Here is a 922,746-nt window from a genome sequence, read left to right on the forward strand (position 1 = left end):
GGAATTCTTCTCCAAATCCCGCTTTACTACTATGCTTTTTACCCTTATGACAGAAGAATTCTATGAAATAAAACGTTAAATAGTTTAAAATTATCAGATAACACTAGATATTTTAGTCTATTAATTATTATAATAGACTATGAGATGGTTATATAATTGAGACAAAAAAGGTAAGTACCTAGGTGGGGCCTAGGCGGTGTTTTCTTTTTACGGCTTAGATATAAAAAACACCTACTCTTTTTTGCCAATATAGGGGATGGAGAGATTATCATGAGCAACATGCAGCAAAAAACAGACGTTATCTTAATTGGCGCAGGAATTATGAGCGCAACGTTAGGATCATTACTTAAAGAATTGGCACCTGAATGGGAAATTAAAGTATTTGAAAAACTCGCTAATGCCGGAGAAGAAAGTTCTAACGAATGGAATAATGCTGGTACAGGACATTCTGCGCTATGTGAGCTTAACTATACATCCGAAAAATCTGACGGGTCTATAGATATTGGTAAAGCTGTAAAAGTAAATGAGCAATTTCAACTTTCAAGACAATTTTGGGCTTATCTTGTAAAAAGAAACTTAATTCGTAATCCACAAGATTTTATTATGCCACTACCTCATATGAGTTTGGTGCAAGGGGAAAAAAATGTAGAGTTTCTAAAAAAACGTTTTGAAGCGCTTTCAAAAAACGCTCTATTCCAAGGAATGGAATTTTCTGATGCACCTGACACATTAAAAAAATGGCTTCCACTCATTATGGAAGGTCGTAATTCTAATGAACCTATGGCTGCAACGAAGATTGACTCTGGAACAGATGTTAACTTCGGTGCGTTAACGCGCATGTTATTTGATTACTTAAAAACTAAAAATGTTGAGCTAAACTACAAACATAGTGTTGAAAATATTAAACGCACGAAGAATGGTTTGTGGGAAGTAAAAGTACATGATATGAATAGTGGCAAAATTGAACATCATACTGCGAAATTCGTCTTTATCGGCGGCGGTGGTGGTAGTCTACCTCTACTTCAAAAGACTGGTATTCCTGAGTCAAAACATATTGGAGGATTCCCAGTAAGTGGACTATTTATGGTATGTAAAAACCCAAAAGTTGTAGAGCAGCATCATGCAAAAGTATACGGAAAAGCTAAAGTTGGTGCTCCACCAATGTCTGTACCTCACCTTGATACGAGATATATAGACAATAAAAAAGCTTTACTGTTTGGACCATTTGCAGGCTTCTCACCTAAATTCTTAAAAACTGGCTCAAACCTTGATTTAATTGGTTCTGTAAAACCGAATAACGTCTTAACGATGTTAGCAGCCGGTGTAAAAGAAATGGGATTAACAAAATACTTAATCCAACAAGTTATGTTATCACACGAAAAGCGTATGGAAGAATTACGTGAGTTTATTCCGAACGCTAAAAGTGAAGATTGGGATACTGTCGTTGCTGGACAACGTGTGCAGGTAATTAAAGATACTGATGCAGGTGGTAAAGGAACACTTCAATTTGGTACAGAAGTTGTTAGTGCAAATGACGGATCAATCGCTGCGTTACTTGGTGCTTCTCCAGGTGCTTCTACTGCGGTTCACGTTATGCTTGAAGTATTAGAAAAATGCTTCCCAGAACGTATACTAGAATGGGAGCCAAAGATAAAAGAAATGGTCCCTTCTTACGGCGTGTCACTTACGGAAAATCCAAGACTGTTCCAAGAGCTTCACGCTTCAACAGGGCGCACACTTGGGTTAAATGAAAAAGAAGCTGTTCACAATTAATGAATAGATTAAAAAAACGACATAATAAAAACGTCCGATATATTCGGACGTTTTTATTATGTCTGACGAAGAAATATAGTGACTAAAATTATATCAGCGATTCGACAAGAAATGAAAAATCTCCGTTAACTCTCAACTAGAAATTATATTTATCAATATTATCCTTCATAAATACAACTCGTTCAGGAAGTACGATAATACCGTTTCCTTCTGCCTCATAGTCATACCCTTGAATAGAGTTTGGTTCTACTTTCACTTTGCCGATTCCTTTTACTTCGAAGCTATCCCCTACTTTTAATTTTTTCCCTTTTACAACAATTTCATTTGCGACATACGTTGCGAGTGCACCTTGTTGTTTTACATCCCATAATCCAAATTGTTGTACCGTTCCTCGTTTTACATAATCACGCATAACGTTCGGTGTCGAAAAACCAGTTACGACTACTTTTTTATCCATTTTCAAATTTTCAGCTGCTTGCGCCATCGCTGGAAGTGCTGTTGCATCTGGACATATTACTGCGTTAATATCTGGATACGTTTTTAAAATACTCTCTCCTACTGATAAAGATTTTTGCGCATTATTTTCACCATATTGCGTCGTTACAATTTCCCAATTCGGATATTTCTCTTTAATAATCTCTTTTGCCTTCGTTACCCATTGATTTTGATCTGTTACAGTCGGGCTTGAATAAAAGAATGCTACTTTTCCTTTATCTCCAATTTGCTTCGAAGTCATTTCAATTAATAAGTTTGCAAGTTGGTCTGGTGTACCTTGGCTAATATAAAACGAACGGTCTTTCGGATTCACATCAGAATCCCACGTTAATACTGTCATTCCTTTTTTCTTTGCACGTTGTAATGATTGCGAGAGACCATCAACTGACGTAGATGAAACCATAATCGCATCATAGTTTTGGTTAATAAAATTGTTTATATATTTTACTTGCCCGGATACACTTGCCTCAGACGGTCCATCGTACTTCACTTGTACACCTAACTTATCTCCCATCTCTTTTGCACCTTCACCGCCTGATGTGAAGAAGCCAACTCCCGTTAATTTCGGAATGAACGCAAATTTTACATCATCTACTTTTTTCTTATCCGCTGTTTGGCTAGAACAAGCAATTAAACCGATTAAACAAATACACATAATCATAACAATCCCCAATTTTCTCTTCATGACATTTCCCCCTTATGCAAATCCCTTCTTTTCCCCGTGGTGAATCGTTGTAATTTGAAATGTCTCATAATAACAGAAATAATAAGGATAATACCTATTACTACATTTGATTGTTCATTCGTTAAGCCCGTCATTTGCAAACCGTACTGCATGAGTCCTATAAAAATACTTGCTAGTACCGTCCCAATAACACTCCCTTTTCCGCCCGTAATAAGTGTGCCGCCTAATACAACTGCCGTAATAACTGGCAAAATCGTTTCACTTCCAATATCAGCACGAGCAGAACCAAAATAAGCTGTTAAGAAAGCTCCTCCTAATCCACCTCCTACCCCAGAAAGTACGTAAGCAATAATCACCACTTTCTTCGTTCGAATACCGGAATATTTCGCCGTACTTTCATTTACGCCAGTTAATTTTGCGTAGCGACCATATGTTGTACGGTGAAACAATATCGTAAATACTATCGTTAAAATGACAAGGAGCCATAATAGATTAGGTATACCGATAAAACTACCATTTGCCAGTTGCACATACGAATCTGGTAAACCACTTATTCCTTCATAGCCCGCTGCACCCGAACCACCTGAAATAACAAGGGCGATTCCCGCATATAAAAACATCGTTCCAAGTGTAACAACAAGAGGTTCTACATCTGTCATTTTTATAATAAGTCCATTTAATCCGCCCGCTATACAACTTACTACGAGCGCAATGATAACAGCCAACAGTATAGGCATACCATTCATCCAAAGTACTCCGATAAGAATCGAAGTAAGCCCCATAATAGATCCTACTGAAACATCAATTCCACCAGTTACAATGACAAATGTCATCGGAATAGCCGCGATTGAAATAATGAGGAAATCGTTCATACTAAAAAGGAGGTTACTAATGTTTAAGAAATCACTATTTATGAAACTAAAGAGAATGAATTCTACGAGAAGCAATATGAGAAGAACCCCTTCCCATCTATACAAGCTACGTATTCCTTTCATAGATTCACCCTCCTTTCTTCTAATTGCCGGAGTTTCTTCCATTTTTTTAAGACACTATCTAATACGATGATGAGTAGAAGTAAAAATCCTGAAATAGCACTATTCCAAAATGCAGGTATTTTTAAAAAGACGAGTGAACTGCTTATCACTTCTAAGAAGAATGCACCTAATGCCGCTCCAAATATAGAGCCTGTTCCTCCTTTTAAATGAATACCACCTAAAACAGCAGCGGCGATAACTTGCAATTCTATTCCTGTACCTGTTTGATTTGGAACGAATCCAATATTCATTACGAATATACATCCAGCGAGCCCAGCGCTTATGCCTGATATGATAAACGCGTATATTTTCACTTTATCTACATGTATTCCAATAAGCCTTGCACCATCTTCATTATCACCGACCGCATAAAAATATCTTCCAATTTGAACTTTCATTAAAAAGAAATATAGTAGTAGTAATATGATAAGAACGGTCCATACCGTTATCGGAAGGCCTAACATCATAATAGAAGCAATTTGTTTATACTCATTCGGAATATCTTCAATCCACTTTCCGCCCGTAAATATTAACATTGCACCTCTAATAATACCGAGCATTCCTAATGTCATAATGATAGCTGGCACTCGAAATTTCGTAACGCCAATTCCGTTTACCATACCAATAAGAGCGCCAAATATAATTGCCGCAAATATCGAAATAAAGGCACTGTATCCATCTGTTAACAACATCCCGCAAACCGCAGCGCTTAATCCCATAATAGACCCTACTGATACATCTATATTTTTCGTAAACAATACGAAAGATTGACCAATTGCCAAAACAACTAAAATAACGCTTGATTTCATAATTAAAGATAAAGAGCTAAACTGCACAAAACTCGGATTCATTACTCCAACGAAGGCTATGTAAAAAAGTAATAAAATAATAATAGACGTCTCATGCATTTTAAATAAACGTTTCACTCCGTTACACCTCTCTTTCCTCCGTACGCAAGGCGTGTAACTTCATCAATACAAATTTCCTTCTTCTCTAAATGAGAGACGAATTCTCCGTTTCTCATCACATATACCCGATTCGCTAATTGAACAATTTCTTCTACATCTGAAGAGATTAATATGATCGCAAGTCCCTCTCTCTTCAAACTTTGTATCGTTTCGTATACTTCTAGTCTTGCTTTCGCATCAATACCGCGGGTCGGTTCATCAAGAATAATCACTTTCGGATTACATGCAAGATATTTTGCTAGCACGACCTTCTGTTGGTTCCCACCTGATAAAGACGTCATTTTCTCATTCATATGAGGGACAACAATTCGAAACTGTTTTATATACAACTCTGATAAAGCGCTTTCTTTTTTGTTGTTTAAAAAGAAGCTACTCATACTGTTTAAAGATGCAGATGTTATATTTTCCTTAACAGACGCAATTGAAAATATACCATTCCCTGCCCGGTCCTCCGGTACATACACCATACCTTCCTTTATTCGCTTATGTACCGAATACTTCGTAATGGATGTTCCCTCTAATAAAACGGAACCTGATTTCAAAGGCATTAATCCAAATATTGATTCAGCTAATTCAGTCCTACCTGATCCGACAATACCTGAAATCCCGACAATTTCTCCAGCGTGTACAGTTAATGATACATTTTGAAAAGCATAACTAGACGCATTCATGACATCTAATACTTTTTCCGAATGCTCTATTTCTTCTTGCGCGATTTCTTTCTTCTCCTCAAGTTTATAATCTTTCGGTAATAACCCCTCCATTAGCATGTCATATGTATAGCTTGATACATCCCCTTGACTTACAATCATACCGTCACGCAAAATTGCTACTTTATTTGCAATTTCAAAGATTTCTGGAAAACGATGCGTAATGTATATCATGCCAATTCCTTTTTCTCTTAAGCTTTTTATCAACACAAAAAGACTCTTAATTTCGTGAGTTGTTAATGTCGATGTTGGCTCATCTAAAATAAGAATCTCAGCTTCCCTTATTAATCCCCTCAATATTTCTACTAATTGTTGCTGGGCAATGGATAACGATAACCCTAGCTTATGAAGTTGAATGTTCCAACCTAAGCCTTCTAGCAACTTATTAATTTTATTTCGAAGTTCTTTCTTTTTCGCTTTCATTCCGATACAAATGTTCTCTTCAATTGTCATATGCGGAAAGATGAGTGGCTCTTGTGGTATTAAATATATGCTATGTTGATGTGCTTCTGCTGTGTTTGAAAACTGTTGTACTTTCCCTTTCACATACATCTTGCCAGCATCGTATGAATACAAGCCCGTTAATATTTTCATTAACGTTGATTTCCCAGCACCATTCCCTCCGACTAAAGCGTATACATCTCCAGGCTCTAATTGTAAATTCACTTCTTTTAATACGAGTTGATCTGCAAATGATTTACTCATCTTTGTAACTTGTAATAAGGGCACGTTCTCCACATGTTGTCACCTGCCTTTATGCAGAACATTTTTTGAGAAAATGATTTTTTGTTCTACTTGTTTTGTAGCATTGTATATTTCTTTTTTCATATCTAGAACACTTTTTTCACTGGACTATTTATCGCTTCAACTGGAATAAACAAAATAACGAACACATATGTTTAAGCAGTGGTCAATTGTTGAAAGGGATGAAGAGTATGTCACAGCTGAGCTTTGAAGACAATTTGTTAACAAAAGTAGCTTGGTACTATTATAAAGATCAATTAACCCAGCAAAAAATTGCTTCCCTTCTTCACATTTCAAGAAATAAAGTCGTTCGGTTGTTAGATAAAGCACGGACGGAAGGTGTCGTCACATTTCACGTAAAAGGTACTGGTTTGCACTGTTTAAGCATCGAACGTGACCTTATGAAAAAATTCCATCTAAAAGATGCTTTCGTTATTCCAACGCCAGCAGAAGATTATGCATTTTCACTCGGAAAAGCTGCCGCACAATATTTAGAAACTCATCTGCAACAAGGAGATTTACTTGGGATTGGCTGGGGAGAGACGATAAGTAAAATGCTAGAAAACATTCATTTTGATAGCTCTATGAATCTTTCAATCGTTACTCTTACAGGAGGCGTAAATCACTATGTTCCAAGAAACCAAAGCTATTTAAACTACATGCAAGGCGATCTTCATATTATTCCTACCCCTTTTCTAACATCTACAAACGAAATGACGCAAATTATTCTATCTGAACCGAGCGTGAAAGATATGCTTCACGTCGCTTCACTCGCTCATACAGCAGTAGTTGGCATTGGCGGTTTATCTCAAGACGCCACAATTGTGAAAGAAGAAAAATTAACACTACGTGAAATGACATATATACGTAGTCAAAACGGGGCAGGAGATATTTTAGGGCAATTTTATAATACTGATGGAAAACAATTAGAACTTCCCCATCATAACCGTCTTATCGGCACACCACTCTCTGTTCTTCAAAATATGAAACATGTCGTCGGTGTAGCTGGCGGCACGGAAAAGATCGATGCAATTTACGGCGCCTTAAAAGGGAGATTCATTCATACATTAATTACCGATGAAGAAACTGCCCTCTCCTTAATAAGAAAGGAAGGTGACTCTTAATGTCTACTCTTTTAGCTTACGACGCTGGTACAGGGAGCATTCGAGCAGTTCTTTTTGATTTAAACGGTAATCAACTTGCTGTTAGTCAAAAAGAATGGATTCATAAATCAGATAGTCGTTACCCTGGTTCTATGAATTTTGATGTAACTGAAAACTGGCAGCTCGTTCAAAAATGTACGAAAGAGGTTCTTCAAAAAAGTAATACGTCCTCCTCTTCTATTAAAGGTATTAGTGCAACGAGTATGCGTGAAGGCTTTGTTTTATACGATAAAAACGGGCAAGAAATATGGGCTTGTGCAAATGTTGATGGCCGCGCGTCAGCGGAAGTTAGTGAACTAAAAAAAATCCGTTCCGAAATTGAAGAAGATTTATATAGAAAATCCGGTCAAACTTTTTCATTAGGTGCTTTACCTCGCTTACTTTGGATAAAAAAGCATGAACCAGACGTGTACAGAAACATTCATTCTTTCACGATGTTAAACGATTGGATTTTATATAAATTGTGCGGCGTACTGCAAATTGATTCTTCAAATGGATGTACGTCCGGTATATTCGATTTACAAAATAGAGCTTGGGATAACTGGGTTGCTGAGCAATGCGGTCTTACTCTAGCCTTTTCTCCAAAAGTAAATGAAGCTGGTACAGTTATCGGGAATATCACAAAACGAAGTGCTGAGTTAACAGGATTACATGAAGGAACACCGGTCGTTGCTGGCGGCGGAGATGCACAAATGGCATCGCTTGGAACTGGAGTTGTAAAGCCTGAACAAACATTTATATGCGGAGGCAGTTTTTGGCAACAAGAAGTAAATATAACAAAACCAGAAACTGATCCAAATGCGGCGATTCGTGTTAATTGCCACGTCATTCCTAACCTATGGCAATACGAAACAATTGCTTTCTTCCCTGGCCTTGTTATGAGGTGGTTTCGAGATGCCTTTTGCCATGAAGAAAAACGGCTCGCTGAAAAACTCGGTGTAGATGCTTATGAATTACTAGAAGAACAAGCGAAAGAAGTTCCTGTAGGCTCACATGGCATAATCCCCACTTTTTCAAATGTAATGAATTATATTTCTTGGCGACATGCTGCACCATCCTTTTTAAATTTGAGCTTAGATGCTGATAAATGTGGGAAGAAAGAAATGTTCCGGGCAATAGAAGAAAATGCCGCCTTCGTTACATTCGGCAACTTGAAATTAATAGAGGCTCTCACAGGTAACTTTCCTTCTGAAGTGATTTTTGCTGGCGGCGCTGCTAAAGGAAAACTTTGGCCGCAAATTCTTTCAGACGTTCTTGGAATCCCAGTGAAAGTACCAGTTGTAAAAGAAGCGGCAGCTTTAGGAACTGCAATTGCTGCTGGGGTTGGTGCTGGCATATATTCATCTATGGCAGCGACTGCCGAACAGTTTGTACAGTGGGAAAAAACATTTGAGCCAGTCACTGAAAATCATGAACTATATAAGGAATTCTATGAAACATGGAAAACTGTGTATAACAGTCAGCTCGCTTTAGCCGATAAAGGGATCACCTCACATATGTGGATTGCACCCGGTGCTCTGTAACACATTACATAAAGGAGTGAAATATATGTTAAAAGCGAATGAAAATGATTTCTCCTATCGCTTCGGTGATAATGGGCCTAAATATTTAATACAAGGTCCAAATATCGATCTTGGCCTAGTCGTGATTCAGCCTGGGCAAGAGTTTCAAAATCACTATCATACAACGTGCGAAGAGGTCTTCTATGCGTTAGAAGGCGAAATAGATTTCTATGTGAATAACGAGAGAGTTCCGATCAAACAAGGGGATGTCTTGCAAGTTCGACCTCATGAATCCCATTATCTTATTAACCATTCTGATAAGCCTTTTAAAGCTGTTTTTATAAAGTCACCACATTTACCAAATAAAGATACTGTACAAACTGAAAATCCAACATTAACGAAGGAGTGATTCCTAATGACTTGGGGATTTAAAAATCGATTAAACACAATTTTACCTGACGGCAGAGCGGTTATGTTAGCGATAGATCACGGCTACTTTTTAGGGCCAATTCACGGACTTGAACAACCGTTAGAAACAGTTAAAAACTTGCTTCCATATACTGATTCCCTCTTTTTAACACGAGGCGTATTAAGTTCCTGTATTCCTGAAAACTGCAACACACCGATGGTTATGCGTGTATCAGGCGGGGCAACTGTAGTAGGCAAAGATTTAGCAAATGAAACAATTGTTACACCTGTGAAAGAAGCAGTAAAACAAAACGCAATTGGCGTCGGCGTTTCTGTCTTTGTTGGATCAGACTATGAAACACAAACTGTTTCAAATCTCGCAAACGTAGTCTCTGAAGCTCACGATTACGGCCTGCCAGTACTCGGTATTACCGCCGTTGCGAAAGAACTACAAAAACGTGAAGCTCGCTTTCTAGCACTCGCCTCCCGCGTATGTGTTGAAATGGGAGCTGATATTATTAAAACGTACTACTGCGAAGGATTCGAAAAAATCACAAGCACATGCCCTGCTCCAGTCGTAATCGCGGGCGGACCGAAACTAGATTCAATCGAAGACGCATTAAACATTACGTACAATGCGCTGCAGGAAGGCGCAATCGGAGTAGACATGGGCCGAAACATATGGCAATCCGAACATCCAACTGCGATGATTCAAGCGATTCATGGCATTGTAAAAAATAGATTGAATGTGAAAGAGGCGCTGGAACTATATAATGATGTGAAAAATTAATGTGAAAAGATGGACTATTTATTATAACGGGTTCAGTTAAGAGGAGTAAAACTTGTTTTGACACTCAAACTACACAAGGAAAAGGATGGCACTTGCCATCCTTTTTGACATACATTGAACTTTTACTGTTTTCAAGTTTCCTTCTTCGACTAACGAGCCAAAAATTTTAATCAACCTTTAACTTTATAGCTTTTGTAGCAATAAAAGTTTTAATATGCTTATCTAATATCCTTGTTCCACCAAAATCATCCTCGTAAAAACCCGTTATAACAAAACCAGCTTCAACTTGACCTTGGATTTGATCTTCTAGAGTATGTGCGTATTCTATTGTTTGATTTAAATTAATATAATCTTGAACTTCATCCTCTGGTAAATAATCCAATGTTGATGAAGGTATTGAATGTTTAACATCCAAAATACCTTTTTGTTCTTGGTTGTCATCAAAAATCCATAGTAAAGGATTTGTAAATCCAGAAATAAGAATACCTTTATTCTTTAAAACCCTTGAAATCTCATTCCATACAAGATGAACATCTTTTACAAACAAATTAGAAACAGGATTTACGACAATATCAAAATATTCATCTTCAAAATCACTAAGGTCTGACATATCTCCTTGTACTGTTTTTAAAGTTAATCCATCCCGTTCCGCTACCATTTCATCTTGTTCCAATTGCTTCTTAGATATATCAGTAACTGTTACATCTGCCCCAGCAGCAGCCAGTACTGGTGCTTGTTGCCCTCCACCTGATGCTAAACAAAGTATCTTTAATCCCTCTAATGACTTTGGAAACCAATCTCTAGGAACTGATTTTTCTGTGGTGACTGTGATTTCCCATTCACCTGATTTACTTTTTTCAATAACCTCACTACTTACAGGTTGAGTGTATCTAGAACCTTCTTCAACCTTCTTATCCCATGCATTACTGTTTTGTTGTGTAGTATCCATTATAATCATTCCTCCTAACTATCTAGTTGCATTTTAATTGTGACATTATTAACTATTTACACCCTTTTTCTATTAACCTGCCGATAGTTAATAAATGGTTTTCTATATTTATTTTAACACATAAACATCCTATTTTTCTAAATATTTAAATTAATTGATTATATTGTAAAAAATGAGAATTGTTTCAGTTATAATAAAATATGAAAACAAAAATAAAGGAACTGTCTCATAAGTCGGATTTCTGACTAAAAGACGCTTCTTTTTCACTTTAGTGTTCCATTAAAAAAGAGGATTAAAATGGTATCAAGCCCCTTTCCAAACTGGATAAGGGGCTACATATACACCTTCAAACAATTACTCTTGATGAGTGTCATTGGATTTTGAAACTTTCTTACCGTCTCTATAATCAATACAAGACACTTCGATTAATAAGCCATTAAATACTGTAAAATAAAAACCATAACTACTACCTCTCATCGTATAAGGTTCCTTGCCTATTTCAATACCACCAGCTACTAAACGATTATATGATTGATCAACTTCACTTGAAGTTTCCACTAAAAAACCAATATGAAAAGCTTCAGGATACATAACTTCCTTATTCCCCTTAAATGCTTTTGGATCACTTAGCACAAGTATAAATCCACTCTCATCACTCATTACTACAAGTGCCTTTCCCTTTTGCTCCAAAAATTGAAAATCAAAAAATGTTTCAAAGAAATGTCTAGCTTCTGATAAATCATCAACACATAGATTTAAATGATTCAACTTCATTCACTCATCTCCTTTTAAGCAGAGGGTATATATACTCATATTAATAACACTTACATATGTAAGGAAAGATATTCAAGTGTTCCGTATAAGACTATTTTTTAATAGTCTTATGCTTTTTCCTATAGCTTAGAACGTTTTTCGAAATGAATGCAATCATATGAACAATTCGACATGGAGTATCGATTTACCTATATAAATTGACAAGTGTTATAGCCATATTATTTATTCTCCAAATTAAGTAAAACCCACTCAATCAAGAAAATTGCTGAAGAGATGCGCTCTGTCGTATCACCTAAAAACAATTTATTTATAAAACCTGCAAAATTCGTTGGTACTTTAGATAATGTTTCAATATATTTCAAAACAGATCCAGCTGGCGGTACTGGCTTGTTATTAATAGCCCATATTCCCTCTAACAATGTCCAAGTTGATGTTTGAACTATATATGATGCTTTTAACTCATCTTTTGCCTTCAGAGCAGTCTTAATTTTAATTAGCGAACTATGTAACCAATGAGAAACGCCTTTTACTTTATCACTAGAAACACGGTAGTTTTCAAATTCATGTTTAGCTATTTCCTTTAACTTTTTCAACTCACCGCTTTTATCAAATAAAAATTTCCCTTCTAAAAATGAGTATAGTTCCATCGGATTGTTTTTAAAGTTTACTTGTATTAGATTAAAATCTGCACTCTTATATTCAACTAAAATATCTTCTCTCGTTTCAGAATAAAATCGCTTCTTTTGTCCGTCTTCTAAAAGAATATATAAGTCTAAATCCGAATCAGGATATGCATCACCTCTTGCGACAGAACCAATAAGCATACATCCAGTTACCTTATCTATAGATAAGATTTCAGCTACTATTGTTTTCACTAATTTTTTATGTCGTTCATGTTTAATAGATATTTGTGTTTCTAACATTTGTAACCTCCAAACACATTCTTATAGATTTATTCGTTACCTAAATATATTTTACTTCTCTTAATACCTTTAATCTTCTACATACTTATTCAACAATTGTCAGTTCATATACAATTGCGTCTTTACTGCTTTTTGTTTTATCTTGAATCGTTACAATATCTCCACCTTTTATTTTCGAAGCATTCACCACTTTTACCATCTCTGGTGGAACACTCCCTCCATTGTTCTCTTTATTTAGTGGTAACCACTTTACTGACTTATTAGTTGCTTCTAAAATTTTATATTTAATTGAACCATCATACTTTATTTCACCTACAAGATCTTTTACTAATGTAGGTGTATATTTACCCTCTTCTTTTTCCAAAGAGATATGATCACCTATATCTAAGCTACCGTTTCTTTTAGGCGCCTTCCATTTTATTGGGTTTAAATTACTTAAACTTACTTTCACGCTCTCTTCTTTATTTGAGCTAGCATCTTTTAGAAATATTTCATTATAATTCTTATCAATAACGATATACTCTTTCTGCTCTACTATTTTTGCACTGCTTTTACGTTTTTCTTCCTCATTCTTAGATACATCTTCTTTCACATTATTATCACTACATACTGATAATAATGTCGTTGCTAAAGCTGCCATTAGTAATATTTTTTTCACTTCGTTTACCTCCATTTATAACTAAACAAATAAATATATATAACATCCATATTTTACTATAAATCAAAAAAGAGGATATTTGTTTATTAATAAACAAATATCCTCTACCTCTAATTATATTTTACGACTGTTGATAAGCCGATTTCGATGATTTCACATAATAAACACCGTGTTCAACGTTAATGATATGATCTGGTTTTGGTTTACCACGGCCCGCTCTATGTCCAGCTAAATGCTCTTCACTTGTTTCCCAGTTTTTCCATGCTTGTTCTGATTCCCAGCGAATCATAACTACTACTTCTTCATCTCCGCGTCTCACTTTTTTAACGAGAACACTTAAATCGATAAACCCTTCAAATTTTTCAATAATGCCTTCTCCTGTAAAACGCTCTACAACTATATCTGATGTACCTTCTTTTACTGTAAATGTTTTAGTCTCGATAAACATATATCCCACTCCCTCTTTGTAATACGAATACTAGTATTCTTCTATTATAGTTGATTATGATAATTATTTTCAATTATAAAGTTTTAAATTTTTTGAATTATGCTGTTTTCTCTTCAACTGCCTCATCTAAAAATTTAAAATATGGAAGTAATATTCCTATTAAAGAAGTGACGCATATAATCGCACCTATGATAAAGTATAGTGCTCTAACTCCCCATATTTCACTTAGTATGCCTCCTAATAACACACCTAACGGCATAGCGGATCGTATGAAAAATAATCGCACTGAAAATACTTGCCCTATCATATTGTTTGGTACTGTTTGTTGGCATATCGTCGTATTATGAACATTGAAAAATGAAATACAAATACCTGCAATTACTTCAATAATTACCGCAATTATAATACTGTGATTGAACCCTAGAGAAATGTATGTAAGGCCACCTATAAACAATCCTCCAAGCATAAGTATTCGCCGGCTTTTATATGTTACTTTTCCGACTAATATTGATCCAACTACATAGCCAAGTGGGAAACCGGCCATAAAATAACCGTATTCAGCATACCCTGCCGATAGTTCATCTTTAATGTAAGGAAGATTTGTAACCATCGTTACTCCTACTCCAAATTGAACGAATGTTAGAAAGATACCAAGCCAAACGATAACTGGTCTTGTGAAAAAATATGTAAATCCATGAAGAAACTGCTCTAGCCACGTTTTTCTAAGCTCTTGCTTTATCCTCTTTTCTCTAATGAAAAGCAACAACCCTCCACTAATGAATAGACAAATACACACAAAGAACAGTGTTAGCTTCATTCCAATAAAATGAATAACGATGCCACCTAATACTGGCGCAAGAAACATCATAAGACGAGTCATCCCATCAATATACCCATTTGCATTTTGAAGGTGCTCTTTACTTACAATGCTCGGTGTAATTGCTTGACTTGCAGGTGTATAAAGCGGTGTAATAAGTCCAACTATAATTTGAACAACATAAATGTGCCAAACTTCTATATTACCTGTAACTAGCATCGCCAAAGGTAGTAAAAATACGGACGCTCGTATCCATTGTGAAAAAATCATAATCCACTTTCGGCTCCATTTATCAATATATGGACCGCTTATAAGTTGTAGTATGAGCGACGGGATAAAATATAGTAACCACATGCTACTTAATGCTGTTTTTGATCCTGTTAATTCATAAACGAGAATTGAATTACATAACGTCCCGAAAGCCCCGCCTAATTCCGAAATCGCACTACCTATCCACATAAAAAAGAATGAACGGTTTTTCAATACACTCTTCACTATAGCTCACCAACTTTTCTATTAAATTCCTCCCTTTATGTACATTCTCGTTGTATATTATCTATTCAAAAATGCATCTAATTCTTTCGCTAAAGACTGCACTGCTTTCTTTCTCAACACATATTTTCCGTCTTGAATATCAACTAACTTTGCTGAACGTAAAAGTTTCAAATGATGATGTACTGTCGATTTTCCTAGTTGTAATCTTTCCGTTATTTCTTGCAGCGTACGCTCTTGTTCAAATAGTAGTTTTACAATACGAAGCCTTGCCTCGTCCCCGAGCGCCTTATGTTTATGAACTAAAAAATAACTCGGCTCATACGGATCTTCTGGATGTATACTTTCATTTGCGACTGGATAATGAAACACTTTCGTATCTTCAATATCAGCTTCTATGTTCCACGGTCTGTATGTAATTTGCGGGATAAGAAGTACGTGATGAACACTTGGCTCTGGCATATATGTAACTCCACCTGTAGCCCACTCGACAAACTCTTCCGGTTTCATCTTTTTATTCATTTCATTTTTCGCTTCATAATCTCGCTGTAGTATAGAAACAATTTCTTCTGCCTCTTTTTTTACAACACTGTCATACCAACCTGTCATAACGGCGATTAAATGTGTTTTTAGTTCGCGCACATCGGCATGACATACAAACTCTATATACGTAGAGAAAAACTGATGATCATGTGTCAGTTCCTTTAGTTCATGTATTACAGATACTTCTCCGCTTGCAGCTAAACGTCTTTTCGCTTGATACGCTTCTCCTAAAAACGGTAAACATATATACTTTAAATCTTCTTCTGAAAGTGAATCGATATTTGCAATAAACTGTGATAGATCCTGAAAATCTCCCTCATACAATAACTGAAGTAATGCTTTCCATGTATTATTTTCTTCTACGAACTGTAAATGCTCTCTCATCTCTACCGATAATGATTGTCTAATTTTTTCCCATTCACTTTGAGATTTTTCAAGCGTGTCGATTAACCTTTTATGAGTAACTGCCGCAATGCCAAGTGCGCATTCGAAAAGTATCGAATACTTCATTTGAACGTTGTACGTTTCCCTCTTTCTACTCGTCACGTGAAAGACTTCCATATTATCCCCTCCTTATTTGCTATGTATTAAATTCTATATTTATCGAATTATACCTTCTAATTTTTTAGAATTTTAAAACTTTCTGAAACTTTATATTGCTACAAGTTTTTAAATTTAAGCTACAGTTAATTTTCTTGTTCAACTATGAGGCAGGTTTATTGAAGAGAAAGGAGAATTTATTGCAGTAAGAAAAATGATTTAGAAAGCCTAAGTTTGTTTCTGCAATTACTACAACGGCGCCGTATTGTTCTTTTAGAACCTTCTAAACATCAATCAGATGATAAGTAGGTACGTTTCTACCTAATTTATCTAATACTTATTGTTGGTCTATCTCATAGTTAAGAAGGCTATACGAATGAGTAAAAAAGAAATATTACAAAATGGGGTCAAGCAAGTTTTTTACGAAGAAGAATGGTACCCACCGATATCAGAAGCGTTAAAGAATCTTACCGCTGCATAAGCATGTTGGCACCCAGAAGGAACGGCCAGTAATACGATTTGGGAAAATGCAAACCATTTACTAATCTTTAAAGAGCGCTTACTTTCCCGCTTACATCAAGATGACACATTTGTTGCTCCACAAAATAATGATGACACGTTTGTCCAAGGTGGACCTAATGATGATGAAGCGTGGCAACAAACAGTGAAGCGAACGCTTCAAGTACATGATGCCTTACAATCTTCATTAACATCCCTTCAAGAAACAGAACTGGATCAACCATGTCCTTCTCTACCAGTTTGGCAACAATATCTGAATATCCTATTGCATGATGCTTATCATACAGGTCAAATTATACAACTTCGTAAACTCCAAGGTTCATGGCCATCTCATCGTTCATATTTATAAAGTGAAACTTTAATCAGTGGTTTTTTTTTCCATACCCACTGATTATTAGCCCTCACCAATCGGGCGTTTACGGACAGTTGATCTCCCACCTAACTTCTTTGCTCCACCTGAATTTTGAGGTGGGAGTTTTACTGCCCACAAATAGCGGGATAAGCAATGATTAAAGATGATAGATAAGTATATGATTCTACATTTAGCAGAATAAGTACAAAAAAAGCAAATGAGATTCTAACTCTCATTTGCCTTTTTGCATGCTGGAGAAACGTCCTGCAATGATTTATTAAGCTTAATTAAAATTCAACAAAGAATGTTCAATGGATAAAGTAAAACTTTAATTAGACATTTACGGACCATTATCTCCCGCCTAACTTCCTTGCATTCACCGCTTATTAATTCATTTGTGCATCGTTCAATAGCCCAATTATTTCATTCAACATTTCTTCTGTAAAAGCACCTGCGCTAAAGTTCACTAATGCTCGTAATGGCATATAGTTCATCATTTCAGAAGCATCACTATCCCATCTAGCAGAAATAGTCACATTAAATCCAAGTTATCTATCTTCCCTTTTCAAAAAGGAAGTTAGAATTTCTCTAAATGAATATATTCAGCGTGCCAAAGTCATTTTACAAAGATCTTTAAAAAATATACTGGTATTTCACCTAAACAATTTAAAAATGGATGCAGCTATTAATTGTCCTTCGTTCTACCAATAGATTTATTTTGTTGCTTTACCTTATTAATACATATCCTTTATAAAGCGAAAAAACATTAATTTTTACTACATAAATTGAAATAGACTAATCCCAAACATAATTTACATTCTTCATAACTTCTGATTATAATCCAAATTTGGAAGAATAGGGGCTTTTTTATATACAAATAATAAGCCTCAAGGAGTTGTTGACATGCATTTCATATTAAATATGTTAGGGATTTTCGTTGTAATATTAATCGTTTTCCTATGTTCGCCTAATAAAAGAAAAATAAAATGGAGACCAATTGTTATTCTAATAATATTGGAGCTTTTTATTACGTGGTTTATGTTAGGCACGAAATTGGGCAGTATTATCATTAATAAAATTGCGTCATTTTTCAGTTGGCTACTATCATGTGCGAATGAAGGAATTCGATTTGTATTTCCTTCAGCTATGGAAAATCAAACAGTTGATTTCTTCTTTAGCGCCTTACTTCCTATCATTTTTGTTATCACTTTCTTTGATATTCTTTCGTATTTTGGAATCTTAACTTGGATTATCGATAAAGTTGGTGCAATCATTTCAAAGATTTCTCGTTTACCAAAGTTAGAAAGCTTCTTTTCCATTCAAATGATGTTTTTAGGAAATACGGAAGCACTTGCAGTTGTTCGTGATCAATTATCTGTGTTAAAAGAAAATCGTTTGTTGACTTTTGGAATTATGAGTATGAGTAGCGTCAGCGGATCCATTCTTGGTGCTTATCTATCAATGGTTCCAGCAACATATATTTTCAGCGCTATTCCTTTAAACTGTATTAACGCATTAATCTTGGCTAATGTTTTAAATCCTGTAGAAGTTACTAAAGAAGATGATGTTATTTATTCACCTTCAAAAAATGAAAAAAAAGATTTCTTTTCTACTATTTCAAACAGTATGTTAGTTGGGATGAATATGGTTATTGTTATTTTAGCGATGGTAATTGGCTATGTAGCATTAACAGCATGTTTAAATGGTATTTTAAGCTTTTTTGTAACAGGCTTAACAATTCAAAAAATCTTCTCTATTATCTTTAGCCCCTTTGCTTTTTTACTCGGTTTATCAGGAAAAGATGCTATGTATGTAGCTGAATTAATGGGGATAAAAATAACAACGAATGAATTTGTTGCAATGATGGATTTAAAATCAAACCTAAAGTCTTTACAACCACATACAATTGCGGTTGCAACTACATTTCTAGCTTCTTTTGCAAACTTTAGTACAGTAGGTATGATTTATGGAACTTACAATTCATTATTTGGCGGGGAAAAATCATCAATAATCGGTAAAAATGTTTGGAAGCTTCTTGTTAGCGGAATGGCTGTTTCCTTATTAAGCGCTATGCTTGTGGGGCTTTTTGTATGGTAAATGAATAATTGTAATAAGATGAAGACACTTAAACTGAATTGGGTGTCTTCATCTTATTACTTGTTCTTTTATAATTCTTATCCCCGAATCTGTCCATTCCCACGAATCGCATATTTTGTGGAAGTTAATGCAGGTAACCCCATTGGTCCCCTTACGTGTAGCTTTTGTGTACTGATGCCAATTTCTGCGCCGAATCCGAATTCAGATCCATCCGTAAAACGAGTCGATGCATTATGATAAAGTGCCGCGGCATCAACAGATGTGAAAAATTTGCTGACGTTTTCCTCGTTCTCTGTAATAATCGCTTCGGAATGCATGGATCCATACGTATTTATATGATGAATCGCTTCTTCCGTAGTGGAAACCACTTTAACTGCCAGTGTGAGAGATAAAAACTCTGTTTCCCAGTCTTCTTCTGAAGCTAATGCAATAGAAGAATCAATTGCCAATGCTTTATTATCACCACGTAGCTCCACGCCTCTTTCCTTCAAGGAAGAAAACAGCTCGCTACCAAATTGCTGCGCCCAATTCTCATGAAGTATAATCGTTTCAATTGCATTACATACAGATGGACGCTGCGTTTTTGCGTTTATAATAATATTAAATGCCATTTGTTTATCCGCTGTTTCATCAATAAAAATATGACAATTTCCCGCACCTGTTTCAAGTACTGGAACAGATGCTTCTCTCACTACAGTATCAATTAATTGTTTGCCACCTCTTGGGATAAGAACATCCAAGTACTCATTCAATGTAAACAACTGCTTTGCACTATCGCGCGTTGTATCTTCTATGAGCTGCACACTTTCTGAAGGCAAGCTTGTTTGTTTGAGCGCCCTGTGAATAACGCTAACGATGGCTTTGTTAGAATGAATAGCAGAAGAACTACCACGTAGTATTACTGCGTTTCCCGTTTTTAAGCAAATTGTAGCAGCATCCACTGTCACATTCGGCCTTGCCTCGTAAATCATTCCGACAACACCAAGTGGTACGCGCATCTCCTGAATAGATAATCCATTTGGTCGTTCCCATGCACTAACACGCTCTCCAACAGGATCACGTAAATCAATTAGTTGCTTAATACCTTCAGTCACATCAATGATACGCTGTTCATTCAGCATAAGACGATCAAGGAGTGACTCAGAAAATCCTTTTGTCTTCCCTTCTTCAATATCCCGTTTGTTTTCCTCTAAAATATAAGCTGTTTCTAATATCAGCTGATCAGCAATTACGGCAAGTGCTTCATTTTTTTGATCTGTAGATTTAAGCACAAGTTCTCTAGCAACCTCTTTCGCCTTTTTCCCCTTTGCCAACACTTCATTCATTTTTATTTCCTCCTTTTTAAGGTTAATCAGTTTTTATTTGAGAACTATTTAACACCAGTATCTAAATCTTTCCTGCCCATTAAAATTTGAGTGCTCTCTTTTCTTAAAATGAAACCCAGTGATCTCTATGGATGACTTCATAATTATGCCTTTCGCCTCTTGCTTGAATATCTTGGCTTTGCATACCTTTTAAATTCCTTAGTTCCTCTGCGCTATATGTGCATTGTCCTTTTCCTATTACGCGCCCTTGTTGCGTGATTACTTCCACGACTTCACCCACTTGGAAAAACCCTGACACATTTGTAACACCAGCAGGCAGAAGACTCTTACCATGCTGAATGATGGCAGAAGCTGCCCCCGCATCTACTTCAATTTGTCCGCTAACAAGCGAATGCAAGGCGATCCATTGCTTGTTCATCTTAATCACTTTTTGAGGAGCATTCCCGATATATGTTCCATCACCTTTGCCCTTCATAACATCTAAAAACTTCTCCTGTCCACATCCCGTTCCGATAAATACACTCACTCCAAGAGATAGTGCCGTCTTTGCAGCATCGATTTTTGATTTCATACCGCCAGTCCCAAGTTTTGAACCAGCATCTCCTGCAAGAGAAGCAATTTCTTCCGTTACCTCAGGAAGGAAATGATATTTTTTCGCATCCGCATTTTTCTGAGGATTTTGGTCATATAAACCGTTCACATCTGTAAAAATCATGAGCATATCTGCCGAAACAAGTCCGCTTACTAAAGCTGACAGCATATCATTATCACCGAACGTTAGCTCTTCTAAAGAAATGGAATCATTTTCATTGATTATAGGAAGAGCAGAACGGTTTAGTAGCTCTCTTAAAGTAGCGTAAGCGTTACTGTATTGTTCTTTTCTAGAAAAATCACTTCTCGTTAGTAAAAGTTGTGCAGTAACGATACCATATTTACGGAATTCCTCCGTGTATGCCTGCATTAATAAACTTTGCCCGACAGCCGCAGCAGCCTGTTTCCCTTTAATTGTCACAGGTCTGCTAGGATACCCTAGAGCAGAAAAACCTGCAGCGACTGCCCCGGATGTAATTAGTAAAACTTCATGCCCTTCCTCTTTCAATCGAGCCAATGCGGCAACGTGATCTGAAAGTTGTTCTTTAGAAATGCCTCCGTGACTATCTGCCAAGGAACTACTCCCAATCTTTACAACAATTCGTTGTTTTTTCACTTTTGTATCCCCCAAGTCTAAAATCAAAGTTTTTTATAAATTTCACTTCTATTCATACAGCTTACAGCGGCTTCTATTCTTATCAGTGCTGCACCTAGCCTATTAAAGAGCAAAATAAAAATGACCACTTCGCCCTTAATAAAATAAAAAGGACGAAACGGTCATTGTTCCGCGGTACCACCTTAATTGATATACATAGATATCCACTTGGCGCCTATAACGCAGGCGAACGCCTAAACTTTCATTTAAGACTCAGGGATAGGTTCGATATATTCTATACGAGGAATCTTTCAGCCGGTGAATTCCACTCTCTTTCGCAAGAAGACATATGTACTATTTCCCTTCAACGATTTTCGGTTTAATTTTTTATATTATGCGATATAATTTGATTTGGTGTCAAGAAGTATTTTTAAAAATAAATAGAGCGGCAAGTTACTTGTATGAAATTATTACCCTACTGAATGAAAATACAAATCGATATAAGTTTAACTCATATTCATCAACATAAAACCTAAAATTAAAGTGTATATATTTACATATTGTCGAATATAATTGATTTTCAACTTTTGGTGTTGCAAAAAGGAATATATTCTCTTAGAATGTTTCTTTATATTGCATGGAGATGTTATTGTTATTTTAAGATAACAATTTCAAAATGATATAATTTATTATAAAAGGAGCAAGATTGAGTTATTATGGATAAACAAATTGGATTCATCGGTTGCGGAAATATGGGAATGGCTATGATTGGTGGGATGCTAAACAAAAAGATAGTGTCTGCAAATAATATTCTTTGTTCGGATTTAAACACTACGAATTTAAAAAATGCTAGTGAAAAATATGGGCTAACTACAACTACTGACAACAATGAAGTAGCTAAAAATGCTGATATTTTAATTTTATCAATTAAACCAGACCTATACGCATCAATCATTAACGAAATAAAAGAAATAATCAAAAACGATGTTATCGTCGTAACGATCGCTGCCGGGAAAAGCATTAAAAGTACTGAAGAGGCTTTTGCTAAAAAATTAAAGGTTGTAAGAGTAATGCCTAACACCCCTGCTCTTGTTGGAGAAGGAATGTCTGCGTTATGCCCTAATGAAATGGTGACAGAAAAAGATTTAGAAGATGTGCTAAACATTTTCAATAGCTTTGGTCAAACAGAGATCGTAAGCGAAAAATTAATGGACGTTGTAACATCTGTAAGTGGTTCGTCGCCAGCATACGTATATATGATTATAGAAGCGATGGCAGATGCAGCTGTATTAGATGGTATGCCAAGAAATCAAGCATATAAATTCGCTGCTCAAGCTGTGTTAGGCTCTGCAAAAATGGTACTAGAAACAGGCATACATCCAGGTGAATTGAAAGATATGGTTTGTTCTCCTGGCGGAACAACGATAGAAGCTGTAGCAACATTAGAGGAAAAAGGCTTACGAACAGCCATCATTTCAGCTATGCAGCGTTGTACGCAAAAATCTGTTGAACTATCTAGGCAAACTAAAAAGTAATAAATTAGTGTAAAGAAACCCACTTTAAATACATTCACATATCTTTAAATAGTTTTAGACTATATGTACATTTCATTTACATACTCCTCCTTTTTCACCAGTAACTGAACGGACAAATTCAAGGATAATTGAGTTTGTCCGTTTTGTATTTTGTTATCTTAAAATAATTTAACTGCTCTTATTATCATTTATTTTATAGCGTAATACCCTTTTATTATTAAGGGAACATCATTTTCATATGTATTTGCTGCAGATTGTATTAAGTTTCTTGTAAGATATGATGCACACCAGATGAAATATACTCAGAGACTAAGTATAATATCTATTGAAAAAAGTAATATCAATCTCCTCAAATTGTTAACATAATATTTTTATCGTCCTCTAATATTAATTACTATTTCTTAATCCACCTCCATTACAATTTAAATCATTTAAGTTTTCTCCATATCGTGCATCTACTAGTTAAACAAAAACTCCCCTTAAATCGAAAATGATTAAGGGGAGTCAGTCATATTTGATGAAGTTATAGTTCTGATTTCACTGGAATAGAAACATTATTTTTCACTAAATTTTTAACTTCTTTAAAGCTAACAAAATTGTTGTTTTGCTCATCCCAAAGACGGAAACGGAGTGACCGCAAACTTGTAGCAAGAGTAATCGTTGGTACATTCTTTAAAGGAAGCGTATTATTGTGTGCCTCTTCTAATTTATAATTAGGTACTCTTGGACTTAAATGGTGAACATGATGAAATCCAATATTACCAGTTAAAAATTGCAAGATTTTAGGTAGTTTATAAAAAGAACTTCCTTCCACTGCCGCTTTCACATATTCCCACTCTTTATCTTCTTCAAAATAAGAATCCTCGAATGTGTGCTGTACGTAAAACAGCCAAATACCTATTGAACCTGCTATTAAGAATATGGAACCATGTACTAAAAGAAACGATTGCCATCCGAGTGTCCAGCAAAGTAACCCTACTAAAGCAACGATTAAAACATTCGTCAAATAGGTATTCATGCGTTCCTTCTTTCTAGCACCTTTTCTGTTAAATCTATTTTTAAGTAGGAAAACATAAATCGGACCTAACCCAAACATAACCAATGGATTGCGATATAAACGATATGCTAAACGGAGTCTAAATGGCGCTGCCAAATATTCATTCACTGTAAGTGTCCAAATATCTCCTGTACCTCGCTTATCCAAATTACCACTTGTAGCGTGATGAACGGAATGCTCATGCCCCCATTGATCAAATGGGAATAAAGTTAAAACACCCATACATGTCCCTACTATTCTATTTACACGACGGCTTTTAAAGAAAGAATGATGGGTACAATCATGAAAAATAATGAAAACCCGTGTCATAAATCCCGCGGCTAACACAGCTGGAACTAATGCTAACCAATAAGAAACGGACAAACTTTTATAAGCAAGGTACCATAAGATAATAAATGGCACTACCGTATTGATGATTTGCCAAACACTTTTTTTTGCCGTTGATTTTTCAAAAGGAGCAACTTGTTTTTTTAAATTTTTAGTATTTTGTAAGGTCATTTTTTCTAATTCCTTTCCTTTATGTTGCTAATTTGTATTATAACACATTATTAGTAGTAGGTGTTATACGTAGGTATAATAAATATTTTATACTATGAAAATCTCTTTTTTCTTACTCATTCCTTACAAATTACTTACGTCCAGAATAGCTTCTATTATAGGATAGAAGGAGCATTTGTGCCGGAAATTTCGAAGTTTTTCCCAATAAATATATTAATTAAAAAGAAACACAGAATTTTTCCACTTCTGTACTGCCCCGTTTCCACAATCAGAAGTGAACTGTCCCATAAGTCAGTGTCACCGACTTTGATATGCTCCTCTTAGTTTCGTAATGTTCACTTGTTGCAATTGATTTTACCGGAACTGGATCTATTTCATGAAACTAATCAAATTACATTTCAAATAAAAAACTAGTCTATTTTGAAAACTTCCCTCACTTTTATTCTATATAAAATGTAAAAATTTAATGTCCGTTTATTTAATTTCAAATCTATGATATATTCAAAATATTAATCAAACAAAGTTAATAAAATGAAACTAAGGGAAATTTATGAAAAACACATTTTATATTCATACTAAAATCATATGTTTTTAGTATAGAAAGGAGATTCAAAATTTGAATAAGAATTTAACCAAAATTACATTAATAAGCGGTCTCGCTCTCATACTTTATCATTTTTTCAAATGGTATTTAGTTGAATTCCTTACCCCATTTGTTATGCCATTTCTTTCAATAATAGTTCATGGATTGTTTTTCTTAATATTAATTTTCACAATCATACATCTTATCAAATACAAAAACTGGAAACCGTTAATTATTCAATTAATCATAATAATTACTTGGATATGTATACCATTTAATGAGATTTATATAAATTTAGATTTTATTATCTATAAAGAAGACCGTGAAAAAGTTATAGCACTTATAGAACATAAAGAGTTAACTCCTAATGTTCATTATGATAGTAGACAAATTCATTTACCTAAACAGTTTGCATCCACTTCCAAAAACGGTGGGGATGTAATTATTCAACAAAATAAAAATGGTATTTCTGTTTTCTTTTTTACTTATCGTGGTATATTAGATAATTTTTCAGGATTTATTTATACACCAAATGATACTAGACCAAACAAATACGACTTTAATAATGAATATAAAGAAATCACAAAAATAGAAAAAAACTGGTATTATGTGACATCATATTAAAGAACACAAAAATTTTCTTTTAATTATATTAAAAACATACCGTATTTATAGAAAGGGAATGCTTGTATACTATATACTGATCTGTACTGCATTCCCTAATTAGGCCCGAAACGGATTCTTGTCGTATTAGCTCATTCAAGGTGATGCATTTTTTTTACAAGCGATACATCTTTTTTATCATATACGTCGCTTTAACACCACTCAATATAGAGGGTGCTGTTTCAAATGACTCGAACCTTAACATAGGAGTAGCATCACACATCCATCAACTTAAGAATTTTCTCGTTTTGGATTATTTGTTTTTCTCAGCTTGATTGTGACAGGGCACTGCCAACAAAAAGCGATTTTCGTACGCTAAGATTCTTTCAACATAAAGATTGTTGATAACTTGTACGTGTCAGTAATACCATCTAGCTGTAGAGTGCCGAAAAAAAGTGAAGCAAACAAAAAATAACTCCAAAATCAACTTGTATTGTATATTTTGGAGTTACTTGACGTTTACTTTGCAACGAAAGAGAACCGCAACACTGCCTAAAACCTGGGCGCTTATCACATCCACAAACACACAAAATTAAGAATCCTTCTTCATTCGTTGTTGCTCTTTAATTTGTTCAGCAATAGCTGCAACATGAATACATTCCATATATAGGTCGTCAGCATCTGTATCTTTCACGCTAACTTTTATACTTGTATACTCAAAATCCCTTTGATTTGTTTTTGGATGGTAAAACATGTTTCTCTACTCTTTCATATAGAGTAAGCAATTGCTTGATAAAAGAAAATTCCGGTACTAACCAATACGAAAATAACGCTGAAACACATCCTATTAAAGCCCCTATTACAACATCAAAAGGATAATGAACCCCTACCCAAATACGAGAGATTGCTACACAAAATGCAAGTATAATCCATAACCATCCAGTCTTTTTACGAACAAGCAAAAACGAAAAACAAATCGAAAAAAAGAGAATCGTATGGTCACTAGGAAATGAATTATCTACAGCATGGTCGACAAGTTTATTAACATCAGGCAATACTGCAAACGGTTGATAATTCAAATGAAATTTCCCTGCTATTTTTCCAATCACCTCAGCAATCACAAAAGCAACCATCGCTTGAATAACCATCATCCTACTTTTTCTGGACCCGGTAAACCAATAAGCTATAATAATTAAACCAAAAATATATACCATATATTCTGCCAAAAATACCATGGCTGAGTTTAGGAATGAATATTGTTTACCTAAATCATTAATTGCTCGAAAAATATCAATATTGAATTGAGAAAAAGACATTTTCAAATCCCTCCTTTATAGTAAGGTGTTTAACTCATTGCCATATACCTTCATTACACGAATAGTTTTGATTATTGTACTCATCTAAAAATACCAACCTTCTTGTACGCTTATAATTTTATTATGGGAAAAAAGGTTTAAATGGGACTTAACTACTTCTTAACTATGTGAATGTACTGTTTCTTCCTCTAACATGACGTTTTCACTTAGAAAATAAGCGGCATACGTACGTATATTTCGACTAACGTTTTTAAACGCGAGCTGAGAAAACGTCATCTTCCTTCCCCTCCCACGCTTTTTTTACTTTCATAAAAATAGGCATCACCATGAGTATGACATCTCCTTCTTCTTTCTTCTTTTTCACTATAATAAAAAAAGAAAAAGGAAAACATCGAACTTTCTTACATACATTCGTGCATTCTTACAGTTTTGTCATTTTCTCGTCATTTTGTAAATGTGTTCATCGCCTTGCCTTTCGCTATTTTCAAAAACTCTTGTAACTCTGGGTTTATATTCGTCTTTCGGTATGCAACGGCTAGTTCCGCAACAATTTTAGAATCACATATTTCTTTGTAGACAACTTCTGATTGATATAATTTATTTGCAGACACCTATCCGCTGTTAATTAAATAAGAAAAATTATATGTTTCTAATACATGTTTTTGATCGAGCTTTAATTTAAACCTACAAAGAATTAAGGAAAGTACCCAAAACGACCGTTTATGGTACTTTCCTTATTTTTATCCAGATTGAGAAAAATACTATTCAAATTCAGTTTCAAAACTCATTACCAAAATAAACGCTCCTAACATATTAGTCATATACAATATGTTAGGAGCGTGATATTTTAAGTGTTTTTTGGATTTAGGTCTTGATAATATACGCTAAGCAATCTTTTATATAAAAAAGCCGATTCCCTGTAATCTAAAGGATAATCGGCTTTTTGCTATTCATTTATTTGTAGTAGTTGAAGAAATTCTAAAGGTATAATCATATTAATTATTATCTAAAAAACAATTCGTTTCTCAGTTTCTGAATCAAAGTAATGCACTTTGTCCATGTTTAAACCTAGATCTATATTAGATTGACTTTGCACATCTAAAGATGTGTCCACACGTGCAACAAAGGATTGGCCATTAATGTTAGAATATAGATATGTTTCTGCCCCCATTAATTCTGCTACATCAATACATACCGTTACTTTTGCGTTATATGGTAAATCCTCGATTTCTTTTCCATAATAAAATTCTTCTGGACGTATTCCTATTATGATTTCTTTATTCGTATAGCCCTTATTTCGCAAGCCTTTCATCTTCTCTTCTGGCACTTCAATTTTCCACTTATCAATCATAACTACATTATCTGTTAATACTCCTTTGAAAAAATTCATTCCAGGAGAGCCAATGAATCCGCCGACAAATACATTCTCTGGATTATCATACACTTCTTTCGGTGTACCGACTTGTTGTATAATCCCATCTTTTAGTACAACTAAGCGCGTCGCCATCGTCATAGCTTCTATTTGATCATGCGTGACATATACAGATGTCGTTTGCAGCTGCTTGTGTAATTTTGTAATCTCAGCACGCATTTGAACACGCAACTTCGCATCTAAGTTTGATAAAGGCTCGTCCATTAAAAATACTTTTGCATTTCGAACAATCGCTCGGCCTAAGGCAACACGCTGACGTTGCCCACCTGAAAGTGCTTTTGGCTTTCGGCTTAAATACTGCTCAAGTCCAAGAATTTTTGCTGCATGTTGCACACGCTGGTCAATTTCTTCTTTACTATATTTTCGTAGTTTTAATCCAAACGCCATGTTTTCATACACACTCATATGCGGATAAAGCGCATAGTTTTGAAATACCATTGCAATATCTCTATCTTTCGGTGTAACATCATTTACACGCTTTCCATCAATATAAAAGTCGCCCTCTGAAATCTCCTCAAGTCCTGCAATCATACGTAATGTTGTAGATTTCCCACACCCTGAAGGGCCAACCAAAACGATAAATTCTCCATCATTTACTTCTAGGTTAAAATCTTTTACGATTGTCACATCATGATCATATTTTTTGTAAATGTTTTTGAATGATAGTTGAGCCATAATATCCTCCTAGAATTCGAGCTATATTTATAGATATTGTTAAAAATTATGATGACATGAATTATAAAATCTTCGAAATATCCTTCATACTGTTTAAAATATAATCCGCTTTTCCTTCTAAATCTTCCTTCCTGCTCGCACCCGATAAGACGCCCACTACTTTAATGTTACTATTTCTTGCAAATGTAACGTCTGTTAATGTATCACCTACCATAAGCACATTTTCTTCAGTTAGTGAAAATTTTTCTTTAAACATATGATAAAAGTCACTTTCAGGTTTTGTTCTATTCACACCATCATCTGCACCTAAAAAATCTACATAATCATATAACTCAGTCATTTTCAGAGAATGAATAGCTGCATCAACATTGTCTGCCGTAACAACCCCAATAATATATTCATTGTCTTTTAAATATCGTAACGTTTCCTTTGCACCTTCCACTTCTGTAAATACAAGATCATCTGCAGTAGAGTACTTTTTGAATAGAAGACATACATTTTGAATAAAACCCTCTTTATTCACATGTTGATTTTCTAGCAACGAATACCATGCAGCCGCAATAAAGTAATTTGTGCGACAAGCTAGTAAACTCGTACTCTCAAAATCGTTATCATTCATACCAATAATCGTTAAGTAGTCATCTCGTTTACTTTTTTCATTTGGATACGTTTGAAATATATCATCTAACACACGATGCACAATTTTGTACCAAACTGAATCTAACTGTATTAATGTTCCATCTTTATCAAAAATAATCGCTTTATTCACCTTTTATTCCCCCTATAACTTCATTCCATGTTTTTATATTTTTAATCTGAACTTTATTATGAATAGGATTAATAAACGCTACTAATTCGTCCTCTTCCCATCCCTCAACTCTAGCGTACGCCCCTTCATTTAAAGAGAATGCAAAAGTTGCATCGCTGCCGTATTCTTTTTCAATCGTTCTTCCATTTATAAGTAGTCTCCACTCACACGGTTTATCTGTTTGAACGTTATAAACAATATTTCCTTTAGCCTCATCGCCGACAGCAATCGTTTCACCTTCGTTTTGAATATCTATCGCTAGTTTTCTAAATCGAGAGAAATAAATTCTTCCGTTTTTGATCGCAAATTTCAAGTTTTTAATTGATAAACCGTTACATAATACATATGTTCCTGGATCACCGTAAATGGATGGGTCTTTTGATCCTGGGAATGTTTTAGACGGATGTAAATGAGAGTCACTTCCTCCTATTCCCCAGATTTTAAGACCATTTGACCACATTTGATCGAAACAACGTAAAGCTTCTAAAGTAGATGATTTACTTTTTTTATAAGTTGGATCACACATAATTTCCATCGTATGAACATTCTCTAAATTAATATTAACTTGGTTCGCCCAAGGCTTCATAAATGGATGATTCACACTCAATAAATAGCCTTTTTCTTTCATGAGTGAAAATAGTGCATTCATTTTTTCAGCGCTAAATGATTCATCTATATACTCTGTAAAATCAATGAATTCTCTTATACCAAATATGTTGTAATGACCATAAGTAGTTGTAAGTTCCATAGATGGTATAATTAATGTGTTTCCTTTTTGATATGATGGCATAACAATATTGTGCTCCGTCGCATATAAAAAATCTAATTCTTGTTTTTCACATACTCCCATTCCAAGTTCATCATCTATCTCGCCATCTGTTAAATCTGTATGTTCATGAAAATCCCCTTTGTACCAGCGATGTTCTTCATTTACTACCTTATTAAAACGGTCTTCATCGATAAAAACATTGCCCTTACAAAAATGCTCTCTATTATACTTTCGCTCCAACTGATCATTCACTTCTATATTTACTGTATAGTCAACTTTTTCCCCAGTAAATTCCACTACTTTCTTTACACAATGAGGGATATATACGACTTCTAATTCCCAATTACCTGACTGTATGTCTCCTCCAATACAACCAGCAGAACAAAACTTTGAATCTTTCGAAACGACTAGTTTTTCATTTACAATTGGAGTTTGATATTGTATACGTACATAACCGTTAGGATCTCTTAAGATTAGTAAAAGCGGAATTTTTCGGCTATCCCCTTGATCAATTGTTAATGTAAAGTTTGTAATATCAGTTTCATCCATTTGGAAACAGTGTTTATTTTTTACGAATGGAGAGAGTGTTATCGTACTTGTTATTTCGATCATAGTTCTCACACCTTTTCAAGTGAATTTTAGAGGCACTTCCTTCGTTCAAAAGCACCTCACGTTCGTACTACAAACAGGTTTACTTCTTCTTTTTCAAAACTTTATCTAACTCTTCTTGCGCAACTTTAGCTGCTTCATCTAATGCTTTCTTTGCTGGAACCCCTTCAATCTCTACTTTATCTTTTGCTACATTTAAAGCGTCATTGATTTTTCCGCCCGTTGGATCTACAAATGGTCCCACTCCATTATTGTTGGCTTGTTCTAACGGAACTAATGCTTGTGGTTGTTTTTTAACAAATTCAGCATATGGACCGTACTCTGTTACATTGTTACGAACAGGAATATAGCCTGTTGCCATTGACCATTCAGCCGTTTTCTCCGTACTTGTCGCAAATTTCATAAAGTCATATGCACCTTTCGCTACTTCTGGATCAATATTTCTCGTTAATGTGAATAAATATGTTTCTAATTTTGGCGCTGGTTTATTATTACCCCAAGCTGGTTGTGGCAATGCGTCAAACGTGTTAAGACGTTCTTCTTCCGTCATTCCTTTACCTAATGATTTGAAAACAAATCCTTGGTCACCAGATGATCCTGTAAACCCTAATGTTCTGCCTTCTACTAAATCAATTACTGTTTTATCCCAATATTCCCATCCAGTACCACCTGAATGTATTTTCATAATTTTATCTTCATGAAGCCATGTGCGGAATTCCTCCCATACCGTAACCCAAGTATCATCGTTAATTAATACTTTTTTACCATCTTCACTTAATACATTACCGCCAGCACTGCGAACTGCATCAATTAAGTTTGACGTCCCCCACATTGGCATCCAGCCAGCATATGAAACATTTCCGTTTTCACCACGTTTTGCGACTGTTTTTGCTACCTTTTCTACACCTTCCCACGTCTTTAAATCCTCTTTTGTAAAGCCATTCTCCGCCAATGCTTTTTTATTGTAATAAAAAATTTGCGTTGTACCGTAAAACGGAATGCCATATAACTTCTCGTCAATTGTTGCTTGCTCTATAAATCCTTTTCCATAATCTTCCTTTTTTAAATTAGTATCATTTTTAACATATTCATCTATAGGTACGATTAACTGTTTTTTAGCATATTCTTGAATGACATCAGAACCTAGTAATGCAATTGCTTCTTGGTTATTCGCTGCAAATCCACTTTGTAGCTTTTGATATGACTCATCGTAGCTACCCGCTTTTGTCGTTTTCACTACATATTTGTCCTGACTTTTATTGTATTCTTCCACAATCTTATCTACACGATCTGCAAGAGAGCCCCCTACTCCATTAATGAATGGAACAACAACCTTCTCCCCTTCTTTACTCGCTTTAACCGTACTTCCTTTTCCACCTGAACAACCCGCAAGTGCACTAACAAACAATGTTAAAACTGTTAGAAGCATGAATAGTTTTTTCATCCCACATATCTCCTTTACTATTTAATTACCCCTTTATTCCTGAATCAGTAACACCAGATAAGAACCATTTTTGTAGAATTAAAAATACGATTAAGAGCGGCACCGTTGCGATTGTACTTGCAACCATAATGTGTGACCAATCTCGTCCTAAAGAACTATTAATGAAATAATCAGCAATTCCATTCGTAATTAGTTTTTGTGTATTATCTTTCAAAATAAGAGCTGGCCAAATGTAATTATTATAGTTACCAATAAATGTGACCAATCCTAGAGTTACAAATGATGATCGTGTCATTGGAAAAATAATCTTCCAAAGAATTCTCCAATCACTCGCTCCGTCAATTTTGGCTGCTTCTACTATTTCAAAACCAACTTTATGGAACGTTTGTTTCAAATAGAAAATACCGAATACGCTAACAGCCATAGAAATCATGTATCCAAAATGTGAATCAAGCAAACCAAATTTCCCTAACATTACATATACAGGAACATACGATACAGCTCCAGGGATCATATAGGTTGCCATCACAACACTAAACGTAATATTCTTGCCTTTAAACTTATAAAATGCCAACATATAAGCAAAAAGCGCTGACGAAACAAGTACATATATAGTAATGATGAAAGAAGTATAGAAACTATTAAATAAATATGTGCTAAATGGAAGTATATCTAATACTTGCTGATAATTTTCCCAGTGAAATTCTTTAGGCCAAAAACCTCCTTGTAATACTTCACTAGATGTTTTAAACGAACCAAGCACCATCCATATGAATGGAAAAATAAATAGTATACTTGATAACGCTAGAAAGAGATGCTTTACGATTAATGGACCTTTTTTCATATTATTCACCTTAATAGTTCACCCACTTGTCACCTATTATTTTGTTTATAACAGATAGTAGTATTGTAATGATTAGTATGATAAATGCGATTGCTGTTGCAGATCCCATATCAAATTGTTCAAACCCTTGTTGGAAGAATAAATAAAGTAACGTACGCGTCGAACCACTAGGTCCACCTTGTGTTAAAATTTTTATTTGATCGTAAGCCTGCACTGAAGAAATTGTATTGACAACAACTAAGAAGAAAGTTGTTGATGAAACCATTGGCAGTGTTACATATCGAAATTTCTGCCATGAATTTGCTCCATCAATACTAGCTGCTTCATATAAACTATCTGGAACTTTTTCTAATGCGCCAATATAGAAGATCATCGTCCAACCAACTAATTTCCAAACTGTCACAATAATGACTGCTAACATCGCTGTTTGACTACTTTGAAGCCAGTCCAAACCTGGTATCCCAAAAAAGTTTAGAACTTTATTAATAACTCCAAATTGAGGTTCATATAAAAGTGACCACACAATGGATACAGCTATTGTTGGCGTTACCCAAGGTGAAAAAATCATTAATTGGTACAATGCAGAACCTTTAAATTTTTTTCGGAAGAATAATGCGAATCCTAAACCTAATGCAATCGTTGGAATCACTGTTCCAATTCCGAAATAAAACGTATTTAGCAATGCTTGCATAAAAGAATCTTGTGTAAATAAATTGAAATAGTTTTCTAAACCAACAAAGTTAAAATCATTCGTCATAAAATCCCAATCAGTAAAACTAATACCTAAGCTAATGAAATTCGGAATAATCCAAAACAATATTAGAGGTATTCCAACTGGTAGTAAAAAGAACACAGCTTTTGATAGTTTTATTTGCATTCTTGCCACCTCCTAATTCATATTGTACGAGTATATTATTAACACAATGTTGTTAATTTGTTAACTAATTGTAAAAACAACAAATAAACAAAATAAAACAACATATAAACAAAAAGAAGACTATTTCTCAACTTACTAAGAAATAGTCTTCTTTTTGTTTTCTATACTGTTATTACTTCTACCCCATTACTTGTTAACACATTGTGCCACGCCTCATCGAGCTTAGCGTTTGTATATAATGCATCGATGTCACTGAAATTCCCGCTTTTATAGAACTTTGTTAAATTAAACTTTGACTCATCAGCCATCATGACAACTTGTTTTGCATTATTCTTTAACTGCTTATATATTTGTGCATCTTCAATATACGAACATGTTAGTTCTTTTTCTAAAGAAATTCCATCACAAGAAGCAAATAACTTATTAACAGTGAAATGGTCAAGATAGTTTAACGTCATTTCTCCAGACAATGCTAATGAATTTGTATTCAATATTCCTCCAATGACTATTAACCTGCAATCAAAGGAATCATATTGTTCTTTAAGCTCAATAATTTTATTAACAGCTGGTATCGAGTTTGTTAAAATCGTCAAATTCTTTTTATCGTGTATGTAATCCAAAATTTGCATTGTGGTTGTCCCAATTTCAATTGCGATAATATCATTATCTTCTACGAGTTTACTTGCTTCCATTGCAATTTTTCGTTTTTCTTCAATATTCTCAGCTCGGCGCCTATCAAAATGAAATTCTAGTGTTTGATCTTTTTTCTTAATTGCACCACCATGTATTTTCGTAAGCTGCCCTTCCTTGTGCAACATATCTAAATCTCTTCGTATCGTTTCTGTTGTAACATTTAGTACCTTCGCTAAATCATTTACCATAACTCGGTTGTACTTTTCTAACTCATCTAGTATGTGTTTTCTACGTTCAAATTGCGTGTACGATTTCATTTCATTAACACCTCTTCAAATTACGAAAAATATTGTTTTTCTAAAAACTCTTATTATTAGAACGACTTAATCGTTACTTTTAACATAACATCATTTACAGAAAGAAGGAACGATTATCTGTACTATATTTCGTCAAAGGAACAATGGTATATATCACCATATTCACCATACTTTTTTATTACAAGAAGTCTATTTGTTTGGCACCCTTTTTTATAAAGAGCAGTACTTTTTATTTTCATCTGAAATTCAAATTTACTTAACAATAAAAACACGATTATAATAAATAAAAATTTATTGTTAAACGATAAATTTCATGTTAGATTAAATAGATAATTAATAAATGAGGTGCTTTATATGAAACAAAGATCAACACTCTTTTTAAAGACAGCTATTATTCTGATTGGAATCCCTGTTCTTGCTTTGTGTATATTTTTAGTTCCTAACATAGGGAATTATGCAGCGGAATTGTATCCCGATATTGCATATATAAAATATCTTATTTTAATCAATCTGTATGCAACGGTGGTACCTTTTTATTTCGCTCTGTATCAAGCTTTTAAACTTGTAAGCTTCATTGATAAGGGTAACGCTTTCTCGAAATTATCTGTTAGAGCTTTAAAGAAGATAAAACAATGTGCAGTAACAATCAGTATTTTATATGTGGTAGGTATGCCACTCTTCTATCTTGTGGCGGAAAGAGATGATGCACCAGGTATTATTATACTTGGCATGCTCCTAATCTTTGCTTCAATGGTTATCGCAGTCTTTGCTGCCGTTCTCCAAAGACTTTTAAAAGATGCGATAGATATAAAATCAGAAAATGATTTAACGGTCTGAGGTGAATAACATGGCAATAATAATTAATATTGATGTAATGCTAGCGAAAAGAAAAATGAGCGTAACTGAACTTTCAGAGAAGGTTGGAATTACAATGGCTAACCTTTCTATATTAAAAAATGGAAAAGCAAAAGCAATTAGAATTACAACTTTAGATGCTATTTGTAAAGCATTAGAATGCCAACCTGGGGATATTTTAGAATATCAACCTGAAGATACCGAATAAAAAAGAGTCCTTCTTGTATGAAGGACTCTTTTTATTGCTCATTACGGCGCAAAATTTATTTGACCAGTAAACAATAAGATAATCGCGATAATCCAAAATATAAAAAATGATGAGGACAGTACTAATGAAATAATAGCAATCCCCTTCTTCTCTGTTTTTTTCGTCATTGTGATTATTGAAAGTATAATACCTACCCCTGTCAGAGTAATCGTTACATAATCTCCAACTATATTTCCCGCATTCGCTATTCTCGTCGGAGTTATAAAAACGAATAAAAAACACATAATTCCGATGAGTAAAGATATATAGCTTATTATGCTGTACTTCTTTTTGGAAACTATTTCTGTTTTCATAATTACCCACCCCTTCTATATAGCTATGAGTTCATATTAGCATGAATAACCATAATTTGGTTAAAATAATAAAAAACAGATAAAGCGGACACTTCCACTTTATCTGTTTTTTATTTAATATATAAACCTGCTATTTCTTCTTTATCATTATAAGTTACGATAAAGGTACGTTGTTCTTTACTATATTTCGCTACAAGAACAACTGTATATAAACCATCTTTTTCTTCAATCGACTTTTTTTCAATCTTTTCGAATGTACCAGTTTTTTCAATTACAGGCGTAAGATCTTTCATTTTCTCCTCTGATAATGCAGTTTTCATCTTGCTATCAAATTTTTCATGCACTTCTTTATACTTAGCTTCATTTTGTAACGACTAAATCCGCCCTATCCCTCGGCAATTCCGCTTCCAAATAATACTCCTCAGCTTTCCAATACCTACTTTGAAACTTTGGAAGGTTCTTCTGCGTTTCCTCACTCTCGCGAAGAAACCTTGTCTCTCTTGAACAATCCAAATACACCATATAATGAAAGAAATTTCTCCATTCTTTTCGCTGCAGAAAAACACCTTCAACAATTATTACACCTACTAAAGGAAGCTGTATTTCTTTCATTTCACATATGTCTGTTTCATCATGATAGAAAGGCAATTGTACTTGTATATCGCTTTGTAACTTCCAAAAAAAGTTTCGCTGCAACCACTCTATATCCCATTGAAGGTTGTAGTACTCATACCATTCTGCAAATCCAGTATTATATCGCTTGTTACGCTCGGTAATGTGATCGTCAATATGAAAAATATGAAACGGGATTCCACTTTGCTTCATATCTGCTTCCAACTCTTTAACCAAAGTTGTTTTACCCGAACGACTTAGTCCGTCTATACCTAGTATAAATCGCTCATCTTTATGTTCCTTAATAACTTTCATTATTTCATTTGTGCTCATTACTTTTTCCAATCTTCTTTTAATAATGAATAAACGACCGTGTCATGAGCAACATCATTTTGAATCATATATTTTCGAAGTAATCCTTCTTCTTGAAATCCGGCTTTTTTTAATAAATTACGGGAAGCTTCATTTTCTATATATACGACAGCTGCAATTCTTATAAAGTGCAACGTTTCAAATCCGTAAGCTAGCATTGCTTGCAGTGCTTCGGTTGCGTATCCTTGTCCCCAATATGTATCATCTAGCTCATAACCAATTTCAGCTCGTTTATGATGATTGTTAATTAAATGAAACCCACACGTACCAATTAATTGATCCGTGCCTTTCTTCTCTATTCCCCAGCGAAATACACTTCCCTCTTCATTACGCTTTCTAAACGTTTGAATAGTCGTTTTCGCTTGCTCAATATTTTCGAAAGAGTCCATTCCGAAATAACGAATAACGGATTCTTTTGAAAAATAATGGAACATCGCTTCTGCATCTAATAGTGTAAGTTCTCTTAATAGTAAACGTTCTGTCTCTAATTTTGGAAACCCCATCCTCTTTTTCTCCTTCTATTCTAATGAACTACAAATTTCAATATAATTACCGTCTGGATCGGCAATGTAAGCAATTGTTTGTCCCCACGGTTTTACGATTGGCTCAACTAGAACTTTAACCCCTTGTTCTTTTAATTTCTCAATCGTTCCCTTTACATCTTCTACAACAAACCCTAACTCAAAATGAGAAGATTGTAGTACACCTTCTGTAAGAGGTAGTCCCGTTAACTCCTTAACATCCTCTCGTGTATTCATCGCTAAAATTGTTGCTCCTGTTTCAAATTCAATATATGTACCGTGCTCTGCTCTTATTGGTAATCTTAAAATTTCTTTATAAAACTGAAGACATTGCTCAAACTTTTCCACATATAAAATAATGTATTTCATTTTTAAGTTCATAATTATTCCCCCTTAACCTTCACCTCTAAAAATTCGACAAATGTTTTTAAAAACCTTGTACCTTATTGAGATGAGCACAAAAAAATGAGGCCGATTTCTCGGCCCCCCAGCTTATTGGCATAAAACAGGAGATTTGGTTTGGACATAACCAGTTCTTACATTCATTATATTTTATTTTTTCTGAATTTTAAATATAATAAATACCTATTTATGTTGAGAAAGTTTTTTTACTTGCATAAAATCATACCGCTTAAGAAATGCTACAAATGGAGGTGTATACATATGGAACCAATGCTTTGTCCAAGTTGTAAAACGAACCGAACTCGCTTTAATATTCTCGAGCAACAAGTAAAACCAGTAAAATTAAATCCACAAACTGGTCATGTAGAAGAAGAATACACGAATGAAACGATGAACGCTTTTCATATGGCTTATCAAGGACCTACTTACCGCGTCCAATGTGCTGTATGTGGGCTTGTTGAAAACCCAGAACAATTTATAAAACCTGCGCAAAATCAGTCTTTCTCTTAAACATTTCCCTACCCCCTATCAATTTTCTATAGGGGGTTTTTCCGTTTTACGTAAGCAAGGTGGACAATTGCTGTTTAATCAAAGGTTCCTAATTCATCTACATGTCTACTATTCATACACCTTCATATATTTTTCTTTTCCACACAAATATAGCGGCCCAATAGAATCAAAGAACAGCTAAGCCTTGCGACCCAAAGTAAGGAAAATTTGATGAAGCAACAACCTGCAACCTTACTAGACTACCATCACTTTGAATATTAAATACTGACACTGTGCCCTGATTTCCATTAAGGGTGTAAAAATGTCGTCCATCTTTACTCACTCCAACATCCATCGGAAGACCCGGTGCTGTCCCCGGCGGTGTACTAGTAATATGCCTTACTACTGACAGTACTCCATTGGGGGCGATTTGGTAGGTGGAGATGGTGCCACTTAAAGTGTTCGTAGTGTAAGCAAAACGTTCATCCTTCGTTGTTATAACCCAACAGGCAGTTTTATATCCGTTTTGTACAGAGCCGCTGATTACATGAAGAGTACCATCATTGCTCAATGAATAAGATGACAACGCATTTGAAACTGCTTCTGTAACTAAGAGAATTCCGGACGATAGAAAGTAAGCACTCAATGGGCCTTTACCGTAAGAATCATTAACAATTGGTCCTGTGACCGTACCATCTTTATTTACATGGAAGACACTGAGATGGTTTGATGTAAGCTCGGAGACAACAATTTTACTACCATCCGGGGTGAAGAGAACTTGTGCGGGCTGAGCATTAAAGGTACTGAGAGCATGAGTGGATCGTGGAATAGGTGTAAGGTTTCCCTTATCATCTATGTGAAATCCAGTAATATTTGATGCAAAATTGTTTGCAGCATTACCTACATTGGAGACATAGAGAAGATTATCATACACACCAATGCTATTGGGCTGAGCACCTCCTGATGGCTTTACATCCACGAAAGTCGGCACCCCGTTATCTGCTATGATAAAACTACTGATACTATGACTGCCTGCGTTAACTGCAAATAGGAAACGACCATCACGGGAAAAAGTCAGAGAACCTTGTGATGCTAGAGGATCTATACCATCGTTTGCCGTTTCTGTAGAAACTTCCTTTATACCAGTACCTCTTCCGTAAGTTCGGTAAGAACCCACAAAGGTGAGCATTCCATTCGTATCCATATGAAAAGCAACAATGTGATTCATTACTTCATTATTAGTCATCATGTATACCATACTCGCACGAGCACGAAAATAATTGTTCATTCTCTGCATTTTATGACTCTCCTCCCTTCATAATTTTATATGGTTCTTTTTCCAATTAAATTCCCATACAAATGGAAATTGATTTAGAAATATCTCTTGCTCATCTCGTAGTTTCTTTAAGTGAAAACCTTATTCACTTCCATATTATATTTTAAACTCCATACTCTTCTGGTAATATTTACATAAGAGAGGTGAAATAAATGATATTTAATAACAGATTAATGATTCCATCCGCATTACTACTATTAGTTTGCCACATGATCATACTTTACTTTTGGATCTTCGATTGGAAGAAGATCTCGACTCCTTACGGTCTAGCTATATGGATTATTTCTACTGTTTGCGGCTTTTTACTTTATTACCACTTTAAACATCAAAACTCTAATAAAATAGTATTAATCGGTAGTTCATTATTATTAATCGTTTCTTCTTCATTTATGATTTTTTTAGGTATTGTTACTGGGATTATCTTTGTAACTGTTAATTCTATGTCTTAAATATATAGTTTTTTATTGTGTAAAAAAGAACGAACAAAATAGAATTACATAAAAATTAAAGAAGATGATTCCGATAATCATATCATCTTCTTTAAAAATCCACTCTTTATTATAATATTTCGTTTTTCAATTTCTTAATTTTCCAAGAGATCCTTATAAAGAGATACATATACATACAACCCACAAACCCCAGCATAACTTTCGCCCAAATTGGCACTCTTGATTCTGTTGAACTTAAAAATGCATTATACATTGAGGGTAATATAGTTATTGAAATAAATGCAAAAAATTGTAGTAATTCCTTCATTTTTTGTACCTTCGTCTCTTTTTCTGAGTAAATGTCAGGTAACTCATTATCATCTTCTACCTCTTTACAAAAATAATTCCATTTTGCAAAACTCGTTACATGTTTCCACCCACACATTTCATATATATCAATATATTCTTTTTGTTTTTCTTTTGAATCTTTATAATCCAATCTGAAATCCGCTTTATATACTACATCTTTCGGCTTAGTTTTCTTAAATGTATACATTATATTATATTTTTGTAATGCCCAGCCTTGTTGGTGCATATTCCGTAAAAAAGCTTCTTCTTTTTCTACGCTCCATACCGCGAAAGGTTTGAATATCTTCTTTGTCTCCATCTTCCATTCACTCCCCTAATATACTGTTTCCATTTCTTACAGATCTCTGTAACCTGTTATACTCTAGCTCTAACACTTCTCTCCCAAACGGTGTTAACTCATAGCACTTCTTTCTGTCTGTAGAGGCAACTTCAACAATCAATTTCTCTTTTAATAACTTCGTAGTATTCCCATATAAAGTACCAGGACCGAGCTTTACTTCCCCATTTGTCATCTCTTCTACCATTTGCATAATTCCATAACCATGCATTGGCTTTACAAGTGACAACAATATGTAATATGTCGCCTCAGTTAATGGAATGTATTTTTGCGCTTTCGCATTCATTATAACTACCTCCGATACATCGCTTCATGATATATCGACTCACGATACATCGTATAACGATATTGTATAATCATATTCCAAAATATGCAAGTGTAATATTAAAATTAAATATCCATTTCTTTGAATTAAAAAATCATATCAATTTTCTGAATAATTTGTTAAAATATAGAAATATCCGCTTTTATTTTGAAAGGAATGATACATATGATAAATAAATTGAAAGAAAACATAGGATCTGTTTTTGTCGGTAAGGAAAATGTAATTGATTTACTCCTCGTTTCACTGCTTGCTGATGGACATGTACTGCTTGAAGACGTACCTGGTACTGGAAAAACATTACTAGCAAAAACAATTTCTAAAAGCATTGGTGGTAATTTTTCTCGCGTTCAATTTACCCCTGATGTACTTCCGAGTGATGTAACAGGTATTGAATATTTCAATCCAAAAACTAGTGAATTCGAATTAAGACTTGGACCAGTTATGACAAATATACTACTCGCAGATGAAATTAACCGCGCGATGCCGAGAACACAATCTAGTTTGTTAGAAGCGATGGAAGAACGACAAGTAACGCTTGAAAAGCAGTCTACTCCTCTTCCGAAACCGTTCTTTGTTATTGCGACGCAAAACCCGATTGAATCACAAGGAACTTTCCCTCTTCCAGATGCACAACTTGATCGCTTTTTAATGACGATTTCAATTGGTTATCCGTCTCCTGAAGATGAATTAAAAATGATGCGCCGTTTTCGTAACAATGCACCGTTAGAAAGCGTCACATCTGTCATTTCTTTAGAAGACATTTTAGAAGCACAGAAACAAGTGAAAGAAATTTTCGTATCAGAACCGTTAGAACATTACATTATTAAGCTTGCTCACGCTACAAGAAATCATGATTACATTGCTAACGGTGTAAGCCCGCGTGCTACATTAGCTTTAGTACGTGCCGTTCAAGCACTAGCCTTTTTACGCGGCAGAGAATATTGCACACCTGAAGATATACAATTTTTAGTTCCTTCTGTTTGGAATCACCGTATCGTCTTATCAATGGAAGGTGCCTTACGCACGACAAAAAATGAAATCACGCAAAGGATTTTAAAAGAAGTTGACGTACCTGTGGAGATTGAACAAGCATGAATGGACAGCGCGTTGTAACTGTACCTTTATTTTTTCAACTCCATATTATTCAATTAACTGTGCCAGGCGCTATACTATTTACGTTTTTTCTGCCGCAACGAATTATTATGTTTCTCTTTTTCTTCTACTATTTATTTGCGATTTTCATTTATAAATATGTCGCTTACATAGAGAAAAGATTTCAAGTTATAAATGAAAAACAAACAACTCGGCTTTTCCCTGATGAATCTGGACAGTTTTTTATTCATTTAAAAAATGGTGCAAATATACCACTCGTTAACGGCGTTTGTTATTTTCATTTAAATTCATCTCTTATACCGCATAAGGATCAAGGGATTGAACAAATATCGAAAACGTTATTTTCTTTCCCATTTTCACAACCTGCTCATTCAGCACAAAAATGGGATTTAACATTAACCGCAACGAAGCGTGGTGTGTTTCAAATTGAACAGTTCGAATGTGTTTTAAAAGATCCTTTTCATCTTTTAACTGTACATTTACCTGTTTTCGATAAGTTAAAGACTGAAATTATTGTGTACCCTTCTCCTAAAGAGGTAGCCGGTTTACAAGAACTTCAGCAACTATTAACAGGTTCGTATCGAACGAATTTCTCTTTTTACAATGATGAAACATCCATTATCGGTGTTAAACGATATGAACGTGAATCTTTCCGCTCTATTCATTGGAAAGCATCTGCTAAAATGCAGGCGTTACAAGCGAAGCAATATGAACCTGTAAAAAATTATAGTTGGACGATTTGTCTTTCTTTAGCTGCTGATCGTGGGTTTGGTTGGAAAGAAAATGTAGAAGACCTTATTTCATTTACAACGTACATTTGTCAATTCGCAACGAAGCATCAAATTCCGTTTGAGTTATTTATTAGCGTTTTAGCAGAAGGTGGCCCTTTGCTTTTACCATTAAACGAAGGACAAACACATTACGCCAAAGCGTTAGAAGAATTAGCACGTATTTCAGATGATAGTACGCTACTTCCGAAACAAGGATTTCTTCACTATGTAACGAGAAAAAGGGAACGCTCATCTACAATGATATACATTGGTTTGCAGAAAAAGGAGCTCCCTCTTCTATCTCAACCTACGTTCCTCATTAATAATGAAGGGATGGTGGAAAAGCTTGAAAACTTGGCTCTATCACGTTAATGACTTTATTCTGCTCCTCCTTCTTTCATTATTAACGGAAAGAGATGAGCTCATTGGTATTGCTATATTTTTAGTGACCGGTTATGTAGGAGTATTTCTTATTCATAAATTTATGAAGAAAAAAACGACAGGTTTTGTACTACTGTTAGTTATTCAAATAATCGGTTGTTCTTTATTTCTACCTTTCTCTATTTTAGGCACAATATTATTACCACTGTTTTTCTTTATCGTACACTCTGTTGGACCGGGATATCCAGTACAAAAATCGTTAGGCGGTATTGTATGGTTTGTCGTTTCAGCTATATTTTATGCCCCCTTTCCGCCATTGTGGAAATTGTTACTATTAACTTTACACATTATGATTACATTTTGGTTAACAGGTTCCAATCGTAATCAACAGCTATTACGTTTCACTTCTATTATTACGATTGGAATAATTAGCGCTTTACTTATTCCGGTATTTCCTTATATTCGGCTTCTTTTTTCTTATATCATACAAGTAGTTGCCTTAGGATTTGGTTATGCTTTAAATCCATTGTTCTCGGCAGCTGCATTAAAAGATACAGACGACTTTTGGTCGAATAAAGGAAATTTAAAAGATCCTCAAATTAAAGAAGAATTGGGGCAGCGTCCTTTTGATCCAACTCTCATAAATAGCATTACAATAATAGCCTGTACAGCCATCGCTATTTACGTCGTTTGGAAAATAGTAAAAAAACGAAAACATTTAAGTTTACCAAATATGCCTGTCTTTGAATCTACAATCATTACTGATAAAGAAGGCATTAGCCAAAAACGCTTCAAACGAAATAAACCACCACATAACGAAATTCGAAAAGAAATTTTCAAACTCGAGAGTAAGCTATCTCCTCCTTTAAACCGAGAACGAGGAGAAACTGTTGAAGCTTGGCTAGAGAGAATTAATGATGAAGAAGAGGTAAATATTCAGAGTCATATTATTATAGACGCGTATAATGCAGTGCGTTATTCAAATGGTGAAAACACTGTACTTCTGCATGAATTTAAGGAAGAGGTTTATAAGCTTTATGCGTATCAGAAGAGTTTGAAGAAGAGAAAATGATGTATACAAAAAGACTCCTATTAAACTAGGAGTCTTTTTGTGTAAAAGTCCACGTTGCTTTTCACAAATTATGCTTTTTTTCCTGCTTCAATTTCTAAAGATTCTTCATGCCACCAAAGTGTTTCTTCAGGATCCTCTTTAGCAATTTGATGTGCTTCTTTTTTCGATTCGACAGTAGGGTAAGAACCTTTTAGTGCACGTCCTGATGTTGTGACAAACAGTACACTAAACACAATTAATCCAATTACACTTACACCAGTTAAATAAAATGCTGGTGCCAGTGGGTTACCAGTAGCATGAACTAAGTATGAACATACAAGCGGCGTTGTACCACCGAATATAGATACAGAAATATTAAAGGAGATAGAAAGCGCACGATAACGTACATCGGTGAAAAAGAGTGCTGGTAATAACGAAGGCAATGTTCCTTCATATACACTAAGGAAGAAACCTAAAATGAAAATACCCGCAAACATGGCTACAATATGTCCGTTACCAATTAATAAAAATGCTGGAATTGAACATAATGCTAAACCAAGTAAGCCAATTTGTACTACGCGTTTATTACCTACTTTATCACTTAATTTACCGAAATAAAGTGCCAGTGGAATCATAAGTGCCATCGTAATTGAAATAATTAATAAGCCCGTTGTTTCTTTGACTTTTAGTACTTGTGTTAAATAAGAAGGAATATACGAAAGGATCATATAGTTTGTAATGTTAAAGAAGGCAACAATTACTGTGCTTAATAAGAAGTCTTTTTTGTGATATTTTAATATATCCATAAATGAAAATTGTTCGTTGTCTTCAGATTCCTCTTGTGCTTTTTCCATCTCTTGAAAGATTGGAGATTCATCTAAATGACGTCGTAAATATAAACCGACCAAACCAATTGGTGCAGCAATTAAGAAAGGAATACGCCATCCCCAGCTGAGCATTTGCTCATCTGTTAATAATAACGTTAAAATGGTAACAATTACCGAGGCAGCAATGTAACCTGAGAGTGTTCCAATTTCAAGACCACTACCGAGTATACCACGCTTTTTATCTGGAGAAGATTCTGCGATATAAACCATTGCACCTGAATATTCGCCGCCTGTAGAGAAGCCTTGAATCATTCGAGCAATTAAAAGTAGTATTGGTGCCCATACACCAATTTGTTCATAGGTTGGTAGTAATGCGATGAATAATGTAGAAAGTGCCATTAAAATAATAGTTGTACTTAAAACAATCTTTCGGCCATACTTATCTCCTATTCTACCAAAGAAAATACCTCCGATTGGTCGAACGAGAAAGGCCGCTGCAAATGTACCAAATGTAAGTACAAGTTGCAAACCACTATTATCCACACCTGAGAAGAATAATTGACTTAATATTACCGCTAAATACGCGTATAATCCAAAGTCAAACCACTCCATTGCATTCCCAATGCCAGTAGCAACAACTGCTTTCCTCGCTTGTTTAGGATTGACAATATTAACGTCTTGAGGTTCAAAATTTAAATCATTATTTTGTTGCATATAGTAAAACAGCTCCTTATTTAATTTAACTTCTTTAAGCACACCTTCTCTTACTAGAATAAATTCAATACGAAGCACTTAAGGAAAAGCAACGTCTCCTTATCTGTTATTATTGTTTCACATAATTAATTATTTGTCCAATGAGATGATCCCTAGGTTAAGTAATTTAGTATTTTAAAAAGCTGAAGAAGGCGCTATACGAGTACCTTTTTCAGCTTTTTATTTTAATATGTAAATTTATTTTTTTCACCCCTATTTTCTTCCTATTTGAATTAAAAATAAGGTGCTTTTTCATAAAGCTTTTTAAACACTTGCTATAGCTGATAAGCTATGAATACAGGAGATAAACTCATAAATAAATGCATCAATCTCTTCTTTTGTAATTATATATGGAGGAAGTAAACGGATGATGTTCCCTTGTGTAACGTCAACTAACATCCCTTTCTCCATTAGCTCTACCTGTAATTTCTTTACATTTGTATTCGTATCATTCAAACTAATTCCAAACATCATTCCAGCATGACGTACTTCCTGAATATAATAAGAATTTTCATTCTGAATTTCTCGCAATTTATCATTTAGATATAGTGACATTTCATAAGCTTCTTGCATTAAACCATCGTCAATCAATGTATTTAAAACCGTTAACCCTAAAGCTGTTCCCATTGAAGAATGAGCAAACGTTGTACCATGATCTCCTGGTGAAAATACATCACATAGCTTTTCACCTACAATGATTCCCCCTAGCGGTATCCCGCCTCCTGCTCCTTTACCAATTTGAATAATATCCGGTGTAATATTGAAATTTTGATAAGCAAATAGTTTACCAGTTCTCCCCATACCACTTTGAACTTCATCAACGATAAGAATGACATTATATTTATCACATAAGTTTTGAACACCATGTAAATATTCACCCGATAAAGGGTATATCCCCCCGCTACCTAATACAGGCTCTAGCATAATCGCAATTGGATTTTCTTTAACAATTGTTTCTTCTAATTGCTCTATATTCTCGCGCTCTACTTCATATACAGGAATCGATGTTTTAGGGAAATTTTGATATACACTTTCTTGTCTCGTAAAATGAAGTGCCCCTAACGTACGCCCGTGGAAGCTATTCTTCAGCACTACGATTCCTTCACGTTCCTCATGCGTATTCGCTCTATATTTATCAATTAATTTCAACGTTGTTTCTGTCGCTTCCGTACCAGAGTTTGTAAAAAAGACTTTTCCATTTTTTAAAGAGCAATCAACTAATTTCTTTGCATACTCAATCGCAACTGGGTTTAAAAAATGAAACGGAAGATGCAGAGATTTCGTAACTTGTTCCATTGTCGTTTGCACGATTTTCGGGTGATTATACCCTAATACGTTCACTCCGACACCAGAAAATAAATCTACATACTCTTTACCATCCACATCATAAAGCTTGCACCCTTCTCCTCTTTCTATTGCAACCTTCGTACGACAATACGTAGGCATCATATATTCTTTATCTAATTGAAACCAATCCGACATTTTAAATTCCTCCTAGTTATTTTCCCTGTTTATTTATGTTCATTCTCTATAAAGTCATGTATAAATTCATTTTTAAGATTGTAATTTTAATAGTAATTTTCTTCCCGATATTCATTTTTCCATAATTTCTTCTATTTCAACAGGTCCACTGCATGTGCGTTTTTTTCATCTAGCGGTATGTTAACAATTTGAACTTTGTATGTAATACATAATCAAGGCTAAAGAATCATATTTAGTAACAATCGACGAAAAAAATTTGGAGGCTAAATCGATGAATGAAAAATATGATAAACAGAGGCAATCTTTATTAGGAGAAGACTTTAACCAAAATCGAGAACTTAATGAACCAGCTAAACTTCACTCTCAAACAGTTGGTTCACGTGGACCTGTTTTAAAGCAAGATAGTGTACTGCACGAGGCGTTACAAGAATTCATTCATGAAAAAATTTTAGAAAGACCTGTTCATGTAAAAGGATTTGGTGCATTTGGTTATTTCCAAACGATATATCCGATGTCTGAGCATACAAAACTAATATTTTTACAAAATTCTAATGAGAAAGTTCCTGTTATGGTTCGCTTTTCTTTAGCTGTCGGTATAAAAGGAACACCTGATACATCTAGAAATGTAAGTGGCTTTGCTACAAAATTTTATACAGAAGAAGGCATTTTTGACCTTATATGTAATCACATTCCTGTCTTTTCTATTCGTGATCCGATGCGTTTCCCAGAATTTATTAAAGCATTCTTACCTTCACCTAAAAATAATTTAATTGATCCTGATAGGTCTTGGGGCTTTGTAGCAAGAGCGCCTGAATCGATTCATTTTATTGTACGTTTATACTCTGATGCTGGTACGATAAAAAGTCTTCGCCACATTCCAGGACATAGTGTAAATACATATGTTTGGAGAAATGCTCAAGGTATTAGAAAGTACGTTAAATACCATTGGTACCCATTTGAAGGTGTACAATACATTAGTCGCGAAGAAGCAAATAGACTAGCCGCTGAAAATCCTGATTACGCTGGTAAAGATTTATACGATGCGATTGCGGGTGGCAAACCGGTGGAATATGGCCTATATGTTCAGCTTATGGACCCTAAGGATGAAGCAAATCTTTCTTATGATCCTTTAGACGATACAAAAGTATGGGATGAAAAAGAGTATCCCCTAATACCAGTAGGCAAAATGGTATTAAATAAAAATCCTGATAATTATATGGAACAAGTAGAAAAAGTCGCCTTCTCCCCTTCTAATTTACTAGACGGCACAGAATTATCTGATGATAAAATACTGCAAGGCCGTGCTAACATTTATAGTGATTCTCAAAGAAGAAGAATTGGGGCTGAATTTCGTAAATTACAGGTTAACCAGCAGCAAGATTGGACACCAGCTAACCAAATAACAAGCGGTGACGGAAGGTACATTGAAGGTAAACTCGAAAGGACTTCTATAACTAAACAAGATGACTTTAAGCAGGCTGGTGAATTTTATGTGAAGTTACAACCGATAGAAAAAGAACATCTTGCCGAAAACTTAGCTAGTGATTTGAAAGTTATATCTGAGGATATAAGAAAGGTAGTTTTAGGGTATTTTTATAAAGTGTCAGCTGATTTGGTGAATAGGATTGAGAGTGCGATGCAAAGGCTTTAAAAATATAAAAAACGTCATTTTTAATGATGAAAATGACGTTTTTTTATGGCGAACTTACTAGTGATTTCTATCGACCACTGTACATTTATTAACGAAATCTTTCCCCTTCAAGATTTTCGTTATCTCATTTCATATTATGGTACTCATTTCTCTTTTTCAGATAATCTTTTTCACATTGTAACGGTTTGTATTCCACGATTTTCCCTTGCTTCTTTTTCGTTTCGGTAACAATCCATTCCCCTTTTTCAAGGTTTAAGCGTTTCATTACATTAGTATCGTCAATTTCTTTATAAAGTAAAAATGCTTCTTGCGCCTTCACAAACAACCTAGGCTCTCCTCTATATCCACCACTATCATAAATTTTAGTTAGTGAATTATAATAAGAATCATCAACCCGCCCACCATACATCAAATGTGCAGCCTCTAGATCTCTTTTGCTGACTTCCATAAAACTATTTTCATCAATATTTAAATCAAACGTAGATATGATGTCATTCATAATGTTTTTCACATACTTTTCATCACGCATTTTACTTTCTTCCAGACAATCTGAAGATAACCTTGGTGCATTTGACTGAGAATGTACCACATGCTGTATAGATACGCACAAAATAAATACACTTAAAACATACAATAGTTTTTTCATATTTAAGTATCACCTCAAATGATTTAGATACTATATTATTTGTTTTTGAGGTGATTCTATTCTTATGCTGTAAATAATAAATCCCCTATAAAATTGATTTTTATAGGGGGGTTATATTTAACATTTCATCGGCGAAGCAAGTACCTTACTACTTTTCACATCATATAATCCTATAGGCGTTACTCGTATAAAAGGCAAGTGCGTCGCAGAAAAGAATAAAATCGTAAATGCCGGATCGTCATACGCGTAGCCACGCTCTTGTAGCAATTTCACCATCTGTTTTTCTTCCTGTATTAATTCACTCATTTTTAAATTAGACATAATCCCGAGCAATGGTAATGCAATTTCGTGTAACACTTCATTTCTTTCCGCTATTACCATTCCCCCGCCAAGCTCTTTTACTCTATGAAAAGCTGTAAGCATATCTTCTTTCCTTTTTCCAATAAGAATGATGTCACCTGTACCAGAATAAGAGCTAGCAAGACCTCCTAATCCATTCGCAAAACCTTTCACAACTGTATTCACTCGCCAAGTGCCATCACGAGCAATCATCATAAGGAAACATTCATCATGCTCAATAGAAAGTTCTTCACCGTTTAAGTCGATTTCAGTTACATATGGTTTTGAAATAACATCATTTAATAATTTTATACCTGTTGTTTCAGAAAAAATCATATCTTCTTTCTTTAAAGACCAGTCTAATGATAATGGAGTTACTTTGAATTTACTCCAGTCTATATGTAATGATGCATTTTTGTTTATTCCGTCACGCTTCATCCATTTCCCCTTTGCAATTACACTTATTGGAATCGGATTTTCTTTACTTTCCAAAATATTAATATTTGCAATTCTTCCTGTCGCGATCGCGCCGTGTAAATGCTCCATATTATAATAACGAGCAATGTTATAGCTTGCCATATTATAGGCATCAATTACTGGTATTCCTTGCTTTATCGCGATTTCTATCATCCTATTCGTCATTCCGTTTTCATAAAATGACGGATGTGAACCATCTGTTGTGAACATGAATCTATCAAATTTCTTGACACCTAATTCCAGCAATTCTTTCAGTAAAACTTCTAAATCTGGACGGATAGAAGAGTTTCTAAGAGTAACGGTGTAACCTTGCATAAGGCGTGTTAATGCTTCCTGTCCTGTCATCGCTTCATGATCGCAATCAGCACCTAGTAACTTTAACTTCGCTAACGTTGATTCAGACGCACCGGGAAAATGACCTTCTACTTTTTTCTGTAACCGCTTTGTTTCCTGCACCCAATTTAACATTTCATCATCGCCATGTAATAGTTTCGGCCATGCTGTTAACTCGCCGCCCTGAAGAACATCTTCATGCTTCAGCCATTCCATTATTTCTTCACTATTAAATAAAGATTCCCCATTCTGTAGTTCAGTCTGTCCATCGAAACGACACCACCAATACATACTTGCTGGAATCTTTTTAAATTCATCTAATAAACGAAACGCTACTTCCCGTTGTAATGTGAAAAACAAAGTTAAATTATCATTAATGAAAGTTGTTGTACCAAATTGCATCGCATGATTTGCTAAAGTTTCAGGATTATATAATTGATATGGATGTGCATGCGGTTCTATGTAACTAGGAACTACATACTTTCCATCACAATCAATGACTTCACATTCGTGTAGTTGCTCTGGTAGTTTTTCTCCTACATATATAATGCGGTCATCATAGATCCAAATATTTGCTTGCACCCACTCGCGCATATAGGAATTTAAATATGTTGCATTCTTGAATAAAATGTGCGGGCTTCTTGTGCCATCTATTACTTCAACATGTTCTCGTAATTGTGTGTTACTCCATCTAAACTGATTTTGTCCCAATGTATTTCACTCCACATCAATTTACTTTTATTTATTAAAACAAAAATAATTAACTAACTAAAGTATTATCCATTCCTAACTCCCCTGTATATCCCCTATACTCTTTATTATATGGAATGATTACAAAAATAACAATTTTCTAAATTTATAATATATCTCTTTGATCCAAAATAAAAAAGATGTCATGCAACTGACATCTTTTTTATACTAGACTATAAGAGTGAATTACACTTGTATCCGTATTTATGTTCTACATATACTTGATTGCTGCCATACCATGAATGCTAATACTGTCCTTATTTGCAAAATTAAAAAGCATCTCTTTTATTTACAACTAAAGCCGGATTCCATTCGCTTTCTTTTCATCTATTTCTTAAATTCAACTTGCATCATTTTATTAAACTGTGTTAAAATATCAATCGCACCTAAAGAGTTAATACTGACAGCCAATGTATGTTTGCCTCCAATTACTCCGCCAACAAAAGTTGTAAATCCAGGAATCGACCCTCCATGACCCCAAATTGAAACACCGTTTGAAAGTTTCGTCTCATAGATCCCAAGACCATATCCATCACCAAGACCTTTTCCTTCTATAGGAACTGTAGTAAGCATTTCTTTTAGCTCGCGTTCTTTCAGTAACTTACCACCGAGTAAAGATGCAAAGAACGTATTTAAATCGTCCGCATTTGAAATCATATCTCCAGCTGCATTAGCTAAACTCGGATTATAATACGTCATGTCTTTCAATTCACTTGTTTCGTCTATTTTCATATACCCACGAGCATGATCCTTTCCTGGAATAACGGGTGAATTCCCTGGTAAAAACGTATTTGACAGATCCAAAGGTTCAATAATTCGTTTTTCAATTTCTTCTGCATAACTATTGCCACTTATTTTTTCAATAAGCATTCCCAATATTACGTATCCTGTGTTTGAATACGCCCATCCTTTACCTGGCGAAAAATCTGGGGGTAGAGAAAGTCCTATTTTCACTATTTCTTCTGCTGTATACGTTTTTCTCGAATTCATTATGTCAGCGTCTTTTGACTTTAAATATTCAGCTATACCACTCGTATGATTCAAAAGTTGACGTATCGTAATTTGATTGCCATCATACCCATTTCCTTGAATGAGACCCGGTAGCCACTTTTCAATTGGATCGTCAAGTTGCACGCGATTTTCTCCTACTAATTGAAGAACAGTCGTAGCGGTAAAAGTCTTCGTCACACTCCCAATCCGAAAACGATAATCCGATTTCATTGTTTTCTTTGTATTTAAATCCGCGACGCCAGCAGTATAACTACTAATCTTTCCATTGTTAGACGTCTTCGCTAATATTCCTGGGGTTCCAAGCTGTACTGTTTCCTGCATTACTTGTTTCCAACCATTCCGATTCTTTTGATCATGTGATTGTGACGGACTAGATAAATTTTGAACAGACTCTGCTTTCACAGTAAAACCTGGTGTGAATAGAGTAGTACCCGCTAATAAAACTGCCAAACTTGCTAACTTAATTGAATTACATTTTTTCATAAGACTCCCTCTCCTCTATTAATATAGGATTAATTCAAGTTATACTTTAATCCTATATGATAAAACTCTCTTTTTTCTTATCCATTCCTTACGAAATACTTACGTTCAAATTTTGATACGATAAACTGAGAAAGAGCTATGCATGAAAATAAAAAGGGCATATAAAATAAGGACAGCCACTTAACTGCCCTTATTTTCATTTCACCTCGTCTTTATTATTTTTAAGATGATTCATTAATTGTGTTCGTTTCAAAGGTACATATATGTTTGTTCCAATAACATATCTTTTTCCCAATCGAATTATCTTATAAATTTAAGGAGTTCATATTAAGATTAACAATAAAAAAGAACGTGTTTTCAATTTATCAGAACACGTTCTCTTACATACTTAAAACCCTATATCAACTTTTTATTTCATTCACTTTTACCATCCTGCACTAGCGTTCATGCCATTTCCAATAATAGTAAGAAATAGTGGCCACAATACTGGTCCTAACGTAAGAAGTAAATTTAGAAGTATAAGTAATCTATATACCCCGGGGAAATTTTGATCTTTACGATTTACAAATACTAAAATAACTAATAATATTATGGTCGTTAAAAATAAAAGTAGAGTTAGCAACCAATACCAAACCATTAAACTGAGACTCCATGGTGTTAATAGCTCGTGTATTATACCAAATATGATTCCTAATACTCCAAAACTAAAGGTAGTAACTGTTGATTTTATAAGCACTATATTTAATGTTTTTTCGTATGTATTTTTACAATATAAATCTATTAAAGTGTATAAAGATAAATATGCCATTAATACACCTATCCAAGACAATAACCAGTCTCCGCCTCCTCTAAATAACATGAACAGCAACCAACACATCCCTACTGCAGAAAAAGCAAAGGAAATAAGTATGCTTTTCAATACCGGTTTCATTATATTTTCACACCCTTAAAAATAAATTATAAGTTTTTACTAAACTCATGTAATTTTTTATTAACATGCTACCCATTAATCGTTTAGCTCTAACGTATCCTTTTTTCATTCTATATTAATAAAACAAAGATATACTCATGAACAATTAAAGAAGCAATACTCTACAAAGAGTTCCATATAGCTTGTATATTCTTTTTCCATTGGTAGAGATATTAAAAAATTAAGTATACATTAACATGCAATTAAATATAAGTAAATAAAAAAGATGACCTCAGCATACGCCAAAGTCATCTTCTATAACCATATTATTTTACTAGTTCACCGCTATAAACCTTTATATCAAGCGGAGCAGTTAAAAACTGTGATGCTTTACTAACGAAAGATGTGAAGTGTTCACTCGTATTATGACTCGCAACTGCTACTTCATCTTTCCATACTTCTACCATCGTATAAACACTTTCTTTTTCAGTATCTTTATATAAATCGTAAGATACATTTCCACTTTCTTCTCTTGAACCATGAAGTAGTGGCTGAATTTCTTCTAAAAATGATTGTTGTTTTGCTGGATCTACTTGAAATATTGCGTGAATAATAATCATGGTGTTTCCCCTCTCATATCTCACTTATTTCTGTTTTTTTATAAAATTACTTCCACTCAGCAACTTTTTCAATTGGAAGACGTACTGATGGATAACCACTGTCAGCAGCTTTTCCGATTGAAATTAACATAACTGGTACGTGACGCTCTTTGTCTAATCCGAAAGCTTCTGCGATTTGGTCTTTTTCAAATCCACCAATTGGGCAAGTATCATAGCCGTGAGCACGTGCTGCTAACATAAATTGCATCGCTACAAGACCACCGTCAATTAGTACAGTATCTTTCATTACTTCTGGTGTAACCATTGAGAAGTAACCTGAAAGTTTTTTCATTTGATCTTCTTTTACTTCAGCTGGCATAAGTCCGCGCTCTACTGCTGTACCGTAAATTTCTTCTGCGTTATCAAAGTTGTTTAAGTCACCAAATACAGCAATCATCGCTGAAGATGTTTCTACTTGAGATTGATTGAATTTTGCAAGTGGAGCCAGTGTTGCTTTTGCTTCGTCACTTTCAATAACAAGGAATCTCCATGGTTGCATGTTTACTGAAGATGGTGCAAGTGTTGCTTCTGTAAGAATTTCTGTCATTTCTTCTTTGCTAATTTTTACTGAAGGATCGTACTTACGAATTGAACGACGTCCTGTTAAAATTTCGTTAAAATCATTTGTTTTTACTGAGTTAGTCATAGTTGTATTCTCCCTTTTTTAAAGTTCTTTTATATTTTCTTGAATGCGGTCTAACATCGTTAAAAGATTGTCGCGTTCTTCTTCACTTAATCCTTTAAATGCTGAAGTAGCGAAACGCTCTTTTTCCTCTTGATACACTTGAATTTTATTTCGCCCCTCTTCTGTAAGAGAAACTAACGTAATTCTGTTATCATCTGGATTTTTACGTCTTGTAATCATTCCGTTTGCTTCCAGCTGTTTTAAATGCCTCGTAATCGCGGCATTATCAATATTCACTTCTTGCTGAAGTGCTTTTTGACTAATTTCATCTACTTCATATAACTGAAGTATAAGCTCTAGTCTAGATTGACTCATACCCGTACACCCTTCAAACTTCGAACTTACTTCTTTATTTAGAAAGTGTAATTTATATAAAATTATTGCTTCTTTTGAGCATGAACTTGTCAAATTACCCCTCCTTTACATGCAAAACAAAAATATTTGATGTATCAATAGTTGATATGTCAATTAATATAATCTATATCGATTTATAATGCAAGCATTTTGTTTTCACTATTTATTTTTTTGAAATTCGTCTATTAATATTTTTCCAAAATAAGACGTTTTATGACGTTACAAAAAATGTAAATTACATTATAATAGTAATAATTCAAATGACTGGAGAGTGATTGTAATGCGGCAATACACAAATAGAAATGAGGAAATGAACATGGAAAATGAAATGAGGATATTTATATATGACAACAATAAATATAGGGATTGTCGCGCACGTAGACGCTGGCAAGACGAGTTTGACTGAGCGTATTCTTTATGAAACGAATGTGATTAAAGAAGTTGGCCGAGTAGATAGTGGTAATACTCAAACTGACTCAATGGAATTAGAAAGACAACGCGGAATTACGATTAAAGCATCGGTCGTTTCTTTCTTTATTGACAGTTTAAAAGTAAATGTCATTGATACACCTGGACACGCTGATTTTATCGCTGAAGTGGAGCGATCATTCCGCGTTTTAGACGGTGCGATTTTAGTTATCTCTGCCGTTGAAGGTGTGCAAGCACAAACAAAGATTTTAATGCGGACATTACAGAAATTAAACATACCTACTATATTATTTGTTAATAAAATAGACCGTAGTGGCGCAAATACTGAAAAAGTTGTGAAACAAATAAAAGAGCTTCTTTCAAATGAAGCATCCCCCTTCTACTCTGTAGAAAACGAAGGTACAAAGGACGCTCGGATTATTGAATATAAATCCTATGACGATTGTATTGAACGATTAGCACCATTTAACGAATCATTGCTTGAGTCATATGTAAATAACGAAATAATACCGGATGCACTATTAAGAAAAGAACTCGAAAAGCAAATACAGCAAGCAAATGTGTTTCCTATCTTTTTTGGTTCAGCAATGACAGGTATAGGAGTAACTGAATTACTTAAAAATATTTCAGCCTTAATTCCAGCTACTAAATCGGCACAAGATGAAACATTATCCGGTGTTGTTTTTAAAATTGAACGTGAATCTTCTGGCGAAAAGATTGCTTACGTAAGACTATTTTCTGGTTGTTTACACGTTAGAAAATATGTTGATATACAGCGTGGAGAGTCTCTACCACATAAGGAAAAGATTAAAAAAATGTGCATGTTTCATAATGGAGATGCCGTTCAATCTTCTACTGTTCAAAGCGGAGAGTTTTGCAAAGTGTGGGGACTTACGAATATTAAAATTGGTGATATTATCGGTAAGCGGACGGATTATATAAAGGATATTCACTTTGCCGAACCACAAATGGAAGCTGCTATTGAAGCAGTGCCTAAAGAACGAATTCATGATTTATACGCTGCACTTATGGAGCTATGCGAAGAAGATCCTCTCATTAAGGTTTGGAAAGACAATGTTCATAATGAACTATACATTCGCCTTTTCGGTGAAGTGCAAAAAGAAGTTATTGAAACAACACTTTATGAAAAATACCGTCTACAAGTTACCTTTTCAAACACGCGAGTTGTATGTATTGAAAAACCAATTGACTTAGGGAATAGCGTTGAAGTAATGGGTGAAAAAGAAAATCCTTTTTACGCAACAATTGGGTTCAAAGTTGAACGTGGCGCGCTTAACTCTGGCATAACGTATAACTTAGGTGTTGAACTTGGATCACTGCCTTTAGCATTTCATAAAGCGATTGAAGATACAGTATTTCAAACGTTAAAACAAGGTTTATTTGGATGGGAAGTTACGGACATTATCGTCACATTAACACATACCGGCTATGCCAGTCCTGTTACAACAGCGAGTGACTTTAGAAATTTAACACCGCTCGTATTAATGGATGCTTTAAAACAAGCCAAAACATGTGTATATGAGCCATTAAACGAATTTGAATTAACTGTACCAGAGCACGCAATTAGTACCACAATGTATAAGCTCGCTGCCATACCAGCAACTTTTGTAGAGCCTATATTAAATAATGATTCTTACCAGTTAACAGGATCATTACCTGTTGCAAAAACAGAGGATTTTAAACGAATGCTCCATTCATTTACTGAAGGAGAAGGTATCTTCACAACGAAGCCATCTGGTTACAATAAACTGAAGGCTCCCTTCCCTACTCGAAAACGTGTTGACTTTAATCCGCTAAATCGGAAGGATTATTTGCTTCGTGTTTTGAAGGCTTATTAAATAAAAAAGAGGTGCCATTCGCACCTCTTTTTGCATGTATTGATAGGTTAGTTTTTCCTAACAACTTCTTTAAGTTTTTCTATTATTTTTGCTATCGCTTCGATCGAATTCTCGGTTTCAAATTCTCCAACATTTACAGAATGGTTAGCGTTTTTGACAACTTCAATCTGTAAATTCGTTTTATGTAACTGATTTATTTGATTTGCATTATATTGATGATCTTTATCTCCAATTACTAAAAGCCCTTCGTGATGACTATGTAAGATCGAATCAAAAATAGAATCAAAAGTTAGTAATGGTGTAAGCAACATCATTTTTGACCGTAAAAATTCTTCTCTCTTCATTAAATCATTCGCAATTGGAATCGTTCCAAGTGATTTCCCTAAAAACATAGTATAGTTGTACTGCTCATTTTGTGTTACTTCATTCATTATTGGATTAATATCATCCATCATTATTTTCGTTATTTCTTCCATTGGTTTTTCCATTAATTGTCCATCGTAGGAATAATGAATATGTACTACATCTATTTTATTTTCAAGCATAAGCATCGTTGCATAATAGAATAATGGTTTATCATAATTGTAACCGGAACCTGAAAACATAAAACAAACCGTATTAGAACCTTTTTCGATATGTGTGTAACGAATGACTTTGTCGTCTATATGTATTTCCTTTTTAGTCCCCTTCACCGTTTCCCCCTCCAAACACGTTTACTTTTGTAAAACGATATGTTCTGTATGAACTGATACATCCTTTACTTTATCTTTTATAAACGCTGGCTGTAAGTTATATGCATGTAACTCTTCTACCGGCACCCACTTAAATAAATATTTTCTACCTTCTTCTTCAAGAATATATTGATCCGCCCCATTTGCAGGTAATTCATGCAATTCTACTTCATAATAAAAACTAATCTCATGAAACTTTCGCTCAGAAAGTGTAAAGAAGTTTTCTACTGACCATATTAATCTCTTCACTTCAATAGGTACGCCTAGTTCTTCTGCAAGCTCTCGTTTTAATGCATCTTCACTATTTTCTAGCATTTTCACTCTTCCGCCTGGTACGTACCAATACTCTTCACCTTCATCTTGAAGGATAAGTATTTTACTACCTTGTTTACAAATTGCTCCGACTCGGTAATTAAAACATGTTTCCTCTACTTTAAACGTAAGATCCACAACAAACCCCTCCAATGTATCATTACAAAACTATTATGTATGTGCTGTACAAATAAGATTACTAAATTTTTCTATTTCATTCAATTATTTTTTAACTTTCCAAAAACAATACGCATCATTTGTCATCACAAGTATAAATACATATGTCACAATCACTGCACACACTAGAGAAGCATTATGGGGGACGAATGGAAACATGGTCAATATATAAAACTGAAAAATCAAATAATTTCTAAGGAATCATTATAAAAGATAAAGTAAAACTTCAATAAATGGAGTTTTTATCTTTCCCCTATTGTTTTTAAATATTGTTAAGACATTATTAAAAAAGACGCAAGGTCAACTTATGTGCTAATTAATTCTTTTTCTAGAAAAAGCGTCTTTTATTGCACTTGTTAATACATTTAGGAATAATAAAATAGCCATAACTACCGTTAATACGTTAAATTGCTTTGTTTTATAAGGAGCGAACCATTCCGTAAAGAACTCTGAATTAACGAGACGCTCCCCAACTCCTCCTTCCTTGAAGTTCGGTATCCACGAATTCATATCAAGGATGATAAAAATTAGTTGCATAACGAAAAATGCTCCAAGAGTTTTCAGCCAATTTCGTATTCGAATAGGACGCCCTTTTTTTGATTTCATTTAAATGATCCTCCTTTTAGAACTTGCTATTAAAGAGCCTTGTTCTGATAGATACGAATAGATAATATCCATGAAACCCCATAGCACCCCACTGCTATGACAGCAAATATAAGAAATAATTTCAACTCTGAAATCTCTTTTAAAAAGGTCAGTACGCCATTAGCATATTTATTTAATAAATATGGAGTATTTCGCATTAAATATATAACTCCAATAGATAAAAGTATAAAAACTGGTACAAGTGTTTTCACTTTAAATGCAACAAAAAATGGGATGTAAAATGCAGTAATCAGCATGACTGCCAAGAAGCCTAGGATGTAACTTTCTAAGGAAAGTTGAAATTCCATGCTGTCTAAAATGAAATATTTTCCAACTAAACAAAATGGGATGATTACTATTGTAAAAAATAAGGTTCCAACGTATTTTGAACTTATAATTTCCTTCCTAGTATACGGTAATGAGTTTACTAAAATATTAGCATTATCTTTATCATCAGATTGATATGTGTTAATTACAAAAACGGCACTACAAATGATTATGACATATGCTACATCCATGCCGGCCCACAAATAGGTAACTAGAAATAAGAGATAAGCAGGTAAAAAAGTTTTTTGTAAAATCAAATCCTTTTTAATTAAATTAAGCATCTTGACTCCCCCTTTTTCATGAAATACATAATATCCTCTAAACTTGGTTTTTCAATCACCACTTCTTTATTAAATAAAGTTTCGATAGAATTTACATTTTCAATCAATCCCTCGAAACCTGTATTTGCCTTACATACAGATATAAATTCACGCTCAGTATCAAAATCTAACATATCTAGTGGTCCTTTGACCAAAATATAATCTTCTGCAATGGCATAAATATCTTTTGTAAAAATATGCTTCCCATTTTGAATAAATGTAATATAATCGGCAATGCGGTCTAAATCCGTTGTAATATGAGATGAGAAAAAGATAGTTTTCTCACCATCCTGCATAATATTTTGTAAAACATCCAATAATTCTCTTCTAAATACCGGATCGAGTCCGGAAGTAGGCTCATCCATAATAATTAGTTCAGCATGATGTGAAAGGGCAATTGCAAGAGAGGCTTTCATTTTCATTCCTTTGGAGAATGTTTTCATTTTTTTATTTAATGGTAATTCGAACAGATCTTTATAATATGTAAATTGGTTAAAATCCCATTTTTTATAAGCAGGCGCAATAATTTTAGTAATTTCCTTTAATGTGAGTTCATCATAAAACACATTATCGTCATAAACGAAACCAATTCTTTCTTTAATTCGCTTCGCATCAGTCGAATAGTTCATGCCAAATAAGGAGACATTTCCACTATCCGGGTTCATTAGATTCATAATCATTTTAATCGTTGTAGATTTACCTGATCCATTCCCCCCAATAAAACCCGTAACAAATCCTTTTTTTACTTCCATCGAAAAATTTTTAATTTGAAATCCTTTAAAAGATTTACTGACATTTTGAAGTTCTATTACGTTTTCCAAGAGTTTTCCTCCTCGTATAAAATTGTAAGCATTTCTTTTAGATCATTTAAAGAAACATCCATTTGTTTAGCATTTTGAATCGCTTCACACAACTTTTCTTCAACTGTCTTTAATTTTTTTTCTTTCATAGTTTCAATGTTTTGTTCTGCTACAAAGGACCCCCTTCCGACAATTGAATAAATAAAACCTTCTTTTTCCAGTTCTTCATATGCTCTTTTCGTTGTAATAATACTTACTCTTAAATCTTTTGCTAACTGACGCATTGAAGGAAGAGCATCTCCTTGCTTTAAATCACCTAGTAAAATAAGTTTTTTTATTTGGACACCAATTTGTTCATAAATAGGTTCCTTTGAAGTGTTCGTAATAACGATTTGCATGCAAGTACCTCTTTTTAAAAATATTGTATATATACTTTATATACAATATATACTATCGTACATTGTAAATCAACAGAAAATTTCCAAAATATAGTCACAAACACAATCTAATAATAAATGTAATTCATACAACTTATTTATACGGGTCTTCCTCGTATTTGCTCGATTTTGAGGTGGAGGTCTTACTGCTATCTAATGCGGTATAAAGACTACGTTGTGTTTTACGGAGAAATTGGCACAGCTGGTAGTGTGAAAGCAAAAGAGTTTGAAACAGAAGAACAATCTGAGGAAGTTGATATCAAGTTAGACTGGTATGAAGGTGACGAGGAAGGATTGAAAAAGATGTTTCCTATGCTATGGGAAATGTATGGAGAAAGACCGATTGAGTGGTAGATTTATATACGAAAAACGCCTTGTTTCTTTATTAACAAGGCGTTTTTTCTTGATACTATGTTTAAATTGTTATCTTTCCACTCTCCCACCACACCATAAAAATCTTTAAAGAAGGCGCAACCCACGTTCTGCTATCATTTTCATGGTTCCATACATATATATCATCTCTTTGCACTATTCCATTCAAAATGGAATAGCCAAACAAATCACCATTTCCGCCATCAGCAAAAAATAATAAACAGTCAAAAGGCATATATAAATCTTTAAAATCAACTATATTTCTCATATTCATATTTTCAATTTTGAGGCATCCCAAATAAATTGTCCATATTCACCTTCTATACCATTTGTTTCCTGTAATAATTGATATAAATCATTCGGTAACTCCAACTGCAAATTTTTTTGAACTTCAGCGAGTTCATCCTTCGTAGCGGGATTTTTCAAACTTAAGTTTGATGAAATACTGCGAATGGTATTTTTCCACATAACCTTTTCCTCCTTGCGGTCCCTTATGTTCAATCCAGTATATACAATGTGGCTCCTCTAAATTTATTGATACCACTTTTCTAACAAATCCTTCTCCCTCTCGCCTGAAATACCTGCTTTTAATTCCCATTCGTCCATACTCTTCATCCACGCATACACGTCTGTAACAGTATCTTCTAACCTTCTAAAAGTAAGACCCTCTTTAACTGCGCTCTCTATATTAATAGAGAATCCACCTTTCCACGGATCTGTTTCACCTTCTAATGAAAAAGTTTCTGGAAGCCACAATGGCATTTCCGTCCATGGCTGTACTTTATTCTCATGCATAAACGATTCATCAACCCAAACGAATGCAGCGTCGCTATTCGTAACCTTTTTACTCATATTTAATAGCTCTTCCATCGTCAGCTCATCTTTCGGACCCGTTACATTAAATGTACCTACTTTATTGTTTTCTGCCATGTTTAGTCCAAAGCTTGCGACGTCTTTTATATCAACGAACTGCACTGGACGGTCTTTCCTTCCTGGAACTAACACTTTTCCTCCCTTTGCTACGCGCTGAATCCAGTATGGAAGCCGATCTGTATAATCAAACATTCCTGAAAGAAGTCCTGCTCTTACGTGTAAAACACGACCCGGCCAATAATTCTCTGCTTCTTTTTCACATAATACTTTAAGCGCACCGTAATACTCATAAGGAGATATTTCACCATTCTCTACAGCTTTTACCTTATCACTTGGTGGTTCAGGTAGTAATTTATAATCTTCTTTTATGTGATGCGGGATCCAATCTTTATATACGGAAAGGCTTGAGATGAATGTATAGTGCTTTATATTATCTTTAAGTACTTCTCCTACATTCCTAATGTGATGAGGAGAAAATCCACATGTATCTATGACCATATCCCATTTTAGATTTTCTAAACTTGAAACATCATCATTTCTATCACCAATTAACTGCTCTACGTCAGGAAAAATTTCTTTATTTGTTCCACGGTTGAATAATGTAACTTCATGCCCTCTATTCAAAGCCTCTTCTACGAAAGCCCTTCCTAAAAAACGTGTACCGCCCAGTATTAGAATCTTCATTCTTTTTCCCCCATTCAATCAAGCGCATGATTAAAAACCTTTTCTTTTGTTTAACGATTTTCCCTTGTAAAAAGTTACGGGTATTTTTCATTTTTTTCTATAGTTAATATAACGTCATCCAAATTTACAACTTGTGACATAACTTTTTATCGAACTCGACAGTAATGAAGACGATAAAGAGGGGTTGAAAAATATTTCAACTAAGTCATAGTGATAAGTACACATCTACGAAAATACTTATTTATACGAGCAATGCTCCTGTCAATTTGGCAGGAGCATTGTTTTTTCAACCTCTATTTACTTTTATATACTTGAATTGAAATGATCGAAATTAAACTGAGCAACCCCATAAATAAACAAGTCGCGCCTAGAATTGTATAAGAATTTCCGTATCCTTGTAATAAAGCTAAATACGTACTTGTATCCATATGACCGCCCTGCTCTGCAACAGATTCACTTGTTGCCTTACTCCCCATTTCTGGTGCATTTATTAGTACATACACACCGATAATAGCTACTAAAGCTGAAATGATTTCTACAACATTAGACTTTGTCATCATACCCTCACCTTTCAAACAACGTCTTTTATCCATCTAGTGAAATCTCTTACTTATATATAATAGCAAAAAATATGGTATAAAATTCCAATTCATACCATATTTTAAACTAAATTTAATTATTTGACTGTACACTAGAAAGAATATATTTTGAAATTAGCTCCCCCCATATATCCTTCGCTTCCGGTATAATCTCAGATGCAATCGCCACCACCAATTCCTTCTCTGGAATACAACAAATCATATTCCCACCATCACCCATGGCACAGTATGAAAAGACCCCATCTTCTTCTCGTAACCACCATAAGTAACCGTATTGATTTGAATTCATCGCTATTGATTCTTGTACCCACGATTTTGAAAGAATTTCCTTTCCATTATGAATACCTTCATTCAAATACATCTGTCCAAACTTAGCCATATCTTTAACTGTTAACGTTAGTCCCCAGCCGCCCGTCGAAATACCATTTGGATCGTGAACCCATCCTTTCACATCTTTTCCGAATAAGTCATCGAATTCAAAAGATTTCATATTGTAGTTTGGAATTTCTCTCATGCCAAGCGGCTGAAATAAGTATTCATTCGCAAATTCACGCGCACTTTTTCCTGTTGCGCTCGTAATAATTGCTGATAATAAATGAGCTCCTGCAGATGAATATTTAAAAAATCCAATTTCTCCGCCTTTCCCTACCCTATTTAACGTATACTGCACCCAATCCTTTTGTGTGCATAATTCTTCTAACGGTTCCTGCCAATCTACGAAAGGATGTGGCGCTGTCATCGTAAGAAGGTGTCTTACTGTTATTTCAGATGAATTACAATTATATTCTGGGAAAAATTCTATTACTTTTTGATCAACGCTTTTTATATACCCTTTATTTACACATACCCCAATTAACGCGGAGATTATCGTTTTTGTTACTGATGCTACATGACATGCATCATCTGGACCGTAACCATTATAATAATTTTCAAAAGTAACATTACCTTTTTGTACAACTAATACACCATTTATATTTTTATAGTTTTCTTTTATAATCCAATCTAACTGTTCAGCAGTCTTCATCATTCTTCCCCCTTAATATATGATTAAAAAAGTTCGATAGGTACATATATATCAACTATATGTTTATGTTCGGGATGCTGCCTTGGATCATTTCTATATACTTCAAAAGGGTACGAATCTCTCGGCTTATATCCGCTATTTGGCAGCCATTCACCGTATAAGAAATTCCATGCTCCTTTATATTCATCTTGGAATATTTCAAAATGACCTACCGCATACTTGCCTGAAGGTATTACCATTATTCCAATGTCGCTCGTTTCTACTGCGGACTCATTCGGAATTGTTATACATAGACTTGTTCTTAACTGATAGTCTTCTGTAAACTCATGATGATCGTGGTAAATTGTTAATACTTTCGTATCCTCGAATACATGATAGTTTTGCTCTGTGGCGTAACGAAATAGTTTTTCTATCATTTTTGAAAAAGCTATAGCTAACTCTTTATATGTACCTACATGTCTTATGTATGCGACGTTTACGTTGTCCGCTGTTACAATTTCAACATTTCCTCGAACCTTCTTACATTCATTGTATTGAGAAGTTTCACTTACGTCTTTGCAATTCTTGCTATTGTGATTTCTATAGTGAGACGGACTTACTCCGTAATAACTTTTAAATGTCCGGGAGAAAACTGCTGAATCTGTGAACCCGAAGTAATACGCAATGTCTGTAATCGTCATATCTGTACGATAAGTAAGAAGGTGTGTTGCCCTCTCTAATTTCAAACGATTCACATACCGAGATAACGGCTCATCCATCATCCCTTTAAAAATTCTATGAAAATGAAATTTTGAGAAGCCTGCCACATTAGCTAAATCTTCAATTGAAAGTGAATCATTTATATGTGATTCTATATAGTCTTGCACTTTATAAACACGTCGTAAATACTCGTTTCTACTTTGAGAACTCTCCACATTTATCCCTCCTCACAACAAAAAGACTAACTTTACGTCAGCCTACTTTACACATTTTTTAAAAATAAAACTCTACTCCCGCCGTTCCCATCATAATTTGTATGTACGGATACACCATCTATCTCATCATCCCCAGCTTCAATTCGAAATCCGATTTCTTGATGAAATTCAATTGACTTTTTATTAACTGGTGACGTAATTGCTTTTACAACTTTACGGTTATTTGCACGAGCGCTATCGAAGAAATAAGAATATAACGTCGATGCGATTCCTTTTCGTCTAAACTTCGGATTTACACCGATAAAATGAACGTACGCTTCATCTTTATGCGTTTGTGAAAAGAAACCACATAGAAAACCTAACGTTTCGCCATCTTCTTCAATGATAAAACTCGTTTCTTGAAAATGGACGAAAAACAACTTCGGCAACATACTAGCCATATCTCTTCCGCCCCACCAATCATTTAATACAGAATGAATCTTTACATAATCTTCCCCTTGAATATTTCTTACTCGCATGTATTTCTCCCTCTCACTCACTTCATTTTTTCATATATTTTAATAACCGTTTCGACTAACAGAATGAATACCCAAATACCTGAAAATACAAGAACAGACTGGAATATCGATCCAATTACCATAACACCAACTGCACCTGTTATTGAAAATGATATTCCACCAAGCCCTGGATCCTGTATAAGTGCTCCAGCAGAAAAAGCAGTTATAATAGATACTATTAAATAAATAACACTCATTATTTTTAATATTTTTATAGAAAGATACGAGGTTTGTTCTTGCTCCACTTGTGATAATTCGATTTCCCCACTCGCAATTCCTTTTTGCAAACAGTCTTCACATAGAAATTCTTCTTTAATTTTTTTACCACCATGCAATGTACCTGTTATTTCTTTACATCGTGAACACTTTCGATTTATCATGTTGATATCACTCCACTCATATAAGATTATACTTACATAATTCTAGATTTACCTTAATATCCCTTTTATGTATTTTATAGAGAAAGGTCGTGTTTTATGATTTCGAAACCGACATTTATCTATAAAAACCCTACCGTCCAGTATGTATTACGGCCTAGTTGCTATGCGGTTATTTTTAACAATACTTGCTCAAAAATAGCTATCATCGAAAAAGGAGAACATTACTTTTTACCTGGTGACGGTATGGAAAGTACGGAAACGAAAGAAGCATGTTTACATCGTGAATTACTAGAGGAATTAGGTTGGGCGATTGAAATTGATCGTTCTATCGGTAATGCAGCACGATATTTTTATGCCGAAAAAGAAGATTCATGAAGTTGAAGTTCATGAATAAGACCATATTTTACAATGGATGTCTCCATCGCTTGCTATAGAACATTTAATTCATGATCATCAAAAATGGGCTGTTGAACAAGCACTTTTACTACTAAATAAAAAAGGATCTCCTTCTATGTGAAAGAGATCCTTTTTACTGTTAGCTTACTTTTTTCAAATTGAGAGCTGTCTTTTTGATTCCGCCTTTTTTTACAACATATAAACCGATAAAGATAATAAGACCGCCAACAAGTTGCATCATATTGATTTGCTCTCCAATTGTTACAGCTGCAAAGATAACTGCGAACAATGGTACGAGATACATATAAACCATTACTTTCGTTGAACCGATTTTACTAATACCGACATACCACATTGCAAGTCCGAAGATTGTCGCAAAGACGATTGAATATGCTAGTGATCCCCAGCTTGGCGTATCTACTGGCCACGTTAATGTATTTACGTTGAATAAACAGTATATAACGAGAGGTACAATTCCAATTAAAGTAGACCATGATGTGACTCTCATTGCGGAGTATTTTGTGATAAGTGGTTGCGCTAAAATGGGATACCATCCCCACGCAATTGCTGCGACTAATCCAATTACATTTCCGAGCCACGCATACTCGTATGTAGCTCCTCCCGTATGCCCTGTTAATAAAACGAATGCTGCACCAATAAACGCTACTATTGAACCAATTTGTACTTTCATCGAAAAACGTTCTTGTTTGTGCAATACTGCTAATATCCCTGTAAATATAGGTGACATCGCAATTAATAATGAGGCGTTCGTTGCTGAAGTATATTTCACAGATAGCATAAACATCGTTTGATACATTGTCGTTCCAACGATACCGACTGCTAGTAATCGTAACCAATCTTTTCTTTCAATACGTAATGAGCGTTCCATTAAAAATGTAATAAGTAATAATACCGGTGATGCTACTAAAAATCGTAAACTATTAAATTGAATGGATGACATATATGCCACGCCATACTTTCCAATTGTATAATTTGCTCCCCATACTAATGCTACTGATACTAGGAGCCATTCCATTTGCCATCGTTTCATCCGAATCTCCCCTTCCCTATTTAGCATAGTAAAATTGGCTGGATATAACACCGTCCAATTGGCTGTTTTTTTACCCAGCCAATTTGTTATACTTAATGTATATAAGATTTTCGGAGGCGTTTGTATGGAATGGAAGCTAGATAACGACAGTAAAATCCCAATTTATCAGCAAGTTGTTGACTTTATTGAAAAACGTATTACATACGGAGAACTTCCCCCAGGTAGCTTCCTCCCTTCAGAACGGAAATTAGCTACGCAGTTAAATGTAAACCGAAGTACGGTAACGACTGCTTATAATGAACTACGTGCTATGGGAATTGTAGAAAGTACGACTGGTAAAGGTACACGTGTGAGTACACATATGTGGGGCGTTTCTCCAACATTAACGCCGAATTGGAGAAATTTCGTAGAAGGTGGTACTTTCTTACCAAACTTACCGTTACTTCGCCATATTCGGGCAGAAGTACAACAAAATGAGAACATTATAGATTTCGCAAACGGAGAGCTCGGTTGTAATCTCTATCCTCACGATCAACTACAAACAATTTTGCGAGAACAACCGTTAACGCAGTCATTAAGTTACGATCATCCCCAGGGGTATCTCCCGCTAAGACAAGCGGTAGTAAAATATATGAAGGAATATTTAAAAGTTGAAGCGACCGAACAATCGATTATGATTACATCCGGCGCCCAACAAGCACTTCACCTTATCGTACAATGTTTATTAAACCCAGGTGATGCGGTCGCTTTCGAAAGTCCATCACACTGTTATTCATTACCGCTATTCCAATCAGCAGGTATTCGTATTTTCCCGTTACCTGTCGATGAACACGGTATTAATCCAGACGATGTGCAAGAATTATATAGAAAGCATCGTATAAAAATGATCTTTTTAAATCCAAACTTCCAAAATCCTACGGGCACAATGTTGCATCCAAACCGTAGAAAAAAACTGTTATCACTTTGCGCAGACCTACGAATTGCAATCGTTGAAGATGATCCATCCAGTTTACTTACGCTAGAAAAGAAACAACCTTGTCCTACTTTGAAATCAATTGATGAAAATGGAACAGTCATTTATGTACATTCCTTATCTAAAATGATTGCACCAGGGTTACGAGTTGGCTGGCTTGTCGCTCCGCAGTCTGTCATAGAGCGATTATCAGATGCGCGTCACCAAATGGAATTAGGAATGAGTATATTCCCGCAGTGGCTTATACAACAATTTTTCGAAACTGTACCATTTCAGTCGCATATCGTACCGTTACGAAAACAACTAGCAGAAAAAAGAGACATTATCGTTCGCGCCCTAAACGAGCAACTTCACGATAAAATCTCTTTTTCAAACCCGACCGGTGGTATATACATATGGGGAAAATTAAACGAACCGATAAATGAAAAACAACTCATTATGCAAAGCTTAAAACAAGAAATTGCCTTTATGCCGGGTAGTATTTTCGGTGCTAAAGACGGTTATATTCGTTTATCTTACGGGAAAGTGAATATTGATCAAATTGAAAAAGGTATTTCTCGTTTGCGTGAGGCTATTTTGGTTTGTGGGAAATAACATTATGTAAAGAAGTCTCGTTTGACAAAAGCAAAATCTACCATTATTATCAACACGAACCTATTCATAGGAGTGATAAAATGAAGATCTACGTTGATGCAGATGCTTGTCCTGTAAAAGATGTAATTATTTTAGAGGCTACGAATGCAGAAATTCCCGTTACCCTCGTTACTAGCTTTTCTCATTATTCTAATGCGGAACAACCAAAAGGTGTAGAAACAATTTATGTTGATTCCGGAGCAGATGCTGCGGATTACCGAATAATGCAATTAGCCAAAAAAGAAGATTTAATCGTAACGCAAGATTATGGTCTTGCTTCGCTAGCTTTAGCAAAAGGCTGTATCGTTCTACACCATAAAGGCTATAAGTATACGAATGAAAACATTGAACAATTGTTACAAACACGGTATTTAAGTGCAATGGTTCGAAAAAGCGGTAAACGTACAAAGGGACCGAAACCATTTACAGCAGAAGATAAAGAGAAGTTTAGAGTGCTCTTTAAAAGTATAGTCGCACTTTAAAAATGAACCGTCTATTTGCAAGGAAAACTTCGCAAAACAAAGAAGAGAATATCCAAATGAACATTCTCTTCTTGAGGTTTACCTGTTTAAAATGAAGGTAAATTATCTAAGTTATTTTCCTTTATTCCATCAGGTTCACTACGTATAATATCTCTACCATACTTATGAAATACGTCCACATGAACTAACTTCCCTGATTTCGCTTCACTAAGAGCAGTAATATAATCTAACTCTCTCCCGCTACTTGTCTTAAAAGCAATTAAATCCCCATCATCATTTTTACGAACGGCAACAATTTGTTCTGCTCCCGAATCGACTTCCTGGTCCTGGACTACTTCCAATTGAGCTTGCTCTTCTCCTTGATGTAAGTATTCATTATAAACTTTTTGAAAGTCTTTTTTATCCATAAAACTCACCTCCAAAATATTTTATTAGTATGTTTGGAAGGTATTGGTTTTATGTACTTCTTCCATCAAGTTCACAAAAATACACTCCCTCAAAAAGATAACCCGGATCATAATTTTTCAATCTATTACAAATTTATTTTAGAACTTTATAGAGTACCTCTCAATATAAGATACTCAAAACTGATAATATTATATCGAAAACATTTAAGAAATAGAGCTGTTCAGATGAATATCAAATGGAATAGTGAAAACATTATATTTGAGACATTGAGAGAAGCTGAAGTATGGACGGACTCAATCGGGAATGAAATATATGGACGTGTTTATGATGGTTATGTAACACCTGATTATAAGATTGCCTATGTTCTATTGGCTGAGGTCCCTCATTTTAAAGTTCATACAGAAATAGACGTAAATAATGAACCTTAGCTATATAAAGTATGGGTTATTTCATCTGCTAAAACACCATAGCAATTAGTCTACAGTGCTGTTTATTTTAACCTGTATTATAAATACCGATTCCTTAACGTACAGGGAATCGGTTAATTTGCGTCCAAATTGTGTCTAAACGTACAATTTCCCCGAAATGGTATGGTGACCCATGCGCATCAACTTAAGAAAAGTAAACACCCCAAAAAAGAAAAAAATGTACTTTTTTGTTACAGACTAACAAAAAATTACGTTCTAAGGGCGCTATGAACCTTTAAGCTGATGGAGATGTGATGCTACCCAGGAAGTTTCTAAAAAAAATTATTACTCTGAGTTCTTGTTACTTGATTGTACCCATTCCACCAATTTTAACATGTACATTAACTTTAACATCAGCCTTCGATAATGCTTTTCCCCATTTCTTTTGGACTCTTTTCCAATCTTTATATGTATAAGCTCGTGCATACAACCCCAATCCTATAGGATCAATTTCTGCTTTTTGTATTTTCTTTATTAAACGTTCTAAATCACTTTTTAACTGTTTTTCAATGCTTCTTTCTAATCTTTCTCCATCATTCCTAACATTAAAAGGAAACAGTCGTTCTGAAATTGAAATTCTCATATGTACATTTATATTAAACATAAAATGATTTTTGTATTGTACGTTTGTTTTTACTTTGGTACTTTGAGTATTAAAGCTTAACCAATGTTTTTCTTTGCTTTCAGATTGTAGCGGTATGGCAATAGTAAATGGAAATTCTCCCTGTATGTGATTCTGTAAGATACTTAATAATAAATTTTCTTTTGGTGTAATAGTTAGCTTATATCTATTCTGTTCATCAAGTAATGCTGAACCTATCAACTTTATATTGTTATTCTTTTTAAGTGCGCTAACACTCGCCGTCATTCCTTTTTCTTTTGTTTGGTTATGAAAATCTTGAAGAGTAGTTTTTACAGTAATATTTCTTCTATGTGCAGTCTCAATTAATTTTGCCAAATATATAGGAAGACGTGGTTTATTTTTGGGAGCATAATAAATTATGTCTGAAACAGGTCCATCCACAGCAACAATTCTTGTAGTAACCGTATTTTTGGGATCTCGATAAAAAGGATCTAAATAATCCGCCCACTTCTTTTGTTTTAAAAGTCGCTTACCAATCAAAATAAGTTGTGTCTTGCTTCCCGATGTCAAAGCCATAGCCATGGTGTCGAATTTTTCACGAGAGTTTCGCACTGTAACAGATTTCACACCATATTGTTCCTCTTTAATCTTGGCTTCTTTATTGAAAACAGGACTGGATAAGTATACTTTCAAATTATCATTTTCGTCCAAATCTAAACCCAGTATAAGCGTGAGTGTAACATCTTCTACATTCATTTGGTCTAAACACCCAGTGAGCAATATTAGCGGAATTAAAACACTGCATAATATTTTCTGCTTCAATGTGCTTCCCTCCGAAAGTATTTTTTGTGGATTAAGTTATATATCCATAAAAATACAGGGAATAAGAAAGCTAATACAAGTCCAGCTTTCGATGTAAGCTTTTGAAATAGTTCAGATTCATTCCATGAGGGATGGATCCAAAACGTTACTATAATTACTGCCAATAATAAAATAGCTACATGAAGAGTATGATCTTGTTTTCCAATTAGTTGACTAGAACAAAATACAGCACCGTATACACAAGGAATCCATGCAGTAGAGACGACAATTAGATAAATAGCCAATAAAATCATATCAAACCGTTCTAAAAAACGAAATTCAATAACTTTAAGCAAGTTTAGTACAGGTTGATTAAACTCTAAAATTGCATCTGGACTGAAGTACGAAAAGCAGATAAGGATAGTAAATAGATAAAATATAAATGTTAAGGTATTTGCTATAATAATTCCTTGCGTTGCATATTGCTTTTTTTGCAAAAAAGGATAAAGAAAAAATGCAATTTCAAATCCTATAAAGGAAAAGATAGTAGACGGAACAGCCGAAAAGACAGGTTTCCAACCCTCCTTTAATACTGGAAGAAAGTGTAACCAATTGCTATCTTTTAATGGTATGAAGAAAAAAAATGGAATCCACATTGTCATATAAAAGCATAATTCGCAGTATCGACCTATTATCCGAACACCATTGCGTGCAACCAAAAAGGTTGGAATAGAGAATAGAAACAAAATAATATAGTCGGGTGTTTTTGGAAGAAGCCAGCCCTTAATATAAAGCATGCCATTAATTAGAACTGTCCATGCGTAAAAAGCAAAATATATCATATAAAGAATAATTACCATGGTACCAATGATTTTCCCAAACAATCGAATAAGAATTTCATATAAGGTATCATTTGGATAGTGTTTGGCTGTTTGAATTAGCAAAATACTGGCAGTCATAGCGCAAAACCAACCAATAAATAGTGCTATCCAGCTATCTGTTCCAGCTTTTTCTGCAAGTACCCTTGGAAGGGACAGAATTCCAGTTCCTACTTGTGAGGCATTAATAATAAAGATGTATTGCATGACAGTGATGTCATTATATGCATATTTTTTCATATTTTCACCCTTTATCAGGATTGGTTTCTTTGTGATTCTTCGTAATATTTTTAGATTTTCTCTTCATTGACCACAAAGGAAAGCGAACGAACGTGTCCTTCATACCTGATATTCGAAAAGGTGACAAAGGACTACCATAAGGAGTACCTAAAGACTCTAAACTTATAAGATGTGCAATTATAGTCATCCAGCCGATAATAATTCCTACAATTCCAAATAAAGCAGCTAATAACATCATAGGAAAACGCAGTAATCTTATTGCCAAACCCATTTCAAAATTAGGAACAATAGAAGAAGCTATAGTTGTAATAGCAACAATAATAATCATGATATTACTCACAATCCCTGCTTGAACAGCAGCTTGTCCAATCACAATACCTCCAACAATCCCTACGGTCTGGCTAATGGGAGTGGGTAAACGAAGGGCAGCCTCTCTCATCATTTCTAAGGTAATCTCCATAAGTAAAGCTTCTATCACCGGAAGAAACGGAACGCGTTCTCTCGATTCTGCAATTGATAAATAGAGCTGTACAGGAATAACTTCATAATTAAATGAAATAAACGCTACATATGTTGCAGGTAACAATAAGGCTATAAAAAAACTTATAAAACGTAGTAATCGAACAGAGGAAGATACTAACCAACGTGTGTTGTAGTCATCTACCCATTGAAAGAAGGAAATGAAATTTATGGGGGCAATCAAAACATTGGGACTTCGATCCACAACAATGGCGAATCTCCCCTGAAGGATGTGTGATACAGTTGAATCTGGTCTTTCGGTCAAGATAAACTGCGGAAAGGGTGAATATGGATTATCTTCAATAAATTCAATTATTTCGCCAGTATTAATAATCGAGTCCACCTTAATATTTTGAAATCTAGTTTCCAATTCCTTAAGTACATCTTGAGAAGCTACATCTCTTAAATATAAAATAGATACTTTGGTCTTCCCTCTACTTCCAATTAAAACCTCTTTTAATACTAACTCTCTATTAGGAATATATCTTCGTATTAAAGCTATATTCTGACTAGATGTTTCTACAAACCCTTGATGCGTCCCTTTTAGAGATATTTCATTTCTAGGTTCTGTTATATCTCTTTGTGGCCATCCTTTTGTATTTAGTTGATACCCTGTGTTTTGACCGTGAATTAATAAAATACTATCCCCTTGAAAAATAGCATTTTCGACTTGATTCCAAGTATTGATTGTTTGAATTTCTCCTATTGTGACAGGTAGACCATTACTAACATCAAATGGGTTATGCATCAAAGGGGGCAGTATATTATTATGAATAGATTGTTTATCTGTTAATCCAGATAAGTATATCAAAGCGGCTTCTGATTTATTTACTAGTTGAAATTGACGAATTACCAAATCAGGAGCTTGTTGAAAAAGCTTTTGAAGATCATTTGTGTTTTGGAATAAGTCACAGCTGATATTATGATTTCCCATAGTTTCTTTCTGAACATTTGAATTTCTGTTCTCCGAATCATTTATAGAATAACGTCCTTGTTTTAAAAATTTAAATATAGAAAACACAACATTGACTCCCCTCGAAAAGACTTTTCAGTATTTTTATTGTGTATAGTTTAAAAGGATTTATACCACTATTTACTTCAGCAGCAATTTTGTTCTTCAAGCAAAATTCCAACTTTGTAAACAATCTATTTTCACCATATCTTTACACTGTATTATAAAATATTTTAAGATTTTATGAATTTGCTTCTACATATCAGGATTGGATCGGAGTAGCCAAAATGCTAGTGTAAAATTTCAACTAGAGTATGCTTTACCAAGTGGTCAGTTTCTACATGTTCATGTAGGATCAGGAAAGTAAAATGAGAAAATTTATGGTTCCATTTGTTTAACGAGAATGCTTTGTGAATAGATCAATTGTTTTTTCAGATACATAGTCCTAATCTTTATCAAACGTCTCTTATTATTGTATATTCTTTAATAAGAATTCTGTAATCTCTTCATTTAGTTCATGATGGAAATATTCTCGATTAAAACCAGGTGGATCTTGCGACGGAAGAAAAGACGCATTCGTCATTTCTTTTGGAAACGGGCTAAGAAACGAAAAATGTCCTGCGTTCTCAACTATTTTATGTTGAATTTTAGTACTGTCAGTTATCCCGTTCAATATAATTTCCGCATGAAAATAAGGTGTAAATCGATCTTTCTCCCCAACAAGCATCAAAATAGGGATGTTTATGCCTTCCAAAGCCCCTTTTGTTTTAAACCAAACTGAAGCTGGCGCTAAAAGAACTAAAGATTTTATTCTGTAATCAGGTGTAACATTGATAAGATGAGATTTCTCATCAAAAGACTCATAAGGGAAAGAGGTTGATATTCCTCCTGATGCTGCTAATGCTGTGTATCCTCCCATAGAATGTCCGATGACTGAAACAGAATCAGGTTTTAAAACCTTTGTAAAATCTTCACTATTAAAGAACCAATCAATCGCCATAGAAATATGTTTTGGCCTAATAGTTAGATTATCGACTGTACCTTCCACTGTATTGTCGTTTCGATTATTGAATGGATGCTCAAGCATTTCCACAACAAATCCGTTACGAGCCAAGTGACGAGCAATCGTTCGATAAACTAATGGTGAACCACCAGTGCCATGAGATATTAAGACCAATGATACTTTAAATACATTTTTACTTTATTTGGATATGTACAATTACATAAAATTATGTATAATTTCGTCTAAAAAAGTCTTTCCATGTCGATTCATGTAGATTAAACTTTAAATATAATAGTTTAATGTTTTTGCTTCACCCTCTTCATAGGAGAAATGAAGGGTTGTTGTCATTTTCGTAATAGTAAGCGCTTATAAAATGTCCAATCATTTCGATATGTAATATTTCATAAAACATTGTTGGTTTATTTTTTAAAATATTCAGGGGAAATAGACGGAATTCAACAGAATAATTTATCAGACAGGGAGAAAATGATCGTATGTATCCAAAATTTATTGATAAAATAGCGTTTTCGAAGGCGCATAAAGAGTTATTAATTAAACTATATAATAAAGAAATTTCAAGAAGCGAGTATAATCAATTGGTAGATGCTTTTTATCGTCCACAACAAAAGTAAATATGAAGTACGTGTTTATTGTTTTATGTCTTTTGTAGAAACAAAGTTCGTTTTTATCATTTTTGGGACAAGCTCTTCTGCTAGGTTGATGGGCATGTGGAGGTACCCCTACTTCAAAATGTTATCTCCAACTTTTTGACACATTGTTTTTCATAGAAATCACGCCACTTCAAAAGGTGTACCCTTTGATACGAAAATAATTCACATTAAATTATTGTAATTTTATATAAATTGTTTAAAATATAACATCTATATATCAATGTTATTCAATTGACTTTATAGGATCCACAATGGTGATATTCAGTCTTTGTACAATTGGATTATTAAGTAATATAGTGAAAATAATGAATGGCACAGCGAAAATATTTAACTATGTATTATTTGTATTTATCTTATCAGCAATAATTTATTATTTATAAACTTCTTATCAAGATGGAAGTGCTCTTTTCTAGTCTAATAAAAGTAATATATCGTTTTATTGCAACAAAACTTGAAGAAAGAAATCTTCTCGAAAAGACAGAAGTACTGCATAAATTCCAAAGCACTCGGCAGAAATCAACATTCTATTTTAACAGCAATCTTATTTAGTCTGAAATTTCAATTTAACTACAAAAACGATCCTTTTTGTAGGAACCTACAGAAAAGATCGTTTTTTTAATTCTTATTCTTTGCTAAAATGCTCATTTATGATGGGATCGAGTGATGGACCAAATATTCCCCCTTTTTTAAAACCTACGCGATTTCTTCAAAGTTTCCAATATATCATCTGTAAAGGCAGTATCCCCCTCTGCTTCAGTAAAAAGGTTTGGGTTCCGTAACGACATGATAGGCGTTATTAATAAAACTTAAACTAGAAATTCAAAATGAAATTTATATATTTTTTTGAATGTTTTTAAAAGAAAGCATCGTCCCCTCACTATTTGATTGTAAAGTGTATTTTATATTGAACATCTTTGATATATCTTCAATATTTTTTAATCCTATTCCCGTTCCTTTGACATTTATATCAAAGCCAATTCCATTATCTCTAAAGGAAACAATATCTTCATCTATAATGATTTTGAGTTTTTTAGCTTGTGAATGTTTAAGCACATTTTGAAAAATATTATCGAATAGCCTTTGAATCCATAACTCATTACTATCCCATATCAACTCTTTATCTTGTGGATTATATACTAATTCAATTTTATGAATGCTATACAAATAGCTCCATTTTTTCATCATATTTTCTATTAAATTATGTATATTCACTTCATCGTTCACAATATAAGTATTCTCTAAGGTCTCTGTAGATTGAATATTAAATTCGTTAGTTAAATTACTTATATATTGTATCTGCTCATACAGTGATTCAAGTACTGGTGCTTGTTCCTCGTACTCACCTTCTAAAGAATATAATTGTAATCTAACCGCAGTTAAGGGTGTATTAATATCATGCCGTAATTTATTTAATAGTTCTTTTTTTATTTGTTCCTGTTGTTGTAGTTCTAATTCTCGATAAGTCGTTCTTTCTATAAGCAAGTTTACTGATTTAATCAGTTCCCCCATCTCATCATCGATTTTGACATCTATTATATTAGGGATTTTTTTATCACTTGCTAAATCTCGAATCGTTTGATTTAATACATTAATTTTATTTAATAATGAGTTAATCGATTTTGAAAATAAAAAAGCTAATACTAATAGTGATAATAAAAATATGATTAACATAGTAGGATATGCAAAGGATTCGTGAAAAGGAATGTTTTTGTTTTTAGTTTTAAAGACAACATTATAAATAACTGATACAAAGATACTAATCGACAACAATAACAGTGGTACGCTAACAATAGCGGAGAATAGTAGTAACTGATATTTCTTCTTTAATTTCATTTCTTCATAAAGGTATTTAATCTATACCCTTCTCCATATATGTTCTGAATAATGTTACCTGTTTTATCATCGATTTTGGTCCTAATTTTCTTTATATGTACGTTCATGATATTTTGATTTCTATCTTCGAGTTGCCATAAGTAATCAAAGAAGTGTTCTTTTGTTAGAATTCTATCCCTATTTTCATACAAATAGAAAAATATTTTACGCTCAATCGCTGTAAACACAACTTCATCACGCAAACCATTAATGAAAACCCTTTTATATTCTGCATCTATAAATAAATGTTTAATTTGCGTGAAAGTACCATATTGATTATCTAACATTTTCTGAATTCTTAACAATAATTCTCGAGGATCAAAAGGTTTTATCATGTATTCTTCTCCAATGATAAGACCTTTTAGTTTACTATCCATATCATTCCGAGCTGATAGAAATATGATTGGAATATTTAATCCTAGATTTTTTATTTTCTTTGTAATTTGATAACCATCTTCACCTGGTAACATAACATCCATTATGACTAAATCTATTTCATGAATTACATCAAGAACATTCTTTCCTTCTTTCTCCCAATACACTTTATACTTCTCACGCTGCAAAATTTTTTGTAATAAATCTCCTATCATCAAATCATCTTCAACAATTAATATGTTATATTCTTTCATTATGTAGACCTTCCATCACTAAAATAACAATAGCTTAGTTCTTCACTACTTTATTATTAATAAAATCCGTAGCAAGTTTGTATATTTCATCAGGAGCGTGTAAATAAATACTATGTGTACTTTCAATTTTTTTCACATCAGCTATCAATAACTTGCTAGCAAACTCCTCATAATCTCTGTTTTTTTGCTTTGTATATTTCGAGTTTTTATTTTCCCTAGCAATCGCATCTATAAATAAAATTGGTGTTTCTTTTGGGAATGATAAGGAATTAGATTTGTTACTGTTATTGTAACTTTGTAAAAGTTCTTGCTTCATATCATCATTAAAAGCTTGTTTATATGAGAGCGCTTTATAAATATTTTTTTCCTGTTCGGTTAAAAAGGATTGCTGAATTACTTCGGGATTATAAGTAATAGAAGGAACTAATCGCTGAAAACCAATTTTCGTTAAAATATTCATTCCTTTTATTCTTAATGAATCAACCTCGTCTATTTTATGAGTTACGTACTGATTAGGTAAACCAATATCTAACGCAATAATCCCTTTTACTTCACTTGGGTATTTTTGTGCCCAATAAATAGCCTCTATACCCGATAGAGAGTGTGGCACTAAAATATAGGGAGGTTTATTTCCACTTCTAATAAGCGCTTTTCTCGTTTGTTCTAATATCTTATCAATATCTCTATCATCATGAAAAACATCACTGTATCCATAACCAGCTCTCTCAATTACAGAAATCTTGTTTTCTTTCGAAAATTTACTATATAGGCCTTTCAATTCATAAACAGGAGCGGCAATTCCAGATCCGGCCATAAATACAAACGTATCCTTACCGCTCCCCTCATTATAAACATTCACATTTTTATTATTGAAATTAACAAGTTCACCTTCATTATTAATTAATTTCGATTCCACTCTTAATTGATAGTTATGATATATAAATACAGCGCCTATTCCAAGAAAAATAATGCTAATACACACAAAAAATATAATCTTTCCTATCTTCAATAATTTTTTCATTTGACACCCCTTTCAACTTATACTGAAAGGGTACAATGTAAAAATAAATTTCTAATAAATTTTTGAAAATTATTATTTTCTCTTTGTTTCTAAAGTATTGGTCATTTTTAATACCTACGCAATTTCTCCAAAGTCTCCAATATATCATCTATAAAGGCAGTAGCGCCCTCTTTCTCTAAAGCTCTGAAATATAAACTTCTTAAGAAAGCTCTAATATTTTGTACTAAAATATCATGTTGAGGATGTGGGATATCTTCAACAATTGCTATACTATGTAGCCAATTGCTCCACTCTTCTTCAGTTAAAATATTTTGGTTACGCAACGACATAATTGGCGTTACTAATCTCTCATCCTCAAAGTGTATGTATACGTAGTCATTCAATCGAATCTTCTGACGAACAGCAGCTAGTATTGCATATGAAAACTCACGATTTTGTATTGTACGTGCTAAAGCATCTAGTGCATCTGCCGCATGTGCAGTAGAATGCGCCCAGCCTTTTCCTTCTACGTAACCCCTTACATCTTCTTCTAAATAGACATATTCCAGAACTTGTTCTGCTACACTGTACAGTTGTTCTTCAGATAACAATGGTTCTCTTTCATGAACAGATAAAATAAGTGGTGGAATTAAAACAGAGAACGCACGTTTAAAAACAGAATCTGTGCCCTTTTCACCAATTTTATAAAATAAATAATCAGGACTAATTGCTTGTAACATTAATCCTCGTAATTCTTTTTGTCTAAATACATCATTTGTAATCCATTTGTGAAGCGTACTATAAATCAAATCATCACGTAATTCAGCATCAGGTGATCCGATATAATCTAACATCCACTGTGCATATGGATATGCGTCTACGTCTTCTGGCACAGCATAATTATTATTTTGAATTTGTTGTAATTCTTCTTTTAGTTCTAGCACTTCTGTCATTATATTCCCTGTCCCCTTTTTACGTTTTTTAACTTATTTTCGCCTTATCCCCTGTAATTCCCCTCATAAATTAAGTCGACTTTTAATATAGTTTTAGTCCCTATCTTTCTATGAACTTGATTCAATTATATAAATTTCTCCCGAGAAATAAAAGGAAATACATTGGAACACCAAAGCTTCTCACTTTGTTTACATGCATTTCATGTAAGTTTAGGCTATAAAATAAAGTATTTTTTTCATTTATATTCAAACGCAGTTACAATCAAAAATTAAATCATTTTAGAACTTGTTTAATAAATTCTGTTTTAGCTTTTGTGTATGCTTCTCTATCTTGGTTAAACTTTTTTGCTAACTCTTGCTTTAGATTTGAATAATCATAAACTAATTGTGGATTTTCTCGTAAGCGGTTACGAAATAAAAGTTGTTGCTCCCATCGTTCAGTTCCTTTAACCATCAAATGCAGATGAGCTACACGCCTATTATTCTTCACTTTCACAAAGAACCTTCTCCAAGGTCTTTCATCTAATTCCGGGCCTACATAATGCCAATCATATATAGCCAATTTTGCTGAAATATCGAGCACTCTATCAAATGAGTCTGTTTCAGCCATTAGATCAATGATAGGTTTTGCTGGTAAACCAGGTATGGATGTACTTCCTATATGTATTACTTTGCTAATACCGAGAGGAGTAAGCAGTTCATAAAGTTGCTGTTCTTCATATCGGCCTTTATCTTGCCAATCAGGATTTGCATTAACTATCTCTACTGACTCATTCGCCCATACAGGCCAATCGTTCGGATTATCTTTTTTATCCACCCGACGCATCCCCTTTCACGAACTTTTTGTTATATAAAAGATTTTAAATTCCTTTAAATACAACTACCGGATCATCAAAATTACTATTCTGAAATATAACATTTGCACATTCTTTCGCATTATGCTCATCTATATACATCTTACAAGCCGCATGATATCTGTTTATAAACATTTTCTCTGCTTCTTCATAACTTCCAAAAGCCTCAGTCTCGCGCTCTGCACCACGTTTTCTCGCAATCTCAAAATCTGTATCTATGAAAATTTTATAGTCAAATAGATACTCAATTTCTTTTTTCAATAAAAATGTTCCATCTACTATTAGCACCATATTTGGCGAGGCCACTAGCGGCGTATTATGTACAGGGATGTCCGTTATTAAGTTATGAGAAATCGTTTCATACTGTAAATTCCCGTTAGGTCCTAAAGGTTTTAATAGCCTTTCTTTGAAAGCTGTATAATCGTGTGCATCTTCATAATACCCTCTTGCTGATTCTTTGCCTTGTGTATAGCGAATCACTCTAGGGTTATGAAAATCGTCAATGCTGGCGCGTATTACTTGTACTCCCCGATTTTTCATTTCCTCTGCCAGTTCGTTTGCAAATGTTGTCTTTCCTGAAGCTGTAATACCACTCACTCCAACTCTTGTTGGATGAGTTAAATTTAAATTTAAAATATGATCAGCAATTTCTTTCATTCGTTTTTGGCGATGCACGATATGACCTCCTCATTTTTGTTTACATAACAAAATTATGATAAATAAAAATGTCACTACTTGTCGGTATATTTTTATTGATATACATATTCCTTATTTCCCTTTAAACCCTCGATATAAAGCAGTCCGTAACTCCTGCTTGTATTCCTCAATTTCTGGCATATCCAACTCTTCAGCTAATCGGATGGCTAGTTCAATATCATATGGTACACGTACGAGTTGAATGGAAAAGCTTGCTGCTTCTTTTTCATTGTATGTTCCTTCAAAAATTAAATAGGAAGCTTGTGTAATTTCAAGTGGATTACCTACACTACCAGCATTACATAACGTTTTCCCTCTAAAATTTTGCACATACGCCTGATGAACGTCACCGTAACAAACGACATCTGGCTTTCTTTCCCCTTCTATATTCTCTGTGAGCTCACTATTTTCGAACATACTAATACGCTCTTCTCTTGTTGCATGTGGTTGAATTCTTTCATACAAACTTCTCGGTGAAGCGTGGAACATACGAATCAGTTTCCCACTCATATAAAACTCGATTGAAAATGGTAAGCTTCTTAAATACTCATTTTGTTCTTCTGACAATTGTTTTTGATGCCATTTTAACGCTTCAAATTCAGTCGGTTTTGTAATGAAATCATCCCAGTTTCCCATTACGGTTCCTTCACATTCTTTACGAACGATTTCAATTACTTCGCTAGAATGCGGACCTTTTCCTACTAAATCTCCAAGACAAATAATACGTTCGATTCCTCTTAATTTAATATCTTTCAGTACTGATTCTAATGCCGGAATATTACCATGTATATCTGAAATTACCGCAATTTTATCCAAATGAATCCCTCCGTTATTTATTGTTTATTATATCCTCATGTTGTGATTGATACCATTTTGGAATATAAGATGAAAAATGATTATGATCTTCTATAATTCGGTTCAATCTTTCTTTCATATCCTCTACTAAATGTGGTGTAGTTCGGTTTGTCCATACGATATCCGCTGGGAATGTCATCGCTGCATATAATGAATACAGTTTCCAAAAGTGGATTGACGGATCGCCTCCGCAATAACCGTGAACTTGTCCAACCGCAAATGGTTTGCTTATTCTTGTAGTAAAAATCGCTACGTTATAAAAATCGTGTATTGGATCGCCAAAATCATATCCACTAAAATCGATAACGATAAATTCATTATTATGAATCATACTATTTGCTGGGTGGTAATCATCGTGTAAAAATGTGATAGGCCGATTTTTCAATAAGTCTTTATGATTTTCTACAAAGGTTAATACTGGCTTCAAATCCAGAAAATTCACCTCATAATCTGCTAATGCCTCTATGTACCTTTCATACTTATTCCACCTAAATATTTCCCATTTATTACTTGCACTTTCTCTTTCTATCGAGTGAATTCTCTTTAATATTTCCCCTGCTTTTCTTCCTGCATTATACTGTTCTTCCACCGATAGCTTGCTTAAGCTCTCTTGACCATTTACACCTTGGGTCCATTCAAATACTTGAACACATTTATTTAATCCCTCAAGTTTTATGAAATGAATTAACTTCGGCGTTGGAATATGTAATAACTCCAATTGTTTCATATACATATATTCTTCTTGTTTTCGTTCATAATTAGAAGAATCACACACTTTTACAAAATAAGTTTCTCGATTCTCTAGGTCAATTTTATACTTCTCTTCATGTGAAAAACCTTTTGTAATAACTGTACATTTTACAATACGTGACCACTCTAGTTTTCTTTCTATCTCTCTTAACATTTCTTCCACAAAACTCACCTCTATTAATATACGAACAAACTACCTAACACTTCATACTCTCGTTTATTTTCCCCTTTAAACTCCACTGCAAATGGATATTCGCCATGATGCTTCAAACGTTCTAGTACTAGCCCTTCTCCAACTGGTTCACAAAACTGCACATGAACATCACCAAACGATACACTTTGACACTCAGCATTCCATTCTTCATTTTGTATGATTGAATTTGCAGTTAGCTCCATTACTTCTTTCCATTTCCGCACTGTTTCTCGAACATTTTTCACCGTATAATGAATCGTTTCAATTTCTTGTACTTTATTTTTATGTTCAGTGATCGTCCCTATTTTACGTAAATCGTTTCTTCTTTCTTCATCCGTTTCATTCCACTGTATAAAGAATGGTAATTTCGGTCCATTCTCTTCTTGCTTTACAAATAACATTTTCCATTCTAAAAGCCGGCCATCTTTTCTCATCCGTTTCCCTTCAAATGGTCCTATCGTATGTAAGCCGTGCTTACTAAATTTAACTGCTAGTTCTTCAATTGCATCTGTTCGAATTGCGATTTGTAGCATCCCTTCTCCATTTTTTAATTTCACCACTGTTTCTTGTACTAATGGATTTTCTGCTTCTTTCGCTTTTTCTTCATGCTGAACTGCTAAAAATTCTATATATGATAAATCAAAATAACATAAACTATTCCAAGTACCCCAAGTCGTATGCTCACCGCCTAATGCAGTATGAAATCCATGCTCCTGCATTTGTTTTGCCGCTTCCTCCGGTGTACAATGCACTGCGTGAACGAGATGATCAAATGCTAACATAGTCTTTCTCCCCTTTCTCTCCATCCTTTTATTGTATATTTTATTTTTCTTTCGTTCAATTCAAAAAACTTTAAAACCCAGTTGATTTATACGATTAATGTGTATTATAATAAAACAAATTTAATTATTGCTGATTGGAAAAACCAAAGGCACTTTTCTCATACGGGAAAAGTGTCTTTTTCATTTATTATTACAGGGGGATTATTTATGCAGAAATTAATTGTCTTTGCTATTATTGGATTTTTCGCTCAATTGATTGATGGCGCACTTGGTATGGCGTACGGGGTAACGTCTACCTCACTATTATTAATGTTTGGTATCGCACCAGCTGTAGCTTCCGCATCAGTTCATTTAGCTGAAGTCGTTACAACCGCCGCTTCTGGTGCATCTCATATCAAATTTGGAAACGTTGATAAATATACAGTTTCCAGACTTACATTACCAGGAGCAATTGGCGCATTTATTGGGGCATGTTTTTTAAGCAATTTACCTGGTGATGTAATTAAACCGTACATTTCCATATTTTTATTTACTTTAGGGGTTTATATTTTATTACGATTCATCATTCAAAAACAAATTGTTTCTTCAAATAAGCGTATGTCTGCTAAACAACTTGTACCACTTGGCTTATTCGCTGGATTCGTCGATTCAACTGGCGGCGGTGGTTGGGGGCCGATTACGACACCTGTTCTTCTTGCAAGAGGAAATGAAGCTAGAAAAGTTATTGGATCTGTAGATACGAGTGAATTTCCTGTTTCACTCGCTGCAACGATTGGCTTTTTCATTTCACTTGGCTGGGAACAAGTAAGCTGGGTTTGGGTATTTGCCCTCATGCTTGGTGGTATTGTTGCCGCACCAATCGCCGCATGGTTAGTACGCATCGTTCCTTCTCATTTACTTGGCGTACTCGTTGGCGGACTTATTATCTTTACGAATATACGTACACTGCTTACTACATTTAAAGTAGATCCAACTATTATTTCACTTTCTTACGTTGCAGTTGGTCTTGTCGTTATTATATCTATTTTTATTGCTGTTCGTAATCATTCCAATCGTTCTAACGTATCGACAGCCGGCTATCCGAAAGATCAAAAACAAATGCTACCATAATTAATAATAATACCGCCCGATTTACTTCGAGCGGTATTTTTTATTTTTCTATTTTCCAATTGACCATCGTTTCAGTACTATTTACTCTTTTCATATGTAATTTCTCTAAGACACGAATAGAGCTATAATTATCAAGGAGTGTCTCCGCTATAATCGTTTCCACTTCCCCTGTTTGAAAAGCCCATTTCATTAATTCACTAACTGCTTCTGTTGCATACCCTTTATTCCAATATTTCTCAATAAATCCGTAACCAATTTCTACCGTATGTTGCTCATTCGGTTTCCCTTTAAATCCTATATCACCTAGAACAACATCATCCTCTTTCCGAATAACATACCACGGTCCCCACGGTAATGAAGCCGCATCTCGTTTCATATTTTCTATATGTCCTACAATATGCGGACCACTATTGTATCCTTGATTATCCGCAATTTGAATCCATTCTTCTGTACACGGTACTATATATAATCTTTCCGTTTCTAATTTCATAATGATATCCCCTTTTCAATTAAACAATACCTCAATTTTATCAGAAATAAAAAGAATATTCATTCTATTTATCGAATTTATACTTATTCTTTGAAACGAATTTAAGGAATAATCCCCTTCTGATAGTTATGTCGAATTATATTTTCTGAATTTTCTTTTAACTTTAAAGGGTTTTTCAATATTTTTTGCGAAACATTTGTATAACAATTTTTTCTTTGCTTATTGCTACATAATAGTAGGTTCGGGTGGAGTTTTGCAAGCGTTTCCTATACAATAACCGATATTTTTTGACTTTTCCTAACAAAATTCCTTGCAATATATTCAGAAAGTCATTACAATTGCCATATATTAAATATCTTAGCAATATATAAATCCTCATCAATCCGATGAGGTAGAGGTTGCGATTTTTAAAAGTAAAATGGACGAGACACAGCGAATGTCACTGACTCCGTTTGAAAGGAAAAGTTGCCGAAGTTTATATTTCTTCTCTGGAAATATGAGCTGGGGCTGTCTCCGAAAGGAACAGAACTGTCACGTTTACAAAATTACCGTGTAAACGTGGTGTGCTATCTTAACGGAAGGGTATGATGGGGTGGTTATTTGTGAAACGTTCCGCCTAATTCCTTTGGCGGTTTTTTGTATTTTTCTCCCCCGCTCCTTCCTAACCTACAAGAAAAGGAGTGTTGAACATGAATAGCGCAACAAATCAATCTACCTCTAAAACGCAAACTACACAAGGACAAGGTGAATTAAAACGCGGATTAAAATCTCGTCACCTTACGATGATTTCTCTCGGTGGTACAATCGGTACCGGATTATTTCTTGCCAGTGGTGGTGTTATCCATTCAGCTGGTCCTGGCGGTGCATTAGTCGCATATGCCGCAATTGGAATTATGGTTTATTTTTTAATGACAAGCTTAGCAGAACTCGCGGCTTACATGCCTGTTACTGGATCTTTTAGTACTTATGCAACAAAATTTGTTGATCCATCACTTGGTTTTGCACTTGGATGGAACTATTGGTATAACTGGGCGATTACGATTGCAGCTGAACTAGCGGCCGTAACATTAATTATGAAATTTTGGTTCCCAGATACCCCTTCTCTTATTTGGAGTGGACTTTGTTTAGCTATTATTTTTCTCTTAAACTATTTATCTGTTAAAGGTTTTGGTGAATCTGAATATTGGTTCGCACTTATTAAAGTAGTTACTATTATTATCTTTTTAATTGTCGGTTTTATGATGATTTTTGGAATTATGGGCGGCGAATCTGTTGGCTTTAAAAACTTCACTGTTGCAGATGCACCATTTAATGGCGGCATCATGGCAATTATCGGTGTATTTATGGCTGCTGGTTTCTCATTCCAAGGAACTGAATTATTAGGAGTAGCTGCTGGTGAAACTGCTGATCCAGAACGCAATATTCCGAAAGCAATTCGTTCTATCTTTTGGCGCATTTTATTATTCTATATTTTAGCAATTCTCGTTATCGGTTTATTAATTCCTTATACGACTGAAAGCCTTGCAGCAAGTGATGTTACAGTAAGTCCATTTACACTTGTATTTGAAAAAGCGGGCGTTGCCTTCGCTGCTTCTGTTATGAACGCTGTTATTTTAACTGCAGTACTTTCTGCTGGTAACTCTGGAATGTATGCATCAACTCGTATGCTTTGGGATTTAGCTCGCCAAGGAAAAGCACCAAAGTTCTTAGGGAAATTAGATAGCCGCGGTGTACCTGTTAACGCATTAATCGCAACATCAGTAGTTGGTAGCGTCGCTTTCATCGCTTCTTTATTCGGTGACGGTGTTGTATACATTTGGTTATTAAATGCTTCTGGGATGTCAGGATTTATTGCTTGGGTAGGGATTGCTATTAGTCATTACCGTTTCCGTAAAGCCTATATTGCACAAGGGAAAGATTTGAAAGATTTACCATATCAAGCGAAATGGTTCCCGTTCGGTCCAATCTTTGCATTTACACTTTGTGTTATTGTTATTTTAGGTCAAAACTACGGAGCATTTACAGGAGCATCTATCGACTGGAACGGTGTACTCGTTTCTTACATCGGTTTACCACTCTTCTTAGTACTATGGTTAGGTTATAAATTTACTAAGAAAACGAAAGTCATTCCACTTGATAAATGTGAACTGAAATAAAGTAAAACGAGCAAACAAAATTGTTTGCTCGTTTTTTTAATGCAATGCTTCTCCCTTCCCTATTTCTCCTGTTTTTGCAATAATAGAGGAAATATAAATAAAGGTTGGGATTACATGAACATTCGTATTACTGATGAAGCAAAAGCAGCTATACATAGACTAGTACGTGAAGACAAAAAGATCATTCGCATTAGAGGAACTATGACAAACTCTTGCAGTATTTTCGTTGATGTCGATTTAATTTGGGATACATATAATGCGGATGATGTTGTATATGAAGATGCGGAGCTTATCGTACAAATGGATTCATTCACGACAGATTACACTGGTGATACGGTGAAACTTGATTATAAGACGACAGGTTTTAGTATTACGACTCCTAGTGAGACTTTGGTGTATGGATTGTCGATTAAAAAATAAACATTGTTTTTATCCGACCAATGGGGTGAAAAAATGGGCAAATATGTTCCGTTAAAATTTTTATTTAACAAAGAATTAGCAGAAAAAATGGCTGATTCTATTTGTAAACACGATCCTAATTTCTCTAAAAGAAACTTTGTATCTACCGTAACATATAAAGTTGAAAATTTAGAGTTAAAGCAACGTATAGAAGTAATAGCAGATGAATTACACAATGCATTACAAAAAGATTTTAATGAAGCAATACATATATTACTGAAAACATTAGGACCAGAAAATACAACAGAAGTCGGCACATTTACAAAGGGTTATATGTATATGCCTATCGCAAAATACGTTGAAAAATATGGGCTTAACGATTTTGACTCCTCATTCAACGCAATGTATGAAATAACAAAAAGAAATACTGCTGAATATGCCATTCGTCCTTATCTTGAAAAATACCATGAAGAAACCTTGGACATATTGCAGCAATGGTTACGTGATGAAAACAGCCACATTAGAAGATTAGCTTCAGAAGGTACTAGGCCAAGACTTCCTTGGGCAAAAAAAATAGGAGCTTTGAAAGGTGACTTCAGAAATAATTTAAAGCTTCTTGAGCCATTGATGAATGACCCTTCTAATTATGTTCAAAAATCTGTAGCCAATCACATTAATGATATTACGAAAGAAGATAAAGAACTCGTTTTTCGATGGTTGCGAGAATTACTCGATAAAAACCATCCTGTTAATCCTTGGATTATGAAACATGGATTAAGAACGGTGATAAAAAATGGCACTTTACCAAAAGATTTTTATTTTTAAGTATTTGTAAAGAAAGCAACAATCTATATGAAAACAGCTAATAATAAAAACGTTTATACTTCATTTGGAAGTATAAACGTTTTTTCTCTTTTAAACATTAACCCTGCCTTAAAATCTTATGAAACATTTCCGGTTTATGTTGATCAAAAGCATCTATTAATTCTTTTCCAAATATCGTTATACTCTCCTCCCACGGATGCCCTAAATACCCCCACTTAAAGTCCTTCTGAATAAAGAAATAGTAATCTCCAGTTGGAAAAATCGGGATTGTCCACTCATCAAATTCATTTCTATCGAACTTTAAATGTGAATTTACCCAGTAACATTCATGTTGCCAATCAAGTGCCATTATATATTCATTCGATACTGTATTCTCTTTAAAAACTAGTAATGCTTTTTCTTCCAGATCGTCATATACATTTAAATCTACCGATTCTCCAAAGTAATGAGAAATATCATATGTTATAAAAGGACTTGGCACCTTAAATGATGGGAATATAGACATACTTGGTGAAAACTCAAAATCACTATATACCCTATCCCATATTCGGTCGTACTCTTTGTCTGTAAACTCAATCCAATTCTTCATTAAATATCTACCTTCCCTTTATAGTTCAAAGGATTTTCACTCGATTATCCCGAATATATAAATAATTATTCTCGCAAGGAGCGAATTTGTATGAATCTATTCGAACACGAAACGTAAAACCTCTTCATCTTTACAAGAGGTCCTCCATTTCTCTGTTCTTACTATATCATTCATTAACGAAATAGGAGGACATATTATGAAACGTGATCCATTATTTTCAGCACTATTAGAAAGTGCAAAGACTAACTTTAGCGGCTGGGATTTTTCTTTCATTTCAGAAACTGGCCGTATGAATAGCGAGCCCCTATCATGGTCATACGGTAGCACTGCTTTCCAGCTTATGCAACGTGCAAAATCAATGCTAGATATGGGGACTGGTGGCGGAGAGTTTTTATCTATGTTACAACCGTTCCCGTCAACTATTTATGCGACTGAGGGCTATGCTCCGAATGTCCCAATTGCACGAAAGAAATTAGAACCTTTAGGAGTTATAGTCGTAGAAGTGACTGATGATACTGCTTTACCATTTCAAGATGGTCAGTTTGATTTAATTGTGAATCAACATGAATCCTATTCTGCTTCTGAAGTGAAAAGAAGTCTTTCCACCAATGGAACATTTCTTACACAACAAGTCGGTGGTCTTGATTGTGCGGAACTGAATGAGCAGTTTGGCACACCGCTGAATAGCGAATTTTCAAGTTGGTCACTCGAAACGGCATGTAGTGAATTGAGAAAAAGCGGATTTACAATTTTAGAAGCGAAGGAAGAGTTCCCTCTTCAGCGTTTTTATGATGTCGGTTCTGTTGTCTATTACTTGCAAGCAATTCCGTGGCAAATTCCTGAATTTACAGTAGACAGCTATACCGAGGAATTGTATCGCATACATGAAATCATCTTGCAAAAAGGATATTTCGATGTGAAGCAACACCGCTTTATTATTAAAGCAAATTATGAAGAGTAAAATTTGAATTAGCATTCCCTACAAAAAAGCCAAGTCCCAATAAAGGACTTGGCTTTTTCTTATTATTTTAACGCATCTTATCCTATTGAGAAATGAGATGTTTTTCATATCGTTTTTTCGTATCATCTTCTGTCAAAAGTGTAGTTGTGTAATCAATAATATTCCGGTTATCATATGTGAATGTATGCTCTAAATTGTTTTCTTCTTTTAATACTCTTGGTAAATATCTTTGCAAATTGCTAACTACACCTCTATTATCACCATCTAATATCCAATCAATTGACTTCCATTCTAATATACCTTCATCTGTGCTTACTGGCGTATCAATATGTACTCCATCTGGTAAATCAGTAAGGAATACATACATTCCCTCACTACCCAAAGGTTCGTCTTTAACTTGAAACATAACATTCCCTTTATACGTTACACCTGGAAGCTCTATTCCCGTTTCCTCAAACGTTTCTCTAATAACTCCTTCGTATGGCGTTTCATACTCTTCTATTTTCCCTCCGACACCATTCCACATTCCCATTGTCGGCTTTTTGTTTCTATTTAATAGCAGTATATTATCTCCTTTTCTAATGAAGCAAATTGTGTACTTATACATACGATCATTTCCTTTCATTTACATCTTCTTTTATAAGCAATTCATTTTCCACATGTGTTATTTGGCTTATTTTCACGTGAAAACACTCGCCTTATAATCCCTTACCACATAATATATAGTACAACTTTCATACGTAAACTCTTTACGTATGAAAGAATCCTTTTTAGAAAGGAGAATTCAAAATCGATAACATTAGTAGCGAATTTCTAAAACAATATTACGACAGCAACGTTTGGTTACATGGTACACACTGGTTCGGGGTTCCAATCTGCAAACTTCCTTCTGATCTCTTTTTGTATCAAGAAATATTATACGAATTAAAGCCTGATTTAATTATTGAATGCGGAACTTTTTACGGTGGTAGTGCACTGTTTTTAGCTTCTATGTTAGATTTAATTGGAAAAGGTCACGTACTTACTATCGATATAACTCCGCAACCAAATCGGCCATCCCATAATCGAATTACGTATTTAACAGCTTCATCTGTTTCTGTACAGGCCGTCCAATCAATATTAAGTATGCGCAAACCTGATGATGTGATTTTAGTTATTTTAGATTCTGATCATAGTAAAGAACATGTATCGAAAGAACTCTTACTTTATAAATCTATTGTAACCACTGGCAGTTACATTATTGTAGAAGATACAAGTATTAACGGAAATCCTCTCCTTCCTGATTGGGGCCCTGGCCCAATGGAAGCTGTGGAAGAGTTTTTAACTAAAAATAGCAATTTCATAATCGATGAATCTAAACATAAGTTTTTCATATCATTTAATCCAAAAGGTTTTTTAAAGAAGATAAAGTGAAACTTTAATAAGTGGGGTTTTGTGAATCCCCACTTATTTTATGATTTTCATTTTCGAAAAAGGATAGTACACAAATTTCACTTTTCCTATTATATTATCTTCTTCAATATATCCTAAACCATTTCGACTATCCTTACTTTGTTCACGATTGTCTCCCATTACAAATAACTTATTTGGCGGAATCTTTGTCTTTTGAAAATTATAAAACACTTGTGTATTGTTATATAAATCTTTATTTATATAAGGTTCATCTTGCTTTTTGTCATTTACGTATACAGTTCCATTCGTTATGTTAATTATGTCACCAGGAAGCCCTATTACACGTTTCACATAATATTTCGACTCATCCTCTTCCTTAATAATGACGATTTCTCCATGCTGTAAGCTAGAAAAGTGTACAGCGGCTTTATTTACAAATACGTAGTCTTCTTCATGTAAAGTTGGCTGCATTGATTTTCCTTCCACCTTACATAAAGTAAAAGACTGGTACGCTCCTACTAGGACAAATATAAATAGTATGTACTTTCCCCAACCTCTCTTAATCTCCTCTTTCATATCCATTCCCACCTTATCAAAACACTTTTCAACTCAAAAATATATCACTGCACCTGTTCATTTGCGCAGTGATATGCTACAATTTGAAGTTTTTATTGTGCCTTACTCGGCTATTGTGCTACTGGGACTGGACTTGCACCCGATCTCTGCGTTTTTAAGTCAAAATATGCATCCAAAACCTCTTTACCAATTGCAGAATTAATACCTGATTTATCATTATTTACCCATGGCACAACAACAGAAAAAGCAACTTCCGGATCAGCATCATATGGCGCATACCCGGCGAGAGTTAAATTATAACATTTTTTTCGATAGTTGTTTTCATCTCTTCCAATATCACTTTCTCCACCGTACACTGTTTCTGCTGTTCCTGTTTTCCCAGCCGGTTTATACGGTAAACCTTTAAAAGTTCCAGCACCGGTCCCATCTACCTCTTGGAAAACTCTTCTAAACCCTTCTTTCACATGATTTATATATGAAAGATCCATATCCACTCGATTTAACACGACTGGTTCCATCGATTGCATAACTTTCCCGACTTCCTCTGGTCTATTCGGTTGCTCTCTAATTTCTTGTACAATTTGTGGTTTCATTCGGTAACCACCATTTGCAATCGTTGACATATATTGCGCAAGCTGAAGCGGCGTATATGTATCATATTGTCCAATGGCATAGTCAAGTAAAAAACCAGGTATATTATCGGTTCTACCCATTTGACCAATCGATTCATTTGGAAGGTCAATACCGGTTGGTACACCTAAACCAAATTGTCTAAAGTAATAGCGCATTTTATTGAATGTTTCTTGCCTAATATCTAACGGATTGTTTGGTACATAATCAATCCCCGCAATCTTTAACGCCGTATTAAACATGTAGACATTGGATGAAACTTGCAATGCTCTTAAATCATCAATATCTCCAAAGTCTTTCCACGATTTCTTCGGCTTCGAACTTCCTTTAAAGTACATTGGTGCATCAAAGAAATGCGTATATGGCTTAATCGCTTCTGTTTGATATCCCGCTAATACCGTAGCTCCTTTCACCGTTGATCCTAACTCGTAAGAACTTATCATCGTTCCTAAAGCGTAGTCTTCTATTTGCATCCCGCCATCTTTATTTACAATTTTCTTTCCTGCTAATGATAGAATTTGACCATTTTTCGGATTCATCATAACGACGAATGCACGATCCATCATCGGTTCAGAAGAATGAAATGCCCTTAAATTCCTTTCAAGACTTTCCTCCACCTTTTTCTGTAAATCCATATCAACTGTTAACATTAAATTATTTCCACTTTTTCCTTTTGTCACTTTTTCAGTCCGAATAATATTTCCAGCTTTATCCGTAATATTTTTAGACTGTTCTTTCGTTCCATGTAACACATCTTCGTATTGTTTTTCGATGTAACTCTTACCAATACGATCATTTCGGTTATAATCTCGCACTAAATAATAGTCTAATTGCTCCCTTGGTAATCCCTCATTCTCAGTAGAAACACTACCAAGTACAGAACGTAGTATTTTGTCATTTGGATATTCGCGCTCCCAATCCACAGTCGTATCTACGCCTGGCAAGCTCGATAATCCTTCACTCACTACTGCATATTCATTTTGACTTACATCTTTTTTGACGATTTGTGGCGTCATTTTATATCCCGCATTCATTTTGCTTTTAATTGCTAGTACTTCTATATCCTCTTTCGAAAGCTCGTTTAATTCTTCTTGTGTAATTCTTTCTCGTCTCAACTCTTCTACTTTCTTATCTAAGTCTTTCCCTTCTATTTCCTGTTTCCTAAATTTACTCTCATCTTCTTTCGTTACTTTTGTTGCTGCACGTTTTTCATTTAACTGCATCCAAAAGTCTTTTTTATCTGTCTCTGTTAACTTGTCCATATCTTCTTGCGGCATTTCAATTAGCTTTGCTAAATTTCTTGCCACTATTAAAACCTCTTTTGAGTCCACTCCTTTCATCTTCGTATATGTAACAGTTCGTAACGGTTTATTATTTACAATAACTTTCCCTTCCCGGTCAAACATCTTCCCTCTCGGAACTGGAGTACTCACCGTTACATCTTCCTTTTTATTCACTTCATTTCGATACGTTTCTCCGTCGATGATTTGTACTTTACCTAATTGAATAATAATAGCTGAAAATAAAAGAAAAACGATAAAAAATAGTACATTTAACCGAAATGGAATATGAGTCTTTTTCTTTTTCGACTGTTTCTGTTTCTCCTTTTTCTGTCTCATTTTGCTCCCTCGCTTCATTCTATTAACATTTCTCTACATAAAACATACGTTCACTACAGTGCAATCAAATACATCATTATGTATCAAATTTAATTTTATGATATATATAGAATTTTATATTAATTACAAAAGAAATAAAAGATTTAATTTTCAGTTTTTGTATTTTATATCCTATTTATTACCATTCCCCTTAATACGCAATAACATGAATATAATTCATACAAAAAAACTGAGGTGGACATCATCCACCTCAGTTTCTTTACGAAAACAAAAACTTATTTAATCGAAGATAACCCTTTGGCAAATTCACCAATCTTATTTTGAAAAATAAAATCAAAATTGTATTCTTGTCCCGTTAATTCTTCATTTACTAAAATTGTTGTTGCGCCTACTTCCCTCTTTGCGATTTCTGGGAATGACGCGACAGGCTGTACTTTGAGTGACGTCCCCATTACAAGAAGTACATCTGTTTCATATAAACGTTTGATCGCATTTTGATACTGAGGTAACGTATCTCCGTATAAAACAACATCTGGATTTAGTATGAAATTACACTTCTCACAACGCGGCACTTCATGATCAATCATATATTGTAAATCATACCCCGTTTTACACTTTGGACAATGCGCTGTTTGCAGTGTTCCATGTAAATCAATTACATGTTTACTACCACCTACTTGATGTAAACCATCAATATTTTGCGTTAAAATCGTTATGTCTTTTCCTTGTTCTTCTATCTCTGCTAAAAAGCGATGCCCAAGATTTGGTTTATATTGATGAAACGTATTAATTTGAAAGATTTCTTTATAATGCTTCCAAAACTCTTTCGGATTTCTATTATAATAGCCTCTAGACAAATACATCTCTATATTCGCATCAGCATATAATCCATTTACTGAACGAAAATCAGGGATTCCACTTTCCGTACTTGCACCAGCCCCTGTTAACACTGTAATTTTCTTTGCTTTTTCTAATATCGAACGTACTTCCTCATATTGCTGCACAAAAATCACCTCTATGTATTTTCCTATACTTATTATATCAGTTGTTTACAGTAGGTGTTGTACAATTCGGTTTACTTACTACGTTGCATTATCTAAACCCAAACCAATTTAATGGTGTAAGAAAGTTATCTTGGGATCAACCATCCTACACTATCACTTCTCATATTGCAAAGGATGGTAGAGAGTTTATTCATCCACAAGAAAATAGAAGGTTAACCGTTCGAGAATGCTTAAGATTAATGAGTGTTCCAGATACATACGTTATTCCGCCTCATATACCATTAAATCAACAATATACACTTATTTTAGTAATGGCGTAGCATTCTTAATAGCTAAAGCACTCTCACAATCAATTCTGGATTGTTTAGAGGTAGATTCAGTGAAAGGTGTGTCTAATGAGTAAATGACGATTTTTCAATTCATTTAGAAAGCAGCCAGAAGGCTGCTTTTCTTCATCGACGGGCTTAGATAGTTATGGACTACTGGGAACCTCTTAAGTTATACTTGTATAATATAAAAAATTAATAAGGGGTAATATTAACATTATGAAAGAAAAAAACGAACTTGTTCAAAGTATTCCGCAAACAGGATTTTTTGGGCATCCAAAAGGATTATTCTCTTTATTCTTCACTGAGTTTTGGGAAAGGTTTTCTCATTACGGGATGAGAGCTATTTTACTGTATTATATGTACTATTCGGTCTCAAAAGGTGGATTAGGAATTGATCAATCTACCGCAACCTCGATAATGGCAATTTACGGTTCCTTACTGTTCATGTCTAGTATTATCGGTGGATGGATATCGGATCGTTTATTTGGTCCAAGTAAAACCGTATTCTTTGGTGGCGTTTTAATTATGATTGGCCATCTTATTTTAGCTTTACCGGGTAGTAAAAGTGCGTTATTTATCTCTATGGTCTTCTTAGTTCTAGGAACAGGGTTGTTAAAGCCTAACATATCGAACATCGTAGGAAGTTTATACAGTGAAACAGATGCGCGTCGTGACTCAGGGTTCAGCATATTCTACATGGGTATTAACTTAGGTGCCTTACTTGCACCTTTAGTTGTCGGAACATTAGGTCAGCAATATAATTTCCACCTTGGTTTTGGAGTTGCGGCAATTGGTATGGCAATTGGGTTAGGGGTATTTGTTGGAACAAAAAAGAAAAACCTTGGTCTAATCGGTACACAAGTACCTAATCCATTATCAGATTCGGAAAGAAAAAAGACTATTAAGTATTTCAGTGTTGGTCTGGTTGTATTAATATTGCTAGGTGTGGTTACAATTCCAACTGGGTTGTTAACTATAAATCGTTTTACATTCCTGATTAGTATCTTAGGGATTGTTATTCCAGCCTATTATTTCATTTATATGTATCGTAGTCCTAAAACAACAAAAATAGAGCAATCTCGTCTTCTTGCGTATATACCACTCTTTATTGCAGCTACAATATTTTGGTCTATACAAGAACAAGGTGCTATTATCTTAGCGACATACGCGGATCAACGAACTCAATTACAGTTCAATGGAATTACATTGCATTCCGCTTGGTTCCAATCATTAAGTCCAATCTTTATCGTAACGCTTGCACCGATTTTTGCATGGATTTGGATAAAGTTAGGCAAGAAGCAGCCTTCAACGGCAAAAAAATTCGCTATTGGATTGCTATTTGCAGGTTTATCATTCTTAGTTATGATTATTCCGGCTTTAATCAACGGTACTCACTCTTTAGTGAACCCTATGTGGTTAGTCCTTAGCTTCTTTTTAATTGTAATTGGAGAAGTTTGTTTATCTCCTTCAGGGTTATCAATAACGACGAAGCTGGCTCCAGCTGCTTTCTCTTCGCAAACCATGAGCTTATGGTTCTTATCAACTGCGTCTGCGCAAGCAATAAATGCCCAAGTTGTTAAACTGTATAATCCTGCAACAGAATCAATTTACTTTGGTGTTATTGGTGCTATCTCCATTTTAGTTAGCATCCTGCTGTTTGCATTATCATCAAAAATCCAAAGTTTCATGAAGGGACTTCAATAACGGTCTCTTATTGAAATAAACAAATACAAGTTTCTATGTGAAGAGTAGCCAAACGGGTTACTCTTTTTTGTAAAGGTTAGATAAATATTGCATTCTTACCGTACTTATATTTAAATTTATCAGTTTTGAAAAATCATAGTACAATTAACAATTCTGATGATTATCTCTTACCCAGTTATACTTTACTAATGGAAAAAATTCACTCTGTTTGTTTTACATAAAAATGGTGTGATATTTTTATCACACCATTTTAAAATCATTACTTTGTATATCTTTGAGTTTATCAGAACTTAACTTTTTATCCATTCATATAGACGAAAATTCTACATCATTAAGAAACTATTTAAAAAGTTTCCTTTTATTTGGAACAATTCCATATTTGTTAGAATACTCCCATTGCAACCTTTCCCTTTATATTCTATACTGCATCTTCAATTACAAAATACAAACACACAAAGAGGGCTGCATCAGCCCTCTTTAATTAACATGCTTTTTACTTAATGCGTCGCACCGCCGCACGCTACAATATCTACTTCCACTTCCGTCGCTACCTCAATTGCCAACTCTATCCCTTTACGAATCGTAGAAAGTGACATACTCGGTTGCCCTGGATAATTGCTCGCTTGCTCTGGCAAGAACGGAATATGAACAAATCCGCCTTTTATTTTCTTATCATGTTTCTCTAGTTCGTGCATGAGACCATAGAATAAATGATTACAAACGAATGTACCTGCGGTTTGTGAAACAGATGACGGTATACCTTCTTCGCGAAGTTTTTTCACGATTGCTTTCATCGGAAGTGTAGACCAATACGCAATAGGTCCTTCTTCTACAACCGGCATATCCACCGGCTTGTTCCCTTCATTATCAGCAATTCTTGCATCATCAACATTAATTGCTATTCGCTCTATCGTAACATCTGGTCTGCCCCCAGCTTGTCCAATACATATAATAATGTCAGGCGACAACTCTTCTATATACGCTTTTAATACTTGTATCGATTTATGAAATACCGTTGGAACTTGTTTACTTATAATCTTGTATTCTCCAATTGTTTTTTCATGTAAACTTTTTGCGACTTCCCAAGCTGGGTTGATGCTTTCTCCGCCAAACGGATCAAATCCTGTTACTAATACTGTTTTCATAGTTTCACTCTCCTAATTAGAAACGATATACAAGGCCGTACATTATAAACATATTTATAATGAAAATGGACAGAGCAATTGGTACTTGCGCCTTAATGACAGCATTCTTATCTTTCAATTCTAAGAGCATTGCCGGAACGATGTTAAAGTTTGCCGCCATTGGAGTAATCAGTGTTCCGCAATATCCAGCAAACATACCGAGTGCTGCCATAATTGCTGGGTTCCCGCCGTGCATTTGAACAATTAAAGGCAAGCCAATTCCGCCAGTAATAACCGCAAACGCAGCGAAAGCATTTCCCATTACAACTGTGAATAGCATCATTCCTAAACAGTACGCCATAACAGCAACGAATGGATACTCTGTTGGTAACACTTGTCCGACTAAATCAGAAACGACCTGGCCAACGCCAGATTTTGCGAAAATACCGCCAAGCGCTGCTAACATTTGTGGTAAAATAACAGCCCAGCCGACAGCCTGTAGTAATCTGCTTCCTTCTTGAACAGGCGTTGTTATTTTCGCTTTTGTAATACGCATCGCTGCAACGAATGCGAGTAATGCACCTAACGCTAATGCAACTAACGTTACTTTATCAGGATCAACAAGAGAGACATTTCCCCATTTGATTTTCCCTAATGTCAGTGTACCGATAATTGTAAAAATAGGTATTAACAGTGCAGGCATAAAAATTTTATTCTTTAATTTCTCAGCATGTTTCACACGTTCTTGCACTGGTACTTCTTTCTCCTCGGATTTTGTTACTTTATTTAATGAAGCTAACACGACCATAGCGAGTACGATACAGCCAACGTAAAACGAAGGTATTACATTTCCAAATAAAAATGTAACTGCAAACAATGCCCAAAATAAGCTAGAACCGAATCGGTTTGGATGTTCACGATCAAATGCAATACGAACAGCGATAAATGCAACGATTATTCCTAATACATAATAAATTGTATCCATTGTTATGATGTTCATCTTATATAGCCTCCTTCTCTTGTTTTTCTTCTGCCTTCATTGTTTTCTCTATATACTTATCAAACCTTCTAAACCTAATCCAGCTCACAATAAGGGCAGATATCGCAGTTGGAATACCCCAAAGCGCCATATCCCATACACCGACATGCATACCTACTGAATCGAAGAACCCTTTCATTAATAAAATGGCACCAGTTGCGATGAAAATATCCTCTCCGAAAAACCAAGCTGTATTTTCCGCAGCTGCTGCGTTTGCTTTAATCTTTTCTCTCAATTTTTCAGGGAGTTTACCATATTTACCTTGTGCAGCTCCTTCTGCCATTGGCGCAACTAGCGGTCTCACTGTTTGCGCATGACCACCGATATTAAGTCCAAGTGCTGCTGATGATTCTCTTATCGTAAAATATGACATTAATACTCTTCCAGTTGTTGCTCCTTTTGATTTCGTTATAAGTGCTTCTGCTCTTTCTTTTAAACCGTAACGCTCTAAAATTCCGATTACCGGTAAAGTTAATATGATTGGCATAGACATATATCTGTTTTCTATGAAAAATTTACCGAACATGCTAATCACATCATAAAAGCTTAAGCCTGAAACCATACCAGTAACAATACCCGCAACCATTACTACTAACAGTGTATTTAATCTAAATAAAAACCCAACTGCAACAAGTAGTATCCCAATTAATTTAATCATTTCCAGCACTTCCCCTCATTTATTATTTCGGTGCACTTATAGAAACACCGTTAAGTTCGAATGTTCTGTATATTTTTTCCGCAAATTGTACTGCTTTCTCTCCGTCCCCGTGTAAACATATCGTTTGCGCCTGAACTGCTACTTTCTCCCCATTAACCGATTCTACATACCCTTCCTTCACCATTTGAAGTACTTGTTTTATCGCTTCATCTTCATTTTTTATAAGAGCATTTTCTTCTGTACGGCTCGTTAAAGTTCCATCCTGCTTATACGTACGATCAGCAAAAGCTTCTTGTACGAGAGTTATATTATATTTTTCTGTTGCCTTTATAAATGCCTCACTATTCGCTAATCCGTAAAGTAATAATCCAGGGTTAATATGATAAATTGCTTTTGCGATTGCATCCGCAATTTCCGAATCAGTTGCCGCCATATTATATAAGGCACCGTGCGGTTTTACATGTTGCATTTTCCCTCCGGCAGCTCTAACAAATCCTTCTAATGCGCCAATTTGATATAAAACATAATCGTACACTTCACTTGCTGAAACGTGCATATTCCTTCTTCCAAATCCAATTAAATCAGGAAATCCAGGATGCGCTCCTATTGCTACGTTATGCTGCAGAGCTTTTTCAACCGTTTGCCTCATAACGGCCGGATCACCCGCATGAAAACCACAAGCAACGTTTATAGAGGAAACGAACGGAAGAATTTCATCATCATTCCCCATTTTATAAGCTCCAAAACTTTCTCCTAAATCACAGTTCAAATCGATTGTAGTCACGATGTTTTCCTCCTAATCTCAGCTTCGTAAAGCGATGAATTTCTTTAATAGACTCATACTTGTTTCCTGTTCTATATATAAGTGTGCAGCTTCTTCCATAGTTATTTTTTCAAAAGTTACATAGTCTCCTGGTTTCAGCTGCGCTAGAAGAGGTAAATCTACTGAAACTACATTTCCAATTCTCGGATAACCACCTGTCGTTTGTCTATCCGCCATTAATATAATAGGCTGTCCACCATTCGGTACTTGAATTGTTCCGAATGTAACTGGGCTCGATAAAATTTCTATCTCTTCAACTCTATTTAAAACATCTCCGTCAAGCCTATATCCCATGCGATCAGCATAATTGGATACTTTATACTCTTTCGAAAAAAACGACTTTATACTTTCTTCTGTAAATTGATCATATTCAAAGTCTGTTATGACGCGAAGAATAGGCTGCTTCTTATATTTTGGTAAAGTATTGTTACAAATTGCCCACTTCGTTTTTATACGCTCTTCTTCTTGTAAATTCCGAATGAAACGACTCCCAACTTCTGCCCCTGTACCAATTTGAAAATAATCTCCTTTTTTCAGCATTCTCCCTTCAATACCGCCAAGAGCAGCACGTATGTAAGTACTTTTACTTCCCATCGTACGATCAATATTTATACCACCCGCAAAAGTCACATACGCCCTGCAACCGCTTTTCGCTTTTCCGAGACAAAGCATGCTTCCTTCTTCAGCTAATATGGGACGCCATAATGGAATGCGTTCTCCATTTAACAACGGTTCCATATCTGCTCCACCAATCGCGAGCAAAGTCGTTTTCTTGATTAACAATTTAGGTCCCATTATTGTAATTTCGAGTCCAGCCTCATTCTCCTCATTACCTACTAACATATTAATCATCCTGAGCGCATTTTTATCCATAGCCCCGCCAACAGGTACACCGTATTGTTGATAATGAGATCGTCCTAAATCTTGGACTGTTGTAAACATTCCTGCATGCAAAACCTCTACATCCATTCTTTAGCCCCCTCAAGCGATACGTACTCTTCCTTTGTTATTGGTATAAATCGTAAATACATACCACTTTGAATATATGTTGGTGTTTCTTCTTTTGGATTAAATAGAGAAATAGGTGTTCGGCCGATAATATTCCAGCCTCCTGGTGTTTCAAGCGGATAAATACCTGTTTGATTTCCGCCAATACCTACTGAACCAGGAGCAATTTGTAACCGCGGCGTTTCTTTTCTAGGTGTTTCTAGTTCTTTCGGTAATCCGCCTAAATATGGGAACCCAGGTGTAAAACCTAACATATACACGAAATATGTTGTTTCACTATGTATTCGAATAACATCCTCTACTTGTAATCCTTGATAATATGCAACCTCTTCTAAATCAGGTCCATATTCTCCCCCGTAACACACCGGTATAGAAATATGTTTCACATCTCGGTTCACTTCTTCTTTATAAGAATCACACAGCTCCTGTATATACTGGCAAACGTGATCATATGGCCTTTCACTTCTCTCGTTTTGCTTCCATACTTCGTACAAATTGTAGTACACCGCTAATGAAGTAAACGATGGAACGCATTCAACCATTCCTGCAAACGGATGCCGCCTCAGCGCTTGAAATAATCGTTGTACTTTTTCGTATATATCCATCCCAATTTCTTCACCAAATGTAACAATAATTGCTTGATCCCCTAACGCAGAAAATTTCATCCCACTCCCTCTTTCTATACCCAAAAGCCGAGTTCTTTCGAAATACGGTATGCTGTTTCTTTCACTTTCGCAGTAAAATATGAAATGTTACTTTCGCTATACTCAATTGCTAATCCCGAAATACTAATGCCAGCTACAACCGTTCCATCACTTGCAAAAATTGGTGCTGCTATAGCTGCTGTATGATTTTCTAATTCAGAGTAGCTAATTGTGTACCCTTCTTTTTTCGCCATATGCAATACTTCTAACAAATGCTCCTTATTCACGATCGTTCCATCCGCAAACTGCTTTAAATCTGTTTCCTCTACGTACTTTCTTTTCTCTTCCTCAGAAAAATACGATAGTAAAATTCTCGGACATGCACCCGCATACAGAGGAGCCCTTCTTCCAACCGCCGTATAAACACGTACCGGCTGAGCTCCTTCCATTTTTTCAACATAAATTGCATCATTACCATCTTGAATAATTAAATTTACTGCTTGCCCTAAACTATCTCTAAGCTCTTTCATATAAGGTATCGCAATATTTCTTACGGATAACCTTTGTGAAACAAGTTGACCAAATCGTAAAAAAACGACTCCGAGACGATACTTCCCCTTTTCTGTTTTTTGTAAAAAGTCCATTTCTTCTAACGAGCCAATTAAACGATAAACAGATGTTTTCGGCATATTCGTAAGCTGAACCATCTCTGTTAAACTTAGCTCCTCATGCTCATAAAACAACTCCAAAATATCCATTGTCTTAACTGCCGTTTTATTTATACTCATCCTATCTCCTTTAAGTTCCGAATTTCGGAACTTAAATTCCGTTTTTCGAAACAAACCTATAATTTAAAATTATAAAATATTCTTTCAATTCTATCAATATATTTTTCACAAACAAAAAAGTATGGAAGAATATTTCTCCCATACTTTCGCTTTACTTTATAACGCTCTCACTTGTTTCAATGGCCAGAAAACAGCTTGTCCTTTTCCGACAATTTCATCTTCTGAAATAAACCCAAACATACGACCGTCTTTAGATACTTCACGATTATCTCCTAAAACAAACACTTGGCCTTCTGGCACTTTCGTTTTCCCTGTGATTTGTTCTAACGTAAAATCAGGAGTTAATACACGACCTGACGCCTTTTCTTTAAATTCTTTTAAATACGGTTCTTCCATCGCTTTTCCGTTTACATATAAAACATCATCTTTATACTCAACTGTATCACCTGGTAAACCAATTACTCGTTTTACTAAATCGTACCCTTCTTTTCCGTGGAAGACGATAACGTCAAAACGGTCTAACCCGCTTATACTATAACCAATCTTATTCACGAGAACTCGCTCATTATTTTCTAAAGTTGGCATCATCGATTCCCCTTGTACTAATGAAGGTGTAAATAAAACACCGCGAATAATAGCGATTAATACAAGGGTAAATCCTATCGTTTTAGCCCATGAGAATAATTCTTTCTTCGTATTTTCCTTCATCGTTTCTCCTCTTTCTTAAGTGTTTATTTTATTATTTGAACTAATTCTTGTACTAAATTAGGATCAATTTCAGAAAAACATGATTTCCCTTCTCTTACCGCTGTACCGACATGAGCTTGAGAAATTCCAGTTTCATCTAGCAATTGTTTTACATTCTTTTTCGTTACTCCGCTTCCGACAACAAGCTGTATATTCCCTTCACTTTCCTTTTGCATTGCTGCAAGAACCGGAATATTATCTACTACATTTCCTTGTCCGCCTGAAGTTAAAACGTGAGTAACTTTATTGAATTTCTTCAAAACTTTCATCGCTTCTACTGGATTTTCTGTATCATCTATCGCACGGTGATACGTTACATTTATTCCATCTACAACAGATAATAAATCTACTAATTTCTCTTCATCAACTTCATTTTGTTCATTTAACACACCTAATACAACACCAGCAGCTCCAAGATTTTGAGCAACTACAATATCTTCTTTCATCATTTCAATTTCTTCTTCCGTATATGTAAAAGACTTCGCATGCGGACGAATCATAACATGAACTGGTATTTGCACTGCATCTACTGCTTTTTTTATAAAAGCATAGCTCGGTGTTAAACCACCTTCTGTATATGATGAAATGAGTTCAATTCGATTTCCACCAGCCTTTTCAATTCGCTTCACATCTTCTAAACAAGTTGCAATAACCTCTAGCATGAGATAACCTCTTTTCGTACTTTTTTCTTATTATACAGTAGGTGAAATAAGAAACATAGCATTCCACTATAAAACTACAAAAAGAAGAATGAAAAGAAAGATTTATTGAATTGATAATAAATATCATATATGTTATGTTTTTCTTAAAATTATACATTCTTATATTCTTATAAAAGGAGAGAAATATATACTTCTTACAAAAAAACGGTTCGTTATCTCTAGTTCATTTATTGTAATTGCATCACTTTGCGCGATTACTTTATTAACAAAACCAAATACAAAACTAGCTTCCTCACCTTCAAGTATAGAAACAGAAACGATTACCCTTTCATCAATCAATAAAGAAGAAACTCAAACCTTTCGTTCATCTTCTCAATTAAATTCAAAGAAGATCGTTTAGTAAAACACACGTTACAGCCAAATGAAAGTAAATCCTTTCCTTTACGTTCACTCATCGCCAATCCTTTACCAGGTGAGTATTCATTATTTGCACATAATCAAGACGGTTCTGAAAGTAGTATGAATCTTGAAGTGCAGCCACAATAGAACAAAATAAAAAAGCTATCCTCTTATCAAAAGGATAGCCTTTTTATTTTGTAAAACGAGAATTCCCTCTTCTTTGAACAATGACATAATACATGGAATTATATCAACGATTCACCGACAACGAAAAGCCTGTTCCTGAACGGAACAGACTTTATATTTCTTCATTACGACCGAAACACCGCATCCGCCAGCATAGACAGTGTTACATCATCCATCGGCGGATTGTGTAGTCCTGCTCTGACGTTTAAATAATAGTGATGAAGCGGATTTTTTTCTGATAAACTTTTCGCTCCTACGATGCGCATTGCTTTATCTACAATAGATATCGCCGCATTTGTTACCGCGTATTTCACTGCCGCAAGTTCTGCTTGCAATGATAATTTATCTTCTGCCTCATCGTATTTTTTCGCAATTTGATATAAAAAGACACGAGCTTGCATAAGCTCAAGTTCTAATTCTCCAACTAACCTTCTAACATTCGGTAATAAACTTATAGAATGATTTAAACTGTTTGGCTTGTATGATACCGCAAACTGAACTGCATAATTTCTTGCTGATTGTGCAATTCCTAAATAACATGCTGGTATATGTAGCAACCAGCCAATACCCTTAGCTTTAACTTTTGAACCCTTTATATCAGTGAAAAAGCGATCTGGTATCTCTACATTTTGTAAAACGAGATCATGGCTCGCAGTTCCTCGCATTGCGATGCTATCCCACGTTTCTTCAATTGTCACGCCTTGCGTATTCTTTGGAATGACAAACTCTCCGATATCTTCCTGGCCTTCAATACTTGCTGAAATGATAAAATAATCAAGTACTGGTGCCATTGTCGTAAACGTTTTTCTTCCATTTATAATCCACTTCTCACCTTTTTTGACAGCTAACGTCTCTGGTTTCCCGCCGCGCGTAGGACTACCTGTATTCGGCTCTGTCGCTGCTCGATTAAAAAGCGCACCATTACGTACTTCTTCACAAAACCAAGTGAACATTTCCTCATTCCAAGAACGATTTTCAGCTAATTCCTTTACAATGCCAAGGTGCCATCCAATCGATAATGCGGTAGCACCGCAGCCTTCTGCTATTTTCTCTTGAAATAAAACGAAGTCATATAAAGAAATCGCATTGCCTCCCAATTCTTTTGGCAACGTTAATTTCGTATATCCGATATCTTTCAAATTATTAATATTTTCATACGGAAATGATCCTAATTCACTTAGTTGATGCTCCCTTTCCATGAACTTCGGAATCAATTTATTTATTTTCTCAATAACTAAAGATTGTTCTTCTGTTTCAACAAATGAGAGTGCCATACATAATCTCCTTTATGTTCGATTCATAAACCGTTCATTTTGTCATTATGATTATATGAAGTTACTTCTCTATTGTTTCACTATTCCGATAAAAATACAATGCTTTTGAACAATAAGAAAAGTTCCTATAAAAAGGATAGGTTCTTTTCTTATATTAATCCCCTTTCAATGCCTTTAATGGCAAAGAGGTTACATATCCAATATACGAGCATAATTCTTTAAAAAAGAAAGGGATTTCTGTATCTAACGTTTTATACGCTGACGTTGGAGTTGGTGATGCATACGCTTCAATTTTAATATGTTTTGCAATTTTCATTGCACGTTTCATATGAAGTGGATCACTCACAATCGTATATGTGCGTATTCCGTTCTCTATTCCAACTTGCTTTGCATTCTTTAAATTGTCCTCTGTGAAAAGGGATTTTGTTTCAATTAGAATATCCTCTTCTTTCACACCATGTTTCAGTGCATACACTCTAGCAGTACGCGCTTCCTCAAGCTCTGCCTCAAACTTTGTACCACCTGTGAAAATAATCTTTTTAATATTACCGTTCTTATATAAGGAAATTGCATGATTAATTCTTTCTTTAAATACAGGAGATGGTTTTCCGTTCCATGAAGCTGCTCCCAGCACGATACCAGCATCTGTCTTCACACCATCATCTGTTTTAAAGCGATAACTCCAAATATCGTAAGCTGCATAACTTACATATAAAATAATAGAACAAATCATAAGCAAGAATACTTGCAAGATTTTTCTTTTCTTACTTTTCTTATTTTCTTTCATTTATAACTGCCTCCGTACATCATCCATACTTCTATATAAAAACGTATATATCAAATCATTTTGTTTGAATTTGTTTAAAAGAAGGAATTTTTCTTATCATATATATGCATTAAAGGGTTTTCATTTAAAATTGAGGATTATCAATTCATTTTTCGTTTGCGGTTTTCATTACATTTGTGTAATTTATAAGTTTATTACCATACAACTACATTGTAACGAATTTTTTATCATAATGGAATGATGAAACAAAAGAAGTAACTGTTTTGTAAGAAAAAAGGTATATTTTTCATCTTGACGATCAATACACCTTTAATAATATGAATTATCGTTTTTCTGTATATGACTCTAATTTTTCTAATAACCTTTCCTTTACAGCTGGCCATTCATTTGCAATAACACTATATACAACTGCATCTCTAACATGCCCACTCGGTAATTTTCTTTCGTTTCTAAGTACACCCTCTTTTACTGCGCCGAGTCTTTCAATTGCTCTTTGTGCTTTTTCATTTCGTGCATCCGTCTTAATTTGTACCCTCCGCATATGCAACTTTTCAAAAGCATATTGTAATAACATATACTTACATTCTGTATTCATACTCGTACGTTGCACACTTGGGTCATACCACGTTTTCCCTAATTCCACCGTCTTATCTTCAACTGAAATGTTATATAAGCGTGTACTTCCTACTACTTCATTTGTCTTTTGATCAACAACAACAAATGGCAAATCCTTCCCTGCCCCATAAGCTTTTATCGCCTTTTGAACATATTGCTGCATATCTTGAACAGTATCCATTTTAGAGATTAAATACGCCCAAATATCTCGATTTCCTTCCACGATTGAAAACATTTTTTCGACATCATTGCTATCCATTAACCGTAACTTTGCTCTTTCGTGAATTACTTCCATTTTTAAGCCCCCTTTGTTGTAACTATATCATACTCTACTACCGTTAAATCGTTATATAAGAACACATAATTATATTTATGTTAAGGAATAAAATATATCTTTAAAATAAAAAATGCGATGCCTTTATTCAAGCATCGCACTCATAAATTGAATTGAAATTTACTTTTTTTCCATTACTGCAAAATAATTATTTTCGCTATCTGCAAAATTAAATATTCTACCTGAAGGCATATTTACAATTTCTCCGACTGTAACGTTTTTGTTTACTAAATCGCTATATAAACGATCGAATTCTTTTGAGAAGAACATTAAGGAAGGTGTACCAAGATTTAACTCAGGCTGCATTTTAGCAATTAACTCCTTATTATGGAGAATAATACTTGTTTCAGCTTCTTTAGTTGGAGCAATTTCAATCCATCGCATTCCTTGACCGTTATCTTCCTCTGAAATTACAATAAATCCTACTTTTTCTGTCCAGAATTCCTTCACTTCATCTTGGTTATTCACATACAACATAATTTGACCAACATTATTAATCATCTATTTTAACTCTCCCTTACAAAAATTTTTATTAAACCAAATGTTTTAAACTTTATTATCATCGAAAATAAAATTACGGTACAAAAATCTATTTCAGCGACTCTAATCGCTCGTTCAAACGATCCCAAGTTTCGGTGATACCTTGTAGCATGCCCATGTCCATAACGGTCTTAAGGGCTTCTTCGGAAACATATTCAGCACGGTTTATTAGCTTTGTCTTTCCACCTAAATCGATGAATTCCAATGTCATCTCGGTTGACGGCATAGAATCATTTACATTGCCTTCAGCATCTGAAAAGTAATCAGTGTAGACGATTTTTTCTGGCTCAATAATCTCTTTATAGACTGCTTTTCCCCATGATTCCATACCAAAAAATTGCTCCAAGTTCTGATTGACACACTTCATACAGTAGTGCCAAACGCCTCCCGGACGGAAGTCGACAGTGCATGCTGGAATTTCCCAACCTCTTGGTCCCCACCAATGTTTCAAATGCTCTGGTTCTTTAAACATACTGAATACAAGATCACGCGGCGCATCGAAAACGCGCTCCAGTACTAATACCCGATCGTTCTCTACTCTTGATACCATTGTATTGTTTGACATGTTAATTCCTCCTTAAATATGAACTGATTTTATGACTTTTCCTTGTTTTGCAATTCCTTCAAATACTCATCTAAATTATCGAATCTCTCTTCCATCACACGCTTAAATGACTGCACCCAACAATCAAGTGCTTGGAAAGGCTCAGGTCGGAGTTTGTAAATCCGGCGATTAGCTTCAGCCTGCACTTCCACAATCCCTGTATCGCTTAACACTTTTAGGTGTTTCGAAGTTTGTGGTTGCCTTAATCCCAAATGTTCGGCGATTTCCCCAACGGTTAAGGGACCGTCACGCAAGAGTTCAACGATATTCATACGATTCGGTTCAGATAAAGCGCTCAACGTCGTCATATTCACGCCCGGAATTTTCCCCGACATATCACTCACCTCGTTAAGTGATGGTCTCCGGTTATAACACATCAATATCATCACTAATATTTTTTTCCTGTTGAATCGATTATAACCAAATAGGAATATTCCCGTCAAGGAATATTCGAAAACTAAAGTAATACCAAATCGTTACTTAATAATAAAAATGGATTAAAAACATTTCACAAGCCTATGTTTTACGATAAAGTGATGCTTTAGTCAGTGGGTTTTGGAACGATTTCCGCGAAGGCTTTGTTTTTATCTGGTCCTAGAAAGCTTTAACACTTTTAATACTATTTAACGCTACAGTATTTTTTTTCATATTTTTATTTGATAGTTTAGTTGTTTTATTGGCAAAAGAAATGGACATACGTGATAGTTTGTTTGGAATCTTTATAAGTATCGTTGGGTTAGACACTTTAGTCAGAGCTATAACCATTGGAAAATAGGGAAATACAGTAAACAAAATGAATATCTTAAACGGTTCAGCTATATTACTTGGAGGAATGTTGATCCTTACTGGACTTGGAGGGTTCGGCTTTTTATCGAGTAATTTATTTTTATCGTTAATCATTTGGTTTTTTATTGGTATATTTATCGCTTCTATCTCTGTATGCTATAGTTACTTACTTCAAACCCCTACAAGATTAATGGGAAGAGTAACTAGTACCGCAAATACAATGGTGCACGGCGCTATGGTGATTTCACCTACATTAGGTTCACTTTTAGCCCTATGGATAAAAGTAAGCGGAGTTTTTCTACTCGCAGGAGTATTAATCACACGTATTGGTATGATTATATACTTAGCTCATACGTTATTTATGAAAAAATCATCTAGAGTTACTTTAGAACATAATTAACGTTATGCCATTTTCTGATTTTAATAATCAGAAAATGGCATAACTTCAGAAACTTAACTCTACATGTTTAAAGCAACAAATAAGCAATCGGCGTAATAATAAGCAACGTTAAAATCGTTCTTTGCACATATAAAATAATAAGTTCAGATACTTTTAACGGAATATCTGTCGATAATATGCAAGGGATTGATGCGGAGAAAAACAAAATGGATGAAACGGACACAACCGCAATAACAAACTTTGTAACAAGCGGTGCACTTACAACTAAAAGAGAAGGTAAAAACATTTCTGCAATACCAACTGATACTGCTTTAGCAGCTAGGTCTGCTTCTGGTAATTGTAATAGCCACGTAAATGGATAGAAAATGTAACTTACCCAATCAAATATTGGCGTAAACTTTGCTAAGACGATACCAATTAATCCTACTGACATAATTGATGGTAAAATCCCCATCGTCATTATAAATCCGTCTTTTAAATTCACTGCGATATTTTTCATAATACTTGGCGCAGACTTCGATACTTCTAATGCATCTTCCCAAGCTCGCTCTAACATTTTCTCTTTATAAACGGGCTCTGGGAACCCTTCTTTCGTAATATATGTATCTGGTTTTCTACTAAGAGGCGGGATTCTTACGGTGATAGCGGTCACGATGAATGTTACAACAAGAGTAGTCCAAAAGTAAACATTCCATAAATGCATAATATCTAATGTTTTTGCGATGATGATCATAAATGTTGCGGATACTGTTGAAAAACCTGTTGCGATAATTGCTGCTTCTTTCGTTGTATACTTTCCTTCTTTGTAAACACGGTTCGTAATTAATAAGGCTAACGAATAGCTTCCTACAAAGGAAGCAACCGCATCAATTGCTGATCGCCCAGGTGTTTTCCATAACGGTCTCATAATTGGACGACAAAACGTGCCGATAAACTCAAGCAATCCGTACCCGACTAATAACGCTAAAAATGCTGAGCCAATTGGAACGAGTAAACTTACTGATATAACTAACTTCTCATACAAAAACGGTCCAACATCTGGCGCAAAGAACCATGCTGGTCCTACTTTCAAACAATATAATACGCCGAAAACAACACCTACTACTTTTAAAATAGAAAAACAAATGTCTACAATAGATGCATTCCATTTCTTCGTATAAAACGGATAAATCGCACCCATTGCCATAACAAGTAGTGCGTAATAAGGTACTACGCTCGGAACCGAAGTCCTAATCCATGATACGATATGATCAATCATAATAGACGAAGCACCGTTTATCGTAACAGGAACAAAAAACATAAACACACCAACTAGACTAGCAAGTATAAAGCGAAGTATAATCCCCTTCTCTCGCCCTGTCTTAATTACATTACTTTTTAATTCAATTTCATTCAAAATTAGACACCTCCTATTATCTAAATATTCTGTATATTAACGTCGGATTCCTTCTTTTAATTCGAATATTTAATCATGTAAAAAAGCCTATTTTGAAATATACAATCAAAATAAGCTTTTTCTATTACCTCTTATAATCATCCACAATTACTTGAATTACACGATAAGATTCTTCTGCCACTATCTTATTACTAGTCTTATTCGCATCATATGTAATTAACGCCTTCCAAAGCGCCCATCCTCTCGCTCTATTCCACGTTTCTTCATCCATGCGTAATACTTCTTTAAATACGTTTCTACTATTCTTATCAAAAAATGTCCAGGCCATCGCTGCATCACAAGCCGGATCTCCTACTCCTAAAATACCAAAATCAATTACGGCACAAAGTTTTCCATCCTTAACGAGTAAGTTTCCTGGTGCAACATCTCCATGAATCCAAACTGGTTTGTGGTCCCATGTTGAACGAAGTGCTACATTCCAAAGATGCTTTAATAATGTCTCATCAAAAACATCCTTATTATTTTCAATAGCCACTCTCGCTTCTTCATCGTATACAGATATAAGCCCGCCTCGGTAAAAATTATGTTCTCCAGCTATTGGCCCGTTACTCGCATCAATTGATTGTAACTCTATTAAAAACGAGCCTAAGTCCGCCGCAAATTCATTTAAGTCACGAACATTTTCTTTCGTAACGGTCTCCCCCTCGATCCACTTATTAATAGACCAAGGCCATAGATATTCTTCAGATGGACTCCCTTTCACAATTGGTGCAGAAATTGGTAAAGAAAGTTCCTTACTTAATATTGGAAGCCACTTATTTTCTTTCTCTACTTGCGGTGCATATGCTGCATCACTTGGTAATCTGACACTCATCTCGTCCCCTAGGTGAAACGTTCTATTATCATGACCGCTAAGCTTTACAGGTTTCACTTCTAAATGGGCCCATTCAGGAAACTGTTGTTGTATTAACTGTTCAACTAAACTTACGTTAATTTGATTCATTCACTCTCCTCTTTTCTTTTGAAACTTACTAAGTCCATCCGTACTACCGATATATTCAAAACCGCATCGCTTATAAAAACCATTCAACGTTTGGTTATGCCCAACACAATCTAACTTCAAATACTCTTTATCACTTTGCACATTCTCTTCTATCCAATGCAAAATCCATTCTCCTATTCCATGCCTCTTATACTTCCGTTTCACCGCAAATCTATGAATATATAACGAATTAGGAATTTCCTCTTTACCAAAAATATATTTATCCCAATCATTTTGTTTAGGTGATACGGTAACCGTACCGACAATCTCATCTTCTTTCACAATAACGTACGTATATTTCTCTCTTATACCTTCTAATATTTCAGCGGTAGCTTCTCCTCCTAAAAGATACTGCCACTGATCCACTTCTTTATGTTGTAACCATTGTGCTACTTCTTTTAATAGAGTGATAATGCTATTACTTTCTTCTTCTGCAGCAATTCGAATTGTATATTCTTTACTTATATTTCTCTCCATATTGCCATTCCCCCTTCAAATTACTACCATACTGACATACGAGTCCTTCCATCATTCTCGTCTGTAACATATTCAACATAAAACCCTTGATCAATTGCGTTTTCATACATCATTTCAATCTCTTCTTGGTTTTTCGCATAAACCTGTATGTAATCACCATCCGCTACTAATACGACTACTTTACACTTACTCTCTTTAAATTCTTCATATGTTTCAATATCTACTACTTCCTCTCCTTTTGGATACGCTTTTAAATCTGCAAAAATGAGATAATATATGTTGTCTTTTATTAATTTTTTCAATTCTAATCCACTCATTACCTTGTTATCTTCTGAAAATAATTCTGTTCCTAATCCATCAGGCAATATGAAATAAGATTCCTCGTTTTCCACTCGCCAATCAAATGAAGTAATATCAATTGGCTTTAACACTTTCCAAAGTAAATTATCATTTTCATTTGGAATATCTACAAAAATTCCTCTTTTCATTTGTTTGCTCCTAGCTTATTTATTTTCGTTCCATACATTATATACCAAATTCAACTACTATATTTTGTCGATACCTATGTAACTTGTATTTCACCGCGAAAAAACCGTCCCACTACTTATGAAACGGTTTCTTTCTACTTACATTTAAGTTTTTCATTAAATTATTGCACTGCGTTTTAAAATAATTTCTAATATGTTCAGCACATCAGCCATTCATTTTTAACACTCACTTCGACTTCACAAAATAATATAAAAACCACACCGCATGATTTTGTTCATCTGCAGCTATTCTGCGCAATAACTCTTTCATAGATGCATCTGCTGCTTCATCTGAAATTTCCAAGTAAAAATCTACGGTCTTTTGCTCATCTTGTATAGCGAACTCTAATCCCTGTAAGTACGTATTAGGGCAATTTTCCGTAATCTGTGGTTTCGGCTGTCTGCCAGTTAAATTCGTATAGATTTGTACAAAATGATGAAAATGCCTTATTTCATCATTACGGATTTCAAGAATTTGTTTTTGTTCTACTTGATTTGGAGCCATGTTAGCTAATTTTGCATAGCAACTTATAGCGCTATACTCTCCGTTTATAGCTTTTTCAATATCACTAATTAGCTTATCATTCTGTCTATACCAATTATCATAATTCGAATTATACATCGTATCCCCTCCATTATTTCGCATAACATTTTATGCATTTTGAAATAGTAGGAGCATGTATACAAAAAAGAACCGCAAATCCAAACTCTTCGATTACCTTTAAAATATTGAAGAACCTATCTATCACTGCTTTATTTTCTTATAGAGTAATAATGAGTTCACCAAAAAAAACGGTTCACTATTAGTGAACCGTTTTTTATCTATTACACGTATCATTCCATTTTATTTATACACAATTTTAAAATACGAATAAATAGTTAACACATAATATCCAACATAAATTATACAATATGCACCACTACTAATTAAAATAGGAATAATGATGTTATATATAGGCATGTTGTTTATTATTGGTATCGCAAATAAGCTATGAACAAGTCCGACTATTAGAGGTGAAATAAAACTAAAGCTAACTTGCTTCGAAATTGACTTTCTTACCTCTTTTTTCGTAACACCTATTTTACGAAGAGTTTCATAATATCTCTGATTAGCATACGCTTCAGATAATTGTTTATAATATATAATTGAACCTGTCGCCAATACAAATATAACCCCTAAAAAACTTCCAATAAATAACGCAACTCCATACAGTTGCATAAAATCTCCATTTGTTTCAGATTGCCCTACATAATACCCTGCTGCGACTGTACTAATTGCAGTTAAAGCTGTAGCGCTTAATATAGCAATTATTGCAAGTAACTTAGCGTTTCCTTTTACTCGGTATAGTAATTGCGAAATGTTTATTATATTTATACCGCTATAAAATATTTCTCTTTTACTTCTAATTTTCTTTAAAACAATAACTGTATAAGAAGTGAATAGAAAATATGTCCCAAAAACAACTAAAAACAAAATAAAAACTGGAATCATTATAGGATTTATAATAGGGTTCATAGGATCAATGGGATTCCGCACAATATTTACTACTTCACGGAAGAAGCCTGCTAGTATATATCCTAATCCCATTAAAATAAGACCTATATACGCCCTAGGTACAGAACCTTTTGGCATCCGTTCTCCTTGATGATTAGCTTGAAACATTTCAATCAATGGAAATTTATAAATAATGCGAGAGTTTTTCCATGCTGTATATAATAAAATAGATAAAAAGACGATGAACGTGTCTATTATCGCTTTTATAGATAACTCGAAATGAATAGGTACATTTAATTTCATTAAACTCATTAGCAGTTCTAAAAATAACTTAAAACTCATACTGCCAATCAGTATGCCAACTACTAAAGCAACGCCTCCCATTATCATAGTCTCACAAAATAACATCGTACCAATTTGTTTTTTAGTTATTCCTAGTAAAGAATATAATCCTACCTCTTTTTTTCGTTTCCTTATAAAAAAATTAGTAGAATAAATAATAAATATAGCTATAAAAATAATGAGAATCACTTTTGAAGATTGAAGAACACTATTAATCATCACATTATTAACCATTTCTTTTTTTATTTGAGTACTATATCGAAGTGATGCAAATATAAAATAGATAAGCATACTTGAAGCTAACGATACAAAATAGAGTATATACTCTTTAAAATTACGCCGTATGTTACGTTGAACTATATTAAATAAATTCATTTATCTTAACCTCCAGGAAATGATTGATGCAAAATATTACAAAGGGCAATGCTAGATAAGGTCACCAGCCATCCCTCCAGAAATGGAAGACATTACATCAATGATTTGTTTTCAAAAAAATTACCCTTTTCACTTATTCATACCGCAGACACTCAATCGGATCCAATTTAGCCGCTTTATTAGCCGGCAGTATGCCAAAGACAATACCAATTGACATCGATATTCCAACTGAGAGTAATCCAAGACTTACAGAAATAACTAGTGGCCATTCACCTATTGACGAAGCGATCCAAGCAAAAAACATACCTAATCCAAAACCAACCGTCCCGCCTAATGACGTTAAAATACATGCTTCGATGAGAAATTGTGTTAATATTTTTCCTCTCGTTGCACCGAGCGCTTTTCGAATACCTATTTCACGTGTACGCTCTGTAACGGATACAAGCATGATATTCATCACACCAATACCACCTACGATTAAGGAAATTCCAGCAATACTAGCAAATACTATTTTCATCGTTCGTGTTGACTCTTCTATTTTTTGACCATATGCTTTCGTATCCTCGACTGTAAAAGAATGCTCAAATTCTGGGGATTTCAATTCATCCAATACAGATATAGCTTGTTTTTCTACAGCCTCTCGCTCACTTGGAGAAGTTAACTTAATTTTCACTGTATCGTATTCCTCAATCCCTGCAATTAAAGGTGCATTGTCGATAGATGTATATCCTTCATACAATTTAAATTGACGTTGAAAACCGTCTTCATATTTGTACACCCCAACAACCTTATATGGTTTTCCTTTTATATCTATATACAAATCATCTTTCCAATTATCAAATAGTGTTTTAAATAAATCTTCAGCTACAATTACAACAGGAATTGGCTTTTTTAGTTCATCCGGTGTTAACTCTCGCCCATGTACCATTTTCATTTTAGAGTCCTGCATAAAGTTTCCTGTTCCCCCATTTAAACTAAAGGAAACATTTTTTGATCCCGTATATACTTTTACGTCCATATGCACATTGGGATACACATCTTTTACACCTCGTATCACTTGCAATTGCTTTACCATATGTGGTGTAATTTTTGCTTTTTCTGTCGGAGAATCCGGGTTGAAGTATTCTATTTTAAGTTCATCCATATGCTGATTCTCTGCAAGTTCCTTTTGCATCTTTGCAGTCTGTCCATCTCCCATTGAAATAATTGTAATAATTGCACTGATTCCAATAATAATGCCTAGCATTGTTAATATAGATCGCATTTTATGCGCAAAAATAGAAGATATGGCCATGCGTATATTTTCATTCGTATTCAAATTTATTCTCTCCAATCTTGTACGATATTGCCGTCACGAATTACAATTTGACGTACTGCTGCTTCTCCGATTTCACGATCGTGAGTAATCATAATAATCGTTGAACCTTGTTTATTTAATTCGTAAAAGAGCTCCATAATTTGTTCACTCGTTTTCGTATCAAGTGCACCAGTTGGTTCATCGGCTAAAATAAATTTCGGATTATTTACAATCGCACGCGCTACAGCAACACGCTGTTTTTGACCACCTGATAGCTCACTTGGAAGATGGGTAGCACGGTCAGCTAACCCAACTTTCGTTAAAGCAGCTAACGAACGCTCACGTCTTTCTTTTTTATCAACTCCTGCATAAATAAGAGGTAATTCTACATTTTGAAGTGCTGTAAGCCTTGGTAGTAACATGAAATTTTGAAATACAAAGCCGATTTCTTTATTACGAACGTGTGCAAGTTCTGTTTCAGACATGGTTGAAATATTTTGACCAGCTAGCTCATACGTATCTGCCGTTGGTTTATCTAAACAACCGATAATGTTCATTAAGGTTGACTTACCAGAACCAGATGGTCCCATAATGGAAGTGAATTCCCCCTGGTTCAGTATTATATCGATTCCATGTAATATTTGGACGGACTCTGTACCGTTTTGAAAAGATTTCATGATGCCTTTTAAATGAATCATTTTGTGTTAACCTCCATACCATCTTTTACATTTTTCATAGGTTCAGAGATAATTTGTACACCTTTTTTCACTCCAGAAACTTTTGCTTCATGATTCGTTTCAAATTCAACCGTAACCACTTGTTCTTTCACTTTTCCATCTTTTACAACGAAGACAACATCTTTGTCACCTTTTTTCACCATACTGCTTTTCGGAACGATTGTACCTGTTGCTTCACCTGTTTTGTTTGTCACGTTTACGTGGAAACCGATTTGTAATCCTTCACTATCGTTCAATGTAACAGTGAATGGATAGCTGGAAACTGTTTTATTTTCATCCATATTTTTTAATGGTGTGGATCCGATTTCTGTAACTTTTCCTGTCCACGTCTTACTAGATACAGTTTTTGATGAAACTGTTACTTCTTGCCCAATCTTCACACTCGCAAGCTCATATTCAGACAGTTGGCCTTTTACTTTAAATGGACCAGCGTGACGAAGCGTAATTCCGCTCATACCAGCATCATTATTTTTGACAATGCCATCAATTACACCATCAGCCGGGCTCGTTACAGAAAGTGTGTTCACTTTCTCTTTTGCTGATTTAATTATTTCATCAGCTTTTTCTACTTCAAACTTTTTCATTTCAAGTTGCGATTCTAATTGTTGCACTTCGATTTCTGATGCTTTTAACGCTTCCTCAGGAAGGCCAGCGTTTTTATCTTTTTTTAGTTTCTGCTTCGCTGCATCCATTTGTTTCTGATGCAATGTTACACCTTGTTTAGTAATAGGGTCATTATATTTAAAAAGAAGCTGTCCTTTTTTACTTCATCACCTTTTTTAACAGCTAATTCATTCGTACCTTTTGTTGGATCGAATGAAATTGCTTCTATACCATTTGGGATAACTTCGCCACCTAATTTTTTCTCATTCTCTATTTGTTTTTCTGTCACTTCATATATTTTATAAGTTTTAACTGGTTCAGATTCTCCTGCAAATGTCATATAAGACCCGACCCCTAAACCAATTGTAATTACACCAACGATGACTAGTTTTTTTGCTTTCTTCATAATATCCTCACTTTTTCATGTGTTTTATTTTTAGAAACTGTATATCCTCTTCTTTAATAGTTTTTGATATATAAAGCCCCGTACATACTATGTACAATATAAAAAGCCCCACTTTTTCATTACCAGTTCCTCCTTGACCTAACATACGTATAGGATAGAAAAAACTAGTTAAATAAAAAGTGGGGTAAACATTAAATTTTTATTAAATTCTTGAACTCTCTTCTTTTGGCAATCTTACTTCAAATATTGTTCTAATTATATTACTTTCTACTGAAATCGTCCCATTATGCTGTTCAACAATATTTTTAGCAATAAATAACCCAAGGCCCGTACCGCCCTGCTGCCCTGTTCTTGCTTTATCACCTGTATAAAGCATGTCAAAAAGATAAGGCAAATCTTCTTCTGGAATGCTATCTCCGTAATTAATAATTTGTACGATAACCTCTCCATTATCAATATATCCATTCATATCAACAAATTGTCCATTATCTCCGTATCTAACTGCATTTGTTACAAGATTTTCAAATACTCGAGCTAACAAATTCCCGTCACCGTAAATATATAAATGAGGATTAACATTCAACCTAGCTTCTAAATGATGTTTCTCCAATAATGGATACAATTCCTCATCTAACTGTATAAGCAACTCACTTATATTAATTGTTTTTTTATCTAACTTTAGCACGCCATAATTCATTCGCGTAATTTCAAATAACTCATCAATTAAACTTTCAAGTCGCTGCGATTTCGCAAATGCAATCATAGAAAAACGTTTAATCTGCTCCTTTGACAAATTCTCATCTTTAAGAATTAAATCTAAATAACCTAAAACTGATGTTAAAGGCGTTCTTAAATCATGTGCTAAGTTAACAATGAGCTGATCTTTACTACTTTCTGCAAAATCACCTCTCTCAACCGCCTCTTTTAATTTTTCACTCGCTATATTAATTTCACGCGCAATCTCGCCAAATTCATCATTTGAAGTAATATGAACTTTCTTTGTAAAATCACCGTTAGCAAGATGGTGAATACCGTTAGAAATTTCATTAAAATATTTTAAGTATGGTTTTGTTAAAAAGAAAAAGAATACAACAGATAGTGGGATAAAACACATTAAAAAGAATTTAATATCTACGATTGGTCTAAATTGGGCTAAGTAATCTTCGTAATGTACCATCGTTCTATAATAAAGCTGTAATACTTTATAGATTATATATGTTCCGCCAGCTGCTAACACCATGCTTAGCGCAAACAAAGCAATCATTTTAAAACGAAAACTTCTCATCATGTTAGCCATTGAAAGTATAACCTACCCCCCATACCGTTTTTATTAACTTATTCTTTCTTGTATCCTCCCCAATTTTTTTTCGTAAAGTACGAATATGTACGGCAACTGTACTTCCCCCATCATAATAATCATCCGCCCACACTTGCTGAAGGATATTTTCCACACTGTACACTTTTTTCGGATGGCTCACTAATAAATATAAAATATCAAACTCTTTTGGGGTTAATTCAATTTGTTCTCCGTATACATTTAGCTTTCGTTGCTCAAGATTAATAACCACTCCGCCTACTTCTAAAACGGATTTGTTCTCCTCTACTTTCGGTTGATTTAACGTAAGAAATCGACGTAGTTGTGCATTTACACGCGCAACTAATTCAATTGGGGCAAAAGGCTTTGTCATATAATCATCCGCACCTAGTACAAGACCTGTCACCTTATCAAAATCAGATGTTTTCGCGCTTAGAAAAATGATTGGCATATTATACTTCACACGAATTTGTCGCGTTACTTCATAACCATCCATTTTTGGCATCATAATATCTAAAGTAACTAAATCAATTGGTTGCGATTGAATAATAAGAACAGCTTCTTCTCCATCAGTAGCTTTCACAACATGATAACCTTCTTTCTCTAAATGTATCCCAATTAATTCAGCAATTTCCACCTCATCATCCGCTATTAAAATTGAAATCTGCTTCATTTTGCTCTTCCCCTCATTCCTTTTTCATACGTCCAATTTTAAACTAGTCTATTTTGTTTATATCATCTTAAAAGAACATTATTATGAGATTCTTACTTTTTAGAGATAACTTCGAGTACTATATTTCTTCTGCATTTTTTTTGCATGTTTATGTTTTGTTAACTTTGCAACACCCTCTACGATTTCACATTTTATGGTAGAAAATGTAGAAAAACTAACAAAACTAAAGTATATCAGAGATAATAATTATATAGTACAACAGATTTTACAGTAGGATCCCTTCATATCAAGCCTAGCTAAGTGACAGTTAGTTTCACAAATAACTAACTTCCTTTCATTATATCAATATATTTTGTACCCTTACTTGTATTTCAACATAAAAACCGCTCCACTACTAGTGAAACGGTTTTTCCTTTACTTATTTTTATGCATTCACTTCAGTTTTTTGCTCCTTTACTACACTACGTTTGAAAGCTGTTCCAAGTATAATAACCACGCTTACTACACCAATCCAAACGAGTACAGTAAGAGGAGTATTCCAAGCTAATCCTTTTCCAAAGAAGAATATTTCTCTAAGCCCTTCAATCATAAATCGCATTGGCAACCATGCGTACACCCAATCTTGATAAAATGGTGACATCATTTCAGGCGCTAATGCTAATAGCGGTGCCCCAAAGAAAAGTAATAGAGCGAATATACCTATACCCTTTAGTCCAACTAATGAAAGCACCGCAGAAATCATTAAGAAGAAACAAAAAGAAGTAATGGATAAGAACAAAGCCGTATCCGTGAAATTCGGGATATTTAATCCTACCATTCCATCCGCAATCCATGTAAGACCAAATCCAATTACAAGTGTAGCAATTGCTCCTGTTACTATTTGTTTTAGTTTCAATACGAAGTTCTCTTTTCTTGTACCCACTTGCGCTTTACTTATCGCAATAAAGATAATTGCTGCGCTCGCTAAACTTGCAATCCATAACGGCTGGAATAAAGACATTGGCGAGTTACCGTTCGCACTATTTTTGCCGATTTCATTCACATTTGTCACTTTCTTCGTAATAGGTGTTACTACATTTGAAACTTGGTCTGCTGTTAATGTAGCTCCTTTTGCTTTCAATCCTTCTAATAGTTGTGTACGAACAGTATTGTTCATATTATCAACGATCGCATTTAACATTTGTCCTGCCATAGTTGATGCTGCTGTATTCATTCCTTGATTGATGAATATTTCTACCTCTGGCGAAGATGGCTGTGGTGTTCGTAATGATGCTTGTTTTGTGCTAAAGTCTTTCGGAATAACCAATGCTGCATAATATTCTTGATTATTTAAGCCTTTTTGAACTGCTTCTTTATTTTGCACTTCTACCCACTTTACCGCAGGTTCTTCCTCTGATTTTGATGTCTTTTTCATATTATCAACAATCGTTTGCCCCATATTCATCTTCGGTTGATTCGGAATTTCTACTCCTTGATCCTCATTTACAATTGCGATTGGTAAGTTTTTCGGCTTAGGTTGAACGGTTGGAAATAATGTTAATGAAAAAATAAAAACAACAAGTAGTGCAATAACTGGAGATAACAATAAAAGTTTGTTTTTAAACATTTTCTTTTCTCCTCCTTTAATTTGATTTATAATAACCAACAACGTGTTGTTTATTTATATTTGAATTATATGTTCGAGTTGAACCTTATACAATAATCAAAAATCGTGAATGTGTCGGTTATAAGACACATCCTTGAAATGTGTTGGCTAAAATTAAGGAGGGACATACTTTGCGCGATAGTAATTTAGATTTACGTGTTATTCGTACGAAAACTGCCATACGAAATGCATTAGTGGAATTAATTGAGGAAAAAGGTTTTGACGCCATAACAGTGAAAGATATTACTACGAAAGCAAACATAAATCGTGGTACATTTTATACACATTACCAAGATAAATTTGATTTAATGACAAAATGCCAAGAAGAAATTATGCATGAATTTTCTAGCATTGCTAAACAGAGATTACCGGAAGTTATTGCTGATCTTGGATCAAGCCCTTCCCCAACAATGCCATTTATACTTATCGCTTCTATTCTTGAATTTCTAAATGAAAATAGTGATTTTATGAAAGCTGTACTAAGCCCAAAAGGAGATTTATCTTTCCAAACGAAACTGAAAGACTTTATGTGGAAAACACTATTTGAAGATACGAATGGTCCTCTCATTAATAAGGAGAATTTACTTGTCCCAAGCCAATACTTAGCTTCTTATATGGCATCTGCTCATATAGGTGTCATTCAACAATGGTTAAATAACGGACAAAAAGAAACACCTGAGGAGATTGCTCGTATTTTATCAACAATCGCAGTCCATGGACCTTTTTATGCGGCTGGTTTAAAGAAATAAGTCCGCTATATAATAAAAGATCATCCACTATAATAGCGGATGATCTTTTATTTCATTACAACACTTCAATATAGCCTTCTGTTCCATGTACCCGAATTCGTTGTCCGTCTTTTATTAATTTCGTAGCATTCTCTACCCCGACGACTGCTGGTAATCCATATTCACGTGCAATAACTGCTCCGTGTGTCATCAGTCCGCCAACTTCAGTGACTAACCCTTTTATAGACACAAACAATGGTGTCCAGCCAGGATCAGTAAAGGCAGTAACTAATATATCTCCATCTTCTAAATTCGCATCTTCCATATTTAAAATAACGCGTGCTCTCCCCTCAATCACTCCTGAAGAAACAGGCAGACCTACGATTGCTTCAGCCGGGAGATTTTCTCGTTTGTACTTCCCAGTAATGATTTCTCCATCAGACGTCATTACACGTGGAGGCGTTAGTTTTTCATATAATTTGTAATCATTTTTTTGTTTATGAATAAGCTCGTAATCTAGTTTATTCGTAAGGACAACTTCGTGAAGTTCTTCAAAAGTTAGATAGTATATATCTTCTACTTCATCAATAACTTTATTTTGCACGAGTTGCTCGGCTTCTTTCAATATTGCCTGCTTATATATGAAATAGCGATTAATCATACCGTATTTTGGATATTCACGATAACCGATAAAATTCCGGATGTTACGAATCATTCGCTTCGTCTCTTCTACTTTTTGTTTACCATCCGGCAAATGCTGCAATCGATCTACTAACTCTTCTTCTTTTTTCAAAGCTTCCTGCAGTCCTTCTTCAAATTTCCGTTTACTAGCACCATCTTCAAAATCTCTTATATTATTTAAAATCATCGGGATAATGGTTGTTGGCTTTTCACTCCAGCGCGTTTTCGTAATGTCGATTTCTCCGCTGCATCTCATTCCGTATTTATTTAGAAAAGTTAGAATGGCATCTCTAGCTTTTTCTCCGCCTTTAAATTGATCGAATTCATCTAAAAAGTTATCATTTTCTACATGTTGTAAATACGCAATAACTTCTGGATATGGCCGAATCACATCAGCAACATCGAGTAATGCTAGCCCCATTTCAGACGTAATATTGTTTTGTACTGATTGAGAAAGTGTGTCTGCTGCATTCTTTTCGCCTAGCCATTGCTCCATTTTTTCATTGATCCATGTTGAAGCATCCATACCTGCCATAATGACAGCCATACTTTGCGGATGAAATAATATTTTCTTTAATTGCTGCATATCTTCCAAAATAAAATCAAGTACATCCACCCCTGATTTCGTTTGCATGTTTCGTTTTAACTCTTCGATTGATGCTTGATTCATCTTTATTAAATCCGTAACGATTGATCGATTGTTTTCGATTTTTGGTTGTGAACTTGCAGGTGGTCCACTTTTACCAACACTCTTTTCTTTTTCATCATCTGGTAACAATGTAATAAAATCATCTCGCTCGACTACAGTTGTTAATGCATCTTTAATAAGCGGTTCCGAATTCCCTATCATATTTAATAAAAGTTCTCTACTAGTAGGCGAAGCCAATCTTTGTGCAACATCAACAAACAACCTTCCTCCAGCTTGAAACCTCTGTCCAAAAGATGTTAACTGGAATAAAGACATTCCTAATGGCTTCAAGGGGTCGGTCATCATTTGCTGGTGACCAACTGATACATACACATGATTTTCCCCATCATTTACTTCTGGTATTGGATATAAAGTCGTGATTGGGCGACTTTGGACAATATAAAATGTATCATCCACTAAACACCATTCAATATCTTGCGGACAACCAAAATAAGCTTCAATCTGTCTTCCAATCTGTGCTAGTTGTAATATTTGTGGTTCAGACAATGTTTGAAGCTTTTGCTGAGCCGGATCAATCTGTTTCGTCTCCGTTCCGCCATCTTTTAAAGCATAAATAGCTAATTTTTTAGTTGCTATCATCTTTCCGGTAATTTCGCCTTCTTTTACTTTATAATTATCGGCAGAGACCAGTCCTGATACTAATGCCTCACCAAGTCCAAAACTGGCATCGATTGATACTACCTTTCGGTTAGAAGTAACCGGATCAGCAGTAAATAAAATGCCCGAAGCCTCAGGGAAAACCATTTTTTGAACGACAACACATATAGAAACTTGATTATGTTCAAAATCATTTTGCATGCGGTACATAACTGCTCGCTCTGTAAATAAAGAAGCCCAGCACTTTCTTACATGCTGCAAAATCACTTCTTCTCCGATAATATTTAAATACGTATCTTGTTGACCAGCAAATGAGGCATACGGTAAATCTTCAGCCGTAGCACTAGAACGCACGGCATACGCATGTTCATTTCCAAAACGTGAGAGATAATGAGCTACCGCTTCCACTACTTCAGAAGGGATTTCTACTGCCATAATGACTTCTCTAATCTTCTTACTAATTCCACCGATTTGGGATCGCTCTTCCATTTTCAACTTTGTTAGCTGCTGCAACAAAGTTTGAAGCTCGTCATTTTGCTCGATGGCCTTTTCATACCCTACCGTTGTAACACAAAAACCTTCTGGCACTTGTATACCTTGAATGTTTGATAATGCCCCTAAATTCAATCCTTTTCCGCCAACGAGCGAAAGCTGCGTTTTTTCTATTTCCTGAAAATCGAGAACGAAAGAACTCATGTAACATCTCTCCTTACTATGTGTGTGTTCTTGATTGTAGCAGTAGTAAATGAGAATAAACAGTCTATTTCGAACTTGATTTACATGATATAATTAAGTTAGGAAGAGATGATTTTTTATTTCTCCCCCTCTAATTCACTTCAATTACATCAACAAACTTAAACATCCTTTGATTATGAAAAGCATCGGTACAAGTAATCGTCTTATTTAATGGATTTATATCAGCTACTGTTATGTAATTTTTATATAGATAGCCCTCTTTATAATATGTAAGTAAAACCTCTTCTTCACCTAAATATGAAATTAACAGCTTATTTTCAATCCTTTCTTTTGCATCTTGCGTTAAAATTGGACGCGGGACTTTTGTTTGCTCCTGTATCATTTCTTTAATACAGACGAACTGTTCTGGCATACTAGCAAACGGTTGCCACTTTACCATTCCTCTTCCTTTTGGCATATTAGCATTCTTCACGATTTGTGCCCTCCTAGTAATGTGTTTCTATATCTTGCTGTTGCGACGCTTGTGTAAGAAACCCCACGTAAAATACTGTTCTTACCAAATCGTGTTCGAATTTCGTCCATAACCTTCGTTAATCTCATTTCTTTTTCTCTTTGTATAATGTTATCGAAAAGCGAAATTTGCTCTTCTCCTTCATATATTAAATTTGTTAAGGAAAGACTTATCGAGCGAATCGGCTCTCCTGTATGCCGTTCGTATAAAAAATATGTACAAACGTTGTAAATATCCATCGTTAAATTTGTTGCTCTGTTTAACGTATATGCTTTTTTTATTCCTCCTCCGTATTCCTTGCTATACCCGACTGAAAAATGTATCGTTTGCGCGTATTTCTTTTCCCTTCTCAACCTATAACAAACTTCTTCTATATGCTCTAATAAAATAACTATGAACTCTTCTATCGAATAATCCCGTAATAATATTTGGCTTTTCGCTATAGATGTTGTCGCTGGAACGTATTTCTCTGCTATTCTGCTAAAATCAATCCCGTTACTATGTAGATGTAATTCTTCCCCTATTACACCGAAAGATTGCTTTAAATATTTCAAAGGATACTGAGCTAATTCTCCAATTATATGTATACCTTTTCGATTCAATTTCATTTCAGTTTTATACGATATACCCCAAAATTTACTGAGTGGTCTAATACTCCATAACTTCTCGGGTATATCGTCATACGTCCACTGTTCTATTCCATCTTTATTCTTTTTCGCCTCAACATCCATCGCTACTTTACTCAATAATAAATTCGGACCAATACCAATCGTACTTTCGATCCGTGTACGTTCATATATTTCTCTCTTGAACTTTAATGCGAATTCGCACGGATTACTCGCAAATAAATGAATACTTGCAGTCATATCCATGAAAAACTCATCGATACTATATTGATGAAAATCTTCCGGCGCAACATACTGTAAAGCTAAGCCCGTTATGTAATTTGAACATTTCACATACGTATGCATAACTGGATTCACAATAATAATATCTTGCCGCTTCGGTATTTCGTACAAACGAGCCATCTTCTTTATTCCTAACGCTTTTAATGGCGGTGTTGCTGCCAATACAATTGATCCACTGCGGTTTACATCTCCTACGACAGCCAATTTTGTATAACGTGGATCAAGTCCTTTTTTAATACATGATACGCTCGCATAAAAGCTACGAAGATCTACACAAAGAATAATGCGATTTGGTAAAAGAGAATAATCATACAAGGTTATCACTCCTAACAAAAGAACGTCTGTTCTTATTATATACGAACTAACGTTCTTTTTAAAGGTATTTTCATGAAAATTTTGGTTAAAATAACCTTACTTTAAAAATTTTTTTAAGAAAAACTTAAGAAATTCCCCGCTATATTCATAAGAAGTTTTTTCTATACTGAAAAACGTAAATACGTAAAAGGAGAAACAATCATGAAGAAATTTGTACTTTACATAATAGGAATAGGCCTCCCTATATACTTACTACCTTTCATATTACGCGGAGATTTAGACAGATTTAATCCGATTGCTGAAGAAAAAAATGTATACGCTATTACGGAGGAATATGGCGTTCCAGATTACCATCATAAAGGAAGAGCTATGTACTCGCTAAAAGGTGTTGATGAATTAAGGAATGAGAAGGAATATAAAGTAGGAACGAACACTCCTAATGATTTTATAAGAAAAACTTACTTAAAAATTCATGTGAAAGGTAAGTATGTCTATTCCTACGACATTATTTCTGAAAAGGACATTCCGGAGAAAATAAGGGGCCAATTGGAGATAGCAAATAAATAAAAGAGCCAATTCGTACGAGTTGGCTCTTTATTATCTCTCCCACCTACCGTTAGGCTATCTTCCTACACATGCTTGAGATGGGAGAATCCTTTCGGTAAATTTATTACATTCGCTATCATTGTTTTAATAACCATTCTTCAATTACTTTCACTGTTTCATCTCGTTGTGCTTTTGACGTAATTAAGCTCGCATTATCACCTTTTTGCTCACCATACATGCCAAAATGAGCATGGTTTCCGCCTTTTATCATGTGCATAGCTGTATTCTTTGACATTAACTTTTTATTGCTCTCTATTTTTTCTACAGTTGCTAAAGCATCTACTTCCCCATAAATTGATAACATTGGAATCGATTTAGTAGAGAAATCATCTGCAGGATACGAACCTAAGAAAATGATCCCGTCTACCTTGTCTTCATGTTGAAAGGCATACTTAGAAATCATAGCTCCTCCCATTGAATGCCCCGCAACATACCATTTTTGAACTTCAGGATACTGTTCAATTACACTGTCTACTGCATTGATTCCAAGTATCGCTAAATTTAATGGTAACTTAGGCATTACTACAACATGCCCCTCTTTTGCAAGAGCTTTTCCTAAGTAACTATAAGCCTCAGCTTCTACTTTAGCTCCTTGATAAAAAATAACCCCTATTTTAGCATCTTTCTCTCCAAATACTATATTACCTTCATCTTTTTTATCATCTACTAACGACAAAGCCTCTTTCGTTGGTTTATAAGTAAACTGAGACCAAGTCAAAAACGTAATACTTCCTATAAGTAAAATACCTAGTAAAGAGTAAAGAACAATTTTCATCCACTTCTTCACATATATGCCCTCCCTAAGATGTGTATATTTTATACTTTAAATGATTATTTATATAATTGTCGAATAATCTTAACTAATAAATTTAGAAAAAATAATACGAGCCCTCAAATGCCGTTTTAAAATGAGTTCAATATATTCATCCTAAAACACAGGCTTCATACACAAAGTAAAATTCCATAAAGAAAAAGCCGATTTCTTTATCGTATAGGAAATCGACTTTTGGCTTAATTATTGATTTAGTAATAAAAACACCTTTTAAAATAACTATGTTTATACTATAGACGTTGATCTTTTTGGAAGTTTAGACGAAAATGATCCTCATCATTATATACCCCAAATTCATACCCTTGCTCTTTATAAAATTTAATAATTTCAGGAAGAGCTTGTAATGTTTGTGCTTTTTCATGCATTAAAACAACTTCTACTTCTTCTGTTGTCTGTTTTTTTACATTTTCGATAATCTGAGTTGGATTATCTTTTAATTTCCAATCATTTGAGTCTACTGTCCAATCCCAAACTTTTATTGCTGCTTCTACAATTTGATTCCGAATTTCCTCTCCCTTTAATCCTGGTGCAGATCCATATGGCGGACGGACCAGTTTAGGAGTTGTACCCGTAATATTATGGATAAGATCTAACGTTTCTTTCATCTCTGGTACAAATTGTCCCTTTTTGTATAGCTTATCACTATTATGTGTCATACTATGTGCACCAATATAATGTCCTTCTTTTACTGCTCGTTTTACATTTTCCTGAAAACCTGTATTTTGTAAATTGCTACCTTGCATAAAAAATGTAGAGGCAACATTTTGCTCTTTTAGTACATCTAAAAATTTCCCAGTCAATTCGCTAGGACCGTCATCAAATGTTAAATAGACAACTTTTCCTACCGGTTTTCCATCAGGTCTTTTTTGTTTTGCTGGTGATGTTTCCTTTTTCTTTTCTTGTTGTTGCGTATTAACTTGTTTCATACTTTCATTAGCTACTCCCTTCGCTGGGATAGAGTGCCATTTTCCAATTAAAAAGAAAGTGAAAAAGGTCGTTGCTAAAACAACTCCTAGAGATATTATTACCTTAGTTAATCGACTTGTTTTTTTCTTACTTTGTGATTCTTTCATTATTTTTCGATCCTTTCCCTATTAATTTTCATATTCATTATTTATAAGGCTGAGCCTTTACTCGACTGAATCATTAATTTCACCCGGTGTTTACAATAAATAGATTAATAGAGATGGATAAAGATAAAATGCAGATAATGTCGAAATCAGTTAAAGAATAGCGTATTGCATCCACTCTTTAGAAAAATATTTGTTTTTAATTTGAAAACTGGATATACACCCAAAATAAAAAATACTACTCCTCCTAATTAAGATTTAGAAAGAATAGTATTTTTCTATTTGCCTATTTTATTACATCGTAAAATAATTAATAATGCCATCCACAATTCCTTTTTGCGATTTTGCTTGGAATTCTTCTGAATTCATTCTTTTTTCATCACTCGCATTAGATGTAAACCCTAATTCTATTAGGATAGCCGGAGAAGAATTTTCTCGTAAGACAAGAAAATCACTGCCATGAACACCTCGATCTCGGCTGTCTATATTTTGATCAAAAATAGCTTCTTGTACGATCTTAGCTAATTTTTTATCTTTCCTTTTATTAGATCCATAATGAGTTGTTATTCCTTTTACATTTGTATCCTCAAAAGCATCATGATGAATGCTAATATAAAGATCCGCCGCATGTTCTTTCACTACTTTGACACGCGCTTGCAATTCTTCCTTTTGTTTTGTTTCTGAAAGTAAACTCGCATCTTTTTCACGCGTCAATATAACTTTTGCATCCGTTCTTTCTTCTAATTCTTTCTTTATATTTTGTGCTACTTTTAAATTAAGCTCTTTTTCAATCGTTCCAAATTTCTTTCCTTTCGTCCCTCTATCTCCTCCACCATGCCCTGGATCAATTACAATTGTTTTTCCTCTTAATCGTAAATCCTCTTGTGATATATTTTTATGCCCCTTAGCATGTATGAAACTAACTCCTGTGCCCATTATTAATATTATAAATAAAAGCAATGTCACTCTTTTTTTCATTTTAACAATCTCCTTATCAGCTTTTCATTCCCTTTCTAATGAAGATATTAATGAATGCTGATAAAGATAAAATGCAGATAATGTCGATTTTGTTTAAAAATGATAAAAACGTGTAGAATGAAAATTCTACACGTTTTTATTTAAGTAGAAGAAAAATAACACTCCATCTTCTGTATTCGAAACACCATATTCCGCACCATGCAGCTCTAATATATTTTTTGAAATAGCAAGGCCCAATCCTGTTCCACCTTTGGAGCGTTGACGAGACGTATCTCCTCGATAAAAACGATCCCATATTTTCTCTAAATGTTCTAGTTCAATATGTGCTCCTTTATTTTCTACACATACTTTTACACGTTCATTCTCTTCTATTGTAGAAATAATAATATTCTCCTGTTCTGGTGTGTAACGAATCGCATTCGTAATAAAGTTAGTAACCACCTGTTCTATTCGATGTGGATTTGCAACTACCTCAATTTTAGAAAGTTGTTTATGCACATGTAATTGCTTAGCTATTATATCCGAGGTTAATTGCTCACATATATAATCAATCATCTCATCAATATGGAAAACATCCATTTCCATTTTATACGTACCAGACTCGAATTTTGCTAACTCCAGCATATCAATAATAAGCATATCCATTTTATCTACTTCTTTTGACATTGCTTTAAAGTAATAATCCTTTTTATTACTAGCAACACCATCCTCCAAAATTGAAATACAGCTCTTCATAATACTTAAAGGTGTTTTTAACTCATGTGAAACACCCGCGATAAATTCTTTACGTGTATTTTCTAATTGCTTTTCTTTCTCTATATCTTGCTGCAATTGATTAATATACGAATGCAAAGCCTTAGAAAGTGTATTAATATTTTGTGATAAAGCACCTATTTCATCCTTTGTAGTAATAGGTATCGTCTCTGAGAAATCTAAACCAGCGATTTTTTTTGTAGTATCATTTATTTGTAATAGTGGTTTGGCGATTTTATTTGAATAATAGAACGATATCAAAACGATTAAAATCAAAACAAAGATAATTAAATATACATAATAATCCTTTATCATTTGCACAGCTTCATCAACTGGTTGCAATGATGTCATAGCAAATATATAATTTACCTTACCATCTGCATCTATTGTTGGTTTGATTAATAGTTTATATTTAATATCATTTTCTTCATAATCCACTATTTCTGTAGAAGTAATATTATTTGGTTTTTGATTTAATATTAAATCAACCTGAAATTGTTTTATTCTATCTATTAACACACGATTTCCATAAATAGAGTTAGTTCCTACAGTACCCTCCGGTAACTGCACGTTCTTAATACTTCCTGCTAAATATAACTGTGAATTTTCTTTTGAAGATGCGACTTTTGGGCCATATAACTTCTCTGACAACTGCTTGTTCTCCAAACCAATATTCTTCTCTTTTATTGTTAACATCGCAGGGACTACTGCATCACCTTCCTGCACTCCATCGATAATAATATGACTCCCCTGTTCTAAACTATCTTTTATCCTTTGTATATCTTCTAAATTAACAAAACTATACAACGGTATCTGAATTAAACGTTCAGAAAAGGTGTTATTTCCGTTAGGATCTAACTGAATTTCTAAAGAAAAATCACTTGCATATTTTATATTCCCTACCCTATCTAGCGTTGTAATCCATGTCGCATTATCTTGGTAGAAATTTTGTTCCAACTCTTGAATCCTTTTCGCGTCATCTCCAGCTTTTATATATGCCTTTTCAAAGGATTGAATATTCGTTTTAATATCATTAACTTTTCGATTCGAATAATATTGCTTAAAAAATATGGTTTGTCCAATAAAAATAGTCACTAAAATAAGTGTGCATAATGCCGTAGTTAATATAAATAACTTTAATACAATTCCTTTTTTCATACCTGTCCCTCAAATTTATAACCAGTTCGCACAACGGTTACAATACAAGTCGCTTTTTGTCCTAATTTATGACGCAAATTACGGATATGACTATTAACAGTACGATCATCCCCAGCGAATTCATAACCCCAAATTTTAGTGATTAGTTGTTCTCTCGAAATCACAATCCCTTGATTTTGCATGAAATACGTTAATATTTCAAATTCTGTATGTGTCATACTTATGTCTTCCCCATCTACAGTTACTGTACGAGAAGGGAAATGTACATGGATACCACTACTAGTTAATGTGTCTTCAGTAGATACATTAATAGTGGAAGAATATCGGCTTTCAATTAATCGTTTTGCCCTTGCCAATAAAATAGGAGGACTATATGGTTTTGTAACATAATCATCCGCTCCCATTTCAAATCCGAGTAAGGTATCATCTTCATCCACCCGAGCCGTTAGCATAATAATAGGTACATTAGATTTCTTCCGAATTCGCCGGCAAACCGCCCAACCATCTAATTCCGGTAACATAATGTCTAGAATAATTAAATGTACCTCATGTTCTTCAAATATAGATAACGCTTCTTTCCCATCAATCGCCTCTAAGACGTTATACCCTTCGTTTAGTAGGTAATCCTTCATGATTTCACGTAAAATATCTTCATCTTCTACAATTAAAATTGTTCTTTGCATATTTCATCTTCCCCACGATTAATTTTATTTTTATAAAGAAATAGTTCATTTTATATTTTAACCAATTAGAAATCTTTCACTATTTCTGTCACTACTAAATGTAACATAGTTATATCAAGATAATAGCATACTGATATAAAGATAAAATGCAGAGATAACTGTAATTCTTCAACAAATAATGAAACTCATCTTGAATCAAAAAATCCATACAAAAACGCCATCCTTTCTGTATATTTCTACAAACAGGATAGCGCTTTTTCATTTTAAAGGTCGCATTCTATGATAAATTATATTAATAAAGTAATATCAACTATACGTAATAATCGATATTTAATCGATATTAGAACTTATTACTTTATATTTATCTTCTTTTGCAACATCTATAATTGCATCAATTTTTTGTTGTTCATTATTCAGCTCATGTCCTTCGATCCAAACTTTATATCCTATTTCTCCCACTACTCCAACTTTAGTTATAACAACATCTAACTGTTTTTCTTTTTGAAAATATTCAATAGCAGTTGCCTTTGCTTTTTCTTGAGTTTTTGGAAATTCTTTGTCACTTAATGGATCTTTCGTTGTTAATGTAATGTAAGAGACAAAACCAATAATAATTAAAGTTATGGTAGAAAGTCCAACTAAAACTATTTTTTTCATTCTTCTTCATCCTTGTCTATCTTTTTTTAAAGATTAACATAACATTTATCGTTTTTCAATAAAAAAATATTGTATTTTACTATTTTTTTATTGAAAATCTCTATAACTTAGACAAATATAAAAAGCATTCCTCTCACTATCCTGATCTTTATCTCAACTAATCTATTAAATAATGTAGATTTATAAAAGAGTTTGATCATTATTAAAGAAATACAAAAATAAAAACCCCAATTTCTCTATATTAAAATCGAGAAATCGGGGTTTAGTCACTTAAAAATATTTTTTATTTAAAACCAGTAACTAATTAATAGTCCTGCTGATAATAAGAAGCCAAAAATCGTATTTGTCATCGCTGTTGATTTCATTGCGATGCGCATATACCCGGGATCCTTTGCTCCTTTTTGGAAGCTTTGAATAGCAGAGATTGGCTTTTTCAAACCTAGGAACATAACTAATGCCCAAGGGCTTATATAACCCATCAACACAATTACGGCAATCCATAAATAAGCAATTAAAAAGGCTACAGCTAGTGTTACCACTGCTTTTTCTCTCCCAAGGAGGATTACCAACGTCTTTCTTCCACCTTTAATATCTTCTTCGATATCTCGGATGTTATTCGACATGTTAATTGCACCTACTAAAATTCCAATTGGAATGGAAATCAATATACTTTCAATCGTTATAGTATTCGTTTGAATAAAGAAAGCAATGAGTACAAAACATGTCCCCATTAACAATCCAGAAACTAATTCTCCAAATGGAGTGTACGCAATTGGTAATGGACCACCTGTATATAAATAGCCAACCGCCATCCCAATTAAACCAATGACAACTAACCACCAGCTGCTATTCATACAAATATAAATGCCAATAAATGCTGCTACCACATACAATAAAAGCGCAACTGTTAATACATTTTTTGGCTTCAATCCATGACGGACAATTCCACCACCGATGCCAACAGAATCAGCGGTATCTAATCCACGTTTGAAATCATAGTACTCGTTAAATAAATTCGTTGCTATTTGCAACGCTAAACATGCAACCATCATCGCAATAAATAAAAGCCAATGAATTTCGGCAACATAAAGTGATGCCACTGTCCCTAAAATTACAGGAGAAAACGTCGCCGTTAATGTATGCGGCCTCGTCATCTTCCATATTAATTTAGCGGAACTAATTTCTTTTTCATTCCCCATAACTTTGTTCAATCTCCCTACATTTTAAGTATAAAATCACTAGAAGTATCTTTCTTTCTATTTCTTGATTCACATCCATTAATTATATCAAATAAATGATACCCCTCCTAACAAATCTAATAATAGTAAAGTGAAAAATTAAAAGTTGAATTACTATTAAGCTAACAAAACTAAATTTCTTTAAATGTGGTACCGTCACCTGCCCATCAACTTAAGAAAACAGATCCACCTTAAACGAAAAAACGAGCTTTTTTATTGCAAGTTAGGGCAAAACCTCATTCTGGAGGTAGCTCTATTTTCTTAGCTTGATAGCGATGTGATGTAAAATTAAGATTGTTCAAGTCGGAGCAAGGGACTCTATGATTGATTTCATTTTATAAGAAATCCACTGCAGAAAAAGAAAAATTTTATTTAGGAACTAATACCTCACATCCAAAAACAAGTGATACATGTACTAATTCTTATTTAATTTCATTTTTTATTAAGGCAGATTAAAAATGAATTAAAGGTGTGTGAAAAAATGGAGGAATTAAATCAAGTTTTAAACACTTCTGAAAAAATTCAGATAGATAATGAAAGTACATCAGATGTAGAACAATTATTAGACTGTTCTACTCCTTGTCAAAACGTCATAAATACTTCTGGGACAATTAGATTAACGGCCGGTACGAGTAATCCTTCATCAATTATTTTTCCAGAGCCATTACATGTTGGTGATACTTTCCCTGTAATTACAGATCCATTTTATTTAAAACTTAATGTTGCTCAATGTGATGCTCAAGCATCTGTAACTACTCCTTGTGGTGTTATAGAATGTAATGTTTCTGTATCTCAAATTACTGCAGTTGGAAATTTACCATTCTATTTTGGATTTCCAGCTCAATTTTTTCCATGTACAGGTCCAAGAACAGGATTTAGTGCATATTTAAATGATGTTGTACAAATAAACAATGTTCTTTGCTATAACTGTGATGGATCTTTACCTCTATTATGTGTAAATGGACTTTCACAAGTAAATGGTACAGCAACTTTAGTAAGCATTCGTCGAGATAGTTCTTATATATATTTTGATTTTAATGTGGAGATTGTCTTACCTGGTTGCTAAAAAATAAAAAGCACTTATCTTTTTTTGAAGTGACCCCCAAAATCGGAACACATATCAAAATACCTAAACCACCTGTTCCCTATATTCTTTAGGGGATAGGTGGTTTGATTTTTCTTGAATTCGCACACAATTGTAGTATTTTTAATTCCAAGTGTCTCTATAATGGTACGATTTGAATACCCATTCTTTTTCATTTGAATCACTTTCCACTTTATTTCTTCAGAGTAATGAACTCTTGTCTTCAAACGAAAAACACCTCCTGAATTCGCATACTTAATATGCAAATTCAGGAGGTGTTTTTTCATGTACCACTATTCGGATTCACTTCACTACAGCAAGCACCCTATTATTACGCCAATAAAAAAGAATTCAAATTACTTCCAAACAACACCTCGCCTCTCGTATTCCATTCTATATTCAACAGCAGCTGCAATTTTTGGACTTGCAAACCTTTCCGTGATCCAAAGACCTAAATCAATTCCTGAAGTAACTCCTCTTGCAGTAATAATATCGCCTTGATCCACAATTCTGTAATGAAGAAGTTCTGCTCCATATTGACTAATTTCATTTTGCGCCAAATGATGCATTGTTGCCTTTTTATCATTCAATATACCGGATACAGCTAGTAACATACCTCCTGTACAAACTCCAGCAACAATTGTTCCTTCATCGTGCATCTCTCTAATCATTTTGGTCAAATTACCAAGCTCTGCTTGCTTTCGTGCCCCATGTTCAGCTTTATGATTCCAGCCACCACCAGGTACAATTAACAAATCTGGACGATTATCCATTCGTAAAAAATCATGTAATTTAACCGTAACTCCAAACGAAGTAGTAACCTCTTGTTTTGGTTCACTAGAAACTAATTCAACCGTAAACGGAGCCCCTTCTTCTATCGCTCTTTTCAATACCTCAAAAGGTGCAAAGGAGACAAGCTCTCCAAAACCGTCAAACACTACAATTTGTATTTTCATTTTTAGAACACCTCATATGCTTTGTTTTATAAATCCCAAAAGAGAAGAAATGTTATCTACAAATTAAAACAATGAAGACAACCTTTCTCCCCTTACTCTATAAACTTTCAAATGTTCCTCTAATTCTCTCCCGTCACCTAATAGACTCATCGTCTTTTTAACGAAGTTCCAATTTAAACTACCGGATAACCATAGCAACGAAGAAAGTCTTTTATAATCATTTGAAGTTAAAATGTTATTAGCTTTATACCCTTCTAAAAATGCTCTAGCAACTTCCGGACATACTTTATGCGACTGTATTCCTTTCGTTCGAGAGTACCATTTTATTAAAAAGGCTAACCCTTCAATACGGTCAACATAACTAATAGATTCAAAATCTACAATTCCTTTTACCTGTTGACTTGAGCCCCATAAAACATTCAAAGGATTTAAGTCTGTTTGTACAATAAACTCTAATTCACTCGTATATGCGCAGTCTATATGATATTTAGCAAGATCTATATACTCCCGCAATTCCTTACATGCGCTTGTCTTGCTTTCTAACATATTAATAAACTCAACATACCCATCCAAATGAGATTTCTTCTGAAAAATCGCGCTTTGAAATGCACTAGAAATATCATGAACCTTTCTTGCTTCCTTTCCAAATGCTTCTGCGATAGCTTCCGTACAGAGTGTAATATGTTCTCCTTCAATCCAATTAGACAATATAAATCGGTATTGTTCATCATTCCAAGCGACTAATGTAAATGACTCCCCTGACCTATTTTTATTAATTTGCATAAAAAGGACTCCATGCTCGCGTAAATAATACGTAAAACGTACTTGCTCTATCAGTTGTTCGTTTGATAACGCCCCAAAAGCTGGATGGATTGTTCGCTTGCTATTGATAAACCGTGCGGAATATCGCTTTCCATTCACCATAATTTTATAGTGTAAATCTGTATTCCAGCTATTTTTATGTAGCTCTTCTTCCACTGCTAGTGAATGAATTTCTTTAAAATAATTTATTAATACGTCTTTTATTATGTGTTTCACCCTTTTTTCCTTTCATGTGAAAAAATTTTTATTACACGCTATTTTTTATGATTACTATCTCGATTACTCTAAAAACCAAAATTTTATTCATTGTTAATTACCAATAGTGTTTTTTTCTATATATAAATTTAATAGAGACAGACTACCATTCTAACTATATCATTCTTACATAATATTCTGCATTCGTTGAGATAGTTGTTGTAAACCAATGCAGTAGTGACTATGTATAGAAAAAGAGCCAATCCCCTATACAATAGAAAATTGGCTCTTTCCTTTATTTACTCCCCTGTTTCAGAAAATCGTTTTATACGTTCCCCAATTTCATCGCGAACACGTTGAAATTCAGACCATTCTTTTCCTGCCGGGTCATCAAATCCCCAGTGAACACGATTCACATGTGAAGGAGTAGATGGACACACAGCATCTGCATGACTACAAAGCGTAACGACTAAATCAGCGTTATTTAAAATATTTGAATCAATCATATCCGATGTTTGATTCGTTATATCGATATTTACTTCTTTCATCGCTTTAATAGCATTTGGATTTACTCCGTGTGCTTCGATTCCTGCAGAATATACATTCCACTTATCGCCTAAATATTGTTTGCCCCATGCTTCTGCCATTTGGCTTCGGCATGAATTTCCTGTGCATAAGAAATAGATTGTCTTTTTGTTTTTCATGTTGTTTTCCGCCTTTATTTTTAAATTATACTGGTTGATCATTAAAATATTTACGCTTAAACCAAAAAGCAACGTTTACAAGTGCAATCATTACAGGTACTTCAACTAACGGCCCGATAACAGCTGCAAATGCTGCGCCTGAATGAATACCAAACACACCAACTGCTACAGCAATTGCTAACTCAAAATTATTACTACCTGCTGTAAATGCTAACGTTGTAGTCACCGGATAGTTTGCACCAATTTTTCTTCCCATAAAGAAAGAAACAAAAAACATCACAATAAAATAGATTAATAACGGAATTGCTATTCTTACTACATCTAGTGGTACGCTAACAATCATTTCCCCTTTTAAAGAGAACATAACGACGATTGTAAATAATAATGCAAGTAATGTAAGTGGACTAATCTTAGGTATAAACACCTTTTCATACCATTGTCTTCCTTTTAACTTAACGAGTACAAAGCGTGTCAACATACCTGCTATAAAAGGAATTCCCAAATAGATAAATACTGATTTCGCTACTTCTACCATTGTAATATCGACAATAGCCCCTTCAATTCCTAACCATTCTGGAATGACTGTTACAAACACGTATGCATAAACGGAGAAGAATAACATTTGGAATACCGAGTTAAAAGCCACTAAACCTGCCGCATACTCTTTATCCCCATCTGCAAGATCGTTCCAAACAATTACCATTGCAATACAACGTGCTAAACCAATCATAATGAGCCCGACCATGTATTCTGGCTTATCTGGAAGAAAAATAATTGCTAAAACAAACATAAGTACAGGACCAATAATCCAGTTTTGCACTAAAGATAAAACCAATACTTTTACATCTTTAAATACCCGGCCCATTTCCTCGTAACGAACTTTCGCCAACGGTGGATACATCATGACAATTAAACCGACAGCGAGCGGGATGGACGTCGTTCCAACTTGTAATGTATTTAGTCCATCTACTACACTAGGAAACACAAACCCTAAACCAATCCCAACAGCCATAGCTAGAAAAATCCATAGTGTTAAATATCGATCTAGAAAAGATAAACGTTTCATTTTATTTTCCATCTCCTATTAACAACAAGAATTTTTATCTACTACGTTAGAAGTCGTGCAACAAGATGGATCTTCAATTTTATGAACATCACTTTCTGCTTTTGTATAAAAGAATTCCCACTCGTTACCATCAGGATCCGTTACCCAAAACTTATCTTGAACTGCATAGCAACAAGTCGTATCCATCTCATCACGTGCAAAGAACCCTTCTTTTTCTAATCTTTCTTTATGAAATGTAATTTCTTCAGCTGTATCCACTTGAAAACCAAAATGATTTACCTGATTTCCCTTCACTTCATCTCGTACGTTTAGCGTAAAATTAAGCCCTGGATTCTCTAATAAAAATTTTGCATAATCCATTTTCACCTTAACTGGTGACACACCAAATACCTTTTCGTAAAATTCAATAGACTTCTCTAAATCCGTAACATTTATACCAACATGAACATATCTCATAGCTTACTCCTCCTCTTTATATGTTATTAATCAATTTTTTTTGATTAATAGTATAAAATTTTAACAACAGCTACCTTTTCCTGTTTTTCTAAAAATACAGCACAATTCTTCTGATAATAAATTATTTACTTCCGCATCATTTAAATCATAATAACTCCACGTGCCTTTTGTTTCTTTTACAATTAAACCTGCATCTAATAAAATCTTTAAATGATATGACAACTTAGATTGCGTCATTTCAAAAATCTCTGTTAAATCACATACACACGTCTGGCCTCGCTGACAAAGCTCATACATAATCTCTAACCGTTTCTGATCAGCTAATGCTTTAAATTTTTTCTCATAGAGCTTAAAATCTTGTGCCATTTTAGTTCACTCTCCCTTCATCAACTTTTTTTGATATTTACAGTATATACGCTGTTTAGTTCTTTATGCAACTGATCAATCAATTTTTTTTGATTTACAAAAAACTTCCTCGCATCATATCTTTTTACAACTTAATAGTTAAAATATTTCCGAGGGATGGAGTCTCTATAACTGTTTTAAATTTTAATTTGACCATTATAGAGTAGTGCCCCATCACCATCAACTGAAGAAATTGATGGTTGTCCATAACGAAAGAATTGAGCTGAATGCTCATAAATAATTGTAAAAAGTTGAAACTTTCGTTATGGGGATAATTAAAAACCTTAGGTTGATGAACAAGGGGTACTGCCAGCATTTTTGAAAAAACAACGTTAAGCAAAAACATACAATTCGTTCTCGGAAGTAAAGTTCTAAAAATAATTTATCTATAGTAATATTAAAATTACTACTAACAGGGGTAGCACCACATGCCCATCAAGCTAATATTTTATAGTACCCCCAGAACCAAATTTTTATCTCTCTACAGTTATTTATGTGAATTCAACTCGATTTTTTGTTTTGTGGGATAATTAGTTTTTTAACTTGATGGCGATAGGGAAAATGCTTTTCGTGTAAGCGTCAAATATTCCCCACCTACTATTTTTATTGTATATTTTAGAGTTACTTGATGTTTACTCTATTCGGGGTACCGCCACATCACCATCAAGCTAAGAAAAGCAAATACCCGAAAATGAGAAAATTGACGTCTCCAGATTAAAACGTACAATTTTCTCGTTTTGGGGGTATTTTAAAATTTCAACTTGATGATGGGGTATGCCCTACTAAACATAAAGTTCGATTCTCTTTTTATCACTTTTTTTAAAAGTACTCGCTGCAATTGTTTTTCCTATTTTTAATTTTTACTAAACAAAGATAACATTATAGCTTTAACTCTTTAAACACTTTGTTACCTGTATACTAATTTTAGTAAGATATTCCTCCTTATTATTAGTTCTTAATGGATTGTAGAAGTAATCTTCATAGGCATTTCCTTCAATAACATAGCCCTCTGATTTGATAAATTCCGTGATATTGTGGTATGCGGATTCAATATCTTTATAAGATCCTTGGTGATAATATATGACATAAATTCCTCCTGGTTTTGATTGACCTGTTTCTAAATCACTATAACAAAATAAGTGATCTACCTCCTCATATCTTTCTTGAATCAGGCTCTCTCTTGTTATCACAGATCCAATAGGAGCAGGAACAAACAAGCCTATTTGCTTGCTAAAATGTTTTACCCAATCGAAATCGGTCATGCTATTTTTCGAATTTACATCGCTTAAGAAAATAGATTTTTTCTGTGTCTTTTGGATATAAACCTTCCCAACTTCAACGTTTTTTCTTTCTTCTTCCATTGAAATAATACCCTTAAAGAAACGACGAATTTGAATTAATTTCTCAATTTCTTCTTCCACCAGAACTGTCTGCTGTTTTGCCATTTCAACAAGTTTGTAAGTGTTGGGAGAATTAAGATATTCTTTTAGTTCCTCAATCGAAACTCCCACTTTCCGAAGAGATTGGAGTGTTGAGAATGTATTAATTTGATCGTAGGTATAATATCGATAACCATTGGGAAGTTTACCGGCAGGTTTAAAAAGATTGATTCTATCATAATAAAACAAGGTGTCTTTTTTCACCCCAAAATAACTAGCAAATTCTCCTGTACTTAAGGTTTTAAGGTTTTTTCTCTCCAAGTTAAAAACTCCTCTTGACTATAGACTAACTCCACACTTCATACTAGCATAAGCAAACGCATGTTAATACAGGAGGTTTTTATTATGGATTATTTTCACCCCCTCGTCTGGCAGCTGCTCGGTGGTACGACCTTCGCCCGCACAGCTAGCTTTATGACGATACCATTTTTAGCACTTTATTTACAAAATGATTTACATGCCTCACCAATTATGATTGGTTTAGCAGTCGGTATTTCACAATTGACTGCGACATTTGGTGGCTTCTTCGGTGGTTTCTTTACTGACCGGTTTGGCCGAAAAAAAATTATCATCATATCGATGTTCTGTTGGAGTATAGTCTTTTATGGCTTTGCATTCGCAAACTCTGTTTGGATATTCGTTCTATGCAATGCTCTCAACGGTATCTGTCGTGCATTTTTTGAACCAGCTTCACAAGCTTTGATGATTGACTATACTGACGAAGATAGGCGTCGTCGCCTATTTTCAATTCGATATACTGCCATCAATTTATCAGCTGTGATCGGCCTTTTGCTCGGTATTGTCATTTCAAAAGCATCATCAATAAGTTTTCCATTCCTTATTACTGCAACGATGTACTTATTGTATGCGATTTTCTTAGTCATCACTTTACGACTTATAGAGGAGCAGAATACGGTCAATGTTACGCAAGATATTGGCGACTTGATGCGTGTTCTTTTACAAGATAGCACACTTATGTTGCTCATTATTGCGAGTGTTATTTGCAATTTCGTATATATGCAAACAGAGGCAACAATGCCACAATTGCTTAATTTAACTATGGCAGACGGAGTAGCATTATATTCAGTTCTAATTGTGATTAATGCTGCAACAATCGTAATTCTTCAATTGCCACTCGGCATTTTAAGCGAAAAAGTAGCAATCAAAACAAGTCTTATTTTCGGGGGCGGACTATTAGCACTTGGTATGTTAATCTTCCACTTCGCTGATAATTGGACACTTTTTATTGTCGGTATGGTTGTGTTCTCACTTGGTGAAATTTTTGTTTTCCCAATGACGAGTGCTATAGTCGAAATGATTGCACCCGCGCATCAAAAAGCAACATATCTTGGTTTTATGCAATTTCAAAACTTAGGTGGCTTCTTAGGCCCAGTGCTTGGTGGCTGGTTGATTATCCATTTTGCACCACAATTGTATTTGGTGATGGTTAGCCTATGCTTAGTAGTTATTATTTGCTACATAGCAGCTTTACGTGGCAAATCATTTCGAATGTCTTAATACAAATAAAAACTGTGACTACATGAGGTACGGTCACATTACCATAAAGCTAAGGTTTCACACTATTCATTAAGCAAAAAAGACGTTATTCTTACTGTAGAATTATAGGAAAGGATGGCGTTTTTTGTATGTCTAATTCTGTATCTGACGACTTACAATTATTTGCACAGGAGATAAAGAGTCTTTTATCCCCAAATACCTTACAGAATCTAGCTAGAGATGTTGGATTTGTACAGCGAACAAGTAAGTATCAAGCACAAGAGTTAGTAGCTTTATGCGTATGGCTAAGCCAAAGTGTAGCAAAAACTTCCTTAACCCAGTTATGTAGTTGTTTAGAAGTATCAACAGAAGTACTCATCAGTCCTGAAGGACTAAATCAAAGATTTAACGCCGCAGCCGTCCAGTTTCTACAACAAGTTTTAGCCAAACTTCTAAACCAAAAGTTATCTTCAGCTAAGCTAATTTCTTCTCCATATACTTCTATTTTCAAGCGTATTCGTATCTTAGATTCAACTGCATTTCAACTCCCGGATGTATTTTCATCGGTTTATCCAGGTGCAGGAGGATGCAGCCATACAGCTCGGATAAAAATTCAGCTTGAGTATGATTTGTTAAGCGGACAGTTCCTACATATTCATACAGGTCCAGGTAAACAACATGATCGCACTTACGGCTCTCTGTGTGCCCCAACTGTGGCAGCGAATGATTTATGTATCCGAGATTTAGGTTATTTTCATTTAAAAGACCTTCAATATATACAAGATCAAGAGGCCTACTATATTTCTCGTATCAAGTCGAATACACGTATTTATCAAAAAAATCCTAACCCTGATTATTTTCAAGATGGAAGAATTAAGAAAGGTACAGAGTATATACAGTTAGATATGGAGACGGTAATGAACTCCCTTCAGCCAGGACAAACATGGGAAATAGCTAATGCTTATGTAGGAATGATTGATAAAGTGTCAGCTCGTGTAATTGTCCATCGATTAACAAAACAACAGCAACAAAAACGATTACAAGATCAAGCTGTAAGAGAAAAAAAGAAAGGAATGAAGTATTCTCCTCGTAGTAAACGACTCAGTGGTATCAATGTATATATGACAAACACTTCTACAGATATTGTCCCGATGGGACAGGTACATGACTGGTATTCTTTGCGTTGGCAAATCGAAATTTTATTTAAAACGTGGAAGTCATTCTTTCAAATCCATCATTGTAAAAAGATAAAATCAGAACGATTGGAGTGCCATTTATATGGCCAATTGATTGCCATTCTACTCTGTTCTTCTATCATGTTTCAAATGCGCCAATTGCTCCTCATGAAGAAAAAACGAGAGCTTAGTGAGTATAAAGCCATATATATGATTAAAGACTATTTTCTTCTTCTATTCCAAACTATACAAAAAAACACCCAAGAGCTATCAAAGGTGTTACTCCGCCTGTTCAATCTCCTACAGCAAAACGGGCGGAAATCTCATCGATATGAGAAAAAAACGGTCTTTGATATATTAGGTGTCGTTTACAATTGTACCATGTCTGATAATCAAGCCGCTTAATTCAAAAAAGTGAAACCCGTTAGGGTTTATTTCGTATGCAAATCTTTCAATCACCTACACTTGCCCTTTAGAAAAAGAAACAATCTCGCCTAAAATTGACTTTGCATAAGCTTAGCTTGATAGCGATGGGGTAGCACCACATCACAATCAAGCTAAGAAAAGCAAATACCCCAAAACGATAATATTGGCATCTCCCGGTGAAAATGTACAATTTTTTGTGTATCCACTTACCTTTTTTATATTTAAATTATTGGTGTATATGAAAGGAAGTCACCGCTTAACCAAGTGCATTATTCAGTATGTGGAGTAAAATAGCTGGAATAATGGAATTCGTCTTCTTACATAATATCGCCATGAACATCCCACCAATGAAAGTATCTATCATCACACCAACTGAATATGAGTGAGCGATACTGAAAAGAAAACTTGATCCAATTGCGGCAATCCAAAATGGGAAGCGCTCTTGGAACAAGCGTAAGATGATACCGCGGTAGGTTATTTCCTCAACAATGGGTGCAAGTATTGTACTACTGAGAAATAAAAGAATGGGATATTGATCTAGCATTTCTGATTTTAAAGCTACATATTGTTCTTCTCCTGCATGAGGAAATAGTGGTTCAAGAACATATAAATATATAATCCAACTTGCTGCAAGGAAAAGAAGTACATATATATACATATTGATTTTTTTTAACACATGGAAGTTAAAAGCTGGTATGACTAATCTTTTAATGGGATCATATGCGTAAATGAATAACAGTAATACAATTAATCTTCCAAATCTAAACGCCGTATCTCCGACAGATACGTGAAGGGCAGTTGGTTCTTGCATAGTAATAAACTCTGTATAAATCGTAGACGGAATGCCAATAAATACTCCTACGATAATATTCGTCCCCAAAACCGCAAACAGTACAGCCAAAATCCCCCCCCACCATGAAACTGAATACACTTTGTCTTGCGTAAGTTCGGGTTGCATAAAAGAAATTCTCCTATCTTAAATTTAAAATAAAACAATATTTAAATTATATAATTTAAAAAAGGAAAAGTCACTATATTTTAGATATGAAATATACGCTGTTTTCGTAAGAATTGTTGCTATCTTGACCATACTGCTAAAGTGAAGCTTCCGTCAGTGGCGACTTTCTTCAACACTGATGGTTTGTTGAACCAATCGGGGTTTGCTTTCCGTTAATGCGGGATAAAAAGTTGACTTTCAATTTTAAAATTTGAGTTACATGACAAATAATTAAAGCGCGGAAAATCTTCCCACGCTTTTCTAAACATATATTTTATTTTGGAAGATTCAGTTGCCACGAGACACCAAACCGATGGTGTACTTACCCTAACTGGCGTTTAAATGCTTTAAAGTAATTTCTTTCATCTGTAAATAAATGAATTTGTTCGTGTATAGAAGAAAACTCGCTTTCAATCTGTTCTGCATCTTTCCATATCGTAAAGATGTCAAAAAGAAACGTAACATTTTCTTCCTCTTTGTAAATGGTTCTCAATTCTTTAAAATTAGTATAATCTTTATTAAACGTATTAGGCGCAACTGTACCTATCCTTGAGATTTTGCTCGAAGAAATGAAATTAAATAATCTCAGAAATGGTTTATCTAATGTCTTCGAATCATCTAAATAAGGCCATAAGAAATCTGTCCATTCTCTATCTAATGTAAAAGAAAATTCTTTTGCCTTATCGTTATAATCTAGTACTTCTAATAGTTGTTCAAATTGCGCTTTAAAATTTTCAAAATCGCTTAAAGCTCGGCCACGGGCATTCATTTTAATATATAATTCTTCACCTGATCCAATGTTATTTAAATCTTTAAATGTGAAGAAAATTGGACATTCTTTTCCACGTAATACTTCTAATAACCCATCCTTTACTTTATAAAACTCTTTATGAATTTTATCTAGCATTCGAAGCATTCCTTCTACTGTAGGATCAAACTTCCATTTATATTGATACCATTTTTATATTTGCTAAAATCACAAAATATCCCATATTTTCATTATACATAGAATAGAAAAAAAGATATTTTTATTTTGAAATTCCTAAATTAATCAGTATGTTCTTTCCTAAAAAACTCATAAAAAAGGAGTGGCTAAAGCCACTCCTTTTAATCACCTATCCCTGATTTCTCTGTGCCTCTCTAACAGCCCTTCTTCCACAATTAATCGATACACCGTATTTACTAGTGCTTTTGCAGATGCAAGTAACGCTTTATCTCCTAATTCTGAACGCGCCGCATCAATATCTTTAAATAAGCCTGCTTTTACATAAATACGATACGTTTGTGGAACTAAATCAAGCGATAGACGAGTACATTCAGTTTTAAAATTAGACCGATTCCAAAAATGTTTAAACAGCCTCAGCTCCATGGAATATAGAACTAAAGCCGCTTAGGGTGTTTAATTGTATTCCTTATTTTGTTAAAATCCCCCGTTAGTTCCATTCCAAAGGCCTCAGCAAACGATTAACTCAAGTACTGATTTCGGATGACCCCCATGTGATGAAGTTCGTGTCCTGCGATGCCGTACGCGAGGGCGCGCACCGTAATGCTTAGGTTGTTGGCTGTGCCCTTTCGGGTCCACGCCTCCGCCGGTAGCCCGCGCAGCAATGTGATCGTTGATTGCCGTACGGCCCGGTAGTCTTCGGCCAATTGCTCGGTTGTCCAGCTTCCGAAAGGAGGCATGAACAATTCCTGATCGAAACCAGTCAGAGACGTCTGGTCCCCTCTTGCGAACCGAAGCAGGCGGTAGGTCATGACGCGTTCCGCGTCTGCAATGTGGCCCACGACTTCTTTCAGCGTCCATTTTCCTTCCGCATACCGATACGCGTACTGACTTTCGGTCAACGATGCCAGGAGCTCGATCATTTGCTTTTCCTGGGCGAGCAGAATGTCGATGATATTACCGTCCGGCACCAAACGGATATATTCGCCGGAGTCCCCGGCGTATTCTTCTTCTGACGGTCTTTGATTCATGCGTAGTCACCTCTTATATGTAGATATAGAAAATTATAGCACTCGTCTATGTCTAATAAATTCTCGAAATGATAGAACTTTCCTTCTAATAATTGAGGATAAGCAACTATTTAGTTTGTCGGTCGCCACACTATCCTGATTCGTTAGCACAATAAGCAATGCTAATCAATAATGCATAAAAATTACCTATTATACAATATTTCGAAGTTATTAATATATAAAGGTAACACCTTCTTTTTTAATTTAAAGATGGATTTTCAATTATATTTTGAAATGAATCGGAGTAAAACACACTAGTCTAACTACTTTTTTATAAACATCGTAACACTATTCCCCCCCCATATTGCCATCAACTTGAGAAATGTATTCTTCTCAAAAATGAAAATCGACCTAAGATCCTATGGACAACTATGAAAGGATGAAATTTTCGTTTTGGGGATATTTCAGAAGTATAGCTTGATAGGTATGGGGTGGGACCCCTAACAGTACGATTTTATTTCAAAGACACAACGATCTTACTACACACTGTTTATCCCACACACTCATCTGCTAGTATTACTATTTTTTATTACTAATGTTGCCGTTTCACTCGGATGGCTAAGAGGAAAATGATGGCCATATGGAACAAAATCAACCTTACCAAGATGCGATGGAGCAGAATAGCCTCTGTCATAATCCCCCCAAATAATGTGAAGATTATACTTTGTTACTTCATTGAAATCACCTTGATCGTTTTTCAGTAGTAAACTGTTAAGCTGAACCGTAGTATTTAAAATTCTAGGAGAAGTAAAACTGTTACTTATTTTTTCGATATAATGTTCAGGGATGCTCTCCATACTTTCAAACAAACCATTACTTAATAAATAACGCTCTATCAAATTAGTAGTTGCCAATTTTAATGCCCATTTGTTCATAAATTGGGGAACATTTAGCGATTTAGCATTTTTTTTAGCAACAGGTGGCTGAAGTAAAGTGATTGAATACTTCTTATCTATGTACTCTTGTACCAATGCTTCCAGAAGAATAAACGCACCGAATGAATGGCCAATTAGATGTGCACCATTAGTAGCTTTCTCCAATAACTTTTTCACTACATTCAAATAGATATCTAGAAGATTTTTCTCTTGTTTAAAAGGAGAACGTCCCAAACCTGGAAGATCCAAGATCCATACAGGTTGACCAGTTTTTTCATGAAGCTCTTGTGCTAAAGGAAATAAATCCTCTCCATCACTCAATAAACCATGTAATAAAATAAACGGTTTACCCTCTCCTTGTAATTGGTAAAGGGTAGTGTTATCGCATAATGTTCGTTTAAATAAATGATTATGCTGGCCATTTTGATGCATCATTCGATAATCCAAATCAGCTACTACGGCAGGGAAAAATTTCATTACACTCGTCTTCTTAAACCAATCTCCTCCCATAATTTTTTTCGCTGAAACATTTGAAAATTTTCGTTTTGTAATAAAATTCAGTCCATCCGAAGGGATTTTTGTTATTTTACTGACTCCACTATTCATAATTGCTTTCATAAGTGGCATTGGGACAGAGATTTTTGGTGCCCTCATATTCATACTTTCCGACATAATACTTAATAATTCAGCAATGTTCTGATCGTGCTGTTTGTCTTCAACAAGTGTATATGTTTGAATAGTCGGTTGCTCCAATCTGAAAACCTGCACAATAAACTTCGCAAGCTCATCGTTTGCAATAAGTGGTAACCTATATCCCTTACCTCCAGGAATCACTGGCATGAGCCCTCTTCGCATACTCATCACAAGCAAACCTAATCCTGCTATCTGCTCTGTACTCCCTGTTTTACTACTACCGACTACAGTTGGCGGATTAATTACAGAAAGCGGATAACCTACTGCTGATGCCTGGTGACGGATATAAAGATCTGCTAAAAATTTTGTTCTCTCATATGGATTTTTCATTTTCAAATAATTGTGTCCTTCTTTAAACACATCAATTGCAATCTTGCTATTTTTATCATCAAAGGGACTCATATAACCTACAACATGAATAAATTGTTGCAAGCCCTTCAATTGATGAATACTTTTAGCTAATTCACTAATATGTTTGGCGCCATTTAAAAATACGGAAGCTGCCTCTTTACTTGTCACTTGAATATCCATGGGGCCTCCTGCGTGAATAATCACATCCGTTTTCAATATCCTCTCCTTATCTTCAGCACTTAGACCTAAATCTATTTCCGTCAAATCACCTTCAATAAAGTGCATAACTGCCTTTTTTAAGATGCCTCTTTCTTGAAAAATGCGTTTTGCTTTACTTTTCGACCTCACTAAAAGAAGAATTTTAACATCCTCTTTAGCTAATTCTTTCACTAATTGCTTTCCAATAAAGCCTGTTCCACCAATTAAAAATACTGTTCTCATATAAAATCCCCTTTTTAGTACTATTTAGTACTAATTTGATGTAAAAAAAAAGCTTCTTTTATCGAAGCAAGTTAAATAAATGATCTGCTGTTTTCGTGATTACAGTTGCATCCTTCAATGTTTCTGAAATAAATAACGCTCCTTCAAGATTTGTAATAAAAAGTGATGCAACCTCATCAATATTAATCGTATTTCTGAATTCTCCATTCTCTACCCCTTGTTTAAGTAATAGAGAAACTTTCTTTTGTAATTCTGTAAAAAAAAGACCTATTTTTTCTTTTATTTGCGTGGCCTGTGTAGGACTTTGAATATAAAGAGTAATAAATGGACAGCTCCCCTTATACTCTCTCGACTGAACTCCTTGTGATAATTGCTTTAAAAACAGTTGGATACGATCTTCAACTAAAAATTGGTTCTGAGAAAGTACGTCATCAATTGCAGATTGATACATTCCAATCCAATAATCAACGACCCCTTCTAATAATACTTCCTTATTAGAAAAGTGATAATACACATTAGACTTTGAAACTTTGCTTACACGTACTAATTCATCCATACTTGTATAAGCAAACCCTTTTTCTAAAAATAATGTTGCAGCTACTTCAATCACACGTTTTTGATTCATTAATTTTACCTTTGTCATAACTAGAACTATATAGTACTAATTTAAATGTTGCAAGGATTTATGTTAATTTAGAAAAAAGTTTGATTAAAAAAGTTCCACTAACATTGATTTTACTGCAAAAAAATCTTATTTTGAATAAAGTGGAACTGAACCCCGAAATTGTTAATTCACTATCGTCTAATAGGGGTCACCATACATACCCATCAACTTAAGAAAAAGAAATGCCCCCAAAACGAAAAAATGAGCGGCTTCTCAAAATAGCTATCTGTAGAGAAAGAAAATTTTAATTTAGGGGGATATGAAAATATTAGCTTGATGGGTATGAAGTAGTGCCCCTATAAACAAAATCCTCCAGAAACATCTAAAATTTGCCCTGTTACCCAGCGGCTATCAGAAGAAGCAAGGAATGCTACTACATCTGCAATATCTTCAACTTGCCCTATTCGTCCGAACACAGATGAATTCGTAGCAAAATTTCGTATTTCCGGATTATCTAGCAATTTCGCATTTATATCTGTCTTCGTATATCCAGGCATAATTGTATTCACTGTTATACCTCTTTCTCCAAGATGTTTAGCTAGAGGAAGTGTCATCGTATTTAGTGCACCTTTACTTAAACCGTATGCAATGGACCCTGCAAAACCAAGTCTTACTTCAGCTGATGAAATGTTAATAACTCGTCCCTCCGCTCGTAATAACGGTAATGTTTGCTGAATTAAGAAGAACGGTGCTTTAATATTTACAGACATAATTTCATCAAAAACTTCTTCTGTCGTATTTTCAATTGTTCCTTGTGTACCTATCCCTGCATTGTTTACTAAAATATCAATCTCTGATGTACCAACTCTTATTTGTAATTCATTCTTCAATTGTTCTACTATCTTTTTGACACCATCAATTGAATTGAAATCCGCTTCAATTAAGAATGCCTTTCCTCCATTTGATTCAATCTCACTAATTGTTTCATCTGCAGCTGCTTTATTTCGGCCATAGTGAATTGCAACTAATGCACCGTCGTTTGCCAATCTCATCGCAATCGCACGACCAATACCGCGACTCGCCCCTGTTACTAACGCTACTTTCCCATCAAGATTCTTCATTTTTTCCACCCTTCCTAAATTTTCGTTTGATAAATCCTATACTTATATTTTTAAGCAAATACTAATAATTTTAAATATAGATTTATAGGTAATTTAGTTCCTTCACTTATGATATTATAGTTATAATTTACGATTTACTTTAGAAAATAAAAAGGGGGGCTATCCAATGCAAAACGCAGTAAAACTAGATGAAATTGACCATAAAATTATGAACTTGTTGTATGAAAATGCGAGAATTTCTGTTTCAGAAATAGGACGTATTATATCCATGACGCAGCCTGCTGTAAAAGAACGCATTAACAAGCTTGAAGATCAAGGGGTTATAGCTGCTTACCGAACGAAATTTGAGCCTTCCAAAATTAATAAAAACATCCAAGCATTCATTATGTTCAAAACGAGTCAATGCTCTGATTTTATCCAATATTGTAATGCCGCTCCTGAAGTAACAGATTTATATCGAATTAGCGGGGAATTTAATTATATGATGAAAGTCATGAGCGATTCGATGGATTCTCTCGCTGCATTTTTAGACTCTTTAATGCAATTTGGATTATCATCTCCTTTAATTGTTTTAAAGAGTGAATTTGAAGAGAAATTGTCGTTCTGATAAAAGGATACGTATTAACCTCCGCTAACATTAAAAGTTGCTTCTTTGTGAGAGAAATCAAAAAAACAAATGATATAATCTATTTAAAATCAAATGATCAAACACAATTGTTATAGATGGTTAGGAGAAAATTAATGAACGAAAAAATAGGCTATGTTTGTAAATTTTGCGGAGTATTTCACGATGAACTCCCTATATGTTATGGGAATGAGGCTCCCGATTATTTTTACTATATCCCTGAAGAAGAGCTAGAGAGTCGAGTTGAAATGGATGAAGATCTATGTGTAATTGATGATGAATATTTCTTTATGAAAGGTTGTATTGAAATTCCAGTTTTAGATGGAGAGGGACCTTTTATATGGGATGTATGGGTATCTTTAAGTGAAACAAACTTCCAAAAGACGCTTGATTACTGGGAAACGAAAGGAAGAGAAAACGAATTAGAGCCAATGTTTGGTTGGTTATCTACCCAACTTCCTTGTTATCCAGATACAGTAAGTTTAAAAACAATGGTTCATACTAGAGAAATCGGTTACAAACCTTATATTCAACTCGAACTAACAGACCATCCATTATCTATTGAACAAAAAGATGGTATTAAACTAGATCGCATCCAAGAAATTGCTGAAGAAATTTGTTATCAAAATAACGAAGAAATAAATGATTAGTAAATAAAAAAGAACATTGAAAAATCAATGTTCTTTTTTATTGCATTTTCACTTATTAATCAGATTTCTCTTCGAAAAGAGAACACTCAACTGTATTTTAACCACCTACCCCTGATTCCTCTGCTCCTCCCTAAACTCCTCCTTCACCTTTTCTAACAAACCTTCTTCTGTAATTAATCGATACGCCGTATTTGCTAGTGCTTTTGCGGATGTAATTAGCGCTTTATCTCCTAATTCTGAACGTGCCGCTTCTCTAAATTCATTCGTATGTGCAATTAAGTCATCTGGACCGATTTTAATGTACGGATGAATTGTCGGTACGACTTGGCTTACATTTCCTGCATCTGTTGAGCCAATTCCTACTCTTTCTTTACGGTTTACATCTTCACCTAGTAGTTCTAACTCTTCCGCTACAACGTCATTAAATGTTTTTGTTACGAGTAGTTCATCGATTTCATTTTGGAATTGATGAATTTTTACTTTTGTACCTGTTGCTAACGCTGCTCCTTGTGCGATGTTTCTTACTTTCTCTGTTACTTCCGCACATCTTTTTCTCGTTGCTGCGCGGATGAAGAACCTTGCTGCGGCGTAGTCAGGAATAATATTAGGTGCTTTCCCGCCCTCAGTAATAACACCATGAATTCTCACATCTGATGGGAGTTGTTGGCGAAGTGCATTAATACTGTTATACAGCTGGATAATCGCATCTAATGCGTTAATTCCTTCTTCTGGTGAGGCCGCTGCGTGAGCTGTTTTTCCGTAAAAATGAAAATCTAGTGGATCAACTGCTAGTGACGGACTCGTTGGAGCTGTTTTTCCGCTCGGATGAATCATAAGCGCCGCATCAATGTTTTTAAATAAGCCAGCTTTCACATAACTCGATTTTGCGCTACCATTTGGCCCGCCCTCTTCTGCTGGTGTTCCGAACACGACAACTTCTCCGCCGATTTCCTCAAGCGTTTCTGATAACGCGATCGCTGCTGCAACGCTAATTGTTCCGATTAAATTGTGACCACACGCATGACCGAGTCCTGGTAAAGCGTCATACTCAGCTAAAAATGCGATAACTGGTCCTTGTTTCCCGGAACTTTTCCGCGCGATAAATCCTGTTTCATGACCAGCTATATTGTGCTGCAACTGAAATCCTGCGCTTCCTAACAACAAACTTAACGTTCTTGATGCGTAAAACTCTTGGTTACCAATCTCCGGATTCGCATGAATATTTTGACTTGTTTCTATGTACTTTTCCTTATTTCTTTCTATACTCTCTTCAATTGTTTTTCTTTGTGACGTTACTCCTGTCGCTCCCATTTTTCTTCCTCCTTTTATTTCCACGTAAAAAAGCCTCTTTCTAAAAGATAGAAAGAGGCTTCTGTATATACAGTCAAAATGAGCTTCTTTCTTATCTTTCAAGTTACCTTGCTGGAATTGGCACAGTATTCATAAAGAATCCGCTGCCGAGGTGTCATAGGGCCAGTCCCTCAACCTCTCGTGATAAGAATTTTCATAAAATTGTATTAAATTATTTTCATTCTAAGTTCATTCCAGACAAAAGTCAAGGAATTCCTATATGAATTTACCGAATATCTAAAAACCCTTTTAATACGCCAATTGTTTCAGGTGCTTGTAATCTTGCACATATGTACGGAAATTCCATACTACCTTCAAACATCATTTGAGATGTAAGAGGTGCTCCTGCCCAAAAGATTTCATCATCGATTACGATAAACGGGAATGCTTTATTTTGTCTTTGTAACTTTACATTTTTTAACGGAACTGGTCCATCACTATACACTGTTATTTGCGCATTTGTCCGCATTAACGCTTGCCAGACTCGCTTATCCACTTGCTTTGTACTTGGAAGTGAAATAATAATTTTTCGTTTTGCGGCTAAAATATCTTTCAATAACCCTTTCGGCTCTTCAAGATTCATTTCCATAAACCAGCGTAAACGTTTCGAAATTTTCCGCTCCCACAATTGTCTTGATGTCGTGCGATCATATACATCTCCGTGACGTTCTATATGAGCTGTTAATTGTGATAACGCTTGTTTTCTCGAAAGATTTTTACGCATGTAGTGGCAATCTGATAATTGAATGAACTTCCCTCTCGCTCTCGTAACTGCAACGTTGACGAGGCGATGATTTTTATGGTCAAAGAATAACACGCCAGGTCGTTCTTGCGGATAACTATCTACCGTATCAAAAATCATCATATCTCTTTCAGACCCTTGAAACTTATGAACTGTCGCCGCTAAAACTGGTATGTTTTGATATTTCGTTTTCTGCAACATTTCTCTAATGCACGTTGATAAAAAGCGGGACTGTGCCCTGTAAGGCGTAACTACACCGATAGATTGAACACCGTCTAACAATCCAATTAACATCATTTGCATCGCTACTAAACCAGACATAATATTAAAACGAGAACCGGAAGCTGCGTCTTTTAAAGAAAAGGCTCCCATTAAGCTCGTATCAAATAAAACACTCGCCTCATTTGCGAACGGTTGCAGTTTCGCAAGTTCTTTACGCTCTGAAACAGATGGATGATCGTACACTCTATTTTTATAAATAAATGAATTCGTAAACTTCGATATATCCGTATGCATACGTCTTTGCTCCTGCAGCATAAAAAGGTTCGGATGTGCTTCTGATTTATTTACAGAATCAACAATCCCTGCATGATAAAACATATCTTCACCGAGCCATTTTCGAACGAGTTCATGGTTCGCCATCGCAATCGGAGGTAACTGTAAAAAGTCACCACAAACGACAATACGTTTCCCAAGTGAAGCAGCTAATGCGATTTGCGGAACATAAGCCATACTTACTTCATCTACGACAACTAAATCAAATGTACGCTCATAAATAAGTGAATCAATTGCACATTTCGATAAAGTCGCACCGATTACTTTCGCATTTTCAATGTATTCTTTTTCTACTTCTTTAATTTTCGCTTTTTGCTTTCGAAGATCACTTTCAATCTCTTGTATACGCTTCTTATCAGCAGAAGTCGCTTTATATGATAAAATCTTTTCACGAAGATCTTGTCGTGTCTCTTCTAAATAGAGTCTTTCTTCTCCCCAAGATCCATTCGTCGTTTCAACTAACTTCGATGCAAGTAACGTTTCATGATTTCGTATATGTTCATGTTGACTATAACCGTAACGAACAATTTCGCCAGGCGTCCATTTCTTCTTCTTCTCAATTTGCTTCGTTACTTCACTCATTAATACGTCTACTGCCGCATTACTATGAGCTAACACAAGTACCGATTTTCCTTTTTGATAATGAGCCGAAATAATACGTGATAAATTGTACGACTTCCCTGTTCCCGGTGGTCCCCACACGTACGTTGTTGGATTGTAAAAAGAACGATACGCCAATTCATTTTTCGTATTTTTCATCTTTTCAATATGTTTCGGACTGCTCGTCCCATCAACAAGACGCTTTATACGATTACGTTTTAGCTTATCTTTATGTGCCTCTTTCAATCGCTCTTGTAGTTGCTCTAACAATTGCCACGGTTCACTGTATAAAACGGCTTCTCGTATTTCGCCTTGTATATAATCATTTAACTTCAATTCGATTTCTAATCCATGTACAGATAATACTTCCCCTGTCGCTTCCTCACCATCGAACTCAATTCGAATTGGTGAACCTTCAGGTAAGCTTACTTCCGAAATAAGCTGAAATACGTATACTGTACTTTCATAATCTGTATATAAAAAACGACCGTTAATGATAGAGATTTTACTACCACCTATCGTTTTCCAATGTTTAATTTCATATGCTAACGCATAATGCCACTCTTTCATTGTTTCCGATAATGAAGGAGTTTGAGTAGTTGTATTCATCGTATAATCTCCTTCCTTCTCCCCAAACATACTTTCTCACTATACCATATAACACGCTAAAATTTGTAAGGTTTTTATCTTGCTTATTTTCTTAATTTTCAATAATATATTGTATATAATTTTCAGAAAGAAGGAATCTACATGCCAGTTAGAAGAATCGAACACGTTGGACTTATGGTTGCAAACTTAGAAACATCTATTTCATTTTATGAAGAAGTAGTCGGCTTACAGCTCATTAAACGTATGGGGCACCCGAATCCAGACTTAAAACTCGCTTTTTTAGGTGTAGAAGAATCGAAGGAAACGATACTCGAACTCATTGAAGGCTACAACTCTTCTCTTCCGGCAGAAGGAAAAGTACATCACATTTGCTTTAAAGTGGATTCATTAGAGGATGAAATCGAAAGACTAAAGAAACACAAAGTAACCTTTCTACTAGGAGAAGAAATTGAAACATTACCAGATGGAACACGTTACATATTCTTCGCTGGCCCTGACGGAGAGTGGATTGAGTTTTTTGAGACGGAGAGATAAAGTGAAACTTTAATCAGGTGGGTGTCCATTCCTCCTTTTTTATCCCACACCAATCGGGCTTTTGTGGGATAAAAAAGAGCCGGAATTTGGTCTTATCCCTGTCAAGTATACAGTATTAAAAACCCCTTCAACCTGAAGACTCACCTAGATTAAAAAACAATCATTTTGTTAGGAGTAAGGAATGATAAATACAATCTATATTATTGTTTTTTGGATACTTATACTATTCCCAATCCTGTATGTAATCATGATAAAGCATTGGAATATAAAAGTAGTTGCCGTATTTATTGGAAGGATTCTATTAAGTATCGTCTTTTTCTTAAATGGAATGTATGTAGGACTGCAACGAAATTGGGCAGAGCCCCCTATGAAACAGAATGGGATTTCTTTATAAAGTCTTTATTAAATGGAAAAACTGATGCACTTATACACTTGTTACTTCTAATTATTATCGTTACTTTCGGCTTAATAATTATATTTTTTCATAGAAATAAAAAGAAATAGGGTGTTTTCCCTATTTCTTTCTTTACTGGGGTACCGCCCATAACCATCAAGCTAAGAAAAGCGAATACCCCAAAACGAAAAAAATGACCTGAATTCTCATAAATAACTGTTGTAGTGATATAAAATTTTCGTTTTAGGGATACTTCAAAATATTAGCTTGATGAACATGGGGACGAGCCCCTAAAATACAATTCCGCTAGAAATTTCCGCTCTATATTCCCTTTTATTTATGATAGTTGATTAACAACACTTTCCAAAAATTTGTCTACCTCTTCTTTTGATGTATCCGGTGTATGATAACCAATCGTAAATGTAAGTCTCCCATTATAAAAGCTTGCACCCATTGAAAAGAATGGCGCATACATAATGGGTGATGTCATATACCCGTCCTCAGCTTGAACTTCACCAAACTGAATAGGTTCATCAGCGATCACCCCGAAATTTGTCAGTAACGGCAACGCCATCCCCATCTGTAAAGCCTGCTCGTATTGCTGATTATACATTTCCTTCACCACAGATAGCTTCATACCTGCCAGTAGCTCCATTCCTGCTGCTGAAGACAGACCTGGATTTTGAGACTTTATTTTATCCATTGATTGTTTAATTCGAACGAGAGTCTGATTAAATGATTCATTATCCTCCATTTTAATCACTGGCATTTCCATGCCGGATAAGTTGCAAATAGCACCAGTTGTATAATTAGGCAGATATCGACGTAAATCAATTGTTAAACCGATCATTTTTTCTGCGGTGCGAGGTTCTGCATACACAGTGAAATGTGATAAAGCTCGGAAGTAGGCAGTCATGATTACATCATTCAAGGTAGCCTGTTGTGCTTTTGTCCATTGGGTTAGACGTAGAGATTGCTCATGGCTCAACCGCCGTACAGACATTTGAGGGGATTTATTTTTGTTGGGTTGAGATGGAAAAGACCATAACGATGCTTGTTGTTCTTGGCTAGGACGATACGCGCTTTTTATGTCCGATATTCCAGCATATTTGAATACATGTGATTGATCTCGAAAACTCTCATTTCCCTCACCAAATTCCTTCATAATTTGATTCTTAGATTGTCCCAAGGAAAGTTGAGTATAAATTGCTCCAAGCAAATTAATATATTCCTTGACCCCTGCGCCATCTGAACATAGATGAGATAATTTCACAACTAACATATCTGTTGTAGTGCCTCGTAATAATTTTGTTTGAACCATAGGCCCCTGAATACGATCACCGGGTTCCTTAATAAAATCTATTGCCATTATTTCAAGTTCTTGATTATTTCCTTCTGCAAAAAGGCAAATAGGTGAGTTAGTGGCAGATGAATGTTCCTCCCAGTAAGGGATATCATTTTCTACAAACCGGCTGTTCAAAACCGGCTGCAATTGTAACGTTATCCTTACTGATTGTTCAAGTATTTCCTTTGATATACCTACAGGAAAATAAAGAACTGCATTAATTTGTTGATCTGCAGAATAAAGACCTAATACATAATTCATTCGATCTTGAGGTGTTACTGAAAACTTTCTTTGTTCCATAATTCCGTCCCCCTTTTAAGACTTTTTTTGCATAACCTTATTCTCCATATGGTTGTAAATTTTCTTCAAGAGTAAATAATTATTATTTTTTGAACTTTTCACAAAAGTATCTTTTCCGTACTGGTTCCATTCTTTTTACGGCTCTTTGTAGGTGATATAACCATTATTTTATTATTATTAACACTTCCTACCTCCCCTCTTAAAATCAAACGAAAATCTATTTAGTTTATATATATACAAACATTTTACAATGGCGTTTGGTAATTATCAATAAAAACAAATTATTTTTATGTCTGTTAATAAAAAAAATAATATAATACGTTTAGGTGTTACTTCATAATAAAAAGGTTGATGGGCATGGAGGACCACCAACCTTTTATCATATTGCTTTAGATGTTGGTATTCATTATTACATTGTTTACAAATAACTCCTGTTTGCACTTGTATCACCTCATCATTTTCAAACTTCCAAACTAACTAGGTCTTCATAAAGTGAAACTTTAATCAGTGGGGGGTTTTGTCCATCCCCACTGATTATTAGCCTTCGCCAATCGGGCGTTTACAGGCAGCAGGGCTCCCACCTAACTCCTTTGCTCCAGCTGAATTTTGAGGTGGGAGTTTTACTGCCCACAAATAGCGAAAAAAAGGAGCCGGAATTTTGGCCCCTTTTTTCGCAAGTGCAGCAATGGTTTGAAGAACCGTAACCTTCAACCTAAAAATTTACCCAGATTAAAAAACAATCATTTTGTGAGGAGTAGAAAATGATGAATACAGTCTATATTTTTGTTTTTTAGATGAGTGTATTTCTTAACTTGATAGCGATGTAGCTGGCCCCTTTTAGAATAGTAGAGTATAAACGTGAAAAAACTTCTAACAAATTTTGTTAGAAGTTTTTTAAAATACGTGATATTTTATTTATCAATATTTCTTCAGTCTTCATTATTGATTTCTATCGTGCCTGTTCTAGCACTAACCTTTAAAATATTTAATAGATTCTCAGGTGTCTTGATTTCCACTTCATATTCAAATTTAGATTGTGCTAAGTTGTCATCTTCTAATTCGAATTCTTTTTTCACATTAATAATTTCTCCATTTGTATGAGCTAAAGAAATTTCACGAACTTGTTTCTCTGTATAGTTTTCATTCTTTTTCGCATAATTGTAACCCATACCATAATATCCACCAACAATAGCGATACCGATTATTAAAATAGCAATTACACTTATAATTATTTTCTTTTTATGTTTTAACATTTCCATCCACTCCTTAATAATTAATCATTTATTCCAAATCTTGCTTCAATTACATTTTCTGCTTGCTCTAATTGATCTTCAAGTATATCTTGTTCTCTTTCTTGTATTTGATATTGTTCAACAGTTATCGTCCCAGCGTGAAAATCTGCTTCTAGCTGATCATCAGATAGATCTATCTTGTCATCTAATTGGTCAATTTCTTTTTTTGCTGCTAAGTACGTATTTAAGTTATCTTCTTTTGCTCCAACTGGTTTCGTATTATTTGCCTTTTCTACAATAGATGTGACTTCGTTTTTGAAATCTTGTGTTTGCTTAGTATCATTCATAGCAGGCCCTGTTTTGTGTGGTTCGTGTTGTAGTTGCGTACCTTCTTTTTGTGATGTATCGTTTTCTACTTTCAGTTGTTGTATTTCTGTATCGTTATCAGCTTGAGTAGAACAAGCTGTTAAGAATAAACAAGACATTGCTCCAATCATCATCCATTTTCCCATTATGTTCTCCTCCCTTTACATGTGCACCTTATCCATGTCCTTATATTACTGAACAAACATTAAAGGAAGATTAATGTGCCAAAAAATAAAGTGAAACTTTAATCAGTGGGGGTTTTGTCCATCCCCCACTGATTATCAGCCCTCACCAATCGGGCTTTTACGGGCAGCAGGGCTCCCACCTAACTCTCTCGCATTCGCCGAATTTTGAGGTAGGAGTCTTACTGCCCGTTAATGCGGGATAAAATGATATAATTAAATAGTTTCTAATCTTTCTTTAATGTTTCGGAATTATAGTGATACATATAAATAAGAAGAAAAGGAGAATGTTAATGCGAGTTCTTATTGTCGAAGATGAAAAAGACTTACAAAATATATTGGTAAAACGATTAAATGCAGAATATTATAGTGTCGATGGATGTGGGAATGGAGAAGATGCTTTGGATTATATAAGCATGGCTACCTACGATTTGATTGTGCTTGACATTATGATTCCCGGAATAGATGGTTTACAAGTATTACAAAGATTACGTGCGGACAATAATACAACTCCTGTCTTGCTTCTTACAGCTAAAGATACAATTGATGATCGCGTAACAGGACTCGACTTAGGTGCGGACGATTATTTAGTAAAGCCCTTTGCTTTTGATGAGCTGTTAGCAAGAATTCGAGTGTTGATGCGAAGAAAAACAGGAAATACATCTAATGTGTTTGAAATCGCTGACCTAGTGGTGGATTGCAATATGCATAAAGTAACAAGAGGAGATCAAGTTATCAATCTTTCCAGTAAAGAATTTGCTATTTTAGAATATATGATTCGTAATAAAGAAGTTGTGTTGACACGAGATAAAATTGAGCAACATGTGTGGAATTACGACTATGAAGGTGGCTCGAATATTATTGATGTTTACGTCCGCTATCTTCGCAAAAAAATTGATAGCCAGTTTGAAACGAAGTTAATTCATACAGTACGAGGAACTGGTTACGTATTGCGAGTAGAATCATGAAAAGACTATCAATAAAAATGAGAGTGACCCTATGGTATACGGGGCTAGTTGTAATTATTATGGCACTCGTGTTAGCTTTTATTTTAACTTCTTCAGATAAAGTTTTGCTTTTTAATATGAAAAATCAATTGAAGAGCACAGTAAAAGAAAGCATTGAAGATATCGAATATAAGCATGGACAGTTAAAGATTGACGATGAATTTGAAGCCTTAGAAGATGGAGTAAATATCATCATTTATAGTAAACAAGGTGAGCTGCTGGCAGGACATAATCCAACAACCTTTAATAAAAAGGTATCGCTTAAATCCGATGAAATACAAACCATTAAAGACGGTAATAAGGAATGGATAGTATATGATTTTCTCCATAATGTAGGCGGCGATGAGCAAGTCTGGGTTCGTGGCATAATGACCATGAATCAATTATCATCGACCATGAATACGCTTATTGTGGTAACACTCATCTCATTTCCATTACTTATTCTCATTGCAGCAGTGGGAGGATATTTTATTACGCAAAGAGCGTTTCGACCTGTGCAACAAATGAGTGATTCAGCCAGTGAAATTGGTGATGGTAAAGACCTTTCGAAGAGAATTAATTTACAAGGGTCATCGAAAGACGAAATGTATCATTTAGCACAAACCTTTGACAAAATGTTTGAGCGATTGGAGACATCATTTGAAAGTGAAAAACAATTTACATCTGACGCATCTCATGAATTAAGAACACCAACATCTGTTATTATTTCGCAATGCGAATACGCTTTATCGCAGAGGAATAATCCGAAAGAAATGGAAGAATCGTTAGAAGTAATTTTAAGGCAATCGCGTAAAATGTCCGCGTTAATCTCGCAACTCTTATTATTAGCACGAGTTGACCAAGAAAAGCATAATACTTTTCAATTTGAATGTATCAATATGAGTGAATTAACGGAAATCGTTGTAGAAGAGCTTTCATTAATGGTTCAAGAAGCTTCGATTAATATAACAACACATATAGAGGAAGACCTGTTTATTAAAGCAGATCAAACATTGATGATGCGTTTATTAATGAATTTACTAACGAATGCGATTGCTTATAGCAAAGCGAACGGCACTGTGAATATGCAACTGTTCCGGGATGAAACCAACATAATAGGTAAAGTCTCCGATAATGGCATAGGCATCAGCGAGCAACATATTGCGAAAATATGGGACCGCTTCTATCGAGTTGACGCAGCACGAACATCTTCAAACAATGGAAACACAGGTTTAGGATTGTCGATGGTAAAATGGATTATAGAACTACACGGAGGAGAAATTACCGTTAAAAGTGAATTAGGAGAAGGCAGTACTTTTACATTTAAACTACCAATTGAAAACCGAGCATAATGTATGCTCGGTTTTAGCTTTAGAATACAGATTGATTAAAAATCTCTCTTCAGTCCTTATTTAAAAGTAAATACAAAAACTCCATTTTGAAAAAAAGCGATCAAAATGGAGTTACTCTTTTTAGCAATATATGAGATTTTATAAAACCATCTACTTAAATCTATTTTCCAAGTATACCATTCAACAATCTGAAATATTCTAATCAGCACAATCACTCATTTAACTAAAAAAATTGGTTAATTGCATAATGCTCTTCTGACTTTCCTTGCAAAAATTAGTGGATCATCAACGTCTTCGATATTAACGTAAATTAAATTTGGATCATCACATAACCACTCATTGTGTATAGACGAAACAATTATTCCTTGTTTAATAATTGTAGCAACAAATTCAGTGACTTCCTTTTGTAAGAGTGCTACCCGCCCTAGACATAATGCCCGTCCAGTTTTATTATCTCGTGATTCGAATGAGAAGGAAGTTGTTACTCTAAAACGTTTCCCCAAGATTGTTGCTTGTATTTCATCTCGATTTATTGTTGCCACGCATTTTCCACCGACGAATCCTTCTTGGCCGCCGATAATTCTTGCAAACTGTTGACAAATTGATTCCTCATTAATCGCCATACCTTCAATCATCCCCCCTTTTACTGTTAGGTTATGAATGAATACATAGGTCTGAAACGGTAATGAATCTATTCTATTACAAAAAAGATAATGGCAATCTAACGAAAACTGTTAGCTCAATTATTCTTGATCATTTGAATTAACTCGGCTATATATGTTAAGACATTTTTAGAGAGCATAAAAAAGACACCCTAAGGTGCCATCCTCCGACTTGAGAATCATATCTATGTATGGAGAAATTTAGAAAAGAGAAACTTCTAACTATAACTTATAGAGCTCTTATACCATGAATTACTTACATACATATTTCCTTATTTACCGGAAGAATAATCCCCGTTATATTACTTTCTGATCAGTCTCGTTAAAGCCATCCCAATAAATCCAGCACCCATCCCTATTAGCCATCCAGCATGAGTATCACCTAATATAGATCCCACTCCTCCGCCAAGAAACATGCAGCCAACGAATACTAATCCTCCAATTCCCCAATTCGGCCGTTCCATAATTCAATCACATCCCTTCAATAAAACATATGCGATTAACTAGCCTAACTTTCTTGCATGAGATAGTTAATTATTTTGCTTAGGTTTAGCACTTTCAGGGAATTCAAAAGATGCGGAAATTGAGCCATTTGAATGGATTGCAGAAGGTGAATTTAATTTTTTTATATTATAATAACTTAACGAAATCTGTTAGCTCAATTATTCTTGATCATATGAATTGTTACCAGAGTTTAAATAGTGCAGAATTTTTTTGTTATAAGGTGTTTTTCCTTTTCAGCTTGATGGGTATGGGGTGCTACTCCATCGCTATTAAGTTAAGAAACACATTCTTTCCCAAATGTTCAGTTAAAAAATGTCTTAGACTGCATTTAGTTGGTATAACTAGATTCCTCTATTCTAGTTTTCTAAATGTAATACTGGAAAAGATTTAACCTTGTCATTGGAGGGCACATATATTCATGACAATTAATTAAAATAAATCCTGCACTATGAAATAAATTTTTAGATAAACCAAAATAACAAGCAAAAAGCCCCTTCAAATTTGAAGGGGCTTTTTAGTATATAGAAATTAGCTTAAATCAAAGATAACATTTCTTGAAAAGGGGGCATTTTTATATTATTCAGGTTTATTGAGGAGCCTTCGTTTGAAGCAACTTTAACCCCATACCAATAAAAATCATTCCAGTTACTTTATTTAGAATCATCCCTACCTTTTGATTTCCTCTTAATTTTTTTGTGACATATGAAGAGAAATAAGCAACAAATAAACACCACAATAATCCAGTGACTGTAAAAGTAATTCCTAAAATGATAAAAGGCATAGGGCCTGAAGCCTTTGTATCTATAAATTGCGGAAGAAACGCAATAAAGAATAAAGAGACTTTTGGATTCGTGAGACTTGTTAAGAGTCCTTGTAAATATATCTTTCTAATGTTCAATTTATTGGATGAGGCTTGGAAAGCTACATTTGTTTTATCAAGTATCATTTTAATCCCTAAATATACAAGATAGATAACACCTATAACCTTAATGGTGTTAAATAGCACAATGGATTTTGTAAGTATAATAGATAAACCAAAAGCAACCAATAATGTATGAACTAAAGAACCAGTAATAATACCAAAAACAGAATACACACCTGCTTTTCTACCTTGTGAAATACTTCTTCCCACAATATACATGGTGTCTGCGCCAGGAATTAGATTTAATAAAATCCCTGTTAGTAAAAACACTTCGTAATTAATAATACCGTACATTCTAGCACCCCTATCTATTTTTTTGGTGCCCTTATTGATATTAAATTAAATAAAAGAAAAAGAAAAGTGTTTTCTATTTATTCAATAAAATTAATGTTTTTTTAATTTACAACCAATAAAACTGATGGAGTGTATCATTCGTATCGCGGACCTAAAACTCACTATTGAATAAGTAAAACCCCAGAAATCCAAAGGTCTCTGGGGCTTCATTATATATTTAGCTCTTTTTGTTTTTTGTTTTGTTTATGTCTATGCAGCAATTTTCGACTTATGAGAGAAATCAGTAATAAGATCAGTATTAGTACGAAAAGTTGCATAAATGATAAATCAAAATATTTGGCACCTGTAACTATTAAAAGTGTAGAAATCGTACCTTTTACAATGAAAAAAATAATAATCCATAATCCGCCTTTTTTCCAGTTCATTTTTATTTTACCCTTTCCTACGCTTAAATTCTTAAATGGGACACCTTAATAGAAATCTATTATATTAATAAAAAAGTAAACTTTTTCACAAAAATCATGTCCAATTACATGCGACGATTTCATAATAAATGAAAATGATATTCAGTGTCAATTTTATTGACTATTTGAATATCTATTTATCATCTCAATCTCTTTCTACTTCGTTTCTTATAGGCAATGAACTCTTGTTTTCAAACAAAAACACCTCCATTGAATTTGCACACTAAATATGCGAATTCAAGAGGTGTTTTTCATGTACCATCAGATAAGATTTCCTGCTTTATTTATTTCTTGATACGTAGCTATTTTCTAGTACACAATAACTGGATCATTAGTGTTCAAACTATCATATACAGTTTTTGCAACATTAGGAAGAAGGTTTACACACCCGCCTGATCCCCCTGTTAAATAAGCATTATTTGCCCAGTCTTTTCGCCAGCCTGCATCATGGAATCCTTGGCCGCTATTTGTGAATGGAACCCAGTAATCTACCTTAACTGCATAATCAGCTTTACCTACTGCGCTGCCTTTGAGCGTGTATGGTGTTCGTTTATATAAGACGTACCACACACCTGGTGATGTATCTTCACTCGTGCTATGTTTACCAGTTACTACATTTGTTGTGACGACTAATTTCCCATCTTTATAAATCCAAATTTGTTGATCTGCAATTGAAACTTCCGCATACGTGTCTCCGATGCCATTATTCGATGTTGTTTCATAACCGATACCTTCCTTCTCCCAACCATTTCCATGGATATTAGAAGCAGATAGCGATTTTTCACCCTTTTCAAAAGCTTGTTGAACTTGTTTTGTTTCTTTTTCAACATCTAGTGCCCAGCCGTAGCCTTGTCCTTTTACTGATATGACCGAACCGGAATGGGTTTTAAAGCTGAAATTTTTATTTAATGTTGATTTAGCATTATTAATTTCAGCAATCTTATTTTTAATGTCGCTCGCATCGATTGTAACTTTCATATCCTTTGACATAGAGGCATTCTGAATTAAATCTTTCGCTTTTAAAGGATACACTTCATTCTGCACTTTATACTCAACAGACTGCCCAAGAAGATTCTGTAGTGCTTTCTCCTCTTTTTTGACAATCGGATCGTCTTCTTTAATAGGCTGTATGTATGTAGACTTCAGATGAATTTCACTTTTATACTTCTGCTTGTCGTAATCTTTCAGTAGACTAGTAACGTCATACTGTTTTCCATCAACGCTCTTCGAAATAACAACTTTTCCTTGTTCAAGCTTCGCCATAGCATCTTGAGGCGCTTTTAATTTTTCATTCATAGAGATGAGCTTTTCTTCTACAAGTTTTTTCATCGTTTCACTACGATACTGATCCGCCTTTTCCGGTAGCACTGAATATTTTTTTTCCTTTGAGGAAGGGAAAAATGTCCACTGGCTTTTTAATAGTTTCTTAACTTGAGGCAAATCTTTTTCCGTAAGTTCCGTTTTTGTATCTTTTTCATCTAAAATTTGTTGTTGATCAACATAGACTTTGTTTTCTAGTCCAGATGTTTTTAATTTCTGTATTGCCTGATCAGCGTTCAGACCACCGACTTTTGTGTCATTAATCGTAACATTTGAATTGAAGTGAGTTGTCTGATAATAACTCATTCCTCCAATGAGAAGTACAATTACACCAACACCCGCTGCAATAAGCTTCCAATTTGTAAAACGTTTGCTTGATCTTACTCGTTTTCTCTCAACTTCTTCAACTGATTCATTTATTGGATTATTGTTCATCAATCTTTCCCCCGTATACATTAACGTCAATCGATTTTAAACTAAAACCATTGACTAGTGTACCTTATTTTTCCTAAAATTTCATTATTTTTAAAAAGATTTTATCGCATTTAATTAATTAAATTCGGGTTTTTCAATAGTACGATACATTGAATAACCCTTTACAAGTAATAAACTGAAACTTTAATCAACTGTTACACCAAGGGATTTAGCTAAATCTCTTGTGAAAGCTTTTTCTCTTTACGTAAAATACGAAGTATGTTCTCCATTTTTATGAACATCACCCCTAATTTTGCCAAAAACTTTTACATTATTAGTTTATATAATTCTGTTATTAATGTTAATTTTTTTTACATTTCAAAAAAATAAACGATAATCCTTCTACATCTTAGATAGAAAGAATACCGTTTTTTCGTTTAGAGTATTTGTATATACTTCCAAATATTAAGACGCTAGCATGGATGATGCCCCCAGGTATGAGAATCTAAAGTATTTGAATAAGAAACTTTACTCCGTTCGTTATAGTTATTTACATCATAATATAATTATATATATTTCTATCTTAAGGACTGAAAATAGCTATTTAAAAATATAGTTGCTAATTTTATTTCAATCTTCCTTGCACCCAAGTAGCAATATCATTTATAACATACTCAGGGATATTAGCAGGACTATAATATTCATCCGATTTACTTAATTCTCCATCTTCTTCTGTAAAGAAGTGATTTAACTTTGGATATAGTCGATAATCAACGTTATCTCGCTCTTTTAATTGTTCTTTCCAAAAGGGAATTTCAATTTTTGAAGGAACTCGATAGTCTCTTTCTCCTTGAAGAATAAGAAGCGGTGTTTTTTGTTCTTTTGACATTTCTGCTGCTTTAATTTTACGGATTGAATCCCAATATACTGGTGGTCCTAAAGAAAAATCCTTTGGAGGATTCTGACTAGAGAAATTAGGATCCTTTAATAATTCAAATTGCGATTTGTAAAATTTATATTCTTCTGGTTTCATTTCTCCAATAGAAAGACGATACTCAAATTGATCTAAAACATTGTCTATGAATGCCTTGGCCGCCCCTCCCATCACAATTGCCCCAGCAATATTTTGATTTTGATTTTTTTCAATTATCCTCGGAATCATCATTCCACCTTGACTATGACCAAGAATATAAATTTGATTCTTATCTATCATAGGTTCATTTTGAAGAAAATGAGTCACCAAAAGAGCATCATCTGTTGTCTCTTTATCAACTGTATAAAAAGGACTAAGTTCTGTTTTCAATCCATGTTCATAGGTTCGTTTATTATAGCGAAGGACAGCAATTCCTTTCGAAGCAAGACCTTCAGCTAGATCGCGAAATGGTTTTAAAGCATACGTTGCTGAATCCTGATCGACTGCTCCAGCTCCATGAACAAGAATAACCGCTGGAAAAGGGCCCTTTCCCTTTGGAACAGATAATGTTCCTGGTAATGGAAATGCACCACTTCCAACTACTACTTCTTTATCAATAAATGATTCAGGTTTACTATATGATGGCCGATCTGCAACAGGACTAAACGACATACTGAGTTGAAAATCATCTATTTTTCCAGATGGATCTAGTTTTATTAGTAAAGGTACAGTAATTTGTTCAAAAACTAATTTAATCTCTACATTTGTATGAACAGAATTTGTCTCTTTTTGTGTAACCTCTCCAATTTCTATAAAAGAACCTTTTTGTAATTGCGTAGGAAGTTCCTCCCAATAGTTCTTCAGCCATTTTTCGGATATTATTTTCTGTAATGATCGAGAAGTTAAACCAAATGCAGATTTATAATCTTCAGCATGCATAGAACGGATAAATGAAAGAGTAGTAGATATAACAGGATTTTCATCTTCAATATTGTCTATTTTTTTTATATTTGTGTTTGTTTCCTTTAATGTCGATTTAAATGGGTGGCTGAAGGGGGTATTATATGTATTTGGATATAAACTTGTTTTCAACACGTCCTTATTCCGTCCCTCGAACAAGTTTGAATAATCCTCGAAATTTTTAGGTGAAATTACTTCCTCCGCATATGAAACCGAAGGAATAGTTATCGCACAAATTGCACTGACAAGTAATAACTTACTCCCTATTCTTTTTTTCGTGCTCATATTTATTAATTCTCCCTTCACAATTAAAATTTTTAATACAGCATGCCTAGTACTATAAGGAAATAGAAATTTTCAAGGTAATTAATAATTTACTTTACGATCCCCCCTAACAGGTTAAAAAGCTATTATAAACAAACTTTAATATAAAATGCCTTCTCCCTCTTTTTCCACATGTATGTTAACTCTAGAAATTACTTCTTTTCTTTAAAACACTCTTTTTACTGGTTTGTTTTTCATATATAAGTCGTACCTGTTTCCCCCTTCGCGCTACTTTATATTTTTATCATATACAATGAAAATCTCTTTTTCCTTACCTATTCCTTACAAATCCCTTACATCCAGAATCGCTTTTATAATAGTGCTGTAGGAACCTCTGTGCCCGAAAGCGCAAAAAAAGAAACACCGATGTTATTTGCTTTGGTGCTTCTTTTTCTCGCTTTAAATTTTGATTATTTTTCTTGCTATGTAACACAAATTACATCGTGCTGTCTGGAACACTCCTAACGTTGTTAAAATCACTTGTTTCAATAGTAAAATTTATACTAGAGGGTACTCATATCCAACAGTTTAAGAAAAAGAAACGCCTCAAAACAAAAAATGAGCTGACTTCTCAAAATAACTAAATGTAGAGACAGAAAATTTTCATTTAAGGGTGACTTCAAAACCATTAACTTAAGAAACGGATATTCTCCAGAACGAAAAATAAGAAGGATTCTTTCAAAATACTAGCTTGATGTACATTAATTGGCACCATAATATGATTGAATTAAACTCATTACAAACAGCTAAGAAAGTGATTGCTGGAATAGAAGTTATGCTTATAATCAAAAAAGGACAAACTCCCCAAGGGGAAAAGTTTGTCCAATACCATAATCGCTCTGGTTTAATAATATTTAATTCAGTTCCGCTAGGAATTTTTCATTCTTTTTTCATATCCCACTATTTTTGCATCAGAACTAACAATAGTAAATTAGAATAACGACTTAATACTCGCTAGGACAGTAAGGATACCTATAACAATAACAAATACATTGCTCATCTTCCCTCTATATTTAGCTAGTACAGGCACTTTACGAATTGCATACATTGGTAATAGACATAAGATAGCAGCAACTAACGGACCGCTAAGGGCATCAATGATTCCAAGAATACTTGGATTTGTATAAGCAACAAACCAGCATGACAATACAACAAAAGTAAGGACGATTGTCTTAATTGTTTTTTCTTCAATAACTTTCCCACGTGATTTACCGAACTTAATAATCATGTCACGCATTACTTCAAATGCTCCGATATAATGGCCAAGGAAAGATTTTGTAATAGCCACAAAAGCAATGATAGGAGCCGCAATAGTGATTACTGGTGAATTAAGCTCATTAGCAAGATATGATAGGATTGACAAGTTCTGTTCTTTTGCCACCTTAAGATCATCTGGAGTCAAACTTAAAGTACTGCTCCAAACAAAGAACATAACAACAGCGAATGTCATGATATAACAAACTTTTTGTATTTGAGCACACTTGGCATCAGTAGCATCTATTCCATACGTAGCTCTCTGTTTCATAACGAATGACGAAATCATAGGAGAATGATTAAACGAGAATACTATGATTGGTAGTATCATCCATATTGTTCCAAAATATCCCGTTCCAGTTGAAGCAGTAGAAACACTTGAAAAACTTAGCATTGACGTATTCCACTGTGGAATTAAAGATATTGCGATAAAAAGTAGAGAAACAATGAAAGGATATACTAGCATGCTCATTATCTTTACAGTAATATCTTGACCAAAATTTAGTATAGCGATAAGACCGAGTACTAATACAAGCGATAAAATGGCCCTTGGAGGCTCCTGCATGTGCAATTGATGCACGATAAAACTACTTGCAGTATTTGTAAGTGCAACCGAATACATCAGCACGATCGTATAAATTGAGACGAAATATACTATGTTAAAAATGATACTTGCCTTATTTCCGAAATACTCTCTTATAGTACCCGTAATCCCCTCATCAGCAGAATTAGAAGCGTATATCATTTTAGCAAGCGCCCTATGTGAGTAATACATAACTGGATATGCAAGTATGGTAATTAACAGTAATGATAATAAACCACCTGAACCTGCATTAATAGGTAAGAAGAGTACTCCTGCTCCAATTGCTGTTCCAAAAAGACTCAATGCCCAGGTAGTATCCTGTTTATGCCACTTTTTAGGGTCTGGATATTTCTCATTTTTTACTGCAGTATTATCAGCTTGAAATTCTATGTTTTTTGCAGTATTCCCATTCATATAATAATTCCTCCTAGTTTCCTATTCTTACTTCTCTATTTAAGGCATCGGAATATAGACCGTTCTTGAAAAATGAATTGCTTATAAAGTGCGCCACATCGTATATCCTTCTTCTAAGTTAATCAAAATCAAAAAATTAGCGAAGCATCAATCTGACGGGGGCGTTACAACTTGCAAAATATTCCAATTGTATAGTAGTATATTTTATTAGTAATTCCCCCAATATACAGACATCCTTAGGCGAACAATAGAGAATAGATTGTTAACTATTTCACAATATACCCGATGATTGTTCATTGATTTGATTGTTTCTCTCCAAAGATTTTATTTTTAATGGCAATCCCTGTAGGTGTTGCTGCAATTCCACCTAAACCTGTCTCTCTTAATTCGCGAGGCATCTGTCTTCCAACTCTATACATCGCTTCAATAACTTCGTCAGCATTGATGATATTGTTTACGCCGGCTAATGCGATGTCCGCTGCTGCTAAAGCATTTGCCGTTCCAATGGCGTTTCTCTTTACACAAGGAATTTCTACCAAACCAGCGACCGGATCACAAACTAAACCGAGTAAATTTTGTAATGCAATCGAAAAAGCTACAGAAGATTGCTGTGGCGTTCCACCTGCAGCTTCTACCGCAGCTGCAGCCGCCATCGCTGAGGCACTGCCTACTTCAGCTTGACATCCTCCGTACGCTCCTGAAATACAAGCGTTGTTTGCGACTATCGTTCCAAATAACGCTGAAGTAAATAGAAAATGAATCATATCTTCATGACTTAACTGCAACGTATCTTTAATACTAAATAGGACTCCCGGAATCGTCCCACTCGCACCTGCTGTTGGAGTTGCACAAATAGCTCCTAATGCAGCATTTACTTCATTAACACCGATAGCACTTTGGATCCCTAACACCATCAAATCTCCAGAAAGGGTTTTCCTATTTTCTCGATAGTTTTTAATTTTAACAGCATCACCTCCGGTTAAACCAGTTGGAGAAAATACACCGTCGCCCTCGATACTTTTATTTATAGCATTTTGCATAGTCGCTAAATTTCGTTCCATTTTACTCCAAACTTCTTCATAAGTAGATTTAGTTTGTTCAATTTCCTGTTCAATTGCTAATTCATAAATTGTCTTTTGGCTTTTATTAGCTGCATCCACAATTTCTTTTATGGCCATATACATATTTTTTCACTCCCTAATGTAACTAAAGAATAATGAGCTTAGCTATATTGCTTAAATTTCCTAATTCCTCCTGGAGATTACCAGGCAATAGCGAATCCAATGCGAATGCATATAAATATTTCCTATTTCCTTCTAAACTATGAAAGTTATTAATTTCTACATCATATTGTTTAAAGATCCTGCGTAAAACAAATTCAAAGTCAGCTCTTTCGGAAATTGCAATAATGACTGGCAATGGCCCCTGCAGATCTAAACTAAATCCGTCAATTTCAACATGTTTGATTTCAATTAATCCACCGCCGACAGAAATACCCATCGTTCTAATACTTCGACTTTCATCCTCTAAATATACATCTGCCGTATTTGGATGATCAGCAGGACTATCACCCGCTTTTTCAATAAAGGTAATGTCGATTCCTTTAGATTCTGCTATTTTAATAGCATCTGGCACTTCGCTGTCATCGGCTGCAAATCCTAGTATCCCAGCAATAATCGCAAAATCAGTTCCATGTCCTTTATGGGTTTCAGCAAATGATTCATAATACCTTACCACGACTTTTTTTGGAAGACCTTGAAATAATTTATTGGCTACTGTTCCAATAGCCAAAGCACCTGCAGTATGTGAACTTGAAGGACCTATCATTATGGGCCCAATCACATCAAAACAACTTTTGTATTTAACAACCTTTTTTTCTTTAATAGATGCTACATTCATGTTCATATAAGCACCCCCATAATTTATTATTTTTAATTGCAGTTGAATCTAAGTTACTAAAATGACTGATTCAAAACAAGACCTTATTGAAGGCGCTTTCATTCTCGTGTCAAATACACTTTTCCTTTTGATCACATACCTTTCTTAGAGTAATCATGTCAGTATGTCCAAATTTAAAAGGTTATTTACAATGTCATTAGGATTTTTGCAAAAAAACTAGGTTTGATACTTTCTCTAGAGGTAATAAATTCTTTCTCGACGCCCTCATTATAGCTTGTATATTTATGAGTACAATATTTTTTTATTTTTAGAAAAATTGAATAAACAGAATCTTGAATGGGTAATAGATTACACTTAGCATGTAGCAATTGTGTCCTTTGTTTGAAGCTGTATTAGTTAGTAGAAAAGCAAAAATAACACAGAGTTCCTTTCATTAACACATTGATTATATTGGAAAATCATTATAATGATACTTATATTATCCTTTGTTGAAACATTTAATTTTGGACATGAAAGCTGTTGCAATAAATGATTAATATAGATAGCAAGTAATAAATTAATGAACTATAAAATCATTTTTGAATATTAATCATTAATTTTGCATTAACATTCATTTTTCGGAAAAAAGGAACTTCTTTTTTTATAACCTTAATTTAAAGTAATATTTTGGTGATATCCAACAATTTACACCATCCCCTTTACAGTTATGGAAACCCTAATTAGATTTAAAAAGAGAGAAGAGCTCATCGATGCTCCTCTCTCTTTTTTATTTACTTAAGATTACTATTCAAATTGCTTATTGCATCTTTAAGCTGACTTTTAAATTATAAACTTTAATTTCCATACTTCTTTACAAGCCGATAAATGAAAAAAGTATATGTTCCTTCAAAATTAAGTTATAAAAGAGTTATGTTTTCCTGTAACATATTATTCATCCTTCTATTCACAGACAGTACGCTTCCACACTAAATAAAATCTCTCCGTAAACGTCCAATAGCTCTAAAATATACAAATATTGAAGAATATGAAAAAAACACTCTTATGAGTGCCCTTCTTAGCAACTAAGTCCGCTGCAACTATTATCATTACCCCGATGAATTTTGCCTGTAAGAGGAAATTTTAAGTTCATATTTAATTATTAAAATAAACCGCACCAAAGTTTTCATTAAATCTTTTACACCAAACAGAAACCGAACCATATTCACTTACATCTATCCCTTCAGGAATTTCGTAGTTTTGGTCTCCTTTATTTCCCTTTAATTTTCCTAATTCAATATACTGATAGTTTTTCACGTCTTCATTATTTTTCAAACGATTTGTAGGAACTAATACAACTCGTACATCTGGCCCATTAGATGTTGCAAAATCAGAAAGTCGTAAAACACGTTTTCCATCCGCTAATTGGTAAATTTTTGCCGTTCCAGTTGTTTCATGGACACCGTTTTGAAACTGACCTTCCCTTATTACTCGATCACTTTGTTGCCTTACTTCAGTTGATTGTATCTCTGCTTGTGGCAATGATTCATTTACGTGCTTATCAATAAATAATTTCTCTGGTCGGAACAATGACCATAAAATCCCCAATACAATTATCAAACCACCTATAAGCCATACATATTTTCTTTTCATAAAGTAAAAAACCTCCTGTAACATACTGTGTAGTAGTATGTTAACAAGAAGGTCTTTCATTTTTCTAACGTAAATGTTACAAAAGTCTTTCAGCCGTCTTATTTTTTTACTGATGTGATGGGAAGAGTGAACCAAAATTCACTTCCCTGCTTACCATCTGCGCGATTCCTTACACCAATTTCCCCTTTGTGCATTTCAATCAATGATTTTGCAATAGCTAATCCAAGTCCGGAACCTCCAGATTGTGAACTTCTTGATCGATCTGTTCTAAAAAAACGTTCAAATACGCGTAATTGATCATTTGGAGAAATTCCCATTCCTTCATCCCGCAAAGTGAATTGGACCTGTTGAGTTGGTTTATTTTCCACTACAGTCAATTCAATTGTTCCAGAGATAGGAGAATATCGAATTGCATTATGTAATAAATTACCTATGACCCTTTCTATTTTACAAGGCATAATCAAAAGTCGAGGTAATGTATCAGGGACATCCAATTGCACATGGATTTGTTTGTCTCCTAATAAGACAGAATGTGACTCTAATACATCTAATAGAACTTTATCTAAATGTGTGAAACTTGGGTGAAAATCTACTTGCTCAAACTCTAACTTTGAAAGATCAAATAAGTCGTTAATTAATCCATTTAATCTTTCTATTTCTTTTAAAACCGTTGCTAAGTATTGCTTTTTCATTTCAGGATCTTCAATCAGGTTATCTTGTAATGCTTCTATCATCATTTGCATGCTAGTCATAGGTGTTCGTAAGTCGTGTGAGATATTGGTAATTAGCTCCTTACGAGAGTTTTCCTGTTCCTCTAACTTAGTAAACCCTTCTTCTAATTTTTTTGCCATCTGTTGAAAGGCTGTTGCCAATTCTTTAAACTCACGTGGTTCTTGCCCAATTATATACATCGTTTCAAAGTGTCTATCACTAAATTGTTTCGTCAATTTTATTAAATTTTGTATAGATCTCATGATAGGACGTGTCATTAACCAATAAATAAACGTTGAAATAATGAATGCCACAAATGCAATTACTGTTAATAACCGCGTTTGTTCCGGTTCAAGTAACATTTTCGTATCACTATACCATATAGCAATTACCATAATACTAGTACTTAATAGATTCATGAGTAACAATTGAATACGTAATCTCATGTTTCATTTCCTCCATTTGGCTCAAAGCGATATCCTATACCCCAAACCGTATGAATCCAACGATTCTTTATCGTATGCTTCTCGAGCTTTTCACGTAAACGACTCACTAACACGGTAACTGTGTTTGATGCTCCTTCATGTCCAAAATCCCAAATTAATTCAAGAAGCTGCGAGCGAGAAAATACTTGTTTTGGATGCTTTGCCATGAGATAAAGTACCTCAAACTCTTTCACCGTTAACTCCACTTCCTTATTACAAACAAGTACATATCTTGTCTTTGGATATATTTTTAAATCTGGAAACTCTATCACTTCCAATAAGGATTCTTTCGCTTGTATTTGTACATGGCTTCCTCTTCTTAGTATAATTTGAACCCTTAATACTAATTCACGAGGGGAAAATGGCTTTGTTAAATAATCATCTGCCCCCATTGTTAAGCCTAAAATTCGATCCCTTTCCTCTCCCTTAGCAGTTAACATAATAATAGGGACATTTGATTGTTGACGAATTTCCTCGCATAATTCCCATCCATCTTTTTTTGGCATCATCAAATCTAATATAATTAAATCTGGTTGATGTGTAAGAAATAAATCCCAACCTTCTTTACCATTTACAGCGGTATAAACTTCATATTCTTCTCTTTCTAAATACCGTTTGCATACTTCTCGAATATTTTCTTCATCTTCTACGATTAAAATTCTTTTCTTCATATACTATCCTCACTTCTTTTTCACCAATAACAAAAAATTTATTTTTTCTATTATCCAATAAAAATATCTTTATAGGTAAAGATATAAAAACTAATCACATAAATAAATCAGAATTCCACATTTCACCCTCGAAACGAATGAAAATTCGGAAAATAAATCATGTAATACAGATAGTAATCTTAACATTTGATTACTTATATGACTAGATAAGTATTTAAAATAGTAGTTTCTAAATTATATAAATTAAAAGGAATGAGTCCGATTCACCATCGAGCTCATTCCTTATTAGTAACCTAAATTATTGTATCTAACTTTTCGGATTCAATTCATTTCCAGTTCTCTTTCCAAACTTAGCAACAGAACTGTTACCTATTACTGAACTCTTGATAGATTCCATGCTATAGTATCAGTCCCATTCTCTCCATTACCATATTTCATATAATCGATTAAATATCCTACCTTTAACTTATTACCATTAGATAGTATGTTCCATTGCTTATGGTGTCCAGTGAAATTCTTTGGATATGCATGATTAAATTTAAAAGTACTTGCGTTCTGTTTTTGATCTAAATGGATATAACTATCTTGAAGTTTTAAATATGCATAATCTGAATAAATAGGATTTTGAAATTTAATTAATACCTCTTCATCCTTTTTAATTGGTTTTCCAGGTTTAGGTTGACCTACTCTTTCAATAATTACATTCACTTTTTCATCGCTAGATTTTTCAGCCCAAAGATACTCCCATTTATTCCCTGCATGATGACTTCCCAAATAAGCTGTATTTCCATATGAAGCCACGGTATAAGGAACTCCTTCTGTAACAAATTCACCTGAATTATCTACTACATAATCTTCAAATTCTTTATTAGCTTTAATTTCAGTATCAATCTTTTGTGTAGGCGTTAGATTGTGTGCGTCATTGATTTCAAATGTAACTTTTCTGTGCGCAGCAATTTCAGATTTAATAGGGTGTATATTTTCTCTAGACTCATATGTAAATCCATTTTCACGTTTAACCAGTGTTACTGTTTGTGACGGAGCATTCCATTTCTTACTATAAGTAGTAGGAATATCTTTACTCACTCCAAATAAACCAGGTAAAATTGTTGCCCTAATCTTTTGCGTCACAGAATCATAACTACCTTCTACTAATGTTGGTTGCTGTAGCTTTGCAAAAGCTCCGTGTACAGAGTCTTTATGTAAATAACCGCGATCTCCCTGTCCCGCTTTTAAATCGTTCAATGCATCAGTTCCATTATTAGCTGAAACCACTGATACGTTATTAGTACTTTTAGCCTTGTTTACAATATGATTTACTTTTTTCGTATCTATATTTACCTGTTGAAAAACTTCGTTATAGGATAAAACTGGCTTATCAGCAAGAGATTTGTCTTTAGGAGTATATACCCTAAACTTTGGTATATTTCCTATATCTGTTTCTAATTGTTCAGTAGCTGCATTTACTCTAGACTCATATCTCCCTGAATCCCCCAAATGCATAATTTCTTCACCTTTTTCAATAGATAAATCCATTGTACTTGTAGGTAAAACTTCAATCGAAAGAAGTTCCCCTTGTTCAACAGCTTTCAATTCATCCAAAGATAAGACAATATTCGCATCTGCTTGTCCTTCTAAACTGTCAATTACTACTTCTGTTTTATTCCGTCCACCTTTTTCTGTACTTAAATAGTTTGCTTTATAACGATCTTGTGTTGCCTTTACAGTATTAATAATTTTGTTTCCTAAACGAATATTAAAATGAGGCGAAACATTTTCAGCGGATGCTGTTCCTACATTCTTATATTCCAAATGTACCCGTAATTTTGCTGCGTTCGCTGTATCCACAGTTGTTGCAGTAGACCAATCAAAATTATTTGTATAACTCTCCGTTTCCGTAGTTGTTTTTGAATATCCGTATCCCACATTTGCTGAAACACTTCCGGAAGGAACAGGACCGGCTGCTGAGCCTTCTGCACCACCTGAACCACTTAAACCTACATTAAATGAATGTTGTGTAGATACACTTTTTTCCCATCCTCTACTAACTGATCCACCATTATTATCCGTAATGGTTGCAATAGGAATTACTTCAATTCGTTTGACACCAATTTGCAAATTCGGCATGTTGGCAACTATCGGATTGAAATTAGTATCAGAATCGTTGTTATAATTCTCAACCTCATACATATCAGTAAAAGGATCACCATCCGTATTTGCATTCATAGGATTCGATATAAATTTTGGTTTCCCTTTATCCTTCTCGGGATCCCATGCTTTCGCTTCATTTTTTCCAGTTTGTGAATTGAATTCAATTTTATATCCATTAATCTCTAAGTCGTTGGAAATACCATCTTTATCCCAATCGTTGTTTGCCATTTCAATGTTTTGTGTAATGAGTGAACCTATTTCCCCATCAGATCCGAGCGTGAAATTCTTATCTTCTTTTTTTACATTTGCATTCTCTTTGAATATTTCAACTGTACCTCCTGGATTCGGTTGTTTTACATCTGCTAAAGCAGGAGATGCTAAAGTCAGTGCCATCGATACACTACCTAATACACTAATTGCTGGCTTCAATTGTTTCATTGTTATTTTTCCTCCTTGGTTTCTAGGTCCATTAGAACACCTACTAGTAAGATTAATTTCATCATATATAACAAATCTTTCTTTTCTCTCTCATAACTGTTAAAAAAGTCTCTCGTAAATATTACAAAACACTTACAGAGTTTTTAAAAGCCATAAAATCTATATGAAACATCAAAAAGCCGTAATATGAAGAATCGATTACAATATATACAAAAAAGCAGCTAGCCAAAGCTAACTGCTCACTAACTTATAAAATTTCAGTAAAAGAATGTATTAATTTTGAAGTGTGCAAATTGGGAGAGTGACTTCAACTATAGTCCCCTTATTCACATCACTCTCAATAAATACCTTCCCCTGGTGTGTTTCAATAATTTTATAACAGACCATTAATCCTAAGCCGATTCCCTCTTCCTTAATACTGTAAAAAGGTTCTCCTAAATATGGTATACGTTCTTTTGGAATCCCACATCCTTGATCGATAAAGCGAATCCTTATTTGATTATTATCAAGTTTATCAAATTGAATCAAAATTTCTCCTCCTGTTGGCATGGATTCAATTGCATTTTTTAAAATATTAACAAATACTTGTTTTAATTGATTTCCTTCGCATGGAATCAATGGAATATCAGGTGTAAAATCGATTCTAATTTGTATATTATTCATCATTGCTTGAGGTTGCAGTAGCGTCAAAACTTGATCCATTAGCACACCAATATCATTAGGTTGTATCTTTACCACCTGTGGTTTGGCTACCGCCATAAATTCATTAGTAATACTTTCTATACGCTCAATCTCTGATGATACTATATTTATATAACCCCGATTATTCTCAGTTTCCGTTGATTTTAGTAATTGCATAAACCCTTTCATTGCGGTTAATGGATTATTAATTTCATGAGCCATTGCAGTCGCTAATTGTCCTACGACAGCAAGTTTTTCAGATTTCCGTAGTAATTCTTCTGTTTTTAGCCGTTCAGTGATATCACGAGAAATACTTAGGAAAACTTTTTTACCATTTAAGTTAAAAACACGGACACTAAACTCAGTTGTTATTATTTTTCCTGTTGGAAAAACATATTCATCTTGCAAAGTGAAGGAAGTTTGTCCCTCTCTAATTCTTTTTAACAACCTTACAATCATTTTAGAATCTTGTGGTACTACATTTGGAAATGGTAACGAGAGCAGCTCTTCTCTACTATATCCAAATCTTTTACAACCAACAGGGTTTACCTCAATGAATCGACTTGGAACATGATTTTCATTCAGCTCTACTACATATACTGCATCAGTTGCTTGTTCGATTAGTGCACGGTACTTCATTTCACTATCTTTTAATTGTTGGTGTAATCGATGTCGTTCTCTTTCTGCTTGTTTTCTTTCAGAGATGTCTCTACATATTGCAGATAAAGCTAACACATTTCCTCTTACGTCTAGTATAGGAGAAACTGTCAGACTGACATCAAGAAGACTTCCATCGTTACGTCGTCTAACAGTTTCTAATCTAGTAACTACGGATTCTTTCGTTAGAATTTTCTGAATATTTCCAAGTGATTCTTCCATTAAGAAATCTGGTACACAGGGTAATCTCTTACCTATGATTTCTTGTAATGACCATCCAAATATCTTTTCATAAGCTTTATTTGCTTGTAAAATATGCCCTTCTCGATCAGAAATGGTAATAGCATCTACATTATGCTTTATAAATGATTCTAGTAATTCTTTGGTAGCTCTTAATTCTGATTCTACCTTTTTCCTTTCGGTTATATCGACTATAGAACCAACAACTTCCATAACTTGTCCATTTCGTTTAATCGGCCTAAGTGCAATAAGAATAATCGTTTTATCATCTGGCCAGGGTAATTCGAATATATTTTCTTTCCCTTCCCATGCCTGAAGATAATACTTCATCAATTGTGGAACTAAATGTGGTGGAACAATAGAAGCATCAATAGTCCGTAAGCTTTTCCCTACCACCTGTTCAGAATAAAATCCTTTTTGATAATAAAACTGTCCATCACATAAAGTGTGTATAAAGTGCTTACCCACTTTTTTAAATTTAAAAATCCCTCCTTGAAGCTCATGTACGGTATCTGTGAGTTCTTGCTTGGATTTTTTTAATTCCCGATTCATTTTAGATAAGTCCTGTGTTAAATAATATAATCTCTGGTAGGCTTCCATAAGAAATAGCCCAATTAAAAGCCCTAAAGCTATATATAATAAGCCTCCAGTGTAAAGTAACTTAGTATTAAAGAATACACCAACTAACCACTTGATTCCAACAAAAACAGAAAAATATAAAGATGCACTTTTAAAAGGATGAAGGTTTTTAAAATATGTTTTAAAAGTAACAAATAGGATACCCAAACCTAAATAAGCAATCACAGGAGGTTCCCAGTAACCTCCAATGTAAAAGATACGCATGATAATAATGCTAATTAATGTAATCCAACCAGCAATGCGACCAAAGTAAATAAAAGATAAAATAAGAGGAACAACTCGAAGATCGTAGGAAAATCCCATGTATGGAAAAGAAAAGAGCATCAAAGTAACTGCAATAATCCCTCCATAGAATTTTTCGAAATATCGCCTGGAATGAATCAAAAACACTTGAATAAATATCGCTGCGCTAACTAATAAAGAAAAAATAGAAAGATTGATGAAATAGTCTTTAATAATCATGTAATGTCCCTCCTTGCATTAAAGATATATTCGACAAAAAAACAGAAAATCCTACAAATAGTACAAACAGTTCAGGTGTAAAAAATATAATTCCCTACATGACAGTACATGTAAATAGTATCATATTGATTCAAATCGAAAACCAGGGAATCTTCCATTTGAACCTTCAAACACCCCAAAAATAAGGTGTTTATTCCCTCTTTTTATTTAAATGTTATGTACAAAAAAACGTAGGAATATTTAATTCCTATGTTTTTTATAAATTAATCAATTCCTTCACTATTACAATTCTTCAAATTCCTCAATTTCGGCTTTTCGCTTTAAAAATATTGCAATATCTTTATTACAAGTTGCTCTTTTAATGTATTCGCAATCTTTTGGTTAAGCCATACACATAAAGCAACCAGCACCTTGATTCAATATTCACTTTTTTACTGTACAAATTCTTTTGCTTTAGCTAGGTGTTCTAGGAAATAAGGAGCCTTATGCTGTTCAATTTTTCACTTAACTTGGTGTCTAGTTTAGTGTACCATCCCCATGCCCATCAACTTAAGAAAATAGATTCACCCCAAAACGAAAAAATGAGCTTTTCTGTTAAAAGTTAGCACAAAATTTCGTTCTGGGGGTATTTGTTTTTCTTAGCTTGATAGCGATGTGTACCATCCCCAATTAATGCATTTTTTTGGGTTCAGTTCATTATATTTTCTACTTTGTCTTTATACACAACATATTCTTTCCCATCCACTACTGCTACCACCGCAAATTCATCATTTGGATTGAATGAAAGCCAGTCAGCCCACATGCTTGTATTAGCACCTCCACTCCACATATGATGAACAGTGTTTTTAGTTAAATTCATAACTTTATAAGACGCATTTGGTGCATTTGTTCCAGTCTTTATTTCAAAAGTGTATGCGTTATGGATTTTTTTATAAAAGTAAAAAACGTTTGATGGACGAAGTAGATTCATAAAATCCTGTTCTTTCTTCTCTGCAATTTTTATGCCTTCTAGTAATGTGACAACATCTGTTCTTAATGTTTTCCAACTATCTTTAGCTGAATTCAAGTTAGGCTTTAAAAATTTATATCTATTTTGATCAGCTTTTTCATCAGCTTTATCAATATGCCCCAGTACGCCCGAATATTGAGAGTCTAAATCATCCCATTGTGTGGACATATAAGTAAGAGCAGTAATAGCACTATCAATCGTACTATGCATATCGCTAATATTATGAAATGCAACTCCGACTACACGATTTAATGTAATTTTATAATCTACATTTTTACGTAATTCTGCTAAAGCAGGCTCTAATCGACCTAAATTATCTCTAGCAGTACCTATCATTATGCCACCAGAAATAAGCGTGGGGATAAAAGGTATTTTCACCATTATTAATCCATCAGATTCTAATTTCTTATAATAGTTTACTTGTCCTAAAACTTCATCTAAACGCTTTTGATCAGTCTCCACATCAGCTCCTTGGTTTTTTAAAATCGATTGCAAGGTCTCTTTATGGCTTCCAAATACTCTAACATCTTCTCCAATAGCGTTTTTAAATTTAGTTAATTCTTCTATTAATGCTTTTGCAGACTTTTGGTTTCGTTGAATTCCCCCCCTTAAATCAGTAATCCCCTTTTTTAAAGTATCCCCATTTCCATTATTGATCGCCTCTACTAATGTTTCATAATAATTTTCAAACTTTGTATCGTATTCAATAATGCCGGTCAATGTATCTAAAAGCTGTTTTTTTACTTTTGTATTCCATGTAACAGCATGTGCTCTTGCATTCTTTTGATCCAGTACAATTTTACTAGGTAAATCTGCATACCCATTAATAGAAATTCCTTCAAAACTCACATCCGGATTATTAATTAGCAAATAAGAATATTCATTCATAGCTTTTGCAAATAACCCAGCATCTTGTACAGTTTTTTTCATCTTTTCTTCATTTGCTGAAAGAGACATATCTCCAGTGTTCGTTTGTTCAGTTTCAATTGCAAAGGTTGCTACTGGTGTGACTGCATAGGTAGTTGTCATAATTAAAAATGCTGATACAGCCAGTATTTTATAAGGTTTTTTTTTCATCTTTTCTTATTCCTCCTGTATAGAGTATGATTTCAAGTCCTATTCTTATTAAAAGACGATGTAGTTGCATAGATTCGATATTATTAAGCGAATCTATATAAACTGTCCCCTATTAATCGATTCTGTTACAAATTTTTAAAAACAAGTAAACTACATGGCTATCTTTTTATTTGGATAAAACTTATATATAAGTGAAAGGCGAAGTCTTTAATGAGACTCCGCCTTTTTAATATATAAGGATTTATTAATTATCGCTTTACTGTTTAACAGTGTAATCATAGACTCTCTATGTTATGGTTCACTTTGCAACAAAATTAATATTTCCCTATTTTTGTGGAGTAACAGTTTCCACTTTTAATTCCTTTATCCCTTCTTTTAATGTAACAGCATCTGTTCTTAATGTTTTCCAACTGTCTTTCGCTGCATTTAAATTAGGTTTTAAGAATTTAAATTTATTTTGATCCGCTTTTTGAGCTGCATTCTCAATATGCCCTAGAACGCCCGAATATTGAGAATCTAAATCATGCCACTGCGTGGACATATAAGTAAGAGCGTTAATAGCATCATCAAGTGCCTTGTGCATTTCATTAATATTACTATAAGCAACTCCAACTACGCGATTTAATGTTACTTTATAATCCACGGTCTGACGTAATTCTGCTAATAAAGGCTCTAACTTACCTAAATTATCTCTTGCTACTCCCACTATAATACCGCCAATTATCGGTAGACCCAAAATAGCACCCTTCATTACATTAAACCCATCAGATTCTAATTGTTTATAATAGTTTACTGATCCTAATACTTCTTCTAGACGCTTTTGATCGGCTTCAACATCTGCACCTTGGTTTTTTAAAATCGACTGCAAGAGATCTTTATTGCTTCCAAATGCTCTAACATCTTGTCCAATAGAGTCTCTTAATTTAGTTAATTCTTCTATTAGTTGTTGTGCAACCTTTTGATTTTGTTGAATTTCACCTCGTAAATCTGTAATCCCTTCTTTTAAAGTTTCTCCATCCCCTGTATTAATCGCCTCTACCATTGTTTCATAATAATTGTCAAATGTTGTATCATATTCAACAATACCAGTCAATGTATCTAAAAGCTGTTTTTTTACTTTTGTATCCCAAGTAACAGCATGTGCTCTTGCATTCTTTTGATCTTGTACAATTCTACCAGGTAAATCCACATATCCATTAATAGTAATTCCTTCAAAGTTCACATCTGGATTTTTAATTAACATATAAGAATAGGCATTCATAGATTTTGCAAATAACCCGGCTTTTTGCAAGGTCTCTTTCATTCTCGCTTCATTTGCAGAAAGAGCCGTATCTCCATTGTTCGTTTGTTCAATTTCACTTGCAAAAGTTGTTACTGGTGAAACTACATTAGCGGTTGTAATAGTTAATAACGTCGATACAGCGAGTAATTTGTAAGGGATTTTTTTTATCATTTCATTTTCCTCCAATTTAGGTTTTAATTTTCAGTTCTATTCCTGTTTAAAAGCAATATCTTTTGAAATGAATTCTGCATCTTTATGAATATCATTCCAACTTTCTTTAGCAGCTTTTAAATCATCCGGTATTAAAGAGAATTTGTGGTCTTGCATAGAATCGATATTATCCAGTAAATCTGTATAATTTGCGCCCATTGTATTCCATTGCTTTTGAATATTTGTTAGAGATAATATCGCTTGATCTACAGTCTGATATAGATATGCCAATGTTTCTTTCGCGTTAGTAAGCGAAAGAACTGCTTGATTAGCACGATCTGCTTTCATACTTAATTCTCCGATTTTGTTAGAAATTTCGTTATAGGAGTCCATATGCTTAGATGCCGTGACACCCGCCGCAGTTCCTAGACCGATACCAGCTGCTCCAAGAGCTGAAAGTCCACCAACAACAGCTGGTGTTGCTGTACCACCAGTTACAACAATTACAACTGCTCCTCCAATAGCTGCAATAACTAAAATAGCTGCTCCCAATCCACCACCAATTGACCATGCTAATACATCATCAAAATGTTTTTTCTGAGTAGAACGAAGTTGCTCAATTTCAGCTTGAAGTTGCGGAATCGTTGCCTGTTGACCTGCTAATATTGCAGTTAATCCACCTTTCCCATCTGGACCACCAACATTATTTTTAAAATCTGTAGAATTTTGATATAGTTTCCCTTTGAAGTCTTGTAGCATCTTAATTACATCTGTAACCTCTTTTGAATTTGTATTAATTGTAGTAATTAAATCACTTATGCCCTCTTTTAGACCTGCCTTATCTTTCTTTTGTACAGTATCTACTAAAGTGTCGTAATAATTTTGAAATTGTTCATCGTAATTTACAATATTACGAGCTGTTTTTTGAATCTGTGGCTTCGCTTTATCTAACCAATAATTCGCATTGATTCGTGACAGTTCTTGATTAAGGTGAATATTTTTGAGCAACTCCCCTCCTTCTGATCCTAAATCGATATTAGATAAATTTACATTCGGTTGCTTAATCATTGTTTTTGCGTACAAATCCATTACAAGAATATGAGACCCTGTTTCAGCCAATGCTTTCTTCAGTCCCTCGGGACCTAAAGCATAATTGCCTACTTTTTGTTCTTGAGCGGTCGTTTCTTGTGCAAATGCATGAATAGTGTTACCAGTAGTAGCAGTTATAACCGTTGCCAGAGTGGCTAAAGTTAGCACTTTGAATGGGAATTTTTTCATAACTATTCTCCTTCTTTCGCTAGATTCTTATAATCTTTATAGTTTTTTCAAAAACGTAATATCAAAATTTATATACCTGTTCTTCAAGGTAACTTATTACATTTTTTAATTGTCTTAATGTATCTTTTTGAGACTGCTCGTTAGTTGCATCAACATTAGTAGATAATTTTGTAATGTTATTTTTTATTAGATCCAAATCTTCTTTATAGCGCTTTAGTAGGTCAAGTTCTACATCTACTTGGTTTGCAAACGTATGCAAATCATTTTGTGAAAGAAGAAGCATTGATTTTTGTAAATCTGCTATTGATAGTTTCGTTGTTAAATCATATATTTTTTGATTTTGTTTCTCTAAATCATCTAAATATGCTCGCTGTTCTGCTGTTAGTTTATTTACTTCAGCGAAGACACCAAGTGTTTTCTTAATCTTTTCAGTATCAATGGCTTTCATCAGATCATATTCTTGCGTTTTTGTGGCTGCAGCTGCAGCTATTTCACCTTGTTTGCTTCGCTCAATTGCTTCACGAGCTGCTTTTTTGGCTGATTCAATTTCTAGAGCAGTTTTACCTTGCTCTTTCGCTTCTTGCGCTGCTTTTTTCTCTGCTTCTAGAATAGAGTTGTTAATTTCTTTTCCTTTGTTATACGCTGCCATCCCTGCTTGAGCAGCCGGTTCAATAATTTCTTTTGAAAGACTATAAACTTCTTTGAATATAGCAAATCCCTGCTCATTTAAAGCTCCTGGTATTAATGCAATTTGTTGTAAATCATTTTGAATTGCTTTCTTGGTATTTAATAATTCATTTTTTAACTGATCTATTTTCCCTGTTCCATCTGTACTTAGTATGCCTTGTGCTGTTGCCACATCAGTATCGAAATCTTTCAATTTTTTATCAAGCTGTAATTTAAGTTCTGTTAATTCATTAATTTGTCGTTGCGCATTTTCTTGATTCGTCATAGCCATTTCTTGAAGAACTTCAAGTCTATCCAAAAACCCTTCACTATCTTCTTTATTGTCTACATACGATTTTAATGTCGGGTAATAGCTATTAAATTTCGTTACAAATCCTTTACTTTTTGAATTTAATAGAATTAACTGTGGATAGAGTTCTGATGACCATTCCTTCATATCTTGTTTGATTAGGAATTGATTGGTATTTAAAGCTGGGACTTCCTCTAGCTGTACATTAGGACTCATTAAAGATTGATCAATATACGTTTGGATTAATTTAGATTGCGCACCTAATTTTCGTAATGATGAAGAAATATCCATGCTTTCCTGTTGAGTTTCTGCTTGAACGATTGGTGTTGCGAGAGTATTGATAGGAATAGTTGCTCCAGTTACAATGGATGTTATTAAAAATCCTGTCATTATTTTATTTTTCATTCCGTACACTCCTTTACCATTGTTTTTTATAACTCGATTCATATAACTTGTACGCCCTAGCGCTAGGCTCTCTCCTTGCACACGCATGAGGAAGGGGAAGTCTTTCGGATAGGGTGTTATCGTTATTATTTACTTCTAATAGGATCTAAAGATTTTACTTCCCTCTCATTTAGATACTCTATTTTTCAAATAGGAAACGATAAAAATTCATCAGCTATATTTGAATTAGCTGCCCAATGAGTAGTAAAATATTATTTCTCCCCTAGAGCTGCTAACTTACAGAGCCGTGAAGATAGATAAACTATTGCTTCTAGAGTTAATCCTGTCATGACCTTTTTTTAATATCAATTTCATAATATGGTTTTTAGTTTTGTCAGCAATAGCCTTACAAGACTACAAAAGATGAAATTATACTGTACATTGCTTATACTTTTATTGCGGAATAAATTCACTTTTGTTATGCAGTAACTTAAAACACTTTTATTACAAACTTGATCCTTTTGAGACTCTAGACCTCCTGATAAATTAACTGATTATTAAGAAAATTAAACTTAACATGATGTTACTTGCAACTTCACTATACTCCTATTAGCGTAATCTTCTCCTTTCTGTCTGGTCATACCAGTTATGTTGTTCATTAAAACATTAAATTTTCGATGCGTAAATAGCAAAATTTTGTCGATTGCGCCCGATAATTTAACTATCAAGTAAAAAATCGAGTTGAAAATATTATACCAATATAATCAATTAGGAGTTTTATCTCTGTAATTGTAATGATTACAAATTAAAGTGTATACGGTTAATTAATAACTATTTGAGCTTAACCGTGCAGTTTTATTTTTTTAAAAATACTTATAGAATAATTTAATAGGTTTTTTTATACTTTCTTTCCTTTATTTGGTTATGTATAATTGCATATAATATAGATATATCAAGTGATATATGTTATTTTGTTAAATTTTATGTAATAGCCCCTAATATCACCATTAATAAATACTTAACATGAAGATATTAATCTATAAACTTATCCATCGTTATTACTATAGGTTTTAAAATTAAAAAAAGCCGCAAAGCTTTCTCGAAAAGAACCTTTGCAGCCTTCTGTTTTTTGTTTCCTTAGAAAAATGATGGTTAGTGTACTCTTTAAAATTAACAACATGGTATAAATCTTTCCATTGTCCTTTAGCTTGGCTATATGTTTCATGGACTCTTCAAGATCTATTTGAATACATATTCCTTTTCTAGATCAATCACATACCCTTTCTAGAGTAAAAGAAACAGTATGCTCAAGTTTTAGAGTTACTTGGGCATATATTAAAGTTTTTGCACAAGAAACTGATACTAAGCTTATATTACGGTATATTTTTCACGATACTGTCTAGGGGTCATGTTAGTTGATTTTTTGAAAACCCTTGTAAAATAACTTTGGTCGTTAAAATTAAGCCAAGCACAAATATCTGATAATGGATATGTAGTGAGTGTTAATAATTTTTTTGCTTCTTCCACTCGTTCCCTTTGAATAAATTCACTTAAAGGAATTCCCACTTCTTTTTTAAATAATTTAGATAAATAAGTAGGCGTAATATCCAAATGATTAGCGAGTTCATTGAGAGATATTCCATCGTAAACATTTTTACTAATATGGTTCATACATGTAGTAACCGCATTTGAAAATTTTTGCGCATTGAATTCTTTCACCCGATCTGCAAAAGTACGTAAAGCATCTCCCGACAATCGCCTTACAGAGTCCACGTTATCTAGTTGTTCCATGGTTTGGATATACAAAATACTAAGAGCAAAAGCAATGTCTGGTGGGAGATTACCTTCTATCGCATATCGAGTAGCTAAAGTAATCGCAATAATCCCATGGTTTTTTTGGTTTCTGAGTGGATCCGCTGTTAAAATTAATTCAGTATCTTCCTGCGAAACTGCATACATATATTGCAATAACTTCTTTTTATCTCCTTCTTTGATTGCTGAAAAATAATTATGTACTAATGCCATGTTGTGAGTTTTAGGTTTATTTTGTTGGCGTTTTAAAATATATAGATCAGGTTTCACAATTTTATAGGGAACTTCCTCTAGCACTTTATTTTTTTCTAAAACAATATCTACATCTAACTTTTCATTGAAAATCATGTAATGTAATAAAACTCCCATATCAATTAAAGTAGTTTTTTTAATCTCAGGTAGGCACTGATAATAGGCTAGTCTTTCTTGAATATTATTATTTAAGTTAAATTCTTTCCGAAGTTTAAAGGTTATATCATCTGAGCCCTTTGGATGTATAGTGGGACCGATTATAATAGTCCCTTTTATGTAATCATGATTTGCTATATGAATTAGAACGAAATTTTCAAGATAACTGTTACATCTGAAAAGTGGCAAATTATCGGGATCATTTTCTTGATAAATGTCACTAAGGTGTTCTTCTTTAGAAGAATAAAAAGGACTACAAATATCATCAGAAATAGACTGATATAAAATTTTTTTGTCTGTAGATAAAATATGAACAGGTACATTAAAGGCTTTATGTGCGAGATCACACAAGTGTTGTATATCGATAGAATTATTCATTACCTTCTCCTCTTAATTAGATTAACTGATAAATTTTTACATCTTTACGGTATAAATTCATAAATTATTTTCCGTCAGGTATAACTTACGACAAAATATTACTATAAAATATCAAAATAGTACAATTCACGACAAAATATTACTATATCTTTTTTATGAAAATCATATATTATTTATTTGTAATTAGCATCTACATATCGGAGAAGTTAGGAAAAGTGTGAAAGAAATAGATTCTTTTCTTATAAGTTTTTAAACGACAATGAAATGAGCGGGGGTCGTTTCTTAATTCTCCAAGATCTAATCATAGAACTTGAGAAAACAGTGAAGAACCTACAAAATACAGAAACAAGGGATGATTGGAGTATACAACTCTAGTAAGTAATAGCTTCTTGCTAATCCTGCGAAAAATCTAGCCTTTGCGGATACATTGCCAGACGAACTAGAATATGCCCCAGGTACATTACAAATAGTAGGCTAAACAGTGACAGATACATTCGATACAGACAAAAGTAAATTTAATGTAGGAAAAGAAAACGAAGAATTTTGGGATGTGACACATACAGAGTGGCATACAATGGTACTCCATGCGAGGGACAAGCTGGAAAAAAGATTAAAAATACAGTGAAAGTCCAAGGAGATACTGTATCACCGTAAGAACTAACAGCCAAAAATTCAATCACTTGGACAAACTGAGATTAAAAAAGTGGATGCTGCAAATTCGAATATAAAACTGATAAACTGCTGTATTCCAAATTTTTGACAAAGATAATAAAGAAGTCGAAAATTTAACAGCAGATGAAAATGATAAAGCTATTTCTGAACCACTATGCTTCGGAAAATTCACGTTGGAAGAAATTCAAGCACCAAATAGGTCTACGTTATTTAAAGATCTAATTGAGGGAAAGGTCTTATCATCAGTACAAAAATAAAAATAGAAAACACAAAAAGCGAATGGAATATTAAAAATACTGACGATATAGGTCCAACTATTTTTATCTAATTGGCACTATATTACTGGTCGCAACATTAGTTTTAGTTTCCGCAAAAGCGGAAGAAATAAATAGATTCCAAAATTATTAGGAATAGCAGCGGTGACACAACATATAAATAATTTTTTTATATGTTGTTAATCTTTGTAGTATCAGTCTTTATGCTACCTAGCTTTATTACTCCATCACATAAACATATTATTTATTTTCTAAGTACAATGGCTATTAATTAACAAAAACAACACCTCTAATTAAGAGGTGCAGTAACATAAATCCAAAGTAATAGTAGACATTAGACACTTATTTCACTGTAAATTGACCTCAAAATAATAGTTACTGCAATATCAGGATTTGTTTATTCTATAACAAAAGAAATGTCACTTAAGCATTCTTTGTATGCTACTTTTAATTAATATATATGACACCCTTAATTTCCCACTCTATTTTTAGTTAAGAATCAAAATACTGAAGCCAATGAAATTGTATTACATTGGCTTCAGTATTTCAGATTTAAAATTACGAATAAAAACAAAATATCGTTTAAACACCCTGTTTTTAATCGTGTGGAATTTAATCCTTATCGATACGTATGACATTCACATGACCACTAAAAACCCTTAAAAAGCAATCTGAGAGTCCGTTTTTCTGATTCACAATCATTTTTTTAAAATTTATGTAAAAAATCAATATTTAGTAAATCTTATTATCCGAGACACAATTATTGCCGTAATCAAGATAATAAGGGCGGTTATCAATCCAGATTCTCCAATCCAAATCTCAGTTTGATATCCTGTACTTGCACGTGCGAAAGGTCCTTGAATAATGGCATTCCAAGTAGTATGGATGATAACCGAAGGCCAAATGCTACCTGTGATAAGTCGTAAATAAGCTGTAATATAACTGAATGGTACAATACAAAAATAGATGCCAAGTACTGAAAGAAAGACAGATGGTCCCTCTACATATAGACCAGCAATAACAATTGGAACATGCCACGTTGCCCAAATCAATCCACTAATAAGGATGGGCCTTGAAAACTCTGCATCGACTAGCCTTGTGAGCATATAACCTCGCCAGCCCATTTCTTCTCCTAAAACTGGGATTAAGTTAAGCAAACTTCCTAAAATGCCGCTCAATATTACTAGATAAATGAAACTGAATGGTGCCGATAGATACTGAAGTCCAAGTATATTGTAGATTGGTTCTAACATACCACCTTCGGGATGCTGAAACTTCGCAATTCCGCTCAACCAGGCGATAGAATAAGTAATTCCACAAATAATCATAGGTATTAGCAGAGCAAGACCAATTCCCTTCCATATCTTTAAGTTACCGAGACTAAAAGATACATCTTTAAACCCTTCTTTCAGTATTATGCGAGTCAAAATAGAAGAAAATGCTGGGGTAAACATATATACCACAATAAGCGGCATACTTTTAGTAATCATTACTACTAAATTTAGAATAATAGAAGTAATGAACAAGATAGTTAAAAAGAGTCGAAGTCCTCTTTTTGCACGTTGGACTTTATCTTTATTGCGGCATGATTCTGCATGTAATATCATTGTAATCCGCCCTTCCCCTTTTATTAATTTGTTTATCGAACCGACTTCCTGTCATTTCAACAAATTCAACTTAGAATGAAAATATTTTGGCATATAGATTAATCCATCTTTAAAACCCCTCTCAAATTTATAATCTAGTCTTACTTGCGACTCATCAATGTAATTATTATTTATAAGTTGTCATAGCCGATAGTACAAAAGTGTAATGATTAGTCTATGACCTGTGTCAATTAACCTTATGACAATATGTAACTAGAAAATATGATATGGGATAGATAACAATTGAATTAAGGCAATTGATTCGTGCAAGTACATGAATCAATCTCGCTTTTAAAAACAATTCAATTGAGGTGGAAAAAAATGAATAAGAAAAGAATAATTGCAATGGTTAGTACAGCTTTATTAGTCACAGGATGTGGAGAAGTAGGAAAGGCTCAAACAGTAGCAGTCGAAAATTCAGGCCAATCAATCCAAAAAAATATAGTTAAATCAATACAATCACAGGCTAACCCATTAAGAACGATAGAACCGTCAAAACCATTTGAGGATTTAAAACCACTTAAGAACATGATTGGGAGCGCACAATATGTAGGATTAGGAGAGAATACTCATGGAAGCTCTGAAATTTTCACCATGAAATTTCGCCTTGTGAAATATTTGGTTACTGAGATGGGTTTTACGAATTTTGGAATGGAAGAAGATTGGGGAAACGGCTTAAAACTAAATGAATATATCCAAACAGGAAAAGGAAACCCTAGGGAATTTTTAAAATTGTTATATCCTACTGATGAAATTATTGCCATGATTGAATGGATGAAGGATTATAATGCTAATCCTTCCAATAAAAAAAAGATCCAATTTATTGGACTAGACTTAAAGACGCTGGACCAAAGTGTCTTTAATAAAGTAATTGATTATGTAAAGCTGCATCGACCAGATTTGCTGGCAGAAGTAGAAGAAAATTATAAAGAACTGTCATCTTTCACTGGAAGTGTACAGGAATACATGACGCTTGCTCCTGAAATGAAAAAAAAGTTCAAGGCAAACGCTGAGAAAGTAGCCCAATTACTTAAAGATGATAATGGGCAGGCAAACACAGAAATAGTTTCATCCGAGTACATCTGGGTAAAAGCAACAGCGAATGCAATAGAGAAATTCACCACAATGCTGCTTCCTAATGACTATCCAAGTATGATAAAGCTACATGAGCAATACATGGCCGATCAAGCAATGTGGGCACAAGAGACATTGGGTGGTAAAACTATGGTATGGGGACACAATATTCATATAGCTAAAGGAATTATCGATGAGAAATTATATCCTTATGCTGCGGGGCAGTTTTTGAAGGAACGTTTAGAGAATAATTATGTCACAATTGGTAGTACAACTACGGAGGGGAAATTCACATTATACAGCGAATATAATCCTTCCACCGGAGGTAAGATTGCAACGGATACTATTCCACAAGATGTAAATAGTTTCAATTATACCCTTGGAAAAGTCCCATATCAAATGTTTTTGTTAGATAACCGTCACCTTAAAGGGCAAGCAGATAAATGGGTTAGAGAAAAAAGGCCATTACTGAGTATTGGGGGACAACTCCTCCCGAACGGTTCGTTATACTTTGATACTTCATTGCGTGAGCAATTTGATATTATTTTTCACATTCGAAAAACAAGTCCATCTCATATTAAATAAAAGTACAAAACAATCCCGTTCTTGCATCTGCAAGAACGGGATTGTTTTATGGAGATTAATATAAGCATCTTTTTTAACCAGAAGTAGGTTACTCTCCCCTTTTTAGCATCATTTAAAAATGTCATATGACATTTTTACACTGGTGAATTTGACAAAAAAAGCAGTATGATGCGGTTATTACACAGAGAGGAGCGATGAACTTTATGAAATCAAGATTCATCCAGAATGGTTATTTTTTATTGCTAACTTTCGTTACAGGATTGTTTTATTTTTGTTTTTACCTAATAGCTTTGCTATTCAGTTTCACCCTTTCATTTACGGTAGTTGGGATTCCATTAGTTATACGAGTACTACAGACTACCACACCTTTTATCCAATTCGAGCGTATACAGACGAAAATTTATACCGATATTTCGACTGACTCTTACGATAGAAGTATAACAACGGATACATCAAACTGGGCTCAGGTGAAATTAGGACTTACGGATCGTCGCACCTGGTCTGCTGTCTTTTGGTTAATGCAGAAATTTGTGATTGGCATTTTCAGTCTCATTAGTGTAATCATTTTTTATATAATGCCACTTATGTTCCTGTTGGCACCACTACTGTATCGATACATCGATATGAATATTATTTTCATACAGATAGATACTTTTTCCAAGTCACTCTTTGTCATGTCTATGGGTATAGTGTCTATCGCCATAAGTATTAGAATAGTAGATGGTTTGACAAAGAAATTTGGTGGTTATACACGTAGTATGATTCGGCAACTAAATCGATAGAAGTTTGCAGTCTGTGAGAGGATCGCAGTGTAAAATTAAAAAGTATAACAATGCATAAAGGATTAATTTATAATATAAGAAGTAAAAAGGTAGGCTACTTAGGGGGTAAATAACTTGTTAGATATGGTTAAGTATTGGTTTTGGTATGATTGGATTATGTTAGGGGTCCGTCTAATTGCCAGTGTGTCTATCATCCTAGCTACATTAAATTTTCAGGATGGTTTAACATTGCCACTTTGGATTATTATTCTTTGGGAGGTTGTTGCCTTCTCTATTCCATGGGTAGCCTTACTGTTCAATTATAAATATTACTTGTTCACAGAAATACTGCTATATGGTGGACTGTCTATATATTTAACCTCTTTATTTCCGGAAGCTTACAACACATTTCTTATATCGGTATTTCTTATCGCTGCGAATAGTAAGCATTCGTCCTATTATTGGACAGCTCCAACAACAGTTTTTATAACAACTGGAATTTTTTATGCAGTTGCGCCAAGTAATAACTATTGGATTATGGTCACCTACTACGGACTCTCTTATGTAATGGGGTTTGCTTTTCATTTATTAATCGTCAATCATAAACAAAATGAAGCGATTCGTAAACAAAACGCGGTACTTGAGCAATATATGTCTCAAATCGAACGCATTACACTGGCAGAGGAACGAAACAGGCTGTCGAGCGAGCTTCATGATACAGTTGGTCACGCTTATACTTCTATTATTATGGGGATGGAAACGTTGCGCACCGAGCTTGCTACCGAAATGGGTATTCAGAGGCTAGATTCTCTGCTTGAAATGGGACGTAAAAGCATCGAGGACGTGAGAGGTTATCTACATCAAATGGAGTCTCCGTGTCAATCGCCTTCCTTGATTCAATCTCTACAAAATCTTGGAGCCGAATTTCAGGAGCACGCTCGGGTGAATGTAAGCTTTCGAGCATTCGGAGAAGAATACCAACTGTCTCGGCAAGCGAAGATAGCGTTTATTCGTTGCTTACAAGAGTCCCTTACGAATGCAGTACGTCATGGTCAGGGGACTGAAATTATAGTTTCATTGCAGTTTGAACAACAATATACGAGGCTGGAAGTTCAAGATAATGGAAAGGGAAATGTAGAATGGCAGGAAGGCTTCGGTATGAATGCTATGAAAGAGCGGGCAATGAATTTACAAGGTCAATTGTCTGTATATACAAAGCCAGAGGAAGGAATGCTTGTTACATGTACCATACCGCGACAAACTGAAATAAGAGATGGACTTATTCGTTTGTTAATTGTAGACGACCAGCCATTTGTTCGGGAAAGTTTGAGGACACTACTCGATAGATATGAAGATTTAAATGTAGTCGGTTTGGCTGAGGATGGCAATCAAGCCATCGATTTGTGTGGGCACCTTCAACCCCACGTTGTACTTATGGATTTAGATATGCAGCACATGGATGGAGTCGAAGCAACCAAAAAGATAAAGCAACAATGGCCACATATCCGCGTATTGATTTTTACAACGTTTCAGGATACGGAACAGGCGCTGGACTCGCTTCGTAACGGTGCGGATGGTTTTTTACTTAAATCTATTGAAACATTGGAGCTAGCTAATACGATCCGACTTATTCACAGAGGTGGGACACTAATTGATCAGGGAATGTCTCACAAAATATTTGAGAAGTTTGATGAGCAAATCGAGACACCAAAATCAAAAGCTACTGCTTATGAGCTAACAACCAGAGAGATAGAAATATTGCAGCTAGTAGCAAAAGGACTCCGATACACTACAATAGCTTCAAGGTTATATTTGTCGAGTGGTACAGTCAGGAACTATGCTTCCTCGGCTTACACAAAGTTAGGGGTGCGTAACAAGGAAGAAGCTGTCCAGAAGGCTCTAGAAATTGGAGTTATTGAATAAGAAAAATGTTTGTTGTTTCTTTAGAGCTAAGTAAGCTGTAGTTACAAGATGCCGTAAAGGATAAAACTACGAATTTTATTGAATATCATTTTTGATAGATAATTTTAGAAAGATAAATTCTGTTTTAATAAACTTTAAATAGCGTTACTACATTCAATATGTAATAACGCTATTGTTGTCTATATTGGAATTACACGTCTTTATTATCACTATACAGAAGACAGTTTCAAGTCTTTTCATCTGATAATTATTCCTTTCTAATTCAAAATAAATATCTCGTAATTTCTCCACCTACAGAACTATTTACATGTGAGAATCCCTCTAACCCAAATGTCTCCTAATTCACTAGCTGTCTCTATACTTATCTACCCAATAACAGGTGAAATTATAATTTTATTTCTTTACCAATAATTATCCATTTATATTCCCGCATGAATAAAACCTTATTTAATTATATAAAAAATACATAATTAAATAAGGTTTGGAGTGTTTCAAATTCACATCAACATATCCGCTCATCCGCATGAAGTACCCACATTATTCTCCCGTTTCATATGCTTCTCTAAATAGATTTTTGTTGTTTGGATATTTTCGTGGCCCAGCGTTTGCATTAAATGATATAGATCCGCATTTCCTTGTTCAACTGCCATGATTGCAAATGCATGACGGAATGTATGTGCCGTTACAGGATTTTCACGATACTGTAGAAAATCTAGATTTGTCTTTTTTATCATGTCTGTTACTTGATTTGATAACGTTTTTGGATTATAAAAATTCCCTCTTTGATTTACCAATAAAGGACATTCTTCTCTATTTACCTATATCTACATTTTTTATAATTTATTATGAAATATATATTGATTTAAAATATTTTGTTCAAAATGTTCAATTGGAATTTTTAGGGACTTAAAACAGTTATTTGTTCTCTTTTTTAAAATTCACATAATTTCCAAATATCTAAAGGGCATATGTTAAGGTTTGGTATATAATAAAAGCAACCCGTGGTTAGAGTGTTTGCTCCGATTCAAGTTATGAGATAGTTTGTTTCACTTTTTATTTTCAAATTCAATATTACGGGTAGTACCAGCGAAGCTGCCACTACCCGTAATAAGGTGAAAAGATCATTATCCTGGCTAGTGTTGAACACCTTATTAATGTTCACATAAAAAAACGTAGAGGAATCCCCTACGTTTTTCACTCACTCCTATTTTAAATATTTTCCAATGCAAATTTCACTGGAAGTTTCTTTGATTTGATAACTACCAGATAAAAGCTTCCTTGTCTAACTAATCAGCAAAAAAACTTGTAGGAATCATTATCTAGAGTTTTATTTTTCTCTATCCATTTAACCTCTCGACAGCTTCCGCGCTTGTATCTACACGTTTAACGAAAAAAACTAATAGCAGTGCAACAACATTCATGCCAAGCGCTACATAGAATGAATATTGAATTCCCGATAATAAAGCCTTCTGAGTTAATACTACCTTCGTAGCTTCTGTGAAGGTTGTTGGATCTACATCCGACATTAGACTTTCAGCTTTTGTTGTTGTTACAGAATTCATAATCGTAACAAGAATAGCAGTACCAATCGAACCGGACACTTGTTGAGCTGTATTATTAACAGCCGTACCGTGCGGATTTAAGCGAGTTGGCAATTGATTAAGGCCATTTGTCATAAGTGGCATCATCACCATTGCCATCCCAAACATCCGCAGTGTGTAAATAAGAATAATATGTGTGTGACTAGAGTCAATTTGCAGGTTTGCCAACATATAAGTTGAAACAGCTGTAATGGAAAGTCCTACTATGCCAAGAATCCGAGGGCCATATTTATCAAATAGTTTACCTGTAATTGGTGACATAACCCCCATTATTACCGCACCTGGAAGCATCATCAGCCCAGAGTTCAGCGGCGATATGCCACGGACGTTTTGTACATAAGCTGGTGTTAAAATCATACCCGAAAACATAGCCACCGCGTTGACAATTGCAATTACAGACGCAAGTGCAAACATTGGGTACTTGTAAACACGTAAATCCAATAACGGCTCATTCATTTTTAATTGACGGATAATGAAAGTAATTAGGGCAATAGCGCCTATGATTAAGGTTGTTAAGACAACTTTATTCGTCCAACCATCGGAGCTTGCAGCACTGAATCCATATAACAAACCGCCAAAACCGACAGAAGATAATAGTAATGAGAGATAATCAAGTTTTGCATTTTTGTTTTGTCTCATGACGTTCTCAGATTTCCAAATCCCTAACAGTAAACTAATGATTGCTAACGGTAAAATCATTTCAAAAAGCAAACGCCAGTCATAATACTCTACAATATAACCTGATAGTGTCGGTCCAATTGCTGGAGCTGTAATCATAACTAATCCAAAAATCCCCATTGCTGTTCCCCTTTTTTCTCTTGGAAAGCTTACTAACATAATATTCATTAACAAAGGCCCCATGACTGAAGAACCTGCTGCTTGAACCATCCGGCCAGTAAGTAATAAACCAAAGTTCGGTGCTAAAGCCGCTAAGGCCGTACCAAGAATAAAAATCACCATAGATGTAATAAATAAGCTCCTATTGGAGAAGCGGGTTATTAAAAATGCTGATGCTGGAATTAATATACCACTTACAAGCATATACCCTGTAGAAAGCCACTGGATCGTTGAATAATCTTTAATGTCTAAATCCTTCATTATTGATGGCAAGGCTACATTTAAAAGCGAGTTGTTTAGAAATGAAACAAATGCCCCAATAAAAAGTATTACAAGCATTAAATATGGTGGTTTTCTTTTATGTAATGTTTCACTCATATATTTATTTGCCCCTTCATTATAAATTCCATTGATTAGTTTAAATCGTTTGCATATCTGCACAAGAATACATTATCCTTGCAGTATTTTGCCAAACTCTTCGAATGGATATTCTCTTTTTAGCAATTCTATTTGCTCAACATAACATTTTAAAATCTTTTTTATTGATTAAACCTTTATAAACATTTAAATAAGATTTTGAATGAATATTTAAACACGTTTTTTAACCGAAATTAAATTAGGCTGAAATAAACAAAAGGAGCAACTGAAAATACCCTTCTAAAATAAAGTGAAACTTTACTCAGTGGGACTTTTACAGGCAGTCCCCCCCCTCAAACTTCTTTGCTTTCGCTGAATTTTGAGGTGGCGGTGTCTTACTGCCCACAAATAGCGGGATAAATCAACAAGACCACACACCCATTCTTTTAAATACGGGCTTGTAAATCTAGTTATGTAACCATCCATAAAAAGGAATATTACATAGGCTAAGTCTAACATTACATTTTTAAAGTGAGGGGAATAAGCTTATGCACCAATATTGGTATTTGGATTCAAAGGGAAACGGTGGGCAATATAATAACCAAATTTCAATGTCATCATTAAATTCACAGCCCCAAATAACTAAAGCTGAGGAAATGAATGGTCTGAAGATTCCTGAGAATTGGAGTTGTCGAGTCTATCCATTTGGTTGGGATTCACCAACCAATTATACGGGTTTCAATCCCCAACCCCCTCCCTTCTCTTGGGGTCAGCCAATCCATTATGCAGGGATGATGCCCCAAGGACATCCTGCTAATTGGATTCCATTACCAGGCCATGCAGGTTTTAATTTTCAAAAACATCCCTTCCCCTGGGCCCAACCATTCAATCATACAGGGATGTTCGCACAAGGTCATCTTGCCGCTTTACTATCGCCGCCAGCCAAGCCTTTTAATTTTAATACCAATAACTGGGGTGTTTTTGGAAACCCTCCAGGGTGGGGAGGACAGGTAAGTCCCATGGGATGGGGGAATAATGGAGGTAACGGTCAGGCAGGAATGCTTGGAAACTTACTTACAGTAGGAAAAGGCACCATGAATGGAATAGGAATGCTTAGTAGTCTAATCGGTATGGGGAAGTTCTTCTTCTAGTTAATTAGAACGGGAGGATAGGTCCATAGCCCAGACTTAAGAATCATTTCCTTTTCCATTGATTTAATCTTCTCAAACATGCCCCCTCAATGTATTTATTGTATGCTTCCAATACTCCCTCCAAGTTCGTTTCCTCGTCTTTCAAATTATAAAAACATCTGTTACCTTCTATCTGATAAGGGATAGTTGAAGGTGATTGCATCTGTTAGCTTAATAGAGATGTGGTCGCACCAACAAAACGCGAATTTCGTACGCTAAGATTCTTTCAACATAAAGATTGTTGATAACTTGTACGTGTCAGTAATACCATCTAGCTGTAGAGTGCCGAAAAAAAGTGAAGCAAACAAAATATTAATCTCTTTCTCCCTATTTTAGAAAGAGTTGGAGTAGATTACGTAGTTCCTTTCGCATATTTCATAGTAACTTTTGCGGTTATAGCAATTATATTAGCGGTTTGTGTTTTACTCTATTTAACACAGCAATTATTTTATTTTCCTTTGGTTTGGTTACCATTTCACTTAAAATACAAATATAATCCGTAACCTAAAAAAATTATTAATATTATAGAAATACTGAGTATTGTGTATATGACCCCTCTTAATGTTGTACTCATATAATCACCCCTCTCACGCTTCAACAATTCCATTATATAACAAATAATTCGTTGGAAGTTTAAAACATGTTTTAAACTAAATTAAGCGAAGTAAGGGATGCCATTTGACTTCCCTTACTTCGCCTTTAAAGAATAATTAGTGAGTAGCTTACACATCAAGCTTATTAAGTAACCTTTCACTATTTTTTACACAATTGTAATTATAGTGTTTTTTGACATTTGATCATTATAAATTTAAATGGAGGTTTACTTTCCATATTTTTATGTGGCTCCAAAATTTCCGTAGTTTCTATCAGTCCATATTTTCCAAAGTCTTGTTGTACCGAGTCAACATCATAAAAATACATTTTTACCCCTTCCATTATCTCGAAGTAGTCTTTACCAAGTTGTTTCCCCTTCCCAAACATTGGGGCATCTTTAGAAATAGTAGTAAAAATCATATATCCGTTTGGTTTTAACTGACTATAACAATCTTTAATAAACTTCTCTCTCTCATCCTTATTCAACAAATGAATAAGTGCATAAGAAAATATGCCATCATACAGTTTGTTATCAAAAGGCATATCCGTAACTGAACCATGGAATAAATTAGCATTAATTTCATTTTCCCTCGCCAATTCGATCGCTGTTTTTGAAATTTCAATACCTGTTACATGTATTCCGTTATCAATAAAAACCTTTGCATTTCTTCCATATCCAATACCAGGAATCAATATATCCTTCACTTTCTTTTCAAGGAAAAAATCCTTCGTCAAAATTGCGGAATCTGCAGCTTCAAATCCCCACATCATTTGATTTTCTATAAAACTTGCTTCCCAAAACTCTGTCATACATCAATCTCCTTTATATATCGTTGTTTACCGTTGAATGTTGAAAAATCATCGCATATTCACGAAATTGTATCAAATTTCAACATTAATTCAAAACAAAAAGCATTGGATACCCAATGCTTTTTACACTTACGCAAACAGAGACGTATTCGCATATAAAGCTGGTGAGCCACCTGAATGTACGAATAAAATGTTGTCCTCTTTATTAAATTTGCCTTTTCTAATTAAATCAATTAATCCTGCTACTGCTTTACCTGTATAAACTGGATCAAGTAAAATACCTTCTGTTTTCGCAAGTAATTGAACTGCTTCTACCATTTCTGGCGTCGGTAACGCGTATCCTGGTCCTACATATTCATCAAAGCATGTAACTGCCTCGCGTGAAATAGAGTTTGGGATACCAACGTGAGCTGAAGTTTCATCTACAAGTTTTGCTACTTTCTCTTCTTGCTCCGCTTTTCCTCTACTTACGTTAATTCCGATTACAGGAATTTTACTTTGTGTTCCGGAAAAACCAGTAATTAAACCAGCATGCATACCAGCGCTACCACTTACACAAACAACTGAACTGAAATCAATTCCTTGCTCAAATGACTGAGCCATAATTTCTTGCGCACAAGCAATATATCCCATTGCGCCAGTAGGGTTCGATCCACCAACTGGAATGACATATGGTGTATTTCCTTTTTTACTGACTTCTTTCGCTACTTTATGCATCTCTTCCATAAGGTCTGTTCCGTTTGGTACAACAATTACGTTTTCAGCACCTAATAAATGATATAAGAAATAGTTTCCGTTAAAGTCTGGCTTTTCTTCTGGCTCAAGCCCTTCCTCTAACACAAGAATACATTTCATTTTTTCTTTTACCGCAGCTGCAAGTGTTAGACGGCAATGGTTTGACTGAATACCACCAGCTGTAATTAACGTATCTGCACCCTTTTCCTGTGCATCCGCAACTAGAAACTCTAACTTTCTCGTCTTATTACCGCCAGCTGTTAAACCAAGTAAATCATCTCGTTTAAAATAAATAGTCGGCCCACCAAGTACTTCAGAAAAATTGTTTAACTTTTCAATTGGTGTATATGATTCTGTATATTTTTTTCTCGGGAATTTAGCTAAATTCATCAATAACGCTCCTTTTATACTCTTTCACAGTAAATGTAACCATACTATTATTACATGGAAAAATGATGAAGTCACCTTTCTGGATTAAAAATGTATTAGAATTCGGTAAATGCAATTTATATCAATGATTTTTAACTCCAGTACGGTAAATGAAATTATATGAACGGTTTTCTTAATATATCGATTCAACGACAAAAATATACAAATAGAGGCCCGTTTCTCATCAATCAAAAAAGAACCCACACATTTAAATGTGGGCTCTCTCCAATCACTTATTTGCCGAAAAACGAAGAAGTTGCGTTAATCCTGCTTCTAAATTCATTTCTCCTTTATGGCGTACATATACAATCTTGTCCCCATCAAATTTTGGCGGGTTTGCTGTATAATACGTATGCCACTCATTCGTTCCTTCTACAGAGTACTCCATATATTCAGTAGCACCAACGATTACATTTTTATTATCATCTGCTGTTACATCTGGTGCCATTTGTGCAATTTTTGCGTCACTAATTAATAAGTTCTTTATGCCCTTATCCCGATCCCGTTTATAATCGTAAGCCGTTACGACAACATCGTTACCGTATGCTTTCACTTGCAATCCTTGTTTGAAAGAAGATCCATCCGGAGCATGAATCTCGCCGCCATTTGGACCAGCTGATCTCCATCCTGTTTCAATGCCGCCCGTATTTACAACTGTAAATCCTTTTTCATCTCCGCCTGCAATTTTCTTTTTACCAGCCCAGTCTGGTAAATTTAAATCCCAGTGCGTATGGCTCGTGAAAAAGACAACTTGCGGGTAATCTTTTAATATATCGTACAATTTATCCACGTTTAAATAGTCATTTAAATACGGTGATTGTCTTGAACCAGATACAGAATCAGGTAAAACGTGGTGAGAAAAAATAAAAATCGGCTTATTTTTATCTTTTTGACTGTAGTCTTCTAAATTTTGTTTCAGCCAACCTAATTGTTCCTCACTTAAGTACACTTGATCTGACATTTTTGAATCATGGTACCTCATATATTTTTCTGTCCCTAAAAATAATAGTGGATAACCATCTAATTCTTTTTTATGGTACACCTTTTCTTGTCCGCTAAATTTCAAATATCGATTAAATAGCGTATCTTCTGCTACACCGTTTGGCCATGTACTTTGAGATAACTTTCCATCAGCTGTCCATTTCCCAGCGTAAAACTCATGGTTCCCAATAGCCGACCATACATTTTCCGGATGCTTATTTTTGTTTAACACACGCTTCACATCATCATATTGTGACTGCTGTCCAGTTGGCGTTATATCCCCATTCATAATAAGCGCTCTAGAAAGTGGTGTCACTTTGTTCATATCTTTTAATACGTGATCAAAATCCCCTAAATCCCCTTGAATGTCACTAATAACGTTAAAAGTTGTAGCTGATTTTCGAACTTGCTCTTTCCCTTCCGCATGCATCGAAAGTGTCGGTAATAAAGCTGCCATAACAGCCAATGAAGCTACTGTCTTTTTCATACAAATTCTCTCCCTAATAATAGAATGTATAATCTGACATGTTCTGCTTTCTCTTAGGTGCTTGTCCAATTCATATTATAGAGAGGGATTGTAAAGATTGATGAAGTAAAAAATTAAGTGTTTTTTAAGAGATTTTGTCTTTTTTACACTATCCATTTAACAATTGGCGTCAATTTTTCTATTTACCTATTAATATTAAATGAGTGTAAAATTATGCGATCAATCGCTTAGTTTGATATGTTGTGTTTTAATCAACTTTACACAATTTCAATAAAGCACTTTACCTTTTTAAATTCTCTTCATTTAATCCGAACAACTCTTGTAAAATAAAACGTCCATCTTTTCTAATCAGTACATCATCAAACCAAATTTCACCCCCGCCATACTCTGGCCTTTGAATGTTTACTAAATCCCAATGTATTGCTGATTTATTACCATTGTCTGCACCTTGTAACGAATCTCCAATTGCTACATGAAAACTACCATTTATTTTTTCATCAAATAACGTATTATTCATCGGGTATATTATATACGGATTAAAAGCTAGTGCAAATTCTCCAATATATCTTGCTCCCTCATCCGTATCAAGAATTCGATGCATTCGCTCTGTATCATTTGCATATGCCTCTATTATTTTCCCTTGTCTGACATGTAATTTTATATTTTGAAACGCATAACCTTGTTGAACAGATACTGTGTTAAACGTTATTACTCCATTTACAGAATCTTTAACAGGTGCTGTATATATTTCGCCATCAGGGATATTATCCGTACCATCTCCCTTTAAAACGCCTATTCCTTCAATTGAAAAATTCAAATCCGTCCCTTCTCCAATAATCCTCACTCGTTTTGCCCTTTCCATTAATTCTTTTAATGGCTCCATTGCTTTCGACATTTTATTGTAATCTAACGTACATACATCATAATAAAATTTTTCATAAGCCTCAGTGCTCATATTCGCTTCTTGCGCAGAAGCCGCATTCGGAATTCTTGTTGTCACCCATCTCGTTTTATACACTGCCTCACTATGTGCCTTTCCAAATATCTTTTGATATAATTTCATTTCTTCTGCTGGCACATCTGCTAATTCATATGCATTTCTAGGACTACGGAGATTAATATATACTTGCATCTTACTTAATCGATAACACTCCCAATCTGCAAATAACTTAAATTGTTCTTCAGATCCTGATAGAATTAATTGCCTTGTAACAGAAACATCGCGCATTGATACATGCGCATATCCCCCTGCTTTTTCGACTGACTTAATAATTTCACGAACGACTGCGTGATCTATTTCTGTAACACTTTGGATCAACACTTGATCACCAGGCTGCACTTTCGTAGAATGATTGACTAGTACATCCGCTAATTCCGACAGTTTTCGCTTCATTACACCTTCGTCCCTTCACTACCGTTTCAATACATGAATAAAAAAAGAGAACTACTTTCTTTAAGCATTTCTCCTCTCCATCCAAACAATAGCTAAACAATACATTATTAAAAATATAACGTATGCATTCCATAAACTAGGTATCGTCGCTACACCTAAATAAAGAGTTCCTGGCAACATCCACATGCAACAAACGACCATAAAAGCCTTTTTCCTTGCCACTGCCGCAATTACTGCTAGAAAAGAAGGAAGTAAGAACATGAAAAATACAGTGATATATACTTCCTTATCAAGCACTTGATCGCTATATGGATTGAAATATAGAAAAACAATTGAAAGGATAAAGATACTTATAGCAGCTACTAGTCCTATATAAGCACTTATATAATTTCTCATAATTCCCTTCCTCCTCCCTAACTCCCTCATTTTAAGGCGAGATACACGTTACTCTCCTTTTAGTTCGCTTTAAAATTGTAAATCGGCTTAATAATATGGTTAATATCAATTGTTTCTTTTGTATTTTCAACAATTTCATCCAACGGCTTATAAACCATTGGAGCTTCATCTAAAGTGCTTTCTCCAACAGATGTAGTCCAAACCGCTGTCATTGTATTTTGAAACTCCTCTAAGTTAAGTACTTCTTTAGCCTTCTTACGGCTCATAATGCGTCCTGCCCCATGCGGTCCAGAAAAATTCCAATCTGGATTCCCTTTACCAAATGCAATAATTGAACCGTCTCTCATATTAATTGGAATAATTACTCGTTCATCTTTCTGCGCTGAAATAGCACCTTTTCGTAAAATCATTTTTTCCATATCAATGTAGTTATGAATTGTAGTGAATTGATCTTTTACTTTCCAATCCATTCTAGTAATAATTTCATCAATCATTGCTTTACGATTTAACTCCGCATACTTTTGAGCAATTTTCATATCATTCATGTAATCTTTAAACCCTTGGCCTTCTAAATAAGCTAACTCTTTACGAATCGTCGGCTTCTTAATTTCACGTAAAGCTTCATGTATTTCTTGTTGTCTGCCTTCTCTTGTTAAACGTTCAATGATTTCCTCTTTAATAGATTTAACATTGATAAGTTGCTCGTAAGCAAGATTTTGATAATACTCTGCTACTTGTTTCCCTAAATTACGAGAACCACTATGAATGACAATGTATACATTTCCTTTATCGTCCTCATTCAGTTCGACAAAATGATTTCCAGAACCAAGTGTGCCAATACTTTTTTGAGCACGTTGTAATGTAAATGGCGCCCTCACACTATCAAAATCAATCATTTTTGAAAATCGATGTTCCTTATCTCGAATACTAAAACCACTTGGGACAAATTTACGTATCGTTTCGTCTAAGTGATCGAAGTTGATTTCTTCTTTTTTCTTGTCGATTACTACTACTTCCATGCCGCAACCAATATCGTACTTACCTCCCAGTTTCCTGAAAGAGTGGACTATACCTTCTCTACAGTCATCGAGATATGCAGTCTCTACTGTAGGCTCACCGTATTAATTATTCCTCTTTACCTCAAAATGGATGAGGAATAATTCTGTATCTTAGTCTGCCAACATGATACAAGTCTCTGAACCATTCGATTATGTCGCCATAACCACTGGCTGCTGATTGCCCTCGCCTTTACGTTAGGGTTTCCAGCAATTGAGCGAGTTTTTTAAAGTTGGAGCCGAATTAGTTAACCCCAACTAGATTAGGAACAATTTTATCTTGAATTGTCATTGTTGTCCCAATAGTACAACCTGCGCCCGCATGTGTATCTGGCATAATACGAATCTTGCTATCCTTTACGAACTCTTGATTACACAGATCAATAATTTGACCTGCTGCAGTTTCTTCAACGTTATTAGTAAACACCTTCGCTTCATTGTATTTCCCTTGTAATTTCAACATCTTTTATTTCTCCTTTCCTTCCATACAGTACTCTCTTTGGATTTATAACAATCATAAAAACTGCAACTACTAAATAAAAAATCGCGTTATACGTAATTAAATCGATTAAATTCCCGTTTATTATGCCGATAAAAAAATTAAAGAATTGGTGGATAATGATTGGAATGATTAAATTTTGATTTAAGTTATAAAATGCTGTCATGACAATTTTAATGGATATGATAGAAATCATAAAAAATAAAATATATTTAAATAAATCAATTCCTACAAATCCTGTAGTAAACCATATAGGTAGATGCCACGTCCCCCACCAAAATCCTATAATTAGCGAAGCTTTTAATGGTGAATGCCTCTTTTGGAGTTCAATTTGTGCAAAACCTCTCCATCCTATTTCTTCTCCCAATGGCCCCGCAAGAAAGTTTTTAACAAAGAAATAGATTAGCATTCCCCATGAAGAGACAGTAAAAATAGAGTCTACTTCACTATTTTTAGACACGATAAACAAAATCATTAAAAATATGAAAGTTTGAATCATACTCACAATAAGAATTACAGAAACTTTAAGTTTATTCTTGAACTTGTCTTTTACAAATTGTATAAAACTCTGCCCTGGATAGATTTTTTTAAATAGCACAGCAAAAGCAAAAGTTGAGGACCAAGACGATATACAAAACATTACATCAAAAACCCATGCAGGGAATCCCAACATACTTATAGCTCCTACAAGCAAAAAAAGTGGCAGAAAAATGATATTGGTTAGTACAATAAAACTCGCTACTGGTTTTTTTAGTTTCTTTTCCCTGTTCATGCACAATCCCCATTTCAAACTAAGTATTTCGTAAACATAATAGTATTTATATTTACGGATACTTCCAGCTTAAACCTGAGGGCTACTCACAGGTCAATACATGTCTGCATTATTTTACAGGTGCATAAATCTCTAAAAATATACGCTCAAGTTCATCTTCATACGTGGTAAGTAATATATTTATATACACTAGCCCCAAAAGTTCATATCCTTGTTCTATTGCAACTTTTCTTAAACTTGACTCCACATTACGATCAATACTTTTCCCCCCAGTTGACCATCTTCCATCTTCAATAACTGTATAAATACATTTTGGATGAGATAGAATTTCACCTTCTAATTCTTTATCAAAGTCCTCTACTTTTCTTACAATAATAAATTTATCTTCTATAATACCTTCTTCATTAAAACTTATAACTCTACGTAAAGATGTTAGAGTAACTGCTTTTTTTAAGCTGTCAGTGTTCTTTTTCAAAGATTCATATTCCTCATACGCAGTATAATGCTCTATTTCTCCGTTTACTTCTAAAGGCTTCATTTCTTTTACTACGTATTTCCCTAAGAATTGCTTTGTTTTTTCGCAATCTTCTTTTACAATTTGAAGTTTTTTTAAAAGAAGTTTTTTATACTCTATCTCCTTTAAAACTTCTTTTTCTTTCTCTTCCAACAATGATTTTATTCCCTCTATACTCTTACTTTTTCTTAATTCTTGAATCTTTTTTATTTCGATATCCATTTCCCTATAGAAATTGACCGTTGTTATATCATATATATCAAAATGATTATATTTTCTATACCCATTCTCAATATTTTGCTTTGGCTTGACCAAATCTTTTTCCTCATAAAATTTCAAAGTATCTCTAGATACATCTAAAAATTTAGCAACTTGTCCAATTGTGTACATTATGTTCTCCTTTAGCATTGCTACTTAATCTTTTACATTCATACTGCGTATTCTTTAAACTATCGAATTCTCCTTCCAATTAATACTTTCCATCACTACACCCCATTTCCTTTTTCCCACAAAAAAAGACACAGAGATTTCTCCCCATGCCCAATTGTAGCTTTAAAATAAAGTTTAATTGAAATAATACCATTAACGTTAATAAACAAAAGAAAAGAGCTTATTTTTAAAAACGGTCAATCAAAATACGATATTTTTATGATAATTCGAATAATTATCCCGAAAAAAGTTTAATTATTTTGTACACCTTATACAACAGAAGCATTTCGCTTAACAAGATGTTGTTTCTTGCTTTTATTTTTCTACTACTCTTAAAAATTAACTACTGAATATTTTTATTGCACTCAAATTGATTTTGAATTCCTGACCTATCAATTTGAATCCAATACTCTGCTATTTTTCCATCTTCTATTCTATACACAGCACTTGCCATTTGAATTATTGGGAGTCCTGTAGGTTGATACCCATCGATTTCTCCTAAGTGTATACCTACTTGTTTCCAACGTACATATACTTTACTTCCTTGTACTAAAAACTCTTGTATTTCTAAAGAAAAATCACCATATACTTCAATCATCTCTCTTACATGTTCAGCATAATCTTCAGGTGTTCTGCAAACTGTTTGTTCTTCCTCAGATACAATTTGATGTGCCAATACTTTTTCTGCCATCAATTGATTTGAATAGTCAGGATTCTTCCCTGAACGTACTTCTTCAAAAAATTTTCTAACAATTTGTTCTGGCGTCATTTGAAAACCCCCTTATTAATAAATCCAATACTAATCATATCACAGTTTATTTTAATCTAACTATTAAAGTAAACTAATCCGTGTGTACAAAAAAACAAGACCTCTTCATTATTAAGATATTTCGGTTCATATCTTTCAGAAAAATCGAAACTTTATTCAAAACATCGTGACTTTATTTTAAATTCACACTAATAATCACCTACTTCTTCACCGCATGCACATAATGCACCGTCTCAAAAGCTTCTAAATAATCATTTCGTCCTTCAAAGTATAACTTATCAATATCCTCTGGTAATAAGTGCTCATAAATGAGTAAGCCCGCCTTCTCTAATAGTGCTTCCATTTCTGTATAAGAAAAACACGATTTCATCGGTTCTCCGCCTACTGCAGCTATTTTCACCATATTTTCAACTCGATTGGACAGTCCTTTTTCCGTAAATAAATTTTCATCCGGATAATCAAAAACGATAGAACTTCCCTCTGGAACCATCGCAAATAAACGTTCTATTAAACTAGATAGTTCCTCTTTCGTTAAATAGTACGTAACACCTAATAGGCTAAAAAACGTCTTTTTATTTTCAAATCCTTCATTTACTAATGTTTGCTTCGAGAAATCTTTAGTGAAATCCATCGAAACAAAATGAAGGTTGTTTGGAATTTCATACTCTGCTTCTTTCACTCTTTGTATTTTAAATGCTTGCGTAGAAGGATGATCCACTTCAAATATTTCTATTTCATTCTCTAACTCTCTATGTCTAAAACTAAATGTGTCTAAGCCCGCACCGAGTATAACGTATTGTTTTGCTCCTAAAGTAACTTCATGTAGTAATACTCGTTCACAATATGCCGCGCGTGCCAAAGGTGTTGGTGATAATTGAACTTGTGTAATCCATTTTAAAATTTCTTTCGGATTGTCTTGAAACTGCTGTGCAATGCCTTTATTGAAAAAATGTATTCCTTGAACCATGTTCGTTTCAATATCATTACGTTCTTTTTGTGAAATAAGATCTTTAGCTACATAATCATCAAAGATTTTAGAACTATCAAATTCACTATGATACGCCCTTCCGAAAGCTGATACTAACGACGTTACACTTGCTTCACCTTTTTTCACGCACATACACTCTCCTTCATTTTCACAACAAAAATAGGGTTCCCCTGGCCAGGAGAACCCTATTATACACTTTATTTTTATATTGGTAAATTATAGCATAAATAAGTTTTTTTGTCAACTCACACGTCTTTCCAATCGCTCAAAATCGAAACTACTCGTTCTTGCAAACGCCATTCTCGCAAACTGGACCGGCTTCGGCTGAAGTAAGATTCAGCATGACCAGTGATTCAGCCCATGTTTTCTCAAGCGCTTCGAGAAACACATTCGCCGGCTGCGCGCCGGAAACAGCATATTTGCGATCGATGACATAAAACGGTACGCCACTTACACCCAAACGAATGCCCTCGAGATGATCCGCTCGCACTTCATCGGTGAACTGATCGCTTTTCAGCATCTCCTCTGTAGCTTTCGGATCAAGTCCTACTTCAGCGGCAATCGCAATCAACGTTTCATAACGGCCGACATGCTTACATTCGGTAAAATAAACTTTGAACAACAGCTCAGCTACCTCATTATTTTTGCCATGCTGCGCCGCAAAGTGAAGCAGACGGTGAGCGTCTAACGTATTTGTCATCTGCAGCGTATCAAATCTAAGGTCCAAACCATCTTCTTCAGCCTGTTTGGCAAGCTTCTCGTGTATCTCCTTTGCTGCTTCACGGCTCATTCCAGACCTAGTGGAAAGCGCATCGTACGCATCATATTCCGTATCTTTCTTCGCATTTTCATTCAGTTGAAAGCTTTTATAAACAATTTGCACTTGATCTTTATGAGCAAATTGCTCAAGTCCTGCTTCGATACGACGTTTCCCAATATAACAGAATGGACAAGCAATGTCTGACCACACTTCTACTTTCATTTAAAAACCCCCTTTATACTGCAACCACGTCTCAACTTGGTTGACTATATTATGCATAGTACAATAGCCCCTTAAATAAAGTCAACTTGATTGACTTTATTTAAGGGGGTTTTATGAGTTCTAGTGCAAATAATTAAAAAAGATATATAGAGACGTAAATTTTTCGTTTCACTATATTTTATATTCTTCATTTTTATCACTCGAGCTTTAGCTCTGCAACTGAATATAGAGCTGTTTTTTAACAAAAACCGAAATTCGCTGAAAGCCTACCCTTCGTCCATTGATAATTGTAAAGTGATTTTTTAGCTCCCTACCCCATAGCAAAAAAAGAAAGTTTAATAATTTCATAATCATAGGTTAATTACCACAACTCGGGATTGAATTAAGGAGTATTAAATTTTTTCTATAAAAGACTATAAAAAAAGCAAAAACTCCCGTATCGTAATTGTTGTCGAGACAAACCACGAGAGGAGTTTTCACTTTGTACTCTAAGTTTATCAAAATGATTTTACCACTACCGTTTTTTCACAATTTCTTCACGTGGCATATTAGCACATTTTAGATTGAACTTGCTGTTCCTCGCCACCACTCCAACAATTTGTATATTCTCTAGCAGGAAGATTTTACCTCGCACAGAATACTCCTGTTTATAACAATATAAATGGAGGCCATTATGAAAAGATTAGTTATCATTACAGTAGGAAAAACGCACACCGGAAAAACTACATTCGCTAAAGCACTAGAAAAAGAGTTACCCCACTCTTTCATTATGGATCAAGACAACCAAGCTGAATTTATTAACACATATTATGAAAAATTACAGCCGACAGAAGGACCGAATACACTAAAGCATGGCCTTTCAAAATTCATTGTCGATTATGCAAAAGAATATACAAATTTACACCTTATCATTTGCAACTCAAATAGAACCCGAAACGGACGAATGTATTTGCTGAATGAGCTGTTTAAGGAAGAGGAATATGTACGCATATTAGTTCATTTTGACATCCCAGATGATGTTCTTTATGAAAGAGTGACTCGTAGCAAGCGAAGTACAAATATATTTAGAGGTAACTATTCTAGTTTCAAAGAGGTACTCAATCGCCAACAGGCCGAATCACTGCATGAAGATGTGGTAGATCCTGTAGAAAATGAGGCTGATTATTTGTTTGTTATTCGCGATAGTAAAGATGTAAAATCTACTATAGAAGAAATTGTTCATCTTGCTGAAGATTTGTCCCCTATCCCAAAATAAGAGACTATAAGAATCACATAATCATAGATTATTATGCAAATACTTCCTCTAGGCGCCGAACATGGTATATAATAATAAAATAATCTACTTCTATATGCTCAATTTTACACAAAACAGCTCATGCATATGAAAGAAAAGAGGTACAAAAATATGAAAACAAAACAAACAATCGCTGCGTCTACACTAGCTTTAGCAATGATTGCTGGCGCAAACTCTACTCATGCGGAAGTAACTGATGCTACTCCCCAGCAAAGTACGGGAGATCGCTTAGCTGAAATTAAGCAACATAGACAAGAGTTAGATGCGAAATTGCAGCAGCACAAAGAAAATGTGGATCAAACATTAAATGAACTTAACCAAGTTAAGGAAAATGTTGATACAAAGGTGAATGAACTACATGAACGTAAACAAGTTGCAGATGAAAAAATTGGCGAGATTAAACAACATAAACAAGAGTTAGATGCAAAACTTCAGCAAGACAAACAAATCGCCGAAGATAAAATCGCTGAAATTAAAGAGCATAAAAAGCAAGTAGATGAAAAAGTTGCTGAAATTAAAGAGCATAAGCAAACTGTTGATGAAAAGGTTAATGAGATTAAAGAACATAAACAAACTGTCGATGAAAAAGTGAATGAAATTAAGCAACATAAAGAGAACATCGATCAGAAGGTTAATGAACTTAAGGAAGTAAAAAAACAGGTAGATGACAAATTAGCTGAGTTAAAGAAAGCGAAACAAACTGCTGAGGACAAACTTGCTGAGCTAAAAGAAAATAAGCCGAATACTGGGAACACGTTAGAGGAGCTTAAGAAAATTAAAGGCAATTTAGATAGTCTTTCCGCTAACTTAGAACTAGCTAAACAAGATGTAAAAAACAAACTAGCTGAATTACAAGAAGCTAGACAAGATTTACTAAATAAAATAAACGAAATGAAACAAGCGAAACAAACTGTTTCAGATGATTTAACAAAGAAAAAACAAGACTTAGATATTAAAATAAACGATTTTAAACATACTGAGAAAAAAATTGATGACAAATTAGCTGAGTTACATACAACAAAGCAAAATGTAGATAACAAAATTAATGAAGTATCACAATCGAAACAAACGCAAACAGACAATAACAATACTACTGTTCCAGCGAAAAACAGTGCTAGAGAACTTCCTAACGCTGGTAGTGAGCAATCAAGTAACGTGCCTTTAGGAATGTTATCTGTCTTAGGTGGACTTTTATTAGTAACACGAAATAAAATTAAAACGTTATTCTCAAAATAAAGCCATTATATCTATTTTAAAATAATCATACAAAGGCCAACTGCACATATATGTACGGTTGGCCTTTTTTCTTTATATTAACTGTCCATCTCTAAGTGTCAATATACGATCACATACATCAAGCATTCTTTCATCATGCGTAATCATAATTGCTGCTTTTTGACTTTCTTTCACTTCACGTTTCATCATTTCCACGACTTCACGTGCGCGTTTTGAGTCTAAGCTTGCAGTTGGTTCATCCGCTAATATTAAATCTGGGTTGTTCATGAAAGCACGAGTGATTGCTACCCTTTGTTTTTCCCCGCCCGATAGTTGATTTGGATAATGAGTTTTTCTTTCAGATAATCCAAATGCTGCTAGCAAGTGATCCGCACGCTTTTCCGATTCTTGTTTGCTGTCTTTTTTTAACTTTGCAATGTAAAGCAATTGTTCTTTTACATTTAAATATGGAACAAGATTTGCGAACTGGAAAATGAAGCCGATTTTTTTCAAACGAATGTCTGTCATTTCCTTTTCTGATAACTTCGTAATATTTTGCTCACGAATATAAATATCCCCTTTTGACGGTGATAATAAAGCACCTGCGATTGATAATAACGTACTTTTCCCTGATCCAGAAGGACCGACGATTCCGATAAATTCTCCAGCTTTCACATCAAGCGACATCGGATGAAGGGCTGTTACTTCCGTATTCCCTTCTCCGTACACTTTACTTACTTTGTCTAATTTCAATAATGAAGTCATTACATCCCGCCTCCAATTGCTTCTAATGCATCAACTTTTAATACTTGGTATAACGAAATAAGTGTTCCTAAAATACTAATGACGATAAAGATTGCTGCATATTGTGCAATCATTGGTGTTGTTAATAAGAATGGCATACCCGCTGGTAAAATTTGTTCTAATCCTTGTACAAGAACAATACTGATTACCATCGCAACGACTGATAAGAATAACGCCTGCACGACTAAGCTATTTGCTAAATAAGAATTTTTCGTACCGATTGCTTTTAGTACACCTAATTGCTGTGTTTTTTGCAGTGTAATTACGTAGAAGAATACACCGATTAGTAACGCAGCGATAACAAGTAAGAACGCAATGATCATCGTTAATGTTCCTTGCTCTTCTTTAAATCCTGGAATACTTTGTAGCACTTCTTTTTTGTCGATAACATGTGCATTTTTAATTTCTTTATCTGTATTAAGCGCAATTGCACTATAATCTTTTTGATTTGGTTGTGAGATAGCACCCCATACATCTTCATTTACATAAACGACTGGTGTATGGCTAAACATTTGATCTTTCGTAAATCCAACGATTGTAAATTCTTTCTTTGAAACAGGGTCGATAATTGTATCCCCAATATCAATTCCTTTTTCTTTAATTGATTCATCAGCAACCATTTCGTTATTTGCTGTACCTAATTTCTCACCTTTTACAATTTTCGGTTCTAAAAATGAATCACGTTCACTTGAGAAAATAGCGACATCAACTTTTTTCGAACTATCTTTCTTTTCATACGTTGAAACTTTCACACGAAACGGAACGGCCTCTTTCTCGCCTACTTGATTTACTACGTTATCTACATCATCTTTCTTAATTTGTGAACGAAGTAATTTATTTTCTGCATCATCTGCTAATACAAACTTATTTGCCTCCATATTTTGAATCGATGAAGCATTATCATATGATAATCCATTTGCTAATCCTGAAATTACAAGGACTAAAAATGATAATAACACCATAATAAGTCCGATTAATCCGTATCTTAATTTTGATTGTTTTAATTCACGCAGAGCTAAAAACATTTCGCTCGCTCCTTCCTATTACTTTCTATGCACTTATCATAAAAAAGAAATATGAACGGAATATGAACGGAAGATTACAGAATGAAAATTAAATTTTCAGAAAGTATTGAAAACAATTAAAATCCTTGATACAATTCAGTCAAATAATCTTGACCGAGTAATTTAATTTGAGGAGTTGATCATTTGAAGCCCATGTTAACACTAACTACTTATAGCCAACTAAAAGCAATAAGCGATCCACTACGTGTCGAAATGATGATGCGTCTATGTGAACGTCCTTATACAGGACAACTACTATCTGAGAAATTCGGCATTCCAAGGGCGAAAATTCATTATCATTTAAAAGAATTAGAAAAGAATGGTTTTATAGAAATTGTGTATACAGAAGAAAAGAATGGCATCGTTCAAAAGTTTTATCAATCTGTCGCTAAAGGCTTCACCCCTGCCGCGAACCTATTACCTCATTTAGAAATATTAAGCGAATCAAGTCGCCAAATCTTTTTACAAATGACGGAAATGACGAAAAGCCATATTCTCGCTGCGCCAGAAGAAGCTTTTACATTACGAAAAGTAAGCGAAGACCCAGCTGATTGGAATTACGTTTCATCCTGCTGGGAATTTGATGCTACGCCAGAACAATTTCAAGTGTGGGTGAAAAAGTTTCATGAATTAATGGCTGAATTAAACGAAATCACAAAAGACGCGGATAAAGATCCAAATAGTAAATCTTATTACATTTCTACTACTGCACTTCAAATCGACGAGCGAGCAATGCAGCGCTTTGTTAAAAAAGAAGAAAAATCATAATACGATTTTTTTTACATAAAGTGAAACTTTAATCAGTGGGGGGGTTTTGTTCATCCCCCACTGATTATTAGTTGAACCAATCGGGCTTTTACGGGCAGTTGATCCCCCCCACCTAACTTCTTTGCTTCCGCTGAATTTTGAGATGGGGGTCTTACTGCCCGTTAATGCGGGATAAACGGTCAAATTTATTTTACCGAATAAATTTATTATAAAGGAGTAGATTAAATGGACATATTGAAAAACCGGAATTTCCTCTTAATGTTTTTAGGGAGAATTTTTACAAACATAGGAGATAGCTTGTATTATGTAGCCGCGATGTGGCTCGTATACAAGCTGAGTGGTAATCCTTTTTATTCTGGATTGGCTGGTTTTCTTACGTTATTACCTTCTACACTTCAATTTCTTACCGGTCCATTCGTTGATAGATGGTCAATCAAAAACACCCTCGTCATTACACAAATTTTGCAATGCATTCTTATTTTAATCATTCCCATTACACACTACTTCGACCTACTAACAGTCCAACTACTACTCATCATCATGCCCATCGTAGCCTTTATCGAACAATTTGCCTATCCCGCACAATCGAAAGCTTTACCACTTCTACTGCATAAAACACAATTATTAAAAGGAAACTCTCTCTTTTCATTTGCGTATCAAGGCATTGACTTAATTTGTACGACTCTTTCTGGCATATTAGTAGCACTACTTGGCGCAATCACTTTATACGTAATCGACTCTTTTACATTCGCGATTACTGCCCTTTTGTTCTTTTCATTGAAAATGCCACAGCAAGCAGAAACCAATACATCACTTTCAACTAAACAATATTTCTCTGATTTAAAAGAAGGTTTTTCCATCGTCTTTCGTTCATTAATGGGCGTATTCTTAATCGGTTCAGTAGTCGCTAATTTTTCAATTGGTATGACAATGGCAATACTCCCTTCTTTCGCTGATTCTTTAGGAGGCGTGAAATCATATGGCTTCTTCTTAGCTGCTATATCAGCAGGTAGTCTCATCGGTGCATTATTCAGTTCATGGGTTGGCAAACGTAACGTTGGCCGTGTCTCTATTATTGGCTTTGCGACTGGCGCTATCTTTTGGTTTCTCTCTACGATTGTACCGTTTCAATGGCTCTCTATTATCTTATTCGGCCTAGCTTGGATTCCAATTGGTGCGACCAACATATTATTCGCGACAATTAGTCAAATTGTAATTCCAAATCAATATATCGGACGCATCAATACAGTCATAGGAAGTATGGGGAAAATTGCTATGCCGTTCGGTTCTTTAATTGGTGGATACACCGCAAATGTATTTAGTAGCCAACTCATTTTCGCGCTCGCTAGCATCGGTATTTTATTTATTTCTCTCGTATGGCTACTTCATCCGAAATTAAGGGCTTTGCCGAAAGCTGATGAAATTACAGCGGATACTTTTGGGCTTCGGTTTAAGGAAGAACGCGGGAAAGGTGCGGCTTTATAGCAGAAAGAAAATATTATCTAATCCGTAATGTGTAGTGATAATAAAATTATTTAATTTTATTATCTCAAATAAGCATAACCCCGTTCTAAATATAGGACGGGGTTAAAAATATAATTATTTCATTTTGTATGTAAGATACTTCACTTCACTTCACTTCACTAAAAAATATATCAATAAAGTTGTTTAAAAATCTAAGTTTTATTCAACAATAGCGCCCTTTAATGGAATAACTAAAACGTTCAGTTAACGATTTGATGGCCATACCCTCTGCATCTTCCTTAATTGAATAATTTGGCCTGTATGATACGCATCATGAAGCATGATGTCCAGTAATTTACCCTCAAATGAATTTTGTTCAAGCTCTTTTTCGGAAATTGCACTCAATACCTGTCTTAAATTACGTTGAGCATCTTCAGAACGTTCAACGACTTTCTTCCATTCCTTATCATCATTAGATTGATTTGTAAGATAAAAGGTTTCATCACCGTCGAGATTATGTGTCCATTCACGGCCTTCCAAGTTTGCTGCAAGCCTCTCTTTGTAATAAATGAGATGATTAACGTTCTCCCAAATGGTTTTCGTTCCCTCTCCAGGTGGTTTCCAGATAGCCTGTTCAGCTGTAAGTCCTTCTATAGCATGTTTAAACGGTGCATACCAACTCTCTTTATCGAATGTTGAATCTAGTGCGTTTAAAAGCAAGTCAATTCGTTTCAAAGTAATCTCCTCCCTAAATAGTTACAGTTTCAATAAAACCCTTATAACTCTGTAGGGATTCTACATTTCCAAATAAACTTCCTGCTAATCTTATTCCACAAACTAGTCCAATTGTAGAACAGAATGACTCGCATTTTTTTAACAATTCCATTGCAAATTAAACACCTTTTCTCACTTTACACGTAAGTGAAAATATATCGACTAACCAACAAAAAAATGACAAAAGAGAAGAGGCTGTTTCCAAACAGCCTCTTCTCCTACACTTATTTCGGAAGCTCAACCCGAACAGTCGTCCCTTCCCCTTTCGTACTATATACCGAAACGGTTCCTTGATGCAGTTCAACAATCTTCTGCACAATTGACAACCCTAAACCGCTACCTTCTATGTTTCTTGCCCTTGCTGTATCTACTTTGTAAAAACGATCAAATATACGATCCATTTCTTCTTTTTCCATACCAATTCCGTTGTCTGATATAGAAATAACAATACTGGATTCTAATTCTTCTACAACAAATTCAACGGTTCCGCCATCGTTTGAAAACTTAATGCTATTCGTAAAAATATTACTCCATACTTGATGAAGTAAGTTTTCATCACCGTTTATAACGATGTCCGGCACATCAAATTCGACAGCGATATCTTTTTCACGCCATTTCCATTCAAGCATAAAAATGACGTCTTTAATTTGCTTTTGTAGGTGAAACTCTTTCATTTGTAGAACTTTCTCTTCTTTATCTAATGAAGCGAGCGTAAGTAACTGTTTACATAAACTAGACATCCGCTTACTTTCGCCCTCAATAATTTCCAAGTAACGTTTTCTTTCCTCTTCACTCATATTCTCCGATTGTAATGTTTTCGAAAAACCTTGTATGGAAGAAAGCGGAGATTGGAATTCATGAGAAACGTTAGAAACGAACTCTTGTCTCATTTGATCTAATTCTTTAATACTCTTTGTCATCTTTTGAAAATTAGTCGCTAGTGTACCAATTTCATCTTTTCGATTTTCATCTAATTCGATATCATATTCACCACTTGCAATCTTTTGAGTCGCTCTCGTAAATGTTCGAATTGGACGAACGATATAACCTGCTGCAATCGCTATAAAGATAATACTTAATAGTACGATAAACCCAAGTAATACCGCTAAGAAAATTCGCATCTCGCCAAATTGGTTCTGAATGTCAGGACGAATAAATAAAGCGTACTGTTTATCACCGTGTTGCACTGGTACGCCGACACTATTTATTAATTCATTATCGAAAAAACCTGTAATAAAGAGACGTGTTGGATACGTAGAAACACCATTAAACGTTTCGCCATTCAATACTTTATGAACGGTATCATCACTAATAGACGTCTTACGAAACGCATTACCGATACGTTTTCCATTCTTTTGATCATCGACAATATAAATTTCATACCCTAATTTCGCAATAGACTGTAAGTATGCCTCTTTATTTTCTTCACTTTGCTTTTCATATAATGATTTTACTTCCTCAGCATACATTAAAATCTTTTCACTATTGTACGGTTTTAACTTTACTTGATAATATACATTTGTTAATAAAAAGCCAATTACACTACTAAGTAGCATAATCCCCACCGTCATAAAAACAAATCTAGAATACAATGATTTCATCTTATTTCAACTCCAACTTATAACCGAGCCCGCGCACTGTCGTAATTTGAAAATCATCTGTTCGTTTTGAGAAACGATCTCTAAGACGTTTTACATGAACATCAACTGTTCGTTCGTCCCCTTCAAAATCCATTCCCCATACTAATTCAATTAATTCTTCTCTCGAGAATGTTCTTCCAGGATAACTAGCAAGTTGTGATAATAACTCAAATTCCTTCAGCGGTAGTAAAATCGTTTGACCGTTACACTTCACCTCAAACCCTTTTCGGTCAATTGTCGTTCCGTGGAGTTTAATAATATCAGCACTAAGCATTTGATAACGACGCAATAATGCTTTCATGCGGAAAATTACTTCAGCTGGTTCAAATGGCTTTACAATATAATCGTCCGTGCCAGAAATGAATCCTTTTTCTTTATCAACTAACTGATCTTTCGCGGTTAATAAAATTACAGGTATATCATGATACTTCCTAATTTCCTCACATAACGTATAGCCATCAATAAACGGCATCATAATATCCACTATCGCAAGATGAATATTTTCTTTCTCTAATATGCCTTGAGCTACCTTTCCATCTTCAGCCTCAAAAACTTTAAACCCCTCTTTTTGTACATGGTAATGTAATAACTCTCTAATATGCTTGTCATCATCAGCTAATAAAATATGTATCATCTTCATTAAACCCTCTCTTGTTCATCCTTCTACATTCTTACATTAAGAAACAATTGGTTTTTTTGCAAGAAAAAGAAAAACGAACCAACATTTTAAGATAAATAAAAAGAATCTATTTTGAAAAAAGATTATTCAAAATAGATTCTTACGTTTTAGTATTAAGATTATTTTAATGAAAAATAAGTTCTAAGCCTTAGAAATATCAACAAATCCTTCTCCAAATACGTCACGAACATCGTGTATAGCGATGAACGCAGCTGGATCTGTAGTTTGAACAATCCGTTTTAGCTTCACTACTTCTTGCTTATTAATAACAATATAAAGAATTTCTTTCGGAGTTTTCGTGTAATAGCCATGACCTGAGTACACGGTAACTCCTCTGCCCATTAAGGTAGTCACCTTCCCGGCAATTTCATTCGGGTTATCAGAAATAATCGTAATGGCCTTCTTCGGATTTAAACCTTCAATTACAAATTCCATCACTTTCGTTGCTACATATAGCATAATAATTGTTATCATCAGTTTTTCTGCACCAATGATGAAATAAGATGAAAACGCAACGATTAAATCGAAGAACAGTAGACCATAGCTAATGCTCCACCCTAAATATTTATGCGTCATCCTTGCTAAGATGGTAGTACCTGCTGTTGTTCCGCCAACGCGAATAATAAGACCAATCCCGCACCCAATAAATATTCCTCCGAAAATGGCATTTACGAGCATTTCATCCGAAGCAATCGTCCAACCTTCTGTTAAATGAAGAAATAGCGAGTTCGTAACTACAGCGATAATCGTATAAATTGTTGTAATCTTATTCAAAAATTTATAACCGGCTATTAACAATATTGCATTTAAAATTAAGTTGACTAAGCCTGGTGACCATTCAAATAAATAGTACGTAATAATCGTGATACCTGTTACCCCGCCCTCACCAAACTCGTTCGGGATAACAAACAAATTGACACCTAACGCAAAAAGAAATGCACCAATAATAATAAAAATAATGTCTGTCGTTCTTTTTTTCATACAGTACCTCACTTCTTATGTAAATATTTATTCTGTCATAAACTCTCACCATTATATCGTGGAATATTCAAATCGAACAGTGGTTTATTTTTATTTTAATATAGGGTAATAAATCAACTTCATCCTATATCCACATGTAATTTAAAAAGGGTAACAACTTTATTTATCCTTTTCGGCAAGAAGACTCCACCTGAATTGTGCTAGGGGTGAAACCCAACAATTCAGGTGGTGATGAATTGCCGTCAGAAGGTAGACTGAACTCTTTTGTTTCCTTCATAACAATTTTTTGCGGACGAATATTTGTTTCTTTTTGTCTTACGATATGTCGTAGATAAAGAGGGAATATATCGTAAGACAACGAAATTGGATAATAATAATCATTCGGTCACTTGAGCCAAAAGGAATTACTGTAGAAGAATGGAATTACGCTGAAGAACATGTTCATATTTTGTTCCGTTTCGTTCCAAATATTGATTTGTCAAAAATATTTTTAATGAACTCTCTAAGAAAGGTGGTGAAAACGATGGTTAAAAAGAAAGCAGTGAAAGTATTACGTAAACAAAAGAAAAGAGAAAACATACAACGATTCACGCAGAAACAGAATATCGGACGGGCTTGCCTCACAGCTAAAGAATTTCGTTTACTGCAACGCACGTCACATAGTTCAAAAGCATTGCGAAATGTTGGATTGTACAAGATTAAACAAAGTTATTTGAACCATAATAAAATGGCTACTGTAAAAGAAGTGGACAATGCCATGCAGGCTGATATGAACTACTGGGGCATTCAATCAAACTCTGTTCAAGCGATTCGTAGAGCCTTATTTACAGAAGTGAAGAGCTTTTTTAAAGCATGGGAACAGTGGAAGAAAAATCCTGAAACCTTCACAGGTCGTCCTAAGTTTCCAAATTATTCTCGTTCAACGGACAAACGAATTATTGAAATCTATCAAGTTCCAAAAGTGGATGATAACGGGTATTGGATGATCCCGATGAATGTTGCATTCAGGAAAAAATTCGGTTCCATTAAAATACGTATGCCAAAGAACTTAAGAAATAAAAAAATCTCCTACATTGAGATTGTACCGAAGCAAAAAGGTCGGTTCTTTGAGGTGCATTACACATATGAAATGCACGTTTCTCAAATGAAACAACAATCCACGACTACTAGTAACGCTTTGAGTTGCGATTTAGGTGTAGATAGATTATTAAGTTGCGTAACAAATACAGGTGATACATTCTTAATTGATGGAAAAAAATTAAAATCCATTAACCAATACTTCAACAAAAAGATACGTAATTTGCAGCAGAAAAATATAGAAAATGGAATTTCAAAACGCGTTGTAACGAATAGAATGGCCGCACTTTGGCATAAACGAGAAAGACAAGTAAACGGTTATATTTCACAAACTGTAGGCTTGTTGTTCAAAAAAGTGAAAGCATTCGATATAGATACTATTGTCGTAGGGTATAACACGGGTTGGAAACAAAAATCTGATATGGGAAAAAAGAATAATCAAAAGTTTGTTCAAATTCCATTTCATAAACTGATTGCAGCGATTGAGAATAAATGTATAAAAGAAGGCATCCGTTTTTTGAAACAAGAAGAAAGCTATACTTCAAAAGCTAGTTTTCTGGATAAAGATCCGATTCCAGTTTGGTCTAAGGATGATAGGGCGCATTATCGCTTTAGTGGCAGACGAATCACTCGTGGCCTGTACCAAAGTAAAGCAGGAACATGTATCCATGCTGATATTAATGGTGCGTTGAATACATTGGAAAAATCAAGAGTTGTAGAATTGGATGACAACCTCAAAGTGAAAACGCCGATTCTATTAGAAGTGCAAAAACGTAAGGCTGTTGCTTCGCGCATAGCTTAGTGGGTGCGTCAACCATCCATGTGTACTCGACTTGTCGGGGCTTGTAGCACACGCCGGAGTCATCTGAGTGGTGGCTTCTTCCATAAGGAAGAACTGCTCTTTTTCAAAAGGGTGGTGCAAGTGGGGAAACGATTGTTCGTTTCTAGTACCAACCAAAAACTTACTTGGGGTGTTACCGTAAGGTGGCATGAATGTTAGAGCGTCAACTGTCTAGCGATAGACGACAAGACCTAGCGTTCTAACTCAAGCCCCCACTGAAACGCTTCATCTCAGTGGGGGTAGTTGACTATGTACTACAAATAAAGTTTTGATTTCACATGCAATTATTGCTAAAAAAATGAATATGAATACTCACTCGCACAAACTTCGAATACAAAGCAAATAGGCGAAGCTATATAATAGACTTCGCATCAAACATTTGACCACAGAGATTTATATTTATACATTCCAGAAATAAATTTACTTATCTTTCTCCATATATTCTTTAATCTTTCGTTCTTCCCACTCTTTTCCGAATATCCCAAATGGAAAAGTTGTCAATCCGTGTATAACGATACCAATCCCCCAACCTGCAAGTGGATATAAAAACCATAATTTACTTGAATCAGAACTTATATTTATAATAAAAAGCATTAAGTTCACTAGTATATAAACCGTTAAATGAATATAAAATGCTTTTAAATTCTCCATTCTTTTTTTAGCTCGTAAATAAACCTCATCTCGCTCCACCCTTAAACACCTCTTTCAATATTGTATTTTTTCACCTTCGCTCCAGTGTTAACATCATATTCTAATCGGAAATCCATTATTCTCAAAAAAACATAAAACAAAAAAGTACCCATCGAATTATCATACATATGATGATTCGATGGGTACTGCATGATACATTTGTTATTTACAAGCGTCTAATTAAGACCAAATCCAAACATCATCATTATTTTCAACGTTGCTCTTTACCTCATGAATTTTTTCGATATGATCCGTTGTGTTGTAGTTAATAGAAATTCCGCCCCAACCTACATACTTCATATCAATTTTCACTTTCTCACCCATATTAAATACTTGTCCCTTCGTTAAGAAAACATCAATAATAGCTTTCTTTCCATTTACTGATGGATACTGAACAATGACATATTTAGTGGAATCGTCTCCCTCATCGTTCATCGTTCCTACTTTTGATACTTCCCCAATCACATAATCAGGAGAACCGTCTTCTTTCATGTGCATACCTAATTTATTTGACGTATTTTCAACTGTATTTGCAATCATATATTCAGTAAAATTACGCATCATAGATCCAGTAGCTTTAACCTCATCCCCTACTTTCACATTTGAAAGGGAATCTATATACACACTAACAGGTTCCTCATATTGCTTAGATTTTACGACAATTACACCGTTATCTACTTCTACTACTCGCCCTTCTAACGTCGAGAGATTCGATTCAATAGAAGCAGCACTCGCTTTTGACAGTTCTAATCCTGGTAAATTCGTTCCTGATAATGCTGCGATCCCTAAAGCACCTGCTAAAATTATTTTTTTCATACCCATATGTAACCTCTCCATTCATGATGATTATATTTTTTGATTGGATACGACCAACCTGTAACTATTATAGTTACAGGTTATAGAAAATAGCAACCATCTTTCTTATGCAATGTTGCATACTGTAATTTTCAAATATAAAGTTTGATAAAAAGATTTATTGTATCTTATTCCTATATTCAGCAATAGTGTTAGGTTCATAAATAACAGCAGGTCTATTTGTTAATGGTGGCGAAAGTATATGTCATGTACTATGTTCTTCAACTCTACGGTTTGTATAGTCGTAGTTAATTACATTATGTAGGAGCGGAGTTAAAATGTTAATAAAACCAAAGAGATTACAGGCAGGAGATATTGTGGCAACAGTAAGTCCTTCATGGGGAGGAGCAGGTGATTCTGAGCTAAAATGGCGATATGAACAAGGAGTAAAAAGATTAGAAGAAGTTTTCGGTCTTACGGTTGTCCCAATGCCAAATAGTTTAAAAGGTAGCGAATACCTTTATAACAACCCCGAGGCTCGTGCGGAAGATTTAATGACAGCATTTAAAGATACGCGCGTGAAAGCAATCATTGCAAATATTGGCGGAGAAGATAGCATCCGTTTACTTCCCTATATAGATTTTAATGTGATACGTGAAAACCCGAAAATTTTTATGGGTTACTCTGACGTTACCGTTTCACACTTGTTTTGTCATAAAGCAGGAATTTCTTCTTTTTACGGTCCAGCAATCTTAACTGATTTTGCCGAAAATGTGGAGATGGATCCATATACAATTGAAATGGTGAATCGAACTCTCTTTTCAAATGAGAATATTGGCGAGATTCAACCAGCTCATGAATGGACGAGTGAGCGTTTAGAATGGATAGAGATAAATAAAGATAAAAGGCGTACAATGCAGCAAAACAACGGATATGAGCTACTTCAAGGCTCTATCACTGTACAAGGGCGTTTAATTGGTGGTTGTATAGAAGTACTGGAATTTGCAAAAGGAACGGAACTTTGGCCTGAGAAAAAACATTGGGCGAATAGTATCCTTTTCTTTGAAACCTCTGAAGATCATCCAGAACCAAGTTATATAAAGTATTGGTTACGAAATTACGCAGCGCAAGGCATTCTGCAAAAAGCAAAAGGCATTATTTTTGGTAAACCAAAAGACGAAAAGTATTATGAAGAATATAAACAAGAAATACTGCAAGTTATGAAGGAACACAATTTAGAAGATTTGCCGATTCTTTATAATTTAAATTTCGGCCATACCGAGCCAAAGTTTATTTTACCTTACGGCGCTTTGGCAGAAATTGATTGTGAAAATGGGGCTTTCTCTATTTTAGAGAGTGGCGTGGAATAAAGTGAAACTTGAAATAAGTATAGCCATAAGTTTTATTATTATGTTTCCCTGATCCTACAGGAAGAATAGCGTATTTTTTCATTTTGGGGAGTATTTTTTTGTTAGCTTGATAGCGATATGGCAGGGCTCAAATAAATAAAAACACTCTTATGAGATATGACTGTGAATTGGTACTTTTTAAATGATATGAAGATTACTTATCTAATGATAAAGGGGGACTTACGTGTATGGAAGTAACATTTACAGTAAGTAAATGGGATGAAAAACTAATCGATGATACTAGAAAAGATTTTCCTATTAATATTGCCCATGTTGAATATGATATTGATGGTGAATTAAAAGGAAAAGCTTTTGTTGAATACTTATTATATTATTTAGACTCAAATATAAATGATGGTCACTTGGCTACTGCTAAAATTTCTGGATTTTTACACTTTGAAGGAATTTATAAAGGGCAACAAGGGACATTTACAGCTATAGAGCAAGGAATATTTGATAAAGGAAATCTAGATTCCCCAGGAACAATCATTAAAGCTACCGGTAACTTAGAAAATCTGAGAGGGTCCTATAATTATCAGTTTACAGGTCAAACTAGTAAACTGATTTTAGAGTTTGAATTTTAGCAAAATACCCTATAATATAGTGGAAAGGACATTTCTTGTAATACTAGGAATGTCCTTTTTGTTGACGAGCTTATTCAACTATTCTTCTATTAGTTAAGAAAAGAACAGAGTATATTACATAACGTCTTATTATCAGTATTCAGCAATGCATAAAATTTTCGTTATGGTGGAATTAAAAATCTAAGCCCGAGAGGCATGTGCCCCCCACCTATTCATTACTTTTCCTACTAACTAAAGAATAATCCCCGAAAAACTCCCCTTCATAACTTCTTTTTTAAGTTGATTTCTACATATAAACATTGCAATAATTTTTGTGCGATGTTTTTCATCGGGTTCAAATTGTTCAATAGTTACGTCACAACGAATTGTTACTATTAATTTGTGACTTTTGATAAAATGAAAATCGCCTCTTATAGAGCGCAGTTTTACTTATATTCATTCTTATGCAAATTCTGAAGCATATTCTTCGTATGTCTTTAATGTATTAAGCAATCGAGCTGATTCAATCATGATTTCGTTCGATGAATCAGTTACACAAATGACAATAAATCGATTATCATCTCTGTCTCCAAACAAGCCTTCTGATTCAAGTTCCATTAACACATTTAACGTTTCTTTCAACAGTGTATTTACTCGTATGTTAAAGTCATCTTCGACGATATCATGATATTTCTTGATAATTTTGTTCACTTCATCAAACATTCCAAAATCGTCCCATTCGCTCCACTCAACAGCTCCGTATCTATAATAATTGTATAAAGGGTCCGACTTATTAACTTTGATTAGTCTTTCTTTATTAGCCACTGGTCCAATGCTATTGACACAATCGTCTGTTAATATGGAGTACCCATATATTGTGTCAACACCGCACCTAGTTATAAGTTCGTTATAATGACAACGAATTGCATTTTTCAACTCAACATAAAAACTTTCTTGCAGTTGCATTTTCATCGTATTTCCTCCGTTTTTTGTAGCGACCTGTCGTTACATATTTCAATCTTAACATGAAAATCAACATGAAACGTTAACTGAGCCAAAATAAGAAAAACCGAAACTATAATCATTTCGGTTTTTCCAAACTGTAGAAGTCTATATTTACTTTAGCGAATGAACAAACAACCCACTGCGCAGTTTCGGTTCAAACCACGTTGATTTTGGCGGCATAACTTCCCCTGCGTCTGCGATTGATAATAAAGCTTCCATTGATGTCGGATATAATGAAAACGCTGCTTTATACTCACCGCTCTTTACAAGGCGTTCTAATTCTTCTAATCCGCGGATTCCTCCGACAAAATCAATGCGTGAATCAGATCGTGGATCATGTATTTCAAGTACTTGGCTTAATAAATGATCTTGCAGAATAGATACATCTAAACCTTTAACGAGATCATTCGCATCAAACGTTTCCTCTTTCACAGTGAGCTTATACCACTTTTCGTTTACATACATGCCAAATGATTTTGGTTCATTTGGTTTATACGGAGAACCATTTGCTTCTTCTACATAAAAGTACTGCGTAATTTGCTTTAAAAACTGCTCGACTGATAAACCATTTAAATCTTTCACAACCCGGTTATAGTCCCAAATTGATAATTCATCATGAGGGAATAAAACAGATAGGAAGAAATTGAATTCCTCTTCTCCTGTGTAATTCGGATATTGCTCTCTTCGCATTAGCCCTACTTTTGCAGCTGATGCAGAGCGGTGATGTCCATCTGCAATGTACAAGTTAGGAATATCTTCAAATGCATTTACTAAAGTGGCAATTACTTCTTCATCTGCAATTTTCCACGCAACATGCCTAACGCCATCTTCTGCTGTAAATGTAAAGATTGGCGCATGTTCTTCTTTCCAGCTTGCAATGAAACGTTTCACTTCTTCTTTTGTACGATACGTTAAAAAAATTGGCCCCGTATTTGCGTCACACACATCTACGTGGCGAATACGATCAAGTTCTTTTTCATGACGCGTTCTTTCATGTTTTTTAATTGTATCATCTTCATACTCGTCAATCGATGTACAAACGACAAGGCCTGACTGCGTTCTTCCTTGCATCGTCAGTTCATAAATGTAAAGCGCTGGCTCCTCATCTTGAACGAACACTTCTTCTTGTATAAATTGCTTTAAATTTTCACCCGCTTTTTCATATACGCGATCATCGTACGGTGAAAGTGCCGGGTCTAAATCAATTTCTGCTTTATCAACGTGTAAGAAAGAATATGGATTCCCTTTTACAACTTCTCTTGCCTCTTCACTATTTAATACGTCATACGGTAAAGCTGCTACTTGTGCTGCTTTACCTTCTACTGGACGAATAGCACGAAACGGTCGGATTTTTGCCAAGTTTCTCTCTCCTTTACACAATCATTCGAACAGCTACAACACCTGTGATTTTGCTTATATTTTCCACAATATTCTCTTTCATTATATCATCAATTCCGTTATCAATATCAATCATTGTGTACGCCCAAGAATGTTTACTACGATTAATCATATCCGCAATATTAATATGATGTTCTGCTAAGCATCCTGTAATTTGTCCTACCATGTTCGGAACGTTTTGATGCATAATTGTAATTCGTTTTTTTCCAATGTACGGAAGTTCTACGTTTGGATAGTTTACTGAATTACGAATATTACCTGTCTCTAAATATTCACGTAATTGACGTGCAGCCATTACTGCACAATTTTCTTCAGATTCAGACGTAGATGCACCGAGGTGAGGCGTTGCTGTTACATTTTTCATCTTTATCACATTTTCATTCGGGAAATCCGTTACGTAATGTGTAATAATATCTTCTTCTAACGCTTTTTGAAGAGCTGTTTCATCTACAAGCTCTCCTCTTGAGAAATTGAATAGACGCATTCCTTTTTTCATCGTCTCTATAGCGTGTTCACCAATAATCCCCTTCGTTTGGTTCGTAAGAGGAATATGAAGTGTAATATAATCACACGTTGCAAAGATTTCATCTAGGCTAAACGCTCTTTGTACTTGCGTAGAAAGACGCCATGCTGTTTCAACAGATATATATGGGTCGTATCCGACAACGTCCATCCCTAAAGATAACGCATCGTTCGCAACTAAAGCACCAATTGCGCCAAGACCGATAACACCTAAACGTTTCCCTGCAATTTCTGACCCAACGAATTGCTTCTTCCCAGCTTCAACAAGCTGTGGTACTTCTTCTCCATCCAACTCTTTCGTCCAGCTCACTCCATTTATAATATTACGGGAAGACATAATAAGGCTTGCGATAATAAGTTCCTTCACTGCATTCGCATTAGCCCCTGGCGTATTAAATACTACAATCCCTTTTTCCGTACAACGCTCAACAGGAATATTATTTACACCGGCACCAGCTCTTGCAATCGCCTTTAAATCTTCTGAAAACTCTTCTTGATGTAAAGAATAGCTGCGAAGTAAAATACCATCTGGATGACCTACTTTGTCTCCAATTTCATAGCGATTCCCATCAAAAATTTGCAAACCCTTTTCGGCAATTTGATTTAACGTCTGAACACGAAACATATCCCCATCTCCCTATCTATTTTCAAGCTCAAATTCCTTCATATAGTCTACTAATTCTTGTACACCTTGGGTTGGCATCGCATTGTAAACACTAGCGCGCATACCGCCGACTGAACGATGTCCCTTTAGCGTAACGAAACCGCGCTCTTTCGATTTTTGTAAAAACTGATTGTTAAGCTCTTCTGACGGTGTTGTAAACGGAATATTCATAAGTGACCGATACGTGGGATCAACTGGTGAAGTAAACAATTTAGATTCATCTAAAAAATTGTAAAGAAGTGAAGATTTCATTCTATTTTGTTCTTCAATCGCAGATACCCCGCCTTGTTCTTTCAACCACTCTAGTACAAGTTTTGCTACATAAATACTAAAGGATGGCGGTGTATTATATAGGGAGTTATTTTTACTGTAAGTTTCATAGTTTAACATCGTAGGACAAGCACTATTTGCACTGCCAATTAAATCTCTTTTTATAATTACAATCGTTAAACCCGCTGGCCCTAAATTCTTTTGCGCACCCGCATATATGAGACCAAACTTCGTAACATCATATTGTTCTGATAAAATATTTGAGGACATATCCGCAACGAGCGGCACTCTTTCTAAATGTGGAATATCCACATATTTTGTCCCCTCAATTGTATTGTTCGTTGTAATATGTACATAATCTAGTTCTTCATCATTTGGTAAATCATCCATTTTAGGAATCGTAGTAAACTTCTCTTTTTCAGAAGAAGCAATCACTTTTACTTCTCCTACTTTTCCGGCTTCTTGCAGCGCCTTTTTAGACCATGAACCTGTCAGTACGTACCCAGCTTTTTTATACGTACTCATTAAATTTAACGGTATCATAGAAAATTGTAATGACGCACCGCCCTGTAAAAATAAAACTTCATACTCATCAGGAATGTTCATTAATTCACGAAGTAAGCTACTTGCTTCATCAATAATACTTTGGAAATAAGAAGATCTATGGCTCATTTCCATAACAGACATGCCTGTCCCGTTATAATTTACAAGCTCCTTTTGCACTTTCTCTAAAACTGGCAAAGGGAGTATAGATGGTCCTGCTGAAAAATTATACACTCTCTCCATCACCCAGATAACCTCCCTATTTCTCATTTTTATTATTTTTTAAACTTTCTGAATTATAACCTATATACAATAAACGGTCAATTTGTTTTCCGTTATTACGGTGCAAGACGCAATGGAATCGCTTGCATGTGCACCCTGCTTTTTATAAACACACAAAAAAGTGTTAAGTACATAATCGTACTTAACACTCTAGTAATTAAGTATAATAGCTACTTACTCGTAAAGAACCGATCGAAAATTTGATAAATAGCTGAAAGACCAAAGAGCCAATAAATAGTATCCACAAGCGCCGGCATAGAACCAAACCATTTCTCAACTACATTATAATCTAACGCCACAAACAACCAATTCAAACCGCCAAGAATCACCAAAATTACTGTAAGGTATGACAAAAATTTCATTATGATTGCCCCCTAGGTGATAAGATGGTGAAAGGCCTTTCACTAAAATATATGTAATGGATTCTAAAACTTACCTATTTTATAAAATTTATTTTCGATACCAGCCATTAATAACTGTCTCTGCTTCTTTACTATGTATTTGATATGAATGATTACTATCATTAGATCCGATAAACCAAATTGAAAAACCTTTAAAATATGGCTTCGCTTCTAATACATCTCGGTAAGCACGCCACCCGTTAAGTTGTACATCTTTTGAAAACACATTCGTAATATCTGGGTTCCACGGGCTTTGTAGTCCAAGTTCACGTGCTGGCACATTAAATCCACCAAAATAAACTGGCTTTCCAGTTGTTTTATGTAATGTCTCAAGTTGCTGAACAACATTTTGGCCCCGATTGTATACTGTCGTCGCAAATAAGCTTTGTTTTACTTCTTCGTATGATGGATTTCTTTTTCCTGAAACTTCAAACCAACTATCAATACTTACGATGTCCACCTTTTTTAAATACGGGCGATTTATTTTCTCTTTAAATTTCGCCTCAAAAGAAGGATCCCAACTTGCAGTTAACCACCAATTCATTTGATACAAAACATTTCCTTTATACTGCTGGCGAACAAAATTAATCGTATCATTCCAATATCCTTCTGCATATTCCATATTCACGAAATTAGAAGCGATTTTCAGCCCATAAATATTGTACTTACTTGTAATGGAATTAAAAATATCTTGTAAAACAACCGTTTTCCAATTCCAGAAGAAATCGTTAATATTACTAGGGTTCCACTCTGTTTCTCCAATATTTCCTTGCTGAATAAACGGAAACGGCTCCAAAATAACTTGTATATTACGCTTTAATAATTCTTGAATTAAAATAATAGCTTGTTTCTTTTGCGCCTGATTAATTACCATATTAGCCGAATTCACATCCGGAATATCTACTTGAATAGGTACATTCACCGTATTTAAATTCAAGCGCTCTACATCTGCTAACACTTTCGCTACATTGCCTACTTCCCATACCGTTACGTTTCCTGATTTTATTTTTCCAGATTGAACAGTATTTACATCCGCCTGTATATTTCCCTGGAAACAAAAAGAAAACAACATGATACACACTCCTAAAAAACTTATTAAACTCTTATTTTTTTTCATAACTTTCCCCCATAATTTTTGGCTTTCTTGATTATTTTATACAATATTTCACATATATTCCAGAAAAAATTAAATACATTTCCATTAATAAAAGTGGTATCCATATAATCCCCCTAAAAATAGTAAGGTAAATAAAAAAAGAGACCCCTACTTAAAGTAAGAGTCTCTTCTAACATTATCGCGGCTGTAAATTTAACACTTTCCCCTCTATTCCATCCGTATTCAGTGTAGTCGTATGATACTCACCATTTACCCAATCATCTATTTGATCATGATACCAATCGCTTCTAAAGTTTCCTGATTGTCCTGGCCCTACGATATGATAACCGTTTGACATATCTTTAGTATCAATCACGAATCGCCAAGAAGCTCCGTGATTTACAATACCGTTATCTCCATAACTCGCAGCTTGAACGGTAACTTGGCTTCCGCCAATTGGAACTGGTTTCTCACGATTAAATGCAAGTAATGCTAACATACTAGATGATCTCGAAATTGGATGTGTAAAAGCAAGTTGATGGTAATCGCCCCACTTCCACTCCGCAACATCGGGCCCATATTCCTTCTGTAATTTTTTCATTACATTCTCGTACGATGTATGCACAACTTTCGTGAACCCTCCGTACTTCGTAAACCAAGCGCTATTTTCTCCTGCTACTTCTTTTCGAATCAATTCATCAACAACTTGTGACTTCCCTTCAAATAACTCCATCACATCTTTCGGTATTTCTTTTGAAAATAAAGTATTCGAAATCTCTTTCATTAACAAATGGAATATTAATGGTGCCGCTTCATCTTTACTATCGTAAAAATTCCACTTTGTTAATTGTTTTACGCCTTCTTTCTCTACTTCATTTAAAGATGCTTTATTTAACTCTTTTAAAAATATAGGAGCAAATTCTTTCCCATATAAATTTTTTTGATCCATCTGTAACTCTTCTAAATCTTTCACCGTATACTTTTCCTTCTCTTGCAAAAACTCTTGAATACGCATTTGCCTGTACGGTTGCGCCCACGTATTACTAATATGGTACGGATAATTATCATCAACAATTTTATTATTTGCAGTTGAAATAAACCCTTGTTTTGGATTTATTACTTTCGGTAGCTGATCAAACGGAATATACCCTTCCCATTCATATTCGTCTGTCCACCCCGGAACTGGCAAACTACCATCGCCTTTTTTACGTATTGGTATATTTCCATTCGCTTTGTAAGCAATGGTTCCGTCATTTGATGCAAACACAAAGTTTTGAGTTGGTGTATGAAAATCTTGAAGAGCAGTTTCAAACTCATTCCAGTCTTTCGCTTTATTCATATTTAATACAGCCTTTAATTCAGCTGATGGCTCTAAAGCAGTCCATTTCAAAGCGAATACTGTTTTCGTTTTCTCTTTCCCTTTATCTGCAAACTCTGAAATGACTGGACCATGCCTCGTAACCGTCACGTTATACGGAATTGTTTTCCCGCCTTTTACTTTAATAGATTCATCAACAACTGTAGCTTTTTCCCATTTATCGTTATACAGAAATTCATTTTCATTAGTAGGATTTCTCTTTTCAATATATAAATCTTGCACATCAGGACCTGTATTCGTAACGCCCCATGCTATTTTGTCATTGTGGCCTAATATAACACCTGGCACTCCCGCGAAAATAACGCCACTCACATGTAAGTCTTTCATTTCAAGTTTCGATTGATACCATATGGAAGGTGTCGCAAGAGATAAATGAGGATCATCCGCTAAAATCGGCTTACCAGACGCACTCTTCTCACCGCTTATCACCCAGTTATTACTACCATTAAACTCTGGTGGAATGACCGTTTTTGCAAAACTTTGTGCTACATCCACATTTGTATTTTTCAGTTCAGCTAGCAATCTAGGTGCATCTTTCGGATATGTAGGAAATAGCTCATTTGCTTGCTCTTTCGAAAGATTTTTCAGCGCCCAATATCGAAACGCCTGCCCGTGCCAATGTCCTCCTAAATCAAACGCCATATACTTTCCAATCGTCAAAGAATCCACGATTGACCATTCAGCAGGCTCATAGCCTAATAAAGTAAACTCAACCGGCAATCTCTTTTCCTCTTTTGCCTCACGTATAAAAGCGTTCACTCCATCAGCAAATGACTGCAGGGCATATTTCGCTTCTCCGTCATATTGACTAACAGACGCTTTTGCTGCTCGCCGTAAACCGAGCGTTCGAAACAACTTATCTCGATCAACAGCTGCTTCTCCAACAACTTCACTTAACATTCCAGAAGCTTGCCTTCTACTTAAATCCATTTGGAACAAACGATCTTGCGCTTGTACATACCCTTGCGAGAAATATAAATCATGCGCATTTTCTGCTTTAATATGCGGTACACCTTTACCATCCCGCTTCACCGTAACAGCATGTTGTATATCCTCTAGCTTTATCGTTCCATCTATCTTTGGCATAGATCTCAGCGTATATATGTTCAAAAAAATCATAGCGCAAATAAACAAAAAAAGAACGATACTACTAGACCAAATAAAAATTCTTTTTCCCCTATTTCGTTTCTTTTTTATGACGACTTCCATACAATCCCTCCTCTCTCAATCTATTCGCTTCTATTGTGAAAGAACCTTTTAGAAAAGAAGAAATCATTACTTGCTCATGCTATGGATCATACAAACTGAATACTTCTCTCTTACGCACTATTTCCTTTCCTTTATTAAAGCTTACTCGTCCTTTCTTACACCAATTCCTCAAAATCCCCTTCACATAAGCAAGTGTCCCCTTATTATTTTCAAACGCAATTTTAAGTGCCTCTAGTACTTTATCTCCTGAAACTCTTTGCATCCATTCCTTTAATTCCTTCGCGATATATGGAGATAGACTACTAATGTTTTGTTCGTAAAATTTATAAACTTCACTATGCGGAGTGGCATCCTCTACTCTTTCTACCTCTTCCTTCTCTTGAATAATTGCTTGTTGTGAATTACTACTAACCTCTTCCTCTGGCATACCAAAATACTGAAGTAATAATGGAATCTTGCATTCTTCTTCAAGACATTTACGTAAAAACTTATGTAGGAACTCTTTACTTTTCACCATTTTCAGCTCACGTAATACACATTTCTCTATGTTCGTATTAAAAATAGGATTATAGTGTAACCAATTTATAATGAATAACTCTTTCGTTTCCGCATCATATAAAATCTTCCCGTATTCCACAAACCGGTTCAATAACTTCTCAACAGTCTCCATACTGTAACCAGTTTCAAGCTCTGCCAAACGCTTCGGTAATATGTAAATACCACATTGCTTCGTTTTCGTACCAGTTAACAAATATATGTAAAAATAACGCTCTTCTGGCGTTAAATCTAATATGAATTCATCTTGCCAAAAGTTCACCTGCACATTACGGTACACCGCCATATGTTTCCCACCTCCTTTTATTCATAAAAAGGCAAATTTCAATCCTTCAATATACATATAGGAATGAGGGCTTTATTTTTGCATTTGAATTCCAAATTTTTTTAACTACTACTACGCCGGTTTTATTTTTTCGCGCTTGTTTTGTTCTTGTAGTTGTTTTTGTTTTGTTTTTTCTTAGTGATTTATTACTTGGTAGGTGCTTATAAGGGGCTTTGAAGGGGCTTATATAGTGTTTTCATTCCTCTCTTATCCGATGCCTAATTACAAATGTCTCCAACAATCTTCATATATTGCAGACAACCATTATGATTCACCTGCTCATATTTAAACGAAAATAAAAAGCACTTGTTGCCTTCGTAGACAATTCAGTGCTTAAAGTTAAAAGCTTATAAATAAAAGTGTCTATAATCGACATAGTTGATTGAAATACAATTCTGTTACATTTATTTTAGTAACGATAATATGATACATACCGAATTATCTACAACTGAACGTTTTGGGCGAGATTTCATTAACACCGTTAATCCAATTAATGAAGTGACTAGCGTTTGTGCCAATGCTTTAGCATTCACATCACTTTGCAGTTCTCCAGACTGAATACCTTTGGCGATTAATTCTTGAAATATAACTGAAAGATACATTTGATGTTCTCTAGTCAGCACTTCAAATTTTTCATTATGAGGGGCAATCTCAACCATTGTGTTAATACAAAAACAGCCTTTATTTGATTCTTTTTTATATTCCTCTTCCACCATATTTTCAAAAAATGTACGAATAGCCTCTTTGACAGATCTTTCTTTTTGAAGTTTTGTTCGAATGCTAGCTGCGTGTAAATTCGTGTATCTCCGTAATGCAGCTTCAAATAGCCCTTCTTTATCACCAAATGCCGCATATAAACTCGGTCTTTGTATTTCCATTTTAGCAGTTAGATCACTTAATGAAGTAGCAGCGTATCCTTTCTCCCAAAAAAGTTGCATAGCAGCATCCAAAGCTTTTTCTTTATCAAATTCACGTAGTCGAGCCATTTAATCCCTCCTCTTTTTTCACCTGTTTTCTAAATTATAAATCACGTTTTTATGTACTAATCAGTATATTATATATCGTATTAAATTATAAATGATATGTCAAAAGAAACTGAATTTAATTTACAATTCACTTGACATAGCAACTTATCCCTGATTATATTTGACTTACGAAATAAAATACCGTTCGGTACATTATTTTAAAAACAAAAGGAGATGATATTATGGATGCTAAAGAAAAAATGACAACTGCTCTTACACAGAATAATGATCAGTTCCAATCACCTATCAATACAATCATGCCCCGCTATATAACTCTATTATTTTCAATAGCTTGCGGGATGGCTGTGGCGAATATATACTTCGCTCACCCTCTACTTGATTCTTTATCAAATGAGTTTAAGATCAACCATTCAACTATTGGTGTCGTTATTACGATTACTCAAGTTTGTTATGCACTCGGATTACTTTTATTAGTTCCGCTTGGTGATTTGTTAAACCAAAAAAGACTTATTATTGTTCAAATGCTTTTATCCGTTTTCGCTTTAATTGTGGTCGGAGTCGCTCCTTCAAGTACCGTACTTTTTATAGGTATGGCCTTAGTCGGAATTCTTGCGACTGTTACGCAGACACTCGTCGCATACGCATCCATTTTAGCTAACCCAGAAGACCGTGGGCGAATAGTAGGTTTCGTCACGAGTGGTGTCGTAATAGGAATTCTACTTGCACGTACATTTGCCGGAACATTAACAGATCTAGCGGGATGGCGTTCCGTTTATCTTACCTCTGCTGTACTTATGCTCTTCGTAATTGGTTTGTTATATCGTAATTTACCTAGTCTTGAACATAAAAAAACAGCTATGACCTATCGTAAATTATTACGTTCTGTTCTCTTATTATTTGTAGAAGAAAGGATCTTACGTATTCGCGGAATATTAGCATTGCTTATTTTTACTTCATTCAGTATTTTATGGACTTCATTAGTTTTACCTCTAAGTGTTGCACCATATAATCTATCACATACAGCTATCGGAGCATTTGGTCTTGCTGGAGTTGCTGGTGCATTAGCTGCCACTAAAGCCGGACAACTTGCTGATCGCGGATTCGGAGAGAGAACTACTGGCATAGCCTTATCCTTATTATTACTTTCATGGCTCCTAATTAAATTAATGAACCATTCTCTATTCCTACTAGTTATCGGTGTTATCCTTTTAGATTTAGCTGTGCAAGCTGTACATGTCACCAATCAAAGTATACTTTTCACAGTGCGTCCCGAAGCGCGAAGTCGGCTCACTGCTAGTTATATGATTTTTTATTCTATCGGCAGTGCTACAGGTGCAATTCTTTCCACAAACATTTATGCAAGCTACGGATGGAACGGAGTTTGTATATTAGGTGCATCTGTTAGTGCTTGTGCTCTTTTATTCTGGGCAATGACCTTACGGCGATCGTCATAAATAAAGGCTGTTTTCTCAAAGATTGTTACTGCTAAAACTAAAAGGCAGATTTAATCTACAAAACGTGTAGAATACTTTGCTATAATCAACCCAGGATATATAATTATGGTTAATCGAAAGGAGGGATAATAATGAAACAAGTAGCTCTCCATCAATTGCACAAAGAGCATAATAAACGAATAGCAGAATTTCATAAAAAACACGAAATTGAAATTCAACGTGGTGAAAATGGGAACGGTTTGTTAGCTAAATGGGAAAGTTTTTTTTATAACAAGGTAATTTCTCCTCTAAAGAATGTGAAATAATACCTACCTATTAAATGAATTGTCATCCTTGTACAGTTCATTTTTGTATCGCATTTTAAGTCAAATACGCATTACTCTTTTTTTCTTATTCAACTAAACTACTCCATTAGTTAAATAACAATAAACCACTGAATCTACCTAAAAAGCATCTGATTAATGATGCTTTTTATCTTTTCTTAATGCTTCAACTGTGAAATATTTAGATTTTTGGCAAGCTGAAATAAGTATTTGCTCTATCCAATTTTCAAATGCTAAGTTTTTATGTAACTCAAGCCAACGATATCAGTAGAGGTGACTATCCAAATAATACGTACAAACGCCTTGAAATCGTTCCATCCATCTTTTCAAGCGGCGATGAAAGTTATTAACGTGTTGTATGTGGAATATCCCTTTTTTTACTCGTTGATAGAGAGCAACAATCTATACGAAAACAGCCTAAATAAAAGGAGAATAATTTATTAGTGCATTTTTTAATATACTTTTTTTACAAAACTATAAAATTGTGAAAAATAAGATTCAGGATTCTCCAGAACGAACAAAATCCGCTATGAATAATCTTCTAAACACTGTGAGGATTTCATATGCGCCACTACATGAAAAGGCAGTCGAGACTGCAAAAGAAGTTGGTATAGTTGAAGTAAAACGTAACAAGAAAAAAGCAGCTTTCTAAATGCTTACGAAAATATGCATTTAGAACTTGATAGAGAAAGACTCGGTTTCAAACGTAAATATGTAAGATGTAAAAAAACAAAAAGGGGTATCAATCTTTCTTGATTGATACCCCTTTTTACTTTGGTTACTGAACTAGCTCCGTAGAAAACATTCATTTAATTCTGGACAACTTATATGTTAAAAATTTCTTCATTCAATTTATAAACCCTATCTCTTTTCTCATCATTTTTGATAAAAGTAAGCTTTCCTTCTGTAACAAACCCTTCTAATATTAAGCATACTTGTCCAAAGGCTTTAGGCTTATTCGTTGTAAATCTTTCATCTGATATTTTACCAGATCGTATTAATTGTTCGCATAGCTCAAGTGCACTTATTTCTTCAGAATTAAATAATCCCAAAATATCTTTTTGCAAGGGCGATAAAGGTGCTGGTATCTCAGCTACCTCCACTTTTTCTTTTTCTTCTTCAAATAAATCTTCAAATGAAATTTGATTCATTACATCTTTTCCTTTCTAACAACTGATTTGTATAACATGAACTGAATCCTATAGGTACGAGAACTTTAAATATTAGTTATTGTTATGTAGTACTTACCTTATTACATGAATTTCAAACTCATGTACATCATTTCATATAGTATGTTTTGATTATACCAAATATACGTTCTGTCTTCTATTGTAGAATTTTTTATAACAGGAATGAAAGTAATAGTGAATATTTATCTCCTCGTTAGTTGTATACACTATGTAAAAAAAACAGAAAAAGTTTACATAATAAAATTATAGTTTTCTATTAAATTTCTACGCTAAAACGTAAAAAAGCACTTGTTGCTTTTAGTTGACAATCAAGTGGCCTTAAGTTCATCTGTTTTTAAGTAACATTAAATTTGTCAGTTTTATAATAACAGTAGGAAACCTTTTGTATGTCATGTCAACTACAACGTTAAAACTTATGAGTTTGTACGTTTTCGTTAGTTTTATGTCCATTCCATGTGTTTTTATATTCATGCCCCAGTAAAATGTCATCTCGCCTAAGCTCGTACTTCGTTTTCTATTCTATCATTGCACACAGTACTCCATGATGGTATGACTATCATGGAGTATATATTTTCAAACACCCTTTTATTTTTTCTATCTACTTCACATATACTTTGTTTTTCATTGATTTATATATGTGTTAATGTGTTTCGTTATCATATTTGCTTGTAAAATATAAATTAAGTAGTAAGTCTAATTCATTTGAACGAATCCTATATCTCTATTTACCTAGTGATAAAATATCTACTTATTCTATTATTGTACTGACCCCATAAAACTAGTAATAATAAGAATATGTTCCTTTAATTTGACCTTTTTTAAGTTCTCTACTTTTTCTGCTCCACCTAAACCTAATAGAGGTGTATAACCAAAACACTCCTCGTAATCTAACTCATTATATTGTTTAAGCGCTTCGGGATAAGGTTGCCAAGATAAATCTTCATCTCTAAATTCTAAATCAGCAATATTTTGAAAGAAAAATTCAAATGTAAACATAATGGTCTTTACTATACCGTACCTGTAATTAAGTAATCTAACATATCCATCTGACCAAATAACCAAGTCTCCCATACCCGTAGCAAATAATACTATTGAATCCTTATATCTTTGACTACTCTCCTCCAAAATCTCTTTAAATTCCTCTGGATTTACACTTTTAAAATACCCTTGCATAAATGTACCAAATCCATAATTACTCCATAAATTTATTATTTCATTAGGTACTACATGTTTATACTTTTCAATGATTTCACTCGAAACTTTATTATGTAACTTAAAATCTTTTAAATATTGCTCCACTTAAACTCCTCCACTATGTTAACTTTACATTCAAATAATTATTTTTTTGTTGTTCTGGTGCCATGCTTTTTGCTATTTTCTTAATGTGTTTATCAGTAATATCCATTCTATACCGCCATTGATTACCTAAGGAATAAATTATCCTTTTATCCCCCATACTATCAATTTCCTAACAGCTACTTGTTTAGGAACATAAAGATCTGTCTGCTTCGATTTGGTAGTTTCTACATTTTCAAATTCTACTATGATGTTATCTATCATTTCTATTAATTGAATTTAAATTATTTATATAGTCTAAATAATCTCCTAATAAAATTATAACATGCCTACCTATTAAAAAAGCACTTGTTGCCTTTTCGTAGACAATCAAGTGCATTAAGTTCATATGTTTTTTAAATAGCATAAATTTTGTAGGTCTTAGCTTGATCTTATATTACATCTTTCTATAAAAAACTGCAGTCCAATTGTATCTAACACTTGGGCTACACTTCATATCAGACATTTTTTCATATAAACGTTCTTAGTATATTATTTTTGTAACTTTAAATTAGAAATTAACTCATCTAGACTATCCGAAAGCGCTTCAAACGAACCTCGTTCAAAATCCTCCACTTCAACCTTACCACTTACATTATCTAAAACAACTATCAAACCGTTCCCCTCTACACCTATTGGAGTCTTATCAACCTTATTATGATTGTTTTTATACCCTTCTAAATTACTTTCGAAGGAATCCAATTCAATATTTGGTAATACAGGTTCTAGCCTAATATAATGATTACCAACAAATCCATCTAAATCAGCAAACCAATAAGAATTAAAATAATCATCAATTGAAGTGTGCAGTTTAATTTCAAATCTTTCCTCAATCGTCGTTAAATCATTCTTTTTATTTTTTTCAATAGGTTTCCATGAAATTTCTTCTTCATCATCCATTTCACCCTGATATATAAATGAATCCACTTCTTCGTTATATGGCGTTTTAAATAAAAAATCTACCCCTTTATCAAAATATTCTTTTCTTAAATTAAAATATTTGCTCACAGCATCCTTCATTACCAAAATAATCACCCTTACTTTTCTAAGGATTTTTCTAATAGTTCAGCATATTTTTGGTCATTTCCCCAAACTCCTGCGCTTTTCTCAGCATTATGAATCCATTCTAAACCTGGATATAGCTTTGAGGGTACAGCCACAGCTTGACCTCCTCCACCAATGTGATGATGTATTAAAGTGTCATTATATAATTCTTTTAAATCATATTGGGGAAAATGTTTTCTAAACGTTGGATTGTTTATAGGTGCGAATCCTAATTCTTTTTTTGTCTATTTGACCTATTAAACGCTTCTGGGTACTTCTCTAACATCTCTTTCCAATAAAAATCTTTATCGAGTAACCACCCCTCTGCATTGGTGTTTTTTTGCCTTTTACCAACTTAGGGCATCTTAACAGTTAACCGAGGATCCGCAGTATATTTAGCCTCTAGCTTACCTAAATCAGCACCACGATATGTTCTAATAGGATCATTAATATCACCTATCTTCTTAACCGTTTCACCCGTACCCTTAACCCCACCCCACCACTCTCCAAATTCGAGATCCTACTCTGAATACTCGCCTTTGAGGCATCATGGGCTTCTTGGAATCTCCCGCTATAGTTCGTTCCAGTTCTAGCGACACTTCCATCTGGCAGTATTTCTATACCTTTAACGAATGGAGATACGGAGTCCACAACTTTTGCTAATGTATTTTCAATTATATAATACTAGTAATTTCTGTTAGCTTTAATTCATAAAAATAATTTCTTTAAATTTATAGTATACCTTTCAATTAAAAAAGCACTTGTTGCCATAAATGACAATCAAGTGCTTTAAACTTATATGTTTTCTAAATGTATAAATCTCTTTAAGTTTGTAAGTTTTATAACTTTATAGTGAAAGTATGACACCTCTTATACGCTTTGAAATGTAATGTATTTTAACATAGGAGCTTGTACGAGTTCGTTAGTTTATTGTCTTCCACATGTCATTATAGTTGTATCCTAATACGTATAGAATACACTATTTTATCCTTCCATTAACTTCTTCCTCATTTTATGTGTTTCTAAATCTGCTAATCTAACTGGAATAGGTAATCGACTTTCATTATTTATGCAGTTCATTACAACTTCAGTACTTGTATCTAAATCAATCCAGTTCCCACATGAAACAAAGATTGGCTTTACACAATACGAAGTCCTCAAAACTCTACCATATATATCACCATGAATTACAATGTCAGTGTAAGAACCTACTTCCTCTTTAGGCATCGTAGCGTCGACATTTTCTATTTTCAAATAGCTCTTTGCCACGCCAATTGTTGGTTTGTTTAAATACATTGCAGCATGGGTAGCAATTCCCATATGACGATAATGTAAATACCCATTTCCATCAAACATATATAAATCAGGTTCATTAGATAATTTCTTCGCGGCTTCAAGTATTAAAGGCAACTCACGAAAAGCAAGAAATCCTGATATATAAGGAATACTTATTTCTCCATAACTATATACCTTTTCAACAACTTCCTTTGTATAATAATCAATCATTACGATACAACATGTACCATACGTTTTATTATTTACATCCCAGTAAGCTAAATCTATCCCTGCAATGGTTTTGATTTCATTAACGTCAAATCTATTCTCAAGATTTACTTTGGATAACAATTCATTCTGAATGTCGGTAAATTCATTTATCAATTTCATATTATTTAAATCTAAATTCTTCATTAGGTATCACTTTTAGAAACAGATTCAATCAATTTTAAATCTGTTTCTGTAGGGAAAATTTTTTGTTTTATGATACGACCTTTTTCATCCCATTCTGTATAATGGAGAGCTATCCCAAATTTATATTCTCCTTCAAATTTTAATTCTCCACTTTCATACCAGATTCTTTCGGTACCATTACTTTGTCCATGAATCAAATTTTTCACTGATTTTAAATTTCCATTTTTATAAAATTCTATTAACTCACCCTCTATAAAACCTTTTACATAATTTGTATAATATATCAAATTACCATTATCATATAATTCGTAAGCTAAACCGGTAAAAGGTTTACCGTTCTCGTCTTCCGGATTATCTAAAACTTCATCACTATAAGATGTAAACCATAAATCTTCGTCAAAGTCAGTTCCATGTTCTATAACATATTCTTTACTTAATATATCAATTTGATTTTCCAATCTTTTTCACCTCTGAACTAAATTCAAATCCTTCAGTAATAAAATTACAATGTGGACAGGTTGGCATCATCATACCAGCCGGTTTTAATTTTTTACCAGAACGTACTACATGAGTGATAAAATTCGAAGCACTTGCTTGTGAATTTGCAAGTAACGCTTGATTTAATGAATAAACTTCTGCGTGAGATCCCTCCCCATACGTAAATGTATATCCCTCTTTAATATTTTTTGGCATATTGGTAATCCGTTGTTCTATTAATGGATGTAACTCTTCTGGAATCTTACCTAAAGTATTATTGATTCCAAAGTAATACTTACCTGTTGTTTTGTCAAAAGTTCCAGCAACCGCAGGCCCCATCTCCCTGTTAGAAAGGCCTAGATTATTTAATCTTTCAACTTCTTTCGCTACAGCATCACGCAAATTAATCCTATCGTTTAATTCTTGGTGAGTAAACCGACCATATTTATTACGCAAATATTCTATTCTACTTAAACTTTCACCACTATTAGAAACTTTACCCGTACCCTATGTTGTAATCTTAAACCCTCACAATAAAAAAACAAACCACGTAAACCTTATTAAACTTCTTCTTTTTCTTCCACTACCGGCAACTCATAAGCTGTTTTATATTTCATCATGCCATATACAATGTTTACAAGCCTTCTCATAATACATACCAATGCTTGTCCTTTTGTTTTTCCCTCTTTAAGTTTCTTTTGATAATATGCATGAAACACTGGGTTTCTAGGTAACTTACTTCCTTTCGCTACTTGCACTTGCTGTACAGCTAAATTATAAAATAAAGCGTGTAACGCCCTGTTTCCTTGTTTGCTTTTGTGTGTCTTATCTTTCCCACCAGAACCAAAGTAAACAGGCGCAATCCCCGCAAATCGTGCTAATTTATTGGCATTTGGAAATCGCCTTGCATCTCCTATCTCAGCTATTAATGCTGATGCCGTCACAAGTTCTATTCCCGGCATCGTCTCTAATTGATAATCTAGTAGATTTACTAGCTGTTTTAATTCTCTTTCGATGTATTTCATTTCCTTCTTTTTAAACTCAATCTCCCGTACAATACTTCTTACTAAAAAGTTTCGCATTTCTTGATACTCTTTCATTGTTTGTCCATCTTCTTTCACAAGCCTTAATATTTCACTTGCTTTCCTTACTGAACATGTATTGTTACTAACATCTAATAAAAAAGCTGTTAATCGCTTTATATTCATCCCCTCTAAATAAGAGGGTGACGGATATTGCTCCCAAAATGCTAATGCTGTTTTTCCATCTAACTCTGAGAAAAACTTTTTATAACTTGGATAATGGTGGTTTAATTGAATATGTAATTGGTTCTTTAACGCACTTTGTGCTTTTACTAATGCATTCCTTCTTGACACTAGTTGTTGTATCGACCAAAATAAATCGTTTGGCTTTGCATCTGGTAATTGATTTAACTTATTTATTAGTATACGGGCTACGCATTCCGCATCCCAACTATCATTTTTTTGTATCATCACTTGGCTCTTTCGTTCTAAAAATGATAAAGCTGGATTTACTTCTTTCACTACTTGTTCATGATCTACTAAATATTTCGCTAACGCTCTTCCGTAACCACCAACATCTTCTAAACCAAATACAACTGATAAACCATTACTCACATATGTCTCTACTTCTAATAAAAACTCCGAAAATGCCGATGGTTTATTCTCAAATTGTATTTCTCCTAATTTCTCTTGCCAACAATTAATTATAACAGCCGTATGATGCTCCTTATGTAAATCTACTCCTACATACAAATAGTTCTGTCTATTATGCATAACTCATCCCTCTATTCAATGATTTAGTCATATACAAAAATGTCGGCAACCTTAGTTCGAGCGTTCATCTTTCGATGCGCATAGGTACGCAAGCCTATCCATTTTTCATAACTCTAGTAGTATGTATAGTAAAATGAGCTAATTTTTTAAGTGAGTTTATAAAATAATTGCTGGATGTTTCCCATTTGCTTGTATTTGCCCGTATGTATATACCCCTCGATAAAAATTCTCTCTATCTAACATGCGTTTCACTTGTACTTTCGTAAATTGTTTACCTTTCGCTGTGCAGTATCCTTCTACATTCAATTGTTCTGCCAATTGGGTAAGTGACCAATGTTTAAAAATGTGTCTTAACTCAAATAGTCTACGTACAACTACTGCTTTCCCAGCATCTACTTCTAACACCTTTTGTCCTTTTTTGGCCTTGTAGCCAAAAAGTACGCCACCACCTGCATATCCACCTCGTTCAGCCTTCTTCTTTCTACCTCTACTTAACTTCAACGCAATTTCAAGTCGTTGATATTGGTCTAATAGTTCTAACATGCCATTCACCAAAAAGTCATTTGGATCATGTGTGTAAATACTATAGCTTGATTGTTCAATTGCCTTCACATCCACTTCATGTTTCTTTAGTTCTCGTTGTATTAATACTTTCGCCATATCAGAGCGCCACAATCGTGATGTATTCAACACAACAACATAGCTTACTTGTTTAAACGCCATATCCGACAATAGCTCTTGTAGTCCATCACGTTCAACTGTTAATCCCTCTTCATCAACAGTCGCTCCGCTTAATCCTCTATCTTCATACACACGAAGTAGTTCTAAATTATTTTCGTTACAGTAACGTTCAATCTCTTCTATTTGATACGCTAAACTATACCCATCACGTACTTGTCCTTCCGTTGAAACTCGTATGTAACCAACTACTTTCTTTCCCATCATAAATCCCCTCCCGTTACAGTAATTTGAGTCCCTGTAACGTTTATCCGTTTTTTTGCGGATAACGTGTTCGTAACGTAAATCCGTTAAAACGTACTTTACGATGACTTCAAAACATAATACAACCCTTTATTTTTACAATATTTTTTTCTCTAGTAGTGTCGTACACTGTACAAAGCCACTACAGTTTATAAAATTTAACACTTAATACATTTATAAAATTATACGTTTACCAACTTATTTCTACTCTAAAATGCAAAAAAGCACTTGTTGCCATAATTGACAATCAAGCGCTTTAAGTTCATCTGTTTTTAAGTAGCTTTAATTTATAAGTTTTATAATAATAGTATGACACCTTATATATATCGTGACAAATATTAATTTAAAACTAACGAGCTTGTACGAGTTCGTTAATTTTATGTCTCTTCCATGCGTTTATATTCATCTTTCGGTAAAATGTCATCTCACCTAAGCTCGCACCTCGTTTTCTGTTCTATCATTGTACGTAATACTCCATGATGGTACAACCATCATGGGTCTCTACTTTTAAACCACTTATTGTTTTTCTTTCCACTACAAATATACTTTATTTTTTATCTGGTGAATATACAATTATTCTCCCTTGTGGATATTCACCTTCCCATCCACAAGGCCATCCCCCAAGCTTATAAACCTCAAAGATTCTTTCATAAAAATTATCAACTTTTCCATTTACTAAACGATTTAGTGCACACATATGTAAATCTCCAATTATTTCTTCAAAAATATCAATATATTGTAATACAAAATCACCTGGATAGTTCTCAGATGATTGAATAATCTCCCTTATAGGACGCTCCATAGAGTTTAAATCATGCTCATATAATTGTCCTATTATTTCCCCACCTTCTGAGGATTTAATATCTTCCCAAACGTTTTCAACCTCATCCAAATCTTGAGACCATGCCAATTCTTGTGCTCTTTCATACTCATTAACCATAACAACATCACGATTTAGAAGGTTTTCATTATGAAAAAGTTGTAAATTTGTAATAAAATTAATAACCTCTTCGACTAATTGAGTGTTTTTTCCGTACTTCATTTATTTATCCACCTTTCCCAAAGTTCTTCAGTAGCACCGCCACCTCTTTGCCAAATCTTTATTTCTTCATTTAATTTTGTTTTGTAAAACTTCTCAATACCAATTTCTAATACCTTTGATTTGTATAATGGCAAGCCACTTTCTGTACCTTTTTTTAATTTTTGTTGCAATTCAAATACTTGTTGTTCCAACTCCTTAATACTTTGATTGATATTTAATTTATCTAACTGATCTTTAACCACATTATTATATACACTATGAAATCCTCTATGCCTAGACAAAGCACTTGGATCTTTTGCTGGTATCGGTAAAAATATCCCGTTATCAGCATGATCCATATCCATTCCAATTTTCTTTAATACCGGATGATTTCTTAAATTTTTAGGTATTATATGTTGCGCCTGATATCCTTTCCGTGATGCAGAACGTGGAAGCCCCATGGATTCCAATAAATTTTGCCCTAATTTTGTAGAACTACCTCCTGTAACCTTTCCAGGGGTACCTGGAATAAGTCTAGTAGCTTCACCCGTACCCTTAGTTAAAACAAAAAGCGATAACTGGGTTACCAATTATCGCTTACTAAGTCAAACCATTTGGTGCACTATAAAGTAACAATTATTTTATAATCTATGATAGTTCTAAAATTGGTGTAATTTCTCATCATGTTATTACTATATGCACTAACAGCTTCATTACCATACACCATACTTTCATAGTTATCTTTAAATTCTTTTTTTATTGACTCTTCCAAACTGTTATAGTATCTTTTGATAACTTACTCTTCCTTACTTACAAGTATTCTCTCGATTAAAGTCAAATGCTGCTTCAACGCCATTTTTCATTAACTTTTGTAATAATACATCAAGCCCATCTGCATAATAACAATGGATTTCCTCTTTATATAATGGTAATAATGTATGGAAGTAGATTGGCCAGTCACCCTCTATTCTTTTACCATCCTCACGAAATTCCATTTTGAATGCACCTGAACATTGTGGAAGCGGTGGTACAACCATAACACCAGAAAATTTCGTCTCTTCACTATATGGATGAATTGGCGCATTTAGATCTTGTTCTGCTCCACCTAACTGGGCTACATATGAATTTTTCAAATATTCCTCTGATTGATTTGGAAATACAAGCCACTGCCCCAACCAATATCCATTTCGCATTACATCTTTTCCAAAGTTCTGTAAAAGGCGTAAAGGCCAAGCGTATTTCGAACTCGCCAAAGCGGATACTGATACATCCCAATCCTTCGGTAGATGCATGACAAGCTCTGCATAACCACTATCTACACTTGATGGAGCTGGCATACGGAAATAGCTATTTCGATACGTTACTACTGTATGACAATCAACCATTTTATTTGGTCCAACATCATATAATTCTACATCGGTGATCATTTTTGTATTTGCTTCTATATGATTCGTAATCATTCCATAATGCTGCTGAATATGTGACTTAAAATCTTCTATTGACGTTGGGCGTATCATTGGATTATTTTCTATTTCTTGTTCATCATTTTTCTCATCAGATTCCCATACTAATTTAAAACGAAACCCTTTCAATCCACTATTTGTAACTCTTTCTTTAAAAGCATCTGATACAAATATTTCTACAGATGTAATAGGGAAATCTCCTAACGAATGCTGCGTGTTGCTATTGCGAAATATATGCTGATTTTCTACTTTTTCTGGGATAAAGATAAACTCATCGTAACCACCGTATTTAGTAGGAACCGATTTTCTATGATCCACACACTCAAAAATATTCGTTACATTTACAGCATAACAACTATATGTTTCATGTAACAGAGGCAAACACTCTACTTGATCCTCTATTAAATCATTTAAAATATGTATAGCTTTTTTTGTAAAAATAGGTGGGTTAGGAAATGACTCTCCTTCAAAACTTAATAAATCGGCTTTTTCCTTATGTTTATATGTTTTCATTTGAATCGGTTTCCATGTACTAAGCATAGGTGTACCATTAAATCCATCATCAAATACTTCTTGTTCACTTTCACTATAAGTAGTTACTTCATCATAACCTGATAGATTTGTTAGTTGCCATATTTTCATGTAAACTCTCCTTATTCTCAATCTTTGTACAAGAATTGTATTTTCCCTGTTAATAAACCACTTCTTATCTCTGCAATGAAAGATAGAATTTCTTGTTTTTTACCTGCTTTTGAGAGGATCCTTTCATCTAATTTATCTATCTCTATCAACCTTTTTTCTAAATAATCTATATATTCTTGTCCATGTCTAAACATCATATTCCCTTTTTCATTCAAATTATTCCATGCACTATGAGTAACCTGCCCTGGCCAATTAGGGTGATAGTTTTGAGGCAGAAACACACCGTTTGCAGCCGCGTTCCCATCTATACCATATTTCTCTATGTACTTCCGTAACTTCCCTTGATTATAAGGAATAATATGGTGTGCTTCATTTTTGGGCGACCTTTTCACACCTAAATTTTCCAATTCATGACCAAGTATTGTAGAAGGCTGTTTAGACGCTGCATGTTCCTTAGTTAATTGCGTCCATTTTTCATCACTTCTTATTTTAGTTGCATAATCATCAGCTATTTGACTCGCTTGTTCTCTCAAAGATTTTATCTGATCAAGATTTACATCATGCCCCTTTTTTAGCTCTTGATTTATATACTTTAATTCACGCTCAGTTAAATGTTTTCCATCACCGCTGACACATGTAAGTTTCCCTTTCCAGTCATTTGGATGAATCTTTTCATTTTTTAAAGAGTTAGAAAACCATGCTATACTCTCTTCATTTAATCCTACATCATTTAGAATTTCTTCACTATTTTTTAGCATAAGTTCTTGTTCTGCTAATTTTTCACTCGGAAGAATATTCTTTTTCGTAAGAGAAGCCTCTACACCCTTAATCTCATCATCTATAATCTTATTACTTGCTGTATGATGCTTATTCACCCAGCTTTGTAAATCTGTACCACCTTGTTTAGATATTATTAAGCCATTTCCGTCAACTTCAAAGCTTTTCGATTTCGCTGTCATATCATCTATGCTTTTGGCCATTTTTTCACCAAGTTGATACATCTGTTCATTTCCGGATTTCTCCATTTTAAGACTTGCTAGTTTCGCACGGTCAAGCATAATAGCTTTATTATCACGCAATGATTGTACCACATTTTTACCCAAATTTGGATTGAAACCAGGCATTCCTTCTTTGAATTTTAATAATTTCGCTAAATCAGCTAATTCATTCGTGCCTTTGAATGCTTTTACTCCTTTTCCTACTGCTCCAACAACTGGGATTGCGTCTAATCCGCCAAAAATAATGTTTGCTGTGCGTTCTTCTTGGCTCAATTTCCGGTGTGTTCCCCAGTCTTCTCCGTCGATACCGCTTTTTATTTGTACAGCGCCGTATACTACTGCGGCAGCGGCCCCGAGTGGTGGGCAAAGGATTGTTGTGATGATGATTCCTACGCCTATTCCTATGTCTCGTATCATTTCTAGTTTTTTCTGTTCATCTTCTATCGATTTGTATTCAAATCCTCGTGTGGATGGGACTACTTTCTTGTATTCTTCATAATTTAGTTTTGCATCTGGATTTTGTTTTTTTAGTTCTTTGTATTCCCCTCTCAGTACGTTATCAAATGCAGGTGAATCTTTAAAAATATCTTCTACTGTTATTTTATCTTTTTTCGTCTGTATTGTTTGTGGTATACTTCCGTACCCTGCGTGCGCATCTGGTAATACTGTCGTTGTTGTAGAGCCAATTCGGTTATTTGTTTCGAAACTGAGAATAGATGTATCTCTCATTTTTTGAGCGAATTTATCCATTTCTACTAAAAAAGGTTTATCTATATGTTCAGAGACTACTCGCCCTGCTTCTCCGCAATATTTTTGTAATGTCGAATAGCTATCAAGTAATTCTCCGATTTTTTGCGATTGATCTTTTGGGTTAAAATGTATACTACCATCCGAATCTGAATCTCGTATTCTTCCATCAATTCTTTTTAATAATTCATTTGCGTCCCGTAATTTCATGAGAGCATCTTTTGTAATTCGATTCATACCATCTCCCATGTCTTGCCATGGTTCAGGTCTATATTTCACATCCATTTTGTTTTCATCCCCCAGCCGTATGGTGATTTCTACAACTTACTTAATCTTTCACGTAATTGTTCGTCCTTTTCAAGCATTTCCACGCATACATTTCCTACAACTTTCGCCGATCTAGAATAGTGTTCAGCCAATTCAAGTGTTTTATGTAATATATCAGGATATTTTTCAATTACTCTCATCGCTTCACCTTTTTGATAAAAATCACAGCTTAGTAAACTCTCAATATTCGTTCCAATGACGTCTACATGGATTGTATATATGTTTTCTAACTTCATTACTATATCAAGTAGTTCTTGAAAATTAACTAATACTTCTTCTCCACCACTAGAACCGCCATCTCCCATTGATACTTGCATTATTCAATACCTCCTAACGAGAATTGTCTCGGGTCAATTAATTTTTTATACGGCATTTTTAACACGTCATACAATTTCTTATTAACCGCATAGAGGCTCACCCAGTCATATCGATTACGATCTACATCTATTTGAACGAAATCTTCTCCTTCAGTGAAATATAAGAAACATTCCCATTTTCCTCCTCTATTACTCCGAGGCCTCGTATACGTTTCCATCGCTATAACGTCTTTATTTGATAAATCTTTTTCCTCAAATGTTTGTTGTTCTGTTTCTGTCATTCTCTTTGAGAAAAATGTATCTTCTATTTCCCTCGGTTCTCTCAACAAGAAAGGGATGCGTGTTAATAATGAAAAATATACGTCTGGCTTTGGTATGTAGTCGATCTCGTATTTTTTATTTAGCTCTACTTCTGTTAATACAGCCACTCGATCTTTATCATGTTTCAAAAAACCAATTAATACATTATTAATTCTCGTGTATTCATGACAATTTTCATATTCCTTTAATAGCTCAATAATTTGAAAAGCTGCAGGGGTAATTCCATTTTCGCTTGTAAGTAAGCCTTTTTCTTTTAAACTCGTAGTTGCTTTTGTGACACATTCTTCATCAAGTAAAATAATTACGTCACGGTTTGGCAATCCAAATATATCCGTAACCCCAGCTGCACCTGCGAGAACATATAATTCAGCAGGTGCAAAATTCATTTCTTTTCCCATTCTTTTATCCCTCATTTCTCCATCACAACTGTTTTATCGCCCTTACTTCCGGTCTATCTCCGTACGTCTGAATACTTTTATCTAACTCTTTCAAAGCTTTCGTATGTCCTTCAAATGCCTCTACCATTTCTGAGTTATATTGAATGATTAAATCTAGATAACTTAAAAAGGCATCTCTCGTTTTTCCATTCCAGTTCGCACATGTAACGTATGCTTTTAAGTTTTTCGCTTGGTTTAAAGAATCCTTCATACCATTTTCAATATTTTGCGCGTAAGAAATGGCACTTGCAGTGTTACTTCCTATAATTTCAACCTCTTTACCACTCATGTGGGTTCCCCCATTCTTTATATGTTTAATGGATAAGATTTTCAATTTCCTTTTTCTTTTCTTCAAAAGCCTTGGTCGCTGCATTGTATGCGGACGCTTTCTCCGCTTCTGCTTTCGCTTTATATTCCAAATACTTTGCATAAGCTGTACCTATCGCAGATCCAACATCGCTTAATGCACTTTTAAAATAGGATAGTACTGTATTTAATTCTTCATCCTTTTCATGACGTTTTTGTTCAAATTCAACTGCCGGAATTTTATTAGCTTCTAAGCCATTACTTTTACTCTCATAATCTCTCCTCGCTGATTCAGCATCTTGAATGAATCGTTTTAACTCTCTTTCTTGATCTTTTAAATAATCATGTAATTTATCATACTGATCTCGTTTCCTCGCGCTTTCTGTAAAACCCGATGCATTTAAAAAAGCATTATATAATTCATCTAACATCTTTCTCCCCCTTTATTACAATAACTATGTAGTTAAATTCGTATATTTAAACATGAATATTCATTACATTGAGAATTTATAAATAATTATTTTTGCATATTGCTATTCTATCAAAGGGGTTTTAACATTTCCATATTTTATAAAAAGGTTTCGCATTTTTCTTCAATTAAATAGCAATGAATATTTATTATCTAAAAATTATAGTTTTATATAGATTATTGGAATTTTATCCACATTAAGTGAATTAATTACAAATGATCATCATTTACATGTTATAATTACGATGTGTACATTTAGCTGTATTAGATGTATATGTGTAATACGTATATTTAATAAAGTTAAATTAAACTGGGGAGGCTTTCTCAAATGGGCAAGAAAACAAGCAAAGCTAAAAAAATTTTGGGATTCGTAATCACCACAGCACTAGCAACTACAATGATGGTAGGCACAGCAAACGCACAAACAACTACGAATAACTATAAAGTAGCTGGCAATGCGAACACTGTATTTACAGATGTACCAAAGGACCACTGGTCAAAAACTGCTATTGATTACTTAGCAGCAGCAGGGATTTATAAGGGATATGGAAATGGAAAATTTGGTTTTGGGGACAACATTACTAGAGGACAGGTTGCTTCTTTAGTCAATCGACATTTAGGTTTAATAGCAGATGATAAACAGGGAAATATGTTTAGTGATATTACAAATCATATGTTTGAAAAGGATATCAAAGCCATTGCGCAAGCTGGAATTATGACAGGTGATGGAACAGGTGCATTTCGTCCAGATGACGCATTAAATCGGTATGAGATGGCAGTAGTATTGCAAAAGGCATTTCAATTAAACTCAAAAGGACAAGAGAACTTTAAAGATGTACCAAAAGGTCATTGGGCCTATGAATCTGTAAATACGCTACGTAGTAACCGGATATCCCAAGGTGACGAGTCTGGTAATTTTAATGGCAACATGCTTGTGAAACGTGAGCAGTATGCACAATTTTTCTATAATGCAATAGCAAAGAACAGATCTTATAATTTCAACATCAATACAAAAGAAGAACTGAAACAAATGTTAGCAACAGCTTTACAGGATGGGACGTTTGGTCCATTTAAATTAGATGTACTGGGTAAAGATATATCTGAGGTAAAAAAAGAATTTGGAGTGCCTGATGTTTGGAAGCAAGCACCATGTACAGAATGTGATGCACCTACTACAGCGGTATATGGAGATTATAATATTGATATGTACCCTTCGGACGCTAGATATATATGGGTAAAAATGGATATCACTATCGATGAATTAAAAGAGTGGTTTGGTGAGCCAGATGGAATTGGAGAGGATATGACTAGTGAAGGCTTTATATATAATCGAGGAAGCTATTCTCTTTATTTCAGCTTCTCTGATGGTTATATTCAACGCGCTGAAATATCTAAAAGTGAACATCATTAATACGTTACAAGCAATATAAAATATATAAAGCATAAAAAAATCCTTCAAGAACGTGCCTTTTCTTGAGGGATTTTATTTTGTTTCTATCTATTTAACATAATACAAAGCTGTAAAACTACTACTGATTAAAGTTCCACTTTATTTTTCTTAGTGCTCCGCATTCCATTCACTTAAATACGTTGCATATTCTAGTTCATCTGGATCATCATATAACATAGAAATAAACTCTAATTTATTTCCATCACAATCTAGAAAATATACGCTTGCAGCTGGCATCCACCTTTGGACAATTGGTTCTCGATTTCCTTTCCCTTGACTCCCTACTACCTCTATTCCACGCTTCTCTAACCATAATTTTGAAGCATTTAAAAACTCTAAATCTACACGAAAAGCGAAGTGTTTCGTCTCAAATTCTTCATTTATATGTACTTCCCATAATCCGAGCATTTGTTTTTTATTTTCTCCTACCCAAAAGAACGCAACTCGTCTTTTCGATAGTCTCTTTGCTAATGCTAAACCTAACTTATTTTGATAGAAATCTATTGCCTTTTCTAAATTTCTGACATGTAAATGAGTTTCATATATGCTTTGTATCATTATATATTTCTCCCTCCTTTCTAATTTTTTTAAAATATGTTTTGTTTTTATCATACAAATTAATATATTTTTAAACATCCTACTTTTGTATAATTGTTCTTTCCTTCAAATGTATAGGTATCCAGCTCTATAACTGATGTCCCAATCCTAAAATTCAATACATTAATCATCCTTAAATTTACATTTTCATGTAGTTAGTTTCTCTCTATACTACCTTCACTAACAAAGATCTCTAGCTAAGCCTTTCATTGTTCAGTAAAAAAACAAGCCATCCAACTCAAATGAATTGGATGGCTATTTGTTATGAGATTACTTCAATTTCCCCTCAAAAACAATTTTTCTACCGCATGGTTCAACTTCTGTTTTGCCGTTTTTCTTCACTTCATGAAAGATTGGTTCTTCCATGCGACGAGACGGTGCATATCCTTCTTGTTCCATACGCGCTAAGCAGTCTGTAATTGTTTCGTTTTCGAGTACTTCAAATTTCTTTTTATTAGGTTGTTTTGTCATGCCCTAACCTACTTTCTATTTTTCTTGATGCGAATTGATTCTTCATGTAGACCATATATACCATTGCGAGAATTCCCATTATAATCATAACCGCAATAAAAAAGCTTGTATACTGTATTTTTTCTATAAATACGCCTCCTAATACAGGTCCCATAATACTTCCTATACTAAAGGCGATTCCGGATAATATATTACCCGCTGGTAGTAAGTGTCTCGGTAATAAATCTGTCATAAATCCAAGCCCTAGTGAGAAGCACGAGCCAATGACCATACCTGCTATAAGCATACATGCAAAGACGATCCAGTAATATTGATCAAATACTGCTGCAAGTAGGAAAATGCCCGTACTTACACTGAACGTCCACGTTAAAATACGGTCTCTTCCGTATTTATCACTTAATATACCGAGCGGGATTTGTGTAATAATACCTCCAACTGCGAATGCTGGTAATAAGAAGGAAACTTCCGATACAGACCATCCTTTACGAAGCGCGTATACTGGTAAGTTACTATTTAACATCGCTTCAAGTACGCCGTATGCGAGCGGACCAATTAGCGCAATCCAAGCTAATCCAACGACTTGTTTATAACGAGAAAAGGATGATTCACTTTCAGTTTTTGCCTCATCTTGTGCTGGAAATGCATTTTTCGTTGGTAGTAGTAAAAGCCATCCTATTAAGCAAAGTATAGTAGATACGATAAATGGTGTTGCAAGACCGTACTGAACAGTGCTTGCTAAATACGGGCCAACTGCGAAACCAATTCCGAAGAATACACCGTATATCGATACTTGTCTACCTATTTTACTCGAGTCTGATGTTGTCGTAATCCATGTTTGTGTTCCGACATGAAGCATATGATCTCCGACTCCAACTAGAAATCTAAGAACGAACCATACCCAAAATGAAAAAGTTTGTGTAAAAAAGAATAATGAAATAATAACGAGAAACCCACCAATAACGATAATTGGCTTCATTCCAAACTTTTGCATCGGTTTTTCAAGAAACGGTGAAATAACTAATATCCCAATATATAATGCCGTCGCATGAATACCGTTAATACTTGAACTAACCCCTTCTTGTTCAAAAATCATTGCAATGGCAGGTAAAAGCATCCCTTGTGACAAACCTGAGATTGCTACAATTCCAACCATAATCCAAAAAGTAAAACGCATCGACATCCCTTTCCCTCTCCTTTTCACGCTTTCCACTTTTCATTATAAACTGTTTCTTCAAATGCGTGTACGAATATTCATAATAAAAAAGAAACTAAAAGAATGAACCTTTTAGCTTCTTATCCTTCCCATACTTGCGCTTTCACATTGTAATGAAAATGCTTAAAATATGGATTTTCATAAAATGAAGGCCCAAATAAAATCGGATGTGTATGGACCATTGATTGCTGCACTTGCAAAGGAACTACAGCTGATGAAACTTCCATATACATCGGATTTATAATCATTTTTATATATTGATGATCATTATATGGAGAATGATATATTAAAAATGGATTATGCATTGACTCTCTCCCCTTATACATACAAATGCTATAGTATATGCAAGTTTTATATTTCGGGAATTATTTATTGTCTAACCAATCCTCTACATGTTTTATAAACACATCTAAACAATCTATAAACGGTGAGTGTCCGCAATCTTCTAATATCTTCAACTCTGCATTTGGCAAATGTTTTGCTAATTCCTCACCGACTACTTGCGGTACGACGTAATCTCTGTCACCTTGTATGACGAGTGTTGGAGCTTTAATATGATGAATTTGCTTATTTCCCTCTACAACCCCGTTATGTTCATCCGAAATATTAAATGTAATGAGCGCATAATTCACATCTACGAAATTACGTTGCGTTAACATATCATCTAAATACTTTTCATAACGATCCGGTTCAGGTTGATTATGTGTATATATTAATAGATTCCATACTGTACGGTAATATAATTTATTCATATTTTTTATCGCATCTAGCACTGGAGCAATTTGTACGGGATCTTGCGCGATTTCTTCTTTCGTCTTTACTAAACTTGATACGATCGGTTGCCCGTTAATATCTTTTTTAAAAATTGGATATCCCTTCATTCCCACTGATTCTACTAAAATCAACTTTTCGACAAATGTTGGATGATTCGCTGTAAATTGCATCGCAACACCACCGCCCATTGACCAGCCCATTAATGAAAATTTTTCTAGTTTTAATTGATCGATAAATAGTTTTACATCTCTTGCAAAGTCTTGTAAAGAATCTATCGATTGATTATATGTTGATTGGCCAAATCCTCTTAAATCAAGAGCGTAAATATGGTATTGATCTTGTAACTTTTCAATAACTAAATCCCAGTGTTGTGACGATGTCATGTTCCCGTGAATGAGTACAAGAATTTCTGTATTTTGCCTTCCAACTTCCTGATACGCAATCGTTTCTCCGTTCGATAGTGAAACAAACTCCATTGTTGCAGGCTTAATCATCACAAGTTCCCCCATTCTTTTAATAGAAAGAAAATTCTTTACTTAATTAAAGAATACCATGTAGAATGTACGTTCTCAATACAAAATCTATACGAAATTTCCACATAAAACAACATGTCTATTACTAGACAAGTAAAATAAAAAGGTATATAGTTAGCTAGGTAACTAATTTGAAAGGATCAAAATACATGGACGAAAAACAACATTTTTTCCACATTGTCAGTCAAACTTCTCGTAAGTTTACGAAGAAATTTAATGAACGTGTATCTCCAACAGGATTATTTAGTGCGCAATGGGCTGTTATTTTCCGCATTAATCAAACTGGATCTTGTACCCAAACAGAATTATGTCAATATTTAAATGTTGAATCACCAACGATGACTCGTACGTTAACACGTATGGAAACGATGGGCTGGATTATTCGTACTGAAGGAAAAGATCGCCGTGAAAAGTTGATTTCATTATCTGATACTGCACTAAAAATGATTCCACTATGGCAAGAAGAAGTTGATTCCTTTGAAGAAAAGACGCTAGAAGGTATTAAAGAAGAAGACTTACATGAAGCTTTTCAATTGTTACAACAAATTATCAAAAATTTAGATCATTAATATGGAGGGATGACGATGCAAAGTGAAAAACTTTGGACGAAGGATTTCCTCGGAACTTGTTTTAGTAGTCTGTTTCTCTTTTTAACATTTTACATGCTTATGACTACTCTGCCTGTCTATGTTATAGACAGCCTAAAAGGAAAACCTGAGGAAATTGGTTTAGTTGCAACTGTTTTTCTTATTTCATCTGTTTTATGTAGACCATTCACAGGAAAATGGCTCGATGATTTAGGAAGAAAGAAAATATTATTTATTTCACTTTCACTATTTTTAGCCGCTACTGTTATGTATTTCGGTACGCAAAGTTTATTTTTATTACTTGCCCTTCGCTTCTTACATGGTATTGGATTCGGAATGGCAACAACAGCAACTGGAACAATTGTAACTGATGTAGCACCAGCTCATAGACGCGGCGAAGCACTTGCTTATTACGGCGTATTTATGAGTCTACCGATGGTAATTGGTCCTTTTTTAGGTTTAACAATTATTTCTCATTTTTCATTTACTGTACTATTTATCGTTTGTTCAGTATTTTCATTACTCGCATTTTTATTAGGATTACTAGTCAATATTCCGCATGAAGCACCAGTAAACAAACAAAAACGAGAAAAAATGAAATGGAAAGACTTAATTGAACCATCTTCTATTCCAATCGCTCTAACAGGATTTGTTTTAGCCTTTTCTTATAGTGGCATTTTATCCTTTATTCCTATTTATGCGAAAGAACTCGGTTTAAGCGAAATTGCAAGTTACTTCTTTATTTTATACGCACTTGTTGTGGTCATTTCTCGTCCATTTACAGGGAAAATATTTGATCGTTTCGGTGAAAATGTACTTATTTATCCCGCTATTATTATTTTCACAATTGGGATGTTCATTTTAAGCCAAGCGCAAACTTCATTTTGGTTCCTTGGCGCAGGTATGTTAATCGGTTTAGGATACGGAACATTAATTCCAAGTTTCCAAACGATTGCAATTTCTGCCGCTCCAAACCATCGACGTGGTTCTGCGACAGCTACTTACTACTCGTTCTTTGATAGTGGCATTGGCTTCGGTTCTTTCATTTTAGGTATAGTCGCTGCCAAATCAAGTTATCATAATATGTATTTTATCGCAGCTATTATCGTTGCGTTCACTTTACTTCTATATTATGGATTACACGGACGAAAACAAAAATTCAAGAAACAAAGTACAGACGGACAAATATCTGCTTAACGTTCATAAGGAAAGTAAACTTACCCGTTTACTTTCCTTATTTTGTATTTATTTTAAGACGAGCGTATACTTATAATAGAAACTAAAGGAGGTACCTATATGAATGTAAAGAAATCTCCCCTGCTATTACTGTTACTAGTATTACTATTCGTAGTTACAGGGCTTGGGTTTACTTTTTTTAAAAATAATAAAACGACCCCCACTAAAGCAAATGTCACAAAAGAAAACTGGTTAGACGATCCTTACTTACGCTGGTCGTATACACATATGAAAGAATTCACTTTAATAAATGAAGTGAAAAACAATCCTGATCAAGTTGCTCCCTTCCCTACCGCGTTACAAAACTTAGACGATTTTGCTGTGGAGCGTAGATTTGGAAATAAGACTCCTCTAAAAAAACTTTTAGACGAAAACAAAACAGATGCTTTTGTCGTTGTACATAATGGTCAACTTGTTTATGAACGATATTTCAATGGATATAACGAGAGTGAACCTCATGGAATGGCATCATTAGCAAAGGTGTTTACTGGTGCAATCATACAATCTCTCGCTGAAGAAAATCTTATTGATGTAGAGAAAACAGCTGACACTTACATAAAAGAATTAAAAAATACACCGTTTGGAAAAGCAACACTTCAGCAATTAATGGACATGCAAGTTTCCGCTGAATACCCTACTCACGGATATATGCAGCTAGGACTAGAAAATCAAGATGCACAACTATATTTAGCTAGTAATATTTTACCCCGAGGTAAAAATTACGAGGGGCCTATGAAAATTTATGATATGTTACTAGAAGCAGAAGAAACTGCACCACCTGGTTCAGCTTTTTCTTACAATAACGGATCAACTGAAACACTCGCTTGGATTATCCGAACGATTACAGGGAAATCGTTAGCTGAAAATGTAAGCGAACGAATTTGGTCTCAAATTGGTATGGAAGAAAACGCGTATTACGTTACAGATGAAACAAAAGTAGAACAAGCAAGCGCTGGCTTAAATGCAACTGCTAGAGATATGGCGAGGTTCGGACAATTACTATTAAATAATGGTCAATATGACGGAAAACAAATCGTCCCTTCTTCTATTACAGAAAGTGTGAAAAATGTACAAGAAGGTGAGCTCGCAATTGGTCATGGTGCTTCCATTTCTTATCATAATCAATGGTGGATTCCGCACAATGAACAAGGTGCTTTCGAAGTGTTAGGCAGTTACGGACAAACTCTTTACATTGATCCGAAAGCAAGTATGGTAATCGTCCACTTCTCTTCTAACGCTGCGCCTAGTAATGAAATCCATTCGGTTTATTCCGATATGTATATTGATATTGCACATCATTTGGAGAAGCTTCCACAGTAGTGGAGGCTTTTTTTATTTACCCAAATCCTATTCCAGTTAGTACTTGGTTAGTAGGAGTTGCCGAAAGAATTACTATTTAAGCCACGCCTAAACCCCATTTATATTGATAATATTTTAGTAATTTGAAAACACTAGTGCTTAGGAAAGGAGGGATTGTGAATGTCTGTGAAAAAGCTATTAACTGGATTAATCATTTCACTTGCGATGATTGTAGTTATGACTACTTTAGGTTCGCTCCGTGTATTTGCCGAATCCGACGTTGTGAGACAGCCTATTGAGGTTGAATTGAATGATGATTACTTTAATCCGAGTATCATCACTGTTCCGGTTGGGAAAACGACGACGTTGCTATTGAAAAACAAAGGAAATAGAGAACATACCTTCACAGTGAAAAAACTCGGAATTGACGCCGAAGTCCCGTCAGGAAAAGAAATAACAATTACCGTAAAACCTGAAACTCCCGGTACATATGAACTAATATGTCGGTTCCACTACTTGAAAGGAATGGATGGAAAAGTAATAGTCCAATAACGAGCGGTACCGGTCGATCCTTACTTTTTTTATAAAGTGAAACTTAAATTCGCGGGGGTGTCCCTCCCCCGCAGATTATGAGCTCTCACTAATCAGTTTTTTACTGGTAGCATAAAATCGTTACGCTGTCGTAGCGTACGAAATTTGTGTTTTGTTGGTGCTACCCCATCGCTATCAAGCTAAGCTTATGCAAAGTCAATTTTAGGCGAGATTGTTTCTTTTTTCTAAAGGGCAAGTGTAGTTGATTGAAAGATTTGCATACGAAATAAACCCTAACGAGTTTCACTTTTTTGAATTAAGCGGCTTGATTATCTGACATGGTACAATTGTAAACGACACCTAGTATATCAAAGACCGTTTTTTTCTCATATCGATGAGATTTCCGCCCGTTTTGCTGTAGGAGTTTGAACAAGCGAAGTAACACCTTTGATAGCTCTTGGGCGTTTTTTTGTATAGTTTGGAATAAAAGAAGAAAATAGTCTTTAATCATATATATGGCTTTATACTCACTAAGCTCTCTTTTTTTCTTCATGAGGAGCAATTGGCGCATTTGAAACATGATAGAAGAACAGAGTAGAATGGCAATCAATTGACCATATAAATGGCACTCCAATCGTTCTGGTTTTATCTTTTTACAATGATGGATTTGAAAGAATGACTTCCACGTTTTAAATAAAATTTCGATTTGCCAACGCAAAGAATACCAGTCATGTACCTGTCCCATCGGAACAATATCTGTAGGGGTGTTTGTCATATATACATTGATACCACTGAGTCGTTTACTACGAGGAGAATACTTTATTCCTTTCTTTTTTTCTCTTACAGCTTGATCTTGTAATCGTTTTTGTTGCTGTTGTTTTGTTAATCGGTGAACAATTACACGAGCTGGCACTTTATCAATCATTCCTACATAAGCATCAGCTATTTCACATGTTTGTCCTGGTTGAAGGGAGCTCATTACCGTCTCCATATCTATCTGTATATACTCTGTACCTTTCTTAATTCTTCCGTCTTGAAAATAATCAGGGTTAGGATTTTTTTGATAAATACGTGTATTCGACTTGATACGAGAGATATAGTAGGCCTCTTTATCTTGTATATATTGAAGGTCTTTTAAATGAAAATAACCTAAATCTCGGATACATAAATCATTCGCTGTCACAGTTGGGGCACACAGAGAGCCGTAAGTGCGATCATGTTGTTTACCTGGACCTGTATGAATATGTAAGAACTGTCCACTTAACAAATCATACTCAAGTTGAATTTTTATCCCAGCCGTATGGCTGCATCCTCCTGCACCTGGATAAACCGATGAAAATACATCCGGGAGTTGAAATGCAGTTGAATCTAAAATACGAATACGCTTGAAAACAGAAGTGTATGGAGAAGAAATCGGCATAGATGCGGCCAATTTTTTGCTTAGTAGTTCGGCTAGTAGGTGTTGTAAAAGTTGGACGGCCGCCTTATTAAACCGCTGATTCAGTCCCTCAGGACTGATGAGTACTTCTGTTGATGCTTCTAAACAGCTAGATAACTGAGTTAAAGAGGTCATAGCTACATTTTGGCTCAACCACACACATAAAGCTACTAAATCTTTTGCTTGGTACTTACTGGTTCGTTGTACAAAGCCAACATCTCTAGCAAGATCCCGTAAGGTATTTGGAGATAAAAAACTTTGAATCTCTTGAGCAAATAGTTGTAATTCGTCAGACACAGAAACAGACATAAAAAACGCCATCCTTTCCTATGATTCTATAGAAAGAATAGCGTATTTTTGTAACGGTGACATAAAGTTTGGTAAATTAATATAGATAAACTTAATAAATTTTCATCTATCAACTATACCGAAGTCATATTCGCTATAATCAATTAGTTAGAGAAAAATTTATACTTGTTTCTGTTGTTAGGTTTTCTTAGCGTGACAAAATTCACATTAGTTTATGCTGGAATTTGTTTAATAGTAAATGTTCTCCAAATAGTTCTTCAATGTGTTGCTTGAATTGTTCGATATGTATATTTTCCTCTCCCTTTATAATCTCATTCTCGCAAAAATTATAATTCTATGACTCTATCGCATACTTGTGCTACATATGGATCATGCGTGACAATAACAATTGTCTTTCCCTCTTTATTTAGATTTTTTAAAATTTGTATGATTTCATTTCTATTGTTATCATCTAAAGAGCCTGTTGGTTCATCGGCCAATATTAACTCGCAAGGCTTTAGAAGTATCCTTGCTATGGCAACCCTTTGTTGCTCACCACCTGAAAGCTCGTGTATTTTTTGCTGTAATGATACGCTCAGTCCAACTTTTTCTAAGGCGGCTGCTTTTAATTCTTTCTTTTCCGTCTTTGTTTTTTTTGCATAAATCAAGGGAATTTCTAAATTTTTATTTACAGAATCATTGTCGATGAGTGCATAATTTTGAAAGAGATACGACATTCTTGTCCTCAGAAGCTTATTTGCTTTACTAGAACCCATATTAGGACTCTCTGCACCAAATAATTTAGCGACTCCGCTATCTGGGTTCTCTAGCATTCCTATAATATTTAGAATCGTTGTTTTACCAGATCCGCTTTTTCCAATAATCGCAACCATTTCCCCTTCATAAATTTTTAAATTGAACTCATCTAAAACTGCATGATTTCCATAACTTTTACAAACATCTATTAGTTCACATATATATTGCATGCGTTTATATTAACCTCCCTTTATCACCGTTTTTTTATTTCTTCGTTCCATCGTGATTAATGCAATAATTGAGGCGGTAAATTCAATTAAAATAAGCATTGCCACCACTGTAAGTAATTTCAAATCAAACTCTTTCTTTACGATGAAGCAAATTGATAGTTGTACGATCCACATTAATACAAATTGCAACATGTATCCCTTATATGTTCTAAAAAAATCTACGCCAAATAAGCGATGCACCACTATTTTCTGCTGATTTTTATTGAAATACACAATAATATTCTGTGTTACCAAAAATAATATGCCGACAATTAGTCCACTAGTAACCGTCAATAGTATTTTCATTGTTTTTTGCAGATTGTATATATCTTTTGAAATATATTGGTCAACTGTTACAAGATATCTTAAATTATCATCTAATACTAATCTTTTAAGTTCTGGCTCTAGTGTCTTATACGTTAATCCTGCATCTCGCTTTATCAACTTAATTTTTAAAGGATCCTTCGCCCCTCCGCCTAATATAAGATCTCTTTCTCCAACAAAACTATTCTTTTCTGTCATTACTTCAATAATTTCATCTCTAATTTTGTTATTGTCAGATTTATATACATCTGGATTGAAACTAAAGATTTCCTGATTATTCTTTATCCAAATAATGTCTATTTTTCGATTGCGTAAATGATTCGGGACCTCTCTGTGCATTCTTTTTTCTTCATATTCTATTGCTGGCTTTCTCCGTTCTTCAAAAAAGCGAAGAATTTCCTTTTCCTTGTTCTGATATTTTTCAGGTACTAATAAAATCCAGTTTTCCGTATCTTCTGAAACTTGCACGCGCTGATTATGTATGTCATATAGCGGAAATTCGCGAAGGTAATTATTATTTACGGTAACTGACCAAATTCCTTTATAATCTTTATTTCTAGACAATTCTATTTCTTCATACTCCTTGGAATCAATTAATACCGCTCCCATTTTATTCAAAATAGGATACAAATCACCATTTATACTTGACTCCGTTTTATGCATCCCTTGTTGTTCTTCATCATTCCCTACAGAAAGCGGATAAAAGACACCATAATCTTTGTTTTTCTCCCAGTTTTTTAAATTCACTTGTTTTTCTTTCACTGTAATATATTGTTCTAAAATAGACGTCCCTAATAAAACAAATATAATAGAACAAGTAACTTTCAACAGCGTATTGAATACAAATATACCTTTTGTATCTTTTCTATTTTTAATCATTTGATTGACTTTAATTTTAGAAATATAAAAATATGAAACGAGAGATAATATTGTAATAATGAGATACGTTTTACATTGATCGAACATAATGGTGTAGATAAACCCTGAAGTTACATTTTTTACGAAAGCAGTTGCAAGTACGGAAATACCTATCGATAAAACAAACATACTCGCAATAGTTCTACCTATAACGATAAACCATAAACGCAAATTCGATACCCCGTGCATTTTTATAACGCCAATCCTTTTCGCTTCGTTAAATACATAATAAATGAGAAAACATAGGAGCACGATAAACACCATATACTGAATATAGGATAAAGAATTAATTGGTGAATCGAGAGCTTCTTCGTTATTACTAAGATTCCGTTTAAAATCGTCAGCAACAATATACTGTTTCGGCTTAAAATGCTGATTTAACTTTTTAGAGAAAAGCTTTAAAAATGCATCGTATGATTTATCATCTACTCCTTCTACAACATATCTTCCTGCCATAGGTAAATGTTCGTACGACGTTTGAAGCGGTTTAATTGTAATCACATGATTATCTCCAAAATCTTTTATTACTCCCTTTTGTTTTGTATCTTTCGTATGTACTGTCGATAAAAAAGCATTACCTTGGAATGTGTCTTTTGGCTTTAACACATCCCCCCCACTTAACTGAAACTGTTTAAAATATATCGTTTCAGTTGTTAGTAACACATACTTCAAAATTTCTGCCTGTTCATCTTCATGATACGCAACATTTGTACGAAAAATATTTGTATGTGACTCCTTTGCTGCCTCGAGTAATATAGGATAAATTTCACTAGGATTCGCAAAACCCAGTACATCTGGGATGACAAACTCTTTACCTATCCTCTGTTCTACCTTTTCCATTTTTTCAAATTCTTTATGATCCGTTTGTTGAAATGCAATAAAACCTGACAATATAGAAGCTACAATAAGAAAAAACACAACTACTTTTTTCATAACACCCTCCCCTGTAATATTTTAGTATATTTCAATAAAAATGGAAACATCAGGGTGAATGTTGTCTATATGGGGTCACCATATCATGCCCATCAACTTAAGAATTTTATAACGCTCCAAAACAAAAAATTGTACATTTTCATCTGGAAGTTTCAATTTTCTCGTTTTGGTGTATTTGCTTTTCTTAGCTTGATTGTGATGTGAACGTACCCCTAATAATATTCTTGCTTTTAAATCATTTTTACTGTATTATATTTACGTAGTAATATAAGGATTATGGTATATAAAAAGGAATCAAATCTATAAGTAAGATTTAAATCCTTTTCCAAGGCAAAAAGATTTTGCTAAAATCTAATATAATTTATGCTTGTCTTTTTAATATGTATCTAGTAAAAACATATTTTTTATCAATAGAATTCTGTTTTCAATATAAATGGAAACTTTAAATAGAAGTTTATTAACTCTCAATGATAGGAGTTAGTGTTCTAGAATATAGAGAAACAAAGCACGATACAAAGTAATCTGACAAACCTAAGAAGTATTGTATATTGTTTGCCCATCTCCAGGTAATACAATAAAAGAGCCTTACCTCTCTAGGCAAGACTCTACTAGTTTAGTTGTATAATATTTACATGATAACTAAGAAACAGAAAACATATAACACCAAATAGCAGCACCCTATTACTCCTCCTACAGCTAATACCTGTTTAACCCAACTCTTAAATTTTTGATTACTGTAAATCGCCTGCACTCTTTCCATATTTCCTCCTATTAAGGAGAACCCTTAAAGACTCTCACCTCGCTATAGTACCATTAAAAAATGAATAATAGACATCTAATGTATAAATATGCAATATTGCATACAAAAATTCATTGTTATAATTGTAAGCGCTTACTATAATAAGATTATAAAGATTTATCACATCTTAATACGAAAAAAGAGGAGAGCATAATATGGAAATCGCAATGGCAGTTTTAAAATTTATAGGTGGAGCAATCCCATTAATTCAAGAACTTCTAAAAGCATTTATGTAAGTTCACTATTTAGCAATTATTCACAAAAATTATCATACAAATGATCTGTATATCAAAGATAAATTGATTTACAGATTATTTGCGTGAGCAAGGTCCCTTTAACATGATTAAGGGACCTTGTTTTAATTTTTAAATACTTAAGGTTACACCACACCAACATCAAGTTAGCAAAACAAAATGAAAAATACGCCACCCATTCCTATAATTCTACAAGAAGAATAACGTATTTTTCATTTTAAGGGCATTATAAAACTTTAACTTGATAGTGATGTGGTGCTACCCCATGCCCATCAACTTAAAATCTTAAAGTACCCCCAAAACGGAATTTTATCTCTCTACAATTATTTATGTGAATTCAGCTCGTTTTTTTCGTTTTGGGGGATAAATAGTTTTTTAACTTGATGGATATGTGGCGGTACCCCATGGCCATCAAGCTAAGTTTGTTTGAGGAGATGTACGAGACAGGTGTGAATTTAGGGGAATCCAATATTTTCTATTCAAATATGATAGAATAGAAGTATATCCAAAACGGAGGAACAACAAATGAACTCAAACACAAAACAGTTTATTTATGATATCCAGCAAAGAAAAAACAATTATATGGAAAATGTATTAAAGGCAATACAACACCCTAAAAAAGAGCAATCTGAACAGGTCATTCAAAATATAGTAGAGAAGATGGATATGATGATCAGTTTAGTTACTACTTACATGGTTATTGAATCAGAATCTATGAAAGAATTAAAAGAGCTTCAGGAAGAAATTATTCATGCACAAGCATATATTCAAAAACGAAAATCTGAAGAAACACAGAGATAAAACCCTGTGTTTTTATTTGGTCGTCTATGACGCCAATCTATTATAAATCAAATTAAGGGATTAGGTACACTTACCATATTTTATTCACTAAAGTCATTTCCCTCCAAACAACTCATTCTATAAGACTCCTTTCTAACTTACATTCTTTCTCTCACTATATGATATAAATCCTATAAATATGCTAGAAGGATAATTCATTATATGAACGAAAATAACATTTTAATAAGTTACGTTTTCTATTCCTAAATTACTAAAAAATTATTTATATACGATTCTTTTTTACTAGTTAATAGGTAATGCTATAGGGATACTTTGCATGTACATCTAGGTTGTTCCTTTCAGGCTCTGTATCATTTTAAATACGCCCTTTATTAGAATAGTGCTCATACTTTTTTTGAGATTCTTTCGTAATACGTGCGTTAAGTAAAATTGCTAACAACAAAAACACTCCATATGTTCCCCCTGTAGCTCCTATGATAACCACACTACTACAAACAAGTACAATTAGTAGGAGCAACGAAACTAAATAAATATGTTCATAGTTCTTTGACATCTTCTCGTATTTTATGCGTTCTTTCCTTGCATCCATCTAAATTCCTCCTTTACATTATCCATTTCACTATCAAATAAATCTCGCCCTTAAAAGGGAAACAATATATCTTTTTAAATAATTAGCTTGTTTTTTTATCAACTAATTTATATAACGTAAAAAGAAATCCTACCAATATTAAGCTTTCCACCATGATAATCCCGACCCTCTCCTTCCGTTTTAACTCCAACACATCAGATAAAAGTAGCAAACAAAAAGGATCCTCCCTTCTTTTAAAGGCTGATCCTTTTCTTCATGCATTCAACTATTCTTGATTAATTAGAATAACAGCTGGTCCATCTACACGAATTCCACCAACTTCGATTTTTTCATAAGGCTCAACTGTAATAGAAATGACCCCTTCCCGCTTCTTTAATTCATTACTTAATTCTTTTGTTAACATTTTTTTCATGTGTGCACTCCTTCTTACTGCTTAATTTATTATTGTTATGTAAATGAAATTAAAAATGGTTTCCTGGTCTGGAAACCATTTTTTGTAGTTGACCATATGGTGTTACCAGTTCGTTTATCAATTTTACGTAAAGAAGAGATAAACAATTACCTATTCACTGTCTCAGTAGATGTAAGGAACTCTTAAAGAGATAGCGGTGAGATCGATTGTTTTTTCTTCTAGAAATAATGACTTAGATAATATATTACCTAAAACAATGAAAGCCCTACCTCTCTTTCATCCTTACGGATCCTTGTCCGTGCCAATGTGAATCAGGATTTCAAAAATCAAGTGACTATTTGATCGCGTTATTTGATGAAACTTCGAACGCTCGTAAAAGAAATTTAAAAATAAAAATGGATTAGATTGAAGTAATAACAAAAGAGGTTTCTACTCAAAAAGTGAGTTGAAGAAGTTGAATATCTTTGAAATGATTTACTTTTAATAATAATCATATTCCCGAAAAATTCAGGATATTTTCGGGGTATGTAATACATTATCTATAATGAATCTTAACAGAAACTTTTTATTTGATTTTCAGTGATCCCTTTAATTAATCCTAGTTCACTAATCAAAAATTCATGTGCGTTATCCAACATTTTTTTTTCGCTTGTATTCAGTGCTTTTTCTTTCTTCATACGTATTAAATCACGTACAACTTCGGCACCTTCTTGTATTTCACCCGTTTTTATTTTGTCCGTGTTCACTTTATACCTTTGTTTCCACGGTAATAATCTATCTGATTCTCCATGCTGAAAAATGTGTATAATGTGTTTTAATGCAAGTATATCAGTAACTGGGCGTATACTCGAACTTAATATTTTCCCCATAGGAATCATGACTTGCATATTACTGATTGACATTTTTATAACATAATACTGTTGCTTTTTTCCTGAGAATTCTTTTTCTTCTATGGCTTCAATTATACCTGCTCCGTGCATTGGATAAACAATGTTATCGCCAATTTGAAACATATAATCCACCTCCATATATGGTAACCTTCTTAACCTTAACATATATGTTGTTTTTTATCAAATATTTTATAATATCATAAAATCTTTTTTGTAGTCAACTACTTTTTTGGTAAAAATTAAATTAAGTAAAAAACACCCCCAAAACAATAGGGAGTGTGTCAGATTCCCCACTTATATTCTGAAATCTCTACTCATTAACATAGATCAGTTTTCCCTTGAAAACGACCAAATCGCTCCCGTATTTTTTTCAATCTTGTGTGGTACTCCATAATCTCAATTCTTGCTTTTTCAGCTAGAGGTGCAATTGGTCGTAAGTCTTTTAAACCCCAATAATCAACCACTACATCAAGTACTGGATGTAATGGTCCATAATTCGCTTCTTTTGCAATCACAGCCATTCTATTTTCAAAATCAGGCATGACAGCACCTGGCATTTTAAAATTTCTAATTATATTGGCAATATGATAGCAATAGTTAAGTTCCAATTCCAAATGTGTTCAAATGACGTCTCGATAAAAAACATAATGAAGGGTCTCATCTTTGGCAAGGCGGCGTAATAATGTAGCAAGATCTGGATCATGCTTACTTGCAATCTTAGCGACATTATTGTAAAACACCATCGTTGCAAGTTCTTGTAGTTATATAAAATAAAAGGGCCTCCTAGGGAATAGGTGGCCTTTTTACTTCAAAAAAAGACTAGCAGTATATACTAGTCTTCTAAATGAGGTACCGCCACACCGCTATCAACCTAAGAAATCAATCACCCCCAAAACGAAAAAAACGAGTTGAATTCACATAAATAACTGTAGAAAAGTAAAAATTCCGTTTAGGGGGTACTTCAAGACCTTAGCATGATGGGCATGTATAGTGCCCCCTAATAAATAACCATGTTCCGCTTCCAACCATTATCAACACTAAATTCTGATTTTTAACTAGTCTTTTTTATCCGTAATTCTATATTTTGATATTTTGTTCCAAATCCTAAAGCAATAGCAGCTCCAATACAACTTGAAAGACAGCCAGCAAATAAATATACAGATAAATCTGATTCGCCAATTATCACAGAAGCTATTCCTCCAATTACAGGGAAAAGTGCTACCATATAACCACTTTTTGCCCCTCCAATTCTATCTACAAGTTTCAAATAGAATAACCATGCTGCAAAAGAAGCAATTAGGGTTAAGTATAGTAAAGCAGATAAGTATGAAATAGATGTTGGAAAGACTAGTTTTTCTCCTTGAAGTAATACAATCGCTCCTATCAATACACTTCCTGCTGTAAAGCCAATTGAATTTGCATATACGGGATTAACCTTATGTTTTGAATTTCTTGCAGAGCTAGCATCTCCTATCGCTGTAAGAATAGTACCTAGAATAGCCATCATAATTCCTTTTACATCATCAAATCCTTTAAAACTGTTTATATTCGGATAGATAAGAATACATACGCCTAGCACTCCTAGAATTCCTCCAATTAAAACACGAGAATGTAGCTTCTCTTTCAAAAAAATTCGAAGGGCAATTGGAGTTAAAATAACTTTCAATGAAAAAATCAAAGTTACGATAGCGGCAGAACTCATTATAGTAGCATAATAGAGACATAGGTAACTCAATGCAAAATTGCAAATGCCAAATAAAACGACAAATGGAATATCTTTTCTATTAGGTTTTCCATTAGGTTTAATAAACCATATGAGAACTAAAAATAAGATTGCCGTTAGAACTAAACGGTATAATAACGAGAGTTCTAGACTAACTGGTGTACCTTGAATCTTAACTACAATAAAATTAAGTCCCCAAACAATTAAACAAAATAAATACATAATTTTAACCAACTTATCATCATTCCTCTTAAAAAATATTGTATGAATTCCTATACTTAATACTAATCTTTACTGTCATTTGTAAAAGGTACAGTTTATAATAATTTAAAATGACAGTTGGGGTGTATTAAGTGAAAGAACTCATTTTTAATATAGATCAGAGTGGTAATGTTCCAATGTATCAGCAAATATATGTTTATATACGGATGCAAATATTATCAGGAAAAATTACCTATGATACAAAACTACCTTCTATTCGACAATTAGCAGAACTTTTAAATGTAAGTAGAAATACTACACAAGTGGCTTATGAACAACTTCTAGCAGAAGGTTATATACGAAGTGAAAATAAAAAGGGCTATTTTGTACAGGCAAATATGTCTAATCAAGTACTTACATATGAGCCTACTGTAGTAACTCCTAGAGGAAGACAAAAAGATATAAGAAAAACCATTGATTTTAAAATTGGTACGGTGGACAGGGAGAACTTTCCTATTGCAAAGTGGAGAAGCCTAACAAATAAAGTCTTAATGGATCCTATCATGTATTCCTACGGGGAAAAACAAGGGGACATGTTGTTAAGGACAGCTATATCAGATTATCTGTTTCAATCAAGAGGTGTAAGTGCTGTTAATAAGCAAATACTGATTGGTAGCAGTACACAACATTTGTTATTGATTTTGACCCTTCTTTTAAAAAAAGAATTTCATCGGATAGCTGTAGAAGACCCTGGTTACAATGGAGCAAGGGAACTTTTTTCCTTACAGTCATTCTCCGTTGAACCTATAGCTGTTATTGAAAATGGCCTTGACGTTGATCAATTGTGTACAACAGACACAAGATTGGTATACGTTACACCAACTCATCATTTTCCATATGGATTAACGATGCCTGTTAGTGAAAGGTTACAACTCATTAACTGGGCTGAACAGGTTAATGGATATATTATTGAGGATGATTACGATAGTGAATTTCGTTATATTCATCAACCTGTCCCCTCTTTACATAGTATAGATTCTAATGATAGAACTGTGTATTTAAGCACATTTTCTAAAGCATTATTACCCTCAATCCGTGTAAGTTACATGGTATTACCTAAACGATTACTTCCTACGTATGAGAAAATTGGGCCTTTACTAGAACAAACTGCTTCTTCTGTTCATCAAAGAACGCTAGCCTACTTTATATCAGAGGGATATTGGTATGCACATTTAAGGAAAATGAAAACTCTTTATAAACGTAAAATAAAAGTACTATGCGAAGAGATCAATAAGCATTTTAAAAACAATATAAAAATCAAGGGTTACTACTCTGGTATTTATGTAGTTATTGAAGTCAAAACTCAAATGAGCGAGAAAGATTTGATAAATAAAGCATTTAGCAATGGCGTTACTGTTTATCCATGCTCTCAATATTTTGTTAAAAAAGCACCTAAATATCCACATATTCAATTAGGTTTAGGAAACTTAAGTGAACATGAGATTACTGAAGGTATCTGTAAATTAGCAAATATATGGCTTGAAAAAAATTAAAGTTAAATGAAGTAAACGATCCTGTTACTGGAGGTATATTTAGAGATTATGGTCAAGAAGCAAGCACATTGTTTCAAAAACTAGATAATCAAAAAAGATTTTTTGAAAAATATTTTTTTTGAAGAGTCTTCTCAAATTAATGTTGAGTTTATATTAGGGTACCATACATGCCCATCAACTTAAGATTTTGAAGTACCCCGTCGCTATCCAGCTAATAAAAAGAAATATCCTCAAAATGAAAAAAATACGTTATTCTTTCTGTAGAATCATAGGAAAGGATGGCGTTTTTTATGTCTGTTTCTGTATCTGACGAATTACAACTATTCGCTCAAGAGATTCAAAGTTTTTTATCTCCAAATACCTTACGGGATCTTGCTAGAGATGTTGGTTTTGTACAACGAACCAGTAAGTACCAAGCAAAAGATTTAGTAGCTTTATGTGTATGGGTGAGCCAAAATGTAGCTATGACTTCTTTAACTCAGTTATCTAGCTGTTTAGAAGCATCAACAGAAGTACTCATCAGTCCTGAGGGACTGAATCAACGGTTTAATAAGGCGGCCGTCCAACTTTTACAACACCTACTAGCCGAACTACTAAGCAAAAAATTGGCCACATCTATGCCAATTTCTTCTCCATACACTTCTGTTTTCAAGCGTATTCGTATTTTAGATTCACCGGCGTATCTTCTGTACCGTGGATAACCAAAGTAGGTATATTAATTTCTTTTAACTTCCCCTCATAAGAATCATCGCCTTTAAGAAGTGAGTGATTAAATATACTGAGTAGGTTATTTGCTCGTTTTATTTCTTTTTCTACCTGCTTATAAGCCCTCTTCTCATCGAACTTATGCTTTGAACCACAGAGTAACACTGATCCTGTAACCAAGTAATTTGCAACAGATTCTTCATCCGACCAATTTAGTTTGGCCCCATTAGCATGGTAAGTGAGTATCTTCTCATCGATCGGAGGCAAATTCCGTTTGTTGTCTTCAGAGCCAAAAATACTTGATGCAATCAAAGTTATACTTAGAACTCGCTGAGGGTTCCTCAAGGCTACAATTTGAGCAATCATTCCACCCATTAGAAAAAGCAGGACAATAATATTAAATTGGCTTCCATTCGCAGGAGTTTAAGCCTTGTATTTATGACTATTTGGTTAAGCAATCGATATGTTGTGCTGAAACGTCAATATATTTAAAAAAGGATCTCTCTTAATAAAGAGAGATCCTTTTCTTATTTCTTCTTTTCTGTCGGTTGGCTTTGTTTAGCGAAATTAGATGAATCATCGAAATTCGGTTGCTTTTTACCAGCATTATTACTTCTACCTTTTCCCATATGTAATGCACCTCCCCTCATCCTTACTATTCCCAATAAAAAATCCTCTTGCATCCAAGAGGATTTTTTATTGGGCTCTTATTAATAATGCCAAACTGTTCTCCTAGTACTTCCAACACTTCCCGTCCTGCCATAGCTTTTAACCATGGTGTTGATGGTGGCCATCATGCGTATAATTTGTCTTGGAGTTTTCCTTTAAACAATACCTAAGTTCGGTTTCAGTCTTCGATTGCTTGGTAGACCGTGGTCCAGAAGTCTTGGATAAGATGCGATGGGGCCGGAGTTGACATCCCAACCTGGGTGAACAGAATTCCAATAAACTGTTTGTCTGGATCAGCGTAAGCTGTAGTGCCAGTTCCGCCATCCCAGCCGAATTGACCGATAGACGCGTAGTCTCCAAGATAGGTACGCACCCCCATCCCAAAGCCCCAGCCACCTTGTATCCCTTGTCCAAACGACAAATGGACGTTGTTTTTGGCCAAATCGTCTCGGTATACTTGTTGTTCAGGAGTAAGACGGTTGGTGGTCATCAGCTGGACTGCGGGCCTAGACAGAATCCGTTTGGTTCCGTGCATCCCTTTGTTCAACAGCATCTGCAAATACGCGTGATAATCGTCGATGGTTGCGAGCAGCCCACCACCGCCTGCTTGAAATGCTGGAGGTTTGCTGTAACGTCCGCCTGCACCCTCATCCCACACGATGAACTCACCTGTCTGCGGATCGGGGTTGAAGGCAGGTGGAAGCCGGTCAATCTTGAGCTCAGGCACGTAGAAACCAGTGTCCTTCATTCCCAGTGGATCGAATATGCGTTCGCGCAGGAACGACTCGAATGTCTGACCCGTGACCCTGGCAACAAGAATGCCGAGCACTTCAATACTGATATGATACTGCCACCGCTCTCCGGGCTGGTAGCTTAGCGGAAGTGCACCTAGGCGACACATAAACTCATCTGGATCGGGCATATCCTGCCCTGGCGTGTCGAATATCCCACTCTCGAAGAACGCGTTCATGATCGGAGAACCCATCAACGTGAGATCCACTCCGAGACCGAATGTGGAGGTCAACAGGTCTCGTACAGTGATAGGACGCCGTGCTGGGACGGTCTCTTCCAGTGGACCATCGGGCTGTTTCAACACCTGCCGGTCAGCGAGTTCGGGCAGCCATTTGTCTACTGGGTCGTCTAAATGCAGTTTGCACTCGTCGAGCAGAACCATTACTGGTGAAACTGCGATCGGCTTGCTAGTGGACGCCAATCGAAAGATCGTGTCCCGACGCATTGGTGCGCCACCATCATGCCTCATTGTTCCAAGCGCTTCGACGTGCGTCTCCCCGTTTCGGCTGACTAAGGCGACGAGCCCAGGAATCTTTCCAGAATCGACATGCTGCGCCAGTACATTGCGCATTTTGCGCAATCCTGTTTCAGAAAAGCCTTTATTGTTTTGTCCCATTTTGTTCTCCTTTAGTTTAGATTGAGATTTCTAATACATATTGACAATCAATTATTAGTTCTTCAAATAGAAAAATTCCCCTTTTTAATAATTTCGACAAAATGTATTTATGTATATGGAGGCATCATAAATCACTATCAACCTAAGATAAATTTATATCTATAATTCATAGAGAACGTTATTCTTTTTGTAGAAATATACAGAAAGGATGGCGATGTGTTGCTATCCCATTGTGGATTAAGTAGGAAGAGGTACTTTGAGGATAGTGCCTTTTCTTTATAAAAAATCCAAATGCTGATACATAATGAATTAATAAAGATAGGCTAATTTAAATTTATAGGGATTTAATAATAAGGAATGAAATCATTGAAAACATTCATGCAGCCATCAAAAAATATGATTATAAGATTTGCGAATTGATTATGATATATTTGAAAAACGCCGATATACTTTCAACTAAGTAAAAAAGCGCCCTGTAAACAGGGTGCTTCGAACGTATACGTTGCCTTTAATTATGATTAATATTAGCAGTTGGGTATAATGTTGTTCCTCCAATTGAAACCTTTATTTCATTTGTTAACGGAACATTTTGTTCATTAATAATTGTTCTCCACCATTCCCATGCAAGACCTGTACATTCTCTCGCTACGACTTTTACATTTTTTGAATTCGGTGGAAGTGGTATGACTGTAGAGAAATGAGCAGTTTTGTCTCTACCGCTTCCTTCCCAAGTTTTATGTGTTAGTACTTCTTTCCCATTTTGATCATATGAGAATTCATCCCAAGATACATCAAATTGAGCAACATATGCACCGTAATGATCAAGCGTCATTTTAGCACTTGAATATTCTGTAGTTGTAGTCTCAATATAATCTGTATTGTTATGAACAGCAGCAGTTGCATTATCTTTTAAAAAAGTACTTGTATATGAAATTGGGTATGCTGGATTTTTAAGACTTAATTCTGCATTATCTTTAATGATATTTCGTATTTCATTAAAATCTTTTGTAACAACCTTGTTATGCTCTTTTGAATCTCCACCTATTACTACAGCGGTAAAAGTACTTTCTTCAAAAATATCTTTGTACTGTCCACTCGTTTCCACGCTGTTATTCTTAAGTAAGGCTTTAAAGGCAACTTGTACATCTTTGCTCTTAGATGTTGTTTCTAACTTCACATAAATTGTTCTGCCATAAGCTACATTTGACACCATAACAGGCGGAGCCGCATTACTTACCTCTTTACGAGTTAACTCACTAAAAGTAACACTATTATCAAAAAGATCGGATGGATTGTTAGGTAGTTCAGCACTTACGGTATAAAATATTTGCTTATATGCCGCTACCATCACTTTTTTCTCTCCATTTGCAACCGCATTAAAATCAATGTTTAGACTGTTATCAAGATATTTAGCGTTAACGTTAAGGGCACTTGCGATTTGTGATTTACTATAAACCATAGATTCTGTATACTGCATTCTTGCAGGTAACGTATGTGTTTTAGAATACTTTTCATTCCAAGTAGATACTAAATCATCTACTGCTCCAGACACATTACCATATGTTGGATTTGGAACAGTTATTGTATTTTCTTTTCTCATGCCAGGTAAGTCTATACTAATATTCAAAGGTTTTCTCTTAGCCACTAATAAACTAGGTTGATTATCTGCAAAAGCTTTATTTGCAAGTTGTACGGCTCCTGGATAAGTACGATTAGCCACAGAATCAATAATCGAAATATCGACTGGTGAAGTTGTAAGTGATTTTTTCTCACGTTCAACTACTACAAATTTACCATTTGAATTGATACTTTCTTTCGGAACAAAACTCTCTACTCTATCACCATTTACTGCTAAAATATCTCTACTATCATACTTTAAACTTGCTATGCCAGTATCAATGCCACTAGCATTTTTTGTTGCATCATTTGCATTACCTGTTTGTGTTTCCGCGAAGGAAATAGATGAATAATTAATAGTGCATAAACTAACTAATAAACATGTTAGAAATTTTATTCCTTTGTTGTTTTTCTTAATTTTCAAAAAATATACCCTTCTGTTTTTCGTATTAAGGTATGATAATTATTTATAAATAATTGCCGAATAATAAACTTACATAAATACTTTTAAAAGTTCTTGAACTAATGGAATTACTCCACCTAAAAATTTCAAAACTGCCATTGCGATTTCCATATTATTTCCTCCTCTTTTGTTGTTGCTAAGATGTGATTTATCTTTATGTTTTTATTATAGTAAGCGCTTACATTATTATCAATACATTCTTATATGTAATATTGCATATGAGAATGTAGCAGGTTCCCTTTGCATTGTTAATAAGAGTAGCATTAATCATATTTTCCATTCTCAGATAATGGTCTTCCTGGAAAACGTAAGTAAGCAATTTGTATGGCAAATCCTAATCTATTAGCGAATCCAAGTTGTTTTTTTACTTTTTCAAATTAGAAGCACTCCATATTTAAACTGGTCTTTGAATCGTATATATTTTAAATCCATCCCAATAGAGTGTACTCTATTGATACAATTATAGTAGACTTATAAAATCTTAGTTAAGAGCGTCTCATAAGACTTAATCTCAAAAAAGGGGGTGATGTTTTGCGGAAAATCGGTTATATACATGTCAGTTCGACTAGCCAGAACCCTTCAAGGCAATTTCAGCAACTGAACGAAATTGGAATGGATATTATTTTTGAAGAAAAAGTTTCTGGAGCAACAAAGGATCGCGAGCAACTTCAAAAAATGTTTGAGGATTTACAGGAAGGTGACATTATTTATGTTACAAACTTAACTCGGATCACTCGTAACACACAGGATTTGTTTAAATTAATTGAGTTTATACGAGGTAAAAAAGCGAGCTTAAAATCACTAAAGGATACATAGCTAGATTTATCAGAAGATAATCGATACAGCCAGTTCTTAATTACTGTAATGGCTGGTGTTAACCAATTAGAGCGAGATCTTATTCGTATGCGACAACGTGAAGGGATTGAGTTTGCAAAAAAAGAAGGAAAGTTTAAAGGTCGTTTAAAGAAGTATCATGAAAATCACGCAGGAATGAATTATGCAGTAAAGCTATATAAAGAAGGAAATATGACTGTAAATCAACTTTGCGAAATTACGAATGTGTCTAGAGCTTCATATGCATGTGTACCCCTTCCCTCCTCACCCCATATATAATGAAAAGATGTAATAATTAACAGATAAGTAGAAATATATTATACAAACATTAGGTTGTCTATATAAAGAATAACATGCAAATAATTAAAGGGGGAATTTGTTCAAAATAAGTGAAAACATACACTTTAACTACAGGGAAAGACAATTCATGTTTTAAAACCTTTCAAACCATTCATTTTACCTCAAAACGAATTCAAGACATTTAGATACCTATAATGCGTTATAAACTAATATGACCCTTCATTTTTTTGTATAGATTCTATATTTTTGAAATCAATGTAAAAATATAGGAAAAATACCTTTCGTTTAAAGAAAGGATATTTTTTAATTGCTTATATGGTATGTTGATGCAATCTATATTGTCCCATTAATTGTTCCTCACCCATTTGAACAATTTGCTTAGTAATTTCTCCACCAACAGAACCATTAGCACGCGCAGATGTTTCTGGACCAAGTGTAATCCCTAGTTCACGAGCAAATTCACATTTCATCTGCTCGATTGCACTTGCAGCAGCGGAAATATGAATTTCATTATTATTGTTTTCGTGTCTTTGAATATTCATAATTACACCTCCATTTTATTCGTATATAACATGTGCGTAATTATGATATTTATACATAACACGATTCATTTCTGTCTCATATTCTGTCTAGTAAATTGCTTTTCTTTTTTATACTCGATTAGATGAATTTAGAACGCATCCGAATCTTTGATTCCTAAAACATTCATTTCTTCTTTAAATAAACGCCATGGCTCTACTATTATTGCTTTTTCACGACCATCCCTTAAGGTGAAAACTCTTAAATATCCCATCATACACTCTCCTAAATATTTAAATTCACATTTCATTTTTATTGCTATTGCTATACATATTTATAACCTTCAAATACAAAAACAATAAGTTCCCTACTGAATAAAGACCTAAATACAGATACCCCCTATTTACTTTAGGATACTTTTTTAATTTCATTCACTCATTAGAACAAAAAATTGATGGCTTCTCCACCAAAAGAATTATGCTTCTGTTTTTAAAGTAACTCCAAAGAAAGTAATATTGCGCTAAATACCACTTATATGTACGGTATATACAGATTTAAAATTCCGAATGATTTGTTACCTTATTTATAGGATCTAAGTGGAATTATAAAGTGGGCAATAGGGCCTTGTTCTGCGGTTCATCTTCAAATTCTACCTCCAATTTATAAAAGTAAGGGGATAATTATGAAAAAACAAGCAATCACTGTCATTTCAACCGCGTTAACGTGTTTTTTACTTTCTAATGTAGGACATGCTCAGGAAAAACCTAAGCAATATTACACCGTTTTATTAAAAGACCCATCAAAATTTGAGCAAGGCATCACTGAGATAAAAAAGGAGAATGGAGAAATTACTTATACTGTCCCGGAGATAGGACTCATTCAATTCAAAGGAGATACACAAATTTCTAAAAATCAATCTCCCTTATTTGAATCAGTTAATCCTTCTTTGCAAGTCGAAAAACCAGAGGTTCCTCATTCCATAAAAATGCCTAATTTATCAACTCTCTCAACAAAAACATTAGATACAAACCTACCTCCCTTATGGGATATGCAATGGGACATGAAGGAAATTACTCATAATGGAGAAAGTTATAAAAAAGAAACTGGCTCTCATAATGTGGTTGTTGGAATTATTGATTCGGGAGTCGATGTGGATCATCCTGACTTAGTAAAAAATCTTATTCCTGGATCTAAAAACTTCGTTCCAAAGGGAGGATTGAGAGGTACTGAACCTGAAGAGACAGGTGATATTAATAATATAAATGATATCAATGGCCATGGAACTCTCGTTTCAGGATCTATTGCTGCAAATGGGGAATTAAAAGGCGTTGCTCCTGATACGGGAATCAGAGCATATCGTGTATTTGGAAATAAATCAGCTGATGCAGCCTGGGTCATTAATGCCATCATCGAAGCAGCTAAGGATGATGTAGATGTTATCAACCTTAGTCTTGGTTCCTATTATGTAAATGGAAAAGTCTATGAAAATGGAAAACTTGTAGACAATGGATGGGCAGAAGTAGAAGGTTACAAACGTGCTATAGAATATGCCAATCAGCATGGTAGTGTAGTAGTAGCTTCTGCAGGAAATGATTCTGTAAACGTGGCTAATAAACAGGAGCTAAATAACTTTCTTAAACAAAAATATGAAAAAGAGGGGAAAATATTTACTGGTGTAGGAATAGAAGCACCTGGGGAATTACCAGGTGTAGTAACAGTATCATCAACCGGTCCAACCGGACAACGTTCTGTATTCTCTAATTACGGAGAAGGGGTCATTGACATATCTGCTCCAGGAGGAGATTATCGTTTATGGCAACAATATGGCGAAGAGGTATGGTGGAATACTGGTCTTTTCCGACAAGAGGAAGTACTGACAACTTTTAATACTGGAAGATACTTATTTGCCGCTGGTACATCAATGGCAGTTCCGAAAGTATCCGCTACACTAGCTCTAATTATCAATCACTATAATTTTAAAAATCAACCGAAAAGATCAATTTCACACCTTTACAAAAACGGAATAAAGAAAGATATAGCACCTGATAAAGCCTCTTGGGGGAACGGACAGCTGGACGTATATAATGCTATTAAATAATGAAAAGGAACTATGACAATTCATAGTTCCTTTTTTCGTTACTAAAAAGAGAATGTATCGTGAATGAAATGCATGCCCCTTGAATCTCATTATTTTCAGCATGAATTTCTCCACCGTGTTTTTTAACCAATTTTTCCACGATATACAAACCAAGTCCATGATGTAGTTGATTTGACCTTGAAAGGTCACCTTGGTAGAATTTACTAAATAAAAACGGAATATCTTTTGTATTAAATCCAACTCCAGAATCCGAGATAGAAAAAGACATAACGTCTTTTTTCACCTCCACTTGCACATCAATTCTTCCTTTTTTTGGAGTAAAACGAATGCTATTAGAAATAATATTCGTAAGAATTTGATGCAAACGATTCGGATCAAGTGCAAACTTAAGATTTTTTTCTTCTGATTTAATAAGTAAAGTATAGGTTAATTGTATATCTTCATTTTCTGCCAATTCCTTAAACTCTTCAAGCATTTCTGGAATCATTTCAGCTGGAGCTATATTGCAAATCATAAGAGTGAAATCAGGGTTGTCCACTTCAGAGACTCTCCTCATTTCTTCTGTTAAATGCAATACTCTTTCTGTATTATTCTTAATTGTTTGCAAGTAGTGATGAATCCGTTTTTGATTATTTGGCATGGGTTCCATTAATACTTCTACATGAGACAAAATAATAGTTAACGGTGTTCGCAAATCATGTGCAATGGAAGCAACCATATCCCGACGTTCCTGTTCTAATTTCCATTGAACATACAATGAATTTTTTAATTCTTCCTTCATACTATTGAAAGAATCAATTAATATACCTATTTCATTTTCACTTTCATATTTTATTTCAAAGTCTAAATCCTTGTTTTTAATTTTTTGTGAGGCCATTATTACCTCTTTGATAGGTTTATTCAACTGTTTTCCTAAACGCTTAGCTAATAAATAAGAATAAAGCGTTAAAAATATAAAAGGAACAAGAAAAGCAATAATAAATACATATTCTATGTAATAATCAATAGATGCAGCTAATATGTATCGTACAGCAAGCACACCAACTAGTTTACCATTACTTATAATTGGAATGTATTTTGTAATTAGTTTACCATTTTGAGTAGATGTATTTATTTTATGATACACTTCTTTATCATTTTTCAATAATTCATCGCTCAATGTACCATATAATCTATTTCCATTCGTATTCATAACTTGATAAGTAATTCCTTGCATTGGAATCACTTTCTCTAGTTTTTTTTGATAGGATAAATCTACTATTTTATCCCCATTCATTTCTACAAATTTTTCAATGCTGGGCACTTGTTTTTCATAATGGTTGGCAGGTAAAACAGATTTTTCATTATAAATAAAAAGAAAAGAGTATATTAAAATTAACGTACAAACCGTACTGACAATACTTAAAAATATTACAGCTGCAAATGTTAGAATAAATTGGTTTTTCAACGATAATTTTTTTAACATTAACATTTCTCCAACTTATAGCCAACTCCCCATACGGTTTTAATATGGTAAGTTGACATACCTAAACTTAACTTAGCTCTTAAGTTATTAATATGTACTATTATTGTATTGAGATCCCCAACTGCATCCAGCCCCCAAATTTTTTCATAAATTTGTTCCTTAGAAAAGATTTGTCCTAGATTTACCGTTAAAAGCTCTAATATTTTAAACTCTTTACTCGTTACATCTATTTTTACTCCATCAATGAAAACATCATGCTGTGAATAGTTAATGGTCAAGTTTCCTAAGAAACGTTGATTTTGCAAGTTTACACGTTCTCTTTTCTCACGCCTCAAGTGGGCCTCAACACGTGCAATTAGCTCCTTAACTTGGAATGGTTTTGTAATATAGTCATCTCCACCTAAAGTAAAGCCTTTTACTTTATCTATTTCTGAATGTTTAGCACTCAAAAATAGAATCGGGCATTTTATTTGTTCACGAACGACCTTACAAAATTCAAAACCGTCCATTTTAGGCATCATAATATCTAAAATGACTAAATCAACTTGTGTTTTTAAATGATCTAGCGCTTGTTCTCCATTGTAGGCCTTGAGAACTTTATAATCACGATCAGAGAATATATCAGAGAGTACATCTACAATTTCTGACTCATCATCTACAACAAGAATCGTTCCATTCATAAAAAAACACTCCTTTCTAGTTTAGATTAAAAATCTTATTATTTTGTAAAATATATTTTCTTGTTAATTAATATTCTTTTCATGAACAACTTTTTTATAGTAATAGTGGTTTGAAATGAAGAAAAATATTAATTGGAAGACTAAGAAAATAAAAAATATTAATATTATTGAGTAAATTTTAATTCCTCCCAATATATTTTGCAAGGCGTAGATTGCTATAAATAGATTTATCCCCCCCAGAATAATTGGTACAAAGAAAATTATAGCAATTTGAACCCTTAATGTTTTTTTTATTTCATTGAAATTCAAACCGATTTTTCTTAAAGAGTGAAATATTTTTCTATCATTAGATATATCTTCATATAACTTAAACCAAAGAAGACTGGATAAAGCAATTAACAAGATAAAACCGATAAATAATGCTATTATCCATAAAACTGAAGTTAATTGAACTGTATTTTCATAATGTAGAAGACGAACACTGGACTGTTCCTTTATCTCTAAAGGGAGTGTCTCAAATAATTTTTTTAGTGCACTATAACCCTTATTATTTTCCTTGAAATCTAATGTGTAAAATGAAACATGTTGAGTAGGTAATGATCCCTTCTCTAATTCATTAAAAGTATCTGCTGGTACAAAAGCTACATTATCTATCCGAGATACCGAGTTAATCGCCTGTTTTTCGACCATATTTTTTACTATCAATTCTGTATTACCGTTATTTGTTTGGATATGCAACTTATCGATATTCTCATTTTTTTTACTAAATAACAGGTTATCTTTTTTTGTTTCTGTCCAGTCCTTTATAAAGAATGAATCTGTTTGTAGTATAAAGGTTTTACCTTCTCCCTTTGATGAATTCAGTAATATACCTTCCCATTTTTTCTTATGAAATCCCTCAACCTCTCCTTTGAAGCTTTTCTCTAAAGCAGATTCTAGTGTATTCTCTTGTTTTTTATCAACAATAAATATAGCTGGCTGTGGGTGGCTATTTCGCATTCTTTGATCATTCAACTCTGAATATAAATATATGGAGCTGATTAATATCATTATCATTGATAAGAGTATTGAAACAAGGAAGATAATTTTAGCATTATAATAAAGTTTTTTCCTTAGACTTATAAATATTAGCATTCGAATGCCATTTAAATGCTTTTTTTCTTTATTGATTAAATAGGACACAGTTCCTACTAATCCGTGCGAACAAAAAAGGTACGTTCCTAATAATAAAAGAGCAGCTACAGGTAGAAAAGAGAATAATAGTACGGGTAAAGATGCATTAAGGATAAAAACATAAGAAATAACCAAAATTAACAGGGAAATAATGAATTTCTTCTTTGAAAACCTAGGTAAATCCTTTGGTTTTCTTGTCTCTTGAAATAATTCCAAAACAGAAATGCGTCCGATTTTATAATAACTACGCAATGAAACAAAAAAGAACAGAACTCCAAACAAAATAACTGTAAAAAAGGTAGCAATTGGAGAGAAGAAATAGGAAAATGACTCGCTTAAGAAGAGAGATTTCCCGATGAAATCAAAAAAGCTTTTGGATAGTACTATACCAATCATAATCCCAATTAAGATAGAAATTGCTCCAATTATCGAATTTTCTAAAACTATGATAATAAATAATTGTTTTTTTGAAGCTCCGAATGTTTTCCAAATACCAATTTCCTTTTTCCGTTCAGTAAGAAAATGGTCATAAGAATATGAAATGAAAAAGCATGAAAATAGCAAGATGATGAATTCACACGCAATTAACAGTTGCTCTATTCCAGAAACTTTTGGATATGAAAGAAATGCTGCGTACATATAAAAAATTGTAACTGATAGAATACAACTTACAAGATACACTATATACAGTGAAAGATTGCGAGTTATATTTTTAAGTGCGAGTGAAAATATTGACATCATTCTCCCCCACTTCCTTAGAGATATAGAGTAGTATACGTTGATTGAAACTGAATTGCTTTTCTTCATGGGAACGTTGCATCTCATGAACAATCTTGCCATCTTTCAAAAATATGACCCTGTTGCAAAAACTAGCAGCTACAGAGTCGTGAGTTACCATTAAGATTGTTGATTTATGTGTTTCATTCAATGTTTTTAGTATATTCAATACATCATAAGCAGATTTTGAATCTAGATTTCCCGTCGGTTCATCAGCAAATAACAGATAAGGATCGTTAATTAACGAACGAATAATAGCAGCTCTTTGCTGTTGTCCCCCAGAGATTTCATAGGGATACTTTGGCAAAAGCGGTTCAATATTTAGTTCATTCACTAATGTTTCGAGTTTATCCCTAACACCCTTTTTGCTCCCCATTCTTAAAGCTGCGGGTAGAAGAATATTTTCTTCAATTGTTAAGTGATCTAACAAATTGTAATTTTGAAAAATAAAACCAATATTTTCGCGACGATAATTGCTTAATTGATCACTATTCATATTAGTTAAATTCTGTCCCTTAATTGTAATTTCTCCATTTGAAGGAAAATCAAGAGAGGAAAGCACATTTAAAAGTGTAGACTTTCCACTCCCTGAAGGTCCCATAATCCCTACAAAATCTCCTTCATGAACAGTTAAGTTGACATTATTTAAAACTGGATATTCTTGGAAATTAGTTTTATAAACTTTCTCAATTCCTTTAGCTTCTAACATAATCATGGTAAACCTCCCTTCTATCCTTTTATTAACATGTAAATTCTTTTTTATTCCAAATGCTTATACAAACGCTAACACTAATAATCATGATACCTAGAATCAGGACGTATAAACTGTTACTTCCTGTGCTGAGAGCATGGAAGATACTTTGAACGGATAATAAAAAGAACGATAACTGACTTATGTACAAGCAGCCGATGTAAATTCCAATCAGAAGGAAAAAGCTAATAACTGCATTTGAAATTATGATACTTATTAAACTAGCAATAGCTAAACCACACATTTGAATAATAAAAAACAATCCATATACTTGTACCGTATAGAATATTGCTTCTATAGAGGTCTTTTGTTGACCGTAGAAAGTAAAAGCATCATCTGCTTTAAAAAACACCAACCCAAGTACTATGCCAATAAAAAGAACAACAAATAAGTAGAGTAATACCATTACAGAAAGAGAAAACCATTTTGACATAAGAAAGGTTAATCGTTGAAAAGGCCTAATTAAAAATAGACGATATGCTCCTGAGTTGTATTCTACATTTAAGCTATTCAAGAAACATACAGGCATGAAAATCAAAGTAATTAAGAAAGAAGATTCCTTTAATAAAAACCATGAAAAATTCCAAGAATTTAGTGGCACTTGTTGCCCATCATTATAAATCCCAACCCCATAGTACTTCAAAAACCAAGCTTGAAGAAAAACAATAACAGTAAAAATCCCCAACATCCATTTACTTTTTTTCTGATTCCATAGTCGTTCCCATTCACTTATAACTAATGCTTTCAATTGAACTCCCTCCTAGTTTTCAAATAAAATAATCTCTTTTCACAAATGACAAGTATGCGAACATTCCAAATAAGAAAATATAAATCGCTTCCACTATAACAATGTAAATGTTTATACTATTACTTGATGAAAGTAGAAATGCTATACCTGTATGCTGAATTTTAACGATTGACATGTACATAAGATGTAGTACAGTATTAGCGCTAATTATCGTTTGGCTAGAGAATTCTAAAATCTGTGGAATTGCAATAGCAAAGAAAATAAAGGCCACCCCTGATCCAAGAGTGATCATCGTACTTCTACTTAACGCCCCTATTAATGTAAATACAGAAACAATACAAATCATAGTAATGAAACATGCAAAGAAATACTTTAAGTTATATAGTATCGCCCCTGCAATAGAAACCTTGGTTTCATCTATAAATGTTATTAATGTATCTACTTTTGGAAAGAATAAATAGCCTGCTATGGAATTAAAAATCCAAAACAAAGTTAAATATAGGAACATGGTAGTTAATATAGTAGCAAGCTTAGCTACAAAAAGTTGTGAGGTAGAAAATGGACGAATCAAAATCATTCTTAATTGTCCATTTTCTACTTCATGCGCTATAACAGTAGAAATCAGTATTATAGCGATAATATTAAACGAAACCACAAGATGCTCAGAAATACTTATTATAGGAAAATTTAAAGCAGTAACGTAATCTGGTCTTCCAGGAGAAGTATGTTGATTCCAGTTTAGATAATATTTAACTGACGCAACTACCATTAAAGGTAAGAAAAACAAGATTATCCAAGTTATTTTTTGCGTCCAAAGCCTTTCAAATTCAGAAATAAAAAGCCCCCTCATGATGTCATCATCTCCACAAACACATCTTCCAACCTTTTTGTTGGATCTGTAATTAACTCTTCTTTCCTTCCTTGGGTGATAAGCTTTCCATTTCTAATTATGACAAGGCGGTCACACATTTGCTGAATTTCATCTAGTAAATGGCTTGAAATAAAAAAGGTTAAATTTTTCTTTTCACGAAGTTCAAGAATTAATTCCCTTAGCTCTCTCATGCCCATAGGATCCAGACCATTGGCTGGCTCATCTAATAAAATAACATCTGGATCACCTAGAAGAGCTTGTGCAATCCCGAGTCGCTGTCTCATTCCTAATGAATAATTTTTAATTTTCACATCTGCATCGTCAGTTAACCTTACAATAGATAGTATTGCTTCTACTTGTTCCAATTGTTCTTTTCGAGAAAGAGCAGGGTATAATCTCGCTAAATTTTGTAGCATTTTTCTACCCGTCATATACGGGAAGAATATTGGTGATTCGATAATTGCGCCCATATTCATCAAAGCCTGTTGTCTATTTTGATTTACATCTTGACCACTTATTTTTATGACTCCTTTTGTCGGGCGAATTAATCCTGTAAACATACGCATAACAGTTGTTTTTCCTGCCCCATTCGGCCCCAGAAAACCACAAATATCTCCTTTATATATTTTAGTTGAAAAATCATTTACTATTGTCTTGCCACCTACAGTTTTTGTTAAGTGATTTGCTTCTAAAACTATTTCATTATTCATATAAAATCCCTCCTTATGGACTAATATAGAAGACAAATATTAAAAAAAAATAAAGAAAAGAAAAAAAATAAAGAAAAGAATAAAGAAAAGAAAAAAACTCACAAAAATGTGAGTTTTAGTGCATTTCAACCGTTTCATGTACAGTTACTGACTTTCTTTTCTCAAATTCCTTAAAGAGTATATGCAATACTTCTTGATTATTAGGTAAAACATAGTTCGGTTTCAAAGACATAGTCGCAATTTCAAAAGCTGTTGTTTTCAAAGGCGGAATCACTATATGATCATATTCTTTTAAAAGTTTAACATTATTCTGAACTACTTTTTTCTCCCACATTAATTTGTTCATATTAGGAAAAAAGAGAACTGGTTTATCATGAGCAAGAATGACTGTACTTAATAAATCATCAGCTAAACCATGAGCTACTTTTGAAATAGTATTTCCTGTAGCTGGTAATACCATTAGTAAGTCTGCCCATCTAGCCAATTCCACATGACCTGGTTTACCACTTAGGGTAAGTTCCTCATCGATAAATACCTCATTACAATATAATTTCACGGTTTCTGCAGGGATAAGTTTTATTGCACTTTTTGTCATGATAACCTTTACTTCACTAAAATTCGCTTTCAATATAGCTAAATATTGAAAAATTCCAGCTACTGCAATAGAGCCGCTTACTCCTACTAATATTTTCTTAGAATTAAGCAATTGATTCATTTGGTTCATACTGTAACATCCTCTCAATTCTTGATTAGGAAATTAGAAATACTCCGTCCCACCATGGTTCCTCTACTGCGCTTAGACTTAATAATGTTAAAAGTACACCACTTACACCTTCCAATAGTCCTACCTTGTTTAGCTCGTTTGAAGTCTGCTCATTGGATTGTAAGTCTTTAAAGCCAAATGGTGCTTGAGGATCATATGCATCCATTACATAATCTATTAATTTTGTAATGGATTGCATCGATATTTCCCCATCTTCATCTTTTGCCATCCTAATAGACATTTGTAATAATCCCGCTCTTCCATGACAAAATGTTGGAGAAGATAAATCCCATTCTTCCTCACTTTGCAAAAGTGTATCTTGATAAGAACTTAATGCAATTTTCATGGCCTTCTGATCCTTCAAGGATCTCCCAGCCAGATAGAGAGCTCTTGCTACTCCTGGATTTCCATAGCACCAGCCTTTTCGCTTCGGATACACGTGGTATGATTGGTCATTGACCACTTCTTTAAAACTAAGCCTCGCAGGCCACGAACCTTCATCTTGCCATTTTATTAGCCAATCTATCATTTTACGAATCGCTTGCTTTTGTCCAGGAACTTCAATTCCTTGTTCGATAGCCAACGCCATCAAGGAAAGTGGGCCAGGCATTCCATGAGCATGGCCGCAATTGAAATTCCCATCCGGAAATAGTATCTTATCTGTTTCCAAAAACTGATTGGTGTACGGTACGTACCAACCAGGTAGAACTTCTCCATTCACCTCAATGTCATTAGACATATTAATAAAACAATTGAGAATTTGTTTGAGTGCTTCCAAATTTGATTCAAGTTGAATATTTTGCAGTAAATAACGCCCTACTCCAGTAGCACCTTGGATTGTATCGTACATAAATGGATGAACACCACATTCTTCTTTCCCGTAGTTCAATACAAGATGTAACTGCGAAAGTACAAATTCATTTAACTTTTGTAAAAATATATGATATCTTTCATAGTTACGCGAAGCATACGATGTCGCATACGCAATACCAGAAACACCGCCAAACATAGAAATACTATTCACACCTTGTTTTTCTATTGCCTTTTGTATTTCTACCAAGTGACTATGTGCAATAAGATCCCATCCCTCTTTTGGAAACTGTCGATCTAATTCTGCAAATAACATTATAGTACCTGGATAACCATGGGATAAAGTAATGGGGTCCCATGGATGAAGTGTTCCTCCATTTGGTATATTATCAGGCTCCATAACAATTTTTTCTACATACATCGGATCCTTTAATTGCTCTGCTATATCACGAACTAACTTTAATGCTTTATTTCTTTTTTCAATACTAATTCCCTGTAACCAAAATGACTTTTTTTCTGTAGTTAATTGCATATTTTTCTCCTCTCTAATTAAACATTCACTTGAATTTTGGAATAATCTATAAAATTTTTAGCTTGTAACTCAAATAGTCTTGCGTATATTCCTTTTATCTTTAATAGTTCATTATGAGTACCTAGTTCCACGACTCTACCTTTATCGAGGACCATAATTTTTGTAGCATGCCTTACAGTTGAATACCGATGGGATATAAAGAGCCCCATACAATTCTTTGTAATTTCTTTAAAATCTCTAAAAACCTCTTCTTCTGCTTCTGGATCTAATGCGGCAGTAGGTTCATCTAGAATATATAGGCTCGCATCCCTCATGTATGCTCTTGAAATGGCGATTCTTTGCCATTGCCCTCCAGATAACTGAATTCCGTTCGCAAAAGTTTTCCCAAGTTGTGTATCCATTTGGTTAGGCAAACTATTAATCATCTTTAATGCTCCAGATTTTTTAGCAGCAGCTTGTATAGCCATTACTTGATCGGCTTTTTTATAGTCACCATAGCCAATATTATCTTTAACATCTAGTTCATATCTAACAAAGTCTTGGAAAATAGCACTAATCTTATCCTGCCATTCGTTTGTACTGTATTGATGAATGGGTTTTCCATCTAATAGAATAATCCCTTCAAAGTCCGTATAAAGTTTTGTAATTAACTTTACAATCGTAGATTTACCCGAACCATTAGATCCGACAAGAGCCAATGTTTCACCTGGTTTTATGTGAAAATTCACTTTTTTTAATGTATACTCTTTTTGACCAGGATACTTAAAAGAGACATTTATAAATCGAATACCTTTTTCCTCAAAAGAGATGCTATCTAAATAAGTATTGTCTCCATTATTTGAAACATCCCTTTCTTCAGGAACGTCCAAAAATGAGAATAGTTGAGTCATATAAAGATTGTTTTGGTGCATATTAAAAATCATATACATTAATTCATTAGATGTTTTTTGTGTAGTATTTACAGCTTGAAAATAAGCGATAAGACTTCCAATAGCAATAATCCCTGTTACAGCATCCATAACCACCATAAACTGCACAAACATTACAAAAGCCACGCTGATTAATTGAAAAAACAGGTCAATCCTCATTTTTTTTAAAAGCAGACGTCTATCTTGCAGATAAAATCGATTGAACATATTTGAATAATTTTTTAGAAGTAAATTGCCCAATCCAAATAATTTCACTTCTTTTACTGTGATGTCTGTCGTTAGCAAATAGTAGTAGTAAAATTGTTTTCTTGTTTCTTCGGCACGCTTATGACTAATTAAAAAAATTTCTTTTCCAATTTTCATGATTGACCAGGAAGAGATTAGTGGTAATAGAATTAAAATTAGGGTAAACTGCCAGTTCCAAATCATTAAGATACCAGAAATAGAAATCACAGTTATTCCACTTTTTATAATCCCCATAAGTTCTTCAAAAATAGCAAATGGTTTATATGTGGAATCTTGGCGCGCCCTTTGAAGTTTGTTGTAAATTTCTGGGTTCTCGAAACTGGAATAAGGTAATCTTTTTGCTTTTTCTATTAATTTTACATTGATTTTATTAGAAAGAAGATTTCGGTAAAGCTGTTTATATGTTTCCAAAACTGATCCTGTAACACCCGTTAAAATTGTAACTAGTGCAAAGGCTATAAAAAACGGTAAAACATGAGTAAAATAATCATCCTTGTACCCATTCTGGTAGATGTTTTGTACTGTATTAACAAGGTATTGGATTGTCAAAATCAATGCTGCAGGTAATAATCCATTTACAAAATTTAAGGTAAGCACACAGAAGAAATATCCTCTGTGCGTTTCCCATAAAAGTTTAAATAAACCAGGCCAATAATGAAAAGACTTTAAAATATTTGAAAATGATAGTTTCTCATCTTCAGGTGTGTGATTGAGTATCTGTTTCATTCTGATTCCTCCAATATCGCTGGCTTGATAAGATATGCCGCGTAAAGGCAAGTGCTTTTTTTTCTAGTTCCCGATTAGCTCCCAATAGTCGATTACAATGCATATGAATAATTGCTCCCATAATTGTTTGTTGTTTATTCCAGAGCTTGTCTTCATTTTTATATTTTTGAATACTGGAAAAATATTCTTTTAATGATTCTCTCCGAACTAATAGACTTTTATAAATCTCTAGTCCAATTGATGAATTGTAATTACGTAAATTATTCCAATCACCTTCAGGATTTCCAATGTTATTTAATAATTTTCTCATTGGTCTAAATTCATCCATGAATTCATATTTATCTGTATTTCTTTCAATAGTTTCCAATTGTTGTTCATAAGTTAAACCAAAATTCTCCATAATCTCAATTATGTTTAAGGATGCCAGTGCATGTACTGGCAGTTCAGCTTGTTGTCCGATCACATTAAGAAGCATTGTTACTGACCTACTATCGTAATGGAAGAAATTCTCGGCCAATTCTATCAGATACGGACCACCATATCGCTCTATTTCTCGTTCATACGTATCAATCGTCATTTTATGAATAAATCCAGAGTTCATTAAATTATTTGCCCAATCCCTTAAATGAGTAAGAACAGATGCATTCAACTTCTTGGGATCTCCATAAAATCGCAAACGAATATGAGCATCTGGATCACGATATCGCATGAAGAACCATGATTGAGCTAAACCATTTTGTACAATATTATTAGCAAATGATGTCATATATTTTGAAATAAATTCATTCTCTCTTGCTTGTGGAACATAGAGCTTAACATATAGCCATTCACTTCCGGGCAAACGATAAATCATTTTCTCACTAACCATCTCTTTTTTTCCGTCTTCAACAGCTCCTAAACTCTTCCTTTTAGCGACATCGTTCATTTTTTTCAACGGAAATACAACTTCCATTGCATGACTACCCAGCGGGCTGCTAAGGCAATTTTTATTGATGTCATGTAATGATTCTCTCAACTGTAATCTACCCTGCTTAAAAAGTTCATTCTTTAATTCTCGAAGATGAAGAATATTTTCAAGATCAATTAAAATCCTATTGTCACTATACGTCATAAATACATAGCGTGGAACAGCCCATTTCACTCTCCATTTTTCAAATAGGATTAAAAATTCATCATCACTTTTAGGTTTATTTTTCATACCAATAGTTTCTCTATTTAACTTCCAAATTGCAGGAGACAGAATGATATTTTTGTAACGAATCCTTGGATAATAAGGTGAAGATGTCATATTACCCCAATTGAATGTTCTCCAGTGGTCTAAATCATTTAGGGAAACTTCTCTCATAAAGCGATAAATATTAGGGCCACTTTGGTAATTTAGTACATTACCAGCTACCACTTTAATTCTTTTCCCAAATTTTTTAGATTTCAGATAAAAGTTTTCTAATGATGCTCCAACGACAATATCATCAATTGGAATTTGCAAAGTATCTTCATCTCCATTTGTTCCAAGAGTTACAGTTACTTCTCTTGTAGTTTTTCCAATTGCCACATTCGCTGAACGGCCAGTTGCCGGAAGAAAACTTCCCTCTACCATAACGATATCATTATTAAATTGATGGTCAATCTCCGCTTCTTGTTGCTGAATTTCACGTCTAACATTTGGATGTAAGATATCTAAAAATCGACCAAATGTGCTTCCTGCTGCATGAGATCCTGGATTTGGGCTTAGGCATAAATTATACTTTCCATTGTCTAATTCCTCTTGCGAAGTAGCATACAATTCTCCATATACTTCAAATGAATCTGGAGCGTATCGAGTATCTTTTTCTATTCCAATTCTGCTAATTATTTCATCAGTAATTTCAATTTCTTTTTGCTGATTATGAATAGCTTCAATAAGCATATATGATAATTGGACATTACGTTCTTCATCTAAAGGCGGCGTAAAATTTTCTCCATCCCTATTTCCTTTTGGATTTTTATATGTCGCGGGTGCTCCAAGCCCTAATTCCTCACTTAAAAGTTCTACCAATGGAACTTCCCTAGTTGTTCCGTATTTTTCTAAAAATTCAATATGATATTTTTGGAGATGAGGAAATCCAACTCCGCTATCGGCTATGCTCCATAACACTTGAGCTGCTTTACTAACATCATTTGCTACGTTTTTTCCTATAGCTAAATCATGCATATTTAAAGCGAAATCTACTTGAAGAGGCGTTGAAACTTCATAAATCCCCTTCATTAATAGGATAAGATCGTTGTATATAGAAAGCCCCTTTCCAAGCTGTAATTGGTCATAAACAAGTATTAAATCTTTTACCTTCAGTAAATCTTCCCATATTCGATCTTCACCAACTCTTACTTTTAACTTGTCAATCACATAATCAAATGGGGAGTCATATGTAAGTGGCGGTCTTAGCTCAGTTATAAGGTATTCTTGCTCTACCAACTGGAGAATAAAGTTTTCCATTACCTTTATATCTGTGCCTGGATAGTCATTATTCAACTTTTGGAGAAGCTCTTTCACTGTAATATGTGTTTCAGCTAAATCTAAAACTTTCTTAACAACTTCACTATATGTAATTGAAATATTTTCTTTTTTCTCCATATCTTTCTTACGAAGTTGTCCACATTCAGTTGAAAAAGGTAAATATAGGCGGTTTCCGACACGATAAGTAGCATGATTTTTACTAACCATTAAAAATTGGAGAATACAAGGATTTTTTTCAAGTGATGAAACCACTCCCAATAACCATTCCATATCAGGCCGAGTTCTTTTCTTAAATTGTTCAAAATGGCTCATTTCAAGTAAAGATTTTTCTTTAAACTCTCCGGATGCTACCCCGGAAAAAGCTCCAAAAGGTGTTGGGCGTGTTGTCATTCTTAACATATATCGTAATACAGAAGATATTACTTGTTGTGTTTTCCTATTACTTAAATCACCATGTATATATTTAAGAGATTCAAGCAATGAAGGACTTGCAATGGCAATGGCTTCCTTAATGTAATCCATTTCTGCATATTCCCTTAATTTTTCAATCAATAATTCTTGATCCTTAATTTGATATAGTGCGTTAAATGGTAAAAACGGGGATCTAATCATAAAAAATGGTAGAGGTTCAAATATATTATTACATGCGGTTTTATTTGATGTATGAATAGTCTTCCTTTTTTCTGTAATCATTTGGAATCTTCCCTTCTGTTCTAATCAAATATTATAATAGGAGAAAAAGAGGGACACATCTGTGTTCCCTCTTTTTTGGCATTCAATTAGCAACAGAAGCTATTGAATGAACCTGTGTTTCCACAGCCAGGCGTACAAGCTGAAATACTTGTAATTTGTGGATCTACATCACCTGAAGCTGTTGTTACTTGAACATCCAAATCAAAAAGGTTTTTTTCGTTAATCATTTTCTTTTCCCCCTAAAGTTTTTTTAAGACAATATGTCTTATGTAGCAATTAGCAACAGAAGCTATTGAATGAACCTGTGTTTCCACAACCAGGCGTACAAGCTGAAATACTTGTAATTTGTGGATCTACATCACCTGAAGCTGTTGTTACTTGAACATCCAAATCAAAAAGGTTTTTTTCGTTAATCATTTTCTTTTCCCCCTAAAGTTTTTTTAAGACAATATGTCTTATGTAGCAATTAGCAACAGAAGCTATTGAATGAACCTGTGTTTCCACAACCAGGCGTACAAGCTGAAATACTTGTAATTTGTGGATCTACATCACCTGAAGCTGTTGTTACTTGAACATCCAAATCAAAAAGGTTTTTTTCGTTAATCATTTTCTTTTCCCCCTAAAGTTTTTTTAAGACAATATGTCTTATGTAGCAATTAGCAACAGAAGCTATTGAATGAACCTGTGTTTCCACAACCAGGCGTACAAGCTGAAATACTTGTAATTTGTGGATCTACATCACCTGAAGCTGTTGTTACTTGAACATCCAAATCAAAAAGGTTTTTTTCGTTAATCATTTTCTTTTCCCCCTAAAATTTTTATTAAGACGTTATGTCTTATGTGTCTAATTTATCAGATAAATATCCTAGTAGAATCCGTATATTCCGCAAGTTTATATTGTAAATTCACGCATAATAAAAAAAATATATGTAAATTAAGTATTAAAAATTTAAGGACTATATTGAAAATATCCCATTTTTATTGTATTTTTTTATATAGAACTAAAATACAGAATATTTGGAAAGAGGGTTATTTTTATGAATAAAGCAATATGGGAATTTTTAATGGAGATGAAAAAAAACAAACTTACCTTTGAAACTTATGAATTATGTCCTTCATTGGAGACACTATCAGTTGAAGAGCGAATTGTATTAGATGAGTATGCAAAGGATTTCCGGGTGAAAATTGATGGTGGAAATCAGTGGGTTTAAAGATTGTTTAATCAATCATATTGATTACCATATCTCCTACCGTAATCAAAGTGATGAATCTGAAATACTTCTACTTATTCAGAAATGTCTTTCTCATAAAGGAAAGGTTTTAAATCCTGAATATTCTGGCTTCTCATGGGGAGAGCTATATCTAGCTCTTTCTTTTTTGACCAAACGACAACCAATAACAAAAAGAGAATTAGATAAGGCAATGGGGGTTGAATTTATCTTTTTATCAGCGGATATAATAGATGATTTGTGTGATGGAGACGTATTAGATCCATTATATTTTAAAAACGAATATCCTCGTTTTTTGTTAGTTTCTCAATATTTACTTATGCAAGGACTGATATACTTAACTTATAAGACAAAAGATACTGCAACACGAGATCTTCTCCAACAATTGATACATTCGTGTTGTGGAGAATGGAAAGATATCCAATTTTGTTTTTCAATAGATAAAAAAATAATTTTAAGTGAAGAAGAATATATGAAACTTATTGAAAAGAAATCCGGTCTACTCACAGAAATTATCTTTCGAACTATTAATCCTGAAAATAGAATTTTAAAAGAAATTACATCTTATATAGGGATAGCTGGTCAGCTAAGAAATGATGCTAATGATGCCATGACAGATAATAAAAATGACCTTCAGGACTTAAAGGCTTATCTTCCTTTTTTAAAAGCTTATGAATATAGTTGCAAAACACAGGATAATTTTTTTGAAAATTTAACGGATGAACAAATATCTTCGTCACCTGAAGTTCGGGCATTAGTCCGGGATTACATAGAACAATCTGGAGCACTTCACTATTGTCGTATCCTATCTCAACTATATTATAGAAAAGCATTTGCACTCTTAGAAATGCATTTTGTTCTTTCTAAAGACGAAATGACTTATTTTCAAATGATGGTTATGGGCAGAGGTCACTCCTATGCGTAATATTTGGTTCTGTATACCTTTAAGCATTTTATATTTATTAATACTTTTAATAAATACTTACTATTTTCACTCTAGTAATTTTAAAGAAAGCGTTAACTCTTTATTAATTAGTCATTTTTATATGATCAGCGTTATTAGTCTTATTTTTTTTACTATAGGATTAATTAGCTTTTTAAAAAAAAGACAATCTATTGTAGCAAAAAAATTCTTTTCTCTAACATCAGTCTTTGGGATAGCTATTTTAACATCCTTATTATCTAGCTATGATATAAATATTTTTAAAGCTATAGAGGTGAGTAGTATTTTTATACTTTCTTATCTCTTAATAAGTTTTTTCTCTAATTTCCCTGTATCTACCAAACCAAAATATGTAAAAATATTCAACCTTGTATCATTTGTAATTTCAACAGGATTGACAATTATTTATATAATTTATTGTTGTTTTGGATATATGTCTAACAATAATTTTAGCTTTTTATTTAAAGTTTTACTAATTACTAACCTATTTCTGAGTATTAGCATCTGTGTTTTTCTTGTTTCATTACATTTACGAGAAAATAACCTTAAGGTGAAAAGTCAATTATATATTCTGATTTTTGGTATTATTCTTAGTTTTTTACCTATTGTTCTACTTAATCTGATTCCCGGTCTACTTTTTGGGGAATCTAAAATTCCATTTACATATTGTTTACCTAGTATTATTATATTTCCTTTAACTATTTCTTATTTATTAATAAAGCAAGAAGTTATCGAATTTGAGATTAGAATTTCTAAATGGCTAACAAACTTACTCTTTTACTTGCTCAATTTCTTATTTTTAAATTTTTCGGTTGAGCAATTCATAGATTTGTCACAAAAAGAAATATTTATACTATGCGGCTTAAGTGTATTATCTGTTGTACTCTCTGTATATATATATAAACTTATTCTCTCATTATTTAGGTATTTAAACATAAAAAAGGATGCACAATCAGGTTTACATAAGATTGAGCTTTTTCAAACACTCTCGAAGGAAAAACATGCTAAAGAACTTGCAGAATTAGTCGGACAGCTTATTAACCAGATGTTTAACATTAACGGCGTTTCCATAATATGGAATTCAAATAGTATTTATCATTCATTATATGAGACAGGTATTTTTCAGGATATGGATAAATTTGAGCTGTTTAACCAATTGAATCAACTTGAACAGAATTACTTACTAAAGGAAGGTACTACTCCTATTCATATTCAGTTTGAAAAATACCACTTAATTTGTTTTCCAATACTCATTTACCAAGGCATGCAGGGAGCTATTATTATTGGTGAAAAAAATGATTATACATTATTTAAACCTCAAGAAATTAATGAACTTGAAGAGGTTGTAATAAACTCGGCAAATTTACTATTAAGTGTTAATACCCTCAATAGTAATAAAAAAGAAATTCGAAAAGCAAAGGTAAAAGCTCAAAACTGGAAACAATTTAACTATCAGATTATTCAATCTCTAGAGAATGAAAGGAAAAGGCTTTCGATTTTCTTACATGATGAAATTCTTCAAATTCTTATTTTGCAATTAAACGAAATAAGAATGCTTCAGACCAAAAGAAACTTTTCTATAGACATATTAAATTCAATGGATGAGCAACTTGAAGATATTATCTATAGCATTAGAAAAATGTGTCATAATCTTCACCCTATTATCGTAGAAGATTTAGGTTTAGAAGCAAGTTTACACACACTAAAACGCGAGTTCGAATTAAATTATCGCATTCTCATTCATATACAATTTAATTGCAAATTAAAAATTCTCTCGAAAAATCTCGAAATACAGATTTATCGTATTATAAAAGAGCTACTGAATAATGCTATTAAGCACTCCAAGGGGAATAATGTTCAAATACATATCATAGAAGAAAGAGGCTGCTATGTTTGTACTGTAGAAGATGACGGCATAGGCTTTTGTGTTCCGAACAGTTTTTCTGAATTTAGTACAAGCAACCACCTTGGTCTAATGACCATCCAGCGTCAAATTTCCGAGTTGAACGGAAATTTGAGAATATCTTCTGAAAAAGAACATGGAACATTAGTCACATTTACCATACCAGTAAATTGGGAGGAAAATAATGAGTATACATACACTACTAGTGGATGACCATTTGTTGGTTATGCTAGGCATCCAAAGACTACTAGAATCTGAGGAAGATATTGAGGTGATTAATACCGTTCACGATCCTTCCATATTAATTAAAACTGTGGAAGATACCCGTCCTGATGTAATTGTTACAGACATCAGGATGAAGCAGTATAATGGTATTGAACTTACAAAAGATTTATTGTCAAAATTTCCGGATGTAAAGGTTGTAATTCTATCAGGATATGATCATGAAGAATATTATAATGCGGCCTTTGAAGCTGGAGCAAGTGCATACATTACGAAAGAAAGATCAGCATTTGACCTAGCTAACGCAATTCGTCAAAGTCACATGGGATATATACTATTTTCTAAGAATCAGATTATGGGAAATAATATTGAAGCACTAACTTCTGCTGAACAAAGAATATTACTCTTAATCTCAAAAGATAAAACAAATTATGAGATTAGTACGGACCTTTCAATCAGTAAAAGAACTGTAGAATATCACATTTCTTCAATTATTAGAAAACTGGGTGTAGATTCAAGAGTTGGAGCAGTCGTAAAAGGGATTAAAAAAGGATTAATTGAAGGTTTTTAAGGATAAGGTGACATTGCAGAACTGTTATGTCTAAAAGTTTATTGATAAATACAGAGACACAGAATCATAGTATATAACCACCAATACCTGCAAATGAAGAAATAGGACTCATGATTGGGTCCTATTTCTTCATTTGAGATAACTTTAACCAGATAAAAATTACAATCTTTTATTATATTCATAAATTCCCTCCCCATTATATTTTAAATTCATTCTGTATATGTTCCCACCACATTTCTCTCAGGCTGGAAAAGCAAAATCTTGCTCAAAATGAAAACACGCCATCCTTTCCTATGATTCTACAGAAAGAATAGCGTATTTTTTTATTTTAGGGAGGATTTTATTTTATTAGCTTAATAGCGCTGGATTACCGTCAAAGTTCCAAAAACCTCAAAATTTATCCGTTTTTCCTTTTTACCTACTTACCAAATTCAGCAAGTAAAATATTTTTAAAAGGATTAGGACTGTCAGCTCTACCCAAACTGTTCAAACTGACGGCCAACGTATGCTTACCTCCAAGTATACCTCCAGCAAAAGTACTAAATCCTGGTATTCATATTGTTTATTATATTTCTCTTATTTATTACTAAATCAATTTCTTCAATTGAAAAACCCATATCTTTACAAAAGAAGATTTGGCTAATTCTTTGTAGGTCTTCATTTCCATACAATCTATAGTTATTTTTACCTACCTTTGGCTGAACTAATCCTTTTTCTTCATAGAATCGAAGTGTTTCTTTCGTAGTATTAAAAATCTTAATTACATCACTTTTAGTTAACTTATAGCTATCCATCTAATTATATTGCCTCCTATAAGGAATAATGTTCATACTATAAACTATGTGGTTACTTCATAGTCAATAAATAAAAAAATTTAAAATCAAAACTGGCTGTTTTTAGTGATGAAGGAGTACATGTCTGGTTCTGTTGCAAAGTTTCTTAACAGCTAAAAAGTTGGTATGATAGCTGTTCTTGCAGAGTTTGAGCGTGATATTATTCGTGGAAAGCCTCTTCGTAAAGATAATGCGTAAATACAAACAAAACCAGCAAAACACCTTTTCTGTGTCGTACTGGTTTTGTTGAAGTCCATCTTGAATTGTAGCTAGTTCAACGTGATTGCAAATTCCGAGTTCGGCGCGCCAGCAAATACAACCGATCCGTTTTTCGGCAATTTTACTTTGTTATTGCCGCTCACAACGGTAAAATTGACGCATACTCCCTTCTCATCATACACCGCGAATGAACTCTTCGATGACAACGTCACGCTCATCGTTTTCCCTGCTGTCGCTTGTGGGATCGTAAACCATTTCGCATGCCCATTTGCTTGTAGCGTAACTTTGGATGATTGGCCTGCATCAAGCGGTTTTACGTTGGATCCACTTACATATAACAATCCGGCCATCTCCATATATTCACTGCCGCCTTCTGTATAGAAATGAGTTTCCGTCGTATCACGGCCATTCATCACGGGGATCTGGAGCTGATGCGCCGCGGTGTTCGGACCTGTAATTTTTCTGCCGTCCCAATAGCCCTCCAGGCCTTCCTTGCGAGTAATTTGTGTGGTAATAAGTTTCGGTTGAACGAGATATTCAATAGAACTAAATTTCTCGTTCACGAGATAGAACTTGACGCCTTCCCGCTTCGCCCATGCGGCAGCGGTTTTCTTCGATAGCACGTTGTCTTCTAGTTTCTCGGCTAAATAGTGAGTCATCACATTTTGCCCTAAGCCTGGCGTCGATTTATATGTGCTCACCTTCAAATAAGTGCTTCCATTCTTCTCAGTGACGAAGTTGAGCTTGGAAGTACCCTTCTCATTAATAAAGCTTCCATTCGCAGTATATACATATTTTTCTTCTCGATTAGATGGTAAGAACAGTTCTCCATTCTTCGTAATTTCTATTTTGAAATGACTTTCGCTATTGCCGTAAAAGCCCGCTTTCTTCGTCACGTCTTGAGGCATCTTGGCCTTGACCGGCTTGCCAAAGGATTTGTTTGGCTTGATGTCCTTAATTGTGCCCTTCTCTTTAAGCGCGGCGAGCAGTAATTCAGTTGCCAGTAGTTGATTTGTAGAGCTTTGGCCGCCGGATGACAACACAGCCACTGCCATCTTCTGTTCCGGAAGCACGACCAGTATAGCATGTTGCAGTGTTGTATCGCCGCCCTTAGCCATGCTTTTTATCCCATATTCACTGAATGGGTATAGTTTCACACTATCCCAGCCAAGACCATAGTTGAAAATATTACCTCCATCCCCCGGCCACATTCCTTTTTTATATTCCTCTTGCTCCATCGCCTTGACTGCCTTATCAGAGAGGATCCCTTTTCCCTGTCCCATAAATAATTGGGAGAATCGTACCATATCTTCTGCCGTGGAAGAGATCCCTCCCGAACCAATCACATTCACCGATTCAATGGGAAGCTTCCCTTGGTACGCCGGAAAATAGAGTCCAGCCCGCTTATCGTCTTCCCATTTGTCCTGCGGCGTTTTCGTATGATTCAGCTGTAAGGGTTCTGTAAACCGTTGATGTATAAATTCGGTAAAGCTCATACCGCTGACTCTTTCCACCAAAATCTCGGCCAGCGTAAAGCCGTCGTTGCAGTATACCGAGAACGCGCCAGGATCCGCCTTCAAGCTTTGGTTGGACAATTGCCGCATCAAGACATCATGGGCATAGGTATCATTATCGTTAAATAAAAATGCATTACTTAACGTGGAACCTTGCAAGCCGGAGGAGTGGTTTAACAGCATACGTGGCGTAATGCGTTTGTACCGCTCGTCTTTCATCTTGAAATCAGGAACATAGTGGACAACAGGAGCATCCAAATCGACTTTTCCTTCGTCGACCAATTTCATTACAGCCGCTGTTGCATACATTTTACTGACTGAACCAATCCCATATAGAGTATCTTTGTTCAGCCGCTGTTTTCCTTCCATATCGTTCTTGCCTGTCTGACCCGACAAAATAAGTTTACCATTATCAATTAGCGCATACTGCACGCTAGTCGTCCCATAGGACTTCGTGAGTAGCGCAGCCTTCTCTGCCGCAATCTTCCCCAGTTCTTGGTTAGCAACTTCTTGGTTAGCTACAACCGGAGTCTTACTGCTTGAAGATGCTATCGCCCCTGTTGGTAGGATCATCGTTAGCGCTAATGTAGCGGCTAACACCCCAGATAGTTTATTTTTCATGAGAGAATTGCCTCCTTAGATAAGTAATCGAATTCATCACTTATTTGTTTAACTATAAAAAATATGACAAAATTTATCCGTTTTTCCTTTTTACCTACTTACCAAATTCAGCAAGTAAAATATTTTTAAAAGGATTAGGACTGTCAGCTCTACCCAAACTATTCCAATTGACGACCAACGTATGCTTGCCTCCAAGTTTACCTCCAACAAGAGTAGTAAACCCTAGAATGCCACCTGTGTGTCCCCATATCGAGACATCGTTTGGAAGCTTAGTTTCATAGATTCCAAGACCATATCCATCGATTCCTTCTTTTCCTGTAGGAACTGTAGTAAGCATTTGTTTTAGTTGCTGTTCTTTCAGTAATTTACCCCCGAGCAAGTAAGAGAAGAATTTATTTAAGTCGTCAGCAGTAGAAATCATATCTCCAGCTGAGCTACCTGCACTTGGGTTATAATAAGTAACGTCTTTTAGCTCACTTACTCCGTCTGGTTGGACATATCCACGGGCATGCTTGGTGCCTGGAATAACGCTTGAATTGCCAGGTAGGAATGTATTCGACAATTCAAGCGGTTCAATAATCCGATTTTCAATCTCTTCCGCATAGCTGTTTCCGGTTACTTTTTCAATAAGAATACCTAGTAATACATATCCTGTGTTTGAATAAGACCAGCCCTTTCCTGGGGCAAAGTCTGGGGGCAGAGAAATCCCCATCTTCACTAACTCTTCAGCCGTATACGATTTTTTTGTATCCGTAAAGTCAGCGTCTTTTGACCTTGAGTATTCAGCGATACCACTTGTATGGTTCAATATCTGCCGGATAGTAATCTGGTTACCATCATATCCGTTTCCTTGAATGACACCAGGCAACCATTTTTCGATGTAGTCGTCTAGATTCAAGCGGTTCTCTCCGACTAATTGAAGTACAACCGTTGCTGTGAACGTCTTCGTCACACTGCCAATGCGAAAGCGAAAATCTGTTTTCATTGGTTTCTTGGTTCTCAGATCCGCTATCCCAGCGGCATAACTCCACGTTTTTCCACCCTCAGAAGTTTTAGCAAGTATCCCCGGGTATCCAAGTTGCAATGTATCCCGCATTGCTTGCTTGACGGAAGTACGATCTCGTTGAGTGCTTGTTTGTAACGAACTAGATACATTTTGAGTGGGCTCTGCTTTTACAATTGAGGCTGGCGTTGTATATAACAGGGAACTTCCAGCTATTAAAAGAGCCAGACTTGCAAATGTAATTTGACTACGTGTTTTCATAAGGCATTCCTCTCCTCTATTCATATTGTATAGGTGGTTGCTTGATATTTCATACTCACCACACAGCTATCATCTCTACCGATGACAAAAAGTCAACATTGAATTCGTAATCATCTTCATAATGATTATTTTTACAAGCTCCATTCTGTCCTAATAAACGGTAAATCCCTCTTTTTGCATGTATGTTAACCTCAGAATTTATTTCTTTTCCATGAAACGCTCTTATTAACTGGTTTGTTTTTCATATATAAGTTATATCTGTTCCTCCTTTCATGCTTCTTTATATTTTCATCATACACAATGAAAATCTCTTTTTCCTTACCTATTCCTTACAAATCCCTTACGTTCAAAATAGCTTCTGTGTCTCAAATCTGCCAATTAATTCTCATCAAGAGAAAACGAGAATTAAGCGAATATAAAACGATTTATATCATAAAAGATTATTTTCTACTTATTTATGAATCTCTACAAAAAGACACCAAAGAATTAACAAAGATATTGTTTCGTCTGTTTGATCTCTTACAGAAAAACGGACGAAAATCCCATAGGTATGAGAAGAAACCGTCTTTGATATCTTAGGCGTCGTATATAACCTTTCTATGCCTCACAAGCATGTAGCGTAATCCAAAAAATTAAAACCCAATAGGGTTTATCTGGTATGAAAATATTTAAAGAACTTACACTGGATCTTTAGAAAAAAGAAAAAAGCCCATCAAGCTAAGGTTTTGAAGTACCCCCTAAATGAAAATTTTCTTTCTCTACAGTTAGTTTTTTTGAGAAGTTAGCTCATTTTTTTGTTTTTGGGGTGTTTACTTTTCTTAAGTTGATGGATGTGGTCTCACCATACCATTTCGGGAAAATTGTACGTTTAGACACAATCCGGACATATTTTAAGCGTTTTCTGTCCGTTAAGAGACATCTGTCCAGAAAATCTTATGTTTATGAACAGAGGATAAAACTCAATAATAGAATATTAATATTCAATTTTTATATAAAAAAATAAGCTCCGAAGAGCTTATTTTAATAATAATATCAACGCAATTATCAATGATATTATTGATAATACAATCATAAATAATGAAGCTCAGTCATGAGCTATCGCCCTGTTACCGTCATTGCTGCTGTGTAAATTGTATCTACAGAACCGTCAGCACTTACAATTTCAACTTTATAACGGTATGTTCCATTGTCGTAAATGTTTTCTCCATATCCTGTGAAAGTTGAAATTTCATCATTTGCTCCAGCTGGAACCCATTGATTTTGCCAATGGAAGAAAGTATCATATTCTCCCCAGTTGTCTCCATATTTCTTTTCGATGCTGACATTATAATGAATGTCCTCAGCTCGGTTATTTGTAATTCTTGCAATTACGTTTCCACCAAAAGTGTATTCCGTAGCGTGAACTTGAACTGTAACACCATTCACCGTTTCGCTAGGACCACAGATGTAATGACAATCTTCACTTGCTTGTGCTTCAGGTGTGTTAATGTTCATAACCGTCAAACCGCCTAAAGCTAAAGCTACTGTTAATGCAATTGTAGCTAATTTTTTCATGATAATTCCTCCTATTAACCGTTATAAGTGAATGTTTTTGTTTTTACGTATTCATTGCCAGCATAAAAAGATTTCTATGTCTCATTTTTATCACCCTTCAGCTTATATAATTCGACAAATGGTGATAATTTCCTGCAAATAAAATAAAAAAGCACTCCCGCAGGAATACTTATTCAAATTCAATTTCTGTTTTATTGTCTGATGTGAAGTATCTTATGGTTGTTTTGCCGTATTCTTGCAAGCCACTCTGCGCAACGGCATCTTTTAACTTTGTTCTCGTTCTGTAGCCGAAATTTCCCCGTAGGCCTTCGTCTGCATTTGACAATGCTGTTTTGTCAACGAAAACATATAAGACATACAAGTTATTTTCTTTTTTTAATTCACCCGCTGTAACAGTACCGCCGAAATATTCTTTAATTTCTTTGGTTCTACGTTCAAAACTTTTCATCATTCGTGTTTGCTCATCTTTTGGTTGTTCTGTTTTCGCAGTTGTTTGTTGTGCTTTTGGCTTCTCTTTTTGAACCACTTCTTTTTCGCCGCAAGCCGCTAACATTGCAACCGATAAACCAACTGCTAATACTGATTTCTTCATCATTTTAATCCTCCCAATATAAATACCTAAATATTAGTATACTATGAAATTTATTGCTGAATATGAAAAAGATGCCCATTAAGGGGAACCGCCACATCGCTATCAAGCTAATATTTTTAACTACCCCCATAACGAAAATTTTATACATCGTTGACTATTGATAATGATACGTTATGTAGACCTCACAGATAGATATGGGCATACAGTTCTTCTTTTATGGTACACTTCAATAAAAGGGGGGTAAGAGGTTTGAAAAAGTGGATTAAAATCACATCAACCTTAGTTATTGCTATAGCAGTTGGTATTTTTACTGGCTACAAAGTCGGTACGTATGCAGGTTCAGACGTTAAGGAAAAGCAGACTGAGAGAATTAAAGGGGAAAAGGTAATACTTGACCTCAACTCTGATCATCATATAATCAATGCAATGCACAAAATGACTCATCAAAAAGTATTATCCCACGAAAAGCAAGGATTTATCAAAATGACTCCAGAAAACATCGAAAAAGTACGTCAAGCGATTGATGAAAGTAATAGTGGAACCTTACAACATAAAGAACAGTACCTTAAGATTTTGGTTCGTTGGTATGAAGGCGATTTCTCTCAATCGGTTGAGGAGCATAATTTATTATGGGAATGGGACAATAGCAGCACTGGTAAAGCATACGAATTAGCGACACCGGAACAAGAAGAAGCATACATTTTAGAACAAGCGAAGTCTGAAAAACAATAAAGGGGTATCGTCACCTCGCTATCAAACTAATAAAAAGAAATGCCCCCTAAAATGAAAAAATACGCTATTCTTTCTGTAGAATCATAGGAAAGGATGGCGTTTCTGTATATTGTTACAAAAAGAATAGCGTTTTTTTCGCTTTATAAATACAATTTCTTTTTCAGTAAAAAATGTGGGTGGTACCCCTCTAATACCCCAGAAGGAAAAGAAGAGTTTGAATTCTTTAACGTACAGGGCGTTCCATATATCATTGTAAAAGATCATGAGAATAACACTCAAAAATCAATTCTTGGATTCAGCACTCAATCATTAGAAGAGGCTATTTTATAATAATCATCCCCCAAAAAAACTTATAACCGCATAAGTATATAGAACGACTAGAGCAAAGGCACATATTCCCATAATTATAATCGCTAGTGCGCTTTTCTCTTGTCTAAACCCTATAATTCCAAGAATAAATGCACTCCACATTGTTACCTTAAGCATTGTAGAAAGGTTGGGAATTGAATATCCACTCAACCAGGTAGAGAAACTTACAATTACGGAAAAAGAGAACAAAGTTAGAACAATAGATAATATATTAATGTGCTTCCCATACTTCAGTTGCATTTCGCTACCCCTTTTCTTTTCATTAGTAAATAATAGGTAGATGGTTATATTTTTATTTTATTCTAAATTTTCTTGAAAATCTACAACGAAAAGAAGAGGTTGTCCCAAAAGTCGCTGAATAGTTACTTTTAGGTAACCTCTTTTCTTTATTTTTTACTTTCCTCTAGTTTAGAGATACTCGCTTCTTTTTCAGGTAACGTATCAACAAAATCCTTTTGAGATTTTAATAAGTCAGATTGTTGTATCCAATCCATAAGATCATCTAAAGATTTACGGGCTTCTTTTACATCGCCAGTAATATCATTCATGTTCAGCTTATTAAATGTAGCTAAAAATTCTTGTTGAATCTCACCTTGCAATGCATTGCTTTGTTAATTCTTTATTTTCATCACTTTTTGCCTTTTGAACATTATTCATAGCTTTCCCGATTTCATGTTTATCAAAAGCATCTTGTGCTTTCTTTAAATTTTTCAAGTTCTTCACGTTCACGCGGAGACAATTTTTCTAGTAGGGGTACCCCCCCCATCACCATCAAGCTAAGAAATGCAAAAGATAAAAATTGTAAGCCAATAGATAAAAAAATAATAATTCCTTATTCAACTAACGCATGCATGAGTTAAACAACCTAAGGCTGCTTCGGTAGCCATTTTTTGTACCAACTGGCAGTTTGGTTTTCAATATGTGAAAAGGGATTTCTAAGTGATTAATTGAATATATATTTATTGTTTACTAATTTTTGGGAGGTCCCTTTATGGGAGATAAACTTTACTGTATTGCTACATATCAAGTTCTTAATGAAGAAAGACTAAGAGCTTCGCACGGTTCTGTAATAACTTATAGTAATGCTGTGACGGGATCTCCTGTTAGTGAGATAGGGTGTTTTTTAATTTATTTATCATAATAACGTGCCATGAAATTGCAACTCTCGTCCTCAAGAATTATTTCTTTTGGGTGAAAGTTTTTTTATTATATACGTTTCATTCTGTCATAATTTAAAGTTTTCGAGAGGAGAAATGATATGAATTCTATTTTATTAGATGTTCCGTTACAAATAGAAACAGACAGACTAATTCTTCGAGCACCACTTCAAGCTGGTGACGGGAATGTCGTACACCAAGCTATTAAGGATTCAATTAATGAGTTAAAACAATGGTTGCTTTTATTTCAGTCAATTCCTACTGTTGAAGAAACGGAAATTCTCCTGAGAAATGCCCATATAGATTTTTTGAAAAGAGAAAGCTTTCGCTATCTTATCTATCATAAGGATACTAATGATTTTATTGGAACTGCTAGCCTTCACGGAATTAATTGGAAAATTTCTAAATGTGAAATTGGATACTGGATTAATACGCAATTTAGTGGCAATGGATATATGACAGAGGTAGTAAGTGAATTAACAAACCTTGGATTTCAGTTACTCAAATTTAGAAGGATTGAAATACGCTGTGAATCTACTAACACTAAAAGTCGTACGATCCCTGAAAAACTAGGTTTTGAGCTTGAAGGGATATTACGTAATGAAGATCTTTCAGCTGACGGTAAAAAACTAACTGATACCTGCATCTATGCAAAGGTAAATTAGATTGAAATTTTAATACTCAATTGCGTCTGTGTACATAGTTTATTCCCCTTCTAATCCATTATTGTGATTTGTTTAGAACTATAGTACATCAATATGTTTAAAATGAAATGTACTGAAATGGGTATATTCTATTGTTACAATCATTTTATAAATAAATTACTTCATGAAGTTATAAAATTAGGACCGTACATATTAGACATATCTAAAATGTACGGTCCTTTTGTTTACTAGTGGTTCACTTATCTAACCTAAAGATAAGTATGTGGTCCTTTTACAATTTGAATTTCTTTTTAAGCTTCTTATATTTTCTATATGAACGTCGAACAATGTTTAACATGAAATACGGTATTTTAACAGGGAAAGGCAATTTATAAATGAAAGGCAAGTAAAATGTAAAATATGCCTTTTCTAAGTCTCTCCACTTACTATCTTCTTTTGTTTTTAAGAAATCAGATACATCGACTACATATCCCCTTCCATTTTCCATCATCACATTTTTTCCGTGAACATCACAAGGAGTTAATCCTTGCTCCCTTGCATACTCTATAGCTTCATTGATATCAAGGATTACCTGCTTAGGAATTTTAATCCCCTTATGAATAGCATCGTATAAGGTAATTTCTTTTAAACGTTTCAATACTATGAAATTTTCTCCTTTATATATAAGATTCGAATAAGAAGGATGATTTCCGATTCTTCGGTATACTTCTGCCTCTTTTTCAATTCCTTCTCCTTCTCGCGCGTAAACTTTCACTACCCAATCTTTGTATTCTTTGTGCATAAATACTGCGGCATAATTACCTGTCCCTAAACACTTCCAAAGTCTAGGAATATCTTTAACTACTATAGGCTCGAATTCATCCTCACTTCTTATGCTTACCTCTTTTAATAATTCGTCCTTTATCAATCTCACAAAACTATTTATACTCATCATTTCCACTCCGGTTTTGCTACAAGGGGTACTCCCCCATACCCATCAAGTTAAAAAGTACATTCTTCCCTAATACGAAAAAAATGAGCAGACTTCACTAAGTAACTAACTTTAGCGAAATAAATTTTTCATTTAGGGGGGTACTTCAAAATCTTAAAATGGATATTCTACGCAAATATATATTATTGATACAATAAGTTATGTTAACTTCACATAATTATATTATACAAAAACTCAGCAAATACCGTTACAAAAAGTGTACAAGCCATATCTACTCTCTCTAAATAATTTATTGCGAATCTATTTTAAGGAGAATTCTTACATCACAATTTCATAAATCTAAGGTTTCAAACTATTCATTACGAAAAAAAGACCGTATCACTACGGTCCTTTTCTCGCTCTTATGCAAATACTATGACTGTGTAACTTTATTAGAAACAAGTAGTTTTTCAATACATATAGGTAACATATCTAATAACGTTTCAAATGCGTAATTTACGTCCAGACGCTCCGTCCATTGATGTGCATCTTTTCCTACTGGTCCCATATTTAATACTGGAACGTCAAACTCTTCTAATTCCTGAAGTGGAATCGAATAACCTTTATCCCATAATGGCATATTGTCGACAAGAGAACTCATTGAATCCAATGGGTTTTGTAAGCCGACATAGCTTAAATCTGAAATTCCCCCAAAATAATTTTGATTTTCAAATGTAATGCTATGATTATAGTGGGCATACTTTTCCATTTCTACAACTACCTCTCTAATTAAAGGATTGTTGCGTGAACTCACAGCTGGATAGTATGGCGGCGCAAAGAAAAGTACAATCATTGGAGCCTTTTCTTTACATAAGATAGCTAATTTGTCTACTAAATCAATAGTTACTGCACGATCATCTTTATCTTCTCTATTTTTTATAATATCGGATTGAATTTCATCTATTTTTTCTCTTCCATGTTGTTCAATTGCATAAGCGATAAGCTCTTCATACGTTAATACATTTACTTTAAGATTAGGCGGTATGAACGGATTATACTTAGAAAAATGATACGCTCGCTCCTCATACGATTCTTCAATTTTCTCTGCTACTTTCGTTACTTTTTGGCGTAACAATGAAACTACATCTGTCATCGTTTTTTCTAGTAAAAACAAGTTAAATAACGTGACTGCACGATGAGGAATTTGTACAGAATAATCCTCCTTTAAATCTCTTTGAAGCAAGTTAGTTGGTGGAGGACTTGCTTCACCATCTACAATATCGCAAAGGTCCGTATTCAACTCTAATTCAGCTGTTAATAATGCAGCCATATAGCTCCCATTTAATCCTGCAAAAGGTTCGCCTACATGTGTCTCTTTTCCATAGCAAAGGAAACCAGGTAACACCTTCCCAATAGAACCAGTATAAATATACTTATTTTGGTCACCAGGATGTCTTGAAAACATAGGCTCTGAATTTAGGACCGTTTTATACTCTAAGTCATGTTCTTTTGCTAGGTCTAATAATCTTGGAACAGCAGCTCTCATCCCTACAGAGTTCACTTCTTCATCTGGAACAGCCAATAAAAGAACATTCCCATCAAATCTTCCTTCACAAGCTTGCTCAACCATCGCCATTTGTAAAGCTAGACCACATTTCATGTCCATCGTTCCTCTACCAAATAGCCAATCTCCTTGTTCAATATCTTCACGTACATGATCTGGTAGCTCATCTTTATGAGAATAAAACATAGATGTTAATTTTTTAGGGTTAAATGCATCTTCTTTCCACACTCCATAATCTTGTACATCTACAACATCAAAGTGACTAACAAGAATTACAGTATTTTTCGTACTATCACTTTTCTTTACTAGAGCTGTAACAAAATATCGTCCATCCCCCGTCGGATTTTTTTGTAAATGATGCGGATTTTGTTTGAAATACTGTAAGTCAGATAATTGTTCTACAACAAAGTCTGGCAATATAACTTCAGCTTCTGAACCTGTAATACTAGGAATTTCAACAAGATTGCTTAATAATTGAACCAATTGTTCTTTAGATTGCCACTTTGACATATAAATCCCCCTATTTTTCCACATTATGAAAATCAATTCCAATATATGAATAAAAAATGACGACAGCTATCAAAATTATAATTCTGATGTACTGCCGATTTTTACTGATATTTCATGAGCTGCTTGTTTTACCTTACTAATAAGAAAAGATAGTCGATCATCATTAATTCGATGACTAATTAACCCAACACTTAATGCTCCTACTACTTTATGATTAAATCCTATAATAGGTGCAGCTACTGAAGCTGTCCCCTCTGTTTTTTCACCATAACTCACAGCATACCCTTCATTTCTGATCTGCTTTATTTGATCGAAAAGAATTTGCTTTTGTTCTGGTAAAGAAGAAAGTAAATGTTCTACAATGTGTTCCATTTCATTCGTGTTCATATTGGCAAGCATCGTTTTATTTGCGGCTCCAATCGAAAGTGGAATCTGCTCCCCTAAGTTATCGATAACTCGAATTTTTAAAGGGCTATCAATTCTTTCAATGATAATAGAATGTGTTCCATTTGGAATGTTCAAATAAACACTTTCTTCAACTTCAGAGGCCAAACGCTTCATTACTTCTCTTGCAACAGATCTGTAGTCTACCTTCTCCAATTGACGTAATCCTATTTCCATCCACATTGGTCCAATCTTGTACTGTTTTGTTTCTGAAATTTGCGTAACTAATCCATGCTCCATTAAAGAGTTCAGTAACCTATGTACTGTACTAACCGGGAGATGTGTTCTATCAGCTATATCAGAAATAGCCCAATACTCTTTTTCATTTGTAGAATTCAGTAACTTAATAATACCTATCGCTCGATCAATGGACTGTACCATAACTCGCCTCAACTTTACTTGTAGTATGTTTAGCCTAATTACCTATCAATTTATCAAAAATCCAAACTGAAATCAATTAATTTATTTAATTTTCTAAAAATAGAGATATAACACTATCAAAAAAATGAAAACGCAAACAAAAAAATATTGACTTTTCTTTTTAATTATCTGAAAATTAGAACAAGATTTCACATCACGGAATACATTCCATAATACGGAAAAACATCAATTTTCATACTACCAATTATGAAGGTGAGGAAAACAATGACGCAAGTAAACAATACAAACAATGAATTAAAGCGCACGATGAAAGGTAGACATTTATTCATGATTGCACTCGGTGGTGTGATTGGAACGGGGTTATTTAACGGATCTGGTTTTATTATAAGTCAAGCTGGACCTGGTGGATCCGTACTTGCCTTTATGGCCGGTGGATTATTAATGTATCTCGTTATGCTATGTCTTGGTGAGCTTGCTGTAGCAATGCCAGTTTCAGGTTCCTTCCAGGAATATGCCACTAAGTTCATCAATCCCGCAACTGGGTTTACCATCGGATGGTTGTATTGGCTAAGCTGGGCGAATACGACTGGTCTTGAATTTACCACTGCTGGTATTACAATGCAGCGATGGTTTCCTGATATTCCTGTCTGGGTTTGGTGTTTAATATTTGGTGTTACAATATTCACTATTAACGCATTATCCGCTCGTAGTTATGCAGAAACAGAATTTTGGTTCTCAAGTATAAAAGTATCTGCCATTATTGCTTTCATTATTCTTGGCGGCGCCGCTATGTTCGGTTTTATTGATTTAAAAGGAAACGAACCCGCTCCGCTTCTTTCAAATTTCGTAAATCATGGTGGTTTATTCCCAAATGGACTTGCCGCTATCTTATTAACAATGGTTACAGTCAATTATTCCTTCCAAGGTACAGAACTTGTTGGAATCGCAGCAGGTGAAAGTGAAGATCCAGCAAAGACTTTACCTCGTTCTATTAGAAATATAATATGGCGCACGATGTTTTTCTTCGTCTTAGCAATCTTTGTTCTCGTGGCTTTAATTCCTTGGGAAGAGGCAGGATTAACAAAGAGTCCGTTTGTTGCTGTATTTGATAATATAGGTATTCCATATGCAGCTGATATTATGAACTTTGTTATTCTTACTGCTGTTCTTTCTGTCGCAAACTCAGGACTGTACGCTGCAACTCGAATGCTTTGGTCATTATCAAAAAATGATATGGCTCCAGCCTTTTTAAAGAAATTATCATCACGAGGGATACCTTTAAACGCTTTAATCTTAACGATAGCTATTTCTGCTTTTTCTCTTTTGACAAGCGTTGTAGCTGCTGAAACTGTTTACTTATGGCTCATTTCAATTTCTGGAGTCATTACAATTATTGTTTGGATGTCAATTTGTGTTTCTCAATTCTTTTTCCGTAAACATTATTTAGCCGACGGTGGAAAATTAGAAGACTTAAAATTTAAAACTCCACTTTATCCTCTTGTACCAATTCTTGGTTTTGGATTGTATGGCATTATATTAATAAGTCTTATCTTTATCCCAAGTCAAAGACTAGGAATCTATTGCACTGTACCATTTATCATTTTTTGCTACACATACTATCACTTTAAGATTAAGAAAAAAATTGCTAATAACACTCATACAGAGACTAAAATTAGCGAAACTTCGTAATACTGTACGATATTTAAAAGACCGCACATTGCTTTTACTTCATGTGCGGTCTTTTATCATTGCTTTATTCATTTTTCCTGGCCCCCTATTTCCCACTTACTATTACTCTTTTGTTTTGATATATTGAATACATAGTCACATTAAAAATTAAAAGACAGACAGGAGTTAAATACGATGATAAAAGGTTTCGGAGGAATATTTTGGAGAACTAACAATCTTGATGTTATAAAAAAATGGTACAGTGAAGTGTTGAAGATTGAAATAGAAAATTGGAACGGGACTGTGATTAAACCCGAATTAGGAACTGAGACTATCTTTTCTTTCTTTGCCGAGAATGATAGTTATTTTCCTACAGAACAACAAGTGATGTTAAATTTCCAAGTACATAATCTAAACGAGACTATTCAGCATCTTGAACAAATTGGCGTACCTCTTGAAAAGAAAGAAGAGATTAGTGAATTTGGAAAGTTTATTTGGATTAAAGATCCTGAAGGGCGATTGATTGAGCTTTGGGAGAAATAGTGGATTTTAATCATTTGCTATTATGCTAACAGATGCTTTAGTTCAATAAGGTAAATAAAAAAAGTGCATCTCCGTTTATTAGACACAGTCTAATAATCGGAGGTTCACTTTTTTAATCTATCCAACTTAGTATAAGCCTATCCATTTATTAATAATATCAATCTATCAATAAATTACAATCATCTTAAATGTCTGAATTTTCCGTAAATTAAAGGTTATCCCCCAAACAACCTCGAACATTGTAATAAACATACATAAGGAGGTTGATCTATTTTGTTTCGTTCATTTACAAATGGATGTGTTGCCCTTGTGCAGCGTTTCTTGCCAGAACCGTTTATTTTATCATGTTTATTAACTGTTTTCGTTATCTTCTTCGGTATGTTTGCAACGAGCCAAACACCTGTAGAAATGATTAATCACTGGGGTAATGGAATTTGGGGACTTCTCGCCTTTTCTATGCAAATGGCTCTTGTACTCGTGACAGGATCTGCTTTAGCAAATGCCCCACTTATTAAAAAAGGATTAACGAAAGCAGCGAAACTACCGAAAACGAATGGCCAAGGTATTATCGCAATTTCAATTGTAAGTTTACTAGGAGCATACATAAACTGGGGATTTGGTATTGTTGTATCGGTTTTATATGCAAAAGAAGTGGCCAGACAGTTAGAAGGATTAGATTATAGGTTAGCAATTGCTTCTTCCTACTCTGGATTTCTCATTTGGCATGCAGGCCTTTCTGCTTCTATCCCTCTTACGTTAGCAACTGGCGGCGAAACGTTAATTAAAACGACAGCTGGAAGTATTAAAGAAGCGATTCCAATAACAGAAACGTTATTCTCACCATACGCACTCGTGCCAGTTATTATTTTTCTCGTTACGATGCCTCTCATTAACCGGGCCATGCATCCAGATGAAAAGCATACAATTACTGTAGATCCTAGCGTATTCCATGAAGAAGCTGCCGCTCAAGAAGTAGGGAACAATACGTTCGCTGAAAAAATGGAAAATAGTATGATTATTACACTTTGCATCGGATTATTAGGTCTTATTTATATTTTTAACTATTTTAGTACGAAAGGCTTTAACCTTACACTTGATATCGTTATTTTTATGTTATTAATTGCCGGTCTTATTTTCCACCGTACTCCGATTCAATATATTCGCGCTTTCTCTGACTCAACTAAGAGTGCTTCAGGTATTTTACTTCAGTTTCCGTTCTATGCTGGAATTATGGGGATGATGATTGGAGTAAATAGTGAAGGTCTTTCGCTTGGAGGAGCTATTTCTACTTTCTTTATTAGTATTTCAAATGAAACCACATTCCCGCTCTTTACATTTTTAAGTGCTGGCATTGTAAATATTTTCGTTCCATCTGGAGGCGGTCAATGGGCAGTGCAAGCACCAATTATGATTCCAGCTGGCGCTGAACTTGGTGTACCTGCCGCGAAAACAGCGATGGCAATTGCATGGGGCGATGCTTGGACAAATTTAATTCAACCTTTCTGGGCATTACCGGCATTAGCGATAGCTGGTTTAAGCGCGCGTGATATTATGGGATTTTGTGTTGTTAACTTACTATATGCAGGATTTATCATTAGTCTATGTTTCTTATTTATTTAAACGAAAAGCTAGTTTTATACTAGCTTTTTTATATAATAAATCATTCATTATCTATACAGCTTATTACCTTTCTCCACTCTACCTCTGCATGATTTAATGCTTCATATGTAAACAAATCTTCACATACTTTTTCAATCATATGAGGATTGTTCTTAAGGAAATTCCACTGCAATACTTTAGGAAGAAAATATGTTTCATATTCTTTACTTCCCTTTATCACCTCATCAACTTCTCTTTCACAAATCCCTCTTATTAAATAATCATTTCTTAATTGTATTTGAATTTGTTGAAACGTTTCACTGTATTTCTTCAATTGGACTAAACAATTAATATACGTACGCAAAAGTTCGTCATCATAATTGCAACACTTTATAATACGATCGATTTCATTCATAATGTACGAGCCGCTTCTTCTATTTGTAACAGCCATTTTTCACGCTTCGTTACTTTACTCGTTTTCACAGATTGAAAAGTAGAACGTTTTATATCGCGAATACCACAAAAACGTAAAACCCCTCTTTTCATCATAATCCAATCCGCTGATCGATATAATAGGGACACGTACCATAACGGTGAGTCTAACGTATTAATAACCCACGCCTTCTTTCCTTTCAATAACCCTTTCGGTAAAGCTCCTTCATATTTATAAGCAAATCCAGCTATAAAAATACGATCGATAAATCCTTTTAAAATAGCAGGCATGCTCCACCACCATATCGGATATATGAAAAGAAGAATATCCGCTTTCTGCACTAATTCTCTATATCGCTTCGTCTCTTCTTCATTTAGTAAATCACGTCTTTTCTTCTCTCCATTAAATACAAGCACTGGATCAAATTGTTCTTTATATAAATCAAGTAGCGTAACAGAATGATTTGTTTCCTCAAGTCCTTTTTGCACATGCTCTAAAATTGCCCCATTAAAGCTTGAAGGATTAGGATGAGCGTATATAATTAGTACGTTCACTACAAAACAACTCCCTCTTTAGTTAAAGTTTCCCCTTCTTTAACATCTTCTCTACAATTTGCACATTTTTCGAACTTTGTAACAAACGATTTAATACTGTTAGTAGCTCTTCTTTTTCTAAACCTTTCAATTGCTCTTTAACTGTACTCTCACCAGTACCTTGAATTTCATACACAACTGCCGCCATATGTTTACAATAATTTTCATAAGGACACTCGCAGCTACTTTCTGCAAAATCTTCAAGATCAATAATCACTTCATAATTCCCTGCATTTCCAGTAACGAAAGCAAATACTTTCTTGTCGTGTATTTCAACATCTTCTACATGTCCCTCTTCATAATATTCATATCCTCTATCTATAATGTACTTTGGAATCCATTTCATTATATCTTTTAATAAGTATGCATACATCACAACACCTCTTCCTCTAATTCCCTTTTGACTTCCAAAATCCTGCATGTTATTCTAATAACTGTCAAGTAGCGAGTCTACGTGACAAAACGACTGACACCTATTCGGCGGAGGTGTCTCTTTTCATTTGCAGCCGATATGAAGTGCCTCTTTCAGGCACATTCAATCTTTGACACTACACACTCAACACCATTCCCTTGTATCAGGCTGCTTTAGCAGTCTTTTACTCTACATACTTCAAAAAAAAGAGAGCTCAGCTCCCTTTTCCCGCCTTATAAAATACCCCTTTTTCAGCATAGCGATATTCATCATCAGCTAAAGTAATTTTCCCATCCAGTTTGAGTTCATCTAATAGTCTTGATAAATAAAATTGATGTAACATTTTTTTAGTGAATTTTCCTTCATGATGCGAAACGATATGTTCTTGAATATCTAACAATGATATTGGCTTATCTTGCTCTATCATATATTCATAAACTGTACTACGCAGTTTTACGTATTTTTCGAGTGTCACAGTACTTCGCAACCCCTTTCTTCTTATTATATGTTTTCGTAATCGGTTTTTTTGCAACAAAAAAACCTCTCCGATAAGAAGAAGTTACGTATATCTTCGTCTTATCTCCCAGAACAAATATGTTCTGCTGGAATTAGCACCTGCATCGCGGTTGCTGGGTTTCATCGGGCCAGTCCCTCCACCTCTCTGGATAAGAAAATATTCACTTTAAATTTAACTATACGTAATTTTATTATAATTGTCAAATAAATATAAAAAATTATATTTTCTTCTTTATTGTTCATACTACAAAAAGATGTACAAAAGGAGGCTACTACTTTGAAAAAGAATGCTCGTGGATACGTACAAGATTCTTTTCATTCCTTACAAGAAGCGAAACATTGTTTAGAAGATGCATTACAAACTGTTGAAGAAGATTTTAATCGCGCACGTATTGAACAATCCCTTTACGCTGTAGAGCAAGCTCTTCAACGTTGCGATTACACCGTTCACATTTTAGAACAAGAATGAAAACTTCCCATCAAAAGATGGGAAGTTTTTTTCAAATGGCATACTTCATCATTATTACCGTTATTATTAAAAAATATACAGAATTAACAATTTCTAAAATCCCTACTTTTAATATAGAAATCTTTTTGCCATACAACATAATGGCCCGAATTACACTTGGTACAAATATGAGTGAACACCATGGATTTATAGCAAATACAATTACCGTTAATACAATATGGTATCCCCAAGATATAAAACGATACTTCGGATTATTTTTTTCACGAATCATCGTTTTTACATAAAACGTACTTCCTAAAAAATATAGAAATGAAATAAGCGCAATGAATAATGCTGTTTTATCTATGAATTTCACGGAGAAATAATAACTGATTAAACCACCTATACAAAACACTATAATCGCACAAACATCATTTAGTAATGCTCGTTCATTTTTTTGACGAGCGTAATACATATTTACAATAAACAATGGAATCATTAATACTGCGAATAAAAGAATTCGCCATTCATATAATAAAGAAATCATCCCAAATACAAATGCAATGATAAAATAAATAATTGCAGCGTGTAGAAATTCTTTTTTTCGTCTTTGCCTTATGTACATGAGAAATGGATAAGTAGCTAGATAGATAAAGAACCAGGCTAAAAACAATGGGATATGATAAAAAGTAGGTTTACCAAGTAATACACTTAATAGAAATGGTATGACAAGCATCGCCCATGCTCCATGTTGCTTCGGAATAACTAACTTCATTAACTATACACCTCCCTCTTGAAAATAGTTCTCACCTACTATTATACAAATAAATTCATATAATAACGGACATATATTGAATCTATTTTTTGACAATAAAAAATGCTCCTTACAATATGTAAGAAGCATGAAAGAGGCAAACGAATATGTAAGTCGCGACCCTACCTTATATGAGTATGCTTTTCTATGTCACGTTATGCTCATCTAATATACCGTATTTCTTTTTAAATCTTGTGAGGATCGTAATCCATGACGTACTAAATAGCAGAAGGAAAATAACATTCGATATCGCGTGACTCAGATCAAAGTAAAAACTTGCGACATAGTAAGCAATAACTGTTTCCCACGTTGCTTCCTGTATAAAACCAAGAAGACCCCAAAAATTCATAATCCAGCCAAATAGAAATCCAACGGCAAATCCGTACAACAGTCTTCCCCACAGTTTTTTCATTAAAAATGTATTACGTAATAGTCCTGCTATAAACCCGATCATGCCCCAAGAGAACATTTGCCACGGCGTCCACGGACCTTGTCCTAAAAAAATATTAGATACAATAGCCGCCGTTGCCCCAATCATAAAGCCAGTTTCACTCCCAAAAACAATTGCAGAAACGATAATGACAAAAGAAGTCGGTTGTACACTTGGTAAAATAGAAAATGGTACCCGGCTAACCGCTGCAATCGCCGCTAACACAGCAACGATAACAATTTCACGTGAAACAAACGCCTTCCTTTCAAAACGAACATAGAAAGGTAACATAATGACAGCTAATAAAAACAAACTACTTACCATGTAATACCCGTCCATAATAAAAGTCGTAAAGAGTAGTGTACATATTACAACAGCAAAAATAAATATTATGAATGCAACATATCGTTTGGACACGCTTCGTACACATCCTCCCACGTTAATGCAAATGGCAACTCTCTACGGATGAATCGATTAATAGATGTTGTATAAAAGAAGTTACCACTAAAGAACTCTTTCGGTGCATCATTCATAATGACTTTCCCGTCAAATAACATCATGCACTGATCAACGTATTTCGCTGCAAACTCAATATCATGCGTTGCCATTACAATTGTTGTACCTTCTTTTTGCAACTGTTTAAATAGCTCTCCTACTCTTTCCTTTTTCCATGGATCTAGTCCCTTTGTCGGCTCATCAAGTAATAATAAAGTTGGCTTTGATAATAACGTTGTACATAATGCGAGTAATTGTTGCTCTCCGCCGCTACAATCATGTGGATGGCGCTCTTTAAGTGAATCTAACCAGAACTTTTTCAACATTTCTTCTGCTATTGTTTTTCCCTCTTCACCATATAATTCACGCGCACGCTCATAAACCTCTTCCCATACTGTATCAAAAGTAAAATGATAGTACGGATATTGCGATACGTACCCTATACTTTTAAATCGTTCTTTCGAATCAATTTTATGTACCACTTTCCCATTCCACTTTACCTTACCTCTTCTAGCTTTTTGCAATCCTGCTAAAATCGTTAACAGTGTAGACTTCCCGGTTCCGTTTTTCCCAACTAGAGCTGTCCATTTCCCCTTTTCGATGTTCACTGTTAAATCTCGTAAAATAAGTGGACTATTTTTTTCATATTGAAAAGATATATGTTCTGCACTTAAAATTACATCTCGCTTTTCACATTGTTCTACTTGCCCATTCCTATATGATATCGCTGAAAAATCATTCATTTTCATTTGTGCTTCTCGCACTGTAAATGGAATCTCTTTCACATTCCACTCTAAAAACAATCTTGGAATTTGCGGAATGAATGGACGAAATTTTTCTACTTCCCACATGTTCGCTATCACACTTTTAGAAGTACCATCATAAATGATTCTGCCATTATCCATACAAACAACGCGTGTTGCGAGCGGTATAACTTCATCTAAACGATGTTCACTTAAAATAATCGTAATTCCAAGTTCTTCATTAATACGTTTTAATAATCCTAAAAACTCTTTCGCAGCAATCGGATCTAGTTGTGCTGTCGGTTCATCCAGTAATAATAGTTTCGGCTGCATGACTAACACCGCAGCTAAATTTACAAGTTGTTTTTGACCACCAGATAAAGTATGAACAGATTGATGTAACAAATCTTGAAATCCTAAAAAGCTAATGAGTTCCGCTATTCTTTGTTGAATAATATGTGATGGTAATCCGATATTTTCTAAAGAGAATGCTAATTCTTGAATAACGGTATCCATTACGATCTGATTTTCTGGATTTTGAAATACCATACCAATTTCTTGGGCAGATAATAAATCTGGTACTTCTTCTAATAAAGCACCATCATAATATGTATGTCCAGAACGCGTGCCAATTGGAAGTAACTCCTTTTTAAAATGTTTTAATAAAGTTGTCTTCCCAGAACCTGAACCGCCAGCAAGTACTATAAATTCTCCTTTTTGAACAGAAAGAGAAATATGCTGTAACGCTTCTTCATTTTCATCAATATATATAAATGATAAATTCTTCATTTCTGCATGCGCCACCATATCCATTCCCTTCCTTCCATCATAATTGGTAAACTAACAAACATCATAAATAATATAAACATAATTCCATCGTATTGCTGGAACAGTATTGATTCCACTTTCGGATAGATAATCAATTTCCCTCCGCCATAATAACTAAATATAAATGAAGTTATTAATAGAAAAACTAAATAACTTAGCGTATACAAATCACGTCTTTCCATTCTATATCGAATATATGTCGTACGTTTCGTTACACCAAACCCACGAGCTTGCATAGAATCTGCTGTTTGTAGTGCATCTTCTAACGAACAAACTAATAACACTTGCAGTAATTTCATTCCATTTTTTATACGCTCAATGAGTGAACCTGAATCTAATTGCACACCTTTCGTTTTTTGGACGAGTGTAATTTTCTTTAACCGCCTAATAAACAAAGGAACAAACCTCACTGTAATCATCGTTAACAATGCTACTTTCGGTGAAATTCTTGAAAATAAATATAAAAATTTATGACTCGAAATAATATCGTTATAAGAAGCAAACGTAAACATAATCGCAACTAATAATAAACCCATAACAAGTCCATACATACAGGCCTCAAGCTTAATCCGGCTATCTCCTAAATAAAATAACGTAGTCGCTCCTCTATGCGTTAATAAAGAGTTAAATAAAATAACCATCAAAAAGAATACGATAGTACTAGGTAGCATCTTTCTTATTTTCTCACCATTTCCCTGTACTATATTTAAGATTATAATTAGTATAATCGCTCCAATTAAAAAAAGAGGATGAAGACACATCATACATAGTATCATCACCCCAATATAATAGAAAAAATTAACAAAAGGATGTAAAGAAGAAAAGCTTATTTTCATAGTCCTTTACCGAAGATCCTTTCCTATTTTAATACAAACACCCACTCGATTGTATCGCCTGGTTTTACTTTAACTACACCAGCACTATAGTTTGGAAAAGCACCGTTCACACGATATTTCCAGCCACTAGTAGCAGTAATATCTTTCTCGTATAAATTATTAATACCTTTTACATAAATATCACCTTTAGAGCCCATTGCATCAATCTCTAATCCTGTGCCCGTGAGCACACTGTAAACTGTGTCGCCTTCTTGTACATCAACCTTTTTCGCACCTAATAAGTACCCTTCATTTCCTTTTACGGAGATAGTAACTTGTTTTGCTTTAGGTACTGGTACTGGTACTACATCTGGTGGTACCGGTGTTGGCGGAGCTGGTAGATTATTGTTCTCTTCTGGATTTTTCTTTTGCTCCTGCTTCGGTGTTTCTTTGGGCTGATTAACAACCTTTGCTTCTTCTTTTACTTCAGGTGCTTTCGGCTGCTGGGGTTTCTCTTCTTGTACTTTTTGTTGCTCTGGTTGTTTATTTGCAGCAGGCTGTTCCTTTGGTTTCTCTTCTTTCTTTACTTCAGGTTGTTCCTGCGCTTTTTCTTCTTTCGGTTTCTCTTCTACTTTTTGTTCTTGTTTATCTTTCTGCTCTTCTTGTTGTTTCTGTTCCGGTTCAGCTTGCTTCTCTTCTGGTTTCGGTACATCTTTTTGTTCTTCCTGTTTCGCTACTTCTTTTTGCTCTTCTTGCTTCGGTTCTGCCTTCTTCTCAGGTTTTACAGCCGTTTCTTCACATCCAGCTAATAATCCCAATGAAAGAACTAAAGAAATGAACCATTTCATCTTACTCATGCTGTCCCTCACCTTTCATATTAAAGTGAAACTTTAATGAGTGGAGATTTTGTTCATCCCCACTCATTATTAGCCCTCACTTTTATAATAAAATTAGGAGCAAATGATTGCTCCTAATTTTTGTTAAGCTGCTTTACGTCTCCATAATACATATGCAGAAGCGATACATAATACACCCATACCTACTTGTGTAGCTGCACTATGAGAAGACGCTCCTGTTTGTGGTAATTGATTCTTATTCTTGTTTGTTTCTTTATTAACTCGTTCGTTATCTACAACAACTTTTAGATTTTCATCTTTTGGTTGTTTTTGTAACTCTTCTTGTTGTTTCGGCTGTTCTACAACTTCTTTTTCTTCTACAGTTGTCTCTGGCTCTACAATTGGTTTCGTATCAATTTCATTCTCTACTACATTTGACCAATCATAAATCGATTTCCCAAGATCTTTAAACTGAAGTAAAGCTAAAAATGCTTGCTCTGTAGCCATTCCGCTACCTTTTTGATCACTTGGTAACCATTTGAACTCACCATTTGGAAGTTGGTATGACATTAAATTTTGTACTGCTTTATTAAGACGAGCTTGATCTACATCTTTAACTAGCGATAGTCCAATAATTGCTTGTGCAGTACTATTAGAATTCTCTTGTCCATCAGCGACAAAACCACCATTACCTAGCTGCTGCTTGTATAAATAATCAACAGCTTTTTGAATAGCTGGCTTTACATCTGCTTGATCTTGATAAGGAGCTAACGCTGCTAATACCATACTTGTTACATCAACGTTACTAGCACTTTCTTTACTACTTGAACTATCATATGTCCAGCCACCGTCTGTATGCTGCGCTTGTAAAAGTGCTTGTACTAAAGCAGCTCGGTTCCATTTTGCTTCGGCCGGAATCTCATATTTCTTTGTATCTAATGCAAGTAATGTAAATGCGTATCCTGTAACGGAATTCACTTTATCTGATTCAAATAAATTTTGTACTAAATTTTGTCCCTCTACCTTTGTAGGATCGACATTCATTGCATTCATCATAATAATCGTTCTAGCTAAATCTGTTGCTGAAAAACGATTTAAACGCTTCTTAACCTTTTCAGCTACTGGCTTAACATAGTTTATTTTCGTTTCAAGCGGAACATTTACACCTGAACGAGCAAGTCCAATCGCAACCCAATCACTACCAATTCCATCTTGTAACATCTTTTCTGACGTTTTAGAAATCGCTTCGTTTAATTGTGCTGCTGGAATTTCGACTTTCTCTTGCTTTGGTTGTTCTGTTACTTTATCTTCTGGTTTACCATCTGGTTTTTCTGTTTTCGGTTCCTCTGGTTTACCATCTGGCTTTTCTGTTTTCGGTTCTTCTGGCTTACCATCTGGTTTTTCTGTTTTCGATTCCTCTGGTTTACCATCTGGCTTTTCTGTTTTCGGTTCCTCTGGTTTTGGCTCTTCTACAGTTTTACAAGTGCCAAATTTATCTAACGTTTGTTGCAACGTTTGTTGACTCATATTGCTCCAGTCTGCAACGTAACGAAATGCAACAACATCCCCAGACTCTAATTTATAACTATCCGCCCCAACTTCTGCAGATTTATCATTTACATCATACAACCAACCGCTCGTTGCTCCGGCCATTAATCCATCGATGCCCTTTATATACGTTCCAAATGACATACTTTCAGATGTTACTTTGTCACCCATAACTTTTTGTAGCAAACTAAAAGCTGTTTCTCCATCTTCAATGGAAACTTCTTTCGGACATAACATAATTCCTTTTTGTGATTCACCAATAATTGCAAGTTTCGCTGTCTTTCCTTCAGCAAACGTAATATGTACTGTATTCGCAAAAGAAACAAATACAAGTGCCACTGCCATTAATGATGTAAGCAGCCATTTCTTTAACATTGCCATCCCAAAATTCCCTCCCTTTACTAACATTCACACAAAAAAAGACCCTTTAAGGGTATGCGGTTGACACTCTCTTTTTGTAAGTGTCGAACAAAAATGTACAACACCTCCTACCCGCATTAACGAGCAGTAAGACCCCCACCTCAAATTCAACGAAAGCAAAGAAGTTAGGTAGGGATCAACTGCCCGTAAATGCCCGATTGGTGAAGGCTAATAATCAGTGGGATGAACAAAATCCCCACTGATTAAAATTTCACTTTATCGTAAATACGATAAACCTATACATTCTACAAATTTTGATTTTCTGTATTATTTTACTATTGACAAAGAATTTTGTCCATGCTTTATCGGATTTATTTTCTAAGAATAATAGCTTAATAGCCTTCCATTATTAGAAGTCATCCCTCACTATGTAAGCTTTTATCACTAACAATAATTCCATCTTCATCTACATAAACATATTCATTCGGTTTCCATTCAACTTCACCAAATTGCACCGGAATATTTCGCTCTCCTTTTCCTTCTTTTACACTTCTATTTGGCATCGTCCCTAACGCTAAAATACCAATATTAATATTTTTTAATTCACTAGAATCACGAACATATCCATTTACAATAATTCCTGCTAAGTTTCTTTCTTCCGCAATAGCTGCTAAATTATCACCGAGTAACGCGCAATTTTTAGAAGCTCCGCTATCAACAACTAATACTGTTCCTTCTGGCAGTGTTTGTAACCCCTCTTTTACTAGTACATTATCATCCTTCACTTTTACCGTTGCGATTTTTCCATAGAATTGTTCTTTCTTCCCATAAGATTGAAAAGACTGGCGACATATTTGTAATTCCTTTTCAAATTCATCACATAGATCCGTAGTTTTCCACATCTCTTTCCCTCTTTTCTTTTCCTTTTATATTACATATTCTTGGATTTTTTTCGTTTCCCTGTCTAATGTTGCAACAATTTGTATGTGTAAGAAAAGGACAGAAAAACTATTGCCTTAAGAAGCCACCTTTATTATAATCTATTTCACAGATAAATTTCAGAATATTAAAAATTAACCAAGTGAAAAAGGAGGGGTTTTATGCAATTACAGACCGAGGCAAAAAAACAGCCTAGTAAACGAAAGTTTAAAATGCCTGACGCGTACGTACTACTATTTTTTATTGCTTTACTTTGTGCAATAGCTACATATTTCGTTCCTGCTGGAGAATTTAAAAGAGTCACAAACGGTACTGTTACAACGACAATACCAGGAAGTTATCATTCTGTTCCACAATCGCCGGTAGGGTTTGTTTCTTTTTTTACCGCTATTGAAAAAGGAATGACACTTGCTGCTCCTATCATCTTCTTAATTTTATTTACAGGTGGAGCCATTGCAATTCTTGAAAAAACAGGTGCTCTTGACGGTTTAATCTATCATGTAATTAACAAATTTCGGAATCAGCAATTACTTTTCATTTGTATTGTCGCCGCACTCTTTTCTATTCTCGGAACGACTGGTATTATCGTGAACTCAGTTATCGGCTTTATCCCCATCGGCATCATCGTTGCACGCACATTAAAATGGGACGCTATCGTCGGCGTAGCAATTATTTATTTAGGCACTTATGCTGGTTTTAATGCTACTATTTTATCTCCCTCACCTTTAGGCATTTCACAAAAAATCGCAGAACTCCCGATGTTTTCAGGAATTGGTTTACGTACGGCAATTTATATCTCTTTTTTAATTGCTACCATTTTGTATATTAATTGGTATGTAAAACGCTTAAAAAAATCGAATAAAGGAAGCATACTCGGAGATAACTGGTTTCCAAGTAATGCTCTTTCAAGTGAGAAAGAAACAGAGAAAACAGAAGTTCCTTGGACAATACGTCATAAATTAATTTTACTCGTTTCAGCTTTATCATTAATTGCATTTTTAATAGGCGCTTTTCGTCTACATTGGACGGACGCAGAAATGACCGCTACTTTTATATTCATAGCAATTACAGCGGGAATAATAGGTGGTATGAAAGCAAACGATATCGCTTCTACTTTTCTAGCAGGCTGCCAAAATCTCATATACGGTGCTTTGATCGTCGGAATGGCTCGTTGTATTTCAGTCATTTTAGAACAAGGCAAATTACTTGATACAATCGTTAATCAACTCGCACAGTCTCTCGAAGGACATAGCCCTGTATTTGGCGTTCTCGGCATGTATGTAAGTAGTGCCGCATTACATTTCCTCATTTCATCCGGGACAGGAGAATCTGTTATTTTCATTCCGATATTAGCTCCATTAGCCGATTTCATGCATATTACACGCCAAGTTACAGTACAGGCTGTTATGCTTGGAGAAGGTGTAGTGAACTGCCTCAATCCAACTTCCGGTGTTTTAATGGGCGTTCTCGCAGCGAGCGGCATTTCTTATGGAAAATGGATTCGCTTCATGGCTCCACTTGCATTCATTTGGTTTATCATTGGACTTATTTTTCTTATTGTTGGCGTGAATATTGAGTGGGGACCGTATTAAAAGAATCATATTATACTTAACTTAATAAAATATCTATTCTATTCTCCAATCCTATAAAAATCACTTATTCTAGTATAGATATAAACAGGGATTGATCATAGTGATCAATCCCTTCTCTCAAAGCAAAATACCTTTAAATATTTTAATTCCAAATTTTATTTACCCATTCTGGATGATCAATAAAAGGATTACGATTATGTTGATATTTCGTAAAAATCACTTCATTACGCTTTCGCTCTAAATCATCGACAGGGTCTTGTTCATTCCATTTTAGTAAAACGGATAGTTTACCCATGTATGGATCTTTATTGTTATTCACCTTTTCATTTAATTCTAAGTCTATTTCGCCGTTGTCTCCTTCATAACGAACAGCCATGTAAAATAGCATTCTAGCGATATCTCCTTTTACACTATCACGAGGTTCCCAAGAATCACTATCGTACTTACATTCTGTCGCTTCTGAATGATTCACACCACCATTATCAAAATCCAGATTTCCACGTGAGCTATTTACAGATACATCCGTCGCTCTTAAATGATGCAAATCTGTTCCAGCTCCTGCAGTCGTTCCAAAATCACCGTGAGATTTTGCCCAAACATGCTCTCGGTTCCAATTATCAACTCCTGAACCATTCGTAAGTTTCCCTTGCGAACGCCCAGTATATAAGAGTAGCACATTGTTTTTATTATTTGGATCTTCATCAGTATCTCTTAGTGCTTCCCAAACCGCACTGTATGATAACTTTGTATGATCATCAATAATATTATGAAGTTCCTTCTTTAATTCTAAACCCATTTTTCCTATTGCATTATTATAATATGTATCGTCATAGCTTTTTACAATAATCTCTTGTGGTGATGCAGAAGCTACTTCACCGTGTATGATATCTGTGAATGATAGAGATGCAGTACCTAAAATAAAAAATGAAGATAGTGTAACCATAGCAAGCCTTGTATTTCTAAACTTCATATACCCATTTCCCCTTTAAAATATAATTTGAAGCTATTAACTAAAAAATGCTTTCTAGCTCCCAAAAACTTTTAGAAAGCCATACCCATCCTTTTCTTTTTATTTAATACAAAACTCTATTGAGTCTGTATTATTTCCACACTTTTTGTTTATCTACTTTTCACAAGGAATATCCTTCTCTAGTAAAGATTATTAAAATATTCTTTACAATTAAAAAGTAGTTTAATGTTAACTTATAAATTTCAATTTTTTTATGCAATTATGCATATTTGATAAATCGTTCGACTTTTCTTTTTTCTATAACTGTCTTTATTTTTTGTGTAAAACCCTTCTTCCTCTGTAGAATAAGTACAAAAATAGATTGGATACCATGTAAGGCACCAATCTATTTTAATTAAAGAAACTTTGGTAATTCTGAGTTCACAACACATTGTGCAGTAATGATAACATTTTTATATTGAGACAGAACTACTACTATTTATTTGGTATCGAATCTATATACTTTTTAACTACTTCATATACATATTCTTGATTTGCCGCTGCGGTATTTGGGTTGTATTTTCCGCCGTTTGTTTTATTGTTAGATAATACGCGAATCCCTAAGAATGGTACGTCATAAGCTTTTGCGATTTGCGCTGCTGCTGCACCTTCCATTTCTTCTACAGATGTACCGTATTTTGTATGGAACCATTTAATTCTATCAACTTCATTATTCCAAACGTCTGCTGAACCTATAGTACCTTCCACCACTTTACCTTTTGTATATTTATCTTTCACTGCATTAGCTGCTGCAAGTAAATCCTTATCTCCCTCATAGTATCGGATTTTCTCAGCATTTGGATCTTCTCCTGCACTTCCTTCAGAAGCCATTAAGTCCATAGATATCCATTTTGCCGGTTCAATCCCTTGGTTCTCATCCATATTTGTTGTTTTTAATGACCCTATATTCGCGACTTGTTTTCCTAAAACAATATCAAATACGTTTAAATTAGGATCATGTCCACCTGATGTTCCTTGGTTAATAATCGCTATAGGCTTATATTTTTCAATAGCCACTGCTGTAGCGGCTGCTGTATTTTCCATTCCTTTACCTGTTTTCGCAACGATTACAGGATAATTGTCTACAGTTCCTTTATAAAAGGTAAAAGTTCCAAATTTTTCTTCTTTCACATTTTTTAACCTTTTTGCAAATTTTTCAGCTTCTATTGGCATTGGACCTTGAATTAAGATTGGTTTTTGATTACTTTTTGCCTCAACTTGTTTTGGACCCGCATTACATCCCGCAAGTATTGAGAATGACAATGCAACAGTAGTTACTAGGGCAGCACATTTTTTCAACGTATTCTTCTTCATAAATAATCTCCTCTTTCTCTTGTTGTTTTCTATACTCGATGTTTTGGTCCAAAGAAAAAAGCTCTAGAAATTGTAGAAAAATCTCTACTTTCTAGAACTACGGTAGTCAAAGTTAATTAAGCAAAAGATAAGGCCATTGCTAAATTATAGAACGGTAGCGGCTCAATACACCGAACGACCGAATACTTTAACCCGTAGTCCAGTTCTTTCATTGGGAACTAGGTAGAAACGCTCGGACCATATTACCGAGTATATACGAGTGATGTTATTTAAAATTATTATATTGATAATATAACAAACTATTAGTGAATAAACAACAAAAATATGAACATTTTTATTTAAATCTATAAAAATGTTCGTTTTTTAATAGTATAAAAATGAAAATAATTGTTTTTCGATGTATTAAAACGTTAAAACTTGAAATCCATGTACTAAACTATAATTAGTTCATTTATCAAAAATATGGCGTACAATGAGTTCTCTTTGAAGTGATATAACGTTATACCTACTAAAAGTTTTATCTTTTCCCTTCAATACACGTTATTTTAAAAATAATGAAGTTGTTCAATTTTAGAGGTTCAAATAGAAAAATCCCACAACATATTATAAATATGCTGTGGGATTTAAATTAAAGTGTTCTTTAGAAAGTAAGCCTTAATAAGGATTGTATTTCAAATTCACTGGTTTACTAGCACTTCTTTTTTCAAATATGTAAGGATTCTATATCCCTTTTAATTTCACTATTTATTTCGTTACTTCTCCAAACTGCGCTCTCGTCACTTTCATCAAATCTTCAACTTTAAGCTCAATTTGCACGCCGATTTTCCCGCCGCTTACAATGATTGTTTCAAGTGATTGGGCACTTTCATCAATACATGTAGAAAATAATTTCTTCATTCCTACTGGTGAACAACCACCGCGAATATACCCTGAAACTTTCGTAATATCTTTAACAGGGATCATTTCTATCTTCTTTTCACCGACCGCCTTTGCGGCTGCTTTTAAATTTAGTTCCTCATCTACTGGGATAATGAACACATGATAATCCTTACTATTCCCTTGAGCGACAAGTGTTTTATATACTTCTCTCACTTCTCTACCAATTTTCCCAGCAACTGATACGCCATCAATTTTCCCATCGTCCGGATCATATGACATCATCGAATATTCAATTTTTTCTTTATCTAATATTCGCATCGCATTTGTTTTATCTTTTTTCATGACGCTCTCCTTTTAATACATAGAAATTTATTTCATATCATTAATTTTCCTTTTATTATACACCTTTTCAAATTCTCCTACAAAACTTCACATATTGTTCAATTTAAATTAAAACTTTAATTATTAGATTTTGACTCTAAACATCCTCAACTTAAAGGTACTAAGAGAGCAAAAAGAAAACCGACTCTCACCTTCAAATAAAAGGCTTGATGTCGGTTTTACATTTAACGTCCAAACTCATTATTAAATATTTTATCCCTCCCCTCAATAACCTCCGGACCTACTGCATTGATAGCAGTTACTAAAATATGCTCTCCTCCAATTGGTCCACCGACCCTCGTTTCAAATCCATAAGTCCCACCAGCATGCCCCCAATATGATTGTCCGTCCGGTGTTTTTTCTTCATAAATTCCTAGTCCAACCTTACCTATAGGTGAATCTACTGTTTTGAACATCTGATCCATTAGCTCTTGATTTAGAAGCTTTCCGCCCAACAGTGCACTGAAGAAGGTAGTCAAATCTTTCACTGTTGAAACCATATCTCCAGCTGCATTCGCCCATGACTGATTTATTTCTGTCAAATCATATAAACGACCCGATCTGTCCATATTATACCCATTAGCATGTTCACCTGGTATGTGCGAACTTGCTTCCATTACGAATGTCTCTTTTAACCCCAGTGGCTCAATGAATCTTTTTCTAATTTGCTTCGCATACGTATCTCCTGTTACCTTTTGAATAATCTTCCCAGCTATAACAGTATTTGTGTTCGAATAGTCCCAGCCCTCCCCTGGTGCAAATACAGGCGGCTTTGCAAGTGCTAAACTGATAAGTTCATCGGTACTATAGTAACGAAATGGGTTTTGGGGCAGTGTAAAATCTCGCATATCCTTATCTATATTGGTTGCAATTCCACTTGTATGATTCAACAACTGACGAATTGTAATTTTATTTCCATCATATCCGTTACCCTGTACGACTCCTGGCAACCATTTTTCGACTGAATCATCAAGGTTTAATTGTTTCTCTTCAGCCAATTGCAGTACAACAGAAGCTGTGAATGCCTTAGTGATACTTCCGATACGGAATGAAAAATTCGGTTCCACTGGGCGTGGTATTTCATAACTTGCCGTCCCTGTAGCGTAAGACCACCGTTTTCCATCCTTTAATCCGCCAGCTATAACACTTGGGATTTTTTTATTCGTTACTACTCGATCCATTACGTATTTAACTTCTTCTCTATGCTTACTTTTCTTTTCCTTATCCGTAGGTTCCTTTTTTGATTTTGCTGCAAATTCTGAAGCTAAAATATTGCTAATCTGTTTTTCCGCTCCTAATACATTAATGTTTATCGAGATAACATGTTGACCATCTTCCGTTCCACCAGCAAAGTTAGTAAAACCAGGAATACCACCACCATGTCCCCATACTTCAGTACCGTCTGGCAATTTTGTTGCGTGAATGCCAAGCCCATACTTTCCTAATGGGGTATCAACTGTGTTAGTCACCATTTCCTTCTGTATCTCCGGTGTCAGTAGTTTACCACTTAATAAGGCATGGAAGAACGTTGTCATATCTTCTCCTGTCGAAATCATTTCACCACTAGCATTAGCAAATGATGGATTAAACAAAGTAATATCTACTAATTTATCTCCCGTATTCAAGTAGCCACGGGCATTTTTTTTCGGAATATCCATCGAACTTCCAGGAAGGACCGTTTCTTTTAAACTAAGAGGTTCAATAATTCGTTTTTTTATCTGCTCGGCATATGATTCCCCTGTTATCTTCTGAATAATCAATCCTACAATAACCATATTCGTATTCGAGTATGACCAGCCTTTTACCGGTTCTAATTCTAAGGCACGGGAAATTAATTGTTCCGATCTATAATTCTCACTTGGATTCTCTATTAATTTCGCTTTAAGATCTGGAGTCAAGTAATCTGCAATTCCGCTTGTATGATTTAATAATTGACGAATTGTAATTTTGTTACCATCATAGCCTTTCCCTTTTATAAGTCCTGGCAACCATTTCTCTACCGTATCATCAAGACTTAGCTTCTTCTCTCCCGCAAGCTGCAACATTACTGTAGCCACAAACGACTTCGTTGTGCTCCCGATTCTAAAAGCAGAATCAGCATCTACTTTATGATTTCTCTCAATATTCCCTTCACCTGAAGCATATGACCAACTTGCCTCTCCATTTTTCACAGTAACAATGACCCCTGGAATATTTTTCGTATCGGCAGCTTTATCGACAGCTTGCTCGGTTGATGTCTTTTTATTCACCGCTTGTATGTTTCCATAAGAAGGTATTGCTAGCGCTCCAACTAATATAGTTGCTGTTAAGGTAAGTGCAGTTCCTTTTTTAATGATGAATGATTTCATAATGCATCGCTCCTATTGTTTTGAATTTTTCTATTGCTTCACACACTCACCTTAACTCCGATATTGTTAAATAGAATAGTGACGAAATGATTTAATTTTTTCATGACACTGTCCGCAAGTCTGTCACATGATTCATGTGATAAATTGTCAACTGTCTCATATGACATACTTTACAGACTGTGCTTCTAATCTTCTCCCCTTCTTTCTATTGACGAATTGAAAGTTATGTTACATGATAAGTCTGAATCGCTAGATAATTACTCCAAAAATACAAGTAGGTGTGCATAATTTATGTTCTCATTCACAAAAAAATGGTTTTGGTACGATTGGATATTTATATTAGTACGAACGTTTTGGCTATTCGTTATTATCGGTGCTAATTTTATATTTCCACCATTAATTAATACGTCAGTTTTGATTGTGCTTTCTCTTGCTTTCGTCGTTTATCTTGTTCCATTAATGATCCGTTATAAAAAAAAAGGCTGGTACCCTGCAGTCGATATTATCGCCGCGGGCTGCTTCTATCTTTATTTAGCATACGTAGCTCCGAAATTACTTTGGTCTTTCGTTCTACTCGTAATCGTTATTGGTTTATGTAGCAACCAAAAAAATTATATATGGACTGGTATTTTTTGCGGATTCGTATTTCCAGCATTGAACGCTTGGATTGCCCACCGCCTTCCATACGAGCTTATCGTTAGTTGCAGTCTTGGTTTTGCCATTGGCATTGCTTTTAATATACTAATTCAGTATCATAAGCAATCTCAAATTATTGAAGAGCAAAAGCTATTGCTAGAACAACATATTAAGAGGATTGAGGAGCTTACCCTTATAGAAGAGCGTAATCGGCTGTCACATGAGCTATATGACACGATTGGTCATACGCTTACCTCGCTCATCGTCGGTGTCGAATCACTACGATCATCAGTACCAGATTCACAGTTTAAAAAGATTGATTCACTTATCGGTATTGCCCAGCATAGTTTAGATGACATCCGAAAACATCTACACGAGCTATCTCATAATCCATTAAACAACTTATTAAGTGAATCGTTGCAACAATTAACAAAAGACTTTATGAAATCAACAGGTACAACCGTTACATTCCGTGTAATTGGTAGTGAAACTCTCGTTATCCAAAAAATCAGTTTTTGTTTATATCGTTGCCTTCAAGAATCTTTAACAAACGCGGTTCGACACGGCAAAGCGAGCGCTATATCTGTTCAATTGCATTTCGATGGACAACAGCTTCGATTACAAATTGAAGATAACGGTATTGGAATGGAAGAAATTCAATTTGGCTTTGGACTCAGTGGAATGAAGGAGCGACTTGAACAATTTCACGGTACATTATCGGTTCATTCTAGTGCTGAGCAAGGAACATTCATCATTTGTAATATTCCATTGCAAATAGAGCTTGTACATGACACAATCCGCTTATTGGTGGTCGATGATCAGGCACTTATTACGAATAGTTTAGAGCAAGTTTTAGAACAACACGCGAATTTTACTGTTGTTGGTAAAGCACAAGACGGACTTAAAGCATTAGAACAGTGTGAACAGTTACAGCCTGACATTGTACTAATGGATATTCAAATGCCAGAAATGAATGGTATTGAAGCTTTACTTGAAATGAAACAACGGTGGCCTAATATGAAGATTGTTCTTATGACAACGTTTGAAGATTCCTTACAAGCAGCAACTGCACTAGAGCATGGCGCTGAAGGATACATGTTGAAATCTATTCATCCACAGGAAATGAACGAAGTTTTGAAACTTATTTATAACGGAGGAACTTGGATTGACCAATCGGTTGCTACGCGAGTTTTTGAGGAAATGAAACGTCAACGTGAGCAATTAGAAAAAATCAGATTGACTAAACAAACTTACCCGTACGGACTTACAAAACGCGAAATGGAAATTTTAGAGCATCTATCAAACGGGCTACGCTACAAATCAATTGCCGTTAAACTGCTTTTATCGGAGGGAACGATTCGGAATTACTGTTCAAATCTCTACTCAAAGCTTGGTGTCAACAACCGTGAAGAAGCAATTAAAATGGCACGAACGGAAAACATTCTGTAGGTACTGTAAAATTAATATGTTTCTCTCAAAACTGAAAATATTGATATTTCAAAAATCATTTGTTATACTTTGTAAAAAACTTATTAAGGAGAGATTTCATATGTGTACTTTCAATACGTCTTTCCAACTTCATCATCATACGTAACGCCGTGTATCCGAAGAAAAATTTTTCTTCGTGGGTACAGGGCTTTTCCTGTTGACCCACGAAGCGTTCATAAAGCTATGTGGGTATTTTTATACCCGCATAGCTTTTTTTAATTTAAAAGAGGAGTGATTATGGTGGAAATGAAAAATGTAAAAGGGACAAAAGACTATTTACCAGAGGAACAAGTACTACGAAATAAAATTAAAAGAGCTTGTGAAGATACGTTTGAACGTTATGGCTGTAAACCTTTAGAGACACCAACGTTAAATATGTATGAGCTTATGTCTTACAAGTACGGTGGTGGCGATGAAATTTTAAAAGAAATATATACACTTAAGGATCAAGGAAAACGCGATCTTGCCTTACGTTATGATTTAACAATTCCATTCGCAAAAGTCGTGGCGATGAATCCGAACATCCGCCTACCCTTTAAACGCTATGAAATTGGGAAAGTATTTCGAGATGGGCCAATTAAACAAGGAAGATTCCGTGAGTTCATTCAATGTGACGTTGATATAGTCGGTGTAGAATCAGTCATGGCGGAAGCTGAACTCATGAGCATGGCGTTTGAGCTGTTCCGAACGTTAAACTTAGAAGTAACGATCCAATATAATAACCGAAAATTGTTAAACGGTATTCTCCAGTCTATTAACATCCCTACTGAACTAACGAGTGACGTAATTTTATCATTGGATAAAATTGAAAAGATTGGGATTGATGGTGTACGAAAAGATGTATTGGAGCGCGGGATTACTGTAGAAATGTCCGATACAATATGTAATACTGTTTTATCTTGCCTAAAGCTCCCTATAGCCGACTTTAAAGACACTTTCAATAATACACTTGTCGCCGATGGAGTAAACGAATTGCAACAACTACAGCAATACTTACTCGCTCTCGGAATAAATGAAAATACGATATTCAATCCGTTTTTAGCAAGAGGACTCACAATGTATACAGGCACTGTGTATGAAATCTTTCTAAAAGATGGCACGATTACATCTAGCATCGGTAGCGGTGGTCGATACGATAATATTATCGGAGCATTCCGTGGTGATAATATGAACTATCCAACAGTCGGTATTTCATTCGGTTTAGACGTTATTTATACAGCACTATCACAGAAAGAAACCATATCATCTACAGCGGATTTATTTATCATCCCACTCGGGACAGAATTACAATGCTTACAAATTGCCCAGCAATTACGTTCTACTACTTCCTTAAAAGTCGAACTTGAACTAGCCGGACGTAAATTGAAACGTGCCCTTAATTATGCAAATAAAGAAAATATCCCGTATGTGCTAATAATTGGTGAAGAGGAACTATCTACAGAAACAGTTGTATTGCGTAATATGAAGGAAGGTACTGAAGTGAAGATTCCCCTCTCTTCCTTGGAAAATAACACATTTAATAACTATATATAATAAGCGCCACCCTCATTCGGGTGGTTTTTCTAGTGCATAAATAAAGAGTCATTCAGTTTACATAATATAATTATTGATTTCTATAAATGTAATTTTCAACCATATAAAAAAAGAGGGCAGATATGCATCTCCCTCTTTTTTCTAACTCTTTTTATTATTATTCTTGTTCTTGCTCGTCCATAATCTTCTCGAACGCCGCAGATACTTTTTCAAATTCCTCGTCATTCTCTATGTATGAGAATTCATTATCTTCTTCTACTTTTAAAAAGAAGATATCAATGTCTTCCTCAGTTTCTGTTTGAATGTCTTCTACAAAGGCAACCGCAATGTATTCTGCACCTTCGACATCCATCGCTCCAAGCACTTCAACTTCCTGTTCTTCATTATTCTCATCGGTAAGACTAAAAATTTCGCCTACTTCAATTGCTTCCATATTCATTCTCCTCCTATCATACTCTAAAAAATAAAACGTTCAAATTGCACACTTACTAACATATCTTTCCATAAAAAAGTTGAATTCATACAGAAAGAACAACAAATTCTTGCTGATTCAGCAAAAGTATTCAACTATAAGGATATCATTTATGAATAGGAATGAACATATTTTAAATGAGATAATTGGATTAATTAATTTAAAATCCTTCTTTAGATTTCCGAAAGACCTCCATGTTCCATAATGGTTCTTTCATATAGGCAGCTGGAATGCCACCTTTCAATCTGTAAGTAAATACTAAAATAGCACCTCCTATCCTGATTCCTTTCCGTACGTTTTTAGGATGAGAGATAAATCCTTCTATATAAACTAAAGAGACTTATGCAGCAATTCCAATACATCTTTCATCGCAAAAGGACCGTCTTTTTTTACATGCTCAGCGAATTCAGAAACGAGACGTAACGTTTTCACACTTTCGATTGGATGATCTCCTGACGCACTTTCAGCAGAAAGCATAACAGCATTCGTCCCGTCCAGTACAGCTTGAAATACATCTGTCACCTCAGCTCTTGTAGGAATAGAATGATCTACCATAGATTGAAGCATTTGTGTCGCTGTAATGACATATGTATTCGTTCGATTGCACTCACGAATCATCATTTTTTGTAACAGTGGAATAAATTGATACGGCAATTCCACACCTAAATCTCCCCTTGCGATCATAATGCCATCCGCTTCTTTGCATATGTCTTGAAAATTCTCGATTGCTTCCATCGTTTCTATTTTTGCAATTAAATTTGGGGAAGTTTCTTTATGTTCATGTATAAAACTTCGTATTTCCTTTATATGACTAGGTTTTCGAACGAAAGAACACGCAATAAAATCAACTTCCTCTTCTAGAAGAAATTGAATATCTTTTTTATCTTTCTCCGTAATAGCTGGCAAACTAACAATTGTACCTGGTAAGTTCACCCCTTTATGAGAGGAAATATTGCCACCTGTTTTTATTCTTGTTTCTATTTTTTCCGAACTTATCTTTTCAACGATTAACTCAACTTCTCCATCATTAATAAGAATTCTACTTCCAACTTTTACGTCATTCGCAATCCCCACATAATCAACACTTGCTTCTTCTTTATTCCCTTGCACTGGATTGGTATATAAAGTAAATAACTCCCCTGCTTCAAGTGTAATTTGTTCTTCTTTCATTTCACCCAATCTTATTTTAGGACCTTGTACATCCCCTAGAATTTTAATAGAATCGTCTAACGATTTTACTAAACGAATGATGTCTTTATGACTTTCATGCGTACCATGTGATAAATTTAACCGAACAATTTTCATACCATTGTTTATTAACTGCGCTAACGTTTCTTCATTATTACTCGCTGGCCCAATTGTACAAACTCGATCAATTGTCATGTCCCCACCATCCTTTTTTAAATGTTTCCCATAAAATAAAGAGAAGATTCTTTTTATAGGAAAGACCGTGTAACTAAGGGTGCAAAGAGGTTTTATATGAAGAGAATATTTTGCTGAAGAAATAGCTTTAATTTAACTTTTTGTGCCCAACATTTTGACTCAATCGTTATTGTTAGTTTCGTTGCAATGGGGTACTACTAATAATAAATCTTGTTTACATACGAACGTTAGATTGGGATATCGAAAACGACCTATGGAGGAACCACAATGACTACTCTTCGAAAAAAAATAATGGGACTAACATTAGCGGGAACGGTAGCACTATTTACATTAGCAACAGGAATCATAATGAACGATAATGAGGTAAAAGCTGAGGTAAAAAAAGCAGGAAAGCAACCTAAAAATGTGATTTTCATGGTTATAGATGGGACAAGTTCTTCTGCTACAACATTAGCCCGGTGGTACAAAGGTTCACCTCTTGCGCTAGATCAAATTGTATCCGGAGGTGTTCGTACATACTCAGCAGAATCGGCTATTACGGACTCTGCACCAGCAGCCACAGCTTTAGCGACAGGAAATAAATCAAATTCAGGCTACGTGGGCGTATTACCTTCTGTTGTGAATTCACCTGGCTTAGAACCAGTGAAAGAAGAATGCAAGTTTCGTCCAGTTGCCAACGTCTTAGAAGGCGCAAAACGTTCCGGCCGCGCGACAGGAATCATTGCTACATCAGAAATTCAACATGCTACTCCGGCTAGTTTCTCTGCCCACCACGTTAACCGTAAAGATTTCGAAGTACTTGGTGAACAGCAAGTGTATCAAAATATAGAAGTTGTATTAGGTGGTGGAAAAGCAGCACTTCAGCCTACGACAAGCAACGGAATTCGTAAAGACAACGAAGATTTAGTAAAAGTGATTCAAGACAAAGGGTACGACTTTGTCGAAACAAAAGATGCGTTATTAAACTCCAAATTAAATAAAATCTGGGGTTCTTTCTCTAATACTGCCCTTGCGTTCGATATGGATCGTAGAATAACCAATCCTAAGCAGCCAACTCTTTCCCAGATGACGAGAAAAGCAATTCAAACATTATCAAAAGATAAAGATGGTTTCTTCTTATTTGTAGAAGGTAGTAAGGCAGATTGGGCAGCACATGCAAATGATCCAATCGGGATGATTAGCGATGTATTGGCATTTGATGATGCAGTTACAGAAGCATTAGAATTTGCGAAGAAAGACGGTAACACTATGGTCATTGCTTTAGCGGATCATGGTAATAGCGGTATTTCCATTGGTAACAGCAATACCACAAAAGGCTATGATACTACACCAGTATCAGCTTACATTGCCCCACTGAAAAAGGCGAAAATGACACTTGAAGGTGCTACAAATAAACTAAAAGATGATTTATCTAATATAAAAGAGGTCGCTGCACTTTACGGTTTAGACGACCTAACTGATAATGAAAAAGAGCTGTTAAAAGCTGCACAAAAGAAAACTGATGTAGGTCCAATCCTTACTAAATTATTGGCCAACCGTGCGAACATCGGTTTTACAACTGGTGGTCATACGGGTGAAGATGTATTCTTATACTCTTACGGTCCTCAAAAGCCATACGGTTTAGTCCAAAATACAGACATTGCGAAAATAATGGCCAAAGCAATGGGCTTTCAATTAGGAGAATTATCTAAGAAATTATTCTTAGATGCTGAAACATCCTTTAAACAAATTGGTGCAACTGTAACGATTGACAAAAAAGATGCACGAAACCCGGTGCTTGTAGTAAAACGCAATAATACGGAGGCCAAATTGTTTGTTAATAAAAGCATTATATATATTGGTGGGAAAGATTATGAATTAGGAGGCATCGTTGTAGAAAGCAACGAGAAATTCTATGTACCTGAAAAAGCACTTCAACTATTCACAAAGCATTCTCGCTAAATTTAAAAACAGACATAAAAAAACGCTATCCTTTCTATAGAAAGGGTAGCGTTTTTTTCGTTATATGGATACAAATTTATCTTATTAAATCCATTCAACAATAGTATCCATAGTTTGTCTTGTTTTATTAAATTTTGGTTCTCCTTTACGGTATCCAAATGCAACCATAACTGATACCTCAAGATTATCATCTTTTAAAATTCCTTCTTGACGAAGTAAAGAATCTACTTTTTCTTTATCGAATCCTTCCATTGGACAAGAATCAATACCGATTTGAGCTGCACTAGTCATCATATTAGCTAAAGCAATATAAGATTGCTTTGATGACCAATCAAATACAGCACGTTCGGAGTCTAACAATTTAAAATCCGATTCTTGGAATTTTTTGAAGAATTCATATCTCATTTTTTGGGCTTCTTCAGGCAATCCAATAATATCTTTCATCATGTGCTGAATATACTCTGCATCATAGTGCATATCTTTGATGTTTCTTGAAAGAACAATGACAAAATGACTTGCTGTTGAAAGCTGCCCACCTGCTCCCCATGAATATGGTAATAGTTTTTCTCTTAATTCTTTATTTTGAACCACAATAAATTTCCAAGGCTCATATCCAAAAGAAGAAGGAGATAATCTTCCTGTTTCTAAAATAAATTTAAAATCATCTTCTGAAATTTTCTTCATAGGATCAAATTCTTTACATGCATGTCTAAAGTTAAAAGCCTCAATAATTTTTTGTTTTGTATTTTGTTTTGTGTTAGTCATAAAAGATCCCCTTTTCATTAAATTATTATTTAACCAAATTATATTTTTAAAGTAACAATGATACAAGTACGCACATTTATGTGCTATAGTATCAAAAAAGATACTATTGTTAAGGGAGAGTCTTTTTATGATTAGTTCAAAAGAAGATGATGTAAATTATCCATTTTTAAATAAATATTCTTGTCCAGTAGAAGCTATCGTCGAGGTTATTGGCGGGAAATGGAAAGGTGTTATTCTTTATCATTTATTAGATGGTAAGAAACGATTTAATGAATTAAAAAGATTAAAACCTAATATCACCCAAAGAATGCTAACACTTCAACTTAGAGAACTTGAAGCAGATGGCATCGTACATCGGGAGGTATATCGTGAAGTACCTCCTAAAGTAGAATATTCGTTAACTGAACTTGGCGAGTCATTACGTCCAATTATCCTTTTAATGATGGAATGGGCGACTAATAATATGGAGCAGGTTTTGGAAAGTAGAGATAACACTAAATAGCATTTAAAACCTGTAATTAGCCATTACAAACAACTCAAAAAAGATTGCCTCTTAGTATACAAGCGATTTTTTTTTGAGTAAAAGGATTATTTGGGTCAGATTCTGGAAACGTGTTAATATTCTTCATAAAGGAGGTCTACTGATGAAAAATTTATGGAAGAAAGTTTCTTTAATTTCTTTCATAGTAATTGTCCTTTTAATAATTTTATATTTTTGTGGTATGTCACTTTTCTGGAACCAACCCTAAATTACATTTAAAAATAAGCCCCCCTTGAATAAAATTCAATATTCCGTCAATACTATACATGACATTAGATTTTCTCCTTGTTCCCCCTTGGAGAGTCGGGCAGCTAGCTTTTGTTAGCTGCTTTTTTATTTTCGAATCATTGCCGTCATTACTACTGGTGGTCCATTTGTTCCGTATTTCATAATTTGAGCAATTGATTGTAACTGCTGAATGCCTTCTTCTTCATTATGTTCTCCCTGAACAATTGCTGACGAACAATATAATGGTTGAACAGCCACTGTATGGAGTCTCTTCCGCTAAATAAAATTGTGCGACCATTGGAAGTTCTTCTCGTTTACATATTTCTAGGATTTTCTGCGATACTGGTGCAATTTCTTCATCATAAACTTCCTCTTTATCGTACATCTCAATTCATTCTCCTTTTCTACAAAATGAAATTTTTGTAGAAAATAATGAACTTTAAAAACTACTAAATTGCAAATATAAATACAAGGGAGCGTTTTATATGACTCCCTATCAAAAAATATCTTTAATAGTTATCACTCTTTTTTATCATTGTGATGTTCCTTTTAAATGAAGTCTTTATTTCTTAACACCCAACGAGAATGTACAACAAACTAAAAAGGCCTACTCACACGAGTAGGCTTTTGAAACTATGAAAGCTTCGTTAATAATTGATTTAAATCTTTTTTCGTTTTCGTCGTTAATGACTTCATTTTATTAATATCGATCTTTTCTTTCTCCGCTCCTACAATTAACGGATACATACTTTGGCCAATTGTTTTATATTCAGTCGGATGTGATGCTTCTAACTCTTTTTCAATGACATCCCACTTCTCATTAATTTGTTTTCCAAGTTTATTAACTGTTTCTAATTTAGGATTTGCAGCTAATTGCTTGTCCAAGCTTTCAATTAATGTAACGACTTCTTTTACATTTGTTTTCACAGCGACGCTTTTCTTCGGATCTTTCGTTGTTTTTCCGTTATTGTTTGTACTTGTACTTTGATCTGTTGTTTTTCCGTTGTTGTTTGTACTTGTACTTTGATCTGTTGTTTTTCCGCTAGTAGTTTGATCATTCGTTTTTCCTGTCGTTTCTTTTTCTTTTGTTGTTTTGCCGTTACTTTCTGTTCCTGATGATTCCTTTGTATTTTTTGCATCCTTATCTGTTTTTTCATTCGAAGAAGTATTTGTGTCTTTTTCAGTATCTTTTGTTGTTTTTGACGCTTCATCTGCACTTGTCGTTTTCGATTGCTCTTCATTTTGTGCAGTTGCCTGATCCTTCTTCGCTGCATCTTTATCTGTGGAGGTACTACAAGCTGCCATTGTAAGCATTGTACCAATTGCTACTGATGCGATAGCGACCTTTTTCATTTTCATAAAAATCCCCCTATGTTTACAATTTTATCCTTCTCTTTACGATTCTATTTCCCCTTAAAAAATCCCTTTTCATACGAATCACCATCTTTCCGACAGTAATCTTCATAATAATACGTACAAAAAACGATAAATTCATTTTAATATTCGAGTTTTTTCTACTACATTTTCCTCCTCTGTAGCAAAAGAAAAAGAGTATGTTGTCACATGAAGATTTACAATCTACAAATGACAACATACTCCCCTATCAATTTTTTATCTTTCTTGACATTTTATTTATACAAAAAACAAAATAATTACTAATTTTTTTATTTCTCAACACTTGTCAACATAATATTTTTATGAATAACCACCGTTCGAATGAATGACTTGCCCAGTAACCCACTTCGCTTCTTCACTTACTAAAAAAGCAATTAAGCGTGCCGCATCCACCGGTTCTCCAACTCTTCCTTGCGGGAATTTCCATACTAAATGATGCTGTAATTCCTCTGTAATCCATCCTGTATTCGTTGGTCCTGGATCAACAGCATTGACTGTAATCCCCTTCTCCATAGCAACTGGTGCAACTGACTTTGTAAATGCTTCTATTGCTCCCTTTGTTGCTACGTATGCTAGTTCATCTGGCATCGGGCCTAATGACTGCCCAGAAGTAAGATTTATAATACTTCCACTCGTTTTAAGTGAAAAATGTTTAATAAATAATGAACTTAATAGCATAGGAGCACGAACATTAACCGTATAATGTTTATCTAGCTGTTCTACATCTAACTCTTTAATTTTCGTAGGAGTAGAATACGCCGCATTATTAATAAGAATAGATGGATCCCCTAAACGTTCTGATACCATATACAATACACGATTAGGCGAATAAGACTGCGATAAGTTGATTTCTGCCATTTCACATCGAACGCCGTAACTTTCAATTTCCTTTTTCAACAAAAAGGGCTCTTGATCATTCATTCCCCATGGCATCGCTTTATCATACCGAGGCCAGTACGTGAAAAAAATGTCTATCCCATTTTGAGCAAGCACCTTGCATACAGCTGCACCAATTCCATTCAGACGAGTTGCCCCTGTTACAATTGCTATTTTCTTCACCTTTTCTCCTCCATCTATGGATAAATCCCCTGCACGAATACAGAGGATCTACCTTTTTAATTAATATTTGACAATATACGCTCAGCGCCTAATTTTAAAATTTTAATAAAGATATAATTTACAATCGTAAACATTACAAATAAAACGATAAACATAATCCAAAGTCCTACTTGAAGGAAGAAGTATAATACACTTACACCCGCTACAATAACTAAAGCTATTAAAATATTAGCTAAAAAATTCCACAAAGTTGTATATCGACTTTTAAATAATTTCTGTTCTGTATCCCAATGAATATCTGCAGTTTGTGCATCCCAGCGTGTACCGATTAAATTAATTAACAATAAACCGTTCGCACTTAGTAAGAACCAAAGTATCATGAAGACTGGCGAAATACCTGCTACAAATGCCATTGTAATACCGAATACTCCTAAAATGACTACATTAATTAACCAGGCCGTTATCGCTTTCGCAAAAAAGATATCCGAAGCCTTTACTGGTAAGTAACGATTCACAAACCAAGAGCTTCCATCTCGTGAGAATGACGTTGTTGCAATAACGTTACTCCCCATTAAAAATAAGGATGCACAAAGGCCAACACCAATTGCGAAACCTGCTGATTCTGGATTATCAATATATTCCGTAATCCATTTTAAATTTCCATCTTGTACAAACAAAACAAAGAACAGCATAATTGGCATAACGAAAGTTTGCACAATACAATTTAAGAAAAATTGTGGCGTACGGAATAACGTTTTAAATTCTTTTTTCACATATGCTTTTAAATGAGAACTTTGTACTGTTGATTTCTGTAAACCTTCTGCTGAAATTACCTCTTTCTTTGCTGTACTCGTTGAAAGTCCAATAACCCCTTTTAAATATGTACGCTCTGCAATGTAATAAAACAAACCGAAAAATGCGATAGAAATAAGAATGTATATTAGTACGTATAATATTCCCTTCCACGATGCATTTTCTACTAATCCCATTGCACCAAAATATGTAGTTGGAAAATAATTTGTCATTTGTATGAAAAGGGAGGATTGATTATTTGTAAGATAATTCGCAACTGAATCTCCAGCTCCAGATACTGCACTTTTATTTCTCCATTGCATAAATACATTGATTCCGACGATAAATAGTATACTTACGATTCCAATAAATATACTTCCTCGATCTTTATTTTTCGCTATATTCGTATACCTCATAATAATTGTCATAATTAACGAAGCTAAAACTAGCGGAATGATCGGGAAGAATAAGTAAATGACAATCATATAAATGTAATATGTAATGAAAGCACCACTCTTTAAACCGTAAGTAATAAAGATAGGCAATAAAATAAACGAGCTCATTACATATTGTGTAATTAACACTGTAAAGAACTTTGCCGAAATAATTTGCGCTGGTTTTAACGGTAACGGTAGCAACATTTCAACATCATTACTATAGTAAAACACTGTTAAAATGTTCATAATACTCATCAAAAATACCCATATACTAGCAACTGCTAATCCCATCGCAATAACAATTCCTGGATCCTGTCCGAGGTGTATCATTCCTTCATATATTCCATGGGTCATCGAACCAAATATTAAAAAACCTACAAATAAAATGGCTGCAAATGAAAATAAATACGCCCATCTTTTCTTTTTATCTGTTATGAAATCTGCATAATTTAATTTCAATAATACTTTCGTTAACGTCAAAATTTTACTCATTGCCCGTCATCTCCAAGAACATTTTTTCAAGTGATTCATTGGATTCAAAATGATCTCTCATTTCATTTAAATTCCCTTTAAACTGAAGATTTCCCTTATTAATAATCGCGACGCGGTCACATATTTTTTCAGCTACTTCTAATACGTGTGTCGAGAAAAATACAATCTTCCCTTTATCTGCATGTTCTCTCATCATTTCTTTTAAAATATATGCAGATTTCGGATCAAGACCTGTTAACGGTTCATCTAAAATCCACACATCTGGTTCATGTACGAGCACACCGATAATAACAATCTTTTGTCTCATACCGTGTGAATAACTTTGAATTTGATCAGATAAAGCATTGTACAGATCAAACTTCTTCGCTAATGACTCTATTCGTTCTTGTCTTACTTCCTTCGGTACTTCATACATATCAGCCATAAAGTTTAAATATTCAATCCCTTTTAATCGTAAAAACATATCCGGGCTATCTGGAACATAGCCAAATGTTTTCTTCGCTTCCATCGGATTTTTCATAATATCTTTACCGTTGATTGTAATGGTTCCTTTGTCCACCCCATGAATACCAGTAATCATCTTAATTGTCGTTGATTTACCCGCACCATTCGGTCCTAAAAACCCAAATATTTCTCCACTCGGTACAGATAAACTTAAATCTTTTACTGCATAGGTAGATCCATTATAACTTTTTGACACATTCAAAATTTCGATCATTACATCCAATCCTTTCCTTAATTACCAATTAACTATATTAATATTATAGCATACTTATATTTTTAGATTTTTACATTTTTCAGTTTTTTTAACCTTTAAAATAAATATAAATTCCTAATCCAACGATTAAAACAACGGCTAGTATTATATAAATCATCGTAAGTCGTTTAATATTTCCTTTTGTCGCTTTACTATAATTCGCATCACCATTTCGCCCAATTAACACCGTTCCAATTACAGTAATAACTACAAGTAATATAACGATCATTATCCCAGTTAACATTTCGTCCTCCCCCTCCTTACATCCATTTTACGATATTTCCCTTTTTATTTTACAGAATATTTAACCTTTTTTACTATTATTATGAAATAAATCGCAAAACTATTATTACTATGAATTTCCATATGTGATATATTTATAACATATAGTGATTTATCCCGCATTAACTGGCAGTAAGACTCCCACCTCAAAATTCGGCTGGAGCAAAGAAGTTAGGTGGGAGCCCTGCTGCCCGTAAACGCCCGATTGGTGAAGGCTAATAATCAGTGGGGGATGAACACCCCCCACTGATTAAAGTTTCACTTTATTTCTAACATCGAAAGGAGAATCTATCATGAAAACGACTTGGATAAAATATTTAGGATTTCTCGGTTTCTTTGGGTTTCTCGGATTTTTTTATGAAAAAGGATTGTTTACTATGTTCTGTTTCTTCTCCTTTTTCACGACGTATAGAAAAGTTCAACACGATGAACTATTTGAACAAATCGTCAATAAATCTTGCCTCAACGCCTTTATCGTTACGTTATTAACTACCGCTATCATTATCTTTATTGAAATGTTATTTCCGAATCCTACACTACAAGAGATTGATATTGCTCTTATTTTCAGCACACTCATTCTTACATTCGGATTCTCTACCTTCTTTTACGATAAACCAGTTGATGAAATGGAAGATGCACCATGGCGTTCGTAACGAAGATAAAAGAATACCGCGCCAAAGTACATATGACGCAGGAAGATTTAGCGAAAAAAGTTGGTGTACGTCGTGAAACGATTAGCCATCTCGAAAAAGGAAAGTATAACCCTTCCTTACAGCTTGCTCATGATATAGCGAGAGCACTTCATAGTACGATTGATGAGGTTTTTATTTTTGAGGATTAATAAAGGGCACCAAGTTTAATATATAATACTGAATCTAAAGTAATTAAAGATATACTAGACGACGCATGTTGTTTAACAATGTAGTTTTAAGGTGTATCAACACTTTGCTTGATACGCCTATTTTTTATGGTTTTTATCACTACATTCATCAAAGCGACCAGTATGTTGCAACGAAAATACCGTACTTTTTCCAGAACCACATAAAAAATACCAGTATTCTTTCCATGAAGAATACCGGTACTTCTCATTTATCCCACTATTTACGGGCAATAAGACCCCCACTGATTAAAGTTTCACTTTATCACCCATACAAAACAGCATGAAATACACCTAACAGTAAGTATTGATCCTCTATATAATCCTCATCATATACATCCATCTCGATATAATACATATCTTCCTCAAGACGAATATTCCAATCTGCGATTACATAGCCGTTTCGTAATAATTTTCCAAGCCCAATTGAAGTTTTGTGAACAACATATTCTTCTGTCTTATATGTAAAAGTAAATAAGAAATTTGCATCTAATAACTTTCCGTCACATACAAGTATTTCATGCTCTGCATCATTATTATCGATGTACGTTACTAAAATCCTTCTTTGACGCTGCCTACTTACATCCTTTGCAATGACGCGAATATTGTTCTTACTATCCTTTATTTCATAAATGATATTACTACCGACTTTCGGAATGAAGTCTAGCACTTTCATCAACGTATTTTTATAATAGCCCCGTACTGCGCCTACTCCTTCGCTTCCATTGTAAACCTCTATCGAAGTCGTATCCGCTTTACTATCACACAGTCGTTTATAAGAAAGCTGCATCATTCGCTCTCCTCTTAAGTACTGATCAAACGTCACAGGATATCCTATCGCGCGCAGTTCCTTATTTAGCTCATATAAATAGCGTTGAACGCTCTCTACTAATGTTGTAGTTGATATACGCTCTTGAAGTTCAAATTGCTGCCAACTGGAAAAAACTCTCCACTGACCTTCCTCTTCATATACGAATCCGAGAATTACTTCCTCACGGTCACTCGTTTCATAATTCAATTGTTCTTTCTGCCCATGTTGCACTTGTTCCATCCACTGTCCTAAATAAATGCCAAGCTCTGCAACCTTCATGCATGACTTCTGAAAAAATACGCTGTCACTCACGCGAATTGTTAAATCCCCTTCAATAAAGCCATTTGCATAAGCGGCATACCGTGGCTCATCCTTCTGCGGGATAGCCTTGTCTAACTCAAATAAAAACGTTAACATCCTTCACTCACCTCTAGTTGTTACACAGCTCATACATGACATCGCATCACTCTGAGAAACTATGTATATATGAATATTTAATTATCGCATTATAACACGTGAAAGACCTTAGTATAGTAGCGCTATTTTTGCTTCGCGAACTCCCTCATAATAGAATAACTATCCTTTTATTATTTTTTTCTTGACTTAGAGTTCACTCTAATTATTATAATCAACTCATAGTTCATTCACAATAAAATCAATTGGATAAAATTCAGGAGGGATCGGAAAAGCTAAAATCAAAAGTGGCTGACATTAACGCAGACCTGAATGTTGTCATTCGAACCTTTGATTTATCTGTTAATACAATTGTACATTAAGGTACTAATCAAATAAAAACCTACGATTTCCTGTACGTTAAGAATTCAGTGATTCTTGCCTTATTTTACTTTCTCTTAATAGTCGTAAAGCTTCTATAATTTATTTAGTACATATAAAAAAGACGGAATCATAACATCAGCAAATTAGAAAATAAAACAGGATGGGAGTCAGTTATTATGGAGCAATCAAATAAAGCGTTTAGCCAGGCATTAGTAAAATCGTTAAGAGGAGAACGAGGACATCTTCCCATCAAGAATGCTTTATCGGATATAGACGTGGCGCTTGCGGGAAAACGCAGAGAGGAACTGCCTTATTCTATTTATCAATTAGTGAAACACATGACCTATTGGCAAGATTTTCTCTTATTATCCGCTCAGGGGAAGAAGCCTACATTGCCTGCCCATGTAAAAGAGAGCTGGCCTGAAGAAGAATGCCCTGGCAGTGAGGAAGAGTGGCAACAGATTATTCAGTATTTTCTTCAAGGGATTGAACAGGCATGCACGATCGCCCAAACTGTTCAATTGGACAAAACATTGAAGGAATGGCCTGGTGAAACCCCTGGCGGTGTTCTACGGAATATTGCATCTCATAACTCCTACCATTTAGGAGAAATTGTGCTGATTCGCAGATTATTTAGTGCTTGGCCACCGCCAACAGGCGGATATCCGGTCTAAACAAGGAAAGGGTTCCACTCCATGCCCATTAACTTAAGATTTTGAATTACACCCAAAACGAAATTTTTACCACTTTACAGTTATTTATGAGAATTAAATTCATTTTTTTCATTACTGGGGAACAAACATTTTTTAAACTTGATGGAGATAGGGTATAAAAATACAAATTTCATCTCCGAAAAAAATAAAAAAACGATTGCTTGGATCCTAAGAGGCAATCGTTTTTTTTAGCTGTTTGTAATGACCAATTACAAACAGCTAAATATATTATTTTGTGTTATTTCTGTTTTCTTTCAGTAAAATTGTTTTGACTTGGTGCCATCTTTTTTGTCTCATATCTTAGTATATGAAATTATATGCACGATTTTCAAATACATCTACCGTAACTTACAATATATCAACTATTCGACAAATCTTAACAAGATTAAAATGAGACTACCTTTTCTTCCGCCACTTCCACAATTTCTAAAATTTGTAGCAGGTTCTCCACTTCATAAGTCGGCTTAACACTCGTCGTATTCTCTTTTAAACTCGGATTATACCAACACGTATCAATACCGTAATCTTCTCCGCCTTTCATATCAGAAGTTAGCGAATCTCCAACCATTAGTACACTTGATTTATCAGTAATCCCAAACTTCTCAAAAGCATAATCAAAAATCTCACGCGCTGGTTTTTGATGGCCGACCTCTTCAGAAATAATAATATGATCAAAGAAGTTACATAAAGGCGAATTTCCAATTCTCGATTGTTGCACTTTTGTGTATCCATTCGTAATGATACCTAACTTGCAATCTTGAAGGTTCTCACATAATTGCACTGCACCATCTATAAGATGTACTTCTTTTCCTAAGTTTTCAAGGTATACATCACTAAATTGCTGCGCATCTACTTCTAGAGTATGAAGAGCAAATAATTGTCTAAATCGATCTACCGCTAATTCACTTAGCGTAATCATTTTATTCTCTAAATCTCTCCATAATCCATTACTAATCTCTTTATAACTTGCAAGATAATCATTATACCCTGTAGGCATGCCAAATTGTACAAACGCGTTATGTAATGCGTTTCTTTCTGTTTTAGGGAAATCTAATAATGTATCGTCTACGTCGAATAGTATTACTTTGTATTTCATGATGTTCGCCTCAATTCCTATATTCTCATAGCTTAATTATAGCAACAATAATAAAAGGAGGCTAATCCAATCAGCCTCCCTCCTCATTATTTATCCCGCATTAACGGGCAGTCCGATTGGTGAAGGCTAATAATCAGTGTGGATGCCCCCACACTGATTAAAGTTTCACTTTATCTTCTAGCAATAACACTTTCATTTCCTCTAACGATTCTTTCGTAAAGCCAAGAGCTTTTTCAGCGTATGCTTCCACTGATCCATATTGCTTTTTAACTTCATCAATCGCAGCTTGTAAATACTCAGCACGTGCTTCAAACATTGCACCTAATATTGCTCTACTTTCGTCGTTCTGTAATTTCACACCTAAAAAGGCCATCATTTTTTCATTTAACTTTTCACGGAAACCGTTACTTAGTAAGTAGTCTTCCATTACTGTTTTTTCCGGTACACCTAGTAAAAGTAATAATAATGCTGAGCCAAATCCTGTACGGTCTTTTCCAGCTGTACAGTGGTTTACTAACGGTAAGTTTTCCGGGTTTTGCGCCAGTTTTAAGAAGCTCACGAATGCTTCATTACCACTTACGAAATCTTGATTCATTTTCACAAGATACTCGCCTGGTTTCCCTAACATAGAAAGGTCACCAACTTGGAAAAATTCATTTATATTCAAGTCTTTCGCCAAGTCTTGCATAACTGGTAAGCACACTTGACGAGCACCTGTAACACTTGGGTTCGGCTTATGCTTCACTTCAAAATCTGTACGGTAGTCACAAATTAATTTTAAGCTAGACTTCTGTAAATACTCGATATCCCATTCTGTTAATCCTGCTAATTCTTCAGAACGATACAATTTACCCCATTTTACTTTACGGCCTTCAGTCGTTTCATATCCTCCCATATCACGGAAGTTAAACGCACCTTGTAATGGTAATCTACGCTCAGCTACTGTCACTGCTTGTCCATTACTTCCTACTAACCTAAAATATGGACGCTCATTTTCACTCGGGTTTTCAATTGTACATGCTGAATCCCCACTTACTGTTACAAGTAGTTCTCCATTTTCTTCAATATGATTTGGTGAAGTACTCCAATAAATACGAACTTCTTCTATATTATTTTCCCACTTTATATGTAACGTATTATCTTCATTTCGTTCTACAGTTGCTTGTAGCCAATTTCTTTGTTGCTTCATACTTTCACCAACGCTTTCTTCGTATAGTCTAATCCTTCTCTATTGTATTATAGGAACGCTTACTTTGTCGTTTCGATTTTTCTTTTTATCTTACAAACATGCAAAAAGTTCTTTTACTTGTTCATAAGTTGTACACGGATTCCCGCTAAATGAGTTCGAGAGAGTAAGCCATCCATCCTTCTAAAACCTTCTCACATATCGCTCAGTAGAGCTCAGCTGCTGACATCCGTTCTTTTCAAAGACATCCTTCATCCACTCGTTTTGTACATTTGTCTCGCCAATATAATAAGATGCGCCTATTTCTTTTAAGACAAACATTGCCCCTGTAAAGAATGCTGCTTCATACCCTTTATTTCGCATATTTGGAGCGACTGCGAAATACATAAGTTTTCCTTCTTCTAACGTACCTCTTTCAATATGCGGGATTACAATTCCTATTGGCTCTTCATCGATACTTGCTGTTAAACAATGTTCTTTCCATTGCCCACCTATTTCTTGTAGCATCGTATTTACAAATTGATCATAATCGATTTGTTCTCCCGTCACTTCATTCCACAGTGAATAAAAAGCGTCTTCGCCCATCTCTTCAATAAGCTTAAAATCAATATCACTTTTTATATCTTCCACTTCATATATATCCTTAAATACAATCATGTTTTCAGTAATATATTCAAATGAATACGTTTCGAAACATTTCTTATACACATCATAATTTGGGCTTTTTGAAGAAATCTCAAATTGAAATTCTTCTATTCCATCTTTTTCAGCTTCAGCAACGCAATATTGCATTATCTCTTCTAATTGCTCTTCTGTAAAAACCTCTGCATCATTTTCTTTTATCATTATAGAAGAAGCATTTTTTCTTATTTTAAAATGTTTTTCTAACTGTTCTATAGTCATCATATACTTCCCTCATCTATGTCATACTCGAATTTCTACTTGTTCTCCTTGCATGAGCAGGATTGTCCTTGAATATATAGAATACTAGAAAACATCGCATCTTTAAAGTGCGGAGGAGGTTCTCCATTGGATATTACAGCGCTGCAACAACAGTTAGAGCTTATACAACAAAATGACTATACGCAACTGCAACATATAGATATTAATGAGTTAACGCTCAATATGCTTCAGTATATCGGAACAACTGATAGTTACGTTCGTTACCAACTTATATATAAATGTTTTGCACATTTCATTCATCATGAATTCCTTATGGATGATCAGTTGAAATTACTTCTACAAACTTGTTTAAGTGATGAGTATTTATATTGTGACATTCACTCCCCACTTACAGATGGGGTTTTCACACGTTCTTATACTGTTTCGTTACTTGCATTAATACTCCAATTCGCTAACTCGCACTACTTTTTTACAGAGGAGGATATCGAAGAAATAAAAAACAAACTCATTACATACACAAACTTAGAAATGGATTTTCGAGGCTATATTGAAAATAAAGGATGGGCTCATTGTCTTGCCCACGTATCTGATGCCTTTTCTGAAATTGTTCACAATTCCTATACGACCTTTGAATGGTACGAGGAATTAATTCATTGTTTATTAAATAAAATTTTCATCCCATCGGATCTTTTTCATAATAATGAAGATGAACGAATTGTTACACCGTTACTATCTATGCTATATCATGACTTCCCGCAAGATGAGTTAATTTCAATTATTTATAAAAAAATAAAAAGGCTTCCTCAAATTAGAAAACGCCTTTCCCTTAATGAGTATTGTATTTTATGCGCAAACATTAAAATCTTTTTACGCACATTATTTTTTAGAACAAAAGATGATCATAACTTAGCATTTACAGCACGTAAAACAGAAAAAATGTTAAAAGAACTGCCTAATTATTATTAAATATAAGGAGAAGAATTATGGGCTATATTGAGGACATGAGAAATCTAGTAGGAAATCATCCACTCATTTTAATCGGATCACACGCCATTATATTAAATGAGAAAAATGAAATATTATTGCAGCTCCGTACAGATTTTAATCGCTGGGGCATTATTGGTGGCGCCTTAGAATATAACGAAACGTTAGAAGACGCTTTACAACGAGAAGTATATGAAGAAACTGGACTTATCATTAAAAATCCAGAACTATTCCGTACATACTCAGGACCTGATTTCTTTCAAATCTATCCAAACGGCGATCAAGTACATGGTGTACTCGTTGTTTATATTTGCCGAGAATTCCACGGTCAGCTTATATGTGATCAAACTGAGTCAAAAGAATTACGCTTCTTTCCGCTTGATGAGTTACCTATTACTCTTCATCCAGTTATTGAACGTATTATTAGGGAGTTTCAGCACTCCAATTAAAAAACATTACATATTGTATATAGAAATAAAACAACCTCATTTCCCGTCATGATAACGCGAAATGAGGTTGTTATCGTTCAGCATAAATCCCTATTCCCCCAAAAATAACCAAATGATATTAACGTTCACTTTCTACAGCTGTATATCCCCTTACAAATAAGAGTGTTATATAAGAAGTAATGAATGAAAAAATAGTATACATGCCCACCCAAAAGAAAAATGATGGATCATACAATGTAACATTTAACATAAGAAAAATGAGAAATATTACCATTGGCATCACATAAAATGTACCTAATTTATATGTCCCAGCTATTGAAAAAATAAAAATAAGCAATGGATATATACAGAAAATAAAAATGAATTCACTCACTGTTATGTCCCCCTTTCTGAAGAAATAATAGGTTTCTCGTAAACATTTTGGGGAACAACAAAGTTTTATTTTTTATCAGTTATTAATAAATATAATGTTAGATTGTTATCTCAATCTGATTTCCTTCAGGATCACTTACTACACTTTCATAGTAACCATCCCCTGTAGTACGCGGGCCGTTTAACACAGGGTATCCTGCTTCTCTTAATGTATTAGTTAATTCGTTCACTTTTTCTTTACTACCTACAGAAAAAGCAATATGCGCATATCCTATTGTTTGTACTTGTGTTTTACCGTCTATCCCTACTTGTCTCATAAGTTCTAGACGCGCTCCACCTTCAAAAGTTATAAAATAAGATTCAAACTGCTTTTTCGAATTGTGATATAAGCTATTTTCTTCACCACCAAAGTACTGTTTATAGAAATCACGCATTCCTTCTAAATCATTTACCCAAATTGCTACATGTTCAATTTTCATAATCGACACCTTTTCTTTTACAGTATTCAACCAACAATTTGATATTTAATTTTCTTTGCTTGTTCTTGTTATCATCAGATCAAGTCCAAGACTTTTTAATCCATATAAATAATCTTCTTTCCAATCGCTCACTGTTATTTTTGGAATATGTTCCGCTGGAATGTACTTCGGACAACTTTTTACAATTTGATCTATTACAAATTGATTCACTTCATCGTTACAGAAAATAAACACATGAGGATTAATAATAGCTATAAATGCAGAGATTAAACGGGTAATAGCATCTATATTATATTTCTCTGGATTATTAGAATCTCTCACTTCATCTCCACTTCTCAAAGCTTGTAAGAAATTTTTATTATCATACTGCGGAACGAAAGATATCTCTCCTGAGAAAAAGGTACTTCCTCTTACCACATCTCCATTTATCATAATACCTGCACCTGGACCATTTTGACCTGAATACAAATATACAAGAGATGAATTATCATCATTTCCAGTGTTTTTATAATAGCCAAGGACTGCGGCATTCATATCGTTTTCTATTACTACAGGTATAGAAAACAGGTCCTCCAAGTGACTTTTCAAATTAAAATTCTGAAACTTTTCATAACCAGGTATATAAAAAATACGACCATTATCAACCGAACCGGGCACACCAATTGATATAGAGCTTATTTTCGGAAATGTAGCTATAAGACTTTCTATATGTTTAGATAATAGGTTTACGCCAGTATCAATTAATACACTTGAAGTACTTCCTTGTTCTTTTACTTCCCCTAAACAGTTAAAAATTGTATAGTTCGTCTCATTTTTTTCTAAAAATATCGCTAAACCTAACATATATTCCGGATTATACGCATATCGTTTTGCTCTTCTTCCACCACTTGAATCATCTAAACCGACTAGAGTGATTTCTCCGTCTTGTTTCATTTTTTCTATAAATTTACTCACAGTTGGAAAACTGATTTCTAATGTATTACTAAGTTCAACTTTCGTTGCACTACCTTGCTCTAGAAGAGCTGTACGAATGCCGCGAAGGATCGTCTCTTTAATCGATTTTTGAGTAACAAATTGTTCACTCAAATCGCTCACCACCTTAATCAACATACTTATTAAACACTTTTAATAAGTTGCGTTGACAATATATCATACATCATTTTCTAAAGCAATAGAGATGATACATTTCCGCTGGCATGCACTCCTTATTTAGCTCGATTTATTCTCTCTCGTAACAGACGATACAATTCCAGACAAGAGAACAAATAATAAAACAGCTAACAAGGCATTGCGTATCCCGAATGCTTCCCCCAGTATACCTAAGAATGGTGGTCCGACTAAAAATGCTGTATAACCGATTATAGAAACTGCAGCAACATTAGAAGTCGCATTTTCACGGTCATCTCCAGCAGCTGACAGACCAATTGGGAACCCTAGCGCTGCACCAATCCCCCACAGTACTACACCAAATGCTAGAAAATACGAATTACTCCCAAATATTACGATTGAAATTCCTAGAATCGCCATCATAATGGTGGCACGTACGACAGCGACACGACCGAATCGATCAAGGAAATAGCTGCTACACATACGAGTTAACGTCATTGCTAATACAAAAATTGTGTACATAATAGAACCTGCCACTATACTTTGCTCGTGTCCATCTACCATCACGATAGGTAGCCAATCATTTGCACTACCTTCTGCAAATGCCATTCCGAGTACAAAAAGACCAATTAAAAGCACCTTTTTTTCCATACGTAAGGTCGTATGCTTCTCTCTCCTTTTGTTCCACGATTTCTCCTTCTTTCCTGTTCCATGCGGAAGAAAACGATACACCATACATACAAGTAATACAAACACGACCGAAATCGCAAGAAACTGATACAGAATCGGGATGTGAAGCGACGCTGCGACAGAACCACTGAGCGCGCCTACTAAAGTTCCTACACTAAAAAAGCCATGGAATTTCGGAAGAAGAGTTGTTCCTAATTTCTGCTCAATGGAAGAACCTTCTACATTCAATGCGACTTCCGCCAATCCGTAGCCTACTCCAAATACTAGTAAGCTACTAAAAGCCCCCATACTAGAAACAAAATAAATATTTATACCTAAACAAATCAATCCAACAATCATAAAAAACATACTGCCTATAATAACGTCTCTAGCTCCCTTACAGTCAATGAAGCGGCTTGCACTCAGTAAACCAATTATTGAACCGACAGATAGTCCGAATAAAATCCAGCCCATTTCTGCATTTGACACTGCTAACATATCTCGAGTAGCTGCTGTTCTTGAAATCCATGTAGCAAACGCGACACCTGGCAAAGCAAATAAGAGAAAAAGAGCATTTCGAGAGGCAAGTAATGTCTTTGTATGATTATACGCACTATTTTTCTTCATATGAAACACCTTTCACATTGTCTATACGATACGACACCAGTTTATTCATGCATCCGTGAAAAATGATTTCTATAAGTCTATCATTTTCATAACTTTGGCTGGATTACCACCAACTACTACATTATTAGGTACATCTTTTGTCACAACTGCCCCTGAAGCAATTACAGCGTTGTCTCCAATTGAAATACCAGGGTTAATAATAGCTCCCCCACCAACCCAAACATTGTTACCAATCTTTACAGGCTTTCCATATTCTTTTCCAGAATTCCGCTCTACCGGATGTAAAGGATGAGTGGCCGTATAAATATGGACACCAGGTGCAAACATACAATTATCACCGATTCGAACTTCACAAACGTCCAAAATAACACAATTGAAATTTGCGAAAAAGCTCTTTCCAATGTGGATATTGTAGCCGTAATCACAACGAAAATCAGGATTAATGTGGGTTTTTCCGTCAGCTGAAGAACCTAAAAGCTGCTCTAACAAGGTAAAGCGGCTTTCATCACCAGTCTCCATCGCCTCGTTATAAAGGCGTGTTAAACGTTTTGCCTCAATCCTATCAGCTACTAATTCTTCGTCATCCGCAATATACATTTCTCCCGCCAACATCTTTTCTTTCTCAGTTTTCATCTAATCATCTCCTTCGTTATCGAATGAATCAAACTTATTAAATCAGTTTAATAAGTGACTTTAATGTTACTTATTAAACACGTTTAATAAGTAACCCTATATTAACATATTTTTATTAATATGCAATTAATAAATTCAGTAAAAAATGCGAATCCCTCATTTTACATGCAGATAAAACGAATAAATAATTAAGATTCACATAGAAAAAAACAAGGGAGCGCTCAGCGTCCCCTCTCAAATCCAATCTGTTTTTTAATTTCCACCAAATTCACCTTCGCAATAGCCCGCGCCCTCTCAGCACCTTTTTCTAACGCTTCATATAGTAAATGTGGATCATTCATATAATTTCCGTATTTTCCCCTAGGTCCTGAGAGTTCACGATTTACAACGCGGAATAACTCTTTTTTCACATCGCCCCATCCGATTCCAGTCTCATACTTTTCGCGTAACGCCTGAATTTCGTCTTCCTTCGCAAATTCTTTATATATCATAAATAACGTTTCTAGTTCTTTCGGTTCATTCGGAAGTGAGGAATCTGTTTTTATTTTAAATATTAACTTTCTAAGTTTTTCTTGCTCTGCAAATAATGGGATAACATTTCCGTAACTTTTACTCATCTTTCTTCCATCAAGTCCCGGTAAAATTGCCCCTTCTTCTTGTATGACATACTCTGGAAGCGTAAATGTCATACCAAATGTATGATTAAAGTACGTCGCAATGTCACGAGCAATTTCAATATGCTGAATTTGATCTTTTCCGACAGGTACATGAGTAGCTTGAAATAATAATATATCAGCCGCCATTAAAATCGGGTACGTATATAATCCCATATTCACACCTGCATCAATTTCTAATCCCGCTTCTTTATTTTGCTCTACCTTCGCTTTATATGCATGGGCACGATTCATAAGTCCTTTCGGAGTTAGACAAGCTAATATCCAAGCTAATTCTAGAATCTCTGGCACTTCTGTTTGTCGATAGAAAATAACATCTTCTCCAAGTCCGAGTGATAACCATGTAGCTGCTACCTCTTTCGTGTAACTACTGAACTTTGCTGGATCATGCACAGCATTTAACGCATGATAGTCTGCTATGAAATATAACGCTTTTCCTTCTTTGTTTTTTGACATTTGTAATGCAGGTTTAATCGCACCAATATAATTGCCTAAATGCGGGTAACCTGTTGGTTTAATTCCTGTTAACATAATTTTCTCGCTCATCCTAACTCCTCCTTTCTCAAAATAAAAAGAGCCCCTCATCCTAAAAAAAGGACGAGAGACTCCCGCGGTACCACCTTAATTAGCTATATTATAGCTCACTTCAACTTCTTAACGTGAAGTAACCGTCTTCGCCTACTCATTTAAGCTAGAAGCTCCAGAGCCCATTCCATATTCATCACTTACTGATTCCCACCAAATATCAGCTCTCTGAAAAGTTTTGAATATGTACTCTTCTCTTTCATTGCTTTTTAGTTTTTTTTACAGTTTATCACATTTCCTTTCCAATTAAACCCTAATTTTTTGTTTTATATAGCAGGAATTTCCACCTTAATTGTCTAATAATATATAGGTTTGCAGAAATACTCGAAACAACTTTGGAGGTTTTTTCATGGTAAAATATATATCCATTTTAGGTTCAACAGGATCCATTGGCACATCTGCATTAGATGTCGTTTCCGCTCATCCTGAACATTTTAAAATCGTCGGTTTAACCGCAAATTATAATATCGATCTTCTCGAAAAACAAATCGAATCTTTTCAGCCTCGTATTGTAAGCGTAGCGACAAAAGAATTAGCGGACACATTACGTTCTCGTATTTCAACAAATACAAAAATTACATATGGAACTGATGGTTTACTTGAAGTATCTACCCATCCTGATACAAATCTTGTATTAAGTTCAGTTGTCGGTGTTTCAGGTTTACTCCCAACAATTGAAGCATTAAAGGCGAAGAAAGATATCGCTATCGCTAACAAAGAAACTTTAGTTGCAGCTGGACATATCGTCACCGAACTAGCGAAACAAAACGGATGCCGCCTAATTCCAGTTGATAGTGAACATTCAGCCATTTTCCAATGTTTAAATGGGGAAAATAATAAGGAAATCGAAAAATTAATTGTTACAGCTTCTGGCGGCGCTTTTCGTGATAAAACACGTGAAGAAATGAAAATATTACAAGCGAAGGATGCTTTAAAACACCCAAACTGGTTAATGGGCGCAAAACTAACGATAGATTCTGCCACGTTAATGAATAAAGGGTTTGAAGTGATGGAAGCTAAGTGGCTATTCGATATTCCTTATGAAAAAATTGATGTTATGATTCATAAAGAAAGTATCATTCACTCTTTAGTGGAATTTATTGATGGATCAGTCATGGCACAGCTCGGTGCTCCTGATATGAGAATGCCGATTCAATATGCGTTTCACTACCCTACTCGACTACCTTCATCCTATGAAAAATTAAATTTATTAGAAATTGGTAGTTTGCATTTTGAAAAACCAAATTTAGAGAAGTTCCCCTGTCTACAATATGCATTTGAATGTGGAAAAATTGGCGGTACAACTCCAGCCGTATTAAATGCAGCGAACGAAATTGCAAATGCACTATTTCTTAAAAATGAAATTGCATTTTTCGATATCGAAAAAACAATTTACAATACAGTTGAAGCTCATCATAACGTAAAAGATCCTTCACTCGATGATATATTAGAAGCTGATCAATGGGCACGCCAATACACAAATCAATTGTTAATGAAAAAGAGCTAAAACAGGTTTCTCTGTTTTAGCTCTTTTTTCACGTATTCAACTTCACAAATCTATAACCGTGCGTAACTAAAACTTTTAATATCGCATACCCTGGAATTGCTAAAATAATCCCCATAATTCCAAATAAATTCCCCGCAGTTAAAATGATAAATATAATAGTAATCGGGTGAATATCTAACTTTTTCCCCATGACTTGCGGAGAAATAAATTTACCTTCTGCTAATTGTACAATCATCATAACGATAATTACTTTTAACACCATTGATGGCGAGTCGATAAATGCGATAATTAAAGCTGGTGTAATTGCAATGATTGGTCCTACGTACGGAACGATATTTACAATCATCGCTAAAATAGCAAGTAGTACCGCATATTTAATACCAATAATAAGATAACCGATTAATAGCATAATACCGATAAATAAACTAACAATAATTTGTCCTCTAATATACGAACTAATCGCATAATGCATATCATCTAGTATTCTCTTCGCAGCTGGTTGTCTTTGCTCAGATATAAACTTTAAAAAATGATTCGGTAATTGCTCACCATCTTTTAAAAGATAGAACAAAATAAATGGAACCATTACAAATGTTAAAACAACTTCAGTAATTGTACTTAAAAATCCAGTTACATTTCCTGTTACTGATGATAATGATTTTGTAAAGTTCATTGTAGAATCTTTTACAATATTAGCAAAATCAACATTTAAACTTTCCTGCATTCTACCAATTACATTACTTTCTCCAAATTTACGTGCTGCCCTTTCGATTTCATGCCCGAAATATGGCAAGTTATCTATTAAAGCATTTACTTGATCTTTAATAATTGGAATAACCGTGACCGCAAGAAAAACAAATAATCCAAGAACAATTATATATATCGAGGCAATTGACACAATTCTCGACACACCTTTTCTTTCTAAAAGAGAAACGAATGGATGCAATATATAAAATAGTACTCCCGCTAATAATACTGGGAAAAAGATTGTTTTTAAAAATACGACGAACGGTGTAAAGACGAATGATATTTTTGTAAGTAATAATATATTTACAAACAGCAACGCGAATCCAAGTAGTACAGCTAAATAATTTTGTTCTTTAAAAAACTTTTTCAACTTATCTCTTTTTCTTATATTTACTTTCTCCAAATGTACCACCTCTCTAATTAGGAAAAGCCCTAAAAGGGCTTTATAAAACAATCAGTAATAACCTTTATTTTCTTGCAACTTTTACTACAAATGATACAATAAGAATTAACACAATTGCACCTAATAATGCTGGCACGACATGAATCCCACCAAATGATGGCCCAAAAGATCCAAATAATCTACTACCTAACCAAGCTCCTAGTAAACCAGCAATTATATTTCCAAACATACCAGCTGGAAAATTTTTACCCGTTATAGAACTAGCAATTATACCTATAATAGCACCAACTATTAATGTAATAATCCATCCCATTTTTAGTCCCTCATTTCTATTATAGTTTGTATTATCAAATACAAGAGTAGCTAAACTCTTATATAAGATTACGTATTTATCTACGCTAACCATATCCTACTATAGAAATATACCTACGAACATTTTATGTATGGAGATACATATATTATATGCAAAAAAGAAAAAAATTGTCAAACTTACCCACAAATCAATTATATTAATATATCATATTTAAAGGAGGCGTTATTATCTATGATTCATAAATTACTTCCCACTTCTTATGAAGTAGCAACATCCATTTTAAATGTTCAACTTCCAGCTTATAAAATTGAAGCAGACTTTTTAAACAGTACTGCAATACCTCGTTTATATGATACTGTAAACGATATTCAAAATTGTGATGAAACATTCTATGGATATTTCTCTGAAAATAAACTCGTCGGCTTTATTTCTTTTATACAAGAAGAAGAACTAATCGATATCCACAGATTAGTTGTATCGCCCAATTTTTTTCAAAAAGGAATCGCAACGAAACTGCTACTTTATATATTTAACATGTTCTCGTCTTCAATGACATACATTGTACAAACAGGTAAAGCCAATACTCCAGCTCTCGCATTATATAAAAAACACAGCTTCATTGAAGTAACAGATACAACACTACCTGATGGCATGATCCTTACGCAACTAAAAAGACAGAAAACACAAAATAGTTTGACTTAATTGTTTATTTATGTTATTTTTTACTTTATACAACCTTTTGCTGAATCCAAATTTTGGAGCGGGGGAACCATTTTTGTAGCTATGCTACTTGGGGCGAATCTTTTTTAAGTAGGGAAACTCTCACTTCCCGAGTCCGACAGCTAACCTCGTAAGCGTAATGGGAGAGGAAGGTGCTTTTTGCCTATGTTACACACTTTGCCTCCTTAGTTATAAATATGGAATCGATATCAATCAGAAAACTATATTTATAGAAAAGGAGACTGGTACAATGTTACGTTTATCAGATCACGCAATAAAAATGATGGAGCAAAGACTTCGACTCGAACAACACCGCACATATCAAGCAAATAAAGTTGTAGATAACTTACATCACAAATACTTCTTTCAGCATATTTTTCAACCGAAAAGATAAAGAAAATGTTTATTTAATATTAAAAAACACAAGGTGTGTCTATAAAGACATTCCTTGTGTTTTTTATATTCCCTATACTTTTTATAATATCCTCACTACATTTAAACTTGCTGTAATCGTGCCTGCTATAGTGGTCACATGCCCAACACCTAATGGGCCATTTTGTAATATTAACGTTGAATTTGCGCTCGCGACATTCACAAGAAGTGTATTTGAAATAGCTGGTTCGATTACTACAGTTGATGTCGTTACATTTTGTATAAAACTCCCTGTTACTTGAGTTCCATTTAATAGCAATCTGACAGATACTGTCTCATTCCCACCACTTACATCCCCTTGGAAATAGTAGCTTACTAAATATATTCCTGGTGTGGATACTGTGACAGTTGTAGCACTAGTTAAAGATACACCAGTTCCATATACAGTAGATCCTGAATTAATTGGAATGTTGGCATTTGCTACAATTGTACTTGTTGATGTAGAAAAGAAATACCCACCACCTGTTGATATAGCAGATGATCCAGTTGCTCCGGTTGAGCCCGTTAGGCCAGTCGCACCTGTTGGACCCGTTACTCCTCTTATTCCTTGTATCCCTGTCGGTCCAGTCGCACCTGTTGAACCAGTCGATCCAGTTGCTCCAGTCGATCCGGTCACTCCTTGTGGACCTTGCACTCCTTGAATTCCTTGAGAACCTGTTACTCCAGTTGCCCCGGTTGTTCCGGTTGCTCCCGTGGCACCTTGTGGACCTTGAATTCCTTGTGGACCTGTTACTCCCGTCGATCCAGTTGCTCCTGCCTGCCCCGTTATCCCTTGTGGACCTTGGATTCCTTGAATACCTTGAGGACCTTGTGGACCAGTTGCTCCTCTAGGTCCAGTGATTCCCGGAGGCCCGACCGGACCTTCATGCCCTCCAGTTGGGCCTGTTGGACCACTGTTACCAGTAGGGCCAGTTGCTCCTTCAAGCGGAAGAGGCAGTGCCACTCCAAATTTTTTGCACTTTCTATGATGACGCACAACAATCCCCCTTCCCCAAAATAATTACACTTTTTATATGAAATGCATTTTTATATGAAAAGTACATCTTTGACCTCATTTTTTAAAAATAAAGAAGCCTATCATTTCATTTATTTGAAATGATAGGCTTCTTTTTATAAAGCATTTTACTTCCTCGCCTTAATAATAAAAGTAGTTGGTACCATTCTAGCTTTATATAAAGAATAATATTTCGTAGAAGGTGTAGCTACTTCTTCATCAAATACACGAGACGGTTCAGGCTCTTCTATTCTCTCAATTGTAAATCCCACTCTATTTAACTCATTTATGTATGTACTTATTTTTCTCTTATATAATGTCGCTTGTACATTTTCTCCTTTAAATGTTTCAAACGTAATAGGAGTTTCCTCATGATAAGAAGACTTAAAAGCAATTTCTTCTGTACCATATTGTAAATTTGAATATACCGGATGCTCCCAACTAAAAACAAAGCTTCCTCCTGGCTTTACATATGAATGAATCAGTTCCAACGTTTTTCCTAAATCTGAAGTCCAACCTAATGCATAAATGGAATATACAATATCAAAATACCCTTTCGGAATATCCACTTCCTCTTCCATTGCTTCCTCATATTCATTTTGTTCAAACATTTCAATTGCCTTCTTGTTAATGTTCAAGTAACTACCTCCGAAGTGAATGAATTCATCTATTCCCTATCATTATTTTAATATGTAAAAATTGTAATTTCTATAAAAATAAGATTGCTTCGTATTAAGCTCTTTCTCCTGTCTACATTTCATCATATATTTGGATATCCAATTCGTAATGATTTTATCAACACCGCTTTGTAAAGAAAATAAATACCTACTGTAAAAATACTGATTCTCAACAATAAGTAAACTTTTCAATCTCCCTTAAATTGGATATATAACCTATATTAATTTACATATTATGGTACAATAAAAAGTGCTAGCTAAACATTTACGTTCCACACTAGCTGTCTAGCAATACCAAAATCAAAAATCACTTGAAATTGGGGGATGTTATGAAAAAGAAATTAATTGTTCTTCTATTCATCGGAATCATTTTATCCGGATGTTCAACTATAGTAGAAAATTCTTTAGAAACCGGAAGCGGCAGTATTGAATTATTAACACCAACGATTACAACAAAAGATAATGAATTAGAAATTAAGACCGAGGGCATTGATGAAAATAAAGTGACTTTTATTTATGTAGCCAATAAAAAAGTATTGGAACAAAAAATAAATAATGGTGAATCCTACAAACTTAACATTAAAGATATCGAGCACGCTCATAGGACAGACTACAAGCCAAGAGTTCAACTTTTGCAAACGAAAGATGATAACGAAGATGGAGACATGGCAACCTTTAAACAAGTTAGATATACAGTTGAAAAAAAGTAGTTTTATAGTTATTTCATTTAAATATAACAACCGAAAATATACTTTTAACAGAGGGTAAATATAAGAGGTGCTAATATGAAAAGACGATGGATTTTTTGGTGGATTGGTAACATATTTTGGATTACCATTTTTGGGATATTGGCAGCTATCATTTGGCTAAGAGAGGTTGATGGTGCTGGTGTGACTCAAACACCAGAGCTTAAATTAGTGGCATTTATCGTTTTATTAATTGCATTTATATTACCGATAATTATTCAATCTATATGGCTAATTGTTAATTTGAGAAAGAGCAATAAAAAATAATCATACATAATTTTTTTAGAATTATACGAGAAATCATAAAAAAAGAGAGGAATTTTTCAAAAAATAGATTCCTCTCTTTTACATTTTCGTATTCATATAGGATTATGGTTATAAACTTATTTTTAAGCCATACTACTCCTTTTTTTTTTTACGATGCATGTTCATCTTTCTTCTTCTTCAACAACGCTCTCTTCTTCATCGCCTTCGTTAAGTATCCACCTTTAAACGAACGGATTTCATAAGAAGACATAAATGCTTTTGGTGCAATTTCATTAATAATTTCTAACAGTTCTTTTTCTCTAGAACGCTTTGCAACGATATCTAAGCGATAACGTATAGAATTTATTCCTTCACCTTCAAATACTGTAACGCCAAATCCAAAATGGCGTAATTCATTTACTAATTCATTACAACGGTCTAGCAAACTAACTTGATACGTAATATATCCAATTGCTAATTTATTTTCTATATAACCGCCTAATAATAGTCCCGCACTAAAGCCGATGACATAGGCAACAATGTTCATCCAATTTGATAAATCTTGAAACACAATACCTAAACTGACAATGTAAATAGCCCCTTCTAACAATCCTACACCTGCAGCGGATCTTGTTTGATTCTTTACAAGCAAAATCGTACGGATTGTTAAAGTTGGAACGTAAATAATTTGAAGCACAAAAATAAGTAAAGCTTGTAACATTGGTATCCACCTCTTTCGCAAATTCTTTTGTCATGATAACATACATAAGCTTTAGAAATCGATGGGTTTTTTAATTTTTTTTAATTTTTTTTCATACTATTGAAATGCCCCAAAAATAAGCGTATTATGTTTGGCATAAATTCGATAAGTACCAGTAAATCATTCGTATTATATCATTTATTTTTAAACGCAAAAAAGGAACCTGATTAGGTCCCTTTCATCAGAGTTCTATGTTTTTCGAAGCATTTTCCTTTTGCTTCTCTTCTTCTTTTACTAGCTGCATATTTGCATAGGCTAAATTCGCAATCATTAAAAAGTGTCCACCCAATATTCCAGTACCGAATGCCCACATTTCCATTTCATGCTCAATTTCAAACATAATGATAGCCCCTAATATTGCGGCTGCAAATCGGTTTAGAACTCCTAATCCAGGAGCCTTTTCTTTCATCACGATACTTCTTCCTAATTTCTCCACTCTGCGAGCTAATAGCCAAAGACAATATGCGCTAACTGCTAAACCGATACCGAACCCTGTCACTTGTTTCCCAAACGGAGTAACCGCCCACATTAGTAGTAAACCACTAAAGATCGTATACAATTGTAATCGATATACACGTAAGGCTACTTGAATCAAAATATCCGCTCCTAATTTCACATTTTATTATGTGTCAGAAGAAAAGCAGCAACTTACACAGTTGCTGCTTTCTCTTGTTCTTGTTCCATTTTTTGAATTTCAACACGTTTAATTTGATAAGCATCTTTTTCTAACACTTTAAATTCATAGCCTTCTGCTTCAACGTATTGTCCTTCTTCGATTTCATGATTTTGCATCATAATCCATCCACCGATTGTATCCACATCGTCTTCTTCAATGTGTAATCCAAACAAATCTTTTACTTCTGAGATAAGCACTTTTCCATCAACAATTTTATGATACTCGTTCACATGTTGAATTGGTGGTGCTTCATCTTCATCATATTCATCACGAATTTCGCCGACGATTTCCTCCAATATATCTTCAAGCGTTACAATTCCAGCTGTTCCTCCGTACTCATCATATAAAACAGCCATTGGAATTCGCTTCTTCTGCATTTGCAGTAATAAATCATGAATTGGAGTCGTTTCCATAACTTCAATAATCGGACGCATATACGTGCGAATCGATGATAAATCTTCTTGATCGTTGTTCATATATCGAATAAAGAAATCTTTTACGTTGACCATACCGATAATATCATCTTTATCTTCTCCAAAAATCGGATAACGTGTGTATCGTTCATTTTGGATTACTTTCATGTGTTCTTCTACTGAATCTTCAAGATAGAAACCAACGATTTCTGTACGCGGTACCATTATCTCTTTCGCGATGCGATTATCAAATTCAAAGATATTATTTACATACTTGTATTCAGCTTGATTAATTTCGCCACTTTCATAGCTATCTGAAAGAATAAGACGTAATTCTTCTTCTGTATGAGCTACTTCATGTTCAGAAGCTGGTTTCAAACCGAATAAACCAGTTATAACACGAGCTGAACCGTTCAATACCCAAATAAATGGATACATGATTTTATAGAACATCATTAACGGAGTTGCCAATAACAACGTTACTTTTTCAGCCTTTTGAATTGCCAGCGTTTTCGGAGCTAATTCCCCTACTACAACGTGTAAATATGTCATTAGCATAAAAGCAAGACCAAAAGTTAATACTGATGAAATAGAAGGATTTATGTTCCATTTCTCAAATAACGGGTGTAATAACTTTTCGATTGTCGGTTCACCTAACCAACCTAATCCCATCGCTGTAACTGTAATACCTAATTGACAAGCAGATAAATATTCATCTAAATTTGTTGTTACCTTTTTCGCTGCTAATGCGCCGCGTTTCCCTTCCGCAACAAGCTGATCAATGCGACTTGAACGTACCTTAACAATCGCAAACTCTGCTGCTACGAAAAATCCAGTAAATGCGATTAAAATCGCAACCATGACTAAATTAAATATTTCCAATGAATCCCCTTAGTTAAAAAACTAAGGTGTCCACCTCCTGTATACTATAATGTTTTCTTATTTGTTCGTTAGAAAACATAGCCCGATACAAAAATTAAAGAGGTCGGATTTCACTTATTCTATAATAATAGAGCAAGTGTCTGTATTAAAGCTGTCGTTTGACCAGATAAAGATTTCGATATTTTTTCACGTTGTGAATCAGTCAATTCATCTAAAAGAGGCTTTAACTCTGTTAGTTCTGCTTCTAATCTATGAATATGGTCTGTCACTTCATTCACATGTTTCGAAACGTGTTCATTGATACCGAGCAGCTTCTTCTCCTCGATCTTCTCTTTAATCTCACAAAGCGGCATATGCATTTCTTTGCACTTCTCAATAAATTGTAATGTCTCAAATGCTGTTTCGTCGTAATAGCGATAATTAGATTGAGATCGCTCCGCTTTTAAGATTCCTAGATTCGTATAATAATCAATCGTTCGTTTCGACACGTGAGCCATGAGAGCCAACTGTCCGATTCGATACACCTTCCCAACGATCTTCCCCCCTTGTTTATATTACTATTATCATACAATACATAAACTGTACAGTCAAACGTGACGGTTTGTTATTCACATTTTATGCACAATTCCATAACACTCTTTAATAATCAGAAAATTAAGTTATAATATCATTAAAAGAAGAAGGGAGGCTACGTTCATGTACTACAACACTTCATTCGAAAACGATCAACCTGTAGGCCGTCTATAATCTAAGACGGGCATCCATATAACAAGTGCACCATGCCTCGTCTTAGGGAATAAATCATAACCCTAAAAATAGACGGAGGTCATTCAAATGAAACAAACCATTTTAGGAGCTATATGTTTATCACTAGCAGCAAGTATTTGGGGCGGTATGTACGTCGTTAGTAAATACGTACTCGACTTTATCCCGCCGCTTACACTCGTTTGGCTACGCTTTATTATCGCTTTTGTTGTTTTATATGTGATTTTGAAAACAACTGAAAAAAAGCAAAAGAAAAACGTAACCATACACAAAAAAGATTGGCTATTATTCGCTTGGATCGGATTCGTAGGTTATTTCATTTCGATCACATGTCAATTTATCGGAACGAAATTATCCGATGCTCATACAGGCTCCTTAGTGACATCAGCTACACCTGCATTTATGGTTATATTTGCAGCGCTCATTTTAAAAGAGAAACTAACTGCTCGTAGACTTTTATCAACTATAATAGCGACAATCGGTGTCGTTATCGTTATCGGATGGGATTTTGAAATCGGCTCCTATTTTATCGGTACAATCATTTTAGTTGGGGCCGCTATTACGTGGGCTTTACTGTCCATTTATGTAAAAATCGCTTCTGCTCGATTTTCATCTTTAGTTATTACAACGTACGCAATATTTTTTTCACTCTTTTTCATTACACCTTTTATGGTATGGGAATTCCAAACAAATCCTATTGAACATATGAACATGTATGTAGTATTAGGCGTACTCTATTTAGGAATCATCTCAACCGCAGGTGCATTTTTTCTTTGGAATAAAGGATTAGAATTAATGGATGCTAGCATCGGCTCATTATTTTTCTTCTTTCAACCTATCGTTGGATCATTACTTGGTTGGTTCTTATTAAATGAGACGTTAAGCAGTAACTTTTTTATTGGTGGTATCCTTATTATATGTAGTGTTATAATTACTACTTTTGAAAAGCGAAAATAGTATAAAAAACAGGCAGAGACTTAGTCTCTGCCTGTTCGTATAATTGGGTCTTGATCATGGAACCCTATACAAATTGGTATACTGCTTTGTACTCCACTACATGCACTTATAAAACTACACACTGTTTTTGCAATTAAATATAAAGTAATACCTACAGCCTTTTTATCTGAATCAAAGCCATTTTCAGCATACAAATCTGCTAATTCTACTGACCTCGGTCCCTCAATATCATACGTCCATTCACAAGCCCAATCATCATCCTCTTCCTCAAGTGGAATGTAATCGTCACAAACATAGAACTGACTATTCCATTCATTATCCAAATCATACTCAAAATAAATTGCTTTTACCTCTTCACTTGCAGTAATTTCTAAAGCTTCTTTCAAACCTATCCTCATACTTTCCCTGTATGAATCTAATGGAATCAATTTAATTCGCTCCGCATCCTCACTTGACGCTAGTGTGCGACAAATATCATAATACTTCGATTCTATTTGAGATACCGATAACGAAAATACGGCTTCCTGCATTTCCTCTAAATACTGAAAAATATCCAAACTATTTCACTCCATACTCTTTACGTAGTCCAATGAACTGGACGAGACAACACTTTCGGTAATTTCGTATATTTGTCCCCTTTCGCCGCATTAATTTGCACTTGCGTAAGAAAAATACTATTTGTAAAATCTGTCCCGCGAATATCTGCATCTCGCAAATCTGCTCCGATGAGATCCGCTCCCCTTAAATTTGCATCTCGTAAATTAGCCGCAATAAGATAAGCTCCTCTTAAATTTGCTCCTTGTAAATCCCTCTTTTTAAGGTTAGCTCCCATAAGATCTGCTCCGCGGTGACTGATTCGTTTTTTACGTGCAACATTCATTTCCTTCCATACTAATTCACTCGTCTCTAAAAGGAGAATGTTCACTTCTGCACGGTGTAATGGCACATTTACTTCCATTAACTCATCTGAACTTAAATTAGAAAGACGCTCTGTCTCTTCAATTGCTTCCTTCAGCTCTTTATGAATTGTCTGCGTCGCCTTTAATAGAATAGCTTCCTTCAAATACCAAAGCATTTCATGAAGCTGATGCATAACCGGAAAAGCATCATACATTTCTCTCGCATGCTCGGCATCTGTCCGCCAATCAATTCCTTTAAACGTAACTTGAGAAATCTTTTGTCCAGCACCGAAACATTCAAATACTGTACAACCTTTATAGCCTTTTCCTCTAAGATCTCTATGTATACTACATTTATAATCTGATTGTAGATTTGTACAAGGTTTACCACCATCTTTATTCACCGCAAAATCTACTGATGCTGCAAACGGTAATGCTACACAACATAATCCAAAACATTTTTCACAATCCGCTTTTAAACTATTGTAATTTACATCCTCTTCTACACGAAAATAGTCGTTATGATTAGTCAAAATATATACCCCCTGTTGTCTTTTGACTATTTCATAATATTCCAACTGCACTAAATAATCAATTTTAAAACAAATGGACCTATTTCATTTCAAACAACAACATAATCCGTCTATTTCTTTTCATTTAAAAAGGACACCCACTACAATATTAATTATAATTAAATTAAGAACTTTCAAATAACGAGGAGGATTACGATGGCATTAGAAATGAAAACAAACTGTCAAATTTGCGACCATTCCCTTCAGCCTGATTCTGAAGCATACATATGCGTGTATGAATGTACATTTTGTGCACCATGTACAGAGGAAAGACAAAACGTTTGCCCAAATTGTGGCGGCGAGTTAGTACGTAGACCGAAGAAGAAATAGAAAAAAGCAAAGCGATATCGCTTTGCTTTTTTCTGTTTCTGGGGTATATAGAAATTCTACCAATCACAAATTAAACATTTAAAAACTTAACACAAACAGGCTCTGGTACAACAACATCAGATTGTAACAGTGTTAACTTCCCTGTCGTTTCATTTCTTGAAAATAGCACAAGATTATGTGACTTTTCATTTGTAGCAATAAGAAATTTTCCAGTAGGATCTAACACAAAGTCCCTCGGCCAATTTCCTTCTGTAGATGTATGTGCAACAAATGTAAGTTCACCTGAGTTTTGATTTACACTGAAAACAGCGATACTATTATACCCACGATTCGCCGCATATACAAAACGGCCATCAGAAGAAATATGAATAGCACTTCCTTGACTATTTCCATCAAATTCTTTTGGAACTGTAGAAATATACTGCAACTCTGTAAAGGATCCTTCTTCCGGATAATATGTTAACACAATGACTTCCGAACTAAGTTCAGTCATCACATAAGCGTACTTTCCATTTGGATGAAAAGCAATATGTCTCGGACCGCTTCCTGGGTTCACAGACAAGCTATTCACTTCTTTTAATGTACTATCTTTTATTCCATATGTAATTATTTTATCAATCCCTAAATCAACACCTACCACATATTTTTCATCAGGAGTATATCCCGCGTAATGTGCATGTGGTTTTTCTTGTCTTTCTTTATTTGGACCTAAACCTTCATGTGCCATAATAGATGAAGCAGGATTTACAGTTCCATTTTCTTCATCTACTTCAAAAGACTCAATCGTTCCTTTATGGTAATTCGCTGTAACTACCGTTTGATTTCCACTATCCACACTAATATGACAAGGAGAAGCCCCTTCTACTACTTGTCTATTTTGTTCCTCTAGCTCTCCAGTATGACTATTAATCAAATAAGCAGCTACACCACCAGCTTCTCCTTCTTTTACAACAGAATAGAGATATTGATTATTTTTGCTAATCGTTACATATGTAGGGTTATCCAGCTTAGCCGCAAGTGTTACATTACTAACTTTTTGCGCTTCCGTATGTAAAGTAAAAGTATATATTCCTTCACTATTTTCTTTCGTGTAAGTTCCAACATATCCAATAAACTCTTTGTTATCCGTCATTTTCATAACCCTCTCCCTATAGTTTTTGTTCATCACACTTCTTACTAAGCAACCTAAAACTATTATTCATTGAAAGAATATCCTAAAAAATCGGAGTACCTCTTTATACGCTACCATATTTTTCTGCCAAATAGCCTCTAAACCCACTTTTTCTGAAAAGCTGCTATACTTTCATATTCTTCTTCCAAGTGACGGGCCAAACGAATATAGATCGGTGTTAAATCTTTATATTTCTCCACACTTTCCATGTTTGGCTCATGATAAAAATTGGCACCTACCATATTAGAAACTACATGTAATGTATCTACTTCACCTAAGCTATATAAACCGAGGATTGCCGCTCCTAGGCAAGAGCTTTCGAAACTTTCAGGAACGTATACGTCTTGATGAAAAATATCTGCCATCATCTGTCTCCAAAGTTCTGACCTTGCAAAACCACCTGTCGCTTGAATTTTTTTCGGTTCGCCAATTAGTTCTTTTAACGCAAGAAGAACTGTATACAAGTTATAAATGATTCCCTCTAAAACAGCACGTATAAGATGCTCTTTCTTATGATGTAGTCCAAGCCCAAAGAAAGATCCCCGCGCATTTGCATTCCATAAAGGAGCTCTTTCGCCTGCTAAATACGGATGAAATAATAAACCATCAGATCCAGGATTCACTTTTGCCGCTATTTCCGTAAGCACTTCATATGGATCTTTTCCTAAACGCTTCCCATGCTCAACTTCTAACGTACATAATTGGTCGCGAACCCACCTAAAAATCATACCACCATTATTAACCGGTCCACCAATTACCCAAAGGTCCTCAGTTAACGCATAACAAAAAGTCCTACCTTTCGGATCCGTTACAGGATGATTTGTGACAACTCGCACTGCACCGCTCGTACCAATTGTAATAGCAACTACTCCAGGTTCTATTGCATTTACACCTAAATTCGATAGTACCCCATCACTCGCACCGATTATAAAAGGAGTAGTAACAAGTACATTCATCTCTCTTGCAAGTTCTTCATTTATCCCTATTAAACTGTGCGTCGTTGGAACAACTGTAGATAGCTTTTTATCGGTAATTCCTGCGACACGAAGAGCTGCCTCATCCCATTTTAAAAATTTCAAATTGAACATTCCTGTTGCTGATGCAATAGAATAATCAATTACATATTCCTTAAATAACTTATAGAAAACATACTCTTTAATAGAGATGAATTTATAGCTTTTTGCAAACAACTCATCATGTTCATTCTTAAGCCAAACTAATTTCGAAAGTGGTGACATAGGATGGATTGGTGTTCCAGTACGAAGGTAAATTTCATGACCATTCATATCATTCTTTATTTTTTCTGCCCAGCTTGCGCTTCTATTATCTGCCCAAGTGATACATCTCGTTAACGGCTTCCCTGCTTCGTCTACAGCAATGACACTATGCATTGCCGAACTAAAAGAAACACAAAGAATATCAACTGGCTGCACATTACTTGATTGTATAGTTTCTTTAATCGTATGTATGACCGCTTGAAAAATCTCTTCTGGATCTTGTTCTGCTGTTTCTGGTGCGGGAGAATATAAAGGATATTCAATCCCATGACTTGCAATAACTGATCCATCAATCGAAAACAAAACTGATTTTGTACTAGTTGTCCCAATATCTACACCAATCATATATTTCGAGCTCACTATGTAACCCCTTTCAAATTATTCCTATAACAAAAGAGCACCATGATGTATACAAAAAAGACGCTCCCTTATGAGAGCTACGTTTTAATAAACTTCTCTCTCATAAGGAGGTCCTTTTCATAACTATAGTGCTATTTTGAAAAGTGAAATCTTCATTTCATTATAACTTAGGCGCTTTCGCCCAATCCGCAGCAAACTTTTCAATACCTTGATCTGTTAATGGGTGCATAGCAAGTTGTTCAATGACTTTATAAGGAATTGTTGCAATGTGAGCACCTGCCATCGCTACACGAGTGACATGGTCTGGGTGTCTGACAGAAGCCGCAATAATTTGTGTATCTAATTGATGAACATCGAATAATTCAGCAATTTTAGCAACTAATAATACGCCATCTTCAGAAATATCATCTAAGCGTCCTAAAAATGGAGAGACGTACGTTGCACCTGCTCGAGCAGCTAAAAGAGCTTGGTTCACAGTGAAAATAAGTGTAACGTTCGTTTTCACACCTTTTTCAGTAAGGTAGCGGCAAGCTTCTAATCCTGCTAGTGTCATCGGAAGTTTTATCGTGATGTTTTTATCACCACCGTTAATTTTAATTAGTTCTTCTGCTTGAGAGATCATTTCTTCAGCTGCAACAACATCTGGAGTTACTTCTGCCGAAACAGATTCAACGTTAGGTACTGCCTGACAAATTTCTGCAATACGGTCTTCAAACTTAATGCCCTCTTTCGCTACTAAAGAAGGATTCGTTGTAACGCCAGCTAAAACCCCTAGTTTATATGCCTTTTTTATGTCCTCAAGATTTGCAGTATCAATAAAAAACTTCATGATTCATTCCCTCCATTTTTTAAACGCTAACGAGTTATAATTTTAAAATTTTTATTTCTTTTCTACTGCATGTCCGCCAAATTCATTGCGCAGTGCTGCTACAACTTTTCCTGTAAATGTATCATTGTCTAATGAGCGGTAGCGCATTAATAGAGACATTGCGATAACAGGAGTTGCTGTTTGAAGGTCTAATGCTGTTTCTACTGTCCATTTTCCTTCACCAGAAGAATGCATAACGCCCTTAATTTCATCCAGTTTTGCATCTTTAGAAAATGCATTTTCAGTTAATTCCATTAACCATGAACGAATGACTGAACCGTTGTTCCATACTCTTGATACTTTTTCATAATCGTAGTCAAATTCACTCTTCTCTAAAACCTCAAATCCTTCACCAATGGCAGCCATCATTCCGTATTCAATTCCGTTGTGAATCATTTTTAAAAAGTGACCACTACCAGCTTTTCCTGCATATAAGAATCCATTTTCTACAGCTGTATCTCGGAAAATAGGTTCAACGATGTCCCAAGCTTCTTGATCTCCTCCGATCATGTAACAAGCACCATTACGAGCACCTTCCATTCCGCCAGAAGTTCCTGCATCCATAAAGTGAATGCCATCTGTCTTTAGTTGCTCATATCGGCGAATAGACTCTTTATAATGTGAATTCCCAGCTTCAATTAAAATATCTCCTTTTGATAACAGCGGTGTAACCTCATTAATAACAGAATCAACAACAGCGTGCGGAACCATAACCCATAGAATTCTTGGTGATTCTAATGATTGAACAAGTTCGTTTAAACTAGACGTACCTGTAGCCCCATACGCTTTCATTTCTTCCACTGCACTCGTATTTAAATCGAATGCAGCTACTTCATGTTTATGATCAATTAAATTCTTCCCTAAATTTAATCCCATTTTACCTAAACCAATTAATCCTACTCTCATAATACAATTCCTCCTTGAATTACCTTTCATCATAAATACATGTTAATAAAATGATGAATATCTTTTGTCATATTGCTTTACTTATAAGAATGTACTTATTTTTTCAATCCCTCATCTAACCACCATTTAAATTCACTTTCTTGTAATAGAGCATGAGCAGCATCCGGACCATACGAGCCAGACTCATATTCATGAAAAGGTAACAAGTTTTCTTCGAACGCTTCAAGGATTGGCTGCACCCATTCCCATGACAATTCAACCTCTCTCCAGTGTGCAAAGAATGTAGAATCTCCACATACAGCATCATAGATAAGCCTTTCGTAGGCTTCAGGTATTCCCACTCCTGTTTGCTCACAAGTAAAATGAATACGGATCGGTTCTAGCTCTCCATTGTTCAATGGATTTTTACTATTTAATTGGAGTGAAACATTTTCATTTGGGCTAATTTCAATGATTAACAAATTAGGCTCTGCATTTGGATTACTATCTTGATATTGCTGTTTTAATGTATTTTTAAACTCAATTACAATACGAGTAGACTTTTCTTTCATTCTTTTTCCTGTTCGTATGTAAAAAGGAACATCAGTCCAAAATGGGTTATCAATCCATAAGCGAGCCGCAACATATGTATCTGTTTGAGAAGAAGGATTTACTCCTGGTTCCTCTCTATACGCTACAACTTGTTGTCCTTTTATCTCTCCTGAAGCATACTGTCCGCGAATGATATGGTTCTGAACGTCTTCTTTTTTCACTTTACGAAGAGTTTCCATTACCTTTCGTTTTTCCTCACGAATTTCACATGCATTTATCTTTTCCGGCAGATTCATAGCAGTCATCATTAATATTTGCAACATATGATTTTGAACCATATCGCGAATGGCTCCTGCATGATCATAATATGCTGCCCTTTCTTCTACCCCAACCGTTTCACTAGCTGTTATTTGTACATTCGCTATATGTTCTTTATTCCAAATCGATTGGAGAACAGGATTTGCAAATTCAAGTGCTTCAATGTTTTGAATCATCGGTTTACCTAAATAATGATCAATACGGTATATTTCGTCTTCTTCAAACGTTCGACTAAGCTTATCATTCAGCTCTCGGGCAGATGTAAGATCATGACCAAACGGTTTCTCAATCATCAGGCGCTTCCATCCATCCGTTCCATCGAGTCCACTTTCCTTAATATTTAAAGCAATGGTCTCAAAGAAGTCAGGAGTAACTGAAAGGTAGAACATTCTATTCCCTTGTATATTTTGTTCTTCTTCCCTTTCACGAACTACTTGTAATAACCTTTTATAATCTTCTGGCTTATTCACATCTAAGGGACAATAACGAAAATACTCTAAAAAATCTTCTATTTTCGGAGTACCTTCATCTTTGCGACGAGAAAAAGTGTCTATGGATTCTTTTACTCTTTTTTGAAAATCTAAATGAGATACTTCACGTCTTCCAAGCCCAATAACGGATATTGGCTTTGGAATCTTTTGATCTCTATATAAGTTATATAGCGCGGGGTAAATTTTTCTTTTAGCTAAATCTCCTGTTGCTCCAAATAAAACAAAGGTCATTGATTCCAATTTCAGTCCCCCTCGTGATGTATAGTCATTGTCACCTTAGTAAAAATGCATTGTACAGAAGCTACTATTATTTTTGATCCAACCTTACTTCTTAACTTCTAATTTTTTATATTTGTCGCTTTCTAATTGTCCCCAATATTAATAGTGGCAATTCAAAGCATTTTTACCACATGCTACTTACTTACTTTAACTTATATAAAATAACTTAATTACTTTTAGTAATTTAATTACGTTACGTCTATCATATTAACTACATAGATTATAATCGTCAAGAAAAGTGTCTCGAATTAAAAATTTTAATTCCGTAACATCTTATTAGAAATATGTTCATGAACTGAATAATAAAAAGGCAAGACCGAACATATTCTTGTTCGATTTTGCCTTTTTACTATTGTTTCAAATGATTTTTAACTGCCCTTATAACTAATTCATGATCCTCTTCTGGTGGTAATCCTGAAACTGTTATCATTCCAATAACTCCTACATCTTTTATTTGGACAGGAACACAGCCACCAAACGCAGCATAATCCGACCTATCTAAAAGATACTTTTCATTATATGGAACGCCCGTTATTTCACTTTGTATCTGCATATAATACGAGCTATGATTATGCAAAGAAACAACTCGTTTTTTACGCTCAATCCATTGCGTATTTTCCGCAGTTGTCCCTGTCATCTTGAAATGAAATAGTTGCACACCATTTTTCGCTATATCAACAGCAATCAATTTCCCTTCTTGCCTCGCCGTTTCAACGATAAATAAACCTATTTGCAGTGCATCTTCATTTGTAAAAGAGGAAAATTGAAGTGTTTCCTCCTCTATTAAAATTTGCTTACTTATTTCATTCAAATTTGAAGCGCTCATATGTTTATCCCCCTTACTCACTTTATGCCACATTGATATTTTTGAATTTCTGTGACTCTATCGTACGGCCTTTCCATATAACTAATACCGTAAAGCGTATTCTTTTCTTCTTGGTGCTATTATGAATTATATTTAACGCCTTAAAAAAGTATGTCCTTTCGTACTAAACATCTCGTATAGAAGTTTTCTTCCGGATATTTCTTACAAGCATAAAAAAACCAGTTACTTAGGCAACTGGTTCGCTAACAATTTCATATGGGATATCCATTCAACCAAACTAATGCTTGTTCATAATCATCAAAAAATTTCACAGATTCTTTTGTATTGGACTGTTGTAAATAATTCAGTATCTCCCCTTCTTCAAGGAGAAAAGCAATTGCCTTACTGTGATTCAAAATCGTTTCATTGAAAAACTTATCTTTCCATGCTTTTTGAACAGAAAAATGATCTGGCGTGTACCCTTTTCTATCTACCAGCAATTTGTATTTCCGACCCTCGGAAATGAATTGCTGACAAACCTGCTCGAAGCCATTAAACCATTCATAAACATCATCTGTTTTAATCTTGCCAATAAGATGGGTAACAATTATATCTCCTGAAACTGTTGTGCTTATATTCAGCTTACTCAACTTGGAATCATCTCCCTTAGTTACAATTATGCGGAAATATCTCATAAAATCAATAAGATAAAATTGTTACGCATTAAAAAAGGACAAACTCTCCAAACGGAGAAGTCTGTCCCAAAATCGTTCTATTTTATTTTGCATTAGAACTAACAATCGTGAATTAGAATAATGATTTAATACTTGCTAAAACAGTAAGTACACCTACAATAATAACAAATACGTTACTCATTTTCCCTTTGTATTTAGCTAGTACTGGTACTTTATTGATTGCATACATCGGTAATAGACATAAGATAGCAGCAACTAATGGACCGCTTAGAGAATCAATAAGTCCAAGAATACTTGGATTTGTATAAGCAACAAACCAGCATGACAATACAACAAAAGTAAGGACGATTGTCTTAATTGTTTTTTCTTCAATAACTTTCCCACGTGATTTACCGAACTTAATAATCATGTCACGCATTACTTCAAATGCTCCGATATAATGGCCAAGGAAAGATTTTGTAATAGCCACAAAAGCAATGATTGGAGCTGCAATCGTGATTACAGGTGAATTAAGCTCATTAGCAAGATATGAAAGGATTGATAAGTTTTGCTCTTTTGCCATTTTTAAATCCTCTGGAGTCAAGCTTAATGTACTACTCCAAACGAAGAACATAACTACAGCGAATGTCATGATATAACAAACTTTTTGTATTTGCGCACATTTAGCATCAGTAGCTTCTATTCCATACGTAGCTCTCTGTTTTACAACAAATGATGAAATCATAGGTGAATGATTAAATGAGAATACGATGATTGGTAGAATCAACAGTATCGTTCCAAAATATCCTGTTCCTGTTGAAGCAGTAGAAACAGTTGAAAAGCTAAGCATTGACGTATTCCACTGTGGAATTAAAGATATTGCGATAAAAAGTAGAGAAGCTATGAAAGGATACACTAGCATACTCATGATCTTTACAGTAATATCTTGACCAAAATTCAGTATAGCGATAAGACCAAGAACTAATACAAGTGATAAAATAGCCCTTGGAGGCTCTGGCATGTGCAATTGATGCACGATAAAACTACTTGCAGTATTTGTAAGCGCAACCGAATACATTAGCACGATTGTATAAATTGAACCGAAATATACGATGTTAAAAATGATACTTGCTTTATTTCCGAAATACTCTCTAATTGTACCTGTGATCCCCTCATCAGCAGAATTAGAAGCGTATATCATTTTAGCAAGTGCCCTATGTGAGTAATACATAACTGGATATGCAAGCAATGTAATTAGTAGTAATGATAATAAACCACCTGAACCTGCATTAATCGGTAAAAAGAGCACCCCTGCTCCAATTGCAGTTCCAAATAGGCTCAATGCCCATGTAGTATCCTGCTTATGCCACTTTTTCGGATCTGCATATTGCTCATTTTCTAGTGCGATATTTTCAGCTTGAACTTCTATTTTCTTTGCAGTATTCCCGTTCATATAATAACTCCCCCTTGTATCCTATTCTTGCGTATCTCTTTATAGCTAACGAACATTCCCTTTTTTCGGAAAATAAATTCCTTACAAGTTGCCCCACATTGTATGTCCTTCATCATAATGAATCCAAATTGAAACATTCGCTAGTTAGCGTCCTAACATAAATGTTAGCGTTCACAAAAAAGTTTACTCGTACTATCCGCTCTTTATATAAAGACCGCTTAAGAGAACAATATTGAATAGACTTCATAAATACGTTGCAACATTTCTAATAACAGTGTGTTACTTTAATGGTTTCTCTTACTTACTTGTAACAGTAATTTTAGATAAACCGGCCTCTCTTCATTTATGAGGCATTTCTTTCTCAATTCTATACATCACTTTCATAACTTCGGCAGCATTTATGGTATTGATTACACAAGCCACTGAAGCACTTTACATACATTTCGCCTCTAATCACACGCCTTTCTTTCTATTAATCGCATTTTTTATATTTTCTCCAGAGATCATAAAATTTCTCTCGACGCCCTCATTATAACGTGTATATTTATAAAATTAATATTTTTATATTTCCAGAAATATTTAATGGATATAATTTTACATGGATAATAATTTACAGTTAGCATGCAACCCTTGTTCCTATCGCTTATAACGGAATTAATCAGCAAAAAACACAGTAAAATATTGTTTATTCAAGCTACTCATTTTAAAAATATTTATATTCTTCTTTATCTAAAAATTTTATTTTGACTTAAAAAAGATATTCTAATAAATAATTAACGTGGTTAAAAAGAAATTTCTTTTTAAATACATAAACCAATTTTTAGGTTATATATTATCAATATTGCATTCATATACATTTTTAGGAAAATACATATTTTAACTTGATGACAATAAGAGAACCGCTAACATTTTGCAAAAATCTTCGCTAAACGAAAAAATAAAATAAGCTGCCCATATGGACAGCTTATTTACATCATTATCATTGTTAGGAGTGGGCAAACGAATCACTTCAATGTCATCTTAATTTTAGTTTTTTCAACTCTTCTTCAGGGATATTTCTATGTTTGTATTGAATGGGTTTTATTTCATTTCCTTTTAGATGATATTATTGCTTATTGCACGATCCAACCTATTAAAAACGAATAATGTAATCTTTAAAACCCCTCATTAACTAGCTCTTTTATCAAGTTTAATTTTGCAGAGAGCTCAATAAACCATTCTTCATCCCCTGTTAATAATGCAAGGTCTATAAGATAAAGGATTTGCTCCTTATTTATTACCTTTGATTCAGGGAGTTTGTTAACATGTTTACTAAAGAGTAAAATCGCTTCGTTCATTGTGTACTTGTCGTCACGTTTCACAATGCTAACTGTAACTACAGCTCCCACTTCATCAAGTGATACAATGTAACCAACTATGAATTCACCCTCATTTGATATTCCACGAACCCAATCTCCCACTTTTAAAACATGATTATTATTTGACATCATACTTTTTCACCTGCTTATAAATATTTTTTGTAACGATAAAAAAGATATAAAAACCAATTTAAACTGTAATGTTTTTTATTACATTTATTTTTTAAGAACTCACGGCTACATAATAATTAAGCCGCTTAACGTTCTTGATTAATAAGATCAACAACTTCTTTCATTGTATAATTCTTTAAATATTCACCTAGATGTTCTTCCGCACCTAAGAAAATAGCAAAAAGAACTTTCCGCATGTTCGAACCTACAATACACTGATCATTTGATTCTGGACACTTCGGCTGCAATGCCCCTTCAGAGGTTATTTGATACATATTCCAAAGATTAATTTCACTTAAATCACGGGCAAAAATAAAACCTCCACCCGTTCCCTCTTTTGATTGTATAAACTTATGTTTTTTTAACAAACTTAGCACTTTGCGAATGCGTACTGGATGAACACCTGCACTTTCGGAAATAGCATTACTTGTTGACATCCGATCTGGCTGTAAAGCTAAATAAGTTAAACTGTGAATGGCCAAGGTAAAGTCGCTGTTCATTGTTGTCCTCCTACGATAAAAAATATGATTTCTCGTTTAGTAACATACTGTAGCCATAAATATTACAGATAGGTTAGTCAAACGTTAAAATATATAAGAAGCATGCTTAGCATGAAAAAATAAATTCCTTTATATTCTATCAGAACTCCCCTATATCTCCTAACTTCATTTAGCTTTTTAAGTTGCAAATAAATTTAAACAGTCCACTGTTTCTTAACTTGTTCTTCTGCCAATTGTTTAATTTTTGTCCAAATCGTATCTTTACTCACAATAACATTTGTGTGATAGTTTCTATCTTTATAATTAACTGTAACACATACTTCAATCACTTCTGTTTCCTCCTTTCAAAATATTACTTATTAATTAGCCATTTTTTGCAATTCTATATTCAAAAATGTTCGAACGCTACGCGGTAAAAATTTGCGAATTTCTTCCTCATTAAAACCAACCTGTAATCTTTTTTCATCCAGCATAATTGGACGACGTAACATTTGAGGATACTCAATTATTAATTTATAAAACTCATTAAGCGAAAGCGCCTCAATATTTATATTTAATTCCTGAAAAGTTTTAGATCTAGTTGAAATAATTTCAGTAGCACCATCTTCAGTTAAACGAAGAATGGATTTAAGTTCATCGACTGTAAGAGAATTTGATACGATATTTTTTTCGGTATAATCAATTTGATGTTCTTCAAGCCATGCTTTTGCTTTTCGGCATGAACTACAGCTTGCTGTCGTATATAAAATCACCATATTTTACACACTCCTTTACTTTTTAAATTATTATATAGATTATTGAAATGTATTAAAAAAAATTACAGTTCAGAATGAAATACACGTTATATTATTCATTCGAGAATATTTAATTTATCTGTTTTTCACAAAAAATAGCAACTCACTTCTAAAAACTATACTGTAATTTTAAACTTTACAGTTCAATTAATCAACTGTTAAGTCTTGGATACATTCCATTAGTGGAACAAATCATTTTCTTTTGTACGAATGTCTCATAGTGTTACGGCTAACCACCTCTTTAAAGTACATTTTATCCCGCTATTTGAGTGCACCGCCTCAAAATTTGGCAAGAGCAAAAAAGTTAGGTCGAAGTCGGGCTCCCCTTAATAACCCAATTGGTAAGGTCTAATTATATTTCACTTTATTCATTTCATTCTTACATGTGCTACTATGAAATATAATTAGCATAATAAAAGCTACTGCATTGTAGGAGGAAATACGCGAACAAAAAAGCAAAGCGCCCACGCTTTGCTTCCTACAAAATCCCTTTTAACTTTTCACAAATTAACTTCGCTAAATATTCATAACCTTGTGGTCCGAAGTGTAAACCTTCCTTTTCATCATCTTCTACAAATCTCTTATAATCCTTTTCTTGAATCATTTCAGCGTACAAATTTAGAAAATGACTTCCTGTTTCTTTCGCCACTTCCTCAACCACATTTGCATATTGACCGAGTACTTCATTCGTTCTATTATATTGCCTTGCTTCATCAACTGGTGCAGGACTAATAAGTAATACTTTTTCTGATGAAATCGCACTTACAATTTTCTCTAAATTTTCTTTGTAAGATTGTAATGGCACTGGATCAAATAACACCGAATCATTCGTACCAAGAAAAACTGTTACAAAGTCTGGTTTATGTGATAGTACATCATCTTCAACCCTATGTAACGCATCGAACGTATTATCGCCCGGACCCCCCGCATTTACCACCTTCCAATTTGGAAACATCTCTTGCAGACGCGGTGTTAACCTTGGCGTTCCATCAAAAAACGTTTCATCAGCTGTAATACTATCACCGAAGCATACTAACGTTTTCATAGAGCTAATTCTCCTTTCACGTACGAAATAACTTTCCTTCTACCGCCTTAATATATCTTTCAGCAGAACGTTCCACTGCCTCATTTGCATTCTCTTTCACTACTCCGTGAAAAGCATTATATAAACGATTAAACTGTAATGGCTTCACTCGATTCGCCATTTCCTCCACTTTTCTCGCTGGCAATGGAATTAAGTTTGGATAGCTGTACATGAAACTCACCCACTGCTGATCCGCTACGACTTGAATAATATCACCTGTTAATAAAATACCTTTCCCATCATTTCCTTCTTCCCAATGTAATACAGAACCGCCGCTAAAATGTCCTCCGAGACGATGAATAGTAATTCCGTCCGCTAATTGTAAAGACTCACCAGACCAATAAATAATACGACTACTCGGGCGTACTACCCACTCTTTATCGTCTTCATGTATATAAATTGGTACATCAAACGTTTCTGCCCATTCTACTTGTATCGAATAATAATGAGGATGAGATAGTGCAATCGCATCTAACCCGCCCCACTCTTTTATCTTCCCAATTGTCGTTTCATCTAAATAAGTAATACAATCCCATAATAAACGATAGGAATCTGTTTTTATGACAAATGCTGTTTGACCGATCGCAAATTTAGGTTTTGTCGTAATGCTATAAAGTCTATGCTCTTCTTCTATTATTTCATTTTTATATGTATCACTCGTTCGCAAGTTTTCTAAAGTCGTCCAAGACTGCCCTTTCGGATTCACATATTGTCTCTCCTCATCACAAATAACACAACTTACCGGTTCTTCCACACTCGCTGCATACTGTACGCCGCACGTTGTACAAACGAAATTTTTCATAATAATTCCCCCTATCCATATATTTTTATTAAGCTGATTTTTGTTGATAATGATCTATTTTTTTATTTTCAATTAATAAACCTATTAGAGTTAGTAAGTAGACAGCTGTAACTGACAATGGAATTACAGTAAATCCATTGTCAGCAAAAAGAATCCCGCAAACTGACGTTACGAATACGGTCCCTACTGACAGTAAACCATAACTTTTACTTTCATAAATCCATACGTACGGTACAAAATGAACACCTATTAACATCGCTACTACAAAAGGTAACCACTCTGGAAATTGAAAATAGGCAAGTAACACAAACGGAATATTTAATACATTTATCCCGCCAATTACTCCTGCTAAAGTCCCGAGCGGATTTCCTTTCGCAAACATATCAATTTTTAATATGGCAGCTATCATTAGGCCGCAAGGAAACACACACCCCATACCAATTAAATACACCCACACAACTTGCTTTTCTGAAAGAAGAACACCCGTTATACTCGCTACAACCCAAAATAAAATACCAGCTATTATAACTGGAAATCCTTTTTTCGTTCTTTGTGCTAAATCTCGTTTTGCTTCTGCTATGTTCATTTCACTATCTCCCCCAAACTATTTGTACTATAAAGCCGGCTCAATTTCGCCCATCCAATAACGCCAAGCTATTAAGTAATCTTCTAAATCTTTCGGGTGGTGTCTTACACATGTATCTATACGCAAATATAATCCTATTACTATTTCTTCGTATAAATCTCGTTCTGTTTTATGAAATACACATTGCTTCATCACATAATCAATCGTTTCTTTCGTTACATCTTCCGGAGTTGAACAGAACGCATAAATTAAATCATATAAAGGATCTCCTAAAATAGGTAACGGATCAATTACCCCATGTAACCTATTCTGCCGAAATATAAAATTATGAAATCCGAAATCACCATGTAATAAAAATGGCTGATTTACTCCGGCATCCCTATTTGCTAGTTTAAGAACAATTCTATAATCTTCCTCACTTATGTAACGTCTTACATTTTCATAAGCTTCCATCACATTTGCCGTTAAAAATTCATTCCAACATTGAACCGGACTTTCTTTCCATCCCCAGCCTTCTGCCTCTGGAACCATTTTATACTTATTGATAACTTCTTTTACAAGTGTACGAAGCGTACTTCGTTTATATCCTTGTTTACACGAAGTATTACCTTCAAGGAAAGAATACACGAAATATGTATGTAAAGGTTCCTTATACAAAAGCTTTGAAAATAAACTATTCTCCTCATAAAATGAGAGAAAATTAGCTTCTTCACGTATTACTTCCGCTTCATTCAACTTTACTACATATTTTTCGTCCAACAAATATACAGTACTTGTCGTTCCTCCGTTCAACGCTTTTACGCTATTTGGATAATTTGAAATAACTTTCTCCTTAACTAGTTGTGCAGCAATTATTGAAATGTCCATTCTCTCACCCTTTAATTCCGAAGATTCCCTCAATTCAAAAGACAACTTTACTATTATTTGACAATCGCAAGAGAATCCCTTCTAACATCTTAATATTGCAGAAATTAATTTTCATTTTATCAAAACGGCTTCCTTCAAGATTTCATCATATAATTCATTCCATTTATAATGATACGCTGCACTCTCTTCTACTCTAACAAACATCCTTTTATCGGATTCATACTCACCGTCAAACTTATGCACTTCATTAATCTCCATCCGGTAGAACGGCTGATACCCTACTTTTGGATACGGACTATTTTCATTCCAATTTGGATTATCACTATGGTCAACGATAATATATCCAAATAAAGTACATTCTCCTTTTACATAACCTTCTTCCCACGCTTCTCTTTTAAAACATTCTTCTGGTAGTTCCCCTTCTTCTATATGCCCACCAGGAAAGTCCCAACCACGCTGCTCATGGTCTATCAGTAAAACCTTATTATTATGAAAACAAAAACCGTGAACACTCGTGATTCTTTCGTATTCTGGCAATATACAATCTTTTTTCCACGTTAACCTCACTTTTGATTCCCCATAATTTGCGCATATAGTTACCATTTCCCTCACTCCAAATGCTCTTCATTTAATCTAATATTCTCTATTGCACGATCTCTTTCTTTTAACTTACGAGCCAAACTTTCTACACCAAATACTTCTGTAAATGTGTGGCTTCCTACAATCAAATTGATGCCTTTAAATTTCGCATGTTGCACTGTATATAATGTTTTTTCTCCCGTTATGTACGTATCACAACCTTTTTCTAGCGCACGCTCAATAAGGTTTGTATTGTTTCCTGCACCTGTTAATATCGCAATCCGTTTTACTGGCCTGTCATGATTTTTCCAGCTCTTCACTTTCTCTTCCATTCTCTCTTCAAGTTTTTCAACTAAATTTGAAAACGGAATCGCTTCTTTATATTCTCCTATTCCCGGTAGCTCTTCTTCCTCATACGTGGAATATTCCAGTATTGTATCTATCCCAATTTCATTAAATAACGACGTACACGTGCCAAACTTTACAAAATCTAACGGCAAATGAATCCAAAAATGATTCATTTCATATTCTTTTAATTTCTCAATACAAGCCTCTTCCATACCGAATAGAAAACTCCACGGTGCATGATGTGTAACTATCATATCGACACCATTTCTATACGCTTCTTCAATTGTTTCTAGCGTCAAATTTGTCGTGTAACCTATTTTGTGAAATTCCTCTTTACTAATGTGAGTGAAGCCATACTCGTCATCACCGTATTTATTAAGATGCTCTTCAAAAAGTGATGTAATATGTTCTTTGAACTGCGTTATATTCATTTTCATTTCTCCTTTCATTTACTTTTATATTTCAAAAATAAGGAAATACTATTTAACGACGTTACATACATATAGGAGGACAATATGAAACCTGAATTTTTAAAAGCTATACATGAAGCGATTGGAAATGTTGAGCATATTCATATAGAAGAAAGTGGTGCAGATAGTTTAATTATTCATCACGATGATGCACAGCAATTAAAACAAGTTGCTGAAACGTTAGAAAACAATAATTTCCGCTCTACTATTAGAACAGCTGGGGATGCTTCGTATATTGAAGTGTTGAACAGGTAAGAAGAAGTCCAGTTTATATACTGGGCTTCATTCTTTTATATTGAAACTTCAAACTCCTTCACATACACCGCTGTTCCAGCAATATCTATTTGTAACTTCTCATTTTCTACATCTTTCGTTACATAAACCGTTACACGACCATCTTTATTTATTTCCTGTCCTTGCTCAACGATTAACTCCAATTCACGGTCAAAATCTTTCTCCAAATACGTCGCATAATACGCTCCCATTACCCCTGAAGCTGTTCCTGTCACTGGATCTTCAATCATTCCAGAATAAGGTGATGAAAAATGACGACCGTGCATTTGCACCTGTTCATCATAAGTTTCTAGACAAACTGGATGGATAGAAGCCTTAGGTATTTCTTTTAATACCGATGGAAACGCCTCATTTTTAGGTTTCATTCTTTCACATGCATCTAGATTTTTAATCGGTACAATTACAGTCCAGTTCCCCGTACTTCCATATACAATTGGTACACTTGCATCTAAATCAGTTACTTCTAACCCGATACTATGAGCTAATTCTTCTTTTGAACCTGCAAAATCTTTAAACTGAGGTGCTGCCTGCCTCATTTTAATAAAGGTTTCTCCATTTTCATTTGCACCTATTTGTATTGGTAAAATACCTGCCTTCGTCTCAATCGTAAGGTTTGTTTTTTCTTCTAATAAACCTCTTTCACGCAAGGCATATATAGTTCCAACTGTCCCATGACCACATAAATCCATTTCAAACCCTGGTGTAAAATAGCGCATTCTTATATCTGCTACTTCTGAAGAAAGAACGAAAGATGTTTCGTTAAATCCAACTTTTTCAGCAATACGCTGCATGTCCTCTTCCGTTAATCCATCCGCCTCTAATACAATACCTGCTGGATTTCCCATATTTGATTTATTCGTAAATGCGTCGTAATGAAATACGTTTATAGTCTTCATTTTTTATCCCCTTATTTGTTCGTTTCATTATTTTTATAATAAATAAGAAAATCTACCCACTTACCATTCCCCATAGAAAATGCCTCTCTCGTACATTCAAATGAAAAACCAGCTCTTTCTGCAAGACGAATAGATGGCTCATTATCGATATGTATATGTAATTCGATTCTATGAAATTGAAGGCCATTAAAAAATAACGGCAGCGCAGCTATTACACTTTCTGCTCCGTATCCATTTTTCCAATGTTGATTATGAATAGAGTAACCCATCATCGCCCATTGATAGTCCATACGTAAAATTTTTATAAGTTCTAGCTTTCCAATATTGGCGCCATCTTCTTTCTGAAAAATACCTAGAACGTACATTTCATCCCGTCTTGCCGCCTCATCAAATCCTCTTATCCATTCCGTAAACCATTCTTTCGTTGAAGACGACATGTCATGATAGCCATCATCGTATTTATATTGAGATGGTAACCTCTTATTGAATCCATCTAACCAACTTTCATAATCCTCTTTTTGAAATGGACGAATAATCAGTCTCTCTGTCTCTACTTGTAATAGTGGCAGCTTCATTTATATCTCTTCCTTTAATTGTTAATTGAATATTCTTTATTATCTTACACAAAATACAAAATCTAGTAAATCATTATGTTTTTTATAAACAAAAATCCAGTTATGCTTTTTACATAACTGGATTCTTCATTATTTAATAACCTTTTATTTCACAAGAAAAACATCCCTTAATTCCCTCTTCAACACTTTCCCTAAAGCGTTTTTCGGTAATTCGTCCATAAATACAACTTCTGGTATTTTATAGCTTGCTAGTTTTTCTTTACAATGCTGAATAATCTCTTCTTCTGTTAAAGACGTTTGAATGTCCTTTACAATGTAAGCTGTTGGAACCTCCCCCCAAAAGTCATTTGGAATCCCAACTACTGCAACTTCTAAAACGCCATTTATTTCATGAATTACATCTTCTACTTGATCTGGATATACGTTGTCACCACCGCGTACGATAACGTCTTTATATCTTCCCATAATATGTAGAAATCCATCATCATCTATCATACCGGCATCACCCATGTTAAACCAATTATCTTTTACTACCTTCTTTGTTGCCTCTTCATTATTCCAATATCCTTTAAACATGTACGGGCTTTTCACGTGAATCTCTCCAACTTTATTTGTTGTTAGCTCATCACCTGTTTCTGGATGAACAATTTTCAGCTCTACATGTTTCAAAGTTTTCCCTACAGAAGACATTTTTTCTTTTCCCATATTTGGATGCCAAGAAGTTACTACCCAACCTTCTGTACTCCCATAACCTTGCACCATATAAATGCCTTTTTCCATATATTTTTGAATGAGTGTTTCTGGCACCTTTGTACCACCACTTTGCGCTACTTTAAAGGCCGAAATGTTGCGCTCTTTTTTATCTAATTCATCAAGCATGTAACTATAAACAGCTGGGAACGCAAGCATCGTAGTAATTTTCTCTTCTTCAATCTTATCCCAAATAAGAGTAGGATTCGAATCAGCTAAAAAGACCATCGTAACGCCATGATAAATACAATTTAAAATAGAAAGCACGCCACTCATATGAAACAATGGGTGCACTGATAAAAAGCGTTCACCTGCTGGAATTTCTCTTTGCCCCGCAATTTCAGTAAAATAATGGTGTAAGTTTTTATGACCAATTACACATGCTTTTGCCTGTCCAGTCGTTCCTGAAGTAAATAAGTAAATGGCATCATCATCTTCATGAACTTCCACATTCGGCTCTGTTATTGGCTGTTCCTTTAATTTTAATTCAAATGAGCCAAATCCTTCTTTTGTCGTCTCAATTACATAAGGAATTTCTTTAACTCCATTAATCTTTAATACAACTTCACTAAATTCATCATCAATAACTAATACTTTTAATCTCGCTTCTTTTACAATCGATTCTAATTCATAAGCAGTAAGCTGATGATTAAGCGGAATAAATACCGCTCCAATTTTTAAGCTTGCCATCATAACGCTTGGAAACGGATGATTATTTTTGCATAGAATTCCTATACGATCCCCTCTTTCCATACCGGTATGTAACAAATAATGTGCAAGCTGATTTACTCGTTCATTATACTGCTGAAACGAATACCTTTTCTCTCCACCGATAAGCGCTTCCAAATTTGGTGACTGCATTGCTCTTTTTTGTAATAATTGTCGCATCGTTCTCAAGTAAAACTCCCCTTTATATGTGTTAGGGTTTTTATTTTACCAGATTAATTATTAATTTACTAAAGATTAAACTTAGTGAATTTAAATGAAGTGAATCTTTAGTCGATGTGAGGTGTTCATCCCCACTGATTATTAGTCCACACCTTACGGGCGGTTAATGCGGGATAAACAAAAATAGCCATCTACTTAACAAGTAAATGGCTATTTCTCCTTATATATTAGAAAACTCCTTATTCATCACATATTTCACATACTCAGGTGCACTTTTGTCAATCTCTTCATCACTGATTTCATATTCCGCACCATATAAATAAAATGATGCTATAAATTCCATTCCTGTATATAAGCTCGTAGCGTGGAATGGTTTCGTTAATTCATCCATTGTAATTCCGCTATTTTTATAGTCTTTTTCTAACCCACCTATAGAAATAGCTACACCAAATTCTTTCCCCTTCACTTTATCCCCTTTTGATCCGTAGGCAAATCCATATGTTAATACATCATCGAACCATTTTTTTAATAATGGTGGTGAACTGTACCAATAAAGCGGAAATTGAAATATATATCTGTCATGTTCTACTAATAGCTTTTGCTCTTCTTCAATATTAAACTCCCAATTTGGTGCCGCTTTATATAATTCATGCACCGTTATTTCATCCGAATGTTTCTCAAGTTCTTCGATCCATCTTTTATTAATTTTTGATTTTTCAATATCAGGGTGTGCTACAATTACAAGTGTTCTCATCATCTTCCATCCCCTTTTTAAATTATTCAATCCTTTACGTATTAGTATGAGTGAGTCACATATAATTGAAAAGTACGTACTTTAAAGTGCTATAGGAACCTTAAAGTACCTTTGGAGGTGTTATATGAATCAAAATGATAATTGCCCAATCGCAACGACACTCGACGTGATCGGTGGAAAATGGAAAATTCATATTTTATGTGTTTTGGCGGATGGAAAAATGCGAACAAATGAAATAAAACGAGAAATTCCAAACATTACACAAAAAGTTCTCACACAGCAACTTCGGCAACTTGAGGCTGATGGGATTATCCATCGTACTGTATATCAAGAAGTACCACCAAAGGTTGAGTACACAATAAGCGAACATGGAAAATCTTTAATGCAAATTATGGATGAACTATTTGAATGGGGAAAAGACCATCAGATCAAAAGATTACATGACTAAAAAAACTACCAAATTCTTTACATACTAGTGGGAATGGCACATCACTATCAAGCTAACAAAAAGACCCTAATAAGAAAACTTTCATTTTTATAATCCATTTAAACTTTAGCTTGATAGTGATACGGCAAGACCCTAATAAAGAAATGTATTAAACAAATTAAAAACAACAACACATACGACTAATGTTAATAAGAAAATTATAGTCGCTGAATTGCTTACTTAATTTTGAAATCTAAACAGTTACCCTTTAAGCCAAGCTTAATAATATCGCTTTTGTACGATTATCTGTTACCTCATAATAAATTTCTAATCCTTTCCGAGTACCTGTAACGACTTTAGTAGCTTTTAGTTTAGATAAATGTTGACTAATTGTACTTTGAGGCATTTGTAATGTTTCATACATTGTCGTTACGTTAATAGGACCTTTTGCAAGCATTATTTTTACTAATGATAAACGGACAGGATGCGCCAACACCTTTAATACTTCAGTGATTTCTTCATACATTTCTTTCATATTTTTTCTCCCCTTTTATATAAATATTAATGATATCCATATATATAATTCGAAAGGATATACGATTTTATGTCCGTCATTTTAAAAAATATTAAGAAATTCCTTCAGATGGAAGGAATCCCTCTGTTCAATATTCTATAGATTTTTCTTTCACTCGATATTATGTGGTAGGAGCTTTCCTTACTGAGACCCTCTACCATTGTTCCCTTGCTGGTGCCCATTATTCCCTTGCGATCCTCTACCGTTGTTTTCTTGCTGATGCCCATTATTCCCTTGCGATTCTCTTCCGTTGTTCCCTTGACCATTCCCATTATTCCCTTGCGATTCTCTTCCGTTGTTTCCTTGACCATTCCCATTATTCCCTTGCGATTCTCTTCCGTTGTTTCCTTGACCATTTCCATTATTCCCTTGCGATTCTCTTCCGTTATTCTCTTGCTGATGCCCATTATTCCCTTGGGATCCTCTACCGTTGTTTTCTTGCTGGTGTCCATTATTTTCTTTTTGTGGACCTCTACCGTTGTTTTCTTGCTGATGTCCATTATTCCCTTGCGATTCTCTTCCGTTGTTCCCTTGCTGGTTTCCATTATTCCCTTGGGACCCTCTGCCGTTGTTTCCTTGCCCATTTCCATTATTTCCTTGTGACTCTCTGCCGTTGTTTCCTTGCCCATTTCCATTATTTCCTTGTGACCCTCTGCCGTTGTTTCCTTGCCCATTCCCATTATTTCCTTGTGATCCTCTTCCGTTGTTCTCTTGCTGATTCCCATTATTTTCTTTTATTTGCTTCGGTTGTTGTTCCTTAGATTGCTTTTGTTCTATATGCTCTTTCTTCTCGTTGCTTTCTTCTTTTACAGGAGATGCGTCCGATGATGCATCAGAAGATGACTTTTGTTGTTCTTGATTAGACGGAGGTGCAGGTGGAGTAAGCGATTTTTGCTTCTCATTCTCTTGTTTTATATAAACGCCCGTTCCAACCCCTGCTTTCTTGGCATCCTCCCGCATTTGCATCGTACTGCTTTGATATTCAACTGTAATATGTTTTATCTCATACTCTTTCTTTAATTCCTGCATAACCTTTTCCAACTGTGGTTCTAACGACTTGTCCTTTGTAACAGCTGTTAGCATAACTTGCTTATCATTCGTTAAGTACTTATCCCCTTGACTCTGCTTTATAATAGTACGTATTACGTCTTGCAGATACTTATTTTCCCACCCTTTCATTTCTTTTAAAATACGCCTTCCATCATCATTACAAGCTCGCAAATCTATAACACGAAGATCCTTTGTTACGCTCACCTCTAAACTTGGATTTATATCAACTGAGACATAAGCAAATACTTTTTCTTCCGGTTGGTTGTAGAAAAACAGCAACACACATAGAAAACAAGTAACAAGTAATGATGCAGGCTTTAAGAAAGAAGGGATTGAAAAACGCGGTGCTCTTTGCTCTTGTTCGTTAAACGAGATTTCCTCTCCAATCATGTAAGAGTGTACTTTTCTTTTAAACGTAATAAACTCTCCATTTGGAGTTAAAACAACTACGTTATGTTTCTTTATATCCATCACAATTCCTTTATTCATCATGCTTCTCCCCTCTTATATAATCCAGAATATATGTATAGTTGTTTGCAAAGATAATACACATCGCAATAATGTATTTTCGATGTCGCTCCAACGTTTTACGACTTACCCTAACACGTGGTTCAATATGTTTAAGGGGTAACTTTTTCTTTCGGAACAGCTCTTCCATCATTTTCTCGTCTTTTATAATAATCTTTACAATTTCTATTAAGTGCTCACGCGTATCACGATGCTTAGGGGATTCCTTAGCAAGCTCTGAAAATGTGATTTTAAACTCAGCTAGCACACTTTGAAAATGAAGAATTTCCTCCTTACGGTTACTATTTTCCATCTCTTTCATATACTCCGTAAGCGATACTTGTATTTCTAATATTTCCTCTTGCTTATCTTCTTTTAAAAAGACAAGATTATGCTTAGACTCCTTGCGTATATAGTCAATTACATCTCTTTTTATAAGAAGATCAGCAAACGCTAGAAAAGATTTTCCTTTTTTATATGAATACTGTTCAATTGCTTCGTTAAACGCAAACAATCCAATACTATATTCATCATCCTGTTCTGTAATGTACCTGCGGCAGACAGACGAGATTGATTTTCTAATAAACGGCTGATACTGTACGATAAAAGCTTCCTTATCTCCTCCGTTGTTTTGTATGTTAAATACGATATCTTCTATTTTCGTTTTTTTTAAGATTTTCATTACTAAACTCAACACTAGTAATCTCCCTGCCTCCTTCTGCTTCAAATAGCAAAATGGCCACTAAACAAGTGACCATTTAACCACATTTTCTTAGTACTTTTCTTTGGGCTTGTCTTCTTGCTGGTGCTCATATTTTTCGAGGCCGACTTTTTATATGACTATTTTTTCCACTTGTACTAAAGTGAAGTCTGTATTTTGTATTACTTTCTTGTTTTCTTTTGCAATACCACTTGTTCTTCTTGCTCTTTTCTATTTTAGCTGCAATCTTTGAATAACTCTTCGCTATATTTTTGGTAATTTTAGCTTTTTCTTCTACTTATATATATTCGAAGGAACAAATAATTTTATGGGGGTCAAAAAAATATTTTTTATAAAATAGTTATTTTTTCAAAAATAAAAACCATCAATTGGAAGAAACTCGTTATAACTCCTCCTTATGGTAATTCCTTTGTAAACCTTTTTATTTAAATGTATAATTGTATTAAAAGTCTAAAATTTCAGAACCTGAGGGAAGCGTCATGAAAAGTTTTGGTACGTTAGTAATCTCTACCGTCATTTCAGCAGGCTTAGTGTATTATAATATCGATTCCTTTTATAATAAATTTACATCCGGGAATACATATTACTGGGTAAACGGTATCCTAGCTGCTGGATTCCTTATATCCTTAATTATCAACATAAAAGATATCATCAAGAAAAACTACACAACTTCTGAATCAAATTAAGGAGCCTATTATGGTTCCTTTTTCTATGCAAAATAAAAAAGCAGCTGTTAAGCTACTTTGAATTCTTCTTATCCCCAAATGAAATGATATATATATTCTCCCGTTACACGTTCATTAATTCCAGCGATCCTAGCGAATCTCATTAAGTCCGCCCCTTGAAGAAAATACACCGAGATCGTAACTGGTACTTGTGACCACATGAATTGATAAAGCTCATTCACTCTCTGATTCATCGAAACGATTAAATCATTTACAGGTCCATGATTCCATGCAGAGGTTTGAACTGAAGTGAACGGAAGGTCTTTCCCATTAACCACTATTCTTACCACACTTTGAGTTATGTCCACAACAATCCCCTCCACCATTACAAAATTTAAGCCTGTTTCTATACTCATATTCTTGATTAATAATAAATGTTTAAGGCAAACCCCTATTTTCATTTCTACTCAAAAACAATTTAAATGATTCTTCTTTATTTCTCAATATAAGGAGCCTTGGATTTTCATTAAAACTCCTGTAGTATATGAACAAAGAGTAAGGTAAGAGTTACTCTTTGCCATTTTAGGAAAGGTTCTGTTGGAAACAACAGGACCTTTTTTCGTAAAGAGATGGTTTTGTTTAATTTCTCACCACTAACCACAAAAAATATCTTATAATCGTTATATACTAAATTAAAATAATGGATTAGGAGTAGATCAAATGCCAGTTACACTAGAACTTATTCTTTTCATTCTTCTAGCAATTAGCGCTATTGGCTATTTAGCAAAAGAATTTCAAAAAACTAGGAAAAGAACACTTGGAATTTCACTAGAATTCTTGGTTCTTTTCTGGTCAATATGGAGAATATCGACTATCATAATCTGATTTGTAAAACATGAATTCCTTCGAATAAAAATCAATATTATGTCCATAATGTTGATAGGCTGTATGCCAAAATCCATTTAGTTTTCTCTGTATCTCCTTGTATTGAGCAGTTAGTTTTTGCTAGCTGCTCTTTTATTTATGAAAAAAGATAAAATTTTTTATAATGATTCTTCTTTATTTCTCAATATAAGGAGCCTTGGATTTTCATTAAAACTCCTGTAGTATATGAACAAAGAGTAAGGTAAGAGTTACTCTTTGCCATTTTAGGAAAGGTTCTGTTGGAAACAGCAGAACCTTTTTTCGTGATTTAAAGGTACTAAGACAAAATGAAATATTTACCATGAAGGTAATTGTTAAATATTTTACGCTTATATAGTATAATGGGATAGTTATTGTGTATTGGCATTAAGAGGAGCGTCCTGATTAAGCGCTTCTCTTTTTTTATAAAATAGCTCCAAATTACTTGGACACATTTACCAGTTTATTCAACACAAATATCATGTTAAAATCCCTTGTGAATACGACATAACTCAACTTGGTGAAGCCCTGTAATATTTCCTGTAGGGCTTCTTTTTTTACAAGCAGTTATTTCATTAAGCTGACTACCTTGTTGTGCAAAATAACGATTTTGTTCACTTTTTTGATACATTTATAAAACATTCATATGTTATCTTCAGTAAGTTCTATTTCCTTTATAATATTGTGTGAAGTATACCAACGAACGAAGCCTAAAAAACTCTAATGAAGTGATGAAAAAAACCTAATTTCTCTACAAAACATTGAGAAATTAGGCTTTTTAATAGAAAAAATAGCATTCATAAACAATGAATACAGTTTAACTCTTCAATTCTATTTTCACAGATTCATATATTCTTCTAAAGTCAGTTTTTCCTTATATATATTTTCAGCAATATCTCCTACATAGCGAATATGCCAAGGTTCATATGCATAACCCGTAATACTTTCCTTCCCCTTAGGATAACGAATGATAAACCCTGCACGATGCGCGTTTTCTTTCAGCCATTTTCCTTCCTTCGTATTCGCAAAGGATAGCTCTAGTTCATTGTTCGCACTTTTAGAAGAAACATCCATCGTTAACCCTGTTTGATGTTCGCTATGCCCTGGCTTTGCAGAGAAGCGATCCGTATGCTCTTGCCCTTTCTTTTTAACATTGTTGGCATACAGACCTTTTTGATACTCATAGGAACGAAATCCTGAAACAGCATTCAACTGGATCCCATCTTGCTTAGCTAAAAGGAATAGTTTTTCTAACGCTTCCGCTGCTTCTTTACGAAGATGACTCTTTTCTACCGTTCCACTAAATGAGAACGGTACATTTGGTACAACTAAATCCTCTGGCATATAGTCTTCGGGTAAACCATATTCCTTATTTACTACAGCCTGTATACTAGCAAAGGAACTTGCTATCTTATTTGAAGTCCCATTTTGCTTACTATTTTTTTCTTTATTTATGGAGTTTTCACTAGTTTCATGGTTTGTCTTATATGGTTCTTTACCAATAGATATATTGGTGTAAATGATAAAGATACCTAGCATTACTACTATACAAGTTAAGGTTCCTACTAATTTAAGTCTCATCATTCATTTCCTTCCTGCAACTCCTACTGTTACTCATTCATCATACTTCAACCATATCAAATCCATATTAATTCCTTGTGAACTTTTCTTCATAACGCATTCCTTAATAGATTGATAGTATATCTTCCCGTTCTTTTGATACCCTTAAAATATCAGCTCTATTTATACATGTAGAAAAATAATCTAAAAATTTGTATAATAAGATAAGAAGTGTAGCATTCTGTTATAGAAAGGTCTTGGTATAATGCTAGGCATTGATGTCAAAAAAACAAAAGAAGAGTTAATTATTTCATGGCAATTTGCGGAGGTCACGATTCCTTTACGTGATGTGATTGAGGTTACCGAAGATGCTACCTATGCCGGTGTTGAAGAACCAAGTGCAATCCGTATCGGAACAGCATATGGGACAACTGATCGTATATTAATTAAAACTGTAAAACAAAATTATGTATTATTTACTACGAATAAAGTGTCGATTTTAAACGCAATTCACGCGTAACAATGAGTAGATAAACGCGCTTAAACAAAGTTCAAGTGAAATAAAAAGGTGCAAAGTCATAGAATTGACTTCGCACCTTTTTCTATATTTGTGAGGGTAGCATGTAATTGATGCCGCAGAAATTGGGATGCAAAATTGCATCTTTAATTCAGATATATTAATAATAAAGATGAACTGCTCAACATTTTTCTTTTAAGTTAGTATTTCAAACCCTAGCTACCTAAAGAACTCAAGTAAACGTATCTTAAATCCTTTTAAGTGGCACAAAAAGCGTCTATGTAGGCGCTTTTTGTATAAGAAAACACCTTATATGCATAAGGTGTTTTCTTATTTCATCTATCTAGAACTTCTCTATTTGAACTGTAAAATGTGGCTTGAATTTTACTTCGATTGTTTTGTTTTCTACGCCGCCTTGGACATATAATGAGTCATTACGGGTATAGATTCGTTTCGCCGAATGTATCTTGGTTTCAAATATGCATTTATTTTTGTAATACAATTGTAATTCAACAGTTTCCTCGTAATAACACATAATCATTACTAATTCAAATCCTAATTTATCTATTTTATTATATATATATGCACCTGCACCAGGAATAAAATAATCTTCTGGTTCACTCTCGAATATTTCTAATAATTCGTATTCATCATATTGAATATTCATTTTAACAACTCCTTTCGTGAATGGTCTCAATCTACTTTATTTATAATATTCACGATTTATTAGGTACAACGGAAACAACATCGCCACTATCATTCAATACGACTCTAACATCTTTCCCATCGTATTGCCATAGACCAGGTTTATTTCCTGGTTTTTTAGTATCATGCTTAATTGTTTCTTCTACTACGCTTGGTGTTACACCTCGCGGATCAACTTTTTTTAATTCCTCCATATATTCTTTTGATCCGAATGTGTAACCATTCCTTTCAGCTCTTTCACGTGCACGCTTCGTAAGTTCTGCCCGAACCTGAATTGTATCAGGTGCCATTCTTTCAAGAGCATGTTCAGTATACTTACGCCCATCAATGACCCCTCCGCCTCTTGGCATACTCCATCCAATCTCTTCAGTTACCTTTGATACTTTTCCTAAATCCTTCGCTTTTTGTTCTAACTCACCATATTTACCGAATACACGTCCAATAACTTTAGGAGCCCCACCAAAAACAGTAGAAACGGTTCCCCATACATAGTCATTTTTGTCATACTCTCTATTAGTGAAATATTCTTTGCCGTTAATGAGTTGTAGCCCTTGTTTGATTTGCCCAATAACTGGAATGAAATCAAGTGACATCGATCCAAGTTCATTTGTACGCTTCTGTTCTGCCAAAAACTCTTCCATTTTTTCAGGTGGTACACCAAAATCTTTGAGGCGAGTAGATAAACCATCCATGTTTCCAACATTTTTAGCTATATTAGACGTATCTATTTTATAGCCTGAAATCTTATAGCAGAGTCCATAATGTTATTGGCAGCATCTAATCCAGACATGATATCTGTATGCAAGGTTGGGAATGCTTGTTGAGCTTCTGCAACATGCGTTGAGACACTATTAATTAGTCCATCAGCCATTACCGCTTGTTTATGAAGTGATGCCCCAGCTTTTTGTATGGTAGAAAACTTGGCTTGGAGCAACGGAATTAACGATTAAACACCGAGCAGCTGCTGACTGTTTTGCTGTCCTGGAATTATTACAACAACTCAAAAATAAGCAAATAGATTAAAATACTGTAAATAGGACTAAATTATTAACATAAAAAATAAGCACATCTTGTAAAAAAACAGATGTGCTTATTTTTTAATTTTTATGCATTTTTACGTTTTAGGAAAATCACTCCACCAACAATTAACAATAATGCACCTGCAGCCATAGAGATCCAACTTGTAAGGTCAGCGCCTGTTTGGGGTAACCATCCAATTTTAGATTGAATTTCTTTCTTAGGTTGTGGTTGCTCTTTTACTTGCTCTTTAGGTTGCTCTGATGTTGGAGTATTTTTATCTTGATTCGGCTGTTCTGGTTTAGGTTGTTCCGGTTTTACCTCTTTGAATTTCACTGTTTGTCCCTTATCTTCAAATTCAGCGTGAATAGCTACTAAAATATTATCTTGATACAGTTCTTCAAATACTACTACTTCTTTACCTTGTAATGCAGAAGCATTAAATGTGAAATCTAATGTGATAGAACCATTTTTTTCTTTTGCAGTAAACTTAGATTCTACTGTTACTTCTTTATCATCAACTAATAATGGTTTGTTTGTTGCTTTATCCATTAGTTTGCCTTTTACAACGTACTCTTTACCCACGATTAAGTCTTTGTATTCCACTTTATCTTGGATTGTTACAGATTTAGAAGCGTCTAACTCTTTAGAACCATCAGCTTTGTTTGTAGCTGTTGTTTTAATGGAAGGCTCTACAAATCGAACTGTTTGACCTACATCGTTAATGTCAGCGTGAGTTGCAATTACTTGACCTTCATGCAATAAGTCTTCAAACACAACTACTTCTCTTCCTTGCTGTTCAGCACCAACGAAAGTAAAGTCTAATGTTACAAAACCATTCTTTTCTTTTGCAATGAACTTAGTCTCTGCTGTTATTTCTTTACCATCAATTAATAATGGTTTGTTAATAGCTTTGTTCATTAATTTACCTTTTACAGTGTACTCTTTACCAACAACTAAGTTAGTATACTCTACTTTATCTTGAATAGTGATAGAATCCTTTGAATGAATCTCTTTTCCACCATCAGCTTTGTTTGTAGCAGTTGTTTTTACTGATGGCTTAACGAACTTAACTGTTTGACCTTTATCATTGATATCAGCATGTGTAGTAACAACTTTTCCGTCTTTCAGTAACTCTTCGAATACTACTACTTCTTTTTCTTCTAAACCAGTTGCATCAAAAGTGAAATCTAGTGTAATAGAACCGTTTGCTTCTTTTGGTGTAAACTTAGTTTCAGCAGTTACTTCTTTACCATTTACAACTAATGGTTTATTAGTCTCTTTATCCATTAATTTACCTTTTAAAGTGTACTCTTTACCTACTTGTAGGTCTTTGTATTCCACTTTATCTTGGATTGTTACAGACTTAGAAGTGTGCATTTCTTTTGTACCATCGGTTTTATCAGTAGCTGTTGTTTTTATTGATGGAATCTTTTCATCTTTGACAATATGTTTAATGATTTGACCATTCTCTTTGATCTCAAAAGAGAATATTTCTTCATTCAATACATAACCTTTTGGTGCAACAGTTTCTTTATATGTGTATTTTCCAAATGGTAACTTTTCAAACTTCGCGATACCTTTATCGTCTGTTTTCCCTTTAACTACTTCTTTTCCTGCTTCATTATAAATAGTAAACTCTGCATTCGGAAGCTTATTGTTTCCATCAGCTACATCAACTTTTGTAATTTCTAGATTACCTTTGATAAGATGATTAACTGCTAATAGCTCAATAATTTTTCCGTGTTCCTTTATTTCGAACACAATCGGTTCTGTAATAAGAACGTAACCATTTGGAGAAGCCTTTTCTACAAATGAATATTTACCATACGCTAAATCTTTGACGTTAACTTCACCATTTTTATCTGTCTTATATTCCCCAATTACTTTCCCGCTTGCATCTTTTAGCTCGAATACTGCACCTTCTAATTTTTTACTGATATCTTCATTATCTACTTTTAGTAATTTCACACTACCTTTCACTTCTGTATTTTCCACTGTAAAAGTAAGTGTTTTATTGTGCTCTTTAATTTCAAAAGGATACTTTGTTTTATTTCCAATATATCCATTAGGTGTTTTTGTCTCTAAGAAATAATATTTACCATACGTAAGACCATCAACATTTGCAATTCCATTTTCTTTTGTTACTACTTTTTTCACTTCTTTTCCATCTTCAGTAAAGACCGTGAATTCAACATTAGGTAACATCTTACCTGAATCACTAAGTTTTTTTATTTCGATGTTACCTTTTACTTTGTTGTTTACTACTTGAACAGCTCCTATTTCCCCTGTCTTAACTTCAATAGTTTGTGGTTTATCACCTGAAACATAACCTGTTGGTGCTTTAATTTCTTTTACTATGTAGGTACCAATTGGTAGGTTATTTAATTCTGCAGTACCATCAGCACCCGTCGTGATTTTTCCAACTGATTCATTATTTGCATTAAAGACTTCAAATACTGCACCAGCTAATATTTCTCCATTTTCCCCAACCTTTTTAATTTTTAAAGAACCAGCAGCTTCCCAATTTACTGCAAGGTCACTACTAAGCTTTTCCTCATTTCTTTCTAGTAGCACTGTAGCATTCTGAACAGTATCAGTACCGCGATAAGCAATTGCTTGAACTTTAGTTAAATTTGTAGCAACACTTAGATTAAATTCACCTGTTTTTGTATCTTTAGGAATTTGGATACGGAATTTTTCCCCAAGTGAAAGCTGATCTTTCACTTCTCCATTTTCACTAACAATTTTAACTCCATTAGGTGCATTTTTCGCTACTACTTTATAAGAACCACTCTTAGCATTTGTTTGTACTGTGTATAGGTTTGTTTCAAAAAACTCACCCTTTAATTCTGCCTTTTGCTTTTCAGCAGGAATCACATTCATAAAAATATCTTGAATATCTTCACTTGTATTTGCAGCATTAATAATTGTCTTAGCCGCTTTTTCAACATTTTTATTTTCATGCTTTAATTCATTTACATCAAGTTGACCTAATGCATTCCAAACCGCAAGCTGAGTTGCATAATGTGCTTCATTCTTATTAGCTACTCCCAGTTGTTCTATACTTTTTTGTGGGAAACCATTTAATAGAACCCTATATACTACATTATCTGTTTTCCCCATTTCAGGAAGATCTTCACCATTTGGTGATTTTAAGCCAAGAGTTAAACAATAAGCAATTTGACCGCTTGAATTTTTAATAATTTCAGTTCGAATGTACTTACCTAAACTGTTGCTATAACTCCAGTTCATTGAATACTTTTCATGCGTCATAACCTCGGCATTTGCCTTCGGTAGAAACACATTAAAGAATAATGCTAGTACTGATAATAATGCAAAAACTCTTTTAACAACTCTTCTCCCCAATTTTAAAACCTCCCTAGATAAAATGAATCCGATGTATTATTCAAATATTTAAAATAATCACAACGAAGATATTTCATATTATAAGACATAAAGTTACAAATATTATATTATTTTTACAAATTATTTATTTTCTCAACAACCACTATAAATTATAATATTAAAACATTCCATTTCGCAAAAGTAACAATATTAGGATACCTTAGCAAAATAAGAAACTTGGTAAAATACTAGAATAACGGTAGTTGGAGTACGGAAACGATTCTTGGCATGAAGGACCACTACAAAGATATTTTAATATGTAAACAGATATTTTCAGATTGAATATATGTATTAATAATGAAATTTTATTGCATTTACACCTGCAATGTTTATATAAAAGATAGTAAATTATGTTTTTATAGGATTTTTTCTATTAGTTTACTGGAAATTTGCATTATTATGTGACAATAAATATCATTGTATTTAATATAAAATGATATAAAAAAAGGGGCACGTAGATAATTATTAGAACTTTCAATCAATTAATTATACTAAAATTAGTATTAAGAATATTAGTAAAAAAGTAACAACGTTATTACTAAGTTCGAATATTGGTCTAAGTACCCTAGCATCTCAATGGTAACCTCTTGAATACTTTTACGTTTTTAAATAAATTAAAATAACAAAAAAATAATAATTTTTAATTTTTTTCTTTGTAATTTAATAAGTTACATGTTAATATGGCGAAGGTTATAAAATGGATTTCGCCATACACAATGTTTTTTCGGAATATTCACTCCAGAGAAACGTAACTATTTCTGTAATTTGCTTTATCTTTTACCTATACAAGGGCTACTTTCAATTTTTTTGTTCATAAGTAAAAGTAACTTTTTATTTCTATCTTCCTCATCGATTTTAATATAAATGGTAAAAAAGCACTTTTTCAAGTGCCCTTCCTTTTCTTTTTTAAAGATAGAAAATCTAATAAAATCAAACACCTAGATTAAACACATACATAATCCTACTTACAAACTCTCAGAGAGGTATAAACTATGGGAATTCCTACACTATTATTAAATACATTTATTATTATTATTTGTATCCTTAGTTACCAAGTATTTTGGCTAGAACATAAAGAAAAAATGGCATGTAATAATATATTAATTTCTGTACTTTCCTCCATTGCAATTATTTTTTGTATGACTTTTCCTTTTCATTTACACGCTGGGTTCATTTATGATTTACGTTTTATTCCCATTATATTAGTTTTTCTATATGGAAATACAAAGAGCATTATTTGTATTGGAGTTTTATATCTTTCTTATAGATTTTACTTAGGTGGAAGCGGAGTCTTCCCATCATTTATTATCTTTACTATTATTTCTGTTATTACAATCATGTTTCGTTACTTGTCACCTACTTATTTCAAGGAAAAGAAGATATTATTAAGTATTCTACTTATTTTGATATGTACAACTTCCCTTTCTATCTGCGGTATTGTAACGCAAATAAATACAGGTGTTAAAATTGACTCTACTCTCATTGAATTTTTATTCAATTATATAATCATAAATATTTTCACAGTATTATTATCAGTTTATTTAATAGAAGGAATGATCGAGAAATATAAAATAAAAGAAAGAATGCAAAGAGCAGAAAAATTTTATATAGCTAGCGAACTAGCTGCATCGATCGCGCATGAAATTCATAATCCACTGACCACGGTACGTGGATTCACTCAATTACTAAATGAAGATGAGAGTGCTAAGATGTCTCAAGATAAGTACTTAGAAATTATGTTACTTGAAATGCAGCAAATACAATCTACTATTAATAACTATTTATCTTTAACCAAACCACAAAACATTATAAAAGAGGAACTAGATATTAATTACATATTAAATCAAGTGAAAGATAATATTTCACCACTCGCTCTTTCATATAATGTTGAAATAAAACAGCATATTACAACAGATTCCCTTTACATAAATGCTAATACTGAAAAATTTAAAATATGTCTAACCAACATCATACAAAATGGAATTGAGGCTATGAAAAATGGTGGCGTATTACAAATAAATATACAAAAAATAAAAGGTAATATTGTAATTGATATTATTGATACAGGAATAGGAATGTCTTCCCAACAAATAAAACGTATTGCCTTGCCATTTTATTCAACAACAGAAAAAGGTACTGGGCTTGGTACTATGATTGCGTACAGTATTATTAAAGAATTAAACGGAGATATAGAGATAGAAAGTGAACTAGGAAAAGGAACACACTTTTCTATCACTATCCCCTGCTAATATAATAGAAGATTTATTTAAATGATATTATTTTGTAGCTAATATAACCATATAAAAAGAAGACGTAACTATTCGTCCTCTTTTTATATGGTTCTGGTGCAAAAATGTTAGTTAGAAACATAGAGCAGCAATTTCACAATTTATTCACAAGTACCGTTAAGCGCAAGTTTACGTTAAGTATGCTATTTGCATAATAATGTTTTCAAGAAAAAAGTAGCTGTACTTTTGTGCAGCTACTTTTTTATGCAATAAATCAGTAATAGATATTCGAGCTGCAATAAATGCCCCTTTTATACTTTGAAATGTAATTTGCAAAATACAATTTGACATAATTTTAATAGTATGAGATGTATATTTCTCCATAAAAGTAACTTATTTTTATCTCTTTTAAACAATTTATTATATTATTTTCATCTAATTAGGCACAGAAACGTTTTGCAAAATCTTACTACTTTTTAGGAAAAACGTTTTTAGGGTACATTTTAAAATAGCTCTTTTTCTTTGAAATGTTTCTGTGCTTAATATTTAAAATATCTTATGTCAAAATTTTCCGCAACAAATATGTTAAATGATTCATAATTATATATAATATGGAACATTAAAGTTAAATATTCCGTATTATACTCTATTAAATATAGCGTATTTAATTTATTAGTAATTAATTTATTAGTCTAAGTATGAATTATAAAGTATGTTCGTTTAAAATTGTCACAATATAATTTTATATTCGACGTTTTTAATTACTCGTGAAACATTTGCAAATGTTTTAACCGTTATGTATAAGGTAAATATCCCCTCTAAATATAAGATTTACTTAATTTAGATTCTTTCTCTCATAGTAATAATGTCGAAAAAAGTCGAATTTTTATATTTTTTCTTTATTTTCTAGTTGTAAACGTTTTATTTTCATGTTACCATCTTAATCAAACATTAGATGGTAATAAAACTTAAAGTATTTCTTTCCCTTAGAGACATATAAACGTTCGGTAATACCATGAAAATAAGGCCAAAGAAATATGAGTTACCTGATAAAAGATTTAATAGGATTTTTACCGCCTTAATTTTCTGTTAATTCAGAATGTAACACTTTAACATTTTGTCCCTAAACAAAATTTAAATTTTAGTGTGGTAAACTCAAAAAGCTAAATCACCCACCCAAATTAATAAATGATATATCCTGTTATATCTAGCGATCAGTCATGAGAAATAGATTTCTTCCTAAGAAAACTTAGCCCATTAATAAAAAGTGTCTAAATTTCTATCTTTATTACCATCTATTGTTGATAACATATTTACCAACTATAAAAAAGAACCTATTGAAGGTTCTTTTTATTATAATCATTAGCACTTCAATTATTGATAATCATTGGTGTTGAATCTTTATTCCCTCACCTTATATAGTTTTCTTTTATTAACACTTGAAGACTTATTGAGGTACGGTTCTGATTTTAATTTTTTTTTTATTTTTAAGCGACTAATTTCCGAATGATGGGCCATCCACAGTTTTATATCTAATAAAGAAAGAATTATGTCTGTTTCAAGTGACATTTTGCTTACCTCCTTCTCTCTTATGGGTTATGTAGATAATATATCTCTTGAATCTGGAGCCTTTAGAACACATAATGGATACCCTAAAAAATAGACTTTATTTTATCTTTATCTTATCTTTACCTTATCTTTAAATTTTTCTATTAAACTTAGCATTTAGAAAAAAATTTTCGAGTCTAAAAAAGCTGGGAAATAGAGAATTATTGAATTTTTTTAATAACCAGCCACCATTGAAAATAGGGTTTCTTGTAAAAGGAGGAGTAATATTTGAAGAATAAGAGAAAAGTACAAACTATTATATTATTCTTTATTAGTATTTTAGGGTTAGGAACAATAATCGGGATACTATATTTTAATGACAAAACCAATACTCAAAAAAATAAAGCGTTTGCTACCGAGGAACGTTTATTGCAATATGAGCCCATCATGAAAAAAGAATTAGAAAAATATAATTTGGGAGAAAAAACAGCAATTTTACTAGGAATTATGTACCACGAGAGTAGGGGTGAGGGCAACGACCCTATGCAATCTTCCGAATCACTTGGATTAAAGCCAAATGAAATCCAAGAGATAAACTTGAGCATTAAACAAGGGGTAAAGCACTTTGTTCAAATGTATAGATATGGAGAAGAAAAAGGTGTTAGCATGGATACAATTATTCAAAGCTATAATATGGGGCCAGGCTATATTGATTTTATTGCCAATCAAGAAGCTAAACAACACTCGGAAGATACAGCTAAACAGTTTTCTAAGTTGAAAGTTGATCAGAATCCAGCTACATACACTTGTGGTGGAAATAAACAAAATTTTAGATATCCATATTGTTACGGTGATTTCACATATACAACAAAAGTGAATGAAAAAGCAAAACTTATTGAAGAACGCCTCCAAAAAAATTAAAATTGTATATATTTGTTTGAAGGAGTTTTCCATTTACTTTTATATGGTTTTTCATCAACTTTTATCCCCTCTTACCATCTAAATGTATATATACAACTATCGTATCATATTTCAATTTAAATACGGCTCTAGTTACATATTTCGCAAGAAATCTATCCAGAATATAAATAAAATCACCATTTTACATGAAATAGTATCCACTTAGCGAATTCATTAGGCATAAAAATAAATGTAGATTCAATAAAAAGAGAGCACCCTCGCTATTGGTGCTCTCAATGTGAATTGGGGTTTATCCTGAGCATTGAATAGGACACGAAGAACTCGTCCTGTTACATAATATTATGCTTGTCCATATTATAATGTGCAATAAAAAAAGCACCCTCGCCCAGGCGCCAAGAGATACATATACGTTGAGGTAACTAACACGTTAGAAAAGGCCCTTCCATATCATTGTATGATTATCAATTATCTTTATACCTAGCAGACTCATTAAATACGTTTAATGTATCATTTCTATTAGTTTAACCATGCCTAATGCCCTCCAATTCATGGTTAGTATTCTAAATAGACCAACGATGTATTATAATCCTTTATATACCCAAGGAGGTTTACCATGCTTAATTTTCATAAAACATTCCCCATCTTAGGATTCTTTTGGTTTTTATATAGTTTTATCGGCATCATCTTTTTATTACTATTCCTTAGCGTATAGTAACAACGCGTATAAATAGTAGAAGATTTAATCAACCATCCAGGTATGTTTTCAATTACTTTCCAGTCGCTACGATATAATTGTAAAAACACTTCTTGTGCTAACTCTTCAGCGATAGATTGATCTTTAACAATCCATATAATCTGTTTCACAGCATAAGCATAGTACTGCTTAAATAAATCTTCAAAAGGTATATCAGAAGCATGACTTTCTTCATTTTCTATGGTTAACATGTTAGTTTAAACCTCACTTTCAATTTGATGCCTGTATTATAGAGAAACCAGAAAAACGGATTTTGTGACAGTTTTTCTGGTTATTTTTTTATTATGTACTAAAAAAAGCATTCATCTGATTAAAAGATAAATGCCAAAAGGGAAATGAAAACATAAAACTATAACTCTTGCAGTAGTTTTCTATTAATGGGGTACCGCCACATCGCTATCAAGCTAATAAAAAAGAAATGCCCCCTAGAATGAAAAAAACGCCATCCTTTCCTATGATTCTACAGAAAGAATACCGTATTTTTTCATTTTAGGGGAATAATTAATCTCTTAAGTTGATGAGCATGCAGCAAGCCCCTTTAAAGGTAATATTGTGGTACCAGGCTGCCCTCTATACTGAAAAGGTAATATCACAACTCAAACTGCTATATTTATTTCCTGTCGAATACACTCTTTTTTATTAGCACGTTTCCATAAATATATGGTGTAGAAGAATAAAATTGCAATAATAATATATGCAAAAAGCGACGAGGCTTGAACATTCCCCATAAAATTAAAGAAATTATTAAAAGCGTGGAAAGTAATGGTGATAATAATTGATTGCTTATTTACGATAAGTAAGGACAGAACAAGTCCAACTAAAAATGCATATATGATTTGTAAAATGGTATCTTTAATAGACTGCCCACCAATTAGTTGTAATAAATGGGTGATACCAAACAAAAAACTTGAAATCAAAACTGATTTTTTTATCCCCTTTGAAAACAACATTTTGAGCATAAATCCACGAAAAAAGATTTCCTCAATAAATGCAACAACAAAAAATTGCATGATAAACATAAAAAATAAGTCAGATACCGATGTGGTGAGACCCCATAAAGAAAAGACACCCTAAGGTGCCTTCCTCCGACTTGAACCACTTTAATTTAATAATATGTATTGGACATTAAGTAAACACGTCCTATAAAACAGAATCATTTATTTTCAACAGATTGTTAGTGTACAAATACAAGAGAATCGAGATCGTTTGTTTGGCTAGATTAAAGCAACGCCACACCACACCTATATGGTTGAGATGTGTTACGCCTTCTAATCGGAGAATCAGCTTTATAGAACGTGTCCACAATTTATATTTTACTACATGTAATATTTATTTTATGTAATTTTTACAAATATGTATAATTACATAAAATTCACGAGAAAAAGAGAGTATACTTTGATATTGTGTAATAAAGATAAGGCCCACCTACGGAAATAGGTGGTTTTTTTGTTAGGCATTACTATCTCATTGCACAAAAGGGAATTTGCATTAAAATAATATCATATTCTTAGAGTTCTTATATTGAGAAAAAAGACACTCTTATGAGTGCCCCTTTTTTTAGTAACCGAATCCGCCGCTACCGCCGCCCCAACAACTACATCCTATAATGATTAACAGGATGAATAGAACGATCAGTAAAGCAAATCCGCCACCTAACTGTCTACGCTTAAAGACTAAAGTTACCTTTAGCCCTCCAAGACTCGCTACGAGCGAATGGCTAGTTCTTACTCGACGGGAATCCCACCCGTTATATGATACGACCTAGGATCGGCCGCACACCTACCTCGTTAGTTAATATGAAAATGAAACCCAATGTCTTTCAGGCGAAAGTATAATCTTGGTTTGGAAATATACAACTGTTTGGACATAAAAAAGACCATCGAAATGATGGTCTTGCAGACTGTAGACAAATGCATAAAATAACGAATGAACCTTTCTCTGAACACTTACTTTACTTCTTTCATAAATAGTCTAACGTTTTCAGCGATTTCTTTGAATTTGGTATGGTGTAAATAATGTGATCCATCCATGGTTACTACTTTTCCATGTACCGAGTCTTTGATCTGCCCTTCATGCAGAGGTATCCATCCTGCTACATCTTCATTATTCGCTTGTACAAAGAGAAGAAGTGGAAGATATTTAGGAAAGATTAAACCTTGAGCCCCTTTAAAATTAGACGAAATATGATCCATCTCATTCAAGGTTGTGTCATTATACATGTTTTTATTCGAAATCATTTTCATTTGCTCTACGGTTTTTTCATCAAATGCCAGTCCAGTATAGGGGTCAGCACTGATTTTCATAGCCAATCTTAAGAGACCTAATTTTTTGAGATATGCAAACGTTTTTAATGGGAAATTGATATCCATACCCGGTTGTGTTGCAACACTGCTATCGATTCCGACAAATGCAGTCACCTCGTTTGGATATTTGTTCACATAATCAATTCCATAAATGCCTGTAATGGAGTGGCCCATGAGCATGTATCTGTTAATATTAAGCTGCTGTAGAGCTTCATGAACTTCACTTACCATATTCTCCGTGGTTCGCTCTTTTACAGTTTCATCACTTAATCCATAACCGAAAGGCTCTACCGCAACAACTTTGTAAAATGGAGATAATTCATCGATAAGAAGCTTAAAATCAAGCCCTGGAGTAGCTGTTCCATAACCAGGCAGGAGCACGATCGTTTCCTCGCCCTCGCCTTGAATTAACACATTCATGTTTTTCCCGTCTACAGATACGTGCTGCCCGTAGGGCACTATTCGTTTTTGCTCCGAATGACTACTCATCACATTTACGATATAAACAATACCTAAAAAAAGTACAATGACTAGAACGATTGCTCCTATGGTTTTAAGTAAGATGTTTCGCACTTTCTTTATTTTCATTCCCCTCAGCGTTTTCTTTTCCTCTTGTTGTGTCACTTTCATCTTCTCCTGTCCTGATCTGTTTGCCTTCCTTCATGTGCCTGTAATGAAAACTTAACCAATGAAGATGTACTCACCATGACGACAATATGAACTGAATATGAACTGCCAAAAAAAATGCTACGGCTCTATATGCAAGTAAGCTTGCATATGAGTCGTAGCATAGAGAATGAATCTAACTAATCTGTTGGTGTAGTGATTGGCAAGGTGACAATGAAGGTCGTTCCTTGACCAAGTTCACTTTTCACTCGGATGTCACCTTGATGAAGCGACACGATCTGTTTAACGATAGCGAGTCCCATACCACTTCCGTCATACTTACGACTGTGGGAACGATCGGCCTTAAAAAAACGATCGAATATACGCTTCTGGTCGTCAAGGTGAATACCAATACCAGTGTCGGATATTAGGATTGTCACGTTTTTGATATCTTGTTTGATGCTTACGTTAATCACGCCGGCATCCTCGGAAAATTTGATGCTATTTCTGAGGATATTCGTCCATACCTGATTTAACAGGTCATGATCAGCCGTTACTTTAACTGTCTGTAAATCAAGCTCGAAATGTATATCGCGAGCAGACCATTGTGGCTGGAGCGCCACGATTATCCGTCGGATTTGTTCATCGAGGCTGAGTGTGACGAGCCGCAGTTGCTTTGACTGCGATTCAAGAAAACTCAGCTTTAGCAGGTTATCGCTCATTTTGGACATCCTTTTCGCTTCAGCGATGATAATATCAAGATAACGGCTTCGTTCGTATTCTGAAAGGTCAACTTGCTTAAGCACTAGAGCATAACCGGATATCGAAGTGAGCGGAGACTGAACCTCGTGCGACACGTTCGTTACGAATTCCCTGCGCATCTGCTCAAGTTGCTGCAGATCGTGCATCATTTCTTCGAAGCTGCGAGCCAAAGTACCCAGCTCACTCGTTTGCTTAATATTCAACTTGACGTTGAAATCTCCAGATGCTATCCGCTTGGTCGCTTTTGTCAGCTTTTTTATCGGTCTTACCAGGAATACAGAGGCAACTAGAATCAATAAGCTTCCTGCAATCAACGAACATGTTGCAAAGACCAATGCCCACTTTGTGACAAAAGAGGCTGAAGGAGGGGCGAGCGCTTCCAAAAATATCGCTTTCGTTCCCATTTCCGTTTTCAACGGCAACCCTAAGAGGACCGTGGCAATACCATTAGGAGTGTCCTGAACAACACCTCCATCTAATACTTTCTTTAGTTGCTCCATCGTCACAGGCGCAGGTTTGTGTCCGTGAAGTTTACCGTAAGACTTGAACTGACCCGTTGCTTCGTAGATTCGAATATAATAAGAATCGAGCTGCTTCATTTCACTTACGAACAAGTCCGCTTCACGTAACGGAAAGGTCTTGTAAATCCGGACGATGTCTTGGCCAAAGTTACGTAAGTTGATTTGAGCATTTTCGTTCAATTTATCTTCGAATATCCAAGTTGACACCAAAAAAGAAATGATCGTGCCCCCGATGATGGAGACTAAAAATGTCAGGACAACACGTATATATAAGGATCTGATCATTCATAAACCTCAAGCCGATACCCAAGCCCGCGCACCGTTTCGATCCGAAAATCGGGTGTTGTCGCGAACCGTTCACGCAGCCGTTTAATATGTACGTCTACCGTTCGATCATCTCCGGCGTAATCGATACCCCAAATCTGATCGATCAACTGCACGCGCGTATAGACTTGTCCGGGTGTTCCAGCGAGCTTATACAGCAATTCGAACTCCTTTAGCGGCAACGTAAGCGACTCCGTCCCTTTCATCACTTTATAGGTCTGTCGATCAAGGATGACGTTCCCTAAATGGATCGTCTGCGTGGAGCCAATCTTGTATCGTTTGAGTAGTGCCCTAACACGAACCGTCAACTCTAACGGATCGAATGGTTTGGTTAAATAATCGTCCGTCCCAAGTTCGAAACCTTTCACTTTCTCCCATGTTTCTCCTCTCGCAGTCAGCATAAGTAAAGGTAGATCAGGATTGGCTCTTCGGAGCTCCTTGCTTAACGTCCAACCATCCATAATCGGCATCATAATGTCAAGTACGACAAGATCGACATTCGTTGAGATGTAGACGGCCAGTGCTTCCTTGCCGTCCGCTGCTTCAGCTGTTGCGAATCCGTCGTTGCGTAGAAATAAACAGACGAGTTCGCGAATGTTCGCATCGTCGTCAGCAACTAGTATAGTAGGCATCGGTTCCCTCTTTTCCCTGTTTTCCACCGCATTATTTCAAGCAATCATTATACTATAAATTAACACGTATGTTGATTAACCAAAGTAATACAGTTTCTTGATTTATCGACCTGTAGAATTCAAGTGTTTCTTTCAAACTAATTTGCCACTCAATTGACAAGGCTTCACAAAGAAACAGGCGTGTGAAACCTGCAAATGACAAGCGTTTATTTTGTCTTTTGGCCTTGTGCACGAAGAAATTTCAGCAAAGCATAGGCAATTATAGCTGTGAATAACTGATTGAACAACGCATTGGATATTGTGCCAAACAATACGGGAACGTTCAAATTCAGCTAAATCCAGCGGAAAAATGATTCAATTGCCCAGCGCGATTTGTACATGGCGGCGATTCCTTCGGACAGATAGATTGATAGAACGCATATTCCCCAAACTACTCCAGTAATTACACCATCTGAAATAACACGTCCCATACCCACTAATTATTTTTCATCAAATGTGTATGGCGTATCAACTTTGATTGCACATTCGTTCCAAATCATTACTTGTTAATTTAAGTGAATTCCATCATAAAGATTCATATAGGTTTAGTAATTAGTCAAAGTTATTAGGGTGTTCTGTCGTACAATTTATATATTACTATATAATCACCTCCTGATTTTTGTATATTATAGTTCTACATCGACACATAATATATAACTTTTTCTCATTGCTTATTGAATTAATCTGCTCCGTTCAAGAAGAACCATATCAGTTTAAATAACTCAGATTTTGGCAAAATTAAATTGATTCAAATGATACCCACCTTTTAGTAATCTCAGAAAATTTCTTAGTCGCGAGTGAGGTTGGTTTTCTTATAGCTAATCCAATAGTTCGATAGCTATCACTTTCAAGTGGAATTGCTGCAAAAGAAATTTTTGATGTCGGTATAATCATTTCTGGCAATATACTAATTCCTAGATTATTCTCCACCATGGAGATCACTGAGTATTCATTCATATTTTCGAATCGAATATTGGGGCTAACTTTATTCTCCCTAAATATTTTTTGAATATCATCATAACACTGATATGTTGGCATAATAAAAGGTACATTTTCTATTTGTTGCATTGATACTTGGTTTTCCTTACATAATGGGGATTGGTTAGATACAACACATAAAAGTCGATCCCTCTTCAATTGTACGATTTCAAAGGATTTTTCAAAGGATTCAAAGTAAGTATCATTATTAATAAATCCACAATCTAATCTCCCGTTTTGTAACCAATTCTCAACTTCAGCATAGTTTCCTTCCAGTAATTCGATTTCAATATTTGGAAACTTTCCCTCCATTTTTTTAAGAATACCAGGAATCCAGTTTTTAGAAATACTCGAAAAAACCCCCACTCTTACTGTTCCTTTTTGGAACCCATTGATAGCGGCTACTTCCTGCTTCAGCATGTTGTTATAGTATAAAATTTTCCGAACGGTAATTAAAAGCTCCTCTGCATTTTTGGTCAATGTTAAAGTAGAGTGATTACGAATAAATAAAGGAAAGGAAAACTCTTTTTCCAAACTGCTAATTGCATGACTTACAGCAGATTGGGTGAAACCTAACACTTCTGCAGCTTTTGTAAAACTATTGAGTTCTGCCACTTTGTTAAATATTTCATATTTTGTTAAAGTCACTATGGTCCTCCTCATGAATTTTATTCATGTCTCCATTATATTTCTTCGTTTTATTTAATGCCATTACCAACATACAATAAGTGCATGCTCTATTATATGACCCTTGACAAGGGATGTATTTTTTATGGAAGGATGAAGTGAAATGCAAAAAATTTTAGTTACAGGTGCTGCAGGTAAGATTGGCCAAGATGTTACAAGATTCCTAGATAAGCAAGGGAATTACCAGTTACGGCTAGCAGATATTAACTTATCTGCTTTAGAAACTTTTAAAGATACAAATCATGAAATCATATATTTAGATGTTTCTGATTTAGCTGCTTGTCAAGAATTTACGAAAGGTATAGATATAGTTATACACTTGGCAGGTAATCCTTCACCAAATGCTGATTTTTATGGCTCCTTATTAGAAAATCATATAAAGGGAACCTATAATATTTTTAGAGCTGCTAGTGATAATAATGTATCCAAAGTGATAGTTGCTTCCAGTGCTCAAACAATTGAAGGCTATCCTTTGGATTATCAACCACATGCTTATTCACCCACGAGGCCCAAAAATATGTACGGGGTAAGTAAGTGTTTTGCAGAGGCTGTTGCTTCTTATTTTGCTTATGAAGAAGGGTTACAAAGTCTTGCTATTCGTATAGGTGCATATGATGATTATAATCCATATGGTAAACCACTAACAGCTAGAGATATGAGTGCATACTTAAGCCCAGAAGATTTTATGGACCTTCTCTTAAAATCGATGACGGCAGAGAACTTACCTCCATTTTCAATTTTACATGGTGTATCTAACAACAGGTTTAAACGAATTGATATTGAAGGAACAAGAAAGTTAGTTGGTTATAACCCAAGTTCTGATGCTTTTGTACTAAGTGGTATTAAGTTTTTTGATGCTTGATAAAGGCATATCTAGAAAAGAGATTATATTATAGTAGGCGCTACCATGATCTGGTTGGCGTCTTGTTTGTTGTTAAGGAAAGATAACAAAACAAAATTTCCTTAATCACAAGGCTTTAAAAGTAACCTATCCATAGTGATATTAAAGTTACTACTAACAAGGCAAGAAGAAATGTGATATTTCGAATCCACTTTTGTATATCATCAAAATACCGTTCTATAAATGCAACGTTGATATAAAACATGAGAAATACAACAAAGAAGGTAAAGTTACCAAATTTATCATTCAATTTTTCATTAGTAAATGTGCTTACATGAAGGAATAGTAAAGCAAAAGTTACTAAGAATAACTCAAATAGCCTTTTTTTGCTCACGCCACCACCACCCTACGGTAATTTCCTTTCGTTCTATTTTATCTGAACGTAGTGTGTAGCAGACTATGAATATTATACTTATGTAAAAAAAGGCTAACAATTTAAGATTGTTAGCCTTAATCGCGCCTTTTAAAAAATAACTCAATATAACAAATGAATGATTCTTCAACTTACACTATATTCTCCTTTTATTACAAAAAACGAACCTCGAATTGTTCCAGCAAGTTTAGACTTCTGTCTAGCAAACTTAAACTTCTCTACTAACTCCGTTGGTATCTCCATTCCCTCAGAAAGCTTAAATCCAACGGCCCGCTTCTTTGGGTTATCCAACGTATACATGACGTTGACTGCAAGACCATCCTCATAGAAGACATAGGCAAATTTAATATTTTCCACTTGAAAACACGATGTTTCTAAAGGTTTTGCCGCAAACTCAATATCACGTTCTTCTTTCAAAATGCGGTTCACATAATCAAGAGTCTTCTCGCTTTCACTAGCTGGTACAACCGTAAATTCATGCTTGTATTTATTCATAAAGTAACGTGCTTCATGGGCACGTAAACCAGCAAGTGCTTCTGCTACAGGTGAAGACTCCATGCCAGCTGTAGTTACGTTTTTAAAATCAACGATATCGGACAATTCCATCTCTCCTTTTAATACTTTACTTCCTAACAACTGGAATCCATATTTCACCAAATACTAAGCCGTTTCGCTGCCCCATCTCAACTGTTGTATTTGGCCCACCAACATAGGCAAAATCTTTTTCTTCTGCTAATGCTTGACCAAATGCAATACCAGTAAGCTTATTACTTAGCTCCTCAGCTGTATTGCCTTCCCCTTTAACTACTAGGTATTCTCCCCTCGGAAACTGGATAACTCTAGATTCTTCTTGTATCGTTGCCTCTGTCATGACACCAGCGTAATACATCATCTTGTTATTCACCGCTTCACTCACAGAAAAAATGTAATCATTTGTAGCTAAAGCTTTTAAAGTGTCCAACCTTCCATCTTGTTCGACGGCCAGCCAAAAGTCTGCCTTTTCCTTGTTTATGCCCGCAAAGTCTGTATAGTGGCTCTTAAGTTCAGTTCCAATACCTAACACGATAAAGCTATCTTTTTCTTCTATTGTATAATTTTTCATATTTAAAACCTTCCTCACTTTTAAATTAATCAAGCGATTTATCTTTTCACTTGATGAGTTTATAATATCTTTAAATCATGTCAAAAAATGATACTGTTTAGGAGACCAACATGAAAAAAGTTGAACGGATTAATACGATCATGCGCTATATTAACAACCGCTCCCACTTTACAATTTCTGAAATCATACGAGAATTTAACATCTCACGATCGACAGCTATTAGAGACATTAGAGAAATTGAAGCCATGGGGATGCCGCTCGTCGCTGAAGTTGGCAGGGATGGAGGATATTTTGTCATGCATAACTCTATCCTGCCCGTTGTTCGCTTTACTGATAATGAGGTCAAAGCTCTTTTTATTGCCTTTATGGCCACAAGAAATCAACAACTTCCCTATCTAAAGAGTCGTCAGTCTTTAGCCGAAAAATTACTAGGACTCATCTCAGAAATCCAGCAGGATGACCTTGTTCTTTTAAATCAAATCTTGCTTTTTGAAGGGACTAACCCTCATAATCCTGACCTACTTGAGCTTTCTGACCTCCCCCATCCTATGTTAGAAAAACTCATCCAAATCCTTCTTTTGGATAGCCATTTATTGATTACCGTAAAAGAAGAGGAGGAAACCAAGTCTTATCCAATTTATCTACTACACCTTTATCAAGAAAAAAGCCATTGGATAATTGAAGGCTTTGACATAAAAGAAGAAAAAAAGAAGATGCTCCCTGTCGATCATCTCATCAATGTCGAACCCTATACGACGAAAAAGAGATTAAGTAAGAAAAAAATTTTAGAAAAACTAAGTAAGAAGGACGAGGCAATCAACCTTGTACTTGAACTTGGTCCAAAAGCGATTGCCCAGTTCAAAAAATACCATCCTATAAAAATTTCTATTTCCTATACTAATCCTTACCAATCCACAGCCATTCTAAAGACTTTTATCAATGTTAACAATCTCGATGAATTAACAGAAATAACAAATTGGCTACTTTTCCTAGGTAAAGATATCAAAATCAAGGAAGTGCCTGAAGAAGTGTTAGAAGGTTTAAAAGAGAGATTATGTTTATACTGCCCATAAGCAGTGACCAGTTAAACCCAAAATAATATTGAGTTTGACTAGATGCCAGTTACTTCTATTCAAATACCTAGTAAAAACATTTTATTTACTACCGCTACTTTAAACGCTCTTCTAAGAATAACGCCAACACAAAAAAGACATGAACTAATCTTTGTTCATGTCTTTTTATATTAGAGTTTAACCCTCATTAAATTACTTGTTTAAAATTCGAATGTGGATTTATCTTATCCATAATCTCTTTCATTCTTTATTCATATCCCACTATTTTAGCACTTGAACTAACAATAACGAATTAGAATAATGACTTAATACTTGCTAGGACAGTAAGTATACCTACAACAATGACAAACACATTGCTCATTTTTCCTCTGTATTTAGCTAGTACAGGTACTTTACGAATCGCATACATTGGTAATAGACATAAGATAGCAGCAACTAACGGACCGCTAAGGGAATCAATGATTCCAAGAATACTTGGATTTGCATAAGCAACATACCAGCATGTTAATACGACAAAAGAAAGAATCATTGTCTTAACTGTTTTTTCTTCGATAGCTTTTCCGCGTGTTTTTCCAAACTTGATAATTACGTCACGCATTACCTCATATGCCCCTATATAATGGCCAAGGAAAGACTTTGTAATAGCCACAAAAGCAATGATAGGAGCTGCAATAGTGATTACAGGCGAATTAAGCTCATTAGCAAGATATGAAAGGATCGATAAGTTCTGCTCTTTTGCCATTTTAAGATCCTCTGGAGTCAAACTCAATGTACTGCTCCAGACGAAGAACATAACAACCACGAATGTCATGATATAACAAACCTTTTGTATTTGTGCACATTTGGCATCAGTAGCTTCTATTCCATACGTAGCTCTCTGTTTCACAACGAATGATGAAATCATAGGTGAATGATTAAATGAGAATACGATGATTGGTAGTATCATCAATATCGTTCCAAAATATCCTGTTCCTGTTGAAGCAGTAGAAACACTTGAAAAACTAAGCATTGACGTATTCCACTGCGGGATCAAAGATATTGCGATAAAAAGTAAAGAAGCTATGAAAGGATACACTAGCATACTCATGATCTTTACAGTAATATCTTGACCAAAATTTAGTATAGCGATAAGACCAAGCACTAATACAAGCGATAAAATGGCCCTTGGAGGCTCCGGCATGTGCAATTGATGCACGATAAAACTACTTGCAGTATTTGTAAGCGCAACCGAATACATCAGTACGATTGTATAAATTGAGCCGAAATATACTATGTTAAAAATGATACTTGCCTTATTTCCGAAATACTCTCTAATTGTACCTGTAATCCCCTGATCAGCAGAATTAGAAGCGTATATCATTTTAGCAAGCGCCCTATGTGAGTAATACATAACAGGAAATGCAAGTATCGTAATTAACAGTAATGATAATAAACCACCTGAACCTGCATTAATAGGTAAAAAGAGTACTCCTGCTCCAATTGCTGTTCCAAAAAGGCTCAATGCCCAAGTAGTATCTTGTTTATGCCACTTTTTAGGATCTAGATAGTTCTCATTTTTCACTGCATTATTTTCAGCTTGAAATTCTATTTTTTTTGCAGTATTCCCATTCATATAATAAATCCCCCTTGTATCCTATTCTTACGTCTCTTTTTAGGCTTAAGAATATAGACCATTCTTAAAAAATGAACCGCTTACTAGATGCGCCATATTGTAAACGATTCCACCTAAAGCTGTCTCTCTTAATGTGCGAGGCATTTATCCTCCAACCCTATACTTCCATTGATGATATTGTTTACACCAGCTAATACGATGTCCGCTGCTACTAAACTATTTTGAAGAAATTCCCCTTCTGGTCACACACCTTTCTGTAATTAATCGTTTCAGTCTGTCCAATTTTAAAATGTTTGATATTTTCTTCGTAGGTAATCGGTTACCTCTCGACGCCCTCATTATAACGTTTATATTTGCGAGTCTAATATTTTTTTATTTTTAGAAAGACAGAATAAACAGAATTATGAATAGATAATAAATTACAATTGGTATGTAACAATTGTGTCTATTTTTTGAAGCTGTATTAGTTAATAGAAAAGCAAACATAATACAGAGTTCCTTTCGTTAACACATTGATTATATTAGGAACTCGTTATAAAGATACTTATATTTCCCTTTGCTTTCACATCTTATCTTTGACATGAAAGCTGTTGTAATAAATAATACACATTGATGTAAAGGAATAAATTTAGAAAACATAAAATTATTATCATGAATTTTTATTACAGATAACGAATCAATATTCATTTTTCAGAAAAGAAGAACTTTTTCAAAGGAGCCTACGCACCTTATATAATGGTTATCATGTTAAGCCTGTTAAAAGAATTACACCATAAGTTTCCATTTACTATATGTAATATTTATTAAGTGTAGTTTTTTCTAAATATGGATAATTACATATTCAGAAAAAGAGAGTATCCTTTCGAATTGTGTAGTAAAGATATAGCCCACCTACGGAAATAGGTGGGCTTTTCATGTATAAAAATTGCATTTATTATATGGCAATTAGAATTGAGGTCAAAATATTATCTCTTCCCTTTTAACTCTCTCAGTCTGCTTTTTCTCAACGTCTGAGCCTACTTACGTACCAACTGCATAACCAGTAAGAATACTAACAATTATAGCAATAACTAAGATTAATGTGATTTAAATCCATTTTCCCATATATATATTATTCCAGAAGATTTAGTTGCCATTGTGCACCGAACTGGTGGTGTTACCCTAACTGACGTTTAAATGCTTTGCCGGCGAAGAAGTAAGCGATAACCATAATGCCCACACACCAAGCAAGTGCAATCCAAATATCGTTGCCAACAGTCCCTTCATATAAGAGGGCACGAATCGCATTCACGATTGAAGTCACAGGCTGGTTTTCAGCGAACGCACGAACAATTTTTGGCATAGTTTCGGTAGGAACAAAGGCCGAACTAATAAAGGGCAGAAAAATTAGTGGGTACGAGTAGGCTGTCGCCCCTTCCATAGACTTCGCTGTCAACCCAGGAATGATAGCCAACCATGTCAGCGCCAGCGTAAACATCCCGAGTATTCCAGCTACCGCGAGCCAATCCAGAATATTAGCACTGGAACGGAAGCCCATTAAGAGCGCAACAAGGATAACCACCGCGATAGTAAGCACATTAGCAACAAGTGATGTTAATACGTGAGCCCATAATACCGACGAACGCTTGATAGGCATAGTAATGAAACGTGCCATCAGCCCGCTCTTTACATCCGTAAACAACCGTACGGAAGTGTAAGCGACACCGGATGCGATAGCCATCAGCAAGATTCCCGGCAATAAATAATTGACGTAGTTATCCGTTCCTGTCTTTATGGCGCCGCCAAATACGTAGACAAACAACAGCATCATCATAATCGGCGTAATCGCTACCGTAATAATTGTATCCGGACTGCGCATAATGTTGCGCATTAAACGCCCTAATAATACCCCTGTTTTGCTCTTCATTTACATCTCCTCCTTTTTGCCAATGATCGCAAGGAAAATTTCTTCCAATGTCGGCTGCTTCTCGATATACTCCACTTTTGTTGGCGGGAACATCTCTTTAAGTTCTGTAAGAGTACCAGTCGTAATAATTTTTCCGCCATGCAAGATAGCGATACGGTCCGCCAGTTGTTCGGCTTCCTCGAGGTACTGGGTCGTGAGCAAGATGGTTGTGCCGCCGCCGGCAAGTTCCTTGACGGTATCCCACACTTCAATCCGCGCTTCAGGGTCAAGCCCTGTCGTCGGTTCATCGAGAAAAATGACTGCTGGCGCCCCAATCAAACTCATCGCGATGTCAAGCCGGCGCTTCATCCCACCTGAATACTGGTCTGCCCTCTGGTTGGCTGCATCAGTCAGGCTAAATCTTGCAAGCAAATTATCAGCGACTTGAGCAGGACTAGAAACTCCACGCAAATTGGCAATCATTATCAAGTTTTCTCTCCCCGTGAGCATTCCGTCTAAAGCTGCAAACTGCCCTGTCAGACTGATACTTTGACGAACATGATCCGGTTGACGCTGAACGTCAAAACCACAAATACCTACTTCGCCGCCATCTTGCTTCATCAGCGTCGAGAGGATATTGACTATCGTCGTCTTGCCCGCTCCATTTGAGCCCAGCAGTGCGAAAATGGAGCCACGCTGCACTTCAAAATCTACCCCTTTTAACACTTCCTTATCTTTAAAGGATTTTTTTAATCCTTTTACAGAAATCGCTGTATTGGTCATGCTTTTTTCCTCCTTAAAAAATGTTTTGTAAAGATAGACTGCCTACACCCTCTATTTAGTATTACTGATAATCTGTATTACTTAGTACTGATTTAAAAATATAACTGAATAGCAATGGCGTCAATTCACATTTGTAACCAGCTAATCAGTCGGTATTACCTGTTGCATTTATTTTTTTCTCAATTGCTTCATGATACTTTCATTCAAATCTTCACGATACTTGGAAACATAAGTTTTAGCGTTTGCCACTAGTTCGTCAGCAAAGGATGCCACGTCCTCCCCAGTGATTTCTAGCACTTGTCTGCCTTCCGCCGCACCGGCTTCAAACAAATCGATTAGTTCATACTGTATGTGTAGCATATCCATCCCGTTACCAGCTGAGAAATTCCACATGTAGTTTTGAATTTTCTTAAACACAAACTGATAGTCCTCTGGCAGAGCTCCAACACGTGCCATCATCATTTTGTACTCTTTTTTATCACCAATTAATTTTTTGAACATTTCCAACATATTATTTTTCCTCCTTTTTTATAAAGCAGAACAAGAAACTCCCAAAATATCGGCCGAATATTTAATCTTATGAGGCTAGTTTGACTTCAAGACGTTAATTTTTGATGATACAAAATCCCATTTTCTCCAAAATGATTCAAGCTCCTGACGGCCATCCTCATTTAGTGAATAAAACTTGCGAGGCGGCCCCATGTCTGACGGTTTCTTTTCAATATTCACAAGTTTTTTCTTCTCTAATCGCACAAGGATGGTATAGACCGTTCCTTCCACGACTTCAGTAAACCCAAGCTCATTAAGGTGGCGGGTAATCTCATAGCCATAAGTTTCACGGCGGCTAATGATTTCCAGAACACATCCTTCCAGCGAACCTTTCAACATTTCAGTTAAATTTTCCATATTCTGATCCTCCTTTACCCCCTATTCTGTCTGACTTATATTCAGTATCACAGAGTACTAAGGCTAATTTTTACTGAATAGCTTTTGAGAAACCTCACTATTCAGTATTACTTATTACAACTACATTGTATGACTAAGTAGATGTAATGTCAACTCGATTTTTAAATTTTTTCTTAAATCCGCTTTTGCCTATTGGATACTGAATATATTTTTAAAAACTACGCTATTCAGTATTACTCATTACCACTACATTGTATGACTATGTAGATGGAATGTCAACTCGATTTTTAAATTTTTTCTTAAATCCGCTATTATCTATTGGATACTGCCTATTTTCTTCTTAAGAAATCTCACCACATACCTATCCAGCTAAGAAAAGGAAATACCCAAAACAAAAATTCCGCATTTTTATTTTGGGCGTTATAATATTCCGAAGTTAATGAATGTAGATAGCTCTCCTTATTAAAAAGACGGATCATTCTTTTGTTCTTCTACTAATGCACCTGTGCATCTAATACATGAGCTTGCGAATACATACAAACTCTTTATAAAGTCAACTCTACATATAGGACATCCTTTTTGTTACGATAACATCATATTCATGTCTTCTGCTGCGGTTGTAATTAGTTTTAAACCGAATGTCTCTTGTAATACATCAAGCACGCCAGGTGAAATAAATTCAGGCGCCTTTGGACCAATGCGAATATCTTGAATACCAAGGCTAAATAGCCCAAGTAAAATAGCAACCGCTTTTTGTTCAAACCATGATAAGACAATACTTACTGGCAATTCATTCACTTCACATTGGAAAGCATCTGCTAAAGCGGCCGCTATTTTCACTGTAGAAATTGAATTATTGCATTGTCCTAAATCAATGTAACGCGGAATCTCCGTACCAGGTACAACACCATAACTCACATCATTAAAGCGGAATTTCCCGCAAGAAGTTGTTAAAATAACCGTTTCTGGCGGAAGCGACGTTGCTAATTCACGATAATATTCTCCGCCTTTTCCCGGAGCATCACAACCTGCGATGACAAAGAAACGCTTAATCTTTCCTTCTTTTACTGCATTAATAATTTCCGGAGCTAATGATAATACTGTATTATGATGAAACCCTGTTACTAACTGCTCATCCGACTCCATATGTACTTCTGGAAGTTCAAGCGCTTTTTGAATCAATGGTGCAAAATCATCATTTTCAATTTTTTGTACACCCTCTAAACCTGCAATATCATATGAAAAGAATCGATCAGAGTATGATCCTTTAATTGGCATAACACAGTTCGTTGTAGCTAATATGGCACCTGTAAATTTTTCGAAAAGGCGTCGTTGATCATACCATGCCTTACCGATGTTTCCTTTTAAATGTTTATATTTTTTCAGTTGTGGATATCCGTGTGCTGGTAGCATTTCAGAATGCGTATAAATATTAATTTCTTTTCCTTCTGTTTGCTTTAATAACTCTTCTAATGCAAATAAATTATGACCAGTAACTACAATTGCCTTACCTTCTACATGGTTCTGCGTAATTTGAACAGGCTCCGGAACACCAAAGTGATTCGTATGTGCCTCATCTAATAACTCCATTACTCGTAAAGCCGATTTCCCTACTTTCATAGCCATATCAATATGTTCTTGTTCATTAAAGTTAGAATTTGTTAATGTCATATATAGCGCTTCTTGAGTTGTAGCATCTACAAATGCATCTGTATACCCTAGCTGCGCAGCATGCGTACGATAAGCCGCTATTCCTTTTAATCCGAACACAATCGTATCTTGTAAACTTGCAATTGTTTCATTCTTACCACAAACACCCATCACTTTACATCCGCCTGTTGGCGTTTGTTCACATTGATAACAAAACATATCATCCCACCCTCTCCCAATCATTCGTTACAAATTAAGCATAATACCCATTGAGAAAAAGGGATGTGATATCAATCACAATAATATATATAAATTTGTGACAGTTCATATTGCTGACATAATATTTTTATTGACATCAAAAAAACATACAGAAAAATGGACAACTTTGTTGATGCTTTCAAATAGCTAGATAATTGATTTAGAGAACTATTAGCAACTAATAAGCATACAAAAACGCTATTCTATCATTCAACAGAAAGAATAGCGTTTTTTCATTTTGAAGAACTATCAATTTTTTGATTAAAGATTTTATAGGAAACCTCTTTATTTACAATACATTTACACCATCTTAACATTTTTTACATTATTTATATGATATATTTATATAGAAACTACTTAAGAAATTTCATGTACATTGTTATCTTTATGATCTCTTATTTAATTGATAAGAGGTCATGTTATATTTTTATAACAGGGGTGAATTAGGATGACTGAAACTTTAAAGACACTTATAATGCTTGATGTTACTTACGTTGTTATAGCAATTATGACGGTACTGGTATTTGTATATTTAGAATTAAAATCTCAGTAACTTATGCAGGCGTAATCAATAGCTTCGGCATTTCAATATAGTTAAAAGAAAAAGAGGAGGAAATAGTTTTCTCCTCTCTTTTGTATTCCAAAAATTTCTTAAATCTACAATTCGCTTCATTATTACTTTATTTCTTGTTTCTTATTTCAACAAATTCAGTGTATGTAAAAGCAATCCTTTATCACCTACATCACCATGACCAGGTACTACGGAATTCGTATTTCCATATCGGTTCAATACATTCTCAATCGATATCGACCATTCATTTACATATGCATCAGCAACATTCCCTAAATCTTTAGCTTCCGCAGATTTCACTAAACAGCCTCCAGCTAAAATGTTGTATTGCGGTAACCATACGACAATATTATCTTCTGTATGCCCTTTCCCTGGATAGAACGTTTCTACTTTTATATTTCCAAACTTCATATTCGTAATTGTTTGTAAGTCTCCAAGTGGCTCTTCATATCCATTTTTCTTTGCTAGTTCCGCAGTTAATGCTGTACTATGCGCTTTAATGCCTCTTTCTTTCAACGTTTTTATCCCGCCAATTCGATCAGCATGCGCATGTGTAATAATAACATCCGTTACGCGCTTCTGAAATTTCTTTTCTACCATCTCTATTAGTTCCTTCGTTAACTTATCATCCCAAGAAGAATCGACAAGCACTAACCCTTTAGAAGTGTTAAGAACTAGACCGTTCGAAGGAACTGCTACTCCATTAAAATAACCTAACTCAGTATGAACCCATACATTTTTGTTTAACTGAGAAATTGAAATAGTTCCTGTCTCATTCTTTATTACTTTTTTCTCTAGCTTTTGTTCCGCTTTCACAGAAGAAATTGTGCTAACAAATTGAATTGTTCCTAGTAAACTAACACATACCCCTACTTTTAATAATGTATTCTTTTTCATTTTCTCCACCCTTTCTTTCAAACTAAATAGTTATTACCTATATTAGACAATTCGTCTCAAATGTTTGTTCCATCTTTTTTTACATATTTTTCATACCATTAATAAAAAGCGCACAAAATTTTGTGCGCTTTTTAACCTTCCTTTTACCATTCACGTTTTTTATTAATCATCATTTTTTCTTCAAACGCCTTCTCTAAATCAATTTCTAACTTGTTTGCTAAATCACATACATTCCAAATTACATCAAACATTTCTAAACCAATCTCTCTTTTCGAATCTTGTATTTTATCACGCTTTAATATAACTTCCGCTAATTCACCTAATTCCGCCATCGCATACATCGTACGCTCTTCAATTGTTGTATCTTGAAATCCTTTTTCTTTACTGAAACTCGATACATATTGCTGGAATTCCGAAATATTCATATGTAATCTCCCTTCATCGTAAATATCTCATTTTTAATAAACTTAAAATCAAAAATGTATTTTGTTAAATTATAACATTCATAATATAATTTATTTATAGCCCTTTAACGGAGGTGTTCTCAATGACTCTCTTCGCTTCGCCATCATTATTCATACTAGCCATCATTTCATTTGCACTAGCTTATTTCATCGGAGTAAAACAATACACTTGGCTCTTATCAGGATTCAATGAACGCCGTGTACCTGACAAAGTGAAGTTATCAAAAATAGTTGGTCTTTATAATTTAATTGCTGGTGTTATTGCCACAATTGGCAGTGTCTTCATTACTCCTAATGTTAAAATTATATTTCCCATCATTATTATTGGCCACGTTATAATCGCTGCTTATGTAAATACACGTATGGTTCAGTAAAAAAAGACCATCCAATTGGATGATCTTTTTTATAACTTATCAACATATTGCTTCGCTTCTAACAATGAAAATCCAAAAGCCTCTCTTACTCTCTTAATTGCTGTAACTGTTTTTCCTTCTTCCACAAGCTGGCGTAATTCTTTATTAATTTCAGGTTCTCTATCTACAATTCCCATTTCTTTCGAAATTAATTGTAATCTATCTTCCATCCTCTTTAAACGCGTATCTGTTTTCTTTTCGATTTTATTTAATTTTTCAGCGAGATACATAAATCCAAAGGCCGCTATCGGTATGACAATCCAAAATTCCAAGACTGTTCCTCCTCACTAGCATTGTTTTATTTAAGTAATTTATGTAAATTTTACCACATGACACGTTTAATGTATAATAGTAATATACAACATTGTTGATAAAGTGAAACTTTAATCAGTGGGGGTTTTGTTCGTCCCCCACTGATTATTAGTCTTCACCAATCGGGTGTTTACGGGCAGCCCGACTCCCACCTAACTTCTTTGCCCCAGTCGAATTTTGAGGTGGGAGTTTTACTGCCCGTTAATGCGGGATAAAACCTTTTATTTTAGGGGACACTTTATGAAGAGATTTTTTAAGACGTTACTACAATTTGTAGTTCTTTCAATTGCACTACATTTGTTATTTGATATAGTTGGTTGGCTTGTTTTCAATGCACCAATTAAAAACAAACAAATCTTTATTTCCTTTATAACAGCCTCATGGCTTATGTACATGTACAGAGATAAATTTTTTAAAGCATTTACTTCGAATTAACTTAAACTAAGAAAACACTTCATCGATAAAAGATGAAGTGTTTTCCTTTTCTCTCTATTTACTACTGTATAATAAAGTTAATATTCTGTTTTTAAAAGAAAGGAGTCACTATGAACTTAAAAAGTAACAATATATATGAGAAAATGAACCAATATTCTGTTGCAGGGTTAAGCTTTGCCGTTATACGTGACGGTAAACTTGATGAAGCTACTGCTTTCGGAACACTTGAATCTGGAACAACTAGAACTGTCACTACGGATTCCATATTCAATTCTTGTTCTATTAGCAAATTCATCACTTCAATGCTTGTACTAACGTTATCAGATCAAGGAATCGTATATTTAGATGAAGACGTAAATGATAAACTCACATCTTGGAACATCCCTACCAATCTATTTACTTCACAGAAAAAAGTCACGCTGCGAAACTTATTAAGTCACCAATCTGGAATCATTGATCCTCCCAATAGTTTTGAACATTATAAGCTAGTGCAAGGAATACCTAAAATCCCTAAGCTCCTTGCTGGTAAAACATTATATTGCCCAGTACCTATAGAAGTAACTTATGCACCAGAAAGCCAATTCCACTACTCTGACGCAAATTTTTGTATTATCGAACTACTACTTGAAAATATAACTGGAAAACGATTCAACCTTTTACTTGAAGAATATATCTTTCAACCACTTCAACTGAAGAATAGTACGGTATTCCCTACTGAAGATATAAATAAATTAGATACATTTGCTTGTGGACATAATAAAGATGGCACCGTTACAAATGAGAAGTATCCATTTTATCCATTCGCAGCTGCTTCAGGCATTTGGACAACACCAACTGACTTATCAACTTTAATTATTGAAATCATTCAGTCCTTACAGGGAAATAGCAAACTGGAACTTTCTCAAAAAACAGTACAAGATATGATTTCTCCTCAAGGATGCACCAAATGGACTGGGTTAGGTGTTTTTCTAGAGTATTCTAATGAAGACTTACAAATTCATTCACTTGGCTGGGGTGTTGGATTTCAATGTATGATGGTATGTAATCCATACCGAGGTAATGGCGCTGTTATTATAACGAACTCGGATTTAGGTGTTCATCAAAAGGATGGGATTATTGGTGAGATTTTAAAAATGTTATCCTTATAATTAACGAAGTAAAACAAAGAAAGAAGCTGATTCTCCCAGCTTCTTTCTTTATATAACATTTTTCACCACAATTTTAATATGTTCTGGTGCGATAATTTCAGTTATACTTTCTTGGAAATCTTCATGCAGCAGTTCTTCAATATGCTCTAACTGCACTTCGACATGTGTGCATTCTAAATTATGTATGTTTAATAGTGCATAATGATCTTTCTTCTTAATTACTAAATATTGATTTTCTTCTGTTATGAGTACAGAACCTAATCGTATTCCTAGTAGACGTTGATCATCAAACTTCACAATTTTTTCCCCTTTCCAACTACGAATGTAATTACTATACAAAAAACCTAATTTAAGGAAAAGAATCTTATATAGACTATATCATAATTTACTAAAATATAAATATCATATTTTCTTTCAATAGAAATCCCCGTTTTTTTATATATTTCGATACAAAAAACTTTCTCAACAAAAAATTATAATTTTCAGTTTTTTATTTCATGAAAATCTATTATACTAAAGCTAATAAACGTTTGAAATGTTTGACCTCTCCTAATTCATGTACATATGGATGATCAGTAGCTGTTGCTACTGATCTATTTTTTGATTTCAGAAAGCAAATACACCGCATCCTTTCCTACACCACAAATAAGCGCAGAACCCCTTTGAGATTGCCACGGCAGTCCAATATAATACAATCCTCTTACTGGACTCATTCCCTTTGTATGATTAGGCAATCCATTCATATTCACTGCCTTTTCTATTTCAATCCATTTATAATCTTGAACAAAACCAGTGGACCATATAATACTTTGTGCACTATACGTGCCACCATTCTGAAACATAATATTATTTCCTGATGCACTTACCACTTTTCCCTGTAGTTTTATTGCTCCACTACGAATAAGTTCCTTACCTTCAAAACCAAAAATGGGATCCTTTCGCTTCTGAAACCACCTTCCTCTCTTTGTATGTATTTCGGCATACAATAAACCCATTTTTTCTAACCAATTAAAAATGCTTTTTCTAAAAAGATATAACGGTAAAAAGGTTAACGGATGACTTATAGCCATTGTAACTTCATGAGTTTTTGCAAGTTCTACTGCTATTTGCATGCCTGAATTCCCACCACCTACTACAAGTACTTTTCCCTTTGGAATTTGTAATGGTGATTTATATTGTGATGAATGTATTTGAAAAATATGTGATGAAAGATGTTGTGAAAATGAGGGGATGAATGGTTGCTGAAAACCACCTGATGCGATAATAACTTTTTTCGATTGTAAAATTTCTGTAGGAGTGTGTAATTCAAATATTTCTTTCTCTTTTCTTATTTTTAAAACTTGAGTCTGTAATTGTACCGGCAATTGAAAATACCTTGCATATTCTTCTAAATAAATTGCAATTTCATCTTTACATGGAAATCCACTCCCTTCTCCTTTTAATATCATACCTGGTAAACTACTATATTCCCTTGGTGTGAAGAGCTGCAAAGAATCATAGCGGTCTCTCCAAGAATCGCCAATTCGGTTTCCCGCCTCAAGTAATAAGAAACTATATCCTTCCTGCTTCAAGTAGTATCCCATTGTTAATCCAGCTTGACCAGCTCCAACGATAATTATATCTTTCATTCCAATTCCTCCTTCTCACAAACACATGAATACATGTTCATATGTTCATACGTTTCCATAATCATAACATTTTATTTTTTTATAATTCAATATCTATCCAAAATAAAAAAGAGCAGTTCACTATAAAGTAAACTCCCCTTAATATGTATCATCTCGTTACTCATTAATATTTCAATTGTCCCCAAAGGATCTAACGGCCCATACACACTATCACCTAAATTTATTATCATTTCGAATATCTTTTAATACCGCCTTTAAAGCGTGACTATTCCCATTAATATCTGAAATCATCGCTATTTTTCTCTTCATTGTAACCCCTACTTTGATAAATTATTTATAACACCTCAATTTCTAAACCCTTTCCTCATAAAATGTAATTCTATTTGAGAACGGATCAATCACAGTTAATTCAATTGTATCCCAAGGTGTTCTCTCTATATCAGGTTTTGAATACGCATAATCTTTACTTGATAAAATAGCATAATAACTTTTTAAATCCTCTATTTTCACACGAATTTCACCGCCTGGTGAAGCATCCCCATGATGTTCAGATAGATGTATTACAGTATCATTTAACGAAATTTGCATATATAATGGCATATTTTCCTCATACCGATGTTCCCAATCCAGTTTAAACCCTAAAAAATTCAAGTAAAATAACTGAGCCTTTTCAATATCAAAAATTCTAAATATAGGTGTAATCATTTATAATACCCTCCTATTTATAAACATCCGCCGCCAATTCCCGCAAAACATCTACATTCATCACTTCAAAGCAACCATTATTTTTCTTTATAATTTCTTTATCACAAAAAACATTTAATGTACGTAATAAATGCCGATAACTCGTCCCTAACAATTCAGCTATTTCCGTTAAATTCCCACTAAACACAATTCTATTTCCGTGCTGAACCGCCCGTTCCCCTGCTGCTAACATGTAACTCGCAAGTCGATTTTCAAGTGGATACAGTAAATTAATTGTACTATTTTTTGAAAGTCGATTTAATTTATGGGCTAAAGAACCGCAAATACATCTTAAAAATTTCGCATCATGAAATAATTGGTTTCTCACTTTCCCTAAAGGTAGCCCAACACAATATGAGTCTGCCATAACTTGTACGTTTGAATTGATTCTTTGAGAGTGAATTAACTCTACATCTCCTAGCAACTGCAAACTGTCATAAAAACATAATAATACAGATTTCCCGTTACTTAATGTGTTAAACGCTTTCGCTTTTCCTTCAACAAAGAAATATAAATAATCTATCTCTTCGTTTTCTCTGCAAATGAACTCATTCTTTTTAAAAAATATAAGTTCCATATATGGTTTCATATCACTACTAAAAAATGAATCAATATTATTTTGTTTCATATACTCTGCTAATTTATTAGAATTACATACTTTCTTCATAGTCCCCCACCTTTACAACTCATCCCAATTGTAAACAAAATTTTCTTCTTTCACTATGACATATGTCATAGTAATACACAATTTCAGCATGATACAGTCATTACAAATATGAAATATAAAAAGGGGATATTACATTGTATAACTTTCTTTCTGTCTTTATTGGTGTCCTTATTGCCATTATGCTCCCATTGAATGGGATTTTATCTGAAATAAGCGGTAATTATACAGCGAGTGTTGTCATTCATCTTGTCGGTTTAATAGCAGTTATTTTCGTTTTAATCCTTAACAAAAATAAAATCCATTTTGATAAAGGTATTCCACTTTTTTTATATAGCGCTGGGGCAATTGGAGTATTCACTGTTCTTTTTAATAATATAAGTTTCTCTGCTCTTGGTGCCTCTATTACGATTGCATTAAGCTTACTTGGTCAATCCATCGCTTCCATAGTTATTGATCATTTTGGTTTATTAGGAATGAAAGTTTCGAAGTTTGATAAGAAAAAATTAATTGGATTATTATTCATCTCTTCTGGAATTATAGTCATGACAATTTATTAATGGAGGCAAGAAAATGTTATATATTTGTATCGCTATTTTAGCTGGTGTTTCTATCGTTGTTGCTAGAATTATTAACGCGAATTTAGCAAAGGAAATTGGAAATTGGGAAGGCACATTTTTCAATTATATTACTGGATTATTTTTCTCCATGTTATTTTTAATTTTCAGTTCAGATTCGTTGTATATTTCTAGTCATACGTTACAATCCATACCTATCGCTGTATACTTAGGCGGATTAGTAGGCGTTATCGTCATCTCATTATCAAACTATATTACTCCTAAAATATCAGCATTTTATTTAACATTACTCATCTTTATCGGACAATTGTTTACGGGGACTATCATCGATTTCTTCCTGTCACACGAACTATCAACCGGAAAAATTATCGGTGGAATTCTCGTATTAATAGGGCTCACTTACAATTTACTCGTTGATCGCCCTATAAAAACCGTGAAGCATAACCACGTTCAACTATAATACTTTACGCTTACCTATCATATATTAATAGAAAAGCTCTTCACATGAAGCCATAGAGAGGAGAATACCCTATTAAGAAAATCATTTTATTGATAGGTAGCGCATTGATTGTTTTTGGAACCGTATGGTTTTTAAACTCTGGAAAATCTATTCAAGATCTCTATACAGCAAGTAAACCAAAGAAGAAAGCTACTATTATTTCAACTCAAAGAGACCCAAATGCACCTCCTGTTTTTTTAGGAAAGCAGGAAATAAAAGATATACATGTAGAGTCGCTTAAGACAAAAAAATCTATCTTCCTTACAAAAACAGATGAATTAAAAACATTCATTAACAGTATGGATACAGCAAAAAAAGGCGATTTAACGCTAGATGAAGAAGGTTCTGATTTAGTAGATTGTAATATGTGGATTACTTTCCAAGATGGAACTTATAAACAATATTTAATTTGGATAGTAGATAACAACAGTAGTGAAGTTATGATTGCCCATCAAAACACTCCTGATGACGTAGACCTTACTTATTATCAATTAAATGAAGGTAATTCAAAAAAAGTATATAACTTATTTAAAAAGGTTATTTAATAGAAAAAGTCATGAGCTACTAGGCCCATGACTTTTTCTATTTATATATATTCAGGGAACACTTTACAACTCTTTTCCTGCTCTATATCATGTCCAAAGAAAACAATTGGGTTCTCTTTCCTAACAACTTCTTTTAAACGTTTAATTGAAGATAAAGCTAATTCCGAATCAAATCCAGCGAACGGCACTTCATCTTCAAAATTTTCTTTCGTATAAGATGCATCAATCGTTAATAACACAGGACCGGATTTTTCTGTCTCAATTAATAGCGACTGATGCCCCGGAGTATGTCCTGGTGTATACAATAATTGAACTCCTGGTACGACTTCATAATCCCCTTCAATGATCTTGTATTTCAAATTCGGCAATATACATTCTTTCATATATTCTTCACTATATTGTGCCGCCTCGTATTCAGCACGCTGCACAATAATCGGTGTATTTGTAAAAGCACCATTTCCTCCTGCATGATCAAAATGTAAGTGAGAACTAATAATATACAGAAGGTCTTCCGGTTCATATCCAACGCGTTTTAAAATATTTACGATTCTATCTTCTTCAGTCATTTTTGGTAAAATCTGTCCTTCAACAAATGTACCGTTAAAAAGATCTTCGTTATTAACCGCACTTTCTGGCATACCTGTATCTACTAAAATAGGCCCCTCTTCTGTCTCCAATAAATAGCACCATACAGGTAAGTTCAATAAATCCCCCGGTGTGAGCGTACTATTAACAGACGAATGATCCAACATACAACGACCTGCTGGGACGAAATAAAGCTTCTTTACTGTCATTATGTATCCACCTTTACAAATAATTTAAGATAAAACAATACTATATTTCGCTTATGAGAAATAAACTCCTTCTCACCTTTCATTATTTCAACTATTATCTTTTCAATTGTTCACAACTTTTCATTCCAAATCCAGTGATACTGGAAAGCCTATGCAGAAATCCAATCCTCCTTTAAGTATATAAGATAAAAGTATCACTTTTTCTTATAATAACACTTCCATTCTCTGAAAACAGAATATATTTTATATTTTCAGAGAATGAATTAAGTCGTCGAAACCAAGACGTTAAAACGAATTTTGGACATAAAATAACCGACTACCTACATGTTTAAAAAAAGGAGTCGGCTATTTTGCTTATTTATTATTGATTTGCATGCTCTTTATATGTGATGAGCGAAAATTCCCAAGATTAATATGCTACTTTAGTTTCCATGCTTTTTCACTGAAATACTTCCGTTATGTGTGTTTAATTTAATTTGATTTTCTCCCTTCCCAATAACTGCATTTCCATTATATTTATTCAGGATATTCGCTTTTCCATTGTCGACAGAGACATTAAATTGAACATTAGTTGGTTCTTTTTCAGTTTCAATATTAATCTTGCCATTGTGAGTCGTAAAATTGAGATTTCGATCAAGTTCATTTGTTTTAAGAGAAAGACTTCCGTTTTTAGATTGCCCTTCTAGTTCACCTTCAACATGATCTAGCATTATTCGTCCATTATTCGATTTCACATGAATATTTTGCGCCGTTATATCTTTAAAGTCCATACTTCCATTATTTGTTTCCGCATTAATTTTTTGCGAATTGATCTCTCTTAATTCAACACGCCCATTGCTTGTATTGATATCAAAATGCGTTGTGTTTAATTTTTTTATAGAAACGAAACCATTACTATTAGAAACTTTTAATGAATCATATTGTTTTTCGGGTAGATACACATTTAATGTTAATGGGACCAATACTTCAGAAATGTTGAAGTTGAACCAAATCTGTTGTTTTTCTTTGTAAGAAATGAGAAGCGTTGAATCTTTTTCATCCGTAGCTAATGTTCTTTTTATGTTAGGATTAACTTCCCCATCTAATGTTACTTTCATGTTACTTTCTGTTGTAGGATTGATGTTAACACGCACGTTATTCGTATCGATAATGACGCTTGACACATTATTATTGTTAATGACCTTTTCTTCTGAAATTGGTACTGTGGCAATTGAACGATAAGTGAATAGACTTCCCACAATCCCAATAATGAAAATAATACCTGCAATGATTGAAAGTTTCTTTTTATTTATCATGCTTAAAACCACCTTTTACTAGTGCTATATTGAACTTTAAATAACGAACAAATCCATTCTTTGCTAGCTTCGTTAAAGATAACATAGCGATTACAATGAAATATCCAAGTCCACAAAGTGCTAAAGAAACGAAAAGGTTAAAAAGTAAGAATGTATTTGGATGCACAATGGTATCAACAATAACAAGCAGTGGTGAACACAAAAATGAGATTCCTAGAGTCCATCCTGAAAAAATCAATGCGGCTACTGCAATTGCAGGTCCAAGCACGATTACTAAATTGAAAAATCCTAATCCAATTACTGCCCAAATTGCCCGAAAAACATTCCCTGTTGTTGCACTCGCTGTTACTTTCTCAATATGATAACCTGCTAATAACTCTTTGGCGATTTGAGCTGGCGAACCTAATGAAGCTGTAATTTCTTCTTCAGTTTTTCCTTCCTCTAATCCGAAAGTAAAATGTTCTTCATAATCTTTTAAAATATCTGCACGTTCTTTTTCAGATAATCTTTTTAGAGATACGTTTAATTGTTGTAAAAATTTATCTTTCGTCATTACGTACACCTTCTTTTATTAATTGATTGACACCTTGTGAGAACTCATTCCATTCCTCCAAAAGTTGGTACAAATACGTTCTACCTTTATCCGTCAGTTTATAATACTTCCTTGAAGGCCCTTCTGAAGACTCCTGTAAATACGTTGTAAAATATTCTTCTTTAGTTAATCTACGAAGTAGAGGATAAACAGACCCTTCTGATATTTCAATTTGATTGGAAATACTTCGAACTAATTCATACCCATAACGGTCTTGCTTATCAAGTAAAACAAGAACACAAAGTTCTAAAACTCCTTTTTTAAATTGTACATTCAATATTCATTCACCCTATTCTAATTGGCATCTACTACTATTTATTGTTTAGTACTGTTTTATAATAAGTAACTACAAGTATAATATAACACTTGGTATTGTTCATTGCAAGGTACACTGGAAAAATAAGTATATATTTCATCCGACGCTTATAAAATCAAAACGATGGCTCCTCTCCATTTACAAAGTTCTAAATGAGGCTGAAACCAGCCTTTAACAAAATGGAAAGGACTCAACTTTTTTACATAATGACACTTTACCTACTATAATAAAAGAGAAAAAGACTCTTACTTTAATGGAGGGAATAAAAATGAAAGCAATTGGTTTACATGAATACTTACCTATTGAAGAAGAAAACAGTTTAATTGATATTGAAGTTGAAAGACCTGTTGCCACAGGAAGGGATATACTTGTTAAAATTAACGCTATTTCCGTTAATCCAGTTGATACAAAAGTCCGATCTCCGAAAGATAAAAAAGAAGAAGTAGCGAAAATACTTGGCTGGGATGCTAGTGGTATTGTCGTACAAACTGGCGAAGGTTGTACATTATTTAGAGAAGGCGATGAAGTATTTTACGCTGGAAGCATTACAAGGCAAGGTACATACAGTGAATACCATTTAGTTGATGAAAGAATTGTTGGTAAAAAACCAAAAACGTTAAGTGATGCTGAATCTGCAGCACTTCCTTTAACAGCCATTACCGCATGGGAAGGTTTGTTTGAACGTTTAGGGATTGATTATAATAAGAAAGATGAAAATTCATTTAAAAACATTTTAATTATCGGCGGAGCTGGTGGTGTTGGCTCGATTGCTATTCAGTTAGCTAAATGGGCTGGACTAAACGTAATCGCAACCGCATCCCGCAACGAAACTATACACTGGGTGGAAAAATTCGGTGCCGATTATATAGTTAATCATCACCAACCTTTAAAAGATCAAATATTAGAATTTGGGCTAAAAGATGTAGATTATATCTTCTGCTTAAACAATACTGATCAGCATTGGCACGCGATGGGTGACATCATTAAACCACAAGGTAAAATTTGCTCTATCGTAGAAAATGAACACCCTCTTGAGATGGGAATTTTAAAAAGTAAAAGTGCTACATTCGTTTGGGAGTTTATGTTTACAAAAGCGATGTATGAAACTGGTGATATGAGTACGCAGCACGAACTATTAAATAAAGTAAGCGAACTATTAGATGAAGGCATTTTAAAGACTACATTAAATGAAACATTCACACCAATTAACGCTGAAAACATAAAGAAAGCACATGCACAACTTGAAAGTGGGCGTACAATTGGAAAGATCGTTTTAGAGAAATTTTAATAATAAAAAGTCCGATTTCTAAACGGGAAATCGGACTTTTTACTATCTTTATTTACTTGAAATCTCTTGATCATTTTGAACATCTAACGGAGGTCGTTTCCCTATTCCGAAAGCATAGAAACTAATTGTGACGATAGCTAAGAAAACAATACCTACAACTAATGAAATACGCGTATCATCGTTAAACCACATTCCGATTAATACCATAATTAAAAAGGCAATTGTCAAATAGTTTGTAACAGGAGCAAATGGCATTTTGAATGGATGATCTTTCATCTCTGCTCCTTTTTCTTTTCTAAAATTAATTTGACTAATTAAAATGACAAACCATGGCACCATACCAGGAAGTACACTCGCACTATATACATATACGAATAAGTTTTTTGGTGCAATATAACTTAAAACAACACCAACCGCTAAACCGATAATTACACCAACTGTACCGAATAAAGGTACACCGTTATTAGAGATCTTCGTAAAGTATTTCGGTGCTTGTCCATTTACTCCTAGTGTATAAAGCATACGTCCAGCACTATAAATACCACTGTTACAACCAGACATTGCGGCTGTAATAACAACGAAGTTAATAAGTCCCGCAGCTGCCGTAATACCAACTTTCGCAAAAGTTGCTACGAACGGACTACCAATTGAACTTAATTGATCCCAAGGATAAACAGTTACAATAACGAAAATAGCACCAATATAGAAAATTAAAATACGCCAAATTGTACTTTGGATCGCTCTTGTAAGTGTCTTCTTCGGATTCTTCGCTTCACCAGCAGTAATCCCGATTAATTCCACACCTTGATACGCCCCAACTACAAGTGATAATGCAAAGAAAAATCCTGAAAAACCACCTGTGAAGAAACCGCCGTTTGCCCAAAGATTAGATATGCCGATTGCTTCTCCTCCATTCCCAATTCCGAAGAAAATGAGGCCGAATCCGGCAATAATCATTAATAAAATCGTAACGATTTTAATCATCGCAAACCAAAATTCAAATTCACCAAATGACTTAACAGAAATTAAGTTAGCCGCACCAAGAATAACCATCGCGATAATACCAGGTATCCAAGCCGGTAAATCCGGGAACCAATATTTCATATACGCTCCAACTGCGATAATCTCTGACATCCCAACAATAACCCACTGGAACCAGTTACTCCACGCTGTCATATAACCAGCTAACGGATGAATATATTTGTGACCAAATGTCGCAAATGAACCTGTGCTTGGCTCCATATACAACATTTCTCCCATGGCACGCATAATGAAGAAGATGAAAACACCTGCGATTGCATATGCAAGCATTACTGACGGACCTGTCCATTTAATCGTGCTGGCTGACCCCATAAACAAACCAACACCAATTGTTCCGCCTAAAGCAATCATTTGAATATGACGTGCTTCTAAACCTCGTTTCAATTCTTTGTTTGCCACTTCACTTCCCCCTCTTAGATGATTCATTGCCGTGATTTCAAGCTATACCCTAATTCTTTTCAGGTATGAAAATGATGAAGCAAGTATTATGTTGAAACAAACTTAAAAATTGTTTTGCATCTCTTATTAAGTCGTTTAACCCTCTTCATCTTCCCCACCTTGTGCAATTGTAAAATTGCTTATTTTATAATAATTCATTTATCTGAAAAATACAATTACTTTTTCTGGTAGATCGTTATATGCTAATCGAATACAACCCATTACTATACTAGTAACTTTATTCCTGTACGTTGTTTTTCTTTAATCATTTCTCAAAGGACCTACTCATTCATCATTAAAAATGCATAAAGTAATGTAAACCCGTTAAAACAAAAGAGTGACACAATGTTTTCCCCTCTTACGTAAAGGAGGAAGTATTATGGGATATGGTGATAGTTACGGTGGCGGCTGTGGTTTTGGTGGCGGATTCGCCTTACTAGTTGTGCTCTTTATCTTATTAATCATAGTTGGAGCTAGCTGTAGCGGATTCGGCTGCTAAGAAAAGACACTCTTAAGAGTGTCTTTTTTTATGCATTCATTTTAAATTGTAATAACACTCCTATTTTTTTAGGTATTACTGTCCTGGGTTTCGCTACATATCCATCAGGCTAACAAATAACCCAATACGAAATGAACTGTACCCCATAAAATAGATAGTTTAATAAAAAGGCCTTTGTATAACAAGAACGATATAAACTATTCCTTTTAGTTATTATTGATTTATTAAAATAAAAATTGAGACCCAAAAGACAAGAAAGGTTGGCATTTTGCCAGCCTTTCTTGTTTACTACTTAATTCATTTTACAAATGAAAATTTTATTTTGGGATACTTAAAAATCCTCGCTTAATGAGCATGGAGTCAGGTTGAAAAAATATAGAATACCGTATAAAATTCAGAATTTTATACGGTATTCATGCAAGACTTTTGTAACATTTATGAAAGAAATTTGAAAGGTGTTTATACTAAGATAAACTTCGGAACGTTAAATGCAGTTTAACAAATAGAAAAAATAAGGTAGCACAAAGTGAGGAGCACAATTATGAATGGAAATGCAAAAAAAAGTATGCGAAAAGTCCTTCCTGTAGGGATTGCAATGGGGATTTTATTCAGCGCCAGCCCCGTAACAGAATATAAAGTGAAAGCAGATGTTGATACATTCGCAACGATTGTTACAACATTTGGAAATGTATATGACACGTTTCTTAAAGAGCCATTTGGGAAATGGTTAGAAGAACAAGATGCAAAAAACAGTTATGCATCTCGTTTAGAAAATGTTGCTTATAAAGCTCCTACTTTTAACAAAGGGGAATTTGGTATTAGTGTGTTTGATTATTATAAAGATCAGAATTTTAGCAAGAAAATTAAAATTGCTTATACCAATGGGAAAGTTGAATATAAAACAATCAAGCATGGAGAACAAATTCGTATTAAGGGCGCTGGTACAATAGTAGACTTAACTCCTGATGAACCAGAACTATCTAAACATGATATTTTGTATATTACACAAAAACAATTAGATGAAGGAAATACGGGTGTTTCACTTACGAATTTCAAAACCTATTATCTAAAAAGTGACAATAGCGGTGGTAAAAATGTTTTAGCAGCTGAATTTGAACGTCAAGAATTCCCAGGATATTTTCTTACTAATGGCTCTGGTTTACGTGATATTCGTTATGTTAATGAAGATCTTTTTAGTAAACTACCAGAAGAAAAACGAGTATTAGCAACAATTACTTCACAGCCAGTAGGCAAAGATGTTCTTTCTAATTATGTTACGAATAACTCCGAAGCTCTTGCAGATTTTAATAATCGGTTACCTGATATATTGGCAGATCGTACTAGCATCCTAGAGACACCTATCGCACTACCATTTACTACACTAAATGATGGTAAACCTTATCAAATTATCCCCTATAAAAAAGGGACGAATAAAGTATTGGTAAAAACAGGTTCAAAATATCTTTCAGGGAAAGAAGGAAATACACTTCAATATTCCGATTCAATTGGTGATGATGAATTGTTTGAACTTGTTCAGACCGGCAATTCTCATGATGATAAATTCCAGTTCCATTTGAAAAACAAGAATGGAGTAAGTTTGGCTGGTAATCAAAATGTTCAACAATTTGGTACTGATTGGAGTTTCAAATCCGAAATTCGTTTCCCTGGAAAAAACAACAATGAAATTCATAACTGGTTAAAAGAGTGGTATCCGGGTAAAGAAAATGAGAAGCAGAAGTATGACGGAATAGAGATTGCAACTGATGAACAGGACCCTACTAAATGGAGTGCAAAAGATTCCTCTGGAAACGTGATAAAGAACAGTTGGGTAAACCGAGGTGATCAGTATTATTTTGCAGATGCTGATGGGATTTTCTTGACGGGGTGGCAAGACATTGAAGGTAAGACGTATTATTTTAGTCCAGATAATTCTGGCATGGTCACGGGAGGTTCATCTAACTCATATATTAATGATAAGTACTATCACTTCAATGATGATGGTTCCTTGCAAAAATCAGCCTTGAAAGGTGATACCTATTCCGATGCTTCTGGAGCGTTTATTAAAGAAGGCTTGAAAGATATAGATGGTAAAATTTATTTTTTCCAAAATTACAATGTAAATAAAAAGGAAATACGTATAGAAGATCAAGAGGTTATCCTTCACTTTTCCGACAAAGGTGTGCTTGAGAGCGTTTCTAATCTAAATGGAGAAGCTATAAACAGCATTGTTAATGTTCAGTTTGACAACAAAATATTAGCATTTAATAAAGACGGTTCGATTTTGAAAACAGGGATCAACAAAAACGAGAAATCACTGGCATATTATAGTTTAGAAGATGGAGTTTTCTATACCGGTTGGAAAATTATAGACGGTAAAAGATACTATTTCACAAATGGATTCAATGATACGTTCAATGATTATAAAGACATTGACGGTAAAAAATATTATTTTCATGAAGACGGATCAGTTAACCGAGCAGGGTTTGAAAAAACCGATGGTAAGCTATACCATTTCGACAATAACGGCGTAGCACAAACGGGCTGGCAAACTATCGATAATAAATATTATTACTTCGATGAGAATGGGGCAGCTAAAACAGGATGGTTCCAAGTTGGTGGTGGATATAGACCTTTTCCTCTTGCATACGGATACCTTTGGTATTGTGCTAGAGAAGATGGTTCACTTTATGCAGACGGTTGGTTTAAAATCGACGGTAAAGATTATCACTTCGACTATTGGGGACATAAAATGCCATACTAAAATAATAACATGATGATAACAAGGGAATGCTGGTCTATACTGCATTCCCTTTTTCTATGTATGCTATATTTAGCTCGACACGACAAAAAATATTGTACATTAAGGGAAAATTTCACATACAAAAAAGACGATTCAAGTATAAATGAATAATAAAGTCATTTAATTCTTATTGAACTAACAGAGGGCACCCTACATGCCCCTCAACTTAAGAGATTTTAATACTCTTAAATACAAAAAACGTTATCTTTTCTAAACAAGCTAGATTAGAAAGGATGACGTTTTTTCTTCATGAGGAGTAATTGGAGCATTTGAAACATGATAGAAGAACAGAGTAACATTGCAATCAATTGACCATATAAATGGTTCTCCAATCGTTCTGGTTTTATCTTTTTACTGTATCTTTAAAATAAAGTTTAATCATTGTGCTCTTTATATTATTAATCATAGTTGAAGCTAGTTGCTTTTGCTGATTTACTTACTAGTAAAGAAAAGGCACTCATTGGAGTGTCTTTTCTTTATGAAAAAAATCCTCACACAATGTGCAGGGATGAAACAAACAAATTATAGATATAAACTTATTATTTAGTAAGAACAAATATATGTCTCAGCCTCATTATTCTTACGTTTTATTCTTCCCTTACGTATTAACTCGTTTAGTTCTTTTACTTCTTTGAAAATTGTTTCAATTTCTCTTACTGTAGATCTTTTTACTTTTCCTTCGTATGTAAATTGTTTTAAGGTGTTAAATACTAATTCCTTTTTCTCCTGTTCAATTAATTTATGAATTGGGCATTCAGAAATTGATTGAACAGGAGAATAAAAACACAGGATATTATCTCTGTGTTTCTTCAAATTTTCTTTTTTGAATATATGCTTGAGCATGAATAATTTCTTCTTGAAGCTCTTTTAATTCTTTCATAGATTCTGATTCAATCGCCATGTAAGTAGTAACTAAACTGATCATCATATCCATCTTCTCTACTATATTTTGAATGACCTGTTTAGATTGCTCTTTTTTAGGGTGCTGTATTGCTGTTAATACATCGTCCATATAATTGTTCTTTCTTTGCCGGATATCATAAATAAACTGCTTTGTGTTTGAGTCCATTTGTCTTTCCTCCGTTTTAGATATATTACTATTCTATCATACCCAAATAGGAAATATTGGATTCCACTGAATTTACACATGTCTCGCGCATCTCCTCAAATGAGAAAATTGTTACTACAGAAAAAGTAAAAAAAATTAAGCGAATATAAAGCTGTTTACATGATTCAAGATCATCTGTATTTGGCGTACGAAGCTCTACAAAAAGGAAAAAGAAATTTTCTATGCTTGCTCCCTGTTTTACTTTTCTACCTGATAAATTGTAAATCTGACAGGTGACAAAAATAAAAGGAACACTACTTTTATTTTAAAGTTGTGTTCCTTTTATTTATAAACTATTTAATTATAAAAGATAAAATCCCTATAATTATACATGCAATTCCGCTTAAGAATTGTCCTAGTCCCGCTGCTTCTCCTAAAATAAAGAAATTAAAAATATTTTTTCTTGTTTGTGTTTTTCCTATAAATGCTTCATCCGTTTTCATTCTATATATACCCCATAATACTAAGATTACGCCAAAAAGTATAAATAATAGTTTTAAAATCATCGTGTAGTTACCTCTGTTCCGTATATTTTTTATGTATGTGATTCTTTATTTTCATTCTATAAAGGCAGTTTAGAAAATAAGGTTCCTTTTCCATACCACTTTATTTTTCTAGTACATCTGAATGAACTAGTTTTTAATCATCTGTTTTAATTACATCTGTTGAAATTGAAACTTTCTTCTGGCACCTGTCCATTTTTTATATTTAATGACGGGTTTTCTTTTTCAACGGCAGTTATCAAACTAGAAGATGAAGATACTGGACCTACTAGAACAAGCAAATACTAAGGTTGCAGGAGTTACTTTTTTTCATTTAAACCATTTTATTTCTTCCTCTCTTTCATCCTATCTACAAGATTACAAAAGATGAAATTATACTTATACTTATACTTTTCACTTCAGATTAAAATATAATCACCTTCGATACAGTAATCTTATTATATATATCTTTCAATTTCCTTTCGTAAATGTTACAAAAGTCTTTCAATCGCCTCATTTTTTTCTGATGTAACAGGAAGAGTAAACCAAAATTCACATCCCTGTTTCCCATCTTGGCGGTCCCGAACACCAATTTGTCCTTTATGCAGTTCAACTAGCGATTTTGCAATAGCTAAACCAAGTCCAGAACCTCCAGATTGTGAACTTCTTGATGGATCCGTTCTAAAAAAGCGTTCAAATATACGCAATTGATCATCTGGAGAAATCCCCTCCCCTTCATCACACAAAGTGAATTGGACTTGCTGCTTCTGTTTATTTTCCTCTACAATTAATTCGATTGTTCCACATGTAGGAGAATGCCGAATCGCGTTATGCAACAAATTATTGATAACTCGCGCTATTTTACATGGCATAATCCAAATTCTTGGTAATGTCTCAGAAACGTGCAATTGCAAATCAATCTCTTTATCTTGCAATAAGATAGCATGTGAATCTATTACTTTTAATAGAATGCTATCTACATGTATTAAACTTGGATGAAAAACTTCTTGTCCAAGTTCTAACTTAGAAAGGTCAAATAAGTTATTAATTAATCCACTTAATCGTTGTATATCATTTAGGATTGTCGTTAAATATTGTTGTTTCATATCAGGGTCTTCAATTAATCCATCTTGTAACGCTTCTGTCATCAATTGTATGCTAGCCATGGGAGTTCGTAAGTCATGGGAAATATTCGCAATCAGCTCTGTACGTGCTTTCTCTCCTTTTTCTAACTTAGCAAAGCTTTCGTCTAGTTTTTTAGCCATTTCTTGAAAAGCTGTCGCTAATTCTTTAAACTCTTCCGGTTCTTTCCCTATTATGTACATCGTCCCAAATCGTCTATCACTAAATTGTTTGGTTAAGGCAATTAAATTTTGAATAGATTTCATAATAGGGCGTGTCATTAACCAGTAAATAATCGTAGAAATAATCATTGCTACAATTACTATTACTATTAATAACCGTGTCTGTTCTGGTCTAAGTAACATTTGCCTTTCACTATACCATATAGAAATTACCATGATACCCGTGCTTAATAGGTTCATCAATAAAAGTTGATTTCGTAACTTCATTTATCATTCCCTCCATCTGGTTCAAAGCAATAACCGATGCCCCAAACCGTATGAATCCAACGGTTCTTTGTTGTATGCTTCTCCAATTTCTCACGTAAACGACTCATTAATACAGTTACTGCATTTGTGCAACCTTCATACTCAAATCCCCAAATTTGTTCAAGAAGTTGAGACCTTGAAAACACCTGTTTAGGATGTTTTGCCATGAGATAAAGCACCTCAAACTCTTTCACAGTTAACTCTATTTCATATTGACAAACAAATACACTTCTTTTCGTTGGATCAATTTTCAAATCTGGAAACTCTATCATTCCTGATGTAGGCTCTATTCCTTGAATTGTTACTTGACTTCCTCTTCTTAATATAATTTGTACCCTTAATACTAATTCACGAGGTGAAAAGGGTTTTGTTACATAATCATCCGCTCCCATTGTTAATCCTAAAATCCGTTCTCTTTCTTCTCCTCTCGCAGTTAACATAATAATAGGTACATTGGAATGTTGGCGAATTTCCTCACATAGTTCCCATCCATCTTTTTCTGGCATCATTAAATCTAAAATAATTAAATCTGGTTGAAATTGTTGAAATACATTCCACCCTTCTGTTCCGTTCACAGCAGTGTATACTTCATACCCTTCTCTTTCTAAGTACCGTTTACATATCTCTCGTATATTATCTTCATCTTCTATAATTGCAATTTTTGTTTTCATACATTAAATCTCCTCTGTTCCTTCATCAATGGCGAATGATATAAAATCAATATGCGTAAATTCATCTTAATTTATATACATTGCATTTTTCTTTCGAAAATATAACAAAACCCTTTCACAACTATCATAAAAAATTATCACTCAAGTAAAAAAGTTTCTTTTTCTATAGCCGAGAAAAAGAAACTTTTCACTTTTAAGACATACATGCAACTTAACCTAAATGGTATTTAGAGCGACCTTCTTTTCCCTAAATTAACTTTTTTATCTTCTGTTACATCATGAATTATCAATCTAACTTATTAAGTAAATTTTGAAAGAATCCTTTTACTTCATGCATAAAATGTAACGTCTAATAAAATTAGGAGTTGTACTTCAAATTCAAGTTACATTATCCCTATTAAATCCATTTTTCTTTGCCTGATCAAATCACTTCAGACTACCTATGTTTCTACAAGATAATCGTTTAATTATTCATTTTCAGAGATTTATTTGCTAGTTATGATTACATGCTATTTGGACTAACATCACCAACTGAGCCACCGTTATAAATTGGGAAAAATAGAGTAACAGTAGTTCCTTTCCCAACTTGGCTTTTTATACTTATTTTCCCACCATGACTTTCAATAATTCGATAACTCATCATGAGCCCAACACCCGTCCCTTTTTCTTTTGTACTATAAAAAGGTTCACCTAGTCTTTTAATTCTTTCTGAAGGAATACCTACCCCTTTATCTAAAATACAAATCTTAACCTCGGTACTATTATGTTTTTTCACATTAATGATGATTTCTTGACCATTTTGTATAGCCTCAATAGAATTTTGTAAAATACTATAGAAAACTTGTTTTAATTGAATTTCGCAACACTCAATCAATAAGTTTTCATCATCCATATTCAATGCAATACGAATATTCTTCATAATTGCTTGTGTACTTATTAAGTCGACTACATTATCTAATATAGTACAAAGGTTTTTCGGTTCAAATACTGCAGCATTCGGTTTTGCAATAGATAAAAATTCTTGAAGAACTGTTTCAATACTACTAATTTCAGAAAGTATTAAGCTTAAATATTCTTTATCCTTCCCTACTTCCTGTTGCAATAATTGCACGAACCCTTTAATTACTGTTAATGGGTTACGAACTTTATGAGCGACCCCAGCTGCCAATTGTCCTACTGCATTAAGGGTATCTGATTTCTTTAATAACTCCGTCGTTATTTTACGCTCTGTAATATCACGTACAATAATCATAATTTTATCCTCAAAAAGCGGTAAAAGTCTTGCTTCAAAATAATAAATTTCATCATCTAGTTGTAGAGAATAATCTATTAATACAGGAGCAGATGAAGTTTTTATTTGATTAATAGCCTTCTCAAATTGTTTTATAATAGAAACTGGTAATATCTCTTGGAATTTTTTCCCTATAAATTCTTCAATTGGAACATAAAATTTGGATATAGAATTCACTTTACAATCCTTAATGGTCCCATCAAGGTCCGACAAAAAATACAAATCAGGAATTGCTTTAAAAATTAATTCTAGTTCAGTCGAGGTTTGTTTAAGTTTCTCTTCCATCCTCTTACGCTTAGTTATATCAATTCCAATTGCTCCGATACTCCATCCCAAAGTTGGAATACTATGTAAAATATCAGACCACATAATAGTTTTTATCTCACCATTTTTACATGTGATATCCATCTCCCAATCTCTAAAATCGTGACCATTTTGCAATAAATCGTTACGATTAGGTCTATGAGGATGTAGCAATTTCATCGCTTTTGGATTGTTAATTATTTCATCTGCATTATATCCAGTTACTAATTCACATTCCCGATTCCACATAATAATATTTCTTTTTTCATCAATAGCATTAATCATAATTGGCATATTTTGTAATATACTACCTAAACAATTTTCCTCATGATTTGTTATCGCATTCATTTGTGAATCTTTTTCATGAATTTTTTTAAGGTGTAATTGTTGTGTTGCCATCTCTTCAATTAGATTTGCAATGCATTTAAAATATTTTATATGAGAATCCACAATCCCCCCTTTATTAATACTTGTTCCTATAACAAAGGTTGCTATATGCTCCTGCTCAATAATGATCGGAATATGCATTTCTTGGGACGATTGGATTTTTGGATTATGAAAAAAAGGGTCACCTTTGGAAAATATAACATTTTGATTATTATCAAGGAGACAGAATGGAACTTTAGTTAAATTATAAAATTGCTCTGTTATATTCTTAAACTCGTTTATATTTATAAGATCTTTAAGTGTGTATTTCATTATTTAACCCATCTCCTTTATATTTACTATATCTTTAAGACTCCCAATATAAATTTTCCAACTAGAAACAATAAACAATTCCCTATTACAATGATGGATTCGTTCTGAAATACCCTAGGATCAACCGCATACTTGTATAGAGTAATAATACAAAGGTTTAAACTATAAAAAGGGCCGCAAAGCTTTCTTAAAAAAAAGCTATGCGGGCTTATGTTTTCTTGTTTCACCTAAATAAAAATCAATTGTATTTCTTTCTGAATCAACGGCACGCTATAAGTAAATCTATTATCTTCTTACTTTTATATAAACTATTTAATTCTAAATCATACTGATAAACCTAGTTTATAATCATTGTACAAACAAAAAATAATCTATATTTCCCTATTATCTTTACTAATTTTAATATTTACAAACTAAGCAATTACTGATAACGTTGTAATTGAAATAATTACAACATTTCATCATCCCTATCAAATCTCGAAATCTTATGTTGTATCATATCTGCCATCTTAAAATGAGCATAAATTTTTGAGTAATAATGTTTTCATTTAAATGCTATTGGTTTATTCATACTATTTCCCTTTATGTTTAGATTCATAACATGAGTATGTCCAAGTTTGATAATACATTTTTATTCACCAAAATTTTTTGTCCCCTCCTAAAGACATTTTTTCACGCTCTCCTCCGTAATATAAGTCTATTTTGATAACAAAAATAGATTTTGTAACTTTTGTAACTGATTTTGTAATTAATGAAACCAAACATAAACCAAACGAAAACGAAACATAAACCAAATATAAACCAAGCATAAACCAAATATAAACCAAACGTAGAACAAACACAGGCCAATACCAGGTTTTAGATAAAATCTTATATCCCCCACATGGCAACTATATTCACAATTTATTGTAGATGATAAAAAACAGTTGCTAAAAAATCTCTTGTTTAATAAATAAAATTTGTAAAACTGTAGTACTAAAAATTATCAGCACGAATGATAATTTTTATAAAAAAGAGAGTCTCATTTTTCAATGAGACTCTCTTTTTTATATATTTAAACAGAATTTTCAGCTCTATCATTCAAAATAAATACTCGAGTGAAAACCACCATAATTACTACAATAACTAAAAAATATAGGGGCATGACTACTAAGGAACCTGTATGCAGCTGGCTCATTCCCCAAATTGTCAGCGTGACTATTATATAGTACCCTAAGCTAAATAATGCGCCTGCTGTACCAATGACATTTTGAAAATCTACTAATGCTAGACTGAGACAGTTAGGTAACGCTATCCCAATTCCTAATAGCAATATAAACATCGCTACTAAAAATCCAATCATATATATTATGTTGGGATTTGATCCAACATAAGTAATAACAGATAAAATGACTGCTCCCCCTGTCATTACAATACAACCTATATATATGATTTTCTCCGGTTTATAAATAGGCAGTAACCGTTTTGAAACTTTCGCTCCAATAATAGAAGCAGACGCAACTACAATTCCTAGAAATCCGTACATACTAGGTGATAACTGAAAGTATTCAATAAAGATAAACGGCGCTTCTGCGTAGTAGCTAAATAAAACACCATTCGCTCCTCCAATTAATAGACCGTATGTTACTACTTTCGGATTTGTAATTAATCTTTTTAACACTGAAAAGACATTTATTTTATTCGTTACTGAGTCCATTTTTGTTTCCGGAAGAGAAACAAAAGTATACAGAAAAATCCCCACACTCATAACAACTAAACTTAAAAATACTATTTTAAATCCAAACATTTGATCCAGAAAGCCCCCAATTAGCGGACCTATCGCTGGTGTAAAAGCAATGACTGCCGAAATTTGAGCGAACATAACATGACGTTTATGCCCTTCTACACTTTCACGAAGAATCGTTTGTGTCACAACTGAGCCAGCACTTGCTCCAAACGCTTGAATAAAACGACTTAACAATAAAAATTCAATGGAACTTGCAATATAGCATAAGAAACTTCCAGCGCCATATACTACAATTCCAAATAACATTGCTGGGCGACGACCAATTATATCTGATAACCATCCAATAAAAAATACACCTAAAGCAAATCCAGCAAAATAAACACTAAGCGTTAACTGTACCTCATTATTACTTACGTGCAACGCCTTTGAAATATCCGGTAAAGACGGTGTGTAAATTGTTTCACTAATTTGCGGAAATGCCACAAGAATAATCATTAACCAAAGTGATGGTACTGAGACTTTTTTCACTTTTAATACCCTCCTATAACTTTGAAAATCTCAGAAATGAATAGACTTTCCTTAGCTATGGAACAGGAGGGGCCATTATAGAAATTCGATCATAAAACAACAAAGAAAACACCTCAATTACGCATGTTAATACTTATAGGAGGGTAATATTAACATTGATTTTAAAATATAGTCTTTCAATTATATGATAGGTTGTGTTCATTTTCTAGTGTTCATAATCTGAATATTTGTTAGTAGACGAATATCCTTTCAATTCTCTCGGAAAATTAATACGATTTGAAAAGCGCAACTAAACAACTGAAACGCCCCTTCAATTGTTAAAATCATTCTCACAATTGAAGGGGCGTTTTTTTATTGCTACATTTTCACTGATTGTTCTTTTTGATAAATAATTTCACCATCAATAATTGTTGTTTCTACTTTTAAATCTTTAATTTGGTTTGGATTGACACTTAAAATGCTGTCATTTAATATAACTAAATCCGCCAGTTTTCCGGCCTCTATGCTTCCTTTTATCTCTTCTTCAAAACTCGCATAAGCACCATTCCATGTGTATAGTTTAATAGCTTCCATTACGCTTATAGATTGATTAGCACCAACCTCTATTCCAGACTTAGTTTTTCTATTGACAGCAACATGAATTCCTAATAAAGGATTATAGTCAGTAACTGGTGCATCCGAACTACCTGCTGCAATGATGCCACGATCAATAAAATCACGAGCAGCGTACATGTGATTAACACGATCACCATAGTGCTCTACATATATCTCTCCGAATTCATATGGAAATGGAGGATTTGGAATAGGAATCATCTCGAGTTTTTTCATTCTCTGTTGTAAATCTGGTGAAGAAATTCCCGCATGCTCGATTCGATGACGGTGATTTTTTCTTGGTGATTCCTCTAGCGCCCTTTCTACACAATTCAAATACATTTCAATAGCTTTATCACCTTGTGCATGTACAGTGATTTGATAGCCTTTTTTATGCGCTTCACCTAAAACCTTATAGATTTCTTCCTCACTATAATAAAGAATGCCGTAATTGTTAGGGTCACTTGAATATGACTTACGGGTTGCAATTGTAGGCCCCGTGCTACTTCCATCTGTAAACAATTTAGCTGGTCCGATTTTGAATCTTTCATCTCCGGTACCAGTTACCACACCAGCTTCGACCATTTTATTAACAAATTCATGAGAGTTATTTATTTGACATATCATTGCATATATTCGGACACGAATATCCCTACTCTTCACAGCTCGTTGTAGTAAACGAAAACTCTCCGGTCCATCTCCACCTGCGTCATGTATACTTGTTATGCCAGCTGCAACGAAATGATCTGATGCAATTTTCACAGCCTTCATCATTTCACTTTCTGTATAACTTGCAACCTCGCTCATACTCATATTTGCTGCTTCAATTAACTTTCCTGTAAGCCTTCCTGCCTGATTCTTTTCAATAACTCCCCCACTCGTATCCGGTGTGTTCTCGTTAATTTGCGCAATTTCTAATGCTTTACTGTTCACCACGCTTATGTGGTGACAAGTACGAGTTATAATAATAGGATGTTCAACTGAAATTTCATCCAGCTCAGTAATTGTTGGATAACGCTTTTCCTCCACAGCGGTTTCATTAAAGCCCCAAGCACGTATCCATTCACCTTTTGGCGTTTCTAAGGCCTTCTTTTTCAGATCATCTAATAAAGCATCGATAGAATCAATATGTTCAGCTTTACAACTGACAGCCAACTGATTTAGTCCATGAGAAATGATGTGGAGATGGGAATCAATGAATCCAGGAAGAAGCGTTTTCCCTTGCAGGTCAATTACATCCGTGTTTTCTCCTATAAAACTCTTAACCTCCTGATTTGAGCCAACAACTACGATTTGATTATCTTTTATTGCGACAGCTTCGACTACTGCATTCTTTTGGTCTACTGTAATAACTTCTCCATTTATCAATACAACATCAGCTTTCATAAACTCAACCCTTTCGGAATTACTCTTTTCGAGTAATTCATTCAGTATTTAAAGTTACATCTCCTAATAGGCTCATCCGCTTTTTAACAAGATTTATCAATAATTAATTAAAGTTGAGCTAAACATTCTTTCATTGTTTTAACGATAAAAGTAAAGTCTTCCTCTGTGATGCTTAATGGAGGAGCAAGCTGTAAAATATTATTGTAACCTGCAACAGTGTCACCATTTTTACCAATAATTAGACCTTTTTCTTTACAAGCATTGATGACTTTGTTCATCTTTTCAATGGAAGCCGGTTCTTTTGTTTGCTTATCTTCCACTAGTTCAATGCCTAAAAGAAGGCCCTTTCCGCGAACATCCCCTACGTTTGGATGCTCTTTTACATCCTCTAGCTCATATAACAGTCGTTCACCCAATTCTTTGGAACGTTCAATGAGTTTCTCATTCTCCATAATTTCTAAATTCTTCAAAGCTAAAGCGCAAGCAGCAGGATTTCCTCCGAATGTATTTACATGGCGGAAGCGATCATAATCATCACTACCTACGAATGCCTCATAAACCTCTCGTCTAACTGCTGTTGCTGACAAAGGAAGATACGCACTTGTAATACCTTTTGCCATTGTTATGATATCTGGTTTGACGCCATAATTCATAAATCCAAACGGCTTCCCTGTTCGTCCAAATCCACATATAACTTCATCACAAATGAGCAACGCACCGTGCTTCTCGCAAATTTCTTTTACTTTTTCCATATATCCATCAGGAGGCATTAAAATTCCACCCCCAGTAATGATTGGCTCCATAATCACACCGGCTACTGTTTGGCTTAACTCCCATGTCATGACACGATCGATTTCCTCAGCACTTGCCAGTGTATGAACATCCTCTGGATTTCGATACGTATCAGGCGGTGCTACATGCAGGAATCCTTGCCCGAGTGGTTCATATTTATACTTTCGCTGTGCTTGACCTGTTGCTGCAAGAGCTCCCATTGAGTTACCGTGATAAGCGCGGTAGCGTGAAATAAACTTATAGCGTCCATGATCACCTTTTTGTTGATGATATTGACGAGCAATTTTAAACGCTGTTTCATTCGCTTCCGATCCACTGTTAGAAAAGAAAATAACGTATTCATCATCAAGCCATTCATTCAATTTTTCTGCTAATTTAATAGCAGGAACATGACTTTGAGTCAGAGGGAAATACGGCATTTCTTCAAGCTGCTCAAACGCCGCTCTTGCAAGCTCTTTTCGGCCGTATCCAACATTCACACACCAAAGACCAGACATACCGTCTAAATAACGGTTTCCATCAATATCCGTCACCCATGCCCCTTCTGCTTTTGTAATAATTAAATTCGTTGGACTAGGGGCTGCTCCTCTCATCGCATGCCAAAGGTACTTTTCATCTGTTTTTTTCAAACTTTGTGTTTGTTCTGTCGCTTGCACAATCACCAGCTCCATTCTATCTTTTTATGGTTTTACATCACTCTTTCAATAACGAGCCGTAAGCATTTTCTTGCGAGTATAGAATTCTACGCCATCTTTTCCATTTGCATGGAGATCACCATAGAAAGATTTCTTATAACCTGAGAACGGGAAGAATGCCATTGGAGCAGGAACTCCAAGATTAACCCCAAGCATACCTGCATCAATTTCTTCACGGAATTCACGAATAGCTTTCGCGCTATTTGTGTACAGACATGCACCATTTGCGAATGGTGATGCATTAGCAACATGAATCGCTTCCATCAAGTCTTTTACGCGTACAATAGAAAGAACCGGTGCGAAAATTTCATCTTGCCAGATTTTCATTTCCTCTGTCACGTTATCAAAAATCGTTGGGCCAACAAAATAACCTTGGCTGTTTGCTACATCGTCTTCACGTCCGTCACGAATAAGTGTCGCTCCCTGCTCTACACCGGATTGAATGTATCCGAGTGTCCGCTCTTTATGTACTTCACGAATAACGGGACCAAGGAAAACACCTTCTTCCAGACCATTACCAATCTTAATTGCATTAGCCTCTTGAAGCAGTCTATTAACGAGCTCATCCGCAACGTCTTCTTCCACGACAACAACAGCCGCTGCCATGCATCGTTCACCAGCTGAACCGAAGGCAGCACTTGTAATTTCTTTCACTGTAGAACTAAGGTCCGCATCTTTTAATACGATCGAATGATTTTTTGCCCCTGCAAGAGCTTGTACACGTTTACCGTTAGCTGCTGCTGTTTTTATATATATACTCAGCCACAGGTTGAGAACCAACGAAAGATACAGCTTTCACATCCTCATTGTCAAGAATGCCGTTAACGACGTCATGTGCACCATGCACAATATTTAGTACTCCATCTGGAAGACCTGCTTCTTTAAACAGTTCAGCTATGCGATTAGCCAATAGCGGTGTTCTTTCAGATGGTTTTAATACAAATGTATTCCCGCATGCAATCGCGAGTGGAAACATCCAGCATGGCACCATCATCGGAAAGTTAAATGGCGTTATTCCTGCGATTACTCCGATCGGATAACGATACATCCCTGATTCAACACCAGTAGCAATATCGGGAAGTTGCTCTCCCATCATTAAAGTGGGTGCGCCTGCGGCAAATTCAACACATTCAATCCCCCGCTGCACTTCACCGTATGCTTCCTTATAACTTTTTCCGTTTTCCAAGGTTACGAGTTTAGCTAACTCTTCCCAGTTTTCAATCAATAGCTGTTGATAGCGAAATAGAATCCGAGCACGCCGAGGCACAGCGACCTTTCTCCATGTTTTGAATGCTTCTTTCGCAGTTGCTACAGCTCTATCTAAATCTTCTTTAGTCGAAAGAGGCACACGAGCAATAATCTCTCCTGTTGCTGGATTTGGTACATCTTCAACTTGCTTACTTGTGGATTCTATCCATTGTCCGCCAATATAATTTTTCAACGTTTGTACATTTTTCATTACTACCATGGTGAAGCCTCCTATTTTAAGATAACCGTCCTATGTTATCGCCCCTAAAAAGAAAGCGCATTCATTTGACGGTATGTAAACTTATTTACATACATTTCTTCAACATTATTAATCTTATTCATTGAATACGCAGGAGCAGTCATCTGCTTAGCATTTGTCCACTCCCCAGTTCACATTATTTCAGATGGATCTCATGGTTCATCTTATAATTCTTTTTCAAAAATACTGGGCAATCCCATTCACAAACAAGGTCCTTAGCCAAGGAAACGATCCAGTCCTTTGTAATATGATACTTTTCCCCATCAACAGTAATAAACACTTCACCATCTGTCACATAGAAAACTTCCTGATCTTCTACATGCCACGTTCCTTTATTCGGTTCGCCTACCCACGGTTCCCATGCGTTGGCACCTAGTTGCTCTGCTTCTTCTGCTGTAAGTTTTTTCGCAAAAAACATGACAATCCTCTCTCTTTCGTATTGATAATTTTGAAGGAATAAGTCTATAAATCTACTGCCTTAACACTTGGATTTTTTAAACGTTTAAACTCTTTTTTCATAAAGTATATGGCAATGAGAACACCTGGAATTTCTGCAGCAGGAGCAGCGTACCATACACCTTCTACACCCCAGAATTTCGGGAAAATAAATAGAAACGGTAACATGAACAACAATATTTTGCTTACACTAATAAACGTTGCGGACCAGTTTCTCTCTTGCGATTCGAAATAACCGGAGATAAGCAGGCTAACTGCACTAAGCGTAAACAAACAATTGAATACAACTGTCGTCCAAATGCCCAGTTTTTGCAATTCAGGATTACCACCGGAAAAAAATGACACAATTGGATCTGCAAAAATGACTAGTATGGCTGTCACGATTACAAAGAAGGAAACTGTAAAAATGAGTCCCATCTTAATTGCTTGTTTCACACGATCAAGGTTGCCCGCACCGTAATTATAACTAATAATCGGTTGAAGCCCTGTCATCCCACCAAGCGCTGCTAAGGCGAGGAGATTTGTAATATAACCGTTTTGAATCGTGAAAGCTGCAACGTGTAGACCACCACCGTAGCTTTGCAGTAAGTTGTTGGTGAAAATAATTGCAATAAACATCATGAACTGACTCGAGAAAGATGCAAAGCCCGTCCAAACCACTTCACCAATCTTCTTGAGATTAATCATCATATCTTTCATTTTTGGCTTAAGTTTTGTTTTACCAAACCAGAAATAAAAGATTAGGAGAACAGGAATCGATTGCGAAATCGTATTAGCCCATGAAGAACCCATCATCCCCATGTCATACTTCACTACCATAATCCATTCCATAGTCCCAGCAACAACCGCTGCGACTAACCAACTGTTCATTGATAATATAGGCTTTTCATCGATATTAGCTAAAATACTTAATACAACGGCCAATATCGTTAATGGCAACGAAATCCATAGCAGTCGGCTATATTGCACCGCATACGGAAGTGCTTCATCACTTGCTCCGAATAAAATCATAATATCATTTTCAAAGACCAACCCAAGTATAGCTAACAAAGAAGATAGGAAAAGAGTAAACCATAAAGTTTGTCCCATAATACTTCTAGCTTCTTCGATTTTCCCTTTCCCCAGTCGAAGTGAAATGACCGCTCCGGCTCCCACACCTAAAAGAACACCAATCATACGGGTAATAACCATGACCGTAAATCCAATTCCGATCCCTTCGACTTCCAGCTCCTGAAAGCCACTGACGAAATAGCCATCAACAACCGATACAACTCCTAAAATTACGTTAGCCATAATTCCCGCCAAAGCAAACCGTAAATATAGTAACGGAATACTTTTGGTTCCTAGCACTGAATCATCCACCGGCTTATTCATTACTTCTGGTTGCTCTATTTTTGATGACGGACCGTTGTCCACTATTTTCATGAGCATATCCCCTTATAAATAATTTATATAGCACGTTTTGCTCAATTAATTCGCATACCACCCTACCGGATTTGCATGCTGGTGGATATTGATTTGCTTCGTTTCCATAAAGTGCTCCAGTCCGGCAACACCTAACGCTCTGCCGATGCCACTTTGCTTATACCCTCCCCAAGGACCTTCCACATAAGCGAGATGATAACTATTAATCCAAGTAATTCCCGCACGCAATTTACTAATGACACGTTTTGCCAGGTCCATATCTTCCGTAAATACAGCACCGGCTAATCCATAAATAGAATCATTCGCTTTTTGGATGGCATCTTCCTCATCTTTAAATTTCTGTACAACAAGGACTGGGCCAAAAATCTCTTCCTTCACAATACACATATTCTCATTTACATCAGCAAAGATTGTTGGTGCAATGAAAAACCCTCGATCGAGCCCATTTTCTGTTAAGCGCTTACCACCACAAACTAATTTTGCACCTTCTTCGATTCCTCTCTGAATATAATGTAAAACTTCATTCATATGAGACTCGTTTGTAAGCGCTCCCATTTCAATATTCTCACTTTCCCCGTTGCCAACTACAATTTTGTTCGCACGCTCGGCCAATCTTTCAACAAACTTATCATAAATAGTCTCTTGTACAAGTAAACGAGATGCAGCTGAACAAACTTGCCCAGCGTTGTGGAAAATACCAAACATCGCATTATCAACTGCGGTTTCAAAATCCACATCGTCGAACACAATAAGTGGAGATTTACCACCTAGTTCAAGTGTGATTTTTTTCATATTGCCTGCAGCTGCGCGCATAATACTTTGACCTGTTTTTGTTCCACCAGTAAAGGCAATTTTGTCGACATCATGGCTCTCTGCAAGCTCATTCCCAACCTTTGAACCAGGTCCCAATACTAAGTTTGCTACTCCATCCGGAAGTCCAACCTCTTCGATAATTTCAAATAATTTGAATACGCTTACAGGAGTGACGTCAGCAGGCTTAATTACAATTGTATTCCCTGCGGCAAGTGCAGGAGCAATTTGCCAAACAGCTAACATAAGCGGGAAATTCCAAGGTACAATAAGTCCACAAACACCAATCGGTTCATGAATAATAATCGTTTCTGAAGCATCATCACGAGTGTAAGATTCCTTTTTCATACCTTTAATCAAGTCAGCATAATAGCGGAAGCATTGAATCGATACAGGAATATCTACATAGGTTGTTGCACGGATAACCTTACCGTTATTTGCAGTTTCCAAACGGGCAATTTCAGCTGTATTCTCTTCAAGACGGTCTGCAATCTTATATAGATAGTCAGCTCTTTCATCAGCCGATAAATCCGACCAGATCCCGCTATCAAACGCTTTACGAGCCGCCTTAATTGCTATCTTCGCATCATCTGCTGATCCATGAGCAGACGTTGCGATAACCTCTTCGGTTGCAGGATTGATAATGTTTCGTCTAGCACCCGATAATGCTTCTACCCATTTCCCGTCAATGAACATGTTAATTTTCATAAACACCTCTCCTTTACGCGATAATATCTACCAGTTTGAAACCAATATGTGCTATATTGACCAGCATCGTTTTCTGATTATAGAATGGGAATGATTTAAGGCGTTCTTTTTCAAATCGATATCCACCTGCACTCCCCGTAACGATCCATTGTGCCAATAACTTACCAAACAATGTCGAGAGAGACGCGCCATGTCCCGTATAACCCGTTGCAAAATATGCGCCTTCTTTGGATCTACCGATAACCGGGAACGTATCAATTGTAACCCCGATAAATCCACCCCACCTGTAATCAATCTTGCTTCCTTCTAGTTTTGGCATTATTTTAACCATGGCATCGTAAACATTTTGATAAACAGCATCACCTAAGTTTGGACGAATATCGCCACCGCCAAATATGATCCGATTATCTGGTGTACGCCTGAAATAGTAAAGGAAACTGCTTGTATCAAAAACCATGCGATCTTTAGGAATGACGCTATTCACCAATGATTCTGGAAGCTGTTCAGTACCAATAATACGTGCCGAAATTGGCAGTACGCCTTTATTCAATTCAGCCATAATTTTTCCGGAGTAACCATCTGTAGCCACAATAATGTCTTTCGCTGTAACAGTACCTTTTTCTGTAATAACTTTCACACTATTTCGGCCGTACTCAATAGATAGTGCTTTCGAATGCTCAAAGATTTTTGCACCGATCGATTTAGCTGCTTCTCCCAAACCAATTGCATAGTTCAGTGGTTGGAACGAGTAACTCGAGTCGTCGACTAAGCAACCATAATATTGCGGGGAATCAATTTCTTGATGCAACTGACTTCGATTAAGCACGCTACAGTCATATCCAAAATTTTTGTTTAAGTATTCACTTTCAAGTTTCAACCCTTCAAAATGCTTGGCTTTGTAAGCCGCCACAATGTGACCTGTCTTTCTGAAGTTACAGTTGATTTGATGCTCGTCAATAATGTTTTTAACTAATTCAACACTAAGCAGAGAAAGATCGTTAAGCTGCCTCGCCTCTTCGGCACCATACTTCTTGGCAAGCTCCTGCATCGTTGACTTATAGCCTGGCAATACCATCCCGCCGTTGCGACCGCTTGCGCCATATCCGATTGTTTCCTGCTCAAGGACAATGACACTCTTCCCTAACTTTTGCAAATGATATGCAGAAGAGAGACCTGTGAAACCTGCGCCAATAATGACAACATCCGCCTCTTCATTTCCTTCAAGAGGTTTTCCTTTGTCATATCTGTTTGCAGTCGCTGTCCATAGTGAGAGTGTATCCATATGATCCATCTTATCCATAGCTAATCCTTCTCCCTTCGTGACATGTATGTTACAATACAGTCAAAAATATTCTTAATATTCAAACTTATTGAGTTAATAATATGACTTAGAGTTTCCTCCAAGTCAATAGCTATTTGAGAGTTTTTTGAATTCATTTTGCGAAAAAAGTGGAGTAACTCCACTTTTTTCATTGGGGGGTACATCTATGAAAATTGGTACATTTGCGAAGCTTTTTCATGTTACGACTGATACCGTTCGTTATTACATTGAACTAGGATTATTAATACCAGACAAAAAAAACACTCAGTATCAAATGAACCAATTGTGTTTCGACGACATGGCTTTTATTACTGAGCTGAAAAAATTTCATTTTTCATTGATAGAAATCCAACGAATTTTATCATATCGACGTGTCACAAACTTCTCGGACCATGAGGATATCGACTACTACAACAACTCGCTCATTGATAAAAAGGACGAGCTAACCAAGAAAAAAGAAGACATATCAAAAGCTATCCAATTGATTGAAAAAGCGGTTCAAACTAGCTCGCCTTCATCCAAAGAAGAAAGTATTACAGGAATCCCGCTTGACTTTGTAAATTTTCTCTATTGTCCAAAATGCCGCATTCCACTTGAAATGAAAGATGTAACGATTAAAAAAGTCTACATTCACACGGGGAGTTTAACTTGTAGCTGTGGATACGAAGCAGCTATCGAGGAGGGTATTATTATTACCGCGAACTTGTACGAGACGTCTCCTTATCCATCTTATTTTTACGATAAAGAAACGATTAAAGAGATCAATCCCAAAATGATTAACTTATTTGAAAAAAGTAATTTTCGATTTCAAAAAGTTCTACAAAATATAGATTTGAAAAACAAATTAATTGTGGAAACAAACGTTGATGCTTTTGTATCACTACCTAAATATATCGATGTTCTTGAACCAAGCGCAAACTATGTATTCAGTGGCTATTCGCTTGCAATGCTCAAGAAGGTGAGAAATAGAATTGAGCGTGTGAATCCGAAGCCACGCGTCCTTTATATTTTGAATTCCGATTTAAATCTACCATTGAAACCGCTTAGCATCGATGTTTTTGTGGATAGTTTTACAATAACTGATTTTTCACTGCTCAACCCAGAGTTCCCAAGTCATGTTCTAAAAAACTATTTACATAACAGTTCAACAATTGTCGGTGGATACTCGTATTATGATAACTCGGCCAAATCCTTGAAAAATATTTCAGCCTTATATCCAAATTCCCATGAGCATATTTTACATCCAAAATACTTAGAAGAAAATTTATCAGTTAACGGATTTCAAATCATGCAAAATGAAAATATCGGTTACTGTACAGATCCAGGACCTTATTTCGATTATCATGTAAGAGACGAAAAATTCCACATGCTCATGTATTTGGCTAATACGAAACAATAGCACAAAAAGCGCCATCACAAGTGACGGCGCTTTTTCTATGTAAGAGCTACTAGAAGGTACCCTTCTAGCCTACTCCCATTTATAAGTCCAAAACTGTTCAAGTTGCAGCCATTTTAATGTTGCTGCGTCTTTGTTTTTTATTTTTGCATGCGTTTCTTCTAGCATCGCTTCCGTTTGTGAACGATGCGCGCCTAGTGCAGCTAATTTATGTTCAAATACTTCACTAATATTATTTACAACATCCGGTTCACCGAGTACTGCTTCGCGATTTCTCGTAATCGCAACCGCATGAATGGCTGGACGTTCTTCTTTAGGCATACGTGATACAGCGCGAACTACAGCGCGGCCAAATGCATCATGATCCGGATGTACGCCGTGTTCTGGATAAAATGTAATAATTCGAGATGGATTTACTTCTTGAATAATCGCTTCGATTTTATCGGCAACAAAATCAACATCTTCAAATTCTAACGTTTTATCATGGAAACCGAGCATTCTTAAATCTTGAATCCCCATCGCTTCACATGCATCTTTTAATTCTTTTTCACGTATATTTGGAATCGTTTCACGGTTAGCGAATACGTTTTTCCCCATGTTACGTCCCATTTGTCCAAGAGTACCACATGCGTACGTTACAGGTACTCCTTGATCTGTTAATAAGCGAATTGTTCCTCCCGCAGCAAATGCTTCATCATCTGGATGCGGAAATACAACAAGTACATGTCTCTCCATAAGTTTCCCTCCTTCTTACTTAAATGGCGTTAAGCTTAGCTCAAGCGCTACCGCTAAGCGGCCTTGGTTATCATGCCCTGCTAGTAATAAACGCTCTTTATCGTCTACTTCCCAGTGCGTAATGCCTTCTGCATATACCCAGCCATGATCCATTTTCAAACCAACTCGGTATGGGTTTGTTCCAGTTATTTTCCCACGCTCAAAGCGAATAATTGCATTTCGAATGAATGCTCCTACTGTCATCATCTTTTCATTAAAGTGTGACGCATACGCTCCATTCGTCGTTTCTAAATGAATATATACATCTTTATTTACAAAACGTTCAATTTCATTTTGAATAAGAGAACTATCTTTTACTATTTCCATCGGAATTCACCTCTTTAAACCATTTTACGCAAAAATAATGTAAATTGCTATCTCTATATTAGAGGACAACGCCCACTTTTCCTAATAATTTGCACTGTGTTTTTTATATTTTTTATATGATATGTAAAAATCACATTTTTTCCTTCACTTTGTTAAATAGTTTTCTTTCTTTTTTGAATTTGCTACAATATATTTTATCCCGTATTAATACAGCGAGATACATTTCGACAATTGAATACATACTTTAAAGAAGGTGACATGATTGGAACAATCAGCACATGAAGTAGCAAATTGGCAATATTATTTTACAATTGCCGTATTTTTAGTCACGTACGGTTTTATTATTTCTGAGAAATTGAATCGTGCTGTAATCGCACTATTCGGTGCTGCTATTATGATTATTTTTGGAATTGTAGATTTACATACTGCTTTCACATCGCATATTCAATGGGAAACGATTACCCTTTTAATTGGGATGATGATTCTCGTACATATTACGAGTCAATCAGGCGTATTTGAATTTGTAGCCATAAAAGCAGCAAAAGCAGCTGGCGGAAAACCAATCCGCATTTTATTATTACTATCCCTATTAACTGCTGTCGGTTCTGCATTTTTGGACAACGTAACAACCGTATTATTAATCGTACCTGTTACACTATCCATTACACGTATTTTAAAAGTAAATCCTGTTCCTTATTTAATTTCAGAAGTACTATTTTCAAATATAGGCGGAACAGCAACATTAATTGGTGACCCGCCGAACATTATGATTGGATCAGCTAATAAGCATTTAGACTTTAATGCCTTTTTACTAAACTTAGCTCCAATCGTAATCATTATTTCTATCGTTACACTTGGCATTATTTACTTCATGTATCGCAACAAACTAAAAACAACGCCTGAGCAAATCGAAAAGCTAATGGCATTAAATGAAAAAGATTATATTAAAGATCAGAGCCTCCTTTTAAAATCCATTACGATTTTAGGACTAACTATTTTAGGCTTTGTACTTCATTCTATTATTCATGTAGACGCTGCCGTTATTGCGATGACAGGTGCTACACTTCTTATGTTAATCGGTGTGAAAGAACATGATATTGAAGATGTATTTGCCCACGTTGAATGGGTAACAATTTTCTTCTTCGCTGGACTATTCGTTCTCGTTGGCGGATTAATTGATATCGGACTTATTTCTTCACTCGCAAAAGAAGTACTCGACGTAACAAATGGCGATATCGGTTTCGCTGCTATACTTATCTTATGGGTATCTGGCATCGCATCTGCGACAATTGATAACATCCCATTTGTCGCAACGATGATTCCACTTATTCAAGATTTAGCTACAGGACTCGGACTATCTGTCGATTCTCCGCAAATTGAAGTACTATGGTGGGCGTTATCACTTGGAGCTTGCCTAGGAGGCAACGGAACATTAATTGGAGCATCAGCAAACGTAGTCGTTGCTGGTATTGCAAAACGTGAAGGACATGGGTTCTCTTATATGGACTTCTTAAAAATCGGTTTCCCCTTAACGATCATTGCGCTATTGTTATCACATGCTTACATTTATTTACGTTATTTAATGTAGAAGTTGTATTGCATGAAATTATGTCGTCAAATAAAAAAGGTTTGCAGCACTATGCTACAAACCTTTTTTCATCACCAAAATATACCTATAATTGCTAATCCACCTAAAATCATACCACCAATTTGTCCGATGATTGTTGGTGATAGTTGAACACCTTTTCTCACTTCAACAACTGGTCTTTCGTGCCTTAGTTGCTGCACTTCACTTTGAAGTTGATGTACACTTCCGTGTAGTTCTTTAATTAGTTCTTTTAATTCAGCGACCTCTTCATTTACTGGCTTACTTTTTTCTAAGTTCATCTCGCATAACTCCTTATAAATTCAATCAGTTCACTGTAAATTTTCGCCAATTATCGTTATATCTCCTGCATACTACATATATAATATGGAATGTACCTTTATTAACAAGACCCTTTTAAGAACAAATTTAGATATTTTAGAAAGACAACTTTCATTAGTTCTTCATATATATATATAGGACTAATATATTCAACAATTCTATTCTTTATAGTTTCTTTTTCATACAAAAAGCTTCACTAAAATTTAGCAGGTGTACCTTGATGAAAATACATTTGCCATCTTCCTTCTCTAAATTTCCATATCGAACTACGTAACGAGTGTTGATTATTCATTTCATTGAATATTTGATAAGTAGTTAATGCTACATCTTTGGATAATGGATGTACTTCAAAATCACTCAAAGTCATTTTTACCACACCAATTCCATTTTTATCGATATCCTCATTTTTATATAAAACTTTACCAGAACTCCCAAACTCAAAAAAATCAGCGGCAAGTATCTTTTTAAGCTCCTTTTGAGATGTGCGAACCCCTGGTTTAAGTAATCGTTCCTCTAGCTGATATAAACACTCTCTTAATGAAGATAAACCTTCCATTAGTACACTCCTCCGCTCATCATTACCCAAATATTACAACTTTTCACTCTACACTACACAATTATTCTGTATGTTTTTGCTAGTTCTGCAGCTCTATCCATTCATCACGCAATATCCCCATAATCATACGATCAAAACACTTTCCATCTCTTTGAACTGCTTCCCTCATACATCCTTCCATCTGAAATCCCATCTTTTTATACAGTACAATGGCTGCTTTATTATAAGAAATAACATCGAGACCGACGCGGTGTAGATTCATTTCATAGAACGCATACTTTAAAATAAGATGCACTGCTTCTCTCCCAAACCCTTTTCCTCTATCATTTGCCTCTCCTATACCAATTGCTAATAGACCTGTTCTGTTATTCCACTCTATGCCGTGAATTGCAACAAAACCAATTAAGCGATCATCTTGAACTGTTCTTAACATGAAAGAAACACTATTCGATCTCCGTCCCTTTAATAGCCCATCACTCGCTATTTCATGTAACGATTGCGGGAATGCCAAGTCTGTATCTACATTTCTTAAGTACTCACTATCCTCTTGCCACATAGCCATTACTTCAGCATCTGCTTCTCTAATAGCTGATAACTTAATAGTTTTATTTTGAAAAAGATTCATCGTCATCTAAAACTCCCCCTTTTTTAAATAGCGGGGACAATAATTCTAGCCTATTTATCCCGCATTAACGGGATACTTACAATAAGCGCTGACATTGGCACATCTCCCTTGCATTGAATTAACTTCATTGTATAATTTTTCATTTATTCTAACAATAACAACAATAAAAAGACCCTCCAAATTTAGAGGGCCTTTCCTAATAGCAAAACTGTATTATTTCGTAAACATTTTCTCTGCTTCATCCATTGCCATTTTGTTACCTAAAGCAGAATAGTCAAGCCATGGTTGATCATTAATAATGTATACGTGCTTACCTTTAACAGCTTTTAAGTCTTTCCAAATTGGTGTTTCTTGCAGTTGTTTAAATGCTGCTTTTGCTTTATCGTCTCTGTTTACGACAACGAAAATAGCATCCGCATCAAAGTCAGGTAATACTTCTTGTGAAATTACTTCGAAAGGACGGTTTCCATCAATTTTCTCTACACCATTTGCAGGTTGTAATCCTAAGTCTTGGAATAGAATTGGTCCCATCGGTCTTTTCGTACTAAATACACGTAATTCTTTTGCAGTAACGCGAATTGCCATTACTTTTTCGTTATTACCTAACTCTTTATCTATTAAACTTTTTACTCGTTTTGATTGTTCTTCATAGTCTTGAATATATTTATCTGCTTCTTTCTCACGGTTTACAAGTTTACCTACTTCTTTTAAATGATCTCTCCACGTACCTTCATCTAAATTAAAAGTATGTGTTTTTGCAATTTTTTCGTATTTCGCTAAATCTTTGCCAGCATATTTTTCATCCACATAAATTTCAGATGGCTTTAATTGTAGTAATGCTTCCATATTCGGATCTGTTACAACGCCCAGTTTCTTCGTATCTTTCAACTGTTCTTTCACGTGAGGTAAGAAATCTTTTAAATCTCCACCAATTACAGAACCTACCGGTGTAATTCCTAATGCAAGTAAGTTATTCGTTAAATGAATAGACATAGAAGCAATTTTTGGATCATTACTTTTTTCAGTTTTTTTAGTTGCCTCTTCACTAGATTTCGTTTGACCACATGCTGATAATACTAAAATAAACATAATGCTAAATAAAATAGTAAGTTTCTTTTTCATATGTTCTCCTCTTTGAAGTATTTATTTTGTTTTTGTAAGTAAATAAAGAAAATATGGCGCACCTAAAGCCGCTACTACTACGCCAGCTGGAATAGAGTTTGGCTCAAATAAAGATCGCCCTATCGTATCCGCGAGTACTAAAATAATCATTCCAATTATGCCAGCTAACGGAAGGAAATGTTGATATGTACTACCTACTAACTTTCTTGCGATATGCGGAGAAACTAAGCCGATAAAGCCAATTCCCCCTGCCATTGATACACTTGCACAAGACAATCCTACCGCTGTAGCTAAAAGCAGTAACCGTTCTTTTTGAACAGATACACCAAGTCCTGCTGCTACACTATCACCTAGTGACAGTGCATTTAACGTTTTGGATTTCAGCCATGCGTACGGAGTTAGTATCAAAATCCAAGGTAATAATGCTAGGACATGAATCCAATCTCTTCCCCACACGTTACCAACTAACCACCTAGAAGCGAATGTATACGTCTCATCATTTAACTTGAGCGAGAAAAATAACGAAAGTGCACTAAAACCAGCTGAAACTGCAATACCAACAAGAATAAGTCTAATGGGAAGTAAACCTTTTGACCGATCACTCGCAAGCAAAACAATAAGAAATGCAGCTAACACTCCTCCGCCAAATGTAAATAACGGTATTAAAATCGATGCACTCTCGTTAATAGAATGAAAGAGAGTAACGAATACAATAATCCCGAAAGATGCACCTGAATGCAATCCAAGAATCCCCGGATCTGCGAGTGCATTACGAGATAATCCTTGCAAAATCGCACCGGAAACCCCAAGGCCAATACCTGCTAACATTGTGATTATAATTCTTGGCATACGATAATCGTATAGCACGGTTGCACTCTCAAAATCACCATAGCCAAAAAGCGTTTGAATTACTTTGAGCGGTGCGATGCTCAGCGTTCCCGTATTTAAGCTAATCAAAATTACAGCGATACTTATACATCCGAAAATTGTAGTTACAGTAATAGCTCTCTTTTTATCCGTGCTAAAAAGATCCTTCACTTATAACTCCCTCCCAACTTTACGTGCTATATAAAGGAAGAACGGAACTCCAACAAGAGCTACCATAATTCCTATCGCAAGTTCTTTAGGAGGATTTACTGTTCTTGCTCCTAAATCAGCTAAAACTAATAAAATAGCTCCTAATAATGCTGACATAGGAATAATAAGTTGATAATTAACACCTACTAATTTTCTAGCAATGTGCGGGATGACCAATCCTACAAATCCAATGGAACCAACAGCTGAAACAGAAACACCTGCTAGAATCACTACCATAATCATCCCGAGTATTCTCGTTCGGTTCGTTTTTACACCTAAATTTGTAGCGACATCATCCCCCATGGATATGAGTGAAATAGATCGCCCTAGCGCTGTCGCAAAAACAATTGTTATGAGAATAATAGGCACTAAAAATTTCAAGTGTTCCCACTTAACCCCCGCAACACCACCAGCATACCAAAACGCTAAATCTTGGCTTAAGTCATAATAAATCGCGACACCTGAACTTAACGAATGTAAAAGCGCGGCCATAACTGCCCCTGCAATCGTTAACCTCATCGGCGTTAGCCCGCCTGATGTTGCTGATCCAATAATAAAAATGAGTACTGTACTTAAAACTGCTCCAATAAAGGAGACAATCATTAAATAGGAATACGGCATATGCGGGAAAAAAGCAAAACTAAGTGCTACTACAAACATCGCACCTGCATTTATTCCGAGTACACCTGCATCAGCTAAAGGATTTCGTGTTACCCCTTGCATAACAGCTCCAGCGACTGCAAAAGCAGCTCCTACAACTGCTGCGCCAATTACCCTTGGGAGCCTTAATTCATAAATAATTTGATGCTGTGTTAATTTCGGATTATAATCAAAAACCGCTGCCCACACAGTTTGCAAATGGATATCCTTTGCACCAAATGCAACGGCTAAAAATATAGCTCCAATTAAACATATAATTGTTAAGCTCATGAAACATATGAACTTAATATGTATCCAGCGATTATTGCCAGCATGTACAGTAGACTTATGTAACATGTTTCATTTCATCCTTTATATTCAGTTCTTTTTTATAATTATTTTTTATTTACAATCATTATTGATAATAATTATCATTTTCATTTAGATATTATATCCCCACTTTTTTTAAATAGCAAACTATTTTTTTACTTTGTTAAACTATCAAAATACTTATTACAATTCCCTTCTAAAACTTCCAAATACATGCAAAATGACGTACTGTTTTATTTTCAAATTTGTAGTATACTAAGTTATTATTTTGATTTTTCAAATAATAATCCTGAAGGTGAAAACATGTTTTATGTAAAACAACTACTCTATTTTACTTATGAACAAGCATTATCCTGTTTGTTCCCTGTCATTATTTTTTTAACACTTGCTCTTTCAAAAATCATTTCGATTCCAGGGCTGTACCGATATGATTTCATACTCATCGTATGCCTTCTTATGCAGTGGATTATGTACAAAACAGGTCTTGAAACAAAAGATGAACTAAAAGTAATTACTGTCTTCCACCTCATCGGCCTTTTACTAGAAATATATAAAGTACATTTCGGTTCATGGAGTTATCCTGAAGAGGCGTATTCAAAAGTTTTCGGAGTTCCGCTTTACAGCGGTTTTATGTATGCGAGTGTCGCAAGTTACATATGCCAAGCGTGGAGAAGATTGCATTTACAAATGCATCATTGGCCGAAAGCTATTTTTACAATACCTCTAGGAGCAATGATTTACTTTAATTTTTTTACACATCATTTTCTATATGACTTTAGATGGGTATTAACTTTAATTTTATTCATTGTTTTCTTTCGCACATTTGTGGAATTTTCATTACGAGGCGTTACATATAAAATGCCGCTCGTACTCTCATTTTTCCTTATCGGATTCTTTATTTGGATTGCAGAAAACATCGCTACCTTCTTCGGAGCATGGCAATATCCAAATCAACGGGAAACATGGAGCCTCGTTCACTTAAGCAAAATTAGCTCATGGTTTTTACTCGTTGTTATTAGCATTATGATTGTTACACAACTCAAACATTTGAAGCAGTCGAAAAGATAATGCCGATTATGTAAAAACAGTTTAAAAACAGTTAGCCCATCACTCATTAGAGAGTGATAGGCCTTTTTTAATAATATTTTTTAAACCGTCCTCATCAAAGGCATTATAGGTTCATCATAATTTACGAGAGCATAAGCAGTTGCACATTATGAACTAGTACTAGCAGAAGAGGTTGCTGCAGATGAAGCGGCAATCGTTGCTATCATAGCTGCCTGTTGTGCTTGTATGAGGACTTCTATCATTGTTTGTAAACCTGTGTTGGTAGCTTTACTTTCCTCACCTTTCTGACTTACGAACAGTTGAATAGCAATAAGAATATTCGTATCTGTATGCCAACGGAATAATTTCTCCCCCTGCAATTTTTCAATGAATGCTCGAATAGAATGAATCTCTTTTTCTCCATCCTCAAGTAACGCTAGTAGCCCGATAGCTGGATAATGCATCTGTTTCACTTTTACCTTTTCTTGTTTTAACAACTTCCAAATGCTTGTACATGTTGCAACTAACATTTCTTCACGGACATCCTTCTTTAGTGAGAGGATATGACTTAAAAACTGAAGATCATTCCCTTTACGCAAACCAGCTTTCGCTAGTTTCTGATACAGACGTTCCACTCGGTCCATAAGTGTTTCTACATTCTCTGATTGTCCTGCTAGTAAAACCGCGAGCGGATAATCATTTGTACCTGTAAGAAAAAGATGATCCTCTTTCATCCGTTTATATACTTGCATCGAACGCTGAATGTGCGTGCCATGCTGTTCATTTTCTTCTGTTAAAAGCACAGCTGCTGCGAGATAAGTAAATATACTCCGGCTAAAGCCACCAGCGACCAATTGTTCATATAAATCTAAAAACCTCCGAAAAGCTTCCTTGTAATTTGTAAAGTGAATATCTAATGTTGCGGCCACCACAAAGCGATGATAAGACTTTAAGTATGAAAACATCCCTACCTGATTCTTAATATAACTACTAATTTCTAAAAAACGTCCGAGATCAAACAGTTTATCACTACCTGCATACATAGCAGCAATCATCATACCTGTTCGAGAATCACTCGTTTTCCATTTTAGTTCTCCCTTTAACTGTGCATATGTATATGTGTATTGCTCCAACTTTTGTTCCAATGTAATCATAGTATTCCCCCATTTTCTAGTTCCTCTCTTTTATTATACGTATATTCCATATTTAGGAATACCCTATTTCATACAGATTTTGCAACCTTATACTTTCTTCTGTATTATTTTCAATATTTTTCTATTAAGTAATACAAAAAAAATAATAACTACCATAAAATTTAGGATGTTTCTTTATCCTAATTGGTTGGTTTTCTTTCCTTCTTCATCAGCATCACGATGATTAGCGTTCATAATCCTTAATCCTTCAAGAAGTTCAACAACAAAAAAGGATAGATAATAAATTATCTACCCTTTTTTGTCTATATATTATTTAACATTACCAAAAACTAAAGAGCCTTAATAATACGTTCCATCGCCTTCATTTGCCCAATATGGTCTGCTTCATGATAAAGCATCATACCGTAAAGCTCTCCAACTGTTTCCAACCCTAAAAATGGCTCTGGAAGTTTATTTTCAAATGCTTCTGCTGGAATTTCTTGAATGCGCTTCGCTTGTTCTTTTAATTGAACCGTTAACACTTCTAATGATGGCCCTTCTGTTTTCCATTTAGATGGTCTTGATCCATACCCAAACATACCTGGATATTCAGTTGGTAATTGTTTAAATTCTCTTCCAAACATGAAAGTTTCTGCCGCCGTTAACACGTGACCGATATGCCAGCGAATTGTATTGTTAAAGCCCTCCGGCTGCGTATCCGCAGTTTTATCATCTAACGTTTCCATAAATTGAAGTAATGCCCCACGCGTTATTTCAAATTGTTTTAAACCAATTATTCTATTCATTTTATCGTCTCCTTTTTTATGTACAATTTATTATGAACTAAGGATGTTAAACTTATTAAAGTTTCACCTTGTTTAATCTATCAGAAACAATTAAGAAAAACATCTAATATGCTTAGTAAAAATAATAAAAGGTTCACCCCTCGTAAATATAGAATTACTTACTACACAAATAGTTTAGTAAATAAAAGAGGAGTGTAGTTGCATGTTACATGTTTTAAAACAGCAATATAATCTTATTAGCTCTACAAGAGAAACTCTATTTTCGTTTTTAGAAGAAATCCCACGAGAAAAATTGCACAGCACAGTTCCTAATTTCGGAAGCGGTAGCATTATGAAGACGCATATTCATGTAGCCGATTGCTATCGATACTGGCTTGGAACATTCGCATTTAACCAAAAACGAGCAGATTTCTCATTTGCTAGCGATTATGAAATTGAACATGCAGATGTCACACAAGTCCGTGCTAGATTTAAGATAGTAGATGAGACTGTACAACGCTTTTTAGATGAATACAATGACCGGTGGCTCGAAAATATAGCAAATGAAGTGAAATGGCAAAAAGAACCTTGGAGCACAACTCCACTATGGCTTTTAACTCATACGGAGACACATGAATTTCATCATAAAGGCCAAATTGTATCAATGACTCGTCACCTTGGATATACTCCTCCTGACACAGACCTTAGTTAATTCAATTGTTCTAACAAATGAATTACTATAACTGTCGTTAGCATTGTTTATGTATACGGAAAGGCTCTTCATTCTTTTTGATATTGTTTATAGTTTTGCAAATTTTTTTACGGCACAAACTTGTATTATATTTTAATTATGTTTGTGTCGTGTTCTTATTAATTAGTTTCATATCCATAAAAAATATATTAATATGTTTCCTTTTATTATTTCAGTTACCTAATCAATAAGAGGTTCTTTCTTTTTATTATGACTTTATACACGATAAATACGAAAATTCCGAAAATAAAAGTTGAAAATGCTGGTAACACTTTATCATTTGGCACGTACACACTCCAAAAAGAATTAAGAAGCGCATGAAAAATTAGACACATAAAAATACTTTTAGTTGCGTTAAAAATTGTAGTTAATAAGAAAGATACGGCAATTGTCGTAATTATAAAGGCTATAAAATCCCTTTGAGTTTGATTCGTGCCTGGAATAAACCATAACGGCCAGTGCCAAATAGCCCATATAACACTCACAATAACCGTACTAAAAAATGCCGAATTTTTTTTCTGAAGGGCAGGTTGTAAAAATCCTCTCCATCCAATTTCTTCAAGACCACCACCAACGATCATTGTTGGAAAACTAAGTAATGCCACGTATAATGGTTTTTGCATCGTTGCTCCACCAAATATCGTTGGAAGATAACAGCTAATAAAAGCTAGAACAACGATTAGAACATACCATACAAAGTGATGCCTAGGATTAACAATATTTTTAATAAACACTCTGAACTCTTCTTTTGATCCATATTTTTTCTTTAAACTAGTTGCAACGATTGCCGGCATGATTCCCCCGAAAACAAATAATATCATCGCTAGCGGTGTACCAAATGTCGTAATGTTTAATTTTATTAAGCTAATTAATAACCCCCATAGTATCCATGTAAATATAAAAGTTCGTATTACATATCGTTTAATCTCATTCCCCATTTACTTGCCTCCTTTATTTTAATTAGAGCATAAATTTAGAGATATGAAAATCACTTATGCTAAATTATTCCAAAACATTAAAGGAACCTCCCTACTCTATCAGGCTTTTCTGGATAGGCCGACTCCTACCTACTTTGCTTCGGTCAAGGTTCGAAGTTGGAGTCTCACTATCCGTTAATACGGGATAAACAAACAAAAAGAAGGAGCATGTTTTGAGAACCAATCAAAACATGCTCTTGTAAAGTGACAATAACGTTATTTAATTCTTGTTTAACTACGGTGCAAATTAGTGGGAAAGGCTTATTTTCCACTAAAAATATTTATAAAAAATTCATGTTCATTTAAAAGTGGAATGATAAGCAATAATAATAGTATTATCAAAAAACTTGTTGATACATTTTGTTGTGTATAAAACTTTTATTATTTGTTTTAGGTATACCATACCATTATAAAATTCATGTAACATCAAATTAAGATACATACTTTTCAAACAATACACAAAATAAAACTCTTCTTCAATGTATATCAAAAATATTTATATACTCTATCACCAACCTTAAGGAGAAATTTATAATGAGATTAGAGAGTGAAAGAATTTATTTAAGGCCCCTTTGCGAGCTAGATGCGCCCATTATATTAGAAAGTACAATGGATGAAGAAATAAGATATATGACTGGAACCAAGCCTACTTTTTCATTGGAGCAAATTAAAGCACATATAGATAATATAAATAATGATTCAAATCGCTATGATTTCGCTATTTGTTTAAACAGCACTGACGAAATGATTGGAGAGTTATCGATTTTAGATATCGATGAGGAGAACCAAAGAGCTGGATTCAGAATATCTATGCTTTCTATTTCATTAACAGGGAAAGGCTACGGAACTGAAGCTATGAAAATAGTTTTAAGATTTGTTTTTGAACAACTCACATTCAATCGTTTACAGTTAGAAGTATTTAGCCATAATTTACGTGGAATTAGAGCTTATGAAAAGGTTGGGTTTGTAAAAGAAGGAACCTTACGTCAATCCTTATTTTATAATGATACGTACTCGGATGAAATTATTATGGCAATACTTAAAAATGATTATAAAAATATGCTATAAAGAACCGATACTTGTTTCATCCAAGTATCGGTTCTCTCTATACAAAAGTGCCATTTTTTCTTACATATAAAACAAATATTTCTCCACTTAATTCCTTGCAAAATACTCCCTCGTCACCTCAATAAATTGCTGTAACGGCGCTGTCATCCATTTATCTTTATGCCAAGCAATTTGCGTATAGATCGGAGTGATTGTATTCTTTAAGACTAATTCCTTTATCGTTCCTTCTCGTATATCTTTTTCTACTACTATCGCTGGTAACACAGCTATACCTAAATCCGCAATGACACATTGTTTTATTGCCTCGACACTAACAAATTCAATCTTATTTGCTGGGTATACATCTTCCGCACGAAATAACTCTTCAAATAAAGTCCGATACGAGCAACCTAGTTCTGTTAGTAAAAGTGTTTCGCTTTCTAAATCTTTTGTAGAAACGGAAGGTTGTTCACGTAAACGATGCGTAGGAGCAGCTACTACTTTTAATTCTTCTTTCATAAGTGGCTCCACATGTAACACATCCTCTGTTTTACATTCGTCCAAAATAAATACAAGATCTACTTTCCCCTCCATCAATTGTTCCTTCGCATCTTTATTGGAATGTGCAGGTTTAAATATAAGCTTTATTTGGGGAAATTGTGCTTTAAATTTCTTTAATATAGATGGAAGCCTATATGTACATTGACTTTCTTGTGCACCGATTATTAACGTACCCGCTATTTCCTCATCATCTTTCACAGCCATTTTCGCTTCGTTACTGAGTACAATCATCTTATCAGCATATAGTTGAAACTTCCTGCCTGCTTCAGTTAAGAAAAGACGTTTTCCTAATCTTTCAAATAATGGCGTACCTAGCTCAGCCTCTAACGTTTTAATTTGCGCCGTTACACTCGATTGAGCAAAGTTCAATTTCTTCGCAGTTTGCGTAAAGTTCAAAGTGTCCGCTGCTACTTTAAATGTAATTAATTGTTTTATCTCCATTTATCATCCCTCTTTTCAATCGGTATTTTCGATTGATTTCATCGAAATAATCCTCTTTGTCTATTGATATTTGTATTGTATGATAAATATCATCGACAAACAATAAAATGGAGGTATTCCATATGAAAGCACTTTGTTTCGAACAGTTTGGAAGTCCAGATGTACTACAATATAAAGAAATACATGATCCAATCACAAATCCAAATGAAGTTCTTGTTCGCATGCAAGCAATCGGTTTAAATTTCGCTGATATTTATAGACGCCGTGGCGATTATCATCTCGCTGGTAACCCGCCTTATATATTAGGTTATGAAGGCGCTGGTATTGTTGAAAAAGTAGGAGCTAACGTTACTACTATCAATCCCGGAGACCACATTGCATTTGCTGACGTTCCATTCTCAAATGCAGAATTAGTTGCCGTTCCATCTGAAAAAGCAATTACACTTCCAGACTCTATTTCTTTTGAAACAGCCGCTTCTGTCTTATTACAAGGATTAACAGCACATTATTTAACGAAAGATAGCTATCAAATAAAACAAGGCGATATAGCTTTAGTACACGCTGCAGCTGGTGGCGTTGGTCAACTTCTCGTTCAAATGATTAAACTACTGGGCGGAACAGTAATCGGTCTTACATCATCAAAAGAAAAAGCACAAGTAGCTACGTTAGCTGGTGCTGATCACGTATTTTTATATACTGAAGCATGGCATACGAAAGTACTTGAGGTGACTAATGGTGCCGGAGTAAATGTTGTGTATGAATCAGTAGGTTCTACACTCGTGGAAAGTTTTAACGCTACTAAAATTGGCGGTACTGTCGTATTTTACGGAATGGCCGGCGGTAATCCTATACCTGTAGATCCACGTATGCTTATGGATACTTCAAAGACTTTAACAGGTGGAGACCTTTGGAATGTACTTACTACTTTTGAGGAACGTAAGCAGCGCTCCGCTCAATTATTTGATTGGATTGCTAGTAGAAAATTAAACATCGCGAGTCCTACTACATTCTCTTTACAAGATGGTGCTCTTGCACATGAATTATTAGAGAGCCGAAAAAGTACTGGGAAGATTTTATTAATTCCGTAATCTTTACAATAAAAAAAAGAAAAGATAAGCATATAAAAGAGCATCGATTCCGATGCTCTTTTAGTATGGAATTTTGTTAGTTTCTTTTTATTCCAGTAATTTTCGGCTCATCATATGAAATAATGTCGATGATATGGTTCAAACAAGGAATTTGATAGTGAACGAACTGCTCTTCAGGAAATATAAATTCAGCAATTGTTCCTGCTTTAACAAAATCCAAATATCTTGATTTTGAGTAAACTCTAAAAATTCTACCTTCTGAAATTTCGTAGTCATCCATTACAGTAAACGATTCATTAGTAACGGAGTAAGCAATATACGATTCAAAATCCAATTGCACAATTGGCAGATTGTCATCAACATCAATGGATGATGCTTCTATTTCAACCTCATCTTTAATTTTCATAAGTCCCTTAGTTTTATTAACTTTGCACCTATCAATAAGTACCCTCAATAAATTTTCTTCAGGTTCAAACAATTTGTTTAAATATATATATCCTTTAAATTCCATCAAATCTTGAAAATCCATTATTCCCTCATTTTGAAAATCTAAAAGGAATCGTAATACACCCTGTTAAATTTCCACACTTTCTTTCCCTTTTGCAACATAACTCATATCTCCAACCGATTCTACTGTATATTCCCCATCTTGATATACAACTTTCGTTACACTTGCATTCTCTACTCCCAGTTTTGTTTTACTACTGTCTAACATTTCTATTAAGGCAGTAATCAAAAGCCCATGAACGACAACTAAAACGTTGCCACCTCCATTTTTAGCAGCTTCTTCACTAATTTTATCAATCTCTGTTTTTATGCGAGTAGAAAATAATTCCCAATCTTCCGCTTGTTTCGTAGGGTCTGCTGCTCTAATAAGATTAATCACTTCTTGAATAGAGAACTTCATAAGTTCTTCTGGTGATGCAACGCCTGCAGCTTTTCCAACCACATCCCACATATTTTCAAGTTTTTCACCTTCAAAAATACCAAAATTTAATTCTCGTAATTTTTTTCTTTTCTCAAGTTTTAACTTTGATTGCTCACTATATTTTAATACTAAATTAGCAGTTTCAATCGCTCGGCCGCTATCACTACTATATGCATTCATAAAATGAACATCTTTTAATCCCGTTCCTAAATTAGAGGCAACTTCCACACCTTTTTCTACTAACGGGGAGTCTGCCCAGCCTTGCGCGCGATGATTCGTATTTAATATTGTTTTTCCGTGTCTTGTAACATATAACGTAACTACATTCTCATTGCTATCTGTTTCTCGATTCTTCATCATATTCTCTCCCTTTACATTTCTATATCAATTTTACCACCTTAATTATTCATTGAGCAAAATATACGTAAGTGAATCGTCTTAATAAAAAAGCTACCTTTCTGTATATCCCTACAAAAAGATAGCATCTTTTATGATTATTCCTTAACCGATACTCCTACTCAGCAAAAGCACTCGAATATTGTACAATTCCTTCTACACCTTCAAGAGCATTTTCTGTTAATTCCATTACCATAAACACTTCTTCAGGTACTTCAAATGGTGCTTTTATATTCCACTCACTTGCTTTTTTAAATCCGAATTTCGGATAGTACTCTGGATGCCCTAATACTACAACTGACCCGTATCCTAATTCTTTCGCTTTTTCTAAAGCAGCCGTGATAAGCTTTCCACCAATTCCTTTCTTCTGATGGCTTGGTGCTACTGAAACTGGTGCAAGTGCTAATGAATCTACAGTAGTCCCATCTTGTTCTATTGTAATTTTCGATAACATAATGTGACCGACTGTTTCCTTATCTACCGCAACGATAGATAACTCCGGAATAAATGCGTCACATTCTCTAATACGTTTTACAAGTTCATGCTCTTTTTTATCACTAAATTCTTCATTTAAAAATGCCTCTTTTACAACTTCTTCTGTCTTTCTATAATCATTTTTTTGTTCTTGTCTAATCGTTACCATTCTATATTATCCTCTATTCTTTCTTATTTCTTTTTCAATTTTACGAAGCGCTTTTTTCGATCCGCGCTCAATATCATGCTGCATTTTTCTTTCTTTATAATCGACAAATAGTATATTTAAATCATATCCTTCTGGGTATAATTCTTTCGCCGCTACCTCTAAAGTAATACGTTTTACATTCACTTCAACGAATTCACCGTTATAATATACAACAACATTATAGAAATTATCTTTTTCCTTATATACAATCCCGAAATCGTTATGATCTAACAAATTCACACGGTCGCCAATTTTATATTCATAGTCATTTTCTCTTTTTTCTTGCACGAATTTCGGTTTTCTAATTTTACTTTCATTCACTTTTTCTATAGCGTATTCTTTATTTCCCATATACTCTTTCGCTCTTTGCAGTACATGTTCTTTTACATTCATTTTATTTGCAATCCAAAGTGCATTGCTTTCACCAGATTTACCGATCACTAATTTATAAAGAGGCTCCAATGTCTCACTATTAAATTGCATTGCTGCGTTCATAAAATCACCGTGCATTTCTGAAAATCGTTTTATTTCACCGTAATGCGTACTCGCAATTGTAATACATCCCGATAGATAAAACTCTTCTAAAATAGATATCGCAAGAGCCGCACCTTCATTTGGTTCTGTGCCGCTTCCTATTTCGTCAAATAGTAGTAATGTATTATTATTTGACATCCTCATAATCTCGGATAGATTTTTCATATGCGATGAGAATGTACTTAGTGCATTTTCAATACTTTGATTATCACCAATATCTACAAATACGTTGTCAAAAATAGCAATTTCCGTTTCTTTATCTCCAGCGATGTGCAGGCCTGACATTGTCGCTAATGTTAACAATCCGATTGTTTTTAACACAATCGTTTTCCCGCCCGCATTCGGTCCTGTAATAATTAAACTTCGGTAGTTTTGACCGATTTCAAAGTTTAATGGTACTATTTTCCCACTTAAAAGCGGATGCTTACAATTCACTAAATGAATGTAGCCATGATCATTTAATTTCGGCTCTATTCCATCGATTGATTTACTAAACTTCGCTTTCGCAAATACCATATCATATTGACTAATCAATTCCATATTAATTTTTATATGATAAATATTTTCTAATACCATTCCTGATAAAGTCGCTAAAATTTGATACTCTTCCATCGCTTCTTCTGCTTTCAAACTTGCGAGCTCCGCATTTAACTTTGTAACCGTATGTGGTTCTATAAATACAGTAGAACCTTTAGCGGAAGCTTCAACAATACTTCCCGCAACTTGATTTTTATAGGTAGATTTGATTGGAATCGTATAGCGATCATCCTTTTTACTAATAAAGAATTCCTGAATATACTTCTTATTTGCACTACTATTTAAAAATTTTGTTAAACGTTCTTTTATTTTTCCATCTACAGAATCAATGTTATTTCGAATTCGTTTTAACTCTTTACTAGCAGCTGCATCAATGCCATTTCCTTTAATCGAAAAGTTAATTTCTTCTTCGATACTTTTAAATTCAGACATTGAATTTGCATACGAAGATAATACTGGCGCAAAGAATTCTTTATCTAGCATAAACTTTTTAATCTTTCGGCACCCACGTAAAAAGTCTGAAACGCTCACTAACTCTGCTGGATCTAAAATCATCCCTTTTTCTAATTTTTGAATTGTACTAGCGATATTGGAAATTCCGAAGAAAGGAACATGCCCTTCTGCATCTACTATAGCTCGTGCTTCTGTCGTTTCATTTAAGCGATTTCTCACTACTTTTATACTCGTACTCGGCTCTAATTTATTTAATAATTCCTTACCTAATCCACTTATACAATATGATTTCACTATTTCCATTAATTCGTTATATTGTAACTTTTCAAAAGTCATCGTATTCATTTTGTTTCTCCTCACTATGATTGATTTATATCATAAATGAAGATACCTACTCATTAGATTCCAATGAGTTCTACATTATTCAATTACCATTTTTATACATCATAAATATATACAAAAAAGCTGCGGGGATACCGCAGCTTTTACATTTACAAGGCATGAGTAATAACATATGAGGAAATAAGCCATAAAAACGGATGGCACTCCCCTTATTACACGCTTTATAAAGTATTGTAGGTATCTTCATAGGTTTCGAAATAAATGCATGACAAAATTAGGGGTATGATATACATAAAAATCCCCTGGTCTTATCCGATTTATTTCATTAAATTTTTCCTATTTAGTACCTACCGCACTCACAAAAAGCACCTCTCATTAATTTATATTTTATGTTCATTGAAATCTAATTTATTGAAATCATCATACTATATGTTTTGTAAGAAGTAAAGGTGTCAGACTATTGCCTTTCACACCTGAGGAAGGTCAATTTTTTCGGATAATGCTTTTTTCATTTTGTAGACTGTAAAACTTTCATATAATTAGCCTTTTTCTCAAGGGTCTTTTTCGCATCTTCAGCCGTTAATATATAGTCTATAGCAATATTTTTTAATACATCCTTATTAACGTCTGGCAGCTGAATCGTTATATCTTCCACACTACTCTTATTATTATCAATTGTTTTATTAAATTCCTGAATACTTCTTGCAGCCTCCGCTAATTTTTCCATATGTGAAGGATTATTTACATCTAAAACAGTATCACTTCTAAAAACTGCCGTATAATACTGCTTCAATTTTTTCTTCGCTATTTCTTTCTCAGCATTTTTATCGAAAACAGTATCCCCTGTCTGCATTTGATCAAAATTAATTATAGTGTTATTCCCTTTCTTCCCATAATATTTATTAAATTTTTCTTGTAAATCATTTGTTTCCTTTTTTATTTTATAGTTATCATTATTTACTTCTGGAGAGATTTGTCCATCGAAATAAAGTTGAAATTGCAAATACGGTTCATCTACTTGCTGCACAAAAGCTATCCGTCCCTTTGGACCAAGGAAATCCTTTCCATTATCCAGTGTTTCAACTTGGTTTAGTTTAACAGAAATACCATACTCCGATTTTGTATAACTTTGTGCTTTTTGTTCAATTTCTTCATTCGATATATCACATGATGTTAATAGGAATAAACTAAACATTATGATATATATCATTTTTGTTTTTTTCATCTTGCGTCTCCTTTTGCTACTACTGCCTATACAGAAATGTCCTTATGGATTTTAAATTACGATTTATATAAAGAACTTCTTCTAATAACCGCTACATCAAATTGTCTTCGCTGACTTGAATAATAAAAACTCATCATCTTGCTTTAGAAAGCCCTAATAACCACAAGTGTAAAAACACCCATTTGTTATCGCTTTACAATCATAGTGTAATTTTACAATATAATCATTTTATCGTAAAGCAAATATAACATCTATTAAAATCATGTTAAAAACATACTAATATTTAGTTCTATAGCAATCACAGTACGGTTTTTATTGTATCAACTTTAAAGTAATAACTTTAATTTCGTTGCGAAAAAATTAAATAAGCGCCTCCGCTATTGCGAATGTCATTTACTTTCCCTAATACATTTAATAATTATGACAAGCAATCATAGGAGGTTACTATATGAGCAAAGAAAATATTATTTTACATGGACCTGCTCTTGAACCAAATTTAATTGGCCCCACACTTCCACCAATTCCACCATTTACATTCCCAACCGGACCTACTGGAATCACAGGACCTACCGGTGCGACAGGTTTTACTGGAATTGGAATAACTGGTCCCACTGGGATTACAGGACCTACTGGAATTGGAATAACTGGTCCTACTGGTGTTACAGGAATTACTGGAATCGGAATAACTGGACCTACCGGCGCTACAGGAATCGGAATAACCGGTCCCACTGGAGCGACCGGTTTAGGAATTCTCCCGGTATTTGGAACAATAACTTCTGAAGTAGGTATCGGTTTTTCAGCAGTAGTTAATACAAATGTTAATTTGACAATTCCAGGACCTGTTAGTGGAACTACTCTAACCCCAGTAGACAACTCCATTACAATTGATACCACTGGTGTGTACTCTGTATCTTTTTCAATTGTATTTGTGATACAAGCTATTTCGTCTAGTATATTAAACCTTACAATAAATGATTCCATTCAATTCGCCATTGAAACACGAGTTGGTGGTGGTTCTGGGGTAAGAACTACATCCGCTAGAACTGATCTATTACCTTTAAACCAAGGAGATGTCCTTCGAGTACGAATAAGAGAAGCCACGGGTGACATTATTTATTCCAATGCATCTCTTGTTGTTTCAAAAGTCGACTAGTTCATTTATTAAAATAAAGATTTAGGAATGATATCAATGTAAAAAGAAGAGGAAACTTATATTTCAGTCTACCTCTTCTTTTCATCACCAATTTACCGCTGAACATATATGGAAACTGAGCCTCCACTTACATGGAATTGCCCCCATCCGTCCTTATTAATTGTTACAGTATTTGTTTGATTACCCGTAATATCGTACCATACTTCCCCAGCGTTATTCTTTCCAACATCCATCCACTTTGATCCTCCTGGTCCGTCCGAGAGTAATGTCGCTAAACCAGAATTAGCATGTACACCATCGCCTTCTCTTGTCCAGCCAATCACATCTGGATGGTCTAAATAATCACGCTGCGTACCATATGCAAAGTTTTTTCGTGCCGTCAAAATTGGATCAATTTTATCTTTTAACGCTGGAATTTCATAACTACTATTTCCGCTTGTCCCATAGTAATCACCATAGAAAACTGAAGGATAGCCCTCTGCACGAGTTAAAATAAATGCATATGCCAGCGGCTTAAACCACGGACTTACTACAGATTCCAATGACTGCCCAGGCTGAGAATCATGATTCTCAACGAGAGTAACTGCGAGTGCAGGGTGATTTTTCATTACTGTTCCATTTAAAATATTTCTCATATCATAATTCCCATTTCCTGTTGAAGCATAATGAAAATTGTAATGAAGCGGTGCATCAAACACAGATTGATTATAATTGACTTTCGCTAAATAATTGTTTAAAGCCTGAACATCATTTTGCCAATATTCAGCTACTGTAAACATTTCTTTCCCCGTTTGCTGTCTGGCATGATTTACCCAATCGCGTAAATATTCATGATCAATATGTTTAACAGCGTCCAAACGAAAGCCATCTAAATTTAATTCATTCGCATACCATGTTCCCCAATTTTTCATCTCATTCGCAACATCAGGATGATCAAAATCAAGATCTGCATACATCAAATAATCATAATTTCCATTTTCGCTAGACACTTCCCAATCCCACGCTTTATCTACACCCCTAAATTTATAAATTCGATTTAATTTCCTTCCTTCATCCCAATCCGTTCCGTCAAAATGATACCATTTCCATTTGAAATTAGAATAAGCATCTCCGCGCCCTGGAAAATTAAACCCCGTCCATGCACTAATTTGATAATCACCTGATACTTCAATATTTCGATTGTTACGGTCTACCTCAACAGCTGTTACGGTTTCAGTATAATCAGCCCCACCTTTATGATTCATAACTACATCACCGTATACGTCGATGTTTTGCTTATGTAAAGCGTCAATTGCAGATTTCAACTGTGCTTTTGTCCCATATTTCGTCCGCACCGTTCCTTTTTGATTGAACTCCCCTAAATCATATAAATCATAGGCCCCATACCCTACATCATTTTGCGAAGTCCCTTTATATGCAGGTGGTATCCATACAGATGTGATTCCTTTATGAGCTAAACTTTCAGCATCGGAACGCAAACGATTCCAATGATTCCCATCATTCGGAGCGTACCACTCAAAATACTGCATTAATGTTCCATTGTTCACTGTTGCTGCTTCTGCCTTATTTCCCTCATATATATTAGGAAAAAGCAAAATAAACAATAAACAGACTACCGTAATCCTTTTCAACATATTTACACCATCCCTTTCAAGAAAACGTTTGCATAATTTATTAAAGTTATTATAATATTCGTTCTACAGTTAGTAAAGTAACAATCTTTTAATCTCTCACATTATTTTTCAAAATATGAATTCAACTATTCCACAAGTACCCCATATAGTTTAAAATTCACATCGGATTCAAAATTGTTTACAATTTATCTATAAAAGCATAACGGAGGGATTTCTATGACCGACTTTCAAAAACAATTTTTTGCAAGATTAAATATAGAAGAAAAACACAAAGTTTCATTTGAAGATTTACCTAACATTATGTACGCAATGGCACAAACTGTCCCTTTTGAAAACTTAAATATTCTCGAAAACAACTTTAAAGAAATATCAAAAGAAAATCTAAAAGAAAAAATTTTAATAAACAACCGTGGCGGCCTTTGTTATGAATTGAATCCGGCTATGTATTACTTCCTTAAAGACTCTAAATTCGATGTCCATCTCGTTTCAGGAACAGTTTATAACGCTGCAAATTCTATATGGGCTGTAGATTCAGGGCATATCGCAACTGTTTTACAACATCATAATGAACTTTACTTAATTGAAGTAGGTTTCGGATCATATTTACCCCTTTCCCCTGTTCCTTTCTCAGGTGAGATCGTTCATTCTGTAACAGGCCACTATCGTATTCGTAAAGAAACGACTGAAAAAGGTAATTATATTTTAGAAATGCGTAAAAGCAATGAGTTTCTAGATCAATCTTCTACTGATGATTGGACAGTAGGTTATGCATTTTACTTGGAAGAAGTGGATGAAACGAAAGCAAATGCAGCACAAAAAATTATTGTTGAACATGAAGGTTCACCATTTAACAAAGTACCTCTTGTTGTAAAACTTACTCATGACGGGCACGCATCATTAACAAAAGATAGCCTTACAGTAACGAAAAATAGAAATAAAACAAAAGAAACAATTACAAAAGAGCAATATACAAACCTCCTTCATTCAACGTTCGGCATTACATTATAACTTTTAAAGCCTCGCCATTTCCGGCAAGGCTTTTCATTTTCCAGCAGGGATTTTTTGCAATTTGTTGTATTTCATAGTTATATAGGAATATAACTACATATTTAGAAAGGAAATGATTATGACTGAACTTAAAGATCGACTACAAGTAGCTGATAAAGAAAAATGGGATTTAACGGATATTTATCATACAATTGAAGATTGGGAAAGCGATTTTCATAAAATTGAAGTATTAACGAATGAATTACACAAGTTTAATGGAAATATTCATGACGGCAATAGTTTATTAGCTTATTTAACAAAGAGTGAAGAAATATCTAGCATAATATCTTTAATGTTCGCTTATGCACGATTACAATCTGATCTTGATACACGCGATACTGACGCTCAATCCCTTGTCGACAAAATATCACAATTACACGTGAAAGTAAGTGCGGCTAAATCTTTCTTTTCTCCATTCTTACTTAGCGTAGATGAAAACACATTATATTCTTACATAGAAGAAACCGAAGGCTTACACTATTATAAAGAAGACTTATTTGAGCTATACCGTTATAAAAAACACGTTTTGAATAAAGACCAAGAAGAGATTTTATCACAAATGGGTGAAGCACTCTCCTCCCCGCAGCATACATTTGGCATGTTAAATAATGCAGATATAATTTTTGGTGAAGTGACTACTGATGATGGAGAAAAAGTAAATTTAACACGTGGAATGTATTCAAAGCTAATAGAAGATGAGAATCGTGAGAAACGTGAAGAAGCCTATAAAGCTTATTACAAACCATACGTTCAATTAAAGAATTCTATCGCTTCTACTTTGTCCGCAGCTATTAAAAACAATGTTACTGTCTCAAAGCTACGAAAATATCCATCAGCTTTAGAAAAATCATTATTTGGCGACATGGTTCCGAAAGAAGTATATGAAAATTTAATTGAGACAACGAAAAAAAACATTCAATCATTACATACGTATAATGAACTTAGAAAAGAAAAATTAAATGTAGATGAACTAAGACAATACGACTTGAGTGTTGATTTAGTAAAAGGTGTAAAACAAGACATTACATACGACGAAGCGTTTGATATAATGATCGCGTCACTAGCTCCTTTAGGTAAAGAATATATCGAAACATTAAAAAACTTTAAAGATAAACGCTATATAGATGTGAGAGAAACACCAGGAAAACGTTCTGGCGCTTATAACTTTGGTGTATACGGTGTTCATCCTTTCATTCTTTTAAATCATCATGATGATTTAAATAGCCTTTTCACCCTTACTCATGAATGCGGGCACGGTATGCATACGCATTACTCACACGGATACCAACCAAGAATTTCTGCACACTATACTATCTTTGTTGCAGAAGTCGCTTCTACAGTAAATGAAGTGTTATTAATTCATTATTTATTAAAAGAAGCAAAAGAAACGAACGTACGTAATCATTTAATTAACTACTTTATCGATAGCTTTAAAGGTACTTTCTTTACACAAATCATGTTTGCAGAATTTGAAAAAATCACACATGAAATGGCCGAACAAGGTAAACCATTAAATGCCAAAGTCTTTAGTGAAATTTACGAAAACTTATTTAGAGAATATAATGGCGACTCTCTCGTATTTGACGAAGAAGTAAAATATGGCTGGTCTAGAATCCCTCATTTCTACCGTCCATTTTACGTATACAAATACGCAACTGGATTCGCTTCTGCCATTCAAATCGCCGATAAATTATTAAGCGGTGATCCAAATGCTCAGAAAAACTATATTGAATTCCTTAAAGGCGGAAGTTCTGACTATCCATTAAACCTACTGAAAAAAGCTGGCGTTGATTTAACTACACCAGAACCGATTGAAAGTGCATTAAATCGATTCACCCAACTTGTTGAAGAGTTTTCAGCATTATAGAAAAAAGCATGCAGATTATAGAATCTGCATGCTTTTTCATATAAAATATACATTTCATTTATTCACTTGTTGCTGCGTCACACAATGAATCATACCACCATACGCATACAGTTCATTTACATAAACACCGACAATTCTTCTTCCTGGAAACTGCCCTTCAATGATTTGAAGTCCTAACTTATCATGTTCATCACCGTATATAGGAACCAATACAACTTCATTTCCAATATAAAAGTTCAAATACGAGCCTTTACAGTCTGCCTCTTTTACCACTTTTCTTGTCACCGGTACTGGTATGAGCTGAAATGGATTTCCATCTATATTTCTCGCTTGTCGCAATTCTTGATAATGCTTTTCCTGCGCCTCCAAAAGGTACGACTCTCCTTCCCCAAAAGGATCATATTCATAAAGAATTGTATTTTCATTTACAAAACGCGCTGCCCCATCAATATGGTAATCTGTATCTTCATCATAATTATCCTCTCCGCGAATACCAGTTATCCATATAAAATTCGTTACTCCCAAATACTTCGTTAACTCTATTTCAATCTCTTCCTGATTTAGTGTAGGATTTCGATTTTCATTTATAATAGAAGTTTTTGCCGCCATTAAGGTGCCATTTCCATTTATCTCTATTCCTCCACCTTCTATACAGACACTAGATTTAACTTTTGGAATGCTATACATTTCACTTATTTTTTCCGGAATAACAGCATCATTTTCATACGGATATTTATCCCCCCAACCATTAAATACCCAGTGTGTTAAACAGAGATTGCCTTCCTTATCTTTTACAAAGATCGGTCCATTATCTCTTATCCAAACATCATCCGTTTCTTCAATTAAAAAATCAATTTTATCCATATCTACATTCGCTTCAATTAACTTCGATTGTACATGTACTTTTTCTTCCTCATCAAATACAACAATATGCACATTCTCACCGTAATGAAGCTCCTTTGCCATCGTTACCCAAATATCATCTAGCTTAGATCTGTAACCTTCACCTCTATGAGCTTTATCATGAGGCCATTGGAGCCATGTCCCCTCATGATTTTCCCACTCAGCAGGCATATAAAACAAACTATTTTCTATATTTCTCATACGTGTTCACCCCTTCTTCGAATGTAAGTTCAGTCTAAACTTTGACATCGTGTTAAGGTCAACAGAAATATATTAACTACTTCATAAACTGATTCTTTATTTTTCCTTGTGATACACTACTTCTCCTTGTAAAACCGTCACTAAAACTTTCGCATTCGGAATCTTATCGACACTCATTTTAGTAATATCTTCATTTAGCAATACCATATCGGCTGATTTACCTACTTCAATTGAACCAGTAATATTATCAAGGCCTAATGCTTTGGCGGGCTTAATTGTATAAGCATCAATAGCTGCATATATATCAGATAAGCCTTTCTCTTCAATACTTAACGCATTCGAAATTGTCACAAGTGGATTCAGTTCGTTTACGTCCCAATCACTACTAAGCGATACATTTGCTCCTGTTTTCCAAATGCGTCCTAACGGCATAATTCGTTTCATCTGTTGATTTGTAAAATACGCACTTGCCCAGCTTTGTTTAGGATCTTCTGCAAAATCATGACCTACTTGGAAATCAGCGCTAATACCTAACTTAGCAAAACGATTTATATCACTATCTTCTACCATTTCCACATGTGTAAGCGTATAAGGTTGATTCGCCCCTTCTTTTTTCGCTGCTTCAATTGCATTTAAACTTTCTCTTACTCCGCCATCTCCAATTGTGTGGATGAGTGCACCGTAACCAATTTTATTGAGTTCACTCAACCACCACTTCATTTTTTCTTCTGGAATATAGTTCAAACCGTACGGTGTTCCTTTAAACCACTCAAATTTATATTTTTCTAGTATTTTAGCTGTGCTGTTAATGCTAATTCCATCACTATACATCTTCACTTGATTAATAAGCATTCTAGATGATACATCATCACGCTTAATTTTTTTGAAATACTCCATTTGCTCTGCTTCATTTAAGTTCGGATATACCCACGGACGAAGTACTACTCGCGACGTTAACTTTTTCTCATCATTAACTTTATTCCAAACATCTAACCAGCCTCGTTTCCAATAAAGACGTCCATCGCCGACTGTAGTAATACCATTCTTCGCAACCTCATCTAAACCATCTAACAAACCTTCATAATTTTTTTCAAAGAGATTGGGCTGGGAATTCCATGCTTTTTCCATCACGATATCCCCTGCTGTATCATACAGAAGCCCGAAAGGTTCTCCTGTTTCTGGATCCCGGATGATTCTTCCGCCTTGCGGATCTTTCGTCTCTTTATTTATTCCCGCTACTTCCAATGCTTTTGAGTTAACCCATACAGAATGAGAAGTTCTTTCCATAATTAATACAGGGTTATTAGGAAATAACTCATCAAGAACTTGTAATGGCGTTTGTTGTTCTGATTTTTCGTCCATATCTTTTAACAGCTCTTCCAAACTAAATCCTGTTCCGCTTATCCATTCGCCATCTTTCACATCTTTTTTACAAGCCTTTAAATACGAGCGTTGTTCTTGCAGCGAAGCATCCGGTGAAACACTACAATTCCCTGCTGCTGGTGATTTCGCCTCAAATATATGATTGTGATTGTCCACAAAACCAGGAAGAATAAAACGTCCTTGTAAATCCACCACTTTCGTATCTTCATTTATAAATCCTTCTACATCTTTGTTTGAACCAACAAATGTAATTTTCCCTTCTTTAACGGCTACAGCCTCTACAATGTCTTGCTTGTCATTTGAAGTATAGATTGTACCATTTTTAAACACTACATTTTTTGGCAACTGATTTGGTAGAACGAGGCTACCATTCTCACCTTCTCCTACTCCAGGAGTACACGCTGAAAACCATGTCATACTTAGAATCAGACAAATAATCATGATTGTTCTTTTCATATTCTTTCTCCTTTTTATTATGATGAATTACTTACATAAATAGAATAAGGATTGACATAATGTTAATGTCAATCCTTATTCTCAGTCTATTTTCATAACTAAAAAACAAATTTGTGTCACATACTCCTCTACTAAACAATCACATTCAGGTCCCTTTATGTAGACCTCATATGGTGAACCATCTATTACATAACCATTTCTTTCAATCCATTTTTCTAACGCAATATAAGCGTAGCCTATATAGTCATAACTTCCATAATGCATAGTAGTAACGATTTGATGTGGATTTAATTTTTTTATTTCATATTCTTGTACTACATCTTTATTGTTCCCATGCATGACCGGAATCCTTAATTCAACATCACTTTCATTTGGAATATACTCTTCATCATAAAAGACCGTAGAGGGCGAACCGACCATTTGTAAGTTATGCTTTTGTACTTTTTCATATAAGTCATAAAAATAATCATCCATATCATCTATATTTATTTGCAGTCTTTGAGCAATTACTGTTATTTCATTTCTCATTCCAATAAATATATCGTAATTTCTATGACAAGCAGTATTTAAAGCATAATTCATATTTACCATTTCATTCATTTCTGAAATAACCTGTAAATTTTGTTTCACCTCTTGAGACAACTCTATAATTTGTGATTGCATATGTTTAATAAATGAATCTTGATCTGATGATTGAAGAATTATTTTGATTTTCGGTAAAGGAAACTTATACTCCCTTAGCTTTTTAATTTTCAGCGCTATTTCAAGCTGCCCTTGCTCATAATATCTATATCCATTTACCGGATTCACATATGCTGGTTTCAATATTTCCTCTTTATCATAATGCCTTAGCATCCGTGTACTCATTTTACAAATCCGCGAAAACTCAGTAATTGTATACATATAAATACCCCTTGAATACATTCTCTTATATATAAGCTTATTTATTAAAACCAATCAAATATTTTTCTGATTGAAGAACCTTCATTCTGATCGTTCAGCCTTTTCATTTTTGAAGGTAACAAATGACTAGGACAATACCACGTTAAACAATTCATCGCGCCTCCCATTGTCGATATTTCTCCTACATGACTTTGAATAACTTGTTTCTCAGTATGCTGTTGAATATATCTTAAAACTTCCTCATCTTTAGCTAATCCAAACTTAGGAACGTAAAGCGTATCACATGTTTCTAACATATTTATATATAAACCTTTTGCTGACGCTATCTCTTCATCGTATTGACCCTTCTCTGTATATGACGAAGGAACAACTATAAATTCAGCCTCTGGCATTTGCTCTTGAATAATCTCTTGAACCTTATATCTAAATTCATGATCCCCTAAAAAATCACTAATAAACATTGTATGTTCATCAATAAATTTAACCATCCCGTCTGCGTGTGCAAGTACATCTCCCTCTTCAGCAGGAATAATAATAACCCGACTCACATCTAAATCCCATTCCAGTTGCTCTATAATTTCTTCTTCCGTCCAATCATAATTATCATCAAATATGCGTTCCGTTAATATAACGGTATCTTTTTTATTCCAAATAAGATTTCCACCGTCTAATATCAATGGAGATGTCACATATTCAAAATCGTTCTTTTTCAACCATTTATTAAATTGTTGATCTAAATATCGTCCTTGATCTTTCGGTAAATAATTCGGTTGATATTTGAATTTAACTAGATGATTTGTTACAACTGGTGCAACATCTCTTAGCCAAATATCATCATACTCAAAAAAGTTTGTATGAAAGTCTTGCTCTTCAACAGATAAAGATATAAGTTGATCGGTAAATGCTTTATTTTCATTTAAGTATTCATTAAAATAAATAATGTCTTCATAAAATGGTCGATAATATTCATTCGATTCATCTGGTATTGCAGTAAAAATAATGCCACTATGTTTTTGTTCCATATTACTTACCTCGCTTTTTAATAATGATTGAATAACTGTTTTCAATAAGCCAACTATTCCCCAATTCATTTCTCTTTTCATTACAATTTTTGAAACGTGCACATTTCATGAATGGATTATAGCACGGAGAAATATTATATATTTATATAAAAAATATAAAGACGTCGTTAAGCCGTAAACTGACTCTTGACAAGATTTTTAAATTTTAATCGTCGTACACAATGAAGGATTAGATGATTTTTTTATCAAGATTCAAATCCATTACTTCTAATAGAGCGTTTTGATTATATAAATTCACTAAATGCGTTTCTACACCAATGCAAATCCCTTCTAGCGGCAGATCGTTTGGATCTTGACCAAATGGATCCTCAATTTCAACTCCTATTGCTTCAATCCCTATAAATGCAAAACTTATAAACGTAGTTGCAAGTACTGTAAACCATCCAAGACTATCAACAAGACCAATCGATAAAGTCCCGCAAAATATGAGCAGTAAAATTTTAATATGAGCAAAATATGCAAAAGGAATAGGCGTTGTTTTGATCCGATCACATCCACCCACAGCCGTAAGCAGAGTATTCAAATCAGCTTCCATATTAATTATTGCATTTGGGTGAATTTGACCCGTTTTCAAACCTTTTGATAGTATAGTTTTTAACATAAAAACTATACTAATCGGTAAATGAATAGACTCAGCCAACATTTCTTTTTCCTTCTCAGAACAAATATCAAACAATGCTTTTATTTCGGATAAATCTTTTTCGTCTCTCAAATGTCCTTTCGCTATCTTTGGAAAAGCAATTAACAAATGTAAAAATTTTAATTTTTCCTGATCCGTCTTTTTCCCTTCAGACTCCCAATAACATAAAAAACTAACTGCCAAATTTCTAGTACAAGCACCAACCGTGCCAAATAACTTTCTACCTTCCCAATACCTATCATAGGCAGTGTTAGTACGAAAAACTAACAGTAGACCTAAAGCTCCTCCAACAATTACCCAAGGAGTTTGATTAATTTTTATTTCTACATAATAATAATTAATCACAGTTACTATCGTTGAAATACATATATATAATAAAATTTGCGGGAAAATATCTCTTATAACTGTTCCCTTTAATGTAAATATTTGATGTAAACTATTTTGATTATTGTAATGAACCATACTTACAAAAACCTCTTTCCTTATTAACCTTTTATTCTTTTAAATTATGAAAGTATACAATTAAATAGTAGAATCATAAACCCTATTATTATAAAACTGGTTAAGATTATTTCTTTCAATACTGTTACTCCTTTTTACCAAAAGATAAAACATCTTTTTTGATTTAAACAACAAACGTTCACTCTTCTAAATCACGACGCATTATTTTAGAATTTGCAATGAATAAAGCACTAATTAATACAAGAATCGCGCAAGCATATATCAATGAATCCATTGGACTATCATGGTCTATAATAATTAGACGAATAATAGCCGTAATACCTATATATATAAAATAACGTAATGGAAAATGAAAGTTCATTTGAAAATACTTTATAATCATTACGATGAATTCAAAATATAAAAAGAATACGACAATGCTATCAATTAAATGATAACTAGATTCCTCACTATTTAATTTAAGTTCTTGTATAAATTGAATGACTTCTTTCATAAGAAACACACTTAAAACAATTCCCAAACAGATCAAAGCTACATTTATAATGTACTGTAGAACGATAGGGAAAAACGAAAATACTTTTTTAAAATTCTTTACCACAAACATTTTTCTCCTTTTCCATATAAACCAATAATGACAATATACTTTTATTCAATTATCGTTACATCAAAATTATACATTATATCCTTGTTACAGATGTTAAAACAAGACAAAATAAGTAAAGATAGCATTTCACCTATTTTGTCTATAAAGCAACATAACGAAACTATCATCGATTACTTCAATTGAATCGGTTGTTGCTGTGTCACACAATGGATCATTCCGCCATTTTTATAAAGCTCTCTCACATCAATTCCCACTACTTTACGATCCGGGTATAATTTCTGAATCGTATCGTTTGCGATTTTGTCATTTGGATCATTATAGTTAGGAACCAATACAACTGTATTCCCAACATAATAATTGATATACGACCCCTTATAATCTAGAGTTTTTCCACCTTCTAAAGTAACTTTATCTTTACTAAGCGGTAAGTATTCGTACTTATATTTCTGTCCTGAAGCATTTTTTGCATCTAACAATTTATCCATATCTTTGTTTGACAAGCCCCATTCAGCCAAGTCATCTTCTGCCATCGTTACGATTGTAGATTTATCATGGAATTTAGCAAATCCATCAATATGAAAATCAGTAATATCTAAATTAGGCACTCCATCTAACCAAATAAAGTTTGTCACCCCAAGGTCACTTATATATTTTTCAATTTCCGCTTCTGATAAATCAGGATTTCTATTTTTATTCGTTACTGCGCTTCGAGTTAATAAAGCAGTCCCATTGCTGTCTAATTCAATTGCGCCACCTTCAAGGACAAATTTCCCCCAATCAATTCTTTCAATCCCTAATTGTTTACTAACATTCTCACGTATACGGGCATCATTTTTATATGGAGTTTTCTTTCCCCAACCATTAAATGCTGGATCTAATATTTTTAGATTTTTATTATTGTCATAAACAAAAATCGGTCCACTATCTCTTGCCCACACATCATCAGTAGGAGCTATAAAGAAATCAACTTTATCCATATTCAGCCCCTTATCTATTAAAAGCTTATTGATTCGCTCTTTCTCTTCCTCATCATATGCAACAATGTGGACTTTTTCACCCTCAGTTAAAGCACTTGCCATCTTAATCCAAATAGGTTCAACTTCTTGTTTATACTCTTGACCATATGTGTATTCATGAGGCCATTGTAGCCATGTACCTTCATGTTTATCTTTTTCATCCGGCATCGTATATTTTCCAGCGTTTTTCTGTACCTCTACTTTTTTATCCTCTTTCTCTTTCCCTTTGGCATTTTCATTATTCCCTTCAAAAGAACATCCACTAATAATCGTTGTAGATAATGTAGCTATTAAACAAAACTTTACTATTTTTTTCATTTTTCAACCTCCTGTTCATGTCTACAATACTGTAAGGCTTAACATAGTGTGAAGCTCAAGCTTTTTCATCAATGTAAAAATTACCAATTATTCTTCCGCATGATAATCACATAATTTCAATACAAATAGATGACATTCACAAAATACACTTCCTATATTTAACATCCATATCATTTAACTTCCTTCATAAATTTATTCTAATACTAATCCCCTCTCATACATGCTTGTTCACTAAATAAAAAAATCGGTATTGATAATTTTATATCAATACCGATTTTCAAATAATTATTTTCCTTCTATTAAATCATTCGCTAATTTCCTAAACTCTTGATTAAATGTATCATTCATACCATTTTGTACGTTAGAGAATAATATTACAAACGTTCTTTTATCCCAGTTAAAATTATTAAAAGTGTTCCAGCCAGCTAATACACCGTGGTTATGATAATAATCTGGGTAAATATAGAAGCTAAATCCATATTTTCTCGCAGGTGATACTGTAAACATATCTGATAAGCTTTGTTTAGAAATCAGCTTTCCATCCATAATAGCCTCATCTAATCTTTTCATATCTTCAACGGTCGTATACATTTCACCACAACCATACAGCCAGTTCATTTTTAAGCGGGGTGTAGCTATTAACTCATTATCTTTTTTCGTGTAACCTTCTGCTAAGAAAATATCTTCAGGGAGAGTTGCACCCATACCAGATTCATTCATTTCAACAGGAGTAAAAATGTTTTCTTTCACATATTCAGCAAGCGGTTTATTCGATATCTTTTCTACAATATACGCAAGTACCATATAATTATAATCTGTATATTTCCATCCTGTCCCTGCAGGAAATTGCAACTTTTGCGCTCCAATCCACGTTACTAACTTTAAACGTGATGCCGCATCAACACTACCTTGTCCCTGATCTGGTAACCCGGACGTATGTGTTAACAAATTTCGTAACGTAATGTTTTTATCTGCTGGAAACGATGGAATATACTTATTTACATTGTCTTCAATATTCAATTTCCCTTTTTCTCTTAGCTGTAATATAGATATTGCAACTACTGTTTTCGTTATGGAACCGATGCGATATTTTGTTCTTGGCGTTGTTAAAACTTTATCTTTTACATTCGCATACCCGTAGCCTTTTCGTAAAACCACATTATTTTTATCCGTTACGAGAACCGTCCCGTTAAATCCTTTATCTTTTAAATATTGATCGAGTTTCGTTGCTGCAATATCATAACGTTTTTGCTGATTCGCATCAACTTTCGGTTGAACATTTCCAACTTTATCCTCAAAATTTGAAAATGCCTTCAAACTGTATTTCTTTTCTTTATTTGCATGTATGAGTGCAGCGACACTCCCACAAAAAATAGCAAAAACAAAGAAAGCGATTAACCATTTCTTAAACATATGGGAACCCTCTTTTATCTAGTTTCACTTTATACTTTTCCATTCTATTCTATATCTTTTAGTTTTTAAATATCTTATAATCTATCTACTCTATTATTCCTCATAGTAAACTAGATTCCTTTTTCTAACGTTCAAATTTTAACTACTCTCTATTGTAGTTCTTTTTTACAAAATTTCCACCTTACAATCGGATACATCCAACTTTAATTTTAATTTTTTATGTAACATTCGTTACACATTAACAAGAATGGAGGCGTTAATTTGAAAAAGACCGATAAGCGCAATCGTTTAGATGATATGATGTTTCATTATCGAGTAACAAAAAACAATATAGATTTAATTGAATATTACGGAAAACAGATTATAATTTTAAAAGGAAATGATGCTGAAAAATTTTTAAACAAAATAAATCGGGCAAGTAACGAAAAAGAAAAACAGCTTATTATGGCTAAAATTACAGGTAATTTCAAAAGAGGAAATGAGCGTTAATGAAAACGAATCTCATTTCTAAATTGATTATACAGCATATAAAAAAAGAAATGTCACTCTCACGACATTTCTTTAGATTTTCTTCATAAAAGATTTACATTTTTAATATTCGTTTACTTTTACATAAACTCACTACTGAAACGCTTAGTAATGCAGCTATCCCCATCCATGCATATGTGTAGCCTTTTCCATCTACTATATAACCAAACAAAGCAGGTGCAAAGATAATAGCAATTTGATTAAGTGTAAGCGCAAAACTCACTGTTAGACCTACCAATTCCTCACTTGCAGACTCAGCAACTTCAACCATAAAAAGACTAAACCAACCGATCGCAAAGAATCCTAGCAGTCCGCTCATCACAAACAATGCCTCAAGTGTCATTGTGTTTATACTCATTACAACAACGAAAATTAAGCAAAAAGATATACATACAGTTATTAATAAAGGTGTACGACGATCACCTTTGTAATATGTATCACTTATTGTAGCTAATATAATTCGGCCTATCATTCCTGCAACTAGCATAACTGAAAATACTTTCCCTGCTACAATAGGTGTTATCGATTTTTCAATGACTAAAAATTTTATAAAATGTCCGACTAATATCATTTGTAAAGAAATCATGCAAATACCTGTAATAAAAATTGGATACAGCTCTTTTTTACATATTACCTTTTTTAACTGCATCCAAAAAGAAATACTTACATTTTCTTGGCTCGTGTGTTCTCGTACGTACGATTCCTTATAAAATATGAAAAACAATAACCCGCCTATTATACATATAGTTGCAATTACATTTATCGTATAAGCTAAACTAAATTTAATTGTAAGCAAAGGGATTATTACTCCTGCAAACGCTCCGCCAATAGGTATACCAGCTTGCCGTATTCCCATAGCTAATCCGCGCATTTCTTTCGGAAACCATTTCAAGATTACTTTACTTCCCCCTGGCTGAGATACACTATAAAAGGTCCCTATTAAAAGAAGAACAAATAATAACCCAATAAAGCCCCTTGCCGTATGAGCAAGTAACAGTGCCCCACCAAGTAATACAGCACTCGCTCCAATTAATATTCTTTCATTATATCGATCAAGTAACCTTCCGGCAAAAAGCATACAAAACAACGGACCAATATTTACAGCACTTATTAACAACCCAACCTGCATATTCGAAAGTGCATATTTCTCTTTCCAAAATAACGCAAGTACCCCTACTCCATATGTTATAAGTGTTGCACTTGCCTGTGCTACCGTTGCCAAAGTTAACATGATCCATTTATTAGAACTACTGTACTTTTCAATTTTTTCTTCACTTATCAACGTTATCTCCCCCATATCCCTTTCATTGTATGAAGGTTCTGATATCATGTAAAATAAGTGTTAATAATAGAATCCATCAAAAAAATTGATACCTTTTTCGGGGTGATAATAAATGGACATAAAAGATTTAACGGTTTTTTACGAAGTTGCGACAGTAGGAAATATATCTCATGCTGCTAAAAACTTAAACTATGTACAATCAGGTGTAACGATGCGTATAAAACAACTAGAAATTGAGTTAGGTGTGCCTTTATTTTATCGAAATGGAAAAGGCGTTACTTTAACTTCTAACGGAGAAATTTTATTAACATATGCAAAACAAATCATCCATCTAATCGATCAATCCATTCAAGCTGTCCAAAGTAACGGAACCGAGCCAAAAGGCACGTTAAAAATCGGGTGTACAGAATCGACAACAGCCGTTCGTCTCCCACCTATATTAACGACCTATTATGAAAAGTATCCAGAAGTCGAATTTATTTTAGAAACAAATACGACCGAACGGTTAACTCAACTCGTCTTAGACCGTCAACTGGATGGAGCATTCATCGCTGGAAATATTCAGCATGTTGAACTTCATACACTTTTATTTCGAGAAGAAGAACTCGTTCTCATTAGTAAGACTCCTCTATCTTCCTTTAAAACAATAGGAGAACTGAATTTACTCGCTTTTAGTCAAGGATGTTATTACAGAAAACTATTAGAAAACTGGCTTCAAGAAGAAGGGATTTCACCTAAAAGAATACTAGAGTTCGGAACAATTGAAGCAATACTTGCATGTGTAAAATCAGGTATGGGTACGGCTATTATGCTGAAATCTATTATTCCAGATTACGAACATGGTTTATCTTTAAATACATTACCAAATCACTTTAGAAAGGTTCCTACTACCTTTATTATTCGAAAAGATATTTTCCACTCAGCTGCCTTGCAAAAATTTATGGAGATGATCAACAATGCGTGAAAAAAAATACGCGGAATGAAACGAAAAACAAAAACTCTTATAAAAAGAATTGAAGACTCTACTAAAGCATTTCCGTCTACTTTCTATAACGATGAATACTGGCATATGCCTTTACCAGGCTCTCAAGCTTTTATCGATTCTAGTACAACACCTAGGAAAGTAAAGCGATTGTGCATTCAAACCCTGTTAAATCAAGCGAATCAATTAATGACAATGAAACCGAACGATACAAATACATATCGAGTCGTTGTTATGATCAAAATAGCAAGCTTATGGAACTCACAAATCATCATATTTAAAAACGATGACTACTTTCAAAATTTTTTCAATAGAGATAACGAATTTCAAAAATGGATTCCCCTCTCCAATGCTTCCGACTTCGGGCATGAATGGAAAATATCAATTTCTAACAGTGTCCAAACATTGCATTTCCAAGAGATAATCAAGGATGAAGATGGATTTTATGATGAAGGAGAACTTTTGTTTATAGGAGAGTTATCATAAAAGGGGAACTGTCAAATGAAAAACTTCCCTTTTTCCACTAAACAACATCGCTATATAATGAATTTAACATTTCACTATATAGGAGGTTTTCATATGGTAATCCCTAAATACCCTGAAGTCCCACATCTTACGAAAAAACAAATTGAAGAAATAACCGAAATCGCTTTCCTAAAAGAATCAACACCACAACAGTGTGATGCAATTTTCGTTTTCGGTGGTTCCCATCCTGGTAATTGGCAAGCTCCTTTACATGCTTATCAACAAGGTTTAGGTGCACAAATTATCGTCACAGGTGGTACTAGTTTACATGGAATGAAACATCCAAACTGGAATTATGGAGATTTATCAGAATCAGAAGTAATTGTTAACAAGTTAATTGAACACGGTGTACCGGAAGATGCTATCATTTTCGAGAAAAACTCTCTCCATTCTATCGCAAATGTAATTGAAGCTAAGAATATCTTTGATTTTACAACAATTAATAGTTTACTATTTGTATGTAAAAGCTTAGGAGCAGGCCGGCAATATAGAGTATTAAAAAAACATTTACCAAAACATATAACTTGTATTCCATATACATTTGATACAAGTTTTGATGGTGATTTTATAATTAATAGATATAATTGGATGGAAAATGAGAAAAGTCGCTCTATGATTTTCGGCGAATACTTGAGAAATGTTTGCTACGGCCGAAAAGGTGGAATTGAACCTCCTGAGAAAGAGATTGAAGGATTAGAAAAATACGTAGTATATTACCAACATCTTGCATAATATTTTTTCAACATAAAAAATATCGGGAAGCCAATATAAAGGCTTCCCGAATATTCTAATGATGCATAAATAACACTAAAATTACTTTTCCTTTTTCATTCCCCCACATAGACGCCTACCATTGTACACATATTGTTTAACATATTAAGCCAACGCAGCTGGCGGCAATAATTGTGGTCCTTCCCCGGTGCGTGCCAATACCCAATCATCGTAATACCACATTTCTGTTTGGCGACGACTCATCATATAATCCCAGCGTACTTCTCGCTCAAATTCAATGATTTGTCCGTCACCACCAATTGTCACCCAGTTAAAACTTCCGTTATTATGCATCATCTTTATCCATAGAACAGGAAACTCCACAGTTTGTCCCCCGTCAACATAATGTCTAGTTTGTTTTTCTATACGAAGTAAAGTTAGGCCCTTTGCATATTGTCGATCAACCTTTTCCATTACATCCATCGCTATTTTCTCTGCCTCATCCTTATGAGGTAGTTTATTAGCGTATACTGGCATCATATTCGTGTAACTTAAAAGATGCTTACTCTTTTGAGAAGTAATAGTTGTTATATGAAAGCCACCATAATTCAGTGGTTCTTCTGCTTTTGAAATACAAGCGGTGTTTTTATATTTAATTACATAATAAACGATTCATTATCTCTTCAAGTAATATACCCGGCTTTACTACCTCATTTTCCGTACGCCATCCAATAAATCCATCTGGTCTTATTACTACCGCTCCTCCATTTTCTATCCCGTATAGTTTTCTAAAAAAGTTACCTTGATGGATAAAATCACCAGTTAAACCTACCTGATACACTTTTATCTTTACTCCTAATCCAGATGAAACAACATTTGCAGCTTCAGTCCAAGTACTAGGCTCTGCTCCAGTAAGTAACACAAAGTTGCTACCAAATAGATCAAGTATAGAAACTTCTTTTCCTTCATAAGTTCCCCAAAAATGTGGCGCACGCGTTCCCGGGCGTCCGTTCAAATCAACTATATTCATTCTATGCGGTGTGTTACATTCGTCTATAATTGCTTCTGAGCAATACTGATAACCAGCAGTGACAGCTAAACTATCCATATTACTCAAATTACCTTCCTCTCTATTCGCAGCACGAAATAATATACTACTCGCATGGTCCGTCGTTAATTTTGCAACAGGATATCTCTCGTCATGATAGGTTTCTAACAATTTTGGATTTGCTTTCCCTTTTATAACAGCCGCTAATTTCCAAGCTAAATTATGTGCATCTTGTATTCCTGTATTTGAACCGAATCCTCCTGTTGGCGGCATAATATGCGCCGAGTCACCAACTAAAAAGATGCGATTGTCCTGAAATTTTACCGCTGTACTTTCACTCGCTTCCCACGGCAAAACACTTACTATTTCTGGCTTAATATCCGTACTTCCAATTGCAGTTTGAATAATTTGTTTACAGCGTTCTATAGAGAAATCCTCTGGTCGCTCCCCTTTTACTGGATCATAAGCTACATGATAAATCCATTTACTTTCGTTATCGACTGGAATAAGCGCACCAATTACTTCTGGATGAAGTATCATAGTAAAACCGAATGCGTCTCCTTTAATAAATTCACTCAAATCCGCTTCAAAATATATGTTCATATAATAACCACCGATTGTACCACGGCCCTCGGTTAAAATACCTAACTGTTCACGTATTTTACTTTTCGCTCCATCTGCTGCAATTACATAATCACAATGAATCATGCTCTCTTCTTTCGTTTTACGATTTCGAATCGTTGCTATTACTCCGTTTCCATTTTGCTCATAAGAAACTAGTTCATGATAAAAAGATAGCTTCCCGCCTAATCTCTGTGCTTCTTGTAACATCATCTCCTCTAAAGTAATTTGATAACAAGCAGTTTGTTTTGATGGGCTAATCTCTTCCACTTTACGAAATAAATTTTCGTTATTTTCATACTGCGCCGCCCTTATTTGTTCCAACTCTTCATGCTTTACCTCAGCTATTGTTTGAACTGCAATTCTCCCGTGACAATTCTCTAATGCTTTACCAGCTAATCTAATTCCTTTTTCTAGACCCAGTTCTCGGAATAATTCCATTGTGCGAAATGTAATTCCACCCGCTTTCGGATGAATCGCAGTAGACGGATGCCTTTCAATAAGTACATAATCAATGTTATGTTTCGCAAGAAATAATGCAGACGATAATCCTGATAATCCCCCTCCAACAATTAAAACTGGTACATGTTTCGATTCCATACATTTTCCCTCCACATATATTCTTCTGAGCTCAGTGACATAAATATAATCAAAAAACCAACAAAAATATAGACTTATATTTCATTTTGAATTATCATATAGATAGATTACGCCCCAAATTACTTCTATCCTTTCATACATCTACAAGTCACTTAATTTGTGTGTGTATGAAAGGATAAAAAAGAAGGCCCTACTTTACTTTGAACTATTCTCTGATATAGACATCAAAAATAATAAAAACATTATAAGCGGTCGTAACCTTGTAAATTATACAAGGTTACGACCGCTTATTTTATTGTTAAATGGCTACCCTTTATCCTCGGCAGACAACGCATTGTTAAATCATTTCCTACCGTTCAACTCCATTATTTTCTATTCCCTATAATAACTACTCCATTATTTTCTATACGTACAAATTGATTCGTCTCGATTTTCTTTCTCAATATTGCAGCTCATACAACATTCATGTAGCATTACCGTATCGATGTAATGGTTCATCATCTTAAACCTTTCGACTAATTATTGGAGGTATAGTGATTGAAATGAATAAACAAGAACAATTAAATGTTATTAAAGAAGATTTTATTAATTGTCAAAAAGTATTAGTGGCAATTGGTGACGAAACACGTCAAGCTATTTTGTTAGTTCTAATGAAAACAGAATGTCAAACTGGATTACGTGTTGGCGAAATCACTAAACAAACACACCTTTCTCGACCAGCAGTATCACATCACCTTAAGATTTTACGAGAAGCTGGTATTATTTTAATGCGTAAAGAAGGTACAAAGAACTTTTATTATATTGACATACGTACAAAATTAGGATTATTAAAAAATCTTGTATTAGATATTGAGAAGCTACTGCAAAACTTTTATTGAACTTTGGAGGTATAAGAAATGAGAGCAATGGTGATTGATAAGTACGGGAAAGTTCCAATGCGTATGACTGAGATGCCCACCCCTGAAATAAATGATTATGAGGTGCTCGCAGAAATTCATGCAGCTAGCATTAACCCAATTGATTTTAAAATACGCGATGGAAAAGTGAAGTTGTTACTTAAATATAAAATGCCCCTTATTCTTGGTAATGACTTTTCTGGTGTCATTGTAAAAGTCGGAACAAAGGTGACTCAATTTAAAGTTGGTGATGAAATATATGCACGTCCAAGAAAAGATAAGATCGGTACTTTTGCGGAATATATAGCCATTCATGAAGATGATATAGCCTTAAAACCGAAAAATTTAACTTTTGAGGAAGCGGCGTCGATTCCACTCGTTGGCTTAACATCATATCAAGCATTACATGACATCATGCAATTACAAAAAGGACAAAAGATTTTGATTCACGCTGGATCCGGCGGTGTTGGTACTTTCGCAATTCAGTTAGCAAAAATAATGGGTGCCACTGTTGCAACAACTGCTAGTGAAGCTGGTGAAAATTTAGTAAAGTCTCTTGGCGCAGATGAAATTATTAATTACAAAAAAGAAAAGTTTGAAGATATACTGAAAAATTATGATGCGGTATTTGATACACTTGGCGGTACAACACTTGAAAAATCATTCGATATTATAAAAAGCGAAGGGAACATTGTTTCCGTTTCAGGAATGCCGAATGCTCGCTTCGGTAAAGAATTTGGTTCAGGATTTTTCAAAACACTCTTATTTTCATTAGCAAGCAAAAAACTTACTGCACTTGAAAAAAAGCATAATGCTCAATATTCGTTTTTGTTTATGAAACCAAGCGGAGATCAATTACGTATAATTGCAAAGTATATTGAATCTGGACAAATCAAACCTATAATCGATCGCATTTTCCCTTTTGAAGATACTCAAAAAGCAATGGAATATTCAGAGTCTGGAAGAGCAAAAGGAAAGATAATTGTAAAAATCAAATAATAATAAAACTCCATTTTTTTAAAATGGAGTTTTATTATTTGCTGTTAAATAGACATAGTGCAATGAAGTCCTTACAATAGATTTCAAGGGGAAATATCATATTATACTTTTAGCTAATTTTACAAAGAATACATACGTACAAATACATAATAAAAAAATAAACAAGGAGGAGATAAAATGACTAAAAATAATGAAGCAGGTTGGAATTTAGATAATAGTTATACGACTTTACCACAATCATTTTATACAGAAATCCCCCCAACTCCTGTACACTCACCGGAGTTAATTAAACTAAATAATTCTTTAGCAATATCTCTTGGCTTTAATCCTGAGGAACTAAAAAAGGACGCTGAAATCGCCATTTTAGCTGGTAATACTATTCCAGAAGGAGCTCATCCACTAGCTCAAGCGTATGCTGGGCACCAATTTGGTCATTTCAACATGTTAGGAGATGGTCGTGCCCTTTTAATTGGAGAACAAATTACTCCTTCAGGCGAACGGTTTGATATTCAATTGAAAGGTTCCGGTCCAACTCCATATTCGCGCCGTGGTGATGGTCGCGCTGCACTCGGTCCAATGCTACGTGAGTATATTATTAGTGAAGCGATGTACGCGCTTGATATTCCAACTACTCGCAGTTTAGCAGTAGTCTCAACTGGCGAAACAATCTATCGCGAAACGAAGTTACCTGGAGCTATTTTAACTAGAGTTGCAAGCAGTCATATACGCGTTGGAACATTCCAATACGCCGCAGCTCGAGGCTCAATCGAAGATCTCAAAGCTTTAGCTGATTATACGATAAAAAGACATTATCCAGAGGTTGAATCTACTGAAAATCCATATGTCGCACTACTACAAGAAGTCATTAAGAGACAAGCAAGCCTTATCGCAAAATGGCAACTCGTTGGCTTCATTCACGGCGTAATGAACACTGACAATATAACGATTAGCGGTGAAACGATTGATTACGGTCCATGTGCCTTTATGGATAATTATAATCAAGGAACAGTATTTAGCTCTATTGACACACAAGGCCGTTATGCATACGGAAATCAACCATATATGGCTGCATGGGATCTCGCACGTTTAGCTGAATCTTTAATACCGATACTACATGAAGATGAAGAAGAAGCACTAAAAATTGCACAAGATGAAATTTCAAAGTTCAGTGTGCAGTACGAAAACAATTGGTTCCTCGGAACGAAGAAGAAATTAGGACTATTTAGCAATGAAGAGCAAGATCAATCACTTATTGAGAAACTTTTAAAAGCAATGGAAAAATATAAAGCAGATTATACAAATACATTCCGTGCATTAACTGACAATATATTAGAAAATGCACCTTTATTTGAAAGTCCTGAATTTAAAGAATGGTACGAGCTATGGCAATCTCGGTTAGAAAGACAAAAAGAATCGAAAGATGATGCATACAAATTAATGAAAAATAACAACCCAGTAATCATCCCTCGAAACCACAGAGTAGAAGAAGCACTAGAAGCAGCTGTTAAAAATGGAGACTATAGCGTAATGGAGAAACTTCTTCAAGCTTTAGCAAATCCTTATGAATATTCTCAAGAACAAGCGGATTACTGCACGCCTCCAGCGCCGTCGAATCGTCCTTATCGTACTTTTTGTGGGACGTGATTGTTTAATATGTAAAAAGGTGTGTTCATACAAATTGTGTGAACACACTTTTTTTATACACTTCCCTTTTAAACAGATAGACTGAAGCATCTTATAGTTATCCTTACTATATTCCACACTCCCCTCCCTTAAACTAAAGAACAAAACTGACTTTATTCCAATTTGTTTAATAATAAATCCACTAAACAAATATTGAGAAATATAAAACCCCATTTCTAAATATTATTATTTTTGATAATATGTTTTATAAGAATATTCAAAAAGTGAGGGGATTTCATGAACGTTCAACTACAAGGTAATGAACAAATTACAAAACTATTTAATGATTGGTATTTAGCTATGCTAAAGCAAGATGTTTCACAGGCGACGAATTTAAAGCATGAAATTGAGGAAAAGGAACTACATTTTAAAGAAGACGAAAATTTAGCATTATACTATTCCTTACTAGATTTTCGCTATAAAATTTTAACAGCTAGTTTAAGTATTACTAAAGATAGTTTTGATAAGATAGATTCTTATACCATCTCATCTAATCATCCACTTTCTTATTACTATAATTTGTTTAAAGCGATTTATGCTACTTTAACAACAAATTATAACTTAGCGAGTAAACATTATGAAAAAGCAGAGAAACTATTAGTCAATATTTCAGATAAATTAGAGGAAGCAGAATTCAATTATCGATTCGCTATCTTTAATCAACATTTTTATAAACCTATTGAAGCAATTCAGCAAGCAACAAAAGCCAGAGAAATTTTCATTACTGAAAAAGGATTTGAAATAAAATTAGCGCTTTGTGACAACATAATTGGTTCTTCATGTGTATTTTTAAAACAATATGAACAAGCAGAGGAAAAATTCAATTCTGCTCTTTCTATTTTACAAAAATTCAACGAGAATGCTTTAGTTTTAAGTGTTCGCAATAATCTAGGTTGGCTCTATGCAAGTCAAAACCTTTCTCCTCTAGCAATTCGACATTTATCAGAAGTTACAACAAAAATACCTACACATTTTAAAGCGACCTTTTTACAAGCTAGAGAACATTCTAAACTTGGTGAAATAAATATTGCGGAAGAACTTATTAAAAAAGGATTAAAAGTTTGTACAGAACTAAATAATGAAGAATATATACTTCATTTTAAAAATTTAAATTCATTTAACAATAATGAGTCAACTGAAGATCTAGAAAAAATTATTCTTGAAGGAATTACTTATTTCGACAAAGAATCTTTATATAACTACACTCAAGAGTATTCAGAGAAACTAGCTGTTAAATTTTATGATGAAAATAATCATATAAAGGCGAGTGAATATTTTCATAAAGCGTTACAAGCAAAAGAAAAAACGTTTGAGAAAGGAGCTCTAAAATGATTAAAAAAATTAGTTCTCTCGTTTTAGGATTATCTGTTATTGGTATTGTGTCTATTGGAATAAATAGTTCATTTACATATCAAGCAAGTCATGCCGATCTTCCTGCACCACAAAGACCTGATTTTGTTCAATCAGTTGACGTTAGTAAAGACTACAACACGACAACAGCTGAAAAAGCACTTTAAAAAATGAAAGACCTTCAATTAAGAAGGTCTTTTTAAATGCGCTTATTTAGTTAATATAATCCAATATTTTTTCATAGCCAAATGGTAACACCCATGATACTATACAGCCTATCATAATTGAAACACTTAATAAAAAAATAAATTTCCGAAATGATATATCATTCCTCTTGTACCCCGTAAAACAAGCCTTTGTTATAACAAAAACAGTCATCATTATGATAGTCGCTGAAAAGATGGCTACTAAAAACACTTCCATTTTGTTTCCCACTATAAAATATCCTAACTTTAATTTTACCATTAAATGAGTATAACAAAGACAAACTATTTCTTAATATACGGTTTTCTATATGCCTCCGACGGGATTCGAACCCGTACTCCTTTCGTAAGCATAGGCTAAGGGGAACACGCTTCCCTACGGAATTTCACCGACAGGAGTTTCACCTGTCTCAGCTTATTTGCTTTTCGGTGCTTCTGAAACCTTCGCCTTGCGACCCGGTTCTACACTGTTTTCCGGCGCTCTTCCCTTCTAGAGCTACGGAGGCAGTTTTTCTTTCAAGTAAAAGATATTTCTACAAAAATAGAAATATCCCTTTACTTCATATGAAATCACTCTATTTCTTTCATCAAATCAGCAATCCCCCTACTCCCCTCACTACCAACTTTCTCAAGTTCCTCCACAACTAATTTCCGTCTTTGCCCAGAATGATTTTGACTTAACTTCGCTTTTCCTTCTATATTATTTATCTTTATTTTGAACCCAACTATTCCCCTACTTAATCCTTCCATATAATTCGGATCTACATCCTTCAGTGAGTAGGTGCTCTTTGAGTTTTCATATTTATGTACTAAATCTTGAAGAGAATCTATTAATTCCTGTTCATCTTCAACAATTTCTAACTCTCCATATACATGGACCGCAACATAGTTCCATGTTGGTACTGCTTTATTTGTTTCATACCATGACGGAGAGATGTAACTATGTGGTCCTTGAAAAACAGCTAACACTTGTTGATTTTCACTATCTTTCCATTGCTCATTTGGACGTGCAAAATGCCCGGATAAAGTAAGTGTTTCCCTATTTAACAATAACGGTAAATGCGTTGCGTACGGTGCTCCGTTATGTTGAGAAAATAAAGTTGCAAAGCTATTTTGTTCAATAATTTCGTACTTCGTCTCTTCATCTTGTATAGTGAAATGTTTTGGTATGTACATAAGCTCCCTCTTTTCTTATCTTCTTATTTCTCATTATATTTACGAGATTTATTATTTGGCAGGGGCAGATTGTAATTGTTTTATAAGGTCAGTTCATATAGTAAAACCTCTTCTTCAAAAACAATAGGTGGCATTATATGATTTCTGCCACCTTAGTCTATTTTCGTATTGATACAAACTCTTCTATTCAACTATCCTTCATAGCTTTTTCTAATACAGCTTCAATAAATTCCGTTTTGCCTAAGCTATAACTTAAGCGATTTTCCGCCGTTTCTGCTAATTCTTTCTTTAGCTTTCCATATTCAATAACAACGTTTGGATTTCCACGAAGGTAATCACGAAACGCCACATGTCTTCTTAACTCTTCACTATTCTTATCGCATACATATAAATGATGTTCCATCCAAATTGTATTCTTCCCGTCCCTCGGAACATATTGATCCTTTCTCCCAAAAGCTTCTCTCCCCTTAAAACTCCACTCTTCTTGATGAAAATAACCTATCTGTTCAAGCCTCTTTATTACTTTCGGAAAAACATCATAATCTTCTATTACAACATCGACATCTAATATCGGTTTAGAAGCAAGGCCTTTAACAGATGTACTCCCAACGTGCTTTATAGAAAAAATGAGTTCTCCCATTACGTTATTAATCAACGTCTGTAATTTACAAAATTCACTTTCCCATTGTGTATTATATTTCTCAACAGTAATAAATTGTTTCAATTGACCACCCTTCTCAAATCACTTTTATAACCTCTGAATATGCGTATCCTTAAAATCAGTTTCATACTTCAATCCATACCCAAGCATTCGATCCATTCCAATATGTGCTGTCCATATTAAACCAACCATTAAAATTGTATCCATCTTTAAATAGACCCCTATTAAAACAAGTAATATTGATATGATATATGTGTGAAATAGATTATAAATTTGTGCACCAACACGTTTGTTAATAGCGTACGCCACCATTGCTAAATCAGGTGCAAAAAGTAATACGATAAATAATAACCAACTAAATCCACATAATGCATATATATAAATCGCAGCTAATAAGACGACCAATCCTTCAAAGTGTATAATTCGTTTCTCCAAAATTCATCATTCCTTATCTGTTAGCTTGAAAATTTTATTCGGATTTAAAATATTTTGCGGATCAAGAGCTTTCTTTATTTTCTCCATTACCAATAATGCCGCACCATGTTCTTCTTCTTGATACTTCTGCTTTCCTATTCCAACGCCATGCTCTCCTGTACAAGTTCCGCCACGCTTAAGAGCATACAGTACAATACTTTCATTTATTTCATCCGCTTTTTTCACTTCATCTTTATCATTTGGATCAATCATTAAGAGCACGTGAAAATTCCCGTCTCCTACATGGCCAAGAATACCACCAACAAGGCCCACCTTATCTAACGTCTCTTTCGCATTTTGAATCGCGCCAGCTAACTCTGAAATTGGCACACATACATCTGTACTCATTAGCTTTTTGCCAGGGTAACTATGAACGTAAGAATAAGCTAAGTTATGTCTTGCATCCCATAATTTATTTCTTGCCGCAGTTTCAGTTTCAAAAGCAACTTCTTTACATTTATGATCAAAAACAATTTCCTTCGTAAACTCGATATCTTGCGTTAGCCCTGCTTCATTTCCGTGAAACTCTAAAAACAGTGTTGGTTCTTCTCTGTAATTTGTTTCATTGTAATGATTTACTTGTTTCATAGATAATTCATCAACAAGTTCTATTCTCGCAATTGGAATACCAGCTTGTAGTATATTAATAACAGCTTCTACTGCATCATTTATAGTTGGAAACGATGCTCTCGCAGCCATAACATGTTCTGGTATGCCGTATACTTTTAATGTTAGCTCTGTAAAGCATCCAAGCGTACCCTCTGATCCTACGAAAATACCATTTAAATGATAACCTGATGATGACTTCGCCGCTAAATTGCCAGTATGTATCACTTGCCCATCAGCAAGCACCACTTCTAAATCACGAACTTGATCACGCATTACGCCATACTTAACCGCTGTCGTTCCGCTCGCATTCGTAGCAGCCATGCCTCCTAACGTTGCATCTGCACCTGGATCTACACTAAAAAACAAACCGTACTTTTTCAATTCTTTATTGAGCTGAGAACGAGTCACTCCTGGTTGTACTTTCACAAGAAAATCTTTCTCTCTTATTTCAAGTATTTTGTTCATTAATGAAAAATCAACTGTAATCCCCTTTTCATAAGGAATTATATGACCTTCTAAACTAGAACCTACTCCAAATGGAATGACAGGTTTTTTATGCTCACTCGCTACTTTCATTATTGCTCTAACCTCTTCCATCGTTTTTGGAAAAACAACTACATCAGGTAAACTACTATTATGGTAAGATTCATCTTTACTATGTAACTCTCTTACTGTCTTATTAACCACTACTTGATCTTCAGGAAGTACATCCTTTAATTCATTTACTAAACGCTCAATTGTTATTTCCATTACATACTCTCCTTTTATATTATTTACTCTACATTAATTATACCATTTTTATACAAAATAATTAGAATAGTTAAATTTATGAAATTTCATATACAAAAAAGAACTTGCAGTATTCCCTACAAGTTCTTTTTTAAAACTATATTTTAGACGATTTTTTCAATAAAATCATAAACCAAACTAAAGTAAATGCCATCAGAGAATGAGAGAACCCTACAATATAAGTTAACCCTTTAAAGTCCGCTCCATTTAGTTGAAGAAGTCCTCTCGCTGCCAGCGATCCTAACATTAAAGTTAATGCGATATTATGTAAAACAAACCATTTATTAAATCCTTTCACTTCATGAAAAGCGAATACTTTCGCTAATCCTAAAGCAATTAAAAAGAAGAAAAAGCCAAGTACTAACGTATGTGTATGCAAAAGATTTAATAGTGTAGATCCTAGTATTCCTTTAAATTTCCCATACTCCCTAGCGAATATTCCTGATAGTAAACCAATAATTAAATACGTAAACGATGCGTTATATAATTTCTTCATTATGTACCTCCTTAAGTAGAATGTGTAATGTGTCATATTTAGTAATAATGATAGTTATATAGTAAAAACTCCTAGTTTCCTAGGAGTCATTGTATAAGCATCTCACTCTTTACAGTCAATCCTAATTATAAAATATCCTTTTATACAAAACAATCGAACTTTATGTGAACAAGCAGGACTCTATTAAAATATGTTGCGCTTTTGTGTTACACAATCCATACTAATTATTATAACTTATAAAGGTGGTGCAATAGATTGATAGTTCTTGAAACTGAACGACTCACTCTTCGTTGGTTCGATATACAAGATGCTCCGTTTATTCTTGAGTTAGTAAACGATCCTGCATGGATTCAGTTTATTGGTGATAAAAGGGTTAGAAACCTAGAAGATGCTCAAAATTATATTTTAAACGGTCCGGTCGATATGTATAATAAAATGGGCTTTGGTCTTTACTTAGTTGAACGAAAAGAAGATCTCACTCCACTTGGCATGTGCGGCCTTATTAAAAGAGATTCATTAGAAGATGTTGATATCGGCTTTGCCTTTTTAGAAAAATTCCGTTCGAAAGGGTACGGCTATGAATCAGCTGCTGCGGTAATCGAATACGGTGTACATAAGCTAGGTATGAAACGAATTGTAGCAATTACTTCTATAGATAATGCTGCTTCAGGCAATCTGTTAGAAAAAGTAGGATTGCGATTCGAAAAAATAATTTCAGACTCCGGAGAAGATCTAAAATTATTCGGGTATAACGCATAATAAAAAAGGTCGCCATTCATGGCGACCTTTTTGTTACTTCACTTCTACCGTATAATTCCCTGTTCCCCCACCATATTGATATACATGTAAATAATACTTACCTGGATGCGCATTGTAGCTGCCCACTAATTTATTTCCTTGCGTCTGAGCATACGTAACATAATTATTTAAATCTGCTGCTGAATAAAGAACCCAGTTTACCCCAATATTATTTTCCTTCGTTACGTTAATTTGGAGATTCCTAGCTGTTTCCACATTTATTTCAAAGTAATCACTTGTATCACCGTTTCCTAAACTTGCACGTAACAATTGGTTTAACTGCAGTTTATTCGCTGTTTGGAATGAATTATTCGGCTCTTTTTCTACACTGTTATCTTCTTTCTTTTGAACAGTTACACTTGCTGTAGCAGTATTAGTTAATCCTTTATCGTCTGTTACTGTTAATTTGGCTGTATATGTTCCTTCTTTTGTATATACGTGAGTTGGATTTTGTTCACTACTTTCAGTACCATCGCCAAACTCCCATTTATAAGAAGCAATTTTCCCATCTTCATCTTTTGATCCATCGCTTTTAAACGAGATTGCTTCATTTACATTTCCGCTATACGGACCATTTATTACCGCAACTGGTGCTTTATTCACAGCACCTTCTTCTGTATTAATACCATGGAATACAACATCATATTCAAATTGTCCTGATGCATTCACACGGTAATTTACAAAGTACGCTGTTACTGTTTTATAGCCTGTCCATTCTTTTGCACTTAAACGCTTTAACGTATCATTCACGTTTTGTGTAATTGTTTTCCAGTCTTCATATTCTCCTTTTGCAGTAGTACCTGTATACGTTCCTTGTAGTGTAAATGTATTAAAGAACTGTGATTTATTTTTCTTAACTGATACATTACTTAATTTTGCTTCCGCTGTAATTTCTGCCGCAATATCCGAAACTGGTTTCGGTGCATGAGTTGCTAAATAATCATCTGACACTAACGGAACATTATATTTCTCACGATTGTCTACTAACATTTGCATATAGTCTTGATACTCTTTATTTAAATTCGCATCTTTACTTAAAGCAGAGCGGTATGCATCATATGCTGTTACATCATTTTTCCTAATAAGATCATGAACTTTATCAAACATATCGTATCTCTTATTGTACATATACAATTGTAAAGCAAAGGAATAATTGTAGAAATCCCACGTTCCATACTTTGCATTTAACGTTCGCTCTGCGGTATAACGTTCTGCTGGATTCGAAGATAGTCCTCCTATAATACTCTTTCTTGGAACGACGTTGTCCGTTCTCGTTGCACCTGCAAAAAACTCAGCATTCCCTTCTTCAAACCAAGATAACCTCTCATTCTCATACATCTTACCTTGTCCCCAAAGTCCTGGCACTTCATATCTACCTTGTAAATAATGCGTGAATTCATGTCGGAACAATTCTTCTAAACTATAAATACTTTCTTCTGGCGTACGTTCATAAGTAAAGAACGTACCTGTTCCTTCTATATAAAGACCGCCGTTATTCGTTTCATACCCGTACAATTGACGATTAAATTGATATTCAGCCGGGCTATTATAAATAACCATCGTTAATACATCATCTGGATTTCCTTTTTCTAACGGTTGGTCACTTTCAACCGTACGATGGAATTGTGCCTTCACTTCTTTTGCTGCCCAATATAAACGTTTAACTTTCTCCTCAGTCACTTTATCTCCCGCTTTTAAAACAATTGCACCATCATCAAACGTATACGTTTTCGGCAAATACTTTTTCTTCCCATCTTCTCGTATTTGATCTAAATTAACAACGTTACCGTTTGCATCTTTCCCGCCATAATTCGTCGTAATTTGCTCAGCTGCTACGAAATATTGCTCACCTAAATAAGGATAGATTTTCATCGCATCTGTTACAACTTGTAATCCTTTTGTCCCTGTACTATGGAATGTGCCGAGTCTACCTGTATAATAAATGCCATTATTAATAAGCCATCCGTTTTTCTCTGTAATCGTTCCCATTAACGCGAATCTACTTAATTCATTAATATAGCTATCTATTTTTTGGTACCATACTGTATCTTTCGGTGCTTTTCTCGTATCGTACAAATACGATTGAATATCGTAATCAACACCTTGCATAATATCGTAAATCGCATTTCCAGCTGAAAGATTATCTACCAATGTAGAAAAATTATCATTATATTGCTTAAAAATCTTTGCAGCCGATGTTATCGTTTCCACATCACTCGAAGCATTTCCTATTAATTTCCCATATGATGATACAACTTTATTTTGTTCTAACGTACCGAGTTTGAAATTTGGATTGTTCGCAATCGTTTTTAATGCAGGTAAGCACTTGTCATGATAGCTACGTTCATTTAGTTTACTTAATTCTGTATTATAAAACCCTAAATAAAACCCTGATCGCAAAACTTCCACTAATGTCTCAATCCCTTTTGAATCGTCTTGCGTATAAGCCTGTCCTTGCTGCTTCAATTTATCAATAATTGCCTGCATCCTACTATCATTTTGATAGAATGCAAGACTGTCCTTATTAAACTGAAATAGCCCCGTAATTTGCTCCCAATCGATTGTTACAAGTAAATCTACTAATTGTTGATTGCTTAATTGATTTAATTCAGCAATTGTATAAGTTTTCGCTACAGCTAATTGCTTACTTTCCTTTTTTACTTCAGGCGGTCTTTGCGATAAATCAGCAAATTGTAGCCTTTTCTCAAAAGACTTGCTTTCTAATACTTTCGATGAATGAGCTAATTCTTCCACTGGTAGTTGTACACCAACCGGCTCCATTTTTAGCACATTTCGATATGAAACTTGCTCTCCCTTAGTATCTTCCGCCAATATGCTTCCTTGAAAACTCCCTAACATTAAACTAGCAAAACTTACCCCTACTAAAACTTTTTTTGAATAGCCTTTCATGCTCTCCCCTACCTTACATTTTTTAGTGTCCCGCTCCATTATTTTACTATTCTGACTATTTATTCTGTATTGAGAAAAAATAAGGGAACGTTCACACATGTATCCACTCAAAGCGAAATTAACACTTGACTTCACATGTGATTTATGTCAAAAAAAGATAGATAATAGCGAAATTCCTACTACATCTATCCTCTATTTCAACACTATGATTTTAACTTTATAAACGTAATTTCCGGCAATGTTTGCATATGCTGAATAAATGCATTCTTTTCTTCTGACGATATATTTTTCAATTGCATTCCTACCTTATAAACTATTTCTGTATCTTGCTGTAAAGCTTCAACTTCATATGAAAGTATTGGAATACCTTTCACTCGTAGAGTCTCTACTATTTGTTGTACCGCTTCGTGTTTATTTATACACATTTGCACTGTTATATTTTGCGGAAATAAAAATTGCACCTTAAAAATACGACTTACAATCTCTAAACCAATCAAAACGAGAATCATCGCTCCAATCCCTACAACATACATACCTGCTCCAATTGCTAGCCCTATTCCTGCTGTAGCCCATAAACCAGCCGCTGTCGTTAATCCTTTCACTGCCTGCTTTTGAATAATGATTGTACCTGCACCTAAAAATCCAACTCCACTAACAACTTGCGCTGCAATCCGGCTCGGATCAAGAGCCATATGTTCTTCAAACACAATATCCGAAAAAGCATATTTCGAAACGACCATTATTAAAGCACTCCCTACGGCTACTAGGAAATGTGTTTTTAATCCAGCTTCTTTTGAGCGAATTTCCCTTTCAATACCGATTATCGCCCCTAACAAACCAGCAACACCGATTCGTATAATAAAATCAATATGTAAGCTCACGAGCACTTCCCCCTTTTATTCATTATAGAGAGATAAAACAAAAATTATCACATGCATCTACCCATCGATATAAAAGCATTTTATTAAAATACATTTAATATCCCAGTGATTTTATGTTAATATTTTAAATATTAACATAAATGAAACAACCTACTTCTCATACAAAAAAACTTTAAAGTTCAACGTCTAACTTATTTTCAGTTAAAAATGGCATATGAGTTGCGTGAAATGAGGTTGAGAAATTCAGGAAACGCTTTCATTTTATATCATAATTTTTGTGAAATAAAACATAAATAAAAGGAGCTTACTAACAATGAACGTCTCTTTACTTACACCTACTACTGATTTACAAGAAGAATACTTAGATTTTTATAACGAATGGAAAGATAGCGGTGAAACGATGATTCCATGGGTTATTTCAAAAAATCCTTCTAATTTCACGGCAATGATTCAAGAATTACACGACGCACATAACGGAATAAATATTCCTGAAACTTGGGTACCAGATTCTACTTATTGGCTTGTTACAAATGAAAATAAAATTGTAGGAGTTGTTAATATTCGTCATAGTTTGACGGAGCATTTATTTAATGCTGGAGGCCATATCGGTTATGGTATTCGCCCTTCTGAAAGAAGAAAAGGTTATGCTACAAAGTTACTAGAGTTATCATTAGAAAAAACGAAAGAATTAAACATCACGAAAGCACTTGTCGTTTGCGACGAGGTGAATACTGCTTCAGAGAAAACGATTTTACATAACGGCGGTCTCCGTGATGATGATTTCATTGAAGAAGATGGGAATGTTGTGAGAAGGTATTGGATTGAGCTCTAAATAATCAAAAACAAGCCAGAAAGTGATTAAACACTTTCTGGCTTGTTTTATCCCGCGTTAACGGGCAGTACAACTCCCACCTCAAAATTCAGCTGGAACAAAGAAGTTAGGCGGGGGATTAACTGCCCATAAACGCCCGATTGGTGAAGGCTAATAATCAGTGGGGGATGAACAAAGCCCCCACTGATTAAAGTTTCACTTTATACTGCTTCTATTTCAAACTGCACTGTAATACCACTTGGATCTACTACAGTAAATCCATTTGTAGTTTCATTTATTTCATGTTGTTTTTCTATTAATCTTTCTTTCACTTCATCTAACGCTTCTTTATGCGGTAGTACTATCGTATACACTTTTAGTCCAGTTGCATGTGCTGGTGGATACGGATTATTTACTCCGTTCCACGTATTTGCACCGATATGGTGATGATACCCTCCTGCCGAAATAAATAAGCAATCATCTTCACGCTGCTGCACTTCAAAGCCTACTGTTTCTACATAAAACTCATGTGACTTTTCTACATCAGCTATTCGTAAATGGACGTGCCCAACGACAGTGTCAGCAGGTAATCCATCAAACTCATAATTAACGAGCGTTGCCAGTTCTTTTAAATCTAGTGGCGTACTTCCCCCTGGCCCTTCTCCCCATTGACCTCGAGGGCGATCTGCATAAATCTCGATACCATTCCCCTCTAAATCTTGTAAATAAAACGCCTCACTATACGTATGATCACTTGCACTATTAAATCTTGAAATTGGCAAAATTTCATTTGAATATGTATAACGCCCTTCTTGCTCAGCCGGACTATCAATTACCTTTTTATTGCGAATAACACCAAATAGTGCCGAAGCAAAAGCTTCACGAGTCGGAACTAAAAAGGCTACGTGATATATACCCGTCGTACGCGGTTCTTGTAGCGCTGCATCTTCCAACTGCTCAAGAACAAGTAACGTATTCTTACCACCTTTTCCTGTTAAATATGCTTTATTCCCCTCTTCCTTACTTACCTCTAACCCTACTACATTCTCATAAAAAGCAATTTGACGCTCTAAATCTTTTACTTTAAATTCGACATGACCAATACGTGTTTTCGGATGAATTTGTACCATTAATAACTTCCTCTCCTAATCCTTTATTTCAAAACAAACTAACATCGCCGTTACTATGAAGGATACAACTAAAAACACACTATGTAAATAAGAAAAATCAGAATTCATAGTTTTTTAAGAAGGCCATTAATGACAAAAAGCCATCTCCTCTGAAATTCAGAAGAGATGGCTTCAATTATAGAAACTATAAATATTTTACTTTCTTATCCTTTAACTACATATTTATTTCATCTTATGTACTTCAGCAACTAACTTTCCGCCTTGAATGCCCATATAAAGCTTAACAGGAGCATCATTCGTATTTTCAAATACTAAGTCTAAATATGGATAAGCAATTGTAGCATCTCTTCCCTGAGGGACATAACCTACTGTTTTAGAATGTGTAGTTCTCTCTACCATTTTCAAACCAGCTTGATCTGCTGCATTGTATAGCGTTGATGATGTTTGACAAACGCCACCACCATAACCATCTACTAATTTACCATCTACAATTTCTTTACCTAATTGATATCCTTTATCTGGCGTTGTATCACCGATTAATGCATTGAAAGAGAAACTGTCTCCTTTTGCTAATACAACTCCATTTATGCTCGCTGCCGACAAACGAATATTCTCAATACGGCCACCTGCTGATCCACCTAAATTCGTTTCATATCTACCAATTACCGTGCCACTTCCTTGCGCATCACTTAATGTTGCGGTAGGCTTTTTCTCAACGATAGGTAACTGATATGAAGAATCCCACATACCAACGTTTAATAATTTATCTACTAATTCTTTTTCCATTAATTCAAAAGAAGGCTTTCCTTCTTGCCATGATCCATCAGATGCTATACGTGAAGGGACCATCTTTTTGTCAACACTTTTCCCGACTTCACCTGCAACCTTCGTTACGGATTTTTTGAATTTCGCCTCATCTTCAAAATAACCTAAACTCGATAAGTCTATTTTTTTCACTTCAGTACCAGTACGCCCATCCACTAAGCTAATTGAATCCTGTACATCAGCCTTAGCCTCTACAACATTCCCACCAAAATCACTTACTAATGCCACATCACTTACTTTTGTACCACAACCACTTACTACAGCTACGCATAGCACCCCTACTAATATACCCTTTATTTTTCGGAACAATATACTCTCTCCTTTTCCCCAACATTATTTCTTATGTATTATTTCATTTTTATGTATCTTTTGTTACAATCATTTTACAATATATTTAGAAAATGTTACAAGTTGTTTTTTACTCTATTAAAATTACTCTTTTCTTTTGTAAATGTCTATACATATTTATATAAATTTTCGAGTTTGATAAAATTGTAACTTTTATGCAACCTATCTCCATCCAGTATATACCATTCAACAGATGAAATACAAATGTAACACCCTTTCATTTCACCTCTCTATTCACCTGCATGCTTCAGAAACCGCAATACCGCTTTCTCATATGTGATCATTATTAACAACTTAAACCGAGCTTTTCGCGGTAAAAACAATCATTCACTTCAGGTATATAGGTATTTGCCGTGCCACTACTCCGCTTTTGCACATACATTATGATGAATTTAACCTATTATAAAGAAATGGAGGATGTTTTTATGTATCCCTACAATCCTTATGATCCATATAACCAATATGGTTACCAACCTCAGTATGATTTACAGGCACAATACCAACAATATATAGATCAAACAGAACAAGTTAATCCATATGATCAAAATCGACAATTTCAACTTCCAATCTCTTTCCCTGGTACTGGAAACCGTCAATTAGAAAGACGAGTAAATGAGCTTGAGCAAAGAGTACGTCAACTAGAAAACACAGTTGAGCGTCATACGCGTAGATTAAACCGCTTAAATCAGCGTTTACGTACAGTAGAAAACAGGCTAAATATTCCATTTTCAGCATTAGAAGACGGATTTTAATTTCGAAAATAACAAATATATAAGGAAGGGGCTCCCCCTTCCTTATATAAATTGACGAAAGTTTTTTCCATCTTTATACTGATAAGAGTTAATGAAATGAAACAAGGTGATAAATATGGATTTTGAAATAAATTTTCTTTCTTTTTATGTAGTACAAGTAGAAGGAAAAGGTGAAGCAGTTGATAAGCGCTATAAACATTTTCAAACATTAGACGCTGAAGAGTATGAAGATAGCTCTTTAAAAGAATTTTTGAATGGTGAATTATTAAAAATTTCAAAGCGAAAAGTAGAACGTCACGCAAAAACAGAACAAGCCCCAACGAAGATCGGTCGCTTTATTGTAGAAGAAGGGCATGAACTCGATTCAAACCCTCATTACAACTTATTTAATCGTATTCGCTTTGCAGAAACAAAAGAAAACTTCAAAGATATGAGCGAACCTCTCGTTTATACATACCTTGACACAAGCGCTGTACGTGGTGGTGTGTTTTTAATCGCTCAAGCAAAACTACGCAAATACTTTGATGATCCATTCGTATTCGTAATGAAATGTGACTTCGAACCAAAGGTTGCTTCCATTTCTGATGAATCAACACTTATTCGTAACGTTGAAATGGCCATCACAACAAAGAATATGAAATCTATCCAGTACCCATACATGCCTGAAGAAGGTATGGTGGAGCCTGGCGAACTAAAAATACACCAAGCATCACACGCCCGCTACTTTGAAGACTTCTTAAAATTCGTCGAATACGAACGCTCTATGCCTGAAATTATGAAAACACAAGTAATGGACATGGTATACGACCAAATTGAAGATGTATTTGAAGAAGGTACTGAAGAACGTGAACAGTTCGACCAAGCGATGGAAGTATGGGCTGCCAGTCCGAAACGCGAAATTATGGAACAATTTTCAACAGAAGAAGTAATGGAAGCTACCGCTCAAATCGTCGAGCACGCCCCTGAAGTGGAATTAAAGCTAAAAGCAGATCATATCTCTGTGAAGGCTTTGCTTGCTGATTTCGGAGACCTAATACATATTGCAAAGGTAAACGACCGATATGTATTAATGATTGAGGCTGATACACTTACGTTTGAGAAAGGCTTCTCTCCCATTGAGTTTTTGAAGCCGGATGAATTACAGGACGTAATTGAGCGGATTGAGAATAAACAGCAGTATTCTTATGATTCGAATGGGATCGAATAAATGCTTCCATATACCTATTTTTACTGAGTTCTATTAACAAGCGCTCTTTTATTTGGGACATAGTTGACATTTATACTAAAAACCGATTCTACTAAGAATCGGTTTTTCTTCTTTATAACAAATATGCTTATTTTTAAAAAATATTTTTGCTCCAAGATGACATTTCTTGTAGCATCAAGCAGATTCCTTCCTTGTTGTACAAGCGTATTTCCATGAGAGACATCTACTTCAATATCCCTAGTTGACCAAGTCCTTCTATAAGTTTTTGGTGTTTTTCCTTTTAGTCATTATGTATGTTGTTAAAATGAAAATTTCACTTTACTACCTCAAATTTATTGTACTCGTAAAAAGATAATTGAAAACGATATTCCGGATGCTCTCTCACCCAATCGTAGGCTTCTTCTAAAATATCCATTTTATTTTGCACGTCATTAAGTTCACTACATTCGTTCCTTTTCTGTTTACATAGAGGACAGAACCCACCCACTATCTCGGCATTCATCGCACGAATCGTTTTACTTTCTAAGTCAACTACTAGACGAAGAATAAGAGAATGCTCCGCTTTTGTAGTCACCATCATTTCAGCAATTCCATCCTCATTCCAAAAGACACCATTTAATTCCATCTGTACGGTGACATCTTTGATTTCCAAGTCTATCACTATCACACCTCCCTTGTATAAGACTCTTACCTTACTCTTCGATTTTAATCTTTAATACACCACGAGCTAAAGATATATTAAGCTTTTTCCAATTCTTCTTCTTTGCTATGAAAGGAAGTGTAATTAGTGCAAATAGTGTGGTAAATATTATCAAAAAAACTAAAACGGTTAAAATGTTAAAGATTGCTTCCATTAAACTACACTCTTTTCTATGTATATCCGTACTAAAAACAACAAAATATTCCATTAACAATACAGGACAAGCCGTGAATTTTCCAACTAAACTTCAGCAACTTAATCCTGAAGTCTAGTTGTACATATGAATAAAATAAATTTTATTACTAACTTTCTTCTACTACTTTCTCCATCTCAGCCAAATACCTAAGCTGCCGCTCCGCTTTTCTCACCGCAGTAGGAAAGTGTTTTTTCAGAAGTTCTACTGCTGATTCACTTATATAATATCTTTCCGTTATACCTTCCCACGTGTCACTACTTTCAAATGCACTCCATACAAAAGGACGCTCTGTATTTTTTCTCAGTTCTTTAAACACCCATTTCCGCATCCTTTTTTTCGCTTTTTCTGTTAGTTTTCCGTTCTTTACAAGTTCAAGCTCACCATGTCTCTTGTATCGCTTGTTAATATCTCTCTCGCCATATACTTTCAGAAAGATATTTGCTGTATTCTCAGCATCTGCTAAAGCCCGGTGCTGCTTCCCTTCCCACGTTAAGCCGAGCTGATCCACTGCTAATTGTAAACTTGGTGTATGCTCAAATAATTCTTCATACGCCTGAAAAACAAATTTTTGCACATCAAATCTACTCTCTTTTTCCATACATGGGCATTCTACACCGTATAATGTACAATCTTGAGATAGAAAACGGTAATCTTCTTTTCCCCATGAAACAAATATTGAATCTTCTCCGATGAACTGAATAAATTTCTCTATAATTTGAGGGAAATTCCCTACACCTATTAAATCTTTCTTTGTAATTCCAGTTAATTTTGTTGTATGACGAGTTAATGGGGCACTTGGTTTTACTAACTCTGAAAATTCTCCAATAACCTTCATTGTACTCACATCTATTTTTACAGCTCCAATATCAACTATTTCTGACGGATCTTCTGATTTATACGGCCTAAAATTCCTTTCAATATCAAACACAATGAAGTGTGTAGCGTTTTTCAATTTATTTACCTCTTTCTAAATTCCTTTTCACACACATACTTTATTTTCAGTATTTATTTATTAATGCACTTTATGCATGAAAAACTTCGCATAAAAATCAAAAATTCAGTCTTATTATTACATGTACATAGGAGGATATTCAATAAAAACGCAAAAAAAAAAGAAGGGCAAGCCCTTCTTTTTTTCATAATTACTTCTTGTTTACGTTTGTAGCTTGAGGTCCACGGTTACCTTGTTCTACTTCGAAAGTAACTTCTTGACCTTCTTCTAAAGATTTGAAGCCGTCGCCTTGGATAGCTGAGAAATGAACGAATACGTCTTCTCCGCCTTCAACCTCGATGAAACCGAAACCTTTTTCTGCGTTAAACCATTTTACTTTACCGTTTTGCATTTAAAAAATCCTCCTACAATGTACCTATATGTACATATTCATTTTCAACCACTTTACAATAATACATCATATATTAAAAAACTGCAACCCCAGAGGAGATTTAACATTGCTATCCTCCTCGGAAGTTACAGCTCATTTAAATCTCTATATTATTAAAAGTAAAATGGTTTAAAGTAACTATATCATACCAATATAATAAAAGTAAAGTTTTTTTAAAGTTATACAGCTTTTTTTTTCCACTGCATCGTTTTTAATTCACCTGATCCAGCTACAACATAGCCTTCTTTTTCATTAACAATGCGCCAACCATGCCCTTTAACCGAATCACATACTGTAACAATTCCTTCTTCAAGAAGCACACGGCAAACAGTGCTAATTCCCGCCTTATTTTGCGTTGACGTTGTATATAACACATGTTGATCCACACTTAAATCTAAATAACTACTCGCTTTTTGTTCACTTTGACATGTATGCCAACCTATTTTATCACTTTCGATACTCTCATTTATTCTGCAAAAAGAAATATTTCCGCTAATCCCCTTGCACGATCCACTTGCCGCTACTAAATAGGAATTATGTATAGTCAACGCAGAAATCATCTGATTCATCGCTATTTTAATCCTTTTTAATTTACGTGTCTCTAAATCAAAAAGCCAAACACCACCATATTTAGTATGTATTTTCGTACCGATAAATAAGTAATGTTTATATAAAAATAATGATCGAATAGATGGTGCCTCACTACCGTAATTAAGAAATGGCTGAATAGTCTCCCATGTGGAACCAAAATTATTAGAATGATACAGTGTTTTATCTCCATGAGCAATTACTGTTCCATTCTCATTACTACATACATTCCAGCTCGTTGCTTTCGTTGGAAAGCGCTGGATCGTCCACGTTTCTCCACCATTCATACTACGAATAAAAACTCCTTCGTCTCCTACTCCGTAAACTACGTTACCTTCACTATGTAAATCTCGAATTCGTTTTTGGAAACCAGTTAAAGCCTGTTTCCATTCTCCATCTTTTTCAATGAATAAACCATTATATGTAGTAGCTAACAAAAGCTTTCCATCTCTTAACTTTGTAATAGCAGTTGCACTTAACATTGTTTCCACGTTGACACTCCCGTTCCTAGAACTTCTCGGCAAAAGCAATTGCAAAATCACTGCATTTTTCAACGTCTTCTTTATCTTCTGGAGCTAATTCAATTTTCAATCCTTCTTGTACAAGTTCTGCCCCACATTTTACAAGACGTTCTTCAAATATCGTTACCGCTTCACAAAACAGCTCATACGCCGTATCACCTGATCCAAAAACAGCCACTTTTTTACCCGTTAAATCTATATTTTCTAACTCATCATGGAAATCTTCCGCTTCAAATGGTAATTCACCATCACCCCACGTATAAGATCCTAAAATGATTCCATCATACGCTAATAATTCTTCAGCATCCATACCTTCCATCTCTTGTAATACTACTTCATGATCAAAGGCATCTAAACTTACTTTAATTAAATCAGCAATACTCTCTGTATTCCCTGACATACTTGCATACGCTATTAAAATTTTCGCCACTTTGGCATCCCCCTCTTACAATAAATGATTCTCATTCTCATTATATTAATAATGAGAATCAATTTCAATTGTATTTTTTGCTATTTTATTTTATTCCATAAAAAAAAGAACAGATGACTATACAATCATCTGTTCTTTTTTATTACTTTTTAAAAATACCAAAGGGTTTTCCAACTGGTAATACAACTTTTCCGAAGTGTGTATTTAACACAGCTGCTGCTGAACCATAGAAAGATAATAATGAAATACATAGTTCAGAATACGCTGCTAAATTATGCATTGCGTGCGGCATAACACCTAAAGTACTTAATGAAAGACCGATAAATAAGAAATCAATAAGGACGAAAATCATAAATAATACTTTATGTGTTTCCATTGCACCAATTGTCATAAAGATCGTGAAAATCAAGTATCCGATAAAGGCTACACCGAGCTGTTTTGAATCTGCAGTTTGGGCTAATTTTTCGCCAAATACTCCAAGTTGAATTAACCAAGTCATTCCAACACCTAACCAAAATAGGCCGTACGCACCAAATGCTGTTGTACCGAACGTATTGTTGTGCTTTGCATCGTGAATGCATGCAAAGATTTGTGCAAATCCTCCTAAAAAGATTGCCCATGGTAATACAAGTGAAACGCCATCTGTTAAGCCTAACTTTTGAGACGATGCTACAAGTGTTACCATCGCTAATCCAAATAGACCGATTCCAGATGGATCTGCTGTTGTCATTTTCACATGATGTGTAGTAGTTTGATTGCTCATATAAACCTCCTGATTATAAACATACTCGAATACAATACTTAAATCAGAAGGCTATGTCAATGGTTTTTTTTGTATGTTGTCAGACCTTATATTCCATAATAATCAAATACACATTTGGCCACATCATAAGGTTTTACATTTAAATTTGGCAACTCATTTACCGGCATCCATAAAGGAATATAACTCCCTCTATCTTTCAGCTCGAACTCCTCGCCTTTACCACTTCCGAAAACTCCACCTATAATATGGGCATTATAATAATACTCCGTACCTTTATACTCCACCTTTGCAATCAGATGCTCCACTTGTATATGTACCCCTAATTCTTCATAAACCTCTCGCTTCGTTGCTTCTTCAGGCGTTTCTCCTTCTTCAATTCCCCCGCCTGGAAAAACAAAATACATCTCACCTTCTCGAACACGTTTTATAAGAGCGATTTTACCACCTTGTATAATTATAGCTGCACCGCGATTTCTTCTCACTTTATTACCTCAACACCAATCGCAACTGTTCCCCATTCTTTTTCTTGTTCTTTCGTATATATTCCGTATGTACTTTCTAACATTTCTTTTATACTAAGTTCTTCACAATCAAATAATTTTTTATCAATTTGTTCGTACATTGCTTTAAAGCTTTCGTATCGTTTTATCTCCGTTACTTTTACAGCCATCGTTTCTGCTGTCGTAAGGTTCGTAAATACAATTTCATCGTCTTGTTTTATAAGTTGACGTTTTTTATCGTATAAGCGTACTTCATATACTTTTTTTCCTAATTGAATCGACTGAAAAGGTTTATTATATAATCCCATTTCGTATCTCATACATTTCACTCCCTTTTATTCATCTTGCCTACTAACATTTTTGCACATTACTATTTCATACAACATAGTTCGCCTTACTTCACCTTACATATAATGTTCCATATCCATTACTTTCTTTAGAGAGGATGCTAAAATTGGTATGTTATATTTAAATCAAAAACCTGAATATAATAAATATGATATCGGTGATTATACTTACAGTAAAGTAGGCCCTATTATTTTTTCTTGGAATGATGAAACAAAATTAAAAATAGGTAAGTTTTGTTCATTAGGAGAAGAAGTCGTTTTCGTACTTGGCGGTGAACATCGTGCTGATTGGATAACAACTTATCCATTTAATGTCCTCTTCGAAGAAGGAGCACACATTACTGGTCATCCTTCTTCAAAAGGTGATATCGTAGTCGGCAATGATGTATGGATTGGTTATCAATCCTGCATTTTATCTGGTGTTACAATTGGTAACGGGGCCATTATCGGGGCCAAGAGTGTTGTTACAAAAGACGTACCTCCATATGCAATCGTCGCTGGTAATCCTGCCAAACTAGTTCGATATCGTTTCCCGCAAGAAATCATTGAAAAACTAGAAAACCTTGCATGGTGGGACTGGGACATTTCCGTTATAAAAGGAGCTATTCCATTTCTACTCTCCAACAAAGTCAACGAATTTTTCACTTCTCCCGAAGAAGAAGCTACTTGATCTAAACAAAAAGAGCATCCTATTCTTTCAGGATGCTCTTTTTGTTTTTATTTTTTATTTATTCGCAACTGATTACACGGAGAACAGTGAAATGGAATTTTGTCTAAACAATTAAAGTTTGTTTCACAAATTTGTTCTATCGTTGGAACAAATGGAATGACAACTATGTTACTATCTATTATTTGTGTAACAGGTGGCAATACTGTGCCTACTTGATGTTCGAAGCGAATACTCGCTTGATTAATATAATTTCCTGAACCACTTGGTGCACTCTGAACTGTTACTTGGAACGAAACTGTCCGTGCTTCACCTGGATTTAAACTTCCTATAAGAAACCCTGATACTGGGCTTACATTTGGCACTGGCGTATTATCAACAGTTACACTTCCAGGAACAAATTGAACACTACTATCTAACATATCTTGAAAACGAATATTTTGTATCGCTGTATCTCCCGTATTTGTAATAACTGTCGTAAACGTAATAACATCTCCAATTGTTGCTGATTGAAGATCTGCCGTTTTTACGACTGTTGTTGAAACATTTTGAGGAATAAACGGGATAACAACTGTATTACTATCGCCTTCAACTACTACTGGCGGCTCATTAGGATTTACAGTTGCAAGCCCATTCGCTGTAGCTGTATTTGTTACTAAGTTATTTATTTGCCCTCCTGTTATTACAACTTGGAAATTAATAATTGCTGCATCATTCGGCTGAAAATCACCTAAAAGGATACCGGTATTCGGATTGGCAAATGGAAAAGGTACATCATTTACCGTTACCGTGCCATTTATAAATAACGTATTTGGGTCAATGATGTCTGTTAAAATAATATTCGTCACAGGAACTGTACTATCATTTATAACAGCAATTCCGTAAGTGACAACATCTCCTACCATTGCTACTTCAAAGTTTGCTCCTTTTGCAACAAATAAGATTGCAGTATTTACCGTTACAATAACTGTATTACTCGTGTCCATCACTGTAACTGGCGGTTCCCCTGGTACTAAAATATATTCTGCCGATGCCCCAGCAACGTTCACTACTGTACCACCATCTGGAAAACTTGTAATTGTAGCTTCATATGTTACAATCGCCGTCTCACCGACTGGAATGTCTAAAATCGTAAATCCAACCTGCGGATTTACTCCTGGACGTGCTACTCCATTTACCGTTACACTATTTGGTACAAAAGCCGCTTCCGGAGATAACACATCAATAAATTGAACATTCATTGCATCAGCCGTACCAGTATTTAATATGCGAACACGGTACGTTACCGTTTCTCCTACTCCAACAATTGAATGATCTACTTCTTTCAGCATATCTAAACTGCCTCTATTTACTGGTGTGACTGTCGTATTACTTGAATTCGTAATTGTAAACGGTGGTTCTCCTGGAATCAATTCAAAATCTCCAGTTACTCTCACTGTATTCATAATGCTACTAGAAGGCGGAATTACAATTACATTTACTTCAAATGTGATTAGTATGCTATCTCCTACTGCAAGATCCGGTAATGAAAAGCCTACAAAAGGATCTAAACCTACTTGTGGAATCCCATTTATCTGTACACTCCCTGGAACGAATTCTAAACTAGGTGATGGAACGTCAATAAATTGCACATTTGTCGCTGTTACCGTTCCTGTATTTGTAACTTGCACACTATACGTTAACGTATCTCCTAATCGTGTCGCCTGTTTGTTGACAGTTTTTATAACATTGAATCGCCCTCTATTTACCCTTGTTATTGTCGTATTACTCGGCTCTGTTACTACAACTGGTGGTTCTCCTGGTACTAAAGTAAAACTTCCTGTTATATTTGCAACATTCGTTATCGTTCCTGAAGATGGAATATTTGTCACTATCGCTTGGAACGTCACTATAGTCGTATTGCCAACAAGTATATCGCCAATTCCAAACCCAGTAATCGGATTCAAACCAGGTTGCGGAGTTCCATTTACCGTTACACTATTTGGTACAAATGACGCTCCTGCTGAAATCGTATCAATAAACTGAACATCGTTAGCTGTTACTGTTCCTGTATTCGTTATTTGCACTGTATACGTTAATACATCTCCAACTAAGGTAGCAACTCTATTGACTTGTTTAATAACATTAAAGCGTCCTCTATTTACAGTTGTGAGCGTTGTGTTACTTGGCTGATTTACTATAACTGGTGGTTCTCCTGGTACTAATATAAAGCTTCCAGTAACATTTGCCGTATTGGCAATTGTTCCGTTTGATGGAACACTAACAACGGTTACTTGGAATGTGACTTCTACACTTCCCCCTGAATTTATATCTGGAAGTGGGAATCCATTATTAGGATTGAACCCAGGTTGTATCACACCACCTATCGTTACACTATTCGGCACGAATGCTATAGAGGAAGGTAATACATCACTATATTGAATATTCGTCGCTGTCACTGTCCCTATATTTTGAACTACTGTCGTATATGTGATTGTATCGCCTACTGCAACAATTGGCTCACTTACTGATTTTAAAACATTCAAACCAGGTTCATTTATTTCGGTTAATGTCGTGTTACTTGTCGTTGTTTCAGTAATAGGCGGCTCTGTTTCACTTACAGCAAATGTAGCCGTAACATCTACAAAGTTAACAACTGTTCCACCTTCTGGTATGCTCGTTACCATCTCTTGATATGTGACAAGTACAAAATCATCTACAGGTATATCTGGAACTGTAAAACCGATAAAAGGATCTAATCCTGGTGCTGGTACCCCGTTTATGCTCACACTTCCTGGTACAAATGCTACACCCGCGGAAGTAGTATCTATAAATTGAACATTCGTCGCTGCCACTGTTCCAAAATTAAAAATCAATACATCATACGTTAAAATTTCTCCTACAGTCGCTACTTCTTTATCTACTAGTTTTAACGGAAAAATAAACGCTATATTAATTGTCGTAACGACTAAATTTGTTAATATCGTTTCCGTAATCGGTGGTTCCTGCGGATTTGGTTGTGAAGTAAATGTAACGTCTGCATCATTTAATATGACTTCATTATCTGGAATTTCTGTAATCGTCACTCGGAACGTTACCTCAATACTTCCACCATTAATTAATAATGGAGTAACTGTAAATCCTATTTCTGGATTTAAACCAAGTTGCTGCACCCCACCTATCGTTACACTATCTTCTACAAATGTCGTTCCTTCTGGTATGACATCTTGGAAGAACACATCTGTAACAGGTATAATTCCTACGTTTGAAATTAGCACGGTATACGTTAATACATCCCCAACCGCTCCAGTTGCAACGTCAACTGTTTTGGTTGCTGTTACTTCACCAGGAGGAGGTAACGGTATCGTAACTACTGTCGTATTACTTGAATTTGTCGTTGTTACAGGGGGCTGTAAAGGATTTAATAAAAAAGTGGCTGTTGCAGATGCGGTGTTTAGTACGGCTCCGCGCGTGGATGGCGCAACTACTGTTACTTGGAACGTTACAGTCAATGATGTGCCAGCAGCTATATTAGGAAGCGTAAAACCTATATTTGGATCAAATCCAGGTTGAGGAGTTCCATTTATCGTTACACTATTTGCTACAAATGTTGTTTCTGGAGCAATTGGATCAATGAAAGAGACATTCGTTGCTGTTACCGTTCCATTATTTCTAATGACAACAGAATACGTGTAAATTTCTCCAAGTGCCGCTTGTTGTACAGATGAAGATTTTTGTATATTTAACTGTGCTGTGTTTACTTGCGTCACGACGAAATTGCTATTCGTAACAGTCGTTATTGGAGGATTAGCTGGATTTATAAGAAAACTTGCAGTAACGTTTGATTGGTTTCTAATATTTCCACCACTCGGGACACTCGTCACTATAACTTGAAACGTAACTGTAACGGTTTGCCCAACTGGAATATTCGGAACTGGAAAACCTACCACAGGGTCTGCACCTTGCTGAACAACTCCATTTATCGTGACACTATTCGCTACAAACGCAGTTCCAACAGGAATCGGATCTTGAAAAATAATATTTGTTGCAGGAACAGTTCCTGTATTTTGAATAAGAATCGTATACGTTAACGTATCTCCTACACCTGCTTGCGGTGTGTTTACACTCTTTATTACATTAATTGATCCTACATTCACTCGCGTCACAACAATATTACTAATTGTTACAATTGTAATTGGTGGCTGCAAAGGACTTACTTGAAAATCAGCAGTCACATTTGCATTATTCGGAAGAACTCTATTTGGTGGTACACTCGTGATTGTCACCTGAAAAGCAGCTGTTACCATCCCTCCTACTGGAATATTGGCAAGCGGAAATCCAGTCGTTGGGTTTAAACCTGGCTGAGGTGTTCCGTTTATTGTTACACTATTTGCTACAAACGTTGTTCCAGATGGAATAGGATCGAGGAATGATACATTTGTTGCTGCTACTGTTCCACTATTTTGTATACGAACTGTATACGTTAACGTATCTCCTACACCTGCTTCAGTAGCGCTTACGCTCTTCATTACATTTAACCCTGAAGAATTCACGACTGTCATAACAGTATTACTTGGTACTGTTACAGTAATCGGTGGCTCTGTTGGATTTACAAGGAAATCTCCAGTTACATTCGCATTATTTACGACATTATTTCCTTGGGGAATTTCATCAATTAATACTTCAAACGTAACAATTACACTCGCGCCAGTAGGCAAATTATTTAATGGGAATCCAAGTTCTGGATCTGCCCCTTCTTGTAAAACACCATTAACAAATACACTGTTTTCAATAAATAATGTCCCTTGTGGAATTGAATCTTGGAAAAATACATTTGTAGCTGGTACACTACCTGCATTTATGACTTCGATTGTATATACTAAAACATCCCCTACCGTTGCAACATCCGTATTCACTGCTTTCACAACTTCAAAATTCCCTGATTGTACAGTTGTATTCACAATGTTACTAGGAACATTGATTGTTACTGGCGGTTCGCTCGGATTCACTTGAAAACTTGCTGTTACATTTGCTTGATTTAAAATATCTTCATTTTCTGGATCCTGTACAATTAATACGTCAAATGTGACTACAACGGTTTGAGCCGCAGGAATATTTGGAAGAGAAAATCCTGTATTCGGATTCAATCCACTTTGCGGTACTCCATTAATCGTTACAGTATTTGCAACAAATGAAACAGCGGAAGAAATAGTGTCTTGGAAAAACACATTTGTTAACGGAACGTTTCCTGTATTTTGGACGGCAATCGTGTATGTTAAAGTGTCCCCTACTGCCGCTTGCGTTGTATTCACTTCCTTTATTACATTTAAACCACCTGTATTAACTTGTGTTACAACTGTATTCGTTTGTCTATTAATCGTTACTGGCGGCTGATTCGGAATAACGACGAAATTAGCCGATACATTTCCACGATTCGCAATCGTCCCTCCTGATGGCGTAGATGTGACTCGTACTTGAAAAGTCACTGTCCTACTTCCACCTGGAGATATATTCGCTACTGTAAACCCAGTCGCAGGATTTGCTCCAGGCTGTGAAACCCCATCTACAGTTACACTATTTGGTATAAAAGTCGTTCCAGTTGGGATCGGATCTTGAAAAATAACATTTGTCGCAAGTACATTTCCTGTATTTTCAATTGTAACGGTGTACGTAAGAACGTCATTAACTGTCGCAAAAGCTCTATCCACTGTTTTTCTCGTTCTTATATCAGCTATATTAATAGTAGTAAATACAGTATTACTTGTCGCTTGACCTGAAATTGGTTGTTGGCCAGGCACTGGAGTAAAGTTAAATGTTACACTTGCACGGTTCGGAATTGGATTTACAAGCGGATTAGATGTTACTCGAACTTGAAAGCGTACTACAGTCGTTTGTGAAGCATTAATACTTCCAAGATTAATACTACTTGATGGATTCGCTCCTGGACGTGCTACTCCATTTACCGTAACACTATTTGCGACAAATGTTGTTCCAGCAGGTATACTATCAACAAAAATCACATTATTTGCAGCGACATTCCCATTATTCGTCACATTAACTGTGTACGTTAATACATCATTAAGTGTTGCCGTCTGTAAATCTACAGATTTTTGCAAACTTACATTTGCGCGATTTACCGTCGTCTGTACTGTATTTGAAGAAGCTGTACTTGTGATAGGAGGACTTCCAACAAAAGGACGGAATTGGTATGACACCATTGCACGATTTGGAATAGGGTTTGGGTTCGGGAACGATGTTATTCGAACTTGAAATGTAACAATTCTTTGCGTGTTATTTGGGATTGTACCTAAATTAATTCCATTCGCTGGATTCGCACTCGGTTGTGTTACTCCACCTACCGTTACACTACCTGCTACAAATGTCGTTCCGTTCGGAATACTATCTTGTAATACAACGTTTTCTGCACTTCCTGTTCCTGTGTTCGGGACCGTAATCGTATAGGTGAGAGTATCCCCTACCCCTGCAACTGTTCTATTAACCGATTTAACAGGATTAATGATTGGACCTGTCGCATCAATTTGAACACCAAAACCAGCTGCAGCGTATCCATCTCCATTTGTGACAAAGCGAACAGTTGCTGACGTTTGATTGTTTACTAAAGAAGATGAGGCATCTACATTCGTAATATCCCACCCTTGTCTTCGGACCGCTAAAGCGATTCCTAACGGCTGATTCAAATCTCCAAATGTGCCGCTCGTATCTAGATTGCCACTATCATTACAAATTTGTGATTGAAAGAAATTATTCGCGGGGTTTCTCGGGCCGAATAATGCGACTGTAGCATTTGCATTCGGTCCAAAGCGAAGCTGATCTCCAACAATGTTAGAATCACCTTCTTGAGCAGTTACGAGCACTCTTCCTGTAACAGCTCCTGTTGCCGGAGTAGCAAACCCTGAAATAGTAGCATCAACTGGCGGGGATGAAGCATCGATAATCTCTTGACCTGCATATACTGACAAATTCCGAAGTGGTAAACTTGCATTTTGATAAACTACCTCAAGCGTCCAGCCAACTGAACGACTGATTGTTGGATCAGCTGAAGTTCTTGCAGCTGGCACGGCACCTGTTGTATATGTGCCTGCCCCACCTGCACTTACAAGATTCGTTACATTAGCAGAGCGAACATAATAAAACTGGTTCCCAACTGAACCTTGCTGCGCAGTTGCAGGATCTGGTGCAACAGAAAATGTTCCTGCTGGTGTTGTAAATGAAATATTATCATTTAAAAATGCTGTAACATCCTCTGTATTGGTTCGGTATGTGCCGGCCCATACTAGTTCTGCGTATAAAACACTACTCCCTGCTGGAAGGTTCAAAATTGCACTTGAAGAATTTAATGGCCAGTCATTCGTTGTTCCTGCCGGGAATCCAGGCACTTGAAGCGATGTATTTATCGTTGTAAACACATCAATCGTGCCGAAGTTATTGTTTGGTGCAGGTGATGTAGGACTTAGTCCCAACGTGTTCCCAGTGAACGTGACAGCACCAGTTACTGTTGTTGTAAAACGATTCATAAAAGGCACACAATCATCTCATTTCATTTATAGTAAAAAGTGCTCTATACTATAAAATGTAGACAAACTATATAATGTACGTTGTCCAACAAAATTCCACATATATGGAGAGGAGTTTACTATACTATGCGCTACGTTATCGTAACAGGAACTTCACAAGGTTTAGGTGAGGCAATCGCCGTGCAATTGTTAGAAGAAAATACAACCGTTATCTCTATTTCTAGGAGAGAAAATAAACAGCTTGCAAAACTCGCAGAGCAAAACGACAGCAATTATATTTTCCATTCCATAGATCTTCAAGATGTACATAATTTAGAAACTCATTTTAACGAAGTCTTTTCATCTATTCAAAAAGACAATGTCTCATCGATTCATTTAATTAATAATGCAGGAACACTTGCACCAATGAAACCTATTGAAAAGTCAGAAAGTGAACAATTCATTACGAACGTTCATATTAATTTAATCGCACCAATGATTCTTACTTCCACTTTCATGAAACATACGAAAGACTGGAAAGTAGAAAAACGCATTATAAATATTTCATCTGGAGCAGGAAAAAATCCTTATTTCGGATGGGGAGCTTATTGTACAACGAAAGCCGGTGTAAATATGTTTACACAGTGCGTAGCTACTGAAGAAGTGGAGAAAGAATATCCTGTAAAAACTGTCGCTTTCGCACCTGGTGTTGTTGATACAAATATGCAAGCACAAATTCGTGAAACAAATAAGGAAGACTTTATTAACTTAGATCGATTCACCGCATTAAAAGAAGAAGGAAAGCTGCTGTCACCTGAATATGTTGCGAAAGCTATTCGTAACTTACTAGAAACTGAGAATTTCCCGCAGGGTGAAGTAATTCGAATTGATGAATAGCAAAGAGGCACGCTATAATAGCGTGCCTTTTCATTCTATTTCTCTAAAAATATAAGTACAGACTCCATAATCTTCTCATAACCAATTTCTTGATAAATTTTATTTGATGTCGGATTTGCCAGGTCCGTATATAATGTCGTTGTTTTGTAGCCTTCATCTAACATACGTTGACTAAGTGCAGCGACACAACTAGATGCGTACCCTTTTTTCCGAGCTTCTTTCGGTGTATATACAAAATTAACTGTTATATTGTTTGTAGTCGGTCTCGTTTTTGCAGCTACAGAAACAATCTTCCCGTCTACTTCTAAACCAAATAGACAACGATTAGTAATTAATGTATGAGCAGTTTGTTTCGCTTCTTCTTTCGTAGTAGGAAGCTTCACATCTTCGCAAAATTGATATATCCACTGCTCTATTAATGTTAGCTCATCACTACTTACTTCTCGAAAGATTCCATCTCCGTTCCACTTTTTCTTTACTTGTTTTAATTCATATATACCTTGCTCCATTGCAACATTAGTTTTCTTATTCTCTAACACTGCAATCTCTTCCGCTAATTTCTGTACGATTTTTTTATTACCAATCAATCCAGGAATATGTGGATATACTTTCGTTAACTCTTTTGCAAGTTCCTTAATAGCTACTGCCGAAATCTCAGACGTAGCAACAATTATTTGTTTCTTTTCTTCTGTTTGAAGAAATACACCTGCAATTTCTTCCTCTTGTTTTGCTACTCCTATAAATATCGGTTCTTGGACCATTTGTAATACACCTAATATGAGATTATTTTCCTGCTCATTCTTCTCTAAAAATGGTTTAACCTCTTCTGTAAAATTAAGAATCTCTTCATATACATGTAGTTGAATCATCGACAATCTCTTCTCTCTATTTATAGTTTCATTAAGTATTGGCGATTAATTCATCAAATCCTTCTTTTACGATTTAATAATGTTCGAAGCTAACGTATTCAAATCATTTTCAGCTTGTAAAATTCTTTGTTTTTCCTTTTTAAATACCTCTTCTTCTTTTTGAAATGACTCTTTTCGATTTTTAATCATACGCTCAATCTCTTTTTTACTCGGTCCACCATATACATTTCTTTTTTGAATAAAAGCTTCTGGTGATATAATTTCTTTCCACTCTTCTTCTAATAAATTTACTTTCAAATTTTCTTGTAAGTATACATTTATCTCTTTGAAATTTAATTCATGTAACTCCTTTTTCTGCTCCAATGACATATTCGCAATCGCACTTGCTGCATGATGTGCATGCCGAAATGGTATTTCATAGTTTTTCGTTAAAACATCTGCGAAATCTGTAATCGTAATCGCGTGTTTATATGAACGACTTTTTAACGTTTCCTCTTCTACTTTCATCGTTCGAATAACTGCGTTCATCATACAAAAAACACGAATCGCCTTTTCGATTCCTTTATATAAATACGGCTGCAAGTCATCCTCCGTATCGACAATATCGCCAAATGGTGTATTATGAATCATTTGAAATACAGTAAATGCTTCCCCTAAAGCACTACTCGTAATAGCACGGGCATGTTCTATTGAAACAGGATTTCGTTTTTGCGGCATAATACTACTTATTTGCACATATGGCTTCGCTACAGTAATCCCATCATATTCTTTCGTCGCTAATAGTAAAAAATCATGAATCCATCTACTCGTATTCGTCATAATAACCATTAGTAACGAGCTAACTTCTAATAAATAATCTGCTCCAGCAACAGCATCATATGAGTTCTCAATTACATTTGTAAACCCAAGTAACTGTGCCACTCGTTTTCTCTTAATTGGGAAGCTTGTTGTAGAAAGCGCAGCTGCCCCCATTGGAGAATGATTTAAAAGATGATACGCTTTTTTCATTCTTTCTAAATCTCGTTGCATCGTATCATAAATTGCCAAAATATAATGACCAAATGTTGTCGGCTGCGCCGGTTGTGTATGTGTATACGCCGGCATAATTGTTTCCATATGTTCACCGGCGAGCTCCAGCATACTTTCTTGCAGCAATAAATGATGTTCCATTAACCGCAATACAAATTGCCGTAAACTCATGCGATACATCGTTACACCCATATCATTTCTACTTCTACCGATATGCATATTACTTACAAATTCACACTTTGCTTCTTGAGAAAGCAAATGTTCAACTAAGAAAAAAAGATCTTCATGTTGCTCTGTATATAGCAACTTCTCCTTTGGAATCCCCTCTACTTTTTTAAGTGCGATTAATATAACTTTCGCTTCTTCTCTTTTCATTAACTTCTCTTCAGTTAACATAGTAATATGTGCCCTATGCACTTGAAACATATCTTTTAATAAATAATTACGCTGAAAATTAAATACGTGCTGTAATACACAATCTACATATGTTTTCCCAGGGAAATCAGCGCCTTCATTCTTAATAAACTCTTCTTTACTCTGTTTCATCACCTTTTCCCCTTTCGCCTAAGTGTTACTACCCATCATACCCAAGGATGGTGAAAAAGTGCTTGTACATAAAAATAAACTCGGCGCTCATAGCACCGAGTTTATTTAATAAAAGTCGCATCATACTTATCACTTTGCAACACTTGAAAGTGTAGATTTGCTAAATGTTTACGTATTTCAGCACTGTCATCTTCATTTAAATTATTTGCCAAGAAAACAATTTCTGTACAGTTTCCGCGTTTATCCATTGCATAAACTGCTTTTGTTACCGTCCATGGTGTATAACCATTCTTTTGTCCAGCATGTCTGAATGTTTTACGATATTTCTTTGCGCTCATATCTGTTTCAACGATATTCGCCCACACTTTTTCTTCCGCTTCTGTAAGACCACCTTGATGATTTGCCTTTTGAAGCAGTACCATATAATCGTTAGCGGAAGCAGCCGGCAATCTATCCGACCAAATTTTGTCATAACGTTCCTCTAAATACAGAGGAATTTCCTTCTGTAATAATGGCCCCTTCTTTTTTAAGCGTTCATGAATAATCATAGCATATTCACGATATTGCTCTTGAGACATTTCTTTTAACTTTTTCTCTATTTTATATTTTGGAACATGTAATTCTTTATGCAAATATCCCGGAATGTATAAAGATGAAACAATCGGAAATAGCGGTTGATGTGCAGGAAGTGCTAAACTTTGTAAATTCCGATTAATATTGTCTAATCCTAATACCTCCATTAAATATTCAGTATTTGCATTAGAACTAAACTTAACCATTCCTTTTGCAACTTCTTCTAAAGAAACCGCTCCTTCAGTTATCTTTTCTTTTTTTTGCAAATAATTTTGCCATCTATCTTGTGCACCACCATCTGTACCCGGCACATAATAACGATTCACATCATTAATTGAAACGAAACTAGACGGATCGATTTTCCCCTCTGTAACTTGTTTCGTATATTCAAGCGCCACAATTAACTTCATCGTACTAGCAACTGGCAATACAACATCCGGATTTACAGAATACACGACTTTATCATTTCTTTTTATTAAAAGTGCACTATTCTTTTCATCTTTATGTTCTTCAATAAAGGATGCTATGTACTGCGCATCATCATTATTTGAACTCCACACTTTTTTCACTAAAAAGTTACCTGATATCAGCAAAACAAAAATACCCACAATCACTGCGCATACTATAGTTTTTTTCAAGTAAAATTCCTCTCCTATTGTGTAACTCTTCTCTATTTATCTCTTAAAAACAAAATAATGGAGATGATTATTTAAACAATCATCTCCATTATTTTAACTTGTATGCTACTATTATGTCTACGTCATAATTTTCACAAAATCCTCTAGAAACTTTTTATAATGTAAAGACCAGCCAATTTTAACCCAATTTTTCAACGCTTTTGCTTCAGGTTGCGGGCGAAAATCAGCGATACTTTCCCCTTTCGCAACTCCAACCGTATCTACATCAACACGACGATACACGTAATCTAAAAGAGATGGATTTGCCGCTACCATCATCGTTACTACATCATGCACTGGGCTCCCTGTTATTTTAGGATTCAGATTTTTATAAGCTTTATAATAATAATCGAAAATCGGTTCTATTAATTTCTTGAAATTCGTTTTAGAATGTTTCGTAATGTATTTCACCATCTCCGGTGTAATAATCGCTTCTGATGTAACGTTAAGCGGTATTAATGTCACATTTTTCGCATTTTGCATAACTAATTGTGATGCAATTGGGTCACCATGAAAATTGGCTTCCGCGACCGGTGTAACATTTCCGGGCATTAAAAAAGCTCCGCCCATTATATAATATTCTTTCACATACTTCATCATTGGTTTTTCTAAAATAAATGCCGTCGCTAATGTTGTTGATCTGCCGGCATCAACAATGATTAGTTCTCCTTTATATTTTTCAATGATATCGAAAAATGCACAAAAAGGTTTAATATTGGGAGAAAAATTTTTAGGAGGCTTAATAGGTCCCAAACCGTCTACCCCATGAATTTCCGGATAATATGTTACAAAATCCCCAGATAAAGGAATTTTCGCTCCATTAATAACAGGTATATCTTCCCGGCCCGCCATTTGCAATAAATACGCCGCATTACTCGTCGCCTTTTCCTGCGTTACATTCCCATATCCTGTTACTACTCCAACAATATCAATATCAGGATGCAATAATCCATACATAATTGCTAAAGAGTCATCAATTCCTGGGTCTCCTAAAAATAATATTTTTTTCATAGACCTCAACTCCATCCCATCAATTGTTATTACTTTATGAATACATGACGGAATACAGAATGAAAAAGATAAATTTTGTATAAACAAAAAACGTAGGAACTTCATATTAGAAGTTCCTACGTTTTTCTATATTTTTATGCTACTTTTTTCATCGTAACCATACTACCAATTATATAAGAGATAAATGCAAAGCAAATCGGGAAAACAACTGTATGTATACCGAATGGATTAGGGTAGCAAAGGTGAATAAACATATAGGAACCTACTCCAACTAAAATAGATGCGAGAGCTCCAGTTGCATTTCCTTTTTTCCAATATAAACCTAACACAATCGGCCAAATGAACGCTGCTTCTAAACCACCGAAAGAAAATAAATTTAACCAAATTAAAAAGTCTGGTGGCTTAATAGCGGCAGCATATACGAGTAATCCTACGATACCAGTAATCAATAGGCTACCTTTCTTTATCGTACTATCCGCGGCATCTTTATTTATGTAGTTCACATATATATCTTTAATAATTGACGAACTTACAAGTAATAATAATGAGTTCACAGTAGACATTATCGCTGCCATTGGTGCAGCTAAGAAAACTCCAGCTAACCAAGGTGGCAACACTTCCATTGCGAGTAGCGGCATTACTTTATCTGGTACCGTTATGCCTGGAAGGACTACTCTTGCAAACACACCTGTTAAATGCATACCAATCATAATTGTACCGACGACAACCGTTCCAATGATTAATGCTTGGTGCATAGCTTTTGAATTTTTATAAGACATAGCACGCACACTAATTTGCGGTAATCCAACGACACCAATCCCAATTAAAATCCAAAATGATGTGACATATGATTTCGTTAAACTTCCATCCGCTCCGAACGGTGTTATTAGATTCGGATTAATTTGAATAAGTTCCTGCATAATCTTTTCAACTCCGCCACCAGCAATGACAGTAGCAATTAAAATGATTGTTGTTCCGACTAACATAATGATTCCTAATAACGTATCTGATAAAGCGACTGCACGAAATCCACCAATTAACACATACACAAGTACAGAAAATGTAAATAAAAATAGTGCCGTTGTGTAGGAAAGTCCTGTTAGCGACTCAATTAATCGTCCGCCGCCAACCCACTGGGCTACTGTTGCTGAGAACAAAAAAATTATAATACATAACGCAGAAAGAACAACTACCGCTTTATTATTGTATCTGCCCTTTAAATAATCAATAAGCGTAATTGCTTCCATCTTTCTAGCGATAATAGCAAACTTTTTACCAATAACCGTTAAAACGATATATCCTGTTACAACTTGAATCGCTGATAACAGCACCCATCCAAGACCCATATTGTAAGCAATACCAGGCCCGCCGATAAAGCTACTTGCACTACCGTACGTAGCAATCATCGTCATAGCTAATAATAAGCCACCAAGTTCACGCCCACCAAGAAAATATTCTTGTAAAAATTTATTATTAGCGGTTGCTTGTACACGTCTTGATGCATATACACCAATTAAAAACACAACGATAAAAGAAATTATCATTGGGATTATTACATACCAATTCATCTATCATTCCTCACTTTTTTCTTCCTCATCGAGTGAAATATCTTGAAATAAAAAACGAACAACTAAAATAAGCAAAATAACCATTACGATAAATCCAACGATACAGCTATAAAAAAACCATGCTGGAAAACCTAATACATATGTATATTCACTTGGATCCTTACTTCCAAGCCCATAAGCAAATCCATACCATATTATAAAATTAATAATAGCTAATCCAAGACCAATTAACGCTTCTCTATGGGCAACTCGAAAGCGCGGATCATCATGATAATTCTTCATTTTCCCCCTCCTCTCACGATGTATAATTGTACCACTGTTTTTCTAGTTTTTCCTACTAGAAAACAAAAACGCGCAGGATTTTTTGTAATTATATAGAATACAATGTTTCATTACATATTTTTTACAATTGTAACGAAAATGAAATTTGAATTTTCAGCATTTTTTATTTATGATTTTAAGTAGAGGCTTTTCATCTAGTTCCCACATCCTTGATTTCGGAATAAACGCCGTCTCGTACTGCGTTTAAATTATATTTTCAAGGGGGTTATACAATGAGTCAACTAGCTGTAAATCTTCATGAAAAGGTAGAGAAATTTCTTCAGGGCACAAAGAAACTATATGTGAACGGAGCGTTCATTGAAAGCGCTTCCGGAAAAACATTTAAAACTCCTAACCCAGCAACTGGTGAAACACTCGCTATCGTTGCTGAAGCTGGTCGCGAAGACATTCATAAAGCTGTGGTAGCAGCTCGAATGGCTTTCGATGAAGGTCCTTGGTCACGCATGAGCACTGCTGAACGCAGCCGTCTTATGTACAAGCTCGCTGATTTAATGGAAGAGCATAAAGAAGAGCTCGCACAGCTCGAAACGTTAGATAACGGAAAGCCAATCCGTGAAACAATGGCGGCAGACATACCACTTGCAATTGAGCATATGCGCTATTATGCTGGCTGGGCGACGAAAATTGTTGGTCAAACAATTCCTGTTTCCGGTGATTACTTTAACTATACACGCCATGAGGCTGTTGGTGTCGTCGGTCAAATTATCCCTTGGAACTTCCCACTTCTTATGGCAATGTGGAAAATGGGAGCTGCGCTTGCTACAGGATGTACAATCGTTTTAAAACCTGCAGAACAAACTCCACTATCCGCTCTATACTTAGCTGAATTAATTGAAGAAGCTGGATTCCCGAAAGGTGTTATTAATATCGTTCCTGGATTCGGTGAATCAGCTGGACAAGCACTTGTTAATCATCCACTCGTTGATAAAATTGCATTTACTGGTTCTACTCCAGTCGGTAAACAAATTATGCGACAAGCATCTGAATCATTGAAACGTGTTACTTTAGAGCTTGGCGGTAAATCACCGAACATTATTTTACCAGACGCCGACTTATCTCGCGCGATTCCTGGTGCACTTTCTGGTGTTATGTTTAACCAAGGACAAGTATGCTCTGCTGGATCACGCTTATTTATCCCAAAGAAAATGTATGATAATGTCATGGCTGATCTCGTCCTCTATTCTAAAAAACTAAATCAAGGTGCCGGTCTTAACCCTGAAACAACAATCGGTCCTCTCGTTTCCGAAGAACAACAAAAACGTGTAATGAGCTACATTGAAAAAGGGATTGAAGAAGGCGCTGAAGTACTTTGCGGAGGAAGTAATCCATTCGATCAAGGCTACTTCGTTTCTCCTACAGTATTCGCTGACGTAAATGACGAAATGACGATCGCAAAAGAAGAAATTTTCGGTCCAGTTATTTCTGCAATACCTTTTAACGATATTGATGAAGTGATTGAACGTGCAAATAAATCACAATTCGGCTTAGCGGCTGGTGTGTGGACAGAAAATGTTAAAACAGCACACTATGTTGCAAGTAAAGTACGTGCTGGTACTGTATGGGTAAACTGTTATAACGTCTTTGATGCAGCATCTCCATTTGGAGGATTTAAACAATCCGGTCTTGGCCGCGAAATGGGATCTTACGCGCTGAACAACTATACAGAAGTGAAGAGCGTTTGGATTAACTTAAATTAACGAGAAAGAACCTGACCTACTCGGTCAGGTTCTTTTCATTATGTATTCATTTACACTTGCAACCCACCGCTCACATTTAATACCTCTCCTGTAATGTAAGACGCATACTCTGATGCTAAAAAGGCAGCTGCGTTTGCAATATCTTCCGGCGTTCCGATTCTTCCAACTGGAATCGCTCCAACCATTTTCTCTTTTACTTTATCCGGTATTGTTTTTGTCATATCAGTATCCATAAATCCTGGACAAATCGCATTACACGTAATACCAAAACTTCCAACCTCTTTCGCTGCTGTTTTTGTTAAACCTACAACCCCTGCTTTTGTAGCCGCATAATTTGCTTGTCCAATATTTCCTTCCCTACTAATAGAAGAAATATTAATAATCCGCCCATACCCTTGTTGCCTCATATAAAGAAGCGCTGGCTGCATACAGTAAAAAACGCCAGTTAAGTTCACTTGTAATACTTGTTCCCAAGCTGATTTCTCCATCTTATGTAACATTGCATCTTTTGTAATTCCAGCGTTATTCACTAAAATATGTAATGTACCAAATTTTTGCACCGCATATTCAATTAACGACTTCGCTTCATTTTGATTACTCACATCACATCGATATAAACTCACATCATACCCTTCATCTGATAATTCACGTGTCGTTTTTTGTAGCTTCTCTTCATTTACATCACTAATTAATACTTTGGCCCCTAGTTTTGCAAAAACTCGTGCGATTTCTTTTCCAATCCCCTGCGCAGCACCCGTTACAACAGCTGTTTTCCCATTCAACAAGTCCATCCCTATCCCCCATTTCTATTAGTTATATTGTATATTTCGGCTCTATGCTTTCCAAATCCTCTTTGTATAAAAAAGTCTATTTGTGTCAAACTAACTTTGCAACGCCGCATAAAACACAAGGAGATTGTTTCGAATGAAAAAAAAGAATGTAGATCGAAACAAAGCTGCCGATGGCATTGATGTTGAGTTCGCTCGCGAACTCGCTGACCACAATGACTTAGAAGCAAACGCACGTGCAAATGCCGCTGATGCACGTCAAAAACGCCAATCAACAGAAAAATAAGGAACTACAACGTTCCTTATTCTTTTCAACAGGGACCTACTACCCATCAAAATAAACCGAGAGTATCTCTCGGTTTATTTTCTATATTTCTTTACGTAGTGCGCTAAAGCAAGTAACGGATATATATGTCCATAACTATGATAGCGAATATAAAAGCCCCCCGGTAACCCTGTACCAGTAGGATATTTTTCATTCATAGTAGACTGCGCGAGCAAATATGAAATTCCTTTTCGAATAATCGGTGTTTCTTGATCGTAGTAAGAAATGAGTGCATCAAGTGCCCACGCTGTTTGTGACGGCGTACTAAAAGGTAAAGAAATAAATTTTTTCTCTACACTACTTTGACAGGATTCTCCCCACCCTCCGTCTTCATGCTGCAAATGTTCGAGCCATGAAGCGGCTTTTTTCAACGCTGGATGAGTAGAAGGCACTCCTAATGCACGTAAGCCTGTCATCGTTGCCCATGTCCCATATATATAACATATCCCCCATTTTCCATACCATGATCCATTCTGTTCCTGTACATCCATTAACCATTTGATAGCTTTCTTTTTTTGCTCTTCAAGCAACTCATTCGGTGCATACGTTCCGAATAATTCTAACACCCTACCTGTAATATCTGGTGTGGACGGATCGGTTATCATATCACTCGCATTTTCAATCGGCAAATTCGATAGTAACTTGCTCGTTACCCCTCGTTCAAAAGCTCCCCAGCCTCCATCATTGTTTTGCAATCCTTTCACCCATTCCACGCCTCTTCCCCACGCATCATCTACTCTATCATTCCCTCTACTTCGCGCTAACGCTCTAAGGGCAGCTGTAGTATCGTCTATATCAGGGATCGTCGTATTAACATCTGAAAATCCCCAACCGCCAGCTACAAGTGATGATGCATGTACGCTCCAATCTACCTTTTTAGTTTGTTGTTTTTGCAATAAATACTCCGTCGCCCTTTGAATCATCTTATTTTCATTTGTAACTTTAGCTTCTTGCAATGAATAGCTAAGTAAAGCGGTATCCCATACGGTAGAAGGAGAATTTTGCAAATGACTTCCTCTGTCCATCTTCCATATATAAGATTTTAATCCTGTCACAGCTTTCTCAATAATTGGAGACTGAATAGAGTGTCCTAATGCAAGCAAAGCATAAATCATATAAAACGTAGCACTGGCGTAACTATATAATGTTCCATTTTCATCTATACGCTCCTTCATAAAGCGCTCTACTTCTTCGTATCCTTTATGATGTAACGATAATGGATAAGATATTACCTTTTTCACATCACCTAAAAACGATTGAAACAGCGGAGACCGCTCCTCTCGAAACCATTGCCCACCCCCGCCTGCAATATGATTTAAATTTGGCAATAACTTTTTCTCTACACGGAATCTCTTATTCATACAAATCATCATCGGAATTAAATGTATACGCGCTGAGCTGCTTAGCCCAAATATACTGAGGGGGGAGTCATCTTGTAAAAATAAGATTGGCGTTGGAAAGTGAAAAAGCGCAGGAAATTCATATTCTCCATGAATCGCTAATAAAAATTTCGTCATAAAATGAGCACGAGAAACTCCCCCGTGTTCCTTAATAAACATTTCAGCTCGCCTCATATTCATAGCTTCTTTCGAATATCTTTCCGAAGCAAGTAAAGCAGCATATGCTTGAATCGTCGCGGATAAATTCCCTCCCTTTTCATCTTCGTATAATTTCCAAGTCCCTTCATTTGTTTGAAGAGATACTAACCTTTTCACAAACGGTTCTATTTCGTCATTTCGCCCTAATAATTTGAGTAAAAAAATCATGTGACAATCCGTTAGCAAAGCTCCTTCAAAACAAAATTGCCACGTTCCGTCTTGCCTTTGCATCGTTTGAAGTGCAGTCGTTCTCCGCTCTATCTCCTCATGCACTTTGTCATATAGTAGCACACCGCTCACCCACCCTTTCTAAGTCCGTATACGATATTCGAAAACTCATCTAAATATGTATGAAAACAAAGAAAAGCAGAACGTGCATTACACACATTCTGCTTACAAACAATACCCAACCCCGACAACAATTCCTAATAGTGCACCAACAACAACTTGATACGGTGTATGTCCAACGAGCTCATTTAACTTTTTATATTCTGTTTGTCTACCATGAAAAAAATCATTCAATATTTTCGCTTGCTTACTTACCGCAAGCCTTACTCCTGAAGCATCGTACATAACAATAATGGCAAAAATAGCGGCAACCGCAAATATTGGACTCTCCACACCTTCCACCACTCCGACACCTGTAGCAAGTGCAGTAACAGTCGAAGCATGCGAACTTGGCATTCCACCTGAAGCAAAGAACTTAGCAAAATCAAACTCGCCTGTTTTTATTAATTTAAAAACGACTTTCGTTAACTGTGCTAAAAACCAAGAAATTATAGCTGCTATAAGTGGATCATTATGTAAAATTGTTTCCATGTTTTTCAGCTCCTCACTGACTATAATGGAATTTCTATATAATATAAGTATAAAGAAAAATGCGTAGAAAATACTACGCATTATGATACTTTTGCTGATTTATTTTTAATAAATTTTGGTTGCTTCTGTAGTAGAAACTTTGTTTTCGCCATTGAAAAGACAAATAAAGCAATCCATATACAGAAAAACGCAATCATATGAGTAGATGTGAAATGTTCACCAAAAACGAACACACCTAAAATTAAACTAATAGTCGGCGCGATGTATTGTAAAAATCCTATCATATAGAGCGGAATAAGTTGTGCTCCTTTAGCAAAATAAAAGAGTGGTAACGCTGTAACAATACCTGCCCCTATTAAAAGAAACGTTGATATTGCCGAAATAGAACCGAACGAACCAAAGCCATGAACTCCTGTCATAAACAAATATATAAGTGCAAATGGCGTCACTAACATCGTTTCCATCGTAAGCCCAATTGTTGCATCATAATTTAATAATTTTTTTGTTAATCCATATAATCCAAATGAAAAAGCAAGTGAAAGAGAAACCCATGGAATTGATCCGAAACGTATCGTTAAAATAACAACGCCCAATCCAGCTAAACCAACCGCAACATATTGCCAAAAATTAAGCTTCTCTTTTAAAACAACTGTACCAAGTAAAATACTTATAAGTGGATTAATATAATACCCAAGACTTGCTTCGATTACATGGTTATGATTTACGGCCCATATGTATACAAACCAGTTTCCACTAATAAGTACCGAAGCAATTGTTAATGACATTAATAATTTAGGTCGTTTAAAAAGGGCCACTAACTCCCCACCAAACTGACGAAACCTCTTCGTTACTCCTAAAACTAACAACATAAAAACAAATGCCCAAACGATGCGATGCGCTAATATTTCATCTGCCGGTACTTCCTCCACCCATTTCCAATAAATCGGAAGGACTCCCCACATCGTATACGCACCTGCTGCATATATAATCCCCTGCTTTTGCTCTGCTGTTTGACTCCCCATCTTCCTTTTTCTCCTCTTCTCTTTTTTTCTTCATTATAAAGTCTCACATACTTACTTTACCAATATTCAATCTGCATTTCTTTCGACATTCCTCTTGCAAATCCTTTATATGTATAAAAACACTCCTACTGTTATAATAACGAGCACTGGAATACCGAAGACAAATTTACTTTTATGTGTCTTATGATGAAACATATACATACCAATCCAAGCTCCAACCGCTCCTCCAGCTGCAGCTGATAAAAACAACGTACTTTCTGGCGTTCTCCACTGCTTTTTCTTTGCTTTTCGCTTATCAAGCCCCATCATACTAAATGCTATAACGTTGATAATAATAAAATAAATCCATTTCATCTCTTTCTCTCCCTTAAAAAATCCGCTTTATGTTAACACGAAAATAAGGTGCGCACAAATAAAAATGGCTATAGGTAAAAAAACTTTAGCCTACAGCCATAATTGTAATACCTTATACTCTATTTCTAATCTTACTATGTTTTTTCGCGTATATAAAATAAATAAAAATACCTACAATAACCCAAATTGCAAAACTGATTAAAGTGGTTTTAGAAAGATTTAATGCTAAATATAAACAACTTACTATCGCAAGTATAGGTAAGAATGGAACTAACGGAGCACGGAACGGTCTTTTCAAATTAGGATGTGTCTTCCTTAATACAATTACAGCTATAGATACAAATATGAAAGCTGTTATCGTTCCCACATTCACTAAATTTGCCAACAAATTCAAGTCCAATAAACCTGCTAATACAGCCGCAAGAATACCCGTAATCCATGTATTAAAAAATGGTGTTTGATAACGTTTATGAACACTCGAAAATCTTTTTGGTAACAATCCATCTCGGCTCATCGAGTATGATACTCGAACAAATGCGAACATAGCAACTAACAGAACTGTTGTTAAACCAGCTATCGCTCCAACTGATAATAGACCAGCAATTCTATCCTCTCCTACAATACGCAGTGCATATGCAACTGGATCAGCTACATTCAGATCCGTAAATGGAACCATTCCAGTTAACACGAATGAAACACCAACATAAAGAATTGTACAAATGCATAAAGAGACAAGTAATCCAATTGGAACGTTACGTTGTGGGCGTTTCACTTCCTCTGCTGCTGTTGCAACTGCATCGAAACCTAAAAAGGCAAAAAATACAGTCGCAGCTCCTCCAATAACACCATGGTATCCAAAAGGAAGAAACGGCTGCCAATTCTCTGGCTTTACATAGTTTGCTCCTACAATAATAAATACTAAAATAACAGCCAGTTTAATAATAACCATTATATTATTTATACGTGCACTTTCTTTCACACCACGACTTAGTAAAAATGTAACAATTAAAATAATAATAACCGCTGGCAAGTCGATAATCCCGCCATTCCCCATCCCTGGTGCAGAAGCAATGATTGCCGGAATATGAATATTAAACCCTAGTAGCAATGACTGAAAATAGGCTGACCATCCCGCCGCCACCGCAGAAGTAGCTAATAAGTACTCTAACATGACACACCAGCCAACTATAAAAGCAAAAATCTCACCTAATGTCATATACGTATACGAATACACACTTCCTGAGACCGGGACTGTAGATGCAAATTCAGCATAACAAAAGGCTACACAAGCACATACAATTGCAGCTAACATAAAAGATAATACAATTGCTGGACCAGCATGTTTCGCAGCTACAATACCTGTTAATACGAAAATACCTGTACCAATAATTGCTCCAATTCCTAAAAGCGTTAAATCAATTGCTCCTAAAGTTTGCTTTAACACTTTTTTCTTTTCTTCATTCATTGCTTTCTTTATAAATAAACTCATTCGTAGAAACCTCTTTTTCAAAATTATCCCTTACTCATTACAATCTTTATTACTGTTGCTATTACACATTAATAATATTCATGCTTTACTTTCACTCCCTATATAGACTCCACAAATTACATAATTTAAAATCAGAAAAATCAATCTTCTAAAAACAAGCTTGTTAACAGGCTTGTTTTTAGAAGATTGATTGAATTTATCACAGGATTAATTATATTGTCAACAATATAATTAATTCACCCGAATTGAATAATTATAAATAAAATAGCATTCCAAAATATACGATACCACTCACGAACACTGATGATTCCCATTTTAATACAATTTTCATTATTCCAAAATTCATTTTTATACATTTAACTCAATGTAATCCCCGTATGCAAACATGATAAAATCAGTCGATTTGTTATACAGAAATAACTATTCATCTTATTAGAGCAATTAACTTTCCTGCAAATTACAAACAGTATTTTCACTTAAGACAATAAAAAAAGCGCAGATGTTCATCTGCGCTTTATTCTTCCGCTTCAATTTCTGTACTATTATTATCGATATGTTCCTTTTGAGCTTCTTCTTGCAGCTCTGCTGAAATCATTCCATAATAAATTTCTGGATATAATCCAAATATTTGATATACACTTCCTAAAAATGGCATCGGAATCCCTCATTTCTAAAGTTGTATTGTCATTCTTAAGGATTCCCTTTTCACTCATTATACATTCGTTTTTGGCACTTCTTCTTCATCGGGAACATGTAATATATTTTGCCATTTTTTATAAGGCGCACTATTTGGATCCACATACCCTTTCGCATATGAACGATCCCACAATTGTTTCATAAACATCTCTTTCTCTTTCTTCGCAACCATATCTGCACCTGTTCCGTAATAGTTTTGGAAATACAGCTCAATTTCATCAAGGAATAGCCTTAACAAATCGTCAGATGTTTCTTCTAACGTCGGGTCATATTTTGCCTCACGGTCATACATTAAAATCATATCTAAAATATTATGAACATGCTCTTTACGGAGCCATCTTATATCTTGAGCGCCTAATACAAATGCATGTGTATATAAATGTCCACCTTGTATCATTGCCTTTTCTTGTTCTTCTTCAAATCGTGACAAGATGTTTTCATAAATAAACGGATTATGAAGCAATGCTCTGTGCAACTTATAACTTTCACTTGAAATATTTTTCCCCATCGACTGAATTAAAAAGCTACGGCCAACACCATTATATTGATACACGAATTGTCCATCAACAGCAACTAAGCTAATCCAGCGATACATATACGCGTATAGAAGAGCACGATTACATTTGTCGTAATCTAACTTCGTTTGCGTTGCATTCAAGTCTGGCATAAAGGCTGGTAAGTGCCAATATTTATCTAAATGCGGCGTCAAACTAGATTTTTTACTATTTAATTTGTTCACGCGGCGATAATACGATTGAAAATAATCACCTTTATCGTTCATAAAACCATTCGCAATATGTCCAGATGAAAGCTTAGGAAAATCTTGTAGCGATAATCCGTAATGAGCACGATAACAAATCACTTCAAATGGTGAAAACGCCTCGTTTACCGTATCTTTTTCTTTAAACATTTCTTGCAATAACTCTTCTTGCAATTCTTGTTTTAAAGAAGGATGTACGCCCCAATATTGTAATTCTCTATGATGAGAAACTTTCGGAACGAACGGACTTGCTAAATGGAAAAGATCTTCAATTTTTTCACGAACGTATTCATCACGATCACGCTTCTTGAAATCTGCTTCTTTTCGCAATGCTTCAACGATATTAAGCTCTAATTTGTCACGATAGCGCACTTGAAGTTCGTCATAACAATAACTCAATATATGTTCACGATAGAAGTCTTCCACCTTTTTCGACTGAATTTCTTCGGCTTTCGCATCACGACAATATTCCCCGTACAAGCTCATATAAATTTCGGACGATATATCTTTCGGTAATACACCTAAATTTAAATGTTGCTGCATATCTTGCCAAATCTTTTCTTGCAATTTCTCTTCAGCTAATACGTATACATTCGTCGGGTTCGTTTTCCCCTCAAATTCCTTGCTTCGCTTTTGGATTTCAAACAATAAATTTTCACGTGTTTCGTATAAATTATCAAAGAATCTTTCCCAATATTGAATCATTTTATCAACTGCTTGGTATAGCGATTGATACACGAGTTCTAACAACATTTCTTTACGATACTCACTTAATTTGTGTACGTACTGCGTTACAATATCTTCAAATTCTTTTTTAAACAAACGCTGCTGATTATTAATCATTTTTCCAAACCAGCCTTGTTGCTGCGCAATTTCAACGCGGCGAACAGCCGTTACAGTTCCATCAATATTACTCACATTAAATTTCTTATCGTAGTTTTGAATTAAATTACGCTTTTGTTCATTATTTTCATGTAGTCGATTCATCTTCTCTACTAACTGCTTACGAATTTCATACAGCATAAAACGTGCTGCAACTGGATGAACTGGATCCGTTTTCTTTAAAAACCATGTATTTAATTGGTAAGACTGTCCTTCTGAGCCACTCGGTGTAAAGCGGTCTGATTCGATCATGTCATATAAAAGGGTAGTAACATGCTCATGTACACGGCTCGGAATGGCATAAGCATATAAACGAACCGCATGATCAACTCTCGCTACTTCCCCCTTCATTTGTTCCATCATTTTAAGCTTCGCAGCCGATATTTTGCACTCATGCTGCAGGCGGTTTAATTCCTCATCTTTTTGCACTGTACGGTGTACGTAACTCTCTACAGCATCTAAAAACAATTTTGATTTTGCAACACCGAGCTTACCACCCTCTGCCCCTTCACGTGTTTCATGGTACATTTGTCTATAAAAAATATGAGCTTGTTCTGGCCGAGTAGCAAGATGCTCTAAGTCTTCTAAATAACTTTTCCCGCGCTCTGGCTTTTCACGCTGCATACCACGTTTGACATCTTGGTCGTATCTTTGCTTTTTTTCTTGAAACAGTTGATCTAAATGAAGCCAAGATTCATCTAAACCTTGCACCGCCCATTTTAAAGCACAGTATTTCAAAACGTGCTCATACGGATAAATAAGTTTTGCCGTTCCTGCTCCACAATATCTCCCTTTCCCACTCGATTCTGCCAATTGCTGAATTTGATTATCTTCTTGTGCAAAATGATTTGCAGACATTGGACTAAATAACTGTAAATAAATCGTATTTGCCATTTGCTCCATATAATCCGATAAATTGTGCAAATGGTGCCCATGTAAATTTTCATAATCATATAAGAAACAATAATTGTACGGTAAATGATGCTGCTTTATCGTATGGTTTGTTCTTCCGTCCTCATCCACTTGATCAGGACGATATTCTAATTCAATCGTTACGCCGCCTCGTTTTGATAATTCACCAGTCGATCCAAGCGTAATAGCGTGCAACTCTTTTAACGATGCATAACCATTCGCTTGCACAGTTTCAAACTCTTTCGCACTAACCGTTCTCGTCTTAACTAAAACATCTGGCATTAAAAACGCACCGCGAATTAAAATGTTATGATGCTGCAATTTCTTCCGGAGCATCTCACGCAAATATAATGCGATTTGTAAAAACATCCCTGAGCCTGTTCCGCCGGCTAGTGATGTTACAATAATGACACGTACACCATATTCGGTCTGATCACTTGTAACTGGAAAAATCTTCTCGATTTCTTGCCAAAATGATGTGAGTTTATCTTCTTTCATCGCAGCACGTAACGCTAACCGTGAAATGACGCGTAACTGTCCAGCCCCTTCTGTTAACGGTTTATCAAGTATAGTCGGGTCCATCGGAAACCACTCTGGAATCGTTGGATCTCCCGCAATATACTCTCTCGGTGTTTTACTCGAGCTCGTTTGCGTCTTAAACTTCCGAATATGATCAAATTTACTCAATGTATTCACATCTGTATCAAATACATGCATCGCTACCTTTTTACGACGCTCCTCAGGTAATCTTTCATATATTTGATGTGTGACAGTACTACCGATTCCACCTAAGCCAATTAAAATTGTTGGAACTTGTAATGTCATGTGAACCACCTTCCTATTCTTGCTTGTTTGAAAAGAAGAATAAAGAGAGCCGGGCCTCCTCCGCCCCTCTTACACCCTATCTACTATTCACATTCGTACCGGTAAATCTCCTTACCATATCCTCTATCAATTACTAAAAGTTCATTTGGATACAACGTCTTATGCTCCATTCCTACCTCTTCCTCTGTTATAAACATCCCATCAATAATCATCCCAACCACTTGCGATTCTTTCGCTACAAATATAGATTTCGATCCTTTTTTCGCTATTAATGTTACAGATTGCACAGTCTTTCTTTCTGCTCGGAATGGAATGCCAAAATAGTGCTTCCACCATTTATTTTTAAGTAACTCTGGTTCAGATTGATAAAGCCAATCTTTCGCTACTTCTTGATCCCATTCGTAATATAGTAATGCTTTCCTATGAAATCTCGGACGAACAATCCATCCTAAAATAATAATTCCTACTATTAAAAGTAATAAAGTGATAGGAATTACAAATTTAAAAATGAGCGCATACTTCTCAAAAAACGGCGCATTTTCAATGTGCAGTACGATCTTTTCCTTTACTTCTTGTAATGTTGAATCATTGATCGTGATGGTAGCCTCTACGGTGCCGGTATCTGTAAAATTGAATGTGTCGGAGTAATAAGGTCGAGGATAAACATAAACTTGACTACCATGCTGTTTTAATTCATAGTTGATCGATTGATTCGATGTGACACCAGTAGATTTTAATAGTTTCTTTACAGCCTCTTCTGTCATCGGTTTACCATTTAACTGGGGCTGTAAAATAAATGGTTTACTATTTTCTAAATTTGTTACCTTTTCTTCATAATCTTTCGTAACAGCTTGAAGTGTTAATTTTGGTTTTTCAGCTGGTTCAATCTTGAATTCTTTCGTCTGTCTATAAAATCCCTTTATATTCATATGGACTTTCCCGCGTACTAACGCTTTACCAACCTGTGTCTCGTAATAAAACACATGTCTTTTATCATCCCACTTCATCGGATACTGCTTTCCATCTATTTCTACTTCTGCTTCGAAATAAGAAGTTTGAATTGGTAATTCAGTAGGTTTCGCTTCAATAACAGCTGTCACACCTTCATACATTTTCTCAACATTTTTTCTATCTTTATCATCTTTGTCGTACGTAGAAACAGTATAATTAAGCGCTGGTTCAACAAGTACTTGTAATCCCTCTTTCTCAATGTCCTGATCCACTTCTATCGTATATGTCCCTGGCTTAATCACTTCCTGGTTCGCTGTACTTACATGCACTATATTTCCGAATAATTTAGCTTCTCCTGGTGCATGTATAGAAAAAGAAGACTGCAATTGTAACGGTTTGGAAAGTTGCATAACTTTATAATTAGACAAAGAAGGTGATTGTCGTACAAGCGTCATACGCTTTAATGGAAACGGTGTTGTAATCTCTACTTTTTTCCCTACTATTTTCGTTTTGACAATCGACTCAACAGAAGAAAATGGATCACGATTTGCAACTAATGCTGCCACTTGATTCACACTTTGTACAATACCATCCTCACCGCTAGACGGCATGACAACTCCATTCATTTCTTTTTTCCAAATCTCTTTAAACGTATTTAACTGCAGCTTCTCTTGCTGCCCTAAATCCTCTTCCATCGTGATTAAGACTGGATGTAAAGAGATCTTTTTCGAATCCATTTCTTTCTTAAACTGCGCTAACTTCTGTGTAATTTGTTCTTTTCCGCCAATCTTATCTTTCTCCAAATCATTAAATGCCCCGTCAGTTAATACAATAAGCCAAAATTCACGTTTCCCATCTATATCTGCTTCCTTTTTTATAGATTGCATCGCCGTTTCTACTGCGCTAAATGGAGTATTTAAATATGTTTTCCACGCCCCAATCCCCTCAATTTCTGTTTGCCTTTGATCCTTTGTTAATGAAATGTTTAATGGAGCATCCGGCTTACTCATTGGAACGTAAGAAAATTTATCTTTCTCATCTAATAGCGCAACTAAACTTTGCAAGGCGTAATTGGCATACTTCCAGCGATCGTTATTTCTCATGCTGCCCGAATCATCATATACAAGTGAAACGACCCTTTCCTTTGCCTCCTCTCCTTTTGCAAAAACTGAAAAAGGTAAACATATAAATAGAAACAGCATGAACGTGGCACAAATTCGAATTTTCATGATGAGGCTTCGCCACCTTTGTAGACAAATTCCTATGTTTAAATTTATGAGAGGAAACAAGATATATGACTTGTATTTTAGGACAACGAACGAGCCATAACTTTATTATGTAAATAGATATATAACTTGGTAATATTCCTTCTAGCATTTTCTATCCAATTATATAAGTAAAAAAGCCTGTTTAAGCTCCACCCTTAAAACAGACTTTTCCTACTTTTAAAATTAAAAACTCTTAACAAAAAGTTTGATTTTTAATTAGCACATCACTTCAATTGTATATCCTCCAGGTGCTTCGACATAAAACGTATACGCATGTGCATGTTTAGGCGGTTCGACTGAAAATCCGTCTTCCTTCAATCTTTGATTAATTTTATTAACTTGTTCTTCATTTTCTTGTGGAAATCCTACATGAAATGTTTTCGGATAATGAACTTCTTTCCCTTTCATTAAAGTTAATATAAACCCATCATTATCCCGCAAAACCGCAAAGGCATTCCCCCTTGTTCCACTACAAGTTAAACTAAAATATTTTTCTAAAAACTCTCTAGCAGCTGTTACATCTATAACTGTTAAATTAAGATGATTAATTTTCAATTCACTCACCTTCTTTCTTAATTTTCTAACATTTTATCATATAAATAAAAAACACGCCTTTCACAGCGCGTTTCATTGCTTCACATATACCTCAACAATTGGATTATCTTTATTATCTGCATGTAAACGTATATTCTCTTCACCCGTATTATAAATGCTAGCTACCAGCATAACTGTTAACAAATTAGGGATTTTCCCGTCACTTCCATATTTTCGTTCAAGAGCTTCTGTATACTCGAAATCCAAATCACCCTGCACATATGTATACACTTCAAAACCATCTTTCAAATTACATACGACCGTATCAATAATATCCGCCCCTACTTGTTTCTTCATTTCACCTCGCAGTGCTTCTATTAATTCCTCCCAAGGAATTTCGTACGTCTGAAATTGGTCTGTAGATTTCATTTCTCTTCCTCCTCGTTATGTATCCTGTTCGTATATTTCCCCTTTCGTATAACAATTATGATAGATAGGTCATTCGTACAAGCCGCACTTGTCCTGCTTACATATCGTATTACGGTAATACGGAAGGAGGAAAGAACATGCATAGAAAAAGATGTTATGATACATGCCAACGTTATTTCGGTAAAGTTGTTCGAATTGAAGATCGGGATGGTCGCATTCACTTAGGCAAAATAATAGATGTAACAAACGATTCTGTTTGGATTGAACCAATGCAACAGCGCTCATCTTTTGATACAGGATTCGGGTACTATAACGCATATTCAAACGGCGGATGTGATATTTGCGGTGGTATTAGCAGATGTGATAACTGTGGATTTGGATGCGGTGGTGGATTCGATGGTGGATTTAGTGGCTGTGGATGCGGCGGTCGTGGTTGCGGTGGTTGTGGCGGCGGTGGCTGGGGCCTTGAACTCGGATTTGGCTTTATTTTTGGAATTACTTTGGCTGCATTATTTTTCATCTAACATAGTAAAGAGTTGACTATCTTTAGCCAACTCTTTTTCTATTTTTCACATATAAAAATCCGATGCCCTAAAATATGTTGATACATAAGCAGTACTTGTTCGTGTTGCACCCACGCCTCATACAATTCTTCCGGAATAAACGGTGATACATTCCACTCTGGCTCTTCCACATGTCCTGCAACTGTTTCTGCAATAGTTCCGCCACCCGCAATTGTAATTCTTTTAAAATTTGCTGCTTGAAATAAATGAATCCACTCATTCTCAGTTAATAATTCTTTCATGCCATATAATTGGGCAATTTTTTCTTCCTCACTCTTCTCAATATGTGTATTAATAATCATTTCAATGACAACAAGCTTACCATCCTTCTGTAATACACGATAGCACTCTGAGATAACCCTTTCTTTATCTGTAAAAGCGAGTATCGATTCCCCAAGCACAAACTCAAATGAATCATTTAAACAAGGTAATCGCTCTGCATCACCTTGGATCAATTGTATATTCAATCTTTCAAACAACCATCTATCTTTCGCTTTTTGAATCATAATTTCATTCTTTTCAATCGCTGTTACTTTATAACCGAATTCTTTTGTCATGTAAGCCGCTGTTTTCCCCGTACCACAACCTATCTCAAGGACATCCGCTCCTTGTTTTAGAGGCAGTTGTGCTAGCAATTGTTTTGTTAACGTAAAACCACCAGGATGAGCACTTCCTATTCCGTAATAAGCTAAGAAATCGATGTAAGTATTTCGTTCCATGGGATTCTCCCTTTTTTATTTTATATATTCAAGGAAGAAAGAAAAGTGCATAGAAAAAAGGGCGCATCACGCGCCCTCTCAGCTTATTTTTCCTCACCGATATATGCCCATTTGTAGCTATAATCTCCACCAACTGGGTGGTGAACAATACCTTTTACTTTTGCTCTTTGAACGATAGCATCACCACGTTGATATAATGGTGCAATTGCTGCATCTTCAAGTAACATTTTCTCAGCTTTCAGTAAGCTATCCCAACGCTCTTTCGTTTTCGTTAATAGCTCGCCTTTACCTTTTTCTACAATTTCATCATATTTCGGATTTGAATATCCAGTTTGGTTATGAGGTCCGTTTGTAACGAACATATCAATGAATGTCATTGGATCTAAGTAGTCAGGCCCCCAACCAGCGTAAGATAAATCATAATCTAGATCTGATTCTAATTTTAATTTTTGTTTAAACGGCTGATTTTTCAAATTCACTGTTAATCCTGGTAAATTCTTCTCAAGTTCTCCTTTTAAGAATTCTCCTACTTTTTTCGCACCATCACCATCATAATTTAATAATTCTACTGTTACTTGATCTTTTCCAAGCTCTTTTTTCGCTTTTTCCCAATGCTCTTTGGCCTTTTTCAAATCTGTTTTTAAAATATCTCCATTTTCTTTACGGAAGTCTTTTCCATCTGGACTCTTCGCAAATTCTTTTGGTACTAAGTAATCTGCCGGTGTAGACCCGTCATTTAAAATAACATTCGTTAAACCTTTTTTATCATACGCCTTTGCAATCGCTAAACGTAAATCTTTACTCTTTAACACTGTATCTTGCCCACCACGTTTTTGGTTTAAACGTAAGAAGTAAGTTGACGGTGTTTTTTGTGTAAAGAAATCAGGATTTGATTTATATTTGTCAACAAATTCAGATGTAAGTCCTGAACGATCAATTTGTCCACTTTCATATAAGTTTACACGTGTACCGCTATCTTTTACTACGTTAAAGTTGATTTCTTCTAACTTAACTGTTTTATTATCCCAGTACTGTGCATTTTTCTTTAATTTCCAACCTTCTTCATGTTTCCAGTCTGTTAATGTAAATGGTCCGTTGTATAACGTTGTATCTGATTCCAAACCATACTTTTCCCCTTTTTCTTTTACGAATTTTTCATTTAACGGATAGAATGTTCCGAATGAAGTTAATTCAACAAAGTAAGGAACTGGATTTTCTAATTCTACTTCTAATGTGTAGTCATCTACAGCTTTTACGCCTAGCGTATCAAGCTCTGCTTTTCCTTCATTAATTGCTTTTGCATTTTTCACATCAAACATAATGTATGCATATTCCGCTGCTGTATTTTTATCTACCGCACGTTTCCAAGAGAATACGAAATCTTTCGCTGTTACAGGCTCTCCATTTGACCATTTTGCATTTTTATTTAATGTAAATGTATATTTTTTACCATCATCACTCTTTTTATATGATTCAGCAACCCCTGGTGTTGCTTTATTATCTTTATCCAGTCGATATAAACCTTCCATTACGTTGTTTAAAGCAAGAAACGATACTTGGTCTGTCGCTTTAGCAGAATCCATAGATGGAATCTCTTGGCTCTCTGTTAAATTCAACACTTGCTTCGCTGCTAATTTTCCGCCTTCTTTTTCACCGCTTTTTGGTGTTGTGCTTGCCTTATCTTTTTCCCCTGATCCAGAGCAAGCTGTTAATGCCATACTCATTACTAGAACTGGTGCTACAACCGCTGTTAATTTTGTCATCTTTTTTCTCTTCATTTTTTTGTACCCTCCCCAATTATATGTACGATATTAACATTTAGAGATTCTCTATTAACTTTCGTTATCAGAAAATTCTTATTAATTAATATTCTACTGTTTTTTCGAGTTTTGTAAAGTAGTTTTGTAAACTTTCTAAATATTTATTTTTTTATGATAGTAACTTGTTGTTTTAACTACTATATGAATTATCCCCCGTCTACTATATGTAAACATATCTCCTCTTATTCTTCGCTATTGCTAAGTTCTATATTTTTCTTATAAAAATGATATCACTAGCTATTTTATTGAATCCCTTCTACTATTCCTACAGTAGAATTTTAAAGGTGACCTCAAAATTCCCATGTGTCTTATTCTCATATTCATACAAAAAAAGCATTTCAAAAGCATATTAACCACTTTTGAAATGCTTTCATATTATTTCTTTCCGCCATCCTCAGTTACATACGCCCACTTAAAGCTATATTCTGGACTAATGTTGTGTTTCACAATTCCTTTTACATTTGGCTTCATTACATATGATCTTCCTGTTTGATATAAAGGAACTAATCCTGCATCTTCTTCAAGGAATAATTTTTCTGCTTTTCCTAACGTTTCCCAACGCTTCTTCGGATCAGACAGTAATTCATTACCTGCTTTTTGTACCATTTCATCGTATTTCGGGTTTGAATAACCCATTTGGTTATACGGGCTCTTCGATTCAAACATATCAATAAATGTCATTGGATCCGAATAATCTGGGCTCCAACCTGCAAACGAAACTTCATAATCTTGCGCTGACTCTAATTTTAATTTTTGTTTGAATGGCTGAATTTTCGTGGTAACTGTTACACCTTTTAAATTTTTCTCAATTTGATCTTTAAAGTAATCAGCAATCTTTTTCGCAGTTCCATCATCATAGCTTAGTAATTCGATTGTAACTTGATCTTTTCCAAGTTCTTTTTTCGCTTCTTCCCAAGCTGCTGCGCCTTTTTTCACATCATATTTCAGACCATTTTTAAATGTATCTTGATAATCTTTACCATCCGGCCCTATCGCAAGCCCTTTTGGAACCAATTGATCCGTTGCTTTTGATCCATTATTTAATATAACGTTTGCTAAACCTTTTTTATCAATTGATAATGCGATTGCTTCACGAAGTTTTTTGCTCTTTAACGGTGTATCTTGTCCGTTACGCTTTTGATTTAAACGTAAGAAGAACGTACTTGCTTCTGAATACTCACCATATTCATCTTTGTTCGATTTATATTTATCTACAAATTCTCCTGATAATAATGTAAAGTCAATCGATCCTGTATCATATAAATTTACTTTTGTAGCCACTTCTTTTACAACGCTGTAATTAATTTCTTCTAATTTCACAGTCTTATTATCCCAATACTTATCATTTTTCTTCAGCTGCCAACCTTGTTCATGTTTCCACGATGCCATTACAAATGGCCCGTTATACAATGTTGTATCTGCTTCTAAACCGAATTTCTCTCCTTTTTCTTTTACGAACTTTTCATTTAAAGGATAATATGACGGGAATGCTAATAAATTTAAGAAGTACGGTACCGGTTTTTCTAATTCTACTTCTAGTGTATAATCATCTACCGCCTTCGCTCCTAATTCAGTTCCAGGTTTTTCTCCTTTATTAATCGCTTCTGCATTTTTAATATAGTAAGCAATAAATGCATATTCTGCCGCTGTGTTTTTATCAAGTAAGCGCTGCCATCCATATACGAAATCTTTCGCTGTTACAGGATCTCCATTTGACCATTTCGCATCTTTACGCAGTTTAAACGTATATTTTTTACCATCTTCGCTTTTCGTACTTGATTCTGCAGCAGCCGGAATAGGCTTATTATCTTTATCAAGACGATATAATCCTTCCATTGTGTTCCCTAAAATTTGTGCCCCTAACGTATCAGTAGATTTAGAAGTGTCCATCGTCGGAATTTCTTGATTTTCCGTACGATTTAATACTTGCTTCGCTGCATATTTAATATCAGCTTTTTTTTCTTCCCCACTATTAGATGTAGTAGTCGTTTTCTTCTCCCCACCTGATCCAGAGCACGCTGTCAATGCAACACTCATTGCTAAAACTGGTACTACAACCGCTGTTAACTTTTTCATCTTTTTTCTCTTCATTTTTGTACCCTCCCTAATTATATGTACATTACCAACCCTTGAGAGACCCCTTGCTAACAATTAATTTTCTGAAAATTATAACTAATATTATTCTACTCTATTTTTCGTATTTGTAAATAGTTTTATTTTAAATATTCTGATTTTTATCTTCATAAATTAGTATGATTTATCCCCCATCTACTATATGTACATACTATACGCCTTATTCTTCTCTATTTAACTGAGCTAAAAAAAGCATTTCAAAGTAGCTAAGCTACTTTGAAATGCTTTTTTAACTCTATTATTTTTCAGTCACGTATGCCCACTTAAAGCTAAATTCTGGACTGATATTATGTTTTACTACACCTTTTACATTTGGTTGTAAAACATAAGAATCCCCACGTTGATATAAAGGTACAATCGCTACATCTTCTTCAAGTAATGTTTTTTCAGCTTTTCCTAACTCTTCCCAACGTTTCTTCGCATCGCTCATTAATTCAGTACCAGCTTTTTTCACCATTTCATCATATTTAGGATCTGAGAAGCTCATTTGGTTATGAGAATGCTTAGACTCAAACATATCTAAGAATGTCATTGGATCTGCATAATCTGGATTCCAACCACCGTATGAAATATCATATTGTTGCTCAGATTCTAATTTTAGTTTTTGCTTAAATGGTTGAAGTTTAATGTTAACTGTTACACCTTTTAAGTTTTTCTCAATTTGGTCCTTAATATATTCTCCAACTTTTTTCGCATTACCAGTATCGTAGTTTAAGAATTCAATTGTAACTTGATCTTTACCAAGCTCTTTTTTCGCTTCTTCCCATGATGCAGCAGCTTTTTTAGCATCTGGTTTCAAACCATTTTTAAACGTTTCTTGGAAGTCTTTACCGTCTGGTCCAGTCGCTAATCCTTTTGGAACTAAGAAGTCAGCTTCTTTTGATCCATCATTTAAAATTACGTTTGCTAAATTCTTTTTATCAACTGATAGTGCAATTGCTTCACGCAATTTTTTGCTCTTTAATGGTGTATCTTGTCCATCACGTTTTTGGTTCATACGAATGAAGTACGTGCTCACTTGTGAGAATGTTCCGAATTCATCTTTCTTATTTCTGTATTTATCTACGAACTCTCCATTTAATAAAGCAAAGTCAACTTGACCGCTATCATATAAGTTAATTAGCGTTGCTGCCTCTTTTACAACACTGAAGTTAACTTCTTCAAGTTTTACAGTCTTTTTATCCCAATATTGATCATTTTTCTTTAATTGCCATCCTTGTTCATGCTTCCAATCTTTAAGAACGAACGGTCCGTTATAAACTGTTGTATCAGACTCTAAGCCGAACTTCTCCCCTTTTTCTTTTACGTATTTTTCATTTAATGGGTAGTAAGATGGGAATGCTACTAAGTTTAAGAAGTACGGTACTGCTTGCTCTAATTCAACTTCAAGCGTAAGATCATCTACCGCTTTCACTCCTAATTCAGCGACAGGTTTTTCTCCTTTATTAACCACTTCTGCATTTTTAATTGGGAATGCGATAAATGCATACTCAGCAGCTGTTTTTGGATCTAATAGACGTTGCCAAGCATATACGAAATCTTTCGCAGTTACTGGATCACCATTTGACCATTTTGCATCTTTACGTAGTTTAAATGTATATTTTTTACCATCTTCACTTTTCGTACTAGATTCTGCCGCAGCTGGAATCGGCTTATTATCTTTATCAAGACGATATAACCCTTCCATCGTATTCCCTAGCATTTGTGAAGATACTGTATCTGTTGATTTAGAAGAATCCATCGTTGGAATCTCTTGTGTTACTGTTCGATTTAAAACTTGTTTTGCCGCTAATTTTTCCCCTGACTTACTATCTCCACTTGAGTTTGTGCTTGTCTTTTTATCTCCGCCTGATGTAGAACATGCTGTTAATGCCATGCTCATTGCTAAAACCGGTACTACAACTGCTGTTAGTTTTTTCATTTTTTTCTTTTTCATTTTTGTACCCTCCCTAATTCTAAACGATAGCTATTTAAGAATTTTCTGATAATTCTGTTTTTCTTTATATATTTATCAGACGATTCTTACTACTTCTTATTCTACTAATTTTTTAAAATTTGTAAAGTGTTATTATTGAAAATTGTTAAAAAATTATTTTCTTACAGTAATATTCATAAAAATTCCATATAGTTTTTTAACATCATTTATTATCGTTACATATACACTAATTTAATAGTGTTAATGATACTTTCCAATAAATAGACTGTAGATTGTCGTTAATAAATAATGTATATTCTAGAGATCTCTTTCCTACAAAAACAAAAAAAGCAGATATAACATCCGCTTTAATTTCCCTCAATTTGCTTCTCACTTAATCCAAGATGTGTTCTGAGTGTATTACTCAAATTTTGCAAGTCTTTTTTATTAGGATTATAATAATATACACGCTTCCCATTTGGGCCATTTGGTAAATATAAATCATCACCGTTCAGTTGAATCTTCTCAACTGAACAATCTAAACCATATTTATAAAAAGATAAAATATCATCCAATGCTAAATTTGTTTTAAAATCGCCATCGACGGCCTCAACCATTTTCTCCAGTTTTGTAATAGACCCTACACTTTTTAATTTACTTAAAATCGCCTCAATAACAAGTTGTTGGCGCTGTCCCCTCATTGCATCACTATCAATATGACGAGTTCTCGCCAAAGCAAGTGCTTCTTCTCCCGTTAATTTTTGAACCCCTTTTTTCAAGTGAATCGTATCAGGTTCATCTTTACTATTTTGTTCAGTAAATTCAACCGGGACATCTACCTCAACACCATCGAGCCCATCGACAATTTTAATAAATGACCCAAAATTAAATTTCACAAAATAATCTACCGGTACTTGCAGCAACTTTTCTACTGCCTCAACAGAAGCTTGTGGCCCTCCATCCTTTCCGTTTTTAACGAAACCACTTCCATATGCGTGTGTTATTTTATCTTTTTTCTTTTCGATTGGAACATATGTATAAGTATCTCTTGGTATACTGGTTAATTTCACTGTCTTATCTTCTTTATTAAACGTAGCTAACAATAATGCATCCGTATGAAATGCACCATTATAGCCCTTTTGCCGTTCTTGATTTTCATCAATCCCCATAATTAACATTGAAACGTTGTGTGTAATTGGCTTTACAGCTTTCTCACGTAAATTTGATTTTTCACCACGCGATAAGTTCAAATTAGATTTTTGTACGAGATTAGAAGTTTTCATATATACATAAGCACCATACCCCACTCCGCCAAATAGTAATACTCCTAACAATACACTTATGATCGTTGTCTTTTTATATTTTCGTTTATTTTTCTTTTCTCTTGAAGGAGAGGTATTCTCCATATAGTTCCCTCCGTTTTCTATTCATCTAATATGTTTTTCAATTTTTCATAATTAGTGCTATCCTTTTGAAATACATTCTCTTTCAATCCTTTGTTTATTTGTATCCATTCAGTCGTAATCGAATATTGAATCATACCTTCATGGAAACTAAGGAACTTCAACATAATCCCCGTATTTTTCTCTACAACCATTTCAAATTTCCCACTCAAATCTTCAGATGTACTTACAGGCATTTCTATGTTTATTACCCCTTCTATTTTGTAGCAATCGAGTCCAAGATACTTCGTTTCTTTATAACTCCAATCTTTATATCGAATTAATAGATCAGCAAATTCTGATTGAATACTGTACTTAGCGAATCCCACATATTCGTCATCATACCGTTTCTTCTCACCTGATTTTCTCAACAACCTTTCCATAGGGCTTAATTTTAATAGTTCATTATTTCTTTTTTTAGGGATCCATCTCGTCTCTTTATACGTATTATTCTTATCATTAAACTCTTTTTTTCCGTCCTCGTTATAAATAATCGTGCTTTTTTTCGATAGTTTGTCTTCTTTAGATGAAATACCACTTTGTTTCTCCGTATCAATCACATATTTATATGTTGTAGCAATTCTTGTAGAGCTAGAATATTCTTCGAATTGCCCTGAAACATTTTGGAAATGATCAATTGAATCAAGCATCTTTTGATGAATCTTCTCCTTATCTGGATGATTGACGTTCGACTTTATTTCTTCTTCATTCTCATAATCAGAAAACGCATTCTTCTTTACGTAATTAAACATCCCTCCATTTTGTGCAAAGCTCTGTATAGAAAACTCAGACATAGATACAATTGATAGCGTTAGAACAGCGGCACTAATAAACATCATATGTACTCTATAACTCTTTCTTTTTACAGGAAGATTATGAAGTGTATCATTAATTTTTTCATTTAGTGCCTGTGGCAATACGGTATTATCCTTTTCTATTCTCTTTTTTAATTTTTCATCAAATGATTTTTCTTTATCCATTTTAACCACCTCCTACTCCATCTTTAATCGCTCTTCTAATTGTTCCCTTGCACGTGACAATCTTGATTTAACCGTGCCTTTTGGAATTTCTAAAAGCGTTGCAATACTTTCTTGATTCATATCTTCATAATAATAAAGTACAGTTACAGCTCTTAGTTCTTCCGTTAAAGACTGAATAGCATTACAAAGATCAATATCTTCATATCGATCGAACGCCACCATATTACTATCATGATCCTCAATTACAATTACTTTTTTATAAGAGCGAATTATATTGTTACACTCATTTATTAAAATTCTAATTAGCCACGTTTGAAAAAACTCTTCCTTTTTCAGTTTTTTTATATTTTCATAAGCTTTTAAAATTGTTGCCTGCATTGCATCCTCTATATTCGTCTCATCACGTAACATCGCCTTCGCAATGCGATACATCTTTACTTTTTCTGTATGTATAAGTGTCATAAAAGCCTCATGATTACCCTTTTTTGCTAAAGAAACATCCGTTTCTTCTTTTACAATCATCTTATATAAAGGAATTACTTTCACAATTGGTCCTCCTGTTTCAGCCTCTCTATTAATTAAACTTTACACATATTAGACGGAGTATCCTAGAAAAAGGTTCACTTCTTTTTGAATATTTCTACAAGAAAAAATGTAAACATTCCATTTTGACTATCTACTTAAATGTTTCTCTAAAAGATATCCCTTCGAATTTACAAACGAAAAAAGCCCACTAATTAAGTGGACTTTCTAATTTACAACGGTAAATCCCTCTTCCTAAACACTACAATTGCTACTATGAAGATACAAAGCGCTCCAGCAGTTAAGCCTATACTTACTGGCCATATATTATATGTTCCTTCAGCAATTTCTTTCGGACGAAACAATGTAAATAAAGATATATTTCTCATCCACTCTAACTTATCACTTAATTTCCCTACCATATCTAATACGAAAAATAAGATTGTTAAACTGGCTGAGTAGCTAAGTGCCTTTCTTTCATCATTACATATACAAGAAAAGAAAAATGAATAGGCACTAACTACTAAAAATATAAGCCCTCCGACTATGTTTATTTTCAAAAATAATTCTCGATTTAAGTTATTATCTTTTAAAAACCATTCTGCACCTAATATACCAGCTACATAAGTAACAATTACAATTATTAGTAGCCCCAATATGAGAACAGCAGCTTGTGTAATTGCAATTTGCACCCTTGATACAGGTGTTGCTAATAAATATGCCATCGCCCCTTTATCTACATGACGAGCAATTAAATGCGTTGCAACCGTGACACAAAAAATTGTTAAAATGATAATAAACAACAGGCTATAATATTCACCAGCTAAAAAATCCATTACATTTTGAATTGGGCTTTCCATTCCAACAATTTTTTTCACACTATCAGGCATGGCACTTATTAATTCATTTAAACCTTTGGCTGAAACCATCGATGGGAATATCCAAATTAATAACCATAAATAAAGAGCTGCACCAGTAGCATAGCTGAATATACTTTTTTTCGTTTCTTTCAAACTAGCTAAAAATAGTTGTTTATTCATGCTTTACCCCTTCTTTCTTCTCGTAATAATGCATAAATAAATGTTCTAAATCCGTCGCTCTCGTTTGAAGTGCAGTTACATTATAGTTTGAAAGTATTTGTAAAACAGTTTGATAGTTTCCTTGCACAATAATTGACGCCTCTCTAGCTTTCACTCCTTCAAATTGCAAATCACATTGTTTAAGAGACTCGATTTCTTCTTGAGATGATACGGTTACATCTATTACCTGTCGTCTCAAGCTTTGTAAATCATGAATATTTTCAACCGTTACAAGGCGACCATCTTTAATTATAGCCACTCTGTCACAAGTTCTCTCAATCTCAGTAAAAATGTGCGATGACATAAGGATTGTTTTTCCTCTTTGCTTTTCTTCTAATATTAAATCTATAAATACTTGCTGCATAAGTGGATCGAGTCCTGATGTCGGTTCATCTAAAATTAACACTTCTGGATCATGCATAAATGCCGCAACTATACCTACTTTTTGTTTCATTCCTTTAGACATTTTTCGAATTGGTGTTTTCACATCGAACTGCAAACGTTCTATCAATTCATCTCGTCTTTTTATATTTTTTAACCCACGCATTCCTTGCATCAAATTTAAAAACTCTAATCCATTCATTCCTTCAATAAAAGAAATCTCTCCTGGTAAATAGCCAACTTCTCTTTGAATTTTCGCAGCATCTTCCCAACAATCTAATCCGAAAATTGTCGCTTTACCAGCCGTCGGTTTTATAAATCCCATTAAATTACGAATCGTTGTTGATTTCCCAGCACCATTTGGTCCTAAGTAGCCAAAAACTTCTCCTTCTTTCACTTCAAATGTAATATCAAACAAGCCTTTTCCATTTGAAAACTGTTTTGTGACATTTTGAACTGAAATCATAAACCCACCTCATTTTTTGAAATATTTAACATGTGATATTTCAAAATTATTGTACTCCTCATCTTTCATATTCGCAACAACTTTTTGAAATATTTATATGTCCATATTTCAAAAATATTGTTTTCAATTATTTTTTCTTGTATATTTTAAATGAGGTGATTGTATTGAACGGCTTTGAAAAAGTGAAAGAAAAGAAAAAACGTGCCATTAAGGATGCGGCCTTTAAATTATTTTCAGAACGTGGATTTAATGAAGTGAAAATAGAACATATTGCAAAAAAAGCAAACGTTTCTCAAGTGACAATTTATAATCATTTCGGAAGTAAAGATGCGTTATTTAGGGAACTTATACAAGAATTTATAATATCTGAATTTCAATATTATAAAGAGCTTGCAGAAGAAAAATTACCTTTTCATGATATGATGCAAAAAATGATTGTAAGAAAAATGAATACTGGGGGGTTATTTCAGCCTGATATGTTACTACAAATGATGCAAAGAGACGAAGCGCTCCGAGAATTTATTTATAGTTATCAAAACGAAAAAATCTTGCCTTGGTATTTAGAAATATTAGAACAAGCACAGCGCAAAAATGAAATTAATCCACACCTTTCAAAAGAAATGATGTTACTTTACATTCAAATGTTCACTAAATTAGGTGATGATTTCGGGGCACAGCTTCTTGAAGGAGATCGAGAAAAACATATACAAGATGTAGTTACGATGTTTTTTTATGGACTTTCCGTCCCAGAAAAATAATTTTTTCTAAAGAACAAACAAAATCATAAAAAAGCCCTTTGGATATTTAAATCTCAAGGGCTTTTTCATGTCGAAAAGAATTATTAAAACTAACTTTATCTCAAAGAAGTTAAATGATGTTTTATAGATACTACCTTATTATAGATTAAATCTTTCAGCATGACAGGCTGAATTGAGATAATCGTTTTTCCGAAATTCAAAAAATAACTTGAAATAAAATCAATTTCTTTCTTGTTAAAATAGCCTGTTATAATGTAATTTTCTTTTTCTTTTTGTATCCTCATGGAAGGATAATTCTCTTTATCAAAAATGTCTTTTCCTTCTTGATTAACAATGACAATAAAATCAATTGCATCAGGCTTTCTGTGAAAAGTAGTAAGATAACTTAATAGTTCTTCGAGCTTTTTTGGATTAGTATTGCTTGTTTCCATAATAGAGAGAATTTTATCACATCTAATTATTTGAACATTACTTGTCTCAAAATTAAAAATTTTAGCATACCACTGTCCAAATTTAGATTCTATTCGAATAAATTGGGCGACCAATGCTTTCTCCTCATCTTTTTTCAAATATGTTAAACGATAAACCCGTTCAGCAAAAATCCCCTGTAAAAGTTCTTTTAAGAACGGACTAAAGTTACTATGATTTGTTACTTCAAAGGAAAGCGTTCGTTCCATGATTGAAATATTTTTACTCACATTATCAGGTAATACATGTTTAAATTTATTTTCAAGCGCAATACTTTCTATATTAAATGGCTTTGTTTTGTATCCATTTAATGTAAGAATCGAAAAGTATAACGCATACATTTCATCCACACTAAAATATATTGGTGATAACACACTATTTTCTATAATTTTATAACTTCCATTTCTACCTAGTTCAGAATATATTGGTACACCTATTTCTTCTAATGATTGAATATCTCGTAGAGCGGTACTTTTAGAAATATCATATCTAACCATTAAATCTTTTAAATTAAAATATCTTTTATTATTTAAGAAAATAAGCATATCATTTATTCGTTCAGTTTTTTTCATATTTCCCTCCATAAAAGGTGTCATGTATTGAAACCTTTTTAGTCTATATTATAATTATTAACTAATAAAGGAGTTATATATTTATGACATTAGAAATAGCTATTTTTCTTTCAATGGATGGGCAAGCAAAGGAGGCAATTAATTTTTATACACGTAATTTAGAAGCCAAGAAGTTAATGATTGTTACGTATGAAGAACTGGCCAAAAGAGATAGTTCTTTTGAAATTACAAATGAAAATAAAGATCATATTGCCCACTCTGTTTTACAAATTGGGAATACAAAGCTAATGATAGCCGAAGATACAATGAACCCTACTGAACGTTATAGCGTTGGAAATAACATGTCACTTTGCATTCAAAGTGCTAATTTAGAAGAAATACAAAGATTTTATAATAATTTAATTTCCGATAAGCATGTGAAAATAATCTCTCCATTAGAAAAAAATATATTTAGTGAAGCATATGGTATTATTGAAGATCCTTTCGGCATACAAATCCAGTTAATGTATGATAAACGATTAAACTAAATAATGAGTCATATTCATATGTTCCTAATAAAAAAGACACGAAATTCGTGTCTTTTTTATTTTACCGCAATGACTCTACCCGTTTCACTACTCTCAGTCGCCAATTGAATCAATTTAATAACGTCTAAACCTTCTTGAGCAGTTACAGGTAGCTTTTCACCATTTAATATGCTATCTCGCACGCCTTTATAATACATGTCATAGCAGCCGACTTCTGTTGGAATACGCTCTAAGCTTTCTTCTGTTTCTAAAGTAGCAAAATTCTCTTCAGAGTCTGCTCCATAATCATTATCCCCTGGCTTCATTCCAGTCTTTAATTGTTCTTCCTGTGAATCCATACCATACTTCACGATAGAGCCTTTATCTCCATGCAGTGTAAAATGTGGTCCAGCTTGCTTTACGTAACTGCTACTATGTAAAATAACGCGCTTCACTCCATAGTGAAGTACAACATGGAAGTAATCATCCACTTCTGCACCTGGTCGTTGCTTTATTACATCTGCGCTTATCGCATCTGGTTTCCCAAATAATGATAATGCTTGGTCAATTAAATGCGATCCTAAATCATATAATATACCTGATCCTGGTAAGTTCTTTTCTCTCCAGCGATCGCGTACATGTGGGCGGAAACGATCGAAATGCGCTTCATATGCGTATACATTCCCTATTCTTTTTTCTTGTAATAATTTCTTTATCGTTAAGAAATCATTATCCAAACGACGATTATGATACACACTTAAAACGACATTATGTCGGTTCGCTAATGAAATAAGTTCTTCTCCTTCTTCAATTGAAACAACGAATGGTTTTTCCACAACAACATGCTTACCGTGTACAATTGCTTCTTTTACATATGGAAAATGGGTTGTATTCGGCGAAGTAATGACCACTAAGTCAATATCAGCTCGATTTACTAATTCATCAATTGTACCAACAACTTCAGCATTTGGTAATGCTTGTTTCACTACTTCTTCTTTTGATGATAAAATAGCACGAATATCGTATTCTTCTATCGTTTGTAATAACGGGATGTGAAATGTTGTACTAGAAAATCCAAATCCTACAATCCCTACACCTATTTTTTTCATGTTGCCCCTCCATTTGTCCCGCTTTAACGGGCAGTAAGATTCCTAACTCAAAATTCAGCGAAAGCAAAGAAATTAGGTGAGGAATCAACTGCTCGTAAAAGCCCGATTGGTTCAACTAATAATCAGTGGGGATAAAGAAAATTCCCACTGATTAAAGTTTCACTTTATGAGAACGATTTCATTTCATTATTATAACAAGATTATTTTTATATACATAATGATTTGCTTAGAAAAAAGCATCTTGCTATCATTCATAGCAAGATGCTCCCTTTATCCCGCATTAACGCGCAGTAAGACTCCCACCTCAAAATAAGGCGAAGGCGAATGCGAGGGAAGTTAGGCGGGAGACCAACTGCCCGTAAAAGCCCGATTGGTGAAGGCTAATAATCAGTGGGGGATGGAAAAAAAACCACTGATTAAAGTTTCACTTTATTCCGTTCTTTTCTTTGTCCACGTTTCAATTACTTCACCAGTATCATTAACATCTAGTACTAAACTACCATTACTATACCGGTCTTTATTTCGAAACGCTTTCGGATCAATTTCTTCTACAATGTGTTTCTCTGTCTTCATGTAAACTAATTCATCATCTCGAACAATTTCAATACCGACAATGCGGTACGGATTACGTTTTAACTCTTTAAAAATTACAAGGCCTCGCTTCGCCCTCGTTGATTTCTCAATTTCCGATGCCTTTATACGTTTCACAGCACCTCGCTGCGTAACGAGAATAAGTTGATCTTTTTCACCATTTAACGGTTTACCAGAAGCAACATAGTCATCTTCTTTTAAATTAATTGCTTTCACACCAGCTGCTCTGACACCAACTGGACTTACTTCTTCTTCATTGAATACAAGTGCATATGCACCATGTGTTGCAAGAACAATATCACTTGTCCCATCTGTCGCAAATATATCAACAACTTCATCATCTTTTTTCAAGTTTACAGCAACGAATGCCCGTGAATAACGCTGCACTTTATATTGGTTTAATTCTGTTTTCTTAATCATACCGTTTCGTGTAACAAATACGATAAATCGTTTTTCTTCTTCAAAATTCGGTACGACTGTTGCCCAAATTAACGATTCATCTCGCTCGAGTGAAACAAGATTCGCAACGTGTTGACCTAAATCTTTCCAACGAATTTCTGGCATTTCATACACAGGAAGATAAATATAATTTCCTTTGTTCGTAAATAAAAGAACGGTTTCTGTCGTGTTTGTATCGAAACGCTCAAGTAAGATGTCACCCTCTTTCATACCGAAGTATTTCCCGTTCGATGCATTATGCGAACGCCAACCTGTTCGTTTCACATAGCCTTCTTTCGTTACAGTAACGATGACATCTTCTTGCGGAATCATAACTTCCACATCGATTTTAATTTCTTCAATTTCCTCTTCAATTATCGCACGGCGATTATCACTATATGTTTTCTTTACTCTCTTCAAATCTGTTTTAATAACTTGAAAAAGTCTTTTTTCACTTTGTAAAATTGACTGTAACTCTATAATTTTCTTACTAAGTTCCGCTGCTTCTTGCTCTAGCGCTGTAATATCTGTATTTGTTAAACGATATAATTGCAGTGAAACAATTGCTTCTGACTGCGCCTCTGTAAATCCAAATTTCGCACTTAAATTATCTTTCGCATTACGCTTATCTTTAGACCCACGGATCGTTTCAATCACTTCATCTAAAATTGATAATGCTTTCTTTAAACCTTCTACAATATGCTGACGATTTTCTGCTTTTCTTAATTCATATTGTGAGCGTCTTGTAACAACTTCTTTCTGATGTCCAATATATGCATCCAAAATCTTAGGTAATGTCATAAGTGTCGGACGACGATTATTTATCGCTACCATATTAAAGTTGTATGGAATTTGTAAATCTGTATTTTTATATAAATAATTTAAAATACCTTCAGCATTCGCTTCTTTTTTTAATTCTACAACGATACGAAGACCTGTACGATCTGTCTCATCACGTACTTCAGCAATTCCATCTAGCTTTTTATCTATACGTAATTCATCCATTTTCTTAACAAGATTCGCTTTATTTACTTCGTACGGAATTTCTGTAATAACGATTTGTTGCTTCCCGCCACGAATCGTTTCAACCTCTGCTTTTCCGCGAATAATAATTTTACCTTTACCTGTTTCATACGCTTTTTTAATGCCATCTATCCCTTGTATAATACCACCTGTAGGGAAATCTGGTCCTTTAATAACTGTTAACAAGTCCTCCACAGAACTATTCGGTTGATCGATACGCATAATTGTAGCATCAATTACTTCTCCAAGATGATGCGGTGGAATTTCTGTTGCATAACCAGCGGAAATCCCTGTAGATCCGTTCACTAATAAGTTCGGGAACATTGCCGGTAATACAATAGGTTCTTCACTCGTATCATCAAAGTTTGACACGAATTCTACTGTTTCTTTATCAAGATCACGTAATAACTCAGATGCGATTGGTGATAAACGTGCTTCCGTATAACGCATTGCCGCTGCTGGATCCCCATCAACACTACCGTTATTTCCGTGCATTTCAACTAAAACATTACGTACTTTCCAAGTTTGACTTAAACGGACCATCGCCTCATATACAGAGGAATCACCATGTGGATGATAATTACCGATAACATTACCTACTGTTTTAGCTGATTTACGAAACGCTTTATCATGTACGTTTCCTTCTACATACATAGAATATAAAATACGTCTTTGTACCGGTTTTAAACCGTCACGCGCATCTGGAAGCGCGCGGTCTTGAATAATATATTTACTATAACGTGCAAAGCGGTCACCTAACACGTCTTCAAGCGGGAGGTCATGAAACTTCTCTGCCTGCATGTTATTCCACCTCCGTCTCCATAATCATTTCATTTTCTAAAATATTTCCTTCTTCTTGCATACCAAATTGTACATTACGCTCAATCCATTTACGGCGAGGTTCTACTTTATCCCCCATCAATGTCGTAACTCGGCGCTCAGCTCTTGATGCATCGTCAATTTTCACACGGATTAACGTACGTGTTTCAGGGTTCATCGTTGTTTCCCATAATTGATCGGCATTCATTTCGCCAAGTCCTTTATAGCGCTGCAACATGTAGCCTTTACCGACCTTTTTCGTTACATCACCTAATTCTTCATCAGACCATGCATATTCAATTACTTCACTTTTCCCTTTTCCTTTACTTACTTTATATAAAGGTGGAAGTGCGATAAATACTTTACCAGCTTCAATAAGTGGTTTCATATAACGGTAGAAGAACGTCAGTAGTAACACTTGAATATGTGCTCCATCCGTATCTGCATCGGTCATAATAACAACTTTATCGTAGTTAATATCTTCAACAGCGAACTCATTCCCTACGCCTCCGCCAATTGCGTAAATAATCGTATTGATCTCTTCGTTCTTAAAAATATCAGCAAGCTTTGCTTTTTCCGTGTTAATTACTTTACCACGTAATGGTAGTACCGCTTGGAAACGACGATCTCGCCCTTGCTTTGCTGAACCACCAGCCGAGTCACCCTCTACTAAATACAATTCGTTTTTCTGAGGATTACGTGATTGTGCAGGTGTTAACTTCCCGCTTAAAGTACCTTCTGATTTTTTCTTCTTCTTACCAGTACGCGCTTCTTCTCTCGCTTTACGAGCAGCCTCACGTGCTTGTGCTGCTTTAATTGCCTTTCTCACAAGAAGTGTAGCTACATCCGGGTTTTCTTCTAAAAAGTAAGCTAAATGCTCAGATACAATTGCATCAATTGAAGAACGAGCTTCACTTGTACCTAGTTTCCCTTTCGTTTGCCCTTCAAACTGGAGTACGTCTTCTGGTACACGTACAGAAACAATCGAAGCTAATCCTTCTCGAATATCTGTACCCTCTAAATTTTTGTCTTTTTCTTTTAATAAAGAAACTTTACGAGCATACTCATTGAACACACGTGTCATTGCTGTTTTAAATCCAGCTTCGTGTGTACCACCGTCTTTTGTACGTACATTATTTACAAACGAAAGAATGTTTTCTGAGTAACCATCATTAAACTGAAACGCTAACTCTGCTTCAATTCCATTTTGCTCACCCGAGAAATATACAACTGGATGAATCGAATCTTTCTCTTCGTTTAAGTATGAAACGAAAGCCTCAATTCCTGTTTCATAATGAAACACATCTTCTAAATCATTACGTTCATCTTTTATCGAGATTTTCATTCCTTTTAATAAGAATGCAGATTCACGTAATCTCTCACATAATGTTTCATAATTATAATTTGTTGTGCTGAAAATAGTTGTATCTGGTTTGAAGTGCATCGTTGTACCAGACTCTTTCGTTTTCCCGATTTTCTCTAACGTCGTTGCAGGAGTACCACCATTTTCAAAGCGTTGTTCATAAATGCTACCATCTCGCTTAATCGTTACTACTAGCCATTCTGATAAGGCGTTTACAACTGATGCCCCAACACCGTGTAAACCACCACTCGTTTTATAGCCTCCTTGGCCAAACTTACCACCAGCATGAAGTACAGTTAAAATAACTTCAGGTGTCGGCTTTCCAAGCTTATGCATTCCCGTAGGCATTCCTCGCCCTTTATCAATTACGCTAATACTATTATCTTTATGTATTACGACAGAAATTTCGTCGCCAAATCCCGCTAATGCTTCATCAACGGAGTTATCTACTATTTCATATACTAAATGATGCAATCCACGGCTATCCGTACTCCCGATATACATACCCGGGCGTTTTCGAACGGCTTCAAGTCCTTCTAACACTTGGATTGCATCTTCATTATATTGGAACTGATGCTTCGCCAAACTCCTTGCCCCTTTCCTAATCAAATCAGAACATATGTTTCTATTATAGAATAACGCCTCGACTATAGTTTTGGCAAGTTATCTTATCTCTTTTATATACTATTTTCAATAGAAAAATCCTTGTTTTTTTTCACAAGGATTCCTCTAGGCTACTATTTCAGAAAAATAATCGTTTGTCAACGAGAAATGGATATGTATTCCAACATTATACATTCCAAACCTTTATCATGATCCAAATGATCAATATCCAAAATGGGATAACAAGTAACAATCCCCAAAAACAGCCTTTAAAAAATCTCATGATGAACACCTCGTTCATCCGCCCTACTTATGTAAAAAGTGAGGGCTGAATCAATCTTTCTATCTTTAAAATCTATACTATTTTGTCATTACATGCTCTACTTTAATGCAACGATCCATTATTACTGTGTAGCCTTTTTCTTGTAATAGTTTATATGTATCTTCATCTTGTACTCCTAATTGTGCCCAGAAAACATCTGCATCAATCTCTACAAACTCTTTCGCAACATCCTTTAAAAATTCTGAGCGACGAAACACATTTACAATATCAACATGTTCTTTAATATCCGTCAGTGAAGAAACTGCCTTTTCTCCGAGTACTTCATCTACTGTTGGATTTACTGGAATAATGCGGTACCCAGCATCTTGCATTGCTTTTGAAACCATATACGATGTGCGTTCTGGCTTATCTGATAATCCAACAACTGCAATCGTTTTACTTTTCTTTAATACTTCACCAATTTCCGTACGAGTTGGGTTTTCAATTACCATAATTTATCCCTCCTATTCCTTTAGTATATCCGATAAAGAAAGTCTCTTTCAACATGAAAGAGACTTTCTTTTATTCCGATTATTGATTCTTTGTAGCTGAATTATCTGCTAATGTAGCTGTTTTCGTCATTTTTTGGCCATTGCGATAGAATGTAACTTCTACTTTCTCGCCTACTTTTTTCTTTTCATATAAATATTTACGGAATTGAAGTGAATTCTCTACTTTTTGATCATCTAACGCTACTACTATATCATATTGCTCTAAACCAGCTTTTTCCGCTGGTGATATTGGATAGATTTTACCTAATACAACTCCATTTGTTACTTCTTTTGGCACTTTTAATTGATTTACTGCATAAGCTTGCACATCTTCTAATGAAACGACACCTACTCCAAGAGCTGGACGTTTCACTACTCCGTCTTTTTCAAGGGATTCAATAACTGGCTTTGCAATATTAATTGGAATAGCAAAGCCAATTCCTTCAACTTCTTGTTGTGCAATTTTACTTGAATTAATCCCAATTATTTCACCGTTTTGGTTAAATAACGCACCACCACTATTACCTGGGTTAATCGCTGCATCTGTTTGAATAACTTGAGCATTCCAATCTGCACGCTTATCGCCATCAATATCTACTGGAATTTCACGTTCTTTGCTACTAATAATACCTTCTGTTACACTTCCATCAAACCCTAGTGGGTTACCGATTGCAATCGCTTTTTCACCCGCACGAAGTTTACTTGAATCACCTAAAGTGGCAACTTTATTTACATTAGATCCATCAATTTCTACAACCGCTAAATCTAACCAAGGGTCTTTCCCTACAAGCTTTGCATCTACCTTTTTACCATCACTTAGTTTTACAGCAAGTTTATTTGCTCCATCTACTACATGGTTGTTCGTTACAATATACGCTTTATTTCCTGCTTTTTTATAAATAACACCTGATCCTGAGCCAGCTTGTTGCTCTTGGCCTGTCGGTTGCATTGCAAATGGATCAACACTTTGTTGCATATTAATAACACCTACAACAACATCCTTCGCGCCTTCGATCATTCCCGGTAAATCAGTTTCATTTTTCGCCTTATTTACAACTGGAACTACAGTTCCTTCTACTTGTTTATTAGAATTGAATGACGAAACAGCTGCATCATTATTTTGCACCCATGGCATGTACGGTGCTGCAAAACTAATCGAAACCGCCCCGACTACAGCTCCAACTAAACCTGTGAAAAAATATCCTTTTTTACTACCTGATTTTTTCACTTCTCTCGTTTCACTATGCTCTTCATTCAAATTCGGTCCGTCGTAATATCCCATGTTTTATTTCCCCTCCCTGGTGAATTCGTACTTTCAGTATAGTCACATTTTGTGTCCTTCTTGTGAACTCATCGTGAAATCCAATTAAAAAAATACTCCTATCTACCATTGTAGACAAGAAAAGTATTTTTTGTACATTCCACCTACAAAGGAGAGTGTAAATTTGCTATATCCCAAAGCCGGGATGCATAGTAAATTAAAGGTTATTCTTCGAATTTGTAACCTACTCGAATAACAGTGCCGATATGCTTCGCCTTATCTCCTAGCTTATTTCGCAGTTTTTTAATATGTGTATCAACCGTTCGGTCATCACCGTAGTAATCATATCCCCATAACTGATCTAATAAATGTTGACGTGACAACACAATTCCTTTGTTCTCCATTAAATAAACAAGAAGTTCAAACTCCTTATGTGTCAATATAATTTCTTCACCATCTACTAAAACTGTTCTAGATAGTCGATTCACTTCTATTCCAGCTAAAGACATAGTATTTTCTTCTGATACTCCTACCGCTCCATCCGCACGTTTCAATAACGTCTTTGCACGAGCTACTAACACTTTCGGACTAAAAGGTTTTGTTACATACTCATCTGCACCTAGTTCAAAGCCTAGTAATGTATCATCCTCATCAGAACGTGCTGTCAGCATAATAATTGGTACCGCTGACTCTTTTCTAATTCGTCTACAAACAGACCAACCATCTATTTCTGGTAACATAATATCTAACATAATTAAATCAATTGTATGTTCAGCAAATAATTCTAGCGCTTTTTTTCCATCTTCCGCTTCGATTACTTCAAAGCCTTCATTACGAAAATAATCACTAACAATTTCACGTAATCTTCTTTCATCTTCAACAAGTAATACTGTTTTATTCATATAACCTATCCCGCCTTTTTACTCTTTCAATCGAATAATACGTTGATTGGAGCTTCCGCGAAATGGAAGTGTTAAATCTTTTTTATCAAGTTCAAATCTTCCATCGACCAAAACATCCCCATAATGTAACAATTCTATCATATCATTATTTTGAGCACTCTGTATCTCTTCTAACCTGTAACCTGTATAAATCCATAGATTTTTTCTCAAATCCTTCACTGCTTTTGCTACTTTTTTCACTTCAGCAGCTTGAAAAAATGGATCTCCGCCTGAAAATGTTACATCGGTTAATGAATTTTTTTCAATCTCTTTCACAATTTCTTCTACCGTCATTTCAGTTCCATTGCAAACATTCCATGATTTCGGATTATGGCAACCGATACAACGATGCGGACAGCCCGCAAAAAACACGACTGTCCGCAATCCTTCTCCATCTACTACACTATCATGAATGATATTCATAACTTTCATTTATGCTTCACCCGATCCATCTCTTCACTACGTTTCGCGCTATTCCACTTTGACATATCTCCAACAAGATATCCTGTTATGCGGCGAATTCTTTCTATTTCATTCTCATCTTCATTCCCGCAACTCGGACATTCATTCCCGATAATGCCATGATAACTACAGCACTTACAACGATCAACAGGATGGTTAATTGAACCGTACCCCACTCCGTACTGCGCCATCGCTTGTACAATTTGCTTTAACGCTTTTTGATTATGCACAGCTGCACCATCTAGTTCAATGTACGTAATATGTCCGCCATTACAAAGAGCGTGGAACGGTCCTTCTAATCGAATTTTATCTATCGCTTGAATATTGTAATACACCGGTACATGGAACGAATTTGTATAATAATTATGATTTGTCACACCGCTAATTACACCAAATTCTTCTCTATCTTTTTTCACAAACTTTCCTGATAACCCTTCTGCCGGCGTTGCAATTACAGAGAAATTGAGTTGATGTTCTTCCATCGCCTTATCCATTCTCTCTCTCATAAAGGAAATAATTTCATATCCAAGCTTCCACGATTCTTCATTTTCTCCATGATGCTTTCCAGTTAACGCTACTAAACATTCTGCAAGACCGATAAAACCAAGACTTAACGTCCCTTGTTTTAAAATCGGTGCCACAGCATCTTCAGGTTGTAACGTCTCTCCACCGCGCCATACACCTTGTGAATATAAGAACTGAAAATCTCTTGCTCTCTTTGTACATTGATAAGCAAATCTCTCTAATAATTGCTTAACGCCTAAATCTAAATAATAACTTAGCGCTTCAAAAAACGCTTCTTTCGATCCACTAATTAGCCCTAATTTCACTAAATTAATAGAAGTAAACGACAGATTACCTCTTCCTATTGCCGTTTCTTCTCCATGTATATTAGACATAACACGAGTGCGACATCCCATGTAACATACTTCACTTTCAGGTCGTCCATCATAGTGCACTGCATTAAATGGAGCATCTAAAAACGAAAAGTTAGGGAATAATCGCTCAGCGGTCGTTTCTAACGCTAATTCAAATAAATCATAGTTCGGATCACACTCTTCAAAGTTCACCCCTTTTTTCATTTTGAAAATTTGAATAGGAAAAATCGGTGTTTCTCCTTTACCAAGTCCAGCTTGCGTCGCTTTTAAAAGTTGCTTAATTAAAAGTCTTCCCTCTTTCGATGTGTCTGTTCCGTAGTTAATAGAAATAAATGGTACTTGTCCCCCGCCCCTACTATGCATACTATTTGAATTATGAACGAAAGCCTCACACGCCTGATACGTATCATTTTCTGTCTCTTTCCATGCAAATTCCTCTATTTGTTCTTTCGTAAGCGGATATGACTGTAGTCGTTTTTTATGTCTCTTTACTGTTTTTCTCACATATGGAGCTAAATCAATATCAAAGAGTGCAAACGATTGACCACCGTGCTGCATATTTTGATTCGCCTGAAAAATAATTGAAGAAAGCGCCAACGCACTTTTAATGTCTTGCGGTTGTCTCATATGTCCATGTCCAGTATGGAAACCGTTAGCTAGCATTTGCGCTAACGGAATTTGCGAACAAGTCGTCGTTCCTGTTGCATAAAAATCTAAATCATGTGGATATAATATATTTTGATCTATCGCTTTTTTCACTTGATCTGATAATAATTTTTCTACTGCATAATACTTTGCGCTCTCAGATGCGAACGTTCCCATTACTCCCATTGGAGATCGACCATCTACATTTGCATTTTCCTGCATTAAATCTTGTTCATTACCGTGGATAATTGTCTCAAATACTTTCATTAATTCTTCTCCACGTACATTTTGTTTCAACATTCATAACCCTCCACCAACATGTTGTTGTCTTTTGATTAAAATCATACAACATATAGTTCTTCTGTTCCTGTGAAAAATGTAACATTCCTGTGAAAGTTTTTTTAAAAATTAATGACTTTTTCATTTATAAAAAAGAAATGTGCTCTTTACAAATGTATGGTACAATAAATGGGAAAAACTCTTTTTACCCTTTATCAACACATTTGTATAAAGGAGACTGAACTCATGGTTATTACATATCTTTTATTTATCGTTGCCTATCTACTCGGTTCGATTCCATTTGCATTAGTCGTTGGAAAAATTGGTTATGGAATCGACATTCGTGAGCATGGAAGCGGTAATCTAGGCGGAACAAATACATTCCGTACATTAGGGAAAAAAGCAGGTTTTATCGTAACAATTGCTGACATTTTAAAAGGTACATTAGCAACAGGTCTACCGATTATTTTCGGGTCAGATATTCACCCACTATGGTTTGGATTAGCCGCTGTTCTTGGACATGTCTATCCGATCTTCGCAAAATTCCGCGGGGGGAAAGCAGTTGCAACTTCTGCTGGGGTGCTATTATGCTATTCACCAGTTGTTTTTGCAATATTAGCTGTTGTCTTTTTCAGCCTTTTATTTACAACAAGATACGTATCACTTTCTTCTATGATAACAGCTGTCGTTGCTGTTATTGCATCCATTGTTAGCGGGGATAAAATCTTCATTATTGCGATGTGTTTATTAGCAGGTATGGTTATTTATAAACACCGTGCAAATATCGGACGAATTATAAATAAAACTGAACCAAAAGCAAACTTTTCAAAAAAGCAAAAATAAGATCGTAACCCACATAACGCAAAAAGAAAACGTGAAGCATATTAATAGCGTCTTTTTGCGTTATTTTTTATACTAAAAGAAAAAGCAACATAATTTGGAGGAACTATACATGAATCTTTCCGTAACAAAAGAAGCAGCACAATGGTATAAAAACGAATTAAACTTACAATCGGGTGAAACAATACGCCTTTTCGTACAATACGGCGGTTGCAGTACTGTGCAAAAAGGACTTTCTTTAGGTATTCGTAAAGATGACCCTGCGCACCCTGCTGTTCAAACTCAAGAAGAAGGTATTAACTTCTTTATTGAAGGCGATGATGAGTGGTTCTTCGATGGACATAATTTATTAGTTACACTTAACGACGGTGATGATTTCCCTCAATTTAATTATGAAAAATAAAAAAGCGTGGCTTCTGCCACGCTTTTTTTATCCCGCTATTTGCGGGTAGTAAGACCCCCACTGATTAAAGTTTCACTTTATTTCTTTTTAATTTCCTCATATTTCGCATACCACTCAGGATATAATTTTTTAAATGATACAGGGCGGAACCCTTCTTTTTTCGCACAAATATTCGTCGTGCTTGCAGTAATACAAAGTTCGCCATCACCATTATAAATTTCATATCCATATACAACGCGGAGCGGGCTCACAGTATCAACCCACGTTTTCACAATAGCTTTTTCTCCGTAACGCATCGCTTTACGATATGAAATTTGCAAGTCTAATACAGGAGAAATAATTCCCTCTTTCTCCATTTCAACATATGAAAATCCTAATTCTTGTATAAGTTTAGTGCGCCCAAGTTCTAGCCACACTAAATAGTTTGAATGGTAAACAACACCCATCTGGTCTGTTTCCGCATAGCGGATTTCAACTTCATGTTCTGCTACAAACATTTCTATTCGCCTTCTTTCACTTCTGCTACCTTGCATACATTTAATCATAATACAGAGGAATCAAAAATAAAATAAAAACAGTGAATCTTTTACCGAAAGGGGCAAGCACATGATCCAAATTGTAACTGTTCGTAGCGGTGATAGTGTTTATGGTTTAGCATCAAAGTACGGATCTACACCTGAAGAAATTGTAAAAGACAATGGACTAAATCCAGCTGAAACACTCGTTGTTGGTCAGGCACTTATCGTTAATACAAAAGGCAATAATTATTATGTACAGCCAGGTGACAGCCTTTATCGAATTTCTCAAACGTATAACGTCCCTCTCGCCAGTTTAGCTAAAGTTAATAACCTTTCATTAAAATCTATTCTCCATGTCGGACAGCAATTATATATACCGAAAGGAACAAAACGAGCAGTAGAATCCATTGCTTATTTACAGCCTTCAACAATACCGATAAAAGAAAGTTTAGTAAATGCTACACGTGCTATTAATCCATTTTTAACATATTTAGCCTACTTCAGCTTTGAAGCAAAAAGAGACGGCACTTTAAAAGAACCGACGGAAACAGCGAAAATCGCTAATATTGCAACGCAAGGTAACACCATCCCTATGCTCGTTATTACAAATATTGAAAATGGAAATTTCAGTGCCGATCTGACCTCGGTTATTTTACGCGATGCAACAATTCAAAACAAGTTTATTACTAACATTTTGCAAACAGCTGAAAAATATGGCATGCGAGACATTCATTTCGATTTCGAGAGTGTGGCACCTGAAGATCGCGAAGCGTATAATCGTTTTTTACGAAATGTGAAAACACGCTTACCTAGCGGATACACATTAAGTACAACACTTGTACCGAAAACGAGCTCAAATCAAAAAGGGAAATTTTTTGAGGCTCACGATTATAAAGCACAAGGACAAATTGTTGATTTCGTCGTCATTATGACATACGACTGGGGTTGGCAAGGTGGACCACCGATGGCGATTTCCCCTATTGGTCCTGTAAAAGAAGTACTTCAATATGCAAAATCTCAAATGCCCCCACAAAAAATTATGATGGGGCAAAATTTATATGGATTTGATTGGAAACTTCCTTTCAAACAAGGGAATCCACCCGCAAAAGCAGTTAGCTCTGTCGCAGCTGTTGCACTTGCTCGTAAATACAATGTTCCTATCCGCTATGATTTCACAGCCCAAGCTCCACATTTTAATTACTTTGATGAAAACGGCGTACAACACGAGGTTTGGTTTGAAGATTCGAGGTCTATTCAAAGTAAATTCAATTTAATGAAAGAACAAGGCATTGGCGGTATTAGTTACTGGAAGATCGGTCTACCATTCCCACAAAATTGGCGTTTACTCGTTGAAAACTTTACAATTACGAAAAAAGGCTGACGAAAGTCAGCTTTTTAAATATTTTTATAATATTATCCAAACACACAAAAAGGAGAATGATGACATTCTCCTTTTTTTAACCGTTATCAACAATTGGTTGTTTGCCAGTTTGGTCTTGCATTTGCTTTCCTTTATTGCCACCAGCTTTTTTCGATTGTGTTCCAATTTGATTTGGTGCAAAGTCTTTTGAATTCTTTTTCGGATTACCCATTACTATCGCCTCCTTAACACTAGTATCGTACTAGTGTTAAGAATTATTCAGCCTGCTTAAAAAGTTTCATTTCATAACGTTTTTCAATTCGTTTTTCAATTCGATCCATTGCATCACGATCGCTTAATAATTGTTGTTTATTTTCATTTACAAGTTCTTCAAACGATCTACGGCGACTTCTTCTCATGTTGCTCACCCTTTCTTCTACGCTTTCTTATTACATAGTATGAGCAAATGAAAAACTCTTTAATCAGATTTGTAAGAAAATTTTATGTTTTGATAAAAAATCCCATGCGCATATATTGCACATGGGATTTTTTACACCATCGTATTTAAATATTTTTTAATTTCTTCATCCGCATTTACTTTATTTGCTCTATATTCATCCAGCGCTCGTAATACAGAATCGTATTCTGCTACAATGTAGCTCTCTAGCTTCAAAATGTCCTCTACACTGTCAATCATAATTCTCGTGTTGCCAATCTCACTTTTCAATGCTGCCTCGTATGTTAAGCTCGTACAAATTTCTCTTACATCGTCTTCCATTTTTTCTGTTAACACATATTTCTTTCGCCCTTTGACCTTTAACCTTATAATTGGGTAAAAGGCTTTTATATCTAAATAACTCCCAACATTCATACAACGAATCCACTCAATATCACGTTTATTTCGTACAAGCATTTCTTTTACTGCTTCAAATACCGCTGTTTCATCAAGTACTTCCTTATTCGCTTTTCTTTTTCCTTCTTCTTCAACCGCTGCACATTTTTGATAAACAGCCGCACACGTAATACAGTCGTCAAATGCATTATGAGAACTTAATCGAATTCCAAGCATTCGTTTTAACGTTTCAAGTTTATGATTAGGCGCATGCTTCATATATTTTTTCGCTAAAAACACAGTATCAATAACGTTATTTTTAGGCTCAGGTAGTCCAAGCATATTTACATTACTTTTTAAAAAACGCATATCAAAAGATGCATTATGAGCGACAATAACATTTGTATGTAAAAATGCTAAAAATAAAGGTAATACTTCTTCAATCGTCGGTGCATCTGAAACACGATAATTTGTAATACCTGTTAAACTCGTTATTCGGTCCGGAATTGAACGCTCTGGATTCACATAGGAAACAAATTGATCTACTAGTTCATGATTATGATATTTCACTGCTGCGACTTGAATAATTTTATCATTATAAGGGTTAAATCCTGTTGTTTCAAAATCAATTACAACATAATCTAATGGTAAGGATATATTCCCCACTCCAAACACTCCTTTACCTCTAAACGTTTATATTTCTTTTATCATAACACGCTGCTATCACTACGTGAAAAAGAAAAGGCAGAAATGGTAACTTTCCACCTCTACCTTTTCACCGTTATTTTAATTTAGCAATCCGTTTCTCCATCTCTTTTTGCGTCATCGGTCCAATGAACTTATCTTGAATGACACCTTCTGTATCAATAAAATAAGAAGTTGGAATGGTAATTACTTTATACGCTGTTGTCACATCAATGTTCTTGTCCAATAAAATAGGAAAAGTAATTCCTTTTTCTTTAGCGAAGTTCCTTACCTTTTCTTCTCCCCCTCCTTTTTCTGAAGGAGTATAGTTTATAGCTAAAATTTCTACGTTTTCTTTATGTTCTTTATAAAAGGCCTCCATATCAGGCATTTCTTGCTGACAAGGCCCACACCACGTTGCCCAAAAGTTTAAAATAACTTTCTTTCCTTTTAAATTGGATAACTTTACATTCGTTCCATCTATCTTTGCTAATTCAAAATCTGGTGCGCTCTTTCCAATTTCAATACCGTTCCTTGCGAAAATCTCTTTCATAGCAGCTTCACTTTTGGCAGGCTTTTCTTGCATTACTTGATCCTCTTTACCAAACTGTTCATAAGCTGCATATCCCGCTAAACAAAGTAACACTACAATAATGGTAAGCTTCCGCCACATATTATATCACCCTTACGTGTTTATCTTCTTATTACATAATCACCAAAATACTATATACCTTATTTTAGCTTATACGGACAAGCTTGGAAATATTCACAGTCGAAATAGTTAGAATATTTATAGTCCAGATGAAATATTTCCCTTTTTATCATATAATTAGAAATAAATACAAAACTTGCGAGGTGATATGTATTTTACAATTACTTATCAACCCTTTCACTTTTGTTTTTTTCACTTTACCATTACTTTGTATTTTTTTTAGCACCTTACTATACAAATTCAAATGGGCTGCAATTATTATTTCTTTTACTGTTCCACTTATATTTTTCATTATCGTCTCTAAATTTAATATACACCTAGCTTTACAAAACTTAGACGCTTGGATTGTTTATAGTGCTGTTTATTCTGTACTTTCCTACATAACAGCAGCGCTAATACGAAGAAAACTGCACATGTAGAGCTTTCAAAAAGGGGGATTTTTATGAATTTATTTGAAAAAATACTATTATATATTCTTAGTTTTATATTTTCACCAATCGGGATTATCACTTGGATCATCTCGCTCTTCAGTAAAGATCCTGAAAAAAAGCAAGTGGGACGTATTTGTCTCTATATCGCTTTAATCTCATTTATCCTTTTAGCTGGTCTCGGTATTCTTAGTTTCTTCACGATGACTACCACCACTACTATACAATAGTTACAGAAAGGATGATTGTTTTGGGAGAACACCCTATTAGTAAAGAACTTCGCTATATACGCATATGTTTAGTTATTTTAGTAATCGTTCTTTTATTTTTCAACGGTGAACGAGTCGTTGAAATTTCTACAAATCATGATTCCATAGAAAATATTTCCACCAGTAATATGACACAGATTGCTGAAAATACATTTGCTATTCAAGAATATAATCCATCACTAAGTAGCGAACGTATAGTCAAGATTTTCAAGTATAATCCGGATACAAATCAACTTACTCTAGTAAAAGAGTTTAGTACTAACGATCCTGAGTCTTATACGTATCAACTTAATAAGAGTGAATAAAGATAAGAGCGCTATGTAGCTCTTATCTTTTTATTAGCATCTCTTTAAACAATGACTTACAATTTAATAATTCTCTAGGATCCCCACATTCCACAATACTCCCATTATTCATAACAACCACCCGATCCGCTATCATCGCATTCTCTACATCATGTGTCGTCACAATTCTCGTTACATTCCCCCCTAGCCCTTTAAGCATATTCCAAACCACTTCTTGATTGCTCGGATCTAATCCCGCAGTCGGTTCATCTAAAATAATAAGATTCGGATTTGATACAATCGCTCGCAATAACGCAAGACGTTTTCTCTCTCCTCCCGAAAACTCTTCACCGCTTTTATGTAGTACAGTTTGAATCCCTTCAGGTAAATCCCTAATAATCGGCTTCACATTTACAAGTTCAATATTTTTTGCTAACTGGTTTTCTAAATACTCTTCACCGAAATACATATTCTCTTTTATTGTCGTCCGAAAGAAACGAGGTTCTTGCCACACTGTAGTCATACGAGCCCCATTACCATAATAAACAATGCTACCGTTAGATGGTTTATACACACCCGTTATTAATTTTAAAAGCGTTGTTTTTCCTGCACCACTTTCTCCTACAATAATGACGAGTTCACCAGGATTAATTTGCAAATGAATATTTTTAATTCTACATCTCTCTTCGACGTTCTCTTGAAATGAAACATTTGTTAATCTCATTCCCATCGCTCTCTCTACATTTCTGTATTCAGCTCCTATATTTAAAAAACAAAAAACTCGATTTGCCGAAGCAATAGCAACTTGTGTCATCATTAATAAATCACTTGCATAACGAACAGGAAAAAATAACATCTCAATTGTAGCTAATACCGCCACAAGCGAACCGACTTCCATATCCCCTTTTATTATTTTTTTGCTCCTATAATAAGAACAACTATATATGCTCCTGTTTCTATTACCGTTCCAACTATCCCAATACAATGTTGTATCATCGTCTTCCTTACTTCTGTTTTATAAGATTGTGCCGTCACTCCTTTAAACAAATGAATTGCCCATTTTTCTTTTTGTAAGCTACGTAAATCTTGTATACCTTTTACAAACTGTGACATCATCTCTACAACACTTGATTGATTTTTTTGAGCAATACTTGCAATATTTCTTACTTTTCCCCCCATAAGCATTGGAACAATTGCACTTAAAAATAAAAACGGGGTTATCCACCATATGAACTGTACATCGATATGTTGTAGAGCTATGAACGCACCAATAAATTGTGCAATGGCGTGGATGTATTCTATTAATATAGATCCATATAACCTTACCCAATTCGGAATATTAGAAACGACTAATGTTTCTAACTCCCCTTGTTTTACCTTCTCACTTTCTTCAAACGGTAATAAGAAAAAATGACGTAATACATCTATACGCTTCTCTCGTAATATTCGCTGACTTACTTTTGAGCTTACATAATCAAATAACAGATTGTTCACCCACATCAAAAATCGACTCCCCGCAAACAAAGCAATATATACATACGTACCTTTTAACTCCCGCTGAATAATGTTATCTACAATTAGCCCCATAAATAGCGGACGGGATAAATTTAAAATGGCAGCTACTATTCCGCTACAAATCGCACTAATTAGCAATAGCTTTTCTTGCAACAGCGGCAACATTATTCTTCTATACTCATTCATTGTCATTCCCCCAATTTTGCATAATAAAAGGAAAGGGATGAAACCAAATGGTTTCATCCCTTTCCCTCTGTACATAAAGTAAGGAAGCTAACAAATGTTAGCTTCCTTACCATTCATTTCAATTATTTAGTTTGACACTTTAGACTCTTCGATTTTCGAACGAAGAACCATTTGCAAGATACCACCGTGACGGTAGTAGTCAATTTCAACTTCACTATCGAAACGAGCTACTACTTCAAATTGCTTCTCTTTTCCTTCTGCATCGATTGCAACTACTTTTACAAGATCGCGTGGTCTAACCGTTTTGTCAATTTGAATTTCAAATGACTCGTCACCAACAAGACCTAATGTTTCAGCACTGTCGCCATCTTTAAATTGTAATGGTAATACGCCCATTAATACTAAGTTACTGCGGTGAATACGCTCGAAGCTTTCTGCGATTACTGCTTTAATACCTAATAAGTTTGTACCTTTCGCAGCCCAGTCACGAGAACTTCCCATACCGTAGTCTTTACCAGCAACAACTAGAAGGCCTGTGCCATCTTCTTTATATTTCATCGCAGCATCATAGATAGATGTTACTTCACCAGTTGGCCAATATGTTGTATATCCGCCTTCTGTTCCTGGTGCGATTTGGTTTTTAATACGGATGTTTGCAAATGTACCACGCATCATAACTTCATGGTTACCACGACGAGAACCGTAAGAGTTAAAGTCGACTGGTTGTACGCCGTTTTCTAGTAAATAACGTCCAGCTGGCGTGTGCTTACCAATTGAACCTGCTGGTGAAATGTGGTCTGTCGTTACAGAATCACCAAATTTACCAACTATGCGTAAACCTGATAACGTTTCAACTTCACCTGGCTCTTTAGATAATCCTTCGAAGAACGGTGGGTTTTGAATGTATGTTGAATCATTATCCCAAGTATATAAAGCTTCATTTGAAGTTTGGATTTCATTCCAGCGCTCATTGCTGTTAAATACTTGTGCATATTCTTTTTTGAACAATTCAGATGTAACAACACTTTGAACTACATCTTCAATTTCTTTAGCTGATGGCCAAATATCATTAAAGTAAACAGCATTACCATTTACATCTTTACCGATTTCATCATTTTTCAGGTCAATATCAACAGTACCTGCAAGTGCATATGCCACAACAAGTGGTGGTGATGCTAAGTAGTTTGCCTTTACAAGTGGGTGAATACGACCTTCAAAGTTACGGTTACCAGATAAAACAGATGTTACTAATAAATCATTTGCTGCGATTGCTTCTTCTAATTCCTCTGCTAATGGACCAGAGTTACCGATACAAGTCGTACAGCCGTAACCAACTGTTTGGAAACCTAATTGATCTAAATACGTTGTTAAACCAGACTTATCTAAGTACTCTGTAACAACTTTAGATCCTGGTGCTAACGATGTTTTTACGTAACCAGGTACTTTAAGTCCTTTTTCAATTGCTTTCTTCGCAACTAACCCTGCTCCAATTAACACGTACGGATTTGACGTATTTGTACAGCTTGTAATTGCAGCAATTGCAATTCCACCTGTTTTCATCGTTACTTCTTGATCTTTCAATGTAACTTTCACTTCTTTATCAAACTCTTGCTCATTGAATCCAAGCCCTTGTGTTCCAACTGGTGCTACAACAGCTTTATGGAACTCCTCTTTCATATTTGAAAGTGGGATTAAATCTTGCGGACGTTTCGGTCCAGAAAGATTAGATTCGATTGTATTTAAATCAATTTCAACAAGATCAGTATAAATTGGATCTTTACTGTCTGCTGTATAGAATAAGCCATTTGCTTTACAATATTCTTCAACAACGCGAATTTGCTCTTCATCTCTACCTGTTAAACGTAAGTATTCTAATGAAATATCGTCGATTGGGAAGAATCCACAAGTTGCACCGTATTCTGGTGCCATATTTGAAATTGTTGCACGGTCAGCTAAAGGCATGCTCTTTAGTCCATTACCGAAGAACTCAACAAATTTACCAACTACACCTTTTTGACGTAACACTTGTGTTACTTTTAATGCAACGTCAGTTGCTGTTGTACCACTTGGAAGTGTACCAGTTAATTTCACACCGATTACTTCAGGTACTGGGAAATATGAAGGCTGTCCAAGCATTCCTGCTTCTGCTTCAATACCACCAACGCCCCATCCAAGAACACCAATACCATTAATCATTGTTGTATGTGAGTCAGTTCCAACTAATGAATCTGGGTATGCAACTAAGTCACCTTCAGCATTTTTCACCGCATGAACAACCGGTGCTAAATATTCAAGATTTACTTGGTGTACAATACCTGTTGCTGGTGGAACTGCACGGTAGTTATCAAATGATTTCTGTGCCCAGCTTAAAAATTTATAACGTTCTTCATTACGTTTAAACTCTAAGTCCATGTTGAATGCAAGCGAGTCCGCTGTACCCGCTCTATCAACCTGTACAGAGTGGTCAATTACAAGGTCTACAGTAATTTCTGGATTAATTTTATCAGGATCTCCGCCCATATCTGCCATTGCTTTACGAAGCGAAGCCAAATCTACAACAGCTGGAACACCTGTGAAGTCTTGTAAGATTACGCGAGATGGTTTAAACGGAACATCGATATCTTGAACATCTTTCGTTCCCCATTTCGCTAAATTTGTAACATGTTCTTCTGTAATTACGCGTCCGTCTACTTGACGAAGTACAGATTCAAGTAAAACTTTCACGGAATATGGTAATTGAGATACGTTGCCAACCCCTGCGTTTTCAAGCGCTTTCAATTGATAATAATGATACGTCTTTCCATCTAGTTCAAAAGTTGCACGTGATTGAAATGGATTATGTTTGACCATTATGTTTCCCCCCTGTTAAACGTGACTAATTTGTCTGAATATAAAATGTAGACAAACTTTTCAATACCTTACGATAATATCTTATTACAACTTTCTAAATAAGTAAATAATAAGAAACTTATGGATTATCATAAGTTTTCTTTATCTTTCTAAATTTGAATAGTGTCCATGCTCTTTATTAATACTATTACTATAAAGTAAAGCACTCTTTCAGTGTTTTACTTTACGTTCATATATGCTATGAACGACTCATGGTTCGTCTATAAAAAACATTATAGAGGTGAGAAAAATGGGTAAAAGAAAAGCCAATCATATTATTTCAGGAATGAATGCTGCATCCGCCCAAGGGCAAGGAACTGGCTATAATGAAGAGTTCGCAAATGAACCTTTAACTCCGGCAGAGCGACAAAATAATAAGAAACGAAAAAAGAATCAGTAACGAAAAATCCCAAAAGGTATACCTTTTGGGATTTTCTCTAATGTTTATAACGTAACAACTCCGAAACTGTTACAAATCGATAACCCTGCTTTTTCAGTTCAGGTAAAATTTTTGCTAATGCCGCCACTGTTTGACTACGATCACTTCCTCCATCGTGCAACAGTACAATATCTCCACTTTTAGCATTTTTCACAACATGATTTACTATGGATTCTGTACCCGGATTCGCCCAATCACGAGGGTCTTGATGCCATGACCATAGAACAATTTGATACCCAGCTTTTTTTGCCGTAGTAAATACAGCATCATTAATATATCCACCTGGCGGACGGAACAATAAAGGTTCTTTCACCCATTTTTCAAAATATTTCTTTCCATTTAAAATATCATGTTCTAATTTTTCATCTGATGAATTACTCGCATACAAATGATTCATCGTATGATTTCCGATTTCATGCCCTTCTTTCAACACTTGCTTTACTAAGTACGGATTACGCTGAACTCGAAAGCCAATCATAAAAAAAGTCGCTTCCGCTTTATATTGACGTAATAACTCTAATACTTGCGGTGTATAAGTTGGGTCCGGTCCATCATCAAATGTAATTGCGATAATTTTTTCATTATTTGGCACTTCCCATGTTACATAGCCAGTTGGCTCTAGCTCTTTTCTTAACAACATTTTAGCTTCCACTTTGTCCACTTGAAATATATGTACTGCACAAATTAAAGAAAAAATTGATAGAATAATTTTTCGTTTCAGCATAGTAGCACTAAAAGTAATGAGGTTGTTGAATTCACAACAACCTTTTTCACTTTTCTATTTGATCTACATTTCGCATAATATTTTGGAGATTACTTTCATATTGCTCAAGTTGTGGACGCTGCGTTTCTGATGCTACTTCAAGTGCATTTTGAATCTGTTCGTACGCCTCTTGCACTTCTTGGCGTAACTCTTTTAAATCATGGCCGTAATTCGGGTCATTTTTCACAATATTATTGAATATATTTTCCGCTTGAACAACCCCTTGCTGCGCGGCCTGAAAAGCCTGTTGCTTATCTTTATGATATGGCATAACACTTTCCCCTTCCTATATGAGTTAGTCCTACTTATCTTTACCCATTTCTCAAAAAACATTCTCGTATAAATTCGCAAACTTCTCTCATTCTAAATAGGGAGAGGAGGTGTAAAATACAATGGGTAAAAACAAGAATCAATCTAATCGTCAAAACGAGAAAAAAGGGCAATCTTCTGGACAGCCCGAGCCTTTAAGTGGATCTCATAAAGTTAAAAACCGTAATCATTCACGTCAAAAAAATCATGCACATCATGATATGTAAAGCAAAAGTATTCACACACACTGTATCTTTCACATAAAATGTTTATATTTTTCTATTTGTTCTTCACCTCTATTTCATTCATGCATAACATAGTATGAATTGAGATTTTACGGAGGGTGTCTTTCATGGGCAAGAAAAAGAAGGATTGTCTTTTTCATGTTGATGGTTTCGAAGAATGGATGGATCAATTTTGTTCCGATTCTTATAGTAACTTTAGTTTTCCAAATCAAATTCATATTGACCTTTGTGAAACAGAACAAGAATACATTTTGGAAACAGATGTACTAAATGTAACTGAACAAGATGTACTCATTAAAAAGATGGAGACAGGCCTAAACATTTGCATACTTCATAAAAATAATTCTTTACAGCGGATAATTCCTTTACCTGCTAATATTATTTATAAGAAGATGCTAGCCTGCTTAGAGAATGGATATTTAGCCATTCATATTTCCAAAAATGAAGTTGCCAACACGCATGAAGAGAAAGTCTTTTTTCGAATTAACGATTAATATAAATACAAACATAAGCCCCAGCAACCTTTTAGTTTGCTGGGGCTTATGTTATTTCGCATGTATTTCTATTTTAGAATTTCTAATATATCTTTTTTTCATTAAGCTTTTTGTAACTAATAGGACTGGAAATGCAGTGGTTGAAAAAACAGCTAATATAAAAAATACAATAAAGCCATTTTGATATCCATAATGATCGAGAAGTATCCCGCCAAACCAAGGACCAATTACTACTCCAATTCCCGAAAAGCCCATAGCTCCAAAATATGTCCCTTTCAAATGCGAAACAGCTATCTCATCAATAAATACATCTGTCATTGAAAACATTAATACTTCTCCGAATGTAAAAATAATTGTACATATAGCAGCCCCTAACATAGATTCTACTAGTCCAAATCCAAACAATCCCCCGCTCACAAATAACGTTCCAACCATAATAGATGCTAACGGCGTATACTTTTTACACATTTGAATAACAGGGTATTGAATAACTACTACTGTAACCGCATTTAAAGTTAGCATATATGAGAACAACTTTACTCCATCTTGAAATATATGTGCGTTTGCAAAATATTGAGATAGTGTCGTCGTTAAATGTGAAAAACCACTATTACTCAAAATGATTCCGACTAAAGCAACTAAAAATACTATGTCTTTTCGCAAAATCCGAACCGCACTTAACATTGTGACCGGATTTTCTGTAGTTACTTTCTTATTATCAAGTGGATATTTCTTAAATTGAAACGCTAATATAACTGTATATAAAATGTACACTCCAGCGGCTACTAAAAAAGGAATCGTTGATTTTGCACTTCCAATCTGTAATCCAACAAGTGGACCCATCGCTACTCCAACATTTATTGCACCGTAACGCAAATTATATACGAGTAAACGATACTCTGGTTTCGTTAAATCTGATAATAAAGCTCTTGATGTCGGTTCAAAAAAAGAACGACATAATCCATTCAAAGCGTTTAATAGAAAGAAACTCAAAACATGATCTGCAACTGAAAATCCTATAAATACAAACACCCAAACAATCATGGACCATATTATAATCATCTTTCGACCAAATCGATCCGATAAATTGCCTCCAATAAAACTAGCTAACACTCCAACAAGCGCACTCGTTCCAATGATAGCACCGGTCATTCCAGCCGATACGTCTTTAACAGTCGTTAAATAAATCGCTAAAAAAGGAATGCTCATTGAAGTTGCAAACCTAGCAAATAATGTCCCTATAATGATACTCATTCCAAGTGGATGAATATTTTGTAACTTCCCCTTCATCTTTAAACCTACTCTCCCTTTTCTTACATAAAAAAAGAAAGCAAAGGATCTGCTTTCTTTTTCCTTTTTCTATACTTGAGATGTTTATACCCGAGCTGTTCTCGTTATTTCCATATCAATTCCGTATGTAAACTGTAGTTCTTTACAAACATCTTTAATCAAAATAGCTACATTATACTTTTCATTAAATTCTAAAACAATGCTTTCTACTTCTTCATATGTATACTTATATTCGCCAGTAATTACACTTTTTAAATCAAAGCATTCATTAATACAAAGCTGGACGAGTAATTGTTCATACTTCTCTATGACATCTTCTTTTTTCCAAAGTAACTCCTTTACATATAACCGATCAAATTTCACACTTTCTCGATTACAATCCGTTAAAATCCGGGTCATCTCATTTAATTCTCGATATAATTCGGAAATATTTCTGCTTAAACTAAGCAACTTATCTACGCCGTTTTCATATGGCATTTTCATTCCCCCCCGCATTTTCTTCTTATTATAGCAAGAAAATTCTAAAAAAAGTTTCTTTCTTCTGAAATATTAGGAAACTAATTTCAATTGCTTTACAATGAAACTAGCTAACACGAAAGGGGAAAGAAAATTGGAGAAAAAATTATATTACATCGACGCTTATAAGAAAGACTTTACTACTAAAGTTATAAAACAAGAGCATGATACAGAAGGAAACTTATATGTTGTCTTAAATGAAACTGCATTTTATCCAACAGGCGGCGGACAACCACATGACACTGGAACTTTAAATGGTATTCCGGTAAGTAACGTTGAAGAAGTAAATGGAGAAATTCGTCATTTCATAATAGAACAATTACATACAGAAGAAGTAGAGGGTAAAATAGATTGGGAGCGCCGTTTTGACCATATGCAACAACATACGGCTCAGCACATTTTATCCGCTGCTTTTTGGGATCACTTTAACATACCGACGATCGGGTTCCATCTTGGAAAAGAAACTATAACCATTGATTTAGAAACTGCCAATCTTTCTACAGAAACTGTTGAGAAGGCCGCACAAATTGCTAATCAAATTGTTTTTGAAAACCACCCTATTCGTATTAAATGGATGAACTTAGAAGAGGCCAAAGCATTACCCCTTCGCAAAGAACCAACTATGACAGAAAATATACGCGTTGTTATTATCGCAAATTATGATTACAACGGCTGTGGCGGAACGCATCCGAAACACACTGGTGAAGTAGGTCCTATTCAAGTACTAGGATGGGAGCGCAATAAAGGTGGTATACGCTTAACATTTATAGCTGGTTGGCGTTCTCTTAAATTAATGGGACAACATCAACAAATATTAACCGATGTTTCTAAGCAATTGAACAGTAGCGAAACTGATATTCCAGCAAAAGTAGCACAACTTCTTACCTCTCAAAAAGAAAACGAAAAGGCAATACAAGCAATGAATGAAAAACTATTATTTGTAGAAGCAAATGAACTATTACAACAATCGGAAGAAATACATGCTGGAACACTTATCTCTCGAGCATTTACAAATCGCTCTATGCAAGAAGTCGCAAAACTAGCTGCCATTATTACAGAACAACAAGAACACGCAATTACATACTTCGTTATTGAAAATGAGGACAAATTACAATGTATTCTTGCTTGTGGTAAAGCAGTGACACTCGATATGAATGCTCTTTTAAAAGATGCCCTCCCTTCTATTGAAGGAAAAGGCGGAGGAAATAAAAAGAGTGCTCGTGGCGGTGGGAAAGCAATTATGAGTAGAGATGAGTTTTTAAATCAACTTGTTTCTTCTTTACAGTCAGCAGTGTAAAACATGTTTATGAAGGGTAGCTAACGGCTATCCTTCAATTATTTACAGGCCTATATTTTGTTTCAAGCCTTGATAACTCCCTGCACTTGCAAAACCTTCACTTATAAGAGTTATAAAAGTTTCCGAAAAACCATAATGACTTAAGTCTTTAATCACTACCATTTGTACATCATGAATTGGATTAAGATCAAATTCATTAGAAGGTAACGTAATTTCACCTTCAATCCTTTCAAGCAGAAACGTAATATGTAATAAAGATGGACTAGCATCTGGTTTATCACAAACATAGAGTAGCTTCTTAATTTTAACTTCTAATCCTGTTTCTTCTCTCATTTCTCGAATCATCGCTTCTTCTAACGTTTCACCATTCTCTACCCTTCCCCCAGGTAAAGACCAATTGCGATTAGCAACTTTTTGCTTTACTAGCAATACTTTTTCATCTTCAATTAAAATTCCCGTAACACGAACTTGCATTACACTTTCCATATGTAATCTCCTCTTCCCGTTATATTTACAAATTAATCCTTCCACAAAAAGAACATATGTTTTATAATTAAAGAAAATTATGGAAGAAAGAAGTTGTTACATCTATGCGTCCACCTTTAACAAAGTCTATATCACTTGAAGATTTCCAAAACTTTTATTGGTTAAAAGCAGAACTGCAAACATTTTGTCGTGAGCATGGTTTGTCAGCTAGTGGCTCTAAGATTGAAATAACCGAGCGTATCTCACATTATTTACATACTGGTAAAATATTAAAAAACAGCTCTAGTCAAAAGGTGAGTAAAGCTTCCCTCTCTTATAAAGAACTTTCTCTTCAAACGATTATTACTAACAATCACCGCTGTAGCGAAGATGTTCGTGCTTTTTTCAAAGAAAAAATCGGAGCAAACTTCCGCTTTACAGTAGCTCTTCAAAAATTTTTTAAAGAGAATGTTGGAAAAACATATGAAGACGCGATAACGTTTTGGTATGAAGAAAACGAACGAAAAAAAGATCCTACATACAAAACAACTATCAGCGCGCAGTTTGAATACAATCGTTTCACTCGCGACTTTTTCGAAGATCCAAATAACAAAGGGAAATCAAAAGCTGATGCTATCGCTGCTTGGAATGAAATAAAAGCAAAACCTGGTAGTAATGCTTATGTTCCTCAAAAAGTAGAAAACTAGTCCCTTTCTAGTTTTCTACTTTCTCAAATAATAGCGCAAGCCCTATTCCACCACCAATTCCTAACGTCGTAATTCCATATTTCATATGCTCTCTTTGTGCTTGATAAAACAAACGTGTCACAAGCATAGCTCCAGATGCACCGTACGGATGACCGAGCGCAATTGCTCCACCATTTACATTTAATTTTTCAAAAGGAATTTGTAACTCCTTTGCACAAGCAACAATTTTTGAAGCAAATGCTTCATTTATTTCAAAATAATCGATGTCCTCTACTTTCATATTCATTTCGTTTAATAATTTGTTCACCGCAAATATCGGACCAGTCCCTGGAAGATTTGGATCCACGCCAACTACAGCACTACGAACGAAACGAAGAACTGGCTTGTACCCTAATTTCTGTGCTTGCCCCTCTTCCATTACAAGAACAGCACATGCTCCATCATTTACACCGCACGAATTACCTGCTGTTACCGTTCCATTTTGTAAAAATACAGGTTTCGTTCTCTTAATCATTCTTTCATAATTCATTTCCCGCTTTATAGATTCATCTAATAATCCATTAAAATAATGAGGTAATATCTCTTCTTGTATATATCCTTTTTCTAATGCTTGCAGCGTTCTTTTATAGCTAAGACAAGCATATTCATCTTGCATCTCTTTTGTTATGTTATATTGCTCTGCAACATACTCAGCCGCCAATCCCATATCTGGATCCCCAATTGTTTCAGGTGAAAACCGCGCTCTATTTTGAAAAGGTGACGTACTTGTACTCTCTACGCCCCCAGCAATATAACAATTACCTGCATCCCCTTGAATAAAATGACACGCAGTACGAATTGCTTCCAATCCAGCTCCGCATTGCCGGTCAATCGTTACACCAGGTATATGATAACCAAGCCCAGCTTCTAAAGCAGATAATCTTGCAACATTACCTCCCGGTCCAACAACATTCCCTAATATAACATCGTCTATTTCTCTCTCAATTCCTTTACTTAAAAACGTAAGAAGTGGTGCTGCTAATTGCTGAACTTCATAATCTTTCAACATCCCGTTTTTTTTACCAATAGGTGTTCTTTTCGCTTCTACAATAACCGCCCTATTCATATATCTTCTCCCGGTTTTCAATCATACTTTTTGCTGCATTGCGAGCTATTTTCCCGCTATTTGTATAAGGTATTTCATCAACAAAGTACCATTCTTTCGGTATTTTAAAAGATGATAATCGTTGTAAGCAAAAACTTTTTAATTGTTGCTTTGTAGCACTTCCTTTTACGATAGCGACAGGCTTTTCACCCCAGTAACTATCTTCTACACCAACCACAACTATTTCTTCAACAGCTGGATGTGTCTGTAATACCCTTTCTATTTCTTCTGGGAAAATATTGATTCCTCCAAATAAAATCATATTCTTCTCTCTACCAACAATATATATAAAGCCTTCTTCATCTTGGTAGCCCACATCCTGCACTGTCATCCAGCCACCTTCGGACAATTGCGGGATTATAGCTCCATCCGATACATAGCCCATAAAGAATTGATCACTTTTCACATACACAGTTCCTATCTCACCTGTCTGTACTTCTTCTCCTGCTTCATTACATATTCGAACTTGTACATTATGACAAGGTTTCCCTACTGAATTCGGTTTTCTTTCACTCTCTTCATCAACCAATGCCGTTACAAAGCTTAGCTCAGACGCACCATAAAACTCATATCTTTTTGCATAAGGAAACACATTCTTCATCTTCTCTTTTGCTTCAGCTTCCCATTTGGCTCCTGACGAAATAATTTTCATTTCACTTTCAATTACTTTATTTTCTTTATACAAAGACTCAAGCATTGTAGGAACTGTATACATTACAGAAATATTCTCTATCCTTATACTAGATAGCACTTGAACTGGTACAAACTTTCTCATTATGTGTACCGTTTGCCCTAAAAACAATGCACTTATTGCCCCGTATAAGAAAAGAGAATGAACAAGCGTCCCAGCTATTAAAATAGAATTTTCCTTTTTCATATGAAAGTCATGTACATTACAATCAAAACTATGTACCCACGACTGTTGAGCACGTAAAAACGCTTTTGCTTTTCCAGTCGATCCTGATGTAAATCCCATATAAAAAGGAGCGTTTTGTACATTTTCTACAGAATGATATGCAGGAAGATAGTTCTCAATCATTTCTTTCCATTCTTCAATCTCAATAATCCTTCCTTCTTCGCACGATATATCACTAAGCCTATACTGCTCCGCCACAATAATATCCGGTTTACTAATCGCTATTCTTTCTTTAAGTTCATCTCGTTTCCATTTTATATCTAGTGGCACACAAACCCATCCAGCCATAGCGGAACCCGCAAATAGTTGTAAAAATTCCATACTATTCTCTAATAAAATTGCTATCGTTTTATTCTGCGATTCTTTTTCATTCAACCAGTTTGCTACTTTACACACTGACTCAAACCATTCTTTATATGTTAATACTCTATCATTTTCTTTAATCGCTATTTTATTTGGTTGTAAAGAGGCATACTTTTTATATTCTTTTGTAATCCCCATATGAGACGTCCTTTCTTTACAAAATAATAAAAAGAAACACGCAAGTAACGTGTTTCTCCTTTTTCTTACCCTGCATTTGTAATTTTTTTATTCTTCAAAGCAGGCGTAATAATATGTTTCAATGAGCGATGTAATCTTGTCACAAGAATCGCTGCTATAGTCGCCTTTATGCAATCACCTGGTAAAAATGCGACACTTACTTTCATCGTTTCCCATACGGAAATATCCATTACGAAAGCTTGGACAATGATACCAAATACATAAACTACGAAAATACCACCAATTATATTAATACATAATACCTTTATTATAGAAACTTCACGTAAACGCTCAATTAAATAACCAATGACAAACGCTCCAACGATATAACCAAGTAAATATCCTGCACTTGGCCCAACAAATACGCCTGGACCACCGCGTCCACCAGCAAGTAATGGTGCTCCAACTCCAACTATAAGTAAGAAAATAAGCTGACTTAACGCACCAAGACGTGATCCTAACAATCCACCAGCAAGCATAACACCGAGTGATTGTAATGTAATCGGAACTGGTGTAATAGCAAGAGCAATTGGGGGTATTAATCCTAACACTCCCATAATAGAACTAAATAAAGCGACGAAAACTAAGTTTTTTGTATTCATATTTGCTTCTCCTATTTGTAAACTTAAAATGTTTTTTAGGTAACATATTATAGGAGTTATATTATCTTTTCACTAGCTTTTTGTCAACTTATTTTTAATATTGGTTTACAAATATAAATTCAATTATTTCTCTTTATGCAAATGCTCAAGTTCTTTTCGAAGTGCCTGTTTTAAAAACTTCCCAACAGATGTTTTCGGTATTTCTTCCATAAATACAATATCATCTGGTAACCACCACTTCGCAAACTGCGGTTTTAAAAACTCATATATTTCTTCTTTTGTAACCGTACTATTTTTCTTTTGAACAACGCAGGCAACTGGGCGTTCTTGCCACTGCGGATGAGGAATTGCAACGACAGCCGCTTCAAATATAGCATCATGTGCCATTAAAGCATTTTCAAGATCCACTGAAGAAATCCATTCTCCCCCGCTTTTAATAACATCTTTCGTACGATCAACAATTTTCACGCAGCCTTCCTCATCAACTGTAACAACATCACCAGTATATAACCAACCGTCTCGGAATCCTTCGACAGTACGATCATCGTTATAATAGCTTTCAGCGATCCAAGGTGCTCGTAAACATAACTCTCCCATCTCAGTACCATCCCACTTCACTTCACCATTTGTACCGACTACTTTCATCTCTACACCAGGGACAAGATATCCTTGTTTTGAGCGGATTTCTAATTGCTCTTCATATGATAATTCTGTTTCATAACTTTTTAAACGTGCAAGTGTTACGAGTGGGCTTGTTTCAGTCATACCATATGCATGTACGAAAGGAACATTATATTTTTGCTCAAATGCTTTAATAACGCTTTTCGGTGCAGCTGCACCACCGCATAATATTCTCGTTATACTAGATAAATCGTAACTATTATTTTCTAACTCTTGTAATACACCGAGCCAAATTGTCGGCACACCTGCTGCTATCGTTACTTTTTCAGCTTGAATCATCTCTAATAAAATTTTTGGAGTAAACATTGGTCCTGGCAGAACTTGTTTAGTTCCAAACCAAGTAGCTGCAAAAGGAAGCCCCCAAGCGTTCACATGGAACATCGGTACAATTGCCATCGCCGCATCACTTTCCGATAAAGCAGCTGTATCCGCTAAACCGAGTGCCATACAATGCAATACAGTACTACGATGCGTATATACAACACCTTTTGGGTTTCCTGTAGTCGCTGACGTATAACACATACCAGCAGGTGTATTTTCATCAATATCTTTTACAAATTGGAAAGTTGGATCGCCTTCTTCTAATAGCTTTTCATAATGATATACAGGTTCTAGCGTAGTATTGGGAAGTTCATCTTTATCAGTCATAATAATGTAGGCTTGTACAGTTGATAATTGTGATTGAATATTTTCAACAAGTGGTACGAGATCTTCATCTATAAGTAGAATTCGATCTTCTGCGTGCTGAATAATGTATGAAATATGTTGAGGAGATAAACGAATATTAATTGTGTGTAAAACGGAAGTAATACCAGGAATAGCAAAATACGCTTCCACATGTCGATGATGATTCCACGCTAACGTTCCTATACGCTCGCCTTCTTTAATTCCTAATTTTTTTAACGCACTAGAAAGCCTTCTCGTCCTTTCACCTAACTGCTTATACGTTAATGTCGTAACTGTGTCATGTGTCCGTGAAACAATTTCTTTCTTTGAAAACAGTTTTTCTGCTCTTTCCATCATAGAACTAATTGTTAGCGGTACATTCATCATCATATTGGTTATATCCCCCTTTAAAGCGTTTTCATTTCTGTATATTATAACAGACTTCTACAAATAATTACGATATTTTTTCTGTATTTTCTGAATTATTTCTTTGGAAATAATTCAGAACGATAAAAAACATATTTTGAATACATTGATTCGAAACATGTTTTTTATTTTTTATAAACTATCTACCTTTTTTCTTACTTTCTTTTTCATTTTAAAAATAAAACGATTACTGTATTCCTTATTTTCTACTAAAATTCGATACATCTCCCACACTCCTACAACACGAACAAAAAGATAGACTCCAATAGCAATAAGTACAACACAGTACGGATAATACTGCACTAATTCTCCTGAAGTGATATGCTTTTTCTCAAATAAAAATGGTATCGCTCCTGCTGCTATAAAACAAAATCCAACGATCATTACTGCAGCATACTTCTTCTTAATTACTTCATATCTTTTTGTCAATTCTTTTAGAAAGTTTTGATCAAATAGTAATTCTTCTTTTTTTAATACATTGTATCGACTCTCTTCTATCGTTACAGGTACCATCATCGCTCCAATTCCAAGGACAGCAATGATAATGACAAGGAATGTAGACATTGTTGCATTTTCTTTAAATAATAAATACGGTATTGTAGATAAAATAAGCAAGCTAAATCCTAATGCGATATATTTAGAAATTTTTTGCCCATACACTATATACCCTTCCGCCATTTCCTTACTTACATAATAACCATTTTCCTTTTCATTACTTTGCTCAGCAGTTTCTTTTAATAAGTAATCAAGAGATACTTCAAATACATTTCCAATCATTATTAGTTTTTCGGTTTCAGGAAAACCTTGACCATTTTCCCATTTACTAACCGCTTGTCTTGTTGTGTTTAATTTCTCAGCTAACGCTTCTTGAGAAAGGCCTTTTTCCTTTCTTAATTTAAAAAGCTTCTCACCAAATTCCATATGTGTGTCCCCCTTTGTTTTCTTAACTAAATTGTATGTAAACATTGCTCTTATCTCTATCTTCCTGTGGTTGCACTTTGTCAACTTACGGTTGCGATTGTGTTATATAGCGGTTTTGTATACGATTTAGCTAGTTTTCTTCTATGATTGTGGTATTAAGAAAAACAATATTTCTCAATAACCAATTATAACAATTAAAGGTAATTATTGTTATACGTAAAACAAAAACCCCCTTATTCAATTAAAGGAGTTTTCAATATAAAATATTTCATTGATTCATATATCTTTTCCTAGATATACAATACCTTTTCGTATCACGATACTTACCTTTAATGAACAAATCCTTTTGAATTGTACAATCGTATTCCATATTCAAACGTTTCATTAATTTTTCAGATGCTTCATTTTCTGAATTACATCCTGCTTCAATACTATTAAGACGTAACTCATTAAAACCATAGCTAAAAAAAGCTGAAGCCGCCTCGGTAGCTAATCCTCTACCCCAATATTTTCGTGATAAGGCGTATGCAATTTCCGCTTTATGTTCAGTTACATCATATTTTATAAATCCACAAGTCCCTATGAGTTTTTGTTCCTCTCTTAATACAATTCCAAAGGGAGCTACCTTTTCTTTCTCATATTGACTCACAATTTCTTCTATATATTTTTGTGTGTCATGTAACGATTGATGAGCATCCCATACTGTATACGTTGACATTTCTTTATCTGAGGCATACTCATATATATGTAAAATATCACTCATATTAATTTCCCTTAATATAAGACGTTTCGTATACAACGCTGGATATGACCACTTCTCAACAATCATAGCGGCTTCTGCTTAAACCTTTCATAATTCCGTACCTTTAATGAAAGGATATTCCCGCAATCTGTACAAATATAAGCATCCACTGGTGAAGATGTGAACATCGTTTCCTTTTTCCGTATTTGTGCATAACCGATAAACTCACCTTCTCCTATGTTTTGAGAACCGCAATGAGAGCATGTCTGCACGTCTTTCTGTTTCATGAGAGCACCACCTTTAATCTGTTTCCACTCCCTTCGACAGTTCGTTTCCATTTCCCTTCCAAAAAACCTCTTATTCTCTTACATTTCAACAGGAATCTCAGAAGAAAAATCGTATATGTACTATGAACTATATTAATTGACGGAGGAATCGTATGAGTACAATTATGACAGTCAATACAGCACAAGAAATTGAAAACGCAGAAATACATATGCTTTCTTCTAGATTAGAGGCACTACAAACAATAAGCGGCAACCCAATGCAAGTACAAACGAAAAAGTTCGGGAGTGCCACTGCCTTTTCATCAAAAGTAATTGCTGGTCCTGCTTTTAATACAGTAAAGGGCATTACATTTACAAATACAGGTGAGATAGATGAAATCATCGCTTATTATCAATCACTACAAATCCCTTGCCGTTTTGAAATTACACCAGCGCAAGGTACAACTGAATTATTTCAATACTTATCTCAAAAAAATTTTTATCAATCTAACTTCCATACCGCTTTATATAGTTTACCAAGAGAAGACTCATCGCTGCTGCCTTCTAACATTTCAGTACGCCAACTAAAAGAAAATGAATTCAATATTTTTGCAGACATATATGTACGTGGATTTAACATGCCATCCTTTACAAAATATGGTGTGCACCAAAATAACGAAATTCTTTACAATAAACCAGGATGGTATTTTTTCATAGCCGAAGTTCAAAACACTCCTGCTAGTATAGGGGTACTTTATATAAATAAAGGTGTTGCTTCATTAGCTGCTTCTGCTACTTTGCCAGAATTTCAACGTAAAGGTTGTCATACCGCATTAATTCAAAAACGAATTGAGACCGCTGTTGCATCCAATTGCAATTTAATAGTTGGACAAGCTCGATTTGGTAGCGGCAGTCAAAATAATATGGAACGTGCCCATATGAAAATTGCTTATACAAAATCAATATGGACTGCGAAAGACATATAATTAACTTTCTTTTTCTTTCTATTACGAATGTATACATTTTATGACAATTACCTTTCTATCCTGTTACTCATTTGAATATTCGAAATAAATTTGTTACGCTATTACTAGATACATCATTCAACTTGCAATATGAAAAGAGAATTCTACTCAAACTACAAGGAGGAGAAATGTATGACTAAACATGATCATGGTTTAAAAGAAAAAGTAGAAGGTGCCATTGATAAGGTAAAGGGTGAAGTAAAGGAAGTTGTCGGGAAAGTAACTGACAATAAAAAATTACAAGCCGAGGGAAAATGGGATAAGGTGAAAGGCACTGCTAAAGATACTGTCGGTAATGTAAAAGAGAAAATACATGAATATAAAGAGAACAAATAAAAAAGAGCCACGATGTATGGTCGTGCAAGTAGTAAGTTACTAGATCTGAGAAGATTGTCAGCTACTCAAAAATGAAAATACAACCGAGAAAGTAAGAGAGTTTGTATTTTACATTTACCCATAAGATCATTTTAAAATGACAAATAGATGCCTCAAGGCATCTATTTGTCTATAAAGAACTATTTTACTTCTATTGTATAATTACCTAATCCTAATCACTCAGGTTTTTCCTTACTAACATTTTCTAACATAATGCCTTTGCTAGAGTATAAGATTACTTTTACATCTTATTTTGTGAAATTTGGTTTTAGGTCACCTGTATACGGTTCATGCTCAACAAAGATTTTTATATCTTTTCCATTCGCATCTTTCCCTATTCTTGTATACGTAAATTTATCTTTATTTAACTCTGTAAGTTCAAGGACCGCACCATATTTATTATTTCCTAACGAAACGTGAGCTCTTATTTTATTGTCATGTACAACATCGAAGAAACCATAATCCCCACGACTTATCCCTGTATTCATATTGAAAAACTCATATTTATTTGTATTTTTATCATATTTTGCTAGACTGATTAAGTTAGAGTTGTAGTTTGTTACATTATTACCCTGTTCATCTAATACCACTGTTCCGTTCCATAGAGTACTAGATAAGATTTCATCTCCATCAACGTCTGTAACTATTTTACCCGTCGAGCTTTCTAAATTTTTATCAGGTCGGGTAAAAGAAAGCTCTTTTTCTTGATAAGGAACATGCTCAACAAATACTTCTACATCGTTCCCTTTTGCATCTTTCCCCATCCTTTTATATGTAAATTTCTCCTTGTCTAATTGCGTTAATTCAACAACTGCTTGATAATTTTGCGTTTCAGAAATTAACACTCTTTTCTTTCCATCGTTGGTTATAAAATAGGTACCGCTATCATTACGACTCTCTCCTGTATTTGCATTAAAAAATTCATACCTTGCAGTTTTAGCATCATATTTTACAAACCCGATGAAATTTTGATTTTCTTTCGTTAAATCATTATGATCTTTGTCATAGACTTTTGTCCCTTTCCAGTTTGTTTCACCAAGTATACTAGCTAGTAGCTGCCCTTTCGTTTGTTGAGTTTCTTGTATTGCATTGTATAAAAATTGTGCATACTGTTCACGCGTCACATCCATACTTGGAGCGAATTCCCCTCCTCCTACTCCTTTTGCAATATTATTTGTTTGAACAGCACTAATTGCATTTCTTGCCCATGAGTTCGTTGAAACGTCATTAAAAGTATGATCACTCTTTGCCTTTAAATGAAAAGCATTTGTAAGAACCTGTGCCATTTCTGCACGTGTTAAGGATGCCTTCGGTCTAAAGTTCCCATACTCATCACCCTTAAAAACACCCATTTCTGTTAAAGACAAGATTTCCTTTATATAGCTTGTCGAATCTTCGCTTACGTCCCCATATGGGTTCTGATAATTTTTGTTTTCTGCCATATTAAAATAACGATACATTAAAGCTGCAACTTGTTCGCGTGTTACGTTATCTCCAAAACCAAATCTTCCATCATCATAGCCGAAAATAATTTTCTCACCTGTTAATTGATGAATCGCCTCATATGACCAGTGCCCCTTTGGAACATCTTTGAATACACCAGTATGATTCGTTTGTGGTGTAACCTCCTCTGCTTTCACCTCTCCATTTTTTTCACTTAATAGGCTTCCACCTAAAACTGCTGATATGATACATGTTTTTAAAATTGTTTTATTCATAGCTTCCCAATCCCTTCCTTCATTTAACAAAGAATTACACCACTTATCTTCCAAAAGAAGATTCTATGTGAACAATTCATGTTTTAAATTTTGATTACAGCTAATTGGTTACACCTCCAAAGTTCTTTTTCGTAGTATCCATAGCTGTTATATATAGGAATTATAAATAGCAACTATAAATTGCCCATAAATAAATTATTAAAAAAAGATAAAATTAAGATAATATATTTTTAATCTCAATCAAAAAAAACGTTATTCTTTCTCATCTAGCTTGTTAAGAAAGAATAACGTTTTTTTAATTCTAGGGTCCCTTTTGGAAAAAAAGAGGTTTATTTTATATGTCCAAAAACAATTTCACGGTCTTTTCCAAACAAAACATCGGAAAAAAGCCGTGGCATATACTTATTTTATAATTGACGGAAGACGACCAAAATAGCTCTTTTTACTTCCCTTCATTCTTCTCTAACACATACAAGTCTTCTTCAATATTCGTTAATTTCTCACTTACAAGCTTTCTTGCATCTCCAATTGCTTGATTGTATGCAAATGGTCCAACTAATTTAATCATTTCCTCTATTAAACGTTCTGCTTGGAAACGTCCAATTTCATCTAAATCTTCTTCAACGAAAAATTGCTGAATTTGTGCTACAAGCTCTTCTTTTTTATCAGTCGGTATTTTTATGTTCATCATCATGAGTTACTCCTCTATATTTAAGATAATACTTTTCTTAACTCTACCATAGAAAAGCGATTTCCTGGACAAGTTTTTGTAACCCCTTCTAACTCCCTATGGCCGAGTATATTCCCTTTCTCTATGGCAAACTGCTTCATAAACATTTTACATAAAGAATATAATGAATTCATTTGTGCAGTAGTTGGATCATATTTATCAAAATTTCCCGTCATACATATTCCAATTGTATTACTATTATTATCTTTCGCATGTGCTCCAATATGTAAACCTCGTCCTTCGACTACAGTTCCATCTTCTTCAATAAAATAATTGTAACCAATCCCGCTCCATCCTCTTACCTTTTGATGAAATTCGTGAGTTTTATACACATCCCAGCCATCTTCTGACGTATGGTGGATAATCAGTTTATTTACTTTTTCTAAAGGAACTAACTCATTTTGAAACGTTAAATTTGCACATTTAATTTCCATATGAACATCCTCCTCTTACAAATCGATCATAATAACTGTTTTATCATCTGGTCTTATTCTATTTTCTCCTTCTAACCTTTCAATGATTGCTACATATTCTTTTATACTATTCTTTCTTATATATGCTACAGTTTGTTCTAACGACCATTCTGGGTGAAACAATCCGTCTGAACAAATAAAAATCCCACTTACTTCAGCTACCTGTAATTCACCATATTGTAAATAATCCATAGCTTCTTTCATCCCATTTGCAACTGAATAGCCGTTTGGCATATTTGCAAGATAGCGATTGTATTTTAACTGCTCCCGAACATCTTGAAAAACGTGTTCTTCCGGGACTGGTAATCCTTTTTTACGATCCTCTTCCCTCTTCTTTTTTGCGCGTTTACTAATTCCCTTAACTGTATCTTTCGTTAATACTCTTATCGCTCCATCCTGAAGTATTGCAACGATCATACAATCACCTAATTGTGCATATTCAAGTTTATCGCCTTCTATTTGAACTGCTGCAATACATGTACACCACAGATGGTCTTTTTTTCTCGTATCAACCTTGTACTCTAGCATCTTGTTTTGCAATAATTCATTCGCCTTTGCAACTTCATCTTGTAAACTATTGATCTCTCGTAGCGAAGTAAAATGACTTGCAAATAAATGTGAAGCGATGTATGCTCCATTATGTCCTTCTTCATCACAAAATGGAACTAACGGTGTTGCTCCATCGCATACACCGTAAATCATTTTATCTTCATTACAAAAAAATGAATCCTCACACTCTTGTTTTAAAGGACTCTTCTGTTGATACGTCGTTATCTTCATATCTGTATCCCCTCCCAATTTATCAAACACTCGAACTATTTAGATTAATCTAATTTTCCAAAATAAACTGTTTTCCCAAAAAACTTTCAATTTCATATATAATCTTGAAATAATATGATTATTTAGTGAAGGACGGGAAAGAGATGGTCAGATTTCTTGGTGTTATTTTTGGTTCTATTATTATCGCAATTGCCTTTAATCTTTTCCTTATCCCCCATAAAATTTTAAGTAGTGGAATTGGCGGAATTGCTATTATTTTAGGGATTGTAACCCCTGTAAACACAGGTATTATTAACTTTGTATTGAACTTACCTATCCTTATTTTAGGATACATAGGTCTTGGAAAAAAAGTAATTTTTAACACGGTTGTTTCTGTAATTGTATTATCTGTTGCATTATACTATGTTCCAGTAAAAGTCGTAGCAACAGATCCACTTTTATCATCTGTATTTGGCGGTGTCATCGCCGGAGCTGGTATTGGTCTTGTCTTTAACTGCCATGGTTCAACTGGTGGATTTGATATTATCGGTATGTTGTTATCTCGTAAGCGAGATATTAAACTTGGTGGATTCCTTATTGCATTAAACACTGTTGTTGTTGTCATTGCAGGATTTTTCTTCACTTGGGATGTTGCCCTTACAAGCTTACTTTCAATTTATGTAACTGGTAAAGTAATTGATGCCGTTCATACGAAACATCGTAAAGTTACACTTATGATTGTAACAAATCAAGCAGAAGAAATGAAAAAAAAGCTTCTTTCAACTGTAGTACGTGGAATTACGTTACTTGATGGTGAAGGTGCTTATTCAAACGAGAAAAAACGTGTACTTATGACAGTCGTTTCACGTGAAGAATTAGCAAGTATGAAACTAACGATTTCGGAAATTGATCCTCATGCATTCGTTAATATTACGGAGACTGTTGAAGTATTAGGATTGTTTAGAAAAGTGTAAAAAACTAGGTGGACCTTCACCTAGTTTTTATTTTCCATAAATTCAATTCGATTTCCAAACGGATCTGACACGTAAAATCTGATTATATCTGGTCGCGCATGATCATCTATTACTTCAACATCTTGCTTTATTAACTCTTGTTTAAATTCATCAATTTTTAAAACATAAAAAGCTGGATGCGCTTTTTTAGCTGGATTAAAGTTTTGCTCAACTCCGATATGAATCTCTTGATTTCCACACTTAAACCAACACCCACCACGCTTCTTTAATTCCTCCGGCTTTGGAATTTCCTCCATTCCAATTTTATTACCATAAAATTCTCGCGCTTCTTCTTCACATCCTACGGGCGCAGCTACTTGTACATGATCAATTCCTTGAATATAATTTTTCATATTCCTTCCCCCTCTTCTAGTCTAATCGTATAACGAAAACACATTCATGTAACTTACAGAAAATTAATTAAGCAATATAAGATTCTCTTATTACTACCTTTTATACCTTCCACTAATAATAAAAAAAGAAAATTTATTCTGTAATTTCCATTTTTTATAGAAATAAACGTCACACCTATATTATAGTTATTAATAGATCCATCTTTTTTAGATGCTAATTGTACGGAGGAAATATTATGAGTCGTAAAAAATATTCATCTACTCAAAAAAAGCGTCATCCGAACGTATCTGGACGCCTGCGAAACCATATACAAAATCGTTCTTTAGCAGAAATGTATGCATCTCTTTTTGAACATAACCCTGATAGTATTATTTCATTGAATTTAGAAGGAGTTATTTTACATATTAACCCCTCTGCGGAAAGAATATTAGGTTATACTTCTAACGAATTAGAGCGAAAAACAATCACTTCTATTTTAGAAGCACATATTTCTGATCAAGTGCTACAATACATAAAAAATGCTGCAGCTGACAATCAAAAAGAGTATATCGTCTCTATTTATCATAAAGACGGATATTTACTAGATGTCGTAACAAAATTAGTTCCTATTTTTGTTAAAAACCGTTTAACAGGTGTATACGCCATTATGAAACCCCTTGAAAAATCAGAAAGAATTGAGAAAGTATTACAAGAGAGTGAGAAACGATTACGCACATTAATGAATTCAATGCCTGCATTTGTTATTTTTAAGGATCATGAAGGACGCTGGCTTGAAGCGAATGACTATGCGCTTTCTTGTTTCAATTTCCATAACGTTCCTTATCATGGAAAAAAAGATAATGAACTCATTCAATATAACGAAGCATACCGCGAATCTTTTTTGCATTGTGAAGAAGTCGATGAACTAACATGGCAAAAAGGACAAATTCTTCACGGAGAGGAATTTATTATACATAGAAATGATTTCGACTTAGTTTTAAGCATTTCAAAAGTCCCACTCTTCCATCCTGATGGCTCACGCAAAGGTCTTATAGTGATGGGAAGAGACGTTACCGAACTAAAAGAAACTGAAAAGTTATTACGGAAATCCGAAAAACTTGCAGTAGTAGGACAACTGACAGCCGGAATTGCCCATGAAATTAGAAACCCGCTCACTTCATTAAAAGGATTTTTAACGTTATTACATCCAGAAATAAATGAGGAAAATAAATGGTATGTGGACGTTATGTTGAGTGAGATTTCACAAATGGAATCTATAACAAGCCAATTTATGGCGATGTCTAAACCACAAGTGTTATCTATTCATACATGCAACGTACAAACATTAATTGAAGAAGTTGTAACTTTTATTTTACCAACAGCAGTTATGCATAGCGTTCATATCATCATGGATCATTTCGATTATATTTCTGACATTCAATGTGACAGTAATCAATTAAAACAAGTTTTGATTAACATATTAAAAAATGCAATCGAGGCGATGCCTGCTGGTGGTAACATATTCATTCAAACAGCTTCGTTAGAAAATGATTTTGTTTCAATACGCATTATGGATGAAGGTTGTGGGATTCCTGAAGAGCGCATGGCTCGTCTTGGCGAACCTTTTTATAGCTTGAAAGAAAAAGGAACTGGCCTTGGCTTAATGATGTGCTATAAAATCATTCAAGAGCATCACGGAAAATTATTCATTTCCAGTGAATTAAACATAGGAACAACTGTCGATATCCAATTACCGATTGCTACAGCTCAGCCTGTAACAAACTCTTAACTATGCTACATTAATATAGTAAAAGACATCTGTTATAAGTAGTCGGGTTATTGTGGAAAACATCTACACTAATACGTTAAAAAGCTCAAAGTCCCTATATGACTCTGAGCTTTATTTTTGTATACGATTTATTTTATTAAATCCACTCTTTTCCATGTTTACGAATAAACTGAATATCATTTTCATAATGTTCAAGATGCCCTTCATCTATCATCTTTTGGAAGTTCATCTCGCCTTCTAGTGCTTTTCTTTTCATGTATTTACATAATCCTTCTAATCGTAGAAGTACCATCTCCAAATAATCCTCGGCGATGCCATCACTTTTATAGGACTCAAAAAACAATTTAACTCTTTGCTTTATGCGGTCTGCATGCTGTAATGAATTATAATAAACCGCCGCACCTGTTTCCTTATAATAAACTCTACTTAATGGGACACAAGTGTAAAGAGTATAGGCTATGTCCCAAAGTCTTGGTCCAGGACCAGCAACATCAAAATCAATAATACCTACTGGTTTTTCGTTATTAAAAATAATGTTGTATATTGCAAAATCATTGTGGCATACAACCTCTATTTTATTTGGAGTATTATCCATCGGTTTCCAATCATCTGATAACGGGAAATCACTCACAGCATCATGATAAAGACGGAGCATCTTCGCTATTTCTTTTAAAACATCATTAGACCACATGTACTCTTTTAAAGGGTAATTACCAGCTTCTCCTTCAATAAATGATAATATCTCTCTATCTTTATCATCAATACCTAAAAACTTTGGTGCATAACTAAAACCTTTGTTTTCCAAATGGTTTAATAGCTTATGAATTCGGGTACTGCCTTTCTTTAATTCTCGTCGAACAGTATCTTCCGAACGATATACGTTTGAGACATTCCCTCCCGTTAGCATTTCTTCATTTTCGTAGTTTGACATCTAATAGTCCCCCTCCATTATTCTACATTTTCTTTATATTTTAACATAACTTTCCTATTCTCTTTTAACCCCTTAAATTACAACAAAAAAATCGAGTATAAAATCTTTATGATTTTACACTCGATTTAGTCTACTATTTATGCATGTGAAAATATTTTTTCATACCATTCTGTTGCCTTCTCTACTTCATTCATCGTTAATTGATGTCCTCTATTTTCCCAATGCATTGTTACATTAGCATCTACATTTTCTAATAGCATCTTCAATTCCTCTGACTCAGAAGGTGAACAAATTGGATCATTTGTTCCAGCAGCGATAAATACGAATTTCTCTGCTAAATTAGGTAATTGTATTCCTCTTCTAGGCACCATTGGGTGATGAAGGACTGCACCTTTTAATGCATTTTCGTAATGGAATAATAAGCTCGCCGCAATATTTGCTCCATTTGAATACCCAACAGCTACGATATTATCTCTATCAAATTCATATGTTTTTGCTGCTTCATTTAAAAATTCATTTAATTCCTTCGTACGGAAAACAAGATCCTCTTCATCAAAAATACCTTCTGCTAATCGGCGGAAGAAACGAGGCATCCCATTTTCTAATACATTTCCACGAACACTTAATACAGAAGCTTCCCGATCAATTCTTTCTGCAAGCGGTAATAAATCTAATTCATTTCCTCCTGTACCATGAAGCAATAACAACACTGGTTTTGACGTATCTTTTCCTTTTTGAAAAACATGTTTCATCATATTCCTTTTCCCCTTTCAATCACTTTAATCTAGATTTCTCACTTCAAATGGTAAGAGTGTCTGTTCAATTTGTTTTCTATGTTGTTCATATCGATCCGGTAATTTTAACTCCTCACCCATCGTCTCTAAAGATTCGTCATGGGCAAAACCAGGAGGGTCTGTTGCAATTTCAAATAAGATTTCGCCGTGTTCTCTAAAATAAATTGCGTTAAAATAGTTTCGGTCTTGTACAGGGGTTACACCATATCCAAAGCGAGACACATGCTCTTTCCAGTCTAATTGATCAGCATCATCACTCGCTCTCCAAGCAATATGATGAACTGTACCAACACCCATTTGCCCACGTCCAATTGTTGATAATCTCAAATCGATAATATTTCCAATATCAGCAGAAGAACGGCACCGCATAAACTCTCCCTCTTCTCCTACTTTCTCAAGACCCATAACATGCTCTAACAATTCAGCAGTTTTTTGAGGTTGTGCAGATAAAAGAACAGCACCGCCAAATCCTTTAATTGCTACTTCTGGCGTAACTTCCCCAAAAGTCCAATTATTTAATTCGCCCTCTTCTCTTTCAACTAATTCTATATGCAAACCATGTGGATCATCAAATTCTATATACTGTTCTCCAAACCGAGTCATTTTTGTATACGGTACGTCGAATTTTTCTAATCTATTTTCCCAAAACTCCATTGTACCTTTTGGTACGACATAAGACGTAATGCCTACTTGACCGTCCCCAATAATACCTTGACGAGCACCTGCCCATGGAAAAAACGTAATAATTGTTCCAGGCTTTCCTCCTGTATTACCAAAATAAAGATGATACGTACCTGGATCATCAAAATTCACTGTTTGTTTTACTAAACGCAATCCTAATACACCTGCATAAAAATCTACATTTTCTTGTGGGTGACCTACGATTGCTGTAATGTGATGAATTCCCATCGTTTTCTTTTCCACTTTCTCCACCCCTTTTTTTATTTCATTACAAAAAACGTTTATTCGCTAAAATTCATTATTCATTTTGTCCATATGATAAAGTTCAATCCGCAATACTATCTTTTTCAAAATTGAGGTATCTCTCTAAAAAACTAACATATTTCATTTAGTTCAAAAATTATCTCGAATTCGAGATAATTCACAAAAAAAACTACAGTTCTTATGATTATATTTTAAATATTGATTTTATGATTTTGACTATCCTTCAAAAAATATCTTGAATTCGAGATTTATTATAGTCTAATTAGTTTTTATTGTCAATGCAGATATCGTTTCATTTTTTCATCAAAAACAATATTCTGACAACTAATCTCCATCAAATAATTTGTTTGAAAAAGACCAACCGAAAAACGGGAACATCCATGTAATAAATTTCTACTTTTCCCATAACCAAAAAAGCCATACAAATGTATGACTTTTTTGATTATTTTTTGTTCAGCTACATATTTACTTCCCAATTACGGAAGGAAACAATTCCGAAAGTGGAACTACTTTCCCCATCTCATCTTTAAACACAATATGCTCTCTCGTTAAATGGCGCGGGCTCTTTACCCCTGCTGCTGCCGCTAATGAAAACAAACTATATCTCATACTAATAACATAGTTCATTACTCGCCATTTTTTCTCATACGGATCTAATGCTTTTTGGTAGTGTGGATTCGTGGTTGCAACCCCAGATGGGCATTGCCCTGAATTACATTGAAGTGCCATAATACAACCGCTTGCCATCATAAATCCGCGTGCTGAATTTACGGCATCTGCACCGATAGCTAAAGCAATCGCCACTTTATCTGGCGTGATTAATTTCCCGGAGGCAAACACCTTTAATTTATCCCTGACACCGTAATGATTTGCTGTATCAATAAATGTAAGTAATGCCGGTATAAGCGGAAGCCCCATACTATCTGCCATCGATTTATATGTTGCCCCTGATCCACCTTCTGAACCGTCGATTGTAATAAAATCTGGATAGATGTTTAATTCTTTCATTGCTTTTAATAAATCTTCCAAAGGCTTCTGTTGACCAATTACAATTTTCATGCCCACTGGTTTACCACCGTTTTCTTGTAAATCTTGAATAAAATATAAAGCCTCTGCGGCACTACTAATAAATGAAAAACGATTTGGCGAATTAATCGTTTCTCCTTCTCGTACTTTCCGAACGGAAGCGATTTTCTCATTTACCTTCTGTCCTTCTAAATGACCACCACGTATTTTTGCTCCTTGCCCAAATTTCAATTCAAACGCTTTAATATTACTTTCTTTCGCCTTCTCCATAAATTCCTTCATCGAAAAATTCCCGTCCTCGTCACGGTATCCAAATAATCCCGGACCAATTTGGGCAACGATATTTGCACCCGTATGTAAATGTTCTGGAATGACGCCCCCTTCCCCAGTATTAATCCACGAACCACCTGCCATTTTTGCACCAAACCCAGCTGATAAAATATAATTTTCTCCAATCGCACCGTAAGATGTCGCTGACGCTCCAAACATCCCATACAGTTTCCATGGATATTTACGATTTTCGCCCACTATAATTGCATCTTCTTCTTCATACAACCAAAGGTTTGTTGTATCCGCTGTCAATTTTTCTCTTCTTGAAAATAACCCTTCTTTATGAATCATATATTTTTTGCCCTCACGTTCTTGCGTGAGATTCACACTTAATTCATCTGTTAATGTGGGGAATAATGTATTAGCAATATAATAGCCAGATTCCTCAAAATCTCGTTTTGATCCAAAACCAAGTATTTCAGAACGGTATTTTGCTAGAAACATAACACTTTGAAAATCGTAGCGCGAAAAGGGCTTTCCGTCAGTATCATGATCAAACCAATATTGCCGAAATTCCGGGCCTATTTTTTCGAGTAAATAGCGCATTCTACCTAAGTATGGATGCAGTTTTAATATAGAATGATGCGTCCGTTTTTTAATAAAAAATGTAATGATAAAAAAGACAATTAAAAGTAGCATCAAAAAGAGCAATATACTAATAATAATGAGTAGCGCTTCACTCATTCCGCTTCCCCCTATATATGAAATTCCATAATAAAAAGAGAACACTCCATGTGTTCTCTTTTTATCCTTATTCACACTAACGTAGCAAGATGCTCTTTCGCGTCATATTCAACCAAACTTTCAGCATTTTTAATTCGCTGAACAAAATCTGGATTAGCGATTAATGGTCTTCCGAACGCCGCTACATCAATTGTTCCTTCTTGCAGTGCTTCTTCTGCCTCTTTCGGATTCAAATTACCTACTCCTACGATAGTACTATCCCAATACTTTCTTACTAATTGATGAAAATTCTTGCCGTCAGCAATAACTTGCGTATAATTCATCGTTGAAGGGTGAATCATCGTTAATCCAACTTCTTTAAACATATTTACAAACGTTTCAATTGCAAGTTCAGGATGTTCCCACATATAAGTAGGATTATCACCTTTAAAGGCAGAGAAGCGAAGAAGCGTTTTATCAGCTCCAACTGCTTCAATTACAGCCTGAACAACTTCTTTCATAAACGTTAACCTTTGTTTTAAGTCACCGCCGTATTTATCAATACGCTTATTCGCAAATTCATAAGTAAATTGGTCAATTAAATATCCGTGTGCACCGTGAATTTCTACACCATCAAATCCAGCTTCTATCGCATTCTTTGCGGCTTGTGCATATTGACCGATAACTTCTTTTATTTCTTCTATTGTCATTGCTTCTGGTGTATCAAACGGTTTACGAAAACGCGGAACATTCCCCTCCGCAGCAATAGCAGAAGGTGCTTGCGGCATTTGATCACCAATTATTTCGTGATGACTCATACGTCCAACATGCCATATTTGAGCAATAATCGTTCCGCCTTCTTTATGTACTGCCTCTGTAACAGGTTTCCAAGAATCGACTTGCGCTTGTGTATAAATACCTGGTACTCCTGGATTCCCTTTTGCTCTCGGGCTAATGACAATTCCTTCTGTAATAATTAGTCCAATCCCATCAGCAGCACGTTTTCGGTAATATTCGACTACGTCAGCACCAACGACTCCAGTCTCATTATTTGCAAAACATCTCGTCATCGGTGCCATCGCTATGCGATTACGAAGAGACCAAGATCCAATTTGAATCGGATGAAATAACTTCGTTTCTTCAATATTTTCAAAAGACCCCCAAGCGTTTATATTTGTTCCTTCATAAATACTTGCCGCTTTATTATTCGAACTTGTCATTTTTCTTCCCCCTAAAAAAATCTAACTATAATCGCATCATACTTACTTTTAGATAGTAACGTCAATTTATACGCTCTTACGTAGGAATATTCGTATAATAAAACTAACCGTTTTTAACTTTAAGGGTTCTGAAATTCAAGAATCTACTGTTTATTCTAATGTCCAGTAAGTGGATGAGGAAAATACTTATTAAGTGGATGTTTTCTTTTTTTCTAGTTTTATTACTATAGAATATATTGGTAATTAATTATTTAACTATTTACTAACCAAAAAGAACCTGTTTCCAATGTACTATGTTCAAACTTACACTAACGAGGTTTCAATAATTCATTTGTTTTTTAATTATACCAACGAAATTTTAGGAACTAATAAAAGACTCCTAGATAGTTGAAAGTATTTTTTCTTATTTAACTTTTAGAAAGAAGGATAACATTGAAAACAAAAGCTATCGTTTCTACACCTGAAAAAGATTTTAATATGCAAGAAGTATACTTAGACGAGATTAAAAACGATGAAGTATTAGTAAAAATTATCGCTTCGGGTATATGTCATACAGATGCAACAGTTTTAGACGGTACAATGCCAACACCAAAACCAGTTGTTTTAGGACATGAAGGTTCTGGTATCGTGGAAAAAGTGGGAAGTAATGTAACATCGGTTAAACCTGGTGACCATGTTGTACTTGGATTTTCTTACTGTGGTCATTGTGAAAATTGCTTAGATGGTAATGCTGCCGCTTGCGAAAATATGATTGAATTAAACTTCTCTGGAAAAAACAAACGCCATGTAACACCTATACACGATCTTAACAATAATGACATTTCTCAATTCTTCGGCCAATCTTCATTCGCATACCATGCCGTTGTTAATGAGAATAATGCTGTAAAAGTACCAAAAGATGTTGATATACGTTTATTAGGACCACTTGGTTGTGGAATTATGACTGGTAGCGGTACGATCCTAAATTCATTACAGCCAAAACCAGGTAGTAGCCTAGTTGTATTTGGAACCGGTGCTGTTGGCCTTAGTGGCTTAATGGCAGCTAAAATTGCTGGATGTACTACAATTATTGCCATTGATATTCATGATAGTCGTTTAGAATTAGCGAAGGAATTAGGGGCTACACACACGATTAATAGCTTAAACGAAGATCCAGTTGCCAAAATTAAAGAAATTACAAACGGTGGAGCTAATTACTCATTTGAAACAACTGGCGTAAATATTGTTACACTGCAATCCATTCAATGCTTACGAGTAAAAGGTACAATGGCAACTGTTGCTGTTGGTAAAAAGGATTTAACTTTAAACGTAACAAATGAAATTGTCGTAAAAGCTATTACAATTAAAGGGGTAGTTGAAGGTGATGCAGTACCACAACTATTCATTCCAAAATTAATTAATTTCTATCAAAAAGGACTATTCCCATTCGATAAGTTTGTACAATTCTATTCTTTTGAAGAAATTGCTCAAGCATTTGAAGATTCTAAAACAGGAAAAACGATTAAACCTATTATCGTAATGGAGTAACATTTGTTTACTTTTTCCCGATAACTAACAAAAATATCCTGAAATGGAATAAGTAAAATTAAAAAGGTTTCCTAAGTAGGAAACCTTTTTTAGTTGACCATATAAGGCTAACAATTCGTTTATCTCTTTTAAATAAAGAAAATAAACAATTATTATCTCCTCACATATGGAAAATCTCTTAACAATAGAAGTGGGAGTGGTTCAGTATTCTTCTAAAAATAATAACTTATATACCTAAAACAATGAAAGCCCTACCTCTCTTTCATCCTTACGGCTCCTCGTCCGTGCCAGTGTGAATCAGGATTGCAAAAATCAAGTAACTATTTTATCGAGTTATTTAATTAAACTTCGAACATTCGTAAAAGAAATTTAAAAATAAAAATGGATTAAATTGTAGTAATAACAAAAGAGGTTAATGCTCTAAAAGTGGTTTGAAAGAGTTGAATGTCTTTGAAATGATTGATTTTCTATAATTATATTCCCAAAAAATTCAAGATCTTTTTTGGGATGTAATACATTATCTACAATGAATCTTAACAAAAGCTTTTTATTTGATTTTCTGTGATACCTTCAATTAATCCCAGCTCACTAATCAAAAATTCATGTGCGTTATCTAACATTTTCTTTTCGCTTGCATTAAGTGCTTTTTCTTTCTGCATACGTAATAAATCACGTACAACTTCAGCACCTTCTTGTATTTTACCCGTTTTTATTTTATCAGTGTTCAATTTATACCTTTGTTTCCACGTAAGTAATCTATCTGATTCCCCATGCTGAAAAATATCTATTATGTTTGTTAATGCCTTTATATCTGTAACTGGTCGTATATTTGAACTCAATATTTTCCCCATAGGAATCATTACTTCCATATTACTAGCTGACATTTTTATAACATAATACTGTCTTTTTTCTCCTGAGATTTCCTTTTCTTCTATGGCTTTAATTATACCTGCTCCGTGCATTGGATAAACGATGTTATCGCCAATTTGAAACAAATAATCCACCTCCATATATGGTAACCTTCTCAATCTTAACACACATTTATTTTTTTAGCAAAATTTTTATAATATCACAAAATTATTTTCTATGTCAATTTATTTACACATAAAAATTCAGGCTGTACAGAAACACTAAAAAACCCGCGATTTTGTTACATTTCTACACCCATTTTCTCCAATTTTATATACCTTGTAAAACAAAAAAAACACATCACTACATATAAGTAGCGATGTATTTTTATATAATGACAAAAACGGTTGCTTCAAAACTTCACACACGATCCTTCGCTTATATACTAACCTGTTTACTAATCGTTTCTCGCGCTAAAAGAAAACTCATAATCACTTGCGCAGCTACTCTACTCGTCATATCCCTAAAATCAAGAGTTGGATCAATCTCTACTATATCCATCCCTTGAACGAGTGGCTCTTTACCAAGGAATTCAATTGCATCAAGTAAAGTTGTACTATCCATCCCACCAGGGCCAATTGCTGGACAGCCCGGCGCAAACGCTTGGTCTAGTACGTCCATATCAAGAGAAATATAAATAGAAGTCACATCTTGTTTTCTTAATACTTCAATACTTTCTGAAATAAGATCTTTTATTTTTCGCTCTCTTACATCTTTCATTGTATACACTGTCACGCCATGCTCTTTTGCATATTCATGGTACGCTCGTGCATTTGAAAAATTACGAATCCCAATTTGAACGAGCTGTTTTCCTGTAATCACATCATTTTCTAGCAAACTACGGAACGGTGTACCATTTGATGGACCACCATCATCTAAATTACGTAAATCATGATGGGCATCAAATTGAATAATACCGACCTTCCCTTTAATATTTGCAAAACCAGTTATACTCGGAAAACTAATCGAGTGGTCACCACCAAGAACGATTGGTATCATTTTCGGATTTACTTTCGTCAAGTGACCAACTGTTTTCGCAATTCGGTTATGACTCTCTTTTATATCTGTCACATGCATCGTAATATCACCACAATCATGAAGAACACTTTCTTTCATATCGTGTTCTTCTGTAATTGCGTACGTGCTATATGCATCCAACATTGAACGAATTGTTTTTGGTGCAAAACATGCTCCTGAATGACTAATAGATGGTTTAGAAAGGGGCGCTCCAATTAAGGCAGCACCGAATATTTCCACACCTTCCTCCCAATTTTTAATCATTTCGCTCCACTTCGTCACTTCACGATCGATAAACTTTGCATTTTTCTTTAAATAGTGGCCGTGCTCCACGATTGTTCACCTCTTGTATATGCGATATTCCCATTCTTCCATACTGTATTTACATGACTTACGCCGTAATGGTACGGTACGTAAGCGTAATTATAAGCATCCCATAAAACTAAATCCGCCTTACGACCAACTCTAATTTTCCCAGCTACATCGCCTCGATTAATGGCATAAGATGAGTTCACTGTTACCGCATTCCAAACTTCTTCTGGTGTCATTTTCAGTTTCAGCATCGCAATGCTCATAATAAGCTGAATGTTTTCAGTTGGACAGCTACCTGGGTTAAAGTCTGTAGCTAAAGCAACTGCAACACCTTCATCAATCATTTTGCGGCCGCGTGCGAAGCTTTCTTTATTTAAATAGAAAGTTGTTCCTGGTAATAAAGTTGCTACTGTATTAGAATTCGCAAGCATTTCAATTCCTTTATCAGAAGCGCCAACTAAATGGTCCGCTGATGCTGCACCAATTTCAGCCGCTGCTTCCGCACCACCAAGAGGGTCGATTTCATCTGCATGAATTTTCACATCAAAGCCAAGCTCTTTCGCTTTTAATAAAAATTCTTTTGATTCTTCTACAGAGAACACACCTGTTTCACAGAAAATATCAACGAACTCAGCTAATTGCTTCTCTTTCATTTCTGGCAATAGATCTAGCATCCATTGTAAAAATTCTTTCGATTTTCCTTTGTACTCTTTCGGAACTGCATGAGCACCTAAAAATGTTGAAACTAAATCGATTGGATGCTCTTTTTGTAATTGTGCAGTTGCCTCTAATTGTTTCCATTCTGTCTCATCATCCAATCCGTAACCACTCTTCGCTTCTACAGTTGTAACTCCGAAAGATAGCATACGGTCTAAATGGAATTTAGCTTTTTGAACAAGTTCTTCTTTCGACGCTTGTTTCGTTGCATTTACAGTTGAAAGAATACCTCCACCTTGTTCTAAAATTTCCAAGTACGGAACTCCTTGTAGTTTTAGCGCGATTTCATTTTCACGAGATCCACCAAATACAAGATGAGTATGCGGATCAACAAGACCAGGAGAAACCATTTTCCCACCGCAATCAATAACCTCTTTTGCTTGTAATCCTTTAGCTTCTTCCGCTGTTCCAACGAAAGTAATTACACCATTTTCAATTCCAACCGCACCGTTTTCAATAACAGGAAGCGTATTCATCGCTTCCCGTCTTAACAAGCCATCTTCTTGATCCATTGTTAGTAATTGACCGATATTTATTAGTAAAGTGTCCAGCATGTTTCTTCCTCCTTATTTCATCATTGGAATGTTAACGCCTTTTTCTTTCGCAGTTTGAACCGCTAAGTCATAGCCTGCATCAACGTGACGAACAACACCCATACCAGGGTCAGAAGTTAATACGCGTTCAATACGTTTTGCCGCTGCTTCTGTTCCATCTGCAACGATAACCATTCCAGCGTGAAGTGAATAACCCATACCAACGCCACCACCGTGATGAACAGACACCCAGCTTGCACCGTTTACACTGTTAATTAATGCATTTAAAATTGGCCAGTCTGCTACTGCATCACTACCGTCTTTCATAGATTCTGTTTCACGGTTTGGAGATGCTACTGATCCACAATCTAAATGGTCACGGCCGATAACGATCGGTGCTGATAATTCACCATTAGCCACCATTTCATTAATAATGCGGCCAAATTTCGCACGCTCGCCATAACCAAGCCAACAAATACGTGATGGAAGACCTTGGAACTCAACTTGCTGACGTGCCATACGAATCCAATTACATAAATGCTCATTATCCGCGAACTCGCGTAAAATAACTTCGTCTGTTTTATAAATATCTTCTGGATCACCAGAAAGTGCTACCCAGCGAAATGGTCCTTTTCCTTCACAGAATAATGGACGGATAAATGCTGGAACGAATCCCGGGAAATCGAAAGCATTTTTTAATCCTTCATCGAAAGCAACTTGGCGAATGTTATTTCCGTAATCAAATGTAATCGCGCCTTTTTCTTGCATTGCAAGCATTGCTTCTACATGTTTTTTCATACTTTCTTTTGATAATTGTACGTAACGTTCTGGATCTTCTTCACGAAGCTTCGCTGCTTCTTCTACTGTGTAACCTACTGGAATATAACCGTTTAATGGATCATGGGCAGAAGTTTGATCCGTAACTAAGTCAGGGATAATATTACGGTTTACTAACTCAGGTAAAATTTCTGCTGCATTACCTAATAATCCAATTGAAATAGGCTCTTTCTTCTCTTTATATTCGTTTGCAATAGCCAATGCTTCTTCTAATGATTCTGTATACTTATCACAATATCTCTTTTCAATACGACGATCGATACTACGCTTATCTACATCAATAGCAATTACAACACCGCCGTTCATCGTTACAGCAAGCGGTTGTGCGCCACCCATGCCACCTAAACCAGCAGTAATCGTTACAGTACCTTTTAATGAACCATCGAAATGTTGACGTGCCGCTTCACCAAATGTTTCATATGTTCCTTGTAAAATCCCTTGTGTCCCAATGTAAATCCAGCTACCCGCTGTCATTTGTCCGTACATCATAAGACCTTTTTTCTCTAGTTCACGGAAGTGATCCCAGTTCGCCCACTTCGGTACTAAGTTTGAGTTCGCTAAAAGAACGCGAGGCGCATCTTCATGTGATTTGAAAATTGCTACCGGTTTTCCTGATTGAACAAGTAACGTTTCATCGTTTTCTAACGTTTTTAATGAATCAACAATTGCATGGTAGCTTTCCCAATTACGAGCTGCACGGCCAATTCCGCCATATACAACTAATTCTTCTGGTTTTTCAGCTACTTCAGGATCTAAATTGTTCATTAACATTCGAAGTGCAGCTTCTTGAACCCATCCTTTCGTTTGTAACTCAGTACCTCTTGCCGCACGAATTGTTTGTTGTACTTTTTCCATTTCAATCTCTCCCTTTTCTCGTTTTATAGTGCTGCATTTACATCCAATCTTTCCTTTATTGAATAATTCGTTTTTAACCAATGCGCGATATTTTCAATATCCGTTGAGAATATACGGTCATTTGTAATAGAAGGCACTTGCTGACGACCTTGATGATAGAACGTTTTTGTAACTGTACTCATGTTTTCAATTCCGCGATATTCTGCTGCTTGCATCGCACAGATCATCTCAATTGCAAGAACGCGTCTTGCATTTTGAATAATTTGATGCGCATGACGTGAAGCGATTGTTCCCATACTTACGTGATCTTCTTGGTTAGCTGAAGACGGAATTGAATCTACACTCGCTGGATGAGCTAACGTTTTATTTTCTGAAACGAGTGAAGCCGCTGCATATTGCATAATCATGGCACCTGATTGAAGTCCTGGTTCTGGACTTAAAAATGGTGGTAAGTCATTTAATTGCGGATTTACTAGGCGTTCAATACGGCGCTCTGAAATATTTGCAAGCTCCGCCATCCCTACTTTTAAGAAGTCCATTGCAAATGCAATTGGTTGTCCGTGGAAATTACCACCAGAGATTACTTTTTCACCGCCATCAAAAATAAGTGGATTATCTGTTGCTGCATTCATTTCAATTTCTAATTTTTCTTTCACATAATTTAAAACTTGCCAAGAAGCACCGTGAACTTGCGGGATACAACGAAGTGAATATGCATCTTGTACACGAAGTTCTCCTTGTTTTGTCACAAGTTTACTATCATGAAGAATATCACGAATTCTGCTTGCCACTTCGACTTGCTCTTTATAACCACGCGCTTTATGAACATTTTCATCGAATGCATCAATAATGCCGCGTAATCCTTCCATTGTCATCGATGCAATTAATTCTGATTGATAAGCACTTGCTTCAGCTTCTATATAAGAAAGAACCCCTTGCGCTGTCATTGCCTGCGTACCATTGATTAACGCAAGACCTTCTTTTGCTTCAAGTTCAATAGGTTCAAGTCCTTCTTCTGTAAGAGCAACCATCGCATGAACTCGTTTTCCTTTGTAGAACACTTCACCTTCACCTAATAAAACGAGAGCAAGATGAGATAGAGGTGCTAAATCGCCACTCGCACCAAGTGACCCTTGTTGCGGAACGACTGGATGAATTTTACGATTTACAAACTCAAGAAGCATGTTTACAACAAGTGGTCTAACACCCGATACTCCTTTTAACATCGTATTAGCTCGTAAAATCAACATACCGCGTGATACTTCTTCAGGGAATGGATCGCCTATTCCGCACGCATGTGACTGAATTAAGTTGTGTTGAAGTGCTTTTACATCATCTTTTTGAATAAGTACATCACTAAACTTTCCAAATCCAGTTGTAATACCGTAAACGACTTTTCCGTCCTCTACAATTTTCTCGACAACTTCGCGGCACTCTGCCACTTTTTGCATACTAGTTGGGCAAGCTGTTACACCTTCACCTTCAAGTAACAACCTCTTCATTTCTTCAACTGTCAATGTGTGTCCTGTTAACGTAATCATTCTTTTTCCTCCTTATAAAGGCAAAAGGGGACCTTATCTTTTTAAGACAGACTTCTGTCCTAAAAAATAAGGCCCCCTTCTAACTAATAGACTATGGGCAAATCATATGTGATTAATTCCTAAACCAATCGCCTCATGCTCAGATCCTTTTACAGGTGCACCAATCGTTCCATAAAGTGCAACAGCAACCCATTCGCCTTCTTTTTTTCCGTCGTATGGTGTACCGCGCACAATCGCAAAGCGAAGTCCTACTGTACGAAGAACGTCTGCTAACTGAATTTGACCTCTCGTCACTCCGTACAAAGCTTCCATAATTGCATGATAAAGTGCATGTGTTTCTCTGTAAACATCTGTTTCAATAACTCGGTTGCTCTTAGCCGCTGTTTCCATTGCTGCTACTACTTTTTGCGAATTCATAGAACCAACTTTCCCAGTACAATATTTCCAACCTTTCGGAATAGATAATACGGGACTTTCATTCTCATCCGCAAGTGCCAACAGCATGGCCATACGACCAATTCGATGTGTTCCTTGAAGAAGCATGTGACTCTCTCATTTCTTTTGAATTATTTGAATATTACTTAATTTAAGAATATATGAAAACGGTTAAATCGTCAATAGTTTAAAATATTATTCAAGCAATTTTTTATCCCTCTCATACTTGTACTTGTGTACACAATTTATTTACAGATTTTTTTCAGACGTGCTATAGTCTCACTAACAGATGCAAAGGGGCGAAATTTCAGTGGTGAAGCGAAAAGATATTCATTTTCGAATTGAAGAAAAATTACTTACAAGGTTTGAAGACGCACTCCATTACGAAGGTTTAAATAAAACAGATGTATTAACACATGCGATTCAGCAATTTTGCATAAAGGTGGAATGTGAAAAAATGAATGATGTAAAACGCCAATACAACGTAAGTAACCATTTACAAACACGTATCGATACGCATAAACATTACGAAGAAAAACAAGTGAATGTAGATGAAGTCGTCATTGAACATTTACAACTCCAAGGGGAAGAAAAAATATTAGAGGTCGGGTGTGCTAACGGAAAATTTCTTTCCCTTTTGCAAACTAATGGTCATAAAGGACATCTAACTGGTTTTGATCAATCCGAAACTATGCTTTCTGAAGCTGCTATAACGAATAATATGATTGAATGGAAACTCGGTGACGCTAGTAAACTTCCTTTCGAAGCTAATTGTTATGACCTGCTAATCGCAAGGCATATGTTATACCACATGAAAGATGTCGAAAAAACTATTCAAGGATTCCATAAGATAATTCGTCCTGGCGGCGCCCTTTTAGCTACAACAAATTCTAAAGTTTCATTACCTCGTATAGATGAAATGTGTAACAAAATGTTAGTCACATTTGATTTACCAAAAACATCACCGTCAGTAGCTCCATTTTGTTTAGAAAATGGTAAATATCTATTACACTCTGTTTTTTCAACTGTTGAAGAAACAATTATTCATAATGCACTTGTTTTTCATCATGCCACTCCAATCGTTAACTATATTTCTAGCATGTTCCCGTCGTTGAATATACCTGATAATATGTCCCTTCACACCGAAATGAAGGAATGGCTAAAAGAAGAAATAGAAAATGATTTATCATTTCATAACGGTATATGGCGCGATCCGAAAACGTTAGTGATTTATCGATGTAAAAAAGAAAAGAGCTAGCATTCGCTAGCTTTTACACGTTTTCCGGTAAAAGATTCTCCATCATTATATTGCCCTTTCCACTATAAAAATTTGTATTATGTTCATTCACTACTCCAAAATAGGAGGCAATCGCTAGTCCAAATGGCACAAATGCATGTCCTTGTGCTGTAATAATATTTGCGTGCTGTACAACTTCTGTATACACAAAATTTTCTACTGGAAAACAATCTAATTTTTGATAATCTATGGTCACTGTATAAGAGATTTCTTTTAGTAAACCTGCCCTTGCTAACGCATACGGTCCAGCACAAATCGCTGCCACTAATTTTCCTTGCTCAGAAAATTGACGAATAACTGAAAAAAGCAGTTTCGCCTCTTTCATATGTATTTCATCTCCGCCCGGAATGATAACCCCCTCATATTCTTCTACACGCACTTCACTTAATTCTATATGCGGCTGTACTTGTAAGCCTGTTTCACTTATAATCATTTCTTTTGTTAAACCCGCTGTAATGATTTCATATTTCTTTTTCAGCAATGCTGTTGCTACCGTTATTTCAAACTCTGCAAATGTCGGGTATACGAATAATAATATTTTTTTCATAGCCTTTTCTCCCTTAGCCACCCTATAAAATATGCCTCTAATTCGTCCACTGATAATATATTAGTGTCCACATAAGTTACGGGAAATTGTTTATACCATTCTTTTTCAACTTCTACTAATTTAAATTGTTCCTCAAATGTACTTCGATTTCTTGTCCTATCATTATTTCTCCTATCATACAAACTCTCTTTCGAAACATCTAAATAAAAAATTGCATCCGAACGGCATTCTCTTAATTTATACAATTCATCTTTTAATTCTGTTTCTATACCCCACTCTTTCCCTATCATCTTCGGATAAAAGAGTGTATAAAATTCAATATCTTCTGGTCCACGATCAAAAATCACGACTGAGCTTTTCACATTTTGAAACTCTTTTATTTTTGCTTCAATAAACATTTTTTGATTTGTAATAAACCCCTCTTTTGAGTTCATATCTAAATGTAATTCTTTTCTTTTTTCTACAATTGGATATGGATTTTCGTATATAATTGAAAGCTCATATTGCTCTAACCTTTTTGCCAATGTTGTTTTCCCACTTGCCATCGGTCCTTGGAGTGAAATTACGTATGTCATCCCTCTCATTCCCTTGTACTGTATTACATAAATAATAAACAGAATTTTGAAAACTATCAACAAGATATATATCATCTTGTTTCTTATTCTTATCTAACTTATAATAAAAAATAGAGATTATGACGGACGCAAAATAATGTAAGCTTGGAAATCCAAGCTTACATTATTTTTTGCTTTCCCTTTTCTTATAAAAGGAGTATACTAGATTAGAACGTATGTTCTTAATAATTACATACAGTAAGGAGATAGAACAATGGTATACGACACAAAAGCAATTTCTTGGAATGCATCTTTAAAACAACTTCAACGCCGCTATACAAACAAACAAGTTGACCGAAAAGAATTTGAAGATATTGAACTGATGGAATTCTTCCGCGATAACGACTACATTCCTTTACCTACACATATAAGCGGCCTATCAACAACACGTTTTACTTCTTACTCTATTTTCACAACTGAAGATAAAGATCGTAAAGTTGGCACACTCATCATTGAATATGTAGAAAATGACAATGATATTTTATGTGTTGAACAACTATACTTCGTTTAAATCACAACGCTTGGTCAAAATGATCAAGCGTTCTTGCTTTCTATGAATCTCATTGCTTATAATATAAATAAAATACAAAATATTGCTTTCGTTAAAGGAGGGCATACAATTGCTTGAAGGATGGTTTAGTTGGTTTATAGTCGTTTGGACTGTTGTATTATTAGGGCTTATGTCCATTGGTGGATATTTCATGTTCAGAAAATTCCTAAAACGGTTACCGAAAGAAGACGGTATGTCCATTTTGGATTGGGAAGATCACTATATTAATAAAACAAGACACTTATGGGCTGACGAACAAAAACAATTGTTAGAAGAACTAGTAAGTCCCGTTCCGGAATTATTTCGCGATGTTGCTAAGTCAAAAATTGCCGGTAAAATTGGGGAACTTGCAATAAAGGAAAACGCTCCAAAAATTACACAAGATTTAATCATACAAGGATATATCGTTGCCACACCGAAGCGCGATCATAAATTTTTAATTAAGAAACTACAAGAAAAAGAGATTGATTATTCTAACTATAAAACTTTACTTGCAAAGTAAGCCCATTATTCCTTATAAAAAAGATTGCTATTTTATAGCAATCTTTTTTATAAGCTCAACTTACAGTTACTGATTTTGTAGCAATTAATCTCGCTTTCGCTAAATCTATCTGTAACCCTACAGCACTCGTATAAATCGTATCACCAGTACCTGTAATATTTACAGAGGTATATGTTGTATTCGCAGCAATTCATCCTGTTGCATTTATATTTGCAATATTAGATTCGGCTCAAGACACTTAAGCTAAGCGAAATTTCGTCATTAACATTCCACTTTCATGTTGTATCAGTACCATCAAGTGGAGTAATTGTTAATGAAGGAACGTCTCCTATACGATCCAACCTAATCTAACTTAGCCACCAATTACCGGTGATAAAACTTCAAACCAAATAGTATTCCTTATATCGGTCCATTCATAACGTCAAACTTAAATTGCTTCTTCGATGGTCGACAATTTATACATCACAACTAGAATTGAGGAAGTTACCTTTCAGTGATTAACAAAAAACAACGTCTAATCAGACGTTGTTTCTTTATACATATAACACTCTTTACGTTAACTTCATATCTTTTTCATTATAAAAACCGTCTTCTTTTTCCATTTCCTTCTGTAATTTCGTAAAGGAACGGTACATTGCAATTCTCCATGACACAATCATCGCGAACGCCAGTAAGAAGAACATGCCACTAAGTTGTCCTAAATCAAGAGATTGGCTTAAGTATGTTTTAAATACAATCCGCACGACAAGTAATCCAATTAGTATAAAAACAAATGCTTTTGAACGCTTCAAATAAATCTCTTGTCCTCTAATTTCAAATTTAGATGTTTTAATAAGAAAAATAGAGAAAAACAAACCGACGCCAATTGCTTCTAACATTTCTGCTGGAGTTAATCGAAATTCAGGAAAAACAAACATCAACGCTCCCGTGCTCATAAAAAATGGGGGAAGTATAATTTTTTTCAATGTTGCAGGTTTCTTAGCTGCTTTTAAACGAATAAACATCGCACCGACAGCCATACAAACAGCAACGATACTTGATAACAGAACTATGTTCATATTTTCTCATCCTTTTTTGTGGCTATATGCAAAATATAATTTTATTATATGCTTTTCCGTTAGTATTTCCAACATTTTCACAGAATAATACTAAAAACCGGTAAAACCACCAAATAAACTTGAGAAATATACGATAATTTTCGTCATCCAGTTAAAATATAGGAAGATACCCATGACAATCATAACGTATCCTCCAATCTTCATGAATTTCATACTATTTCTTTTAATCCAAGACATTTTCGTAATAAAGAATGAAAGTACGAAAAACGGGATAGCAAATCCAAGTATGTAAGCAATCATATAAATCATTGCCGATTCTGGATTTGTTGCAGCTAATCCAATTACAGACACTAATATAGGTCCAGTACAAGGTGTCCATCCAGCAGCAAAAGCCAATCCAATTAAAACTGAACCAAAATAACCACTCGGACGATTTTTAAACGTAAATTTACGGTCTTGCATTAAAAACTTCGGTTTAAACACACCGACAATAATAAGACCAAACACGATGATAAATATACCGCCTAACTGTCTAATTAAATCTTTATAATTTGTAAAGATGCCTCCAATAAAACTTGTACCAAATCCAATTGCAATAAAAATAATTGAAAAACCAAGTAAGAAAAACGCTGTATGTATCATACTTCTTTTGCGAAGCATTGCATTTTCTTCTTTCAATTCAGAAACCGACATACCTGTTATGTATGATAAAAATGCCGGATAAAGCGGTAAGCAACATGGGGATATAAATGATAAGAACCCAGCTCCAAACGCTAAAAAAATACTAATATCTTGCATTATTCCACTCCTCTCCTCTTCAATATTGTAGCAAAAACAATTAAAAATACTATGGACATTTCATGAATTCACTTTTCCAACATGACAATAAGAAAAACTACCCTTTCACACATTTTCTAATAAAACGTTTTCATTCCCTTCTATTATATAGAAAAATCTCAATTGAATTATGAAACTCTTTCTAATTGTTACTAACATAACAAAGGTTCCACAGTTTCTCAAATGATTAGCACATTACAATTGACTTCACACCTATTGGCCTTAAAAATTTTTTTCAAATGCTGTCTTTATACAACATAAAGCTGATTTTACAATACTTTAATTATTATTAATTTCAAGATTATGCATAAATATCATACTTTTATTATTATTCTATAAAATTTTGCACTTTTCTTTCATTTGACCCTTCATTTTTAATTTTGTATACTTCCCTCTAGTTATATATGTCCGTTACGGAACAATTTCATATAGATGGGAGGAATTTTTCATGCTTCGTTATTCTCTTTTAGTTTTATTAGGAGCGTGTAGTTATGGGGTTTTAGCTATTTTTGTTAAACTTGCATATGCAGAAGGGTTTTCACTTGGAGAGGTAATTGGTAGCCAGTATTTGTTCGGTTGGATTATTTTACTTGCTATTACACTTCTATTTTCTAGACATCGTGTTCCACTAAAACAAATGTTAATTTTATTCGTCGCAGGAACGTCTGCAAGTTTTACTGGAATTTTTTATTACGCTTCTTTAAAAACTGTACCAGCTTCTATTGCAATTATACTTTTATTCCAGTTCGTTTGGGTTGGAATTATCATTGAAGCAGTCGCAACAAAAACATTACCTTCAAGAGAAAAAGTTATTTCAGTAATCTTCTTACTTGCAGGTACATTTTTATCAAGTGGGTTATTAGAAACATCAGCTGGTGATTTCGATACGACTGGAATCATTTTAGGCTTATTATCTGCTATTACATTTGCAACATACATTTTCGTAAGCGGGAAAGTTGCCGTTGAAGTACCTTCTTTACCACGTGGTGTCCTTTTAATGGCTGGCGCTTTAACTTTAGTCATGATCGTATTCCCGCCAACATTTATTTTTAACGGGGCGATCTCTCAAGGCCTTTGGAAATACGGCTTAGGATTAGGAATATTTAGTATCGTTATTCCGTCCATTGCCTTTACAATTGGCATTCCAAAAATCGGTTCTGGATTAGCAACTATTCTTGGTGCAGCAGAACTACCAGTTACAACTATTATGTCTGTATTCGTTTTAAAAGAAGCTGTACTATCTTCACAATGGTTCGGTGTATCACTTATTTTAATCGGTATCGCAATCCCGCAAATTGCATACGCAATGCGTGGGCGTTATCGAAAACAGCATACTCATAAAAAAGTTGCAGCATAAAACGAGAGAGGATTTTCATTTGAAAATCCTCTCTTTTATTATTGTATAATTAATACAAATACTTCACTTAAGAAAGAGGGCATAATAAGTGGCATCTATTCCTGATCAATTAACAGAAAAACTTATTTCCATTCGTCGGCATTTACATGAAAATCCAGAACTATCATACGAAGAATTTGAAACGACAAAAGCGATAAAAAATTGGTTAGACGAGGCCAATATCACTATTATTGATTCCAATTTAGAAACAGGAGTTATCGCTGAAATTTCTGGTAATAAAAACGGACCAGTTGTAGCGCTTCGTGCTGATATCGATGCCCTTCCTATCCAGGAAGAAACTGACCTTCCATACACTTCAAAAATACAAGGTAAAATGCATGCTTGTGGGCATGATTTTCATACAGCTGCTGTATTGGGTGCGGCTTACTTATTAAAAGAAAAAGAAGCTTCTCTTAATGGAATTGTCCGCCTTATATTCCAGCCAGCTGAAGAAAGTAGTAATGGTGCTTGCAAAGTTATTGAAGCTGGGCATTTACGTGGCGTGCAAGCTATTTTCGGTATGCATAATAAACCTGATTTACCAGTAGGTACAATCGGTATTAAAGATGGGCCACTAATGGCCGGAGTTGATCGATTTGAAATTGAAATCCATGGTGTTGGTACACATGCAGCTGTGCCTGATGCCGGCGTCGATCCTATCGTTGCATCATCTCAAATCGTTATGGCACTTCAAACGATTGTAAGCCGAAATATTAGTTCTTCTCATAACGCTGTCGTAAGTGTAACAAACATTCATTCAGGGAATACGTGGAACGTTATTCCCGAAAAAGCAATATTAGAAGGAACTGTCCGTACATTCCAAGCTGAAACACGTGAAAAGATTCCGGCATTAATGAAACGTATCATTAATGGCGTTTCTGATGCATTAGGTGTAAAAACAGAATTCCGATTTTATCCAGGTCCTCCTGCTGTTCAAAACGATAAAGTACTCACTGATTTTTCTATTCATATTGCAGAGAAAATGAATCTAAACGTTATCTCTCCTACACCATCAATGGCAGGAGAAGACTTTTCTTTTTACCAACAAGAAATACCAGGTTCATTCGTCTTTATGGGAACAAGTGGTACACATGAATGGCATCATCCAGCTTTTACAGTAGATGAAAAAGCATTGCCTATTAGCGCAGAGTATTTCGCCCTATTAGCCGAAGAAGCTATTCATCAATTATTACAAACAAAAAGCCGTTAAGTTACCCTTAACGGCTTTTTGTTTATGCTGTTAAATCTCGTTTTATAAATACAGTATAGGAAACCCCTAAAAATACAGCTAAGTATAGAAGAAGCATACAAGAAGCAAATGGGAATGTTACTCCATCAATAAAGCTTCCACCCTTTAAAAGCCCATATAAATCTGTATTCGCTGGTAATAAATATTTCGCCCATTCATATCTTGCTGCCGGAATTAGCGCTATTCCCCCTGATAATGCAAGAAATAAAGAAATCCCGATTGCACCTCCGCTCGATCTCGTTAAAACGGAAATCATAAAGGCAAATGCAGCATACACAAGAGTTGGTAACCAAGATAAAATATAATATTTACTTGCTTCTACGAAAATATTTTGTTTTATTATATTTCCATTTTGAACGACAAATTCAGCCCAAGCTGGTTGTTGGAATTTATAAATAATCAACCCGCATAATACGGAAAAAATCATATTAAATATAAATAATAATGCCGCAAATATAACGATTGCCAAAAACTTAGATGTTAAAATTTTAAATCGGCTCGCTGGACGAATTGTTAAAAATTTATATGTTCCCCAGCTATATTCATTCGCAAAAATCGTACTCGCATATACGAGAATAAACGGAAGTAAAATTGGAAATACGATAAAACCTGTATCTCTCATAAATGAAAGCGGAGAACTACTTGCTGGCGCTGTATTCGTATCTAAATGCTTCATTTTAAGCTGGTATTCCTTTACAAGCTCGTCTCCTGACTTTTCTGTTAAAATATCCTCTTTTTTCATGCCGAGCTTTTTCTCAATTTCTACAGTGCGTTCTGTATAATCCGCTTTCCACCCTTTTGTTTCTGGCTCTAAATATTTTACCGTAACCCATCCTAATCCAATAATTAATACCGCAATAACTGCAAAAGGAATAATCGTTCGCTTTCGCTTAAATATTTTATACAGCTCGTTATAAACTAAATTAAACAATATCTTTTCCTCCTGTTAATTCTAAAAACTGCTCTTCTAGCGTTTTTCTTTCTTCATATACACGATAAACTTGAATGTTTTTCTCCATCAATGTACGAAGAATATTTGGAACTTCTTCATCTTTCACGTTTATAATTAATTCGTTTTCTTTTACTAAAACATCGTATTCTAAAACCTCTGCCGCTTTATTCGCATCATCTACACGTATATGTATTTCTTCTTTTTCTTCCTTTTTATCACTTTGAATATTTTGTGTTGCGACATATTCTCCATGCTGAATAATAATAACCCTGTCACACATTAATTCAACTTCTGAGAGTAAGTGACTAGAAACAAGAACAGCTTTTCCTTGTTCATGCGCAATTTTCTTTATGTACATCCGCATTTCATGTATACCACTAGGATCTAATCCGTTCGTCGGTTCGTCTAGTATTAATACATCTGGATTATGTATAAGTGCCTGAGCAATTCCTAAACGCTGTCTCATACCGAGTGAATATGCTTTTACTTTACGGTCAATTACTTGTCCCATTCCTAACAATTGCACTACTTCATCGATACGCTCTTCAGTCACATTCCCATTCATTCGTCCGAAATATGTTAAATTTTCATAGCCGCTTAAGAAAGGATAAAATTCTGGTGTCTCAATTACAGCACCAATTTTCGCAGCAGTTTTTTCAAATTGCTGTTTTACAGATTGACCATCAATCCATACTTCTCCTTCTGTCATACGAATCATTCCGACCATCATTCGCATTAATGTCGTTTTTCCAGCACCATTTGGTCCTAATAAGCCAACTACTTCACCTTTTTTCACTTCAAAACTAATATTTTCTACTAACGTCTTTGAACCAATTCGCTTTGTTAATCGATCAACTTTTACGATCGCTTGCTCATTTATCATTCCATACAACCTTTCTTCTTAACTCTTTTTTTCAGTTCTTCCCACTGTATCATGATTAATAACATGTGTAAAATGAAGAAAAAGCCATGATTTCTCATGCCTTTCTCCTCGTTTCATATGACTTTTCACCCTTTAACCTTTGTGTAAACCTACAACATTGCCACATTGATATTATAATGACGGTTATCATAACAACTGCTGTTATCACTAACGCATACATCGTAATCGGTGCATTGGTTATCCCTTGGATTCCTACTGCTTTCATAAAAATAATAATAAATAATTTCAAAAATAACATACCATGAATTAATCCGAAAACAAAAGCTCCTCCGTAAGTTAATAATTGCTCCTGACATAATAAACATAACATTTCTTTTCCTGTCATATGCATCACTTCATTCGATGTAAACTCCTCTTTTCTTCTCTGTAAAAGAGAAGCTGTCATTTTATATGTAATGAAAATACACACAAAAACTATAAATAGAAACATAGCATAAAACCACTTTACAAATATAGGTGTATATTCCGCTTTACTTATTACAACTTCATTGAATCGGAATGATATCATAAAAAAACAAAGCATTGTATTCATAGCAATCCACATAAATTGTTTTAACCTTTGGGCAGCAAATGTTTGTATATTTTTTCTCGCTAACCGAAATAAAGACATAATTTCCCCCTACCTTGCTTCATAACATACGCATTCTATACTACTAGTGTATAAAAATATGACATTTTAAACATCGCACTTCAATCGGAATCTTTACTAAGCCTTTAGTCCTAGAAACCACGCATATTGATCTCCTTAGCATTGAATAAAAAACAAAAAACGGAAATGCACTTTAGTTACATTTCCGTTTTTTGTTTAATGAGGTGAATCTTTATATAACTTAATTATCATGACTACCCTGTAACTTCATCAACTATTCAGCCTTCGCATCTTCCACTTCAATCCTTTTTTTCTCTCTTGCAATTTTCAAAAACTCTAACAACTCTGGATTGTTATTCATTTTTTTATAAGCCACTGACATTTCTGCAACAAAATTAGAATCACATAACTCTTTATATACAACTTCTGTTCTATACAATTTATTTGCGGATACAGGTATTACCGTAATTCCAATACCTGCCGCTACAAGCCCCATAACAGTTTGATACTCCGTTGCTTCTTGTACAATGTGCGGACTAAAACCTACATCACGGCAAAGCGATAAAATTGTATCATATAACGCTGGCCATACTGGTCTCGTAATAAATACGAACGGTTCATCCCTTAAATCTTCGATATGTATTTCGTCCTTTTCAGCAAGAGGATGTGCCTTCGGTAAACATAACGTACATGAAAGTTTTTGAATTGGTTCTAACTCAAGTAATTGCGTTGGAATTGGCGGACGTAAAAATCCAATATCAATTCGATTATCATGAAGTGCATGCACCTGATCCGGTGTGGACAATTCATGTAATGCTACAGACACTCTCGGAAATTTCTTTCTATACTCTCTGACGATTGACGGTAAAATATCATATATCGCCGCACCTACAAAACCAATTGAAAGTGATCCAACTTCTCCCCTTTGAGCACTTTGTGCAACTTCTACTGCTTTTTCAATTTGTTCAAACGCTTTTTTTACTTCTTTTAAAAACATTTCTCCTGCTTCTGTTAATTCAACCTTTCTCTTCGTTCTTGAAAATAACATAACTCCCATTTCTTTTTCTAATTGCTGAATTTGTTGACTAAGCGGTGGTTGTGTCATTTGTAAACGAGCAGCTGCTCGTCCAAAGTGTAATTCCTCTGCCACTACAACAAAATATTGCAAATGCCGTAATTCCATTTTGGACACCCTTTTCACTTTCGATTAATACATCTAATATATTAATAACATATAATTTATATATTAGACAAATATTTCGAATGAACGTATAGTAGAAATTGTTAATTCTTTTTTACAATTTTTATGTAAAAAACAAAGAGGTGGTTACTGTATGAAATGGTGGAAGTTAAGCGGACAAATTTTATTATTATTTTGTTTCGCTTGGACAGGTGAATGGATTGCAAAACAGGCACACCTCCCAGTTCCAGGAAGTATAATCGGTATTTTTTTATTGTTAATCTCATTAAAATTTAATATAGTGAAAAAAGAATGGATACAAGACGGTGCAGACTTTTTATTAAAAGAACTTATTTTATTTTTCATCCCTTCTGCAGTCGCTGTCATTCGTTACAAAGATACATTATCACAATATGGAATCGATCTCATTTTAATTATCGTGATTAGTACACTTTGTGTTACTCTCGTAACAGGACTTTTAACAGAATTGCTATTAAAGCGGAAAGGATCAACACAATGATCGGCTTTCTTTGTTTACTATTAACACTATTCACATATTGGGTATCTAAAAAAATGTATCAACGCTGGAATTGGAGTCTGCTTTCTCCCCTTCTTGTATGCCCAATCATTTTAATAGCTTTATTACTTGGATTAGATACACCATACGAAACCTACGAATCTGGTAATCATTGGCTAACAGAATTATTAAAACCTGCAACAGTTGCTTTCGCATGGCCAATCTATAAACATTTTGATCTATTAAAAAAACACGGCACTGCTATTTTAATTAATGTCATTGTCGGTTCTTTTCTATCTGTTATTACTTCCGCACTACTAGCTAATTTTTTTCAAATTGACTCTACAATAGAACAAAGTTTAGCACCACACATTGTAACAACACCTATTGCAATGGCTATTTCAGAAATGATTGGCGGCATGTCACAATTAACAGCAGTTTTCGTTGTATTAACTGCCTTAACTGGAGCGTTATTCGGTCCTACACTCATACGCATATGCCGTATTAAAACAGCGCTCGCAAAAGGTATAATGCTAGGTACTAGCGCGAATGGGACCGGAACATCAAAAGCATTTGAAATCGGTCCTGTAGAAGGTACAATTGCAAGTTTATCAATGCTTTTAACAGCTGGAGCTAGTTTAGTTATCGTTCCACTTTTCTTATCTTGGATACACTAAAAAAGCAAGTATTTACACACTTGCTTTTTTATTTACATATCGGTATATTAGCTCGTAATCCTCTGGAAAAGCTAATGATAATTTTCCAACTTCATGTATCCCTTTCCAATCAATCTCATGTATTAACTCATCCGGATCTTGGATTTTCATATTACCGCCTATTTTTTTAACAAAGTAATAATGAACATACACCGGAATCCCGTATTTAATACCTTCTTTTTCGTATATTTTATTTACAACCTCCACATTGTAGCCTGTTTCCTCCCAAACTTCCCTGATACAACATTCTTCTAGTGTTTCTCCCTTTTCAAGTCCTCCACTTGGGACAGACCACCTTTTTTCTTCCCCTTCTTTTCCTTGCAATACCATTAAAATTTCATTTCTTTCATTCATACAAATAGCTGCCGTACCTATCCATCTCTCCATATACATCCCTCCCCTACTAAAATTCACCTTCTTTTTTATTTCCCCTTTGAAAAAAAAGAGGAAATAAGTAAAAAGATGCCGAAAGTTTACATCAACTTCATGAGCAGTCCCTTCTTAGAAATTCAAACCGGAAGGATGAAATTATGATTTCTAAATATGTTGTGGAATGTGTTTTTTGTGAAGAAAACCGAAAACCTCGGCAATCCATTGTCACAGTGCCTGCTACTTCTCAGCTACTAGCCATTCAAAAAGTACGAGCTGAATGTAAACGTCGCTTCGGAAAAACTTTATTATTGCAAACAGAAATTAAAGAAGACTTACTCATTGAACAAAAAGAAAGCTGACCATAAATTGGCCAGCTTTCTTATCCGATCATATTTTCACATGAAGATTAGGGGCATCCTCTTTAAGGATCGGGATTTACCCATTATGTGCGTTCCATAATGGTCATCGAACAATATATTTCTATACAATAAACTATTGAATAGAATAGGGCAAAACTTGTTCGCATTTTTAGAAAAGGGATAGGGATATAATTCAAGTAATACTTCGAATACTCGAACTTTATACTCATTATATTAAAGCAAATCCTTTTATATGAGAAATATGAATTACTTACATAATTCATTCGTAAAATATATTAATAGATTTCTATATATTCTCTTTAATCTACTAACAACATACATCCAGCTAATATTGGTGTCATAATCATCGAAAACCTTAGAAGCATGCGAGGTGCATAATTTGTAAACTTAGCTCCTATATATGCTCCTAACATTGTCCCGATTAAAACTTGTACTAATAATACATAATCTAAATACCCTTCCGAACTATATCCAAACCCACCTCCAATTGCGATTGGTAATATAACGAGCATTGTCGTCCCTACAGATTGACGGATTGTTAAACCTAATAGAACCATTAATCCGAGTTGGATAAAAGGTGCTGAGCCAATACCAAATGCACCTGCTAAAATTCCAGTCACCAATCCGAGGAATATACATTTAATCACGTTATCTTTCGAAAGTTCTTTATGCCCTTTTAAAGACGACTGTGATCTTTTTTGAAACATAATCAACCGAATAAACATAAAAATTGCCGATAAAAATAACATACCAGCTGTAAACCAATGCAACAGATGTGCTGGTATTAACGAACCAAACTTTGAACCAATAAAGGAACCAATCGCGCCAAATCCCCCAACAACTCCGCCTATTACAAGCACAACATTCCCTTCTCGGTAATGACTTACTACTCCAGATAATGTCGTAAATGCCATCGCAGTTAAAGATGTTGCAAGAGCAACATGAATAGGGATATGGAATACTAGAGTGAGTATCGCGATGATAAATCCTGCTCCCCCTGCTCCGACAAATCCTAATAAAACTCCCATTAATAACATTGTTATAATAATTGCCACATAATTCCCCTCCAATATCCCAATTATCTATCATATACACACTTCTATACAAACAAAAAGCACCCTAAGCGGATGCTCTGACTACTTTTCTTTATTGATAATATGTACTTAATCTTGATTAATTAAAATAACAGCTGGACCAGAAACAACTACTCCGGCCACTTCTATCTTTTCAAATTCCATCACTGTAATAGATATAACCCCTTCTCTTTCCATCAATTCCTTACTCAGGACTTCAGTCGGTATTGATTTCACCGTCCTACCTCCTTTTCATTTTATACAAAATTACAAAAAACTACCCAATGCATCTAAATATATGCATCACCTCCGCTTTCATTCCTTATTCCAGTCAAAATTCACATCACCTTTCTATAACATATTGAAAAATAAAAAAGCACTCGCCAAAGCGAATGCCTTTCCATTATTTACTCTCTATTACTTTTAACATTCTATTAATAAATGCTGCCGATTCCCCACGTGTTGCAGAACCTTTTGGCATAAACTCATTATTCTCATTCCCTTTTACGATACCTAACCCATAAACACGTTGAACCGCCTGTTTATCATACGCTAAATTTTGATCCGTAAATGGTAATGGAACTAAATTACCTTTAATATTTTTGAATTGCAATGCACGATCAATCATAATGACAGCTTCATCACGTTTAATCGTATCATTCGGAGCAAATATATCATTTCCTCGTCCACTTATAATCCCAGCACTAGCTGCACGATTAATACCATCTACTAGCGATGGATGAGCTGTGCTTAAATCTTTGAAATTCGATTTCCCCTCTGGTAATTGCAATGATCTTGAAACTAAATTCGCAAATTCACCACGTGTTACAAGACGTTCTGGCCAGTAAGAACCCTTCCCGTCTCCAACCATAATACCTCTTTTATCTAATTCACGAATATCTGCTTCATACCAACCGCCAGTTATATCATCTTTATGATTCGCATCATAATAAGCTTTCGTTCCCTGTAAAAATGGCTCCCACGCATTATTCCTTATCATAATGGCCGGACAATTCTTTCCGCTCCAAAATTGATGTTTTTTTACATTTTCTAAAGGAATATTTAATTCCCCCATTAAATAGGCTGCTAGTTTGCGAGCATTTTCCACAGCTTTATTATAATCACCATCTTGATTGACAGCAATTTCAATTGCAATTGATTCTCTGTTACCGGTTCCTTCTGATCCATCTCCAGCATGCCAACCATTTTCATTTAATGGTAGATGTTGATAAATTTCTTTATCATCTACTGTAAAATGCCAAGATGCTGAACGATCAGTCGTTCCTGTTGCTTGACTGTATAAATATTGTGCATGGTTTCTAGCATTTGCTCCAACACTATAATTATCTGTCTCATGAATTGTAATGTATTTTGGTTTCATCGCATAACCTGGACGAATATTTTCATTACCTGTTGGTACAATCATTTCCTTTAATGGTACACCGTAAATATCCGTTGTTTTCTCTTCTATTGGTGCAGTATACATAACCGCTGCACGTTTCGTACGAGTTGGAGTTGTGCTTTGAATAAGAGATGCTTTTGTACCCTCAAATTTTGCTGAAGGTGCATAAATCCATTTCACCTCATTATCTATTTGGACTTGGAACCACTCTCCAACTTGTCCAATTGCAATAATTGTTTGCGGTTGTAACACTTTCTCGTCTTTATATGAATTAAATGGTGCGGAATATGTAGCTGTATCTTCATTAATTACTAATTTTTCGTTTGCCAAGTGATAAACTTCCTTAACCTCTACATTTCCTTCACTACTTTGTATCCACCCAGCTCCAGATTCTGTTTGTATATAGTAAGCGTTTCCTTTTTGTTTTTCGGCTTTCACTACTTGATTAGAAAGCTGAACACCTGTCGCTTTTTGTAACTCAGCAGAATCAAATAAAGATGCTGAACCTATTATATGTACAAAAAAATCTCCTTGTACTTCATTTGTTATTCCTTTGCTCTCTCCACGTCCATCTTCATCTTTCATATGGCTTTCAATACTTTTTAATGCTTGCTCGTCTGTTGAAATTGTTACGGTCTTTTCTACTGTGTCTGCATAGGAAAAACTTGGAATCGTTACCATACTAAATACAATTGATGCAGCTAAAACATTATAAAATTCTTTTTTCATACTAATTATTTAACACGTTTATATCTTAATTCGTGTTAACTTCCCTCCCTAATCTAAAATATTTAAGGCTATCTAGCAAACTTCTAAACTAAATAACCCTTTACAATATAACAAACTCTATCTCATTCGTATAGATAGGAATGACTACTATTTGCCTACTTTTTCTATATTGGAATATAGAAAAGAAGCTATAAAAGATATAGCTTCTCCTCTCACTATTTCAATCTCGTTGTACCTTATACTCTATAACTCTACCATCTTTATCAAATTGCAAAACAAGACATTCACTATCTATAGGAATGAAACCACGTTCATTCCCAAGATAGTATAGTGTAGTAATTCCCGTTTCCAAACTGCTTGTTTTCGTAGGGGCCCCTAACAATTTTGTAATTTCCTCGTTTGATTTCCCTATCAATTTATGCTCCTGTAATAGGTCATCTACCATATGTACTCGTTTTTCTTCATAATTTAACCACCGATCCTGATTAAAATTTGAAGTGTATTTATTTATACTTAATTGTACGGTGCATACTAGCAATGGAATGAGACCTACCATCATTATAGTGAACAGTTGTTTCTTACCTTTATCACGTCTTGCCGAAACATGTAAGATAGACTTTTGAATAATAACTAATAAAATAAAAGGCATTACTACCACCAAAATACTCATTACACTCAATGACACATGAACCATATCAATAACGAAAATAAACGCAATGTACATTAATATATGCAAACAAAAATAAATGTACAACATTCCCCACAATATAGAGCTTTTACCTTTCTCCACCCAAATAACACCTACTTTATCCCGCTATTTGCGGGCAGTTAGACTCCCACCTCAAAATTCGGCTGTAAAGGGTAGAAGTCGGGTTGCCCATAAACCCCCACTAATTAAAGTTTTACTTTATTTTTCACTTCGCAACATAATTCATCTGGCCAATCATATCTCTAATCTTTTGTAGTTCTCGTGCTGTATATATTACTTTACTTGTTAAAACTTCATTTCTGAAAAACGTTACAATTTGCTCTCTATCTTTAAATCTCGGCAATTCTTCATTAGAAAGATCAATAACTTCTTTTCCACTCTCATTTTCAAAATATACAATTGGTTTTACTTTTTCCTTTACAATATCTACTTGCATTTCTTCCAAACAATTATATAAAGTTTGGGATAGCACTTTCGCTTTATACGCTGGATTCCCTTCATTTCTTACTTGCAAAGTTAATGAAGTTCCATCCGTAATAAATTCAAATGTCTCTTCTTTTTCAATTTCATGTTGATACTTACCAATTTCCTCAATCATAAATGAATATATACCCGCATTTTCTTTCGTTAAGCCATGGATTAATTTCCCTGTCCATTCTTTCGTCTCAAGTAGATAAATACCAGTTTTACATAAGATAAGGTGATGAATTCGATTATCATTTATGTCACGTTTATCTCTATATTTATTGCGTATCATAAAAACGTTCGGTATAATATGAAACTCTTCTTCTAGTATTATTCCTTGCTCAACGAAACCTCGCTTCATATAATGTAATATTTCATGCGCATTCACTTCAGCACCATTTTTGGTATATTCTCGTAAATCCGCAATTAAATTTTGAAACATATGTACTTCACTACTATGCTTATCTTGCATTTCACTACGTTCTTTACTATGTTGAACAGCCAATTGATTTTTCATCATACGCATATTTTCAAGTTCTCTAGCTGTATTCACTTGTAAATCATTATATTTTTTCTGTTCCATATTCTTTAAAGTATCCTGTTGTTCTTTATGCCCTGTAATCGTAGCTGCAATCTCATTTTCATACGTTTCAATCGCTTGTTTCTTTTCAAACTCTACTTGCTGACTCTCTGATTCTAACTGTTTATTTTTATAAAACAGTACAAACACTACAGCTAATAATATTAAAATCCCACCTATTAGCACATACTCCATATTATTACTCCTTTATTTCATTTCCGATTATTTTTAAACATATATCAATTACATTATACTATGTTATCAATATATACTTTGTAAAAATTATATATTTTTCATAAAAGGCACCTCAGTCGAGATACCTCTTAGATTCACTTTATTGTACACCATACTGAATATAACTTGAATCATAGTATACCCATTGATTTGTCCCTAAGCAAAGCCATCCATCTTGCTTACTCCATACTCGATATGATTCACCATGATGTAACTGTCTTATAACATTCCCGTTTAATGATGGAGCATCTCGCAGATTCACATTATCGCCAGTAATAGTTGCTACATAATGTTTATACTGAATATAACTTGAATCATTATATACCCACTGATTTGTCCCTAAGCAGAGCCATCCATTTTGTTCTCCCCAAACTTCATATGATTCGCCACGATTCAATTGGCGAATTACACTAGACTGTAAAGATGGTCCACTTCGTAAATTCACATTATCTCCATTAATTACAGCAACTCCGTATACTGGAGTCGCATTATTAGGCGTGGAAACATTCCCCCCACCACTTGCTCCATTTCCTTGTAAAGCTTCTAATGAAACAGCTGCTGATACGTCACAATTTCCTACACCTGAAATTTGCCCAGAATCTGTGTACTGCCATGCTGTCCACTCTGTCCATCCACCAGCATCAGCAGGCGGTATACTAGAATATTTGGAAATCCAAAGTGGAATGTCACTTAACCCGCTAATTCCAAATTCATTAATATACCAAACTCCTGTATATAACATTACATTTTTCCCAGTAGCTTGTTTCACATAATTTACGAAACTTCTTGCCCAATTCGATATAGTCGCACCCGTTAAACTACTATTGCTAGTATCCGTTGGCGATTCTAAATCTAAAACAGGGATTAAGTCCGTCTGATTACTCTGTAATATATTCACAAAATGTTTCGCTTCTGAAATGGCATCATTTTGTTCTGGGTGCGCAAAATGATATGCACCAATTAATACATTCGCATCTCTCGCAGCTTGTACATTTTGAACGAAAGTAGGGTCAATATAGTTCACACCTTCCGTCGCTTTTGCATACGCCGCTGGAATGCCAGATGACTTCACAGCATTCCAATTAATGTTTCCTTCCCAATGAGACACATCAATAAATGTAATATTTGAACTGGATCTATTTTGCATATAAAAGCTCCTATCAAATTTTGTTATTCTATATACAATATGTACAACTCTAGTTAAAGGACACGACAAATCTCTCACATATTTCGAAAATTTTATTACATTTTAATATCTGAGAGAATAGAAAAAAGACCTTGTAATTCTACAAGGCCTGTTGCAAACTCCCTTTATTTTGTAGCAAGTACATATTGTAGTAAAGTCCTTGTTTACTAAGTAACTCTTGATGTGTTCCGCTTTCTACAATTTCCCCTTCATGCATAACAAATATTTGATCCGCATCTTGGATTGTAGACAATCTGTGCGCAATCGCTATCGTTGTTCTACCTTTTCGCATTTGCTGCAATGCCGTTTGGATAGCCTCCTCTGTTTCTGTATCAATATTTGCCGTCGCTTCATCTAACACTAATACTTTCGGATTGGTTGCTATCGTTCTAGCAAAAGCAATTAATTGCCTTTGACCACTAGAAAATGCAGCTCCTCTTTCGACAACTTCTGTATCATACTGCTCTGGTAATTTTTCAATAAACGTATTCGCTTGCACAAACTTTGCCGCTTCCTCTATCTCTTCATCCGTAATCTCTTCATTATACATACGAATATTTTGCTTTACATTTCCAGCAAATAAAAATGCATCTTGCAGCACAAGACCAATTTTCTTTCGAATTTCTTGTTCTTCGAACTTCTCTAAATCTACTCCGTCTATTACTATATTTCCTGATTTAATATTGTAAAATCTCATTAATAAATTCATAATCGTACTCTTTCCGCTACCAGTATGCCCTACGAAAGCAACCGTTTGCCCTGACTTTACGTGAAAAGATACATTTTTTAAAACGTCACGCTTTCCATCATATGAAAAAGTAACATCTTTAAACTGAATTTTCCCGTTAGCTACTCGTGGCTGTTCACTCCCCATTTGAACAGGAGCTAAATCTTTATCATCCATTAAATGAAATACACGCGATGATGAAACAAGCGCTTGCTGGAAGAAAGATAGTTTCATCATCATCTCATTTACCGGCTGGAAGAAACGATGAATATAGTTAACGAAAGCATATAAAACCCCTACTTCAACAGGACTCTTTAAAGCATCGATTCCGAATAAACCAAGTACTACCGCAATTGCTACAATATGAACAAGATCTGTTGCTGGACGTAAAAGTAATGCATCTAATTTCAATGTACGACGTCCAGCACTAAAATGTTTATTGTTCACTTCTTCAAATTCTTTTCTCATCCGCTTTTCTTGCCGGAACACCTGAACAATATTCATACCTTGAATGGACTCATTTAACTTTGCATTTAATATACTCAGCTGATTACGTACCTCTAAATAAAAAGCTGCACTTTTCCGTTGATACAACACCATAATTGCAAACATTACCGGAATTAATATGAGCGAAAATAGCGCTAATTTTACATCTAATAAAAACATCGCTACTAAAATCCCTACTAAAAAGACTACATTTTTCACGAATGTTGATAGTACACTAACATAGAAATCCTTAATCGCTTCTGTATCATTCGTTATGCGAGATACGAGCGTACCAATCGGCGTACGATCAAAGAAGCTTAATGACAATTTTTGAACATGTTCATACACTTCAACTCGCATATCTTGGACAATCTTAAAAGCGATATTTTGAAAGTACAATAAGTCTAAATAAGTAAATAATACTTTTAATAAATGAGCAATAATATACACTACAAATAGGGTTACAAGTGCTGATTGTTCAAAGTTACCTGGCACTAAGTGTTCATCAAGAAATTGTTTAATTAAAAAAGGACCCATCATTTCAGTTACAGTTGCACCAACTAGAAATAAAAATGCTACCGCCAATAACCCTTTATAGGGCCTCATATAAGAAAGCAACCTTCTTAAATCACTCCGTTTTTTCTCAGCCATCATACGCCTCCTTTCTCTACTAATGCCTCTAACTGCTGGCTTTCGTACATTTCTTTATACCAACCATTTTCTTTCATTAATTGCTCATGTGTCCCTCGCTGCATAACCCTACCTTCATCAATAACAAGAATAAGATTTGCATGCTGAATAGCACTTAAACGATGGGCAGTAATAATCGTCGTTTTCTCTGCCCTTTCTCGTTTCAATGCAGTTAAAATAGTTTCTTCTGTTTTTGCATCTACGGCTGATAAACAATCATCTAATATTAAAATTTCAGCATTTGTTAATAATGCACGCGCAATAGAGATTCTCTGCTTTTGACCTCCTGATAGTGAAACGCCCCTTTCACCTACTACAGTGTCATACCCTTCTGGAAATTGAAATATATCATTATGAATACAAGCAATATCAGCAGCTCGGCTAATTTCTTTATATGTAGCATCGGCCTTTCCAAAAGCAATGTTCTCCCCAATACTCGCTGAAAATAAAAAGTGATCTTGCGGTACATATGAAATTGCAGAACGCACACCGTGAAGTGTTAAATCTCGAATATCCCGCTCCCCAACTTTTAATTCACCATTAAAATGATCATACTCTCGAATTAAACATTTTAATAACGTCGTCTTCCCTGCACCGGTACGCCCTACAACTCCTAATGTTTCACCTTTTCTTAAGTTAAAGTAAATATCTTTTAAGTTTAATAGTTCATTCTTTTTATAAGAAAACGAATCAACAGCAAACGAAACATCACCACTTGCTATAGTATTTATAGCATTGTCCCTATTCACTACATCTGAAGTTTGTGAAAGTATTTTCTCCACACGATCATACGAAGCACGTCCACGCTCCATAATATTAAATAGCCATCCAAACGCTAACATTGGCCATACAAGTGTCCCTAAGTACGTTGTAAATGTTACTAATTCCCCTACAGTTAATTCACCTCGTACGACTAATAATGATCCGTAACAAATTGCGATCAAAAATGAAAATCCGACAATTAGGGAAATCGTTGGATCGAATAACGAGTCAATACGTGCAACTAGCATATTTTTATGTACGACATCTTCAGATTTCTTCCGAAACGCTTGTAAATCCTCTTTCTCTTGTCCAAGTGAGCGAATTACCTTCATCCCACTCATACTTTCTTGTACTTTATCATTGATTTCAGAAAACGATTGCTGTGCCTTATGAAATCTTCTATGCAATAAAGTTCCATAATAATTTGTAGAAATAGCTACAATTGGCATCGGAATTAAACTTAATAACGTTAACTTCCAACTAATTGTAAATCCCATCGCTACGAGTACACATCCTCCAACAGCTAATGAATCAACGAGTGTTAAAACACCTGCCCCCGCAGTTTGCTGAATCGCCTGAATATCATTTGTCGCATGTGCCATCAAATCGCCTGTGCGACGTGATTGATAAAAGGATGGGCTCATCTTAGTAAAATGTTCATATAGATTCTTTCGCAGTTGACGAGCTAGTTTTAAAGAAGATCCAAAAATCATAATACGCCATAAGTAACGTAATATATACATCGTAATTCCTACAACTACTAATAGAATAACCCAGTTCAACAATTTTTCAGACGTTAATGTTCCATTATTAATTTCATCTACTACAATGCCCAGTACTCTTGGCGCTACAAGTTCAAGAAGCGCGACACCAAATAACATAATAATTCCGATTATGTACGCTCGTTTTTCTTGCTTAAAAAACCAAGCTAAATTAAAAAACACTTTCATATTTATCCTCCTCCCTTAAAATGAGCGATGTTTTCAGTTTACCAAAAACACAGAATTTTTAAAAGTTTTAAATATCTTTTATAACCAAAAGAAAAGGGCACTCGGTAAGAGTGCCCTTTGGCGCTTATTTCGTTTGTTGCTTGTTCATCGCGCTCATCATTTGATTGATTTTCTTTTGGGAAGGTTTTTGTCCCATTTGCATCATCATCATTTTTAACATTTGTTCGTTAATTGGTGGATTTTTTTGTAAGTAATTCATCATGTATTTGCGGGCAATGAAAAATCCTAACGCCACGCCTGCTACTAGTGCTACTACGCCCACTAGAATACCTAACCACATTGGCATATCTTTTCCTCCTTCATGTTGTCTACCTTACAGTGTACTAAAACCTTTTCAATAAGACAAGATACTATTCGACATTTTTTACACATATGTTCGTACTTGTTTGAGAGGATTTAACCAACCGTACTTTTTATTTTCATAATCCATCGCTAAAAATGTTAACTCACACTTTCTAAGCACCTCAAAGAAAGTTGTTTCCATGGATACATTTCCAGAAGTATTTATTCGAATATATTGTGGTTTCACCATTATTTCTCCGTATTCGGCTCCTGTATAAAGCGTATGAGTATGATTTGTTCTTTCATATTTACCAAGAACACGCAAAGCTTGTTCTAATTTATGATGAATTTTCATTACTTGTAACGGCATCGTAATATACGTCATTTGTTTATATAATACTTTCTTCTCCGAAAGGAACCCAGATTCTGAAAATCGAGCAAATAAATCAAAAAACAAATATTCACGACCAAAGTAAGCTTTCGCAATATCCTCTTGAATTAAATACAATTCATACGTTTTCATTTTTCCCCTCCCGATCTGGACAACCTTTTCCCTACATTATATAAGAGAAGATTTGCAATGATTGTCTGACTACGGAGAGAGAAAAAACTTTTCCTGTCGAAAAAACTCAATTACATAGAAAAATCTCCCCATGCTGGAGAGATTTTTCTAAAATCATTAAAGCATTTCTTTTACTTTACGAACAACGTTCTCTACAGTAAATCCATACTCTTCCATAATCTTCTCACCAGGAGCAGAAGCACCGAATGTGTCAATACCTAGTACATCTCCATCAAGACCTACATAACGGTGCCATCCCATTGTAGCACCCATTTCAATTGCGAAACGTTTCGTTACTGCTTTTGGTAGTACAGATTCTTTGTACTCAGCAGTTTGAGCTTCAAAGCGATCCATAGATGGCATGCTAACAACAGCTGCATCAACGCCGTCTGCTGCTAGAGCTTTTTGCGCTTCGATTGCTAAGCTTACTTCAGATCCAGTTGCAATTAAGATTACATCAGCAGTTTCTTTCTTGCTTGCAGAAACTACATATGCACCTTTTGCTACTTTTTCATAAGTATCGTCTTTTGCACCTTCTAATGTTGGAAGATCTTGACGAGTTAACACTAATGCAGTTGGTGTTTTTGTTGATTCTAGAGCTAGTCTCCAAGCTGCAACTGATTCGTTACCGTCTGCTGGACGAATAACAGAAACGTTTGGCATTGCACGAAGTGCTGCTAATTGTTCAACCGGCTCATGTGTTGGACCATCTTCACCAACAGCGATACTATCATGTGTGAATACATACGTTACAGGCAATTGCATTAATGCTGCAAGGCGAATTGCTGGACGTAAGTAGTCAGAGAATACGAAGAACGTACCACCGTAAGTTTTTAAACCGCCATGTAGTGCAATACCGTTCATTGCTGCACCCATCGCAAACTCACGAACACCGTACCAAATGTTTTTACCGCTGTAATCAGCTCTTGTGAAGTCTTTTTCGTTATTCATATATGTTTTGTTAGAACCAGCAAGGTCAGCTGATCCACCAAAGAATGATGGTACAGACTCTGCAATTGCATTAATTACAGCACCTGAAGAATTACGTGTTGCTGCTTTTGATCCTAATTCATAAGTTGGTAAGCTTTGTTCCCAACCTTCTGGAAGAAGACCGTTCATTGCTGCTTGCAGTTCGTTTGCTAATTCTGGATATGCTTGTGCATATTCACCGAGCATCGTGTTCCACGCAGCTTGCGCCGTTTCACCAACATCTTGTACTGTTTTACGGAAGTTGTCATATACTTCTTCTGCTACATGGAAGTCTTGTTCAGCAGTCCAAGCGTATGCTTCTTTCGTTAATTTTGTTTCGTCTACACCAAGTGGAGAACCATGTGAAGCTGATTTTCCTGATTTGTTTGGAGAACCGAAACCAATTGTCGTTCTTACTTCAATTAGCGTTGGGCGTTTTTCGTCAGCTTTCGCTTCTTCAATTGCTTTTGCGATTGCTTCAATATCGTTTCCATCCTCAACACGGATTACTTGCCATCCGTATGCTTTGTAACGATCTTCTACACTTTCAGAGAATGAACGATTTAAATCGCCATCTAATGAAATATCGTTTGAATCGTAAAGTACTACAAGACGACCTAATTGTAAATGAGCAGCTAATGAAGATGCTTCAGCAGAAACGCCTTCCATTAAATCTCCATCACCACAAATAGCGTATGTATGATGATCTACTACATTATACGCATCACGGTTGTATTTAGCCGCTAAATGTCTTTCAGCCATCGCCATACCAACAGCAGTTGCAATACCTTGTCCAAGTGGACCAGTTGTTGCGTCTACACCTGCTGTGTGACCGTACTCAGGATGTCCTGGAGTTTTGCTTCCCCATTGACGGAAGTTCTTTAAATCATCCATTGTTAAGTCATAACCAGATAGATGAAGTAGGCTGTATAGTAACATTGAACCATGACCTGCAGATAATACGAAACGATCGCGGTTAAACCACGTTGGGTTATTTGGATTGTGTTTCATAAATTGAGTCCATAATGTATAAGCCATTGGTGCTGCACCCATTGGCATTCCTGGGTGACCAGAGTTTGCTTTTTCAATCGCATCAATGGATAATGTGCGAATCGTGTTGATAGAAAGTTGTTCGATTGAATGTGACATGCTATTCTTCCCTTCGCGTATGTTAGTAAACGTTTTATACATTTATATGATAGCTTCCCACGCAAGATTATACAACATGTATCGACAAATATGTTGATGTTTTTTTGATTTTTCATAAAAAATACAGTGATTCAGGGAATGTATGGGCATTCAATATGACATACTTTTTAATTGTTTTTATTTTAAAAATAAAGATAATTATCTGTATATTTATACAAATATACTAATTTCTGATATATCTCTTTTTTGATAACCTTTAAAAATACAAAAAAGCATCTGAATTAGATGCTTTTAAAACAAATTAAATAATCCGCTTACGAATAGAACTTGAAATAAAATCAATTATAATTACCATTAAAATGATACCTAATAAAATAATTCCCACACGAGACCAATTACGTGAACTAAGTGCAAAAATTAATGGCGTACCAATACCACCTGCTCCAATAACACCTAAAATCGCAGCGGATCGTACATTAATTTCAAACCTGTATAACGTATACGATAGAAAATCCGGTAACACTTGTGGTAATACGGCATACCAAAGTATTTGAAACCGATTTGCACCCGTTGCTATTAACGCTTCCGTCGGTCCCTTATCTATATTTTCAATTCCTTCCGAATATAGTTTCCCTAACATTCCGATAGAGTGTAACCCTAAAGCTAGAACTCCGGCAAAAGAGCCTGGACCAACAGCTTTTATAAATAAAAGAGCCATAACTAATTCAGGAAATGTACGAACAAAACTAAGTACAAATTTCCCAGTTCCTGAAGTTAATTTTCCACTACTCATATTCGTTGCCGCCCAAAAAGCAAATGGAACAGATATAAAAGCAGAAATAAATGTACCTAATATCGCAATTGCCAACGTATCAATTAAACCGTGTAATAAATCTTCACCATCTGGCAAAGATACATACGACCAATCTGGGTTCAATACGCCTGTCATAATTGCTTTTGTAATTTCTCCCGCCGTATTCTTTATTCCCTCTAACGGGACTCCTGAAAAGGCCCATACATATATAACTGTAAGTGCTATAAAAATAATCCAGCGATATATACTCGGTTTCTTCGGTTTTGGTACGATTATTGTCGTTTTACTCATTATAATTTCCCCCGCAACGCTGTACTTATATAATCAATTAGCAATACAACAACAAGGGTATAAATAATAATAGAAGCAGTTTGTTGATATTGTAAAAATCCAAGTGTACGATCATAATATAATCCAATCCCACCTGCTCCTACTAAACCTAGAACAGCTGCTGCACGTACATTCACCTCAAATGTATAAAGTACATAGGAGACGAAGTGCGCTTTCACTTGCGGAATGACCCCATAAACTATCCATTGCACCTTATTCGCTCCTACAGCTGTCATCGCTTCTAATGGACCTGGATCAATTGATTCAATTGACTCATACAATAATTTCGCTACGAGTCCAACGGAGAAACAAGTAAGAGCCAAAATACCTGGAAGTGGTCCTATTCCAAAAATCGCTACAAAAATAGCCGCTAATAATAAATCTGGTATTGTTCGTATAAAATTTAAAATCAATCGAGCTGGACTGTACAAAAATACACTAGTAAATACGTTACTTGCCGCAAATAGTGCAAGTGGAATGGCTAAAATCGCTCCTAAAGTCGTTCCAATAATCGCCATACGTATTGTATCTAACATTGCTGTTGTAATAATTTGAAAATAACTCCAATCTGGTGGCACCATTTCCTTCAATAAATCCATCATATTCGGAAAACCAACTACTAGTTTTGAAAATGATGCGTCGACCTGTACACTACTACCCCACAACAGTAAAATAACTAAAATAACCGTTAATATATGTTTCAATTTACTCGGCGGCTTCGGTATCGATTTCGAATATATCGTCACTTCATTCATTTAGCTGCCACCTCTAATAATGCGCTTTTCTGAGCTACGTCCCCATAAATTTCAGCGAATTTTTCATCCGTTGCCTCTTCTACTAATCCATCAAAAACAATTTCACCAGCATGTAATCCAATAATACGAGTAGCATATTGCCTCGCTAAATCAATAGAATGTAAGTTTACAATTGTCGTAATTCCAAAATCTTCATTAATTTTCTTCAAATCATCCATTACTTGCTTTGTTGTCAGAGGATCTAACGAAGCAACAGGCTCATCTGCCAATATGATTTTCGCTTCTTGTGCCAATGCTCTAGCAATTGATACACGTTGCTGTTGTCCCCCTGATAATTCATCAGCTCGTGCATATGCTTTTTCTGAGATATTCACTCTATTCAGCGCCTGGAATGCAAGCTCCACATCCTCTTTCGGAAACAGACCTAACGTTGTACGCAATGTAGAATGATATCCAACCCGCCCAGCTAATACATTCTTCAGTACCGTTGATCGCTTCACAAGGTTAAAGCTTTGAAAAATCATACCAATATCTCGGCGCATGCGTCGTAATCCTTTTCCTTTTGCAGCAGTAATAGACTCCCCTTCAATAATGATTTCTCCTTCTGTGATTTCATGAAGGCGATTTACCGATCTGAGAAGTGTTGATTTTCCAGCACCGGATAGCCCGACCATTACAACAAACTCACCTTTTTGAATTTTCAAGTTTATATTATTCAATCCTTTTGTACCATTCGGATACACTTTGGAAACATTTCGAAACTCTATCACACATCTTACCTACCTTCTATGTATTATCAATAACTGAAAAACGGCAAACTAACTGAAATCACACACTTTCCAGTTAGTCGCCATTTCCATATGTATTATTGCGTTTTCACTTTCTTTCCATATTCACGAACGATATCAAATTTACTATCATCAGATTTAACGTATCCTTCATGTGAGTATACTTCTTTAATGATTTTGTGCCCTTCCTCATTCTTTCCTATTTCAATGAAAGCATCCTGTAATTTCTTGCTCCACTCTGCATCTAAATCAGAACGTACAGAAATCGTATCGTTTGGAATTTTCTCCGTAAATTTTACTATTTTCGTTTGATCGAATATATTCGGATAATCTTTTTTTACAATATTACGAGCATCTTGGAATACAACAGCTGCATCTACATCACCATTTAAAAGAGCAATAAGTGACTGATCATGACCTTTTAATGTAACAGGTTTCACATCTTTCAACGGATCGATTCCCTCTTTTAACAATACAGCCGCAGGCCATACATAACCCGCTGATGATGTTACATCTTGATAGCCAATTTTTTTACCTTTTAAATCTTTTACACTATTAATATTAGAATCTTTCTTAACAACAAACTCTGATTTATAAACATCTACTAAATCCTTTGTGGGAGCTCCAGTTTCATCATCTACCCCAAAACGTTGCGCCTGTAAAATTACGTTTGCAGCCTTTTTCTCATGCGCTAACACATACGCTGTTGGAGGTAAAAATCCTACATCTACTTGCTTAGATGCCATCGCTTCTACAATTGTATTGTAATTCGTTGAAATACTAACTTTTACCGGAATGTTTAATTTATCACTTAATAGCTTTTCCAATGGTTTTGCCTTCGCCTCTAACGTATCTGCATTTTGAGAAGGAACAAATTGAACATTTAGTGTCTTCGGTACATAACCTTTTTTCGTATCTTCATTTTTACTTGCACTTGATTCCTTCGTTCCACATCCACTTAATAATCCCGCTGCTAGTACAACTGTTGTGCTCATTGCAAAAACTTTTTTCAACATGTTAATGCCTCCATTTTTCGTTGTTATAAAATAACCTTCCATAAACATGAAGAAATATATCACATATTTTTACAAATAATTGCTTATTTACAGAATCTTTACATATTCTATACATTCACATTAAAATTCTTTTCATATATTTGATATGATTAATTGAAAGATAACTATAGAAAAGGTGAATGGCGTTGAATCAAAATCAAATTGTAACTTTAAATATTTTATTAACAAGCGATGTACATGGTACTGTGTATCCAATTCACTACCAAGATAACTCCAAAGCAGAAATTGGTTTAGCTAAAATTTCTACTCTCATAAAAAAAGAACGTTCTCAAAATGCAAACGTTCTTCTGATTGATAACGGGGACTTCATTCAAGGAACACCATTTACTTATCATTACGCTACATACGAAAAAGATATGGAAAACCCAATGTCCTTATTAGCCAACTACTTAGAGTATGACATTGCAATTATCGGAAATCATGAATTTAATTACGGAATGGATATATTAAATAATGCTGTGACTACTGCAAATTCCCCTTATCTATCAGCAAACATTTTAGATAAAAACAGAAAAGAACCTTATTTCGGAAAACCATATATAATAAAACATATTGAATCAAATATAAAAATTGCTATTTTAGGGGTGACAACGCATTACATCCCCCATTGGGAACAAGCACATCATATTAAAGATTTACAATTTGAAGATGCATTTGAAACAACAAAAAAATGGGTTTCTTACATCCGTAAACATGAAAAACCAGATTTACTAGTCGTAGCCTATCACGGGGGATTTGAACGTGATTTACAAACCGGAGTACCGACTGAAGTTTTAACAGGTGAAAACCAAGGATATGCAATGTGCCATGAAATTGAAGGCATAGATATTTTACTAACAGGCCACCAACACCGAGAAATCGCTCACACCGTGATTAATGGTGTAACAATTTTACAGACCGGATGCAATGGACACTCAGTTGGAAAAGTAACAGTAACATTCGAAAAAGCAGAACAAAAATGGGTGAAAAAAGAGAGTTATTCAGAGTTATTGCCCGTACAAGGAATTGCGGCAGACCAAGATGTTCTTTCCTTGGTTGCCAATTATGAAGAGAAAACACAAAATTGGCTTGATAAACCTATTGGAATAATTTATGGGGATATGCAAATTTCCGATGCTATGCAAACACGTTTGCAAGACCATCCTTTTATTGAATTCATAAATAAAATACAGATGGATATAGCTAATGTTTCAATTTCTTGTACAAGTTTGTTTCATAATACATCTCCAGGTTTCCCTAAACATGTAACAATGCGTGACATCGTTTCTAATTATATTTATCCAAATACATTAAAAGTAATTAGAATAACCGGAGCGGATATAAAAAATGCTCTCGAACTCTCTGCTTCTTATTTCACATTAAAAGCAGATGGAACCATCATCGTAAACCCTACCTATATAGAACCAAAACCACAACACTATAATTACGATATGTGGGAAGGGATTTCGTATGTTTTAAACATTTCAAAACCAATTGGAGAGAGAGTAGAGTCTTTGCAGTATAAAGGCGCTCCTCTTAATATGAATGAAGAATATGACGTTGTTATGAATAATTATCGTGCAAGCGGTGGCGGGAACTTCTTTATGTTTCAAAATAAACCAGTAGTAAAAGACATACCAACAGATATGTCTGAACTTATCGCTAACTATATATTGAAGCATAAAAGGATAGAAGCAACGAAAAATGAAAACTGGAAAGTTATTAAATAACAATTTTAACAAATAAAAAAAGATGGGCTATGCCCATCTTTTAATTTAATTTTGCATTATCCTGCTTTTTTAAAGCTTTTAATTTCGCCGGTGTAACGTCCGTGCCTTCTTCGTTAACGACTTTAATTCCTTTTAATTCGTTTAACATATTTCGACGAAATCCTTTTAAATATTGTTCACGAAGCGATTGGCGCTCACGTTGTTCTTCTTCAGTTAAGCCTTCAGCTTTTGCTTTTTTCGCTAAGAAGTTAATGCGTTCAATGAGTTCTTGACTTGGCATCTCGAATCCCCCTTCTACTCAAAACTGATTATTATCATACAATAGTTAGTCCTCTTTATCAAGCAATTGCTTTGTATATTCTACATACCTTCGATGTACAGTTGCTTTTGAAACATCATGACCAAAACCACGAAGTGTTGCTGCAATTTCTTCAAAAGTTAATTCATTCCGGCGCAAACGTACAATTTCCTCAATTGGCACTTCTTTTTTCTCACGTCCTACGCTTAAATGACGATTTTTCAAATTATTTTCTGGACGAAATCCTTTCTCCACTGCTCTTTGCATGCCACGTTTAATTTTTAAATTGTGGATCTTTCTTTGATACTCTTCAACGATCCCAATTATATTTAGCACCATCGAATCAGAATCTGAAAGCTGTAATTCACCACTATGTGTGTGTGTATAAACTTTTATCCCCTCTTTATGTAAACAATGCATTAATGCAATCTTTGCATTTCCTCTACCAAGACGCGTTTCATCTTGTATAAGTAGTACATCAACTTGTTCATCTCGAATTGTATCTAGCACTTCTAATATGCCATCACGTTCAATTGTATAACCGCTAGCCTGCTCCTCAATTACCTTTGTAACATCCATTTGATAGCGCTCAGCTAAATGCAATAATTCATCTTTTTGACGCAATAATGATGTTTCCTGTTCTTCTTTTGTTGTGCTCACACGTGCATAAATAATTGCATTCATTTTGAACCCTTCTTTCTCACTATATTTTCCTTATAGTGTATCATAAATTTGCCTTTCGTTCGAACTTATGTTTGTAGAATGTTTTTTCGCATGTTATACTTAATAATAAGAAAAATGAAAGAAAACGAGGTGTTAGAAAACATGGAAAAGTTAACGAAACGCCAGCAAGACATTCTCGACTTTATTAAGCTAAAAGTACAAGAAAAAGGATATCCACCTTCCGTACGTGAAATCGGTCAAGCAGTCGGCCTTGCTTCTAGTTCTACAGTGCACGGACATTTATCACGACTAGAAGAAAAGGGATATATTCGACGCGATCCAACAAAACCACGCGCAATTGAAATTTTAGGTGACAACCGAACGGAAACACAATCTGTTATTCAAGTTCCAATCATCGGAAAAGTTACTGCCGGTTTACCGATTACAGCAGTCGAAAGTGTAGAAGATCACTTCCCACTTCCAGCTAGTATCGTTGCTGGAGCAGATCAAGTGTTTATGTTACGCATTTCTGGAGATAGCATGATTGAAGCCGGTATCTTTGATGGTGATTTAGTTGTTGTTCGCCAACAACAGTCTGCATACAACGGTGAAATTGTAGTTGCTTTAACAGAAGATAACGAAGCAACTGTTAAACGTTTCTATAAAGAAAAAGATCATTTCCGTCTACAACCGGAAAACTCTTCACTAGAACCTATTATTTTAAAACAAGTGTCAGTTATTGGAAAAGTAATTGGCGTATATCGTGATTTACATTAAAAATAATAAAAAGAAGATAATTCCCTTATTTATATAGGTAATTATCTTCTTTTTATATTTTGATAGATTTCCGTTCATTCAAAAGAATGCGTTTCATTAATTATTAACGCGTTTCAATAGTAACATCTCCAGCAGCGGTTTTACCGCTAATCTTTTTACTACCATTACCAATCGTTATATTTTTATTGTCTTCATTAAAAATTGTCACGTCTCCAGCAGCAGTTTGCCCAGTTATAACTGCATCTTGTGGTTTTTCCAATAAAGTAATATCTACATCTCCAGCAGTTGAACTTACCTCTAAATCATATTTAGAATCATGATCAATAATATCTATATCCCCACTAGCCGTTTTTGCTGTTACTTTCCCTATTACTTTTTTAAAATTCACCTCACCAGCTTTTGTAGACCCCTCCACACTCTTTGCTGTTACATGTTTCAAATCCACTTCTCCGGCGAGTGTTTCAACGCTTACGCGGTCACTTTTCACATTACTTATTTCTATTTGTCCAGCGGATGAATTTACTTTTATCTCTTGATAAGAACGTTCAGGTACTAATATAGTCAATGTAGGCGTTTGAAATCCGAAATTGTAAAATGAAAAATCAAATGAAACACCTTTTTCTATTTCCCCTATGATTTTTAATGTATCACCATCTTCAGCAATACGAATCTCCTGTTTACTTACGTCTCCTTTTTGCTTTACATAAAAAGAGGAATCAGGAGATTTTTGGACAACAATATCTCCAGCATCTAACTTAACTTCTACATTTTTTAGCGTTTCGTTTTTAATTACGTCCTCTTTATCTCCTTTCTCTGCAGTTTGTACTGCTTTTTCATATGTTTGTGAAATCCCTATTACTCCAATAATGATACAAGCGATAGCTACTAATAATATCTTTTTCATCATCTACTCCCCTTTTATCATTTTGAAGTTCCAGACTACATAGCGTACACATAATCTTTTAAACCACTTCGTACTATAATAAGCTACAATACATAACAACAAACCTACTCCGACAAACGTTATACTAACGAAAAGATCCAACCATATAAAAGTGCCCATAAATACTTTTACAATAACGAAAAATGGTGTCACTACACTAGCAATCCCACCGACCCAAAAGGAAAATATAAAAGCTATAATTGCAACTAACGGGCCTAACACAATAATAAAATTAAACAAACTAAGTCCAACCGCTGCCATGACAGCTCTTGTCACATTTGAAGTCGACGGATCTTTTTTCATTTCATCAAATCGATACATCGCAAGTAAGTCTTTCGCAATTACTTTCGGAGAGCCAAGTCCCTTTATTATTTCTGATTCAGTTTTCCCCTCTTCCATCCCAAACTGAAAGTGCTCTTCATAATCAAATAAAATATCTTGTCGCTCTTCTTCTGGTAACTTTCTAAGATGACTTGATAATTCTTTAAGAAACTGCTCTTTACTCATCCCATTCCACCCCTTCAATAATTTCTTGAACACCTTTAGCAAAATCACGCCACTCTGTTACTAATAAAGTAAGTTGCATCTCTCCTTGCTCTGTTAGTTGATAATATTTACGGGGCGGTCCTTCCGTGGATTCTTTTAAATACGTTTGAAAATATCCCTCTTTCGTTAAACGACGTAATAACGGATATACAGAACCTTCCGATATTAAAAATTTATTAGAGATTTGCTGAACAAGTTCATATCCATAACAATCCTTACGTTTTACAAGTGCCAATACACACAGTTCTAACACACCTTTTTTAAACTGAACGTTCAAGGACAATCCCCCTTTCTCATTTTAGTACTGTTCAATAAACGGTAGCTATTTTATCCATAATATACCACTTAGTATTGTTTATTGCAAGGTACTGAATTATATTTATTCCCTAAATTTAGAAAACACAAATATAAAAGCCCGAATAAGACCTTTTGTAACTGACCATTATCCGGGCTATCATTCAACTCGAATTACAATAATACAAGATTTCATTCAATCTTTCTCCTCTATGAACCCACTTCCATTTGTGACCCTAATAAATTTCGAAATACACCTTTTCTCTCTTTAGCCAATTGATTAAATTCACCTTTTTGAACAATCTCACCTTTTCCTAAAACAATAACTTGATCTGCATTGCGGATCGTAGATAACCGATGCGCAATAACAACAATAGTCATCGTTCCTTTCAACCTTTCTATTGCTGATTGAATTTTCACTTCATTTTCAGTATCTAATGCACTCGTAGCTTCATCTAATACTAAAATGGATGGTTGTCTTAAAATAGCTCGAGCTAGTACAAGTCGTTGACGTTCACCACCTGAAAGTCTCACTCCACGATCTCCAATGAGAGTATCAAGCCCTTTTGGAAGCATTCGTACAAATTCAGCTGCCGCCGCAAAATCTAATGCAGTCCAAATTTGTTCTTCACTCGCATTCGGCTCAATCATCAATAAATTTTCTCTTATGCTTGCATTAAATAAAAAAGGATCTTGTGGCACATAACTAATAGCCCGTCTCAATGACAATAAATTTTCACTTGTAAGAGGAGTTCCATCTATTAATACTTGACCTTTCTCTGGCTGAATCAATCCCATTAAAACATCGATTAATGTGCTCTTCCCAGCTCCCGAATGTCCCACAATAGCCGTCATACTATTGATTGGTATTTTCACATTAATATTTTGAAGTGCATACAAATGCTCCTTCTTATTATATCGAAAATAAATACCCTTACATTCAATACCCTGCTCTATACAAATCGGCTTTATATGTTTTTGCTGATGTATATCCTGCATTTCAATTGCTTCATTACATTCCCCTTGTAAGTCCCATAATGACTTAAAAGCAGGAATGCTTGCAGCAAGCTGTTCTAAATTTGACTGAATTGTCATAAATCGTGGCCATAGTCTCGAAAAGATGAGTATGATTAATAGTAATTGGGTGGGTTGAGCTTTAAATATACTTACTGATAATAATATAAAAAATGCAATTAAAATAGCCATTGAAACTTTATAAAACAATTGAGAGTTCGACCTTATTCTCATATACTCCATTTGTTCATTACTCATCTTTTCTGTTATAGATTGTAACCAATCTAAACGTGATGCTTCCAAAGTATTACTCTTTATATCTTTAATTCCATTAAAATGATCTGTTATACCAGAAAGATAGTCTTGTGCTAATTTCGAGGTCTTACCGCCTAGTATTCGTGCTTTTTTTATAAAAGCACGAGAAGCTACTAAGAATAATAAGCCAAAGACCAAAACAAATATAGTTATTTGGGGAGATAATAAAAACGCAAGCCCCACCTGTATGAATGTAAACAGAATAACAGCTAACAATTGTAAAATTAAATTAACCCCATAACTTACGCGAGCTAATTCTGTAGTTAATATATTTATTAGATTTGTTTTCCTTTTCTCTAAAAAAAAACTCCACTTCGCTTTTAGAATCATACTATATGTTTCTATTCTTAATTCTCGTACAAAAGCTTGTTGCGTTCTCGCATCCCTTAGCGTTATGTTTCGTTGTAATAGATTTTGCCCTAACACTATTAGTATATATATACCTAAAATAGAAATTAGGCTTGTTGTTTTAGGGAAATCCTGCAAAAATCTATAAACAGGTGCAATAAAAGCAGTCTCCTCACCTATATTAATTATTCCAGCCATACTTATCATAGGAATTAATAAAATAATACCTATCCCTTCAAGTAAACTTATTAAAACCATACCAAACAAATTCACATACAGAATTTTCCCTGCAGAAGAATATAATTTCTTCATAAAATATATAATATGATTCATCGATGTTCCCCCTATGACAAAGCAAGCTTCTTTGTTTTCCTCCAAAGACATAGAAACGGACGTAAAGGAAAATATAAAAAATGAAGGAATTTAGGTAACGGCAATGTTTTTGCATCAATCGGATAAGGATAGAGTTGGCTCATAATAAATAAAATTTTTTGCTGATTAGACATCAGTGAAAATAAATGCCTACTATGATAAGCAAGTACTTCTTCAGGAACAGGATCGGTATGCAAGTTTATCATTTGCTTGAAATAAAACAGCGCTTCTTGAGCTAACTGCTTTGAACGTTTTTTCGCTACTAATTCCATCATCCTCTTATCTAATCGTGCACCTAACATTTGAGATGCCAAAATTAATGCTTGTCCTCCTAAATGAAACATTTGATATTTTCTCATTAATTTGTTAATCTCACTCCAGTTAAGATCTTGATTGACAATTTTTTTTATATCCACTAACCAGCGCAATCTAGACCAACCATGTCTAGCACCATGAGAGACAAGAAATAAAAATAAATCTTCCTTTCCTAACATATATACCGAATTACTTGTAAGTGCACTTTTTCTCTTTCGCTTCCAAAGCTCTTCAAACCCAGGTTCCTTACCCGGTCCAGGATTTAACCTCCAATGAATTTCAAGTTTGATCCGCCTTGTTGGATGGAAAAATGTTATATGGTGATGCCTCCATTTCCAATCACTTAATATCGTTTGAATATAATCATCTTTCACATATCCTTGCTCTAAAAGTAGTTTTTCTACTTTTTCTAATTTTTGAACAGGAATGAGAACGTCCAAATCACAAGATGTTCGTAAAGAAATATCTCCATATAAGTCCTGAGATAGTACAGGTCCTTTTAGAAACATCGTACGAATCTCATTTTCATTAAAAAATTTATTTATTCGTTCCATTTCAGCACTTAAATAAAGCATTTGAAATGTATTATTTCTATATTTTCTATTTAAAGTTTGTACAACATGTGAAGGAATTCGTTCCTCATCTACCTGTTTAAGTTTTTGATAAATCACCGGATAAACACGATGATGCATGGCTTGCTCAAGAAAAACCTCCCAATCAATATCTGTGAACCATTCACTACTATAAGTTTGCAGTGTTTCGTCATCTTGTAACTTCAAAATTGTAAAAAGAAGTTTCAATTCCTTAGACATGAACTCTACATTAAGACCAAAATCTTTCTCCATTTTATTCTCCTTTAATAGTGTCCTCACTTAACCTCTTTGCAAATGATCCAACGACAGTAAATTTCTCCATTCCTTCTGATCCAGTAACATAAAAAGAACCGCTCCGTAACCATGCATGCGCAATTAATTCACCATGACTATCCTTAGCAGTTCCTAAATAAAGAGTACTCTCAATGTGACGTTTTTCGAGCATTTTCATCCCAGCTATAGCTTTAACGAGACATTGACTTTCCCAAAAAGTATAACGACTCATAATAGAAATTGCTTCGGACACCTTTTTTAGCGTATCTCCGTGCGGTTGAATATGAGTACTTGAGGTTTCACTCATGTAATCCCCTAAAGAAGGTGCAACTTTGGAAAATGTAATATTTTTTAGTACACGTGCCCATCCTAAAAAAATAAAAGCCTCTAAAAATAAGAGCTTTGTTTTCATGTTTAGTGATAAAAACATCCTTAACCTTTTCACAATATTTATTAATCCCTTCCTAACAGTTCTTTTGAAATTACGAATCTATCTATTAGGCTGATCTTTTATTTGAATTAACCCTTCTTGAAACAAACACTCTAAAAAGGAAAGAACTTGCTCTTCACAATCTTTTCGTTCAATATCATAGTTAGATACTAGCATAGTAACAAGCTGATTAATTATTATTGGCTTTTCAATAAGCTCCCATATTTCTCCGCCTATTTCACCTAAGTTATAGTAATTTCCTTTCTGGACATTTAACATAACTTTTTCTCCATCCATATCGCTTACTATATTACCCTTACTTTGGACAACGTTATGTTCTAATGATATTTTTCTCGAGTGGACAACCATCAACCATACTCCCTTTCTGTATAGTATTTAAAATAACTTCCACAAGCTCATGAGCTGTAAATCTTGAAGCCGGGCGGCTTACTTGAAATATTTCCATTCCACTTGCAATATTAGATGAAGTTTCAAAATGCCATTCCATCAATCCTAATTTAGAAATCAAAGAATTCCTAAAAGTATGGCGGTATAATTTATACAAGCGTGCGAGCCCTTCTATACGGGTCATCTCGATATCTTCTCCCTGCGTTTTTACTAATTCAATAACACCAGCAAGAGGTAATGGATCAGGAAAGAATTGAGAATTCACAGGAACAGCATACTTCGTTTCCCTTTCAAATAAAGGGCTAAATTGCGCTACTTCCATTCCTAAATCATTTATGCTCTCTTGCCATAATTTTTGTTGTGCGTAAGAAGGATGAACTATTGCAGTATTTTTATTCAAAAGAGACACAGCAACTACATCATCACTTAAAAGCTTATATCCTTTATTCAAAAAAGCCGAGGCTAACGTTGATTTTCCAGCTCCTGAATCACCAATTAATGCATATGCTTTCCCATCTATAGCAATTACACTCCCATGCAATGGGAGTATTTTACGTTGCATTAAAAGCGCCCCCATACAAGTTCCCAAAATATATAGTCGAATTTTATCTTCTTCTGCATTTGCCATAGGTGAAAAGGTGATTTTCTCACCTGATTGTATAGCGAATATTGCAGTTTGAGGAACATGAAACATAACTATATCATCCTCCACTACTATCGTTTTTTGCTTTTCTGCGCTATATTCACCCCACTGTTCTGACAAATCAGTTATTTCAACTTGAACATCCGCCATCTCTTTTTTTTCATTCAGCTGAGACAATTCAGGTAATGGGATTTCACTTACTATTTTTAACCCGAAGGCTTGATATAACACATTCCCCATAGAATCAAACATCCTATCCCCCCACATTGTCAATTTTTTGAAAGCTCTTATATAATAAAGCTATATAAGAGCTTTATTTTTCCAATGACTTAACTGTACTTCACTGGATCATCTGGGTCAGGTTGAACAGCATCTGGATATTTATGCCCAGGCCCCGCCATAGTCATATTAATATTAAGTACTTCTAATACAGGTTGTTTCCATTCCTTTTTCATACGTATCACCTCCTTTCACATTGCTTTTTTTATAAATCGATAGAAGATTAAGCTACGCATTAAAATTCTAAAATCTAAATCAAATGCATATTCTGGTCGAGGTTCTTTACAAATTTTTGAGATAGCTTTCTTAATTACCTCGACATTTAGAAATTCAGAAATTACTGGATCTACACTAAGTTCTTCAACTTCCTCAATAAATTCATTCCAAAAAGGAGCCATACGGTAAACACCATCTGCACCTTGAATACCTCGAACCCGTTGATTCAATCGTACTTTATCAGGAAGGAAATTCTTTGTGGCTCTCCGAATCAGGGCTCGATCCAAACCATTTTGAACATACTGTTCTTCTGGAACTGACAAACAAAATTGAATCAATCGTAAGTCATTTGTGGGATCACGATCCCATAAAGCATAACGTAATGATAATTTCGTTTCATACGTTCCATTTATGCTCCAATAATATGGTTTTTCAAACTGTTCTCTTTTCATGTCATATGCATTAGAGATAGAGGTGCCTGTTATATCGATGTCTTGTTCTCTGAGTCTGTCAAAAACATTCATTTCCCTTGCAAATTCCGGATTAATTATTGCGGAATTTGCATCTTGTTTCCCTGAAAAAAGTAACTGATGCAAAAATGGAAATGCCTTTCGTCTTACCACTTCAAAAACACGTGATTTTTTCACTCCTATATTTCTACTATATAAATGTAGTTCACGATAAAAACGAATCCAATGTAGCTTTTTCAATAACATTGCCTGGTAATCTAAAATAGGTCCCCACGATACTGTCCAATTACCTCTTTGACCACTAAGAAGTACTCCTATTCCATTCTGAGATGCTTTTTCATAAACTCCACTCAACCAAAAAGTATTCTCAAAAAATTTATATGGCATCTCCATTGTTTCCAGCCAATCATCAATTTCCGATAGTGGGCTTCTCTCCGGCAATTCTAAATAATAATCCTGTATATTCCCTACATGCTCGACAGTCGATTGAATAAATGGTCTTTCGTCAGCTATTCTACCTTTGTGTGTCCAATCTTCAAATCCTTCTACTGGAACATAACTGTACGTATGTAATTTTTTATTTTCAGCCCGTAAATCACTTGCAGCAAAACTAACGACAGAACCTGAGTCTAGCCCTCCGCTCAAATGAGCTCCTACTTGGTGATGTGTTCGTAAACGTGCCTTCACTGCACTTTGATACACCTCTCGAAACGCCTCTTCATACTCTTCATTTGATTTTAAATTAAGCATTTCCCCAACAGTTGGTGTATAGTATCGCGAAAACTTCACTTCGCCTTCCTTTACCAAAATAGTGTGTGATGGAGGCACTTGTTCTATATATTTGTAAACTGTTAACTGTGGATCTACCGATTCGAAATTTACAGGTATAGCTAGAAATTCAGCAATCCACTGCTTATTCAATTTCTTCTCAACATATGGTAGAGAAAATAACGGATTTATAATAGTACAAAAAGTAAATTTTTCCTCACCACGATAAAAATAAAGTGTCCGACTTCCTGAAAAATCTCTGGCACCAAAAAGAGTTTGTTTTTTCTCATCCCAAATCATAAAGGCAAAATCGCCTACCAAATATTTTGGAGCCGCTTCCCCCCATTTCTGATAAGAGAGTAAAATTAACTCGCTATCTGTCATGTTTTTTCTATCCGAATAATCCACTTGTAGTTTTTCAAATAACTCATCACGATTATCAATAATAGCATCTGCTGTAATTGCCAGTTGCTTTTCATAATTATAAAAGGGTAATTGTTCACCAACTGACTCTGGTGTAATCCATTGTGCATGACATCCTAGAAAAGCATTTTCTTTGTGCCATATTTGAATATCATCGGCAGGATATTTGTATAAACGACTCATTACTTCTCTTCCGTGCTCAATTGATACAGGCTCATTAGTAAAGTGAATAATGCCAGCTATAGCGCTCATTTCTTCCTCCTAATATATGAAAAGTTACTACAAATACTATTTACATATTAAATTCGTTAAACATACCTCTTTATCATTCTTTTTAACGAACGAAATTATTTGTTTTATTACTTTCTCAATTACATGCTTAAATTTACTTTCAGACTAAGATATAGATATTAAAAGCCTATAATTATCCCTTTTTTATGTCAATTGAAACTGAATGTCCCCAAACAATCCCCTTTGGAATTCACTATAAAGAACAAATGGTGGTACGTATACAAATCTAATTCCACTTTTACTTACTTTTAATTCTTCCATTCTACAGCTTTTAAAATACCTTGAATTACCCTTTGTTGATCTTCAGCTAACATATTAGATCCTGAAGGCAAACAAATCCCACTTTGAAATAGGTACTGCGACACATCTTCACTTTTGCTATGCGGATAATACTTCTTCTCTTTAAAGAGCGGCTGCATATGAAGTGGCTTCCACATAAGACGCGCTTCAATGTTCTCTTCTGCTAAAGTTCTCAATAATTTCCCAATAGAGATCCCAGATTCCTTTTCATCAATTGTCAGTGTAGTAAGCCAACGATTTGAGCGTGTATTTTCTAATTCAGGCATAAAATAAAATCCTGGCATGTGAGATAGCGCTGCGTAATACCGTTTATATATAGACCTTCTAGCTTTCACCCTATCTTCTAACACTTCTAATTGTCCTCTACCAATACCAGCTAAAATATTACTCATTCGATAATTATATCCTATCTCACTATGTTCATAATGTGGCGCTGGATCCTTTGCTTGTGTCGCTAAAAACTTCGCTCTCTCTAATGCTTCTACATCATTAGAAACTAGCATTCCACCACCTGAAGTTGTAATAATTTTATTTCCATTAAATGAATAAACACCAAACCTACCAAATGTACCGCTTGCTTTTCCTTTATATGTAGAACCTAGAGATTCTGCTGCATCCTCAACTATAGGAACATTATATTGATTACAAAGTGAAAAAATTTCATCTAGTTTAGCACTCTGACCATATAAATGAACAAGAATGATAGCCTTTGGTAATTTCCCCACTTTATTAGCTTCATACAATGCATGTGCCAATGCATTCGGTGACATATTCCATGTTTCCGGTTCTGAGTCAATAAATACTGGTTCAGCTCCCAAATAAACAATCGGATTCGCACTCGCTACAAAAGTAAAACTTGAACAAAACACTGTATCTCCCTTTTGGACATCTAATAATCGCAAAGCTAAATGAATAGCAGCCGTACCTGAACTAACTGCAGCCCCACCTTTCACTCCTACAAAAGATGCAAGTTCTCTTTCAAATCCATCAACATTTGGGCCAAGAGGGGCAATCCAGTTTGTATCAAATGCATTTTGAATATATTTTTGTTCATTTCCACTCATGTGCGGTGAGGAAAGGTATATTTTCTCCTTATTTTTTATCATTATTCTTCATCCCCTCTTAATTTACTACATTAATAACCTTCGCTGGAATGCCAACAGCAGTACAATTAGATGGAAAGTCATTTATTACAACAGAGCCCGCCCCAACAATAGACCAACTCCCAATTTTAACACCTGGAATTATAGTAGCTGATGCTCCTATATGTGCCCCCTCTTCTATTGTGATAGAACCTGTAAGTGTAGCATGTGGTGAAATGTGAACAAAATCATCAATTATATTATCATGTTCTATTATTGAGCCCGTATTTATTATCGTATGGTTACCAATGATAGTATCAGCATTAACAACCACATTCGGCATAATTACCGTTCCGTTCCCTATATGCGCATGAGGACTTATAATTGCTGTTTTATGAATTAATGTAGCATATATGCCGACAGGTTGATTTAATATTCCGAAAATTATCTTTCTCATTTTGTTATTCCCTATAGCAATAACAAGCTTTATATCATTAAAATTGTTGATAATTTCCCGTGCATCTTCAATTCCCCCAAAATAAAGGTTATCTATAATAGTTATACCTGTATATAAATCATCTAAATAACCGACTATCTCGTATCCTTCATTTGATAAGATGATATCCTTCACAACCTTACTATGACCACCACACCCAATTATCAAAATTTTCATTTCCCCTCCCCCTTTATCTCTATTTTCTCTCCAGTAAATCGCCCCATTGTTACATGCCCAACATGATTTATCCCTTCTGTTTTAAATACTTTTGTTATTGTAAGTACAATTATTTTCAAATCTAATAAAAAAGAACGATTCTCTACATACCATACATCTAATTCAAACTTTTCTTCCCAAGTAATCGAATTCCTCCCATTTATTTGTGCCCATCCCGTAATTCCTGGTTTTACATCATGTCTTTTAGCCTGTTTACTAGAATATAAGGGTAGGTATTCCATCAATAATGGGCGTGGGCCTACTAAACTTAAATCACCTCTTACAACATTCATAAGCTGGGGTAACTCATCTAGACTATATTTTCTAAGCGTTTTCCCAAAATTAGTTAATCTGACTTCATCTGGAATCCAATTTCCATCTCCACTTATTTCATTAGTCATTGTGCGAAACTTATATAAATAAAAAGGAATTCCATTCATTCCCGGACGCTTTTGTTTAAATAAAATGGGAGAGCCTAATTTTATTCTTACTAATATAGCTACTATGCATATAACAATCGAAAATAATAATAATAACAATAAGGATACGCACACATCAAAAAGTCGCTTCATTCACAATCATACTCCTCACATTTTATTTAAAATGCCTGGACAAACAATTTTCTACTGGTAATTAATCTAATTCTTTTCCAATAAAAAAACTAGAATATAAAAACTATTCTAGTCAGAGATTAAGCCGAAGCGTTTAAACACTGCTAAGACATCCACGTATTCCCATAGTATATTTCCATCTTTACTAGTACCATTTGTATGCGAAGGAGCAATTTTACCACTAGTACCTGCCACTACAGATTTATAAACTTTGCCATTGGCATTTATAAAACTATTTATCTGATATTCTTTTTCAGCTATCCAAAAATTTTTATTTGCTGTGCCAGCAGTTATACAGACCCAACCAATATATCCACCTACTGTTGGGGTATCATTGTACAGTAATTCACCACGGCTAAACGTTCCAAAGGTAGGTTCTAATGATACTAAAGAAGACTGCGGAAGGTTACCTAATATATTCTTTTCCAATTGGTTGTTCACATTGTTTGTAAATGTTATATTAGAATTGATTTTCTTGTTATCCTGTACTAGGATAGCAGTTCTTGGCACGGGAAGTGTTGAATTTTGCTTTCGATACACACCTTCTATTGTAATATTCCCTGTTGTATTTATACCGCTATCATTTTTTGTGATAATCGTATTGTCACAGAGCTTCAAATAATTTTCTACAAAAATCCTAATGGTATGCAATGAACCGAGAGAAACATCCTTCCCATTCACCTCAAACTTATTATCCGTAATTTCTATTCTTGGTATATAAATAAATGCAACTCCCGCTCCCCTAGCTTCATGAACCGCTAGGCCATAAGGAGCGTCCCAAATAATTTGATTTCTACTAAAAACATGTGTAATATACCCTTTGTCTTTCGCCAAGCTCTCAATACCATAAATATCACCACCATCAAACCTAAAAGATTGATTTTTAAAAGTAGTTTTCTCAACTCTCATAGATTCAGCAGCCATCATTCGACTATAGTTTGCAGTTCTACCACTATGAATAAACTCGCAATCCTCTACAATTAAATTTTTTGCTCCTATATAATGTCCACCATTACATTCATTTGTCAAAAACTTTACAGAAGAAAATATAGCCGTTTCCGTTTGACCATAACCAGTTGTCGCTATACTTTTCGCCCTTCTTATATCAAATAAAGAATTTCGTATCTCCAAATACTTACTCCTAAAATCAATAATTCCATCCTTATCAGGATCATCAAAAGTAAATTTACAATTGATTATTTTTACTGTCTCGCCACTTAGAGCAATTGTGCTTTTTGAAAAAACACAATTTTCTAAAGTTGTATTCCCTCCAACAATCCCACAATTCTGACCGAATATTGTATCATTTCTAAATGTACAAAATGTTCCATCGGCCTCAATTCCACTAGTTATAGATCTCCCCGTAATTGCACCATAATACATATTATTTATGGAAAAATAGTCATCTCCGCTACCAGATAGATAGACATTTCCTTTCATTTTATTACTTTCTAAATATAGACCTCTAGTACTAATACACACAAACGCTCCAGCTCTATTGTCATATATATCAGAGTTTCTAATCGTTATTTTTTGATTATTCATATATCCATCTTCAATATCTATCCCATAACCAGGATTACACCCTATTGATCGATTCATTGCATTACTATTATTGAAAACTTCACACCCATCAAAAGTGATAAATCTTCCACCATTTATTGAAGCTCCAAGTCTTCTATTTTTATAAGATTTACAACCAAAAAAATATACGTATTGTGGAATATTAGCACACATTACATAGTGCAAATTACTATTCATCAAGTCATAATTTTGCAAAAATGAAAACCTTACTTTTGTAGTACCAGTCGGCAGTGAATCTAAATATACAAATTCATAAGATCTAAAATTTCTATACCCTAAATATGAACCATTACCTGCATAAAAATGTACTTTTATAGTAACTTTATTTAAATTACATCCACTTCCATATCCACCATAACCATCCCCTGAATAGTAAAAATACCCAACAGATTTCACTATGTCTCCAGTAATATCAAAAAATTTAACTACTGTTGTATAATTAACTTTAGTAATGTCTAAATTTCCTTTGCTATCAATGTCACCTTTTGCAAAGTGATCCGGATGTGACATTCCACCTATCGCTGAAAAGTCCATAGATGTTACCAACCCATCCCCAGTACACTCACTTACTTCACAGTTTTTTACATAAATGTTATAACATGAGTTTTTACATTCAATTCCATGCCCCCACTCATGTGTACCTCCACTTGAATAATCATGATTTTCCCTATCTCCTTTAACTATTGCACCTATTATTTCTACATTTTTTATTCCATCACATAGCAATATGTTATATTTTATAAGATTATTAGCTTCTTTCTCAAATACACATTCATAAAATCTATACGTTGTGTTACTACAAAGTTTCACAGAAGAAGTTTTCTCTATAAGATACTTTCCTTTTGGTAAAACCACTATTTGAAAACCTTCTTTATTCGCCCATAAAAGTGCATCATTTAATCCCTGTGTCGTCTTTACAGCTGCTGTACCGTCATTATTTATTCCCCAACGTTCAAGTTCAACAGTATAAATAGTCAATTATTTCACCTATCTTCACTGGCTTACATAAACGATTACAAAAATTAACATTTGCATTTGTATTTAGATTAATTTTTGTAAAACCATTAAATATACGCACAAACAATCCACTATTATCAATTGAAAGAACAAGTTCATTTCGGCTTAATACATTTAATTCTTCTCGTATTTTACTGCTAACTTGATTTTTTCTCATTATTTAAAACATACCTCCATTCTTAATAGAAGTATATTCACTTAAATCAATAACGGTATAGATATCTATCATATTCTTTCCAAGTTAATTTATAGTTAAAATTCCCCACAATTACTCACAAAATGTTAATTGCAATGTGCTACAAATACCTTAAATGTTCCTATCTCATATTTATAAAGCATGTACATTCTAGATTCATGTGTATTATTAACACTGGAGTGAACTTTTTTCCTAACAATCACGATTACCTAAATATTTTTTGTCAGTCCGTATTACTTGAAGTATCTTGTATGACTTTCTTTCTTTTAAATCTGTATAATATATTTTGAATACCCTGCCTAAACGTATCCTTTTCATATTTATTCATTCCCGTAACCCACATCAAACAAATATATACGATTGAAAATAAAATAATCTTCACAAATAATTCCTGCCATTTGTCTGCAAGTATCCATCTATTTAATGTCATTCCAAACACTAAACTTGCCCCAAAAGCTAAGCTCATACAAGTAATATTTGTCCAAAACCTTGGTATATCTATATTGATTTTCTTCCAATAATAAATATTCATAATGATTATATTCCCGATAGTAAATGCTACAGCTGTACCTAAAGCACTACCAATTGCCCCCCACCATTGAACAAATATTATACTTATAACTACGTTAACAAAAGATGTTACGACATATGTAATCGATTTAAACCCTTGCATATTTTTTGCCTGTAGTATAATTCCACCAATACTTTGTACTAATGATACAATCATCGGAACTAAGATTATAATAGCTATAATAAAGGCCTCATTATATTCTTTTCCAACCCATAAATGAATAAATTCTTGACCGAAAACGATAAAGCCACTTAAAACAAATGATAAAATAATATATTGAATCCTACCTATCTTGATAAATAAATCTGATATTTCTTTATCAGATGCCTTTTTTGTAACCATCCCTGTAATTCTGCTCAAAAAAACATTCGATATAGCTGCAGCAAGCCCAGAGAAATAACCTGTAAAAGATGCTCCTATAGTATATATGGAAATTGCTGCTGCTCCACTATATATTCCTAAGATAACTTGATCTGTGGACCAATATATCTTATCTATTATTAAATTTAAAAATATTAAAGATGAAAATCCTAAGATTTCCTTCAATAACCCAATTTCTATTTTTTTAAATACTATTTTTATCCTTAACACTTTAAAACAGTAATACATATTAATTGCAATTATTATAAAATTTATTGATGTCGTTACTATCGCTATAGACACTGATCCGTAGCCCTTTATAAGAAGCGGTAACATTATAAGAGGCACTACTATAGCCCCAATAATACCCAGAATTTTTTGGAAAATAAACCTTTCATAGGCTAATACTACAACACTAAAAAAGCCAAAGCCTATTCCTATAGATATATTTATTACCATTATCACCATTAACGTTTTGAGTTTATTTATTTCATCCACATTTAATGAACTTGAAAATATACTATCTGCAGTTAATGTTAATATAATACCTGTAATTAATGCTATTCCTCCCAATACCCCATACATAATACTAAACATTCCATACAGGCGTGAACAATTCTCTTCATCTTTAAGTGCTCTATACTTCGCCGTATATCTAATTACTGCATTTCCTAAGCCAAAATTTAATACTCCTACATACCCTGCAACTGACGTAGCTAAACTGTATAAACCATATTCCGATTGACCAAGTAACTTTAACATAATAGGGGTATATAAAAGTGAAATAGAACTATTAATAACTAGAGCCGCATATGATAATATTGCTCCTGCTTTAATTTGACTTTTCATTTGAAAAATTCCCTCTCATATTAAACTTCCATCTTATTACTATCCTTGCAAAATTAAATGTTTTATCTTTAAAAAAATTCATAATTTCTTTTCAATTCTAATGTTTTATCAAAATTTTCATTTGCCAAATTCCCAGAAAAAACTTCACATAGACTGCGATTATCTATCAAACTTTTTACACCTTCATAAATATCACTTTCACTAATATTTACAATCATTCCTGTTTCCCTATTCTTAATTTGTTCTTTTGCCCCAGTAAAATTTGTGGTTACAATCGCTTTGTGTAAACACTTTGCTTCAGCAAGCGTTATACAAAACCCTTCATATCTGGATGGTTGCACATATATATCACAAGTTGCCATATAGCCATATGGATTTGATAACTCTCCCAGCAAAATAAAATCTCTTTCTAAACCATATTCTGTTATTAATTTTTCGTATTCTTTTCTAGCCCCACCTTCTCCCACACAATACCATCTAACTTTATATCCCTCATTGATTAATCTTGCCAGTACTTTAATAGCAATATCTTGTCCTTTTTCATTTGTTAATCTACCAACTGTTAATATTCTTATTCCCAAAAAATTATCGTTAAATCTCTTCCCCTCTTTTGCTTCATTCTGTATTAATTTTGCAGAAACTATATTAGGACATACCTCTGTTTTCTTTTTTATAGAAGGAATGATACTAAGCAGCTTATATTTTGCTTCATTAGATACAACAAATATATGATCAAATTTTTTGTATAGCTTATCTGAAAATATTTGATTAAATGTGATTTTTGTTACATCAAAATGAATCCATTGAAATTTCTTTTTCGCCTTTATGTTATTAATAACAAAATAACTTATGAAATCCATTGGACCAGCATAAGCTACTGCAATATCATATTCACCTTCCACTATAGGATACTCTCGCAGTACATATTTAAAAAAAAGGCTTCTATCTTTTATAAACTTCGTTAAAAGATGTAAAAGCATTATTCTTGAACCTCTAATTATTTTTCCTTCTCTTAGCAAATTCAAAAAAATTATGTGAGGCGGCTCATTTAATATATCTTTTATCTCTTCATACTCTTCGAAATATTTAATGTGAACTTCTCTAGGAATAGAATTTAAAAAACCACCGTATTTCTCTAACATTAAAATAGTTATACTATACTTATCTTTTGGAATTTCAGATAACATATTAAGTAATGCCTTTTCGGTTCCCCCTACATTCATATTAATGATCATAAAGATAATATTTTTTTTCATATTCCCTCCGATTTCACTGCCTCACTACCTAAAAAATCATTTAATTTTTCAAACTGCTTCTTTGCCTTAATTATTGTAGATTCTAAATTAAACTTATAATCAATGGATGCATCTATAACCTTTTCATCATATTGTAATTGCAGGTTTTCCATATCTATTAGAGTCTTATTAAAATCAATATCTTTCAGGAGATTGATGGTTTTCTGACTATATATTATAGGAATAATTCCAATACCTAATAATAACGCTAATATATTAGCATGAAATCTCGCTGCAATTAATAATTTAAAAGAGGCCATCGTTTCGATAGCCTCTTTTAAATTGCCCCCATATTTATAAATTACTATATTATCTAATACATTAGAGGAAAGACGTGATTGAATTGTGTTAATTACATCCAAATCACCCTCTTGTTCACAAAACGACATTAAATAACATTTATTCCCTTTGTTCACTAATAATTCTATTGTCTTTATAGTACTACGTATATAATCATTATAATAATGGGTTAACCCTTGTTTATGTCTGACATCTATTATTGAAAATCCAATTCTTTCTTCAGACAAATCTAACCTATATTCATCTGTATTCATCTGAAAAACAATATCTGATGCACACCTAACCTGCGGTAAATCTTCAAATAGTTGATATGAATATACATCTCTAAAACAAACATCATCACATAACTCAAAAAACTTTCTATAGTCATCAAGAAATTCTTCCGTTTTAAAAGGACCAAAATTCGCTCCTATTATAAATACTAATTTTTTTCTTCTCTTAAATTCCATAACCATTTTCATTCTATCTCGATATAAAGAGCTATGGTACGCTTCTTCTCTAAAAATAGATCCTCCTATAAATAGTAATGCATCATGTTCTTCTGCTATTTTTTCATAGTTAGTTATATTATCTGATAATTTTAGACGTTGTCCAATTTTATTCAGCAGTGTATATTTTCTTCTGCTTACATTATTATATTGAGAAATAAATTGATCATAATTTGAACCTAAATGATTCACTGTAAAATAACAATTTGGATATTTTTTTACAAGGATATCTAAAAATAAATCATCTCCAAAATTAAACATCAAATAAATGTCAACAAACACTTTTTTCATTTTATTATCAACACCCATCAATTTTCTATTAAATCATAGAATTTCTCCAATTGATTTACCGAATTATAAGGTTCTATAGAGTTTAATTCTTTGAATATTTTTTCTCTAAAATCATTATCATCTATATATCTTCTCACGCCATTGTATATACTCTCTATATCATGTTCTACTATTAAACCATCTGTATTATGATTAATAATTTCTTTTGCCGTAGCAAAGTTAGTACACACAATAGTTTTTTTCAATATTTTTGCTTCACTTACTGTAAGTCCAAACCCTTCCTTTAAAGATGTTTGTACATATATATCGCAGTTTTCCATATATGGGTAGGGGTTTAACTTTTTTCCTAGTAATACAAAATAACCATTCAATTCATATCTATCTATTAATTCTTGAAGTATGATTTTTTCTGGTCCCTCTCCAATTGCAAACCATTTAAATTTATAACCTGATGCTTTTAATAATTTTGCTACTTCTATAGCCTTACTATACGCTTTTGCAGTAACCAATCTTCCAACTGTTAAAATATTTATAATCGTTTTATCAAACTCCTCGACTTCATATTCCTGAGCTAATTTATGAATCATACTGGGACACACAATATCTAATAGAATATCAACCTTTTCATAATATTCTTTCCTGATTTTATATACTGAATTTCTAGTATTTTCAGAAACAACAATTATTTTATCCATCTTCTTATACGATTTAAAATCAACATCTTTATCATACAATGTATTTGCATAGTCAGTATTTATCCATGCTATTTTTTGTAATGCCGAAACTTTATTAGCAACAAAATATGTAGGCATTCCCTGGCTATAAGCAATCGCTACATCGTACTTTTTCTGTATCGGCATAATGATTTTATTTAAACTTCGAAAGACCACTTGTTCACTATGTAAAGCAGATTTTCTATAATTATTTAGTCTTAGGTTGAGAGAGGTTTTTATTCTATAAGAAAGATATGTAAACCTTTTACTTTTAGGAAACTTCTCATTATTTATATAACGAAAATAAGAAGGTGATTTCAAAATGTTCACATAATTAGGTATATAAGTCTCGAGCTCTCCTCCTTTTTTAAAGAGCATAACATCAATTGCATACTTTGAAGGATCAATTAAATTTAATAAAGAAATCAAACTTTTTTCTGCTCCGCCAATGGTTAGCGAATCAATAACAAAGAGGATATTTTTTTTCATATATCTATTTACCTCCCTCCTCTTAATTTCCCTTTAATATTTCTTAATTTATTTAAATATATTCCGTATATAATACTTAACATTATAAATCTACTTCTAATAATATATATATATAATTGGTAAACTTTAGTTTCTGACGAAAATGAATTAATATATTTTCTAACGTATTTAATAGACAAAATTTTCTTTGTATTTAATATAGAAGCTTTTATACCTATTGATTTTATATTTATACATTGTTGTTCGATTAAATTCAATACATTATCTTGGATTCTCCTTGTAATTATCTCATGTATCTGATTTTCATCTAACTCCACTGATTTAAATATCTCCTCAATTCTCTTACAAACCAATATATAATTTTGCATATAATGTATTGAAATATTTGTACTTATACTATATTGATTTAACCTATTGTAATTATATAAATAGACTTCTATATACTTGAACCTTTTACAGTGAGATGCGTATTGCAATACAAAAACTAAGTCCTCACACATAAATATCTCTTCATCCATCTTTAAGTTGGATTTAGAAATTATCTCCCTTTTGTATATTTTCCCCCATAACACCCCCCCAGTTCCCTTACAAACCATCTCCATGAAGGAATTTACAGAAATACTACTTTCAAAATTAAAATCTGAACAATTCAACACACCATATTTAGAAATATCTTTATAGCCACAACAAACTAAATCAGAATTGGAATTAATCATTTCATTTAATAAATACATAACATAATTTTCATCAACAGTATCATCCGAATCAAGAAAAATTACATACTCTCCTGTTGCATTTAAAATCCCTTTATTTCGAGCTTTAGAGGGACCACTATTATTTTGATAGTAATATGTTATTCTATTATCTATTTCTCTATATACATTAATTATCGTTTCACTTTCATCACTTGATCCATCATTTATAATTAGTATTTCAATATTTCTATACGTTTGTCGAATTATACTCTCTAAACATTTAGAAATGAATTTTTCAGAATTATAAACTGGTACTATAATACTTACCTTCGCTTCCACATCCTCCTCTCCCTTCTGAATTAGCTTAATCTATGTAATCTCTCACATATTTACACCAAATAACCAGATGCTTTTTATGCCACTTATAACTATTTGTGTTATTGATTAAAAATCTCATATAATTTTTCAATTTCACTACTATTTCCATAGTCTACCTGCATCGTATTACTAATTAACCTCGTTTTCAATTCCGTATCCTCAATTAACATTTTTATTCCCTCGACTATTCCTTCTACTCCCATTGGAGTTATCCATCCATCAAAGCTATGACAAAGCTGCCCTTTCGCTGTAGGAAAATTTGTTATTACTACTGCTTTCCCTAGAATTTGCGCTTCTCTCACCGTCACTGCTTTCCCTTCGTATCTCGATGGTTGACAATAAATATCACAACTTAAAATATACGGATATGGATTGATTTTTTTACCTAACAATACAAACCTTTCAGCCATCTCGTTCTCTTTTATTAATTGTTTTATATATGTTTCCTCTCCCCCATACCCTACAACATACCACTTCACATCATATCCTAATTCAACCAACTTTTTACAAGCCAATACCGCCTGATCAAAACCTTTCGCATTGCTTAATCGCCCAACTGAACAAATCTTTATAACTCCAGCACTATCCATCTCATTCTCCACACTTTTTTTTGATTGATTTATTACAAAGTTAGGAGATAAAATATTTTCAATAACAATTGCTTTTTGCTTAAGAGTAGGAAATACCTTCAAAAAAGATTCTTGACATTCCTTAGATACATTAACAATGTAATTGAGCTTATTCCACATTTTTTCATCTAATGACTTATCTGGGTTCACTACTGTAAAATAGTCTGTATGATTCCAGCCTATTTTTATATCTGCATTTACTTTTTCAAGAATAAAATCATGTGGGCCCAAAAAACTTATTGCTACATCATACTCTTTTTTCAATTTAGGTAATACTGGAAGTGAATAGCGCCATGTATATTGCATCTGCTTGTATGTCCCTTGCTCTATATTCTGCCCCTTATTCTTAATTTTCGCCTTTAATTTAGCAAGAATCCTCATAGTTCCTAAATACATATGACCTTCTTTAATGATATTTTTTATAGGCCTTTCAAACGTTGTATACTGTTTTATTACTGGTAATACATTGACTTCTTTAGGAATAAAATTAATAAAATCCCCTTCTTGCCTATATAAAAATAAATCAATATCATAATTTTTATAGTCCAATGTTTCTAACAATCCTATTAAACTTCTTTCTACACCACCTATATTTAATGAATACATACTTATTAATATTTTTTTTCGCACTTACATCCCCTACCCTAAATCAATATCTACTTAAAAATTGAATTTCTTATATGGTGTGCAATACGAAATGGCAATCTAGTATATAATAAAGCAATAACCTTTTCCACTTTCCCCCTTCTATCTTTCCATAAATCAGTACCCTTCCAAGGGGTCATATCTAAATAGCTCTTATACAGCGATGTTAATGGATGTTTACACCCTTCTATCCAAGGTCTATTTACAAATGCAGGAGTATAATGAATAAACACAGGATTTTTTACTGCTTCATCTATTTCAATCTCGTTATAATAATTCTCTAGCTCATAATAACTCATGATTTCTTTCCTATTCATAGTGAAAAAAGGAGTCATTGCATTGAACTTTGGATGAAGATATAAAACCTTATCTTTTAACACACCATTAATAGTTCCTTGATCATGGTGGAATACGTTACCATTTTTCTTCTTTATGAATTCCATAAATTTTTTTTCAATATTTTCTTCTCTCCACTTCTTAAGATTTATTAAGAGCATACCAGCGTTTATATATCTATCACTTTTATCCATATCTATTCTTAATTTAGTTTGATTACTAACCGTATCACAAACACCTGCCACAAAATATTCCGTAATATCAATATTCCATAAATCACTTAAACTACTATTGATTATTGAATCACAGTCTAGATAGATAATTTTATCCACCTCTTCTTGAATGATACTTGCTAAAAATAATCTAGCATACGAATTTATTGCAATTGAATCATCAATATTAAGTTTCAATCGATCTAACAAAACATTAAAATTTATGTATTGAATAGTTTTGTTATATTTTTTACAAACTGAGTTTAATTTTTTTTTATTATATGATGAAAGATTATTTTCAATAAGAAAAATATTAATGTTATTAAAATGCTGATTATTCTGCAACAGCGATAGCAACGATACCCCTACATGCTGCGCATAATTATCATCACTTGAATACACAACATTTAAATTCATAATTAGCCCTCCATTATTTAGAAAAGACTTTCCTTACTTTCGAAATATTATCTCCACCTATTATTTTAGACAAAATAACTTTTAAATTTACCTTCATTCTTACATTCAGCGGCAACCAACTTTTATAAAAATAATGCATTGCATACGTATCTTTAGTAATAAATTTTCTACAATTAATATAATCATATGGAGAAAAATATGTTTGAGGATAAAAAACTCCTGCCCCTTTTATTTCTTGATATTCTCCATTTAGCTTTAATTCTAAATTCTGTAGAATTTCTGTTACAATTGCTACATTTGTCAAATCATCATACGTTCCATCTTGTTTTATAAACTTTTTATCTGTATAAGAATCTAAAAACACTTTAATAAGCTGATTTCCTTTTCTTGCACCTATCGTACTAGTAGCTATATAATTTTCTTGTTCGAATCCCCAAAAAGAATGGTGATGTAATAAATCATCAAAAGATTTAAACACTTCGACATCAGTATCTAAATAAATTCCACCATAGTAATACAACACATGAACTCTTACATAATCACTTACAAATGCATATTTCCCCTTTTCATAGGCTTCCCTAGTATATATATTACAATTAATATCGAAATTATTTTCATTCCACTCTATTATTTCAAACTCTGGTAAATGCTTCTTCCAGCTATTTATACATTTTTCTACTATACTAGGCTTTTCTTTTCCTCCAAACCAGCAATAATGTATTTTACGAGGAATCTTCTCCCGTATATTTTCCAAATTACTCCCTCCACTCACTTAATCCCCTTTTAACATTAGCTCAAAAATAATTACTCTTATAAATAACTCCCAAAGTAATAATATGTTCATAAACAAAATAAATAAAATAGCATAACAAGATGCTATAATAAATTAATTTTCGATCCTTTTTTGTAAATAACTTTATTACCCATGCAATTAATATCAGTTGATATAATCCGAAATAAATAGAAAATCTTGCAAAAATCCAATTTTGTGTTGAAATAAACATAAATACCGTGCCAAGCAAAGCCATATTTACGATAACATCACATTCAGGAAAAATCTCTCTCAGTCTATCCTTACCAATATACGCCAGAATAAGCGGTGTCGAATCCACAGCAACCCTTAGTATATTGGCACCACCTTCATGAAATTCTTTATATTGACTATATTGAGTGTCTTCTATTGCTTTAAATAAAACCTCTGTAAATTGATTGAATCCTATAACTATAAGTACTGCTAAAAAAAGAAGTAAAAAAGTTACCCCTGACCACGCTCTCCTTCTTATTAAAAAATACACAGGAATAAGCACTAGTGCACTTTGATGAAAAGTTGAAGCAAAAAGTACAATTAATGCATACATTTTCCAGTTACCATCAAAAATATATTTTGTTGCTGCAAAAACAATAGCTGCAGCCAAATACTGCCTTATTCCATTCATGGAGACTAAATACATCCCAGATGTTATGTATACATATAGACTTATCTCAATTAATCTTGAATATTTATATAAAGTTAATACAATTAATAAATTTGTTATTAGTGCTGTAATAAAAACCATAGCTTGAGGATCATTAGTGTATCCCTTTAAAATCATTTGAAAAATATTGAATCCCATGTCCTTATTATTTTGGATATATTCCCAATTGAATTCAGCCACCTTATATGCATGCATATAAAAATAAGTATCCCCAATATTATTTCGAAGACCAGATACCAATACAAGGGATAAAACGGCTATCAAAATTAGAAACTGATTCGGTTTTATCAATGTAGTCCCCGTAGTCACAGGCACAGTAAAATATCTTGCAAAAAATGCGAGTATGAATACGATAAAAAGATTCATCCAAAGTATAGTCATTATTATGTCCTCTCATTTACTTACTAAGTAAATCCCTATATATTTACTTCCATTCTTGTTTTCATTGTAATGTAACTATAAAGAATAACTCCAAGTGGTAATGCGCAAATCGTAAGACCTTTGCATGGCGACTCTTGCATAAATCTTTTATTTTTCGCTATAAAACTACTAGATACATAATGTACAGCTTGCCTATACTTGAATACTCGATTAGTAAATGGCAATTTCATAAGTTCCTTGCGATAAAAAGCAAAACCTCTTGGATTTTTACGATATTGATTTAGCATATTCATTGATGAACCGTCAGGCATGTATTCAACATAGCAAAGAGGTTCGTTCATCAGTAACATCTCATACTGCTGATCTAACATATAATATTTATATGCTAATCCAACATATTTTTCATTTTTAAAAATTGGGTATGGATATTTCTTAGTCAATTCTGTGCGATAGACCAATTTTTTATCACCTGTGACACCATGTTTATTGTAAAGATTAAACAACGTGGAATATTTAAGGTTTTCTGGTAACTCCGAGCCAATTATTTGTCCATCTATATACAAATCTAGTCCGATTATCCCACTAACTTCATCACTTCCATAGCTATTCCAAAAAGAAATTATTTTCTCTACGGCATCATCTGGCATATAATCATCAGAATCAATACAAACATTTAACTCCGTTTCAATTAACCCATATGCTGTATTATGAGCACCATGCATCCCTTGATTTGGTTGCCAATGATACCTTATTTTTATATGTCCCTCGAAAATCCAATTATTCACCAACTCTTTCGTGTGATCACTAGATCCATCATCTATAATGAGCCATACAAAGTTCTTGCATGTTTGACGTTTTAAACTCTCATAACAATTTTGAAGACAATATGCTCTATTATAAGTAGGGGTGAAAATTGTTAAATTTTCCAAATTACTCACCTCGAAAGTACGGAATAAAAACCTTGGGTTAATTCTGCCGTATGCTTTATATCGTATCCTTTTTCTAATAATAATTGAGCTGATATATTCCTCGAGCAATTACTAGTTTCTAGTCTTTTCATTTTTTCTATCCATGCCAATTTATCCGTTAGAGGAAAATGTTCAACTAAATTCATTCCCAAATCCACTTCCTTCGTAATAGCATCCGATATGATACAAGGTAAACCAACCCCTTGCGCCTCTACAAGTGTGACCGGTAATCCCTCATGAATAGACGGAAAAACAAATACATCAAATGCTTGAAGTATCCTTTCTATATCACTTCGTACCCCCAGAAACCTTATGTGATTCTCCATGTTCAAATCTTTCACCTTTTTTTCCATTTCCAAACGAAGCGGCCCTTCTCCAGCTAATAAAAGTATTGAATTTGGCCGAAATTGAGTTAACTGAGCAAATAAATCTATAAGATAGGTATGATTTTTTTGATAAGCGAATCTTCCGACATGACCTATAACAAAAGCTTCCTGTTCAATTTGTAATTCCTTTCTTACTTGTTTTCTTATTTCAGGACGGAACAAAAATCTATCACAATCAATCCCATTTTTTAAGATTTTGGCTGTATCAGCTTTATCTGCAAATAACCATCTCGCAGCTGCATTTGAGCATGCTAACAAATGCGTTGCACATGTACCTATAGATTTTCCTGCATACCATTTATAGATTTTTGCAGTAGCACCACCTTCACTACTAGTATTGTGACTATGCGCAATCCTAACTGGTACCCTTGCTTTTTTAGCTGAACGAAGTACAAATCCACTCATTTTATCCATGTGTGAATGTACAATTCTATATTCTTGATGAGAGGTGAAAAAATTATCCAGTGCTTTTATATATCCTCTATGTCCAACGTTTGTGATATATGGAATTCTATGAATTTCCCCACCTAACTTTACTATTTCTTCATCAAACACTCCTTCTTTACATGTTAAAAAATCAAATTGAACTTTGGAACGATCTATATTGCGATATAAATTCATAATTAAAGTTTCCGCTCCGCCTCTATTCATATTTACGACTACATGTAATACTCTTAATGGAGTGCCCAATTTAAATCCTCCATTTCCCCCATAAATGTTGTATAAATTTCTTTTTTCTCTTTTAACACTTCATTTACTGAATATTGATTTTTAATAATAGTACATCCATACTGCCCCATCTGAGCTAATACTTTAGGATTTATAGAAATACCCTTTATCCTGTCAGCCATTGCTTTTATATCATCACGATCTACAATCCAACCATTTTTATTGTTAATAATCAATTCCCTATGTCCCCGGTTATCAGTAGCTACAACCGGAAGTCCACAAGCCATGGCTTCCATAATATTAACTGGCAAACCTTCCCTGTAACTAGATGCAACCGCAAGATCACACATCTGTAGTAAGGAAGCTATATCATTTCTGTAACCGAGAAAATGAACCATGTTAGTCACTCCTAGTTGAGTAGCTATTTTTTTGCACTCTTCCATTAACGGTCCTTCGCCAGCAAGCAAAAGCTTCGCATGTGGCATTTCATTTTTCAATTGTGCTAATACATGGATTAAAAAGCTTTGATTTTTATTCTTATTAAATTCAGCAGCAGAAAACATTAAAAAATCTTGTGGATTATAGCCAAATTGTAGTTTTAATTCTTGCTTTTCAGTTTCAGTTACAGGGGCAAATCGCTTTATATCTACCCCTACACCATGAACGAATTTAATATCTTTCGCTTGAAAACGATGTTTAACTGCTAAATTGTAATCTTCTTGATTAATTGTTATAAGACAATCCGTATTAGTTGCTAAACTTCTTTCAATTGGATAATATAGAAGCCAATTTATGAATGGTTCTCCTTTACAAAAATGAAATCCATGTGCTGTATATACGACTTTCGTTCCTTGCTGCCTGGCTTTCTGAGCAGCTAAACGAGCAATTACTCCTCCCATAGGCGTATGACAATGAATGATATGATATTTATTTTGATCAATAATTGATTTTAGTTTTTTATATGCGTGGATGTTTTGTATACTAAGAGGTGACCTTTGAATAGGAATATTATATTTTCGAGTTACGTACGGAAGATGTATATTCCCATTCGCTGCAACATGTACTTCCCATCCTTGTTCTGAAAACCATTTCAAATACGGTAAATGAAAAGCCTTAAAATGATAATCTACAGTTGCACAAAACAGAACTTTTTTAGACACCATCCCACGCACCCGTCTTATATAAATTTTTTCTATTGACCTGATACAGGTATTAACAGTTTTAAAGTTTTACGCTGATTTACTAACTTTAACAATCGTTTTCTTAATTCTACTTCGTTTAAATCTGTATAACTTGAAATAAACTCTTCAATTTCTTCTATACGAACATTCATTTCTTGTCCTACGTAAATCCTCGGATGAATTTGCTTTTCATTCATTTCATCTTCTTTTAGTAATTCTTCAAAAAGTTTCTCCCCTGGGCGTATACCAGTAAATTCTATTCCTATTTCATCCACAGAATTTCCTGATAATCGAATAAGATTTTTGGCAAGGTCGACTATTTTCACTGGTTCTCCCATATCCAATACAAAAATCTCTCCACCTTTAGCTAAAGCACCAGCTTGCACTACGAGTCTTGATGCTTCCGGGATTGTCATAAAATACCGAACCATATCAGGATGAGTAACTGTAACTGGTCCACCATTTTGAATTTGCTTCTTAAATAAAGGTATAACACTCCCTCTACTTCCTAAGACATTCCCAAAGCGTACAGTAACAAACTTTGTATGACTTATTTTATCTTTATGTTGAATTACCATCTCAGCTAATTTCTTTGTTGCTCCCATAACACTCGTCGGGTTCACAGCTTTATCAGAGGAAATCATAACAAACGTTCCTACTCCATGTGCTCTCGCTGCCTCTGATACATTCATAGTTCCAATCAAATTATTTTTAACAGCCTCTTCAGGATTATTCTCCATTAGTGGTACATGTTTATGTGCAGCTGCATGATATACAACATTTGGAAGATGTTTATTCATTATTGAATTCATCTTTTTTTCATCTTGTATATCTGCGATTTCAGGAATAAACGTGCCTTTCATATCTCCATATTTTCTGTTTAATTCCATTTCTATAGAATAAATACTGTTCTCCCCATGCCCTAGTAAAATCAACCTTTTCGGCCTAAATTTTGCAATTTGTCTACAAATTTCCGAACCAATCGAACCTCCTGCACCAGTAACTAAAATAACCTTGTCAGTTATATAATCTGAAATAATATCCACATCAAGTTCTACAGGATCACGCCCTAATAAATCCTCTACTTGAACATCCCTGAATTCGTTCACCGATACTTTACCCGTTACTAAGTCTTCTAACATCGGAAGAATTTGAGTTTTCACTTCTGTTTTTAAACATCTTTTCAAAATAACATTTTGCTCTCTTTTGTTTAATGAAGGAATTGCTAAAATTATTATTTCAATATTCAGTTTTTTAACAGCATACTCAATTTGATTCTTACCACCAATTACTGGAATACCCCAAATATCAAGGTTATGTTTTTTTACATTATCATCAATAAATGCGACTGGCATTAATTCGGCAGCACTATTCTTTAACAACTGCCTTGCAACCATTGTCCCAGCAGATCCCGCACCAACAATTAACGTTCTTTTTTTATCACCCTTTTTTACATAATAAATATCTCTGTACATTCTCCATATAAAACGTGAACCACCAATTAATAAAATATGAATCATCCAAGTTACAACTAACAGCCGAAAATACATTTTTTGCATGATTAGTTGCTGCACAACCGCTGTAGCAATTATAGAAAATGTAACAACTTTGCATATAATGAGTAATTCTCCTATACTTGCATATTCCCAAGCTTTATTATACAACTTATATATTAAAGCAAATAAATGATGACTGACTAGTAGAGTGATAGAGCTAATAATTGATGATAAAGTGATAACACTAAAGCTAGCATTTACAAAGAAATAACTAAAGAAAATAGCACTTAACACAATCATTGAATCCATTAAAAGCAATAACGATATCCTCCGCCGATACGTCATGTAACTTCCTCCTTTAATCAATTCCATACTTAACTCTTTCAAATTTAAAGTTTCTAACTATATTCTCTTTATTAAAAACACATAGTTAGAAACTTTAATAAAATAGGGGCATCTAACCCTCCCTCACATTACACTCTTGATGACTCGCATCTAAGGTTGTTTTCACAACCCACAGCATAATCGAGTGCCTCCGTTGATAGCGGTAAGGAGACATCACCACATCGTATCCCTTTAAAAAATTCTTTATAAAGAACATCCTGATATAAGGATATTAAATTCATTTTTCTAAAGTACATTTATGTTATTTATACTTTTCCATTCAAAATCGCACCTAATATCCTACTTTTCGTAAAACTTAACGCCCTTTTCGTTTCAAGCGCATCTTCATTCACAGTATGATTATAACGTATCACCAATAATACACCTTCACACTTATCAGCCAATACACTTGTATCTGTTACTTCTAGTACAGGAGAAGAATCAAATAATATAATATCGTATCGTTCCAGCGCCTTTTGAATTAACATATCCATTGCATCTGAACTAAGCACTTCAGATGGATTAAATGGTACTGGTCCGCTAGTTAATACATCCAGACTTTCCATCTCTGTTTTTTTCACGGCGCCCTCTAAAGTTGTTTTTCCGTTCAATATATCAATTAATCCAATTGTATTTTCTACTCCAAACATTTCATGAATCGTTGGTGTTCGTAAATTTGCATCTATTACCAATACTTTTTCACCTTTTTGTGCTATTGAGACTGCTAAATTAACTGTAATCGTTGATTTTCCTTCACCATACCTCGGAGAAGTAATAACTATAGTTCTGCTTTTATGAATAGATGAAGATAATTGAAGGTTTGTTCGAAGCGAACGATACTGCTCCGAAATTTTCGATCTTGGAGCGGTATGTACAATTATACTTTCTCCTTTAACTTTATTTGTTTTTCGTCTATTTTTGTAAGCCACTCCGTTCCCTCCCCCAATAATACCGTATTTTTTTTACTGAATTTGTCTTTCACATTTTTTCTATTCATTTTAGATATTCCGCCCAAAACAGGGACATCTAACAATTGTTCAATTCGCCGTTCCGATTTGATTCTCTCATCAAGTGAATCCAATAAAAAAATGAATCCAATACTGAGCACCATACCTATAGAGAATGCAATTAGTATCGTCTTAAGGTGATTTATATTTATAGGCATAGAATGTTTTTGAACTGGGTCTTCTGGTAATATACTCACATTATTAAAATTCAGTATATTCGCTACTTCTTTCTTATAAACAGCGGCTGTAGTATTTGCAATTTTATGAGCAAGCACAGGATCTATATCCACTACATTTATTCTCATAATCTGGGACCCTTGCACACTTTCTGTACTTATTTGTCCACTTAATGCACCTGCAGATCTGTTAATATTCAATTCAGCAGCCACTTTTTCTAATATTACAGGCTCATTTACCATCGCTTTCAATGTATTCATCGTTTCAGCATTAGCTTGAACAATAACTCTTGCTGAAGAGGCATATAATGGTGTTTTTACATATATAGTATACATCGCTCCTGCTACTGTTGTGAGAGTTGTAAATAATAGAATGATCCAAATTCTTTTCCGTATAATAGTAAATAGATTTTTCAAATTTATTTCCTTATCCATAACTTCCCTCCTCATTTAAAACCAATGAGCTTCAACTTGAAATTGGCATCGAAAACTTAAGAAAAAACAATATTTTCATTCTTTTTAATATACAAACATTTCTAGTTAATGCCATTTTAGTTCTTTATACAGAACGAGTCAACACAAATTATTTTCACTAAATTACTTCCTGATGACACTAAAAAAAATGCGACAATATTCGCGTTTTTTCACTGTAGATAAATGACGAAAAAGCCCTAATACCGTAGTATTAGGGCTTTTTTCTCTCTTAGTATAGAGACATATATTGGTCGCGTTCCCATTGGTGAACTTGCGTGCGGAAAATATCCCACTCAATTTCTTTTGCTTCAATGAAGTGCTCAAGTAAATGATCACCTAATGCGCCACATACGATTTCATTAGATTGTAAAGTAACTAACGCTTGCGCTAATGTTGCTGGTAAGTCAACGATACCTGCTTCTTCACGCTCTTCTTTTGTCATTACGTAGATGTTACGGTCTACTGCAGCTGGTGGAGTTAATTTATTTTTAATTCCATCAAGACCTGCTGCTAATAATGTAGCCATTACTAAATATGGGTTCGCAGCTGGGTCAACACTACGTACTTCTACGCGTGTACTAATACCACGAGATGCAGGAATACGCACTAATGGACTACGGTTTTGTGCAGACCATGCTACGTAACATGGAGCTTCATATCCAGGTACTAAACGCTTGTAAGAGTTTACAGTTGGGTTTGCTACCGCTGTAAATGCTGGCGCATGTTTTAAAATACCTGCGATGAAGTGACGAGCATCATCACTTAATTGTAAATCACCGTTTTGATCGAAGAATACGTTCTCACCATTTTTAAATAGTGATAAGTTACAGTGCATACCTGAACCGTTCACACCGTATAATGGTTTCGGCATAAATGTTGCGTGTAAACCATGTTTACGAGCAATCGTTCTTACAACAAGCTTGAATGTTTGAATGTCATCACATGAGCGAATTGCATTTGCATATTTAAAGTCAATTTCATGTTGACCTGGCGCAACCTCATGGTGAGATGCTTCAATTTCAAAGCCCATTTCTTCAAGTTCAAGAACGATATCACGACGACAGTTTTCCCCTAGATCCATCGGCGCAAGGTCGAAGTATCCACCGTTATCGTTCAATTCCAGTGTTGGATTTCCTTTTTCATCAACTTTAAATAGGAAGAATTCTGGCTCTGGTCCAAGATTGAAATCTGAGAATCCTAATGCTTCCATTTCTTTTAACACACGCTTTAAGTTGTTACGTGGGTCGCCATCAAATGGAGTACCATCAGCATTGTAAATATCACAGATTAAACGAGCTACTTTACCTTTTTCAGCTGTCCAAGGGAAAATTACCCAAGTATCTAAATCCGGATATAAATACATATCAGATTCTTCAATACGTACGAAACCTTCAATAGAAGATCCATCAAACATCATTTTGTTATCAAGAGCTTTTGTTAATTGGCTCACTGGAATTTCTACGTTTTTAATTACCCCTAAAAGGTCCGTAAATTGCAGACGGATATACTTTACATTCTCTTCTTTCGCCAAACGGAAAATATCTTCTTTTGTGTACCTAGCCATTATAAATTCCTCCTTAGTCCCTCTAAACACCTTCAGAATCAGTTATCTTTAGTGAAAAAACCTTGAAATGTCACCTTGTCGCAATGAGGTCCGATTAAATCTACCTGTATGTTGTAGTTCATCTCGAAGAATTTTGCGAAGCTCGGATTTTGAAATTTCTTTCGTTTCTTCTTTTACTTTCACTGCTTCTGTTTGATTTTCTTTCATTTGCAATACTTGTTTAATTCCGGCCATATTTAAGCCTTGATCTAACAAATCTTTAATTTCCAACAATTTATCTACATCGTTAAATGAAAATAATCTACGATTCCCTTTTGTACGGGTTGGAAAAATAAGATTATGCTCTTCATAGTAGCGAATTTGACGTGCAGATAATTGTGTTAAATCCATTACAATACCAATTGGAAACAGCGGAGCAGAACGTCTATCTTCTTTCATTGTTTCAGTTCCTCCTTCGCCTTAACTGTTTCTCATTTTACACCATGTTATGTTTAGTGTCAATAGATGTTAGCTTTTCTTACATGATTTTTTTGTGAATTTTTTCATTTTTTTCTAATGGCACAAATCATTACTTTCACACGAAAAAAGCTGCCGAAATCGACAGCTTTCCTTTAAGAAATTGTTAATAGTTTTTTTTCAATTAACGCATCAATCGCAGAACAAATCGCAATCTTTACATGCGAATAAGTTAACCCACCTTGCACGTAAGCAACATAAGGCGGACGAATCGGACCATCAGCCGACAGCTCAATACTTGCACCTTGAATAAACGTCCCCGCAGCCATAATTACATCATCTTCATAACCCGGCATATAGTTTGCATATGGAGTGAAATGAGAATTAATTGGAGATGCATATTGAATCGCTTGACAGAACGCAATCATACGATCTTTATCATCAAATTGAACAGACTGAATTAAATCTGTTCTTGGTGCATTCCAAGCTGGTGATGTATTCATCCCTAACTTTCCTAAAAATGCAGCTGTAAAAATCGCACCTTTTAGCGCTTGTCCCGCTACATGCGGCGCTAAGAAGAAACCTTGATACATTTCTTGCAAACTGTATAAAGATGCCCCTGCTTCCGCACCGATTCCTGGAGATGTTAGACGATATGCACACGCTTCAACATACTGCTCTTTACCAACAATGTAACCACCAGTTTTAACAATTCCACCGCCAGGATTCTTAATAAGAGAGCCTGCCATTAAGTCCGCACCAACATGACATGGCTCTTCTTCTTCAATAAATTCGCCATAGCAGTTATCTACAAATACAACAACATCAGGTTTAATCTCTTTCACAAACGCAATCATCTCTTTAATTTGTGAAACAGTAAACGACGGACGAGTAGCATATCCTTTTGAACGCTGAATACCAATCATCTTCGTATTACTATGGATCGCAGCTGCAACAGCTTCAAAGTCCACAAATCCCTCTTCAGTTAACGGAACTGCGTTATAACCAATATTATATTCTTTAAATGAGCCTACACCTTTTCCGCGTACACCAACGATTTCTTCTAACGTATCATATGGTTTTCCTGTTATGTATAGCAGTTCATCTCCTGGACGTAAAATACCGAATAGAGCTGTCGAAATTGCGTGAGTACCTGAAATAATTTGCGGACGAACAAGACCCGCTTCTGCCCCAAATACATCAGCATACACTTTTTCTAACGTGTCACGACCAATATCATCATAACCATAACCTGTCGTCGGAATAAAATGCGAATCGCTAATTTTGTGTTTACGAAAACTTTCTAATACACGAAATTGGTTACTCTCAATCACTTCATCCACATGTTTATGTACTTCTATAATTTGACTTTCTACTTCTTTTACGATTGGAGCAATTTTTTCTCCATTTTTCAAACGATCAAACATTATTTTCTCCTTCTTCCACTAAAAATCTCTTTAATTGCCCCTTAAGCGATGAATGAGCAAATATATACCCTGTACAATCATATACAAATTTATCTTCTAGAAACTCCATTTTAGTTAATATTGTTTCTGTCTTTAAAAGCGTTAATAACCTACCTTCACTCGGAGGGATTTCCACTTGATAATCATCCATTTCTTCCTTCATCTTCGTTTCTAGCGCTTCTTTTATACGCAATAAATCACTTTCTTCAAAAGCACTAGTCATTAAGAAATCACTTTTCGGAAATGGAATGAAGTTTTGATGCAATTTATCTTTTTTATTATATAACGTAATAATAGGAATACGATTAATTTCAAGGTCCGACAATAATTGTTTTACTGTCTGCTCATGCCCTACATAATTAGAATCTGCAGAATCAACAACATGTAAAATAACATCCGCTTCCCCAGCTTCTTCTAACGTAGATCGAAAAGCAGCAATTAGTGACGTAGGTAAATCTTGTATAAAACCAACCGTATCAGTCAAAAGCACTGTATAACCAGAAGGTAACGGCATCTTTCTTGTCGTCGGATCTAGCGTTGCAAACAATAAGTTTTCTTCAAACGTATCAGCTTCCGTTAATCTATTAAACAACGTAGATTTCCCTGCATTTGTATACCCAATTAACGCAACTTGAAACACTTTATTATCTTTTCTTCTCTCACGATATCTCTTTCGATGCTCCACAACAACCGCAAGTTGTCTCTTTATTTCATCAATACGAGATCGAATATGACGACGATCTGTCTCAAGCTTCGTCTCTCCTGGTCCCCTTGTACCAATTCCACCACCAAGACGCGATAAAGCAAGACCTTGTCCCATAAGGCGCGGCATTGTATATTGCAATTGAGCTAATTCTACTTGAAGCTTACCCTCTCTCGATTTCGCACGTTGCGCAAAAATATCTAGTATTAACTGCGTTCGGTCAATCACTCTCGCATCTAATACTGAAGATAAATTCCGAATTTGACTTGGTGTTAACTCATTATTAAAAACAATAACAGCTGGTTCTAATTCTTCCGTCAACGCTGCAAGCTCTTCTAGTTTACCTTTTCCTATATAAGTCGCCGGATGAAACTTCGGGCGCTTTTGCGTCGTTGATACTAACACTTCCGCTCGCGCAGTTTTCGCTAGCGATGCAAGCTCTTTCATGGAATGCATAAATTTTTCATCATCATCTTGTGGCAATTGACAGCCAACTAATATGATTTTTTCTTTTTCTTCCATCAAATATGTTCACTCATCCTTTTCGAAATTTAAACCTTCTAATATAATAGCAGAGGAAGCACATTTCATCTAGTTAGCGGGGGAGAAAATTCATGGCATGGGAGATTTTTAGCATCATAGGCACAATCGCTTTCGCACTAAGCGGAGCCATTGTTGCAATGGAAGAGGATTATGATATTTTCGGGGTATATATTTTAGGAATGGCAACCGCATTTGGGGGAGGTGCCCTTCGTAATTTATTAATCGGTTATCCAATCGTCGCGTTTTGGCAACAAGACATGTTATTCCAAATCGCACTATTATCAATGACGATCATTTTTCTTTTTCCTAATAAATTAATTAAGCATTGGAAAAAGTGGGAAAACATCACAGATGCCATCGGCTTATCAGCGTTCGCCGTACAAGGAGCTCTATACGCCCAAAAATTAAATTTACCAATTAGCGCTACAATTGTAGCTGCTGTTTTAACTGGCATTGGCGGCGGTATTATTCGTGATCTTTTAGCACGTAGAAAACCTCTCGTCCTTCGAGCTGATGTATATGCGTTTTGGACGATTTTAGCCGGTTTTTTGATTGGCGCTAAAGTCATCGTTAGCGATTGGGCTCTATACACCTTATTCATTTTAATTGTTTGCTTCCGCATGGTTTCTATTCATTACAAATGGCATTTACCGCATAGACGCATCGATACAAAGGAGCGCTCAATGCATAAATAGCAATCTAACCTCTTTACATATCGTAAAGAGGTTTTTCTTTTCTAACGAGTTTTTCTTTACATAATGTTTATACTAATTTTTAAAGCGAGGTGAATGCAAATGACAAACCATGTTAATAAAGGAGCTCAAAAAAGCTCAGTAAACCAATTTGGACATGATCCAAATTCAGCGCACGAAAAGAGCGCTAAAATGGAACGTCTTCATAAAACTCACCAAGAAAAAGCAAAAAAAGAGTAAACGAACTTATGCATAAAAACAGACGCACAGTTTACGTACTGTGCGTCTCCTCTTCAAGCATTAAATCCATACTTGATATCCCAATTAAATCATATTTATCATACGTATCCTCTTGTAACAATCGCATAGCTTGTGTACGAATCGATTTTTCAACAATATTCCGTACGTATCGCCCATTACTAAACGATGTAATTTGCGACGAATACTTTACCGCATGTAAATGATCTCGAAATTTCCACTCCGCTTCTTTAGATAACTGATATTCACGCTCCTCATACATTCTCTTTCCAATTTCCAACAGCTGATTTACCGAGTAATCCGCAAATTCAATAATAAATGGAAAACGAGATTGTAACCCTGGATTTAATGAAAGAAAATGATTCATCTCTCTTGAATATCCAGCTAAAATTAATACAAAACCGTGCTGCTTATCTTCCATATGCTTCACAAGTGTATCAATAGCTTCCTTCCCAAAATCCTTCTCTCCCCCCCGCGCTAAAGAATACGCCTCATCAATAAACAAAATACCTCCCATGGCCTTTTTTATTAAATCTCTCGTCTTTTGCGCTGTATGACCGATATACTCCCCCACAAGATCAGCACGTTCTGCTTCAACTAAATGCCCCTTCGATAAAATATTCATCTCAAACAACAATTTCCCTATCATTCTAGCAACGGTTGTCTTCCCAGTACCGGGATTCCCCCTAAATAACATGTGAAGCACTTGCTTCTCAGATTTCAACCCCATCTCTTGTCTTTTTTTATTTACATAAATCCAAGCATAAATTTCTTTTATTATCTTTTTTATTTCATCCATCCCAACAAGCTTTCCCATCTCTTCTTCAATTCTCTGCAACATCTCATGTTTAGTAGTGGTTTCACTTGAAATTACCGTTTTATTTTCTGATGCCGGTAACGAAATTTTCTTTCGATGGTTTAATACAATATTAATTTGATTGTTATTTTTCTTACGCATCGATTGTTCCATACAATCACCTCATTTTATCCACTCACCAAATATTATTATTCCAGTCCCTCTTGCAAATGCCTATTTTCAGAAAAGTTTGCTATAATATAAGAAATAATCAAGGTGGTGGGACTATGGAAACAACGGAATTCCATGATACAATACAAGCCTTTTCTATTTTTTTATTGAATAAAGGCCGAAAGTCTTCAACCATTAAACGTTATGTTTATGACATTGAAGATTTTGGACATTGGTTAGAAAAAAACAAAAAGCTCCCTTCCAGTAATATATGGGCAACACTTTGTACAAAAGACTATGAAGATTACTTTTCAGACTTAAAAAAGAATCGACACTACTCTGAGAAAACAATGCATCGTGTATTTATTGTATTAAATAGAATGCATCATTTTCTTAACATTCCAAATCCATTGAATGATATGGAAATTACTATTCAACCAAACCGTGCATTGCGTAATGAAGATTTCATTTCATCCGATGAAGAAAAAAGATTAAAGCATATAGTCACTTCATTAGAAGGACTTTCAGAAAAACAACGTCCCGTTCGTCCATTATTAATGGATCGTAATATTGCCATTTTAAATATATTAATCGACTACGGACTATCCTTACAAGAGCTTACAGCATTAACTATGCATCACGTTCATTTTGAAACTAATACACTTTCTATTCCAGCAACCGCAGGAGTAGAAAGAACAATCACATTAGCAATCGAAGACAAAAAACAACTGTACACATATTATAAAAGTATTCCAGAACCAGTTCGTCCTAAATACCATAGTAATGACCCGTTGTTTGTTGCATTCGATTTTAACCGCGGAACATACAGATGGGTATACGAAAACGATGCACCAAAAGCACTAACAGAAATCGCTATCCAAAAAATGATCCGACTTGAAGTAGCAAGAGCCAATTTACGTAAAGGCATTTCTGGACAACATTTCCGGAACACGTTTATTTTACGCCTAATAAAAAAACAAACCCCAGAGCCAGAAATCATAAAATTAGTTGGCTTCAAATCAAAAATTTCACTAAAGCGATATTATCAATATGCTGAAAATAAAAAAAACGCCCTATAATAAGGCGTTTTTTTATTTTTTTCTCGAAACACTCAATTTCACTATGACCATTTAGCTATCCCCTGCATCTACTATGATGAGTTTCGTTCACATTCTTATTAGAAAGGAGAGATTTAATGTCTCGCTTTAACGACAATCAAAATAAATACTCCAATCCCTGCTTTCCAACTAGCGCTGGACGAATTCCAACTACCCCAACGATTCCAATTACTAAAGCGCAAATTAGAACATTCCGTGCAATCATTAACGATTTAATAAAAATAATCCCTAAACTTTTCGCCAATCCATCTCCCAAAAACATTGAGAATCTAATAGATACATTGCACCTACTAAGCAAATTCATCTGTTCACTAGACACTACTTCCGCTCTGAAAGCACAAGGATTAGCCATCATTAAAAACTTAATAACTATATTAAAAAATCCAACCTTCGTAGCAAGTGCTGTATTTGTTGAACTTCAAATTTTAATTAATTATTTACTTTACATTACAAAGTTATTCCGAATTGATCCTTGTACACTCCAAGAACTCCTTAAATTAATTGCAGAGTTACAAACTACTCTAGTTAATTCAGCTTCGTTCGGCAGAGGACCTACTGGACCTACTGGACCTAGAGGTAACACGGGCGCTACTGGTGCGACCGGACCTAGAGGTAACACAGGTGCTACTGGTGCGACCGGACCTAGAGGTAACACGGGCGCTACTGGTGCGACCGGACCTAGAGGTAACACGGGCGCTACTGGTGCGACCGGACCTAGAGGTAACACGGGCGCTACTGGTGCGACCGGACCTAGAGGTAACACAGGTGCTACTGGTGCGACCGGACCTAGAGGTAACACGGGCGCTACTGGTGCGACCGGACCTAGAGGTAACACGGGCGCTACTGGTGCGACCGGACCTAGAGGTAACACGGGCGCTACTGGTGCGACCGGACCTAGAGGTAACACGGGCGCTACTGGTGCGACCGGACCTAGAGGTAACACGGGCGCTACCGGTGCGACCGGACCTAGAGGTAACACGGGCGCTACTGGTGCGACCGGACCTAGAGGTAACACAGGTGCTACTGGTGCGACCGGACCTAGAGGTAACACGGGCGCTACTGGTGCGACCGGACCTAGAGGTAACACAGGTGCTACTGGTGCGACCGGATCTAGAGGTAACACGGGCGCTACTGGTGCGACCGGACCTAGAGGTAACACGGGCGCTACTGGTGCGACCGGACCTAGAGGTAACACGGGCGCTACTGGTGCGACCGGACCTAGAGGTAACACAGGTGCTACCGGTGCGACCGGACCTAGAGGTAACACGGGCGCTACTGGTTCCACTGGACCTCAAGGCGTTCAAGGTAACACGGGTGCTACTGGTGCTACTGGACCTCAAGGTGTTCAAGGTAACACTGGTGCTACTGGTTCCACTGGACCTCAAGGTGTTCAAGGTAACACTGGTGCTACTGGACCTCAAGGTGCTCAAGGTAACACTGGTGCTACTGGACCTCAAGGCGTTCAAGGTAACACAGGTGCTACCGGTTCCACTGGACCTCAAGGCGTTCAAGGTAACACTGGTGCTACTGGTTCCACTGGACCTCAAGGCGCGCAAGGTAACACGGGTGCTACCGGTTCCACTGGACCTCAAGGCGTTCAAGGTAACACAGGTGCTACTGGACCTCAAGGCGTTCAAGGTAACACGGGCGCTACTGGTTCCACTGGACCTCAAGGTGCGCAAGGTAACACAGGTGCCACTGGACCTCAAGGTGCGCAAGGTAACACGGGTGCTACTGGACCTCAAGGTGCTCAAGGTAACACAGGCGCTACTGGTTCCACTGGACCTCAAGGTGCGCAAGGTAACACGGGCGCTACTGGTTCCACTGGACCTCAAGGTGCGCAAGGTAACACAGGTGCCACTGGACCTCAAGGTGCTCAAGGTAATACAGGCGCCACTGGACCTCAAGGTGTTCAAGGTAACACAGGTGCTACTGGACCTCAAGGTGCTCAAGGTAACACGGGTGCTACTGGACCTCAAGGCGTTCAAGGTAACACAGGTGCTACCGGTTCCACTGGACCTCAAGGCGTTCAAGGTAACACGGGCGCTACTGGTTCCACTGGACCTCAAGGTGCTCAAGGCGTTCAAGGTAACACAGGTGCTACTGGTTCCACTGGACCTCAAGGTGCGCAAGGTAACACGGGTGCTACTGGACCTCAAGGCGTTCAAGGTAACACAGGCGCTACTGGTTCCACTGGACCTCAAGGTGCTCAAGGTAACACGGGTGCTACTGGACCTCAAGGCGTTCAAGGTAACACAGGTGCTACCGGTTCCACTGGACCTCAAGGTGCTCAAGGTAACACGGGCGCTACTGGTTCCACTGGACCTCAAGGTGCGCAAGGTAACACGGGTGCTACTGGACCTCAAGGCGTTCAAGGTAACACAGGTGCTACTGGACCTCAAGGTGCGCAAGGTAACACAGGTGCTACTGGTTCCACTGGACCTCAAGGTGCGCAAGGTAACACAGGCGCTACTGGTTCCACTGGACCTCAAGGTGTTCAAGGTAACACGGGTGCTACCGGACCTCAAGGTGTTCAAGGTAACACAGGTGCTACTGGTATAGGAGTTACCGGACCTACTGGACCTTCTGGTGGGCCTCCTGGACCTCAAGGTAACACAGGTGCTACTGGACCTCAAGGTGCTCAAGGTAACACGGGCGCTACTGGTTCCACTGGACCTCAAGGTGCTCAAGGTAACACAGGTGCTACTGGTTCCACTGGACCTCAAGGTGCGCAAGGTAACACAGGCGCTACTGGTTCCACTGGACCTCAAGGTGCGCAAGGTAACACAGGTGCCACTGGACCTCAAGGTATTCAAGGTAACACGGGCGCTACCGGTGCCACTGGACCTCAAGGTGCGCAAGGTAACACGGGCGCTACCGGTGCCACTGGACCTCAAGGTGTTCAAGGTAACACGGGTGCTACCGGACCTCAAGGTGTTCAAGGACCAACGGGTGCTACTGGTATAGGAGTTACCGGACCTACTGGACCTAGCTTCCCAGTAGCAACAATCGTTGTAACAAACAACATCCAACAAACAGTACTCCAATTTAATAACTTTATTTTTAGTACTGCAATTAACGTAAACAATATTATCTTTAACGGCACAAATACAGTTACTGTTATTAACGCTGGTATTTATGTAATTAGCGTATCTATTTCTACAACTGCGCCAGGATGCGCTCCACTTGGAGTAGGAATTTCAATTAATGGAGCTGTTGCTACTGACAACTTCTCTTCAAATCTAATAGGCGACTCACTTTCATTTACTACAATCGAAACATTAGCTGCTGGAGCAAACATTTCTGTCCAATCTACTCTTAACGAGATTACGATCCCTGCAACAGGAAACACTAACATTCGTCTTACTGTATTTAGAATCGCTTAAATTTCACTATTTATTGTTTATGACAAATAAAAAAAAGAGCGAGAAACTCGCTCTTTTTTTGTTATGTACAATAATTCATTACTACTCTAATTCAATTGAAACATTTTTTTGTGGTACAAATGTAGAAATTGCATGTTTATAAATAAGCTGTTGCTTACCTTCTGTTTCCAGCAGGACTGTAAAATTATCAAATCCTTTAATTAATCCACGAAGCTGGAAACCATTTAATAAGTACAGCGTAACGAACGTATTCTCTTTACGGAGTTGATTTAAAAACTGATCTTGAATATTGATTGATTGCTTCATGTCGAATCCTCCTCTTTTTCTCTACTTACCTATTATTCGACTTTAGTTGTAGCTTTCCTTCTATGTATCGTAAAATTTCTGACGTTTTTTCACCATCAGTAACATCGAACCACGTGACATCCATCTTATTACGGAACCACGTTAATTGACGTTTTGCATAACGGCGTGAATTCGTCTTTAATTGTGATACCGCTTCTTCTAAAGATACACGATTCTCAAAATAATCATATATCTCTTTATAACCAATCGCTTGAATAGATTGACAATCTCGCACTCCTCTTTCATGTAAACCTTTTACTTCTTCTAATAAACCTTGTTCAATCATTAGGTTAACACGTAAGTTAATGCGATCGTATAGCATTTCTCGATCCATTGTCAAGCCAATTAATGAAACATCGTACAGTAACTCATTTTCTTGTTTTTCGAGCTGGTTACTCATTTTTTCACCCGTCGTGTGAAAAATTTCTAACGCCCGAATAACACGCCTTACATTATTGGCATGAATACGCTCCGCACTTTCTGGATCTACTTCTTGTAACTTTTTATGTACATATTCCACACCGTGTTCTAATGCTAACTTTTCCATCTGTTCTCGGTATGTAGCGTCCCCAGCCTCATCTGTAAACTGGTAATCGAATAGAACAGATTGTATATAAAGACCGGTTCCACCAACAATAATTGGTAATTTCCCGCGCTCTGTAATTTCTCGAATGCACTTACGGACACGTTCTTGAAATTCCGCCACAGAAAATGAATCTTCCGGATCTTTTATATCAATCATATAATGCGGAATTCCGTCCATCTCATCTATCGTCACCTTTGCAGTCCCGATATCCATCGTACGATAAATTTGCATGGAATCACCACTAATAATCTCACCATTCAACGCTTTTGCAAGATCGATACTTAATTTCGTCTTTCCGACAGCAGTTGGCCCAATGATGACAGCAACTTTTTCACGTTGCACTTCTCCCATATCATTCAACTCTCTTTATGTAATATACTCCATCTATTGATTATACCCAATCTTACCAATTTTAACGGCATGATTGCAAGTTCTTTGAATCCAGTACATGAAATTACACAAAAAAAAGAGCATAGCTTGTCCAATTCTGCATATACATGATTAAAAATAGCTCGGAGAGGGTGCAATGACTATGAAACAAGCGACTATCGATTTTCCATTATTAATAAAAGACCTTATTTTAGCTACTGCTACAAAAGAACAAAATTGTTCACAAGAAGAATTATACTTCGCACTAAATTGTTTACTACGTTCCTTTCATACTACTCTTCAAGAAACAACGTTACATCCAGAAAATAAAAATACAGAGTATATGCAAACTCAATTTTGCACCGCGTATAAAATTATTACAGGTAAAACAATTTACCCTTTTCAATAATTCTTATATAAAAAAAGCGGCCGCTTAGACATTTTTAAGCAGCCGTTTTTTATTTTAATAAATTATTTTATAACTTTCACTTTAACGGATTTACGACCCCAACTATCAGCAGTGCTATCTGAACCAACTAAAACATCAATACGGTTTCCTTTAATCGCGCCACCAGTATCTCCAGCAATTGCTTCTCCATATCCTTCCACCCACACTTTTGATCCGAGAGGAATTACTTTCGGATCAACAGCAATAACTTTCATATTTGGATTCGCTGTTAAATCATGCCCCATCGCAGTTAACACACGACCACCATATGTGCCATTTTCACTCGGGTGAGCTGTGTAAGCTGTCGCTTCTACTGTTATTTCACGACCAGCAGGTTCACTTGTTTCAGTAGATTTTGCCACTGGCTTAGTTGCCGGCTTCGCTTGCGCTACTGGTTTACTTGATGCTCCACTTTTAACTGATTCTTTTCCATTAACTGCCGTATCATTTTTAGCCGGCGCTTTCTCCTTAACTGATGTATCATTTTTAACCGCCGTTTTCACCTTAGTTGGCGCTTCATCTTGAGCTGGAACTTCTTTTCTTTCAATAACAGGTGCTGTACCTGTTAAAAATGGTATGTGAACATACGCCGCTTTCCCGCCATATTCGAATTGTAACCATTCGTTTTGTACTTGATTTGTCGTTTCAATCAAGTCATCTTTTTTAAGCGTGCCAAGAATTTCTGAATCAGTATTCGCTCCAGCACGAATGTTTAATACGTTTGCTGTTACATAATAAGAACTTTTCGTAAACTCAGCACTTACAAAAGCTTCTTTACCATCTAATTTAATTTTGGACCATCCGTTTTCTGTATTTATAACATCTAATTTATTTCCACTTAACATTTTACCTACAAGTTTTGATTCTACAGTTGGGTTTTCTCTAACGTTTAATACATCTGTTGTTACAATCGTTTCCGCTTTAGCAGAACCTGCAAAAATCCCAAGACCAAAAACTGCTGCTGTTGCTATACCTAATAATTTTTTCATGAATAGCCTCCATTTGCTTTGTTTTCGTGTTCTCATTATAGCAACAGTTTTTTGTAGAATTTCGAAAATCACACAATTACAAAGCATTCGTAATAAACGATTAATGATTTGTAACATAAATTTCCATATTAAAAAATTGTATTTCTACCAAAATTAGCAATAGTTTTCATATATTTCTCACAAATTAGTATAAGAATTTTTTTCCAGAAAAAATTACAGTATTACTTTTTTGTTACAAAAAAACCACTTTTCATTACATCTTTTACCAAAATCCATCATAATCCAATTATTAAATTACTTTTTGTAACGAAAAAGGGACAACTCCTATTAGCTGTCCCTTTTTATCTTTTATTTAACTTTCTTCTTCCAAACACCTATCATAATAGCTGAAACAATCGTTCCAATTAATATAGAAACAATATATAGCAACGGTTTATTCACTAATGCGATAACAAACAATCCACCATGCGGTGCCGGCAATGTAATTTGGAATAACATAGATAAGGCACCCGCGATACTTGAACCAACAACACAACTTACTATTACTCGAACCGGATCGGCAGCTGCAAATGGAATCGCACCTTCTGTAATAAACGATGCTCCCATAATATAATTTGTTAAACCAGATTTACGTTCTGCTTCTGTAAATTTTGTTTTAAAGAATGTGGTTGCGAATGCAATCGCAAGTGGCGGTACCATACCACCAGCCATAACTGCTGAGTGCACTCCAAAATTCTGCGCTTCTATTGCAGCAATACCAAATGTAAATGCCGCTTTATTAATTGGACCACCCATATCAATTGCCATCATACCACCTAAAATAAGACCTAATAATATAGCATTCGTACCGTTCAAACCATTTAACCATCCTGTTAACATTTCATTTAATGCTACTACAGGCGGATTTACTACTTTTTGCATAACAACTCCTGTAATCAACAATCCAAAGACTGGATATAACAAAACAGGTTTAATTCCTTCTAACTGTACTGGTAATCCTGAAAATAATCTTTTCAATCCTAAAACAACATATCCAGCTAAGAAACCAGCAATTAATCCACCTAAAAATCCCGCATTCGCTTGTGCTGCTAAAAACCCACCTACAACACCAGGCATAAAACCAGGACGATCAGCAATAGAACTCGCAATAAATCCAGCTAAGATTGGTACAAGGAATAAAAACGCACCTGTTTTTCCTCCCCCAATAGACATGAACAATTCAGCTAAAGGACCTTCCGCTTTTATACCACCAAACGAAAACGCTAGTGCAATTAAAATTCCACCACCAACAACGAACGGAAGCATATTACTTACACCGCTCATTAAATGCTTATAAATTCCTAGCCCTTTTTCTTTCTCTACATTTTCTGCCTTCCCATCCTCTTTTACCCCTTTAAAGATTGGTGCATCTTGTTTTATAGCTCGATTAAGAAGGATTTCAGTTTTTCTAATCCCATCGGCGACTGGTACTTGAATGACATGCTTCCCAGCAAAACGATTCATTTCTACTTGTTTATCTGCAGCTACAATAATAGCCGTTGCGCGTTCAATGTCCTCTTTCGTTAAATCGTTTTTAACACCTGTTGATCCATTCGTTTCAACTTTAATCGCTATTCCTAACTCTGCTGCTTTTGCTTTCAAACTATCCGCAGCCATATATGTGTGAGCGATACCAGTCGGACAAGCTGTAACAGCTAATACGTATGGCTCATTCCCTTCCGGCTTTGCTACTTCAACTTCTTCTTCGTCTTCTTTTTCATTCTCTTTTTCATCAAATAAACGGAGAAGCTCATCCTCATCCTTTGCTTCTAATAATTGCTTGCGGAACCCTTCATCCATCAATAACGTAGAGAGACGAGATAACGTTTCTAAATGAGTATTATTCGCCCCTTCACTCGCAGCAATCATAAAAAACAGATGTGCAGGCTGTCCATCAAGCGACTCATAGTTGATACCGCTTACACTTCTACCAAAACAAATCGATGGTTGTTTAACGGCATTCGTCTTCGCATGAGGTATAGCAATCCCTTCCCCTATGCCAGTTGTACTTTGTGACTCCCGCTTTAAAATAGATTCTTTAAATTCAGCTTTACTATTTAAACGATTTGCTCCGTCTAATTTCTCAACTAATTCATCTATGACAGCTTCTTTATTTGAAGCTGTCAAGTTCATAATAACTATATCCCTTTTTAATAGTTCTGTAATTTTCATATGTTACTTCCCCCTATCGCTTAGTTACAATTACTTGCGACAATAATTCTTCTACTTTTTCTTTTTCACATAAATCAGCTGAAAATGCTGTTGCACTCCCTGTTGCAACGCCATATTGAAATGCCTTTTCAATATCTTTTGTCTGTTCATATTTACCTACAAATCCTGCAACGAGAGAATCTCCGGCCCCAACCGAATTAATTACAACACCTTTTGGAACAGTTGCTTCATATATACCTTGTGCCGTAAATAATAAAGCCCCATCTCCAGCCATTGATACGATAACATGCTCTACACCTTGTTCAACTAATTTTCTTCCAAACGGTAAAACATCTTCTACTGTTGAAATCTCTACTCCGAATAACTCACCAAGTTCATGATGATTAGGCTTTATTAAAAATGGTTTATTTTTAATTACATGCTGCAGCGCACTTCCACTTGCATCGACTACTACGCGAATACCTTTCTCAGCTCCGAGCGCTGCGATTGATTCATAAAAAGTAGTTGAGATAGACGCCGGTACACTTCCAGCTAGTACAACACAATCTCCCTGCCTCATACTTTCGATTTGTTTCATTAATTGTTCAAATTGTTCATTTGTCACATTAGGACCTTGCCCATTTAATTCTGTCTCTTCTTGCCCTTTTATTTTCACATTAATTCGTGAATCACCGTCTACTTGGACGAAGTTTGTTGTTACACCTTCCGCCTGTAATACATCTTTAATAAATCGACCGGTAAATCCACCAGTAAATCCAAGCGCTACATTTTCAACACCTAAACGATGAAGAACACGAGAAACGTTAATGCCTTTCCCTCCAGGAAATTTCATATCTTTCTCTGCTCGATTTACTGCGCCTAAATCGAAGGAATTAACTTGTACTACATAATCAATAGATGGGTTTAAAGTAACTGTATAGATCATTGTTTATCAGCCTCAATTACATTGGTTTGTCTTTTATATTTTTCTAAATCAATTTCTAAATGGTTTGTAATAATATTCGCTTCTTCAACATTGGCAATTTTCGCAAATGCAACTTCTGAGAACTTACTTTCATCAATTAAGAAATATCCTTCGTTCGCAAATGTTAATGCCATTTGTTTTAAAAGTGCCTCTTCTGGATCTGGAGTTGTAAAACCAAGCTGTTCATGTACACCATTTGCTCCTAAGAAACATTTATCAAAACGGTACTTTTGCATACTTTCCTGTGCCATAGCACCAATTAAAGCTTTCGTCCTACTCTTCATCATCCCGCCTAGTAAATACGCACGAATATTATTTTCAACTAAAGCTTCAATATGCATAAGTCCATTCGTTACGACAGTAACATCTTTGTTTATTAAAAATGGAATCATTTCAAATGTTGTACTTCCTGCATCTAAATAAACGCAATCCCCTTGTTCAACAATACTAGCCGCATACTTGGCAATTTGTTGTTTTATTTGAATGTTTTTGGATGATTTTTCAATCATCGTTGGCTCCTGTCCTTTTCCTGTTAAAACAGAGGCACCACCATGAACTCTTTTTAATAACCTTTGTTTTTCTAATTGTGCTAAATCACGACGAATTGTCGATTCAGAGCTTTCTGTTCTTTCAACTAATTGTTGTAATTTAACAACCTTCTGCTCTTTTACAAGTTGCAATATCATTTGATGACGTTCAGGAGTTAACATTTTATTCACCTCTTCTTTGATTACAGTATAATGAAAACGACCACAAAAATCAACCATAAACAGTCAAAAATAATCACTATCAATCAAAACCGGTTATAAACAAAAAAAAGAAACCTATTTGATACAACAATCAAATAGGTTTCTTCTCTCGCTTCACTTATAAAGAAGCTTTATAAATTGCAAGAACATCATCTTTATTTAATTTTTTAAAGTTACCGAATTCACCATAAGCCATCGCTTTATCCGCCATTAAGTCAATTTCACTTTCTCTAATAGCGTAATCAGCTAATGTTACTGGAGCTTCAATTGAAGTCCAAAATTGACGTAACGCCTCAATTCCCTCTAATGCAACCTCTTTATCTGTCTTCCCATCTGTTTCTACATCGAATACACGAATAGCGAACTGTTTAAAGCGACTCACATTTTCATCTATAACATGCTTCATCCAATTTGGGAATAGAATCGCGAGTCCGCCCCCATGCGGTATGTCATGAACAGCAGAAACTGCATGCTCAATATTATGAGTTGCCCAATCTCCTTTTACTCCCATCGCTAAAATGCCGTTTAACGCCATAGTACCGCAATATAAAATTGTTTCCCTATGCTCATAATTTTCTAGATCACTTAAAAGCTTAGGAGCTGTTTCAATTACTGTTCTTAAAACAGATTCACAATAACGATCTTGTAATTCTGTATTCATGCCGTGATGGAAATATTGCTCTAATACGTGCGACATAATATCGACCATACCATAAATCGTTTGATCTCTCGGCACAGACGAAGTATGTAGTGGATCTAAAATTGAAAACTGAGGGAATGTAACTGGACTGCCCCAGCCGTACTTTTCATTCGTTTCCCAGTTTGTAATTACAGATCCTGCATTCATTTCAGAACCTGTTGCCGCAAGAGTGAGTACAGTACCGAACGGTAACGCCTCGCTAGCAAATGATTTTTTCGTTACAATATCCCATACATCTCCATCATATTTACTACCAGCAGCAATCGCCTTCGTACAGTCGATTACACTTCCTCCGCCAACCGCTAAAATAAATTCGACTCCATTGTCTTTACAAATTTGAATCCCTTTCTTTACTGTTGATAAACGAGGATTCGGTTCAACTCCTGTCAACTCAAATACTTCCGCATTTATATCCTTTAAAATAGAAATCACATTATCATAAATACCATTTCTTTTAATGCTGCCTCCTCCATACACGAGAAGAACTTTTTTACCGAACTGTGGAATTTCCGTTTTTAACTGCTCTAACTGTCCTTTACCAAAAATAAGTTTTGTCGGATTACGAAATACAAAATTTTGCATATATCTTTACCATCCCTTCTATATAAAAAGCAACTATACTTTTGTATACCACAATTTTTTCATTTCACAAAAATATTTGCCTAATAAAAAAATCCCAGCCTACAGGCTGAGATTTTTTTTATTGATAATAAGGTGAGATCATTAAGTAAACAATAACACCAGATAAACTTACATATAACCAAATCGGCATCGTCCAACGTACAATTTTACGGTGACGTGTTAATTGATTCGTAAAACCAAACACAAGTGCAAACAATGCAAGCGGTACAATAATTGCTGCAAGGATAATATGTGTAATTAAAATGATGAAATACACATATTTAATGAATCCTTCTCCGCCAAAATGTGTTGCTGGCGCCAAGTAATGATACGATAAATAAGAAACACAAAATAGCAACGTCGTTGTAAATGCTGCTAGGATGAAACCACGGTGCATTTTCACATTCTTCTTAATAATAGAGTATAAAGCTGCTAATAAGAATACGAACGTAAAGCTATTAAAAATTGCATTTAACATTGGTAAAATTGTTACATCAAAATGTACTTCTCCTTCATAGCCAACAGGTCCAAAGAACAAAAATAAAATAATCGCATTTACAATTACAGAAAGCGTTATCACAATAGGAGCATAGCTTTTCTGATTCGTTGATTGATCCACCAAAATGGTCACTCCTCTTCCTTCAAATATGTATACGTAACCTCACTATTTTAACATATTATTCACAGTGTAAATGTGACAATAGTTTGACACAGTAAGACAGGGCAAAGAAAAAACCCTTCTTAACAATACTTCTTAAGAAGGATTTTATCGCTTTATTATTCAAATAGCAATGCGATTAGTTTTTGTTAAAAAACGTACTGCTATACGCTTGATATATTTCAGACACTTGATATCCCATTAATGAAATTGCTGTTAATGAAAAGAAACCAATCATAAGAAATCGAAACCACATATAAATCTCCTCCTTGTATTTAGCTTAAAAAGCAGTCGCTATATTACAAGTTGAGTGGCACTCTTCATCGTCACTTTCCTTTTTCTTTACAATTGCTGTTATAAATCGAATCATAAAGAAAATCACAAAAGGAAATTGTTCGTAATTTACCTTGGCATAGTTTGGCAACGGCTCGCGCTGCACATCGAACGGAGATGAGAAGGAATAGAACATACCTTGCTCTTCCATATATACAATTACAATTTTCATACAAAACATTATTCCTAGAAATGAAACAATATCTTGCCATTCTGTCGTATATAAAAAGTTATACAGCTCTAATACGTACTCTTCCATCGTCATCCCCCCTTCCTTTTTTACCATTTTGCTCGCCTTCATATAAAAAGTCAAGAAAAAAGTTTATATTCACTATGACAATAGTAATTACTTGTTTCTATGATTATATATGATTCTTTTATAGCAATGATTGGGTGTAACTCTCTTCTAAAACAAGAAATTAGAATCGAACAGATTCCTCATTCTTACTTTTAGGATTCAAAAATGTACTATTTTTATTTCTATTAAAAATAAAATAAGAAATTATTATAAGAACAGTAACAAGCATTGTTAAAAGCGCTTGTGAACGTAAAGATTCAATTGCGAGCATGGCAACTAAAACTGCTATAATCGCAGCAATTGTAACATATGTTACATATGGAAAAAGCCACATTTTCACTTTCAAATTTTGTTGTTCCGCTTTCCCCATTTTTTTACGTATCTTGAAATGTGAAACTGCTATAACGAGATAAACGAGTAACGCAATCCCGCCAGATGCATTCACTAAAAATAAAAATACTTTATCTGGAGATATGTAACTAAAAACAACTCCAATGTAAGCAAAGAAAGTTCCAAATAAAACCGCCCGAACTGGAACACCACTACTATTCAATTTCAAAAATGCCTTTGGCGCATCTCCTCTTTCTGCCATTGAAAAAAGCATTCTTGAGTTCGTATATAAACCCGAATTTAAACAAGAAAGTACAGCTGTTAAAACGATAAAATTCATAATTTGCGCTGCCGCTGGTATCCCTATATGTTCCAGTACCGCCACAAATGGGCTTTTTAGTATGTTCGCCGAATTCCACGGAAGGAGTGTAACAACTACAGCGATCGATCCAATGAAAAATACGAGAATACGCCAAATTACACTATTTGTTGCTGTTTTGACTGCCTTTACAGGTTCGGCAGACTCTCCAGCGGCCACTGCAACAATCTCAGATCCCATAAATGAAAATATAACGACGGTGATTCCAAGTAACACCGAACTTATACCATTTGGCATAAATCCTCCTTGACCTACCAAATTCGAAGTGCCAGGTGCTTCCGTTCCTGGTACAAATCCTAAAATAACAGCTAGTCCAAGACAAAGGAACAAAACAATACTTATTACTTTAATAAATGAAAACCAATATTCAAATTCTCCAAATGATTTCACCGAGAAAACATTCGTCAACGTTAATAAAATCGTTAATATTAAGCTTAATAACCAGAGTGGGATTTCTGGAATCCAGTATTGAATAATACCAGCACCTGCTGTAGCTTCTATTGCAATAACAATTACCCAGAAAAACCAATATAGCCACCCAATTGTATAACCTGCCCATGGACCAATTGCCTCTCTTGCATATGTTGCAAATGAACCACTTGTCGGATTAATAGCTGCCATTTCTCCTAGCATTCTCATAACGAAAATAACTAGAAGTCCTGCTAATGCATATGAAACGATAGAACCTGGACCTGCTGAATGCACAACCGCACCACTTCCAACAAACAAACCAGCTCCTATTACGCCACCAATGGAAATCATTGTAATGTGGCGTATTTTGAGGTCTTTCTTAAGATTTTTATCCAACTCTTGTACATCCCCTTCCAAACTTAATTTTGAAATTTACGTAAGAGTATTATGTGAAAAATCTTATCCTATACTTTAAAATATATCAAAATATTCTGAATTTAACAATCGTAATTCGACCTCCTTCAAAAATTATTTCATTAGGTTTAATAATTTCCCATACACAATTGTTGAGAAAATTATAGTCACCTTACAAGAGAATGAATTTTCAGATATTATTAAATAAACAAGATTATACATATAGACAACTTTTTGTATAGGAGTGTTGATATGTTAAACAAGTTCAAATTCATTTGTTGTACTTTAGTAATTTTCTTACTGCTACCGCTAGCTCCCTTTCAAGCACAAGCAGCAAACAATTTAGGATCAAAATTACTCGTTGGATACTGGCATAACTTTGATAACGGTACTGGCATTATTAAATTAAGAGACGTTTCACCAAAATGGGATGTACTCAATGTATCTTTCGGTGAAACTGGTGGTGATCGTTCCACTGTTGAATTTTCCCCTGTGTATGGTACAGATGCAGAATTCAAATCTGATATTTCCTATTTAAAAAGTAAAGGAAAAAAAGTAGTTCTTTCAATAGGTGGACAAAATGGGGTCGTTTTACTTCCTGACAATGCTGCTAAACAACGTTTTATTAATTCCATACAATCTCTAATCGATAAATACGGTTTTGATGGAATAGATATTGACCTTGAATCAGGTATTTACTTAAACGGTAATGACACTAATTTTAAAAACCCAACAACTCCTCAAATCGTGAATCTTATCTCAGCAATTCGAACGATTTCAGACCATTACGGTCCAGATTTCCTATTAAGCATGGCTCCTGAAACAGCTTATGTTCAAGGCGGCTATAGCGCATATGGAAGCATCTGGGGTGCATATTTACCTATTATTTACGGAGTGAAAGACAAACTAACATACATTCACGTTCAACACTACAACGCTGGTAGCGGGATTGGAATGGACGGTAATAACTACAATCAAGGTACTGCAGACTACGAAGTCGCTATGGCAGATATGCTCTTACATGGTTTTCCTGTAGGTGGTAATGCAAATAACATTTTCCCGCCTCTTCGTTCGGATCAAGTCATGATTGGACTTCCTGCAGCACCAGCGGCCGCTCCAAGTGGCGGATATATTTCTCCAACTGAAATGAAAAAAGCTTTAGATTATATCATTAAAGGAATTCCTTTCGGAGGAAAGTATAAACTTTCAAATCAGAGTGGCTATCCTGCATTCCGTGGCCTAATGTCTTGGTCTATTAATTGGGATGCAAAAAACAACTTTGAATTCTCTAATAACTATAGAACATATTTTGATAGTCTTTCCTTGCAAAAATAATAAAAAACAACAATAGGTTTTATATGACCTATTGTTGTTTTTTATTTATGTAAATTACTTTTTCACTTCTACATGATGAAGAAATTCTTTTCCATCTCTTGAATAACTATTCACAAGACTTAAAAGCAACTTCCCACCAACCAACATCGCACGTTCATCAAAATCGAATTGAGGATGATGGTGTGGATATGTTGCCCCTATTTCTTCATTACCAGCACCTGTGAAGAAAAATGCTCCTGGAACATGTTCTAAGTAGTATGCAAAATCTTCTCCGCCCATAATAGGTGGTACTTCCATGACCCTTTCTTTGCCAAGATCGTGTTCCGCAACCGTCATAAAATGACGTGTTTCAGCTACATGATTTATTAATATTGGATAGCCTCGTTTATATTGAATATTAACTTCAGCATGAAGGGACTGACAAATCCCCTCAACAACTCGTCTAAATTCCTTCTCCATATATTCTCTCACTTCAGGATCTAACGTTCGAATGGTTCCTGTAAACGTAGCAGTATCCGCAATAATATTATCGGCTTGCCCGGCATGGAATGTACCAACTGTTAAAACTGCTGATTGAAGTGGATCGACTTTTCTACTCACTAAAAGTTGCAACTGATTAATAACTTGTGTTGCAACGATAATAGCATCTACAGTATGATGTGGCATACCGCCGTGACCGCCTCGCCCTTGAATCTTCACTTCAAAAGTATCAGCTGCCGCCATCATTGCTCCAGCTTTCGTTCCAACAATTCCTAAAGGCATCTGAGAAGATAAATGTGTACCAAAAACAACATCTACTCCTTCTAAACAACCATCCTCAATCATGGCAATTGCTCCGCCAGGCTCTTTCTCTTCTGCATGTTGATGAATAAGGACTATTTTTCCTGAAAGTTGGTCTCTGTTATCACTTAATATTTTTGCAACTCCTAAAAGTGTTGCTGTATGTCCATCATGGCCACAAGCGTGCATTACACCAGGAACCTTTGATTTATATGAAACTTTCTTTTCATCTTGAATAGGTAGTGCATCAAAATCAGCACGTAGCGCCATCGTCTTCCCAGGTATTCCACCTTCAATTACGCCGATTACCCCTCTTCCCCCGACATCTGTTTTCACATCAATATGAAAACTTTTTAAAATTTCAGCTATTTTTTTCGGTGTTTCTATTTCTTGAAACGATAGCTCTGGGTATTGATGAAAATCTCTTCGCCACGAAACCATTTGATTATATAAACTTTCCAATTCTTTATGCCATGTTTCTATCATAGAAATTCCCCTTTCTTTTTAACAGTTTAAATAAAAAATACATAATATTCTGTATTTAATCAATAAAAAAAGAGAACTTTCTTTAAAAGTACTCTTAATTCTTCAAAATATTAAACGTTCTACTTCAGTCACTACTTTGCTTCAATACAAATAGTGAAAGTTCCGGTACACTCAAAAATCTAACAGGCATTCGGGTTGTCCCAATACCACGATTTACGTATAAATGTAACAGCTTACTCTTCCCTTCTAATTCATACATACCTTCAACATGACTCTCAGCTAGTTTTGTAGTAATTAAAGGACCTACAAAAGGAATTTGAACTTGTCCTCCGTGACTATGTCCTGACATTTGAAAATCGACTGGATAACGAGATACTTTATCTACAACATCCGGCTCATGTATTAATAGCATATTGAAATCTTGTTGTCTTAAGTTTTTTAAAGTCGAGTCTATTTGTGGCTTCCCTAATAAAAAATCATCCAAACCTGATATTGTAATATACTTGCCGTTTTCCGCTTTAATTTTCTGCACTTCATTTACTAACACAGAAAAACCAGCTTCCTCCATATACTTTTTGTAAAATAAACTACCGCCCCCACCTCTATCATGATTCCCAAACACAGCATATTTTCCTAGGGGAGCTGTAATTTTCTGCAAAATAACCTTTGCTTCTTCTCTTTCCGCACTATAGGATCCAAACTTATCTATTAAATCTCCTGTAAAAACTACTATATCTGGATGTAATTCATTCATCTTCTCCACCAAATTTTCTAGTTGTTTCAATGTAAAATCTGGTCCTAAATGTACATCTGAGAACTGCAATATTTTTTTATTATTAAACTCTTTAGGAATTGTAGGAGCTTCTATTTCATTCCACGTAACTGTTACTAGTCTTCTTTCTATTTCAGTCGCATAGAAATACAAACTTACTGGTATCATTAATATACTTATGAAACTAATAATAAATATCTTTACGATTGATTTTTTTCGTTCTTTTTTTACATGATGCGTATTCATGTTTTCACCTCTAAAATCACTTTAAATCCTTATTGTTACATTAATGTGACAACATGAACAATGTTCGTTATATCCAATTTCATCCCCATTCACTTTGACAAATTTATACAGAAGTCATATCATATTTTTATCATACATAGATTCTTTAAAATGTTCCTTCTATTCATTCTATCATTTTATTGAGGAGAGATTATTCATGTCTGTATTTACACCAGAAGAAATTACGGAACTTGCTGCTAATTCTGGAAGAAAAAAAGCTCATTTATCATTGCTCCCTATGCTAATTCTCGGTTTTTTTGGTGGTGCTTTCATAGCATTAGGATATTTACTTGATATCCATGTTATCGGAACAATGCCAAAATCTTGGGGATCATTTACTAGCTTTTTAGGTGCTGCCGTATTCCCTATCGGTCTTATACTCGTTATCCTTGCAGGCGGTGAATTAGTAACTGGCAACATGATGACCGTTTCAATGGCATGGCTTCACAAAAAAATCGACTTATTTCACTTCATACGAAATTTAGTTATTGTTACGTTTAGCAACTTCATAGGTGCTATATTCGTCGCTTATTTTTTTGGTCATATCGTCGGCTTAACGGAGGGAGCTTTTTTAGCAAAAACAGTTTCTATTGCACAAGCTAAACTACAAGATACACCACTGCAAGCCTTCATTTCTGCAATCGGGTGTAATTGGCTCGTTTGTTTAGCTGTTTGGCTCAGTATGGGAAGTAAAGAATTTATCGGAAAGATTGTCGGTATTTGGTTCCCTGTTATGACTTTTGTTGCGATTGGATTTCAACACGTTGTAGCCAATATGTTTGTCATCCCAGCTGCAATTTTTTCTGGTCATTTAACTTGGGTTGAATATTTTCCAAACTTCATTTTTGTTTTCTTCGGAAACTTAGTAGGGGGTATGTTATTTGTAGCATTACCTTATTTCATATCTTATAATAAGAAACTACCTTCCAATAAAGAGCAAACTGCATTAAAGAAAAAATCTGTATCCGCTTAAATTGAATGTCTATAAATTGGTCCTAAAAAATATTACAAATTTCATTTTTTTTGCGAATATATGTACGTACACTTGTTCTCGAATGTTTTATACGTTATAATAACAACTTAAATAGCATTATTTACATATGAGGTGAAAAACATGAATAAGACAGAATTAATTAAAAACGTAGCACAAAACGCTGAGATTTCTCAAAAAGAAGCTACTGTAGTTTTACAAACTGTAGTAGAATCAATCACTAACTCTTTAGCTGCTGGCGAAAAAGTACAACTTATCGGATTCGGTACATTCGAAGTTCGTGAAAGAGCTGCTCGTACAGGCCGTAACCCACAAACGGGTGAAGAAATGCAAATCGCAGCTTCTAAAGTACCTGCTTTTAAAGCTGGTAAAGAACTAAAAGAAGCTGTAAAATAATGAAAAATAGCCTTCTCATTTATGAGAAGGCTATTTTTTTCATGACATAATTAATAAAAATCTGACCATTATGCTGCTTATTTTGTTCCTTTATGCAAATAAAACCTTTGCTTTCAAAGAAAGGTTTTGCTGTAATACTCGCCTCTGTATATATATCCCTATGCTGCAAGTTCACTGCTTCTTTTTCTAACTTCTGTAGTATGTATGATGCTATCCTTTGTCCTTGATAATCTTTATGCGTAAATAAGCGATCTACATAATGATCATCATTATAATCCCCAAATCCCACTATCACACCTTTATAATCAGCAACGTAACAAATATTCTTTTCTAAAGACTGTAGCCATCTCTCTCTATCTAGTCGCTCTGGGGCCCACGCCTGTAGCTGTAACTCGTTATAATCTTTTGCATTCACCGTATGAACCGTTTCATAGAACAATTGTAATACTTGCTCTAAATCCTCTTTCTGGAATGTTCTAATTTTAATATCTTTAAACATATGTAAAACTCCTTATCAAACTAACTCTTTTATTTCGGTTATCCGGATAATTATTTCGTGTTTATTTTCGAAGCAGTTTCTTCCACTATATATGATTCTACTTCTGCTCTTTCTATATTATATCGACTTTTCCTTCTAAACGAACAATAAACAATACTTATACAAAGTATTGTTTATTGTAAAAAAGCATATTAAATTCGCTTTATAGCTGAAAGTGTTTAAGATTTCAATTTAACTCTTTGTAATCTTAATGCATTTAATACGACTGATACAGAGCTAAATGCCATTGCTGCACCTGCAACCCAAGGTGCTAAGAAACCGAGCGCCGCAATTGGAATTCCTAGGCCGTTATAAGCTAACGCCCAGAATAGATTTTGCTTAATATTTCTAATCGTCATTTTACTCATAAAAATTGCATCAGCAATACTATTTAAATCACCACGGATTAACGTAATATCTGCCGCTTCCATCGCTACATCCGTTCCGGTTCCAATTGCCATACCGATATCCGCCGTAGCCAGTGCAGGAGCATCATTTATTCCATCTCCAACCATTGCTACTTTCTTACCTTGCGCTTGCAGTTTTTTCACTTCTTCTGCTTTTCCTTCTGGTAATACTTCTGCAATTACATGATCAATACCAACTTGCTTAGCGATTGCCTGAGCAGTTTGTGTATTATCTCCTGTAATCATAACAACGTCTAGACCCATTTTCTTAAGTCTTGCGATAGCTGCTTTTGAAGTATCTTTTACAGTATCCGCAACAGCCACTATACCAGCATATTCTTTATTAATCGCAATAAGCATTGCTGTTTTTCCTTCTCGTTCTAGCGCTTCCATCGATTTAGAAACTTCTTCAATATCAATATCGAATTTCTTCATTAATCGACGTGTACCAATTAATAATTGTTTCCCTTCTACAACTGATTCGATGCCGAATCCCGGAATCGCTTCAAATGTTTCTGAACTTGGGATAACAATTTTCTTTTCTTTAATTCCTTCTACAATCGCTTCTGCAAGTGGGTGTTCAGAATTTTTTTCTGCCGCACCTACTAAACGTAGTATTTCTTCTTCATGGAATCCATCTGCTACAATTACATCTGTTAACACCGGCTTCCCATTTGTCACAGTACCTGTTTTATCTAGAATAACTGTATCTAATCGGTGGGTTGCTTCTAAATGCTCCCCGCCTTTAAATAAAATGCCATACTCAGCCGATCTTCCTGATCCAGCCATAATAGATGTAGGTGTCGCAAGACCTAATGCACACGGACAAGCGATAACAAGTACTGCTATCATTTTCTCAAGTGCTCCGCCAAAATCACCAGGTGTAACAAATAGCATCCACACTGCAAATGTGATAATAGCAATTACAACTACAACTGGTACGAAAATACCAGAAATTTGATCAGCTACCCTTTGAATAGGAGCTTTTGAACCTTGAGCCTCTTCTACTACTTTAATAATTTGAGCTAATGCAGTATCTCTTCCTACCTTAGTTGCTTTAACTTTTAAAAATCCATTTTTATTCATTGTAGAGCCAATTACTACATCCCCAATTGTTTTATCAACTGGAATACTCTCGCCTGTTAACATCGATTCATCTATCGCTGATTTTCCTTCTACAATTTCTCCATCTACTGGGATTTTTTCACCAGGTTTAACATAGACAACATCACCAGCTACCACTTCTTCGATTAAAATTTTCATCTCTGTTCCATCTCGCACAACTGTGGCAGTTTTCGCTTGTAGTCCCATCAACTTTTTAATAGCTTCTGATGAACGCCCTTTTGCTCTCGCCTCAAATAATTTACCTAAAATAATTAAAGTAATAAGTACCGCACTCGTTTCAAAATATAAATCTGTCATATGTTCTGAAGAACCAATCGACCTAATACTTAAATACACACTATAGAAATAAGCTGCGGACGTTCCAAGTGCCACAAGAACATCCATGTTTGCACTTTTATTGCGTAGCGCTTTATAAGCACCAATATAAAACTGGCCTCCAATGATAAACTGAACCGGAGTTGCAAGAGCTAGCTGCACCCAAGGGTTCATAAGCACATCAGGTAAATAAATAAACGATGTAAATGAGAAGTGGCTCACCATTGCCCACAATAACGGGAATGATAAAATAAACGAAATGATAAATTTCTTCTTTTGTCGTTCAATTTCTTGTAAGCGATGATCAGTTGATCCATCTTGCTCATCTGATTTCACTTCCAATTTATATCCTAATTTCGTGATTGCACTCTTCATTTCATTTACATTAATTTCATCAGGATTAAAATCTACTGTAGCTGATTCCAAAGCGAAATTTACTGTCGCTCCGTTCACACCTTCTAACTTATTTAAACGCTTTTCTACTCTATTCGCACATGCTGCGCATGTCATCCCTGAAACAGTAAACTCAGCTTTATCACTTACAATTCCATATCCTAGCGACTCAACTTTTTCCTTAAATTGTTGTGGATTTGTTTTATGGGGATCATACATTATTTTTGTTTTTTCAAGTGCAAAATTTACATTTGCATCATGAACACCTTCTACTTTTTTCAGGCCTTTTTCAATTCTATTTGCACAGGCTGCACATGTCATGCCTGATATTTGGAGATTGGCCTCTTTTTGTTCATTCATGTCTCTCACCTCTATATACCCTTATAAGGTATAATTTTTAGCAAAATAAATCGTACTCCATATAAAGTACGATTTATTTCTATATTAAAAATTATTATTGAATTTCATAGCCTTGATCTTCAATTACAGCAACGATATCTTTTAACGTTACAACTGATGAGTCGATAGTAACTTCAACAGTTCCTTCTGCTAATTGAACTTTTACTTGTTCAACGCCGTTTAGTTCTTTCACATTACTTTCAATAGAATTTACACAATGCCCACAAGACATACCCTCAACTTTTAATGTTAACTGTTCCATTTAAAATCCTCCTCTTGTTTATTCATTGTTTATTAATCACAACTACATCTTACCATACCCCCCTAAGGTAATCAATGGTTTTGTATCATGATTTTTATTTTTTTCTAAAATCTTTATTTTTTTGCTCCAATTATGAATTTATATATCTTCTCCTATATAAACAAAAGCCAAGCTAGTCAAATACTAGCTTGGCTTTTATGCTTTTGAAAAACGTTCAAATACTGTCATTAATTCTTCAATTGCTTCGTCACCATTACCATTTTTAATAGCTCCTGAAACACAATGACTCGTATGATTTTTTAAGACACCCATTCCTACTTTTTTCATCGCTGCATTAATCGCAGAAATTTGAACTAAAATATCCACGCAATAACGATCATTTTCAATCATATTTTGAATACCACGGACTTGGCCTTCAATTCTCTTTAATCTATTTATAATTTGTTCTTTTTCTTTTTCTGATCTATGTGTTACTGATTCATGGTCCTTATGATCCATATTATCACCTTCTTAAAGTTTCTCTTCATCCAATAAAACAATTGCTTTTATGAGTATACCAATTATATCATCAAATATCTATGTAGGATACCCCATATGAGTATATTTTCGCTTTATGATTATTCTTAACACATCATTAGCTTCTCAGTCTCAATTAATATGATACCCTTTCTTTTTTTCAAAAAAACAATAATAAGCAGGGATTGTCCATCCCCGCTTATTATTCATCCACAAATATAAAAGTCTCAATTTTCACACGTGTAAATTGAGACTTTTTTCTTCCTATATATAATTATTGTTGGTCACATACTTTTGTATCATTCACTACTGAAGTTCCTTCAACGGTTACCGTATGAAAACAGTCATTTACACGAACTGTCACAACATTATCTTGCCGATCAATGATATGATATTCATTAAAATTTTTATTCAGAGCACTGCGAATTTGTTCTCCTTCATAAATTGGAATGCCATGTGATAAAACCCAAATAAGCCCAGCGATAGCAAGAATAGTTTTCATACGATCTACCTCCTTGAGAATATAGTGAACTTTAAATCCGCGCTTTTTCAGCTTTACTAATCATAAATTGAATTAACCAAGCCCTTTTGGAAGTAAGTTCATTTCGTCTATTTTATGTTTATGCTAATTGTGACGGAATTGTGACAACTTTTTGTCTCTTTAGACGAAAAGTTGAAACAAAACGTTCAAAAAGGACAATTCTACTTACGTGAACAAAAAGGCTATGGAGAATTTCCTCCATAGCCTTTTTGTTCAATTTTATTAAATGACCATTTCACTATGCTTAATCTTAAGCGTTTCAATTTGAATTGTAGCGTGTTCAATATGGAACTCCTGTTTTAACATAGTAATAATATTTTGAAGCACTTCTTGATCGTCCTGTTTTTTATCGATCATTACATGGACACTTAATGCATCTAATCCTGATGTAATTGTCCAAATGTGGAGATCGTGTATATCACGTACACCCTCTACTTCTTTAATAGCTTGCTTAACTTGTTCTATCTCAATTGAAACAGGTGTACCCTCCATAAGTATATGAATGGAATGTTTTGTTACTCCCCATGCACTCTTTAAAATTAATAGCGCTACAATTACTGAGATAATTGGATCTGCAATATACCATGAAAATAAAGACATAAGTGCACCAGCTACTAACGCACCAACTGAACCTAAAGCATCTCCAAGAACATGTAAATATGCGCTACGTAAATTGACGTTATTTTTCACATCACCTTGTCTCATAAGAGCCCCTGCACTAATTAAATTCGCTAGTAAACCAATTGATGCGATTAACATCATTGGACCACTCGCTACAGTTGGTGGTTCAAAAAACCTTCCGATTGCTTCCCACACGATAAGTCCCGCCACAACAAATAAGGTAATTCCATTAATTAATGCAGCTAAAATTTCAAAACGATAATATCCATACGTTTTTGTAGAAGTAACTGTTCTAGCTGCTAATCCAATGGCAATTAAACTTAATAATAACGAACTTGTATCACTTAACATATGTCCTGAATCAGATAATAAGGCTAAACTATTTGTAACTAGTCCTCCAAAAAATTCAAGAAACATAATAATTGCCGTAATTACTAATGCCGTAATTAAACCTTTCTTATTCCCTTCTCTACTCTCTTCAAAATGATGATGTCCGTGGGAATGCCCATGATGTTGGTGACCGTGATGATGTCCCATATAAATTCCTCCTTTTATTAATCTATTAACATTTGTTCTGAAATTCACCACTTCTATCTGTCTATTGCTTTTATTAATATAGAAACGCGGCTTTAATCCATTCTCATACCATTTTCTAATTTTTGATTTTCAAACGACTCTTTTCCTACTCGAATCGAATTTGTCGGACAACTTTCATATGCTGCCACCATTGCATTCAAAAATGTAGTTGGAATTCCAATTATTCCTTCATTGTGATCTAATGCACCAAATGCTTTACTTTTACAATCCAATTGATATATATCTGGTGCTATAGAGCGGCATAATCCACATGATTCACAAGTTTCTTTATTTACAACAGTATAATGTAACAATATTTGTTACCTCCATTAATCTCATACAATACTAAGGTAGGGTATACAGAAATGATTATTTTACACTATTTTTCTTTCTATCACTTCTCCTTTTCCCCTTAAATAATAATGACATATCGGTTTTAAATCGTTATCTAATTCATAAACTAATGGTGTTCCTGTTGGAATGTTTACATATTCTATATCTTCATCTGAAATTTGATCTAAATGTTTTACTAAAGCTCGTATTGTATTTCCATGCGCTGCAATAATCACTTTTTTTCCATCTTTTAAATTAGGGGCTATTTCTTCATCCCAATATGAAACAACTCGTTTTTCTGTATCTTCTAGATTTTCTGTAAGGGGAAACTTATTTTCTTTTAAATCTCTATACTTCGGATGTGCCGCTTCATATCTCTCATCATCTTTTGTAAGAGCTGGTGGGCGTACATTTGTTGAACGTCTCCATAAAGTTACTCTCTCATCACCATATTTTCTCGCTGTTTCTTCTTTATTTAATCCTTGAAGTGCACCGTAATGTCTCTCATTTAATTTCCAGGTTTTATGAATAGGTATCCACATCAAATCCATTTCCTCAAGAGTAATCCACAAAGTACGCATCGCTCTTTTTAAAACAGATGTATATGCTATATCGAATGAGAATCCATCGGCTTTCAAAATCTCTCCAGCTTCTCTTGCTTCTCGAAGACCAGCATTTGATAAGTCTACATCCGTCCAACCTGTAAACCGATTTTCAACATTCCATTCACTTTGTCCGTGCCGTATTAAAACTAGCTTTACCATACTTATTATCTCCTCTCCTTTTAAAGTTGCATTTTCATAAAGAAGTATCTTTATGAAAATGCATGATTACATATCAAGTTCTTTCTTGTTCATTTCACTACTATGACTAAACGCTAATTCAATTAATCCATTTACGTGAGAGTCATCTAATGAATAAAAAACAAGTTTCCCTTCTTTACGCTTTTTCGCTAATCCTATTGTTTGTAATAGTCTTAAATGATGCGATGCCGTTGCAATACTGCTATGAATAATACTTGCGACATCTCGTACGCAAAGCTCATTTTCCGTATACAGCGCATAAGCAATTTTCAAACGTGTTTCATCTGCAAGTGCCTTAAACATTTTCGCTACACTACTTATATTTTCTTTCTCCAACATGTCACTTGCATGCTTTACTTTTTGCTCATCGTGATAACAAAGTTCACAATGTTCTTCTTTCATAAGTAACACCTCTTATTCAAATATATATTTGATTATGTATACAGTATACCTTATTAACCGAAAACATTCAAATGTTTATTTGAATGTTTTCGGTTATCCTAAAAAAAAATTATAAAAAAAGAATCCTAAATGACTTTGGATTCTTTTCTATTATTACTTCTCTTTAGAAAAACAAAACTTCGAAAAAACCTCCCATATAAGTTCATTTCTACTACATACCCCTACCTTTTCAAAAATGGATTTAAAATGATCTTGAACTGTATACGTAGAAATATGCAATTCTTCCGCCACGTCTTTTGTTGACATTCCTCTAACAATCCCTACTATCACTTGCTTCTCTCTTTGAGAAAGACTATAAGAATCTGCAATAAGGGGAAAAACTTCTTCCGGCCTCGCTCTTTCAAACAAAACTATATAGCCATCATTACAACTACCGTAACCTTCTAACCTACTCGCGCGAATAACTAAAAATTGTCCACAAGATAAACCAATACCTACCATTTCCCCTTCATCTGCTGCTTCCCTATTAGATTCGTTGGCTTTCACTCTTGAACAAACCGCACGTATTAGCCTTGGAACGTCATCTTCATTCAATTGTTCATATGTCCTAAGAGTGGATAGCCACGCCTTTCCATTTTGATCCCAATATAGTAGGTCAAATTTTTCATTTAATATAATCGTACCCGTTCCTACTACTTCCACTTGTTCCTCTGAACATGTTATAAATGATTTTCTTAATGTATCTCCCACAATAGAGCTTATTTTTGATAAATACTCACATTCATTTTGTTGAAAAGATACTCTTGTATTATCTCGAAACAAACTTAAGTGTCCAAAACATTTTCCTTTACTCATACAAACCACTCTTACTTCATCTATAAAACCGGCTGGTTTTAAAATATTTCGATACCTAGCGCTTTTTATCGGATTATCATTTGTGACAATACGTATCGCGCCAACATGGGGGGCCTTTCGTGCTAAATCTTTAAATTTGTTGTAATCATCCTCTAAAAATTCATTCATAAATAACTGCGAATGCAGCTGTTCAATTATTCGATCTGTATATGCCCCGGTTGATAAAAATGTGCGTGGGTCTATAGCGGTGAAGCAGGAAGCATCAAATGAAATTAACTTTTTTAATATATTTAAAAACCCTTTTTGGAATTGTCTAGTTGAGCTCTCGCTTTTCATTAACACTGTTATTTCTTTCGTTGCCTGTTCATAAATCATCTTTATTCCCCCCAGATTTATGGGATTGTTTCCTCTAACCATTTCATTTCATAATAAAGTGAAACTTTATTGTAAAAGAGGAGGTTAAAAAATGAGCTGGAATGATTGTACTGTACATACGTATGAACGAACAATTCCGTTGAAAATCCCTGGATATTTTACCCTATATGAAATGATGAATCATTTCTTATTTACTACACTCCCTAAAGAAAATATGAATCCAAAGTTACTAATTATAGGTGCTGGTGGTGGACAAGAAATCCTCTCAATAGGCAAACAAAATAGCAATTTTTATTTTACAGGTGTTGATCCATCTGAAAGCATGCTACAGTTAGCTAAAAAAAGAATTGAAAACGCAGGCATACAAAATCAAATTCACTTTGTACATGGAACTGTTCATTCATTATTAACCAATCCATTATTTGACGCTGCCACCTGTATGCTTGTTCTGCACTTCATCCCAACTATGAAGGGGAAAAAAGAGTTACTTAATGAAATTAGTAGTCGCTTAAAGCCCGGTGCTCCATTCTTTCTCTCTTCAATAAATGGTATACCCCATACAAGTATGTTTTCTGCACAATTAAATGCTTGGCGCAACCATATGATGCAAAATCAAATTCCATTAAAAGATTGGGAACGATTTGAAAATTCTTTTGAAAAAGAAATGTTTCCTATTTCTGAAACAGATTTACTAACTATCATGGAGGAATGTGGCTTTACTCAAATCACTCGTTTTTTCACTAGCTTTTTAATTGATGGGTACGTGGCAATAAAACAATAATGAAAAAAGGTAAGCAATTGCTTACCTTTTTTCATATACGTCTTCTACACTTGACTAATAAATCGCAATCCTTTACTTAAAGACGTTGGGACAACAGATGCGTGATTCTCCCCTTCCGCTTCATAAAACTTAAATTTAAGTTTATCATGTGTTACTTGGAGAAGGCGCTCTGATAATTCATTTGCACCTACAACCATATGCTCTCGTTCTAGTGACCCAACTGTAAGGAATACCCCTGTTTCAAACTTAGCATTGTTTAATTCATTTATAAGGTTCTCTTCTTTTTCAAGTACGGATTGATTATTCCACCAAATAGACGGACTACTAATAAAATAATTTTGAAAAGCATTTACATTTGTAAATAGTATATGTAATGCAAATAATCCACCTAGAGAATGTCCAAATAACGTTTGTTTCTCTTTATCAATTTCAAAATTATTTTCAATTTGTGGTTTCAATTCTTCTTCAATAAACGTAAAGAAGTTATGTGCTCCTCCTGTTTTAGGCCACGGTTTGCCATCTGGTTTTAAAGGTGCATCTTTTGAAATTACGCTAGGCGTAAAATCATAACATCTTTCTTCTCCTGAAAATGCCCCTTCAATACGATAACCAATACCTACTATAATAGCTGGTGAAACACCTGTTTTCTCTGCTCTAACTGATTGTATTTTAACCGCTTCATGGAATGTTTGAAAAAAGGCATTGCCATCTAATACGTATATAACAGGATATCCTGACTCTGGTGCTGGCTGCCTCGGCTTTGAAATATGAATTTGATATTCTTTACCTTCTAATTTTGAATACATTTTCCACTGTTCTGTATTAAATGTAATAACCTGCTGTTTTTCAATAGTAGTATTCATCTTACATCCCCCCTTCTTAACTCGTTACATATATTTCTACTTTCTCTTCTTGAGATACAACGCTATCGTAACCGAAACAAACAGGAGACCCATTATACGGATCAATCATGACACGTGCATCAATATGAAATACTTCTTTTAACACTTCATTTGTAATTATTTCTTCTGGGCTACCAGTTGTAACGATTTCCCCTTCCTTCATTGCAATAATTTCATCTGAAAACCTTGCTGCATGGTTAATATCATGTAATACCATAACGACCGTACAATTATGTTCTTTATTTAACTTCTCCACAATTTGTAATACATCTAATTGATGAGACATATCAAGATATGTAGTTGGCTCATCTAATAGCAACACTTCTGTCTCTTGTGCTAAAGCCATCGCTAGCCATACCTTCTGTCGTTGACCACCTGATAAATTTGCAATTTGTCTCGTTCGAAATTCAGAAGTTTTCGTTATTTCTAATGCCCAATCAATCATTTCTTTATCTTTTGAAGTTAACTTATTTACGTTATTTCGATGTGGATAGCGTCCATAAGAAATTAACTCTTCTACTTTAAGCTCTCCTGGTGCAATTGGAGTTTGCGGAAGTAAAGCTAACTGCTTCGCAATTTCTTTCGTTGGAATTGTATTTAAATCCTGTCCTTGCAAATATACTTTACCGCTCTTTTGCTTTAAAATTCTTCCCATTGTTTTTAACAATGTCGATTTCCCGCACCCGTTTGGTCCTATAATTGTCGTTACTTTTCCTTCTTGTATTTCCACATTTAAATCGCGAAACACTGTAAGCTTTTCATAACTCGTTTCTAAATTTTTTGCACTTAAAATACTCACTTTTATTCCTCCTCTTACGCTTTCGCCTTATAAAGTAAATATAAGAAATACGGTACACCGACAATAGAAATAACGATTCCAACAGGTAACTCTACAGGGGTGAAAACTGTTTTTGCAATAAAGTCTGAAGCTATTACAAGGAACATTCCGATTACTCCACACGTAGGAATTATATATTTATGCTGAATACCGACGAGCCTTTTCGCTATATGCGGTGCCATTAATCCAATGAAACCAATACTTCCTGAAACAGCAACACATGCACTCACAAGTCCGATACTACTTAATAGTAAAATGGATTTCTCTCGTTCTACTGCAACACCTAAACTTGTAATACTCGTTTCTTCCAATTGAAATAAATCTAATAAATAAGCTTTCTTTTGTATAAGTGGAATTAAAATGATAAGCCACGGTAACATAGCAACAATATACTTCCAGTTTGCACTATATATGCTTCCAGACACCCAAACTGCAGCCATCTCGAAATCAGTTGACTTCATTTTGAGCGATAAATACATAGAAAACGCTCCAAATCCAGATCCAATTGCAATCCCTGTTAATAAAAGACGTTGCGAGTCTAACTTACCGTTTTTCCAAGAAAACAGATAAATTATTATAGCGGCTCCTAGCCCACCGACTAAACCAAACATCGGCATCATCATAATAGAAACCCAGTCTGTGCTCTTTAATTGCCCTTGAAAGAAGAACATGAAAATTACGATGGCTGTACCTGCTCCGGCATTCACTCCTAAAATACCTGGGTCCGCCAATCCATTTCTCGTAATCCCTTGAATTACAGCACCCGCAACACCGAGGCCTAATCCTACTAATCCAGCAATTACAATGCGCGGAAGGCGAAACTCAAAAATAACTAAATCGTGGTCTGGTACTGGATCTATTCTAAAGAGTGTTTTAAATACATCTGTAATCGTAATATCAAACGTACCATTCGTTAAACTAATATAAATAGCACATAATATTAAAAATATACTAATCCCCATTGTCATTCCAAAACGTTGACTTGAACTTTTAAGCATGTCTCTCTCCTCCTCTTGTACGGATTAAATAAAGGAAGAAAGGAATTCCAATTAAGGAAGTAACGACTCCAATTGGTGTTTCAAATGGATAGTTTACAAATCTACTTAAAATGTCACATAATGCTAAGAAAACTCCACCAATAACGCCTGCGCAAGGCAAAATCCACTTATAATCTACCCCAATTATAAAGCGCGTAATGTGTGGAATAATTAAACCTACAAAACCAACTTTCCCCACTAAAGCAACTGCTGTTCCTGTTAAAAAAATAACTGATAAAATTGCCATCGCTTTAACTAGTTTTGTACGCTGACCTAGATTAATAGAAACTTCTTCTCCTAAAGAAAGAATGGTAATAGATTTTGATATTAATAGTGCTAAAATTATACCAATTATCCCAAATGGTATCGTGATTTTAATGATATTAGGGTCCACTTGATCTAACTTTGCATTAAACCAAAAACTAACATTTTGAGAAATTTGGAAATATGAAGCCATCGCAGCCGATACACTACTTAAAAATGTTCCAATAACTGTCCCTATAATTGCTAATCTAACAGGGGATAAGCCATTTTGAAGGAGTGAGCCAAAACCAAACACTATACCGGCTCCTAGTGCAGAGCCAATCATTGAACATAAAACCATACCAATCGATGACATTCCCGGAAGAAAAATCATACAAAGTGTAATAACAAAGGCTGCACCATCCGTCACACCCATAATAGAAGGGGATGCAAGATAGTTTCTTGTCATCCCCTGCATAAGTGCTCCTGATATGGCTAGAAATGCTCCGACTAAAAGAGCTGCAACTACCCTTGGTAAACGTGAAGTAATAATAATATTATGATTTACATCGCTTGAATCAAAATGAAATAAAGCATTCCACACTGTTTCAGCATCAATGTTTTTCGCCCCATATAAAACAGAAAGTATAACTGTAAATAAAATCAATATGGGTGCTATACATAAAATGGTTACTGGTACCGCATTCGTTTTCTGCATATCATTCAACGCACCTTACTTATTGTATTATTTAGATAAATTTTTCACTGCTTCTTTTAAGAATGCTGTTTTACTCCAAGCTGTGCCACCTTGGGCCATTGGATCTACAACGTTTACAAATACTTTCTTTTCTTTCGCAGCATTCATACTTTGCCAAATTGGATTGCTTTCAATTTCTTCTAGCACTTTCGGGTTTTTATTTTCACTTGCCTCATATTGTAAGAAAACATAATCTGGGTTAAGTTCAGCAAGTTTTTCAAATGAAATTTTCTCTTGTGCTTTTACAGTTTTAAGTTGTTCTGGAGCAGTTAGTCCAAGATCTTTATAAATTACAGGGTTGAAGTATACTCCTTCTGGATATAGGAATAATTCATTTGCTCTTAGTCTAATTACAAGTACTTTTTTGTCTTTTAACTTATCTCCTAATTTTGCTTTTGCTTTTTCAGCGTCCGCATTGTAATCTTTAATAATTTTTTCTGCTTTATCTTTTTTACCAGTTAATTCTCCCATTAACTTTAAGTTATCTTCCCAATCTGTTGAAACGTGTGATACCGGGAACGTCGGAGCTACTTTCGTAAACTTTTCAGCTGTTTCTGCTGGGAATTTCGTACTAGATGTAATAACATCCGGTTTTAATTGAAGTAATGTTTCAAAATTAGGTTGCATTTTTTCACCCACAGATTTTGCACCCTCTAATTCTTTTTCAAGATACTTTGGTAATTTACCACCTACAGTAATTGCACCTACCGGTTTAATTCCAAGTACTGCCGCATCTTCCATTGACTCTAAACTAGCTGTCGCAATTTTATCTACTTTTGCTGGTACTGTATATTCTTTACCTAAATATGTAATCTTTCGCTTTTCGTCTTTTTTCGTTTCCGTAGCCTTTGTCTGTTGTTTTTGTTCCCCAGAAGTTTTGTCTGCACTATTACATGCTGCTAAACCAACACTTAAAACTGTAACCATCCCTAATGTAAATAACTTCTTGTTCATCTTTATATATCTCCTCTCAAAACTTGTAAATAGATTATTTTTATATGAAAACTTAACTACATGAAACTTGTCCCAAACATATATTTCATTAGATTAATAATTTTATCCGGAACTCATTCTCATTCACTTCCCCTAAACTATAATTCTTTTACACTTCATCCATCGATAACCTTTTTCAATGATAATGATTATCGTTACTAAGTATATATTTAATATGCAATTATTTCAAGAATGATTTGAAAAATTTTAACAAACTGAATTAAAAAGAAGTATCCGCCTATTATTAGCGAGATACTTCTTTTTTTAGAAATTTATATGTAATTCAACTGGACAATGGTCTGATCCCATTATTTCACTGTTAATTTTCGCCTCTGTTATTTTGTCTTTCATTCTTTCCGAGACAACAAAATAATCTAAACGCCATCCAATATTTTTTGCTCTCGCTCCCATACGATACGACCACCACGAATATGCTCCTTCCTGATCAGGATAAAGGTAGCGATACGTATCAACAAATCCTTCTTCTAAAGTACGTGTAAACTTCTCCCTCTCCTCATCAGAGAATCCAGGGTTTTTACGGTTACTTTTTGGATTTTTTAAATCTATTTCTTTATGTGCGACGTTTAAATCTCCGCAAAAAACAACTGATTTCTTTTCATTTAATCGTTTAATATAGGCCCTGAAATCATCTTCCCATTTCATTCTGTAATCTAAGCGTTCTAATCCACGTTTGGAGTTTGGTGTATATAACGTTATCATATAAAAATCTTCAAATTCTAACGTAATAACTCGTCCTTCTTGATCATGCTCTTCAATCCCTAAACCATATGTAACAGAAATCGGTTCTTTTTTCGTGAAAATAGCCGTTCCTGAGTAGCCTTTTTTCACAGCATAATTCCAATATGTATAATATCCCTCGGGATTTAAATCAATTTGTCCACTTTGTAATTTAATTTCCTGTAAACAAAATATATCTGCATTAGATTCTTCTAGATATTCTAGAAATCCACCTTTTGCAATAACTGCTCGCAAACCATTTACATTCCATGAAATCAACTTCATCTATGTTCCTCCTCTTGATGTGCATTTTCAATTTTCATGCTAACACAAAATAGATACCCTATCATAGTTTCATCTTTGTAATCTTGCTCTTACATTCGTAAATACGTACATACGTACTTTATTCAGGTTATACTAATGCCAGAGGTGATGTTCTGTGCATAATGAAGAGTTCACAGTAACAAATGAGTATTGGCAAGCAATTATTCATAATGACTCCACATATGATGACAAATTCTTTTACGCTGTAAAATCAACCGGCATTTTTTGCCGACCATCATGTAAATCGAGAATACCGAATAAAAACAATGTACGTATTTTTCTTAAGGCAGAGCAAGCATTACATGAAAATTTTCGTCCGTGTAAACGTTGTAAACCAAACGGGCTAACTTTACCTAATGAAGAATGGGTAGAGCAAATTAAAGAATATATCCAAAAACATTATTGTGACGTGTTAACCCTCGACTTACTCGCAGAAATATGCCATGGTAGCCCTTATCATCTACAACGCACTTTCAAGAAAATTGTAGGGATTAGTCCAATAGAATATATACAGCAATTCAGAATTAAAAAAGCGGCAGAATATCTTTCACATACAAATCAATCCGTTAAGGAAATTAGTACTGCTGTCGGGATAGAAAACTCGGAGTATTTCGCAACTTTATTTAAAAAGAAAACCGGATTTACTCCTACTGAATATCGAAAAAAGAACGAAATGAAAGAGGGATACAATAATGAATTCCTATAAAAATAAATCTATATATTGGGCGCTAATTACACATAAAAATTGGTGCTTGCATATTGCTGCAACTGAAAATGGACTATGTTTCATTGGATCTCAAGACGAAAACTTTGAAGAACTAAATTTGTGGGCTAGAAAAAAACTGCCACAGCATATATTGACTCACAATCCAGATTACCTGCTAACATATACGAAAGAAGTTATCGAGTATTTAGAAAACAAGCGAGAAACTTTTACATTCCCTATTGATGCTTACGGAACTGAATTTCAATTATCTGTTTGGAATACGGTACGTGAAATTCCTTATGGAAAAACATATTCTTATTCAGAAATTGCAGAAAGAATTCAAAAACCTACAGCTGTACGTGCCGTTGGGACTGCCGTTGGGGCAAATCCTCTGCTTATCACTATTCCTTGTCACCGCGTTATTGGGAAAAATGGTAAACTTACCGGTTTTAGAGGTGGTTTAGAAATGAAAAAAGAATTGCTCAAATTAGAAGCGCTTCGGGAGGAGTAAATATGACAGAGGATTGTAATGAAATATTGTCTTTAGTCGTTCCAAAAGAATTTAGTTTTCAAGAAAACTTACGCTATCTATCGCGTTCTAAAAATGAATGTATGTTTCATATTGAAAACAATAAAATCTATAAAGTCATTCCTGTTCAAAACATAAATCCATTAGTTGAAATTGGTTTGAATGCCAATAGTAATATTCAAATACGTTTTTTAGGAGCATCATATGTCTCTGAAAAATGGGCACACGATGCCGTATCTAACTATGTAAAAGAGTGGTTTGATTTAACTACTGATTTAGCTCCCTTCTATAAATTAGCTAAACACGACCCACTCCTTCAAAAACCCATTAAAGAATTTTACGGTCTTCGTACTTTGGGAATTCCGGATTTATTTGAAGCACTATGCTGGGGGATTCTAGGTCAACAAATCAACCTCACATATGCCTATACTCTAAAAAGAAGATTAGTCGAAAATTTTGGCGATTATGTAGATTGGAACGGTAGAAAACATTGGATATTCCCATCACCTGAAGTAATAGCAAATTTAGATGCAGAAGATCTCGCAACATTAAAAATGACTACAAGAAAGTGCGAATACTTAATTGACGTCGCGCAGCACATTACAGAAGGTAAATTATCAAAAGAATCTCTATTACAAATACAAGATGTGAAGCAAGCTGAAAAACAATTAACTAGCATTCGCGGTATAGGGCCATGGACAGCTCACTATGTTTTGATGCGTTGTTTACGATTCCCTTCAGCTTTTCCAATTGATGATGTTGGTTTGCATAATGCAATTAAATTTATAACAGGTTCCGAAAAGAAACCGACTAAAAATGAAATAAAAGAATTTGCATCAAATTGGACAAATTGGGAGTCTTACGCGACTTTTTATTTGTGGCGGGTGCTATATTAAAATTTCCTAATAAAAAATAGATAGGGAAACCTATCTATTTTTTCACATGTAAAAACTTCACACATACTGGCTCTGGAACATTTACGTCCGTCTGTACAAGCGTTAGCTCCCCTGTCATTTCATCCCTAGCAAATAAAGTCAAAGTATTAGATCTTTCATTCGCTGCAATTAAAAATTTTCCATCCGGATCTAAAGAAAAATCACGTGGCCAATCCCCTTCTGTCGATACTGTTTCAATAAAAGCGAGCTCTCCATTGTGCTCATTCACTCGGAAAACCGCGATACTATTATGTCCCCTATTTGCTGCGTAAACAAACTTGCCATCAGAAGAAATGTGAATTGCACTTCCGTAACTATCTTTTCTAAAATCTTCAGGTAATGTAGAAATGTATTGTTTTTCTTTAAAACTGCCACTCTTTGCATCATATTGAAGTACAATAATCTCTGAACTTAATTCTGTCATAACATATGCATACTGCGCACTTGGATGAAATATAAGATGCCTTGGACCACTACCATGTTTTACAGATAACCGTGTAACTTCTATTAGTTCTCCATCACTTTCTTTATATGTAATCACCTTGTCTATTCCTAAATCAACTGCTACTACATATTTTTCATCAGGAGTAAAATCTATATAATGAGCATGTGCCTTTTCTTGCCTTTCCTTATTTGGTCCTGACCCTTTATGTTCTACAATTACCGTAGCAGCATTTAAACTTCCATTATCCTTTTTCACTAAATAGGACTCTACTGTTCCTTTATGATAATTAGCTGCTACTACTATACTATTCTCCCGATTCACACTTACATAGCACGGCGATGCCCCTTCTAAAACTTGCATGCTAATCGAATTTAGATTACCGGATTTATTATGAATAGAAAAACTAGCAATTCCACCTAACCCATTATCTTTCGCAACAGAATAAAGGTACTCGTTGTTATGACTAATCGTTACATATGTCGGACTTCCTATATGAGCTGCTAATTCAATCCCTTTAAGTTCTCCGATGTTCGTATCAAGTATAAATTTATAAATCCCCTTACTCTCTGCTTTGGTATATGTCCCTATATAACCATGAAACTGATTTTCACTCATAACATTTCCCCCTTTTACAAACGTCTTGTAACAAGTTTCACTTTGTATTTTTACTATAGAAAAGAACCAAGTAGCACTTCATTACTACTTGGTTCTCTTTTTAAGCTTGTTCTTCAAATCGTCTTGCGATTTCTACAATTACTTGAACAGCTTTTTCCATAGTATCTACCGAAACATACTCAAATTTACCGTGATAGTTTTCACCACCAGTGAAAATATTTGGCGTTGGTAATCCCATATATGATAATTGCGATCCATCTGTTCCACCGCGAATTGGATGAATATTCGGTTCAATATTTAAACTTTTCATTGCCTCATACGCAATATCAACAATTTCTCTCACCGGTTCAATTTTTTCAAGCATATTATAATACTGATCATTCATCTCTAAAACGATTGCATCTTCGCCGTACTTCTCTTGCATGTTTTTCACAATATCTTTAATATTATTTTTACGCGCTTCAAAATGATTACGATCAAAATCTCGAATAATATAGTAAGCTTTACTTTGCTCGACATCACCATTTAAAGAGAGTAAATGATAAAACCCTTCATATCCCTCTGTATATTCTGGCGCCTCTTCTACTGGTAACTGTCTATCGAATTCCATAGCGAGTTTACTTGCGTTACGCATTTTGTTTTTCGCTGTTCCAGGATGTGTATTTGTCCCTCTAAAAGTTAATTTGGCACTTGCAGCGTTAAAACTCTCATATTCTAAACCACCTAATGGACCTCCGTCCATTGTATAAGCAAACGATGCACCAAACGCTTCTACATCAAAATGCGATGGTCCACGGCCAATTTCTTCATCCGGTGTAAATGCTACTCTTATTTTTCCATGCTTAATTTGCGGATTATGTATTAAATAATTCATTGCGACCATGATTTCTGTAAGACCAGCTTTATCATCTGCTCCAAGAAGTGTTGTACCATCAGTTGTAATAATTGTATGTCCTTTATATGATGGTAATTCCGGGAACTGTTCAGGTGTTAACACAACATTTAATTCTTCATTTAACGTAATCGCATTACCATCAAAATTTTCATGAATTTGTGGTTTTACGTTTTCCCCTGTAAAATCTGTTGCTGTGTCTAAATGAGCTAAAAAGCCGATTACAGGAACATCCTTATCTGTATTAGCAGGCAGTGTTGCCATTACGTAACCATTTTCATCCATCGTCACTTCTGATAACCCAATCTCTTTCAACTCTTCCACTAATAACTTACCAAACTCAATTTGCCCTGGTGTTGTAGGCACTGTATAACTTTCTTCATTTGATTGTGTATCAATCTTTACATATCTCGTAAATCTTTCAATAAGTTCTTGTTTCAAATTCGTTCACTCCTTTTATAGTTCTCTCTCTATTATAATCCTTATAACGAAATATTTTAACTTTTTTGACTGTGAAAATATATATCCATTTACATTTTTAATAAATCATAAAAAGACATAACATTTGTACATTTAAATTCAAACATGTAATATACATCATTATATATTGGGAGGTTTTAAAGATGAGGCTAACTCTCTTTCGCTATTTTCTTTTTTTCCTAGGATTAATTTTTTTTGGACTTGGAAATGCTCTCGCAGTCAAAGTTAAATTCCTCGGTTTACACCCTTGGGAAGTTTTAAATATGGCTCTCTACCAACGATTTGGGTGGACAATTGGCACTTGGAGTGTCATATGTGGATTATGTCTCGTTCTTATCTCTTTACTAGTAGATCGAAAATATATAAACGTGGGCACATTTTTAAATGCACTACTTATCGGTCCTATTATGGACTTTTTCTTACAATCAAAAATCCTTCCAAACGCTAGTGATTATTTATGGATAAACTTACTCATTTTATTTTCTGGTATTGCAATTACAGGCATTGGGGGCGGCATGTACGTTGCGGCTGGCATTGGTGCTGGACCCCGCGATGGATTCATGCTTACCATTTCTGACAAAACTGGGTTATCTATTAGCCGTGCTCGAATTATTGTAGAATGCTTTGTACTAGTCATTGGATACATGCTAGGAGGTCCTGTTTTTATCGTAACTTTTCTATACACTTTTATTCAAAGTCCAATATTCCAGCATTCATTTAAGGTATTTCAAAAACTCTTACATACTTTAAATAACAAAAACAAAGAACGTATTAGTGAAAATATTTAAAACTCAACTTAATGCAAAAGAGTGTGTTTTAAAAGTAATTTTTAAAACACACTCCATATACCCCATTTCATTCTTCTCTCCATAATCTCTCTACATTCATTAATTGCTCTTCTTTAAATTCTAGCTTATATATATCCGGTTTGGATGTATTCATTAAAAATTCAAGTCCATATTGATTATCAAAATAGTTCATCATTAGTGTCATTACAAGCCCATGTGTACCAATTACAATTTTATGTCCTTGAAAATTCATTAATATTTCTTTTAACACTCTCACTACTCTTCGCTGACAATCCGCATATGACTCTCCATCCGTCAGTGCATATTCTGGATTAAAAAACATCTCCCTTACAAGTGGGTACACTTCCTTATCCGATATAATTTTATTTTCATTTGAAAACTTACACTCTTTAAGACCTTCATATACTAATATTTCTTTTTCATGGAGATTCGCTGACTCTTCTATCGTTAACATAGCCCTCTTATACGGACTTGAAATGAAAGTATTAATTCCCTCTGTTTCTAATATCTCAGTTATTCTTTGAGCATCTAAAATTCCCTTATCAGTTAATCCACGTGTTCTTTCATTTCCTTCTAATTTTGGCGATTCACCATGCCTAACCATATAGATATATGTATTCATAATTCCTCCCTTTTCTATATCCCTCTTTAAAGACATGACTATCAACCCATAAGAATATACGTTCTTATTTCATATCTTTCCAGAACAAATTATCAAATGTTAATTTTCAGATAAATTCACAAAAAAGCTTCCCCTTGATTTTATCCCCTTCAAGGAAGCTTATATATATTTTCTTTTACACTATCAAAACTCGAAACGTCTTTCTCCTCTAGTTTCGCCACACCTCATTCTTCTATTTTCATCAATACAATTCTCCAACCATCCGGATCTTCTATCGTTATCCCCTTTTCTTTCCAATACGGATTTTCTGGTTCTACTTCACCATACCCCATTGTATGCAGCCTTTTACTCACTTTTTTCATTTCACTATCTTCTCGCATGTAAAATACAAGTAAGTTATCTTTTGTTGGAGCTGGACATGGGCTCCCATCTATATATCTTGTAAATTCTAAATGATATTCTTCATCTGGTAGTCCAAACATGACGCCATCGTAACCTTCATGACCGTAAAATTCACCTATACGCTTTAAACCTAATCCTTTTTCATAGAATGCTATAACCTCTTCAAACTTATCTGTTGGACGTGCTATTCGAAACTTCACCCAATTTTTCATGCTTTTCCTCCCATACTAAAAACGTAATGAATGACTATATTTTATTGTATATTCTTAAAACATTTTTGAAATCCCTCATTAGTATGAAAATAGATACATACAAAGGTGTTCCTTACTAGCCTATAACAATCAAAAACTCACCTAGAAAGAAAATCCCATCATTTTATATGCAAATTTGCATCTTCACTTGCAAAGCACTAAAAAACCTTTAAAATATACCGGATGACTAAATATACAATTCCCATCTAAAATCTTGATACACTAAAAATCATTAAATGTAGTGTTTTTTCATTTTCAAGAATTATTGCACTCTTGTTTTTTTCCTTATAAGCATGCTTTTTATAAGGAAATCTGATACAATCCTTAAGTAATATTATTACGTATAGATATTACGAATATAGTACATACTTAAAGAAGGTGATTTTTTTGAAATTAAATAAAAATTTACAGCTATGTATATTAATCACAACATTAATATGCTATTCAATCTATTTTATGTTTTTCTTTCTGTTCCCTACTAATTTTTCAAATTTCAATGTACGCTTCGCTTCACTCATCGTTGAAGTCATTACATTTATATCGCTAATTTACTCTATATACTCTAAAAAAGTTAGTTCAAATCCTTTTTGGATATGTATTACAATTGCAATTGGTAGTTTTTTATTAGGAAAAGTAGTATATACGTATCAAGATACCTTTTTCGAACTTCCAATACATCATTTTACTATTTCTGATGTATTTTACATGTTTTTTCTATTCTTCTGCCTTATCGCTTTTTGCTATAAGATCTTAAAAGAATGCAATAAATGGGAAAAAGCTTTCTTTATTTGTGATATATGTATAGTACTTACTTCCATATTCACATTGGAATGGTATTTATTTAATCAGCCAAATTTAAATATATTCTCACTTTCACTCGCAGATATTTTCCTTTCATTTCTATATCCAATTGCAGATCTATTATTTCTTCTACTAGGTGTTAGTCTCTTTTTCCGCCCAACAATTTTTAAGTCCAAGCGGAAAATTTATATCTTTATTTTTGTATTAATTAGTTCTGCAACTTTTAACTATATTTATTTTTACTTAAATACCCATTTATCAACTGACACTATAACATTTTTACGTCTTTTATATAGAATACCTATATTGCTTATCGCAATAGCTGGGTCTATTTCAGAAGATGATAATAGCCATAAAAATTATTTCATTGTAAACCCTATACTAGGAAAGAAAGTTTTAGTCGTATTTCCCTATCTTGCTGTTGCAATACTAATCGGGTTTACATTAAAAGAACAAACATCGTCTTCAACTCTCATTACAGGAAATTGTATCGCTTTTGTTTTCGTACTTATTCGCCATTCTATTGTGCGTATGCAAAACGACACCCTAACAAAACGTTTACAAGTATTTAATGCTCAACTAGAAGAAAAAGTTACTTTAAGAACTTCTGATTTAGTCCATAAATCAGAGGCCCTATCTCAGAAACAACAAAAATTCAAATCATTATATGAATATCATCCTGATCCCATTTTTACGATTGATTTAAATGGAATATTCTTAAATGTAAATAAAGCAGGAAGTATACTACTTGGAGCACCAACGAACGAGTTACTTGGTGAGACATGTTTTTCTATTATTTTAGATGCAGATAAACATAAACTGATATCTGCATTAGAAAAAGTTAAACAACAAGAATCAGCATCCTTACAACTTAGTTCTCAATATAAAGATGGCTTTACTTATTTTTTATACGTTACCATCGTTCCTATTATGATAGATGGACAAATTTCAGGAAGCTATATTATGGTAAAGGATATTACCGCACTAAAAAAACAACAAGAAGAAATAAAATATTTAGCATTCCACGATACTGTAACGAAAATTGGGAATCGATCCTTTTTCCATAGGAAGCTAAGAAAATTTATAAAAAATGCTCAAACAACACAAAGTGAGTTTGCATTATTATATTTAGATTTAGATCGCTTTAAAGTAATTAACGATACACTTGGACATTCGTCAGGTGATTACATATTAGAAGAAGTAGCAAAGCGATTCCAATCATGTCTTCCATCACATACTCATCTGTCAAGAATCGGTGGTGATGAGTTTACAATCTTAATTGAAAACTATACTGACGAATATTCCTTATTCGAGTTATGTAACCAATTATTTGAAAGCATGGAAAAGCCGTTTGTCATACATGAGCATAAATTAACTTTATCACTGAGTATCGGTATCTCCATTTATCCACATTCCGGAATCGATACCGCTACACTTCTGAAAAACGCTAATGTTGCAATGTATGATGCAAAGGCAAAAGAGCTTAACTCTGTCTCTATTTATGACGATGTAATCGCTAAAAAAATCGAAAGACGATTACGATTAGAAAAAGATTTACCAAACGCAATACAAAATGAAGAATTGTTCCTTTTGTATCAACCTCAAGTTGATAGTGAATCTAATAAAATTATCGGTGCAGAAGCTTTAATCAGGTGGAATCATCCTGAATTAGGTGTTATTTCTCCATACGAGTTTATTCCGATTGCAGAAGAAACACTACAAATTATTCCAATAGGAAAATGGACATTACAGCAGGCTTGTGAGCAAATGAAACGTTGGCATGCACTCGGATATTCGCATTTAAAAATAGGGGTAAATTTATCTGCTAAAGAATTTGAACAAGAAGGATTTGTAAAATCTATTTCTTCTACTTTAGCAACTACAGGCTTACCAGCAAGTTCCCTTGATCTAGAATTAACAGAACGAATTGCAATGATGGATGAGAGAGAAACATTGATAAAACTGCGTACACTAAAAAGTTTAGGGATTCACATTTCAATCGACGACTTTGGTACAGGCTATTCTTCCCTAGCCTACTTACCTTTATATCCAATCGATACGTTAAAAATCCCAAGAGAATTTATTACAATGTCTGAAACGTGTGAAGATGGAATGGAAATCATTAAAACAATCATCACATTAGCAAATACATTAGGAATGTCTGTCATTGCTGAAGGCGTAGAAACGAAAGAACACGTAAATTTCCTTCAAAAAAATAAATGTCAGTTTATTCAAGGTTACTATTACAGTAAACCTATTTATGCCAATGCATTTACTAAGCTGTTAGAAAACGGTATTCGTCCATAGTAAATCAAAATGCATATAACTCTATACGGAATGTAATCGTTATAGGTAATAATGAATTTGAACAACTATAGTAAAAAGGAAAGAAAATAATTTCTTTCCTTTTTTTATTATTTAACTACTTCATTTATTAAATCTATTAATTGATGAATTCCCTCCTCATTTGTTTTCTTAAATCCATTCATGTTTTGAATATATCTCTCCTTATTTACATACAACTTATTTACCACATCTGTAAATGTACTGGTGCTTATTCTATCTTGAAGTAATACTTCCGCATATCCTTGCCTAGAAAAATAGTCAGCATTTAAAACTTGATCCCCTCTACTAGAACCATTAGTTAACGGAATAAGCAACATCGGTTTCTTCAAAAATAACAATTCAGAAATAGCAGTAGAACCAGCCCTGGAAACTACAACACTTGCCATATTCAGTATATGTGGCAACTCTTCCCCTATATATTCAAATTGCATATAACCTTCCATTCCGATAGAAGGATCCACCTTCCCTTTACCACACATATGAACAATATTAAAACTTAATAATAATGTATCTAAACTTTTCCTTACCATATCATTTATCCACTTAGCACCTTGACTCCCACCCATTATTAACAATACCGGTTTATCTTGCTGAAATTCACAATACCTTCTTCCTCGTAATACGTTACCTCTCTCAATTTCTTCCCTTACAATTGGTCCTACATAAACCTTTTTCTCATTACTTACATTCTTCCCTGTATGAGGGAATGTTGTGCATAGTTTTGTAGCAAAAGGTAATGCTATTTTATTTGCAAGTCCTAACGTGCTATCTGGTTCACGTATTACGATAGGTACACTATTTAACCATGCCCCTATTACTACAGGAACTGAAACAAATCCTCCTGCCGAAAAGATAACGTCAGGCTTTATTTTCTTAATTAATTTATAACTTTGTAAGCAGCCTTTTATAATTTTAAAAGGATCTTTAAAGTTCTCCCAATCCCAATATCTCCGGAGCTTCCCCGTTGAAATACTATTGTACTTAACATTTTGAACTAATAATTTTTCAATTCCATTTTGAGATCCAATATACTCAACTCCCCATCCTTTTTCCATAAATTTAGGAATCAATACCATATTAATCATTACGTGTCCGGCTGTACCGCCCCCAGTAAAGAGAATCTTTTTATTCATAACTTATATCCACCTTTATCATTTAAAGTCTAGCTTTATAGTAATCTTTCAAATGTACATTAACTTACTATGATTTATATAAATCTTTAACTCCAGACCTATGTCTTGCAAAAGATTTTTGATGAGTTCATAAAAATCATTTCCATACTCACTACATTCATACTGAGTAAAGACTTGGATTACAGGCCTAGTTCCTGTATATATTGTTTTGGGGTTTCGATTAACCTTTTCCACATATGCTCGACATGTATTTATCGCCTCATAGATGCGCAAAACATGTTCTTCTTCATCTTTCCAATCTAGCGTATCAACAATCGAAAGCGATAGCATATTTTGATTATTTATAGTCTCATAACAATTCATATATTTCTTACATCCTTTTATATTTTTCATTAAATGCAGATGTCACGACACTTCGCATACTCAAGTACATCTTTTAATGATTGCTGAAATGGGATTTCTGGAACCCAACCTAACTTTTTTATATCCTCTAATACTAAACTTTCATTTGAGCTGCTCCCACTATTCTCTTTTTCTTTTATAGTAAAATTCAGCTGTGTTAATCCTTTATATTGTTCCAATACATCTAATAAAGAGCGTTTTACTCCTGATCCAATATTATATTGTTTTCCATTTATACCATCACGTAATAACACATGATACGCTTTAACTGCATCACGTACATCTAGAAAGTCTCTACTATCTTTCAAACTGTTTACTTCAATAATCGCTTTACTTCTACCCGATTCTATATCTATCATTTTTTTTGCGAGAATTGAACAAACACCATTCGATACTCCTGGACCAATTAAATTTGAGGGCTTTGCAATGATAATATTTGAATCCATTAATCCGCCCCAAGCCTCCGCAATAATGACTTGCATAGTTTTACTTAAACTATATGGATTTGAAACTTTTATGTTTTTCATACTATCTGCTTGCAATGCAGATCCTATAACTAATGTTTTACAATGCGAGGCTTCCTGCTTAATCGCTTCTAATAAATATAAAGTCCCTATTACGTTAATCTCTATATATTCCAGAGAAGCTGTCCAAGACTCATTAACTGAGTTTCTTCCTGCTAAATGCAATACATAGTCTGGTTTTATTTGTTTAATTACCTTCATTACTTCACTCTTATTAGTTAAATCACAAGTAATACCATTTTCGATTTTTTCTCTATGTGAACGATTTTGAAACATAGGAATTACATGAAAGCCCTGCTCTAAAAAATATTGGCAAGCATGACGTCCTGTGAAGCCATTTGCACCAGTTATTAAAAGGCTCGCATTTCTTTTCATCGTAAAAACCCTCCTTTTTCTAACATTTGTTTCACCTCATGTTTTGTAAGTAAGTCTTGTTGAGAACTAAAACTCTTCACATCCACAAGCGGATAACTAGCATAATATTCTTGAAGTCCTTCTATAGGAATAGTCGGTAGTACCACAAAATAATTTTGATCAAAACTAATACTTGTTTTACTCTCTACCTCAGATAAAAGCATTTCACTTAATTTTTCACCAGGTCTTATCCCTACCTCTTTTATCTTCACGTTTTCTTTTTTTGAATCTTCAATCAATATTCTTGCTAAATCCGTTATTTTACATGCTGGCATTTTCATAACAAAGATTTCTCCTCCTCTTCCTTCAGATGCTGCTTTAAATAACAATCCAACAGCATCTTCAATGGTTAAGAAAAATCTAGTCATATTTGCATCGGTAATCCCTACTTTTGAAGATTGCTTAATTTGCTTTTTAAAAAGCGGTACCACACTTCCACTCGTCCCTAAAACATTTCCACCACGAACACAAATGAATTTTGTTTTCTTCGTTTGTATATTCGCATGAACCATTAACTTTTCACCAATTGCTTTTGTCATCCCATACGTATTTGATGGATCGGCCGCTTTATCAGTTGAAACATATATAACTTTCTCAACTTGATTCTGGATAGATGCTTCAATTACATTTTGCGTACCATGTATATTTGTTTTTATAGCTTCATAAGGATAATACTCACATACTGGAACATGTTTTAAAGCTGCGAGATGGAATACATAATGTACACCTTGGCAAGCATATACTAGTTGCTCTTTATCACGAATATCTCCAATAATAAATTTCAATCTCTCTTCATTTATAAACTGTTGCTGCATTTCAAACTGAACCGTTTCATTCCTTGAAAAAACTCTAATTTCTTTCGGTGATTTTTCTAATAGTTGTTTTATAAGTTCATGTCCCCACGAACCTGTACCACCAGTAATTAAAATTATTTTATTAAGCATTCCTTTTCCTCCTACCATACATTTCAATTCAAATTGTATTTATTAAGGTTATTGAATTATTTTCAATTGATTCAAATCATAATCGTCGTTTGTTACATTTAATTGACAAAATAAAAAAACAGAAACTATTTTTTAATAGTTTCTGTTTTTCATTTCACTTCTTAGCAATTAGATTTTCTTTATACTGTTTGAATGATAACTATATTACTGGTTTAAAAAACACCGCTCATTTATTTCTTATGCTCGTAATAAAATAAAGTGAAACTTTAATTAGTGGGGATTTTGTCCATCCCCGACTGATTATTAGTTGAATCAGTCGGGCTTTTACGAGCAGCCCCACCCTCACCTAACTTCTTTGCTTTAGCCGACTTTTGAGATGGGAGTCTTACTGCTCGTTAATAGCGAGATAAATGGAATGATTCATAACCAATACCACATTTAAACTCATAGAAAAGGGAGGTAATGGAATGTACCAAAGCAATTCAAACAATACATCTAAAGAATTCTCAAAAGCACTCCCTCTCTCCCTATTCGACGTGAAAAACGAGTTACAACAAAAAAGCGATCTCATCTCTTCTGTTACCATATATACATTAACGAAAGAAGAGCAACTTATCATCGATCAAATTAAAGCTCAGACAAAAGAACTAAATAAAAATAACGTCACAAGAACACGTGCATACTACCAATTTTACATTCAATATCCAGAAATACATTGGGCACTACTTGGGCATATCGTATCACGTAACGGTGGCTGGAATATGACAGATTTAAAGGGAGATTTATATACGAGGCTTTTATCCGAGAAAGATCAAATTACATTTTTCTCTTTTTTAGAAAGAGGAAATTGGCTCATTTTCCAAGATGTATATCCTCAATTTTTACTATATGAGCAAAGTGTAAAAAAATCAAAAAAGCTATTTCACCTTCTCACTCACTTAAATGTTTCTACATTTATGGAAACAATGTGGAACGATTTTTGGAAAACAGGTAACAAAAAAACATTAGCGATCGCAACTATTATTAATGAACAAAACTACTTAGAAAAAAGAGTTATTCAAAATGCACACTTTAAAAAGACTGTATTAAATAGTATTGGATTTAAACTCTTTGATTTTTTTCAGTTTAATCATATCCTTTTCCCATTTTACGAAAATGATAAAAAGCAAAAAGTATTACTATTTGGTGATACAATGAAACATTTCACTTCTTTGCATGAACGAATTTCACTTGGAAAACGGTTGTATTCATTGTTATTTCGGGATACACATATTTTATCTCAAATAATAAACTGGGTTCATCACCATCCACATACAGGCTCAAGAAAAGATTACTGGCCTCATTTATTTTCTAGTGTAAATGAATCCTTTTCACGTGAGTTTTATAAACGCCGAATAAAGAAATGCCAGTTACGTAGTGACGCGTATCGTATATACAGCCCTGCACTCATCTATGCATGGCGGGATATGAAACATGAAGAAGTTGAAAATGAAGATTGGTTTAACGATTGGCAAGTTGTAAATTATTTAGTTGATAAGGAGGAAAATATAAATGGAAAAATTACAGAAGACTACTGCAAAACACTCGAAAAAATTGAACTCGCAATTCTCGCAAAGAAAAATGTCCTCCTTCGAGAAGAAGAATGATTTTTTAGTATTATTAGTTACAGTCTTACTTTCTTCTATTATTGGAACTTGCTTAGATGCTTTCTTTGTGCATACACAAATATATTCCTTTCCAGTTAGACCTTTCTCATCTATATTTTCAGTTAACATAGGCTTTACGTTGTTTGTGCTACCAATTTTAACAATCATTTTCATACAAATTTCAAAAACATTATCTGCAGTTTCTAGAACTATATTTATTATTTTAATAGGGCTTTGTGCTAGTATTTTTGAACAAGTTGCTGAGAGGTTAGGTTTATTTGTACATAACGGGAATTGGCATCATGCTTATTCTTTATTTGGATATATCATTTTCTTTTCTCTTATTTGGAAATTATATACTTGGATGCAAAAATAAAGAGACCGTTATTATAACGGTCTCTCCTTAAGCATAATCTTCAGTCACTGCTACTGAACGACTTTGAAGGCTTTTTGATCGCAAACGATATGCAACTACTTTCTTCTTATATTGCTTTACTACATCAACGTGTTCCTCGTAGCTATATATAGAAAATCTAATCTCTCTTTTTCCTTTCTTCGTCTCCATGACTATCGGTGTACCATTCCCTTGCGGCGGAAAATAATGTTTATCTAAAAATAAAGCCTCGTTAAATTCATGAATAACTTGAAGTTTCATTTCTCCTTCTATACTTTCCCCATCTACCGTTACAGTAGTATTTTCCTCATCAAGTTTTTGGTGTAACTCAAATCTACTAATAATTGATTCTACAACAGAAGTTGGCATACTAGAAACTAGTACTTTAAGAGCACCAAAAATAAATAATGTAACTATAAACCATGTTGTCATTTTAATCATCTCCATTACGCTCTAAAATGAGTAGTGTTATGCTCCTTATTACGATTCATTAATTTTCAAAATAAAAATTTCACTCCATAAGGTACTAATATACTAATAAGTATCCCTGTTACAATCATTGTTACCGAACCGATAGTTGCCTCTTTCTCTCCTTCTTTCACTAGACGGCTCACACCAATAATATGTGATGCACAGCCCATCCCCACTCCTTTTCCAATCGTACTTGTTATTCGGAAAAACTTAAGTACTGTCGGTCCGATAATAGCACCTGTTATTCCTGCAACAACTACAAAACTAGAAGTCATAGATGGAATGCCACCAATTTGATCCGCTAATGAAATGGCAATAGGCATTGTCGCTAATTGTGGTAAAGTTGTTAATATAAGTTCCTTATCTATATTTAAAATTTCACCAATCACTACATTCATACTCGTTAAAGCCACTATACCTATCACTACGCCGATTAGTATCGCTAAAAAGTTTTTCATAAGTATCTCTCGCTCTTTAAATAGAGGTATGGCTAACGCTACAATTGCAGGACTCAAAAAACCTGAAAGAATGTCTCCCCCATTTTCCTTATACTCATGATGAGAAATACCAAATATCAAAAATAAGCAAATCATAATTGCTGTAACTGTTAATACCGGTAACGTAAATGGAAACGTAAATTTTTTATATAACTTTGTCGCCAATAAATAAATTACTACAGTAATAATAATTAAGACCATTTGAATCGTGCACCTTGTCGATTTTATTTTTTTGATGTTACTAATAATTGACTTACATACCCTGAAACAATCAATGTTACTACCGTACTTGCAACTACTAAAAGGAATATAACACTCCCCTTACTTAAAAGAAAAGATCCATATTCCATTAATCCTGTTGTCGAAGGAATTAGAAATAACGGCAAAAATACTATTAACTTTTCTGCCCCTACCTCAAACCACTTTAATGGAAAAATACGAGTAGAAAGGAGTAGAAACAATATTAACATCCCTATTAAACTTCCTGGCATCGACAGATGGAATACTCCTTGAATCCACGTACCAGCTAAGCTAAACACATATAGCACGCCTACTTGAAGTAAAAGCGTCACGTACTTCATTTCTTTCCCTCATTTCCATATTACGCTTCACTATTATGAAATCTCATTTAATGTTTCCGCAAACCTTGTAACTCCAAGCTGAATTTGTTCTACATTCGCTCTGCCAAAAGTAAATCGGACATATTCACTTTTCGAACCTAGGACGCTTCCTGGGACAAATGCTACACCATTTTGTATAGATTCACCTAGTAAATGATATTCATCAAACGTTCCTTGCACTTTGCACCATAAATGTATTCCGCCCTCAGGAACAAAAAATTCAATCTGATCCCCTAATATTTCTTCAAGCTTTCTAATTAACTCATCTCTTCTTTGTTTCAGTTGTCCACGAAGCAACGTAATATGCGTATGAAAATCCTCAGATTCTAAAAATTGGTTCGCTACCCACTGTGTAAATACACTATGACCGAAATCAACTTGCTGCTTCGCATCTGCCAATCTCTCAATTACGCGCGTGGGGCCAATTACCCAACCAATACGTAATCCTGATGCAACAATTTTTGATAATGAGCTCACATAAAGAACATTCCCATTTTGATCCATCGATTTCAATGTTGGATTCACTTCTCCATTAAAAGAAGTCAAACTATACGGATCATCTTCTACAATCGGTATACCAAATTCAGAAGATAGTTCTAAAACCTTTTTACGTCTTGCCAATGAAAGTACCGTTCCAGTTGGATTTTGATAATCCGGATTTAAAAACACCATACGAATGCGATGCTTTTTGTGCAAATCGATTAAGTCATCTGGATTCATACCATGCTGATCAACTGGTAAACGGAATATTTTTAAACCTGCTGATTTAAACATCGGAAGTGAATAACAATAGGAGGGATCCTCAATTGCAATCGCATCTCCAGGCTTTAACAAACATTGAACGATAAGATTAAGTGCTTGCTGAGCTCCAGATGTAATAAGAATAGAGCTTGAATCTGCTTCTATTTGTTTATATTGCTCGACATGTGCCGCAATGGTTTTTCGCAACATTTCATTTCCAAGCGGATGGTCATAACCGAGATTTCCCATAAATGTTTTCTCCGACAAAATTGTTCGAAATCTATCACTCGGAATTAAATCTGATGACAATTCACCACTCGCTAAATTGATTAAATCATCTTTTTGTGTTTCCGTTCGAATTTGTTGAACAAGTGGTACATTAGGTAAGAACGATCCATCCTCAACGTACCTACCCCAGTTCGGTATTCGTTTATGTGACACACCCCATATATCTGTATTCACCCGAGTGCCGCTTCCTTTTTTCCGTTCTACTACCCCAAGTGATTTCAATTCCTCATAAGCAGCTACGACCGTACTCCGGTTCACTTGTAAATTCTGTGCTAACATACGCTCGGAAGGTAATTTTCTATCAGAAGGGAATTCACCGGTAGAAATGCCTCTTTCAATGTAATCAGCAATTTGTTTATAAACTGGTATCTTATCTTCACGATTCGGTTGCCATTCCATTTAGTTCCCTCCTCTCCAAGCTGGTGCCCTGAACTCATTAATAACAGTATTCACTGCAAAAATGGTATTAATCAAGCGCATGATTTAAAAATGCCTCTACCGTCACATTAAAGCTAGTAGGCTGTTCTAAATAAGGCAAGTGCCCACTATTTTCCAACTCAACGAAGGTCACGTTTCTCAGGTGTTTTTCAAATTCTCTCACATACTTTTCCGGAACAAAATAATCATTCTCTCCTCGTATTATTAATGCAGGACATGCAATGTTAGAGAGGTATGGTCTTTGATCGTAATCAACTAATTCAGCGAATAGCCTTTGAATATGCGTCGGATGAATCGTTTGTAGGGATTGATGAAATCCTCGGACAATTGCATCATTATCTTCTACTCCCATTGCTCTCAATAACGTATCAGCCCAAGTTTTCCCTTTATCCTGCAAGCTAAGTAAATCATATACTTCAAGTCGTTCTTTACGATCTGCCGGTTCTAAATAGGGAAATGCATTTACAACAATTAAGCTAGAAACAAAACGTGGATATTGAATAGCAAAATCGATACCCACTCTAGCTCCTTTTGAAAGACCACAAATTGTTACTGATTTTAGCTTTAAATGATTACATAACTCATATAAAACATTTGAATATTCTTTAAAACTAATTTCCATCCCTTCGGATTTCCCATGCCCAGGTAAATCGAGTGAGATTACGGTCCATGTCTTCTTGAAGTATTTTCTTTGATATAACCAATTATTCGAATTTCCTCCAAGACCGTGTAAAAACAATATGACAGGACCCGATCCTTCTATATTGTAAAAAATCTTTCGATTCTTATATTCAAAATACATATTCATCACCTTCAGATGTAGCATCACATATTTTTATCTTTGAATGAATATATCCAAAACGGTTCTCTTTCTAACCACTCAACTGTGCCTGAAATACCGTCTTCATACTCCCTTTCCAGCTCATCCACTTTAGTTGTAAATTGTGATGCATGTGCTCGTAATGCTTCCAATTTTTTCGAAACATATTTTTTCACTTCATTTTTAAAATCTGGAGGTCCTATTTCGTCTTCATGATTTTTCGAAAAAGCTACAGCATAAAAGGCTGGTCGTTTACCTTCCGAAATATTAGCTAAGACCTCTACTACTGCTTCCCCTGTTGCATCGTGATCCGGATGAACTGCATACCCAGGATAGAAAGAAATAACTATAGAAGGATTCAATTCTTCAATACAGTTTTGAATCAAGCTTCTTAATTTTCCAGGCTCTTCAAATTCAAGAGTTTTATCACGATATCCCATCATACGTAAATCTTCAATCCCTAAAATATTTGTAGCTCGCTTTAACTCTTTCTCTCTAATTGTATATAAAGATTCACGAGTTGCAAAAGGTGGATTCCCCATCGCTCTCCCCATTTCACCAAGTGTTAAGCAAACATAGGTAAGAGGGACTTTCTGCTCCGTATAAGCCAAAATTGTGCCAGCCACACAATACGACTCATCATCTGGATGCGGGAAAACAACTAAAACATGGCGCTCATTTTTCATCAATGCATTAACTCCTTCATCATATACACACTCTATAAAATAACGACCGCATACCAAGTAACTCCCACAAGAAGCCCTAAAAGAAGAATGATATAGATAGCAGATAAGTTTTTTACATTCCTCTTTGTAGACTTACCGTAATTCTCTTCTACATTTCGTGCGACTAGTACGGTCCCAAATAGTGATACAACTACAATAATAACAACTAGTGAAATCGCAAAACTCATTGTCTTCCACCTCTCTAAGGCCAGTCTATTTTAAAGCATGAATAAAATACTACCTTTCTTCTCTTATCATAATAGAAGTTTGTAAAAAACGGACCAACCACTTTTGTGTTTTTTTGCTCATCCACTTTAAAAATAAAAAGCAACTGCTCACTTAGGACCAGTTGCTTTTTTACAAGGCTACTTATATTCATTTTCAATTAAAATTAATTCGATTTAAAAGTTTGGTCTTTTCATAATGAAACATTGATTGAGATAGCTCGAAAATTGTTCCATTTACAAGATAAACTGTATTTTCAATAAGAAGCGCTGGATCACCTTCATTTAGTTCTAAAAGCTTTGCATTTTCTTTATTTATTTTTTCACAACTAATAACTTTATCGGCAAAGCCAATATTTAATCGTAAATCCTCAATGAAATAACTGTATACAGAACTTAATGCTATTTCTTCATTCAAATAAGGAATGATATCTTTTTTGAAATAACTTACTTCAATAGAGAATGGTTTCCCATCTACAATTCTTACGCGCTTCAAGAAATATAACCTAGTTCCAATCTCGCATTGCATCCGTTCTACTATCTCTTCATTTGCCTCTATTACTTCAATCTCTAGCACTTTCGTTTCAATATTTTGTGAAACGAGATTTTTCGTTAATCCACGTAAACTTCCTAAATTAATGTAATCTGTTACAGAAGTTTCACGTAAAAACATACCACTACCTTGCACTTGAAAAATATAACCTCTATTCACAAGCTGACTAATTACTTTACGTATCGTATTACGGCTTACTTCAAATCGATTCATCAACGCTTCTTCTGTAGGTAATTTTTTCGTTTCATTAAAAAGCCCATCTCGAATGTTTTGCTCTAACACATCTGCAATTTGTTTATACTTTGCACTCATACACTTTCTCCTAAAATACTCTTTTATCTGTTATAACTCTTCTCCTCTCGTTTCGATCACATGTTTATACCAATGAAACGAAAGTTTCTTCTTACGTTTTAAGTTATCATTATGATCGACAAAAATAAAGCCATATTGCTTTTTATATCCATTTAACCAACTTAACAAATCAATAACTGACCATGCATAATAACCTTTTAAATTAATTCCCTCTTGAATTGCACGCTTCATTACTTTTAAATGCTCTTCAATAAATTTAATTCGCGGAACATCTACAATTTCTCCGTCAATGATTGGATCTTCATCACCAAGTCCATTTTCCGTTACATACATCTTTATGTCACCGTAACGCGCTTTCAACATATGCAATCCATCTAAGAAGCCTTCGGGAGATATTTCCCAACCCCATTTGGTATATGTTTTATCATCCATTTTTACTGTTCGATAAAAACCATCAAAAGAAGGATTACCTGGAGCAAGTGTTGAGTTTTCTCGAGAATGCTCCTCGCTCTTTATATCCATATCATATCTTTCTACTCGTATTGGCTGATAATAATTCAAGCCAATAAAATCATTTTTTTCGGCATTCTGTTTAATGATTTCTAATTCTTCAACCGTCCAATTAGGAGTCCACCCATTTTCCTTTAATTGTTGTACAACATAAGACGGATACTCACCTTTTAAAACTGGATCGTAGTACCAATACGTTTCACATTCATTCGCATGATTTGCTGCTAGTATATTTTCTTTTTGATCATCCACACTATAAGCAGGTAAGAAAACATGTGTAATCCCTATCTCCCCATACTGTTTCAGCTGCTTGTACACCGCAACTGTTTTCGCATGCGCATAAAATACATAATGAGTCGCTTGAAAATACTTTGGAACATCATTTTGTATTCCTGGTGGATGTGCACCTTTTAAATAGCCTAATCCACAAAACATTACTGTTTCATTAAAAGTAATCCAATGTTTCACTCTATCACCAAATGCCTTAAAGCAAATTTCTGCATACTTTACAAAAGCCTCTGCTGTTCGTTTATTCGTCCACCCACCATCTTTTTCTAACGGTAATGGTAGATCCCAATGATATAAAGTGGCAAACGGTACAATCCCGTACTTTAAACATTCATCAATTAAATTGTTATAAAATTCAATTCCTTTTTCATTTACCTCTCCATCTCCAGTCGGCAATATTCTCGCCCAAGAAATCGAAAAACGATACGATTCCAATCCCATCTCAGCCATTAAACGAACATCTTCCTTATATCGATGATAATGATCAACCGCTATATCACCATTTGTTCCATCGTATGTTTTGCCAGGAATTTTTGAAAACTCATCCCAATTCGTAACACCTTTTCCATCCTCATTCCATGCACCTTCTACTTGATAAGAAGCTGAAGCAGCCCCGAATAAAAAATCATGTGGAAACTTCATAATATATACCTCCGTTTCATTACAATAAATCAAATTCATTACTACATGTAAAATTTATAGGTACAAATTTTATATGTAGTAATTATAGCTTAAGTTTCGATTTTTTTCTATCATGAACGTACGATATGTAAAGCTATATTTGATGTTAATTTTTAGAAAACAAAAAAGAAGCGATGTATTTCATCGCTTCTTACTATGACAATCTTTACTCTTTTACAAGTGACTTATTCGCTCTTATAACTTCTTGATAAAGTATTGGGGACCATTTTTCATTTATATAATCTTGAATTACCCAGCCCACTCTCGTAGGATTCTTTTGCTTCATATAGTTTGCAATTTCAGGATTTATGTAGGACGCATAATAATATGGACTATTCCATGCTGTACCACCAGAAGACAAGCTTGTAAAATTAATATATAGATGATTACAATCTTCACTGTTGTTAATCGTTTCATTTATCGTATCTTTAATAGATTTTACTTTCTCATCATAACTCACTTTATATTTATCTTGTACTGTTACATTTACATTTTGATTTACAGTTGTCGTAAACGTCTCATTATCTGGCCAATAAAAACTATTATATCCTCCAGATTCATTACTACCACTGTATCTTTTTAGTAGCACAATTTTTCCTCGAGCATCTCCAAGTCTTATATTCCCTTCTGTTTTTAAAAAGATAGGATCAGGAAAATATTTTTTTTCAAACGTACTACTAAATGAATCTTCTGCCCCTTTCATATCCTCATACTCTTTTTTTAAAGACATAATAATCGTTTCACTTGGATTATCTTTTAAAAATTGTTTCGCTTCATTTATAAATTCATGCAATGTTACATAAAGATATAATGGCCCATGATGAAGAACTATCGTATTATCATCTGTTAAACGCCCTCTAATATCAAAAATTCTAGCTCCGTGATCCATTTGGTAACGAAAATTATATTCTTGCGTCATTCCCCATACTTGCTTTATCGGATTTTGCAACTTGAACGTTCCACTATCATGTGTTCCTGGAATTGAAATTCGTGCTAACGGTACGTTATCGGGTATAGGTCGCATCCATTTTGACCAGTTTTCAAGCCCATTACCAGCGCTAGCAGCAACTGCTTGCTTATCATTGAAAGCAAATACAAATGTGCTAAGTATAGTACTACATATGAATAATTTCAAAATAAACTTCTTATTGCTCATTTTTATCCCTCTCTTTTTCTGTTTTATATCAAACTTATTGAATATAGTATAAGCTACTTAATAAATAATGTTTCATAAATATGGAATATTGCATAGAAGTAAAATTTAAAAACATCCACATATTCTCATCTCAATGCATTAAAAAAATTTAATATCCCTTTTCACTAGATAAATTATAGTAAGCAACAACTCGAACTTCAATGGGCTTTCATATGCAATATTTCATATTTGGGTCCTACATGATATAAATAAAAAACTTATAATGATTATTTATTCTATACGTGCTAATATACTTATATTAAAATATAAATACATATCTTATATACTCTGAACTACATTACTCAACAGTTAAAACTTAATTTTTATTGGGAGGATTTACAATGAAATTATTAAAAATAAAACATATAATTCCTTTATCTGCGGCAGCAATTACATTCGTATGTAATCAAGGTGTAGCTGAGGCTTCCACCATTCATACAGTAAAAAAGAATGATACACTTTGGGGTATCAGTAAACAATATGGAGTTTCAATACAATCTATTAAACAAGTAAATAATAAAGGAAAAGATCAAACTTTTATTGGTGAACAGTTACATATTCCAGGATCCATGAAATCAAATGAGGTCACTGTTCATCAAAACGACAAACCTAAGAACATCTCTGGACAAATTATTTATCAAGTACAGCCGGGAGATTCATTAGAAATTATAGCAAAGCGTTACAATGTTACCGTTCAATCTATAAAACAAATTAACAATACAGTCGGAAACAAGCTTTATACAGGACAACATTTAAAAATCAATTCAAGTATTTCAGAAAAAGAAAAAGACTTAATGGCACGCTTAGTTACTGCTGAGGCAGGTGGCGAATCATATAAAGGAAAAGTAGCGGTGGCGAAAGTTATCTTGAATCGTGTAAATGCAAATGGTTTTCCAAATACAATAACAGGTGTTATTTATGAACCTATTAAACGCGGATATGCATTTACTCCTGTTACCGATGGTAGAATTAATCAGCCTGCAAGCGCAGAAGCAAAAATGGCAGTAGAAGAGGCTATCTCTACAAATGGAATACATTCTGATTGGCTTTATTTTTATAATCCAAAAACTTCAACAAACAAATGGATTACGACACGTCAAACAGTAGCGGTAATCGGTAACCACGTCTTCGCTAAATAAAACTATAATTCTCTTCAAATTTATGCACTTAACAACTATTTCCAATGATTAGCAGACCTCTTCACTTAAGCGGTCTGTTTTTTTATATGTAAGATTTTATTAATCATATGACATAGTGATCATTTAAAACTATTTCTTCTTTCAAATAAAAACATTTGTATTTACTCCACCACTCGGAGAAATTAGAAAAGTATCAAGTTCAAAAACTCCCTCTTTATTAATAAAAGCTATTTCTTAACTTCATAAAAGTGTTATACACTAAGAAAATAAAAAACAAACTATTCGTTAGCAGGTGAAAGAATATGTATGATGTTACAATTATCGGAGCTGGAGTAAGTAGCATTTTTATGGCTTATTCACTAGCTAAAAGTAATAAAAAGGTTTTAATTCTTGATAAAGGTAAAGCGCTAGAAGATCGCCATTGTCCTTTAGACCAAGGAAAAGTGTGTAATTGTACTACATGTGATAAATATTTCGGGTTTGGTGGTTTAGGAAAATCTGAAGGGAAATTTAATTATACAAACGGATTTGGCGGAGAACTTGAGCAAAAAGTCGGTAAAGAAGGCTTTTTACAACTTATGGCTGAAGTAGATGAGATTCTATGTCAATTCGGAGGAAATTCTGTTTCAAAATATTCTACAGAAAATCCAACTCTTAATAAGAGAGCTGAAACGTGTGGTTTACAAATGCTCACAACAGAAGTAAGGCATCTTGGCACTACACTTTCAAGTAACATTTTTCAGCAGCTCTATGAATTTTTACTTAACAAAATAGATATCCGATTTCATATAGATGTACAACATGTCGTTAAGCAGCAAGACCATTTTAAAATATCTACAAATCAAGGAACTGTCCATTCTAAGCAATTAGTATTTGCAACTGGGCGTTCTGGAACGGATTGGTTAAAAGAAATGTGCTCTTCCCTTGAAATTGCACAGGAACAAACCCGTATAGATTTAGGTATTAGGGTAGAGATGAAAGAACATCAATTACGTTCTATATTAAAAGATACATTTGAGACGAAACTTTCTTATCAGCATGAACATTTCACGGCTACTACTTACTGTATGAATCCAAAAGGACGCATTATTCGAAAGTATGAAGAAGGTTTAGTTATGCCTGACGGTCAAAATTTTCGAGAGCAAGGAACTGGTACTTCTAACTTAAATTTCACTTTATTTATCCCGCGCTATTTTCCAACTCTCAAAGAAGCAAATGTATACGCAAGTTCAATTATTAAAAGCATTAACCAAGGACGAGATCGGATTGTTATACAGCGTTTAGAGGACTTAATAAAGAAACAACCTACAGCCGAGAACAACATGAAACATAATCGTATACAGCCTACACTACACGGAGATTATGGAGACTTGAATAAAGAAATTCCTCCACTATATATTGAAGGACTCAAAAAATTTTTATTACGTTTAGAACAATTTATCCAAGAACCTATCGATAAAGATACTTTATTATATGGAATTGATGGAAAGTTCTATGCTCCTACAATAAAAATCAATAACCATTTTGAAACAAGTATGAATGGGCTATTTTTAATTGGAGATTGTTCAGGCGTCACTCATTCATTATCTCAAGCAGCTGCAAGTGGTCTGTATGTTGGAAAATATTTATCAGACATTTAAATACTCTAATTAAAGGGAAAAGGGAGCAACTAATTACTGTTGCTCCCTTTTCCCTATTACTTCTCTTATAACACATGATGTAATCTGCTATTAAAAAGAACGTACATATTATACAGATGTAAACAAAAAACAACTCCAAAATCAACTTTTATTGTATATTTTGGAGTTACTTTACGTTTATTCTATGATTGTTTCTAAAGGTAAATCTGTATAGGAATTATCCTCACCTATATTCAAGATTACTTCACATTGACGTAATCTCAATTCAAAGAGCGTTATAGGATCATGATAAACTTCAGGGTTTGATTTCATTTTATGCAGTTTATCTTGTTTTTCTTTTATTTCTAAATGAGTGTTTTTTACAGCTTGTTCCAACGAGCCAAATGGATTTCTAAAGAACATATTAATATCCCGCTCTTGTGTGTTTTCAAATAGCTCAAACTGCAAGAAAAATTTCTTCATAATAGAAGCCGTTACATCGGTATAATCTTCATTTTCTAAATACTGTTTGTATTTGTTATATAGCATAGCTTTATTTTTAGGAAGAACTCCAAATAATTTACCGGCACTTTTCAGTAAAAATTGTGCTGGCGTAAATCGGCGTAAAATATTTACTTCTTCCATTTGTATTCTAGTTGTCATTCTATCAGTATCTCTTCGCCAGTCATCAATTACTTTAAAGTCACATTCTAACTGTATTCGATTTTCTCCAAATAAAGAATTAAGTCCTTCACTGGTTTCTGCTAAGTACAATTGACTTTGAAGGAGCTCGTTATTAGAAGTCGCAATCCAATTTTGCATCGAGCGAGCAAGATTAGGTAATACAGTTTGTTCTAGATATTGTTGCACCCTTTCATTCATCGCTGTATTTAGTTCAATATCAATGTTCCCAAAATCACTTTCTTCACTAATTAAATCGGAACAACTCTGCAATAATTTCGGAATATGTTCTGTAAGATCATTAGTAATTTCGTTTTTCATTGTACGATATGTTTCTGTAATTAAATGAATTTTTTCCTTCTCAAAAGCAGTAAGGTTATTAATACAAGCATTTAGTTTAACTAACATATCTTCATTCCAATTAATAGAATCCACTAGATTATTTTCTCTCTCGACGCGTTTATCCAAAAGATATGTAATTGTTTTTCGAATGAAAAACAATAGCTTTTCAGTACGTTCTGCATCGATATTTTTATGGTTAAAGTTAAAATGAATAAACTCAGTTAAATCGTTTAGTTGTTTACTATTTGTATATAACGAAGAATAAGGGAAAACTCTTGCATTAGGGAAATATGTATTTATTCTCACTTGCGTATCTTGTATAACTCTTTTTGCTTCTGCTTCATTGTAAATGTTATCGATTTTATTTAATAAGAAATGAACTTGTAGATTTGGTGTATGTTCTTGGATACTTAATAGAATGTCACGTTCTTTGTCAGTAAAAGGTGAATCCGTATTCAATACGAATAATAATTCATCTACAGAGTTTAAATATTCAAACACCTCATCTCTCGCGTCATTGTTCCTATTAAAGCTAGGTGTAACAACGAATGTAAGTTTATTTTTACTTAAAAACCTGCATGGTAATTTAAATTCAACACACGCTCTATCTCTATATGTTTGACGATGCACTGCCATCATGTTATGGAAATCAGAGAAATTCTCAGTTGTTGTAATTTCCGAATCTGTTATAGCGTTAATTTCTGTATAAGCGTCATTTTTAAAAACAACTACATTTGAGATTGAGTTTTCTAATATATTTTCTCCTAAAATAGAGTTAATAAATGAAGCTTTTCCGTTCCCTGAAGTTCCAGTTACTAATAGGCGATTTGTTCTTAAATCTGCAAGCTCACCAACTAACCAGCTAAATCGGTTACCCATTTCTAAATCATGTTCTTGTGCCCAGTGTGTAATAGATTCAAAAAGATGTAAACTATACTCTAAGCCATTCACATGATTAATAGAATATGACAGTAGGTCTTCTGCATCTTTTATATCCGCTGAATCTATTTTAGAAGGAAAAATCTCATCCCATGCCAATACTGCTGCAGATGGAAATACAGCATGAGAGGGATTAACTACCTTTAACCAATTTGTTAACAGGTTTGGAATGATATCGTGTAATTGTCTAAGCATATATTGACCTTGAATTAATTCAAAGTATGTTTCTTCGTAAAGAGAAGAAATTTCGTCCCATATATCGGACGAATGTATTTCGATATGTATGAAAAATTCATTTATTGTGTTGAGCCATAATAAGTAATTTTGTTCATCTTTATAGCTGTGCCAAAGTGATGAAACAATTTGCGTAAATTGTACTTGATCTACATTATTTAATGTAACTAATACTTTATAAAAATAGTCTGGTGAAATATTTTTAGTAAATCCTTTATCGATATATTCTTTTAGAACCTCAAACCACGGATAAGATTCTGTTCGAATTAACTCGTTCACAGCAAGCTCTACTGCACTATCAAAATCTTGCTGTTCTTCATAAAAGGAACGTGCAATTGTTGTGACGCTTGGATAATCGGGATTTAAAGAAACCGCTTCTTTTATAACAGCGAAAGCTGAATCAAAATTATTTTGCTCGATGTAAAGAGACAGTAATTGCAGTACAATTTCGGTCATAAGTATTTTGTTATCAGTAGTAATGGAAGTATACACATTTTCAGCAACTGATAATTGGTTAAGTTCGAAGTAAGCATCCGCAATATTTTTTTGTGCCCATGGTGCTAGTTCATTACTAACTTTCTCCCATTTAAAAATAGCTGCTTCAAAATCTTGATGGTGATAATAAAATTCACCTTGTGCAAAACGAATATAAGATCCATCAGAAATCTCATTTTTTTCTTCGTTTACATAAGCTTCTCCAAGTACTTGAAGAGGTGGGTGTGTTTCATTCTCCATTAGGAATGTTTCATAATACATCTTTTTTATTAATTGTTTTTCTAATCTCATCTTTTCCCCCACTATATCTCGAAAATACATTTTTGAGATATGTCAATACTTTTTTGTATGTATGCTTTTTATCTTAACAAAGAATTCCTTTTAGAAAATTTCATTTTCCTTTCATTTTTCAAGTAAGATTGAATTTTTATGAGAAAAGTTTCAGTTTTTTTTCAATTCCCTTTCAGTTGTGAAACAACATTAAATGTTCCTAATAACCTAATAACACTATAATATTCCACATTATATTATCAGGAAAACTATATATATATTATATTATAAAAACAATCTATAACGAATATATATGCAAGATTCCCTTCGCTAATAAATAAAAGAAATCATTATAATATATTTCTCACATTGTTTTCCTTTGAAATATTTCAGTAGTTACGTAATTAAATTCCATTAACCTATATAAATAACTAGTCCAAAAAAAATCTATATGCATATCATGTTATAGTAAAGAATCCAGGAAATCCTAAAAAGGAGGCATTTTCATGTTTGAAGATAAATCTAAAATAAATTACCCATATGAATTTACTGAAACTACAACAGTCCCTCTAAAAAACCCCATCAATAAAACTTTCAAAAACGGCTCTGGTACACATAACTTCCCAATTAAAAAGCATTATAAAGAGCAGGTTTTATATACTGAAAAAATTAATAATAATAAAAATAAATAACCGCATAAATCCTTGTAACAATGTGCCAAATAAGAATCTATATTAGACCTTGCATAGTTATGCTTTTATTAATGTATAAATCTTTCTTATACAACTCATGTACTTTTAAAAAGTGCTGATATACAGCGCTTTTTTATACATAGATAATGGAAGAACTTGAATTATAAATATAAGGTATGGATTTTTTCCATACCTTTTTTGTTCTTTGCTATTTATAAATGGAGTACGCTCATGTTTACTTTGCATAATAGCACTTTAATGGCCCTTCTAGAAGTCGTTGTATTGAATTTATATAATACCTTGAATATTTTGCGTCTATTTTTTCTTAAGGGATATTTATTCGGGTTACTTATTAGATTATCAATTATATCCCTTCCGATTCCTACTTTTTATAGGTCATTATTGCTCTATTATATATATTTAAAAATTTACTAAGCGTTGTTTCAAAGCTACTTAGTTTTCATAAAATATTTTTTGTTTTCGTTGGAACGAATAGGCTTTAATCTCATCTGTATCTAAATTTTCATGAAATAAATGAATGGCTATAATTTGTCTACAATCGTAGGTATGGTAATAATATGTTCCGGACTCCATACACATTACGCTTGTATATATGGTATTATCTAATGTACCTTCTTCTGTTATTACTCCACCTTTAGGAACCTCGCAATTTGATAAGATATGAAAAAGGGCCGATACTCCCTCTTCTTCGCTATCTATATCTTGAATATTTTGTTTGCCATATGCTGCCCGCACAAACCTTGATGGCGGGGTGAAATCCCCAGGAAGTCCCATTGAGCCTGAGCCTTGCCCAAAAGCACTTAATGGTAAATCACTCCACTCTGTTGGCGCGAATGGCTGCGCTTTAAGGCCAATATATTGTCTTAAATTTTGTAAATGCCAATTAAACTCCGGACTATTAGTCATCACTCCTAGTGGGTTGTCATACATTTTTAATCCTTCATTTGTCGGCTCCAGTACAATACAATCTCCCCATTTATCCGCTAAAATCCAATGTAGTGGTGGCGTAAGTCCTAAATCCGGTAATGGTATATCCAAAAAGGTAATGCTATCTACAGACTTCTTTAACTCTTTGACAGAATTGAATTGTGTAAGACTCCAAGTCACAAAATCAAATGGAGCCAAATTCGTTTTGTTATCATCTATACTTTTACTATAAGTAGCGAATCCTGGAAAATAGAGTGTTGCACATGTCATACCTGCTTCATTTACTCCGTCCGCCATAATGACCCTTCCTTGATGATTAATCCCCATTCCGACCGTAGCATGTTTCGTATTAATGATTTCACCAGTTATATTATTCCACTGGTAATGTCGAGGAATGATTATTACTTCTTGATTCAAATCTAATGTGAAATCCATCGTTCTTGCAAAAAGATGCTGACCGTTTTTTGTCTGTAATGTCAAACTAGTACACATAAAGAACACCCCATTTTATGGTTTTATATACACTTTACATAATTCTGATAAATCTGTAAATTAAAAACCCTTTCCTTACAAAAAAATGGGAAAGCACATATAAATTACAAATAGGTTATTTCTAGTTTATAAATGAATTTAAAAAAAGGAGCGACTTGTTACTATCGCTCCTTTTTATTTCTCTCTATATTTTATTAAAATAACTAGGAACCATTTTTTCTCTATGGACAGTATACCTACATAACCCTCTTAAACATCTTCTCCAACTCATAAGTAGAATGATGCACCAGAATCGGTCTTCCATGCGGACATGTATATGGGTTTGTTGTTGTACGAAGTTCTTCAAGTAAAGCGAATATTTGATCGTTCGTTAAATATTGATTTGCCTTAATCGATGCTTTACAGCTCATCATAATAGCTGCTTCTTCACGTAATTTTTTAATATCAACTTTTTTTAGTTTGACGACTTGCTCCATCATCTCATCAATGATTTCTGTTTCTTGTCCTTTCGGGAACCACGTTGGATGCGAACGAACGATAAAGGATTGATGGCCAAACTGCTCTAAAAATAGTCCGACTTTTTTTAGTTCTTCTAACTGCTCTTCGACACGTAAAAATTCGGTAAGAGATAAATCGATGCGGTACGGTACAAGTAATTCTTGTACTTCTTGCGTAACTCGTCCCACTTTATCACGGAAATATTCATAATTGATGCGCTCCTGCGCAGCATGCTGATCAATCATATATAGCCCGTTATCATTTTGAGCGAAAATATATGTTCCGTGCATCTGTCCAATTGGATAAAGCGGCGGTAAGTCATTACCGTTCATTTCAATCTCTTCTATCTCCCCGACTTCTTCTTCCAATTCCTCTAATTCAAAATCGTCATCGTTGCTAGTCCATTCCTTTTCCTCCCGAACCGTTTCCGGCTTAGAGGATGGCTGCCAGCTTTGCTCTTCTCTTACGAGTGACTGTGGTGGTTGCCATTCTTGCTTCGGCGGTTGCCACAGTTGTGCTGGTTGTTTTACAGTCGTTGTTTCTTCTTGTTTCTCATCCATTCCTGTTGGTAAAACGATGTTAGGCATAGATGATTCTCTCGGTTTTGTATGCTCAAACTTAAACTGTTCTTGCACACTTTCATCTTTTTCTTTTTTCTTCGTTGTTACACCAGCATCTGGAATGAGTTGTATTTTTTTGAATGCAGCTTGCAATGTTTCTTCGATAAGCTTTAGCAATTCTTGTTCTTTACTAAAGCGTACTTCTAATTTTGCTGGATGTACGTTGACATCAACAAGCATTGGATCCATTTCAATTGATAAGAAGCCGATTGGGTATCTTCCGATTGGCAATAACGTATGATATCCTTGCTGAATTGCTTTCATTAATACGAAATTTCGAACGTAACGGCCATTTACAATCGTTGACATATAGTTACGCGACGCTCTCGTTACTTCTGGTAATGTTACATAACCTTTAATTGTAAAGTCTAGAGACTCAGCTTCAATCGGAATAAGCTTCTTCGCAACTTGAATGCTGTAAATCGATGCAAGTACTTGTCTTACATCACCGTTTCCTGATGTATGAAGCAATTTCTTTTCATTATGAAACAGTTTTAACGATACTTCTGGATGTGACATTGCAATACGATACACGATATCTGTAATGTTCCCAAGCTCTGTATGAATCGTTTTCATATATTTAAGGCGCGCTGGTGTATTAAAAAATAAGTTTTGTACAGTAATATCTGTTCCTTTTCGGCTTGCCGTTTTCTCTTGTTTTATAATGTCTCCACCTTTAATACTAAGGTGTGTACCAGGCGCATCACCTGTGCTCGTAATTAACTCTAATTCACTCACTGAGGCAATACTCGGCAGGGCCTCTCCGCGGAAACCGAGCGTTCTTATACGAAATAAATCATTTTCATCTTTAATTTTACTCGTTGCGTGTCGTTCAAATGCAACGATACAATCTTCTTCAGCAATACCATCTCCATTATCGATGATGCGAATCTTCGATAATCCAGCTTCTTCTAAGTGGATTTCAATAGATGTACTATTCGCATCGATGGAATTTTCCACGAGTTCTTTTACAACTGAGGCAGGGCGCTCTACTACTTCCCCTGCCGCAATTAAGTTAGAGAGTTGATCATCGAGTTTGCGAATTTTCCCCATCTACTTACTCATCCTTTCTTTAACTTTTTCTGTAAACGATACAGTTCATTCATCGCTTCTAAAGGCGTCATATCGAGTAAATCAATCTTTTTAATTTGTGCAAGTACTGCCGTTTCTTTTGCATCTAGAACTGACTTGTCTTGTTTTTTCGAAGACTGTTCTCCACCAAAGAATGATAATTGCGATTCTTCCTCAGTCTCTACTTTCGTCTCTTGTATTTCTGCTGGTTCTTCTTTTACAACAACTGGTTCTGGAGCGACTTCTGGCACTTTCACTTCTACTCGTTTCGGAATAACAATTTCTTCCTGTCCTTCTAGTTGTGCTAACACTTCTTTCGCGCGAGCGATTAAGCTCTCTGGAAGCTCGGCAAGTTGAGCAACGTGAATTCCGTAACTTTTATCAGCCGCTCCATCTTGAATTTTATGAAGGAAAACTACTTTTCCATTCTCTTCAATTGCTGAAACATGTACATTCTTTAGTTGGTCTAAACTTTCTTCTAACACTGTTAATTCATGATAATGTGTAGAGAATAATGTTTTCGCACCAATTTGGTCATGAATATGTTCAATGATTGCTTGCGCAAGTGCCATACCATCATACGTAGATGTACCGCGTCCAATTTCATCGAATAAAATTAAACTTCTCTCTGATGCATTTGCAATTGCATTTTTCGCTTCTAACATTTCAACCATAAATGTACTTTGACCTGAGATTAAATCATCCGCTGCACCAATTCTCGTAAAGATTTGATCGAAGACAGGTAATACTGCTTCTGTCGCTGGTACAAAACAACCAATTTGTGACATAACAGTAACAAGTGCTAATTGTCTCATATACGTACTTTTACCAGACATGTTCGGTCCTGTAATTAAAAAGACATCCATCTTCTCCGGCATAATACAATCATTCGGTACATACAATTTCCCGTTCAATACTTTTTCAACGACAGGATGACGACCATCTTTAATAAAGATTTCGCGCTTATTTGTTAAAACAGGTTTTACAAACTGCTCTTCTTCACTAACTGTCGCAAAGCTTTGCAGTACGTCTAGTTCACTAATTACTTTCGCTAAATGCTGTAATTTCGGAATGAATACTTTTACTTCTTCGCGAAGTGCTGTAAATAAATCGTATTCTAATTGTACAATTTTCTCTTCTGCTTCTAAGATTAATGTTTCTTTTTCTTTTAGCTCATCTGTTATGAAACGCTCTGCATTTGCAAGTGTTTGTTTACGCTCATAGCGCCCTTCTGGAAGTGCTGCAAGATTAGCCTTCGTCACTTCAATATAGTAGCCGAAAATACGGTTGTACCCAATTTTTAATGATTTAACCCCTGTAATATCACGCTCTCGTTTTTCAAGCTCAGCAATCCACGTTTTTCCGTTTTTACTAACGTAACGATATTGATCAAGCTTATCATTATAGCCATCTTTAATAATATCTCCATCTTTAATAGAAAGCGGTGGGTTTTCTTGAATACTTCTTCCTAGTAATTCAGTTAAGCTCTCACATGGATCTGCACCTTGAATTAACCTTGCTGCATAAGCATTATCTAAAAGACTAATCGCTTCTAAAATAGCTGGTACTTGCAGTAAAGAACGTCTTAATTGTAATAAGTCCCGTGCATTTACATTACCAAATGCAACTTTCCCTGCTAAACGCTCTAAATCATATACTTCTTTTAACTTTTCTTTTAAATCTTCACGTAAGAAGTAATCATTTACAAACGTTTCAACCATTTCTAAACGCTCTTCAACTTTTTCTTTCTGGATAAGCGGACGTTCCATCCACTGTTTTAACATACGCCCACCCATAGCCGTTTTTGTTTTGTCTAATAGCCATAATAATGAGCCTGTCTTTTCCTTCGTGCGAAGAGTCTCTGTTAACTCTAAATTACGTTTTGAATGCACATCAATTTTCATAAATTGATTCGTGTAATAAATTTCTACTGGTTGCAAGTGATCTAACGAACGTTTTTGTGTTCTTATCACATAGTTAAATAAGCGTCCAATTGCTTTAATTAATTTTGCTTGGGAAACACTTTTCACAAGATGTTCTAATCCTTCTGGAATAGTTGTTGCATCTTCATACGAAATCGTCATTTTTAATGTTTCAGTTAACTTATTTAATTCATCTTTTGAAAATGTAGAATCTACAACAATTTCTTTTGAACCAGTCGCATACACTTCTAATAAAATATCTTCTACTGAACCAGTTAATAACGTCACTGTATTTTGTCCAGTCGTTAAGTCATTACAAGCTAGCGCATAAGATCCATCTTCGAAATGTGTTAATGCTGCTAAGAAGTTATTCTCCTTCTCGTCTATTGTACGCCCTTCCATCATCGTTCCTGGCGTAATTAGTTGTACTACTTCACGACGTACTACACCTTTAGCTGTTTTTGGGTCTTCCACTTGCTCACAAACAGCTACTTTATATCCTTTTTCAACAAGTTGTTCAATATAATTTTTAGCTGCATGATGCGGTACACCACACATCGGTATACGTTCACTACTACCACCATCTCGGCTCGTTAATGTAATTTCAAGTTCATGAGCTGCTTTAACCGCATCTTCAAAGAACATTTCATAAAAATCACCTAATCGGAAAAATAAAAAGGCATCTTGATAGTCTGCCTTAACCTTTAAGTATTGCTGTATCATAGGCGTATATTGCGTCATGTCTTTCCTCCATAATTCTTACATAATAATCTATATTCATATATGTCACACTTCACGGACATCCATATCTCCTATTCCAGGAGTCTCTCCTCATTATAGCACATTTCATAAGGAATCATGTTCATGCAGAACCACTTATGTACTGTAAAAAGCTAGGAAGAACTTCTCCCTAGCTTTCTCTTACTCTTCTTCTGCATCGACGATAAAGTTCGGATCTAATTCTTCAAACTCATCATCATCGACTTGGAAATCCTCGTCTGATTCTACGCAACCTTCAGGATTTACACTTACACAAATTTTCGTTTCCCCAACTACTTCTGTTACAAATTCACGTTCTACCGTCACAACAATTTTATTACCATTTGGCGATACAAGAGCTTCTAAACAATTTGGCGGCTGAATTACACGAGCGATAATTTCTAAATCGTCACCAGAGAAGTTTTTATCACGATACCCAATACTTACTTCATCATTGTAGTTAACACGTTCTGTTACAACTTCAGTCTTTGTGTTTCCATCAAATGAATACCAAGTGTTTACATCATAGAAACCTTCAATTTCCACATGTTTTCCATTCTTTCTCGCTTCGTACGAATGGTTAATTACCCAGCACCCTAAAATACTTGTTGGCTCATTATTCGATTCACATGTATGCGTTGACTTTGTATACTTACGTCCTTTTCCAACCACTGCTTTTGTAATAATCTCTCTAAATTCGGACATTCGTAACCCTCCTCAATCACTATTCACTTAATCATATGCGTGACAATAGCGGAATGTGTCATTCTTTTTTTTGAGAAGAATTTCCGATATAACCCACTAAAAAAAAGAGATGTCAATAAGACATCTCTTTAACAACCACAATTTCCTTTTTTACTTTCTACTGCTGCACCAGTTTCGCCCTTCAACACATCGCCGCCAGTTGAAACTAATATTTCATCTGTTACATTGTTAGAAATGGTACTAGCAACTAGCTGTAGTAAGTCATTTACATATGTTTGTGAAGATTTAAACTCCTGTACAACTGGGATATTATCTAACTTATCTTGAAGTGCATCAATTTCAGCTTCTACTTTTTTCAAAGCTTCCCATTTCCCATAATGTTGCAAGTTTACTGCTTGTTTTTGCAAAGCTTTTATTTCATCAATTGCTCGCTTTACATTTTCATTTTTATGAATTTGTGCTTCTGCTCGCTTAAAGAAATCGACTTCTTCTGTTTCAGAGATCATTTTTGCTAATTCTTTCGCTTGCTCAACAATTTCATCTTTCGTATATACTTTCATCTATTATTTCACCTCAATCGGCTCCTTAACCAATTCCCCGTTAAGAGACCAAGTTTTTGCTTCCGTTATTTTTACTTTCACAAGCTGACCAATTAAAGATTTTGAAGCAACAAAGTTTACAAGTTTATTCGTACGTGTATATCCCGCAAGTACTTCAGGATTATTCTTACTTTCTCCCTCAACTAATACTTCTACAATTTGACCTATATAACACTTATTCTTATTAACTGCATATTCATTCACTAGTGTATTTAAGCGTTGTAATCGCTCTTTCTTCACTTCCATCGGAACATTATCTTGCATTTTTGCAGCTGGTGTACCTTCACGCGGAGAATAAATAAATGTAAATGCCGTATCAAATCCTACTTCACGATATAACGACATCGTCTCTTCAAACTGCTCATCCGTTTCATTTGGGAAACCAACGATAATATCAGTCGTTAGCACTGCATTCGGAATTGTTTCTTTAATTTTTCGTACAAGCTCTAAATAGTGTTCTCGCGAATATTTACGCGCCATAATTTTAAGCATATCTGTACTACCAGATTGAACCGGTAAGTGGATATGTTCTACTAGGTTACCACCTTTTCCAAGAACATCAATTAAATGATTGTCAAAATCACGTGGATGACTTGTTGTAAAACGAATACGCGCGATATCGATTTTACGAAGTTCATCCATTAAATCGCCAAGACCATATTGTATATCTTCAAAGTCTTTACCGTATGCGTTTACGTTTTGTCCAAGTAACGTAATTTCTTTATAACCGTTCGCAGCTAAATGGCGAATTTCTTTAATAATATCTTCTGGACGTCTGCTGCGCTCTTTTCCGCGTGTATACGGTACAATACAATATGTACAAAACTTATCACAGCCATACATAATATTTACCCAAGCTTTAATATCACCACGACGTACTTTCGGAAGGTTTTCAATTACATCCCCTTCTTTTGACCAAACTTCAACTACCGTCTCTTTTGAGAACATTGCGTCCTTTAGAATATACGGTAATCTATGAATATTGTGTGTACCAAACACCATATCTACATGCTGATTTTTTTGCATAATTTTATTTACAACAGATTCCTCTTGAGACATACAACCACATACACCAATTATAAGATCCGGATTTCTTCGCTTTAATGATTTTAAATGACCAAGTTCACCGAACACTTTATTTTCAGCATTTTCACGAATTGCACAAGTATTTAATAAAATTACATCTGCCTCTTCAGTTGAAAAGGTTGGCTCATATCCAAGTGTTGTAAAAATCCCAGCCATTACTTCTGTATCATGCTCATTCATTTGACAGCCATATGTACGAATGTAAAACTTTCTTCCTGCGCCAAAATTGCGAAACTCTTCAGGTAGGCCAAAATCTCTTTCAATTTTAACTTCTTCTTTCCCACGCTTTTTCGCCAATTTCAAGGAAGGTGGTTGGTATACACTTTCAAAGTATTTACTATAATCTTTCTCTTCTTTTTTCGTAGAGGAATTTGCTTGTCGACTTGCTAATCGTTGTTGCTCGTTCATCGGTAATCTCCTTTCACCCTTAACTATACACACACTCTGTAGTCCATTTTAATGCGCTTAGACCCATCTCAATGATGTTAGATAGCATGAGAGATAACTTGCCCTTTGAAACTTGAGTAATCGATCTAATCATCCGTAAGAATGAAGTCTTCCCCACACAAATAGACATTCCCTTTTTTTTATTTCATCTTGTCCTACCCAAAAGTATATTGCTTTATCCCTATACACATTATCATAGTATAGAGCCTTTAGCCAACTTTAACGAAGAAGGCTTCTTATCCTATATTTCATTTCACAGTTAATGAACATGCTATTTTTATACAACGATTTATATATTATTTTATCATTCTGAATTTTCTAAGTAAACAAATCTATTAATTATTTTTATTCACTCAAAAAGAAGGTTACCAAGCGGCAACCTTCTCTCCGATCATTACATAAATTCAGCAACAAGCTCATCAAACATTTTCTGATCCATATTCAAATCAGCTTGCACTAAAGGTTTTTCACTATAGTCTTTTACAAGCTCTTGGTAAGAAGGCTGCTTTGTGTTTTGATAAATTAAACCTGTTACTAACCCGTTCTTTTCCATTAATGTTTGCATAGCCATCATGCGGTTAGATGGATCATATCCTTCTACTGTACTTAGTTTCGTTAAATTCTCTTTAAACCAATCATAAGTATTTACTTTATTATAAGTAACACATGGACTAAATACATTAATTAATGAAAAGCCTTTATGGTTAATACCAGCTTCAATAATTTGCGTTAATTCTTTTAAATCACTTGAAAAGCTTTGCGCCACAAATGTCGCACCAGCTGTTAAAGCCATTTCCATAACATTTAGTGATGGTTCAATTGAACCTTGTGGTGTACTTTTCGTTTTAAATCCAGCTTCACTACGTGGTGAAGTTTGACCTTTTGTTAATCCGTAAATTTGGTTATCCATTACGATGTACGTAATATCAATGTTACGACGAATAGAATGGATTGTATGTCCCATACCAATCGCAAAACCATCACCGTCACCACCGGATGCAATAACTGTTAAATCACGATTTGCCATTTTCACACCTTGTGCAATTGGAAGAGCACGTCCGTGAATACTATGCAAACCATATGAATTAATATACCCTGAAATACGACCGGAACAGCCGATACCAGAAATAACAGCTAGCTCATCTGGATTTAAACCAACGTTAGCTGCCGCACGCTGAATCGCAGCCTGCACCGAGAAGTCTCCGCAACCTGGGCACCAGTTTGGTTTTACACTGTTACGAAAGTCCTTAAATGTTGCCATTTAATACAACCCCTTTTTTACATTCGTTGTAAATCTCTTTCGGCAAGAATGGATTTCCATCGTATTTTAAAAGACTAGAAATTTTCTCGCCATTGCCAAGATTCATTTTCATAATGTTAGCAAGCTGACCAGTTGCATTGTTTTCTACTACTACAACACGCTTCGCTTTTTTCACAAGTGGATCGATTTCAGCTGTTGGGAACGGATGAATTAAACGTACATGGGCATGGTTTACTTTCATTCCTTCTTGTTCTAAACGCTGCATTGCCTCTTCGATCGCACCACGAGTTGAGTTAAAGCCTACTAACAATACGTCTGCGTCATCATGCTTAGCATTTTTGTAAATAGGGGTATTAAACTGTAAATTCGCCATTTTACGGAAACGTTTGTCCATTTGATCTTTACGATTTAACGCTGATTCAGATGGTTTACCCGTTTCATCATGTTCTACACCTGTAACATGGTGAATACCATTTTTCATACCAGGTAAAACACGTGGTGAAATCCCATCTTCTGTTACTTCATAACGCTTGAAGTATGCTTTATTTTCACGTTCTGGTAATTCTACTTCTAAATCAAGCTTACCACGACGAATTTCCACTTTATCTAACTTAAGTGGTTCTACTGTTTGCTTTCCTAAAGAAAGCTGTAAATCTGTTAAGAAAATAACAGGCACTTGATATTCTTCTGCTAAGTTAAACGCTTCTACAATATCATAGAAAGCTTCTTCAACTGTACTTGGCGCCATTACGATTTTTGGAATTTCACCATGTGTTCCGTAAATCATAGCCATTAAGTCAGACTGCTCTTGTTTTGTTGGTAAGCCCGTACTTGGACCACCGCGTTGTGTATCAATGATAACTAGCGGTGTTTCAGTAATACCTGCTAAACCAATTGCTTCCATCATTAAAGAAAGACCAGGACCAGCAGATGCTGTTAATGTACGAACACCAGCGTAGTTTGCACCGATCGCCATTGTACAAGCTGCGATTTCATCCTCAGTTTGGATTACTGTTCCGCCGACTTTCGGTAACTTTTTAATTAAATATTCCATAATTTCAGATGCAGGTGTGATTGGATATGCAGACATAAAGCGAGCGCCACCAGTTACCGCACCAAATGCGATTGCGTCGTTTCCAATCATAAACATGCGTTTCTTACCGTCAGCTTTTTCAAGCTGCATCATGTTTACTTTCTCACCAAGCAATTCTTTCATGTATTGAGAGCCGCGTTTAATTGCTTCCATATTCTTTTGAACGACTTGCTCTCCTTTACGACCAAAGATTTCTTCAACAACCTCTAAATAAGCTGTTTCGTCTAATCCTAATACCGCACTAGATGCCCCAACAGCAACCATATTTTTCATTAAAGATGTGCCTAATTCTGAAGCGATATCTGTAAACGGTATCACATATAGATTTACATCTGTATTATCAGGTATTGTCGGATTAAATTTCGCATCCGCAACTACAATTCCGCCCGGACGTAGTTCGTGGAAGTTAAAATCAATTGTTTCTTGATCAAAAGCAATTAAAATATCTAAATCATCTGAGATCGCGCGTACTTCTGTTGTACTTACACGAATTTTATTATTTGTATGGCCGCCTTTAATACGTGATGAGAAGTGGCGGTAACCGTATAGGTAATATCCTAATCGGTTTAATGCAATACAGAAGATTTCCCCTGTACTTTCAATTCCTTCACCTTGTTGGCCTCCAACTTTCCATGAAAGTTGACTAATCATCTCCTACACCCCTTTTGGCTGCATTCATTGTAGTGTATTTTTTTACAGTATTAGTTTAGCATTTTTTATGCAAATAAACTACAATGGACGCAAATTATGCCTCTTCTGTTTTCCCTGAATCTTTAGTATAATGCTATTTCGTTTACCATTCTAGTATTAGGTCTTAAAAAAATCAATAAATTCAAGTGAATTTATTTTAACTCTTCCGAATTATTAAAATATAATTTTCAGAACGTTATACAGTCAACAAAATTTTTATACAAAAATCGCTCTACAGTTGATTCATTATACTTTTTACACAGTTGATTAATTATATTTTCATAATCCCTATATACTTCTACACCTACAACAGTTTCTAAAATCCCATCAAAATCAGAACCAAATCCTATATTTTTTTCTCCACCTAATGAACAAATATATTCCACATGCCTTAATATATCTGCTATATTCGCTTGTCTTTCATTCGTTAAAAACTGCGGTACGAAAGTAATACCAATAATGCTATTTTTCTTTATAAGGGCTCTTATTTGTTCATCGGTTAAATTGCGTGGATGCCCACAAAGTTGATAACAGTTTGAATGAGATGCAATTGGGTTTTTAGCAATTTCAATAACATCCCAAAAGCTTCTTTCATTTAAGTGAGACACATCGGTCCATAAATGTAACGTATTAAGTTCTTGTACAACTTGTCTACCAAATGTAGTTAAACCTGCTCCACGTGCCTCTAGCGCTCCATCAGCTAACAGATTGGCATAGTTCCATGTCAATCCAAAGGAACGTACACCTAAGCGATAAAACAAACGTAATTTCATCGCTTCTTTTCCAATTGCTTCGCATCCTTCTAATGTTAATAATGCTCCAATCTCGTCCTGTTTTAGCATGTTAATATCGTTTTTTGTCTGAATAAACTTCATTCCTGGTAGCGATAGAATTTCATTATGAAAAATATCTATCATTTGCAGCGCAACTTCAAAACGCTTTTCATACGCTACTGTTTCTGGTATATATATAGCAAAGCATTGTATACTTCCTTTTCTTTTCATTAATTGTTCAAATGTAATATGTAATTGTGAATCGTTTTGAAAGTCTTTTTTTCCCTTTGCACTCCATAACTGAAAGAGTACATCGCAATGTGCATCAAAAATTTTCATTTTCATTCCTCCATTACAAAAACAACCTGTTTGCATACATGCAAACAGGTTGTTTCAACTTAACGAGGTTCTACAATTAATTTTATCGCTGTACGCTCTTCACCATCAATCATAATATCTGTAAACGCTGGGATACAAATCAAGTCCAAACCGCTAGGCGCTACAAATCCTCTTGCAATTGCTACTGCCTTTACCGCTTGGTTTAATGCACCTGCACCAATAGCTTGAATTTCTGCTGTTCCGCGTTCGCGAATAACACCTGCAAGTGCACCAGCTACAGAATTAGGGACCGACGTTGCTTTAACTTTTAATATTTCCATTCCGCGTTTCCTCCTCGTTTCTATAAAAAGTAATAGCAATTATTTCACTTTAACTTATATTCACGAGGAATGGCACGTATTCCTGCTAAATTTCTGTAATTTTTCTAAAAAATTAAAATATAACGAATTCTCTAACTTTTTGTTAAAAATCAGTCAAAAAATGGCTGGTCATCATTAATTAAAATGCGCTCAATTTTCTTTGCTTTCCCTGTATTAGGATCCACATCAATTAACACTGCACTTAATTGTGTTCTACCATTCGTCACTTCAAAACGCACTGGTAAGTTCGTTAAAAACTTCTTCAATACCGCTTCGCGATCCATACCTAAAATCCCATCATATGGGCCTGTCATACCAACATCTGTAATATAAGCTGTTCCGCTTGGTAAAATACGATTATCAGCTGTAGGAACGTGTGTATGTGTACCTACTACCGCTGTAGCACGACCGTCTACATACCAACCTAACGCCTGCTTCTCACTTGTTGTTTCAGCATGAAAATCAACAAAGATAATGTTTGTACGTTTTTTTGCAATACTGATTAACTCATCCACTTTACGGAATGGACAATCAATTGGAGGAAGGAAAGTACGTCCTTGTAAGTTAATAACTGCAACTTCTGTTCCATTACAATTTACAAAGATAAGCCCTTTTCCCGGCGTTCCTTCTGGGAAGTTAGCTGGTCTTGCAAGATATTTTGCATCATCGATAAATTCAAATACTTCACGGTTATCCCAAGCGTGGTTTCCAAGCGTAACCGCTTGTGCCCCGCACTCTAAAAAGTTTCGATATATTTTTTCCGTAATTCCACGTCCACCCGCAGCATTTTCTCCATTAATAATTGTTACTGTCGGTGTATATTTCTTCTTTAATGCCGGTACGTACTGTTGAATCATGTCTCTACCAGGAGATCCTACTACATCCCCAACAAATAATATTCTCATATGTCTTACCCTTTCTATGTACTACATTTTTTATTACCATACTATAACCTTAAAGCTATTTCCTTACAACAGTTACAATTTATCTATTATAAGTTTCTTTCACTTGCATACTGCTCATAAATAATTTTCTTTATTTTACCCAATTCCAACACAAAAAAATAAAGTGGTGTTTCACCACTTTATTTTGCGTATTCCACTGCACGTGTTTCACGAATAACAGTTACTTTAATATGTCCTGGATAATCCAGTTCATTTTCAATACGTTTTCGAATATCACGAGCTAAACGATGAGCTTCTAAATCATCAATTGTATCTGGTTTTACCAGAATACGAACTTCACGTCCTGCTTGAATTGCGAAAGATTTTTCTACGCCTTCATAAGACTCTGAAATTTCTTCTAACTTTTCAAGACGACGAATGTAATTCTCAAGCGTTTCACTACGAGCTCCCGGTCTTGCAGCTGATAATGCATCTGCTGCAGCAACTAGAACTGCAATGATAGAAGTTGGTTCTGTGTCACCATGGTGAGATGCGATACTGTTTATTACAACAGGATGCTCTTTATATTTCGTTGCGAGTTCAACACCAATTTCAACGTGGCTACCTTCTACTTCATGATCGATTGCTTTTCCGATATCATGTAATAGACCAGCACGTCTTGCTAGTTTTTCATCCTCACCAAGCTCCGCTGCCATAAGTCCAGTTAAGTATGCAACTTCCATAGAGTGTTTTAAGACGTTTTGTCCGTAACTTGTACGGTATTTTAAACGACCTAAAATTTTAATTAAATCTGGATGTAAGCCATGAACACCCACTTCAAACGTTGTTTGCTCTCCGACTTCACGAATATACTCGTCCACTTCACGTCTTGATTTTTCGACCATCTCTTCAATACGCGCTGGGTGAATACGTCCGTCCTGTACTAGTTTATCAAGAGCGATACGAGCTGTTTCACGACGAATCGGGTCAAATCCTGATAGAATTACAGCTTCTGGTGTATCATCGATAATAAGGTCAATACCTGTTAACGTTTCTAACGTACGAATGTTACGACCTTCACGTCCGATAATACGTCCCTTCATTTCGTCATTTGGAAGATTTACAACCGAAACGGTTGTTTCAGCAACATGATCAGCTGCACATCTTTGCATTGCAAGAGATAAAATCTCTTTTGCCTTCTTATCCGCTTCTTCTTTCGCGCGAACTTCACTTTCTTTTACCATAACGGCAATTTCATGAGAAACTTCACTTTCCACTTTACCAAGAATAATTGCTTTCGCTTGTTCGCGGGTCAGATTGGAAATGCGCTCTAATTCTGTTTGTTGCTTTTGAACTAACTCTCCCACTTTGCTTTCCAACTCTTCAATCTGTTGTTGTTTCGCTACAAGAGATTCCTCTTTCTTTTCTAACTGTCGCTCGCGGTTATCGAGCGTTTCGTCTTTACGATCAAGGTTCTCTTCTTTTTGCATTAAACGATTTTCTTGTTTTTGTAATTCGCTTCTACGGTCACGAATTTCTAATTCAGCTTCTGTACGAAGTGTATGAATTTCATCCTTTGCTTCTAAAAGCGCTTCTTTCTTAAGTGCTTCAGCATCACGATTCGCTTCGTCTAGAATACGTTTTGCTTCATTAGCTGCACCATTAATCTTCGCTTCAGCAATAGACTTTCGAACAAAAAAGCCAACAACTGCACCGACTGTTGCAAGCAAAATGGAGATGAGTATCCAAACTGTACTACTACTCATGATTTCACCTCCCCTTGCTATGAATGAAAAAAGACTGTCGGCATGTACATTGAATTACAACGTACAGCAAAGACCGTCGTCCCGCTTTTTTAAGGGACTTTCTTCATTTCACAATTAAAATGTCATATTATTATTTCGGCAAGATTTAAGTCTTACTCCGAATATTACTTCTCTTCTTGAGAAGAGTATATCGTATATAAGAAAAAATATACATTCTCATTGTATCTATCGCAATTTTCATTGTCAAGCGTTGTCTACTTTTACTTTCTTTACCTTCAGCCCTGAATCTTATATGGATTAAAAAAACAGACGGCATATTATCCTGGAAAACCTTAGAAAATCCCAATTCATTCACTTAAAATATATGAATATTCCCCTTTACACATAGCCTTTTGGATAGAATAAATATTTTATCTCCAGCTATATACAACGCTTTCATAGTGGATTAAAAAATAAAAGACACGGGACCGTGTCTTTTATTTTTTAATCTTGACGAGTTGAATCTTCCGTGTCTTCAACACCAGAGTTTTCACCAATTCCGTGATGTTCACGAACAAAGAAGGCAATTTCTTCTCTTAAATCCGTATTCTCTTTTAAGAATTGCTTCGAATTTTCACGACCTTGTCCTAAGCGTTCTTCATTATAAGAGTACCAAGCACCGCTCTTTTGAACGATATCAAGTTCAGAAGCCATATCTAAGATTTCACCTTCTCTTGAAATACCTTCTCCGTACATAATATCAACTTCAGCAACACGGAATGGCGGTGCTACTTTATTTTTAACTACTTTTACTTTCGTTTTATTACCAACAATATCGTTACCTTGCTTTAACTGCTCAGCACGACGTACTTCAAGACGGACAGTTGAATAGAATTTCAACGCACGACCACCTGGAGTTGTTTCTGGGTTCCCGAACATAACCCCAACTTTTTCACGAATTTGGTTGATAAAGATTGCGATTGTTTTTGATTTGTTGATTGCACCTGAAAGTTTACGAAGTGCTTGTGACATTAAACGTGCTTGTAAACCAACGTGAGAGTCACCCATGTCCCCTTCGATCTCAGCTTTCGGTACAAGAGCTGCCACAGAGTCAATTACGATAATATCAACCGCTCCACTTCGTACAAGTGCTTCTGCGATTTCTAGTCCTTGCTCCCCTGTATCAGGCTGTGATAATAGTAATTCATCTATGTTAACACCTAATTTTTGTGCATATACAGGATCCATTGCATGCTCCGCATCAATGAACGCTGCTTGTCCACCTTGACGCTGTACTTCCGCGATTGCGTGTAATGAAACTGTTGTTTTACCTGAACTTTCAGGTCCATAAATTTCAATAACACGGCCACGTGGGTATCCGCCTACCCCTAGTGCCACATCAAGTGCTAAAGAACCACTTGAAATTGTAGAAATTCTACGCTCCGCTTGTTCTCCTAATTTCATAATTGAACCTTTACCGAATTGCTTCTCTATTTGTTTTAACGCCATATCTAATGCCGCTTGACGATCGCTCATTCAAAATTCCTCCTTAACTAAATTGCTAATCTTATTATACCTATTTTCAATTCAATTTGCCAACAAAAATCGAACATTTATTCGTTTTTTTTATTTTATATCGAATAAAACTAGGTTTTCCAACAAAAAAAACTAGAAGAAATTTATATCTCTTCTAGCTTTTTAAATAAATGATAAAATCCATATTTTGTAGAGCGTTCTCTAATTTGTTGACGACTTCCACTTAAATTAAGCGAGAAGACTACAGCTGGTTCATCTTTAATCACCAATCCAATAAATACTGTTCCTGGTTCTTTATGCTCTGAAGCATCCGGTCCTGCCACCCCAGTGAAACTAATTCCGATATCTGCTTTTAACAGTTCCTTTACATTTTCAGCAAGATAGCGAGCACACTGTTTACTAACCGCGCCATCAGTACGTAACACTTCTTCAGGTACATGTAAAATTTGTTGCTTCACATCATTTTGATAACAAATGACACCGCCTTTAAATACAGATGAAACACCAGCATTTTCTGTTACTTGATTTCCAAAAAGACCACCTGTTAAACTTTCTGCACACGCTAAAGTTAACCCTTTTTCCTTCAATAGCCTTATTGCCTTGTAATGAAGGAAATCTTGGTCATATCCGTAGAAAAATTCTCCTACTCTTTCTAAAATCAAATCTTCCACATGCTGAATCAGTTTCTCCGCCTCATCAGCATCATGATGTTTGGCAGTTAAACGTAATGTCACTTCGCCATCATTTGCAAGTGGTGCAATGGTTGGGTTCGTTTGTCCATCAATTAAATCTTGAACTTTCACCTCTAATTGAGATTCCCCAATACCAAAAAAACGAAGAACACGAGAATAAATATTTTCCCCCGTTGTAAACTTACATAAAAAAGGCTCTACGTAACTTATATACATCGGCTTCATTTCTTTTGGTGGTCCTGGTAATAAAATATAAACTTTTCCGTTCGTATTTAATCCCATACCAGGCGCCATACCGTGATCATTCGCAAATACAGTCGATCCATTTAAAACGAGCGCCTGCTTTTTATTATTCTCCGTAAATTCACGGCCTGTACGCTTAAAATAATCGCTTATCGATGTTAATGCCTTTTCATCATACACAAGCTCTTCATCTAAACTAGACGCTATTGTTTCTTTCGTTAAATCATCTTTTGTCGGTCCTAATCCACCTGTAAAAATGAGCATATCAGCTCGTTCTTCAGCCAATTCAATTGCCTTCTGTAATCGCTTGTTATTATCCCCAACAACAGTATGGTAGTACACGTTAATTCCGATTGAAGCTAACTTTTCAGATAAAAACTGGGCATTTGTATTTGCAATTTGTCCAAGTAATAATTCCGTTCCAACCGCAATAATTTCAGCATTCATCCCAATTCCCCCATAAACTTCTATTTTGAGTTTACAAAAGCATCTTTATTTTTCCAGAAATAATCCCATCCTGAAATAACGGTAAAGAATAATGCAATCCATATGAAAATATCTGCAACTGGAATATGAAGTAGATTTAACGGTACATCATGTAATAAGTATGCTGCAATCGCAATAATTTGTGTCCATGTCTTAATTTTCCCTAGCTGATTTGCTGCAACTACTTCTCCTGTCCCAGCAAGTACAAGGCGTAAACCTGTTACTGCAAACTCACGGCTTATAATTACAATAACGATCCAAGCAGGTACATATTGCATTTCTACCAATGTGATAAGTGCTGCCGAAACAAGTAATTTATCTGCTAACGGGTCAAGGAATTTCCCTAAATTCGTTACAAGATTATACTTTCTTGCATAATGTCCATCAATCCAATCTGTAGCCGAAGCAATAATAAAGATAAGTGCCCCTACTAAATGTTGAATTGGTAACTCTACATCACCAATTATAAATGAGCCCCACTCAAAGGGCGCTAACATAATTACCATAAAAATTGGAATTAAGAAGATTCTAGATATTGTAATTTTATTTGGTAAATTCACAGCTATTCCTCCATCATGTCAAAAACATTTGTTCATTGAAAAAAGTCATCGAAGCGATGACTGTTATTGCGCAGCTTGCCCTATCCCTTGGTTTTTTATCACCAATCTTTGGTGATATTCTTTTGCTGGATCTAATGGGAAAGTAACCACTTGGCCATTCAGTTTAATTTCAACATTCGGTGCACTTCCAATATTAAGCCGCACTTCTTTTACTGTTGATAAATCACGTTTTTCTGTTTGACCACTTTGTACTGTAGTGTTTAGAATTTCGTTACCCGCATCATCTTTAACATCTACATAGCTTGCACCCTTCGCTGAAATTTCCAGTTCTAATGTTTTATTATTATGAATTTCCAAAGTAGATACCTTACCACTCGTTCCAACTACCTTCACTTCTTGTTGTCCAGTTGGTTGCGCTGGTTGCTCTTCTTTCTTTGGTTCTTCTTTCTTTGGTTCTTCTTTTTTTGGTTCTTCCGCTTTCGCTTCATCTTTCTTCGTATCTAACGGAGAATTTTTTGCTTTTTGAACCTCAATTTTCTCACTTTGAGCATTTGGAACTTGCCTATCATCTTTTCCAGTTAACGCTTGAATAACAAACCAGACTACCACTCCAAATGCGATTACTAACAACGCAATCAAAATTTTGGGCATATGATCCGCAATTGGCCATGATGAAGATTTTTGCATTGTTTCTTGTGTTTTTTGTCCAGTTGATACTTGTGGAACTTCACGTTTTTCAGACTGTGGTATCGTACTCTGATATTCCACAAGCAGTTCCTCTCCATTTAATCCAACAGCATCTGCATATTGTTTAATGAATGCACGCGCATAAAAAGCTCCTGGCAACACATCATAATTGCCTTCTTCAATCGCTACTAAATGGCGTTTTTGAATTTTTGTAATCTCATGCAGCTGATCAATAGATAAGCCTTTCGCTTCTCTTGCTTCTGTCAGCTTTTGTCCTAATTCCGTCACTACTAACACCTCAATATTTCTTTAAAAGTCGAACATAGAGAAATTGTTTTGCGTACCTTGCTCAATTTCATCTACTAAATTATATTGAATTTCTTCATCATAATCGTTACGCAATTCGATAATATAATCAAAATCATCCAATGTGTATTCTGACTGACTCACAAACACATCCGGATGTTCCACAACTTTCGTTGCAGGCAATCTCATGATTTCACGAACGAGCTGCCAGTGTCTTTCATTTGCACGCTTTGTCGACACAATTCCATCTAGTATGAAAATATTATCGTCGCTATACTCATCTTCAATCAATTGGCTACGAACAGTTTGCTTAATGAGAGTAGATGATACGAATAACCATCTCTTATTTGCACAAACACTTGCGGCAACAATAGATTCTGTTTTTCCGACACGAGGCATTCCTCGTATCCCAATTAATTTATGACCTTCTTTTTTCATTATCTCCGCCATAAAGTCTACAAGCAATCCTAATTCATCACGCACAAATCGAAATGTTTTCTTATCATCTGCATCTCGTTGTATGTACCTACCATGTCTAACTGCTAGCTTATCTCTAAGCTTTGGCGGACGATATTTCGTTACCGTTATATTATCCATCGTATTTAAAATTGATTCAAGTCTAGAGATTTGTTCTTGATTATCACACATAAGCAAAAGTCCACGTCGTGCATTATCTACACCATTAATTGTGACAATATTGATGCCAAGCATACCGATTAACGAAGAAACGTCACCAAGTAAGCCAGGTCGGTTTTTATGTATTTCATATTCAAAATACCATTCAATCATCCAAGATCACTCCCCTACGCTTACTTTACACCTACGTACTATATTATATGATTTCACCTTAATAGGGAAGCTAAATGTATAATCTATTCCTCCTAATTACTATACAAAAAAAGTAGAGAGGAGAAGCTCCTCTCTACTTTTACTTATGTTGTACAAACTTCACCATTAAATTTGCAATTGTATGTTGCTCTTGTTCATCAGCAACTTTCCAAAGCTCAGACAATAATTTTTCTTGATCGTTGCGCGCTTCTACTTCATTTGCTAAATAATCACCAACACGAAATGCCATATCTGATACGGCACCACCATCAAGCCCTTTTCCCCCCGCTTGTTCTAAACGTTCTCCTAAAAAGCTCTTCCACTGATCAAAATTATCTAACACTGACATGTTTAAGCACCTCACTATTTTAGTAATAGAATCATGCTTAATTTGTACAATTTCTTGTTTTTTATGTAAGAATTTTTTAGCAATGCCAACCGCCATTCACTCCGATAATTTGCCCCGTAATATAAGAAGCTTCTGGCGAAACGAGGAATGATACTGTTTTTGCTACCTCTTCGGGTAGTCCTATTCTACCTAATGGAATATCTTCAGCAATTTCATTTTTATCATCTTCTGAAAATACATTTAACATTTCTGTTTCGATCGCACCTGGCGCTACCGCATTAACGCGCAATCCACTTAGAGAAACTTCTTTCGCTAAAGCCTTCACATATGAATTTTGTGCACCTTTCACCATTGAGTACAGCACCTCACAAGACGCTCCTATTTGCCCCCAAATGGATGAAATAACAACAACATTACCACTTCTCCGCCCGATCATCGGTGGAAGCGCCATCGATAAAAGTCTATATACACTCTTCACTTGAAGCTCCACCATATAATCTAATTCTTCATTCGTAACATCTGTTACTAATCCAAATATACTCTTTCCAGCTGCGTATACAATAACATCAATAGGATGTTCGATTTGTCCCCACAATTTCTCTGCTCCATCGATAGAAGCTAAATTTGCTTGCACAGGAATCACTGCATCAAACTCCTTTTGTAACCCCCTTATCTTCTCTTCGCTTTTATTGTAATGAATATAGACTGTATAACCATCCTCGATTAACTGCTTCGAAATAGCAGAGCCAATCCCTCCGCTTCCTCCAGTTACTAATGCATACTTTTTCATAAATTCCCTCTCTTATCTTTTTATGTATAAATAAATAATACCCTCATCTTACCATTTGGCAATAACCAAACGTTAGATGAGGGATATAGATACTGCGTTTTTTATTCACATATTACTTCATTTTTTTGGTAACACTTGGCAGACACTCATTTTCTCTTCAATTAATAATGTTTTTGCTGCTTGTTGTAGGTCTTGAACAGTTAATCCTTCTAACACTGTAAGAGCATCAAATAAACTAGATTCATTAAACGCATATCGTGTAAACTGATTTGCAATATATTCAGGTGAATTCAACGATCGTAAAAATCCGCCAATTTTCTTTTTCTTCACCCGTTCCAGCGCAGTCTCATCTAACTGATCATAATTCGTTTGTAGTAAAATACCTTTTAATCGCTCTGCCAATTCATCAGGGTGCTTCGTATCTCCACCAACCATTGCAAAACCGAAGTTATTTTCTTCTGTATAGTCATACGAGAACGAATCATCAATAAGACCTTCATTATATAAAGATTCGTAATGAACTGACCCTTTTCCAAATAAATAATCTAAAAGTAATGTAAGTGCAATTTCTTGTTTTAACAGAGCTTGCCCTTTTTCTTTTAAATTCGTTGCCTTAATACCAACTAAACATTTTGGAGTTTGAACAGGCATTGAAATAATCTTTTTCTTTTCATTTACTTCTTCTGGTTCCTCTTCAAAAGAGCGAACGATTTCTGGTTGATTTTCGTAATCTTTTTTCGCTTGATTTTCACGAACTAAATCCATTGTTTTTTCAGGATCAATCGCTCCAACAACAAATAATAACATGTTGCTCGGATGGTAAAAAGTCTCATAACATTCATACAGTAGGTCTTTTGTAATTTTACTAATGGACTCAATTGTCCCTGCAATATCAATTTTAATTGGATGTTTCACAAACAAACTATCGATTAACCCAAAGTATAAACGCCAGTCTGGGTTATCTTGGTACATTTGAATTTCTTGACCGATAATACCTTTTTCTTTTTCAACCGTTTTTTCAGAGAAATACGGTTCTTGTACAAAGTCTAACAACGTATTTAAATTTCTTTCTACATTTGATGTACAGGAAAAGAGATAAGCGGTTCTTGTAAAAGATGTAAAAGCGTTCGCTGAAGCACCTTGTTTACTAAACAATTGAAACGCGTCATGGTCCTCTTTTTCAAACAATTTATGCTCAAGGAAATGAGCAATTCCATCTGGTACACGAGTCATGTCTTCTTTTCCAAGCGGTACAAATGTATTATCAACAGAACCGTACTTCGTCGTAAATGTTGCAAATGTTTTGTTGAAGCCTTGTTTCGGTAAGATATATACGTCTAATCCATTCGGAAGTTTTTCATAATATAGCGTCTCTTTTAATTGCTCATACACAATTTTCTCCATTTATTCTCCCTCCGTTCCATGTAAAAAGTAAATTGTATCTAGTTCAATATTATTAGCAACTTTCACAATCTCTTCTTTCGTCACGCTTTCTATGCCCGTTAGCCATTCTTCAACTGGACGCGTACGCTCTGAAATCACCCCGTGATAAAGCATTTCAACAAAACCACGTGGTGTATCAATTGCCTCTAAGATTTGATTTTGAATTACACTTTTCGTTTGCTGAATCTCTTCCTCTGAAAAATCACCGCTTTGCATTGCTTTCATCTGTTCTTTAATAATTTCAACAGCTTTTTCAAAGTTCTTCGCTTCAATTCCAGACATAACGAAGAGCAAACCTTTATGACTTTCAAATCTCGATGCTGCATAGTACGCTAAACTATTTTTTTCACGGACATTTACGAATAACTTCGAATGAGAAAACCCTCCAAATAATCCGTTAAACAATTGTAATGCAAAATAATCTTCATCTTTATACGTAATGAATGTGCGATAGCCGATATTTAATTTACTTTGCTTTAGTTCTTGTTTTTCAACAATTTCTTTTTCTTCATTATTTCGTTTATGAAGAAGTACATTTCTCTCTTTCATAGCGCGAGGTGAAATCGAAAAATACTTATTTACAAGCTCCACAGCATCTTCTGAAATATCACCAATGATATATAAATCCATTTCATCTTCAGCTAACACTTTTTGATAATATTGATACAAACTTTCATTTGTAATAGAAGCAACACTTTCTTTTTTTCCATTTGCACTTAAGCGATATGGTTCTACTTTGCACATTTCTGCAATTAAACGCTCGTTTGCATAACGCATTTTATCATCATAAGTAGCTTCAATTCGTTGCAAGAGTGCTCGTTTCTCACTTTCTACAATAGAAGATAGAAAACCGTCCCCTTCTGTTGCTGGATGTAAAACAATATCAGATAACATAGAAAGCGCTTTTTCAAATAACGGTGGTGCATCGCGTAAATATGTTTCATTTGCAATGTCTACATAAATAGAGATGATATGGTCTTCTCCTTTTTTACTTACATCTACCGCTAAAGAAGATCCATATAATTCTTCTAAATATTGACGAAGACGAATTACAGAAGGCAGTTTTTCTGTCGCACTTTGTAATACGTACGGCAATAGGGCACGCTCTGTCACCGTCTCCTCATTTAAAGGTGCTTTAAAACGAAATACAAAGGTATTTGTTTTAAATTTATCAGTCGGAATAATATGTACTCGCAAGCCACCTAATTCATGCAGTTGCTGTTCCATTAGTTTCATTAATAGCCCTCCTTTACGTATGTAGGAATATTCCTCTTCAATATACAGTTTTTAGAAATAAAAAATCAAATTTTCTTCCTTATTATGCTTACATTTGAGTCTTTCTAAAAACTTTAATATGTAAGGAACATAGTAAAATTCCGTATTAAATATATTCTATGTAAAAAAGCCCGCACTAATGTGCGAGCTTTTTTTATACTTTCTAAATACTCATCGTTTTCCTTTTTCATAAGGCGTTCCTAATGCTTTCGGAGCTTCAGATCGGCCTACAAAACCAACGAGTGCTAATATTGTAAATACATACGGTAATATCGTTAAGAATACACTTGGAATTTCTTTTAATATAGGAATTGTACCACCTGTTATCCCAAGTGATTGAGCAAATCCGAAGAACAGCGCTGCTCCAAGAGCACCAAGTGGATTCCATTTACCAAAGATCATAGCTGCTAGTGCTAAGAAACCTTGTCCAGTAATTGTAGCACCTGAGAAGTTACCAGAAATCGACATTGCGAAGACCGCACCACCCACTCCTGCAAACATTCCAGATATACAAACTGCAATATAACGCATTTTATATACATTAATCCCCATCGTATCTGCTGCCATTGGATGTTCACCAACAGCACGAAGACGAAGACCGAACGGTGTTTTATAAATAATGTACCAAACAACAAATGCTAAAATAATGGCAATATACGACGTTAACGGTACATTTGAGAAAAAGATTTTCCCGATTACCGGAATATCCGAAAGTCCTGGAACATCGATTTTTTCAATTCGGTATTGAATAAAATCAGTCTGTCCTTTACCAAAGATTTTCTTAATCGCAAATACTGTTAAACCGAGAGCCAAAAAGTTAATCGCTACCCCGCTTACTACTTGATCCGCGCGGAATGTAATGGACGCTACTGCGTGAAGAAGTGCAAATAACCCACTACCAATAGCTGCAAATAATAGTGCAATCCAAGGAGTCATTGCTCCCCACGTATCACCCATTAATAACGTTGTAACGATACCAGTAAATGCACCAAATAACATTAAACCTTCTAAGGCTATATTTACAACCCCAGAACGTTCACTGAACACTCCACCTAACGCCGTAAAAATAAGTGGCGCTGCCGTATATAAAGTACCAGTCACAAGAATGGCTAAAATATCTATAAAGCTCATTTATTTCCCCTCCTTGCTCATGCGTGTAAGTGCCCAGCGTAAAACATAACTGCAAGCAACAAAGAAAATAATACATGCGATAATAACATTAATTAACTCAGAAGGTACATCTGCTTCAAAATTCATTTGCGGGGCTGCACTTTTCAAACCACCGAACAGTAAAGCCGATAATAATATACCAAACGGATTATTTCCTCCAAGAAGAGCTACCGCAATCCCATCGAATCCAATACCAGTAAACGATGTCATTGCCGTCATACTTTGGAATGTTCCTAGACCTTCCATTGCCCCACCAATTCCAGCAAAAGCGCCAGCAATTGTCATTGATAATACAACATTACGAGAGACTTTCATCCCTGCATATTGCGATGCATTTTGGTTAAAACCAACCGATTTCAACTCATATCCTAACGTAGTTCTATCTAATACGAACCACATTACAATAGCAATTAAAATAGCTACAACAATTCCCCAGTGCAAACGAGATCCATCTGTCAATGAAGATAGCCAATCAGAAGCTAATGAAGCACTCGCTTGTACATCATAAGATTTCTCATTACCTTCATGTATAAAACGTTTAATAAGATCATACGTAACATAAAGTGCAATGTAGTTCATCATAATTGTGACAATTACTTCATTTACTTTAAGCTTTCCTTTTAAATATCCAGGTATAAATCCCCATAAACCACCGGCAATCGCGGCTACTAAAATAGATAACGGAATATGCAAAAATGCTGGTAACGATACTGCATATCCAAACCAGACAGCGGCAAGCCATCCAACTAATAATTGTCCTTCTACCCCAATGTTAAAGAGACCTGTACGAAACGCAAATGCAACAGACAGACCAGCTAACACGAGTGGAATCATCGTACGTAGCGTCTCACCGATAGCCTGCGGATTTCCAACCATTCCTTCCCAAAGCGCTGCATACCCAACAATTGGATCATATCCACTAACTAACATTACAATGGCACCAACAAGTAAACCAAAAATAACGGATAATACAGGAACTAAAATGTTAATTGTTCGCTCCGTTAAAAATTTTTTAGCCATTTGTATTCACCTTCTCTTTCTCCGTTCCGCCAGCCATCAACAAACCAAGCTGTTGTTCATTTGTTTCTTTCGCATCGACAATTGCTACAATTTTACCTTCATATATAACAGCAACTCGATCACTTACATTTAAAATTTCATCCAGTTCTAGCGATAGAAGTAATACTGCTTTCCCATTATCTCTCTGCTCGATTAATTTTTTATGAATAAATTCAATCGCACCTACATCTAAACCACGTGTTGGTTGTGCTGCAATTAATAAATCTGGATTACGATCTACTTCACGTGCAATGATAGCTTTCTGCTGATTTCCACCTGATAGAGCACGCGCTAATGTTTGTTCGCTAGGCGTACGTACATCAAACTGTTCAATAAGCGCCTTTGCTTTCTCTGTGATTTTGCTAAAGTTTAAAATCCCCTTCTTTGAAAATGGATTTTTATAGTATGTTTGCAAAACTATATTGTCTTTAACAGAAAAATCAAGAACTAGCCCGTGTTTATGACGGTCTTCTGGAATATGACCAATTCCTTCCTCTGTAATTCTTCGAACAGGCCAATTCGTTATTTCTTTTCCTTTAATTGCAATAGAACCTGACTCAACTTTTCGTAAACCAGTAATCGCCTCTATTAATTCACTTTGACCATTTCCATCAATCCCTGCAATACCAACGATTTCTCCTGCACGAACAGTTAAGTCAAGGCCTTTTACAGCAGGTAATTGGCGTGCATCATGAACGACAAGATTCGCAACAGACAGAACCTCCTCTTTCGGTTTGGCCCCTATTTTTTCTGTTTTAAAATTCACTTGACGTCCGACCATTAATTCTGCAAGTTTATGTTCATCCATTTTCGCAACGTCAACTGTACCAATTCCTTTACCTTTACGAATAATTGTGCAACGATCGCAAACTTCCATAATTTCTTTTAATTTATGTGTAATAAGAATGATAGATTTTCCTTCTTGCACAAGCTTTTTCATAATTTGAATCAACTCATGAATTTCTTGAGGAGTTAACACTGCAGTCGGTTCATCGAATATTAAAATCTCCGCACCACGATAAAGCGTCTTTAATATTTCAACCCTTTGCTGCATCCCAACCGAAATATCTTCAATCTTTGCATTTGGATCAACAGCTAAACCGTACTGTTCAGATAATTGTTTAATTTCTTTTGCAGCCTCTTCAACAGCTATTTTCCCTTTTCTCTTCGGCTCATTTCCAAGAATGATATTCTCTGTAACTGTAAAATTATGAACAAGCATAAAGTGCTGATGGACCATCCCAATTCCAAGGTCATTTGCTATATTCGGATTTGTAATTTTTACAGGGGTTCCTTTAATTTTAATTTCGCCCTGTTCTGGTTGATACAAACCGAACAGTACATTCATCAACGTTGATTTCCCTGCACCATTTTCTCCAAGTAAAGCGTGTATCTCTCCCTGTTTTACTTGCAGCGTAATATCGTCATTCGCTACAATACCTGGGAATACTTTTGTAATATTGTTCATCTCAATTACGTATTCCATTTTGTTCCTCCTTCTAGCAGGGAACACTCCCCAATTACACTCTATTAAAAGTATTTTTATATATACAAAGGTTAGTTCTAAGAACTAACCTTTGCTATTGCTCTATCATTATTTCTTTAGAGCAGCTTCGTATGCTTTATATTCATCATCAGTCGCAGGTACTTTAATTTCACCAGCAGTGATTTTCTTCTCAAACTCTTCTATTTTTGTTAAAATTTCTGGGTTTACTTTTTTCACATTATCAGTTGTTTTCGCAATACCAACGCCATCATCTTTTAAGCCGAACTCTTCTACTTTACCGCCTTTTAACTTACCATCTTTCGCTTCTTGCGCTACTTTTGCTACTGCAACATCAACACGTTTTACCATTGAAGTTAAAGTTACGTTTTCAGGCATGCCTTCTTGATTTTGGTCACGGTCAACACCGATTACCCAAACATTTTCACCTTTTTTCTTACGGTTTTTCGCTTCTGTGAATACACCGTTACCAGTTGCACCTGAAGCATGGTAAATTACGTCAACGCCTTGACCGTACATTGCTGAAGCTAATACAGATCCTTTTTCTGGCTTATCAAATGCATCAGCATATTGTGATACAATTTCGATATTTGGATTTACTGCTTTTGCACCAGCTTTAAAACCTGATTCGAATTTTGTAATTAACGGACTCTTCACACCACCAACAAAACCAACTTTATTTGATTTTGTTGTCATCGCTGCTACAGCTCCAACTAGGAATGAACCTTCATGGTCTTTAAATGTAACACTTGTTACGTTCGGCTTCTTTACAACAGTATCTACAATCGCAAATTGCTCTTTTGGATACTGTTCAGCCACCTTTTCAATTGATTTTTCCATTAAGTATCCAATACCAAATGTTGTGTTATAATGATCTTTCGCAAATTTCGTTAAATTTGGAATGTAATCAGCATCTTTACTTGATTGAAGGTAACGATATCCTTCATTTTTCTTTAAATCGTTGTCTTTACCGAATTTTGTTAAACCTTCCCAAGCTGATTGGTTAAATGATTTGTCATCAACGCCCCCAACATCTGTAACCATACCAACCTTAAACTCTTTATCCCCTTTTTTGTCACTATCCGCTTTATCCGAGTTACCACATGCACCTAACACTGTACTTGCTGCTAACGTTAACGATAATAAAAGACCTGTTTTTTTCTTCATACTAGAAACCCCTCCTGAAATGTTTTGTCTAATGATTCATACGCTGCTGTCCCTTACTTCTTGCTGTCACCTCCCTAAAAAGGAACTTCCCTACATACGTTTTCTTAATACGTGGAAGCTAAACTTATCAGCTCTAAAGTAATTAATAGAATATAAGATTGGCTCATCATTTTGATCATAGTGCATTTGTTTTAAAACTAGCAGTGCCGTTTCAGGTTCACATTCTAAAATCGGTGAAATTTTCGGGTGATAACCAATCGGTTCAATGTGAGCAACTGCGTATGTGATACGCTTGTGCGTATTATTATGTATTACTGTAAGCAGCGATTCCTCATTGTATCCCGATAAATCTGGTAATATCTCTTTTGCCAGTTTATCAATGCAATATACAACTGGTTCCCCATCCGCTGTACGAACACGTTCAATCATTACTGCGCTAAAAGCATCTTCACAATTAAATTTCTCTTTTTCTTCTTCTGTTAAAGTTGTTGTAGATGATGATAAAAAGATTGTTCCTGGTGTTTTCCCCACACTAGAAATCATATCTGTAATACTAGAAAGTTGCTCTATTCCAGAAGAAAATAACGGCTTCGCATTTACAAATGTCCCTACACCATGTCTACGAATAACAACATTTTCTTCTTCTAAAATACGTAGTGCTTCCCTTAAAGTTGCCCTACTTACACCAAGTTCTTTCGCTAGATCAAACTCTGAAGGTAACTTTTGTTTTTCTTTGTAAGCCCCATCTTTAATTTTCCCTTTGATGTGATCAATCACCCGCAAATATAGGTGACGACTATCGGATTTTACTGACATAAGACTCCCCCGCATTTCAATTATTCGACCTCTGATGTAAGACTTCTTTTCTCTTTTTTCAACTTACAACATAGTATAAATTACTAAATACTAAAAATAATCGTAATTATCGAATAAATATTAATAATTTTTCAAGATGAAATTTTCACACTTTATCCCATAAAAAAAACTTTGTACCATAAACATTTCTCATATAGAGAAAAAGTTCGGCACAAAGATTCCTTACATCCTTTGTTACACACTTTTCCCCTCATAGTCTAGCAATTCATGGTTGCCAGGTAGAAACTTATGGACCTTATCTCCAAGATTATATGAGGCAGTGATTCTTTTCGAAGTAATCTTACCACTTGCTCCCATATGTGTCAACAGAATTCAACATTTTTCTACATTAAATATCGAACGTTTTGAAAACCAAAACGATAAGCATTCGTATTCTAAAGGGCCCTTAAAGATGTAAGCCCTTTCTTCGTCAGTGACTATAGTATATAACAAAAACAGCATATAAAAAAGCCTAATTGTAAAAACAATTAGGCTTTTTTTAAGAACTTTTTTCTTGCACATCTTTAATGAGTACTCCCCTTGGTTTACTACCTTCATAAGGACCTACTACACCATTCATTTCCATGGCATCAATTAAACGAGCTGCTCGCGTATATCCTACTCTAAATCTACGTTGTAACATAGAAACAGATGCTGTTTGCATTTCTACTACAAGCTGAACCGCTTCATCGTATAATTCATCTTCTACTTCCTGCTTTGTTTCAGGAACATCTTGTGGAATCATATCCTCTTGATATTGCGCTTTTTGCTGCGCAATAACAGATTCTACGACTCTCTCAACTTCATCATCTGATAAAAACGCCCCTTGTACACGAACAGGTTTCGATGCACCAATTGGTATGAATAACATATCTCCACGACCTAGCAACTTTTCTGCACCACCACCGTCAAGAATCGTTCGAGAATCTATTTGGGAAGATACAGCAAATGCAATACGCGATGGAATATTCGCTTTAATAACACCTGTGATGACATCAACTGACGGACGCTGAGTCGCAATAATTAAATGAATACCAGCAGCACGTGCCATTTGCGCTAAACGCATAATCGCATCTTCTACATCCGAAGAAGCAACCATCATTAAATCAGCTAACTCGTCCACAATCACTACAATATATGGTAATTCAGGTTGTTTCGCTTCCGATTGGCTATTATGTTCTTTAATATAATCATTATATCCTTCAATGTTACGCGTACCGCTATGCGCGAATAATTCATAACGACGCTCCATTTCACTCACAACTTTCTTCAAAGCCTGTGATGCTTTTTTCGGGTCAGTTACGACTGGTGTTAATAAGTGCGGAACACCGTTATATACATTTAACTCTACCATTTTCGGATCAATCATCATTAATTTTACTTCATGCGGTTTTGCACGCATTAAAATACTTACAATAATTCCATTAATACATACACTCTTTCCACTACCAGTCGCACCAGCTACTAATAAATGGGGCATTTTATTTAAACGTGCCAATACAGCCTCTCCTGTAACATCACGTCCAAGACCGATTAATAACTTCTCTTCTGGGTGGTTATTCGCCTTTGAATCAAGAACTTCTCTCAGCGTTACCATAGAAACTTCTGAATTCGGAACCTCAATCCCTACAGCTGATTTCCCAGGAATAGGTGCTTCAATACGAATGTCTTTCGCTGCTAAAGCAAGCGCTAAATCATCACTTAAACTAACAATTTTACTTACCTTTACTCCCATATCAGGATACACTTCATATTTCGTAACTGCAGGACCTCTATGTACTTTTGTTACTTTCGCTTTCACACCAAAACTTTGGAATGTACGTTCCAATTTACGAGCATTTTCATAAATTTCCGCATTTTCATTTGTAACTTGCTTATTTTGGGGAAACTTTAATATATCAAGCGAAGGAAGCTTATAATCTTTATTTTCCACATTAGAAAATTGTATAGGAGGTGCTTTCGTTTCACCTTCTAGCGATTCAACGATTTTTTCTCCTCGTTTCTTGTGAGGTTGTTCTTCTGGCGCAGGCGGAACTGCCTCTTCAATAAACGGAGGAGTAATTAAATCATTTTCTTCTATCTGCTTTTCCGTCTCTTCACGTACTGGATAATTCTCAGTAAAATTCGAAATAATTGGTGGACCAATTTCTATTTCTTCTACTGGCTCAATAGCTTCTTCTTGTTCAGCAACACGTTCACGCCTCTTGCTTCTTGTTGTTTTTTTCTTTTCAGTTTGCTCGGCGACCCTTTGAGATTTCCAATCTTTATAATCCCCTTGCATTACTTGAAACTGACTTCTAAGAATTCTCCCTATCGGAGCAAGTACTTCTCCAATATGTTTATTTGTTATACAAAGTATTCCAAGAATAACTAAAATAATTCCAATGATATATGCCCCTACTTCGTCAAATAAGAAGTAGCACGTTGCGAACATCAGTGCACCGAACATACCACCACCTAAATGAACACTATCCGGGCCCTTTTTCATTTCAAGGAAGAAGTAATCTTTTGTACTAACAATTACAGAAGTATTTTGCACAGCTCCATCTTTCGTAAGCAGGTTAAATAATGTAATATGACTAAACATTAATATTGCTAGTACAATTAAATAAACACCTATTAGCCGTTTATTTAAAAGGTTGGGCCATCCCCGCTTTATTACAAACGCAACAGATAAAGCTATTACACCTAACACACCTATTATGTACCACTCACCAAAGAAGAAGCGAAAAAATAACACAAACGATTTCCCTACAACACCTAGCTGTAAAATCGTAATAATCGAAAGTGCAAAAAGAGTCAACCCGACGATTTCATAATACAAAGTTGGCTTTATCGTACGTCTTGCCTTAGCCTTCGTCCCTCTTTGCTTTTGTTTTGCCATTTCTTCACCTCGTGTTCTAAAAATTAAGTACAACTTTCTTATAAAAAAGCTCTACTTACATGTCTTTCTCTCTATTTTTCAGGTCTTTATATCTTCTATTTTTACACTTCTTGTAAAATGTTAAATAAACAGAAGAAAGCAGCCTACTCATGGCTGCTCAACCGTCTTGTTTTTTATATTATACCATAGCTCCTAAACAAAATCCTTCTTTTTGCTAAAAGGTAATTTTCTGTCCAGGCTCAAACTCTAGGTAGTGAGACGGATTCGTACTTAATACACGTACAATAGAGTAACATTGATTATCCTCCTCAGAAACCACTAATTCCACGCCATTTATATTCACAACTTTTTGGCTTTCGCATTGTGAATAATCGGCCGGATACACAAGTTGCTCTGGCATAATTGTATATAAAATCATTGTAGCATTGTCCCTTCTGTACTATTATCCTTGCGTTCATCAATTAATTCGTTTAATTTTCGAAGTGCGCTACCAATACCACCGACACCATCTATAAGACCATACTTCACTGCATCTCCACCTATTACATTCGTCCCAATATCTCGCGTCAAATTCCCTTTTGCAAACATAAGCTCTTTAAAACGATCTTCCGTTACTTTCGAATGCTTTGTCACAAATCGAATGACTCGTTCTTGCATTTTATCCAAATACTCAAATGTTTGTGGCACACCTATAACAAGACCTGTTAAACGAATTGGATGAATTGTCATCGTCGCTGTTTCGGCAATAAATGAATAATCAGTTGAGACCGCAATCGGTACACCGATTGAATGCCCTCCTCCTAAAACAAGAGATACAGTTGGTTTTGAAAGCGAAGCCACCATTTCAGAAATCGCTAATCCAGCTTCAACGTCACCCCCAACTGTATTTAATATTAACAGTAAACCTTCAATTTTCGGATTTTGTTCAATCGCGACAATTTGCGGAATGATGTGTTCATATTTTGTTGTTTTATTTTGTGGTGGCAACTGAATATGACCTTCCACCTGCCCAACAATTGTTAAGCAATGAATACGCGATTCATTCATTTGTGGTACATTTGTCTGTCCAAGTTGCTGAATTTTCTCCACTATAGAAGCCTCTTTTGGAACTTCTTTCGGCTCAGCTTCTTTTTCTTCATTTGTATAACGATCACGTTCTGTCATATCGCATCCCCTTTCACTCGTATATAACTATTATTTCTTAAGTTATGAATTTCATTCGATAGGGTTAAAAAAGAAAAAGATCACCTGTAAAGGTGACCTTCTTTATACTTCCATAATAATCGGTAAAATCATTGGCTTTCTCTTCGTTTCTTCGTACAAGAACTGCCCTAATAATTCACGAATATTTTGTTTCAACATAGACCATTCAATTGTATATTCTTTAATTGATTGTTCAACAATCATACGTACAATATCTGTGGATCGTTCGATTAATGCTTCTGATTCACGAACATATACAAAGCCGCGTGAAATAATTTCTGGACCAGAGATTATTTTCTTTTCATCCTTACCAAGTGTTACAACAACAACTAAAATTCCATCTTGAGATAACATCTTTCTATCTCGAAGAACGATGTTACCGACGTCACCTACACCTAATCCATCAATTAAAACATTACCAGCTTGCACTTTACCAGCTAATTTTGCTTCATCGTCACCAAAAGCAATTACATCGCCTTTTTCTACGATAAAGATATTCTCTCTCGCAACACCTACATCTTCCGCTAAATACGCATGTGCTTTTTGCATACGGAACTCACCATGTACGGGTACAAAATACTTCGGCTTCATTAAATTTATCATCAGCTTTAATTCTTCTTGGCTACCATGACCTGAAACGTGAACTTTTCTTTCACCGTAATAAATAACCTCAGCACCAGATCTAAATAACAAGTCAATAATTTTTGATACAGATACTTCATTTCCTGGAATTGGAGAAGCTGCAATAATAACAGTATCACCTTTACGAATTGAAATTTGTTTATGAGCTTGTTTCGCCATTCTAGAAAGGGCTGCCATCGGTTCCCCTTGACTACCAGTCGTTAAGATGGCTACCTTTTTTTCCGGGAAATTGTCTATTTCTTGTAATGAAATAACCATACCTTCTGGAACATCTAAATAACCAAGACGTCTTGCAATATCTACCACTTTCACCATGCTACGTCCTACTACCGCTACTTTCCTTCCAGTTTCAGCAGCTGCATCAAACACTTGTTGAATACGGTGTACATTGGAGGCAAATGAAGCAACAATAATACGCCCTTCTGAACTATAGAATACTTTAGAAATCTCTATACCAACTTCTTTTTCCGAACCTGTATAACCAGGACGTTCAGCGTTTGTACTATCAGATAACAAGCAAAGTACGCCTTCATTTCCAATTTGCGCCATTTTCCCAAGATCTGCTCCACTATTTCCGATTGGAGTTTGATCAAATTTAAAGTCTCCTGTATATACTACAGCACCTTTTGATGTATGGAAACAAACACCCACAGAATCCGGAATACTATGTGTCGTTCCGAAGAATGACACATTTGTTGAATTAAACTCTACTGTTGAATTCGAGTCAATTGTTTTTAAGTCTACACGGCCTAACATTCCTGCTTCGCCAAGCTTTTCTTGTATAAGTCCTACCGTTAATTTCGTCGCATATACTGGAATAGATAATTTACGAAGCACATAAACAATTCCACCAATATGATCTTCATGACCATGGGTAATAAATAGTCCTTTTACTCGCTCTTGATTTTCTACTAAATATGTAATGTCAGGAATAACAATATCAATCCCAAACATTTCATCTCCCGGGAACATCAATCCGGCATCTACAATAAAGATTTCAGAATCAATTTCAACACAGTACATGTTTTTTCCGATTTCACCTACTCCGCCAAGAGCAAATACTTTAACAGACTCATTCTCTTTTCTCTTCATGTTGTTGCCTGGTTTAAAAATCTTGCAAACACTGATTTCACTAAAATTGCAGAGACACCAGGGGAAACTCTACAACCACCATATATTCACCGTCCAAGACGAATGTCCTTACCGTTATGCGATATCATGTCCTTGTTAATTTTTTAAACCAGGTTTCACCTCTCTTTCATTATATAAATCAAATATCTTATTCGATATGATATGAAAATTTCATTAAATCTTAATTTTTACCAATTTTGCTAAGCATACCCGTACTAAGCTACTTAGCCATATTATAACTGATACAAGAAATAGAACACAAGTTAAATTATGCGAAAGACAAGAGAAGACATTAAAATGAGATTATAATTTAAGAGGGCAAAATTCATATCAGTTTTACTATTTTCCCTACGTAATAAGAGTTTGATGGAAAAATATTCATGTAAATTCTTTACATAAACATGAAACGATATTCACTAAAAAATCTTATCTCTGTAATCAGTTTCTTACTAATTCTCCCCCCTGCCACCCCCTTCTTATTACAGCCTATTAACTATAGCTAATTTTCATCACTTACATATAGTTAGTCAAAATAAAAATGACCTAGTTTCACACTAGGTCATTTTTATTAACGAGGAATAGATTGCATTACGGATTGTAACGTTATTCTTTCTTCTTCCGTTAATGGAAGAAGTGGCAAACGTACAGAACCTACATCTAATCCCACCATTTGTAATGCTGTTTTTACTGGTGTTGGGCTCGGCGCCATAAATAGTGCATCCGTTACTTTTACTAGTAATTGATGTAATTTCTGCGCTTTTTTAAACTCTCCAGCTTGGAATGCAGCAATCATTTCTTGCATTTCATTCCCGATAACATGAGATGCTACAGAAACAATACCTTTTGCTCCAATTGCCATAGCTGGTAATGTTAAACCATCATCACCGCTGTATACTGCAAAGTCGTCCGCTGTTTTTTCAATGATTTCTGTCATTGTTAATACATCGCCACCTGCATCTTTAATCGCAACAATGTTTTCTATTTCTGATAAACGAACAACTGTATCAACGGAGATTTGTACAATAGATCGTCCTGGAACATTATATAGCATTACCGGAAGCGGAGTGCTTTCAGCGATTGTTTTAAAGTGCTGGTACATCCCTTCTTGACTCGGTTTATTATAATACGGTGCCACTAGCATAACTGCATCAACACCAACTTCAGTTGCCTTTTTTGTTAAATCGACAGAAGCATGCGTATTATTGCTACCTGTTCCAGCGATGACGGGCACCCTTTTATCGACAACAGATACGACATGGCGATATAACGCTACTTTTTCTTCTGATGTTAATGTAGGAGATTCTCCAGTCGTCCCTCCTACCACGATTGCTGTTGTACCGTTATCAATTAAATAATTTACCAATTTCGTTGTCTTTGCAAAATCGATATTACCATTTTTATCAAACGGTGTTACCATCGCGGTTGCAATTGTCCCAAAATCTATCATGATCTCACTCCTTATTGTTCCAGTTGCTTTTCTTTTGAAAGCTCAAATGCACTATGTAATGCATTCACAGCCTCCACTAAATCGGCTTCTTTTACAAGAACCCAAATTGTCGTATGACTATCTGCTGATTGCAGAATTTGAATACCTTTTTCCGCTAAAGCTGTGACAATTTTCGCTGTAACCCCTGGAATACCTGCCATTCCAGCACCAACGATAGAAACCTTCGCACAATGCTCTGTCACCACTGGATCATATCCAAGTTGCTTTAAAACCTCAACTGCACGCGCTGATACACTATCCTTTACTGTGTAAGCTACACCAGTAGGAGAAATGTTAATTAAGTCCACACTAATCCCTTCATTAGCCATTTCTTTAAACACGTGTTGTTGTAAATCATATGCAGTTTCTTTTGCAAGCACTTTAATTTGCGTTACGTTTGACACATGGGCAATCCCTGTAACAGGACGTTCTTCTACATCCTGCCCTTTTGTAGCACCATCATATGCCGCAATAAGCGTACCTTCACTATCAGAATACGTAGAACGTACACGAAGTGGTACTTTTGCATGCATCGCAATTTCAACCGCACGCGGATGAACAACTTTCGCACCCTGATAAGCCATGTTACAAATCTCGTTATATGTTACAGTTTGAAGATGACGTGCATCTTTTACGATACGAGGATCCGCAGTCATAACACCTTCAACATCTGTGAAGATATCGATATATTCAGCATGAAGCGCAACACCTAATGCTGAAGCTGAGGTATCACTACCTCCGCGTCCAAGTGTTGTCGTATCTCCATTTTTCGTTTGACCTTGGAATCCAGTCACGACGATAACATCTACATTTTGTAACTCTTCATGTATACGATCGCAATTCATTTCAATAATCTTAGCATTCGTAAAGTCATTATTCGTTACAAAACCAGCTTGCGCACCATTTAATGCTGCTGCTTTTATACCATTCTCATTCAACATGTTAGAGAAAACAATTGCTGAGATTAATTCTCCGCATGATAATAATAAATCTTGCTCACGTTTAGAAATATTAGGTTCCTCTTGATTTACAAGACTTAATAACGTATCAGTTGCATACGGTTCACCTTTACGGCCCATTGCTGATACAACAGTAACTACTTTATAACCAGCAGCTAACGATTTTTTTATATGGTGAAGCGCATGCTTGCGCCCATTGTCATCACGTACTGATGTACCACCAAATTTTTGAACAATAATTTTCATATTTTGCACCTTCTCTTAGCCGTTTACACTAATTGTAATTTTACTAAGCGCTCTGCAATTTGAACAGAATTCCATGCAGCGCCTTTTAATAAGTTATCAGATACGACCCAAAGGTGGAATCCTTTATCATTATTTAAATCTTTACGGATTCTTCCAACGAATACTTCATTTTTACCTACTGCAGTAGCTGGCATTGGATATAACTGCTCTGCTGGATTATCTTGCAGTACAATACCTTCTGCATTTGCAAGTAAGTTTTTCATTTCTTCTACTGTTACGCCTTCTTTATCTACTTCAATGTATACAGACTCGGAATGACCCGATACAACTGGTAAACGTACACATGTCGCAGCTACTTCTAATTCAGGCATATGCATAATTTTTTTCGTTTCATTAATCATTTTCATTTCTTCGAATGTAAATCCATTATCTTGGAATTTATCAATCTGTGGAATAGCATTAAAAGCGATTTGGAAATGCTTTTCGTCACCTGATACAGGTAAAACATTCGCCTTTACTTCTTCGCCATTTAAGATTGCTTGTGATTGTTCATGAAGTTCTTCAATAGCTGCCGCACCAGCACCTGATACAGCTTGATATGTGGAAACGATTACTCGTTTTAAACCATATTGCTGGCGAACTGGCTCAAGAGCTACTACCATTTGAATTGTAGAACAGTTTGGATTTGCAATAATACCATTATGTTCTTTTAAATCATTTTCATTTACTTCAGGTACAACAAGTGGCACGTTTTCTGTCATACGGAATGCACTTGTATTATCAACAACAATTGCACCGCGCTTTGCTGCTTCTGGCGCTAATTGTTTCGATACAGATCCACCTGCACTAAATAGTGCAATATCTACTCCTTCAAAACTTTCAGGAGTTGCCTCTTGAACTGTAAATTCTTCGCCTTTAAATACAAGTTTCTTACCTGCAGATCGTTTAGATGAAAGTAACGTTAACTTCCCAATTGGAAATTCTCGTTTCTCTAAAGTATTTAACATTTGTTCACCAACTGCGCCGGTTGCTCCAACTACAGCGACATGAAAAGTTTTTTGCTTTTCCATCACTATGCCCCTTTCTAGATACCAATCCTTCTATAACTTAGAATTAGAAGGAGCTTACAATGCCCCCTCTAATCTTAATAACGTTAATTTTATCATATTCTACAGTAAGAATGATGGTTTCAACAAAAATTGTACGTTTTTTTCGTTTTTTAATTCATATATCTGAATTTTTCTACAACAACAGGTTGTAATTGTTTTCCTTGTAGCGCTTCCAATACTGTATCTTCAAGTAACTCCATACGAGCTACCATTGAGTTCGGTTTTTTCTCTGGTGCATCTTGGCCAAATGGTACGAAGTAGATGTCTTTTGTAGCCATTAGGCGCATTAGATTTACTCCATTAAGCCCCAACGCATCATTCGTCGAAACAGCTAACACAACAGGCTTCCCATTTCTAAGCGTCGCTTTTGCTGCCATTAATACTGGAGAGTCTGTCATTGCATTTGCAAATTTACTCATCGAATTCCCTGTTAGTGGTGCGATCACCATGCAATCTAGTGGAATTTTCGGTCCTAGTGGCTCTGCGCCAACGATTGAATTAATTGCCTTAAAACCGGTTATTTCTTCGATCTTTTTAATCCATTCTTCCCCTTCGCCAAATCTAGTATTTGTTGATTGGACAGTATAAGAAACAACGGGACGTACTTCTGCACCTTCTGCAATTAACTTCTCTAAATGTGGCATAACTTCTTCATACGTACAATGTGACCCTGTAAATCCGAAACCAATTCGTTTTCCCTTCAAACTCATTTCTCATCATCCTCCTTTGCGATTGCATCCGCTATTAATAACTGAGAAAGAACATTCGCTAATATTTGTCCTGCTGTTTTCGGTGCAACAATCCCAGGAAGACCAGGTGCTAATAATGCCTTCACTCCACGCTTCTCCGCATAGCGAAAGTCCGTGCCACCTGGCTTAGAAGCTAAATCAATAACTAGCGTATGAGCTGGCATTTTTGAAATAACATTCGCTGTCACAACGAGATGCGGAATTGTATTAATAACAATATCGATATTACCTACTTCTTTCTCTATGTCTTGCATATGAAAAGGAGAAAACATCATTTCTGTAATACGAGCAATATGTTCCGAACGTCTCGCTCCAACTTTGACATGTGCTCCTAATGATTGAAAGGCTCTTGCAACACTCATACCAGTTCTACCAAATCCTAAAACCATTACATTTGATCCATGAATTGTGTAATCAGTATGTTGAATAACCATCATTAGTGTACCTTCTACGGTCGGAATAGAGTTATAGATTGCAACATCATCACGATCAAATAATTTTACAAGTTTGCGATTTGTAGTAGCTACGAGATTTTCCAAGTAAGGTGTACCAATACCTGAATATATAGTGAAGTTTTCTGGTGTCTTTTCAATTTGTTCTTTCGTTATGGAAACTTTCTCATTTGAAAAAATAGTATCTACTTCTCCTCTGGCATTCGTCCCTGCAACCGGCAAAATAATTGCATCTAAAGAAGTGAAATTTAAATCTTGTATACTTTCCTTTGCTGCCCCTGTGAAGCCATGATCTAACTGTTCAAACCCTATTAATGAAAGTTTCGCGTCCAGTTCGACTAGCTTGCGAATTACTTCTAGCTGCCGTGCATCTCCTCCTATGACAGCAATATGCATCTCAGTCAACATTCCCTAATTCACCTTCTTTTTCTTTCATTTATAAGAAAAATGCCTACTTTTTCTTTTTCCTCCACATCATATGTAATGTACGAGTTTGAGGTGATTGAAAAACAAAAAGCACACGTGATTTATCTTCTTTATATAAAGATAAAAAAAAGACAACCAAAATGGTCATCTTTCACTATGATCTTGAATGGTTCGTAAGATCGCAAAGTATCATATCATTTCCAACCTTCTTTATTTTGCTCCATTCTACTCTCACTTCTTGCTGTTCTCTTTTAAAACCTCCCCATTTCCCAGCAGGTATAATAAGCGCTTGTATTTTTCCATCTCTCTCATCAATTTCTAAATCTGCATGACCTAAAACTCCCATTTTTTCTGCTCTTTCTAAATCCACAATCTCTTTGCCACTTAATTCACTTAAACGCATTAAATCTCCCCCTATCCTACTTTTTATGAAGGTTATCCTATAATAAGTACCTATTCTGCATATATAAAAAAAATAACCGTATCTCATATAAAAGAGATACGGTTATTTCCGAAAGCGAATGAATTACAAGATCGATTAAAGTTTCATTCCTTTTGGCAGTTTTCCATCTGGACTAATAAGTGCCGCAGAGAATTCATCGGTAAACATATTGCGAATTAACTCGTCTACATTTTGCTTTGTTACAGTGTTTACACTTTCAATAATCTCATCAAGAGAACGATGTTTACGAAGAAGCAATTCGTTTTTACCATTACGGCTCATACGACTATTCGTACTTTCTAAACTTAACATTAAGTTTCCTTTTAATTGTTCTTTACTATTAACAAGCTCTTTTTCTGTAATACCTGTATTTTTCAACGTATTTAACGTTTCTTGCATTGTTTCATACAGTGTATCTAATTGTTTACTACCTGTTCCACCGTAAAGTGTTAACATTCCTGTATCTTCATAAGAAGAGTGATAAGAGAATACTGAGTACGCCAATCCACGTTGCTCACGTACTTCTTGGAATAAACGGCTACTCATACTACCGCCTAAAACATTATTTAATACAATTAAATTATAAATATCTTCGTGTCCCATTTGCAAGCCTTTATATCCTAAACATAAATGAGCTTGTTCTGTTTCCTTCTTACGTGCTACTTTATTGAAATGGAAAATTGGGCTATGTACTTGTTCACGATTTGTTGTCCCTTCGTAACTACCGAAATATTGCTCTACAGTTTGTAAAAATGCTTCATCAATATTCCCTGCAATTGATACAACAACATTTTCAGGTGTGTAATGATCTTTCATATATTGACGTAACGTATCACCTGTAAATGTTTCAAGCGTTTCTTCTGTTCCTAAAATAGGATATCCAAGCGGATGCGTTTCATATGTTGCTTTCGTTAACATATCATGCACAATATCATCTGGCGCATCTTCGTACATTTTTATTTCTTCACATACAACATTCTTCTCTTTTTTCAGTTCTTCCTCATCAAATGTTGAATTAAAGAACATATCTGCTAAAACATCTAATGCATATTTAGCATGCTCATCTAGCACTTTCGCATAGTAACATGTATATTCTTTTGAAGTAAAAGCATTTACTTGTCCACCAATGCTATCAAATGATTCTGCAATCTCTCTTGCACTTCGCGTTTCTGTCCCTTTAAAGAACATATGTTCCAAAAAGTGCGAAACCCCATTATTTTTTTCATTTTCATTTCTTGAACCTGCGTGGATCCATATACCAATCGCAACCGAGCGTACAGTTGGTATATTCTCCATAACAATTCTTACACCATTTTTACACGTATATTTTTTAATCAAAAACTTTCCTCCTAATGCCAGTTTCTCTAAATAATTGCTATTATTTAATGATAACAAGTTTAGAGATGAATGTCATGCAAATGTATTTAATCCACACGTTTTTCATCTAGTAATTCTGTAATATTCCCCACTTTATATCCTTGTTCCTTTAAATTTTTAATCATAGTATCTAGCGCTTCTGTTGTAGATGAAGTAGGATGCATTAGCACAATAGCACCTGGATGTATTTTTCGCATTACTCTCTGCAATAGCACACCCGGTTCTGGCCGCTTCCAATCAATTGTATCTACAGTCCACATAATCGTCCCCATTTGGAAATCATCCGCTATTTTTACTACCTCATCCCGAAAGCTTCCACTTGGCGGAGCAAACCATCTCACTTTCTGATTTGTAGCTGCTTCTATCATTCGATTCGTTTTTTGTAATTGATCTCGTATTTCATCTGTAGACAGCGTTTTCATATTAGGGTGTGTGTAAGAATGATTTCCTACTTCTTGATTTGCATCGACAATCATTTTGGCAAATCGTAAGTTTTCTTTCACCCAGCGTCCTTCTAAAAAGAAAGTCGCCTTCACATCATGTTTTTTCAATATCTCTAATATACGTGGCAAATACTCATTACCCCAGGCCACATTAATTGTTAATCCCACCATCTTTTTATTTGGATGTCCTCGATAAATGGGAGCTGGTGGTAAATCTTCTAAGTGAACACTCGGTGATACTTCCTTAAATTCAAGTTGTTTTTGATCAAACTTCTTGATTTTCTTCATATTATTATAGGACGCTTCTATATCCACTTGTTTTCCATTATACCCAGGCGTCGCCTTCCAAATCTTGTCAATCATCGCATTTTGCGGCATAATCTCGTACTGTTTTACATGCTTTTGAATCTCTTCATACAAGTTATCCTGCGCAAAAACGGAATAAGAGCCACAACCCATATATAAAGAAAATATAAATATGTACGCTAATATACGAGCTTTCATATAAACCCTCCCATTAACTATAAAAAAGAAACCATTTTCTTCTTATCTTTGTTAATTTGAGCGTTATGATGAAAACTATACCTATACTCACATAAAAATCTAAATGAATCACATTTTTTACATAACAAAAAAAGCCAGCTATACTGGCTTTCACTTATTGTTGCTCTTGTGCGTTTTCTTCTTTAGCTGCTTCTTCTTTAGCTGCTTCTTTTTCTTGCTCTTCTTTTAGCAATACTTTTCTAGATAAGTTTACACGACCTTGTTTGTCAATCTCGATAACTTTAACTGAAATCTCATCACCGATTTTCACAACGTCTTCTACCTTACCTACACGCTCAAGTGCAAGTTCAGAAATGTGAACAAGTCCATCTTTACCGCTAAATAATTCAACGAACGCACCGAATTTTTCAACGCGTTTAACTTTTCCTAAGTAGATTTCGCCTACTTGTACTTCGCGAACGATATCTTCGATAATTTTCTTCGCTTTTTCATTCATCTCTTGATTAATTGATGAAATGAATACTGTGCCATCTTGCTCGATGTCAATTTTAACGCCAGTTTCTTCAATGATTTTATTGATCTGTTTACCACTTGGTCCAATAACATCACGAATTTTATCTGGGTTAATTGCCATTGTAATAATCTTCGGAGCATACGCAGATAACTCAATGCGAGGTTCAGCGATAACAGATAACATGTGATTTAGAATGTGCATACGACCAACTTTCGCTTGTTGTAATGCTTCTTCTAAAATCTCACGAGATAAACCATCGATTTTAATGTCCATTTGTAGTGCAGTTACACCTTTTGCAGTACCTGCTACTTTAAAGTCCATATCACCTAAATGGTCTTCCATTCCTTGAATATCTGTTAAAATTGTATAATGCTCACCAGATTTCACTAGACCCATTGCAATACCAGCAACTGGTGCTTTAAGTGGTACACCCGCATCCATCATCGCTAATGTACTACCGCAAATACTCGCTTGTGAAGTAGAACCATTTGACTCTAATACTTCAGATACAAGACGAACTGTATATGGGAAATCCTTTTCAGATGGAAGTACAGGTTCAAGAGCACGTTCTCCTAGTGCTCCGTGACCAATTTCACGACGACCTGGTCCACGCATTGGTCTTGTTTCACCAACACTAAATGAAGGGAAATTATAATGGTGCATAAAGCGTTTTGACTCTTCTACACCTAGACCATCTAAAATTTGCACATCGCCTAATGCACCTAATGTACAAATACTTAATGCTTGCGTTTGTCCACGTGTGAATAGACCAGAACCATGTGTACGAGATAAAATGCCAACCTCTGATGCTAAAGGACGAATTTCGTCACCTTTACGACCATCTGGGCGGATTTTTTCAACTGTAATAAGACGACGTACTTCTTCTTTTACAATTTTATATAAAATCTCACTTACTTGTCCTAATGTATCAGCATCAGCTTCCTCAGCTTCGTAATGCTCAATTACACGCTTTTTCACTACGCTAATTGCATCTTCACGTGCATGTTTTTCGTGCACTTGAATTGCAGAATGCATATCTGTCTCAGCCATTTCACGTACAGCTTGGTTCAAATCAGCATCCACTTCATAAAGTTTCACTGCTGTTTTCTCTTTACCGACAGCTTGTACAATCTCTTCTTGGAATGCAATTAGACGTTTAATTTCATCGTGTCCAAACATAATTGCTTCTAACATTGTTTCTTCAGGTACTTGATCCGCTCCTGCTTCAACCATGTTAATTGCATCTTTCGTACCAGCTACAACAAGGTGCATATCACTTTGTTCTTGCTGTTCTACTGTTGGATTAATAACGAACTCGCCATTAATACGACCAACTGTCGCACCTGCGATTGGACCTTCAAATGGAATATCTGAAATAGATAATGCTAATGAAGAACCAAGCATAGCTGCCATTTCAGAAGAACAGTCTTGATCAACACTCATTACGATGCTGACAACTTGTACTTCATTACGGAAACCATCTGCGAAAAGTGGACGGATTGGACGGTCAATTAAACGACTTGCTAAAATTGCTTTTTCACTTGGACGGCCTTCGCGCTTAATAAAACCGCCTGGGATTTTTCCAACTGCATATAAACGCTCTTCATAGTTTACTGTAAGCGGGAAGAAATCTACATTTTTTGGCTCTTTTGATGCAGTTGCTGTAGATAGAACTGCTGTGTCGCCGTATCTTACTAATACTGCTCCGTTTGCTTGTTTTGCAAGCTGACTTGTTTCAATTGTTAGCTGACGACCAGCTAAATCTATCGAGAAGACTTGCTTTTCCTGACTCATTTAAGTACCCCTCTCAATTTAAAATATTCAATTCTTCTATGTAAATGGATAGTATATCACAATATTCTTTCCTCTAGTATTGCCGAAAATTAAGTAAGCTATAAAGAGTAGAAGATATATTTTTACCTAACAAAAAAGCGGGAATATTCCCGCTTCTTTGACTATCGACGTAAGCCAAGCTTTGTGATTAATTCACGGTAACGTGTGATATCGCTATTACGAAGGTAAGTAAGTAAGTTACGACGTTTACCAACCATCTTTAATAGACCACGACGTGAATGATGATCCTTCTTGTGAGTACGTAAGTGCTCGTTTAGAGTGTTAATTTGCTCCGTTAGGACAGCAATTTGAACCTCTGGAGAACCAGTATCAGTCTCATGAGTTCTAAATTGTGCAATGATTTCATTTTTACGCTCTTGTGTTAAAGCCATCCTATTTCACCTCCTAATAATTAAACCCCCAGTTACCTAGCAAGCATCGGTGAGTCGCAATGCCAAGTAATGGTTGTCATAAAGTACATAACATAGAATACTACTTTTCATTTGAAAAAGCAAGTATATTCTTTACGCTCGCAAAATATTCTTGGGCAACCTTTTTATCTTGAGCGATTTGAGCAACTAACTCATCAATTCCATTAAACTTTTTTTCTTCTCTTATACGCATGTGCCATTCCACTGTAACACTTTGATCGTATATGTCTTTATTAAATTCAAATAGATGCACTTCAATAGATAATTGACGCTCATTCTCTTTGAAAGTTGGTTTATATCCGATATTACATACACCATCATGCCATTCATCATGAACCTTCAATCTTACCGCATATACACCTACAGGTGGCAACAAATATTCATCACTTAAACCTACATTTGCAGTTGGGAAACCAATTTGACGTCCACGCTTATCACCGTGTACAACTGTTCCTTCTACCGTGTAAGCTCTCCCTAAAATAGATGGAATTTGTTCCATTTCACCGTTTCGAATTAACTTTCGTAATGAAGTAGAACTTACTTTTTCTTCTTGATATTCAACTTTTTCGATCACGGTCTGTGTAAACTCCCCTCTTGCATGAAATGGTAAAGTCTCCATCTTCCCTTTTCCTAAACGTCCATATGAATAATCAAAGCCTGCTACTACATGCTTTACATTTAAACCAATAATATACTCATCGACAAACTGCTGTGGTAATAATCCAGCAAATGGCTCATCGAATTTCACCACATATAAGATATCAATTCCTAAACTTGCGATGATTTCTTCTTTAAGGCGCATCGGTGTAATATACTCCACATGCGCTTCTTTTTTTCCTAATACAACAGATGGGTGTGGATGGAACGTCATGACAGCACTTTTACATCCTCTTTCATCCGCTATTTTTTTCGCTGTTCGAATCACACGTTGATGTCCTAAATGAATGCCATCAAAATATCCTAATGCCATTACAGTAGGTGGTAATTCTATTTTATTTTGTTCATGTGGATGAGTTAAATGAATAAGTTTCACGCTTGAATTCACCTTTTTCTGTAATAATCCTTCCAATAATTCATTATAGCTTTAGTTCTTGATTATTCACAAGTACTTTCATTGGCTTTAGCATTCCAGGGTGTTTTGGGTGATGCTCATAAATTGCTAAGCAACGATCATTTTTATCAAATACTGTAATAAATGGTGCTGTTGTTTCTAATTCATTGTTTAAGAACATACCGTTCTTTATTTTTTCAGCTTGCTTTTCATCTACAACCATTTTTGGAAACTTACTTAGCGCCTCATCAATTGAGATGAAAATAGACTCTACTGTTCCATTTTGCACGTTTTCTTCAATTTCTTCAAATGATATGCAATCTTCTAGTAAAAATTCACCAGATGCTGTTCTTACAAGGTGAGACATATGTGATGGAAATCCAAGTTTTTCACCTATCATTACTGCTAGTGTTCTTACATATGTTCCTTTACTACACGTTACACGGAAACGAAATGAAATATTTTCCCCTTCAAAAACTTCACGTTCATCAAGTAATACAAATTCATGAATTGTAATTGTACGAACTGGACGTTCAACTTCTTGTCCTGCCCTTGCATATTCGTATAGTTTTTTTCCGTTAACTTTTACAGCTGAGAACATCGGCGGCATTTGTTCAATTGTCCCTGTTAATTCCGCTAGTACCTCTTCTACTTCTTTACGTGTAATGACACGATTTACATCTTGTTTCTCCACAACTTCACCAGAAGCATCTTCTGTTGTTGTTGAAAATCCTAATGTCACTTCACCTTCGTATGTTTTTGTTTCACTTGTTAAAAATTGCGCAATTTTTGTTGCACGCCCAACGCAAATAGGTAATACTCCTGTTACATCTGGATCCAGTGTCCCTGTATGACCAATTCGTTTCTCACGCAATATCTTTCTTAATTTGAACACACAATCATGTGATGTCATTCCCTTTGGCTTATGTAATAATACTACACCTTCCATATACTCACCTCATCATTATTCTTTTGTAGTAATTGCAATTATGCAAAACTTATTTTACATTGAAAAAATGGATAGACAAATGTCTATCCATTATTCTTCACGTTTACCGTCTTTATTAATTTCATGTAAAAGTGTATCAATTCGATGACCATATCCGATAGACTCATCAAACTCAAAGGTAATTTCTGGTGTTTTACGAAGACGAATACGTTGGCCAATCTCTGAACGAATAAAGCCTTTTGCCTTCGCTAAACCTTTTAATGTATTTTCTTTCTGTTCTTCGTCACCTAAAACAGAAATGTATACTTTAGCAATTTGTAAATCTCCACTCACTTGTACATCTGTTACTGTAACAAATCCAATACGTGGGTCTTTAATTTTACGACTGATAATGTCGCCTAATTCTTTTTTCATTTGCTCGCCCACACGGTTCGCACGTAATTTCATAACTCTTCACCTCATTCAATACCATTCCAAATGTGTTATCGTACGTTCAATTTCAGGAAATGAATCGATATACTCAAGTACACGATTCATTTCTTTTTCACAGACAACACGATTTGAGGATACGGAAACAATTGCAATTTCTGTACGTTGCCATACATCTTGATGCCCAACTTCAGAAACAGCTACATTATAGCGCTGTTTCACACGAGTTAACACACGTTGCAAAATTGCTCGTTTCTCTTTTAAAGAATGCACATCGTAAATCATACACTCGAATGAGAGTGAAGCGATAATCATCGCTTCACTTCTTCCATAACGTATGCTTCAATGATGTCCCCTTCTTTAAGATCATTATATCTCTCAATTGTAATACCACACTCATAGTTTTGTGCAACTTCTTTTACATCGTCTTTGAAACGTTTTAACGTATCAAGTTTTCCTTCGAAGACTACTACGCCATCACGGATAATACGAACGCCACTATCACGTGTAATTTTACCGTCTATTACGTAACAACCTGCGATTGTTCCAACTTTTGTTACTTTGAATGTTTGACGAACTTCCGCTTGACCGATTACTTTTTCTTCGAATTCTGGATCCAGCATACCTTGCATTGCTGATTCAATTTCTTCGATTACTTTATAGATAATACGGTGTAAACGAACATCAACTTTCTCTAATTCAGCTGTACGCTTCGCATTCACATCAGGGCGTACGTTAAATCCAATTACAATTGCATTAGATGCAGAAGCTAAAATAATATCAGATTCTGTAATCGCACCTACGCCTGTATGGATAATTTTCACTTTTACGCCTTCAACATCAATTTTACGAAGTGATGCTGCCATTGCTTCTACAGAACCTTGTACGTCTGCTTTCACAATTAAGTTAATTTCTTTTACATCGCCCTCTTGGATTTGTTGGAATAAATCTTCCAGGCTGAATTTAGATTTCTCACCACGTTGTGCAACTAATGCTTCTTGTGCACGTGATTCACCGATTTGACGAGCTTTCTTCTCATCAGCGAATGCCATGAAACGATCTCCCGCTTGTGGCACTTCATTTAAACCTGTAATTTCAACAGGAGTTGATGGACCAGCAACTTTTACACGACGACCAATATCACTTACCATTGCACGAACACGACCGAATGATGTTCCAACAACAATTGGATCTCCAACTCGAAGTGTACCATTTTGAACAAGTAATGTCGCGATAGTTCCTTTACCTTTATCAAGCTGGGCTTCAATTACAGTACCAGCTGCATAGCGATTTGGATTTGCTTTATATTCTTCTACTTCACTCACAAGAAGGATCATTTCTAGTAAGTTGTCAATTCCCTCGCCTTGAATCGCAGAAATTGGTACGAAAATCGTGTCTCCGCCCCAAGCTTCTGGAACTAATTCATATTCTGTTAATTCTTGCATTACACGATCAGGATTTGCCGCTGGTTTATCCATTTTATTCACAGCAACAATAATTGGTACTCCAGCTGCTTTCGCATGGCTAATCGCTTCAACTGTTTGTGGCATAACACCGTCATCAGCTGCAACAACAAGAATTGTAATATCTGTTACTTGTGCACCACGAGCACGCATTGTTGTAAATGCCGCGTGACCTGGTGTATCTAAGAACGTAATTTTCTTATCATTTACATCAACTTGGTATGCACCGATATGCTGAGTAATTCCACCAGCTTCGCCAGCAGTTACTTTTGAATTACGGATAGAGTCAAGCAATGTTGTTTTACCATGGTCAACGTGTCCCATAATTGTAACAACAGCTGGACGTTCTTTTAAGTTTTCTTCATCATCTTGCTCATCGATGAATGTTTCAAATTCAGTTTCACTTACAACTACTTCTTCTTCTACTTCAATACCGTAATCAGTAGCAATTAACTCAATTGTATCTTTATCTAAGTCTTGGTTAATTGTCGCCATAATTCCTAGCATGAAGAGCTTTTTAATAATTTCAGATGGCTCTTTGCTTAACTTTTTAGCAAGGTCACCTACTGTAAGGCTTCCAGAGAAAGTGATTTTATCTGGTGTTTCTACTATTGGTGTTTGTTGTCTTCCAGCAAAGTTATCTTGACGTTTATCTTCATTTGCTTTGCCTTTTTTCTTATTCTTATTGCTGTTCTTTTTACTGCGAACAACTTTCTCTTCTACTTCAAACTCATCTGCAACAGAAGGTTTTTCCGCTCCAGCGCTATATTGATTATCTAATTTGTTTACTACTTCATCTTCTAACATTGTCATATGATTCGAAACCTCGATATTCATCTCTTTTAGTTTTGTCATAAGATCTTTACTTGAGATATTATTTTTTTTTGCATATTCATGTACTCGAATTTTACTCATACCTTCACCCCCGGCAATTTGTATCGAGCATGCTACGTAGCTTTTTCGCAAAGCCTTCATCTAAAACAGCTACAACGACTCGCTCGTCTCTCCCAATCGCATGCCCTAATTGTTGTCGATTTTCGACTTTTCTCATTGGTATGTTGTAGTACGTGGTTTTATCAATGATACGTTTTGTAGTGTTCGCTGACGCATCTTCAGAAAGCAATACTAGCTTTGCTTTGCCACTTCGTACTTCTTTTAAAACGAGTTCTTCACCCGAAATAATTTTTCGAGCGCGGTTTGCTAGTCCTAAAAATGATTTCCAATCAGACACTTATTTCGACTCCTTCTCAACAAGCTCAAGAAGCTCTTCGTACAGAGAACTGTCGATTTTCGCTTTTAGATGATGTTCCAAAATGTTTTTCTTTTGGGCTTGAATAATGCTTTCTTTATCTTTTGATAAATATGCACCTCGTCCTGATTTTTTTCCTGATAAATCAATAGACACTTCGCCCTCTTTGGAACGAACAATGCGAACTAGCTCTCGTTTTGATTTCATCTCTTGCGTCGCAATACATTTTCGTAACGGAACTTTTCGATTGCTCATACTCATCACCTCTATTCGATTTCGTCTTCAGCTGAATCGAATCCGAATGCGATTACGCTATCTTCTTCTGTCACAATACCAAGTTGTTTCGCATCAGACTCACTTTTAATATCAATTTTCCAGCCTGTTAATTTAGCTGCAAGACGCGCATTTTGTCCACGCTTACCAATCGCTAATGAAAGCTGGTGGTCTGGAACAACAACAGTTGTTGCTTTCTCTGCTTCATCTACAAGTACTTTAACAACCTGTGATGGACTTAAAGCATTTGCAACATATTCAACTGGGTCATTCGACCAGCGAACGATGTCAATCTTTTCACCTTTTAGTTCATCTACAACGCGTTGTACACGTTGTCCTTTCGGTCCTACACAAGAACCTACTGGATCAACATCGATATTCTCTGCATATACAGAAATTTTAGAACGGTCGCCTGCTTCACGTGCTACAGAGCGAATTTCTACAGTTCCATCATAAATTTCTGGAACTTCCATTTCGAATAAACGTTTTAAAAGACCAGGATGTGTACGTGATACGTAAATTTGTGGTCCTTTTGTTGTCTTTTCTACTTTTGTAATAAATACGCGAATACGATCATGCGGTTTATATTGCTCATTTGGCATTTGCTCACTTACAGGTAATAAAGCTTCTACTTTACCTAAGCTTACATAGATGAAACGAGCATCTTGGCGCTGTACAATACCAACCATAATGTCTTCTTCACGATCACTAAATTCTGAATAAATTACACCACGTTCCGCCTCACGAACTCGTTGTGTTACAACTTGTTTTGCAGTTTGCGCTGCAATACGACCAAAATCTTTTGGCGTTACTTCAATTTCTAGTACGTCACCATCTTGGTAGTTTGGATTAATTTGTCTTGCCTCTTCTACAGAGATTTCAAGACGTGGATCAAACACATTATCTACAACGTCCTTACGTGCTAAAACTTGAATTGTTCCCACTTCTGGGTTAAAGCTCACACGAACGTTTTGTGCTTGGTTAAAATTGCGTTTATAAGCAGAGATTAATGCTGCTTCAATCGCATCAATAATAATATCTTTGCTAATACCTTTTTCTGACTCTAATACGAGCAAAGCATCTAACAACTCAGTGCTCATGAAGATCCCCCTTCTTACTAAAACGTAACAGCAAGTCGCGCATTTGCAACTTTATCCATTGGAATTTGGATTTCTTTTTTACGTGTTTTAATTGTTAATAGTAGTGTAATTGTATTACCGTCGTAGGAAAGTAGCTTTCCTTCAAACATCTTCTCACCATCAATCGGCTTATATGTTTTAATTGCCACTTGTTTTCCTACCGCTTGCTGGAAGTCTTTCTCTTTCTTTAATGGACGTTCCGCTCCAGGAGATGATACATCCAAAAAGTAAAGATGAGGAATTGGATCCTCTTTATCTAAAGCTTCGCTTAAACGTTCACTTACCGCACCGCATTCTTCAATTTCGACTCCCTTTTCAGAATCGATGAATACGCGTAAGAACCAGTCTTGTCCTTCTTGCACATACTCTACATCTACAAGTTCAAGATTTAACTCTTCAACGATTGGCTGCGCAAATGCTTCTACAATTTCTGTGACTTTCTTATCCATAAACAGCCTCCTTCCTGCCGCCATGTACCATTTACAAGAAAAGATCCCGTTCATAAAGACGGTCTATCTTATTCTTTCTCGTTAGCTAACAAAAGCCCCTGCCGTTAAGCAGGGAATATCTGTCTTAGTATTACCAAATTTAAGAAGTAAAACTTGTAACAAAATATGTATATACGACAGAAATATCTTTACTATCTACATAAGCAAAATGTAGATAGTAACACGAAAGAGTGGGTTTCCCCACTCTCTTTTTCACAAAATATACATGACATGGTTATCTCGGTTTATAGTATACCATAGCAAATGTTGATTTGCAAAGATTTTTCCTACCTATTAGAACAGTGACAATTGGTTTTGATCCGGTAAATCTCCTAGACAACCTTGACCATCTAAATACTCAATAATCGTTTTAGAAACCTTACTACGCTGCTGTAAGTCTTCTTTTGATAAGAAATCACCATTTTTACGAGCTTCAACAATACTGAAAGCTGCGTTTGTACCAAGACCGGGAACTGCATTAAATGGAGGAATTAAAGTATCCCCATCAATTATAAATTCGGTTGCATGCGAGCGGTATAAATCAACCTTTTGGAATGAATAACCACGCTCACACATTTCAAGTGTCATTTCTAGTACCGTTAATAAACTCTTCTCTTTCGGTGCTGCATCCAATCCTTTTTGTGCAATTTCATCAATTTTTACACGTATGGATGCTGAACCTTTCGCCATCGCCTCTACATCAAAGTCATCTGCACGAACTGTAAAATATGCCGCATAGAATAAAAGTGCGAAATGTACTTTAAAGTATGCAATACGTACAGCCATAAGTACGTAAGCAGCCGCATGGGCTTTAGGGAACATGTACTTAATCTTCTTACATGAATCAATATACCAACCTGGTACATTGTTATTTCTCATTTCCTCTTCCCATTCTTCTGGTACACCTTTACCTTTACGCACCGACTCCATGATTTTGAAGGCTAATGATGGATCCAAGCCTTGATAAATTAAATATACCATGATGTCATCACGACAACCGATAACTTCACTCAGTGTACACGTACCGTTATAAATTAATTCATTCGCATTACCTAACCATACATCTGTACCATGGGACAGTCCAGAAATTTGGACAAGCTCTGAAAACGTCGTTGGTTTCGTTTCTTCTAACATTTGTCTTACGAATTTCGTACCAAACTCTGGTATACCAAGTGTACCTGTTTTACAGTTAATTTGTTCTTCCGTTACCCCTAAAGACTCTGGACCAGAGAAAATTTTCATTACTTCTGGATCATCCGTTGGGATTGTTTTCGGGTCAATACCACTTAAATCTTGAAGCATACGAATAACAGTCGGATCATCGTGTCCTAATATATCAAGTTTCAATAAATTATCATGAATTGAGTGGAAGTCAAAGTGCGTTGTTCTCCACTCAGCACCTATTGAATCAGCCGGAAACTGAATTGGTGAAAAGTCAAAAATATCCATGTAATCTGGTACAACGATAATACCACCTGGATGCTGTCCGGTCGTACGCTTTACACCTGTACATCCCGCAACTAAGCGATCAATCTCTGCATTTCGAATTGTTAAGTTATGATCATTAGCATAACCTTTCACATACCCATAAGCGGTTTTTTCCGCAACCGTACCAATTGTTCCTGCGCGGTATACATAATCTTCACCGAACAGTAATTTCGTATAGTTATGGGCGCGTGGTTGGTATTCTCCGGAGAAATTCAAATCGATATCCGGTACCTTATCCCCTTTAAATCCAAGGAACGTTTCGAAAGGAATGTCATGCCCATCTTTCACATATGGAACATTACATGTTGGGCATTCTTTATCTGGTAAATCAAAACCAGAACCTACAGAACCGTCATTAAAGAACTCTGATTGTTTACACTTTGGACATACATAGTGCGGTGGTAATGGGTTTACTTCTGTAATTTCCATCATCGTTGCAACAAATGATGAACCTACCGATCCACGCGAACCTACTAGATAACCGTCCACTAACGATTTTTTCACAAGCTTATGTGAAATTAAATAAATAACGGCGAATCCATGTCCAATAATACTTTTCAATTCTTTTTCCAAACGAGCTTCTACAATTTCCGGTAGTTCATCTCCATAGATACTTCTTGCCATTATATAGCTCATATCACGTGTTTCATCATCAGCACCTTCAATTTTCGGTGTGTATAAATCATCTTTTACTGGACGAACATCACCAATTAATGACGCGATCTTGTGTGTATTTGTCACAACAATTTCTTTTGCTTTGTCTTCACCTAAGAATGAAAAACAATCTAGCATTTCATTTGTTGTACGGAAATGTACAGGCGGTAATGAATGGCGATTTAACGGATTAGCTCCTCCCTGCGAACTGACTAAAATTTTCCGATATATCGCGTCCTCTGGATCTAAATAATGCACATTCCCAGTAGCAACAACTGGCTTATCTAACGTCTCACCTAGTTTTACTAAGTTAGAAATTATTGTTTTTAACTGTCCTTCATCTCGAACGAGTTCACGTTCCACTAAATGACGTAACACTTCTGGAGGCATAACCTCAATGTAATCGTAAAACTGTGCAATTTCTTCTACTTCTTCAGGCGCTTTTTGCATCATAGCTTCAAATACTTCACCTTTGTCACAAGCTGTTCCTACTAAAATGCCTTCGCGATATTTTTTTAATAGTGATCGTGGTACACGTGGTACACGATAAAAGTAATTCAAGTGAGAATATGAAACAAGTTTATATAAGTTTTTCAACCCAACATCTGATGTGGCAAGTAACGTCATATGACTTGGACGCCCACGTTTATACGCATCCCCTTGTCCCATACTATCGTTTAGTTGATCGTGATATTCAAATCCCTTTTCAATCACATCTTTTAACATCTTCACAAGTAAATATCCCGTTGCTTCTGTATCATAAATCGCACGGTGATGTTGCGTTAATTCAATATCAAGCTTTTTACACATCGTATTTAATCGATGATTTTTCATTTCTGGGAATAAGAACCGTGCAAGTTCTAACGTATCAATAACTGGATTTTTCGTTTTTTCTATCCCAGCCTTTTTAAAACCTACGTTAATAAAGCCCATATCGAAGCTTGCGTTATGAGCAACAAGTGTATGGTCACCCATCCATTCCTCAAACTTTTTAAACACTTCGTCCACTTCTGGTGCATCAGTTAACATATCATCTGTAATACCTGTTAATTCAATAATCGTCGCCGATAATGGTTGATGAGGATTTGCGAAAGATTCAAAGCGATCAATAATTTCTCCACCTTTTACCTTTACAGCAGCTAACTCAATGACTGTATCATATACAGCAGATAACCCTGTTGTCTCAACGTCAAAGACAACATATGTTTCTTCTGCAAGTAGACGATGTGCTTCGTTATATGCTATCGGCACACCATCATTAACTAAATTTGCTTCTACACCATATAGAACTTTAACTCCAGCCTTTTTACCAGCAGAATATGCTTCTGGGAACGACTGTGCAACAGCATGGTCTGTAACTGCAATAGCCTCATGCCCCCATTTTCCGGCTTGGGCAACGAGCTTAGACACAGAAGTAACAGCATCCATTTGACTCATTGGAGTATGAAGATGAAGTTCTACTCTTTTTTCCCCTTCTTTTGCTTTATCTTTACGAGAAGGTCCCGTTATTTCATTTATATCATTTGCGATCATAACTAAATCACGCACGAATGTATCATTTTGAACTGAACCACGCGCTTTTACCCAAGTTCCTTTTTTCAAGGATTGTAACATCGGGATATCTTCTTTATCACGTGAGAACATCTTAATCATAATAGAGTCCGTATAGTCAGTTATCTTTAAAGTTAATAATGTACGTCCACTACGAAGTTCTTTCGTCTCTACATGGAAAACATACCCTTGAACGGTTTTTCTTCTTTCTTCATCTTGAATTTCACGCAGCGGCGTAATCTCTTCATCTGGCTTAATAAGATAACCAAGCACAACTGGTCCTTCATGAACAACATCACTTTCTTCAGCTTGCCTTTTAGCCATCTCTTCCATAGCCTGTATAACTCGTTGACGATCTTCTTCCTGTGTTTGCTCACGAAACTTTTGCATTTCTTCTGCATTTTGCTTTATATGTGTGTCTAACTGAAAACGCGGGAATCCAAAAGCTTCGTATTGATCACCTACTGGTTTCGCAACGTTTTTCTTTAAAGTAGTAGATTCCAGCTCATTATTCACATTTAATAGCAACTTCACGCCATTGACCTGCGGAAGTTGCTTCTTTAAGTACGCGAACATAGGTGAAAATGTAATTCGTTCTGTACAAAGCGGCCAATATGCCTTCACTTCTTCTTCTGTAAATTGTTTATTCTCTGCTTCTAATGCAAATGTTGTTCTTGCAATATGAGAAAATGATTGCTTAAGCTTTGTTTCTAGCAACTCATATAATTCTGTCGGCAAAATACGTGGCACTTGTAAGTCAAAATGCCAACTTTTATTCGCTTTATCAATAACTAGCTTTTCAATACCACCGCCATGTAAATATTGATTTATAAGGTCTTCTGGTATTTGCAACTGTTGGAGCAAAATTTGAAATCGCTCTTGTTGTTCATTTGTTAATGACATAAGCACTCTCCTTCCATTTGCTATTATAAATTGAAACGTACTACAAAGAAAGATTTCTTCCTTCTTCTTTTACAAAATACGTTTACAAAGAAAGAGAAGGTACCTCATTACGAGGTACCTCTTCTTATTTTAAAATATTAGCAATATATGTTTGAAGTTCTTCTACTTTCACTTCTTCAGACTCGCCTGTAGCACGTACTTTCACTTCTACAATACCTTCATCTGCTTTTTTACCAACTGTAACACGAACTGGAAGGCCGAATAAATCTGCATCTGCAAATTTAACACCTGCACGTTCTGCACGATCATCTAGTAATACTTCGTATCCTTGCTCTTGTAATGAGTTATAGATATTTCCACCCATTTCACGTTGTGCATCAGATTTCATATTTACTGGAATTACATGCACATGGAACGGTGCAACAGATTTTGGCCAAACTAAACCATTCTCATCATTAAACTGCTCTGCAATTGCTGCCACTGTACGAGATACACCGATACCGTAACAACCCATAATAAGTGGTTTTGTTTTTCCGTTTTCATCTAGGAACGTTGCGTTCATTGCTTCACTATAACGAGTTCCTAATTTGAATACATGACCAACTTCAATTCCACGTGCGAAAAGAATTGTTCCATTTCCATCTGGAGATTGGTCTCCTTCTTGGATGAAGCGTAAATCTGTATATTGACTTACTTTAAAGTCACGTTCTGGATTTACATTTACATAATGGAATCCTTCTTCGTTCGCTCCTGAACATCCGTTGACAATTGATGCTACAGCATGGTCAGCGATAATTTCGATATCCCCTGTAACACCAATCGGTCCTAAAGAACCCACTTCACAGTTTAATAACTCTTTTATTTCTTCATGTGAAGCAAGCTCAACGACTGAAGCTCCGTATACATTCTTCACTTTTACATCATTGACTTCATGATCGCCACGAACAAGTACTACTACTAATTTCGCATCTACTTTAAACACCATAGATTTAATGCATTTTTCCGCTGCGATATTTAAGAATGCAGATACTTCTTCAATAGCTTTTTGATCTGGAGTTGCTACTTTTTCAAGTGCTTTTTCGGCTTCATCACTCTTCGTATACGTAGCAACAACAGGAGCCATTTCAATATTTGCCGCATAATCAGATGTATCAGAATACGCAATTGTATCTTCACCTACATCAGATAACACCATAAATTCGTGTGTATCTTTTCCACCCATTGCTCCAGAATCAGCGATAACTGCACGGAAATTCAAACCACAACGAGCAAAGATATTAGAATACGCTTTGTATAAACCGCTATATACTTCATCCAAACTTTCTTGTGTTGCATGGAAAGAATACGCATCTTTCATTAAAAATTCTCTTCCGCGTAATAAACCGAAACGTGGTCTTTGCTCATCACGGAATTTTGTTTGAATTTGATATAATGTTAATGGTAGTTTTTTGTATGATTTAATTTCATCACGTACAAGATCTGTAATTACTTCCTCATGAGTTGCCCCTAGCGCAAACTCGCGAGCATTACGATCTTTCATACGCATTAATTCTGATCCGTAAGAATACCAACGACCTGATTCTTGCCATAATTCAGAAGCTTGCATAGCTGGCATTAATAGTTCTACTGCCCCTGCGCGCTCCATTTCTTCACGAACAATACGTTCTACTTTGTGTAACACTTTTAAACCAAATGGTAGAAAACTATAAATACCAGAAGCATTTTGACGCATAAACCCTGCGCGAAGTAATAATTGATGACTCTTAATTTCAGCATCTGCTGGAACTTCACGTAATGTAGGACTGAATACCATACTTTGTTTCATTTATTCGCACCTCTTCATTTTACTCTTACACGCAATAAAACCCCTCACCTCGAGTTAGGTGAGGGATTTTATTCTATGAGCTCTATTTCATTATAAACTTCTTCTTATTTTACAAGAAAAACTTACGGATGTCATTCCATGTTACAACTAACATAAGCAACATTAATAATGCAAACCCAATAAAGTGAACCATTCCTTCTTTTTGACGATCAATTGGTTTTCCTCGTAATGCTTCAATTAAGAAGAAGAACAAACGTCCACCGTCTAAAGCTGGGACTGGTAATAAATTAAATAAACCAAGGTTAATACTTAAAACTGCCGCTAAACTTAGTACACGCGTAAATCCATAATCTACAACTTGATCTGTTAGATTATAAATTCCTACTGGACCTGACAACTCATTAATAGAAAATTGACCCGTTACTAATTTCACAAGAGAATCAAAAATTAGTTTCGTCCATTCGTATGTTTGTTCAAACCCTGATTTAATAGAACCCATCACTGTTTTCTCTACAGGAGAATAAACACCAATTCTACCAACTTCGTCTTTTCCTTCTTTATCAAGCGTTGGTGTTACTTTCACATTAAATTGCTCACTATCACGCTTTACATGTAACGTAATTTCTTTATTTGGGTTTTCACGTACAATCGTTACAACATCTTTCCATGTACTAGTGTTCTTCCCATTGATTGCTTGAATCGTATCGTTTTCTTTTAATCCAGCTTGTTCTGCAGCACTATTCTCCATTACTTTTCCGACCATTGGTTTGTCAACAGGAACTCCTTGTACAAATCCAAGAATCACAAAAATAACAAATGCTAGAATAAAGTTCATTGCAGGACCTGCAAAGATTGTTAGAGCACGTTGGCCCAATTTTTTAGAGCCAAATTGTCTATTGTACGGAGCGATTTGAATTTCTTCTCCCGCAGAAATGATACGAGCTTTTTCATTTACTCGGAATGTTTGCAGCTCTTCCTCGTACTCTTCATAACCCAAAATTGTAAGATTATGCTCTAAATCAGCTTGTTCGACTTCAATGACACGAACATTTGGATATTTTTCATGTCCGTCAAAAACTAATTTCACAACTTCGTCTTTTTCATTTAATACAAGTCCAACCTTTTTTCCAGGTTTTAACTCAACTGTGTCCGCATCCTCGCCAGCCATTCTTACATAGCCACCAAGGGGCAGTAATCGAATCGTATACACCGTTTCATTCTTTTCAAATGAGAATATTTTCGGACCAAAACCAATCGCGAACTCGCGGCACAAAATACCTGCTCTTTTTGCGAAATATAGATGCCCTAGCTCATGGAAAAATACGAGTGCACCGAAAATTAATATAAAGGCAATCGCTGTATTCAATTCCATAACCACCTTTGCTAAATTTGTTCCATCACAAACCGTCTTGTGGCTGCGTCAATTTCCTGAATTTCCTCTAAGCTCGGACGTGCAATGACAGTGTGATGGTGCATTGCTTTTTCAATGAGGTCTTCCACTGTTAAGAAACCAATTCTCTTTTGTAAAAAAGCTTCAACAGCTACTTCATTTGCCGCGTTCATTACAGCCGGCATACTTCCACCTGTCTTTCCAGCTTCATACGCAAAACGTAGACAACGGAAACGCTCTTGATTCATTTTCTCAAAATGCAATGTTCCCATTTCCCATAAATTTAACTGTTTCGTGTCTGAAAGAGGCAATCTATCAGGATATGTAAGCGCGTATTGAATCGGTACTCGCATATCAGGTGAGCCAAGCTGTGCCATTACACTACGATCTTCAAATTCAACCATAGAATGAATAATACTTTCTTTATGTAGAACAACATCGATTTGCTCATAAGGGATACCAAAAAGCCAGTGTGCTTCAATTACTTCTAGCCCCTTATTCATCATTGTAGCAGAATCAATTGTAATTTTCGAACCCATTGACCAGTTTGGATGACGAAGTGCATCTTCTACGGTCACTTGATGCAATTCATCTCTCGTTTTATCACGAAAACTTCCGCCTGAAGCAGTTATAATTAAGCGAGAGATTCTTTTTTCATTTTCACCATTCAAGCATTGAAAAATAGCTGAATGTTCACTGTCTACTGGAAGTAACGATACATTATGTTTTCGTGCTGCTTCCATTACAAGATGCCCTGCAGTTACTAACGTTTCTTTATTTGCAATTCCAATTGTTTTTTTCGCCTCAATTGCGCGGAGTGTCGGTAACAACCCTACGCTACCTACAACAGCATTCACTACAATTTCTGTATCTGGGTGCAGCGCTACTTCTAATAAGCCTTCGCTACCATATACTACTTTTGTATTACCAGAAACAGCTTGTAATTTTAAAACATCTTCCTCTCTTTGCACAGAGACAATTTGCGGGGAAAATTCTTGAATTACCTTTACTGCATAATCAACATTTTTCCCTACAGAAAAAGCAACGAGACGGAATTGGTCTGGGTGCGAGCGTAACACATCTAATGTTTGTGTACCGATTGATCCGCTTGCACCTAGTAAACTAATGTTTTTCATGACTCCAACCCCTCGTTCATTTATTAATTGTATTGTAATAAGAAGTATAGAATTGGTAACACAAATAACCAACTATCTGTTCGATCTAAAATACCACCATGTCCAGGTAAAATTGTACCTGAATCCTTTACACCATAATGGCGTTTAAATGCAGATTGCACTAAATCACCAATTTGTCCAAAAATAGAAATGATAATCGTCAGAACGATTAAAACTCCTACATTCGCTTCAACTGGGAAGAACATATTGTAAACAAGTGCAACAACAATTCCACAAACAATACCGCCTAATGAACCTTCAATCGTTTTATTCGGACTAATTTCTGGCCATAATTTTCTTTTTCCAAATGCTTTTCCTATGAAATATGCACCTGAATCAGTTGCCCATATGACAAATAGTGCACAGAACACATATTTGATTCCTAATATTCTCGTTTCATTTAAATATAAGAATCCCATTCCAACATATGTCGTTGCCATAAGTAAAAATGAAGCATTGTCAAAAGTAAATGTATTCTTAGAAAGGACTGTATATGATAAAAGTAATAAAACAATCACAAATGTGATTTCTAATTTACCTAACCCAATCCACGTAAACAGTTCTGATGCACTACTCGGAATTAAAATAATCCACAATAATACTGCAGCTAAAACTGTTGGTACCGAAATAAGCGTAAGCTTGTTCATACGAATTAATTCATATAAACCTATAGAAGCAAGTGCATACACTAAAACTGTAAAAGGCACGCCACCGTAAATTACGATGGGAATGAATAGCGCGGCAGCAATCACTCCAGTAATAATTCTCTGTTTCACTACCAAACCCTCTCTTTCTACACGCCTCCGAATCTGCGCCCTCTATGTTGAAAGTCTGTAATCGCATTTAGCAAATGTTCCTCGGTAAAATCTGGCCAATACACATCTGTAAACCAAAATTCCGAATAAGCAATTTGCCATAACATGAAATTACTAATACGTAGCTCTCCGCTTGTACGGATTAACAACTCTGGATCAGGTAAAGAACTCGTCATTAAGTAAGAAGAAATCTTTTCTTCACTTATTTCTTCCGAACGAATTTTTCCTTCCTCACTATCTTTCATCATATGTTGCACAGCAGAAACGATTTCATCTCGACTTCCATAGTTTAACGCGAAATTAAGAATTAATCCCGTATTCTCTTTCGTATCTTCCATGGCTTTTTCCATCGCTCTGCGCGTATGCGTAGGAAGACGATCTTTTTGCCCTATTACTCGGACTTGTACGTTTTCTTCAATCAACTCTGGTAAAAATGCACCTAAAAATTCTTCTGGAAGCTTCATCAAATAATCAACTTCTTTTTTCGGTCTTTTCCAGTTCTCAGTCGAAAAAGCATAAAGAGTTAATACTTTCACATCAAGCTTACTTGCAAATTTTGTGATTTTCTTCACAACTTGCATACCTTCATGATGACCAGCAATGCGAGGCATGGCTCTTCTCTTTGCCCATCTTCCATTACCATCCATAATAATAGCAATATGTTCTGGGATATATCCTTTTTTCACTTTTTCAATGAGATGATCAAACGATGTGACCTTTTTACTTTTAAAAAAAGGAAACTTTTTAAACATCATTCATACCCTCCAACAAGCAGACGTATGCCTAAAAGTGTAAAAAGACCCCCTTAAGAAGAGGGTCATATTTGCGAAATTATCGCTATTACACTTCCATAATTTCTTTTTCTTTGTTTTTTGCGATTTCGTCAACTTTTGCAATATATTTATCTGTTTCTTTTTGGATATCTTCAGTATATCCTCTTAAATCATCTTCTGTAATGTCGCCAGCTTTTTCAAGCTTCTTAAGGTCATCATTACTGTCACGACGTACGTTACGAACAGCAACTTTTGCTTCCTCAGCATATTTCTTCACAACTTTTACAAGATCGCGACGACGCTCTTCTGTTAATGCAGGGAATGCAATACGAATTACAGTTCCATCATTAGAAGGGTTTAAGCCTAAATCTGCTTTTAAAATTGCTTTTTCAATATCACCGATAGAAGTTTTATCATAAGGTTGAATTACAAGCAAACGTGCTTCTGGAACTGTAATGTTCGCTAATTGCACAACTGGTGTTGGTGCACCATAGTAATCAACTTGTACCTTATCTAATACAGACGAGCTTGCACGACCAGCGCGAACTGTTGCTAATTCACGAGAATAAGCAGCAACTGCTTTTTCCATTTTTTCATTTGAAGACTTCAATACTTGTTGTCCCATAATTTATTTCCCCCTTACAACTGTTCCAATATTTTCGCCTAAAACGGCACGTTTAATGTTACCTTTTTCCATAACCGAGAATACAATTAATGAAATATCATTATCCATACATAAAGAAGAAGCTGTAGAATCCATTACACCTAAACCTGCTTTTAATACATCTAAGTAAGTAAGTGTTTCGTATTTCGTAGCTGTTGGGTCAATAGATGGATCTGCACTATATACGCCATCCACATTATTTTTCGCCATTAAAATAACGTCCGCTTCGATTTCAGCTGCACGTAATGCTGCTGTTGTATCTGTAGAGAAGTATGGGTTACCTGTACCTGCAGCAAAGATAACAACACGTTTTTTCTCTAAGTGACGAATTGCTTTACGACGAATGTAAGGCTCTGCCACTTGACGCATCTCAATTGAAGTTTGTACGCGAGTTTGAATTCCGATATTCTCTAAGCTATCTTGAAGAGCTAATGAATTCATAACTGTTGCTAACATGCCCATGTAATCTGCTCCTGCACGATCCATGCCCATTTCGCTTCCAATTTTCCCACGCCAAATGTTACCGCCACCAACAACAACTGCAACCTCTACATCAAGTTCTGCAATTTCTTTCACTTGTTCCGCAACTGACTTAATAACAGCTGGGTTAATTCCAAATCCTTGCTCGCCAGCTAAAGCTTCTCCGCTCAGCTTTAAAACGACACGATTATATTTCGGTTTACTCATAATGAACCTCCAATTGCTTACATCTTTATTTTAAAAAAGGGAACACAATGTGTTCCCTAATCTGTATTAGTTGTTACCTTTTACTTGGTTCATTACTTCTTCAGCAAAGTTGTCTTCGCGTTTTTCGATACCTTCACCAACAGCGTAGCGAACGAATCCTTTTAATGTTCCGCCTTTAGACTCAACGAATTGACGAACTTTCATGTCAGGATTCTTAACGAATGTTTGGTCAAGTAAGCAAATCTCTTCAAAGAATTTGCCAAGACGGCCTTCTACCATTTTCGCAACGATTTTTTCAGGCTTGCCTTCGTTTAAAGCTTGTTGTGTTAATACTTGACGCTCATGCTCAACTTCTTCAGCTGTTACAGCATCGCGGTCGATGTATTTAGGGTTAACTGCTGCGATGTGCATTGCTACATCTTTAGCAGCTGCTTCATCAGTAGAACCTTCAAGAACTGTTAATACACCAATACGTCCACCCATGTGTAGGTAAGCGCCGAATGCATCAGCATCAGTTTTTGATACGATTTCGAAACGACGAAGTGTAAGTTTTTCACCAATTTTAGCGATTGCTTCGTTGATGTGCTCTTCTACTGTTTTGCCGCCTTCGATTGTTTGAGCCATAGCTTCTTCAACGTTAGCAGGTTTGTTAGCTAATAAGTGAGCAGCTAATTCTTTAATTAACGCTTGGAAACCTTCGTTTTTCGCAACGAAATCAGTCTCAGAGTTTAATTCTAAGATTAAACCTTCGTTACCGTTTGTTTCGATGAAAGTTAAACCTTCAGCAGCGATGCGGTCTGCTTTTTTAGCAGCTTTCGCAATACCTTTTTCACGTAAGAAGTCAATTGCTTTCTCCATGTCGCCGTTAGTTTCTGTTAAAGCTTTTTTGCAGTCCATCATACCTGCGCCAGTTTTTTCACGAAGTTCTTTTACCATTTGTGCAGTGATTGCCATGTTTTTCATCCTCCTAAAATATGTATTTATACCTTAAAAAAGGTGATAAAAGGCCGAACCCCTTATCACCTTTCCAAATTTGTTACGCAGTAACAGTTTCTTCACCTTGTTTTGATTCAAGGATCGCGTCTGCCATTTTAGATGTAAGAAGTTTTACAGCACGAATTGCATCATCGTTTGCTGGGATAACGTGATCGATTTCGTCTGGATCACAGTTTGTATCAACGATACCGATGATTGGAATGTGTAATTTGCGCGCTTCAGCAACTGCAATACGCTCTTTACGAGGGTCTACTACGAATAATGCACTTGGAAGACCTTTCATATCTTTAATACCGCCTAAGAATTTCTCAAGACGCTCTAACTCTTTTTTAAGTTGAACAACTTCTTTCTTAGGAAGTACTTCGAAAGTACCATCTTCTTGCATTCTTTCGATATCTTTAAGACGCTTGATACGCTTTTGGATTGTTTGGAAGTTTGTTAAAGTTCCACCTAACCAACGTTGGTTAACGAAGTACATACCAGCACGAGTTGCTTCTTCTTTAATAGCTTCTTGTGCTTGTTTTTTAGTACCTACGAATAAAATGTCTCCACCTTCAGCAGCGATGTCACGCATCGTTCTGTAAGCTTCCTCAACTTTTTTCACAGTTTTTTGTAAGTCGATGATGTAGATACCGTTACGCTCTGTGAAGATGTAACGCTTCATTTTTGGGTTCCAACGACGAGTTTGATGTCCGAAATGAACACCAGCTTCAAGCAATTGTTTCATAGAAATTACTGACATAATTTAGTTCCTCCTAAATGGTTTTTTGATATCCTCCGTTTACTTCATCTCTAAGCGAAACTACGAACGTAGCACCAACACTTAAATCAGTAAACGTGTGTACTTTGTACTGACACCACTGCTTACTATATCATACTGAAATATTACAATCAAGTCGAAAATGCGAACAATGTAAAACTTTCTTTTTTTCACGCTCAAATTCTAGTATTACCAACCTTCAATTCCTTTAAGCAAGGAATTGAAGGTTAATTAATAGTTTTCTAATGAATGTTGTCATGACGCCTTACGTAAGCAAAATCATTCACTTAAAAAAACAAAAAACTCTCCTCAAGCGAGGAGAGTTTTTTTATAAATTAGTTTGTTTTTAATTTAGCAAGTTCCTGTAGAAACTTGTCGTTTAGCACTTTAATGTATGTTCCTTTCATACCTAAAGAGCGAGACTCAATAACACCAGCACTTTCTAATTTACGTAGTGCATTTACGATTACCGAACGAGTAATTCCCACGCGATCAGCAATTTTACTTGCAACAAGTAAACCTTCTGTTCCATTTAATTCTTCGAAGATATGCTCGATTGCTTCTAACTCACTGTAAGATAATGAGCTAATCGCCATTTGAACAACAGCTTTACTACGTGCTTCCTCTTCGATTTCTTCTGCTTTTTCACGTAAGATTTCCATACCTACAACAGTTGAGCTGTATTCAGCAAGAATTAAATCATCGTCTAAGAACTCTTGACCAAGACGAGCTAATACTAGTGTACCTAGACGCTCACCGCCACCAACGATTGGTACGATTGTAGTTAAACCTTGACCGAATAATTCTCTATTTTCTACCGGGAATGCTGTGTAGTCACTATCCACACCTAAATTTGAAGATGTTTCTGTAACATTGAATAAACTTTGCGTATACTCTTCTGGGAATTGACGCTCTGCAAGCATGTGCTTCATACGTTCGTTTTCGATTTGTTGGTGAATCGCATATCCTAATAATTTACCGCGACGACTTACAACGAACACGTTCGCTTCAATTACTTCACACATTGTGTCAGACATCTCTCTAAAGTTTACAGGCTTTCCTGCTGCGCTCTGTAATAACGCATTTAATTTTCTCGTTTTTGCTAATAATTCCATTTCAAAATTTCCTCCTACATGTTACTTACATATTTTTTCATCACTTGGAAACTAGGGCGAGTCACCTGATGACACTATTACAAAATAAACTGGCTCACATCTTTATTTTTAGCTATTGTCGCTAATTTTTCCTCAACATATTGAGGTGTTATCGTTATTTTCTCTAACGTAATTTCAGATGCCTCAAACGATAAATCTTCAAGGAGCTTCTCCATAACAGTATGAAGTCTTCTCGCTCCAATATTATCTGTATCCTGATTAACTTGATAAGCAATCTCAGCAATCTTACGAATAGCTTCGTCTGAAAATTCAATTTCTATACCTTCAGTCGCTAATAACGCCGTGTACTGTTTAATTAGCGCATTGTCAGGCTCGATTAATATTTTAACAAAATCATCCGCCGATAATTTTGTTAATTCTACTCGAATCGGAAATCTCCCTTGCAATTCCGGAATTAAATCCGACGGTTTAGACATATGGAACGCTCCAGCTGCAACAAATAAAATATAATCCGTTTTTACTGATCCGTATTTCGTTGCTACATTCGACCCTTCTACAATCGGTAAAATGTCACGTTGCACACCTTCACGCGATACATCTACGCTATTCGACTGCTTACCAGCAATTTTGTCAATTTCATCGATAAAAATAATCCCGAGCTGTTCAGCACGATAAACAGCCTCTTGTGTAACTTCATCCATATCAATTAAGCGCTGTGCCTCTTCATTTGTCAAGAGTTTTCTTGCTTCTTTTACAGAAAGTTTACGTTTTTTCGTTTTTTTCGGCATGATACTTCCTAGTGCATCTTGGAAATTCATTCCCATTTGCTCCATGCCAGTTCCTTGCAACATATCAAACATAGAAGACTGTTGTTCCGTCACTTCGATCGATATCACTTCATCTTCAAGAAGGCCTGCCGCAAGCTTTCTTTCCACATCTTGACGTTTCTTTTCGATTTCATCATCTTCCTGTGCATCAGATGTTTGGTTTGAATTTTGATTACCACCAAAAAGCATTTCTAATGGATTTTTAAATCCAGATTGTTTCTCCGGACTCGGCACTAAAATTTCAACAAGACGTTGATTCGCTTGCTCTTCTGCTTTATCTTGAACTTTAACTACCATTTCCTCTTTCACAATGCGAACAGACGTTTCAACAAGGTCGCGGACCATCGACTCTACATCTCGACCCACATATCCAACTTCTGTAAATTTCGTCGCTTCAACCTTAATAAAAGGTGCTCCAACGAGTTTCGCCATTCGCCGTGCTACCTCTGTTTTACCAACACCTGTCGGTCCAATCATTAAAATGTTTTTAGGTGCAATTTCATCACGTAAATTTTCAACTAATTTACTGCGACGGTATCGATTTCGTAGAGCTACAGCAACCGCTTTCTTTGCATCTTTTTGACCGATGATGTATTGATCTAATTTTTCCACAATTTGACGCGGAGTAAAATGTAAATGCATATAAAATGCCTCCCTTACGATTCTACAATTCTTCAACAATTATGTTGTGGTTCGTATAAACACAAATATCGCCTGCAATTTCTAAACTGGCCTTCGCAATTTGTTTCGCTGTTAAATGTTCACTTGCATGTTGCTTTAAAGCACGACCAGCAGCAAGTGCATAATGTCCGCCTGAACCAATTGCTAAAATACCATCATCTGGTTCAATCACTTCTCCTGTACCTGAAACAAGGAGCATCGTTGTTTTATCCATGACAATGAGCATTGCTTCTAGCTGACGTAGCATTTTATCACCACGCCATTGTTTCGCCATCTCAACTGCAGCGCGCTGCAAATTGCCATTATACTCTTCTAATTTTCCTTCAAACATTTCAAAAAGAGTAAATGCATCAGCAACTGATCCTGCAAAACCAGCTAAAACTTTCCCTTGGAAAAGTTTGCGAACTTTGCGAGCTGTATGTTTCATTACAACAGCATTCCCCATCGTTACCTGACCATCTCCAGCCATTGCACATTCTCCATTATGATGAACTGCAAATATCGTTGTAGCGTGGAAATTTCCCATAGAAAAAACTCCTTTATATGTTTTTATAGCCTTAAAAGCAATTTATGCCCGCGGGTGATGCTTCATGTACACAGAACGCAATCTTTCTTTAGAGACATGCGTATAAATTTGTGTGGTTGACAAATTCTCATGACCTAATAGCTCCTGCACAGTACGTAAATCCGCTCCTTCATCCAACATATGTGTAGCAAATGTATGCCTTAACATATGGGGACTTATCCGCATTGTAAGTGAAGCTTTCTTAATGAGTTCGTTCAAAACATAACGTACACCCTGATCTGTTAACGGCTTACCTTTCGCATTTAAAAATACCATATGAGATTGTTCTTCAGTCTTTTGAGCTAACTGTTTTCTCCCGTTCTCTATATAAGTAATTAAAGCATCTTGTGCATAGCTTCCGAACGGAATATATCTTTGTTTTTTCCCTTTTCCCATCACTAAAATTGTTCCCACTGCAAAGTCAATGTCGGTAAGTTGCAAATTAACGCATTCGCTTACACGAATCCCAGTTGCATACATCAACTCTAATAAAGCTTGATTCCTTTGACCTAATGGTGCCCCTGTATCAGAAACTTCAAACAATTCCTCTAACTCTTCAGCATATAAAAACTTTGGGATTGACAATTCTTTCTTGGGAAGTGACGCAAGTGCAAACGGATTATCTTTTTGATAACCTTCACGCATCAAAAAACGATATAAACTTCGTAAGCTTGATACTTTCCTTGCGACAGATTTACGGGCTAACTTCTGATCGTGCAACGTCGTCAAGTATAAACGAACATCCGCGTATGTAACATCTAAAAAAGAGGATATGCCTTCTCGCTCCATAAATTGCACAAAATGTTCTAAATCATTTTGATAACTTGCAATTGTATATTTTGAATAATTTCTTTCAATTTGTAAATATCCAACGAATAATTGTAACAATTTCTTCACATTCACATCCATATAATTCACCTCAATAAAGGCTACTAAATCGTATCACAACTTAGTAGCCTTTGCAAGAAATTTAATTAAATATTTACAAAATTTTGAATTGTTTCCAAAGCGCGTGTAGCATATGCTTCATTTCGCTCTTGTTTCTTTTTAATTTTCTTCTCTAACGGTGTAAATAAACCGAAGTTTGCATTCATTGGCTGGAAGTTTTTCGCATTTGTCGCAGTAATATAATTTGCCATACTTCCCATTGCAGTTACAGGTGGTAATACAACTGGCTCTTCACCTTGTACAAGTCGAGCAGCGTTAATACCCGCTAATAATCCTGATGCTGCTGATTCAACATAACCCTCTACACCAGTCATTTGACCAGCGAAGAATAAATCATCACGTTGTTTATATTGATATGTTGGACGAAGCAAATTAGGCGAATTAATAAACGTATTACGATGCATTACACCATAACGTACAATCTCTGCGTTTTCTAGTCCTGGAATTAGCTGTAACACTTCTTTTTGTGGCCCCCACTTTAAATGTGTTTGGAAGCCTACAATATTGTATAATGTTCCTGCTGCATCATCTTGACGTAACTGAACAACCGCATACGGTGTTTTCCCTGTTTTCGGATCTTCTAACCCAACAGGCTTCATCGGCCCAAATACTAACGTCTGTCTTCCTCTACTTGCCATAACTTCTACTGGCATACAACCTTCAAAGAAAATTTCTTTTTCAAATTCTTTTAAAGGCACTGTCTCAGCAGCAATTAAAGCCTCATAAAAACGATCAAACTCTTCTTCTGTCATTGGACAGTTTAAATATGCCGCTTCACCTTTATCATAACGGGATTTTAAATATACTTTATTCATGTCAATGCTGTCTTTCTCAACGATTGGCGCGGCAGCATCATAGAAATAAAAATAATCTTCACCTGTTAGTTTTTTTAATTGTGCAGAAAGATCAGGAGACGTAAGTGGACCTGTCGCAATAACAGTTGGTCCCTCTGGAATTTCAGTGATTTCCTCATTCATTACAGTTACGTTCGGATGATTTTTCACATATTCAGTCACTTTCGCCGCGAATTCATGACGGTCTACAGCTAAAGCACCTCCTGCTGGTACAGAGCACTCATCGGCTGCACGAATAATGACAGAATCCATTAGACGCATTTCTTCTTTAATAACACCAACAGCATTTGTTAATGTGTTTGCGCGAAGTGAGTTACTACATACTAATTCAGCAAATTTATCTGTATGATGAGCTGGTGTTTGCCTTACTGGTCTCATTTCATATAATTTTACTTGGACACCACGCTTTGCAATTTGGTAAGCTGCTTCGCTTCCTGCAAGACCTGCGCCAATGACGTTTACTACTTGTGTTGTCATATATATCACCTTTCCTTTTCTTCCCGAAAAAAATGTGAGCAGTTACGCTCACATTTGTTGTTCTTCTTCATAATCACACGAAATACATTGTACTTGCACGCCTTTTTTTAACTTTTTCTCTACGAGCATACCTTCACACTTCGGACATTTACGACCAATCGGCTTATCCCAAGATACAAAGTCACATTCTGGATACGTACCGCATCCGTAGAAAAGGCGTTTCTTTTTATTACTACGGCGTTCAATAATTTGCCCTTTATCACACTTCGGACAAGTAACACCGATTTCTTTTACAATCGGTTTTGTATTACGACATTCCGGGAAATTTGAACAAGCCATAAACTTCCCATATTTACCCATTTTAAAGACCATCGGGTGACTACATAATTCACAGTCTTCCCCAGCTGGTTCATCTTTAATTTCCACTTCACGCATTTCTTTTTCCGCTTTTTCTAAGCGCGGTTCAAATCCTACGTAGAAATCATCAACAATTTTCACCCAATTTGCATTTCCTTCTTCTACTTCATCAAGGCTTTGCTCCATATTGGCAGTAAATTCAATGTTAATAATTTCTGGGAAAAACTCTAAAATAAGTTCGATTACTATTCCACCAAGCTCAGTCGGAACGAAGCGTTTATTATCTAAAGCAACGTATCCTCGTTTTTGGATTGTTTCAAGTGTCGGTACATAAGTAGACGGTCTCCCAATTCCAAGCTCTTCAAGTGTTCTTACTAGACGAGCCTCTGTATAACGCGGCGGAGGCTGTGTGTAATGTTGCTTTGGTTCTATATCTTTTGAAAATACAGTTTCACCTACTTCTAACGGTGGCAACATCTTATCCTTTTCTTCCGCACCATCATCTTTCGACTCTACGTACACTTTCATAAATCCTGGGAACTTTACAACTGATCCACTTGCACGGAACTGAACATTGTTATTAATGAGTTTCGCTGTAACAGTATCCATTATAGCAGATGCCATTTGACTTGCAACAAATCGCTCCCAAATCAGTTTATACAAACGGAGTTGATCACGACTTAAGAAACTTTTTAGTTCCTCTGGCTTTCTCATTACCGAAGTAGGACGAATCGCCTCATGCGCATCTTGTGCTTTCGACTTTTTCGTTTCTTTCCTCTTCTCTGTTCCTATGTATTCCGCACCAAACGCCTCAGTAATGTAATCACGAGCCTCTGTTTGAGCTGTTTCTGAGATACGTGTTGAATCAGTTCTCATATACGTAATAAGACCTACAGTCCCTTGTTTTCCAAGATCTATCCCTTCATACAGCTGCTGTGCAAGCATCATTGTTTTCTTTGCTCGCATATTTAACTTACGCGCTGCCTCTTGTTGCAAGGAAGATGTTGTAAACGGTAATGCAGGGTTACGCTTTCGCTCTTTTCGCGTTACATTTTCAACCGAAAACGCATTGTCTTTCATCTTTTCGATTATTTCGTTCACTTGTGCTTCGTTCGTTAATTGAACTTTTTCACCATCTACACCGTAAAAGCTTGCTTCAAATGTGTCTTTCCCTTTCACAAATTCTGTTTTAATTGTCCAGAATTCTTCAGGTTCAAAACTTTGAATTTCTTTTTCACGTTCGATGATTAAACGAACTGCTACAGATTGTACGCGTCCTGCACTTAATCCTTTTTTTACTTTCTTCCATAATAAAGGACTAATATTGTAACCAACAAGACGATCGAGTATACGTCTTGCCTGTTGTGCATCTACTAAATCCATATTAATTGCACGAGGATATTTAAATGATTCTTTTATTGCATCTTTTGTAATCTCATTAAATACAACTCGGCAATCTGATTCAACGTCCACATTTAACGTATTTGCTAAATGCCAAGCAATTGCTTCTCCTTCACGATCCGGATCGGCCGCGAGATAGACTTTCTTTGCTTTTTTTGCCGCTGATTTTAAATCTTTTAAAACGGGACCCTTACCACGAATGGTAATATACTTCGGGGTGAAGTTATTCTTTACTTCTATCCCCATTTGGCTTTTAGGTAAATCGCGGACATGTCCCATGGACGCGACGACTTTGTATTTTTTCCCTAAATATTTTTCAATGGTCTTCGCCTTAGAAGGCGACTCCACGATTACGAGGTAATCTGACATGCTAGTGCCTCCTTAAGAGGTGGATTCAAGTCTTCATCAATCTTATTGATTTCTCTTGTTTTTGTCAATCAAGAATGAATATACCATACAGCGACAATCTACCATTTGTCAATAATTGTTTAATAAAAACATAAAAATATATGGTTAATTTAAAATTTCTTCAAGGATATCCTCCGCATTTCTTACTAGCTTTGCGCCTTGTTGAATTAGATGATTCGTTCCCGCTGCACTCTCTATAAATATAGGTCCAGGAAGCGCAAACACCTCTCTATTTTGTTCTAGCGCAAGGTCTGCAGTAATAAGGGATCCACTTCTCGTTTTTGCTTCTACAACTAAAACACCTTTACTTATACCGCTAATAATTCGATTTCTTTTTGGGAAATACCATTTTTTCGGCACATAATGAGGCGGATACTCTGTCAATAACAATATATAATCTTTCCACGTGTCATACAAACCTCTATTCTCCTTTGGATACATATAAGATAATCCGTGTCCTAATATTGCAATGGTCGGGCAATGCTGCCTTACTGTAACTTCATGAGCAATTGTATCTATCCCTCTTGCAAACCCACTAACAATAAGCCATTCTTTTTCAAGTAAAGGTTGTAAAATAAACTTCATACTCTCCTTTCCATATAAAGACGGTTCTCTCGTTCCAACAATCGCTAATTTATTTACTTTATTTAGAAAATCTCTTTCTCCTTTTCCGTATAAAACAAAAGGGGGATCTTGTATTTCTCGCAGTAATTGTGGATAGTCCTTATCCCATATTGTTATATAAAATATTCTCTTTTTTTCTAACTGGGATACATATTGTTGGAGATTTGAAATTTGAAGAAAATTTACTAGTTCTAAAGATTTTTCCGAGGATATTCCAGCGTAATATTCAAATTGTTCCGGACTAAAAGTGTATATTCCCTTCAGTTCTGGATCAACATATAGTAGTCTCTCCATCGCCTTCCAATGATCCGCCAACATGTAATGAAGGTGCAATAAACGTTCTCTTTTCATCTCAATTCTCCTTACCCATAATTTTTATTATGTAAACAAAAAATGTGTAAAAAGACACCCTCTAATAAGAAGGTGTCTTTCAAAAAGATTAGTAGTTTTTACAAGTCTCAAATAATCCCTTTTCTTTTAAAACAGAGATTAATGTTTCACCCATAACAGCTGGTGTTTCCGCTACTTTAATACCACAAGCTTCCATTGTTTTAATCTTTTCAGCAGCAGTTCCTTTGCCGCCAGAAATGATCGCCCCAGCATGACCCATACGTTTGCCTTCAGGCGCTGTTTGACCACCAATGAAGCCTACAACTGGTTTTGTCATATTAGCTTGTACCCATTCTGCTGCTTCTTCTTCTGCCGTACCGCCGATTTCACCAATCATAATTACAGCATGCGTTTCTTCATCTTCATTAAATGCTTTTAACGCATCAATAAAGTCCGTACCGTTAACAGGGTCTCCCCCGATACCTACAGCAGTAGATTGGCCAATACCTTCTTGCGTTAACTGATGTACAGCTTCATACGTTAATGTACCAGAGCGAGATACGATACCAACATGACCTTTTTTGTGAATATATCCTGGCATAATACCAATTTTACATTCGTCAGGTGTAATGACACCAGGGCAGTTTGGTCCAAGTAAACGTGTATGTTTACCCGCCATATATCTCTTTACGTTTACCATATCTAATACAGGGATTCCTTCAGTAATACATACTACTAAATCAACCTTTGCATCAACAGCTTCCATAATTGCATCAGCCGCAAAAGCGGGTGGAACGTATACAACTGAAGCGTTTGCGCCTGTTGCTTTCACAGCATCTTCTACTGTATCAAATACTGGTACGCCTTCAATATCAGTGCCACCTTTACCTGGTGTTACACCACCTACAATTTTCGTACCGTATTCAATCATTTGCTTTGTATGGAATAACCCTTGAGAACCTGTAATACCTTGAACAATAACTTTTGTATCTTTATTAACTAATACGCTCATTTTTCTCCCCCGCTTTCTATTAGCCCACTAGTGAAACAATTTTTTGTGCACCGTCTGCCATAGATTCTGCTGCAACAATATTTAAACCAGACTCATTTAAAATTTTCTTTCCTAGCTCTACGTTTGTACCTTCAAGACGTACAACTAAAGGCAACTCAAGACCTACCTGCTTCGTCGCTTCAATAACACCTTCTGCGATAACATCACACTTCATAATGCCACCAAAAATGTTAACGAAGATACCTTTTACATTTTTGTCAGAAAGGATAATTTTGAATGCTTCTGTAACTTTTTCAGCTGTTGCGCCGCCACCAACATCTAAGAAGTTAGCTGGGTCACCATGGTAATGTTTAATGATATCCATTGTAGCCATTGCTAAACCTGCACCATTAACCATACAACCGATATTTCCATCTAAAGGAATGTAGTTTAAGTCATATTTAGAAGCTTCAATTTCTTTTGAATCTTCTTCTTCAAGATCACGAAGTTCTAAAATATCTTTATTGCGATATAACGCATTAGAATCAAAGTTTAATTTTGCATCTAACGCCATAACTTTACCGTCACCTGTTGTAACAAGTGGATTAATCTCAGCGATAGAGCAATCTTTTTCGATAAACGCACTGTATAAGCCCATCATAAACTTCACAGCTTGTCCTACAAGTTCTTTTGGAATATTGATGTTAAACGCGATTCTACGCGCTTGGAAACCTTGTAAACCTACTGCTGGATCAATATATTCTTTAAAGATTTTTTCAGGCGTTTTTTCTGCTACTTCTTCAATTTCTGTTCCACCTTCTTCAGATGCCATTAAAACAACTTGAGAAGTTGCACGATCTAATACAAGACCTACATAATATTCTTTTTTAATATCGCAACCTTCTTCGATAAGTAAGCGTTTTACTTCCTTACCTTCAGGACCTGTTTGATGCGTCACAAGTGTAGTTCCTAAAATGCTTTCTGCATATGTACGAACTTCTTCTAAATTTTTCGCAACTTTTACACCGCCAGCTTTGCCGCGTCCACCAGCGTGAATTTGCGCTTTAACTACACATACTTCCGTTCCTAATTCTTTCGCTGCTTCTACAGCTTCTTCTACTGTAAATGCAACCTTCCCATTCGGAACGCTAACCCCATAGCTTCTAAGGACTGCCTTACCTTGGTACTCATGGATATTCATGGTCCCATCCTCCCCTGTTTTCCTGTTTTACTCGAAAAGTTTTTTAATGTTTAAAAAACATTACATTGCCATTGTATAAGATGATTGGCACGCTGTCTACAATAAAGTGTCAGAAAACTGAAATCGCTTTATTCTTTTTCGAAAATAATAATGTTTATATACCAAAATAAAAAATAAGCTGTGAATATACAGCTTATTTTTGAATCATATCTTTAATTGGCGCGAATGATTTTCGATGTTCCTCTAATACTCCATGTACTTCAATCGCTTCTAAATGCTGTTTCGTCCCATATCCCATATGTTGTTCGAATCCATATGCAGGATACTTTCCTCCTAACTCTTTCATCATGCGGTCTCTCGTCACTTTCGCAATAATAGATGCAGCTGAAATAGAGACACTTTTCGCATCACCTTTAATGATTGATGTTTGCGGAATTGATGTAGGAAGCTTCATCGCATCGATTAATAAATATTCTGGTGTACATGATAAATTAGCAACGGCATCTAACATCGCTTGCTTCGTCGCTTGATAAATATTTATTTCATCAATAACTTGTGGTGATATAATTCCAACTCCAATCGCAATTGCATGATCTTTAATTTCATCATAAAAACGCTCACGTTTCGCTTCACTTAATTTTTTCGAGTCATTTAATCCTGGAATATAAAAATCTTCCGGAAGGACGACTGCCGCCGTCACAACCGGTCCCGCTAACGGCCCACGACCCACTTCATCAATACCAGCAATGTATGTGAGCCCTTTTTCACGTAACTCATTTTCGTACTTTGACATTTCTAGAAATTTTTCTCTTTCTTTTTGCGCTAACTCTTTTTGTTTATACCACTTCAAAATTAATTTTTGAACACCTTTTCGCTCATCTTTCACTAACATTTGAAAACGCTCGTCTTCTTCATTCATAATTTCTTGCAGCAAACATTCCGCTTCATGAATAGTCATTTTTTGCATCTATTTACACTCCTTTTAAACGTAACCAAAAAGAAAAGACGTACAAACGCACGTCTTATACTTCTTCTACTTTTTCCGCATCTTCTACCTGCTCTGCAAACTCTTCTGGTGTTTCAAATGTCATTTTTCCAAATCTTCCACCACGAAGCTCACGAAGTATAAGCTCAGATGTTTTATCATAATCAATCATTCCGCCGCCCATTAAGCAACCTCTATTTTTTCCAATTGCATCAAATAACTCCACAATTTCTTCTGGAATGTCATTTAAATTATATCGCTCTTTTAAACGTTCTGGATAATGTTTTTCCATAAAACGTAACGCATAAATAGCTACATCCTGTAGATTTAATATAGAATCTTTAATTGCACCAGTCGTCGCTAAACGAAGACCAACTAATTCATCTTCAAATTTAGGCCACAAAATACCTGGTGTATCTAATAATTCCATTTCTTTCCCAACTTTAATCCACTGCTGGGCCGTTGTCACACCAGGACGATCTCCTGTTTTTGCTATATTCTTCTTCGCTAATTTATTAATTAGTGTAGATTTACCAACGTTTGGAATACCTACAATTAAAGCACGAATTGCTCTTGGTCTAATGCCTTTAGCAACCATTTTATCGAATTTTTCTTTGACAAGAACTTTACAAGCTGCTGCAATTTCTTTCATACCTTGTCCAGCTTGCGCATTAATTGAAATTGCCTTTTGACCTCTTTCATCAAAATATGCAATCCACTGCTTTGTAAGACGATCATCCGCCATATCCGCTTTATTTAAAACAACAAGCCTTGGTTTATGTGTAATAATTTCATCAATCATTGGATTACGAGAAGATAAAGGTAATCGAGCATCTACAAGCTCAATTACAACATCAATTAACTTTAATTTTTCTGTTACTTGGCGTCTAGCCTTTGCCATATGTCCTGGGAACCATTGAATTACCATGTTGCCACCTTCTTTTTCTTTTATTTCACAATACGTGCATCTTTTAAAGGCCAATATAGCATATTTGCTTTACCAATCACTTGGTCCATTGAAATTGTACCAATCGAACGGCTATCTTTACTAAAACGACGATTATCGCCTAAAACAAATAATTGACCTTCTGGAACAGTTTTCTTTCCTGTCATTTCTTCAAGAGTAAAATCATATGTAAGCGGTCCGTCAGCAAGTTGTTTTTTCTGCTTATCTAAATACGGCTCCTCATAAGGTTTCCCGTTAACATATAGTTTATCATTACGGTATTCGATTTCGTCGCCTGGCAGGCCAATAATACGCTTAATATAATCTTTTTCTTCCGTCGCTCGGAATACAATAATATCAAAGCGTTTCGGATCACCTATGTGATAGCCAATTTTATTAACAATCATTCGATCACGGTCATGTAAAGTCGGCGACATTGATACACCGTCTACGAGAATTGGGGCAAAGAAAAACTGTCTAATTACGCCCGCTAATACAACAGCAATCAAAATTGCTTTGATCCATTCCCAAAGTGAGCTCTTCTCTTTCTTCATGCTTTCCCCTCCACTGTTATGTAAGCTGCTCGTATTATACCAAAATTTCATATAGATTGGAAAAAGGGAGCTTGTGTATTTACAAGCTCCCATACATGTCTTATCGAATTTCTTTAATACGTGCTTTTTTACCGCGAAGGTTACGTAAGTAGTATAACTTAGCACGACGTACTTTACCACGGCGAAGTACTTCGATGTTCGCGATTCTTGGCGTGTGAACTGGGAATGTACGCTCAACACCTACACCGTAAGAAATCTTACGAACTGTGAATGTTTCACTGATTCCGCCACCACGACGTTTAATTACAACACCTTCGAAAAGCTGAATTCTTTCACGAGTTCCCTCAACTACTTTTACGTGTACACGTAAAGTGTCTCCAGGACGGAATGAAGGAAGGTCAGTTTTCAATTGGCCTTTTGTGATTTCTGTGATTAATTGTTGCATATTAAATTCTCTCCTTTAAACAGATGCTCTTATAAAGTCTTATTAAATTACAGCGGAACATCGTTAATACGGCTACTGATTTCAGTAGCACAAATGTTATAATAGCATATTGTTAGGACTGTTGCAATAGAAAATATATCAAGCCCTTATCGGTCTTCTTTAATCTGTTTCAGCCATTTCTCTTCTTGCTTAGATAATTCTCGTTCTTCCAGTAAATCCGGTCTACGTGTGTACGTACGACGTAGTGACTCTTTATGGCGCCATTCATCAATGTTTTTATGATTTCCTGACATTAGTACATCCGGTACCTTCATACCACGAAAATCAGCAGGACGTGTATAATGTGGGTGTTCTAACAAACCTGTGCTAAAAGAGTCTTCCACTTGTGACGTTTGATTCCCAAGCACTCCTGGCAAAAGACGTACAACACTGTCAGTGACTACCATAGAAGCCAATTCTCCACCCGTTAATACGTAATCCCCAATAGAAATCTCATCTGTTACAAGATGCTCACGAATTCGTTCATCGTATCCTTCATAATGGCCACATACAAAAATAACATGCTCTTCTCCAGCAAGCTCTTCTGCCTTCTTCTGCGTGAAACGCTCTCCTTGTGGACACATTAAGACGATTCTCGGCTTACGGTCTGTTTCCTTCGTTAACTCTTCTACTGCGTCAAAGATAGGCTGTGGGGTTAATACCATACCAGCGCCCCCACCATACGGATAATCATCTACACTATTATGCTTACTAGTTGTATACTCACGAAAATTGACAACACGAAGCTCTACCGCTTCTTTTTCTTGTGCTTTCTTTAAAATTGAAGAACCAAATACACCCGTAAACATATCTGGAAACAATGTTAAAATGTCAATTTTCATTATAGTAGCCCTTCCATTACATGAATGGTTACTAATTTATTTTCAATGTTAACTTGAAGTACAACGTCATCAATATAAGGAATTAACAAATCTTGACCCTTTGGACGTTTAATCACCCAAACGTCATTCGCACCAGGAGATAGAATCTCTTTAATTGTCCCTAACGCTTCTCCTTCTTCCGTTACAACGTTGCAACCAATAATTTCATGGTAGTAGTATTCACCTTCAGCTAGTTCGCCTAACTGCTCTTCTGGTACTTTTATTAAAGAACCTTTTAACTTCTCTACTTCATCTACATTGTTGTATCCTTCAAGTGTTAATAAATCAAATGTCTTATGTTGACGATGAGAAGTTACCTTCACTGTAAGATAGTCTGTACCTTTCTCATCCCATATGTATAACGTGTTCCCTACTTTATATCGCTCTTCTGGAAAATCAGTACGAGAAATAACACGAATTTCTCCTTTTACGCCATGAGTATTTACAATTTTCCCTACATTAAACCATTTTGTCATAAATAGTATGTCACCCCTGGTTTCTATATAAATTAAGCATTTCCATTTTATATATGGAACATGCAATTTCTCTTTAAATGTTAAAAAAGGGAGAGGAAATAACTCCTCGCCCTTTTTACGTTTATTGAATTTCCAGTGTGACGTTCTCATCATTATGATGTCCCACTGAATACAAGAGCATTCTAATCGCTTTCGCAACTTTCCCTTGCTTTCCAATGACTTTTCCAACATCCTCAGGATGTACAGTTAATCGATAATTTATTTCTCCGTTGCAAAGTTCCTGTGTAACTTTTACATCTCCAGGATGATCCACAAGAGGTTTAACAATTGTCTCGACTAACATTTTCATTGTCATTGCCTCAATTACTTACCTTGTTTAGATAAGTGGAATTTCTCCATGATACCTTGGTTAGAGAAAAGGTTACGAACTGTATCAGATGGTTTAGCACCATTTCCTAACCATTTTAATGCTGCTTCTTCGTTGATCTTAACTTCCGCTGGTTGAGCAACCGGATTGTAAGTACCGATTTCCTCAATGAAACGTCCGTCACGAGGAGAACGAGAATCTGCAACAACTACACGATAGAAAGGAGTTTTTTTAGCTCCCATACGTTTTAAACGAATTTTAACTGCCATTTATAAAGCACCTCCGAATTTATTTCACACAGATAATTATATTAGCAAAAAGACTATTGCTTTGTAAAGTATTTTTTCTTAACAGAGCCATCTTTTTTCCTTACATGAATGGAAACTTCAATCCACCTAGTCCTTTTTTCTTACCTTTTTGCATTCCCGTCATCGTCTTCATCATTTTTTTCATATCATCAAATTGCTTGATTAGACGATTGATTTCTTGTACCGTTGTACCGCTACCTTTGGCAATGCGCTTTTTACGACTAGCATTGATTATTTCCGGTTGTTCTCGTTCTACTTTAGTCATAGAACGAATAATTGCCTCAATATGCCCAATTTGTTTTTCATCAACTTGTGCATTTTTCAGCCCTTTAATTTTATTTGCACCAGGAAGCATTCCTAACAATTCGTCAAGCGGTCCAAGTTGACGCACTTGTCCAAGTTGTTCTAGGAAATCGTCAAGCGTAAACGAAAGCGTACGCATTTTTTGCTCAAGTTCTTTTGCTTTCTCTTCATCAACTGTAGCTTGCGCTTTTTCAATTAATGTTAAGACGTCGCCCATCCCTAAAATACGGGATGCCATACGTTCTGGATGGAACGCTTCAATTGCATCTAGTTTTTCACCCATACCAGCAAATTTAATTGGTGTATTTGTTACAGCCTTAATAGATAATGCCGCACCACCGCGCGTATCACCATCTAATTTCGTTAATACAACACCTGTTAATCCTAACTGTTCATGGAAACTTTGTGCTACATTTACCGCGTCTTGTCCTGTCATCGCATCGACAACAAGGAAAATTTCATCCGGTTTCGCAACTTCTTTGACTTTCGCTAATTCACCCATTAGTTCTTCATCAATATGCAGGCGACCCGCTGTATCGATTAAAACGTAATCGTGATGATCTTCTTTTGCTTTCGCAATCGCTTGTTTCGCAATTTCAACCGGACTTACTTGATCTCCTAAGGAGAAAACAGGCATGTCCAATTGCTTCCCTAATGTTTCAAGCTGTTTAATCGCTGCTGGACGGTAAATATCCGCTGCAACAAGCATCGGTTTACGATTATGCTTTTTACGAAGCAAATTTGCAAGCTTACCTGTCGTCGTTGTTTTACCCGCACCTTGCAGACCAACCATCATTATAACAGTAGGTGGCTTATTAGCAACAGCAATTTTGCTTTGCTCTCCGCCCATAAGTTCTGTAAGTTCTTCCTGTACGATTTTAATTACTTGTTGTCCAGGTGTCAAACTTTTCATTACATCTTGTCCGACAGCACGCTCAGACACACGCTTTATAAAATCTTTTACTACTTTAAAGTTAACATCCGCTTCTAAAAGAGCTAGACGAACTTCTCTCATCATTTCTTTTACATCGGCTTCAGAAACTTTTCCTTTGCCGCGGATTTTTTGCATTGTCTGTTGAAGTCGGTCGGCTAATCCTTCAAATGCCATATTGCCGCCCTCCTAATCTAATTTTTCGATAGCTTCAACAACTTGTTTCATTTCTTCATTTACATGCTCTTCTTCGCTGATTAGCTGTTTTAGCTTTGCAACAAGTCGCTGTCGCTCTTGAAACTTTTGAAGTAATACTAATTTATCTTCATATTCTTCAAGCATCGCTTCAGTCCGTTTAATGTTATCATACACGGCTTGGCGACTTACATCAAATTCTTCCGCAATTTCACCAAGAGATAAATCATCTAGATAATAAAGCGACATATAACTTCTTTGTTTTTGCGTTAACAACGATTGATAAAAATCAAATAAATAGTTCATTCTCGTTGTTTTCTCGAGCATGTTGGATCATCCTTTGTTAAGTGATTTCCCTTTACATGACTTAGTTTACATGGAGTATAAAAGAGTGTCAAGTTTTTTTCTTAACATCACATATTTTTATAAAAAAAGAAGCGGAAATACCGCTTCTTTCGCTTACACTTCTTCTGTTTCTACTACGTTCGCAAACAAACCATAAACATATTGTTCTGGATCAAACTGTTGCAGATCATCCATTTGCTCTCCTAGCCCAACAAATTTCACCGGAACATCCATTTCGTTACGAATCGCTAAGACGATACCACCTTTAGCAGTTCCATCTAACTTCGTTAAAACAATACCAGTAACATTCGTGGCTTCACGGAATGTTTTCGCTTGACTTAAACCATTTTGCCCTGTTGTTGCATCAATAACAAGTAATACTTCATGAGGAGCCCCTGGTACTTCACGCTCAATTACGCGCTTCACTTTCTCTAACTCATTCATTAAGTTTACTTTATTTTGTAAGCGTCCCGCTGTATCACATAGCAATACATCCACTTTACGGGCCTTTGCCGCTTGTACAGCATCATACATAACAGCCGCTGGATCAGATCCTGACCCTTGTTTAATTACTTCTACACCAACACGATCGCCCCATACTTCTAATTGCTCAATCGCCCCAGCACGGAATGTATCTCCTGCCGCCAATAGGACAGACTTACCTTCTGATTTAAATTTATGTGCAAGCTTACCAATCGTCGTCGTTTTCCCCACACCATTCACACCAACAAATAAAACTACTGTTAATTGATCCTCTTGTATATTAACTTCATTACTAAAATCGCTGTCACCTTTGTAAATGCCCACTAGCTTTTCAGAAATAACAGCCTGTACTTCTTTCGGATCTTGAATGTTACGACGTTGCACTTCTTCTTTCAACTGATCAATTAATTCCATCACTGTCGAAACTCCGACATCCGCACTAATTAAAATTTCTTCTAATTCTTCAAAGAAATCTTCGTCTATTTTGCGGTAACGGTACACTAATTCATTTACTTTATCAGCAAATGAATTTCTCGTTTTTTCTAATCCTTGTTTAAACTTCTCTGTTACCGTATCCGTTTGTTTTGAAATTTTTTCTTTTAATTTTTTTAAAAAGCTCATACTTCCCATCCTTCCTATCTACTTGCAACAAGTTCTTCGCCATCATCTAAACGAACAGAAACAAGCTTCGACACCCCTGATTCTTGCATTGTTACACCGTACAATACATCAGACTCTTCCATTGTACCTTTTCGGTGTGTAATTACAATAAACTGCGTTTCATCACTAAATTTCTTTAAATACTGCGCAAAACGAGCAACGTTTGCCTCATCAAGAGCTGCTTCCACTTCATCTAGAACACAGAATGGAACTGGGCGTACTTTTAAAATACCAAATAAGAGCGCAATTGCCGTTAAAGCACGCTCTCCCCCTGAAAGTAAACCTAAATTTTGTAGTTTCTTCCCTGGTGGTTGCGCTACAATATCAATACCCGTATTTAGTAAATCTTCTGGGTTTGTCATTACTAAATCCGCTCTTCCACCTCCGAATAATTCAGAGAATACAGATTGAAACTCTGTTCGAATCCCTTCGAATGTAGTAGAAAAGCGTTTTTTCATCTCTTCATCCATTTCCGTAATAAGTTGATGCAATGTCGATTTCGCTTCTTCTAGGTCATCTCTTTGCTCTAATAAGAATGTATGGCGCTCTGCTACACGTTCATACTCATCAATTGCCCCTAAATTTACTGCGCCTAACTCTTCAATGGATAGTTTAATTAGTTTCACCTTTTTACGTGCATCTTCTGCAGGCATCATCATTGTATACTTAAGTTTTGCTGCTTCAAATGAAATAGTATATGTTTCACGTAAATGTTGCAATCTATTTTCCAGCTCTACATCAAGTCGGTTAATTTTCACTTCTTGATCTTTCAGCATCTCAAGAATATATTTATGTTTACCTATTGTTTCTTTCACACCGCGCTCTAAATGCTCGACTCTTTCTTGCAATGATACGCGTTGTTCACGACGAGAACGAATTAACTCCGAAGTTTGATTACGATCATACGCTTTCTTCTCAATCATATTCGTAATTTGTTCTTCGCCACTTGAATTAGATGTCATCTCTTGCTTTAAGAACGCTAAATCTTCTTTCGTTTTTACAAGCGTCGCATCAGTCTCTTCTTTTTCCTTCGTCAATCGTTCGACTTTTTCTTTTTGATTAGACAAACGTTGTTGTTGTTCAGCAGCTTGTACTTTTAGCTCCGTCATTTCCTTCTGAACTTTTTCTTTTGAAGAATATTGTTCACTTTTTTGTTTCGTTAAAACGACGATTTTGCTATCTAATTCCCCAATCTCAGCTTGAAGAGTCGCTAAAATCTTTTCTAACTCTTCTTTGCGCCCTTGCATTTTTACTTGATCTTGTAAAAATCCTTCAATCTCTAAATCGTAAATCGATAAACGATCATTAATACGATGTTCATCTAATTCTAAACGATTAATTTCTTCTCTTAGCTTCTGTTCATCTACACGTTCGGTCTCTACACCTTGGCGTAACTCTCGTATTTGTACTTCTTTTTCTTGAATCTCTTGCTTTACTGCTTTAACAAAGTTTTCTAGCTTCGTTGTTTTTTCTTCCATGTCAGTTAGTTTTTTAGTCCACTCTTCAAGTTCACGTTGACGTCCCAATAAAGAGGATTTCGCCTGTTTTACAGCTCCACCCGTCATAGAACCACCCGGGTTCACTACGTCACCTTCGAGTGTTACAATACGATAGCGGTATTGCAGTTGTTTCGCTAACTCATTTGCTCCGCGTAAATCTTTCGCAACAACAACTGTACCTAATAAACTTGAAACTACATTCTCATATTTATTATTGTACTGCACAAGTTCTGCCGCTACACCGACAAACGATGGATGCTGATTCACAATGCGTAATTGATCAAATGATAGCGATCGGCTTTTAATAACAGCTTGAGGTAAAAACGTTGCACGGCCATGTTTATTTTGCTTTAAAAATGCAATTGCATTACGAGCATGCTCTTCTGTTTGTACTACGATATGTTGCATCGCTGCCCCAAGGGCGATTTCCATTGCGATTTCATATTCTTTCGGCACAGTCAGAAGTTCTGCAACAGCTCCCTCAATACCTTGTAGTCTATTTTCTCTAGCCTTTAATACTTCACGTACCCCTTGATAGAAGCCAGAGTAGTCCTCTTGCATCTCTTCTAACATTTCTTTCCGAGAGCGCGCCTGTTGCACAAATTGATACGCTTGATACAGTTTCGTTTCATTTTCACTATACTGTGACTTACATTTCCCAAGTGCCGTTTCTGTCTTCTGTATGTTAGAAATAATGCCAGCTATTTTCTCTCTCGCTTGCTCATAACTGTCTACAAGTTTCGCCTTTTTCGCTGTAATTTCCACACGCATCTGTACATACTTTTCATTTTCTTCATCAAGTCGTTCGTTTTTAGAGTTTTGCTGTTTTGATTGTTCTTCAATCATAGATAATTCATTACGAAGACTTGCTTGTTGATTTAAAAGTTCAATATAGTCACCTTTTAAATTCTCAATTTGTTCCTCTAAATTCTCAGCAAAAGTCGCAAGTAATTGCTCGTTATCATGCAATTTCTTCTCCAATTCTTTTACTTGATTCACAAATTGCATTAAAGCTTCTGTACTTGTTTCAATTTCGCCATCATAACTTGTAGTTTTCTCTGTTAACTCAACAATTAGCTTTTCAAGCTGCGCACAATGTGTCGTTGCATTTTGCTTTCTTTCCTTTAACAGCTCGCGTTGCCCTTCTAGTTTTTCTAGTTCTTTACTAGACAGAAGTAGAACTTCTTGTAAGGAATTTACAGATTCATCAACGGCTTGTAATTGCCCGCGTAATTCCTCAAGCTCTTCTTCACTTTTTTGTAAGTTCGCCGACATTTTAGCTTCTTCATCTTTATTATGCCCAAATTGATTTCGAAGCGCTTCCCACTTTTCATGTAATTCTTCAATTTCATGTACAATAAGCGCAGCTTCTACTTTCTCTAATTCTTCTTTTTTCTCAAGATAATCTTTCGCAATAGAAGCTTGTCTTTCTAGTGGTTCTACTTGACTACTTAATTCGTGAATAATATCTTGTACACGATTTAAGTTTTCTTGTGTTTCCGCCAATTTCCCTTCAGCTTTCTTTTTACGAAGTTTATATTTCAGCACACCCGCAGCTTCTTCAAATACACCACGACGTTCTTCTGATTTACTACTCAAAATCTCTTCGACTTTCCCCTGGCTAATAATCGAAAAAGCTTCCCTTCCCATACCAGAGTCCATAAATAAATCAATAATATCTTTTAATCTACAAGATTGTTTATTAATATAAAAATCACTATCACCCGAACGAGATACACGACGCGTTACACACACCTCGTTATACTCAATCGGTAAGCGTTGGTCTTCATTATTTAAAGTTAATGTAACTTCAGCAACATTAACCGCTCTTCTCGTATCACTGCCGGCAAAAATAATATCCTCCATCTTTGCACCGCGTAATGACTTTGCAGATTGTTCACCAAGTACCCAGCGAATTGCATCAGTAATATTACTTTTCCCGCTCCCGTTAGGTCCTACTACAGAAGTTACACCTGGAACAAAATCGACAGATACACGCTCAGCAAAAGACTTAAATCCTGCTATTTCTAATCTTTTTAAAAACACGAAAGGCCTTCCTCCTATTCTCCGTTGTTGTAAACGTTGTCTGTACGAAAACAAACTACTATACGGATTTCCCACTCCTTTTATTTATAAATAAAAGGAAAGTTTCATTCTATGCATAAGGAACCCCCCTTATTCAAAGGGGGATTCCTCATGATTGTTCTTTTAATTTTTTCAATGCTTCTGCAGCAGCTTGTTGCTCTGCCTCTTTTTTTGACTTACCACTTCCAAGACCTAATGCCTCATTATTTAAAGTTACACGGGACACAAATTCTCGGTTGTGGGCCGGTCCTTTTTCTTGCAAAATTTGATACTCAACATTGCCACTACCATCACGCTGAATCAATTCTTGCAATTGACTCTTATAATCCATCACATGAGAAAAAGCACCTTCATTAATTTTTGGATATACAACTTCTTTTAAGTATCCCCAAACTGTTTCTAGCCCTTGATCAAGATAAAGGGCACCAATAAACGCTTCAAAGACATCCGCTAATAAAGCTGGTCGTTCACGTCCACCCGTCATTTCCTCACCTTTCCCTAATAAAACAAGGCTACCAAATGACATTTCGTTTGCAAAACGAACAAGAGATGGCTCACATACAATAGCTGCACGTAGTTTTGTTAACTCTCCTTCGCTCATTGTCGGATATTTTTGAAACAGATACTGTGATACAGTGAGTTCCAATACAGCATCGCCAAGAAACTCAAGACGCTCATTGTCCTCATGCGGTTTTTTTCGATGCTCATTCACATACGATGAATGCGTAAACGCTTGAATCAATAATTTTTCATCTGTAAACGTAATACCTATCTCTTCTTGAAATACTTTAAAAGCTTCACGATATTTTGCTTCGTATTTTTTTTCTCTATGTTTTCGGTACGGCATAGGTCCCTCCAGATATAAGCCGAGAAGCCCCGTTAAAAAACGGGACTTCACTTAAGCATTATAGATGACTCTCTATGTAAGTCACAGCATCGCCAACAGTAGCAATCTTTTCAGCATCTTCATCAGAAATTTCCATTTCGAATTCATCTTCTAATTGCATTACAAGTTCTACTACATCTAGGGAGTCTGCGCCTAAATCTTCTTTGAAGCTTGCAGCTGGTACTACTTCAGTTTCTTCTACTCCTAAACGATCAACGACAATTTTGGTTACACGCTCTAAAACATCTGCCATTCTATTCACCTCCCCTCAAATATTATATAAAATATTGTCCAAAAAAACTAGTTGAAATCGATTCTTTTATTACATTACCATACCGCCATCAACATTTAACGTTTGACCTGTAACATATTTACTTTGATCAGAAGCAAAAAACGTTACAGTATTTGCGATATCTTGTGCTTCTCCAAACTGAGCTGCAGGAATTAATTTTAACATTTCGGCTTTTATATTTTCATCTAATACATCCGTCATATCAGTTGCAATAAACCCTGGAGCAATTGCATTTACAGTAATATTTCGGCTCGCTAATTCTTTTGCTGATGTTTTTGTTAATCCAATTACACCAGCTTTAGCAGCAACATAATTTGCTTGTCCTGGGTTTCCTGTTACACCAACAACAGAAGCGATATTAATAATACGTCCATGACGTTGACGCATCATATAGCGCGATACTGCTTTCGTACATAAGAAAACACCTTTTAAGTTTGTATTAATAACTGTATCCCATTCTTCTTCTTTCATACGCATTAATAAATTATCTTTTGTTACACCAGCGTTATTTACAAGAATATCAACTTGTCCAAACGTATCTACAGTTTGTTTCACCATTGCAGTAACATCATCAGCATTTGCAACATCTGCTCTTACTGCAATGGCATCTGAACCTAATTTCTTTATTTCATCAACTACTTCATTCGCCTTTTGCTCATTACCAGCATAATTTACTACAACATTTGCCCCTTGTTTCGCTAAATCAATAGCAATCGCACGACCAATCCCACGTGAAGCACCAGTTACTAATGCTACTTTCCCTTTTAACATCAGCTTTCTCCTCTCAAATTTGAAATGGTATCTTTTAATGTCTCTTCATCATATACCGCATATGCTTTCACTGAAGAATCAATCGACTTCATAAGACCAGCAAGTACTTTTCCAGGTCCGATTTCAATAAATGTATCTACCCCTTGATTCACCATATACTCAATAGATGGGTACCATAATACAGGCGAATAGAGCTGTTCAATTAGCTTTGCTTGAATATCTGTACCACGCGTAATAACATCTGCCGTAACATTTGCAATAACAGGAATATTCGTGTCTTGAATTGTAATTTCATTTAAAACACTTTGGAATTTCTCAGCAGCTGGTTTCATAAGCGAGGAATGAAACGGTCCACTTACTTTGAGCGGAATTGCTCTTTTAGCACCATTTTCTTTCGCTCTTTGAGAAGCAAGTTCTACTCCTTGCTTTGTTCCAGAAATAACAATTTGCTTCGTACTATTCATATTAGCAATTTGTACTGCATATCCTTCACTTGTTACTTCTTCTGTAACTCGTTTCAGCATATCCGGATCCGCACCTAAAATAGCTGCCATTGCACCTTCCCCGCCTGGAACAGCTTCTTCCATATATTCCCCGCGTTTCCTTACAGCATATACAGCGTCTTCGAATGTTAATGCACCAGCAGCTACAAGAGCGCTATATTCACCTAAACTATGTCCTGCGACAAAATCAGGTGTAATATCATACTCCTTCAAAGCTGTTAAAATTGCAAAGCTCGTTGTTAATAGTGCCGGCTGCGCATTTGTCGTTAATGTTAACTTTTCTTGCGGTCCTTCAAAAATCACTTCTGAAAGAGAATCATGCAAAACCTCATCCGCTTTTGCAAACACTTTCGCAACCTCTTTATTATTCTCCGCTAACTGTCTACCCATTCCAACTGCCTGTGAACCTTGGCCCGGAAAAAGAAATGCTATTTTTCCCATTTCAAATCCTCCTCTTATTGAAGCGGCTCCTTCTCCATTACACTTGAAATTGTAGGAATTACTTCTTTCGCTACCATTTCTCTCGTTTGACGAATCGCACTAAATATCGATTGGTCATTAGAAGAACCGTGAGCCTTAATGACAGGAGCTTTCAATCCAAACAACGCCGCTCCCCCATACTCCGAATAATCCATTTTATCTTTCAATACCATAAGTTTTGGTTTTAATACCGCTGCTGCTAATTTGCTCGTAAACGAACTCATTAATTGTTCTTTTAACATAGAGAATAACGCAAGTGCTGTTCCTTCTAATGATTTTAGCGCTACATTACCCGTAAAACCATCACATACAACAACGTCTGCTACACCTTGCAATAAATCTCTTGATTCAACGTTTCCAACGAAATTAATTGGTGCATCCTTGAGCATAGCAAAGACTTGTTTTGAAAGCTCGTTTCCTTTACCATCCTCTGTTCCAACGTTTAAAAGTCCAACGCGTGGATTTTTAATTCCTCTTACCTTCTCTGCGTAAACAGAGCCCATTACTGCATATTGATATAAATGAATTGATTTTGCATCAACGTTGGCTCCAACATCTAACATAACAAAACCTTCTCCATCAACAGTTGGCATTGTAGGTGATAAAGCTGGTCGTTCAATTCCTTCCATACGACCAACAACAAACAATCCAGCTGCCATCAAAGCTCCTGTACTACCTGCTGATATACAAGCATCCGCTACGCCGTCTTTTACTTGCTGCGCCGCTAGTACCATTGAAGCTTGTTTTTTTCGACGAACCGCTCTTACTGGTTCGTCTGTCGATTCAATTTTTTCGTCCGTATGAAGTATAGTAATTCGCTCTTCACTCGTTAAATATTGACGAATTCCCTCTTCTTTCCCTACTAACGTAATATGTAAATCTGAGTATTCCTTAATAGCTTTCATTGCTCCTAATACTACAGCCTTTGGTGCATGATCGCCGCCCATTGCATCTATTGCGATTTTCATAAGTTGTTACCTTCCTCACTATAATTACTAGATCGATACATTTCAAAAGTGCCTGTAAAGACAAGTTCTTCTCCAACAAAACTACGCACTTTGACAACCGTCCGTCCTTTATCATTCTCTACATCTTCAACACGTACTTTTGCAACAACACGCTCTCCTAATTTTACAGGACGAATATATCGAATGGTGGACTTTGCAGTTAAAGCTAATTCTTCATCAATAACCGCAACAGCTAGTGAGTTTGCTTGTGCAAACAAATGATGCCCACGAGCAATTTGATTTCTTTTAAATACATGTTCTACCTTTACTTCAAAGATAGAAATCGCATGTCTATCTAATTCTATATCAATAATTTCTCCGACAACCTCTTCTAACGGTAAAGATTTCACATCTTCTTCATGTTGTTTTGTAGCCACATGCTTAATTCGTTCTCTTAATTCAGGAATAGATAATTCCATACGATCAAGACGAACAGTTTGTATGCTCACTTGAAATTTTTCCGCTAAATCTTCATCCGTTATAAAAGGATTCGTTTCTATTGTTTGTTGTAATAATTCTTGTCTTTCTTTTTTACTTCTTCTTTTTTTCATACCGCACCATCCATTTTTATGACTAGGTACTAAAAGTAGTATATAATCATTAAAAGTAGAATGCAACAAAAACTTTTGCAGACTACTTTTAATCGAGCTTCTCTCCCTGGAACACACCTGTCCCATCAAGATAAGTACGCAGCGAAGCATACTGATCATTATGCCAAAACGCTTCTGAATCAACTAGTATCGCTGCATCTTGTCTTGCTGTTTCTAACGCCCGATAATCATGTACCATATCAGCAACCTTAAATTCTGGTAGACCACTTTGCTTACTTCCAAAGAAATCCCCAGGACCTCGTAACTCTAAATCTTTTTCTGACAATACAAATCCATCATTTGTTTCAGTCATAATGCGCATTCTTTCTTTTCCCGTTTCTGATTTCGGGTCCGCAATTAATAAACAATATGATTGTTCACTACCACGCCCAACACGCCCCCTCAGCTGATGGAGCTGTGATAAACCGAAACGTTCCGCGTCATAAATAACCATAACAGTCGCATTTGGTACATTCACGCCTACTTCAACAACTGTTGTCGACACAAGAATTTGCACTTTATTTTCACTAAACTGTCCCATTATCTCTTCTTTTTCTTGAGATGATAGTCTCCCATGCATTAATCCAACTTGGCATTTCCCTTGATAATGATGAGTCAGCATACTATGTAAGTCGATAGCATTTTGTACATCAAGCTTCTCAGACTCTTCAATAAGAGGGCAAATAACATATGCCTGTCTTCCTTTTTTTATCTCTTTCTCCACAAAGCCGAGGACACGATCTAACATATCATGTTTTGCCCAGTACGTTTCGATTACCTTTCTACCAGCTGGCATTTCGTCGATAATAGAAACGTCCATCTCTCCAAATGCAGTGATAGCTAACGTACGCGGGATTGGGGTCGCCGTCATAAACAATACATCTGGACTTTCACCTTTCTCACGTAAAACCCGGCGCTGCGCCACACCAAATCGATGCTGTTCATCGGTAATAACGAGACCTAACCTATGAAATATAACTTCGTCTTGAATTAAAGCGTGCGTTCCAACAAGGATGTCTACTTCTCCCTGTTCTAATCTCGACAAAATTTCTCGACGTCTCGCACCTTTAACAGAACTTGTTAGCAATTCAACCTTCATACCGAAATGTGAAAACGTCTCCGCGAGCGACTGATAATGTTGCTCGGCTAAAATTTCTGTAGGAACCATCAAAGCACCTTGATAATGAGCCAATTTCGCCGCATAAAGAGCAATCGCAGCAACAACTGTTTTCCCAGAACCTACATCCCCTTGCAATAATCGATTCATTCGGTACGGAGATATCATATCTTTCATTATTTCATCTACAACCCGGCGTTGTGCACCAGTTAATGGAAACGGAAGCGCATCAGTAAACTCTTGCAATTCTACTAATGAAATTTCCTTTTTCGTCCCTTTCGAGTTTTCCCTTTCCATTTTCCGTAATGTTTGCATTTTCAACTGAAACAAGAAAAACTCCTCATATACAAAACGGCGACGCGCTTGCTTTAAGTCTTCCTGTCCCACTGGAAAATGTAACCCTCTGAGCGCTTCATAGCGTGATAATAATTTATATCGACTTAACAAACCATCTGGTAACACTTCGACTATAGAATCTCCATACTCCTTAAATGCTTGTGCAACAAACCGGCGCATCTGTTTTACTGTCAGTTTTCCTTTCACTGAATATACAGGTTCTACTTCTTGTTGTCGTACAACCGGTCCAAAATTCAGTTCTGATACAGCAATTGTTTGGCGATGCTGATCCCATTTACCAGTAATCGTTACCGTTTCATCTAAATTTAACTTTTGTTTATAGTATGGTCTATTAAAACATACAGCTGTAATTAAATAACGACCGACGAGAACACGAACTGTAAGACGTGACTTCTTCTTCCCATAATATTGCAGTAAAGGAGCACTATGAACTTTCCCCTCAACCGTTACACGCTCGTCATGCTTTACTTCAGCAAGATCTTTCATCGCATAGTCTTCATAGCGGTACGGAAAATGTTCTAATAGATGAGAAACTGTATAAATTCCCATCTCGTGTAACAACTCAGATGTTTCTCCTCCGATTCCCTTTACATCCGTAACAGGAACTTGTACAACTTCATTCAAGATTCTCACGCTCCGTCACATTATTTTCTTTGATTCATTCTATTGATTATCCATTATTATCATTGACATCTGTAATCGCTCTCTTTCACCTTATATATTCTATCATAGGCATTCTAAGAGAAACTACTCTAATCCCTCTATATAAAGTGAAACTATAATCAGTGGGCGTTTACGGGCAGTTAATCTCCCACTTAACTTCTTTGCTCCAGCCGAATATAGGGGGTGGAAGTTTTACTGCCCACAAATAGCGGGATAAAACAAAGTTGTACAATACGTAAGAAAAGAGCCTCACTATTAGCAGCAAGGCTCTTTTCTATCATCAATATGCTAGCCTTTTGAATAAAAACTAGTAATAAACTTCATATCACTATTTCTTATCCATTAGCAAGTAAGTAACCCATTTATTTTCAAATCGAATCTTTTCTTATTCTACAGAGAAGATGAAAGAATACACCGGTTGGTTCCCTGCATGTACTTCTACTTCTGCATCTTCAAAGTTCTCTTCTACAAACGCAACTAATTTAGCCACTTCTTCATCTGTTGCATCTTCACCTTGTAGAATCGTTACGATTTCAGAATCCTCATCAATTAGCGCTTCTAGTAATTGCTTTGCAGCTCCTACTTTCTCAGCATTTGTAGATACAATTTTCCCATCTGCAATACACATGAAATCATCTTTTTGAATCGCTACACCGTCAATTTCCGTATCACGAACAGCATACGTAATCTGACCTGTTTTCACATGAGTTAAAGCTTCTTTCATGTTTTCTTCATTCTCTTCTAGCGTTCCAACTGGATTAAATGCTAACATTGCAGCCATACCTTGAGGAACTGTTTTTGAACGAATAACAATAACTTCTTGTTCTACAACTGACGCTGCTTGTTCTGCTGCCATCACGATATTCCCGTTATTTGGTAAGATGATGATTTTTTCAGCATTTGCCTCTTCAATCGCCTTCACAATATCCTCCGTACTCGGATTCATCGTTTGGCCACCTTCGATAACTTTCGTTGCACCAATGCTCTCAAATAGAGTTTTAATACCCGATCCCATAGCTACAGTTACAATACCATACGGTTGTTTCTCTATTGGCTGATTCGTTTGTTCAGGTACCATGGTAGGTTCATCTAATAAAGCAGTATGCTGTTCACGCATATTTTCTACTTTAATCTTAATTAGACTACCGTAACGTTGTCCATAGTTCATAGGATCTCCAGGATGTTCCGCATGAATATGAACCTTTACAACCTCATCATCCGATACAACAAGTAGTGAATCTCCGTACACACTAATATCTTCACGGAATTTTTGTTCAGAGAAATTATGTTCCTTCATTTTTCCAGGCTCTAATTTCACCATGAATTCCGTACAATATCCATACTTAATATCTTCTGTACTCAATTGGCTTTGTACACTACGGTGATGTTCTGCACGTACCATGTCATTCATAGATGGTTGGGCAGGCATATTAGAAGAAATCGTTTCTCCTTTTAAGTCAGCTAAAAATCCTTCATATACAACAACAAGACCTTTACCACCGCTATCTACAACGCCAACTTGTTTTAATACAGGTAATAAATCTGGCGTACGATTTAACGATGCGTTTGCTTCTTTTACAACGTCTTCCATAAACAAAACAAAGTCGCGCTGTTTTTTCGCAACTGTCACTGCATATTTACCCGTTTCTCTTGCAACCGTTAAAATCGTTCCTTCAATTGGTTTCATAACCGCTTTGTAAGCTGCCTCTACTCCTGCTTCTAAAGCTGCAGCAAAATCAACTGTCGTTAATTCTTCTTTTTGTTCAATGGATTTAGAGAAACCACGGAATAACTGAGATAAAATAACCCCAGAGTTACCACGAGCTCCCATTAATAATCCTTTGGCTAAACTTACACCGACTTTACCAGCATGCTGTGAAGGATTTGCTTTCACTTCACGTGCGCCTGAAGTCATTGATAAGTTCATGTTTGTACCGGTATCGCCATCTGGAACTGGGAATACGTTTAATGCATCAACAAGCTGAACATTATTTGTTAAATTATTGGCTCCTTGAATGATCATTTGTGATAAACGTTTTCCATCAATTTTTTGAATTGACACAGATTTTCCTCCTTAATGCACATTACAAGTTTATTACTTTAACTCCTTGTACGTAGATGTTTACAGAATCTACTGCTAGTCCTACAGTTTGATCTAATGTATATTTCACTTTAGTCTGCACGTTATGTGCTACTTCTGAAATTTTCGTACCATAGCTCACAATAATATACATATCAATATGTACTTCATCTTCATTTTTACGAACAATAACGCCTCTAGTGAAGTTTTCTTTTCGTAAAATCTCTGTTAATCCATCTTTTAACTGATTTTTTGATGCCATACCTACGATACCGTAGCAATCTACTGCGGCACCTCCAGCAATTGTTGCAATTACATCTGTACTAATATCAATTTGACCGTACTTCGTTTTAATTTCAATTGACATCTCGTTTCCCCCTTCATAAATGGTGAAAGTGAGCTAGACTACTTTAGTTACTATCATATAATCTTTTTAAAGAAAATTCCATCGTTCTTTCTTTTTCACTCTCATATTTTATGTTTTAAATTACATTTTTTTATGATGAGCAAAATAGTCCATTGTTATTATACAACATGTACCACTATAATATGTCAAGCAATTTTTCTTGATTTCACCTTTTCTTCATTGACATATAGTGTCAAGTATTTTTTCTTGATTTCTTTTTCCTACGGTGTTGCATTCTCTTTTTAGTTGTGTTAAATTATAGTAGTGTTTTTAGCATCGCATAAAAGACTAATATTGAAAAATTACGTATGTTACGGTAGTTAAGGGAGGGAAATATAAATGGCTCGTGTTTGTGCTATCACTGGAAGAAAAGCTCGTTCTGGTAACTCTCGTTCTCACGCAATGAACGCTACAAAACGTAAATGGGGCGCTAACCTTCAAAAAGTTCGCGTACGCATCGACGGAAAAGTTCAACGTGTTTACGTTTCTGCTAGAGCATTAAAATCTGGCAAAATCGAACGTGTTTAATAATAAAAAAAAGAGCCGCTAGGCTCTTTTTTTATTATACCATTGGAAAAAGCACCGGTAATAGGTGCTTTTTTTAGTCTTTTTTGAAGGTATTTAACATCGCACGAACAATTCCACCAAGAAATTTAGGTAACTTAATTGTATAAAATCTCATGGTTTCCCTCCTAATCCCCATTACTCCACTTGTTCACTATATGATGCAAGGAGCAAAATTGTTTCTTCAATCAGTGCTTCTTATCATCATTAATATGCCAGAAGTGAATGAAAAAGTACCTTTTTCCTCAACGAGTTCATTACTAATACAAAGTGTCGATCCCCACTCTATTGTTTTATTAGTAAGGGGATACTTAAAACCGTGAAGTGTAATACCTTCTACCCTTTCAGTAACTGGTACAAATGATACGTATGGAAAATGTTCGTTTCCTTCAATTATATACATACCAAACTTTTTCACCATTATTTCATTTTTATTGTCCACAATACACATTTCTATATTTACTTCTAATCCCTTTAAAAGCATCTGAATATTTGCTAAACCATGATCAAGTCTTCCACCAGTAGCACCAAAAATACGAATTAATTTTGGTTTCTGTTCTAAAGCCCAGCTAATTGCAATTTCTAAATCTGTTTGATCTTTTTCTCGCGGGACGATATGTAATTCATTTGTTTGTTGCCTCATCCATGCTAATTCCTCATCAGTAACTGAATCATAATCCCCAAACGCAACAGCCGGAGTGATTCCTCTTTTCAACAAACGGTACACTCCTCTATCAACGGCCGCCCAAACTACTTCTTCATTTTCATACCGCGAAAAATCTGCGCAGTATTCTGCAGGTCCTCCCGCTAAAATATGAATAATCATTTTTCCTTCCCCTTCTATTGTAAAAAGGCAATCTGCCATTCGGTAGATTGCCTTTCTCCTTATTTGCCACTCTAACATGTATAAATAGTGAAGTCTTAATGAACTAGAAGCTTCACTAGGATAAAGGTTCGTTCGTTCATTCTTTATCCGCGAATTACACGAATTGCTTCACCGCGGTCTTTTTGATTGTATACTGCTGATCCCGCTACAAGAACATTCGCTCCTGCTTCAATACAAAGTCTTGCCGTTTCAGCGTTGACACCACCATCAACTTCAATTTCCACTTCTAGATTTCGCTCTTTAACCATTTCTGCAACTTGTTTGATTTTCGGTAATACAGAATGAATAAACTTCTGCCCGCCAAATCCAGGATTTACTGTCATAAGTAATACCATGTCTATATCTTCTAATACATGCTCAATCGTTGAAACTGGAGTATGCGGATTTAATACAACCCCTGCTTTAATGTCATGAGATTTAATTAACTGAATTGTACGATGTAAATGAGGACACGCTTCTACATGAACAGTAATAATATCCGCTCCCGCTTTTGCGAAAGTTGGGATATAGTTATCAGGATTTTCAATCATTAAATGTACATCTAACGGTAATGATGTAATCGGACGGATTGCTTCTACAATTAATGGTCCAATCGTAATATTTGGTACGAAATGCCCATCCATTACATCGACGTGAATGTAGTCAGCTCCGCCTTTTTCTACATCTTTAATCTCTTCCCCTAATCTTGAAAAATCTGCTGATAAAATCGATGGTGCAATTTTAATCATGACTAATACCTCGGCTTTCTCTCTCTAATTTCTTCTACGAATTGTTTGTAATTCTTATAACGATATTCGGTAATCTTTCCTTCTTCAACCGCAGCTTTCACCGCACATTTCGGTTCAGCAAGGTGTGTACACCCTCTAAATTTACAGTATTGGCTCGCTTCTTTCAACTCTGGAAAACAATATGTAAGATCTTCTACCTCTATATCTATGAAATCAAGCGAACTAAAACCAGGTGTATCCGCAACAAGTCCGCTTCCAACTGTAATTAATTCTACGTGTCTTGTCGTATGCTTTCCACGTCCTAAATGTGAAGAAATATCATTAGTTTTCAATTCTAAATCTGGACGTAATACGTTTAGCATTGAAGATTTCCCAACACCAGATTGGCCTGCAACGACGGAAATACAACCTTCTAAGAATGGTTTCAGAATATCAATACTTTCCGATGTATTTATTGAAGTAAACAACACATCATAACCCATTTCACGATAATCATTTGCATAAGATTCAACAGTTTCTCTCATTTTTTCATCTACTAAATCCATCTTACTAATACAAATAATTGGTTTAATGTTATGATATTCAATTAATACTAAAAATCGATCTAACAGTCCTGGATTAAAATCTGGTTCTACCGCAGAGAAAACAAGAATAGCTTGATCAACATTAGCAATAGGAGGTCTAACAAGTTCATTTTTCCGATCAAATACTTCTAACACATAACCTTCATTCGGATTATCCGCTTGAAAAACAACTTGGTCTCCTACAAGTGGCGTAATTTTATTCTTTCTAAATACACCACGCCCACGACATTGTGTAATCCCTTCCTCATTCTGCACATAATAAAACCCACTTAGAGCTTTTACAATTTTTCCTTCTGGCATATAATTCTCCTTTATTTTGTATAAAATAAAACTGCAATTAAATATGAATAGACTAGCGTTCTTTAAACAATTAGTTCAAAGCCCACCAAATATATATCCAGGTTCATATATTTAATCTACCATCAAATTTGAAATATTATTTACAACAGTATCACTTTTACAGCTTTTTGAATCATATATTTTTGCCTGTTATACAGTCCACGATGTAGACAGCATAACAGGCAAGAGTAATAAATTCCATCTTCTATATAAGGACGATGGAATTCACTATTATTGAGCTGGATATGGTACTTCCTTGTCCATAATCGTTACTCCATCTCGGACAATTTTATAGTGTCCCTTTGCACCTTCTTGAATTACAAATTCTAAAGAAATAATCGCTGACTCAGTAATTGTTCTCGTTTCAACTGGTTTATCCATTTTTTGCTGCATATCTTCTTTATAAATTTCTATTGTTTGCGGCTTTTTCTCACCTGTTGCAGAAGCTTCATATGGGATAGAAATGTTATCCACTTTTACCGTTTTCGTCACTTTAGGCTTCGGACCATCGGAGATAACAATCGATACTTTATCTCCTTCTTTTAAAGGTGTCCCAGGCTTTGGTAACTGTGAAATAACAAGACCTTTATCAACCGTATCTGAATACTCTCTTTTTATATCAGAAACAAGCTTTCTTTCATTTAAATAACCTTTTACACTATTTTCAGTCCATCCTGAAAAATCACCTGGTCTTATTTGATAAGGTCCTTTACTTACCCAAATTTTCAGTTCTTGTTCTGTCTCTATAACCATTTGATCAGGCGTTGGTATTTGCTCTACAATTTCACCTTTCGGCTTATCATTTTCAATATAATTTATTGTAACTTGTTTATATTCTTCTTCTAACTCAGCTCTTATACTCTCGAAATCTTTTCCTGTCAAATCACGCATCTTACTTTTCTTTTTCCCACCTGATTGATAGATAGTAATTTTAGAGTTTTCTTTCACTACTCTTCCTGCTATAGGATCTGTTTTTATCACTTTTCCGGCTTCAACATCATCTGTATATACAAGATTAGGTTCAGTAACTTCAAAACCTTTTTCAACTAATGTATTTACAGCTGTCGTATATTTCATACCAGCCACATCAGGAACCTTCACATCTTTCGGAATAAAGAAGCCTGGAATAACAGTAAGTGCTAATGTTATCCCTATCGCTAAAAGTAAAAATGTTGTAATTAAAACTTTCAGCCATTTATTATTTCGCTTTTTCTTCTTACCTGATTTGGTCTCTTCTTTTCTTACTTGTTCATCCACTTTACTTCCTTTTAATACAATCGTTTCATCACTTACATTTTGAAATAGTTGTTCTTGTTGAATAATTGGAATCGCTTTCGTTGCTTCCATATCTTCTGGTATGTAAAATGGTTGTTCATTTATTCGTTCTGGGTATAGTGCTGTTTCAATATCTCGTTTCATCGCGTTAGCAGATTGATATCGATGGAACGGATCTTTCGCAGTTGCCTTTAATATAATATTTTCAACACTTTGTGGAATATTGTCATTCCATCTTTTTGGAGATGGCATTTCATTTTGTAAATGTTTTAACGCAATTGCAACAGCAGATTCACCAGAAAACGGTTGTCTTCCTGTTAACAATTCAAACATAACAATCCCAAGTGAATAAATATCTGATTGTTTATTCGCTATACCGCCGCGCGCTTGTTCTGGTGATAAATAATGCACCGAACCGAGCACCGAATTTGTATGTGTAATTGTTGCTGCACTTGTAGCTGTCGCAATTCCAAAGTCTGTTACTTTGACCACTCCGTCATCTCGAATCAAAATATTGTGCGGTTTAATATCACGATGTACAATCTCAAAATGATGGGCGTGTGCCATAGCGGACGTTAACTGCTCCATTATATCAAGAGCCTCTCCTATCGGTAACATCCCTCGATCAATTATGTATTGCTTCAATGTTCGTCCAGGTACATATTCCATTACAAGATAATATATATCATCCTCTTCCCCAACATCATACATATTCACAATATTTGGATGCGACAACGTTGTAACAGATTGCGCTTCTCGATGGAAACGTTTAATAAACTCTTCATTATTTGAATAGTCGAGTCTTAATATTTTTACCGCTACATCTCGGCCGAGTATATCATCATGAGCTAAATATACATTGGCCATTCCTCCACCGCCAATCATTTTCAGCAGCTTATAACGGTCATTTAAGCGTTTTCCAATCAGCACGTTGCACTTCACCTACTTTCGTTTGTCGAATCCGTATAATCAATAATAACGAGGGTAATATTATCTTCTCCACCACGATCATTTGCTAATTGAATGAGATGCTCTCCCTTCGCCTCGAGCTGTTCATTCAATTGTAAAATTTGTTGCATATCAGCAATAGAAACTTTGTTAGACAATCCATCCGAGCAAAGAAGTAATTGATCATCTTCTTCAAGCACCAATGTTTTAACATCTAATCCAACTGTTTCTTCATTTCCTAATGCTCTTAACAAAACATTCTTTTTCGGGTGATATTCTGCATCTTCCTTTGAAATTTCGCCATGTCTTACAAGTTCATTTACAAGCGAATGATCTTCCGTTACAAGCGTCATTTTCCCCTCTGATACCATATAACAACGACTATCTCCTATATGACCTATCGTCACAAAATTCGATGTACAAATGGCTATTATAAGTGTTGTTCCCATGCCATTACATTCTGCATGCTGCTGAGAGTAAGCATATATGCGCTCATTAATAATTCCAACGTTAGTATGTAACCACTTTTCTACCTTTTTAGGCTCATTCATATTATGCGTTTGCTTCCAATAATCATGGAATAATTGAATAGCCATCGAGCTAGCTACATCGCCAGCTCGATGACCTCCCATTCCATCTGCTACTACCGCTAAAATATTTCCATCTAAATTGCGAAAAACTCCTGCACTATCTTCATTATGTTGACGAACTTTTCCTTTATCCGATAGAAACACGGCTTTCATCTAGTCACCTCGTCTCTTCTTTGCGCTCCTTTGCACGCAACTGACCGCAGGCTGCATCAATATCATGACCTTGTTCACGGCGAATGGTTACATTCACTCCACGATCTTTTAGCGTCTTTTCAAATAAGAAAATTTGCTCTCGTGGCGTACGTACATAATCACGTTCTGGCACGTAGTTTACCGGAATTAAGTTTACATGACATTTTACACCTTTTAAGAGCGCAGCAAGTTCTTCAGCGTGCTCAACTTGGTCATTTTCTCCTCCAAATAAGCCATATTCAAATGTAATACGACGCCCTGTTCTATTTACATAGTATTTAACAGCTTCCATTAAATCAGGTAGCTTATAAGCACGGTTGATCGGCATTAATTTTGAACGTATCTCTGTATTTGCAGCATGCAATGAAATCGCAAAATTAATTTGCATATCTTCTTCAGCGAACTTATAAATTTTTGGAACAATTCCACTTGTTGAAACTGTCATATGTCTTGCACCAATATGAATTCCTTTTTCATGATTTACAATGCGTAAGAATGACATTAAGTTATCATAATTATCAAATGGCTCTCCAATTCCCATAACAACAAGAGAACTTACACGTTCTTCTGTTTCATCAAGCGCACGCTGAACTTCTACTACTTGCGCTACAATTTCTCCAGCCTCTAAGTTTCGTTTTAACCCACCAAGTGTAGAAGCACAGAACGTACAGCCAATGCGGCAACCCACCTGTGTTGTTACACAAATGGAATTTCCATATTCATGTCGCATTAGTACAGTTTCAATAGAGTATCCATCGTATAACTGGAATAGGAATTTAATCGTTCCATCCGAAGACGTTTGTTTTACTAAAGTGTTTAAAGTAGTAATATCAAAGGAATTCGACAATTTATCGCGCAATCCTTTAGCAAGGTTTGACATATCCTCATAATTTTTTACACGTTTTTTATATAGCCAATCAAAAATTTGTCCTGCACGGAACTTAGGTTCTCCTTGTTCCTTTAACCAATCTTGCATTTCATGAAGTTGTAAAGAATAAATTGATGGTTTCTTTGTTTCTAGATTTTTCTTTTGTTTTTTTACAGTCGTTTCCATGATGCTACACCTTCTTTCTTAAACAAGCAATATAAAAGCCATCTGTTGCAAAATAATGCGGTAAAATTCGTACTTGACCTTCATCAATATACGGATTTAACTTTTCTGGCATGCGATCTTTTATCGTAGTATCCCATTCAAATTCAGGATGCTCTTGTAAAAATTGCTTTATTACTTGTTCATTTTCTATTTTTTCAATTGTGCACGTACTATAAACAAGGCGACCACCTTGTTTTAACAATGGTGCTATTTTTTCTAGTATCGCAAGTTGAATCGTTGATAACCTTTCACTATCGCCCTTATCTTTACCTAACTTAATATCAGGTTTACGTCTAATAACACCAAATCCAGAACATGGTGCATCTACTAATATTTTGTCAAAAGATTCATTTGCAAAATGCTCTTGAACTTTTCTAGCATCTAAAGCCATCGTTTCTACATTTTCTAAACCAAGTCTCTTCGCCTGTTGTTCAATTAAACGTACTTTATGTGCGTGTAAATCAAGCGACATTACCTTACCAGTTCCGTCCAAACGCTCTGCAATATGAGTTGTTTTTCCGCCAGGAGCAGCACAACTATCTAGAACTGTATCTCCTTTATTCGGTTCTAAAGCACGTGCTACAAGCATTGAGCTTTCATCTTGAATAGAAAGGAAACCTTTTTTGAACGCTTCTGTATGTGCGACATTTCCTCTTTCAATTTGAATTGCATCCTCTGACAATTCACCACGTTTTGCTTCTATACCCTCATCAGCTAATAACGCAACCGCTTCTTCTACCGTTACTTTATCAACATTTACACGTGCTGTTGGTACAGGTGGCAACATATTTACTTCACACATTTTCTCTGCTGTCTCTAAACCATATTCGGATGCCCATTCTTGTACAAGCCACATTGGATGACTCGTTGCAATCGCAAGACGTTCTACTGGATTTTCGATTTCTTCTAACGAAGGTACACCTTCTCGCTGAATTGAACGCAATACTCCGTTCACCATGCCTGAAATCCCTTTATGCCCACGACGCTTTGCAATCTCAACTGCTTCATGAATAGCCGCTCTTTCTGGAACTCGGTCTAAATATAGCATTTGATATAGAGATAGGCGAAGCAACACTCTTACCCACGCTTCAACCTTTTTTCTTAAAAATGGTTGTAAATAATAATCTAGTGTGTCACGACGTTGAATTGTTCCATATACCATTTCAGTTAATAAACCAATATCTTTTCTGTCAATTGTATTTTTTTCAATCAAATTATTTAAAAGTAAGTTGCTATATGCACCACTTTTTTCTACTTGAATTAAGCCATCCAGAGCTAACTCACGAACATTTTGTCTCATGCATTTTCTCCTAACTTCGTACCAATTTCAGGTTTTGTTCCACGTAAAAATTGTGAACAACTCATACGCTTTTTACCAGATGGTTGCAATTCAGTGATTTTAACGCCTGTCTCGTTCCCTGTTGCAACAACAAATCCATCTTCTTCAAGAGCTACTATTGTACCTGGTTCAGCTTTCTCTGTAATAGAGACCTTCTCTCCCCACCATACTTTAATAACTTGTCCTGCCAAAGTCGTATAAGCAACTGGCCATGGATTCAATCCGCGAATGTGATTGTATACTTCTTCACCTGTTTTTGTCCAATCAATTATCTCTTGCTCACGTTTTATATTATATGCAAACGTCACTTCAGCTTCACTTTGTTTAATTGGTTCTAGTTTACCCTGAATTAGTAAAGGAACCGTTTTAGATAACAGGTGTGCTCCTGCTTCGCTTAACTTATCAAATAATGAACCTGTTGTTTCACGCTCTTCAATTTCTACTTCTACTTGCGTTAATATATCGCCCGCATCTAATTTTTCTACCATATACATAATTGTAATACCTGTTTTCTCTTTACCTTCCATGATCGCATAATGAATTGGTGCACCACCGCGAAGTTCTGGAAGTAATGATGCGTGGACATTAATACATCCATACTTTGGCGCTTCTAAAATTTCATTCGGTACGATTTGTCCAAATGCTGCTGTTACAATTAAGTCTGGCTCTAGTGCTAATACTTTTTCATATTCGTCTTTTTCACGAATTTTTAACGGCTGTACTACTGGAATACCATGTTTCTCCGCTTCTACTTTAACAGGAGTAGGTGTTAAAACCTTTTTTCTACCAACTGGACGATCAGGTTGCGTTACAACACCAACTACGTCATATCCGTCCTCGATAAGACGACGAAGCACCGGCACAGAAAAGTCCGGTGTCCCCATAAATACTACTTTCATCATTCAAAAACCGCTCCTTTTAAACCTATTCTAATTCGCCTGCTTCATAATACCTTTTCACTTTAGATGTAAATAAAACACCGTGTAAATGATCGATTTCATGCTGAATTGCACGCGCTAAGAAGTCATCCGCTTCTAATAAAAATATTTTACCGCGACGATTTTGTGCACGTACTTTAATGTAATCTGCACGCTCCACTTCACCATAAAGTCCCGGAAAGCTTAAGCAGCCTTCGGGACCTACTTGTTCACCACGTTTTTCTAAAATAACAGGATTAATTAATTCAATTTTACCTGTATCATCACCTATATCAACAACAGCAACTTGTAAGCTTATACCCACTTGTGGCGCAGCTAAACCAACTCCGTCTGCAATTAACATTGTTTCATGCATATCTTTTAACAATTTCACTAACTTTTTATCAAAGTTAATTACTCTTTCGCATGGTGTTTCTAACACTTCATTTGGATGCTTTACAATTTCTAAAACTGCCATATTTCCCTCCGCTACATTAACATTGTTGGATTAAAATCAATTGAGATTTGTAGCTCTTTTTGCATTTCTGCTTGATAATGTTCATTTACCATTTTGAGCACGTTCTTTAAGTTTGGTTCCCGTTTGTATTTTATCATGCATTGGTAACGATATCTATCTTTTATCCTTGGAATTGCTGAAGCAACCGGCCCTAACACCATTGTTTGCCTTGAACAATGCGTTCGTAAATGACCGACAATTTTTTCCGTCACTTGGACTGCCTTTAATAACTCCGGATGAGATACAGTTACAAGTACAACGTAGTAATATGGCGGATATTGTCTCATTTGCCTCATTTGCATTTCGTGCTCATAAAATACATCATATTGTTGATTCTTTGCTAATTCTACACTGTAATGTTCCGGCGTATACGTTTGAATTACAACTTCACCTGGCAATTCATGTCTTCCTGCACGTCCACTCACTTGTGTCAATAGCTGATACGTCTTTTCACTCGCCCGAAAATCAGGTAGATGAAGCATCGTATCCGCCGTTAAAACGCCAACAAGCGTCACCTTCGGAAAATCAAGCCCTTTTGCAATCATTTGTGTTCCAAGTAATATATCTGCTTTCTCTTCACCAAACGCCTTTAATAATTTTTCATGCATTCCTTTACGGCTTGTTGTATCCACATCCATTCGAATGACCCGCGCCTCAGGGAATAGTTTTGTGATTTCTTCTTCAACCTTTTGCGTCCCTGTACCAAAGAAACGAATATACGTACTATTACAAGCAGGACACTCCGTTGGCATATTTTCCTCATGACTACAATAATGACACTTTAAACGATGGTTCATTTTGTGATATGTCAACGAAATATCACAATGCGGACATTGTACGACATACCCACAATCACGACACATCACAAACGTAGAATGACCCCTTCTATTTAAAAAGAGAACCATTTGTTCTTTCTTTTCTAATCGATCTGCTATTTTTTCATGCAGTGCCTTTGAAAACATTGAGCGATTTCCATCACGAAGCTCTTCACGCATATCAACAATTTCTACAGTCGGCAAAGCTTGTTTGTTCATACGTTTTTCCATTGTAAGCAACCCATAGACACCTTTTTTCGCTCTAGCAAACGATTCAAGTGTCGGCGTTGCACTTCCGAGAACGATTGGACACTTATGGTATTGTCCTCTCCACACTGCTACATCTCTTGCATGATACTTTGGGTTATCCTCTTGCTTATAACTTGATTCATGCTCTTCATCAATAATAATGATTCCTAAATTTTCGAATGGAGCAAAAATAGCTGAACGCGCACCAACTACAACTTTCACTTCTTTTCTTAATATCTTTCGCCATTCATCATATTTCTCGCCAACAGAAAGCGCACTGTGAAGAACTGCAACTTGCGAACCGAACCTACCTTTAAAGCGATCTACCATCTGGGGCGTTAGCGCAATTTCAGGAACAAGCACAATTGCTTCTTTTCCTTTCTCGAGCACCGCTGCTATAGATTGTAAATACACTTCAGTCTTACCACTTCCTGTAACACCATATAGTAAAAATGGATTGTAAGTTTCATTTGTAATTGATGACAAAATCGGTGTAATTACTTGTTTTTGTTCCTCAGTAAGCGGAAATGGTTTCGTTTGTTCAAAATCATCATCGTCATACGGACTCCGGTATACCTCTACATACTTTTCTGAGATTAGACCCTTTTTAACAAGTGCTTTTATTGGAGCATCTGTTATTTGTAATTCTTCTGTTAAATTTTTTAACGGTACACTTTTGTAGTTTTCTACAAAATAATAGAGTACATCTTGTTGTTTTTTACTTTTCAGTTCAAATGCTGCTAATTCCAATTTATCTGCCGGCAACTCCGGTTGAACTACTCTTTGTTTCTTCTTCTGCACTTTATCCTTTACTTGATAAACCACTTCAGTCGTACCATTTTTAATTTCTTGTTGAATAGTGCGATATAGGTGCGGCTGTGCTTCGATAACTTCCCAATCTATCGTTTCCTTCCCTTGAAATAAAGAAAGAATTTCTGGTGCTACTTCTTCTCGGTTACGAAGTTGCAGACGCTTTTTATATGTTGCTTTAATCGCCGTCGGAAGCATCACCTGAAAAGCTGAAATCATATAACATAACGTTTCACTTGTAAGCCAATACCCAAGTTTTAATAATTCATCATTTAAAACCGGAGTGACATCTAATATTTCATACAACGCTTTTAACTTTTTACTTTCTAGTTCAACCGAATCCTTTATGCCAATAATAAAACCTTGCAATTTCCTCGGACCGAATGGGACTACTACACGCATTCCTGTTTGCACGATATCTTCCCATTTTTTAGGGATAATATAATCAAACGGTCGATCTGTTTGACGTGCAGGTACATCAACAATTACACTTGCAAACTTCATACATAATCATCTTCTAACATCATTTCTATTTGCTTTAATATTTCACGAGCCACTTCTTTCTTCGTTAAAAGTGGCAGCTCAATGATTTCTCCATCTTTTCTATACATTGTCACAATATTTGTATCCGTACCAAACCCAGCTCCTTGCGCTTTCACGTCATTCGCAACAATCATATTTGCATTTTTCTCACGTAATTTTCTCGTTGCGTATTCCTCTATGTTTGTCGTTTCAGCTGCGAAACCGATAAGTAACTGTCGGTCCTTCTTCTCACCTAACGTTTTTAAAATATCCACTGTTCTTTCTAATTCAATTACAGCATCGCCATTTTTCTTTTTCATTTTATTATCATGAACATATTTCGGACGGTAATCTGCAACGGCTGCTGTTTTGATGACAACATCCACACTCTGATAATGCTGAAGGACTGCCTCTAACATATCTTGTGCAGATTCCACTTGTATTGTTGTGACATGTAATGGTGACTCTAATGCTGTCGGTCCTGACACAAGTATGACATCAGCACCTAAGCCTGCTGCAACTTCTGCGATCGCATACCCCATCTTTCCAGAAGAAAAATTCGTCATAAAACGAACCGGATCAATCTTTTCACGTGTCGGTCCAGCTGTTATTAATATTCGTTTTCCTTGCAATGGTTGTTGTTCCGAGAAAGCCTCTTCTAATCGTCCAATAATTGCTTCAGGTTCTTCCAGTCTTCCTTTTGCTACATAACCACATGCTAAAAAACCTTCCCCAGGCTCAATAAATGTATATCCTAATGTTTTTAACGTCATCATGTTTTTTTGAACAATTTTATTTTCATACATATGCACATTCATAGCAGGTGCAATCCACACTGGAGCTGTAGTAGCTAACAAAGTAGTTGTAATCATATCATCAGCAATACCGCCAGCTAACTTTCCAATGCAATTAGCTGTAGCAGGTGCAACAAGTACAACATCTGCCCAATCCGCTAAATCAATATGAGCAATAACAGCGGAGTCTCTCTCATCAAACGTATCCGTATATACATCATGGCGAGAAAGTGCTTGAAATGTAAGAGGCGTAACAAACTTCATTGCCGACTCACTCATCATTACTTTTACAAGAGCGCCAGCTTGTGTCAATTTACTTGTTAACGCAGCCGCTTTAAAAACTGCAATGCCTCCTGTTACACATAGAAGTATCTTTTTCCCTTTTAGCATATGACTCGTCCTCTTTCTTTTTCAAACTTATTCTACTGAAATAGAATTTCCAGCTCGTCAGTACCAGTATTTCGTTCCGTCTTTTTCGATTCCTTTTCATCCCTATCGTAAAAAAATAACAACCTACTTGTAAATAGGTTGTTACCGTTACATAGAAAATTATAAAGTCTATGTTTTAATTTGTCGAAAAGAATGTCTTAATCAATTATTGTGTCATCGCTTGGTACATATTTTAATACTTCTAAATCGATTTCTTCTAATGCTTTACCTACACATTTATAAGAAACAGGCTTTTCAATAACACAATTGTCAGCAATTTGCATTTCACGTGCACGCTTTGCAGCTACTGTTACAAGTGTATATTTAGAATCGATTTTTGTTAATAATGAGTCAATTGATGGATTTAACATAATTATAGACCCTCCGTCATTTCTTTATAGTATTTTGCCACTCTTTCGCGGCGGCAATGTTCACCAACCACAATTGCTTTAATTCGGTCGCAAGCTAATTCAACTTGATCGTTTTCTACAACATAGTCATAAGCGTCCATCATTTCGATTTCTTCTTTCGCTACAGTTAAACGATTTTCAATAACATCTTCAGTTTCTGTACCACGGCCGACAATTCGGTTCTTTAGTTCAGATAAACTTGGAGGTGCTAAGAAAATAAATACACCTGCTGGGAAGGCTTTCTTAACTTGAATTGCTCCTTGCACTTCAATTTCTAAGAACACATCTTTTCCTTCTTGTAACGTTTTTTCAACATAATCAATCGGTGTTCCGTAATAATTACCAACGAACTCAGCCCATTCAAGTAACTTTTCATTACGAATCATTTCTTCAAATTCTTCTCTCTCTTTAAAGAAATAATCCACACCATCTACTTCACCTTCACGCGGTTTACGTGTCGTTACTGAAATAGAGTACTGAAAACGTGTGTCTTCATGGCTAAACAGCTCTTTTCGAACCGTTCCTTTCCCGACACCAGAAGGTCCCGAAAGAACGATGAGCAATCCTCTTCTACTTCTCATAAATATGTAAAACCTACCCTTCCTCACTTAAATCTTCTTTATTATTCAAACGATGTGCAATCGTCTCTGGCTGAATTGGACTTAATACTACATGCCCATCATCCATAACAATAACCGCCCTTGTTTTTCTCCCATACGTAGCATCAAGCAAAGCATTATGTTCACGCGCTTCCTGTACTGTCCGTTTAATAGGAGCTGACTCCGGACTTACAATAGCAATAATTCGATGAGCAGATACAATATTTCCGTATCCAATATTTAAAAACCGCATGGCCATAGTTTGCGCCTCCTAGTAAGTCTATCCGATTTCTCCACCACGTATAACTTTATATATTTTTTGAAAGCTACTCAATATTTTGTACTTGTTCACGAATTTTTTCAAGGTTATTTTTCATTTCTACGACATATTTTGAAATTGTTAAGTCATTTGCCTTAGAACCTATCGTATTAACTTCCCTATGCATCTCTTGCACGATGAAGTCCATTTTCCTTCCAACAGGCTCTGTAATTTGCAGTGCTTCACGAAATTGATCTAAATGACTTTGTAATCGAACTAATTCTTCGTGAATATCTGAACGCTCTGCAAATATTGCTACTTCTGTCAGCAATCGTTGTTCATCTAAATCTTGGTTATGTAATTCTTTTAAGCGATTTTCTAATCGTTCACGATATTTTTGTGTAACAATTGGTGCATGTGGAATAATTGCATTTACACAATTATGAATCTCTTGCAAACGATATGCTATATCTTTATGTAATCGTTCTCCTTCGCCATCTCTCATCGTTTTCAACATATGAGCAGCTTGACGAACAGCTTCATATAAACCGGTTTCAAATTGTTCATTTACATTTTCTATTTCTTCAACTGCCGTTACTTCTGGCATTCCCATTAGTTGCCCGAGTGTAATAGAATCTTGTAATTGAAATTTCCCTTTTATATCTTCCATAATGGATTGGTACTGCTTGAGAAGTTCCCAATTCACAGTTAGTTTTCTTTCAACAAGCCCTTCGCCTGTTATACTAATAGACACTTCAATACGTCCACGGCGAACTTGCTTTGCAATTATTTTACGAATCTTGTCTTCAAACGCCATCATTTGCTTCGGAAGCCGAATACTCATTTCTAAAAAACGATGGTTCACCGACTTCATTTCTACTGTTATTTGAAAAGTATCGTTTTCTACCTTCGATCTTCCAAATCCTGTCATACTACAAATCATCTTTATCACATCCAAGCCATGAAATAACTCAATGAAAAAGGCAATAGAGATGCGACTCTACTACCTTCTGTAAATTATATCATATTTTCATATCATTGACTATTTCAAGTTTAATCCCTTCTTATATAACAGCTGCTTTTTCTTTTTCCCCTTTTTTCTTGTTAATAAGGATCCTACTAATAAGAAGGTCGGAATAGATGATAATCCTCCAATTAACAACCAATCTCGTGCTTGTATCGGCATTGTGCTAAAAATCGGCTGTAATGGTGGATAATATATAACTACAAGCATTAACAGTAAAGAAATAATAACCGCCCCTACTAAATATATATTTCCAAACGGGTTGCGGTGAAATATAGAATGTTCACTACGACAATCAAATACATGAATAAGCTGAGCCAGTACTAATGTTGCGAAGGCTACCGTTTGTGCATACTTCAATTCATTCGGATGCTGGTTAAATGCAATAATAAACGCTACTAATGTCACTGCTCCGATTAAAAAACCACGACTTATAATTTTCCACGCAAGCCCTCTAGCGAACACCCCTTCTTTCGGATGGCGTGGTGTTCTCTTCATCACATCTCCTTCAGCCTTATCCAAACCTAATGCCATCGCTGGTAAACCGTCAGTAACTAAGTTCACCCATAAAATTTGAATTGGAACCATCGGCAATGGCAGTGCAAGTAACATCGCAAATAACATAACTAAAATTTCACCAACGTTAGATGCTAACAAATACCGAATAAACTTCCGAATATTTTCATATATGTTTCTACCTTCTTTAATCGCCGATTTAATCGTAGCAAAGTTATCATCTAACAACACAAGTGAAGAAGCTTCTTTTGCAACATCTGTCCCTGTAATTCCCATCGCAATCCCTATATCAGCTGTTTTAATAGCTGGAGCATCGTTCACTCCATCACCTGTCATAGCTACTATATGTCCCTTATTTTGCAGCGCCTTAACGATTTTCAATTTATGCTCAGGAGACACACGAGCGAATACATACGTATCTTCTACAATATCTTCTAATGCCTCTACATCCATATTCGTAAGTTCTACACCTTCAACAACGCGTCCACCCGCCGGTAAAACCCCTAGCTGTTCCGCAATTGCCATTGCCGTCACTTTATGATCTCCCGTAATCATTACCGTTCTAATACCAGCTTCCTTACACTCTTTCACCGCTTGCGCCACTTCTAGTCTTGGCGGATCTATCATTCCTTGTATTCCAACAAGCATAAAATCCTGCTCGACTTCTCTTTCATGTTCAATTGAATCTGTAGCTTTTAACGGTTTAAATGCCACCGCAATCGTTCGTAAAGCTTGACTTCCTAAACTATGAATCGCTGCCTGCACTTCTTTTCGATACATTTCACTTAAAGGCTGCTGCTTATTTCCCCACAAAATTGTTTGACTCATCTGCAAAAGAACATCTGGTGCTCCTTTTGTAATAACAAATTTTTTACCTTCACGATCACGAACGATAACGCTCATCATTTTTCTAGTTGAATCAAAAGGAAATTCACGAATGACTTCAAACTTTCCTTTAAGAGCTTCACGTGATATTCCCGCCTTCATTGCAGCAGCAACGAGAGCTCCCTCTGTTGGATCTCCATCTAACACATACGTCTTTTTCTTTTGAATAACATTCGCATTATTACATAAACAGCCAAATGTAAGTAGTTGATACAGTGATTTCGTCTTAGTAGGGTCAATTACTTCTTCACCTTTCATAAACGAACCTGTTGGCTCATAGCCTTGACCTGTTACTTTCCACAATTCTCCGCCTGACCACATATGTGTTACCATCATTTTATTTTGTGTCATTGTTCCTGTTTTATCTGAGCAAATAACAGAAGCACAGCCTAACGTTTCTACAGCTGGCAACTTTCGCACAATTGCCCTCTTTTTAATCATACGCTGTACACCAAGTGATAGCGCAACCGTAACGATAGCTGGCAATCCTTCTGGAATAGCTGCAACAGCAAGCGAAACCCCAGCCAAAAACATGTGATACACTTCATTCCCTTGATATACACCAGCTAGTACAACAAGAGCCGTCAAAATAAGAGCAACAATAATTAAAATTTTTCCAAGCTGTTCTAATCTTCTTTGTAATGGCGTTTCCATTTGCTCAGCATTTTGCAACATATTTGCAATTTGCCCCATAGCTGTATTCATTCCAGTTGCTACGACTACCCCTGTTCCAGCACCTCTCGTTATCATCGTCCCCATAAATGCCATGTTTTTTTGATCACCAATTGAAACATCTTGACCTTGTAACGCATCTACCTTCTTTTGTACAGGCAATGACTCTCCTGTAAGAGCCGATTCTTCAATATATAAACTTGAAGATTCCACAAGGCGAACATCCGCGCCAATACGGTCACCACTAGAAAATTTAATAATATCACCCAGTACAAGCGCTTTTGACGGCGCTTTTATCCACTTCCCATTTCTTAGTACAGTAACTTGAGGAGCTGCCAATTCTTTTAAAGCTTCCAACGATTTTTCAGCTTTCCTCTCTTGGAAGAAACCGAGGACACCATTAATAATAACAATTGCAACAATTGCAATCGAATCAATATACTCTCCTAAAAAAGCTGAAATAATTGTAGCACCAAATAAAACAAGTACCATAAAATCTTTAAATTGCGCTAAAAACACCATAAGCGCAGAAGGCCGCTTTGCTTCTTGCAATTCATTTGTGCCAAATTTCTTTAATCGGCCCTCTGCTTCTTGCTCTGTAAGACCTACCTCCACATTCGTATTCGTTCTTTCCTCCACTTCATGTGCTCGCATTTCATACCAGTTCATCCTGCCATCGACCTCCTGATTCCAGACATACTCTAATGAAAGCTTATTCAGCCTCGTCCAAAAAAATGCTATAATTAACTTTTAGTTAGAAAGGAGTGTTCATTCATGGCATTCGATGGATTATTTACAAGAGCAATTACACATGAAATTGCAAATTCTCTTCAAACAGGAAGAATTTCAAAAATATATCAACCCTCAAAATATGAAGTTTTATTACATATTCGAGCAAACGGAAAAAACCAAAAACTAATTCTTTCATCTCACCCTACATATGCGCGTATGCACTTAACAAATCAAAACTACAATTCACCAGCGCTACCGCCGATGTTTTGTATGCTTCTTCGCAAACATTTAGAAGGTGGATTTATTGAAAAAATTGAACAAATTGACTTAGAACGTATTATTCAAATTACAGTCCGCAGTCGCAATGAAATCGGTGACGAATCAGTAAAAACATTAGTAATCGAAATAATGGGACGACACAGTAATATTATCTTAGTAGATACGAAAACAAATGTTATTTTAGATAGCTTAAAACACGTTTCTTTAGCGGTAAACCGACATCGTACTGTATATGCTGGAGCTGAATATGTTGCCCCACCGGCACAACATAAAGTTAATCCGCTTCTTATCGAAACAGAAGATGATTTTATTAAACCGCTAGACTTTTTATCTGGCAACATGGACAAACAACTTGTCGGAGCATTCATGGGAATTTCCCCATTATTTGCAAAAGAAGTTGTAAAAAAAGCAGGTATGGCAAATGAAAAAGCATTATCTGAAGCTTTCTTCAGCTTGCAAAAACCTTTGCTAACACATCAGTACGTGCCAGCAATGATAACAGCAAATGGAAAAGAGTTCTTTTACCTATTCCCTCTTTCTCACTTACAAGGAAACGAAAAAACATTTTCATCTGTTAGTGAATTATTAGATCGTTTCTTCTTTGGTAAAGCAGAGCGCGATCGTGTAAAACAACAAGCTCACGATTTAGAACGCTTTATGCAAAATGAAAAAACAAAAAATGAAAAGAAGCTAATTAAACTAGAAAAAACATTACAAGATGCCGGAAAAGCAGATAAATATCAACTATTTGGAGAGCTACTTACAGCCAATATGTACGCTTTGAAAAAAGGTGATAAAGAGATAGAAGTCGTTAACTATTACGACGAAAATGGTGGGACTGTAAAAATCACATTAAATCCTTTAAAAACACCATCTGAAAATGCACAACGCTATTTCCAAAAGTACCAAAAAGCGAAAAATTCAGTTGCTATTGTAGAAGAACAAATCGTAAAAACAAATGAAGAAATTCTTTATTTCGATAGCTTACTTCAACAAATGGAGGTTGCTTCTTCAAAAGATATTGAAGAGATTCGTGAAGAACTGACCGAAGAAGGTTATGTACGTAATCGTAAGAAGAAAAACTCAAAGAAAAAACCGACAAAACCAGTATTGGACAAATATTTAGCTAGTGATGGCACAGAAATTTTCGTCGGTAAAAACAATAAGCAAAATGATTATTTAACAACGAAATTCTCCCGTCGTGATGAAATTTGGTTACATACGAAAGACATACCTGGGTCCCACGTTGTCATTCGTTCTCTTGAACCTACGGAAGAGACTTTACAAGAGGCCGCTAAAATCGCTGCTTATTACAGTAAAGCAAAAGATTCTAGTTCTGTTCCTGTAGATTTCACAAAGGTACGCCATGTCAAAAAACCGAGCGGTGCAAAACTTGGATTTGTTACATATGACAATCAACAAACATTATATGTAACACCAGATGCTGATACAGTAATGAAATTAAAAGCGTAAATTTAAAAATGCGTTGCTAGCTAGCAACGCATTCTTTAATTTAGTTCATATACCCATTAACTAATTCGTAACATCTTTCTTTTGTCATCTTATATTTCTCTTCCGAAGCCTCTATACGTCTCATCGTTCCATTATTTGGATCTGTACCAATCGCTGTAACTTTACTTTCTTTTTCTTTAACCCATGCAATCTGTTTTGTTTTTAATGACTGAAATGCATCAGCTGACATCGTATTTTTTAATGTACTGTAAATTTCATTTAGTTTATTATCCCATAGTTGATAATTTCCTTCTATTTCATTTACTATGTCATTTGTTGACATAACATTTGTATGTTTTTCTTCGTTTTCTAGAGCAACTAACTCATTTAGAGCCTTAGTTTTACCTAATACTGAAGAAGATTCTTTTTTTGGCTGCTTCTCTTCTTTTGAACTAGTATACGTACTGGAATCATTTCCCTTAGCTGTTTCTTGCTCTTGAATAAAATCTTGTTTCGTTACCTTCTCTTGCTCTTCATCATCTACATTGTGAGTAATAACAGATGTTTGGGCATCCACAGCAACTACTCCGTTACTTTCTTTAAAAATATATTTCTTATTTCCACTATTCTCTTCTCTAACGAAAGAGACATTCTTGAAACCTTGAACTCTAAGAATTTCGTTAGCTTCTTCTTTAGTTAACTTTAAATCTACTGGCGTATTTGATGACCATTTATCCATTAACCATTTTCCATCGGTATAAACTAAAACAAATTCCCACGTCTCCGCTTCATTCCCCATATCGTTTGCAAGGATAAGCGTCTCAATCTTTAAAACATCATTTTTCTGTGAACAAGTTATTCTCACGTCTGGCTCAATATGAATTGGGAATGGCAACATATCCGTCTCTCTAGACCTATTAAATGTGTCAAGCGACTTAGGAAGCTGATTTTCTACAAACTTATCTGTAACTAATCCCTTAACTCCTTTTTTCGCTGTCTCCATATCTCCAGGATTATTTCGGCTCCATCCATTTTCTTTTTCCATCTCACTAAAAGCGTTTGCTATCCTATCTACGCTCTTTCGTACAATCTTTTTCGCTTCTTTTCCTGTCACTTCTGGTGCTTCATCAAGCTGTTCAATCTTTTCATTTACTTGAACTTTGTTTTCACTTTTTTCACAACCTGCTAGAACAAACATACTAACTACCAAGCAAAATGACATTACTTTACTTAATTTTTTCATATACTCACATTCCTTAATCCTATTTATTCGTTACGTATCCCTATCTTCGAGAGAAACCCAACAATTACCTATTGTATCAATAATTTTTTATTTATATATTAATTTTTATATTAAAATAAATAATAAATGTAATGTTATTTTCAAATATACACTCTAAACATCGCTTATCCTTTTCTTTCCTAACTTCGATATTCCAAAAAAATTTGACATTATTTTCTCGTATTTGTATAAATTTTTTTACAGTGTGTAAAAAAATCGATTCGATGTTCTTTTCATTTGCTCACTAATATTTTGAAGCAATCCGTAGTTTTCAAATAGTCCTTCCCACAAATAGCGGACAGAACTTTACTTTACCTTCCCTTATATATATTCCCCACTATCCTTTCTCTAAAGTTATCTTTTGGCACGCTATTTGCTTTATTCAATACTGTGAAAAGGGGGAAATTAACATGAATTTAAGAATTACTAAAATCCAAAATCAACTACAAAAATATGAAATTGACGGATTACTTATTACCAAAAAAGAAAATCGCCAATATGCAACAGGCTTTACAGGTAGCGCTGGCGTCGTCTTAATCTCTGCGGATAAAGCGGTTTTTATAACTGATTTTCGCTATGTAGATCAAGCGAAATCACAAATAAAAGAAGCTGAAATTATTATGCATAAAGGAAATCTAGAAAAAGAAATCGCAAATCAAGTATCGAAATTAAACATTCAAAAACTTGGAATTGAAGAAAATAACATGACATTACAACAATATAAAAACTTACAAAAATACATACATGCGGAAATGGTGCAAGTGTGCGAAATCATCGAAGATATTCGCATTATTAAAGACACACCTGAAATAGAAACAATGAAAATTGCGGCTAATATTGCTGACGAATCATTTCACCACATCCTTACGTTTCTAAAGCCAGGAATAAGTGAGACTGATGTCCGAGATGAATTAGAATTTTTCATGCGAAAGAAAGGAGCTACATCCTCATCATTTCAAATTATTGTAGCTTCTGGCGTTCGCTCTTCACTTCCTCATGGCGTTGCATCGAATAAAATAATCGAGCACGGCGATATCGTTACCTTAGATTTCGGTGCACTTTATAACGGGTATTGTTCCGATTTAACACGTACTGTAGCGATTGGCGAACCATCGGAAGAATTCAAAAAAATATATAATGTTGTATTAGAAGCATTAAAGCGTGGAACTGCAGCCATTAAACCTGGAGAAACGGCGAAAAGTATCGATGATATAACGAGAGATTACATTACAGAACATGGATACGGTCAATATTTCGGCCACTCTACTGGTCATGGGCTTGGGTTAGAAATTCATGAACCTCTCCGTCTATCCCAAGAAAGTAAGGCTACTTTAGAAGAAGGTATGGTTGTTACAGTTGAACCAGGTATTTATATACCAAACTGGGGCGGGTGTAGAATTGAAGATGATATTGTCATCACAAAAGAGGGCTATGAGGTTATTACAAAAGCGAATAGAGAATTAATTGTTATCCCTTGTTAAAAGTCATGAACTTTTTAACAGGAGTTTTTTCATAACTACTTTAAGTGGTTTCACGTATTTGAAGATGAGATCAACCATCGCGGACAAATTCGTTTAATTAAAAAGATGCAAAAAGCTCATTCAGTAAAGTAAGAAAATGCCACCGAATAAGGTGGCATTTTCTTTTATTCATTAACGAATAACTTTTCGTTTACTTTTTTAGCCACTACCGCTACCGATATTAAAATGCATATTAAATATAGCAATTTCGCAATAAATAACCACCCTTGAAACATTACAATTCCATCTATTACCTCATTTCCTTTCAATAATAAAAACGGAATCGTGCTAATTATAATGACAAACTCGATGCTGAAAACAATTTTCTTTTTTCGACTATATGCTTTCCATTCATCCCAGCGATACATAGGAGCAAAAATCAATACTCCTATACATAATATTACTGGTACCCATTCACTTTTAAGAAATTGCCCCGAAATAACTGATAATATTAAACAACCGAGCACACCATAATACCCTATTTTCTCTCTCATTCGTACTCCCCCATTCTACTTCTCCTTTAATATGTAACTTGCTATTCTTATCATGACTCTTAGAAAAATAACGACTACAATTACAAGATAAAGACCTTTCGCAGAAGACATCCAATCTTGAAAAATAGACATTTTCTCCATTTGCTTTTGGCCCTCTATTAAAATAACCCCTACGACAAATGAACAAACAACAATGATACCTATCATAATTCCAATACTTTTCTTACCATGTTGTTTCATGTCATCCCAACGATATAACAGTATAAAAACAAACCCGAGAACAGGTATGATACTTATCCATTCATTGTTTGTAAGCAGATTTAAAATGATTAATAGACTACAAGATATGATAAATCCCCAAAATCCAATTTCTTTGCGCATAAGCCCTCTTTTAATTCCATTTTTAGGATTAATTGTATTGTAACATCCATTTATTGTTCTTACCATTACAGTACATGAAATTTCACTTTTTTTCTTTTCCCTATACTCACATACTTTCACTGCTTCCATACAATGAACTACACGAATGCCTAAAGGATGTGAATGTTATGGGAGTTGAATTAACGCTTTTACATGCTCTCTATATTCTTTGTTTACTCACTATTATTACCTTTTTTATTTTTAGAAAAGATACGACGATCATTTGTATCGTTTTTATCTTTTTATTAGCATTAACCGCTACAAGTTCTATCCCTCTTGCCATTAGTGGTATCTTTCAAAGTTTCATTTACGCCATTACCGAACTATTACCAACTATATTAATCATCTCCATTATCGTATCAATGAGCAACCTACTCGTTCATACCGGCATAAATGATACGATGATTTCACCATTTACAAAGATGATTCGTACACCTGCACATGCCTACTGGATTATCGGTCTTTTAATGATGACAATTTCCTTTTTCTTTTGGCCTTCTCCAGCTGTCGCCTTAATGGGGGCCATTTTATTACCAGTCGCTGTACGCGTCGGCCTTCCGCCAATTGGAGTCGCAATCGCTATGAACTTATTCGGACACGGTATCGCCTTATCTGGTGACTTCGTTATTCAAGGTGCACCGAAATTAACTGCAGATGCTGCTGGTCTTCCTGTTTCCAGCGTTGTTTCAGCCAGTGTTCCCCTCGTTATCGTTATGGGTATTGTGACAACTTCCGTCGCATTTTTCTTCTTACGAAAAGAATTTCATACAGGCTTATCTATACAAGAATCTATTCCATCAACTGAGTCTTCTAAAACGCTCACTTCATTATCTCCTCAGACAAAAAAATGGCTCGCTATTTGTATTCCGATCGTATATGCCATAGATATTCTTTGCATGATTCAATTTAAACTACAAGGAAGCGATGCAACTGCACTTATCGGCGGGACGACTGTTATTATGATTATCATTATTTCTCTCATCGCCTACAAAGGTAATGGACTGAATAAAACGACCGATTATTTTATAGAAGGGCTCCAATTTGGATTTAAAATCTTTGGTCCAGTTATCCCAATTGCTGCACTCTTTTATTTAGGAGATAGCGGCTTTGTGAAAATTATCGGGGACTATTTACCGAAAGGTTCACATGGAATCATTAACGACTTAGGAATCGCCTTATCTCAAATTGTTCCTTTAAACCAATATGTATCGGCAGGAACATTAACTATCGTTGGTGTCATAACAGGCTTAGATGGATCTGGCTTTTCCGGTATATCACTTACTGGTTCGATTGCCAATCTTTTCGGAACAGCACTTGGGCATGGAACAGCTACATTAACAGCACTTGGGCAAATTGCAGCAATCTGGACTGGCGGTGGCACTTTAATTCCTTGGGCGCTTATTCCTGCCGCTGCCATATGCAAAGTAGATCCTTTTGAACTTGCGCGCCGAAACTTTTTACCAGTTGTGATTGGCTTAATCGTCACCACGATCGTTGCGATGTTTATTCTATAGCGTAAGCGAGTATTCTCTTGCTTACGTTTTTCATTGTGAAATCAATCATTTATTACTGACTTTCAAAAGGGATTATGTATATGTTAGCGAAGTTATATTAGGAGAGTATTTATTTCAAAACGTTTACGAGAAACAGATTACTTCAATTAGAAAAGGGGACATAACTATGAATGAATTGATTTTTGTCTTATTAATTTGTCCATTACTTATCTTTATCGTTTCTGTTATTGGAACACGTAGAACGAGAACGTACTATGTAATGCCAATTGTAACGTTTGCTAGTTTTTTAATAGTAGGTGCTATCGCCTTCCCTCCAAAGTTTTTCTTTTGGGTCGGTATGTATAGTATCTTCTCATTTATTATTTCTTATATGACTCTATTGTTTGTGAGAGGATATGAAGTTGCAGAAAACAATAAGTAGTTATTAGTGAGGAGATTGTACTATGATTTTCTTTGATATCGATGGAACTTTACATAAAATTTTAGCAATGATATAAAAAAGACGACCGCGTTCCCCCGCGGTCGTCTTTTTTCGTGTTACGCTGTAATCCAAGCTTCATTTGCTGGATTTTTACGCCACTCTTGTAATTTTTTCGTTTCAGCTTGTCCGATCATACCTTTTTCTGCTGCAACTTCAGTTAATGCACTGTAATCACTTAAAGAATATGATGCTACGTTTGCTGCTTCTAGTTTCTCTTTTCCTGACTCAAGCTCGTATGTGAAGATTGATACGATTCCTAATACTTCACAGCCAGCTTCGCGAAGTGCTTCTACACATGTAATTGCACTACCGCCAGTTGAAATTAAGTCTTCTACTACTACTACTTTTTGACCTTTTTCAGCTTTTCCTTCGATTTGGTTCCCTTTACCGTGACCTTTTGCTTTACTACGCACGTAGCACATTGGTAAATCCATACGATCGCTTACCCATGCAGCGTGCGCAATACCAGCAGTTGCTGTTCCTGCAATAACTTCTACAGTTGAGAAGTGCTCTTTAATTAACTCTTCTAATCCAGCTGCAATCGCTTGGCGTACTTTTGGATAAGATAAAGTTAAACGATTATCACAATAAATTGGTGATTTTATACCAGAAGACCAAGTAAATGGGTCATTCGGTTGTAAAAATACTGCTCCAATTTCTAATAAATGCGATGCGATTTCTTTTTTCATACTGTTACACCTTCCCACTGTTGTTTTACTGTTTTATACGCTTCAAGCGGATTTTCTGCTTTTGTAATACTACGTCCAACTACGATGTAGCTTGAACCAAGTTCCCTCGCACGTTTCGGTGTTGCTACGCGCACTTGGTCATTTACATCATCGCTTGCAAGACGAATCCCCGGTGTTACTGTTACAAATTCATTTCCGCATACTTCACGTAATTTTGGTACTTCAAGTGTTGAACAAACAACTCCATCAAGTCCACTTTCTTTCGTTAATTTTGCATAATGAGCAACCGCTTCTTCTAACGTTTTCTCAATGCCAATCTCTTTTTTCATCATAGCTTCCGAAGTGCTTGTTAATTGTGTAACTGCAATACAAATCGGTCTCTCTTTTTCTTCTTGCTTACCTTCCTCTAATCCCTCAATCGCAGCTTTCATCATACTGCTTCCCCCAGCAGCATGAACATTTACCATATCTACATCTAGACTAGCTAGGCTACGCATAGCGCTTTTTACCGTATTCGGAATATCATGAAGTTTTAAATCTAGGAAGATTTTATGTCCTTTTTCTTTTAAGTACGTAATAATTGCAGGACCTTCTTTGTAAAACAACTCCATACCAACTTTGACAAATAACTCTTCCCCTTCAAAGTGGTGTAAGAATTGTTCTACCTCTTGTTTCCCTGGAAAATCTAGTGCAACGATTAACGACTGTGACATGTTTGCTTCCAGCTCCTTCCTTGACATTCCGAAATATGATCAAATCCTAATTCATCTAGTAATGCTGGTAATTCTTCAATAATTGTCGGACATACGAACGGATCGATAAAGTTCGCCGTTCCAACTGCGACCGCGCTTGCGCCCGCATAGAAGAATTCAATTACATCTTCCGCTGTTTCAATACCACCCATTCCGATGATCGGAATGTTAACCGCTTGACTTACTTCATGTACCATACGAATTGCTACTGGCTTAATCGCAGGCCCTGATAGTCCGCCCGTACGGTTTGCTAAAATTGGTTTTGCAGTTTTTAAATCTAGACGCATACCAAGCAATGTATTAATCATCGTTAAACCGTCCGCACCCGCATTTTCAATTGCTTTTGCAATTTCCACAATGTTTGCCACGTTCGGTGACAATTTCACATATACCGGTACTTCAGAAACCTCTTTTACTCGCTTCGTTAAATCAGCAGCAATTTCAGGATTTGTACCAAAAGCGATACCACCCGTTTTTACGTTTGGACAAGAAATATTTAATTCTAGCGCATGAACATTAGGTGCCTTTGAAATCGCCTTCGCAACCGCTACGTAATCCTCAGCTTGTGAACCCGCAACGTTTGCAATAATCGGAAGATCAAATTGCTCGAGAAAAGGTAATTCAGAATTCATTACCTTTTCTAATCCAGGATTTTGAAGCCCGATTGCATTTAGCATTCCGCCTGGTGTTTCAGCAACACGAGGCGTTGGGTTTCCATAACGAGGTTGTTCTGTTGTCGCTTTAATCATAATTGATCCAAGTACACTTAAATCATAGAACTGTGCATACTCACGACCAAATCCGAAGCAACCAGATGCTGGGATGATTGGATTTTTTAATGATAACCCTGGTAATTCAACTTGCAATCTGTTCATAGTACAACCTCCCCGATTGGAAATACTGGTCCGTCGCTACACACCTTCTTGTAAGAATGCCCACTCGGATCTGCTTGCAAATGGCATACACATGCGAAACATGCTCCGATACCACAGCCCATACGTTCTTCTAATGAAATGTAGGCTTTTCTCTCCTTATAGCGTCCTTCTAATGCACGAAGCATCGCTAAAGGTCCACATGAGTAGAGAATGTCAAAGTCAATTCCATAGCTATCGATTACATCTGTTACAAACCCTTTTGTAACATGTGTACCATCAACTGTTGCAACATACGTATCACCAAGTTCTGCGAATTTCTCTTCATAGAAGACAACATCTTTCGTTTGGAAACCTAAGATGTGAATAACGCGTACTCCTTTTGCTACAAGACGCTGTGACAATTCATATAGTGGTGGTACACCAATTCCCCCACCAACTAATAGAGCCGTTTGTCCAGATTCCGCTTCTTCTACAGGAAATCCATGACCAAGTGGTCCTAACACATCTACAAGTTCACCTTGTTTTCTTTTCGCTAATGTTTTTGTCCCTTGTCCTTCCGCACGATATAGCATTGTAAATTCGTTCTTGTCTTGATCGACATTACAAATACTAATTGGGCGGCGCAGAAGAGGCGTAATGCCCTCTGCTACCTTAATGTGTACAAACTGCCCTGGATCGTTCATTTGCTGCACTAAATCCCCTTGAAGCACTAATTCGTAAATGTTTTTTGCGATTTCTTTTTGGTTAACGACGATCATATTTTGCTTTTGCATCATGCATGTACCACCTCGTGACGCTTCGTTTGCGTAATTTCTTTCATTGAATGAGCTGAGAATGTCATAGATTCTAATACTCTCAAGATTGCTCTCGTTGTATCAAGTGATGTTAAGCAAGCCACACCATTTTCTACTGATTCACGGCGAATGCGGAAACCATCACGCGCTGGTTGTTTTCCTTTTGTTAATGTATTGATTACAAACTGCGCTTTCCCTTGACGGATAATATCAAGTAAGTTGTAGTCTTCAGAATCAATTTTGTTTACAACTTGCACCGGAATGTTTTGTTCTGTTAGTGATTGTGCTGTTCCTGCTGTTGCTAATAAGTTATAGCCGATTTCATGGAAGCGTTTTGCAATTTCCAGCGCTTCTTCTTTATCTTTATCCGCTACAGTGATGATTACTGATCCGTGCGTTGGAATGTTAATTCCTGAAGCAACAAGTCCTTTATATAATGCTTTTTCAAGAGTTAAATCTTTACCCATTACTTCCCCTGTTGATTTCATTTCAGGCCCTAATGTTGTATCAACTGAGCGTAGTTTCGCAAATGAGAATACCGGTGCTTTTACATACACTTCCTTCTCTTCTGGGTGATAGCCAGTTCCATATCCTTGTTCTACAAGGTTTTGACCTAAAATAACTTTCGTTGCGATATTTGCCATCGGTACGCCTGTAATTTTACTTAAGAATGGTACTGTACGGCTCGCACGTGGATTTACTTCAATTACATACACTTCATCTTTGAATACTACAAACTGAATGTTTAGTAATCCAACAATGTTTAAACCTTTTCCAAGCCCAATTGTATGTTCAATAATTTGTTCTTTTAGTTTTTCAGATAAGCTCTGTGGTGGATATACTCCAATTGAATCCCCAGAGTGAACTCCAGCGCGTTCGATATGTTCCATAATACCTGGAATGAATACATTCTCACCGTCTGAAATTGCATCTACTTCAATTTCTTTACCAACCATATAACGGTCGATTAATACTGGGTGATCTGCGTGAACTTTAACCGCATTTTTCATGTAGTGCAGTAATTCTTCTTGACGATATACGATTTCCATCGCACGTCCACCTAGTACGTAAGATGGTCTTACTAATACTGGGTAACCAATTTTGTCAGCGATCGCTACTGCTTGCTCTACAGTCGTTGCTGTTTTACCAACTGGTTGCGGGATACCAAGCTTTGTTAAAGCTGCTTCAAACTTATCACGATCTTCTGCACGGTCTAAATCTTCAAGTGATGTTCCTAAGATTTTTACACCGTGTGCTTCTAATTTAGCCGCTAAGTTAATTGCCGTTTGTCCACCGAATTGGACGATAACACCTTCTGGCTTTTCTAAATCGATAATGTGCATTACATCTTCGATTGTTAATGGTTCAAAGTATAATTTGTCAGAAATACTGAAGTCTGTTGAAACTGTTTCTGGGTTGTTATTAACAATGATTGCCTCATATCCAGCTTCTTTTATTGCCCATACAGAGTGAACTGTTGCATAATCAAACTCAACACCTTGACCAATACGGATTGGACCAGATCCTAGTACAACTACACTCTTACGATCTGTTACAATCGATTCATTCTCGTCACCATATGTGCTGTAGTAGTATGGTGTTGCAGATTCAAACTCTGCCGCACAAGTATCTACCATCTTATAAACAGGAGTCATATTGCTTTCTTTACGCATATCGTAAATTTCACGCTCTGTTTTGTTCCAAGCATTGGCGATGTAATGGTCACTGAAGCCCATTTCTTTAGCAGATTGTAACACTTCCATATTTCCTACATTCGCTTTTACTTCGCGTTCCATGTTTACGATATTTTCAATTTTTTGTAAGAAGAAGAAGTCCATTTCACACCATTCGTTGATTTCTTCTTTCGTTACACCTTGACGGATTGCTTCTGCTACAACGAACAGACGCTCGTCATCAGCTTTTATAATACGCTTTTTCATCGTTTCTTTATCAAGCTCTTTTAAGTGGTCTAACTCTAGGTGATAAACGCCAAGCTCTAAAGAACGAATCGCTTTTAATAATGATTGTTCTAAGTTACGTCCGATTGACATAACTTCACCAGTTGCCTTCATTTGTGTACCAAGTGTTCTGTTTGCTGATTCAAACTTATCAAATGGCCAACGTGGAATTTTTGAAACAACATAGTCTAATGCTGGCTCGAAGCAAGCATATGTTTTTTGTGTTACTGGGTTTATAATTTCATCTAATGTTAAACCGACTGCAATTTTCGCCGCTAGCTTCGCAATTGGATATCCAGTTGCTTTAGATGCTAGTGCAGACGAACGACTCACACGCGGGTTTACTTCGATTACATAGTATTGGAAGCTATGTGGATCAAGTGCAAGCTGAACGTTACATCCACCTTCAATTCCTAATGCACGAATAATTCTTAATGAAGTGTTTCGTAACATTTGATACTCACGGTCACTTAATGTTTGGCTCGGTGCTACAACGATAGAATCACCTGTGTGAACCCCAACCGGATCGATATTTTCCATGTTACATACTACAATCGCGTTATCATTCGAATCACGCATTACTTCATATTCAATTTCCTTACAACCGGCAATACTCTTTTCTAATAAACATTGTGTTACTGGACTATGTTTTAATCCACCTGATACGATTTCAATTAGTTCTTCTTCATTATTACAGATTCCGCCACCTGTTCCCCCCATTGTAAATGCTGGGCGAACAATAACTGGATAACCAATTTCTTTTACAAATTCATGTGCTTCTTCCAGCGTATGAATAATCGTGCTAGATGGAATTGGTTCATTTAATTCCTGCATTAATGTACGGAATAAATCACGATCCTCGGCTTGCTCGATTGCTGATAATTTTGTTCCTAAAATTTCAACTCCGCACTCTTCAAGTATGCCTGATTTCGCAAGTTCAACAGCCATGTTTAGGCCTGTTTGACCACCTAATGTTGGTAGGAGTGCATCTGGACGTTCTTTACGAATGATACGGCTTACGAATTCTAATGTTAATGGTTCTATATATACTTTATCTGCTGTTGCAGTATCTGTCATAATTGTTGCTGGGTTAGAGTTAACAAGGATTACTTTGTAACCTTCTTCTCTAAGAGATTGACAAGCTTGTGTACCAGAGTAATCAAACTCTGCTGCTTGCCCAATTACAATTGGTCCTGATCCGATTACTAAAATTGTGTTAATGTCTAGGCGTTTTGGCATAACTCTTCCCCTTCTTTCTTGAAGTTTTCAATCATTGCTAAGAAATCTTCGAATAAATCATTTGCATCTTCTGGTCCTGCAGAAGCTTCTGGATGGTATTGCACTGTAAATGCTGGGAACTTCGTATGACGAAGACCTTCTACTGTTCCATCATTTAAAGCAACATGTGTAATTTCCAGTTCTGTATTTCCAACTGATTCTTCTTCTACTGCGTAACCATGGTTTTGAGATGTAATTGCTACTTTTCCAGTTGCAAGATTTTTTACTGGATGATTTAAACCACGGTGACCGAATTTTAACTTACTTGTATTCGCACCAGATGCCAGGGCGAACAATTGATGTCCTAGGCAAATCCCGAATAAAGGAACTTTACCAATAATTTCTTTTAACATTTCAATTGCTTCTGGTACATCTTTTGGGTCCCCAGGTCCATTACTTAACATAATTCCATCTGGGCTAAGGCGTAGAATTTCTTCTGCTGTTGTATTGTAAGGTACAACAATTACATCACAATCACGCTTATTTAATTCTCGTAAAATACCATGTTTCATTCCGAAGTCTACAAGTACAACTCGGTGTCCACGGCCTGGACTTGGATATGGATCTTTTGTTGATACGCGTTTCACATGATCTGTAAAGACAGTTGCTTTCAATTGGCTAACGATGTCCTCTACATCCACATCCATATTGCAAAGACGTCCGCGTAAAGTTCCATATTGACGAATTTTTCTTGTTAATTTTCTCGTATCAATTCCTGCTAATCCTGGGATATTTCTTTCTTTCAAGTAATCATTTAGCGAAATTTCATTACGGAAGTTTGATGGGTGATCACAAATTTCGTTTACGATTAAACCATTTACAGATGGGTGAATTGATTCAAAATCATCACGGTTAATGCCGTAGTTTCCGATTAATGGATACGTAAATGTTACGATTTGACCGCAGTATGATGGATCAGATAAAGTTTCTTGATATCCAGTCATCCCAGTTGTAAATACAACCTCACCTGACTTTTCTATTTCTCCTCCGAAACCTTTTCCAATTAATACTGTTCCATCTTCTAAGATAAGTTGTCTTTTCATACTAATGCACTCTCCTTTTGCCATGCGATCTTACCACCAACGATTGTCATAACCGGCCAACCTTGGCATTTCCAACCTGCGAATGGTGTGTTTTTTCCTTTTGATAAGAATGTTGTTGGATCAATTTCTTCTTCTTGTTCTAAATCGATAATTGTA

General features: G+C 35.0%; 883 protein-coding genes, 36 pseudogenes, 6 riboswitches and 2 other annotated features (1 of these 927 cut by a window edge). Of the genes and pseudogenes, 200 read left to right on the forward strand and 719 right to left on the reverse strand.

From position 1 onward, the window contains the following. The first annotated feature begins 270 nt into the window (after positions 1-270). A complete protein-coding gene (locus tag NSQ69_RS14575) occupies positions 271-1,773 on the forward strand; it encodes a malate:quinone oxidoreductase (protein WP_002127892.1) in 1,503 nt (500 codons plus the stop codon). A gap of 136 nt (positions 1,774-1,909) precedes the next feature. Here NSQ69_RS14575 and lsrB read toward each other — a convergent pair whose 3' ends face one another. From lsrB to NSQ69_RS14595, 4 genes are read right to left on the reverse strand one after another with little or no spacing between them, the layout of a single operon-like run. After that, on the reverse strand, positions 1,910-2,953 hold the full coding sequence (lsrB, locus tag NSQ69_RS14580; RefSeq protein ID WP_002168150.1) for an autoinducer 2 ABC transporter substrate-binding protein LsrB: 1,044 nt from the start codon (positions 2,951-2,953) through the stop codon (positions 1,910-1,912). Further along, positions 2,950-3,948, reverse strand: coding sequence for an ABC transporter permease (locus tag NSQ69_RS14585; protein ID WP_002168149.1), 999 nt, complete (start codon positions 3,946-3,948; stop codon positions 2,950-2,952). Before NSQ69_RS14585 ends, lsrB begins: the two co-directional genes overlap by 4 nt. Beyond that, entirely contained in the window at positions 3,945-4,913 is a 969-nt protein-coding gene (locus NSQ69_RS14590; protein WP_016127172.1) for an ABC transporter permease subunit, read from the reverse strand. The genes NSQ69_RS14585 and NSQ69_RS14590 overlap by 4 nt, the downstream gene beginning before the upstream one ends. Continuing rightward, entirely contained in the window at positions 4,910-6,403 is a 1,494-nt protein-coding gene (locus NSQ69_RS14595) for a sugar ABC transporter ATP-binding protein (RefSeq protein ID WP_002168147.1), read from the reverse strand. Before NSQ69_RS14595 ends, NSQ69_RS14590 begins: the two co-directional genes overlap by 4 nt. A 197-nt stretch (positions 6,404-6,600) precedes the next feature. Here NSQ69_RS14595 and NSQ69_RS14600 point away from each other — a divergent pair, with 197 nt between their 5' ends. The 4 genes from NSQ69_RS14600 to lsrF are packed head-to-tail and all read left to right on the forward strand — an operon-like array spanning position 6,601 to position 10,272. Further along, complete coding sequence (locus NSQ69_RS14600; protein WP_002168146.1) at positions 6,601-7,533, forward strand: sugar-binding transcriptional regulator; 933 nt, start codon at positions 6,601-6,603, stop codon at positions 7,531-7,533. After that, positions 7,533-9,095, forward strand: coding sequence for an autoinducer-2 kinase (gene lsrK, locus NSQ69_RS14605; protein ID WP_002185569.1), 1,563 nt, complete (start codon positions 7,533-7,535; stop codon positions 9,093-9,095). Before NSQ69_RS14600 ends, lsrK begins: the two co-directional genes overlap by 1 nt. 25 nt (positions 9,096-9,120) lie before the next feature. After that, entirely contained in the window at positions 9,121-9,483 is a 363-nt protein-coding gene (locus NSQ69_RS14610) for a cupin domain-containing protein (RefSeq protein WP_000909986.1), read from the forward strand. A 6-nt stretch (positions 9,484-9,489) separates the two neighbouring features. Then, positions 9,490-10,272 carry a 3-hydroxy-5-phosphonooxypentane-2,4-dione thiolase gene (gene lsrF / locus NSQ69_RS14615; RefSeq protein WP_002032842.1) on the forward strand — a complete coding sequence of 261 codons (783 nt, stop codon included), beginning with the start codon at positions 9,490-9,492 and terminating at the stop codon, positions 10,270-10,272. Between the two features lie 166 nt (positions 10,273-10,438). On the opposite strand, the gene NSQ69_RS14620 is transcribed toward lsrF, so the two are convergent. The 7 genes from NSQ69_RS14620 to NSQ69_RS14650 form a co-directional block, all read right to left on the reverse strand. After that, positions 10,439-11,221 (reverse strand): class I SAM-dependent methyltransferase, encoded by a 783-nt coding sequence (locus NSQ69_RS14620; protein ID WP_002127899.1) that lies wholly within the window; start codon positions 11,219-11,221, stop codon positions 10,439-10,441. A 354-nt stretch (positions 11,222-11,575) separates the two neighbouring features. Beyond that, positions 11,576-11,995 (reverse strand): VOC family protein, encoded by a 420-nt coding sequence (locus NSQ69_RS14625; protein WP_002127901.1) that lies wholly within the window; start codon positions 11,993-11,995, stop codon positions 11,576-11,578. Between the two features lie 218 nt (positions 11,996-12,213). After that, positions 12,214-12,918, reverse strand: a complete 705-nt coding sequence (locus tag NSQ69_RS14630; protein WP_002127903.1) for a nucleotidyltransferase domain-containing protein — start codon at positions 12,916-12,918, stop codon at positions 12,214-12,216. Between the two features lie 85 nt (positions 12,919-13,003). Then, positions 13,004-13,591: a hypothetical protein gene (locus NSQ69_RS14635; protein ID WP_078179258.1), complete on the reverse strand. Its 588-nt coding sequence runs from the start codon at positions 13,589-13,591 to the stop codon at positions 13,004-13,006. A gap of 106 nt (positions 13,592-13,697) precedes the next feature. Further along, a complete protein-coding gene (gene hmoA / locus NSQ69_RS14640; RefSeq protein WP_002168142.1) occupies positions 13,698-14,024 on the reverse strand; it encodes a heme-degrading monooxygenase HmoA in 327 nt (108 codons plus the stop codon). Positions 14,025-14,121: 97 nt separating this feature from the next. Continuing rightward, complete coding sequence (locus NSQ69_RS14645) at positions 14,122-15,336, reverse strand: MFS transporter (RefSeq protein WP_002168141.1); 1,215 nt, start codon at positions 15,334-15,336, stop codon at positions 14,122-14,124. 57 nt (positions 15,337-15,393) lie between these two features. Further along, a complete protein-coding gene (locus NSQ69_RS14650) occupies positions 15,394-16,437 on the reverse strand; it encodes an ArsR/SmtB family transcription factor (RefSeq protein ID WP_003190247.1) in 1,044 nt (347 codons plus the stop codon). A 355-nt stretch (positions 16,438-16,792) separates the two neighbouring features. On the opposite strand from NSQ69_RS14650, the pseudogene NSQ69_RS14655 reads away from it, so the two are divergent. Beyond that, positions 16,793-17,284 (forward strand): annotated as a pseudogene (locus tag NSQ69_RS14655) (DinB family protein). 389 nt (positions 17,285-17,673) lie between these two features. Here NSQ69_RS14655 and NSQ69_RS14660 read toward each other — a convergent pair. Continuing rightward, a complete protein-coding gene (locus tag NSQ69_RS14660) occupies positions 17,674-17,823 on the reverse strand; it encodes a hypothetical protein (RefSeq protein ID WP_003190241.1) in 150 nt (49 codons plus the stop codon). On the opposite strand from NSQ69_RS14660, the pseudogene NSQ69_RS14665 reads away from it, so the two are divergent. Continuing rightward, positions 17,780-17,976, forward strand: a pseudogene (locus tag NSQ69_RS14665) (helix-turn-helix domain-containing protein); the annotation flags it as partial. The gene NSQ69_RS14660 and the pseudogene NSQ69_RS14665 overlap by 44 nt on opposite strands. 214 nt (positions 17,977-18,190) lie before the next feature. Beyond that, a complete protein-coding gene (locus tag NSQ69_RS14670; RefSeq protein WP_002127907.1) occupies positions 18,191-19,384 on the forward strand; it encodes a NupC/NupG family nucleoside CNT transporter in 1,194 nt (397 codons plus the stop codon). A gap of 77 nt (positions 19,385-19,461) precedes the next feature. On the opposite strand, the gene NSQ69_RS14675 is transcribed toward NSQ69_RS14670, so the two are convergent. Beyond that, positions 19,462-20,709: a glutamate-5-semialdehyde dehydrogenase gene (locus NSQ69_RS14675; protein ID WP_002127908.1), complete on the reverse strand. Its 1,248-nt coding sequence runs from the start codon at positions 20,707-20,709 to the stop codon at positions 19,462-19,464. A 103-nt stretch (positions 20,710-20,812) separates the two neighbouring features. Next, on the reverse strand, positions 20,813-21,916 hold the full coding sequence (gene proB / locus NSQ69_RS14680; RefSeq protein WP_341099430.1) for a glutamate 5-kinase: 1,104 nt from the start codon (positions 21,914-21,916) through the stop codon (positions 20,813-20,815). 145 nt (positions 21,917-22,061) lie between these two features. Continuing rightward, positions 22,062-22,272, reverse strand: a binding site (T-box leader). 339 nt (positions 22,273-22,611) lie between these two features. On the opposite strand from proB, the gene proC reads away from it, so the two are divergent. Next, positions 22,612-23,430 (forward strand): pyrroline-5-carboxylate reductase, encoded by an 819-nt coding sequence (proC, locus tag NSQ69_RS14685; protein ID WP_002168136.1) that lies wholly within the window; start codon positions 22,612-22,614, stop codon positions 23,428-23,430. Between the two features lie 523 nt (positions 23,431-23,953). On the opposite strand, the gene NSQ69_RS14690 is transcribed toward proC, so the two are convergent. After that, on the reverse strand, positions 23,954-24,985 hold the full coding sequence (locus NSQ69_RS14690; RefSeq protein WP_002013512.1) for a fatty acid desaturase: 1,032 nt from the start codon (positions 24,983-24,985) through the stop codon (positions 23,954-23,956). 616 nt (positions 24,986-25,601) lie between these two features. Here NSQ69_RS14690 and NSQ69_RS14695 point away from each other — a divergent pair. After that, positions 25,602-26,192, forward strand: a complete 591-nt coding sequence (locus NSQ69_RS14695) for a hypothetical protein (RefSeq protein WP_002065987.1) — start codon at positions 25,602-25,604, stop codon at positions 26,190-26,192. A 695-nt stretch (positions 26,193-26,887) separates the two neighbouring features. Here NSQ69_RS14695 and NSQ69_RS14700 read toward each other — a convergent pair. The 9 genes from NSQ69_RS14700 to NSQ69_RS14740 form a co-directional block, all read right to left on the reverse strand. After that, positions 26,888-27,487 (reverse strand): undecaprenyl-diphosphatase, encoded by a 600-nt coding sequence (locus NSQ69_RS14700; protein ID WP_002127913.1) that lies wholly within the window; start codon positions 27,485-27,487, stop codon positions 26,888-26,890. 443 nt (positions 27,488-27,930) lie between these two features. Then, entirely contained in the window at positions 27,931-28,098 is a 168-nt protein-coding gene (locus NSQ69_RS14705) for a hypothetical protein (RefSeq protein ID WP_033708081.1), read from the reverse strand. 395 nt (positions 28,099-28,493) lie between these two features. Continuing rightward, positions 28,494-29,594 (reverse strand): ABC transporter ATP-binding protein, encoded by a 1,101-nt coding sequence (locus NSQ69_RS14710; protein WP_341099431.1) that lies wholly within the window; start codon positions 29,592-29,594, stop codon positions 28,494-28,496. A gap of 61 nt (positions 29,595-29,655) precedes the next feature. Next, entirely contained in the window at positions 29,656-30,363 is a 708-nt protein-coding gene (locus tag NSQ69_RS14715) for an HAD family hydrolase (protein WP_341099432.1), read from the reverse strand. Continuing rightward, positions 30,356-31,783: a CehA/McbA family metallohydrolase gene (locus tag NSQ69_RS14720; RefSeq protein ID WP_341099434.1), complete on the reverse strand. Its 1,428-nt coding sequence runs from the start codon at positions 31,781-31,783 to the stop codon at positions 30,356-30,358. Before NSQ69_RS14720 ends, NSQ69_RS14715 begins: the two co-directional genes overlap by 8 nt. Before the next feature lie 79 nt (positions 31,784-31,862). Then, positions 31,863-33,224: an extracellular solute-binding protein gene (locus tag NSQ69_RS14725; RefSeq protein ID WP_016127178.1), complete on the reverse strand. Its 1,362-nt coding sequence runs from the start codon at positions 33,222-33,224 to the stop codon at positions 31,863-31,865. A 25-nt stretch (positions 33,225-33,249) separates the two neighbouring features. Continuing rightward, entirely contained in the window at positions 33,250-34,068 is an 819-nt protein-coding gene (locus tag NSQ69_RS14730; protein WP_002110514.1) for a carbohydrate ABC transporter permease, read from the reverse strand. A gap of 10 nt (positions 34,069-34,078) precedes the next feature. Continuing rightward, the gene (locus NSQ69_RS14735; RefSeq protein WP_002165547.1) at positions 34,079-34,945 is read right to left on the reverse strand and encodes a carbohydrate ABC transporter permease; all 867 of its coding nucleotides are present in this window, start codon (positions 34,943-34,945) and stop codon (positions 34,079-34,081) included. Positions 34,946-35,106: 161 nt separating this feature from the next. Next, a complete protein-coding gene (locus NSQ69_RS14740) occupies positions 35,107-35,895 on the reverse strand; it encodes a DeoR/GlpR family DNA-binding transcription regulator (protein WP_002127921.1) in 789 nt (262 codons plus the stop codon). A gap of 354 nt (positions 35,896-36,249) precedes the next feature. Here NSQ69_RS14740 and NSQ69_RS14745 point away from each other — a divergent pair, with 354 nt between their 5' ends. After that, positions 36,250-36,732, forward strand: a complete 483-nt coding sequence (locus tag NSQ69_RS14745; protein ID WP_002127922.1) for a DUF2975 domain-containing protein — start codon at positions 36,250-36,252, stop codon at positions 36,730-36,732. 10 nt (positions 36,733-36,742) lie between these two features. Beyond that, the gene (locus NSQ69_RS14750; protein ID WP_000974615.1) at positions 36,743-36,958 is read left to right on the forward strand and encodes a helix-turn-helix domain-containing protein; all 216 of its coding nucleotides are present in this window, start codon (positions 36,743-36,745) and stop codon (positions 36,956-36,958) included. Between the two features lie 41 nt (positions 36,959-36,999). Here NSQ69_RS14750 and NSQ69_RS14755 read toward each other — a convergent pair whose 3' ends face one another. The 5 genes and pseudogenes from NSQ69_RS14755 to NSQ69_RS14775 all read right to left on the reverse strand — a co-directional run bounded on the left by NSQ69_RS14755 (position 37,000) and on the right by NSQ69_RS14775 (position 39,197). Then, positions 37,000-37,311: a hypothetical protein gene (locus NSQ69_RS14755; RefSeq protein WP_002127923.1), complete on the reverse strand. Its 312-nt coding sequence runs from the start codon at positions 37,309-37,311 to the stop codon at positions 37,000-37,002. Positions 37,312-37,421: 110 nt separating this feature from the next. Continuing rightward, a pseudogene (locus NSQ69_RS14760) lies at positions 37,422-37,685 on the reverse strand (DUF3887 domain-containing protein); the annotation flags it as partial. Further along, a complete protein-coding gene (locus NSQ69_RS14765; protein WP_078203515.1) occupies positions 37,672-38,256 on the reverse strand; it encodes a kinase in 585 nt (194 codons plus the stop codon). The gene NSQ69_RS14765 and the pseudogene NSQ69_RS14760, both read right to left, overlap by 14 nt. Further along, a complete protein-coding gene (locus NSQ69_RS14770) occupies positions 38,256-38,798 on the reverse strand; it encodes a GNAT family N-acetyltransferase (RefSeq protein WP_003190206.1) in 543 nt (180 codons plus the stop codon). Before NSQ69_RS14770 ends, NSQ69_RS14765 begins: the two co-directional genes overlap by 1 nt. Positions 38,799-38,813: 15 nt before the next feature. Further along, positions 38,814-39,197: a VOC family protein gene (locus tag NSQ69_RS14775; RefSeq protein WP_002013534.1), complete on the reverse strand. Its 384-nt coding sequence runs from the start codon at positions 39,195-39,197 to the stop codon at positions 38,814-38,816. 282 nt (positions 39,198-39,479) lie between these two features. Between NSQ69_RS14775 and NSQ69_RS14780 the strand changes: the two genes are divergently transcribed. Next, on the forward strand, positions 39,480-39,728 hold the full coding sequence (locus tag NSQ69_RS14780) for a hypothetical protein (RefSeq protein ID WP_002013535.1): 249 nt from the start codon (positions 39,480-39,482) through the stop codon (positions 39,726-39,728). 166 nt (positions 39,729-39,894) lie between these two features. On the opposite strand, the gene NSQ69_RS14785 is transcribed toward NSQ69_RS14780, so the two are convergent. Further along, the gene (locus tag NSQ69_RS14785) at positions 39,895-41,004 is read right to left on the reverse strand and encodes a lactonase family protein (RefSeq protein ID WP_341099436.1); all 1,110 of its coding nucleotides are present in this window, start codon (positions 41,002-41,004) and stop codon (positions 39,895-39,897) included. A gap of 191 nt (positions 41,005-41,195) precedes the next feature. Between NSQ69_RS14785 and NSQ69_RS14790 the strand changes: the two genes are divergently transcribed. Beyond that, positions 41,196-41,492, forward strand: coding sequence for a hypothetical protein (locus NSQ69_RS14790; protein WP_002127933.1), 297 nt, complete (start codon positions 41,196-41,198; stop codon positions 41,490-41,492). Positions 41,493-41,601: 109 nt separating this feature from the next. Here NSQ69_RS14790 and NSQ69_RS14795 read toward each other — a convergent pair whose 3' ends face one another. Next, positions 41,602-42,138, reverse strand: a complete 537-nt coding sequence (locus NSQ69_RS14795; RefSeq protein ID WP_016120425.1) for a DUF2812 domain-containing protein — start codon at positions 42,136-42,138, stop codon at positions 41,602-41,604. 7 nt (positions 42,139-42,145) lie between these two features. Then, a complete protein-coding gene (locus tag NSQ69_RS14800; protein WP_000991891.1) occupies positions 42,146-42,463 on the reverse strand; it encodes a PadR family transcriptional regulator in 318 nt (105 codons plus the stop codon). A gap of 204 nt (positions 42,464-42,667) precedes the next feature. On the opposite strand from NSQ69_RS14800, the gene NSQ69_RS14805 reads away from it, so the two are divergent. From NSQ69_RS14805 to NSQ69_RS14815, 3 genes are read left to right on the forward strand one after another with little or no spacing between them, the layout of a single operon-like run. Beyond that, on the forward strand, positions 42,668-43,597 hold the full coding sequence (locus tag NSQ69_RS14805) for an AAA family ATPase (protein WP_002127937.1): 930 nt from the start codon (positions 42,668-42,670) through the stop codon (positions 43,595-43,597). Continuing rightward, positions 43,594-44,757: a DUF58 domain-containing protein gene (locus NSQ69_RS14810; RefSeq protein WP_002168123.1), complete on the forward strand. Its 1,164-nt coding sequence runs from the start codon at positions 43,594-43,596 to the stop codon at positions 44,755-44,757. Before NSQ69_RS14805 ends, NSQ69_RS14810 begins: the two co-directional genes overlap by 4 nt. Next, on the forward strand, positions 44,732-45,838 hold the full coding sequence (locus NSQ69_RS14815) for a DUF4018 domain-containing protein (protein ID WP_002127939.1): 1,107 nt from the start codon (positions 44,732-44,734) through the stop codon (positions 45,836-45,838). Before NSQ69_RS14810 ends, NSQ69_RS14815 begins: the two co-directional genes overlap by 26 nt. 68 nt (positions 45,839-45,906) lie before the next feature. On the opposite strand, the gene NSQ69_RS14820 is transcribed toward NSQ69_RS14815, so the two are convergent. Next, the gene (locus NSQ69_RS14820) at positions 45,907-47,358 is read right to left on the reverse strand and encodes an MFS transporter (RefSeq protein ID WP_002185536.1); all 1,452 of its coding nucleotides are present in this window, start codon (positions 47,356-47,358) and stop codon (positions 45,907-45,909) included. Between the two features lie 303 nt (positions 47,359-47,661). Beyond that, entirely contained in the window at positions 47,662-48,879 is a 1,218-nt protein-coding gene (locus tag NSQ69_RS14825; RefSeq protein WP_002127942.1) for an aspartate aminotransferase family protein, read from the reverse strand. A gap of 271 nt (positions 48,880-49,150) precedes the next feature. Here NSQ69_RS14825 and NSQ69_RS14830 point away from each other — a divergent pair, with 271 nt between their 5' ends. Then, complete coding sequence (locus NSQ69_RS14830; protein ID WP_078422433.1) at positions 49,151-50,530, forward strand: catalase; 1,380 nt, start codon at positions 49,151-49,153, stop codon at positions 50,528-50,530. Between the two features lie 124 nt (positions 50,531-50,654). Here NSQ69_RS14830 and NSQ69_RS14835 read toward each other — a convergent pair whose 3' ends face one another. The 7 genes from NSQ69_RS14835 to NSQ69_RS14865 all read right to left on the reverse strand — a co-directional run bounded on the left by NSQ69_RS14835 (position 50,655) and on the right by NSQ69_RS14865 (position 57,231). Beyond that, positions 50,655-51,176, reverse strand: coding sequence for a hypothetical protein (locus NSQ69_RS14835; RefSeq protein WP_078422434.1), 522 nt, complete (start codon positions 51,174-51,176; stop codon positions 50,655-50,657). Positions 51,177-51,293: 117 nt separating this feature from the next. Continuing rightward, complete coding sequence (locus NSQ69_RS14840) at positions 51,294-53,036, reverse strand: adenine deaminase C-terminal domain-containing protein (protein ID WP_341099437.1); 1,743 nt, start codon at positions 53,034-53,036, stop codon at positions 51,294-51,296. 366 nt (positions 53,037-53,402) lie between these two features. After that, positions 53,403-54,569 carry a serine hydrolase domain-containing protein gene (locus NSQ69_RS14845; protein WP_002127946.1) on the reverse strand — a complete coding sequence of 389 codons (1,167 nt, stop codon included), beginning with the start codon at positions 54,567-54,569 and terminating at the stop codon, positions 53,403-53,405. A gap of 424 nt (positions 54,570-54,993) precedes the next feature. Continuing rightward, positions 54,994-55,500 (reverse strand): DUF3902 family protein, encoded by a 507-nt coding sequence (locus NSQ69_RS14850; protein WP_002127948.1) that lies wholly within the window; start codon positions 55,498-55,500, stop codon positions 54,994-54,996. A gap of 305 nt (positions 55,501-55,805) precedes the next feature. Beyond that, on the reverse strand, positions 55,806-56,099 hold the full coding sequence (locus NSQ69_RS14855) for a putative quinol monooxygenase (RefSeq protein ID WP_002127949.1): 294 nt from the start codon (positions 56,097-56,099) through the stop codon (positions 55,806-55,808). A 46-nt stretch (positions 56,100-56,145) separates the two neighbouring features. Next, positions 56,146-56,784 (reverse strand): nitroreductase family protein, encoded by a 639-nt coding sequence (locus NSQ69_RS14860; RefSeq protein WP_000185377.1) that lies wholly within the window; start codon positions 56,782-56,784, stop codon positions 56,146-56,148. 18 nt (positions 56,785-56,802) lie between these two features. Continuing rightward, positions 56,803-57,231 (reverse strand): MarR family winged helix-turn-helix transcriptional regulator, encoded by a 429-nt coding sequence (locus NSQ69_RS14865; protein WP_000204168.1) that lies wholly within the window; start codon positions 57,229-57,231, stop codon positions 56,803-56,805. A gap of 290 nt (positions 57,232-57,521) precedes the next feature. Here NSQ69_RS14865 and NSQ69_RS14870 point away from each other — a divergent pair, with 290 nt between their 5' ends. Beyond that, positions 57,522-59,465, forward strand: a complete 1,944-nt coding sequence (locus NSQ69_RS14870) for an elongation factor G (protein ID WP_002127951.1) — start codon at positions 57,522-57,524, stop codon at positions 59,463-59,465. A gap of 47 nt (positions 59,466-59,512) precedes the next feature. Here NSQ69_RS14870 and NSQ69_RS14875 read toward each other — a convergent pair whose 3' ends face one another. The 6 genes from NSQ69_RS14875 to NSQ69_RS14900 all read right to left on the reverse strand — a co-directional run bounded on the left by NSQ69_RS14875 (position 59,513) and on the right by NSQ69_RS14900 (position 63,175). Continuing rightward, positions 59,513-60,157: a hypothetical protein gene (locus tag NSQ69_RS14875; RefSeq protein WP_002127952.1), complete on the reverse strand. Its 645-nt coding sequence runs from the start codon at positions 60,155-60,157 to the stop codon at positions 59,513-59,515. A gap of 21 nt (positions 60,158-60,178) precedes the next feature. Continuing rightward, complete coding sequence (locus NSQ69_RS14880) at positions 60,179-60,646, reverse strand: NUDIX hydrolase (RefSeq protein WP_000366256.1); 468 nt, start codon at positions 60,644-60,646, stop codon at positions 60,179-60,181. Between the two features lie 351 nt (positions 60,647-60,997). Continuing rightward, entirely contained in the window at positions 60,998-61,291 is a 294-nt protein-coding gene (locus NSQ69_RS14885; RefSeq protein WP_033730735.1) for a YfzA family protein, read from the reverse strand. A 29-nt stretch (positions 61,292-61,320) separates the two neighbouring features. Next, a complete protein-coding gene (locus NSQ69_RS14890) occupies positions 61,321-61,938 on the reverse strand; it encodes an ABC-2 transporter permease (RefSeq protein ID WP_033730736.1) in 618 nt (205 codons plus the stop codon). Beyond that, positions 61,926-62,798 (reverse strand): ABC transporter ATP-binding protein, encoded by an 873-nt coding sequence (locus NSQ69_RS14895; protein ID WP_000432454.1) that lies wholly within the window; start codon positions 62,796-62,798, stop codon positions 61,926-61,928. The genes NSQ69_RS14890 and NSQ69_RS14895 overlap by 13 nt, the downstream gene beginning before the upstream one ends. After that, positions 62,786-63,175 carry a GntR family transcriptional regulator gene (locus NSQ69_RS14900; protein WP_002127956.1) on the reverse strand — a complete coding sequence of 130 codons (390 nt, stop codon included), beginning with the start codon at positions 63,173-63,175 and terminating at the stop codon, positions 62,786-62,788. Before NSQ69_RS14900 ends, NSQ69_RS14895 begins: the two co-directional genes overlap by 13 nt. Positions 63,176-63,370: 195 nt before the next feature. Between NSQ69_RS14900 and NSQ69_RS14905 the strand changes: the two genes are divergently transcribed. Continuing rightward, positions 63,371-63,568, forward strand: a complete 198-nt coding sequence (locus tag NSQ69_RS14905) for a hypothetical protein (RefSeq protein WP_002127957.1) — start codon at positions 63,371-63,373, stop codon at positions 63,566-63,568. A gap of 61 nt (positions 63,569-63,629) precedes the next feature. Here NSQ69_RS14905 and NSQ69_RS14910 read toward each other — a convergent pair. From NSQ69_RS14910 to NSQ69_RS14940, 7 genes and pseudogenes are all read right to left on the reverse strand, one after another. After that, positions 63,630-64,054: pseudogene (locus NSQ69_RS14910) on the reverse strand (SMI1/KNR4 family protein). Positions 64,055-64,117: 63 nt separating this feature from the next. Beyond that, a complete protein-coding gene (locus NSQ69_RS14915) occupies positions 64,118-65,143 on the reverse strand; it encodes an SDR family oxidoreductase (RefSeq protein ID WP_341099439.1) in 1,026 nt (341 codons plus the stop codon). Between the two features lie 293 nt (positions 65,144-65,436). Beyond that, complete coding sequence (locus NSQ69_RS14920; RefSeq protein WP_000361375.1) at positions 65,437-65,736, reverse strand: hypothetical protein; 300 nt, start codon at positions 65,734-65,736, stop codon at positions 65,437-65,439. A 79-nt stretch (positions 65,737-65,815) separates the two neighbouring features. Then, entirely contained in the window at positions 65,816-66,766 is a 951-nt protein-coding gene (locus tag NSQ69_RS14925; RefSeq protein ID WP_341099441.1) for a serine hydrolase domain-containing protein, read from the reverse strand. 23 nt (positions 66,767-66,789) lie between these two features. Further along, positions 66,790-67,680, reverse strand: coding sequence for an AraC family transcriptional regulator (locus NSQ69_RS14930; protein ID WP_002120356.1), 891 nt, complete (start codon positions 67,678-67,680; stop codon positions 66,790-66,792). A gap of 47 nt (positions 67,681-67,727) precedes the next feature. Next, on the reverse strand, positions 67,728-68,198 hold the full coding sequence (locus NSQ69_RS14935; protein ID WP_078184913.1) for a GNAT family N-acetyltransferase: 471 nt from the start codon (positions 68,196-68,198) through the stop codon (positions 67,728-67,730). A gap of 17 nt (positions 68,199-68,215) precedes the next feature. Next, entirely contained in the window at positions 68,216-68,617 is a 402-nt protein-coding gene (locus tag NSQ69_RS14940; RefSeq protein ID WP_012261193.1) for a DUF3980 domain-containing protein, read from the reverse strand. 96 nt (positions 68,618-68,713) lie between these two features. Between NSQ69_RS14940 and NSQ69_RS14945 the strand changes: the two are divergent. Further along, positions 68,714-69,134 (forward strand): annotated as a pseudogene (locus NSQ69_RS14945) (NUDIX domain-containing protein). A gap of 18 nt (positions 69,135-69,152) precedes the next feature. On the opposite strand, the gene NSQ69_RS14950 reads toward NSQ69_RS14945, so the two are convergent. Continuing rightward, on the reverse strand, positions 69,153-70,064 hold the full coding sequence (locus NSQ69_RS14950; RefSeq protein ID WP_002120365.1) for a DMT family transporter: 912 nt from the start codon (positions 70,062-70,064) through the stop codon (positions 69,153-69,155). A 124-nt stretch (positions 70,065-70,188) separates the two neighbouring features. On the opposite strand from NSQ69_RS14950, the gene pdxR (NSQ69_RS14955) reads away from it, so the two are divergent. Continuing rightward, positions 70,189-71,631 (forward strand): MocR-like pyridoxine biosynthesis transcription factor PdxR, encoded by a 1,443-nt coding sequence (pdxR, locus tag NSQ69_RS14955; protein ID WP_063225763.1) that lies wholly within the window; start codon positions 70,189-70,191, stop codon positions 71,629-71,631. 80 nt (positions 71,632-71,711) lie between these two features. Beyond that, positions 71,712-72,152: a YaiI/YqxD family protein gene (locus NSQ69_RS14960; RefSeq protein ID WP_002120370.1), complete on the forward strand. Its 441-nt coding sequence runs from the start codon at positions 71,712-71,714 to the stop codon at positions 72,150-72,152. Positions 72,153-72,238: 86 nt separating this feature from the next. On the opposite strand, the gene NSQ69_RS14965 is transcribed toward NSQ69_RS14960, so the two are convergent. Next, positions 72,239-72,559, reverse strand: a complete 321-nt coding sequence (locus NSQ69_RS14965) for a DUF3892 domain-containing protein (RefSeq protein ID WP_002120371.1) — start codon at positions 72,557-72,559, stop codon at positions 72,239-72,241. A 231-nt stretch (positions 72,560-72,790) separates the two neighbouring features. On the opposite strand from NSQ69_RS14965, the gene NSQ69_RS14970 reads away from it, so the two are divergent. Next, a complete protein-coding gene (locus NSQ69_RS14970) occupies positions 72,791-72,988 on the forward strand; it encodes a hypothetical protein (protein WP_033712249.1) in 198 nt (65 codons plus the stop codon). 340 nt (positions 72,989-73,328) lie between these two features. On the opposite strand, the gene NSQ69_RS14975 is transcribed toward NSQ69_RS14970, so the two are convergent. The 3 genes from NSQ69_RS14975 to NSQ69_RS14985 are packed head-to-tail and all read right to left on the reverse strand — an operon-like array spanning position 73,329 to position 77,069. Then, complete coding sequence (locus NSQ69_RS14975) at positions 73,329-74,432, reverse strand: Ger(x)C family spore germination protein (protein WP_341099443.1); 1,104 nt, start codon at positions 74,430-74,432, stop codon at positions 73,329-73,331. Beyond that, the gene (locus NSQ69_RS14980; RefSeq protein ID WP_002120379.1) at positions 74,429-75,529 is read right to left on the reverse strand and encodes a GerAB/ArcD/ProY family transporter; all 1,101 of its coding nucleotides are present in this window, start codon (positions 75,527-75,529) and stop codon (positions 74,429-74,431) included. Before NSQ69_RS14980 ends, NSQ69_RS14975 begins: the two co-directional genes overlap by 4 nt. A 4-nt stretch (positions 75,530-75,533) precedes the next feature. Beyond that, entirely contained in the window at positions 75,534-77,069 is a 1,536-nt protein-coding gene (locus NSQ69_RS14985; protein ID WP_002120381.1) for a spore germination protein, read from the reverse strand. Positions 77,070-77,138: 69 nt separating this feature from the next. Between NSQ69_RS14985 and NSQ69_RS27755 the strand changes: the two are divergent. Further along, positions 77,139-77,364 (forward strand): annotated as a pseudogene (locus NSQ69_RS27755) (IS4 family transposase); the annotation flags it as partial. 105 nt (positions 77,365-77,469) lie between these two features. Here the strand turns inward: NSQ69_RS27755 and NSQ69_RS14990 are convergent. Next, complete coding sequence (locus NSQ69_RS14990) at positions 77,470-78,177, reverse strand: alpha/beta hydrolase family protein (RefSeq protein ID WP_002185512.1); 708 nt, start codon at positions 78,175-78,177, stop codon at positions 77,470-77,472. A gap of 320 nt (positions 78,178-78,497) precedes the next feature. Here NSQ69_RS14990 and NSQ69_RS14995 point away from each other — a divergent pair, with 320 nt between their 5' ends. Next, positions 78,498-78,635, forward strand: coding sequence for a hypothetical protein (locus NSQ69_RS14995; RefSeq protein WP_000283272.1), 138 nt, complete (start codon positions 78,498-78,500; stop codon positions 78,633-78,635). Between the two features lie 870 nt (positions 78,636-79,505). On the opposite strand, the gene NSQ69_RS15000 is transcribed toward NSQ69_RS14995, so the two are convergent. From NSQ69_RS15000 to NSQ69_RS15040, 9 genes are all read right to left on the reverse strand, one after another. Continuing rightward, the gene (locus NSQ69_RS15000) at positions 79,506-80,507 is read right to left on the reverse strand and encodes a sensor histidine kinase (RefSeq protein ID WP_087962603.1); all 1,002 of its coding nucleotides are present in this window, start codon (positions 80,505-80,507) and stop codon (positions 79,506-79,508) included. Beyond that, positions 80,504-81,175, reverse strand: coding sequence for a response regulator transcription factor (locus NSQ69_RS15005; RefSeq protein WP_003190126.1), 672 nt, complete (start codon positions 81,173-81,175; stop codon positions 80,504-80,506). Before NSQ69_RS15005 ends, NSQ69_RS15000 begins: the two co-directional genes overlap by 4 nt. Positions 81,176-81,209: 34 nt before the next feature. Next, positions 81,210-82,196: an alpha/beta fold hydrolase gene (locus NSQ69_RS15010; protein WP_087962602.1), complete on the reverse strand. Its 987-nt coding sequence runs from the start codon at positions 82,194-82,196 to the stop codon at positions 81,210-81,212. Positions 82,197-82,303: 107 nt separating this feature from the next. Further along, positions 82,304-83,128, reverse strand: coding sequence for a DUF2785 domain-containing protein (locus tag NSQ69_RS15015; RefSeq protein WP_016127204.1), 825 nt, complete (start codon positions 83,126-83,128; stop codon positions 82,304-82,306). A 274-nt stretch (positions 83,129-83,402) separates the two neighbouring features. Then, positions 83,403-83,945, reverse strand: coding sequence for a GrpB family protein (locus NSQ69_RS15020; protein WP_002127972.1), 543 nt, complete (start codon positions 83,943-83,945; stop codon positions 83,403-83,405). A gap of 43 nt (positions 83,946-83,988) precedes the next feature. Further along, positions 83,989-84,639 carry an AAA family ATPase gene (locus NSQ69_RS15025; RefSeq protein ID WP_003190117.1) on the reverse strand — a complete coding sequence of 217 codons (651 nt, stop codon included), beginning with the start codon at positions 84,637-84,639 and terminating at the stop codon, positions 83,989-83,991. A 111-nt stretch (positions 84,640-84,750) separates the two neighbouring features. Next, complete coding sequence (locus tag NSQ69_RS15030; protein WP_002013591.1) at positions 84,751-85,494, reverse strand: metallophosphoesterase family protein; 744 nt, start codon at positions 85,492-85,494, stop codon at positions 84,751-84,753. A 13-nt stretch (positions 85,495-85,507) separates the two neighbouring features. Further along, on the reverse strand, positions 85,508-86,446 hold the full coding sequence (locus NSQ69_RS15035; protein WP_215585458.1) for an aminoglycoside phosphotransferase family protein: 939 nt from the start codon (positions 86,444-86,446) through the stop codon (positions 85,508-85,510). Between the two features lie 14 nt (positions 86,447-86,460). Then, on the reverse strand, positions 86,461-87,258 hold the full coding sequence (locus tag NSQ69_RS15040) for a VOC family protein (protein WP_002032964.1): 798 nt from the start codon (positions 87,256-87,258) through the stop codon (positions 86,461-86,463). 207 nt (positions 87,259-87,465) lie between these two features. Here NSQ69_RS15040 and NSQ69_RS15045 point away from each other — a divergent pair, with 207 nt between their 5' ends. Next, on the forward strand, positions 87,466-88,368 hold the full coding sequence (locus NSQ69_RS15045; protein ID WP_002127976.1) for a sulfite exporter TauE/SafE family protein: 903 nt from the start codon (positions 87,466-87,468) through the stop codon (positions 88,366-88,368). A gap of 40 nt (positions 88,369-88,408) precedes the next feature. Here NSQ69_RS15045 and NSQ69_RS15050 read toward each other — a convergent pair whose 3' ends face one another. Continuing rightward, on the reverse strand, positions 88,409-88,858 hold the full coding sequence (locus NSQ69_RS15050) for a GNAT family N-acetyltransferase (RefSeq protein ID WP_002127978.1): 450 nt from the start codon (positions 88,856-88,858) through the stop codon (positions 88,409-88,411). A gap of 384 nt (positions 88,859-89,242) precedes the next feature. Next, positions 89,243-89,435: riboswitch (Lysine riboswitch) on the forward strand. Between the two features lie 112 nt (positions 89,436-89,547). Here NSQ69_RS15050 and NSQ69_RS15055 point away from each other — a divergent pair. From NSQ69_RS15055 to NSQ69_RS15065, 3 genes are all read left to right on the forward strand, one after another. Beyond that, positions 89,548-91,014 carry an amino acid permease gene (locus tag NSQ69_RS15055; protein WP_002013597.1) on the forward strand — a complete coding sequence of 489 codons (1,467 nt, stop codon included), beginning with the start codon at positions 89,548-89,550 and terminating at the stop codon, positions 91,012-91,014. Between the two features lie 114 nt (positions 91,015-91,128). Further along, entirely contained in the window at positions 91,129-91,434 is a 306-nt protein-coding gene (locus tag NSQ69_RS15060) for an iron-sulfur cluster biosynthesis family protein (protein WP_002127979.1), read from the forward strand. Between the two features lie 33 nt (positions 91,435-91,467). After that, entirely contained in the window at positions 91,468-92,238 is a 771-nt protein-coding gene (locus NSQ69_RS15065; protein ID WP_016127208.1) for a DNA alkylation repair protein, read from the forward strand. Positions 92,239-92,335: 97 nt separating this feature from the next. On the opposite strand, the gene NSQ69_RS15070 is transcribed toward NSQ69_RS15065, so the two are convergent. Beyond that, entirely contained in the window at positions 92,336-92,827 is a 492-nt protein-coding gene (locus NSQ69_RS15070; protein WP_002165521.1) for a DUF2716 domain-containing protein, read from the reverse strand. Positions 92,828-93,023: 196 nt separating this feature from the next. On the opposite strand from NSQ69_RS15070, the gene NSQ69_RS15075 reads away from it, so the two are divergent. Continuing rightward, entirely contained in the window at positions 93,024-93,788 is a 765-nt protein-coding gene (locus NSQ69_RS15075; protein ID WP_002127984.1) for a class I SAM-dependent methyltransferase, read from the forward strand. A gap of 82 nt (positions 93,789-93,870) precedes the next feature. Here the strand turns inward: NSQ69_RS15075 and NSQ69_RS15080 are convergent, their stop codons facing one another. Beyond that, complete coding sequence (locus NSQ69_RS15080; protein WP_341099444.1) at positions 93,871-94,395, reverse strand: NUDIX hydrolase; 525 nt, start codon at positions 94,393-94,395, stop codon at positions 93,871-93,873. Positions 94,396-94,577: 182 nt separating this feature from the next. Here NSQ69_RS15080 and NSQ69_RS15085 point away from each other — a divergent pair, with 182 nt between their 5' ends. Beyond that, positions 94,578-95,201 carry a cephalosporin hydroxylase family protein gene (locus NSQ69_RS15085; protein ID WP_078178857.1) on the forward strand — a complete coding sequence of 208 codons (624 nt, stop codon included), beginning with the start codon at positions 94,578-94,580 and terminating at the stop codon, positions 95,199-95,201. 33 nt (positions 95,202-95,234) lie between these two features. On the opposite strand, the gene lepB (NSQ69_RS15090) is transcribed toward NSQ69_RS15085, so the two are convergent. The 3 genes from lepB (NSQ69_RS15090) to NSQ69_RS15100 form a co-directional block, all read right to left on the reverse strand. After that, positions 95,235-95,756, reverse strand: coding sequence for a signal peptidase I (gene lepB / locus NSQ69_RS15090; protein WP_016127209.1), 522 nt, complete (start codon positions 95,754-95,756; stop codon positions 95,235-95,237). Between the two features lie 110 nt (positions 95,757-95,866). Further along, entirely contained in the window at positions 95,867-98,023 is a 2,157-nt protein-coding gene (locus NSQ69_RS15095; RefSeq protein WP_003190097.1) for a peptidoglycan D,D-transpeptidase FtsI family protein, read from the reverse strand. Positions 98,024-98,280: 257 nt separating this feature from the next. Continuing rightward, positions 98,281-99,009, reverse strand: a complete 729-nt coding sequence (locus NSQ69_RS15100) for an NAD-dependent protein deacylase (RefSeq protein WP_063225754.1) — start codon at positions 99,007-99,009, stop codon at positions 98,281-98,283. Between the two features lie 83 nt (positions 99,010-99,092). Between NSQ69_RS15100 and NSQ69_RS15105 the strand changes: the two genes are divergently transcribed. Together NSQ69_RS15105 and NSQ69_RS15110 are read left to right on the forward strand one after the other, a co-directional pair. Continuing rightward, the gene (locus NSQ69_RS15105; protein ID WP_078203533.1) at positions 99,093-99,329 is read left to right on the forward strand and encodes a DNA cytosine methyltransferase; all 237 of its coding nucleotides are present in this window, start codon (positions 99,093-99,095) and stop codon (positions 99,327-99,329) included. A gap of 225 nt (positions 99,330-99,554) precedes the next feature. After that, complete coding sequence (locus tag NSQ69_RS15110; RefSeq protein ID WP_002127991.1) at positions 99,555-101,042, forward strand: peptide MFS transporter; 1,488 nt, start codon at positions 99,555-99,557, stop codon at positions 101,040-101,042. Positions 101,043-101,539: 497 nt separating this feature from the next. Here the strand turns inward: NSQ69_RS15110 and pcp are convergent, their stop codons facing one another. From pcp to NSQ69_RS15190, 16 genes are all read right to left on the reverse strand, one after another. Further along, positions 101,540-102,187, reverse strand: a complete 648-nt coding sequence (pcp, locus tag NSQ69_RS15115) for a pyroglutamyl-peptidase I (protein ID WP_002127993.1) — start codon at positions 102,185-102,187, stop codon at positions 101,540-101,542. Positions 102,188-102,203: 16 nt separating this feature from the next. Then, on the reverse strand, positions 102,204-103,166 hold the full coding sequence (locus NSQ69_RS15120; protein ID WP_001021656.1) for a DUF979 domain-containing protein: 963 nt from the start codon (positions 103,164-103,166) through the stop codon (positions 102,204-102,206). 1 nt (position 103,167) lies between these two features. Then, the gene (locus NSQ69_RS15125) at positions 103,168-103,863 is read right to left on the reverse strand and encodes a DUF969 domain-containing protein (RefSeq protein ID WP_000593391.1); all 696 of its coding nucleotides are present in this window, start codon (positions 103,861-103,863) and stop codon (positions 103,168-103,170) included. Positions 103,864-103,885: 22 nt separating this feature from the next. Continuing rightward, complete coding sequence (gene pxpA / locus NSQ69_RS15130) at positions 103,886-104,647, reverse strand: 5-oxoprolinase subunit PxpA (RefSeq protein ID WP_050000596.1); 762 nt, start codon at positions 104,645-104,647, stop codon at positions 103,886-103,888. An 18-nt stretch (positions 104,648-104,665) separates the two neighbouring features. Then, positions 104,666-105,655: a 5-oxoprolinase subunit C family protein gene (locus NSQ69_RS15135; protein WP_002127996.1), complete on the reverse strand. Its 990-nt coding sequence runs from the start codon at positions 105,653-105,655 to the stop codon at positions 104,666-104,668. Beyond that, the gene (pxpB, locus tag NSQ69_RS15140; protein ID WP_002127997.1) at positions 105,646-106,359 is read right to left on the reverse strand and encodes a 5-oxoprolinase subunit PxpB; all 714 of its coding nucleotides are present in this window, start codon (positions 106,357-106,359) and stop codon (positions 105,646-105,648) included. Before pxpB ends, NSQ69_RS15135 begins: the two co-directional genes overlap by 10 nt. 14 nt (positions 106,360-106,373) lie before the next feature. Further along, positions 106,374-107,126 (reverse strand): IclR family transcriptional regulator, encoded by a 753-nt coding sequence (locus NSQ69_RS15145; RefSeq protein WP_002165511.1) that lies wholly within the window; start codon positions 107,124-107,126, stop codon positions 106,374-106,376. A gap of 156 nt (positions 107,127-107,282) precedes the next feature. Then, entirely contained in the window at positions 107,283-107,834 is a 552-nt protein-coding gene (lepB, locus tag NSQ69_RS15150; RefSeq protein ID WP_002013664.1) for a signal peptidase I, read from the reverse strand. Between the two features lie 23 nt (positions 107,835-107,857). Beyond that, positions 107,858-108,535, reverse strand: a complete 678-nt coding sequence (locus tag NSQ69_RS15155; RefSeq protein ID WP_002033012.1) for a copper homeostasis protein CutC — start codon at positions 108,533-108,535, stop codon at positions 107,858-107,860. Positions 108,536-108,694: 159 nt separating this feature from the next. Next, the gene (locus tag NSQ69_RS15160) at positions 108,695-108,874 is read right to left on the reverse strand and encodes a hypothetical protein (RefSeq protein ID WP_158080572.1); all 180 of its coding nucleotides are present in this window, start codon (positions 108,872-108,874) and stop codon (positions 108,695-108,697) included. Positions 108,875-109,245: 371 nt separating this feature from the next. Then, positions 109,246-110,394, reverse strand: coding sequence for an acyl-CoA dehydrogenase family protein (locus NSQ69_RS15165; RefSeq protein ID WP_341099445.1), 1,149 nt, complete (start codon positions 110,392-110,394; stop codon positions 109,246-109,248). 154 nt (positions 110,395-110,548) lie between these two features. After that, the gene (locus tag NSQ69_RS15170) at positions 110,549-111,181 is read right to left on the reverse strand and encodes a YdcF family protein (RefSeq protein WP_002128006.1); all 633 of its coding nucleotides are present in this window, start codon (positions 111,179-111,181) and stop codon (positions 110,549-110,551) included. A gap of 322 nt (positions 111,182-111,503) precedes the next feature. Then, complete coding sequence (locus NSQ69_RS15175; protein WP_016127213.1) at positions 111,504-112,091, reverse strand: GNAT family N-acetyltransferase; 588 nt, start codon at positions 112,089-112,091, stop codon at positions 111,504-111,506. Positions 112,092-112,250: 159 nt separating this feature from the next. Next, entirely contained in the window at positions 112,251-112,631 is a 381-nt protein-coding gene (locus NSQ69_RS15180) for a VOC family protein (protein WP_002033018.1), read from the reverse strand. 88 nt (positions 112,632-112,719) lie between these two features. After that, a complete protein-coding gene (locus NSQ69_RS15185; RefSeq protein ID WP_002013656.1) occupies positions 112,720-113,235 on the reverse strand; it encodes an SRPBCC domain-containing protein in 516 nt (171 codons plus the stop codon). Positions 113,236-113,264: 29 nt separating this feature from the next. After that, the gene (locus NSQ69_RS15190) at positions 113,265-113,609 is read right to left on the reverse strand and encodes an ArsR/SmtB family transcription factor (protein WP_000014568.1); all 345 of its coding nucleotides are present in this window, start codon (positions 113,607-113,609) and stop codon (positions 113,265-113,267) included. A 458-nt stretch (positions 113,610-114,067) separates the two neighbouring features. Between NSQ69_RS15190 and NSQ69_RS15195 the strand changes: the two genes are divergently transcribed. Next, positions 114,068-114,460, forward strand: coding sequence for a hypothetical protein (locus NSQ69_RS15195; RefSeq protein WP_016127215.1), 393 nt, complete (start codon positions 114,068-114,070; stop codon positions 114,458-114,460). A 67-nt stretch (positions 114,461-114,527) separates the two neighbouring features. On the opposite strand, the gene NSQ69_RS15200 is transcribed toward NSQ69_RS15195, so the two are convergent. The 12 genes and pseudogenes from NSQ69_RS15200 to NSQ69_RS15255 form a co-directional block, all read right to left on the reverse strand. After that, positions 114,528-115,856 carry a YjiH family protein gene (locus tag NSQ69_RS15200; protein ID WP_002128010.1) on the reverse strand — a complete coding sequence of 443 codons (1,329 nt, stop codon included), beginning with the start codon at positions 115,854-115,856 and terminating at the stop codon, positions 114,528-114,530. A 124-nt stretch (positions 115,857-115,980) separates the two neighbouring features. Further along, positions 115,981-116,859 (reverse strand): aminoglycoside phosphotransferase family protein, encoded by an 879-nt coding sequence (locus NSQ69_RS15205; protein ID WP_003190061.1) that lies wholly within the window; start codon positions 116,857-116,859, stop codon positions 115,981-115,983. Then, positions 116,860-117,375, reverse strand: a complete 516-nt coding sequence (locus tag NSQ69_RS15210; RefSeq protein WP_003190059.1) for a GNAT family N-acetyltransferase — start codon at positions 117,373-117,375, stop codon at positions 116,860-116,862. A 23-nt stretch (positions 117,376-117,398) separates the two neighbouring features. After that, positions 117,399-117,863: a DUF2691 family protein gene (locus tag NSQ69_RS15215; RefSeq protein WP_003190057.1), complete on the reverse strand. Its 465-nt coding sequence runs from the start codon at positions 117,861-117,863 to the stop codon at positions 117,399-117,401. A 226-nt stretch (positions 117,864-118,089) separates the two neighbouring features. Then, positions 118,090-118,524, reverse strand: a complete 435-nt coding sequence (locus NSQ69_RS15220) for a ferritin-like domain-containing protein (RefSeq protein WP_002013647.1) — start codon at positions 118,522-118,524, stop codon at positions 118,090-118,092. Between the two features lie 222 nt (positions 118,525-118,746). After that, on the reverse strand, positions 118,747-120,114 hold the full coding sequence (locus NSQ69_RS15225) for an FtsX-like permease family protein (protein WP_078206970.1): 1,368 nt from the start codon (positions 120,112-120,114) through the stop codon (positions 118,747-118,749). 133 nt (positions 120,115-120,247) lie between these two features. Next, positions 120,248-121,432 carry an ABC transporter permease gene (locus NSQ69_RS15230; RefSeq protein ID WP_033730761.1) on the reverse strand — a complete coding sequence of 395 codons (1,185 nt, stop codon included), beginning with the start codon at positions 121,430-121,432 and terminating at the stop codon, positions 120,248-120,250. A 2-nt stretch (positions 121,433-121,434) separates the two neighbouring features. After that, complete coding sequence (locus NSQ69_RS15235) at positions 121,435-122,109, reverse strand: ABC transporter ATP-binding protein (protein WP_078178908.1); 675 nt, start codon at positions 122,107-122,109, stop codon at positions 121,435-121,437. Then, positions 122,106-123,157: pseudogene (locus NSQ69_RS15240) on the reverse strand (efflux RND transporter periplasmic adaptor subunit). Before NSQ69_RS15240 ends, NSQ69_RS15235 begins: the two are co-directional and overlap by 4 nt. A 202-nt stretch (positions 123,158-123,359) precedes the next feature. After that, entirely contained in the window at positions 123,360-124,454 is a 1,095-nt protein-coding gene (locus NSQ69_RS15245) for a HAMP domain-containing sensor histidine kinase (RefSeq protein ID WP_341099447.1), read from the reverse strand. Then, positions 124,447-125,145 (reverse strand): response regulator transcription factor, encoded by a 699-nt coding sequence (locus NSQ69_RS15250; RefSeq protein ID WP_341099449.1) that lies wholly within the window; start codon positions 125,143-125,145, stop codon positions 124,447-124,449. The genes NSQ69_RS15245 and NSQ69_RS15250 overlap by 8 nt, the downstream gene beginning before the upstream one ends. Positions 125,146-125,569: 424 nt before the next feature. Next, on the reverse strand, positions 125,570-126,751 hold the full coding sequence (locus NSQ69_RS15255) for a YhgE/Pip domain-containing protein (RefSeq protein WP_341099451.1): 1,182 nt from the start codon (positions 126,749-126,751) through the stop codon (positions 125,570-125,572). A gap of 170 nt (positions 126,752-126,921) precedes the next feature. On the opposite strand from NSQ69_RS15255, the gene NSQ69_RS15260 reads away from it, so the two are divergent. After that, positions 126,922-127,539 (forward strand): TetR/AcrR family transcriptional regulator, encoded by a 618-nt coding sequence (locus NSQ69_RS15260; protein ID WP_016127224.1) that lies wholly within the window; start codon positions 126,922-126,924, stop codon positions 127,537-127,539. Between the two features lie 55 nt (positions 127,540-127,594). On the opposite strand, the gene ppsA is transcribed toward NSQ69_RS15260, so the two are convergent. The 3 genes from ppsA to NSQ69_RS15275 all read right to left on the reverse strand — a co-directional run bounded on the left by ppsA (position 127,595) and on the right by NSQ69_RS15275 (position 131,935). Continuing rightward, complete coding sequence (ppsA, locus tag NSQ69_RS15265; RefSeq protein WP_341099452.1) at positions 127,595-130,201, reverse strand: phosphoenolpyruvate synthase; 2,607 nt, start codon at positions 130,199-130,201, stop codon at positions 127,595-127,597. Positions 130,202-130,331: 130 nt separating this feature from the next. Next, entirely contained in the window at positions 130,332-130,673 is a 342-nt protein-coding gene (locus tag NSQ69_RS15270) for a YolD-like family protein (protein WP_002165494.1), read from the reverse strand. Then, positions 130,670-131,935 carry a Y-family DNA polymerase gene (locus tag NSQ69_RS15275; protein WP_341099453.1) on the reverse strand — a complete coding sequence of 422 codons (1,266 nt, stop codon included), beginning with the start codon at positions 131,933-131,935 and terminating at the stop codon, positions 130,670-130,672. Before NSQ69_RS15275 ends, NSQ69_RS15270 begins: the two co-directional genes overlap by 4 nt. 201 nt (positions 131,936-132,136) lie before the next feature. On the opposite strand from NSQ69_RS15275, the gene NSQ69_RS15280 reads away from it, so the two are divergent. Next, positions 132,137-132,502: a YxeA family protein gene (locus NSQ69_RS15280; RefSeq protein WP_002168073.1), complete on the forward strand. Its 366-nt coding sequence runs from the start codon at positions 132,137-132,139 to the stop codon at positions 132,500-132,502. A 115-nt stretch (positions 132,503-132,617) separates the two neighbouring features. Here the strand turns inward: NSQ69_RS15280 and NSQ69_RS15285 are convergent, their stop codons facing one another. The 7 genes from NSQ69_RS15285 to menA all read right to left on the reverse strand — a co-directional run bounded on the left by NSQ69_RS15285 (position 132,618) and on the right by menA (position 139,871). After that, positions 132,618-133,328: an alpha/beta hydrolase gene (locus tag NSQ69_RS15285; protein ID WP_002185483.1), complete on the reverse strand. Its 711-nt coding sequence runs from the start codon at positions 133,326-133,328 to the stop codon at positions 132,618-132,620. 275 nt (positions 133,329-133,603) lie between these two features. Continuing rightward, positions 133,604-134,446, reverse strand: a complete 843-nt coding sequence (locus NSQ69_RS15290; protein WP_002033202.1) for a polysaccharide deacetylase family protein — start codon at positions 134,444-134,446, stop codon at positions 133,604-133,606. A gap of 291 nt (positions 134,447-134,737) precedes the next feature. Beyond that, positions 134,738-135,421: an N-acetylmuramoyl-L-alanine amidase family protein gene (locus NSQ69_RS15295; RefSeq protein WP_002142388.1), complete on the reverse strand. Its 684-nt coding sequence runs from the start codon at positions 135,419-135,421 to the stop codon at positions 134,738-134,740. A 126-nt stretch (positions 135,422-135,547) separates the two neighbouring features. Then, the gene (locus NSQ69_RS15300) at positions 135,548-137,332 is read right to left on the reverse strand and encodes a sensor histidine kinase (protein ID WP_002190077.1); all 1,785 of its coding nucleotides are present in this window, start codon (positions 137,330-137,332) and stop codon (positions 135,548-135,550) included. Continuing rightward, a complete protein-coding gene (locus NSQ69_RS15305) occupies positions 137,329-138,015 on the reverse strand; it encodes a response regulator transcription factor (protein ID WP_002128032.1) in 687 nt (228 codons plus the stop codon). Before NSQ69_RS15305 ends, NSQ69_RS15300 begins: the two co-directional genes overlap by 4 nt. A 330-nt stretch (positions 138,016-138,345) precedes the next feature. Next, on the reverse strand, positions 138,346-138,672 hold the full coding sequence (locus NSQ69_RS15310; RefSeq protein ID WP_002128033.1) for a hypothetical protein: 327 nt from the start codon (positions 138,670-138,672) through the stop codon (positions 138,346-138,348). A 287-nt stretch (positions 138,673-138,959) separates the two neighbouring features. Continuing rightward, on the reverse strand, positions 138,960-139,871 hold the full coding sequence (gene menA, locus NSQ69_RS15315) for a 1,4-dihydroxy-2-naphthoate polyprenyltransferase (protein ID WP_002013623.1): 912 nt from the start codon (positions 139,869-139,871) through the stop codon (positions 138,960-138,962). A gap of 520 nt (positions 139,872-140,391) precedes the next feature. Here menA and NSQ69_RS15320 point away from each other — a divergent pair. Next, positions 140,392-140,976, forward strand: a complete 585-nt coding sequence (locus NSQ69_RS15320) for a hypothetical protein (RefSeq protein WP_003190019.1) — start codon at positions 140,392-140,394, stop codon at positions 140,974-140,976. A 63-nt stretch (positions 140,977-141,039) separates the two neighbouring features. On the opposite strand, the gene NSQ69_RS27760 is transcribed toward NSQ69_RS15320, so the two are convergent. The 9 genes and pseudogenes from NSQ69_RS27760 to NSQ69_RS15360 all read right to left on the reverse strand — a co-directional run bounded on the left by NSQ69_RS27760 (position 141,040) and on the right by NSQ69_RS15360 (position 147,298). Beyond that, entirely contained in the window at positions 141,040-141,102 is a 63-nt protein-coding gene (locus NSQ69_RS27760) for a hypothetical protein (protein ID WP_350200069.1), read from the reverse strand. Continuing rightward, a pseudogene (locus NSQ69_RS15325) lies at positions 141,087-141,221 on the reverse strand (IS3-like element ISBt2 family transposase); the annotation flags it as partial. The pseudogene NSQ69_RS15325 and the gene NSQ69_RS27760, both read right to left, overlap by 16 nt. A gap of 129 nt (positions 141,222-141,350) precedes the next feature. After that, positions 141,351-141,950: a DJ-1/PfpI family protein gene (locus NSQ69_RS15330; protein WP_000701587.1), complete on the reverse strand. Its 600-nt coding sequence runs from the start codon at positions 141,948-141,950 to the stop codon at positions 141,351-141,353. A gap of 63 nt (positions 141,951-142,013) precedes the next feature. Next, complete coding sequence (locus tag NSQ69_RS15335; RefSeq protein WP_341099454.1) at positions 142,014-142,988, reverse strand: phosphotransferase enzyme family protein; 975 nt, start codon at positions 142,986-142,988, stop codon at positions 142,014-142,016. 278 nt (positions 142,989-143,266) lie between these two features. Then, positions 143,267-143,671 (reverse strand): arsenate reductase (thioredoxin), encoded by a 405-nt coding sequence (gene arsC, locus NSQ69_RS15340; protein WP_000791428.1) that lies wholly within the window; start codon positions 143,669-143,671, stop codon positions 143,267-143,269. A 25-nt stretch (positions 143,672-143,696) separates the two neighbouring features. Continuing rightward, on the reverse strand, positions 143,697-144,737 hold the full coding sequence (gene arsB, locus NSQ69_RS15345; RefSeq protein ID WP_016120475.1) for an ACR3 family arsenite efflux transporter: 1,041 nt from the start codon (positions 144,735-144,737) through the stop codon (positions 143,697-143,699). 18 nt (positions 144,738-144,755) lie between these two features. Further along, positions 144,756-145,193, reverse strand: coding sequence for an ArsI/CadI family heavy metal resistance metalloenzyme (locus NSQ69_RS15350; protein ID WP_341099456.1), 438 nt, complete (start codon positions 145,191-145,193; stop codon positions 144,756-144,758). Positions 145,194-145,253: 60 nt separating this feature from the next. Beyond that, positions 145,254-145,559, reverse strand: a complete 306-nt coding sequence (gene arsR / locus NSQ69_RS15355; RefSeq protein ID WP_000046006.1) for an arsenical resistance operon transcriptional regulator ArsR — start codon at positions 145,557-145,559, stop codon at positions 145,254-145,256. A 926-nt stretch (positions 145,560-146,485) separates the two neighbouring features. Continuing rightward, a complete protein-coding gene (locus NSQ69_RS15360) occupies positions 146,486-147,298 on the reverse strand; it encodes a MerR family transcriptional regulator (protein ID WP_000440177.1) in 813 nt (270 codons plus the stop codon). An 84-nt stretch (positions 147,299-147,382) separates the two neighbouring features. On the opposite strand from NSQ69_RS15360, the gene NSQ69_RS15365 reads away from it, so the two are divergent. Then, the gene (locus NSQ69_RS15365) at positions 147,383-148,555 is read left to right on the forward strand and encodes an MDR family MFS transporter (RefSeq protein ID WP_341099458.1); all 1,173 of its coding nucleotides are present in this window, start codon (positions 147,383-147,385) and stop codon (positions 148,553-148,555) included. Between the two features lie 128 nt (positions 148,556-148,683). Beyond that, complete coding sequence (locus NSQ69_RS15370) at positions 148,684-150,114, forward strand: IS4 family transposase (RefSeq protein ID WP_341099459.1); 1,431 nt, start codon at positions 148,684-148,686, stop codon at positions 150,112-150,114. A 277-nt stretch (positions 150,115-150,391) separates the two neighbouring features. Here the strand turns inward: NSQ69_RS15370 and NSQ69_RS15375 are convergent, their stop codons facing one another. From NSQ69_RS15375 to NSQ69_RS15405, 7 genes and pseudogenes are all read right to left on the reverse strand, one after another. Beyond that, the gene (locus tag NSQ69_RS15375; RefSeq protein ID WP_050000580.1) at positions 150,392-151,093 is read right to left on the reverse strand and encodes a CPBP family intramembrane glutamic endopeptidase; all 702 of its coding nucleotides are present in this window, start codon (positions 151,091-151,093) and stop codon (positions 150,392-150,394) included. A 361-nt stretch (positions 151,094-151,454) separates the two neighbouring features. Beyond that, positions 151,455-152,039, reverse strand: a complete 585-nt coding sequence (locus tag NSQ69_RS15380) for a hypothetical protein (RefSeq protein ID WP_050000579.1) — start codon at positions 152,037-152,039, stop codon at positions 151,455-151,457. 204 nt (positions 152,040-152,243) lie between these two features. Then, a pseudogene (locus tag NSQ69_RS27765) lies at positions 152,244-152,372 on the reverse strand (amidohydrolase); the annotation flags it as partial. Between the two features lie 224 nt (positions 152,373-152,596). Further along, on the reverse strand, positions 152,597-153,106 hold the full coding sequence (locus tag NSQ69_RS15390) for a DinB family protein (protein ID WP_003190006.1): 510 nt from the start codon (positions 153,104-153,106) through the stop codon (positions 152,597-152,599). A 542-nt stretch (positions 153,107-153,648) separates the two neighbouring features. Continuing rightward, entirely contained in the window at positions 153,649-155,505 is a 1,857-nt protein-coding gene (locus NSQ69_RS15395; RefSeq protein ID WP_003190004.1) for an alpha/beta fold hydrolase, read from the reverse strand. 58 nt (positions 155,506-155,563) lie between these two features. Continuing rightward, entirely contained in the window at positions 155,564-156,130 is a 567-nt protein-coding gene (locus tag NSQ69_RS15400) for a TetR/AcrR family transcriptional regulator (RefSeq protein ID WP_002128043.1), read from the reverse strand. Between the two features lie 335 nt (positions 156,131-156,465). Continuing rightward, on the reverse strand, positions 156,466-157,230 hold the full coding sequence (locus NSQ69_RS15405) for an SDR family oxidoreductase (protein ID WP_002168061.1): 765 nt from the start codon (positions 157,228-157,230) through the stop codon (positions 156,466-156,468). Between the two features lie 166 nt (positions 157,231-157,396). On the opposite strand from NSQ69_RS15405, the gene NSQ69_RS15410 reads away from it, so the two are divergent. Both NSQ69_RS15410 and NSQ69_RS15415 read left to right on the forward strand, forming a co-directional pair. After that, positions 157,397-157,837, forward strand: coding sequence for an Lrp/AsnC family transcriptional regulator (locus NSQ69_RS15410; protein WP_001178569.1), 441 nt, complete (start codon positions 157,397-157,399; stop codon positions 157,835-157,837). A 134-nt stretch (positions 157,838-157,971) separates the two neighbouring features. Further along, positions 157,972-158,505: a DUF2199 domain-containing protein gene (locus NSQ69_RS15415; protein WP_002128048.1), complete on the forward strand. Its 534-nt coding sequence runs from the start codon at positions 157,972-157,974 to the stop codon at positions 158,503-158,505. A 105-nt stretch (positions 158,506-158,610) separates the two neighbouring features. Here the strand turns inward: NSQ69_RS15415 and NSQ69_RS15420 are convergent, their stop codons facing one another. Together NSQ69_RS15420 and NSQ69_RS15425 are read right to left on the reverse strand one after the other, a co-directional pair. After that, positions 158,611-159,816 (reverse strand): M20 family metallopeptidase, encoded by a 1,206-nt coding sequence (locus tag NSQ69_RS15420; protein WP_078203551.1) that lies wholly within the window; start codon positions 159,814-159,816, stop codon positions 158,611-158,613. Positions 159,817-159,904: 88 nt separating this feature from the next. Beyond that, positions 159,905-160,006: riboswitch (SAM riboswitch) on the reverse strand. Positions 160,007-160,081: 75 nt separating this feature from the next. Beyond that, positions 160,082-162,391 (reverse strand): AAA domain-containing protein, encoded by a 2,310-nt coding sequence (locus NSQ69_RS15425; RefSeq protein ID WP_002128050.1) that lies wholly within the window; start codon positions 162,389-162,391, stop codon positions 160,082-160,084. 111 nt (positions 162,392-162,502) lie between these two features. Between NSQ69_RS15425 and NSQ69_RS15430 the strand changes: the two genes are divergently transcribed. Both NSQ69_RS15430 and NSQ69_RS15435 read left to right on the forward strand, forming a co-directional pair. Next, positions 162,503-162,895, forward strand: a complete 393-nt coding sequence (locus NSQ69_RS15430) for a VOC family protein (protein WP_002185477.1) — start codon at positions 162,503-162,505, stop codon at positions 162,893-162,895. Between the two features lie 181 nt (positions 162,896-163,076). Further along, a pseudogene (locus NSQ69_RS15435) lies at positions 163,077-163,399 on the forward strand (hypothetical protein). Positions 163,400-163,626: 227 nt separating this feature from the next. On the opposite strand, the gene NSQ69_RS15440 reads toward NSQ69_RS15435, so the two are convergent. From NSQ69_RS15440 to NSQ69_RS15455, 4 genes are all read right to left on the reverse strand, one after another. Beyond that, a complete protein-coding gene (locus tag NSQ69_RS15440) occupies positions 163,627-164,934 on the reverse strand; it encodes a condensation domain-containing protein (protein ID WP_002165467.1) in 1,308 nt (435 codons plus the stop codon). Between the two features lie 537 nt (positions 164,935-165,471). Next, a complete protein-coding gene (locus NSQ69_RS15445; RefSeq protein ID WP_142247142.1) occupies positions 165,472-165,645 on the reverse strand; it encodes an S-layer homology domain-containing protein in 174 nt (57 codons plus the stop codon). A 218-nt stretch (positions 165,646-165,863) separates the two neighbouring features. Continuing rightward, on the reverse strand, positions 165,864-166,187 hold the full coding sequence (locus tag NSQ69_RS15450) for a PepSY domain-containing protein (RefSeq protein WP_000912126.1): 324 nt from the start codon (positions 166,185-166,187) through the stop codon (positions 165,864-165,866). A gap of 20 nt (positions 166,188-166,207) precedes the next feature. Continuing rightward, a complete protein-coding gene (locus NSQ69_RS15455) occupies positions 166,208-166,678 on the reverse strand; it encodes a hypothetical protein (protein WP_078203552.1) in 471 nt (156 codons plus the stop codon). Positions 166,679-167,007: 329 nt separating this feature from the next. Here NSQ69_RS15455 and NSQ69_RS15460 point away from each other — a divergent pair, with 329 nt between their 5' ends. Then, complete coding sequence (locus NSQ69_RS15460) at positions 167,008-167,682, forward strand: response regulator transcription factor (protein ID WP_002128055.1); 675 nt, start codon at positions 167,008-167,010, stop codon at positions 167,680-167,682. Next, positions 167,679-169,052 (forward strand): sensor histidine kinase, encoded by a 1,374-nt coding sequence (locus tag NSQ69_RS15465; protein WP_341099460.1) that lies wholly within the window; start codon positions 167,679-167,681, stop codon positions 169,050-169,052. Before NSQ69_RS15460 ends, NSQ69_RS15465 begins: the two co-directional genes overlap by 4 nt. Before the next feature lie 236 nt (positions 169,053-169,288). Here NSQ69_RS15465 and NSQ69_RS15470 read toward each other — a convergent pair whose 3' ends face one another. The 6 genes from NSQ69_RS15470 to NSQ69_RS15495 form a co-directional block, all read right to left on the reverse strand. Then, positions 169,289-169,687, reverse strand: coding sequence for a DUF1259 domain-containing protein (locus NSQ69_RS15470; protein WP_078203553.1), 399 nt, complete (start codon positions 169,685-169,687; stop codon positions 169,289-169,291). Between the two features lie 329 nt (positions 169,688-170,016). Then, on the reverse strand, positions 170,017-170,178 hold the full coding sequence (locus tag NSQ69_RS15475) for a hypothetical protein (protein ID WP_000441003.1): 162 nt from the start codon (positions 170,176-170,178) through the stop codon (positions 170,017-170,019). 626 nt (positions 170,179-170,804) lie between these two features. Beyond that, positions 170,805-171,434 carry a LysE family translocator gene (locus NSQ69_RS15480; RefSeq protein ID WP_000274249.1) on the reverse strand — a complete coding sequence of 210 codons (630 nt, stop codon included), beginning with the start codon at positions 171,432-171,434 and terminating at the stop codon, positions 170,805-170,807. A gap of 209 nt (positions 171,435-171,643) precedes the next feature. Continuing rightward, positions 171,644-171,859 carry a hypothetical protein gene (locus tag NSQ69_RS15485; protein ID WP_002017170.1) on the reverse strand — a complete coding sequence of 72 codons (216 nt, stop codon included), beginning with the start codon at positions 171,857-171,859 and terminating at the stop codon, positions 171,644-171,646. Between the two features lie 348 nt (positions 171,860-172,207). Beyond that, the gene (locus NSQ69_RS15490) at positions 172,208-173,653 is read right to left on the reverse strand and encodes a L,D-transpeptidase family protein (protein ID WP_002128059.1); all 1,446 of its coding nucleotides are present in this window, start codon (positions 173,651-173,653) and stop codon (positions 172,208-172,210) included. Between the two features lie 604 nt (positions 173,654-174,257). After that, positions 174,258-175,790, reverse strand: coding sequence for an alpha/beta hydrolase (locus tag NSQ69_RS15495; RefSeq protein ID WP_078203554.1), 1,533 nt, complete (start codon positions 175,788-175,790; stop codon positions 174,258-174,260). 754 nt (positions 175,791-176,544) lie between these two features. Here NSQ69_RS15495 and NSQ69_RS15500 point away from each other — a divergent pair. Continuing rightward, a pseudogene (locus NSQ69_RS15500) lies at positions 176,545-176,655 on the forward strand (IS6 family transposase); the annotation flags it as partial. A gap of 105 nt (positions 176,656-176,760) precedes the next feature. Here the strand turns inward: NSQ69_RS15500 and NSQ69_RS15505 are convergent. The 13 genes from NSQ69_RS15505 to NSQ69_RS15565 form a co-directional block, all read right to left on the reverse strand. After that, positions 176,761-178,080 (reverse strand): aromatic amino acid transport family protein, encoded by a 1,320-nt coding sequence (locus NSQ69_RS15505; protein ID WP_341099461.1) that lies wholly within the window; start codon positions 178,078-178,080, stop codon positions 176,761-176,763. A 293-nt stretch (positions 178,081-178,373) separates the two neighbouring features. Further along, positions 178,374-179,264, reverse strand: coding sequence for an L-serine ammonia-lyase, iron-sulfur-dependent, subunit alpha (sdaAA, locus tag NSQ69_RS15510; RefSeq protein WP_002128063.1), 891 nt, complete (start codon positions 179,262-179,264; stop codon positions 178,374-178,376). Between the two features lie 22 nt (positions 179,265-179,286). After that, positions 179,287-179,985: an L-serine ammonia-lyase, iron-sulfur-dependent subunit beta gene (gene sdaAB / locus NSQ69_RS15515; RefSeq protein ID WP_002128064.1), complete on the reverse strand. Its 699-nt coding sequence runs from the start codon at positions 179,983-179,985 to the stop codon at positions 179,287-179,289. Positions 179,986-181,110: 1,125 nt separating this feature from the next. Next, positions 181,111-181,608: a DM13 domain-containing protein gene (locus NSQ69_RS15520; protein ID WP_002017161.1), complete on the reverse strand. Its 498-nt coding sequence runs from the start codon at positions 181,606-181,608 to the stop codon at positions 181,111-181,113. Between the two features lie 98 nt (positions 181,609-181,706). Further along, positions 181,707-182,765 (reverse strand): sensor histidine kinase, encoded by a 1,059-nt coding sequence (locus NSQ69_RS15525; RefSeq protein ID WP_002128066.1) that lies wholly within the window; start codon positions 182,763-182,765, stop codon positions 181,707-181,709. Then, positions 182,762-183,475 carry a response regulator transcription factor gene (locus NSQ69_RS15530; protein WP_002017159.1) on the reverse strand — a complete coding sequence of 238 codons (714 nt, stop codon included), beginning with the start codon at positions 183,473-183,475 and terminating at the stop codon, positions 182,762-182,764. Before NSQ69_RS15530 ends, NSQ69_RS15525 begins: the two co-directional genes overlap by 4 nt. Positions 183,476-183,847: 372 nt before the next feature. Further along, entirely contained in the window at positions 183,848-186,064 is a 2,217-nt protein-coding gene (locus tag NSQ69_RS15535) for a binary toxin-like calcium binding domain-containing protein (RefSeq protein ID WP_002168047.1), read from the reverse strand. Between the two features lie 273 nt (positions 186,065-186,337). After that, positions 186,338-188,743 carry a PAS domain S-box protein gene (locus NSQ69_RS15540; protein WP_078178957.1) on the reverse strand — a complete coding sequence of 802 codons (2,406 nt, stop codon included), beginning with the start codon at positions 188,741-188,743 and terminating at the stop codon, positions 186,338-186,340. 688 nt (positions 188,744-189,431) lie between these two features. Next, complete coding sequence (gene hblB, locus NSQ69_RS15545; RefSeq protein WP_000730119.1) at positions 189,432-190,829, reverse strand: hemolysin BL regulatory component HblB; 1,398 nt, start codon at positions 190,827-190,829, stop codon at positions 189,432-189,434. A gap of 325 nt (positions 190,830-191,154) precedes the next feature. Then, positions 191,155-192,282: a hemolysin BL binding component B gene (hblA, locus tag NSQ69_RS15550; protein ID WP_000591974.1), complete on the reverse strand. Its 1,128-nt coding sequence runs from the start codon at positions 192,280-192,282 to the stop codon at positions 191,155-191,157. Between the two features lie 36 nt (positions 192,283-192,318). Beyond that, positions 192,319-193,539 carry a hemolytic enterotoxin HBL lytic component L1 gene (hblD, locus tag NSQ69_RS15555; protein ID WP_002128070.1) on the reverse strand — a complete coding sequence of 407 codons (1,221 nt, stop codon included), beginning with the start codon at positions 193,537-193,539 and terminating at the stop codon, positions 192,319-192,321. Positions 193,540-193,600: 61 nt separating this feature from the next. Then, positions 193,601-194,920 (reverse strand): hemolysin BL lytic component L2, encoded by a 1,320-nt coding sequence (hblC, locus tag NSQ69_RS15560; protein ID WP_002128071.1) that lies wholly within the window; start codon positions 194,918-194,920, stop codon positions 193,601-193,603. 1,347 nt (positions 194,921-196,267) lie between these two features. Further along, complete coding sequence (locus NSQ69_RS15565) at positions 196,268-197,497, reverse strand: helix-turn-helix domain-containing protein (RefSeq protein ID WP_002128072.1); 1,230 nt, start codon at positions 197,495-197,497, stop codon at positions 196,268-196,270. Between the two features lie 481 nt (positions 197,498-197,978). Between NSQ69_RS15565 and NSQ69_RS15570 the strand changes: the two genes are divergently transcribed. Then, positions 197,979-198,122, forward strand: a complete 144-nt coding sequence (locus tag NSQ69_RS15570) for a hypothetical protein (RefSeq protein ID WP_000132592.1) — start codon at positions 197,979-197,981, stop codon at positions 198,120-198,122. A 127-nt stretch (positions 198,123-198,249) separates the two neighbouring features. Next, positions 198,250-198,426, forward strand: a complete 177-nt coding sequence (locus NSQ69_RS27770) for a SpaA isopeptide-forming pilin-related protein (RefSeq protein ID WP_157835323.1) — start codon at positions 198,250-198,252, stop codon at positions 198,424-198,426. 743 nt (positions 198,427-199,169) lie between these two features. Here NSQ69_RS27770 and NSQ69_RS15575 read toward each other — a convergent pair. Beyond that, a complete protein-coding gene (locus NSQ69_RS15575) occupies positions 199,170-200,051 on the reverse strand; it encodes a CPBP family intramembrane glutamic endopeptidase (protein ID WP_002128073.1) in 882 nt (293 codons plus the stop codon). A 360-nt stretch (positions 200,052-200,411) separates the two neighbouring features. Between NSQ69_RS15575 and NSQ69_RS15580 the strand changes: the two genes are divergently transcribed. The 3 genes from NSQ69_RS15580 to NSQ69_RS15590 all read left to right on the forward strand — a co-directional run bounded on the left by NSQ69_RS15580 (position 200,412) and on the right by NSQ69_RS15590 (position 204,433). Then, entirely contained in the window at positions 200,412-201,749 is a 1,338-nt protein-coding gene (locus NSQ69_RS15580; RefSeq protein WP_002185455.1) for an erythromycin esterase family protein, read from the forward strand. Between the two features lie 203 nt (positions 201,750-201,952). Next, on the forward strand, positions 201,953-202,531 hold the full coding sequence (locus NSQ69_RS15585) for a sensor domain-containing protein (protein ID WP_002168043.1): 579 nt from the start codon (positions 201,953-201,955) through the stop codon (positions 202,529-202,531). A 114-nt stretch (positions 202,532-202,645) separates the two neighbouring features. Next, on the forward strand, positions 202,646-204,433 hold the full coding sequence (locus tag NSQ69_RS15590; RefSeq protein ID WP_341099462.1) for a hybrid sensor histidine kinase/response regulator transcription factor: 1,788 nt from the start codon (positions 202,646-202,648) through the stop codon (positions 204,431-204,433). A 515-nt stretch (positions 204,434-204,948) separates the two neighbouring features. On the opposite strand, the pseudogene NSQ69_RS15595 reads toward NSQ69_RS15590, so the two are convergent. Together NSQ69_RS15595 and NSQ69_RS15600 are read right to left on the reverse strand one after the other, a co-directional pair. Then, positions 204,949-205,233 (reverse strand): annotated as a pseudogene (locus tag NSQ69_RS15595) (tyrosine-type recombinase/integrase); the annotation flags it as partial. A 537-nt stretch (positions 205,234-205,770) separates the two neighbouring features. Further along, a complete protein-coding gene (locus NSQ69_RS15600; protein ID WP_341099463.1) occupies positions 205,771-207,249 on the reverse strand; it encodes a DHA2 family efflux MFS transporter permease subunit in 1,479 nt (492 codons plus the stop codon). A gap of 527 nt (positions 207,250-207,776) precedes the next feature. On the opposite strand from NSQ69_RS15600, the gene NSQ69_RS15605 reads away from it, so the two are divergent. Then, complete coding sequence (locus tag NSQ69_RS15605; RefSeq protein ID WP_088265388.1) at positions 207,777-208,379, forward strand: hypothetical protein; 603 nt, start codon at positions 207,777-207,779, stop codon at positions 208,377-208,379. 813 nt (positions 208,380-209,192) lie between these two features. On the opposite strand, the gene NSQ69_RS15610 is transcribed toward NSQ69_RS15605, so the two are convergent. The 12 genes from NSQ69_RS15610 to NSQ69_RS15665 all read right to left on the reverse strand — a co-directional run bounded on the left by NSQ69_RS15610 (position 209,193) and on the right by NSQ69_RS15665 (position 220,251). After that, positions 209,193-209,822 carry a class I SAM-dependent methyltransferase gene (locus tag NSQ69_RS15610; protein ID WP_002128080.1) on the reverse strand — a complete coding sequence of 210 codons (630 nt, stop codon included), beginning with the start codon at positions 209,820-209,822 and terminating at the stop codon, positions 209,193-209,195. Between the two features lie 129 nt (positions 209,823-209,951). Beyond that, positions 209,952-210,947, reverse strand: a complete 996-nt coding sequence (locus NSQ69_RS15615) for a D-cysteine desulfhydrase (protein ID WP_003190388.1) — start codon at positions 210,945-210,947, stop codon at positions 209,952-209,954. A 268-nt stretch (positions 210,948-211,215) separates the two neighbouring features. Next, positions 211,216-212,454 (reverse strand): DUF4073 domain-containing protein, encoded by a 1,239-nt coding sequence (locus NSQ69_RS15620; RefSeq protein ID WP_088265386.1) that lies wholly within the window; start codon positions 212,452-212,454, stop codon positions 211,216-211,218. A gap of 280 nt (positions 212,455-212,734) precedes the next feature. Then, positions 212,735-213,847 carry an aminopeptidase gene (locus NSQ69_RS15625; RefSeq protein ID WP_341099464.1) on the reverse strand — a complete coding sequence of 371 codons (1,113 nt, stop codon included), beginning with the start codon at positions 213,845-213,847 and terminating at the stop codon, positions 212,735-212,737. A gap of 60 nt (positions 213,848-213,907) precedes the next feature. After that, positions 213,908-214,243, reverse strand: coding sequence for a hypothetical protein (locus NSQ69_RS15630; RefSeq protein WP_088265382.1), 336 nt, complete (start codon positions 214,241-214,243; stop codon positions 213,908-213,910). Between the two features lie 59 nt (positions 214,244-214,302). Further along, a complete protein-coding gene (locus NSQ69_RS15635) occupies positions 214,303-215,262 on the reverse strand; it encodes an RtcB family protein (RefSeq protein WP_088265380.1) in 960 nt (319 codons plus the stop codon). Positions 215,263-215,542: 280 nt separating this feature from the next. Beyond that, positions 215,543-215,761 (reverse strand): RtcB family protein, encoded by a 219-nt coding sequence (locus NSQ69_RS15640; protein WP_088265378.1) that lies wholly within the window; start codon positions 215,759-215,761, stop codon positions 215,543-215,545. Then, positions 215,733-216,569 (reverse strand): CPBP family intramembrane glutamic endopeptidase, encoded by an 837-nt coding sequence (locus NSQ69_RS15645; RefSeq protein WP_088291145.1) that lies wholly within the window; start codon positions 216,567-216,569, stop codon positions 215,733-215,735. The genes NSQ69_RS15640 and NSQ69_RS15645 overlap by 29 nt, the downstream gene beginning before the upstream one ends. A 109-nt stretch (positions 216,570-216,678) precedes the next feature. Then, positions 216,679-217,473 carry a MerR family transcriptional regulator gene (locus NSQ69_RS15650; RefSeq protein WP_002033099.1) on the reverse strand — a complete coding sequence of 265 codons (795 nt, stop codon included), beginning with the start codon at positions 217,471-217,473 and terminating at the stop codon, positions 216,679-216,681. A 382-nt stretch (positions 217,474-217,855) separates the two neighbouring features. Beyond that, complete coding sequence (locus NSQ69_RS15655) at positions 217,856-218,281, reverse strand: ester cyclase (RefSeq protein WP_078185540.1); 426 nt, start codon at positions 218,279-218,281, stop codon at positions 217,856-217,858. Between the two features lie 199 nt (positions 218,282-218,480). Next, positions 218,481-219,401: a class I SAM-dependent methyltransferase gene (locus tag NSQ69_RS15660; protein WP_341099467.1), complete on the reverse strand. Its 921-nt coding sequence runs from the start codon at positions 219,399-219,401 to the stop codon at positions 218,481-218,483. A gap of 145 nt (positions 219,402-219,546) precedes the next feature. Continuing rightward, complete coding sequence (locus tag NSQ69_RS15665; RefSeq protein ID WP_088265370.1) at positions 219,547-220,251, reverse strand: DsbA family oxidoreductase; 705 nt, start codon at positions 220,249-220,251, stop codon at positions 219,547-219,549. Positions 220,252-220,924: 673 nt separating this feature from the next. Between NSQ69_RS15665 and NSQ69_RS15670 the strand changes: the two genes are divergently transcribed. Further along, positions 220,925-221,506, forward strand: coding sequence for an AAA family ATPase (locus NSQ69_RS15670; protein WP_088265368.1), 582 nt, complete (start codon positions 220,925-220,927; stop codon positions 221,504-221,506). 150 nt (positions 221,507-221,656) lie between these two features. Further along, complete coding sequence (locus NSQ69_RS15675; protein ID WP_141110029.1) at positions 221,657-222,781, forward strand: LPXTG cell wall anchor domain-containing protein; 1,125 nt, start codon at positions 221,657-221,659, stop codon at positions 222,779-222,781. 72 nt (positions 222,782-222,853) lie between these two features. On the opposite strand, the gene NSQ69_RS15680 is transcribed toward NSQ69_RS15675, so the two are convergent. Together NSQ69_RS15680 and NSQ69_RS15685 are read right to left on the reverse strand one after the other, a co-directional pair. After that, positions 222,854-223,525 (reverse strand): ABC transporter ATP-binding protein, encoded by a 672-nt coding sequence (locus NSQ69_RS15680; protein WP_002128101.1) that lies wholly within the window; start codon positions 223,523-223,525, stop codon positions 222,854-222,856. Further along, positions 223,525-224,589 (reverse strand): ABC transporter permease, encoded by a 1,065-nt coding sequence (locus NSQ69_RS15685; protein ID WP_000477761.1) that lies wholly within the window; start codon positions 224,587-224,589, stop codon positions 223,525-223,527. Before NSQ69_RS15685 ends, NSQ69_RS15680 begins: the two co-directional genes overlap by 1 nt. A 183-nt stretch (positions 224,590-224,772) precedes the next feature. Between NSQ69_RS15685 and NSQ69_RS15690 the strand changes: the two genes are divergently transcribed. Both NSQ69_RS15690 and NSQ69_RS15695 read left to right on the forward strand, forming a co-directional pair. Then, positions 224,773-225,396: an ArsR/SmtB family transcription factor gene (locus NSQ69_RS15690; RefSeq protein ID WP_033734133.1), complete on the forward strand. Its 624-nt coding sequence runs from the start codon at positions 224,773-224,775 to the stop codon at positions 225,394-225,396. Positions 225,397-225,621: 225 nt separating this feature from the next. Further along, positions 225,622-226,881, forward strand: coding sequence for an MFS transporter (locus tag NSQ69_RS15695; protein ID WP_341099470.1), 1,260 nt, complete (start codon positions 225,622-225,624; stop codon positions 226,879-226,881). A gap of 243 nt (positions 226,882-227,124) precedes the next feature. Here NSQ69_RS15695 and NSQ69_RS15700 read toward each other — a convergent pair whose 3' ends face one another. The 4 genes from NSQ69_RS15700 to NSQ69_RS15715 form a co-directional block, all read right to left on the reverse strand. Continuing rightward, positions 227,125-227,595 carry a DinB family protein gene (locus NSQ69_RS15700; RefSeq protein ID WP_088265362.1) on the reverse strand — a complete coding sequence of 157 codons (471 nt, stop codon included), beginning with the start codon at positions 227,593-227,595 and terminating at the stop codon, positions 227,125-227,127. A gap of 263 nt (positions 227,596-227,858) precedes the next feature. Then, complete coding sequence (locus tag NSQ69_RS15705) at positions 227,859-229,235, reverse strand: sensor histidine kinase (protein ID WP_341099472.1); 1,377 nt, start codon at positions 229,233-229,235, stop codon at positions 227,859-227,861. A gap of 1 nt (position 229,236) precedes the next feature. Beyond that, positions 229,237-229,914 carry a response regulator transcription factor gene (locus NSQ69_RS15710; protein ID WP_000781976.1) on the reverse strand — a complete coding sequence of 226 codons (678 nt, stop codon included), beginning with the start codon at positions 229,912-229,914 and terminating at the stop codon, positions 229,237-229,239. Between the two features lie 180 nt (positions 229,915-230,094). After that, positions 230,095-230,934 (reverse strand): YitT family protein, encoded by an 840-nt coding sequence (locus tag NSQ69_RS15715; RefSeq protein ID WP_000747487.1) that lies wholly within the window; start codon positions 230,932-230,934, stop codon positions 230,095-230,097. A gap of 523 nt (positions 230,935-231,457) precedes the next feature. On the opposite strand from NSQ69_RS15715, the gene NSQ69_RS15720 reads away from it, so the two are divergent. Then, positions 231,458-232,813 (forward strand): RNA-guided endonuclease TnpB family protein, encoded by a 1,356-nt coding sequence (locus tag NSQ69_RS15720; RefSeq protein WP_088265360.1) that lies wholly within the window; start codon positions 231,458-231,460, stop codon positions 232,811-232,813. Positions 232,814-233,272: 459 nt separating this feature from the next. Here NSQ69_RS15720 and NSQ69_RS15725 read toward each other — a convergent pair whose 3' ends face one another. Beyond that, positions 233,273-233,542 carry a 2TM domain-containing protein gene (locus NSQ69_RS15725; RefSeq protein WP_002110712.1) on the reverse strand — a complete coding sequence of 90 codons (270 nt, stop codon included), beginning with the start codon at positions 233,540-233,542 and terminating at the stop codon, positions 233,273-233,275. Between the two features lie 180 nt (positions 233,543-233,722). After that, the gene (locus NSQ69_RS15730; RefSeq protein ID WP_002168020.1) at positions 233,723-234,364 is read right to left on the reverse strand and encodes a F0F1 ATP synthase subunit alpha; all 642 of its coding nucleotides are present in this window, start codon (positions 234,362-234,364) and stop codon (positions 233,723-233,725) included. A gap of 311 nt (positions 234,365-234,675) precedes the next feature. On the opposite strand from NSQ69_RS15730, the gene NSQ69_RS15735 reads away from it, so the two are divergent. Then, positions 234,676-235,707: a S66 family peptidase gene (locus NSQ69_RS15735; protein WP_341099473.1), complete on the forward strand. Its 1,032-nt coding sequence runs from the start codon at positions 234,676-234,678 to the stop codon at positions 235,705-235,707. Positions 235,708-235,934: 227 nt separating this feature from the next. Next, positions 235,935-236,330, forward strand: a complete 396-nt coding sequence (locus NSQ69_RS15740; protein WP_000454079.1) for a DUF3224 domain-containing protein — start codon at positions 235,935-235,937, stop codon at positions 236,328-236,330. 231 nt (positions 236,331-236,561) lie between these two features. Here NSQ69_RS15740 and NSQ69_RS15745 read toward each other — a convergent pair. From NSQ69_RS15745 to NSQ69_RS15790, 10 genes and pseudogenes are all read right to left on the reverse strand, one after another. Beyond that, a pseudogene (locus NSQ69_RS15745) lies at positions 236,562-236,702 on the reverse strand (enoyl-CoA hydratase); the annotation flags it as partial. Positions 236,703-236,771: 69 nt separating this feature from the next. Further along, complete coding sequence (locus NSQ69_RS15750) at positions 236,772-237,281, reverse strand: DUF4303 domain-containing protein (RefSeq protein ID WP_002128117.1); 510 nt, start codon at positions 237,279-237,281, stop codon at positions 236,772-236,774. A gap of 144 nt (positions 237,282-237,425) precedes the next feature. Then, on the reverse strand, positions 237,426-238,673 hold the full coding sequence (locus tag NSQ69_RS15755; protein WP_033730805.1) for a DUF1015 domain-containing protein: 1,248 nt from the start codon (positions 238,671-238,673) through the stop codon (positions 237,426-237,428). Between the two features lie 13 nt (positions 238,674-238,686). Then, entirely contained in the window at positions 238,687-239,859 is a 1,173-nt protein-coding gene (locus NSQ69_RS15760; RefSeq protein WP_002185427.1) for a 3-phosphoglycerate dehydrogenase family protein, read from the reverse strand. A 12-nt stretch (positions 239,860-239,871) separates the two neighbouring features. Next, positions 239,872-240,954 carry a 3-phosphoserine/phosphohydroxythreonine transaminase gene (gene serC / locus NSQ69_RS15765; protein WP_199627466.1) on the reverse strand — a complete coding sequence of 361 codons (1,083 nt, stop codon included), beginning with the start codon at positions 240,952-240,954 and terminating at the stop codon, positions 239,872-239,874. A 209-nt stretch (positions 240,955-241,163) separates the two neighbouring features. Next, a complete protein-coding gene (locus NSQ69_RS15770; RefSeq protein WP_002084566.1) occupies positions 241,164-241,355 on the reverse strand; it encodes a DUF378 domain-containing protein in 192 nt (63 codons plus the stop codon). Positions 241,356-241,443: 88 nt separating this feature from the next. Further along, positions 241,444-242,511, reverse strand: a complete 1,068-nt coding sequence (locus tag NSQ69_RS15775) for a glycoside hydrolase family 113 (RefSeq protein WP_002165418.1) — start codon at positions 242,509-242,511, stop codon at positions 241,444-241,446. A gap of 175 nt (positions 242,512-242,686) precedes the next feature. Next, a complete protein-coding gene (locus NSQ69_RS15780; RefSeq protein WP_033730806.1) occupies positions 242,687-245,077 on the reverse strand; it encodes a penicillin acylase family protein in 2,391 nt (796 codons plus the stop codon). Between the two features lie 79 nt (positions 245,078-245,156). Then, complete coding sequence (locus NSQ69_RS15785; RefSeq protein WP_063225848.1) at positions 245,157-245,918, reverse strand: DnaD domain-containing protein; 762 nt, start codon at positions 245,916-245,918, stop codon at positions 245,157-245,159. A gap of 443 nt (positions 245,919-246,361) precedes the next feature. Then, positions 246,362-246,943 carry a TetR/AcrR family transcriptional regulator gene (locus NSQ69_RS15790; protein WP_063225847.1) on the reverse strand — a complete coding sequence of 194 codons (582 nt, stop codon included), beginning with the start codon at positions 246,941-246,943 and terminating at the stop codon, positions 246,362-246,364. A 221-nt stretch (positions 246,944-247,164) separates the two neighbouring features. Here NSQ69_RS15790 and NSQ69_RS15795 point away from each other — a divergent pair, with 221 nt between their 5' ends. Continuing rightward, a complete protein-coding gene (locus tag NSQ69_RS15795; RefSeq protein WP_002128131.1) occupies positions 247,165-248,397 on the forward strand; it encodes an MFS transporter in 1,233 nt (410 codons plus the stop codon). 131 nt (positions 248,398-248,528) lie between these two features. Continuing rightward, positions 248,529-248,702 (forward strand): hypothetical protein, encoded by a 174-nt coding sequence (locus NSQ69_RS15800; protein ID WP_002128132.1) that lies wholly within the window; start codon positions 248,529-248,531, stop codon positions 248,700-248,702. Between the two features lie 153 nt (positions 248,703-248,855). On the opposite strand, the pseudogene NSQ69_RS15805 reads toward NSQ69_RS15800, so the two are convergent. Beyond that, a pseudogene (locus NSQ69_RS15805) lies at positions 248,856-249,107 on the reverse strand (IS1595 family transposase); the annotation flags it as partial. Between the two features lie 91 nt (positions 249,108-249,198). On the opposite strand from NSQ69_RS15805, the pseudogene NSQ69_RS15810 reads away from it, so the two are divergent. Beyond that, a pseudogene (locus NSQ69_RS15810) lies at positions 249,199-249,476 on the forward strand (hypothetical protein); the annotation flags it as partial. Positions 249,477-249,544: 68 nt separating this feature from the next. Here the strand turns inward: NSQ69_RS15810 and NSQ69_RS15815 are convergent. From NSQ69_RS15815 to NSQ69_RS15905, 21 genes and pseudogenes are all read right to left on the reverse strand, one after another. Beyond that, positions 249,545-249,871 carry a DUF3895 domain-containing protein gene (locus NSQ69_RS15815; protein ID WP_002013774.1) on the reverse strand — a complete coding sequence of 109 codons (327 nt, stop codon included), beginning with the start codon at positions 249,869-249,871 and terminating at the stop codon, positions 249,545-249,547. Between the two features lie 795 nt (positions 249,872-250,666). Continuing rightward, entirely contained in the window at positions 250,667-251,209 is a 543-nt protein-coding gene (locus NSQ69_RS15820) for a T6SS immunity protein Tdi1 domain-containing protein (RefSeq protein ID WP_201039073.1), read from the reverse strand. Positions 251,210-251,222: 13 nt separating this feature from the next. Continuing rightward, entirely contained in the window at positions 251,223-251,366 is a 144-nt protein-coding gene (locus NSQ69_RS15825) for a polymorphic toxin type 15 domain-containing protein (RefSeq protein WP_002013782.1), read from the reverse strand. Between the two features lie 371 nt (positions 251,367-251,737). Beyond that, positions 251,738-252,265, reverse strand: coding sequence for a SecY-interacting protein Syd (locus NSQ69_RS15830; RefSeq protein ID WP_341099481.1), 528 nt, complete (start codon positions 252,263-252,265; stop codon positions 251,738-251,740). A gap of 17 nt (positions 252,266-252,282) precedes the next feature. Then, positions 252,283-252,405 (reverse strand): hypothetical protein, encoded by a 123-nt coding sequence (locus NSQ69_RS27775; protein ID WP_002013784.1) that lies wholly within the window; start codon positions 252,403-252,405, stop codon positions 252,283-252,285. 12 nt (positions 252,406-252,417) lie between these two features. Then, positions 252,418-252,507 (reverse strand): annotated as a pseudogene (locus tag NSQ69_RS27780) (hypothetical protein); the annotation flags it as partial. Positions 252,508-252,518: 11 nt separating this feature from the next. Next, positions 252,519-252,590 (reverse strand): annotated as a pseudogene (locus tag NSQ69_RS27785) (hypothetical protein); the annotation flags it as partial. 155 nt (positions 252,591-252,745) lie between these two features. Next, positions 252,746-252,940, reverse strand: a complete 195-nt coding sequence (locus NSQ69_RS27790) for a hypothetical protein (RefSeq protein ID WP_445661567.1) — start codon at positions 252,938-252,940, stop codon at positions 252,746-252,748. 333 nt (positions 252,941-253,273) lie between these two features. Beyond that, positions 253,274-253,978, reverse strand: coding sequence for an endonuclease V (locus tag NSQ69_RS15840; protein ID WP_048566024.1), 705 nt, complete (start codon positions 253,976-253,978; stop codon positions 253,274-253,276). Further along, complete coding sequence (locus tag NSQ69_RS15845) at positions 253,978-254,436, reverse strand: toxin-antitoxin system YwqK family antitoxin (RefSeq protein ID WP_048566023.1); 459 nt, start codon at positions 254,434-254,436, stop codon at positions 253,978-253,980. Before NSQ69_RS15845 ends, NSQ69_RS15840 begins: the two co-directional genes overlap by 1 nt. Then, positions 254,420-254,911 (reverse strand): YwqJ-related putative deaminase, encoded by a 492-nt coding sequence (locus NSQ69_RS15850; protein WP_048566022.1) that lies wholly within the window; start codon positions 254,909-254,911, stop codon positions 254,420-254,422. The genes NSQ69_RS15845 and NSQ69_RS15850 overlap by 17 nt, the downstream gene beginning before the upstream one ends. A gap of 104 nt (positions 254,912-255,015) precedes the next feature. Then, positions 255,016-256,251, reverse strand: coding sequence for an IS110 family transposase (locus NSQ69_RS15855; protein ID WP_341099483.1), 1,236 nt, complete (start codon positions 256,249-256,251; stop codon positions 255,016-255,018). Positions 256,252-256,407: 156 nt separating this feature from the next. Then, on the reverse strand, positions 256,408-257,193 hold the full coding sequence (locus tag NSQ69_RS15860; RefSeq protein ID WP_263894889.1) for a recombinase family protein: 786 nt from the start codon (positions 257,191-257,193) through the stop codon (positions 256,408-256,410). A gap of 586 nt (positions 257,194-257,779) precedes the next feature. After that, positions 257,780-258,274, reverse strand: coding sequence for a hypothetical protein (locus tag NSQ69_RS15865; RefSeq protein WP_000873545.1), 495 nt, complete (start codon positions 258,272-258,274; stop codon positions 257,780-257,782). Continuing rightward, entirely contained in the window at positions 258,271-258,843 is a 573-nt protein-coding gene (locus NSQ69_RS15870) for an AHH domain-containing protein (protein ID WP_341099485.1), read from the reverse strand. Before NSQ69_RS15870 ends, NSQ69_RS15865 begins: the two co-directional genes overlap by 4 nt. 216 nt (positions 258,844-259,059) lie before the next feature. Next, positions 259,060-260,358 carry a suppressor of fused domain protein gene (locus NSQ69_RS15880; RefSeq protein ID WP_087962558.1) on the reverse strand — a complete coding sequence of 433 codons (1,299 nt, stop codon included), beginning with the start codon at positions 260,356-260,358 and terminating at the stop codon, positions 259,060-259,062. A 17-nt stretch (positions 260,359-260,375) separates the two neighbouring features. After that, positions 260,376-262,388, reverse strand: coding sequence for an AHH domain-containing protein (locus tag NSQ69_RS15885; protein WP_263892953.1), 2,013 nt, complete (start codon positions 262,386-262,388; stop codon positions 260,376-260,378). A 32-nt stretch (positions 262,389-262,420) separates the two neighbouring features. Beyond that, positions 262,421-262,747, reverse strand: a complete 327-nt coding sequence (locus NSQ69_RS15890; protein ID WP_002013799.1) for a hypothetical protein — start codon at positions 262,745-262,747, stop codon at positions 262,421-262,423. Then, positions 262,747-263,466, reverse strand: a complete 720-nt coding sequence (locus tag NSQ69_RS15895) for a DUF5081 family protein (RefSeq protein ID WP_033730816.1) — start codon at positions 263,464-263,466, stop codon at positions 262,747-262,749. The genes NSQ69_RS15890 and NSQ69_RS15895 overlap by 1 nt, the downstream gene beginning before the upstream one ends. A gap of 22 nt (positions 263,467-263,488) precedes the next feature. Beyond that, on the reverse strand, positions 263,489-263,794 hold the full coding sequence (locus NSQ69_RS15900) for a WXG100 family type VII secretion target (protein ID WP_002110836.1): 306 nt from the start codon (positions 263,792-263,794) through the stop codon (positions 263,489-263,491). Between the two features lie 25 nt (positions 263,795-263,819). After that, positions 263,820-264,242, reverse strand: coding sequence for a hypothetical protein (locus NSQ69_RS15905; protein WP_002137256.1), 423 nt, complete (start codon positions 264,240-264,242; stop codon positions 263,820-263,822). A 366-nt stretch (positions 264,243-264,608) separates the two neighbouring features. Between NSQ69_RS15905 and NSQ69_RS15910 the strand changes: the two genes are divergently transcribed. After that, on the forward strand, positions 264,609-265,691 hold the full coding sequence (locus NSQ69_RS15910; RefSeq protein WP_033730817.1) for an S-layer homology domain-containing protein: 1,083 nt from the start codon (positions 264,609-264,611) through the stop codon (positions 265,689-265,691). Positions 265,692-265,838: 147 nt separating this feature from the next. Here the strand turns inward: NSQ69_RS15910 and NSQ69_RS15915 are convergent, their stop codons facing one another. The 5 genes from NSQ69_RS15915 to phaZ all read right to left on the reverse strand — a co-directional run bounded on the left by NSQ69_RS15915 (position 265,839) and on the right by phaZ (position 269,294). Continuing rightward, positions 265,839-266,288 carry a VOC family protein gene (locus tag NSQ69_RS15915; RefSeq protein WP_002185408.1) on the reverse strand — a complete coding sequence of 150 codons (450 nt, stop codon included), beginning with the start codon at positions 266,286-266,288 and terminating at the stop codon, positions 265,839-265,841. Between the two features lie 309 nt (positions 266,289-266,597). After that, entirely contained in the window at positions 266,598-266,798 is a 201-nt protein-coding gene (locus NSQ69_RS15920; RefSeq protein WP_000166305.1) for an NETI motif-containing protein, read from the reverse strand. Continuing rightward, positions 266,782-267,978 (reverse strand): MFS transporter, encoded by a 1,197-nt coding sequence (locus NSQ69_RS15925; protein ID WP_341099487.1) that lies wholly within the window; start codon positions 267,976-267,978, stop codon positions 266,782-266,784. Before NSQ69_RS15925 ends, NSQ69_RS15920 begins: the two co-directional genes overlap by 17 nt. Before the next feature lie 113 nt (positions 267,979-268,091). Continuing rightward, positions 268,092-268,316: a hypothetical protein gene (locus NSQ69_RS15930; RefSeq protein WP_002128163.1), complete on the reverse strand. Its 225-nt coding sequence runs from the start codon at positions 268,314-268,316 to the stop codon at positions 268,092-268,094. Between the two features lie 60 nt (positions 268,317-268,376). Further along, positions 268,377-269,294 carry an intracellular short-chain-length polyhydroxyalkanoate depolymerase gene (phaZ, locus tag NSQ69_RS15935; protein ID WP_002013809.1) on the reverse strand — a complete coding sequence of 306 codons (918 nt, stop codon included), beginning with the start codon at positions 269,292-269,294 and terminating at the stop codon, positions 268,377-268,379. A gap of 173 nt (positions 269,295-269,467) precedes the next feature. On the opposite strand from phaZ, the gene NSQ69_RS15940 reads away from it, so the two are divergent. The 4 genes from NSQ69_RS15940 to NSQ69_RS15955 all read left to right on the forward strand — a co-directional run bounded on the left by NSQ69_RS15940 (position 269,468) and on the right by NSQ69_RS15955 (position 272,992). Then, positions 269,468-269,887, forward strand: a complete 420-nt coding sequence (locus NSQ69_RS15940) for a MarR family winged helix-turn-helix transcriptional regulator (RefSeq protein ID WP_002128165.1) — start codon at positions 269,468-269,470, stop codon at positions 269,885-269,887. Between the two features lie 15 nt (positions 269,888-269,902). Beyond that, complete coding sequence (locus NSQ69_RS15945) at positions 269,903-271,102, forward strand: MFS transporter (RefSeq protein ID WP_002128166.1); 1,200 nt, start codon at positions 269,903-269,905, stop codon at positions 271,100-271,102. Positions 271,103-271,201: 99 nt separating this feature from the next. Continuing rightward, positions 271,202-272,461: a serine hydrolase domain-containing protein gene (locus tag NSQ69_RS15950; protein ID WP_341099488.1), complete on the forward strand. Its 1,260-nt coding sequence runs from the start codon at positions 271,202-271,204 to the stop codon at positions 272,459-272,461. 159 nt (positions 272,462-272,620) lie between these two features. Then, positions 272,621-272,992 carry a cupredoxin domain-containing protein gene (locus NSQ69_RS15955; protein WP_002084529.1) on the forward strand — a complete coding sequence of 124 codons (372 nt, stop codon included), beginning with the start codon at positions 272,621-272,623 and terminating at the stop codon, positions 272,990-272,992. A 295-nt stretch (positions 272,993-273,287) separates the two neighbouring features. On the opposite strand, the gene NSQ69_RS15960 is transcribed toward NSQ69_RS15955, so the two are convergent. The 3 genes from NSQ69_RS15960 to NSQ69_RS15970 all read right to left on the reverse strand — a co-directional run bounded on the left by NSQ69_RS15960 (position 273,288) and on the right by NSQ69_RS15970 (position 277,897). Continuing rightward, the gene (locus NSQ69_RS15960; RefSeq protein ID WP_215576338.1) at positions 273,288-274,718 is read right to left on the reverse strand and encodes an IS4 family transposase; all 1,431 of its coding nucleotides are present in this window, start codon (positions 274,716-274,718) and stop codon (positions 273,288-273,290) included. A gap of 326 nt (positions 274,719-275,044) precedes the next feature. Further along, the gene (locus tag NSQ69_RS15965) at positions 275,045-275,683 is read right to left on the reverse strand and encodes an ABC transporter ATP-binding protein (RefSeq protein WP_215576337.1); all 639 of its coding nucleotides are present in this window, start codon (positions 275,681-275,683) and stop codon (positions 275,045-275,047) included. 9 nt (positions 275,684-275,692) lie between these two features. Beyond that, entirely contained in the window at positions 275,693-277,897 is a 2,205-nt protein-coding gene (locus NSQ69_RS15970) for a bacteriocin-associated integral membrane family protein (RefSeq protein WP_341099490.1), read from the reverse strand. An 848-nt stretch (positions 277,898-278,745) separates the two neighbouring features. Here NSQ69_RS15970 and NSQ69_RS15975 point away from each other — a divergent pair. Then, positions 278,746-278,932: pseudogene (locus tag NSQ69_RS15975) on the forward strand (hypothetical protein). 543 nt (positions 278,933-279,475) lie between these two features. Then, positions 279,476-279,751, forward strand: coding sequence for a hypothetical protein (locus NSQ69_RS15980; RefSeq protein ID WP_063225674.1), 276 nt, complete (start codon positions 279,476-279,478; stop codon positions 279,749-279,751). A gap of 355 nt (positions 279,752-280,106) precedes the next feature. Here the strand turns inward: NSQ69_RS15980 and NSQ69_RS15985 are convergent, their stop codons facing one another. The 5 genes and pseudogenes from NSQ69_RS15985 to NSQ69_RS16005 form a co-directional block, all read right to left on the reverse strand. Further along, entirely contained in the window at positions 280,107-280,340 is a 234-nt protein-coding gene (locus tag NSQ69_RS15985) for a hypothetical protein (RefSeq protein ID WP_002131164.1), read from the reverse strand. 265 nt (positions 280,341-280,605) lie between these two features. Then, the gene (locus tag NSQ69_RS15990; RefSeq protein WP_000738549.1) at positions 280,606-280,752 is read right to left on the reverse strand and encodes a BC1881 family protein; all 147 of its coding nucleotides are present in this window, start codon (positions 280,750-280,752) and stop codon (positions 280,606-280,608) included. Between the two features lie 551 nt (positions 280,753-281,303). Continuing rightward, positions 281,304-281,765 (reverse strand): CarD family transcriptional regulator, encoded by a 462-nt coding sequence (locus NSQ69_RS15995; RefSeq protein ID WP_002131165.1) that lies wholly within the window; start codon positions 281,763-281,765, stop codon positions 281,304-281,306. Between the two features lie 194 nt (positions 281,766-281,959). After that, positions 281,960-282,403 (reverse strand): annotated as a pseudogene (locus NSQ69_RS16000) (acyl-ACP desaturase); the annotation flags it as partial. 290 nt (positions 282,404-282,693) lie between these two features. Next, positions 282,694-283,587 carry a DMT family transporter gene (locus tag NSQ69_RS16005; protein ID WP_033713434.1) on the reverse strand — a complete coding sequence of 298 codons (894 nt, stop codon included), beginning with the start codon at positions 283,585-283,587 and terminating at the stop codon, positions 282,694-282,696. A gap of 131 nt (positions 283,588-283,718) precedes the next feature. Here NSQ69_RS16005 and pdxR (NSQ69_RS16010) point away from each other — a divergent pair, with 131 nt between their 5' ends. After that, the gene (pdxR, locus tag NSQ69_RS16010; protein WP_002017132.1) at positions 283,719-285,119 is read left to right on the forward strand and encodes a MocR-like pyridoxine biosynthesis transcription factor PdxR; all 1,401 of its coding nucleotides are present in this window, start codon (positions 283,719-283,721) and stop codon (positions 285,117-285,119) included. A gap of 290 nt (positions 285,120-285,409) precedes the next feature. Continuing rightward, positions 285,410-285,808: pseudogene (locus tag NSQ69_RS16015) on the forward strand (IS4 family transposase); the annotation flags it as partial. On the opposite strand, the pseudogene NSQ69_RS16020 reads toward NSQ69_RS16015, so the two are convergent. The 4 genes and pseudogenes from NSQ69_RS16020 to NSQ69_RS27795 all read right to left on the reverse strand — a co-directional run. Then, positions 285,774-286,199: pseudogene (locus NSQ69_RS16020) on the reverse strand (alpha/beta fold hydrolase); the annotation flags it as partial. The pseudogenes NSQ69_RS16015 and NSQ69_RS16020 sit on opposite strands and share 35 nt — an antisense overlap. A 472-nt stretch (positions 286,200-286,671) precedes the next feature. After that, a complete protein-coding gene (locus NSQ69_RS16025) occupies positions 286,672-287,901 on the reverse strand; it encodes a serine hydrolase domain-containing protein (RefSeq protein ID WP_002128176.1) in 1,230 nt (409 codons plus the stop codon). A gap of 508 nt (positions 287,902-288,409) precedes the next feature. Further along, positions 288,410-289,942 carry a thiol-activated cytolysin family protein gene (locus NSQ69_RS16030; RefSeq protein WP_341099494.1) on the reverse strand — a complete coding sequence of 511 codons (1,533 nt, stop codon included), beginning with the start codon at positions 289,940-289,942 and terminating at the stop codon, positions 288,410-288,412. Positions 289,943-290,253: 311 nt separating this feature from the next. After that, positions 290,254-290,349, reverse strand: a pseudogene (locus NSQ69_RS27795) (DUF4158 domain-containing protein); the annotation flags it as partial. Between the two features lie 163 nt (positions 290,350-290,512). On the opposite strand from NSQ69_RS27795, the pseudogene NSQ69_RS16035 reads away from it, so the two are divergent. Continuing rightward, a pseudogene (locus NSQ69_RS16035) lies at positions 290,513-291,094 on the forward strand (recombinase family protein). A gap of 332 nt (positions 291,095-291,426) precedes the next feature. Here the strand turns inward: NSQ69_RS16035 and NSQ69_RS16040 are convergent. Next, complete coding sequence (locus NSQ69_RS16040) at positions 291,427-291,657, reverse strand: alpha/beta-type small acid-soluble spore protein (RefSeq protein WP_002128181.1); 231 nt, start codon at positions 291,655-291,657, stop codon at positions 291,427-291,429. Positions 291,658-291,785: 128 nt separating this feature from the next. Then, positions 291,786-291,908 (reverse strand): hypothetical protein, encoded by a 123-nt coding sequence (locus NSQ69_RS16045; protein ID WP_000541014.1) that lies wholly within the window; start codon positions 291,906-291,908, stop codon positions 291,786-291,788. A 408-nt stretch (positions 291,909-292,316) separates the two neighbouring features. On the opposite strand from NSQ69_RS16045, the gene NSQ69_RS16050 reads away from it, so the two are divergent. Beyond that, on the forward strand, positions 292,317-293,732 hold the full coding sequence (locus NSQ69_RS16050; RefSeq protein ID WP_000743643.1) for a S8 family peptidase: 1,416 nt from the start codon (positions 292,317-292,319) through the stop codon (positions 293,730-293,732). Positions 293,733-293,742: 10 nt separating this feature from the next. Here NSQ69_RS16050 and NSQ69_RS16055 read toward each other — a convergent pair whose 3' ends face one another. The 15 genes from NSQ69_RS16055 to NSQ69_RS16125 form a co-directional block, all read right to left on the reverse strand. Continuing rightward, positions 293,743-295,197, reverse strand: a complete 1,455-nt coding sequence (locus NSQ69_RS16055; RefSeq protein WP_002128187.1) for a sensor histidine kinase — start codon at positions 295,195-295,197, stop codon at positions 293,743-293,745. Then, the gene (locus NSQ69_RS16060) at positions 295,197-295,877 is read right to left on the reverse strand and encodes a response regulator transcription factor (protein ID WP_001014563.1); all 681 of its coding nucleotides are present in this window, start codon (positions 295,875-295,877) and stop codon (positions 295,197-295,199) included. The genes NSQ69_RS16055 and NSQ69_RS16060 overlap by 1 nt, the downstream gene beginning before the upstream one ends. Positions 295,878-295,940: 63 nt before the next feature. Continuing rightward, positions 295,941-297,788: an FtsX-like permease family protein gene (locus tag NSQ69_RS16065; RefSeq protein ID WP_263892961.1), complete on the reverse strand. Its 1,848-nt coding sequence runs from the start codon at positions 297,786-297,788 to the stop codon at positions 295,941-295,943. Next, positions 297,763-298,542 (reverse strand): ABC transporter ATP-binding protein, encoded by a 780-nt coding sequence (locus NSQ69_RS16070; RefSeq protein ID WP_002128192.1) that lies wholly within the window; start codon positions 298,540-298,542, stop codon positions 297,763-297,765. The genes NSQ69_RS16065 and NSQ69_RS16070 overlap by 26 nt, the downstream gene beginning before the upstream one ends. A gap of 25 nt (positions 298,543-298,567) precedes the next feature. After that, positions 298,568-299,326: an ABC transporter permease gene (locus NSQ69_RS16075; protein ID WP_002128193.1), complete on the reverse strand. Its 759-nt coding sequence runs from the start codon at positions 299,324-299,326 to the stop codon at positions 298,568-298,570. Positions 299,327-299,345: 19 nt separating this feature from the next. Beyond that, positions 299,346-300,176, reverse strand: a complete 831-nt coding sequence (locus tag NSQ69_RS16080; RefSeq protein ID WP_002128195.1) for an ABC transporter permease — start codon at positions 300,174-300,176, stop codon at positions 299,346-299,348. Next, entirely contained in the window at positions 300,173-300,907 is a 735-nt protein-coding gene (locus tag NSQ69_RS16085) for an ABC transporter ATP-binding protein (protein WP_001058380.1), read from the reverse strand. The genes NSQ69_RS16080 and NSQ69_RS16085 overlap by 4 nt, the downstream gene beginning before the upstream one ends. A 115-nt stretch (positions 300,908-301,022) precedes the next feature. Further along, positions 301,023-301,631, reverse strand: a complete 609-nt coding sequence (locus tag NSQ69_RS16090) for a flavoprotein (protein WP_002128197.1) — start codon at positions 301,629-301,631, stop codon at positions 301,023-301,025. Positions 301,632-301,656: 25 nt separating this feature from the next. Next, a complete protein-coding gene (locus NSQ69_RS16095; protein ID WP_002167992.1) occupies positions 301,657-303,012 on the reverse strand; it encodes a lanthionine synthetase C family protein in 1,356 nt (451 codons plus the stop codon). A gap of 17 nt (positions 303,013-303,029) precedes the next feature. After that, positions 303,030-304,913 carry an ABC transporter ATP-binding protein gene (locus NSQ69_RS16100; protein ID WP_002128199.1) on the reverse strand — a complete coding sequence of 628 codons (1,884 nt, stop codon included), beginning with the start codon at positions 304,911-304,913 and terminating at the stop codon, positions 303,030-303,032. Then, positions 304,885-308,100 (reverse strand): lantibiotic dehydratase, encoded by a 3,216-nt coding sequence (locus tag NSQ69_RS16105; RefSeq protein WP_341099496.1) that lies wholly within the window; start codon positions 308,098-308,100, stop codon positions 304,885-304,887. The genes NSQ69_RS16100 and NSQ69_RS16105 overlap by 29 nt, the downstream gene beginning before the upstream one ends. 86 nt (positions 308,101-308,186) lie before the next feature. Next, the gene (locus NSQ69_RS16110; RefSeq protein WP_000606628.1) at positions 308,187-308,327 is read right to left on the reverse strand and encodes a gallidermin/nisin family lantibiotic; all 141 of its coding nucleotides are present in this window, start codon (positions 308,325-308,327) and stop codon (positions 308,187-308,189) included. 49 nt (positions 308,328-308,376) lie between these two features. Beyond that, positions 308,377-308,517, reverse strand: a complete 141-nt coding sequence (locus NSQ69_RS16115; RefSeq protein WP_000606628.1) for a gallidermin/nisin family lantibiotic — start codon at positions 308,515-308,517, stop codon at positions 308,377-308,379. 49 nt (positions 308,518-308,566) lie between these two features. Beyond that, a complete protein-coding gene (locus tag NSQ69_RS16120; RefSeq protein ID WP_000606628.1) occupies positions 308,567-308,707 on the reverse strand; it encodes a gallidermin/nisin family lantibiotic in 141 nt (46 codons plus the stop codon). 49 nt (positions 308,708-308,756) lie between these two features. Beyond that, the gene (locus tag NSQ69_RS16125) at positions 308,757-308,897 is read right to left on the reverse strand and encodes a gallidermin/nisin family lantibiotic (RefSeq protein WP_000606628.1); all 141 of its coding nucleotides are present in this window, start codon (positions 308,895-308,897) and stop codon (positions 308,757-308,759) included. Between the two features lie 240 nt (positions 308,898-309,137). Between NSQ69_RS16125 and NSQ69_RS16130 the strand changes: the two genes are divergently transcribed. The 4 genes from NSQ69_RS16130 to NSQ69_RS16145 are packed head-to-tail and all read left to right on the forward strand — an operon-like array spanning position 309,138 to position 312,968. Beyond that, on the forward strand, positions 309,138-309,311 hold the full coding sequence (locus tag NSQ69_RS16130; protein ID WP_001030236.1) for a hypothetical protein: 174 nt from the start codon (positions 309,138-309,140) through the stop codon (positions 309,309-309,311). Next, positions 309,286-310,254 (forward strand): polyprenyl synthetase family protein, encoded by a 969-nt coding sequence (locus NSQ69_RS16135; protein WP_002128202.1) that lies wholly within the window; start codon positions 309,286-309,288, stop codon positions 310,252-310,254. The genes NSQ69_RS16130 and NSQ69_RS16135 overlap by 26 nt, the downstream gene beginning before the upstream one ends. After that, positions 310,247-312,388, forward strand: coding sequence for a sensor histidine kinase (locus NSQ69_RS16140; RefSeq protein ID WP_341099497.1), 2,142 nt, complete (start codon positions 310,247-310,249; stop codon positions 312,386-312,388). The genes NSQ69_RS16135 and NSQ69_RS16140 overlap by 8 nt, the downstream gene beginning before the upstream one ends. Then, a complete protein-coding gene (locus tag NSQ69_RS16145; protein ID WP_002128205.1) occupies positions 312,360-312,968 on the forward strand; it encodes a response regulator transcription factor in 609 nt (202 codons plus the stop codon). The genes NSQ69_RS16140 and NSQ69_RS16145 overlap by 29 nt, the downstream gene beginning before the upstream one ends. Positions 312,969-313,386: 418 nt before the next feature. Here NSQ69_RS16145 and NSQ69_RS27800 read toward each other — a convergent pair. The 4 genes and pseudogenes from NSQ69_RS27800 to NSQ69_RS16160 form a co-directional block, all read right to left on the reverse strand. Then, positions 313,387-313,521 (reverse strand): annotated as a pseudogene (locus tag NSQ69_RS27800) (serine hydrolase domain-containing protein); the annotation flags it as partial. Beyond that, a complete protein-coding gene (locus NSQ69_RS16150) occupies positions 313,508-313,762 on the reverse strand; it encodes a MerR family transcriptional regulator (protein ID WP_050001032.1) in 255 nt (84 codons plus the stop codon). The gene NSQ69_RS16150 and the pseudogene NSQ69_RS27800, both read right to left, overlap by 14 nt. A 308-nt stretch (positions 313,763-314,070) precedes the next feature. Beyond that, positions 314,071-316,155 carry a serine hydrolase domain-containing protein gene (locus NSQ69_RS16155; RefSeq protein WP_197236390.1) on the reverse strand — a complete coding sequence of 695 codons (2,085 nt, stop codon included), beginning with the start codon at positions 316,153-316,155 and terminating at the stop codon, positions 314,071-314,073. 94 nt (positions 316,156-316,249) lie between these two features. Continuing rightward, entirely contained in the window at positions 316,250-317,419 is a 1,170-nt protein-coding gene (locus NSQ69_RS16160; protein WP_087962841.1) for a serine hydrolase domain-containing protein, read from the reverse strand. A 366-nt stretch (positions 317,420-317,785) separates the two neighbouring features. Between NSQ69_RS16160 and NSQ69_RS16170 the strand changes: the two are divergent. Next, positions 317,786-318,042, forward strand: a pseudogene (locus NSQ69_RS16170) (IS4 family transposase); the annotation flags it as partial. Between the two features lie 472 nt (positions 318,043-318,514). Here NSQ69_RS16170 and NSQ69_RS16175 read toward each other — a convergent pair. Both NSQ69_RS16175 and NSQ69_RS16180 read right to left on the reverse strand, forming a co-directional pair. Then, positions 318,515-318,973: a hypothetical protein gene (locus NSQ69_RS16175; RefSeq protein ID WP_002084479.1), complete on the reverse strand. Its 459-nt coding sequence runs from the start codon at positions 318,971-318,973 to the stop codon at positions 318,515-318,517. 169 nt (positions 318,974-319,142) lie between these two features. Further along, positions 319,143-319,568: a hypothetical protein gene (locus tag NSQ69_RS16180; protein WP_098633197.1), complete on the reverse strand. Its 426-nt coding sequence runs from the start codon at positions 319,566-319,568 to the stop codon at positions 319,143-319,145. A gap of 246 nt (positions 319,569-319,814) precedes the next feature. On the opposite strand from NSQ69_RS16180, the gene NSQ69_RS16185 reads away from it, so the two are divergent. Beyond that, on the forward strand, positions 319,815-320,297 hold the full coding sequence (locus NSQ69_RS16185) for a PRK06770 family protein (protein WP_078179226.1): 483 nt from the start codon (positions 319,815-319,817) through the stop codon (positions 320,295-320,297). 333 nt (positions 320,298-320,630) lie between these two features. Here NSQ69_RS16185 and NSQ69_RS16190 read toward each other — a convergent pair whose 3' ends face one another. The 3 genes from NSQ69_RS16190 to NSQ69_RS16200 form a co-directional block, all read right to left on the reverse strand. Next, positions 320,631-320,906 (reverse strand): hypothetical protein, encoded by a 276-nt coding sequence (locus NSQ69_RS16190; protein ID WP_341099499.1) that lies wholly within the window; start codon positions 320,904-320,906, stop codon positions 320,631-320,633. A gap of 146 nt (positions 320,907-321,052) precedes the next feature. Continuing rightward, positions 321,053-321,265 (reverse strand): hypothetical protein, encoded by a 213-nt coding sequence (locus tag NSQ69_RS16195; RefSeq protein ID WP_002128243.1) that lies wholly within the window; start codon positions 321,263-321,265, stop codon positions 321,053-321,055. After that, positions 321,255-321,395, reverse strand: a complete 141-nt coding sequence (locus tag NSQ69_RS16200) for a hypothetical protein (RefSeq protein ID WP_002066118.1) — start codon at positions 321,393-321,395, stop codon at positions 321,255-321,257. The genes NSQ69_RS16195 and NSQ69_RS16200 overlap by 11 nt, the downstream gene beginning before the upstream one ends. Positions 321,396-321,657: 262 nt before the next feature. Between NSQ69_RS16200 and NSQ69_RS16205 the strand changes: the two genes are divergently transcribed. Continuing rightward, positions 321,658-321,807: a hypothetical protein gene (locus NSQ69_RS16205; RefSeq protein WP_002185389.1), complete on the forward strand. Its 150-nt coding sequence runs from the start codon at positions 321,658-321,660 to the stop codon at positions 321,805-321,807. 117 nt (positions 321,808-321,924) lie between these two features. Next, the gene (locus NSQ69_RS16210) at positions 321,925-322,488 is read left to right on the forward strand and encodes a GNAT family N-acetyltransferase (RefSeq protein ID WP_002128246.1); all 564 of its coding nucleotides are present in this window, start codon (positions 321,925-321,927) and stop codon (positions 322,486-322,488) included. Positions 322,489-322,759: 271 nt separating this feature from the next. Here the strand turns inward: NSQ69_RS16210 and NSQ69_RS16215 are convergent, their stop codons facing one another. The 3 genes from NSQ69_RS16215 to NSQ69_RS16225 all read right to left on the reverse strand — a co-directional run bounded on the left by NSQ69_RS16215 (position 322,760) and on the right by NSQ69_RS16225 (position 326,297). After that, a complete protein-coding gene (locus NSQ69_RS16215) occupies positions 322,760-323,428 on the reverse strand; it encodes a serine/threonine protein kinase (protein WP_078203896.1) in 669 nt (222 codons plus the stop codon). 403 nt (positions 323,429-323,831) lie between these two features. Beyond that, on the reverse strand, positions 323,832-325,472 hold the full coding sequence (locus tag NSQ69_RS16220; protein ID WP_002128248.1) for a M20/M25/M40 family metallo-hydrolase: 1,641 nt from the start codon (positions 325,470-325,472) through the stop codon (positions 323,832-323,834). A gap of 75 nt (positions 325,473-325,547) precedes the next feature. Further along, positions 325,548-326,297 (reverse strand): IclR family transcriptional regulator, encoded by a 750-nt coding sequence (locus NSQ69_RS16225; protein WP_002128249.1) that lies wholly within the window; start codon positions 326,295-326,297, stop codon positions 325,548-325,550. 264 nt (positions 326,298-326,561) lie between these two features. Here NSQ69_RS16225 and NSQ69_RS16230 point away from each other — a divergent pair, with 264 nt between their 5' ends. From NSQ69_RS16230 to NSQ69_RS16240, 3 genes are all read left to right on the forward strand, one after another. Further along, a complete protein-coding gene (locus NSQ69_RS16230) occupies positions 326,562-327,986 on the forward strand; it encodes an amino acid permease (RefSeq protein ID WP_002167981.1) in 1,425 nt (474 codons plus the stop codon). A gap of 174 nt (positions 327,987-328,160) precedes the next feature. Continuing rightward, the gene (locus tag NSQ69_RS16235; protein ID WP_002128251.1) at positions 328,161-328,508 is read left to right on the forward strand and encodes a VOC family protein; all 348 of its coding nucleotides are present in this window, start codon (positions 328,161-328,163) and stop codon (positions 328,506-328,508) included. A 273-nt stretch (positions 328,509-328,781) separates the two neighbouring features. After that, positions 328,782-330,128, forward strand: a complete 1,347-nt coding sequence (locus NSQ69_RS16240) for a short-chain fatty acid transporter (RefSeq protein WP_088291131.1) — start codon at positions 328,782-328,784, stop codon at positions 330,126-330,128. Positions 330,129-330,168: 40 nt separating this feature from the next. On the opposite strand, the gene NSQ69_RS16245 is transcribed toward NSQ69_RS16240, so the two are convergent. The 4 genes from NSQ69_RS16245 to NSQ69_RS16260 form a co-directional block, all read right to left on the reverse strand. Continuing rightward, the gene (locus NSQ69_RS16245; protein WP_002167980.1) at positions 330,169-330,522 is read right to left on the reverse strand and encodes a hypothetical protein; all 354 of its coding nucleotides are present in this window, start codon (positions 330,520-330,522) and stop codon (positions 330,169-330,171) included. Beyond that, positions 330,519-331,094 (reverse strand): NAD(P)H-dependent oxidoreductase, encoded by a 576-nt coding sequence (locus NSQ69_RS16250; protein ID WP_016120529.1) that lies wholly within the window; start codon positions 331,092-331,094, stop codon positions 330,519-330,521. The genes NSQ69_RS16245 and NSQ69_RS16250 overlap by 4 nt, the downstream gene beginning before the upstream one ends. Positions 331,095-331,116: 22 nt before the next feature. After that, on the reverse strand, positions 331,117-331,554 hold the full coding sequence (locus NSQ69_RS16255) for an SWIM zinc finger family protein (RefSeq protein ID WP_003190441.1): 438 nt from the start codon (positions 331,552-331,554) through the stop codon (positions 331,117-331,119). 205 nt (positions 331,555-331,759) lie between these two features. Continuing rightward, positions 331,760-332,080 (reverse strand): hypothetical protein, encoded by a 321-nt coding sequence (locus tag NSQ69_RS16260; protein WP_002110869.1) that lies wholly within the window; start codon positions 332,078-332,080, stop codon positions 331,760-331,762. A 38-nt stretch (positions 332,081-332,118) separates the two neighbouring features. Beyond that, positions 332,119-332,217, reverse strand: a riboswitch (SAM riboswitch). Positions 332,218-332,338: 121 nt separating this feature from the next. Here NSQ69_RS16260 and NSQ69_RS16265 point away from each other — a divergent pair. After that, positions 332,339-332,530: a hypothetical protein gene (locus tag NSQ69_RS16265; protein WP_002084448.1), complete on the forward strand. Its 192-nt coding sequence runs from the start codon at positions 332,339-332,341 to the stop codon at positions 332,528-332,530. Positions 332,531-332,561: 31 nt separating this feature from the next. On the opposite strand, the gene NSQ69_RS16270 is transcribed toward NSQ69_RS16265, so the two are convergent. From NSQ69_RS16270 to rraA, 7 genes are all read right to left on the reverse strand, one after another. After that, entirely contained in the window at positions 332,562-333,284 is a 723-nt protein-coding gene (locus NSQ69_RS16270; RefSeq protein WP_002167976.1) for a YwiC-like family protein, read from the reverse strand. A 184-nt stretch (positions 333,285-333,468) separates the two neighbouring features. Continuing rightward, positions 333,469-334,170, reverse strand: coding sequence for an ECF transporter S component (locus NSQ69_RS16275; protein ID WP_002167975.1), 702 nt, complete (start codon positions 334,168-334,170; stop codon positions 333,469-333,471). Continuing rightward, the gene (locus NSQ69_RS16280; protein ID WP_002167974.1) at positions 334,143-335,804 is read right to left on the reverse strand and encodes an ABC transporter ATP-binding protein; all 1,662 of its coding nucleotides are present in this window, start codon (positions 335,802-335,804) and stop codon (positions 334,143-334,145) included. Before NSQ69_RS16280 ends, NSQ69_RS16275 begins: the two co-directional genes overlap by 28 nt. Then, positions 335,777-336,655, reverse strand: a complete 879-nt coding sequence (locus tag NSQ69_RS16285) for an energy-coupling factor transporter transmembrane component T (protein ID WP_033713760.1) — start codon at positions 336,653-336,655, stop codon at positions 335,777-335,779. The genes NSQ69_RS16280 and NSQ69_RS16285 overlap by 28 nt, the downstream gene beginning before the upstream one ends. 23 nt (positions 336,656-336,678) lie before the next feature. Continuing rightward, on the reverse strand, positions 336,679-337,491 hold the full coding sequence (locus tag NSQ69_RS16290) for a DUF4430 domain-containing protein (protein WP_078206708.1): 813 nt from the start codon (positions 337,489-337,491) through the stop codon (positions 336,679-336,681). Between the two features lie 123 nt (positions 337,492-337,614). Next, positions 337,615-339,399, reverse strand: coding sequence for a DUF4430 domain-containing protein (locus NSQ69_RS16295; protein ID WP_078203900.1), 1,785 nt, complete (start codon positions 339,397-339,399; stop codon positions 337,615-337,617). A 395-nt stretch (positions 339,400-339,794) separates the two neighbouring features. Continuing rightward, entirely contained in the window at positions 339,795-340,280 is a 486-nt protein-coding gene (rraA, locus tag NSQ69_RS16300; protein ID WP_002185379.1) for a ribonuclease E activity regulator RraA, read from the reverse strand. 198 nt (positions 340,281-340,478) lie between these two features. On the opposite strand from rraA, the gene NSQ69_RS16305 reads away from it, so the two are divergent. Continuing rightward, positions 340,479-341,909 carry a YfcC family protein gene (locus NSQ69_RS16305; protein ID WP_002013955.1) on the forward strand — a complete coding sequence of 477 codons (1,431 nt, stop codon included), beginning with the start codon at positions 340,479-340,481 and terminating at the stop codon, positions 341,907-341,909. A gap of 142 nt (positions 341,910-342,051) precedes the next feature. On the opposite strand, the gene NSQ69_RS16310 is transcribed toward NSQ69_RS16305, so the two are convergent. From NSQ69_RS16310 to NSQ69_RS16325, 4 genes are all read right to left on the reverse strand, one after another. Next, positions 342,052-342,879, reverse strand: coding sequence for an endonuclease I family protein (locus NSQ69_RS16310; RefSeq protein WP_002033283.1), 828 nt, complete (start codon positions 342,877-342,879; stop codon positions 342,052-342,054). A gap of 474 nt (positions 342,880-343,353) precedes the next feature. Further along, positions 343,354-344,232, reverse strand: a complete 879-nt coding sequence (locus tag NSQ69_RS16315; protein WP_341099500.1) for a 5'-methylthioadenosine/S-adenosylhomocysteine nucleosidase — start codon at positions 344,230-344,232, stop codon at positions 343,354-343,356. A gap of 175 nt (positions 344,233-344,407) precedes the next feature. Then, a riboswitch (purine riboswitch) is annotated at positions 344,408-344,511 on the reverse strand. 465 nt (positions 344,512-344,976) lie between these two features. Further along, positions 344,977-345,453, reverse strand: a complete 477-nt coding sequence (gene ybaK / locus NSQ69_RS16320) for a Cys-tRNA(Pro) deacylase (RefSeq protein WP_002167967.1) — start codon at positions 345,451-345,453, stop codon at positions 344,977-344,979. A 224-nt stretch (positions 345,454-345,677) separates the two neighbouring features. Further along, entirely contained in the window at positions 345,678-347,840 is a 2,163-nt protein-coding gene (locus NSQ69_RS16325; RefSeq protein WP_002033276.1) for a serine hydrolase domain-containing protein, read from the reverse strand. A 291-nt stretch (positions 347,841-348,131) separates the two neighbouring features. Here NSQ69_RS16325 and NSQ69_RS16330 point away from each other — a divergent pair, with 291 nt between their 5' ends. Next, complete coding sequence (locus NSQ69_RS16330; protein WP_341099501.1) at positions 348,132-349,925, forward strand: hybrid sensor histidine kinase/response regulator transcription factor; 1,794 nt, start codon at positions 348,132-348,134, stop codon at positions 349,923-349,925. Positions 349,926-350,201: 276 nt separating this feature from the next. After that, entirely contained in the window at positions 350,202-351,497 is a 1,296-nt protein-coding gene (locus NSQ69_RS16335; RefSeq protein ID WP_002128272.1) for a histidine--tRNA ligase, read from the forward strand. A gap of 157 nt (positions 351,498-351,654) precedes the next feature. Here the strand turns inward: NSQ69_RS16335 and NSQ69_RS16340 are convergent, their stop codons facing one another. Next, complete coding sequence (locus tag NSQ69_RS16340) at positions 351,655-351,936, reverse strand: DUF1292 domain-containing protein (protein WP_002013967.1); 282 nt, start codon at positions 351,934-351,936, stop codon at positions 351,655-351,657. Between the two features lie 363 nt (positions 351,937-352,299). Then, positions 352,300-353,352: a pyruvate kinase gene (locus tag NSQ69_RS16345; RefSeq protein WP_078203903.1), complete on the reverse strand. Its 1,053-nt coding sequence runs from the start codon at positions 353,350-353,352 to the stop codon at positions 352,300-352,302. A 267-nt stretch (positions 353,353-353,619) separates the two neighbouring features. On the opposite strand from NSQ69_RS16345, the gene NSQ69_RS16350 reads away from it, so the two are divergent. Continuing rightward, complete coding sequence (locus NSQ69_RS16350) at positions 353,620-355,293, forward strand: alkaline phosphatase (protein WP_002167962.1); 1,674 nt, start codon at positions 353,620-353,622, stop codon at positions 355,291-355,293. A gap of 84 nt (positions 355,294-355,377) precedes the next feature. Here the strand turns inward: NSQ69_RS16350 and NSQ69_RS16355 are convergent, their stop codons facing one another. After that, on the reverse strand, positions 355,378-356,058 hold the full coding sequence (locus NSQ69_RS16355; protein WP_078422367.1) for an NAD(P)H-dependent oxidoreductase: 681 nt from the start codon (positions 356,056-356,058) through the stop codon (positions 355,378-355,380). A gap of 127 nt (positions 356,059-356,185) precedes the next feature. On the opposite strand from NSQ69_RS16355, the gene NSQ69_RS16360 reads away from it, so the two are divergent. Beyond that, positions 356,186-356,560 carry a winged helix-turn-helix transcriptional regulator gene (locus NSQ69_RS16360; protein ID WP_078185441.1) on the forward strand — a complete coding sequence of 125 codons (375 nt, stop codon included), beginning with the start codon at positions 356,186-356,188 and terminating at the stop codon, positions 356,558-356,560. Positions 356,561-356,932: 372 nt separating this feature from the next. On the opposite strand, the gene NSQ69_RS16365 is transcribed toward NSQ69_RS16360, so the two are convergent. The 6 genes from NSQ69_RS16365 to NSQ69_RS16390 all read right to left on the reverse strand — a co-directional run bounded on the left by NSQ69_RS16365 (position 356,933) and on the right by NSQ69_RS16390 (position 362,003). Next, positions 356,933-357,085, reverse strand: coding sequence for a hypothetical protein (locus NSQ69_RS16365; protein WP_002128281.1), 153 nt, complete (start codon positions 357,083-357,085; stop codon positions 356,933-356,935). 375 nt (positions 357,086-357,460) lie between these two features. Then, a complete protein-coding gene (locus NSQ69_RS16370) occupies positions 357,461-358,186 on the reverse strand; it encodes a hypothetical protein (protein ID WP_002185367.1) in 726 nt (241 codons plus the stop codon). A gap of 336 nt (positions 358,187-358,522) precedes the next feature. Then, positions 358,523-359,281: an SDR family oxidoreductase gene (locus NSQ69_RS16375; protein ID WP_063226515.1), complete on the reverse strand. Its 759-nt coding sequence runs from the start codon at positions 359,279-359,281 to the stop codon at positions 358,523-358,525. A 56-nt stretch (positions 359,282-359,337) separates the two neighbouring features. After that, positions 359,338-361,002 (reverse strand): putative ABC transporter permease subunit, encoded by a 1,665-nt coding sequence (locus tag NSQ69_RS16380; protein ID WP_002128285.1) that lies wholly within the window; start codon positions 361,000-361,002, stop codon positions 359,338-359,340. Further along, positions 360,995-361,720 carry an ABC transporter ATP-binding protein gene (locus NSQ69_RS16385; protein WP_002033261.1) on the reverse strand — a complete coding sequence of 242 codons (726 nt, stop codon included), beginning with the start codon at positions 361,718-361,720 and terminating at the stop codon, positions 360,995-360,997. Before NSQ69_RS16385 ends, NSQ69_RS16380 begins: the two co-directional genes overlap by 8 nt. A gap of 88 nt (positions 361,721-361,808) precedes the next feature. After that, a complete protein-coding gene (locus NSQ69_RS16390; protein ID WP_002128286.1) occupies positions 361,809-362,003 on the reverse strand; it encodes a hypothetical protein in 195 nt (64 codons plus the stop codon). 331 nt (positions 362,004-362,334) lie between these two features. Here NSQ69_RS16390 and NSQ69_RS16395 point away from each other — a divergent pair, with 331 nt between their 5' ends. Both NSQ69_RS16395 and NSQ69_RS16400 read left to right on the forward strand, forming a co-directional pair. After that, positions 362,335-362,694 (forward strand): DUF3796 domain-containing protein, encoded by a 360-nt coding sequence (locus NSQ69_RS16395; RefSeq protein WP_197236402.1) that lies wholly within the window; start codon positions 362,335-362,337, stop codon positions 362,692-362,694. Next, a complete protein-coding gene (locus tag NSQ69_RS16400) occupies positions 362,682-362,882 on the forward strand; it encodes a helix-turn-helix transcriptional regulator (protein WP_002084410.1) in 201 nt (66 codons plus the stop codon). Before NSQ69_RS16395 ends, NSQ69_RS16400 begins: the two co-directional genes overlap by 13 nt. A 301-nt stretch (positions 362,883-363,183) precedes the next feature. Here NSQ69_RS16400 and NSQ69_RS16405 read toward each other — a convergent pair whose 3' ends face one another. Then, positions 363,184-364,146, reverse strand: a complete 963-nt coding sequence (locus NSQ69_RS16405; protein WP_341099503.1) for a tubby C-terminal domain-like protein — start codon at positions 364,144-364,146, stop codon at positions 363,184-363,186. 536 nt (positions 364,147-364,682) lie between these two features. Between NSQ69_RS16405 and NSQ69_RS16410 the strand changes: the two genes are divergently transcribed. After that, positions 364,683-365,180 (forward strand): DinB family protein, encoded by a 498-nt coding sequence (locus tag NSQ69_RS16410; RefSeq protein ID WP_341099504.1) that lies wholly within the window; start codon positions 364,683-364,685, stop codon positions 365,178-365,180. Between the two features lie 424 nt (positions 365,181-365,604). Here NSQ69_RS16410 and NSQ69_RS16415 read toward each other — a convergent pair whose 3' ends face one another. From NSQ69_RS16415 to NSQ69_RS16425, 3 genes are all read right to left on the reverse strand, one after another. Next, positions 365,605-366,315, reverse strand: coding sequence for a YjjG family noncanonical pyrimidine nucleotidase (locus tag NSQ69_RS16415; RefSeq protein ID WP_002128295.1), 711 nt, complete (start codon positions 366,313-366,315; stop codon positions 365,605-365,607). Positions 366,316-366,472: 157 nt separating this feature from the next. Next, positions 366,473-367,504 carry a tyrosine-protein phosphatase gene (locus NSQ69_RS16420; protein WP_341099506.1) on the reverse strand — a complete coding sequence of 344 codons (1,032 nt, stop codon included), beginning with the start codon at positions 367,502-367,504 and terminating at the stop codon, positions 366,473-366,475. Positions 367,505-367,684: 180 nt separating this feature from the next. Then, complete coding sequence (locus tag NSQ69_RS16425; RefSeq protein ID WP_002128297.1) at positions 367,685-368,407, reverse strand: GNAT family N-acetyltransferase; 723 nt, start codon at positions 368,405-368,407, stop codon at positions 367,685-367,687. A gap of 123 nt (positions 368,408-368,530) precedes the next feature. Here NSQ69_RS16425 and NSQ69_RS16430 point away from each other — a divergent pair, with 123 nt between their 5' ends. Beyond that, on the forward strand, positions 368,531-369,370 hold the full coding sequence (locus NSQ69_RS16430) for a DUF2785 domain-containing protein (protein ID WP_002013997.1): 840 nt from the start codon (positions 368,531-368,533) through the stop codon (positions 369,368-369,370). Positions 369,371-369,387: 17 nt separating this feature from the next. Further along, positions 369,388-369,837 (forward strand): NUDIX hydrolase, encoded by a 450-nt coding sequence (locus tag NSQ69_RS16435; protein ID WP_002128299.1) that lies wholly within the window; start codon positions 369,388-369,390, stop codon positions 369,835-369,837. Between the two features lie 118 nt (positions 369,838-369,955). Here the strand turns inward: NSQ69_RS16435 and NSQ69_RS16440 are convergent, their stop codons facing one another. The 6 genes from NSQ69_RS16440 to NSQ69_RS16465 all read right to left on the reverse strand — a co-directional run bounded on the left by NSQ69_RS16440 (position 369,956) and on the right by NSQ69_RS16465 (position 374,983). Further along, positions 369,956-370,210, reverse strand: coding sequence for a YbeF family protein (locus tag NSQ69_RS16440; protein ID WP_002128300.1), 255 nt, complete (start codon positions 370,208-370,210; stop codon positions 369,956-369,958). Between the two features lie 97 nt (positions 370,211-370,307). Continuing rightward, on the reverse strand, positions 370,308-370,688 hold the full coding sequence (locus tag NSQ69_RS16445) for a VOC family protein (protein ID WP_002128301.1): 381 nt from the start codon (positions 370,686-370,688) through the stop codon (positions 370,308-370,310). A 45-nt stretch (positions 370,689-370,733) separates the two neighbouring features. Continuing rightward, complete coding sequence (locus tag NSQ69_RS16450) at positions 370,734-371,774, reverse strand: ROK family transcriptional regulator (protein ID WP_078203910.1); 1,041 nt, start codon at positions 371,772-371,774, stop codon at positions 370,734-370,736. 123 nt (positions 371,775-371,897) lie between these two features. Then, complete coding sequence (locus tag NSQ69_RS16455) at positions 371,898-373,091, reverse strand: MFS transporter (protein ID WP_003190495.1); 1,194 nt, start codon at positions 373,089-373,091, stop codon at positions 371,898-371,900. A gap of 69 nt (positions 373,092-373,160) precedes the next feature. Further along, on the reverse strand, positions 373,161-373,724 hold the full coding sequence (locus tag NSQ69_RS16460; protein ID WP_002033363.1) for a maltose acetyltransferase domain-containing protein: 564 nt from the start codon (positions 373,722-373,724) through the stop codon (positions 373,161-373,163). A gap of 221 nt (positions 373,725-373,945) precedes the next feature. Then, positions 373,946-374,983, reverse strand: a complete 1,038-nt coding sequence (locus NSQ69_RS16465) for a tryptophan--tRNA ligase (RefSeq protein ID WP_078203911.1) — start codon at positions 374,981-374,983, stop codon at positions 373,946-373,948. 5 nt (positions 374,984-374,988) lie between these two features. After that, positions 374,989-375,195, reverse strand: a binding site (T-box leader). A 137-nt stretch (positions 375,196-375,332) separates the two neighbouring features. On the opposite strand from NSQ69_RS16465, the gene NSQ69_RS16470 reads away from it, so the two are divergent. Further along, entirely contained in the window at positions 375,333-376,490 is a 1,158-nt protein-coding gene (locus NSQ69_RS16470) for a 1-deoxy-D-xylulose-5-phosphate reductoisomerase (RefSeq protein ID WP_002014005.1), read from the forward strand. A gap of 28 nt (positions 376,491-376,518) precedes the next feature. On the opposite strand, the gene NSQ69_RS16475 is transcribed toward NSQ69_RS16470, so the two are convergent. Both NSQ69_RS16475 and NSQ69_RS16480 read right to left on the reverse strand, forming a co-directional pair. Next, positions 376,519-377,640 (reverse strand): AI-2E family transporter, encoded by a 1,122-nt coding sequence (locus NSQ69_RS16475; protein ID WP_002128308.1) that lies wholly within the window; start codon positions 377,638-377,640, stop codon positions 376,519-376,521. A 64-nt stretch (positions 377,641-377,704) separates the two neighbouring features. Next, complete coding sequence (locus NSQ69_RS16480) at positions 377,705-377,953, reverse strand: GlsB/YeaQ/YmgE family stress response membrane protein (RefSeq protein WP_002014007.1); 249 nt, start codon at positions 377,951-377,953, stop codon at positions 377,705-377,707. Between the two features lie 231 nt (positions 377,954-378,184). Here NSQ69_RS16480 and NSQ69_RS16485 point away from each other — a divergent pair, with 231 nt between their 5' ends. After that, entirely contained in the window at positions 378,185-378,655 is a 471-nt protein-coding gene (locus tag NSQ69_RS16485) for a GNAT family N-acetyltransferase (protein ID WP_002128309.1), read from the forward strand. Positions 378,656-378,683: 28 nt separating this feature from the next. Beyond that, positions 378,684-378,826: riboswitch (cyclic di-AMP (ydaO/yuaA leader) on the forward strand. A 97-nt stretch (positions 378,827-378,923) separates the two neighbouring features. Next, positions 378,924-379,067, forward strand: a complete 144-nt coding sequence (locus NSQ69_RS16490; protein WP_000945246.1) for a hypothetical protein — start codon at positions 378,924-378,926, stop codon at positions 379,065-379,067. A gap of 81 nt (positions 379,068-379,148) precedes the next feature. On the opposite strand, the gene NSQ69_RS16495 is transcribed toward NSQ69_RS16490, so the two are convergent. Together NSQ69_RS16495 and NSQ69_RS16500 are read right to left on the reverse strand one after the other, a co-directional pair. After that, positions 379,149-380,081, reverse strand: coding sequence for a collagen-like protein (locus tag NSQ69_RS16495; protein ID WP_341099507.1), 933 nt, complete (start codon positions 380,079-380,081; stop codon positions 379,149-379,151). 146 nt (positions 380,082-380,227) lie between these two features. Then, positions 380,228-380,686: pseudogene (locus tag NSQ69_RS16500) on the reverse strand (methyltransferase domain-containing protein); the annotation flags it as partial. Positions 380,687-381,105: 419 nt separating this feature from the next. On the opposite strand from NSQ69_RS16500, the gene NSQ69_RS16505 reads away from it, so the two are divergent. After that, positions 381,106-381,486, forward strand: coding sequence for a hypothetical protein (locus tag NSQ69_RS16505; RefSeq protein ID WP_002084382.1), 381 nt, complete (start codon positions 381,106-381,108; stop codon positions 381,484-381,486). 75 nt (positions 381,487-381,561) lie between these two features. After that, positions 381,562-381,789, forward strand: a complete 228-nt coding sequence (locus NSQ69_RS16510; protein ID WP_002167942.1) for a DUF3923 family protein — start codon at positions 381,562-381,564, stop codon at positions 381,787-381,789. 148 nt (positions 381,790-381,937) lie between these two features. On the opposite strand, the gene NSQ69_RS16515 is transcribed toward NSQ69_RS16510, so the two are convergent. The 4 genes from NSQ69_RS16515 to NSQ69_RS16530 form a co-directional block, all read right to left on the reverse strand. Then, positions 381,938-382,489 (reverse strand): DUF2179 domain-containing protein, encoded by a 552-nt coding sequence (locus tag NSQ69_RS16515; protein WP_002014015.1) that lies wholly within the window; start codon positions 382,487-382,489, stop codon positions 381,938-381,940. A 220-nt stretch (positions 382,490-382,709) separates the two neighbouring features. After that, complete coding sequence (locus NSQ69_RS16520) at positions 382,710-383,123, reverse strand: ATP synthase subunit I (RefSeq protein WP_002084378.1); 414 nt, start codon at positions 383,121-383,123, stop codon at positions 382,710-382,712. Positions 383,124-383,176: 53 nt separating this feature from the next. Next, the gene (locus NSQ69_RS16525) at positions 383,177-384,499 is read right to left on the reverse strand and encodes a hemolysin family protein (RefSeq protein WP_002137356.1); all 1,323 of its coding nucleotides are present in this window, start codon (positions 384,497-384,499) and stop codon (positions 383,177-383,179) included. 119 nt (positions 384,500-384,618) lie between these two features. After that, the gene (locus NSQ69_RS16530; protein WP_002014021.1) at positions 384,619-384,996 is read right to left on the reverse strand and encodes a MerR family transcriptional regulator; all 378 of its coding nucleotides are present in this window, start codon (positions 384,994-384,996) and stop codon (positions 384,619-384,621) included. A 337-nt stretch (positions 384,997-385,333) separates the two neighbouring features. Here NSQ69_RS16530 and NSQ69_RS16535 point away from each other — a divergent pair, with 337 nt between their 5' ends. After that, positions 385,334-386,221 (forward strand): DMT family transporter, encoded by an 888-nt coding sequence (locus NSQ69_RS16535; protein WP_033729983.1) that lies wholly within the window; start codon positions 385,334-385,336, stop codon positions 386,219-386,221. Between the two features lie 20 nt (positions 386,222-386,241). On the opposite strand, the gene NSQ69_RS16540 is transcribed toward NSQ69_RS16535, so the two are convergent. Next, entirely contained in the window at positions 386,242-386,778 is a 537-nt protein-coding gene (locus tag NSQ69_RS16540; protein WP_087962863.1) for a hypothetical protein, read from the reverse strand. 20 nt (positions 386,779-386,798) lie between these two features. Continuing rightward, positions 386,799-387,653 (reverse strand): pentapeptide repeat-containing protein, encoded by an 855-nt coding sequence (locus NSQ69_RS16545; RefSeq protein WP_002185327.1) that lies wholly within the window; start codon positions 387,651-387,653, stop codon positions 386,799-386,801. A 195-nt stretch (positions 387,654-387,848) separates the two neighbouring features. Here NSQ69_RS16545 and NSQ69_RS16550 point away from each other — a divergent pair, with 195 nt between their 5' ends. After that, a complete protein-coding gene (locus NSQ69_RS16550) occupies positions 387,849-388,022 on the forward strand; it encodes a DUF1272 domain-containing protein (protein WP_001162783.1) in 174 nt (57 codons plus the stop codon). Positions 388,023-388,092: 70 nt separating this feature from the next. Here NSQ69_RS16550 and NSQ69_RS16555 read toward each other — a convergent pair whose 3' ends face one another. The 18 genes from NSQ69_RS16555 to NSQ69_RS16640 all read right to left on the reverse strand — a co-directional run bounded on the left by NSQ69_RS16555 (position 388,093) and on the right by NSQ69_RS16640 (position 404,675). Further along, on the reverse strand, positions 388,093-389,154 hold the full coding sequence (locus NSQ69_RS16555) for a lactonase family protein (protein WP_002165362.1): 1,062 nt from the start codon (positions 389,152-389,154) through the stop codon (positions 388,093-388,095). 137 nt (positions 389,155-389,291) lie between these two features. Continuing rightward, on the reverse strand, positions 389,292-390,833 hold the full coding sequence (gene gntK, locus NSQ69_RS16560) for a gluconokinase (protein ID WP_033708043.1): 1,542 nt from the start codon (positions 390,831-390,833) through the stop codon (positions 389,292-389,294). A 157-nt stretch (positions 390,834-390,990) separates the two neighbouring features. Further along, positions 390,991-391,659 (reverse strand): fructose-6-phosphate aldolase, encoded by a 669-nt coding sequence (gene fsa / locus NSQ69_RS16565; protein ID WP_000667685.1) that lies wholly within the window; start codon positions 391,657-391,659, stop codon positions 390,991-390,993. A gap of 51 nt (positions 391,660-391,710) precedes the next feature. Next, complete coding sequence (gene gnd / locus NSQ69_RS16570) at positions 391,711-392,604, reverse strand: phosphogluconate dehydrogenase (NAD(+)-dependent, decarboxylating) (RefSeq protein ID WP_002014034.1); 894 nt, start codon at positions 392,602-392,604, stop codon at positions 391,711-391,713. 95 nt (positions 392,605-392,699) lie between these two features. After that, the gene (gene zwf, locus NSQ69_RS16575) at positions 392,700-394,184 is read right to left on the reverse strand and encodes a glucose-6-phosphate dehydrogenase (RefSeq protein ID WP_002165361.1); all 1,485 of its coding nucleotides are present in this window, start codon (positions 394,182-394,184) and stop codon (positions 392,700-392,702) included. 388 nt (positions 394,185-394,572) lie between these two features. Next, entirely contained in the window at positions 394,573-395,082 is a 510-nt protein-coding gene (locus NSQ69_RS16580; RefSeq protein ID WP_002014036.1) for a heme-degrading domain-containing protein, read from the reverse strand. 218 nt (positions 395,083-395,300) lie between these two features. Beyond that, positions 395,301-395,723, reverse strand: a complete 423-nt coding sequence (locus tag NSQ69_RS16585; protein ID WP_078178710.1) for a SpoIIAA family protein — start codon at positions 395,721-395,723, stop codon at positions 395,301-395,303. A gap of 112 nt (positions 395,724-395,835) precedes the next feature. Beyond that, positions 395,836-397,155, reverse strand: a complete 1,320-nt coding sequence (locus NSQ69_RS16590; protein ID WP_078203920.1) for an aromatic amino acid transport family protein — start codon at positions 397,153-397,155, stop codon at positions 395,836-395,838. A 1,154-nt stretch (positions 397,156-398,309) separates the two neighbouring features. Then, a complete protein-coding gene (locus NSQ69_RS16595) occupies positions 398,310-398,645 on the reverse strand; it encodes an IDEAL domain-containing protein (protein ID WP_341099510.1) in 336 nt (111 codons plus the stop codon). 125 nt (positions 398,646-398,770) lie between these two features. Then, positions 398,771-399,184: an Rrf2-family transcriptional regulator SaiR gene (gene saiR, locus NSQ69_RS16600; protein ID WP_001083471.1), complete on the reverse strand. Its 414-nt coding sequence runs from the start codon at positions 399,182-399,184 to the stop codon at positions 398,771-398,773. A 194-nt stretch (positions 399,185-399,378) separates the two neighbouring features. Then, on the reverse strand, positions 399,379-399,513 hold the full coding sequence (locus NSQ69_RS16605) for a BA3454 family stress response protein (protein ID WP_000573513.1): 135 nt from the start codon (positions 399,511-399,513) through the stop codon (positions 399,379-399,381). Between the two features lie 30 nt (positions 399,514-399,543). Continuing rightward, a complete protein-coding gene (gene spxA, locus NSQ69_RS16610; protein WP_000236196.1) occupies positions 399,544-399,939 on the reverse strand; it encodes a transcriptional regulator SpxA in 396 nt (131 codons plus the stop codon). Positions 399,940-400,456: 517 nt separating this feature from the next. Next, on the reverse strand, positions 400,457-401,023 hold the full coding sequence (locus NSQ69_RS16615) for an SGNH/GDSL hydrolase family protein (RefSeq protein WP_341099512.1): 567 nt from the start codon (positions 401,021-401,023) through the stop codon (positions 400,457-400,459). A gap of 16 nt (positions 401,024-401,039) precedes the next feature. Continuing rightward, positions 401,040-401,864, reverse strand: a complete 825-nt coding sequence (locus tag NSQ69_RS16620) for a hypothetical protein (RefSeq protein WP_002167930.1) — start codon at positions 401,862-401,864, stop codon at positions 401,040-401,042. A gap of 28 nt (positions 401,865-401,892) precedes the next feature. After that, complete coding sequence (locus NSQ69_RS16625) at positions 401,893-402,450, reverse strand: DUF7010 family protein (RefSeq protein WP_002014046.1); 558 nt, start codon at positions 402,448-402,450, stop codon at positions 401,893-401,895. A 27-nt stretch (positions 402,451-402,477) separates the two neighbouring features. Continuing rightward, positions 402,478-403,317, reverse strand: coding sequence for a phosphotransferase family protein (locus NSQ69_RS16630; protein ID WP_002128328.1), 840 nt, complete (start codon positions 403,315-403,317; stop codon positions 402,478-402,480). Between the two features lie 111 nt (positions 403,318-403,428). Further along, positions 403,429-403,920 carry an NUDIX hydrolase gene (locus NSQ69_RS16635; protein WP_002014049.1) on the reverse strand — a complete coding sequence of 164 codons (492 nt, stop codon included), beginning with the start codon at positions 403,918-403,920 and terminating at the stop codon, positions 403,429-403,431. A gap of 5 nt (positions 403,921-403,925) precedes the next feature. Next, entirely contained in the window at positions 403,926-404,675 is a 750-nt protein-coding gene (locus NSQ69_RS16640) for a Nif3-like dinuclear metal center hexameric protein (RefSeq protein ID WP_341099513.1), read from the reverse strand. Between the two features lie 84 nt (positions 404,676-404,759). Here NSQ69_RS16640 and NSQ69_RS16645 point away from each other — a divergent pair, with 84 nt between their 5' ends. Next, positions 404,760-404,969: a hypothetical protein gene (locus NSQ69_RS16645; RefSeq protein ID WP_002014052.1), complete on the forward strand. Its 210-nt coding sequence runs from the start codon at positions 404,760-404,762 to the stop codon at positions 404,967-404,969. A gap of 35 nt (positions 404,970-405,004) precedes the next feature. Here the strand turns inward: NSQ69_RS16645 and NSQ69_RS16650 are convergent, their stop codons facing one another. The 4 genes from NSQ69_RS16650 to NSQ69_RS16665 all read right to left on the reverse strand — a co-directional run bounded on the left by NSQ69_RS16650 (position 405,005) and on the right by NSQ69_RS16665 (position 408,871). Continuing rightward, a complete protein-coding gene (locus NSQ69_RS16650; RefSeq protein WP_341099514.1) occupies positions 405,005-405,904 on the reverse strand; it encodes a PhzF family phenazine biosynthesis protein in 900 nt (299 codons plus the stop codon). Positions 405,905-405,915: 11 nt separating this feature from the next. Further along, positions 405,916-406,479, reverse strand: coding sequence for a GNAT family N-acetyltransferase (locus NSQ69_RS16655; protein WP_002128332.1), 564 nt, complete (start codon positions 406,477-406,479; stop codon positions 405,916-405,918). A gap of 144 nt (positions 406,480-406,623) precedes the next feature. Then, positions 406,624-408,126: a class I adenylate-forming enzyme family protein gene (locus NSQ69_RS16660; RefSeq protein ID WP_050001051.1), complete on the reverse strand. Its 1,503-nt coding sequence runs from the start codon at positions 408,124-408,126 to the stop codon at positions 406,624-406,626. Positions 408,127-408,337: 211 nt separating this feature from the next. Continuing rightward, positions 408,338-408,871, reverse strand: coding sequence for an NAD(P)H-dependent oxidoreductase (locus NSQ69_RS16665; protein WP_341099885.1), 534 nt, complete (start codon positions 408,869-408,871; stop codon positions 408,338-408,340). 124 nt (positions 408,872-408,995) lie between these two features. On the opposite strand from NSQ69_RS16665, the gene NSQ69_RS16670 reads away from it, so the two are divergent. After that, a complete protein-coding gene (locus tag NSQ69_RS16670) occupies positions 408,996-409,319 on the forward strand; it encodes a winged helix-turn-helix transcriptional regulator (protein WP_002033301.1) in 324 nt (107 codons plus the stop codon). Between the two features lie 247 nt (positions 409,320-409,566). Here NSQ69_RS16670 and NSQ69_RS16675 read toward each other — a convergent pair whose 3' ends face one another. From NSQ69_RS16675 to sigI, 3 genes are all read right to left on the reverse strand, one after another. Further along, positions 409,567-409,833, reverse strand: coding sequence for an ArsR/SmtB family transcription factor (locus tag NSQ69_RS16675; RefSeq protein ID WP_000661861.1), 267 nt, complete (start codon positions 409,831-409,833; stop codon positions 409,567-409,569). A 180-nt stretch (positions 409,834-410,013) separates the two neighbouring features. Further along, positions 410,014-411,411, reverse strand: a complete 1,398-nt coding sequence (locus NSQ69_RS16680; RefSeq protein WP_078203927.1) for an anti-sigma factor domain-containing protein — start codon at positions 411,409-411,411, stop codon at positions 410,014-410,016. Continuing rightward, positions 411,404-412,126: an RNA polymerase sigma factor SigI gene (gene sigI, locus NSQ69_RS16685; RefSeq protein ID WP_002128341.1), complete on the reverse strand. Its 723-nt coding sequence runs from the start codon at positions 412,124-412,126 to the stop codon at positions 411,404-411,406. The genes NSQ69_RS16680 and sigI overlap by 8 nt, the downstream gene beginning before the upstream one ends. 503 nt (positions 412,127-412,629) lie before the next feature. Here sigI and NSQ69_RS16690 point away from each other — a divergent pair. After that, positions 412,630-412,836, forward strand: coding sequence for a hypothetical protein (locus tag NSQ69_RS16690; RefSeq protein ID WP_000834521.1), 207 nt, complete (start codon positions 412,630-412,632; stop codon positions 412,834-412,836). Positions 412,837-412,904: 68 nt separating this feature from the next. Here the strand turns inward: NSQ69_RS16690 and NSQ69_RS16695 are convergent, their stop codons facing one another. From NSQ69_RS16695 to NSQ69_RS16705, 3 genes are all read right to left on the reverse strand, one after another. Continuing rightward, positions 412,905-413,276: a hypothetical protein gene (locus NSQ69_RS16695; RefSeq protein WP_063226228.1), complete on the reverse strand. Its 372-nt coding sequence runs from the start codon at positions 413,274-413,276 to the stop codon at positions 412,905-412,907. A 926-nt stretch (positions 413,277-414,202) separates the two neighbouring features. Then, positions 414,203-414,349: a hypothetical protein gene (locus NSQ69_RS16700; RefSeq protein ID WP_003193688.1), complete on the reverse strand. Its 147-nt coding sequence runs from the start codon at positions 414,347-414,349 to the stop codon at positions 414,203-414,205. Between the two features lie 206 nt (positions 414,350-414,555). Further along, positions 414,556-415,299, reverse strand: coding sequence for a M15 family metallopeptidase (locus tag NSQ69_RS16705; protein ID WP_033709884.1), 744 nt, complete (start codon positions 415,297-415,299; stop codon positions 414,556-414,558). A 244-nt stretch (positions 415,300-415,543) separates the two neighbouring features. Between NSQ69_RS16705 and NSQ69_RS16710 the strand changes: the two genes are divergently transcribed. Continuing rightward, positions 415,544-415,798, forward strand: a complete 255-nt coding sequence (locus NSQ69_RS16710) for a SunI/YnzG family protein (RefSeq protein WP_002128348.1) — start codon at positions 415,544-415,546, stop codon at positions 415,796-415,798. Positions 415,799-416,138: 340 nt separating this feature from the next. Here the strand turns inward: NSQ69_RS16710 and NSQ69_RS16715 are convergent, their stop codons facing one another. Genes NSQ69_RS16715 through NSQ69_RS16725 form a run of 3 tightly spaced genes read right to left on the reverse strand, consistent with a single transcriptional unit; the run spans position 416,139 to position 417,434 of the window. After that, positions 416,139-416,462: a hypothetical protein gene (locus NSQ69_RS16715; protein ID WP_002167914.1), complete on the reverse strand. Its 324-nt coding sequence runs from the start codon at positions 416,460-416,462 to the stop codon at positions 416,139-416,141. Positions 416,463-416,511: 49 nt separating this feature from the next. Next, on the reverse strand, positions 416,512-417,192 hold the full coding sequence (locus NSQ69_RS16720) for a hypothetical protein (protein ID WP_002128350.1): 681 nt from the start codon (positions 417,190-417,192) through the stop codon (positions 416,512-416,514). Between the two features lie 32 nt (positions 417,193-417,224). Beyond that, complete coding sequence (locus tag NSQ69_RS16725) at positions 417,225-417,434, reverse strand: hypothetical protein (protein ID WP_033708038.1); 210 nt, start codon at positions 417,432-417,434, stop codon at positions 417,225-417,227. Here NSQ69_RS16725 and NSQ69_RS16730 point away from each other — a divergent pair. Continuing rightward, a pseudogene (locus NSQ69_RS16730) lies at positions 417,425-417,523 on the forward strand (3'-5' exonuclease); the annotation flags it as partial. The gene NSQ69_RS16725 and the pseudogene NSQ69_RS16730 sit on opposite strands and share 10 nt — an antisense overlap. Positions 417,524-417,604: 81 nt before the next feature. Here NSQ69_RS16730 and NSQ69_RS16735 read toward each other — a convergent pair. Beyond that, entirely contained in the window at positions 417,605-420,886 is a 3,282-nt protein-coding gene (locus NSQ69_RS16735) for a VaFE repeat-containing surface-anchored protein (RefSeq protein WP_341099516.1), read from the reverse strand. Positions 420,887-421,917: 1,031 nt separating this feature from the next. Here NSQ69_RS16735 and NSQ69_RS16740 point away from each other — a divergent pair. Further along, positions 421,918-423,174, forward strand: a complete 1,257-nt coding sequence (locus NSQ69_RS16740; RefSeq protein ID WP_002185304.1) for an ATP-binding protein — start codon at positions 421,918-421,920, stop codon at positions 423,172-423,174. Between the two features lie 168 nt (positions 423,175-423,342). Here NSQ69_RS16740 and NSQ69_RS16745 read toward each other — a convergent pair whose 3' ends face one another. Together NSQ69_RS16745 and NSQ69_RS16750 are read right to left on the reverse strand one after the other, a co-directional pair. After that, positions 423,343-423,537, reverse strand: a complete 195-nt coding sequence (locus NSQ69_RS16745) for a hypothetical protein (protein WP_033708037.1) — start codon at positions 423,535-423,537, stop codon at positions 423,343-423,345. A gap of 1,017 nt (positions 423,538-424,554) precedes the next feature. Continuing rightward, positions 424,555-424,722, reverse strand: a complete 168-nt coding sequence (locus NSQ69_RS16750) for a hypothetical protein (protein ID WP_002137499.1) — start codon at positions 424,720-424,722, stop codon at positions 424,555-424,557. 267 nt (positions 424,723-424,989) lie between these two features. Between NSQ69_RS16750 and NSQ69_RS16755 the strand changes: the two genes are divergently transcribed. Beyond that, on the forward strand, positions 424,990-425,622 hold the full coding sequence (locus NSQ69_RS16755; protein ID WP_002035240.1) for a lysozyme family protein: 633 nt from the start codon (positions 424,990-424,992) through the stop codon (positions 425,620-425,622). 729 nt (positions 425,623-426,351) lie between these two features. Here the strand turns inward: NSQ69_RS16755 and NSQ69_RS16760 are convergent. The 8 genes and pseudogenes from NSQ69_RS16760 to NSQ69_RS16795 all read right to left on the reverse strand — a co-directional run. Continuing rightward, a pseudogene (locus tag NSQ69_RS16760) lies at positions 426,352-426,567 on the reverse strand (hypothetical protein); the annotation flags it as partial. A 405-nt stretch (positions 426,568-426,972) separates the two neighbouring features. Beyond that, positions 426,973-427,422 (reverse strand): annotated as a pseudogene (locus NSQ69_RS16765) (CPBP family intramembrane glutamic endopeptidase); the annotation flags it as partial. 511 nt (positions 427,423-427,933) lie between these two features. After that, positions 427,934-428,029 (reverse strand): annotated as a pseudogene (locus tag NSQ69_RS16770) (YjcZ family sporulation protein); the annotation flags it as partial. A gap of 293 nt (positions 428,030-428,322) precedes the next feature. Beyond that, on the reverse strand, positions 428,323-429,303 hold the full coding sequence (locus tag NSQ69_RS16775; RefSeq protein ID WP_341099517.1) for an alpha/beta hydrolase: 981 nt from the start codon (positions 429,301-429,303) through the stop codon (positions 428,323-428,325). A gap of 182 nt (positions 429,304-429,485) precedes the next feature. Beyond that, positions 429,486-430,853 carry a sensor histidine kinase gene (locus tag NSQ69_RS16780; RefSeq protein ID WP_002128359.1) on the reverse strand — a complete coding sequence of 456 codons (1,368 nt, stop codon included), beginning with the start codon at positions 430,851-430,853 and terminating at the stop codon, positions 429,486-429,488. After that, positions 430,850-431,524: a response regulator transcription factor gene (locus tag NSQ69_RS16785; RefSeq protein WP_001142154.1), complete on the reverse strand. Its 675-nt coding sequence runs from the start codon at positions 431,522-431,524 to the stop codon at positions 430,850-430,852. The genes NSQ69_RS16780 and NSQ69_RS16785 overlap by 4 nt, the downstream gene beginning before the upstream one ends. A gap of 386 nt (positions 431,525-431,910) precedes the next feature. Continuing rightward, positions 431,911-432,154 (reverse strand): annotated as a pseudogene (locus NSQ69_RS16790) (GNAT family N-acetyltransferase); the annotation flags it as partial. 147 nt (positions 432,155-432,301) lie between these two features. Continuing rightward, entirely contained in the window at positions 432,302-433,189 is an 888-nt protein-coding gene (locus tag NSQ69_RS16795) for a LysR substrate-binding domain-containing protein (RefSeq protein WP_002128361.1), read from the reverse strand. 142 nt (positions 433,190-433,331) lie between these two features. Here NSQ69_RS16795 and NSQ69_RS16800 point away from each other — a divergent pair, with 142 nt between their 5' ends. Continuing rightward, the gene (locus NSQ69_RS16800) at positions 433,332-434,090 is read left to right on the forward strand and encodes an NAD-dependent epimerase/dehydratase family protein (RefSeq protein WP_016120568.1); all 759 of its coding nucleotides are present in this window, start codon (positions 433,332-433,334) and stop codon (positions 434,088-434,090) included. A 115-nt stretch (positions 434,091-434,205) separates the two neighbouring features. Here the strand turns inward: NSQ69_RS16800 and NSQ69_RS16805 are convergent, their stop codons facing one another. The 3 genes from NSQ69_RS16805 to NSQ69_RS16815 form a co-directional block, all read right to left on the reverse strand. Beyond that, a complete protein-coding gene (locus NSQ69_RS16805; RefSeq protein WP_002128363.1) occupies positions 434,206-434,463 on the reverse strand; it encodes a DUF3963 domain-containing protein in 258 nt (85 codons plus the stop codon). 165 nt (positions 434,464-434,628) lie between these two features. Continuing rightward, the gene (locus NSQ69_RS16810; RefSeq protein WP_002185291.1) at positions 434,629-435,138 is read right to left on the reverse strand and encodes a hypothetical protein; all 510 of its coding nucleotides are present in this window, start codon (positions 435,136-435,138) and stop codon (positions 434,629-434,631) included. Further along, positions 435,125-435,604 (reverse strand): GyrI-like domain-containing protein, encoded by a 480-nt coding sequence (locus NSQ69_RS16815; protein WP_002167907.1) that lies wholly within the window; start codon positions 435,602-435,604, stop codon positions 435,125-435,127. The genes NSQ69_RS16810 and NSQ69_RS16815 overlap by 14 nt, the downstream gene beginning before the upstream one ends. 110 nt (positions 435,605-435,714) lie before the next feature. On the opposite strand from NSQ69_RS16815, the gene NSQ69_RS16820 reads away from it, so the two are divergent. After that, positions 435,715-436,677: a helix-turn-helix transcriptional regulator gene (locus NSQ69_RS16820; protein ID WP_088291558.1), complete on the forward strand. Its 963-nt coding sequence runs from the start codon at positions 435,715-435,717 to the stop codon at positions 436,675-436,677. A 292-nt stretch (positions 436,678-436,969) separates the two neighbouring features. Here NSQ69_RS16820 and NSQ69_RS16825 read toward each other — a convergent pair whose 3' ends face one another. The 8 genes from NSQ69_RS16825 to NSQ69_RS16860 all read right to left on the reverse strand — a co-directional run bounded on the left by NSQ69_RS16825 (position 436,970) and on the right by NSQ69_RS16860 (position 445,664). Next, positions 436,970-438,289 (reverse strand): aromatic amino acid transport family protein, encoded by a 1,320-nt coding sequence (locus tag NSQ69_RS16825; protein WP_002128366.1) that lies wholly within the window; start codon positions 438,287-438,289, stop codon positions 436,970-436,972. A 1,156-nt stretch (positions 438,290-439,445) separates the two neighbouring features. After that, complete coding sequence (locus NSQ69_RS16830) at positions 439,446-440,195, reverse strand: ABC transporter permease (RefSeq protein ID WP_002128369.1); 750 nt, start codon at positions 440,193-440,195, stop codon at positions 439,446-439,448. Then, the gene (locus NSQ69_RS16835) at positions 440,196-440,957 is read right to left on the reverse strand and encodes an ABC transporter ATP-binding protein (RefSeq protein ID WP_002128370.1); all 762 of its coding nucleotides are present in this window, start codon (positions 440,955-440,957) and stop codon (positions 440,196-440,198) included. A gap of 168 nt (positions 440,958-441,125) precedes the next feature. Next, positions 441,126-441,467, reverse strand: a complete 342-nt coding sequence (locus NSQ69_RS16840) for a DUF1048 domain-containing protein (RefSeq protein WP_002014108.1) — start codon at positions 441,465-441,467, stop codon at positions 441,126-441,128. Positions 441,468-441,542: 75 nt separating this feature from the next. Further along, positions 441,543-441,863, reverse strand: a complete 321-nt coding sequence (locus NSQ69_RS16845) for a PadR family transcriptional regulator (RefSeq protein ID WP_002165337.1) — start codon at positions 441,861-441,863, stop codon at positions 441,543-441,545. Between the two features lie 582 nt (positions 441,864-442,445). Further along, a complete protein-coding gene (gene hcp / locus NSQ69_RS16850; RefSeq protein ID WP_002137545.1) occupies positions 442,446-443,732 on the reverse strand; it encodes a hydroxylamine reductase in 1,287 nt (428 codons plus the stop codon). A 733-nt stretch (positions 443,733-444,465) separates the two neighbouring features. Next, a complete protein-coding gene (gene bla2, locus NSQ69_RS16855; protein WP_088290941.1) occupies positions 444,466-445,239 on the reverse strand; it encodes a BcII family subclass B1 metallo-beta-lactamase in 774 nt (257 codons plus the stop codon). Positions 445,240-445,382: 143 nt separating this feature from the next. Next, positions 445,383-445,664 carry a MazG nucleotide pyrophosphohydrolase domain-containing protein gene (locus NSQ69_RS16860; RefSeq protein WP_012261329.1) on the reverse strand — a complete coding sequence of 94 codons (282 nt, stop codon included), beginning with the start codon at positions 445,662-445,664 and terminating at the stop codon, positions 445,383-445,385. Positions 445,665-445,786: 122 nt separating this feature from the next. Here NSQ69_RS16860 and NSQ69_RS16865 point away from each other — a divergent pair, with 122 nt between their 5' ends. Further along, complete coding sequence (locus NSQ69_RS16865) at positions 445,787-446,077, forward strand: DUF3784 domain-containing protein (protein ID WP_002190266.1); 291 nt, start codon at positions 445,787-445,789, stop codon at positions 446,075-446,077. A 29-nt stretch (positions 446,078-446,106) separates the two neighbouring features. On the opposite strand, the gene NSQ69_RS16870 is transcribed toward NSQ69_RS16865, so the two are convergent. After that, the gene (locus NSQ69_RS16870) at positions 446,107-446,388 is read right to left on the reverse strand and encodes a hypothetical protein (protein WP_002128376.1); all 282 of its coding nucleotides are present in this window, start codon (positions 446,386-446,388) and stop codon (positions 446,107-446,109) included. A 280-nt stretch (positions 446,389-446,668) separates the two neighbouring features. Between NSQ69_RS16870 and NSQ69_RS16875 the strand changes: the two genes are divergently transcribed. Both NSQ69_RS16875 and NSQ69_RS16880 read left to right on the forward strand, forming a co-directional pair. Continuing rightward, a complete protein-coding gene (locus NSQ69_RS16875; RefSeq protein WP_002087600.1) occupies positions 446,669-446,863 on the forward strand; it encodes a hypothetical protein in 195 nt (64 codons plus the stop codon). Between the two features lie 110 nt (positions 446,864-446,973). Further along, positions 446,974-448,011, forward strand: a complete 1,038-nt coding sequence (locus tag NSQ69_RS16880; protein WP_002185284.1) for a serine hydrolase domain-containing protein — start codon at positions 446,974-446,976, stop codon at positions 448,009-448,011. A 48-nt stretch (positions 448,012-448,059) separates the two neighbouring features. On the opposite strand, the gene NSQ69_RS16885 is transcribed toward NSQ69_RS16880, so the two are convergent. The 5 genes and pseudogenes from NSQ69_RS16885 to yeiL form a co-directional block, all read right to left on the reverse strand. After that, positions 448,060-448,308, reverse strand: a complete 249-nt coding sequence (locus NSQ69_RS16885; protein ID WP_002087603.1) for a hypothetical protein — start codon at positions 448,306-448,308, stop codon at positions 448,060-448,062. A 296-nt stretch (positions 448,309-448,604) separates the two neighbouring features. After that, positions 448,605-449,639: a flavin-containing monooxygenase gene (locus NSQ69_RS16890; RefSeq protein WP_002128378.1), complete on the reverse strand. Its 1,035-nt coding sequence runs from the start codon at positions 449,637-449,639 to the stop codon at positions 448,605-448,607. A 131-nt stretch (positions 449,640-449,770) separates the two neighbouring features. Further along, a pseudogene (locus NSQ69_RS16895) lies at positions 449,771-449,948 on the reverse strand (metallophosphoesterase family protein); the annotation flags it as partial. A gap of 42 nt (positions 449,949-449,990) precedes the next feature. Next, positions 449,991-450,344, reverse strand: a complete 354-nt coding sequence (locus NSQ69_RS16900; protein WP_341099520.1) for a glyoxalase superfamily protein — start codon at positions 450,342-450,344, stop codon at positions 449,991-449,993. 13 nt (positions 450,345-450,357) lie between these two features. Further along, positions 450,358-451,050, reverse strand: a complete 693-nt coding sequence (gene yeiL, locus NSQ69_RS16905; protein ID WP_002033401.1) for a transcriptional regulator YeiL — start codon at positions 451,048-451,050, stop codon at positions 450,358-450,360. Between the two features lie 134 nt (positions 451,051-451,184). Here yeiL and NSQ69_RS16910 point away from each other — a divergent pair, with 134 nt between their 5' ends. The 3 genes from NSQ69_RS16910 (at position 451,185) to NSQ69_RS16920 (ending at position 452,669) form a co-directional block, all read left to right on the forward strand. Then, positions 451,185-451,607, forward strand: coding sequence for a DMT family transporter (locus NSQ69_RS16910; protein WP_341099522.1), 423 nt, complete (start codon positions 451,185-451,187; stop codon positions 451,605-451,607). Between the two features lie 13 nt (positions 451,608-451,620). Continuing rightward, positions 451,621-452,085, forward strand: coding sequence for a DMT family transporter (locus NSQ69_RS16915; protein ID WP_002014128.1), 465 nt, complete (start codon positions 451,621-451,623; stop codon positions 452,083-452,085). A 104-nt stretch (positions 452,086-452,189) separates the two neighbouring features. Continuing rightward, entirely contained in the window at positions 452,190-452,669 is a 480-nt protein-coding gene (locus NSQ69_RS16920; protein WP_002128384.1) for a hypothetical protein, read from the forward strand. A gap of 41 nt (positions 452,670-452,710) precedes the next feature. On the opposite strand, the gene aiiA is transcribed toward NSQ69_RS16920, so the two are convergent. From aiiA to NSQ69_RS16940, 4 genes are all read right to left on the reverse strand, one after another. After that, complete coding sequence (aiiA, locus tag NSQ69_RS16925; protein WP_002167900.1) at positions 452,711-453,463, reverse strand: quorum-quenching N-acyl homoserine lactonase AiiA; 753 nt, start codon at positions 453,461-453,463, stop codon at positions 452,711-452,713. Between the two features lie 422 nt (positions 453,464-453,885). Then, positions 453,886-454,758, reverse strand: coding sequence for a DUF4097 family beta strand repeat-containing protein (locus tag NSQ69_RS16930; RefSeq protein ID WP_088290939.1), 873 nt, complete (start codon positions 454,756-454,758; stop codon positions 453,886-453,888). Continuing rightward, complete coding sequence (locus NSQ69_RS16935) at positions 454,748-455,311, reverse strand: HAAS signaling domain-containing protein (protein ID WP_113735951.1); 564 nt, start codon at positions 455,309-455,311, stop codon at positions 454,748-454,750. Before NSQ69_RS16935 ends, NSQ69_RS16930 begins: the two co-directional genes overlap by 11 nt. Continuing rightward, positions 455,298-455,627: a PadR family transcriptional regulator gene (locus NSQ69_RS16940; protein ID WP_002165328.1), complete on the reverse strand. Its 330-nt coding sequence runs from the start codon at positions 455,625-455,627 to the stop codon at positions 455,298-455,300. The genes NSQ69_RS16935 and NSQ69_RS16940 overlap by 14 nt, the downstream gene beginning before the upstream one ends. A gap of 307 nt (positions 455,628-455,934) precedes the next feature. Here NSQ69_RS16940 and NSQ69_RS16945 point away from each other — a divergent pair, with 307 nt between their 5' ends. Next, positions 455,935-456,954 (forward strand): zinc-binding alcohol dehydrogenase family protein, encoded by a 1,020-nt coding sequence (locus NSQ69_RS16945; protein WP_088290938.1) that lies wholly within the window; start codon positions 455,935-455,937, stop codon positions 456,952-456,954. Positions 456,955-457,002: 48 nt separating this feature from the next. Here NSQ69_RS16945 and NSQ69_RS16950 read toward each other — a convergent pair whose 3' ends face one another. Continuing rightward, a complete protein-coding gene (locus NSQ69_RS16950) occupies positions 457,003-458,394 on the reverse strand; it encodes an amino acid permease (protein ID WP_141110017.1) in 1,392 nt (463 codons plus the stop codon). A 418-nt stretch (positions 458,395-458,812) separates the two neighbouring features. Here NSQ69_RS16950 and NSQ69_RS16955 point away from each other — a divergent pair, with 418 nt between their 5' ends. The 3 genes and pseudogenes from NSQ69_RS16955 to NSQ69_RS16965 form a co-directional block, all read left to right on the forward strand. Then, on the forward strand, positions 458,813-458,932 hold the full coding sequence (locus tag NSQ69_RS16955) for a YjcZ family sporulation protein (protein WP_088290936.1): 120 nt from the start codon (positions 458,813-458,815) through the stop codon (positions 458,930-458,932). Positions 458,933-459,473: 541 nt separating this feature from the next. Continuing rightward, a complete protein-coding gene (locus NSQ69_RS16960; protein WP_078174102.1) occupies positions 459,474-461,693 on the forward strand; it encodes an N-acetylmuramoyl-L-alanine amidase family protein in 2,220 nt (739 codons plus the stop codon). Between the two features lie 410 nt (positions 461,694-462,103). Further along, positions 462,104-462,163: pseudogene (locus NSQ69_RS16965) on the forward strand (YjcZ family sporulation protein); the annotation flags it as partial. Between the two features lie 112 nt (positions 462,164-462,275). Here NSQ69_RS16965 and NSQ69_RS16970 read toward each other — a convergent pair. From NSQ69_RS16970 to NSQ69_RS17035, 14 genes and pseudogenes are all read right to left on the reverse strand, one after another. Further along, positions 462,276-462,545 (reverse strand): hypothetical protein, encoded by a 270-nt coding sequence (locus NSQ69_RS16970; RefSeq protein ID WP_341099531.1) that lies wholly within the window; start codon positions 462,543-462,545, stop codon positions 462,276-462,278. Further along, complete coding sequence (locus NSQ69_RS16975) at positions 462,526-462,801, reverse strand: hypothetical protein (RefSeq protein WP_078174104.1); 276 nt, start codon at positions 462,799-462,801, stop codon at positions 462,526-462,528. Before NSQ69_RS16975 ends, NSQ69_RS16970 begins: the two co-directional genes overlap by 20 nt. 332 nt (positions 462,802-463,133) lie before the next feature. Beyond that, the gene (locus tag NSQ69_RS16980; RefSeq protein WP_078174106.1) at positions 463,134-463,346 is read right to left on the reverse strand and encodes a hypothetical protein; all 213 of its coding nucleotides are present in this window, start codon (positions 463,344-463,346) and stop codon (positions 463,134-463,136) included. A 467-nt stretch (positions 463,347-463,813) separates the two neighbouring features. Continuing rightward, complete coding sequence (locus NSQ69_RS16985) at positions 463,814-464,893, reverse strand: sensor histidine kinase (RefSeq protein ID WP_078174107.1); 1,080 nt, start codon at positions 464,891-464,893, stop codon at positions 463,814-463,816. Then, the gene (locus tag NSQ69_RS16990; RefSeq protein ID WP_078181386.1) at positions 464,890-465,603 is read right to left on the reverse strand and encodes a response regulator transcription factor; all 714 of its coding nucleotides are present in this window, start codon (positions 465,601-465,603) and stop codon (positions 464,890-464,892) included. Before NSQ69_RS16990 ends, NSQ69_RS16985 begins: the two co-directional genes overlap by 4 nt. Before the next feature lie 502 nt (positions 465,604-466,105). Next, entirely contained in the window at positions 466,106-467,896 is a 1,791-nt protein-coding gene (locus NSQ69_RS16995) for an ATP-binding protein (RefSeq protein WP_088290935.1), read from the reverse strand. Between the two features lie 1,054 nt (positions 467,897-468,950). Continuing rightward, positions 468,951-470,150, reverse strand: a complete 1,200-nt coding sequence (locus NSQ69_RS17000; protein WP_088290933.1) for a multidrug effflux MFS transporter — start codon at positions 470,148-470,150, stop codon at positions 468,951-468,953. A gap of 357 nt (positions 470,151-470,507) precedes the next feature. After that, entirely contained in the window at positions 470,508-472,127 is a 1,620-nt protein-coding gene (locus tag NSQ69_RS17005) for an amidohydrolase (protein ID WP_088290932.1), read from the reverse strand. Positions 472,128-472,234: 107 nt separating this feature from the next. Continuing rightward, positions 472,235-473,590 (reverse strand): aspartate aminotransferase family protein, encoded by a 1,356-nt coding sequence (locus tag NSQ69_RS17010; protein WP_161793966.1) that lies wholly within the window; start codon positions 473,588-473,590, stop codon positions 472,235-472,237. A 30-nt stretch (positions 473,591-473,620) separates the two neighbouring features. After that, a pseudogene (locus tag NSQ69_RS17015) lies at positions 473,621-475,082 on the reverse strand (CoA-acylating methylmalonate-semialdehyde dehydrogenase). A 175-nt stretch (positions 475,083-475,257) separates the two neighbouring features. Further along, positions 475,258-475,539, reverse strand: coding sequence for a cupin domain-containing protein (locus NSQ69_RS17020; RefSeq protein ID WP_002128394.1), 282 nt, complete (start codon positions 475,537-475,539; stop codon positions 475,258-475,260). Positions 475,540-475,583: 44 nt separating this feature from the next. Then, a complete protein-coding gene (locus tag NSQ69_RS17025) occupies positions 475,584-477,002 on the reverse strand; it encodes an MATE family efflux transporter (RefSeq protein ID WP_002128395.1) in 1,419 nt (472 codons plus the stop codon). A 45-nt stretch (positions 477,003-477,047) separates the two neighbouring features. Further along, positions 477,048-478,520, reverse strand: coding sequence for an aldehyde dehydrogenase family protein (locus NSQ69_RS17030; RefSeq protein ID WP_002128396.1), 1,473 nt, complete (start codon positions 478,518-478,520; stop codon positions 477,048-477,050). Between the two features lie 13 nt (positions 478,521-478,533). Beyond that, complete coding sequence (locus NSQ69_RS17035) at positions 478,534-479,820, reverse strand: NAD(P)/FAD-dependent oxidoreductase (protein WP_002128397.1); 1,287 nt, start codon at positions 479,818-479,820, stop codon at positions 478,534-478,536. A 187-nt stretch (positions 479,821-480,007) separates the two neighbouring features. On the opposite strand from NSQ69_RS17035, the gene NSQ69_RS17040 reads away from it, so the two are divergent. After that, positions 480,008-481,240 (forward strand): MerR family transcriptional regulator, encoded by a 1,233-nt coding sequence (locus NSQ69_RS17040; RefSeq protein ID WP_002185253.1) that lies wholly within the window; start codon positions 480,008-480,010, stop codon positions 481,238-481,240. A 69-nt stretch (positions 481,241-481,309) separates the two neighbouring features. Here the strand turns inward: NSQ69_RS17040 and bshB2 (NSQ69_RS17045) are convergent, their stop codons facing one another. Further along, positions 481,310-481,972, reverse strand: coding sequence for a bacillithiol biosynthesis deacetylase BshB2 (gene bshB2, locus NSQ69_RS17045; RefSeq protein ID WP_000439465.1), 663 nt, complete (start codon positions 481,970-481,972; stop codon positions 481,310-481,312). A 15-nt stretch (positions 481,973-481,987) separates the two neighbouring features. Continuing rightward, a complete protein-coding gene (locus tag NSQ69_RS17050; protein ID WP_000407039.1) occupies positions 481,988-482,338 on the reverse strand; it encodes a YojF family protein in 351 nt (116 codons plus the stop codon). A 262-nt stretch (positions 482,339-482,600) separates the two neighbouring features. Between NSQ69_RS17050 and NSQ69_RS17055 the strand changes: the two genes are divergently transcribed. Next, a complete protein-coding gene (locus tag NSQ69_RS17055; RefSeq protein ID WP_002014220.1) occupies positions 482,601-483,926 on the forward strand; it encodes an ArsB/NhaD family transporter in 1,326 nt (441 codons plus the stop codon). 71 nt (positions 483,927-483,997) lie between these two features. On the opposite strand, the gene NSQ69_RS17060 is transcribed toward NSQ69_RS17055, so the two are convergent. The 6 genes from NSQ69_RS17060 to NSQ69_RS17085 all read right to left on the reverse strand — a co-directional run bounded on the left by NSQ69_RS17060 (position 483,998) and on the right by NSQ69_RS17085 (position 488,641). Next, complete coding sequence (locus NSQ69_RS17060; protein WP_002033458.1) at positions 483,998-484,225, reverse strand: hypothetical protein; 228 nt, start codon at positions 484,223-484,225, stop codon at positions 483,998-484,000. A gap of 236 nt (positions 484,226-484,461) precedes the next feature. After that, the gene (locus tag NSQ69_RS17065) at positions 484,462-484,821 is read right to left on the reverse strand and encodes a nuclear transport factor 2 family protein (protein ID WP_002128400.1); all 360 of its coding nucleotides are present in this window, start codon (positions 484,819-484,821) and stop codon (positions 484,462-484,464) included. Positions 484,822-484,900: 79 nt separating this feature from the next. Beyond that, complete coding sequence (locus tag NSQ69_RS17070) at positions 484,901-485,452, reverse strand: GNAT family N-acetyltransferase (protein ID WP_002128401.1); 552 nt, start codon at positions 485,450-485,452, stop codon at positions 484,901-484,903. 207 nt (positions 485,453-485,659) lie between these two features. Further along, complete coding sequence (locus NSQ69_RS17075) at positions 485,660-486,568, reverse strand: iron-hydroxamate ABC transporter substrate-binding protein (RefSeq protein WP_002014213.1); 909 nt, start codon at positions 486,566-486,568, stop codon at positions 485,660-485,662. A gap of 21 nt (positions 486,569-486,589) precedes the next feature. Beyond that, entirely contained in the window at positions 486,590-487,606 is a 1,017-nt protein-coding gene (locus tag NSQ69_RS17080) for a FecCD family ABC transporter permease (RefSeq protein ID WP_002014212.1), read from the reverse strand. After that, positions 487,607-488,641 (reverse strand): FecCD family ABC transporter permease, encoded by a 1,035-nt coding sequence (locus NSQ69_RS17085; protein WP_002128403.1) that lies wholly within the window; start codon positions 488,639-488,641, stop codon positions 487,607-487,609. It lies immediately after the preceding gene. Between the two features lie 276 nt (positions 488,642-488,917). On the opposite strand from NSQ69_RS17085, the gene NSQ69_RS17090 reads away from it, so the two are divergent. Beyond that, positions 488,918-489,682: a DUF817 domain-containing protein gene (locus NSQ69_RS17090; protein WP_078203383.1), complete on the forward strand. Its 765-nt coding sequence runs from the start codon at positions 488,918-488,920 to the stop codon at positions 489,680-489,682. 146 nt (positions 489,683-489,828) lie between these two features. Here NSQ69_RS17090 and NSQ69_RS17095 read toward each other — a convergent pair. After that, positions 489,829-490,865, reverse strand: a pseudogene (locus tag NSQ69_RS17095) (DUF4003 domain-containing protein). A 279-nt stretch (positions 490,866-491,144) separates the two neighbouring features. Next, positions 491,145-491,600 (reverse strand): DinB family protein, encoded by a 456-nt coding sequence (locus NSQ69_RS17100; RefSeq protein WP_002014205.1) that lies wholly within the window; start codon positions 491,598-491,600, stop codon positions 491,145-491,147. A 202-nt stretch (positions 491,601-491,802) separates the two neighbouring features. Here NSQ69_RS17100 and NSQ69_RS17105 point away from each other — a divergent pair, with 202 nt between their 5' ends. Further along, positions 491,803-492,291, forward strand: coding sequence for a DinB family protein (locus NSQ69_RS17105; RefSeq protein WP_341099536.1), 489 nt, complete (start codon positions 491,803-491,805; stop codon positions 492,289-492,291). 215 nt (positions 492,292-492,506) lie between these two features. On the opposite strand, the gene NSQ69_RS17110 is transcribed toward NSQ69_RS17105, so the two are convergent. After that, on the reverse strand, positions 492,507-493,268 hold the full coding sequence (locus tag NSQ69_RS17110) for a CPBP family intramembrane glutamic endopeptidase (RefSeq protein WP_061689246.1): 762 nt from the start codon (positions 493,266-493,268) through the stop codon (positions 492,507-492,509). A gap of 573 nt (positions 493,269-493,841) precedes the next feature. Between NSQ69_RS17110 and NSQ69_RS17115 the strand changes: the two genes are divergently transcribed. Continuing rightward, positions 493,842-494,375 carry a GNAT family N-acetyltransferase gene (locus tag NSQ69_RS17115; protein WP_002190291.1) on the forward strand — a complete coding sequence of 178 codons (534 nt, stop codon included), beginning with the start codon at positions 493,842-493,844 and terminating at the stop codon, positions 494,373-494,375. Between the two features lie 87 nt (positions 494,376-494,462). Here the strand turns inward: NSQ69_RS17115 and NSQ69_RS17120 are convergent, their stop codons facing one another. After that, positions 494,463-495,356 (reverse strand): LysR family transcriptional regulator, encoded by an 894-nt coding sequence (locus tag NSQ69_RS17120; RefSeq protein ID WP_341099540.1) that lies wholly within the window; start codon positions 495,354-495,356, stop codon positions 494,463-494,465. A gap of 122 nt (positions 495,357-495,478) precedes the next feature. Here NSQ69_RS17120 and NSQ69_RS17125 point away from each other — a divergent pair, with 122 nt between their 5' ends. Continuing rightward, complete coding sequence (locus tag NSQ69_RS17125; protein WP_341099542.1) at positions 495,479-496,444, forward strand: quinone oxidoreductase family protein; 966 nt, start codon at positions 495,479-495,481, stop codon at positions 496,442-496,444. 76 nt (positions 496,445-496,520) lie between these two features. Here the strand turns inward: NSQ69_RS17125 and NSQ69_RS17130 are convergent, their stop codons facing one another. The 5 genes from NSQ69_RS17130 to NSQ69_RS17150 all read right to left on the reverse strand — a co-directional run bounded on the left by NSQ69_RS17130 (position 496,521) and on the right by NSQ69_RS17150 (position 501,541). Then, entirely contained in the window at positions 496,521-496,973 is a 453-nt protein-coding gene (locus tag NSQ69_RS17130) for a hypothetical protein (protein WP_002014201.1), read from the reverse strand. Positions 496,974-497,018: 45 nt separating this feature from the next. Next, complete coding sequence (locus NSQ69_RS17135) at positions 497,019-497,729, reverse strand: histidine phosphatase family protein (protein ID WP_033708031.1); 711 nt, start codon at positions 497,727-497,729, stop codon at positions 497,019-497,021. 157 nt (positions 497,730-497,886) lie between these two features. Then, complete coding sequence (locus tag NSQ69_RS17140) at positions 497,887-498,411, reverse strand: GNAT family N-acetyltransferase (protein ID WP_002066533.1); 525 nt, start codon at positions 498,409-498,411, stop codon at positions 497,887-497,889. A gap of 6 nt (positions 498,412-498,417) precedes the next feature. After that, a complete protein-coding gene (locus tag NSQ69_RS17145; protein ID WP_341099545.1) occupies positions 498,418-500,319 on the reverse strand; it encodes an endonuclease MutS2 in 1,902 nt (633 codons plus the stop codon). Between the two features lie 505 nt (positions 500,320-500,824). Then, positions 500,825-501,541, reverse strand: a complete 717-nt coding sequence (locus NSQ69_RS17150; protein WP_002167882.1) for a hypothetical protein — start codon at positions 501,539-501,541, stop codon at positions 500,825-500,827. 448 nt (positions 501,542-501,989) lie between these two features. Between NSQ69_RS17150 and NSQ69_RS17155 the strand changes: the two genes are divergently transcribed. Beyond that, complete coding sequence (locus tag NSQ69_RS17155) at positions 501,990-502,694, forward strand: exosporium leader peptide-containing protein (protein ID WP_088265299.1); 705 nt, start codon at positions 501,990-501,992, stop codon at positions 502,692-502,694. Positions 502,695-502,786: 92 nt separating this feature from the next. Here NSQ69_RS17155 and amyS read toward each other — a convergent pair whose 3' ends face one another. Continuing rightward, the gene (amyS, locus tag NSQ69_RS17160; RefSeq protein ID WP_033729931.1) at positions 502,787-504,328 is read right to left on the reverse strand and encodes an alpha-amylase; all 1,542 of its coding nucleotides are present in this window, start codon (positions 504,326-504,328) and stop codon (positions 502,787-502,789) included. Between the two features lie 216 nt (positions 504,329-504,544). On the opposite strand from amyS, the gene NSQ69_RS17165 reads away from it, so the two are divergent. Then, complete coding sequence (locus NSQ69_RS17165) at positions 504,545-505,336, forward strand: arylamine N-acetyltransferase family protein (RefSeq protein WP_341099547.1); 792 nt, start codon at positions 504,545-504,547, stop codon at positions 505,334-505,336. A gap of 118 nt (positions 505,337-505,454) precedes the next feature. Continuing rightward, positions 505,455-507,242, forward strand: coding sequence for an oligoendopeptidase F (gene pepF / locus NSQ69_RS17170; RefSeq protein ID WP_341099549.1), 1,788 nt, complete (start codon positions 505,455-505,457; stop codon positions 507,240-507,242). A 54-nt stretch (positions 507,243-507,296) separates the two neighbouring features. On the opposite strand, the gene NSQ69_RS17175 is transcribed toward pepF, so the two are convergent. The 8 genes from NSQ69_RS17175 to NSQ69_RS17210 form a co-directional block, all read right to left on the reverse strand. After that, the gene (locus NSQ69_RS17175; RefSeq protein ID WP_002128422.1) at positions 507,297-508,346 is read right to left on the reverse strand and encodes an agmatine deiminase family protein; all 1,050 of its coding nucleotides are present in this window, start codon (positions 508,344-508,346) and stop codon (positions 507,297-507,299) included. A gap of 96 nt (positions 508,347-508,442) precedes the next feature. Further along, positions 508,443-510,185 carry an amidohydrolase gene (locus NSQ69_RS17180; RefSeq protein WP_341099550.1) on the reverse strand — a complete coding sequence of 581 codons (1,743 nt, stop codon included), beginning with the start codon at positions 510,183-510,185 and terminating at the stop codon, positions 508,443-508,445. An 81-nt stretch (positions 510,186-510,266) separates the two neighbouring features. Further along, positions 510,267-511,088 carry a MerR family transcriptional regulator gene (locus tag NSQ69_RS17185; RefSeq protein WP_341099552.1) on the reverse strand — a complete coding sequence of 274 codons (822 nt, stop codon included), beginning with the start codon at positions 511,086-511,088 and terminating at the stop codon, positions 510,267-510,269. Positions 511,089-511,132: 44 nt separating this feature from the next. Beyond that, on the reverse strand, positions 511,133-512,110 hold the full coding sequence (locus NSQ69_RS17190; RefSeq protein ID WP_002128426.1) for an agmatine deiminase family protein: 978 nt from the start codon (positions 512,108-512,110) through the stop codon (positions 511,133-511,135). Positions 512,111-512,339: 229 nt separating this feature from the next. Next, on the reverse strand, positions 512,340-513,272 hold the full coding sequence (locus NSQ69_RS17195; RefSeq protein WP_002087673.1) for a bestrophin family protein: 933 nt from the start codon (positions 513,270-513,272) through the stop codon (positions 512,340-512,342). A gap of 178 nt (positions 513,273-513,450) precedes the next feature. After that, a complete protein-coding gene (gene psiE, locus NSQ69_RS17200; RefSeq protein WP_016120597.1) occupies positions 513,451-513,870 on the reverse strand; it encodes a phosphate-starvation-inducible protein PsiE in 420 nt (139 codons plus the stop codon). A gap of 176 nt (positions 513,871-514,046) precedes the next feature. Beyond that, entirely contained in the window at positions 514,047-515,210 is a 1,164-nt protein-coding gene (locus NSQ69_RS17205) for an agmatine deiminase family protein (RefSeq protein ID WP_002167874.1), read from the reverse strand. A 285-nt stretch (positions 515,211-515,495) separates the two neighbouring features. Beyond that, positions 515,496-516,623 carry a serine hydrolase domain-containing protein gene (locus NSQ69_RS17210; protein WP_002128430.1) on the reverse strand — a complete coding sequence of 376 codons (1,128 nt, stop codon included), beginning with the start codon at positions 516,621-516,623 and terminating at the stop codon, positions 515,496-515,498. 261 nt (positions 516,624-516,884) lie between these two features. Between NSQ69_RS17210 and NSQ69_RS17215 the strand changes: the two genes are divergently transcribed. After that, positions 516,885-517,112, forward strand: coding sequence for a hypothetical protein (locus NSQ69_RS17215; protein ID WP_341099554.1), 228 nt, complete (start codon positions 516,885-516,887; stop codon positions 517,110-517,112). Positions 517,113-517,206: 94 nt separating this feature from the next. Here the strand turns inward: NSQ69_RS17215 and NSQ69_RS17220 are convergent, their stop codons facing one another. Beyond that, positions 517,207-518,433 carry an MFS transporter gene (locus NSQ69_RS17220; RefSeq protein ID WP_002128432.1) on the reverse strand — a complete coding sequence of 409 codons (1,227 nt, stop codon included), beginning with the start codon at positions 518,431-518,433 and terminating at the stop codon, positions 517,207-517,209. Positions 518,434-518,545: 112 nt separating this feature from the next. Between NSQ69_RS17220 and NSQ69_RS17225 the strand changes: the two genes are divergently transcribed. The 3 genes from NSQ69_RS17225 (at position 518,546) to NSQ69_RS17235 (ending at position 520,672) form a co-directional block, all read left to right on the forward strand. After that, the gene (locus NSQ69_RS17225; protein WP_002167871.1) at positions 518,546-519,397 is read left to right on the forward strand and encodes a LysR family transcriptional regulator; all 852 of its coding nucleotides are present in this window, start codon (positions 518,546-518,548) and stop codon (positions 519,395-519,397) included. Positions 519,398-519,412: 15 nt separating this feature from the next. Then, the gene (locus NSQ69_RS17230) at positions 519,413-519,901 is read left to right on the forward strand and encodes a DUF3916 domain-containing protein (RefSeq protein ID WP_033729923.1); all 489 of its coding nucleotides are present in this window, start codon (positions 519,413-519,415) and stop codon (positions 519,899-519,901) included. Between the two features lie 93 nt (positions 519,902-519,994). Beyond that, positions 519,995-520,672 (forward strand): YdcF family protein, encoded by a 678-nt coding sequence (locus NSQ69_RS17235; protein ID WP_341099556.1) that lies wholly within the window; start codon positions 519,995-519,997, stop codon positions 520,670-520,672. 144 nt (positions 520,673-520,816) lie between these two features. Here NSQ69_RS17235 and NSQ69_RS17240 read toward each other — a convergent pair whose 3' ends face one another. Next, positions 520,817-521,191 carry a hypothetical protein gene (locus NSQ69_RS17240; RefSeq protein WP_233147358.1) on the reverse strand — a complete coding sequence of 125 codons (375 nt, stop codon included), beginning with the start codon at positions 521,189-521,191 and terminating at the stop codon, positions 520,817-520,819. A gap of 112 nt (positions 521,192-521,303) precedes the next feature. Further along, on the reverse strand, positions 521,304-522,920 hold the full coding sequence (locus tag NSQ69_RS17245) for an FAD-dependent oxidoreductase (RefSeq protein WP_078203392.1): 1,617 nt from the start codon (positions 522,918-522,920) through the stop codon (positions 521,304-521,306). A gap of 533 nt (positions 522,921-523,453) precedes the next feature. Between NSQ69_RS17245 and NSQ69_RS17250 the strand changes: the two genes are divergently transcribed. The 5 genes from NSQ69_RS17250 to NSQ69_RS17270 all read left to right on the forward strand — a co-directional run bounded on the left by NSQ69_RS17250 (position 523,454) and on the right by NSQ69_RS17270 (position 528,015). Beyond that, positions 523,454-523,798 (forward strand): ArsR/SmtB family transcription factor, encoded by a 345-nt coding sequence (locus NSQ69_RS17250; protein WP_002033417.1) that lies wholly within the window; start codon positions 523,454-523,456, stop codon positions 523,796-523,798. 18 nt (positions 523,799-523,816) lie between these two features. Further along, positions 523,817-524,815: an NADP-dependent oxidoreductase gene (locus NSQ69_RS17255; RefSeq protein WP_215585513.1), complete on the forward strand. Its 999-nt coding sequence runs from the start codon at positions 523,817-523,819 to the stop codon at positions 524,813-524,815. Between the two features lie 177 nt (positions 524,816-524,992). After that, on the forward strand, positions 524,993-526,459 hold the full coding sequence (locus NSQ69_RS17260) for a protein adenylyltransferase SelO (RefSeq protein WP_215585514.1): 1,467 nt from the start codon (positions 524,993-524,995) through the stop codon (positions 526,457-526,459). Between the two features lie 276 nt (positions 526,460-526,735). Continuing rightward, entirely contained in the window at positions 526,736-527,830 is a 1,095-nt protein-coding gene (locus NSQ69_RS17265) for a response regulator aspartate phosphatase (RefSeq protein ID WP_001102705.1), read from the forward strand. After that, positions 527,827-528,015, forward strand: a complete 189-nt coding sequence (locus NSQ69_RS17270) for a Phr family secreted Rap phosphatase inhibitor (RefSeq protein ID WP_000592011.1) — start codon at positions 527,827-527,829, stop codon at positions 528,013-528,015. The genes NSQ69_RS17265 and NSQ69_RS17270 overlap by 4 nt, the downstream gene beginning before the upstream one ends. Before the next feature lie 46 nt (positions 528,016-528,061). Here the strand turns inward: NSQ69_RS17270 and NSQ69_RS17275 are convergent, their stop codons facing one another. The 6 genes from NSQ69_RS17275 to NSQ69_RS17300 all read right to left on the reverse strand — a co-directional run bounded on the left by NSQ69_RS17275 (position 528,062) and on the right by NSQ69_RS17300 (position 532,256). Further along, positions 528,062-528,271: a hypothetical protein gene (locus NSQ69_RS17275; RefSeq protein ID WP_341099559.1), complete on the reverse strand. Its 210-nt coding sequence runs from the start codon at positions 528,269-528,271 to the stop codon at positions 528,062-528,064. 350 nt (positions 528,272-528,621) lie between these two features. Further along, a complete protein-coding gene (locus NSQ69_RS17280) occupies positions 528,622-529,227 on the reverse strand; it encodes an FMN-binding negative transcriptional regulator (RefSeq protein WP_000275775.1) in 606 nt (201 codons plus the stop codon). Between the two features lie 187 nt (positions 529,228-529,414). Then, entirely contained in the window at positions 529,415-529,951 is a 537-nt protein-coding gene (locus tag NSQ69_RS17285; RefSeq protein ID WP_199627127.1) for a GrpB family protein, read from the reverse strand. Between the two features lie 24 nt (positions 529,952-529,975). Beyond that, positions 529,976-530,323 carry a DUF4260 domain-containing protein gene (locus tag NSQ69_RS17290; RefSeq protein ID WP_000415340.1) on the reverse strand — a complete coding sequence of 116 codons (348 nt, stop codon included), beginning with the start codon at positions 530,321-530,323 and terminating at the stop codon, positions 529,976-529,978. Between the two features lie 6 nt (positions 530,324-530,329). Beyond that, positions 530,330-531,721, reverse strand: coding sequence for an FAD-binding oxidoreductase (locus NSQ69_RS17295; protein WP_002128446.1), 1,392 nt, complete (start codon positions 531,719-531,721; stop codon positions 530,330-530,332). A gap of 136 nt (positions 531,722-531,857) precedes the next feature. Further along, complete coding sequence (locus NSQ69_RS17300) at positions 531,858-532,256, reverse strand: DUF2871 family protein (protein ID WP_002146401.1); 399 nt, start codon at positions 532,254-532,256, stop codon at positions 531,858-531,860. Between the two features lie 255 nt (positions 532,257-532,511). Here NSQ69_RS17300 and NSQ69_RS17305 point away from each other — a divergent pair, with 255 nt between their 5' ends. After that, positions 532,512-533,015 carry a GNAT family N-acetyltransferase gene (locus tag NSQ69_RS17305; protein WP_000636220.1) on the forward strand — a complete coding sequence of 168 codons (504 nt, stop codon included), beginning with the start codon at positions 532,512-532,514 and terminating at the stop codon, positions 533,013-533,015. A gap of 33 nt (positions 533,016-533,048) precedes the next feature. Here the strand turns inward: NSQ69_RS17305 and colA are convergent, their stop codons facing one another. Both colA and NSQ69_RS17315 read right to left on the reverse strand, forming a co-directional pair. Then, positions 533,049-535,964 carry a collagenase ColA gene (gene colA, locus NSQ69_RS17310; RefSeq protein ID WP_341099560.1) on the reverse strand — a complete coding sequence of 972 codons (2,916 nt, stop codon included), beginning with the start codon at positions 535,962-535,964 and terminating at the stop codon, positions 533,049-533,051. Positions 535,965-536,167: 203 nt separating this feature from the next. Beyond that, on the reverse strand, positions 536,168-536,845 hold the full coding sequence (locus NSQ69_RS17315) for an MgtC/SapB family protein (protein WP_002066498.1): 678 nt from the start codon (positions 536,843-536,845) through the stop codon (positions 536,168-536,170). 313 nt (positions 536,846-537,158) lie between these two features. Between NSQ69_RS17315 and NSQ69_RS17320 the strand changes: the two genes are divergently transcribed. After that, on the forward strand, positions 537,159-537,677 hold the full coding sequence (locus tag NSQ69_RS17320; protein ID WP_078203397.1) for a GNAT family N-acetyltransferase: 519 nt from the start codon (positions 537,159-537,161) through the stop codon (positions 537,675-537,677). 200 nt (positions 537,678-537,877) lie between these two features. On the opposite strand, the gene NSQ69_RS17325 is transcribed toward NSQ69_RS17320, so the two are convergent. Together NSQ69_RS17325 and NSQ69_RS17330 are read right to left on the reverse strand one after the other, a co-directional pair. Beyond that, a complete protein-coding gene (locus tag NSQ69_RS17325; protein WP_215585516.1) occupies positions 537,878-538,786 on the reverse strand; it encodes a VOC family protein in 909 nt (302 codons plus the stop codon). A 222-nt stretch (positions 538,787-539,008) separates the two neighbouring features. After that, complete coding sequence (locus NSQ69_RS17330; protein ID WP_002128453.1) at positions 539,009-539,920, reverse strand: VanW family protein; 912 nt, start codon at positions 539,918-539,920, stop codon at positions 539,009-539,011. Positions 539,921-540,384: 464 nt separating this feature from the next. On the opposite strand from NSQ69_RS17330, the gene NSQ69_RS17335 reads away from it, so the two are divergent. Then, complete coding sequence (locus NSQ69_RS17335; RefSeq protein ID WP_002087720.1) at positions 540,385-540,711, forward strand: hypothetical protein; 327 nt, start codon at positions 540,385-540,387, stop codon at positions 540,709-540,711. A 115-nt stretch (positions 540,712-540,826) separates the two neighbouring features. After that, positions 540,827-541,918 carry a DUF3900 domain-containing protein gene (locus NSQ69_RS17340; RefSeq protein ID WP_002128454.1) on the forward strand — a complete coding sequence of 364 codons (1,092 nt, stop codon included), beginning with the start codon at positions 540,827-540,829 and terminating at the stop codon, positions 541,916-541,918. A 313-nt stretch (positions 541,919-542,231) separates the two neighbouring features. Here NSQ69_RS17340 and NSQ69_RS17345 read toward each other — a convergent pair whose 3' ends face one another. The 9 genes from NSQ69_RS17345 to NSQ69_RS17385 form a co-directional block, all read right to left on the reverse strand. Beyond that, positions 542,232-542,579, reverse strand: coding sequence for a hypothetical protein (locus tag NSQ69_RS17345; protein WP_002087722.1), 348 nt, complete (start codon positions 542,577-542,579; stop codon positions 542,232-542,234). Between the two features lie 31 nt (positions 542,580-542,610). After that, positions 542,611-542,772: a hypothetical protein gene (locus tag NSQ69_RS17350; RefSeq protein ID WP_198285157.1), complete on the reverse strand. Its 162-nt coding sequence runs from the start codon at positions 542,770-542,772 to the stop codon at positions 542,611-542,613. A 148-nt stretch (positions 542,773-542,920) separates the two neighbouring features. Then, positions 542,921-543,766, reverse strand: coding sequence for an exonuclease (locus NSQ69_RS17355; RefSeq protein ID WP_002167856.1), 846 nt, complete (start codon positions 543,764-543,766; stop codon positions 542,921-542,923). A gap of 190 nt (positions 543,767-543,956) precedes the next feature. Further along, positions 543,957-544,157, reverse strand: a complete 201-nt coding sequence (gene cspB / locus NSQ69_RS17360) for a cold shock-like protein CspB (protein ID WP_001179147.1) — start codon at positions 544,155-544,157, stop codon at positions 543,957-543,959. Between the two features lie 218 nt (positions 544,158-544,375). Continuing rightward, the gene (locus NSQ69_RS17365; RefSeq protein WP_002087724.1) at positions 544,376-545,275 is read right to left on the reverse strand and encodes a WD40/YVTN/BNR-like repeat-containing protein; all 900 of its coding nucleotides are present in this window, start codon (positions 545,273-545,275) and stop codon (positions 544,376-544,378) included. A 16-nt stretch (positions 545,276-545,291) separates the two neighbouring features. Next, positions 545,292-545,735, reverse strand: coding sequence for a flavodoxin (locus tag NSQ69_RS17370; RefSeq protein WP_001062757.1), 444 nt, complete (start codon positions 545,733-545,735; stop codon positions 545,292-545,294). A gap of 142 nt (positions 545,736-545,877) precedes the next feature. Continuing rightward, positions 545,878-546,498, reverse strand: coding sequence for an acetate uptake transporter (locus tag NSQ69_RS17375; protein ID WP_000070943.1), 621 nt, complete (start codon positions 546,496-546,498; stop codon positions 545,878-545,880). A gap of 86 nt (positions 546,499-546,584) precedes the next feature. After that, a complete protein-coding gene (locus NSQ69_RS17380) occupies positions 546,585-546,980 on the reverse strand; it encodes an NUDIX hydrolase (protein ID WP_002128457.1) in 396 nt (131 codons plus the stop codon). Then, a complete protein-coding gene (locus NSQ69_RS17385; RefSeq protein WP_002128458.1) occupies positions 546,977-547,318 on the reverse strand; it encodes an ASCH domain-containing protein in 342 nt (113 codons plus the stop codon). Before NSQ69_RS17385 ends, NSQ69_RS17380 begins: the two co-directional genes overlap by 4 nt. A gap of 139 nt (positions 547,319-547,457) precedes the next feature. Between NSQ69_RS17385 and NSQ69_RS17390 the strand changes: the two genes are divergently transcribed. Continuing rightward, positions 547,458-548,015, forward strand: a complete 558-nt coding sequence (locus tag NSQ69_RS17390) for a CatB-related O-acetyltransferase (protein WP_002128459.1) — start codon at positions 547,458-547,460, stop codon at positions 548,013-548,015. Positions 548,016-548,062: 47 nt separating this feature from the next. Here the strand turns inward: NSQ69_RS17390 and NSQ69_RS17395 are convergent, their stop codons facing one another. After that, the gene (locus NSQ69_RS17395; protein WP_341099563.1) at positions 548,063-555,535 is read right to left on the reverse strand and encodes a DUF7507 domain-containing protein; all 7,473 of its coding nucleotides are present in this window, start codon (positions 555,533-555,535) and stop codon (positions 548,063-548,065) included. Positions 555,536-555,652: 117 nt separating this feature from the next. On the opposite strand from NSQ69_RS17395, the gene NSQ69_RS17400 reads away from it, so the two are divergent. Next, positions 555,653-556,402 (forward strand): (S)-benzoin forming benzil reductase, encoded by a 750-nt coding sequence (locus NSQ69_RS17400; protein ID WP_002128461.1) that lies wholly within the window; start codon positions 555,653-555,655, stop codon positions 556,400-556,402. Between the two features lie 35 nt (positions 556,403-556,437). Here NSQ69_RS17400 and NSQ69_RS17405 read toward each other — a convergent pair whose 3' ends face one another. From NSQ69_RS17405 to NSQ69_RS17430, 6 genes are all read right to left on the reverse strand, one after another. Then, positions 556,438-557,271 carry a GNAT family N-acetyltransferase gene (locus NSQ69_RS17405; RefSeq protein ID WP_002128462.1) on the reverse strand — a complete coding sequence of 278 codons (834 nt, stop codon included), beginning with the start codon at positions 557,269-557,271 and terminating at the stop codon, positions 556,438-556,440. 66 nt (positions 557,272-557,337) lie between these two features. Next, positions 557,338-558,846: an argininosuccinate lyase gene (argH, locus tag NSQ69_RS17410; protein WP_078203401.1), complete on the reverse strand. Its 1,509-nt coding sequence runs from the start codon at positions 558,844-558,846 to the stop codon at positions 557,338-557,340. 101 nt (positions 558,847-558,947) lie between these two features. Beyond that, positions 558,948-560,057 carry a serine hydrolase gene (locus NSQ69_RS17415; protein WP_002128464.1) on the reverse strand — a complete coding sequence of 370 codons (1,110 nt, stop codon included), beginning with the start codon at positions 560,055-560,057 and terminating at the stop codon, positions 558,948-558,950. 117 nt (positions 560,058-560,174) lie between these two features. Then, positions 560,175-561,107, reverse strand: a complete 933-nt coding sequence (locus NSQ69_RS17420) for a nucleoside hydrolase (RefSeq protein WP_012261383.1) — start codon at positions 561,105-561,107, stop codon at positions 560,175-560,177. A 134-nt stretch (positions 561,108-561,241) separates the two neighbouring features. Beyond that, positions 561,242-562,675 (reverse strand): sodium/pantothenate symporter, encoded by a 1,434-nt coding sequence (panF, locus tag NSQ69_RS17425; protein WP_002087740.1) that lies wholly within the window; start codon positions 562,673-562,675, stop codon positions 561,242-561,244. Positions 562,676-562,678: 3 nt separating this feature from the next. Then, positions 562,679-562,957 carry a YhdT family protein gene (locus NSQ69_RS17430; RefSeq protein WP_002014357.1) on the reverse strand — a complete coding sequence of 93 codons (279 nt, stop codon included), beginning with the start codon at positions 562,955-562,957 and terminating at the stop codon, positions 562,679-562,681. Between the two features lie 272 nt (positions 562,958-563,229). Here NSQ69_RS17430 and dhaS point away from each other — a divergent pair, with 272 nt between their 5' ends. Further along, complete coding sequence (gene dhaS, locus NSQ69_RS17435; protein WP_002014355.1) at positions 563,230-564,714, forward strand: aldehyde dehydrogenase DhaS; 1,485 nt, start codon at positions 563,230-563,232, stop codon at positions 564,712-564,714. A 50-nt stretch (positions 564,715-564,764) separates the two neighbouring features. Here dhaS and fabG (NSQ69_RS17440) read toward each other — a convergent pair whose 3' ends face one another. Next, positions 564,765-565,505: a 3-oxoacyl-ACP reductase FabG gene (gene fabG, locus NSQ69_RS17440; protein ID WP_002128467.1), complete on the reverse strand. Its 741-nt coding sequence runs from the start codon at positions 565,503-565,505 to the stop codon at positions 564,765-564,767. Between the two features lie 133 nt (positions 565,506-565,638). Between fabG (NSQ69_RS17440) and NSQ69_RS17445 the strand changes: the two genes are divergently transcribed. Further along, positions 565,639-565,788: a YfhD family protein gene (locus NSQ69_RS17445; RefSeq protein ID WP_002128468.1), complete on the forward strand. Its 150-nt coding sequence runs from the start codon at positions 565,639-565,641 to the stop codon at positions 565,786-565,788. A gap of 74 nt (positions 565,789-565,862) precedes the next feature. Here NSQ69_RS17445 and NSQ69_RS17450 read toward each other — a convergent pair whose 3' ends face one another. The 10 genes from NSQ69_RS17450 to NSQ69_RS17495 form a co-directional block, all read right to left on the reverse strand. Next, entirely contained in the window at positions 565,863-567,716 is a 1,854-nt protein-coding gene (locus NSQ69_RS17450) for a terpene cyclase/mutase family protein (RefSeq protein WP_002185204.1), read from the reverse strand. A 102-nt stretch (positions 567,717-567,818) separates the two neighbouring features. Beyond that, a complete protein-coding gene (locus tag NSQ69_RS17455) occupies positions 567,819-568,244 on the reverse strand; it encodes a divergent PAP2 family protein (protein ID WP_000447809.1) in 426 nt (141 codons plus the stop codon). 80 nt (positions 568,245-568,324) lie between these two features. Next, positions 568,325-569,266: an EamA family transporter RarD gene (gene rarD, locus NSQ69_RS17460; protein WP_002014350.1), complete on the reverse strand. Its 942-nt coding sequence runs from the start codon at positions 569,264-569,266 to the stop codon at positions 568,325-568,327. A gap of 105 nt (positions 569,267-569,371) precedes the next feature. After that, positions 569,372-569,620 (reverse strand): DUF1294 domain-containing protein, encoded by a 249-nt coding sequence (locus NSQ69_RS17465; protein WP_000871335.1) that lies wholly within the window; start codon positions 569,618-569,620, stop codon positions 569,372-569,374. Between the two features lie 112 nt (positions 569,621-569,732). Next, on the reverse strand, positions 569,733-571,109 hold the full coding sequence (locus NSQ69_RS17470) for an APC family permease (protein WP_002128470.1): 1,377 nt from the start codon (positions 571,107-571,109) through the stop codon (positions 569,733-569,735). Between the two features lie 514 nt (positions 571,110-571,623). Then, complete coding sequence (locus NSQ69_RS17475) at positions 571,624-571,764, reverse strand: hypothetical protein (protein ID WP_002128471.1); 141 nt, start codon at positions 571,762-571,764, stop codon at positions 571,624-571,626. 57 nt (positions 571,765-571,821) lie between these two features. After that, complete coding sequence (locus NSQ69_RS17480) at positions 571,822-575,184, reverse strand: tubulin-like doman-containing protein (protein WP_002087746.1); 3,363 nt, start codon at positions 575,182-575,184, stop codon at positions 571,822-571,824. A gap of 83 nt (positions 575,185-575,267) precedes the next feature. Continuing rightward, a complete protein-coding gene (locus NSQ69_RS17485; protein WP_002128472.1) occupies positions 575,268-577,364 on the reverse strand; it encodes a vWA domain-containing protein in 2,097 nt (698 codons plus the stop codon). A 255-nt stretch (positions 577,365-577,619) separates the two neighbouring features. After that, positions 577,620-577,958 (reverse strand): VOC family protein, encoded by a 339-nt coding sequence (locus NSQ69_RS17490; protein ID WP_002087749.1) that lies wholly within the window; start codon positions 577,956-577,958, stop codon positions 577,620-577,622. A gap of 72 nt (positions 577,959-578,030) precedes the next feature. After that, positions 578,031-578,366 carry a hypothetical protein gene (locus NSQ69_RS17495; protein ID WP_002128473.1) on the reverse strand — a complete coding sequence of 112 codons (336 nt, stop codon included), beginning with the start codon at positions 578,364-578,366 and terminating at the stop codon, positions 578,031-578,033. 137 nt (positions 578,367-578,503) lie between these two features. Here NSQ69_RS17495 and NSQ69_RS17500 point away from each other — a divergent pair, with 137 nt between their 5' ends. Then, entirely contained in the window at positions 578,504-578,890 is a 387-nt protein-coding gene (locus tag NSQ69_RS17500) for a hypothetical protein (protein ID WP_002128474.1), read from the forward strand. 38 nt (positions 578,891-578,928) lie between these two features. Here the strand turns inward: NSQ69_RS17500 and NSQ69_RS17505 are convergent, their stop codons facing one another. From NSQ69_RS17505 to NSQ69_RS17545, 9 genes are all read right to left on the reverse strand, one after another. Further along, complete coding sequence (locus tag NSQ69_RS17505) at positions 578,929-579,648, reverse strand: class I SAM-dependent methyltransferase (RefSeq protein ID WP_002167847.1); 720 nt, start codon at positions 579,646-579,648, stop codon at positions 578,929-578,931. 83 nt (positions 579,649-579,731) lie between these two features. Further along, the gene (locus NSQ69_RS17510; protein WP_002167846.1) at positions 579,732-581,426 is read right to left on the reverse strand and encodes a peptide ABC transporter substrate-binding protein; all 1,695 of its coding nucleotides are present in this window, start codon (positions 581,424-581,426) and stop codon (positions 579,732-579,734) included. Between the two features lie 417 nt (positions 581,427-581,843). Further along, a complete protein-coding gene (locus tag NSQ69_RS17515; RefSeq protein ID WP_002167845.1) occupies positions 581,844-583,559 on the reverse strand; it encodes a peptide ABC transporter substrate-binding protein in 1,716 nt (571 codons plus the stop codon). Positions 583,560-583,839: 280 nt separating this feature from the next. Continuing rightward, positions 583,840-585,537 carry a peptide ABC transporter substrate-binding protein gene (locus tag NSQ69_RS17520; RefSeq protein ID WP_078203405.1) on the reverse strand — a complete coding sequence of 566 codons (1,698 nt, stop codon included), beginning with the start codon at positions 585,535-585,537 and terminating at the stop codon, positions 583,840-583,842. 347 nt (positions 585,538-585,884) lie between these two features. After that, entirely contained in the window at positions 585,885-586,922 is a 1,038-nt protein-coding gene (locus NSQ69_RS17525; protein ID WP_002142691.1) for an LCP family protein, read from the reverse strand. A gap of 17 nt (positions 586,923-586,939) precedes the next feature. After that, complete coding sequence (locus tag NSQ69_RS17530) at positions 586,940-587,938, reverse strand: anti-sigma factor (RefSeq protein WP_199627104.1); 999 nt, start codon at positions 587,936-587,938, stop codon at positions 586,940-586,942. Between the two features lie 12 nt (positions 587,939-587,950). Continuing rightward, positions 587,951-588,484 carry an RNA polymerase sigma factor gene (locus NSQ69_RS17535; protein WP_000864747.1) on the reverse strand — a complete coding sequence of 178 codons (534 nt, stop codon included), beginning with the start codon at positions 588,482-588,484 and terminating at the stop codon, positions 587,951-587,953. A 209-nt stretch (positions 588,485-588,693) separates the two neighbouring features. Then, a complete protein-coding gene (locus NSQ69_RS17540) occupies positions 588,694-589,500 on the reverse strand; it encodes an ABC transporter permease subunit (protein WP_002167841.1) in 807 nt (268 codons plus the stop codon). Continuing rightward, complete coding sequence (locus NSQ69_RS17545) at positions 589,493-590,386, reverse strand: ABC transporter ATP-binding protein (protein WP_016120619.1); 894 nt, start codon at positions 590,384-590,386, stop codon at positions 589,493-589,495. Before NSQ69_RS17545 ends, NSQ69_RS17540 begins: the two co-directional genes overlap by 8 nt. 164 nt (positions 590,387-590,550) lie before the next feature. On the opposite strand from NSQ69_RS17545, the gene NSQ69_RS17550 reads away from it, so the two are divergent. Beyond that, the gene (locus NSQ69_RS17550; protein ID WP_002128486.1) at positions 590,551-591,144 is read left to right on the forward strand and encodes a TetR/AcrR family transcriptional regulator; all 594 of its coding nucleotides are present in this window, start codon (positions 590,551-590,553) and stop codon (positions 591,142-591,144) included. A 95-nt stretch (positions 591,145-591,239) separates the two neighbouring features. On the opposite strand, the gene NSQ69_RS17555 is transcribed toward NSQ69_RS17550, so the two are convergent. Next, on the reverse strand, positions 591,240-592,208 hold the full coding sequence (locus NSQ69_RS17555; RefSeq protein WP_002128489.1) for a helix-turn-helix transcriptional regulator: 969 nt from the start codon (positions 592,206-592,208) through the stop codon (positions 591,240-591,242). 59 nt (positions 592,209-592,267) lie between these two features. Between NSQ69_RS17555 and NSQ69_RS17560 the strand changes: the two genes are divergently transcribed. Then, complete coding sequence (locus NSQ69_RS17560) at positions 592,268-592,711, forward strand: VOC family protein (protein WP_002128490.1); 444 nt, start codon at positions 592,268-592,270, stop codon at positions 592,709-592,711. A gap of 56 nt (positions 592,712-592,767) precedes the next feature. Here NSQ69_RS17560 and NSQ69_RS17565 read toward each other — a convergent pair whose 3' ends face one another. The 8 genes from NSQ69_RS17565 to NSQ69_RS17600 form a co-directional block, all read right to left on the reverse strand. Beyond that, positions 592,768-593,799, reverse strand: coding sequence for an oxidoreductase (locus NSQ69_RS17565; RefSeq protein WP_078203408.1), 1,032 nt, complete (start codon positions 593,797-593,799; stop codon positions 592,768-592,770). A gap of 429 nt (positions 593,800-594,228) precedes the next feature. Then, the gene (parC, locus tag NSQ69_RS17570) at positions 594,229-596,652 is read right to left on the reverse strand and encodes a DNA topoisomerase IV subunit A (RefSeq protein WP_002014315.1); all 2,424 of its coding nucleotides are present in this window, start codon (positions 596,650-596,652) and stop codon (positions 594,229-594,231) included. Between the two features lies 1 nt (position 596,653). After that, positions 596,654-598,618 carry a DNA topoisomerase IV subunit B gene (gene parE, locus NSQ69_RS17575; RefSeq protein WP_002014314.1) on the reverse strand — a complete coding sequence of 655 codons (1,965 nt, stop codon included), beginning with the start codon at positions 598,616-598,618 and terminating at the stop codon, positions 596,654-596,656. Positions 598,619-598,996: 378 nt separating this feature from the next. Further along, the gene (locus NSQ69_RS17580) at positions 598,997-599,410 is read right to left on the reverse strand and encodes a CoA-binding protein (protein ID WP_341099564.1); all 414 of its coding nucleotides are present in this window, start codon (positions 599,408-599,410) and stop codon (positions 598,997-598,999) included. Between the two features lie 79 nt (positions 599,411-599,489). Continuing rightward, positions 599,490-600,731, reverse strand: a complete 1,242-nt coding sequence (locus tag NSQ69_RS17585; protein ID WP_002185182.1) for a S1C family serine protease — start codon at positions 600,729-600,731, stop codon at positions 599,490-599,492. A gap of 203 nt (positions 600,732-600,934) precedes the next feature. Beyond that, positions 600,935-601,612 (reverse strand): response regulator transcription factor, encoded by a 678-nt coding sequence (locus NSQ69_RS17590; protein WP_002087776.1) that lies wholly within the window; start codon positions 601,610-601,612, stop codon positions 600,935-600,937. 18 nt (positions 601,613-601,630) lie between these two features. Then, positions 601,631-602,083, reverse strand: a complete 453-nt coding sequence (nrdG, locus tag NSQ69_RS17595; RefSeq protein WP_002128495.1) for an anaerobic ribonucleoside-triphosphate reductase activating protein — start codon at positions 602,081-602,083, stop codon at positions 601,631-601,633. After that, positions 602,080-603,936 carry an anaerobic ribonucleoside triphosphate reductase gene (locus tag NSQ69_RS17600; protein ID WP_002167839.1) on the reverse strand — a complete coding sequence of 619 codons (1,857 nt, stop codon included), beginning with the start codon at positions 603,934-603,936 and terminating at the stop codon, positions 602,080-602,082. The genes nrdG and NSQ69_RS17600 overlap by 4 nt, the downstream gene beginning before the upstream one ends. Positions 603,937-604,161: 225 nt before the next feature. Between NSQ69_RS17600 and plsY the strand changes: the two genes are divergently transcribed. Continuing rightward, the gene (gene plsY / locus NSQ69_RS17605) at positions 604,162-604,758 is read left to right on the forward strand and encodes a glycerol-3-phosphate 1-O-acyltransferase PlsY (RefSeq protein ID WP_002014306.1); all 597 of its coding nucleotides are present in this window, start codon (positions 604,162-604,164) and stop codon (positions 604,756-604,758) included. 109 nt (positions 604,759-604,867) lie between these two features. Then, entirely contained in the window at positions 604,868-605,158 is a 291-nt protein-coding gene (locus NSQ69_RS17610) for a HesB/YadR/YfhF family protein (protein ID WP_002033558.1), read from the forward strand. A 77-nt stretch (positions 605,159-605,235) separates the two neighbouring features. Here the strand turns inward: NSQ69_RS17610 and NSQ69_RS17615 are convergent, their stop codons facing one another. Next, positions 605,236-605,655, reverse strand: a complete 420-nt coding sequence (locus NSQ69_RS17615) for an acyl-CoA thioesterase (RefSeq protein ID WP_002128497.1) — start codon at positions 605,653-605,655, stop codon at positions 605,236-605,238. 109 nt (positions 605,656-605,764) lie between these two features. Between NSQ69_RS17615 and NSQ69_RS17620 the strand changes: the two genes are divergently transcribed. Then, positions 605,765-607,057, forward strand: a complete 1,293-nt coding sequence (locus tag NSQ69_RS17620; protein ID WP_002066644.1) for a glycosyl hydrolase family 18 protein — start codon at positions 605,765-605,767, stop codon at positions 607,055-607,057. Between the two features lie 76 nt (positions 607,058-607,133). Here NSQ69_RS17620 and sspN read toward each other — a convergent pair whose 3' ends face one another. The 4 genes from sspN to NSQ69_RS17640 form a co-directional block, all read right to left on the reverse strand. Continuing rightward, positions 607,134-607,268: an acid-soluble spore protein SspN gene (gene sspN / locus NSQ69_RS17625; RefSeq protein WP_000527988.1), complete on the reverse strand. Its 135-nt coding sequence runs from the start codon at positions 607,266-607,268 to the stop codon at positions 607,134-607,136. Between the two features lie 43 nt (positions 607,269-607,311). Continuing rightward, on the reverse strand, positions 607,312-607,455 hold the full coding sequence (locus NSQ69_RS17630) for an FbpB family small basic protein (RefSeq protein ID WP_002014298.1): 144 nt from the start codon (positions 607,453-607,455) through the stop codon (positions 607,312-607,314). 131 nt (positions 607,456-607,586) lie between these two features. Beyond that, the gene (locus NSQ69_RS17635; protein ID WP_016100849.1) at positions 607,587-608,534 is read right to left on the reverse strand and encodes a 3'-5' exonuclease; all 948 of its coding nucleotides are present in this window, start codon (positions 608,532-608,534) and stop codon (positions 607,587-607,589) included. Positions 608,535-608,649: 115 nt separating this feature from the next. Then, positions 608,650-609,225, reverse strand: a complete 576-nt coding sequence (locus tag NSQ69_RS17640; protein WP_002128499.1) for a TlpA family protein disulfide reductase — start codon at positions 609,223-609,225, stop codon at positions 608,650-608,652. 481 nt (positions 609,226-609,706) lie between these two features. Here NSQ69_RS17640 and NSQ69_RS17645 point away from each other — a divergent pair, with 481 nt between their 5' ends. After that, positions 609,707-609,922 (forward strand): hypothetical protein, encoded by a 216-nt coding sequence (locus NSQ69_RS17645; RefSeq protein ID WP_002121369.1) that lies wholly within the window; start codon positions 609,707-609,709, stop codon positions 609,920-609,922. A gap of 11 nt (positions 609,923-609,933) precedes the next feature. Beyond that, complete coding sequence (locus tag NSQ69_RS17650) at positions 609,934-610,266, forward strand: YmzC family protein (protein ID WP_080017234.1); 333 nt, start codon at positions 609,934-609,936, stop codon at positions 610,264-610,266. A 22-nt stretch (positions 610,267-610,288) separates the two neighbouring features. Here NSQ69_RS17650 and NSQ69_RS17655 read toward each other — a convergent pair. Continuing rightward, positions 610,289-612,003: pseudogene (locus NSQ69_RS17655) on the reverse strand (ABC transporter ATP-binding protein). Positions 612,004-612,072: 69 nt separating this feature from the next. After that, positions 612,073-614,796, reverse strand: a complete 2,724-nt coding sequence (gene acnA / locus NSQ69_RS17660) for an aconitate hydratase AcnA (RefSeq protein ID WP_002014285.1) — start codon at positions 614,794-614,796, stop codon at positions 612,073-612,075. A 289-nt stretch (positions 614,797-615,085) separates the two neighbouring features. Between acnA and sspO the strand changes: the two genes are divergently transcribed. Beyond that, positions 615,086-615,235 (forward strand): small acid-soluble spore protein O, encoded by a 150-nt coding sequence (gene sspO / locus NSQ69_RS17665; RefSeq protein ID WP_002033549.1) that lies wholly within the window; start codon positions 615,086-615,088, stop codon positions 615,233-615,235. Positions 615,236-615,272: 37 nt separating this feature from the next. Here the strand turns inward: sspO and pdaB are convergent, their stop codons facing one another. After that, entirely contained in the window at positions 615,273-615,998 is a 726-nt protein-coding gene (gene pdaB / locus NSQ69_RS17670) for a polysaccharide deacetylase family sporulation protein PdaB (RefSeq protein WP_002066634.1), read from the reverse strand. Positions 615,999-616,044: 46 nt separating this feature from the next. Continuing rightward, entirely contained in the window at positions 616,045-616,308 is a 264-nt protein-coding gene (locus tag NSQ69_RS17675; RefSeq protein ID WP_002014282.1) for a hypothetical protein, read from the reverse strand. Positions 616,309-616,429: 121 nt separating this feature from the next. Between NSQ69_RS17675 and NSQ69_RS17680 the strand changes: the two genes are divergently transcribed. Together NSQ69_RS17680 and NSQ69_RS17685 are read left to right on the forward strand one after the other, a co-directional pair. After that, on the forward strand, positions 616,430-616,573 hold the full coding sequence (locus NSQ69_RS17680; protein WP_002128508.1) for a small acid-soluble spore protein P: 144 nt from the start codon (positions 616,430-616,432) through the stop codon (positions 616,571-616,573). Positions 616,574-616,698: 125 nt separating this feature from the next. Beyond that, a complete protein-coding gene (locus tag NSQ69_RS17685; protein WP_002066632.1) occupies positions 616,699-617,085 on the forward strand; it encodes an Hsp20/alpha crystallin family protein in 387 nt (128 codons plus the stop codon). A 51-nt stretch (positions 617,086-617,136) separates the two neighbouring features. Here NSQ69_RS17685 and NSQ69_RS17690 read toward each other — a convergent pair whose 3' ends face one another. Both NSQ69_RS17690 and NSQ69_RS17695 read right to left on the reverse strand, forming a co-directional pair. Then, positions 617,137-618,375: an MDR family MFS transporter gene (locus tag NSQ69_RS17690; protein WP_002128510.1), complete on the reverse strand. Its 1,239-nt coding sequence runs from the start codon at positions 618,373-618,375 to the stop codon at positions 617,137-617,139. An 84-nt stretch (positions 618,376-618,459) separates the two neighbouring features. Beyond that, positions 618,460-618,852: a hypothetical protein gene (locus NSQ69_RS17695; protein ID WP_002137716.1), complete on the reverse strand. Its 393-nt coding sequence runs from the start codon at positions 618,850-618,852 to the stop codon at positions 618,460-618,462. A 133-nt stretch (positions 618,853-618,985) separates the two neighbouring features. Here NSQ69_RS17695 and NSQ69_RS17700 point away from each other — a divergent pair, with 133 nt between their 5' ends. Next, positions 618,986-620,188, forward strand: coding sequence for an alanyl-tRNA editing protein (locus NSQ69_RS17700; RefSeq protein WP_148312556.1), 1,203 nt, complete (start codon positions 618,986-618,988; stop codon positions 620,186-620,188). 42 nt (positions 620,189-620,230) lie between these two features. On the opposite strand, the gene NSQ69_RS17705 is transcribed toward NSQ69_RS17700, so the two are convergent. Continuing rightward, positions 620,231-620,674, reverse strand: coding sequence for an NUDIX hydrolase (locus NSQ69_RS17705; RefSeq protein WP_002128512.1), 444 nt, complete (start codon positions 620,672-620,674; stop codon positions 620,231-620,233). A 104-nt stretch (positions 620,675-620,778) separates the two neighbouring features. Here NSQ69_RS17705 and NSQ69_RS17710 point away from each other — a divergent pair, with 104 nt between their 5' ends. Continuing rightward, positions 620,779-621,360 (forward strand): DUF6434 domain-containing protein, encoded by a 582-nt coding sequence (locus tag NSQ69_RS17710; RefSeq protein ID WP_002128513.1) that lies wholly within the window; start codon positions 620,779-620,781, stop codon positions 621,358-621,360. 7 nt (positions 621,361-621,367) lie between these two features. Here NSQ69_RS17710 and NSQ69_RS17715 read toward each other — a convergent pair whose 3' ends face one another. The 7 genes from NSQ69_RS17715 to NSQ69_RS17745 all read right to left on the reverse strand — a co-directional run bounded on the left by NSQ69_RS17715 (position 621,368) and on the right by NSQ69_RS17745 (position 628,285). Continuing rightward, a complete protein-coding gene (locus NSQ69_RS17715) occupies positions 621,368-622,465 on the reverse strand; it encodes an acetyl-CoA C-acyltransferase (RefSeq protein WP_002192725.1) in 1,098 nt (365 codons plus the stop codon). Beyond that, a complete protein-coding gene (locus NSQ69_RS17720; protein ID WP_002185169.1) occupies positions 622,458-623,921 on the reverse strand; it encodes an acyl-CoA synthetase in 1,464 nt (487 codons plus the stop codon). The genes NSQ69_RS17715 and NSQ69_RS17720 overlap by 8 nt, the downstream gene beginning before the upstream one ends. A 65-nt stretch (positions 623,922-623,986) precedes the next feature. Next, positions 623,987-624,562, reverse strand: a complete 576-nt coding sequence (locus NSQ69_RS17725) for a biotin transporter BioY (protein ID WP_002014265.1) — start codon at positions 624,560-624,562, stop codon at positions 623,987-623,989. A gap of 123 nt (positions 624,563-624,685) precedes the next feature. Then, positions 624,686-626,299, reverse strand: a complete 1,614-nt coding sequence (locus tag NSQ69_RS17730; protein ID WP_002128516.1) for a long-chain fatty acid--CoA ligase — start codon at positions 626,297-626,299, stop codon at positions 624,686-624,688. 168 nt (positions 626,300-626,467) lie between these two features. After that, positions 626,468-627,256 carry a helix-turn-helix domain-containing protein gene (locus NSQ69_RS17735; protein WP_002128517.1) on the reverse strand — a complete coding sequence of 263 codons (789 nt, stop codon included), beginning with the start codon at positions 627,254-627,256 and terminating at the stop codon, positions 626,468-626,470. A 268-nt stretch (positions 627,257-627,524) separates the two neighbouring features. Continuing rightward, positions 627,525-628,085, reverse strand: a complete 561-nt coding sequence (locus NSQ69_RS17740; protein WP_078203414.1) for a GNAT family N-acetyltransferase — start codon at positions 628,083-628,085, stop codon at positions 627,525-627,527. Beyond that, positions 628,082-628,285 carry a hypothetical protein gene (locus NSQ69_RS17745; protein WP_033708017.1) on the reverse strand — a complete coding sequence of 68 codons (204 nt, stop codon included), beginning with the start codon at positions 628,283-628,285 and terminating at the stop codon, positions 628,082-628,084. Before NSQ69_RS17745 ends, NSQ69_RS17740 begins: the two co-directional genes overlap by 4 nt. A gap of 152 nt (positions 628,286-628,437) precedes the next feature. Here NSQ69_RS17745 and NSQ69_RS17750 point away from each other — a divergent pair, with 152 nt between their 5' ends. Together NSQ69_RS17750 and NSQ69_RS17755 are read left to right on the forward strand one after the other, a co-directional pair. Continuing rightward, entirely contained in the window at positions 628,438-629,250 is an 813-nt protein-coding gene (locus NSQ69_RS17750) for a GNAT family N-acetyltransferase (protein WP_078203415.1), read from the forward strand. A 171-nt stretch (positions 629,251-629,421) separates the two neighbouring features. Next, positions 629,422-629,625 carry a CsbD family protein gene (locus tag NSQ69_RS17755; protein ID WP_002033531.1) on the forward strand — a complete coding sequence of 68 codons (204 nt, stop codon included), beginning with the start codon at positions 629,422-629,424 and terminating at the stop codon, positions 629,623-629,625. 287 nt (positions 629,626-629,912) lie between these two features. On the opposite strand, the gene NSQ69_RS17760 is transcribed toward NSQ69_RS17755, so the two are convergent. The 4 genes from NSQ69_RS17760 to NSQ69_RS17775 form a co-directional block, all read right to left on the reverse strand. Continuing rightward, positions 629,913-631,382 carry a DUF4822 domain-containing protein gene (locus NSQ69_RS17760; RefSeq protein ID WP_341099565.1) on the reverse strand — a complete coding sequence of 490 codons (1,470 nt, stop codon included), beginning with the start codon at positions 631,380-631,382 and terminating at the stop codon, positions 629,913-629,915. Positions 631,383-631,824: 442 nt separating this feature from the next. After that, the gene (locus NSQ69_RS17765) at positions 631,825-632,076 is read right to left on the reverse strand and encodes a DUF2164 domain-containing protein (protein WP_002087817.1); all 252 of its coding nucleotides are present in this window, start codon (positions 632,074-632,076) and stop codon (positions 631,825-631,827) included. A 17-nt stretch (positions 632,077-632,093) separates the two neighbouring features. Continuing rightward, positions 632,094-632,546, reverse strand: a complete 453-nt coding sequence (locus NSQ69_RS17770) for a peptidoglycan recognition protein family protein (RefSeq protein ID WP_002146292.1) — start codon at positions 632,544-632,546, stop codon at positions 632,094-632,096. 15 nt (positions 632,547-632,561) lie between these two features. Further along, complete coding sequence (locus NSQ69_RS17775; protein WP_050000641.1) at positions 632,562-633,365, reverse strand: protein phosphatase 2C domain-containing protein; 804 nt, start codon at positions 633,363-633,365, stop codon at positions 632,562-632,564. Between the two features lie 143 nt (positions 633,366-633,508). Between NSQ69_RS17775 and NSQ69_RS17780 the strand changes: the two genes are divergently transcribed. Beyond that, the gene (locus NSQ69_RS17780) at positions 633,509-634,318 is read left to right on the forward strand and encodes a YitT family protein (protein WP_000251329.1); all 810 of its coding nucleotides are present in this window, start codon (positions 633,509-633,511) and stop codon (positions 634,316-634,318) included. A 20-nt stretch (positions 634,319-634,338) separates the two neighbouring features. Here the strand turns inward: NSQ69_RS17780 and NSQ69_RS17785 are convergent, their stop codons facing one another. Then, complete coding sequence (locus tag NSQ69_RS17785; RefSeq protein WP_002128532.1) at positions 634,339-634,710, reverse strand: VOC family protein; 372 nt, start codon at positions 634,708-634,710, stop codon at positions 634,339-634,341. Positions 634,711-634,946: 236 nt separating this feature from the next. Between NSQ69_RS17785 and NSQ69_RS17790 the strand changes: the two genes are divergently transcribed. Beyond that, positions 634,947-636,479 carry a BA3702 family sensor histidine kinase gene (locus tag NSQ69_RS17790; protein ID WP_078178571.1) on the forward strand — a complete coding sequence of 511 codons (1,533 nt, stop codon included), beginning with the start codon at positions 634,947-634,949 and terminating at the stop codon, positions 636,477-636,479. Between the two features lie 136 nt (positions 636,480-636,615). Here the strand turns inward: NSQ69_RS17790 and NSQ69_RS17795 are convergent, their stop codons facing one another. From NSQ69_RS17795 to NSQ69_RS17815, 5 genes are all read right to left on the reverse strand, one after another. Continuing rightward, entirely contained in the window at positions 636,616-637,410 is a 795-nt protein-coding gene (locus tag NSQ69_RS17795; RefSeq protein ID WP_341099566.1) for a phosphotransferase, read from the reverse strand. Between the two features lie 137 nt (positions 637,411-637,547). Next, positions 637,548-638,162, reverse strand: coding sequence for an alpha/beta hydrolase (locus NSQ69_RS17800; RefSeq protein WP_002128536.1), 615 nt, complete (start codon positions 638,160-638,162; stop codon positions 637,548-637,550). A gap of 27 nt (positions 638,163-638,189) precedes the next feature. Further along, complete coding sequence (locus tag NSQ69_RS17805; RefSeq protein ID WP_341099567.1) at positions 638,190-639,128, reverse strand: ring-cleaving dioxygenase; 939 nt, start codon at positions 639,126-639,128, stop codon at positions 638,190-638,192. A 486-nt stretch (positions 639,129-639,614) separates the two neighbouring features. Continuing rightward, positions 639,615-641,189, reverse strand: a complete 1,575-nt coding sequence (locus NSQ69_RS17810) for an FMN-binding glutamate synthase family protein (RefSeq protein ID WP_002128539.1) — start codon at positions 641,187-641,189, stop codon at positions 639,615-639,617. A 71-nt stretch (positions 641,190-641,260) separates the two neighbouring features. Further along, positions 641,261-642,388 carry an alkene reductase gene (locus NSQ69_RS17815; protein ID WP_002128540.1) on the reverse strand — a complete coding sequence of 376 codons (1,128 nt, stop codon included), beginning with the start codon at positions 642,386-642,388 and terminating at the stop codon, positions 641,261-641,263. A 432-nt stretch (positions 642,389-642,820) separates the two neighbouring features. Here NSQ69_RS17815 and NSQ69_RS17820 point away from each other — a divergent pair, with 432 nt between their 5' ends. Then, entirely contained in the window at positions 642,821-643,915 is a 1,095-nt protein-coding gene (locus NSQ69_RS17820) for an NAD(P)-dependent alcohol dehydrogenase (protein WP_341099568.1), read from the forward strand. 533 nt (positions 643,916-644,448) lie between these two features. Here the strand turns inward: NSQ69_RS17820 and NSQ69_RS17825 are convergent. The 6 genes from NSQ69_RS17825 to hutP all read right to left on the reverse strand — a co-directional run bounded on the left by NSQ69_RS17825 (position 644,449) and on the right by hutP (position 651,179). Beyond that, positions 644,449-644,910, reverse strand: a complete 462-nt coding sequence (locus NSQ69_RS17825) for a CarD family transcriptional regulator (protein ID WP_170935206.1) — start codon at positions 644,908-644,910, stop codon at positions 644,449-644,451. Between the two features lie 292 nt (positions 644,911-645,202). After that, positions 645,203-646,174 (reverse strand): formimidoylglutamase, encoded by a 972-nt coding sequence (hutG, locus tag NSQ69_RS17830; RefSeq protein ID WP_341099569.1) that lies wholly within the window; start codon positions 646,172-646,174, stop codon positions 645,203-645,205. Then, positions 646,153-647,424 carry an imidazolonepropionase gene (hutI, locus tag NSQ69_RS17835; protein ID WP_002128543.1) on the reverse strand — a complete coding sequence of 424 codons (1,272 nt, stop codon included), beginning with the start codon at positions 647,422-647,424 and terminating at the stop codon, positions 646,153-646,155. Before hutI ends, hutG begins: the two co-directional genes overlap by 22 nt. A gap of 12 nt (positions 647,425-647,436) precedes the next feature. Beyond that, positions 647,437-649,095, reverse strand: coding sequence for a urocanate hydratase (hutU, locus tag NSQ69_RS17840; protein WP_002033512.1), 1,659 nt, complete (start codon positions 649,093-649,095; stop codon positions 647,437-647,439). A 23-nt stretch (positions 649,096-649,118) separates the two neighbouring features. Beyond that, positions 649,119-650,636 (reverse strand): histidine ammonia-lyase, encoded by a 1,518-nt coding sequence (hutH, locus tag NSQ69_RS17845; RefSeq protein WP_002033511.1) that lies wholly within the window; start codon positions 650,634-650,636, stop codon positions 649,119-649,121. 102 nt (positions 650,637-650,738) lie between these two features. Continuing rightward, positions 650,739-651,179, reverse strand: a complete 441-nt coding sequence (gene hutP / locus NSQ69_RS17850) for a hut operon transcriptional regulator HutP (protein ID WP_000926519.1) — start codon at positions 651,177-651,179, stop codon at positions 650,739-650,741. 181 nt (positions 651,180-651,360) lie between these two features. Between hutP and NSQ69_RS17855 the strand changes: the two genes are divergently transcribed. Next, positions 651,361-652,329, forward strand: a complete 969-nt coding sequence (locus tag NSQ69_RS17855) for a class I SAM-dependent methyltransferase (protein WP_341099570.1) — start codon at positions 651,361-651,363, stop codon at positions 652,327-652,329. A 13-nt stretch (positions 652,330-652,342) separates the two neighbouring features. On the opposite strand, the gene NSQ69_RS17860 is transcribed toward NSQ69_RS17855, so the two are convergent. Continuing rightward, the gene (locus NSQ69_RS17860; RefSeq protein WP_341099573.1) at positions 652,343-652,915 is read right to left on the reverse strand and encodes a DJ-1/PfpI family protein; all 573 of its coding nucleotides are present in this window, start codon (positions 652,913-652,915) and stop codon (positions 652,343-652,345) included. Further along, positions 652,912-653,490 carry an AAA family ATPase gene (locus NSQ69_RS17865; protein ID WP_002128548.1) on the reverse strand — a complete coding sequence of 193 codons (579 nt, stop codon included), beginning with the start codon at positions 653,488-653,490 and terminating at the stop codon, positions 652,912-652,914. The genes NSQ69_RS17860 and NSQ69_RS17865 overlap by 4 nt, the downstream gene beginning before the upstream one ends. A gap of 253 nt (positions 653,491-653,743) precedes the next feature. On the opposite strand from NSQ69_RS17865, the gene NSQ69_RS17870 reads away from it, so the two are divergent. Together NSQ69_RS17870 and NSQ69_RS17875 are read left to right on the forward strand one after the other, a co-directional pair. Next, positions 653,744-654,040, forward strand: coding sequence for a hypothetical protein (locus tag NSQ69_RS17870; RefSeq protein WP_002033506.1), 297 nt, complete (start codon positions 653,744-653,746; stop codon positions 654,038-654,040). A 109-nt stretch (positions 654,041-654,149) separates the two neighbouring features. Next, positions 654,150-654,581 carry a DUF2621 domain-containing protein gene (locus NSQ69_RS17875; RefSeq protein ID WP_002142746.1) on the forward strand — a complete coding sequence of 144 codons (432 nt, stop codon included), beginning with the start codon at positions 654,150-654,152 and terminating at the stop codon, positions 654,579-654,581. A gap of 551 nt (positions 654,582-655,132) precedes the next feature. Here the strand turns inward: NSQ69_RS17875 and NSQ69_RS17880 are convergent. Both NSQ69_RS17880 and ccdA read right to left on the reverse strand, forming a co-directional pair. Then, on the reverse strand, positions 655,133-655,639 hold the full coding sequence (locus NSQ69_RS17880; protein ID WP_002014224.1) for a CcdC family protein: 507 nt from the start codon (positions 655,637-655,639) through the stop codon (positions 655,133-655,135). A 90-nt stretch (positions 655,640-655,729) separates the two neighbouring features. Then, positions 655,730-656,437: a cytochrome c-type biogenesis protein CcdA gene (gene ccdA, locus NSQ69_RS17885; protein WP_001152684.1), complete on the reverse strand. Its 708-nt coding sequence runs from the start codon at positions 656,435-656,437 to the stop codon at positions 655,730-655,732. A gap of 487 nt (positions 656,438-656,924) precedes the next feature. Here ccdA and NSQ69_RS17890 point away from each other — a divergent pair, with 487 nt between their 5' ends. Continuing rightward, entirely contained in the window at positions 656,925-657,833 is a 909-nt protein-coding gene (locus NSQ69_RS17890; RefSeq protein ID WP_002128551.1) for an EamA family transporter, read from the forward strand. A gap of 88 nt (positions 657,834-657,921) precedes the next feature. Then, positions 657,922-659,082 carry a M20 peptidase aminoacylase family protein gene (locus NSQ69_RS17895; RefSeq protein WP_002128552.1) on the forward strand — a complete coding sequence of 387 codons (1,161 nt, stop codon included), beginning with the start codon at positions 657,922-657,924 and terminating at the stop codon, positions 659,080-659,082. Positions 659,083-659,104: 22 nt separating this feature from the next. On the opposite strand, the gene NSQ69_RS17900 is transcribed toward NSQ69_RS17895, so the two are convergent. The 4 genes from NSQ69_RS17900 to alsR all read right to left on the reverse strand — a co-directional run bounded on the left by NSQ69_RS17900 (position 659,105) and on the right by alsR (position 662,788). After that, complete coding sequence (locus NSQ69_RS17900; RefSeq protein WP_002128553.1) at positions 659,105-660,052, reverse strand: ABC transporter permease; 948 nt, start codon at positions 660,050-660,052, stop codon at positions 659,105-659,107. Next, a complete protein-coding gene (locus NSQ69_RS17905; RefSeq protein ID WP_002167820.1) occupies positions 660,045-660,956 on the reverse strand; it encodes an ABC transporter ATP-binding protein in 912 nt (303 codons plus the stop codon). Before NSQ69_RS17905 ends, NSQ69_RS17900 begins: the two co-directional genes overlap by 8 nt. A gap of 94 nt (positions 660,957-661,050) precedes the next feature. Beyond that, positions 661,051-661,626, reverse strand: a complete 576-nt coding sequence (locus tag NSQ69_RS17910; protein WP_033729852.1) for an FtsX-like permease family protein — start codon at positions 661,624-661,626, stop codon at positions 661,051-661,053. A 253-nt stretch (positions 661,627-661,879) separates the two neighbouring features. Next, the gene (gene alsR / locus NSQ69_RS17915) at positions 661,880-662,788 is read right to left on the reverse strand and encodes an acetoin biosynthesis transcriptional regulator AlsR (RefSeq protein ID WP_002128558.1); all 909 of its coding nucleotides are present in this window, start codon (positions 662,786-662,788) and stop codon (positions 661,880-661,882) included. Between the two features lie 151 nt (positions 662,789-662,939). On the opposite strand from alsR, the gene NSQ69_RS17920 reads away from it, so the two are divergent. Continuing rightward, the gene (locus NSQ69_RS17920; protein WP_000872360.1) at positions 662,940-663,305 is read left to right on the forward strand and encodes a CidA/LrgA family holin-like protein; all 366 of its coding nucleotides are present in this window, start codon (positions 662,940-662,942) and stop codon (positions 663,303-663,305) included. Further along, entirely contained in the window at positions 663,302-663,979 is a 678-nt protein-coding gene (locus NSQ69_RS17925; protein ID WP_341099574.1) for an LrgB family protein, read from the forward strand. Before NSQ69_RS17920 ends, NSQ69_RS17925 begins: the two co-directional genes overlap by 4 nt. 12 nt (positions 663,980-663,991) lie before the next feature. On the opposite strand, the gene NSQ69_RS17930 is transcribed toward NSQ69_RS17925, so the two are convergent. After that, on the reverse strand, positions 663,992-664,405 hold the full coding sequence (locus NSQ69_RS17930; RefSeq protein ID WP_341099575.1) for an NUDIX hydrolase: 414 nt from the start codon (positions 664,403-664,405) through the stop codon (positions 663,992-663,994). A 143-nt stretch (positions 664,406-664,548) separates the two neighbouring features. On the opposite strand from NSQ69_RS17930, the gene NSQ69_RS17935 reads away from it, so the two are divergent. Continuing rightward, on the forward strand, positions 664,549-664,749 hold the full coding sequence (locus NSQ69_RS17935) for a DUF3903 domain-containing protein (protein ID WP_002167816.1): 201 nt from the start codon (positions 664,549-664,551) through the stop codon (positions 664,747-664,749). A 320-nt stretch (positions 664,750-665,069) separates the two neighbouring features. Here NSQ69_RS17935 and NSQ69_RS17940 read toward each other — a convergent pair whose 3' ends face one another. From NSQ69_RS17940 to NSQ69_RS18010, 15 genes are all read right to left on the reverse strand, one after another. Next, the gene (locus NSQ69_RS17940; protein ID WP_002137766.1) at positions 665,070-665,825 is read right to left on the reverse strand and encodes a sulfite exporter TauE/SafE family protein; all 756 of its coding nucleotides are present in this window, start codon (positions 665,823-665,825) and stop codon (positions 665,070-665,072) included. Positions 665,826-665,933: 108 nt separating this feature from the next. After that, positions 665,934-666,080 (reverse strand): BC1881 family protein, encoded by a 147-nt coding sequence (locus tag NSQ69_RS17945; RefSeq protein WP_002014405.1) that lies wholly within the window; start codon positions 666,078-666,080, stop codon positions 665,934-665,936. Positions 666,081-666,246: 166 nt separating this feature from the next. Further along, positions 666,247-667,974 carry an S-layer homology domain-containing protein gene (locus NSQ69_RS17950; protein WP_088290900.1) on the reverse strand — a complete coding sequence of 576 codons (1,728 nt, stop codon included), beginning with the start codon at positions 667,972-667,974 and terminating at the stop codon, positions 666,247-666,249. Positions 667,975-668,194: 220 nt separating this feature from the next. Continuing rightward, positions 668,195-668,764, reverse strand: coding sequence for a hypothetical protein (locus NSQ69_RS17955; RefSeq protein WP_002167814.1), 570 nt, complete (start codon positions 668,762-668,764; stop codon positions 668,195-668,197). Positions 668,765-668,888: 124 nt separating this feature from the next. Then, the gene (locus NSQ69_RS17960; protein ID WP_088290899.1) at positions 668,889-669,923 is read right to left on the reverse strand and encodes a nuclease-related domain-containing protein; all 1,035 of its coding nucleotides are present in this window, start codon (positions 669,921-669,923) and stop codon (positions 668,889-668,891) included. A 139-nt stretch (positions 669,924-670,062) separates the two neighbouring features. Further along, complete coding sequence (locus tag NSQ69_RS17965; protein WP_002190411.1) at positions 670,063-671,109, reverse strand: GH25 family lysozyme; 1,047 nt, start codon at positions 671,107-671,109, stop codon at positions 670,063-670,065. Positions 671,110-671,248: 139 nt separating this feature from the next. Then, positions 671,249-673,012 (reverse strand): ABC transporter ATP-binding protein, encoded by a 1,764-nt coding sequence (locus tag NSQ69_RS17970; protein ID WP_341099576.1) that lies wholly within the window; start codon positions 673,010-673,012, stop codon positions 671,249-671,251. Continuing rightward, positions 673,012-674,763: an ABC transporter transmembrane domain-containing protein gene (locus tag NSQ69_RS17975; RefSeq protein WP_002128572.1), complete on the reverse strand. Its 1,752-nt coding sequence runs from the start codon at positions 674,761-674,763 to the stop codon at positions 673,012-673,014. The genes NSQ69_RS17970 and NSQ69_RS17975 overlap by 1 nt, the downstream gene beginning before the upstream one ends. Positions 674,764-674,887: 124 nt before the next feature. After that, positions 674,888-675,109: a YneF family protein gene (locus tag NSQ69_RS17980; protein WP_001132292.1), complete on the reverse strand. Its 222-nt coding sequence runs from the start codon at positions 675,107-675,109 to the stop codon at positions 674,888-674,890. 78 nt (positions 675,110-675,187) lie between these two features. Next, the gene (gene sirA, locus NSQ69_RS17985) at positions 675,188-675,628 is read right to left on the reverse strand and encodes a sporulation inhibitor of replication protein SirA (protein ID WP_002014415.1); all 441 of its coding nucleotides are present in this window, start codon (positions 675,626-675,628) and stop codon (positions 675,188-675,190) included. Positions 675,629-675,784: 156 nt separating this feature from the next. Then, positions 675,785-677,785, reverse strand: coding sequence for a transketolase (gene tkt, locus NSQ69_RS17990; RefSeq protein ID WP_002128574.1), 2,001 nt, complete (start codon positions 677,783-677,785; stop codon positions 675,785-675,787). Between the two features lie 301 nt (positions 677,786-678,086). Next, positions 678,087-678,890, reverse strand: coding sequence for a phosphonate ABC transporter, permease protein PhnE (gene phnE, locus NSQ69_RS17995; RefSeq protein ID WP_002167810.1), 804 nt, complete (start codon positions 678,888-678,890; stop codon positions 678,087-678,089). Next, complete coding sequence (phnE, locus tag NSQ69_RS18000) at positions 678,890-679,684, reverse strand: phosphonate ABC transporter, permease protein PhnE (RefSeq protein WP_341099577.1); 795 nt, start codon at positions 679,682-679,684, stop codon at positions 678,890-678,892. Before phnE (NSQ69_RS18000) ends, phnE (NSQ69_RS17995) begins: the two co-directional genes overlap by 1 nt. After that, entirely contained in the window at positions 679,681-680,454 is a 774-nt protein-coding gene (gene phnC / locus NSQ69_RS18005; RefSeq protein ID WP_002033479.1) for a phosphonate ABC transporter ATP-binding protein, read from the reverse strand. Before phnC ends, phnE (NSQ69_RS18000) begins: the two co-directional genes overlap by 4 nt. Positions 680,455-680,549: 95 nt before the next feature. Further along, complete coding sequence (locus tag NSQ69_RS18010) at positions 680,550-681,488, reverse strand: phosphate/phosphite/phosphonate ABC transporter substrate-binding protein (protein WP_002137777.1); 939 nt, start codon at positions 681,486-681,488, stop codon at positions 680,550-680,552. Positions 681,489-681,673: 185 nt separating this feature from the next. Here NSQ69_RS18010 and NSQ69_RS18015 point away from each other — a divergent pair, with 185 nt between their 5' ends. Further along, positions 681,674-683,257 carry a bifunctional metallophosphatase/5'-nucleotidase gene (locus tag NSQ69_RS18015; protein ID WP_002128579.1) on the forward strand — a complete coding sequence of 528 codons (1,584 nt, stop codon included), beginning with the start codon at positions 681,674-681,676 and terminating at the stop codon, positions 683,255-683,257. 40 nt (positions 683,258-683,297) lie between these two features. Here the strand turns inward: NSQ69_RS18015 and NSQ69_RS18020 are convergent, their stop codons facing one another. Together NSQ69_RS18020 and NSQ69_RS18025 are read right to left on the reverse strand one after the other, a co-directional pair. Further along, positions 683,298-683,537, reverse strand: coding sequence for a DUF896 domain-containing protein (locus NSQ69_RS18020; RefSeq protein ID WP_341099578.1), 240 nt, complete (start codon positions 683,535-683,537; stop codon positions 683,298-683,300). A gap of 45 nt (positions 683,538-683,582) precedes the next feature. Then, on the reverse strand, positions 683,583-684,239 hold the full coding sequence (locus NSQ69_RS18025) for a YneB family resolvase-like protein (RefSeq protein WP_002128580.1): 657 nt from the start codon (positions 684,237-684,239) through the stop codon (positions 683,583-683,585). A 141-nt stretch (positions 684,240-684,380) separates the two neighbouring features. Here NSQ69_RS18025 and lexA point away from each other — a divergent pair, with 141 nt between their 5' ends. Further along, complete coding sequence (lexA, locus tag NSQ69_RS18030; protein ID WP_002087894.1) at positions 684,381-684,995, forward strand: transcriptional repressor LexA; 615 nt, start codon at positions 684,381-684,383, stop codon at positions 684,993-684,995. Positions 684,996-685,098: 103 nt separating this feature from the next. Here lexA and NSQ69_RS18035 read toward each other — a convergent pair whose 3' ends face one another. From NSQ69_RS18035 to hflX, 33 genes are all read right to left on the reverse strand, one after another. After that, positions 685,099-685,902: a DUF4097 family beta strand repeat-containing protein gene (locus tag NSQ69_RS18035; protein WP_002014437.1), complete on the reverse strand. Its 804-nt coding sequence runs from the start codon at positions 685,900-685,902 to the stop codon at positions 685,099-685,101. Continuing rightward, on the reverse strand, positions 685,903-686,445 hold the full coding sequence (locus NSQ69_RS18040) for a DUF1700 domain-containing protein (protein WP_002128581.1): 543 nt from the start codon (positions 686,443-686,445) through the stop codon (positions 685,903-685,905). It lies immediately after the preceding gene. After that, complete coding sequence (locus NSQ69_RS18045; RefSeq protein ID WP_002066545.1) at positions 686,438-686,761, reverse strand: PadR family transcriptional regulator; 324 nt, start codon at positions 686,759-686,761, stop codon at positions 686,438-686,440. The genes NSQ69_RS18040 and NSQ69_RS18045 overlap by 8 nt, the downstream gene beginning before the upstream one ends. A 227-nt stretch (positions 686,762-686,988) precedes the next feature. Continuing rightward, complete coding sequence (locus NSQ69_RS18050) at positions 686,989-688,788, reverse strand: ABC transporter ATP-binding protein (RefSeq protein ID WP_002128582.1); 1,800 nt, start codon at positions 688,786-688,788, stop codon at positions 686,989-686,991. Between the two features lie 11 nt (positions 688,789-688,799). Beyond that, entirely contained in the window at positions 688,800-689,987 is a 1,188-nt protein-coding gene (locus NSQ69_RS18055) for a nucleotidyltransferase domain-containing protein (protein WP_002167807.1), read from the reverse strand. Position 689,988: 1 nt separating this feature from the next. Further along, on the reverse strand, positions 689,989-690,462 hold the full coding sequence (locus NSQ69_RS18060) for a lasso peptide biosynthesis B2 protein (protein ID WP_033713202.1): 474 nt from the start codon (positions 690,460-690,462) through the stop codon (positions 689,989-689,991). Between the two features lie 36 nt (positions 690,463-690,498). Beyond that, positions 690,499-690,807 carry a lasso peptide biosynthesis PqqD family chaperone gene (locus NSQ69_RS18065; RefSeq protein ID WP_002128586.1) on the reverse strand — a complete coding sequence of 103 codons (309 nt, stop codon included), beginning with the start codon at positions 690,805-690,807 and terminating at the stop codon, positions 690,499-690,501. Beyond that, on the reverse strand, positions 690,770-691,741 hold the full coding sequence (locus NSQ69_RS18070) for an aldolase (protein WP_341099579.1): 972 nt from the start codon (positions 691,739-691,741) through the stop codon (positions 690,770-690,772). The genes NSQ69_RS18065 and NSQ69_RS18070 overlap by 38 nt, the downstream gene beginning before the upstream one ends. A gap of 77 nt (positions 691,742-691,818) precedes the next feature. Then, positions 691,819-691,944: a paeninodin family lasso peptide gene (locus NSQ69_RS18075; RefSeq protein ID WP_000712621.1), complete on the reverse strand. Its 126-nt coding sequence runs from the start codon at positions 691,942-691,944 to the stop codon at positions 691,819-691,821. A 15-nt stretch (positions 691,945-691,959) separates the two neighbouring features. Next, the gene (locus NSQ69_RS18080; RefSeq protein ID WP_002167805.1) at positions 691,960-693,897 is read right to left on the reverse strand and encodes a lasso peptide isopeptide bond-forming cyclase; all 1,938 of its coding nucleotides are present in this window, start codon (positions 693,895-693,897) and stop codon (positions 691,960-691,962) included. Positions 693,898-694,184: 287 nt separating this feature from the next. Then, the gene (locus tag NSQ69_RS18085) at positions 694,185-695,342 is read right to left on the reverse strand and encodes an aminotransferase class I/II-fold pyridoxal phosphate-dependent enzyme (protein ID WP_341099580.1); all 1,158 of its coding nucleotides are present in this window, start codon (positions 695,340-695,342) and stop codon (positions 694,185-694,187) included. A gap of 16 nt (positions 695,343-695,358) precedes the next feature. After that, complete coding sequence (locus NSQ69_RS18090) at positions 695,359-695,991, reverse strand: acetyltransferase (protein WP_215577300.1); 633 nt, start codon at positions 695,989-695,991, stop codon at positions 695,359-695,361. Beyond that, positions 695,988-696,602 carry a sugar transferase gene (locus tag NSQ69_RS18095; RefSeq protein WP_341099581.1) on the reverse strand — a complete coding sequence of 205 codons (615 nt, stop codon included), beginning with the start codon at positions 696,600-696,602 and terminating at the stop codon, positions 695,988-695,990. The genes NSQ69_RS18090 and NSQ69_RS18095 overlap by 4 nt, the downstream gene beginning before the upstream one ends. Positions 696,603-696,710: 108 nt before the next feature. After that, on the reverse strand, positions 696,711-699,203 hold the full coding sequence (locus NSQ69_RS18100; protein ID WP_256485084.1) for a right-handed parallel beta-helix repeat-containing protein: 2,493 nt from the start codon (positions 699,201-699,203) through the stop codon (positions 696,711-696,713). A 458-nt stretch (positions 699,204-699,661) separates the two neighbouring features. After that, on the reverse strand, positions 699,662-701,218 hold the full coding sequence (locus NSQ69_RS18105; RefSeq protein ID WP_341099583.1) for an oligosaccharide flippase family protein: 1,557 nt from the start codon (positions 701,216-701,218) through the stop codon (positions 699,662-699,664). 68 nt (positions 701,219-701,286) lie between these two features. Beyond that, positions 701,287-702,474, reverse strand: coding sequence for a glycosyltransferase (locus NSQ69_RS18110; RefSeq protein WP_341099585.1), 1,188 nt, complete (start codon positions 702,472-702,474; stop codon positions 701,287-701,289). Beyond that, positions 702,471-703,610, reverse strand: a complete 1,140-nt coding sequence (locus NSQ69_RS18115; RefSeq protein WP_341099586.1) for a polysaccharide pyruvyl transferase family protein — start codon at positions 703,608-703,610, stop codon at positions 702,471-702,473. The genes NSQ69_RS18110 and NSQ69_RS18115 overlap by 4 nt, the downstream gene beginning before the upstream one ends. Then, positions 703,610-704,794 carry a glycosyltransferase gene (locus tag NSQ69_RS18120; protein WP_002167796.1) on the reverse strand — a complete coding sequence of 395 codons (1,185 nt, stop codon included), beginning with the start codon at positions 704,792-704,794 and terminating at the stop codon, positions 703,610-703,612. Before NSQ69_RS18120 ends, NSQ69_RS18115 begins: the two co-directional genes overlap by 1 nt. Positions 704,795-704,802: 8 nt before the next feature. Next, positions 704,803-705,828, reverse strand: coding sequence for a glycosyltransferase family 2 protein (locus tag NSQ69_RS18125; protein WP_002167795.1), 1,026 nt, complete (start codon positions 705,826-705,828; stop codon positions 704,803-704,805). Positions 705,829-705,926: 98 nt separating this feature from the next. After that, complete coding sequence (locus tag NSQ69_RS18130; RefSeq protein ID WP_033713429.1) at positions 705,927-707,102, reverse strand: glycosyltransferase; 1,176 nt, start codon at positions 707,100-707,102, stop codon at positions 705,927-705,929. 50 nt (positions 707,103-707,152) lie between these two features. Further along, complete coding sequence (locus NSQ69_RS18135; RefSeq protein WP_002167793.1) at positions 707,153-708,106, reverse strand: glycosyltransferase family 8 protein; 954 nt, start codon at positions 708,104-708,106, stop codon at positions 707,153-707,155. A 13-nt stretch (positions 708,107-708,119) separates the two neighbouring features. Continuing rightward, a complete protein-coding gene (locus NSQ69_RS18140) occupies positions 708,120-708,860 on the reverse strand; it encodes a glycosyltransferase family 32 protein (RefSeq protein ID WP_144513407.1) in 741 nt (246 codons plus the stop codon). A 40-nt stretch (positions 708,861-708,900) separates the two neighbouring features. Beyond that, on the reverse strand, positions 708,901-709,962 hold the full coding sequence (locus NSQ69_RS18145; protein WP_002167791.1) for an EpsG family protein: 1,062 nt from the start codon (positions 709,960-709,962) through the stop codon (positions 708,901-708,903). Between the two features lie 35 nt (positions 709,963-709,997). Then, positions 709,998-710,891, reverse strand: coding sequence for a glycosyltransferase family 2 protein (locus NSQ69_RS18150; RefSeq protein ID WP_002014465.1), 894 nt, complete (start codon positions 710,889-710,891; stop codon positions 709,998-710,000). A 5-nt stretch (positions 710,892-710,896) separates the two neighbouring features. Then, positions 710,897-712,006 carry a glycosyltransferase family 1 protein gene (locus tag NSQ69_RS18155; protein ID WP_341099589.1) on the reverse strand — a complete coding sequence of 370 codons (1,110 nt, stop codon included), beginning with the start codon at positions 712,004-712,006 and terminating at the stop codon, positions 710,897-710,899. Next, on the reverse strand, positions 711,991-713,148 hold the full coding sequence (locus tag NSQ69_RS18160; RefSeq protein ID WP_341099590.1) for a glycosyltransferase family 4 protein: 1,158 nt from the start codon (positions 713,146-713,148) through the stop codon (positions 711,991-711,993). Before NSQ69_RS18160 ends, NSQ69_RS18155 begins: the two co-directional genes overlap by 16 nt. Positions 713,149-713,177: 29 nt before the next feature. Next, the gene (locus tag NSQ69_RS18165) at positions 713,178-715,007 is read right to left on the reverse strand and encodes a polysaccharide biosynthesis protein (RefSeq protein ID WP_002167788.1); all 1,830 of its coding nucleotides are present in this window, start codon (positions 715,005-715,007) and stop codon (positions 713,178-713,180) included. A gap of 305 nt (positions 715,008-715,312) precedes the next feature. Continuing rightward, positions 715,313-715,975 carry a CpsD/CapB family tyrosine-protein kinase gene (locus NSQ69_RS18170; RefSeq protein ID WP_002128609.1) on the reverse strand — a complete coding sequence of 221 codons (663 nt, stop codon included), beginning with the start codon at positions 715,973-715,975 and terminating at the stop codon, positions 715,313-715,315. Then, positions 715,924-716,664, reverse strand: coding sequence for a YveK family protein (locus NSQ69_RS18175; protein ID WP_002167787.1), 741 nt, complete (start codon positions 716,662-716,664; stop codon positions 715,924-715,926). Before NSQ69_RS18175 ends, NSQ69_RS18170 begins: the two co-directional genes overlap by 52 nt. A 268-nt stretch (positions 716,665-716,932) precedes the next feature. Further along, positions 716,933-718,267 (reverse strand): type I glutamate--ammonia ligase, encoded by a 1,335-nt coding sequence (gene glnA / locus NSQ69_RS18180; RefSeq protein WP_002014472.1) that lies wholly within the window; start codon positions 718,265-718,267, stop codon positions 716,933-716,935. A gap of 48 nt (positions 718,268-718,315) precedes the next feature. Next, on the reverse strand, positions 718,316-718,705 hold the full coding sequence (gene glnR / locus NSQ69_RS18185) for a transcriptional repressor GlnR (protein WP_002014475.1): 390 nt from the start codon (positions 718,703-718,705) through the stop codon (positions 718,316-718,318). 173 nt (positions 718,706-718,878) lie between these two features. Then, the gene (locus tag NSQ69_RS18190) at positions 718,879-720,150 is read right to left on the reverse strand and encodes a methionine gamma-lyase family protein (RefSeq protein WP_002128611.1); all 1,272 of its coding nucleotides are present in this window, start codon (positions 720,148-720,150) and stop codon (positions 718,879-718,881) included. Further along, positions 720,143-721,414: a GTPase HflX gene (gene hflX, locus NSQ69_RS18195; RefSeq protein WP_341099591.1), complete on the reverse strand. Its 1,272-nt coding sequence runs from the start codon at positions 721,412-721,414 to the stop codon at positions 720,143-720,145. The genes NSQ69_RS18190 and hflX overlap by 8 nt, the downstream gene beginning before the upstream one ends. A gap of 92 nt (positions 721,415-721,506) precedes the next feature. On the opposite strand from hflX, the gene NSQ69_RS18200 reads away from it, so the two are divergent. Continuing rightward, on the forward strand, positions 721,507-722,130 hold the full coding sequence (locus NSQ69_RS18200) for a trimeric intracellular cation channel family protein (protein ID WP_002014478.1): 624 nt from the start codon (positions 721,507-721,509) through the stop codon (positions 722,128-722,130). Positions 722,131-722,229: 99 nt separating this feature from the next. Beyond that, positions 722,230-722,367: a hypothetical protein gene (locus NSQ69_RS18205; protein ID WP_002087943.1), complete on the forward strand. Its 138-nt coding sequence runs from the start codon at positions 722,230-722,232 to the stop codon at positions 722,365-722,367. A gap of 31 nt (positions 722,368-722,398) precedes the next feature. Here the strand turns inward: NSQ69_RS18205 and spoVK are convergent, their stop codons facing one another. Continuing rightward, positions 722,399-723,355, reverse strand: a complete 957-nt coding sequence (gene spoVK / locus NSQ69_RS18210) for a stage V sporulation protein K (RefSeq protein WP_002014481.1) — start codon at positions 723,353-723,355, stop codon at positions 722,399-722,401. A gap of 113 nt (positions 723,356-723,468) precedes the next feature. Here spoVK and NSQ69_RS18215 point away from each other — a divergent pair, with 113 nt between their 5' ends. Both NSQ69_RS18215 and NSQ69_RS18220 read left to right on the forward strand, forming a co-directional pair. Beyond that, a complete protein-coding gene (locus tag NSQ69_RS18215; RefSeq protein ID WP_078422192.1) occupies positions 723,469-724,431 on the forward strand; it encodes a tyrosine-type recombinase/integrase in 963 nt (320 codons plus the stop codon). A 116-nt stretch (positions 724,432-724,547) separates the two neighbouring features. Next, positions 724,548-727,856 carry a Gly-Xaa-Xaa repeat protein gene (locus NSQ69_RS18220; protein ID WP_341099592.1) on the forward strand — a complete coding sequence of 1,103 codons (3,309 nt, stop codon included), beginning with the start codon at positions 724,548-724,550 and terminating at the stop codon, positions 727,854-727,856. Positions 727,857-727,937: 81 nt separating this feature from the next. Here the strand turns inward: NSQ69_RS18220 and hfq are convergent, their stop codons facing one another. After that, positions 727,938-728,162: an RNA chaperone Hfq gene (gene hfq, locus NSQ69_RS18225; protein ID WP_000813896.1), complete on the reverse strand. Its 225-nt coding sequence runs from the start codon at positions 728,160-728,162 to the stop codon at positions 727,938-727,940. Positions 728,163-728,187: 25 nt separating this feature from the next. Continuing rightward, positions 728,188-729,138, reverse strand: a complete 951-nt coding sequence (miaA, locus tag NSQ69_RS18230; RefSeq protein ID WP_016120658.1) for a tRNA (adenosine(37)-N6)-dimethylallyltransferase MiaA — start codon at positions 729,136-729,138, stop codon at positions 728,188-728,190. Between the two features lie 181 nt (positions 729,139-729,319). Between miaA and NSQ69_RS18235 the strand changes: the two genes are divergently transcribed. Further along, positions 729,320-729,565, forward strand: coding sequence for a hypothetical protein (locus NSQ69_RS18235; protein ID WP_341099886.1), 246 nt, complete (start codon positions 729,320-729,322; stop codon positions 729,563-729,565). A gap of 62 nt (positions 729,566-729,627) precedes the next feature. Here NSQ69_RS18235 and NSQ69_RS18240 read toward each other — a convergent pair whose 3' ends face one another. From NSQ69_RS18240 to gabP, 8 genes are all read right to left on the reverse strand, one after another. Then, the gene (locus tag NSQ69_RS18240; protein ID WP_002014694.1) at positions 729,628-730,593 is read right to left on the reverse strand and encodes a 3D domain-containing protein; all 966 of its coding nucleotides are present in this window, start codon (positions 730,591-730,593) and stop codon (positions 729,628-729,630) included. A 348-nt stretch (positions 730,594-730,941) separates the two neighbouring features. Then, positions 730,942-732,804 carry a PTS fructose transporter subunit IIABC gene (locus tag NSQ69_RS18245; protein WP_341099593.1) on the reverse strand — a complete coding sequence of 621 codons (1,863 nt, stop codon included), beginning with the start codon at positions 732,802-732,804 and terminating at the stop codon, positions 730,942-730,944. A 13-nt stretch (positions 732,805-732,817) separates the two neighbouring features. Then, entirely contained in the window at positions 732,818-733,729 is a 912-nt protein-coding gene (gene pfkB / locus NSQ69_RS18250; protein ID WP_002128626.1) for a 1-phosphofructokinase, read from the reverse strand. Beyond that, the gene (locus NSQ69_RS18255; RefSeq protein WP_002128628.1) at positions 733,726-734,478 is read right to left on the reverse strand and encodes a DeoR/GlpR family DNA-binding transcription regulator; all 753 of its coding nucleotides are present in this window, start codon (positions 734,476-734,478) and stop codon (positions 733,726-733,728) included. Before NSQ69_RS18255 ends, pfkB begins: the two co-directional genes overlap by 4 nt. Positions 734,479-734,635: 157 nt before the next feature. Then, positions 734,636-735,799, reverse strand: a complete 1,164-nt coding sequence (locus tag NSQ69_RS18260) for an iron-containing alcohol dehydrogenase (RefSeq protein WP_002128630.1) — start codon at positions 735,797-735,799, stop codon at positions 734,636-734,638. A 118-nt stretch (positions 735,800-735,917) separates the two neighbouring features. Beyond that, positions 735,918-736,460, reverse strand: a complete 543-nt coding sequence (locus tag NSQ69_RS18265) for a DUF420 domain-containing protein (RefSeq protein WP_000228316.1) — start codon at positions 736,458-736,460, stop codon at positions 735,918-735,920. Positions 736,461-736,776: 316 nt separating this feature from the next. Further along, positions 736,777-737,115: a hypothetical protein gene (locus NSQ69_RS18270; RefSeq protein WP_078175321.1), complete on the reverse strand. Its 339-nt coding sequence runs from the start codon at positions 737,113-737,115 to the stop codon at positions 736,777-736,779. A gap of 133 nt (positions 737,116-737,248) precedes the next feature. Beyond that, positions 737,249-738,643 carry a GABA permease gene (gabP, locus tag NSQ69_RS18275; RefSeq protein ID WP_341099594.1) on the reverse strand — a complete coding sequence of 465 codons (1,395 nt, stop codon included), beginning with the start codon at positions 738,641-738,643 and terminating at the stop codon, positions 737,249-737,251. Between the two features lie 270 nt (positions 738,644-738,913). On the opposite strand from gabP, the gene NSQ69_RS18280 reads away from it, so the two are divergent. Further along, a complete protein-coding gene (locus NSQ69_RS18280; protein ID WP_078185578.1) occupies positions 738,914-739,996 on the forward strand; it encodes a chitinase in 1,083 nt (360 codons plus the stop codon). A gap of 54 nt (positions 739,997-740,050) precedes the next feature. Here the strand turns inward: NSQ69_RS18280 and NSQ69_RS18285 are convergent, their stop codons facing one another. Continuing rightward, complete coding sequence (locus NSQ69_RS18285) at positions 740,051-741,262, reverse strand: M20 metallopeptidase family protein (RefSeq protein WP_002167780.1); 1,212 nt, start codon at positions 741,260-741,262, stop codon at positions 740,051-740,053. Between the two features lie 124 nt (positions 741,263-741,386). After that, positions 741,387-742,280: a metallophosphoesterase gene (locus NSQ69_RS18290; protein WP_002167779.1), complete on the reverse strand. Its 894-nt coding sequence runs from the start codon at positions 742,278-742,280 to the stop codon at positions 741,387-741,389. Between the two features lie 196 nt (positions 742,281-742,476). Between NSQ69_RS18290 and NSQ69_RS18295 the strand changes: the two genes are divergently transcribed. Both NSQ69_RS18295 and NSQ69_RS18300 read left to right on the forward strand, forming a co-directional pair. Next, positions 742,477-743,292, forward strand: a complete 816-nt coding sequence (locus tag NSQ69_RS18295; protein ID WP_002014675.1) for a formate/nitrite transporter family protein — start codon at positions 742,477-742,479, stop codon at positions 743,290-743,292. Positions 743,293-743,433: 141 nt separating this feature from the next. Beyond that, a complete protein-coding gene (locus NSQ69_RS18300; protein ID WP_002033657.1) occupies positions 743,434-743,706 on the forward strand; it encodes an HU family DNA-binding protein in 273 nt (90 codons plus the stop codon). A gap of 19 nt (positions 743,707-743,725) precedes the next feature. On the opposite strand, the gene NSQ69_RS18305 is transcribed toward NSQ69_RS18300, so the two are convergent. The 10 genes from NSQ69_RS18305 to NSQ69_RS18350 form a co-directional block, all read right to left on the reverse strand. Next, positions 743,726-744,205 (reverse strand): GNAT family N-acetyltransferase, encoded by a 480-nt coding sequence (locus NSQ69_RS18305; protein WP_002128639.1) that lies wholly within the window; start codon positions 744,203-744,205, stop codon positions 743,726-743,728. 218 nt (positions 744,206-744,423) lie between these two features. Next, complete coding sequence (locus tag NSQ69_RS18310; RefSeq protein ID WP_002128640.1) at positions 744,424-746,844, reverse strand: heavy metal translocating P-type ATPase; 2,421 nt, start codon at positions 746,842-746,844, stop codon at positions 744,424-744,426. A gap of 94 nt (positions 746,845-746,938) precedes the next feature. Next, the gene (gene copZ / locus NSQ69_RS18315; protein WP_002033654.1) at positions 746,939-747,145 is read right to left on the reverse strand and encodes a copper chaperone CopZ; all 207 of its coding nucleotides are present in this window, start codon (positions 747,143-747,145) and stop codon (positions 746,939-746,941) included. A 195-nt stretch (positions 747,146-747,340) separates the two neighbouring features. Continuing rightward, positions 747,341-747,643 (reverse strand): metal-sensing transcriptional repressor, encoded by a 303-nt coding sequence (locus NSQ69_RS18320; RefSeq protein WP_002014668.1) that lies wholly within the window; start codon positions 747,641-747,643, stop codon positions 747,341-747,343. Between the two features lie 292 nt (positions 747,644-747,935). Beyond that, complete coding sequence (locus NSQ69_RS18325; protein WP_000849103.1) at positions 747,936-748,163, reverse strand: hypothetical protein; 228 nt, start codon at positions 748,161-748,163, stop codon at positions 747,936-747,938. Between the two features lie 261 nt (positions 748,164-748,424). Beyond that, positions 748,425-749,360 carry a cation diffusion facilitator family transporter gene (locus NSQ69_RS18330; protein WP_002167777.1) on the reverse strand — a complete coding sequence of 312 codons (936 nt, stop codon included), beginning with the start codon at positions 749,358-749,360 and terminating at the stop codon, positions 748,425-748,427. Between the two features lie 92 nt (positions 749,361-749,452). Further along, positions 749,453-749,713, reverse strand: coding sequence for a ferredoxin (locus NSQ69_RS18335; protein ID WP_002066749.1), 261 nt, complete (start codon positions 749,711-749,713; stop codon positions 749,453-749,455). 60 nt (positions 749,714-749,773) lie between these two features. Then, complete coding sequence (gene gpmA, locus NSQ69_RS18340; protein WP_016092151.1) at positions 749,774-750,496, reverse strand: 2,3-diphosphoglycerate-dependent phosphoglycerate mutase; 723 nt, start codon at positions 750,494-750,496, stop codon at positions 749,774-749,776. 66 nt (positions 750,497-750,562) lie between these two features. Next, positions 750,563-750,937, reverse strand: coding sequence for an ArsR/SmtB family transcription factor (locus tag NSQ69_RS18345; protein ID WP_002066747.1), 375 nt, complete (start codon positions 750,935-750,937; stop codon positions 750,563-750,565). Positions 750,938-751,090: 153 nt separating this feature from the next. Further along, complete coding sequence (locus NSQ69_RS18350) at positions 751,091-752,167, reverse strand: helix-turn-helix transcriptional regulator (protein WP_341099595.1); 1,077 nt, start codon at positions 752,165-752,167, stop codon at positions 751,091-751,093. A 91-nt stretch (positions 752,168-752,258) separates the two neighbouring features. On the opposite strand from NSQ69_RS18350, the gene NSQ69_RS18355 reads away from it, so the two are divergent. Further along, positions 752,259-752,948: a class I SAM-dependent methyltransferase gene (locus NSQ69_RS18355; protein ID WP_002185110.1), complete on the forward strand. Its 690-nt coding sequence runs from the start codon at positions 752,259-752,261 to the stop codon at positions 752,946-752,948. A gap of 44 nt (positions 752,949-752,992) precedes the next feature. Here NSQ69_RS18355 and NSQ69_RS18360 read toward each other — a convergent pair whose 3' ends face one another. The 6 genes from NSQ69_RS18360 to NSQ69_RS18385 form a co-directional block, all read right to left on the reverse strand. Continuing rightward, positions 752,993-753,811 (reverse strand): alpha/beta hydrolase, encoded by an 819-nt coding sequence (locus NSQ69_RS18360; RefSeq protein ID WP_215577310.1) that lies wholly within the window; start codon positions 753,809-753,811, stop codon positions 752,993-752,995. Between the two features lie 16 nt (positions 753,812-753,827). Further along, on the reverse strand, positions 753,828-754,649 hold the full coding sequence (locus NSQ69_RS18365; RefSeq protein ID WP_002014663.1) for an ABC transporter ATP-binding protein: 822 nt from the start codon (positions 754,647-754,649) through the stop codon (positions 753,828-753,830). Positions 754,650-754,663: 14 nt separating this feature from the next. Then, positions 754,664-755,686: a FecCD family ABC transporter permease gene (locus NSQ69_RS18370; RefSeq protein ID WP_002128652.1), complete on the reverse strand. Its 1,023-nt coding sequence runs from the start codon at positions 755,684-755,686 to the stop codon at positions 754,664-754,666. Further along, complete coding sequence (locus tag NSQ69_RS18375; protein ID WP_002014660.1) at positions 755,679-756,686, reverse strand: FecCD family ABC transporter permease; 1,008 nt, start codon at positions 756,684-756,686, stop codon at positions 755,679-755,681. Before NSQ69_RS18375 ends, NSQ69_RS18370 begins: the two co-directional genes overlap by 8 nt. 27 nt (positions 756,687-756,713) lie before the next feature. After that, positions 756,714-757,679, reverse strand: coding sequence for an iron-hydroxamate ABC transporter substrate-binding protein (locus NSQ69_RS18380; protein WP_002185107.1), 966 nt, complete (start codon positions 757,677-757,679; stop codon positions 756,714-756,716). Positions 757,680-757,982: 303 nt separating this feature from the next. Further along, complete coding sequence (locus NSQ69_RS18385; protein ID WP_002185106.1) at positions 757,983-758,741, reverse strand: exodeoxyribonuclease III; 759 nt, start codon at positions 758,739-758,741, stop codon at positions 757,983-757,985. 154 nt (positions 758,742-758,895) lie between these two features. Between NSQ69_RS18385 and NSQ69_RS18390 the strand changes: the two genes are divergently transcribed. Genes NSQ69_RS18390 through NSQ69_RS18400 form a run of 3 tightly spaced genes read left to right on the forward strand, consistent with a single transcriptional unit; the run spans position 758,896 to position 760,911 of the window. Continuing rightward, positions 758,896-759,486 (forward strand): bifunctional transcriptional activator/DNA repair enzyme AdaA, encoded by a 591-nt coding sequence (locus NSQ69_RS18390; RefSeq protein WP_002185105.1) that lies wholly within the window; start codon positions 758,896-758,898, stop codon positions 759,484-759,486. Beyond that, positions 759,473-759,997 (forward strand): methylated-DNA--[protein]-cysteine S-methyltransferase, encoded by a 525-nt coding sequence (locus tag NSQ69_RS18395; RefSeq protein WP_016120666.1) that lies wholly within the window; start codon positions 759,473-759,475, stop codon positions 759,995-759,997. Before NSQ69_RS18390 ends, NSQ69_RS18395 begins: the two co-directional genes overlap by 14 nt. 2 nt (positions 759,998-759,999) lie before the next feature. Continuing rightward, a complete protein-coding gene (locus tag NSQ69_RS18400; RefSeq protein ID WP_016120667.1) occupies positions 760,000-760,911 on the forward strand; it encodes a DNA-3-methyladenine glycosylase 2 in 912 nt (303 codons plus the stop codon). A gap of 34 nt (positions 760,912-760,945) precedes the next feature. Here the strand turns inward: NSQ69_RS18400 and NSQ69_RS18405 are convergent, their stop codons facing one another. Continuing rightward, entirely contained in the window at positions 760,946-762,010 is a 1,065-nt protein-coding gene (locus tag NSQ69_RS18405) for a lactonase family protein (protein WP_002128663.1), read from the reverse strand. A 100-nt stretch (positions 762,011-762,110) separates the two neighbouring features. Beyond that, positions 762,111-763,343 (reverse strand): peptidase T, encoded by a 1,233-nt coding sequence (gene pepT / locus NSQ69_RS18410; RefSeq protein WP_341099597.1) that lies wholly within the window; start codon positions 763,341-763,343, stop codon positions 762,111-762,113. 182 nt (positions 763,344-763,525) lie between these two features. On the opposite strand from pepT, the gene NSQ69_RS18415 reads away from it, so the two are divergent. After that, a complete protein-coding gene (locus tag NSQ69_RS18415; protein ID WP_002128666.1) occupies positions 763,526-764,170 on the forward strand; it encodes a YczE/YyaS/YitT family protein in 645 nt (214 codons plus the stop codon). A gap of 67 nt (positions 764,171-764,237) precedes the next feature. Here NSQ69_RS18415 and NSQ69_RS18420 read toward each other — a convergent pair whose 3' ends face one another. Together NSQ69_RS18420 and NSQ69_RS18425 are read right to left on the reverse strand one after the other, a co-directional pair. Next, positions 764,238-764,813 carry a histidine phosphatase family protein gene (locus NSQ69_RS18420; protein WP_341099598.1) on the reverse strand — a complete coding sequence of 192 codons (576 nt, stop codon included), beginning with the start codon at positions 764,811-764,813 and terminating at the stop codon, positions 764,238-764,240. A 224-nt stretch (positions 764,814-765,037) separates the two neighbouring features. Beyond that, positions 765,038-765,427, reverse strand: coding sequence for a VOC family protein (locus NSQ69_RS18425; RefSeq protein WP_002014647.1), 390 nt, complete (start codon positions 765,425-765,427; stop codon positions 765,038-765,040). 426 nt (positions 765,428-765,853) lie between these two features. Between NSQ69_RS18425 and NSQ69_RS18430 the strand changes: the two genes are divergently transcribed. Further along, entirely contained in the window at positions 765,854-768,574 is a 2,721-nt protein-coding gene (locus NSQ69_RS18430) for a putative bifunctional diguanylate cyclase/phosphodiesterase (RefSeq protein WP_002128670.1), read from the forward strand. A gap of 107 nt (positions 768,575-768,681) precedes the next feature. Here the strand turns inward: NSQ69_RS18430 and NSQ69_RS18435 are convergent, their stop codons facing one another. The 4 genes from NSQ69_RS18435 to NSQ69_RS18450 are packed head-to-tail and all read right to left on the reverse strand — an operon-like array spanning position 768,682 to position 772,030. Next, the gene (locus NSQ69_RS18435; protein WP_061674386.1) at positions 768,682-769,746 is read right to left on the reverse strand and encodes an undecaprenyldiphospho-muramoylpentapeptide beta-N-acetylglucosaminyltransferase; all 1,065 of its coding nucleotides are present in this window, start codon (positions 769,744-769,746) and stop codon (positions 768,682-768,684) included. A gap of 48 nt (positions 769,747-769,794) precedes the next feature. Beyond that, a complete protein-coding gene (locus tag NSQ69_RS18440) occupies positions 769,795-770,139 on the reverse strand; it encodes a DUF6572 domain-containing protein (protein ID WP_176126944.1) in 345 nt (114 codons plus the stop codon). Beyond that, the gene (locus NSQ69_RS18445) at positions 770,139-771,047 is read right to left on the reverse strand and encodes an NAD-dependent epimerase/dehydratase family protein (RefSeq protein ID WP_063219197.1); all 909 of its coding nucleotides are present in this window, start codon (positions 771,045-771,047) and stop codon (positions 770,139-770,141) included. The genes NSQ69_RS18440 and NSQ69_RS18445 overlap by 1 nt, the downstream gene beginning before the upstream one ends. After that, a complete protein-coding gene (locus NSQ69_RS18450) occupies positions 771,044-772,030 on the reverse strand; it encodes a UDP-N-acetylglucosamine 4,6-dehydratase family protein (protein ID WP_063219196.1) in 987 nt (328 codons plus the stop codon). The genes NSQ69_RS18445 and NSQ69_RS18450 overlap by 4 nt, the downstream gene beginning before the upstream one ends. Positions 772,031-772,497: 467 nt before the next feature. Here NSQ69_RS18450 and NSQ69_RS18455 point away from each other — a divergent pair, with 467 nt between their 5' ends. Both NSQ69_RS18455 and NSQ69_RS18460 read left to right on the forward strand, forming a co-directional pair. Beyond that, complete coding sequence (locus tag NSQ69_RS18455) at positions 772,498-773,676, forward strand: DUF2515 domain-containing protein (protein WP_063219195.1); 1,179 nt, start codon at positions 772,498-772,500, stop codon at positions 773,674-773,676. Continuing rightward, positions 773,651-774,052 (forward strand): CBO0543 family protein, encoded by a 402-nt coding sequence (locus NSQ69_RS18460; RefSeq protein WP_078204507.1) that lies wholly within the window; start codon positions 773,651-773,653, stop codon positions 774,050-774,052. The genes NSQ69_RS18455 and NSQ69_RS18460 overlap by 26 nt, the downstream gene beginning before the upstream one ends. Before the next feature lie 27 nt (positions 774,053-774,079). Here the strand turns inward: NSQ69_RS18460 and NSQ69_RS18465 are convergent, their stop codons facing one another. The 10 genes from NSQ69_RS18465 to NSQ69_RS18510 all read right to left on the reverse strand — a co-directional run bounded on the left by NSQ69_RS18465 (position 774,080) and on the right by NSQ69_RS18510 (position 782,394). Then, complete coding sequence (locus NSQ69_RS18465) at positions 774,080-774,502, reverse strand: YfmQ family protein (protein ID WP_002088014.1); 423 nt, start codon at positions 774,500-774,502, stop codon at positions 774,080-774,082. Positions 774,503-774,567: 65 nt separating this feature from the next. After that, positions 774,568-775,239: an LrgB family protein gene (locus NSQ69_RS18470; RefSeq protein ID WP_078204506.1), complete on the reverse strand. Its 672-nt coding sequence runs from the start codon at positions 775,237-775,239 to the stop codon at positions 774,568-774,570. A gap of 23 nt (positions 775,240-775,262) precedes the next feature. Next, the gene (locus NSQ69_RS18475) at positions 775,263-775,619 is read right to left on the reverse strand and encodes a CidA/LrgA family holin-like protein (protein ID WP_002014630.1); all 357 of its coding nucleotides are present in this window, start codon (positions 775,617-775,619) and stop codon (positions 775,263-775,265) included. 33 nt (positions 775,620-775,652) lie between these two features. Next, positions 775,653-777,086 (reverse strand): MocR-like pyridoxine biosynthesis transcription factor PdxR, encoded by a 1,434-nt coding sequence (pdxR, locus tag NSQ69_RS18480; protein ID WP_002033714.1) that lies wholly within the window; start codon positions 777,084-777,086, stop codon positions 775,653-775,655. A 67-nt stretch (positions 777,087-777,153) separates the two neighbouring features. After that, the gene (locus NSQ69_RS18485; RefSeq protein WP_063219192.1) at positions 777,154-777,951 is read right to left on the reverse strand and encodes an alpha/beta fold hydrolase; all 798 of its coding nucleotides are present in this window, start codon (positions 777,949-777,951) and stop codon (positions 777,154-777,156) included. After that, a complete protein-coding gene (bshB2, locus tag NSQ69_RS18490) occupies positions 777,951-778,631 on the reverse strand; it encodes a bacillithiol biosynthesis deacetylase BshB2 (protein ID WP_098168944.1) in 681 nt (226 codons plus the stop codon). The genes NSQ69_RS18485 and bshB2 (NSQ69_RS18490) overlap by 1 nt, the downstream gene beginning before the upstream one ends. A gap of 32 nt (positions 778,632-778,663) precedes the next feature. Continuing rightward, positions 778,664-778,858 (reverse strand): hypothetical protein, encoded by a 195-nt coding sequence (locus NSQ69_RS18495; protein WP_002014626.1) that lies wholly within the window; start codon positions 778,856-778,858, stop codon positions 778,664-778,666. A gap of 193 nt (positions 778,859-779,051) precedes the next feature. Further along, a complete protein-coding gene (locus NSQ69_RS18500; RefSeq protein WP_002088023.1) occupies positions 779,052-779,759 on the reverse strand; it encodes a GntR family transcriptional regulator in 708 nt (235 codons plus the stop codon). A 30-nt stretch (positions 779,760-779,789) separates the two neighbouring features. Continuing rightward, positions 779,790-781,199 carry a glycoside hydrolase family 1 protein gene (locus tag NSQ69_RS18505; RefSeq protein WP_341099599.1) on the reverse strand — a complete coding sequence of 470 codons (1,410 nt, stop codon included), beginning with the start codon at positions 781,197-781,199 and terminating at the stop codon, positions 779,790-779,792. Positions 781,200-781,404: 205 nt separating this feature from the next. Beyond that, positions 781,405-782,394, reverse strand: coding sequence for a phosphatidylinositol-specific phospholipase C (locus NSQ69_RS18510; RefSeq protein WP_098168947.1), 990 nt, complete (start codon positions 782,392-782,394; stop codon positions 781,405-781,407). 380 nt (positions 782,395-782,774) lie between these two features. Here NSQ69_RS18510 and NSQ69_RS18515 point away from each other — a divergent pair, with 380 nt between their 5' ends. Continuing rightward, a complete protein-coding gene (locus NSQ69_RS18515; protein ID WP_341099600.1) occupies positions 782,775-783,572 on the forward strand; it encodes a cell wall hydrolase in 798 nt (265 codons plus the stop codon). A 302-nt stretch (positions 783,573-783,874) separates the two neighbouring features. Next, positions 783,875-785,212 carry an NAD(P)/FAD-dependent oxidoreductase gene (locus NSQ69_RS18520; protein WP_341099601.1) on the forward strand — a complete coding sequence of 446 codons (1,338 nt, stop codon included), beginning with the start codon at positions 783,875-783,877 and terminating at the stop codon, positions 785,210-785,212. A gap of 177 nt (positions 785,213-785,389) precedes the next feature. Here NSQ69_RS18520 and NSQ69_RS18525 read toward each other — a convergent pair whose 3' ends face one another. Next, a complete protein-coding gene (locus tag NSQ69_RS18525; RefSeq protein ID WP_341099602.1) occupies positions 785,390-788,173 on the reverse strand; it encodes a dynamin family protein in 2,784 nt (927 codons plus the stop codon). A gap of 485 nt (positions 788,174-788,658) precedes the next feature. Between NSQ69_RS18525 and NSQ69_RS18530 the strand changes: the two genes are divergently transcribed. Next, positions 788,659-788,844 carry a hypothetical protein gene (locus tag NSQ69_RS18530; RefSeq protein WP_000461142.1) on the forward strand — a complete coding sequence of 62 codons (186 nt, stop codon included), beginning with the start codon at positions 788,659-788,661 and terminating at the stop codon, positions 788,842-788,844. 453 nt (positions 788,845-789,297) lie between these two features. Here NSQ69_RS18530 and NSQ69_RS18535 read toward each other — a convergent pair whose 3' ends face one another. The 89 genes from NSQ69_RS18535 to NSQ69_RS18975 all read right to left on the reverse strand — a co-directional run bounded on the left by NSQ69_RS18535 (position 789,298) and on the right by NSQ69_RS18975 (position 889,032). Then, on the reverse strand, positions 789,298-790,284 hold the full coding sequence (locus NSQ69_RS18535; protein ID WP_002066769.1) for a choloylglycine hydrolase family protein: 987 nt from the start codon (positions 790,282-790,284) through the stop codon (positions 789,298-789,300). 236 nt (positions 790,285-790,520) lie between these two features. After that, positions 790,521-792,455 (reverse strand): DNA mismatch repair endonuclease MutL, encoded by a 1,935-nt coding sequence (gene mutL / locus NSQ69_RS18540; RefSeq protein WP_016100772.1) that lies wholly within the window; start codon positions 792,453-792,455, stop codon positions 790,521-790,523. An 8-nt stretch (positions 792,456-792,463) separates the two neighbouring features. Continuing rightward, the gene (gene mutS, locus NSQ69_RS18545) at positions 792,464-795,136 is read right to left on the reverse strand and encodes a DNA mismatch repair protein MutS (RefSeq protein WP_060751727.1); all 2,673 of its coding nucleotides are present in this window, start codon (positions 795,134-795,136) and stop codon (positions 792,464-792,466) included. Positions 795,137-795,316: 180 nt separating this feature from the next. Further along, the gene (cotE, locus tag NSQ69_RS18550) at positions 795,317-795,859 is read right to left on the reverse strand and encodes an outer spore coat protein CotE (RefSeq protein ID WP_002014610.1); all 543 of its coding nucleotides are present in this window, start codon (positions 795,857-795,859) and stop codon (positions 795,317-795,319) included. Positions 795,860-795,987: 128 nt separating this feature from the next. After that, entirely contained in the window at positions 795,988-796,419 is a 432-nt protein-coding gene (locus tag NSQ69_RS18555) for a RicAFT regulatory complex protein RicA family protein (RefSeq protein WP_002033698.1), read from the reverse strand. Positions 796,420-796,422: 3 nt separating this feature from the next. Beyond that, a complete protein-coding gene (gene miaB / locus NSQ69_RS18560; RefSeq protein WP_002128700.1) occupies positions 796,423-797,952 on the reverse strand; it encodes a tRNA (N6-isopentenyl adenosine(37)-C2)-methylthiotransferase MiaB in 1,530 nt (509 codons plus the stop codon). 433 nt (positions 797,953-798,385) lie between these two features. Continuing rightward, a complete protein-coding gene (locus NSQ69_RS18565) occupies positions 798,386-799,252 on the reverse strand; it encodes a 2-oxoacid:ferredoxin oxidoreductase subunit beta (RefSeq protein WP_002088040.1) in 867 nt (288 codons plus the stop codon). After that, on the reverse strand, positions 799,239-800,996 hold the full coding sequence (locus NSQ69_RS18570; RefSeq protein WP_002014603.1) for a 2-oxoacid:acceptor oxidoreductase subunit alpha: 1,758 nt from the start codon (positions 800,994-800,996) through the stop codon (positions 799,239-799,241). Before NSQ69_RS18570 ends, NSQ69_RS18565 begins: the two co-directional genes overlap by 14 nt. Positions 800,997-801,223: 227 nt before the next feature. Next, on the reverse strand, positions 801,224-802,147 hold the full coding sequence (locus NSQ69_RS18575) for a dipeptidase (protein WP_002128703.1): 924 nt from the start codon (positions 802,145-802,147) through the stop codon (positions 801,224-801,226). 59 nt (positions 802,148-802,206) lie between these two features. Continuing rightward, on the reverse strand, positions 802,207-802,467 hold the full coding sequence (gene spoVS, locus NSQ69_RS18580) for a stage V sporulation protein SpoVS (RefSeq protein WP_000404341.1): 261 nt from the start codon (positions 802,465-802,467) through the stop codon (positions 802,207-802,209). Positions 802,468-802,616: 149 nt separating this feature from the next. Next, on the reverse strand, positions 802,617-803,411 hold the full coding sequence (locus NSQ69_RS18585; protein WP_002014601.1) for a TIGR00282 family metallophosphoesterase: 795 nt from the start codon (positions 803,409-803,411) through the stop codon (positions 802,617-802,619). A 179-nt stretch (positions 803,412-803,590) separates the two neighbouring features. Continuing rightward, entirely contained in the window at positions 803,591-805,156 is a 1,566-nt protein-coding gene (gene rny, locus NSQ69_RS18590) for a ribonuclease Y (protein ID WP_002014600.1), read from the reverse strand. 483 nt (positions 805,157-805,639) lie between these two features. After that, on the reverse strand, positions 805,640-806,671 hold the full coding sequence (gene recA, locus NSQ69_RS18595; protein WP_002014599.1) for a recombinase RecA: 1,032 nt from the start codon (positions 806,669-806,671) through the stop codon (positions 805,640-805,642). Positions 806,672-806,814: 143 nt separating this feature from the next. Beyond that, positions 806,815-808,053: a competence/damage-inducible protein A gene (locus tag NSQ69_RS18600; protein ID WP_002014598.1), complete on the reverse strand. Its 1,239-nt coding sequence runs from the start codon at positions 808,051-808,053 to the stop codon at positions 806,815-806,817. Between the two features lie 20 nt (positions 808,054-808,073). Further along, positions 808,074-808,652, reverse strand: a complete 579-nt coding sequence (gene pgsA / locus NSQ69_RS18605) for a CDP-diacylglycerol--glycerol-3-phosphate 3-phosphatidyltransferase (protein WP_002014596.1) — start codon at positions 808,650-808,652, stop codon at positions 808,074-808,076. 63 nt (positions 808,653-808,715) lie between these two features. After that, complete coding sequence (locus NSQ69_RS18610; protein WP_002128706.1) at positions 808,716-809,627, reverse strand: helix-turn-helix domain-containing protein; 912 nt, start codon at positions 809,625-809,627, stop codon at positions 808,716-808,718. Between the two features lie 21 nt (positions 809,628-809,648). Further along, entirely contained in the window at positions 809,649-810,434 is a 786-nt protein-coding gene (locus NSQ69_RS18615; protein WP_000574107.1) for a DUF3388 domain-containing protein, read from the reverse strand. 139 nt (positions 810,435-810,573) lie between these two features. Next, complete coding sequence (locus NSQ69_RS18620) at positions 810,574-810,822, reverse strand: DUF3243 domain-containing protein (RefSeq protein WP_000114449.1); 249 nt, start codon at positions 810,820-810,822, stop codon at positions 810,574-810,576. Positions 810,823-810,898: 76 nt separating this feature from the next. After that, positions 810,899-811,612: an elongation factor P 5-aminopentanone reductase gene (gene ymfI, locus NSQ69_RS18625; protein WP_044442925.1), complete on the reverse strand. Its 714-nt coding sequence runs from the start codon at positions 811,610-811,612 to the stop codon at positions 810,899-810,901. A 117-nt stretch (positions 811,613-811,729) separates the two neighbouring features. Continuing rightward, the gene (gene yfmH / locus NSQ69_RS18630; protein WP_002014592.1) at positions 811,730-813,016 is read right to left on the reverse strand and encodes an EF-P 5-aminopentanol modification-associated protein YfmH; all 1,287 of its coding nucleotides are present in this window, start codon (positions 813,014-813,016) and stop codon (positions 811,730-811,732) included. Beyond that, a complete protein-coding gene (gene yfmF / locus NSQ69_RS18635; protein WP_002033691.1) occupies positions 813,017-814,291 on the reverse strand; it encodes an EF-P 5-aminopentanol modification-associated protein YfmF in 1,275 nt (424 codons plus the stop codon). A gap of 210 nt (positions 814,292-814,501) precedes the next feature. After that, entirely contained in the window at positions 814,502-815,461 is a 960-nt protein-coding gene (locus NSQ69_RS18640) for an ABC transporter permease (protein ID WP_002066758.1), read from the reverse strand. Then, on the reverse strand, positions 815,462-816,520 hold the full coding sequence (locus NSQ69_RS18645) for an ABC transporter permease (protein WP_002088061.1): 1,059 nt from the start codon (positions 816,518-816,520) through the stop codon (positions 815,462-815,464). Beyond that, entirely contained in the window at positions 816,513-818,045 is a 1,533-nt protein-coding gene (locus NSQ69_RS18650) for an ABC transporter ATP-binding protein (RefSeq protein ID WP_002128712.1), read from the reverse strand. Before NSQ69_RS18650 ends, NSQ69_RS18645 begins: the two co-directional genes overlap by 8 nt. A 108-nt stretch (positions 818,046-818,153) precedes the next feature. After that, on the reverse strand, positions 818,154-819,230 hold the full coding sequence (locus NSQ69_RS18655) for a BMP family lipoprotein (protein ID WP_341099603.1): 1,077 nt from the start codon (positions 819,228-819,230) through the stop codon (positions 818,154-818,156). Between the two features lie 90 nt (positions 819,231-819,320). After that, a complete protein-coding gene (locus NSQ69_RS18660; RefSeq protein WP_002088063.1) occupies positions 819,321-820,046 on the reverse strand; it encodes a GntR family transcriptional regulator in 726 nt (241 codons plus the stop codon). A 233-nt stretch (positions 820,047-820,279) separates the two neighbouring features. After that, positions 820,280-820,381: riboswitch (purine riboswitch) on the reverse strand. A gap of 203 nt (positions 820,382-820,584) precedes the next feature. Continuing rightward, positions 820,585-822,969, reverse strand: coding sequence for a DNA translocase FtsK (locus NSQ69_RS18665; protein ID WP_002128718.1), 2,385 nt, complete (start codon positions 822,967-822,969; stop codon positions 820,585-820,587). A 214-nt stretch (positions 822,970-823,183) separates the two neighbouring features. After that, positions 823,184-823,387, reverse strand: a complete 204-nt coding sequence (locus NSQ69_RS18670; RefSeq protein ID WP_002088064.1) for a YlzJ-like family protein — start codon at positions 823,385-823,387, stop codon at positions 823,184-823,186. Continuing rightward, the gene (gene tepA / locus NSQ69_RS18675) at positions 823,384-824,133 is read right to left on the reverse strand and encodes a translocation-enhancing protein TepA (RefSeq protein WP_002014582.1); all 750 of its coding nucleotides are present in this window, start codon (positions 824,131-824,133) and stop codon (positions 823,384-823,386) included. Before tepA ends, NSQ69_RS18670 begins: the two co-directional genes overlap by 4 nt. Positions 824,134-824,235: 102 nt before the next feature. Continuing rightward, complete coding sequence (locus NSQ69_RS18680) at positions 824,236-825,906, reverse strand: ribonuclease J (protein WP_002088065.1); 1,671 nt, start codon at positions 825,904-825,906, stop codon at positions 824,236-824,238. A 607-nt stretch (positions 825,907-826,513) separates the two neighbouring features. Further along, a complete protein-coding gene (gene dapA / locus NSQ69_RS18685; RefSeq protein WP_002014579.1) occupies positions 826,514-827,392 on the reverse strand; it encodes a 4-hydroxy-tetrahydrodipicolinate synthase in 879 nt (292 codons plus the stop codon). Positions 827,393-827,403: 11 nt separating this feature from the next. After that, positions 827,404-828,636: an aspartate kinase gene (gene dapG, locus NSQ69_RS18690; protein ID WP_002088068.1), complete on the reverse strand. Its 1,233-nt coding sequence runs from the start codon at positions 828,634-828,636 to the stop codon at positions 827,404-827,406. A gap of 23 nt (positions 828,637-828,659) precedes the next feature. After that, positions 828,660-829,706: an aspartate-semialdehyde dehydrogenase gene (gene asd / locus NSQ69_RS18695; RefSeq protein WP_002014577.1), complete on the reverse strand. Its 1,047-nt coding sequence runs from the start codon at positions 829,704-829,706 to the stop codon at positions 828,660-828,662. Between the two features lie 149 nt (positions 829,707-829,855). Next, positions 829,856-830,455, reverse strand: coding sequence for a dipicolinate synthase subunit B (gene dpaB / locus NSQ69_RS18700; RefSeq protein WP_002111357.1), 600 nt, complete (start codon positions 830,453-830,455; stop codon positions 829,856-829,858). Then, positions 830,452-831,354: a dipicolinic acid synthetase subunit A gene (gene dpaA / locus NSQ69_RS18705; protein WP_002128797.1), complete on the reverse strand. Its 903-nt coding sequence runs from the start codon at positions 831,352-831,354 to the stop codon at positions 830,452-830,454. The genes dpaB and dpaA overlap by 4 nt, the downstream gene beginning before the upstream one ends. Before the next feature lie 172 nt (positions 831,355-831,526). Beyond that, positions 831,527-831,775: a YlmC/YmxH family sporulation protein gene (locus NSQ69_RS18710; RefSeq protein ID WP_002014571.1), complete on the reverse strand. Its 249-nt coding sequence runs from the start codon at positions 831,773-831,775 to the stop codon at positions 831,527-831,529. 135 nt (positions 831,776-831,910) lie between these two features. Next, a complete protein-coding gene (locus NSQ69_RS18715) occupies positions 831,911-833,152 on the reverse strand; it encodes a M16 family metallopeptidase (RefSeq protein WP_002088150.1) in 1,242 nt (413 codons plus the stop codon). Positions 833,153-833,238: 86 nt separating this feature from the next. Continuing rightward, positions 833,239-834,138 carry a polysaccharide deacetylase family protein gene (locus NSQ69_RS18720; protein WP_002128798.1) on the reverse strand — a complete coding sequence of 300 codons (900 nt, stop codon included), beginning with the start codon at positions 834,136-834,138 and terminating at the stop codon, positions 833,239-833,241. Between the two features lie 154 nt (positions 834,139-834,292). Next, complete coding sequence (gene pnp / locus NSQ69_RS18725; protein ID WP_002033682.1) at positions 834,293-836,446, reverse strand: polyribonucleotide nucleotidyltransferase; 2,154 nt, start codon at positions 836,444-836,446, stop codon at positions 834,293-834,295. Positions 836,447-836,607: 161 nt separating this feature from the next. Further along, positions 836,608-836,877, reverse strand: coding sequence for a 30S ribosomal protein S15 (gene rpsO, locus NSQ69_RS18730; protein WP_001229392.1), 270 nt, complete (start codon positions 836,875-836,877; stop codon positions 836,608-836,610). 100 nt (positions 836,878-836,977) lie between these two features. Further along, complete coding sequence (ribF, locus tag NSQ69_RS18735) at positions 836,978-837,949, reverse strand: bifunctional riboflavin kinase/FAD synthetase (RefSeq protein ID WP_002128800.1); 972 nt, start codon at positions 837,947-837,949, stop codon at positions 836,978-836,980. Positions 837,950-837,992: 43 nt separating this feature from the next. Further along, complete coding sequence (gene truB, locus NSQ69_RS18740; RefSeq protein WP_002014562.1) at positions 837,993-838,916, reverse strand: tRNA pseudouridine(55) synthase TruB; 924 nt, start codon at positions 838,914-838,916, stop codon at positions 837,993-837,995. Positions 838,917-839,006: 90 nt separating this feature from the next. Further along, a complete protein-coding gene (gene rbfA / locus NSQ69_RS18745) occupies positions 839,007-839,363 on the reverse strand; it encodes a 30S ribosome-binding factor RbfA (protein WP_000776437.1) in 357 nt (118 codons plus the stop codon). A 15-nt stretch (positions 839,364-839,378) separates the two neighbouring features. Next, complete coding sequence (locus NSQ69_RS18750; protein WP_002088157.1) at positions 839,379-839,660, reverse strand: DUF503 domain-containing protein; 282 nt, start codon at positions 839,658-839,660, stop codon at positions 839,379-839,381. After that, complete coding sequence (gene infB, locus NSQ69_RS18755; protein WP_002014558.1) at positions 839,657-841,723, reverse strand: translation initiation factor IF-2; 2,067 nt, start codon at positions 841,721-841,723, stop codon at positions 839,657-839,659. Before infB ends, NSQ69_RS18750 begins: the two co-directional genes overlap by 4 nt. A 4-nt stretch (positions 841,724-841,727) precedes the next feature. Then, positions 841,728-842,039, reverse strand: coding sequence for a YlxQ family RNA-binding protein (locus NSQ69_RS18760; RefSeq protein ID WP_341099604.1), 312 nt, complete (start codon positions 842,037-842,039; stop codon positions 841,728-841,730). Then, on the reverse strand, positions 842,040-842,312 hold the full coding sequence (rnpM, locus tag NSQ69_RS18765) for an RNase P modulator RnpM (RefSeq protein WP_002088161.1): 273 nt from the start codon (positions 842,310-842,312) through the stop codon (positions 842,040-842,042). Between the two features lie 11 nt (positions 842,313-842,323). After that, positions 842,324-843,430 (reverse strand): transcription termination factor NusA, encoded by a 1,107-nt coding sequence (gene nusA, locus NSQ69_RS18770; RefSeq protein WP_002014554.1) that lies wholly within the window; start codon positions 843,428-843,430, stop codon positions 842,324-842,326. A 17-nt stretch (positions 843,431-843,447) separates the two neighbouring features. After that, positions 843,448-843,918 (reverse strand): ribosome maturation factor RimP, encoded by a 471-nt coding sequence (rimP, locus tag NSQ69_RS18775; protein ID WP_002088165.1) that lies wholly within the window; start codon positions 843,916-843,918, stop codon positions 843,448-843,450. Positions 843,919-844,251: 333 nt separating this feature from the next. Then, on the reverse strand, positions 844,252-848,553 hold the full coding sequence (locus tag NSQ69_RS18780) for a PolC-type DNA polymerase III (protein WP_002033677.1): 4,302 nt from the start codon (positions 848,551-848,553) through the stop codon (positions 844,252-844,254). 124 nt (positions 848,554-848,677) lie between these two features. After that, positions 848,678-850,378 (reverse strand): proline--tRNA ligase, encoded by a 1,701-nt coding sequence (locus tag NSQ69_RS18785; RefSeq protein ID WP_002128803.1) that lies wholly within the window; start codon positions 850,376-850,378, stop codon positions 848,678-848,680. A gap of 109 nt (positions 850,379-850,487) precedes the next feature. Further along, positions 850,488-851,744 (reverse strand): RIP metalloprotease RseP, encoded by a 1,257-nt coding sequence (gene rseP / locus NSQ69_RS18790; protein ID WP_002088169.1) that lies wholly within the window; start codon positions 851,742-851,744, stop codon positions 850,488-850,490. Between the two features lie 17 nt (positions 851,745-851,761). Then, positions 851,762-852,904 (reverse strand): 1-deoxy-D-xylulose-5-phosphate reductoisomerase, encoded by a 1,143-nt coding sequence (gene dxr / locus NSQ69_RS18795; RefSeq protein WP_002014547.1) that lies wholly within the window; start codon positions 852,902-852,904, stop codon positions 851,762-851,764. Positions 852,905-852,927: 23 nt separating this feature from the next. After that, positions 852,928-853,719, reverse strand: coding sequence for a phosphatidate cytidylyltransferase (cdsA, locus tag NSQ69_RS18800; RefSeq protein ID WP_002088171.1), 792 nt, complete (start codon positions 853,717-853,719; stop codon positions 852,928-852,930). A gap of 17 nt (positions 853,720-853,736) precedes the next feature. Beyond that, positions 853,737-854,513 carry an isoprenyl transferase gene (locus NSQ69_RS18805; RefSeq protein ID WP_002014545.1) on the reverse strand — a complete coding sequence of 259 codons (777 nt, stop codon included), beginning with the start codon at positions 854,511-854,513 and terminating at the stop codon, positions 853,737-853,739. Between the two features lie 85 nt (positions 854,514-854,598). Next, positions 854,599-855,156: a ribosome recycling factor gene (frr, locus tag NSQ69_RS18810; RefSeq protein WP_000531506.1), complete on the reverse strand. Its 558-nt coding sequence runs from the start codon at positions 855,154-855,156 to the stop codon at positions 854,599-854,601. 3 nt (positions 855,157-855,159) lie between these two features. Further along, positions 855,160-855,882: a UMP kinase gene (gene pyrH / locus NSQ69_RS18815; RefSeq protein ID WP_002014544.1), complete on the reverse strand. Its 723-nt coding sequence runs from the start codon at positions 855,880-855,882 to the stop codon at positions 855,160-855,162. Between the two features lie 66 nt (positions 855,883-855,948). Continuing rightward, on the reverse strand, positions 855,949-856,836 hold the full coding sequence (tsf, locus tag NSQ69_RS18820) for a translation elongation factor Ts (protein ID WP_002088177.1): 888 nt from the start codon (positions 856,834-856,836) through the stop codon (positions 855,949-855,951). Between the two features lie 82 nt (positions 856,837-856,918). Further along, entirely contained in the window at positions 856,919-857,620 is a 702-nt protein-coding gene (rpsB, locus tag NSQ69_RS18825) for a 30S ribosomal protein S2 (protein WP_002185070.1), read from the reverse strand. A 353-nt stretch (positions 857,621-857,973) separates the two neighbouring features. Further along, positions 857,974-858,753, reverse strand: coding sequence for a GTP-sensing pleiotropic transcriptional regulator CodY (codY, locus tag NSQ69_RS18830; RefSeq protein ID WP_002014541.1), 780 nt, complete (start codon positions 858,751-858,753; stop codon positions 857,974-857,976). Positions 858,754-858,830: 77 nt separating this feature from the next. Continuing rightward, the gene (gene hslU, locus NSQ69_RS18835) at positions 858,831-860,222 is read right to left on the reverse strand and encodes an ATP-dependent protease ATPase subunit HslU (protein WP_002014539.1); all 1,392 of its coding nucleotides are present in this window, start codon (positions 860,220-860,222) and stop codon (positions 858,831-858,833) included. Positions 860,223-860,244: 22 nt separating this feature from the next. Then, positions 860,245-860,787, reverse strand: coding sequence for an ATP-dependent protease proteolytic subunit HslV (gene hslV, locus NSQ69_RS18840; RefSeq protein WP_002014538.1), 543 nt, complete (start codon positions 860,785-860,787; stop codon positions 860,245-860,247). Positions 860,788-860,829: 42 nt separating this feature from the next. Continuing rightward, positions 860,830-861,729, reverse strand: coding sequence for a tyrosine recombinase XerC (xerC, locus tag NSQ69_RS18845; protein WP_078175468.1), 900 nt, complete (start codon positions 861,727-861,729; stop codon positions 860,830-860,832). A 71-nt stretch (positions 861,730-861,800) separates the two neighbouring features. Beyond that, a complete protein-coding gene (gene trmFO, locus NSQ69_RS18850; protein ID WP_002066796.1) occupies positions 861,801-863,105 on the reverse strand; it encodes an FADH(2)-oxidizing methylenetetrahydrofolate--tRNA-(uracil(54)-C(5))-methyltransferase TrmFO in 1,305 nt (434 codons plus the stop codon). Between the two features lie 48 nt (positions 863,106-863,153). Continuing rightward, complete coding sequence (gene topA, locus NSQ69_RS18855; protein ID WP_002088184.1) at positions 863,154-865,232, reverse strand: type I DNA topoisomerase; 2,079 nt, start codon at positions 865,230-865,232, stop codon at positions 863,154-863,156. Positions 865,233-865,376: 144 nt separating this feature from the next. Further along, positions 865,377-866,246 (reverse strand): DNA-processing protein DprA, encoded by an 870-nt coding sequence (gene dprA, locus NSQ69_RS18860; protein WP_002167750.1) that lies wholly within the window; start codon positions 866,244-866,246, stop codon positions 865,377-865,379. Positions 866,247-866,334: 88 nt separating this feature from the next. Next, positions 866,335-867,237, reverse strand: a complete 903-nt coding sequence (gene sucD, locus NSQ69_RS18865) for a succinate--CoA ligase subunit alpha (RefSeq protein ID WP_002033796.1) — start codon at positions 867,235-867,237, stop codon at positions 866,335-866,337. A 19-nt stretch (positions 867,238-867,256) separates the two neighbouring features. Continuing rightward, positions 867,257-868,417: an ADP-forming succinate--CoA ligase subunit beta gene (gene sucC / locus NSQ69_RS18870; RefSeq protein ID WP_002014529.1), complete on the reverse strand. Its 1,161-nt coding sequence runs from the start codon at positions 868,415-868,417 to the stop codon at positions 867,257-867,259. A gap of 193 nt (positions 868,418-868,610) precedes the next feature. Next, positions 868,611-869,384: a ribonuclease HII gene (locus NSQ69_RS18875; protein WP_002142917.1), complete on the reverse strand. Its 774-nt coding sequence runs from the start codon at positions 869,382-869,384 to the stop codon at positions 868,611-868,613. A gap of 55 nt (positions 869,385-869,439) precedes the next feature. Then, a complete protein-coding gene (gene ylqF / locus NSQ69_RS18880) occupies positions 869,440-870,330 on the reverse strand; it encodes a ribosome biogenesis GTPase YlqF (protein ID WP_002128821.1) in 891 nt (296 codons plus the stop codon). A 20-nt stretch (positions 870,331-870,350) separates the two neighbouring features. After that, positions 870,351-870,902: a signal peptidase I gene (gene lepB, locus NSQ69_RS18885; RefSeq protein WP_002066791.1), complete on the reverse strand. Its 552-nt coding sequence runs from the start codon at positions 870,900-870,902 to the stop codon at positions 870,351-870,353. Between the two features lie 100 nt (positions 870,903-871,002). Beyond that, positions 871,003-871,347: a 50S ribosomal protein L19 gene (gene rplS, locus NSQ69_RS18890; RefSeq protein WP_002014524.1), complete on the reverse strand. Its 345-nt coding sequence runs from the start codon at positions 871,345-871,347 to the stop codon at positions 871,003-871,005. 146 nt (positions 871,348-871,493) lie between these two features. After that, positions 871,494-872,228: a tRNA (guanosine(37)-N1)-methyltransferase TrmD gene (gene trmD, locus NSQ69_RS18895; RefSeq protein WP_050000358.1), complete on the reverse strand. Its 735-nt coding sequence runs from the start codon at positions 872,226-872,228 to the stop codon at positions 871,494-871,496. Beyond that, positions 872,228-872,743, reverse strand: a complete 516-nt coding sequence (gene rimM, locus NSQ69_RS18900; protein ID WP_002014521.1) for a ribosome maturation factor RimM — start codon at positions 872,741-872,743, stop codon at positions 872,228-872,230. The genes trmD and rimM overlap by 1 nt, the downstream gene beginning before the upstream one ends. Before the next feature lie 121 nt (positions 872,744-872,864). Further along, positions 872,865-873,092, reverse strand: a complete 228-nt coding sequence (locus tag NSQ69_RS18905; RefSeq protein ID WP_341099605.1) for a KH domain-containing protein — start codon at positions 873,090-873,092, stop codon at positions 872,865-872,867. A 14-nt stretch (positions 873,093-873,106) separates the two neighbouring features. Beyond that, positions 873,107-873,379 carry a 30S ribosomal protein S16 gene (rpsP, locus tag NSQ69_RS18910; RefSeq protein WP_000268750.1) on the reverse strand — a complete coding sequence of 91 codons (273 nt, stop codon included), beginning with the start codon at positions 873,377-873,379 and terminating at the stop codon, positions 873,107-873,109. A gap of 100 nt (positions 873,380-873,479) precedes the next feature. Then, positions 873,480-874,829, reverse strand: coding sequence for a signal recognition particle protein (ffh, locus tag NSQ69_RS18915; RefSeq protein ID WP_002014519.1), 1,350 nt, complete (start codon positions 874,827-874,829; stop codon positions 873,480-873,482). A 12-nt stretch (positions 874,830-874,841) separates the two neighbouring features. After that, positions 874,842-875,174: a putative DNA-binding protein gene (locus NSQ69_RS18920; RefSeq protein ID WP_000891061.1), complete on the reverse strand. Its 333-nt coding sequence runs from the start codon at positions 875,172-875,174 to the stop codon at positions 874,842-874,844. 132 nt (positions 875,175-875,306) lie between these two features. Further along, positions 875,307-876,296, reverse strand: coding sequence for a signal recognition particle-docking protein FtsY (gene ftsY / locus NSQ69_RS18925; protein ID WP_002185064.1), 990 nt, complete (start codon positions 876,294-876,296; stop codon positions 875,307-875,309). 14 nt (positions 876,297-876,310) lie between these two features. Further along, complete coding sequence (gene smc, locus NSQ69_RS18930) at positions 876,311-879,880, reverse strand: chromosome segregation protein SMC (protein ID WP_002014517.1); 3,570 nt, start codon at positions 879,878-879,880, stop codon at positions 876,311-876,313. Positions 879,881-880,028: 148 nt separating this feature from the next. Further along, the gene (gene rncS / locus NSQ69_RS18935; RefSeq protein ID WP_002033792.1) at positions 880,029-880,766 is read right to left on the reverse strand and encodes a ribonuclease III; all 738 of its coding nucleotides are present in this window, start codon (positions 880,764-880,766) and stop codon (positions 880,029-880,031) included. A gap of 58 nt (positions 880,767-880,824) precedes the next feature. Beyond that, positions 880,825-881,058: an acyl carrier protein gene (gene acpP, locus NSQ69_RS18940; RefSeq protein WP_002014515.1), complete on the reverse strand. Its 234-nt coding sequence runs from the start codon at positions 881,056-881,058 to the stop codon at positions 880,825-880,827. 69 nt (positions 881,059-881,127) lie between these two features. Beyond that, positions 881,128-881,868, reverse strand: coding sequence for a 3-oxoacyl-[acyl-carrier-protein] reductase (gene fabG, locus NSQ69_RS18945; protein ID WP_002014514.1), 741 nt, complete (start codon positions 881,866-881,868; stop codon positions 881,128-881,130). Continuing rightward, positions 881,868-882,812, reverse strand: a complete 945-nt coding sequence (fabD, locus tag NSQ69_RS18950; protein ID WP_002128825.1) for an ACP S-malonyltransferase — start codon at positions 882,810-882,812, stop codon at positions 881,868-881,870. The genes fabG (NSQ69_RS18945) and fabD overlap by 1 nt, the downstream gene beginning before the upstream one ends. A gap of 14 nt (positions 882,813-882,826) precedes the next feature. Further along, complete coding sequence (plsX, locus tag NSQ69_RS18955) at positions 882,827-883,819, reverse strand: phosphate acyltransferase PlsX (protein WP_341099606.1); 993 nt, start codon at positions 883,817-883,819, stop codon at positions 882,827-882,829. Then, the gene (gene fapR, locus NSQ69_RS18960; RefSeq protein WP_000747354.1) at positions 883,816-884,409 is read right to left on the reverse strand and encodes a transcription factor FapR; all 594 of its coding nucleotides are present in this window, start codon (positions 884,407-884,409) and stop codon (positions 883,816-883,818) included. The genes plsX and fapR overlap by 4 nt, the downstream gene beginning before the upstream one ends. 88 nt (positions 884,410-884,497) lie before the next feature. Then, entirely contained in the window at positions 884,498-886,546 is a 2,049-nt protein-coding gene (gene recG / locus NSQ69_RS18965) for an ATP-dependent DNA helicase RecG (RefSeq protein ID WP_002014510.1), read from the reverse strand. Between the two features lie 424 nt (positions 886,547-886,970). Beyond that, complete coding sequence (locus NSQ69_RS18970; protein WP_002128829.1) at positions 886,971-888,647, reverse strand: DAK2 domain-containing protein; 1,677 nt, start codon at positions 888,645-888,647, stop codon at positions 886,971-886,973. Between the two features lie 22 nt (positions 888,648-888,669). Continuing rightward, positions 888,670-889,032, reverse strand: a complete 363-nt coding sequence (locus NSQ69_RS18975) for an Asp23/Gls24 family envelope stress response protein (protein WP_002014507.1) — start codon at positions 889,030-889,032, stop codon at positions 888,670-888,672. Between the two features lie 378 nt (positions 889,033-889,410). On the opposite strand from NSQ69_RS18975, the gene rpmB reads away from it, so the two are divergent. After that, positions 889,411-889,599 (forward strand): 50S ribosomal protein L28, encoded by a 189-nt coding sequence (gene rpmB / locus NSQ69_RS18980; protein ID WP_000124776.1) that lies wholly within the window; start codon positions 889,411-889,413, stop codon positions 889,597-889,599. Positions 889,600-889,672: 73 nt separating this feature from the next. Here rpmB and spoVM read toward each other — a convergent pair whose 3' ends face one another. The 17 genes from spoVM to NSQ69_RS19065 all read right to left on the reverse strand — a co-directional run bounded on the left by spoVM (position 889,673) and on the right by NSQ69_RS19065 (position 907,696). After that, positions 889,673-889,753 carry a stage V sporulation protein SpoVM gene (gene spoVM, locus NSQ69_RS18985; protein ID WP_001213599.1) on the reverse strand — a complete coding sequence of 27 codons (81 nt, stop codon included), beginning with the start codon at positions 889,751-889,753 and terminating at the stop codon, positions 889,673-889,675. A 66-nt stretch (positions 889,754-889,819) separates the two neighbouring features. Next, a complete protein-coding gene (locus tag NSQ69_RS18990; protein ID WP_002014506.1) occupies positions 889,820-890,500 on the reverse strand; it encodes a thiamine diphosphokinase in 681 nt (226 codons plus the stop codon). A 104-nt stretch (positions 890,501-890,604) separates the two neighbouring features. Next, positions 890,605-891,249, reverse strand: a complete 645-nt coding sequence (rpe, locus tag NSQ69_RS18995; protein WP_002014505.1) for a ribulose-phosphate 3-epimerase — start codon at positions 891,247-891,249, stop codon at positions 890,605-890,607. 2 nt (positions 891,250-891,251) lie between these two features. Next, on the reverse strand, positions 891,252-892,133 hold the full coding sequence (gene rsgA, locus NSQ69_RS19000; RefSeq protein WP_002014503.1) for a ribosome small subunit-dependent GTPase A: 882 nt from the start codon (positions 892,131-892,133) through the stop codon (positions 891,252-891,254). A gap of 270 nt (positions 892,134-892,403) precedes the next feature. Beyond that, positions 892,404-894,377, reverse strand: a complete 1,974-nt coding sequence (gene pknB, locus NSQ69_RS19005) for a Stk1 family PASTA domain-containing Ser/Thr kinase (protein ID WP_002014502.1) — start codon at positions 894,375-894,377, stop codon at positions 892,404-892,406. Between the two features lie 8 nt (positions 894,378-894,385). Next, positions 894,386-895,138, reverse strand: a complete 753-nt coding sequence (locus NSQ69_RS19010) for a Stp1/IreP family PP2C-type Ser/Thr phosphatase (protein WP_002066780.1) — start codon at positions 895,136-895,138, stop codon at positions 894,386-894,388. A gap of 4 nt (positions 895,139-895,142) precedes the next feature. Next, a complete protein-coding gene (gene rlmN / locus NSQ69_RS19015) occupies positions 895,143-896,231 on the reverse strand; it encodes a 23S rRNA (adenine(2503)-C(2))-methyltransferase RlmN (protein WP_002014500.1) in 1,089 nt (362 codons plus the stop codon). Between the two features lie 4 nt (positions 896,232-896,235). After that, positions 896,236-897,570 carry a 16S rRNA (cytosine(967)-C(5))-methyltransferase RsmB gene (rsmB, locus tag NSQ69_RS19020; RefSeq protein WP_002128834.1) on the reverse strand — a complete coding sequence of 445 codons (1,335 nt, stop codon included), beginning with the start codon at positions 897,568-897,570 and terminating at the stop codon, positions 896,236-896,238. Beyond that, positions 897,567-898,511, reverse strand: coding sequence for a methionyl-tRNA formyltransferase (fmt, locus tag NSQ69_RS19025; protein WP_002014498.1), 945 nt, complete (start codon positions 898,509-898,511; stop codon positions 897,567-897,569). The genes rsmB and fmt overlap by 4 nt, the downstream gene beginning before the upstream one ends. A 22-nt stretch (positions 898,512-898,533) precedes the next feature. Beyond that, entirely contained in the window at positions 898,534-899,004 is a 471-nt protein-coding gene (def, locus tag NSQ69_RS19030) for a peptide deformylase (RefSeq protein WP_341099607.1), read from the reverse strand. Positions 899,005-899,015: 11 nt separating this feature from the next. Beyond that, a complete protein-coding gene (gene priA / locus NSQ69_RS19035; RefSeq protein ID WP_002128835.1) occupies positions 899,016-901,421 on the reverse strand; it encodes a primosomal protein N' in 2,406 nt (801 codons plus the stop codon). Further along, a complete protein-coding gene (gene coaBC, locus NSQ69_RS19040; protein WP_002014494.1) occupies positions 901,418-902,623 on the reverse strand; it encodes a bifunctional phosphopantothenoylcysteine decarboxylase/phosphopantothenate--cysteine ligase CoaBC in 1,206 nt (401 codons plus the stop codon). Before coaBC ends, priA begins: the two co-directional genes overlap by 4 nt. A gap of 197 nt (positions 902,624-902,820) precedes the next feature. Then, positions 902,821-903,033, reverse strand: coding sequence for a DNA-directed RNA polymerase subunit omega (gene rpoZ / locus NSQ69_RS19045; protein WP_002014493.1), 213 nt, complete (start codon positions 903,031-903,033; stop codon positions 902,821-902,823). Positions 903,034-903,035: 2 nt separating this feature from the next. Then, a complete protein-coding gene (gene gmk, locus NSQ69_RS19050) occupies positions 903,036-903,653 on the reverse strand; it encodes a guanylate kinase (protein WP_002014492.1) in 618 nt (205 codons plus the stop codon). Positions 903,654-903,666: 13 nt separating this feature from the next. Next, positions 903,667-903,930: an extracellular matrix/biofilm regulator RemA gene (gene remA / locus NSQ69_RS19055; protein ID WP_001251456.1), complete on the reverse strand. Its 264-nt coding sequence runs from the start codon at positions 903,928-903,930 to the stop codon at positions 903,667-903,669. 67 nt (positions 903,931-903,997) lie between these two features. Beyond that, positions 903,998-904,873 (reverse strand): YicC/YloC family endoribonuclease, encoded by an 876-nt coding sequence (locus NSQ69_RS19060; RefSeq protein ID WP_002088227.1) that lies wholly within the window; start codon positions 904,871-904,873, stop codon positions 903,998-904,000. A 99-nt stretch (positions 904,874-904,972) separates the two neighbouring features. Continuing rightward, a complete protein-coding gene (locus tag NSQ69_RS19065; RefSeq protein WP_033731200.1) occupies positions 904,973-907,696 on the reverse strand; it encodes a calcium-translocating P-type ATPase, SERCA-type in 2,724 nt (907 codons plus the stop codon). A 105-nt stretch (positions 907,697-907,801) separates the two neighbouring features. Here NSQ69_RS19065 and NSQ69_RS19070 point away from each other — a divergent pair, with 105 nt between their 5' ends. Then, the gene (locus tag NSQ69_RS19070; protein ID WP_002128838.1) at positions 907,802-909,511 is read left to right on the forward strand and encodes an Rqc2 family fibronectin-binding protein; all 1,710 of its coding nucleotides are present in this window, start codon (positions 907,802-907,804) and stop codon (positions 909,509-909,511) included. 40 nt (positions 909,512-909,551) lie between these two features. Here the strand turns inward: NSQ69_RS19070 and NSQ69_RS19075 are convergent, their stop codons facing one another. Beyond that, positions 909,552-910,733, reverse strand: a complete 1,182-nt coding sequence (locus tag NSQ69_RS19075) for a lysozyme inhibitor LprI family protein (RefSeq protein WP_078206262.1) — start codon at positions 910,731-910,733, stop codon at positions 909,552-909,554. A gap of 449 nt (positions 910,734-911,182) precedes the next feature. Here NSQ69_RS19075 and NSQ69_RS19080 point away from each other — a divergent pair, with 449 nt between their 5' ends. Then, positions 911,183-912,253, forward strand: coding sequence for a M24 family metallopeptidase (locus NSQ69_RS19080; RefSeq protein ID WP_078206263.1), 1,071 nt, complete (start codon positions 911,183-911,185; stop codon positions 912,251-912,253). A 164-nt stretch (positions 912,254-912,417) separates the two neighbouring features. On the opposite strand, the gene NSQ69_RS19085 is transcribed toward NSQ69_RS19080, so the two are convergent. Then, entirely contained in the window at positions 912,418-912,786 is a 369-nt protein-coding gene (locus NSQ69_RS19085; protein ID WP_016120740.1) for a YoqO family protein, read from the reverse strand. A gap of 15 nt (positions 912,787-912,801) precedes the next feature. Continuing rightward, positions 912,802-913,233 (reverse strand): YoqO family protein, encoded by a 432-nt coding sequence (locus NSQ69_RS19090; protein ID WP_254841782.1) that lies wholly within the window; start codon positions 913,231-913,233, stop codon positions 912,802-912,804. A 101-nt stretch (positions 913,234-913,334) separates the two neighbouring features. On the opposite strand from NSQ69_RS19090, the gene NSQ69_RS19095 reads away from it, so the two are divergent. Both NSQ69_RS19095 and NSQ69_RS19100 read left to right on the forward strand, forming a co-directional pair. Beyond that, positions 913,335-914,720: a membrane protein gene (locus tag NSQ69_RS19095; RefSeq protein WP_033731203.1), complete on the forward strand. Its 1,386-nt coding sequence runs from the start codon at positions 913,335-913,337 to the stop codon at positions 914,718-914,720. A gap of 166 nt (positions 914,721-914,886) precedes the next feature. After that, positions 914,887-915,141 carry a YbeF family protein gene (locus NSQ69_RS19100; protein ID WP_002033769.1) on the forward strand — a complete coding sequence of 85 codons (255 nt, stop codon included), beginning with the start codon at positions 914,887-914,889 and terminating at the stop codon, positions 915,139-915,141. Positions 915,142-915,257: 116 nt separating this feature from the next. Here the strand turns inward: NSQ69_RS19100 and pyrE are convergent, their stop codons facing one another. The 7 genes in view from pyrE to pyrC are tightly spaced (each overlapping or abutting the next) and all read right to left on the reverse strand, a layout consistent with a single transcriptional unit that may run on beyond the window. Beyond that, positions 915,258-915,890: an orotate phosphoribosyltransferase gene (gene pyrE, locus NSQ69_RS19105; protein ID WP_012261599.1), complete on the reverse strand. Its 633-nt coding sequence runs from the start codon at positions 915,888-915,890 to the stop codon at positions 915,258-915,260. After that, positions 915,887-916,603 (reverse strand): orotidine-5'-phosphate decarboxylase, encoded by a 717-nt coding sequence (gene pyrF / locus NSQ69_RS19110; RefSeq protein ID WP_341099609.1) that lies wholly within the window; start codon positions 916,601-916,603, stop codon positions 915,887-915,889. Before pyrF ends, pyrE begins: the two co-directional genes overlap by 4 nt. Further along, positions 916,588-917,517, reverse strand: coding sequence for a dihydroorotate oxidase B catalytic subunit (gene pyrD / locus NSQ69_RS19115; protein WP_002088238.1), 930 nt, complete (start codon positions 917,515-917,517; stop codon positions 916,588-916,590). Before pyrD ends, pyrF begins: the two co-directional genes overlap by 16 nt. Then, complete coding sequence (gene pyrK, locus NSQ69_RS19120; RefSeq protein ID WP_341099611.1) at positions 917,514-918,293, reverse strand: dihydroorotate oxidase B electron transfer subunit; 780 nt, start codon at positions 918,291-918,293, stop codon at positions 917,514-917,516. Before pyrK ends, pyrD begins: the two co-directional genes overlap by 4 nt. After that, entirely contained in the window at positions 918,290-921,508 is a 3,219-nt protein-coding gene (gene carB / locus NSQ69_RS19125) for a carbamoyl-phosphate synthase large subunit (RefSeq protein ID WP_002128845.1), read from the reverse strand. Before carB ends, pyrK begins: the two co-directional genes overlap by 4 nt. Further along, on the reverse strand, positions 921,493-922,590 hold the full coding sequence (locus tag NSQ69_RS19130; RefSeq protein WP_002111416.1) for a carbamoyl phosphate synthase small subunit: 1,098 nt from the start codon (positions 922,588-922,590) through the stop codon (positions 921,493-921,495). The genes carB and NSQ69_RS19130 overlap by 16 nt, the downstream gene beginning before the upstream one ends. After that, positions 922,587-922,746 carry the final stretch of a dihydroorotase gene (gene pyrC, locus NSQ69_RS19135; RefSeq protein ID WP_002088243.1) on the reverse strand. 1,127 nt of this gene lie beyond the right edge of the window, so 160 of the gene's 1,287 nt are visible here — the last part of the coding sequence; its start codon lies beyond the right edge, outside the window; its stop codon occupies positions 922,587-922,589. Before pyrC ends, NSQ69_RS19130 begins: the two co-directional genes overlap by 4 nt.

Source organism: Bacillus sp. FSL R10-2201, from assembly GCF_038008665.1.
Lineage (GTDB): Bacteria > Bacillota > Bacilli > Bacillales > Bacillaceae_G > Bacillus_A > Bacillus_A mycoides.

Excerpts from the sequence above, each read along its gene's own strand:
- NSQ69_RS14575 (WP_002127892.1), top strand. The coding sequence starts at position 271 with ATGAGCAACATGCAGCAAAAAACAGACGTTATCTTAATTGGCGCAGGA.
- lsrB (WP_002168150.1), bottom strand. The coding sequence starts at position 2,953 with ATGAAGAGAAAATTGGGGATTGTTATGATTATGTGTATTTGTTTAATC.
- NSQ69_RS14585 (WP_002168149.1), bottom strand. The coding sequence starts at position 3,948 with ATGAAAGGAATACGTAGCTTGTATAGATGGGAAGGGGTTCTTCTCATA.
- NSQ69_RS14600 (WP_002168146.1), top strand. The coding sequence starts at position 6,601 with ATGTCACAGCTGAGCTTTGAAGACAATTTGTTAACAAAAGTAGCTTGG.
- lsrK (WP_002185569.1), top strand. The coding sequence starts at position 7,533 with ATGTCTACTCTTTTAGCTTACGACGCTGGTACAGGGAGCATTCGAGCA.
- NSQ69_RS14610 (WP_000909986.1), top strand. The coding sequence starts at position 9,121 with ATGTTAAAAGCGAATGAAAATGATTTCTCCTATCGCTTCGGTGATAAT.
- lsrF (WP_002032842.1), top strand. The coding sequence starts at position 9,490 with ATGACTTGGGGATTTAAAAATCGATTAAACACAATTTTACCTGACGGC.
- NSQ69_RS14620 (WP_002127899.1), bottom strand. The coding sequence starts at position 11,221 with ATGGATACTACACAACAAAACAGTAATGCATGGGATAAGAAGGTTGAA.
- NSQ69_RS14625 (WP_002127901.1), bottom strand. The coding sequence starts at position 11,995 with ATGAAGTTGAATCATTTAAATCTATGTGTTGATGATTTATCAGAAGCT.
- NSQ69_RS14630 (WP_002127903.1), bottom strand. The coding sequence starts at position 12,918 with ATGTTAGAAACACAAATATCTATTAAACATGAACGACATAAAAAATTA.
- NSQ69_RS14635 (WP_078179258.1), bottom strand. The coding sequence starts at position 13,591 with ATGGAGGTAAACGAAGTGAAAAAAATATTACTAATGGCAGCTTTAGCA.
- hmoA (WP_002168142.1), bottom strand. The coding sequence starts at position 14,024 with ATGTTTATCGAGACTAAAACATTTACAGTAAAAGAAGGTACATCAGAT.
- NSQ69_RS14650 (WP_003190247.1), bottom strand. The coding sequence starts at position 16,437 with ATGGAAGTCTTTCACGTGACGAGTAGAAAGAGGGAAACGTACAACGTT.
- NSQ69_RS14670 (WP_002127907.1), top strand. The coding sequence starts at position 18,191 with ATGCATTTCATATTAAATATGTTAGGGATTTTCGTTGTAATATTAATC.
- NSQ69_RS14675 (WP_002127908.1), bottom strand. The coding sequence starts at position 20,709 with ATGAATGAAGTGTTGGCAAAGGGGAAAAAGGCGAAAGAGGTTGCTAGA.
- proC (WP_002168136.1), top strand. The coding sequence starts at position 22,612 with ATGGATAAACAAATTGGATTCATCGGTTGCGGAAATATGGGAATGGCT.
- NSQ69_RS14690 (WP_002013512.1), bottom strand. The coding sequence starts at position 24,985 with ATGACCTTACAAAATACTAAAAATTTAAAAAAACAAGTTGCTCCTTTT.
- NSQ69_RS14700 (WP_002127913.1), bottom strand. The coding sequence starts at position 27,487 with ATGTCTTTTTCTCAATTCAATATTGATATTTTTCGAGCAATTAATGAT.
- NSQ69_RS14710 (WP_341099431.1), bottom strand. The coding sequence starts at position 29,594 with ATGGCTCAACTATCATTCAAAAACATTTACAAAAAATATGATCATGAT.
- NSQ69_RS14720 (WP_341099434.1), bottom strand. The coding sequence starts at position 31,783 with ATGATCGAAATAACAAGTACGATAACACTCTCTCCATTCGTAAAAAAT.
- NSQ69_RS14725 (WP_016127178.1), bottom strand. The coding sequence starts at position 33,224 with ATGAAAAAACTATTCATGCTTCTAACAGTTTTAACATTGTTTGTTAGT.
- NSQ69_RS14730 (WP_002110514.1), bottom strand. The coding sequence starts at position 34,068 with ATGAAAAAAGGTCCATTAATCGTAAAGCATCTCTTTCTAGCGTTATCA.
- NSQ69_RS14735 (WP_002165547.1), bottom strand. The coding sequence starts at position 34,945 with ATGCAAATAAAACTATCAAAAGCTGTGTTCTTTTTACTACCAGTTGGA.
- NSQ69_RS14740 (WP_002127921.1), bottom strand. The coding sequence starts at position 35,895 with ATGAAATCGTACACGCAATTTGAACGTAGAAAACACATACTAGATGAG.
- NSQ69_RS14745 (WP_002127922.1), top strand. The coding sequence starts at position 36,250 with ATGAAACAAAGATCAACACTCTTTTTAAAGACAGCTATTATTCTGATT.
- NSQ69_RS14750 (WP_000974615.1), top strand. The coding sequence starts at position 36,743 with ATGGCAATAATAATTAATATTGATGTAATGCTAGCGAAAAGAAAAATG.
- NSQ69_RS14755 (WP_002127923.1), bottom strand. The coding sequence starts at position 37,311 with ATGAAAACAGAAATAGTTTCCAAAAAGAAGTACAGCATAATAAGCTAT.
- NSQ69_RS14765 (WP_078203515.1), bottom strand. The coding sequence starts at position 38,256 with ATGAGCACAAATGAAATAATGAAAGTTATTAAGGAACATAAAGATGAG.
- NSQ69_RS14770 (WP_003190206.1), bottom strand. The coding sequence starts at position 38,798 with ATGGGGTTTCCAAAATTAGAGACAGAACGTTTACTATTAAGAGAACTT.
- NSQ69_RS14775 (WP_002013534.1), bottom strand. The coding sequence starts at position 39,197 with ATGAACTTAAAAATGAAATACATTATTTTATATGTGGAAAAGTTTGAG.
- NSQ69_RS14780 (WP_002013535.1), top strand. The coding sequence starts at position 39,480 with ATGGAACCAATGCTTTGTCCAAGTTGTAAAACGAACCGAACTCGCTTT.
- NSQ69_RS14785 (WP_341099436.1), bottom strand. The coding sequence starts at position 41,004 with ATGCAGAGAATGAACAATTATTTTCGTGCTCGTGCGAGTATGGTATAC.
- NSQ69_RS14790 (WP_002127933.1), top strand. The coding sequence starts at position 41,196 with ATGATATTTAATAACAGATTAATGATTCCATCCGCATTACTACTATTA.
- NSQ69_RS14795 (WP_016120425.1), bottom strand. The coding sequence starts at position 42,138 with ATGGAGACAAAGAAGATATTCAAACCTTTCGCGGTATGGAGCGTAGAA.
- NSQ69_RS14800 (WP_000991891.1), bottom strand. The coding sequence starts at position 42,463 with ATGAATGCGAAAGCGCAAAAATACATTCCATTAACTGAGGCGACATAT.
- NSQ69_RS14805 (WP_002127937.1), top strand. The coding sequence starts at position 42,668 with ATGATAAATAAATTGAAAGAAAACATAGGATCTGTTTTTGTCGGTAAG.
- NSQ69_RS14810 (WP_002168123.1), top strand. The coding sequence starts at position 43,594 with ATGAATGGACAGCGCGTTGTAACTGTACCTTTATTTTTTCAACTCCAT.
- NSQ69_RS14820 (WP_002185536.1), bottom strand. The coding sequence starts at position 47,358 with ATGCAACAAAATAATGATTTAAATTTTGAACCTCAAGACGTTAATATT.
- NSQ69_RS14825 (WP_002127942.1), bottom strand. The coding sequence starts at position 48,879 with ATGTCGGATTGGTTTCAATTAGATAAAGAATATATGATGCCTACGTAT.
- NSQ69_RS14830 (WP_078422433.1), top strand. The coding sequence starts at position 49,151 with ATGAATGAAAAATATGATAAACAGAGGCAATCTTTATTAGGAGAAGAC.
- NSQ69_RS14835 (WP_078422434.1), bottom strand. The coding sequence starts at position 51,176 with ATGAAAAAACTATTGTATGTTTTAAGTGTATTTATTTTGTGCGTATCT.
- NSQ69_RS14845 (WP_002127946.1), bottom strand. The coding sequence starts at position 54,569 with ATGAAAAAATGTAATTCAATTAAGTTAGCAAGTTTGGCAGTTTTATTA.
- NSQ69_RS14850 (WP_002127948.1), bottom strand. The coding sequence starts at position 55,500 with ATGAAACCGGTATTGAAAAGCATACTTATTTCCTTTGCTTTTTCTGCA.
- NSQ69_RS14855 (WP_002127949.1), bottom strand. The coding sequence starts at position 56,099 with ATGATTATTATTCACGCAATATTTCAAGTAGATCCAGCAAAACAACAA.
- NSQ69_RS14860 (WP_000185377.1), bottom strand. The coding sequence starts at position 56,784 with ATGACTAACTCAGTAAAAACAAATGATTTTAACGAAATTTTAACAGGA.
- NSQ69_RS14870 (WP_002127951.1), top strand. The coding sequence starts at position 57,522 with ATGACAACAATAAATATAGGGATTGTCGCGCACGTAGACGCTGGCAAG.
- NSQ69_RS14885 (WP_033730735.1), bottom strand. The coding sequence starts at position 61,291 with ATGAAATCAAAAAAAGGGCGTCCTATTCGAATACGAAATTGGCTGAAA.
- NSQ69_RS14890 (WP_033730736.1), bottom strand. The coding sequence starts at position 61,938 with ATGCTTAATTTAATTAAAAAGGATTTGATTTTACAAAAAACTTTTTTA.
- NSQ69_RS14900 (WP_002127956.1), bottom strand. The coding sequence starts at position 63,175 with ATGCAAATCGTTATTACGAACACTTCAAAGGAACCTATTTATGAACAA.
- NSQ69_RS14905 (WP_002127957.1), top strand. The coding sequence starts at position 63,371 with ATGCGGTATAAAGACTACGTTGTGTTTTACGGAGAAATTGGCACAGCT.
- NSQ69_RS14915 (WP_341099439.1), bottom strand. The coding sequence starts at position 65,143 with ATGAAGATTCTAATACTGGGCGGTACACGTTTTTTAGGAAGGGCTTTC.
- NSQ69_RS14920 (WP_000361375.1), bottom strand. The coding sequence starts at position 65,736 with ATGGATAAAAGACGTTGTTTGAAAGGTGAGGGTATGATGACAAAGTCT.
- NSQ69_RS14925 (WP_341099441.1), bottom strand. The coding sequence starts at position 66,766 with ATGAAGACTGCTGAACAGTTAGATTGGATTATAAAAGAAAACTATAAA.
- NSQ69_RS14935 (WP_078184913.1), bottom strand. The coding sequence starts at position 68,198 with ATGCGAGTAAGAAATATTCAAGGGGAAGATTATGTAAAGATTCATTCT.
- NSQ69_RS14940 (WP_012261193.1), bottom strand. The coding sequence starts at position 68,617 with ATGATAAATCGAAAGTGTTCACGATGTAAAGAAATAACAGGTACATTG.
- NSQ69_RS14950 (WP_002120365.1), bottom strand. The coding sequence starts at position 70,064 with ATGAAACGATGGCAAATGGAATGGCTCCTAGTATCAGTAGCATTAGTA.
- pdxR (WP_063225763.1), top strand. The coding sequence starts at position 70,189 with ATGGAATGGAAGCTAGATAACGACAGTAAAATCCCAATTTATCAGCAA.
- NSQ69_RS14960 (WP_002120370.1), top strand. The coding sequence starts at position 71,712 with ATGAAGATCTACGTTGATGCAGATGCTTGTCCTGTAAAAGATGTAATT.
- NSQ69_RS14965 (WP_002120371.1), bottom strand. The coding sequence starts at position 72,559 with ATGGATAAAAAAGACTTTCAAAAAGTTTATAATGAATACTTACATCAA.
- NSQ69_RS14980 (WP_002120379.1), bottom strand. The coding sequence starts at position 75,529 with ATGAAAAAATATGCATATAATGACATCACTGTCATGCAATACATCTTT.
- NSQ69_RS14995 (WP_000283272.1), top strand. The coding sequence starts at position 78,498 with ATGTATCCAAAATTTATTGATAAAATAGCGTTTTCGAAGGCGCATAAA.
- NSQ69_RS15000 (WP_087962603.1), bottom strand. The coding sequence starts at position 80,507 with ATGAAATTAAAGAAGAAATATCAGTTACTACTATTCTCCGCTATTGTT.
- NSQ69_RS15005 (WP_003190126.1), bottom strand. The coding sequence starts at position 81,175 with ATGAAAGAATATAACATATTAATTGTTGAAGATGATTTGATGATAGGA.
- NSQ69_RS15010 (WP_087962602.1), bottom strand. The coding sequence starts at position 82,196 with ATGAAAAAATTATTGAAGATAGGAAAGATTATATTTTTTGTGTGTATT.
- NSQ69_RS15015 (WP_016127204.1), bottom strand. The coding sequence starts at position 83,128 with ATGACAGAAGTGCTAGAACTAAAAGAAGAATTACAACAAATTCAAAAT.
- NSQ69_RS15025 (WP_003190117.1), bottom strand. The coding sequence starts at position 84,639 with ATGAAAGAAATTGCTGATCATATTTTAAATTTAAATTTAACTCATCCA.
- NSQ69_RS15040 (WP_002032964.1), bottom strand. The coding sequence starts at position 87,258 with ATGTTAGCATTTGATCATCTCGTTCACGCAGTGCATTGTACACCGGAG.
- NSQ69_RS15045 (WP_002127976.1), top strand. The coding sequence starts at position 87,466 with ATGCAGAAATTAATTGTCTTTGCTATTATTGGATTTTTCGCTCAATTG.
- NSQ69_RS15050 (WP_002127978.1), bottom strand. The coding sequence starts at position 88,858 with ATGAAATTAGAAACGGAAAGATTATATATAGTACCGTGTACAGAAGAA.
- NSQ69_RS15055 (WP_002013597.1), top strand. The coding sequence starts at position 89,548 with ATGAATAGCGCAACAAATCAATCTACCTCTAAAACGCAAACTACACAA.
- NSQ69_RS15060 (WP_002127979.1), top strand. The coding sequence starts at position 91,129 with ATGAACATTCGTATTACTGATGAAGCAAAAGCAGCTATACATAGACTA.
- NSQ69_RS15065 (WP_016127208.1), top strand. The coding sequence starts at position 91,468 with ATGGGCAAATATGTTCCGTTAAAATTTTTATTTAACAAAGAATTAGCA.
- NSQ69_RS15070 (WP_002165521.1), bottom strand. The coding sequence starts at position 92,827 with ATGAAGAATTGGATTGAGTTTACAGACAAAGAGTACGACCGAATATGG.
- NSQ69_RS15075 (WP_002127984.1), top strand. The coding sequence starts at position 93,024 with ATGAAACGTGATCCATTATTTTCAGCACTATTAGAAAGTGCAAAGACT.
- NSQ69_RS15080 (WP_341099444.1), bottom strand. The coding sequence starts at position 94,395 with ATGTATAAGTACACAATTTGCTTCATTAGAAAAGGAGATAATATACTG.
- lepB (WP_016127209.1), bottom strand. The coding sequence starts at position 95,756 with ATGAAAGAGGAGATTAAGAGAGGTTGGGGAAAGTACATACTATTTATA.
- NSQ69_RS15095 (WP_003190097.1), bottom strand. The coding sequence starts at position 98,023 with ATGAAGCGAGGGAGCAAAATGAGACAGAAAAAGGAGAAACAGAAACAG.
- NSQ69_RS15110 (WP_002127991.1), top strand. The coding sequence starts at position 99,555 with ATGAAAGAAAAAAACGAACTTGTTCAAAGTATTCCGCAAACAGGATTT.
- pcp (WP_002127993.1), bottom strand. The coding sequence starts at position 102,187 with ATGAAAACAGTATTAGTAACAGGATTTGATCCGTTTGGCGGAGAAAGC.
- NSQ69_RS15120 (WP_001021656.1), bottom strand. The coding sequence starts at position 103,166 with ATGAACATCATAACAATGGATACAATTTATTATGTATTAGGAATAATC.
- NSQ69_RS15125 (WP_000593391.1), bottom strand. The coding sequence starts at position 103,863 with ATGATTAAATTAATTGGGATACTACTTGTTGCAGTTGGGTTTTTATTT.
- NSQ69_RS15135 (WP_002127996.1), bottom strand. The coding sequence starts at position 105,655 with ATGGATGTAGAGGTTTTGCATGCAGGAATGTTTACAACAGTCCAAGAT.
- pxpB (WP_002127997.1), bottom strand. The coding sequence starts at position 106,359 with ATGAAATTTTCTGCGTTAGGGGATCAAGCAATTATTGTTACATTTGGT.
- NSQ69_RS15145 (WP_002165511.1), bottom strand. The coding sequence starts at position 107,126 with ATGAGTATAAATAAAACGGCAGTTAAGACAATGGATATTTTGGAGTTG.
- lepB (WP_002013664.1), bottom strand. The coding sequence starts at position 107,834 with ATGAAGGAAAATACGAAGAAAGAATTATTCTCATGGGCTAAAACGATA.
- NSQ69_RS15155 (WP_002033012.1), bottom strand. The coding sequence starts at position 108,535 with ATGCTAGAGGTTATTGCAACTTGTTTAGAAGATGTGAAGCGAATTGAA.
- NSQ69_RS15165 (WP_341099445.1), bottom strand. The coding sequence starts at position 110,394 with ATGGCACTCTCATTTGTTGAAACAGAAGAACAATCTTTAGTTATTGAG.
- NSQ69_RS15170 (WP_002128006.1), bottom strand. The coding sequence starts at position 111,181 with ATGAAAGAAAATAAGAAAAGTAAGAAAAGAAAAATCTTGCAAGTATTC.
- NSQ69_RS15175 (WP_016127213.1), bottom strand. The coding sequence starts at position 112,091 with ATGGAAGTAATTCACGAAAGAGCAAAGTTACGGTTAATGGATAGCAAT.
- NSQ69_RS15180 (WP_002033018.1), bottom strand. The coding sequence starts at position 112,631 with ATGATTAATAATGTTGGTCAAATTATGTTGTATGTGAATAACCAAGAT.
- NSQ69_RS15185 (WP_002013656.1), bottom strand. The coding sequence starts at position 113,235 with ATGTCAAACAATACAATGGTATCAAGAGTAGAGAACGATCGGGTATTA.
- NSQ69_RS15190 (WP_000014568.1), bottom strand. The coding sequence starts at position 113,609 with ATGTCGGGGAAAATTCCGGGCGTGAATATGACGACGTTGAGCGCTTTA.
- NSQ69_RS15195 (WP_016127215.1), top strand. The coding sequence starts at position 114,068 with ATGAATATCTTAAACGGTTCAGCTATATTACTTGGAGGAATGTTGATC.
- NSQ69_RS15205 (WP_003190061.1), bottom strand. The coding sequence starts at position 116,859 with ATGAATCAAATTAACGTAAGTTTAGTTGAACAGTTAATACAACAACAG.
- NSQ69_RS15210 (WP_003190059.1), bottom strand. The coding sequence starts at position 117,375 with ATGGAGAGAAATATAAGTAAAGAATATACAATTCGAATTGCTGCAGAA.
- NSQ69_RS15215 (WP_003190057.1), bottom strand. The coding sequence starts at position 117,863 with ATGAAAAGAGGAATTTTTGTAGATATTCCAAATGAAAATGATAATTTA.
- NSQ69_RS15220 (WP_002013647.1), bottom strand. The coding sequence starts at position 118,524 with ATGTATAATTCGAATTATGATAATTGGTATAGACAGAATGATAAGCTA.
- NSQ69_RS15225 (WP_078206970.1), bottom strand. The coding sequence starts at position 120,114 with ATGAATTTATTTAATATAGTTCAACGTAACATACGGCGTAATTTTAAA.
- NSQ69_RS15235 (WP_078178908.1), bottom strand. The coding sequence starts at position 122,109 with ATGATTCATTTAAAAGGCATCATGAAATCTTTTCAAAACGGTACAGAG.
- NSQ69_RS15245 (WP_341099447.1), bottom strand. The coding sequence starts at position 124,454 with ATGGCTAACATGATGAGAAGTTTTCGTTTTAAAATGATTGCTTTGTTT.
- NSQ69_RS15250 (WP_341099449.1), bottom strand. The coding sequence starts at position 125,145 with ATGAAGCAGATTTCAATTTTAATAGCGGATGATGAGGTGGAAATTGCT.
- NSQ69_RS15255 (WP_341099451.1), bottom strand. The coding sequence starts at position 126,751 with ATGTTTAAAAACAAACTTTTATTGTTATCTCCAGTTATTGCACTACTT.
- ppsA (WP_341099452.1), bottom strand. The coding sequence starts at position 130,201 with ATGAGTTCTTTCGTTCTCGATTTTCAGGAAATAGAAAAAACGCAGCTT.
- NSQ69_RS15280 (WP_002168073.1), top strand. The coding sequence starts at position 132,137 with ATGAAGAAATTTGTACTTTACATAATAGGAATAGGCCTCCCTATATAC.
- NSQ69_RS15290 (WP_002033202.1), bottom strand. The coding sequence starts at position 134,446 with ATGAAAGAATCACAAAGTAAGAAAAAAACAAGTCGATTAACTAAGGTA.
- NSQ69_RS15295 (WP_002142388.1), bottom strand. The coding sequence starts at position 135,421 with ATGAAAAAAAGAGTGACATTGCTTTTATTTATAATATTAATAATGGGC.
- NSQ69_RS15300 (WP_002190077.1), bottom strand. The coding sequence starts at position 137,332 with ATGAAAAAAGGAATTGTATTAAAGTTATTTATATTAACTACGGCATTA.
- NSQ69_RS15305 (WP_002128032.1), bottom strand. The coding sequence starts at position 138,015 with ATGCAAAGAACAATTTTAATTGTAGAAGATGAAGATATTTTACGTGAA.
- NSQ69_RS15310 (WP_002128033.1), bottom strand. The coding sequence starts at position 138,672 with ATGAAAAAAATAGTTTTAGTTGGACTTTCTACCATAACTTTAATTATT.
- menA (WP_002013623.1), bottom strand. The coding sequence starts at position 139,871 with ATGGGGAATGAAAAAGAAATTAGTTCCGCTAAATTAATATGGAAGATG.
- NSQ69_RS15320 (WP_003190019.1), top strand. The coding sequence starts at position 140,392 with ATGGAGGAATTAAATCAAGTTTTAAACACTTCTGAAAAAATTCAGATA.
- NSQ69_RS15330 (WP_000701587.1), bottom strand. The coding sequence starts at position 141,950 with ATGAAAATACAAATTGTAGTGTTTGACGGTTTTGGAGAGCTTGTCTCC.
- arsC (WP_000791428.1), bottom strand. The coding sequence starts at position 143,671 with ATGAAAAACAAAAAGACAATCTATTTCTTATGCACAGGAAATTCATGC.
- arsB (WP_016120475.1), bottom strand. The coding sequence starts at position 144,737 with ATGAAACGTTTATCTTTTCTAGATCGATATTTAACACTATGGATTTTT.
- NSQ69_RS15350 (WP_341099456.1), bottom strand. The coding sequence starts at position 145,193 with ATGAGATATGTTCATGTTGGTATAAATGTTACGGATTTAGAGAAGTCT.
- arsR (WP_000046006.1), bottom strand. The coding sequence starts at position 145,559 with ATGGCACAAGATTTTAAGCTCTATGAGAAAAAATTTAAAGCATTAGCT.
- NSQ69_RS15365 (WP_341099458.1), top strand. The coding sequence starts at position 147,383 with ATGGATTATTTTCACCCCCTCGTCTGGCAGCTGCTCGGTGGTACGACC.
- NSQ69_RS15370 (WP_341099459.1), top strand. The coding sequence starts at position 148,684 with ATGTCTAATTCTGTATCTGACGACTTACAATTATTTGCACAGGAGATA.
- NSQ69_RS15375 (WP_050000580.1), bottom strand. The coding sequence starts at position 151,093 with ATGCAACCCGAACTTACGCAAGACAAAGTGTATTCAGTTTCATGGTGG.
- NSQ69_RS15380 (WP_050000579.1), bottom strand. The coding sequence starts at position 152,039 with ATGCTAGATAAAATTCATAAAGAGTTTTATAAAGTAAAGGATGGGTTA.
- NSQ69_RS15390 (WP_003190006.1), bottom strand. The coding sequence starts at position 153,106 with ATGAATCAAAGACCGTCAGAAGAAGAATACGCCGGGGACTCCGGCGAA.
- NSQ69_RS15395 (WP_003190004.1), bottom strand. The coding sequence starts at position 155,505 with ATGAGAACAGTATTTTTAATTGGTGGAACAGGCTTTATTGGAAAGCAA.
- NSQ69_RS15400 (WP_002128043.1), bottom strand. The coding sequence starts at position 156,130 with ATGAATCAAAAACGTGTGATTGAAGTAGCTGCAACATTATTTTTAGAA.
- NSQ69_RS15405 (WP_002168061.1), bottom strand. The coding sequence starts at position 157,230 with ATGAAGAATCTTGATGGGAAAGTAGCGTTAGTAACAGGGGCGAGTCGC.
- NSQ69_RS15410 (WP_001178569.1), top strand. The coding sequence starts at position 157,397 with ATGCAAAACGCAGTAAAACTAGATGAAATTGACCATAAAATTATGAAC.
- NSQ69_RS15415 (WP_002128048.1), top strand. The coding sequence starts at position 157,972 with ATGAACGAAAAAATAGGCTATGTTTGTAAATTTTGCGGAGTATTTCAC.
- NSQ69_RS15420 (WP_078203551.1), bottom strand. The coding sequence starts at position 159,816 with ATGGGAGCGACAGGAGTAACGTCACAAAGAAAAACAATTGAAGAGAGT.
- NSQ69_RS15425 (WP_002128050.1), bottom strand. The coding sequence starts at position 162,391 with ATGTTTGGGGAGAAGGAAGGAGATTATACGATGAATACAACTACTCAA.
- NSQ69_RS15430 (WP_002185477.1), top strand. The coding sequence starts at position 162,503 with ATGCCAGTTAGAAGAATCGAACACGTTGGACTTATGGTTGCAAACTTA.
- NSQ69_RS15440 (WP_002165467.1), bottom strand. The coding sequence starts at position 164,934 with ATGGAACAAAGAAAGTTTTCAGTAACACCTCAAGATCGAATGAATTAT.
- NSQ69_RS15450 (WP_000912126.1), bottom strand. The coding sequence starts at position 166,187 with ATGTTAAAACATAAAAAGAAAATAATTATAAGTGTAATTGCTATTTTA.
- NSQ69_RS15455 (WP_078203552.1), bottom strand. The coding sequence starts at position 166,678 with ATGGGAAAATGGATGATGATTGGAGCAATGTCTTGTTTATTCTTAACA.
- NSQ69_RS15460 (WP_002128055.1), top strand. The coding sequence starts at position 167,008 with ATGCGAGTTCTTATTGTCGAAGATGAAAAAGACTTACAAAATATATTG.
- NSQ69_RS15465 (WP_341099460.1), top strand. The coding sequence starts at position 167,679 with ATGAAAAGACTATCAATAAAAATGAGAGTGACCCTATGGTATACGGGG.
- NSQ69_RS15470 (WP_078203553.1), bottom strand. The coding sequence starts at position 169,687 with ATGATTGAAGGTATGGCGATTAATGAGGAATCAATTTGTCAACAGTTT.
- NSQ69_RS15475 (WP_000441003.1), bottom strand. The coding sequence starts at position 170,178 with ATGGAACGGCCGAATTGGGGAATTGGAGGATTAGTATTCGTTGGCTGC.
- NSQ69_RS15480 (WP_000274249.1), bottom strand. The coding sequence starts at position 171,434 with ATGTACGGTATTATTAATTACGAAGTGTTTTTACTAACAGGGATTTTA.
- NSQ69_RS15485 (WP_002017170.1), bottom strand. The coding sequence starts at position 171,859 with ATGAACTGGAAAAAAGGCGGATTATGGATTATTATTTTTTTCATTGTA.
- NSQ69_RS15490 (WP_002128059.1), bottom strand. The coding sequence starts at position 173,653 with ATGAACAATAATCCAATAAATGAATCAGTTGAAGAAGTTGAGAGAAAA.
- NSQ69_RS15495 (WP_078203554.1), bottom strand. The coding sequence starts at position 175,790 with ATGAGCACGAAAAAAAGAATAGGGAGTAAGTTATTACTTGTCAGTGCA.
- NSQ69_RS15505 (WP_341099461.1), bottom strand. The coding sequence starts at position 178,080 with ATGAATGGGAATACTGCAAAAAACATAGAATTTCAAGCTGATAATACT.
- sdaAA (WP_002128063.1), bottom strand. The coding sequence starts at position 179,264 with ATGTATATGGCCATAAAAGAAATTGTGGATGCAGCTAATAAAAGCCAA.
- sdaAB (WP_002128064.1), bottom strand. The coding sequence starts at position 179,985 with ATGAACATGAATGTAGCATCTATTAAAGAAAAAAAGGTTGTTAAATAC.
- NSQ69_RS15520 (WP_002017161.1), bottom strand. The coding sequence starts at position 181,608 with ATGAAAAGAAAATATGTATGGCTTATAGGTGGTTTGATAATTGTATTG.
- NSQ69_RS15525 (WP_002128066.1), bottom strand. The coding sequence starts at position 182,765 with ATGAGATTACGTATTCAATTGTTACTCATGAATCTATTAAGTACTAGT.
- NSQ69_RS15530 (WP_002017159.1), bottom strand. The coding sequence starts at position 183,475 with ATGAAGAAAAGAATTTTAATCGTAGAAGATGAAGAAAATATTCGAGAA.
- NSQ69_RS15535 (WP_002168047.1), bottom strand. The coding sequence starts at position 186,064 with ATGAAACAATTGAAGCCAGCAATTAGTGTATTAGGTAGTGTATCGATG.
- NSQ69_RS15540 (WP_078178957.1), bottom strand. The coding sequence starts at position 188,743 with ATGATTATTAAAGACTATTTCATCAATCTTTCTATTTTTTCTTTATTA.
- hblB (WP_000730119.1), bottom strand. The coding sequence starts at position 190,829 with ATGAAAAAAAAACCTTATAAAATACTGGCTGTATCAGCATTTTTAATT.
- hblA (WP_000591974.1), bottom strand. The coding sequence starts at position 192,282 with ATGATAAAAAAAATCCCTTACAAATTACTCGCTGTATCGACGTTATTA.
- hblD (WP_002128070.1), bottom strand. The coding sequence starts at position 193,539 with ATGAAAAAATTCCCATTCAAAGTGCTAACTTTAGCCACTCTGGCAACG.
- hblC (WP_002128071.1), bottom strand. The coding sequence starts at position 194,920 with ATGAAAAATAAAATAATGACAGGATTTTTAATAACATCCATTGTAACT.
- NSQ69_RS15565 (WP_002128072.1), bottom strand. The coding sequence starts at position 197,497 with ATGAATAATTCTATCGATATACAACACTTGTGTGATCTCGCACATAAA.
- NSQ69_RS15575 (WP_002128073.1), bottom strand. The coding sequence starts at position 200,051 with ATGATATTACATGCAGAATCATGCCGCAATAAAGATAAAGTCCAACGT.
- NSQ69_RS15580 (WP_002185455.1), top strand. The coding sequence starts at position 200,412 with ATGAATAAGAAAAGAATAATTGCAATGGTTAGTACAGCTTTATTAGTC.
- NSQ69_RS15585 (WP_002168043.1), top strand. The coding sequence starts at position 201,953 with ATGAAATCAAGATTCATCCAGAATGGTTATTTTTTATTGCTAACTTTC.
- NSQ69_RS15600 (WP_341099463.1), bottom strand. The coding sequence starts at position 207,249 with ATGAGTGAAACATTACATAAAAGAAAACCACCATATTTAATGCTTGTA.
- NSQ69_RS15605 (WP_088265388.1), top strand. The coding sequence starts at position 207,777 with ATGCACCAATATTGGTATTTGGATTCAAAGGGAAACGGTGGGCAATAT.
- NSQ69_RS15610 (WP_002128080.1), bottom strand. The coding sequence starts at position 209,822 with ATGACAGAGTTTTGGGAAGCAAGTTTTATAGAAAATCAAATGATGTGG.
- NSQ69_RS15615 (WP_003190388.1), bottom strand. The coding sequence starts at position 210,947 with ATGAATTTAGCTAAATTCCCGAGAAAAAAATATACAGAATCATATACA.
- NSQ69_RS15620 (WP_088265386.1), bottom strand. The coding sequence starts at position 212,454 with ATGAAAAAGACAGTAGCTTCATTGGCTGTTATGGCAGCTTTATTACCG.
- NSQ69_RS15625 (WP_341099464.1), bottom strand. The coding sequence starts at position 213,847 with ATGAAGCGAAAACTGTCGGAATTAGCGGATGTACTAGTCAATCATTCT.
- NSQ69_RS15630 (WP_088265382.1), bottom strand. The coding sequence starts at position 214,243 with ATGAGAAATTATATAAGTGCTTATATAGGACTAGTAGCTGCTATAAGT.
- NSQ69_RS15635 (WP_088265380.1), bottom strand. The coding sequence starts at position 215,262 with ATGGAAGTAGTAGTAATCGACAAGAAAAAAGAAGAAATCAACTTCGAT.
- NSQ69_RS15640 (WP_088265378.1), bottom strand. The coding sequence starts at position 215,761 with ATGTTGAAATTACAAGGGAAATACAATGAAGCGAAGGTGTTTACTAAT.
- NSQ69_RS15645 (WP_088291145.1), bottom strand. The coding sequence starts at position 216,569 with ATGAACAGGGAAAAGAAACTAAAAAAACCAGTAGCGAGTTTTATTGTA.
- NSQ69_RS15650 (WP_002033099.1), bottom strand. The coding sequence starts at position 217,473 with ATGTACACAATTGGACAAGTTGCTAAATTTTTAGATGTATCTAGAGAT.
- NSQ69_RS15655 (WP_078185540.1), bottom strand. The coding sequence starts at position 218,281 with ATGACGCCAGAACAAATTGTTAGAAAATTTTTTGAAGAAGTACGTTCA.
- NSQ69_RS15660 (WP_341099467.1), bottom strand. The coding sequence starts at position 219,401 with ATGTGCGTGAAAAAAGGTGAAGCAAGTGTAACGTCGTTAGTATCAGCT.
- NSQ69_RS15665 (WP_088265370.1), bottom strand. The coding sequence starts at position 220,251 with ATGAAAGTAGAAGTGTGGTCAGACATTGCTTGTCCATTCTGTTATATT.
- NSQ69_RS15670 (WP_088265368.1), top strand. The coding sequence starts at position 220,925 with ATGAAAAGATTAGTTATCATTACAGTAGGAAAAACGCACACCGGAAAA.
- NSQ69_RS15675 (WP_141110029.1), top strand. The coding sequence starts at position 221,657 with ATGAAAACAAAACAAACAATCGCTGCGTCTACACTAGCTTTAGCAATG.
- NSQ69_RS15680 (WP_002128101.1), bottom strand. The coding sequence starts at position 223,525 with ATGACTTCATTATTGAAATTAGACAAAGTAAGTAAAGTGTACGGAGAA.
- NSQ69_RS15685 (WP_000477761.1), bottom strand. The coding sequence starts at position 224,589 with ATGTTTTTAGCTCTGCGTGAATTAAAACAATCAAAATTAAGATACGGA.
- NSQ69_RS15695 (WP_341099470.1), top strand. The coding sequence starts at position 225,622 with ATGGACATATTGAAAAACCGGAATTTCCTCTTAATGTTTTTAGGGAGA.
- NSQ69_RS15705 (WP_341099472.1), bottom strand. The coding sequence starts at position 229,235 with ATGAAATCATTGTATTCTAGATTTGTTTTTATGACGGTGGGGATTATG.
- NSQ69_RS15710 (WP_000781976.1), bottom strand. The coding sequence starts at position 229,914 with ATGAAGATGATACATATTTTATTAGCTGATGATGACAAGCATATTAGA.
- NSQ69_RS15715 (WP_000747487.1), bottom strand. The coding sequence starts at position 230,934 with ATGAAAAAAAGAACGACAGACATTATTTTTATTATTATTGGTGCATTT.
- NSQ69_RS15720 (WP_088265360.1), top strand. The coding sequence starts at position 231,458 with ATGGTTAAAAAGAAAGCAGTGAAAGTATTACGTAAACAAAAGAAAAGA.
- NSQ69_RS15730 (WP_002168020.1), bottom strand. The coding sequence starts at position 234,364 with ATGGGTATGAAAAAAATAATTTTAGCAGGTGCTTTAGGGATCGCAGCA.
- NSQ69_RS15735 (WP_341099473.1), top strand. The coding sequence starts at position 234,676 with ATGTTAATAAAACCAAAGAGATTACAGGCAGGAGATATTGTGGCAACA.
- NSQ69_RS15740 (WP_000454079.1), top strand. The coding sequence starts at position 235,935 with ATGGAAGTAACATTTACAGTAAGTAAATGGGATGAAAAACTAATCGAT.
- NSQ69_RS15750 (WP_002128117.1), bottom strand. The coding sequence starts at position 237,281 with ATGAAAATGCAACTGCAAGAAAGTTTTTATGTTGAGTTGAAAAATGCA.
- NSQ69_RS15760 (WP_002185427.1), bottom strand. The coding sequence starts at position 239,859 with ATGTTTCGTGTTCAGACGTTAAATCAAATTGCCGAAAAGGGTTTGCAA.
- serC (WP_199627466.1), bottom strand. The coding sequence starts at position 240,954 with ATGGAGAGAGTGTATAATTTTTCAGCAGGACCATCTATACTCCCTTTG.
- NSQ69_RS15770 (WP_002084566.1), bottom strand. The coding sequence starts at position 241,355 with ATGAAATTTTTGTCATACCTTACAGTAATTTTGGTGATTCTTGGCGGT.
- NSQ69_RS15775 (WP_002165418.1), bottom strand. The coding sequence starts at position 242,511 with ATGAAAAAAAATAAGAGTTTAATAAGTTTTTTAGGAGTGTGTATCATG.
- NSQ69_RS15780 (WP_033730806.1), bottom strand. The coding sequence starts at position 245,077 with ATGGAAGTCGTCATAAAAAAGAAACGAAATAGGGGAAAAAGAATTTTT.
- NSQ69_RS15785 (WP_063225848.1), bottom strand. The coding sequence starts at position 245,918 with ATGGCGGTGTACCGTAATGTGCAGGTGAACTTTTGGCAAGATGAATTC.
- NSQ69_RS15790 (WP_063225847.1), bottom strand. The coding sequence starts at position 246,943 with ATGGCTCGACTACGTGAATTTGATAAAGAAAAAGCTTTGGATGCTGCT.
- NSQ69_RS15795 (WP_002128131.1), top strand. The coding sequence starts at position 247,165 with ATGGATGCTAAAGAAAAAATGACAACTGCTCTTACACAGAATAATGAT.
- NSQ69_RS15800 (WP_002128132.1), top strand. The coding sequence starts at position 248,529 with ATGAAACAAGTAGCTCTCCATCAATTGCACAAAGAGCATAATAAACGA.
- NSQ69_RS15815 (WP_002013774.1), bottom strand. The coding sequence starts at position 249,871 with ATGAATCAAATTTCATTTGAAGATTTATTTGAAGAAGAAAAAGAAAAA.
- NSQ69_RS15825 (WP_002013782.1), bottom strand. The coding sequence starts at position 251,366 with ATGGGGGATAAAAGGATAATTTATTCCTTAGGTAATCAATGGCGGTAT.
- NSQ69_RS15830 (WP_341099481.1), bottom strand. The coding sequence starts at position 252,265 with ATGAAGGATGCTGTGAGCAAATATTTTAATTTAAGAAAAGAATATTTT.
- NSQ69_RS15840 (WP_048566024.1), bottom strand. The coding sequence starts at position 253,978 with ATGAAGAATTTAGATTTAAATAATATGAAATTGATAAATGAATTTACC.
- NSQ69_RS15855 (WP_341099483.1), bottom strand. The coding sequence starts at position 256,251 with ATGCATAATAGACAGAACTATTTGTATGTAGGAGTAGATTTACATAAG.
- NSQ69_RS15860 (WP_263894889.1), bottom strand. The coding sequence starts at position 257,193 with ATGGGAAAGAAAGTAGTTGGTTACATACGAGTTTCAACGGAAGGACAA.
- NSQ69_RS15865 (WP_000873545.1), bottom strand. The coding sequence starts at position 258,274 with ATGAAGTACGGAAAAAACACTCAATTAGTCGAAGAGGTTATTAATTTT.
- NSQ69_RS15880 (WP_087962558.1), bottom strand. The coding sequence starts at position 260,358 with ATGAAAATATGGCAACTAACAAATCTATCAGGTTATGATGAAGTAACT.
- NSQ69_RS15885 (WP_263892953.1), bottom strand. The coding sequence starts at position 262,388 with ATGGATGTGAAATATAGACCTGAACCATGGCAAGACATGGGAGATGGT.
- NSQ69_RS15890 (WP_002013799.1), bottom strand. The coding sequence starts at position 262,747 with ATGCAAGTATCAATGGGAGATGGCGGTTCTAGTGGTGGAGAAGAAGTA.
- NSQ69_RS15895 (WP_033730816.1), bottom strand. The coding sequence starts at position 263,466 with ATGGGAAAAGAAATGAATTTTGCACCTGCTGAATTATATGTTCTCGCA.
- NSQ69_RS15900 (WP_002110836.1), bottom strand. The coding sequence starts at position 263,794 with ATGAGTGGTAAAGAGGTTGAAATTATAGGAAGTAACACTGCAAGTGCC.
- NSQ69_RS15905 (WP_002137256.1), bottom strand. The coding sequence starts at position 264,242 with ATGTTAGATGAATTATATAATGCTTTTTTAAATGCATCGGGTTTTACA.
- NSQ69_RS15910 (WP_033730817.1), top strand. The coding sequence starts at position 264,609 with ATGGGCAAGAAAACAAGCAAAGCTAAAAAAATTTTGGGATTCGTAATC.
- NSQ69_RS15915 (WP_002185408.1), bottom strand. The coding sequence starts at position 266,288 with ATGATACAAAGCATATATGAAACTCATTTACATGTCAGAAATTTAGAA.
- NSQ69_RS15920 (WP_000166305.1), bottom strand. The coding sequence starts at position 266,798 with ATGACAAAACAACCTAATAAAAAGAAATTTGAAGTACTCGAAAACGAA.
- NSQ69_RS15925 (WP_341099487.1), bottom strand. The coding sequence starts at position 267,978 with ATGTCGATGCGTTTTACTTTTTGGATTATGGTTGGAATTGTAGCAATC.
- NSQ69_RS15930 (WP_002128163.1), bottom strand. The coding sequence starts at position 268,316 with ATGCATAATCCATTTTTAATATATCATTCTCCATATAATGATCATCAA.
- phaZ (WP_002013809.1), bottom strand. The coding sequence starts at position 269,294 with ATGGGGGAACTTGTGATGATTAAGCCTGCAACAATGGAGTTTGTTTCA.
- NSQ69_RS15940 (WP_002128165.1), top strand. The coding sequence starts at position 269,468 with ATGGACGAAAAACAACATTTTTTCCACATTGTCAGTCAAACTTCTCGT.
- NSQ69_RS15945 (WP_002128166.1), top strand. The coding sequence starts at position 269,903 with ATGCAAAGTGAAAAACTTTGGACGAAGGATTTCCTCGGAACTTGTTTT.
- NSQ69_RS15950 (WP_341099488.1), top strand. The coding sequence starts at position 271,202 with ATGAATGTAAAGAAATCTCCCCTGCTATTACTGTTACTAGTATTACTA.
- NSQ69_RS15955 (WP_002084529.1), top strand. The coding sequence starts at position 272,621 with ATGTCTGTGAAAAAGCTATTAACTGGATTAATCATTTCACTTGCGATG.
- NSQ69_RS15960 (WP_215576338.1), bottom strand. The coding sequence starts at position 274,718 with ATGTCTGTTTCTGTGTCTGACGAATTACAACTATTTGCTCAAGAGATT.
- NSQ69_RS15965 (WP_215576337.1), bottom strand. The coding sequence starts at position 275,683 with ATGCAATATATATGTGAACTAATAGATGTTTGTAAAAGTTATGGAAAT.
- NSQ69_RS15970 (WP_341099490.1), bottom strand. The coding sequence starts at position 277,897 with ATGAAAAAAGTAGTTGTGTTTTTTCTTATTGTAGCTTCTATATTGTCA.
- NSQ69_RS15980 (WP_063225674.1), top strand. The coding sequence starts at position 279,476 with ATGAACTCAAACACAAAACAGTTTATTTATGATATCCAGCAAAGAAAA.
- NSQ69_RS15985 (WP_002131164.1), bottom strand. The coding sequence starts at position 280,340 with ATGGATGCAAGGAAAGAACGCATAAAATACGAGAAGATGTCAAAGAAC.
- NSQ69_RS15990 (WP_000738549.1), bottom strand. The coding sequence starts at position 280,752 with ATGAAAAAAATGTTAACAAAAGAATTAAGTAATGAATTAAAGAAGCGG.
- NSQ69_RS15995 (WP_002131165.1), bottom strand. The coding sequence starts at position 281,765 with ATGTTTCAAATTGGCGATAACATTGTTTATCCAATGCACGGAGCAGGT.
- NSQ69_RS16005 (WP_033713434.1), bottom strand. The coding sequence starts at position 283,587 with ATGTATTTATTTTGTTTAATTGTTTGGGGACTTAATTTTATTGTAGTT.
- NSQ69_RS16025 (WP_002128176.1), bottom strand. The coding sequence starts at position 287,901 with ATGGGACAAAACAATAAAGGCTTTTCTGAAACAGGATTGCGCAAAATG.
- NSQ69_RS16040 (WP_002128181.1), bottom strand. The coding sequence starts at position 291,657 with ATGAATATTCAAAGACACGAAAACAATAATAATGAAATTCATATTTCC.
- NSQ69_RS16045 (WP_000541014.1), bottom strand. The coding sequence starts at position 291,908 with ATGGGATATTTAAGAGTTTTCACCTTAAGGGATGGTCGTGAAAAAGCA.
- NSQ69_RS16050 (WP_000743643.1), top strand. The coding sequence starts at position 292,317 with ATGAAAAAACAAGCAATCACTGTCATTTCAACCGCGTTAACGTGTTTT.
- NSQ69_RS16055 (WP_002128187.1), bottom strand. The coding sequence starts at position 295,197 with ATGTTAAAAAAATTATCGTTGAAAAACCAATTTATTCTAACATTTGCA.
- NSQ69_RS16060 (WP_001014563.1), bottom strand. The coding sequence starts at position 295,877 with ATGAATGGAACGATTCTTGTTGTAGATGATGAGTCAGAAATTGTAGAT.
- NSQ69_RS16065 (WP_263892961.1), bottom strand. The coding sequence starts at position 297,788 with ATGTCAATATTTTCACTCGCACTTAAAAATATAACTCGCAATCTTTCA.
- NSQ69_RS16070 (WP_002128192.1), bottom strand. The coding sequence starts at position 298,542 with ATGATTATGTTAGAAGCTAAAGGAATTGAGAAAGTTTATAAAACTAAT.
- NSQ69_RS16080 (WP_002128195.1), bottom strand. The coding sequence starts at position 300,176 with ATGAGGGGGCTTTTTATTTCTGAATTTGAAAGGCTTTGGACGCAAAAA.
- NSQ69_RS16085 (WP_001058380.1), bottom strand. The coding sequence starts at position 300,907 with ATGAATAATGAAATAGTTTTAGAAGCAAATCACTTAACAAAAACTGTA.
- NSQ69_RS16090 (WP_002128197.1), bottom strand. The coding sequence starts at position 301,631 with ATGAACCAAATGAATCAATTGCTTAATTCTAAGAAAATATTAGTAGGA.
- NSQ69_RS16095 (WP_002167992.1), bottom strand. The coding sequence starts at position 303,012 with ATGCAATTAACTACAGAAAAAAAGTCATTTTGGTTACAGGGAATTAGT.
- NSQ69_RS16100 (WP_002128199.1), bottom strand. The coding sequence starts at position 304,913 with ATGAAACAGATACTCAATCACACACCTGAAGATGAGAAACTATCATTT.
- NSQ69_RS16105 (WP_341099496.1), bottom strand. The coding sequence starts at position 308,100 with ATGATTACAGAAAAAAGGAAGACTATTCATACATCAAATAAAACCGCA.
- NSQ69_RS16110 (WP_000606628.1), bottom strand. The coding sequence starts at position 308,327 with ATGATTAACGAAAAAAACCTTTTTGATTTGGATGTTCAAGTAACAACA.
- NSQ69_RS16115 (WP_000606628.1), bottom strand. The coding sequence starts at position 308,517 with ATGATTAACGAAAAAAACCTTTTTGATTTGGATGTTCAAGTAACAACA.
- NSQ69_RS16120 (WP_000606628.1), bottom strand. The coding sequence starts at position 308,707 with ATGATTAACGAAAAAAACCTTTTTGATTTGGATGTTCAAGTAACAACA.
- NSQ69_RS16125 (WP_000606628.1), bottom strand. The coding sequence starts at position 308,897 with ATGATTAACGAAAAAAACCTTTTTGATTTGGATGTTCAAGTAACAACA.
- NSQ69_RS16130 (WP_001030236.1), top strand. The coding sequence starts at position 309,138 with ATGAATAAAGCAATATGGGAATTTTTAATGGAGATGAAAAAAAACAAA.
- NSQ69_RS16140 (WP_341099497.1), top strand. The coding sequence starts at position 310,247 with ATGCGTAATATTTGGTTCTGTATACCTTTAAGCATTTTATATTTATTA.
- NSQ69_RS16145 (WP_002128205.1), top strand. The coding sequence starts at position 312,360 with ATGAGTATACATACACTACTAGTGGATGACCATTTGTTGGTTATGCTA.
- NSQ69_RS16150 (WP_050001032.1), bottom strand. The coding sequence starts at position 313,762 with ATGGATAGCTATAAGTTAACTAAAAGTGATGTAATTAAGATTTTTAAT.
- NSQ69_RS16155 (WP_197236390.1), bottom strand. The coding sequence starts at position 316,155 with ATGAAAAATAAACTATCTGGGGTGTTAGCCGCTACATTAGCGCTAACG.
- NSQ69_RS16160 (WP_087962841.1), bottom strand. The coding sequence starts at position 317,419 with ATGAAAACACGTAGTCAAATTACATTTGCAAGTCTGGCTCTTTTAATA.
- NSQ69_RS16175 (WP_002084479.1), bottom strand. The coding sequence starts at position 318,973 with ATGAAAAAATTAGCTACAATTGCATTAACAGTAGCTTTAGCTTTAGGC.
- NSQ69_RS16180 (WP_098633197.1), bottom strand. The coding sequence starts at position 319,568 with ATGATGAAGAAATCAGTATTAGCAGTTGGTTTATCGGTTGCAATGTTA.
- NSQ69_RS16190 (WP_341099499.1), bottom strand. The coding sequence starts at position 320,906 with ATGCAACTGAAGTATGGGAAGCACATTAATATATTATCTATTGTTCTA.
- NSQ69_RS16205 (WP_002185389.1), top strand. The coding sequence starts at position 321,658 with ATGGGAGATAAACTTTACTGTATTGCTACATATCAAGTTCTTAATGAA.
- NSQ69_RS16210 (WP_002128246.1), top strand. The coding sequence starts at position 321,925 with ATGAATTCTATTTTATTAGATGTTCCGTTACAAATAGAAACAGACAGA.
- NSQ69_RS16220 (WP_002128248.1), bottom strand. The coding sequence starts at position 325,472 with ATGTCAAAGTGGCAATCTAAAGAACAATTGGTTCAATTATTAAGCAAT.
- NSQ69_RS16225 (WP_002128249.1), bottom strand. The coding sequence starts at position 326,297 with ATGGTACAGTCCATTGATCGAGCGATAGGTATTATTAAGTTACTGAAT.
- NSQ69_RS16230 (WP_002167981.1), top strand. The coding sequence starts at position 326,562 with ATGACGCAAGTAAACAATACAAACAATGAATTAAAGCGCACGATGAAA.
- NSQ69_RS16235 (WP_002128251.1), top strand. The coding sequence starts at position 328,161 with ATGATAAAAGGTTTCGGAGGAATATTTTGGAGAACTAACAATCTTGAT.
- NSQ69_RS16245 (WP_002167980.1), bottom strand. The coding sequence starts at position 330,522 with ATGAATGAAATCGATCGTATTATAAAGTGTTGCAATTATGATGACGAA.
- NSQ69_RS16255 (WP_003190441.1), bottom strand. The coding sequence starts at position 331,554 with ATGCAGGATTTTGGAAGTCAAAAGGGAATTAGAGGAAGAGGTGTTGTG.
- NSQ69_RS16270 (WP_002167976.1), bottom strand. The coding sequence starts at position 333,284 with ATGAAGTTAGTTATTCCGAAGCAACATGGAGCATGGGCGATGCTTGTC.
- NSQ69_RS16280 (WP_002167974.1), bottom strand. The coding sequence starts at position 335,804 with ATGGATATGGTGGCGCATGCAGAAATGAAGAATTTATCATTTATATAT.
- NSQ69_RS16285 (WP_033713760.1), bottom strand. The coding sequence starts at position 336,655 with ATGAAAATAAGCTTTTCTTCTTTACATCCTTTTGTTAATTTTTTCTAT.
- NSQ69_RS16290 (WP_078206708.1), bottom strand. The coding sequence starts at position 337,491 with ATGAGTAAGATGAAATGGTTCATTTCTTTAGTTCTTTCATTGGGATTA.
- NSQ69_RS16295 (WP_078203900.1), bottom strand. The coding sequence starts at position 339,399 with ATGGCAATGTTAAAGAAATGGCTGCTTACATCATTAATGGCAGTGGCA.
- rraA (WP_002185379.1), bottom strand. The coding sequence starts at position 340,280 with ATGTGGAAAACTACGGATCTATGTGATGAATTTGAAAAGGAATTACAA.
- NSQ69_RS16305 (WP_002013955.1), top strand. The coding sequence starts at position 340,479 with ATGCAATTACAGACCGAGGCAAAAAAACAGCCTAGTAAACGAAAGTTT.
- NSQ69_RS16310 (WP_002033283.1), bottom strand. The coding sequence starts at position 342,879 with ATGAAGTTTAGAAATACAAGGCTTGCTATGGTTACACTATCTTCATTT.
- NSQ69_RS16315 (WP_341099500.1), bottom strand. The coding sequence starts at position 344,232 with ATGAAGAAGAATACGTTGAAAAAATGTGCTGCCCTAGTAACTACTGTT.
- ybaK (WP_002167967.1), bottom strand. The coding sequence starts at position 345,453 with ATGAAAAAAGATAAAACAAATGCGATGCGAATATTAGATAAAGAAAAA.
- NSQ69_RS16325 (WP_002033276.1), bottom strand. The coding sequence starts at position 347,840 with ATGAAATCATTCATCATTAAAAAAGGAACTGCACTTACCTTAACAGCA.
- NSQ69_RS16330 (WP_341099501.1), top strand. The coding sequence starts at position 348,132 with ATGTTCTCATTCACAAAAAAATGGTTTTGGTACGATTGGATATTTATA.
- NSQ69_RS16335 (WP_002128272.1), top strand. The coding sequence starts at position 350,202 with ATGGTGGAAATGAAAAATGTAAAAGGGACAAAAGACTATTTACCAGAG.
- NSQ69_RS16340 (WP_002013967.1), bottom strand. The coding sequence starts at position 351,936 with ATGAATATGGAAGCAATTGAAGTAGGCGAAATTTTTAGTCTTACCGAT.
- NSQ69_RS16345 (WP_078203903.1), bottom strand. The coding sequence starts at position 353,352 with ATGACAATTGATCGAGTTTGTACAATTGGGCCAGCGAGTAATAATGAA.
- NSQ69_RS16350 (WP_002167962.1), top strand. The coding sequence starts at position 353,620 with ATGACTACTCTTCGAAAAAAAATAATGGGACTAACATTAGCGGGAACG.
- NSQ69_RS16355 (WP_078422367.1), bottom strand. The coding sequence starts at position 356,058 with ATGACTAACACAAAACAAAATACAAAACAAAAAATTATTGAGGCTTTT.
- NSQ69_RS16360 (WP_078185441.1), top strand. The coding sequence starts at position 356,186 with ATGATTAGTTCAAAAGAAGATGATGTAAATTATCCATTTTTAAATAAA.
- NSQ69_RS16370 (WP_002185367.1), bottom strand. The coding sequence starts at position 358,186 with ATGAAAATGAAAAAGGTCGCTATCGCATCAGTAGCAATTGGTACAATG.
- NSQ69_RS16380 (WP_002128285.1), bottom strand. The coding sequence starts at position 361,002 with ATGAGTAAAATTTTGACGTTAACGAAAGTATTATTGAAATTAAATTAT.
- NSQ69_RS16385 (WP_002033261.1), bottom strand. The coding sequence starts at position 361,720 with ATGATCGAAATTTTGAATGTGTCAAAAAGTTATAATGGATCTACCTAT.
- NSQ69_RS16390 (WP_002128286.1), bottom strand. The coding sequence starts at position 362,003 with ATGTTAACTGGGATAATGATCGTTATATTACTTGTAGTTATTACTGTA.
- NSQ69_RS16395 (WP_197236402.1), top strand. The coding sequence starts at position 362,335 with ATGAAAACGACTTGGATAAAATATTTAGGATTTCTCGGTTTCTTTGGG.
- NSQ69_RS16400 (WP_002084410.1), top strand. The coding sequence starts at position 362,682 with ATGGCGTTCGTAACGAAGATAAAAGAATACCGCGCCAAAGTACATATG.
- NSQ69_RS16405 (WP_341099503.1), bottom strand. The coding sequence starts at position 364,146 with ATGTTAACGTTTTTATTTGAGTTAGACAAGGCTATCCCGCAGAAGGAT.
- NSQ69_RS16410 (WP_341099504.1), top strand. The coding sequence starts at position 364,683 with ATGGAGCAATCAAATAAAGCGTTTAGCCAGGCATTAGTAAAATCGTTA.
- NSQ69_RS16415 (WP_002128295.1), bottom strand. The coding sequence starts at position 366,315 with ATGAAATACAAAGTAATACTATTCGACGTAGACGATACATTATTAGAT.
- NSQ69_RS16420 (WP_341099506.1), bottom strand. The coding sequence starts at position 367,504 with ATGAAGCAACAAAGAAATTGGCTACAAGCAACTGTAGAACGAAATGAA.
- NSQ69_RS16425 (WP_002128297.1), bottom strand. The coding sequence starts at position 368,407 with ATGATGACTATAGAACAGTTAGAAAAACATTTTAAAATAAGAAAAAAT.
- NSQ69_RS16435 (WP_002128299.1), top strand. The coding sequence starts at position 369,388 with ATGGGCTATATTGAGGACATGAGAAATCTAGTAGGAAATCATCCACTC.
- NSQ69_RS16445 (WP_002128301.1), bottom strand. The coding sequence starts at position 370,688 with ATGAAAATTGAACATGTAGCAATTTGGGTAAATGATTTAGAAGGAATG.
- NSQ69_RS16455 (WP_003190495.1), bottom strand. The coding sequence starts at position 373,091 with ATGAAGAAAAATAGTGCGTATAATCATACAAAGACATTACTTGCCTCT.
- NSQ69_RS16460 (WP_002033363.1), bottom strand. The coding sequence starts at position 373,724 with ATGAAAACTGAGAAAGAAAAGATGTTGGCGGGAGAAATGTATATTGCG.
- NSQ69_RS16465 (WP_078203911.1), bottom strand. The coding sequence starts at position 374,983 with ATGAGGGGCTCTTTTTATTTTGAGAAAGGAGGAGTTAGGATGAGCGAG.
- NSQ69_RS16470 (WP_002014005.1), top strand. The coding sequence starts at position 375,333 with ATGGTAAAATATATATCCATTTTAGGTTCAACAGGATCCATTGGCACA.
- NSQ69_RS16480 (WP_002014007.1), bottom strand. The coding sequence starts at position 377,953 with ATGGGATGGATTATTACATTAATAGTTGGTGCTATTATAGGTATAATT.
- NSQ69_RS16485 (WP_002128309.1), top strand. The coding sequence starts at position 378,185 with ATGATTCATAAATTACTTCCCACTTCTTATGAAGTAGCAACATCCATT.
- NSQ69_RS16490 (WP_000945246.1), top strand. The coding sequence starts at position 378,924 with ATGTTACGTTTATCAGATCACGCAATAAAAATGATGGAGCAAAGACTT.
- NSQ69_RS16505 (WP_002084382.1), top strand. The coding sequence starts at position 381,106 with ATGAAAAAGAAATTAATTGTTCTTCTATTCATCGGAATCATTTTATCC.
- NSQ69_RS16510 (WP_002167942.1), top strand. The coding sequence starts at position 381,562 with ATGAAAAGACGATGGATTTTTTGGTGGATTGGTAACATATTTTGGATT.
- NSQ69_RS16515 (WP_002014015.1), bottom strand. The coding sequence starts at position 382,489 with ATGTTACAAGCTTTACTTATTTTTGTGCTTCAAATTATTTACGTTCCA.
- NSQ69_RS16530 (WP_002014021.1), bottom strand. The coding sequence starts at position 384,996 with ATGGCTCACGTGTCGAAACGAACGATTGATTATTATACGAATCTAGGA.
- NSQ69_RS16535 (WP_033729983.1), top strand. The coding sequence starts at position 385,334 with ATGAAACAAACCATTTTAGGAGCTATATGTTTATCACTAGCAGCAAGT.
- NSQ69_RS16550 (WP_001162783.1), top strand. The coding sequence starts at position 387,849 with ATGGCATTAGAAATGAAAACAAACTGTCAAATTTGCGACCATTCCCTT.
- NSQ69_RS16555 (WP_002165362.1), bottom strand. The coding sequence starts at position 389,154 with ATGACGGATAACAAAGAGTTTATTGGATATGTTGGAACTTACACGAAA.
- fsa (WP_000667685.1), bottom strand. The coding sequence starts at position 391,659 with ATGAAGTTTTTTATTGATACTGCAAATCTTGAGGACATAAAAAAGGCA.
- gnd (WP_002014034.1), bottom strand. The coding sequence starts at position 392,604 with ATGAGAGTAGGATTAATTGGTTTAGGTAAAATGGGATTAAATTTAGGG.
- NSQ69_RS16580 (WP_002014036.1), bottom strand. The coding sequence starts at position 395,082 with ATGTGGCATAAAGTGAGTAAGGGGGATAAACATATGAGCGCTTCAAAT.
- NSQ69_RS16585 (WP_078178710.1), bottom strand. The coding sequence starts at position 395,723 with ATGAGATATTTCCGCATAATTGTAACTAAGGGAGATGATTCCAAGTTG.
- NSQ69_RS16590 (WP_078203920.1), bottom strand. The coding sequence starts at position 397,155 with ATGAACGGGAATACTGCAAAGAAAATAGAAGTTCAAGCTGAAAATATC.
- NSQ69_RS16595 (WP_341099510.1), bottom strand. The coding sequence starts at position 398,645 with ATGATGTCAAATAATAATCATGTTTTAAAAGTGGGAGATTGGGTTCGT.
- saiR (WP_001083471.1), bottom strand. The coding sequence starts at position 399,184 with ATGAACAGCGACTTTACCTTGGCCATTCACAGTTTAACTTATTTAGCT.
- spxA (WP_000236196.1), bottom strand. The coding sequence starts at position 399,939 with ATGGTGATTTTATATACGACAGCAAGCTGTAGTTCATGCCGAAAAGCA.
- NSQ69_RS16615 (WP_341099512.1), bottom strand. The coding sequence starts at position 401,023 with ATGAAAACGTTAGTATGCTTCGGTGATAGTATTACAGCTGATGAAACG.
- NSQ69_RS16620 (WP_002167930.1), bottom strand. The coding sequence starts at position 401,864 with ATGAAAAATTTCGTTTGTACAACGTGCGGCGTACAGTATGCAGCGAGT.
- NSQ69_RS16625 (WP_002014046.1), bottom strand. The coding sequence starts at position 402,450 with ATGAACATAGCAGAAGCAAAACGAGATTTAGCACAAAGAACGAAAAAA.
- NSQ69_RS16630 (WP_002128328.1), bottom strand. The coding sequence starts at position 403,317 with ATGGACATTTCAATAATTGCTGCACAACTAGTTAAGGAGAAAGTTATT.
- NSQ69_RS16635 (WP_002014049.1), bottom strand. The coding sequence starts at position 403,920 with ATGGTAACTATATGCGCAAATTATGGGGAATCAAAAGTGAGGTTAACG.
- NSQ69_RS16640 (WP_341099513.1), bottom strand. The coding sequence starts at position 404,675 with ATGAATATAACGCAGTTCAAAGAACATATTACATCACTTTTTGAAGAG.
- NSQ69_RS16645 (WP_002014052.1), top strand. The coding sequence starts at position 404,760 with ATGAAACCTGAATTTTTAAAAGCTATACATGAAGCGATTGGAAATGTT.
- NSQ69_RS16650 (WP_341099514.1), bottom strand. The coding sequence starts at position 405,904 with ATGAAGACTATAAACGTATTTCATTACGACGCATTTACGAATAAATCA.
- NSQ69_RS16655 (WP_002128332.1), bottom strand. The coding sequence starts at position 406,479 with ATGAAGCTGCCACTATTACAAGTAGAGACAGAGAGACTGATTATTCGT.
- NSQ69_RS16665 (WP_341099885.1), bottom strand. The coding sequence starts at position 408,871 with ATGAGAACACTTGTAATTGTAGCACACCCTGATATTGAAAAATCAAAA.
- NSQ69_RS16670 (WP_002033301.1), top strand. The coding sequence starts at position 408,996 with ATGAATCAAAATGATAATTGCCCAATCGCAACGACACTCGACGTGATC.
- NSQ69_RS16675 (WP_000661861.1), bottom strand. The coding sequence starts at position 409,833 with ATGAAAGAAATGTATGAAGAAATCACTGAAGTATTAAAGGTGTTGGCG.
- NSQ69_RS16680 (WP_078203927.1), bottom strand. The coding sequence starts at position 411,411 with ATGAATAAAGGAATTGTGATGGATATAAAGAAACATAACGTAGTTGTT.
- NSQ69_RS16690 (WP_000834521.1), top strand. The coding sequence starts at position 412,630 with ATGAAAAGTTTTGGTACGTTAGTAATCTCTACCGTCATTTCAGCAGGC.
- NSQ69_RS16695 (WP_063226228.1), bottom strand. The coding sequence starts at position 413,276 with ATGAAAATAGGGGTTTGCCTTAAACATTTATTATTAATCAAGAATATG.
- NSQ69_RS16700 (WP_003193688.1), bottom strand. The coding sequence starts at position 414,349 with ATGTATCAAAAAAGTGAACAAAATCGTTATTTTGCACAACAAGGTAGT.
- NSQ69_RS16705 (WP_033709884.1), bottom strand. The coding sequence starts at position 415,299 with ATGAGACTTAAATTAGTAGGAACCTTAACTTGTATAGTAGTAATGCTA.
- NSQ69_RS16710 (WP_002128348.1), top strand. The coding sequence starts at position 415,544 with ATGCTAGGCATTGATGTCAAAAAAACAAAAGAAGAGTTAATTATTTCA.
- NSQ69_RS16715 (WP_002167914.1), bottom strand. The coding sequence starts at position 416,462 with ATGAATATTCAATATGATGAATACGAATTATTAGAAATATTCGAGAGT.
- NSQ69_RS16720 (WP_002128350.1), bottom strand. The coding sequence starts at position 417,192 with ATGGATGGTTTATCTACTCGCCTCAAAGATTTTGGTGTACCACCTGAA.
- NSQ69_RS16740 (WP_002185304.1), top strand. The coding sequence starts at position 421,918 with ATGGGAATTCCTACACTATTATTAAATACATTTATTATTATTATTTGT.
- NSQ69_RS16745 (WP_033708037.1), bottom strand. The coding sequence starts at position 423,537 with ATGGAGAAATATACATCTCATACTATTAAAATTATGTCAAATTGTATT.
- NSQ69_RS16750 (WP_002137499.1), bottom strand. The coding sequence starts at position 424,722 with ATGTCACTTGAAACAGACATAATTCTTTCTTTATTAGATATAAAACTG.
- NSQ69_RS16780 (WP_002128359.1), bottom strand. The coding sequence starts at position 430,853 with ATGATCAGATCCTTATATATACGTGTTGTCCTGACATTTTTAGTCTCC.
- NSQ69_RS16785 (WP_001142154.1), bottom strand. The coding sequence starts at position 431,524 with ATGCCTACTATACTAGTTGCTGACGACGATGCGAACATTCGCGAACTC.
- NSQ69_RS16800 (WP_016120568.1), top strand. The coding sequence starts at position 433,332 with ATGCAAAAAATTTTAGTTACAGGTGCTGCAGGTAAGATTGGCCAAGAT.
- NSQ69_RS16815 (WP_002167907.1), bottom strand. The coding sequence starts at position 435,604 with ATGAAAAATTATACAATAGAAGAAAAAGATAGCTTTATCGTGTTAGGT.
- NSQ69_RS16820 (WP_088291558.1), top strand. The coding sequence starts at position 435,715 with ATGAAAAAAGTTGAACGGATTAATACGATCATGCGCTATATTAACAAC.
- NSQ69_RS16825 (WP_002128366.1), bottom strand. The coding sequence starts at position 438,289 with ATGAATGGGAATACTGCAAAAAAAATAGAATTTCAAGCTGAAAATAAT.
- NSQ69_RS16830 (WP_002128369.1), bottom strand. The coding sequence starts at position 440,195 with ATGAAGAGCAAAACAGGGGTATTATTAGGGCGTTTAATGCGCAACATT.
- NSQ69_RS16835 (WP_002128370.1), bottom strand. The coding sequence starts at position 440,957 with ATGACCAATACAGCGATTTCTGTAAAAGGATTAAAAAAATCCTTTAAA.
- NSQ69_RS16840 (WP_002014108.1), bottom strand. The coding sequence starts at position 441,467 with ATGTTGGAAATGTTCAAAAAATTAATTGGTGATAAAAAAGAGTACAAA.
- NSQ69_RS16845 (WP_002165337.1), bottom strand. The coding sequence starts at position 441,863 with ATGGAAAATTTAACTGAAATGTTGAAAGGTTCGCTGGAAGGATGTGTT.
- hcp (WP_002137545.1), bottom strand. The coding sequence starts at position 443,732 with ATGTTTTGTTATCAATGTGAACAAACGCCAACAGGCGGATGTAAAGTG.
- bla2 (WP_088290941.1), bottom strand. The coding sequence starts at position 445,239 with ATGAAAAAGAATACATTATTAAAAGTAGGGGTATGTGTTAGTTTACTA.
- NSQ69_RS16860 (WP_012261329.1), bottom strand. The coding sequence starts at position 445,664 with ATGAATATTTCGGAATTCCAGCAATATGTATCGAGTTTCAGTAAAGAA.
- NSQ69_RS16865 (WP_002190266.1), top strand. The coding sequence starts at position 445,787 with ATGACTCTCTTCGCTTCGCCATCATTATTCATACTAGCCATCATTTCA.
- NSQ69_RS16875 (WP_002087600.1), top strand. The coding sequence starts at position 446,669 with ATGAAGAGATTTTTTAAGACGTTACTACAATTTGTAGTTCTTTCAATT.
- NSQ69_RS16880 (WP_002185284.1), top strand. The coding sequence starts at position 446,974 with ATGAACTTAAAAAGTAACAATATATATGAGAAAATGAACCAATATTCT.
- NSQ69_RS16890 (WP_002128378.1), bottom strand. The coding sequence starts at position 449,639 with ATGAAAGATATAATTATCGTTGGAGCTGGTCAAGCTGGATTAACAATG.
- NSQ69_RS16900 (WP_341099520.1), bottom strand. The coding sequence starts at position 450,344 with ATGATTACACCTATATTTAGAATTTTTGATATTGAAAAGGCTCAGTTA.
- yeiL (WP_002033401.1), bottom strand. The coding sequence starts at position 451,050 with ATGAAGAAAGTATGTAATTCTAATAAATTAGCAGAGTATATGAAACAA.
- NSQ69_RS16915 (WP_002014128.1), top strand. The coding sequence starts at position 451,621 with ATGTTATATATTTGTATCGCTATTTTAGCTGGTGTTTCTATCGTTGTT.
- aiiA (WP_002167900.1), bottom strand. The coding sequence starts at position 453,463 with ATGACAGTAAAGAAGCTTTATTTCGTCCCAGCAGGTCGTTGTATGTTG.
- NSQ69_RS16930 (WP_088290939.1), bottom strand. The coding sequence starts at position 454,758 with ATGATAAATAAAAAGAAACTTTCAATCATTGCAGGTATTATTTTCATT.
- NSQ69_RS16935 (WP_113735951.1), bottom strand. The coding sequence starts at position 455,311 with ATGACGAAAGATAAATTTTTACAACAATTAAACGTATCTCTAAAAAGA.
- NSQ69_RS16945 (WP_088290938.1), top strand. The coding sequence starts at position 455,935 with ATGAAAGCAATTGGTTTACATGAATACTTACCTATTGAAGAAGAAAAC.
- NSQ69_RS16955 (WP_088290936.1), top strand. The coding sequence starts at position 458,813 with ATGGGATATGGTGATAGTTACGGTGGCGGCTGTGGTTTTGGTGGCGGA.
- NSQ69_RS16960 (WP_078174102.1), top strand. The coding sequence starts at position 459,474 with ATGAATGGAAATGCAAAAAAAAGTATGCGAAAAGTCCTTCCTGTAGGG.
- NSQ69_RS16975 (WP_078174104.1), bottom strand. The coding sequence starts at position 462,801 with ATGGACTCAAACACAAAGCAGTTTATTTATGATATCCGGCAAAGAAAG.
- NSQ69_RS16980 (WP_078174106.1), bottom strand. The coding sequence starts at position 463,346 with ATGATTTTAAAACTATTATTTATACTTTTTGGCGTAATCTTAGTATTA.
- NSQ69_RS16985 (WP_078174107.1), bottom strand. The coding sequence starts at position 464,893 with ATGAAGTTACGAAATCAACTTTTATTGATGAACCTATTAAGCACGGGT.
- NSQ69_RS16990 (WP_078181386.1), bottom strand. The coding sequence starts at position 465,603 with ATGAAAACAAAAATTGCAATTATAGAAGATGAAGATAATATACGAGAG.
- NSQ69_RS16995 (WP_088290935.1), bottom strand. The coding sequence starts at position 467,896 with ATGAAATACACACTTAAAGATCTTATAAATATAAACGAGTTTAAGAAT.
- NSQ69_RS17005 (WP_088290932.1), bottom strand. The coding sequence starts at position 472,127 with ATGAAAGCTGATGTTGTATTGATAAATGGAGAAGTTATTACAGTAGAC.
- NSQ69_RS17010 (WP_161793966.1), bottom strand. The coding sequence starts at position 473,590 with ATGGAGCTGGTGATTGTGCAAGCGACAGAACAAACACAAAGTTTGAAA.
- NSQ69_RS17020 (WP_002128394.1), bottom strand. The coding sequence starts at position 475,539 with ATGTTTTTTGCGAAAAAACTTACAGCAGAAGAAGCAGAGCAACTAGGT.
- NSQ69_RS17025 (WP_002128395.1), bottom strand. The coding sequence starts at position 477,002 with ATGAAAATAGTGGACAACGGTCCGTCATCAAAAATAGAGCAACCAGAA.
- NSQ69_RS17030 (WP_002128396.1), bottom strand. The coding sequence starts at position 478,520 with ATGAAAATTAACATGTTCATTGACGGGAAATGGGTAGAAGCATTATCG.
- NSQ69_RS17035 (WP_002128397.1), bottom strand. The coding sequence starts at position 479,820 with ATGGATAAGATGGATCATATGGATACACTCTCACTATGGACAGCGACT.
- NSQ69_RS17040 (WP_002185253.1), top strand. The coding sequence starts at position 480,008 with ATGAAAATTGGTACATTTGCGAAGCTTTTTCATGTTACGACTGATACC.
- bshB2 (WP_000439465.1), bottom strand. The coding sequence starts at position 481,972 with ATGGAGAGACATGTACTTGTTGTATTTCCGCATCCAGATGATGAAGCA.
- NSQ69_RS17050 (WP_000407039.1), bottom strand. The coding sequence starts at position 482,338 with ATGGAAATAGTAAAAGATAGTTCTCTTATTCAAAATGAAATTGAACGT.
- NSQ69_RS17060 (WP_002033458.1), bottom strand. The coding sequence starts at position 484,225 with ATGAACTTAGAAAAAAGTAAGCCAGTAAATGAAGAGGTCGCTGAATTA.
- NSQ69_RS17065 (WP_002128400.1), bottom strand. The coding sequence starts at position 484,821 with ATGGAAGGTTTATCTTCATTAAGAGAGTGTTTATATCAGCTAGAGGAA.
- NSQ69_RS17070 (WP_002128401.1), bottom strand. The coding sequence starts at position 485,452 with ATGACGATGAATCTTTTTCAAAATAAAACTATTAAGTTATCAGCTATT.
- NSQ69_RS17075 (WP_002014213.1), bottom strand. The coding sequence starts at position 486,568 with ATGAAAAAGAAACTTACTATTTTATTTAGCATTATGTTTATTTTAGTA.
- NSQ69_RS17085 (WP_002128403.1), bottom strand. The coding sequence starts at position 488,641 with ATGTTACATAAGTCTACTGTACATGCTGGCAATAATCGCTGGATACAT.
- NSQ69_RS17090 (WP_078203383.1), top strand. The coding sequence starts at position 488,918 with ATGTTTTATGTAAAACAACTACTCTATTTTACTTATGAACAAGCATTA.
- NSQ69_RS17100 (WP_002014205.1), bottom strand. The coding sequence starts at position 491,600 with ATGAATAGAATAATTGGTTTAAAACAATTTGAAATAACGCGTGGGGCA.
- NSQ69_RS17105 (WP_341099536.1), top strand. The coding sequence starts at position 491,803 with ATGTTACATGTTTTAAAACAGCAATATAATCTTATTAGCTCTACAAGA.
- NSQ69_RS17110 (WP_061689246.1), bottom strand. The coding sequence starts at position 493,268 with ATGGGGAATGAGATTAAACGATATGTAATACGAACTTTTATATTTACA.
- NSQ69_RS17115 (WP_002190291.1), top strand. The coding sequence starts at position 493,842 with ATGAGATTAGAGAGTGAAAGAATTTATTTAAGGCCCCTTTGCGAGCTA.
- NSQ69_RS17120 (WP_341099540.1), bottom strand. The coding sequence starts at position 495,356 with ATGGAGATAAAACAATTAATTACATTTAAAGTAGCAGCGGACACTTTG.
- NSQ69_RS17125 (WP_341099542.1), top strand. The coding sequence starts at position 495,479 with ATGAAAGCACTTTGTTTCGAACAGTTTGGAAGTCCAGATGTACTACAA.
- NSQ69_RS17130 (WP_002014201.1), bottom strand. The coding sequence starts at position 496,973 with ATGGATTTTCAAGATTTGATGGAATTTAAAGGATATATATATTTAAAC.
- NSQ69_RS17135 (WP_033708031.1), bottom strand. The coding sequence starts at position 497,729 with ATGAAGAATCGAGAAACAGATAGCAATGAGAATGTAGTTACGTTATAT.
- NSQ69_RS17140 (WP_002066533.1), bottom strand. The coding sequence starts at position 498,411 with ATGGTAACGATTAGACAAGAACAAAAAAATGATTATAGAAAGACAGAA.
- NSQ69_RS17145 (WP_341099545.1), bottom strand. The coding sequence starts at position 500,319 with ATGAATACGATGACTTTTGAAAAGTTACAATATAACGAATTAATGGAA.
- NSQ69_RS17150 (WP_002167882.1), bottom strand. The coding sequence starts at position 501,541 with ATGAAAAAAACAAAAATGATATATATCATAATGTTTAGTTTATTCCTA.
- NSQ69_RS17155 (WP_088265299.1), top strand. The coding sequence starts at position 501,990 with ATGAGCAAAGAAAATATTATTTTACATGGACCTGCTCTTGAACCAAAT.
- amyS (WP_033729931.1), bottom strand. The coding sequence starts at position 504,328 with ATGTTGAAAAGGATTACGGTAGTCTGTTTATTGTTTATTTTGCTTTTT.
- NSQ69_RS17165 (WP_341099547.1), top strand. The coding sequence starts at position 504,545 with ATGACCGACTTTCAAAAACAATTTTTTGCAAGATTAAATATAGAAGAA.
- pepF (WP_341099549.1), top strand. The coding sequence starts at position 505,455 with ATGACTGAACTTAAAGATCGACTACAAGTAGCTGATAAAGAAAAATGG.
- NSQ69_RS17175 (WP_002128422.1), bottom strand. The coding sequence starts at position 508,346 with ATGAGAAATATAGAAAATAGTTTGTTTTATATGCCTGCTGAGTGGGAA.
- NSQ69_RS17180 (WP_341099550.1), bottom strand. The coding sequence starts at position 510,185 with ATGAAAAGAACAATCATGATTATTTGTCTGATTCTAAGTATGACATGG.
- NSQ69_RS17185 (WP_341099552.1), bottom strand. The coding sequence starts at position 511,088 with ATGTATACAATTACTGAGTTTTCGCGGATTTGTAAAATGAGTACACGG.
- NSQ69_RS17190 (WP_002128426.1), bottom strand. The coding sequence starts at position 512,110 with ATGGAACAAAAACATAGTGGCATTATTTTTACTGCAATACCAGATGAA.
- NSQ69_RS17195 (WP_002087673.1), bottom strand. The coding sequence starts at position 513,272 with ATGGTTCATTACAATAATCAAAATAGTTTACATCAAATATTTACATTA.
- NSQ69_RS17205 (WP_002167874.1), bottom strand. The coding sequence starts at position 515,210 with ATGAAAAAAATAGTAAAGTTTTGTTTAATAGCTACATTATCTACAACG.
- NSQ69_RS17210 (WP_002128430.1), bottom strand. The coding sequence starts at position 516,623 with ATGTTTAAGAAATGGTTAATCGCTTTCTTTGTTTTTGCTATTTTTTGT.
- NSQ69_RS17225 (WP_002167871.1), top strand. The coding sequence starts at position 518,546 with ATGGACATAAAAGATTTAACGGTTTTTTACGAAGTTGCGACAGTAGGA.
- NSQ69_RS17230 (WP_033729923.1), top strand. The coding sequence starts at position 519,413 with ATGAAACGAAAAACAAAAACTCTTATAAAAAGAATTGAAGACTCTACT.
- NSQ69_RS17235 (WP_341099556.1), top strand. The coding sequence starts at position 519,995 with ATGGTAATCCCTAAATACCCTGAAGTCCCACATCTTACGAAAAAACAA.
- NSQ69_RS17240 (WP_233147358.1), bottom strand. The coding sequence starts at position 521,191 with ATGATGCCAGTATACGCTAATAAACTACCTCATAAGGATGAGGCAGAG.
- NSQ69_RS17245 (WP_078203392.1), bottom strand. The coding sequence starts at position 522,920 with ATGGAATCGAAACATGTACCAGTTTTAATTGTTGGAGGGGGATTATCA.
- NSQ69_RS17255 (WP_215585513.1), top strand. The coding sequence starts at position 523,817 with ATGAGAGCAATGGTGATTGATAAGTACGGGAAAGTTCCAATGCGTATG.
- NSQ69_RS17260 (WP_215585514.1), top strand. The coding sequence starts at position 524,993 with ATGACTAAAAATAATGAAGCAGGTTGGAATTTAGATAATAGTTATACG.
- NSQ69_RS17265 (WP_001102705.1), top strand. The coding sequence starts at position 526,736 with ATGAACGTTCAACTACAAGGTAATGAACAAATTACAAAACTATTTAAT.
- NSQ69_RS17270 (WP_000592011.1), top strand. The coding sequence starts at position 527,827 with ATGATTAAAAAAATTAGTTCTCTCGTTTTAGGATTATCTGTTATTGGT.
- NSQ69_RS17275 (WP_341099559.1), bottom strand. The coding sequence starts at position 528,271 with ATGGAAGTGTTTTTAGTAGCCATCTTTTCAGCGACTATCATAATGATG.
- NSQ69_RS17280 (WP_000275775.1), bottom strand. The coding sequence starts at position 529,227 with ATGTACATACCAAAACATTTCACTATACAAGATGAAGAGACGAAGTAC.
- NSQ69_RS17295 (WP_002128446.1), bottom strand. The coding sequence starts at position 531,721 with ATGGAAATAACAATTGAGCGTTTAGTAAATGAATTAAAGGATGTACTT.
- NSQ69_RS17300 (WP_002146401.1), bottom strand. The coding sequence starts at position 532,256 with ATGAAGAAATTATATAACGCATCGTTTACGTATTTAATTATTGGTTTA.
- colA (WP_341099560.1), bottom strand. The coding sequence starts at position 535,964 with ATGAAAGGCTATTCAAAAAAAGTTTTAGTAGGGGTAAGTTTTGCTAGT.
- NSQ69_RS17320 (WP_078203397.1), top strand. The coding sequence starts at position 537,159 with ATGAACGTCTCTTTACTTACACCTACTACTGATTTACAAGAAGAATAC.
- NSQ69_RS17325 (WP_215585516.1), bottom strand. The coding sequence starts at position 538,786 with ATGGTACAAATTCATCCGAAAACACGTATTGGTCATGTCGAATTTAAA.
- NSQ69_RS17335 (WP_002087720.1), top strand. The coding sequence starts at position 540,385 with ATGTATCCCTACAATCCTTATGATCCATATAACCAATATGGTTACCAA.
- NSQ69_RS17340 (WP_002128454.1), top strand. The coding sequence starts at position 540,827 with ATGGATTTTGAAATAAATTTTCTTTCTTTTTATGTAGTACAAGTAGAA.
- NSQ69_RS17350 (WP_198285157.1), bottom strand. The coding sequence starts at position 542,772 with ATGGAAGCAATCTTTAACATTTTAACCGTTTTAGTTTTTTTGATAATA.
- cspB (WP_001179147.1), bottom strand. The coding sequence starts at position 544,157 with ATGCAAAACGGTAAAGTAAAATGGTTTAACGCAGAAAAAGGTTTCGGT.
- NSQ69_RS17375 (WP_000070943.1), bottom strand. The coding sequence starts at position 546,498 with ATGAGCAATCAAACTACTACACATCATGTGAAAATGACAACAGCAGAT.
- NSQ69_RS17385 (WP_002128458.1), bottom strand. The coding sequence starts at position 547,318 with ATGAGATACGAAATGGGATTATATAATAAACCTTTTCAGTCGATTCAA.
- NSQ69_RS17390 (WP_002128459.1), top strand. The coding sequence starts at position 547,458 with ATGTTATATTTAAATCAAAAACCTGAATATAATAAATATGATATCGGT.
- NSQ69_RS17400 (WP_002128461.1), top strand. The coding sequence starts at position 555,653 with ATGCGCTACGTTATCGTAACAGGAACTTCACAAGGTTTAGGTGAGGCA.
- NSQ69_RS17405 (WP_002128462.1), bottom strand. The coding sequence starts at position 557,271 with ATGATTCAACTACATGTATATGAAGAGATTCTTAATTTTACAGAAGAG.
- argH (WP_078203401.1), bottom strand. The coding sequence starts at position 558,846 with ATGAAACAGAGTAAAGAAGAGTTTATTAAGAATGAAGGCGCTGATTTC.
- NSQ69_RS17420 (WP_012261383.1), bottom strand. The coding sequence starts at position 561,107 with ATGAAAAAAATATTATTTTTAGGAGACCCAGGAATTGATGACTCTTTA.
- panF (WP_002087740.1), bottom strand. The coding sequence starts at position 562,675 with ATGAATTGGTATGTAATAATCCCAATGATAATTTCTTTTATCGTTGTG.
- NSQ69_RS17430 (WP_002014357.1), bottom strand. The coding sequence starts at position 562,957 with ATGAAGAATTATCATGATGATCCGCGCTTTCGAGTTGCCCATAGAGAA.
- dhaS (WP_002014355.1), top strand. The coding sequence starts at position 563,230 with ATGAGTCAACTAGCTGTAAATCTTCATGAAAAGGTAGAGAAATTTCTT.
- fabG (WP_002128467.1), bottom strand. The coding sequence starts at position 565,505 with ATGGACTTGTTGAATGGGAAAACAGCTGTTGTAACGGGTGCTGCGCAG.
- NSQ69_RS17445 (WP_002128468.1), top strand. The coding sequence starts at position 565,639 with ATGAAAAAAAAGAATGTAGATCGAAACAAAGCTGCCGATGGCATTGAT.
- NSQ69_RS17455 (WP_000447809.1), bottom strand. The coding sequence starts at position 568,244 with ATGGAAACAATTTTACATAATGATCCACTTATAGCAGCTATAATTTCT.
- rarD (WP_002014350.1), bottom strand. The coding sequence starts at position 569,266 with ATGGGGAGTCAAACAGCAGAGCAAAAGCAGGGGATTATATATGCAGCA.
- NSQ69_RS17465 (WP_000871335.1), bottom strand. The coding sequence starts at position 569,620 with ATGAAATGGATTTATTTTATTATTATCAACGTTATAGCATTTAGTATG.
- NSQ69_RS17470 (WP_002128470.1), bottom strand. The coding sequence starts at position 571,109 with ATGAGTTTATTTATAAAGAAAGCAATGAATGAAGAAAAGAAAAAAGTG.
- NSQ69_RS17475 (WP_002128471.1), bottom strand. The coding sequence starts at position 571,764 with ATGCCATTTTTAGGAAGTGTATATCAAATATTTGGATTATATCCAGAA.
- NSQ69_RS17480 (WP_002087746.1), bottom strand. The coding sequence starts at position 575,184 with ATGACATTACAAGTTCCAACAATTTTAATTGGCTTAGGTGGAATCGGT.
- NSQ69_RS17485 (WP_002128472.1), bottom strand. The coding sequence starts at position 577,364 with ATGAAAATTCGAATTTGTGCCACGTTCATGCTGTTTCTATTTATATGT.
- NSQ69_RS17495 (WP_002128473.1), bottom strand. The coding sequence starts at position 578,366 with ATGAAATCTACAGACCAATTTCAGACGTACGAAATTCCTTGGGAGGAA.
- NSQ69_RS17500 (WP_002128474.1), top strand. The coding sequence starts at position 578,504 with ATGCATAGAAAAAGATGTTATGATACATGCCAACGTTATTTCGGTAAA.
- NSQ69_RS17505 (WP_002167847.1), bottom strand. The coding sequence starts at position 579,648 with ATGGAACGAAATACTTACATCGATTTCTTAGCTTATTACGGAATAGGA.
- NSQ69_RS17510 (WP_002167846.1), bottom strand. The coding sequence starts at position 581,426 with ATGAAGAGAAAAAAGATGACAAAATTAACAGCGGTTGTAGCACCAGTT.
- NSQ69_RS17515 (WP_002167845.1), bottom strand. The coding sequence starts at position 583,559 with ATGAAGAGAAAAAAGATGAAAAAGTTAACAGCGGTTGTAGTACCAGTT.
- NSQ69_RS17520 (WP_078203405.1), bottom strand. The coding sequence starts at position 585,537 with ATGAAAAAGAAAAAAATGAAAAAACTAACAGCAGTTGTAGTACCGGTT.
- NSQ69_RS17525 (WP_002142691.1), bottom strand. The coding sequence starts at position 586,922 with ATGGAGAATACCTCTCCTTCAAGAGAAAAGAAAAATAAACGAAAATAT.
- NSQ69_RS17530 (WP_199627104.1), bottom strand. The coding sequence starts at position 587,938 with ATGGATAAAGAAAAATCATTTGATGAAAAATTAAAAAAGAGAATAGAA.
- NSQ69_RS17540 (WP_002167841.1), bottom strand. The coding sequence starts at position 589,500 with ATGAATAAACAACTATTTTTAGCTAGTTTGAAAGAAACGAAAAAAAGT.
- NSQ69_RS17545 (WP_016120619.1), bottom strand. The coding sequence starts at position 590,386 with ATGATTTCAGTTCAAAATGTCACAAAACAGTTTTCAAATGGAAAAGGC.
- NSQ69_RS17555 (WP_002128489.1), bottom strand. The coding sequence starts at position 592,208 with ATGACACCTTTTATGGAGGGAAATATGAAAAAAACTGAACGAATAAAT.
- NSQ69_RS17560 (WP_002128490.1), top strand. The coding sequence starts at position 592,268 with ATGACATTAGAAATAGCTATTTTTCTTTCAATGGATGGGCAAGCAAAG.
- NSQ69_RS17565 (WP_078203408.1), bottom strand. The coding sequence starts at position 593,799 with ATGAAAAAAATAGGTGTAGGGATTGTAGGATTTGGATTTTCTAGTACA.
- parC (WP_002014315.1), bottom strand. The coding sequence starts at position 596,652 with ATGCAGGCAGAGAAGTTTCATGACCTCCCGCTTGAAGACGTGTTAGGT.
- NSQ69_RS17580 (WP_341099564.1), bottom strand. The coding sequence starts at position 599,410 with ATGGTAATTGAAAACCCAACTCGTACGGAAATTGGTGAAGTATTAAAG.
- NSQ69_RS17585 (WP_002185182.1), bottom strand. The coding sequence starts at position 600,731 with ATGGGATATTACGACGGACCGAATTTGAATGAAGAGCATAGTGAAACG.
- NSQ69_RS17590 (WP_002087776.1), bottom strand. The coding sequence starts at position 601,612 with ATGAATAAAACAGTATTACTTGTTGAAGATGAAAGAAGATTACGTGAA.
- nrdG (WP_002128495.1), bottom strand. The coding sequence starts at position 602,083 with ATGAAAGTTATGAATATCATTCATGATAGTGTAGTAGATGGAGAAGGA.
- NSQ69_RS17600 (WP_002167839.1), bottom strand. The coding sequence starts at position 603,936 with ATGTTGAAACAAAATGTACGTGGAGAAGAATTAATGAAAGTATTTGAG.
- plsY (WP_002014306.1), top strand. The coding sequence starts at position 604,162 with ATGGTTATTACATATCTTTTATTTATCGTTGCCTATCTACTCGGTTCG.
- NSQ69_RS17610 (WP_002033558.1), top strand. The coding sequence starts at position 604,868 with ATGAATCTTTCCGTAACAAAAGAAGCAGCACAATGGTATAAAAACGAA.
- NSQ69_RS17615 (WP_002128497.1), bottom strand. The coding sequence starts at position 605,655 with ATGTTTGTAGCAGAACATGAAGTTGAAATCCGCTATGCGGAAACAGAC.
- NSQ69_RS17620 (WP_002066644.1), top strand. The coding sequence starts at position 605,765 with ATGATCCAAATTGTAACTGTTCGTAGCGGTGATAGTGTTTATGGTTTA.
- sspN (WP_000527988.1), bottom strand. The coding sequence starts at position 607,268 with ATGGGTAATCCGAAAAAGAATTCAAAAGACTTTGCACCAAATCAAATT.
- NSQ69_RS17630 (WP_002014298.1), bottom strand. The coding sequence starts at position 607,455 with ATGAGAAGAAGTCGCCGTAGATCGTTTGAAGAACTTGTAAATGAAAAT.
- NSQ69_RS17640 (WP_002128499.1), bottom strand. The coding sequence starts at position 609,225 with ATGTGGCGGAAGCTTACCATTATTGTAGTGTTACTTTGTTTAGCGGGA.
- NSQ69_RS17645 (WP_002121369.1), top strand. The coding sequence starts at position 609,707 with ATGAATTTATTTGAAAAAATACTATTATATATTCTTAGTTTTATATTT.
- NSQ69_RS17650 (WP_080017234.1), top strand. The coding sequence starts at position 609,934 with ATGATTGTTTTGGGAGAACACCCTATTAGTAAAGAACTTCGCTATATA.
- acnA (WP_002014285.1), bottom strand. The coding sequence starts at position 614,796 with ATGGTCAAACATAATCCATTTCAATCACGTGCAACTTTTGAACTAGAT.
- sspO (WP_002033549.1), top strand. The coding sequence starts at position 615,086 with ATGGGTAAAAGAAAAGCCAATCATATTATTTCAGGAATGAATGCTGCA.
- pdaB (WP_002066634.1), bottom strand. The coding sequence starts at position 615,998 with ATGCTGAAACGAAAAATTATTCTATCAATTTTTTCTTTAATTTGTGCA.
- NSQ69_RS17675 (WP_002014282.1), bottom strand. The coding sequence starts at position 616,308 with ATGCCATATCATAAAGATAAGCAACAGGCTTTTCAGGCCGCGCAGCAA.
- NSQ69_RS17680 (WP_002128508.1), top strand. The coding sequence starts at position 616,430 with ATGGGTAAAAACAAGAATCAATCTAATCGTCAAAACGAGAAAAAAGGG.
- NSQ69_RS17685 (WP_002066632.1), top strand. The coding sequence starts at position 616,699 with ATGGGCAAGAAAAAGAAGGATTGTCTTTTTCATGTTGATGGTTTCGAA.
- NSQ69_RS17690 (WP_002128510.1), bottom strand. The coding sequence starts at position 618,375 with ATGAAGGGGAAGTTACAAAATATTCATCCACTTGGAATGAGTATCATT.
- NSQ69_RS17695 (WP_002137716.1), bottom strand. The coding sequence starts at position 618,852 with ATGCCATATGAAAACGGCGTAGATAAGTTGCTTAGTTTAAGCAGAAAT.
- NSQ69_RS17705 (WP_002128512.1), bottom strand. The coding sequence starts at position 620,674 with ATGGAAAGTGTAATGCAAGTTCGTGTTACGGGAATTTTAATTGAAGAT.
- NSQ69_RS17710 (WP_002128513.1), top strand. The coding sequence starts at position 620,779 with ATGCGTCCACCTTTAACAAAGTCTATATCACTTGAAGATTTCCAAAAC.
- NSQ69_RS17715 (WP_002192725.1), bottom strand. The coding sequence starts at position 622,465 with ATGAATAGGGCGGTTATTGTAGAAGCGAAAAGAACACCTATTGGTAAA.
- NSQ69_RS17720 (WP_002185169.1), bottom strand. The coding sequence starts at position 623,921 with ATGGGGATTACAAAAGAATATAAAAAGTATGCCTCTTTACAACCAAAT.
- NSQ69_RS17725 (WP_002014265.1), bottom strand. The coding sequence starts at position 624,562 with ATGAATACAAAAAACTTAGTTTTCGTCGCTTTATTTAGTTCTATTATG.
- NSQ69_RS17730 (WP_002128516.1), bottom strand. The coding sequence starts at position 626,299 with ATGATGATGAATGTACCGCTAACAATTAGTTCTATGATGGAAAGAGCA.
- NSQ69_RS17735 (WP_002128517.1), bottom strand. The coding sequence starts at position 627,256 with ATGGAATTTGGTGAGAAGCTTTTTAAATTAAGAAAGGAAAAAGGCCTT.
- NSQ69_RS17740 (WP_078203414.1), bottom strand. The coding sequence starts at position 628,085 with ATGATTGTTGAGAAGTGGTCATATCCAGCGTTGTATACGAAACGTCTT.
- NSQ69_RS17745 (WP_033708017.1), bottom strand. The coding sequence starts at position 628,285 with ATGAAACAGAAAGACGTGCAGACATGCTCTCATTGCGGTTCTCAAAAC.
- NSQ69_RS17750 (WP_078203415.1), top strand. The coding sequence starts at position 628,438 with ATGAGTACAATTATGACAGTCAATACAGCACAAGAAATTGAAAACGCA.
- NSQ69_RS17755 (WP_002033531.1), top strand. The coding sequence starts at position 629,422 with ATGACTAAACATGATCATGGTTTAAAAGAAAAAGTAGAAGGTGCCATT.
- NSQ69_RS17760 (WP_341099565.1), bottom strand. The coding sequence starts at position 631,382 with ATGAATAAAACAATTTTAAAAACATGTATCATATCAGCAGTTTTAGGT.
- NSQ69_RS17765 (WP_002087817.1), bottom strand. The coding sequence starts at position 632,076 with ATGATGATGAACATAAAAATACCGACTGATAAAAAAGAAGAGCTTGTA.
- NSQ69_RS17770 (WP_002146292.1), bottom strand. The coding sequence starts at position 632,546 with ATGGAAATTAAATGTGCAAATTTAACGTTTCAAAATGAGTTAGTTCCT.
- NSQ69_RS17775 (WP_050000641.1), bottom strand. The coding sequence starts at position 633,365 with ATGAAGATAACGACGTATCAACAGAAGAGTCCTTTAAAACAAGAGTGT.
- NSQ69_RS17780 (WP_000251329.1), top strand. The coding sequence starts at position 633,509 with ATGGTCAGATTTCTTGGTGTTATTTTTGGTTCTATTATTATCGCAATT.
- NSQ69_RS17785 (WP_002128532.1), bottom strand. The coding sequence starts at position 634,710 with ATGAAAAATTATATTCAAGGAATTGATCATGTACAAGTAGCTGCGCCC.
- NSQ69_RS17790 (WP_078178571.1), top strand. The coding sequence starts at position 634,947 with ATGAGTCGTAAAAAATATTCATCTACTCAAAAAAAGCGTCATCCGAAC.
- NSQ69_RS17795 (WP_341099566.1), bottom strand. The coding sequence starts at position 637,410 with ATGTCAAACTACGAAAATGAAGAAATGCTAACGGGAGGGAATGTCTCA.
- NSQ69_RS17800 (WP_002128536.1), bottom strand. The coding sequence starts at position 638,162 with ATGAAACATGTTTTTCAAAAAGGAAAAGATACGTCAAAACCAGTGTTG.
- NSQ69_RS17810 (WP_002128539.1), bottom strand. The coding sequence starts at position 641,189 with ATGAGTGAAGCGCTACTCATTATTATTAGTATATTGCTCTTTTTGATG.
- NSQ69_RS17815 (WP_002128540.1), bottom strand. The coding sequence starts at position 642,388 with ATGACAAGTTCGAATAATAAAGCGGCAAGTATTTATGAAGGAACAAAT.
- hutI (WP_002128543.1), bottom strand. The coding sequence starts at position 647,424 with ATGCTGGACACTTTACTAATAAATATCGGTCAATTACTAACAATGGAT.
- hutU (WP_002033512.1), bottom strand. The coding sequence starts at position 649,095 with ATGGAAAAAGTACAACAAACAATTCGTGCGGCAAGAGGTACTGAGTTA.
- hutH (WP_002033511.1), bottom strand. The coding sequence starts at position 650,636 with ATGATTACGTTAACAGGACACACATTGACAGTTGAAGAAATGAAGAGG.
- hutP (WP_000926519.1), bottom strand. The coding sequence starts at position 651,179 with ATGCTTCTTCAAGGAACACATCGAATTGGTCGTATGGCCATGCTGTTG.
- NSQ69_RS17855 (WP_341099570.1), top strand. The coding sequence starts at position 651,361 with ATGCAAAGGGGCGAAATTTCAGTGGTGAAGCGAAAAGATATTCATTTT.
- NSQ69_RS17860 (WP_341099573.1), bottom strand. The coding sequence starts at position 652,915 with ATGAAAAAAATATTATTATTCGTATACCCGACATTTGCAGAGTTTGAA.
- NSQ69_RS17865 (WP_002128548.1), bottom strand. The coding sequence starts at position 653,490 with ATGACATACGTAATTTCACTCCAAGGACCGATGGCAAGTGGGAAAACA.
- NSQ69_RS17870 (WP_002033506.1), top strand. The coding sequence starts at position 653,744 with ATGGTATACGACACAAAAGCAATTTCTTGGAATGCATCTTTAAAACAA.
- NSQ69_RS17880 (WP_002014224.1), bottom strand. The coding sequence starts at position 655,639 with ATGAACATAGTTCTGTTATCAAGTATCGTTGCTGTTTGTATGGCTGTC.
- ccdA (WP_001152684.1), bottom strand. The coding sequence starts at position 656,437 with ATGCAAGATATTAGTATTTTTTTAGCGTTTGGAGCTGGGTTCTTATCA.
- NSQ69_RS17890 (WP_002128551.1), top strand. The coding sequence starts at position 656,925 with ATGCTTCGTTATTCTCTTTTAGTTTTATTAGGAGCGTGTAGTTATGGG.
- NSQ69_RS17905 (WP_002167820.1), bottom strand. The coding sequence starts at position 660,956 with ATGATAAATGAGCAAGCGATCGTAAAAGTTGATCGATTAACAAAGCGA.
- NSQ69_RS17910 (WP_033729852.1), bottom strand. The coding sequence starts at position 661,626 with ATGTCTTTATTTCGGTTAGCGAGAAAAAATATACAAACATTTGCTGCC.
- alsR (WP_002128558.1), bottom strand. The coding sequence starts at position 662,788 with ATGGAATTACGGCATTTGCAATATTTTGTTGTAGTGGCAGAGGAATTA.
- NSQ69_RS17920 (WP_000872360.1), top strand. The coding sequence starts at position 662,940 with ATGAAATGGTGGAAGTTAAGCGGACAAATTTTATTATTATTTTGTTTC.
- NSQ69_RS17925 (WP_341099574.1), top strand. The coding sequence starts at position 663,302 with ATGATCGGCTTTCTTTGTTTACTATTAACACTATTCACATATTGGGTA.
- NSQ69_RS17930 (WP_341099575.1), bottom strand. The coding sequence starts at position 664,405 with ATGGAGAGATGGATAGGTACGGCAGCTATTTGTATGAATGAAAGAAAT.
- NSQ69_RS17935 (WP_002167816.1), top strand. The coding sequence starts at position 664,549 with ATGATTTCTAAATATGTTGTGGAATGTGTTTTTTGTGAAGAAAACCGA.
- NSQ69_RS17950 (WP_088290900.1), bottom strand. The coding sequence starts at position 667,974 with ATGAAAAAAGAATTTTATAATGTTTTAGCTGCATCAATTGTATTTAGT.
- NSQ69_RS17960 (WP_088290899.1), bottom strand. The coding sequence starts at position 669,923 with ATGGAGTATGTGCTAATAGGTGGGATTTTAATATTATTAGCTGTAGTG.
- NSQ69_RS17965 (WP_002190411.1), bottom strand. The coding sequence starts at position 671,109 with ATGCAAAATAGATCCAGTTCAAATATTACATTTATTGATGTGTCTCAT.
- NSQ69_RS17970 (WP_341099576.1), bottom strand. The coding sequence starts at position 673,012 with ATGGCTGAGAAAAAACGGAGTGATTTAAGAAGGTTGCTTTCTTATATG.
- NSQ69_RS17975 (WP_002128572.1), bottom strand. The coding sequence starts at position 674,763 with ATGAAAGTGTTTTTTAATTTAGCTTGGTTTTTTAAGCAAGAAAAACGA.
- NSQ69_RS17980 (WP_001132292.1), bottom strand. The coding sequence starts at position 675,109 with ATGCCAATGTGGTTAGGTATTCTAGTGGGCGTAGTAGCACTAGTAGCA.
- sirA (WP_002014415.1), bottom strand. The coding sequence starts at position 675,628 with ATGAAAACGTATGAATTGTATTTAATTCAAGAGGATATTGCGAAAGCT.
- tkt (WP_002128574.1), bottom strand. The coding sequence starts at position 677,785 with ATGTCACATTCAATCGAACAACTTTCTATCAACACGATTCGCACATTA.
- phnE (WP_002167810.1), bottom strand. The coding sequence starts at position 678,890 with ATGAGTAAAACGACAATAATCGTACCAAAACCGAAGAAACCGAGTATA.
- phnE (WP_341099577.1), bottom strand. The coding sequence starts at position 679,684 with ATGAATGAAGTGACGATATATTCGAAATCGATACCGAAGCCGCCGAGT.
- NSQ69_RS18010 (WP_002137777.1), bottom strand. The coding sequence starts at position 681,488 with ATGTTGAAAAAAGTTTTTGCAATGAGCACAACAGTTGTACTAGCAGCG.
- NSQ69_RS18020 (WP_341099578.1), bottom strand. The coding sequence starts at position 683,537 with ATGCCAAGTCAAGAACTCATTGAACGCATTAACTTCTTAGCGAAAAAA.
- NSQ69_RS18025 (WP_002128580.1), bottom strand. The coding sequence starts at position 684,239 with ATGAATGCAATTATTTATGCACGTGTGAGCACAACAAAAGAAGAACAG.
- lexA (WP_002087894.1), top strand. The coding sequence starts at position 684,381 with ATGGAAAAGTTAACGAAACGCCAGCAAGACATTCTCGACTTTATTAAG.
- NSQ69_RS18035 (WP_002014437.1), bottom strand. The coding sequence starts at position 685,902 with ATGATGAAAAAGATATTATTAGTAGCTATCGCTTGTATCATTATTGGA.
- NSQ69_RS18040 (WP_002128581.1), bottom strand. The coding sequence starts at position 686,445 with ATGAGTAAAGAGCAGTTTCTTAAAGAATTATCAAGTCATCTTAGAAAG.
- NSQ69_RS18050 (WP_002128582.1), bottom strand. The coding sequence starts at position 688,788 with ATGAATCATATTATATATTTTATGAAGAAATTATATTCTTCTGCAGGG.
- NSQ69_RS18055 (WP_002167807.1), bottom strand. The coding sequence starts at position 689,987 with ATGGAGAAAGATTTTGGTCTTAATGTAGAGTTCATGTCTAAGGAATTG.
- NSQ69_RS18065 (WP_002128586.1), bottom strand. The coding sequence starts at position 690,807 with ATGGTTGTCCACTCGAGAAAAATATCATTAGAACATAACGTTGTCCAA.
- NSQ69_RS18070 (WP_341099579.1), bottom strand. The coding sequence starts at position 691,741 with ATGTTTGATTCTATGGGGAATGTGTTATATCAAGCCTTCGGGTTAAAA.
- NSQ69_RS18075 (WP_000712621.1), bottom strand. The coding sequence starts at position 691,944 with ATGAAAAAGGAATGGAAACAACCTGTATTAGAAGTACTTAATATTAAT.
- NSQ69_RS18080 (WP_002167805.1), bottom strand. The coding sequence starts at position 693,897 with ATGAGCGCTATAGCTGGCATTATTCACTTTACTAATGAGCCTGTATCA.
- NSQ69_RS18085 (WP_341099580.1), bottom strand. The coding sequence starts at position 695,342 with ATGATAAAAAATAAGGAGAAAATATACCTTTCCTCACCGCACATGAGT.
- NSQ69_RS18090 (WP_215577300.1), bottom strand. The coding sequence starts at position 695,991 with ATGAAAATTTTGATAATTGGGTGTGGTGGTCATAGTAAGGTTGTGAAG.
- NSQ69_RS18095 (WP_341099581.1), bottom strand. The coding sequence starts at position 696,602 with ATGAAGCGACTTTTTGATGTGTGCGTATCCTTATTGTTATTATTATTA.
- NSQ69_RS18105 (WP_341099583.1), bottom strand. The coding sequence starts at position 701,218 with ATGAAAAGTCAAATTAAAGCAGGAGCAATATTATCATATGCGGCTCTA.
- NSQ69_RS18110 (WP_341099585.1), bottom strand. The coding sequence starts at position 702,474 with ATGAAAAAAAATATTATCTTTATGATCATTAATATGAATGTAGGGGGA.
- NSQ69_RS18115 (WP_341099586.1), bottom strand. The coding sequence starts at position 703,610 with ATGGGTGTTGATAATAAAATGAAAAAAGTGTTTGTTGACATTTATTTG.
- NSQ69_RS18120 (WP_002167796.1), bottom strand. The coding sequence starts at position 704,794 with ATGAAAAAAAATATCCTCTTTGTTATTGATTCGCTAACCATTGGCGGA.
- NSQ69_RS18130 (WP_033713429.1), bottom strand. The coding sequence starts at position 707,102 with ATGTATTCATTAAATATAGGTGGTGTAGAAAGAAGTTTAATAGGATTG.
- NSQ69_RS18135 (WP_002167793.1), bottom strand. The coding sequence starts at position 708,106 with ATGAATTTAAATGTTGTGTATTCAAGTGATGATAATTATGCGCAGCAT.
- NSQ69_RS18145 (WP_002167791.1), bottom strand. The coding sequence starts at position 709,962 with ATGACTATACTTTGGATGAATCTTTTTATCGTATTCATACTCGCATTT.
- NSQ69_RS18160 (WP_341099590.1), bottom strand. The coding sequence starts at position 713,148 with ATGGTGTCTAAAAAAGTTCTGTTTTGTGCAACTGTAGATTATCATTTT.
- NSQ69_RS18165 (WP_002167788.1), bottom strand. The coding sequence starts at position 715,007 with ATGACGTATCGGCGGAGGATATCGTTATTGCTTTTAATGGATTCAATG.
- NSQ69_RS18175 (WP_002167787.1), bottom strand. The coding sequence starts at position 716,664 with ATGGATAAGGAAATAAATTTGAAAAATCTATTTACTATTATACGGAAA.
- glnA (WP_002014472.1), bottom strand. The coding sequence starts at position 718,267 with ATGGCTAGGTACACAAAAGAAGATATTTTCCGTTTGGCGAAAGAAGAG.
- glnR (WP_002014475.1), bottom strand. The coding sequence starts at position 718,705 with ATGAAAGAAGATAGACGTTCTGCTCCGCTGTTTCCAATTGGTATTGTA.
- NSQ69_RS18190 (WP_002128611.1), bottom strand. The coding sequence starts at position 720,150 with ATGTTTGATCGTTTGAAAAATGGAGAAAAAATTGCTCCAATCGTAAAA.
- hflX (WP_341099591.1), bottom strand. The coding sequence starts at position 721,414 with ATGGAAGAAAAAGAAAAAATCATATTAGTTGGCTGTCAATTGCCACAA.
- NSQ69_RS18200 (WP_002014478.1), top strand. The coding sequence starts at position 721,507 with ATGGCATGGGAGATTTTTAGCATCATAGGCACAATCGCTTTCGCACTA.
- NSQ69_RS18205 (WP_002087943.1), top strand. The coding sequence starts at position 722,230 with ATGACAAACCATGTTAATAAAGGAGCTCAAAAAAGCTCAGTAAACCAA.
- spoVK (WP_002014481.1), bottom strand. The coding sequence starts at position 723,355 with ATGGAACAATCGATGCGTAAGAAAAATAACAATCAAATTAATATTGTA.
- NSQ69_RS18215 (WP_078422192.1), top strand. The coding sequence starts at position 723,469 with ATGGAAACAACGGAATTCCATGATACAATACAAGCCTTTTCTATTTTT.
- NSQ69_RS18220 (WP_341099592.1), top strand. The coding sequence starts at position 724,548 with ATGTCTCGCTTTAACGACAATCAAAATAAATACTCCAATCCCTGCTTT.
- hfq (WP_000813896.1), bottom strand. The coding sequence starts at position 728,162 with ATGAAGCAATCAATCAATATTCAAGATCAGTTTTTAAATCAACTCCGT.
- miaA (WP_016120658.1), bottom strand. The coding sequence starts at position 729,138 with ATGGGAGAAGTGCAACGTGAAAAAGTTGCTGTCATCATTGGGCCAACT.
- NSQ69_RS18235 (WP_341099886.1), top strand. The coding sequence starts at position 729,320 with ATGAAACAAGCGACTATCGATTTTCCATTATTAATAAAAGACCTTATT.
- NSQ69_RS18240 (WP_002014694.1), bottom strand. The coding sequence starts at position 730,593 with ATGAAAAAATTATTAGGTATAGCAACAGCAGCAGTTTTTGGTCTTGGG.
- NSQ69_RS18245 (WP_341099593.1), bottom strand. The coding sequence starts at position 732,804 with ATGAAAATTACAGAACTATTAAAAAGGGATATAGTTATTATGAACTTG.
- pfkB (WP_002128626.1), bottom strand. The coding sequence starts at position 733,729 with ATGATCTATACAGTTACTTTAAACCCATCTATTGATTATGTAGTACAA.
- NSQ69_RS18255 (WP_002128628.1), bottom strand. The coding sequence starts at position 734,478 with ATGTTAACTCCTGAACGTCATCAAATGATATTGCAACTTGTAAAAGAG.
- NSQ69_RS18260 (WP_002128630.1), bottom strand. The coding sequence starts at position 735,799 with ATGCAAAATTTTGTATTTCGTAATCCGACAAAACTTATTTTTGGTAAA.
- NSQ69_RS18270 (WP_078175321.1), bottom strand. The coding sequence starts at position 737,115 with ATGGTAAAAAAGGAAGGGGGGATGACGATGGAAGAGTACGTATTAGAG.
- NSQ69_RS18280 (WP_078185578.1), top strand. The coding sequence starts at position 738,914 with ATGTTAAACAAGTTCAAATTCATTTGTTGTACTTTAGTAATTTTCTTA.
- NSQ69_RS18285 (WP_002167780.1), bottom strand. The coding sequence starts at position 741,262 with ATGATAGAAACATGGCATAAAGAATTGGAAAGTTTATATAATCAAATG.
- NSQ69_RS18290 (WP_002167779.1), bottom strand. The coding sequence starts at position 742,280 with ATGAATACGCATCATGTAAAAAAAGAACGAAAAAAATCAATCGTAAAG.
- NSQ69_RS18295 (WP_002014675.1), top strand. The coding sequence starts at position 742,477 with ATGTCTGTATTTACACCAGAAGAAATTACGGAACTTGCTGCTAATTCT.
- NSQ69_RS18300 (WP_002033657.1), top strand. The coding sequence starts at position 743,434 with ATGAATAAGACAGAATTAATTAAAAACGTAGCACAAAACGCTGAGATT.
- NSQ69_RS18305 (WP_002128639.1), bottom strand. The coding sequence starts at position 744,205 with ATGTTTAAAGATATTAAAATTAGAACATTCCAGAAAGAGGATTTAGAG.
- NSQ69_RS18310 (WP_002128640.1), bottom strand. The coding sequence starts at position 746,844 with ATGAATGAACAAAAAGAGGCCAATCTCCAAATATCAGGCATGACATGT.
- copZ (WP_002033654.1), bottom strand. The coding sequence starts at position 747,145 with ATGGAACAGTTAACATTAAAAGTTGAGGGTATGTCTTGTGGGCATTGT.
- NSQ69_RS18320 (WP_002014668.1), bottom strand. The coding sequence starts at position 747,643 with ATGGATCATAAGGACCATGAATCAGTAACACATAGATCAGAAAAAGAA.
- NSQ69_RS18325 (WP_000849103.1), bottom strand. The coding sequence starts at position 748,163 with ATGAAAACTATTCTTGCTATCGCTGGGCTTATTTGGGTTTTATCACAT.
- NSQ69_RS18330 (WP_002167777.1), bottom strand. The coding sequence starts at position 749,360 with ATGGGACATCATCACGGTCACCAACATCATGGGCATTCCCACGGACAT.
- gpmA (WP_016092151.1), bottom strand. The coding sequence starts at position 750,496 with ATGGTAAAGCTAGTTTTAATACGGCACGGACAAAGTGAATGGAATGTT.
- NSQ69_RS18345 (WP_002066747.1), bottom strand. The coding sequence starts at position 750,937 with ATGAAAGAAGAACATTGTGAACTTTGTTATCACGATGAGCAAAAAGTA.
- NSQ69_RS18350 (WP_341099595.1), bottom strand. The coding sequence starts at position 752,167 with ATGATTTATGAACAGGCAACGAAAGAAATAACAGTGTTAATGAAAAGC.
- NSQ69_RS18355 (WP_002185110.1), top strand. The coding sequence starts at position 752,259 with ATGAGCTGGAATGATTGTACTGTACATACGTATGAACGAACAATTCCG.
- NSQ69_RS18360 (WP_215577310.1), bottom strand. The coding sequence starts at position 753,811 with ATGAATACTACTATTGAAAAACAGCAGGTTATTACATTTAATACAGAA.
- NSQ69_RS18370 (WP_002128652.1), bottom strand. The coding sequence starts at position 755,686 with ATGCTTAAAAGTTCAAGTCAACGTTTTGGAATGACAATGGGGATTAGT.
- NSQ69_RS18375 (WP_002014660.1), bottom strand. The coding sequence starts at position 756,686 with ATGCAGAAAACGAATGCGGTACCAGTAACCATTTTATGTATAGCACCC.
- NSQ69_RS18380 (WP_002185107.1), bottom strand. The coding sequence starts at position 757,679 with ATGAACAAGAAGTTATTTACATTAGGGATGGTTACAGTTTTAAGTGTT.
- NSQ69_RS18385 (WP_002185106.1), bottom strand. The coding sequence starts at position 758,741 with ATGAAGTTGATTTCATGGAATGTAAATGGTTTGCGAGCAGTTATTGCA.
- NSQ69_RS18395 (WP_016120666.1), top strand. The coding sequence starts at position 759,473 with ATGAATTCCTATAAAAATAAATCTATATATTGGGCGCTAATTACACAT.
- NSQ69_RS18400 (WP_016120667.1), top strand. The coding sequence starts at position 760,000 with ATGACAGAGGATTGTAATGAAATATTGTCTTTAGTCGTTCCAAAAGAA.
- NSQ69_RS18405 (WP_002128663.1), bottom strand. The coding sequence starts at position 762,010 with ATGAGTGAAAATCAGTTTCATGGTTATATAGGGACATATACCAAAGCA.
- NSQ69_RS18415 (WP_002128666.1), top strand. The coding sequence starts at position 763,526 with ATGAGGCTAACTCTCTTTCGCTATTTTCTTTTTTTCCTAGGATTAATT.
- NSQ69_RS18420 (WP_341099598.1), bottom strand. The coding sequence starts at position 764,813 with ATGAATACATATATCTATATGGTTAGGCATGGTGAATCGCCAAAATTA.
- NSQ69_RS18425 (WP_002014647.1), bottom strand. The coding sequence starts at position 765,427 with ATGAAAAATTGGGTGAAGTTTCGAATAGCACGTCCAACAGATAAGTTT.
- NSQ69_RS18435 (WP_061674386.1), bottom strand. The coding sequence starts at position 769,746 with ATGAATAAAAAGATTCTCTTTACTGGGGGCGGTACAGCCGGACACGTA.
- NSQ69_RS18440 (WP_176126944.1), bottom strand. The coding sequence starts at position 770,139 with ATGAAAAATATAAAAGGATGTAAGAAATATATGAATTGTTATGAGACT.
- NSQ69_RS18445 (WP_063219197.1), bottom strand. The coding sequence starts at position 771,047 with ATGAAAAGAAATGCGAGCCTTTTAATAACTGGTGCAAATGGCTTCACA.
- NSQ69_RS18450 (WP_063219196.1), bottom strand. The coding sequence starts at position 772,030 with ATGCTTAATAAAATAATTTTAATTACTGGTGGTACAGGTTCGTGGGGA.
- NSQ69_RS18455 (WP_063219195.1), top strand. The coding sequence starts at position 772,498 with ATGTACCAAAGCAATTCAAACAATACATCTAAAGAATTCTCAAAAGCA.
- NSQ69_RS18460 (WP_078204507.1), top strand. The coding sequence starts at position 773,651 with ATGTCCTCCTTCGAGAAGAAGAATGATTTTTTAGTATTATTAGTTACA.
- NSQ69_RS18465 (WP_002088014.1), bottom strand. The coding sequence starts at position 774,502 with ATGACAACATGGTTTATAGTTACATTATTTATTTTTGGTGCTCTTAAA.
- NSQ69_RS18470 (WP_078204506.1), bottom strand. The coding sequence starts at position 775,239 with ATGGTCTTAATTATTATTACTGTAGTAATTTATTTATTGGCGACAAAG.
- NSQ69_RS18475 (WP_002014630.1), bottom strand. The coding sequence starts at position 775,619 with ATGAAGTACGTGACGCTTTTACTTCAAGTAGGCGTGCTATATGTGTTT.
- pdxR (WP_002033714.1), bottom strand. The coding sequence starts at position 777,086 with ATGGAATGGCAACCGAATCGTGAAGATAAGATACCAGTTTATAAACAA.
- NSQ69_RS18485 (WP_063219192.1), bottom strand. The coding sequence starts at position 777,951 with ATGCTACATCTGAAGGTGATGAATATGTATTTTGAATATAAGAATCGA.
- bshB2 (WP_098168944.1), bottom strand. The coding sequence starts at position 778,631 with ATGAAAAATGAGCGCCATGTTTTAGTTGTTTTCCCGCATCCAGATGAT.
- NSQ69_RS18495 (WP_002014626.1), bottom strand. The coding sequence starts at position 778,858 with ATGAGTTTTGCGATTTCACTAGTTGTTATTATTGTAGTTGTATCACTA.
- NSQ69_RS18500 (WP_002088023.1), bottom strand. The coding sequence starts at position 779,759 with ATGAGTGCAAAGTATAAACAAATTGCAGATGTGTTAGAGCAAAACATT.
- NSQ69_RS18505 (WP_341099599.1), bottom strand. The coding sequence starts at position 781,199 with ATGAAGTTTCCACATGATTTTTTATTCGGGGCTGCTTCAGCTTCTTAT.
- NSQ69_RS18510 (WP_098168947.1), bottom strand. The coding sequence starts at position 782,394 with ATGAGCAATAAGAAGTTTATTTTGAAATTATTCATATGTAGTACTATA.
- NSQ69_RS18515 (WP_341099600.1), top strand. The coding sequence starts at position 782,775 with ATGAAATTATTAAAAATAAAACATATAATTCCTTTATCTGCGGCAGCA.
- NSQ69_RS18520 (WP_341099601.1), top strand. The coding sequence starts at position 783,875 with ATGTATGATGTTACAATTATCGGAGCTGGAGTAAGTAGCATTTTTATG.
- NSQ69_RS18525 (WP_341099602.1), bottom strand. The coding sequence starts at position 788,173 with ATGAGATTAGAAAAACAATTAATAAAAAAGATGTATTATGAAACATTC.
- NSQ69_RS18530 (WP_000461142.1), top strand. The coding sequence starts at position 788,659 with ATGTTTGAAGATAAATCTAAAATAAATTACCCATATGAATTTACTGAA.
- NSQ69_RS18535 (WP_002066769.1), bottom strand. The coding sequence starts at position 790,284 with ATGTGTACTAGTTTGACATTACAGACAAAAAACGGTCAGCATCTTTTT.
- mutL (WP_016100772.1), bottom strand. The coding sequence starts at position 792,455 with ATGGGGAAAATTCGCAAACTCGATGATCAACTCTCTAACTTAATTGCG.
- mutS (WP_060751727.1), bottom strand. The coding sequence starts at position 795,136 with ATGACGCAATATACGCCTATGATACAGCAATACTTAAAGGTTAAGGCA.
- cotE (WP_002014610.1), bottom strand. The coding sequence starts at position 795,859 with ATGTCCGAATTTAGAGAGATTATTACAAAAGCAGTGGTTGGAAAAGGA.
- NSQ69_RS18555 (WP_002033698.1), bottom strand. The coding sequence starts at position 796,419 with ATGAAAGTATATACGAAAGATGAAATTGTTGAGCAAGCGAAAGAATTA.
- miaB (WP_002128700.1), bottom strand. The coding sequence starts at position 797,952 with ATGAACGAGCAACAACGATTAGCAAGTCGACAAGCAAATTCCTCTACG.
- NSQ69_RS18565 (WP_002088040.1), bottom strand. The coding sequence starts at position 799,252 with ATGGCAACATTTAAGGACTTTCGTAACAGTGTAAAACCAAACTGGTGC.
- NSQ69_RS18570 (WP_002014603.1), bottom strand. The coding sequence starts at position 800,996 with ATGATTAGTCAACTTTCATGGAAAGTTGGAGGCCAACAAGGTGAAGGA.
- NSQ69_RS18575 (WP_002128703.1), bottom strand. The coding sequence starts at position 802,147 with ATGAAAATTTTTGATGCACATTGCGATGTACTCTTTCAGTTATGGAGT.
- spoVS (WP_000404341.1), bottom strand. The coding sequence starts at position 802,467 with ATGGAAATATTAAAAGTTAAAGCAACGTCGGTCCCTAATTCTGTAGCT.
- NSQ69_RS18585 (WP_002014601.1), bottom strand. The coding sequence starts at position 803,411 with ATGAGAATATTATTTGTTGGGGATGTAGTAGGATCTCCTGGTAGAGAC.
- rny (WP_002014600.1), bottom strand. The coding sequence starts at position 805,156 with ATGAGTAGTAGTACAGTTTGGATACTCATCTCCATTTTGCTTGCAACA.
- recA (WP_002014599.1), bottom strand. The coding sequence starts at position 806,671 with ATGAGCGATCGTCAAGCGGCATTAGATATGGCGTTAAAACAAATAGAG.
- NSQ69_RS18600 (WP_002014598.1), bottom strand. The coding sequence starts at position 808,053 with ATGAATGCTGAAATTATTGCGGTTGGAACGGAATTATTACTTGGACAA.
- NSQ69_RS18615 (WP_000574107.1), bottom strand. The coding sequence starts at position 810,434 with ATGATTGAATGGTATTTTGAATATGAAATACATAAAAACCGACCTGGC.
- NSQ69_RS18620 (WP_000114449.1), bottom strand. The coding sequence starts at position 810,822 with ATGTCAGTGTTAGATAATTTTGATCAGTGGAAGAGCTTTTTAGGAGAA.
- ymfI (WP_044442925.1), bottom strand. The coding sequence starts at position 811,612 with ATGAAAAAGTATGCATTAGTAACTGGAGGAAGCGGAGGGATTGGCTCT.
- yfmH (WP_002014592.1), bottom strand. The coding sequence starts at position 813,016 with ATGGAGAAAATTGTGTATGAGCAATTAAAAGAGACGCTATATTATGAA.
- yfmF (WP_002033691.1), bottom strand. The coding sequence starts at position 814,291 with ATGAAACTAATGGAACAGCAACTGCATGAATTAGGTGGCTTGCGAGTA.
- NSQ69_RS18640 (WP_002066758.1), bottom strand. The coding sequence starts at position 815,461 with ATGAGCTTTATAGATATTTTAGCCATTCTTGTGACTGGTACTTTATAT.
- NSQ69_RS18645 (WP_002088061.1), bottom strand. The coding sequence starts at position 816,520 with ATGGCTAAAAAATTTTTAACGGAGCGAACAATTAACATTTTAGTTCCT.
- NSQ69_RS18650 (WP_002128712.1), bottom strand. The coding sequence starts at position 818,045 with ATGGAATACGTAATTGAGATGAACAATATTACAAAAGTATTCCCAGGT.
- NSQ69_RS18655 (WP_341099603.1), bottom strand. The coding sequence starts at position 819,230 with ATGAAGAAAAAAACAGGTCTTTTATTATCGTTAACGTTAGCAGCAAGT.
- NSQ69_RS18660 (WP_002088063.1), bottom strand. The coding sequence starts at position 820,046 with ATGTCAGTAAAATCCGATAGTCGTCACCTATATTTGCGGGTGATTGAT.
- NSQ69_RS18665 (WP_002128718.1), bottom strand. The coding sequence starts at position 822,969 with ATGGCAAAACAAAAGCAAAGAGGGACGAAGGCTAAGGCAAGACGTACG.
- NSQ69_RS18670 (WP_002088064.1), bottom strand. The coding sequence starts at position 823,387 with ATGATTTTATATACAATTATGCCAGAGCAACTTGTGTATCCGGCCGAT.
- tepA (WP_002014582.1), bottom strand. The coding sequence starts at position 824,133 with ATGACAGAACGTGATCGTTATACAAATGAAGAAAAAGAAGCTGAGCCG.
- NSQ69_RS18680 (WP_002088065.1), bottom strand. The coding sequence starts at position 825,906 with ATGAAGAGAAAAGAGAATGAGTCTGTTAAAGTATTTGCTCTTGGCGGA.
- dapA (WP_002014579.1), bottom strand. The coding sequence starts at position 827,392 with ATGATAGATTTTGGGACAATTGCAACCGCGATGGTAACACCGTTTGAT.
- dapG (WP_002088068.1), bottom strand. The coding sequence starts at position 828,636 with ATGAAAATTATTGTTCAAAAATTTGGTGGTACATCAGTACGTGATGAC.
- asd (WP_002014577.1), bottom strand. The coding sequence starts at position 829,706 with ATGGAAAAGCAAAAAACTTTTCATGTCGCTGTAGTTGGAGCAACCGGC.
- dpaB (WP_002111357.1), bottom strand. The coding sequence starts at position 830,455 with ATGAGTTTGAAGGGAAAACGAATTGGTTTCGGATTTACAGGGTCACAT.
- dpaA (WP_002128797.1), bottom strand. The coding sequence starts at position 831,354 with ATGTTGACTGAGATGCATATTGCTGTCATAGGAGGAGATGCACGGCAG.
- NSQ69_RS18710 (WP_002014571.1), bottom strand. The coding sequence starts at position 831,775 with ATGCGTTTAAGTGAATTAAGTGGCAAAGAGATTGTGGATTTAGAAAGA.
- NSQ69_RS18720 (WP_002128798.1), bottom strand. The coding sequence starts at position 834,138 with ATGAAAGCTCGTATATTAGCGTACATATTTATATTTTCTTTATATATG.
- pnp (WP_002033682.1), bottom strand. The coding sequence starts at position 836,446 with ATGAGTCAGGAAAAGCAAGTCTTCTCGATAGATTTAGCTGGTCGTCAG.
- rpsO (WP_001229392.1), bottom strand. The coding sequence starts at position 836,877 with ATGGCTTTAACACAAGAGCGTAAAAATGAAATCATTGCACAATTTAGA.
- truB (WP_002014562.1), bottom strand. The coding sequence starts at position 838,916 with ATGGAAGGTGTAGTATTATTACATAAGCCAAAGGGAATGACATCACAT.
- rbfA (WP_000776437.1), bottom strand. The coding sequence starts at position 839,363 with ATGAAATTACGTGCGAACCGTGTGGGCGAGCAAATGAAAAAAGAATTA.
- NSQ69_RS18750 (WP_002088157.1), bottom strand. The coding sequence starts at position 839,660 with ATGATTATCGCTTCACTCTCATTCGAGTGTATGATTTACGATGTGCAT.
- infB (WP_002014558.1), bottom strand. The coding sequence starts at position 841,723 with ATGAGTAAAATTCGAGTACATGAATATGCAAAAAAAAATAATATCTCA.
- rnpM (WP_002088161.1), bottom strand. The coding sequence starts at position 842,312 with ATGAGCAATCGAAAAGTTCCGTTACGAAAATGTATTGCGACGCAAGAG.
- nusA (WP_002014554.1), bottom strand. The coding sequence starts at position 843,430 with ATGAGCACTGAGTTGTTAGATGCTTTGCTCGTATTAGAGTCAGAAAAA.
- rimP (WP_002088165.1), bottom strand. The coding sequence starts at position 843,918 with ATGGATAAGAAAGTCACAGAAATTGTAGAAGCATTTGCGCAGCCAATC.
- NSQ69_RS18780 (WP_002033677.1), bottom strand. The coding sequence starts at position 848,553 with ATGTCATTAACAAATGAACAACAAGAGCGATTTCAAATTTTGCTCCAA.
- NSQ69_RS18785 (WP_002128803.1), bottom strand. The coding sequence starts at position 850,378 with ATGAAACAAAGTATGGTATTCAGTCCTACATTACGTGAAGTTCCAGCA.
- dxr (WP_002014547.1), bottom strand. The coding sequence starts at position 852,904 with ATGAAAAACATTAGTTTACTAGGTGCAAGCGGATCAATCGGTACACAA.
- NSQ69_RS18805 (WP_002014545.1), bottom strand. The coding sequence starts at position 854,513 with ATGATGTTTAAAAAGTTTCCTTTTTTTAAAAGTAAAAAGGTCACATCG.
- frr (WP_000531506.1), bottom strand. The coding sequence starts at position 855,156 with ATGGGACAACAAGTATTGAAGTCTTCAAATGAAAAAATGGAAAAAGCA.
- pyrH (WP_002014544.1), bottom strand. The coding sequence starts at position 855,882 with ATGAGTAAACCGAAATATAATCGTGTCGTTTTAAAGCTGAGCGGAGAA.
- tsf (WP_002088177.1), bottom strand. The coding sequence starts at position 856,836 with ATGGCAATCACTGCACAAATGGTAAAAGAACTTCGTGAAAAAACTGGC.
- rpsB (WP_002185070.1), bottom strand. The coding sequence starts at position 857,620 with ATGTCAGTAATTTCTATGAAACAATTGCTTGAAGCTGGTGTTCATTTC.
- codY (WP_002014541.1), bottom strand. The coding sequence starts at position 858,753 with ATGGAATTATTAGCAAAAACGAGAAAATTAAATGCGTTATTACAGAGC.
- hslU (WP_002014539.1), bottom strand. The coding sequence starts at position 860,222 with ATGCATTTACATTTTACTCCGCGTCAAATTGTGGAAAAATTAGATCAA.
- hslV (WP_002014538.1), bottom strand. The coding sequence starts at position 860,787 with ATGGGAAATTTCCACGCTACAACGATATTTGCAGTTCATCATAATGGA.
- trmFO (WP_002066796.1), bottom strand. The coding sequence starts at position 863,105 with ATGACAACACAAGTAGTAAACGTCATTGGCGCAGGTCTTGCAGGAAGC.
- topA (WP_002088184.1), bottom strand. The coding sequence starts at position 865,232 with ATGTCAGATTACCTCGTAATCGTGGAGTCGCCTTCTAAGGCGAAGACC.
- dprA (WP_002167750.1), bottom strand. The coding sequence starts at position 866,246 with ATGAAAAGAGAACGTTTATTGCACCTTCATTACATGTTGGCGGATCAT.
- sucD (WP_002033796.1), bottom strand. The coding sequence starts at position 867,237 with ATGAGCGTATTAGTTAATAAAGATACAAAAGTTATTGTTCAAGGTATT.
- sucC (WP_002014529.1), bottom strand. The coding sequence starts at position 868,417 with ATGAATATCCATGAGTACCAAGGTAAGGCAGTCCTTAGAAGCTATGGG.
- NSQ69_RS18875 (WP_002142917.1), bottom strand. The coding sequence starts at position 869,384 with ATGCAAAAAATGACTATTCATGAAGCGGAATGTTTGCTGCAAGAAATT.
- ylqF (WP_002128821.1), bottom strand. The coding sequence starts at position 870,330 with ATGGTAATTCAATGGTTCCCAGGACATATGGCAAAGGCTAGACGCCAA.
- lepB (WP_002066791.1), bottom strand. The coding sequence starts at position 870,902 with ATGAAGAAAGAGAAGAGCTCACTTTGGGAATGGATCAAAGCAATTTTG.
- rplS (WP_002014524.1), bottom strand. The coding sequence starts at position 871,347 with ATGCAACAATTAATCACAGAAATCACAAAAGGCCAATTGAAAACTGAC.
- trmD (WP_050000358.1), bottom strand. The coding sequence starts at position 872,228 with ATGAAAATTGACATTTTAACATTGTTTCCAGATATGTTTACGGGTGTA.
- rimM (WP_002014521.1), bottom strand. The coding sequence starts at position 872,743 with ATGACAAAATGGTTTAATGTAGGGAAAATTGTAAATACTCATGGCGTA.
- NSQ69_RS18905 (WP_341099605.1), bottom strand. The coding sequence starts at position 873,092 with ATGAAAATGTTAGTCGAGACAATTGTTAAACCTCTTGTGGATCATCCT.
- rpsP (WP_000268750.1), bottom strand. The coding sequence starts at position 873,379 with ATGGCAGTTAAAATTCGTTTAAAACGTATGGGAGCTAAAAAAACTCCT.
- ffh (WP_002014519.1), bottom strand. The coding sequence starts at position 874,829 with ATGGCATTTGAAGGATTAGCCGACCGACTTCAACAGACAATGCAAAAA.
- NSQ69_RS18920 (WP_000891061.1), bottom strand. The coding sequence starts at position 875,174 with ATGCTCGAGAAAACAACGAGAATGAACTATTTATTTGATTTTTATCAA.
- ftsY (WP_002185064.1), bottom strand. The coding sequence starts at position 876,296 with ATGAGCTTTTTAAAAAAATTAAAAGAAAAAATTTCAAAACAAACGGAT.
- rncS (WP_002033792.1), bottom strand. The coding sequence starts at position 880,766 with ATGCCGTACCGAAAACATAGAGAAAAAAAATACGAAGCAAAATATCGT.
- acpP (WP_002014515.1), bottom strand. The coding sequence starts at position 881,058 with ATGGCAGATGTTTTAGAGCGTGTAACCAAAATTGTCGTTGATCGTTTA.
- fabG (WP_002014514.1), bottom strand. The coding sequence starts at position 881,868 with ATGTTAAAAGGGAAAGTAGCATTAGTAACTGGTGCTTCACGTGGGATT.
- fabD (WP_002128825.1), bottom strand. The coding sequence starts at position 882,812 with ATGGGAAAAATAGCATTTCTTTTTCCGGGCCAAGGTTCACAGGCAGTT.
- plsX (WP_341099606.1), bottom strand. The coding sequence starts at position 883,819 with ATGAAAATCGCAATAGATGCAATGGGCGGCGATCATGCACCAAAGGCT.
- fapR (WP_000747354.1), bottom strand. The coding sequence starts at position 884,409 with ATGAAAAAAAGAAGAAGTAAAAAAGAAAGACAAGAATTATTACAACAA.
- NSQ69_RS18975 (WP_002014507.1), bottom strand. The coding sequence starts at position 889,032 with ATGTCAATTGAAATTAAAACGAAGTACGGTCAAATTGATATTAGTACA.
- rpmB (WP_000124776.1), top strand. The coding sequence starts at position 889,411 with ATGGCTCGTGTTTGTGCTATCACTGGAAGAAAAGCTCGTTCTGGTAAC.
- spoVM (WP_001213599.1), bottom strand. The coding sequence starts at position 889,753 with ATGAGATTTTATACAATTAAGTTACCTAAATTTCTTGGTGGAATTGTT.
- NSQ69_RS18990 (WP_002014506.1), bottom strand. The coding sequence starts at position 890,500 with ATGGCAGATTGCCTTTTTACAATAGAAGGGGAAGGAAAAATGATTATT.
- rpe (WP_002014505.1), bottom strand. The coding sequence starts at position 891,249 with ATGATTAAAATTGCACCATCGATTTTATCAGCAGATTTTTCAAGATTA.
- rsgA (WP_002014503.1), bottom strand. The coding sequence starts at position 892,133 with ATGCCAGAAGGAAAAATTGTAAAAGCTCTAAGTGGGTTTTATTATGTG.
- NSQ69_RS19010 (WP_002066780.1), bottom strand. The coding sequence starts at position 895,138 with ATGAAAGCCGTGTTTCTATCGGATAAAGGAAAAGTTCGTCAACATAAT.
- rlmN (WP_002014500.1), bottom strand. The coding sequence starts at position 896,231 with ATGGAAACGACTGTAAAAAAACAAAAGAAAAATCTAGAAACAAAGAAA.
- rsmB (WP_002128834.1), bottom strand. The coding sequence starts at position 897,570 with ATGAGACAAAATGTTCGTGAGTTAGCTCTGGATGGCTTAATTCAAGTA.
- fmt (WP_002014498.1), bottom strand. The coding sequence starts at position 898,511 with ATGATGAAAGTAGTATTTATGGGGACACCGGACTTTTCTGTGCCGGTG.
- def (WP_341099607.1), bottom strand. The coding sequence starts at position 899,004 with ATGGCAGTTTTAGAAATTGTAAAGCATCCAAATGAAGTGTTAGAAACA.
- priA (WP_002128835.1), bottom strand. The coding sequence starts at position 901,421 with ATGAAGTTTGCAAGTGTAATTGTTGATGTACCTGCACGTCAAACAGAT.
- coaBC (WP_002014494.1), bottom strand. The coding sequence starts at position 902,623 with ATGCTAAAAGGGAAAAAGATACTTCTATGTGTAACAGGAGGCATTGCA.
- rpoZ (WP_002014493.1), bottom strand. The coding sequence starts at position 903,033 with ATGTTAAATCCATCAATTGACTCATTATTAACAAAAATCGATTCTAAA.
- gmk (WP_002014492.1), bottom strand. The coding sequence starts at position 903,653 with ATGAGAAGTAGAAGAGGATTGCTCATCGTTCTTTCGGGACCTTCTGGT.
- remA (WP_001251456.1), bottom strand. The coding sequence starts at position 903,930 with ATGGCCATGCGGTTTTTAAATATTGGATACGGAAATATTGTATCTGCT.
- NSQ69_RS19060 (WP_002088227.1), bottom strand. The coding sequence starts at position 904,873 with ATGATTTGTAGTATGACAGGATTTGGAAGATCGAAGGTAGAAAACGAT.
- NSQ69_RS19065 (WP_033731200.1), bottom strand. The coding sequence starts at position 907,696 with ATGAACTGGTATGAAATGCGAGCACATGAAGTGGAGGAAAGAACGAAT.
- NSQ69_RS19070 (WP_002128838.1), top strand. The coding sequence starts at position 907,802 with ATGGCATTCGATGGATTATTTACAAGAGCAATTACACATGAAATTGCA.
- NSQ69_RS19075 (WP_078206262.1), bottom strand. The coding sequence starts at position 910,733 with ATGAAAAAATTAAGTAAAGTAATGTCATTTTGCTTGGTAGTTAGTATG.
- NSQ69_RS19080 (WP_078206263.1), top strand. The coding sequence starts at position 911,183 with ATGAATTTAAGAATTACTAAAATCCAAAATCAACTACAAAAATATGAA.
- NSQ69_RS19085 (WP_016120740.1), bottom strand. The coding sequence starts at position 912,786 with ATGAGAGAGAAAATAGGGTATTATGGTGTGCTCGGTTGTTTAATATTA.
- NSQ69_RS19090 (WP_254841782.1), bottom strand. The coding sequence starts at position 913,233 with ATGGTAAGAACAATAAATGGATGTTACAATACAATTAATCCTAAAAAT.
- NSQ69_RS19095 (WP_033731203.1), top strand. The coding sequence starts at position 913,335 with ATGGGAGTTGAATTAACGCTTTTACATGCTCTCTATATTCTTTGTTTA.
- NSQ69_RS19100 (WP_002033769.1), top strand. The coding sequence starts at position 914,887 with ATGAATGAATTGATTTTTGTCTTATTAATTTGTCCATTACTTATCTTT.
- pyrE (WP_012261599.1), bottom strand. The coding sequence starts at position 915,890 with ATGAAAAAAGAAATCGCATCGCATTTATTAGAAATTGGAGCAGTATTT.
- pyrF (WP_341099609.1), bottom strand. The coding sequence starts at position 916,603 with ATGTCACAGTCGTTAATCGTTGCACTAGATTTTCCAGGGAAACAAGAG.
- pyrD (WP_002088238.1), bottom strand. The coding sequence starts at position 917,517 with ATGAACAGATTGCAAGTTGAATTACCAGGGTTATCATTAAAAAATCCA.
- pyrK (WP_341099611.1), bottom strand. The coding sequence starts at position 918,293 with ATGATGCAAAAGCAAAATATGATCGTCGTTAACCAAAAAGAAATCGCA.
- carB (WP_002128845.1), bottom strand. The coding sequence starts at position 921,508 with ATGCCAAAACGCCTAGACATTAACACAATTTTAGTAATCGGATCAGGA.
- NSQ69_RS19130 (WP_002111416.1), bottom strand. The coding sequence starts at position 922,590 with ATGAAAAGACAACTTATCTTAGAAGATGGAACAGTATTAATTGGAAAA.